Origin of the sequence: Halarcobacter sp. (assembly GCF_963675975.1) — a bacterium.
Lineage (GTDB): Bacteria > Campylobacterota > Campylobacteria > Campylobacterales > Arcobacteraceae > Halarcobacter.
The window spans coordinates 1,038,085-1,960,830 of the sequence record NZ_OY780939.1 but is presented as its reverse complement, the minus strand read 5'-3'; the positions used below and the strand labels follow the sequence as shown (position 1 = coordinate 1,960,830).

At 27.7% G+C, this 922,746-nt stretch carries 889 protein-coding genes, 9 tRNA genes and 4 pseudogenes (2 of these 902 cut by a window edge); 377 read left to right on the top strand and 525 right to left on the bottom strand.

The annotated features are described in order from the left end of the window. The 6 genes in view from rplQ to rpmJ are tightly spaced (at most 15 nt apart) and all read right to left on the bottom strand, a layout consistent with a single transcriptional unit that may run on beyond the window. On the bottom strand, positions 1–19 hold the start of the coding sequence (gene rplQ, locus ACKU3H_RS09680) for a 50S ribosomal protein L17 (RefSeq protein ID WP_320033647.1). Its footprint begins 332 nt before the window's first position; the window shows 19 of its 351 coding nt (coding positions 1–19); its start codon is at positions 17–19; the stop codon falls past the left edge of the window. Between the two features lie 14 nt (positions 20–33). Continuing rightward, positions 34–1,032 (bottom strand): DNA-directed RNA polymerase subunit alpha, encoded by a 999-nt coding sequence (locus ACKU3H_RS09675; RefSeq protein WP_320033646.1) that lies wholly within the window; start codon positions 1,030–1,032, stop codon positions 34–36. A 15-nt stretch (positions 1,033–1,047) separates the two neighbouring features. Further along, the gene (gene rpsD, locus ACKU3H_RS09670) at positions 1,048–1,674 is read right to left on the bottom strand and encodes a 30S ribosomal protein S4 (protein WP_320033645.1); all 627 of its coding nucleotides are present in this window, start codon (positions 1,672–1,674) and stop codon (positions 1,048–1,050) included. A 10-nt stretch (positions 1,675–1,684) separates the two neighbouring features. Next, entirely contained in the window at positions 1,685–2,077 is a 393-nt protein-coding gene (rpsK, locus tag ACKU3H_RS09665) for a 30S ribosomal protein S11 (RefSeq protein WP_320033644.1), read from the bottom strand. Positions 2,078–2,087: 10 nt separating this feature from the next. Next, positions 2,088–2,456 carry a 30S ribosomal protein S13 gene (gene rpsM, locus ACKU3H_RS09660; protein WP_320033643.1) on the bottom strand — a complete coding sequence of 123 codons (369 nt, stop codon included), beginning with the start codon at positions 2,454–2,456 and terminating at the stop codon, positions 2,088–2,090. Positions 2,457–2,459: 3 nt separating this feature from the next. Then, the gene (rpmJ, locus tag ACKU3H_RS09655) at positions 2,460–2,573 is read right to left on the bottom strand and encodes a 50S ribosomal protein L36 (RefSeq protein WP_004509205.1); all 114 of its coding nucleotides are present in this window, start codon (positions 2,571–2,573) and stop codon (positions 2,460–2,462) included. A gap of 339 nt (positions 2,574–2,912) precedes the next feature. Here rpmJ and ACKU3H_RS09650 point away from each other — a divergent pair, with 339 nt between their 5' ends. Further along, positions 2,913–3,953, top strand: a complete 1,041-nt coding sequence (locus ACKU3H_RS09650; RefSeq protein WP_320033642.1) for an HD domain-containing phosphohydrolase — start codon at positions 2,913–2,915, stop codon at positions 3,951–3,953. Further along, the gene (locus ACKU3H_RS09645; protein ID WP_320033641.1) at positions 3,934–4,296 is read left to right on the top strand and encodes an HIT family protein; all 363 of its coding nucleotides are present in this window, start codon (positions 3,934–3,936) and stop codon (positions 4,294–4,296) included. The genes ACKU3H_RS09650 and ACKU3H_RS09645 overlap by 20 nt, the downstream gene beginning before the upstream one ends. On the opposite strand, the gene ACKU3H_RS09640 is transcribed toward ACKU3H_RS09645, so the two are convergent. The 3 genes from ACKU3H_RS09640 to ACKU3H_RS09630 all read right to left on the bottom strand — a co-directional run bounded on the left by ACKU3H_RS09640 (position 4,293) and on the right by ACKU3H_RS09630 (position 8,637). Continuing rightward, complete coding sequence (locus ACKU3H_RS09640; protein WP_320033640.1) at positions 4,293–6,935, bottom strand: ATP-binding protein; 2,643 nt, start codon at positions 6,933–6,935, stop codon at positions 4,293–4,295. The two genes, ACKU3H_RS09645 and ACKU3H_RS09640, sit on opposite strands and share 4 nt — an antisense overlap. Positions 6,936–7,063: 128 nt before the next feature. Then, on the bottom strand, positions 7,064–8,134 hold the full coding sequence (gene leuB, locus ACKU3H_RS09635; protein ID WP_320033639.1) for a 3-isopropylmalate dehydrogenase: 1,071 nt from the start codon (positions 8,132–8,134) through the stop codon (positions 7,064–7,066). Further along, a complete protein-coding gene (locus ACKU3H_RS09630; RefSeq protein WP_320033638.1) occupies positions 8,134–8,637 on the bottom strand; it encodes a 3-isopropylmalate dehydratase small subunit in 504 nt (167 codons plus the stop codon). The genes leuB and ACKU3H_RS09630 overlap by 1 nt, the downstream gene beginning before the upstream one ends. A 169-nt stretch (positions 8,638–8,806) precedes the next feature. Here ACKU3H_RS09630 and rpoD point away from each other — a divergent pair, with 169 nt between their 5' ends. Both rpoD and ACKU3H_RS09620 read left to right on the top strand, forming a co-directional pair. Further along, positions 8,807–10,675 (top strand): RNA polymerase sigma factor RpoD, encoded by a 1,869-nt coding sequence (rpoD, locus tag ACKU3H_RS09625; protein WP_320033637.1) that lies wholly within the window; start codon positions 8,807–8,809, stop codon positions 10,673–10,675. A gap of 1 nt (position 10,676) precedes the next feature. After that, positions 10,677–11,363 carry a hypothetical protein gene (locus tag ACKU3H_RS09620; protein WP_320033636.1) on the top strand — a complete coding sequence of 229 codons (687 nt, stop codon included), beginning with the start codon at positions 10,677–10,679 and terminating at the stop codon, positions 11,361–11,363. Here the strand turns inward: ACKU3H_RS09620 and ACKU3H_RS09615 are convergent. From ACKU3H_RS09615 to hemL, 4 genes are read right to left on the bottom strand one after another with little or no spacing between them, the layout of a single operon-like run. Continuing rightward, positions 11,335–11,943: a hypothetical protein gene (locus ACKU3H_RS09615; RefSeq protein ID WP_320033635.1), complete on the bottom strand. Its 609-nt coding sequence runs from the start codon at positions 11,941–11,943 to the stop codon at positions 11,335–11,337. The genes ACKU3H_RS09620 and ACKU3H_RS09615 overlap by 29 nt on opposite strands. Further along, complete coding sequence (locus tag ACKU3H_RS09610; protein WP_320033634.1) at positions 11,879–12,190, bottom strand: AtpZ/AtpI family protein; 312 nt, start codon at positions 12,188–12,190, stop codon at positions 11,879–11,881. The genes ACKU3H_RS09615 and ACKU3H_RS09610 overlap by 65 nt, the downstream gene beginning before the upstream one ends. Before the next feature lie 12 nt (positions 12,191–12,202). Then, on the bottom strand, positions 12,203–12,520 hold the full coding sequence (locus ACKU3H_RS09605) for a pyrimidine/purine nucleoside phosphorylase (RefSeq protein ID WP_320033633.1): 318 nt from the start codon (positions 12,518–12,520) through the stop codon (positions 12,203–12,205). Between the two features lie 9 nt (positions 12,521–12,529). Beyond that, entirely contained in the window at positions 12,530–13,813 is a 1,284-nt protein-coding gene (gene hemL, locus ACKU3H_RS09600; protein WP_320033632.1) for a glutamate-1-semialdehyde 2,1-aminomutase, read from the bottom strand. A gap of 95 nt (positions 13,814–13,908) precedes the next feature. Between hemL and ACKU3H_RS09595 the strand changes: the two genes are divergently transcribed. The 3 genes from ACKU3H_RS09595 (at position 13,909) to ACKU3H_RS09585 (ending at position 17,326) form a co-directional block, all read left to right on the top strand. After that, positions 13,909–14,694, top strand: coding sequence for a TonB family protein (locus tag ACKU3H_RS09595; RefSeq protein WP_320033631.1), 786 nt, complete (start codon positions 13,909–13,911; stop codon positions 14,692–14,694). A gap of 67 nt (positions 14,695–14,761) precedes the next feature. Next, on the top strand, positions 14,762–15,688 hold the full coding sequence (locus ACKU3H_RS09590) for a methylenetetrahydrofolate reductase (protein WP_320033630.1): 927 nt from the start codon (positions 14,762–14,764) through the stop codon (positions 15,686–15,688). A gap of 798 nt (positions 15,689–16,486) precedes the next feature. Further along, on the top strand, positions 16,487–17,326 hold the full coding sequence (locus ACKU3H_RS09585; RefSeq protein WP_320033629.1) for a toll/interleukin-1 receptor domain-containing protein: 840 nt from the start codon (positions 16,487–16,489) through the stop codon (positions 17,324–17,326). A 77-nt stretch (positions 17,327–17,403) separates the two neighbouring features. Here the strand turns inward: ACKU3H_RS09585 and speB are convergent, their stop codons facing one another. Beyond that, complete coding sequence (speB, locus tag ACKU3H_RS09580; protein ID WP_320033628.1) at positions 17,404–18,255, bottom strand: agmatinase; 852 nt, start codon at positions 18,253–18,255, stop codon at positions 17,404–17,406. Then, a complete protein-coding gene (locus tag ACKU3H_RS09575) occupies positions 18,255–19,361 on the bottom strand; it encodes an FtsW/RodA/SpoVE family cell cycle protein (protein WP_320033627.1) in 1,107 nt (368 codons plus the stop codon). The genes speB and ACKU3H_RS09575 overlap by 1 nt, the downstream gene beginning before the upstream one ends. A gap of 18 nt (positions 19,362–19,379) precedes the next feature. On the opposite strand from ACKU3H_RS09575, the gene ACKU3H_RS09570 reads away from it, so the two are divergent. From ACKU3H_RS09570 to ACKU3H_RS09540, 7 genes are all read left to right on the top strand, one after another. Further along, positions 19,380–20,366, top strand: coding sequence for an RluA family pseudouridine synthase (locus ACKU3H_RS09570; protein WP_320033626.1), 987 nt, complete (start codon positions 19,380–19,382; stop codon positions 20,364–20,366). Next, complete coding sequence (locus tag ACKU3H_RS09565) at positions 20,314–21,594, top strand: hypothetical protein (RefSeq protein WP_320033625.1); 1,281 nt, start codon at positions 20,314–20,316, stop codon at positions 21,592–21,594. The genes ACKU3H_RS09570 and ACKU3H_RS09565 overlap by 53 nt, the downstream gene beginning before the upstream one ends. A gap of 3 nt (positions 21,595–21,597) precedes the next feature. After that, the gene (gene trmB / locus ACKU3H_RS09560) at positions 21,598–22,797 is read left to right on the top strand and encodes a tRNA (guanosine(46)-N7)-methyltransferase TrmB (protein WP_320033624.1); all 1,200 of its coding nucleotides are present in this window, start codon (positions 21,598–21,600) and stop codon (positions 22,795–22,797) included. Next, positions 22,790–23,452, top strand: a complete 663-nt coding sequence (locus tag ACKU3H_RS09555; protein ID WP_320033623.1) for an ABC transporter ATP-binding protein — start codon at positions 22,790–22,792, stop codon at positions 23,450–23,452. Before trmB ends, ACKU3H_RS09555 begins: the two co-directional genes overlap by 8 nt. Continuing rightward, on the top strand, positions 23,439–24,257 hold the full coding sequence (locus ACKU3H_RS09550) for a cell division protein FtsX (RefSeq protein ID WP_320033622.1): 819 nt from the start codon (positions 23,439–23,441) through the stop codon (positions 24,255–24,257). The genes ACKU3H_RS09555 and ACKU3H_RS09550 overlap by 14 nt, the downstream gene beginning before the upstream one ends. Continuing rightward, entirely contained in the window at positions 24,250–25,548 is a 1,299-nt protein-coding gene (locus ACKU3H_RS09545) for a peptidoglycan DD-metalloendopeptidase family protein (RefSeq protein ID WP_320033621.1), read from the top strand. Before ACKU3H_RS09550 ends, ACKU3H_RS09545 begins: the two co-directional genes overlap by 8 nt. A 69-nt stretch (positions 25,549–25,617) precedes the next feature. Then, positions 25,618–27,459 (top strand): GGDEF domain-containing protein, encoded by a 1,842-nt coding sequence (locus ACKU3H_RS09540; protein ID WP_320033620.1) that lies wholly within the window; start codon positions 25,618–25,620, stop codon positions 27,457–27,459. A 52-nt stretch (positions 27,460–27,511) separates the two neighbouring features. On the opposite strand, the gene ACKU3H_RS09535 is transcribed toward ACKU3H_RS09540, so the two are convergent. The 18 genes from ACKU3H_RS09535 to hypB form a co-directional block, all read right to left on the bottom strand. Then, positions 27,512–28,699 carry a tetrahydrodipicolinate N-succinyltransferase N-terminal domain-containing protein gene (locus ACKU3H_RS09535; protein WP_320033619.1) on the bottom strand — a complete coding sequence of 396 codons (1,188 nt, stop codon included), beginning with the start codon at positions 28,697–28,699 and terminating at the stop codon, positions 27,512–27,514. A 61-nt stretch (positions 28,700–28,760) separates the two neighbouring features. Beyond that, on the bottom strand, positions 28,761–30,608 hold the full coding sequence (locus ACKU3H_RS09530) for a primosomal protein N' (RefSeq protein ID WP_320033618.1): 1,848 nt from the start codon (positions 30,606–30,608) through the stop codon (positions 28,761–28,763). Further along, positions 30,605–31,036: a type II secretion system protein gene (locus ACKU3H_RS09525; RefSeq protein ID WP_320033617.1), complete on the bottom strand. Its 432-nt coding sequence runs from the start codon at positions 31,034–31,036 to the stop codon at positions 30,605–30,607. The genes ACKU3H_RS09530 and ACKU3H_RS09525 overlap by 4 nt, the downstream gene beginning before the upstream one ends. Positions 31,037–31,038: 2 nt before the next feature. Continuing rightward, positions 31,039–31,236: a hypothetical protein gene (locus ACKU3H_RS09520; RefSeq protein ID WP_320033616.1), complete on the bottom strand. Its 198-nt coding sequence runs from the start codon at positions 31,234–31,236 to the stop codon at positions 31,039–31,041. A gap of 1 nt (position 31,237) precedes the next feature. Then, positions 31,238–31,441, bottom strand: a complete 204-nt coding sequence (gene zapB, locus ACKU3H_RS09515) for a cell division protein ZapB (protein ID WP_320033615.1) — start codon at positions 31,439–31,441, stop codon at positions 31,238–31,240. A gap of 62 nt (positions 31,442–31,503) precedes the next feature. Beyond that, positions 31,504–31,905 carry a TerB family tellurite resistance protein gene (locus tag ACKU3H_RS09510; protein ID WP_320033614.1) on the bottom strand — a complete coding sequence of 134 codons (402 nt, stop codon included), beginning with the start codon at positions 31,903–31,905 and terminating at the stop codon, positions 31,504–31,506. A 108-nt stretch (positions 31,906–32,013) separates the two neighbouring features. Next, entirely contained in the window at positions 32,014–32,709 is a 696-nt protein-coding gene (locus tag ACKU3H_RS09505) for an ABC transporter ATP-binding protein (protein ID WP_320033613.1), read from the bottom strand. Further along, complete coding sequence (locus tag ACKU3H_RS09500; RefSeq protein ID WP_320033612.1) at positions 32,702–33,469, bottom strand: ABC transporter ATP-binding protein; 768 nt, start codon at positions 33,467–33,469, stop codon at positions 32,702–32,704. The genes ACKU3H_RS09505 and ACKU3H_RS09500 overlap by 8 nt, the downstream gene beginning before the upstream one ends. After that, entirely contained in the window at positions 33,466–34,506 is a 1,041-nt protein-coding gene (locus ACKU3H_RS09495) for a branched-chain amino acid ABC transporter permease (RefSeq protein WP_407933672.1), read from the bottom strand. The genes ACKU3H_RS09500 and ACKU3H_RS09495 overlap by 4 nt, the downstream gene beginning before the upstream one ends. A 2-nt stretch (positions 34,507–34,508) precedes the next feature. Further along, positions 34,509–35,405 (bottom strand): branched-chain amino acid ABC transporter permease, encoded by an 897-nt coding sequence (locus ACKU3H_RS09490; RefSeq protein ID WP_320033611.1) that lies wholly within the window; start codon positions 35,403–35,405, stop codon positions 34,509–34,511. A 116-nt stretch (positions 35,406–35,521) separates the two neighbouring features. Next, positions 35,522–36,637, bottom strand: coding sequence for an ABC transporter substrate-binding protein (locus ACKU3H_RS09485; RefSeq protein ID WP_320033610.1), 1,116 nt, complete (start codon positions 36,635–36,637; stop codon positions 35,522–35,524). A 120-nt stretch (positions 36,638–36,757) separates the two neighbouring features. Further along, the gene (locus ACKU3H_RS09480; RefSeq protein ID WP_320033609.1) at positions 36,758–38,668 is read right to left on the bottom strand and encodes a diguanylate cyclase; all 1,911 of its coding nucleotides are present in this window, start codon (positions 38,666–38,668) and stop codon (positions 36,758–36,760) included. Between the two features lie 95 nt (positions 38,669–38,763). Continuing rightward, the gene (gene hypA, locus ACKU3H_RS09475) at positions 38,764–39,105 is read right to left on the bottom strand and encodes a hydrogenase maturation nickel metallochaperone HypA (RefSeq protein ID WP_320033608.1); all 342 of its coding nucleotides are present in this window, start codon (positions 39,103–39,105) and stop codon (positions 38,764–38,766) included. A 1-nt stretch (position 39,106) separates the two neighbouring features. Beyond that, on the bottom strand, positions 39,107–40,102 hold the full coding sequence (gene hypE / locus ACKU3H_RS09470) for a hydrogenase expression/formation protein HypE (RefSeq protein WP_320033607.1): 996 nt from the start codon (positions 40,100–40,102) through the stop codon (positions 39,107–39,109). Then, a complete protein-coding gene (locus tag ACKU3H_RS09465; protein WP_320033606.1) occupies positions 40,095–40,814 on the bottom strand; it encodes a glutamine amidotransferase in 720 nt (239 codons plus the stop codon). The genes hypE and ACKU3H_RS09465 overlap by 8 nt, the downstream gene beginning before the upstream one ends. Continuing rightward, on the bottom strand, positions 40,815–41,939 hold the full coding sequence (gene hypD, locus ACKU3H_RS09460) for a hydrogenase formation protein HypD (protein WP_320033605.1): 1,125 nt from the start codon (positions 41,937–41,939) through the stop codon (positions 40,815–40,817). Between the two features lies 1 nt (position 41,940). After that, the gene (locus ACKU3H_RS09455) at positions 41,941–42,225 is read right to left on the bottom strand and encodes a HypC/HybG/HupF family hydrogenase formation chaperone (RefSeq protein ID WP_320033604.1); all 285 of its coding nucleotides are present in this window, start codon (positions 42,223–42,225) and stop codon (positions 41,941–41,943) included. A gap of 121 nt (positions 42,226–42,346) precedes the next feature. Further along, positions 42,347–43,138, bottom strand: coding sequence for a hydrogenase nickel incorporation protein HypB (hypB, locus tag ACKU3H_RS09450; protein ID WP_320033603.1), 792 nt, complete (start codon positions 43,136–43,138; stop codon positions 42,347–42,349). Between the two features lie 141 nt (positions 43,139–43,279). Between hypB and ACKU3H_RS09445 the strand changes: the two genes are divergently transcribed. The 4 genes from ACKU3H_RS09445 to ACKU3H_RS09430 all read left to right on the top strand — a co-directional run bounded on the left by ACKU3H_RS09445 (position 43,280) and on the right by ACKU3H_RS09430 (position 45,919). After that, positions 43,280–44,386, top strand: a complete 1,107-nt coding sequence (locus ACKU3H_RS09445; protein WP_320033602.1) for a DUF808 family protein — start codon at positions 43,280–43,282, stop codon at positions 44,384–44,386. Between the two features lies 1 nt (position 44,387). Next, positions 44,388–45,032 (top strand): hypothetical protein, encoded by a 645-nt coding sequence (locus ACKU3H_RS09440; RefSeq protein ID WP_320033601.1) that lies wholly within the window; start codon positions 44,388–44,390, stop codon positions 45,030–45,032. A 115-nt stretch (positions 45,033–45,147) separates the two neighbouring features. Next, positions 45,148–45,441, top strand: coding sequence for a DUF3817 domain-containing protein (locus ACKU3H_RS09435; protein WP_320033600.1), 294 nt, complete (start codon positions 45,148–45,150; stop codon positions 45,439–45,441). A gap of 1 nt (position 45,442) precedes the next feature. Continuing rightward, positions 45,443–45,919 carry a DUF420 domain-containing protein gene (locus ACKU3H_RS09430; protein ID WP_320033599.1) on the top strand — a complete coding sequence of 159 codons (477 nt, stop codon included), beginning with the start codon at positions 45,443–45,445 and terminating at the stop codon, positions 45,917–45,919. On the opposite strand, the gene hypF is transcribed toward ACKU3H_RS09430, so the two are convergent. The 14 genes from hypF to ACKU3H_RS09360 form a co-directional block, all read right to left on the bottom strand. Continuing rightward, positions 45,916–48,135 carry a carbamoyltransferase HypF gene (gene hypF, locus ACKU3H_RS09425; protein ID WP_320033598.1) on the bottom strand — a complete coding sequence of 740 codons (2,220 nt, stop codon included), beginning with the start codon at positions 48,133–48,135 and terminating at the stop codon, positions 45,916–45,918. The two genes, ACKU3H_RS09430 and hypF, sit on opposite strands and share 4 nt — an antisense overlap. A gap of 18 nt (positions 48,136–48,153) precedes the next feature. Then, positions 48,154–49,779: a hypothetical protein gene (locus ACKU3H_RS09420; RefSeq protein ID WP_320033597.1), complete on the bottom strand. Its 1,626-nt coding sequence runs from the start codon at positions 49,777–49,779 to the stop codon at positions 48,154–48,156. Further along, positions 49,763–50,326 carry a HyaD/HybD family hydrogenase maturation endopeptidase gene (locus ACKU3H_RS09415; protein ID WP_320033596.1) on the bottom strand — a complete coding sequence of 188 codons (564 nt, stop codon included), beginning with the start codon at positions 50,324–50,326 and terminating at the stop codon, positions 49,763–49,765. Before ACKU3H_RS09415 ends, ACKU3H_RS09420 begins: the two co-directional genes overlap by 17 nt. Further along, complete coding sequence (gene cybH, locus ACKU3H_RS09410) at positions 50,326–50,994, bottom strand: Ni/Fe-hydrogenase, b-type cytochrome subunit (RefSeq protein ID WP_320033595.1); 669 nt, start codon at positions 50,992–50,994, stop codon at positions 50,326–50,328. Before cybH ends, ACKU3H_RS09415 begins: the two co-directional genes overlap by 1 nt. 9 nt (positions 50,995–51,003) lie before the next feature. Next, on the bottom strand, positions 51,004–52,734 hold the full coding sequence (locus ACKU3H_RS09405; RefSeq protein WP_320033594.1) for a nickel-dependent hydrogenase large subunit: 1,731 nt from the start codon (positions 52,732–52,734) through the stop codon (positions 51,004–51,006). A gap of 3 nt (positions 52,735–52,737) precedes the next feature. Next, positions 52,738–53,925 (bottom strand): hydrogenase small subunit, encoded by a 1,188-nt coding sequence (locus ACKU3H_RS09400; protein WP_407933671.1) that lies wholly within the window; start codon positions 53,923–53,925, stop codon positions 52,738–52,740. Positions 53,926–54,260: 335 nt separating this feature from the next. Continuing rightward, positions 54,261–55,796, bottom strand: coding sequence for a hypothetical protein (locus tag ACKU3H_RS09395; protein ID WP_320033592.1), 1,536 nt, complete (start codon positions 55,794–55,796; stop codon positions 54,261–54,263). Beyond that, positions 55,787–56,362: a HyaD/HybD family hydrogenase maturation endopeptidase gene (locus ACKU3H_RS09390; RefSeq protein ID WP_320033591.1), complete on the bottom strand. Its 576-nt coding sequence runs from the start codon at positions 56,360–56,362 to the stop codon at positions 55,787–55,789. The genes ACKU3H_RS09395 and ACKU3H_RS09390 overlap by 10 nt, the downstream gene beginning before the upstream one ends. Positions 56,363–56,490: 128 nt before the next feature. Further along, entirely contained in the window at positions 56,491–57,216 is a 726-nt protein-coding gene (locus ACKU3H_RS09385; RefSeq protein WP_320033590.1) for a cytochrome b/b6 domain-containing protein, read from the bottom strand. A 1-nt stretch (position 57,217) separates the two neighbouring features. After that, positions 57,218–58,954 carry a nickel-dependent hydrogenase large subunit gene (locus tag ACKU3H_RS09380; protein ID WP_320033589.1) on the bottom strand — a complete coding sequence of 579 codons (1,737 nt, stop codon included), beginning with the start codon at positions 58,952–58,954 and terminating at the stop codon, positions 57,218–57,220. Then, positions 58,954–60,195, bottom strand: coding sequence for a hydrogenase small subunit (locus tag ACKU3H_RS09375; RefSeq protein WP_320033588.1), 1,242 nt, complete (start codon positions 60,193–60,195; stop codon positions 58,954–58,956). The genes ACKU3H_RS09380 and ACKU3H_RS09375 overlap by 1 nt, the downstream gene beginning before the upstream one ends. Before the next feature lie 266 nt (positions 60,196–60,461). Next, positions 60,462–61,817 carry a nickel-dependent hydrogenase large subunit gene (locus ACKU3H_RS09370; RefSeq protein ID WP_320033587.1) on the bottom strand — a complete coding sequence of 452 codons (1,356 nt, stop codon included), beginning with the start codon at positions 61,815–61,817 and terminating at the stop codon, positions 60,462–60,464. An 18-nt stretch (positions 61,818–61,835) separates the two neighbouring features. Beyond that, entirely contained in the window at positions 61,836–62,723 is an 888-nt protein-coding gene (locus ACKU3H_RS09365) for a Ni/Fe hydrogenase (protein ID WP_320033586.1), read from the bottom strand. Further along, positions 62,713–63,303 carry a TetR/AcrR family transcriptional regulator gene (locus ACKU3H_RS09360; protein ID WP_320033585.1) on the bottom strand — a complete coding sequence of 197 codons (591 nt, stop codon included), beginning with the start codon at positions 63,301–63,303 and terminating at the stop codon, positions 62,713–62,715. Before ACKU3H_RS09360 ends, ACKU3H_RS09365 begins: the two co-directional genes overlap by 11 nt. Before the next feature lie 189 nt (positions 63,304–63,492). Here ACKU3H_RS09360 and ACKU3H_RS09355 point away from each other — a divergent pair, with 189 nt between their 5' ends. The 6 genes from ACKU3H_RS09355 to ACKU3H_RS09330 are packed head-to-tail and all read left to right on the top strand — an operon-like array spanning position 63,493 to position 69,101. Further along, entirely contained in the window at positions 63,493–64,269 is a 777-nt protein-coding gene (locus tag ACKU3H_RS09355) for a DeoR/GlpR family DNA-binding transcription regulator (RefSeq protein WP_320033584.1), read from the top strand. Beyond that, the gene (locus tag ACKU3H_RS09350; protein ID WP_320033583.1) at positions 64,269–65,342 is read left to right on the top strand and encodes an ABC transporter ATP-binding protein; all 1,074 of its coding nucleotides are present in this window, start codon (positions 64,269–64,271) and stop codon (positions 65,340–65,342) included. The genes ACKU3H_RS09355 and ACKU3H_RS09350 overlap by 1 nt, the downstream gene beginning before the upstream one ends. Before the next feature lie 27 nt (positions 65,343–65,369). Next, positions 65,370–66,638: an ABC transporter substrate-binding protein gene (locus tag ACKU3H_RS09345; protein ID WP_320033582.1), complete on the top strand. Its 1,269-nt coding sequence runs from the start codon at positions 65,370–65,372 to the stop codon at positions 66,636–66,638. Positions 66,639–66,647: 9 nt separating this feature from the next. After that, entirely contained in the window at positions 66,648–67,511 is an 864-nt protein-coding gene (locus tag ACKU3H_RS09340; RefSeq protein WP_320033581.1) for a sugar ABC transporter permease, read from the top strand. 7 nt (positions 67,512–67,518) lie between these two features. Then, the gene (locus ACKU3H_RS09335; RefSeq protein ID WP_320033580.1) at positions 67,519–68,316 is read left to right on the top strand and encodes a carbohydrate ABC transporter permease; all 798 of its coding nucleotides are present in this window, start codon (positions 67,519–67,521) and stop codon (positions 68,314–68,316) included. Further along, on the top strand, positions 68,316–69,101 hold the full coding sequence (locus tag ACKU3H_RS09330) for an HAD-IIA family hydrolase (RefSeq protein ID WP_320033579.1): 786 nt from the start codon (positions 68,316–68,318) through the stop codon (positions 69,099–69,101). Before ACKU3H_RS09335 ends, ACKU3H_RS09330 begins: the two co-directional genes overlap by 1 nt. 19 nt (positions 69,102–69,120) lie before the next feature. On the opposite strand, the gene ACKU3H_RS09325 is transcribed toward ACKU3H_RS09330, so the two are convergent. Beyond that, a complete protein-coding gene (locus tag ACKU3H_RS09325) occupies positions 69,121–71,694 on the bottom strand; it encodes a bifunctional aconitate hydratase 2/2-methylisocitrate dehydratase (RefSeq protein WP_320033578.1) in 2,574 nt (857 codons plus the stop codon). Positions 71,695–72,024: 330 nt separating this feature from the next. Here ACKU3H_RS09325 and ACKU3H_RS09320 point away from each other — a divergent pair, with 330 nt between their 5' ends. Further along, complete coding sequence (locus ACKU3H_RS09320) at positions 72,025–72,465, top strand: YiiD C-terminal domain-containing protein (RefSeq protein WP_320033577.1); 441 nt, start codon at positions 72,025–72,027, stop codon at positions 72,463–72,465. Here the strand turns inward: ACKU3H_RS09320 and ACKU3H_RS09315 are convergent. Further along, positions 72,455–73,351 (bottom strand): DMT family transporter, encoded by an 897-nt coding sequence (locus ACKU3H_RS09315; RefSeq protein ID WP_320033576.1) that lies wholly within the window; start codon positions 73,349–73,351, stop codon positions 72,455–72,457. The genes ACKU3H_RS09320 and ACKU3H_RS09315 overlap by 11 nt on opposite strands. 210 nt (positions 73,352–73,561) lie before the next feature. On the opposite strand from ACKU3H_RS09315, the gene ACKU3H_RS09310 reads away from it, so the two are divergent. Then, positions 73,562–74,620: a CsgG/HfaB family protein gene (locus ACKU3H_RS09310; RefSeq protein ID WP_320033575.1), complete on the top strand. Its 1,059-nt coding sequence runs from the start codon at positions 73,562–73,564 to the stop codon at positions 74,618–74,620. A gap of 12 nt (positions 74,621–74,632) precedes the next feature. Here ACKU3H_RS09310 and ACKU3H_RS09305 read toward each other — a convergent pair whose 3' ends face one another. Continuing rightward, positions 74,633–75,343 (bottom strand): YebC/PmpR family DNA-binding transcriptional regulator, encoded by a 711-nt coding sequence (locus ACKU3H_RS09305; RefSeq protein WP_320033574.1) that lies wholly within the window; start codon positions 75,341–75,343, stop codon positions 74,633–74,635. Between the two features lie 93 nt (positions 75,344–75,436). Between ACKU3H_RS09305 and ACKU3H_RS09300 the strand changes: the two genes are divergently transcribed. The 6 genes from ACKU3H_RS09300 (at position 75,437) to ACKU3H_RS09275 (ending at position 81,034) form a co-directional block, all read left to right on the top strand. Beyond that, on the top strand, positions 75,437–76,288 hold the full coding sequence (locus ACKU3H_RS09300) for a M23 family metallopeptidase (protein WP_320033573.1): 852 nt from the start codon (positions 75,437–75,439) through the stop codon (positions 76,286–76,288). Positions 76,289–76,354: 66 nt separating this feature from the next. Next, positions 76,355–77,209, top strand: coding sequence for a VacJ family lipoprotein (locus ACKU3H_RS09295; protein WP_320033572.1), 855 nt, complete (start codon positions 76,355–76,357; stop codon positions 77,207–77,209). Positions 77,210–77,212: 3 nt separating this feature from the next. Next, positions 77,213–77,797: an ABC transporter substrate-binding protein gene (locus tag ACKU3H_RS09290; protein WP_320033571.1), complete on the top strand. Its 585-nt coding sequence runs from the start codon at positions 77,213–77,215 to the stop codon at positions 77,795–77,797. Next, entirely contained in the window at positions 77,794–80,265 is a 2,472-nt protein-coding gene (locus tag ACKU3H_RS09285; protein ID WP_320033570.1) for an MMPL family transporter, read from the top strand. The genes ACKU3H_RS09290 and ACKU3H_RS09285 overlap by 4 nt, the downstream gene beginning before the upstream one ends. Before the next feature lie 2 nt (positions 80,266–80,267). Beyond that, positions 80,268–80,462 (top strand): CPXCG motif-containing cysteine-rich protein, encoded by a 195-nt coding sequence (locus ACKU3H_RS09280; RefSeq protein WP_320033569.1) that lies wholly within the window; start codon positions 80,268–80,270, stop codon positions 80,460–80,462. Next, positions 80,462–81,034, top strand: coding sequence for a TIGR00730 family Rossman fold protein (locus tag ACKU3H_RS09275; protein WP_320033568.1), 573 nt, complete (start codon positions 80,462–80,464; stop codon positions 81,032–81,034). The genes ACKU3H_RS09280 and ACKU3H_RS09275 overlap by 1 nt, the downstream gene beginning before the upstream one ends. 8 nt (positions 81,035–81,042) lie before the next feature. Here ACKU3H_RS09275 and ACKU3H_RS09270 read toward each other — a convergent pair whose 3' ends face one another. After that, positions 81,043–83,265, bottom strand: coding sequence for a methyl-accepting chemotaxis protein (locus ACKU3H_RS09270; RefSeq protein WP_320033567.1), 2,223 nt, complete (start codon positions 83,263–83,265; stop codon positions 81,043–81,045). Between the two features lie 8 nt (positions 83,266–83,273). Then, positions 83,274–83,660: a PAS domain-containing protein gene (locus tag ACKU3H_RS09265; RefSeq protein WP_320033566.1), complete on the bottom strand. Its 387-nt coding sequence runs from the start codon at positions 83,658–83,660 to the stop codon at positions 83,274–83,276. A gap of 360 nt (positions 83,661–84,020) precedes the next feature. Between ACKU3H_RS09265 and ACKU3H_RS09260 the strand changes: the two genes are divergently transcribed. Together ACKU3H_RS09260 and ACKU3H_RS09255 are read left to right on the top strand one after the other, a co-directional pair. After that, positions 84,021–84,428: a ModE family transcriptional regulator gene (locus ACKU3H_RS09260; RefSeq protein WP_320033565.1), complete on the top strand. Its 408-nt coding sequence runs from the start codon at positions 84,021–84,023 to the stop codon at positions 84,426–84,428. A gap of 62 nt (positions 84,429–84,490) precedes the next feature. Beyond that, positions 84,491–85,126, top strand: a complete 636-nt coding sequence (locus ACKU3H_RS09255; RefSeq protein WP_320033564.1) for an HAD-IA family hydrolase — start codon at positions 84,491–84,493, stop codon at positions 85,124–85,126. Here ACKU3H_RS09255 and ACKU3H_RS09250 read toward each other — a convergent pair. Continuing rightward, entirely contained in the window at positions 85,112–86,227 is a 1,116-nt protein-coding gene (locus tag ACKU3H_RS09250; RefSeq protein ID WP_320033563.1) for an aminotransferase class I/II-fold pyridoxal phosphate-dependent enzyme, read from the bottom strand. The two genes, ACKU3H_RS09255 and ACKU3H_RS09250, sit on opposite strands and share 15 nt — an antisense overlap. Before the next feature lie 326 nt (positions 86,228–86,553). Here ACKU3H_RS09250 and ACKU3H_RS09245 point away from each other — a divergent pair, with 326 nt between their 5' ends. Next, on the top strand, positions 86,554–87,303 hold the full coding sequence (locus tag ACKU3H_RS09245; RefSeq protein ID WP_320033562.1) for a hypothetical protein: 750 nt from the start codon (positions 86,554–86,556) through the stop codon (positions 87,301–87,303). 72 nt (positions 87,304–87,375) lie between these two features. Beyond that, positions 87,376–87,843 carry a ferritin family protein gene (locus tag ACKU3H_RS09240; RefSeq protein ID WP_320033561.1) on the top strand — a complete coding sequence of 156 codons (468 nt, stop codon included), beginning with the start codon at positions 87,376–87,378 and terminating at the stop codon, positions 87,841–87,843. A gap of 16 nt (positions 87,844–87,859) precedes the next feature. Here ACKU3H_RS09240 and ACKU3H_RS09235 read toward each other — a convergent pair whose 3' ends face one another. The 6 genes from ACKU3H_RS09235 to ACKU3H_RS09210 all read right to left on the bottom strand — a co-directional run bounded on the left by ACKU3H_RS09235 (position 87,860) and on the right by ACKU3H_RS09210 (position 92,491). Then, on the bottom strand, positions 87,860–88,156 hold the full coding sequence (locus tag ACKU3H_RS09235) for a hypothetical protein (RefSeq protein ID WP_320033560.1): 297 nt from the start codon (positions 88,154–88,156) through the stop codon (positions 87,860–87,862). A 15-nt stretch (positions 88,157–88,171) separates the two neighbouring features. Continuing rightward, on the bottom strand, positions 88,172–89,374 hold the full coding sequence (locus ACKU3H_RS09230; RefSeq protein ID WP_320033559.1) for a hypothetical protein: 1,203 nt from the start codon (positions 89,372–89,374) through the stop codon (positions 88,172–88,174). A gap of 91 nt (positions 89,375–89,465) precedes the next feature. Further along, on the bottom strand, positions 89,466–90,023 hold the full coding sequence (locus ACKU3H_RS09225) for a TlpA disulfide reductase family protein (protein ID WP_320033558.1): 558 nt from the start codon (positions 90,021–90,023) through the stop codon (positions 89,466–89,468). Between the two features lie 8 nt (positions 90,024–90,031). Next, a complete protein-coding gene (locus tag ACKU3H_RS09220; protein ID WP_320033557.1) occupies positions 90,032–90,460 on the bottom strand; it encodes a disulfide oxidoreductase in 429 nt (142 codons plus the stop codon). Between the two features lie 58 nt (positions 90,461–90,518). Next, positions 90,519–91,541 (bottom strand): lytic murein transglycosylase B, encoded by a 1,023-nt coding sequence (gene mltB / locus ACKU3H_RS09215; protein WP_320033556.1) that lies wholly within the window; start codon positions 91,539–91,541, stop codon positions 90,519–90,521. Positions 91,542–91,564: 23 nt separating this feature from the next. Beyond that, positions 91,565–92,491: a methyltransferase domain-containing protein gene (locus ACKU3H_RS09210; RefSeq protein ID WP_320033555.1), complete on the bottom strand. Its 927-nt coding sequence runs from the start codon at positions 92,489–92,491 to the stop codon at positions 91,565–91,567. Between the two features lie 130 nt (positions 92,492–92,621). On the opposite strand from ACKU3H_RS09210, the gene ACKU3H_RS09205 reads away from it, so the two are divergent. Together ACKU3H_RS09205 and ACKU3H_RS09200 are read left to right on the top strand one after the other, a co-directional pair. Beyond that, positions 92,622–93,998: a PhoH family protein gene (locus ACKU3H_RS09205; RefSeq protein WP_320033554.1), complete on the top strand. Its 1,377-nt coding sequence runs from the start codon at positions 92,622–92,624 to the stop codon at positions 93,996–93,998. Between the two features lie 74 nt (positions 93,999–94,072). Continuing rightward, positions 94,073–94,435: a hypothetical protein gene (locus ACKU3H_RS09200; protein ID WP_320033553.1), complete on the top strand. Its 363-nt coding sequence runs from the start codon at positions 94,073–94,075 to the stop codon at positions 94,433–94,435. A 13-nt stretch (positions 94,436–94,448) separates the two neighbouring features. Here ACKU3H_RS09200 and ACKU3H_RS09195 read toward each other — a convergent pair whose 3' ends face one another. The 4 genes from ACKU3H_RS09195 to ACKU3H_RS09180 are packed head-to-tail and all read right to left on the bottom strand — an operon-like array spanning position 94,449 to position 99,006. Next, a complete protein-coding gene (locus ACKU3H_RS09195) occupies positions 94,449–94,730 on the bottom strand; it encodes a peptidylprolyl isomerase (RefSeq protein ID WP_320033552.1) in 282 nt (93 codons plus the stop codon). A gap of 43 nt (positions 94,731–94,773) precedes the next feature. Beyond that, the gene (gene dbpA, locus ACKU3H_RS09190) at positions 94,774–96,105 is read right to left on the bottom strand and encodes an ATP-dependent RNA helicase DbpA (protein WP_320036474.1); all 1,332 of its coding nucleotides are present in this window, start codon (positions 96,103–96,105) and stop codon (positions 94,774–94,776) included. Between the two features lie 49 nt (positions 96,106–96,154). Then, on the bottom strand, positions 96,155–98,473 hold the full coding sequence (locus ACKU3H_RS09185; RefSeq protein ID WP_320033551.1) for a PAS domain-containing protein: 2,319 nt from the start codon (positions 98,471–98,473) through the stop codon (positions 96,155–96,157). A 2-nt stretch (positions 98,474–98,475) separates the two neighbouring features. Next, positions 98,476–99,006 carry a DedA family protein gene (locus tag ACKU3H_RS09180; RefSeq protein WP_320033550.1) on the bottom strand — a complete coding sequence of 177 codons (531 nt, stop codon included), beginning with the start codon at positions 99,004–99,006 and terminating at the stop codon, positions 98,476–98,478. 490 nt (positions 99,007–99,496) lie between these two features. Between ACKU3H_RS09180 and ACKU3H_RS09175 the strand changes: the two genes are divergently transcribed. Both ACKU3H_RS09175 and ACKU3H_RS09170 read left to right on the top strand, forming a co-directional pair. Then, on the top strand, positions 99,497–100,726 hold the full coding sequence (locus tag ACKU3H_RS09175; RefSeq protein ID WP_320033549.1) for an EAL domain-containing protein: 1,230 nt from the start codon (positions 99,497–99,499) through the stop codon (positions 100,724–100,726). Beyond that, on the top strand, positions 100,716–101,519 hold the full coding sequence (locus ACKU3H_RS09170) for a diguanylate cyclase domain-containing protein (protein WP_320033548.1): 804 nt from the start codon (positions 100,716–100,718) through the stop codon (positions 101,517–101,519). The genes ACKU3H_RS09175 and ACKU3H_RS09170 overlap by 11 nt, the downstream gene beginning before the upstream one ends. On the opposite strand, the gene ACKU3H_RS09165 is transcribed toward ACKU3H_RS09170, so the two are convergent. The 9 genes from ACKU3H_RS09165 to ACKU3H_RS09125 all read right to left on the bottom strand — a co-directional run bounded on the left by ACKU3H_RS09165 (position 101,506) and on the right by ACKU3H_RS09125 (position 109,445). Continuing rightward, positions 101,506–102,420 carry a biotin-dependent carboxyltransferase family protein gene (locus ACKU3H_RS09165; RefSeq protein ID WP_320033547.1) on the bottom strand — a complete coding sequence of 305 codons (915 nt, stop codon included), beginning with the start codon at positions 102,418–102,420 and terminating at the stop codon, positions 101,506–101,508. The two genes, ACKU3H_RS09170 and ACKU3H_RS09165, sit on opposite strands and share 14 nt — an antisense overlap. Continuing rightward, positions 102,417–103,094 (bottom strand): 5-oxoprolinase subunit PxpB, encoded by a 678-nt coding sequence (pxpB, locus tag ACKU3H_RS09160; protein ID WP_320033546.1) that lies wholly within the window; start codon positions 103,092–103,094, stop codon positions 102,417–102,419. Before pxpB ends, ACKU3H_RS09165 begins: the two co-directional genes overlap by 4 nt. Beyond that, positions 103,094–103,840: a 5-oxoprolinase subunit PxpA gene (locus ACKU3H_RS09155; protein ID WP_320033545.1), complete on the bottom strand. Its 747-nt coding sequence runs from the start codon at positions 103,838–103,840 to the stop codon at positions 103,094–103,096. Before ACKU3H_RS09155 ends, pxpB begins: the two co-directional genes overlap by 1 nt. A gap of 31 nt (positions 103,841–103,871) precedes the next feature. Then, positions 103,872–105,206 (bottom strand): TRAP transporter large permease subunit, encoded by a 1,335-nt coding sequence (locus ACKU3H_RS09150; protein WP_320033544.1) that lies wholly within the window; start codon positions 105,204–105,206, stop codon positions 103,872–103,874. After that, complete coding sequence (locus ACKU3H_RS09145) at positions 105,199–105,681, bottom strand: TRAP transporter small permease (protein ID WP_320033543.1); 483 nt, start codon at positions 105,679–105,681, stop codon at positions 105,199–105,201. The genes ACKU3H_RS09150 and ACKU3H_RS09145 overlap by 8 nt, the downstream gene beginning before the upstream one ends. Before the next feature lie 5 nt (positions 105,682–105,686). Further along, positions 105,687–106,643, bottom strand: a complete 957-nt coding sequence (locus ACKU3H_RS09140) for a TRAP transporter substrate-binding protein (protein ID WP_320033542.1) — start codon at positions 106,641–106,643, stop codon at positions 105,687–105,689. Positions 106,644–106,706: 63 nt separating this feature from the next. Further along, positions 106,707–107,387: a response regulator gene (locus tag ACKU3H_RS09135; protein WP_320033541.1), complete on the bottom strand. Its 681-nt coding sequence runs from the start codon at positions 107,385–107,387 to the stop codon at positions 106,707–106,709. Between the two features lie 9 nt (positions 107,388–107,396). Beyond that, positions 107,397–108,920, bottom strand: coding sequence for a cache domain-containing protein (locus tag ACKU3H_RS09130; protein ID WP_320033540.1), 1,524 nt, complete (start codon positions 108,918–108,920; stop codon positions 107,397–107,399). 90 nt (positions 108,921–109,010) lie between these two features. After that, positions 109,011–109,445 carry a hypothetical protein gene (locus ACKU3H_RS09125; protein WP_320033539.1) on the bottom strand — a complete coding sequence of 145 codons (435 nt, stop codon included), beginning with the start codon at positions 109,443–109,445 and terminating at the stop codon, positions 109,011–109,013. An 81-nt stretch (positions 109,446–109,526) separates the two neighbouring features. On the opposite strand from ACKU3H_RS09125, the gene ACKU3H_RS09120 reads away from it, so the two are divergent. Next, positions 109,527–110,336, top strand: a complete 810-nt coding sequence (locus ACKU3H_RS09120; RefSeq protein ID WP_320033538.1) for a DUF4197 domain-containing protein — start codon at positions 109,527–109,529, stop codon at positions 110,334–110,336. Between the two features lie 12 nt (positions 110,337–110,348). On the opposite strand, the gene ACKU3H_RS09115 is transcribed toward ACKU3H_RS09120, so the two are convergent. Together ACKU3H_RS09115 and ACKU3H_RS09110 are read right to left on the bottom strand one after the other, a co-directional pair. Beyond that, positions 110,349–110,969, bottom strand: a complete 621-nt coding sequence (locus ACKU3H_RS09115; protein ID WP_320033537.1) for a hypothetical protein — start codon at positions 110,967–110,969, stop codon at positions 110,349–110,351. Next, positions 110,959–111,516: a hypothetical protein gene (locus ACKU3H_RS09110; RefSeq protein ID WP_320033536.1), complete on the bottom strand. Its 558-nt coding sequence runs from the start codon at positions 111,514–111,516 to the stop codon at positions 110,959–110,961. Before ACKU3H_RS09110 ends, ACKU3H_RS09115 begins: the two co-directional genes overlap by 11 nt. A gap of 142 nt (positions 111,517–111,658) precedes the next feature. Here ACKU3H_RS09110 and ACKU3H_RS09105 point away from each other — a divergent pair, with 142 nt between their 5' ends. Beyond that, complete coding sequence (locus ACKU3H_RS09105) at positions 111,659–112,051, top strand: hypothetical protein (protein WP_320033535.1); 393 nt, start codon at positions 111,659–111,661, stop codon at positions 112,049–112,051. A gap of 23 nt (positions 112,052–112,074) precedes the next feature. Here the strand turns inward: ACKU3H_RS09105 and ACKU3H_RS09100 are convergent, their stop codons facing one another. Together ACKU3H_RS09100 and ACKU3H_RS09095 are read right to left on the bottom strand one after the other, a co-directional pair. After that, complete coding sequence (locus tag ACKU3H_RS09100) at positions 112,075–113,658, bottom strand: inorganic phosphate transporter (protein ID WP_320033534.1); 1,584 nt, start codon at positions 113,656–113,658, stop codon at positions 112,075–112,077. A gap of 80 nt (positions 113,659–113,738) precedes the next feature. Next, positions 113,739–114,689, bottom strand: a complete 951-nt coding sequence (locus ACKU3H_RS09095; protein WP_320033533.1) for a tetratricopeptide repeat protein — start codon at positions 114,687–114,689, stop codon at positions 113,739–113,741. 202 nt (positions 114,690–114,891) lie between these two features. Here ACKU3H_RS09095 and ACKU3H_RS09090 point away from each other — a divergent pair, with 202 nt between their 5' ends. Then, positions 114,892–115,737: a YitT family protein gene (locus ACKU3H_RS09090; protein WP_320033532.1), complete on the top strand. Its 846-nt coding sequence runs from the start codon at positions 114,892–114,894 to the stop codon at positions 115,735–115,737. 7 nt (positions 115,738–115,744) lie between these two features. Here the strand turns inward: ACKU3H_RS09090 and ACKU3H_RS09085 are convergent, their stop codons facing one another. Beyond that, positions 115,745–116,224, bottom strand: coding sequence for a GNAT family N-acetyltransferase (locus ACKU3H_RS09085; RefSeq protein WP_320033531.1), 480 nt, complete (start codon positions 116,222–116,224; stop codon positions 115,745–115,747). 186 nt (positions 116,225–116,410) lie between these two features. Between ACKU3H_RS09085 and ACKU3H_RS09080 the strand changes: the two genes are divergently transcribed. The 5 genes from ACKU3H_RS09080 to ACKU3H_RS09060 are packed head-to-tail and all read left to right on the top strand — an operon-like array spanning position 116,411 to position 121,448. Then, a complete protein-coding gene (locus ACKU3H_RS09080; RefSeq protein WP_320033530.1) occupies positions 116,411–116,836 on the top strand; it encodes a MarR family transcriptional regulator in 426 nt (141 codons plus the stop codon). 2 nt (positions 116,837–116,838) lie between these two features. Then, entirely contained in the window at positions 116,839–118,269 is a 1,431-nt protein-coding gene (locus ACKU3H_RS09075) for a TolC family protein (RefSeq protein WP_320033529.1), read from the top strand. Then, complete coding sequence (locus ACKU3H_RS09070) at positions 118,256–120,361, top strand: FUSC family protein (protein ID WP_320033528.1); 2,106 nt, start codon at positions 118,256–118,258, stop codon at positions 120,359–120,361. The genes ACKU3H_RS09075 and ACKU3H_RS09070 overlap by 14 nt, the downstream gene beginning before the upstream one ends. Then, entirely contained in the window at positions 120,361–120,561 is a 201-nt protein-coding gene (locus ACKU3H_RS09065; RefSeq protein WP_320033527.1) for a DUF1656 domain-containing protein, read from the top strand. The genes ACKU3H_RS09070 and ACKU3H_RS09065 overlap by 1 nt, the downstream gene beginning before the upstream one ends. An 8-nt stretch (positions 120,562–120,569) precedes the next feature. Beyond that, complete coding sequence (locus tag ACKU3H_RS09060) at positions 120,570–121,448, top strand: efflux RND transporter periplasmic adaptor subunit (protein WP_320033526.1); 879 nt, start codon at positions 120,570–120,572, stop codon at positions 121,446–121,448. Here ACKU3H_RS09060 and ACKU3H_RS09055 read toward each other — a convergent pair. After that, on the bottom strand, positions 121,445–122,263 hold the full coding sequence (locus tag ACKU3H_RS09055; RefSeq protein ID WP_320033525.1) for a LysR family transcriptional regulator: 819 nt from the start codon (positions 122,261–122,263) through the stop codon (positions 121,445–121,447). The two genes, ACKU3H_RS09060 and ACKU3H_RS09055, sit on opposite strands and share 4 nt — an antisense overlap. A gap of 9 nt (positions 122,264–122,272) precedes the next feature. Continuing rightward, positions 122,273–123,016: a sulfite exporter TauE/SafE family protein gene (locus ACKU3H_RS09050; RefSeq protein WP_320033524.1), complete on the bottom strand. Its 744-nt coding sequence runs from the start codon at positions 123,014–123,016 to the stop codon at positions 122,273–122,275. A 157-nt stretch (positions 123,017–123,173) separates the two neighbouring features. Here ACKU3H_RS09050 and ACKU3H_RS09045 point away from each other — a divergent pair, with 157 nt between their 5' ends. After that, positions 123,174–123,518 carry a DUF6172 family protein gene (locus ACKU3H_RS09045; RefSeq protein WP_320033523.1) on the top strand — a complete coding sequence of 115 codons (345 nt, stop codon included), beginning with the start codon at positions 123,174–123,176 and terminating at the stop codon, positions 123,516–123,518. A 17-nt stretch (positions 123,519–123,535) separates the two neighbouring features. On the opposite strand, the gene ACKU3H_RS09040 is transcribed toward ACKU3H_RS09045, so the two are convergent. The 3 genes from ACKU3H_RS09040 to htpG form a co-directional block, all read right to left on the bottom strand. Then, a complete protein-coding gene (locus ACKU3H_RS09040) occupies positions 123,536–123,868 on the bottom strand; it encodes a HepT-like ribonuclease domain-containing protein (protein ID WP_320033522.1) in 333 nt (110 codons plus the stop codon). Next, the gene (locus ACKU3H_RS09035; protein ID WP_320033521.1) at positions 123,861–124,157 is read right to left on the bottom strand and encodes a nucleotidyltransferase domain-containing protein; all 297 of its coding nucleotides are present in this window, start codon (positions 124,155–124,157) and stop codon (positions 123,861–123,863) included. The genes ACKU3H_RS09040 and ACKU3H_RS09035 overlap by 8 nt, the downstream gene beginning before the upstream one ends. A gap of 216 nt (positions 124,158–124,373) precedes the next feature. Continuing rightward, positions 124,374–126,287: a molecular chaperone HtpG gene (gene htpG, locus ACKU3H_RS09030; RefSeq protein ID WP_320033520.1), complete on the bottom strand. Its 1,914-nt coding sequence runs from the start codon at positions 126,285–126,287 to the stop codon at positions 124,374–124,376. A 165-nt stretch (positions 126,288–126,452) separates the two neighbouring features. Here htpG and ciaB point away from each other — a divergent pair, with 165 nt between their 5' ends. The 4 genes from ciaB to ACKU3H_RS09010 all read left to right on the top strand — a co-directional run bounded on the left by ciaB (position 126,453) and on the right by ACKU3H_RS09010 (position 134,561). After that, positions 126,453–128,333, top strand: a complete 1,881-nt coding sequence (gene ciaB / locus ACKU3H_RS09025; RefSeq protein WP_320033519.1) for an invasion protein CiaB — start codon at positions 126,453–126,455, stop codon at positions 128,331–128,333. Between the two features lie 136 nt (positions 128,334–128,469). Beyond that, on the top strand, positions 128,470–129,519 hold the full coding sequence (locus ACKU3H_RS09020) for a TIGR03032 family protein (protein WP_320033518.1): 1,050 nt from the start codon (positions 128,470–128,472) through the stop codon (positions 129,517–129,519). Positions 129,520–129,547: 28 nt separating this feature from the next. After that, on the top strand, positions 129,548–134,269 hold the full coding sequence (locus ACKU3H_RS09015; protein WP_320033517.1) for an Ig-like domain-containing protein: 4,722 nt from the start codon (positions 129,548–129,550) through the stop codon (positions 134,267–134,269). Between the two features lie 4 nt (positions 134,270–134,273). Continuing rightward, a complete protein-coding gene (locus tag ACKU3H_RS09010) occupies positions 134,274–134,561 on the top strand; it encodes a hypothetical protein (protein WP_320033516.1) in 288 nt (95 codons plus the stop codon). A gap of 16 nt (positions 134,562–134,577) precedes the next feature. On the opposite strand, the gene ACKU3H_RS09005 is transcribed toward ACKU3H_RS09010, so the two are convergent. From ACKU3H_RS09005 to ACKU3H_RS08880, 26 genes are all read right to left on the bottom strand, one after another. After that, positions 134,578–135,186: a hypothetical protein gene (locus tag ACKU3H_RS09005; RefSeq protein ID WP_320033515.1), complete on the bottom strand. Its 609-nt coding sequence runs from the start codon at positions 135,184–135,186 to the stop codon at positions 134,578–134,580. 3 nt (positions 135,187–135,189) lie between these two features. After that, positions 135,190–135,696, bottom strand: coding sequence for a prepilin-type N-terminal cleavage/methylation domain-containing protein (locus tag ACKU3H_RS09000; protein WP_320033514.1), 507 nt, complete (start codon positions 135,694–135,696; stop codon positions 135,190–135,192). Further along, positions 135,693–136,088, bottom strand: coding sequence for a prepilin-type N-terminal cleavage/methylation domain-containing protein (locus ACKU3H_RS08995; protein WP_320033513.1), 396 nt, complete (start codon positions 136,086–136,088; stop codon positions 135,693–135,695). Before ACKU3H_RS08995 ends, ACKU3H_RS09000 begins: the two co-directional genes overlap by 4 nt. Further along, positions 136,089–137,594 (bottom strand): GspE/PulE family protein, encoded by a 1,506-nt coding sequence (locus tag ACKU3H_RS08990; protein ID WP_320033512.1) that lies wholly within the window; start codon positions 137,592–137,594, stop codon positions 136,089–136,091. A 3-nt stretch (positions 137,595–137,597) separates the two neighbouring features. Next, positions 137,598–139,526, bottom strand: a complete 1,929-nt coding sequence (locus tag ACKU3H_RS08985; RefSeq protein WP_320033511.1) for a secretin N-terminal domain-containing protein — start codon at positions 139,524–139,526, stop codon at positions 137,598–137,600. Then, the gene (locus ACKU3H_RS08980; protein ID WP_320033510.1) at positions 139,513–140,328 is read right to left on the bottom strand and encodes a site-2 protease family protein; all 816 of its coding nucleotides are present in this window, start codon (positions 140,326–140,328) and stop codon (positions 139,513–139,515) included. Before ACKU3H_RS08980 ends, ACKU3H_RS08985 begins: the two co-directional genes overlap by 14 nt. Next, complete coding sequence (locus tag ACKU3H_RS08975) at positions 140,312–140,839, bottom strand: hypothetical protein (RefSeq protein ID WP_320033509.1); 528 nt, start codon at positions 140,837–140,839, stop codon at positions 140,312–140,314. The genes ACKU3H_RS08980 and ACKU3H_RS08975 overlap by 17 nt, the downstream gene beginning before the upstream one ends. Continuing rightward, entirely contained in the window at positions 140,839–141,234 is a 396-nt protein-coding gene (locus ACKU3H_RS08970; protein ID WP_320033508.1) for a hypothetical protein, read from the bottom strand. Before ACKU3H_RS08970 ends, ACKU3H_RS08975 begins: the two co-directional genes overlap by 1 nt. Next, the gene (locus tag ACKU3H_RS08965) at positions 141,231–142,151 is read right to left on the bottom strand and encodes a hypothetical protein (RefSeq protein WP_320033507.1); all 921 of its coding nucleotides are present in this window, start codon (positions 142,149–142,151) and stop codon (positions 141,231–141,233) included. Before ACKU3H_RS08965 ends, ACKU3H_RS08970 begins: the two co-directional genes overlap by 4 nt. After that, complete coding sequence (locus ACKU3H_RS08960) at positions 142,132–142,776, bottom strand: hypothetical protein (protein ID WP_320033506.1); 645 nt, start codon at positions 142,774–142,776, stop codon at positions 142,132–142,134. The genes ACKU3H_RS08965 and ACKU3H_RS08960 overlap by 20 nt, the downstream gene beginning before the upstream one ends. 3 nt (positions 142,777–142,779) lie before the next feature. Then, complete coding sequence (locus ACKU3H_RS08955) at positions 142,780–143,997, bottom strand: type II secretion system F family protein (RefSeq protein ID WP_320033505.1); 1,218 nt, start codon at positions 143,995–143,997, stop codon at positions 142,780–142,782. Further along, positions 143,987–144,532: a prepilin-type N-terminal cleavage/methylation domain-containing protein gene (locus ACKU3H_RS08950; protein WP_320033504.1), complete on the bottom strand. Its 546-nt coding sequence runs from the start codon at positions 144,530–144,532 to the stop codon at positions 143,987–143,989. The genes ACKU3H_RS08955 and ACKU3H_RS08950 overlap by 11 nt, the downstream gene beginning before the upstream one ends. A gap of 3 nt (positions 144,533–144,535) precedes the next feature. Continuing rightward, positions 144,536–144,910 carry a type II secretion system major pseudopilin GspG gene (gene gspG / locus ACKU3H_RS08945; RefSeq protein ID WP_320033503.1) on the bottom strand — a complete coding sequence of 125 codons (375 nt, stop codon included), beginning with the start codon at positions 144,908–144,910 and terminating at the stop codon, positions 144,536–144,538. A gap of 85 nt (positions 144,911–144,995) precedes the next feature. Further along, positions 144,996–145,763, bottom strand: a complete 768-nt coding sequence (locus tag ACKU3H_RS08940) for a GGDEF domain-containing protein (RefSeq protein WP_320033502.1) — start codon at positions 145,761–145,763, stop codon at positions 144,996–144,998. A gap of 44 nt (positions 145,764–145,807) precedes the next feature. After that, positions 145,808–147,094 (bottom strand): nitroreductase family protein, encoded by a 1,287-nt coding sequence (locus ACKU3H_RS08935; protein WP_320033501.1) that lies wholly within the window; start codon positions 147,092–147,094, stop codon positions 145,808–145,810. 80 nt (positions 147,095–147,174) lie between these two features. Then, entirely contained in the window at positions 147,175–148,122 is a 948-nt protein-coding gene (locus ACKU3H_RS08930; RefSeq protein WP_320033500.1) for an alpha-L-glutamate ligase-like protein, read from the bottom strand. A 2-nt stretch (positions 148,123–148,124) separates the two neighbouring features. Further along, positions 148,125–149,564, bottom strand: a complete 1,440-nt coding sequence (locus ACKU3H_RS08925; RefSeq protein ID WP_320033499.1) for a UUP1 family membrane protein — start codon at positions 149,562–149,564, stop codon at positions 148,125–148,127. Positions 149,565–149,662: 98 nt separating this feature from the next. Further along, a complete protein-coding gene (locus ACKU3H_RS08920) occupies positions 149,663–150,331 on the bottom strand; it encodes a RimK/LysX family protein (protein ID WP_320033498.1) in 669 nt (222 codons plus the stop codon). Positions 150,332–150,483: 152 nt separating this feature from the next. After that, the gene (locus ACKU3H_RS08915) at positions 150,484–150,693 is read right to left on the bottom strand and encodes a hypothetical protein (protein ID WP_320033497.1); all 210 of its coding nucleotides are present in this window, start codon (positions 150,691–150,693) and stop codon (positions 150,484–150,486) included. 120 nt (positions 150,694–150,813) lie between these two features. Beyond that, entirely contained in the window at positions 150,814–154,011 is a 3,198-nt protein-coding gene (locus tag ACKU3H_RS08910; RefSeq protein ID WP_320033496.1) for an NAD-glutamate dehydrogenase domain-containing protein, read from the bottom strand. An 89-nt stretch (positions 154,012–154,100) separates the two neighbouring features. Beyond that, a complete protein-coding gene (gene ybaK, locus ACKU3H_RS08905) occupies positions 154,101–154,568 on the bottom strand; it encodes a Cys-tRNA(Pro) deacylase (protein ID WP_320033495.1) in 468 nt (155 codons plus the stop codon). After that, the gene (locus tag ACKU3H_RS08900) at positions 154,565–155,638 is read right to left on the bottom strand and encodes a DNA alkylation repair protein (protein ID WP_320033494.1); all 1,074 of its coding nucleotides are present in this window, start codon (positions 155,636–155,638) and stop codon (positions 154,565–154,567) included. The genes ybaK and ACKU3H_RS08900 overlap by 4 nt, the downstream gene beginning before the upstream one ends. An 85-nt stretch (positions 155,639–155,723) precedes the next feature. After that, positions 155,724–157,025 (bottom strand): 2-isopropylmalate synthase, encoded by a 1,302-nt coding sequence (locus tag ACKU3H_RS08895; RefSeq protein WP_320033493.1) that lies wholly within the window; start codon positions 157,023–157,025, stop codon positions 155,724–155,726. Between the two features lie 174 nt (positions 157,026–157,199). Next, a complete protein-coding gene (locus ACKU3H_RS08890; RefSeq protein ID WP_320033492.1) occupies positions 157,200–157,985 on the bottom strand; it encodes an AraC family transcriptional regulator in 786 nt (261 codons plus the stop codon). Positions 157,986–157,987: 2 nt separating this feature from the next. Further along, a complete protein-coding gene (locus tag ACKU3H_RS08885) occupies positions 157,988–160,534 on the bottom strand; it encodes a bifunctional diguanylate cyclase/phosphodiesterase (RefSeq protein WP_320033491.1) in 2,547 nt (848 codons plus the stop codon). A 272-nt stretch (positions 160,535–160,806) separates the two neighbouring features. Next, entirely contained in the window at positions 160,807–161,727 is a 921-nt protein-coding gene (locus tag ACKU3H_RS08880) for a manganese-dependent inorganic pyrophosphatase (protein ID WP_320033490.1), read from the bottom strand. Between the two features lie 152 nt (positions 161,728–161,879). Between ACKU3H_RS08880 and ACKU3H_RS08875 the strand changes: the two genes are divergently transcribed. From ACKU3H_RS08875 to ACKU3H_RS08855, 5 genes are all read left to right on the top strand, one after another. Continuing rightward, positions 161,880–162,389, top strand: coding sequence for a ferritin (locus tag ACKU3H_RS08875; RefSeq protein ID WP_320033489.1), 510 nt, complete (start codon positions 161,880–161,882; stop codon positions 162,387–162,389). Between the two features lie 108 nt (positions 162,390–162,497). Beyond that, complete coding sequence (locus ACKU3H_RS08870; RefSeq protein WP_320033488.1) at positions 162,498–163,466, top strand: efflux RND transporter periplasmic adaptor subunit; 969 nt, start codon at positions 162,498–162,500, stop codon at positions 163,464–163,466. Between the two features lie 8 nt (positions 163,467–163,474). Beyond that, positions 163,475–165,175: an ATP-binding cassette domain-containing protein gene (locus ACKU3H_RS08865; RefSeq protein WP_320033487.1), complete on the top strand. Its 1,701-nt coding sequence runs from the start codon at positions 163,475–163,477 to the stop codon at positions 165,173–165,175. Continuing rightward, positions 165,168–166,271 (top strand): ABC transporter permease, encoded by a 1,104-nt coding sequence (locus ACKU3H_RS08860; RefSeq protein ID WP_320033486.1) that lies wholly within the window; start codon positions 165,168–165,170, stop codon positions 166,269–166,271. The genes ACKU3H_RS08865 and ACKU3H_RS08860 overlap by 8 nt, the downstream gene beginning before the upstream one ends. Beyond that, positions 166,271–167,353, top strand: coding sequence for an ABC transporter permease (locus ACKU3H_RS08855; protein WP_320033485.1), 1,083 nt, complete (start codon positions 166,271–166,273; stop codon positions 167,351–167,353). Before ACKU3H_RS08860 ends, ACKU3H_RS08855 begins: the two co-directional genes overlap by 1 nt. On the opposite strand, the gene ACKU3H_RS08850 is transcribed toward ACKU3H_RS08855, so the two are convergent. Then, positions 167,354–167,848, bottom strand: coding sequence for an asparaginase domain-containing protein (locus ACKU3H_RS08850; RefSeq protein ID WP_320033484.1), 495 nt, complete (start codon positions 167,846–167,848; stop codon positions 167,354–167,356). Between the two features lie 142 nt (positions 167,849–167,990). After that, positions 167,991–169,394 carry an aspartate ammonia-lyase gene (aspA, locus tag ACKU3H_RS08845; protein WP_320033483.1) on the bottom strand — a complete coding sequence of 468 codons (1,404 nt, stop codon included), beginning with the start codon at positions 169,392–169,394 and terminating at the stop codon, positions 167,991–167,993. A 581-nt stretch (positions 169,395–169,975) separates the two neighbouring features. Here aspA and ACKU3H_RS08840 point away from each other — a divergent pair. The 11 genes from ACKU3H_RS08840 to ACKU3H_RS08790 all read left to right on the top strand — a co-directional run bounded on the left by ACKU3H_RS08840 (position 169,976) and on the right by ACKU3H_RS08790 (position 181,924). Next, positions 169,976–171,220: a diaminobutyrate--2-oxoglutarate transaminase gene (locus ACKU3H_RS08840; protein ID WP_320033482.1), complete on the top strand. Its 1,245-nt coding sequence runs from the start codon at positions 169,976–169,978 to the stop codon at positions 171,218–171,220. A 9-nt stretch (positions 171,221–171,229) separates the two neighbouring features. Further along, positions 171,230–172,624 carry an NAD-dependent succinate-semialdehyde dehydrogenase gene (locus ACKU3H_RS08835; protein WP_320033481.1) on the top strand — a complete coding sequence of 465 codons (1,395 nt, stop codon included), beginning with the start codon at positions 171,230–171,232 and terminating at the stop codon, positions 172,622–172,624. Between the two features lie 28 nt (positions 172,625–172,652). Next, the gene (locus tag ACKU3H_RS08830) at positions 172,653–173,837 is read left to right on the top strand and encodes a M24 family metallopeptidase (protein ID WP_320033480.1); all 1,185 of its coding nucleotides are present in this window, start codon (positions 172,653–172,655) and stop codon (positions 173,835–173,837) included. A 93-nt stretch (positions 173,838–173,930) separates the two neighbouring features. After that, positions 173,931–174,938 (top strand): TRAP transporter substrate-binding protein DctP, encoded by a 1,008-nt coding sequence (gene dctP / locus ACKU3H_RS08825; protein WP_320033479.1) that lies wholly within the window; start codon positions 173,931–173,933, stop codon positions 174,936–174,938. A 90-nt stretch (positions 174,939–175,028) separates the two neighbouring features. Then, positions 175,029–175,601 (top strand): TRAP transporter small permease, encoded by a 573-nt coding sequence (locus ACKU3H_RS08820; RefSeq protein ID WP_320033478.1) that lies wholly within the window; start codon positions 175,029–175,031, stop codon positions 175,599–175,601. Positions 175,602–175,610: 9 nt separating this feature from the next. Beyond that, positions 175,611–177,374 (top strand): TRAP transporter large permease, encoded by a 1,764-nt coding sequence (locus ACKU3H_RS08815; protein ID WP_320033477.1) that lies wholly within the window; start codon positions 175,611–175,613, stop codon positions 177,372–177,374. 11 nt (positions 177,375–177,385) lie between these two features. Further along, on the top strand, positions 177,386–177,838 hold the full coding sequence (locus ACKU3H_RS08810; RefSeq protein ID WP_320033476.1) for a universal stress protein: 453 nt from the start codon (positions 177,386–177,388) through the stop codon (positions 177,836–177,838). Between the two features lie 174 nt (positions 177,839–178,012). Beyond that, the gene (locus ACKU3H_RS08805; RefSeq protein WP_320033475.1) at positions 178,013–179,167 is read left to right on the top strand and encodes a zinc-binding dehydrogenase; all 1,155 of its coding nucleotides are present in this window, start codon (positions 178,013–178,015) and stop codon (positions 179,165–179,167) included. Further along, positions 179,164–180,198: a proline racemase family protein gene (locus ACKU3H_RS08800; protein WP_320033474.1), complete on the top strand. Its 1,035-nt coding sequence runs from the start codon at positions 179,164–179,166 to the stop codon at positions 180,196–180,198. The genes ACKU3H_RS08805 and ACKU3H_RS08800 overlap by 4 nt, the downstream gene beginning before the upstream one ends. An 11-nt stretch (positions 180,199–180,209) precedes the next feature. Continuing rightward, on the top strand, positions 180,210–181,364 hold the full coding sequence (doeB2, locus tag ACKU3H_RS08795) for a N(2)-acetyl-L-2,4-diaminobutanoate deacetylase DoeB2 (protein ID WP_320033473.1): 1,155 nt from the start codon (positions 180,210–180,212) through the stop codon (positions 181,362–181,364). A gap of 17 nt (positions 181,365–181,381) precedes the next feature. Beyond that, positions 181,382–181,924, top strand: a complete 543-nt coding sequence (locus ACKU3H_RS08790; protein WP_320033472.1) for a YgjV family protein — start codon at positions 181,382–181,384, stop codon at positions 181,922–181,924. A 1-nt stretch (position 181,925) separates the two neighbouring features. Here the strand turns inward: ACKU3H_RS08790 and ACKU3H_RS08785 are convergent, their stop codons facing one another. The 5 genes from ACKU3H_RS08785 to ACKU3H_RS08765 all read right to left on the bottom strand — a co-directional run bounded on the left by ACKU3H_RS08785 (position 181,926) and on the right by ACKU3H_RS08765 (position 186,718). Then, complete coding sequence (locus ACKU3H_RS08785) at positions 181,926–182,600, bottom strand: response regulator (protein ID WP_320033471.1); 675 nt, start codon at positions 182,598–182,600, stop codon at positions 181,926–181,928. Between the two features lie 3 nt (positions 182,601–182,603). Then, positions 182,604–183,725: a HAMP domain-containing sensor histidine kinase gene (locus tag ACKU3H_RS08780; RefSeq protein WP_320033470.1), complete on the bottom strand. Its 1,122-nt coding sequence runs from the start codon at positions 183,723–183,725 to the stop codon at positions 182,604–182,606. 67 nt (positions 183,726–183,792) lie between these two features. Further along, on the bottom strand, positions 183,793–185,235 hold the full coding sequence (locus ACKU3H_RS08775; protein ID WP_320033469.1) for an alanine/glycine:cation symporter family protein: 1,443 nt from the start codon (positions 185,233–185,235) through the stop codon (positions 183,793–183,795). Positions 185,236–185,313: 78 nt separating this feature from the next. Beyond that, complete coding sequence (locus ACKU3H_RS08770) at positions 185,314–185,520, bottom strand: 4-oxalocrotonate tautomerase family protein (protein ID WP_320033468.1); 207 nt, start codon at positions 185,518–185,520, stop codon at positions 185,314–185,316. Positions 185,521–185,530: 10 nt separating this feature from the next. Then, positions 185,531–186,718, bottom strand: coding sequence for a YbfB/YjiJ family MFS transporter (locus ACKU3H_RS08765; RefSeq protein WP_407933689.1), 1,188 nt, complete (start codon positions 186,716–186,718; stop codon positions 185,531–185,533). A gap of 94 nt (positions 186,719–186,812) precedes the next feature. Between ACKU3H_RS08765 and ACKU3H_RS08760 the strand changes: the two genes are divergently transcribed. Beyond that, on the top strand, positions 186,813–187,637 hold the full coding sequence (locus ACKU3H_RS08760) for a LysR family transcriptional regulator (RefSeq protein ID WP_320033466.1): 825 nt from the start codon (positions 186,813–186,815) through the stop codon (positions 187,635–187,637). A gap of 94 nt (positions 187,638–187,731) precedes the next feature. Then, positions 187,732–189,618 carry a HAMP domain-containing sensor histidine kinase gene (locus tag ACKU3H_RS08755; RefSeq protein WP_320033465.1) on the top strand — a complete coding sequence of 629 codons (1,887 nt, stop codon included), beginning with the start codon at positions 187,732–187,734 and terminating at the stop codon, positions 189,616–189,618. Here the strand turns inward: ACKU3H_RS08755 and ACKU3H_RS08750 are convergent. Together ACKU3H_RS08750 and ACKU3H_RS08745 are read right to left on the bottom strand one after the other, a co-directional pair. Next, positions 189,615–190,781: an MFS transporter gene (locus ACKU3H_RS08750; RefSeq protein WP_320033464.1), complete on the bottom strand. Its 1,167-nt coding sequence runs from the start codon at positions 190,779–190,781 to the stop codon at positions 189,615–189,617. The genes ACKU3H_RS08755 and ACKU3H_RS08750 overlap by 4 nt on opposite strands. Before the next feature lie 21 nt (positions 190,782–190,802). Then, a complete protein-coding gene (locus tag ACKU3H_RS08745) occupies positions 190,803–191,519 on the bottom strand; it encodes a sulfite exporter TauE/SafE family protein (RefSeq protein ID WP_320033463.1) in 717 nt (238 codons plus the stop codon). Between the two features lie 63 nt (positions 191,520–191,582). On the opposite strand from ACKU3H_RS08745, the gene ACKU3H_RS08740 reads away from it, so the two are divergent. The 6 genes from ACKU3H_RS08740 to ACKU3H_RS08715 all read left to right on the top strand — a co-directional run bounded on the left by ACKU3H_RS08740 (position 191,583) and on the right by ACKU3H_RS08715 (position 196,346). Then, the gene (locus ACKU3H_RS08740; RefSeq protein WP_320033462.1) at positions 191,583–191,828 is read left to right on the top strand and encodes a CBU_0592 family membrane protein; all 246 of its coding nucleotides are present in this window, start codon (positions 191,583–191,585) and stop codon (positions 191,826–191,828) included. Then, on the top strand, positions 191,825–192,076 hold the full coding sequence (locus tag ACKU3H_RS08735) for a hypothetical protein (RefSeq protein WP_320033461.1): 252 nt from the start codon (positions 191,825–191,827) through the stop codon (positions 192,074–192,076). Before ACKU3H_RS08740 ends, ACKU3H_RS08735 begins: the two co-directional genes overlap by 4 nt. Beyond that, positions 192,069–192,854 (top strand): exodeoxyribonuclease III, encoded by a 786-nt coding sequence (locus tag ACKU3H_RS08730; protein WP_320033460.1) that lies wholly within the window; start codon positions 192,069–192,071, stop codon positions 192,852–192,854. The genes ACKU3H_RS08735 and ACKU3H_RS08730 overlap by 8 nt, the downstream gene beginning before the upstream one ends. A 67-nt stretch (positions 192,855–192,921) precedes the next feature. Next, the gene (locus ACKU3H_RS08725) at positions 192,922–194,052 is read left to right on the top strand and encodes an FIST N-terminal domain-containing protein (RefSeq protein WP_320033459.1); all 1,131 of its coding nucleotides are present in this window, start codon (positions 192,922–192,924) and stop codon (positions 194,050–194,052) included. Then, positions 194,053–195,039 carry an ATP-binding protein gene (locus ACKU3H_RS08720; protein ID WP_320033458.1) on the top strand — a complete coding sequence of 329 codons (987 nt, stop codon included), beginning with the start codon at positions 194,053–194,055 and terminating at the stop codon, positions 195,037–195,039. It begins immediately after the preceding gene. A gap of 278 nt (positions 195,040–195,317) precedes the next feature. Further along, entirely contained in the window at positions 195,318–196,346 is a 1,029-nt protein-coding gene (locus tag ACKU3H_RS08715) for a cytochrome-c peroxidase (RefSeq protein WP_320033457.1), read from the top strand. Between the two features lie 19 nt (positions 196,347–196,365). On the opposite strand, the gene ACKU3H_RS08710 is transcribed toward ACKU3H_RS08715, so the two are convergent. Genes ACKU3H_RS08710 through ACKU3H_RS08695 form a run of 4 tightly spaced genes read right to left on the bottom strand, consistent with a single transcriptional unit; the run spans position 196,366 to position 199,385 of the window. Next, complete coding sequence (locus ACKU3H_RS08710; RefSeq protein WP_320033456.1) at positions 196,366–196,794, bottom strand: phosphate-starvation-inducible PsiE family protein; 429 nt, start codon at positions 196,792–196,794, stop codon at positions 196,366–196,368. An 8-nt stretch (positions 196,795–196,802) separates the two neighbouring features. Then, entirely contained in the window at positions 196,803–197,669 is an 867-nt protein-coding gene (locus ACKU3H_RS08705; protein WP_320033455.1) for an ADP-ribosylglycohydrolase family protein, read from the bottom strand. A gap of 11 nt (positions 197,670–197,680) precedes the next feature. Next, positions 197,681–199,120 carry a DUF4139 domain-containing protein gene (locus tag ACKU3H_RS08700; protein ID WP_320033454.1) on the bottom strand — a complete coding sequence of 480 codons (1,440 nt, stop codon included), beginning with the start codon at positions 199,118–199,120 and terminating at the stop codon, positions 197,681–197,683. Position 199,121: 1 nt separating this feature from the next. Continuing rightward, on the bottom strand, positions 199,122–199,385 hold the full coding sequence (locus ACKU3H_RS08695; protein WP_320033453.1) for a DnaJ domain-containing protein: 264 nt from the start codon (positions 199,383–199,385) through the stop codon (positions 199,122–199,124). A gap of 175 nt (positions 199,386–199,560) precedes the next feature. Here ACKU3H_RS08695 and ACKU3H_RS08690 point away from each other — a divergent pair, with 175 nt between their 5' ends. From ACKU3H_RS08690 to ACKU3H_RS08680, 3 genes are read left to right on the top strand one after another with little or no spacing between them, the layout of a single operon-like run. Then, positions 199,561–201,372, top strand: coding sequence for an ATP-binding protein (locus tag ACKU3H_RS08690; RefSeq protein WP_320033452.1), 1,812 nt, complete (start codon positions 199,561–199,563; stop codon positions 201,370–201,372). Beyond that, a complete protein-coding gene (locus ACKU3H_RS08685; RefSeq protein WP_320033451.1) occupies positions 201,359–202,717 on the top strand; it encodes a dihydrolipoyl dehydrogenase in 1,359 nt (452 codons plus the stop codon). Before ACKU3H_RS08690 ends, ACKU3H_RS08685 begins: the two co-directional genes overlap by 14 nt. A gap of 3 nt (positions 202,718–202,720) precedes the next feature. After that, positions 202,721–204,997, top strand: a complete 2,277-nt coding sequence (locus tag ACKU3H_RS08680) for a fatty acid cis/trans isomerase (protein ID WP_320033450.1) — start codon at positions 202,721–202,723, stop codon at positions 204,995–204,997. On the opposite strand, the gene ACKU3H_RS08675 is transcribed toward ACKU3H_RS08680, so the two are convergent. From ACKU3H_RS08675 to ACKU3H_RS08665, 3 genes are all read right to left on the bottom strand, one after another. Beyond that, positions 204,952–205,626: a gamma-glutamyl-gamma-aminobutyrate hydrolase family protein gene (locus ACKU3H_RS08675; protein WP_320033449.1), complete on the bottom strand. Its 675-nt coding sequence runs from the start codon at positions 205,624–205,626 to the stop codon at positions 204,952–204,954. The genes ACKU3H_RS08680 and ACKU3H_RS08675 overlap by 46 nt on opposite strands. Further along, positions 205,593–206,612 carry an amidoligase family protein gene (locus tag ACKU3H_RS08670; protein ID WP_320033448.1) on the bottom strand — a complete coding sequence of 340 codons (1,020 nt, stop codon included), beginning with the start codon at positions 206,610–206,612 and terminating at the stop codon, positions 205,593–205,595. The genes ACKU3H_RS08675 and ACKU3H_RS08670 overlap by 34 nt, the downstream gene beginning before the upstream one ends. Positions 206,613–206,732: 120 nt before the next feature. Then, positions 206,733–208,424 carry an L-lactate permease gene (locus ACKU3H_RS08665; RefSeq protein ID WP_320033447.1) on the bottom strand — a complete coding sequence of 564 codons (1,692 nt, stop codon included), beginning with the start codon at positions 208,422–208,424 and terminating at the stop codon, positions 206,733–206,735. Positions 208,425–208,627: 203 nt separating this feature from the next. On the opposite strand from ACKU3H_RS08665, the gene ACKU3H_RS08660 reads away from it, so the two are divergent. The 21 genes and pseudogenes from ACKU3H_RS08660 to ACKU3H_RS08560 all read left to right on the top strand — a co-directional run bounded on the left by ACKU3H_RS08660 (position 208,628) and on the right by ACKU3H_RS08560 (position 225,556). After that, positions 208,628–209,116, top strand: coding sequence for a DnaJ domain-containing protein (locus ACKU3H_RS08660; protein ID WP_320033446.1), 489 nt, complete (start codon positions 208,628–208,630; stop codon positions 209,114–209,116). Between the two features lie 19 nt (positions 209,117–209,135). Further along, positions 209,136–210,047: a hypothetical protein gene (locus ACKU3H_RS08655; RefSeq protein WP_320033445.1), complete on the top strand. Its 912-nt coding sequence runs from the start codon at positions 209,136–209,138 to the stop codon at positions 210,045–210,047. Between the two features lie 423 nt (positions 210,048–210,470). Then, on the top strand, positions 210,471–212,711 hold the full coding sequence (locus ACKU3H_RS08650; protein ID WP_320033444.1) for a methyl-accepting chemotaxis protein: 2,241 nt from the start codon (positions 210,471–210,473) through the stop codon (positions 212,709–212,711). Between the two features lie 103 nt (positions 212,712–212,814). Further along, positions 212,815–213,066: a hypothetical protein gene (locus ACKU3H_RS08645; RefSeq protein WP_320033443.1), complete on the top strand. Its 252-nt coding sequence runs from the start codon at positions 212,815–212,817 to the stop codon at positions 213,064–213,066. A gap of 3 nt (positions 213,067–213,069) precedes the next feature. Further along, complete coding sequence (locus tag ACKU3H_RS08640; RefSeq protein ID WP_320033442.1) at positions 213,070–213,654, top strand: hypothetical protein; 585 nt, start codon at positions 213,070–213,072, stop codon at positions 213,652–213,654. Positions 213,655–213,945: 291 nt separating this feature from the next. Further along, positions 213,946–214,089 (top strand): annotated as a pseudogene (locus tag ACKU3H_RS08635) (RHS repeat-associated core domain-containing protein); the annotation flags it as partial. Positions 214,090–214,134: 45 nt separating this feature from the next. Next, complete coding sequence (locus ACKU3H_RS08630; protein ID WP_320033441.1) at positions 214,135–214,815, top strand: HNH/ENDO VII family nuclease; 681 nt, start codon at positions 214,135–214,137, stop codon at positions 214,813–214,815. A gap of 13 nt (positions 214,816–214,828) precedes the next feature. Then, a complete protein-coding gene (locus ACKU3H_RS08625; protein ID WP_320033440.1) occupies positions 214,829–215,350 on the top strand; it encodes an ankyrin repeat domain-containing protein in 522 nt (173 codons plus the stop codon). 2 nt (positions 215,351–215,352) lie between these two features. Then, entirely contained in the window at positions 215,353–216,555 is a 1,203-nt protein-coding gene (locus tag ACKU3H_RS08620; protein ID WP_320033439.1) for an ankyrin repeat domain-containing protein, read from the top strand. A gap of 261 nt (positions 216,556–216,816) precedes the next feature. Next, positions 216,817–217,107 (top strand): nucleotidyltransferase domain-containing protein, encoded by a 291-nt coding sequence (locus ACKU3H_RS08615; RefSeq protein WP_320033438.1) that lies wholly within the window; start codon positions 216,817–216,819, stop codon positions 217,105–217,107. After that, complete coding sequence (locus ACKU3H_RS08610) at positions 217,100–217,468, top strand: HepT-like ribonuclease domain-containing protein (protein ID WP_320033437.1); 369 nt, start codon at positions 217,100–217,102, stop codon at positions 217,466–217,468. The genes ACKU3H_RS08615 and ACKU3H_RS08610 overlap by 8 nt, the downstream gene beginning before the upstream one ends. Before the next feature lie 558 nt (positions 217,469–218,026). Next, the gene (locus ACKU3H_RS08605) at positions 218,027–218,743 is read left to right on the top strand and encodes a HEAT repeat domain-containing protein (RefSeq protein WP_320033436.1); all 717 of its coding nucleotides are present in this window, start codon (positions 218,027–218,029) and stop codon (positions 218,741–218,743) included. After that, entirely contained in the window at positions 218,740–219,513 is a 774-nt protein-coding gene (locus ACKU3H_RS08600; protein ID WP_320033435.1) for a hypothetical protein, read from the top strand. Before ACKU3H_RS08605 ends, ACKU3H_RS08600 begins: the two co-directional genes overlap by 4 nt. 241 nt (positions 219,514–219,754) lie before the next feature. Next, positions 219,755–220,342, top strand: a complete 588-nt coding sequence (locus ACKU3H_RS08595; protein ID WP_320033434.1) for a hypothetical protein — start codon at positions 219,755–219,757, stop codon at positions 220,340–220,342. A 365-nt stretch (positions 220,343–220,707) separates the two neighbouring features. Next, a pseudogene (locus ACKU3H_RS08590) lies at positions 220,708–220,806 on the top strand (hypothetical protein); the annotation flags it as partial. Between the two features lie 165 nt (positions 220,807–220,971). After that, entirely contained in the window at positions 220,972–221,472 is a 501-nt protein-coding gene (locus ACKU3H_RS08585) for a hypothetical protein (RefSeq protein WP_320033433.1), read from the top strand. Then, positions 221,465–222,418: a hypothetical protein gene (locus ACKU3H_RS08580; protein ID WP_320033432.1), complete on the top strand. Its 954-nt coding sequence runs from the start codon at positions 221,465–221,467 to the stop codon at positions 222,416–222,418. Before ACKU3H_RS08585 ends, ACKU3H_RS08580 begins: the two co-directional genes overlap by 8 nt. 302 nt (positions 222,419–222,720) lie before the next feature. Continuing rightward, on the top strand, positions 222,721–223,305 hold the full coding sequence (locus ACKU3H_RS08575) for a hypothetical protein (RefSeq protein WP_320033431.1): 585 nt from the start codon (positions 222,721–222,723) through the stop codon (positions 223,303–223,305). A 417-nt stretch (positions 223,306–223,722) separates the two neighbouring features. Beyond that, positions 223,723–224,205: a glutathione peroxidase gene (locus tag ACKU3H_RS08570; protein WP_320036473.1), complete on the top strand. Its 483-nt coding sequence runs from the start codon at positions 223,723–223,725 to the stop codon at positions 224,203–224,205. A 51-nt stretch (positions 224,206–224,256) separates the two neighbouring features. After that, a complete protein-coding gene (gene pnuC / locus ACKU3H_RS08565) occupies positions 224,257–224,826 on the top strand; it encodes a nicotinamide riboside transporter PnuC (protein ID WP_320033430.1) in 570 nt (189 codons plus the stop codon). Further along, on the top strand, positions 224,807–225,556 hold the full coding sequence (locus ACKU3H_RS08560) for a phosphotransferase (RefSeq protein WP_320033429.1): 750 nt from the start codon (positions 224,807–224,809) through the stop codon (positions 225,554–225,556). Before pnuC ends, ACKU3H_RS08560 begins: the two co-directional genes overlap by 20 nt. Before the next feature lies 1 nt (position 225,557). Here the strand turns inward: ACKU3H_RS08560 and ACKU3H_RS08555 are convergent. The 4 genes and pseudogenes from ACKU3H_RS08555 to ACKU3H_RS08540 all read right to left on the bottom strand — a co-directional run. Continuing rightward, positions 225,558–226,178: pseudogene (locus ACKU3H_RS08555) on the bottom strand (HD-GYP domain-containing protein); the annotation flags it as partial. Between the two features lie 195 nt (positions 226,179–226,373). Beyond that, on the bottom strand, positions 226,374–226,754 hold the full coding sequence (locus ACKU3H_RS08550; RefSeq protein WP_320033428.1) for a DUF1987 domain-containing protein: 381 nt from the start codon (positions 226,752–226,754) through the stop codon (positions 226,374–226,376). Positions 226,755–226,757: 3 nt separating this feature from the next. Then, positions 226,758–227,312 carry a SiaB family protein kinase gene (locus tag ACKU3H_RS08545; RefSeq protein ID WP_320033427.1) on the bottom strand — a complete coding sequence of 185 codons (555 nt, stop codon included), beginning with the start codon at positions 227,310–227,312 and terminating at the stop codon, positions 226,758–226,760. A 3-nt stretch (positions 227,313–227,315) separates the two neighbouring features. Next, positions 227,316–227,672, bottom strand: a complete 357-nt coding sequence (locus tag ACKU3H_RS08540; protein WP_320033426.1) for a response regulator — start codon at positions 227,670–227,672, stop codon at positions 227,316–227,318. A 133-nt stretch (positions 227,673–227,805) separates the two neighbouring features. On the opposite strand from ACKU3H_RS08540, the gene ACKU3H_RS08535 reads away from it, so the two are divergent. From ACKU3H_RS08535 to ACKU3H_RS08525, 3 genes are read left to right on the top strand one after another with little or no spacing between them, the layout of a single operon-like run. Next, a complete protein-coding gene (locus ACKU3H_RS08535) occupies positions 227,806–228,519 on the top strand; it encodes a transporter substrate-binding domain-containing protein (protein WP_320033425.1) in 714 nt (237 codons plus the stop codon). Beyond that, a complete protein-coding gene (locus ACKU3H_RS08530) occupies positions 228,516–231,680 on the top strand; it encodes a transporter substrate-binding domain-containing protein (protein ID WP_320033424.1) in 3,165 nt (1,054 codons plus the stop codon). The genes ACKU3H_RS08535 and ACKU3H_RS08530 overlap by 4 nt, the downstream gene beginning before the upstream one ends. Continuing rightward, a complete protein-coding gene (locus ACKU3H_RS08525) occupies positions 231,677–232,621 on the top strand; it encodes a HAMP domain-containing sensor histidine kinase (RefSeq protein WP_320033423.1) in 945 nt (314 codons plus the stop codon). Before ACKU3H_RS08530 ends, ACKU3H_RS08525 begins: the two co-directional genes overlap by 4 nt. A gap of 2 nt (positions 232,622–232,623) precedes the next feature. Here the strand turns inward: ACKU3H_RS08525 and ACKU3H_RS08520 are convergent, their stop codons facing one another. After that, entirely contained in the window at positions 232,624–234,345 is a 1,722-nt protein-coding gene (locus ACKU3H_RS08520; protein WP_320033422.1) for an ATP-binding protein, read from the bottom strand. A gap of 285 nt (positions 234,346–234,630) precedes the next feature. Here ACKU3H_RS08520 and uvrC point away from each other — a divergent pair, with 285 nt between their 5' ends. The 6 genes from uvrC (at position 234,631) to ACKU3H_RS08490 (ending at position 240,681) form a co-directional block, all read left to right on the top strand. Beyond that, positions 234,631–236,463 (top strand): excinuclease ABC subunit UvrC, encoded by a 1,833-nt coding sequence (uvrC, locus tag ACKU3H_RS08515; RefSeq protein ID WP_320033421.1) that lies wholly within the window; start codon positions 234,631–234,633, stop codon positions 236,461–236,463. A gap of 4 nt (positions 236,464–236,467) precedes the next feature. Then, the gene (locus ACKU3H_RS08510) at positions 236,468–237,490 is read left to right on the top strand and encodes an alanine racemase (protein ID WP_320033420.1); all 1,023 of its coding nucleotides are present in this window, start codon (positions 236,468–236,470) and stop codon (positions 237,488–237,490) included. After that, positions 237,490–238,155 (top strand): tetratricopeptide repeat protein, encoded by a 666-nt coding sequence (locus tag ACKU3H_RS08505; protein ID WP_320033419.1) that lies wholly within the window; start codon positions 237,490–237,492, stop codon positions 238,153–238,155. Before ACKU3H_RS08510 ends, ACKU3H_RS08505 begins: the two co-directional genes overlap by 1 nt. 102 nt (positions 238,156–238,257) lie before the next feature. After that, on the top strand, positions 238,258–238,686 hold the full coding sequence (locus ACKU3H_RS08500; RefSeq protein WP_320033418.1) for a RimK/LysX family protein: 429 nt from the start codon (positions 238,258–238,260) through the stop codon (positions 238,684–238,686). Beyond that, the gene (gene rimK / locus ACKU3H_RS08495; RefSeq protein WP_320033417.1) at positions 238,687–239,625 is read left to right on the top strand and encodes a 30S ribosomal protein S6--L-glutamate ligase; all 939 of its coding nucleotides are present in this window, start codon (positions 238,687–238,689) and stop codon (positions 239,623–239,625) included. Between the two features lie 3 nt (positions 239,626–239,628). Continuing rightward, positions 239,629–240,681 (top strand): succinylglutamate desuccinylase/aspartoacylase family protein, encoded by a 1,053-nt coding sequence (locus tag ACKU3H_RS08490; RefSeq protein ID WP_320033416.1) that lies wholly within the window; start codon positions 239,629–239,631, stop codon positions 240,679–240,681. Between the two features lie 10 nt (positions 240,682–240,691). Here ACKU3H_RS08490 and mgtE read toward each other — a convergent pair whose 3' ends face one another. From mgtE to ACKU3H_RS08420, 14 genes are all read right to left on the bottom strand, one after another. Then, complete coding sequence (gene mgtE, locus ACKU3H_RS08485; protein WP_320033415.1) at positions 240,692–242,053, bottom strand: magnesium transporter; 1,362 nt, start codon at positions 242,051–242,053, stop codon at positions 240,692–240,694. A 1-nt stretch (position 242,054) separates the two neighbouring features. Next, positions 242,055–243,026 (bottom strand): zinc transporter ZntB, encoded by a 972-nt coding sequence (locus ACKU3H_RS08480; RefSeq protein WP_320033414.1) that lies wholly within the window; start codon positions 243,024–243,026, stop codon positions 242,055–242,057. Between the two features lie 9 nt (positions 243,027–243,035). Continuing rightward, a complete protein-coding gene (locus ACKU3H_RS08475) occupies positions 243,036–244,643 on the bottom strand; it encodes a diguanylate cyclase (protein ID WP_320033413.1) in 1,608 nt (535 codons plus the stop codon). A gap of 60 nt (positions 244,644–244,703) precedes the next feature. Next, positions 244,704–245,423, bottom strand: a complete 720-nt coding sequence (locus ACKU3H_RS08470; RefSeq protein WP_320033412.1) for a 2OG-Fe(II) oxygenase — start codon at positions 245,421–245,423, stop codon at positions 244,704–244,706. 125 nt (positions 245,424–245,548) lie between these two features. Continuing rightward, the gene (locus ACKU3H_RS08465) at positions 245,549–246,313 is read right to left on the bottom strand and encodes a molybdopterin-binding protein (RefSeq protein WP_320036472.1); all 765 of its coding nucleotides are present in this window, start codon (positions 246,311–246,313) and stop codon (positions 245,549–245,551) included. Then, a complete protein-coding gene (locus tag ACKU3H_RS08460) occupies positions 246,310–246,879 on the bottom strand; it encodes an adenylate kinase (RefSeq protein ID WP_320033411.1) in 570 nt (189 codons plus the stop codon). The genes ACKU3H_RS08465 and ACKU3H_RS08460 overlap by 4 nt, the downstream gene beginning before the upstream one ends. An 88-nt stretch (positions 246,880–246,967) precedes the next feature. After that, positions 246,968–247,405 (bottom strand): hypothetical protein, encoded by a 438-nt coding sequence (locus ACKU3H_RS08455; RefSeq protein WP_320033410.1) that lies wholly within the window; start codon positions 247,403–247,405, stop codon positions 246,968–246,970. Further along, positions 247,402–247,800 carry a thioredoxin family protein gene (locus ACKU3H_RS08450; RefSeq protein WP_320033409.1) on the bottom strand — a complete coding sequence of 133 codons (399 nt, stop codon included), beginning with the start codon at positions 247,798–247,800 and terminating at the stop codon, positions 247,402–247,404. Before ACKU3H_RS08450 ends, ACKU3H_RS08455 begins: the two co-directional genes overlap by 4 nt. Before the next feature lie 8 nt (positions 247,801–247,808). Beyond that, positions 247,809–249,539, bottom strand: coding sequence for a YgiQ family radical SAM protein (locus ACKU3H_RS08445; RefSeq protein ID WP_320033408.1), 1,731 nt, complete (start codon positions 249,537–249,539; stop codon positions 247,809–247,811). A 62-nt stretch (positions 249,540–249,601) separates the two neighbouring features. Beyond that, entirely contained in the window at positions 249,602–252,190 is a 2,589-nt protein-coding gene (locus ACKU3H_RS08440; protein WP_320033407.1) for a chemotaxis protein CheW, read from the bottom strand. A 281-nt stretch (positions 252,191–252,471) separates the two neighbouring features. Continuing rightward, on the bottom strand, positions 252,472–253,269 hold the full coding sequence (locus tag ACKU3H_RS08435) for a metal ABC transporter solute-binding protein, Zn/Mn family (protein ID WP_320033406.1): 798 nt from the start codon (positions 253,267–253,269) through the stop codon (positions 252,472–252,474). A gap of 16 nt (positions 253,270–253,285) precedes the next feature. Next, complete coding sequence (gene aspS / locus ACKU3H_RS08430; protein WP_320033405.1) at positions 253,286–255,049, bottom strand: aspartate--tRNA ligase; 1,764 nt, start codon at positions 255,047–255,049, stop codon at positions 253,286–253,288. A 65-nt stretch (positions 255,050–255,114) separates the two neighbouring features. Continuing rightward, positions 255,115–256,224: a hypothetical protein gene (locus ACKU3H_RS08425; protein ID WP_320033404.1), complete on the bottom strand. Its 1,110-nt coding sequence runs from the start codon at positions 256,222–256,224 to the stop codon at positions 255,115–255,117. Beyond that, positions 256,221–256,886 carry a uracil-DNA glycosylase gene (locus tag ACKU3H_RS08420; protein WP_320033403.1) on the bottom strand — a complete coding sequence of 222 codons (666 nt, stop codon included), beginning with the start codon at positions 256,884–256,886 and terminating at the stop codon, positions 256,221–256,223. The genes ACKU3H_RS08425 and ACKU3H_RS08420 overlap by 4 nt, the downstream gene beginning before the upstream one ends. Positions 256,887–257,006: 120 nt before the next feature. On the opposite strand from ACKU3H_RS08420, the gene ACKU3H_RS08415 reads away from it, so the two are divergent. Next, positions 257,007–257,219: a hypothetical protein gene (locus ACKU3H_RS08415; protein ID WP_320033402.1), complete on the top strand. Its 213-nt coding sequence runs from the start codon at positions 257,007–257,009 to the stop codon at positions 257,217–257,219. Between the two features lie 77 nt (positions 257,220–257,296). On the opposite strand, the gene ACKU3H_RS08410 is transcribed toward ACKU3H_RS08415, so the two are convergent. The 24 genes from ACKU3H_RS08410 to rpsJ form a co-directional block, all read right to left on the bottom strand. Beyond that, a complete protein-coding gene (locus tag ACKU3H_RS08410; protein ID WP_320033401.1) occupies positions 257,297–258,547 on the bottom strand; it encodes a GGDEF domain-containing protein in 1,251 nt (416 codons plus the stop codon). A 74-nt stretch (positions 258,548–258,621) separates the two neighbouring features. Then, positions 258,622–258,840, bottom strand: coding sequence for a translation initiation factor IF-1 (gene infA / locus ACKU3H_RS08405; RefSeq protein WP_072682044.1), 219 nt, complete (start codon positions 258,838–258,840; stop codon positions 258,622–258,624). 17 nt (positions 258,841–258,857) lie between these two features. Further along, positions 258,858–259,622 carry a type I methionyl aminopeptidase gene (gene map, locus ACKU3H_RS08400; RefSeq protein WP_320033400.1) on the bottom strand — a complete coding sequence of 255 codons (765 nt, stop codon included), beginning with the start codon at positions 259,620–259,622 and terminating at the stop codon, positions 258,858–258,860. Between the two features lie 5 nt (positions 259,623–259,627). Further along, positions 259,628–260,890: a preprotein translocase subunit SecY gene (secY, locus tag ACKU3H_RS08395; protein WP_320033399.1), complete on the bottom strand. Its 1,263-nt coding sequence runs from the start codon at positions 260,888–260,890 to the stop codon at positions 259,628–259,630. Between the two features lie 2 nt (positions 260,891–260,892). Continuing rightward, the gene (gene rplO, locus ACKU3H_RS08390; protein ID WP_320033398.1) at positions 260,893–261,291 is read right to left on the bottom strand and encodes a 50S ribosomal protein L15; all 399 of its coding nucleotides are present in this window, start codon (positions 261,289–261,291) and stop codon (positions 260,893–260,895) included. A 3-nt stretch (positions 261,292–261,294) separates the two neighbouring features. Beyond that, complete coding sequence (gene rpsE, locus ACKU3H_RS08385) at positions 261,295–261,738, bottom strand: 30S ribosomal protein S5 (protein WP_128981879.1); 444 nt, start codon at positions 261,736–261,738, stop codon at positions 261,295–261,297. 9 nt (positions 261,739–261,747) lie between these two features. Next, positions 261,748–262,110 (bottom strand): 50S ribosomal protein L18, encoded by a 363-nt coding sequence (gene rplR / locus ACKU3H_RS08380; RefSeq protein WP_320033397.1) that lies wholly within the window; start codon positions 262,108–262,110, stop codon positions 261,748–261,750. Positions 262,111–262,120: 10 nt separating this feature from the next. Continuing rightward, positions 262,121–262,657, bottom strand: coding sequence for a 50S ribosomal protein L6 (gene rplF / locus ACKU3H_RS08375; protein ID WP_320033396.1), 537 nt, complete (start codon positions 262,655–262,657; stop codon positions 262,121–262,123). Between the two features lie 9 nt (positions 262,658–262,666). Further along, positions 262,667–263,065, bottom strand: a complete 399-nt coding sequence (gene rpsH / locus ACKU3H_RS08370) for a 30S ribosomal protein S8 (RefSeq protein ID WP_320033395.1) — start codon at positions 263,063–263,065, stop codon at positions 262,667–262,669. Between the two features lie 13 nt (positions 263,066–263,078). Further along, complete coding sequence (locus ACKU3H_RS08365; protein WP_114838563.1) at positions 263,079–263,264, bottom strand: type Z 30S ribosomal protein S14; 186 nt, start codon at positions 263,262–263,264, stop codon at positions 263,079–263,081. Then, positions 263,264–263,812, bottom strand: coding sequence for a 50S ribosomal protein L5 (gene rplE, locus ACKU3H_RS08360; RefSeq protein WP_320033394.1), 549 nt, complete (start codon positions 263,810–263,812; stop codon positions 263,264–263,266). The genes ACKU3H_RS08365 and rplE overlap by 1 nt, the downstream gene beginning before the upstream one ends. A gap of 1 nt (position 263,813) precedes the next feature. Further along, positions 263,814–264,053, bottom strand: a complete 240-nt coding sequence (gene rplX / locus ACKU3H_RS08355; RefSeq protein WP_320033393.1) for a 50S ribosomal protein L24 — start codon at positions 264,051–264,053, stop codon at positions 263,814–263,816. Beyond that, complete coding sequence (rplN, locus tag ACKU3H_RS08350; RefSeq protein ID WP_320033392.1) at positions 264,053–264,421, bottom strand: 50S ribosomal protein L14; 369 nt, start codon at positions 264,419–264,421, stop codon at positions 264,053–264,055. Before rplN ends, rplX begins: the two co-directional genes overlap by 1 nt. Then, positions 264,421–264,672, bottom strand: coding sequence for a 30S ribosomal protein S17 (gene rpsQ, locus ACKU3H_RS08345; RefSeq protein ID WP_320033391.1), 252 nt, complete (start codon positions 264,670–264,672; stop codon positions 264,421–264,423). Before rpsQ ends, rplN begins: the two co-directional genes overlap by 1 nt. A gap of 11 nt (positions 264,673–264,683) precedes the next feature. Continuing rightward, the gene (gene rpmC / locus ACKU3H_RS08340; RefSeq protein ID WP_320033390.1) at positions 264,684–264,875 is read right to left on the bottom strand and encodes a 50S ribosomal protein L29; all 192 of its coding nucleotides are present in this window, start codon (positions 264,873–264,875) and stop codon (positions 264,684–264,686) included. Continuing rightward, positions 264,862–265,287, bottom strand: a complete 426-nt coding sequence (gene rplP / locus ACKU3H_RS08335; RefSeq protein ID WP_320033389.1) for a 50S ribosomal protein L16 — start codon at positions 265,285–265,287, stop codon at positions 264,862–264,864. Before rplP ends, rpmC begins: the two co-directional genes overlap by 14 nt. Positions 265,288–265,289: 2 nt before the next feature. Further along, positions 265,290–265,991, bottom strand: a complete 702-nt coding sequence (gene rpsC, locus ACKU3H_RS08330; RefSeq protein WP_320033388.1) for a 30S ribosomal protein S3 — start codon at positions 265,989–265,991, stop codon at positions 265,290–265,292. Further along, positions 265,991–266,323, bottom strand: coding sequence for a 50S ribosomal protein L22 (rplV, locus tag ACKU3H_RS08325; RefSeq protein WP_320033387.1), 333 nt, complete (start codon positions 266,321–266,323; stop codon positions 265,991–265,993). Before rplV ends, rpsC begins: the two co-directional genes overlap by 1 nt. A gap of 2 nt (positions 266,324–266,325) precedes the next feature. Beyond that, entirely contained in the window at positions 266,326–266,601 is a 276-nt protein-coding gene (rpsS, locus tag ACKU3H_RS08320; protein WP_320033386.1) for a 30S ribosomal protein S19, read from the bottom strand. A 9-nt stretch (positions 266,602–266,610) separates the two neighbouring features. Continuing rightward, positions 266,611–267,438, bottom strand: coding sequence for a 50S ribosomal protein L2 (gene rplB, locus ACKU3H_RS08315; RefSeq protein ID WP_320033385.1), 828 nt, complete (start codon positions 267,436–267,438; stop codon positions 266,611–266,613). A gap of 12 nt (positions 267,439–267,450) precedes the next feature. After that, positions 267,451–267,732 carry a 50S ribosomal protein L23 gene (locus ACKU3H_RS08310; protein WP_044415633.1) on the bottom strand — a complete coding sequence of 94 codons (282 nt, stop codon included), beginning with the start codon at positions 267,730–267,732 and terminating at the stop codon, positions 267,451–267,453. A gap of 1 nt (position 267,733) precedes the next feature. Continuing rightward, entirely contained in the window at positions 267,734–268,324 is a 591-nt protein-coding gene (rplD, locus tag ACKU3H_RS08305) for a 50S ribosomal protein L4 (RefSeq protein WP_320033384.1), read from the bottom strand. Further along, complete coding sequence (gene rplC / locus ACKU3H_RS08300; RefSeq protein WP_320033383.1) at positions 268,321–268,896, bottom strand: 50S ribosomal protein L3; 576 nt, start codon at positions 268,894–268,896, stop codon at positions 268,321–268,323. The genes rplD and rplC overlap by 4 nt, the downstream gene beginning before the upstream one ends. Before the next feature lie 17 nt (positions 268,897–268,913). Further along, a complete protein-coding gene (rpsJ, locus tag ACKU3H_RS08295) occupies positions 268,914–269,228 on the bottom strand; it encodes a 30S ribosomal protein S10 (RefSeq protein ID WP_044415638.1) in 315 nt (104 codons plus the stop codon). Between the two features lie 251 nt (positions 269,229–269,479). Here rpsJ and ACKU3H_RS08290 point away from each other — a divergent pair, with 251 nt between their 5' ends. Continuing rightward, a complete protein-coding gene (locus ACKU3H_RS08290; protein WP_320033382.1) occupies positions 269,480–269,893 on the top strand; it encodes a hypothetical protein in 414 nt (137 codons plus the stop codon). On the opposite strand, the gene ACKU3H_RS08285 is transcribed toward ACKU3H_RS08290, so the two are convergent. Beyond that, positions 269,890–270,516: a type II CAAX prenyl endopeptidase Rce1 family protein gene (locus tag ACKU3H_RS08285; RefSeq protein ID WP_320033381.1), complete on the bottom strand. Its 627-nt coding sequence runs from the start codon at positions 270,514–270,516 to the stop codon at positions 269,890–269,892. The two genes, ACKU3H_RS08290 and ACKU3H_RS08285, sit on opposite strands and share 4 nt — an antisense overlap. Before the next feature lie 123 nt (positions 270,517–270,639). Between ACKU3H_RS08285 and ACKU3H_RS08280 the strand changes: the two genes are divergently transcribed. Further along, on the top strand, positions 270,640–271,932 hold the full coding sequence (locus ACKU3H_RS08280) for an FAD-dependent protein (protein ID WP_320033380.1): 1,293 nt from the start codon (positions 270,640–270,642) through the stop codon (positions 271,930–271,932). Positions 271,933–272,033: 101 nt separating this feature from the next. Beyond that, positions 272,034–272,357, top strand: coding sequence for a ribonuclease E inhibitor RraB (locus ACKU3H_RS08275; protein ID WP_320033379.1), 324 nt, complete (start codon positions 272,034–272,036; stop codon positions 272,355–272,357). Between the two features lie 12 nt (positions 272,358–272,369). Here ACKU3H_RS08275 and ACKU3H_RS08270 read toward each other — a convergent pair whose 3' ends face one another. From ACKU3H_RS08270 to def, 3 genes are all read right to left on the bottom strand, one after another. Then, positions 272,370–273,617, bottom strand: a complete 1,248-nt coding sequence (locus tag ACKU3H_RS08270; RefSeq protein ID WP_320033378.1) for an FAD-dependent oxidoreductase — start codon at positions 273,615–273,617, stop codon at positions 272,370–272,372. A 105-nt stretch (positions 273,618–273,722) separates the two neighbouring features. Then, complete coding sequence (locus ACKU3H_RS08265) at positions 273,723–274,073, bottom strand: RidA family protein (protein WP_320033377.1); 351 nt, start codon at positions 274,071–274,073, stop codon at positions 273,723–273,725. A 20-nt stretch (positions 274,074–274,093) separates the two neighbouring features. Continuing rightward, positions 274,094–274,618, bottom strand: a complete 525-nt coding sequence (gene def / locus ACKU3H_RS08260) for a peptide deformylase (protein WP_320033376.1) — start codon at positions 274,616–274,618, stop codon at positions 274,094–274,096. Between the two features lie 150 nt (positions 274,619–274,768). Between def and ACKU3H_RS08255 the strand changes: the two genes are divergently transcribed. Next, positions 274,769–275,038 (top strand): hypothetical protein, encoded by a 270-nt coding sequence (locus tag ACKU3H_RS08255; protein WP_320033375.1) that lies wholly within the window; start codon positions 274,769–274,771, stop codon positions 275,036–275,038. A 425-nt stretch (positions 275,039–275,463) separates the two neighbouring features. Continuing rightward, on the top strand, positions 275,464–276,435 hold the full coding sequence (locus tag ACKU3H_RS08250; protein WP_320033374.1) for an IS110 family transposase: 972 nt from the start codon (positions 275,464–275,466) through the stop codon (positions 276,433–276,435). Positions 276,436–276,896: 461 nt separating this feature from the next. On the opposite strand, the gene ACKU3H_RS08245 is transcribed toward ACKU3H_RS08250, so the two are convergent. From ACKU3H_RS08245 to ruvA, 6 genes are read right to left on the bottom strand one after another with little or no spacing between them, the layout of a single operon-like run. Then, positions 276,897–277,661 carry a hypothetical protein gene (locus ACKU3H_RS08245; RefSeq protein ID WP_320033373.1) on the bottom strand — a complete coding sequence of 255 codons (765 nt, stop codon included), beginning with the start codon at positions 277,659–277,661 and terminating at the stop codon, positions 276,897–276,899. A gap of 34 nt (positions 277,662–277,695) precedes the next feature. Beyond that, the gene (locus ACKU3H_RS08240) at positions 277,696–278,184 is read right to left on the bottom strand and encodes an HIT domain-containing protein (protein WP_320033372.1); all 489 of its coding nucleotides are present in this window, start codon (positions 278,182–278,184) and stop codon (positions 277,696–277,698) included. A 19-nt stretch (positions 278,185–278,203) separates the two neighbouring features. Continuing rightward, entirely contained in the window at positions 278,204–279,643 is a 1,440-nt protein-coding gene (locus ACKU3H_RS08235) for a UDP-N-acetylmuramoyl-tripeptide--D-alanyl-D-alanine ligase (protein ID WP_320033371.1), read from the bottom strand. Next, positions 279,643–280,362, bottom strand: coding sequence for an alpha/beta hydrolase (locus ACKU3H_RS08230; protein ID WP_320033370.1), 720 nt, complete (start codon positions 280,360–280,362; stop codon positions 279,643–279,645). Before ACKU3H_RS08230 ends, ACKU3H_RS08235 begins: the two co-directional genes overlap by 1 nt. Beyond that, entirely contained in the window at positions 280,363–281,397 is a 1,035-nt protein-coding gene (locus tag ACKU3H_RS08225) for a D-alanine--D-alanine ligase (protein ID WP_320033369.1), read from the bottom strand. A gap of 10 nt (positions 281,398–281,407) precedes the next feature. Then, entirely contained in the window at positions 281,408–281,968 is a 561-nt protein-coding gene (gene ruvA, locus ACKU3H_RS08220) for a Holliday junction branch migration protein RuvA (protein ID WP_320033368.1), read from the bottom strand. Between the two features lie 95 nt (positions 281,969–282,063). Here ruvA and ACKU3H_RS08215 point away from each other — a divergent pair, with 95 nt between their 5' ends. Beyond that, positions 282,064–284,253, top strand: a complete 2,190-nt coding sequence (locus ACKU3H_RS08215) for a HAMP domain-containing methyl-accepting chemotaxis protein (protein ID WP_320033367.1) — start codon at positions 282,064–282,066, stop codon at positions 284,251–284,253. 20 nt (positions 284,254–284,273) lie between these two features. On the opposite strand, the gene ACKU3H_RS08210 is transcribed toward ACKU3H_RS08215, so the two are convergent. The 3 genes from ACKU3H_RS08210 to ACKU3H_RS08200 form a co-directional block, all read right to left on the bottom strand. Continuing rightward, a complete protein-coding gene (locus ACKU3H_RS08210) occupies positions 284,274–284,633 on the bottom strand; it encodes a hypothetical protein (protein ID WP_320033366.1) in 360 nt (119 codons plus the stop codon). Between the two features lie 87 nt (positions 284,634–284,720). Further along, positions 284,721–285,785: a tRNA pseudouridine(13) synthase TruD gene (truD, locus tag ACKU3H_RS08205; protein WP_320033365.1), complete on the bottom strand. Its 1,065-nt coding sequence runs from the start codon at positions 285,783–285,785 to the stop codon at positions 284,721–284,723. 9 nt (positions 285,786–285,794) lie between these two features. Further along, positions 285,795–286,622, bottom strand: a complete 828-nt coding sequence (locus tag ACKU3H_RS08200; protein WP_320033364.1) for a thiamine-phosphate kinase — start codon at positions 286,620–286,622, stop codon at positions 285,795–285,797. A gap of 127 nt (positions 286,623–286,749) precedes the next feature. On the opposite strand from ACKU3H_RS08200, the gene ACKU3H_RS08195 reads away from it, so the two are divergent. Beyond that, positions 286,750–287,136 (top strand): class II SORL domain-containing protein, encoded by a 387-nt coding sequence (locus ACKU3H_RS08195; RefSeq protein ID WP_320033363.1) that lies wholly within the window; start codon positions 286,750–286,752, stop codon positions 287,134–287,136. 54 nt (positions 287,137–287,190) lie between these two features. On the opposite strand, the gene ACKU3H_RS08190 is transcribed toward ACKU3H_RS08195, so the two are convergent. Then, complete coding sequence (locus ACKU3H_RS08190; RefSeq protein WP_320033362.1) at positions 287,191–287,514, bottom strand: pyrimidine/purine nucleoside phosphorylase; 324 nt, start codon at positions 287,512–287,514, stop codon at positions 287,191–287,193. Positions 287,515–287,628: 114 nt separating this feature from the next. Between ACKU3H_RS08190 and recO the strand changes: the two genes are divergently transcribed. Continuing rightward, positions 287,629–288,246 carry a recombination protein RecO gene (gene recO / locus ACKU3H_RS08185; RefSeq protein WP_320033361.1) on the top strand — a complete coding sequence of 206 codons (618 nt, stop codon included), beginning with the start codon at positions 287,629–287,631 and terminating at the stop codon, positions 288,244–288,246. Between the two features lie 49 nt (positions 288,247–288,295). Continuing rightward, positions 288,296–290,701 (top strand): hypothetical protein, encoded by a 2,406-nt coding sequence (locus ACKU3H_RS08180; RefSeq protein WP_320033360.1) that lies wholly within the window; start codon positions 288,296–288,298, stop codon positions 290,699–290,701. A 19-nt stretch (positions 290,702–290,720) separates the two neighbouring features. Here the strand turns inward: ACKU3H_RS08180 and ACKU3H_RS08175 are convergent, their stop codons facing one another. The 11 genes from ACKU3H_RS08175 to ispG form a co-directional block, all read right to left on the bottom strand. After that, positions 290,721–291,539 carry an HDOD domain-containing protein gene (locus ACKU3H_RS08175; protein ID WP_320033359.1) on the bottom strand — a complete coding sequence of 273 codons (819 nt, stop codon included), beginning with the start codon at positions 291,537–291,539 and terminating at the stop codon, positions 290,721–290,723. Between the two features lie 48 nt (positions 291,540–291,587). After that, positions 291,588–292,691 carry a redox-regulated ATPase YchF gene (gene ychF, locus ACKU3H_RS08170; RefSeq protein ID WP_320033358.1) on the bottom strand — a complete coding sequence of 368 codons (1,104 nt, stop codon included), beginning with the start codon at positions 292,689–292,691 and terminating at the stop codon, positions 291,588–291,590. Positions 292,692–292,701: 10 nt separating this feature from the next. After that, on the bottom strand, positions 292,702–293,694 hold the full coding sequence (gene rfaE1 / locus ACKU3H_RS08165; RefSeq protein WP_320033357.1) for a D-glycero-beta-D-manno-heptose-7-phosphate kinase: 993 nt from the start codon (positions 293,692–293,694) through the stop codon (positions 292,702–292,704). Positions 293,695–293,710: 16 nt separating this feature from the next. Then, the gene (locus tag ACKU3H_RS08160; protein WP_320033356.1) at positions 293,711–295,117 is read right to left on the bottom strand and encodes a leucyl aminopeptidase; all 1,407 of its coding nucleotides are present in this window, start codon (positions 295,115–295,117) and stop codon (positions 293,711–293,713) included. Beyond that, the gene (locus tag ACKU3H_RS08155) at positions 295,107–295,793 is read right to left on the bottom strand and encodes a DedA family protein (RefSeq protein WP_320033355.1); all 687 of its coding nucleotides are present in this window, start codon (positions 295,791–295,793) and stop codon (positions 295,107–295,109) included. The genes ACKU3H_RS08160 and ACKU3H_RS08155 overlap by 11 nt, the downstream gene beginning before the upstream one ends. 8 nt (positions 295,794–295,801) lie before the next feature. Then, positions 295,802–297,016, bottom strand: a complete 1,215-nt coding sequence (gene trpB, locus ACKU3H_RS08150) for a tryptophan synthase subunit beta (protein ID WP_320033354.1) — start codon at positions 297,014–297,016, stop codon at positions 295,802–295,804. An 11-nt stretch (positions 297,017–297,027) separates the two neighbouring features. Next, a complete protein-coding gene (locus ACKU3H_RS08145) occupies positions 297,028–297,570 on the bottom strand; it encodes an adenine phosphoribosyltransferase (protein ID WP_320033353.1) in 543 nt (180 codons plus the stop codon). 79 nt (positions 297,571–297,649) lie between these two features. Beyond that, positions 297,650–298,174: a D-glycero-beta-D-manno-heptose 1,7-bisphosphate 7-phosphatase gene (gene gmhB, locus ACKU3H_RS08140; RefSeq protein ID WP_320033352.1), complete on the bottom strand. Its 525-nt coding sequence runs from the start codon at positions 298,172–298,174 to the stop codon at positions 297,650–297,652. Positions 298,175–298,213: 39 nt separating this feature from the next. Continuing rightward, positions 298,214–298,603: a prepilin-type N-terminal cleavage/methylation domain-containing protein gene (locus ACKU3H_RS08135; RefSeq protein ID WP_320033351.1), complete on the bottom strand. Its 390-nt coding sequence runs from the start codon at positions 298,601–298,603 to the stop codon at positions 298,214–298,216. Between the two features lie 75 nt (positions 298,604–298,678). Continuing rightward, positions 298,679–300,118 (bottom strand): replicative DNA helicase, encoded by a 1,440-nt coding sequence (locus ACKU3H_RS08130; protein ID WP_320033350.1) that lies wholly within the window; start codon positions 300,116–300,118, stop codon positions 298,679–298,681. Between the two features lie 80 nt (positions 300,119–300,198). Beyond that, complete coding sequence (gene ispG / locus ACKU3H_RS08125) at positions 300,199–301,266, bottom strand: flavodoxin-dependent (E)-4-hydroxy-3-methylbut-2-enyl-diphosphate synthase (RefSeq protein WP_320033349.1); 1,068 nt, start codon at positions 301,264–301,266, stop codon at positions 300,199–300,201. Between the two features lie 140 nt (positions 301,267–301,406). On the opposite strand from ispG, the gene ACKU3H_RS08120 reads away from it, so the two are divergent. From ACKU3H_RS08120 to ACKU3H_RS08050, 15 genes are all read left to right on the top strand, one after another. Beyond that, positions 301,407–303,629, top strand: coding sequence for an ATP-binding protein (locus ACKU3H_RS08120; protein WP_320033348.1), 2,223 nt, complete (start codon positions 301,407–301,409; stop codon positions 303,627–303,629). Positions 303,630–303,717: 88 nt separating this feature from the next. Then, a complete protein-coding gene (locus tag ACKU3H_RS08115) occupies positions 303,718–304,482 on the top strand; it encodes a CvpA family protein (RefSeq protein ID WP_320033347.1) in 765 nt (254 codons plus the stop codon). A 22-nt stretch (positions 304,483–304,504) separates the two neighbouring features. Beyond that, on the top strand, positions 304,505–306,022 hold the full coding sequence (lysS, locus tag ACKU3H_RS08110) for a lysine--tRNA ligase (RefSeq protein WP_320033346.1): 1,518 nt from the start codon (positions 304,505–304,507) through the stop codon (positions 306,020–306,022). Positions 306,023–306,042: 20 nt separating this feature from the next. Then, on the top strand, positions 306,043–307,305 hold the full coding sequence (locus ACKU3H_RS08105; RefSeq protein ID WP_320033345.1) for a serine hydroxymethyltransferase: 1,263 nt from the start codon (positions 306,043–306,045) through the stop codon (positions 307,303–307,305). Between the two features lie 29 nt (positions 307,306–307,334). Next, positions 307,335–308,261: an SPOR domain-containing protein gene (locus ACKU3H_RS08100; protein WP_320033344.1), complete on the top strand. Its 927-nt coding sequence runs from the start codon at positions 307,335–307,337 to the stop codon at positions 308,259–308,261. A gap of 15 nt (positions 308,262–308,276) precedes the next feature. After that, the gene (locus ACKU3H_RS08095) at positions 308,277–309,686 is read left to right on the top strand and encodes an anthranilate synthase component I family protein (RefSeq protein ID WP_320033343.1); all 1,410 of its coding nucleotides are present in this window, start codon (positions 308,277–308,279) and stop codon (positions 309,684–309,686) included. A gap of 10 nt (positions 309,687–309,696) precedes the next feature. Then, complete coding sequence (locus ACKU3H_RS08090) at positions 309,697–310,473, top strand: pyridoxine 5'-phosphate synthase (RefSeq protein ID WP_320033342.1); 777 nt, start codon at positions 309,697–309,699, stop codon at positions 310,471–310,473. After that, positions 310,473–311,408, top strand: coding sequence for a 4-hydroxythreonine-4-phosphate dehydrogenase (gene pdxA / locus ACKU3H_RS08085; RefSeq protein WP_320033341.1), 936 nt, complete (start codon positions 310,473–310,475; stop codon positions 311,406–311,408). The genes ACKU3H_RS08090 and pdxA overlap by 1 nt, the downstream gene beginning before the upstream one ends. Then, positions 311,408–312,475 (top strand): AAA family ATPase, encoded by a 1,068-nt coding sequence (locus ACKU3H_RS08080; protein ID WP_320033340.1) that lies wholly within the window; start codon positions 311,408–311,410, stop codon positions 312,473–312,475. Before pdxA ends, ACKU3H_RS08080 begins: the two co-directional genes overlap by 1 nt. A gap of 60 nt (positions 312,476–312,535) precedes the next feature. Further along, positions 312,536–313,243 carry a UMP kinase gene (gene pyrH, locus ACKU3H_RS08075; protein ID WP_320033339.1) on the top strand — a complete coding sequence of 236 codons (708 nt, stop codon included), beginning with the start codon at positions 312,536–312,538 and terminating at the stop codon, positions 313,241–313,243. 17 nt (positions 313,244–313,260) lie between these two features. Beyond that, positions 313,261–313,479: a DNA-directed RNA polymerase subunit omega gene (locus tag ACKU3H_RS08070; protein WP_320033338.1), complete on the top strand. Its 219-nt coding sequence runs from the start codon at positions 313,261–313,263 to the stop codon at positions 313,477–313,479. Between the two features lie 39 nt (positions 313,480–313,518). Further along, positions 313,519–315,657 carry a RelA/SpoT family protein gene (locus ACKU3H_RS08065; RefSeq protein WP_320033337.1) on the top strand — a complete coding sequence of 713 codons (2,139 nt, stop codon included), beginning with the start codon at positions 313,519–313,521 and terminating at the stop codon, positions 315,655–315,657. A gap of 12 nt (positions 315,658–315,669) precedes the next feature. Continuing rightward, positions 315,670–316,878, top strand: coding sequence for a tyrosine--tRNA ligase (tyrS, locus tag ACKU3H_RS08060; protein WP_320033336.1), 1,209 nt, complete (start codon positions 315,670–315,672; stop codon positions 316,876–316,878). 10 nt (positions 316,879–316,888) lie between these two features. Then, positions 316,889–317,962: a nitronate monooxygenase gene (locus ACKU3H_RS08055; protein WP_320033335.1), complete on the top strand. Its 1,074-nt coding sequence runs from the start codon at positions 316,889–316,891 to the stop codon at positions 317,960–317,962. Positions 317,963–318,320: 358 nt separating this feature from the next. Further along, the gene (locus tag ACKU3H_RS08050; protein ID WP_320033334.1) at positions 318,321–319,337 is read left to right on the top strand and encodes an N-acetylmuramoyl-L-alanine amidase; all 1,017 of its coding nucleotides are present in this window, start codon (positions 318,321–318,323) and stop codon (positions 319,335–319,337) included. Here ACKU3H_RS08050 and ACKU3H_RS08045 read toward each other — a convergent pair. The 5 genes from ACKU3H_RS08045 to ACKU3H_RS08025 all read right to left on the bottom strand — a co-directional run bounded on the left by ACKU3H_RS08045 (position 319,300) and on the right by ACKU3H_RS08025 (position 322,353). Next, positions 319,300–319,743: an NUDIX domain-containing protein gene (locus ACKU3H_RS08045; protein WP_320033333.1), complete on the bottom strand. Its 444-nt coding sequence runs from the start codon at positions 319,741–319,743 to the stop codon at positions 319,300–319,302. The two genes, ACKU3H_RS08050 and ACKU3H_RS08045, sit on opposite strands and share 38 nt — an antisense overlap. Further along, positions 319,743–320,813, bottom strand: coding sequence for an LptF/LptG family permease (locus tag ACKU3H_RS08040; protein WP_320033332.1), 1,071 nt, complete (start codon positions 320,811–320,813; stop codon positions 319,743–319,745). The genes ACKU3H_RS08045 and ACKU3H_RS08040 overlap by 1 nt, the downstream gene beginning before the upstream one ends. A gap of 2 nt (positions 320,814–320,815) precedes the next feature. Then, the gene (gene pth / locus ACKU3H_RS08035) at positions 320,816–321,370 is read right to left on the bottom strand and encodes an aminoacyl-tRNA hydrolase (protein ID WP_320033331.1); all 555 of its coding nucleotides are present in this window, start codon (positions 321,368–321,370) and stop codon (positions 320,816–320,818) included. A 10-nt stretch (positions 321,371–321,380) separates the two neighbouring features. Beyond that, entirely contained in the window at positions 321,381–321,917 is a 537-nt protein-coding gene (locus ACKU3H_RS08030) for a 50S ribosomal protein L25/general stress protein Ctc (protein ID WP_320033330.1), read from the bottom strand. Positions 321,918–321,981: 64 nt separating this feature from the next. Further along, the gene (locus ACKU3H_RS08025; RefSeq protein ID WP_320033329.1) at positions 321,982–322,353 is read right to left on the bottom strand and encodes a c-type cytochrome; all 372 of its coding nucleotides are present in this window, start codon (positions 322,351–322,353) and stop codon (positions 321,982–321,984) included. Between the two features lie 110 nt (positions 322,354–322,463). Here ACKU3H_RS08025 and folD point away from each other — a divergent pair, with 110 nt between their 5' ends. From folD to rpiB, 3 genes are read left to right on the top strand one after another with little or no spacing between them, the layout of a single operon-like run. Next, on the top strand, positions 322,464–323,318 hold the full coding sequence (gene folD, locus ACKU3H_RS08020) for a bifunctional methylenetetrahydrofolate dehydrogenase/methenyltetrahydrofolate cyclohydrolase FolD (protein ID WP_320033328.1): 855 nt from the start codon (positions 322,464–322,466) through the stop codon (positions 323,316–323,318). A gap of 4 nt (positions 323,319–323,322) precedes the next feature. Continuing rightward, positions 323,323–324,108, top strand: a complete 786-nt coding sequence (gene lepB / locus ACKU3H_RS08015; RefSeq protein ID WP_320033327.1) for a signal peptidase I — start codon at positions 323,323–323,325, stop codon at positions 324,106–324,108. Next, positions 324,108–324,557, top strand: a complete 450-nt coding sequence (gene rpiB / locus ACKU3H_RS08010; protein ID WP_320033326.1) for a ribose 5-phosphate isomerase B — start codon at positions 324,108–324,110, stop codon at positions 324,555–324,557. Before lepB ends, rpiB begins: the two co-directional genes overlap by 1 nt. A 13-nt stretch (positions 324,558–324,570) precedes the next feature. Here rpiB and ACKU3H_RS08005 read toward each other — a convergent pair whose 3' ends face one another. Both ACKU3H_RS08005 and ACKU3H_RS08000 read right to left on the bottom strand, forming a co-directional pair. Then, positions 324,571–324,993 carry an N-acetyltransferase gene (locus tag ACKU3H_RS08005; RefSeq protein ID WP_320033325.1) on the bottom strand — a complete coding sequence of 141 codons (423 nt, stop codon included), beginning with the start codon at positions 324,991–324,993 and terminating at the stop codon, positions 324,571–324,573. Next, entirely contained in the window at positions 324,990–325,970 is a 981-nt protein-coding gene (locus tag ACKU3H_RS08000; protein WP_320033324.1) for a phosphatidylglycerol lysyltransferase domain-containing protein, read from the bottom strand. The genes ACKU3H_RS08005 and ACKU3H_RS08000 overlap by 4 nt, the downstream gene beginning before the upstream one ends. Before the next feature lie 138 nt (positions 325,971–326,108). Here ACKU3H_RS08000 and ACKU3H_RS07995 point away from each other — a divergent pair, with 138 nt between their 5' ends. Together ACKU3H_RS07995 and ACKU3H_RS07990 are read left to right on the top strand one after the other, a co-directional pair. Then, positions 326,109–326,237, top strand: a complete 129-nt coding sequence (locus ACKU3H_RS07995) for a hypothetical protein (protein WP_320036450.1) — start codon at positions 326,109–326,111, stop codon at positions 326,235–326,237. After that, positions 326,224–327,453: an HD domain-containing protein gene (locus ACKU3H_RS07990; protein ID WP_320036449.1), complete on the top strand. Its 1,230-nt coding sequence runs from the start codon at positions 326,224–326,226 to the stop codon at positions 327,451–327,453. Before ACKU3H_RS07995 ends, ACKU3H_RS07990 begins: the two co-directional genes overlap by 14 nt. Positions 327,454–327,481: 28 nt before the next feature. Here the strand turns inward: ACKU3H_RS07990 and ACKU3H_RS07985 are convergent, their stop codons facing one another. After that, a complete protein-coding gene (locus ACKU3H_RS07985; RefSeq protein ID WP_320036448.1) occupies positions 327,482–329,440 on the bottom strand; it encodes a TonB-dependent receptor in 1,959 nt (652 codons plus the stop codon). A gap of 133 nt (positions 329,441–329,573) precedes the next feature. Between ACKU3H_RS07985 and ACKU3H_RS07980 the strand changes: the two genes are divergently transcribed. The 3 genes from ACKU3H_RS07980 to ACKU3H_RS07970 are packed head-to-tail and all read left to right on the top strand — an operon-like array spanning position 329,574 to position 331,226. Next, positions 329,574–329,831, top strand: coding sequence for a hypothetical protein (locus ACKU3H_RS07980; protein ID WP_320036447.1), 258 nt, complete (start codon positions 329,574–329,576; stop codon positions 329,829–329,831). Beyond that, entirely contained in the window at positions 329,831–330,241 is a 411-nt protein-coding gene (locus tag ACKU3H_RS07975; protein ID WP_320036446.1) for a hypothetical protein, read from the top strand. Before ACKU3H_RS07980 ends, ACKU3H_RS07975 begins: the two co-directional genes overlap by 1 nt. A 1-nt stretch (position 330,242) precedes the next feature. Then, a complete protein-coding gene (locus ACKU3H_RS07970) occupies positions 330,243–331,226 on the top strand; it encodes a hypothetical protein (RefSeq protein WP_320036445.1) in 984 nt (327 codons plus the stop codon). 30 nt (positions 331,227–331,256) lie between these two features. On the opposite strand, the gene ACKU3H_RS07965 is transcribed toward ACKU3H_RS07970, so the two are convergent. The 10 genes from ACKU3H_RS07965 to greA all read right to left on the bottom strand — a co-directional run bounded on the left by ACKU3H_RS07965 (position 331,257) and on the right by greA (position 342,061). Then, the gene (locus tag ACKU3H_RS07965) at positions 331,257–331,538 is read right to left on the bottom strand and encodes a hypothetical protein (protein ID WP_320036444.1); all 282 of its coding nucleotides are present in this window, start codon (positions 331,536–331,538) and stop codon (positions 331,257–331,259) included. Positions 331,539–331,614: 76 nt separating this feature from the next. Then, positions 331,615–332,268, bottom strand: a complete 654-nt coding sequence (nth, locus tag ACKU3H_RS07960) for an endonuclease III (protein ID WP_320036443.1) — start codon at positions 332,266–332,268, stop codon at positions 331,615–331,617. Between the two features lie 12 nt (positions 332,269–332,280). Then, the gene (locus tag ACKU3H_RS07955) at positions 332,281–332,865 is read right to left on the bottom strand and encodes a DJ-1/PfpI family protein (protein ID WP_320036442.1); all 585 of its coding nucleotides are present in this window, start codon (positions 332,863–332,865) and stop codon (positions 332,281–332,283) included. 10 nt (positions 332,866–332,875) lie between these two features. Continuing rightward, the gene (gene uvrB, locus ACKU3H_RS07950) at positions 332,876–334,849 is read right to left on the bottom strand and encodes an excinuclease ABC subunit UvrB (protein WP_320036441.1); all 1,974 of its coding nucleotides are present in this window, start codon (positions 334,847–334,849) and stop codon (positions 332,876–332,878) included. 66 nt (positions 334,850–334,915) lie between these two features. Next, entirely contained in the window at positions 334,916–338,308 is a 3,393-nt protein-coding gene (locus ACKU3H_RS07945; protein WP_320036440.1) for a transporter substrate-binding domain-containing protein, read from the bottom strand. Positions 338,309–338,376: 68 nt separating this feature from the next. Continuing rightward, positions 338,377–339,273, bottom strand: coding sequence for a polyphosphate kinase 2 (gene ppk2 / locus ACKU3H_RS07940; protein WP_320036439.1), 897 nt, complete (start codon positions 339,271–339,273; stop codon positions 338,377–338,379). A gap of 59 nt (positions 339,274–339,332) precedes the next feature. Further along, complete coding sequence (locus tag ACKU3H_RS07935; RefSeq protein WP_320036438.1) at positions 339,333–339,893, bottom strand: hypothetical protein; 561 nt, start codon at positions 339,891–339,893, stop codon at positions 339,333–339,335. Beyond that, the gene (locus ACKU3H_RS07930; protein WP_320036437.1) at positions 339,890–340,582 is read right to left on the bottom strand and encodes a UDP-2,3-diacylglucosamine diphosphatase; all 693 of its coding nucleotides are present in this window, start codon (positions 340,580–340,582) and stop codon (positions 339,890–339,892) included. Before ACKU3H_RS07930 ends, ACKU3H_RS07935 begins: the two co-directional genes overlap by 4 nt. After that, the gene (gene argC, locus ACKU3H_RS07925) at positions 340,572–341,576 is read right to left on the bottom strand and encodes an N-acetyl-gamma-glutamyl-phosphate reductase (protein ID WP_320036436.1); all 1,005 of its coding nucleotides are present in this window, start codon (positions 341,574–341,576) and stop codon (positions 340,572–340,574) included. Before argC ends, ACKU3H_RS07930 begins: the two co-directional genes overlap by 11 nt. Continuing rightward, the gene (gene greA / locus ACKU3H_RS07920) at positions 341,576–342,061 is read right to left on the bottom strand and encodes a transcription elongation factor GreA (RefSeq protein WP_320036435.1); all 486 of its coding nucleotides are present in this window, start codon (positions 342,059–342,061) and stop codon (positions 341,576–341,578) included. Before greA ends, argC begins: the two co-directional genes overlap by 1 nt. A 73-nt stretch (positions 342,062–342,134) precedes the next feature. Here greA and ACKU3H_RS07915 point away from each other — a divergent pair, with 73 nt between their 5' ends. Both ACKU3H_RS07915 and ACKU3H_RS07910 read left to right on the top strand, forming a co-directional pair. Next, positions 342,135–342,785 carry a tRNA threonylcarbamoyladenosine dehydratase gene (locus tag ACKU3H_RS07915; RefSeq protein WP_320036434.1) on the top strand — a complete coding sequence of 217 codons (651 nt, stop codon included), beginning with the start codon at positions 342,135–342,137 and terminating at the stop codon, positions 342,783–342,785. Positions 342,786–342,856: 71 nt separating this feature from the next. Then, positions 342,857–343,762 (top strand): response regulator, encoded by a 906-nt coding sequence (locus tag ACKU3H_RS07910; protein WP_320036433.1) that lies wholly within the window; start codon positions 342,857–342,859, stop codon positions 343,760–343,762. A 27-nt stretch (positions 343,763–343,789) separates the two neighbouring features. Here the strand turns inward: ACKU3H_RS07910 and argH are convergent, their stop codons facing one another. From argH to ACKU3H_RS07885, 5 genes are all read right to left on the bottom strand, one after another. Beyond that, entirely contained in the window at positions 343,790–345,181 is a 1,392-nt protein-coding gene (argH, locus tag ACKU3H_RS07905) for an argininosuccinate lyase (protein WP_320036432.1), read from the bottom strand. 78 nt (positions 345,182–345,259) lie between these two features. Further along, positions 345,260–345,442, bottom strand: coding sequence for a hypothetical protein (locus tag ACKU3H_RS07900; RefSeq protein ID WP_320036431.1), 183 nt, complete (start codon positions 345,440–345,442; stop codon positions 345,260–345,262). 94 nt (positions 345,443–345,536) lie between these two features. Next, on the bottom strand, positions 345,537–347,108 hold the full coding sequence (locus ACKU3H_RS07895) for a methyl-accepting chemotaxis protein (protein WP_407933684.1): 1,572 nt from the start codon (positions 347,106–347,108) through the stop codon (positions 345,537–345,539). A 147-nt stretch (positions 347,109–347,255) separates the two neighbouring features. Next, complete coding sequence (locus tag ACKU3H_RS07890) at positions 347,256–348,236, bottom strand: iron-sulfur cluster assembly scaffold protein (RefSeq protein ID WP_320036430.1); 981 nt, start codon at positions 348,234–348,236, stop codon at positions 347,256–347,258. A 21-nt stretch (positions 348,237–348,257) separates the two neighbouring features. After that, positions 348,258–349,454, bottom strand: coding sequence for a NifS family cysteine desulfurase (locus ACKU3H_RS07885; RefSeq protein ID WP_320036429.1), 1,197 nt, complete (start codon positions 349,452–349,454; stop codon positions 348,258–348,260). A 206-nt stretch (positions 349,455–349,660) separates the two neighbouring features. Between ACKU3H_RS07885 and ACKU3H_RS07880 the strand changes: the two genes are divergently transcribed. The 9 genes from ACKU3H_RS07880 (at position 349,661) to ACKU3H_RS07840 (ending at position 357,669) form a co-directional block, all read left to right on the top strand. Next, on the top strand, positions 349,661–350,479 hold the full coding sequence (locus ACKU3H_RS07880) for a transporter substrate-binding domain-containing protein (RefSeq protein ID WP_320036428.1): 819 nt from the start codon (positions 349,661–349,663) through the stop codon (positions 350,477–350,479). A gap of 13 nt (positions 350,480–350,492) precedes the next feature. Further along, the gene (locus ACKU3H_RS07875) at positions 350,493–351,281 is read left to right on the top strand and encodes an amino acid ABC transporter permease (protein WP_320036427.1); all 789 of its coding nucleotides are present in this window, start codon (positions 350,493–350,495) and stop codon (positions 351,279–351,281) included. 129 nt (positions 351,282–351,410) lie between these two features. Beyond that, positions 351,411–352,847, top strand: a complete 1,437-nt coding sequence (gene sufB, locus ACKU3H_RS07870) for a Fe-S cluster assembly protein SufB (protein ID WP_320036426.1) — start codon at positions 351,411–351,413, stop codon at positions 352,845–352,847. 158 nt (positions 352,848–353,005) lie between these two features. Next, entirely contained in the window at positions 353,006–353,767 is a 762-nt protein-coding gene (sufC, locus tag ACKU3H_RS07865) for a Fe-S cluster assembly ATPase SufC (RefSeq protein ID WP_320036425.1), read from the top strand. Then, positions 353,748–354,584, top strand: a complete 837-nt coding sequence (locus ACKU3H_RS07860) for a SufD family Fe-S cluster assembly protein (RefSeq protein ID WP_320036424.1) — start codon at positions 353,748–353,750, stop codon at positions 354,582–354,584. Before sufC ends, ACKU3H_RS07860 begins: the two co-directional genes overlap by 20 nt. After that, a complete protein-coding gene (locus ACKU3H_RS07855) occupies positions 354,577–355,758 on the top strand; it encodes a cysteine desulfurase (RefSeq protein ID WP_320036423.1) in 1,182 nt (393 codons plus the stop codon). The genes ACKU3H_RS07860 and ACKU3H_RS07855 overlap by 8 nt, the downstream gene beginning before the upstream one ends. Positions 355,759–355,768: 10 nt before the next feature. Then, positions 355,769–356,176, top strand: coding sequence for a SufE family protein (locus ACKU3H_RS07850; RefSeq protein ID WP_320036422.1), 408 nt, complete (start codon positions 355,769–355,771; stop codon positions 356,174–356,176). A gap of 3 nt (positions 356,177–356,179) precedes the next feature. Further along, positions 356,180–356,524 (top strand): iron-sulfur cluster assembly protein, encoded by a 345-nt coding sequence (locus tag ACKU3H_RS07845; RefSeq protein WP_320036421.1) that lies wholly within the window; start codon positions 356,180–356,182, stop codon positions 356,522–356,524. Next, on the top strand, positions 356,521–357,669 hold the full coding sequence (locus ACKU3H_RS07840) for an MFS transporter (RefSeq protein WP_320036420.1): 1,149 nt from the start codon (positions 356,521–356,523) through the stop codon (positions 357,667–357,669). The genes ACKU3H_RS07845 and ACKU3H_RS07840 overlap by 4 nt, the downstream gene beginning before the upstream one ends. On the opposite strand, the gene ACKU3H_RS07835 is transcribed toward ACKU3H_RS07840, so the two are convergent. From ACKU3H_RS07835 to nhaA (ACKU3H_RS07805), 7 genes are all read right to left on the bottom strand, one after another. Then, a complete protein-coding gene (locus ACKU3H_RS07835) occupies positions 357,666–358,241 on the bottom strand; it encodes a nucleotidyltransferase family protein (RefSeq protein WP_320036419.1) in 576 nt (191 codons plus the stop codon). The genes ACKU3H_RS07840 and ACKU3H_RS07835 overlap by 4 nt on opposite strands. Then, positions 358,242–359,024, bottom strand: a complete 783-nt coding sequence (locus tag ACKU3H_RS07830; RefSeq protein ID WP_320036418.1) for an XdhC family protein — start codon at positions 359,022–359,024, stop codon at positions 358,242–358,244. A gap of 3 nt (positions 359,025–359,027) precedes the next feature. Continuing rightward, on the bottom strand, positions 359,028–361,169 hold the full coding sequence (locus ACKU3H_RS07825) for a molybdopterin cofactor-binding domain-containing protein (RefSeq protein WP_320036417.1): 2,142 nt from the start codon (positions 361,167–361,169) through the stop codon (positions 359,028–359,030). A 3-nt stretch (positions 361,170–361,172) separates the two neighbouring features. Continuing rightward, positions 361,173–361,625 (bottom strand): (2Fe-2S)-binding protein, encoded by a 453-nt coding sequence (locus ACKU3H_RS07820; RefSeq protein ID WP_320036416.1) that lies wholly within the window; start codon positions 361,623–361,625, stop codon positions 361,173–361,175. 490 nt (positions 361,626–362,115) lie between these two features. After that, positions 362,116–363,492 carry an ATP-binding protein gene (locus ACKU3H_RS07815; protein WP_320036415.1) on the bottom strand — a complete coding sequence of 459 codons (1,377 nt, stop codon included), beginning with the start codon at positions 363,490–363,492 and terminating at the stop codon, positions 362,116–362,118. Further along, positions 363,482–364,162 (bottom strand): response regulator transcription factor, encoded by a 681-nt coding sequence (locus tag ACKU3H_RS07810; protein ID WP_320036414.1) that lies wholly within the window; start codon positions 364,160–364,162, stop codon positions 363,482–363,484. The genes ACKU3H_RS07815 and ACKU3H_RS07810 overlap by 11 nt, the downstream gene beginning before the upstream one ends. Positions 364,163–364,164: 2 nt before the next feature. Then, the gene (gene nhaA / locus ACKU3H_RS07805; protein WP_320036413.1) at positions 364,165–365,514 is read right to left on the bottom strand and encodes a Na+/H+ antiporter NhaA; all 1,350 of its coding nucleotides are present in this window, start codon (positions 365,512–365,514) and stop codon (positions 364,165–364,167) included. A gap of 195 nt (positions 365,515–365,709) precedes the next feature. On the opposite strand from nhaA (ACKU3H_RS07805), the gene ygiD reads away from it, so the two are divergent. Further along, complete coding sequence (gene ygiD / locus ACKU3H_RS07800; RefSeq protein ID WP_320036412.1) at positions 365,710–366,549, top strand: 4,5-DOPA dioxygenase extradiol; 840 nt, start codon at positions 365,710–365,712, stop codon at positions 366,547–366,549. 58 nt (positions 366,550–366,607) lie between these two features. On the opposite strand, the gene ACKU3H_RS07795 is transcribed toward ygiD, so the two are convergent. Genes ACKU3H_RS07795 through ACKU3H_RS07785 form a run of 3 tightly spaced genes read right to left on the bottom strand, consistent with a single transcriptional unit; the run spans position 366,608 to position 368,127 of the window. Further along, entirely contained in the window at positions 366,608–367,180 is a 573-nt protein-coding gene (locus ACKU3H_RS07795) for an SCO family protein (RefSeq protein ID WP_320036411.1), read from the bottom strand. Next, entirely contained in the window at positions 367,180–367,665 is a 486-nt protein-coding gene (locus tag ACKU3H_RS07790) for a hypothetical protein (RefSeq protein ID WP_320036410.1), read from the bottom strand. The genes ACKU3H_RS07795 and ACKU3H_RS07790 overlap by 1 nt, the downstream gene beginning before the upstream one ends. Before the next feature lie 9 nt (positions 367,666–367,674). After that, complete coding sequence (locus ACKU3H_RS07785) at positions 367,675–368,127, bottom strand: copper chaperone PCu(A)C (RefSeq protein WP_320036409.1); 453 nt, start codon at positions 368,125–368,127, stop codon at positions 367,675–367,677. A gap of 187 nt (positions 368,128–368,314) precedes the next feature. Here ACKU3H_RS07785 and ACKU3H_RS07780 point away from each other — a divergent pair, with 187 nt between their 5' ends. From ACKU3H_RS07780 to ribA, 4 genes and pseudogenes are all read left to right on the top strand, one after another. Continuing rightward, on the top strand, positions 368,315–369,064 hold the full coding sequence (locus ACKU3H_RS07780) for an ABC transporter ATP-binding protein (RefSeq protein WP_320036408.1): 750 nt from the start codon (positions 368,315–368,317) through the stop codon (positions 369,062–369,064). Beyond that, a complete protein-coding gene (locus ACKU3H_RS07775) occupies positions 369,058–369,861 on the top strand; it encodes an iron chelate uptake ABC transporter family permease subunit (RefSeq protein WP_320036407.1) in 804 nt (267 codons plus the stop codon). Before ACKU3H_RS07780 ends, ACKU3H_RS07775 begins: the two co-directional genes overlap by 7 nt. Further along, positions 369,858–370,160, top strand: a pseudogene (hisI, locus tag ACKU3H_RS07770) (phosphoribosyl-AMP cyclohydrolase); the annotation flags it as partial. The gene ACKU3H_RS07775 and the pseudogene hisI, both read left to right, overlap by 4 nt. A 51-nt stretch (positions 370,161–370,211) precedes the next feature. Continuing rightward, positions 370,212–370,781 (top strand): GTP cyclohydrolase II, encoded by a 570-nt coding sequence (gene ribA, locus ACKU3H_RS07765; RefSeq protein ID WP_320036470.1) that lies wholly within the window; start codon positions 370,212–370,214, stop codon positions 370,779–370,781. 32 nt (positions 370,782–370,813) lie between these two features. On the opposite strand, the gene ACKU3H_RS07760 is transcribed toward ribA, so the two are convergent. Next, the gene (locus tag ACKU3H_RS07760) at positions 370,814–371,233 is read right to left on the bottom strand and encodes a secondary thiamine-phosphate synthase enzyme YjbQ (RefSeq protein WP_320036406.1); all 420 of its coding nucleotides are present in this window, start codon (positions 371,231–371,233) and stop codon (positions 370,814–370,816) included. A gap of 46 nt (positions 371,234–371,279) precedes the next feature. On the opposite strand from ACKU3H_RS07760, the gene ACKU3H_RS07755 reads away from it, so the two are divergent. Both ACKU3H_RS07755 and ACKU3H_RS07750 read left to right on the top strand, forming a co-directional pair. Then, positions 371,280–371,591, top strand: a complete 312-nt coding sequence (locus ACKU3H_RS07755) for a hypothetical protein (protein WP_320036405.1) — start codon at positions 371,280–371,282, stop codon at positions 371,589–371,591. A 5-nt stretch (positions 371,592–371,596) separates the two neighbouring features. Then, the gene (locus tag ACKU3H_RS07750; RefSeq protein ID WP_320036404.1) at positions 371,597–371,749 is read left to right on the top strand and encodes a hypothetical protein; all 153 of its coding nucleotides are present in this window, start codon (positions 371,597–371,599) and stop codon (positions 371,747–371,749) included. On the opposite strand, the gene ACKU3H_RS07745 is transcribed toward ACKU3H_RS07750, so the two are convergent. Together ACKU3H_RS07745 and ACKU3H_RS07740 are read right to left on the bottom strand one after the other, a co-directional pair. Continuing rightward, positions 371,746–371,976 (bottom strand): DUF2798 domain-containing protein, encoded by a 231-nt coding sequence (locus ACKU3H_RS07745; protein ID WP_320036403.1) that lies wholly within the window; start codon positions 371,974–371,976, stop codon positions 371,746–371,748. The genes ACKU3H_RS07750 and ACKU3H_RS07745 overlap by 4 nt on opposite strands. Before the next feature lie 73 nt (positions 371,977–372,049). After that, positions 372,050–373,507, bottom strand: coding sequence for a protein adenylyltransferase SelO family protein (locus ACKU3H_RS07740; RefSeq protein ID WP_320036402.1), 1,458 nt, complete (start codon positions 373,505–373,507; stop codon positions 372,050–372,052). Positions 373,508–373,649: 142 nt separating this feature from the next. Here ACKU3H_RS07740 and ACKU3H_RS07735 point away from each other — a divergent pair, with 142 nt between their 5' ends. The 4 genes from ACKU3H_RS07735 to ACKU3H_RS07720 all read left to right on the top strand — a co-directional run bounded on the left by ACKU3H_RS07735 (position 373,650) and on the right by ACKU3H_RS07720 (position 380,614). Further along, entirely contained in the window at positions 373,650–374,804 is a 1,155-nt protein-coding gene (locus ACKU3H_RS07735; protein ID WP_320036401.1) for an aminotransferase class V-fold PLP-dependent enzyme, read from the top strand. Continuing rightward, entirely contained in the window at positions 374,805–376,310 is a 1,506-nt protein-coding gene (locus tag ACKU3H_RS07730; RefSeq protein WP_320036400.1) for a PLP-dependent transferase, read from the top strand. It abuts the gene before it with no gap. 52 nt (positions 376,311–376,362) lie between these two features. Next, entirely contained in the window at positions 376,363–378,348 is a 1,986-nt protein-coding gene (locus ACKU3H_RS07725; protein WP_320036399.1) for a HAMP domain-containing methyl-accepting chemotaxis protein, read from the top strand. Between the two features lie 241 nt (positions 378,349–378,589). Beyond that, positions 378,590–380,614 carry a methyl-accepting chemotaxis protein gene (locus ACKU3H_RS07720; protein WP_320036398.1) on the top strand — a complete coding sequence of 675 codons (2,025 nt, stop codon included), beginning with the start codon at positions 378,590–378,592 and terminating at the stop codon, positions 380,612–380,614. A 10-nt stretch (positions 380,615–380,624) separates the two neighbouring features. On the opposite strand, the gene ACKU3H_RS07715 is transcribed toward ACKU3H_RS07720, so the two are convergent. Continuing rightward, positions 380,625–382,046 (bottom strand): hypothetical protein, encoded by a 1,422-nt coding sequence (locus ACKU3H_RS07715; protein ID WP_320036397.1) that lies wholly within the window; start codon positions 382,044–382,046, stop codon positions 380,625–380,627. Then, a complete protein-coding gene (locus ACKU3H_RS07710; protein ID WP_320036396.1) occupies positions 382,027–382,971 on the bottom strand; it encodes a metal ABC transporter solute-binding protein, Zn/Mn family in 945 nt (314 codons plus the stop codon). The genes ACKU3H_RS07715 and ACKU3H_RS07710 overlap by 20 nt, the downstream gene beginning before the upstream one ends. A gap of 129 nt (positions 382,972–383,100) precedes the next feature. Between ACKU3H_RS07710 and ACKU3H_RS07705 the strand changes: the two genes are divergently transcribed. From ACKU3H_RS07705 to ACKU3H_RS07685, 5 genes are all read left to right on the top strand, one after another. Next, on the top strand, positions 383,101–383,472 hold the full coding sequence (locus tag ACKU3H_RS07705; RefSeq protein ID WP_320036395.1) for a transcriptional repressor: 372 nt from the start codon (positions 383,101–383,103) through the stop codon (positions 383,470–383,472). Next, the gene (gene nhaA, locus ACKU3H_RS07700) at positions 383,448–384,755 is read left to right on the top strand and encodes a Na+/H+ antiporter NhaA (RefSeq protein WP_407933682.1); all 1,308 of its coding nucleotides are present in this window, start codon (positions 383,448–383,450) and stop codon (positions 384,753–384,755) included. Before ACKU3H_RS07705 ends, nhaA (ACKU3H_RS07700) begins: the two co-directional genes overlap by 25 nt. Before the next feature lie 53 nt (positions 384,756–384,808). Further along, complete coding sequence (locus ACKU3H_RS07695; protein WP_320036394.1) at positions 384,809–385,609, top strand: AraC family transcriptional regulator; 801 nt, start codon at positions 384,809–384,811, stop codon at positions 385,607–385,609. Between the two features lie 60 nt (positions 385,610–385,669). After that, entirely contained in the window at positions 385,670–386,566 is an 897-nt protein-coding gene (locus ACKU3H_RS07690) for a DMT family transporter (protein WP_320036393.1), read from the top strand. 68 nt (positions 386,567–386,634) lie between these two features. Further along, positions 386,635–387,339, top strand: a complete 705-nt coding sequence (locus ACKU3H_RS07685) for a hypothetical protein (protein WP_320036392.1) — start codon at positions 386,635–386,637, stop codon at positions 387,337–387,339. A gap of 18 nt (positions 387,340–387,357) precedes the next feature. Here ACKU3H_RS07685 and ACKU3H_RS07680 read toward each other — a convergent pair whose 3' ends face one another. The 4 genes from ACKU3H_RS07680 to ACKU3H_RS07665 form a co-directional block, all read right to left on the bottom strand. Beyond that, positions 387,358–390,429 carry an efflux RND transporter permease subunit gene (locus ACKU3H_RS07680; protein WP_320036391.1) on the bottom strand — a complete coding sequence of 1,024 codons (3,072 nt, stop codon included), beginning with the start codon at positions 390,427–390,429 and terminating at the stop codon, positions 387,358–387,360. After that, positions 390,410–391,483 (bottom strand): efflux RND transporter periplasmic adaptor subunit, encoded by a 1,074-nt coding sequence (locus ACKU3H_RS07675; protein WP_320036390.1) that lies wholly within the window; start codon positions 391,481–391,483, stop codon positions 390,410–390,412. The genes ACKU3H_RS07680 and ACKU3H_RS07675 overlap by 20 nt, the downstream gene beginning before the upstream one ends. 9 nt (positions 391,484–391,492) lie before the next feature. Continuing rightward, the gene (locus tag ACKU3H_RS07670) at positions 391,493–392,095 is read right to left on the bottom strand and encodes a TetR/AcrR family transcriptional regulator (RefSeq protein WP_320036389.1); all 603 of its coding nucleotides are present in this window, start codon (positions 392,093–392,095) and stop codon (positions 391,493–391,495) included. Positions 392,096–392,224: 129 nt separating this feature from the next. Beyond that, complete coding sequence (locus ACKU3H_RS07665) at positions 392,225–392,929, bottom strand: SDR family oxidoreductase (protein ID WP_320036388.1); 705 nt, start codon at positions 392,927–392,929, stop codon at positions 392,225–392,227. A 97-nt stretch (positions 392,930–393,026) separates the two neighbouring features. Between ACKU3H_RS07665 and ACKU3H_RS07660 the strand changes: the two genes are divergently transcribed. Then, positions 393,027–393,728, top strand: a complete 702-nt coding sequence (locus ACKU3H_RS07660; protein ID WP_320036387.1) for a rhodanese-like domain-containing protein — start codon at positions 393,027–393,029, stop codon at positions 393,726–393,728. Positions 393,729–393,732: 4 nt separating this feature from the next. Here ACKU3H_RS07660 and ACKU3H_RS07655 read toward each other — a convergent pair whose 3' ends face one another. After that, positions 393,733–395,898 (bottom strand): hypothetical protein, encoded by a 2,166-nt coding sequence (locus ACKU3H_RS07655; RefSeq protein ID WP_320036386.1) that lies wholly within the window; start codon positions 395,896–395,898, stop codon positions 393,733–393,735. A 337-nt stretch (positions 395,899–396,235) separates the two neighbouring features. On the opposite strand from ACKU3H_RS07655, the gene ACKU3H_RS07650 reads away from it, so the two are divergent. From ACKU3H_RS07650 to ACKU3H_RS07640, 3 genes are all read left to right on the top strand, one after another. Further along, positions 396,236–396,544 (top strand): F0F1 ATP synthase subunit C, encoded by a 309-nt coding sequence (locus ACKU3H_RS07650; RefSeq protein ID WP_320036385.1) that lies wholly within the window; start codon positions 396,236–396,238, stop codon positions 396,542–396,544. A 132-nt stretch (positions 396,545–396,676) separates the two neighbouring features. Then, positions 396,677–396,761, top strand: a tRNA-Leu gene (locus tag ACKU3H_RS07645). Positions 396,762–396,872: 111 nt separating this feature from the next. After that, a complete protein-coding gene (locus tag ACKU3H_RS07640; protein WP_320036384.1) occupies positions 396,873–397,736 on the top strand; it encodes an SDR family oxidoreductase in 864 nt (287 codons plus the stop codon). A gap of 325 nt (positions 397,737–398,061) precedes the next feature. Here ACKU3H_RS07640 and ACKU3H_RS07635 read toward each other — a convergent pair whose 3' ends face one another. Together ACKU3H_RS07635 and ACKU3H_RS07630 are read right to left on the bottom strand one after the other, a co-directional pair. Beyond that, complete coding sequence (locus ACKU3H_RS07635; RefSeq protein WP_320036383.1) at positions 398,062–399,615, bottom strand: BCCT family transporter; 1,554 nt, start codon at positions 399,613–399,615, stop codon at positions 398,062–398,064. 183 nt (positions 399,616–399,798) lie between these two features. Further along, entirely contained in the window at positions 399,799–402,267 is a 2,469-nt protein-coding gene (locus ACKU3H_RS07630) for a sensor histidine kinase (protein WP_320036382.1), read from the bottom strand. Between the two features lie 166 nt (positions 402,268–402,433). Between ACKU3H_RS07630 and hcp the strand changes: the two genes are divergently transcribed. Continuing rightward, positions 402,434–403,759 (top strand): hydroxylamine reductase, encoded by a 1,326-nt coding sequence (gene hcp / locus ACKU3H_RS07625; RefSeq protein ID WP_320036381.1) that lies wholly within the window; start codon positions 402,434–402,436, stop codon positions 403,757–403,759. 15 nt (positions 403,760–403,774) lie between these two features. On the opposite strand, the gene ACKU3H_RS07620 is transcribed toward hcp, so the two are convergent. The 10 genes from ACKU3H_RS07620 to ACKU3H_RS07575 form a co-directional block, all read right to left on the bottom strand. After that, complete coding sequence (locus tag ACKU3H_RS07620) at positions 403,775–403,984, bottom strand: cation transporter (protein WP_320036380.1); 210 nt, start codon at positions 403,982–403,984, stop codon at positions 403,775–403,777. A 13-nt stretch (positions 403,985–403,997) separates the two neighbouring features. Continuing rightward, a complete protein-coding gene (locus ACKU3H_RS07615; RefSeq protein WP_320036379.1) occupies positions 403,998–406,325 on the bottom strand; it encodes a heavy metal translocating P-type ATPase in 2,328 nt (775 codons plus the stop codon). A 129-nt stretch (positions 406,326–406,454) separates the two neighbouring features. Beyond that, positions 406,455–406,751 (bottom strand): hypothetical protein, encoded by a 297-nt coding sequence (locus ACKU3H_RS07610; RefSeq protein WP_320036378.1) that lies wholly within the window; start codon positions 406,749–406,751, stop codon positions 406,455–406,457. A gap of 18 nt (positions 406,752–406,769) precedes the next feature. After that, positions 406,770–408,881: a heavy metal translocating P-type ATPase gene (locus tag ACKU3H_RS07605; RefSeq protein ID WP_320036377.1), complete on the bottom strand. Its 2,112-nt coding sequence runs from the start codon at positions 408,879–408,881 to the stop codon at positions 406,770–406,772. Positions 408,882–408,889: 8 nt separating this feature from the next. After that, positions 408,890–409,228 (bottom strand): YtxH domain-containing protein, encoded by a 339-nt coding sequence (locus tag ACKU3H_RS07600; RefSeq protein ID WP_320036376.1) that lies wholly within the window; start codon positions 409,226–409,228, stop codon positions 408,890–408,892. Further along, positions 409,228–409,584 (bottom strand): hypothetical protein, encoded by a 357-nt coding sequence (locus tag ACKU3H_RS07595; protein WP_320036375.1) that lies wholly within the window; start codon positions 409,582–409,584, stop codon positions 409,228–409,230. The genes ACKU3H_RS07600 and ACKU3H_RS07595 overlap by 1 nt, the downstream gene beginning before the upstream one ends. Next, complete coding sequence (locus ACKU3H_RS07590; RefSeq protein ID WP_320036374.1) at positions 409,574–409,825, bottom strand: hypothetical protein; 252 nt, start codon at positions 409,823–409,825, stop codon at positions 409,574–409,576. The genes ACKU3H_RS07595 and ACKU3H_RS07590 overlap by 11 nt, the downstream gene beginning before the upstream one ends. 93 nt (positions 409,826–409,918) lie before the next feature. Then, positions 409,919–410,695 (bottom strand): DUF2202 domain-containing protein, encoded by a 777-nt coding sequence (locus ACKU3H_RS07585; RefSeq protein ID WP_320036373.1) that lies wholly within the window; start codon positions 410,693–410,695, stop codon positions 409,919–409,921. Continuing rightward, positions 410,696–411,010, bottom strand: coding sequence for an HMA2 domain-containing protein (locus ACKU3H_RS07580; RefSeq protein WP_320036372.1), 315 nt, complete (start codon positions 411,008–411,010; stop codon positions 410,696–410,698). A 61-nt stretch (positions 411,011–411,071) separates the two neighbouring features. Further along, positions 411,072–413,225, bottom strand: coding sequence for a cation-translocating P-type ATPase (locus ACKU3H_RS07575; RefSeq protein ID WP_320036371.1), 2,154 nt, complete (start codon positions 413,223–413,225; stop codon positions 411,072–411,074). Between the two features lie 267 nt (positions 413,226–413,492). Here ACKU3H_RS07575 and ACKU3H_RS07570 point away from each other — a divergent pair, with 267 nt between their 5' ends. The 8 genes from ACKU3H_RS07570 (at position 413,493) to ACKU3H_RS07535 (ending at position 423,649) form a co-directional block, all read left to right on the top strand. Further along, positions 413,493–414,836, top strand: coding sequence for an imelysin family protein (locus ACKU3H_RS07570; protein WP_320036370.1), 1,344 nt, complete (start codon positions 413,493–413,495; stop codon positions 414,834–414,836). Continuing rightward, positions 414,805–416,199 carry a di-heme oxidoredictase family protein gene (locus ACKU3H_RS07565; protein ID WP_320036369.1) on the top strand — a complete coding sequence of 465 codons (1,395 nt, stop codon included), beginning with the start codon at positions 414,805–414,807 and terminating at the stop codon, positions 416,197–416,199. Before ACKU3H_RS07570 ends, ACKU3H_RS07565 begins: the two co-directional genes overlap by 32 nt. Position 416,200: 1 nt before the next feature. Then, positions 416,201–417,187, top strand: a complete 987-nt coding sequence (locus ACKU3H_RS07560) for an imelysin family protein (protein ID WP_320036368.1) — start codon at positions 416,201–416,203, stop codon at positions 417,185–417,187. Between the two features lie 10 nt (positions 417,188–417,197). Then, positions 417,198–418,100: a sterol desaturase family protein gene (locus ACKU3H_RS07555; protein WP_320036367.1), complete on the top strand. Its 903-nt coding sequence runs from the start codon at positions 417,198–417,200 to the stop codon at positions 418,098–418,100. After that, positions 418,100–419,254, top strand: a complete 1,155-nt coding sequence (locus ACKU3H_RS07550) for a cytochrome c peroxidase (protein ID WP_320036366.1) — start codon at positions 418,100–418,102, stop codon at positions 419,252–419,254. The genes ACKU3H_RS07555 and ACKU3H_RS07550 overlap by 1 nt, the downstream gene beginning before the upstream one ends. A 132-nt stretch (positions 419,255–419,386) precedes the next feature. Next, complete coding sequence (locus tag ACKU3H_RS07545) at positions 419,387–421,294, top strand: TonB-dependent receptor plug domain-containing protein (RefSeq protein ID WP_320036365.1); 1,908 nt, start codon at positions 419,387–419,389, stop codon at positions 421,292–421,294. Next, positions 421,294–421,761: a hypothetical protein gene (locus ACKU3H_RS07540; protein WP_320036364.1), complete on the top strand. Its 468-nt coding sequence runs from the start codon at positions 421,294–421,296 to the stop codon at positions 421,759–421,761. The genes ACKU3H_RS07545 and ACKU3H_RS07540 overlap by 1 nt, the downstream gene beginning before the upstream one ends. Further along, a complete protein-coding gene (locus ACKU3H_RS07535) occupies positions 421,751–423,649 on the top strand; it encodes an EAL domain-containing protein (protein ID WP_320036363.1) in 1,899 nt (632 codons plus the stop codon). The genes ACKU3H_RS07540 and ACKU3H_RS07535 overlap by 11 nt, the downstream gene beginning before the upstream one ends. A gap of 67 nt (positions 423,650–423,716) precedes the next feature. On the opposite strand, the gene ACKU3H_RS07530 is transcribed toward ACKU3H_RS07535, so the two are convergent. Genes ACKU3H_RS07530 through ACKU3H_RS07510 form a run of 5 tightly spaced genes read right to left on the bottom strand, consistent with a single transcriptional unit; the run spans position 423,717 to position 426,631 of the window. Further along, a complete protein-coding gene (locus tag ACKU3H_RS07530; protein WP_320036362.1) occupies positions 423,717–424,823 on the bottom strand; it encodes an Opr family porin in 1,107 nt (368 codons plus the stop codon). A gap of 44 nt (positions 424,824–424,867) precedes the next feature. Then, the gene (locus ACKU3H_RS07525; protein ID WP_320036361.1) at positions 424,868–425,359 is read right to left on the bottom strand and encodes a flavodoxin; all 492 of its coding nucleotides are present in this window, start codon (positions 425,357–425,359) and stop codon (positions 424,868–424,870) included. A 9-nt stretch (positions 425,360–425,368) separates the two neighbouring features. After that, positions 425,369–426,124, bottom strand: a complete 756-nt coding sequence (locus ACKU3H_RS07520; RefSeq protein WP_320036360.1) for a hypothetical protein — start codon at positions 426,122–426,124, stop codon at positions 425,369–425,371. Then, positions 426,124–426,324, bottom strand: coding sequence for a hypothetical protein (locus ACKU3H_RS07515; RefSeq protein ID WP_320036359.1), 201 nt, complete (start codon positions 426,322–426,324; stop codon positions 426,124–426,126). Before ACKU3H_RS07515 ends, ACKU3H_RS07520 begins: the two co-directional genes overlap by 1 nt. A 1-nt stretch (position 426,325) precedes the next feature. Then, complete coding sequence (locus tag ACKU3H_RS07510) at positions 426,326–426,631, bottom strand: DUF2325 domain-containing protein (RefSeq protein WP_320036358.1); 306 nt, start codon at positions 426,629–426,631, stop codon at positions 426,326–426,328. A gap of 154 nt (positions 426,632–426,785) precedes the next feature. Between ACKU3H_RS07510 and ACKU3H_RS07505 the strand changes: the two genes are divergently transcribed. Then, positions 426,786–428,645: a mechanosensitive ion channel domain-containing protein gene (locus ACKU3H_RS07505; RefSeq protein ID WP_320036357.1), complete on the top strand. Its 1,860-nt coding sequence runs from the start codon at positions 426,786–426,788 to the stop codon at positions 428,643–428,645. A gap of 4 nt (positions 428,646–428,649) precedes the next feature. On the opposite strand, the gene ACKU3H_RS07500 is transcribed toward ACKU3H_RS07505, so the two are convergent. The 10 genes from ACKU3H_RS07500 to ACKU3H_RS07455 all read right to left on the bottom strand — a co-directional run bounded on the left by ACKU3H_RS07500 (position 428,650) and on the right by ACKU3H_RS07455 (position 443,522). Beyond that, a complete protein-coding gene (locus ACKU3H_RS07500; RefSeq protein ID WP_320036356.1) occupies positions 428,650–430,185 on the bottom strand; it encodes a PAS domain S-box protein in 1,536 nt (511 codons plus the stop codon). Next, positions 430,175–430,567, bottom strand: coding sequence for a hypothetical protein (locus tag ACKU3H_RS07495; RefSeq protein ID WP_320036355.1), 393 nt, complete (start codon positions 430,565–430,567; stop codon positions 430,175–430,177). The genes ACKU3H_RS07500 and ACKU3H_RS07495 overlap by 11 nt, the downstream gene beginning before the upstream one ends. A 7-nt stretch (positions 430,568–430,574) precedes the next feature. Beyond that, positions 430,575–430,889: a hypothetical protein gene (locus ACKU3H_RS07490; RefSeq protein ID WP_320036354.1), complete on the bottom strand. Its 315-nt coding sequence runs from the start codon at positions 430,887–430,889 to the stop codon at positions 430,575–430,577. Between the two features lie 13 nt (positions 430,890–430,902). Then, positions 430,903–432,210, bottom strand: coding sequence for a DNA polymerase IV (locus ACKU3H_RS07485; protein WP_320036353.1), 1,308 nt, complete (start codon positions 432,208–432,210; stop codon positions 430,903–430,905). A 55-nt stretch (positions 432,211–432,265) separates the two neighbouring features. Further along, on the bottom strand, positions 432,266–436,021 hold the full coding sequence (locus ACKU3H_RS07480) for an ATP-binding protein (protein WP_320036352.1): 3,756 nt from the start codon (positions 436,019–436,021) through the stop codon (positions 432,266–432,268). Between the two features lies 1 nt (position 436,022). Then, positions 436,023–438,989, bottom strand: a complete 2,967-nt coding sequence (locus tag ACKU3H_RS07475; protein WP_320036351.1) for an ATP-binding protein — start codon at positions 438,987–438,989, stop codon at positions 436,023–436,025. Positions 438,990–439,307: 318 nt separating this feature from the next. Next, the gene (locus ACKU3H_RS07470) at positions 439,308–439,847 is read right to left on the bottom strand and encodes a rhomboid family intramembrane serine protease (RefSeq protein ID WP_320036350.1); all 540 of its coding nucleotides are present in this window, start codon (positions 439,845–439,847) and stop codon (positions 439,308–439,310) included. Next, a complete protein-coding gene (locus tag ACKU3H_RS07465; RefSeq protein ID WP_320036349.1) occupies positions 439,834–440,400 on the bottom strand; it encodes a hypothetical protein in 567 nt (188 codons plus the stop codon). The genes ACKU3H_RS07470 and ACKU3H_RS07465 overlap by 14 nt, the downstream gene beginning before the upstream one ends. Before the next feature lie 4 nt (positions 440,401–440,404). Beyond that, positions 440,405–442,822 carry an endopeptidase La gene (lon, locus tag ACKU3H_RS07460; RefSeq protein WP_320036348.1) on the bottom strand — a complete coding sequence of 806 codons (2,418 nt, stop codon included), beginning with the start codon at positions 442,820–442,822 and terminating at the stop codon, positions 440,405–440,407. Positions 442,823–442,847: 25 nt separating this feature from the next. Next, a complete protein-coding gene (locus ACKU3H_RS07455; protein WP_320036347.1) occupies positions 442,848–443,522 on the bottom strand; it encodes an outer membrane protein assembly factor BamD in 675 nt (224 codons plus the stop codon). A gap of 127 nt (positions 443,523–443,649) precedes the next feature. Between ACKU3H_RS07455 and ACKU3H_RS07450 the strand changes: the two genes are divergently transcribed. Genes ACKU3H_RS07450 through ACKU3H_RS07435 form a run of 4 tightly spaced genes read left to right on the top strand, consistent with a single transcriptional unit; the run spans position 443,650 to position 445,360 of the window. Then, positions 443,650–444,414 (top strand): pyrroline-5-carboxylate reductase, encoded by a 765-nt coding sequence (locus ACKU3H_RS07450; RefSeq protein ID WP_320036346.1) that lies wholly within the window; start codon positions 443,650–443,652, stop codon positions 444,412–444,414. Beyond that, the gene (locus ACKU3H_RS07445) at positions 444,401–444,691 is read left to right on the top strand and encodes a hypothetical protein (protein WP_320036345.1); all 291 of its coding nucleotides are present in this window, start codon (positions 444,401–444,403) and stop codon (positions 444,689–444,691) included. The genes ACKU3H_RS07450 and ACKU3H_RS07445 overlap by 14 nt, the downstream gene beginning before the upstream one ends. After that, positions 444,678–445,028 (top strand): prepilin-type N-terminal cleavage/methylation domain-containing protein, encoded by a 351-nt coding sequence (locus tag ACKU3H_RS07440; RefSeq protein ID WP_320036344.1) that lies wholly within the window; start codon positions 444,678–444,680, stop codon positions 445,026–445,028. The genes ACKU3H_RS07445 and ACKU3H_RS07440 overlap by 14 nt, the downstream gene beginning before the upstream one ends. Continuing rightward, the gene (locus ACKU3H_RS07435; RefSeq protein WP_320036343.1) at positions 445,025–445,360 is read left to right on the top strand and encodes a hypothetical protein; all 336 of its coding nucleotides are present in this window, start codon (positions 445,025–445,027) and stop codon (positions 445,358–445,360) included. The genes ACKU3H_RS07440 and ACKU3H_RS07435 overlap by 4 nt, the downstream gene beginning before the upstream one ends. Positions 445,361–445,365: 5 nt before the next feature. Here the strand turns inward: ACKU3H_RS07435 and rdgB are convergent, their stop codons facing one another. Then, positions 445,366–445,956, bottom strand: coding sequence for an RdgB/HAM1 family non-canonical purine NTP pyrophosphatase (gene rdgB, locus ACKU3H_RS07430; RefSeq protein WP_320036342.1), 591 nt, complete (start codon positions 445,954–445,956; stop codon positions 445,366–445,368). Positions 445,957–446,030: 74 nt separating this feature from the next. Here rdgB and ACKU3H_RS07425 point away from each other — a divergent pair, with 74 nt between their 5' ends. From ACKU3H_RS07425 to ACKU3H_RS07410, 4 genes are read left to right on the top strand one after another with little or no spacing between them, the layout of a single operon-like run. Continuing rightward, positions 446,031–447,347, top strand: a complete 1,317-nt coding sequence (locus ACKU3H_RS07425) for an MFS transporter (RefSeq protein WP_320036341.1) — start codon at positions 446,031–446,033, stop codon at positions 447,345–447,347. After that, complete coding sequence (locus tag ACKU3H_RS07420) at positions 447,347–448,015, top strand: transglutaminase-like cysteine peptidase (RefSeq protein ID WP_320036340.1); 669 nt, start codon at positions 447,347–447,349, stop codon at positions 448,013–448,015. The genes ACKU3H_RS07425 and ACKU3H_RS07420 overlap by 1 nt, the downstream gene beginning before the upstream one ends. 35 nt (positions 448,016–448,050) lie before the next feature. Further along, positions 448,051–448,698 (top strand): transglutaminase-like cysteine peptidase, encoded by a 648-nt coding sequence (locus ACKU3H_RS07415; RefSeq protein ID WP_320036339.1) that lies wholly within the window; start codon positions 448,051–448,053, stop codon positions 448,696–448,698. A gap of 15 nt (positions 448,699–448,713) precedes the next feature. Further along, on the top strand, positions 448,714–450,918 hold the full coding sequence (locus ACKU3H_RS07410) for an EAL domain-containing protein (protein WP_320036338.1): 2,205 nt from the start codon (positions 448,714–448,716) through the stop codon (positions 450,916–450,918). Positions 450,919–450,935: 17 nt separating this feature from the next. On the opposite strand, the gene ACKU3H_RS07405 is transcribed toward ACKU3H_RS07410, so the two are convergent. From ACKU3H_RS07405 to ACKU3H_RS07390, 4 genes are all read right to left on the bottom strand, one after another. Then, positions 450,936–451,436, bottom strand: coding sequence for a hypothetical protein (locus ACKU3H_RS07405; protein ID WP_320036337.1), 501 nt, complete (start codon positions 451,434–451,436; stop codon positions 450,936–450,938). Positions 451,437–451,653: 217 nt separating this feature from the next. Continuing rightward, positions 451,654–453,333, bottom strand: a complete 1,680-nt coding sequence (locus ACKU3H_RS07400; RefSeq protein WP_320036336.1) for a hypothetical protein — start codon at positions 453,331–453,333, stop codon at positions 451,654–451,656. Beyond that, the gene (locus ACKU3H_RS07395) at positions 453,330–455,057 is read right to left on the bottom strand and encodes a hypothetical protein (protein WP_320036335.1); all 1,728 of its coding nucleotides are present in this window, start codon (positions 455,055–455,057) and stop codon (positions 453,330–453,332) included. The genes ACKU3H_RS07400 and ACKU3H_RS07395 overlap by 4 nt, the downstream gene beginning before the upstream one ends. 116 nt (positions 455,058–455,173) lie before the next feature. Further along, entirely contained in the window at positions 455,174–455,932 is a 759-nt protein-coding gene (locus ACKU3H_RS07390; RefSeq protein WP_320036334.1) for a hypothetical protein, read from the bottom strand. Positions 455,933–456,199: 267 nt separating this feature from the next. Here ACKU3H_RS07390 and ACKU3H_RS07385 point away from each other — a divergent pair, with 267 nt between their 5' ends. Further along, entirely contained in the window at positions 456,200–459,289 is a 3,090-nt protein-coding gene (locus ACKU3H_RS07385; protein ID WP_320036333.1) for an efflux RND transporter permease subunit, read from the top strand. Here ACKU3H_RS07385 and ACKU3H_RS07380 read toward each other — a convergent pair. The 3 genes from ACKU3H_RS07380 to ACKU3H_RS07370 form a co-directional block, all read right to left on the bottom strand. Beyond that, entirely contained in the window at positions 459,286–460,128 is an 843-nt protein-coding gene (locus tag ACKU3H_RS07380; protein WP_320036332.1) for a methylated-DNA--[protein]-cysteine S-methyltransferase, read from the bottom strand. The genes ACKU3H_RS07385 and ACKU3H_RS07380 overlap by 4 nt on opposite strands. 68 nt (positions 460,129–460,196) lie before the next feature. Further along, positions 460,197–461,459 carry a serine hydroxymethyltransferase gene (locus ACKU3H_RS07375; RefSeq protein ID WP_320033345.1) on the bottom strand — a complete coding sequence of 421 codons (1,263 nt, stop codon included), beginning with the start codon at positions 461,457–461,459 and terminating at the stop codon, positions 460,197–460,199. Positions 461,460–461,535: 76 nt separating this feature from the next. Further along, positions 461,536–462,300, bottom strand: a complete 765-nt coding sequence (locus tag ACKU3H_RS07370) for a hypothetical protein (protein ID WP_320036331.1) — start codon at positions 462,298–462,300, stop codon at positions 461,536–461,538. 133 nt (positions 462,301–462,433) lie between these two features. On the opposite strand from ACKU3H_RS07370, the gene metA reads away from it, so the two are divergent. Continuing rightward, complete coding sequence (gene metA / locus ACKU3H_RS07365; protein ID WP_320036330.1) at positions 462,434–463,342, top strand: homoserine O-succinyltransferase; 909 nt, start codon at positions 462,434–462,436, stop codon at positions 463,340–463,342. Positions 463,343–463,380: 38 nt separating this feature from the next. On the opposite strand, the gene ACKU3H_RS07360 is transcribed toward metA, so the two are convergent. The 7 genes from ACKU3H_RS07360 to ACKU3H_RS07330 form a co-directional block, all read right to left on the bottom strand. Further along, entirely contained in the window at positions 463,381–465,996 is a 2,616-nt protein-coding gene (locus tag ACKU3H_RS07360) for a valine--tRNA ligase (RefSeq protein ID WP_320036329.1), read from the bottom strand. A 179-nt stretch (positions 465,997–466,175) separates the two neighbouring features. Continuing rightward, the gene (locus tag ACKU3H_RS07355) at positions 466,176–467,876 is read right to left on the bottom strand and encodes a flotillin domain-containing protein (RefSeq protein WP_320036328.1); all 1,701 of its coding nucleotides are present in this window, start codon (positions 467,874–467,876) and stop codon (positions 466,176–466,178) included. A 9-nt stretch (positions 467,877–467,885) separates the two neighbouring features. Beyond that, positions 467,886–468,545 (bottom strand): YqiJ family protein, encoded by a 660-nt coding sequence (locus ACKU3H_RS07350; RefSeq protein ID WP_320036327.1) that lies wholly within the window; start codon positions 468,543–468,545, stop codon positions 467,886–467,888. Beyond that, the gene (locus ACKU3H_RS07345) at positions 468,542–469,177 is read right to left on the bottom strand and encodes a PspA/IM30 family protein (RefSeq protein ID WP_320036326.1); all 636 of its coding nucleotides are present in this window, start codon (positions 469,175–469,177) and stop codon (positions 468,542–468,544) included. Before ACKU3H_RS07345 ends, ACKU3H_RS07350 begins: the two co-directional genes overlap by 4 nt. Positions 469,178–469,316: 139 nt before the next feature. Continuing rightward, complete coding sequence (locus ACKU3H_RS07340; protein ID WP_320036325.1) at positions 469,317–471,362, bottom strand: ATP-dependent helicase; 2,046 nt, start codon at positions 471,360–471,362, stop codon at positions 469,317–469,319. 444 nt (positions 471,363–471,806) lie between these two features. Next, positions 471,807–472,859, bottom strand: coding sequence for a hypothetical protein (locus ACKU3H_RS07335; RefSeq protein WP_320036324.1), 1,053 nt, complete (start codon positions 472,857–472,859; stop codon positions 471,807–471,809). Further along, positions 472,852–475,326 (bottom strand): hypothetical protein, encoded by a 2,475-nt coding sequence (locus ACKU3H_RS07330; RefSeq protein WP_320036323.1) that lies wholly within the window; start codon positions 475,324–475,326, stop codon positions 472,852–472,854. The genes ACKU3H_RS07335 and ACKU3H_RS07330 overlap by 8 nt, the downstream gene beginning before the upstream one ends. A gap of 123 nt (positions 475,327–475,449) precedes the next feature. On the opposite strand from ACKU3H_RS07330, the gene ACKU3H_RS07325 reads away from it, so the two are divergent. The 5 genes from ACKU3H_RS07325 (at position 475,450) to ACKU3H_RS07305 (ending at position 479,706) form a co-directional block, all read left to right on the top strand. Next, positions 475,450–476,532, top strand: a complete 1,083-nt coding sequence (locus ACKU3H_RS07325) for a hypothetical protein (protein ID WP_320036322.1) — start codon at positions 475,450–475,452, stop codon at positions 476,530–476,532. Between the two features lie 109 nt (positions 476,533–476,641). Then, positions 476,642–476,899: a hypothetical protein gene (locus tag ACKU3H_RS07320; RefSeq protein WP_320036321.1), complete on the top strand. Its 258-nt coding sequence runs from the start codon at positions 476,642–476,644 to the stop codon at positions 476,897–476,899. Between the two features lie 143 nt (positions 476,900–477,042). Next, positions 477,043–478,395, top strand: coding sequence for a hypothetical protein (locus tag ACKU3H_RS07315; protein ID WP_320036320.1), 1,353 nt, complete (start codon positions 477,043–477,045; stop codon positions 478,393–478,395). After that, positions 478,373–478,666: a hypothetical protein gene (locus ACKU3H_RS07310; protein WP_320036319.1), complete on the top strand. Its 294-nt coding sequence runs from the start codon at positions 478,373–478,375 to the stop codon at positions 478,664–478,666. Before ACKU3H_RS07315 ends, ACKU3H_RS07310 begins: the two co-directional genes overlap by 23 nt. Continuing rightward, positions 478,663–479,706 (top strand): site-specific integrase, encoded by a 1,044-nt coding sequence (locus ACKU3H_RS07305; protein ID WP_320036318.1) that lies wholly within the window; start codon positions 478,663–478,665, stop codon positions 479,704–479,706. The genes ACKU3H_RS07310 and ACKU3H_RS07305 overlap by 4 nt, the downstream gene beginning before the upstream one ends. 61 nt (positions 479,707–479,767) lie before the next feature. Here ACKU3H_RS07305 and ACKU3H_RS07300 read toward each other — a convergent pair whose 3' ends face one another. The 13 genes from ACKU3H_RS07300 to ACKU3H_RS07240 form a co-directional block, all read right to left on the bottom strand. Next, positions 479,768–482,461 carry a methyl-accepting chemotaxis protein gene (locus ACKU3H_RS07300; RefSeq protein WP_320036317.1) on the bottom strand — a complete coding sequence of 898 codons (2,694 nt, stop codon included), beginning with the start codon at positions 482,459–482,461 and terminating at the stop codon, positions 479,768–479,770. A 99-nt stretch (positions 482,462–482,560) separates the two neighbouring features. After that, entirely contained in the window at positions 482,561–483,115 is a 555-nt protein-coding gene (locus tag ACKU3H_RS07295) for a ferric reductase-like transmembrane domain-containing protein (RefSeq protein WP_320036316.1), read from the bottom strand. Between the two features lie 9 nt (positions 483,116–483,124). Beyond that, a complete protein-coding gene (gene msrP / locus ACKU3H_RS07290; RefSeq protein WP_320036315.1) occupies positions 483,125–484,084 on the bottom strand; it encodes a protein-methionine-sulfoxide reductase catalytic subunit MsrP in 960 nt (319 codons plus the stop codon). A gap of 118 nt (positions 484,085–484,202) precedes the next feature. After that, on the bottom strand, positions 484,203–484,691 hold the full coding sequence (tpx, locus tag ACKU3H_RS07285; RefSeq protein WP_320036314.1) for a thiol peroxidase: 489 nt from the start codon (positions 484,689–484,691) through the stop codon (positions 484,203–484,205). 145 nt (positions 484,692–484,836) lie between these two features. Continuing rightward, positions 484,837–485,670 carry a S1-like domain-containing RNA-binding protein gene (locus ACKU3H_RS07280; RefSeq protein WP_320036313.1) on the bottom strand — a complete coding sequence of 278 codons (834 nt, stop codon included), beginning with the start codon at positions 485,668–485,670 and terminating at the stop codon, positions 484,837–484,839. Beyond that, complete coding sequence (locus tag ACKU3H_RS07275; RefSeq protein ID WP_320036312.1) at positions 485,667–486,464, bottom strand: metal ABC transporter permease; 798 nt, start codon at positions 486,462–486,464, stop codon at positions 485,667–485,669. The genes ACKU3H_RS07280 and ACKU3H_RS07275 overlap by 4 nt, the downstream gene beginning before the upstream one ends. Positions 486,465–486,471: 7 nt before the next feature. Beyond that, a complete protein-coding gene (locus ACKU3H_RS07270) occupies positions 486,472–487,221 on the bottom strand; it encodes an ABC transporter ATP-binding protein (RefSeq protein WP_320036311.1) in 750 nt (249 codons plus the stop codon). A 47-nt stretch (positions 487,222–487,268) separates the two neighbouring features. Beyond that, positions 487,269–488,036, bottom strand: a complete 768-nt coding sequence (gene elyC, locus ACKU3H_RS07265; protein ID WP_320036310.1) for an envelope biogenesis factor ElyC — start codon at positions 488,034–488,036, stop codon at positions 487,269–487,271. Position 488,037: 1 nt separating this feature from the next. Beyond that, positions 488,038–488,841 carry an AmmeMemoRadiSam system protein B gene (gene amrB, locus ACKU3H_RS07260; protein WP_320036309.1) on the bottom strand — a complete coding sequence of 268 codons (804 nt, stop codon included), beginning with the start codon at positions 488,839–488,841 and terminating at the stop codon, positions 488,038–488,040. Beyond that, positions 488,842–489,843, bottom strand: coding sequence for an AmmeMemoRadiSam system radical SAM enzyme (gene amrS / locus ACKU3H_RS07255; RefSeq protein WP_320036308.1), 1,002 nt, complete (start codon positions 489,841–489,843; stop codon positions 488,842–488,844). It lies immediately after the preceding gene. Between the two features lies 1 nt (position 489,844). Beyond that, the gene (gene amrA / locus ACKU3H_RS07250; RefSeq protein ID WP_320036307.1) at positions 489,845–490,402 is read right to left on the bottom strand and encodes an AmmeMemoRadiSam system protein A; all 558 of its coding nucleotides are present in this window, start codon (positions 490,400–490,402) and stop codon (positions 489,845–489,847) included. Between the two features lie 8 nt (positions 490,403–490,410). Then, a complete protein-coding gene (gene hemH, locus ACKU3H_RS07245) occupies positions 490,411–491,346 on the bottom strand; it encodes a ferrochelatase (RefSeq protein WP_320036468.1) in 936 nt (311 codons plus the stop codon). Between the two features lie 3 nt (positions 491,347–491,349). Beyond that, a complete protein-coding gene (locus tag ACKU3H_RS07240; protein ID WP_320036306.1) occupies positions 491,350–491,964 on the bottom strand; it encodes an ATP-binding cassette domain-containing protein in 615 nt (204 codons plus the stop codon). A gap of 169 nt (positions 491,965–492,133) precedes the next feature. On the opposite strand from ACKU3H_RS07240, the gene ACKU3H_RS07235 reads away from it, so the two are divergent. Continuing rightward, positions 492,134–492,415, top strand: a complete 282-nt coding sequence (locus ACKU3H_RS07235; RefSeq protein ID WP_320036305.1) for a c-type cytochrome — start codon at positions 492,134–492,136, stop codon at positions 492,413–492,415. A 28-nt stretch (positions 492,416–492,443) separates the two neighbouring features. On the opposite strand, the gene ccoS is transcribed toward ACKU3H_RS07235, so the two are convergent. Next, positions 492,444–492,671 carry a cbb3-type cytochrome oxidase assembly protein CcoS gene (gene ccoS, locus ACKU3H_RS07230; protein WP_320036304.1) on the bottom strand — a complete coding sequence of 76 codons (228 nt, stop codon included), beginning with the start codon at positions 492,669–492,671 and terminating at the stop codon, positions 492,444–492,446. 8 nt (positions 492,672–492,679) lie between these two features. Continuing rightward, positions 492,680–495,121 carry a heavy metal translocating P-type ATPase gene (locus ACKU3H_RS07225; protein WP_320036303.1) on the bottom strand — a complete coding sequence of 814 codons (2,442 nt, stop codon included), beginning with the start codon at positions 495,119–495,121 and terminating at the stop codon, positions 492,680–492,682. Between the two features lie 116 nt (positions 495,122–495,237). Between ACKU3H_RS07225 and ACKU3H_RS07220 the strand changes: the two genes are divergently transcribed. Then, the gene (locus ACKU3H_RS07220) at positions 495,238–496,860 is read left to right on the top strand and encodes an EAL domain-containing protein (protein WP_320036302.1); all 1,623 of its coding nucleotides are present in this window, start codon (positions 495,238–495,240) and stop codon (positions 496,858–496,860) included. Here ACKU3H_RS07220 and gmk read toward each other — a convergent pair. The 5 genes from gmk to rpsB are packed head-to-tail and all read right to left on the bottom strand — an operon-like array spanning position 496,853 to position 500,834. After that, complete coding sequence (gene gmk, locus ACKU3H_RS07215; protein ID WP_320036301.1) at positions 496,853–497,470, bottom strand: guanylate kinase; 618 nt, start codon at positions 497,468–497,470, stop codon at positions 496,853–496,855. The two genes, ACKU3H_RS07220 and gmk, sit on opposite strands and share 8 nt — an antisense overlap. Next, the gene (locus ACKU3H_RS07210) at positions 497,470–498,273 is read right to left on the bottom strand and encodes a hypothetical protein (protein ID WP_320036300.1); all 804 of its coding nucleotides are present in this window, start codon (positions 498,271–498,273) and stop codon (positions 497,470–497,472) included. Before ACKU3H_RS07210 ends, gmk begins: the two co-directional genes overlap by 1 nt. Then, a complete protein-coding gene (locus tag ACKU3H_RS07205) occupies positions 498,273–498,962 on the bottom strand; it encodes an ABC transporter ATP-binding protein (RefSeq protein ID WP_320036299.1) in 690 nt (229 codons plus the stop codon). Before ACKU3H_RS07205 ends, ACKU3H_RS07210 begins: the two co-directional genes overlap by 1 nt. Before the next feature lie 25 nt (positions 498,963–498,987). Then, positions 498,988–500,031, bottom strand: a complete 1,044-nt coding sequence (gene tsf / locus ACKU3H_RS07200) for a translation elongation factor Ts (protein WP_320036298.1) — start codon at positions 500,029–500,031, stop codon at positions 498,988–498,990. Between the two features lie 2 nt (positions 500,032–500,033). Further along, a complete protein-coding gene (gene rpsB / locus ACKU3H_RS07195) occupies positions 500,034–500,834 on the bottom strand; it encodes a 30S ribosomal protein S2 (protein ID WP_320036297.1) in 801 nt (266 codons plus the stop codon). 231 nt (positions 500,835–501,065) lie between these two features. Here rpsB and ACKU3H_RS07190 point away from each other — a divergent pair, with 231 nt between their 5' ends. Continuing rightward, positions 501,066–501,956, top strand: a complete 891-nt coding sequence (locus ACKU3H_RS07190) for an alpha/beta hydrolase (protein ID WP_320036296.1) — start codon at positions 501,066–501,068, stop codon at positions 501,954–501,956. 24 nt (positions 501,957–501,980) lie between these two features. Here ACKU3H_RS07190 and ACKU3H_RS07185 read toward each other — a convergent pair whose 3' ends face one another. Continuing rightward, on the bottom strand, positions 501,981–502,955 hold the full coding sequence (locus ACKU3H_RS07185; protein ID WP_320036295.1) for an NAD(P)-binding domain-containing protein: 975 nt from the start codon (positions 502,953–502,955) through the stop codon (positions 501,981–501,983). A gap of 226 nt (positions 502,956–503,181) precedes the next feature. Between ACKU3H_RS07185 and ACKU3H_RS07180 the strand changes: the two genes are divergently transcribed. The 5 genes from ACKU3H_RS07180 to ACKU3H_RS07160 are packed head-to-tail and all read left to right on the top strand — an operon-like array spanning position 503,182 to position 506,990. Continuing rightward, positions 503,182–504,132: an AAA family ATPase gene (locus ACKU3H_RS07180; protein WP_320036294.1), complete on the top strand. Its 951-nt coding sequence runs from the start codon at positions 503,182–503,184 to the stop codon at positions 504,130–504,132. 3 nt (positions 504,133–504,135) lie between these two features. Next, positions 504,136–504,969, top strand: coding sequence for a DUF58 domain-containing protein (locus ACKU3H_RS07175; protein WP_320036293.1), 834 nt, complete (start codon positions 504,136–504,138; stop codon positions 504,967–504,969). Next, a complete protein-coding gene (locus tag ACKU3H_RS07170) occupies positions 504,969–505,355 on the top strand; it encodes a hypothetical protein (RefSeq protein WP_320036292.1) in 387 nt (128 codons plus the stop codon). The genes ACKU3H_RS07175 and ACKU3H_RS07170 overlap by 1 nt, the downstream gene beginning before the upstream one ends. Then, positions 505,348–506,262, top strand: a complete 915-nt coding sequence (locus tag ACKU3H_RS07165; RefSeq protein WP_320036291.1) for a VWA domain-containing protein — start codon at positions 505,348–505,350, stop codon at positions 506,260–506,262. The genes ACKU3H_RS07170 and ACKU3H_RS07165 overlap by 8 nt, the downstream gene beginning before the upstream one ends. 11 nt (positions 506,263–506,273) lie before the next feature. Beyond that, on the top strand, positions 506,274–506,990 hold the full coding sequence (locus ACKU3H_RS07160) for a hypothetical protein (protein ID WP_320036290.1): 717 nt from the start codon (positions 506,274–506,276) through the stop codon (positions 506,988–506,990). Here ACKU3H_RS07160 and ACKU3H_RS07155 read toward each other — a convergent pair. From ACKU3H_RS07155 to ileS, 5 genes are read right to left on the bottom strand one after another with little or no spacing between them, the layout of a single operon-like run. After that, positions 506,987–508,270, bottom strand: coding sequence for a UDP-N-acetylmuramoyl-L-alanyl-D-glutamate--2,6-diaminopimelate ligase (locus ACKU3H_RS07155; RefSeq protein ID WP_320036289.1), 1,284 nt, complete (start codon positions 508,268–508,270; stop codon positions 506,987–506,989). The two genes, ACKU3H_RS07160 and ACKU3H_RS07155, sit on opposite strands and share 4 nt — an antisense overlap. Continuing rightward, complete coding sequence (locus ACKU3H_RS07150; protein ID WP_320036288.1) at positions 508,251–508,844, bottom strand: hypothetical protein; 594 nt, start codon at positions 508,842–508,844, stop codon at positions 508,251–508,253. The genes ACKU3H_RS07155 and ACKU3H_RS07150 overlap by 20 nt, the downstream gene beginning before the upstream one ends. Further along, positions 508,844–509,122: a NifU family protein gene (locus ACKU3H_RS07145; protein ID WP_320036287.1), complete on the bottom strand. Its 279-nt coding sequence runs from the start codon at positions 509,120–509,122 to the stop codon at positions 508,844–508,846. The genes ACKU3H_RS07150 and ACKU3H_RS07145 overlap by 1 nt, the downstream gene beginning before the upstream one ends. After that, a complete protein-coding gene (locus ACKU3H_RS07140; protein WP_320036286.1) occupies positions 509,119–509,241 on the bottom strand; it encodes a hypothetical protein in 123 nt (40 codons plus the stop codon). Before ACKU3H_RS07140 ends, ACKU3H_RS07145 begins: the two co-directional genes overlap by 4 nt. A gap of 1 nt (position 509,242) precedes the next feature. Further along, complete coding sequence (gene ileS, locus ACKU3H_RS07135; protein ID WP_320036285.1) at positions 509,243–511,969, bottom strand: isoleucine--tRNA ligase; 2,727 nt, start codon at positions 511,967–511,969, stop codon at positions 509,243–509,245. Between the two features lie 368 nt (positions 511,970–512,337). Here ileS and ACKU3H_RS07130 point away from each other — a divergent pair, with 368 nt between their 5' ends. From ACKU3H_RS07130 to ACKU3H_RS07020, 23 genes are all read left to right on the top strand, one after another. Further along, complete coding sequence (locus ACKU3H_RS07130; RefSeq protein WP_320036284.1) at positions 512,338–513,690, top strand: FAD-dependent oxidoreductase; 1,353 nt, start codon at positions 512,338–512,340, stop codon at positions 513,688–513,690. A gap of 42 nt (positions 513,691–513,732) precedes the next feature. After that, positions 513,733–514,242: a CinA family protein gene (locus tag ACKU3H_RS07125; RefSeq protein ID WP_320036283.1), complete on the top strand. Its 510-nt coding sequence runs from the start codon at positions 513,733–513,735 to the stop codon at positions 514,240–514,242. A 58-nt stretch (positions 514,243–514,300) separates the two neighbouring features. Further along, positions 514,301–514,376 (top strand) — tRNA-Lys (locus ACKU3H_RS07120). A gap of 49 nt (positions 514,377–514,425) precedes the next feature. Next, positions 514,426–514,500: transfer RNA gene (locus ACKU3H_RS07115), tRNA-Glu, on the top strand. A 10-nt stretch (positions 514,501–514,510) separates the two neighbouring features. Further along, positions 514,511–514,586: transfer RNA gene (locus ACKU3H_RS07110), tRNA-Val, on the top strand. Between the two features lie 9 nt (positions 514,587–514,595). Further along, positions 514,596–514,670, top strand: a tRNA-Glu gene (locus ACKU3H_RS07105). A gap of 17 nt (positions 514,671–514,687) precedes the next feature. Beyond that, positions 514,688–514,764: transfer RNA gene (locus ACKU3H_RS07100), tRNA-Asp, on the top strand. A 22-nt stretch (positions 514,765–514,786) separates the two neighbouring features. Next, a tRNA-Lys gene (locus ACKU3H_RS07095) sits at positions 514,787–514,862 on the top strand. Between the two features lie 2 nt (positions 514,863–514,864). Then, positions 514,865–514,940: transfer RNA gene (locus tag ACKU3H_RS07090), tRNA-Val, on the top strand. A gap of 17 nt (positions 514,941–514,957) precedes the next feature. Continuing rightward, a tRNA-Asp gene (locus tag ACKU3H_RS07085) sits at positions 514,958–515,034 on the top strand. 85 nt (positions 515,035–515,119) lie between these two features. Further along, on the top strand, positions 515,120–516,703 hold the full coding sequence (locus ACKU3H_RS07080) for a cache domain-containing protein (RefSeq protein ID WP_320036282.1): 1,584 nt from the start codon (positions 515,120–515,122) through the stop codon (positions 516,701–516,703). Next, the gene (locus tag ACKU3H_RS07075; RefSeq protein ID WP_320036281.1) at positions 516,684–517,346 is read left to right on the top strand and encodes a response regulator transcription factor; all 663 of its coding nucleotides are present in this window, start codon (positions 516,684–516,686) and stop codon (positions 517,344–517,346) included. Before ACKU3H_RS07080 ends, ACKU3H_RS07075 begins: the two co-directional genes overlap by 20 nt. Before the next feature lie 163 nt (positions 517,347–517,509). Beyond that, positions 517,510–517,764, top strand: coding sequence for a DUF4212 domain-containing protein (locus ACKU3H_RS07070; RefSeq protein ID WP_320036280.1), 255 nt, complete (start codon positions 517,510–517,512; stop codon positions 517,762–517,764). A gap of 11 nt (positions 517,765–517,775) precedes the next feature. Next, positions 517,776–519,653: a sodium:solute symporter family protein gene (locus ACKU3H_RS07065; RefSeq protein WP_320036279.1), complete on the top strand. Its 1,878-nt coding sequence runs from the start codon at positions 517,776–517,778 to the stop codon at positions 519,651–519,653. An 89-nt stretch (positions 519,654–519,742) separates the two neighbouring features. After that, positions 519,743–521,557, top strand: a complete 1,815-nt coding sequence (locus ACKU3H_RS07060; protein ID WP_320036278.1) for a DUF294 nucleotidyltransferase-like domain-containing protein — start codon at positions 519,743–519,745, stop codon at positions 521,555–521,557. Beyond that, positions 521,557–522,189, top strand: coding sequence for a 3'-5' exonuclease (locus tag ACKU3H_RS07055; protein WP_320036277.1), 633 nt, complete (start codon positions 521,557–521,559; stop codon positions 522,187–522,189). Before ACKU3H_RS07060 ends, ACKU3H_RS07055 begins: the two co-directional genes overlap by 1 nt. A 218-nt stretch (positions 522,190–522,407) precedes the next feature. After that, on the top strand, positions 522,408–522,722 hold the full coding sequence (locus ACKU3H_RS07050; protein WP_320036276.1) for a DUF485 domain-containing protein: 315 nt from the start codon (positions 522,408–522,410) through the stop codon (positions 522,720–522,722). Next, the gene (locus ACKU3H_RS07045; protein WP_320036275.1) at positions 522,722–524,371 is read left to right on the top strand and encodes a cation acetate symporter; all 1,650 of its coding nucleotides are present in this window, start codon (positions 522,722–522,724) and stop codon (positions 524,369–524,371) included. Before ACKU3H_RS07050 ends, ACKU3H_RS07045 begins: the two co-directional genes overlap by 1 nt. Positions 524,372–524,664: 293 nt before the next feature. Further along, positions 524,665–524,979 (top strand): DUF485 domain-containing protein, encoded by a 315-nt coding sequence (locus ACKU3H_RS07040; protein ID WP_320036274.1) that lies wholly within the window; start codon positions 524,665–524,667, stop codon positions 524,977–524,979. Further along, a complete protein-coding gene (locus ACKU3H_RS07035; protein ID WP_320036273.1) occupies positions 524,979–526,628 on the top strand; it encodes a cation acetate symporter in 1,650 nt (549 codons plus the stop codon). Before ACKU3H_RS07040 ends, ACKU3H_RS07035 begins: the two co-directional genes overlap by 1 nt. Before the next feature lie 91 nt (positions 526,629–526,719). Beyond that, a complete protein-coding gene (locus ACKU3H_RS07030) occupies positions 526,720–528,561 on the top strand; it encodes a putative nucleotidyltransferase substrate binding domain-containing protein (RefSeq protein ID WP_320036272.1) in 1,842 nt (613 codons plus the stop codon). After that, positions 528,554–529,174 (top strand): 3'-5' exonuclease, encoded by a 621-nt coding sequence (locus tag ACKU3H_RS07025; RefSeq protein WP_320036271.1) that lies wholly within the window; start codon positions 528,554–528,556, stop codon positions 529,172–529,174. Before ACKU3H_RS07030 ends, ACKU3H_RS07025 begins: the two co-directional genes overlap by 8 nt. 74 nt (positions 529,175–529,248) lie before the next feature. Further along, positions 529,249–530,439 (top strand): acetate kinase, encoded by a 1,191-nt coding sequence (locus ACKU3H_RS07020; RefSeq protein WP_320036270.1) that lies wholly within the window; start codon positions 529,249–529,251, stop codon positions 530,437–530,439. Positions 530,440–530,447: 8 nt separating this feature from the next. Here the strand turns inward: ACKU3H_RS07020 and ACKU3H_RS07015 are convergent, their stop codons facing one another. After that, complete coding sequence (locus ACKU3H_RS07015) at positions 530,448–531,440, bottom strand: AraC family transcriptional regulator ligand-binding domain-containing protein (protein ID WP_320036269.1); 993 nt, start codon at positions 531,438–531,440, stop codon at positions 530,448–530,450. Between the two features lie 118 nt (positions 531,441–531,558). Between ACKU3H_RS07015 and cowN the strand changes: the two genes are divergently transcribed. The 5 genes from cowN (at position 531,559) to ACKU3H_RS06990 (ending at position 536,661) form a co-directional block, all read left to right on the top strand. Next, positions 531,559–531,873, top strand: a complete 315-nt coding sequence (gene cowN, locus ACKU3H_RS07010; protein ID WP_320036268.1) for a N(2)-fixation sustaining protein CowN — start codon at positions 531,559–531,561, stop codon at positions 531,871–531,873. A 161-nt stretch (positions 531,874–532,034) separates the two neighbouring features. Further along, a complete protein-coding gene (pta, locus tag ACKU3H_RS07005; RefSeq protein WP_320036266.1) occupies positions 532,035–533,027 on the top strand; it encodes a phosphate acetyltransferase in 993 nt (330 codons plus the stop codon). A gap of 32 nt (positions 533,028–533,059) precedes the next feature. After that, on the top strand, positions 533,060–534,253 hold the full coding sequence (locus ACKU3H_RS07000) for an acetate kinase (protein ID WP_320036267.1): 1,194 nt from the start codon (positions 533,060–533,062) through the stop codon (positions 534,251–534,253). A gap of 180 nt (positions 534,254–534,433) precedes the next feature. Then, entirely contained in the window at positions 534,434–535,426 is a 993-nt protein-coding gene (gene pta, locus ACKU3H_RS06995; RefSeq protein ID WP_320036266.1) for a phosphate acetyltransferase, read from the top strand. 32 nt (positions 535,427–535,458) lie between these two features. Next, positions 535,459–536,661 carry an acetate kinase gene (locus tag ACKU3H_RS06990; RefSeq protein ID WP_320036265.1) on the top strand — a complete coding sequence of 401 codons (1,203 nt, stop codon included), beginning with the start codon at positions 535,459–535,461 and terminating at the stop codon, positions 536,659–536,661. 36 nt (positions 536,662–536,697) lie between these two features. Here ACKU3H_RS06990 and sppA read toward each other — a convergent pair whose 3' ends face one another. The 3 genes from sppA to aroQ are packed head-to-tail and all read right to left on the bottom strand — an operon-like array spanning position 536,698 to position 539,298. After that, entirely contained in the window at positions 536,698–537,588 is an 891-nt protein-coding gene (sppA, locus tag ACKU3H_RS06985) for a signal peptide peptidase SppA (protein ID WP_320036264.1), read from the bottom strand. After that, complete coding sequence (locus ACKU3H_RS06980; protein WP_320036263.1) at positions 537,581–538,810, bottom strand: metal-dependent hydrolase; 1,230 nt, start codon at positions 538,808–538,810, stop codon at positions 537,581–537,583. Before ACKU3H_RS06980 ends, sppA begins: the two co-directional genes overlap by 8 nt. Before the next feature lie 2 nt (positions 538,811–538,812). Further along, on the bottom strand, positions 538,813–539,298 hold the full coding sequence (gene aroQ, locus ACKU3H_RS06975; RefSeq protein ID WP_320036262.1) for a type II 3-dehydroquinate dehydratase: 486 nt from the start codon (positions 539,296–539,298) through the stop codon (positions 538,813–538,815). Between the two features lie 67 nt (positions 539,299–539,365). Between aroQ and ACKU3H_RS06970 the strand changes: the two genes are divergently transcribed. The 9 genes from ACKU3H_RS06970 to ACKU3H_RS06930 all read left to right on the top strand — a co-directional run bounded on the left by ACKU3H_RS06970 (position 539,366) and on the right by ACKU3H_RS06930 (position 548,554). Then, complete coding sequence (locus ACKU3H_RS06970; RefSeq protein WP_320036261.1) at positions 539,366–540,391, top strand: M24 family metallopeptidase; 1,026 nt, start codon at positions 539,366–539,368, stop codon at positions 540,389–540,391. Between the two features lie 63 nt (positions 540,392–540,454). Next, positions 540,455–540,931, top strand: a complete 477-nt coding sequence (gene folK, locus ACKU3H_RS06965; protein WP_320036260.1) for a 2-amino-4-hydroxy-6-hydroxymethyldihydropteridine diphosphokinase — start codon at positions 540,455–540,457, stop codon at positions 540,929–540,931. 63 nt (positions 540,932–540,994) lie between these two features. Next, positions 540,995–542,092, top strand: a complete 1,098-nt coding sequence (gene mnmA, locus ACKU3H_RS06960; protein WP_320036259.1) for a tRNA 2-thiouridine(34) synthase MnmA — start codon at positions 540,995–540,997, stop codon at positions 542,090–542,092. A 264-nt stretch (positions 542,093–542,356) separates the two neighbouring features. Further along, a complete protein-coding gene (gene mnmA / locus ACKU3H_RS06955; RefSeq protein WP_320036258.1) occupies positions 542,357–543,391 on the top strand; it encodes a tRNA 2-thiouridine(34) synthase MnmA in 1,035 nt (344 codons plus the stop codon). Between the two features lie 84 nt (positions 543,392–543,475). Then, a complete protein-coding gene (locus tag ACKU3H_RS06950; RefSeq protein ID WP_320036257.1) occupies positions 543,476–544,408 on the top strand; it encodes a ribose-phosphate pyrophosphokinase in 933 nt (310 codons plus the stop codon). Between the two features lie 72 nt (positions 544,409–544,480). Next, positions 544,481–545,575 carry an OmpA family protein gene (locus ACKU3H_RS06945; protein WP_320036256.1) on the top strand — a complete coding sequence of 365 codons (1,095 nt, stop codon included), beginning with the start codon at positions 544,481–544,483 and terminating at the stop codon, positions 545,573–545,575. Positions 545,576–545,706: 131 nt separating this feature from the next. Further along, positions 545,707–547,494 carry a translation elongation factor 4 gene (lepA, locus tag ACKU3H_RS06940; RefSeq protein WP_320036255.1) on the top strand — a complete coding sequence of 596 codons (1,788 nt, stop codon included), beginning with the start codon at positions 545,707–545,709 and terminating at the stop codon, positions 547,492–547,494. A gap of 181 nt (positions 547,495–547,675) precedes the next feature. Further along, the gene (locus tag ACKU3H_RS06935; protein WP_320036254.1) at positions 547,676–548,245 is read left to right on the top strand and encodes a phosphoribosyltransferase family protein; all 570 of its coding nucleotides are present in this window, start codon (positions 547,676–547,678) and stop codon (positions 548,243–548,245) included. A gap of 63 nt (positions 548,246–548,308) precedes the next feature. Further along, positions 548,309–548,554 carry a hypothetical protein gene (locus ACKU3H_RS06930; RefSeq protein ID WP_320036253.1) on the top strand — a complete coding sequence of 82 codons (246 nt, stop codon included), beginning with the start codon at positions 548,309–548,311 and terminating at the stop codon, positions 548,552–548,554. A 42-nt stretch (positions 548,555–548,596) separates the two neighbouring features. Here the strand turns inward: ACKU3H_RS06930 and ACKU3H_RS06925 are convergent, their stop codons facing one another. The 4 genes from ACKU3H_RS06925 to ACKU3H_RS06910 are packed head-to-tail and all read right to left on the bottom strand — an operon-like array spanning position 548,597 to position 550,939. Continuing rightward, positions 548,597–549,628, bottom strand: a complete 1,032-nt coding sequence (locus ACKU3H_RS06925; RefSeq protein WP_320036252.1) for a HAMP domain-containing sensor histidine kinase — start codon at positions 549,626–549,628, stop codon at positions 548,597–548,599. Further along, a complete protein-coding gene (locus ACKU3H_RS06920) occupies positions 549,615–550,259 on the bottom strand; it encodes a response regulator transcription factor (RefSeq protein ID WP_320036251.1) in 645 nt (214 codons plus the stop codon). Before ACKU3H_RS06920 ends, ACKU3H_RS06925 begins: the two co-directional genes overlap by 14 nt. 10 nt (positions 550,260–550,269) lie before the next feature. Then, entirely contained in the window at positions 550,270–550,521 is a 252-nt protein-coding gene (locus ACKU3H_RS06915; RefSeq protein ID WP_320036250.1) for a hypothetical protein, read from the bottom strand. Between the two features lies 1 nt (position 550,522). Beyond that, a complete protein-coding gene (locus tag ACKU3H_RS06910) occupies positions 550,523–550,939 on the bottom strand; it encodes a hypothetical protein (RefSeq protein WP_320036249.1) in 417 nt (138 codons plus the stop codon). 201 nt (positions 550,940–551,140) lie between these two features. On the opposite strand from ACKU3H_RS06910, the gene hisH reads away from it, so the two are divergent. Further along, positions 551,141–551,752 carry an imidazole glycerol phosphate synthase subunit HisH gene (hisH, locus tag ACKU3H_RS06905; RefSeq protein ID WP_320036248.1) on the top strand — a complete coding sequence of 204 codons (612 nt, stop codon included), beginning with the start codon at positions 551,141–551,143 and terminating at the stop codon, positions 551,750–551,752. 1 nt (position 551,753) lies between these two features. Here hisH and ACKU3H_RS06900 read toward each other — a convergent pair whose 3' ends face one another. The 4 genes from ACKU3H_RS06900 to ACKU3H_RS06885 are packed head-to-tail and all read right to left on the bottom strand — an operon-like array spanning position 551,754 to position 557,331. Continuing rightward, positions 551,754–553,034: a diguanylate cyclase gene (locus tag ACKU3H_RS06900; RefSeq protein ID WP_320036247.1), complete on the bottom strand. Its 1,281-nt coding sequence runs from the start codon at positions 553,032–553,034 to the stop codon at positions 551,754–551,756. A 55-nt stretch (positions 553,035–553,089) separates the two neighbouring features. Then, on the bottom strand, positions 553,090–554,916 hold the full coding sequence (locus tag ACKU3H_RS06895) for a PAS domain S-box protein (RefSeq protein WP_320036246.1): 1,827 nt from the start codon (positions 554,914–554,916) through the stop codon (positions 553,090–553,092). Position 554,917: 1 nt separating this feature from the next. Beyond that, a complete protein-coding gene (locus ACKU3H_RS06890) occupies positions 554,918–556,456 on the bottom strand; it encodes a HAMP domain-containing sensor histidine kinase (RefSeq protein WP_320036245.1) in 1,539 nt (512 codons plus the stop codon). Continuing rightward, a complete protein-coding gene (locus ACKU3H_RS06885) occupies positions 556,453–557,331 on the bottom strand; it encodes a PhnD/SsuA/transferrin family substrate-binding protein (protein ID WP_320036244.1) in 879 nt (292 codons plus the stop codon). Before ACKU3H_RS06885 ends, ACKU3H_RS06890 begins: the two co-directional genes overlap by 4 nt. Positions 557,332–557,501: 170 nt before the next feature. Here ACKU3H_RS06885 and hisA point away from each other — a divergent pair, with 170 nt between their 5' ends. Together hisA and ACKU3H_RS06875 are read left to right on the top strand one after the other, a co-directional pair. After that, positions 557,502–558,209, top strand: coding sequence for a 1-(5-phosphoribosyl)-5-[(5-phosphoribosylamino)methylideneamino]imidazole-4-carboxamide isomerase (gene hisA, locus ACKU3H_RS06880; protein ID WP_320036243.1), 708 nt, complete (start codon positions 557,502–557,504; stop codon positions 558,207–558,209). A gap of 41 nt (positions 558,210–558,250) precedes the next feature. Beyond that, the gene (locus ACKU3H_RS06875; RefSeq protein WP_320036242.1) at positions 558,251–560,107 is read left to right on the top strand and encodes a GGDEF domain-containing protein; all 1,857 of its coding nucleotides are present in this window, start codon (positions 558,251–558,253) and stop codon (positions 560,105–560,107) included. Positions 560,108–560,206: 99 nt separating this feature from the next. Here ACKU3H_RS06875 and ACKU3H_RS06870 read toward each other — a convergent pair whose 3' ends face one another. From ACKU3H_RS06870 to ACKU3H_RS06830, 9 genes are all read right to left on the bottom strand, one after another. Further along, the gene (locus ACKU3H_RS06870) at positions 560,207–561,433 is read right to left on the bottom strand and encodes an ABC transporter permease (protein ID WP_320036241.1); all 1,227 of its coding nucleotides are present in this window, start codon (positions 561,431–561,433) and stop codon (positions 560,207–560,209) included. Further along, positions 561,433–562,137 (bottom strand): ABC transporter ATP-binding protein, encoded by a 705-nt coding sequence (locus tag ACKU3H_RS06865; protein ID WP_320036240.1) that lies wholly within the window; start codon positions 562,135–562,137, stop codon positions 561,433–561,435. The genes ACKU3H_RS06870 and ACKU3H_RS06865 overlap by 1 nt, the downstream gene beginning before the upstream one ends. Then, on the bottom strand, positions 562,130–563,407 hold the full coding sequence (locus ACKU3H_RS06860; RefSeq protein WP_320036239.1) for an efflux RND transporter periplasmic adaptor subunit: 1,278 nt from the start codon (positions 563,405–563,407) through the stop codon (positions 562,130–562,132). Before ACKU3H_RS06860 ends, ACKU3H_RS06865 begins: the two co-directional genes overlap by 8 nt. Continuing rightward, positions 563,407–564,600: a TolC family protein gene (locus ACKU3H_RS06855; RefSeq protein ID WP_320036238.1), complete on the bottom strand. Its 1,194-nt coding sequence runs from the start codon at positions 564,598–564,600 to the stop codon at positions 563,407–563,409. The genes ACKU3H_RS06860 and ACKU3H_RS06855 overlap by 1 nt, the downstream gene beginning before the upstream one ends. A gap of 215 nt (positions 564,601–564,815) precedes the next feature. Continuing rightward, positions 564,816–565,628: a DUF4198 domain-containing protein gene (locus ACKU3H_RS06850; RefSeq protein WP_320036237.1), complete on the bottom strand. Its 813-nt coding sequence runs from the start codon at positions 565,626–565,628 to the stop codon at positions 564,816–564,818. Positions 565,629–565,638: 10 nt separating this feature from the next. Continuing rightward, complete coding sequence (locus ACKU3H_RS06845) at positions 565,639–565,962, bottom strand: DUF3325 family protein (RefSeq protein ID WP_320036236.1); 324 nt, start codon at positions 565,960–565,962, stop codon at positions 565,639–565,641. Then, entirely contained in the window at positions 565,962–567,914 is a 1,953-nt protein-coding gene (locus tag ACKU3H_RS06840; RefSeq protein WP_320036235.1) for a PepSY-associated TM helix domain-containing protein, read from the bottom strand. The genes ACKU3H_RS06845 and ACKU3H_RS06840 overlap by 1 nt, the downstream gene beginning before the upstream one ends. Further along, positions 567,914–568,180 carry a hypothetical protein gene (locus tag ACKU3H_RS06835; RefSeq protein WP_320036234.1) on the bottom strand — a complete coding sequence of 89 codons (267 nt, stop codon included), beginning with the start codon at positions 568,178–568,180 and terminating at the stop codon, positions 567,914–567,916. Before ACKU3H_RS06835 ends, ACKU3H_RS06840 begins: the two co-directional genes overlap by 1 nt. A 94-nt stretch (positions 568,181–568,274) precedes the next feature. Then, entirely contained in the window at positions 568,275–570,293 is a 2,019-nt protein-coding gene (locus ACKU3H_RS06830) for a TonB-dependent receptor domain-containing protein (protein ID WP_320036233.1), read from the bottom strand. 131 nt (positions 570,294–570,424) lie between these two features. Here ACKU3H_RS06830 and ACKU3H_RS06825 point away from each other — a divergent pair, with 131 nt between their 5' ends. After that, positions 570,425–571,168: a response regulator gene (locus ACKU3H_RS06825; RefSeq protein ID WP_320036232.1), complete on the top strand. Its 744-nt coding sequence runs from the start codon at positions 570,425–570,427 to the stop codon at positions 571,166–571,168. Then, positions 571,161–572,966, top strand: coding sequence for a histidine kinase dimerization/phosphoacceptor domain -containing protein (locus ACKU3H_RS06820; protein WP_320036231.1), 1,806 nt, complete (start codon positions 571,161–571,163; stop codon positions 572,964–572,966). Before ACKU3H_RS06825 ends, ACKU3H_RS06820 begins: the two co-directional genes overlap by 8 nt. 13 nt (positions 572,967–572,979) lie before the next feature. Here ACKU3H_RS06820 and ACKU3H_RS06815 read toward each other — a convergent pair whose 3' ends face one another. From ACKU3H_RS06815 to ACKU3H_RS06730, 18 genes are all read right to left on the bottom strand, one after another. Beyond that, on the bottom strand, positions 572,980–575,940 hold the full coding sequence (locus ACKU3H_RS06815) for a MutS-related protein (RefSeq protein WP_320036230.1): 2,961 nt from the start codon (positions 575,938–575,940) through the stop codon (positions 572,980–572,982). 2 nt (positions 575,941–575,942) lie between these two features. Next, entirely contained in the window at positions 575,943–576,362 is a 420-nt protein-coding gene (locus ACKU3H_RS06810) for a heme-binding domain-containing protein (protein ID WP_320036229.1), read from the bottom strand. Between the two features lie 7 nt (positions 576,363–576,369). Then, the gene (locus ACKU3H_RS06805; protein WP_320036228.1) at positions 576,370–576,699 is read right to left on the bottom strand and encodes a thioredoxin family protein; all 330 of its coding nucleotides are present in this window, start codon (positions 576,697–576,699) and stop codon (positions 576,370–576,372) included. Further along, positions 576,680–578,710, bottom strand: coding sequence for a DUF1538 family protein (locus ACKU3H_RS06800; RefSeq protein ID WP_320036227.1), 2,031 nt, complete (start codon positions 578,708–578,710; stop codon positions 576,680–576,682). Before ACKU3H_RS06800 ends, ACKU3H_RS06805 begins: the two co-directional genes overlap by 20 nt. After that, entirely contained in the window at positions 578,707–579,408 is a 702-nt protein-coding gene (locus ACKU3H_RS06795) for an NAD-binding protein (RefSeq protein ID WP_320036226.1), read from the bottom strand. The genes ACKU3H_RS06800 and ACKU3H_RS06795 overlap by 4 nt, the downstream gene beginning before the upstream one ends. A 9-nt stretch (positions 579,409–579,417) precedes the next feature. Next, positions 579,418–580,974 (bottom strand): NAD-binding protein, encoded by a 1,557-nt coding sequence (locus tag ACKU3H_RS06790; RefSeq protein WP_320036225.1) that lies wholly within the window; start codon positions 580,972–580,974, stop codon positions 579,418–579,420. 32 nt (positions 580,975–581,006) lie between these two features. Further along, the gene (locus ACKU3H_RS06785; RefSeq protein WP_320036224.1) at positions 581,007–582,560 is read right to left on the bottom strand and encodes a 2-isopropylmalate synthase; all 1,554 of its coding nucleotides are present in this window, start codon (positions 582,558–582,560) and stop codon (positions 581,007–581,009) included. Positions 582,561–582,791: 231 nt separating this feature from the next. Continuing rightward, positions 582,792–583,394: a phosphatidylserine decarboxylase gene (locus ACKU3H_RS06780; RefSeq protein ID WP_320036223.1), complete on the bottom strand. Its 603-nt coding sequence runs from the start codon at positions 583,392–583,394 to the stop codon at positions 582,792–582,794. Between the two features lie 2 nt (positions 583,395–583,396). After that, positions 583,397–585,490, bottom strand: coding sequence for an ATP-dependent zinc metalloprotease FtsH (gene ftsH, locus ACKU3H_RS06775; protein ID WP_320036222.1), 2,094 nt, complete (start codon positions 585,488–585,490; stop codon positions 583,397–583,399). Positions 585,491–585,506: 16 nt separating this feature from the next. Next, positions 585,507–586,313, bottom strand: coding sequence for a 50S ribosomal protein L11 methyltransferase (locus ACKU3H_RS06770; protein WP_320036221.1), 807 nt, complete (start codon positions 586,311–586,313; stop codon positions 585,507–585,509). Between the two features lie 44 nt (positions 586,314–586,357). Next, positions 586,358–587,290 carry a tRNA-dihydrouridine synthase gene (locus ACKU3H_RS06765; protein WP_320036220.1) on the bottom strand — a complete coding sequence of 311 codons (933 nt, stop codon included), beginning with the start codon at positions 587,288–587,290 and terminating at the stop codon, positions 586,358–586,360. After that, entirely contained in the window at positions 587,290–588,306 is a 1,017-nt protein-coding gene (locus ACKU3H_RS06760) for a hypothetical protein (protein ID WP_320036219.1), read from the bottom strand. Before ACKU3H_RS06760 ends, ACKU3H_RS06765 begins: the two co-directional genes overlap by 1 nt. Positions 588,307–588,325: 19 nt before the next feature. Continuing rightward, complete coding sequence (gene dksA / locus ACKU3H_RS06755) at positions 588,326–588,679, bottom strand: RNA polymerase-binding protein DksA (RefSeq protein WP_320036218.1); 354 nt, start codon at positions 588,677–588,679, stop codon at positions 588,326–588,328. Between the two features lie 49 nt (positions 588,680–588,728). Then, entirely contained in the window at positions 588,729–589,187 is a 459-nt protein-coding gene (locus ACKU3H_RS06750) for a 23S rRNA (pseudouridine(1915)-N(3))-methyltransferase RlmH (protein ID WP_320036217.1), read from the bottom strand. Positions 589,188–589,222: 35 nt separating this feature from the next. After that, the gene (gene accD / locus ACKU3H_RS06745; RefSeq protein ID WP_320036216.1) at positions 589,223–590,092 is read right to left on the bottom strand and encodes an acetyl-CoA carboxylase, carboxyltransferase subunit beta; all 870 of its coding nucleotides are present in this window, start codon (positions 590,090–590,092) and stop codon (positions 589,223–589,225) included. Positions 590,093–590,103: 11 nt separating this feature from the next. Continuing rightward, the gene (metK, locus tag ACKU3H_RS06740; protein WP_320036215.1) at positions 590,104–591,315 is read right to left on the bottom strand and encodes a methionine adenosyltransferase; all 1,212 of its coding nucleotides are present in this window, start codon (positions 591,313–591,315) and stop codon (positions 590,104–590,106) included. Positions 591,316–591,406: 91 nt separating this feature from the next. Next, positions 591,407–593,209 (bottom strand): glutamine--fructose-6-phosphate transaminase (isomerizing), encoded by a 1,803-nt coding sequence (gene glmS / locus ACKU3H_RS06735; protein WP_320036214.1) that lies wholly within the window; start codon positions 593,207–593,209, stop codon positions 591,407–591,409. Between the two features lie 57 nt (positions 593,210–593,266). Beyond that, positions 593,267–594,043 (bottom strand): inositol monophosphatase family protein, encoded by a 777-nt coding sequence (locus tag ACKU3H_RS06730; protein ID WP_320036213.1) that lies wholly within the window; start codon positions 594,041–594,043, stop codon positions 593,267–593,269. 66 nt (positions 594,044–594,109) lie between these two features. On the opposite strand from ACKU3H_RS06730, the gene ACKU3H_RS06725 reads away from it, so the two are divergent. Further along, positions 594,110–594,697 carry a hypothetical protein gene (locus ACKU3H_RS06725; RefSeq protein WP_320036212.1) on the top strand — a complete coding sequence of 196 codons (588 nt, stop codon included), beginning with the start codon at positions 594,110–594,112 and terminating at the stop codon, positions 594,695–594,697. Between the two features lie 215 nt (positions 594,698–594,912). Here ACKU3H_RS06725 and ACKU3H_RS06720 read toward each other — a convergent pair whose 3' ends face one another. The 8 genes from ACKU3H_RS06720 to ACKU3H_RS06685 form a co-directional block, all read right to left on the bottom strand. Further along, positions 594,913–596,754, bottom strand: coding sequence for a diguanylate cyclase (locus ACKU3H_RS06720; protein WP_320036211.1), 1,842 nt, complete (start codon positions 596,752–596,754; stop codon positions 594,913–594,915). Positions 596,755–597,305: 551 nt separating this feature from the next. Further along, positions 597,306–598,058, bottom strand: coding sequence for a class D beta-lactamase (gene blaOXA, locus ACKU3H_RS06715; RefSeq protein ID WP_320036210.1), 753 nt, complete (start codon positions 598,056–598,058; stop codon positions 597,306–597,308). Positions 598,059–598,266: 208 nt separating this feature from the next. After that, the gene (gene groL, locus ACKU3H_RS06710; RefSeq protein ID WP_320036209.1) at positions 598,267–599,904 is read right to left on the bottom strand and encodes a chaperonin GroEL; all 1,638 of its coding nucleotides are present in this window, start codon (positions 599,902–599,904) and stop codon (positions 598,267–598,269) included. A 2-nt stretch (positions 599,905–599,906) separates the two neighbouring features. After that, on the bottom strand, positions 599,907–600,164 hold the full coding sequence (gene groES / locus ACKU3H_RS06705) for a co-chaperone GroES (RefSeq protein ID WP_320036208.1): 258 nt from the start codon (positions 600,162–600,164) through the stop codon (positions 599,907–599,909). Positions 600,165–600,300: 136 nt separating this feature from the next. Then, a complete protein-coding gene (locus tag ACKU3H_RS06700) occupies positions 600,301–601,164 on the bottom strand; it encodes a polyprenyl synthetase family protein (RefSeq protein ID WP_320036207.1) in 864 nt (287 codons plus the stop codon). 2 nt (positions 601,165–601,166) lie between these two features. Continuing rightward, positions 601,167–601,487 (bottom strand): YbaB/EbfC family nucleoid-associated protein, encoded by a 321-nt coding sequence (locus ACKU3H_RS06695; protein ID WP_320036206.1) that lies wholly within the window; start codon positions 601,485–601,487, stop codon positions 601,167–601,169. Continuing rightward, on the bottom strand, positions 601,480–601,863 hold the full coding sequence (gene panD / locus ACKU3H_RS06690; protein ID WP_320036205.1) for an aspartate 1-decarboxylase: 384 nt from the start codon (positions 601,861–601,863) through the stop codon (positions 601,480–601,482). The genes ACKU3H_RS06695 and panD overlap by 8 nt, the downstream gene beginning before the upstream one ends. Positions 601,864–601,878: 15 nt before the next feature. Beyond that, complete coding sequence (locus ACKU3H_RS06685; RefSeq protein WP_320036204.1) at positions 601,879–602,238, bottom strand: (2Fe-2S) ferredoxin domain-containing protein; 360 nt, start codon at positions 602,236–602,238, stop codon at positions 601,879–601,881. A gap of 142 nt (positions 602,239–602,380) precedes the next feature. Between ACKU3H_RS06685 and ACKU3H_RS06680 the strand changes: the two genes are divergently transcribed. Next, positions 602,381–602,911 (top strand): peptidylprolyl isomerase, encoded by a 531-nt coding sequence (locus ACKU3H_RS06680; protein WP_320036203.1) that lies wholly within the window; start codon positions 602,381–602,383, stop codon positions 602,909–602,911. Between the two features lie 10 nt (positions 602,912–602,921). On the opposite strand, the gene ACKU3H_RS06675 is transcribed toward ACKU3H_RS06680, so the two are convergent. The 15 genes from ACKU3H_RS06675 to ACKU3H_RS06605 all read right to left on the bottom strand — a co-directional run bounded on the left by ACKU3H_RS06675 (position 602,922) and on the right by ACKU3H_RS06605 (position 618,787). Then, the gene (locus tag ACKU3H_RS06675) at positions 602,922–604,301 is read right to left on the bottom strand and encodes a response regulator (RefSeq protein WP_320036202.1); all 1,380 of its coding nucleotides are present in this window, start codon (positions 604,299–604,301) and stop codon (positions 602,922–602,924) included. A 5-nt stretch (positions 604,302–604,306) separates the two neighbouring features. Beyond that, entirely contained in the window at positions 604,307–604,696 is a 390-nt protein-coding gene (locus ACKU3H_RS06670; RefSeq protein WP_320036201.1) for a response regulator, read from the bottom strand. A 17-nt stretch (positions 604,697–604,713) separates the two neighbouring features. Next, the gene (locus ACKU3H_RS06665) at positions 604,714–605,202 is read right to left on the bottom strand and encodes a chemotaxis protein CheW (RefSeq protein WP_320036200.1); all 489 of its coding nucleotides are present in this window, start codon (positions 605,200–605,202) and stop codon (positions 604,714–604,716) included. Beyond that, complete coding sequence (locus ACKU3H_RS06660) at positions 605,203–605,607, bottom strand: PAS domain-containing protein (RefSeq protein ID WP_320036199.1); 405 nt, start codon at positions 605,605–605,607, stop codon at positions 605,203–605,205. Positions 605,608–605,616: 9 nt separating this feature from the next. Next, entirely contained in the window at positions 605,617–607,794 is a 2,178-nt protein-coding gene (locus ACKU3H_RS06655; RefSeq protein WP_320036198.1) for a methyl-accepting chemotaxis protein, read from the bottom strand. A 56-nt stretch (positions 607,795–607,850) separates the two neighbouring features. Then, positions 607,851–609,038, bottom strand: a complete 1,188-nt coding sequence (xseA, locus tag ACKU3H_RS06650; protein WP_320036197.1) for an exodeoxyribonuclease VII large subunit — start codon at positions 609,036–609,038, stop codon at positions 607,851–607,853. Positions 609,039–609,063: 25 nt separating this feature from the next. Next, positions 609,064–609,774, bottom strand: a complete 711-nt coding sequence (gene ubiE / locus ACKU3H_RS06645) for a bifunctional demethylmenaquinone methyltransferase/2-methoxy-6-polyprenyl-1,4-benzoquinol methylase UbiE (protein ID WP_320036196.1) — start codon at positions 609,772–609,774, stop codon at positions 609,064–609,066. Positions 609,775–609,789: 15 nt separating this feature from the next. Beyond that, on the bottom strand, positions 609,790–610,029 hold the full coding sequence (locus ACKU3H_RS06640) for a hypothetical protein (RefSeq protein WP_320036195.1): 240 nt from the start codon (positions 610,027–610,029) through the stop codon (positions 609,790–609,792). A gap of 5 nt (positions 610,030–610,034) precedes the next feature. Continuing rightward, the gene (locus ACKU3H_RS06635; protein WP_320036194.1) at positions 610,035–610,826 is read right to left on the bottom strand and encodes a division plane positioning ATPase MipZ; all 792 of its coding nucleotides are present in this window, start codon (positions 610,824–610,826) and stop codon (positions 610,035–610,037) included. Beyond that, on the bottom strand, positions 610,823–611,485 hold the full coding sequence (locus tag ACKU3H_RS06630; protein ID WP_320036193.1) for a 3-methyladenine DNA glycosylase: 663 nt from the start codon (positions 611,483–611,485) through the stop codon (positions 610,823–610,825). Before ACKU3H_RS06630 ends, ACKU3H_RS06635 begins: the two co-directional genes overlap by 4 nt. Next, the gene (locus ACKU3H_RS06625; RefSeq protein ID WP_320036192.1) at positions 611,469–612,281 is read right to left on the bottom strand and encodes a TIGR00282 family metallophosphoesterase; all 813 of its coding nucleotides are present in this window, start codon (positions 612,279–612,281) and stop codon (positions 611,469–611,471) included. The genes ACKU3H_RS06630 and ACKU3H_RS06625 overlap by 17 nt, the downstream gene beginning before the upstream one ends. Before the next feature lie 62 nt (positions 612,282–612,343). Beyond that, a complete protein-coding gene (locus tag ACKU3H_RS06620; RefSeq protein ID WP_320036191.1) occupies positions 612,344–614,842 on the bottom strand; it encodes a PAS domain S-box protein in 2,499 nt (832 codons plus the stop codon). Continuing rightward, positions 614,839–616,989, bottom strand: coding sequence for a PAS domain-containing sensor histidine kinase (locus ACKU3H_RS06615; protein WP_320036190.1), 2,151 nt, complete (start codon positions 616,987–616,989; stop codon positions 614,839–614,841). Before ACKU3H_RS06615 ends, ACKU3H_RS06620 begins: the two co-directional genes overlap by 4 nt. 4 nt (positions 616,990–616,993) lie before the next feature. Continuing rightward, entirely contained in the window at positions 616,994–617,371 is a 378-nt protein-coding gene (locus ACKU3H_RS06610; RefSeq protein ID WP_320036189.1) for a response regulator, read from the bottom strand. A 12-nt stretch (positions 617,372–617,383) separates the two neighbouring features. Beyond that, entirely contained in the window at positions 617,384–618,787 is a 1,404-nt protein-coding gene (locus tag ACKU3H_RS06605; protein WP_320036188.1) for a methyl-accepting chemotaxis protein, read from the bottom strand. Positions 618,788–619,080: 293 nt separating this feature from the next. Between ACKU3H_RS06605 and ACKU3H_RS06600 the strand changes: the two genes are divergently transcribed. Continuing rightward, complete coding sequence (locus ACKU3H_RS06600; RefSeq protein ID WP_320036187.1) at positions 619,081–621,054, top strand: choline BCCT transporter BetT; 1,974 nt, start codon at positions 619,081–619,083, stop codon at positions 621,052–621,054. A gap of 22 nt (positions 621,055–621,076) precedes the next feature. On the opposite strand, the gene ACKU3H_RS06595 is transcribed toward ACKU3H_RS06600, so the two are convergent. The 7 genes from ACKU3H_RS06595 to ACKU3H_RS06565 all read right to left on the bottom strand — a co-directional run bounded on the left by ACKU3H_RS06595 (position 621,077) and on the right by ACKU3H_RS06565 (position 629,091). Next, entirely contained in the window at positions 621,077–622,165 is a 1,089-nt protein-coding gene (locus ACKU3H_RS06595; RefSeq protein WP_320036186.1) for an aminoacetone oxidase family FAD-binding enzyme, read from the bottom strand. A gap of 41 nt (positions 622,166–622,206) precedes the next feature. Beyond that, a complete protein-coding gene (locus ACKU3H_RS06590; RefSeq protein WP_320036185.1) occupies positions 622,207–623,448 on the bottom strand; it encodes an ArsS family sensor histidine kinase in 1,242 nt (413 codons plus the stop codon). Then, positions 623,441–624,124 (bottom strand): response regulator transcription factor, encoded by a 684-nt coding sequence (locus tag ACKU3H_RS06585; protein WP_320036184.1) that lies wholly within the window; start codon positions 624,122–624,124, stop codon positions 623,441–623,443. The genes ACKU3H_RS06590 and ACKU3H_RS06585 overlap by 8 nt, the downstream gene beginning before the upstream one ends. Then, positions 624,121–624,588 carry a Spy/CpxP family protein refolding chaperone gene (locus ACKU3H_RS06580; protein WP_320036183.1) on the bottom strand — a complete coding sequence of 156 codons (468 nt, stop codon included), beginning with the start codon at positions 624,586–624,588 and terminating at the stop codon, positions 624,121–624,123. Before ACKU3H_RS06580 ends, ACKU3H_RS06585 begins: the two co-directional genes overlap by 4 nt. A 274-nt stretch (positions 624,589–624,862) precedes the next feature. After that, entirely contained in the window at positions 624,863–627,850 is a 2,988-nt protein-coding gene (gene mfd / locus ACKU3H_RS06575; RefSeq protein WP_320036182.1) for a transcription-repair coupling factor, read from the bottom strand. Then, the gene (locus ACKU3H_RS06570; RefSeq protein ID WP_320036181.1) at positions 627,850–628,179 is read right to left on the bottom strand and encodes a hypothetical protein; all 330 of its coding nucleotides are present in this window, start codon (positions 628,177–628,179) and stop codon (positions 627,850–627,852) included. Before ACKU3H_RS06570 ends, mfd begins: the two co-directional genes overlap by 1 nt. A gap of 276 nt (positions 628,180–628,455) precedes the next feature. Then, positions 628,456–629,091 carry a Crp/Fnr family transcriptional regulator gene (locus ACKU3H_RS06565; RefSeq protein ID WP_320036180.1) on the bottom strand — a complete coding sequence of 212 codons (636 nt, stop codon included), beginning with the start codon at positions 629,089–629,091 and terminating at the stop codon, positions 628,456–628,458. Positions 629,092–629,197: 106 nt separating this feature from the next. Between ACKU3H_RS06565 and ACKU3H_RS06560 the strand changes: the two genes are divergently transcribed. The 6 genes from ACKU3H_RS06560 (at position 629,198) to ACKU3H_RS06535 (ending at position 635,575) form a co-directional block, all read left to right on the top strand. Further along, positions 629,198–629,980: an ABC transporter permease subunit gene (locus tag ACKU3H_RS06560; RefSeq protein ID WP_320036179.1), complete on the top strand. Its 783-nt coding sequence runs from the start codon at positions 629,198–629,200 to the stop codon at positions 629,978–629,980. Next, on the top strand, positions 629,968–630,729 hold the full coding sequence (locus tag ACKU3H_RS06555; RefSeq protein WP_320036178.1) for an ATP-binding cassette domain-containing protein: 762 nt from the start codon (positions 629,968–629,970) through the stop codon (positions 630,727–630,729). The genes ACKU3H_RS06560 and ACKU3H_RS06555 overlap by 13 nt, the downstream gene beginning before the upstream one ends. Then, positions 630,729–631,982 carry an NnrS family protein gene (locus ACKU3H_RS06550; protein ID WP_320036177.1) on the top strand — a complete coding sequence of 418 codons (1,254 nt, stop codon included), beginning with the start codon at positions 630,729–630,731 and terminating at the stop codon, positions 631,980–631,982. The genes ACKU3H_RS06555 and ACKU3H_RS06550 overlap by 1 nt, the downstream gene beginning before the upstream one ends. A 95-nt stretch (positions 631,983–632,077) precedes the next feature. Further along, complete coding sequence (locus ACKU3H_RS06545) at positions 632,078–633,052, top strand: ABC transporter substrate-binding protein (protein ID WP_320036176.1); 975 nt, start codon at positions 632,078–632,080, stop codon at positions 633,050–633,052. A gap of 12 nt (positions 633,053–633,064) precedes the next feature. Continuing rightward, complete coding sequence (locus ACKU3H_RS06540; RefSeq protein WP_320036175.1) at positions 633,065–633,475, top strand: hypothetical protein; 411 nt, start codon at positions 633,065–633,067, stop codon at positions 633,473–633,475. Between the two features lie 30 nt (positions 633,476–633,505). Then, on the top strand, positions 633,506–635,575 hold the full coding sequence (locus ACKU3H_RS06535; protein ID WP_320036174.1) for a TonB-dependent receptor: 2,070 nt from the start codon (positions 633,506–633,508) through the stop codon (positions 635,573–635,575). A 26-nt stretch (positions 635,576–635,601) separates the two neighbouring features. On the opposite strand, the gene ACKU3H_RS06530 is transcribed toward ACKU3H_RS06535, so the two are convergent. The 15 genes from ACKU3H_RS06530 to ACKU3H_RS06460 all read right to left on the bottom strand — a co-directional run bounded on the left by ACKU3H_RS06530 (position 635,602) and on the right by ACKU3H_RS06460 (position 650,174). Further along, entirely contained in the window at positions 635,602–635,877 is a 276-nt protein-coding gene (locus ACKU3H_RS06530) for a c-type cytochrome (protein ID WP_320036173.1), read from the bottom strand. Positions 635,878–636,179: 302 nt separating this feature from the next. Beyond that, entirely contained in the window at positions 636,180–637,589 is a 1,410-nt protein-coding gene (locus ACKU3H_RS06525; protein ID WP_320036172.1) for a methyl-accepting chemotaxis protein, read from the bottom strand. A 12-nt stretch (positions 637,590–637,601) separates the two neighbouring features. Beyond that, a complete protein-coding gene (locus tag ACKU3H_RS06520; RefSeq protein ID WP_320036171.1) occupies positions 637,602–637,946 on the bottom strand; it encodes a nitrous oxide-stimulated promoter family protein in 345 nt (114 codons plus the stop codon). Next, positions 637,943–638,536, bottom strand: coding sequence for an FmdE family protein (locus tag ACKU3H_RS06515; RefSeq protein WP_320036170.1), 594 nt, complete (start codon positions 638,534–638,536; stop codon positions 637,943–637,945). The genes ACKU3H_RS06520 and ACKU3H_RS06515 overlap by 4 nt, the downstream gene beginning before the upstream one ends. A 9-nt stretch (positions 638,537–638,545) precedes the next feature. Then, positions 638,546–638,965 (bottom strand): hypothetical protein, encoded by a 420-nt coding sequence (locus tag ACKU3H_RS06510; RefSeq protein WP_320036169.1) that lies wholly within the window; start codon positions 638,963–638,965, stop codon positions 638,546–638,548. A gap of 70 nt (positions 638,966–639,035) precedes the next feature. Further along, positions 639,036–639,623 carry an HPP family protein gene (locus ACKU3H_RS06505; RefSeq protein ID WP_320036168.1) on the bottom strand — a complete coding sequence of 196 codons (588 nt, stop codon included), beginning with the start codon at positions 639,621–639,623 and terminating at the stop codon, positions 639,036–639,038. Between the two features lies 1 nt (position 639,624). Beyond that, on the bottom strand, positions 639,625–639,927 hold the full coding sequence (locus ACKU3H_RS06500; RefSeq protein WP_320036167.1) for a metal-sulfur cluster assembly factor: 303 nt from the start codon (positions 639,925–639,927) through the stop codon (positions 639,625–639,627). Next, complete coding sequence (locus ACKU3H_RS06495; RefSeq protein WP_320036166.1) at positions 639,920–641,158, bottom strand: hypothetical protein; 1,239 nt, start codon at positions 641,156–641,158, stop codon at positions 639,920–639,922. Before ACKU3H_RS06495 ends, ACKU3H_RS06500 begins: the two co-directional genes overlap by 8 nt. A gap of 9 nt (positions 641,159–641,167) precedes the next feature. Next, positions 641,168–641,491, bottom strand: coding sequence for a hypothetical protein (locus ACKU3H_RS06490; RefSeq protein WP_320036165.1), 324 nt, complete (start codon positions 641,489–641,491; stop codon positions 641,168–641,170). Positions 641,492–641,793: 302 nt separating this feature from the next. Continuing rightward, positions 641,794–642,498: a DUF445 domain-containing protein gene (locus ACKU3H_RS06485; RefSeq protein WP_320036164.1), complete on the bottom strand. Its 705-nt coding sequence runs from the start codon at positions 642,496–642,498 to the stop codon at positions 641,794–641,796. 57 nt (positions 642,499–642,555) lie between these two features. Continuing rightward, positions 642,556–642,981 (bottom strand): hypothetical protein, encoded by a 426-nt coding sequence (locus ACKU3H_RS06480; protein ID WP_320036163.1) that lies wholly within the window; start codon positions 642,979–642,981, stop codon positions 642,556–642,558. Positions 642,982–642,989: 8 nt separating this feature from the next. Next, entirely contained in the window at positions 642,990–644,435 is a 1,446-nt protein-coding gene (locus ACKU3H_RS06475) for a TonB-dependent receptor domain-containing protein (protein ID WP_320036162.1), read from the bottom strand. Positions 644,436–644,479: 44 nt separating this feature from the next. After that, positions 644,480–645,040: a TonB-dependent receptor plug domain-containing protein gene (locus ACKU3H_RS06470; protein ID WP_320036161.1), complete on the bottom strand. Its 561-nt coding sequence runs from the start codon at positions 645,038–645,040 to the stop codon at positions 644,480–644,482. Positions 645,041–645,386: 346 nt separating this feature from the next. Beyond that, positions 645,387–647,195: an NAD nucleotidase gene (gene nadN / locus ACKU3H_RS06465; RefSeq protein WP_320036160.1), complete on the bottom strand. Its 1,809-nt coding sequence runs from the start codon at positions 647,193–647,195 to the stop codon at positions 645,387–645,389. Between the two features lie 141 nt (positions 647,196–647,336). Next, positions 647,337–650,174, bottom strand: coding sequence for a choice-of-anchor I family protein (locus ACKU3H_RS06460; RefSeq protein WP_320036159.1), 2,838 nt, complete (start codon positions 650,172–650,174; stop codon positions 647,337–647,339). A 219-nt stretch (positions 650,175–650,393) separates the two neighbouring features. Here ACKU3H_RS06460 and ACKU3H_RS06455 point away from each other — a divergent pair, with 219 nt between their 5' ends. The 3 genes from ACKU3H_RS06455 to ACKU3H_RS06445 all read left to right on the top strand — a co-directional run bounded on the left by ACKU3H_RS06455 (position 650,394) and on the right by ACKU3H_RS06445 (position 655,961). After that, complete coding sequence (locus tag ACKU3H_RS06455) at positions 650,394–652,337, top strand: alkaline phosphatase PhoX (RefSeq protein WP_320036158.1); 1,944 nt, start codon at positions 650,394–650,396, stop codon at positions 652,335–652,337. Between the two features lie 93 nt (positions 652,338–652,430). Beyond that, positions 652,431–654,176: a hypothetical protein gene (locus tag ACKU3H_RS06450; RefSeq protein ID WP_320036157.1), complete on the top strand. Its 1,746-nt coding sequence runs from the start codon at positions 652,431–652,433 to the stop codon at positions 654,174–654,176. Positions 654,177–654,248: 72 nt separating this feature from the next. Further along, on the top strand, positions 654,249–655,961 hold the full coding sequence (locus ACKU3H_RS06445) for a lysophospholipid acyltransferase family protein (RefSeq protein WP_320036156.1): 1,713 nt from the start codon (positions 654,249–654,251) through the stop codon (positions 655,959–655,961). A gap of 8 nt (positions 655,962–655,969) precedes the next feature. Here ACKU3H_RS06445 and ACKU3H_RS06440 read toward each other — a convergent pair whose 3' ends face one another. The 13 genes from ACKU3H_RS06440 to yajC all read right to left on the bottom strand — a co-directional run bounded on the left by ACKU3H_RS06440 (position 655,970) and on the right by yajC (position 669,709). After that, on the bottom strand, positions 655,970–656,347 hold the full coding sequence (locus ACKU3H_RS06440) for a DUF302 domain-containing protein (RefSeq protein ID WP_320036155.1): 378 nt from the start codon (positions 656,345–656,347) through the stop codon (positions 655,970–655,972). 8 nt (positions 656,348–656,355) lie between these two features. Beyond that, positions 656,356–657,996: a cation:proton antiporter gene (locus ACKU3H_RS06435; RefSeq protein WP_320036154.1), complete on the bottom strand. Its 1,641-nt coding sequence runs from the start codon at positions 657,994–657,996 to the stop codon at positions 656,356–656,358. A gap of 14 nt (positions 657,997–658,010) precedes the next feature. Further along, positions 658,011–660,134: a TOTE conflict system archaeo-eukaryotic primase domain-containing protein gene (locus tag ACKU3H_RS06430; RefSeq protein ID WP_320036153.1), complete on the bottom strand. Its 2,124-nt coding sequence runs from the start codon at positions 660,132–660,134 to the stop codon at positions 658,011–658,013. Next, positions 660,115–660,561 (bottom strand): polymer-forming cytoskeletal protein, encoded by a 447-nt coding sequence (locus tag ACKU3H_RS06425; RefSeq protein WP_320036152.1) that lies wholly within the window; start codon positions 660,559–660,561, stop codon positions 660,115–660,117. Before ACKU3H_RS06425 ends, ACKU3H_RS06430 begins: the two co-directional genes overlap by 20 nt. Continuing rightward, positions 660,507–661,433, bottom strand: coding sequence for a peptidoglycan DD-metalloendopeptidase family protein (locus tag ACKU3H_RS06420; RefSeq protein ID WP_320036151.1), 927 nt, complete (start codon positions 661,431–661,433; stop codon positions 660,507–660,509). The genes ACKU3H_RS06425 and ACKU3H_RS06420 overlap by 55 nt, the downstream gene beginning before the upstream one ends. Beyond that, complete coding sequence (locus tag ACKU3H_RS06415; protein ID WP_320036150.1) at positions 661,423–662,586, bottom strand: Mur ligase family protein; 1,164 nt, start codon at positions 662,584–662,586, stop codon at positions 661,423–661,425. The genes ACKU3H_RS06420 and ACKU3H_RS06415 overlap by 11 nt, the downstream gene beginning before the upstream one ends. A gap of 4 nt (positions 662,587–662,590) precedes the next feature. Further along, positions 662,591–663,100, bottom strand: coding sequence for a hypothetical protein (locus tag ACKU3H_RS06410; RefSeq protein ID WP_320036149.1), 510 nt, complete (start codon positions 663,098–663,100; stop codon positions 662,591–662,593). A 1-nt stretch (position 663,101) separates the two neighbouring features. Further along, positions 663,102–665,567, bottom strand: coding sequence for a leucine--tRNA ligase (gene leuS, locus ACKU3H_RS06405; protein ID WP_320036148.1), 2,466 nt, complete (start codon positions 665,565–665,567; stop codon positions 663,102–663,104). Next, on the bottom strand, positions 665,567–665,911 hold the full coding sequence (locus ACKU3H_RS06400) for a DUF6394 family protein (protein ID WP_320036147.1): 345 nt from the start codon (positions 665,909–665,911) through the stop codon (positions 665,567–665,569). The genes leuS and ACKU3H_RS06400 overlap by 1 nt, the downstream gene beginning before the upstream one ends. Positions 665,912–666,002: 91 nt before the next feature. Beyond that, a complete protein-coding gene (locus tag ACKU3H_RS06395) occupies positions 666,003–666,470 on the bottom strand; it encodes a hypothetical protein (protein ID WP_320036146.1) in 468 nt (155 codons plus the stop codon). Between the two features lie 359 nt (positions 666,471–666,829). Further along, positions 666,830–667,798 carry a protein translocase subunit SecF gene (secF, locus tag ACKU3H_RS06390; protein ID WP_320036145.1) on the bottom strand — a complete coding sequence of 323 codons (969 nt, stop codon included), beginning with the start codon at positions 667,796–667,798 and terminating at the stop codon, positions 666,830–666,832. After that, entirely contained in the window at positions 667,798–669,363 is a 1,566-nt protein-coding gene (secD, locus tag ACKU3H_RS06385; protein ID WP_320036144.1) for a protein translocase subunit SecD, read from the bottom strand. Before secD ends, secF begins: the two co-directional genes overlap by 1 nt. Positions 669,364–669,436: 73 nt before the next feature. Further along, positions 669,437–669,709, bottom strand: a complete 273-nt coding sequence (yajC, locus tag ACKU3H_RS06380; protein WP_320036143.1) for a preprotein translocase subunit YajC — start codon at positions 669,707–669,709, stop codon at positions 669,437–669,439. Positions 669,710–669,737: 28 nt separating this feature from the next. Here yajC and ACKU3H_RS06375 point away from each other — a divergent pair, with 28 nt between their 5' ends. Further along, positions 669,738–670,973 carry an apolipoprotein N-acyltransferase gene (locus tag ACKU3H_RS06375; protein ID WP_320036142.1) on the top strand — a complete coding sequence of 412 codons (1,236 nt, stop codon included), beginning with the start codon at positions 669,738–669,740 and terminating at the stop codon, positions 670,971–670,973. 44 nt (positions 670,974–671,017) lie between these two features. Continuing rightward, a complete protein-coding gene (locus ACKU3H_RS06370) occupies positions 671,018–671,824 on the top strand; it encodes a mechanosensitive ion channel domain-containing protein (protein WP_320036141.1) in 807 nt (268 codons plus the stop codon). A 14-nt stretch (positions 671,825–671,838) separates the two neighbouring features. Here the strand turns inward: ACKU3H_RS06370 and ACKU3H_RS06365 are convergent, their stop codons facing one another. The 10 genes from ACKU3H_RS06365 to ACKU3H_RS06320 all read right to left on the bottom strand — a co-directional run bounded on the left by ACKU3H_RS06365 (position 671,839) and on the right by ACKU3H_RS06320 (position 684,043). After that, entirely contained in the window at positions 671,839–673,152 is a 1,314-nt protein-coding gene (locus ACKU3H_RS06365; protein WP_320036140.1) for a CCA tRNA nucleotidyltransferase, read from the bottom strand. A 52-nt stretch (positions 673,153–673,204) separates the two neighbouring features. Beyond that, on the bottom strand, positions 673,205–674,014 hold the full coding sequence (locus tag ACKU3H_RS06360) for a mechanosensitive ion channel domain-containing protein (protein ID WP_320036139.1): 810 nt from the start codon (positions 674,012–674,014) through the stop codon (positions 673,205–673,207). Positions 674,015–674,073: 59 nt separating this feature from the next. Then, positions 674,074–675,777 carry a proline--tRNA ligase gene (locus ACKU3H_RS06355; RefSeq protein ID WP_320036138.1) on the bottom strand — a complete coding sequence of 568 codons (1,704 nt, stop codon included), beginning with the start codon at positions 675,775–675,777 and terminating at the stop codon, positions 674,074–674,076. A gap of 13 nt (positions 675,778–675,790) precedes the next feature. Further along, positions 675,791–677,086 carry a glutamyl-tRNA reductase gene (gene hemA / locus ACKU3H_RS06350; RefSeq protein ID WP_320036137.1) on the bottom strand — a complete coding sequence of 432 codons (1,296 nt, stop codon included), beginning with the start codon at positions 677,084–677,086 and terminating at the stop codon, positions 675,791–675,793. A gap of 32 nt (positions 677,087–677,118) precedes the next feature. Then, entirely contained in the window at positions 677,119–678,015 is an 897-nt protein-coding gene (locus ACKU3H_RS06345; protein ID WP_320036136.1) for a polyprenyl synthetase family protein, read from the bottom strand. An 8-nt stretch (positions 678,016–678,023) separates the two neighbouring features. Continuing rightward, positions 678,024–678,320, bottom strand: coding sequence for a DUF2018 family protein (locus tag ACKU3H_RS06340; protein WP_320036135.1), 297 nt, complete (start codon positions 678,318–678,320; stop codon positions 678,024–678,026). A gap of 1 nt (position 678,321) precedes the next feature. Beyond that, positions 678,322–679,620, bottom strand: a complete 1,299-nt coding sequence (gene hisD, locus ACKU3H_RS06335) for a histidinol dehydrogenase (protein WP_320036134.1) — start codon at positions 679,618–679,620, stop codon at positions 678,322–678,324. Further along, complete coding sequence (locus ACKU3H_RS06330; RefSeq protein WP_320036467.1) at positions 679,620–680,096, bottom strand: shikimate kinase; 477 nt, start codon at positions 680,094–680,096, stop codon at positions 679,620–679,622. Before ACKU3H_RS06330 ends, hisD begins: the two co-directional genes overlap by 1 nt. Before the next feature lie 115 nt (positions 680,097–680,211). After that, the gene (locus ACKU3H_RS06325) at positions 680,212–683,127 is read right to left on the bottom strand and encodes an ABC transporter substrate-binding protein (RefSeq protein WP_320036133.1); all 2,916 of its coding nucleotides are present in this window, start codon (positions 683,125–683,127) and stop codon (positions 680,212–680,214) included. Positions 683,128–683,173: 46 nt separating this feature from the next. Beyond that, complete coding sequence (locus ACKU3H_RS06320; protein WP_320036132.1) at positions 683,174–684,043, bottom strand: 1-aminocyclopropane-1-carboxylate deaminase/D-cysteine desulfhydrase; 870 nt, start codon at positions 684,041–684,043, stop codon at positions 683,174–683,176. Between the two features lie 53 nt (positions 684,044–684,096). Between ACKU3H_RS06320 and ACKU3H_RS06315 the strand changes: the two genes are divergently transcribed. Together ACKU3H_RS06315 and ACKU3H_RS06310 are read left to right on the top strand one after the other, a co-directional pair. Then, positions 684,097–684,570 carry a MotA/TolQ/ExbB proton channel family protein gene (locus ACKU3H_RS06315; RefSeq protein WP_320036131.1) on the top strand — a complete coding sequence of 158 codons (474 nt, stop codon included), beginning with the start codon at positions 684,097–684,099 and terminating at the stop codon, positions 684,568–684,570. Continuing rightward, entirely contained in the window at positions 684,570–684,962 is a 393-nt protein-coding gene (locus ACKU3H_RS06310; protein ID WP_320036130.1) for a biopolymer transporter ExbD, read from the top strand. The genes ACKU3H_RS06315 and ACKU3H_RS06310 overlap by 1 nt, the downstream gene beginning before the upstream one ends. A gap of 8 nt (positions 684,963–684,970) precedes the next feature. Here the strand turns inward: ACKU3H_RS06310 and fbaA are convergent, their stop codons facing one another. Together fbaA and ACKU3H_RS06300 are read right to left on the bottom strand one after the other, a co-directional pair. Further along, positions 684,971–686,038: a class II fructose-bisphosphate aldolase gene (gene fbaA / locus ACKU3H_RS06305; protein ID WP_320036129.1), complete on the bottom strand. Its 1,068-nt coding sequence runs from the start codon at positions 686,036–686,038 to the stop codon at positions 684,971–684,973. Positions 686,039–686,054: 16 nt separating this feature from the next. Continuing rightward, on the bottom strand, positions 686,055–686,876 hold the full coding sequence (locus ACKU3H_RS06300) for a peptidyl-prolyl cis-trans isomerase (RefSeq protein ID WP_320036128.1): 822 nt from the start codon (positions 686,874–686,876) through the stop codon (positions 686,055–686,057). 330 nt (positions 686,877–687,206) lie between these two features. Between ACKU3H_RS06300 and hsrA the strand changes: the two genes are divergently transcribed. Further along, positions 687,207–687,887: a homeostatic response regulator transcription factor HsrA gene (gene hsrA / locus ACKU3H_RS06295; protein WP_044416226.1), complete on the top strand. Its 681-nt coding sequence runs from the start codon at positions 687,207–687,209 to the stop codon at positions 687,885–687,887. Between the two features lie 13 nt (positions 687,888–687,900). Then, positions 687,901–689,193: a HAMP domain-containing sensor histidine kinase gene (locus ACKU3H_RS06290; protein ID WP_320036127.1), complete on the top strand. Its 1,293-nt coding sequence runs from the start codon at positions 687,901–687,903 to the stop codon at positions 689,191–689,193. On the opposite strand, the gene ACKU3H_RS06285 is transcribed toward ACKU3H_RS06290, so the two are convergent. From ACKU3H_RS06285 to ACKU3H_RS06270, 4 genes are all read right to left on the bottom strand, one after another. Next, entirely contained in the window at positions 689,190–689,621 is a 432-nt protein-coding gene (locus ACKU3H_RS06285) for a CoA-binding protein (protein ID WP_320036126.1), read from the bottom strand. The genes ACKU3H_RS06290 and ACKU3H_RS06285 overlap by 4 nt on opposite strands. A gap of 105 nt (positions 689,622–689,726) precedes the next feature. Then, the gene (locus tag ACKU3H_RS06280; protein WP_320036125.1) at positions 689,727–690,065 is read right to left on the bottom strand and encodes a cytochrome c; all 339 of its coding nucleotides are present in this window, start codon (positions 690,063–690,065) and stop codon (positions 689,727–689,729) included. Next, positions 690,058–691,704, bottom strand: coding sequence for an FAD-binding oxidoreductase (locus tag ACKU3H_RS06275; protein WP_320036124.1), 1,647 nt, complete (start codon positions 691,702–691,704; stop codon positions 690,058–690,060). The genes ACKU3H_RS06280 and ACKU3H_RS06275 overlap by 8 nt, the downstream gene beginning before the upstream one ends. 11 nt (positions 691,705–691,715) lie before the next feature. After that, positions 691,716–692,324: a hypothetical protein gene (locus ACKU3H_RS06270; RefSeq protein WP_320036123.1), complete on the bottom strand. Its 609-nt coding sequence runs from the start codon at positions 692,322–692,324 to the stop codon at positions 691,716–691,718. A gap of 134 nt (positions 692,325–692,458) precedes the next feature. On the opposite strand from ACKU3H_RS06270, the gene ACKU3H_RS06265 reads away from it, so the two are divergent. Beyond that, a complete protein-coding gene (locus tag ACKU3H_RS06265) occupies positions 692,459–693,739 on the top strand; it encodes a histidine kinase dimerization/phosphoacceptor domain -containing protein (RefSeq protein WP_320036122.1) in 1,281 nt (426 codons plus the stop codon). Beyond that, positions 693,739–694,497, top strand: coding sequence for a response regulator (locus ACKU3H_RS06260; protein ID WP_320036121.1), 759 nt, complete (start codon positions 693,739–693,741; stop codon positions 694,495–694,497). Before ACKU3H_RS06265 ends, ACKU3H_RS06260 begins: the two co-directional genes overlap by 1 nt. Before the next feature lie 7 nt (positions 694,498–694,504). On the opposite strand, the gene ACKU3H_RS06255 is transcribed toward ACKU3H_RS06260, so the two are convergent. Continuing rightward, the gene (locus ACKU3H_RS06255; protein WP_320036120.1) at positions 694,505–695,200 is read right to left on the bottom strand and encodes a response regulator; all 696 of its coding nucleotides are present in this window, start codon (positions 695,198–695,200) and stop codon (positions 694,505–694,507) included. A gap of 1 nt (position 695,201) precedes the next feature. Continuing rightward, positions 695,202–697,037, bottom strand: a complete 1,836-nt coding sequence (locus tag ACKU3H_RS06250) for a 7TM diverse intracellular signaling domain-containing protein (protein ID WP_320036119.1) — start codon at positions 697,035–697,037, stop codon at positions 695,202–695,204. Positions 697,038–697,160: 123 nt separating this feature from the next. On the opposite strand from ACKU3H_RS06250, the gene ACKU3H_RS06245 reads away from it, so the two are divergent. Continuing rightward, on the top strand, positions 697,161–697,874 hold the full coding sequence (locus ACKU3H_RS06245; protein WP_320036118.1) for an N-acyl amino acid synthase FeeM domain-containing protein: 714 nt from the start codon (positions 697,161–697,163) through the stop codon (positions 697,872–697,874). Positions 697,875–697,909: 35 nt separating this feature from the next. On the opposite strand, the gene ACKU3H_RS06240 is transcribed toward ACKU3H_RS06245, so the two are convergent. Next, positions 697,910–698,785, bottom strand: coding sequence for an AraC family transcriptional regulator (locus ACKU3H_RS06240; protein ID WP_320036117.1), 876 nt, complete (start codon positions 698,783–698,785; stop codon positions 697,910–697,912). Between the two features lie 142 nt (positions 698,786–698,927). On the opposite strand from ACKU3H_RS06240, the gene ACKU3H_RS06235 reads away from it, so the two are divergent. Next, the gene (locus ACKU3H_RS06235) at positions 698,928–700,379 is read left to right on the top strand and encodes an acetyl-CoA carboxylase biotin carboxylase subunit (RefSeq protein WP_320036116.1); all 1,452 of its coding nucleotides are present in this window, start codon (positions 698,928–698,930) and stop codon (positions 700,377–700,379) included. 1 nt (position 700,380) lies between these two features. After that, positions 700,381–701,016: a carbonic anhydrase gene (locus ACKU3H_RS06230; protein WP_320036115.1), complete on the top strand. Its 636-nt coding sequence runs from the start codon at positions 700,381–700,383 to the stop codon at positions 701,014–701,016. On the opposite strand, the gene ACKU3H_RS06225 is transcribed toward ACKU3H_RS06230, so the two are convergent. From ACKU3H_RS06225 to rpsO, 3 genes are all read right to left on the bottom strand, one after another. Beyond that, positions 701,008–702,057 carry a phosphoesterase gene (locus ACKU3H_RS06225; protein WP_320036114.1) on the bottom strand — a complete coding sequence of 350 codons (1,050 nt, stop codon included), beginning with the start codon at positions 702,055–702,057 and terminating at the stop codon, positions 701,008–701,010. The two genes, ACKU3H_RS06230 and ACKU3H_RS06225, sit on opposite strands and share 9 nt — an antisense overlap. Continuing rightward, positions 702,054–702,455, bottom strand: a complete 402-nt coding sequence (locus ACKU3H_RS06220; protein ID WP_320036113.1) for an Rrf2 family transcriptional regulator — start codon at positions 702,453–702,455, stop codon at positions 702,054–702,056. Before ACKU3H_RS06220 ends, ACKU3H_RS06225 begins: the two co-directional genes overlap by 4 nt. 142 nt (positions 702,456–702,597) lie before the next feature. Then, positions 702,598–702,870 (bottom strand): 30S ribosomal protein S15, encoded by a 273-nt coding sequence (gene rpsO, locus ACKU3H_RS06215; protein WP_320036112.1) that lies wholly within the window; start codon positions 702,868–702,870, stop codon positions 702,598–702,600. A 107-nt stretch (positions 702,871–702,977) separates the two neighbouring features. Between rpsO and ACKU3H_RS06210 the strand changes: the two genes are divergently transcribed. From ACKU3H_RS06210 to ACKU3H_RS06190, 5 genes are all read left to right on the top strand, one after another. Then, the gene (locus ACKU3H_RS06210) at positions 702,978–703,772 is read left to right on the top strand and encodes an ATP-binding cassette domain-containing protein (protein ID WP_320036111.1); all 795 of its coding nucleotides are present in this window, start codon (positions 702,978–702,980) and stop codon (positions 703,770–703,772) included. Positions 703,773–703,842: 70 nt separating this feature from the next. Beyond that, positions 703,843–705,816, top strand: a complete 1,974-nt coding sequence (locus ACKU3H_RS06205) for a GGDEF domain-containing protein (protein WP_320036110.1) — start codon at positions 703,843–703,845, stop codon at positions 705,814–705,816. A 25-nt stretch (positions 705,817–705,841) separates the two neighbouring features. Beyond that, the gene (locus ACKU3H_RS06200) at positions 705,842–707,782 is read left to right on the top strand and encodes an EAL domain-containing protein (RefSeq protein WP_320036109.1); all 1,941 of its coding nucleotides are present in this window, start codon (positions 705,842–705,844) and stop codon (positions 707,780–707,782) included. Positions 707,783–707,873: 91 nt separating this feature from the next. Then, positions 707,874–708,512, top strand: a complete 639-nt coding sequence (locus tag ACKU3H_RS06195; protein WP_320036108.1) for a hypothetical protein — start codon at positions 707,874–707,876, stop codon at positions 708,510–708,512. Positions 708,513–708,525: 13 nt separating this feature from the next. Then, complete coding sequence (locus ACKU3H_RS06190; protein WP_320036107.1) at positions 708,526–709,338, top strand: hypothetical protein; 813 nt, start codon at positions 708,526–708,528, stop codon at positions 709,336–709,338. Between the two features lies 1 nt (position 709,339). Here the strand turns inward: ACKU3H_RS06190 and moaA are convergent, their stop codons facing one another. Further along, positions 709,340–710,302, bottom strand: coding sequence for a GTP 3',8-cyclase MoaA (gene moaA / locus ACKU3H_RS06185; protein ID WP_320036106.1), 963 nt, complete (start codon positions 710,300–710,302; stop codon positions 709,340–709,342). Positions 710,303–710,465: 163 nt separating this feature from the next. On the opposite strand from moaA, the gene cobA reads away from it, so the two are divergent. Beyond that, positions 710,466–711,200 carry a uroporphyrinogen-III C-methyltransferase gene (gene cobA, locus ACKU3H_RS06180; RefSeq protein ID WP_320036105.1) on the top strand — a complete coding sequence of 245 codons (735 nt, stop codon included), beginning with the start codon at positions 710,466–710,468 and terminating at the stop codon, positions 711,198–711,200. On the opposite strand, the gene ACKU3H_RS06175 is transcribed toward cobA, so the two are convergent. Then, positions 711,197–711,766, bottom strand: a complete 570-nt coding sequence (locus tag ACKU3H_RS06175) for a bifunctional precorrin-2 dehydrogenase/sirohydrochlorin ferrochelatase (RefSeq protein WP_320036104.1) — start codon at positions 711,764–711,766, stop codon at positions 711,197–711,199. The genes cobA and ACKU3H_RS06175 overlap by 4 nt on opposite strands. A 194-nt stretch (positions 711,767–711,960) precedes the next feature. On the opposite strand from ACKU3H_RS06175, the gene ACKU3H_RS06170 reads away from it, so the two are divergent. The 4 genes from ACKU3H_RS06170 to ACKU3H_RS06155 all read left to right on the top strand — a co-directional run bounded on the left by ACKU3H_RS06170 (position 711,961) and on the right by ACKU3H_RS06155 (position 716,119). Beyond that, positions 711,961–712,977: an amino acid ABC transporter substrate-binding protein gene (locus ACKU3H_RS06170; protein ID WP_320036103.1), complete on the top strand. Its 1,017-nt coding sequence runs from the start codon at positions 711,961–711,963 to the stop codon at positions 712,975–712,977. A 123-nt stretch (positions 712,978–713,100) separates the two neighbouring features. Beyond that, complete coding sequence (locus tag ACKU3H_RS06165) at positions 713,101–714,285, top strand: amino acid ABC transporter permease (protein WP_320036102.1); 1,185 nt, start codon at positions 713,101–713,103, stop codon at positions 714,283–714,285. After that, complete coding sequence (locus tag ACKU3H_RS06160; protein WP_320036101.1) at positions 714,285–715,361, top strand: amino acid ABC transporter permease; 1,077 nt, start codon at positions 714,285–714,287, stop codon at positions 715,359–715,361. Before ACKU3H_RS06165 ends, ACKU3H_RS06160 begins: the two co-directional genes overlap by 1 nt. Positions 715,362–715,390: 29 nt before the next feature. Beyond that, the gene (locus ACKU3H_RS06155) at positions 715,391–716,119 is read left to right on the top strand and encodes an amino acid ABC transporter ATP-binding protein (protein WP_407933688.1); all 729 of its coding nucleotides are present in this window, start codon (positions 715,391–715,393) and stop codon (positions 716,117–716,119) included. A 28-nt stretch (positions 716,120–716,147) separates the two neighbouring features. On the opposite strand, the gene ACKU3H_RS06150 is transcribed toward ACKU3H_RS06155, so the two are convergent. From ACKU3H_RS06150 to ACKU3H_RS06140, 3 genes are all read right to left on the bottom strand, one after another. Continuing rightward, complete coding sequence (locus tag ACKU3H_RS06150) at positions 716,148–716,777, bottom strand: LysE family translocator (protein ID WP_320036099.1); 630 nt, start codon at positions 716,775–716,777, stop codon at positions 716,148–716,150. Positions 716,778–716,862: 85 nt separating this feature from the next. Next, positions 716,863–717,969, bottom strand: coding sequence for an alanine dehydrogenase (gene ald / locus ACKU3H_RS06145; protein ID WP_320036098.1), 1,107 nt, complete (start codon positions 717,967–717,969; stop codon positions 716,863–716,865). A gap of 142 nt (positions 717,970–718,111) precedes the next feature. Next, entirely contained in the window at positions 718,112–719,080 is a 969-nt protein-coding gene (locus ACKU3H_RS06140) for a glycosyl transferase (protein ID WP_320036097.1), read from the bottom strand. Between the two features lie 68 nt (positions 719,081–719,148). Here ACKU3H_RS06140 and ACKU3H_RS06135 point away from each other — a divergent pair, with 68 nt between their 5' ends. Next, complete coding sequence (locus tag ACKU3H_RS06135) at positions 719,149–719,526, top strand: hypothetical protein (protein ID WP_320036096.1); 378 nt, start codon at positions 719,149–719,151, stop codon at positions 719,524–719,526. A 77-nt stretch (positions 719,527–719,603) separates the two neighbouring features. Further along, a complete protein-coding gene (locus tag ACKU3H_RS06130; protein WP_320036095.1) occupies positions 719,604–721,598 on the top strand; it encodes an EAL domain-containing protein in 1,995 nt (664 codons plus the stop codon). A gap of 20 nt (positions 721,599–721,618) precedes the next feature. Here ACKU3H_RS06130 and ACKU3H_RS06125 read toward each other — a convergent pair whose 3' ends face one another. Continuing rightward, positions 721,619–723,418: an alkaline phosphatase D family protein gene (locus tag ACKU3H_RS06125; RefSeq protein WP_320036094.1), complete on the bottom strand. Its 1,800-nt coding sequence runs from the start codon at positions 723,416–723,418 to the stop codon at positions 721,619–721,621. 68 nt (positions 723,419–723,486) lie between these two features. Then, positions 723,487–724,725, bottom strand: a complete 1,239-nt coding sequence (gene serS, locus ACKU3H_RS06120) for a serine--tRNA ligase (RefSeq protein WP_320036093.1) — start codon at positions 724,723–724,725, stop codon at positions 723,487–723,489. A gap of 159 nt (positions 724,726–724,884) precedes the next feature. Between serS and ACKU3H_RS06115 the strand changes: the two genes are divergently transcribed. Genes ACKU3H_RS06115 through ACKU3H_RS06105 form a run of 3 tightly spaced genes read left to right on the top strand, consistent with a single transcriptional unit; the run spans position 724,885 to position 727,294 of the window. Further along, positions 724,885–725,202, top strand: coding sequence for a hypothetical protein (locus ACKU3H_RS06115; protein ID WP_320036092.1), 318 nt, complete (start codon positions 724,885–724,887; stop codon positions 725,200–725,202). A 3-nt stretch (positions 725,203–725,205) separates the two neighbouring features. Next, positions 725,206–726,783, top strand: coding sequence for a PepSY-associated TM helix domain-containing protein (locus ACKU3H_RS06110; protein WP_320036091.1), 1,578 nt, complete (start codon positions 725,206–725,208; stop codon positions 726,781–726,783). Between the two features lie 10 nt (positions 726,784–726,793). Beyond that, complete coding sequence (locus tag ACKU3H_RS06105; protein WP_320036090.1) at positions 726,794–727,294, top strand: hypothetical protein; 501 nt, start codon at positions 726,794–726,796, stop codon at positions 727,292–727,294. A 1-nt stretch (position 727,295) separates the two neighbouring features. Here the strand turns inward: ACKU3H_RS06105 and ACKU3H_RS06100 are convergent, their stop codons facing one another. Continuing rightward, on the bottom strand, positions 727,296–728,138 hold the full coding sequence (locus ACKU3H_RS06100; RefSeq protein ID WP_320036089.1) for an AraC family transcriptional regulator: 843 nt from the start codon (positions 728,136–728,138) through the stop codon (positions 727,296–727,298). Positions 728,139–728,255: 117 nt separating this feature from the next. Here ACKU3H_RS06100 and ACKU3H_RS06095 point away from each other — a divergent pair, with 117 nt between their 5' ends. Beyond that, positions 728,256–729,089: a YitT family protein gene (locus ACKU3H_RS06095; protein WP_320036088.1), complete on the top strand. Its 834-nt coding sequence runs from the start codon at positions 728,256–728,258 to the stop codon at positions 729,087–729,089. Here ACKU3H_RS06095 and ACKU3H_RS06090 read toward each other — a convergent pair. From ACKU3H_RS06090 to ACKU3H_RS06080, 3 genes are all read right to left on the bottom strand, one after another. Continuing rightward, positions 729,086–730,804: a sensor histidine kinase gene (locus tag ACKU3H_RS06090; protein ID WP_320036087.1), complete on the bottom strand. Its 1,719-nt coding sequence runs from the start codon at positions 730,802–730,804 to the stop codon at positions 729,086–729,088. The two genes, ACKU3H_RS06095 and ACKU3H_RS06090, sit on opposite strands and share 4 nt — an antisense overlap. A gap of 3 nt (positions 730,805–730,807) precedes the next feature. Continuing rightward, positions 730,808–731,485 (bottom strand): response regulator, encoded by a 678-nt coding sequence (locus ACKU3H_RS06085; RefSeq protein ID WP_320036086.1) that lies wholly within the window; start codon positions 731,483–731,485, stop codon positions 730,808–730,810. Positions 731,486–731,564: 79 nt separating this feature from the next. Beyond that, positions 731,565–733,679 carry a TonB-dependent siderophore receptor gene (locus ACKU3H_RS06080; RefSeq protein WP_320036085.1) on the bottom strand — a complete coding sequence of 705 codons (2,115 nt, stop codon included), beginning with the start codon at positions 733,677–733,679 and terminating at the stop codon, positions 731,565–731,567. A gap of 167 nt (positions 733,680–733,846) precedes the next feature. Here ACKU3H_RS06080 and ACKU3H_RS06075 point away from each other — a divergent pair, with 167 nt between their 5' ends. The 15 genes from ACKU3H_RS06075 to ACKU3H_RS06005 all read left to right on the top strand — a co-directional run bounded on the left by ACKU3H_RS06075 (position 733,847) and on the right by ACKU3H_RS06005 (position 748,638). Continuing rightward, positions 733,847–734,464, top strand: coding sequence for a hypothetical protein (locus ACKU3H_RS06075; RefSeq protein WP_320036084.1), 618 nt, complete (start codon positions 733,847–733,849; stop codon positions 734,462–734,464). Between the two features lie 50 nt (positions 734,465–734,514). After that, positions 734,515–735,489, top strand: coding sequence for an AraC family transcriptional regulator (locus tag ACKU3H_RS06070; protein WP_320036083.1), 975 nt, complete (start codon positions 734,515–734,517; stop codon positions 735,487–735,489). A 106-nt stretch (positions 735,490–735,595) separates the two neighbouring features. Further along, complete coding sequence (locus tag ACKU3H_RS06065; protein WP_320036082.1) at positions 735,596–737,689, top strand: TonB-dependent receptor; 2,094 nt, start codon at positions 735,596–735,598, stop codon at positions 737,687–737,689. A 13-nt stretch (positions 737,690–737,702) separates the two neighbouring features. Continuing rightward, positions 737,703–738,002, top strand: coding sequence for a hypothetical protein (locus tag ACKU3H_RS06060; protein ID WP_320036081.1), 300 nt, complete (start codon positions 737,703–737,705; stop codon positions 738,000–738,002). 10 nt (positions 738,003–738,012) lie between these two features. Continuing rightward, a complete protein-coding gene (locus ACKU3H_RS06055) occupies positions 738,013–739,581 on the top strand; it encodes a PepSY-associated TM helix domain-containing protein (protein ID WP_320036080.1) in 1,569 nt (522 codons plus the stop codon). A gap of 3 nt (positions 739,582–739,584) precedes the next feature. After that, complete coding sequence (locus ACKU3H_RS06050) at positions 739,585–740,076, top strand: hypothetical protein (RefSeq protein ID WP_320036079.1); 492 nt, start codon at positions 739,585–739,587, stop codon at positions 740,074–740,076. A gap of 142 nt (positions 740,077–740,218) precedes the next feature. Further along, positions 740,219–740,962 carry a DUF3450 domain-containing protein gene (locus tag ACKU3H_RS06045; protein ID WP_320036078.1) on the top strand — a complete coding sequence of 248 codons (744 nt, stop codon included), beginning with the start codon at positions 740,219–740,221 and terminating at the stop codon, positions 740,960–740,962. Continuing rightward, complete coding sequence (locus ACKU3H_RS06040; protein ID WP_320036077.1) at positions 740,963–742,258, top strand: MotA/TolQ/ExbB proton channel family protein; 1,296 nt, start codon at positions 740,963–740,965, stop codon at positions 742,256–742,258. It abuts the gene before it with no gap. Continuing rightward, positions 742,259–742,777 carry a MotA/TolQ/ExbB proton channel family protein gene (locus ACKU3H_RS06035; RefSeq protein ID WP_320036076.1) on the top strand — a complete coding sequence of 173 codons (519 nt, stop codon included), beginning with the start codon at positions 742,259–742,261 and terminating at the stop codon, positions 742,775–742,777. After that, positions 742,777–743,181 carry a biopolymer transporter ExbD gene (locus ACKU3H_RS06030; protein WP_320036075.1) on the top strand — a complete coding sequence of 135 codons (405 nt, stop codon included), beginning with the start codon at positions 742,777–742,779 and terminating at the stop codon, positions 743,179–743,181. The genes ACKU3H_RS06035 and ACKU3H_RS06030 overlap by 1 nt, the downstream gene beginning before the upstream one ends. A 1-nt stretch (position 743,182) precedes the next feature. Further along, positions 743,183–743,794 carry a TonB family protein gene (locus tag ACKU3H_RS06025; protein WP_320036074.1) on the top strand — a complete coding sequence of 204 codons (612 nt, stop codon included), beginning with the start codon at positions 743,183–743,185 and terminating at the stop codon, positions 743,792–743,794. Further along, positions 743,791–744,957 (top strand): hypothetical protein, encoded by a 1,167-nt coding sequence (locus ACKU3H_RS06020; protein ID WP_320036073.1) that lies wholly within the window; start codon positions 743,791–743,793, stop codon positions 744,955–744,957. Before ACKU3H_RS06025 ends, ACKU3H_RS06020 begins: the two co-directional genes overlap by 4 nt. A 53-nt stretch (positions 744,958–745,010) precedes the next feature. Further along, the gene (locus ACKU3H_RS06015; protein ID WP_320036072.1) at positions 745,011–746,288 is read left to right on the top strand and encodes a TAXI family TRAP transporter solute-binding subunit; all 1,278 of its coding nucleotides are present in this window, start codon (positions 745,011–745,013) and stop codon (positions 746,286–746,288) included. Between the two features lie 53 nt (positions 746,289–746,341). After that, a complete protein-coding gene (gene trpS, locus ACKU3H_RS06010) occupies positions 746,342–747,301 on the top strand; it encodes a tryptophan--tRNA ligase (RefSeq protein ID WP_320036071.1) in 960 nt (319 codons plus the stop codon). Next, positions 747,301–748,638: a diguanylate cyclase gene (locus tag ACKU3H_RS06005; RefSeq protein WP_320036070.1), complete on the top strand. Its 1,338-nt coding sequence runs from the start codon at positions 747,301–747,303 to the stop codon at positions 748,636–748,638. The genes trpS and ACKU3H_RS06005 overlap by 1 nt, the downstream gene beginning before the upstream one ends. Here the strand turns inward: ACKU3H_RS06005 and ACKU3H_RS06000 are convergent. Genes ACKU3H_RS06000 through ACKU3H_RS05980 form a run of 5 tightly spaced genes read right to left on the bottom strand, consistent with a single transcriptional unit; the run spans position 748,633 to position 751,807 of the window. Then, on the bottom strand, positions 748,633–749,517 hold the full coding sequence (locus ACKU3H_RS06000; protein ID WP_320036069.1) for an SdiA-regulated domain-containing protein: 885 nt from the start codon (positions 749,515–749,517) through the stop codon (positions 748,633–748,635). The genes ACKU3H_RS06005 and ACKU3H_RS06000 overlap by 6 nt on opposite strands. A gap of 60 nt (positions 749,518–749,577) precedes the next feature. Then, positions 749,578–750,276, bottom strand: coding sequence for a class I SAM-dependent methyltransferase (locus ACKU3H_RS05995; protein WP_320036068.1), 699 nt, complete (start codon positions 750,274–750,276; stop codon positions 749,578–749,580). Next, on the bottom strand, positions 750,276–750,884 hold the full coding sequence (gene hisG, locus ACKU3H_RS05990; RefSeq protein ID WP_320036067.1) for an ATP phosphoribosyltransferase: 609 nt from the start codon (positions 750,882–750,884) through the stop codon (positions 750,276–750,278). Before hisG ends, ACKU3H_RS05995 begins: the two co-directional genes overlap by 1 nt. Continuing rightward, complete coding sequence (locus ACKU3H_RS05985; protein WP_320036066.1) at positions 750,862–751,488, bottom strand: type III pantothenate kinase; 627 nt, start codon at positions 751,486–751,488, stop codon at positions 750,862–750,864. The genes hisG and ACKU3H_RS05985 overlap by 23 nt, the downstream gene beginning before the upstream one ends. After that, the gene (locus ACKU3H_RS05980; RefSeq protein WP_320036065.1) at positions 751,475–751,807 is read right to left on the bottom strand and encodes a hypothetical protein; all 333 of its coding nucleotides are present in this window, start codon (positions 751,805–751,807) and stop codon (positions 751,475–751,477) included. Before ACKU3H_RS05980 ends, ACKU3H_RS05985 begins: the two co-directional genes overlap by 14 nt. A 158-nt stretch (positions 751,808–751,965) precedes the next feature. Here ACKU3H_RS05980 and ACKU3H_RS05975 point away from each other — a divergent pair, with 158 nt between their 5' ends. From ACKU3H_RS05975 to ACKU3H_RS05955, 5 genes are all read left to right on the top strand, one after another. Further along, positions 751,966–753,957, top strand: a complete 1,992-nt coding sequence (locus ACKU3H_RS05975) for an EAL domain-containing protein (RefSeq protein ID WP_320036064.1) — start codon at positions 751,966–751,968, stop codon at positions 753,955–753,957. A 67-nt stretch (positions 753,958–754,024) separates the two neighbouring features. Then, a complete protein-coding gene (locus ACKU3H_RS05970; RefSeq protein WP_320036063.1) occupies positions 754,025–756,799 on the top strand; it encodes a transporter substrate-binding domain-containing protein in 2,775 nt (924 codons plus the stop codon). Beyond that, complete coding sequence (locus ACKU3H_RS05965; RefSeq protein ID WP_320036062.1) at positions 756,796–757,548, top strand: SdiA-regulated domain-containing protein; 753 nt, start codon at positions 756,796–756,798, stop codon at positions 757,546–757,548. Before ACKU3H_RS05970 ends, ACKU3H_RS05965 begins: the two co-directional genes overlap by 4 nt. Further along, on the top strand, positions 757,549–758,328 hold the full coding sequence (locus tag ACKU3H_RS05960; RefSeq protein WP_320036061.1) for a threonine/serine exporter family protein: 780 nt from the start codon (positions 757,549–757,551) through the stop codon (positions 758,326–758,328). It begins immediately after the preceding gene. Between the two features lie 3 nt (positions 758,329–758,331). Then, positions 758,332–758,799 (top strand): threonine/serine exporter family protein, encoded by a 468-nt coding sequence (locus tag ACKU3H_RS05955; RefSeq protein ID WP_320036060.1) that lies wholly within the window; start codon positions 758,332–758,334, stop codon positions 758,797–758,799. On the opposite strand, the gene ACKU3H_RS05950 is transcribed toward ACKU3H_RS05955, so the two are convergent. The 14 genes from ACKU3H_RS05950 to ACKU3H_RS05885 all read right to left on the bottom strand — a co-directional run bounded on the left by ACKU3H_RS05950 (position 758,796) and on the right by ACKU3H_RS05885 (position 775,755). Next, positions 758,796–759,626, bottom strand: coding sequence for a hypothetical protein (locus tag ACKU3H_RS05950; protein ID WP_320036059.1), 831 nt, complete (start codon positions 759,624–759,626; stop codon positions 758,796–758,798). The two genes, ACKU3H_RS05955 and ACKU3H_RS05950, sit on opposite strands and share 4 nt — an antisense overlap. A 3-nt stretch (positions 759,627–759,629) precedes the next feature. Next, on the bottom strand, positions 759,630–760,565 hold the full coding sequence (locus ACKU3H_RS05945) for a GGDEF domain-containing protein (protein WP_320036058.1): 936 nt from the start codon (positions 760,563–760,565) through the stop codon (positions 759,630–759,632). An 8-nt stretch (positions 760,566–760,573) separates the two neighbouring features. Continuing rightward, complete coding sequence (locus tag ACKU3H_RS05940; protein WP_320036057.1) at positions 760,574–760,990, bottom strand: response regulator; 417 nt, start codon at positions 760,988–760,990, stop codon at positions 760,574–760,576. Between the two features lie 9 nt (positions 760,991–760,999). Continuing rightward, positions 761,000–761,476, bottom strand: a complete 477-nt coding sequence (locus ACKU3H_RS05935; protein WP_320036056.1) for a chemotaxis protein CheX — start codon at positions 761,474–761,476, stop codon at positions 761,000–761,002. Between the two features lie 11 nt (positions 761,477–761,487). Next, positions 761,488–763,788 (bottom strand): ATP-binding protein, encoded by a 2,301-nt coding sequence (locus ACKU3H_RS05930; protein ID WP_320036055.1) that lies wholly within the window; start codon positions 763,786–763,788, stop codon positions 761,488–761,490. Between the two features lies 1 nt (position 763,789). Next, positions 763,790–764,530, bottom strand: a complete 741-nt coding sequence (locus ACKU3H_RS05925) for an ABC transporter substrate-binding protein (RefSeq protein WP_320036054.1) — start codon at positions 764,528–764,530, stop codon at positions 763,790–763,792. Positions 764,531–764,643: 113 nt separating this feature from the next. Then, the gene (locus ACKU3H_RS05920; RefSeq protein ID WP_320036053.1) at positions 764,644–765,282 is read right to left on the bottom strand and encodes an SDR family NAD(P)-dependent oxidoreductase; all 639 of its coding nucleotides are present in this window, start codon (positions 765,280–765,282) and stop codon (positions 764,644–764,646) included. 3 nt (positions 765,283–765,285) lie between these two features. Then, positions 765,286–765,903 (bottom strand): DedA family protein, encoded by a 618-nt coding sequence (locus ACKU3H_RS05915; protein ID WP_320036052.1) that lies wholly within the window; start codon positions 765,901–765,903, stop codon positions 765,286–765,288. Between the two features lie 54 nt (positions 765,904–765,957). After that, positions 765,958–768,714 carry a PAS domain S-box protein gene (locus tag ACKU3H_RS05910; RefSeq protein WP_320036051.1) on the bottom strand — a complete coding sequence of 919 codons (2,757 nt, stop codon included), beginning with the start codon at positions 768,712–768,714 and terminating at the stop codon, positions 765,958–765,960. A 120-nt stretch (positions 768,715–768,834) separates the two neighbouring features. Continuing rightward, positions 768,835–771,360 carry a methyl-accepting chemotaxis protein gene (locus ACKU3H_RS05905; RefSeq protein ID WP_320036050.1) on the bottom strand — a complete coding sequence of 842 codons (2,526 nt, stop codon included), beginning with the start codon at positions 771,358–771,360 and terminating at the stop codon, positions 768,835–768,837. Positions 771,361–771,448: 88 nt separating this feature from the next. Then, a complete protein-coding gene (locus ACKU3H_RS05900) occupies positions 771,449–771,898 on the bottom strand; it encodes a hypothetical protein (RefSeq protein WP_320036049.1) in 450 nt (149 codons plus the stop codon). Next, complete coding sequence (locus ACKU3H_RS05895; protein ID WP_320036048.1) at positions 771,888–773,429, bottom strand: PepSY-associated TM helix domain-containing protein; 1,542 nt, start codon at positions 773,427–773,429, stop codon at positions 771,888–771,890. The genes ACKU3H_RS05900 and ACKU3H_RS05895 overlap by 11 nt, the downstream gene beginning before the upstream one ends. Beyond that, positions 773,430–773,729, bottom strand: a complete 300-nt coding sequence (locus ACKU3H_RS05890; RefSeq protein WP_320036047.1) for a hypothetical protein — start codon at positions 773,727–773,729, stop codon at positions 773,430–773,432. A 10-nt stretch (positions 773,730–773,739) separates the two neighbouring features. Further along, entirely contained in the window at positions 773,740–775,755 is a 2,016-nt protein-coding gene (locus tag ACKU3H_RS05885; protein ID WP_320036046.1) for a TonB-dependent receptor domain-containing protein, read from the bottom strand. Between the two features lie 133 nt (positions 775,756–775,888). On the opposite strand from ACKU3H_RS05885, the gene ACKU3H_RS05880 reads away from it, so the two are divergent. The 7 genes from ACKU3H_RS05880 (at position 775,889) to ACKU3H_RS05850 (ending at position 783,971) form a co-directional block, all read left to right on the top strand. Beyond that, on the top strand, positions 775,889–776,620 hold the full coding sequence (locus ACKU3H_RS05880) for a response regulator (protein WP_320036045.1): 732 nt from the start codon (positions 775,889–775,891) through the stop codon (positions 776,618–776,620). Positions 776,621–776,725: 105 nt separating this feature from the next. Next, on the top strand, positions 776,726–778,432 hold the full coding sequence (locus tag ACKU3H_RS05875; RefSeq protein ID WP_320036044.1) for a histidine kinase dimerization/phosphoacceptor domain -containing protein: 1,707 nt from the start codon (positions 776,726–776,728) through the stop codon (positions 778,430–778,432). A gap of 35 nt (positions 778,433–778,467) precedes the next feature. Further along, on the top strand, positions 778,468–779,184 hold the full coding sequence (locus ACKU3H_RS05870; protein WP_320036043.1) for an energy transducer TonB: 717 nt from the start codon (positions 778,468–778,470) through the stop codon (positions 779,182–779,184). 8 nt (positions 779,185–779,192) lie between these two features. Beyond that, a complete protein-coding gene (locus tag ACKU3H_RS05865) occupies positions 779,193–779,723 on the top strand; it encodes a MotA/TolQ/ExbB proton channel family protein (protein ID WP_320036042.1) in 531 nt (176 codons plus the stop codon). Next, positions 779,720–780,109, top strand: a complete 390-nt coding sequence (locus tag ACKU3H_RS05860) for a biopolymer transporter ExbD (protein WP_320036041.1) — start codon at positions 779,720–779,722, stop codon at positions 780,107–780,109. The genes ACKU3H_RS05865 and ACKU3H_RS05860 overlap by 4 nt, the downstream gene beginning before the upstream one ends. A gap of 115 nt (positions 780,110–780,224) precedes the next feature. Further along, positions 780,225–782,279, top strand: a complete 2,055-nt coding sequence (locus tag ACKU3H_RS05855; protein ID WP_320036040.1) for an EAL domain-containing protein — start codon at positions 780,225–780,227, stop codon at positions 782,277–782,279. Between the two features lie 9 nt (positions 782,280–782,288). After that, positions 782,289–783,971 (top strand): HAMP domain-containing sensor histidine kinase, encoded by a 1,683-nt coding sequence (locus tag ACKU3H_RS05850; protein ID WP_320036039.1) that lies wholly within the window; start codon positions 782,289–782,291, stop codon positions 783,969–783,971. 21 nt (positions 783,972–783,992) lie between these two features. Here ACKU3H_RS05850 and ACKU3H_RS05845 read toward each other — a convergent pair whose 3' ends face one another. The 8 genes from ACKU3H_RS05845 to trmD form a co-directional block, all read right to left on the bottom strand. After that, positions 783,993–785,093 carry a methyltransferase domain-containing protein gene (locus ACKU3H_RS05845; RefSeq protein WP_320036038.1) on the bottom strand — a complete coding sequence of 367 codons (1,101 nt, stop codon included), beginning with the start codon at positions 785,091–785,093 and terminating at the stop codon, positions 783,993–783,995. Between the two features lie 535 nt (positions 785,094–785,628). Then, positions 785,629–786,783 carry a PD-(D/E)XK nuclease family protein gene (locus ACKU3H_RS05840; RefSeq protein ID WP_320036037.1) on the bottom strand — a complete coding sequence of 385 codons (1,155 nt, stop codon included), beginning with the start codon at positions 786,781–786,783 and terminating at the stop codon, positions 785,629–785,631. Positions 786,784–787,004: 221 nt separating this feature from the next. Next, positions 787,005–787,601: a metallophosphoesterase family protein gene (locus ACKU3H_RS05835; RefSeq protein WP_320036036.1), complete on the bottom strand. Its 597-nt coding sequence runs from the start codon at positions 787,599–787,601 to the stop codon at positions 787,005–787,007. 86 nt (positions 787,602–787,687) lie between these two features. Then, positions 787,688–787,810, bottom strand: coding sequence for a hypothetical protein (locus ACKU3H_RS05830; RefSeq protein ID WP_320036035.1), 123 nt, complete (start codon positions 787,808–787,810; stop codon positions 787,688–787,690). Positions 787,811–787,925: 115 nt separating this feature from the next. Next, positions 787,926–789,179 (bottom strand): spore photoproduct lyase family protein, encoded by a 1,254-nt coding sequence (locus ACKU3H_RS05825; RefSeq protein WP_320036034.1) that lies wholly within the window; start codon positions 789,177–789,179, stop codon positions 787,926–787,928. Continuing rightward, positions 789,176–789,712 (bottom strand): nucleoside phosphorylase, encoded by a 537-nt coding sequence (locus ACKU3H_RS05820; RefSeq protein ID WP_320036033.1) that lies wholly within the window; start codon positions 789,710–789,712, stop codon positions 789,176–789,178. The genes ACKU3H_RS05825 and ACKU3H_RS05820 overlap by 4 nt, the downstream gene beginning before the upstream one ends. A gap of 42 nt (positions 789,713–789,754) precedes the next feature. Continuing rightward, entirely contained in the window at positions 789,755–790,111 is a 357-nt protein-coding gene (rplS, locus tag ACKU3H_RS05815) for a 50S ribosomal protein L19 (RefSeq protein WP_320036032.1), read from the bottom strand. Positions 790,112–790,166: 55 nt separating this feature from the next. Further along, positions 790,167–790,856: a tRNA (guanosine(37)-N1)-methyltransferase TrmD gene (gene trmD, locus ACKU3H_RS05810; protein WP_320036031.1), complete on the bottom strand. Its 690-nt coding sequence runs from the start codon at positions 790,854–790,856 to the stop codon at positions 790,167–790,169. A gap of 157 nt (positions 790,857–791,013) precedes the next feature. On the opposite strand from trmD, the gene ilvA reads away from it, so the two are divergent. The 3 genes from ilvA (at position 791,014) to ACKU3H_RS05795 (ending at position 793,678) form a co-directional block, all read left to right on the top strand. Next, a complete protein-coding gene (gene ilvA, locus ACKU3H_RS05805; RefSeq protein ID WP_320036030.1) occupies positions 791,014–792,219 on the top strand; it encodes a threonine ammonia-lyase in 1,206 nt (401 codons plus the stop codon). Between the two features lie 91 nt (positions 792,220–792,310). Further along, positions 792,311–792,997: a F0F1 ATP synthase subunit A gene (locus ACKU3H_RS05800; protein WP_320036029.1), complete on the top strand. Its 687-nt coding sequence runs from the start codon at positions 792,311–792,313 to the stop codon at positions 792,995–792,997. A gap of 114 nt (positions 792,998–793,111) precedes the next feature. Continuing rightward, positions 793,112–793,678 (top strand): thiamine phosphate synthase, encoded by a 567-nt coding sequence (locus ACKU3H_RS05795; RefSeq protein ID WP_320036028.1) that lies wholly within the window; start codon positions 793,112–793,114, stop codon positions 793,676–793,678. On the opposite strand, the gene ACKU3H_RS05790 is transcribed toward ACKU3H_RS05795, so the two are convergent. Then, the gene (locus tag ACKU3H_RS05790; RefSeq protein WP_320036027.1) at positions 793,671–796,445 is read right to left on the bottom strand and encodes a RecB-like helicase; all 2,775 of its coding nucleotides are present in this window, start codon (positions 796,443–796,445) and stop codon (positions 793,671–793,673) included. The genes ACKU3H_RS05795 and ACKU3H_RS05790 overlap by 8 nt on opposite strands. 78 nt (positions 796,446–796,523) lie before the next feature. Between ACKU3H_RS05790 and ACKU3H_RS05785 the strand changes: the two genes are divergently transcribed. The 7 genes from ACKU3H_RS05785 (at position 796,524) to ACKU3H_RS05755 (ending at position 804,023) form a co-directional block, all read left to right on the top strand. Next, positions 796,524–798,368, top strand: coding sequence for a GGDEF domain-containing protein (locus tag ACKU3H_RS05785; protein WP_320036026.1), 1,845 nt, complete (start codon positions 796,524–796,526; stop codon positions 798,366–798,368). A 45-nt stretch (positions 798,369–798,413) separates the two neighbouring features. After that, the gene (gene argB, locus ACKU3H_RS05780) at positions 798,414–799,313 is read left to right on the top strand and encodes an acetylglutamate kinase (RefSeq protein ID WP_320036025.1); all 900 of its coding nucleotides are present in this window, start codon (positions 798,414–798,416) and stop codon (positions 799,311–799,313) included. 8 nt (positions 799,314–799,321) lie between these two features. Then, entirely contained in the window at positions 799,322–800,800 is a 1,479-nt protein-coding gene (gene thrC, locus ACKU3H_RS05775) for a threonine synthase (RefSeq protein ID WP_320036024.1), read from the top strand. A gap of 148 nt (positions 800,801–800,948) precedes the next feature. Then, positions 800,949–801,449: a ubiquinol-cytochrome c reductase iron-sulfur subunit N-terminal domain-containing protein gene (locus tag ACKU3H_RS05770; RefSeq protein ID WP_320036023.1), complete on the top strand. Its 501-nt coding sequence runs from the start codon at positions 800,949–800,951 to the stop codon at positions 801,447–801,449. Positions 801,450–801,459: 10 nt separating this feature from the next. After that, the gene (locus tag ACKU3H_RS05765; protein WP_320036022.1) at positions 801,460–802,707 is read left to right on the top strand and encodes a cytochrome bc complex cytochrome b subunit; all 1,248 of its coding nucleotides are present in this window, start codon (positions 801,460–801,462) and stop codon (positions 802,705–802,707) included. Then, a complete protein-coding gene (locus ACKU3H_RS05760) occupies positions 802,707–803,591 on the top strand; it encodes a c-type cytochrome (RefSeq protein WP_320036021.1) in 885 nt (294 codons plus the stop codon). Before ACKU3H_RS05765 ends, ACKU3H_RS05760 begins: the two co-directional genes overlap by 1 nt. 36 nt (positions 803,592–803,627) lie before the next feature. After that, the gene (locus ACKU3H_RS05755) at positions 803,628–804,023 is read left to right on the top strand and encodes a hypothetical protein (protein ID WP_320036020.1); all 396 of its coding nucleotides are present in this window, start codon (positions 803,628–803,630) and stop codon (positions 804,021–804,023) included. A gap of 30 nt (positions 804,024–804,053) precedes the next feature. Here the strand turns inward: ACKU3H_RS05755 and ACKU3H_RS05750 are convergent, their stop codons facing one another. Together ACKU3H_RS05750 and ACKU3H_RS05745 are read right to left on the bottom strand one after the other, a co-directional pair. Continuing rightward, entirely contained in the window at positions 804,054–804,725 is a 672-nt protein-coding gene (locus ACKU3H_RS05750; RefSeq protein WP_320036019.1) for a 16S rRNA (uracil(1498)-N(3))-methyltransferase, read from the bottom strand. Then, a complete protein-coding gene (locus tag ACKU3H_RS05745; protein WP_320036018.1) occupies positions 804,725–805,129 on the bottom strand; it encodes a hypothetical protein in 405 nt (134 codons plus the stop codon). The genes ACKU3H_RS05750 and ACKU3H_RS05745 overlap by 1 nt, the downstream gene beginning before the upstream one ends. A 70-nt stretch (positions 805,130–805,199) precedes the next feature. Between ACKU3H_RS05745 and ACKU3H_RS05740 the strand changes: the two genes are divergently transcribed. The 8 genes from ACKU3H_RS05740 (at position 805,200) to accA (ending at position 811,814) form a co-directional block, all read left to right on the top strand. Then, positions 805,200–806,426: a molybdopterin molybdotransferase MoeA gene (locus ACKU3H_RS05740; RefSeq protein ID WP_320036017.1), complete on the top strand. Its 1,227-nt coding sequence runs from the start codon at positions 805,200–805,202 to the stop codon at positions 806,424–806,426. Continuing rightward, positions 806,416–807,087, top strand: coding sequence for a 7-cyano-7-deazaguanine synthase QueC (gene queC, locus ACKU3H_RS05735; RefSeq protein WP_320036016.1), 672 nt, complete (start codon positions 806,416–806,418; stop codon positions 807,085–807,087). Before ACKU3H_RS05740 ends, queC begins: the two co-directional genes overlap by 11 nt. A gap of 2 nt (positions 807,088–807,089) precedes the next feature. Further along, positions 807,090–807,623 (top strand): 6-carboxytetrahydropterin synthase, encoded by a 534-nt coding sequence (locus ACKU3H_RS05730; RefSeq protein WP_320036015.1) that lies wholly within the window; start codon positions 807,090–807,092, stop codon positions 807,621–807,623. Beyond that, positions 807,616–808,365, top strand: a complete 750-nt coding sequence (locus ACKU3H_RS05725; protein ID WP_320036014.1) for a 7-carboxy-7-deazaguanine synthase QueE — start codon at positions 807,616–807,618, stop codon at positions 808,363–808,365. The genes ACKU3H_RS05730 and ACKU3H_RS05725 overlap by 8 nt, the downstream gene beginning before the upstream one ends. A gap of 54 nt (positions 808,366–808,419) precedes the next feature. Then, positions 808,420–809,163 (top strand): 3-oxoacyl-ACP reductase FabG, encoded by a 744-nt coding sequence (fabG, locus tag ACKU3H_RS05720; RefSeq protein WP_320036013.1) that lies wholly within the window; start codon positions 808,420–808,422, stop codon positions 809,161–809,163. Positions 809,164–809,225: 62 nt separating this feature from the next. After that, the gene (gene acpP / locus ACKU3H_RS05715; RefSeq protein WP_129061150.1) at positions 809,226–809,456 is read left to right on the top strand and encodes an acyl carrier protein; all 231 of its coding nucleotides are present in this window, start codon (positions 809,226–809,228) and stop codon (positions 809,454–809,456) included. Between the two features lie 130 nt (positions 809,457–809,586). Continuing rightward, a complete protein-coding gene (locus tag ACKU3H_RS05710; RefSeq protein ID WP_320036012.1) occupies positions 809,587–810,846 on the top strand; it encodes a beta-ketoacyl-ACP synthase II in 1,260 nt (419 codons plus the stop codon). A gap of 23 nt (positions 810,847–810,869) precedes the next feature. Further along, positions 810,870–811,814: an acetyl-CoA carboxylase carboxyl transferase subunit alpha gene (gene accA, locus ACKU3H_RS05705; RefSeq protein ID WP_320036011.1), complete on the top strand. Its 945-nt coding sequence runs from the start codon at positions 810,870–810,872 to the stop codon at positions 811,812–811,814. Between the two features lie 23 nt (positions 811,815–811,837). Here accA and ACKU3H_RS05700 read toward each other — a convergent pair whose 3' ends face one another. Next, positions 811,838–812,167: a histidine triad nucleotide-binding protein gene (locus ACKU3H_RS05700; protein WP_320036010.1), complete on the bottom strand. Its 330-nt coding sequence runs from the start codon at positions 812,165–812,167 to the stop codon at positions 811,838–811,840. Positions 812,168–812,282: 115 nt separating this feature from the next. On the opposite strand from ACKU3H_RS05700, the gene pheS reads away from it, so the two are divergent. From pheS to efp, 7 genes are all read left to right on the top strand, one after another. Next, complete coding sequence (pheS, locus tag ACKU3H_RS05695) at positions 812,283–813,275, top strand: phenylalanine--tRNA ligase subunit alpha (protein ID WP_320036009.1); 993 nt, start codon at positions 812,283–812,285, stop codon at positions 813,273–813,275. Beyond that, positions 813,272–815,599 carry a phenylalanine--tRNA ligase subunit beta gene (gene pheT, locus ACKU3H_RS05690; protein WP_320036008.1) on the top strand — a complete coding sequence of 776 codons (2,328 nt, stop codon included), beginning with the start codon at positions 813,272–813,274 and terminating at the stop codon, positions 815,597–815,599. Before pheS ends, pheT begins: the two co-directional genes overlap by 4 nt. Positions 815,600–815,712: 113 nt before the next feature. Beyond that, entirely contained in the window at positions 815,713–816,993 is a 1,281-nt protein-coding gene (aroA, locus tag ACKU3H_RS05685; protein ID WP_320036007.1) for a 3-phosphoshikimate 1-carboxyvinyltransferase, read from the top strand. A 109-nt stretch (positions 816,994–817,102) separates the two neighbouring features. Continuing rightward, on the top strand, positions 817,103–817,936 hold the full coding sequence (locus ACKU3H_RS05680; RefSeq protein ID WP_320036006.1) for a 4-hydroxy-3-methylbut-2-enyl diphosphate reductase: 834 nt from the start codon (positions 817,103–817,105) through the stop codon (positions 817,934–817,936). A 74-nt stretch (positions 817,937–818,010) separates the two neighbouring features. Beyond that, positions 818,011–819,663: a 30S ribosomal protein S1 gene (locus ACKU3H_RS05675; protein ID WP_320036005.1), complete on the top strand. Its 1,653-nt coding sequence runs from the start codon at positions 818,011–818,013 to the stop codon at positions 819,661–819,663. Positions 819,664–819,682: 19 nt separating this feature from the next. Next, positions 819,683–821,269, top strand: a complete 1,587-nt coding sequence (gene serA, locus ACKU3H_RS05670) for a phosphoglycerate dehydrogenase (protein WP_320036004.1) — start codon at positions 819,683–819,685, stop codon at positions 821,267–821,269. 12 nt (positions 821,270–821,281) lie between these two features. Beyond that, complete coding sequence (gene efp / locus ACKU3H_RS05665; protein ID WP_320036003.1) at positions 821,282–821,845, top strand: elongation factor P; 564 nt, start codon at positions 821,282–821,284, stop codon at positions 821,843–821,845. Positions 821,846–821,979: 134 nt separating this feature from the next. Here the strand turns inward: efp and ribD are convergent, their stop codons facing one another. From ribD to nadA, 13 genes are read right to left on the bottom strand one after another with little or no spacing between them, the layout of a single operon-like run. Then, positions 821,980–822,993: a bifunctional diaminohydroxyphosphoribosylaminopyrimidine deaminase/5-amino-6-(5-phosphoribosylamino)uracil reductase RibD gene (gene ribD / locus ACKU3H_RS05660; RefSeq protein ID WP_320036002.1), complete on the bottom strand. Its 1,014-nt coding sequence runs from the start codon at positions 822,991–822,993 to the stop codon at positions 821,980–821,982. Continuing rightward, positions 822,993–823,619, bottom strand: coding sequence for a LysE family translocator (locus ACKU3H_RS05655; RefSeq protein ID WP_320036001.1), 627 nt, complete (start codon positions 823,617–823,619; stop codon positions 822,993–822,995). Before ACKU3H_RS05655 ends, ribD begins: the two co-directional genes overlap by 1 nt. Before the next feature lie 13 nt (positions 823,620–823,632). After that, positions 823,633–824,061: a ribosome maturation factor RimP gene (gene rimP / locus ACKU3H_RS05650; protein WP_320036000.1), complete on the bottom strand. Its 429-nt coding sequence runs from the start codon at positions 824,059–824,061 to the stop codon at positions 823,633–823,635. Then, complete coding sequence (rbfA, locus tag ACKU3H_RS05645) at positions 824,058–824,372, bottom strand: 30S ribosome-binding factor RbfA (RefSeq protein ID WP_320035999.1); 315 nt, start codon at positions 824,370–824,372, stop codon at positions 824,058–824,060. Before rbfA ends, rimP begins: the two co-directional genes overlap by 4 nt. 50 nt (positions 824,373–824,422) lie before the next feature. Beyond that, positions 824,423–827,098 (bottom strand): translation initiation factor IF-2, encoded by a 2,676-nt coding sequence (gene infB, locus ACKU3H_RS05640; protein ID WP_320035998.1) that lies wholly within the window; start codon positions 827,096–827,098, stop codon positions 824,423–824,425. Then, complete coding sequence (locus ACKU3H_RS05635) at positions 827,088–827,366, bottom strand: DUF448 domain-containing protein (RefSeq protein WP_407933679.1); 279 nt, start codon at positions 827,364–827,366, stop codon at positions 827,088–827,090. The genes infB and ACKU3H_RS05635 overlap by 11 nt, the downstream gene beginning before the upstream one ends. A gap of 34 nt (positions 827,367–827,400) precedes the next feature. Beyond that, entirely contained in the window at positions 827,401–828,282 is an 882-nt protein-coding gene (thrB, locus tag ACKU3H_RS05630) for a homoserine kinase (protein ID WP_320035997.1), read from the bottom strand. A 10-nt stretch (positions 828,283–828,292) separates the two neighbouring features. Further along, entirely contained in the window at positions 828,293–828,745 is a 453-nt protein-coding gene (locus ACKU3H_RS05625; protein WP_320035996.1) for a hypothetical protein, read from the bottom strand. Positions 828,746–828,748: 3 nt separating this feature from the next. Beyond that, on the bottom strand, positions 828,749–829,654 hold the full coding sequence (gene lpxC, locus ACKU3H_RS05620; protein WP_320035995.1) for a UDP-3-O-acyl-N-acetylglucosamine deacetylase: 906 nt from the start codon (positions 829,652–829,654) through the stop codon (positions 828,749–828,751). Then, positions 829,651–831,027, bottom strand: coding sequence for a M23 family metallopeptidase (locus ACKU3H_RS05615; RefSeq protein ID WP_320035994.1), 1,377 nt, complete (start codon positions 831,025–831,027; stop codon positions 829,651–829,653). The genes lpxC and ACKU3H_RS05615 overlap by 4 nt, the downstream gene beginning before the upstream one ends. After that, positions 831,008–831,997: a bifunctional oligoribonuclease/PAP phosphatase NrnA gene (locus ACKU3H_RS05610; RefSeq protein ID WP_320035993.1), complete on the bottom strand. Its 990-nt coding sequence runs from the start codon at positions 831,995–831,997 to the stop codon at positions 831,008–831,010. Before ACKU3H_RS05610 ends, ACKU3H_RS05615 begins: the two co-directional genes overlap by 20 nt. 38 nt (positions 831,998–832,035) lie before the next feature. Continuing rightward, positions 832,036–832,857, bottom strand: a complete 822-nt coding sequence (nadC, locus tag ACKU3H_RS05605; protein ID WP_320035992.1) for a carboxylating nicotinate-nucleotide diphosphorylase — start codon at positions 832,855–832,857, stop codon at positions 832,036–832,038. Next, positions 832,854–833,843, bottom strand: a complete 990-nt coding sequence (nadA, locus tag ACKU3H_RS05600) for a quinolinate synthase NadA (RefSeq protein WP_320035991.1) — start codon at positions 833,841–833,843, stop codon at positions 832,854–832,856. Before nadA ends, nadC begins: the two co-directional genes overlap by 4 nt. Before the next feature lie 120 nt (positions 833,844–833,963). Here nadA and plsY point away from each other — a divergent pair, with 120 nt between their 5' ends. The 6 genes from plsY to ACKU3H_RS05570 all read left to right on the top strand — a co-directional run bounded on the left by plsY (position 833,964) and on the right by ACKU3H_RS05570 (position 839,388). Next, a complete protein-coding gene (gene plsY, locus ACKU3H_RS05595; RefSeq protein WP_320035990.1) occupies positions 833,964–834,587 on the top strand; it encodes a glycerol-3-phosphate 1-O-acyltransferase PlsY in 624 nt (207 codons plus the stop codon). Beyond that, entirely contained in the window at positions 834,588–834,902 is a 315-nt protein-coding gene (locus tag ACKU3H_RS05590) for a dihydroneopterin aldolase (protein ID WP_320035989.1), read from the top strand. 196 nt (positions 834,903–835,098) lie between these two features. Beyond that, positions 835,099–836,289: a major outer membrane protein gene (locus ACKU3H_RS05585; RefSeq protein ID WP_320035988.1), complete on the top strand. Its 1,191-nt coding sequence runs from the start codon at positions 835,099–835,101 to the stop codon at positions 836,287–836,289. A 119-nt stretch (positions 836,290–836,408) separates the two neighbouring features. Continuing rightward, complete coding sequence (locus ACKU3H_RS05580; RefSeq protein ID WP_320035987.1) at positions 836,409–837,056, top strand: cytochrome c; 648 nt, start codon at positions 836,409–836,411, stop codon at positions 837,054–837,056. Between the two features lie 3 nt (positions 837,057–837,059). Beyond that, a complete protein-coding gene (gene prfB, locus ACKU3H_RS05575; protein WP_320035986.1) occupies positions 837,060–838,154 on the top strand; it encodes a peptide chain release factor 2 in 1,095 nt (364 codons plus the stop codon). Positions 838,155–838,245: 91 nt separating this feature from the next. Further along, complete coding sequence (locus ACKU3H_RS05570) at positions 838,246–839,388, top strand: porin (RefSeq protein WP_320035985.1); 1,143 nt, start codon at positions 838,246–838,248, stop codon at positions 839,386–839,388. 259 nt (positions 839,389–839,647) lie between these two features. Here ACKU3H_RS05570 and ACKU3H_RS05565 read toward each other — a convergent pair whose 3' ends face one another. From ACKU3H_RS05565 to ACKU3H_RS05510, 12 genes are all read right to left on the bottom strand, one after another. Next, positions 839,648–841,996, bottom strand: coding sequence for a PD-(D/E)XK nuclease family protein (locus tag ACKU3H_RS05565; protein ID WP_320035984.1), 2,349 nt, complete (start codon positions 841,994–841,996; stop codon positions 839,648–839,650). Continuing rightward, a complete protein-coding gene (locus ACKU3H_RS05560; protein WP_320035983.1) occupies positions 841,986–842,549 on the bottom strand; it encodes a hypothetical protein in 564 nt (187 codons plus the stop codon). Before ACKU3H_RS05560 ends, ACKU3H_RS05565 begins: the two co-directional genes overlap by 11 nt. Positions 842,550–842,560: 11 nt before the next feature. Next, complete coding sequence (locus tag ACKU3H_RS05555) at positions 842,561–843,187, bottom strand: hypothetical protein (protein WP_320035982.1); 627 nt, start codon at positions 843,185–843,187, stop codon at positions 842,561–842,563. Positions 843,188–843,289: 102 nt separating this feature from the next. Beyond that, positions 843,290–843,529: a DUF4006 family protein gene (locus ACKU3H_RS05550; RefSeq protein ID WP_320035981.1), complete on the bottom strand. Its 240-nt coding sequence runs from the start codon at positions 843,527–843,529 to the stop codon at positions 843,290–843,292. A gap of 2 nt (positions 843,530–843,531) precedes the next feature. Further along, positions 843,532–844,422: a c-type cytochrome gene (locus tag ACKU3H_RS05545; protein WP_320035980.1), complete on the bottom strand. Its 891-nt coding sequence runs from the start codon at positions 844,420–844,422 to the stop codon at positions 843,532–843,534. A gap of 1 nt (position 844,423) precedes the next feature. After that, positions 844,424–844,648 (bottom strand): CcoQ/FixQ family Cbb3-type cytochrome c oxidase assembly chaperone, encoded by a 225-nt coding sequence (locus ACKU3H_RS05540; RefSeq protein WP_320035979.1) that lies wholly within the window; start codon positions 844,646–844,648, stop codon positions 844,424–844,426. A 9-nt stretch (positions 844,649–844,657) separates the two neighbouring features. Continuing rightward, positions 844,658–845,341, bottom strand: coding sequence for a cytochrome-c oxidase, cbb3-type subunit II (gene ccoO, locus ACKU3H_RS05535; RefSeq protein ID WP_320035978.1), 684 nt, complete (start codon positions 845,339–845,341; stop codon positions 844,658–844,660). A 14-nt stretch (positions 845,342–845,355) separates the two neighbouring features. Further along, positions 845,356–846,822: a cytochrome-c oxidase, cbb3-type subunit I gene (gene ccoN / locus ACKU3H_RS05530; protein ID WP_320035977.1), complete on the bottom strand. Its 1,467-nt coding sequence runs from the start codon at positions 846,820–846,822 to the stop codon at positions 845,356–845,358. A gap of 144 nt (positions 846,823–846,966) precedes the next feature. Next, the gene (smpB, locus tag ACKU3H_RS05525) at positions 846,967–847,440 is read right to left on the bottom strand and encodes an SsrA-binding protein SmpB (RefSeq protein ID WP_320035976.1); all 474 of its coding nucleotides are present in this window, start codon (positions 847,438–847,440) and stop codon (positions 846,967–846,969) included. Then, the gene (locus ACKU3H_RS05520) at positions 847,433–848,197 is read right to left on the bottom strand and encodes a 4-(cytidine 5'-diphospho)-2-C-methyl-D-erythritol kinase (RefSeq protein ID WP_320035975.1); all 765 of its coding nucleotides are present in this window, start codon (positions 848,195–848,197) and stop codon (positions 847,433–847,435) included. The genes smpB and ACKU3H_RS05520 overlap by 8 nt, the downstream gene beginning before the upstream one ends. After that, positions 848,190–849,044, bottom strand: coding sequence for a tRNA pseudouridine(55) synthase TruB (gene truB / locus ACKU3H_RS05515; protein WP_320035974.1), 855 nt, complete (start codon positions 849,042–849,044; stop codon positions 848,190–848,192). Before truB ends, ACKU3H_RS05520 begins: the two co-directional genes overlap by 8 nt. Before the next feature lie 7 nt (positions 849,045–849,051). Next, the gene (locus tag ACKU3H_RS05510; RefSeq protein WP_320035973.1) at positions 849,052–851,106 is read right to left on the bottom strand and encodes a UvrD-helicase domain-containing protein; all 2,055 of its coding nucleotides are present in this window, start codon (positions 851,104–851,106) and stop codon (positions 849,052–849,054) included. 117 nt (positions 851,107–851,223) lie between these two features. Between ACKU3H_RS05510 and ACKU3H_RS05505 the strand changes: the two genes are divergently transcribed. Beyond that, positions 851,224–852,120: a LysR family transcriptional regulator gene (locus tag ACKU3H_RS05505; RefSeq protein ID WP_320035972.1), complete on the top strand. Its 897-nt coding sequence runs from the start codon at positions 851,224–851,226 to the stop codon at positions 852,118–852,120. A 19-nt stretch (positions 852,121–852,139) separates the two neighbouring features. On the opposite strand, the gene ACKU3H_RS05500 is transcribed toward ACKU3H_RS05505, so the two are convergent. Genes ACKU3H_RS05500 through trxB form a run of 4 tightly spaced genes read right to left on the bottom strand, consistent with a single transcriptional unit; the run spans position 852,140 to position 856,205 of the window. Beyond that, positions 852,140–853,132, bottom strand: a complete 993-nt coding sequence (locus ACKU3H_RS05500) for a TIGR01212 family radical SAM protein (protein ID WP_320035971.1) — start codon at positions 853,130–853,132, stop codon at positions 852,140–852,142. After that, on the bottom strand, positions 853,107–854,453 hold the full coding sequence (gene purF, locus ACKU3H_RS05495) for an amidophosphoribosyltransferase (protein ID WP_320035970.1): 1,347 nt from the start codon (positions 854,451–854,453) through the stop codon (positions 853,107–853,109). The genes ACKU3H_RS05500 and purF overlap by 26 nt, the downstream gene beginning before the upstream one ends. 11 nt (positions 854,454–854,464) lie before the next feature. Further along, positions 854,465–855,235 carry a 4-hydroxy-tetrahydrodipicolinate reductase gene (gene dapB / locus ACKU3H_RS05490; RefSeq protein WP_320035969.1) on the bottom strand — a complete coding sequence of 257 codons (771 nt, stop codon included), beginning with the start codon at positions 855,233–855,235 and terminating at the stop codon, positions 854,465–854,467. A gap of 40 nt (positions 855,236–855,275) precedes the next feature. Beyond that, positions 855,276–856,205: a thioredoxin-disulfide reductase gene (gene trxB / locus ACKU3H_RS05485; RefSeq protein ID WP_320035968.1), complete on the bottom strand. Its 930-nt coding sequence runs from the start codon at positions 856,203–856,205 to the stop codon at positions 855,276–855,278. 257 nt (positions 856,206–856,462) lie between these two features. Here trxB and ACKU3H_RS05480 point away from each other — a divergent pair, with 257 nt between their 5' ends. The 5 genes from ACKU3H_RS05480 (at position 856,463) to ACKU3H_RS05460 (ending at position 862,901) form a co-directional block, all read left to right on the top strand. Further along, entirely contained in the window at positions 856,463–857,785 is a 1,323-nt protein-coding gene (locus ACKU3H_RS05480; protein ID WP_320035967.1) for a sodium:alanine symporter family protein, read from the top strand. A 126-nt stretch (positions 857,786–857,911) separates the two neighbouring features. After that, positions 857,912–858,679, top strand: coding sequence for a fumarate reductase cytochrome b subunit (locus ACKU3H_RS05475; protein WP_320035966.1), 768 nt, complete (start codon positions 857,912–857,914; stop codon positions 858,677–858,679). A gap of 10 nt (positions 858,680–858,689) precedes the next feature. Continuing rightward, positions 858,690–860,672 carry a fumarate reductase flavoprotein subunit gene (locus ACKU3H_RS05470; protein WP_320035965.1) on the top strand — a complete coding sequence of 661 codons (1,983 nt, stop codon included), beginning with the start codon at positions 858,690–858,692 and terminating at the stop codon, positions 860,670–860,672. Further along, entirely contained in the window at positions 860,672–861,400 is a 729-nt protein-coding gene (locus ACKU3H_RS05465) for a fumarate reductase iron-sulfur subunit (RefSeq protein WP_320035964.1), read from the top strand. The genes ACKU3H_RS05470 and ACKU3H_RS05465 overlap by 1 nt, the downstream gene beginning before the upstream one ends. A gap of 10 nt (positions 861,401–861,410) precedes the next feature. After that, positions 861,411–862,901, top strand: coding sequence for a fumarate hydratase (locus ACKU3H_RS05460; protein ID WP_320035963.1), 1,491 nt, complete (start codon positions 861,411–861,413; stop codon positions 862,899–862,901). Between the two features lie 112 nt (positions 862,902–863,013). On the opposite strand, the gene ACKU3H_RS05455 is transcribed toward ACKU3H_RS05460, so the two are convergent. The 4 genes from ACKU3H_RS05455 to trxA all read right to left on the bottom strand — a co-directional run bounded on the left by ACKU3H_RS05455 (position 863,014) and on the right by trxA (position 867,784). After that, on the bottom strand, positions 863,014–863,670 hold the full coding sequence (locus tag ACKU3H_RS05455; RefSeq protein WP_320035962.1) for a response regulator transcription factor: 657 nt from the start codon (positions 863,668–863,670) through the stop codon (positions 863,014–863,016). Then, positions 863,667–865,835 carry an ABC transporter substrate binding protein gene (locus tag ACKU3H_RS05450; RefSeq protein ID WP_320035961.1) on the bottom strand — a complete coding sequence of 723 codons (2,169 nt, stop codon included), beginning with the start codon at positions 865,833–865,835 and terminating at the stop codon, positions 863,667–863,669. The genes ACKU3H_RS05455 and ACKU3H_RS05450 overlap by 4 nt, the downstream gene beginning before the upstream one ends. Positions 865,836–865,911: 76 nt before the next feature. Continuing rightward, a complete protein-coding gene (locus tag ACKU3H_RS05445) occupies positions 865,912–867,318 on the bottom strand; it encodes a DASS family sodium-coupled anion symporter (RefSeq protein ID WP_320035960.1) in 1,407 nt (468 codons plus the stop codon). A 148-nt stretch (positions 867,319–867,466) separates the two neighbouring features. Beyond that, positions 867,467–867,784, bottom strand: coding sequence for a thioredoxin (gene trxA, locus ACKU3H_RS05440; RefSeq protein WP_320035959.1), 318 nt, complete (start codon positions 867,782–867,784; stop codon positions 867,467–867,469). Positions 867,785–867,923: 139 nt separating this feature from the next. Here trxA and alaS point away from each other — a divergent pair, with 139 nt between their 5' ends. Together alaS and ACKU3H_RS05430 are read left to right on the top strand one after the other, a co-directional pair. Continuing rightward, entirely contained in the window at positions 867,924–870,479 is a 2,556-nt protein-coding gene (alaS, locus tag ACKU3H_RS05435; RefSeq protein WP_320035958.1) for an alanine--tRNA ligase, read from the top strand. A 3-nt stretch (positions 870,480–870,482) separates the two neighbouring features. Next, the gene (locus tag ACKU3H_RS05430) at positions 870,483–870,962 is read left to right on the top strand and encodes a hypothetical protein (protein WP_320035957.1); all 480 of its coding nucleotides are present in this window, start codon (positions 870,483–870,485) and stop codon (positions 870,960–870,962) included. A gap of 30 nt (positions 870,963–870,992) precedes the next feature. Here the strand turns inward: ACKU3H_RS05430 and ACKU3H_RS05425 are convergent, their stop codons facing one another. Continuing rightward, a complete protein-coding gene (locus tag ACKU3H_RS05425; RefSeq protein ID WP_320035956.1) occupies positions 870,993–871,709 on the bottom strand; it encodes an SIMPL domain-containing protein in 717 nt (238 codons plus the stop codon). Positions 871,710–871,797: 88 nt separating this feature from the next. Between ACKU3H_RS05425 and ACKU3H_RS05420 the strand changes: the two genes are divergently transcribed. Together ACKU3H_RS05420 and ACKU3H_RS05415 are read left to right on the top strand one after the other, a co-directional pair. Next, entirely contained in the window at positions 871,798–872,295 is a 498-nt protein-coding gene (locus tag ACKU3H_RS05420; RefSeq protein WP_320035955.1) for an NlpC/P60 family protein, read from the top strand. A gap of 16 nt (positions 872,296–872,311) precedes the next feature. After that, positions 872,312–872,914, top strand: coding sequence for an NlpC/P60 family protein (locus ACKU3H_RS05415; RefSeq protein WP_320035954.1), 603 nt, complete (start codon positions 872,312–872,314; stop codon positions 872,912–872,914). Here the strand turns inward: ACKU3H_RS05415 and ACKU3H_RS05410 are convergent. After that, positions 872,911–873,837 (bottom strand): transporter, encoded by a 927-nt coding sequence (locus ACKU3H_RS05410; RefSeq protein ID WP_320035953.1) that lies wholly within the window; start codon positions 873,835–873,837, stop codon positions 872,911–872,913. The two genes, ACKU3H_RS05415 and ACKU3H_RS05410, sit on opposite strands and share 4 nt — an antisense overlap. A 1-nt stretch (position 873,838) precedes the next feature. Beyond that, positions 873,839–875,119 (bottom strand): tellurium resistance protein TerC, encoded by a 1,281-nt coding sequence (locus ACKU3H_RS05405; RefSeq protein WP_320036466.1) that lies wholly within the window; start codon positions 875,117–875,119, stop codon positions 873,839–873,841. Between the two features lie 76 nt (positions 875,120–875,195). Here ACKU3H_RS05405 and maf point away from each other — a divergent pair, with 76 nt between their 5' ends. The 3 genes from maf to ACKU3H_RS05390 all read left to right on the top strand — a co-directional run bounded on the left by maf (position 875,196) and on the right by ACKU3H_RS05390 (position 879,359). Beyond that, the gene (gene maf, locus ACKU3H_RS05400; RefSeq protein WP_320035952.1) at positions 875,196–875,744 is read left to right on the top strand and encodes a septum formation inhibitor Maf; all 549 of its coding nucleotides are present in this window, start codon (positions 875,196–875,198) and stop codon (positions 875,742–875,744) included. Positions 875,745–875,833: 89 nt separating this feature from the next. Further along, the gene (locus ACKU3H_RS05395; RefSeq protein WP_320035951.1) at positions 875,834–877,615 is read left to right on the top strand and encodes an LTA synthase family protein; all 1,782 of its coding nucleotides are present in this window, start codon (positions 875,834–875,836) and stop codon (positions 877,613–877,615) included. 379 nt (positions 877,616–877,994) lie between these two features. Continuing rightward, positions 877,995–879,359, top strand: coding sequence for an LTA synthase family protein (locus ACKU3H_RS05390; RefSeq protein ID WP_320035950.1), 1,365 nt, complete (start codon positions 877,995–877,997; stop codon positions 879,357–879,359). Here the strand turns inward: ACKU3H_RS05390 and ACKU3H_RS05385 are convergent. From ACKU3H_RS05385 to ACKU3H_RS05375, 3 genes are read right to left on the bottom strand one after another with little or no spacing between them, the layout of a single operon-like run. Next, complete coding sequence (locus ACKU3H_RS05385) at positions 879,352–879,729, bottom strand: GtrA family protein (protein ID WP_320035949.1); 378 nt, start codon at positions 879,727–879,729, stop codon at positions 879,352–879,354. The genes ACKU3H_RS05390 and ACKU3H_RS05385 overlap by 8 nt on opposite strands. Then, positions 879,726–880,661 carry a glycosyltransferase gene (locus tag ACKU3H_RS05380; RefSeq protein ID WP_320035948.1) on the bottom strand — a complete coding sequence of 312 codons (936 nt, stop codon included), beginning with the start codon at positions 880,659–880,661 and terminating at the stop codon, positions 879,726–879,728. Before ACKU3H_RS05380 ends, ACKU3H_RS05385 begins: the two co-directional genes overlap by 4 nt. Further along, complete coding sequence (locus ACKU3H_RS05375; protein WP_320035947.1) at positions 880,654–881,979, bottom strand: hypothetical protein; 1,326 nt, start codon at positions 881,977–881,979, stop codon at positions 880,654–880,656. The genes ACKU3H_RS05380 and ACKU3H_RS05375 overlap by 8 nt, the downstream gene beginning before the upstream one ends. A 279-nt stretch (positions 881,980–882,258) precedes the next feature. Here ACKU3H_RS05375 and ACKU3H_RS05370 point away from each other — a divergent pair, with 279 nt between their 5' ends. From ACKU3H_RS05370 to ACKU3H_RS05325, 10 genes are read left to right on the top strand one after another with little or no spacing between them, the layout of a single operon-like run. Next, positions 882,259–882,468, top strand: coding sequence for a hypothetical protein (locus ACKU3H_RS05370; protein WP_320035946.1), 210 nt, complete (start codon positions 882,259–882,261; stop codon positions 882,466–882,468). 55 nt (positions 882,469–882,523) lie between these two features. Then, complete coding sequence (locus ACKU3H_RS05365) at positions 882,524–882,964, top strand: prepilin peptidase (protein WP_320035945.1); 441 nt, start codon at positions 882,524–882,526, stop codon at positions 882,962–882,964. 12 nt (positions 882,965–882,976) lie between these two features. Continuing rightward, positions 882,977–885,397 carry an Ig-like domain-containing protein gene (locus ACKU3H_RS05360; protein ID WP_320035944.1) on the top strand — a complete coding sequence of 807 codons (2,421 nt, stop codon included), beginning with the start codon at positions 882,977–882,979 and terminating at the stop codon, positions 885,395–885,397. A 19-nt stretch (positions 885,398–885,416) separates the two neighbouring features. After that, positions 885,417–887,003 carry an AAA family ATPase gene (locus ACKU3H_RS05355; RefSeq protein WP_320035943.1) on the top strand — a complete coding sequence of 529 codons (1,587 nt, stop codon included), beginning with the start codon at positions 885,417–885,419 and terminating at the stop codon, positions 887,001–887,003. A gap of 2 nt (positions 887,004–887,005) precedes the next feature. Then, entirely contained in the window at positions 887,006–888,622 is a 1,617-nt protein-coding gene (locus tag ACKU3H_RS05350) for an ATPase, T2SS/T4P/T4SS family (protein WP_320035942.1), read from the top strand. A 3-nt stretch (positions 888,623–888,625) separates the two neighbouring features. Next, the gene (locus ACKU3H_RS05345; RefSeq protein ID WP_320035941.1) at positions 888,626–889,555 is read left to right on the top strand and encodes a type II secretion system F family protein; all 930 of its coding nucleotides are present in this window, start codon (positions 888,626–888,628) and stop codon (positions 889,553–889,555) included. Next, on the top strand, positions 889,555–890,412 hold the full coding sequence (locus ACKU3H_RS05340) for a type II secretion system F family protein (protein ID WP_320035940.1): 858 nt from the start codon (positions 889,555–889,557) through the stop codon (positions 890,410–890,412). Before ACKU3H_RS05345 ends, ACKU3H_RS05340 begins: the two co-directional genes overlap by 1 nt. 9 nt (positions 890,413–890,421) lie before the next feature. Further along, the gene (locus tag ACKU3H_RS05335; protein ID WP_320035939.1) at positions 890,422–891,576 is read left to right on the top strand and encodes a hypothetical protein; all 1,155 of its coding nucleotides are present in this window, start codon (positions 890,422–890,424) and stop codon (positions 891,574–891,576) included. Then, a complete protein-coding gene (locus tag ACKU3H_RS05330) occupies positions 891,573–892,010 on the top strand; it encodes a hypothetical protein (RefSeq protein ID WP_320035938.1) in 438 nt (145 codons plus the stop codon). The genes ACKU3H_RS05335 and ACKU3H_RS05330 overlap by 4 nt, the downstream gene beginning before the upstream one ends. Positions 892,011–892,020: 10 nt before the next feature. After that, positions 892,021–893,595 (top strand): type II and III secretion system protein, encoded by a 1,575-nt coding sequence (locus ACKU3H_RS05325; RefSeq protein ID WP_320035937.1) that lies wholly within the window; start codon positions 892,021–892,023, stop codon positions 893,593–893,595. A gap of 13 nt (positions 893,596–893,608) precedes the next feature. On the opposite strand, the gene dxs is transcribed toward ACKU3H_RS05325, so the two are convergent. The 9 genes from dxs to gap all read right to left on the bottom strand — a co-directional run bounded on the left by dxs (position 893,609) and on the right by gap (position 903,563). Then, positions 893,609–895,411 carry a 1-deoxy-D-xylulose-5-phosphate synthase gene (gene dxs, locus ACKU3H_RS05320; protein ID WP_320035936.1) on the bottom strand — a complete coding sequence of 601 codons (1,803 nt, stop codon included), beginning with the start codon at positions 895,409–895,411 and terminating at the stop codon, positions 893,609–893,611. A gap of 6 nt (positions 895,412–895,417) precedes the next feature. Next, the gene (hisC, locus tag ACKU3H_RS05315) at positions 895,418–896,539 is read right to left on the bottom strand and encodes a histidinol-phosphate transaminase (protein ID WP_320035935.1); all 1,122 of its coding nucleotides are present in this window, start codon (positions 896,537–896,539) and stop codon (positions 895,418–895,420) included. An 11-nt stretch (positions 896,540–896,550) separates the two neighbouring features. After that, complete coding sequence (gene pheA, locus ACKU3H_RS05310; RefSeq protein ID WP_320035934.1) at positions 896,551–897,618, bottom strand: chorismate mutase; 1,068 nt, start codon at positions 897,616–897,618, stop codon at positions 896,551–896,553. Continuing rightward, entirely contained in the window at positions 897,615–898,394 is a 780-nt protein-coding gene (locus tag ACKU3H_RS05305; protein WP_320035933.1) for an HAD-IIA family hydrolase, read from the bottom strand. The genes pheA and ACKU3H_RS05305 overlap by 4 nt, the downstream gene beginning before the upstream one ends. A 4-nt stretch (positions 898,395–898,398) precedes the next feature. Then, positions 898,399–899,607 carry a diaminopimelate decarboxylase gene (lysA, locus tag ACKU3H_RS05300; protein WP_320035932.1) on the bottom strand — a complete coding sequence of 403 codons (1,209 nt, stop codon included), beginning with the start codon at positions 899,605–899,607 and terminating at the stop codon, positions 898,399–898,401. Between the two features lie 210 nt (positions 899,608–899,817). Continuing rightward, positions 899,818–900,642: an enoyl-ACP reductase FabI gene (gene fabI / locus ACKU3H_RS05295; protein ID WP_320035931.1), complete on the bottom strand. Its 825-nt coding sequence runs from the start codon at positions 900,640–900,642 to the stop codon at positions 899,818–899,820. 1 nt (position 900,643) lies between these two features. After that, positions 900,644–901,354 (bottom strand): triose-phosphate isomerase, encoded by a 711-nt coding sequence (locus tag ACKU3H_RS05290; RefSeq protein ID WP_320035930.1) that lies wholly within the window; start codon positions 901,352–901,354, stop codon positions 900,644–900,646. 2 nt (positions 901,355–901,356) lie between these two features. Continuing rightward, the gene (locus ACKU3H_RS05285) at positions 901,357–902,553 is read right to left on the bottom strand and encodes a phosphoglycerate kinase (protein WP_320035929.1); all 1,197 of its coding nucleotides are present in this window, start codon (positions 902,551–902,553) and stop codon (positions 901,357–901,359) included. Between the two features lie 11 nt (positions 902,554–902,564). Further along, positions 902,565–903,563 (bottom strand): type I glyceraldehyde-3-phosphate dehydrogenase, encoded by a 999-nt coding sequence (gene gap, locus ACKU3H_RS05280; protein WP_320035928.1) that lies wholly within the window; start codon positions 903,561–903,563, stop codon positions 902,565–902,567. Positions 903,564–903,652: 89 nt separating this feature from the next. On the opposite strand from gap, the gene nadD reads away from it, so the two are divergent. Together nadD and rsfS are read left to right on the top strand one after the other, a co-directional pair. Next, positions 903,653–904,204, top strand: coding sequence for a nicotinate (nicotinamide) nucleotide adenylyltransferase (nadD, locus tag ACKU3H_RS05275; protein ID WP_320035927.1), 552 nt, complete (start codon positions 903,653–903,655; stop codon positions 904,202–904,204). Then, positions 904,201–904,527 carry a ribosome silencing factor gene (rsfS, locus tag ACKU3H_RS05270; protein WP_320035926.1) on the top strand — a complete coding sequence of 109 codons (327 nt, stop codon included), beginning with the start codon at positions 904,201–904,203 and terminating at the stop codon, positions 904,525–904,527. Before nadD ends, rsfS begins: the two co-directional genes overlap by 4 nt. Before the next feature lie 21 nt (positions 904,528–904,548). Here the strand turns inward: rsfS and ACKU3H_RS05265 are convergent, their stop codons facing one another. From ACKU3H_RS05265 to ACKU3H_RS05220, 10 genes are all read right to left on the bottom strand, one after another. Next, positions 904,549–904,677 carry a hypothetical protein gene (locus ACKU3H_RS05265; RefSeq protein ID WP_320035925.1) on the bottom strand — a complete coding sequence of 43 codons (129 nt, stop codon included), beginning with the start codon at positions 904,675–904,677 and terminating at the stop codon, positions 904,549–904,551. Further along, complete coding sequence (gene argS, locus ACKU3H_RS05260) at positions 904,677–906,266, bottom strand: arginine--tRNA ligase (RefSeq protein WP_320035924.1); 1,590 nt, start codon at positions 906,264–906,266, stop codon at positions 904,677–904,679. The genes ACKU3H_RS05265 and argS overlap by 1 nt, the downstream gene beginning before the upstream one ends. A gap of 12 nt (positions 906,267–906,278) precedes the next feature. Beyond that, positions 906,279–906,506: a twin-arginine translocase TatA/TatE family subunit gene (locus ACKU3H_RS05255; RefSeq protein ID WP_320035923.1), complete on the bottom strand. Its 228-nt coding sequence runs from the start codon at positions 906,504–906,506 to the stop codon at positions 906,279–906,281. A 93-nt stretch (positions 906,507–906,599) separates the two neighbouring features. Continuing rightward, entirely contained in the window at positions 906,600–906,986 is a 387-nt protein-coding gene (gene crcB / locus ACKU3H_RS05250; protein ID WP_320035922.1) for a fluoride efflux transporter CrcB, read from the bottom strand. Beyond that, a complete protein-coding gene (locus ACKU3H_RS05245) occupies positions 906,986–907,666 on the bottom strand; it encodes a lysophospholipid acyltransferase family protein (protein WP_320035921.1) in 681 nt (226 codons plus the stop codon). The genes crcB and ACKU3H_RS05245 overlap by 1 nt, the downstream gene beginning before the upstream one ends. Then, the gene (locus ACKU3H_RS05240) at positions 907,650–908,807 is read right to left on the bottom strand and encodes a hypothetical protein (protein WP_320035920.1); all 1,158 of its coding nucleotides are present in this window, start codon (positions 908,805–908,807) and stop codon (positions 907,650–907,652) included. Before ACKU3H_RS05240 ends, ACKU3H_RS05245 begins: the two co-directional genes overlap by 17 nt. After that, positions 908,807–909,478, bottom strand: a complete 672-nt coding sequence (purQ, locus tag ACKU3H_RS05235) for a phosphoribosylformylglycinamidine synthase I (protein ID WP_320035919.1) — start codon at positions 909,476–909,478, stop codon at positions 908,807–908,809. Before purQ ends, ACKU3H_RS05240 begins: the two co-directional genes overlap by 1 nt. Positions 909,479–909,482: 4 nt before the next feature. Beyond that, entirely contained in the window at positions 909,483–909,728 is a 246-nt protein-coding gene (gene purS, locus ACKU3H_RS05230) for a phosphoribosylformylglycinamidine synthase subunit PurS (protein WP_320035918.1), read from the bottom strand. A 90-nt stretch (positions 909,729–909,818) separates the two neighbouring features. Then, positions 909,819–910,772: a phosphoribosylaminoimidazolesuccinocarboxamide synthase gene (locus ACKU3H_RS05225; RefSeq protein ID WP_320035917.1), complete on the bottom strand. Its 954-nt coding sequence runs from the start codon at positions 910,770–910,772 to the stop codon at positions 909,819–909,821. Between the two features lie 28 nt (positions 910,773–910,800). Beyond that, complete coding sequence (locus ACKU3H_RS05220; RefSeq protein ID WP_320035916.1) at positions 910,801–912,099, bottom strand: S41 family peptidase; 1,299 nt, start codon at positions 912,097–912,099, stop codon at positions 910,801–910,803. Between the two features lie 111 nt (positions 912,100–912,210). On the opposite strand from ACKU3H_RS05220, the gene ACKU3H_RS05215 reads away from it, so the two are divergent. The 3 genes from ACKU3H_RS05215 (at position 912,211) to ACKU3H_RS05205 (ending at position 916,017) form a co-directional block, all read left to right on the top strand. Continuing rightward, on the top strand, positions 912,211–912,792 hold the full coding sequence (locus ACKU3H_RS05215; RefSeq protein ID WP_320035915.1) for a tetratricopeptide repeat protein: 582 nt from the start codon (positions 912,211–912,213) through the stop codon (positions 912,790–912,792). A gap of 9 nt (positions 912,793–912,801) precedes the next feature. Continuing rightward, on the top strand, positions 912,802–913,776 hold the full coding sequence (locus tag ACKU3H_RS05210; RefSeq protein ID WP_320035914.1) for a hypothetical protein: 975 nt from the start codon (positions 912,802–912,804) through the stop codon (positions 913,774–913,776). Between the two features lie 144 nt (positions 913,777–913,920). Beyond that, complete coding sequence (locus tag ACKU3H_RS05205; RefSeq protein ID WP_320035913.1) at positions 913,921–916,017, top strand: ATP-binding protein; 2,097 nt, start codon at positions 913,921–913,923, stop codon at positions 916,015–916,017. Here the strand turns inward: ACKU3H_RS05205 and ACKU3H_RS05200 are convergent. Both ACKU3H_RS05200 and ACKU3H_RS05195 read right to left on the bottom strand, forming a co-directional pair. Further along, positions 916,014–917,486 (bottom strand): diguanylate cyclase, encoded by a 1,473-nt coding sequence (locus ACKU3H_RS05200; protein ID WP_320035912.1) that lies wholly within the window; start codon positions 917,484–917,486, stop codon positions 916,014–916,016. The two genes, ACKU3H_RS05205 and ACKU3H_RS05200, sit on opposite strands and share 4 nt — an antisense overlap. An 85-nt stretch (positions 917,487–917,571) precedes the next feature. Then, entirely contained in the window at positions 917,572–918,573 is a 1,002-nt protein-coding gene (locus ACKU3H_RS05195) for a tRNA pseudouridine(13) synthase TruD (RefSeq protein WP_320035911.1), read from the bottom strand. Positions 918,574–918,632: 59 nt separating this feature from the next. Here ACKU3H_RS05195 and ACKU3H_RS05190 point away from each other — a divergent pair, with 59 nt between their 5' ends. The 3 genes from ACKU3H_RS05190 to ACKU3H_RS05180 all read left to right on the top strand — a co-directional run bounded on the left by ACKU3H_RS05190 (position 918,633) and on the right by ACKU3H_RS05180 (position 921,284). Further along, on the top strand, positions 918,633–918,980 hold the full coding sequence (locus tag ACKU3H_RS05190) for a nucleotide pyrophosphohydrolase (protein ID WP_320035910.1): 348 nt from the start codon (positions 918,633–918,635) through the stop codon (positions 918,978–918,980). Then, positions 918,977–919,468 (top strand): nucleoside 2-deoxyribosyltransferase, encoded by a 492-nt coding sequence (locus ACKU3H_RS05185; protein WP_320035909.1) that lies wholly within the window; start codon positions 918,977–918,979, stop codon positions 919,466–919,468. Before ACKU3H_RS05190 ends, ACKU3H_RS05185 begins: the two co-directional genes overlap by 4 nt. Before the next feature lie 112 nt (positions 919,469–919,580). Continuing rightward, a complete protein-coding gene (locus ACKU3H_RS05180; protein WP_320035908.1) occupies positions 919,581–921,284 on the top strand; it encodes a HAMP domain-containing sensor histidine kinase in 1,704 nt (567 codons plus the stop codon). Here the strand turns inward: ACKU3H_RS05180 and ACKU3H_RS05175 are convergent. Next, positions 921,281–922,746, bottom strand: the 3' portion of a protein-coding gene (locus tag ACKU3H_RS05175; protein WP_320035907.1) for a DEAD/DEAH box helicase. It continues 1,300 nt past the right edge of the window; the window shows 1,466 of its 2,766 coding nt (coding positions 1,301–2,766); its start codon lies beyond the right edge, outside the window; it ends in the stop codon at positions 921,281–921,283. The two genes, ACKU3H_RS05180 and ACKU3H_RS05175, sit on opposite strands and share 4 nt — an antisense overlap.

Genomic DNA, 922,746 nt, shown 5'->3' with positions numbered 1-922,746 from the left:
ATCCGTGCTTATGTCTCATGTCAAACCCTTAAATTATGCTTTAAGTTGCTCAAGCTTTCTTCTTAAAGCTGATGCAACATTTTCAGGAAGTGTATTCTCAATTGGGAAACCTAAATAATCTAATTTCTCAGCGATTTCATCAAATGATTTTTTTCCTAAATTCTTAATATTTTTAACTTCTACTTCACTCATAAGTACTAATTCACCTAGGAATTTAAGTCCAGCTCTATCTAAAGAGTTGAAACTTCTAGCACTTAAATTTAAATCATCAATTTTTACAATTAAATCTTTTAATTCAACTGGTTCTTCACCAGCATCATTAACTGTAACTTCAGATAAATCAAATACTTTGTTAAATACTGACATTTGAGAGTACATAACTGATACTGCTTCTTTAAAAGCAGCAACTGGAGTAATTTGTCCATTTGTTTGTACTGTAAATACAGCTTTTTCAAAGTTAGGATTATCTTCAACTAACATTTTTTCAATATCATATACTACTTTTTTTACTGGTGTAAAGAAAGCATCTAATGGAATATAATCAGAACTTACCATATCTCTGATATCCTCAGAAGGCATATAACCAATACCTCTTTGGATAATTACAGAGAATGTTAAGTTACAGTCAGAGTTAATTGTTGCTAAATGTACATCTGGAGAAACTACTTCAACATCAGAGTTTACTAAGTCTTCACCTTTTATCTCTTTTGGACCATCAAAAGAGTATTCAACAACAACTTGCTCTTCATCACCATTAATTTTAAACTTTATATTCTTAAGATTAATTATAAAAATAGCTATATCTTCAAGCATTCCTCTTAATGAGTCAAACTCATGAGAAGCACCTTCAATTTTTACAGCAATTGGAGCGTATCCAACTGACGAACTTAATAAAAGTCTTCTAAGAGGGTGTGCTAAAGTTATTGCAAAACCACTTTCAAATGGATATGCTGATATTTTAGCTTCATTATCACTGATAGCCTCTATCTCAACCTCTGTTGGTAAAAACGGTGTGTCTGCAAATTTTTTCATAGCCTACCTTGCTTATTATTTAGAATATAACTCTACGATTAATCTTTCTTCAACAGGAATAACAACTTCTTCTCTAGTTGGGATTCTTGTAAAAATTCCGAATACTTTATCTTTATCTACGTCAACCCAATCAACAAGACCAGTTTGGTTTGTAAGTTCTAATGATCTTACAACTTGTGGGTTAGTTTTAGATTTTTCTTTAATTTCAATTTTTTGTCCAGGTTTTACAACGAAAGATGGAATATCCACTTTTTTACCGTCTACTAAAACGTGTCCGTGAGTTGTAAATTGTCTAGCGTTTGCTCTAGTTGTAGCAAATCCCATTCTATATACAACGTTATCTAATCTTTGCTCGATTAATGTAATAAGGTTTGCCCCTGTATTACCATCTCTTCTTGCTGCTTCTTTGAAGTATTTTCTGAATTGTTTTTCAGAAACACCATACATGAATTTAGCTTTTTGTTTTTCTCTTAATTGTAAACCATACTCAGAGATTTTACCTCTTCTTTGTCCGTGTTGTCCTGGAGCAAATGGTCTTTTTTCTAATGCAGATTTTCCGTTAAGTCTTCTCTCACCTTTTAATCCAAGGTCTGCATCCAATCTTCTTTCAATCTTTTCTCTTGGTCCTCTATATCTAGCCATTAACTACTCCTTACACTCTTCTTCTTTTAGGAGGTCTACAACCATTGTGTGGTAATGGTGTAACATCTTTAAACCATTTTACTGTAATACCTTCCATTGCTCCAACAGATTTAACTGCTGTATCTCTACCTGAACCTGGTCCTTGGATTTTGATACCAACATTTTTAATACCATGTTCCATTGCTTTAGTCATTGCATCTTCAACTGCTTGTTGAGCTGCAAAAGGAGTAGATTTTTTAGAACCTTTGAATCCTAAGTTTCCTGCACTTGACCATGCGATAGCGTTACCCGCTGCATCAGTTACAGTTACCATTGTGTTGTTGAATGTTGCTGCAATATGAACGATACCGTCAGCAATGTTCTTTTTTACTATTTTTTTTCTAGTTACTTTTCTTTTTGCCATTCGTTATCCCTTACTTAGCTGCTGCACCAACAGTTTTCTTTTTACCTTTTCTTGTTCTAGCATTAGTTTTAGTCTTTTGCCCTCTACAAGGTAAACCTTTTCTGTGTCTTAAACCTCTGTATGAACCTAAGTCCATTAAAGATTTGATGTCCATAGCAACTTTTTTTCTAAGATCACCCTCAACCATATAGTTTTTTTGGATCTCTTGTCTAATTGCTGCTGCTTCATCTTCTGTTAGTTCGTGTGCTCTTTTGTTGTAATCAATTCCAACAGCATCTAAGATTAATCTTGAATTATGTAAACCAATTCCATAGATGTATGTTAAAGCATACTCCATTCTTTTTTTGTTTGGTAAATCAACACCTGCAATTCTTGCCATCGATTATCCTTGTCTCTGTTTATGTTTTTTGTTTTCGCAGATTACTCTTACGATACCTCTTCTTTTGATAACTTTACATTTATCACACATTTTCTTTACTGAAGCTCTAACTTTCATCAGTCTGTCCTTTTTGTGTATATTACCACTTCCAACAGGGAAAAACTGCTCAATGAAAAACAAAAGTCTTTGTTTATAAATCAACAGAGCAAACAAAGACAACTAGACATCTGCATGGTCATTTTTGTTTTTCTGGTTCTTCCCAACCCTTTATAAAACACAAAAAGATTTTATAAAAAATTCTCTTATGGTTGGAAAAATGGAAACGGATTATAATTAATTTTAGCTTAAATGTTGTTTAATTCTAATTGTATACTTTATAAAATTACATTATATATTTATTTATTATTTTGTAATATCAAATTTGGTACTATACACTTTTAATATAAGGTCATTATAATGAATTTAGAAAATATAAAAGCTGTATATATAGATGATGAACCTGTAAATTTAATGTTAGTACAAGCTTATGCAGCTGATTTTAATCTTTCAATAACTACTTTTGAAAACTCTTTAGAGGGATTGGAATACGCATTAAAAAACGATATTGATATATTGTATACTGATTATATGATGCCAGAAATTGATGGTATAGAACTGATTAAAAGATTTAGAAAAGAGCACAAAGAGATCCCAATAGTTGTAATTACAGCAGTTGGAGATGTACAAGAGGTAAAATTAAATGCCCTTGAAGCAGGAGCAACTGATTTTTTATCTAAACCTATAGACATAGCAGAATTTAAAGCACGAAGTCTTAACCTTATAAGTTTAAGAGAAGCCCAGCTAAAACTAAAAGATAAAGCATTACATTTAGAAAGTGAAGTTGAGTATGCTACAAAAGAGATTTTAAATAGAGAACATGAAACTTTAATGGTATTAGGAAGAGCTGCTGAATACAAAGATGAGGAAACTTCTAATCATACAACAAGAGTTGCCCATTATTCAAAAGTTCTTGCAAATGAGTATGGATTAGATGAAAAGATGCAAGAGATTATATTTTACTCTTCCCCTTTCCATGATATTGGAAAAATTGGAATTCCAGATAGTATATTATTAAAAGAATCATTTCTAGATGAAGAAGAAACAAAAATAATGCGTTCTCATGCTTTTATTGGTAAAGAGATATTAAAAGATACACAAAGTCCATATTTAATAGAGGGTGAGAAAATAGCTTATAATCATCATGAAAAATTTGATGGGACAGGCTATCCAAATGGAAAAAAGGGTGATGAGATACCTATTAGTGCTAGAATTGTTTCTATTACAGATGTATTTGATGCTTTAACTTCAGTAAGACCCTACAAAAAATCGTGGAGTTTTGAAGAGGCATCAGATTTTTTAATCTCACAAAAAGGTAAACACTTTGACCCTATTTTGGTTGATTTGTTTTTAAATTCAATTGATAAAATAAGGAAAATATATGACGATCTTCACGAATGAATATATTAATGTACAAATTGAAGAGAGTGAAATACCTTGGCTTAAAATATTTACAAATGACAATTATAAAGAGTTATCACAATGTCCTACAAATATAAAACAAGAGATTTTTAATATTTTAGATGTTATTGAAAAAAAGATGCTAGCTTATTATAATCCAGAAAAAATAAATATTGCTTCTTTTGGAAACTATGTACCTCATGTACATTTTCATATAATGGCTAGGTTCAAAGAGGATTCATATTTTCCCGAACCTATGTGGGGGAAAAAACAAAGAGAGAGTGATTTAAACTTACCCTCTTTTGATATATTTTGCGAAGAGTTAGTTAATCTTTTAGATTAACTTTTCTCATAAACTTCTTTTATTTTATCAATTAATAAAACTAGTTGTTCATACTTCTGTTTATAATCAATGTCAGTTTTATCTTTAGCAAGATATTCAATATCTTTTGTTAGCTTAAATATTGTATCCATTTTAAGATTTCCCGAAGCACCTTTTATTTTATGAGCAATAGATTGAATCTCTTTATAATCATTTTTTTCAATTGCTTCATCTAATTTTTCTAAATCTAAATTTATTGAAGTTATAAACGTTTTTAGAATAGTTTTAAAAATAGGAAGTTTTAGTTTTAAATTATTTGCACTCTCTTCAATTGAATATTCAAAATTCTCAATATCTATATCAAACTCATCAACATCTACTTCAATAATTTTATTTGAATCTTTACTCTCTTCTTTCTTTTTTAAATTTAAGAAGTTATTTAGTACATCATCTAACATATACTCTTCAAAAGGTTTAGGTATATATCCATCCATCCCCTCTTTTAAAAACTTCTCTTTATCTCCAGATAAAGCATTTGCAGTTAATGCAATTATTGGTGTATGTTCAAGATTGTTTTCCTGCTCAAATTTTAATATCTCATGGGTAGCATCAATTCCATTCATAACAGGCATATTAATATCCATAAAAATAATGTCAAAAACCAAACCAGATTTAATTTTATCAACTGCAATTTGTCCATTATCAGCAGATTTTGATTTTATTTTTTTCTGTGAAAGCATAGCTTCCATTAGATGTTGATTTACTGGATTATCTTCTACAACAAGAGCTAAAATATTTGAATTTTCTATTAGTTGGGTATCTATTTGAACATCTTCTTTAAGATCTGGATTTAAAATATCTACAATAGCATCATATAGTTTAGACTGATTTATTGGTGACTTTATTATTCTATGTTCATTTGATATTTCTAAATTTTTATCTTTATAATCACTAATAAAAATCAATGGAATATCTATTTTATCTAAATTTAAAGAGGTTAGTTCTTCATACCAACCAATTATTAGACTATAATCATTTAAACCTTTAACCGTGTTTGTAACTTCAGGATTACTATAATTTGCTAAATATTTTTTTGCTATTCCTAATTGAGATGTACAATCATACTCTTCACAATAGATTGCAATTTTAGAACTTGTATCTATTTGAGGATATAGATTTTTACTTTTTTCATAATCTAATTCAAGCTCAAAATAAAACTCACTTCCTTTATCTTCTTGACTATCCAAATGGATTTCTGAACCCATTAGTGAAATAATATTTGAACTAATACTAAGCCCAAGACCTGTACCTCCAAATTTTCTAGTAACACTACTATCTGCTTGTGAAAATGGGTCAAATATTAGTTTTTGGTTCTCTTTTGCTATACCTATACCACTATCTTTTATACTAAAAAGTATTTTTACTTTTTTATCAGTTTTTTCTGTTTCTTCTATACGTATAGTAATATCACCATGTTCTGGTGTAAATTTTATTGCATTTCCAATTAGATTAGAAAGTACTTGTTTAACTTTTAAGGAGTCCCCTATTATAGAACTTGGTAAACTAGGATCGATATAAAATAGTATATCTATACTTTTTTCATTTGCTTTTGCAACAAAAAGTTCAATAGCTGGTTCAAACTCTTTAAAAGGATTAAATCTTCTTTTTTCTAATTCAATTTTTCCACTTTCAATTTTTGAAATATCTAAGATATCATTGATAATTCCAAGTAAAGATTTAGCACTACTATTTATAATATTGATATAACCTTTTTCTTTTTTAGGTAGTTGTGAGCTTTCAAGAAGCTTTGCAAATCCTAAAATACCATTTAATGGTGTCCTAATCTCATGGGACATATTTGCTAAGAATATTGATTTTGAAGCCTCTGCCTCTTTTGCTTTTTTTAGTGATTCTATTTGTTTTGTAATATCTATTGAAAAAGAAAGATACTCAATAATCTCTTCATTTGAATCAAGGATAGGAACAATTATAGTTGAAGTATAAAAAATATTATTGTTTTTATCAATGTTTTTAACTTCACCATTCCAGATATTTTTTTGTTTAATTGTATCCCAAAGACTTATAAAAAATTGCTCATCCATATCTTTATGTTTAAGAATATTATAGTTTTTATTGACTAATTCATCTTTTTTATATGAGGTGTTTTTCAGGAGTTTATCATTTGCATATGTGATTTTACCATCCACATCAAACTTTAATATCATTGCAGAAGCATCAACAGCCTTTTGATACTCTTCTAATGATTTATTTGAATCTTTTAAGTTTTCAATCAAATTATTTGTTTTTTTATCTTTGTTATCTAAATATTTGATTAATTTATTAACTTGAACAACAAAGTTATCAATATCTGTATTATCAAAGTTTTTTTTGAAAGATTCATATTGATCATTTTCAATTTTATCTAGAAAGTCAGTTAACTCAATCATTGGTTTTTTTACAAATCTATTTGTTACAAATATAGCTATAATTACAAGTGTAATTAGTAATAAAGTCATATAAAAAGCAAAAAACATTTTTGTTTGATCATCAATATATGAACCTACAATCATATTTATACCAATATATAAACTAACAATAAATAAAAAACCTGTTATTATTACGGGGATTAAAATTTTTTCTAAAGTATCTTGTTTTTTCATAGAATTCCAAATTTTGGGATATCTTAATAGATAAGAATAATTAAATATTTTATCATAAAATTTATAAAAAATATAATTTGAAAATTTTAAAAGTGAGGGAAGTTTAGGACAAAAGTCCTAAACTATAATTATACAAGTGTAATATTGTTTGCGATTATATCACCCATTTCTGCTGTTGATACAACCTCTTTAGCATCATATGCTGCTAAATCTTTTGTTCTATATCCATCTTTTAGTGCTTTTTTAATAGCTGCATCAATTTTATCTGCTGCTTCTGATTCACCTAAAGAGTATCTTAACATCATTCCAGCACTTTCAATTGTTGCAATTGGATTTGCGATTCCTTGTCCTGCAATATCAGGAGCAGAACCATGAATTGGCTCATAAATTGCTGTTTTCTCACCAGTTGAAGCTGATGGTAATAATCCAATAGAACCAACAACCATTGAAGCTGTATCAGAAAGAATATCTCCAAAAATATTTCCAGTTACAATAACATCAAATTGTTTTGGATTTCTAACTAGTTGCATAGCTGCATTGTCAACATACATATGAGATAATTCAACTTCAGGATAATCACGTGCTACCTCTTCCATAGTATCTCTCCATAATTGAGAAACCTCTAGAACATTTGCTTTATCAACTGAACAAACTTTTTTATCTCTTTTCATAGCTAATTCAAATGCTTGTTTACCTATTCTTTCAATTTCAGGTTTAGTATATACCATAGTATTGAAAGCTTTGAAACCATCATTTTCTCTTGGCTTACCAAAATAGATTCCACCAATAAGTTCTCTTACAACCATAATATCAACACCCTCGATAACTTCTGGTTTAAGAGTTGATGCATTTACTAACTCATCATAAATAATTGCTGGTCTTAAGTTTGCAAATACACCCATTTTTTCTCTAAAATTTAAAAGTCCAGTTTCTGGTCTTAAATCTCTTGGAAGAGTATCCCATTTTTCTCCACCAATTGCACCAAAAAGACAAGCATCTGAATCTAATACACCTTTTACAGTCTCATCTGGTAATGGAGTTCCAGTAACATCAATAGCGATACCACCCATTAAATATTCTTTATATTCTAAAGTAAATCCACAAGAATATGAAACCGCATCTAAAACTTTTATAGCTTCATCAACAATTTCTGGACCAATACCATCACCTTTGATTACTGAGATATCATATTTTTTCATTATTTACTTTCCTTTTTCATTTCAGCTTTTGCATAATTGATTAATCCACCAGTTTGAATTAGTTCTTGCATAAATTCAGGAATTGGAATAAATTTATATGTTTTATTTTTAGTATTATTTGTAATAATTCCTTCAGCTAAATCAATTGAAATCTCTTCACCCTCTTTAATCTCTAATGATTCAGGTAATTCAAAAATTGGAAGCCCCATATTAAATGCATTTCTATAAAAAATTCTTGCAAATGATGGAGCAACTACAGCAGCAACACCTGCTGCTTTTAGTGCGATTGGTGCATGCTCTCTACTTGAACCACAACCAAAGTTTTCACCTGCAACAATAATATCACCTTTTTGTAATTTCTTTGGGAAATCAGGATCTACATCCTCCATTACATATTTTGCTAAATGTTCTGGATCTGAACTATTTAAATATCTTGCAGCAATGATAACATCAGTATCAATATTTGCTCCAAAATTCCAAACTTTTCCAGTAATCTTACTCATATTATATTTCCTTAAGTTTAGTACTTTTTTTTTAATTTCATTTTCTAAAACTCTGCATTTTACCTAAAATTTTAAAAATTATAGATTAAAGAGAATCTCTTAAAGTGATTTTTAAAAAATTTCGGTATAATATCTGACTTATCTTTCAACATATGAGGAACACCCATTTATGAGTACAAAAGATTTAAATAAAGATATTGAAACTATTGTAAAAGAATACAAAGATTCGATTCTTACTTATGAAAAACTTATCAAAATCTTTCCAAAAGCTCCTTCATCAGCAAATATAAAAAAACTTATAGCTCTTGTTCAATTATATAATGTAACTTTAATTAGCTCGCAAGAACAAGCAAAAAGAATGAATGCTGAAGAGGCGAAGAAAAAAGAAGATTTAAGAAACAAATTAAAAGAAAACGACGAAGATGTTTTTGACTTATTAAAAAGTAAAGAGCTTCTTGAATGGTCTAGATCGGACTCTCCTGTTAGAATGTATCTAAGAGAGATGGGACAAATCCCACTTCTAACAAAAGAGGAAGAGATTGAAATCTCTAAAAAAATAGAAATGGGAGAGGACGTAATTTTAGATGCTATCTGTTATGTTCCATATCTTATTGATTTTATTTTAGAATACAAAGAACCTTTAGTAAACAGAGAAAGAAAAGTTAAAGAGCTTTTCAGAAACTTTGATGATGAAGATTCAGATGATGATAATGACAATGATGATGACGATTCAGATGAAAATGATGACGTTGAATCAGAAGATGATGATTCTTCAAAAAAAGCTACAAAAAAACTAGACAAAAGAGCAGAAACAATTATTGCTGCTTTTAAAATCTTGGAAAAAGCAAAAAAAGATTGGTTAAAATTTCAAGCGAAAGAGGAACCAAAATCTGATAGTGATGTTGATCAAATGCAATTTAACCTTGCAGTAGCTTTCAAAAAAAGAGTATTAAAAGAGGCTTTATTAGATTTAGGTCCAACTTCTAAACTTATTAGTGAAATAGTAAGAGCTATGGAAACTGCACTTAAATCTGAATCAGGTTTCGAAACTGAACTTAAAAAGTTAGAATATAAACTTCCACTTTTTAATGATATTCTTCTTAAAAACCACCAAAAGATTTTAGATAATATTGTAAATCTTTCTAAAGCACAAATTACTGCTATGGTTCCAGAAGCAACTATGGTTTCAACTTATATGGAGATTAAAAAACTTTTCCAAACAGCTGAAGCATCTAAAGGTGGCTTTGACTTAGAACCTGAAGAACTAATGGATGTTCTTGAGCAAATCAAACGTGGTAAAAGAATTACAGATAAAGCTAAAACTAGAATGGCTAAATCAAACCTTAGACTTGTTGTATCTATTGCAAAAAGATATACAAATAGAGGTTTACCATTCTTAGACCTTATCCAAGAGGGTAATATTGGTCTTATGAAAGCTGTTGACAAGTTTGAGTATAAAAAAGGTTATAAATTCTCTACTTATGCAACATGGTGGATTAGACAAGCAATATCAAGAGCGATTGCTGACCAAGCAAGAACTATTAGAATTCCAATTCATATGATTGAAACTATTAATAGAATTAATAAAATCATTAGAAAAGGTATTCAAGAAAACGGTAAAGAGCCAGATGTAGAAGAGATTGCAAAAGAGGTTGCATTACCTGTTGATAAAGTAAAACAGGTAATTAAAATCACTAAAGAACCTGTATCTCTTGAGGCACCTATTGGTTCAGATGATGATGGTAAATTTGGAGACTTTGTACCTGATGAAAAGGCACCAACTCCAGTTGATAATATCATGAAAGAGGATTTACAAGGTCAAATAGATCAAATCTTAGCTCAGTTAAATGAGAGAGAACAAGCAGTTGTTAGAATGAGATTTGGTCTTATGGATGATGCATCTGATAGAACACTAGAAGAGATTGGTAAAGAGCTTTCTGTAACAAGAGAAAGAGTTAGACAAATCGAATCAAGTGCAATTAAAAAATTAAAACATCCAAAAGTTGGTAAAAACCTTAAAAATTACGTAGAGAGCTAATATGAACTTTTACGAAGAATGGGTTGAGTTAGATCTCAACCCTATAATATCTTTTTCCTCAGCAGGGAAATTAACTTACTCAAATCATGAAGCTCAATTTTTGCTTAGTAGAATTAAGCAAAAAGAGCTTTTTGATTTAGCGCTAAAGTATGCACCTAAAACTTATGGTGTAGAAAGTACTTACATTGATTTATCTATAAAAAACTATTCTTTTTATGCTATTACTGTTAAATATAATGATGAAGATGAAATCCATATGAAACTTTATAAAAGTGCAATGGTTAAAAAAGATTCTCAATTAAGTACAAAAAATACAAATATTACAAATATATTTACGCTAGTTGATTTAGCAATATCTAGTAAAAAGATTAAATCTCAGGCAAGGTTTATAAAAAACTATGACCCTTCAATTCCAGAATTTAAAATAAATGCTAGTGAGTTTATCAAAGCACTTAATCTTATTTATGATGCATTTGATAGTTCAGAAATGCTTACAACATCAGTTATATTGAAAATTGGTGAATATATTAGAATAGAGGGAGAAAAACACTCTATTATTAGTGTAGAAGTTTTATCTAGCACTAAATGTAATATCTCAAAATTTGACTATAAAGATGAAAATGCTTCTTTTATAGTAACAAAAGATGAAGATAAAATAACTATTGATCTTCCTCTGATTTTAAAGTAAGTTTAGATACTAAAACTGAAATCGGTACTATTGCCAGTCCTATTAAAAATGGGATTGGTAAAAGTAACTTATTGTTATTTAACGCAAAAAATCCAAATACTAAAGCCCCATATCCCAAGATTCTATAAATAGATACAAAACCACCAGCTGAAAAAACAGTATTTTTTAGAGAATTCTTTTTTACTTTTGTTTTTTCCTCTTTGATTATCTCTTTGATTTTTTCAGGAGTCAATTCCTCTTCGGGAATCTCTTCATATTCACTATATAAATCAAAAGGATCATCTATCTCATCAACTTTATCTCTATCTTCACCTTTTATCTCTTTTGAATAATCAAAGTTTGATAATCTGTTACTTACATTTCTTTTATATGAAAGAAAAGAAGCCAGTGTAACAAAAAGTGAACCTAAAAAGGCTATTTGTGTATTTAGAAGCCATAAGGAATTTTGGAAAACAAGACAATATACTATAAAGCAAAGGTCAACAAGTATAAAGACCTTTGCAAATCTAAAAATATTATTCATCTTCGTCGTCGAAAGATTTGTCACCATGTTTTGCTCTGTAAGAGTATCTTGGGTCATTTTCTAAACCTTCATACTCTTTCATAGCTCTTTTATATGCTTTATATATATTTAGTACAGCAGCAGCTATACCCCAAAATATACCAAGCCATAAAGTCCACTCATAACCAGTTAGTTCTTTTAAACCATAACCTATACCAAAACCAATTGCTACAGCCGCAACAAGAGATATACCTAAAGATAAATTATCTAATGCTTGTAATTTACCTCTATGCTTAGGAACTTGTTTCTCTTCTTTATTTTCCATATTTTTCCTATATTATAAATATGTACAACAATAATCAGTTATATCATCAACTTTTATTTCAAAACTTGAATTAGCTGGAACTTCAAATAGATCTCCGCCCTCATAAGTTTCCCAGTTACTCTCCATACCTGCTAATAAAACTTCAACTTTACCAGAAAGAATTTCCATCTTTTCAGGAGCTTTTGTATTAAAAGTGTATTCACCTGGTAACATAATACCAAGTGATTTAATCACACCATCACTATCTGTATAGTTTCTACTTGTAACTCTACCATCAAAATAGATATTTGCTTTTTTTAATAAATCAACATTTTTTTCAATAAAACTCATAATTTCTCCTTAGAAATTTTTCATAATTTCATCTGCTGCATTTATGCAAGCATCAATCTCTTCATCTGTAATAACTGTAGACATAAACCCTACTTCATATTGAGAACAAGCAAAATAGAAACCTTTTTTAATCATCTCACTGTGAAATTTTCCAAATCTATCAAAGTTACAAAAGTTACTTACTTCACTAAAGTTAGTTGGCATCTTATCAGCAAAGAAGAAACCAAACATACTTCCTCTAGTATCAACTTGAAGAGCAACACCATTTTTAGTAGCAACCTCTTTTAATCCATTTACTAATTTTTTAGATTTTCTTTCTAACTCCACGTAAATTTCTGGATTTGCTTTTAGTTTTCTAAGACTTGTTAGACCTGCTGCCATTGCAACTGGATTTCCACTTAATGTTCCTGCTTGATAAATAGCACCATTTGGTGAAAGTTGTTCCATAATATCACTTGTAGAAGCAAAAGCACCAACAGGCATACCTGCACCAATAACTTTACCAAAAGTGATAATGTCAGCTTTTACATTGATTACTCCATGAGCTCCAGTTAAAGATGCTCTAAATCCTGACATAACTTCATCAAGGATTAATAAAGTTCCATTTTCATCACAAAGTCTTCTACACTCGGCTAAAAACTCTTCACTTGCTGGAACTAATCCCATATTTCCTGCAATTGGCTCAATTATGATACAAGCAATGTCATCTGAATCTTCAAAACATTTTTTTAGATTTTCAATATTGTTAAACTCACAAACAAGTGTATATTTTGTAAAGTCTGCAGGAACTCCAGGAGAGCTTGGTGTTCCAAGTGTAGCAAGACCAGAACCAGCTTGCACTAATAATGAATCAGAGTGCCCATGATAACACCCTTCAAATTTTAATATATTGTTTTTACCAGTTACACCACGAGCTAATCTAATAGCTGACATAGTTGCTTCCGTACCAGAATTTACGAATCTAACTTTTTCAATGTTATCATACATATCAACAATCTCAGCAGCAAGTTCAGTTTCTAAAACACTTGGTGCACCAAATGATAAACCTTTTTTAACTGTCTGCAATACTGCATTTTCAATATCACTATCACAATGACCAAAAATAAGTGGTCCCCAACTTTGAACAAAGTCTAAATATCTATTTCCATCAACATCAACTAAATAAGCACCCTCACCTTTATCAATAAATGGTGGTGTTCCGCCAACTGATTTAAATGCTCTAACAGGAGAATCTACTCCACCAGGGATAACTTTTTTTGCATCTTCATAAGCTTTGATTGAGTTTTCAAACATTATTACGTCCTATATATTAAACTGCCATATATAAATATGGATAATAAAAAATTTCTCTTTATTTTTTAAAAGCAATATTCTACTATAATTCCGTTATGAAACCAATTATATATGCTTTTATTTTATCAATAATTTTACACTTACTTATTTTTCTTCCAATTGATTTAAAAAAAGAGGAACCTAAAAAGAAAAAAGAGGAAAAAGTAGAAAAGGTATCTTCTGTAAGATATGTAAAACTAATGCCTAAAAAAATAGCTACTCCAAAGCCTGAACCAAAACAAGAGATAAAACCTATACCTAAACCTAAAAACTATAAGGTTGTAGAAAGAAATAAAATAGTTCCACAAAAGAAAAAAGAGGTTGTAAAAAAAGCAAAAAAAATCCCCTCTTCTACTCCTAAAAAGATTGTAAAAAAATTTAAAGCAGAAAAAAAAGTTGCCATAAAACCACAAGAAAAAAGAAAAACTATTCCAAATAAAAATCTTGAAAACTTTTTACTAAAAGATCCTGTTCCTGTTGATGTGGATATGCTTGATGCTATGACAAAAAGTTATATCAAAACATATGGAAAAGAGTATGAAAAACTAACAAATGTGCAAAAAGTTTTTATACAAAACAATCTAAATGATATTGTATCAATCACTAGAAAATATTATAGGTTTCCCTCTATTGCACTAAAGTTGAAAAAAAATGATTATAATATAGTGGAGTTTTCATTGCATCCAAATGGTGATATTAGCGGATTAAAAATAATTAAACCGGGGGAATACTCTTTTTATGATAAATCTATTTTAGAAACTATTGAGTTTGCCTATAAAGATTATCCAAGACCTAAAGAAACAACTAAAATAAGGTTTTTTATCACTTACAAAACATACTGATTTTACATAATTTTAACTATAAAATAAGTAAAATAACAAAATTTTATAAATACTATTAGGATATTGAATGTTAACAGACAAAATTAGAAATAAAGAAAAAGGTATAGTTTTATACGGTATTACACCACCAAAAGTTAACCATACAGAAGATGAGATTAAAGAGATTGCAAAAAAACATATTGATAGAATCTCAAAACTAGATGTGGATGGTTTAGTACTTTATGATATCCAAGATGAATCAGATAGAACAGATGAAGAGAGACCTTTTCCTTTTATTAAAACATTAGATCCTTGCGAGTATTCACATAAATATTTACAAGAATTAAAAACACCAAGAATTGTATATAGAGCTGTAGGTAACTATAATACTGAAACATTTACAAATTGGCTTGATTTTACAAAACAAGATGGACAAGTACATTCAGTATTTGTTGGAGCTGCTTCACACGAACAAAAAAATCCTTTAACTTTAAAAGAAGCATATAGATTAAAAAGAGAAGTAAACAACAACTTATGTTTAGGTGGAATTGCTATTCCTGAAAGACACAAGAAAAAAGAGGATGAACACTTAAGAGTTGCATCAAAAATAGAAAACTCTTGTGAGTTTTTTATTACTCAATGTGTATATGATGTAGAAGCATCAAAAGTATTTTTAACTGATTATGTTAAATATGTAAAAGAAAACAACCTTCCAATGGTACCAATAATCTTTACACTAACTCCTTGTGGAAGTAAAAAAACTCTAGATTTCATGAAATGGTTAGGGATTAGTATTCCAAACTATTTAGAAGAGGATTTAAAAGAATCAGGGGATATTTTACATGATTCTATTTTAATCTCTAAAAAGATTTTTGAGGAGTTATATACTTTTGGATTAAAAAGAGGTATTCCTGTTGGGTGTAATATTGAGAGTGTTGCTATTAGAAAAGCTGAGATAGAGGCTTCGGTTGAGCTTTTAGAAGAAGTAAAGGCTATAATAGAAAAACATTCTTAGGATATAAAAGATAGATTATATATTGTTAATGAGGAGTTGGACACTCCTCTTGGTCTCTTGTACTCACGTGGTGAGTACGCTTTCATACTTTTTTGTTGAAAAAAGTATGGCAAAAAGCAACCAGACGTGTTGTTGAAGCTAAAGTTCCCTACAGGTTTGTAATTATTTTCTGCCTTGCGAAACTCGATAAAAACGTGACATTTAGTCACCTTTTTCTCTCAGACATTCTCAGGCTTTTCCGAAAATAATTAAAAACCTTCCGGCTTCAACAAAGTCTGGACTGGAAAGAGCCGCAAACTTTTTACGTAGATTTAATGCCACACCAATTTAAATTAAATGGTACTAAACAAATCAAATGTCCTTATCCAATCTCCCTGCATTTTTGAAGCCGAGCGTTTATTTATCTCTTTTGAAAACACGTGAGTAAACTGTTTGAAGCGTAAAGAAACGTGATTAGATGTCACGTTTTAGCAAGTTTTTACTCACTCAAAAGTGATAAATAAAAAGCGAGGGAAGCTTCGCCTTCAAAACTTTGTAGGGTGATTTCTTTGCTACTTTCTTTTTCATAAAAGAAAGTTGTTAAAAGTTTAATTAAGCTCAAATATTTTGAAAATAGTTTTTAAAATAATATATTTTTTATTATTACTAATTATTTTATAATTAATAGTATTTAAGCTATTTAATACCTCAATTAGTTTATTATTTTTACATTAAAAATGTTATGATAATAAATATTTTATATATTATTTATATATATAGTACTAATAAATAGTTATAAGTTAGGAGTAATTATCAAAAATGCTGTCATCTAGTGAAAAAATAAGACTATTAAATAAATTACTTGAGAGATCATCAAATGTAACTGTTGAAAATTGCGATGATACAAATTTTAAAACATGGAGAAATTTAGTTGAGAGAACTTTTATTAAAGTTTTTGGAAAAGAATCAGCAGAATTTAGACATTTTAATGACTTAAACTTCTTTTATCCTGCAATGGTACATTTCGTAGATTCTGACTACACTTTAGAGCATCTTCGTTGTTTTCGTGAAGATTTTAGTATATTGAAATCATCAATTGAACAGTATATTGAAGAAATTGAAGAACAGGAGACAGAAGCATTGGAGTTAGTTGAAGAAAGTATTGAAAAACCAATAACGAAAGTCTTTATTAGCCATGCTTCTAAAGATTCCGATATTGTTGAAGAGATGATTGAAATATTAGAATCTATTGGACTTGACTCTCATCAAATATTTTGTACATCATTTGAAGGCTATGGAATTGAACTAGGTGAGAATTTCCTTGACTCTATAAAAGATGAGTTGTCATCTGACTCTCTTGTAATTTTTATTTTGTCTAAAAGTTTCTACGAAAGCCCTGTATGCCTTTGTGAAATGGGTGCTACTTGGGTATTAGCAAAAGAGCACATACCTGTTTTAGTTCCTCCACTAGATTATGCAGATGTTAAAGGTGTAATACCTCTATCTCAAGGCTTTAAAATCAATGAACCTCTTAAACTAAATCTTTTTAAAGAAAAAATAGAAAAGGTATTTTCGCTAAAAAGTACTGTAAGCATGTCAACTTGGGAAAGAAAAAGAGATAGAATATTAAGTAGAATAGAAAAAAGCATTGGACAATAATTCTTATAACAAGTCAGTAGAGCCAATAAATTACCCTACAGGCAATTTATTGGGTCATTTTAAATGTTACCCCACCACTATTTAACAGTAGCTAAAACAAGTTCCCTTAAAGTCTTACAAGCAACAGCTGTAGAAACCCCACTTGCATCATATTTGGGACTTAGCTCAACTACATCCATCCCTACTACATTTTCAAGTCTACTTAGTATAGAGATTATCTCCATCATATGGTGAAAGTTTATTCCACCTGGTTCTGGTGTTCCTGTTCCTGGGAATACTGCTGGGTCGAATACATCTAAATCTATTGTGATATATACTGGTTTGTCTTTTATTCTTCTAACACATGATTCTAAAGTGTTGTATGTAAACTTTTCTAAGTGAGTATGCTTTTTTGCCCATTCAAACTCCTCTTTTAATCCACTTCTTATACAAAACTGATTTACATTTCCATCGCCCACTTGGTCGTAGATTCTTCTGATTACTGTAGCATGGCTTAGTGCTTCACCTAAATAATCTTCTCTTAAATCTGTATGTGCATCAAAGTGAATGATATTTAAATCTTTATACTTTTTACTTAGTGCTTTTACAGGAGCTAATGAAACTAAATGTTCTCCACCTATCATAATTGGGATTTTTCCTGCATCAATTATCTCTTGAGTTTTTTCTTGAATCATTCTAAGGGCATTTTTCTTATCTCCAAAAGGAAGTTCTAAATTACCATAATCAAACAGTTTTATATCTTCTAAATCCTTATCAAGATATGGGCTATAACTTTCTAATCCCCAAGAATCTTCTCTCATAGCACTTGGTGCAAATCTAGCTCCTGGCTTAAATGATGTTGTTCCATCAAAAGGTGCTCCAAAAAGAACAGCTTTTGACTCTTCAAAACTATCCTCAAAACCAATAAAACAAGCTAATTGAGCTTCCATTATAATCTCCTCTCAAAACTATACATATCCATAAACCTAAAGGCTAATAGATTTTCTAAAATAGCGAATAGTACAATAAAATTTATAAAAGAACTTCCACCATAAGAAAACATCGGTAAAGGCAAGCCTACAACAGGTGCATAACCAATCACCATTAAAATATTTACACTCATATTTAGAAAAATCAAAAGACCTAATCCGGAGGCAAAGCTACGTATTACAAAATCATCTTGAAAATAATAATTCAAGGATAATAAGTGCAAAATAAGTAAAGCATATATTACAATTAAACCAAAGGCTCCTAAAAACCCATATCTTTCTACAAAATAAGCAAATATAAAATCACTTGTAGCAATAGGTAAAAACTTTAACTGAGATTGTGTAGCATCTTCTGCTTCTTTACCTAACAATCCCCCATTTCCTATTGCTATAATTGATTGTTGTACTTGATAACTTGGTTTCTCTGATAAAAAGTCTTTAATCCTTTTTTTCTGATAATCTTTTATCATATAGGTATAAATCAAAGGTGAAGCAAGACCTATAACTAAAAATATCCCTGCCCAAATTTTCCAATTTACGCCAATAATAAACAAAATTCCATAACCAACTAATAGTAGTACTAATGCTGTACCTAAATCTGGCTCTTTAGCTATAAGAAAAAATGGCAAAAGAATGAAAAAAGAAAAATATACAAAATCTTTGAAGTTGTATCCACCTTTTTCAGGTTGTCTATTTTGGATTAAGTGTCCTAACATAAGTATAAATACAGGTTTAAATAATTCACTTGGTTGGATTGTCATCCCCATTAAAGGAAGACTTAGCCATCTTTTTGCCCCAAGTTTGGTTACTCCCCAAAACTCAACAGCTAAAAGTAAAAAAATACCAATCCAATACAAAAGAGGTATTATTCTTATATTTCTTCTAATAGGTAAAATAAAAACAACAATAAATGCTATAAGTGATATTGAGAAATATATTAATTGTTTATTTGCAAGGGTAGTATTTGTTTCACTAATTAAATTATATGAAAGTAATACCAAAGGTAGTATAAATATAATAAGTAAATAATCAAAATGAGATATAATTCTTTTATCAAATAAACGCATATGAAAGAGTACCCAAAAATGTATAAAAATTTTATTGTTTTAGAAGCAAATAGATTAGATAAATTTTTAACTTTACATATTGATGCTTCAAGAAACCAAATTGAACAACTTATAAAAAAAGATTTTGTTAAAGTTGATGGCAAAATTATAGCAAAACCAGGTATAAAATTGAAACCAAATCAAGAAGTTGAAGTAAATTTTCCAGAAGCAGTTTTTGAAGATGTAAAAGATGAAGAGTTTATAAAAGAATCATTAAAAGATAAAAATATTGAAATTATTTATGAAGATGACTATATATTAGTTGTAAACAAACCATATAATTTGACAGTTCATGATGCACCAAGTGTAAAAGATGCAACCTTAGTTGATTGGCTTAAACTTAAAAATATCTCTTTATCAACAATTAGTGGAGAAGAGAGACATGGAATTGTTCATAGATTAGATAAGGGAACTAGTGGAGTGATGGTTGTTGCAAAAACAAATGAAGCCCATGTAAATCTTTCTAAACAACTTGAAGATAAAAGTATGGGAAGATATTATCTTGCGATACTTGATTTACCCCTTAAAGATAATATAATAATAGAAAAACCAATTGCAAGAAATCCAAATAATAGATTAAAAATGGCAATAGTTGAAAATGGGAAAAATGCAAAATCAGCCTTTGCCAAAATTGAAACCTCAAATAATCAAAAAAGTGAGTTAATTGCCTGCAAACTTTTTACAGGAAGAACTCATCAAATCAGAGTTCATCTAAGTTCGATAAATAGGCATATATTAGGGGATAATTTATATGGTTTTAAGGGCGAATTAAATAAAATAAATAGATTTTATTTGCATGCATATATTTTATACTTAATTCACCCAATTACAAATGAAAAAATGAGCTTCAAAGCTAAGCTTAGTGATGATATGCATCAATACCTAATAAATAATTTTGATATGGAGAAGATTAATGACAAAATTGATGAAACTAACATCATTAGCAACTTTGATTTTATTAGTTAGTGGTTGTAGTTATAAAGATAAATTAAATGAACCTCAAAAACCAAAGATTGATGAAACTTTAGAAGTTGTAGATTCAAGTTCAGTAAGATCAATTGCAGATATAAACTCTATTGCTTTTGAGTGGAGAAAAGTTGATGATCCTAGAGTTGTAGGTTATCATTTCTACAGAGCAAATATGCAAGAAGATGGAACAAAATTAAAACACATTGATACAATTGAAAATAGATATACTACACACTATGTTGATGAAGATTTACAACCAAACACAAAATATGTTTACAAAATTTCAGCAGCGACAGATGGTGAAGTTGAATCTAAAACAACAAATGATTATGTAGTTTCTACACTACCTTTAATGGAAGGTGTATCTTTTGTCCAAGCAATTTCAAATCTTCCAAGACAAATAAAAATAATATGGAGACCACACTCAAACGAAAGAGTAAATGGATATAAAATAGAAAGAAGTTCTCCTGAAACTAGTGAATGGGAAGTACTTACCACTATTGATGGAAGATTACAAGCTGAGTATATTGATATGGATTTAGATGATAATATAATCTATCAATACAAAATCACAGCTTTAACTTATGATAAATTAGAAGCAATGCCTAGCCAAATTGTTCAAGCTCAAACAAAACCTCTACCTGAAAGTGTATTAAAAGTATCAGCAACTAGAGATTTACCAAGAAAAATTTCTATTTCGTGGGAAGCTTCAAAATCTTCTGATGTGGTTAAATACAATGTATATAGAAGTACAAGTGCTACAAGTGGTTTTGATAAAATACAAGTATTAAATGCAAGTACTTTTAATTATGATGATTTTATAAATGAAGATGGAAAAGTTTATTTTTACAAAATTAGAGCAGTTGATAAAGATGGTTTAGAAAGTAGCGAACATGTAAATGCTGTGATGGGTTCAACATTAGTAAAATTAAAAAAACCAATTATGACTCTAGCACAAATCCAAGGTCAAAAAGCTATTTTAAACTGGCAACCAGGGGATAATAGAGCAGTATCATATACAGTATACAAAACAGTTAAAGAGACTTTTTTCAAACAAAAAACTACTAAAATAGAAAATATAAAAGCTCTAAGATTTGAAGATGCTGATATAGCAAGAGGTGTGGAGTATAGTTATGCAGTTCAAGCTGTTGATGAAAATGGAATTGTTTCAGAAATAACAAGTAACACAGAATTAGTATTACCAAAATTACAAGAGAAAAATTAATATATGCCGCACATAGTTTTTGATAAATACAATAAAGAATTAGTAACGCCTACAAAATTCAAAGATATTTCTTTTGATTTTGTTGCAAAGTCTTATAACTTTACACAAAAGACAAGAAAGCCAGAATACAAAATAGCTGTTACAAACAACAATAAAGAGTTTTTTTTAACTCTTAAATCAAAAGATGAAAATCTACTTTTAAAAGCAGACAAAGTCACAAGAGTTACCCCTGTACAAATTGTTAAAGATGCTATAAATTCTTATGTTGAAGCAATTGATGCAAACATACTTTTTAGTAATACTCAAAACTTTAATCAAAAAGTTAAGCCTGATCAAGAGAATTTAAAAGATATAGATTTTTTTGTAAATGATTTTCAAACAGAAAAAGAGATTCAAATAGAGATTGGGTTTGGTAGTGGAAGACATCTTCTACATCAAGCAAAAGAGAATCCACATATTCAATTTATTGGTTTAGAGATTCATACACCATCTATTGAACAATTATTAAAACAATTAACTATACAAAATATAGAAAATGTTTTAGTTGTAAACTATGATGCAAGACTTTTTATGGAGTTTATAAATTCAAATAAAGTTGGAAGAATTTTTGTACATTTCCCTGTACCATGGGACAAAAAACCACATAGAAGAATATACTCAAATGCTTTTATAAATGAAGCTTTAAGAGTATTAAAAGTTGGTGGAACTTTAGAGTTAAGAACAGATAGTAGAAAATATTTTGATTATTGTACTGAGCTTTTAACTAACCTTCCTAAAGGTAAAATAGAGATTGATATAAACAAAGATTTACAAGTTTCAAGTAAATATGAAGATAGATGGAAAAAACAAGGAAAACATATCTATGATGTAACACTTTATTGTGCCCAAGAAGATGAAGATATAAACCTTGAATACGATTTTAGTTTTGATAAAGAGATTGAGTTTTCAAAGATTATAAAGAATATTTGTACTAAAGCTATAGTTGAAGAGGATTATTTTATCCATATTGAAGATATTTTTGTAATAGAAGATAAAGATGATTCTGGACTTATTCAAGTTACTTATGGAAGTTTTGACAGACCTTTAAACAAATATATTTTAATAGATGAGAAAAAAGCTAAATATTTTCAAGATACACCACTTCCTACAAGTGCAAATATAAAAGCTCATAATAAACTAAAAGAGATATTACAAGATGATTGAAGCTAAAAATATATACCTCTCTTATGATGAGAATAAATACATTATAAAAAAAGGTAATTTTTCAGTAAAAGAAAGAGAGTTTATATTTATTGGCGGAACAAGTGGTAGTGGAAAATCTACACTTTTAAAATCATTTTATGGAGAGATTCCTTTAAAACACGGTAGTTTAAATATTGCAGGACAAGAGGTTTTTGGAATAAAAGGAAAACCCCTTAGACGACTAAGAAAAGATATTGGAATTATTTTCCAAGATTATAAACTTATAAAAGAGTGGACTATTGAAGAAAATATTATGATTCCACTTAAAATCAATGGTTATTCAAGTGATGTATCAAAAGAGCAAGCAATAAAACTTTTAACTCACGTAAAATTAGCCCATAGACAAGGTTATTATCCAAATGAACTAAGTGGTGGGGAGCAACAAAGAGTTGCCGTTGCACGTGCTCTTGCACACAATCCAAAAATCATAATTGCAGATGAACCAACTGGTAACCTTGATGATTATTCTGCTGAAGTTGTATGGAATCTTTTAAAAGGTGCAAATGAACAATTAGGTATCACTGTTGTTGTTGTAACCCACAGAGTTCCTAAAAACTTTGGTATTAGATTTAGACAACTCTCTATAGAAGATGGTATTATTTATGAAGTTTCTTAAAAACACTTTTGCTTTTATCATACCATTAACAGCAATGTTAATCTCTTTTATTATTTATATTTTTGCAACAAATATTCTTAATAACTATAAAAAAACTATTGCTGATGATTATTCAATTGTAATTATTACAAATACACCTTTGATAAAAGAAAATATTAGTGAATTAGCTAATATAAAAGTTGATAAGATTATTACACTTCAAAACGATAAAATCATAAAAAATATTAGTTCAAGTTTATCTAGTACTTCAGTTGATCTATTAAAAAGAAAACTTCCACACTTTTACAAAATAAAACTTGAAGTTTTTCCAACAACCAGTGAATTAGATAGTATTAAAAATGAACTTTATGAAAATAAAAATATTAGAAAAGTAGAAATATTTTCTAAAAACCACAACAGTATCTATCTACTACTACTTTTACTTAGCCAAATAAGTATGATACTTTTTTCTATCATTACTATATTTGCAATTATTATGATTTCAAAACAAATAAGGATTTGGTTTTATGAACATCATGAAAAAATCACAATTCTAAAGTTACATGGTGCCTCTATTTTATATAGTTCTGCAACTATACTGAAATATGCTATATTTAGTTCACTAATATCATTTTTTACTGTTTCAGCTATATTTATATATTTAGTTGGGAATATTGGGATTATATTACCTGATGATTTAGAAAATATTGTATTAGTTACACTTACAATAGAAGATTCATTATTAAAAATTTTCGTTCTATCGTTTGGTATTTCTATATTAACTATAATTGGTGTACTTTTAAAATATAAAATTAAACATGACTAGATTTTTACTTATTTTTATTTTTATTATCTCTTTTCTAGATGCTTCTACTAAAACTATTGATAAAAAAATTCAGAAAAACAAGCAAATCCTAGAAAAAAATAAAAGTGAACAGCAAAAAGCAGATATTCAAGTTAAAATCTTAGCAAAACAAATCTCTAATCAAAACCAAGAATTAAGTAAATTAGAAAAAGTTATTGATGTTGTAAATGATGATATTAAAAAACATCAATCACAACTTGAAGAGGCAAAAAAATCTTTAGATAATCTACAAGAAGATTCAAAATCTTTAGTGAAAAAAAGAGAAGATAATGAAAAACAGATTATAAAAGTTATTATAGATGATTTTTCCTCTTCTATTGCACTTAAACTTGCAGGTGAAAGTGATCTTAAAGAGTTAGTTGATTCTGAAATATATTCAATACTTTCACAAAATTCAAAAGATGAGATATTAAAACTAAATAACAGTTATGAACTTATTACACAAAATAAAAAAGAGAATCAAAAGCGTATTGAAAAGATCTCATCTTATATAAAAGATAGAAAAAAGAAAAAAGATGAACTAAACATATTAAAAAAGAAATATTCAAAATCTCTTGTAAGTTTAGAAAGAAAACATAAAGAATACCAATCTGAATTAAAAAAGACTATACAAAAACAAGAATCACTAAAAGATCTTTTAGGAAAACTTAATATTTTGAAAAAAGAAGAGTTGGAAAAAGAGAGAAAAGCTAGAATTGCAAAAGCAAGAAGACTTGCTAAACAAAAAAAGAAAGCAAGTAAAAAATCTTCGAAAAAAGATTATACTTTAGATGAAGAAGCTAGAAATAGCAAATATGCAAATGATATTGATATTGATGTTAGAATGATTGGTTCTTCAACTGCTGGTATAAAAATGACAAAATATAGAGGAAGAAAAACAATTGCACCTTTAGACTCTTTTGAAGTTGTTAAAAAGTTTGGGACATATTTTGATCCAGTATATAAAATTGAACTTTTTAATGAATCAATTGTATTAAAAACAAAAAAACCTCAAGCAAAAGTAAAATCAATCTTCAATGGTAAAATTGTATATGCAAAAAAAGATGCAGGAATGTTAGAAAATGTAGTTATTATTCAACATAAAGATGGACTACATACAATCTACTCTCATTTAGATCAAATATCACCTTCTTTAAAAGTTGGTCGTTGGATAAAAAAAGGTTATGTTGTTGGTAGAGTAAATGATACCCTTACTTTTCAAGCTACAAAAAATGAAAAACATGTAAACCCAAAAGACTTGTTTAGAATATAAAAATAACTTAAAAATAAGCTATTAAGAAAAATTATTATAAAATATCTACCTTAAAGGGTATGCAAAAATATGAGTCGAAATATAATCTTAAATTCTGTTTTAATGGTAATTGCATTATCTATCTCAATTACCGCATTAAGTTTATATAACTTAAGAAGTGCAGGTATTAAATCAGCAATTCATAATGCCGTTTCTATTTCAGAAGCTGTAAAAAGTGGATTAACTTCACATATGGTTAATGGTAATATGAATCAAGTTGGAACTTTCATCCAATCAATTTCAAACATGAAAAATGTTAACAAACTTTGGATATCAAGAAGTGATCATGTAAATGAACAATTTGGTCATATAAGAGATTTACCTAAAGATGATATTGATAAAAAAGTTTTAAATAGTGGTGTAATGTATTATGAACTTGATGAATCTGTTACTCATACAAGTGTTAGGGTTACTATACCATATAACGCAATAGCAGAAAAAGGTATCGACTGTTTACAATGCCATAATGTAAAACAAGGAACAACTTTAGGTGCTGTATCCTTAGTTTTGGATATAAGTACAATAAAAGAGATAGGAATTGAATCTATTTATATAGTTTCAGTATTTATTCTACTTACAATTATATTCTTTTTAATTTATAATAAAAAATATATTATGCCTTATTTTAGACTGTATGAGTTATTTAAAATAAATATATCAAATGCAACTCAAGGTATTTTTGATAAAATTGATGCCCCAAAAGAGTTATCAAATGATATTATACATATTACAAATGATTATAATAATTTATTAGAAGTTTTTAAAGATACTACAAGTGATATTGATAAAAAACTACAAGTTTATACTGGATTTAAAACTTCAAACTTACAAAGAAATCCTTTAACAGAATCTAAAGAGATAATAGATAACTTATCAAATCTTTTTGAATACAAAAAACAAATTGAATTTGACAGCACTTTAGATGAGATTTACTGTAGACTAAAGCAAGTTATGATAAATAGATTTGACTTAGAAAACTTTACTTTTGTAGAAATAGATGTAGCCAAACATAAAATGAGAAAAGTTATTGAATATGGTGATTCATTTTATTGTGAAAAAACTATGACTAGTTCCCCTGAATTATGTAGATGTGCTAGAACAAAACATGATGTAGTTTCTATTGATTTTCACAATAGTTGTCAATATTATACCAATACTGAAAAATTTTATTATTGTATAAATATTGATATTTCAAAAAGTCACTACCTAATTATTCATATTACTTGTGACACTAAAGAAAAATTAGAGAAGCTAAAAGAAAAAGTTACATTTATAAAAAGTTATTTAACAGAAACTGCCCCTGTAATTGAAGTTAAACTTCTTATGGCAGCATTAAAAGAATCAGCATTTAAAGATGGATTAACTGGTCTTTATAATAGAAAATTCCTAGAAGAGCACTCTAAAAAACTATTACCACAAATAAAAAGAGAAAATGGAAATATTGGTATTCTCATGCTTGATATGGACCACTTTAAAGCTGTAAATGATGAGTATGGTCATGATATAGGAGATACTGTATTAAAAGAGTTAGCACATATATTAGAAGATACTGTTAGAGAATCTGATATTGTTGTAAGATATGGGGGAGAAGAGTTTATTGTTCTACTTGTAAATATCAAATCTGAAGAAGATGCTTTAAATGTTGCTCAAAAAATAGCTCAAAGAGTTAGAGAAAATGAGATTGATGTTTATGCAGGTAATAAACTTAAAAAGACTGTTAGTATTGGTTTATCTATGTATCCTCAAGATTCTACAAAACTTGACACAGTAATTAAAAATGCTGATATTGCACTTTATGAAGCTAAAAATAGTGGAAGAGATAAAGTAATTAGATTTAAAGAGGAACAAGTATCTAGTGTAGATTTATTTTAATCTATACAAATTAAAAAAAATATAAAAGGCAAAAGCCTTTTATATTTATATATTAGTGAAGGTCAGCGTTAAGTTTAACTTCTCTAGTACTTCTCATAGCAATAGTTTGACCTGTTACAGAGTTAACTCTAAAATGTACTCCATTTACACCTAAGAAATCCATACCTCTCATAAGTGTTTTAATCTCTTTATCTGGATTAATCTCTTGGATTGCAGCAACAGCTTTTTCAGATAATGTAATTTTAGTTCCTGGTAAGATTGTTACACCTGCATCTAAGATACATCCATCACCAATAGCAGTACCAGTACAAGAGTTAGCACCAAGTAATGTGTTTTCACCAATTGAAACAGGTACACCATCAGTTCCAGAAAGTACTCCAAGAATTGAAGCTCCACCACCAACATCAGAACCAGCTCCAACTACAGCAGAAGAAGAAATTCTTCCCTCAACCATAACAGAACCTTCAGTACCAGCATTAAAGTTAATATATGCAGCACCAGGCATAACAGTTGTTCCAGCTGCTAATTGAGCACCAAATCTAACTTTACTAGTTTCTAAGATTCTTGTATTATCTGCTGGAATTACATGAGATAAGAATCTTGGGAATTTATCTACCATTGTAACTTCTGGATATTTACCAGTTAGTTTTAATGTGATTTCATTTTCTCTTAACCAGTCTAATTCAATTGGTTCATTACCAACCCATGCACAATTGTGAAGTGTTCCAAAGATACCATTTAAGTTTAATGATCTAAGAGCTGCTTTTCCAGTTGAAAGTGCATATAGTTTTAAATATGCAGTTTCTACAGACTCAACTGCTTCATCAGCAAAAATAAATACAACTTTATAATCATCAGCAGAAAAACCAGAATCAAGTGGTAAAGAAGCTAATTTTGAAATAACTTGAACATTTTTATGTTCTTGACCTTTTGCTTCGGGGATATATGGTCTGAAAACTTCTATACAAGAAGTTAAAAAAGCGTCACTAACACTACATACAAATTCTGATTTTGAAGTATCAACTTCAACTCCAGATTCTTTTAATGCATTTAAGAAAACAGCAGCAGAACCATAGTTTTCTTTCCAGTTTACTACAGGATAAGTAGCTTGTAGAATTTTATCTTTATTTAATTGTCCTCTATCAACTCTTGCGATACCAAAACCAATTGGCTCTTTGTACCAAGGTTGAGATTGAATCTCTTCAATTTTATTTTTAAAATCATCTTTCGTAAATGCCATAACTTTTCCTTATAAAATTTTGAGGGTGATTATACTCAAATTTGTCATAAAAGCTTCTAAACTAAAAGTTAGTATCCATATCAATAGTTGCCATAGGAGAATCAATACTATGTAAAGCAGTTAACAATGCTTTTATATTTGAAGAGCGTAATATAATCTCATATCTGTATTTATTTGCTAATTTAAATATTGCACTTTGTCCTGATCCCACAACTTCAATATTTTCGATTTTTTTCAAGATTCTTATATATCTATCCATCTCATCTTTAACTTTTAAACCATTTGAGTGGGCAAATAATACTTTTGCCATTTTAAAAAATGGAGGGTATAAATCTTCTCTAAACTCCAATTCACCACTTAGAAACTCTTCATAATCACACTCATTCATATAAAACTCAAAAAAATCTTGATTTTGTGTTTGAACAATAACTTCACCCTCACCTTTTCTTCCACTTCTTCCTGCAATTTGAATAAGTAATGATAAAGCTCTTTCCCTTGATTTATAGGAATTCATATTTAATACTGAATCAATTCCTAAAACTACAGCTAGTTTTACATTATGATAATCATGCCCTTTTGAAAGCATTTGTGTTCCAACTAAAATATCAATTTTATTGTTGTTAAAATCATTTAACACTGCTTTTAATTTTGTATCTGTTTTAATCTCATCCCTGTCAAATCTTTTTATGGATTTTTCGGGGAACAATTCTTTTAATCTTTCTTCAATTTCAGCAGTTCCAACTCTTAGATTGTGTATTGTTCCTGTATTACATGAAGGGCAAGATTCAGGTATTTTTTGAGTATATCCACAATAGTGACATTTTAAAGCCAAATCATTTTTATGTAAACTCATTGAAACTGAACAAAAAGGACACTCAACTGATTTTCCACAATCTGTACAAATTTGATATTTGAAATTTGCCCTTGTTGGCAAAAATACAATTACTTGATTTTGATTGTTTAAAGTAGAAGCAATTTTATTTATAATTTTAGGAGACAATTCTAAAGAGGAATCATCAAATAAAATTCTTTTCCTTGTTTCATAAAATGTTTGTTTTAATCTATAATATGGAATTTTATGAAAAGAAGAGATAGAAGCAGTTGCACTTCCTAAAATAAGTCTAATATCGTATTTTTTAGCAATATACAAAGATAAATCTTTTGCATTGTATCTTGGTTTACTATCACTTTTATATGATTCATCATGCTCTTCATCAACAACAATCAATTTCAAATCTTTAAAGGGTAAAAAAAGAGCCGACCTTGCTCCAGCTATTAGTTTTATTTTGTTTGTATATACACCTTCTAATATCTCTGTTTTTCTTTTTTTAGATACTTTTGAGTGCCATATTGCAACACTTTGTCCAAAAACTTTTTCTAATCTGTTTTGCATTTGTGGTGTTAATGAAATCTCAGGCATAAGAAGTACAGCATTTGAACCGGAGTTTAAAATTTTTTCCATGGTTTTTATATATATTTCTGTTTTTCCACTACCTGTGTTTGCAAAAAGTAAAGCTTGTTTTTTCTCTTCACAAAAACTAAAAGCTTTTTGTTGTTCTTCAGATAGTTGTATATTTGAATCATATTTTACTTCGTCATTTATATATTCTAGCTCTTTGTTATAAGGAGTAAATATACTTAATGCTTCACCCAAAGAGCATACATAATATTGTGAAATAAAACTTGAAATTTCTATCATCTTATCATTATAAAAATATGTAGAAATTTCATCAATATCATTGCATTTAAATGAGGGTTTATCAACACTTTTAATAACAACTGCTTCACATAAGTTTTTTCTATTTCTAATTGAAACTAAAACTTTAGAACCAATTTCTAAGTTTTCTTCACTTTGGTAAGTTAGTGCTGATTGGGGAGATTTTAATATAACAACTTCATAATAATTCATTCATAACTCACACATAACTCTTTATCACTTTTACATACAAAACTATTATTTTCTAAAACAAATTCTAAATATTCATCATTTGAGATATAAATAACATATCTATTTGAGGAGGTCTTTATCCATTTTCCTAACTCTTTTTTATCTTTACTAGTAGATAGCAAAGGAGAGTCTATGATATTTTTAAAAAGTAAACTTCCTTCTTGATTAATACTTTCTTCATCTAAATATATATTTTCATCTTTATTTAACAAAGTATTAGAACTAATAAGTTTTGATATCCCATTTCTTATAAGTGCAATTTCTGATTTGATTTTAGTTTTATTGGCAAACTTAGAAGAATCATCAAATTTTGATAGAACAAATACAGATAATATGGAGATAACTACTAATACTAATATCAGTTCAATCAGTGAAAAAGCTTTCCTCATCGCTAAAGTTTAGGGATTTTTTCAGAAATTTTTTCTAAATCAGTTTTAAAATTACTAAACTCTTGTGAGATTCTAATATAAGCAGCTAATAATTCCCTTGTATCTAAATTTTTATCCAAATCTAAATAGCGTGTAATCTCATTTGCTATTTTTTCATCTACAACAATAGTATAAGCCATATTATTTATATGAAATGTCAATTTATTTTCCAATATTTTTTGCCTCTACAAAGGTTAGAGTACTATCAATTCTTAGAAGCATATCTTGGTTATTTCTCTCCAACTCATCGTTTTTATTCTTTAAATCATCTAAATCTTGACGTAAGTTTTCATTCTCTTTTTTCAAGAGTTCATATTGATATAATAGTTTGTCAATTTTCATATTTAATTTTTCAATGATTTCCATACATATTATTTTATCTAATTTATCCTAGAAAAACTGTTTAAACAAAAAAAATTATTTTTTAATTAATTGTTAATAAAAAGTTTTCCCTGAGAATATAGCGCTGCAACACCTTTTCCCCACTGTGAACAAAACTCTAAATTTTGTGGAGACAATTTAAAAGTATCATTTATTTTTGATATTAATGTTCTTTCTTTTAAATCAAATTTATCATCAGCATGTATTAAAATCATCAATTCTAATACAACAATTTTTTTACTTTTTTCCGTTCTAAAATCTTTTAGTATCTCTTCTAAAGAAAACTCATTCATATCAAAATTATCGTCATTTTCAATACCCATCTCTGCACAATATTCTAAAATAATCTCTTGTTCTTTTTCACCGTAGTCATTATCAATTCTCGCTAAATAGTGTGCAAGTTGCAAAAAAGAGAACTTCTCTCTTGCTTCAAGTTTCATTAAAAGCATATCTATCCTAATTTAAATTTATCAATGTAATTATAGTGATAAAAAGTTAATAGTTTATAAATAGTTTTACTATAAAGTAAATAAATATAAGCAGTTAAACAATTATGTTTAACCACCTAAATATTTTTTTCTAATCTCATCAGAATTGATAAGCTCTTTTGCATCAGATTCAAGAGCTACAACGCCATTTTCTAATACATAAGCATAATTTGATATATCTAAAGCTGCAAAAGCATTTTGTTCAACTAAAAGAATAGTAATACCCTCTTCTTTTAACTTAACAATTGTTTCAAAAAGTTCACCAACAATTTTAGGAGCTAACCCTAAAGAAGGTTCATCTAACATAAGTAGTTTTGGAGAAGACATTAAAGCTCTTGCAATTGCAAGCATTTGCTGTTCACCTCCACTCATAGTTCCACCTAATTGTCCTTTTTTATCAATCAATCTTGGAAAGATTTTAAACATTCTTTCTTGATACTCTTCATATAAGTCATCATTGTTAAATGAACCCATTCTTAGGTTTTCTTCAATTGTTAAGTTTTGAAATACTCTTCTTCCTTCTGGAACTAAAGAGATACCCTCTTTTATAATTTTATGGGTTTTATGATTTGAAATATCTATATCATTAAAGATAATTTCGCCTTTTTTCTTTACATCATTTACAATAGATTGTAAAGTTGAAGTTTTACCTGCACCATTACTTCCAATTAAAGAAACAATTTGTCCAGCGTTAACTTCAAAATTTACTCCCTTTACTGCTTTGATTAAACCATAATATACTTCTAAATTTTTTACACTAAGCATGTTTAAAATCTCCAAGGTAAGCTTTTATAACTTCTTCATCTTTAATAGCATCTTTAATATCACCCTCAAAGATAGTTTTCCCATAATCAAGAACCATTACTCTGTCACAAAGTTTATTTACAAATTTCATATCATGCTCAATCAATAAAATTGTAATATCAAACTCATCTCTAATCTTAAAAAACAGTTCTGCTAATTCATGTGTTTCTTGAGGATTCATTCCTGCTGCTGGTTCATCTAATAAAAGCAATTGTGGAGAAGCAGCTAAAGCTCTTGCTATCTCAACTTTTCGCTGACTACCATACGAAAGTGAAGTTGCCATCTCATCAGCATATTCTGAAATCCCTAGAATATCCATAATTTCATAAGCTCTTTTTTTAACTCTTTTTTCCTCTTTAAAAAATCTTGGAAATCTTAAAATAGCTTCTAAATAAGTATATTCAGCTTGATAATCAAATCCTATTAAAATATTTTCTAAAACTGTCATAGATGTGAATAGTCTAATATTTTGGAAAGTTCTAGCTATTCCTCTATGAACTATTTTATGAGGTTTAATTCCATCAATTCTTTGACCATGAAATTTTATTTGTCCCTCACTTGGTTCATAGTTTCCTGTAATAATATTAAACATAGTTGTTTTACCAGCACCATTTGGACCAATTAAACCATAAATCTCTTTTGCTTTTACATGAAAAGAGGTATCTTTAATAGCAGTTACACCACCAAAATTTTTAGTAATATTGCAAACCTCTAAAATCATTTATCAGCCTTTTTCTTTTTAAATAAATCTTTTAGCTCTTTTTTACCCATTAATCCTTCTCTTGCAAATAACATAACAATAATTAAAATTAATGAGAATACAACCATTCTCATTCCAGGTAAACCTTCTGTTTCATATCCAAATAGATTCATTGGTTCATCTAAGAATCTCATCCATTCTAATCCTGCCATTACAAAAACGGTACCTAATATAGCTCCTGTCGTACTTCCAAGTCCACCAAGAACTATTATAATTAATAATTGGAATGTTAAGAAGAATGTAAATAAGTCTGGTGAAATAGATGTTAATAATGCAGCTAATAAACCACCACCTATACCTTCAAAAAATGCTGAAGTACAAAATGCCAATGTTTTTATTTTAAATGTATTTACACCCATAGCAATTGCAGCATCTTCATCATCTCTTACAGCTTTCATAGCTCTACCATATTTTGAATATATAATATTTAAAATAGCCAATACAGCAAAGATTGCAAAACCACCCGTCCAGTATAGATTTGAATATTCTGGAATATCATTTATTCCCAGTGAACCATTTGTAATCTCAGGAGAATTAATAGCTGAGATTCTAATAATAAAACCAAAACCTAATGTAACAATTGCAAGATAATCTCCTCTAACTCTAAATACAGGAAAAGATAAAGATAAAGCTAATAAAGCAGAAAGGATACCAGAAAGTAATAAAGCCCAAAAGAAATCTGCTTGTAAAGCTAATATCCATTGTGCAGGATCTTCAATATCATACTGATAAAGCATACCTTCTGCATCAACAGTTAATATTGCTGTTACATAAGCACCAATGGCAACAAACCCATTTGGTTCAAGTGAAAACTGCCCTGTTACACCATTTATTAAGTTATATGAAACTGCTAGTATTATAAATATCGCAACATTATTTATAACTCTTACTGTATACTCATCAAAAAAGTTTTGAGCAAACCAAGTAAACCAAATTGCAAGTATTATAATTGCAAGATTTATTAATCTGTGTTTTGTAAATATCTGATTTTCTACCATAATTAAAACCTACTCTTTTCTAGATCTTCACCCATAATACCTGTTGGTTTAAATAAAAGAACTAAGATTAAAAATACAAAAGCAAATGCATCTTTATAACCACCAAGTTCTGGGAAAAATGCGATTACAACAACTTCTGTAAATCCAATAATAAAACCACCAATAACAGCACCAGTAACTGAACCAATACCTCCTACAACTGCTGCTGCGAAGGCTTTAAGTCCAACTAACACACCCATCATTGGTTCAACTGAAGGATAATTAATAGCCCAAAATATACCTCCAACTGCTGCAAGAGCTGAACCTAATGCAAATACAATAGAGATAATAAGGTTTGCATCTATTCCCATAAGGTTTACAGTTTTAATATCAAAAGATAAGGCTCTAATTGCCATACCATATTTTGTTTTGTATAAAACATATAAAATACAAAGTAATAATACAAGTGTTACGATTGGAACAATTATTGAAGATACAGAGAATGTAACCTCTGCTATATTTATTATATTTTCCATATAAGAAGGTACAGGGAATGCTCTTGGAACTCCACCTACAAAAACAGTAAAGGCATTTTCTAAGAAAAATGAGATACCAATTGCAGTAATTAAAAGAGAAATTTTTGGAGCTTCTCTTAAAGGTTTATATGCAACTTTATCCATTAACATTCCAAGTGCAGCAGAAAGTGTAACTGCTAATAATATACTTAGAGTGAAAGGTAATCCTAAAACATCAATAAAAGCGTAACCTAAAAAGGCTCCGACCATCATTATATCACCATGGGCGAAGTTTATAAGTCTTAAAACCCCATAAACCATAGTGTATCCAATAGCAATCAAAGCATACATAGATCCTAAAGAAAATCCATTTACCATTTGTTGCATAAAAGTTAATATATCCATTAAATCTCCCCAGAAGAATTACTTTTGTTATAATAAAAATAAACTCTTTTACTTTTATTATGACAAAAAAAAAGTCTAGCAATAATAATTGCTAGACTTCAATATTAAAATAAAAATTAAGGATTTACAGTCGCTTTATAAACCATTTTCCCATCTTTAATCTCTTTGATAACAGCAGATCTTGTAGAGTTACCCTCTTTATCAATAGAAATTTTTCCTGAAACACCATCAAATCCAGTTGTTTTTTTAATCTCTTTGTTAACACAAACAGAATCTGTAGGATCTTCACATCTATTCATTGCATCAATTAAAACATTATAAGTATCAGCACCTAATGCAGTAAATGAATTCATCTCTTTGTTTCCAGTCTCTTTTTCATGGAAAGCTACGAAATCAGCAGATGTTTTTGAAGGAGGATTTGTATAATCAAAGAAGTCAGTAAACATATAACCTTCAATTGAATCTCCACCTAAATCAATAAATGTTTGGTTAGCAACACCATCTCCACTAAACATAGGTTTATTAACACCTAATTGTTTAGATTGTCTAGCAATCATAGAAGCTTCTGGGTGATATAAAGGTAAGAACATAAAATCAGGATTTAATTTTTTGATTTGTGAAACAACAGCTTTAAAATCTTTATCCCCTGAAGTTACTTTGATTTTCTCTAAGATTTTTCCACCTTTACTTTTAAACGCTTTTTGGAATGCTTTTGCAAGACCTAAAGAATAAACTTGAGCTTGGTCCACAATTACAACAGCAGATTTATAACCTTGAGACAATGCATAATTTGCAACAACTTCACCTTGAAAAGAGTCAGTAAAACAAACTCTATTTGCATAATCTCTTTTTGCTGTAAGTTTATCATTTGTAGCAACAGATGCAATTACTGGAACTTTTTTCTTATCAGCAATAGCAATTGTTTGAGCTGTATTTGTAGATGTAAGTGCACCTAAAATTGCAACTACATTTTCAGAAGAGATAAGTCTTGTTGTAGCTGTAGCAGTTTCAACTTTATCACCTTTATTATCAGCTAATACTATCTTAATTGTATCCCCATTTTTAAGTGTAGGCTGTAATTTATTGGCTAATTCTAAACCTAAATAACAAACTTGACCATATTGTGCAAGAGGTCCAGACATAGGCATAACAGCACCAACTTTAATCTCTTTTGCAGATGCAATACCACAAGTTAATGCAGAAGCAAGCGCTAAACTCATTAATTTTTTCATATATACTCCTTGTTAATCTATGCAAGGATAATACCATAAAAATTTAAAAACTTTTTATAAAAAACGTATAAATTATGTACAAATTATATAAAAGTTGTTTTTATTTTGTCAGTTAGTCATTTATGTAATACAATTTTTTCCTTGAGATTTTGCCTTGTATAGTTGCTTATCTGCTCTTTTAATTGTATCCTCTATACCTACATCATCTTTTTCATAATTTGCTGTTCCTATACTAATAGTAAAACTTATTTCAAAGGGTTCTAAAATTTCATTTCGTTCATTAATGCTTTCTATAAGTTTAGTTGCAACTTTTTTACAGTTTTTAAGATTACTACTAGGTAGAAGTATTAAAAACTCATCTCCACCTAATCTTACTATGAAATCATTTTTTCTGATTACAGTTTTTATAATAGAAACTAAAGTTGTAATAACTTCATCTCCCCTATCATGTCCGTAAGTATCATTTATATTTTTAAAATTATCAATATCTACAACAAATAGTGCTAGTCCCTCTTTACTTAATGAAATTTCACTTGAATATTTATTTGAAAACTCATCTAAAAATCTTCTATTATAAACTTTTGTCAAAGAATCAGTTAAAGCAAGTTTCTCATTAAAAGCAACTTTATATTCTGACTGTATTAATTCTTTATTTTTTTCTTCTAACTTATCTACCATCTTATTAAAATTGTCACTCAATAAATCAATTTCATATACACCACACTCTTGGAGTTTCTCAGCTGATTTTTTATCACCAATATTTTTTGTCATCTCAATAATTTTTAATAATGGAAAGTTTATTTTTCTAACAAATTTTTTTGCCCTAAAATGTAAAAACACAAAAAAAGCTAAATAAAATATTATTATTGTTGCAATTATTGTATAACCAAGTTTTTTATAATAACTTTCTAAACTTCTAACTTCTGAGGTAATATTATCTTCATCTATTAAAGAGATTACAAACCAAGATGTTTTTTTAATTTTTTCACTAAAAAGAAGATATTTCTTTCCATTTAAATAAACCTCTTTTGAATAATTATCTTCATTGATAACTTTGTTAAATAGCTCTTTTATTTTTTCATCTTGATGATTTAAAATATTAAAACTATCTCTTTTATATATGGTCTTACCAATTTTTTCATCTTTTATATACTTATAGTCACTACTATCTTTTAAATTTAAAATATCTTCACTATTTTTTGTAATACCTATTATATTTCCATGTTTATCTAAAAGTATTGATGAAGCATTATAAGGAATCTCTGATTCAAGAATATTTTTTATGATACTTTTTACGGTAATATCTATTCCTGATACCCCTTCTAGAAAATCATTTTTATAAATTGGTACAACTACACTTAACATCCAACCTTGACCTGCTGGGTCTAGATATACATCTGTCCAAACAGCTTTCTTTTCAGGGTTATTCTTTTTATTGGCTTCATAATAAAAGTTATAGTTTGAAACTTTTAAATCAGCAGGAAAAACTTTATATATATCTTTCAAAAAAGGGTAGTATCTTGTGTAGTTTCTGTGTGAATTGTAATACGCTGCAACTATTAAATTATTTCTATTAACTAATGTTTTTAATGTTGTATCAAATACTTCTGTTCTTGCTATTTCATCTTTTAAATTTTTATTTACATTTTCCTTATTTGATACAAAAAGTGAAGCTCCACCAGTATCTTTGTATTTATAGAAAACTCCATTATTTGCGTATCTAAAATATCTATTATCAAAATCATCTAACTTCATACTATATTTAAAATAATTTTGATGTTCATTTTGTAAAATATATGATAAATCTTCGACATGATTAAATTTTTGTTCAGTGTCTTTTATTGAATTTTTAATTGTAGAATAAACACTTTTTTCAATATCACTTAATAAACTTTGGATACTAATATCTACAATTTTATTATTAACTGTAAAATATATGATTAAAAGTGCTAATTCAATAAAAAGTATAGAGAATACAGATGTTTTTAAATAATTTTTATATATAAGTTTTTCAAGTCTAATCTTATTCATCACTCATCTCTATATAAAGTTTTAGTTATTATATAACCAAAAGATAATTTTTGTAAATAAATATATTAACTAAAATAAATTTTTAAGTTAGAATATTATTCCATTTCAAGGGACATTAAAAACATATCTTCCCCATCAATAACCTTTACTTGATTTGATTCACATTTTGGACATAAAAATTCATTTTTTTCTAAAGTTGATTGTTCTTGACAGGATAGGCATTCTATTACTACTTTTTGATGGTTTATTAAAAATTCTGCACCATCACATACTGTTTTTTCTTTGAAAGTATCAAAAGCAGTTTGAAGTAAATCTGGTTCAACTCCACTTAATACCCCAATTTTAACAACAACTTTTGTAACTTTAGTAGAATCATTTTGTCTTGCGTGCTCTTCACAACTATCTAAAAGTGATTGAACTATACTATATTCATGCATCTTAACAAATCCTTGGCAATAATTCACCAGTTGGTAAATCAATAAATCTTTGAGTTCCCCAAGCTGTATTTAAAACAACTTTTCCTTTGTGTTTAGATGTCACTTTTCCAATGATACTTGCTTCTTGTGAAGTCTCAATTGACTTTAAAACATCTAAAGCTTTTAAAGCTTGATCTTTTGAAATAGCCATAACAAATGTTCCTTCATTTGCTAGACTTAAAGCTTCAAAACCTAAAAGTTCACAAACTCCATTTACCTCATCACATACTGGAATTTTTTCCTCTTCAATCTCAACACAAATATCTGATTGTTTTGACCATTCATTTAAAACAGCACTAACTCCACCTCTAGTTGCATCCCTTAAAGCTCTAATTTCAATACCTGATTCTATTAGTTTCTCAACAACTGGCCATAAAGAAGCACAATCTGATTTTAAATCTGTAGAGAAATCTATTCCTTCTCTTGCTGCAAAAATAGTTGCTCCATGTTTACCAACAGAGTTTGAAACTATAATTACATCATCTTCTTTGATTAGATTTGATGAGATACCTTTTTGTTTTATTTCACCAATTCCAGTTGTATTTATAAATATTTTATCAACACTTCCTCTTGGAACCACTTTTGTGTCACCACTTACAACAATAGCACCATTTAACTCTAACTCTTTTTCCATACTAGATACTATTCTTTTTAAAGTATCTACTTCAAAACCCTCTTCGATAATCACAGAACAAGTAAGATATTTTGGTTTTGCTCCCATCATAGCTAAGTCATTACAAGTACCACATACAGCTAGTTTTCCAATATCTGCTCCTGGAAACTCTATTGGACTTACGGTAAAAGAATCAGTTGAAAAAGCTAAAGTACCATCTTGAATAACAGCTGCATCTTCACTTTTTGCCAAAATATCATTTTTAAAAGCTTTATAAAAAATCTTTGTAATTAATTCGTTGTTCTCTTGTCCACCATTTCCGTGAGCCAAAGTTATATTAGCCATCTCTAAGCCTTTTTTCTACAATCTCTCCAAATCTTTTTAATACAAGATTTGCATCTGGAGTCTTTTCTACTTTTTTAAGTAAATCATTTATAGGTATATCTTTAAGCTCTCCAACCTCTTTGATATATGATTTCATAATCTCTTCATTGTATTCAGGATGAAACTGTACACCCCAAGCATTTTTTCCTATTCTAAAAGCATGGTTTCTATCATGATTATTAAATGCAAGATTCACACTATTTTTAGGAAGTTCTAATACAGACTGTGAATGAATTGTATGAGCTAAAAATGAATTAGGAATATCACAAAACAATTCATCATCTTTTACATCTTTAGATAGCTTTACTTCTACTGTGCCTATTTCAATTCCATCTTTATGATAACCGCTAATTCCATTCATACTCTTACCTAAAAGTTGATGACCATAACAAATTCCTAATAGGGGAATTTCATTTTCAATTAACTTTGGAATCCATTTTTCAATTGCTACACTCCAAGGCTCTTCATCTGTAACCATTGAGTGTGAACCAGTTATAATAACCCCTGCACACTCATCAAGCTCAGGTAAAAAAATCATCTCTTGAATATGTATAGTTTGAATATCCAAATTAGGATTATCCAATCTATCAGTTACCCACTTATCAAAATCACCATTCTCTTTTTTTGTATTATCAAATGTAATACCAGCTTTTATAATAAAAAGTTTTTTCATCTATAACAAATTTCCATATTTATAATAAGCACTACATGCACCCTCGCTACTAACCATACAAGATCCTAAAGGGGAACTTGGTTTACAGGCAGTTCCAAACACTTTACAGTCGTTTGGTTTAGCTACACCTTTCATAATATCTCCACAAATACAAAGTTTATGATCATCAATCTTTTCATTTGGCAAGATATCTTTATATATAATCTCAGCATCTAAACTTTGATATTCATCTTTTAATCTAAGAGCAGAATGAGGGATATCACCTAAACCTCTCCATCTAAAATGCCCTGCTCTAGTAAAATACTTATCATTTAGTTTTTGTGCTGCAAGATTTCCATCATAAGAAACTGCCCTTGAGTATTCAATCTCTAATTCACATCTGTTTTCATTAAATTGTCTTACAATTGCAAGTATAGACTGCATCACATCAACAGGCTCAAAACCTGCGACTACAACAGGCTTTTTGTATATAGATACAAACTCTTCATAAATCTTAGAACCTGTAATTACACTAACATGTGAAGGACCTATAAAAGCATCAATTTTACAATCTTCACTATCAAGTAAAACTCTCATTGGTTCTGGCACAGTAATATGGTTTATATGAAAAAATACATTTTCCAATTTATTTTTTGTTACATGCTCTAAAAGTGCAGCTGTCATAGGTGTTGTAGTTTCAAAACCTATTGCAAAAAAGATAATCTTTTTATTTGGATTTTCTTGTGCTATTTTAATAGTATCAAGTGGAGAATAAACAAACCTTACATCTGCACCCTTACTTCTTGCATCTTGTAAACTTCCACGACTTCCTGGAACTTTAATCATATCCCCTAAAGTTACTAAGATAACATCTTCTTGTAAGCTTAAGATATATGCATGGTCGATTCTCTCTTTTGGCATAACACAAACTGGACATCCTGGACCATGAATAAATTCAATATTTTCTGGCATAAGTTGGTTAAGTCCATATTTCATAATAGTATGTGTATGTCCTCCACAAACCTCCATTACATTTATTTTTCTTGGAAGTTTTGAAGCCTCTTCATCTATTAACTTTTTTAAGGCTTTTATAGCTTTTGGATCTCTAAAACCATCATAAAGATCTTTTAGTTTTAATTCGCTCATCTTAACCTCTATTGGCACAGGCATCATCTTCAAGTATTGCCTGACGCCTATCATCCTCTTCCATCTTTTCTATTATTTCTCGATAAACTTCCAAAGAGGCTAAGGCATCCTCTTCATCTATTTTATTCATTGCAAATCCAATATGGATAAGTACATAATCTCCAACTACAACAGGCTGGTCTATTAAATCTAAACTAGCTTGTCTTTCAACTCCCATAGTATCTACAGTTGCTATGTTGTTTTCTTCATCTATTTTTGTAACTTTTGATGGTATTGATAAACACATATAATTTTCCTAAAAAATGTCCCATTTCCAGGGGACCTATATCATATTAATTACTTTTAGAGAAACTTGTAAAAAGTTTCTAAAGTAACAAACCCTAAAGGGTGTAACGAGTTACACCTAACTATCTAAATTTTCTTTTAAAATTAATCCAATCAACGACTGCTTTTAAAGAGTCTTTATCTTTAGTAGAAACTTCTAAAATATCCACATTGGGTTTTAGTTTTCTAGCTACTTCTTTCTCTTTTTCTAAATCATATTCAAAATATGGAAGAAGGTCAGTTTTTGTAAATAAAATTAAATCTGCTGCTCTGAACATAACTGGATATTTTGCAATTTTATCTTCACCTTCAGGAACTGAAACTAATACAATATTTAAGTGTGTTCCCACATCATATGAAGCAGGACATACTAGATTTCCTACATTTTCTACAAAACATACATCTAAATCATCTAAAGGCATATCGTGTAAACCTTTGTGAACCATAAATGCATCCAAATGACAGGCACTACCTGTTTGTATTTGTACTGCTTTTATATCTTTTGCTTTTAATCTATCAGCATCTTTATTTGTTTCTAAATCACCTTCAACAACACCATATTTAAAATCAGCAATATCTGCTAAATGTTCTAAAAGTGTAGTTTTTCCACTTCCTGGACTACTCATTAGGTTTATACCTAAAACCTTATGATTATTAAAGTGGACTCTATTATGAGCTGCTTCATGATCATTTTTATCTAAAATCTTTTTTATTACAGAAACTGTTTTACTATCATTTAATTGTGGGTTATGATGTAAAGTTTCATGTGCAGCTTGATGAGAAGCTGAATCTCCATGTTGATGTTCATGAGAGTGTCCATGACTATGGTCATGGTGATGGTGATCTGTTATACTACATCCGCAATCTTGACACATTTTTTATCCTTTTAATATGAATATTGGTTCATTTTAGACAGTCTAGTAAATCTAAACTAAAATTAAACTAATATTATGGTACACTTATGTACTATTTGAACTAGTAAATTTTTTATGTTACATTTTATTTTAGGAGATGTTATGGCAGGTATATTAGGATATTTATCAGTTTTATCAGATGATATAAGTACCCTTGCAGGAAAAACTATATATAGTGCAACAAAATCATTGGCAACAACCTTTGATGATATTGGAGTACTTTTTGATGATATAGTAACTTATACTAAAATGGCAAGTAGTAAATCTTCTGCTATATTAGTTGATGACTTAGCCGCTATCTCAAGCTTTACAAACGAAACAACTTCTGATTTATTAAAAAAAGAGTTAGAAAAAGCAAAAAATATTAATGAACTAAAAACAAATATAGATAAACTTGATAAAAACTCAAAAGAGAATATACAAAAAGAATTATTAGATATAAGAAACAAAGCTATAAAACAAGCACAAAAAAATGCAGCAAAAAGGGAATTACCTATTGTTTATAAAATTGCAAAAGGGAGTTTGAAAAACAAGTTTATCATTATTCCTATAGTATTGCTTTTTAGTTTTTTTGCCCCATGGTTAATTTCACCGGCTTTAGTATTAGGTGGGATATATTTAGCTTTTGAGGGAGTTGAAGCAATATTAGAAAAATTCTTTCATCATGATAAAAAAGAAGAAAACAAAGAAAATCTTGAAATAAGTAGTGAAGAGTTAGAAAATATAAAAGTTAAAAGTGCTATAAAAACAGACTTTATTCTCTCTTTTGAGATTATTGTTATTGCTTTAAGTTTATTGGAAGAATCAGAATTTATTGTTAAACTAAGTGTTCTTTTTTTAGTTGGACTAATCGCAACCATTGCTGTATATGGAATTGTTGCTTTAATCATAAAACTTGATGATGTGGGGTTTTATTTTCAAGAGAAGAAAAGTAGTTTAATAAAAAAAGTAGGAGACTTACTTGTTTCTTCAATGCCTATTATTATAAAAATTATCTCAATAATTGGAACTATTGCAATGCTTGCAGTTGGTGGTGGAATTGTTGCACATCAAACCCATCTACTTCATTTTATGGAGCCAATAATAAATAGTTTTAAAGATTTTTCAGGAATTATAAACTTTTTTGTAGAGATTGTTTTTGGACTTATTATTGGTTTTATAGCAGTTAAAATTGTAGAAATTACAAAAGTTTTAAAAAAGCAAAACTAACATGAACTGCCCTTTTTGTAATAGTAAAAGAATTTACCATCTAAAAGATGATTTTAAAAAATGTAGTGTTTGTAAAAAAAAGTTTTCTCCTAGAAAAATTGAAACAGATTTAAGAACTATTGAACTATTTTGCAACAATATAAATGCAAATAAATGTGCAAAACTTTTAGATGTAAATTACAGAACTATACAAAATAGATATACACTTTTTAGAAAACTGATCGCATATTTCCTTGAAGAGCAACATTATAGTACCATACAAGATAATAGCTCCTATGAAGAGTATTATTATTTTACAAATAGACAAAAAAAAGATAAAAGCCGTTCTTTATATGAAGCAATAAACATAATAGGTTTCTACTCAAATAAAAAAGTCTTTACACTTCTTATGCCAAAGCTTAGTCGATATGATAGAGGGGAAGATAACAAAAACTTTGAAAACTATTTAAAATGGCACAAAATCTACTCCCAATATGCTTATACTACCCCTTTACATATTTTTTGGAAGTATTTAGAAGAAAACCTAAAAAAATACAAAGGAGTAGAAGAAGAAAACTTTTTTTACTATTTAAAAGAGTGTGAATTTAAATTTAATTATCTACAAAACAAGCAAATTGAGATATTAAAAGAGTTATATTATAACTAAAATTAATAATCTACTTTTAATTGTATAAATTCTTTATAAAAAGAAAAAATTTATCATTTAACTAAAGATATTATAATATTAAGTCAATATAATATCAGAAAATTTAAGGACGTTTATGTTTAGTAATGCTTTAAGTAGATTTAGACTTATATCTGCAATTGAGGGTTTATCTTATTTAATTTTAGTTTTTGTTGCAATGCCTATTAAATACATAGGTGAAAATCCTTATCCTGTAAAAGTTTTTGGAATGATTCACGGTGTTTTATTTATAATTTTTATGATTTCATTATTTGAAGCAAAAATAAAAGAAAAATGGAACACAGGTTTAATGTTTCAACTTTTTGTATTATCTTTAATACCATTTGGAGCATTTCTTATTGAAAAAAGAGTAAAACCTAAAGCAATATAATATGTTTTTACTAGATCAAGGCTTTTTAAATACAAAAGCCCCTTTTTTCTTAGATTTAATCACAATCTATTTTGCTTTTTTACCTGTATTATTAGCTATAAGTATTAGATATGCTGTAAAAAAAGAGTATCAAAAACATCTAACTTCACAATCAATCATACTGTTTTTTACTCTTTTTATGATAGTTATTTTTGAAACAGGAGTTAGAATTACTGGTGGGTTTATAGAGTTTTCAAAAGATTCAACTTTAGTGCCCTATTCTTTCTTACTAAGTTTTCTAATAATACATATAATAATCGCTATATTTTCAGTTGCTGGTTGGCTTTATTTGTATATATATTCTTATAAACTATATAAAAACAAAGAGCTTGAAAAACTTAAAAGTAGCAAACATAAAAAAATTGGAAAATATATTTTTCTATGTTTAACTCTAACTTCTTATATGGGTGTGGGTATTTATATTCTTCTATTTTTCTAGATTTGAGAATAGACCTGACCCATAGCTATACCACCATCATTTAAAGGGATATTCTTAGAATAGTAATATCTCTTTTTATTCTCTTCTAACTTTTTGCAAACTGCCTCAAGAAGTGTTTTATTTTGAAATACTCCACCTGTTAGGATTATAGGAAGTTCATATTGCTTTGATATTTCTAGAATTAAATTAATAAGCATATTTATAAACTTAGTACAAATAAGCTTTTTATTGTTATCTTTTATAATCTCTTTTATAGCTATAGATAAATCTATATTTTCATTTTCAATCTTATATGTATAGGCTTCTTTGATATTTTTATCATATGCCATCTCTATTTGAAGTCCTGTTTCACCCTCATAACTTTGCACTTGTAAAATGCCACTAAATGAAGCGATAGCATCAAATAATCTTCCAACAGAGCTTGTAAGTGGTGCATTTAAACCCTTTTGCCAAATTGTATGCATTAGTTTAATCTCATTTGGCAAAAATGCTTTTACAGTAGGTATATCTAAAAGTAATATTTCATCTAAAGTAAAACTATCAAAAAGTAAAGAAAGAGCAACTCTTTTAGGCTCTTTTACTGATTTTTCTCCACCAAGGAGTTTAAAATATTTGAAATAATTAACTCTTTTATACTCTTTTTTATTTGTAATAAAAACCTCTCCACCCCAAATATTTTTATCATCGCCATATCCAGTACCATCAAAAGAGAAAGCTAAAACCTCTTCATTTAACTTATACTCTGCCATAGCGGATAAAACATGGGCATAATGGTGTTGTATTTGAACTATTTCAATATCTTGAGTTTTTGCCCATTTTACACTTTCATAATTTGGATGTTTATCACAAACTATAATATCTGGTTTAAAATCATAGAAACTTTTAAAAGTATTTATTGTTCTTTCAAAATATTCCATTGAAGTTATAGAGTTTAAATCTCCAATATGGGGAGATAATATCAGGTTATTTTCAAAAGCTAAAGCGATAGTTGCTTTTTGGTTTGCCCCTAAAGCTAATATCTTTTTATCTGTTTTTTTATCAAGTCTTAATGCAGTTGGAGCATAACCTCTGGCATTTCTTAAAATAGAGATGTCTTCATTTACAACTTGTACCACAGAATCATCACAGGCATTTATAATCTCTCTATTAAAATCTAAAACATAATCAATAACATCTCCAAGTTTTTGAAAAAGTTCCTCTTTATCTCTAATTATTGGTTCATCAGAAAGATTGGCACTTGTTGCAATAATTGGATTATTTAGATATTTAAAAAGTATTATATGTAAAGGGGTATAAGCTATAAAACACCCTAATCTGTCAATACTTGGTGCAACTTGAGAACTTAATTTTGAGCTAATAGTTTTAACTAAAGTAATTGGCTTCTCTTTTGAGTTAAGTATCTCTTCCTCTTTTTTTGTTACTTTTGCAAATTCTTTTATTTGAGCTAAATCTTTAAACATAACAGCAAAAGGTTTTGAAGGTCTGTTTTTTCTTTCTCTTAGTTTTTTTATTACATTATCATTTGTAGCATCACAAATTAAGTGAAAACCACCCATCCCTTTTATTGCTACAATTTTCCCTTCATTTATTTTTGAAGCAATTTTTTTAATAGCATTTTCATTAGATTCTATCTCTTGATTTTGTGAATCATATAAAGCTATTTTAGGCCCACACTTTTGACAAGCAACTGGTTGGGCATGATATCTTCTATTTGTAGGATTTATATACTCTTTTTTACAATCTTCACACATCTCAAAATATGCCATAGAAGTATTACATCTATCATAAGGCACAGTTTTGATAATAGAGTATCTAGGTCCACAGTTTGTGCAGTTTGTAAGTGCATAGTTATATCTAAAATTGTTTTTATCATTTATGTCATTTATACAATCATCACATATTGCCATATCAGGTGAGATAATTGTTGTTTTATTTGAGGTATTTTCACTTTTTACTATTTCAAAACTTTTATAGTTTTTTTCTTTAGTCTTAGTTTTTAGTATAGAATCTATTTTTGATAAAGGTGGTGCTGAGTTTTCAAGTGTGTTTAAAAAGCTATTTATAGAAGCTGTATTACCCTCAAGATGTATATTTACACCTTGGTCATCATTGTTTACCCATCCATTAAGATTGTTTGAAATAGCTAAGTTATAAACAAAGGGTCTAAAACCTACCCCTTGAACAATCCCTTTTACTTCAATAAATACTGCACTCATCTATTTTCCATTTATTTTTTATAATTGTATTGGAAAATCCTTATTATAATATAATTTTGAAGTTTTATTAAAAGCTTTAGTTATCAATTTATTTATATTTTCAAAACCTATATAATCTCCACAAAATGAGATTCCATCAACTTCAAACTGTTCATTAACCTCATCATAAAGATCACTTATAAAATATATAAAACTCTCCACATATCCCAATGATAAAGTTTTTTCTTCAACACCTGCAAGTTTAAAGCTAATACCACTTTTAATAAAACTTACAATATCAAACTCTTTATTAAATAGTTTATCGCTTTTTTTTAGTTTATAATCTATTCTAGGACCCTTTTGTAAAAGACAAGATTTTGCAGTATTAAAAATATCATCCAAATCTAAAATAATAGAAGCTATTTTCCATAAGTTTGTAATCGATTTTAGCTTATTATCTATATTTGATTCTATTGCATTTTTATAAATTTCTGGAAATTTTTCTTTATAACTATTTAGTAATTTATCACCATTTTCAGTTTTTTCAATATTTTCAAAAAGTTCACTTATACTATTTGGAATATTATATTTTACAATATCAACAAGGCCATCTATTTTTGATGAATATAGATTTATACCATCATCATATTTTGAAGATATAAAAAAGTTTAAAATTGTTTTCTCATAAAGTTTATTTTCATCCAAAAGTACCATAAATTGAGATTTAGATTTTTCATCAAAACTATTATAAACCTTATCTAATCTTTTATCATAACAGCTATTTTCTAATATATATGTATTATTTTCTGTAAGAGATATTTTTAATAGATTTAATTCTCTTTCATAAGCCAGTGTTAGATTTGTTTCTTGATTTGTTTCTTCAACACTCAAAAAATCTATACCTAACTTTTGCAACTCTTTTGAAAGTAAATATATAACTAAATCCCAAGAAGCAATCACATTTATTTTATCAAACTCTATTTGCATATTTTTTTTATAAATAGCATTTAGATTAAATTCTATAATTGGTTTTTCAAGACTTAAAAGCATTATATTTTTTTGTTTTGAACCAACTGTAATTTTTGATAGATTATTAATATCTGTACATAATATAGTTTGATTTTCATATTCAATCTTTTCTAGTTTTTTTAAATATATACTTTTATTTGTATTTTTTATCTCTATTGTTTTGCCTTGGGCAATATTAGAAGCTAAAAACTCAAAACTGTTTTTAAAACTAGTAAACTCAACTTTTTCTTTATTTTCAAAGATATCAAGAGATTTAACATTGGAAGTTGTACCACAAAGTTGACAATTTATGAAGGGATTATAATAATTTGTCGTTTCTTTATTTTCGATTTCTGCTAAACAATTTGAACAATAAGACTTTTGGCAACTATCTAGGGTATGTTGATAGTTTATAAGAGGTATTTGTGATACAACTTCCAATGCAAAATCTTTTAAAAATATTGATATTGGAAGCTCATTTGACAACTCATCTGAAATTTTTATTAATCTTTCTTCTTCATCTTCTACATATAAAAATATATTTTCTTCATCTCTATTTATATAATATTTTGTCTCCTTTTGTTTTAATATGTTATCAATATAATCAACAAAGTAGTTGTTATTTGATTGATAAACAAATTTATATTCTAGAATCATTTATAATCTCTCTTTTAAAAGATATTTTTGAAATATCTTCAATAGTTACATCTTTATCTCTTACAGATACTTCTACACCCATCTCTTCTAAAGATTTAATAAGTGTATGCTCCATAGTAGCAGTTGCTTTTACAATCTCATCACTTAAATCAAAAGTTGTATCATCAGCAACTCTTTTTGGAATCACTCCAATAACGTGAGTTTCAGGTAAGTCTCCATTCATTTTTATCATATTTAAAGTTTGTAACATCTCAACTTCATGGGCACTACCTTGCCAATCAATCTCAGAAGGTGCTTTTAAATAATCAAAAAAATAAACATCCCCAGCTTTTGAATCTAGTGCATCAATACAATCAACAACATATACTTTATCAAACTTGATGATTAGAGGAATTAGCCTTTGAGCTAATGTTCCTCCATCAACTATATTTACACTATGTTTGTCAGTTGAAAATTCATATTTCTCATCAATATAATGTATAAAATGAGCGCCTATCCCCTCATCTTGAAACAATATATTCCCAATTCCTAGTATTAATATATTCATTATTTTTTACTTTTTATCCATCTGTAACCACTGATAATTGAATCCATAGCTCCACTTTTACCATATACAGAGTTAAATACCGCTAGATAAACATGTATTGGTAAGAAGATTATAAATACCCACATAAATATATGGTGTAGTTCTCTAACCCATGCTAATCCACCTAAAAGTACTTCAAAGCTTCTCATAACATCAAAAAGCACTCCACCCATTCCTTCATGATAAACATGAACATATAAAATAAGTCCTGTTAAAGATATCATCACAATTGATAGATATATACCTACATATGCCAAGAATTGTAAGGGATTATAAACACCTTTCCCATGAGGGTGTTTAGTTATCAATAGATAATAACCTATTTGTTGTAACCAAACTTTTGGATTAATAAAATCCCAGAATGAATCCCTTTCTAATCTACTTTGTTTATCAAATATAAATAGATAAAATTTTCCTATTGTAACTGCAATTAAAAGAAAACCAAAAATAATATGCCATGATCTAAACAAAGCATTTAAAAAATTTGTTGGTTCCCCTCCATTTGTTGCAGGAGCAATAAATGGGTATGCAATATAAAAACCTGATGCAGTTAATATTATAATTGCAATTGCCCTAACCCAGTGAGTTATTCTAAGCCAAAATGAAAATTCATAATGTTTTTTTATCATAATTTGCTCCTAACAGCTAGTTCCATAAACTGGGTCAACTTTATATACACCCAAGTTATTACCTTTTTTATCCATAACATGAACAGCACACGCGATACATGGGTCAAAACTATGAATAACTCTAATAATCTCTAGTGGTTTAGATATATCTTGTACTTTTAAACCAATAAGATTTGTTTCATAAGGACCTTTTTGCCCTTTAGAGTCTTCAGGTCCTGCATTCCAAGTTGAAGGAACAACAGCTTGATAGTTTTCTACAACACCATTTTTTATTCTAATCCAGTGTGATAACATACCTCTTGGTACATCACCAATAAATCTTCCTTTATACTCTTTATCTTTGTCTATATGATAAGAAGCACAAGTATCTTGGTCAACTTTTAAGTTTTCAATTAAAGTACTAAATGTTTCACCACCATTTTTAATAATAGCCATTGCTTGTAAACATCTAGCAGCAGTTCTACCTAATGTAGTAAATAGTGCTTCTGTTGGTAATCCAGTTTCAGCTAAAAATTCATCAACAACTTTTTTGATTCTTTTATTTCCACTTGCATAAGATACTAATAATCCTGATAATGGTCCAACTTCCATTGGTTTTCCATCATATCTTGGTGATTTAATCCAAGAATATTTTCCACTTCCATCAACAGCTTTAGAATGAATATCTTCCCCATCTGGTCCCACAGTCATTCTTTCATTTAATCCTGTATATTTAGGATTTGTTTTTCCATTATATGGATGTAAAGGTTCATCATCTGCATACCAAGCGTGAGTTGCTTCTTCAGTAATTAAATCTTCATTGATTGGATAAACCTTTGAAAGGTCACCATTCATAATAATACCTGTATCAAATAAAAATTCTGTTCTATTTAATTGCATCTCTTGATGAGACATAAAATTCATAGTTCCAGCTTTTTGAACAACACTCTCTTCACTTGCATAAACACTTGATGCCATTTTAATATCTGCATAATATGCATGTTCAATAAACTCAGCAACCTCTTTGTATTTAACCATATATTCACCAAGTCTAGATGGATCTAATAGATCCATTACACAAGTTACTCCACCAACAGTTAAACTTTGTGGATGTGGTTGTTTACCACCAAACATTGCCATTAATTGTGCAGCAGTTCTTTGTACCTCTAAAGCTTTTAAATAGTGAGATAAAGCAATAAGGTTTTGTTCAGGAGAGAATTTAAATGTACTATGTCCCCAATATGCATTTGCAAATGGTCCTAGTTCACCTTTTTCAACAAAAGCTTTAACTCTATCTTTTACTTTTACTAAATCATTTTCCCCAGTTGCAATTGGGTATTTAGTATATTTAAATGCTTCTTTTGCTGCTTTTGCAGGATCTGCATCAAGAGCTGATACAACATCAACCCAATCTAATCCATGTAAGTGATAGAAATGTACAACATGATCATGCATAAATAAAGCTTGATTCATCAAACTTCTAGTTAGTTTTGCATTTAATGGTGGAACAATTCCTAAAGCATTTTCAACTGCTTCAATCCCTGCTCTATAGTGAGAGAATGTACATACACCACAAATTCTTTGCATAAGAAAACCTGCATCTCTCGGGTCTCTATTTTTAACAATAGTTTCTAAACCTCTCCATAAAGTAGCCGATGAGAAAGCATCTTGAATTACATTATTTTCATCAACCTCTACTTCAATTCTTAAGTGTCCTTCAATTCTTGTTATAGGGTCGACAATAACTCTTTTATTTGCCATTTTCTACTCCTCATCTTTTGGGTTTTTAAATTTTGAAATTGCAGCGTGTGCAGCTATACCAATACCTGTAACTGCTAATAATCCAACACCAATTTTATCTGCTGTTGCATCTGCACCTAAGCCACCAAATACAGTATCATATAGTCTATCTGCAACAGGCTCTTCAAATGGTCCCATAGTATCCCAGAAATCTGGTTCTGAACAACCTATACAACCATGACCTGCTTGAATTGGCCAAGATGTATGTTGGTTAAATTTATTTTTAGAACAGTTATTAAAGGTATAAGGACCTTTACAACCAACTTTATATAAACAATAACCTTTTTTTGCACCCTCATCACCAAACTCTTCAACAAACTCACCAGCATCAAAGTGACCTCTTCTTTCACATAAATCGTGAATTCTTTGTCCATAAGCCCATTTTGGTCTATTATAGGCATCAAGTGCTGGTAATGTACCATATAAAATAAAGTGTAATAAAGTTCCAACAATATTTTTCTCACTTGGAGGACATCCTGGAACATTAATAACTGGTTTATTCGTGATTTTACTTAAAGCAACTGCGCCAGTTGGATTAGGAATTGCAGCTTGAACCCCACCAAATGATGAACATGTACCAATAGCAAAAATTGCTTTTGCGCTTTCACATGCAACTTTTGCACTGTGTTCCCCAGTATTTCCATGACCACCAATAGTTAAATAAAAGTTTGTATCACCACTTGGAATACCACCTTCAACCATAAGGATATAGTTTCCTTTATGTTTCTCTATTGCATGTTCTAGATTATGTTCCGCTTGCCAACCTGCACTTGCCATTAATGTTTCATGATATTCTAAAGAGATATAGTCAAAAATCAATGAATCAATAGTAGGTGCATCAGTTCTTAATAAAGATTCAGAACATCCTGTACACTCTGCCATATGAAGCCAAATAATTGGCAGTCTATCACTTATTTCAGCAGCTTTTGCAACTAATGGAGTAAAATTAGCTGGTAATGCTAACATTGCTGTAACTGCTGTAGCCCATTTCATAAAGTCTCTTCTTGAGATACCTTTCTCTTCTAAAACTTGTGGAATAGATTTTTTTTCATCTAATTTTGGAAGTTTTTCAAGAGTCTCTAACCTTTTAGAAAGTCTGTTAAATAAACTATTCTCTTTCACAATTTTTCCTTTTATTGAACAATTATTCATTCATATTGACATTATAAAAAAACACAAGGCAAATTAATTTGACTTAAATCAATATTTGAATGAATATTCATTATTTATAAAGTATATTACATGACTTAAACTTAACTTTAACTAAAATACTAATTAATTTTCAAAATTTTTATATTATAAATAATTATAATCTTTCTAAAGTGACTCAAGTGTGACAGATAACCGATTCTTTAAAGTTTAAGACATATTTTTTACATTTGTAATTGGATAGAAAAAATCAAAAAGAAGATATTAGATAAACTAATATCTTATAATTGATTTATAAAGTTTTTTTAATTGAAAGTTAAATTGTAAATTTTTTTTTACTAAAAATCCAAAGGGTACTCTTTTGGTACATGAATATTAATATTTTTAAGATTTTTACTTATTTTAGAAAGTAGTATAGAGTTCGCAAAAACATTACCACAAATAATTAAGTCATTTGCTTTTATCTCTTTGTTAATTGTGTTTACATTATCTGTAATAAAATCAGATAAACTTTCAAAGAAAGAGTATGCAATCATAGTATCTTCAACACCTGCCATTTTATAACTCATTGAACTTTGAATTATTCTTCTATAATCTAAATAATTTTTGCCATCTATTTTGATTACATTCATATCTATTTGAATTCCACTTTTTGCATTGTATAATAAGGCACAATCCTCAAACTCTTTATAATCCCTCATACCTAAAACATAAGCAAGAATATTCATAATTGAGGCAAAACTATCACTATCTTTATCTATAAACTCTTTTTCAAAATATTTTGAATATTTATTTCTATAGTTTTCAACTAATCTTTCACAGTTTTCATCAATTGATTTTATATCTTCTAGACAATTATCTACACTATTTAATACATTTGGAACATAAATCACATCTTTTGTTCCAACTTCAGGAAGATTTATTTTTATTGCAGACTCATCACTATCATATGAAAAATAAACTCCTACAGAGGGAACATCTTTTAGATTAAACTGATCTATTTTTGCTTTAAACACTGAACCATATTCATCAAAATAATCTTTACAAGAGTTAACTTGTCTATTTAGATTGTAATCATATTTAGGGAAAAGTGTTTTCTCTCCATGGATTACAATATTTTGTTTGTCATTATATGTAACTTTTAAACCATCTTGATAAATCTCATCATTTACATATAATAGATAATCAATCCCCTCTTCTTTTAAAGCATTTGCAAATAATACAGTCTCTCTATCATCAGGAATTTTTGCATAAATAAATCTAGTATTTGAATACTCTTTTTTTGAGTTTTGTAAAAGTTTAAATCTAAGTTTAACTAAAGGTCTTTCTATTGAACATAATAGTTGTAAATCTTTTTGTGACACTTCTAATAGATTTGATATTGCATTGATATTAGTAATCAAAAGTTTAACCTCATAACCTTTTGCTTCAAAATCTTCTCTTAATTCATATGAAGGTAAAAATAGATCTTTTAACCCATTATGTGTTTCATATCTAGATACACCACCATCTTTTATTTTATTTACATCATTTGAAAAATCAATATGATTTTCATCTAATATTTTTTTGATTTGATTATTTGTAAGTAACGAAATATTTAGCTTTATTCCCTTATCTTCTAATTCTTCATATTTATCAAAATCAAAACTTTCTAAAACTTCTGCACTTGATAAATATATAGATAAAGGTAATTGTTGCTCTAGATTTTTAAAAAAATTCTCTATTTTTTCTTGTGTATCATCACAAATTAATAGAATAAACCCTTTATACATCTTTGTAGTAACATTAACATCAGATTGTTTAGCAATATCATCTATAATATTTTTAAAATAAAAATTTGTACTTGAAAAATTGATTTTATATATTAATTCCATGTGGTGTCTTCCTCATTTGGAATTCTATTTAGGTGTTCACCATTATAGCTTCCGATTAACTCTTGTGCAATTTGCTTGATTGATTTGTTATCTTTTCTTTTCATCTTAATACCAACTGATTCTAACTCTTTTAATGCTTGTGCAATATACTCATCAAATCTATCTTCAATTGTTTTAGTAAGTCCAATATCAACACTTTCGATATCTTCTGGTATTATTCCTAAAATAGTTACTTCTGCATGTTTATCTAAAACTGAGCAAATCTCTAGCATCTCTACTATTTCAACTTCATGGGCAGTTTTTCTATATTGTCCAAGTCCTAATAATACATCAGAAGGCAATCTAAAAATCTCCCCTGCTTTATCTTCAATTGAAACAGTATCTAAAATAATTACATTATCATACTCTTGAAAAAATGTCATTAATTTAAACCCTAATGTACCACCCTCAATAATCTCTAAACTATCATCAAATTCAAAATTCTCTTCTAAATATTTTGAGGCATAAATACCTACACCCTCATCTTTAAATAGTACATTACCTACACCAATAACAATATTTTTCATTAAAATCCCTGTGTATAAAGTTTTATTAAAATTAAAATTTATAATCTAATATTTTAACTTAAATAAACTTTTATAAAAAAATAGGCTGCGATAAAAAATCGCAGCCTATTACAAATAGAAACACTTAACTATTTTCCTTGTGATTCTACTTCCCCTTTTGAGTTAACAATATTTTTGTTAACAAATTTAGTTCCACCAAATACAATATTAATGTCCCCTTCTCTCCAGAAAACAGTTCTCCAGATTTGATAATAAATATGTGACATAACCCACATAATTAAAATATACATAGCAGTATGATGAGCAATTCTAACTCCCATATTTCCACCAAATACCCAAAGTGTCCAATCTGTTGATAAATGTAAAATCCAAGGCCACCATGCTCCAATAGAACTAGTTCCAGATGCTAAACCATGAACATACATTTGAAGACCTGTTAATAACATAAATACTAATAAAATATGAAATAGTGTAAAGAACATAATATTATAACTATCACTATGTTCTGAATCAAATTTCTTTCTTCTATTAAAAGTAATTAAGTTAAAAAATACTTCACAAAACTCAATAAAATTCTTTTTAGTTGGTAATATCTTCTTATAAGGTTTTTCAAATCTTGAAAAAAGATATAAGTAACCAATTAAAATTGCTGTTACATCAAATATAATGGCAACAATAAAATGTCCCCATCTATTCCATGCCATCACATATTTATCAACTGCAGGATCTGCAATAAAAGATTGATAATATGGATGACCTATATATAGCCCGGTTATGACTGCAACAACCATACAAATTGCATTCATCCAGTGAATGGTTCGCATGATTGGAGTCATTCTCTCAACCCGCTTCATTTTAGGCACGGCATCCTCCTACTGGATCTACTTTGTATACTGCCAATTCTTTACCTTTTGTATCTACAATGTGAACTGCACAAGCGATACAAGGGTCAAAACTGTGCACTGTTCTAATAATCTCTAGTGGTTGATCAGGGTCTACAACTTTTGTACCAACTAAAGAAGCTTCATAAGCTCCCATTCTACCTTTATAATCTTTTGGTGCTGCATTCCAAGTTGAAGGAACAACTGCTTGATAGTTTGCAACTTTTCCATCTTTGATTTTAACCCAGTGACCTAAACCACCTCTTGGAGCTTCTGCCATACCATAACCTTGTGCATCTTTTGAAACTTTATCAAAATCAAATTCAGTCCAAGTTGATAAATCACCTGATGCAGCATTTGCAGCTAATTCATCACACCATTCAATAATAACATCAGCCATTAATTCAGTTTCAATAGCACGACCAGCTGTTCTTCCTACAGTTGAGAATAATACTTTTGTTGGTAAGTTTCCATTTTTTAAGAATGTAGTTACATATTTAGTAATTCTTTCATCACCACTTGCAACTCCAATAATCATCCTTGCTAATGGACCCACTTCCATTCTTTGATCATCATATAATGGTGATTTAATCCAAGAATATTTGTTATCAGTATCTAAATAAGCAATACCATCTTTTTTCTCTTTAAATCCAGTATAGTTAGGATTTGTTTTACCACTAAATGGGTGAAGATTATCATTACCTTCATACCATGAGTGAGTTACATCTTCTGTAATTTTAGATTGGTCTAACTCAAATACTTTTGATAAATCTTTATTTAAAACAACACCACTTGGGAATAGTTTTTTAGCTTCATAAAATGGAGTATCATCAAGATTAAAATCTCCATAAGACATAAAGTTACCTAAACCACCACCAACACCAGCTAGTGCTTCATCAGCATACATAGTACCAGCCATATAAACATCTGGAAGATATGCTTGTTTAGTAAATTTTTGAGCTAATTGGATAATATCTTTAAACTCAGCAATTCTTGCAGGATTTTTAATATCTTGAACACAAGTTACCCCACCAACAACAATTGATTGTGGATGTGGGTTTTTACCACCAAATATAGCTTGTGCTTTTGCAATTTTTCTTTGTAATTCCAATGCATCTAAATAGTGAGAAAGACCAATAAGGTTTTGCTCAGGAGTTAATTTATATGCTTTACTTCCCCAGTAAGCGTTTCCAAATACTCCAAGTCTTCCTTGTTTTACATATTTAGTAACTCTTTCTTGAACTTCAGCAAATACATCTTCACTTGCATTCCATGGTCTAGTTCCAGCAACTTTTGCCCACTTTTGAGCTTCTGCTACAGCTGCTTTTGGATCTGCTTTTAAAGCTTCAGTAATATCTACCCAGTCTAAAGCGTGTAGATGATAGAAGTGTACAATATGGTCATGTAGATATAATGCACCTTGCATTAAATTTCTAACAAGTCTTGCATTTTTTGGAATTGTTACACCAAATGCATGCTCAACTGCTTCAATTGATCTTTGATAATGAGTACCTGTACAAACTCCACAGATTCTCATAGCTAAAAGACCACAGTCTCTTGGATCTCTACCTTTTAAAATCTCTTCAATTCCTCTAAACATTGTAGATGAACTGAACGCATCAGTAATCACATTATTATCATCAATTACTGCTTCTATTCTTAAGTGTCCTTCAATCCTTGTTATTGGATCTATTACTACGTGTTTACCCATTACTCTTCTCCATCTTCACTATGAACTGTTCTTTTTCCAATAGCAGCACTTGCTACTGCATGTACACCTATACCAATTGTTGTTGCTGTTAATAATCCAAGACCAAACTCATCAACTGTTTTTTCAACCCCACCAGTTGGTGCTTTGATATTTGCATCTGCCATTGGTCTTTCATAAGCATATTTATCCCAGAAATCAGGCTCAGAACAACCAATACATCCACGACCAACACCAACAGGCCAGTTTGCACCCTCGTTATATCTAATAATTGAACAGTTATTAAATGTCATTGGACCTTTACATCCAACTTTATATAAACAGAAATTGTTTTTAGCACCTTCATCTCCCCATTCTTCAACAAATTCACCAGCATCAAAGTGAGCTCTTCTCTCACAGTTGTCGTGAATTCTATAACCAAATGCAAACTTAGGTCTTAATAAAGAATCTAATTCAGGAACTTGTCCAGTTAATACATAATGTAAAACAACACCAACCATATTTGCAGGATTCGCAGGACAGGCAGGAATATTAATAACTGGCTTACCTTTAACTAAATCCATTACACCAACAGCACCAGTTGGATTTGGAGCAGCAGCAGGGATACCACCAAATGTAGCACATGTACCAACAGCTACAACAGCAGCAGCATCTTTAGATAATCTTTCTAAGTGTTCTTGGAAAGTTTCACCACTTGCACCAATTGTCCCATATTGACCATTCATAGCTGTAGGAATTGCTCCTTCTACAAATAATAAATATTTACCTTTGAAATGGTGAATAGCATCCTCTAATTGAGCATCAGCTTGATGACCAGAAGCAGCCATAATTGTTTCATGGAACTCTAAACTTAAAACATCAAATAATAAATCATCTACTGTTGGAGCAGAAGATCTTAATAAAGCTTCTGAGTTACCTGCACAATCTTGTAACTCAATCCAAATTACTGGAACTCTATTCATAAGTTCAGTAGCCTCAGCAACTAATGGTGTAAACATAGGAGGTAACATTAAAGTTGCAGTTGTTGCACTTGCCCACTTCATGAAATCTCTTCTATTTACACCTTCACTCTCAACGATATCCATCATATCTATATCTTTAAGTGCTGGTTGCTTTTTTAATGCCTCTAATCTAGTTTTTGCTTTTTCAAAAAGCTTACTATAATATGCATCACCTTTATTTGTATCGACTCTAGCAGAATTCTGGGTAAAAACTTTTTTTACCATGTCATGAGAATCAACCATTAACCTCTCCTTTGTCTTATTTAAATGAATGTTCATTTAGCATCATTGTAAAATTATCCTTTAGATACTTAAGCTAAACTTATTATTTTTAACTAATATTTTGCATAAAAAATAAAAAAATATTTTTTATTTTTATAAAAATATAACTAAATACTATGTTTTCGTTGATTATTTAAATATGAGTGTTTTTATCTTGTATAAATATAATTTTTAAATATTATTTTTTAAGCTTAAATTTATTTTTCTATTGTTACTAAAAGATACAGTTAATGAGTAGTACAAACAGAACAAACATCAAAACTTCTTAAAATAATTTGAGCTTTTTTTATAGAATTATTTCCAATCATTGCCTTTTGAGCTATAGAAGGTTCAGTTAAACTCCCAGGTCCTAAGTTCCAAACAGTTGGGGTAATTACGTTATATTTATTGATTTTTCCATCTTTTATATCTATTTCATGTAAGAGTGAACCTCTACTTGCCTCAACAGTTGCGATACCTTTCCCTTGGGCTATATCATTTAAAGATAGATTTGGTTTTATAAATGAGTTTTCATTAACATCAATTTTTTTTATCATCATTCTAGTTTCATAAAGCAAATAAGCTAATTCATCCATTCTTCCTAATACTCTTGTTAAAACAGAATCAGCATATTTTTCATGAACTTTTGAGATAAATTTTCTTTTTGAGATTATTGCTCTTGATAAAGGTCCTGTTTCATAATAGTTCTCACCATATTTAACACTTTTTGACCATCCATAAGCTTGAGAAGATTGCTTTGTTTTATCCAGATTAAATGTGTAATCGTTATTCTCTTTAATTCTTTCAAAATCTATTTTATTTATTAAACGTTTATTACTTTTTCCAGCTTTAAACAATTGACTATTTGTTAAAACAATATGTCTATTATGGCTTTTCCCTTCATTTTCTAGATTGTTTTCAAAGCATAAAGTGATAAAATCTTTTAAATCACAAGTAATTTTGTCTAAATCTGTTACTTTTGAAAAACTTAAATAGTTTTCTAAATCTACACCTGCAAAATCTTTTTCAAAAAATCTAATTGCATTATCTAAATAATTACCCATTGTTGATAAATCTAAAAGTGTGGGGTCACTTACAACTCCACCTGGAATCATATATGAAGTGTGGGGCCATTGACCTCCTATAATAGCTAAAGCCTTTATTGTTTCACTAGCAATAGATGAAGCCTTTAACCATTTTTCACCTTTTAAAGGTTCATATGAAGAAAAATCTTTATTTGATAGTTTAATCATATCAGGCATAATGAACATATAAAACCATTTTATATGTGAATCTATTATTTCTATATTTAAACCAATCTCTCTTAGAATTTCTGCTTTTTTTGTAAGTTCCACTTTATAATCAACTGCCTCGTAAATAGATTCTAAGGCTTCAACAGTGGCTTTAAGATGAGCTTGTCCACAAATTCCACAGATTCTTGGGGTATAAACTAAAGCATCAAGTGGAGCTTTGTTTTCAAGTATATATTCAAATCCTCTAAAGTTTAAAAACTCAATTCTTGCATCTTCTATTAGATTATCTTTCCAAGAGCAAACTAACTTTGCTTCACCTTCAATTCTTTCAATAATATCAACTGTTTTCATATATGCCTCTTGAATAATCTATATAAGTTTTTTGTGAAGTCTATCTATTTTAAATGTTTTAGCAACACCAGCTGCTGAAAGATATGCTCTTTTAGTAACACCTAAAGGCACTTCATCTGGAATACCTATGTTCTTTTTAGTTTCAAGCATATTTTCTCTTGGAAAATCAAATTCTGTACATCCAATACATGGCATACCAGCCCTAGTTTTACTGTTCACATCATTCCATAATATTTTATTACAGTTTGAATGAGTCATAGGACCACGGCAGCCTTGGTCATAAAAAAGACAACCCTCTTTTTGACCAAAATGTCCCTCTATTTTCCATTCAAAATATTCATTTCTAGTACATCCATGGTGGGCTAAGCTATAATATAACTCTTTTGGACGACCCTCATCATCAAGCATGATTTTTCCAAAATCTTTTAGTGAAAAAAGAGTTTGGAAAATCCATTCTGGATTTACAGGACAACCTGTTAAATTTACAATTGGATGATTTAATATATACATATTTTCAGAATCTAAAGAATCTTTAATCCCTCTAATATCACTATTTTGTTCAAACTTAGCATGTATTCCACCATATGAAGCACAAGAACCAACTGCAACTAAATATTTTGTTTGTTTTACTAACTTGTTAAATAAATCGTGTGATGAGAATCCAGATGTTGAAAAAAAGTGTGTATCAGATGTGATAGCTCCTTCAACTAATAAAAAATCTATCTCAATACTTTTTTTTACAATATCAGTAATTGTTAAATCTGTAGTTAATGAAGGATGATAAATCAAATCAAAACTATCTAAAAATAGTTTCATTCTATTATCATTGGCACTCAAAAAAGAGTGAGTATTACCATTACAAGTTATGGCTTGAAGCCATAAAACTTTTGGCTTTTTAGTCTTCATATTTAAGTGCTCTGTAGATGTTTTCTGCTACCTCATCAGAGTACGTTAAAATATCCTTGTCTAAAACTTTTTCTCCTGAAAGAAATGCAAATCCTCCTAAAGCTCCCATAATCATGGCAAAAGCTGGAAAAAATTCTTGTTGTCTAAACTCTTTTTTGGCTGCACCTTCATCTAGTAATATCATAACTTCAGTTACAAATTCACTTACGCATAAAAACCCTTCACAACCTTCAGCAAATACTTCTCTGTTTGAAAGGTATACCCTTAAAAAATATTCTATCACTTCAGGTGACTTTTTTACACTTTGTAAATATTTTTTAGTAAAAATAAATATCTTCTCTTTTGAAGTTATATCCATTTGGTTAATTGCTTTTAGTTCTTTAGCCAATACATTTGTAGAGTATTTTATAGCATATTTTGCCAACTCCTCTTTAGATTTGAAGTAGTTGTACATATTACCAACACTCATCTTCATTGACTTAGCAATATCAGGGATTGTTGTATTATAAAAACCATTTTTAGAAAATAGTTTCAAAGAGTTTTCAATAATAGTATTCTTTTTCTCTTCTTTAGATGGCAAAATCTATCCTTATCTTGATTTTATTTTTAATTATAATATTAAAATAATTAATTGTGAATGAAAATTCATAATTAATGCTAATAATTCCTCTTTTTGTAACATGTAACTAATATGTAACATTCAACATTTATAATTCCTTAGTTTTTTTTCGAACGAAAGATTTTTTACAATTAACAACGAAAGGCAAAAATGAAACCAAAAGAGAGACAAGCATATATCTTAGAAAAAGTTAGACAAGAAAAATTTGCATCAGTTGAAGACTTAAGTAATATTTTTGAAGTAACAGTTCAATCAATAAGAAAAGATATTAATGATTTATGTAAAAAAGGTTTACTTAGAAGAATCTATGGTGGGGTTGAGATACCTGCAAAAACTGATAATATCTCATATACAAGCAGAAAAATAATCCACTATGATGAAAAAAGAATAATTGCAAACATGATTGCAAAACAAATACCTAATAATAGTTCACTTTTTTTCTCTATAGGTACAACGCCAGAAATAATTGCAAAAGAGTTAATAAATCATAAAAATCTAAAAATATTTACAAATAATATAAATGTTGCTCTTGTATGTTGTGAAAATCCAAGTTTCGAAATAGTATTGCATGGTGGTTTGATTAGAAATAAACATAGAGATATTGTTGGAAATGATGTAGAGAATTTTTTTAGTTCATATAGTGTTGATTTTGGAATATTTGGAGTTGGAGCTATAGAAGATGATGGTTCTTTACTTGATTTTACCCATGAAGAGATAAAAGCTAGAGAAACAATATATAAGTTTAGTAAGAAAGTATTTTTAGCAGCTGATTCTTCAAAATTTGAAAGAAAAGCATATATAAGAGGTGGAAATATATCTATGGTAGATAACTTCTTTTGTGATAAAAAGCCTTCAGAAAATATTTGCAAAATACTTGAAAGTAATGGAGTCAAACTAACTTATCCAGACACAAAAGGAGTTAGATAATGCCATATATAGAACTAAAAAATATATGTAAGAGATACGGCAATAAAACTGTAATTGAAAATCTAAATTTTAAAATAAAAAAAGGAAGTTTTACTGTTTTATTAGGACCTTCTGGTTGTGGTAAATCAACAACTTTAAGAATGATTGCTGGATTAGAAAAGATAAGCTCTGGTCAAATTTTAATAAATAAAAAAGATGTATCAAAGTTAAATCCTTCAAAAAGAGGAATATCAATGGTGTTTCAATCTTATGCCCTATTTCCCCATTTAAGTGTTGAGGAGAATATATTATTTGGACTAAAGGTGAGAAAAGTTGAAAAAAAAGAAAGGGAAAAAAGACTTAAAAAAGTTGTAAAACTTGTAGGACTTGAAGGCTTACTTGAAAATAAACCCTCACAACTCTCTGGTGGTCAAAAACAAAGGGTTGCTTTAGCAAGGGCTTTTGTGGCCAAAAACAAAATCTGCCTTATGGATGAACCCTTATCAAATCTTGATGCGAAACTTAGACATGAGATGAGAATTGAGATAAAAAAACTACAACAACAATTGGAAATGACAGTTTTATATGTAACCCATGACCAAACTGAAGCTATGAGTATGGCTGACCATATTATATTATTAAATAAAGGAGAGATTGAACAAGAGGGAAAACCAGAAGAGTTATATGAAAATGTCGCTAGTACTTTTGTAGGTAGATTTATTGGAACACCTCCAATGAACATAATAAATATAAAAAAGGAAAAAGAAAAAGTATTAATAGAGAATCAAGAGTTAAAATCAACTTATTCAAGCCGTATTACTGAAGATATAGATTTTCTTGGAGTTCGTCCTGAAGATATATATTTTGAAGAAAATAATATTGGTTTTTGTGGTCAGATAGTTTATAAAGACTATCATGGTTCAGATACTATTTTAGGTATTCAAACTTTAAATGACAACTTAACAAATCCAATATTAATGAGAATACAAAAAGCTGATAACTATAAAAATGGTGATAGGGTTTGGATAAATTGGAGTGAAGCTAAAGTTAATTTCTTTAATTCACATGGTGAGAGAAGAGATATCTTATCTTAAATTACATATTAGTAGGAGTAAATAAGTATGTTAAATTTTGTTAAAAAAGCAGCATTAGTAAGTGTTTTAGCTGCGAGTTTTTTATCAAGTGCAAATGCACAAAAAACTGAACTTACAATGTATTATCCAGTTTCAGTTGGTGGTCCACTTACAAAAATAGTAGATTCAATGGTTGAAGAGTTTGAGAAAAAAAATCCAGATATTGATGTAAATGCAATCTATGCAGGTAATTATAATGATGCTAGAATTAAATCACTTGCAGCTTTAAAAGCTGGAAAACCTGCACAATTAGCTGTAATGTTTTCAATTGATACTTATGATTTAATAGAACAAAATGCAATAGTGCCTTTTTCTGATATTTTAAAATCTGAAGAAGATAAAAAATGGTTAAACTCTTTTTATCCAGCATTAATGGAAAATGGAACAACATTAGGTAAGGTTTGGGCTGTACCATTTCAAAGATCAACTATTGTGATGTATTATAATAAAGATGCTTTCAAAAAAGCTGGTCTTGATCCAGAACAACCACCAAAAAATTGGGATGAATTAGCATCTATGGGTAAAAAACTTACAAATGATGATCAATGGGGAGTTATGATTCCATCAACTGGTTATCCTTACTGGATGTTTGGTGCACTAGCAAAACAAAATGGTGAAGTTCTTATGAATGGAGATGGTACAAAAACATATTTTGACAATCCAAAAGTTGTAGATGCTTTACAATACTGGAAAGATTTATCACATAAATATAATGTAATGCCTCAAGGAACAATTGAGTGGGGAACACTTAGAAAAAATTTCTTAAGTGGGAAAACTGCTATGATGTGGCACTCAACAGGAAACTTAACTGCTGTTAAAAAGAATGCTACTTTTGATTTTGGTGTAGCTATGCTTCCAGCTAATGAGATGAGAGGAACACCAACAGGTGGAGGAAACTTTTATATCTTCAAAAAAACAACTCCTGAGCAAAGAGCTGCTTCAATAAAATTAATTAAATTTATGACAAGCCCTGAAAACTCAGCAAAATGGTCAAAAGGTACAGGATATATTGGTATTTCACAAGCTTCATACGATACACCTACACTTAAAAAATATGTTGAAGAGTTCCCACCAGCAAAAGTTGCAAGGGATCAGTTAAAATATGCAACAGCTGAATTATCAACTTATCAAACAGGAAGAATTAGAAAAATTCTTGATGATACAATTCAAGCAGTATTAACAGATAAAAAAGATGCGAAAGAAGCTTTAAATGAAGCTCAAAATCAAGCAACTAGATTATTAAGAAATTACCAATAAAGGGTTTATATGAGACATGTTTACGGTTGGTTATTGTTACTTCCTGGATTTATACTTATAGTTGCGTTTACACATTATCCAACTGTAACTACTTTTATTAACTCATTTTTTTCTAATCAAACTGTTATCAAGCCCAAAAAATTTATCGGGCTTGATAATTATGAATATATGTTAAACGATCCAGTATTTTTACAAACATTTAAAAATACTTTGATTTTTGCCCTTACAACTGTTCCTTTATCAATTGCTATATCACTATCTATGGCTGTTTTTGTACAAAATAAAATAAGAGGACGCTCAATTGTTAGATTAGCATATTTTACACCAACAATTTTACCTATGGTTGCCGTTGCTAATATTTGGCTATTTTTTTATGCACCTGAGATTGGATTAATAAATCAGATATTTCAATACTTTGATATTGAGCAGCAAAACTTTCTTGGAGATACTGATTTAGTATTAGGAGCAACTATAGTTATGACTGTATGGAAAGAAGCAGGATTCTTTATGATTTTTTACCTTGCAGCTCTTCAATCAATTCCAAAAGAGTTACTTGAAGCAGCTAAAATTGAAGGAGCAACTTCATGGACTGCATTCTGGAAAATCACTTTTCCTTTACTGATGCCAACAACTTTTTTTGTGATGATAAATGCACTTATAAATTCATTTAAAATGGTTGACCATCTTTTTATACTTACAAAAGGTGGACCTGATAATGCATCAAACCTTTTATTATATTATATTTATGATGTTGCATTTTCATTTTTTGATTATGCTTATGCTGCAACATTAACGATTGTATTATTATCACTTTTAATTATTGTTTCACTAATTCAATTTGGCTTAGTTGAAAGAAAAATACACTATAAATAGGAATATTATGAAGCTTTTACAAAAAATAGCAACCTATACCCTTGCAATAATTTGGATATTGCCTTTAATATATACTTTTTGGGCTGCGTTTCATGAAGAGAAATACTCATCAAATTTTACACTTCTTGCACCTTTAAGTACACAGGCATTTTTTGATGCATGGATTCAAGCTCCATTTTTACAATATCTTACAAATACTTTTTTATTGGTTACAGTAATATTAATAGGTCAGATGATACTTTGTACACTTGCAGCTTATGCTTTTGCTAAGTTTGATTTTTATGGTAAAAATATTGCCTTTTTTTTAGTATTAATGCAATTAATGATAATGCCTGAAAACTTAATCATAGAAAACTATAAAACAGTTGCAGACTTTAATTTAGTTGATACAACATGGGGTATGGCAATACCTTATATTGCTTCAGCCTTTGGTATATTTTTATTAAGACAAACATTTAAAACAATCCCAAACGAACTAGATGAAGCAGCTAAAGTTGAAGGGTGTTCACCCCTTGGTGTTTTATTTAAGGTTTATATTCCTTTGGCAAAACCAACATATTTAGCCTATGCTTTAGTTTCTGTTTCATATCACTGGAATAATTTTTTATGGCCTTTGGTTATTGCTAATTCAAATGAGGTTAAACCACTAACAGTTGGACTTGCAATCTTTGCAGCTCCTGAATCAGGAGTGCAATGGTCCACTATCTCTGCTGCTACGTTAATCTCTGTTGCACCTTTATTATTGGCATTTTTAATTTTTCAAAAAGAGTTTGTTAACTCATTTATGCATACAGGGATTAAATAATGTATAAAATACTTAAAGATATTGATTTTATAATTTTTGATTTAGATGGGGTATTTTATAGGGAAGATGAAAATATATTAGGTACAAAAGAGATTATAGATTATCTAAATTCAAATGGTATTGAATACTGCTTTTTTACAAATAATTCAAACTATAAAACAAAAAGATACAAAGAGAAACTTTTAAAAGGTGCTGTAGATGTTAATGAAAATAAAATCTATACTACAACAAAACTAATTGAGCATTATCTATTTGAAAATTGTGCAAATGATATATATGTATTAGGTAGTACTCAACTTCAAGAGAGTTTATATACTAAATATCAAAAAAACACAACTTCACCAGAATTTATTATAATTGGTATGGATAATAATATTACATTAAAAGCTATATCAAATACAATAAATCTAATAGGAGAAAATACACAAATAATTGCTGCAAATCCAGATAAGTTGATACCACTAAAAGATAGATTTGAATTAGAATGTGGGGTTATAAATAGTATTATTTCTGAATTTACAAACAAAGAGATAAAAATTATAGGAAAACCAAACTCTTATGGGTATGAAACTATTTTAAATAAGTTTAATAAAAAGAAAGAAAAAACTATGATGATTGGTGATACTTATGATACAGATATTTTAGGAGCAAAAAATTCTAAAATAAATCCTGCTTGGATAAAAACAGGTAATGATTTACCAAAATATGTTGTAAAAAAAGATTTTATGATTTTTGATTCGTTAATAGATTTAAAAGAAAAGTTAGAAAAAGCAAAGAGGAATTAACCTCTTTGTTTTCTTATTATTAGTGAACTAAATTAGTTAGTTGCTCTGGAGAAACTTGGTGGAAGTTTAAGTATTTATAAACACCATCTTTGTTTTTCTCTGTAATTTTCTGAGGTACAATTTTCATATACTCTTCTTTAGTTGGAAGTCTTCCAAGAAGTGCAGATACTGCTGCCATTTCTGCTGAACCTAAGTAAACTTTTGAGTTTTTACCAAGTCTATTATCGAAGTTTCTTGTAGATGTTGAGAATACAACTGAACCTTCAGAAACTTGTGCTTGGTTACCCATACATAATGAACAACCTGGAATCTCTATTCTAGCACCTGCTGCTGCAAATGTAGCATAGTATCCCTCTTCAGTTAATTGAGCTTCATCCATTTTTGTTGGTGGTGCAACCCATAATTTAGAAGGAACTTCACCCTCACCTTTAAGAACTTCACCAAGTGCTCTAAATAATCCAATATTTGTCATACAAGAACCAACGAATACTTCGTCAATTTTCTCAGTTGGTCTGTTTGGATCAGCTAAGATGTTAGAAAGTGTATCAACATCATCTGGATCGTTAGGACAAGCTAAGATTGGCTCAGTAATTGTATTTAAGTCGATTTCGATTACTGCTTTATATTCAGCATCTGCATCTGGAGTAATTAATTCTGGATTTGCTAACCACTCTTTCATTTTATCAGCTCTTCTTTGAAGAGTTCTAGCATCTTCGTAACCCTCTTCAATCATTTTTTCAATTAAAGCGATATTTGAAGATAAGTATTCAATAATTGGTTCTTTATCTAATTGAACAGAACAAGCTGCTGCTGATCTTTCTGCTGCTGCATCTGATAATTCGAATGCTTGCTCAACTTTAAGATCTGGTAAACCAGCGATTTCAATAATTGTACCAGCGAAAACATTCTTTTTGTTTTTCTTAGGAACAGTTAATAAACCATCTTGAATTGCTTGGTATGGAATAGCATTTACTAAATCTCTTAGTGTAATACCTGGTTGCATTTCACCTTTAAATTTAACTAATACTGATTCTGGCATAGTTAAAGGCATCATACCTGTAACACCTGCGAATGCAATAAGACCTGAACCTGCTGGGAATGAGATACCAATTGGGAATCTTGTGTGTGAATCTCCACCCGTACCAACTGTATCTGGTAAACATAATCTGTTTAACCATGAGTGGATAACACCATCACCTGGCTTAAGTGTAACACCACCTCTTGAGTTGATGAAATCTGGTAAAGTGTGTCTTAATTTGATATCTGCTGGTTTTGGATAAGCAGCAGTGTGACAGAATGATTGCATAACCATATCAGCACCAAAAGATAATGCTGCAAGCTCTTTAATCTCATCTCTAGTCATTGGTCCAGTTGTATCTTGTGATCCAACAGTAGTTGCGATTGGCTCAACATACATACCAGGTTTAACACCTTCAACACCACAAGCTCTACCAACCATTTTTTGTGCTTGAGTATAACCTTTACCATTATCAGCTGGTTGCTCAGGAGCAATAAACATATCAGAAGCTTCTAATCCTAAAACTTCTCTTGCTTTTGCAGTAAGACCTTTACCAATAATTAAAGGAATTCTTCCCCCTGCTCTCATCTCATCAGTCATTGTATTTGGAGCTAATTTAAACTCAGATACAACTTTTCCATCTTTTTCAATAACACCAGCGTATGGTTTTACAACAATTTCATCACCAGTTTCTAATTCATCAACTGGAGCTTCAATTGGTAAACATCCTGAATCTTCAGCAGTATTGAAGAAAATTGGAGCAATAATAGAACCAATTACAACACCACCAGTTCTTTTATTTGGAACACCTGGAATATCTCTACCCATGTGCCATTGAACAGAGTTGATACCTGACTTTCTTGAAGAACCAGTACCAACAACATCACCAACGTATGCTAATGGGTTACCTTTTTCTTTTAATGAAGCCATAGTTTCAAGAGGTTTTTCCATTCTTGATTGTAACATTGCAGTTGCATGTAATGGAATATCTGGTCTAGTAAATGCTACTGTTGCAGGAGATAAATCATCTGTATTTGTTTCACCAGGGATTTTGTAAACAGTTAATTTGATTTCTTCTTCTAATGCTGGCTTATTAGTAAACCACTCTGCAGCTGCCCAAGATTCAATAATCTCTTTAGCTTTTGCATTTCCAGCATCCATTAAATCTTTAACATCATTAAATGCATCATATACTAAAATAGTATTTTTTAATTGTGTAGCAGCTAAATCAGCAACTTCATCAACTTTTAATGCTTCAATAAGTGGAGTAACATTGAATCCACCCATCATTGTTCCTAAAATTTCTACAGCATCCGCTTTTGAAATTACAGAACATGTTACATTTCCTTGAACAATATCATTTAAAAATGCAGCTTTAACATAAGCAGCATCATCAACACCTGGATTAATTCTATTTTTAAATAATTCTAAACAGTATTCAGCTTCTTGAACTGGATTTGCTTTTAATAACTCAACTAACTCAGCAGTTTGCTCAGCTGTTAAAGCTAATGGAGGTAATCCACCTTCATTTAATCTTTCTTCTGTATGTGCTTTATAAGTAGCTAATAAACTCATATACATCTCCTATAAAATTTGTACCCCAAGTATAACATAATGTTTGTCTCATGCTATGTACAATTTTTGTTTTAGTGTTACAATTTTTTATAATTAATATAAAAGTTACTAAAAGTAATAAAAAAAATAGTATGTGTGAACTGCCAAATTATAATGTAGTTCTATAATTTAAGCAGAATGAAATATATTAGGTTTTTTTTTGATTAGTTAATCAATCAATGTACAATAATTGTACATCAATGTTTAAAATGTACATAGTTTGATTTTATTATTTTGTTTTTATATATATTATGTAAAACTAACATATATCAATATATAGAAAGTTGTTTAATGTTAGAAGATTTAGAAAAAAAATTATATTCTGAAATACCCTTAACTAAATACATGCAATTAAAATTTACATCAGTAGATGAAAAAAAATTAATTTCAACTGCACCTTTAACACCAAATATAAATGACAAAGGTACAGCATTTGCTGGAAGTTTAAGTACTTTAGTTACTATTTCAGCATGGAGTGCATGTTATTTAACAGTAAAAGAATTGGCTTATGAAAATGCCATGATTGCGGTAATTAAAAGTGACACTGCATATAGAGCGCCTGTTACAAATACACTTTATTGTGAAACTACTCTACCTACAGAAGATGAGATAAATATATTAAAAAACAAATTAATAAATAAAAAAAGTGCCTCAATAAAAATAAATTCTAAAATATTTCAAGATGACACTTTATGTGTTGAGTTTAAAGGTGTGTATGTAATCAAGGTTTAATAAAAAGTTTTTTTATAACCTTCATATACTCTTTTGAACTAATTATTGAACCTAGAATAATAAGTACACAAGCAATAACAATAGAAGATGTTAAATCTGAAATCCCTACAAATACTAAAATTAATGTAGATAAAAGTGGTGCTAAATAAGCTAAAGAACCTAATATTTTTATATCTCCATTTTTAACTGCAAAATCCCAAAGATAAAATGCTCCACCAACTGGACCTAAACCAAGCATAATAGCTGCAAATAATTGTGTGAAAGTTGGCATTACTGTAACTTCTAAAAATAGATGCGCAATTAATGATAATATTGCTGTTAGAAAACAAAATCCTGTGACTGCAAAAGTTGGTATATGTTTTAATGTTTTTGAAATTACAGAATAAGATGACCATAATAAAGCAGCAACTAAAGCAGAAAGATACCCTTTTGAATACTCCTCTTTAAAATCTAATTCACCACCTTTTAAAACAAGTAAAAAAGCTCCAAGTAAAGCTAATAAAGTTCCAACAATGTGATACCATTTTAGTTTTTCATTTGGAAGAAAAGCTGAAAAAACTACAATAAGTAAAGGCCACAAATAGTTTAGCAAATTTGCCTCAACTGCAGGAGCATTTTTTACTGCAACAAAATAGAAAAAGTGATAACCAAATAAACCATATATACCTATTAAATAAACTTTAAATGGAATATTTAATAAATCTTTTAATGATTTATTTTGCTTTTTTAACATAATAAAACCAATAAATGATGCTATAAAAAATGAGATACTTAATAATTGAAATGGTGGTATATTTCCTGATAAAACTGTAAATAAAGCTAAAGATGACCATAAAAGTACCGTTAATAAGCCTAATAAATTACCTTTTGTATTTGCATTTTCCAAATTAATCCTTAAAAAAAAATCGATTTTACAGCGATTTTTCTTAAAAACTAATCTTTATTTTACTTGTTAAATATAAGAAAAATATAATACTTAAAGTTACTAATTAATAAATTTTCTTAAAAAAATACCAATTTTTAAGAGAACTAAAAATAATTTGTAGTAATATATATACACTTTTTGAATTTAAATCAACACAAGGAAGCGAAGGGTATGAAAAGACTTAGTAATTTAACTGCAAGTTTGTCACTTGCAATTTTAACTACAGGTGCATTTACTGGTTGTTTATCAGGTATGACACAATCAGGTGCTGCAGATGCAAAAACTGCTGGTACGGGATCAGCTGGAGGAGCTAATTCACAAGGGGCAAATAGTGGTCTTGAAAGATGTACAGCACCTATAGGGACTGTATCATTTCATGAAGATAGAAATGACACTTGGTACCAGTATTTAACTAGAGATTTAAGACTGCCATCAACTATTCCAGTTCTTAGACTTTTAACACAACAATCTAATTGTTTTGTTATTGTTGAAAGAGGAAAAGGGATGAATGACTTAATGAGAGAAAGACAACTTATGCAAAGTGGTGAATTAAGAGGAAACTCTAAATTTCACAAAGGACAAATGGTTGCAGCTGATTATACAATTATTCCATCAATCACATTCAGTGAGCAAGGAACAAGTGGTTTAGGAGCTATTGCTGGAGGTTTATTTGGTAGTGTTGCTGGTGCTGTTGCTGGAGGTTTTAAAACTTCTGATGCAAGTACAATGTTAACTCTTATAGATAATAGATCTTCTGTTCAATTAGCAGCAGCAGAAGGAAGTGCAAGAACTACAGACTGGAATATCATGGGTGGTTTACTTGGTGGTAGTGCTGGGGGAGGACTTGGTGCCTACACAAAAACACCTGAAGGTAAAACGATAGTATCTGCATTTATGGACAGTATGAATGGATTAATTAAATCTGTTAAAGCTTATAAAGCTCAAGAAGTTTCTGGAGGTTTAGGTGCAGGTGGACATCTTGGAGTACAAGGTGGAAATACACAATATGGACTTGAAGGTGTTCTTACAAAAAGAGTTTATAATTCAGCTAAAAAAGAATATGATTATGAAATTATCAATAAAGAAAGAACTCAAAAATGGAATTTCAGTTCAAGAAAAAAGATTTTTTATAAAGATGACTTAATTAGATTTAATCTTGTAAATGGTGTACCTGAAGTTAATTCTTTTATTAAACTTGAAACTAGATATAAACAAAAATATTGGAATTAAGACCTAAAGGTCTTATCCAATATTTGTATAAACCGCTTGAACATCATCATCATCTTCAAGCTTTTCTAAAAGTTTACCAATCTCTTCTTGTTGCTCTTCTGTAAACTCTTGAGGATTGTTTGGAATTCTTTTTAATTCTGCTTTTGTTAACTCAATTCCCATATCTTCAAATGCTTTATTTAAAGTACCAAAATCTGTATATTCAGCTGTAACTAAAACTACACCATCTTCTTCTTCAATCTCTTCTAATCCAGCATCAATCAATTCTAATTCTAATTCTTCTAAATCCATATCTTCAGTTTTATTAAATTCGAAAATTGCTTTTCTATCAAAGAAAAACTCTAAAGAACCAGTTGGTACAACTTGTCCACCATTTTTATTGAAATGCATTTTAACATTTGCAACTGTTCTTGTATTATTATCTGTTGCAGTTTCAACAAATATTAATACACCATGTGGACCTTTTCCTTCAAAGTTTACATCTGAATAATTTGCTGCATCTTTTCCTGTAGCTCTTTTAATAGCTGCATCGATATTTGATTTAGGCATATTTTCAGCTTTTGCATTTAATATTGCAGTTCTTAATGCTGAATTCATTTCAGGATCACCACCACCAGATTTTGCTGCTATTTCAATCGCTTTAGCTAGTTTTGGGAAAACTCTTGACATATTTCCCCATCTTTTCATTTTTGCTGCTTTTCTATATTCAAAGGCTCTACCCATATATATTACTCCAGTTAATTTCTCATTATTTGTCGGGATTATACCAAGATTGTAATTAAGATACAAAAAGAGTTTTTTTGTTAATATACAAATATGAAAAAAATACTAATAATACTGATAAATTTTTTTATTGTTTTAAATGCACTTGAAATAAAACCTAAAAATGTTGAAAATGCAAATACTGCAATATTAATTTTAGAAGAAAAAAACATAAAAAACCCAAAACTTACTTTTGATAAACAAAATATAGACTTTTTTTCTTTTCCAAATAAGAAAAATAAATATTATGCTCTTGTGCCTGTATCATACTACAAAGATAAAAAAGATTATAGAATCATTATCTCTTACTTAAGAGATAAAAAAAAGATTTTTAAGGGTGTAACTTTAAGTGTAATTGATGGAAATTATAAAAGTGAAATTATAAATGTATCTAAAGGAAAAGTAACTTTATCAAAAAAAAATAAAGCAAGAGTTGATAAAGAGTATAAAGAAGCTATGAATATTTATAACTCAGTAAGTCCAAACCTATACTTAAATGGCAAATTTATATATCCTATTGATAGTAAAATTACAAGTAATTTTGGTACAAAAAGAGTATATAATGGAAGCTTAAAATCGTACCATTCAGGAACAGATTTTAAAGCAAAAATAGGTACTAAAATAAAAGCTGTAAATGATGGAATAGTTGTATTATCTAAACATAGATTTTATGCAGGAAATTCTATAGTTATAGATCATGGTCAAGGTATATATTCTTGTTATTATCACTTAAGCAAATTAAAATTTAAAAAGGGTCAAAAGGTAAAAAAAGGTGATATTATTGGGCTTAGTGGAGATACAGGGAGAGTTACAGGTCCACACTTACATTTTGCATTTAGAATACATGGAATACAAGTAGATCCTCTACAGTTAATCACTTTAGTAAATAAAAATAATATTTATTAAGTAATTTTTATAAAAAATTAGATATTATATTTGTTCGCACACACAAAACACACAAGGTAATATTTTATGAAAAGTTTAATTGTATTTACTTTTATGCTTTCATTTGTTATTGGGTTTAATGGTTGTACTGTTACAAACCATTATAAATTGAATTCAAATTTAGAATTTGAATATGTACCTAAGAACGAAAGAAAGACATATGAACTTTTTGCAAAAGATCAATTTGCAAAAGAGATAAAAGAAGAGTCTTCTGTCGGTTCCTTTGATGATGAATTTGAAATAAAAAATGAAGAAATTGATCCTTTAGAAGGTTATAATAGAGTTATGACGTCATTTAATGACTTTTTATATATTAATGTACTTAATCCTGTTGCAAGTGGATATAAAAAAATAGTTCCACAAGAAGGAAGAGTAGCAATTTCTAATTTCTTTCAAAATTTAACTTATCCAGTTAGACTTGTAAATAATCTTTTACAATTTAAATTCACTAATGCAGGTGAAGAAAGTGGTAGATTTTTAATTAATTCAACAGTTGGTATATTAGGTTTTATGGATCCTGCATCAAAAGAATATAATCTTAATGAACATGATGAAGATTTTGGTCAAACTTTAGGCTATTATGGATTTGATGGCGGTTTTCACATTGTTTTACCAGTTTATGGACCATCAAATGTAAGAGATGTTGTAGGTTTAAGTGTTGATTCATATATCTCACCACTTAGTGATGCTGGATATGATGAACTTGAATATAAAATTCCAGATAGATTTGAAAAAACTCTTGGTTTAAAATCAATCGAAGTTATAAATAGCACTTCATTAAATCTAGGAAAATATGAAAATCTAAAAAAAGATGCAATAGATTTATACCCTTTCCTTAAAGATATATATACACAAAATAGAAATAAAATGATTAAGGAATAAAAGATGTTTATAAGAATAATACTATCATGCTTTTTAATTATAAACTTATCTTTTGCTATGTCAAAAGATGAAATAAAATCAGAAATGAGCAATAAAATAGATAAAGTATTAATCATCTTAAAAGATTCTAAACTTAGTAATGATAAAAAAACAGAAGAGATTGTTGACATAATGGATTCTCTTTTTGATTATAAACTAATGTCAAGATTATCTTTAGGTAGAACTTGGAGTGAAATAAATGACAAACAAAAAAATGATTTTGTTAAACTTTTCACAAAAAAACTAAAAGATTCTTATGTTGATAAACTTAATTTATATACAGATGAACTTGTAGAGATATTAGGTACAGAACAACCAAAATCAAATAGAATTATTCTAAAAACTCAATTAATTGGGAAAGAGGATAAATATAATATTGATTATAAATTTTATGAAAAAGAGACTAATAACTGGTTGATTTATGATGTAAATCTATTAGGAGTTAGTATTATTCAAACATTTAGACAACAATTTGCAGGATTTTTAAAAGACAAAACTTTTAAAGATTTAATGGCAAACTTAGCTACACTTCCAAATAACACTAAATGATAAAATCACTTTTTGATAAATCAATTATCAAACACCCAGTTAAAATTCTTTTTATACTTTTACTGGGTGTATCTTTTTTAGGCTATTATGCCACAAAACTTGAAATAGATGCTTCTTCTGAAACTCTGCTTTTAGATGATGATAAAGATTTAAAATTTTATAGAGAAGTAAATGAAAGATATCATTCTCCTGATTTTTTACTTGTAACCTTTAAACCTAAAAAAGATTTGCTATCTGAAGAGAGTTTAGAAACAATTAAACAATTAAGTGAAGAGTTTATAAAACTTGAAAAAGTTGTATCAATAACATCGATTTTAAATGTTCCTTTACTACAATCACCCGTACAAGAATTAACAAAACTATTGGATGGTGTTCGAACATTAGAGAATAGTGAAGTTGACAAAAAACTTGTAAAAAAAGAGTTTTTGGAATCTGAACTATATAATAAAAGTTTAGTAAGTGAAGACTTTAGAACTACCTCAATATTGATTAATTTAAAAGAGGATAAAAAATATTTTGAAATCTTGAACAAACGAAATGAATTATTAAAAAAGAAGAGGGAAAATTCTGCTTCAGAAGAAGAACTTACAAAACTAAAAGAGATTGAAAAAGAGTTTAAAGATTATAGAGAAAATATTAGAGAAAGTGACCATAAGAATATTGTAGCAGTTAGAAATATTATAGAAAAATACCAAGATAGTGGTGAGCTTTTCCTTGGTGGTGTTTCAATGATTGCTGATGATATAATCAGCTTTGTTAAAAGTGACTTGGTAATATATGGTTCAACACTGATATTTCTATTAATTTTCATCTTATGGGTTATTTTCAGACAAATGATTTGGATTTTACTTCCTATAATAATATGTGTTTTATCAGTTATATCTACATCTGGAATGTTAGGATTATTTGGCTGGGAAGTAACTGTTATCTCATCTAATTTTATCTCTTTGCAATTAATTATTACAATTTCAATAGTTTTACACTTGATTGTAAGATATAGAGAATTAACACAAACATATAAAAATGCTAGTCAATATAAACTTATAATAAATACTTTATTATCAAAGCTAAATCCCTCATTTTTTGCAATTATTACAACTATTGCTGGCTTTGGTTCTTTGGTTTTATCTGGAATTGAGCCAGTTAAAAACTTAGGCTGGATGATGAGTACAGGTATTGCTATTTCACTTATTATCTCTTTTATAGTTTTTCCTTCTATCTTAATAACTATGAAGCGAATTGATATAACAAAAAGTTCTAATTTTAAATTAAAACTTATAGAAAAAAGTGCAAAACTTGTAGAAACAAAAGGTTTATTTATTATATTAATATCTATTTTTATTGTAATAATATCACTTATTGGTGCTTCAAAAATTATTGTAGAAAATAGCTTTATTAACTACTTTAAAAAGTCAACTGAAATTTATAAAGGTATGGAAGTGATTGATAACCAATTAGGAGGAACAACTCCTTTAGATGTTATTTTAACTTTTAATATAAAAAAAGAAGAAGAAAAAACAACAGCTAAAAATGATGAATTTTCTGATTTTGAAGATGAGTTTGCACAAACAGAGAATGATGAAAAATATTGGTTTACTGTTGATAAAATGAAAACAATTACAAGAGTTCATGATTATTTAGATTCTCTAGGTGAAGTTGGAAAAGTTTCATCTTTAGCTACACTTTTAAAAACAGGAAAAACTTTAAACGAGGGAAAAGACTTAGATGGTTTTACCTTGGCTTTACTTTATGAAAAACTTCCTAAAGAGTATAAAGATTTAATCCTTTCTCCATATATTAGTATTGAAGATAATCAGGCTAGAATTAATACAAGAATTATAGATTCAAATCCTGAATTAAGAAGAAATGAATTAATTGAGAAATTAAATAGAGAACTACCAACTATTATAAATGATTCTACTGTAGAGTTTAGATTATCAAATTTAATGATTCTTTATAACAATATGCTACAGTCTCTTTTTGATTCACAAATAAAAACTTTAGGTTTTGTAGTTGGGATTTTATTTATTATGTTTTTAATCCTATTTAGATCAGCTCTAATTGCACTAATAGCAATATTAGCAAATCTTGTACCTATCTCTATTGTATTTGGGATAATGGGATGGTTAAATATTCCACTTGATATTATGACTATTACAATTGCTGCTATATCAATTGGTATTGGGGTTGATGATACAATTCACTATATCCATAGATTTCATGAAGAGTTTAAAAAAGATCACAACTATATAAACTCTATGAAAAGATCCCATGAAAGTATTGGTTATGCTATGACTTATACTTCTCTTGTAGTAATTGTTGGATTTTCAATATTAGTGTTATCAAATCTAATTCCAACAATATATTTTGGTTTATTAACTGTTATTGTTATGGCTACAATGTTAGCTTCAGCGCTATTATTACTTCCAAAGCTAATTATTCTTTTAAAACCTTATTCTAAGAGATAATAATGTTTGAAAAAGAGCTTACTTGTCCATATTGTTTAGAATCTATTACAGTATTACTTGATATGGGCTCAAATTATGACTCAGAGATAATTGATGATTGTGAAGTTTGTTGTAGACCTATTGAAATAAAATATAGTTTTGATGAAGAGGAACTAATATATTTTAATTATAAAAAAATAGAAGGAAATGAATTTTAATGAATGTTGCAATATATTGTGGTACAGCCTTTGGAGAATCTCCAATTTATAAAGAAAAAACTATTGAATTAATTAACTATTTAAATGAAAAAGATTCTAAAATTGTTTATGGTGGTAGTAAAGTTGGACTTATGGGTGTAGTTTCAAACCATGCCATGTCTTTAGGTATGGATGTATATGGAGTAATAACTCATGGATTAGCTAATAAAGAGTTAGAAAATGAAAATATTACAAAACTATATAAAGTTGAAACTATTAGAGAAAGAAAAGCTATGATGGAAGATTTAGCAGATAGTTTTATAGCTATGCCTGGAGGTTTTGGAACCCTAGAAGAGATTACAGAAATATTTACTACGATTCAAATTGGTAATTCAAAAAAACCTTGTGCACTTTATAATGTAAATGGATATTATGATAAATTTATTGAGTATTTAAATTTTTGTGAGAATGAGGGATTTTTATTAAAAGAGCACCTTGATTCAATTATTGTTAGTGATGATATTGAATATATTTATAAATGTTTTGAAAACTATACCCCACCTAAAAATAAATGGGATATATTAAAAGTTTAAATAGTTTCCTATTTAAACTTTTTACCATCAGTTACACTAACAACATTGTTAGCTAACTCAATTGTATTTGATGCTATTTCATTTGTTTGTGAAGCAATATTTGCATTAATTTGAGTTTGTTTATCTAAACTATTTATTGCATCACTTATTTGTTTAATACCATCTCTTTGCTCTTTTGAAGAGTGGTCAACCTCTTTAATCAAACTAATAGTTGTATTTACATTCTCATTTAATTGATTATAACCTTGAATCATTTTATCAGCTATACTTTTACCCTGACTAGATTTAACTGTAGCATTTTCTACTAATGTTTTAATCTCATTTGCAGCTTCAGCAGATCTACTTGCAAGATTTCTAACCTCTTGAGCAACTACTGAAAAACCTTTTCCTGCTTCACCTGCTGTTGCTGCTTCAACAGCTGCATTTAGTGAAAGAATATTTGTTTGAAATGCAATTTGATCAATTACTGTAATAGCTTCATTTATTGCTGATACTTGGCTATTTATATCATCCATTGAAGAGACTGTTTCTTTTGCTAGGTTTTGCCCATCATGAGCTGCTTTATTTAATTGCTCAGTATTTAATGCCATCTGAGCTACATTTTCTGTACTAGATGAAATATTTGCTGTAATCTCTTCAATTGCAGCAGCAGTTTCTTCAAGTCTTGCAGCTGCATCATTTGATGCACTATTTAATTTATCAACATTGTCAAGTAAACTTTTTGCCCCTACAAGTAAAGTCTCACCATTGTTTTTATTTTCCCTTAACATAGTTGTTATAGCATCACCTAAAGAATTAATACCATCAATCATCTCTTTTGATTCACCACTAATACCTTCAAGATTTATACTATTTAAATAGTTATAATCTGTATATTCCCCTAAAGTTTTTAAAATACTGTCAATTACTAATTGTTGGTTATCTAACATTTTATTGATTGTTTTAGCTAAAGTACTAACTTGAGGATTTGCTGCATTTGATTTAACTCTACAAGAGTAAATACCCTGTTCAACTTTATCTAAAGTAATAATTGCTTCACCAACACATAAAAGGTCTTTTTCTAAGTCTCCATTGATTCTATCAATATTTTTATTAACCATTCTAGCCAACTCACCAAGCTCGCCTTTTTCTTTTAAATCAATATAGTTTAATTCATTGATTTCTCTATTAAGATAAGACATGAATTGTCTAATACCATTATGAATTTTATTTGTAGAATCAATAATACCTTTATTAAAAATATAGGCTAAAAGTACTGCTAAAAATATTAGAATAGTTAATAAAGTTGAAGAGATATATACAAGATCACGATAATATTCAATTAAAACGTTTGCTTCCTCTTCAATATTTGAAATCAAATAATCATCTATCTCTTTTAGCAAATTGATTTTTTTAGTAATTGTAGCGAACCAGTGTGTAGAGTCGACATTAAATTCTATATTTGGATTTTTACCAAAGCCTAAAAGAATATCTCTCATTTTTTGAACTTCACCAACAATTGGATCATCTAATTTTTTCATCACATAAGATTTATACTGCTCTCCAAAAATATAAAAAGAGTTTAAATATGTTTTTTGTTGGTCTACAAGTGTAACAAACTTAATAAACATACCATCTGCAAAAGTTTTAAGTGCAAAAGTATTTGAGCCAACTGCCCTTTCAATACCAGCTCTCTCTTTTGACATCAAAAAGTTATAATAAGCATTGATATCAGCAATAATATGTTCATCAACTCCAATTGTAGATAAACTAGCAATAAAATTTAATAACTTAGCATTTATATTTGTATAATACCCTATTGCTTTTGGTGCAGGGATAGATAAAGAATCTACAGAACTTCTTATTGAATCAAGTTTTAAAAACTCTTTTAATATAAAATCAATATTTTCTTTTCCAGAAGGAGGAAAATCATCTATATTCATACTTAAAGAAAACTCTTTAAAATCTTTTAACTTTGCATTTGTTAATTCTCTTTGTTTAGCTAAAATATCTTTAAATTTTTTACCTGAACTTCCAAGATATCCTGCACTGGCACCTCTTTCTTTTTGAGTTTCATGAACAAGTAAAGAGATTTTTTGACTATATTCTAATAGATATTCAACTTTTTCCAAATCATTTTTTTTAGCGTTTGTAAAGTAAATAATTATACATGCTAATACAACAATGCAAAAAAGTGGAACAAAACTTAGAATTCTAATTTTATTTTTTACTGATACATTATTTAGATACATGATAAATCCTAATTCATTGTTTTATAAAGTTTTTCATATTTTTCAATCTCTTCTTGAGATGCCATTCTTCTACATGAAATATAACCTTTACTACCATCGCAGGATGAAAAAGGAAAAACTGTAGCAAAAACCCAATAATATTTACCAGTTTTTGAACGATTTTTAACAAAACCTTTCCAAGGTTTTCCACTTTGTACGGTCTTCCACAAATCTTCAAATGCAGCTTTAGGCATATCTGGATGTCTAACTACATTATGTGGCTTACCAACCAACTCCTCTAATGTAAACTCTGAGTATCTGCAAAACTCATCATTTGCATATCTAATTAATCCTTTTTCATCTGTTTCAGATAGTAAAAAAGAACTTAAGTCAAGTTTTAATTCTTCAGAACTCATAATAATTTCCCCCTTATTTATTAAAAAATAATAAATATTTAATATATTGTAACAGATTATTGAAATTTTTGAAATTTTTTTTGATAAAAATATAAAAGTTAACTTTTCATTAACTATTCATTACTTTAGTATTAATTGAAAACTATTATAATTTTCTTATGAAATAAGTAAAGCGAACTACTTATTAATTTTTGCGAACAATTCTCCTTAGAAAAAGACAAAATGTTTTCATTTTGTCTTTTTTTTTTACATTTTTTTATTTTGTTTATAAAATATTCTTAATTGTCACACAAATTTAACTTTAAAATCGTATAATTAATACTATTAGGTAAAAAATATTTAAAAAGGTTATAATTTCTTATGAAAAAGCTTGATAACACTCAATTAGATTTATTAATGACAAATTTAGATGAGGATGGAAAGCTTTCATGTCTTAAAGCATTTAAGGTTGCAAGGTTAATTGGGGTTAAACCCAAAGAGATGGATGCTATTACAAAATCATTAAATATTAAAATTACAAACTGTGAACTTGGAGTATTTGGAAAATTAAAATTTGTAGATATGGATGACAATATATATAATAAATTATCAGAAAACTTTAATCAAGGCTCAAAAGTTGAATGTCAAGTAGCTTGGTATACTGCAAGAGATAAAGGCGCTAGCTTAAAAAAAGTAGGTTCTACCATAAACAATTCAGATATAAAAGTAACACACTGCCAATTAGGCTGCTTTTATGATGAAGAGTTTGAAAAATATGATGACGCATAATTTTTAAAACTTCTTTTAGTTAACTTTAGTATACTTCCCAAAAAAACTAAAGGAATTCTTCTTTGAAAAAATATATTTTATTTGACAATGATGGGGTTTTGGTTGAAACTGAACCACTTTACTATGAAGCAAGTAAAAGGGCTTTAAAAGAGTTTTTTAATGTAAATCTTCAATTTGATGACTATATGAAAATAATGACAGATGGTAATGGAGTTTGGGTAGCTGCACCAAATGCTAGTCAAGAAGAGATAAGAATTGCAAGAGAACAAAGAGATGTTTATTATCAAGAATATTTAAAAAAAGAAGATATTGCTATTAAAGATGTTCATGAAGTTTTAAATGAACTTAGTAAAAACTATAAAATGGGAATAGTTACAACTTCAAGAAGAGTTGATTTTGAATTGATCCACAACAATAGAGGTATTAGTGATTTTATGGATTTTGTATTATGTGTAGAAGATTATCCAAGAGCTAAACCCTACCCTGATCCTTATTTAAAAGGTTTAGAACTTTTTAATGCAAAAAAAGAAGAAACAATTGTAGTAGAAGACTCACAAAGAGGTTTAATCTCTGCAAATAAGGCAGATATAGATTGTGTTATAGTTCATAATCAATTTACCCAAACACAAGATTTTTCAACAGCTAAACGTAAAATAAAAGATTTAAAAGAGTTATTAGAAGTTTTACCTTCTTTTTAAATACTCTTTTAATCTTTTTATTCCCTCTTTCATATGCTCAATATCTCTTGTATAGGCAAATCTTAGATATTTGTTTGTATTATTTGAACCAAAATCAACTCCAGGAGTTGTAGCTATATGAATATTTTCAAGTAACTCTTTAGCAAAAGAGAAACTATCGTTTGTATATTTTGATACATCAGCCCAAAGATAAAATGCTCCATCAGGTTTGGCATCAACTGTAAATATCTCATTTAATTCATTAAATAAGAAATCTCTTCTTTCTTTAAATATCTCTTTGATTGAATCTAAATATTCATAATCAAAAGCTTCTAATGCACCATATTGAGATAAAGTTGGTGCTGATATAAAAATATTTTGAGCAATAATCTCAGCTTCTCTACTTAAATATTTTGGAACAATCATCCATCCTAAACGAAGTCCCGGCATACAATAATATTTTGAAAAGCCATTAATAACTATTACATCATCACTAAAATTAAGTGCAGTACTTGCATCTTTTTCATAAACCAACCCATGATAAAGTTCATCTGAAATAAAAGCAATATCATTTGTATTACAATACTCTATTAACTCTTTTAAGTTTTTGTCACTGTATATATTTCCTGTGGGATTAGAAGGTGAAGATATTTGTAAAGCATCTATTTTATTTCTTTTTAGATGTTCAACATTTAATTGATAACCACAAGTTTTATCAATATTCATAAAAACTGGATCTATATCAAGCATATGTGCAAAATTTTTGTAACATGGATAAGAAGGATCACTTAATCCCAATTTCCCTTTATGTTTTAAAGTTAAAGTGTATGCAACTAAAAAAGCCCCTGAAGTTCCAGGAGTAAGTAATACTTGTGAGGGTTCTATATCTACATTATAAACTTTTTTATAATGACTTACAATTTTTTCTCTAAGTTCTAATAATCCTAAACTTTCAGTGTAAGAGAACTTATCATTTTCTAAGGCTTTTTTTAAACTCTCTTTTACTTTTGGTGTAGGATTTAAGTCAGGTTGCCCTATTTCAAAATGTATAGAGTCTTCATATTTTTGTGCATCTCTTACAATATCCATAACTATAAAAGAGCTCATCTTTTCATATCTCATATAATATTCCTAAATTAAAAGAAAAGATTATATCTAAAATTTATAAGTGGGATTTAAAAATATGCAATGAAATTAACAAAAGCGAAGGAGAAGAATAAATACTTTGCTAATTTTCATTGCGTTTTGGCTGTGTTATTTTTACATCAAATTTTTTAATGTATTGAAATCTTAACAGAATAGACTTAAACGTTTTCATATAAAAAAAACAAATAGGATAATTTTAGTCTTATTTAAGTTTAAATGATAATTTTTATCGTTAAATATATTTTTACGTAATAATTTGTTCTTTTTAGCTATTATTATAAAAAAGAATTTTAAGGACAAATATGCAATATTTTGGTGTTATTGAAACTAAATATGAAGAGATTTTTCTAACTTCAAGTTTTTTATACTTTAATAAAGAAGATGAAGAGATAAGTGCTAAAGAGTTAAAACAATTAATAAAAACAAACAAAGATAAAAAAAAGAATATTGCAGGAACAATATTTTTATATAATCCTGTAGTAACACCTGTAGGTTATGATTCTAACTCTTTCCTTTTAGAACAAGGCTTTGATAATTTTGGTGAATATATTGAATTAAAGCAAGAAAACTACATCACAGCCTTTAAACAAGCTTTATCATCAAATTATGAAGGAAAGCTTGTAGAGATTAAAAATCTTTTTAATCTAAATGAAGAAAATATTGATGCATCACAACTTCTAATGAAATTTAATTCTGATTTAGAAACATATAACTCTACACAGAATACAGAGTTTGATAGAGATATTATGTATTTTGATGCACAAACATTTATTCCTAGTGGTAAATTTGTATTTTTTGCTTGGGGTGAAAAAATCAATTCTAAAGAGTTTCCTTATATAGATAGTTATGCAAGAACAATTTATGACAGAGTAAAACAAATGGGTAAAAAGATAGCTTTTGTTTATAAAAAAGAGAAAACTCAACCTTGGTGTGAAGAGCATCTTCAATTTGCAGCATTAACAAAAAATAATAACAAATATAAGCATGCTATCACTCATTCGATAAAAAAATCATTTGAGCAAATTCCACCTGAAACAGTTGCATATGAATAAATTAATTATTTCATTGACTTAATTTATATTGTGTGATATTATATTATATAAACTTATTTTAAAGGGACTAGTATGAACGTTTATGAATACGCAATGAAAGTTGAAAAAGAGGGTGAAGCTTACTATAGAGAGATGGCATCAAGAGCACAAAATTCTGGCTTAAAAAGAATTTTTACTATGCTTGCTGATGAAGAAGTGAAACATTACAATATCTTTAAAAGTATGATGAAAAAAGAGAATATGGATTTAGATAAATTAGATCTTATTACAGATACAAAAACTATATTTCAAACATTAACTGAAGAAAAAGATAATGTTAGTTTAGATGCTGAACATATTCAATACTATAAAGATGCAATTGCAAGAGAAGATAACTCTCACGATTTTTATGCTACTAAAGCCCAAGAATTAGAAGATGAAAAAGAGAAAAAAGTTTTCTTACAAATTGCAGATGAAGAGATAAAACATAAAAGAGTACTAGAAGAGATTGTAATTTATTTACAAGAACCAGCTGACTGGGTAGCTAGTGCAGAATTTTAAAGGTGAATAATCACCTTTAAAATGAAGCAAGCTTAGAGATTAAAGCTTTAACTTCTGCATCATCAAAAAAGATATTATTATGCAATTCTTTACTTGCTTGTTTTAAAAACTCTATCTTTTTTTGAGATAAAACATCTTTATCTTTTTCATATTTTGAAATCAATTTCATCATCTCATATTCATATTGTTTTGTAATCTCTTCTTTTTTTAAATGTGATGGTTTTGCATTTATAGTTGAACGTCTAAAAAGTAGTACAACTAAACCTACAAGAAGAATAATCATAACCAAATAAACAAAAGTATTATCACCCACAGTTTTTCTCCAAAATTAATTATTTACACTATTTTGTATATTAGTTGAAATTGGTCTTTTATTTAAAGACTTAGCTTCTAAAGCTATAGACTCAGCTCTCTTTGCAATACTTAGAGCTTCTTCAATTTTTTTAGTATTCTCTTCATTTAAAGCTATATTATCAACTCTTTCAATTAGAGTTCTAAACTCCATATGACCCAATACTTCAATCACACCTTTTGATTTTGAAACAAACTCTATATGCTCTTTGTCTCTCCAGTTATTTGTTAAGGATTCATCAATATATTTTTTATACTCATTTTCAATAGAAAGAGGATTTGCGATAAAGGCTAAATCTAAGTGAATATCATCTTTTTTATCAAAAAATAGATTATATAATTGTTGTAAATAGTTTGACAATTTTAAAGCAGAAATATAATTATAAACTTTTTCATTTTGTTTTGATTCAATTAAATAATCTAATATATTAATTGAAAGTTCACAATCTGCATTTTCAAATATTGAATCTATTTTATCTTGACAATATTTATAGATCTGTTTAGTTTTTTCTTCACTCATAGATTCAACTAATTTATAAATGTCACTGTTATAACCAAAACTAAATCTATTTAATTCTTTTTTCATAATATCTAAGATTAAATTAGGATTTGAAAGAGTATTAGCATAAGATACAATTGCATTTATATTTTCAAGTTCAGCTGTATTGTAATTTATATTTTCACAATAATATTTTATATCTAAAAATAGATTATCTTCTAAAACTTCTTTTGATTTTGTCTCAAAAAAATTTGTAAGTTCAGTATTATTATATTTTTTAGAACCAATTGCCAAATTTTCAAAGCTTTTACTTAAACTTATGTAACTATCAATCTTTTTATCAATATCTAAATTAGCAATTAATTTTGCACCTCTAAATAAAATATGTTCTTTTAAAGAGTTTAAGCTTGTAGCTACTTCTTCTCCCCTTTTAGGAAGTTCTTCAGCAAGTTCTTTTATTTTTTTATCAAACTCATCAAAAGTTTTTGAATCTTGAAGTGTTTCAACTAATTTTAATGCATTTTTTCTTTTTATTGAACGATCAATAAAGAAATATCCTATAAAAATTAAAACAACTATAGTACCCAATGCAATCAAAGTTTCATTAGGTGCTTTTTGGTAAATTTCAGAGATGTTAAAAGAAGAGTCTTTTACAATAGTTATAAAATCAGATAGTGACATTTTGCTCCCTCTATATTTTTGTAATTAGAGTATACAAAAATATAGCTGATATTTGTAGTTAGGAGCAAAACAATTATAGTTTTAAAATAGTTTAGTTACTTTTTATATAGTTTTCTAAATGTTCTTTATCCACTTCCCCAATATAATCTTTTGCAAAATTACCCTCTTTTGAATAAAGATATGATTCTGGAACTTTTTTTACATCATTAAAGGCTTTTGCCATTCTAAAGTTTTCATCTCCAACAGTAATTGGAAATTTGATATTATATTTTTTTATAAACTCTTCAAGCTCTTTTGGGTCTTTATCTTTTTCATATAAAACACCAACTATTTCAAACTTATCAGAATATTTTTCATATAACTCATTAAATACAGGAATCTCCTTAATACATGGTGGACACCAAGTAGCCCAGAAGTTTACTAAAACAATCTTATCTTTTATTGTTTTTGATTTTAATGTATTGTTTTCAACAGTTAAAGAGATAGTTTTACCCTCTGTTGTTTTTAAAGTATAAGTCTTATTACTCATTGCTTTTAACTCTTCAAAGCTTCCACTGTTGTCAACTACTGGTTTTGCTTCCTCTTCTTTGTTACATCCTGTAAAAAAAACTACTGCTAAAATTGAAAATAAATATAAAAATTTTTTCATCTGTATCCTTAATATTTTTTTGCTTTATTTTGTCCAATTAGTAATAAAATTAGAATTAAACTAAAGGCAGTTAATGAAAGAAAAGGTATATTAACAAAACCAAAATACTGAAAATATTCCGTTGAACAAGGAACTCCATGTTTACAAGGAACTACATCCTCACTAATTATTCCCCACATTAAAAGGTTATGATAAAAAGAGAAACAAAAACCAATAAATGTCAAAGGTATTGCATATTTAAAAATATTAGAATCACTCTCTAAAAGATTAATTAAAAATAAAAAAACTAAAGGGTACATAAAAATTCTTTGGTACCAACACATTGTACATGGAATAAAATCCATAAATTCACTAAAAAACAAAGAGCCCAGTGAAGCAACACTAGCGATTAAAAAACAATAAAAAATTGTTGTTGATATAACTTTCTTATTATGCATAACTATCCTATAAATAAAATATATTTTATCTTTTATATGTGTAGTGAGTGTGGATTCACTATATTTTTTGATACAAAGATTCAATCTCTTTTGCTAGTTTGTAAACTGCCATAGCGTAGTAAGAACTTCTATTATACCTAGTGATAACATAAAAGTTTTCAGTACCATACCATAATTCATCATACTTTTTTCTATCAAGTTTTATTAAATGTACTTTTTTAGGATAATAAAATCTATTTGATCTTGGTTTTATTCCTGTAAGTTTTGAACGTTTGTATTTATATTTATAACCTGTTTTAAATCTATTAAATCTTTTTCCTTGATAACTAACCCTTGTTGCAACTGGTACTGTTTTATTCCAACCAGCTTTACTAAGATAGTTTGCAACACTTCCTATTGCATCTATTTCATTGTTTAAATCTACTATTCCGTCATTATTAAAATCTACTGCAAGTTTTTCAAAATTGCTAGGCATAAATTGGGCTAAACCAATAGCTCCTGCGTAAGAGCCATAAATAGTTTTGGGATTCTTTTTATTTTTTTTAGACAAAATAAGAAATTGTTTTAACTCACTTTTAAAAAACTTATTTCTTCTATTTTTTTCAAAACTTAATGTTGCCAAAGTATCAAAAACAGGATAGTTTCCAGTTTGTTTACCATAAAAACTCTCTACACCTAAAATTGCCGTTATATACTCAGGCTGAACTCCAAAAGTTTTATAGGCTCTTCTTAACTCTTTTTTATATTTTTTCATAAAAGAGGCACCTAAAGAAACCCTTTTTTCTGTTATAAACATTTTTTCATATTTATCCCAAGTACCTTTTATTTTTTTACTTTTAGCTATTTTTTTCTTTTTTGGTTTTTTAGATATTTTTGGTTTTTTGTAAAAATTTAAAGCTGTTTTTTGAATCTTAACTTCTGAAAAAAGTTTTTCTAACTCTTTTTTATCATACTTATAGTTTTTTGACAAATCATTTATGAAAGCTTTAACTTCTTCATTTTTACTATAATTTTCTATTTTTGCAAATAGACTATAAGGGAGAATAAAAAGTATTAATATTTTAAAAAATATATTATTCATAAAATTTCCTTATTAATCAACTTCTACCTTATAGATGTAGCAGTTAAAAATATATAATACTGTCCGGTTAAAGTAACTCTAAATTTTTTCTGTTGTAAATACTTTTTACAAAAATTTGCATCTTTAAAAAGTACTGACAGCTCTGGGAAAGAATAATTAGCAGCCTTTGCTCCGTATATAATCTCACCATCTATCCATCTAGAATTTGGAAAACCCAAAATCATACTTCCATCTTTTTTCAAATAGTTTTGAACAATATTCATAAATGTTTTATTAAATTCTAAATTTGAACTTTGAAAAGTTCCAATTGATATTATCAAATCAAACTTACCCAAATGTAATTTATCAATCTCTTTAATATCAAAATTAATTAATTCAACATTCTTATCATCTTTAAAAATATTTTTTCCTTCTTCAATGGCAGAGGAACAATAATCAAGACCTACAAATTCTGTATCTTTAAAAGAATCAAAATACTGTTTTATCAACATAAACTCATCACCATTGTTTATTCCAAGGTTAAGTACTCTTTTTTTCTCTTCTATTTTTACATTTTTTAAACAATTCAAATATGTTAATAAAATCTCTGGTTGTTCATTTTTATTTATTGAATAGAATTTTGAATCAACTCCATATTTCTCTTTATCATTTACTTTTGAATTATGAAATGAATCTTGTGTATCAAGTTTTTTAAATATTAATTCAATTGTATTTAAAGATTTGATTTTAGGTGTTAGCATTTTACAAAACAGCTTTTGAGCTAAGTCTGTCCAGTCTTTATATCCTCTATATTTATATATTGTATCTTCTAGTTCAATTAATTGCCCACAATAAGAATCAAGAGAACAATCAGGGTTTAAAACCTCTATAGACACCTTCTCTTCTAACTTTAAAGATGATGTTAAATAATCAATAATCTCATATAAATTTTCATTTGTAAATTTTTTCATATTCTTCTTTTTATTTTTATTATAACTAAATTATTCAAACTATTTTTATAAAAAGTTCTAACATAATTTGATTACAAAATATATACATATCAATAACAATAATATAAATTTTAAATGATATAATTGTTTTATGAAAGAAAAAGTTTACGTAATAGATACAAACATCATCTTACAAAACATACAAAACTTAAGTAGAATATCTGACAATAAAACAAATACTATTGTAATTCCTGAAACAGTTTTAATTGAATTAGAGGACAAAAAGAAACTGGCAAATGAGTTAGGTTACTATTCAAGAGAGTTTGCAAGACTTTTGGCAAAGATGAAGATAAAAGAGGTTGATTATAAAATAGGCTTTAAAGTTGTAAAACTTTTTAATGATGAATTAAATCTTCATATTATTTCAAAAGAGAAATATGAATCAGAGATTGAACAAGTTCACTTAAGTGAAAGCAATGACAAAAGGATAATTGAAGTTGCTGCTATTGCTCAAGATTATTATAAAGGTGCACAAACACACTTCTTATCTTTAGATGTATATGCAAGAACATTTGCTTTATTTAAAGGGATTAAAACTGAGACTCTGCATGATGATAAATCAACAGTTCCAAATTTTGAATTTGTAAAAAATATTAAACTTGATTCATCAATTTTCAACTCACTTGATGGAGCAGATATTAGAAAGTATGATGAGGAATATACTTTTGAAAACTTTGGATATATTTTTGAAAGTGAAGATGGAAATACAGCTTATGCAATAGTTGTAAATGAAAGAATTAGTGTTTTAGATGATTCTGATTTTAAAGCTTTACAAGTAAGACCTGTAAACTTAAAACAAAAACTTTTTATGAAAGCTATTTTAACTGATATGTTTGATCTGCTTGTAATTGATGCTAAGGCTGGTTCAGGTAAAACCCTAATGTCAATTGTAAGTGCTATGAGACTTATTGATTTAGGGCATTATGATAAGATTGTATATGTTAGAAACTCCATAGAATCTCTTGATAAAGGTGCAGATATTGGATATCTTGCAGGAAATGATGAAAAATTTAGAATCTATAATATGGCTTTACAAGATACTTTAGAATTTATAGCAAAAAAACATCTTAAAAAAAGTGAAAATAGAGAAAACAAAGAATCTATTGAATCAAAAATTTCCGAACTAACTTCTAGGTATTGTGTTGAAACACTTTGGCCAGGTGAAGCTAGAGGAAGAACCTTATCAGAAGCAATAGTTATAATGGATGAGTGGCAAAACTCAAGTGAAAAAACCACTCAACTTATTTTAAGTAGACTTGATGAATCGTGTATGGCAATAGTTATAGGTTCAAATAGACAAATAGATAACTTGTACCTAAACAAGTATAATAATGGTCTTACTACACTTCTAAAACAAACAAGGGAAAAACATCCTGAGATAAATATGTTTGCAATTGAGTTAGAAAAAGCTGTAAGAGGTAAATTTGCTGAATTTACAGAAAGAATTTTTGAAAAGAAAAAACAATAATTATTGCAAATTGAAATATTTTAAACACTAAATAAAAAAACAGGGTAAAATTCCAATAAAAAAGGAGTTTTACCATGTCTATTCTAGGCCAATGCCCATACTGCAAAGGCAATGTTATCTCAAAAAAATTTACTACAAATGGAAAACAAATCAAACTATATACTTGTGAAAATGCAAAAAAAGAGTATGATGAGAGTGAACAATATGTATTTACAGCCGATTCAACTTGTAAATTTAGAGTTTATTCAAATGCCTTTTTAAGATGGAATAAAAAAAGTTTTTCAGAAAATGAGATGAAAAAACTTTTAAGAGAAGGACAAACAATAGTAAGACTTCATGGAAGAAAAGGTACCGGAGAATATTTTAAATATGTTATTCCACATGAAGAGTATGGGATTAGCGTTCTTTGGGATGAAGAGGTTGAGCAAACTGCTTAACCTCTAAATATAATTAATCTTCTCTTGAAGTTGTTTCTAAAAGATGAAATCCAAATTGTGTTTGCACAGGACCATGTACTACATTTACAGCTTCATTGAAAACTACTTTATCAAATTCTGGAACCATATCACCTTGATTAAAAGTTCCTAAGTCTCCACCTCTTGCACCTGATGGGCATTGAGAATATTCTTTTGCTAAATCTTCAAATTTTTCACCATTATCAATTCTTGTTTTTAATTCATTACAAAGCTCTTCACTCTCAACTAAAAGATGTCTTGCACTAGCTCTTGCCATATTATTTCCTTTTGTATTTTTTAGAAGAAAAATTCTATCATAACTATTTTTCAATAAGTTTAAATAGTTTTTTCTTTATTTTAATCTTTCCTAATTTTAATAATCTATCATCTAGTACTTCATTTTTAACTGCAACAAATGAAACAAAATCTAAAATTGTAATATTTCCAATTAAATCTTTATCTAAGCCTTCACCAGCTGTAAGAGCACCTAAAATATCACCCTTTCTTAGTTTATGTTTTTTACCACCAGTTATCAATAAAGTTTTATATTCAGCTTGTGGTTTATAGTTTGAATCTTCATATTCTAAAACATCACAAAACTCAATATCTGGAAATTTTTCATTTATTGGTTTAACTTTATAAAACTCATCATTATCATATAAAGTTATAGCTATACCTTTTTTTTCACCTCTGGCTGTTCTTCCTATTCTATGGGTATGAATTGTTTCATCTCTTGCAATATTAAAGTTTATTACAAAATCAATATTATCAATATCAATCCCTCTTGAAACAATATCTGTAGCAATTAAAATAGGTAAAGAACCATTTGAAAAAAGTATTACAGTTTCATCTCTGTCTCTTTGATCTAAATCAGAATGTAAAGTTAGAGATTCAACATCTTTATTCCATAATTGATTAGATAAATCCTCGCACATTGCTTTAGTGTTACAAAAGATAAGAATAGTTTTCATCTTATAGTGAGAGATAATTCTTAATAAATCATCAATTTTTCTATCTTCTGTAGTTTCATAAAATTTTTGTGTTATTGATTCTTTTTTATGGGTTTCAACATTTTCTATAAAAAGAGGTTTATCTAAAAGTTTCGAAGACAACTCCTCAATCTCTTTTTCATATGTTGCAGAAAACAATAAAGTTTGTCTTTTTTTAGGAATATAGTCTGCTATTTTTAATATATCTTCATAAAATCCCATATCTAACATCTTATCTGCTTCATCTAAAACAAAACTATTTACATTTGAAAAATCTATTTTTGTTTCATGGATATGTTGTAAAACTCTTCCAACAGTACCAACAACTATATGAGCGCCTACTTCTAAAGATGCAACTTGTGGTTTAAAAGGTGTTCCACCACATAAACTCAAAACTTTTATATTTGGTATAAACCTTAATACTTTTTTTATCTCAAGATTAATTTGATTTGCCAACTCTCTTGTTGGAGCTAAGATTAGACTTTGAATATGCATTGGTTTACTTTTAACTTCATTTGCCAAAGGTAAAGCAAAACAAAGTGTTTTTCCTGAACCTGTTTTAGATTTTACAATTACATCTTTTTTTTCTAAAATATCTTTTAAACACAAAGATTGTATTGTAGTCATCTCTTTAAACTTTTCAAACTCTAAAGCCTGTAAAATCTCATTTTTTATTTTTAATTCATTAAATTTTTTTATTTTTTATTCCTATTTATTCTTTTGTAAGGGGCAAAGTGATTGTAAACTTTGCCCCAAAATATTTCTTATTATTATATGTAAAAGTTGTATTTTCTGCACTTATTTGTCCATTCATATGTTTTACAACAATCTCCTCACACATATATAAACCGATACCTGTACCTTCACTATTATATTTAGTTGTAAAATATGGTTCAAAAACCTTAGCAATAATCTTTTCTTCTATTCCTTTACCATTATCTTTTATCTCTAAAATGTACTTATCAGCTTTTTTATATGAAGAGATTAAGATTAATTTCTCATTTTCTATTTTCATTAATTGATCTCTTGAATTATTTAAGATATTAATAATAACTTGTAAAAATTCATTTTCTAAACCATATAACTTATAATCTTCAATATTTTTTATAATATCAATATTTCTATTTTTAAATTGAGGTTTTACTAAAGATATAGCTTTATACATTACATCAGAAATATTAAAATAGTTTTTTTCTGAATTTGGCTTAAAAAAATTTCTAAAATCATCAATTGTTTTTGACAAATACTGGGTAGTATTATTTATAGTTGTGAAGGTTTCATCAAGTTTTTCATCAGTTAAAGAACCAATTTCTCTTTGAATTTTAGCTCCAGTTGCAGCTGTACTTATTAAACTTAAAGGTTGTCTCCACTGATGGGCAATATTAGATAACATCTCTCCCATTGCTGCCATTTTAGATTGCTGTAATAACATTAAATCTTTTTGTTTTAATTCTTTTTCTGCTTCAATTCTTTCTGTAATATCATTTATTGTTCCAAGGGATTTAATCAAATTATTTTTTTCATCATAAACATATTCACCTTTTACTTCTACATAAACAATTTTACCATCTTCTCTAAGAATTCTATATTCAAAGTTAAATTGACTATCTTTATTTAAAGCTAAATTTTTATTCTCTTTTAATTTAACTCTATCATCTTCATGTATAATTTTACTAAACTCACTAAAATCTACTTCTTCTATATTTTCATCATAGCCAATTATTCTTTTTGCTTCTTGGGAAAATGATATTTTATCTGAAATATAGTTGTGTTCCCAATTTCCAATATGTGCTATTCTTTGAGCTTCATTCAATATTTTTTGTGATTTTAATAACTCTTTATTTTGTTTTTTTAGTATTAATTTTAATTCCTCTTCCTTTGTTATATCAATTCGATAAGAAACAAATTCAACAATTTCATCATTTTTATCTAGAATAGGTGTTGCAATAACAATGAAAGATAATATTTTGCCCTCTTTTGATCTATTTTTAATAATACGCTTAATACTTTTTTTATTTTCTAAAAGTTCTATAAATTTTTCTTTTACACTTTCACTCTCATCTATTTCATCAATATATTTTATAGTGTTATAAGGCTTTCCTAGTAGTTCATTTTTTTGATACCCTAAAGTTTCACAAAAACCTTCACTTACATAGATAAACTCTTCATTTTTATTATATTTAGATACTATTGTACAATTTTCAAGGATAGTTGTATATTGTTTCAAATACTCTTTTGATTCGATTAGTTTAAGTTTTTCTTTTTCAACTTGTTCTTTAAATTTATTAACTGTTTTAGTTGTGAATTTATTCATTTTTAGAATAAAAAATATTAAAAAAATTAAAAAGAAAATAGTTATTTCAATATAACCTTTTAATTCTATATATATATTTTCTTTTATTTTTTCATCAATAAGACTTAATTCATCTTCTACATCTGAAATAAAAAAGCCACTTCCAACTATCCAATTCCATTTGTTTAAGATGGCAAAACCTTTTTTTAACATCTCTTTTTTTTCTTCAGGATGTATAAATGAATAATCAAAAAACACATATCCATTTTTGATAGCTAATTCTTGATAATTTTTAACAAACTTATTTCCATGTAAATCTATTCTATCTGAATCTAAAATCTTACCTTTGGGAACATTAGGATGAACTATTACTTTTTCTAAATAATTATTATCTTCTTGCTTAACTAATTCAAAAACAAAAAAATACTCTTTTGGATTTTTTTTATTAAGTTGTTCATAATATTTAATAACATATTTTTGTTTTTCTTCTTTTGTTAAATTAATCCCTTCAATTTTAGACATAAGAAGTTCATTTACTATCTGAACATGTACTCTTATATCTTTTATTTTATTATCTATATACTTTTCTTGAAGTTCAGTTTTTAATCTACTGTAACTTTCTTTTTTAAAATAGATAGCTGAATAAATTATTGCCATAACAAATAGTAGTACAAGCAGTAAACTAACTATTAAATTAATTTTACCTATATTGTTTTCATTTATAGGTATAGTTTTCAAGGTCAGATCTTTTTAAAATAATAAGAAACTGTAAAAACTATAAGTAATATAATCCCTACACCATAATATTTATATTCATCTGCATATGTCAAAATCACTTCTCCCATAATATAACTTGCATATCCTACAACTATAGCCCAAACAGCAGCCGCAACTGCATTATATATTGTGAACTTTTTAAAAGAGTATTTTGTTAATCCCATTGCTAAAGGGATTAAAGTTTTAATTCCATAAATATATTTTTGTATAAAAACAACTGGTGAGCCATATCGTCTCATCCACAAATGAGCAAGGGCAACTTTTCTACCATATTTACTCATAGTCTCTCTTGCATATTTTTTATTTGTTCTTGCCATATAAAACAAAAATTGGTCCCCAATAAAATTTGATATACCTGCAACCAACATAGCTATATACAAGTTTAAATCTCCTGTAAAAGATAAAACACCAGCTACAACTAAACCAACAAAACCACCACCAAATGAGTATAAAAACAGAGCAATATAACCCCAATCTCTAATAATATCTTCCAAACCTAACCTTAATTGTATTAATAAATTTCAAAAAATTATTTTCTATAACAAAATATCTAAATAAAATATATACTTTTATATACAAATATTAAAAAACATAACTATTATTATAATTAATTATAATGATAATATCTAAGCTTATAAAATATCTATTTTAACACTTTATCATATTTTAAAATAATAAAATTCCATTTTAGCATCTTTTATCAATATTTATTTATAAAAAAATTAAAATATTAAATATTTAAGAAACAAATAGTATTATCAAAATATTTTATTTGTATGATACTATTTTATTAAAATTTAACAAAATTATTTTACGAAATTTTATCAAAATATTTTTAAATTTTGTTTTTTTATACAATCTGTATACCCTATAATATTTTTTATACAATTTTTTTAAAAATTTAAATCTTCCTTTCATTAATATATACATTTCTTAAGATTAAATTACTTATACTGAGTTTATTGAATATAAAGAAGGTATAAAATGTCCTTATTTCAGAGGTTTTGCAAACATTTTTACAAGAACAACACTAAAACTATATTTATAGTTGATGTACTTTATATGAAAGATTTAAATGCATTTTATGGATTTAAAAATGGTGACTTTATCTTATCTCAATTGTATAAATTGCTTAAAAATAAAGTAAAAAAAGAGATATCTTTTTTTCTAAAAAAAAATATCTGTATTGAGATAAAAAATGAACATGTTGATGTCTTTACTATTACCATTTATGATGAGTTAGTTGAGATGGATATTATGGAAGTTAAAAATATTATTTTTAACAATATCATGAGTTCACAATTTTTTCTTATAAATACAAAAAACGCTATTGATATTGATGTTACAATTGGTTGTGCTAAAGGTAAAGATAAAGATTTATTAATTTATGCAGAAAGAGCTTTACAAAATGCAAAAATGAATTACATACACTTTATGTATTATGATTCAAAACTGTATAAAAACCATTTTATAAACGAAGAGCTATTAACAACTTTACATAGAAATATAAAGAATAAAACTGTTGAACCTTATTTTCAAGCAATACAAGATAATAAAACATCTAAAATAGTTAAATATGAAGCTTTAATGAGAATATATGATAAAGAGGGAAATATCATCATGCCTCAAGCTTTTATTGAAAAAGCAAGAAAATATCGACTCTTTAATAAAATGATGGAAATTCTTATATTAAAAGTAATTAAATATATTAAAAAATATGAGATTGAAGTTAGTATAAATCTTGATTATAGTGATATTTTAAATCCAACTATGAAAAATATCATTATAGACAATATAAAAAGCAGTAATGTAGGCAAATACTTAACAATTGAGATATTAGAGAGTAAAAAAATCAGTAATTACTATTTGGTTAATGATTTTATTAACGATTTAAAAGCATTTGATGTAAAGATTGCCATAGATGATTTTGGAAGTGGTTTTTCAAATTATGAGCATATTTTAAATATCAATACAGACTATATCAAACTTGATGGAAGTTTAATAAAAAAGATTGATGTTGACGTATATTATAACCTAGTAAAAAGTATTGTTCAATTTTGTAAAGAACAAAATATTAAAGTTGTTGCTGAGTTTGTGAGTGATTTAAAAATTTATAGATATGTTAAATCTTTAGATATAGATTATTCACAAGGTTATTATATTGGTAAACCAGAAAAAATTGATATATTAATGAAAGGTATTAATGAAAGCTAAATTAAAAGAGATAACAGATTCTACGATAAATGAACTTTTATCTAATGAAATAATTTTACCATCTTGTTATTTTCAATGCTTTGATAAAAATGCTAAAAATATAGATTTAGATATTGGAAGTGAAAACTTTGAAAAAGAATTAAATAAATTAATATTTAAAGAATATAATGAAATTAACTCTTATATAAATGATGCAGTAAAAACTATTGATAGTGCTGCAAGTATCACAAAAGAAGCTGAAAAAGCTATAGAATCTAATGACTCTTCCCTATTAAAATCTCTTTATAATCAAATATTAAACTTAAAAAAAGAACTAGAGTCTATTACAGATAATGTTTATAAAGATTATTTAACAAAAACATATAATAAAAAATGGTTATATCAAAACTATTTAAATGAAAAACTAGGCTTTAAAGAGGATGCTATTGTAACTCTTATAGATGTTAGAGATTATGAATATATTTCAAAAACATATAATAAATTAATAGCAGACAATCTTCTAATGTATATCTCTAGCTTTATTAGCACTAGATTAGAAGAAGAAGATTTAAAATTTAAATTTGTTAGATATTTAACTAATAAATTTATTATAGTATTCGAAGAAAATGATATTAATCAGATAAATACAATGTTAAATCTAGTTTTCAATATGTTATTTGAAACAATTTTAAAAAGTAACTCTGGAATAATGATAAAGCCAACTTTTGAATATGCAATAAAAGAGGTAAAAAAAGAACAAACTTTTCATAATGTTTTAGAAAAACTAATGAAAGAGACAACTAGTGAAAACTAGAATAAAACTTTTTTAGTTTTTCTTGTGCTTCTTTTATACCTATTTGTTCAAAGTTTATTTTTTGCCCTGCTTTCATTTGTGCTAATTTAAAACAATCAATACTAAAAACTGAACCAATTTTTGGATAACCACCTATTGTTTGTCTCTCTTTTAATAAAATAATTGGTTGCCCATCTTTTGGGATTTGAATTGCTCCAAAGGCTATCCCTTCTGAGATTATTCCATCTAAAGAGGATTCTATTTTTTCACCACTCAATTTACAAGCCATTCTGTTAAAATCAGGGGTAATAGTATATGTAGAATTAAAAAATTTATCTTTTTGCACTTTTGAAAAAGAGTTCTCTTGATATGATAAGATTACCCTTAGCGTTAATGTTGTTTCATAACTTGGAATATACTCTTTTTTTAATCTTTTAGGAATATATCTTTTATACTCTTTAAAGGGCAAAAAATCATTATTTTTAAGTTGAGTTCCATTTAAACCACCAAGATTCTCTTTTATTGTAACAGAACTGCTACCCAAATGTTTTTTAATATCAAAGCCACCTTTTACAGCCAAATAAATCCTTTGACCACTAAGTAACTTCCCTACTTCTAATAGATCACCTTTTTTGATATAGTGTGTTTGCCAAATAGCTTTCTCAAAACCATTTATTTTAAACTCACATCTAGCTCCAGTTATACTTATCATTGTATCTGCTGTAGCTTTTAATTTTACTCCAGCAAAGGCAATTTCTAATAAGTTTGAATTTATATTATTATCTAATAGTTTATGAGCTTTTAAAGCGGCAAATTCATCAAGAAAACCTGAACTTGCAACTCCTAAATGCATATATGATATTCGGCCAATATCTTCAATTAAGCTAAAAACTCCAGCTTTTATAACTTCAAAACCTATCATATGTTACCACCTTGAGAAAGAAACTCTTCTTTTGAAATTGGATTAAATTTTATTTTTGATTCTATTGAGATAGGAGATAACTCTTTTAAATTTTTATCAAAAAGTTCAAAAGCAGTTCTACCTAAAATATTCCATCCTCCAGGACTATCTTTTGGATAAATAGCTGTTTGTGTATCTGCAATAGCTACACTTCCTTTTGGTATTTTTTTTCTAGGAGTTTCTAATCTTGAAGTTTTTATTCTCTCATCAAGAGAAGCTAAATATGCAAACCCTGGTAAAAAGCCTATTGCATAAACATCATAAATTTTTGAACTATGAAGTTCAATAACCTCATCAATACTTAAATTTGATTTTTGGGCAACTCTTTGTAAATCAAAGCCAACCTCTTCATCATAATATACATCAATTGTTATGATATTTGTTTCATCCTCTTTATAATCTTCTAAAGAGCTTAATTTGCTATTTAAAAAACTTTTTATTGATTCAAAATCATAATAAAATATATCATAAGTGACTAATAAAGAGGTATAAGAGGGAATAAGTTCTATTAAACCTTTTCCTTTAAACTCTTTTAAAACTTTGTAGGCTGCTTTTACTTCTAAAGAACTTTGTTTTGAGATAGTATTACTAAAATAAATAATTACAGAATCTACAGATGCTATTTCTACAGTCATTAATTTAATACTTTATAAAGTGCTTGAATAAAAGATAAAGCATTTTCACCATCACCGTGAACACAAATTGTGTCAGCTTTTATATATAGTCTTTTTCCATTTACACTTTCAATATAACCATACTCTTTTAAAGTTTTAACTCTTTGCATCACTTCTAATTCATCTGTTATTACAGCATTAGGAAGCATCCTTGAAACTAAACTTCCATCATCATTGTAATTTCTATCAGCAAACACTTCATAAATCAAAGCTATATTATACATCTTAGCTGTATATTCAAAAGCTTCATTATCTGGGTTTGATAAAATCATCAATTTAATATTTTTATCAAATGAAGAGATTGCACTAAGAACAGCTTTGAAAATATTTTGATCTCTCATCATATCATTATATAAAGCCCCATGAGGCTTTACATAAGATACAGTTGTTCCATGAGCTTTACAAAAAGAGTATAAAGCTCCTATTTGATAAAGAACTTTTGATTTTATCTCTTCTAAAGAGCAACTCATACTTCTTCTACCAAAACCAACTAAATCTTGATATGAGGGATGAGCTCCAATTGTAACATTGTATTTTTTTGCTAGTTCAACTGATCTATTCATTGTAACAGCATCAGAAGCATGAAAACCACAAGCTAAATTTGCTAGTGAAATATAAGGCATAATATGTTCATCAGCACCCATTTTCCAGATACCAAAACTTTCACCCATATCACAATTTAATCTAATCATTTCATTACCTTGCATCAATAATATCCTTTATTTTACCATATTACTACTATTTAATCATCTGATTTGGTAAATAGTGTACGATTTCAGGAAAGAAAGTAATCAATGCAACTGTTACAATCATCATAACAAAAAATGGAAAAGTAGCTTTAAGAATTACTTCTATTTTTTCCTTTGAAATACTTTGAATCACAAAGAGAGAAAAACCTACAGGAGGTGTTATTTGTGCCATCTCTACCATAAATACTAAAAATACACCAAACCAAAGTGGGTCAAATCCAGCTAAAACAACAATTGGTAATACAATTGGAAGAGTCATTACAACAATAGAAACACCTTCTAAAATCATCCCTAATACAATATACATAAGACCTATTAATAAAATCAATACTAAAGGGCTTAGTCCAAGTCCTGTAATAAACTCACTCATAGCTCTTGCTATTCCTAAGAAGCCAATAACTTGAGATAAAAAAACTGCTCCAGCAATTATAAAACTAATCATTGATGAAGTTTTTATTGTATTTAATATTGCATTTTTAAATACCTCAAAATTAAAGCTTTTAAAATAAATTGCCAAAATAATAGAACCTAAAACACCTAAAGCAGCAGCTTCAGTTGGAGTTGCAATACCGCCATAAATAGAACCTAAAATAACAGTAATCAAAGATAATATAGGTGCTAAATCTTTTATTGAATCTATTTTTTGTTTTAAGGTAAAATTTTCTTTTATCTCTGGTTCTACACTCTTATCTATTTTTGATATAACCATAATATAAATAGAATAAAAAGTTGCAAGCATCAGTCCTGGTAAAATCCCAGCAATAAACAGTTTACCAATAGATGTATCGGCTAATACACCATAAATAATCATTATAAGAGATGGTGGAATTAAAAAACCTAAAGTACCAGCCCCAGCTAAAGAACCCATTGCTATTGATTTTGAATAACCTCTTTTTTTAAGTTCATCAAGGGTTATTTTTCCAACTGTCGCGGTTGTAGCTGCACTTGAACCTGATACTGCTGCAAAAAGAGAACATGCTGCAACATTTACATGAAGTAATCCACCTGGAATATAACTAAGCCAAGGTTTTAAACCATTTAATAATCTTGTTGAGATTGAAGACTTGTATAAAATTTCACCCATTAGAATAAACATTGGTAAAGCGGCTAATGACCATGAATTTAAAGCATCATACAAAGATGCAGCTAATAAATCTCCTATTTTATCATATATGCTAATTACAGGTGGAAGATTATGTTCAAATAAAAGCATCCCAATTATACCTGTAAGAATTAAAGATATTCCAATCCAAATAGAAGACAATAGTAATGAAAACATCACTACTAAAATAATAACTGATAATACCAATGGATCACTAATCATTTCTAAATCCTTTAAAAATAAATGCAATAGTTGCAAAAATAAAAAGTGTAATCCCTATTGGCATTACTATTTGAGTTAAATATAATGGCGTTTCAGAAACAGCTTCAGATAACATCTCTAAATCGTATGAATCGTAAGTAAAAAGTATTGTTCTATATAAGATAAAAAATAGTACAGCTAAAGTTATTATTCCTGCAATTTTATCAATAACACTATTTGTTTTATCACCTAATCTTGAAGTTATAATATTTATTCTAATATGCCCATCTTTTAAAAAAGTATATGCCAAACCTAAAAAGATTGAAGCTAAATACAAATATCCACTATATTCATCTGCAATCATTGTAGATGTATCAAAGAAGTATCTTAAAAATATCTCGATTAAGATTAGTACTACTAATCCAACTAAAAGTAATCCAGAAAGATAGGCTCCACCTTTGCAAAGCCTATCTGTAATGTTTAAAAAAAGTTTCATAAAGATTACTTTCTATATTCTTCAAAAATCTTTTTAATTTGAGAGTTAGCATCTTCTAAATACTTAGATAACATCTCATCTGCAATTTTGTCAAGCTCTTTTTTAAGCTCTGGTGATGCTTCGTTTACATTCATACCATTTTTAACTAATGTTTCTAAAGCAACTCTATCTTCTTCTTTAGAAGCTTCCCATTGAGCTTTTTCAATCTCTGATGCTGCTTTTAACATAGCTTTTTGTTGTGTTTTATCTAAACTATTCCAATAATCAAGATTTATAGTAACTGCTTGCAATGGATATGCATAACTTATTTTTGTAAAATCAGATAATACTTCCCAAAATTTACCATCTTTTCCCGAAGCAGATGATGTAATAACAGAATCAACCATTCCTGTTCTAAGTGATGAATAAACCTCTCCCCAAGGTAAAGCAACTGCATTTCCCCCTGCACTATTTACAAATTCTGCTGAGTTTTTATCATAAGTTCTTGTCTTACTTCCTTTAAAATCTTCAATTGAAGTCATAGCCTTTTTTGAATAAAATCCAGATGGTGGCCAAGATACACTATAAAGTAGTTTTTGATTCCATTTTTTAGCTGTTTTTTCATATGCTGGTTTTGAAATTTGATACAATTTATATGCATCATCATAAGAATTAGCAATAAATGGTAAGGCAGAAATACCAAATACTTTTCCTCCACCTGAAGTAAAAGGTATAAACATATCAGTCATTGCCACAGTTCCATCTTTTACTGCTTTAAGAGGGTTACCTTTTATTAAAGATGAACCAGCATGAACAGTAATCTCTACACTACCATCAGTATATTTTCTTACTAAATTGGCAAACTTTTCTGCTCCAATTGTATGGAAGTTATTTGCACCATATTTTGCATTTAAATCCATTTTTACATTAGATGCCATTAGCGATGCTGCTAATCCAACTACAAGTAAACTTTTTCTTAACATTATTTCTCCTTTAAATTAATAAAAGAAGATTATCTATACAAAGTGAGAAAAGGGTGAGTTTTTTTAGATATTCAGTTTATATCCCATTTGAGGTACATTTTTAATTAAATCTATTGGTAGTTTTTGTCTTAACTCTTTAATAAAGGTTTTTAAAGCACTCATACTCATAGTTTTATCTTTCCAGATATATTCATCTATTAAATCATAAGTTAATATTTGGTTTTTATTTTTATAAAGTAAAAGTAGAAACTCTTTATCTCTTTTTCGTAAACCTATAATTTCATTATTAAAAATAAGTTCATATTTTTGAATATCAAAATAACATTCATCAGAAAAGTTCAAGTTTGTAGTTAATCTTTCCCCTAAAGCTTTAATAATACCATTAAAAAGGTTTTCAGAATTTATAGGTTTTAATATATAGTGATTAATATTTAAATTAATTAAATCTAAAAGGTATTCTTCATTTGAATAGGCTGTTACCATAATCAAAATAGTATCAATATCTTCATTTCTAATTTTTTTAACCATCTCAACACCATTTTTGCCAGGCATCTCAATATCACTTAAAATGATATCTGGTTTATATTCTAAGTATAAATCATATCCATCATTTCCATTACTTGCTTCTAATACATCATCAAAGTAATATTTTAGAGTATTTACTAATCTTTTTCTAATTCCATCTTCATCTTCAACACATAAAATAGAATAATTGTTTAACTGTGATAATTGCTCTTTGTTCATATTAAAACCTTATTTTAAAGGTAAACTAACCGTGAAAACTGCACCTTTCTTACTGTTCTCAACATTTAATTCACCAGCCATATTTTTTTCTACAATCATTTTTGCCATATATAAGCCTAAGCCTGTTCCTTTTGAACTCTCTTTAGTAGTAAAGTATGGTTCAAATATAAGTTCTAAGTGCTTTTCTTCTACTCCACCACCATTATCTTCAACAATAATAATAGCATGGGAATCTTTGTAATCTATAGTTATATTAATCTCTGGATTTTTAACAACTCTTTGGTTTAATATATCTTTTGCATTTGATATTAAGTTTAGTAAAACTTGAGCAAACTCCCTTTCATAACCTACAACCATACTATTGCATTTTACTTTTTTATTTAATTTAATATGGGAACTTTTTATTGATGCACCTGCTAAAGAGATTGCTTCATTACAAGCATCATCAATATAAAACTCTATTTTTTTCTTATCTGGTTTAAAAAAGTTTCTAAAATCATCAATAGTGTGAGACATAAATTGTATCAATCTATTTGATTCTTTTACACTATCATCTAAAAGTTTATCATCTAATTTTCCAAATCTATTTGCTGTTTCCAACTCCATAAAAATTGCAGATATTTCACTAAGTGGTTGTCTCCATTGATGAGCAATCATACTAAGCATTGCTCCCATTCTTGCAAGCCTAGACTGATGTAACATTGCTCTATCTTTTTTCTTAGCTTCACTTAATGCTTTTTCAATTTTTTTCTCAAGATTTTTATTTACATCTTGTAGTTCTAGCTCTTTTCTTTTTACATTATCTTTATAGTTTGCAAATACTCTATTTATTTTATTTGAGATAATAAAAGATAAAATACCAATAAGCAAAATTACACCTATAGAGATTTTTACAACTGTTTGAATATATCTATTTATTCTTTCTTCTAAAAGTTTTTTATTATCTGCTATTGATTTTTCAATATCATCTATATATAAGCCAGCTCCAATTACCCAATTAAAAGGTTTATAGATTTTAAGAAAGCCTAACTTTTTAGAAAATTTAGTTTCATTTGGTTTTTGCCAATAATATTCCATAAAAACACCAGCAGGATTAGCTAAGGTCTCTTCTACAAACCTTTTTGTAATAAAGCCACCCTTTGCATCTTTTAAATCAATATCATAAGTTCCTATACTGTTTTTTCTAAATGGATGTCCAACTAAATAATAATTTGTATCGTGTATCCAAATATATCCATGCTTCTCATATCTTATTGTTTCAATATATCCAATAAGCTCTTTTTTTAACTCATCAGAAGTTAGTTTTTTATTTCTTTTTACATGATAATCTATGTAATTAATTACATTTTTAATCTCTTTTTCTAAAATATTTTTTTGTTTTTTTATATACTCTTTTTCAACTCTAATACTCTCTTCATTGAAATAATCATTTTGGTTTTTAATAAAAAAATAAATTGTAAAAAAAGCACTTAAAAGTACAGTTATCACAGGGGTTAGAATAATAAGTTTTGAGATATATTTTTCACTAAACAATGTTAGGCTCCAGTTTATTTTATAAATAATATTTAATTTAAGTGTGAAAGAAGTGAGTTTTTACTCATATCACAATCTAATATAATTATCTTAATATTGATAGATATGATATTTCTGGTTCTCTTTTGATTTTCTCTCTTCCATTTGCCTATAAATGTCTAAAGCTTTAGAATATAATTCTTTATCTATCTCTAATCCTTTAAATTCATTAATTAAAGTATTTAAAACCAAAATATATACTATTGAGTTTAATTTCATAGAATCTTCATTTTTCATCAATTTATCTAAATCAATTGCATAAACTGCTTCTTGAAAAGTGAAAAAAATTCTTTGTTTTATATCTTCAAGTCTTAAACTATATCCTAAAATAGTTAGATAGTTTTCCTCATACTCTTTATCAAGTTGTTTATTTATAATCATATTTGCATATTTTTTTATTTGCTCACCATATTCTAAAACTAAAATATCACTCTCAATAGTTTTATTTTTAAAACTATAGAAAAAATCTACTATCTCTTTAATCAAACTTCACCTACTTTTTAATTTATAATTTAATGCATAATTTTATCTACTTTTATCTATAATAGAAGAAAATTAGGAAAAATTATGAAAAAAAATATTATATGTGCATCTATTATTCTATCTTCAACTTTAGCATTTGGTTTTGATTTTGGAAGCATAGCAAAAGAAGTTATAGGTAATGTAACAAAAGATTCAACAACTAATTCTAGTTCAAAAAATACAACAAACCTTAGTAATTCAACAGTATCAAGTGGACTAAAAGAAGCATTAAAAGTTGGAGTTGATTATGCTGTTAAAAATCTTAGTGAAACAAATGGTTATTTAGATAATTCACTTGTGAAGATTCCTCTTCCTGAAAATCTTCAAAAAGTTGAAACACTTATCAGAAAAGCTGGGGGAGATGAGATTGCAAATGATTTAATAAAATCAATGAACAGTGCTGCAACAAATGCAGCTCCAAAAACAGCAGAAGTTTTTGTTAGTGCTATTGAAAAAATGAGTTTAGAAGATGCAACAAAAATATTAAATGGTGATAAAAATGCAGCAACTGATTATTTTAAAACAAATACAAATAGCTCATTAAAAGAGGTAATCAAACCTATAATTCAAAAAACGATGGAAGAAAACAGTGTTGCAAAATATTATAATGCTTTTAATTCTTATTATAAACAATATGGAAAAGAGTATGTAAATAACAGTGAAGTTATGAATTTAGCAAAAAACTTTGGAGTTGATTCATATCTTCCAAGTAGTAGTGATGAAAATCTTGATGATTATGTTACACAAAAAGCAATTGATGGTTTGTTTAAAATGATTGCCGAAAAAGAAGCTGCTATTCGTTCAAATCCAATTGAACAAACAAGCTCAATTCTTAAACAAGTTTTTGGAAACTAAAGAGATTTCTCTTTAGTCTCTTGAATTAAATCTTTCTAGTGTGAAATAGTGGTTTAGAATATTTTTTCTAACTAAACTATCATCATAAAATTTATAAAATCTTTTTTTATTGATATATTTATTTACATAGTTTTTATCAAAACTTTTTAAAAGTTTATTATAAAGTTTCCCTTCATAATCTACTATAAATCTATCTTTTCTTCCTATATATGTATAAATTATACTGTAATACTGTTCATTAACTTTATAAGTTTTAAAACTATATCTATCAATATCTATATGTTCAACTGTTTCAACATCATTTAATTTCAGATTTGATCTAAAATTATCTTCAAAAAAACCACTTGGAAGTCCATTCCAAGTACAATTAAATCCTAGTTCTATCTCTTCAACAAACAATTTTCCATACTCTTTACTATCTTGAGTAAGAGTATAAGAATAATCACTACAACCATATAAATATGTTTTATAATTGACATTTTCCAATTTTACAATTATAGGGTTATCTTTTTTTCCTAAAACTAATCTATCTTTTTTCTTACTATAAAATGGTGAATTTTTTACTACACATCCAGCAAACAAAAATAAGATTATAAAAAAACAAAAAGTTTTATTTAAATATTTATAATGCAAAATAACTCCTCATACTATTCTCTTTTACAAGAGACAAATTAAAGTTAACCTCACCTTTTTCTTCATTATCAAAACTATATTGATAACTAGAATCTAATTTTATTAATAATTCTTTATACAATTTCCCTTTTGTATCTATAACAATTAGGTTTGATAAAGAGGTATAAACATATATAATATGAAAAATAAAAGAATTATCAGCTTTATATGTTTTAAAACAGTATGTTTCAATATCTCTTTCTTCTAAAACTTCTAATCTTTTTATTTTTAATTTTTCTTTTATTAAATCTTCATAAATAGATAAACAGTCTGTATTCCAATGAACATCACTATCTACTTTCATAAACTCCAAATGTATATCTTTTGTAGTTAGAGTATATGCACTTATAACATAAGGATCATGTCTTGTTTTTATATCATAATCATCTAATTCATATGAGTAAAGATTGTCACTTCCTACTTTAAAAACAAGCCTATTATTTTCAAATCTATACACTGGGATTGAAGCTTTTGCTATAAACTGCATTACACTTTTAAAAAATCCCATAATATCCCCTTAAAAAAAATAAATTTTTTGCTTATTGTATCATATTCTTATTAAGTATTTAAATTTTTAAACTTATGGATTAGTTATTGCATAGTTTAAAGTTCCAAAGGTAATATAAAGAAAAATTTATAAAAGGAAAATGATGAAAATAGCTATACCAGTAAAAGATGAAAATCTTAGATTTTTCCCAAATGCAGGGCATACTCCAAAGTTTGCTGTATTTTCTATGAGTGGCTCAAGTATGTTTAAATCATTTACATTAGAAGAGATTAAAATCAATCCAAGAACAGATATAGATCACGACCATCCAGAAGAGGATCATGCTTGTGATCATGACCATGATGATCAAGAACATATTGAACAACATAACAAAATGGGAAGAGCTTTAAAAGAGTGTAATTATATTGTTGTAAAAACAGCTTGTAAAAATACTGCAAAATCTTTCACAAGTGAAGGGATAAAAGTAGTCAAATATAATGGAGAATCATTTTTAGCAGATGATATATTAAAAGAAGTATCATCAAAATTTCTTTAAAATCAAGAGGTTTCCCTCTTGATTTAAAATATATTATTAAGTACCATAAAAGTAATTGCTGATAGAATTCCTGCTGCAGGAAGTGTGATAACCCAAGCTAAAGCAATAGGTTTCATTAAATCCCAGTTTGTATTATGGTTTACTAAACCTACTCCAAGTACTGCACCAATTAAGATATGTGTACTAGATACAGGTAATCCCATTACAGAAGCCAACATTACTACTCCCGCAGCTGCTAGCTCTGCTGAAAAACCTGAAGCTGGATGCATTTTAGTTAAGTTATGTCCAACAGTTTGAATAACCTCTTTACCTATAAACCATAACCCAACAATTAAAGCTATACCAAATGTAATCATAGCCACAGTTGGCACTGCTGCACTAGAACCTATTTCACCAGTTCTAAGAACATCTAAAATTGCAGCAAATGGTCCAATAGCATTTGCAATATCATTTGAACCATGACTAAAAGCAAATCCTGAAGCTGTAAAAACTTGCATCCAACTAAACATTAAAAAAGTAGATTTATCCAAATCTTTTCCCTTTAATGTCTTTGCGAAAATAGTAGTTGCAAGCCAAATCAATGCTCCAAACATACCAATTATTAGATAATTATCAATAGTAGACAATCCTAAGTGCATATGTTTTAAACCTTTAAATAAAAGCATACCTGTTATAAGCATACCACCAATTGCAGCAAATAAAGGAACGTAGGTTTCTAAAGCTTTTGTTGCATTCACACTATCTTGTTTTTGTTCTATTTCATAAACTTTTTTATAATAATCTGATTCCAATTCTTCAGGATCAAAATCTTTATCAGAGATAGTATGAGCATCTCTTGCCATTGAACTAGTATAAGATAACTTTTGTAATTCTGATAATCTTTCAAAAGATTTTTTATGCTCTTCTCTTAATTCTTTTTTTTCTTTTTTAATAGATACAAGTTTATCTACAGTCTCATCATTATAAACCAAAACATGTTTTTTTATTTGATAATATAAAACATAAGACACTAAACCTCCAAGTACAGGGGAAAGAACCCAAGAGAATGCAATTGTTCCTATCTTATCCCATTTTACTAAAGAAAATCCTGTATCTGAGCCACCTATTAAGAAACCTAATGTAATTGAAGCACCAACTATTCCACCAATTATTGAGTGGGTAGTTGACACAGGCCAACCTTTTCTTGTTGCAATTAATAACCAAATAGCCGCTGATAATAAAGCAGCCATCATAATATAAACAAATTGCATAGGTTCAACTGTTATTTGTGATAAATCAACAATCCCTTTTCTAATAGTTTTTGTAACTTCACCACCTGCAATAACAGCACCACTTACTTCAAAGATTGCTGCAACAATTAGTGCTTGTTTAATAGTAAGAGTACCAGCACCAACACTTGTTCCAAATGAATTTGCAACATCATTACCACCAATATTAAATGCCATAAACACCCCAAAAAGTGTTGCTAAGATAAAAAGTATTGCATGATTTCCATTTGTGTAAGACGAACCCCAATATATGAAGTATAAAACAACTGCTGTAAAACCAATAAAGAAAAATAAATTTAGTTTTACATCAGATTGACTACTGTTAGTATAAGTAGACATTAATTCTCCTTTAAAAAAATTAGGAGAATTCTAATCTTTATTTGTTACCAAATAATTACAGAATATATAATTATTAATTATCAAAAACTATTGTTACTAAAACGTTCTTTATCCTTTACAACCTCCGCTGAAGCAACAATATTCATAATCATTTCATTTTTACTTTGTGAAAATTTTTCTATAATAGTATCACAAACTTTCAATAGTTCATCTTCATTATTTAGTTCACTTAAAAGTATAGATTTATTATGTAAAGCAAGGGCAACTTGATTTTTAAATTCACCTTGATAATCTTCAAATTTTTCAATAACTTCATTGTATAAATCCAATGCTTGTGTATAGTTATTTAAATTTCTAGCTTTTGAAGCTTTATTAACAAGTGATTTAGCCACTAACTCTAAAATATTTTCATCACTACTATTTTCAAACTTTGAAATAACATAATCGTATGCTTTTACAGCTTCTTCATCTTCATCTTTTTGTCCATATATCAAAGCAATATTATATGAAGCTTGAGCTATTTGTAAAACAACATCACTTTGATTTGAGTCTTCAAAATTTCTAACTAACTCTTTATATACAGTTAAAGAGTTTTCAAAACCTTCTAATTCTGTTACACAGATTGCTTTATTCATATACGATTTTACTAATACTATTTCAGTATCAGAAGAGATATCTCCAATATATTTTTCAAGTAATCTATTGTAAGTTTTTAGCTCTAATTCAAAACTCTCATCTTTTGCATAAGCTAAAGCTTTATTATAATAAGCATAAATCAAAAATTTTGAAACAGTATCATCTTTAGACTCTTTAAAATTTTTAATAATCTCTTTATATGTTTCAATAACTTCATCATTTCTTTCTAAATTTGTAAGTACAGCTGCTTTTCCCATAAGTGTATAAAATTTATCAACTTCATTTTCAGCATAATCAAGTAATACATCTACTAAATACAGTGCCTCATCAAAGTTTTGTTCATTAATTCTTTGGTTAAATTCATTATAAACTTTTTCAAAATTTTCTAAACTCAAAGATTACTCCTTTAATGATATTTATTTTAGATTATGATATTATACAAAAACAGACTTAAGGAGTAAAAAAGATGAAAAATACACTTTCAAAAAATGTTTTAAATCATCTATATCAACTTCAAAACCAAGAAACTATCCAACAAGAAAGCTAAACCTACTAATTTTAACCACTTTATTACAATTTTAATCTTTAGGAAAATTTATGTTAAAAATAAAAAATGAAGAGATAAAGAGTGCATTTTATATTCTTATTGGAAGTTTATTGATTGCTCTTTCAGTAGTACTATTTTTTGTACCTCACAACTTTACAACTGGTGGAACTCCTGGTATGGCAATACTTTTGTATCATATGACAAATCTTTCAATTGGAAGTTTAATAGTTTTAATAAATATTCCACTTCTTATTTTTGGGATAAAATATTTAGGAAAAATGTTTGCAATAAAAACAGTAATAACTATTATTCTAATCTCATCTTTTACTGATTTTTTTACCAAATTTTTAGATATTGACTTATTGATATCAAATATATTAGTCGCAGCTGTTTTTGGTGGCTTAGTTATTGGTTTTGGTGTAGGGTTTATTATAAAAGGAAATTCAAGTGCTGGAGGATCAAGTGTAATTGCAAAAATTGTTTGTGCAAACTCCCACCTAAAAGCTTCGCAAATTATATTTGCAATTGATGCTTTAATAGTAATATCATCAATCTACATCTTTAAAGATTTTGAAAAAGCAGTTTTATCTGTAATAAGTATATATGTCACAGCAAAAGCTATGGATGTAGTTTTAACAGGAGCTTTAAGTACAAAGGTTATTCATATTACAACAAATGAACCTGAACTTCTTTCACAAAAAATCACTGAAAACTTTGGAATATATGGAACTATATTAAATGGCTCTGGGATATTCAAACATGAAAATAAAACTTTAATTTTTCTTGTTTTGGATGTAAAAAAATTAAGATTTCTAAAACAAATAATTCAGGAGTGTGATAAAGATGCTTTTATGATAGTTATGGAAGCATCAGAGATGTTAGGAAGAGGACATTAATCCTTTCCTAACTATTTGCAAAGTTAGTTAAAGAATCACCCTCTAATCTATACCCTATCCACTCTTCTTGTGAAACAGCACCAATACTTTCATAAAAATCTCTTGATGGTGTATTCCAATCTAAACAAGACCATTCAAATCTACCACAATCTTCTACAAGTGCTTTTTTTGCTAAGTGTTTTAGCATCAATTTACCAGCACCTATTCCTCTTTTTGATTCACTTACATATAAATCTTCTAAATAAATCCCATTTTTACCAAGCCAAGTTGAATAGTTATAAAAATATACTGCCATACCAATCGCAACTCCATCTTCTTCACAAATAAGGGCTTTTACAGTTGAATTTTCACCAAATATTTTTTCTCTTGTTTCTTCAACTGTAGTTTTTACTGCATCTGGTTCTTTTTCATAAACTGCTAACTCAATAATAAAATTATAAATTGTTTGTGCGTCATCAGCAATACCATCTCTAATAGTAATAGCCATAAAGTCTCCTTGTAAAATAATTAAGGATTGTACCATAATTTATTATTTTAAATTTAAAAGTAATATTTTTAAGTTAATTAATTTATTACAATTAATTTTAAGCTTAAATGTATTATTATTCTTCATCTATTAATTATTCATATATTAACTATTTACACATTAATCATTTAAAACTTAAGGATACACATGTCATTTGAATCAGACAATATATTTGGCATATTAGTTGCTAATATAAGAAATAGCATTAAAAACAATTTAGAAAAGTTACTTTTAGAGCACGATATATCTGCTGCACAAAGTGTTTTGATAAGAAGACTTTGTGAAAAAGATTGTTTAACTCAACAAGAGTTAGCAAGAGATACATATCTAAAACCTTCAAGTCTAACACTTATGGTAGACAAACTTGAGAAAAAAGGCTTTGTTGAAAGAAAAGCCAAAAAAGATGATAGAAGAGCATTCCTTGTTTGTCTAACAACAAAAGGCAAAGAGCTTGAAAAAGTAATAAACACTGCAAGCTTAAAAGTTGAAGAGGAAGCTTTCAAAGGAGTTACAATGGAAGAAAAAAAGATTTTATTAAACACACTTAAAACTGTGTATTTAAATGTGAAGTAACAATGAGAAATTTAGTACTTATATTTATATCACTTTATATTTTAACAGGTTGTGTTCCTAAAGTTGAAAAAATTAAAAAATTTGATAACAGTAAAATTAACAAAGAATTAAAAACAGACCTAAATAAGTTCAATAGTTCAGAACTTTCTTTAAATACACAATGGTGGAAAAAGTTTAAAGATGAACAACTAAACTCTTTGATAAATGAAGCCCTAAATAATGCCCCAACTTTAAAAATATTAAAAACAAGATATAAAAGTGCACAATCTATTGTTGAGATAAACAAAGCTTTAAAAAAGCCAACAGTTGGAATAGATGGTAATGTTTCAAGACAAAGATATAGTGAGAACTATATCTTCCCTGATCCACTAGGTGGGGGTTATTATAATCTTTATGACCAAGGTTTAGGGTTAAACTATGATTTTGATTTTTGGGATAAAAACTCTTCTTTAATAAGAGCATCAATAAATAAATCTTTAGCTCAAAAGTTGTATATACAAGTAAAAAAAATAGCAATGACAACTTCTATTGTAAAACTGTATGCCACACTAAATTATAAAAAAGAGCAATTAGAAAAAATAAAAGTTTTAGAAAAAAACATTGAAGAGAAACATCATATTTTAAACACTTTACATGAATTAGGGTTGGCAAACCAAATAGAGATAAATAGAAGTAGTACTTCTCTTGAAAAAGTAAAGCAAAACTCTTTAGATCTAAAAATTGAGATTGAAGACTTGAAAAAATCTCTTTCTATAGTTTCAGGGCTTATGCCTTCAAAGATTGATAAACTAAAAAGAGTATCAAGTTTTGATAAATATAAAGTTTTTGTTCCTAAAGATATCCATTTGGATGTGTTATCACATAGACCAGATATTGCCATTCAAAAATATCTACTTCTAAGTAAAAATGAGTATATCACAAATGCAAAAGCACAGTTTTATCCAAACATTAGTCTTAGTGGTTTGTTAGGTTTTACATCTTTTTCTTGGGCTAGTTTATTTGATAAAAGCTCTTATGCACCATATATTGGCTCAGCTATCTCACTTCCTTTATTTGATGGGAATAGAAGAGAAAACAATTTAAATATAAAAACTGATGAATACAATATTCAAGTACAAGAATATAACCAAAGTGTAATAAAAGCTATAAATGAAGTTGTAGCTTCATTAAAAAAGTTTGAACTAAACAAATCTAAAATCAAAGTTCAAAACAATATTTTAAAAAGCAAAGAAAAAAACCTAGATATTGAGAGAAAAATATTCAAGTTAGGTCTTAAAAATAAAATATCTTATATTGACTCAAAACTAAGCTTAATTGATGAAGAGATTACTAAACTATCTTTGAAAAACAATGAGTTAAATGCTCAAATTGATTTAATCAAAGCTTTAGGTGGTGGTTATAAAGAGAAAGGAACTTCTCTTGACAATAACTAAACAATACATCAAAACTGCTTCACAAGAGTGGCTAAGTAAAGACTTACCAAATTTTACTTATGTTTTCAAATCTGTTGCTGCATGTTTGATGGCACTATCTTTATGTATTGTATTTAATTTATCTATGCCACAAACATCAGTTTTCACAGTGTTTATTGTGATGCAACCATTTAGTGGACCAGTATTTTCAAAAAGTTTTTATAGACTTATTGGAACTGTTTTAGGTACAACTATGGCTATTACTTTTATAGCTTTATTTGCACAAGATAGAGTTTCATTTACTATATTTTTTGCATTGTGGGCAGGAGTTTGTGCAGCTATTGGGTTTATGGCAAGAAACTTTATGTCTTATGGATTTGTTATGTCTGGATATACAATTGCTGTTGTAACTATGCCTATTATTCAAACTCCAGCTGAGATATTCACTTTTGGTATTGATAGATTTTTTGAAGTTATGATTGGCTTGATTTCTGCAAGTTTTATTAGTGAAGTTTTATTTCCTCAAAGTTTAAGTAAAACACTAATAAAAAGTGAAAAGAGTAAATTCAATCTTCTTATTAATACCTTTTCAAATGTAAAAAATATATTTTCTTTTGATAGTTCGGCAGTTAATTATAATAGAGATATTTTAGGAACGGATAGTTTAAGAGTAAATAGTAACTTTGAAACTAGTATTTCAAAAAGAGATAGTGTTTATTACAAAAGATTAAACTATGAATTTATGCATATCAGTACAACTTTTTTATCACTAAGAAATATCATCAATAATAGTAAAGATAATACTGTATTTATAGATAGTTTGAAAAATATTTATGAAAATATAGAAACAACGCTAAAAGAGTTTCATGAAAAACAGCTAGAAGAAAAAAATATAAATACACTTTTATTTGAATTGAAAAAAACAAAAGCTCTTACTCAAAAAGTTGTAGAAGAGGAAAAAGTAAAACTAAACCTAGAAGATGATTTTGAACTAAAAAATGATTTTAAAGCTATCTGTTTTTTACTAGAGAGACTACAAAATGAATTATATGAATATGCAAATACTTATCTTTCTTTTATCAAAAAAGATACAAAAATAAAAGATGAAAAAAACTTTGTTCAAAACTTGAAGTTCTCAACTTATAGTGACAATCTTTTGATTTTGTTGATGGTTGTAAGAGCAACATCTGCACTTATTGCGATGATGGTACTTTGGATGATATCAGGTTGGGAATATGCAGCTTTTGGAGTTATTCCTGCTATTGCAAATACTTTACTTCTAAGTACAGCACCAAACCCAAAAGGGATAATAAATAGTACAATTATTGGTACAATCATAGGTTTGATAATCACACCAATTTATAACTTTTATATTATTCCATCTTTTGTGATTGATTTACCAACTATGTGTCTTGCTTTGACTCCTATGTTTGCACTACTTTCATTGATGATGGTTTTACCAGGAAAAAGTTTTATAGGCTTTGGTATTCTTTTAGTATTTATTACAACAATTGCGGTAAACACATCTTATCATTCTGATTTTGCTTTCTTCTTTGGAACAGCAATGGCTACAATAGTTGGATTAATAATATCAACACTAAGTTATATGCTTTTTGATTTTACATCTAATTCTTGGATTGAATCAAGAGTTAAAAAAGTTCTAAGTAAACAAATAAACATCCTAATAAAAGATGACTTATCACTTCAAAGAGCAAAACTTGAGATGCTAAACTTTGATTTGATGCAAAGATATTCTGTAGTTGGAAGACTAGATACAAATACAAACTCAAAAATCTTTACTTGGATTTTATCAACTGTTGAGATTGGTAAAGCAATCATCACTATTAGAAAAAGAGCAAGCCTATTTGAGGGAAGAAAACCTATACAAATTAGACTGATTTTAAACAATATTGAAAAATACTTTGACCTAAAAGACAAAACAGATAAAACTGTTTATAGAAGAAAAATAGAGAAACTAATGCATGACTTAGAAAACAAGAAATTGACCTCTGCAAATGAACAAAAACTGCTAAATGTGATTACAACTGAGGTTAGTATTATCTATTCGATTATAAAAAATACAGAGTTTTTACCTATTCAAGGAGATAAATAATGGATCCAATAATATCACTAATGGGAGTTCAAATCCCTGCACTAATTCTATTATTTGTAGTTGCAGGTGTTATACAACTTGCTTTAAACAGAGTTTTACTTGATTTAAGAGTTTATGAGTTTGTCTGGCATCCCGGACTTTTTAGAGCTGCACTTTTTATGTGCGTATTTTCAACAATTTCACTACTAATTTATAAATAAGGATATTAATGAACAAAACAATTATAAAACTAATAAGATATCTAATCACATTTGCAATCGTTGCAGTTGCTATTGTGTTGACTGTAAACCTATGGAATAACTATATTGATTCTCCTTGGACAAGAGATGGAAGAATCAGAGCAGATATAACACTTGTGGCACCAGATGTTGAAGGACTTGTTTCTAAACTATATGTTAAAGATAATCAATATGTTAAAAAAGGGGACAAACTTTTTGAAATCGATAAAAAAAGATTTGAAGCAGAGGTTTTTACACTTGAATCTATAGTAAAAGCTAAAAAAGCAAACTACAATATGAAAAAAGCTAAATATGAAAAAAGAATCAAAGCTAGTGATTCTATTGTGCCAAAAGATGTAAAAGATGATGCAAAATATAGTTTAATAATGGCAAAAGAGGATTTAAATGAATCAAAAGCAAGATTAGATTTGGCAAAACTTGATTTACAAAGAGCAACAATCTATGCTCCAACAAATGGTTGGGTAAATAACCTACTTGTAAAAGAAGGTGACTTTGTAAAAGTTGGACAAAGCCATCTGTCAATCCTAAACGAAAACAGTTTTTGGGTTTATGGGTATTTTGAAGAACATAAAATACCAAAAATAAAAGTTGGAGATAAAGCTGTTATGAAGCCTCTTGGAACTGATTATGTTTTAAAAGGGCATATTGAAAGTATCGCAAGTGGTATAACGGATAGAGATAATGACAGAGGAAGTGGACTTTTAGCAAATGTAAACCCATCTTTTACTTGGGTTAAATTAGCTCAAAGAATCCCTGTAAGAATCGCTATAGATGAAGTTCCAGAAGATTATATTTTAAGAGCTGGTGTTACTTGTATGATTGAAGTAAACAACAAACATAAAAACTAAAGAGTGATTTGTCTTAAATATCCTTCTATCATAGGAAGGTAATCCTTCCTACAGATTAGATATGTATCCAACCTAAAATCCATACTTGTGATTTTTAGTTTGTTTTCATATCCAAACTTTTCAATAATCTCTCTTGAAAAAAGTGCAACTCCATATCCAGTTTTTACGCAAGATAAAATCAACTCATAGTTTTCTATGTTCACTTTTTTGTATTGAACTTTTTTCTCTTCTGTTAGATACTCTTCTAGAAATATTCTATTTAAACATCCATTTTTATATGAATAGATTATGTTTTCTGGTTCTTTGTCTTTTGGCTCAACCAATACAATATCCTCTTTAAAAACATTTAAAACCTCTAAATCTTTTTGTTTTGGTTTTCCATTTACAAAAGCTATATCAAGTTTATAATCTAACAATTGCTCAATAAGATTTAAACTACTATCAACTACAAACTCCAACTTCATATCTTTGAAGTCTTTATCAAGTTTATCTATAAACTTTGAAAGTCTTATTGTAGTATTTGATTGGGTTGAGCCAATTCTAAGCAACTCTTGGTGGTTTATATTTCGTATTTTTAAAGTTGCTTCTTCAACTTTTTTTACAATATCAACCGCATAAGGGAAAAACTTCTCACCCTCTTGAGTTAAAACTACACCTTTGTTTGTTCGGTGAAACAACTCTTGCCCTAAAATCTTTTCAAGCTGTTTTATACGAAGAGTCATATTTGACTGAGTGAAGCCTAACTCTTTTGCACCATTTGAGATACTTTTTGTGTTTGCAACTGCTATAAAAACTTTTAGAAGATTTGAATCCATATTTGTATCCTAAAAACTTATTGTTTGAACAACTAACATTGAAGCTATTATAAAAAGAAGAACTTTTAAAATCTTCACATATAGTTTTGCGTCGATTAGTTTTTTAACCTTTATTCCTAAAAACATACCTATAAATGTAGCAGCAAGCCCTATCATAGAGATATTAAAATCCTCAACAGTAAAACTTCCATGAAGTAAGAAAACCGTGATTTGCCCAATCTTTGTAAACAAAAAACAAAGATTTGATAACTGTACTGTATCTTTTCTAGAATATTTTAACTCTAATGTATACATAATCATAAGAGGTGCAACTATATTTGTAAGTCCCGATAACATACCACCAAAAATACCCAAACCATAAGTTGAACTTCGTGGATATTTTGATACAAAAGTCGCTTCTATTTTAACAACTGATTGAAGAAGATACAAAAATATAATACCAGCAAGTAGAAGTTTAAACAAATCAGAGTTTGTATAAAGAAGTAAAACAGTACCTAAAGCACTTCCTATTACCATCAAAGTTATGATAAACCAAAACTTTTTTAAAGCCTCTAAAAACTTGCCTTCACTTAAAATACTTAAAATATTTGCACCCATAGTTGGAATAAGCATATATAAAATAGTAGTTTGCATATCAGTAAAAAGTGCGATGATAGGAGTAGAAATCATCCCAAAACCAAAACCAATAGCCCCATGAACAGTTGAAGCAAAAAACAGTGTCAAGCATAGAGCTAAAATAAAAGTGTATTCCATATGAGAATCCTTAATATTACATATAATCATTTGTAATACCAAAAGCTATTACTAATCATTATATCAGAATTGACTAAATTGTTTATAAATCCATAATAAAAATACAAAACAGTCTAAAAGTTGAGAAAAATGGATACAATTGCAAAAAAGGAAATTTTTGAAAAAAACTTTTAAACTACAAGTTGAAAATAAAAACCCTGATAGAGTTTTAGAATCTATCAAACATGAAATAAGAAAATATATAAAAAGAGAACAAAGAAAACCTCTACCAAAAGAGAAAGACTTTTGGTTTTTTGATTGTAAATTTGCAAAAGATGAAGAAACACCAGTAGAGATTCAGTTTTCTGATATTATGAGATTTGTTAACGAGGCAGCTCAAGAAAACTGTAAAACTTTTTATTTAGAGATTCTTTCAAGAGCAGAAGAAAAAAAGAAAACACTTGATGATGAAGATATTGAAGAAATACCTGAATTATCAGAAGATGATATGAAAGAGGATTAATCCTCTTTTATAATTTTCTAATCTAAAATATCTTCAATATCCTTTTTTAATGGTTTTATTTTTAGAGTAATTATTTCCCAAATTTCATCTGCATCTATACCAAAATAATTATGTGCAACTATATTTCTAAAACCTTTAATCTTATGCCATGGAATATTAGAATGTTGTGTTTTAAATGTTTCATCAATTTTCGAAATCATCTCACCTATAATTACAAACTGCATCATTGTTGCATCAAAGTCTCTCTCTGCATGATAGAAGTCGTCTGCATTTGAATATTCTTTTGTATATTTTTCAATCTTCTCTATTGCTTCAATAATAGATAGCAAAGAAAGTTTAGTTTTAGACATAAACTACTTCTTTAAGGATTTCTTCTTTTGCCATAGGTTTTAAATATTTTTCTCTTGCAATATCAACATTTAAATTAAAATGGCTTTCTAAAATATTTTTAAATTTAGACTTTTTTTCATATATATCGGAAAGATTATTTTCAAGTTCAATAAGAATATCAATATCACTATTTTCACTCGCTTCATCTTTTACATATGAACCAAAAAGACCAAGTTTAGTAATACCAAACTTTTGTGAAAATTCATTTTTGTGCTCTTTTAAATAGTTAATAATATATTCTTTTGTCACATTTAATCCTTATTTGTGAAATATTATAACATAAATCCATATTCTATGTTATAACGAATAAAAAAGAAATTGAAAATATTTTTACTAACTAAAAGAACTAGTTGTATGTAGATTCAAGGCGCGAATAGTTTTTATTGAAAGAGATTAAAAGAGGTAAGTGACTGAGAGAAAAACTATTTGCAACGCTGAAGATGCGTGCAAATAGTTCTTTTATTTTTAAAGTGCTTTTGCTGTGATTCTACTTAGTCTTTGTGCAAATGCAACTGTATCAGTGATTTCCATACCTTCACTCAATTTAGCTTGATCTAGCAGTACCCAAGATACATCAGATACAAGACTGTCATCACTTAAACCATTTAGTTTAGTAACGATTTCATGGTCTGGGTTAATCTCTAAGATTGGAGCAGTTTCTGGCATCTCTTGTCCCATTGCTCTCATCATTTGAGCCATTTGTTGCATTTGTGCATCACCTGCATCTTTTACAACACAAGATGGAGATTCTGAAAGTCTGTTAGTTACTTTTACTTCTTTAACAGCTTCACCTAAAACCTCTTTGATTTTTTCTGTGATATCTTTGAATTTTTCTTCAACTTCTTTTTTCTCTTCTTCTGTTTGCTCTACTTTTGGAGCTTCACAAGCAGTGATATCTTTAAATTCCCACTCTTTATATGCACCATACATTGGAGTGATGATTTCATCAATCTCTTTATCATCTAAGATAAGAACTTCAATATCATTTTTCTTATATGCTTCTAAAAGTGGAGAATTTCTTAGAACATTTTCATTGTCACCAACGATATAGTAGATTGCTTTTTGTTCACTATCTGCTCTATCTTTATAGCTTTCTAAAGATGTCATTTCACCTTTTTCTACTTTTGATGATTTAAATCTAATTAGTTCAAGAAGTAAATCTTTATTTGTAAAGTCTTGGTAAGCACCCTCTTTTAAAGGTCTGTTATATTGCTCAATAAACTCTTTGTATTTTTCTTCATCTTTAGCTAGTTTTTTAATTTCACCAAGGATTTTTTTAACTGAACCTTGTTTGATATTTGCTAAGATTCTGTTTTCTTGTAAGATTTCTCTAGATACATTTAGTGGTAAATCTTCAGAATCAATAATACCTCTAACAAATCTTAAATATGTTGGTAAAAGTTCTTTTTCATCATCCGTGATAAATACTCTTTTAACATATAGTTTAACACCTGGTTGATAATCAGCTCTATACATATCCATTGGAGCAGTTTTTGGAATATAAAATAGTGTTGTATATTCGTTTACACCTTCAGCTTTTGTGTGAACTGTAAGCATTGGATCTTGAGAATCATGAGAGATAGATTTATAAAAATCGTTATACTCTTCTTCTTTTAATTTTGATTTTGGTTGCATCCAAAGTGCAGTTGCTTCGTTTGCTTTTTCTCTTTTATTTTCAATTGTTTTTTTAGGTTCTTTACCTGCTTTTTTATCCTCTTCACTTAACTCTTCAGTTACTTCTTCACTAAAGTTTAAGAAGATTGGATATGCAATATGGTTAGAGTATTTTTTAACAATAGTTTCTACTCTATATTTAGAAGTATAATCTTCAACTTCTTCATCTTTTAGTTTGATATAAATAACAGTTCCATTTGAATCTTTAACACAAGGTGCTAAATCAAACTCACCAGTACCAGTACTTGACCATTTGTAAGCTGTTTCTTCCCCTGCTTTTTTAGAGATAACATCTACTTTGTCTGCTACCATAAATACAGAATAAAAACCAACACCAAATTGTCCAATTAGATTTGAATCTTTTTTTGCATCACCAGTTAAAGCTTCAACAAAAGATTTTGTTCCTGATTTTGCTATTGTACCAATTGAAGCGATTAAATCCTCTTCATTCATACCAATACCATTATCAGCAATAGTGATTGATTTGTCTTCAACATCTAGTTTGATATTAATAGTTCCAGCCCAATCTTCAGGAAGAGCTGCTTTCATTTTTTCGTCAGTTAATTTTAAATAGTTTAGTTTATCAATTGCATCACTTGCATTTGATACAAGCTCTCTTATAAAAATCTCTTTATTTGAATATAAAGAGTGTGTCATTAAATGTAGTAATTGTCCTACTTCTGTCTGAAATTGATGTTTTGCCATGAATTTCTCCTGTAAATTAAATTTTTAATATATGAATTTTATCAAAACTTTATAAAAGGAAGCTAAAGTTTTTACTCTTTTTAGCACTTTTTATATTTAAGTGCTAAGTTAAGTTAATTTAATGTTTCAATAAGATAAAATAACTCCTATATAAAAGGATATATTATGGAAAATAAAAAATTTATCAATGACCTGACAGAAGTTTATGAATTTTTAGATGCACAAAAAAATAGTGTAAATAAACTAATATCATATTTAGAAAACAACGAATTTGAAAAACTAACTATTATAGATGATTTTGCAAAAGCTTTAGACTTAGAGATGAAAGATGATTTAAGAGTTGCTCTTATTACAAGATTAGTAAACCTAAGAGATGATTCATTAGTTCAAGTTCTTAAAAAACTTGGAAAAAATGAAAAAGAAGTGATAGCTTTACAAGAAAAAGCTTATATCTTTGTAAGAGATTTTTGGCACGAAAAACATAAAAATACAATCAATTATATGAAAACAAACGATCTTTTAACACCTTTTTATCAAGCAATTTTTGAAGGTGTTTACGAGGTGGGGCTTAAAATGTCATCATGGCAAAGTGCTTGGACCTCTCATATTATAAATGGAGTAAATAAAGAGCTTCTAGCTATGTTTGATGGAGATGATAAAAAAGTATATGAATACTTGGAAGAAAACTCACTATTTGACTTAGGACACAATGGTATAGTTGCAGACAGATCATATTCTGCTTTAGTATTAGAAGATGGAAAATATTCATCAAAAGCATATATCAAAGCTTTTAAAGAGCAAACTACTGCTGTAGTTGATGCTTTAGAAAAGTTTGAAGAGAGTTTAATTGAACTTGAAGATGAGATTTATGAAGAGAAATGGAATTACATCTTATATATTCAAAGTCTAATCAAAGCTTTTAGTGAAGATAAAAACCATATGTTAGTTGAAAGATGGGCAGATGTAGATAGAGCTTGGATGAAAATAAAATCACCAGTTCAAATAGGACATCCACTTGAATACTACGAAGATCACTTTAGAAAAGCAGTTGCTTTAGAATGGGATATAAGACTTACAAACCCAAAATTTACTCAAAATGACCACAGAGTAAATAAAATAAAATCAGCTTTTGAAAAGATTTACAATAATACAGACAAAACAAAAGCTTATGAAGATATTTATAACTTCTCTTTAAAATCACTTGATAAAGTGCAATTGTATATAGGAAGACCTGCTTTATTTTTTGGAGCTGAGTTTAATGGACTATTTTCTGCACAAGTTGTACCAAATGATGAGATTGTATCAAAAGAGGAAGGTAAAAAAATCTTTGCCTTTGCTGATGAGATTTTACAAACAAGCAGAGCAAAACCATTTTTAAAACTATCACAAGAGATATTTGGGCAAAAGTTCCTTTCAGAAGATAGAACTTTCCTTTTCAACGAAGCTGAAGCTTGGCACCAAGTTTATGATATCACAACAATTGGGCATGAATATGGACATATTTTATGGTGTGATGAAGATACAGAATCAGTGATGAACAAAACAGGAAACTTTAAAAACATAGAAGAGTTCAAAGCTACAACAGGTGGTTTAATCTCTTTTTTCCTTGATGAATCAAATGATGAAAAAGATTTAGAAAAACAAGTATTAATAGATACTCTAAAAAGAGCTGTAGGTCTTATAGGTTGGATGGAAGTTGATGAAGTACAACCATACTATTGTGAAGGCTTAATCCACTTAAATGCTTTATTTGATACTAAAATCTTAGATTGGGCAGAAGAGGAACTAACAATTGATATCTCAGCTGTAAAATATGAAAAACTAAAAGAGTGGTATATCAACACATATACAGATTTAGCAAAACACTATTTAGATAAAAAAGATGCAACAGAATTTTTAAATAGATTTGCAAAAAGAGATGGAAAATACTTTATGCCAAACAACCCTAAAATAAACTCATTTGTAAAATACTACTTCAAAAGATATCAAGAGATAGGACAAGAGCTTGATACTCAAGATTCAAAAGAAAATTATATATTAAGATAAAAGAAGATTAAACCTTTCTTTTGTCAATTTTTAATCTTAAATTAAGTTTTCTAGTCTATTATTTAACTTACAATATAATATTTATTTAATTTATATATAAATAATTTTCTTATTTATATAAAAGAGGAAATAATTTTTGCTAATAGAAAAAACTAAAAAGCCGTTTAACTTATCTTTTTCATATAGTTTTTCAAGAATCTTACATGAATTAAATTCAACATTAGTAATATCCACGTATCAAGCAGAAAAGGTAATATTTCTTAGTGCTCAATCTTCCAATCAATTAATTCAATTACCAAGAACATTTACCTCTCCAATGGGACTTGCTTATGATAGAAATAAATTAGCAATAGCAACAAAAACAAATATTATTACACTAAGTTCAATTGAAAAGCAGGTTTTATTAAAAAAACAGAATAAATATGATGCATATTTTATACCTACTGCTTCTTTTTATACAGGATATTCACATTTACATGATATTGCTTTTGGAAAAGATAAGCTTTTTGCTGTAAATACAAACTTTTCTATAGTGGGAACTGTTAATATTGACTTTAACTTTACTCCTTACTGGAAACCTAATTTTATAAAAAATATAAACGGCGGTGATCAATGTCACTTAAATGGTTTGGCTATGGAAAATGGAGAACCAGGATATGTAACTGCTTTTTCAACCACAGATGAACCAAAAGGTTGGAAAAATACAGACTTTAAACAAGGAGTTTTAATTAATGTTAAAACAAATAAGATTGTTCAAAAAAATCTAAATATTCCCCATTCACCCAGATTTTATAAAAATAAAATCTATTTTTTGGAAAGTGCTAAAAGTAAATTAAATGAATATAACCCTATGACAGGAGAAACTACTACTGTTATTGAACTTAATGGCTTTGCTAGAGGGATGGATATTATTGAAGATATTGCATTTATAGGAATTTCTAAAATACGACCTTCCTCATCTATTTTTAATAATCTAAAGTATGAGAATAATGATTATTATGCAGGTGTTGTTGCTGTTAATTTACAAACAAAAAAAATCGTAGGTAAAATTGAATATTTAAATGATGTAAATGAAATTTATGATATTAAAATTTTACCTAATATAAAAAAAGCAAATATTATAGGCTTAAACGATGAACAATTCGATGCTATTTCTATGCCAAATAGTGGATTTTGGATTGATTAAATTTTTACAAGATAACAAAGGAAAATAAATGTTTTTAAAAAAAATAAATATTAGTACTGCAGTTGCGTTACTATTATGTTCATATAATATGCAAGCAGGTACACTTGGTACTGAATCAGGAGATTTTTCAGCAGATAAAACAACTCCTTTATATACAGTTTCAAGTGCCGGGACATGGACTGTAACAGGACAATTAGAACCAACTCCAAATTCTAGTGATGGTTTTTCTGTAAAAGTTCCAACAGGACAATTGCTTAAACAAGTATCTTTTTCACCTCCAGCAGAAGATCAAGCTAATGCTCATGTTTATTCTTTATCTGGATGTGGAATAAGTAATAGCTCGACATTAAACAAAACTTTTTCATCTCCTTCAACTTCTCAAAGTAATTGTACACTTCAATATTCTATACAATCTAATTTTAATACTTCAAATAAATCGTATACAGTTACTATTACAACAATAGATCTTAATAATAGTGCTCCAACAGATATATCACTGTCGTCAACAACAGGTTCTCTGACAGAAGGTGATTATTGGGGAACTGCATACTACAAAACAGGAATTATTGCAAGTGGTACCGATCCAAATGGAGATTCTCTAACTTTTTCTCTTGTGGCAAATGGAGCATCAGATAGTGGCACTTGTGGTACTGCAGGGGATGATGACAATGGTGATTTTACAATGGGGAAAAGTTGGTATGATGACCCAGGAGAATTAACAGATTTAGATAGTACATCAGGTTCTAAAACATTATCTAATGGTACATATAATGTTTGCATTGAAGCAGAAGATAACTGGGGAGCAACTTATCAAGAACCTTTTACTATAACAATTGGTAACTCAAACGATTCCGATAGCACCCTAAGCACAGGAGATGGAGTAGATGAAAGCACTACAATAAACGTCCCAACAACAGCTACTACGAGTGCAAATGCAGTAGAAGTATTTGACTTTGCAATAAATGATTTAGGAACAAGTGATGGCTTAGATACAACAATCACCTCTTTAGATATAAATGTAAGTGGAACAAATAACTCAAAACTAACCTACCTTCTAACAAACGCCACAAGTGGAGCAAACCAAGGAAGTGATTTAAGTAGTGCAATAACAGGAACATATAATACAGGAAAAGTAACTTTTGACTTAAGCTCAAATAATATAGTTGTAACTGATGGTTCAAGTGAAACTTATGTAGTAAAAGCATACTATAATGATAATACCTCTATTACAGATAATGCAGCTATAACTATAAGTATAGATGGTGATACAGATTTAACTGTAAGTAGTAGTGGCTCAACTATGGGAACTACAAGCCCAATTACAAATAGTGCTAATACAGCTTTAAGTGTAACAGTAACTGCGTTGAATTTCACAACCCAACCAGCAGGAAGTACAAGTGGTAGTGCACTAACAACCCAACCAGTAGTAAGTGCAGTAGATTCAGCAGGAAATGTAGATACAGACTTTACTGAAATTATATCATTAACAGAAGCAAGTGCGGGTACTTTAACAAATAATACAAAAGCAGCTGTAAGTGGTGTAGCTACCTTTAGTAATTTAACTTATACTGCAACAGCAGATCAACAAAGCTTCACCCTTACAGCAAATGATGTAGATGGAACAGGAAGTGATTTATCAACTGTAGATGCAAATGCAGTTACTTCTGATGTAGTAGCAACAAAACTAATCTTCACAACTCAACCTGCACCAACAACTATTTCAAGTGGAATATCAACAAATTTTTCAACTGTTCCAGTAGTAAAAGCAGTTGATGCAAATGATACTGTAGATACAGGTTACTCTACAAATATCGTTTTATCTGTCACTGATCCAAATGATGGAACAATTGATGGAACAGTAAACTCTTTAAGTGGTACAGGAGATTCAGATGGTTCAGGAACTACAGTTACTCTTGCTCCGTCAAGTGGAGTGACAACTTATACAGGATTAGCCCTGCAATACACAGATAGTGGTATTTCTAATACTATTGCATTAAGAGCAACATCAGGTGGTTTATCTGCAGTTAATAGTACAAGTATAACAACTTCAGATACAACAGCACCAAATGCACCATCTACACCAGACTTAACTGCTGCTTCTGATACAGGGAGTTCAAGTAGTGATAATATAACTTCAGATACAACACCAACATTTACTGGAACAGCAGAGGCAAATAGTACAGTAACTATTATTAGTTCTATAGATGGAACTATAGGAACAACTACAACTGATGGAAGTGGAAACTGGAGTTATACTTCTTCTGCATTAACTGCTGGTTCTCATAGTATTACAGCAACTGCTACAGATAGTGCAAATAATACTTCCTCTGCCTCTTCGGCTTTAAGTATTACAATTGACAACTCTGCACCAATTACTCCTTCTACACCAGATTTAGATGCCTCTTCAGATACAGGGAGTTCAAGCAGTGATAATATTACATCAGATACAACACTAACATTTAGTGGAACAGCAGAGGCAAATAGTACAGTAACTATTATTAGTTCTATAGATGGAACTATAGGAACAACTACAGCTGATGGAAGTGGAAACTGGAGCATTACTTCTTCTGCATTAACTTCTGGTTCTCATACTATTACAGCAACTGTAACGGATAGCGCAGGAAACACTTCAAATTCTTCTAGTGCATTAGCTATTACTATTGACACAACAGCCCCAACAATAAGTTCTTTATCACCTTCAGATAACTCAACAGATATAGGAACAACAGCTAATTTAGTAGTAACCTTTAATGAAAATATCATAAAAGGAACAGGAAATATAGTTATTAAAAATGCTTCAGATAATACTGCATTTGAAACTATTGCTGTAACAGATTCAAAAGTAAGTATTAGTGGTTCAACATTAACCATAAACCCAGCTGGAACATTTGATTTAAATGCTGGATATTATGTTCAAATTGCTTCTAATTCAATTGTTGATAGTGCAGGTAATTATTTTGCAGGTATTTCAAATACAACATCTTGGAACTTCACAACTGTTAATAACTCAACCCCAACAATAAGTGGAACAAATGGAGGACAAACAGTAAATGATACAAGTGGAGCAATAACACCATTTAATGCAGTAACATTAGCTGATAGTGATGGAGATAATATTTCTGTAACAATAAGCTTAGATGATAATGCTAAAGGTACCCTTTCAAGTACTTCTATTCCTAGCGGTTCAATAGCTTCTGTTCAAGCTGCTTTAAGAGCTATTACTTTTACTCCAGCTAGAAATAGAGTTGTTCCAGGTAGTAGTGAAGCAACAACTATTTCTATAAGAGTTGATGATGGTACTGTATTTACTACTGATTCTAATACAAGTATTATATCAACTTCTATAAATGATATTCCTAGAGATATTACTCTTAGTTCATCTTCTATAGATTATGATGCAGGAACTAATGCTACTGTTGGAACTTTAAATACTTCTGATGCTGACGTTTATACAGGCTTTACTTATACTTTAGTTGATAAAGACTCTTCAGCTAATGGTAGTTGTAGTTTAGATTCTAATAATAGTTTATTCTCTATTTCTGCTTCTGATCTATTAGTTTTAGATCCTTCTTCTATGGAGGGTGCATATAGTATTTGTGTTCAAACCAATGATGGTTTTACTACTTTCCAAAAAACTCTTTCTGTAAATGTTGGAGGAAAGAATGAACCTGTTATTGATAGTTTAACTGTTTCAAATCTAAATGATACTGCTGTTGATACTAATAACAATATTATTGTTTATAAAAACTATGGTACTAGAACAATTACTATTAATGCTAGTGATGCTGATTTAGATCCTTTAACTTATGATGTTTCTTTCTCTGATGATTCAATCTTTACTACTAAATCTTTAGCTGGTAATATTTTAACTTTAGCTTCTGATCCTGATACTAGTGGGAATAGTGATATTACTATTACTGTTAATGATGGAACTGATACTATATCAAAAACTTTTAATTTTAGAATCTTAACATTTAATGATGGGGATAATGTAAATGAAAGTGGTAGTGTTAGTATTGTTACTGATGAAAATGGTGATGAAGTTACTACTGTTGATGTTCCTAATGATAATTTAGTTGTTAAGAAAACTGTTAAAAGTGATGGTTCTACTGAGCAATCTATTATTATAGATGGTATTGAAAGTAAAGTTATCTCAGGTTCTCCTTCTTCTCAAATTGAAATTACAAATGAGGGTGTAACAACTTCTTTTTCTAGTAATGGTATAAATGCTAATGCTGATACTACTGTTTTAGGTAAAACTACTCATAGATTAATTTTAAATGGTCAGACTACTCAGGCTATTTCTAATGTTCTTGGTTCTACTACTACTATTTCTGAAGATGGTTCTGGTAATCCTCAGATTGTTACATCTGTAGGTAATTTTGAAGTTGATGCTAAGCCTGATGGTTCTGCTGTTCATATTGTTACTAATGGTTCTACTTCTTCTACTACTACTTCTTCTATTCTTGGTGCTAATACTGTTATTAATAGTGAAGAGGTTGAAACTTCTGCTGGTATTATCCCTTCAGGTTCTAGAATCATTAAAGCTAAATCTATTACTAAAAGTGATGGTACAACTATAACTAGATTTGTAGCTGTTGATGATGATAATAATGAAACTGTTTTAGGTACTACTTTAAGAGATGGTTCTGTATTTAATAATGGTAATACAGTTGAAATTTATGAGGATAATGGTGCTATATTTATGAAAGTTACTGCTCCTTTATCTACTGATTTAGTTGTGGAGTAATTTTATGAAATTTATTTATACTTTGTTTATTGCACTTTTTAGTTCAATTTTATTTTCTGCTTGCGGTGGTGGTGATGGGGGATTTGCTTTTATCCCTTCATCTGATGATGATGAACAGGAAACTATTGTAGTTTGTAGTTCTTCTAATGATATAAATACTTATAATACTTTAAATAGTGGGGACACTATTGTTAAGTCTTCTGAGAATACTGTTATCTCTGTTTTTCATGATAACAATAACAACAAAAATGTTTGTGTTGTCTCTGGAAACGCTTACATTATATCTAACTAGAAAGTTCTCTTACTTTCTAGTTTGTTTTAGCTTCCTTTATAAGAAACTCTTTTACATACTCTTTTTTATTTGCTAATTTACACCATCCAAAATTATCACAATATTCTATTTCTATAATTGCATCTTTTTTTAGGGATGAAAGAATTTTTGAATTAGGATAGGCTCTGTTATATATACTTATAATCTTTCCTGAGACTATCATTGTTTTATATTTTTTATCACTTGTCTTAGTATCTAAAGTTTTTGCCTCATCAATTTTTTCTTTTTTAACTTCTTTTAGTTTTTCTATCTCTTTTTTCAGTAAAAGAACTTGTTGTTTTAAATCTTCAACTTCACTATTGTCTTTTGAGTTTTCAACTTTTGCAACTTCCATATCATCACTAGTTAAAACTCTTTTTTCTTTGTATAATTCGGCCAAAATCAATTCAACTTTTTCGTTTAATGATTTAATATCATTTTCATTTAATTTGCTTTTTTCACTATTAATACTTACATCTTTTAAAAGTGATTCAAAGCCAACTTTAAATAAAAAAAGTTCTAACTCAGAAGGTTTAGTTGTTTCTTCACTTTCTTGAGCAAAAACTGAACTTAAACCCAAAAAAGCTATAAATAAATATTTAAACATAAATTATCCTCTCATTTTAAAAGTAGGAAACATAATCTTTTTTCCATCACTTAATTCAATTATAAAAACAAACTTTTTCTCTTTTTTTATAATATTAAAATTTTTCACATCATCTAATAACACATCAATATAAGCATTATCATAAAACGTTAAATCGCTCTCTTGTTTTTTAAATTTATCTTTGCTTTCAATTCTTACAAGTTTATTATTTGAGGCTAACATATAAGTTATATTTTCATAATAAACATCATTAAAACTATTTGTACTTTTAAATAACATAATACTATTCTTATTTTTATCTTCTGTTAAATCAACATCAGCATACATTTCAGCTACATCTTCAGCTATAATTTTATAAATATCAATAGTATTTTCACTTTTTGTAATATAACGTTCAAACTTTTCATTCTCTAATTTAGTATCATCTAATGCTTTATATATAAAAGTGATTATTATCATAAAAATAGTAATAGATATAACTACTTCTAAAAGTGTAAATGATTTTTTCAAAGCTCAATCTCAAATTTATATATGGTTTTTTTTATCCCTTTTTCAAAACTATAAAATGTTTTATAATAATTTCTTCTTATTGTGATATTCTCAAAGCGATTTTCATCATGTCCTATGATTTCATCTTCAATTTTAATTTTTATCCCTTTAAACTCTTTTCTAATATCATCATTTTGTATATTAAAATATTTGTCTAAAAATATGTTTTTATTTCTTTTTGAATAAATTTTTGCATCCATAGCTAATGATAAAAAATCAATTGATTTTCTACTTTCATTTGATTTCTCCAATAAAAAAATGCTATTACCTTGTACTTTATATAAAGACACCATAACAACTGCTAGTAATGCAGTAGCTATAATAACTTCCATCAAAGAAAAAGATTTTTTCATCTACTTTATACCAATTCTAACTGCTTCATCAACAGATGTTTCTCCATCTACTAACATCAATTTTAATTGTTCATTTAAAGGAAGCATCCCATTTTCAATTGCCAGCTTCATAAGAGTATTATCATCTACGTCACCTTTTAAATACTCTTTTATATCCTCGTTTATTACAAACAATTCTCCAATGGCAACTCTTCCACTATATCCTGTAAAATTACAAGATTTACAACCTACACTTTTATAGATTTTATCACTTTTTTTAAGTCCAAAAAGTTTATGTGAGGCATTTGATTCATCTTCAACTTTACAATCATCACAAAGTTTTCTAACAAGTCTTTGGGCAAGTACTGCTAATAAAGAAGATGAGATTAAAAACTTCTCAACACCCATATCAATAAGTCTAGTAATAGCAGCTGGTGCTCTATTTGTATGCAAAGTTGAAAAAAGTAAGTGCCCGGTTAAGGCTGCTTGAATAGAGATTGAAGCTGTTTCACTATCTCTAATCTCCCCTAACATAATAATATCTGGATCTTGTCTTAAAATTGATCTTAATCCAGAAGCAAAAGTAAGCCCTACTTTATTGTTTACTTGAATTTGTGAAAAGTCGTTTGATTTATACTCAACTGGGTCTTCTACAGTTATAATGTTTTTTTCTTCACTTACTACTTGATGTAATAATGAGTGTAAAGTAGTTGATTTACCACTTCCTGTTGGTCCTGTAACTAAAACCATACCATAAGAGTTTTTTACTGTTTTAGCTAACTCTTTTGTAATATGTGAAGGGAATCCTAACTCTTTTAGATTTAAAAGTTCATCACTTTGCATAAGAATTCTCATTACAACTCTTTCCCCATAAAAAGTTGGTAAAACAGAAACCCTGATATCTAAAGTTTTCCCTGCAATCTTAATTTGTGTTCGTCCATCTTGAGGAATTCTTTTTTCACTAATATCAAGATTTGATATTACTTTTATTCTTGAGATTACAAGAGACATTATATTTTTATCTAGTTCAATATGTTTATTTAAAACACCATCTATTCTATATCTAACTTCAGATTTTTGTTCATGCATTTCAATATGTATATCTGATGCTTTTTTCTTTATGGCTTGATAAAAAAGAGAGTTAACAAATTTAATAATTGGTGCAGATTCTTCAGAAGTTAAAATATCACTTCCAACTTTTAGAAATTCACTTACTGAAAAATCTTCATCATCTAAAGTTGCATCTTCCTGCTCTTGTTGAATTGCACTCATCTCTTTGTCTGTTTTAACTTCTAAAAACTTATTATAAAGTTTTTCAAAAGAGATTTCATCTAAGAATATAATCTCATATTTATATTCAACTTTAGATAAATAATCAAAAGAAATACTCACATATTCATTAGATAAAGCAATTACTATTTCATTGTCAATTGTAGTAAATAATACATAGTTTTTTAATGCAATATCGTAATTTTCAATATCCTCAAAAGGTTGTAGTGTTATATCATGTATCTCTTTAATATTCATATCTTAATTACCCAAATATTCTTTCATAAACTCTTGATTATTGTTACTTGATGAAGAAGTACCTTTTTGATGTTCTGCTAACTCTTCATCTAATTCTTTCATTTGCTCTTGGTAATCTTTATCTTCTTTAATTTTTTCTAACTTTTTCTTTTTTAAATTAAGTAAAGAGTTTTTTAAATATCTATCTTCTAAAGCTTTTAGGGCTGCTAACTGATTTCTTACATAAGATAAATCTTTTGATTTAGGAACAATATATGGAGTAACTACAATTACTAAATTCTTTTTTGCATTATTAGTAGAGTCTTGTGTAAAAAGACTTCCTAAAACTGGTATATCTCCTAATAATGGAACTTTATTTTCTGTTGATTCTTCTTTATCTTGAATAAGTCCCCCAATAATTACACTTTCACCATTATTTACTATGGCAGTTGTAGTAACTTCTTTTTTTGTAGTATCTGCATTTCCACTTGTTGTATCGGTCGTTTTTACATCTTCTAAGATTGTATTTATCTCAAGCATTACTTTATTATCATTTGAAACTCTTGGTTTAACTTTTAAAGTAAGACCTACATCTTCCCTCTGATAATTTTCATTTGTATTTCCACCATCAGTTGTAGTTTGTGAAGTTTTTATAGAGATTGTTTCCCCTACATAAATAGAACTCTCTTTATTGTTTATTGCCAAGATTGAAGGCTCTGATACAATATCCAAAGCTCCATCTCTATTTAATAAAGAAATTGAAGCACCTAAAGCTAATCCTTCACTAATATCAGGAATTGTTAAACCTATTGACTCAGGATTAATTGCAATAGCTTGACCACCATTTAAAGATGAAGCAAAAGTTGCTAAACCATCACTTCCTGAACTACCACCTAAAATACCATATTGAATACCAACTTCATTTAATAAGTTATCATTTAATTCTATAATTCTTGCTTCAACATATACCTGAGGTTTCTCTTTATCAAGTTGCTCCAATATTGCTTTTATATAATCAACCTCATCACTAGGTCCCATTAAAACAATTGAATTTGTTTCCTCATCAACAGAAGATAAAGGTTTATCATTTGGATCAAGATATTTCTTTTTTCCTATGATATCTTCAATAATTTTAGTAACATTTTTAGCTTCTACATTTTTTAAAGGATAAACTTCTACTACTCTTTTTATCAAAGATTCTTTAGAATCCATTTTAATAATATATTTTTTCAGATATTTAACATTTTCTTTTTTACCAATTATTACTAAAGAGTTATTCTCTTTATTTGCTACAACTTCAACTTTTTCTATCTCAACAGTTTGATTAAAAATTGCTTTTGATATAGAATCCAAGTTTTTCTTTGCATCTATTGCTTGAATATTTTTCAATTCAATAATTTCCATACCCTTTTTTGAACCATACGTCATAGCTTGAACAACTTTTTTTACGGTAATTATATTATCCATAAAATCAGTTAAAACAATTGTGTTGGCTTCTTTATTTGATACAAGTTTTGCATCTTTTGAGATTAGGTGTCTTATTTTTGAAGCTATATAATCAACATTTGCTCTACTTACACTAAAGATTTCTGTAACTACTTGATTGTAATTGTTTTTGTTTTTTGAAGATACAATAGGTACATTACTTTTGACACTTTCATTTAACTTTACTATTCTTAAGATATTGTCATTTGTTACAAGAGTGAAGCCTTTTTCTTCCAACACATATATTAATATCTTGATTAACTCATCTTTTGTAACTGGCTTATTTGATATAAAATCAACGTTACCTTTTATATCCTGCGTTACCAAAATATTTTTATCTATAATTTTAGAAGTGATTTTCACCAAGTCCATAATTTTTAAATCTTTAAAATTAATGTTTATTTTCTCACTTGCAAAAGAAAAAACAGACAACAATAATACAAAAATACTTACTCTAATTAATCTCATAATTTAACTCCACGACCTCATTATTCCTCAAAACTTCCAATCTAAGATAATTCAATTTATTTATTCCATTATAGATTTTAAATGCATCAGCATATGATTTTAAAACATTTCCATTAACTGATTTTATAATATCATTCTTTTTTAATCCAAGTTTTTGAAAAACTGAATTTTTATTAACACCATTAATTTTAAAACCTTCAATTTTCCCATTTTGTCTAATCTCTTGTATTGCAATATCTTTCCAAACTTTTCCTAAATCATTTACATATGTATTTAAATAATCTCTTTGAACAGCAACACTTCCATCTTTTACAACAATATTTTCTTTTATTGAATCATTGTTTTCAATCCCATATGTAAGATTCTCTTCTTTTGGTAGTTCTAGTTTATACTCTTTTGCATTTTTCTCAAAAATTACATATTTTTTATATAGTTTTGTCAAGGTGTATCCATTAAATTCATCTAACTGTTGTAAGATAGTTGTATCTTTTGATGATTTACTCTCTATTATTATCCATCCAGAATTTGTTGTAGTAGAATAAATAGCTTTTAAAACATATTTAGAAAGGGAATCTAAACTTATATTAGTTCTATTATCAACTCTATTATTAACTACTGTAGCAGTTGATGAATAAAAACCACTATAATTTTTGTATTCAATTTGATTTAAAGAGATATCTTCAAACTCTACACTACTTTTTGGTAAAAAAAGAAAAATTATAGTAGATATTATATAAGCTGCTAAAGCTATATAAATATAAGGAAATAGTGTTTTTAAAATTTTATTAAAATTTAAGTTCATAAATATACTTCCCATCTACTTTTTTAAATCTATTTAAAAGATTTCTATATTTTGTCATCATAATATTTGAAGGTTTTAATTCACCTACAATTTTCCCATCAAATATTAAAACTTCACCCTCAAACTCACCAAAATCACCCTTACTTAATATTGATATTTTGTTTAAATTTATAAGGGAATAATTAAGATTCAAAGAGTCTATTTTTGATGGTAAAAACTTATTAAAAGATTTAGCTACTCTTATGTTTTTTACATCTATATTGTTATAAACAAGCAATGTAGTAATATCAATATTATCAACAAGTGAAAAGTTTATTCCATCATAATATAAGTTTGCATCTTTTATATTTAGTCCAAAAAGTTTTTCATCGATTATTTCATCTGAAACTATCACATTCATTTTTGAAATTTTATTTTCGAGAAGATAATAAAACTGCTCTTTTGGCAAAAATATTATTAGTGTAAAGATAAAAAACAAAATATAAACTATAGATTTTAATATAAACTTCACTACACTAATCCTATCTCAAGATATATACTTGTTTTTTCTATATCAATCTTTTTTAATAAAAACTTCTCATTTAATACTCTATTTAAAAAACTATTCAAAAGCTTAGTATTGTTTGATTCAAATTTGATTCTAACTACATTTTTTGTTTGTGTTTTTAAAATCTTTTCATTTTTATAAGCTGCATTTTTAACAATTTTATCTATTTTGTTTATTACAGTATTTTTATTAAACCAGTTATTTTTATACTCAGAAAATATTTTTCCTTTTGTATCTAAATCTGTAATATCTTTTTTTAAATTTTTAAATTCATTTTCTTTGTTATTTAATGTAGAAATAGATATAAAAAATACAACTACTACAAAGGCTAATATATATATTGGATTTATTTTATTCATAAAGTTATACTCACCTTCAATAAAAATTGATTCTCTTTTATACTTACTGCTTTAAATTTTTTCTTTAAAAAAGAATCAACTACTGTTTTTTTAGTAGAGATATACTCTAACTCAATTGAATTATTTTCAACAATTAAAGATTTTAAATTTAATTTGTTATTTGAAAGAATATAACTAATAGCATCTCTTTTTTCTTTTTCCAAAGATATTGATTTATTGTATTTACCTAATATATTTTTAACTTGTAATGAACTAGAAGGTAAATTGTACTTTTTTCTAATCTCTTCAGCTTGATTGTTTAAAGTTGATACTTCACTTGAGTAATTAATATATTTAATTAAATTCATTAAAATCAATACAGATAATACAGCAAAAATAGAATAATAAAATTTTATATTAAAAAAATTGTTATAAAGTTTTATATGTAATTTATAAGAAGATAGTTTTATCTCATTTATAACTTTTTTCAAAACTATACTATCTTGTACCATTGAATTAGGAACTTTGACTAATATTCCATCTCTTGTATAAACATAGTTTTGCCCATCTACTTCAAAACTTTCAAACTTTTTACACTCATTTTGTGCAAAATATACTGAACTTATATTAGATACAGGTATATTTGCCTTTTTTACTGCTTCATAAATTTTTTTATCACTATAAGCAAAACATAGAAATAGATTTTCTTCTAATTTAATTGCTTGGTATGTTAAAGAATCGTTTTCTTTTATTATATCTTCAAATAAAGTTGGAAGTAGATGTCTTGCTTGAGTTTCAGTTTTTACTGGTATATCAAATTTTCTTACCCAATAAAATTCTGGTGATATGATTAAACTAACTTTATCCGTAATATTATTAACTTTTGTATTTGTTGTTAAAAATATTTTTTTTATAGTTTTATTTGAAACTAATGTCAAAATATTCTACCTCTCCACTCTTATTTAAAATATAATATGCTTTTGCTTTTGCATTTAAATATTCGGCATTGACATTAAGTTCATACAAATCTTCTCCATCAATAAAGCCTAAATCATTAATGATTTTTTCTATCTCACTATTTTCATCTCTCATAGTAAAAGTATTTATTATATCATACAATTGATTTCTATTTGTGATATTTTTGTCACTACTTTGTAATATTTCTGTGTAAGTATCTAAAAACAAATAAAAATTATAAATATTATTATCTGAAAAAAGTTCATTTATTTTACTTTTGTCATCTTTTGATAAAATATTTATATCAACTTTTTCATATTTATTAAAATTGAAATCAATTTTTAAATCTTCAATATTGATTTTTAAAGGGATTGAACTATCAACTAAAGTATCTTCTAAAAACTTATCTACAGTATTTTTATTATTAACTAATATTTTTGAAACTTGTTCTTGGGTGTTTTGAATAGAGATTAGAAGTTGTGTATTTGAAGCAATAAAATTTTGATTTTCTAAATATTTGTCTGTATTATCTAAATTTTTCAAAATAAATATTGAGATAATAGTAACAAATGCTATAGTGATAAAAAGAACAACTCCTTTTTTCATAAATTAACCTAAATTCATAGAAAAGATTGGAAGTAACATTGCAATAACAATAAATCCAATAGTTGTACCTACAAATAACATAAATATTGGTTCTAATAAAGATAAAAATATATCAGTTTTATCTTTATTTGATTCATTATATAAAGAAGCTAAACTATTTAATATTTCACTTAACCTACTTGTATCTTCCCCTATTGCAACAGAATGTATAAAAGATTCATCTATTTTATAACCACTACTTTGCGCAAGTAAAGTTGAAAGTCTTTTCCCTTCAACAACACTTTTTGATGCATCAAGAAAAATCTTTTTTATTACAGTGTTTTTTAAAATATTTGCACTTAAATTAATTGCTTGAACAATAGGAACACCAGATTTAATCAATATTGAATTCATATAAGAAAATCTTGCTAATTCACTATATTCTATAAGTTTTGAGAAAAAAGGAAGTTTTAATAAAAATTTATCAAAAGCATATTTAAATTTACTACTCTTTTTTAATAAAAAAACAAAAGTAAAAATAACTACTAAAAAAGTAGCTATTACATATTGATAATTATTGGAAAAGAAATCTCCCAAGGCTATAACTATTTTAGTACTTTGTGGTAATTCTTGGTCAAATTGAGTAAATATTGATGTGATTTTAGGAACAATGAAACTTAACATAAATCCAACCATTAAAAATGATACAAAAAGAATAAAAAGAGGATAAGCTAAAGCTGAACTTACTTGTTTTCTGATTTTATCTTGCTCTTTTAAGAAAACAGATAATTCTAAAAGTACAGATTCTAATAATCCTCCACTTTCACTAACTTTAATTGATTGTTTATAAAAATCGGGCAGCTTAATTAGATTTTGAGAATCTAAAGCATCATAAAAAGTTTTACCCTCATCAAGATAATTTTTGATTGTATCAAAAAAAGAGAAAAGAGTTTTATTATCTTTATATCGTTGTTTTAAAAGATTAATTGAGCCAATTAGCGTTACACCTGATTGAAGATAAATACTTAAATCTCTACTTAAATAAGATAATGTAGATAAATCTAATTTTTTTCTACGTTTAAAAGATATTTTACCAAAGTCTAAACTGTCTTCTTTTAAAGATGTGTATAAAATACCCTTGGCTTTTAACTTGATTTTCGCTTTATCTAAAGAGTCTGCTTCAATCTTTGATTTAACTTTTTTACTACTGTTTGTATCTATTCCTATATATTTAAAAAGCATCTCTAACCTCTATTGAACTATCATACATCATATCTAAAACTTCATTTGTATTTTTAAATATTTTTGCCTTTTTTGAAATAGCTGAAAACAAATAAACTTTATCTTCATAAGTATCTAAAACAATATTCTTATGTTTGTTATCACTATTTATTTTTAATTCAAAAAAAGGTTCATACTCATGATTGTCAAATTTTATTTTTCTAAATCTGTAATCACTCAATTCTCTATCAAAATTATAAACTTTAGGCACTTGATTAAATAAATTTTTTATAATAATATCTTCTTGCATAACCCCATCAACAAATATATAACAATCTAATTCATCTTTTTCAATACACTCTAACGCAAGTTTATTTTCAAACTCAAAATTATTAAGCATAAATTCTTTTATATTTTTAATTTCTAATTTATATTTCTTTTCTTGATTAAAATTAAAATTTGGAATAAGAATTAAAGAAACAATAGAGATTAATAGTATTACTATAATTAACTCTATTAGAGTAAACCCTTTTTTTACTCTAATATTTTTATGCATATATTATTCGCTACATTTAGAATAATATATATCGTCTGCAGTATCTTCTTTTTTATCTGCACCTTTTGAGATTAAATCAAAACTATTCTCTTCTGCAATATAAATAAACTCATTACCCCAAGAATCTTTCGGAGTTTTTCCATCATCAAAATAATTTTTCTCAATTAAAGCTTTTAATCCCTCTTCTGTGTTAGGGAAAGTTGAGTTATCTAACTTATACATTTTTAATGATTTTGCTACACTTTGCATCTGTATACATACAATCTTTTCTTTTGCTTCTTCACTTTTACCTGTTAGGTTTGGTAAAACAAAAGCTGCTAATAAACCTAATATAATAATAACAACCATTAATTCCATTAATGAAAATGCTTTTTTCAATGTAATTCCTTTTTATAAATAACCGTGATTATAATAAAAACTACGTTAGAAGTAATTAAATTAACACTAAAGTTACAAAACAGTATCACTGAACCCTATTTCTACCACCAATTTTTGCAACTTTTAAAGAGCTTTTAGCATTAGCAATTAAATCATTAATTTGATCAGGATGAACTGGTAAAATATATGAAGTTCCAATACTTATTGTAAGAACATTTGATGCTATAGAATTATCATGGGGAATATTTAATGACTTTACAGAATTTACACAATTGTTTGATACAGGTTTTGAATCCTTTGTATTTGGTAATAATACATAAAACTCATCACCTGTAAATCTTGATACCAAATCGGTTGGTCTATTACAATGATTAACTAAAATATTTGCAATAAGTTTTAAACACTCATTTCCTTCATCTCTTCCATAAATATCATTAAAGGCTTTAAACTCATCAATATTTACTATAAACAAAGAGATATATTGTTTTTCCCTAATTGCTCTTTTAAACTCTTCTTTAAATCTTTCCATAAAAAACTTTTCATTTAGACACTGAGTTAGTGGGTCTATATGGGAATATATTTTTAAGGTTTCATTTTCATTTAAAATATTTTCAGTACGTTGCTTTAACTCTTTTTCAATATAATTTTTTTTGTAAACTTTAAACAGAACAAAAATAGAAGCAATGATAGCAAACAATACTCCTAAAACTATAATTTTTATAAGAAAAGAACTTTCACTATATTTTTCTTGATTAAAATTTGTATAATCAATATAAAAAGAGATAAGAACATAAAACATTAAAATTATCGAAGAAAGAACTGCAAAACTGCATAGTGAAAAGTTTTTTTTCATCAGGTGCCTTAAAAAGTATATAAATAATTTTACACTTTTTTTCTTTATTTTCCTATTGCTAAAGCGTATAAAACTTGAGTATACTCCCCTATAAATTCACAAACCTCATCATCATAATATGCTCCAATTCCACTACAGCCTATACCAAGATAGTTTGAAGCTAGATATAGTCGATGTCCTAATATTCCAGCTTTTTGGTACATTGCTTGATAATTTTTAGAATTTGAAGTTAAAAAAAATGTAACGGCTGAGGATTTTCCTAAATCTTGTTCTAAACAAAGATATCCAGCTTTGTTCATAAAATCACCCTCTTTTATATATTCTGTATTTTTTAAAATACCTAATTTCATATCTTTTACTCTATTTATAACACAGTAAATATCAATTTTCTCATCACAATTACTTGATATTGGTTGATTTAAGATATTAAGGATTGATTCAAACTCCACTTTACTTATACTTTGTTTTGCAAACTCTCTAATTGATCTTCTATTTAAAATTACCTCTTTAAAATAGCTTTTGTTAAAACTAAAACTAGGTAGAGATATCTCTTTTTTGCAATCTTTTGCTTTTATAGAATCTTCATAAGCTTTTTCTATTAAGTCATTTTTTTCAAAATAATTACTTCCATCTACTGTTGGTAAATCTAAAGTATCTATTTTATTTATCTTTTTTGAAGTGTTGTATGTAAGTAAAACGGCACTTGTAAAAAACTCTTTATTATCAAAATTAAATAGTTTATTTAGTGAAGATTTATCAAAATCATAGACTATATCGTAGTTCTTATTGTGTAAATAAGAAGATGCTTCAATTGATCCTAAAATATGTCCTGCATCAAGTAAACAATATCTAAAAGCTCTATTTTTATATTTCCAAGAGCTTCTATAATAAACTGAAGATATTAAAAAGATAAAGCCATTTTCTCTATTTTCTAATCCAAAATAAGGTTCAAAACCAGAATCTTCAATATTTTTAAGTAATGTTATACTTGTACTTGAAATGTCAAAATGGTAAATACCATCTTCAACTCCAATATTACCCCTACTTTGAAAATATATTTCGTTGGGGTAAAGAGCTCCAGCACTAGGATTTATCCTTAAGTAGTATTCAACACCAGGATAAGTCTTTTTTGCAGTAATTCCAGCTATATAAAATATCAAACTATGATTTTCATTTTCTAAATCTAATTTAATCTTTTTGTATTCATTAGGATAAGTTTTAAAAGCTTTTGGTTGATTATCCCAATCTAATCTATTTGGAAAGCTTCTTACTGAGAAGTAAGAGTGTTTTGTTTGCATATGATAGTTAAAAAAGTTTTCAAAACTGGACAAAATTTACCTTTTAATTTTTGTAAATTTTACAATTTGTAATTTAATTGATAATTAATAAAAAAGATTAAAGATATTTTATATTAATCCTCTAAAAAACTTGTTTTTGAAAACTCTATTTTCTCATCTATAGTATTGTGTTTTCCATATATTTTATCAATTTGTTTAAATCTTTTTAAGGCTCCAAAATCATTTGCTATTTGTATAGCAAGTCCTGGTCTTGCATTTAATTCTAAAACTAAAGGGCCTCTTTGCTTATCTATTACAATATCAGCACCTAAATATCCCATATCTGTCATCTCATAACATCTAGCACATAGATGTAATATCTCATTCCAATATGGAACAACTAATGTTTTTAATTCTTTATTTGTATCAGGATGATTTGTAACTGGACGATTAAACTGAACTGCACTTAAAGCTTTTCCTGTTTTTATATCTATTCCTACACCAACTGCACCTTGGTGAAGATTGGCTTTTCCATCACTTTGAGAAGTAGAAAGTCTCATCATAGCAAGTGCTGGATAGCCTCTATATACAATAACTCTTACATCAGGAACACCTTCGTAACTAAAACCATCAAAATTATCATCAAAATCTACAAGTTTCTCAAATACAGCAGTATCATTTTTTCCACCCAAAGAGTATAAACCACTTAATATATTTGAGATATGTCTTTTTATATCTTGGTCATTTAACTCTTCACCACTTGGCTTTATATATTTGCCATTTTCATGCTCCAGAATTACTAGGATTCCTTTTCCTCCACTACCTTGTGCTGGTTTGATTACAAAACCATTTTCACCATGGATATAATCTAAAAAAGAGTTTACTTCAACTTGATATTTTATAAAACCTAAAAGCTCAGGTACAGCTATATTGTGAAGTTCTGCAATTTTTTTTGTTTCAAGTTTATTATCAACTAAAGGATAATTTTTTCTATCATTTAGTCTTCCAATATAGTTTATGTTTCTATTGTTCATTCCCATTATACCAAGTTTTTTTAGTTTAAAAGGGTTTGCAAACAACATTACTATTTTACCATTGATTTAAATCTATGTAGTTCACTTAATCTATATCCACTGTATCTTCCAAATAGAATAGTTAATCCTAAAACAGCCAATAAAACTTCTGGAAAATTGAAAGTTATAAAGCTAAGTGTACTGTTTGTCATAGCAAAAAATGCGATTATTGATACTATTAAAGAGCCTCCACCTTGTTGGAAAACCTCTTTTGCACCCTCTTCTTCCCAAATAATTGACATTCTTTCAATTGTCCAAGAAAGAATAATAATAGGAAAGAAAGTAATACTTGTAGCATATTCTAAATTTAGTTTTTCAGACATAATTGCAACAAATGCCATAATAGCCAATACCACAATCAATACGGATGATATCCTAGCAACTAAAAGAAGATTAAAATAAGACATATATGATCTAACTATAAGTCCCATTGTAACAACTACAATAAACATAATGATACCAGGCACTAATTGAGTTTCAATAAAAGCCATTGATAATAAAATAGGCATAAAAGTTCCAGAGGTTTTTAGACCAACAAATACTCTCATAAAAACAACAACTAACGCACCTAAAGGAACTAAAAGTAAAAATTTAAAAGTATTTTGTGTTTCATTTGGCAAAATAAACAATGAAAAGTCTAAAAGAGCACTTTGATTTTTTACATCTTTTACCAATGCAGCGTTTCTAGCAGGTACAATATTTTTTGTTATTGAGAATTTAACATTTGAGTTTTTAACACCTTCAGCTTCTAATAAAAATTGTGAACCCCTTTGCCAAATAAAAATATCTTGATTATTTTCTATCATCCCTTTGTTTATATCAAAAAGTTGCCATTTATCTTTATAAAAAACCTCTAACATAGGGACCAAATCTATATTTTTCATCTTATCTTCTAAATACAATGCTCCAACAGTTCTTACTTTATATCCCTTATAATCAATCATTTTAAGTAAAGTGTCTCTTTTTTCTTTATCACTTTTCATAAAATTTGATTTAATAAGTTTTGTAGCCTGCGAGGGGTTAGTATGATTGAATTCATCAATTAATATTGATGTAAAAGTTAAAGAGTTTGCACTTTTTTCATAAACATTTTCAATTATAGATTTTGCAGCAAGAATAACAGGATTTGATACATCTACTTTATATATTATTTGTTCAAAATCTTTTTTTACTGGAACTTTAGTATATTTGTTTTTTATAACATCAATAGAATAATATAAAACTTGAGAGCCCTGTTCTATCTCTCTTTTTGACCAAATCCCTTTTTTTATATCATTTATTTTTTGTACCGTATAACCAAAATTTGATGAGCTTGATTCTTCATTTATGATTAAAAATCCATTTTGTTTTGAAGGTAAAATAAGTGAAACAACTCCACTTTGTCTATATTTATTGGAAAATGAGATTTTAGCTTCTATATTCCAAATATTTTCTGTTTTTTCTTCGGTCAAAGGAAAACCTAAAAAAAACACCTTATATGACATAAGAAATGCAGATATTAAAATTAGAAAAAAAGAAAAAAGAAAAATTTTATATGAAGGTTTCATTTTTACTTCTTAATAGGTTTTGTTACATATTTTTTTGAGACATCTACTACAGCATATCCATTTAAAAAATTTCTACCTATTAATGCAGAATAAGAAAACTTTTCTCTATTTGTTAATGATACATCAACTAGTTGACTAATTTTTCCTAAATTAATTCTTATTTTCACTACATATCTTTGTTGGTTTTTCATACCATGACGTTTAATACTAACAATTCTTTCAACAGGTAAAGACCAATCAGTTAATTTTCCTTTTGAATTCTCAAATTTAAATTTAACCCATTTTTCTCCATCTCTTTCAAACTCTTTTATATCAAGAGCATGTAAAGATGTAGTTGTTGCACCAGTATCAACTCTAGCTTTCAAAGTTAAATCTAATAAAGGAATATAAACATATTCAGCAGCACCAACAACAATTTTTGAATCATTTGTAACTGATTTTTCAACCACAACAATTTTTGTTTTTTCTTTGATTATAACTTTAGGTTCAGTTTGTTGTTCTACTTTTTCATCATTTTCTTTTTTTAGTTTTTTTATCTCTTTGTCTAGTAGTTTATTTTGTTTTTCTAATTCTTTTTCTTTATTTGTTTTTTTGATTTCTAAAGCTTGATTATTTGAAGCGCATCCAGATAAAAGAATAATTATATTTAATATTATAAATATATGTTTCATTAAGTTTAACCTTTTTAATGATTAGTTGTATATACAATACAGGTATATTATAAGATTATGATTATAGTAGATTAAACTAAAATTTAAGTTGAAAATGAAAGAAAAAAGGTATATTGGATTAGTAATATACCTTTTAATTATTATATAAAAAATTATTTTTTTACTGCTGTTATACCTGGTGCTTCTTTTGTACCAACATAATCATCTACAGTACTTGTTGATTTAATTACTGCAAAAATTGCACCAACTACTAAGCAGAAAATAACTACAAGTTTAACTGTATTTCTTTTCTCTTTTGACTCTTTTCCATTATAGTCTTCTATTTTATCTAAAGTTAATTCATCATTTGTATTACTAGTCATTATAACTCCTTTATTTTGGACTTTATCATATCAGAACTTAAAATAATAGTCATAAGTTAAAGTTATCTATTTTTTTAATTTTTAATTAACTTTTCCTTATGCTATTATTATAACTTTTTGTTATAGTAAAGAAACCATCATTTGATTAACTGTAACTGCTATTTCTTTAATATCTTTATTGTCTTTTGTCATAAATGTATCAAGAGTATCTCGAACTTTATAAAATGTATCTTTTTCATTATTAATAAAATTTGAAAAAGCAACATCTGCCTCTTCATTTATTCTTTGAAAGTTTAATATTTTTTTAGTGTAATGAACAACAATAAACTCAATAAACTGTAATACTTGATTTCTAAGTACTAAATCGTTCTTATTTGCAATTTTGATTTTATTTAATGCCACAATTATATCCAAGATATTAAACTCATGGATTAATGAATAAAATACAATAACTACATCTTTAAATTGATGATTCGTACTACTTCTAATAACTATTGCTGGAATAGCAAATCTTAAATAATCAATTACAGAGAAGAATAAATTAAATGTTTCATCATCTTCAATCAAGACTTCAATTTTCTGATTATGTACTTGTTCTAGTAAAGAGAATAACTCTTTTTTGTGATCTAAAATATGAGCTGAGTCTAATTGGTTTTTCTTTAAATATTTAACCATCCATCTAGTACTTGCTGATAAGATATATTCTAGTTTATTGATTAAGTCATATTGTTTTTCAACATCCATAATATAATCTTGAGAATAGATTTTATCTCTAATCTCTTTACCACCAAATAATCTTTTTGCAACTAAGTATGATTGGATTTTTAATAAAAACCTTTCATTTCCTAACTTTTCATAATCACTAATAAAAGTACACCCTTGAGAGTTTACAATTGCATCAGCTATTTTTGTTGCAATAATCTCTCTTTTTAGTGGATGATTTAAAATATCATGTTCATAAGCACTTATAAATGATTTTGGGAAATATCTATAAAGATATGGTAAAGCAAATTGCTCATCAATAAGGCTTGAATCTAATAATATTTTTTTAATAAAGATTTTTGAATAAGATAATAATGAACATAAAACAGGTCTTACTATAGAATCATTAATATCAATAACCTCATGAATATTTTCATTTTTAGGAATAAAAAAAGATGCTCTATTAAAAGCATCAACATGATTTTCCAATACTTCTATAGCACTTAAGAAATTGTTTAGATGTTTTCTTGAAAACCTTTCATCTAAAGATATTGCTAAAGATTGATTATAATTACTATCCAATACTAATTTCACAACTTGGTCTGTCATAGATTTTAAAGTATTTTGTCTCTCTTCTGAACATAAATCTTCGTGTGTACTAACTGTATTTAGTAAGATTTTTAAGTTTACTTCATGGTCTGAAGTATCAACTCCACCTGCATTGTCAATACCATCTATATTGATTCTACCACCATTTAAAGCATATTCTATTCTAGCTCTTTGAGTAAAACCTAAGTTTCCACCTTCGCAAACTATTTTTGCTCTTAAATCAGTAGCATCTATTCTAACAGCTTCATTTTGTTTATCACCAATATCAATAGAGTTTTCATCACTTGCTTTAACATATGTACCAACTCCACCATTAAAGAATAAATCAACATCCATTTTCAATAAAAGTACACAAAGCTCTTCACCACTTACAACTTTTTTCTTTGTATTAAATAGTTTTTTCATCTCAGCAGTTAATTCAATCTCTTTGTCACTTCTTAAAAAGATTCCACCACCTTTTGAGATTTTTGATTTATCATAATGAGCCCAACCACCAGATTTAGATTCAAATAGTCTTTTTCTCTCTTTAAAACTCTCTTCTAAATCTGGATTTGGGTCAATAAATATCTCTTTGTGTCCAATAGCACCATAAAGTTTAAACTTATCAGACTCAATCATTCCATTACCAAAAACATCTCCACTCATAGAACCAATACCAACTACAGAGATGCTATCTTTATACATATCCATTCCCATTTCAACAAGGAATCTCTTCGTTGACATTAAAGCCCCTCTGGCTGTAATACCTAAATCTTTATGACCATAACCATTACTTCCACCACTTGCAAAAGCATCACCTAGCCAGTAGTTTCTACTAATTGCAATCTCATTAGCTACATCACTCATAGCTGCTGTTCCTTTATCAGCAGCAACTACAAAATATGGATCTTCCCCATCATAAGCTACAATCTTTTCATCTTGTACAACTTTTCCATCAATCATATTGTCAACTAAATCTAAGTTAGCATTAATATACATTGAATAAATTTTTGTAAAATACTCTTTTGTAACTTCTGAGGTATCTTTGTTTATTACAAATCCACCTTTTGAACCATCAGGAATAATAATAGAGTTTTTACCCTCTTGAGTTATCATTAAAGATTTAACCTCTTGACGATAATCATCATGTCTATCACTCCATCTTAATCCACCTCTACTAATATTACTCATTCTTAAATGTACACCATAAAAATCTGGATGGAAAATAAAGTTTTCAAGATTTGGTTGAAGCCCTTTTAGGTTTTCTCCAAAGCATTTTGTATCAATTTTTAAAGAGATTGTTTCTTTCTCTAAGAAATAGTTTGTTCTTAATAAAGATTGTAAAAATGAAAATGTAAGTTTTAAAATTCTATCATCCATAATTTGAGGAATTTGTTTAATTTTTTCTTCAATTTTTTCCTCAATAACTTTTATCTTTTCATCTCTTTTTTTAATCTTTGGATCAAACCTATTAATAAAATACTCAACAAATAGATCAGTAATAATATGATGATTTGTTAAGGTATTTAAAATAGTTGCACTATTAATTGTAAGAACAGCTTGGTCTAAATACTCTATAAATGCTCGAATAAGCATAAGTTTTCTAAAATCAAAATTTTGATTATATACTAATGAAAAAACCTTTGAATGTTTAACTGAATGGTCTTTTAAACACTTAGTAATTGTTTGTTCTAAATTATTTTTAGAAGCTTCTATTCTTTTTAACTCACTATCCTCAAAAATTCTTAAATTGAATCTTGAAACAAAAATAAGCTTTGAACCATTTCTAATATTATAAGTTACTTCATCTACAATCATAAACCCTATATCATGTAAAATTGGAGTTATAGAAGATAAAAAAAGTTGATAAGTTGAATATATTTTTATACTTTTTGAATCTTGACTATCAGTGATGTGAGTAACTATATTGTTCTGAATAACTTCATTAAATAACTCATTGGAAATATTTAAATCTTCTGGAGTAAGAAGTTGCGAACAAATCGCATTCATATCAGATGTAGTACCCATTGTAAATCCTTTTTTTAATATATTTACAATAATACTACTCTTAAAAGATTAAAGATTTGTTAAAATAATATACAAGTATATAATTTATATCAAGTGCTTATTTTTTCTTCTTTGGCATTTAATAACTTTTTTAAATCATTTGGATTAACTTCAATATCCAAACCTCTTTTTCCACCACTAATATAGATAGTATCGAACTCAAATGCACTTTTATCAATAGCTGTTTTAAGCCTCTTCTTTTGACCTAAAGGTGAAATTCCACCAAGTAAATAACCTGTTACTTTTTGAGCTTCATCTTTATTTGCCATTTGTGCTTTTTTTACACCAAAAGTTGATGCAACATCTTTTAAGCTTAACATTTTTGATACAGGTATAACACAAACTACTAACTCTTTTGGAGTTAATTCTGTAAGAAGTGTTTTGAAAACTCTATTAGCATCCAAATTTAGCTTTTCAACAGCCTCTTTTCCAAAATCTGTATTGTCTGGGTCATGGTCATATTTGTGTATTTCAAATTTTATTTTATTTTTTTTAAGTAGATTTACTGCTGGTGTCATAGTAAATTAAATTCCTTTTTTATCTTTTCTTCCCCATTTACAACAATTGAGATAAAGTGTAACCCTTTGTAATGTTTTCTTGTGGTCATATCTTTAAAACTTTGTTTTTTTGTAAATAATTTCTCTTTTGTTTTTATTTCATTTTGACTAATCATAAAAACTTTTTTATTATGTGTGTTGTTTGATTTTTTATAATAAATCATATATTCAACTCTAACATTACCAAGAGTTTCAAAACTACTTAGTTTAAAAGAGAAATTCAAATCTTCTGAGAGTTTTACATCTTTATCTAATACAAAATCTATAATTTTTATATGTGAAGATTTTACATATCCAAACAACTCTAATACTTTTTTATTTCCATTTTTTAGAAGTGTTCTTGCTGCATGTTTACAAATCCAATCAAGGCTTTTGTTTTTTCCTAAATTTTTACTCAAAAACTCAATAACTAATTTTGGGTTATCTTTTGAGATATCATTTAGATTGTTTGCAACACTTTTTTGAAAATATTTACTTGTATCATTTTTAAGTATTTCGATGATTTCTAAAACTTTAGTAGGATTTTCTTTAAAAGTTGGTAAAGCAATAGCCCAAGGAAGCCTAGGTCTACACCCTTCACAAGCCAATCTTCTTAAATGTTCATTTGAAGATTTTGCCCAAATTTTCATTTGATTCATTGTTTGATTTTCATATTTAATAATAAACTGTCTTATAGCAAATTCACTACTTGAATCTTGAGTAAAAACCTCTAATGCTTTCATAGAGTTTTCAAAATCATCTAATCCATAAACTTCTACAAAATCTTGAAAAAACATAGCCTCAAAGCCAGTAAAATCTTTTGATACTGGCTTTAAAACTTCAAGTTGTTTTGCATAGGAAAAAGGAAGATATTTGTTTAAAACAAAAACAATATGTCTCATCCTTTGTTTTAGTTCTAAACCTTCCCAAGTGTTATCAAATATATCATTGATAAAATTTATTGTATCAAAGCTATTACAATTTTCTTTTATTTTATTAGCTAAATTTTCAATATATTTTAAAGTATAAACATTTTTTAACTGCTCTGCCATTTTATTCCAACTTTTTTATTATCTTATAATAAAAATATATAAAAAGTTTAAAATATATCAATTTGTAATAATATAAAAATACTTTTTATTTCATCTCACTTTTATATGCAGAGATTATCTCATCTTTTGTTAATTCTCTTTGTAATTTATCACTTAACAACTTAATAATTTGTCCAAATTTAATTGATTCTTCATTTGATAATTTTGTTGAAAAAAACTCTTCAATTATAAATTTCACTCCACCTTTTCCAGATTGTGAATTAACTCTAATAACATCTTCATAACCTCTGTTTATATCCTTTGGATCAATTAACAAATATGGAACATTCCACTCTTTACAGTTTTCTTTTCTATAAAAATCAATTCCTTTTTTTATTGCATCTTGATGTCCACCACTAAATGCTGTAAATATCATATCTCCAACAAAAGGGTGTCTTGAATGAATATTTAAATTTGTTCTTTTTTCATACATTTTTTTTACTTCATCAATAAATGATAAATCAAGATTAGGATTAATCCCTTGGGAATAAATATTAAAAGCGAAATTAACCAAATCCAAATTCCCTGCCCTTTCACCATTTCCAAACAAAGTACCTTCTACTTTTTGTGCTCCTGCTAATATGGCTAACTCTGCTGAAGCTACTGATGTGCCTCTATCATTATGTGGATGAACACTTAAGATTATTGAATCTCTATAATTTAAATTACTACTCATCCATTCAATTCTATCTGCATATATATTAGCAGTACAAGACTCTAAAGTGTTTGGAAGATTTATTATCATTTTTTGATTAGGTGTAGGTTCAACAACTTTAATTACACTGTTGCATATCTCTAAAGCAAAACCTAAATCTGTTTGAGAAAAACTCTCAGGAGAATACTGATAAATGACATTTCCTTCAAAATCTTTTGTTAATTGTTTTAAATATACCATTGCCTCAACAGCCATTGAAATAATCTCTTCATCTGATTTTTTAAAGACTACTTTTTTTTGAAACTCATTTGTTGGATTATATAAATGAAATATTCCATTTTTTACCCCTTTCATAGCTTCAACACTTTTTTTTATCCACTCTTTTTTGGCAGGTATTAGGATTTGTATAAAAACATCATCGGGAATTAGATTCTCTTCAATCAGTTTTCTAGTAAAATCAAAATCAGTTTGTGAAGCACTTGGATAACTTACTTCAATTTGTTTAAAACCCATTTTTATTAAAGTATTAAAATACTCTAACTTTTCAGTTATTCCCATAGGATTTACTAATGCTTGATTGCCATCTCTTAAATCAACACTGCAATATATTGGTGCATTTTCTATTTGATTATCTGGCCAAGTTCTATTAAAATTTTGGACAATAGGATATTGTCTATATTTTTTAAATTTCATTTTATTCTCCAAATTGTAAAATTATTGTTGATTGTATTTGTTAAGTTAAGTAAGAATTAGAGGAAGAGATGGTTTTTGTAGATTATTGTATTAAAAAAGTTATTTATCATATATTCTCTCCTTTTAAAATTTATAAAAGTATAGAGAAATAATAAAATTAAATCTTGTACAAAATTAACATTTATCTAAAATATTTTTTTGAAACTGCTTTGGAGTTATTTGAAAAACCCTTTTAAAACATCTATTCAAATGGCTTTGGTCAAAAAAACCACTTTTTAATGCAACTTCGACAATAGGTGCTTTTGAAAGTAACAACTCTTTTGCCAAATGAACTTTTTTGTTAAGTATATAAGAATGAATAGGTAAACCAAAACTTTTTTTAAAAACTCGTATAAGATGAACTTCTGTAATCCCAAACCTTCTTGATAAATCGTCTAAAGAGATTTCTTCCAAAAAATTTTCATCTAGATACTCTTTAATTTGTGATGATAGATTTTGATTTTCTTCATCTTTTTTATCATTTGATTTTGATGTAAAAATATCCAAACAAAAAAGATATAGTAACTCTTTTTTTTCTATTAAAGATATATTTTTATCCAATAAAGAATCACAAAAGAAAATAAATCTTTCATATAAATCTTTTTGTTTTAGATGTTCATATCTTTTTGGAAAAGAAAAACTATTTTCAATCAAAAACTCTTCATCTAAATATAATACATATCCATCTTTAGAACTTCTGTTCAAAGTAGCACAATGAACAATATCTTTATTGATTAATACTATTTCACCAACATCTAGTAAAAAATTGTTTTCATTAAATTCTATATTTAATTGACCTTTTTTTATTGCAGTAAAAGTAAGCTCTTTATGCAGATGTTTTTTTGAGCAAGCAGGTATCTCTTTTACATATCTAAGCTCTACAAAAGGTAGAGCTTTATTTTTAAAAACAATAGTTTCCACTATTATAGTTTAGTTGATAATTCAGGAGCAGGTTTACCTATATAGAAGCCTTGCGCATAATCAACCTCAATCTCTTTTAGAAACTCTAATATTTTTTCATCTTCAACAAACTCTGCAATTGTAAATACTTTTAACTCCTTAGCTAATGCCACAATTGATTTTACAAAAGCTAAATCTTTTTCATCTTTATATATATTAATAATAAAGTCACCATCAATTTTAATATAATCAATTGGGAATTTTTTTACATAATGGAAAGTTGAGAATCCTGAACCAAAATCATCAATTGCAAAACTAAAACCTTCCATTTTAAGATTTTGAACAAATTTTTCAAGTAATGAAAAACTTTTTACAGTTTCACGCTCAGTTATTTCAAATACAATATTCTTTTTATCAATATTATAAACATGAGTAAGATTTACAATTTTTTCAATAAATTCCCCTATTATAAGTGCTTTTGGAGAAAGATTAACAAATAATAATCCTTTATAATTTGTTTCATTAATTTTCTTAAATGCCTTTTCTATTACTAAATAATCCATTTTATGAACAATACCTAAAGATTCAGCTGTCTCAATAAATTTACCAGCAGTTAATACTTCATCTTCAACCTCAATTCTCATAAGTAATTCATTTATCTCAATTGTATTAGTAGAGGTATTCATAATTGGTTGGAAGTGAGGAATTATTTTTTCATTTTTAATTGCATCAAGAACTATCATAGATTTATCTTCTATATCTTGATGGATTTTTTCTATATCGTATTCACTTGGGAATCTAATAGAGTTTTTACCTTGATTTTTTGCTTCATACATCATCCCATCTGCTATATTAAATAACTCTTTTGGTTCTGTAGAATGGTCTGGATAAATAGCCATTCCAATAGATACAGTCACTCCAACTTTTGTACCATCAGGAGCATCAATTTCTAACTTCTCTACTTTTTCAAGTATTCTTAATGCAACAGTATATACTTCTTTTTCTGTACTTTCGGGTAAGATTAAAGTAAACTCATCACCACCATATCTAGAAAGTATATCTTCATCTCTTTTTGAAGCCTCTAAAAGATTAGCAAACTCTACTAAAAAGTCATCACCAAAACTATGGCCATAAGTATCATTTATAGGTTTAAAATTATCACAATCTATAACTAAAACACCAAATTTATATTCATGTCTTGCTGCTCTTTTTATCTCATAATGAAGTAGATCTCTAAATACCCTTTGAGAAAAAAGTCCAGTTAAAGGATCTCTTGTTGCATAAAATTCAAGATTTTCTGTATACTTGTTGATTGCTTTAATTGATCCAACTAAATTTAAAAGAGTAGTTAAAATAGAATCAATAACGATAGAATGAATCGAGTCTTTTTCAGTATTTGATTGAATACCAAGTCCTACTATTCCACCAATTCTTGGAGCATCTAAAAGTATAGATTTCGCTTCATGTTCAATATCATCAATTGTTAATACTAAATCATGTTCTTCAGTTGAAATATTATGTTTTAAAGAATAATCAATAACTGTCATATTGTGGTACTGAGTAATCATATTAATTGCTGTTTCTTCAAGATGTTTTTTTATATTTTCATCAGGTTTACCAAGCCAAAATATCTCTATCTCATAGTTTTCTTCATCTGTTTTAAATATAGTAATTAAACAATAAACAGGTAAAACATTGTGGATTTCATGTAATAAATCCTTAATATACTCTTTCCAATCTTTGATAATATCAGACGTAATAACCATCTTATCTAAAAGTTTAACTTCAAACTCTAATATACTTTTATCAACTGCAATATTTTTTAATTTGCCACTTAAAGTGTCTAATCCTGCCATAATTTGTTCAAACTCTTTGAAACTATCTTTTGCGTGAGTTGTATCAATATTTTTAAAATCTTTTACAGAGTTTACATTTTCTATTTTGTCTTTAAAATTTTCTATAGCAAAATTGATTCTTTTTAGTATTTTTAAAGAGATATAATAAGCTATTAAAAACATAATTGGAAGTATAATCAAAGAAAAAAGTAAATATTTACTTTGTGTTGAATCAACTATCTCTTCAAAATTATAATCAACTTTAACTGCTCCTAAAACATCACCCTCTTTTGAATTTGTATGACACTGTAAACACTCATTTTTGGCAATTATAGGTAATACGCTTTGCATTGATTTTTCATCAGATTCAAAAAGTTTCTCTTTTGTTTCAAATACTTTTTTTATATCTTCAGTAATTTTTCCTTGTTCAATTTTCCCAAATAAACCTTCAACTTTTTGACCTCTGTAAATATCTACAGAGTATGAACTTCCCTCAAAAGAATTTTTTGTAACATTTATAAAATCTTGTAATTGCTCCCTACTCCATCCTTGTCTCATAACTTGATACATAGAATTAAAAACTTGTTTTGATAAGGCTTCTGATATTTTCTGATTCTCTTGAATTGCTAAATTTGTATGAATATAAGATGAAAAAAGATAAAAAACTAAAAATAATGAAAATGTAATACTTACCATTGCGACACGAAAATAGTTTTTGAGTGTTTTAATTTGCATAAAAGTTCCTAAAAATGATTAATTCATATATTTTACTAAATTTAAACTTTTAATAAAGTTTTAAACTCTAAGGTTATTTTTACTATTTATAATATTATTTATTAAATAACCTTTAGTAACATTATATAGATAATAGTCCAAAAAAAGTTATTTCATATCAAATTAGTATAATTTAAATATAAAAATTAAAAAGATTATTAAAACAGATAAAAATATTTTTTTAGATTATAAGTAGTTTTTTATTTAAAAGAAGACAGAAAACTGTCTTCTTTTTATGCAAATGCAGGTTCTAAGAAAGGGATAATTTGTTTTTTTCTTGATAAACAACCATCTAACCAAACTTTGTTGTTATCAAGTTTACAATCAAAAGCTTTTTCAAAAACTGAAGAATCAGTACTTGACACTAAAATTTCACTTCCCTCTTTCATAATATCTGTTAAAAGTAAACAAGCTGTATGAAGACCTTCCTCTTCTCTTAGTTTTTCTAAATCAGCTTGTAGTTCATCTTTTACTGAATCAAAAATAGCTAAATCAATAACTTCTAATTGACCAATTCCAACTTTTCTACCATGCATATCAAATGGTTTATAATCTCTTAATATTAAATCTCTAACAGGTACACCTTCAACAGCTGATTTAACTTTAAACATCTCCATTCCAAGTGCTCCAAAATCTTCAACACCAGCAATTGCAGCTAACTCTCTAACAGCTTTAATATCAATTTCTGTACATGTAGGAGATTTGAAAATAACTGTATCAGAAAGAATCGCACACAGCATAACCCCAGCAATATTTGCAGGAATTTCAACACCATGATAATCATACATCTCTTTTACAATTGTATTTGTACACCCAACTGGTCTAATCCAACACTCTAAAGGAGTAGAAGTTGTAATATCTCCTAATTTATGGTGATCAACAATACCAACAACTGTAGCTTCATCTAAATCTTTAGGAGCTTGTCCTCTATCTGAATAATCTGTTATAAATAGTTCACAACCAGCAAATTCAGTTTTTAGTTCTGGTGCTTCAAAACCAAATCTGTCTAAAATAAACTGAGTCTCAGGAGATACTGCTCCTTGTCTAGCTGGAATAGCTTCTCTTCCAATCTTGTTTAAAAGATAAGCTAAAGATATTGCTGAACAGATAGAATCTGAATCAGGTGTAGTATGCCCACATGTATAAATTGCCATATTTGTCCTTTTAAATTACTCTTAAAATATTTTTGGGATTTTATCTAAAAAATAGTTATGTTACTTTTAAAAAGCTATCTAAGTTATAAATGTAACCGTATCATTAGCTTTTATCTGTTATAACTAATTATACAAACAAAAAAGGAGCAAATATGATTAGTAAAGAATTACAAAAAGCATTAATAGAGCAATTAAACAAAGAGTATCACTCTGCATATCTATATCTTGGAATGAGTGCATACTGTTCAAAAGAGGGTTTTAATGGCTCTTCAAGTTGGTTTTTAATTCAATACCAAGAAGAGATTGCCCACGGAATGAAACTTTTTAAATATTTAGAAGACCAAGATGTAGAATTAAAACTACCTTCAATTGAGGGAGTAAAAGTTGAATACAATTCTTTATTAGATGTATTCAAAAAAGCTTTAGCCCACGAACAAAAAATGTCAAAAAATTTAAATATCTTAAGTGATATTGCTATGAGAGAAAAAGACCATGCAACATATAATTTACTTCAGTGGTATGTAACAGAACAAGTAGAAGAGGAAGCTACTTTAAAAGAGATTATAGACCATATTAAATTAGTTGGGGACAATGGATATGGACTTTATACAATAGACAAAGAGTTATCAACTAGAGTTTTTTCTGACCCAACAACTAAATAGATATGAGATTTTTATCTCATATCATATAACTTTCATTAATAATCACTTTTTACATTTATAAACTCATTTTAGATATAATTATACACTTACGCAAAACAGGATTTTTTTATGAAAAAAATAACTATTTATACCCTATCATTTATTATTTTTATACTTTTTACAGGATGCTTTAAAAAAGAGGAAACAACTAAATTTTTCGGAAATGTAGATTTAAGAACAGTAACACTAGGATTTAGAGTATCAGGGAAAATTGATAAACTAGCATTAGATGAAGGACAAACTGTAAAAAAAGGTCAAACTTTAGCAAGTTTAAAAGATGATTTATACCAACAAAACTATAAAGCAATTCAAGCTCAAATAAAAATGCAAAAAGCGCAAATAGACAAGCTTGAAAATGGCTACAGACAAGAAGAGATTTCAAAAGCAAAAGCTTCATATGATAGAAGTGTTGTTTCTCTAAATAAAGCTAAAAAAGATTATGAAAGAAATAAAAAACTAAAAGAAACAAATTCTATTTCTAATCAACTTTTTGATGATTATACTTTTGCCTATGAAGAAGCAAAAGCACAAGTTGATTTGGCAAAAAGTAGTTATGAACAGATGAAAAATGGATACTTAAAACAAGATATCCAAATGGCTTATGCTCAACTTGAAACACTACAAGCAAACCTTGAAAAAGCAGCAATTCGTATTGAAGATACAAAACTTATTTCACCAAATGATGGAACTATTTTAACAAGAGCACATGAAGTTGGAGCAATTGTTGATGTGGGAACACCTATTTTTGAAATAGCTCTTACTGATGAGTTTTGGATTAGAAGCTATATTGATGAAAAATATCTAGGTTTGATTCAAGCTAATATGAAAGCAAAAGTTTATACAGATAGCAAACCTGATAAACCTTATGATGCAAGGGTTAGTTTTATCTCTGCTCAAGCAGAATTTACCCCTAAAAATGTCCAAACTCAAGAGTTAAGAACACAACTTGTTTATAGGGTAAGATTGATTATTGAAAACCCTGATAAGTTTATTAGACAAGGGATGCCTGTAACTATTGAATATGAAGATTTAGATTAAGATTAATTATGTCGCTGGTTAAGATTCTTAATATTTCAAAAAGTTTTGGTACTACTAAAGCTATTTCAAATATTAGCCTAAATATAAAAGAAAAAAAAATCACTGGACTAGTGGGACCTGATGGAGCAGGGAAAACAACCTTAATAAGACTAATGACAGGTCTTTTGGATATTGATGAAGGGGAATTAAATGTTTTAAACTTTTCCCTTCCAAAAGAAGCAAAAAATGTCCAAGAACAAATTGGATATATGCCACAAAAATTTGGTTTATATGAAGATTTAACTGTCTTTGAAAATCTACAACTATATGCAGATTTACAATCAATAGAAAAATCAAAACAAAAAGATAGAATAACTGAACTTTTAGAATTTATAAACCTAAAAAACTTTAAATCTTTTTTAGCAAAGGATTTATCAGGGGGAATGAAACAAAAATTAGGTTTAGCTTGTGCTTTAATAAAAAAACCAAAACTTTTACTTCTTGATGAGCCAGGAGTTGGAGTTGATCCAATTTCAAGAAAAGAGTTATGGGCAATAGTAAACCAACTAATTGAAGAAAATGTTACAGTTATTTGGAGTACAGCCTACCTTGATGAAGCAGCTTTATGTGATGAAGTAATACTTCTAAATGAAGGAAAAATACTTTTTAATGGAATCCCTTCAGATTTAAGTAATACTATGAAAGGTAAAGTGTTTAAAATCCAAGGTGAAATTAAAGATAGAAGAAAAACACTAAGATTAGCACTCAAAAATGAAGATATCAAAGATGGAGTTATTTTAGGAAACAGTGTAAAACTTGTTTGTGAAAATAAAGAAAAACTGCCAAATCTTGATAGTATTGAAGCTTCTAATTGCAAATATGAAGAGATTGAACCAAACTTTGAAGATGGATTTATGAATATTTTAAAGGGTGAATTCAATGGAGAATCACTTCTAGCAAAACAAATGAAACAACTAGACGATAACAATTATACCCACCTGATTCAAGCAAAAAACCTAACTAAAAAATTTGGAAGTTTTACAGCAACTGATAATGTAAATTTTAAAATTAAAAAAGGGGAAATTTTTGGTTTTTTAGGACCAAATGGTGCAGGAAAATCTACAACATTTAAAATGTTATGTGGACTTATGAAACCAACATCTGGTAGTGCTGAAGTTTTAGGTATGAGTTTACAAGAATCATCATATAAAGCAAGAAAAGAGATTGGATATATGTCTCAAAAGTTTTCTTTGTATGGAGATATCTCTGTATATGAAAACCTAAAATTCTTTGCTGGTGTTTATGGTTTAAAGGGTAAAAATAAAAACAAAAAAATTCAAGATATGATAAAAATATTTGAACTTGAAAAATATAAAAAAACTGCTTCAAAAAACTTGCCTTTAGGATATAAACAGAGACTCTCACTTGCATGTGCAGTGATGCATGATCCAGTTGTATTGTTTTTAGATGAACCAACCTCAGGAATAGACCCGCAAACAAGACGGGAGTTTTGGAATCATATTTATGCAATGGTACAAAAAGGTATGACTATAATGGTTACAACCCACTTTATGGATGAAGCTGAATATTGTGACAGAATTGCACTTATATACAAAGGAAAAGCCATAGCTTTAGATACTCCCCATAATCTAATAAGTCAAATCTCATCTGAGGCAACTATGGAAGAGGCTTTTATTGAGCTAATCAAAAGGGAAGATAATAATGCCTAGTTTTCAAAGATTAAAAGCGATATTTATCAAAGAGAGTTTACAAATCATAAGAGACCCTAGTGCTTTAATAATAGCATTGATTCTACCTTTGATGTTACTTTTTTTGATGGGTTATGCAATCTCACTTGATTCTAAAAATATACCTCTTGGAATAGTTGTTGAAAAAACTTCAAAACACACTACAAGTTTAGTAAAAGCTTTTGAAAGTAGTGAAAGTTTTAAAGTTACTATTTCAAAAGATAGAAGATATTTTGAAAAAAATCTTCAAGAGGGAAATCTAAGAGCCATGGTAATAATACCTGCAAGTTTTGATAAAGATATTTTAAATCATAATCCTAAAATTCAAATTATCACAGATGGAAGTGAGCCAAATATTGCAGGATATGTAAATAAATATGCCCAAGAGTTATGGCAAAATTGGTTATCTTATGAAAATCTAAAAACTAACTCTTTGATAGATATAAAAACAAGATATTGGTTTAATGCCCCTTTGCTTAGTAGCTACTTTTTACTTCCTGGTTCAATTGCAGTAATCTTAACTCTTATTGGTACACTTTTAACAGCCTTAGTTGTTGCAAGGGAGTGGGAAAGAGGTACAATGGAAGCTATTATGTCAACTCCAACAACAATTTTAGAGTTACTCTTAGGTAAACTTCTACCCTATTTTGTACTTGGGATATTATCTCTTATTATTTGTATTTTAATCACTCTATTATGGTTTGATATTCCTTATAGAGGCTCATATTTTATGTTATTTCTCACATCAGCTGTTTATTTAATACCTTCATTGAGTTTAGGTTTATTGATTTCAACCTTAGCAAAAAATCAGTTTGTTGCTTCACAAATGGCATTGATAATTGGATTTTTACCGGCCATGATACTTTCAGGTTTTATATTTCAAATAAGTAGTATGCCCTATTGGCTTCAAGTTATAACAAACTTTATACCTGCTACTTATTTTACAACTATTTTACAAACTTTGTTTCTAACAGGAGATGTATACGAAATCATCATTCCAAATACTTTATGGATGTTATTAATAGGTTTTGTACTTTTTACAATAATTTTTATAATCACAAAAAAGAAGTTAAGTTAATGTTTTATCAATTATTAGCCCTAATAAGAAAAGAGTTTTTAGCAATTTGGAGTGACAAGCGTTCACGAATAGTGATTATTGTACCTCCAATAATCCAATTAGTTCTTTTTGCTTTTGCTGTTACTTTAGAAGTAAAAGATGTTTCCATTGGGGTACTAGATAGGGATAATTCAAATGAAAGTAAAGAGTTAATTAGAGCATTAAAATATAGTGATAGATTTTCAGATGTATTATTTTTAAAAAGTAATAAAGATTTAAAAGAGAAACTAGACTCCCAAAAAATCATGGTAGCTATAGATATTTCCCAAGAGTTTTCAAATAGATTAAAAAAGAATCAACAAGCAGAAATTGGAATTATTGGAGATGGAAGAAAGTCTAATAGTTCCCAAATTACTATAGGTTATATTCAAATGATTATTAACAACACTTTTTCTAAAAACTCACAAAGTGTTTATGTTAGAAACTGGTATAACCCAAATCTTGATAACTTTTGGTGGATACTTCCAAATCTAATTGGAAGTTTGACTATGATTATTGCTTTGATTTTAACCTCATTATCAGTAGCTAGAGAAAGAGAACTCGGAACTTTTGAGCAAATATCAGTAGCACCTTTAAGTCCTATGGTTTTAATTATTGGGAAAACTATTCCACCTATGGTAATTAGTATTATTGAAGCCGCAGTGATTTTTCTTTCAGCTATTATCTTTTTTAAAGTTCCATTTCTTGGTTCTTTTTGGATTTTAGCCCTTGCAATTTTTGCTTTTGTATTTTCTATTGTAGGTTTTGGTCTTTTTATTTCATCTATATCTTCAACCCAACAACAAGGTATATTAGGTGCTTTTGTATTATTGGTACCTTCAATTTTGATGTCTGGATTTGCAACTCCCGTAGAAAATATGCCTGACTGGCTTATCCCTTTTACAGATTTTGTAGCTTTAAAATATTTTTTAATAGTTTTAAAAGGGGTATTTCTAAAAGATATATCTTGGGATATAGCAATCTGGGAAATTATTCCCATGATTGCTTTGGGTATTGTAACCTTAGCTGTTGCAACTTGGTTCTTTAAGAAAAAAGTTACATGATTAGTTTTGGATAAGAAATTGTCCTAATTCTCTATTTTTAACAAGTTTAGAAGAGTCTACTACAACTCCATGCATAGAGATAAAGGTGCCATTATCTATGTTTGCATTTAAAAACCCTAAAGCTTGAGAGAAATTCATAGTTGCTTCAACAGTATCAATACTCATAGGAACCATAGCTCCTGTGAATACAATTTTCTTTTCTATTTTTTCCTCTTTAATTAAAGCAGATGTTAAATGAACTGTATCAGTTCCATGAATAATTATAATTTTGTCATTTTTAGTAGCTTTTATAGCATCACAAATGATTTGTCTGTCGTTATCATCCATATCTAAACTATCTTTTGAAACCACATTTTTAATCTCAAAATTTACATTATGGCAAGATTCAACAATCTTATCCAATGCAATATTATCTGTAGGTACTTCAAGTTGCCCTTTTATTGGATTATATCTTTTATTAAAAGTTCCACCTGTATTTATAATAGTTACATTCATTTTATTCCTTAAAAATGTCCCATTTTTTAGGGACCTTTATTTTATATTTTCTTTTTAAAAAGTGGAAATAAATTCCACTTAAAAGAAACTTGTCTTTAGACTCTCTTTGAGAAAACCTAAAGAGAACAACGAGTTGTTCTTATTATACATTATAGTTATTTACCATATTTTTAGGGTGAAGAAGTTCATCTAACTCCTCTTTAGTAAATAGTTCTTGCTCTAAAATTATATCATATACTCTTTTGTTTGTTGCAAGGGCTTCTTTAGCGATTGCTGAACTTTTTTCATAACCTAAAATTGGGTTTAGGCAAGTAACCAATGTAACTGAATTTAAAATATTATTCATACAAACATCTTCATTTGCAGTGATACCTTTAACACATTTTTTAGCTAAAGTGTAAAATGATCTTCTCATCATATTAATTGATGTAAATAGTTTATATGCTACTAAAGGTTCAAATACATTAAGTTGAAGCTGTCCACCTTCACAAGCAATAGAGATTGTAGCATCTGCTCCAATTACTTCAAAGGCAACTTGATTTACCACTTCAGGAATAACTGGATTAACCTTTCCTGGCATAATTGAACTTCCTGGTTGCATTTTTGGAAGATTTATCTCATTTAATCCAGCTCTTGGTCCAGAACTTAAAAGTCTTAAGTCATTACAAATTTTAGAGATTTTAATAGCAACTCTTTTTAAGATTCCAGAGATATGAACAAAAGCACCAGTATCTTGCGTAGCTTCAATTAAATCCCCTGCACTTTCGTAATCAACCCCTGTTACATCTCTTAGATTATTGATAACTTTTCTTCTATATTCAGGTTTAGTATTTATTCCTGTACCAATTGCAGTTGCTCCAAGATTTACCTCTTTTAATAAAGCTTGTGCTTCTCTTAATCTAAATATATCCTCATCAATCATTACTGAATATGTTTTAAACTCTTGCCCTAAAGTCATAGGAACTGCATCTTGAAGTTGTGTTCTTCCCATTTTAAGAACATCTTTAAACTCAACAGCTTTTTCATCAAAACTGTCTCTTAGATATCTAAGTGAATCTTTTAGTTTATAAATTAAATCATATAAAGTTAATTTTATTGCTGTTGGATAAACATCATTTGTAGACTGACTCATATTGATATGATTATTTGGATGTATAATATCGTATGAACTTCTTGGTTTTGCTAATATCTCTAAAGCTCTATTTGCTATAACTTCATTTGCATTCATATTAGTTGAAGTTCCTGCTCCACCTTGAATTGGGTCAACTATAAATTGATCATGAAACTTACCATCAATAATCTCATTACAAGCTTGAATTATTGCATCTCTTTGCATATCATTTAAATCACCTAACTCAAAGTTAGTTAAAGCACAAGCCTTTTTCACTTTTGCTAAAGATTTTATAAAAGTAGGAAACAGAGATAAACTTGTATGAGTAATATCAAAATTCTCCCTTGCTCTTAATGTTTGAATACCATAGTAGGCATCTTTTTCTATCTTTTTTTCACCTAAAAAATCGTGTTCAATTCTATATTGTTCTTCCATGATTTCGCCTCGAAATTAAATTTTTCAAAATAATATAAAACAAAAGTATGTAAAAAGTGTGCTTTTTGTTTTAAGGCAAAAGTATATCAGTTTAAAAAAAAATTCCAAGGGTAAAAGTAACATATTTCAAATATTATTAAAAAGTTATATATAAAATGTATTCAAATATTTCAAAAAGTCACAATTAAATTGTACACATTCTATACAAAAAAAATTTGACTAAAAAAAATTTTTTCGTTACCATTTTCGTATAATTAAAAATAAGGGAGATAAGATGTTTTTTTTCTGTTACCAATCATCAAAATTAAAACACATAATTAGTACTCTTCTTATTAACTTATATAAACAGGTAGAGATACTTACAAGACCTGTAAAACAAATACAAAACTTACTTATTCAAGACAAAAATTTCATTATGGCTGCCATTTAGACCCCCGCAATCGATCCTGTACAATGTTGATTGCGATTTTGGGCTAATTCTATTTAATATGCTTATATATTAAATAATGTTATTAATTAGTCTAACTTAGAGGGTCATTCCATATTTTAAAACAACTAATATATTATTAAAAGGAAAAAAAATGGCAAATGAAACAAATATTTTCGAACAACACGAATCTGAGATAAGAGCATATTGTAGAGCCGTACCTACAGTATTTAAATCTGCAAAAAATGCAGTAATGATAGATGAAAACAACGATGATTATATAGATTTTTTTGCTGGAGCTGGAGTTTTAAACTTTGGTCACAACAATCAAGAGATGCAAGATGCAATTATAGAGTTTATAAAAAATGATGGTGTAATCCAGTCTTTAGATATGTTTACTGATGTAAAAAGAGACTTTATTCAAACTTTCGTAAAAACAATTTTAGTGCCACGTGGAATGGGTGATTACAAACTTCAATTTACAGGTCCTACAGGAACAAATGCAGTTGAAGCTGCCTTAAAATTAGCTAGAAAAGTAACAGGAAGAACTGAAGTAGTAGCTTTTCACAGAGGTTTCCATGGTATGACTTTAGGTGCATTAGCTTGTACAGCTAATAATGCTTTTAGAAGCTCTTCAGGAGTTCCTCTAAACAATGTCATAAGAGGTACATTCAATGATATGCATGCATTAGAACTTATGAGACAACAAATAGAACATACAGGTTCAGGTCTTGTTCCACCAGCTGCATTTTTAATTGAACCTTTACAAGCAGAAGGTGGAGTTCATGAAGCTTCAAAAGAGTGGATTCAAGCAGTTCAAAAGTTAGCTAAAGATACTGGTGCACTTTTAATTCTTGATGATATTCAAGGTGCAAGTGGTAGAACAGGAAGCTATTTTAGTTTTGATGATATGGATTTAGACCCAGATATTATTGTTTTAGCAAAAGGTCTTGGTGGTATAGGAACTCCAATTGGTATGTGCATCAACAAACCAGAGCACGATAAAGCTTGGGGTCCAGGTCAACATACAGGAACATTTAGAGGTCAAGGATTATCTTATGTAGCTGGTAAAGTTGGTATTGAATTCTTTAAAGATGAGACTTTTAACAATGAAACAAAAAGAAAAGGTGAAATTGTAAGAAAAGTTCTTGATGAACTAGATAGTAAATATTCTCAAGTAGTTGATGTAAGACAAAAAGGTATGATGTTAGCAATTCAGTTTGATTCTCCTGCAACAGCAAAAGCTATTACAACAAAATGTTTCGAAAATAAACTTGTTATTGGAGCTTGCTCTACAGGTGAAATTATTAAGTTTATTCCTCCTTTAACTATTGAAGATGATATTTTAGAAGAGGGATTAAAAAGATTTACAGCTTCAGTAGAAGCAGCTTTAGGTTAAGGAGAAATTATGGGATACAGTTCAACACACTTTAAATCAATCAATCCTTATACTGAAGAGACAGTATGTGAAGTTCCTATGCATACAAAAGAAGAAGCTAGGGATATGATAGAAAAGGCTCAAGAGGCTTATGTAAATGAATGGATAAATACTACTTATGAACAAAGAGCAGAATTACTAAAAGCCGTTGCAAAAGAGATGAAAGAAAATCTTGATCACTATGCTTTACCAATGACAGAAGAGATGGGTAAACCTATAAATGAGGCTAGAGGTGAAGTAAATAAAGCAGCTTGGGCAGCAGAACATTATGCAGATTTTGGAGAAGATTATTTAAAACCTGAGTATTTAGAATCTGATGCAACAGAGAGTTATGTTCAATATATCTCTTTGGGTGTAACAGTTGGTGTTTTACCTTGGAATGCTCCATTTTGGTTAGCATTTAGATACTTAGCACCTGCTCTTATGTCTGGGAATACTTGTATTATGAAACATGATTCGCATACTCCTTTATGTGCAATTAGAATTGTTGAAGCCTTTGAAAAAGCAGGTTTTCCTACAAATGTAGTTCAAAATCTAATGGTAGGTCATAAAATCTTAGAAGATGTTATTAGACATCCACACGTAATGGGTATCTCTTTAACAGGTTCTTCAAAAGCTGGTGCAGCAGTTGGAGCAATTGCTGGAAGTGAAATTAAACCAGTTGTCTTAGAATTAGGTGGAAGTGACCCAGCTATTATTTTAGCAGACACAAAAGATTTAGAACATGCAGCTGATGTAGTTGTACTTTCAAGATATATTAATGCAGGTCAATCTTGCATTGCTGCAAAAAGAATTATTGTAGAAGAGCCTATTTATGAAAAATTTATTGCTCTTTTAAAAGAAAGATTTGAAAAATTAAAACTTGGTGACCCAAAAGATGAGTCAACAACTATTGGTCCAATAGCTAGACGTGAATTGGTTGAAGAGATGCATGAGCAGGTTGATAAATCAGTTGCTGCTGGAGCAAGACTAGTTTTAGGTGGTCAAAGAATTGAAGGTAAAGGTTTCTTTTTCCCTGTTACAGTATTAGCTGATGTAGAACCTGGAATGGTTGTTTCTTGTCAAGAAACATTTGGACCAATTGCTTCTATTATAAAAGTAAAAGATGTTGAAGAAGCAATAAAAATTGCAAATGCAACAGAGTATGGTTTAGGTGGGTCTATTTGGACAGCTGATGTTGAAAAAGCTAAAAAACTAGCTGGAAGAATTGTTACAGGTCAAGTATCAATTAATGGAATCGTAAAATCAGACCCTAGACTTCCAAGTGGTGGAGCTAAAAAATCAGGATTAGGTAAAGAGTTAGGACCACAAGGTATTAGAATGTTCGTAAATACTCAACAAGTTTGGGTAGGACCTGTTAAGTAGTAGTTGGGGAAATATTTAAGGAAAAGATATGAAAGCTAAGTTGCCTTTTACAAAAAAAGAATATATCCAAAGGGTAAGAAAAGTTAAATCAATGATGCAACAAAGAAGAATTGATGTATTAATTGCAACAGACCCAGGAAATATGAACTGGTTAACAGGATATGATGGTTGGTCTTTCTACGTTCATCAAGGGGTTATTATCTCCCTTGATGAAGAGGAACCTATTTGGTTCGGAAGACTTATGGATAGAAATGCTGCATTAATTAAATGTTTTATGAAAGAGGAAAACCTATATGGTTATCCTGAAAAATATGTGCAAAATTTAGATGAACACCCTATGACTTGGATTGGAGAAAATATCTTCAATAAAAAAGGGTGGACAAAATGTATTATTGCAACAGAAAGAGACACATACTATTATACAGCAGAAGCTCATTTTAGACTTATGTCAACTCTTCCAAATGCAAACTTTATAAATGCAAATAACCTAGTGAATTGGGCTAGAGGTGTCAAGTCTAAAAAAGAGATTGAGTATATGAAAATTGCTGGAAAAATCACCCAAAAAATACATCAAAGAGTATTAGATGTGGTTAGAGTTGGTATTCCAAAAAGTCATGTGGTGTCACAAATATATGAAACAGCAATTGAAGGAGTTGATGGTTATGGTGGAGATTATCCATCAATTGTACCATTACTTCCATCTGGAGCTGATGCTTCTGCTTCACATATTACTTGGGATGAAAGACCTTTTAAAAGAAAAGAAGCGACATACTTTGAAATTTCAGGGTGTTATAAAAGATATCATGCACCTATGTCTAGAACAATTTTTATGGGAAGACCTGAACAAAAATTTTTAGATGCGGAAAAAGCTTTAGTAGAAGCTATTGCAGCAGGACTTGAAATGGCAAAACCTGGAAATAGAACTTGCGATATTGCAAATGCAGCAGAGTCTGTAATGAAAAAATTTGGTATAGATAGAAACAATGCCAGATATGGTTACCCAATAGGAGTTAGTTACCCACCTGATTGGGGTGAAAGAACGTGTAGTTTAAGAAGTACAGATTTAACTGTTTTAGAACCAGGAATGACTTTTCACTTTATGCCGGGAATTTGGCAAGATGATTGGGGAATGGAGATAACAGAAAGTATCTATATAACAGATACAGGGGTTGAAACATTTTGTGATTTTCCTAGAGAGTTATTTATAAAATAGATTAAATCCAATAAGGAGGTATGATAATTAAAAAAATCACACTGAGAAATAAGTACTAAATTAAAACTAAAACAATATAGAAAGGAATTTAAGATGAAATTATTAAAAGGTTTAGTAGTAGCAGGGCTTATCACTGTTACAAGTTTAAGTGCAGATACATGGAAATATGCATTTGGAGAGGGAACAAGTGATCCACAAGGTATTTATGCAACAGCATTCAAAAGTTTTATTGAAGATAATTCTAGAAACAAAATTGAACTATATAAAGTAGGAAGCCTAGGTGAAGAAACAGACTTAATGGAGCAAACAAGAGCTGGATTAATTCAATTTTTAGGTCAATCAACAGGATATATGGGTGGAACAATCCCAGAAATGGATATTTTTACATTACCTTATGTAATGCCTACTGATACTAAACAATTAGACTATTTTTTCAAAAATTCTAAAGTAATTAATGAGATGTTACCATCAATATTTAATAAACATGGTTTACAACTTCTATCTGTATTTCCTGAAGGTGAGATGGCAGTTACAACTTTTGAAGAGTTTCATTCACCAGCAGATTTAAAAGGTAAAAAGATGAGAGTTATGCCAGGTTCTCCAATTTTAGTTGAAACATATGAAGCATTTGGTGCATCACCACAACCTATGTCTTGGGGTGATTTAGTAGGTGCTCTTAAAACTGGTATGGTAGATGGTCAAGAAAACCCAACAGTTTGGATTGAAGCTTATGGATTAGATGATTTAACTAAAGTATTAACATACACAGGACATGGACACTTTAATGCATCAGTAAGTGCAAATAAAAAATTCTATGATGGTTTATCTAATAGAGATAAAAAGCTTGTTCAAAAAGCAGCAGAGTTTGCACATAAAACTATTTTAAGTGAAGCTCAAAAATTAGATGCTTATGGATTAGGAAGAATTATTAGAACAAATCCAACATATAAAATTGTTACATTAACAGAAGATGAAAGAAAAGTATTCAAAGAAAAAGCTAAAGCTGTTCAAGAATCTTTTGCATCAAAAAGTGCATCAAATAAAAAAGTAATGGAACAAATGATGAAAGATTTAGCAGCTGCTGAAGCAAATGCAAAATAATCTTATATAAATTATAGTAATCCACATTTCGTGGATTTACTATAGTAGATTTCAAATATTTGTAATCTGCTATGGTAAAAAGGAACTAATATGAATGATAATACAAAAAAAAATCCTTTTATAAAAGCCTTAGATATATTTGATAATATTTTAGGTAAATTTGAAGGGCTAATGTTAGCTGCAGGTGTTATTGCAATGGCAGTAACCACAATAGCAGCTGTTATTTCAAGATTTATTTTTAATGATGCTTTAACTGTTACTGATGAACTTAATATGATTTTTATAGTTATTGTAACTTTTGCAGGACTAAGTTACGCTGCAAGAAATGGAAGACACATTAGAATGTCTGCAATATATGATGCAATGCCAACAAAACAAAGAAAAATTGCTATGATTTTTATCTCTCTTATCACTTCAATATTTATGTTTATATTAGCTAAATACTCATACGGATATATCATAGAAGTTTATGAAAGTGGAAGAATTCTTCCAGCATTGGGTATTCCTGTTTTTTATGTTTATTTATGGGTTCCAATTGGGTTTACAGTTACTGGACTACAATACTTTTTTACAGTAATTAAAAATTTTAGTGAATCAGATGTATATCTATCAACTTGTACAAAAGATGGATATAGCGATGCAAAAAATGATATAGAAGTTTAAGGAAGAAGTATGCAAAATAATTTTAAACAAATATTTATCACTTTATTTTTATTGCTAGCTATATCTATTCCAAGCTTTGCAAAAGATGAAATTACTTTATATTTAGATGATGTGATTTTAGACACAAAGACACTAAAACTATCAATTTATGGATCAGCAGAGTCTGAAGATTTTCAATCTCACAAATGGAAAAATGTTGATATTGTTGTTACAGATTCAAAATCAAATACAATGAAACTTGAAGAGGAATCAGATAAAAAAGGTTTTTGGGAAGTGGAAGATATAGATATTACTAATCTAAGTGATGGTAAATTATCTATCGATGTAAAGATGTTTGATAATGAAGACAAAGTAATTGGACATCTTTTAAGTGAAGATACAATCAAAGATACAAGTTTTAAATTAAGTGAATTTTTAAAAGAACATCTTGCCGTTTCAATTTTTGTGCTAATGGTTATTCTTCTTCTATCTGGATTTCCTATGATGATACCACTTATTGCAGGTACAACACTTGGAATTTATCTTCTTTTTGATGCAGACTTTTCAAAAATGGAGTTTCTAATTCAACAAATGATGGGTGGGATTAGACCAGCAGCGCTCATTGCAGTACCTATGTTTATACTTTCAGCTGACATTATGACAAGAGGAAAATCTGCTGAAAAACTTATTGATTTAGTTATGGCTTTTGTTAGACATATCAAAGGTGGTTTAGCTGTTAGTACAGCTGGAGCATGTGCTATGTTTGGTGCAGTTTCTGGTTCAACACAAGCAACTGTTGTTGCAATTGGTTCACCACTTAGACCAAGACTAAAAAAAGGTGGATATAAAGATTCGTTTATATTAGCTTTAATTGTAAATTCAAGTGATATTGCCTTTTTAATTCCACCTAGTATTGGAATGATTATTTACGGAATTGTTGCAAAAACTTCTATTCCTGAACTTTTCATTGCAGGAATTGGTCCAGGGCTTCTTATCTTATTTCTATTTTCTATTTATAGTATTATCTATGCATATAGACATAATATTCCAACAGAACCAAAAGCAACTTGGAAAGAAAGAGGTGTTGCAGTTTACAAGGCATTATGGCCATTAGGTTTTCCAGCAATTATTGTAGGTGGAATATTTGGTGGTATATTTAGTCCAACTGAAGCTGCTGCTGTTAGTGTTGCTTATGCTATATTTTTAGAAGGTATTGTTTTTAAAACAATGACATTAAAAGATCTTTATGCGACTGCAAAATCAACTGGACTTGTGACAGGTGTTGTATTTATCCTAGTTGGAGCAGGTGCTGGTTTTGCTTGGGTCTTATCTTTTGCACAAGTACCTCAAGAGATTTTAAATGCCATTGGTATAACTTCAATGAGTGCATATGAAGTTTTATTTGTAATCTCAATTGCATTTTTTGTTGGATGTATGTTTGTTGACCCTATAGTTGTAATATTAGTTCTTGTACCAATTTTTGCACCTGTAGTTAATTCAGTTGGTTTAGACCCAGTATTAGTAGGTACTATTATTACTTTACAAGTAGCTATTGGTTCAGCTACACCACCTTTTGGTTGTGATATCTTCACTGCAATTGCTGTATTTAAAAGACCATATTTAGAAGTTATAAAAGGAACACCACCATTTATTTTAATACTTTTAAGTGTTTCAGTTGCATTAATATTTATCCCAGAGATTGCCCTATTTTTAAGAGATGTTGCATTTAGAGATGTTAGTGTATTTGATAGTATTCAAAGTATGCTTGGTTTAGCACCAAAAGTTGTAGAGTAAAAGGAGATAAGATGTTTAAAAAAATTTTAGTACCAACAGATGGTTCAGATCAAGCAAACAAGGCTTTAGAACTAGCTTGCCAAATTGCATTAAAAAATGATTCCCAAATAAATATCTTATCTGTATTTAGACACCATAGTTTTATTGAAGGTTCTTTATCAATGTTACCAAGACAGATTAATGATAAAGCTTATAACCTTGAAGATGCTTTAGGGGAATATTCAAAAGAGATTGTAGGTGAAGCAAAAGAGATTGCCTATAAACAAGGCCTTGAAAAAGAAAATGTTAAAGGTTTTGTTCGTATAGGACAAATTGCTAAAGAGATATTAGAGTTTATTGAAGATAAAGATATAGATATTATCATTATTGGTAAACAAGGTAAAGGCGATTTAAGTGGATACTTATTAGGAGGAGTTTCACATAAAGTTGCTGGATTAGCAGATATACCAGTCCTTGTAGTATGATGAAAAAAATAATTGAATTAAAAAAGATTTTGAGTATATATGGATTTAACCGTGTATACTCAAAAGTAGCTTATTCGTCCAGTTAAAGAAGGAGTAATTCTTTAGGTCTTACTCCTGTAAAAAGTATGCTTTTTACAAATAGATTGATATTAATAAATTTTTACTGGAGAGATTATGGAAAACAGTACAATGAAAGCTATGGTTTTAATGGGCCATGGAGGAATAGAGAATTTAGTTTATAAAGATGTAGATATACCAAAACTAAAAAATGGTGAAGTCCTTATAAAAGTTACAGCTACAGCAAAAAATAATACAGATAGAAAAGCTAGAGAGGGCTTATACCCTGTTGATGACAATAATAAAAATGAAATCACCTCTTTTAATATGACAGGAGATGATACTTTTCAATTTCCAAGAATACAAGGTGCAGATATAGTTGGAACTGTTGTAGATACAGCAATAGATGTAGATAAAAACTTAATTGGGAAAAGAGGCTTAGTTGATTTTAATATCTACTTATCAGAAAACTTAGATTTAAATCTGACACCAGATTATTACGGACATGGAGCAAATGGTGGTTATGCTGAATATGTTGCAATACCTGCAAAAAACTTTTATACAATAGAAAATAAAGATTTAGACGATGCACAACTAGCCTCTTTAGGTATGTGCTCATATCAAACAGGTTTTAGAATGTTAAATGCCTCAAGAGTAAAAGCTGGAGATAAAGTTTTAATAAGTGGTGCTAGTGGAGGAGTTGGTACTGCTTTAATACAAATGTGTAGAGTATTAGGAGCAATTCCTTATGCAATAAGTTCAAAAGATAAAGAGAAAGAACTACTAGAACTTGGAGCACAAAAAGTTATAGATAGAGCAGATCCATCTAGTTTATATGAAAAAATACTTGAAGCAACAAATGGTGAAAATATTGATGCTGTTATGGATTTAGTTGGTGGAGAGTATACAAATATTTTTATTGATACTATGATTGTTGATATGAAAAAAAGAGATGATTATCCAAGACTTAGTATTGCAGGAGCTAGTTCATATAATATTACAGAAATATTATGGTCAAAAATATATCTTTACCAAGTTGAGATTCATGGAGTATCACATGGTACTAGAAATGAAGCAAAACAATTGATGCAATGGATAAAAGAGGGAAAATTAAAGCCAATTTTGCACGCAACTTTTAAATTATCACAACTTCATGAAGCAGAAAAATATTTTGTATCTAGAGGAAAAGGCTACTTAGGGAAAATAGTAATAGTTCCTGATTCAAAATGGGAAGAGCATGGTAAAAAGTACTCTTTAAAGGCTAAATCATGACAAAAGCTCATGAAATAGGACTAATAGATACCCATGCAGGTGGTGATGTAAGTAGAATAGTCTTTACAGGAATAAGTGAATTACCAGGAAATAGTGTTAGAGAACAAATGTTATATCTACAAAAAGAAGCTGATGACTTAAGAAAAACCCTTCTTTTTGAACCATATGGAATCCCTGAGATGTCTATAGATTTAGTTGTACCTGCAAAAAATAAAGAAGCAGTTGCAGGATATATTATTATGGAAGTGATGGGATATCCTATATATTCTGGTTCAAATACAATGTGTACGGCAACAGCTATTATAGAAAATGGTCTTGTAGAGAAAAAAGATGGAATCTTAAATTTTAAATTAGAAGCTCCAGCTGGACTTGTAGATATTGAAGCAAAAGTAGAAAATGGAGTAGTTGAATCAATAACTTGCGAAGGCTTACCAAGTTATATACATAAATATAAAGAAAAAATTCTTATCAAAGAGTTAGGAGAAATCACTTATTCAATAGCTTACAGCGGTGGTTTTTATATTTTAGTAGAAGCAAAAGAGTTAGGGTTTAATCTAAGTATTGATGAAGAAAAAAAATTAAGTGATACTGCTTATTTGATAATTGAAGCAGTAAGAAAAAAAGAATCACTAAAACATTATGCTTTAGGTGATGTTGGACCTGTTCCTTTTTTACACTATATGGGTGAAGTTGAAAAAAAAGAGGAAAACTTTTATACCTCACGTTCGGCAACATATGTACACCCAGGAGTTATTTGTAGAAGTACCACAGGAACGGGTACTTCTGCTAGACTGGCATATTTAGAATATGAAAATAAAATTAAGCCAGGTGATAGTTTAGAAACTGTAAGTTTAAGAGAAACAAAATTTATTGGAACCTTTGATAGTGTTGAGAAATGTGAAGGTTATAAGGTGATAAAAAATAGAACAACTGGTAAAAGTTATATAATCGCAAAATCACAAATTATAGTAAATTATGATGATTGTCTCACACAATATAAGGGTTTAACAAAAATAATTAAAAATTTATAAAAGGAATTAATATGTATAAAAATTTTGATGAAGTAGTAGAGTTTGCAACGAATTTTAGACATAAATTACATGAAAATCCTGAATTAACATGGCAAGAAAACGATACAGCAAAAGCAATAAGAGAAATTTTAGATATGCATAATATTGAATATAAAACTTATGCAGGTACTGGAACAGTGGGAGTTTTAGCACAAGATAAAGAAGGACCTCATATAGCATTAAGAGGAGATATTGATGCACTTCCATTAGAAGAAAAAACTGATGTGGCATATAAATCAACAAAACCTCAATGTATGCATGCTTGTGGTCATGATGGTCATACTGCAACACTTATTGCTGCAGCTATTTGGTTAAAACAAAATGAAGATAAGCTACCAAATCCAATATCACTAGTTTTCCAACCAGCAGAAGAAGGTGGACATGGAGCTAAAAAAATGATTGAAGAGGGCTGTTTAGAAGGTGTTGATATGATATTTGGTTGGCATAACTGGCCAGCAATTAAATTTGGTCAAGCTGTATGTCCTGATGGGACAGTAATGGCAGGGAATGGAACTTTTCATATCACATTAAAAGGACAAGGTGGACACTCTTCTCAACCTGAAATTTGTCGTGATCCAGTTTTAGCAGCATCTGCTGTAACAATGGCTTTACAACAAATAGTTGCAAGACAAGTTGCCCCTCAAGATACAGCTGTAGTTTCAGTTACATCAATTGATGCAAAAAGTGAAGTAACTGTTATTCCAGATATTGCAAAAGTTGAAGGTAGTATTAGAGTTCCAAATAAAGAGATTAAAGAGAAAGTATTTAAACAAATAAAACAGATTACTGAAAGTGTAGCTATAGGATACAATGTTGATGTAGATGTTGAATTAAGAGACAGATATAACGCAACAATAAATCATGAAAATGAAGCTTCTAAAGTAAGAGATGTTTTAAGTCAAACTCTAGGAGAAAATTGGAAAAGTGATATTGCTACTCCTATTATGGCAAGTGAAGATTTTAGTTATTACCTAAATACTATCCCTGGAGCTTTTGCTTTAATTGGAAGTGATGATGGGGAAGAGAAACACCAAAAAGCTTGTCATAATGTTTATTATGATTTTAATGACAAATTAATTAAACCAGTAAGTATTTCATTAATGAAACTTGCTAATTTTGATTTCTGATTAAAGAAAAAGATATGATGTCGGCAGCTATTGCTTTTTTAGGTATTCTAGCAATTATTCTCAATGCTATTGGAATGGCTATAAAAGATTTAATTAAAACAAAAATATTATTAGGAACTTCAGTTCTTTTAATAATTCCTGATTTGTATAGTAGTGGAGGAATGCATGGGGTTTTCCAATCTGCTATTATTGCAATAATGTATTATATTGGAGCATTAGAATATAAGAAATTAGAAAAAACGATACTTTATTCAATACCATTTTTTTCTATTTTTCTTTTACTAGGACTAAAAGAGTATGAAGGATTGTTGTTAGTAATTGCATCAATTACTACCCCACTAGCTACAATCTCAAAAGACTCTTTAAAAATGAAACTGTTACTTTTAGCTTCTACACTATCTTGGGGAACTTATGCTTTACTTGTAGAAGCTTGGTTTGCATTTCTTTTTGATGCCTTAGGTATGGTAGCTTTAATCTACTTTTTTGGACAATACAAAAGGGAGAAAAAAGCAAAAGAGATGTTAGAAAAAACTAAAGACTTTTTTCAAAGTGATAATTAGTTTAAACTAAAGTGTATCCCTCTTGGGGTACATTTTTTATGATATTTTCTGGCAACTTTGCTCTTAACTCTTTTATAAAAGATTTTAGAGCATGACTTGTCATCTCTTTATCAATCCAAAGCTCACTTTCTATCTCATAATAAGAAAGGATAGCTCCTTTTTTTTCATATAAAAGATGTAAAAACTCTTTTTCTCTTTTTCTTAGTGTAATAATCTCTTTATCTTTAAAAATCAATTCTCTTTTTTTCAAATCTAAGCTTAAGTGCTCAGATAGTTTTATTAAGCTATTTTTACTAAAAAGTTTAATAAGTGCATCATTTAATTTTTTTGCATTTAATGGTTTTAAAATATAATGGCTTATATTTAAATTTATCAACTCCATTAGATACTCTTCATTTGAATAAGCTGTAAGCATTATTATAATTGTATTTAAATCATCTTCTCTTATCTTTTTTACAAGTTCAACTCCATCACAATTTTTCATTTGAATATCTGATAATATAATTTTTGGTTTATAGTCTTGGTATATTTCATAGGCTTCATTGCCATCTTTTGCTTCATATACCTCATCAAAGTAATATTTTAAAGTCTCAACTATGACTTTCCTAATCCCCTCTTCATCTTCAACACATAAAATTGATAACTGTTTTAATTCTTCTAATAACTCTTTTTCCATTCCCTACCCTACTAATACTATTCTAAAAACTGCACCATCATTATTGTTATAAACACTAAGTTCACCACCCATATTTTTTTCTATAATAAGCTTAGAGATATAAAGTCCTAAGCCAGTACCTTTTGATGAGGATTTAGTACTAAAATATGGGTCAAATATCTCTTCAAAATTTTCCTCTTTTATTCCACCTGCATTATCTTTTACTTCAATAATACTATTAAGACCTTTTTTATCAATCAAAAGCTTTATTTTTGGGTTTTTTACATGCTTTTCAATTAATACATCTTTTGCATTTGTTAAAAGATTTAATATAACTTGAGAAAATTCTGTTGGATATCCAAAAATCTCTCTATCCTCTTTTACATCAATTTCGTATTTTATACCATTTTCTTCCAAGGTTGCATCTATAAGATTTATTGCCCTTTTACAAGAATCAAGTAAAAAGAAGTTCTCTTTCTTTTTATCTGGTTTATAAAAATTTCTAAAATCATCAATTGTTTTAGACATAAACTCAATCATATTATCACTTCTTTCAATTGAGTTTAAAATATGTTCTTCATTTACTTTTTTAAATCTAGTTGCTGTTTCTAACTCCATTAAAATACCTGAAAGCTCTGTTAAAGGCTGTCTCCATTGGTGGGCAATCATACTAATCATTGAACCCATTCTAGCAAGTTTTGATTGCTGCAATATAGCTTTATCTTTTTGTTTTGCTTCTTCAATACCTTGTTTAACTTTTAAAGCCAGATTTTTATTTAGATTTTGTAGTTTTTTCTCTTTTGTTTCAACTTGTTTTTTATATTTTTTTATTGTTTCATTAATAATCGAGTTCATTAAAAGTGTAAATAAAGCCATAAAAACAAGTATTGTTACCGTTAAGACCTCAACAAACTCTATAAACTTTTCTTTCTCTTCTTCAAACTCTTTTATTTTTTTATTTTTTTCAATATGAAAAGCTTCAATAGAGTTATTTTTTAAATATAAAACCTTATACTCTTTTAACTCTTTTTCAAAGCGTTCATCACTTATTTTCATATAAAAAGAGATACTAAAAAAGGCTATAAATATAATACTTAAAAAAGGTATCATAATAACAAAAAAAGGAATTCCCTCTTTATTAAACATTTTAAGCCTTTTTTTATTTATAATATCAAATTTTTATATATAAAAAGTGTAAGCTTTTACTTACACTTTATTTATTTGACCTAATATCATTAATATTATCAACAATCTCTTTCCAAATATCTTTATCGATTTTAAACTCATTATAATCGTTATATCTAAGAACTGGGTTTTTACCCTCTTTTAATTGTCTATCATATCCTCTAATTAGTCTTAATACTGGTTTATATAAAAGAGCAATTGCAATCATATTTATAACTGCTAATAATCCCATAGAAAGATCAGCAAATGAGAAAATTGAACCTAAATCTTGCATTGACCCCCAAATAATTAAACCTACAACAAAAAGTCTAAATATAGTAAATAAGATTTTATTTCCTTTACTAAAAAAGTTAAGACTGTTTTCTGCTAAATAGTAGTTGTATAAAATAGATGAAAATCCAAAAAGTAATAATGCAATTGTTACAAAATATCCACCTAAAGGTCCAAGATGTTCAATCAATGCATTTTGTGTTAATAAAACACCATCTACTCCACTTTGTCCAGGAGTATAAACACCAGATAAAAGAATAATAAATGCCGTACAAGAACAAAGTATAATTGTGTCAATAAATACTGAAAAAGATTGCACAATACCTTGTTGAACTGGATGAGCAACATAAGCAACTGCTGCAACATTTGGAGCAGAACCTAGTCCAGCTTCATTTGAAAACATTCCTCTTTTTGCACCTTGTAAAATAACTGCACCTAATCCACCACCAATTGCTGAGCTTGGATTAAAAGCTTCTTGTACAATCATAGAGATTAAAGCTGGTATTTCTGCTACATTTAAAGCAATAACAACTATAGCAATAAGTAAATATCCAACAGCCATAATAGGAACAATAACTTCAGAAATTTTAGTGATTCTTTTAATTCCTCCAAATACTGCGAAAGCAAATAATAATGTTAAAGCAATACCTGTAATCCATGTAGGAATATTAAATGAAGATTCAAATGAAGTTGTGATAATAAATGATTGAGTTGCATTAAATGCAAAACCAAATGTGATCATTAGAAGAACTGAGATGATAATTCCAAGCCATCTTTGGCCTAAAGCCTTTGTAACATAATAAGCTGGTCCACCTCTGTATACACAAGAATCTTCACCATCTTTTTCTTTATACAGTTGAGCCAATGAACACTCAAAGAAACTTGTACTCATACCAATAAGTCCAATTACCCACATCCAGAAAACTGCTCCAGGACCACCAAGTGTAATTGCAACAGCTACACCTGCAATATTTCCACCACCAACACGTCCTGCAACACTAAGCATTAAAGCTTGAAAAGAACTAATGTGCCCTTGTTTATCATGTACAGTATCTCTTAAAATATTAAACATCTTAAAGAAATATCTAAATTGTACAAACCTAGAACTAATGGTAAAAAATATACCAAGAGCTGGCAATAAATAGATTAGAATATTACCCCAAATAAGGTTATTCAAAAAATCGTTAATCTCTGCTAACATAATTTCTCCTTTTAATTCAAAAGAAGTTTAACATCCAAAAGAGGGTTAAAAGTGTCAAATCTATATATTTTATTACCTTTATTCTTTATTTCTGATTTGAGTAATTGTTTTTCCACCAATTGCATAATTATCCATTGATACCTCATCTATAGTAACTACACAAGTTTTTTCTCCCCTATTAAATATCTTTACAAAAACTTGTGTTAATTCTTTTGCTAAAAGCTCTTTTTGCTCTTTTGTAGCTCCACCATCTTCATGGGTCATTTTTACATTTATAATTGGCATTTTATCTTCCTTATATAGTTTTTTGATTATCTGTAGCTATATTTTTTGCTATAAAAAGTAATATAACTCCTAAAAATACGATTGTTGCAGTTACATATAAAGATTGGCTGTAACTACTATAAATCTCTACTAGTTTTACACTATATAAAGGAGCAACAACTTGCCCTATTCCATACGCTGTAGTTAAAGCTCCCATTAATATAACAGGATTATTACCTGCAAGTTTTCCACCTAAATTCATAAATAAAGCAACTAAGCCTACAAATGTTCCCCCATATAAAACTCCACTAAATAGATTTAAATAAACATTTGTAGTAAGTGCAGAGATTAAAATACCTACTATTTGTACAAGCATTGCTATTATAATTATATTTACACTACCAAATTTATGAGCTAAGGTCATCCAGATTATACAAGATGGTATTCCAGCAAGCCCAACTAAAGTCCAAGTAAAACTTCCATACCCTTCTAAGCCTTCTAAGGAGTTAATAATATCAGGTAAAAATGTTGCCTGAACTACAAACCCTACCCCTTCTGTAAAATATGCAATAATAAGAAGAACAACAAAAGGTGAAAACAGTGAAAAATCAAATTTATGTTTTACAACGTTTTGTTTTACTTCTTTGTCAAAAGATAAAATATATATAGAATATATAGCTGCAAAAAGACCAAAAATTGATAAAACAACCCAAGCACCTCTCCAATCATCTTGAAAACTAAAAAAAGCCCTTGTGATTAAATCCGTAACAAAAATAGAAAAACCTATTCCACTAAAATGTATCCCCATTGCTTTTGTTTTATTATCCATTTTTAGTTTTGTCATAACAATTGCAGAACCAACTACTAAAGCCATAGCTGAACCAAAACCTGCAACTACTCTTGAGATAGCCCAAATGAAATCATTATTACTAATACCTAATACTAAAGTTGAAACAATACATAAAACCATACCAATTCTAAAATACTTTACTTTTGTATTAATGTCTTTTATCAAAGTAGCAAAAATCGAACCACTTAAATAACCTACATAGTTTATTGAAGCTAAAACTCCTGCAAAGGTAATTGTCAGATAATTTTCCAACATAGGTGGAAGTAATGAAGTAAATACAAATCTTGCCACACCAATACCAACGATAATGGATATAATCCCTGCAAGTATAATTGCACTATTACTATTTCTATCAAGCAAGTTCATAATCTCTTTCCCTTTTTTTAACTTTTGTGTATAATATCACTTAAGATGATGGAAAGTCAAATATAAAATCATGATATATGATATAAGGAAAAGTGATATGGATTCTAATTTATTAAAAATATTTGTTGTAGTTGCAGATAAAAAGAGTATCTCCCTAGCAGCTCAAGATTTAGGTTTTGCACAATCTAATGTAACTTCTAGAATAAAACAGCTGGAAAAAAATATTGGGCATATGCTTTTTCATAGAATCCCAAAAGGTGTAAAACTAACAGTTGAAGGTGAAAAACTTTATCCCCATGCAAAAGAGATAATAAAAAAAATAGAAAATACTATTTTAGAGATGAAATCTCTTGACGAACAACCCCTACTTAGAATTGGCTCAACAGAATCAAACGCAGCAACAAGAATCTCCCCTTTTTTAGTTAAAATCCATAAAGACTTTCCAAATATGGAATTAGAGCTTATAACTGGTACAACAAATACTATCACCGAAAAATTGTTAAATTTTGAATTAGATATTGCATTTATTAGTGATACTCCAAAAAATAGTGAACTTCATATATTAAACATATTTAAAGAAAAGATTGTATTACTCGAACCTAAAACAGGAAAAGTTCCTGATGTAATATTAACTTTTAAAAAAGGGTGTGCATATAATGAATACCTTCATAAACACTATTCTAAAAACGGTATATGTTCACATAGAAACTTTGAGTTTGGAAGTTTAGAAACTATACTAAGTTGTGTAGAAGCCGGAATGGGTAGAACCTTATTACCCCTGACAGTTATAGAGAAGCTTGGTTTTAAAAATAGAGTTAAAATAATTGAAATAAAAGAGTTAAGTGATATTCCAACTACACTAGTTTGTAGGAAAGACTGTATACCTAAAATAGCATCATATTTAGAAAATTTCAAGATCTAAAATATATCTAAAAAATACTATAAATAAATTAGAAATAATACTATTATAATACATTTTAAAGTTATAATATACAAATATATTTTAGAGGTTCGTTATGAAAAAATTATTTAATAACTTCAATAGCATATTTAATAACTTTAATGAAACCATAGGTTATTTAGTCTTCAAAAAAATATTTTTGGGTTATTTAACAATAGTTATAATTATATCTGTATATCAAGGGACAGTTGAAATCAAAGAATCTCATAAGATACTTCAAAAAAGTCTTAAATCTATAGAAACTTTATTTTCAGATCAAATTAGAAGTGCAGTTATGCAAAAAGATGAGATACAAATATATAAAACTTTAAATATAATATCAAAAGAAGAGATTATTAGTGGTATCTTACTTGTAACAAAAGATAAAAAAATATATTTTCCTGTTGATAGAAGAGATTATAGTCAAGAAAAATATCAAACTTATAAATTTAGAATTTATGACAGTCCTTATTTCAAAACAAACTTTGTTGTAGATGTTGAGTTTTATATAGAAAAGTCTATTCATCAAGATAGAGTAATTACTCAGTTAAGTAGAATTGGTACTTATTTTGTAATATTTACTTTTTTATTTTGGATTTTAATTGTATTTTACACCAATAAATATTTAACAATCCCTTTAAAAAAGTTAATTGATGGGATTAGAGAGTTTGAGGAACATGATGAAGAGAAAAGTCATATCAAACTTCAATTAAACAACCTAAGAGAATTAACAATTCTTGCAGATGCTTTTAATAAAATGTCTGGTAAAATCAGTGAAGATATTATCAACTTAAAACAGTTAACAATGATACAAAATTTGCAGAAAAAAGCACTTGAAGATGCAAATAGAGCAAAAGATGATTTTTTGGCTAATATGAGTCATGAATTAAAAACACCTCTAAATTCTATTAATCTTATCAGTTCAATTATGATGAAAAACAAAAACAATAAGTTTGATGAAAAAGATGTTAAAAACTTTGAAATAATTAATAATTGTGGAAACGACTTACTATTTTTAATCAATGATGTTTTAGATATTTCAAAACTAGAAGCAGGAAAACTTGAACTTTATTATGAAACTCTAAATGCAAAAAGATTAATGTATGAAATCAAAGATATGTTTGAACCTCAAGTTTTAGAAAAAGATTTAGAGTTTGTTTTTAATTTTGATAATAACATCGAATTTATTTATAGTGATAAACAAAGAATTAAACAAATAGTAAAAAATCTACTAAGCAATTCTTTAAAATTTGTTCATGAGGGTACAATTAAACTTATAATAGAAGATGAATCTGATTTTATGAAAATAACAGTCAGTGATGATGGAATTGGAATTGAAAAAGAAAAATTAGGCACAATTTTTGATAGATTCAAACAAGTTGATGGAAGTACTACAAGGAAATATGGTGGTACAGGACTAGGACTTGCCATATGTAAAGATTTGGTTCAACTGTTTAATGGTGATATAAAAATAGAAAGTGAAATTGACGTTGGAACTACAATTACAGTATTAATTCCTAAAAATCTTGATAAAGTAAATAAAGAAGCTGAGTGTATTGAAGAAGAGAAAAAAGTAGTTGAAAAAAAGAAAAACAATGAAGTAAAAAACTTTTTATTTGATGAAGAGGAAGAAAAAACAAAACAAGAAGAGAAAAAGAATATCTTGATATTAAATAAAGACCCGATCAATTATATGCAGTTGATAATTGAATTAAACAAAAAATATAAAGTAAAACAAGATTCAAATATAAAAGATTTTATCTCTAAAGTTGACAAAGAATTATGTGATTTATTAATTATTGATATGGATTGCTTAACAAAAGAACAATTAAATTCTTATATTTTACCAAAAGAGAAAAAACTTATTTTAGTTAGCAATGATGAGATGGAAGGTTTTGAAACTATAAAAAAACCATTTGATAAAACTCAAATGGTTAGTTTAGTAGAGAAAAATATATCTTAGTTTTTTAATGTTGTTTCAAAACCTTGTTTTGGATCTCTTGGAATTAAAAAAGATAAAATAAAAGATATTACAGCAATAGCAGCACCAATTATAAAAACTAAAGAGTTTGAATATAACCATAATAAACCTAAAGCAAAAGGTAAAAACACAGCTGCTATATGATTTATTGTAAAAGATACTGCACTAGCACTTGCAATATCTTTTGGATCTGCAATTTTTTGGAAATATGTTTTAAGTGCAATTGCCATTGAAAAAAGTAAATGGTCTATAATATACAATGCAAATGCTATATATTCATTATTTACAAAGGCATATGATATAAAAACTATTATAAGACCTAAATACTCAAAATTTAAAGTTGTTCTTTCTCCAAATTTAGAAATAAATCTTCCAATAGCAGGGGCAAAATACATATTTAAGATTGCATTTACAAACATAAGTGCTACCATATTATGAATATCAACTCCAAATTTTTCAACAAGTAAAAAAGCAGCAAATACAATAAAAATCTGTCTTCTAGCTCCGGCTAAAAGTGTTAAAACATAAAATAACCAATACTCTTTTTTAAGTACAATTTTTTTCTCTTGAACTACATCATCTTCAAAATGTTCAAAAAAAATCCAAATTAAAATACCTATTATAAAAGTTATACCACCAAAAAACAAATAAACATATTTATACTCTACAGAATAATATTTCATCATAATATAGATTAATACAAAAACTATCAAAGAAGTAAAAGATTTAGCAGCTGTAATTTTTCCTAGTATTATTGGAGCTTTTGCTTTACTTAGCCATTGCAAAGATAAAGACTGATTTAGTGTTTCTAAATAATGAAACCCTACAGACATAATAACAGTTGTAATATAAAGTCCCAAAGCATTTGGGAAAAATCCTGTTAATAAAACCCCTAATCCCAATAACATCATAGAAAGATAGGCTAACCTTTGTTGAGCAATAAACATAATAGCTATTACAACTGTAAAAGCTAAAAAACCTGGAATCTCCCTTAAACTTTGTAATATTCCAATTTGGCTTCCATCAAAAGAAGCTGCTTCAATTACAAAATTATTTAGTAAACTCATCCAAGAAGCGAAAGAAAAGACCATGGCTATTGCCATAATATATAATAAAGCTTCTCTTGATTTAAATATTTTATTCATATATTTTATTTCCAATATTTTTTAAATAAAAACAGATAAGATTGCTTTTATAGCCAAGATAGATAAAAATATTTTTAAAAATATTAAAAACTTTTTCCCATCAATTTTATCTCTTATTTTTGTTCCCATATAACTTCCTGAAATTGCTCCAATTATCATGGCAATTAAAATCCCAAGATAATCAAAAAAAACAAATCCAAAAAACATAAAAGCAAAAACTTTTAATAAATGTGTGATTGACATCAATGCAGCTGCTGTTGCAACAACTGTGTCTTTATCATTATAATCTTTAATTAAAAGTGCGGTAGCCATAGGGCCAGTTGCTCCTACTACAATAGATAAACCTGTTTGAAAAAAACCTATTAATACATAACTTTCATATTTTTTGATTTTTTCATTAAATTTATTACTCCACAATGAAAGTAGAATATAAAGACCTATAAACAAAGGAACATATTCTAAAGATATAAAATACAAAATAGTAGCAAAAATAGAAATCCCTATAAGTGAGCCCAATAAAAATTTTGGAATAACCTCTATTTTTATATCTTTATATCCAAAATATGCTCTACTTAGATTACTAGATAATTGAGTTAGTCCATGAACTGGAACTAAAGCATTTAGAGGCAAAAAAGAGGGAAGAACTGCAATTAAAATCATTCCCCCACCAAGCCCAATTACACCAGCAACAGTTGAAGTAAAAAAAGTTATTAAGCCTAATAAAATTTCATCTGTCATTTAATATCTTTATAATAAATTTACCGTAAAATAGCAAATTTAGACTTAATAATGAGGAAAGATATGGATATATTCCAACTAATAGGCTTTATAGGTATGGTTTTTGTTGTTGTAGCTTACTTTTTGTTACAAACTGAGAAGAAAAAAATAACTTCATGGACTTATCAGGTATTAAACCTAATTGGTGCAATATTACTTCTAATTTCACTTTTTGTACATTTCAATTTAGGTTCATTTGTAATAGAAATTTTTTGGATAATAATAACTATTTTAGGAATGTATAAAAATTTAAAAGGAGATAGAAAATGAAAATATATGTTTTAACTTTATCATTTTTTATATTTTCTTCATCTTTATTTGCCTATGAAAATGGAAAAATAGAAACTCACGGTGGCAAAGGTGATCCCTTAGTTAAATCTGGCAGTTTTTTAGGTAAAATTGGTCTTTTAAATAAAAGTTCAAAAGATGATGAAAAAATTAAAAAAAATGATAAAAAATTTATTGAAATTGAAAAAATAGAAAAAATAAAAAAAGAGGATAATAAGGATAATGACTAAATATAAATTTGTTTCATGGAATGTAAATGGAATTCGTGCAGTTGATAAAAAAGAAGCTTTAAAATGGGTTGATGAAGCTAACATCGATCTTTTAGGAGTACAAGAAACAAAATCAACAAAAGAGCAAATACCTAATTCAATCTTTGAAAAAAACTATGATACTGTATTTGCTTCACAATCAGCAATAAAAGGTAGAAGTGGAACAGCGGTATTTACTGATATAAATCCTAGTTTTCAATCAACTTGCCCTAGTGTAGATATACTAGATGAGGGAAGAATAAACGAACTACACTTTACTTTAGGAGATAAAGAGATAGCTTTTTTTAATGTTTATTTCCCAAATGGTCAATCAAAAGAGGAAAGATTAGTTTATAAAATGGAGTTTTATGACAGATTTTTAGAACATTGTGAAAACCTAAAAAAAGAGGGAAAATCAATTATAGTTTGTGGAGATGTAAATACTGCTCATGCTGAAATAGATTTAGCTAGACCAAAAGCAAATGAAAACACTTCTGGCTTTTTACCTATGGAAAGAGACTGGATTACTAAATTTTTATCTCATGGATATATTGATACCTTTAGACATATAAATGGTGATTTAACAGACAGTTATAGCTGGTGGAGCTATAGAGCAAATGCAAGAGCAAATAATGTTGGCTGGAGAATTGATTATTTCTATGTAAGTGAAGATTTAAAAAATAATATTTCAAATGCATATATCATGTCAGAAATAATGGGAAGTGACCACTGCCCAATAGCACTTGAAATAGAATTTTAATAAAACAATAATTTATTTATATAATGATATAATGTTTATTTAAAAATAAATTATAAAAAAGATTAATATGCAAACTCAAAGCTACTTTTATGAAGAGAATAATTGGAACAAACCTTTTGATGAATCGTTAGATAGTGAGAATACTTTAATTATATGTTTTGGTTCAACCCAATTTGAACATGTAAAAGATGGCTTTGAAAAACTTATATCCACTTTTAAAAAATCGCAAATTATAGGTTGTTCAACTGCTGGTGAAATATATGATGATTTAGTATATGAATCAAGTCTAAGTGTAGTTGTAATGAAGTTTGAAAAATCTTTTATAAAAATTAGTTCAGTAAAATGCGATAAAGCTGAAAACTCATTTGAAGTTGGAGAGAAAATCTGTAATAATCTTTTTGATAAAAATCTTAAATCTATTTTTGTCTTATCAGATGGATTAAATATAAATGGTTCTCAACTAACAAAAGGTTTTAATAAAATTTCAAAAGATCTAATCATAACTGGTGGCTTAGCTGGAGATGGAGCGGATTTTAAAGAAACTTGGATTTTAGTAGATAATAAACCTGTTTCAAATTACATAACTGCAGTTGGACTGTATGGAGAAAATATACACACAGCATATGCTAGTGGTGGTGGTTGGAAAAAATTTGGTATAGATAGAATGGTTACTGAAGCCAAAAATAATATCTTATATAAATTAGACCATGAACCTGCACTTGAAGTTTATAAAAAATATCTTGGAGATAAATCAGAAGAACTTCCAGCATCTGGACTTTTATATCCACTTATGATAAAAGAAGAAGGATACAAAGAATCAAAAGTTAGAACAATTTTAGGTATAAATAAAAAAGAACAATCAATAACTTTTGCTGGAGATATACCAAATGGAAGTGAAGTAATGTTTATGAAAGCAACTTTTGATGAGCTTGTTCAAGGTGCAAAAGATGCAGGAGAAAAACTTCATAAGTTTGATTACAAAAGTGAAAATGCTGCTTGTATAGCAGTAAGTTGTATTGGTAGAAAATTGATTATGGGACAAAAAATAGAAGAGGAATTAGAAGTAATAAAAGATATTCTAGATGATAAAGTTACTCTAATAGGATACTATTCATATGGTGAGATCTCTCCATTAAATGATGGGACTTGTGATCTTCATAATCAAACAATGACTTTAACCCTATTTTGGGAATCTTAAATGAATATTGAAAATAAAGTACTAGCAAGACAATTAAAAAAATTACGAATTGATAGTTATGAAAATCTTGATGAGAAAAAATTTGAAAAACTTTTAAATTTAATATCAAAAGAATATGAAAATACAGATTCTAATATTTATAGATTAGAGCGTGCACTTGAAATTTCAACTAGTGAATTAAGAAAATTTAATGACTCTTTAGAAGAAAGAATAGAAACAGAAGTTCAAAAAAATAGAGAAAAAGATAAACAACTTTTTATACAGTCAAGATATGCAGGAATGGGTGAGATGATAGGTAATATTGCTCATCAGTGGAGACAACCTCTTAGTGCAATTAGCACTATATCTAGTGGAATGTTACTTGAATTAGAACTAGACATGTGTGAAAGAAAAGATATAGAAAATTCATATGAGAAAATACTTGAATTTACTAAATTTCTTACACAAACTATCGAAGATTTTAGAGGTTATTTAAAAAAAGACAAAGAAAAAGTTGAATTTGATATTTTAGATATATTTATGAAGAGTTTTAATATTGTTGAAAGTACTTACAAAAACAATAACATTTATATAAATATTAAAAAAGATGCTCACTTTTCAGAAAAAAGTTTTGGTTTTGCAAATGAATTAATTCAAGTTTTCCTTAATATACTAAACAATGCAAAAGATGCATTATTAGAAAGTGAAGTTGAAGAAAAAATAGTTTTTATTGATATACTTGAAGGGAATGAATTTAATACAATCTCCATAATTGACAATGCAGGGGGAATAAATGAAAATATTATAGAAAAAATATTTGATCCATATTTCACTACTAAACATAAAAGTCAAGGCACAGGTATTGGTCTTTATATGAGTAAAGATATTGTTGAAAAAAATATGCATGGTAAACTTAGTGTAACAAATATAAATAAAAACCTTGATGGAACTACATATAAAGGTGCATGTTTTAATATATCTATTCCAAAATCCAATACTTCAAATTAACATTTTTAATTAAAATATTAAATTACTATTTAAAGTTTTTATTTAATATATAAGATAAAATCTTAATAAAAATATTGAAATATTAATTTTTATATTTAAGGAAAGTTTATATTTTCCTTGATTTACCACTCAATAATAGCAAAAAAATACCCATAAATTGCATTTTCTTAAATAAAATTGAACTTTTATATTTAGAAAATTTTTTTCATTTAATTTAATTTTTATTTAATAAAAATTATCCTATGATTTTAATTATCTAATTTACAAAAGGAGAAGATATGAAAAAAATTAGTTTAGCATTAGCTACAATTATGTTTACAGGGGTAAGTGCATTTGCAATGTCTGATGCAGCATTAATCAAAAAAGCAAAAGATGCAGGATTAAAATCAATTCCACAATCTCAACTTGAGATTTTAAAACTTGTTGATAATCCAAAAAACCCAATTACTGACGCAAAAGTAGAACTTGGTAAAAAATTATATTTCGATCCAAGATTATCTAAATCAGGTATTATTTCATGTAATACATGTCACAACTTGGCAATGGGTGGTGTTGATGGTGTTGGTGCAGCTGTTGGTCATAAATGGACTCCAAATCCAGCTCACTTAAATTCACCAACTGTTTACAACTCAGTATTAAATAAAGCTCAATTCTGGGATGGTAGAGATCCACACTTAGAAGCTCAAGCTCAAGGTCCAGTTCAAGCAGGTCCAGAAATGGCAGCTCCTAAAAGCTTAGTTGTGCAAAGAGTTACTTCTATGCCAGGATATGTTTCAGAATTCAAAAAAACTTATGGTGATGATGTAAAAATTACATTTGAACTAATCACAGATACTATTGCAGTATTTGAAAGAACTTTAATTACACCATCAAGATATGATGCATTTTTAGATGGAGAATTAAAAGCATTAAATGATGCAGAAAAAGAAGGGTTAAAAGTATTTATCGATAAAGGTTGTGTTAGCTGTCACAACGATATTGGTTTAGGTGGTACAATGATGCCATTTGATGCTTCTAAATATGACTTAAATGTTGGTGGATTTACTGGAACTAAAGATGGAATGGTTAAAACTCCAACTCTTAGAAATATTGAAGAGACTGCTCCATATTTCCATAATGGTAATGTTTGGTCTTTAAATCATGCAGTAAAATTAATGGGAGATATCCAATTAGGTACAAAAATTTCAGATGCTGATGCAACTAAAATTTCTACTTTCTTAAAATCATTAACTGGTGAGAAACCTGAGATTAAATATCCTCAGTTACCTGTAATTACAGAAAAAACTCCAAAACCAGATATGAACTAAAAAACTTTAGGGATTTCCCCTAAAGTTCAATTTCCTCTTTTTTTGTTTTTTTATTCTCAATTAAATATGTATATGAAGTTTTAACTGCCAAATATCTAACTAAAAGTAAAAACAAAATCACTCCTGCTATAACTAAAAGATTATGATTTAAGCTACTTGCAAATAAATCATCAAATGATTTTATTGTTTCATTATTGATTTTTACTAGATTTACTATTAGTTCTCTTAAAGCTAAAATGATAAAAGCATCTACTAAAGATGAGATTATAACTCTTTGTTCTCTGACATAATTTACTACAGTTCTAACTATTTCTAGAAATATGATAAAATACAACATATAAATAATTGCTTCCATCAATTTATTCATCGATAAAGCAACTAAAAATAAAACTGTAGTTACAGTGAATTCTATATAAAATCTATCTTTAAAAAACTTTAATGGTTTCATTCTTTACCTTATATTATTGTTGCTTTAATATTTAACCAAGAAGAAGGGATAGATGCAAGTGTTTTATCTTTTTGTGCCATAAAAATCACTGATGCAATCATAGCTCTTGCACTACTATCTCCTCCAGCTTTTGCATTAGTTATTAACATCTCTTTTAAATTTGTATATTTACATAAAAGATGAATAACTCCTTGAAAACCACCTTCTATATCACAAGCTGGTCCAAAACCTCTAATCGCATTAAATGTATCATCAGTTTTGGAAGCAACACCACTATAAATATATGATTGAATTTTTGTATCAAATTGTTCTTTTAAAAATAAGATTGACTCTTCAATCTCTTTTCCATCTAAAACCTCAAGTAATAGTTTTGCAAAATATTTTGATGTAGTTATAGCTTCCAAAGAGTTATGAGTTACTTTCACAAAATCTTCAACATTTTTTAAAAACTCTTCTTTTGTCTTAGAAACTAATAATAAAGGAGTTATTCTTCCAACAATAGATAAATCAGTTGAATCAGAACCTGTAGGGACAATATTTTTTTCAATATTTTCTACAGTTTTTCTAGTAGCTGAATCAATATATCCATTGTATATATCTACTTTTGTTTTCCAATATTTAACATATTCATCTATATCAAAACTATCTTTGTCTTGTACAAATTGATATAACCACAATAATTGATCTCCATAGTGGGTAAATTCACCAGCAGTTTTTCCTTTATGCCAAAGAGACTTAGCATTGTTTAACTCTTCCCAGTTAATATCCAACTCTTCTAATTGCTTTTCATCATAAACCCAATGTGCTCCTAAACAATAAGCATCTGCTACAAGTGAAACTAGAACTAATTCTTTTACTTTTTTCTTATCAAACATTATTTATATCCTCACTTTTTGTTAGGTTTTTCAATCTCATACCCAAAATTAATCTCTTTTGTTTCTTTTGGTTCTAAATTAAATTCAAAATAAATTTTACCATTTTTTTCTAATTTAGTCTCTTTTGATTTTCCTATTAGTTTTACTTTTATATCTTCATGTTTAGAAACAGGAACTCTTTCTAGTAAAACAATCTTTTGAGCTACATTACTATTATTTGTAATCTTATATTCCCATATTTTTTCTGTTTTAATTTTATTAACTGAGAAAAATGGTTCCTCTTTTAAATCTTTTAAAAGTTTTTTCTCAATATCAATAAACCTATTTGTTGAAAAATATATAGATGAATCTTTATCTTTTTTTATTTCATCTAAATTACTTTTTCCTACGTATGTTCCATCTAAATAAAGATTTGCATTACTGATCCCATAAAGCTTTTTACTTTTGAAATTAACTTTAAAAAATGCTTGTGATTGAGAATATCCATCTATTTCTAAAATATCATCTGCTTTATAAATATCATTTGCAAATAAGACCTTATTTTCTTTTCCACTTATTAAATCAATATGTGAAGCTTTGAAAAATGATTTTGTATTATCTTCTAGATATTCAAATGTAGGTTTTTTTAGAACTCTGGCACTTTTCATCATTACAGGTTGCATATCATTCATAGCTTTGGCATATGCTATTTCTTGTTTTGGTTCAAGGTCTAAATACTCAGGAACAAAATTATATGGTTTAATCTGATTTATATAATTATATGTATAAAGATTTATATCTATATCTTTTAAATCCATTCCACTAGACTGTGTTATATATAATTGATTTTTCAATTCTAAATTTTTTTTGTCAGTATCATAATTTATATCATACAAAGCTTGTTTTTTTAAAGTATAAATAGGATAATTTACTATAACTTTATCTTTACAAGCAATATCGTAATTCAACTTTGTATATTTACTATTTATTCTTTTTTTGTTTAACTCTTGTAACTCTTCTTTATCTTTTTTTATTTGATTTTCTAAGCTATAAATTTTATTATAGTCTTTTAAAATCTGCTCTGTTATATATGAAGATGTTTTTTCTAAAACTTTTAAATCTTTTAAACTAGACAAATTACTTTTTTCTAAAAAAGAGATATTACTATTTAGTGCTTTGATCTCATTTTCTTTTTTATTTATTTTTTCTTCTAGATTATTTATATCAGTACTTAGTTTATCATTTTCATAATCTTCTATTTCTATATCAAAACTGTTTACTTTACATGAAGAATCCATTAAAAATCTAATATTTTCAAGACTAACAACTCCTAATAGATTCAAACTATTTTTATTAGAATCTAAAGACTGATTTACAAAGCTTTTATTTTTAAAAATATCCAAGCTTTTAATACTATTATTTGCAAAAACCAAACTTGTTGTAGCAAGAAGTAAGGGTAATATAATTTTCATTTTATCTCCAATTTTTGTAATTTGTAAATGATGGAAATTGAGTTTTAAACTCTTCCTCATCAAAAGAGTAAGCGAATGAATCCATGTATCTATTCAATAACTCATAATAATCCTGAAGCTCTTTAAACTTTTCTTCACTGCCTTCTGGCATATCAGGATGGTATTTTTTTGACAACTTTAAATACTTATTTTTCAAATCTTTTTTTGAAGTATTAGTAAGTATCCCAAAAAAATCAACTGCTCTTTCAAACTCTTCATATTCCATTTCATTTCCCTAAAATTATTAAAAAATATTGTATATTAACTGTGAAACAATCATACTTTATAATAATTAATATCTAATTAAAATAAAATAATAATAAAAATATAATAAAAAATATAACATTTACTTTTGCCATGGTTTATGCTAATATATCTTCTTCTATAAAAAAGGATAGATATTGAAAAAGAACCTTATAATAAAATTTTCAATTTTATATTTTCTTCTTACCACTTTTTTAATTACCTTATATATTTTACAATACGAAAAAAATATTATAAATTATCTTGATAAAAAAACAAATCAGCATCTATTACAGTTTAAAGCAATATATGATGAATATAAAGTATTATCAAACTTAATATTTGATACAGATATAAATACAGACAAAACTATAAATATCTTCAAAGAAGCATATAAATCAAATGAATTAGAAAAAAATAAAATAAGAGAAGAGTTATTAAACCATTTAGCTTTAAAATATGAAAAATTAAAAAGATATAACCTAAAACAACTTCATTTTCATCTTCCTGATAATGAAAGTTTTTTAAGAATGCACAGACCTAAAAAATATGGTGATGATTTAACAAAAATAAGATCAACAGTAAAATATGTAAATGAATATAAAGAATATATAGATGGTTTTGAAGAGGGTAGAATTTTTAATGGCTTTAGATTTGTATACCCCTTATTTACAAAAGATAATGAGCATATTGGAAGTGTAGAGATCTCTTTTAGTGTTTTGGCAATGGTTGAAACTATGTATAAAACCTATAATTTAAATCTAAGTTTTTTAATAAAAAAAGATATTGTTGATAAAAAACTTTTTAAAGATGAACTTTATAACTATATTGAAAGTCCAAATAAAAATTTCTATTATGAAAAATCAATTTATAATAAGTATCCACCTATTAGTACCTCAACAAATTCAAAAAGTTATACAGAGATACTAACAAAAGGGGAACCTCTATCAGTTCTTGAAAATGATTTAAATATTGTAAAAACAATGATACCTATAAAAAACCCTATTTCAAAAGAGGTTGTGGCTGTTTTATGTATCTGTGAGCCTGATAAATTTATGCTAAATGATAGAAATGAACTAGTAACAAAAATAATAGTTACATACTTACTTTTAGCCCTTGTATTTTTCTTATTTTATAAACAAGCATTAGGTAAAGACAAATTAATAAGATTAAATAAAGAGCTTGATAAAAAAGTTGCTTTAGAAGTAAAAAGGGGACGAAAACAAGATGTACATATTTTTAACCAATCTAAAATGGCTTCGATTGGTAAAATGATTACAAATATTTCTCACCAATGGAGACAACCATTAAGTGTGATTACAACTTGTGCAAGTGGTTTAAAAGTTGAAAAAGAGATGAATATGTTAGATAATAAACACTTTGAAAACTTCACTAACTCCATATTAGAACAAGCTGAATATTTATCTAAAACCCTTGATAGTTTTAGAGAATACATTGAAGTTGATGATAAGAAAAAAGAACCTCTTGAAGTTAAAAATAACATGGATAAAATTTTAGAATTTTTAAATCCAACATTTCAAGACAATCATATAAAAGTATTAAAAAGATATGATGAAGATGATATTTATATTTTAGCTGTAAGAAGTGAATTAATAGAGATTTTCAATGCTGTATTAACTAATGCAAAAGATGCTTTTATTAAAAGTAAAAATATAGATTCAAAAACAATTGATATTACCATAAGAAAAAAGAATAAAGATCATGTTTTAATAACTATAAAAGATAATGCTGGTGGAATAGATGAAGATATTATTGACAAAATCTTCGATCCATATTTTACAACAAAACATGAATCTATAGGTACAGGTATTAGCTTATATTTAACCTATAAACTTATAACAGAGAGTTTAGATGGAAATATATATGTAAAAAATAGAGATAAAGGGGCTAAGTTTTATTTAGAATTTCCTTTATTTCAAACAAAAAGTGATGAAAATGAACAAATTTGATTTAATAATTATAGGAGGAGGTAGAGCCTCTTCATTAGCTTCAAAAGTTGCTAAACTTGGTAAAAAAGTTGCACTAATAGAAAAATCAGCTTTAGGTGGAACATGTGCAAATAGAGGTTGTGTTCCCTCTAAACTACTAATAGGTTATGCTGAAGTTATAAGAACAATTCAAGAATCAAAAAGACACTATATTGATTCTAAAATAGATAAAATAGATATTAAAAAAATCTTTAAAGACAATAATGAATTTATAGAAAAAGTAGATGAAAACTATCTATCAAGACTTCATGAAGATGTAACACTTTTTAGAGGGGAAGCAAGTTTTAAATCAAATAAAATAATCTTAATAAATGAAGAAGAGATTACAGCTGATAAAATTGTAATTGCTACAGGTACTAGACCTAAAAAACCACCCTTTGAAAAAGCTTGGAGTAGTGATGATATTTTTCCACTAGATGAAATTCCTAAATCTATTAGTGTTGTTGGTTCTGGCTTTATTGCTTGTGAATTGGTTAATGTATTTGATGCTTTAGGAATAAAAACAAAACTAATTGTAAGAGGAGATACTCTTTTATCTAATGAAGATGAAGAGATTTCAAAAACTTTTGTTGAAGAGTTTTCTAAAAATATTGATATAGAATTCAATACCACAGTTAAAGATGCAAAATATGAAAATAATCAATTTGATATAAAACTAGAAAATAAAGATGGAAAAACAAAAAAATACAAAAGTGAAGCTTTACTTTATGCCATAGGTAGACAATCAAATGCAGACTTATTAAAACTAGAAAATACAAATATCAAATTAGATGAAAAAGATTATATCAAAAGAGATAAATATTTTGAAACAGATGAAAAAGATATTTATGTTGTAGGTGATGCAGCAGGTAAATATATGCTTCAGCATGCAGCAGCTTATGAAATAAATTACTTATATAAATATTTATACGAAGATGAAAAAAAACCTTTAGAGTTTAAATATATGCCCCACGCAGTTTTTACTCACCCAGAAATTGCCAGCGTAGGAATAACTGAAAAACAAGCAAAAGAGGAAAATCTTGATTGTGTAGTTTCAAAAACCCCATGGCTAGCCAGTGCAAAAGCACAATCAAAGAAAATTAAATATCCATTTACTAAATTTATTGTTGATAAAAAAACCTATAAAATACTTGGATGTCATATGATAGGACCTGAAAGTGCCACTATGATACATCAGGTTTTAACTGTTATGCATATAAACAATGACATAAGACATCTAAAAGAGATGTTATACATCCACCCTGCTCTAAGTGAAGCTTTATTGCCAGCCGCTATAAATACAATAAAATTAATTGAAAGCAAATAATATATGAACAAATTCCTACTTTTCTTACTAATGTCGATTTCTGTCTTTGCAAATGAAAACTTATCTTTTCAAAAAGATATCAAACCAATACTTGATAAACGATGTGTAGTGTGTCACTCTTGTTATAATTCCCCTTGTCAATTAAAACTTAGTTCCTTTGAAGGGCTTACAAGAGGAGCTACAAAAGAGGAGATTTATCAAAATAGAATTAAACCAGCAAACCCTTCAAGGCTTTTTATAGATGCTAAAAATGAAAAAGAATGGGAAGAGTTAGGTTTTTATTCAGTTTTAAAAAACTATAAAAATACAAATATTATGAAAGAACTTTTAGTTCAAAAACAAAAAAAACCTGAAAATATAGGAAGCTATTCCCCTGAAAAAGATGATTTAACTTGTAGTAAAGATTTAAAAGAACTTGATAAATATTTAAGTGATAATCCATATCATGGGATGCCTTATGGGTTTCCAGCATTAAATAAAAAAGAGCATAAACTTTTAATATCTTGGCTTGAATCTGATATTAAAAATGATATTAAAGAGGATAAAAATATATCTAAAACATTAAAAAAATTTGAAAACTTTTTAAATAAAACTGATATTAAACATAAAGTTACAGCAAGATATATTTATGAACACCTATACTTAGCCCATATAAAATTTGATGATAGTGATAGTTTCTATAAACTTATTAGAACTTATGACAAAAAAGGAAATATTCCTGTAAAAACAAGAGTTCCTTATAATGACCCAAAACAAAAATTTTATTATAAATTTCAAAAAATCACTTCAACAATAGTTCATAAAACACATATGGTTTATCATTTAAATGATAAAAAACTAGAAAGATATAATAAATTATTTATAAAAGAAAAATGGAAAGAAAAGCCTTATTTTCCAAGTTTCGATCCAAAAATTGCTGCGAATCCTTTAGAAGCTTTCAAACAAATACCAGCTGTTTCAAGATACAAATTTATGCTAGATGATGTTCATTATTTTATAATGACATTTATTAGAGGGCCAGTGTGTAAAGGGCAAGTTGCACTAAATGTAATAAATGATCAATTTTGGGTGGCATTTAAAAATCCAGACTTAGATTATACAATACAAGATAAAAACTTTTTAGAACAAAACTTCAATAACCTTGCCCTACCAAATGAATATGGTGGAGATAGTAAAATCTCAAATATTATTGATATTTATAAATACAATGAAGATACTATTAATTATTATAAAAACAAAAACTCTTTATATAAAAAATATAACAATAATGTGAGTTTAGATTCCTTATGGAAAGGGAACAAGTATGGCGAAAAAGACAATGATGCTATTTTAACTATTTACAGACATTTTGATTCAGCTTCTGTTCATAAAGGTGCTTTGGGAAATCTTCCTAGAACAATGTGGGTTATAGATTATCCTTTACTTGAAAGATTGTATTACTCTTTAGTAGCAGGATTTGATGTTTATGGAAACACTCAGCATAAACTATTAGTTAGAAAATATATGGATAGACTAAGAATTGAAGGGGAAAGCAATTTTCTAGAATATTTACCTAAAGATAAAAGACAAAATATGTTTAATAGTTGGTATAAAGGAACTTTAACAAAATATTTAGTTACATATACTCCTTCAGATAATGAAGCTAAAATAAATTTAGATTATAAACAATTAGTAGAAAATATTTTAGAGTTTACAAAAACACCAAAAGATAAAATAAACTATATTGAAAACCCAAATTTAAAAAGAACAAATAGTTATAAAACAAAAGAGGATGTAGAAAATGCCCTAAGAAGTGTAGCCTTTAATAATAAAATGAATAGATTTAAAAAGTTTTCTAGTAGTAACTACAATCTTATTTATATGAAATTTAAACTAAATGATGAGGATTTAGTTTATACAATGGTTATAAATAGATGGCATGATAGTGTTGCATTTATGTTTAATGAAGAGGAAAGATTAGATGTAACAAAAGATAGAGTAAACTTTATTGAAGGTTTTATTGGCTCTTATCCAAACTATTTTATAGTAGTTGAAGAAAAAGATATAAAAGAGTTTTTTGATTTGCTAGAAAAAGCAGTAGATGAAAAAGAGTTTTCTAAATTTTTTGTAAATAGAAACAATAAAAACTTTTGGGAAGTATATGACTGGTTTCAAAATAGATTTAAGGAATCAAATCCTATTGAAAGCGGTTTGTTTGACCTAAATAGATATTATCAAAAAGGTTTAGAAGAGGATCACTCTTTTATATTTGCTACTAACATCTTAAAAAGTTTTAAATGATTTTTCATAAAAAAAAGATATTCCGGGTGCCATTGCACCCCAAAAATTAGATTATCTTTGGTTTTATAAGAGATTGACTGAATAATGTCATCTTTATCAATTGCTTCAACTTTAAAGTTTTTAGGAACAGTTTTAACTGCTTGATGATGAAGGGTATTTATTCTTATCTCTTTTTGTTTTGTTAAAAGATTTAAAAGTCTGCCTTTTTTTAAAAAAATATCTTTCCAAGCAAAAGGGGTATGTCTATATTTATATCCATCTTTTCTTATATCTTTATATAAATCTCCACCAAAAAAAACATTAATAAGCTGATAACCTCTACATATTCCAAATACAGGTTTCTTTTCCTCTATTGCCCTATGAAGTAAACGATACTCTAAAACGTCTCTTTCGTAATTTATAATATCATCTAACTCACAAGTTTCATTTTCAATAAAAGCATTATATAAATCATCTCCACCACTTATTAATAAAGCATCCATTTGTATATCATAATCAGGATTGTTTGGAGTTATGATTTTACTTCTTGCTCCACTTAAAAAAAGTGCAAACTTTATAAAAAATCTAGATATAAAACCTTTTTTAGGCCCTGTTATTACAACAAGTGGTTTATTATGCATTGATGACATTTTTCTATCCATTCATTTTTATTAAAAATAGCACTGTCAAGTTGCTTTAAAAAAGATTTGCTCATTTGATTAAATACCTCATCATTTGAAACTAATAATTCAACTATAACCCATAATTGTAACTCTTGAGAGATAAACCATCTAAACTGGTCAACTTTACTATTTGGCAATCTATAGTGAAAAGTTGGCCTTTTGTTTATTTTCTCTTTTGGCAAATATTTGTTTATTATATCTTCATCCCAAAAAGCAATAATAGGTAACATATCAAGCACCCTATTTCTTGTTGGATTATAATCTATATAGTCTTTTATAAATTGCTCTTTTGTTGGCCAATATTCAGTATCAATAACTAAAGCAATATACTCTTTTGGAAAATTGTTTATAAAAGGTGAGATTTTTCTAGCAATATCAACTTCACTTTGAACTTCAATCCATTTTTGAAGGATTAAAAAAGATTTAAAAAGTTTTAATACATCATCTATATCTTGACTTGGTGGCTCAATATTTAAATGAACACCAAAAGCATATTGAAAAGAATATGTTGTACCCAAAGCTCCATTTAATCTAAGTTTTTGAACTAATTCATCAACTTTTCCAAATTCACAAATAGGAATTGGTGGCATAGCAATCTCAAAAGGGACAAAGTTTTTTGAAGTTTTATCTACAAAATTATCTAAATCACTTGAGATTTTTCCAATAATATTTCCAAGTTTTTCAAAAAGATTATCATCTTGCATCTTTTGAAGCAATTGTGCATCGAGTTCAAATGTAAAGTCACCATAATCTGAATCCTTTAAAGATAATTCATATTTAGTTTTTTCAACAATATCACCTTTAAAAATCTCTTTGGCTAATTGTGCACTCTTTTTCAAATCAAGATTTGAATATTCTATCTCCACACCTACATGACGATTTTTATTATCTTTAGTATAAAAAAGTTCTGATAAGTATTTTTCTTCAATTATATTTTTTTGTTCATAATTCATTGTTAAGCCTTTTTTGAAGGTATATACAATTTAACAAATCAAATTGAAAATAAGCTTAATTATTGTTTTAAAATTATTTTATGAGTTATAAATTTTAAAAAGGAGCAAGTGCTCCTTTTTTTATCCAACTAGTGGATCAGTTATTCCTAAAACATACATTCCTATAAGTCCTAAGATACCAGCTATTAAACAATAGTAAAGTGTAGGTATAATAGTTCTTCTTAATGTTTCACCCTCTTGGTCAAGTAAACCAACTGTAGCACTTGCTGCAACAACATTATGAATAGCAATCATATTTCCTGCTGCTGCTCCAACTGCTTGAAGTGCAATCATTAATGCAGTTGAAACTGAAAGTGCATCTGCAACACCAAATTGAAATTGTGACAACATCATATTTGAAACAGTGTTACTTCCTGCAATAAATGCACCTAATGCACCAATCATTGGAGCAAATAATGGATAAATATCACCAACTGCACTTGCTACAAAATTAGCCATTGCAACTGGCATAGAATCAAAACCAGATTCATTTACACCTGAGTTAATTAAAACTCTAACTAATGGAATAGTAAATACAAGAACAAATCCAGCACCTAACATAACTTTTGATGATTCACTTAAAGCCTCTTTCATCTCTTTGAATTCCATTTTATGTAAGAAATAAGTAATTAAAACTACAAATACTAAAATTCCACCTGGTAAATATAAAGGAGTAATTGAGTAACCTAAACCTTCACCTAATAAATCTTTAAAAGGTATAACCCAAGCTTTTACAAATGCTTTTGCTTCATCAGAAACTCTTGTTAATACTAAAATTGCAGCAACTAATACATAAGGAGCCCATGCTCTAGTTAAAGACATATCTGTTTTAACAGTTAAAGAGTCTAATTTTATTTCTAATTTAGAAACCCAGTGAACTGGCCACTCTTCTTTTGGAGCAAAATCCCAAGTATCTTTTGGAATTAAGAAACCTTTTTTTGCAGCTAGAGTAACTATTGGTAAACCAACTAATGCACCAATAAGAGATGGGAACTCTGCACCTAAGAATATACCTGTAAGAGCATAAGGAATAGTAAAACACAAACCACCAAAAATTGCAAATGGTAATATTGATAACCCCTCAGTCCAAGATTTGTTTTTACCAAAAAATCTTGTCATCATAATAGTCATAAATAAAGGTATTAAAGTACCTGTTATAGCATGAACTATTGCGACTTCACTTGTAATTATTTGTAAATATGTATCCCAGTTAGAACCAACACTTTCTAAAGTTTTAGCTATACCTTCAGAATCCAATCCTTTATTAACCCCAATTAATATTGGTGTTCCTACTGCACCAAATGATACAGGTGTTGATTGAATCATCATACCAACCATAACAGCAGCCATAGCAGGGAAACCAATAGCAACCATAAGTGGAGCTGCAATTGCTGCAGGTGTTCCAAATCCTGATGCACCTTCAATAAATGAACCAAATAACCATGCAATAATAATAACCTGAACTCTTCTATCTGGACTAATATTATTAAAACCCTCTCTAATAACTTTTATAGCTCCTGAATGTTTAAGTGTATTCAATAATAATATTGCACCAAAAATAATCCATAAAACTGCAACAGTGATAAGTAACCCTTGAAGTGTAGATGCTAAAACTCTGTTAAAAGTTACATCCCATACATAGATTGCTACAACAGTTGTAACAATATAAACAATTGGCATTGCTTTTTTAGCAGGTAGCCTAAAACCCACTAGAAGTACAGCTGCTACAAGTATTGGTAGAGCAGCAAAAAAAGCTTGCGTACTTAATTCCATATTATCTCCTTCGTTTAATCAAAGAAAATGATAGAACAAGAAAATGATAAACATATGATAAAGTAGCATACAAGTAGCAATTATTTAAAAAAAATTAAAATTTTCAATTAAAGTAACACTTAATAATTTGTTTTTATATGAAAGCTAATAATTAAGATAAAATACTATAATGTCACTTTTAAAATATATAGGATTTTTATATTATGGGAAGAGAATTATCGTACTTTATTTCAAGTTTAATTAAATGGGCAATATTTTTTGGAATATTATATTTAATATTTACAAATTTTGGTACATTTTTAATTATTCTTTTTGTATTAGTATCAATAGCTTATTATTTGATTTATCAATTTAAAAAGAAACTTAGACAAAATAGTAGTGGATTTAGGTTTACTTTTAATGGACAAGATTTTTCAAGAGCAAATACTGGGTTTAATTCAAATGATTTTGATTTTGAACAGTTTCAAGAACAATTTAGAAGAGGAAACTTCAATGCTCCACCACAATTTGGTGAAGTTGAAAAAGCAAAAGAGTTTTTTGGTTTTACGTCAACACCAACAAAAGAAGAGATAAAGAAAAAATATAAAGAACTAGCAAGAAAGTATCATCCAGATATAAATGACCAAGATGATACTATGATGCAACAGTTAAATCATTATAAAGATGTTTTACTCAAAGCATATGGAAACTAAAAAAAAGGAATAATAAAAAGTGACAAAAAAGATTAAGTTTTTACTGGTATTTTTATTCATTACACAAAATCTGTTTGCAAATATTCAAGACAAGCCAACTGAAGTAAAAAATAAAAATGAAGAGACAATAAAAAAAGAGACTTTACTAATAGGGTATTATGGTAGACCAAATACAAAATCTCTTGGAATTTTAGGTCAGAGTAATATTGATGAATTAGTAAAAAAGATGAAAGAAAAAGAAAAATACTTTGAAGAAGAGTTAGAAAATAAAGTTGATGTAAAAATGGCATTTCATATTATATATGGCTTAGCAACTTCAGAACCAGGTAGAAGAGATACATATATGTTAGGACTTTCTGAAAAAAGTTTGATGCCTTATATATTAAGAGCCAAAGAAGAAAACTTTGAAGTATTTATTGATTTACAAATGGGAACAAACACTCCTGTTGAAGCACTAAAACCTGTGTTAAAATACTTAAAATATCCCCATGTTCATTTAGCTTTAGATCCTGAGTTTAAAATACCAAAACATAAAAAGTATCCTCCTGGTAAATATATAGGACATATTTTTGCAGAAGATTTAAATGCAGCTCAAGAGTTAATAAACAACTATATTATAGATAATAATTTAGGGAAAAAACAATTAATTGTACATATGTTTCATAGTAGAATGTTAAGAAAAAAAGAAGAAGTTAAAAAATATGACAATATAGATTTAATTTACAACATAGATGGACATGGAAATCCAGCAGTGAAAATAAAAATCTATAATAGTCTATACAATAAAGAACAAGAAAAAATAGCAGAAAGTGGTTTTAAAATATTTTATCATGCAGATACTAGAATTATGACACCTAAAGAGATATTGGGTTGGGAACCTGCAAATGGTAGACAAATACAAATACAACCAACATATATAAACTACCAATAAAAAGAAAAAGCTTATTTGCTTTTTCTTCTTCTAATACATAAAAATCCAATATCATAATGTTGATAGCTTGGATTATTATAAAATGTCATTTTACTATTTGAAATTGTAAAATATGATGGATCACTGAAACTCCAAGATCCCCCTCTAATATAATTTTATATACATACTCATCATCTATGTCAAGATAGATTTGTTTTTATACTTCAAAATGATATGGGAAGCAGAAAATGTGTAATTAATAAAAATGACATATAAAATTTATATATTTATTTTTTTTAGATTTATTATTAATTTTAATATAAATTTTTAAATAAATATTAAGTTATCTTATCTATATATAAAATAAACTTCAATATAATAATGAATTGAAATATTTGTTATTCATCTATTCTTCAAATCCTACAATATATAAAAGGAAAAATTGTGCTTAAAAACATGACAATAAAAATGAAATTAATAATTTCATTTTCAATAATATCAATATTGGTAGCTTTTTTATCATCTTATAGTATCAGCGGTCTTAATAAATCTTCTACTGGTTTTAATGATTATAGAGAAATGGCAAAAAATAGTATTTTAGCTAGTAGAGTACAAGCTAATATGTTACTTATTAGAATGAATGTAAAAGATTATTTGAATACTTCTTCAAAGACAAATGTAGAAGAGTTTAACAAATATTATAATATAACTGAAAATCTTATATCACAAGCACAAAAAAATGTACAAGACCCCAAAAGAACTCTCCTTGTAAAAAAAATGCAAGAGGGACTATCAAAATATAAAATTAAATTTGATGAACTAATTAAATTAACTAATACACAAAATGAATTAATAAATAATACTTTAACTAGTAGTGGAAAAAAAATTGAAGCACTACTTAATTCTATAATGGTAACAGCAGATATCAGTGGAAAATCAGAAGTAGCAGTAGAGACAGCTTATGCATTACGTGCAATACTTGCAAGTAAGTTTTATGCAATCAAATATTTAAGTTCCAAAAAAGAGGATGATGAAAAACAAGCAAATAAAGAGATTAATGATTTTATAGAACAGTTAGATGAAGTAGCTGATATTATAGAAGATGAATCACGAATGGATAAATTAAAAAAAGTAATAAAATGGGGTAACATATATAAAACAACTTTAACAAAATTAGAAAGTATAATAAAATTAAAAAGAGCAAAAGTTAAAGAATGCTCAATATTGGGTAATGAAGTAGCTAAATTATCTGAAGATATAAAATCATACATTAAAAAAGACCAAGATATAACAGGGTCAATGGTTTTTGAATTAAATGGAAATCTAATCAATACCTTATTAACAGTATCTATACTTATTATTATCTGTGTAGTGGTTTTTGCAATAGCAATACCAATGGATATTTCATCATCAATAAAAAGATTAAATGAAGGAATATTGCACCTTCTAAATAGTAATGATGTAAGTTCTAGGGTAGAAGTAAAATCAAAAGATGAGTTAGGTGTTGTATCTATTAATTTCAATAAATATCTTCAAAGTATTGAAGATGGTTTAAAACAAGATGCCCTATTAATTGAAGATGTAAAAAGAGTAGTAAATAAAGTTAAAGATGGAATTTTATCTGAAAAAATAGAACTTGACACAAGCAATGAATCATTAGCTGAATTAAAAGATATATTTAATCAAATGCTAGAACTTTTAAATAATAGAATCGCTTCAAATATTAATGATATCCAAAAAGGATTAAAAAAATTCCAAGAGCTTGACTTTACACATAGGCTACCTAATACAGGTGGAGATACATTAAATGGTTTAAATTCACTTGCTGAAATTATTAATGACATGCTTATAGAAAATAGAACTACGGGCTTAACACTACAAGATAGTGCAAATATTTTATTAGAAAATGTTGAAGTATTAACAAACTCATCAAATGATACTGCAACTTCATTAGAAGAAACTGCGGCGGCATTAGAACAAATTACAAGTAATATTACACATAATACTCAAAATGTAGATAAAATGACTAAATATGCAAATGAGTTAAATAATTCGGCAAATGATGGAGAAAAATTAGCACAAGAAACTACATCTTCTATGGATGATATTGATCAACAAGTAAATGCAATCAATGACGCAATTACAATTATTGATCAAATTGCTTTCCAAACAAATATTTTAAGTTTAAATGCAGCAGTTGAAGCTGCAACTGCCGGAGAAGCAGGTAAAGGCTTTTCAGTAGTCGCACAAGAAGTTAGAAACTTGGCAAGCAGAAGCGCAGAAGCAGCAAATGAAATAAAAAATTTAGTCGAACATGCGACAATAAAAGCGAACGATGGGAAAAAGATTGCTGATAGAATGATAGATGGATATTCTAATCTAAATGAAAATATATCTAAAACCATTGATATTATAAAAGATATAGAAATGTCTTCAAAAGAGCAGCAAACAGGAATAGAACAAATTAATGATGCAATAACACAATTAGATGGACAAACCCAAGAAAATGCAAATGTGGCTGCACATACAAGAGAAGTTGCCATTCAAACGCAACATATTGCTTTAGCAGTTGTTAAAAATACCGATGAAAAAAAATTCATAGGAAAAGAAAAGGTAAAATCTAAAAAAATTGATAATGTAAATTCTGAAGAAGAAGTTGAAAAAACTAATATTGAAGAGGAGTAAAATAAAAAATTTTTTTATTTTTTAATAATTTATATAGTTATAATTTATAATATTTTAAAATCTTTTAAGCTAGTATTACAACCTGATTAAAAAAGGATTATTAGTGGAAAAGAATTCAGAAAAAATTATTGCACGTTTATTTCTCCTTGGAAATACTATATCAAATACTACAGAAGGTGTATATGATGGCTCTTACAATATTAGTCAAATTGTTGGGAGTTCTGGTGTAAATCAAGCTTATTCATATGATATAGACTTTGTAAGTGATGAAAAAATAGATATCTCAGATATACTCGATATAGATGTTAAAATCAAATTAAGAGATGAAAACTCTACTAGTAAAAGGGAAATTTAATAAATGAAAATAATTTTTATAGCATCAATATTCTATCTATCTTGTATAATACCTTCTTATGCATCAGGTTTTGGTTGGTACGTTTCTTCTTTTGATTGGAATGATTTTACAAAACAGATAAAAATTCTCAATAATAAAAAGACAGAAGAACAAAAAAATATATTGGCTGATCAAATAATAGATGCAATGATTCCAAGAAGTGAAGACCAAACACAAAAAGTACCTTTTAGCTTTCTATCTATAGAAGAATCACCTATGAATAGTTTAGAGTTTTATTGGGAAGAATCACTTTTATATGCAAATAAAGAACTAACAAAAAAAGGAATTATAAATAATTATTTTACTCGGTTTAATACGAGTAAATCATCTATTATTCTTCCAAAAGAGATTATAAATCATTCTTTTAGTCCATATTTTTTTGTTCTTTCTCCTAAAGATATCCAGAAATTTTATAATCAATTAAAAATGTTATCTTCTAATACTACTTATCCTAAAGACTATAAACCAGATTTATTGCATATGGAAGGTGTATTATTAAAAAATTCAGTTAATGGTGAACGTGGGTTAGTATTCTTTGGTCATGACTAAATTTTTGAATGGTTCAAATAGTTTCTTAACAATCAAGATGCAAACTATATGTGAATTGAATCTCCACTTTTAATAAACTAAAAACTGTAACTACAGTTATAACAAAGTTGGAGACCTCACTAAAGTTAAAGTTTATTACAACTATATCAAAGATTAGAACTCAACTTTAAGTACCTCTCATATATCTTATAAATAGTGTAAGAAATTTATATTTTATAGTACTTTTAAATTGATATTTTCAAATAATATAATAAATTATTTATAATAAATATTATGTTAATATGCTAGTGCATAAAAACTGTAGAAACATACAATCCATATTGTTATACAGGAAGAGAGTTTGACTCTCATGATCTTTACTATTACAGAGCTAGATACTATGACCCAAAAAGTCAAAGGTTTTTAAGCCAAGACCCAATAGAGTTTTTATCAGGGGATTATAACTTTTATCGGTATGTTGGGAATGAGCCTACTAATTATGTGGATGCTTTGGGGTTTGCTAAAAAAGATTGTTCTAAATTTCTTAAAAAAAAGAAAGTTACTTCTAAAATTAAGATTAAACCTAAGAATTTACTTAAGAAAAAGCCTAATATCCCAAGTTTTTTATTTGAAGGTGTTAAATTATATGCTGAATCAGTAATTACTGATGTGTTTTTAGGAGAAATCGAAAAAAGAGGTGGTATAGTTCTTGAGCCAGAATACATTGGTCCGGGTTCTCCTTATGATAATTGTAAAAAAGCTCAATCTAAGAAAAAAACTAAGTCAGCAAAAGATAATGAACAAGTAAAAGTTAAAGACGATAAAAAGAATGATAAGAAAAAATGTAATAAAAAGAAAAGAGCTAAAGAATATACAAAAAATAGACCATCTTATAGAAAAGGAGTTGTAGAAACTGTTTGGAATAATGCGAAAAGTACATCATTAGATGGAAAAGTTCGTGATCCACACACACAAGAAGTGTTAACATGGGATAAAACCAAAAGTAGATTTGATCAGTGGCATATGGGTCATAAACCTGGAAAATCTTATAAAAGTTTATTACAGAAATATAGAAATTGTACAATTACTAAACAAAAGTTTTTAGATGAGTATAGTAATACTAAAAATTATTATCCAGAAAGTCCATCAGAAAACATGTCAAAAAAACATGATATAAATTAATAAGGAGAAAAATATGGAAGATACAATATATGATATAGTTGAGTTTGGTACTTTAGAAGAGTTAAAAGAGTTATTAGAACAAGGTACAGATATTAACGAAAAAGATGACGATCTTAATTATACAGCGTTACATTGTGCCATAGCCAATGAAAAAGATAGAATGGCATTATTTCTGATAGAGCAAGGTATAGATACTACGTTACAAGACGAAAATGGTTTTACTCCTTTGCACTATGCAGCAGAGTATAATAAACTAGATATTGCAAAAGCAATATTAGAAAAAAATAGTAGATCCCTTTTTATTGAAGATAAATATGGGAATCAACCTCTTTGGACAGTGGTAGTTCAAACAACATTAAAAACTTATACAGATAAAGAGAATAAACTTATTCAATTGTTTTTGAAATTTCATGCTGATGTTAATCATAAAAATAATGTAGGGAAAACGCCATTCGATATTGTTTCTGAAGAAAGTTTGTTACAATTTGAGCAAGTTAAAAATGTATATGATATTCTAATTAAATATAAAAAATAAATATGAATTCTTTAGAACAAGCAATAAAAACATCAAATGTTGAATTAGTAAAAACCTTGTTAGAAGATGGTGCCAATCCAGATGGTTCATCCGAAAACCCCTATTTAAAATTGGCTATTTTAAATAAAAGTACTATTGAAGTATTATATCTTTTATTAACATATGGTGCTTCGCCTAAATTTGGTTTTATTGAAGAGGTTAATGATGATATTTTATCTATAGCCATATGCTCATCGTATGATATTAAAGGGATAAAGTTACTTCTTGAATATGGTGCAAATTTAAATTTTAAAGATACAAATGCAAGATATCCTATTCAAAATGCAATATTGATGAACAGAGTAGATATTCTTGAATTACTTTTAGAATATGGCGAATATAATACATTGAGTGAATACCATAGTTTTACATTATTTAGTATACTTGATGAAGCAGTTATTTATGGTTCATTAGAGATGATTGAAGTATTATTTAATAACGGTATTGATAATGTTACTCAAAGTGATATGGAACAAATATTAGAAGAGATGGAAGATTTTGAAGAATATATTGATCAATCTAAAAAACAAAACCATACAAAAGAAGAATATGACATTATAGAGCAAATGATTTTACAAGAACATTCTCCCTATTTAAAATTATCAAATAATGAAAAATATATTATTTATGATAACGATGATGATTTAGAGATTCACACATTTGTAGATAGAAACTCCAATAAAAAATATCTCTACGCAGATAATAAAATAGATGCTTTTATATATTGGTGCTATACACATAATCTTTTGTATGAAAATTTTATGAGTGTTGTAGAAACTTACTTAAAAGGACAAATAGAGTTTAACTACAAACATTTAGAAAACCTTTTAAATGATACATTAGGAAAAAGTGCATTGACAACAGATTATTTTAGTGAACAAGGTAAACAGTTTGCAATTCATTATCTTACAGTAACCCACTGGTGGTATAATTACCATACAGATTTTAATAAACTCTACCAAGAAGAAAATATAAAATTACCAAGAAAAATAAAAGAAGAAAATGAGTTTAAAACAGTACTGAAACTACTAGATAAAAGATATGAACAATATTTAAGTAAAAAAAATTTTAACGCTAACCAAAACAAAGAGGAACTTAAAGCATTGCTAGAGGAACAAGAAATAAGACCTAGATATATACAACTAAGAATCACACCCACACAGTGAATAAATCTCCACTTTTTGTAAACTGAAAACTATAACTACAGTTATAACAAAGTTGGAGACCTCACTAGAGTTGCCTTATGTAAATGAACTTTTAGAAAAACTAAAGCAAAAATATCTTGAAACCAAAGAAGATAAATAGAACGAGTATTTGTAAATTATAAAAAAGTTGATATAATAAGGTAACACAAAAATATCAAGCCTCTTTTTTTAGAGATAATACATAGAGATTTGATTTATGCTTAGTTATATATGGAGCTTGTAATGACTAAAGATGAAATATTAAATGAATTATCTAAAAATAAAAGTTATATAGAACAAAACTTTGAAGTTGATAAGATAGGCTTATTTGGTAGCTATGCAAAAGGTAAGCAAACTGAAGATAGTGATATAGATATTTATGTAGAGTTTAAACATAAAACATTTGACAATCTTGCAGGGCTTTGGAATTACCTAGAAGAGCTTTATCATAAAAAAATAGACTTATTCCATAAGCATAAAAACAATAATAAGGTCATCATCTCAAATATACAAAAAGATGTAATTTATGGATAAGACAAACAACCAAGAACTATTAAAATTTATCCTAGATAGTATAGAGATGATAAAAGATAGATTTGAGGGTATTACCAGTAGTGATGATTTCATGCATAGTAAAGATGGTATGATTAAATTGGACTCTATTTCTATGAGATTACAATCGATTGGTGAAGCATTAAAAAATATAGATAAAAGAGATAGAGAGTTCTTGTTAGAAGTTGCTGATAAAAGATATTGGAGCAATATCATAAAAACAAGAGAGATAATAACTCATCACTATATAGATATAGACTCTGAAACTATTTTTATGATTTGTGATGAGAAGATAGATGATTTAGAAAGTAAAATATCAATCTTGATGAATAAGTTAAAATAGGTCATTGGTAAAAATTATTTACCTTAACGAAAAACAAAGAAAATATAAATATAGTTGTAGTTATAACTGACTCCTTTATCTTTATCTAAGTGAAAAACGTAATAATAATTCAACTACCTATGTATACGAACAGTTTGTATTTACACCTGTTGTACAAATAGAGACAGTAGTAACAACATACACTACTACCAGAATGACACGAATCACACCCCTGTAAATGAATCTCCACTTTTAATAAACTGAAAACTGTAACTACAGTTATAACAAAGTTGGAGACCTCACTAAAGTTAAAGTTTATGACAACTATATCAAAGATTAGAACTCAACTTTAAATACTTCTCATACATATTATAAATAATGTAAGAAATTTATATTTTACAGAACTTTTAAATTGATACTTACAAATAATATAATAAATTATTTATAATAAATATTATGTTAATATGCTAGAGCATAAAAAACTCTATAAGCTAAAAGGACATTAGATGTAGCAGACAATATGAAAACTCAAATTGTGGAGATCAATATCATAGGTACTAAAAAATAAAGGTAAATAAAATGAATTTAAAAGATTTAAAAAAAGAATATAATGAACTCTTAGTAAACTACGAGCCAGATAGAGAAATTAAATTTGTTAATAATATGTCTAAAAATAACGATCCTGATGTAATAGCTTTTCATTATAAGATATTATCAAATAAAGATAATTTAGAAGTATTTAAAGCTATTAGAGCATCATTTAATGATCATGATGAAAGAGCAAAGTACTTTTTATTAGATAAATTAAAAACTGAAACAAATCAAGAACTAAAAGCGGAAACACTATTTATTTTAGGTGCTTGGAAACCTTTAGATGAATGTGATAAGGAAAAAATCAGAAAGGTTGCTATTGAGTTTATTGATAAAAAAGAAAGCTATACAAATGAATATTATGGAATAATTGTCTTAGGTTGGATTGGAGGAAAGAAAGAGATTTCAATACTAGAAAAGGAACTTCTATCTAATGAGAATGATCAGTTACGTTTATATTCTGCTACAGCACTTAGGCAAATTTTTTATAAACAAGCTGATTTAAAAAACGATATTTTAAAATTATATTACACCTCTTTAAAAATAGAAACTGAAGAAAAGATAGTTCAAGCTTTAATTGCATGCATACAAGACTTGGTCGAAAAGAAATTTGGAATAAAAGAATCAATGAGAGGTGTAAAGTCTGGTAATATAGAAAAAGCAAAACCAAAAACATTAAAATTTTTAGAAAAGGAGCTATTATGAAAATATCACTATATGATGAAGAGTTTGATTATAGTTTAGAGGATGAAACTTTATCTTTAGAAAAAGTAATAAAAGAATTTTATGATTTATCTTCTGAAAAAGCTTCATTTTTTCAAATGAAAACAGAAAAAAGTAATACAGTTCAGATTGCATGGGAATATGATGATATATGGTTGATTGATATTCCAATTAAACTAGCAAATGAAGATTTGTTTTCTTTACAAAAGTATGCAAATTATGAAGAATGTATTGATATTATAAGTAGTGTTGATAAAAATAAAAAAATAAAAAATTTATTTAAAGTTTATATTTTAGAATCAACACTTGAAGAAACTATTCATAGTATAAAACCTATTTCAAAGTATAGTTTTGATTTAGAAAACAATGACAATATTGCAATAGAATTTACTTATGATGGATGGGAAAGAGGACTGTTTCTTTACTGGTCATATAAAAATAATCTTTTAATTGAAAAAGTCAACAATATAATATCACTACAAGATTTAGGATTAGAAAATATGAATCAAAGTTCTTTTTATAATATATTAACTAATATTTTCAATATAGAGTTTAATATAGATATTTATAAAAAAGATATTGATTTTATAAATGAATACTTTTTAGTTCCTTTTGAAGACATAAATTATTTTAACGATATTGAAATGTTATTTTCTGATATAAATAATACTTTGAGTATACATCAAGATAAAAATTCATATGAAAAGCTACTAAATATGCTAGATAATCGTTATGGTAGTAAAAAATCTTAATTCTGTATCTTTTATAAATGATTTAGAATCACATCCCTGTGAAAGAATCTCCACTTTTAATAAACTAAAACTGTAACTACAGTTATAACAAAGTTGGAGACCTCACTAAAGTTAAAGTTTATTACAAACTACATTGGAGATTGAAACTACACTTTATAAAAATCTCTCCTAAATCTTATGAATAGTGTAAGAAATTCATATAGGAAAGAGTGAGTGATATATTTATATAAAAGGAAAAAAGATGAGTTTTAGATATACACAAGAATGGGCAAATGAGTTATTACATTTATATAACAAACAATATGACAATACCAGAGAAGAGTTTTACAGAATTAATGAATTGCTTAAAATAGCTGAAGGTACTAATGATGTACGTGTGGTTCGAACATTAATTGAGTGCTTATCCATAGAAATAGAAGGAGTAGATGAAACTGTTAAAAATATTTTAAATACAATAAGCTTCCAAGTATATTATGAAGGATTGTTTTCAAGTTTAAGACTATATATTAAGGCTTGGGGAGAAGAGTTCGGTTTATACTTTTCTTCATGGCTAGATGAATGGTATGCAAGAGAATTAACTCAAGAAGAGTTAGAGACAGTTGTTTTTCCATTGGCTAAAAAATATTTAACTAAAGAAGATATGCAAAATGCCATTAATAATATTGAAGAATCAGATATGTTAGGAGATAGCCCGATAGATGAATTCTACGCATTTTTTAATAAAGAGCTAGATGCAAAATGGACTCCACCACTACAACAAGAGGAAGTTGAACCAATGAGTGAAGAAGAGATGCAACAAAATCATAAAGAAGTACAAAAAAATGCTTGATAAAATGGGCATAAACGTGAAGATTTAAAGAATACTAATGTCAGATAAATTAAAACAATTTTTAGAAAACTTCTCAAAAAAAGGAAATTAAGAATCACACCCCCCAGAATCACACCCACACAGTGAATGAATCTCCACTTTTAATAAACTGAAAACCATAACTACAGTTATAACAAAGTTGGAGACCTCACTAAAGTTAAAGTTTATTACAAACTACATTGGAGATTGAAACTACACTTTATAAAAATCTCTCCTAAATCTTATTAATAGTGTAAGAAATTTATATTTTATAGTACTTTTAAATTGATATTTTCAAATAATATAACAAATTATTTATAATAAATATTATGTTAATATGCTAGTGCATAAAAACTGTAGAAACATACAATCCATATTGTTATACAGGAAGAGAGTTTGACTCTCATGATCTTTACTATTACAGAGCTAGATACTATGACCCTACTTCACATAGGTTTCTTTCAAAAGACCCAATAGAGTTTATGTCTGGGGGTTATAACTTTTGTAAAGAAAAGATTAAAAAAGGGCTTGAAGAGATGGGAAAAGAAGATTATGATAAGTTTCTAAAAAATAAAATAAATGAAAATCAAAATTGTAAATAAAGGAAAAGAATGAAACTAGATGGAAATAATATGATAGAACTTTTAAGTCTACCTGAGTGGGATGAGAAAATAATAGATATGTTAGAAGAGTTTGGAGAAGAAAGACCTGTGTATAACCCTGAACAGTCTTATGTATTTGTTACTTTAAAAGATTATGGCTTGGAAATGATGTTTGAAACTGATTGTCTAACACCAAAACAAAAAGAACATGCAGGAGAAGGGAATCTTTGGCTTAATCAAATTGTATTCAATGATGAAACAACTATTAAGTTACCTTTTAACTTAGAAATAGGTGATAATTATGAAACTATAAGTAAAAAAATAGGTAAAAAAGCTGATTATACAAATAAATATGATGATACAAGATTGACTTGGCTATTGGATGATGGAGAAAAAAAATATTTTTTAGGTTGTAATTTTGATGATCAAAGCTTTAATACATTAAAAAGAATATCATTAACTTTATATGATAAAGAAATCAATTACCGAGGCTTGGTTCCAAATGAATAATAATCCTAAAATAACCCAATACAAAAATAAATTAGAACAACAATACATAGAAGAAAAAGATTGGCTTTATGCTTCTAATTTCTTAGAAAGTGGCTTTATTCAAAGAGGTGCTATATCTGACTTTTTATATGCATATAAAGATGATTTTTCTGAAAATGCTTTTATGTTAGGATTTGATTCACTTGCAGTATATTCATTTGATAGAGCTACATACTTTTTAACTACACAAAATAATAAAGAAAAATTCTTTGAATATTTTTCTTTATATGCATACTATAGTTATCTAACTATTCATGAAACTTCTAAAGGTTGTCAATGTTTACAAGGTATTCCTTATCTTGAAATGCAACGTTCAGCTAACTTCTTTGCTAGTAATATTATAGCTTCGCAATGGGATAAGGTTGAACTGATGGGAAAAGATTTAATTGATTCTTTAAATGCTAAAGCTTGTATTATTAGAAGAGGAAATGCTAGGGCATTACAAGCATGGTTTCTAATTGAACTTTATAGTAAAATATCAGCTTATGAAATAAACAAACGAAGAGCTTTTTATCCAAAAGAGTTTTATCCCTATGATATAGTACTAAAAAACTGGGATACTACAAATTTAAATGAAGTAGATAAATATATCTATATTTTATGTGATGCACATTTAGAAACTACTGGAAGAAATAGTGAAGAAAAGGCGTTATATCTTGAAATACCTATTCTTTTACTTTTCCCTTTTGAAGTTTTAGCATGGCTTAAATTTAGAGAAAAACAAGGCTTAGATAATCCAAAAGAGTTCTCTCATCCACTTATGAATGAACCGACAGTAACAACTGTTTTTGAAAATAAAACTCTAATACAAGAACCAGATAAAGTTCCATTACTTTATGAATTTTTAGAACCTATTTATAAACACTGTCCTGATATAGAAAAAGATTCTAAATTTTTAACTAAGTAAATGAATACTTTTATATAACAATCTTTATATAATATAGTCTTAATAGTATATAGGTCAAAACTTTTTAGTAACAATCCTTGTATGACATGGGCTTGACAAAATAAAATTAGAGTTAATACAATATTTATAAATGTTACTAAAATACTAAAAAATCAAACTTTTTCATATTAATAATAAAATACATTATAAATAAGTATTTATTTAGATAATAATTAGTATTATAATGACTATTATTATTTAACTATCGTTTTGATTAAAATTAATTCTTTAGGATTTAATAAATATGAAAATTAAGGATAAAAATGAAAAAAATATTAGTCTTATTAAGTTTACTACTAAGTATAAGTAGTTTTGCAAATAATGCACAAGTTAGTGAAGTTAAACAAGCTTTAAATACATATATTAATGCAATGAAAGATAAAGATGTTTCTAAAATGATTAATTCTCTTTATGAACCAGTATTTAAACTAATTTCAAAAGAACAATTAACAACATCTTTTGAGCAAATGTATCAAAGTAATAAAACACCTGAAATGAAAAATATAATTGTTAAAAAAATAGAAGATATACAACAATATAAAAATGGTTATTTTACACAAATTGATTACATCGCAGAACTTGAATTAGTTCCTCCTAGTGAGGATAAAGAAAAAATAGAATTGTTTTTAGAAATATTTAAGGCAACTTTACCTAAAAACTCTACTGCAATTTATAATGAAAAAACTTCTAAAATAGAAATTAACCAAAATTCAAAAATATTAGCTATAGATGAAAATAATAAAGGATGGTCATTTGTAGCTGAAAGTTTTATTGAAGATATGAAACAATCAAATCTTATTCCAACAAAAATGATAAACACAATATATCAAACTGATAAAGAACAATAGAACTATCTATATAAATAGAATATTAAGGATTAAATAACATTTTAATCCTTATTTATGTTAGATAAAGATGCACTCCGATTGAATGAATCTCTACTATTGGTAAAAAGAAAAATAGTAGCTACAGTTTAACAAAATATAGACGTTTGAATATACTAGTGACAATTTGATATGCTAAATGCATGAAATTTATATAGAAAAATTAAATAATATATTTATGTAGAAGTTCTTAAAAAGACTGTTAAAATAGACTAAATACAATGAATTATAAAACCCTTAAACTTTATCAATCGATTTTAAATATATACAAACCTATCCTTTTTTATAATAAACTATAAAAAAGGATTTAAAATGACACTTAAAAAAATATTTTTTATGTTTTTGATTTTTTCTACATCTATTTTTGCAAAGGAGAGTTCTATGAGTATATATGATTTTACAGTTAAGGATATTGATGGGAAAGAGGTATCAATGTCTAAATATAAAGACAAAGTTTTATTGATAGTAAATGTAGCTAGTAAGTGTGGGTTTACAGGTCAATATGAAGGTTTGGAAAATCTTTTTGAAAAGTATAAAAATGAAGATTTTATGATTTTAGGTTTCCCTTCAAATCAGTTTGCAAATCAAGAGCCAGGTACTAATGAAGAGATTAAAGAGTTTTGTAGTCTTACATTTGGAGTGAACTTTGATATGTTTTCAAAAGTTGATGTAAATGGTGATGACGCGACACCATTATACAAATATCTAAAAAGCAATTCTCCTGGAGTTTTAGGAACAGAAGCTATTAAATGGAATTTTACAAAGTTCTTAATAGATAAAAATGGTAAAATTATTCAAAGATATGGTTCAGTAACAGAACCAAAAGATATAGAACCAAAAATTGTTGAACTTTTAGGTAAATAAGGACAAATAATAGAAAACTTTTTAAGCACTATTTTGGAGTCATTTAAGTTAATGACAACATGGGAAGCTATAGCTATGATTTTAGCTATAGCTTATTTACTTTTAGCCATTAAACAAAGTTTATGGTGTTGGGTTGCTGCATTTTTCTCTACATTGATTTATTCGATAATATTTTTTGATGTTTCATTACTAATGGATAGTGCTTTAAATATCTATTACTTAGTAATGGCTGTATATGGTTGGTATGTATGGAAGTATGGAAATAATATCAAAACAAAAGAGCTAGAAATCTCTTCTTATGGATTATCTAAAAATATAAAAATCATAACAGTTTTAGCTGGTATCTCTACTATTTTAGGCTTTTTTATGGATAACTATACAAATGCTGATTTTGCATATATTGATTCTTTTACAACTGTATTTGCAATATTTTCAACTTATATGCTAGCCCAAAAGATTATAGAAAACTGGATTTATTGGATTGTTATTGATAGTGTTTCAATTTATATTTATATTCAAAAAGGATTAAATCTAACAGCTATTTTGTTTTTAATATATACTATTTTAGCAATTGTTGCTTATAAAAAATGGAAAAGTGACTATGAACATCAAAGAGCTTGAAAAACTTTCATTATTCACAAATGAAAACCTTGAAAGTATTGAAAAACTTCCTATTCAAGGCTTTTGCAATATAAATTATAAACTTACAACAAATAAAGCTAACTATTTAATAAGAGTATTTAAAGATAATAGTAGTGTAAATATTAGTAGAGACTTTGAGTTTTTTATTCAAAAAAAAGCTTCTCAAATAAATATTGCTTCAAAACCTTTATATATGAATAAAAGTTTTATGATTACTGAGTTTTTAAAAGGAGAGCATAAAGAAACTCTAAAAAAAACTGAACTAAAAAACCTTTTAAAAACTATAAAAAAGCTACATAAAATAAAAGTAAATCAAAGACCATATAAGATTGAAAAAGATTTATCTAACTATAAAAAAATATTAAAAGACAAAGAATCAAAAACTACTATTTTAGAAACTAAAAAAATATTAAAAAAAATAAAAAGATACGATAACTATCTTGTTACAACACACCATGATTTAAATCCCAAAAACATCATATTTTTTAACTCAAAAATCAGATTTATAGATTGGGAATATGCTGGAGTAAATAGTGTATTTTTTGATTTGGCAACTGTTTGTGTAGAGTTTGGTGTTGAGAAAAAGCTACTAAAATATGTATTAAAAAGCTATTTTAAAAAAGTGAAAAAAGAGTATAAATTTTTATTAACTAATTATATAAAAATCTATACAAACATTTGTAAACTTTGGTTTAAAAGTTTACAATAAGTTAACCCTCATATTCATCTTTTAAACTCTCTCTTATCTCTAAAAAATCATCTAAATGTTCAAAAAATATATCTACAAGTTTTGGGTCAAAATGTTTTCCTTTTTCCTCTTTAAAAAGATTAAAAATTCTCTCATCATCCCAAGCTTTTTTATAACATCTATCACTACCTAAAGCATCAAAAACATCAGCCATTGCTGTTATTCTTCCATAGATGTGAATATCTTCACCTTTTAACTTGTTTGGATATCCTGTTCCATCCCACTTTTCATGATGTTCATAAGCTACTGTTGCTGCACATTTTAACAAAGATCTATTTGAGTGTTTTAACATATCATAACCCAATTGAGCATGGGTATCCATGATTTTTCTTTCCTCTTCGTTAAATCTTCCTGGTTTATTTAATACTGAATCAGGAATAGCAACTTTTCCTATATCGTGCATAGGACTTGCTTGTTTTAACATCTCTGCTTCTTTTTTGGGCAATCCATAATATAAAGCAAATACTTTCGAATATTCAGCCACTCTTTTTACATGGTTTCCAGTTTCTTTACTTCTACTTTCTCCAATAGCACCCATAGTAAATACAACTTCTCTTTGAGTCTCTTCTATCTCTTTACTTAAAGCCTCAACCTCTTTAAGTCTTATTTGAAGTTCATCATACTCTTTTTGTTGTCTTTTATCACTTTGAGCCATGATTTTATCATGTCTATTAATATCTTTTATTAACTTATCAGTTGTTTTTTTAAAGCTATCTTGTAATTCGTGAAGTTCTGAAACTAGTTTATTTTCATTTCTAAACATATGATTTCCAATAAATTATTTTTCAATTAAATTAAAATTTAAACCTACGAAATCCTCTTTAAAATCTTCACCAGCTTCTAAAGCACTTTCATTTTCTTCATCATAAATCCAATTTATTTCAATAGACTTGTCATTATTATGTGCTTCTTCTAAAAGGTCAAAAAAATCAAAAAATAGTTTAGAACTACTTGAATTAAAGTAAATTATCTCCATATTTACTATAGTTTTTTTATCCCCATTATTTTCAAAATATTCTTCAACCCACTCTAACATTGGTTTATAAAACTCAAATGTATTTTCAGGATAAGACTTCCCAATAAGTTCAATCAAGCCTTTTTCAACATCAAGTTTTATAGAAGGAGTATATTTTGTTTCCTTGATTATTAAATTTTCCATTAATTACTTCTCCTTATTTGTAACAATTTTTGCTATAAAATGAAAATAAAATTTATCTTTGTTTATTTCCCTAAAACTAAATTTTATTTCATCACTTCTTTTTGCAATTTCATAAAAGCCAATTCCCCCACCTTTGCCATGGGTATCTTTACCACTTCTTCTTAATTCTCTATATCTTTTTTTTACCCCTTCTCTATCTAAATCAATCAACTCTTCTAATTTTGGTTGAATTTTATCTTTATCTTTTTGTGTAATAATATTTTGACTGTGTATAAAATAGTTTTCTTCTAAATCTTTTGTAACAACAATCAATCCTTGTGGATTCAATTTATCACAATCAGCATTTTTTGTTTTTGAATAATTCATCATATTTTGTGTCAATTCAATAAAAATAGTAAAAATATTACTTGCTACACCTAAATTTAAATCACTCTCTTTTGCTTCTTTTTCTAAAGCCTCCATCATTGATGAGATTAATGATTGAGAAAGAAAACCACCATAAGTTAAAAATATAATTCCATCTTCTTCTACAATATCTTGAATCATCTTTATATTCATATCTTAACCTTTTATCTCTTCAATAGATTCTTTTAATTTTTCCATTGAAAAGGGTTTTGTAATAACTTTTTTTATCCCTATTCTATATGCATTAATAATCTCTTTTTTATCTATAATAGAAGTTATTAACATAATTTTTACATTAGGGTTTATTTCAAGTAATCTCTTTGCAGTATCTATTCCATTTAAATTTGGCATTTCTGAATCTAGTGTGACAATAGAAGGCTTTAATAAAATAAATTTATCTATAGCATCTAATCCATCAATTGCTTCTCCTAAAACTATATAATTTAATTCATTTAGGTATGAATTTAATCTTTTCCTTGCAATATTAGAATCATCAACAACTAAAAATTTCATAAGATGCCTTAATTATTTGTTTAAATAATAATTACAAAAATATACTTTAATACAACTTTTGTATAATAAATAATATAACTTTGCAATTACTTTTTATCTACATTATAATATAATTATATACTAAAGGATGAAAATGTTTAGAATAATTCTGTTTTTAACAACTTTTTTTATAATATTACTCAAAGCAGAAGATTCTCTAATCATTGTATATGAAGAGCGTATACCTTATGTAAAAAAAGATTCAAACTCAATAAAAGGCTTAGTTGCTACACCTACAATAGAAGCTTTAAAATACTCCGGAATAAAATATCAATTAAAAGAAAAACCATCCAAAAGACACCTTTATGAAATAAAAGCAAATATAAATAAAATGTGTGCAATTGGCTGGTTTAGAAATATGCAAAGAGAAAAATTTGCAAAGTTCTCTTATCCTTTGTATCAAGATAAACCCTTGGGAATCATCTCAAGAACTGAAAATGAAAATATACTAAAAAATATTTCTATTGATAATTTATTAAAAAACAAAAACTTAAGCTTACTTACCAAAGCTTCTTACTCCTATGGTACATTTTTAGATGAAAAAATAGAAAAGTTCAAGACAAAAAATAAAATAGTTTATACAGATAATAAAAAAATGATTTCAATGATTGCAGCAAAAAGAGCTGATTATATTTTTATTTCAGAAGAGGAAGCAAAAGTTTTATTAGATGATTCACTAAATAAAAGTCTTAAATTTTTTAGGATAAAAAATATCCCAAAAGGAAATAAACGATATCTAATCTGTTCAAAAAATGTTAAAGATAATACTTTAAAACGTATCAATAAATATATAAAGCCTCTTAAATGATATTCAAAATATTTCTTACAATATTTCTATTTGTTACTAGCTCCTTTGCTGTAATTACAAATAAAGATATAGCTAATCAAATTGCCAATCCCTTTTATGTTTTAGATGAAAATGAAGTAATTAATATTTTAAAAAATCATATGGACAAAAATGAACAAATCAACTATATCACTTTATATGATTCTTTGACAAACAAAAGATTCTTGTTTTTATATAAAAATAGAGAACATGAAATAATACAAGAAAATTTTGATGAAGTGTATCTTCAAATAGAGTGTAAAAAAGAGAAATATGAAATCACCTATAAAGATGAGCTTATTGGTAGAATGGAAGTTTGTTCAAAAAAACAAAAGGTTAGTATAGAGTTAACAAAAGAGGAAAAAGAATGGCTAAATAAACATCCTACTGTTAAAGTTCACAATGAATATGATTGGGCACCTTTTAACTTCAATAAAAATGGTTTTCCACTTGGCTATTCTATAGACTATATAAATTTATTATCAAAAATTGCTGGATTTAAAATAGAGTTTGTTACTGGAACTTGGGATGAATCATTAAATAGAGCCTATAATAAAGAAATTGATATTATGATGAATATTGCAAGAACAAAAGATAGGGAAGAAAAGCTCTCTTACGTAAATGTTTATGCAAGAAATGTAAGTTCAATATTAACAAAAGATAATAGAAAAGATATTATAGACATAGAGTCTCTTTTTGGAAAAAAAGTATCTGTTATAAAAGGCTTTGTATATGAAAAATATTTAAAAAACAAATATCCAAAAATAGAAATTATAACCTATGATGACACACTTAGTACTATAAAAGCTGTAGTATATGGAGAAGTTGATGCAACTTTAGGTAAAACGGCAATTCTAAATAATATTATGCATGAAAATGTGATTAAAGGTTTAAAATATACAGCTGATGTAAAAGCTGATGATCCAGAGATGGAAAACTTATATATTGCAGTAAGAAATGATGCACCACAATTACATTCAATAATAACAAAAGCCATGAGAAAAGTCTCTATCCAAGATATAGATAAGCTCAAACTAAAATGGTTTGATGAAAAAAGAAAAATTAATTTTAGTAAAAAAGAATACAATTGGTTAGATAAAAAAACTGTAATAAAATATAGTGAAGTAAACTGGAAACCTTTATCAATTATTGAAAATGGTTCTATGTCAGGAATTATGGGAGATTATTTAAATATAGTATCAGAAGTGTCAGGTATTGAATTTAAATTTGTTCCATCTAGCTCTTGGCCTGATGTACTTGATAAATTTAAAAAAGGGGAAATTGATTTAGTACCTGGAATTGGAGATTCAAAAGAAGAAATACTTTTAGGTTTAGTTTCAAATCGATATGCTTCATATCCTATGGTTATCGTTACAAATGAAAATATTGATTATGTTGAATCTCTGGATAAGATCAAAGATAAAGTGTTTGCTATACCAAAATATTTTACAAGTTATAATTACATAAAAGCTCTATACCCGGATATTAAAATTATAGAAACAAGAAGTATTTTTGAAGCTTTATTAAAAGTATCTAACCATGAAGCTGATGTTTTTATAGGTCATATTGCCCCTGCACTATATAATATCTCAAAAATAGGAAAAGATAATCTTAAACTTGCTGGTCAAACGGGAAAAGACTTTAACCACCACTACCTAATAAATCCTAAAATGCCAGAGTTGCTGTCAATAGTAAATAAAGTTTTTAAAACAATATCAGAAAAAGATAGAGAAAAAATATATAATGGTTGGGTTAAGGTAAAAGTTGAAGAGAATAAAGGTTTTTCCCTTAAAAAAGTTTTATCATATGTTTTACCTATAATTATCATCATTCTAATTATTATAGCTATCATAGTATACTGGAATAAAAAATTAAGACAGCTTGTTGATAAGAAAACAGCAGATATCAAAAATCAAAAAGAACAACTTGAAAATACTTTAACATCTTTAGATAAAAATGTAATCTTTTCAAATACAGATAAAAAAGGAAATATTACAAAAGTAAGTACTGCATTTTGCAATACCTCTGGATATACAATTGAAGAATTAATAGGTCAATCACATAATATAATACGACATCCAGATATGTCACAAAAAATATTTAAACATCTTTGGAAAAATCTAAAAAATGAAAAAATATGGGAAGGTGAAATAAAAAATAAAAGAAAAGATGGCTCAGTATATTGGCTTTTTTCAAAAATAGAACCAGATTATGATAAAAATTCAAAACTTATAGGATATAAGGCTATAAGTCAAGATATTACAAATAAAAAAATCGTAGAAGATTTAAGTAAAAATCTTGAGCTTAAAGTGGAAGAAAGAACTATAGATTTAGAAAATGCGAAAAAAGAGATTGAACTTATTCACCAACAAACTCAAGATAGTATTGAATATGCTTCTTTAATCCAACATGCATTAATCCCAGAAAACTCATCTTTTAAAAAATTTTTTATTGACTATTTTGCAATTTGGAAGCCTAAAGATATTGTTGGTGGAGATATATATTTATTTGAAGAACTAAGAGATGAAGATGAATGTATATTAATGGTTATTGATTGTACAGGGCATGGAGTTCCTGGTGCATTTGTAACTATGTTGGTAAAAGCAATAGAGAGACAAATTATATCAAATATAAAAAATACAGATGAGATTGTTAACCCTGCAAAAATATTATCAATTTTTAATAAAAGTATGAAACATTTATTAAAACAAGAAGATGAAACTTCTATTTCAAATGCTGGCTTTGATGGTGGAATTCTTTATTATAATAAAAAAAATAATATAATGAAATTTGCAGGAGCAGAGACTTCTCTTTTCTATGAAGAGGATGGAGTTTTCACTGTATTAAAAGGGGATAGACAATCTATTGGATATAAAAAATCTGATAAGAATTATCAGTTTACAGAGCATACTATAGAGTTAAACAAAGGTATGCAATTTTATATTTCAACTGATGGATATATAGACCAAAATGGAGGTAAAAAAGGATTTCCATTTGGTAAAAGAAGATTTAAAAAACTTCTTGAAGAAAATTACAAATTACCATTTGCTGACCAACAAGAGATTCTTCTTTATGAAATGATGGAGTATCAAGGTGATTTTGAAAGAAATGATGATATGGCTCTAATAGGATTTAAAATATGAGAAAAGACAATTTAAATAAACAATATGTTGGTAAATTTTTAAAAAAAGATTATGACCATTTTAAAGATGGATTATTTGACCTATTAGAAGACTACAAAAGAAAAAGTGAAAGGCTTGACAAGATTATCAAACAAAGCGATAAGATGCAACTAAGATTATTAGAAGCAAATGAAGAATTAGATGAATATAAAAATAATCTTGAAAAAAAAGTTACTGAAGAGATTGAAAAAAGAGAAAAAAATGAAAAAATTCTACTTGAGCAATCAAAATTTGCAGCTATGGGTGAAATGATTGATGCCATAGCACATCAATGGGCTCAACCTTTAGGAATATTAAATTTGAAATTAAGTATGTTAGATTTAGATTATAAAAGTGGACAAATAGATGATAAATATATTGATGATTTTCAAAAGAAAATGGCTGATGTTATAGAACATATGAATACAACATTAAATGAGTTTAGAACATTTTTTAGACCAAATAAAGAACAATCATATTTTAACACAAGAGAAATGATTGATAAAGTTCTTATGTTTATAAAAGATGAATTTATTAAATATAAAATAGATATTGAAATTCAAGAGATAAATAATTTTGAAATCATGGGGATTGAAAACGAATTTAAACATATTTTATTAAATATCTTAAACAATTCAAAAGATGCCTTTGTTTTAAAAGATATTAAAAATAGAAAAATTATTATAAAAATATATCAAGAAGACAATCTTAACATTTTGGAAATAAGCGATAATGCAGGTGGAATAAAAGAAGATATTATTGATGAAATATTTAAATCTAACTTTACCACAAAAAAAGAGAAAGGTACTGGTATTGGTTTATATATGAGTTGCCAAATTGCAAAGAAAAACAATACTCGTTTAAGTGCTAAAAATATAAAAGATGGAGCAATGTTTACTCTAAAACAAGCCTTGCCAAAATAGTTTTAGTTATTTAAAGGCAATGATACTGTAAACATTGCCCCAGTATATTTGTTTCCATAAAAATCGTATTCAACATTTTCAACTTTTATTTCACCTTTCATACTTTCAGTTACAATTCTATATGACATATAAAGTCCCAAACCTGTTCCATTTGATTCATTTTTTGTTGTAAAATAAGGATCAAAAACTTTATTTATCACATTTTTAGGAATTCCTTTTGCATTGTCTTTTATAATTATTTCTATATTTTTATCGGTTTTATTTGTTTCAATAAATATATATTTTTCTTTTATATTATTCTCTTTTAGGGCATCTTTTGCATTATGAACAATATTTATAAAGACTTGAGTTAATTCATTAGGGAAACCTTTAATAAACTCACTTTGACACTTTAATACTAAATTTATTTGATGAATTTTTAGACTACCTTTTAATATTTCAATATTTTTTTCAATATTTTCTTTTACATCAAAATCTATGGCACTTTTATCACTTTTTACAAAATCCATAAAATCATCAATTGTTTGTGAAAGATATTTTGTACTATTTACTATTCCATCAATTGAATTATGTAGAGTTTCATCGGTTAAAACGCCCAATTCATTTTGAACCCTAATCCCACTAGCACTAGTAGATATTACACTTAAGGGTTGTCTCCATTGATGAGCTATATTTCCAATCATTTCACCCATTGATGCAAGTTTAGATTGATGTAACATCATCTTATCTTTCTTTAAAATATTCAAATATAAACTATCAATCTTTTTTAAAAAATGATTTAACCCCATATTTAACACTATAAAAAGTATTATGATTACTAAAAAAGTAATCATCAAATTCTTTTCAAGCATTTCATCAAACTCTTTTTTAAAAGTTGTTAAATCATAAGATATTAACATTTTTGCAGCAACATTATTTTTATGATCTAAAAGTTTAATAGTATCTATATAATAATCTTTTCCTCTAAACTCTATTTTTGATATTTTTTCATCAAAATTTATTTTTTGCAAGTTATCTCTTATTAATTCACTTCCTCGAACAAAAATAAAATCATTAATTTTATATTTATAATTACTTTCAACTTTTTGCAAAGACAATTCTAATTGTTCATTTTTAACAAAAAGTGATGATTTTATATTAAAAATATTATTCATCTTTTCAATAATATATTCAGGTTCAATTCCAACTTCAACAACACCAATTAATTTATCCTCATAAAATATAGGAGTTACAATTCTATGTGTCATTTTTAATTTGCCAATTTCAAAACCAAATTGTCGTTTTTCAGTAAGTATTGTATCTAGTATGATTTTTCTTTTTTTATTTAGCTTATCTCCAAACATTTCAGGCTTGTGAACTCTTAAAAATGCACTTCCATCAGTCAATCTAAAAGTCATTATCTTAAGATATTTATTGTTTTCACTCATTCTTTTGAAATGTTTTTTTGTATATTTGTATAATAGTTTTCTATCTTTATTTTTTAATGCTAATCTACTCTCTTTATTAAGCATAAAATTTGTTCTTTCTGCAATATTTTTGTCTAATTCATCTATAAAAAGATTAAAAGTATTATTAATATTTTCATTTTGAGTAGTGATGTCATGTTCAATGTGATTTTTTATTAAATGATTTTCATATGAAATAATTACGATACCTGTACTAATTAGAATCATTAAAATTAAAATTAATATTCTATTTTTTATCTTTTTTTCAATACTTAGCATACTTAACTTTTCCTTTAAAAAAATTATTATATATAAAATTTACTTTTATTATCTTTTAAAATTATAAAAAGATAAAAAAATAACTTATTTTAGTTATTTTATATATAAAAAATATTTTTTATTGTAATTTAAAAGCTTATTATATAGGACTCTAAAGCTATTTATAGATTTCATATAATATAAATCTTAATTATTTTTAATAAAAAATATTTTTATATTATAATAAAAAAATAAAATATTTTTTAAAGAAATGGTTTTAAAAGATTTTTTAGATAAAATTCCAAAATGAATTTAGAAGAGAAATTAAAGCAACTACCAAATGAAGCCGGAGTTTATCAATATTTTGATGAAAAAGGTAAGCTTTTATATATAGGAAAAGCAAAAGTATTAAAAAACAGAGTAAAGTCTTATTTTAAATTTACTCCAAAGCTATTGCCTGCTGATAAATTAAGTCCACGTATATATAAAATGATTACAGAAGTAAAATCTTTAGAATGGATAGTTGTACCAAACGAACACGATGCACTTATTCTAGAAAATTCTCTTATTAAGCAATTAAAACCAAAATATAATATATTACTTCGTGATGATAAAACCTATCCATATATTTATATAAACTTAAATGAAGACTTTCCACGACTTGAAATTACAAGAAGAGTATTAAAAGAAAAAAATATTAAATATTTTGGTCCCTACTCTACTGGAGCTAGAGATATGTTAGATTCTATTTATGAAATTGTTCCTTTAGTTCAAAAAAAATCTTGTATAAAAGGGAAAGAAGCCTGTCTTTTTTATCAAATAAAAAAATGTTTTGCTCCTTGTGAAGGAAAAATTTCAAAAGAGGATTATTCAAAACTAGTTGATGATGCTTTAAATTATATTTATAATAAGAATAAACTTATCTCAAAACTAACTAAAAAAATGGAAGAATATAGTAGTGAATTTAGATTTGAAGAAGCTATGAAATTAAGAGATAGAATAAAAACTATTGAAAAATCTCAGATACAAACAGGTATGGATTTAGCTACAAATGAAAACATTGATCTATTTGCAATAAAAATTATTGGTACTAAAGCGGTACTTGTAAGAATGTTCTTTAGGGATGGAAAATTAGCTTCTAGTAATCATAACTATATTAAACCAAACAAAGAAGATATTACAATTGATATTCAAGAAGCTTATGAAAGAGCCATTGTTAATTACTATGATAATGAGATTCCAGTATTACCTGATGAGATTATAATAACTACGCAATTAGAAGAAAAAGATGAAATAGAAAATTTTATAAAAGAGAAATTTTCTAAAAAAATACCAATAATTACACCACAAAGAGGTAAGAAAAAAGAGATTTTAAATGTTGCTTTAAATAATTGTGATGAGCTACTTAGACTATCTTCAGTAAAAGATACTACCTCAGTTTATGCACAACTAAAACAACTATTTAATTTAGAAAAAGTCCCTAATAGATTTGAGTGTTTTGATAACTCACATATGATGGGACAAGCAACTGTAGGAGCGATGGTAACTTGGGAAGAAAAGTTTGAAAAAGGTGATTTTAGACACTATAATCTAGAAGCAAAAGATGAATATGCCCAAATGAGAGAAACACTAATAAGAAGAGTAGATAGTTTTGAAAAAAATCCAGCTCCTGATATGTGGGTAATAGATGGAGGAGAAACTTTACTTAAACTTGCAATTGATATAAGAAATTCATGTGGTGTAAACCTTGATATTGTAGCTATAGCAAAAGAGAAACTTGACTTTAAAGCCCACAGAGCAAAAGGTAGTGCAAAAGATATAATCTTTTTTGAAAATAATGGAGTTATTGAAAAATTAGATTTACTTCCTAGTGATAAAAGATTACAATTTATACAAAGATTAAGAGATGAAGCACATAGATTTGCTATATCATTTCATAAGAAACAAAAAAGAAAAGAAGACACACAAATCTCTTTATTACAGATAAAAGGTATAGGTGAGGCAAAGATGAAAAAACTTCTTTTATATTTTGGAACATTTGAAAATATAAAAAATTCTTCTATTGAAGAATTAAAAGATGTTCTAAACGAAAAAGATGCTATGCTTATAACAAATTATTTTAAAACTCTTGAAGGTTAAAACCTTGGCAAAAATCATTTTAAATAAATCAAACTACTTTCATAATCTAAAGGTTGCTGAAGAAAAATTAGGTTCAAAAGATAAAATTGCAGTTGTATTAAAAGATAATGCATATGGTCATGGACTAATAGAAATTTCTACAATGGCAAAAGAATATGGTATAACAAAAGCTGTAGTAAGAACTATCGAAGAAGCAGAAAAGATTGAGACATTTTTTGAGCAAATCTTAATCTTAGCTGACACTGCTATTCACACTTATTCACATACTTTTCACATAGCTGTAAATAGTCTTGAAGATATAGAAAGGTTACCCAAAAACACGAATGTTCACATAAAAGTGGATACAGGAATGCATAGAAATGGAATTTCACTTGAAAACCTAGAAGAGGCTATTCATGGGATTTTGAGAAAAAAACTTAATTTAACTGGAGTTTTCACACACTTTAGAAGTGCAGATGAATTATCATGTGAATTCTTTTGGCAGAGGTCAGTTTTTATACAGGCAAAAAAACTTGTAAAGAGCTTATGTGAAAAACTTTTTTTAACTATTCCTAAGTTTCATTGTGCTAACTCGTCAGCTTTATTTAGGTTTAAGAATTATGAGGAAGATTTTGCTAGATTAGGAATAGCACAATATGGTTATTTAGAATCAAATCCCATCTTTGAAAATCCAAAATTAAAACCAGTAATGTCACTTTGGGGAGAAAAAATTGTAACAAGAGAATTAAAGAAAAATCAAAAAGTTGGATATGGTGGAAAATATTTGGCAAAAGAAGATATGAAAGTTTCAACATATAAAGTTGGATATGGGGATGGGTTTTTAAGACTGAATGGAGAAGATACATATTTTACACCCAAAGGTTATCAAATTTTAGGAAAAGTTTCTATGGATAATTTATCTATCAATTGTGAAGATGAAGAAGTATGTATTTTTGATGATGTTACAGCTTTAGCTAAAATCCACGATACAATAACTTATGAAATTACTACAACTTTAAATCCAAATATCCCAAAAGAGATTCGATAATGAAGATTATATTTTCTTTTCTTTTTTTACTTAGCTATGTCTATTCATATACATTTGAGCAAGCAAAAGAGTTTGAAGAAAATAATGGCACTCTAAAATCAATCTCTTTATATAAGAAACTAATAGAAGAAAACAATACTAATGCAATGCTTCATTTGGCAAAAATATATATACAAGGTAAAGAGATTCAAAAAAATATTAATGAAGCAAAAAATCTTTTAGAAAAAGCAAGTGAATTAAATCACAATGAATCCTCTTATCTTTTAGGAAAACTATATTTATCTAAAAAAACACATTTTTATAATCTAGCAAAAGCTTATAATAGTTTTGTAAAAGCTGCTAATAATGGATATGCTCCTGCTCAAAATATGGTTGGACAATTTTTAGTAAATGGAATTGCTGTTGACAAAGACTATAAATTGGCTGTAAAACTATTTGAAAAAGCTTCAAAGCAAGACTTTATTGATGCACAATGTAACCTTGCTTTTATGTATGCCAGTGGAAAAGGTGTATTTCCAAACTTTGGTCGAGCTCATCAATTTGCTAAAAAAGGTAAAATACAAGGCAATAAAAGATGTATAAAAGTTTGGAATGATTTTAACCTTGAAAAATATCCAGAAGACAAAGGTTGGAAGTTTAAATTTTATACTAAGCCTGAAAACTAAAAATATTTAAAAAAAACTACATTTTCTTTATATTAATTCTTATATTTTTTACTATAATATACTTTACAATTATTATATAATTGAAATCTTTTGGGAATAAAAATGAAAGAAAAAAAAATTGTTGGAAGAAGAGAAATAATCTCTATTTTAGATTTAAATCTAATTGATTTAGATGCAAAAGTTGACACTGGGGCAGATTCTAATGCTTTACATTGTGATGATATTGTTATAAATGAAGATACTGTAGAGTTTACTCTTTTAGATGAAGTTCATCCCTCTTATCATGGGAAAAGGATGAAGTTACCAATATATAAAATAAAAAAAGTTAAAAGCTCAAACGGGCAAGTACAATTAAGACCTTCTATAAAAGTTAGTGTTGAATTTATGGGTAAACATTATAAAAGTGTAATTTCACTAACAAATAGAGCTGATATGAAATTTCCAATGCTTATAGGAAGGCGTTTTTTAAAAGATAGATTTTTAGTTGATGTTGCACAAGAATATATAAGTAAAAATAAAAAGGAACTGTAAATGAGAGTATATATTTTATCGAGAAATTCATCGTTATATTCAACAAGAAGACTTGTTGAAGCAGCAGAGCAAAGAGGTTGGGAAGTAAGAGTAATAGATTATTTAAAATGTAGTATTGAGATAATGAAAGGTGAATTAAAGATAAATTATTTGGGTAAGGAATTACCAAAACCTGATGCAATTATTCCTAGAATTGGTGCGAGTAGAACATTTTATGGTACTGCTATGGTTAGACACTTTGAGATGATGGATGTATTTTCTGTAACAGGAAGTTTAGCTATAAAAAGAAGTAGAGATAAACTAAGAAGTTTACAAATATTATCAAAAAATGGTGTAGATATGCCAAAAACTGTATTTGCTTCAAACAAATCTAGTGCAAAAGATGTTATCGCTTTAAGTGGAGGAACACCATTAGTTTTAAAAATACTTGAAGGTACTCAAGGGGTAGGAGTTGTACTTGTTGAAACACTAAAAGCAGCAAAATCAGTACTTGATGCTTTTTATGGAATGGATGTAAACTTATTAGTTCAAGAATTTATTGAAGAAGCAGGTGGTGCAGATATTAGAGCTTTTATAGTTGATGGCGAAGTAGTTGGAGCTATGAAAAGACAAGGTGCAGAGGGAGACTTTAGATCAAACCTACATCAAGGTGGAAGTGCAACTGCACACAAATTAACTAGAAAAGAAAAAAGTACAGCTCTTGCTGCTGCAAAAGCAATGGGACTTGGTGTTTGTGGAGTTGATATGATACCATCAAAAAGGGGACCACTTGTTATGGAAGTAAACTCATCTCCTGGATTAGAAGGTATTGAAAAATCAACAAATATTGATATTGCTGGTAAAATCATGGATTTTATTGAAAAAAATGCTTCACATATTGGTGGAGATGAAGAAAAACCAAAAAGAAGAAGAATAAAAAAAGATAATATTGGAGCTTAAAACTTGGATAAAAGTAACGATAAATTTATATTATCAGGGAAAGAGATAGAAAAAGGGACTATAACTACCTTAAATATTGAACTTCCTAAACTATATCAAACTCCAGCGACTCTTCCTATAAAAATTATTAGAGGAAAGAGAAATGGACCTACTGTATTTATAAGTGCAGCCATACATGGTGATGAATTAAATGGTGTAGAGATTATTAGAAGATTTAAAAAATTAAATATTCTAAAAAGAGTAAAAGGTACAATTATTCTTATCCCCATTGTTAATATATATGGAGTGATGACATTATCAAGATATATGCCAGATAGAAGAGACTTAAATAGATCTTTTCCTGGTACAAAAAAAGGTTCTCTTGCAAGTCGTGTTGCAAAAACTTTTTTTGATGAAATTGTTACAAAGTGCGATTTGGGAATAGATTTACATACAGCTTCAATTCATAAATCCAACCTTCCTCAAATAAGAGCCAATATAAATGATGAATTTACTTTTAAACTGGCAAAAGCCTTTGAAGCACCAGTGATTTTACATTCTGAATTAAGAGATGGTTCTTTAAGGGAAGCAGCACAAGAAAACAATATACCTGTTCTTCTTTATGAAGCAGGAGAAGCACTAAGATTTGATGAAACTTCTATTAGAATTGGAGTAAAAGGTATTGTAAATGTTTTAAGAGAGTTAGAAATGATTCCTAAAACACCAATAAAAAGGAAAAGACTTCCTATAATTACAAAAAGTAGTCAATGGATTAGAGCAACAGAGAGTGGAATTTTAAGAACTATTAAAAGACTTGGTGAAACAGTACACGAAGATGAGATAATTGCCTATATTGATGATACATTAGATGATGAAAGTTTTGAAATAAAAGCTCAATTTGATGGAGTTATAATAGGAAAATCTGAAATTCCTCTTGTACAAGAAGGTGATGCAATTTTTCATATTGCAAAATTTAAAAATCTTGAAACAGCTGAAAATAAAATTGAATATTTTAATGAAAATGCTATTGAAAATAGTGAGTTTATAGAATTAAATAAAGAAGAGATTATCGAATAATCTCCTCTTTTTATAATAAAACTATTGTAGCTAAACCTAAGAAACTAAAAAATCCAACTACATCTGTTACCGTTGTTAATATTACTGTTGAACCAATTGCTGGGTCAATATCAAATTTTTCTAAAAGTATAGGTATTACTGCACCAAAAAAACCTGCACTCAAAAGATTTATTACCATAGATAAAGCAATTACAAATCCTAAAAGAGGTATTTTAAACCAAAAGAATGCGATAAAACCTATAATAAAAGCAAAAATAAACCCATTTGCCAAAGATATTAAAACCTCTTTACTTATAGTTTTTTTAGCATCTTCATAACTAATCTCACCTAATGCCATTTGTCTTACTGTTACTGTTAATGTTTGTGTCCCTGCATTTCCACCCATAGAAGCAACAATTGGCATCAACACAGCAAGTGCAACCAAAGATTGAATAGTTGCATCAAATAAACCTATTACTACAGAAGCCAAAATAGCAGTAATTAAATTTATTCCTAACCATATTGCTCTTTTTCTACCAATTAAATATATACTCTCTTCATGTTCGGCATCATCATTAACTCCGGCCAAAGAGTACAATTGTTTAGTATCTTGCTCTTGAATAATATCATGAATATCATCATGAGTAATTCTTCCTAATAATTTTCCATTATCATCTACAATTGCCAATGCACTTAAGTTATAATGTGTAAACATCTCAACAACTTCACTTATATCACTTTTATGACTTGAAGAATAGTTTGTAATTTTATCTTCTGATATTTCACTAAACTTTTGTTCTTTTTCATAAAGAATTAATTCTTCTAAACCTATTCCGCCTATTAGCTTTCCATTTCTATCAACTAAAAATACATGAAATATATTATCTAATAAATCATCCTCTTTTAATTTTTTTAATCTTTTTACAGCTGTTCCAATATCTTCATCTAAAGTCGCACTAAATAACTCACTTTGCATGTAAGATCCAGCCTCATGATCTTCATATGAATTTAATCTCTCAATTATCTCTTTATCTTCATTATCAAGTTTTGATAGAATTGTTTGTGCTAACTCTTCATCTTTTTGTGAAATATTATAAATAAGCTCAGAAGCATCATCACTATCCATTTTAGATGTAATATTTGCAATTTTTTTATCACTTATTACCTCAGTTATCTCCTCTTGAATATAACTAGGCATTTCACAAAGCATCTCTGCAAAAAGTTCACTAGGGATTTTTTTACAAATAAACTCATACTCTTTTTCATCTAAATCCCTTAATTTTTCTAGCTCTTTTGCTAAATCATAAGGGTGTACTTCAGAATTACCTGCTTTATAATCTTCAATAGCAGCTAACAATAAATCTTTTGTTTCTATAACCTTTAAGTCATCCATATTAAATCCATTTAAATTTTTTCAATAAATAATACTGTACTATACCAATTACTAATAAAAACAATGTAAAAATCATAAAAGAATCTTTATTTTCTGCTCCAGGGACTCCACCTACATTTATACCTAAAAGCCCAGTTAAGAATCCAAGTGGTAAAAATATTGCAGAAAGAATAGATAAAAGATACATTCTTTGATTCATCTGTTCAGTAACTTTGTTTGTTAGTTCATCTTGAACTAAAGCAACTTTGTCATTAATAGAATCTAACTCTTCTACATATCTAATTAATTGGTCATTTATCTCTCTTAGTTGAATTTTATCATAATCACTTATCCATGAAATTTTACTATGATATAAAGTATATATAGCTTCTCTTTGAGGTGACAAATATCTTCTTAAAGCTATAGCTTCTCTTCTAATAGTTGAGATTTTTGTTCTTAGTTCTAAACTATTTGACTCAATAACTAATTCTTCAATCTCTGATGCACTATCTTGAATATTATCAATTGTTCCTTCCATTCTACATGTTAACCTATCTGCAATAGCTACTAAAAATTCTGAACTATTTATAGGTCCTTTATTATGATTTAAACTAGTAATAATATCTTTTACAGATAATAAATCTCTTTTTTTTGTACTTATAATTACATTTTCACTTATAAATAATCTAATAGAAATCATATCTTCAGGATCAGAATTAGGATTTAAATTTACTCCCCTTAATGCGATTAAAATATTATCATCTAAGATTGTTGTTCTAGGTCTTGTTTCATCTGTTAATAATGCTTCAACAGCAATAGGATCAATTCCGCTATATTCTCCTATCCACTCTATTGCTTCAGAACTTGAATAATCAAAATGTACCCACAATAAGCCATCTTTATTATCATAGCTTTTTAATTGTTCATATGAAATCTCTTTTGCTGAACCATTTTTATCAAGCACCAAGGCATGAGATAAACCATTTTGACTCATTTTTTTTCCTTATAAAAATTCAACTCTATTCTTTCCAAGTTGTTTTGCTTTGTACAAGGCAGCATCTGCTCTTTCTATCAAAGTATCGATTGTATCTTTTTCATTTACTGTAGATACTCCAAAACTTGCTGTTTTTTGTCCAATCTCTATAAATCTATAGTTTTCCAATGCAACTCTTGCTTTTTGGGCTAAAACTTGAGCACCTTTTTCATCTGTATAAGGACAAATAATAATAAACTCTTCTCCACCCCATCTACAAAAACTATCCACATCTCTTATTGTTTTATTTATAACATTAGTAAACTCAATTAGTACTCTATCTCCTTGACTATGACCATAAAAATCATTTACAGATTTAAAATCATCTAAATCCGCAAAAATTATACTAAATGGTTCTCTAAATCTTCTCCATACAGTAAACTGATAATCAATTATCCCATTAAATTTACGTCTGTTATGAATACCTAATAAAGAATCAGTTAAAGATAACTCTTCTACAAGTTTTTTATCTGTAATATCAAATCTGACTGATTGATATCCCATAACTTCTCCAAAAGCGTCATAAATTGGTTCAATTTTTACATTTACCCAATAAAAATCTCCATTTTTTTTCCTATTTTTAATCTCCCCAGACCAAACTTCACCTCTTTTTATGGTTTTCCATAAATCTTCATATATAGATGATGGCATTTCTGAATGTCTTACAATATTATGAGATTTTCCTATTAACTCTTTTTTACTGTATCCGCTAATTTTACAAAAAGCATCACTGGCATAAACAATTATCCCTTTTAAGTTTGTTATTGAGATTAAAACATATTTATCTACTGTTTCAACATAAGTATCTAATCTATTTTTTTGTTTTATAATTTTCATCATACTAAGAATATTTGTATTGAACTCTTCTTTATCAATAGGAATAGAAATAAAATCTTTTACACCACTTTTATAAAATTTACCTCTTATCTCTTTTAGCTCCAATAAATCATTTTTATTTTGTGCACCTGAAAATATAATACTGTCTTTGAAATTTATATCTTGCTTTATCTCTCTACAAAGCTCTATTCCACTTCCACCTTTTATACTCTCATCTATATATATGATTTTTAGATTACTCTCTCTACTTATTATACTTTTCGCTTCTTTTATTGAAGTTGCAAGTAAAGGTTCAAATAATAAAGAGTTGAAAATTTGTACAAGTGATTCTAATTTATCAGCTTTTTTATTGTCATAACAAATAAGCACTTTTCTACCATTAAAATACTCTAAGCCTTGTAATAAATCAGCAAGATAATATTTACCGGCATAGTTATTATTTATCACATAATCAATAATTGGGTATTTTAATAATTCTTCATATTTAGTAGAAGTAAGTTCTTCAACAGTGGCTATAGTTGGAATTTTCTTTTCTAAAATATATTCAACAATTTTTTTACCATTGTCATCAATTTTTTCAAAATCTACAATTGCTGCAAAAAAAGTTTCACTTTCTAATTGCTCTAATACTTGCTCCAAAGATAAAGCCAAAATAAATTGAAATCTTCTATCTTTTATTATCTCTTGGAGAAAAGCTACTAATTTTATGTCATTGTCTGATACTAGGATTTTATGTGTCAACACTGCGCCTTTAAGAGGGATATAATATTTATCTATTATATCCAAAAAAAAGATAAAGAATTAAACAACTAAAGCATCATGCCATTGAACAATTGATAGTCTATACCCTTCTTTTACTTTTAAAACTTCATGGGTAAAATATGGATTACTTAGGAAAAGTACCATATCTCCAGCTTCAGGCTTAAATTTAATTTGATTGCCATTTTTGTCATATAAATAATTAAATACTAATTCTCCCCCACTAAAAGTATTAAAAGAGGAAGATTCATCATAAGAAGTTGAAAAAAGAACACTTGTTAGTTTTCTATTTGGCACAACACATTTAAATCCAATAAGTTTATCATTATCCATAATCATATTGGAATCATCACTATGTGCAACATAAAAAGAATCTTTTTTATACTCTAAAACTTGTATTTTTGTACTTGTTGTAAGTGCAATATTAAAATACTGCTCTATTTTCGATTGATGAAGCTTAAACATTTTATCATAAAGAGTTCTATACTTTTTATCTAATTTATAAATCTTTGTTTTTCTAATTTTTTTATCAATATGATTTTCATAATTTTCAGATTTAACTTTTGCATCAATTGCATCATTATCTTTTATTTTTGAATTAACAATCTCATCACAAATTTCTTTTGAAAAAAAATCTTTAATCACCAAAAATGGGTAATCATGATAAGGGTTAGGAAGTAGTTTTGTTTCTATTTCGAGTGAGTTTAAAAAACTATCACAATAAACGTAATTGCTTATTTGTTCAAGCTGTTTTGGGTTCATAGGTACCTTCTAAAAAAATTTAAGAAGGAAATTATAAACCAAAATCAAAGAAATAATCTAAAAAAAATCTTAAATTTCTTTTAGATTAGAGAAAGTACTATATTATAGGGGAGTATAAAAAGATTTTATTTTTTACTTATATCTTTTAAAAGATATTTTATAGATGTCTTTTCTAAAAAATCCACAAATTTTGAAAAATATTCATTAACAAGATTCTCATCCACCCCATTTAATGAAATCACTACCATTCTTTTTTCATCTAACATTTTAGGTAAAGAAGATAATTCAACTTCACTTGGAACAGTTTTCATAATATCTATTAAATCGTTTTCTCCACAATAAGCTGTTAGAGATTTTCTGTATTTTTGTAAACTGTTTTTTTCATAATGCTTATCTAAAGCTTCAACAACCATAGCTTGACTCATTGAAGGAAATCCAGGAGTAAAAAAGAATCTATCTTCTAAGTAGAATCCTGGAACATTATTTACTACATTTTTTAAAAGTTTTGCATTTATTGGAAGATATGCCATATTTACTCTGTGAGGATAAGCTTCTTCACCAAATTGATTTATTATAAGTTTTTTAGATTCTTCGTGAAATTCCATTTTACCAGCAGTAAAAACTTTTGCTGCAACTTCTCTTGTATAATCATCAGGAGTTGCACCAATACCACCATAAGAAAACATCACAGAGTTTTCATCTTCTTTAATAAGTTTATAGATATTTTCCATCAATCTAGTATCATCTTCAATTACAAAAGAAGCTTTATGGACCCAACCTCTTTTTAATAACTGTTCATTTAAAAATGCAAAATGTGCATCTTTTCTTCGTCCATTTAATAGTTCAGTTCCTATAATTACAGAGTAAAAATTAACTTCTTTATTCATTATATTTTCGATTGTATAAATTGATCCATTTCAGAAACAATTTGGGCAATTGTTCTCTCACCATCTACTTTTTTCAAAATACCTTTACTTGAATAAAAATCTTGAATATCTTTTAAAGGTTCAGTGTAAACATTCATTCTATTATTAAACACCTCAACATTATCATCAGCTCCTCTAGCACGTCCTAAAACTCTATTTCTTGCTACATCCTCTGATACTACAACTTCAATAGTATTTATTAATTCAACTTCTGATTCTGTTTCTAAATATTTGTTTAGTTCTGTCATTTGCTCTACACTTCTTGGATATCCATCAATTATAACAATATCAGTTGGAGCATTTTTAATAGCACTTAAAATAGTTTCAATTGCAATATCAATGGGAACTAAATTTCCTTTTGATACACAAGATTCAATTACTGCACCTCTTTGTGAACCGCTAGCAATTTCAGCTCTGAACATATCACCTGTAGAATAATGTGTTATTTTTTGATGTTTTTCTGCGATTAGTTCTGCATCTGTGGTTTTACCAGAACCAGGGGCTCCAATAATTAAAAAAAGTTTCTTCATTTGTTGTGTCCTTATAAATGTACCTTTAGTGTGTCTTAAAAAAAGAATGTAATCTTATCCAAAAAAATCTATGACTTATATAAGGTAATTAATTTTCAGCTTTATACTGATCAATAAAATCTTCAAGTAGATAATCAACAATAGATTCATAAATATCATTTTCTAAATCTTCAGCTTCAAAACTATCATCTTTTTTATATGTTATGGCAAGAATTTCAAGTGATTTATCCCTTAAACTCAAAACATCTTCTGATATCATAATAGAGGTTTGTACAAAATTTATATCTTTTATTTTATCTATTTTTATTTTTACAAGAAAATTTATATATTTATCAGTATTAGTTTTTATTCCTAAATTTTCTAGTTTTGTTTTTATATTATTTTCAAGTTTTTCTTCAAGTTTTTTGGAAATATTTTCTTTTTTATTCAAAATTTTTATATTTAACTCTTTTAAATTCTCTAAACTATATGGTGTAATAGCAAAAGAATAAACTGCAAAAATAAAAAATAAAATTAGTTTACTCATTTCCCATTTGCCTCTTTTAAAATATAATAAAACTCTTTTTTGTTTTTATATCCTAGAACCTTTGAGATAATTTCTTCTTTATCCTTACTAATAAAATATGTTGTAGGAAACAAGTTTGCTTTAAATTTACTAGGATAATTATTTGAAGCTTCATCAACAATCAAAGGGACAAAATCTCTTTTTACAAGGGAATCTATATTTTGTTTTTTTAAAGTTTGTTTCTCCATTTTTCTACACCAAGGGCAAGATTTTTGAACAACAAACATCATAATATTTTTATTTTCTTTTTTTGCTTTTATTAAGGCTTTTGAATATGAAGTTTCATATCCCAAATCTGTTGAGACAGCATATAAACTAGAAAATAAAACTAATATAACTAATAAAAACTTTTTCATATCATTCCTTAACTTTGCATACCTGCACTTGATTTACTTCGTCTTTGATAATACTTTTTATCGATTACTATATTTTTTTGTTTCTCTTTTCTTGCTCTATCTTTTTCAACATATATTTTCTTTCTAGTTACTGGATCTAACTCGGTATAATACATAACAGAAGAGTATGTTCCAGGTGTTGGAGTAAATACTTGAGCTTGTTCTGGATTCATTTTTAATTCATGGGTTGTAAAATGTTTTAACTCATGCATATCTTTCTCTTCACATCCAGGATGAGCTGCAATTAAATAATATGTTAGAAACTGTTTTTTTCCAGCTTCTTTGTTTAATCTATCATACATCTTTTTAAACTCAATTAAAGGCTGTTTTCCTGGTTTCCCCATAAGTTGTAAAACTCTATCAGAAGTGTGTTCAGGTGCTACTTTCATTTGTCCAGAGATATGATGTTCAACTAACTCTTTAAGATATGTATATCCATGTTTTTTATCTGCTGGAATAAAATCATATCTTAATCCTGAAGCAACAAAAGCTTTTTTCACCCCGGGAACTTTTCTAATATCTCTTAAAAGATTTATACTTCTACTATGGTCAACCTTCATAACTTTACATAGTCTGTCATAATCAACACATCTTATATCGTCGCAAGTTCCTTTTTTAAGTTTTTTACCACACTCATACCCATACATATTAGCAGTTGGTCCACCAACATCAGAGATAATACCTTTGAAGCTTTTATCTTTTGTAAACTCTTTTGCTTCCCAAAGAATATTTTTTTCACTTCTTGTTCTTATTGTTCTTCCTTGATGAACTCCAATTGCACAGAAGTTACACTCTCCCCAACATCCATGGTGAGTTTGTATAGAAAACTTAACTGTTTCTAAACATTTTACTTTTCCTTGGGGTTTATGATATGGGTGTAAATCCCTTTCATACTTATATGAAGCAACCTCATCCATTTCACCTTCATCTAAATAATCACATGGAGGATTTTGAATAGCATATCTTGTATCAACTTTTTGACAAAGTCCTTTTGCGTTTATAGGGTCATTGTTTTTATAAAAATCATCAAAAAGGTCTATATATTTCTCTTTATCTTTTAAACACTCATCATGGCTTGGAAGTTGAATATAATCCTCAACTGGTTCTTTAGAGATATAACAAACTCCCCTAACCTCTCTTGGGTCTAAACCTTTGTCTAAAGCACTTGTAAACTCTCTAATTGCCATCTCACCCATTCCATAGATAAGATAATCAGCTTTTGCATCAAATAAAACTGGTTTTCTTAATTTGTTTGACCAAAAATCATAATGGGTAACTCTTCTTAAACTAGCTTCAATCCCACCTAAAACAATAGGAACTGTATCTTTATAATGTCTTCTAATAAGATTTGTGTAAACTAAAGTTGCCCTATCAGGTCTTTTATCATTTGTTCCACCAGGAGTATAATCATCTACATTTCTAAATTTTTTTGTAGCAGTGTAGTTTGATACCATTGAATCAATACTTCCACCGCTAACTCCCCAGTAAAGTCTAGGTTCACCCAATCTTTTTATATCATCATTTTTTATATCTGGCTGCCCAATAATCCCAACTTTGAAACCTTGTGCTTCTAGGATTCGTCCAACAACAGCAACTCCAATAAAAGGAGAATCTATATATGCATCTCCTGATACTAAAATCACATCACATTGGCTCCAGCCTCTTTTATTCATCTCTTCTTTTGTTGTAGGTAAAAACATTCTTTATCTTTAAAATTTTTTTACAATTTTATCCAAAATGTTTTAACCTATTATATAAATTTCTAATTAGTTGAATCTCTTTGTGTTAAATTGTCATCTATTTTTTTAATATCTAAAATCATAGCTACTTCAGGTTCATCTAAATCATCAATCTCAACAATACTTTCAATTAAAGCCCCTGCTCCTAAAAAATGACTTTGTATTTGTTGAATTGATTTTGATTCAACTAAAGAGATACTCTCTAAAGATGATACAAGTATTCCTATACAATGCTCTTTATTGTCTTTATCATATTCTAAAAGTATAATTGTTTTTAACTCTTCATCTTGAATCTCTTCATTAATAAAACTTCTAATATCTAATACAGAAATAAGCCTATCTTTATGTAAAACCATCCCTTTAAAAGGATTCTTCTTATCCATATCAATAGATTTTTCTAACTTATCTATACCAATTGATTCAATAACATTTTTTGCATGAACTGCTAAAAACTTTTTACCTAACCTAAAAGTTGCCAACTCTACACTATTTGAATCTAATGATTTTTTTAAGATATTGCTATTTATAAATTTTTTTCTTTTTATTTGAGACAATCCATTTAGACATTTTTTTCCTATATAAATAAATACTAAACAAAAAACATCATTTTTATAGTCATCTTCGCTACTTTTATATTCCCTATAACCTTTTGAACATCTGACACCTAAAGCATAGTATTTATTGTCTATTTCAATTATTTCACTAAGTTTCTCATTGTTTTTTAGTTTGAAAAACTTATCATCAATATTTATCTTTGAATCTACACTAAGTTCTTTGTTTGTTGAAGATATTACATTTTTATCCCTATCGGCAAATATTGCAAAAACAGATGAGTTATCACTTGGTAAAGTTTCTTCTAGCATAGCTTGAAATTGTGGAGTAGAATCAAAAACTATAGCTATTCCACCATTTATTTTTGAATCATTTTCAAAAGATCTGATAGCACTACAATATACATATGTTGATTCGTTATTATAAAGATTTGTTTTTTCAAAATCTGATACACAATATTTTTGTGTATTTTCTAAATTTAAAGTTCTTTCAACCCAAGAATCAGAAAGAACTTTACCTATTAAATGTTTCTCTTTTTCATTTGAAACAGCTATAATTTTTCCATTTTTATCAAAAACAAGTAGATTTGTATAAACTGTATAAAGGTCATTTATATATTTTAATATAGATGATATTTGCTCCTCTTTTTGCTCTAAGGTATCTTTATCATCTAATGCTTTTCTAAAATATGTAGTTAAAGCCCACCATCTACAATCATTTGCTCTTTCATAAAGATTTCTATCCATAATATCAATAGCTAATGATGATAAAAACTCACTATCTTTTAAAATAGAATTTATAATAGTTCTATTCAAATTATTTAAAGATGAATTTGCTTTTAGTCCAGTTACACCAATTTCAGATAATAACGACTTTGAAAACTCCCTATTTGATGACTTTACTTTACTTTGTGCAACATTACCATTCCATATTACACGGCTTAGATTATCTTGGATATTTTTACTTTTATTAAATACCTCTTTTAAATCTTTTGAGAAATGTTGTTCATTATCCATCATTGCTTCAATTATATCATCATCAACTTCTTTTGTAGTATTAGATTCTTCACTTAAAAAAGCATACTCTAAAGGTATCATAATATGTCCGTGCCATTTTAAACCCTTAAAGCCTTGATACCCATTTGTTAAACAAGATTTTGAGATAAAATCTCTTCCTGCAAAAGATACAATTTTATATCTAGAATCCACAACAATCTCTTGTTTTGAATTTAAAGGTATACAATCCTCATCACTTGAAGCTATCACATACCCTTCTTCATCTAATATTGTTATTGTTTCTTTATTTTTTTTATCAATAAGATTATTGAAAATTCCTTTCATCTCATCAGTAAATTTAAAACAAAGACATAATACACCAAGTGATTCAGAATTAAAATTGTTAGTTCTTGTAACTTTATATGAATAAACTAAAGATTTTTTATATTGTGGTAAAAAATTATGTGAATCATATGTTTCAACATACTCTTCACTTGAATTTAAAACCTTATTAACAAAATTTAAATCGACATTTTCTATATTTATACTTTCATCTAATCTTGCAACAACTTTCCCCTTAGTATCAGCAAGAACAATATCATAATACACAGAATATTTTTTCACATATTCTAAAAATCTTTTTTGTATCCCCTCTTTTAAAAGATTACTTTCTTTATTGTATTTTGAAACATAATGCAATAAAAAGTCTCTAATATCATCATCTGTAGATAAAAATCCAATATCTGCAGTACGCTCAAATAGATTTCTAATTACAATATCAATTGCAACTTGTGCTTTAAATTCCATCTCTGCAGTTACTTTTTTAACAGTTTCGTCACTTAAGTGATTTAATAATGTAGTAGTAAGATTTAAAAAATTTTCTTTTGTTTTACCTATATCAATATTGATATCACCTAATTGACCTAATAATGCAAATATATCCCAAGATGAGCTAAGTCTTCCCAATTCTTCCCGATACTTGTCTACATCTTCTATATGTTTAATTATTGGATAAAGCTCTTTTTTTACCTTTATCCCTTTATAATCTATTAAATTTTTTGACATATAATACTCCCTTTATACTATTTGAATATTACTACAAAATCAAAAAATAATTTTAATTAACCTGCATATTAAATATACAACTATATATTTTTGTATACTTTTCTTATTTTTATAAAATAAATTTTTTGGGATTTAATTTTCTATAAAAAGTCTATAAATAGGAGTTTTCTAATTTTAGTCTTATACTTCATATAAAACTTTTGTGCAATAAATAAATCATTTTGTTAGTAATATTTTTTTATTAATAAAATATGTTTATTAAAAATAATTTTAAGAAAATATTAAAAGTTTTCAATACCTCTTAATATAGTATAAAGATTAACTTTCCAATTTCTAGTATAAATATTATATTCAACAATCTTACCATCAATATGCCCCTTAAAAGATTGAGCAACTCTAAAATCTGCTTCATTTGAGATTAAAATATGTTTGATGTTCTCTTTTCTGACAAATTTTAATAAAGAGGAAACATCATCGATGTGTAACATCTTATATTTACGATGATAATTGTTTATTCTAAATCTATTTGTAAAATAGTCTAATTCATTATTAAAAGAAAAAATACCGTAAAGATCACTTTCTACTAATCTTTTTTTGATATCAAGATATGTTTCATCTAATTCATCTAAAAATCTTTCATAATTTATTTTATATATCTCTTTATCATTTGGATTTATTTTACTAACAGCCATATATATATTTTTTGCAATATCTCTTGCCAATATTGGGTCTAGCCAAATAAAAGGATTAATCTTGCCATCTTTTAGTTTTAAAAAAGGAAGAGATTCACCCATGTTAAAAACTTTTAAATTTGGATTTCTTTTCTTAAAATAGTCTTCTATGATTTTTTCTTCATCTAAAGCAAAATTAATATAATAATGACTTGTTGCAAATTTTTTTATTTTTGATAAATCATCTAAATTAAATTTTGTTTCACTTTCTTCAATAACCCTAATATAAAAAGTTTTATCTGCAATTTTTTTTAAAAAGAAAGCTTCTACAGGATAAGTAACAGTTACAGCAATCATTGAGAAAGCTGATGAATAAAAAAGCAATAATATGAAAAAAATTTTAAACATATTATTGCCTATAGTCTTATGCCTCGATTTTTCTTATTCTAAGGCTTAATTCTTTTAATTGGTCAGCATCAACAGCAGATGGAGCATCTGTAAGAAGACATTGAGCTCTTTGTGTTTTAGGGAAGGCAATAACATCTCTAATAGAATCAGTTCCAGCTAAAAGCATAATTAATCTATCAAATCCCATTGCAAATCCACCATGGCTTGGAGCACCATATTTAAGTGCATCTAATAAGAATCCAAATTTTTCTTGAGCTTCTTCATCAGAGATTCCCATAAGTTTAAATACTTTTGATTGAATCTCTTCTTTATGAATTCTGATTGAACCACCACCTAGTTCTGTACCATTTAATACAATATCATAAGCAATAGATTCAATCTCTTCTAAATCATCAACATTATCTAAATCACATTTTTCTAAGTTTGGCATTGTAAATGGGTGGTGTAAAGCTTTTGTTCTACCATCTTCAACTTCAAACATTGGGAAATCAACAACCCATAAAAATTCAAAAGCATCTTTTGGAATAATATCCATTTGCTCAGCTAAGAATAATCTAAATCTTCCCATATAATCACATACAGTTTTTTTATCCCCTGCTCCAAAGAATACTACATCACCAACTTCTAGTTCAGTAACTTTTACAATCTCTTCTAAATCAGCTTCAGAGAAGAATTTTGTAAGTGGTCCTTTAAGTCCATCTTCTTTCATTTGGAAGTAACCAAGACCTTTAGCTCCAAATTTTCTTACATAGTCTTCAAAACCTTTCATTTGTCTTTTTGAGAATAGATTATCACCATTTGGACATCTTAAAGCTTTGATTCTATTGTTTTTAGTATCTTTTGCAATTGAAGCAAAGATTTCATTTGTAGAGTTAGCAAAAATATCAATAACATCAACCATTGCCATATCAAATCTCATATCAGGTTTGTCAGAACCATATTTTTCCATAGCTTCTTTATAAGTCATTCTAGGAAAAGTTGTAGGAACATCTTTACCACAAGCTTTGAAAGTATCATGGATTAATTTTTCAGCTACTTTGATTACATCTTCTTGATTACAAAAAGACATCTCAACATCTATTTGAGTAAATTCTGGTTGTCTATCTGCTCTTAAATCTTCATCTCTGAAACATTTAGCTATTTGGAAATATTTATCAAAACCAGATACCATTAAAAGTTGTTTAAATAATTGTGGAGATTGTGGTAATGCATAAAATTCACCTGGGTGAACTCTACTTGGAACAAGATAATCTCTAGCACCTTCAGGAGTAGATTTAGTTAAAATTGGAGTTTCAACATCTAAAAATCCTAATTCATTTAAACAGTTTCTAACTGCAATATTTGCAGTACTTCTTAATTTAAAAATATCATATGATCTTTTTGTTCTAAGCTCTAAGAATCTATTTTTTAATCTAATTTCTTCATTTACTTTCTCATCACCTAATTCAAAAGGCATTGGCTTTGATCTATTTTCTATAGTTAAAGATTCAACTACAATTTCAATCTTTCCAGTGATAAGATTTGGATTTTCTAAACCTTCACCTCTTTCTCTTACTTTACCTTTTGCAATAAGAACAAATTCATCTCTTACACTATCAGCTACTTCCCAAGCTTCTTTATTATCAGTAGGGTCACAAACTAATTGAACTAGTCCACCTCTGTCTCTTAAATCAATAAAAATAATTCCACCATGGTCTCTTCTACTATTTACCCATCCAGCAACAGTAACAATTTCACCAATATTTTTCTCAGTTACTTCAGTACAATAATGCGTTCTCAATTCCTACTCCATCTTTTATTTTTTACTTTTTTACTTAAAATTTCGCGATTATACCTAAATATGACTTAATTTGCTAGTATATTTTCAAAGCCATAAATAGTGCTTTTATATAAAGTTTGCTCATAATCAGCTTGATTTTCAATAACTTTTGTTTTAATTAATTCTGATTCATTTTCATTTATAAAATAGTTTGCACCTACAAGTGCTGAGTAATCAACCCACTCATAGGCTACATCAGAACCTAAAAGCTTAGTATAATCTTCTATAAAACTGTCTATTTTACTAATTGAACTTACAACATAAAAATTCTCTCTATCTTTTGGCTGAGTTAGTTTTATTAATAAAGGATTATAATTTAATTGTGTAGATAAAACTTTTTCTGGTTCAACCTCAAATGCTGTTAATTGAGACAAAATAATTGATGATTTTACAATTGGAGTATTTAATATTATTGTACTTTCCTTAATTCTTTCATCATTCATTATATACTTATATCTATTATTTGTTCTTTCTATCTCTTTTACTATACCCGTTTCAAAAAATGTTTTTTCATAAATATTCTTTAATTTACTTCCTAAATAAGACTTTACATAAAACATAGTATTTTTACCACTTGATAAACTTCTTAAAAGATTTAATTGTTCTTCATAAGATATACCACCAAAAATAAAATTTTGATTGTATGTTATAACTTCTGCTTTATTAATTAATGGAAAATAAAATTTAATATCTTCAATATCTGTTAATTTATTTAATTCATCAAATCCATCTTTTGTAAACATTGTAATAACTTTTGTAAACTCTTTTTGTTTAATAAGTTCTAATTGAGCAGAGATATTCATTGGGTTTTCATTATATGTATCAAAGGCTTCTAATTTAAATTTTTCATTATTGTATATTAAAAATGCACTAATTGTATTAATTGTCGAATTTGCATATCTTCCAACCTTACTTGAAGGGTAAAGGATTGCAATTTTCCTAACATCAGATTCTAAAATTTCATTTTCTTCTACAATAGGTTCAACTATCTCTTCTACTACTTGTTCTCTGTCTTCTAGAACTGGTTTAACTACTTTTTCTTTATTCAGTTTAATTATTGGAAATTTAAATTCATTTTTACCTGAACAACCAATAAGTAATAGTGATATAAAAATAATTGCTAATAAATTTTTCAATTTGACTCCAAAGTTGATTTTATTTTTAGCATATCATAATATGCTTCTTTCTTCGAAGATGGGTTTCTTAGAAGATAACTAACACTAAATGTTGGCAAAACACTATAAGTTTTGTAATTAATGAATTGCCCTCTAATTTGATTAAAAGGAACTACATCTGAACATAAAAAGTTATATGCTTTTTCACCAAGTGTAACTATTAACTTGGGATTTACCAATTCTATTTCTTTAAATAAATATGCATTACAACTGCTAAAATGTGATGCATTCATTCCATTTAAACTTTTGCACTTTACTAAACTAGTAATATAAATATCTTCTTTTTTTAAAGGTAAAACATTCTCAATCATTTTAGTTAATTGTTCACCATTTTTACCAGCATAATGACTTTTTAATTCATCTTCTGTTGCAGTAGGTTCATCTGTAATTAACATCAAAGATGCATTTTGATTTCCTTCACCAAAAAGTGCATGTTTTCTACTCTTTGACAATTCACATAAATAACAATTTTCAACCAAAGATTTTAATTCATTGAAATTATTAGGTAATGAATCAGAACTTAATTCTTTATTATTAATTTCAATAATTTCATGATAATTATAACCAATTGATTTTAGAAAATTCAGATTATATAAAACTCTTTTTTTTACCGATTTTGTCATATGAAATTGTACAAAAAAACATCTTTTGTAACAATTTGTTCCAATAATATGAATAAATTTTAATTAATTATTGACTTTTGTACAAATAATATGTACAATATATTTTATAAAAGGAGTATAATGAGTATACCAAGTTTTAGAAAATTAGAAAAAGATCTAGAAGTAAATAAAACTACTTTACATAATTGGAAAAAAAATAGGCCAAAACTTTATGAGTTTATTATAGAGTCTTATAGAGATAAAGAGTTATTAAAAAATCATCTGAAATTTATGATAGAACAGAAAGAATATTATGAAAATGAAATAGATTTAACAAAAAATAGGGTAATATAGTTAAATACACTTATGAGGCTTATGACTTAGTTACTTTTTAAAGGCGCGACACTAATAATTAGGCTTCATAAATGTATTTATTGTATTACTTCATCGTTATCTAAAATTATTTTATTACGTCCTAATTCTTTAGCATTATAAAGTAAAATATCTGCTGATTTTAATGTTTCTTCATAAGATTCATAATTTTCTCTTAATGCTGCCCCAGCTGAGAACTTTATAGACAATTTTATATCTTTATATAAAAACTTATTATTTTCAATAATATTTTTCATACGAATTAAATAGTTTTTAATATCTGACAGATTTTTATAATGTATTAAACAAATAAACTCTTCACCACCGAATCTTGCAATAATATCTTCATCTCTAGTTATTTTCTTTAATATTGAACCAAATGTAGCAAGTACACTATCTCCACAATCATGCCCATAAGTATCATTAATCTTTTTAAAATGATCTATATCAATAAAAACTAATGCATAAGTAGAATCAAAAGCTTTATATTCTTTCTCAATTTTTTCTACAACATCATTATATGCTCTTCTTGTAAGAGTTTTTGTTAAAAAATCAATTGATTTTTCCTCTTGAGCCATAGATAAACTATGTTTTAATTTTTCAATTTGAGAATATAATCTATCACTCTCCTTTTTAGATTTAATAATTTCTTCATTATTTTTATTAACTACGTCTGAAAACTCTTCTACTACTAATGAAAATTTTTCATATAGTTTTCTTAAGTCCTCATCTGAAGATGTAACAAGTTTTAAAGAGTTGATTTCATGTTTTATATTATCTACTTCATCTAGTGTTATTATATTCTTCTCTATTCTATTTTTTAAAAAAGTTGATAAAAATGACATTAATTTTTTTAAATCACTATTTTTTTCATTAAATATTTTTTTATCTTCATTAATTCTCATATTTGTGATTTTTCTGAGCTTTCTGATTATGTTAACATTAATGAGATTTTCAGGACTATTTGATAATTCTGTACATATTATATTAATTTCATCTTTGATTTGTGAAGATAATGATGGTAACATAAAATATGAAAGATGTTTTAAAAAATATTTTAAATCTTCATTTTTAACTCTTGAAGATAATAATTTAGAAATCTCTCGATAAGAGACTGAATTTAATGATTTTTTATCATTATATGATAGATTATTAATTAATTTGTGAAACTCATCAATTTCTTTAAAATGTATATTATTTTTTTCAACAATTGAAAAAAACTCTTTTTCATAATTTTCTGGGGTTGCTTCAATATTATGGTGGGAAAGGTTTGTTAAAGTTAGTTTTACAACCTCACTAATTTCTTTCATATAGTTATACTCTCTAATTTAGATTGTATAACTATACAATAGAAAAAAAGATAATATGCTTAATATTATCTTTTTTATTTATATCTATGTGTGATTCTACCCTTATCAAGTGAATATGGTGTAATCTCCACTTTCACTTTATCACCTGGTAAAATTTTAATATAGTGCATTCTCATTTTACCAGAGATATGACATAAAACCACGTGTCCATTATCCAATTCAACTCTAAACATAGCATTTGGTAAAGCTTCTATAACTTTTCCATCAATTACTATTACATCATCTTTTGCCACTTTATCTCCTAAGTTTACTACTCTTCTATTTGACTTAAAATAACTGCTTTTCCATCGACTACAGCAACAGTATGCTCATAATGACTTCCTCTTAATCCATCAGCAGAAACAACATCCCAATCATTTTCTAAAATAACTGGTTCTCTCTCCTTTTGACAAATCATAGGTTCAATACAAAAAACCATACCATTCTTAATCTTAGGTCCTGACTTTGCATTTCCTGATTCTAAATAATTTGGAATTTCTGGTTCACCATGAGGTTTTTTTCCTATACCATGACCACAAAATTTAACTAAAGGTTCATAACCTCTGTCTACAATAAATTTTTCAATCTCTAAAGATAGTTCTTTAAATCTCATACCCTCTTTTATAATGCTAATAGCATGATATAAAGAGTCTTTTGCACAAGCAATTAATTCTTCATCTTCTTTTGATATCTTTCCTATAGGCATAGTAATTGCTGCATCACCATACCAGCCATCGATTTCACTTCCAATATCTAGACCTAAAATATCGCCCTCTTTTAATACAGTATCATTTGGTATACCATGAATGATAACTTCATTTAAAGAAGTACAAACTCCAGCAGGGAATCCATATAAACCTTTAAAAGATGGTCTAACACCAAGGTTTGCCATAAAGTCTTCACCCATTTGGTTAACTTCTTTTAAAGTCATTCCAGCTTTAACATTTTGTTCTAGATGATTTAAAGTCTTCGCAACTGCTTGAGAAGCAGCGCGAAGTTTTTCGATTTCATTTGGTTTTCTTAAAGGAATTGCCATAATTCTTATAGTCCAACCGCACTAAGTGTTTGATACTTATTCATATATTGTTGTGCTTCAATTTTTCTCATTGTATCAATTGCAACTTGAACAACGATAAGAACTGCTACACCACCAAAATAGAATGGTACTCCCATAGCTTTTACTAAAAGCCAAGGCACAGTTGAAATAAGTCCTAAATAAACAGCTCCCCAAAGTGTAAGTTTACTTGCTACATCATTTAAGAAATTTGCAGTTGATTCACCAGGTCTAACTCCTGGAATAAATCCACCTTGTTTCTTTAAGTTTTCTGAAATATCTTTTGCATTAAAAGTAATTGATGCATAGAAGAATGCAAAGAAAACTACAAAAAGGAACATTAAAAAGTTAAATGTGTATGAAGTTGGACTTAAAAAGTCTGCAACTGCAAGTAAAATTTTGTTTTGACTACCTTGTAAAACAGTAGCTGGGAACATTAAAATAGCTGATGCAAAAATTGCAGGGATTACACCTGACAAGTTTACTTTGATTGGAATATAATTCATAACTCTTTTGTTTTGATTTTGCATCATAACTTTTCTTGAGTATGAAACTGGAACTCTTCTTTCACCTAACTCAACATAAATAATTGCACCAACAGTAGCTAATACAATTACTAAAATTGCTATTACAGTTAAGAAGTTCATTTGTCCATTATTAACTAAATCTACAGTACCACCAATTGCTCCAGGAATAGCCGAAACGATACCTGCGAAGATAATTAATGAAATACCATTACCAATACCTTTTTGTGTGATTTGTTCACCAATCCACATAAGAAGCATAGTACCAGTTAACATAGAAATTGAAGAAACAGCTACAAATGTGTTCATATCAATTGATATTGCACTTTCTCCACTTTGACCTGTTAATGAATTTAGACCCATAGATACACCTACAGATTGAATTAATGTAATTACAATAGTTGCATATCTGATGATTTGCATATATTTTTGCATACCATCTCTTTCTTTTTTCATTTTACCAAGTGCTGGGAATGTTGCTGCTAGAAGCTCCATAATAATTGAAGCTGTAATGTAAGGCATAATACCTAGTGAGATAATAGACAGTCTTTCCACTGCATTACCACTAAACATATTCACAAGACCTAATGCATTGTTTGCATTTGAATCGAAGAATTCTTTAACTACATCAATATTTACTCCAGGTACTGGCACATAAGCCAGTAACCTGTAAAGAAGAATAAAGCCTAATGTAATAAGAATCTTATTTATTAGATCTTTACTCATAATTATTTTCCAGTAGTTGTTACGTTTTCGTCTTTAATTTTAGATGCTAAATCTTTAGCAGCTGAACCAACTAATTTCACTTTTGTAACTCTTTTTGAAAGTTTATATACAGATTTAATTGTTTCAACTGTAATTTCTTCAAGTGCTGCCACTTGCTTTACTTTATCTACATTGATAGAGTAAGGTTTAGATACTCTAGAAAAGAATCCAATTTTTGGAAGTCTTTTTTGTAATGGTTGTTGACCACCCTCAAAACCTCTTTTAATTTTGTATCCAGATCTAGATTTTTGACCTTTTTGACCTCTTGTAGAAGTCTTACCCATACCTGAACCTTGACCTCTACCTACTCTTTTAACATTTTTTGTACTACCAGTTGCTGGTTGTAAGTTATCTAATGCCATCAATTATCCTTTAATTCTTGCTAATGCTTCAACTGTAGCTTGTACAAGGTTGTTTGGATTATTTGAACCTAAAGATTTTGCAATAATATCTTTAACTCCAGAAAGTTCTAGAACTGGTCTTGCCGCACCACCTGCGATAAGCCCTGTACCTTCTGATGCTGGTTTTAATAAAATTTTACTTGAATTATATTTATGTTCAATATCATGAGCAATTGTTGTCCCATGAATGTTAACTTTTACTAAAGATTTAAATGCATCATCTAATGCTTTTTTAATTGCATCAGGAACCTCTTTTGCTTTTCCTGTACCAAACCCAACTGTACCGTTTTTATCTCCAACAACAACTAAAGCTGTAAATCTAAATCTTCTACCACCTTTTACAACTTTTGTTACTCTTCCGATTTTAACGATTGCTTCTTGAAAATCTTCTCTATTTACTGCTGCCATCATTAACCCTTATAATTTAATACCATTATCTCTAAGTGCGTCAGCGAATGCTGCAACTACACCATGATAAAGGTATCCATTTCTATCAAATATTACTGCTTCAATACCAGCAGCTTTTAAGCTCTCAGCAAACTGTGCTGCAACTTTAACTGCGTTATCTTTACTAACACTTAGTCCTAATGTTTTAGAATTAACTGCTGCTAATGTAACACCTGCAACGTCATCAATTGCTTGTGCACTTAAATATTTATTTGATTTAAATACAGTTACTCTAGGTGTTTGTGCAGTACCTTTAGCTATATTTCCTCTAACTCTTTTTTTTCTGATTGCTCTTAAAGAGTTCTTTTTTGCTATATCTTTTGCTCTACTCATATTTCACACCTTATTTCTTAGCAGTTTTACCAGCTTTTCTAACGATATGCTCGTCAGTATATTTAACACCTTTACCTTTATATGGTTCAGGTTTTCTAAAGCCTCTAATAATTGCAGCAGCTTGACCAACTTGTTGTTTGTCAGCACCTTTTACGTGAATAATGTTTTTCTCAACAGAAATTTCTAATCCATCTTGAATATCATAGTTAATAGGGTGTGAATAACCTAATTGTAACTCTAATACTTTCCCTTTAACAGCTGCTCTATAACCAACACCGTTAATTTCTAAAGATTTAGTAAATCCTTCTGATAAACCAGTTACAGCATTATTGATTAAAGCTCTGTATGTTCCCCAGAAAGCTGAAGATTCTTTATCTTCACCAATTCTATCTAAAACAACATTATTGTCTTCAATTTTAACACCAACTCTTCCGTGAGTTTCTACTGGAATAGCTTTATTCCCTTTTTTAACTGTTACTACTGTACCATCAACTGTAACTTCTACACCTGATGGAATTGCGATAGGTTTTTTTCCAATTCTAGACATTACACTCTCCTACCATACTGTACATAGTACTTCACCACCAACGTTTGCAGCATATGCTTCATCGTTAGCAATTACACCCTTGTTTGTAGAAACAATGATTGTACCATATCCATTTTTGAAACTTTTGATTTCAGAAGCGTTTTTATAAACTCTTCTTCCTGGAGTTGAAACTCTTGTTAACTCGTTGATTACAGATTTTTCGTTATCATCATATTTTAATGTAACTTGTACTGTTTTTTTATTGTTTTCACCATCAACTACTTTGAATCCTTCAATGTACTCTTTCTTTTCAAGTACTGTCAAGATTCCAACTACTGTATTAGAATGTAATAATGTTGCAACTTCTAATTTTCTAAGTGCAGCATTTCTAATTCTAGTTAAAGCATCTGCGATTAAATCATTCATCATAGCTTTTATTCTCCTACCAACTAGATTTTTTAACGCCAGGAAGTAATCCCTCGTTAGCCATTTTTCTTAAACAAACTCTACAAAGACCAAAATCTCTGTATACTGAATGTGGTCTACCACATACTGAACATCTTGTATATGCTCTTGAAGAGAACTTAGGAGTTCTCTTTTGTTTAGCAATCATAGATTTCTTTGCCATTACGCTCTTCCTTTAGTAAATGGAACTCCAACAAGCTCTAATAATCTGTAAGCTTCTTGATCGTTATCAGCAGATGTTGAAATTGAAATATTCATACCATGTGTTTTGATAATGTTATCATACACAACTTCTGGGAACATTAATTGCTCATCTAAACCAAAGTTGAAGTTACCTCTACCATCAAAACCGTTTCTATTTAAACCTCTAAAGTCTTTTACTCTTGGTAATGCGATTGAACATAATTTATCTAAAAATTCATACATTCTTTCACCTCTAAGAGTTACTTTAACACCAACAGGAGAACCTTCTCTTACTTTAAAACCAGCAACTGATTTCTTAGCAATAACTTGAACTGCTCTTTGACCAGAGATTAAAGAGATAGTATCTTGAATGTTTTGCATTAATTTACTATCTTTCATAGCTTCACCAGCACCAACAGAGATAACTACTTTTTCTAACTTAGCAGTTAACATTTTGTTTTTAGGAAACTCTGATTCTAAAGTTGGTTTGATTTCTGCATTATATCTTTCTAATAATCTTGCTGCCATCTTACTCACCTTCTACTTTTGCTACATTTGAGATATCAATAGGCATCTCTTTGTTTACAAAACCACCTTCTGGGTTTTTCTCTTGATCAGGTTTAACTGTTTTTTTAGCTACTTTACAATCTTTAACAATTACTTGTCTTGTTGAAGGGATAACAGCTAAAACTTCTCCAGTTTTACCTTTATCATCACCAGCGATAATTTTTACAGTATCACCTTTTTTGATTTTTAACTTAACAGCCATTATAGTACCTCCGGAGCAAGTGAAACAATTTTCATGAAACCTGCGTATCTAACTTCTCTTGCAACTGGTCCAAAAATTCTTGTTCCAATTGGATCTTTTTTAGCATCAAGGATAACTGCAGCATTGTCGTCAAATCTAATTAAAGACCCGTTTTCTCTTTGAACTTCTTTGTGAGTTCTTACAACAACAGCTTTAACAACAGCACCTTTTTTAACTTTACCAGTTGGTAAAGCTTTTTTAACAGAAGCAACAATAACGTCACCTACAGATGCATATCTTCTTTTAGACCCACCTAAAACTTTAATACACATGATCTCTTTAGCACCAGTGTTATCAGCTACATTTAATCTAGTAAAACTTTGAATCATTATTTAACTCCTGTAGCTACAATTTTCTTTAATCTGAAAGATTTTGTTTTTGATAAAGGTCTACACTCAACAGCGATTACAGTATCACCTTCATTTAATTCGTTTCTTTCATCATGAACTAAGTATTTTTTAAATCTCTTTACAGTCTTGTGGTATTTTGGGTGTAAAACGTATCTTGTAACTAATACAGATGCTGTTTTATCTCCAGCTTTTTTTACCACTACACCTTGAATCTCTCTTTTATGTGTCATACGTTAGATCCTTAGTTAGCTTTTGCAGCAGTTATAGCTGTTTGAATTTTAGCGATATCTTTTTTGCACGCTCTTAATTCAGAAGTATTAGTTAACTGCATAGTTTTTAGCTTAGCTTTTAATTCAAAAAGAAGCACCTTTTTCTCTTTTAATAACTCATTTAGCTCTTGTAAGCTTTTCTCATTTAAATCAGAATAATTCATTTTCACTTTCTCTACTTACAATTTTAGTTTTGAATGGTAACTTATGTTGTGCTAAAGCTAAAGCGTCTTTTGCTAATCCTTCAGCAACACCTGCCATCTCGAAGCATACTCTACCTGGCTTAATATTCATAACCCATTTATCGATAGCACCTTTACCTTTACCCATTCTTGTTTCAAGTGGTTTAGCAGTAAGTGGTTTATCTGGGAATACCATAATCCAAACTTTACCTTGTCTTTTAATTGCTCTTGTCATTGCAATTCTGGCAGCTTCGATTTGTCTTGAATCAATTCTTCCGTGCTCTAAAGCTTTAATACCAAATTCACCGTAAGCTAAAGAGTTACCTCTATGAGCCTTACCTCTGTTTCTACCTTTTTGGTATTTTCTGTATTTCATTCTTTTAGGCATTAACATGATTACTTACCTCTTCTTTTAGCTGGTCTTCTTTTTTGTGGTTTAGAAGCAGTATCTTTTTCAGCAGGAATACCTTTAGCAAGTACCTCACCTTTGAAGATCCAAACTTTAATACCAATACAACCATAAGTTGTATGAGCTTCTGCAAAACCATAATCAATTCTAGCTCTTAAAGTATGTAAAGGAACTCTACCCTCTAAGTACCACTCAGTTCTAGCCATTTCAGCTCCACCAAGTCTACCAGAAACAGAAACTTTAATACCTTTAGCACCAGATTTAAGAGCATTTTGCATAACTCTTTTCATAGCTCTTCTAAATGCAACTCTTCTTTCTAATTGTTGCGCAACGTTTTCAGCAGAAAGTTGACCAGAAAGTTGTGGTTTTCTCTCTTCTTTAATATTAACAGCAATCTCTTTACCAACTAAAGCAGAAAGATTGTTTTTTAATTTTTCAACGTCAGCACCTTTTTTACCAATGATGATACCAGGTCTAGCTGCAACGATAGTAACTCTAACTTTTTTTGCAGTTCTTTCAACGATTGTTTGAGCAACACCAGCATAGTATAACTCTTTTTTAACGTATTTTCTGATTTTATCATCTTCAGCAACGTTAGCAGGCATATTTGAAAATTTAGGAAACCATCTAGATTCCCAGTTTCTATTGATACCTAATCTTAAACCTATTGGATTAACTTTTTGACCCATTACTTGTCTCCTTTTTCAGCAGCCGCTACTTCAATCATAATGTGTGCAGTTGGTCTATGTTTTGGTGATGCACTACCTCTTGCTCTAGGTGTATATCTTTTAAGTACAGGACCTTTATCAACTCTTGCACTTGTAATAACTGCGTCTTCTGGTTCTAAACCAGCATTTGCTACAGCCGAAGCAATAACTTTTGAAATAACACCAGCCGCTTTGTTAGGAGTAAACTCTAAAGATGCAATTGCATACTCAGCATTCATCCCTTGTACTTCTCTAGCAATAAGTCTAGCTTTAGTTGGAGAAAGTCTAATAAATTTTAATACTGCTTTTCCCATCATTACACCTTTCTTTGCACAGAACCTTTGTGCCCTTTAAATGTTCTAGTTGGAGCAAATTCACCTAATTTGTAACCAACATGGTTTTCTGTAATTAAAACTGGTACAAAGTTTCTACCATTATGCACATTAAATGTTAAACCAATCATATCAGGTAAAACCATTGATCTTCTTGACCATGTTTTAATTGGTTTTTTATCATTAGCTTCAGTAGCTTTGATAACTTTTTTCATTAAGTGTGCGTCTACAAATGGACCTTTTTTTATTGATCTTGCCATCTTAAACCCTTACTTCTTTCTTTTTGAAATGATTAATTTGTCACTAGCTTTTTTCTTTCTAGTTTTATAACCTTTAGTTGGCATACCCCAAGGAGTAACTGGATGTCTTCCTGAGTTAGTTTTACCTTCACCACCACCATGAGGGTGATCAATTGGGTTCATTGCAGAACCTCTAGTTTGTGGTCTAATACCAAGGTGTCTAGTTCTACCAGCTTTACCTACTACCATGTTTGAAAAATCTTCATTTCCAACAACACCAATTGTTGCCATACAAACACCTAAAATTTTTCTCATTTCACCAGAAGGCATTCTTAAGATAATATATTTACCTTCTCTACCCATGATTTGAGCATAAGCACCAGCAGATCTTGCAAATTGTGCACCTTTTCCAGGTTTAAGTTCAACATTATGAACCATAGTACCTACAGGAATAGATTGAAGTCTCATTGCATTACCTGGGATAATATCAAGTCCTGACTCAGCAGCTTGTACTTTATCTCCAACTTTTAATCCAGATGGTTGAATAATATATCTTTTATCTCCATCTAAATAAGTAACTAAACAAATTCTACAGTTTCTGTATGGATCGTACTCAATAGTTGATACAGTTCCTTCTACACCAAATTTGTTTCTTTTGAAATCAATAATTCTATATAATTTTTTAGCACCTGCTTCTTTGTGTCTTGAAGTAATTCTACCGTTATTATTTCTACCAGCATTAGCTTTAACTTTTACAAGTAAAGATCTTACTGTTGGTTTAGAAGTAATATCAGAAGTGTCCATAACAGACATAAATCTTCTAGCAGGAGTTATTGGTCTAAATTTTTTAATTGCCATCTTCTATACTCCTTAAGCTGATAGGTTCGCTATTTCAGCGCCTTCAGGTAATGTAACATAGAATTTTTTGAAGTCAGGTCTTCTACCAGGTCTTCCTCTAAATCTTTTCACTTTACCACTTTGTCTTAAAGAATTGATTTTTGAAGGTGTTACTCCAAAATACTCTTTAAATACTTCTTTTAAACCGTTTTTAGTCATTCTTGGACTAGTTTGAACAACGATTACACCATTTTCTTGAAGCTCGATTGTCTTTTCTGTATATAATATTGCTTTAATATCTGTAATATCTGCCATCTTACGCCTCTTTTGTTAATGATTCAAGTACTGATTTTTCAACTAGTACTGAGTGATATGCTGCAACAATGTAAGCATTTACTTCTTGTTTCTCAATCATATAACAATTTTTAATGTTTCTAAACGCTAAGTATGTTTTCTCTTCAATTGAATCAACAATTACAAGAGTATCTCTTTTGTTTAGTCCATTAATAATTGAAACCGCATCTTTAGTTTTACCAGACTCAACTTTGATTGAATCAGCTACAAATAAAGAACCATTTTCAGCTTGAGCGTTAATAGCATAACTTAATGCTAAAGCTTTTTGCTTTTTATTGATTTTTTGATTGTAGTTTCTTTTTGTAGGTCCAAATACTTGACCCCCACCAACGAATAGTGGTGATCTTTTAGAACCCCATCTAGCTCCACCAGAACCTTTTTGAGCTTTAGGTTTTTTACCACCACCGCTTACTTCAGATCTGTTTTTTACTCTAGCAGTGTTTGCTCTTTGAGCTGCTAAGTAAGATTTAACATAAAGATATAAATTGTGTGAGTTAATCTCTTTGAAAGATTCTGGTAACTCATTTGCTTTTACTTCTACAGCGTTACTCATTTAGCAATCCTTACTCTTCCTAATCTACCATTTGATCCAGAAACTGAACCTTTTACAACTAATATACCTGTTTCTGCGTCAAAAGAAACTACTTCATTTTTAACAGTAACATTTGTATTTCCGTATTGTCCTGGCATTTTTTTACCTGGCATAACTCTACCTGGCCACTCACAGTTACCGATAGAACCTGTTCTTCTACCCATTCTGTGTCCGTGTGATGCTCTACCACCAGCGAAGTTCCATCTTTTAACTCCACCTTGAAATCCTCTACCTTTTGTTTTAAAAGTTGTTTTTAAAACTTTAGCTTCAGATAATCCAGATACATCTAAATCACCAGCTTCAGCATTTGCTACATTCATTGTTGCAAATCTGTTAAACTCTTTGCTTAAACCATATTTTTTTTGTTGACCTTCGATTGCTTTATTGAATTTCTTCCCTGAAGCATACGAAACAAGTGCTACACCCTCAGCTACATCACATACTTTTGTATCAAGAACTTTTAAAAGTGTAACTGGCGTTGCAGGAACTGTAATAGTTCTACTCATACCGATTTTTTCTACGATAAATTCCATTTATTACCCTTTCTTTATTATTCTTGACCCATTGATCTAACTTCAACATCAACTTCAGGAGCTAAGTCAAGTTTCATTAATGAATCAACAGTATCAGGAGTTGCAGCAATGATATCAATCATTCTTGTGTGCACTCTGATTTCAAATTGCTCTCTAGCGTCTTTGTTTACGTGTGGACCTTTAAGAACTGTATATTTTCTGATCTTTGTTGGTAAAGGTATTGGACCTCTCAACTCAGCACCAGTTCTTTTAACAGCTTCAACAATTGAAGCAACACTTCTGTCTAAAACTCTATGATCGTAAGCTTTAAGCTTTAATCTAATTTTTTCCATGTTTTTCCTTTAAAGAACTCGTTAGATGTGCCATAAAATGCACTCTAACCACTTTTAGTGGGCGCGTATTATAATAAAAATTTTATTAAATGTCAATAGTTATGGTACTTCTATGTATAAATTCTCTTTTTTCTTTCCTTTTAATAAGGACAAGTATATATAATTAGGGAACTATTTAAGCTAAACAAAAGAATACTGCTTTTATATATATTAAAGTGAAAATTATATAAAGTAAATTTTTAGGAGAAACAATGATTAGAAAACAACATTTAATAGAAGATAATCAAAACTATAAAAAATACAACTATTTTGAAATAAGTGAAAACTTAGAAGAACTACTTACAGAAGATTACTATTTATATGATAGCAAAGATTACAATTCTGATATTCCTACACAATTATATAAGAAAAACTTTTTAGATAAATATGATAGAGAAAAAGATAAACAGATCTATGCTTTATATATTGATGATGATAAATTTGAAAAGAAGGTAAAATTTATATATTCAGTAATTGATTACAAAAAGTATATTAATTTTGTAGCTCAAAATATGGAAATCGAAGATCCATCAGCTTATTCTATCAAATATTCAATTTTAGATTCTGATGGGGTCAAGGTTGAAGTATATAATATAAATATAACTGAGATAGCTTTTGTATTTTAAGTTATATTTCCATGATAAAAGAACTCCCCTAAACCAACTGCAAAAATAAAATTTCCATATAAACTGTGTTCAATACATACGAGAGTAAATGATTTACTTTCTATGTATGTTTTCATAAATAAATAGCCACCAACTAAACTAAACAATACTGCAATATAATTTTGAAAGATAATATGTATAAATGCAAAAACCAATGCATTTAATACAATTAAAGCCTCTTTTCTAAAAATTAACTCATATCTGAAAAGAAAAAATCTTCTGAAAATTAACTCTTGAGGTATTACTGATAATATAGGATACAAAAACAAAACAAATATAAATACTTTTGGTTTTTCTAAAATAAAATTAAATAATCTATCTTCATAAAATAAGTATGTAAAAATCAATAAGAAACATGCAAAATAAAAAAATCTTTTTAATACATAATGCAAATCTGATTTTTTTATTTTGTCAAATATAACTTTGCTATTACCAATACTTGTAATATATAGTATATAAAATGTTAAAATCCACAGTGTTGGTATTATAAAAAATGGTGATAATATTTTATAAACAAATAATAGTGGTAAACAAATAAATATTAATAAAAATTCAAAAAATTTAAAATATGGGATAGTAATCATTTTAATCCAATTGTATATATTGTAAATAATCTTTTTAATTATATGCTGTTTTGATTACATCTTGGTGATATAGTTTGAAATATTTTTCTGTATTTAATTTTTTAGTTCTGATATAATTAATTTATGGAAAATATTAAACTAAACTCATACTACGATGTAATTATTGTAGGCTCAGGTCCGTCAGCTCTAGGTGCAGCTTTTAAACTTGCAGAAAATTCTAATAAAAGTATTTTACTTATAGAAAAGAAAAAGATTAGTTCTGGTGGTTTAAGAAATGATTGTAAACAAAACTATACCTATCCAGTGGGATTTCCTTTAGAACATTGGGAAAAAGATGAAGCTCAAAAACTATTAATAGAAGTTGCAAACCATTTAAAACCAAAAATGGAAACAAGACTAAACATTGAGAAATATATTCAAAGAGCACAAAAACTAGATGTAAATATATTAGCAATTGATCAGGCACATGTTGGTACCGACAAATCATCAGCATTAATAAATGGTTTAATTGAGCAATTAAGAGATTTAAATGTAACAGTAGCACTTGAAACAGAAGTAAAAGAGTTAGTTTCAGATAAAAAAGAATTAATACTAAGTGACAATTTTAAAATAGAATTTAAAGATATAATTCTAGGTCCTGGGCGTGCAGATTATGACTGGATGCAAGAACAAATGGATAAGTTAGGTGTAACTTATAATGATAATATTGTAGATATAGGGATAAGAGTTGAAACAAGAGAAGAAAACTATCCTATTGTAAAAGAGTATTATGACCCTAAAATTCTTTTTCCAAATAAAGTAAGAACCTTTTGTACAAACTCAGGTTGTGCTCATATAGTAAGAGAAAAGTATAAGGGGTATTATTCAGTAAATGGACACTCAATGTCTAGGGATAAAAAACCTAATAATCTTGTAAATTTTGCTATGTTAAAAACTATTAGATTAACAGAACCTGTTGTAAGTGGTCAACAGTTTGGAAAAATCTTAGGTGAAATGGTTATGCAATTAAGTGGTGGTTCTGTTATTATGCAAAGGGTTGGTGACTTTAGATTAGGACAAAGAAGTAAAAAAGAAACCTTCAATGATGATTTATATGATTTTAAACCAACCTTATCCAATGCAGTTGCAGGTGATTTAAGTTTAAGCATGCCAGCAAAAATTTTAAGAGATATTTGGAGTGCATTAAAAAAACTTGATTCTATTGTTCCTGGTGTTTTACACCCATCAACAATACTTTATTATCCAGAAATTAAAACATATTCCAATAAACCAAATTTTCTAAATAAAAATTTTATGGTTAAAGATGGTTATTATATTATTGGAGATGGAGCTGGAACAAGTAGAGGGATAACTGCTGCTTGGGCATCTGGTATAAAAGCAGCGAATGGAGTCTTAAATAAAACTTATTTATACTAATGTCACAATTGCTGTCACAGTTTTGGCTAAAAAATGTGTAAATTATTAAATTTTCTTATACTCTTTACCTGAAATTTAATTTTTAGATATACAATTTTAATATGAAAAGAAATATAGAAGAATTTTTTAATAATACAGCAAGAGAATGTAGTATAAATCTAAATACTAGACTTAGTTGGGGATTTTACTTTAGTAATAAAGATAGTAAAGTTTTACGAAAAGCAAAAGAGCTTTTGGATTCAGAAGGGTATTCAACTCTTGAGATATGTTACGAAAATAAAACATACTATTTATGTGTTGAAGAGATAAATATTCACACTAAAGATACCTTGTATAACAGATGTAAAGAGTTTGAAAATATTGCTCAAACTCTACACATCAGTAGCTTTGAAGGTTTTGATGTAGAAGAGATGGGATTAAAGTAATCTGGTTTTATCTTATTGATAAAAACCAGAGAACATTAAGATATCATCACTTTGAGCATTTTTCTTATCATTTACTACTAAATCATTAATAATAGTTCCAATTGCTGGTCCAAAAGTCATACCAAGCCAACCTAATCCCATACCATAAGTAAGATTGTTTATATCTTCATCTCTTCCTATTAATGGAATATCATTTGGAGTTAGAGGTCTAAAACCAGTCCAATACTTTTCATTTCGCATTTCAAACTTTTTATTATATTCAAAAAAATTCTTTTTTATACTATCTATTTGTTTTTGAACCACATTTGTATCATCACTGCCAATCTCCAACTTTGAAGTAAATCTAACATCGTTTCTTCTTGGTGTCATAACTACAAATAAATCATTGAAGATTGTAGATACTTTAGGAGTAAACTCTTTATCCATTTCAAATGTTATACTATAACCTTTTGCAGGTGTCATCATTAAATCTTTATTACATTTGCTAGCTAATATTGTTTGATAACCTGTAGACATAATATAATGTTCTGCTTCATAAAAATTGTTTTTAGAAGAAACTAGGTGTTTAACCTCTTTTGCTTCTACTCTAATACTTTCTATTTTTTCATTTAATATAAACTCAACTCCAGCTTCCATAAGATGTCTTTTTAACTCTAACATAGTTAAACCTGGGTCAAATCTAGCATTCTTTTTAAATAGTATTGCACCTTTTATTTTATCTATATTTGCACTTGGAAGGTACTCTTTTAATTCATTTTTATCTAAGATTTTAAACCTATCTTCATCAACATAATCATATTTTTTCAATCTTTCATTATAACTTTTCTCTTCAGTAAAAACAGATAACATTCCATCCCTATGAAAATCAAAATCTAGCTTATCTTCATTTACCATTTTTTCATATAGGTTTAAAGATATCTCTCCATATTTTTCAAAAAGCATCATAGTTTTTTTAGTACGCTTTTCATTTGCATTTAGCATAAAATTAATTAGCCATTTATATACTTTAGGATCTAAAGATGGATGAATTACTGCTGGAGATTGTCCTCTTAACATTAGTTTTAAAGTATTTGAAACTACCCCTGGATAACTTAATGGAGATTTATCAAATGCTGATAAAAGACCTGCATTTCCAAATGAGGTTGAATCTGTAATATCATTTTCATCTATAATAGTTACTTTACGTCCACTTTTTTGTAAAAAATAAGCACTACATAAACCAACAATTCCACCACCTATTATGATTATATCTCTTTTCATAAGGTATCCTTTTTTTCTCTAATATTTTAATGATACTAAAATATTATCGTATTTTTTAAAATTTTTTGTATATATTTTAACTAGATTAACATATAAATCAAATAATTATTCTTTTGCTGCTGTTATAACTAGCTCAATTAAAGTATTATGACTAGCCATATTTGCTTGAACACATGAACGTGCTGGTTTATCATTTTCAGGAATCCATTCTTTCCAAACTTTATTAAAATCTTCAAAATCCCTATAAATATCTTTTAAAAATATTTCTGTTCTTAAGATAGTGTGTTTACTAACTCCTGCTTCTTTAAACCTTTCTTCTGCTATCTCTAAAGCTCTTTTTGCTTGTACTTTTATATCTAATTCTTTATCATCTGATACAATTCCTGCAAAATATACTACTCCGTTGTGTTCAACTATTCTACTCATTTTTTCGTTTACTTGTTTTCTTATTATCATACATTCTCCAATTTTTATAGTTATGAAATCAATTTAAAATATTGTTCTTGGGAAACAATATCAATATTATCTTTAACCCTATCTAAATAAACTTTTCCTATCAAATGGTCATATTCATGCTGAAAAATCCTTGCAATAAAATCTTCAAAAATAACATTTTTTGTTTTACCCTCCATAGTAGTATATTTTACTTCTATTTTAGTATGTCTTGGAACTTTAGCTCTAATTCCTGGAATACTTAAACACCCTTCCCAATCTTTTACTTTCTTTTTTGATTTTTTTATAATCTCTGGATTGATTAATACTTCATCTTTCATAAGTGGAGCATTTGGGTATCTTTCATTTGGATGAGAAGAGATGACTAATATTTGATATGATTCAAATATTTGAGGAGCAGCTAAACCAACACCTTTATTTTCTTTTACACAAGTTATCATTTTCTTTATAAGATTTTGTATTTTTTTAGAATTAATATTTTTAACTTTTTTAGCTTTTTTTCTAAGAATAGCTTCACCTAATTTTGCTATAGAACATTCATCTTTCATATATACTCTTTTTTCTTTTTTGCAATTATATTTGAATAATATTTTACTTGGATTAAAAAATTATATTTTTACATATTAAAGTCTACAAAAGAAATATAAATTAGGGCTTTGATAAGATATAATATAAAAAATAAAAGGATATATCAAAATATGACACAAATTAAAAAAGATTTATTAGAAGTTGTTGAAAATACAATGATACCAGAGGTAGAAGCATATTTAGAAGATTTACATAAGATTATTGAAAAAAAAGAACAAACAGATGAAACTATGGATGAAATAAGAGATATGGAGTCATTTCTTGTGGAGTTACAAAATATTGTTTATGCGGTAAATGAAGATAAGATTGATGATGAGCAGGCTACTGAAGTTTATGGGAAAATTCAGGAGTTAATTGCTGAGAGTCATTCACACGAATAAGTTTTGAGGAGTTGGACACTCCTCTTATCTCTCTTGTACTCACGAAGTGAGTACGCTTTCATACTTTTTTATTGAAAAAAGTATGGCAAAAAGCAACCAGACGGTTGTTGAAGGCGGAGCTTCCCTACAGTTTGCTAATGATTTCCTGACCTGCGAAACTTATATAATACATTTAAGGGAATATAGTTAATATATTTCCAAAGAGTTTGAAAGATAATATATCGTTGCGGAACTAAAGCAATTATAAAAAATAATTTATAATTAGCTTGATGGCGAGTTTGATAGTTATACTTTAAATTTGAGTGGCAACAAGAACAGTTTTATAACTAGTTCGTATTTTATAAGTCTAAAGTTTGTATAACAATTATCAGGTAGGAGAAATCCTACCCTAACGAACTCTTTATACTAAAATAAAGGTTCAAGAAATGTATTCTATCGGATTAGACGTAAGTAAGTCAACAATTAATGTTTATATTCCAATAAATGATTTAGATTTAATTATTGAAAATAGTTTAAATGGAATAAAAAGTTTATACTCTAAACTAAAAAAACTTTATAAAAATGAGATTGATAAATTAGTATTTATTTATGAACCTACAGCTAATTATTCATTTCTTTTAAAACAGTTTTGTGCAAACAAAAATATAAAAAGTTTTATAGTAAATCCTAAAAAAAGTGCTAGCTTTGCAAAAGTAATGGGATATAGAAATAAAAATGATATAAAAGATGCACAGCTTTTATCTAAAATGATTGTTACAGCTAAAGATAAAGATATTAAAATACCTATTGTAGATACTCTAGAAGAAGAATTAAAAGAACTTATCTCTGGATATAAATTAATTATTAAACAACAAGTTATAACTAAAAACCATATAGCTGCTTTAAAAGCAAAAAAAGATAAAAGCTATTTGATAAAAGAGTTTGAATTACAATATCAATTTTTAAAAAAACAAGAACAAAAAATTATCAAAAAAATAAAATCAATCATAAAAAAAAATGAGAGACTTCAACAATCATTTAATAATTCACAAACAATTGATGGTATAGGAGAAATATCTTCAATTGTATTACTTATACATTTTATTCAATATAAAAATGCTAATCAAAAACAAATTGTATCTTTAGCAGGATTAGATCCAATAGAAAAAAGTTCAGGTATATCAGTTAATGGAAAAACAAAAATATCAAAAGCAGGTTCAAAAATATGTAGAGGTACTTTGTTTATGCCAGCAATGACATCAATAAGAAATAACGAAAAATTAAAAAAGTTTTATGATAGACTAAAAGAAAATGGAAAACATACTACAGTTATACAAGTAGCAATTATGAGAAAACTATTAGTTATTGCTCATGCCGTATATAAAAATAATGTACCATATGATTCAGAAAGAATTTAATTTTATTATAAACTTCATTCGGGATTTTTATATTTTTTTAAGGTGGCAACTCGATAAAAACGTGACATCTAGTCACCTTTTTCTCTCAGACAGTCCTCGGTCTTTTTCGGAAATAATTAGAAAACTTCCGGCTTCAACAAAGTCTGGACTAGATTACTCTAGCCACAAACTTTCTTAGTTAGATTTAACACGACACCAATTTAAATAGAATGGTACTAAACAAATCAAATGTCCTTATCCAATCTCCCTGCATTTTTGAAGCTGAGCGTTTATTTATCTCTTTTCGAAACCCGTGACTAAACTGTTTGAGCGTTAAGAAGAGTGCTTTGACGCACTCTTTAGCGAGTTTTTAGGCACAGAAAAGAGATAAATAATAAGCTCGGGAAGCTTCAGCCTTCAAAACTTCGTAGGGTGATTTCTTTGCTACTTTCTTTTTCACAAAAGAAAGTCGATAAGCTATATTATCCATCTGGAAATTTTTCATTAAATAAGTTTAAGAACTTATATTTTTCTAGACTATGATCATTAGCAATAGAACAAAGTAAACTTATATGAAAATTTGTATTAATATTAATTTCAAATTCTTTTAAAAGTGTTATATATGAAGTATCAAATTTTTTACATAAATTAATTTCTTCATAAATAAGTTCTAATACTTCAAATACTTTATAAGAAAGTATCTGTAATGATTCAATTCTATATTTTTCATCTTGTGAAATATCAGTTCCTTTTTTTATGTTACGTATTATTTTTGCATTTTCAGAAAGAATATTATCATGCATAATATATTTCATATTTTGATTAAGTATTTTATAATACCTATCAAGCTTTAAATTAAAATTATTAATAAAAAATTCTTCCGTTTGCTTCTCGCTTTCTTTCCTTGATTCTTGAAGTTCTTTAATTTGTGCTTCTAAACTATTTGATTGAATTTTTAATGCTTCACTTTGTTGAATTAAAGATTCCTCTTGCTTATGAATACTCTTTTTCATATGTTTGTTTGATTCATTTTGTAGAATAATACTAAATGCAACTGCAAAAAAAGCAAGCGCAGCAAAGTGTCCTGATAGTATATCTCCTATTTGACCCCTAATTTCCCAAAGGTTTTCTATATTTTTTATATTATCTCCACTTAAAATAATTATAGGTGAATTATTAATATTTAAAATAGTTAAAATTAAATTACCTAAAACTATTATCACAAATAAAATTATTATATATTTCATACTATCTCTTTAAGAATAAATTTTATTATTAAAACTAAACAAAATATTTAGAAGCCTGCCCTTTTAGCTTCAAAAAAATCTCATCAAAATCAGCAGGATAAACTCTAACCCCACCAATACTAGATATAAAATTTGTATCCCCTATCCATCTAGGTAATGCGTGATAGTGTACGTGTTGAGCTATTCCTGCTCCGGCTGCTTTTCCTAGGTTCATACCTATATTTACACCTTCACAATTCATTGTCTCTTTTAGTAAGCTAACTGCTTGCCTTATTCTTATACTCATTCTTGCCCAAACATTATCTTCTAGCTCTTTTATTTTATCTGTATGAAAATGTGGGATCACCATAAGGTGTCCTGGGGAATATGGAAATTTATTCATTACTACATAGCAATATTCATCATGAAAAAGGACTTGATACTTTTCCTCATCTACATGCTTAGAGATATGACAAAAAATACATCCTTCTACTTTTTCGTCAGTAACATAATCGTATCTCCAAGGTGCATATAAATGTTCCATTTAAAACTATCCTATTTTTTTATATAAAGTTTGGTGCATCATTTGCAAAAAGGATTAAATCCCCTGCTCTAGTTTTTTCTGCTAATACTTTTTCCATATCTGCTTTTTCTTTTAAGATAAATAGTTTATCTTCATCTATGTTTGAACTTAGAAGATGCGCATTTAATGTCCCAGTTATTATTGCAAAATCAAATTTTTCATTTATCTCATTTGCTAAAAGAATGTTTGCTTCAGAAGTTGATTCAACTAAACCTGGAGTTATAATCACTTTTCTTCCCTCATGGTGAGAACAAATATTTATAGCTTCTAGCATACCTTCTAGGTTTCCATTGAAACTATCATCTATAATAACTTTACCACCTGCTTCTATTTTTTGAAGTCTATGTTCAACTTGTGGTAAATCTTTTAAAGATAATTTGATTTCATCAATACTCATTCCTAACTCATGTGCAACTAATATAACTGCTGTTAGATTTATAGCATTGAAGCTTCCTAGTATTGGAGCTGAGAAATGTTCTTGTTTTCCATTTATAACAATATCAAACCAGATACCATCAAGGTTTGACATAGTAACATGAAGATTATCTGGAAACTTGACTATTGTTTCATAATCTTTAATTGGAACAGATTCGTGTACAAAACCTTTTTTCATTCTAGGTGAAGTTAAGATTTCCATTTTAGTTTGAATAATATTATCTAAGGTTTTAAAATACTCAATATGTTGTTCTCCAACACTTCCTAAGACACAATATTGTGGCTCTAAAAATGTTGTAATCTCTTCAATATCACCTTTTTCTCTAGCTCCTGCTTCTGCAATATAGATTTGAGAATCAAGGGGTAAATCTCTATTTACATCTAATACAATTCCACCCATAGTATTTACAGATCTTGGTGTTTTATATACTTTATATTTTCTTTTTAGTACATGATATAAATAGTTTTTTATAGAAGTTTTACCATATGATGCTGTAATAGCAACAATTTTTAAAGCTGGTATTGCTTCAAGTCTCTCTTTTGCTTTATTTTTAAATGAGATAAAAAACATTTTTTCTAAAAGATATGAAACTATATAAGCTAAAAATATTGGTACAAACAATACAGCGGAAGAGTTACAATCTTCATTTGTTAGGCAAAGTGCAATTATTGCAAATGTTATAAAAAGTAATAGTGCTAAAAATCTTTTTACTCTACCTGTTAAGACTAAAGGCCTATCAAGTTTTTTATTCCAAAGGACAAAACTTGTCATAAAAAGTAAATAAAAGTAGATAGTAAAATACAACTCAGGCAATATATAAAAAAATACTATTGGCGAAGCAAAATAAGTGATGTGCCATTGCCACTTGTGATGTTTAAGTATTACTCTTTCTAGTTTATAGTTATACCATTGAAGGTTAGTTATTAAATACCAGCCCAAAGACATTATAAGTAATATATGTGTAAAAATATATAAATATTCCATTAACGAATCCCATTTTCAATTTTTTGACAAATATTAGATGCAAACTTTAAGAAAAAGTAGTGATCAGACTTATATGAATCAAAACTACTATTTTTAATCAAAGAATGAATTTTTTTACCTGATTCAAGAGAAGTTGCTTGATCATCTTCTCCCCAAAAAATCATACCATTTTTTTCATAAGAATTAAAATTATTAGTAAAATCTTCATTTACAACATTTTTAAAGGTTTGATACATGTTTTCACTCATTTTATCAACATCTTTACTTCTAAATGCTTTTGTGATTTTTCCAAGACCTAAGCTATTAAATATTTTTGAAGCTTTTATTTTAAGTTTTACATCTAAAGGTTTTTCTTCTAAAATACCAGCTGTACTTAAAAGAATCAGATTATCAGGATTTAAAAGTGTAGCAACTTTTCCTCCAAAAGAGTGACCTGCTATTGCTACAATATTTAAATTTAAATTTTTAAGAAAAGTATCTATTATATTTGCATAATCTTTTGTAGTCAAACTATAAGATGTAACGCTTTTACCAAAACCTGGCATATCTATATAAATATGCTTATACTCTTTTAGGTAAGAAGAGAATGCTTGTTTCATAATCTCTTTATTTGAACCCCAACCATGAAGAAATACAATTGTTTTATCCTTGTTTACATTAACAATATCATAAACAATATCAAACTCTTTATTATCTACAATGATACTCTTTAGAGCCAATTATTTTCCCTTTGCACTTTGAATTTTATTTACATAATCATAAGTGATCTTAATCGATTTTTGTTTTGGTAATGATGAAGATAAAGATACTAATGTTTTATTAAAATCTTCAAATAGATAATTAGCCATTGACCCTGGTACTGGATTTATTTCATTTAAATATACTTCATCATCTATAACAAAAAAGTCACATCTAATCAATGCACCTTCAAAAGTAGTATTATATATTTTTTTAAATGATTCTTTTATTTTTGAAGCTAATTCTTCACTAATATCAGCTTTTAAAGCAGTAGATGTTCTAGCAAAATCTAAATACTTTTTATCAAAATCCAAGAATTCAGCTTTTTGAGGTTCTTCTATAATAGAAAAATTATATTCACCAGCTATTTTACAACCTGCAAGATTGTATTCTTTGATACCTGATATGAATGGCTCTACAATTACTGCATCATCAAATTCAAAGGCTACATCTAAAGCATATTCTAATTCTTCATTAGATTTTACAATAGATACTCCAATTGAGCTACCTAAAGTAACAGGCTTAATAATTACTGGAAATTTTTCTACTTCAACTTTTTGTTCCCTTGTGTAGTATTTATAATCAATTGTTTTGATACCACAACTATGAGCATAACCTTTTGTTAAAAACTTATTAAAACTTACGCTACAAGCACCTTTTCTAGGACCTATATAAGGAAGATTATATAACTCAAAAATAGAAGAGTATAAACCATCTTCACCATCACCACCATGGGAAAGATTTAAATAAACATCAACATCTAGATTTTTTTCAGAGAATAAACCCTTTTTAACAAATGAACCTTTTTTTAGATTTAACAAATCGCATTTTTTATATTCACCACTACTAAAAAGTTTTGATTTTATTGTATTTGTCGGGATATGATAAAAATCTCTATTTTCATCACAAAAGATATAAACTAATTCTTCTTTTAATACATCTTTCATAGCTATTGCAGATACAATTGATATCTCATGCTCATAAGATATCCCGCCAAAAACTATTCCTATTTTCACTATAATTCTCCTATTTTTGTAACTGTTTTAATGCTTGCTTTACTAAATCACCAGTATTTGTGCCTGTACAATTTTTCAATACTTTTGATACTACATCTTTTTTAAATCCTAAAGATTCAAGTGCTAATGAAGCCTCTAAATGAAGTGAAGCATCAGAGTTTTCATCCTCATCTCCATCAATAATAAATCCAGATAATTCTACTAAAATTCTACTTGCACCTTTAGGTCCAATACCTGGAACTCTTTTTAACATCGAGATATCATTTGAACTAACAATTTGAGAAAAAGAAGTTGGAGTAAAAGTAGAACATATTGCTAATGCAACTTTAGGTCCTACACCATTAATTTTAATTACTGTATCAAAAAGTTTTTTTTCATTTGGGTCTAAAAAACCATATAAAGTTTGAGAATCTTCTCTTATAATATGTGTTATATTTAATTTGACCTTATTATCAATAATTTTTGAACTACAATTCACTGATACGAATATTTCGTATATAATACCGTTCACATTTAGATTTAATAATGTCGGTTCTTTTCTTTCAATTATACCTTCAATGCCTACAATCATTATTTTCCAAGTTTATTTGATTTAATTTTATATTTTATATATAATAAATGTTATACATTATATAATAAAGCAGCTTAATTATTAGGAAGTCTTGAATGTTTGATTTAATAACAAAAAAAATAAGTAATAAAATTATATTTGCTCTTTTCATACTTATGTCTTTATCAAGTTTAGCAGTAACATATTTTACCACTTCAAAAGTAAAAGAAGATGCAATTATAACTACTAAAGAGAATTTAGACATGCTTAATACAGCAATGTTTCAGAGTTTAAGAAATGCTATGAACACAGGAGATCCTGCACAAATAAAAAAAGCTGAAGATGAAGCTAGAACTATAAAAGGTGTAAAAAAACTAACAATAGCAAAAAGTAAACCTCTAATTGAGATGTATTCTCCAGGTACAAAATTTACTGAAGATAAAGATATCATCAAATCGTTCGATACAAAACAAAATCAAATTTTAGAAGTTGAAAATGCTGAAGGCCATAATTTAAGAATGATTAAACCTATGGTTGCGACAAATGAGTGTTTACTTTGTCACGTTAATCAAAAAGAAGGTGATGTTATAGGGGTAATGGACTTAACATTCTCTTTAGATGAATCAGACAGTAGAATTGGTGATTTAGTTATAGATATTCTATTATCATCTACAATCTTGGGATGGATTACAATTGGGCTAATATTGTTAATTGTTAAAAGAGCTACAAAACCAATTGAAGGATTAAAAAGAGGTTTCCAAGACCTATTAAAAACAAATGATCCAAATATTAAACTTGAAATTACTTCAAAAGATGAAATTGGTGAAGTTGCTGGATTATTCAACTCATATATGGATAAAGTAAACGAAGGTCTAAAACAAGATGAGAAAGTTATTGAAGAAGCAAATGATATTTTAGAAAAAACTGGAAATGGTTTCTTTGTATATCAAGTTAATGAAATAGCTGCTAATCCATATGTTGAAGATTTAAAAAATAAATTAAACACTATGATTTTACATACTAAAGAGACATTAGATAAAATAAATACAACATTAAGATACTATTCTGAGTCTAATTTTGATTATAAAATAGATGACAAAGGGATTTATGGAGACCTTGGTTCATTAACTGCTGGGATAAAACTAGTAGGTAATAATACTTCAGAAATCTTAGCAATGATTATGAATACAGGTGATTCATTAAATAAAAATACACACACTTTATCAACTGCATCAAATAGTTTATCAGAATCATCAAATCAACAAGCTGCTTCATTAGAAGAAACAGCAGCAGCTCTTGAAGAGATTACAGCAAATATTCAAGGAAATACACAAACAACTATTGAGATGTCTAATCTTGCATCTGATGTAACTAAAGCAGCACAAAATGGTCAAGTTTTAGCAAATAGAACAGCTACAGCAATGGATGAAATTAATAATCAAATTAGCTCTATTAATGAAGCCATTGAAGTTATTGATCAAATTGCTTTCCAAACAAATATTCTTTCACTTAATGCAGCCGTTGAAGCTGCTACTGCTGGGGAAGCTGGTAAAGGTTTTGCTGTTGTTGCTCAAGAGGTTAGAAATCTAGCTTCTAGATCTGCAGAAGCTGCTAAAGAGATTAAAGATTTAGTTGAAAATGCTACAAGTAAAGCTGATGAAGGTAAAAAGATTTCTGATGATATGATTGGTGGATATGATGTTCTTAATAAAAATATTAGCTATACAATCGAAAAAATTGAATTTGTTGCAACTGCTTCAAAAGAGCAAGAAAGAGGTATTACACAAATCAATGATGCTGTAAATACCTTAGATCAAGCAACTCAACAAAATGCTCAAGTTGCTGAACAAATCTCTAAAATGTCAGGTGAAATTGCTGATATGTCAAACTCTTTAGTTACAGCAGCTTCAAGAGCAAGCTTTTTACAAGAAGCTAGAGAAGAAGTTTGTAATGTAGATTTAGTTTATGATACTGCAAAACTAAAAGTTAATGTATTAAATGTAAAAGATAGTGTGTATACAAAACTAGGTAGTTATGAAAACTGGATTGCAAAAGGTTCTGAAGAACTTAATAATTGGATAGAAAATTATATTAAAATCAATCCAAATGCACAACACTCAGCACTTGAAGACTTAAAAGTACTAAACAACAATTTAACAGTAAAACTTCAAGATTTAATTAATGCAAACTCAAATAAAGAGTCAAATGAGGTGTTAAATGAAAAAGCAAAAGCGATCGAAATTGAATCACTTAGAATATTTGGAACTCTAAACCACCTAAAAAAAGAAGCGTGTAAAAATCAATAAAGAGTCTAACTCTTTATTGATTAATTCTGCATACTTTTAATTAAAGCCTCTAACTCATCATCATCTAAAACTTCATTGTTCTCATCACCTGCAATATGTTTTGCAGAACTGGCTATATTATATTCACTAGAATCAATATTTTTATTTTCACAAACAAAATTAACTACTCTTTCAATTTTTTGTCTATGCATATCTTGATGTTGTAGTAAACCAAAAGAGTTAGAAATTGAATCATTTATTTTTGATAGCTTATGAACAGGAAGTTTTGAATCATTTAGCATATCACCAATTGATTCTAAGTTTTCATATATAGCAACAGAGTTTTTTTCAGACTCTTTAATTACGTCGCACAACTCTTTAATTAGTTCTTCATAAGTCATAGGTAACCTTTTTATATTAATATATAAGTTTAGCTTACTTTGACTTAAAAAAATAATATAATGAAGTATGAGATTATAGCTTCTTTATTAATGAATAATTTCTGCTATAAACTCTGTTGCATAAGAACCTTTAGGAAGTTCAAATTGTATTTCCATCCAGTTTTTATCTTCTTTGTAGTTTGATTCTATATCTTTTGGAAATACCCAAGCAAATCTTCTAGCTCCATCCTCAGAAATTTTTTTATCAAAATCTTTTTCTAATTCATAAGCTAAACTTTCAGATTTTTTAACTCTTTTCCCACTTAATAAGCCAGTTGGTACTCTATCTCTTTCAAAAAACTTTTGAGATTCACTTTCTAAATCTTCCACATGAAAAATCTTACCATATGGATAATGACTCATTAAGTCTCCAGTGATTACTTTAAAAGGATGCTCTTGTTTTTTCATACTTGATACTTCATCTAAAGGTAAGGACAATTTTTCATAAATCTCTTTTGGTTCAAAAGCATTAACTAATTTTGAAAGCTCTATTCTTTTTGAAAGCCAGTTATTAAAAAGGTAACTTTGATAAGCATTAACATACATCTGTTTTAGTTTTCTATTTTTTTCTCTAAGTTCACCATTTATGATAGCTTCACCCTTTTTATAGTTATCACCTTCTATTCCAAATCTTTGAAAACCAAAATAGTTTGGCATTCCAAATTGTGAAATATTTGAAATAGCTTCTTCAATCTTTTTTGCATCTAATGGGGTAACTCTTTTTAATCTGATAAAAAACTTATTTCCTTTTAAGTGCCCTACTCTAATCTTATTGTTATGTTTCATAACTTCTAAGATTTTGATATTTTCATGATTAAACTTATCTATATTTTCTTCACAACTTTTTGGAACAGAGATATGTTGAATTGTCATTGCATTTTTATCTTTTAATCCAGCATAACCTATATCTCTTGATTTGCATCCTAATTGCTCTGAGAATATCTGTACAGCAGTCCAAGTTGTTAACTCTTTTTTTCTAAATTTAATTATGATGTGTTCACCCTCTCCACTAAACTCATAAAGAGGAACTTCTGTCACTACAAAATCATCTTTTGTTTGTTTAAACAATACATCTATTTTAGAGTGAGTTAAATATCTTTGTAAATTTTCCAACTATTTTCCTTATTCAAAATGGTGATTTTTACAATCGCTTTTAAATTTACCTTTTACAGCTCTTGCAAAAATATTTAATTTTATATTGTGTTTTTTAGCTATTTTTTCTATTTTAATTCTATTTTTAGGTGAAAAAGAAAAAAGTAATTCATACTCTTCCCCTGAACAACCTACACTTTTAGAGATATGATAAAAAAACTTAAACCCTTTTTTACTTTGTTTCGACATTCTTTCCAATTCAAAAAACAAACCATCTGAAATATCCATTGAGGCATTAACATATTTTGATATTTCATAGAAAAAATCTGCATTTAGTTTTGGCTCAATAAATTTAGAAGAGTTTGATATCTTTCCACCACATAATAATGTATTCAAATCTTTTTTACAAGTTCCCAATTCACCTGTATAACAAAGATAATCATTTTGTTTTATGCCACTTCTTAATATTGGTTTTTTTGTTTTTGAAATTATTGTAACACTTATATCAAGTTTAGTGTTTGATATAGTATCTCCACCTATTATCTCTATATTATATCTCTTTGCAACTTCTAAAAAACCAGAAGCTAAACTCTTCATATCTTTTTTTGAATAACTTTTAGGTATTGCAACAGTCAATAAAGCATATTTTGGTTTTGCATTCATAGCAATAGCATCAGAGATATTTACAAGCATCGCTTTTTTTGCTATTTGTTTTAAAGTAAACCAATCCCTTTTGAAATGTACATCTTCAAAAAAAGCATCATTGCTATATACCAAGTCACCAACTACAGCGCCATCATCGCCAATTATTTTTGAGTTTTTATTAAATTGTTTTATAAAAAAATCTTCTTTATTCATGGGGAATATTACCATATTGAAGCTTGCTTTCTGATATTTTTCTTAAATTTTTTTAGGATAAAAATTATCCTAAATACTTTAAAAAAATAATGGTATAATATTTTACCACATTATTAGGAGAAAAAATATGCCAAAGATTAACAAATATGTTGATATCGATACTGTAGAAAGAGAAGCAAAAAAAGATTTAATTGATAGACACTCACCATTTATTCACTGTGCTGAGACTGCAAAAGCAGGAGAGCCATTTGAAGTAACTGTAAAAATGGGTAACGAATATACTCACCCAGATGATTTTGATCATTATATTGAGTCTGTTTCATTATTTAATGGAGAAACATTATTAGCAAAAGCTTCATATGTTCCAGGAACATTAGGAAATGTAAAAGCTCATAATACTACAACATTTACAATTATTCCAACTGGTAAAAAACTTAACTTAGTTGCACATGGTTACTGTACTAAGCATGGTATTTGGGAAGGTACGCCTGTAACTGTTTCAGTTGCTGAGTAGTCACTAAATATTCATGCAAAAAAAAGGTAAGAGTTTTAATACTCTTACCTTTTTTTATTTACAATATTTAACTTTTTCAAAAGAACAACAATAATCAACTAATGATGTTACTTTTAATTTATATTTTGAATTTTGTGCAATTTGAATACTTGCAGGTGCAACATACTCAACCCAATCTTCTGCTGGTAGCATAACTTCAAGTGAACCTGAGTTTATATCAATTGTTGCTTTATTAACTGTGTTTAATTCATACTCTCCTGGTAACATAATTCCAAGTGTTTTTTTACTACCATTTTCAAAAGTAATACTTCTACTTGTGATATTACCATCATATAAAATATTTGCCTCTTTTGCTATAGAAACATTTGTAAAATCCATCCAATTTCCCTTTAGTAAAAATTAATTATAGAATAGTACCATAATATTTATTTGAAGCAAATTTCTATTTATTATTCGCTATAATTTTTTTCAATTTTATAAATAGAAAGTTATATGCAAGGTTACATTATAGATATTAAAGCTGTTAAAGATGATGATTTAATAGTATCAATTTTAACAGAATCACACATTTATACAACATACAGATTTTATGGGGCTAGACACTCAAATATAAATGTAGGCTATAAAATAGACTTTGAATTAGAAACAAATATAAAAAGCTCTATTCCTAGGCTAAAAGATGTAATTCAATTAGGATTTCAATGGATATTTGACAATGATAAACTATATTGTTGGCAAAGATTTATTAAACTATTTTATCCCCACTTAAAAGATGTAGAAACTATAGATGATTTCTACTTTAAACTTTTGGATAAATTATCCCACAAAATGATCAAACAAAACCCTAAAAGAGCTATTTGTAAATCATATATAAAATTGCTTGATTATGAAGGTAGACTTCATACGGATTACCATTGCTTATTATGTGAGCAAGAGATAAAAAAAGACATCTCACTAGTAAGAAGTTTTATGCCAGTTCATGCTTCTTGTACATACAGTAAAAGCTTTAAATTAAAAAAAATAAAAGAACTTTATGAAGAAAAAAGAATTATATCTTTTGAAGATGAAGAGGTTGACTATTTATGGAAAATAATACTTCAAGGACTATAAGTTTAAAAAGTATATAATTAATAATAATGTTATTGATTAGGATATTATCATGGATATTCAAGAAGAAAACGAATTTTTAGGATTACTAGATACAAGTAGTGAAGATTTAAATATTATTAATTTAATTGAAAATTATAAAATAAAAACTGATGATTCTTTTTTATATAGTGCTACAGATGACTATAAAGCTTTAATTGCTTATATTAGTGATTTGTATTTTGAACAAAAAAGTATCCCCTTTGATATTATAGAAGAGATAATCAATAACAAAAATTTAAAATCAGTTATAATTTTAGTTATCGAAGAAAAGATGAATAATATTCTTTTTGATAGTACTACTATAGTTTTTAAAGAGATTGTTACTATTATAGATCTATTATCAATGGGAAACAATTTTAATATTTTTGAAAACTATAATACTTACAATTTAGATAATTTATCATCACTCTTTAGGACATATGAAGATAGGTTAAAAGAGTTAGAAGAAAAAGGTGACGAATTAGATTTTGATATCACTTTTAAACAATATTCAATGTTAATAGAAACTATAAATCAAGTTTGTTCTATAAATTCTATGGATGTTATTAGAAAAAAAACTATAAAGCCACTAATAGAAGTAATTAGTGAAACAATAAATTTAATTAAATTTAATATAAAACTTTCAGAAGAAAAGATTAATATTTTAAATAATATTTTAGGTAAATTACTTTTTTACTATTCACATATACCTTTTATTAATGCTTCAAATAAAGATACAAAATATCTTATTGATGAGTTTCATTTTAATTTTGCAAAAACTTGTGATGGATATGAATTATCTAAAAATGCAAACTTTGCAAATGAAGGAACAAAAAATGAGCATTATAAAATATTTTTAAACTCAAGTACAACATTAATTTGTAACCTTTTATATAAACTTGAAAGAAACTATCCTAAAGAGTTATATAATGACTTATCTTATTTTGAAGACATTATTACCTTATATAAAGAAGAGATAAATCATACACCATTTATTGATTTTAAAACATTAGATGAATTTAATTCTATATTATTGAGTAATTATATGTTTATTTATGATGAACATAGAAAAGATTTAAGCTATAAAACTGTAATTGAAGATTTTTTAGAAGATAAAATTGAAGATTATTCAAATACATTTATTCTTCATGCTATAGTACTTTTTTCAAATGATATTGATGATGAGATGCTAATAAAACTTCTAAAAAAACTAATCTCTACAGAAAAATATAGAAATGATTATCATGAGTTTTTAAAACTAACTATATGTGATGTCATTATAAAAAAATTTGTTGATTCTAATAAACTAATATTAGATGATATTTTAATTAATCAAATAATTGATTATGTAAAAAAGAATAAGATTGCATCTCATCTTATGTCTATTTATTCTAAAATATACTTAACACTTTCTGCATATTATTCTTTATGTAATGATTTTATATCTATTGAAAAGTCAAAACTTTTTTATTTTTATTATGTAAAAATTAATGGCTATGATCTATTAGAAAATGAATTTGAAAAGTTAAATAGAAATATCTTATTAAATCATGGGAATAGATATTTTGAGGATTTAAAATTTGACAATATCTCAATAAATAAAGAAAAGGCTTTAGATATTGGTAAAAAAACACTTGAAAAATTTATTATACAAGAAGAGATAACTCTAAAATATAATATAAATCAAAAACTTTCAAATATAATTACACAAATTTTTACAGATGACGGTTTAAATGATGATTTATTAAATTCTCATATAGAAAACTTTATCTCAAATGATATTTTTCATGGACTAACTTTTGTGGCAGTTGAAGGTTTATGTCAAAAAAAATGTAAACTAATTGATTTGGGTTATGAGAGAATTGATATACCACTTTTTGATAAGTTTACTCTAAAAATTGCTTATTCTAAAGTATATAAACATATTTTTGAAAAAATATTTGAAGATAATATTTCATATATAAAACAAAATATTATCAATCTTATTGTTTGTTATTTAAAAAGTATCCCTATCTATAATGATGTTATAACAACCCTGTACAACATAGAAAAATTAAAAATTGATTTATTAAAAAGAGATGATAAAGAGTTTATTTTTATAGAGATTCATATTAATGATTTAATAAATTTAAATAAGAAATATGGATATGAAAAAACAAATATATATTTTAAAGAGTATGCACTTAAACTAAATGATATTCATCAAATATATAGATTAAATGGACCTAGTCTAGCTTTAGTTCTTGAACAAAATGATGACTATAAGTCTATTATAGAAAAAATAAGAAATATTGATTTTTTAACAAAAGATGAAACTATAAAGCCAAAATTGACAATAGGAGTTTCATGGGGAGATAGAACAAATATTGTAGAAAAATCTACTTTATCAATGAATCTTGCACAAGAGAATCATAATAAATATTATGAGTTTAAATAATTAAGAGTTAAACTCTTAATTATTCATCTAGAAGTCTCTCTTCTAGTTTATCAATAGCATCTTGTAAAGACTTTGTATCCAAACCAAATGCTTTTGCTTTTTCTAAACCTAATGCTATATTTTCTTCACTAAATGCATTTGTTACATTACAAATTGTTTTTATTACATTTAATATTTTAGATCTTTCTAAATATAAAGGCTCACATTTATCAAGTTCATCAACATATTCAATTACATTGATTAAATTATCACTTAATTTCCAGTGTTTGAAAATTTTAGCTGTGATTTCAGAGCTTGTCATTCCAACAATCTCTTTTTCAGCTTGAGCTAATGTTTTACCAGCAGCTATTAATTCTTTGAACTCTTCAGTTTTTTCACTTGTTTCAATAATATCTGCCAATACAAACTTTCCAGCTTCTTGCAATAATGCAGGTAAAACTAATTCTTCTTTTAGTTCAAAAGAGATCTTATTTAACCATAATGAAGCAAGTGTAGTAGCTAAATTTGAGGCTCGCATAAAATCATCACTGTTTATTCCATAAGCAGTAAGGTTAGTTTTAAGTAAATTTTGTATTGTACCACCAATTGCAATTGATATAGTAAAATTAATACCTAAAAGATTAATAGCTTTACTCGCAGTTTCAACCTTACTTCTAAAGCCAAACATTGCAGAGTTTGAAACTTTTAATAGTGTTGAAACAATTAAAGCATCTTTTTCAATAATCTTTAATAATTCAAATGCCTCTTTTTCTGGCTGTTGTCTAAACTCTTCAATCTCAATTATTGTTTTTGGTAAAGGAGGTAAAGACTCAATTTTTTCTATAATATTTTCATTCACATAAAACTCCTACAGCTAATTATTTAATTATACCAATTTATTATTGTATCAAGTATTAAATCTAAAGTGCATTACATCTCCATCTTGAACAATGTAATCTTTTCCTTCTAATCTTAACTTACCAACCTCTTTACACTTTGATTCACCACCAAACTCCACAAAATCACCATAAGAGATAACCTCAGCTTTAATAAAACCTTTTTCAAAGTCATTGTGGATTACTGCAGCTGCTTGAGGAGCTTTAGTACCTTTTTTAATAGTCCATGCTCTTACTTCAACTTTTCCAGCTGTAAAATAAGATTGAAGTCCTAATTTATCAAATGCTTTTTGAATAATTTGTTCTAAACCTGATTCTTCCACACCTAAATCTGTTAAAAACTCTTTTGCTTCATCCTCTTCAAGACCTACTAATTCTTCTTCAATTTTAGCACAAAGAACAATAACATCTGCACCAACTTCAGTAGCATGAGCTTTTAATGTATCAACATATTGGTTTCCACCTTCAGCTAAAGAATCTTCATCAACATTTGCACCATAAATCACATCTTTATTTGATAAAAATCTTAACTCTTTATCAAGTTGAATAAATAGATCACTCTCTTTATCTTCAAAAGTTTTTACAGGTTGTAACTCATCAATATGCTTATAAACTTGTTCTGCTACAACTAACATAGCTGCTGCTTCTTTTGAACCTTTTGATTGTTTTTTTAATTTTTCAATCTTTTTTTCTAATTGTGAAATATCAGAATAAATCAATTCAGTTTCAATAATCTCAATATCTCTAATAGGATTAACATCTCCTTCTACGTGAGTAATATTTCCATCATCAAAACATCTAACCATATGCAAAATAACTTCAACTTCTCTGATATTTGAAAGAAATTGATTTCCCAGACCTTCACCTTTTGAAGCTCCTCTTACAAGTCCAGCAATATCTACAAAATCAATTGTAGAGTGTTGAATTTTATCTGGTATAACTATTTTTGCTAACTCATCTAATCTTTTATCCGGTACTGGCACAACAGCTTTATTTGGTTCTATTGTACAAAACGGATAGTTTTGAGCCTCTGCATTTTGAGCTTTTGTTAACGCATTAAACGTTGTTGATTTACCTACATTTGGAAGACCTACGATTCCTACACCTAATCCCATTAATTTCCTTTTATTTAACTTGACAACTTAAGTTTGTCTCTATAATTTTTCTATCTAAATACACTTGATCTGATTGAATTTCATCTATTGATACCGTTGCAGTTCCTGCTTTTCTTAATACAACACCTGTTGCAAGGTTTGCAAATTCTAATGATGTTACTAAATCATTATCTAAAGCTAAAGCAAATCCAATTGAAGCTAAAAGAGTATCTCCTGAACCTGTTACATCAAATACTTCCAATGGTACAGTTGGTAATACTGATAACTTATTATCTTTTAATAAAGCAACACCCTCTTCTGATAATGTAACAATCGCTTCTTGTGTTTCAAATTTATTTTTTATCTCTTTTAATGCATCTAAAAGTCTGTCATTATTTTCAATCTCAATATCTGTTGCTGCAGATGCTTCACTTTTATTCGGAATAATTAAATATGCACCTTGATACTTACTATAATCTATTCCAAATGGGTCTACAATAGTTTTTACATTGTTTTTATTTGCATAAGAGATGATTTTTTGAGTAAAGTCCTTAGTTAAAACCCCTTTACCATAATCAGCCAATAGAATTACATCATAAGCTTTAATCTTCTCCTGTAGTTTCTCATAAAGTTTTTTAACACTGTCAAATGAGATATTATTTCTACTCTCATGATCAAATCTAAAAATTTGTTGATTTGCTGACATAATTCTAGTTTTTTTAGAAGTTTTTCTTCCATTTTGCTCTAAAAGGAATGATTTTGTTTCAATTTCATCTAGCATATGTTTTAAAAGTCTTGCATTGTCATCATTTCCAACAACAGACATTACACTAACTTTTGCACCAAGAGAAGCTAAATTTCTAATAACATTTCCAGCTCCACCTAATACATCTTTTTCTTCTTTAATATCAACAATTGGAACAGGAGCATCTAAAGCTATTCTATCACAAGCACCAATTAAATAAGAATCAATCATTAAATCACCAATTACTAAAACTTTTGGTTTTCTTTCTACTTTAATCATTTTTTATCCTATACTTTTAATTAAGATTTTTTAAAAATTGTAGAGTTGCTCTAACACCAGCTCCACTTGCACCATAAGGATTATAACCCCAATCTTTTTCAACAAATGCTGGACCAGCAATATCTAAATGTGCCCATTTATCTTTATTTTCTTCATTTATAAAATTATCCAAAAATAGACCCGCTGTTATTGCTCCACCATATCTAGTATTTGCAATATTACAAATATCAGCTATTTCAGATTTGATTGTTTTTCTTAAAAATCTATTGAATGGTAAAGTTGTTGCATATTCTCCTGCTTGTAAAGTATTTGCTACAACATCTCTTTTTAATACTGTATCATTACCCATTACACCAATTGTATATTCACCAACACCAACAACACAAGCCCCTGTTAAAGTTGCATAATCAAAGATATAATCAATATTTTCAATCTCATCTTGTGCATAACATAAACAATCAGCAAGAACTAATCTTCCTTCGGCATCAGTGTTTCTAATCTCTATTGTTTTACCATTTTTAGCTTTTAATACATCATCAGGTTTATATGCATCTCCACCAATCATATTTTCAACAGCACCAATGATACCATGAATTTCAATTGGAAGATTAAGTTTTGCAACAGCACTCATAATACCCAATACAGCACTACCACCACTTTTATCACTTTTCATAGTTACCATATAATCAGCTGGTTTTAAAGATAAACCACCAGAATCATAAGTTAAACCTTTCCCTACTAAAACAACTTTTTTCTTAGCATTTTCAGGTTTATAAGCTAAGTGAATAAGTTTTGATTCATGAACTGAAGCTCTACCAACACTTAACATTGCATTCATACCATTTTTCTCTAAATATTTTTCACCATGAACTGTACACTCTAAGTTTGAATCTTTTGCAATTTTTTTAGCAATATCAGCCATAACTTTTGGATAACAGTCAGCTGGTGGAGTGTTTACAATATCTCTAGTTTTATTTACTGCTTTTGAAATAACTTTTGATTGTTCAAAAACCTCTTTAATCTCTTCAGTAATTTTTGGAACACAAATATTTAATTCTTGTTTTTTTGATTTCTTTTTCTTAGATTTATATTCATTAAATTCATAAGCTCCAAGTAATGTTCCTTCTACTAAAGCTTTTAAATCTAAATCTTTTAATTCAATTTTTGCACTTTTAAATTTTGTTGTTTTGAATTTTTTTATTGCAATTGAGATTGCAATAGCAATACTTTCATAATCATGCTCTTCAAAACCAACATAGATTCTTCCTATTTCAGGGAGAAATGCTATAGATTCATCTTTTTCTTCAAAACCAATATTTTCTAATATTTCTTTATCATCACAGTTTTCTAAATCATCTACAATAAAAATTTCTAATTCTGATTCTACACTTATAAAATCATTTTCTAATAAATTAACTTTCAAAATTTTTCTCCTTTTTTTGGGTTACTTTATGGAAATAATACACAATGCTACCACTAATTATTATAGCAAATGGAGCAGCGAAATACCAATGATCTTTTACCCAACCTAATACAATTAGAATCTCTTCTCCAAAATACCAAGCTGGAACTATCGTTATTGCGGCCCAGCACCATGCTGATATTAAGTTGATAAAAGCAAACATTTTTGCACTATATCTTGTAAGACCAATTGATATTGGTATTATTGTTCTCATACCATACATATATCTTTGAATAAAAATAATAGGCCATCCATATTTTATAAGTAAAAGATGTGCCAAGGCAAACTTTCTTCTTTGACCTTTAAAGTTTTTATGTACATATGCTTTATTAAATCTTCCTATATAAAAATATATTTGATCACCTGCAAAACCTCCAAGTCCTGCTACAAATATTGCAAGATAAAGATTCATATGCCCAGAGTGAGAAAGTAAACCAGCCATAATTAAACCAACTTCTCCCTCTAAAATACTCCATGCAAAAAGGATTATATACCCATATGTTTTGAGAAGATAAATAAATTTATTTTCTAAACCTTGAACTGGAGCTTCATATAAATTATAACCCAAAAATGAAATAAATATCAAAACTACTACAAAAAGTATTTTTCCTGAATTATCTTGCAATTTTTCTAACATAACAAAACCTATTTAAAATCTAATAAGTTTTTTGCTTGAACCATATCTTTGTCACCACGACCTGAAAGTGTTACGATTACAAGTTTATCTTTAAATTTATCTTTTGCTTTTCTAAGATAAGCAATTGCATGTGAACTTTCAAAAGCAGGAATAATTCCCTCTTTTTGACTCAACCAAACAAAAGCATCAATCGCTTCTTTGTCTGTAATAGAATCATAAGTTACAACTTTCTCATCTTTTAAAAATGAGTGCTCAGGTCCAATTCCTGGATAATCTAATCCAGCAGAAATTGAATGAGCTTCTAATATTTGACCATTTTCATCTTGTAAAAGATATGAACATTGTCCATGTAAAACTCCTGGAGTTCCTTTTGCTAGTGAGCATCCATGTTTATTTGTATCTATACCTAATCCACCAGCTTCAATCCCAATACAAGTTGTTTCCTCATCTTCTAAAAAGTGAGAGAATGTACCAATTGCATTTGAACCTCCACCAATACAAGCAACTACAAAATCTGGAAGTTTTCCCTCTTTTTCTTGTATTTGTTTTCTAGCTTCCCATCCTATAATACTTTGAAAATCTCTTACCATCATTGGATATGGATGTGGACCTGCTACAGTTCCTATTATATAAAAAGTATCCCTTGCATTTGTAACCCAATATCTAATTGCATCATTCATTGCATCTTTTAATGTTTTACTTCCACTCTCAACTGCAATTACTTTTGCACCTAAAAGTTTCATTCTAAAGACATTAAGCTCTTGTCTTTCAACATCTTTTGCACCCATAAAAACTGTACATTCAAGTCCAAGTAGTGCAGCAATAGTAGCAGTTGCTACTCCATGTTGTCCAGCTCCTGTTTCAGCTATAACTTTTGTTTTACCTAATTTTTTAGCTAAAAGCCCTTGAGCAATTACATTATTAACTTTATGAGCTCCTGTGTGGTTTAAATCTTCTCTTTTTAGATAAACTTTTGAACCTAACTCTTCACTAATATTTTTAGCAAAATATAAAGGTGTTTCTCTTCCCACATAATCTTTTAGTAAGAAGTCAACCTCTTTCCAAAACTCTTCATCATGTCTAAACTTTTTATAGTTTTCTTCCAATTCTTCTAAAATTGGCATTAATGTTTCTGGAACATATCTTCCACCAAATTGTCCAAAATGTCCATTCTCATCTGGGTCAAACTTTGAAATTTTTGGGATATAATAGTTTTCTTTCATTTTCTCTTCTTTTAAATATCTAATACTGAATAAACTTTTGTATGTTCTTCAACTTTTTTTACACCATCTAAAAATTTAAGATTTAGAATAAAACAAGCCTCAATTAAATTAGCATCGATTTTTTTTATAAGCTTAGCTGCAGCAGTTGCTGTTCCACCTGTTGCTATTAAATCATCAATTAACAAAACATTAGAATTTTTTTTAGGGAAAGCATCTAGATGAATCTCAACCTCATCATAACCGTATTCTAACTCATACTTTTCACAAACAGTTGTACTTGGAAGTTTTCCTTTTTTTCTTACTGGAACAAAACCAATATTTAATCTATCAGCCAATGCAGCACCAAAAATAAACCCTCTAGAATCAATACCTGCAACATAATCCAAATTATATGATTTGTATCTCTCTTCTAAATGATTCATTAAAGTATGATATGCTTCTTTATTGTTTAACAGTGTAGTTATATCTTTAAATACAATTCCCTCTTTTGGGAAATCTTTAATATCTCTTATTGAATTAAATATTAAATCTTTATCTTCTTCACTTAATCTCATTAAAACTCTTTCTTTACAATTAAATCTTCTTCAAAAGGAGAAATATTTTACCTAAAATTTTATTATGTTTGTCTAATAGCTACGACTTAATAATATTTTTTACATCTTTGATACTATTACAAACAAAATCTGCTAAAGAATCTTTTTCATCAAAGTGATGTCCAGATTTAACTTGTATTGTGTATTTAATATTTGCATTTTTTGCACATAAAATATCTGATTTTTTATCTCCAATAAGCCAAGAATGAGATAAATCTATTTCATGTTTTTTTAAAATCTTATCAATCATTCCTGTTTTAGGTTTTCTACAAGTACAATTATCTTCAGGACCATGGGGACATGATTCAACTTGACTGATATGGATATCTTTTTGTTCTAATTGATCAAGCATCCAATTAGTTAATTTATTATAATCATTGATAGTATAAAAACCTCTTGCGATTCCCGATTGATTAGTAATAATAAAAAGTTTATAACCAAGATTTTGCAAATATTTTAAGGAATCAAACAAAGAATCAACAAATTCAAACTCTTCTATTTGATAAGTATAATCTTTTTCAACATTAACAACACCATCTCTATCTAAAAAAATTGCTTTTTGCATATTTGACCTTTTTTATTTGGTATATGCATTTTATCCAATTTAAATTAAATCAATCTCTTGTGTTACTATTCCCCTATTTATTAGCTCAGAACAAACTGCACCTGCATCTTCTACAACTGTAAGTGAAATCTTTTTATCAATTATTGAAAGTTCTAAACACTTATTTTCATCTTCTATAAAAGTCATTTTTGTATTTTCTATATTCCAATTTTTTGAATTTAATGTTATTACATCACTTAAGTTGTCAATTTTTCTATTTATTAAATAATAACTCTGTATTGAGTTTATTGTTGAGATTACATCTCGTTGAATTGTTGAAGCTAAAGCTTGATTACGAGTATTAAGATATTTAGGAATTGCAAAAGTTGAAATTATACCTATAATTACAATTGCAAAAATCAATTCCAATAAGGAAAAAGCAGATTTCATTTTCTTTCCTTTAGTTAAATAATTAATAAGATTATATTATTAAAAAACTTAACTAAAGATAATCTAATAAATTATTTAAAGAATATTTGGCATATCAATATTTGTTTCTTTGTTTGTATCTACGACTGACTCGAAAACTACTTCAATAGGAGCATCATTTGCATTTTCTTTATCAACAAATCTTGTATATTGCTTTTGAAAGTCTAATTTAACTGTTCCAATAGGTCCATTTCTTTGTTTACCAATGATTATTTCTGCTTCTTCTACAGGTTTATTAACAAATTTAGATTTATACTCCTCACCTTTGTCTGCTGCTTCTTTCTCTTTTCTTGCTTCTTCTCTCTCTTTATATACATCATCTCTATATACAAACATAATAATATCGGCATCTTGCTCGATAGCTCCAGATTCCCTAAGGTCTGAAAGCATTGGTCTCTTATCTGGTCTGTTTTCAAGTCCCCTATTTAACTGAGAAAGGGCTAGAATTGGGATTTTCATCTCCCTAGCAAGCATTTTAAGTCCCCTTGAGATATCTGAAACCTCTTGGTGTCTATCTTTATTTCCAGTTCCTTGCATAAGTTGAAGGTAGTCAATAATTACCATAGAGATATTATTATCTTCATTCTGAGCTAATTTTCTAACCCTTGCTCTTAATTGGTTAATATTAACACTTCCCCCATCATCAACAAAAAGTTTCTTTTTATTTAAATCTTCAAAAGCTCCATTAAGATTTGACCACTGGTTATCATCCATATCACCTTTTCTAAGATTCTGTAATGGAATTGAAGTTTTAGCTGCAAGCATCCTTAACATAAGTTGTTCTGCTGGCATCTCAAGAGAGAAGAAAATCACACCTTTACCTGCTTCAACATTTTTAAGACACATATTAAGAACTAGAGCTGTTTTACCCATTGCAGGTCTTGCTGCAATAATTACTAAATCCCCTTCATTAAAACCTGTTGTTCTTTTATCAAGGTCATAAAACCCTGTTGTTTCACCAATAAGGTGTTTATTTCCTAACTCTTTCATCTTTTTAATATATGAAAGGGTATCTCCAGTAATTAGATTCATATCTTTTAATTCAGAAGTTGCACTATCTGTTGAGATTTTATAAAGTTCCCCTTGAACTGTATCTAAAGCTTCATTTGCTGTAACTTCATCTTCTATTGCAACTTTTTTAATTGTTGTTGCTAGTGTTGCTAGTTCTCTTTTTACAGAACCATCTTTTATCTCTCTTACATATGCAAGTGTATTTGTAATTGGATTAGCTGATAGTATTTCTAATAGTATTGAATCATCTACATCTTTAGAGTCAACTCTTTTTCTAATAAACTCTTCATCAATAGGCATATCTGAGTTATGTAATTGAACCATTACATCAAATATTTTTTGGTGTGCTGGAAGATAAAAATCTTTAGGTTTTAATACACCTAAAACATCTTCTAACTCTTCTGGGTTAAAAAGTATTGAACTTAAAACGGCTCTTTCGATATTTACACTATATATACTATCCATCTATTCTCCATAACAATTAAGGATAAAATTGTAACTAAATTTATTTACAAGTAAGTTTATAAGAAAAAGAAGTGTAGAGATTAGCTATTTTTTTTAGCTTCAATCTCTACTTCTTCTAAAAATCTATTAAGTAGTTTATCTGTAGGAAGTTTTGCTATAGTCTCACCTTTTTTAATAATAAGACCAACACCTTTTCCATATGCTATTGCAACATCTGCTGCTTTTGCTTCACCTAAGGCATTTACAACACACCCCATAACTGAAACATTAAGTGGGGTTTTTATATGTTTTGTTTTCTTTTCAACTTCAGCAACGGCACTAACTAAGTCTGCTTCTATTCTTCCGCAAGTTGGACAAGAGATAATATTTAAGCCCTCTTTAGTAACTCCAGCATCTTTCAAAATTGCTCGTCCTACTTCAATCTCTTTTTCAAGTTCTCCTGTAATAGAGACCCTTAAGGTGTCTCCAATACCATCAAGAAGTAAACTTCCCAATGCAATAGAAGATTTTATAGTTGAGTGAAATAAAGTTCCAGCTTCTGTTACACCTAAATGAAACGGATAATTATTCATAGGTCTTAACATTCTATAAGCTTCAACAGTTCTTTGTACATCACTAGCTTTCAAAGATACTTTAATATCTTCAAAACCTAAATCTTCAAGATATTTTATATTATAATCAGCACTTTCTACCATCCCTTTAGGAGTCTGACCATATTTATCTTCAAATTGAGACTCTAAAGAACCACAGTTAACACCTATTCTAATAGGTAAATTTCTTTGTTGACAAGCTTTTACAACCTCTGCAACCCTTTTTTTGTTTCCTATATTTCCAGGATTTATTCTAATACAATCAACAACTTCTGCAGCTATTAGTGCAAACTTGTAATTGAAATGAATATCAGCAACAATAGGTAAAGAGCTTCTTTGCTTTATCTCTTTAAGTGCATTTGCTGCTTCAATATCAGGAACAGCAACTCTTACGATATCTGCTCCAGCAAAGTGTAATGCTTTTATTTGCTCCACTGTTGTTTCAACATCTGAAGTCTTACTATATGTCATAGATTGTACTGATATAGGGGCATCTCCACCTACAGCTACATCACCTACATATATCTTTTTTGTTGGGTATCTTTTAATGTTATTCATAGTGCGGGAATTTTATCAAAAAAAGTTTAATTATTAGTAAATATTTTATAGCTAATTTGTAATTTTAATATTAAAGTTCATTTTATTAGAAAATAAATAATTTTTTATTATAATTAAATTATTAGACATGTAGGATATTTATGCTAAAAAATAAGTTCATTTTAAATTTTTTATTTTTTACACTTATTTCTCTTATTATATATTCAATATCAACTATTTATATTAATAAAGAAGAGAGAAAACAATTAAGTGAAAAATATCAAAATATCTCTAACAATCTAAAAACTACTGTTTCAACCCTAATCACAGATAAAAAAAATGCAACTTTAGCAATGGCTATGTCTATAGCAAAAGATAAAAAGATTGCTGAAGCACTTTTAAGTAAAAGCAATATTCATGTTGATTACAAAAACTTCTCTTTGGAATTAAGAGAAACCACTAGATTTAAAAATGTTTGGTTTCAAATTATTGACAAAGATGGAAATAGTTTTTATAGAAGTTGGACAGATAAAAGTGCAGATTCCTTAAGATTTAGAAAAGATGTACAAGAGGTAATAAAAAATAAAAAAATCTTAGCTTCTATTAGTGTTGGAAGATTTGATATGACTTTTAAATCAATGGTTCCAATTTTTCATAATAATGAGTTTTTAGGTATTTTTGAAGTAATAACACACTTTAATTCAATTTCAAAAGTATTAGAAAACAACAAAATTGATTCTTTAGTTTTAGCCAACAAACGATTTAAAGATAAAATAACTTATCCTTTTTCAAACAAATTTTTAGATGATTATTATATCGCAAATTTAGGGGCTAAAAAATCCTTTATAGACCTAGTAGAAAAAGAGGGAATAGAAAATATTTTAAGTTTAAAAAACTATAAAATAGTTGATAATAACATACTAACTCATTTTGAAATTGTTGAATTTGGTAAAAACTTAATTGGACATGTTATTTTATCTATAAATCTTAATAATGTAAACATACATGACATAAAAAAATTTAAGAGAAATTCACAAGCTTATGTATTTTTATTTATCTTTTTATTTGCTCTATTATACACAATTGTCTCATACTATATTTATTCAAAAAGTATAAAAAAGCTAAATAATGAACTTGAAAATAATTTAGAAAAAATTAAAACTCAAGAAAAAAAGAATCAAATAATTCTAGATTCACAAAAAAATATAATAGTTATTACAGATGGATATTATATAAAAAATTCAAATAAACAACTACTTAATTTTTTCAATTTTAAATCTCTAGAAAAGTTTAAAGAAAAATATGAATGTATATGCCAAACTTTTGTAGATATGAATGACAAATATTATTTAATAGATAAAGATTATAATGGTAAAAATTGGGCTGAACATATTTTAGCAAATCCAGATAAAAAATTTAAAGCTGCAATAAAAAAAGATGGTATCTTAAGACATTTTACATTAAATGTAAATTCAACAATTTTTGATGAAGAAGAGATACCTTATATAATTGTAACTCTTACAGATATCACCCAAGAGATTGAGCAACAAAAAAAATTAAAAAATCTTAATGGAAATCTTGAACTTTTAGTAGAGAATAAAACAAAAGAGTTAAAAGAGTTAAATGAATCTTTAGAAAAAAGAGTTATAGAAGAGAGTGAAAAAAATAAAGAAAAAGACAGAATGCTCTTTCAACAAAATAAAATGGCAGCCATGGGTGAAATGTTAAGTAATATCGCTCATCAATGGAGACAACCCTTAGCTTCTATTTCTGCAGCTATTAGTTCTTTAAAACTGCAAAAAGAGTTAGGAATAGTTGATAATAATAATTTTAATACCACTTGTGACTTAATTTTAAAAAATTCAAGCTATTTATCACAAACAATAGAAGATTTTAAAAACTTCTTTAAAAAAGATAGAGAGAAATGTAACTTTTTACTAAAAAAATCTATTGCTGAAAATATAACTTTATTGAAAGAAAAATTAAAACATGACCAAATACAAGTGCTTGTAGATATTGATGATACTATAGAGCTTTTTGGCTATAAAAATGAATTTCAACAAGCAATACTTAATATTATAAATAATTCAATAGATGCATTAAACTCAAAAGATGATATAAAAATTAAAATTATAAAAATAGATTACGCAAATAAAATACTTTCTATAACTGATAGTGCAAGAGGTATAAAAAAAGAGATATTGACTAGAATTTTTGAACCTTATTTTACAACAAAACACCAAAGCCAAGGTACAGGTATTGGTTTATATATGACAAGAGAGATACTGACAAAACATATGGGATTTAATATTGATGTAGAAAATATTGATTTTGAATATAATAATGAAATATTGCATGGTGCATCATTTAAAATTCATCTATAAAAAGTGACAATTCTCACAAGAAAATCTATTAAACTTTAATTTTGAAAAACTAAGATATAATTGCGCCATACTATACAGAAGGAACCAAATGCAAAGTTTTACTGTTTTTGATATAGTAATAGTAAGTATAACTTTATTACTAGGATTGAAAGGTCTTTTAAGAGGTTTTATAAAAGAGATTTTTGGATTAATTGGAATAATTGGTGGTATTTTTGTAGCATCAAGAATGGCTGCTGAGATTGGAAATGCTATTGCACCAGTTTTAGCTCTTGAAAATAATGCTACAATAAAATTAATTGGATTTATTCTTGGACTTATATTATTTTGGGCAATTATTTATGTTCTTGGAATAATATTAAGTAAAATATTTTCTGCAAGTGGCTTAGGATTTTTTGATAGAATTTTAGGATTTCTATTTGGAAGTGCAAAAATATTTTTTATCTTTTCAATTATTGCATATGCATTATTTCAAGTTCAATCTTTCAAAGATTTGATGAACAACAAAATTTCTGACTCAATAACATTTCCACTTCTTGTGCAAACAGGTAGTTTTATAGTTAAATTAGATGCTTCTGATTTTGTAAAAAAAGTTGAAGATTCTGTTACTAAAGACGAAGATATTGTAGAAGATCCAGATTTAATAGAAAAAAAATCAATTACTCAAGAGTTAACTGATACAGTAAAAGAGATTAAAGAAAAAACTGTAGAATCAGGTTCAGCAGTTGTAGATAGTGTTAAAAAAAGTGTTGATAAAAAAGTTGATGAGATAGCTGACTCTGTTAAAAATGATGTTAAAAAAGAGATTACAGAAAATACAACTGAAGAAAATACTACAACAGAAGAAAATAAATAAAAAGTTTTAAAGGAATTAAAGATTGTTTGAAAATAAATATATACAACAAAGAATAGACAAAGCAAATTTTTTAAGAGAAAAAGGTGTTAATCCTTACTCAAATGAGTCTTCAAGGAATACAACTATTTCAAAATATTTAAATGTAAATAGTGATCTTTTTCAAACAGAAGAGAAAAGAGACGAAAATAGAGAATATACAGTTGCAGGAAGAATTAAATTTTTTAGACTTATGGGTAAAGCCTCATTTCTTAAAATAGAAGATGAGAGTGGAATATTACAAATCTATGTTGCAAGGGATAATCTACCAGAAGGTTTTTATAACGAAATTTTCAAAAAAAGTGTTGAAGTTGGAGATATCCTTGAAGTAAGTGGTTATCCATTTATTACAAATAAAGGTGAGCTGTCTTTACATGTACATGATTTAAAAATTTTAACAAAATCAATCTCTCCATTACCAGAAAAATACCACGGTATTCAAGATAAAGAGTTAAGATATAGACAAAGATACTTAGATTTAATCATGAACTCAGAAGTTAGAAAAACTTTCCATGTAAGATCAAAAGTTATCTCACTTACTAGAAGATTTTTTGAATCAAAAGGTTTCTTAGAAGTTGAAACTCCAATGATGCACCCAATTGCAGGTGGAGCAAATGCAAAACCATTTGTTACTCACCATAACGCTTTAGGTGTAGATAGATTTTTAAGAATTGCACCAGAATTATATTTAAAAAGACTTATTGTTGGTGGATTTGAAGCAGTATTTGAAATCAATAGAAATTTTAGAAATGAAGGTATGGATGCAACACACAATCCTGAGTTTACTTCTATTGAATTTTACTGGGCATATAAAACATATAAAGATTTAATTGAACTAACAAAAGAGTATTTTGAATACTTATTTGATAATTTAGATTTACCAACAGTACTTCCTTATGGTGATTTAAAAATTGATTTCTCTAAATTTAGTGAAGTTCCATTAATCGAATCTTTAACATCAATTGGTGGAGTTCCTGCTGATATTACAGAAGATAAAGAAAAAATCATAGCTTTCTTAAAAGAGAAAAATTTAGAAGTAAATGAAAATATGAATTTAGGACAACTTCAAGGGGAACTTTTTGATGAGTTTGTTGAAGCTAAATTAATCAACCCAACATTTATTACAGAATATCCAGTTGAGATTTCTCCATTAGCTAGAAGAAGCGATGAGAAACCACACTTAACTGACAGATTTGAACTATTTATTGCAGGGAAAGAGATTGCAAATGCCTTTAGTGAGTTAAATGACCCTCTTGATCAACTTGAGAGATTTGAAGGGCAAATGGCTGCAAAAGATAGTGGTGATGATGAAGCACATGAGATGGATAAAGATTTTGTAAATGCTTTATCTTACGGTATGGCTCCAACTGCTGGACAAGGGATTGGAATAGATAGATTAGTTATGATGCTTACTAATGAACACTCTATTAGAGATGTACTATTATTCCCAGCAATGAAACCATTAAAAGAAGAAAACTTCGATATTAACGAAGATGAAGAATAAAAGAATACAGGAGTTTACAAATGAGCTTTATAAATGAGAGAAGATTAGAAGAAGCAGATAAAGAGATATTTGATATAGTAGAAGCAGAACTACAAAGACAAACAGACCACCTAGAGATGATAGCAAGTGAGAACTTCACGTCTCCTGCTGTAATGGAAACAATGGGTTCAGTATTTACAAATAAATACGCAGAAGGATACCCATATAAAAGATACTACGGTGGATGTGAATTTGCAGATAAAGCAGAACAACTAGCAATAGATAGAGCATGCGAAATCTTTGGATGTAATTACGCAAATGTACAACCACACTCAGGATCACAAGCAAATGGTGCAGTATACGCAGCATTAATTAAAGCAGGTGATAAAATCCTTGGTATGGATCTTTCTCATGGTGGACATTTAACTCATGGTTCTAAACCATCATTTTCTGGTAAAAACTACCAAGCATTCTACTATGGTGTAGAATTAGATGGAAGAATAAACTATGATAAAGTTATGGAAATAGCTCAAATAGTACAACCAAAAATAATCGTTTGCGGAGCATCTGCTTATGCAAGAGAGATTGACTTTGCTAAATTTAGAGAAATAGCAGATGCAGTTGGTGCTTACCTTTTTGCAGATATCGCTCATATTGCTGGTCTAGTAGCTGCTGGTGAACACCCAAGCCCATTTCCTTACGCAGATGTAGTAACAACTACAACTCATAAGACTCTAAGAGGTCCAAGAGGTGGTATGATAATGTGTAATGATGAAGAGATATCTAAAAAAATAAACTCTGCAATTTTCCCAGGAACACAAGGTGGACCACTTGTACATGTAATGGCAGCAAAAGCAGTAGCATTTAAAGAGATATTAGATCCAGCTTGGAAAGATTACGCAAAACAAGTAAAAGCAAACGCAAAAGTACTTGGTGAAGTGATGATGTCAAGAGGATATGATATAGTATCAGATGGAACAGATAATCACTTAGTATTAGTATCATTTTTAAATAAAGAGTTTTCAGGTAAAGATGCAGATGCAGCATTAGGAAATGCAGGTATTACTGTAAATAAAAATACAGTACCAGGTGAAACAAGAAGCCCATTTGTAACTTCAGGGATTAGAATTGGTTCACCAGCTCTAACTGCAAGAGGTATGAAAGAGGAAGAGTTTACGTTTATAGCAAATAAAATTTGTGATGTATTAGATGATATCAACAACACAGACTTACAAGCTAAGATTAAACAAGAACTTAAAGAGTTAGCTAGGGATTTTGTAATTTACAGCAAATCAACTTACTAAATAAGACCAAAAAGTATTAAGGATATTTTATGGAAATTAGAGGCGAAGATTTTATAAAGAAAGTTCAATTAAAACAAGAAAAAAGTGAGATTGAAGAGAGACTTAATGAGATAAAAAACAATGAGTCTAGCTTTGAACAACAAGAGGTACCACAACCACAACAACCCTCTCCTTCTCAAAGTCAACTTGATAGAGAGATTGAGATTCAAGAGGAAAGGGAATATAGTGATATAATGCTAGGTAAAAATACTTCTAATGAACAAAGTAAAAAGAAATATCTTGTTTTAGGATTAATACTTGTAATTCTTTTTTTATTGACTATAATAATTATTCGCCTTTTAACTAATGATTCTACATCAAATGATTCATTTACAAAAGATAGTTCAAGTAATACTGAAAATAGTATTGGTAATGAAAATATAGAAGAACAGTATCAAAAAATCATCAATGAGAAATTAAAAAACATTAAAGAAGAAAAAGAGAAAGAAGCTCAAGCTGAAGAAAAAGTGGATGAAAATTTAAGTCTTGAAAAAATTGAACAAAAAGAGTTAGTTGAAGAGGCTAAAGTTGAAGAATCTAAACCTGATGTTTTTAATGTAAAAGAAGAGATAAAACCAACACCACCTAAAAAAGTAGTTGAGAAAAAACCAGCAGTTAAAAAAACTCAACCAAAAGTTATACAAAATGCCATCTCATCATCTACTAGTGCTATTACTACAAAACCAAAAGGAACTTTTGTTCAAATTGGTGCTTTTTCTAAGATGCCTAGTGCTGAATATTTAAATACTATTAAATCTAAAGGTTTTTCATATAAAGTATATAAAGTTTCAATAAATGGAAAAGTTTTCCATAAAGTTTTAATAGGACCATACTCTTCAAGAGGACAAGCAAAAAATGCAACAGATAACATTAAAAGAGATTTAAATGTGACTGGTGCATTCATATTAACATATTAATAAGGTATCTAATAAATGCAATTTTTTTCTAAAGAACTTTTTCTAGATCAATTCACTCCTGTTTCGATCTACGAAAAAGTTAAAAATATATATAAAAACGAAATAACATTTTTATTTGAAAGTACAATCAATTCAGCAGATGGAAACTACTCATATATTGTAATAGGTGATAGGGAACGAGTTTGGTATGAAGATGGTATTTGTTATTATAAAAATGAAAAAAAAGAGATTAGCCAAGTAGAATCTAATCCTTTAAAGTTTTTACAAAAATATTATAAATCAATAGATAAAGAGTTTTTCAAACAAAAATCTGAAGAGTTAGGAATTGGACTAATTGATGGTTTTATTGGGAATGTTGGTTATGATATAGGTAAAGAGTTTGAACCTGTATTAAAAAAATATATGAATGATTTAGAAGACCAACTTCATATTCCAGATTTAGACCTAATCAGACCAAATATAATCCTTGGATTCTCACATAAAACTTCAAAACTTGTAATGGTTACTTCTTTAGAAGAAAAAGCAGAAGATTTAGAAAAAATTGAACTTGAACTTTTAACTCCATATAGTTTCACTCCACTAAAAAAAGCTGAACTTTTTGATGAGGGTAAATTTAACTATACAAAAAAAGAGTTTTTTGATATGGTTGAAAAATCTAAAGAAATGATTAGATCAGGAGATGTTTTTCAAATACTTATGTCAAACAGATTCGTACAACAAGCAAGAGTTGATCACTTAAGTTTTTATAGAGCCCTTAGAAGTAAAAATCCTAGCCCTTATCTTTTCTTTTTAGAGTTTGAAGACTTCTCTATTGCAGGAAGTTCACCGGAAGTTATGGTAAGACTAGTAGATGGTCATATACTTTTAAGACCCATTGCAGGAACAAGAAAAAGAGGAAAAAATCTTGACAGAGATTTAGAACTAGAACAAGAGATGATAGGTGATGATAAAGAAAGAGCAGAACATATTATGCTTGTTGATCTTGGAAGAAATGATGTGGGTAGAGTTGCAAAACCAGGAACTGTTAAAGCAACTGAACTTATGAGAGTTGAAAGATATTCTCATGTTATGCATATGGTTTCAGATGTGGAAGCAAAAATTGATGACAAATACGATATGTTTGACCTATTTGCAGCAACATTTACAGCAGGAACTATGACAGGAGCACCTAAGATTAGAGCGATGGAACTTATTGCTCAATTTGAAGGGATAAAAAGAAATTTTTATTCAGGAAGTATTGCCTATTTTGGATTTGATGGAAATATGGATAGTGCAATTACTATTAGAACAACTATGCTTACAAAAGATAAAGTTATTTTCCAAGCAGGTGCAGGAGTTGTTGCAGATAGCCAACCAGAACTTGAATTTTTAGAAGTGCAAAATAAACTTGCAGCTAATATTTCAACATTAAAAGATTTATCATAAAGGAATAGTTTTGTTACTTGGAGTAAATATTGATCATATTGCAGTTTTAAGGGAAGCAAGAAAAATAAATGACCCTAATCCACTAGATGCAATCTCTATTTGTAAAATAGCAGATGCAGATCAGATTACAATACATTTAAGAGAAGATAGAAGACATATACATGATAAAGATGCTGAGATTATTTGTAAACTTTCACCTCTTCCAGTAAATTTAGAATGTGCAATAGATGAAGAGATCATTGATATAGTTTGTAATTTAAAACCAATGAGAGCAACACTAGTTCCAGAAAAAAGAGAAGAAGTAACAACTGAAGGTGGATTAGATTTAATCAAATACTTTGATAAAATTGAAAAAGCAGTTAAAAAACTTCATAAAAATGGTATTGAGGTTTCGTTATTCATTGACCCAAATAAACAAATGATTGAAGCCTCTTCAAAACTAAATGTAGAATGGGTTGAACTACATACCGGATCATTTGCAAATATCTATGCAATGCTTTATAGTAATCTAGCAAATACACACCATACAATCAAAGAATTAGAACTTCCAAGAGATGAATTAAAAAAACTATTAGAAAAAAGCAGAAAAGAGATTAAAAAAGCAGCTTTAAAAGCTCAAGATTTAAATCTAAAAGTTGCAGCAGGACATGGACTTAACTATCAAAATGTTACTCAAATAACTTCTATAAAAGCAATAGAAGAATTAAATATAGGACAAAGTATTATTGCAAGATCGGTATTTACAGGTTTAGAAAAAGCAATTATTGATATGAAAGATTTACTGTAATGGAACACATTAAACCAACTATTGCAATCTCAATAGGTGATTTAAATGGTATAGGTGTAGAGATTGCACTAATTTCCCACGAAAAGATTTCTAAATATTGTACTCCCCTTTACTGCATAAATAAAACTATGTTAAACCAAGCAGCTAAAATACTTGGAATTAAGATTCCAAAAGATTTTAAAACTTATGACGTAAAAGGTGACTTTGAAATAAAGCCAGGAAAAGTTTCAAGAAAAAGTGGGAAATATTCTTATGATTCTTTTAATGAAGCAATAAACTTAGCAAATAAAAATAAAGTTGATGCAATTGCAACCTTACCAATAAACAAAGAAGCTTGGAATAAAGCCAAAATAAAATACAAAGGCCATACTGAAGTATTAAGAGACTTTTTTGGCAAAAATGCAATTATGATGTTAGGTTGTAAAAAGCTTTTTGTTTCTTTATATACAGAACATATACCTTTAAAAAAAGTTGCAAAATCTATTGAAGAAGAAACACTAACTCAATTTTTACTTGACTTTTATAAAAGTGTAAATAGTGAAAGGATTGGTGTTTTAGCTCTAAATCCCCATGCGAGTGATAACGGCGTTTTAGGGAATGAAGAGGTTGAAATATTTAAAGCCATAAAAAATGCTAATAAGAAACTTGAAAAAGATATTTTTAAAGGTCCACTAGTACCTGATACAGCCTTTTCAAAAGCTTCAAGAAAAAACTTTAAGTATTTTGTTGCAATGTATCATGACCAAGGCTTAGCACCTTTAAAAGCACTATATTTTGATGAAAGTATTAATGTAAGTTTAAATCTACCAATCGTAAGAACCTCTGTTGACCATGGAACTGCATTTGATATAGCTTATGAAAAGAATAGAAAACTAAATTGTAAAAGTTATATAAATGCAATCAAAGAGGCCATTGAGTTACAAGATAGAAAATAATGACATCTTTAGAATTTTGTCATGAGCTTGAATTTACAAAAATAAATTTTATAGAAAGAAAATCAAAAATAACTCATCCTAAAACCATACTTTTAGGAGCACCTAAAGTTGGAAAAAGTTTTCTCATTTATGATTATTTATCAAATTTTAAATCAAAAGAATACCTTTATATAGATTTTGATGATTATAGAAATGAGAAAGAAGAGATTGCCCAAAACCTAGAAGAGTATGTTTTTAGAAATAATATAAAAGTTATAGTATTAGAAAATTTTTTATTCGATATTAAAATACCTTTTTGTGATAGTGTAATAATAACTTCAAAAATACAAAAAAACATGAAAGGTTATAAGACTATAAAAGTTAATCCTTTAGATTTTGAAGAGTACCTATTACATGATAAAAGAAATCAAAATATTACTCATAACTTTAATAGTTTTTTGAAATATGGAAATCTTCCACAAACACCTCAAACTCCTGACTTCAGGATATTTAAAGAGTTACAAAATATAATCAAACTTATTTTTGAAGATAAAACTTCAGAAGAGATTCTTAAAATATTAATTTTTAATATAGATGAAAAAAAATCTTTAAATCAATTATATCTTTCCCTTAAATCCAAAATGAAAATATCAAAAGATAAATTTTATGAACAGTGTAAATTATTAGAAGAAAATTTTATTATTTATTTTATATCTAAATATAATCAAGAAAAAGCCGTAAAAAAAATCTATTTATATAATAGTGCTTTTTTTAGTGCAACAAGCCATAAAAAGAAATTTAAAAATGAATTTACTAATATTATTTTTCAAGAATTGTTAAATAAACAAGAAGAGATATTTTATCTAGATTATATCGATTTTTATATCCCTAAAAAAGATATAGGAATAGTATCTATACCATTTTTTAATTCAATACTTATGCAAGCTCAACTTAAAAAAATAAAAAAAACAGCTTTAGAATACCATATAAAAGAGATTAATATTATTACTGTATCAAACAATGAAGTTATAAACTCGAAAGAGTTAAAAATAAATGTTTTACCTTTCTATGAATGGGCATTAGGTTAAACTATTAACTTTTTTTTTAGAATATTTTAGATAAAATCGCACAACTACAAAAGGACATAAATGAGAAAGAGAGTACTTGTAAAATTTTCTGGTGAAGCACTAGCTGGTACAGATGGATATGGTATTGACACTCAGATTTTAGACTACATTGGTAATGAGATCAAAGAGTTAGTTGATAATAATATTGAAGTTGGAATTGTTATAGGTGGTGGAAATATCATTAGAGGCGTTACTGCAGCAGCTGATGGTGTTATTAAAAGAACAAGTGCAGATTATATGGGTATGTTAGCAACAGTTATCAATGGTGTTGCTATGCAAGAAGCTTTAGAACATAAAGGACTTTCTGCAAGACTACAAACTGCAATTAAAATGGAACAAATAGCTGAACCTTACATTGTAAGAAGAGCTACAAGACATTTACAAAAAGGAAGAGTTGTAATATTTAGTGCTGGTACAGGAAACCCTTACTTTACTACAGATACAGCAGCAACACTTAGAGCAACTGAAATTGACGCATGTATGTTAATTAAAGCAACTAAAGTTGATGGTGTTTATAATAAAGATCCTATGAAATATAGCGATGCTGTTAAATTAGATCAAATAAGTTACGATCAAGCATTGGAAGACCATATCAAAGTTATGGATGATACAGCAATTGCATTAGCAAAAGATAATAAACTTCCTATAGTTGTAGCAAATATGAATGAAAAAGGAAACCTACTAAAGATTATCAATGGTGATCATAGTAAGTGTTCAATTGTAAAATAAAAAAATAAGGAATTTTAATGATGAGATTAGAAGAAAGAATGTCACAAGCTTTAAAAAAAGTAAACAATGACAGATATATTTTAGCTATTGCTGTGGGACAAAGAGCAGATGAATTAAGTAAAGGAGCTAAACCATTACTTGATAAAAATACGCAAAATATGAAATATACTGATATTGCAATTGACGAGATTGCAACTGGTGTTTTAAAAATCGAAGGTTTAGTTCATAAAGATTAGTAGTAAAGCTTTTGCTTTATTACTAATTTAGGTACTTATATGGATCCGTTTATTTTAAAAGTTCAAAGTATTAATACTTTGGATGATGCTATTGCACTACTACATAAAGAAACAAAAGTAAGCCAAAAACTTGAGAGTATAATTGATTTTGCAATTAAAGCTCACGAGGGTCAATTTAGAAAAAGTGGCGAACCTTATGTAATACACCCTATTCTTGTTGCGACTGTTGTATCTCACTTTTCTAAAGATGAAGATATTATTGCTACTGCATTACTTCATGATGTTGTGGAAGACACTGAATATACTTTAGACTTTGTTAGGGAAAACTGGGGTGACAATGTTGCCCATATGGTTGATGGATTAACTAAAATTGATGCTATTAGAGAGCATGAATTACCACCATCAGATTCAAACAAAAAACTAATATCTTCAGCTATGACATTTAGAAAAATGTTAATTGCTTCAATTGATGATGTAAGAGTTTTAATTGTCAAACTTTGTGATAGACTTCACAACATGTTAACACTTTCAGCACTTCCAGAAAATAAACAAAAAAGAATAGCAGAAGAAACACTTGTTGTTTATGTTCCAATTGCACATAGACTTGGTATCTCTACAGTTAAAAATACCCTTGAAGATTTAGCATTTTATTACATCTATCCAGAAGAGTATAAAAAAATTGACGACTTTATGATTGAGCATCAACATGCTATTCAATTAACTTTTAATAAATTTATATCTTCAACAAAACAAGTTTTAGAAAAAAATGGTTTTGATTTAAATACTGTGCAAATTAACAGTAGAATAAAACACTACTATTCTATATATCTAAAGATGCAAAGAAAAGGTGTAACAATTGATGAGATTCTTGACCTTCTTGCAATTAGAATTTTAGTTCCTGAAGATATTGATTGTTATAAAGTCTTAGGATTTTTACACTTAGCTTATAAACCTTTAATATCTAGGTTTAAAGATTATGTTTCAACTCCAAAAGAGAATGGTTATCAAACTATACATACAACAGTATTTTACAATTCAAAGATTTATGAAGTACAAATTAGAACTTTTGAGATGAATAAAGTTGCTGAATATGGTATTGCCGCACACTGGAAATATAAAAGTGGTTTAAAACATCAACCAAATCTAAATTGGCTAAAATCTTTAGAATACTCAAATGACAATGTGGAAGAGTTTTATCAAGATACAAAAGATAATCTATACTCAGAAGAGATTGTAGTATACTCACCACATGGAGACACTTTTAATTTACCAAGAGGTTCAACAGCTTATGATTTTGCCTATGCTGTTCACACAGATGTTGGGAAAAATGCAGTAGAGTGTTATATAAATAAAATCAAAAAACCATTATTAACTGAACTTCATAGTTCAGACATTGTTTCAATCAAAACAGTTGATTATGCAATTCCTAGATGTTCTTGGATTGACATGGTAAAAACAAATAGAGCAAAAAAACAGATTAGATTTTTATGTTCACAAAGATTAAAAGAGATTGATGAATTAACAGGTAGAAATATAATTAATACTGTTTTTTCAAAATATATGGATAAAGTTACAGCTGTTTACAAGTTTGATTCACTATATAAAGTGCCCCAAATTATTGACTACTTTAAGCATGTTAAACATGAAATTGAGAAAAAAATCATTCAAGATAGAGGATTTGTAGCTAGATTTAAAATATATACTAGTAAAATCAAAAAATTTAAATTTGATAATATGATTTTATATTCAAATTTTAGTATTAATTCTGTATCATTTGACCACTGTTGTCATCCCAAATTTGCTGATGAAATTGTAGCTTTTAAAGATGGGAATAAAGCTGTAATTCATCATAAAATGTGTGACAAGGCTTATAAACAAATTATGAGTAATGAACCTATGTTATTTTGTAAGTGGACCGTAGATACACTTTATCAATACAAAATGGTTGTTAGTTTACCAAATACTAAAGGTGAATTATCTAGATTACTATCTTATATGAGCCAATATGAAGGATATATCTTATCTGTGGATTATGGTAGAGAAAAACACTCCTACAGACAATATTGTGATATAGAGTTTGAAATAAATATCTCAAATGTAGAAGAGGTAAGAAAAATCATAGAGAAAAAAGCAAAAGTTATTGAATTTTTCTCAAAAAAAGATGCATATAATAAATAAAAAAGAGGATAAATGGAAGAGAAAGTAAAAGAAGCCCTTGCAGAAATACAAAGAGGAACTGCAGAAATAATTGATATTGAAGGAATTGAAAAATTAATTAGAAACTATTATGAAAAGGGTGAAAATTTTTATGTAAAAGCTGGATTTGATCCAACTGCTCCAGATTTACACTTAGGACACACTGTATTAATTCAAAAAATGGCAACATTTCAAAAATTTGGTGGAATTGTTCAATTTTTAATTGGAGATTTTACAGCAACAATTGGAGATCCAACTGGAAAAAGTGAAACAAGAAAAGTTTTAAGTGAAGATCAGGTTTTAGAAAATGCTCAAAGCTATAAAGACCAAGTATTTAAAATCTTAGATCCTGAAAAAACAGAAGTTAAGTTCAATTCAAAATGGTTAAAAGAGTTAGGTACAGGTGGACTTATCTCTCTTGCTTCAAATTTAACAGTTGCTAGAATGTTAGAAAGAGATGATTTTTCAAAAAGATATGCCACAAATACTCCAATAGCAGTTAGTGAATTTACTTATCCTCTACTTCAAGGTTATGATTCTGTTGCTATGGGAACTGATATTGAACTTGGTGGAACAGACCAAAAATTTAATCTTCTTATGGGAAGAACTTTACAAAAAGCATATAATACAGGAAAACAACAAGCTGTATTAATGATGCCTATATTAGAAGGTTTAGATGGGGTTCAAAAAATGTCTAAATCTTTAGGTAACTATATTGGAGTTACAGATGCACCAAATGATATGTTTGGTAAAACACTTTCAATTTCAGATGAGTTGATGTGGAGATATTATGAACTTCTTTCAACAAAATCATTAAAAGAGATTGAAGAGCTTCAAACTGGTGTTGAAGATGGAAGCTTACATCCTAAAAAAGTTAAAGAAGAGTTAGCAATGGAGATTGTTGACAGATTTCATGGGCAAGGACAAGGGCAAATTGCAAAAGTAGAATTTGAAAAAGTATTTGCAAAAAAAGATATCCCAACTGATATGCCAGAATATGAAATGGAAGCTGGTATTTGGCTATGTCAAGCTTTAGTTGATTCTAAACTTGTTAATTCAACTTCGCAAGCTAGACGTGATGTAAAGGCAAATGCTGTTAGTATTAATCAAGAAAAAGTAAATGATGAGAAACTAAATTTAGATGCGGGTGAATATATTTTACAAAAAGGTAAAAAAAGTTTCGCTAAGATAATAATAAAATAAAAGGGCAATTTTGAAAATAGGAAAATATGAAATAAAACACCCAATTATCCAAGGTGGAATGGGTGTTGGAATAAGCTGGGACAAATTAGCAGGAACTGTTAGTCTTGAAGGAGGATTAGGAGTAATTTCTGGAGTTGGAACTGGTTATTATAAAAGTGATGAATATGAAATTAAAACTAAAAAAGATAAGCCAGTAGATGTTCTAAACTTTTATTCAAAAGATGCCTTAACTACAATAATTAAAAATGCAAGAAAAATTTGTGGGGATTCTCCTTTAGCTTGTAATATACTTTATGCATGTAATGATTATGGAAGAATTGTAAAAGATGCTTGTGAAGCAGGTATTAATATTATTATAACAGGTGCTGGACTTCCTACAAACATGCCTGAATTTACAAAAGATTTTCCAGATGTAGCTTTAATTCCTATTGTTTCAAGTGCAAGAGCTTTAAAACTTATTTGTAAAAAATGGAAAAGATATAACAAACTTCCTGATGCAGTAATTGTTGAAGGTCCAAAATCTGGTGGACACCAAGGTTTTACTTATGAACAATGTTTTCAAGAAGAATACCAATTAGAAAATATTGTACCAGAAGTTATTGAAGAAGCAAAAAATTGGAACAATCCTCCTATAATTGCTGCTGGTGGTATTTGGGACAAAACCGATATTGATAAATATATGGATATGGGATGTTCTGGAGTACAAATGGCAACAAGATTTATTGGTACATTTGAGTGTGATGCAGATGCTGAATTCAAAAAAATATTACTAGATGCAAAAGAAGATGATATTAAACTAATGAAATCTCCTGTTGGATTACCAGCAAGAGGTGTTAGAACAAACTTACAAAAATCAATTGAAGATGGAACTGCACCAAAAGTTGTTTGTATCTCTAACTGTGTTGCTCCATGTAATAGAGGAGTAGAAGCTAAACTAGTTGGATATTGTATTGCAGATAGACTAGGAGCAGCTTATCAAGGAGATAGAGACACAGGACTTTTCTTTACTGGTTCAAATGGATATAAAATAGATAAAGTGATCTCAGTTCATGAGTTAATGGAAAAACTTACAAAAGGAGAATAAAATTTTTAAAAATTTTTTTCTTCTAATAATTTTAATTTTTTCAATCTCTACAACTGCTTTTGCTAGTCTTAGTGAAGATTTTTCCCAAGCAAGAATAGGCTATCTAAAAGCAGTTTTAAATAATAATCGCGATAGTGAAATCAAAAATCTTAAAACTTTAATTTATACAGGGAAAAAGTTAAATAAAGATGTATCAAAATATGAAAAAGAATTAAAAAAATATAATGGTTCAGTAGCTAAAGTAAGAAAAATTGAACCTATTAAAATAGCTCAAACTAAAAAAATTACTAAACCAGTAATTAGAACAATATCAGATAACTCTAAATATACTATAAAATCTGTTGAAGATAGAAATAATATGATTATTATTGATTTTAAAACAAAAGTTAATAAAGACTTTGTAAGATTTCAAGAAAAAAAAGTTAAAAATGGCTATCAAGATATTTATGATATAAAAGGAAGTTTCAAAGATGCTTATCCAACAAAACTATCTATAAATGGTGTTAATCAAATTGTAATTAAACAAGAAGACCCAAATACACTTAGAATACTTTTTGAAGATAATAAAAATTTAAAAACTATCTATTTTACAAACAATAATAGAGTTGTATTAAAAGTATTAGATGTAAAAGAAAATAATATAAAAAACAGTGTAAAAGTTTCAAAATCTCCAAAAGTATACAAACCAGGATTAAATAAAGTAGTTGTTTTAGATGCTGGTCATGGTGGAAAAGATTCTGGTGCAATTGGACGTGGAAAAAAGATGTATGAAAAATATGCTGTATTTGATGTAATGAAATACTTAGAAGATGCCTTAAAAAGAAGAGGATATAAAGTTTATATTACAAGAAACAGTGATAGATTTATCAAAGTTAGAAACAGAACAGTACTAGCAAATAAGAAGAAAGCTGATATATTTATCTCTATTCATGCAAATGCAGCACATAAATCAAAAGTTGATAAACTTCAAGGTATTGAAACTTTTTTCTTAAGTCCAGCAAGAAGTGCAAGAGCTAAAAGAGTTGCTGCACTTGAAAATAAATCAGATATAAGAAAAATGAGTGGATCTTCTAAAAAAGCTTTTTTAGAATCATTAAACAGACCAAGAATAACTGCTTCACATAAACTTTCAATTGATATACAAAAAAATATGCTTTATAGTGCAAGAAAGATACATAAAGATGTTGTAGATAGTGGTGTTAGAGAAGGACCATTTTGGGTACTTGTTGGAGCACAAATGCCATCAGTACTAATTGAGATAGGTTATATCACACATAAAAAAGAGGGGAAAAGACTTTTTAATAAAAGATATCAAGAAGCATTAGCAGTTGGTATTGCTAATGGTGTTGATTCTTATTTTGCAAAAAATCCTTAATTTGTTTTAATAGATGTTTTTGTTTTTTCTTTATAGAGGGAAGATCTTTTAAATCAAAAAATTTAACTTTTGAATTTTCCCAAGAAAGATAATTATCTAAAAGTTTATCTTCAAAAAAATAGTTTCTAAGGTTTGGTATTTTTACAGTATTTACTAACCAAACTCCTACATTTTTTTCATCATTCTTTTGTTCAAAATATTCTTCAAAAAGATAAGTTTCTACTTTAATTGATGATTCCTCATAGAACTCTCTTTTAGCACACTCTTTAGGAGTTTCATTTGAAACTTGCATACCTTTTAAACAGCCCCATTTATCTCTACTCTTAACAGATTTACATAATAATATTTTTATGGAATCTTTTTCTATTTTATATAATACAATACCATAAGCATTTATTTTAGTCATTATAACACTCTACTTTTTTTTCTATAAATTATATATGAAACAATAAACCAAATTACCATAGGTAAAAGCAATGAGAGTTCTGGTTTCATAACACCACTATTTGAAAACTTATGAAGCATAAAAAACACACCCCAGATAACAAGTGTAGCAAATATTGACATAGAAGTAAATGTACCCATGTTAAAAAATCTTCTATTATATGAGACAAAAACAAAAATCACAAACATTAAAGGTAAAATAAAAAATGGTACTAAAGTATCATAATAAATAGCGGCTCTAATTCTATCTGTATTAATCTCTTGCTTAGACAATAAATCAAGTGCAGAAATAGCATCAAGAATTGAAAAATTTGCTTTTTCTTCATAAACATTATCAAGAATTTTTGGTTTAAATCCATCTAAGGTATTTAAAAATTTTTCATATCTAACTTCAAGTTTTGAGCTTTCAAAGTTCATATATTTAGGCTTTTTAACAATTTTTGCATCAACTACATACCATTTATCATTTTGAAAGTATGCTTTTTTTGCAATAATTGTTTCTACTATATCATCATTTTGAACCTTATAAATATGTATTCCTTCAGCTCTTTTTTCTAAAGGTAAAAGCTTTTTGAAAAATACAAAATTATCATTATATTTTAGAAATATATCTGATTTTGTATTAGTAAAATAATTACCATCTAAAATCTTTTTCTTTTGTTCATAAGAGTATGCCAAAGGGGTCATTTGTATAAAAAGTTGTAATACCAATAAAAACAAAGAGATATAAATAACAGGAGAGAAAATTTGATTCTTTTTTGCACCCAATGAAGTAAATGCAACCAATTCATTATTTCTAATGAAAATAACAAGTGTTAATATCCAACCAAAAACTAATGATAGTGGAAGTGTTAAAGTTAATGTGAAAAAACTATTATAAATTAAATATAAAAACTGTAAATTTGCAGAACTAGGTAGTTTTTTTATATTTTGTAAAAAATCCATTCCTACGAAAAATAGTTCAAGTGATATTAAAACAATTATAAAATAAAGTAAATATTTTCTTAATATATATTTTGTAAGTATACTCATTCTTATTTCAATGTAAATTTAGATTTTACTTCATTAATTGATTCACCACTTTTAAGTGCATCAATTGCTGAAATAGTATGAGAGATTATACCTTCTAATTTATTTAATTCTTCTTTTGAAAAGTTTGATAAGACATAGTTTGCCACATCTTCTTTATTAAGTGGTTTTCCAATACCAATTCTAACTCTAATATAATCTTTTCCAATATGTGAATCTATTGATTTTAAACCATTATGACCACCATGACCACCACCTATTTTAAACTTTACAGTTCCAAAAGGTAAATCTAAATCATCATGAATAACAATTATATCTTCAATATCGATTTTATAATACTCTTTTATAGCTACAACTGCATCACCTGAAAGATTCATATAAGTTTTTGGTTTAACGAAAAGATTGTATCCTGATTTAAAAACATCAGCTTTGAAGTTTGATTTGTTTATATTTGAAGTATTTAAGCTTTTAGTCATCTCATCGATGACTAAAAAACCTATATTGTGTCTTGTTAATTCGTATTTTTCACCGATATTACCAAGACCAACAATTAAATGCATTTTAAGTTAATTACTTAGCTTTAATTACACCCACAACTGGAACTCTTGGGTCTAAGAAACATTTAACACCTTCTGGCATTTCCATATCTCTAATTAAGATTGAATCACCTGTGTCAAGGTCAGCAATTTGTAAGTTGAAAGACTCTGGTAAGTTTTCAATTGTACATTTTACTGGAACTCTTTTCTTATGGAAAATGAAAAGACCTTTGTTTTTTAAACCTTTTGGAGTACCTTCAACAGTTACTGGAACTTTATATGAAGTTTCAACACCTGGTTGTGCTACCATTAAATCAACATGTAATAAATCAGAAGTGATAGGATCTTTTTGATACTCTTGAACTACAACTTTAAGTGTGTTATCACCAACTTTTACATCAAATGCGATTGTTGTTTTGTTTCTTAAAAATTTAATGAATTCATTCGTTTTGAATGCAGCATTAATATTTTCTAAACCTTTTCCGTAGATGTTTGCAATTAAGTAACCATCTCTTCTTAAAGATTTAGTTCCTTGTTTTGTCATACTATCTCTTACGATACCCTCTAACATAACTTTCCTTTGTTTTAAAATAAGAGCGTGATTATATTTAAATTTATATTAATTTTTGTTTAAGTTACTTCTTATTTATATTTTTTATGTAGTAATATAAAGATTTTAACTCTTCATCTGTTAAAAAATATGTTGGCATAATTTTTGATTCTGTTTTATCGGCTGTCATTTTATCAATAAAAACTTCAAAACTTACATTGTTTATGGCTGGGGCTATAATAGATTTTTCTATTAATTTTTTTCCTTTTTTATCTTTTTCTTTATATTTTGCAATGATTACGGGTTTGTCACCTTTTGCATGACATTTTACACACCCTATTCCCCTTGGATTATCATATAACATTGCACCATATTCAAATTTTGTAATAAAAGAATTATCTATCTCTTGAGAGAACAAAGAAGTCACAAAAAAAAGTGAAAAAATGAGAAATCTCAATTCCAACCTTTATACTATACCACCAAATTAGATTTTCATTTTAATGTGGTATAAAAATTTTTTAGATATTATATCAACCTAAAATTAAAAATATATGAGGCTATAAAGCAATGACACTACTAGATGGTAAATCTTTATCTAATAAAATAAAAGAAGAAGTAAGAGTTGAAGTAGAAGAACTTAAACAAGAAAAAAACATAACTCCAGGTTTAGCAGTTGTTCTTGTTGGGGATGACGCTGCAAGTGCAACTTATGTAAATAGTAAACATAAAGCTTGTGAAACAGCTGGAATCTATTCTGAAGTTCACAAAAGAGATTCCTCTACTACTCAAGAAGAGCTATTAGAATTAATTGAGCAAATGAACAACGACCCAAAACTTGATGGTATTTTAGTTCAACTTCCAGTTCCAAAACATATTGATACAACTACAGTTTTAGAAGCAATTAATCCTTTAAAAGATGTTGATGGTTTCCACCCATACAATGTAGGAAGAATGGTTTCAAATCTTGATGCATTTTTACCTGCAACTCCTTTTGGTGTGATGAGAATGTTTGAAGAATACAACATAGATTTAGTTGGTAAAAATGTATGTGTAATTGGTTCTTCTGATATTGTTGGAAAACCTATGGCATCATTACTTATAAATGCAAAAGCTACAGTAGAAGTTTGCAACTCAAAAACAAAAGACTTAAAAGCTCATACTTTAAGAGCAGATATAGTTATCGTTGCAGCTGGACGGGTAAATCTTGTAACAGAAGATATGATAAATGATGGTGTAATTATTATTGATGTAGGAATTAATAGACTTGATACAGGGAAACTTGTTGGAGATGTTGATTTTGAAGCTTGTAAAGATAAATGTTCATTTATAACACCAGTTCCAGGAGGAGTTGGACCAATGACTATTGGAATGCTACTTAAAAATACAGTAAAAGCGGCAAAACTTAGAGATAAAAGAAAGTAGTGATATGCTAGGAAAAATTTATAGATGGTCTAGTTCTTGGACTGGAACCGTTGTAATTGTACTTACAATTATATTTTTTATTGCACAAGCATTTGTTATTCCTAGTGGAAGTATGAAAAACTCACTTCTAATTGGAGATATGCTTTTTGTAAAAAAATTCTCTTATGGGATACCTGTTCCTAGAATTCCTTGGCTTGAAGTAAAAGTACTACCTGATTTTAATGATAATGGGCACCTAATAGAGGGAGATAAACCTCAAAGAGGTGACATCGTAGTATTTAGATATCCAGGTAATGATTCAATCCATTATGTAAAAAGATGTGTTGCAACAGGTGGAGATATAATCGCTTTAAAAGATAAACATCTTTTACTTCACCCAAGTGAAGGTAATGAATATGTAAAAGAGAATTATAAAGATTATCAAATTGTAGAATTAAATGACAAACTGTTTGTTGTAGATCCATATAGAAAAGACCATCCAGGAATTCATAACGACCCAGCAGTTACAAGAGATGGTTTACAACCTTATCAATTATTTGATATGTTACCAATACAAATCCCTGAAGGTGAATTCTTTATGATGGGTGATAATAGAGACCATTCAAATGATTCAAGATTTTGGGGAACAGTTAAATATAAATATATAGTAGGAAAGCCTTGGTTTATATATTTCTCTTGGGATGAAAATAAAGAGATTAGATGGGACAGAGTTTTTAGAACACCATCTTCAATAGAGAAAGATATGGAAGGTAAACAATTAGAAATAAATCATAAAGAGGGAATATATTAATGAAATATTTTATAGGTGCAGACCATGCAGGTATTGATATTAAAGCATATGTAAAAGAACTATTTGAAGCAAGAGGACATGAAGTTATAGATATGGGTCCTTTTACAAAAGATAGAGTTGATTATCCAGATTTCGCTGCAAAAGTATGTCAAGAAGTACTTGCAAATGAAGGAAGCAAAGGGATATTAATTTGTGGTTCAGGTATAGGTATGTCTATGGCTGCAAATAAATTTGATGGAATCAGAGCAGCACTTTGCCATAACGAATATTCAGCAAAAATGGCAAGAGAGCACAATGATGCAAATGTACTATGTATGGGAGAAAGAGTTTCTGGATATGGTATGGTTGAAGCTATTGTTGACGCATGGAATAATGCTTCTTTTGAAGGTGGAAGACACGAAGGTAGAGTTGATAAAATCAATAACCTTTTTGGAAGCTGCAGAGTTTAAGAGAAAGGAAAGTTTATCTTTCCATTCTCATTAAAACCCCATCCTCATTTTCATAATACTTCTCTAAAATCTTTACTTTTTTAAATCCATATTTTTCATAAAGTTTTATAGCTTTTTCATTTGAAACTCTAACTTCAAGTTGCAAATCTTTTTTCTTTAGTTTTTCTAAACTAAAATCTAACAGTTTTGTTGCCAGACCCAATTTTCTAAATTCTTCTAAAACTGCAAGAGAATAAAGTCTAAAAAATCTTTTTCTTTTTAACCACAATATATATCCCACAATTTGTTTATCAACTTCAACTTTATATAAAAAGTTTTTTTCCACATGATAATAAAAACTACTTAGTTTCATCATCATAATATCACCTTTAAAAACTTTATTTTCTAGCTCAAAAAGTTTTTTTATATCTTTTTTAGAAGCTTTTGATATTTTCATTTTTGGTATATTGTATATTTTGGTACTAATTTATTTGGTCTATATGACATCTTAACTTTTTTAAGGTTTTCAAATCCCATATCATCACCAACATTTATATATTCAACACTATATTTATCTTTTAAAATTTTACTAAACTCTCTAAAAATAAATTGAGCACACCCTAAAACTTCAAAATCTGTTTTTTCTATAATAACACTTGCTGTATTAGCATTAATTTTTTCACCAACAGTAAAACCTTTTACCTCACCATCAATATAGATAACAAGACCTATTATGTCAAGATTTTTATAATCATTTACAAGTCTTTTTATAGCAAATCTTTCAAAATAGATACCATCTAGGAAAACTTCAACTTCCTCTTTTGGCATATATGTTGTTCTATCTTTTACCCACTTGTTAAATAAATCTAAAACAGCTTTTCCATGTTTATCTATATCTAAAACTTCAATTTTATGTTCTGGGTATATTTTTTTAAATTTATTAATCTCATTTCTCTTTGATTTATAAGAATCACCTTTTAAATCAATTAAATCATCAACTTTGTAAATATAATCAACTAACTTCTTCTCTATAATAAAATCTTTTAACATCTCATATATTAAAGTACCCTCTTCCAAGTAATCCACAAAACCTTCTAATATATCTTCATGCACATACTCAATTTTTGAGTAATTTCTATTGCTGTTATGAGTATTCATTATCTCAAAACATTGTAAAATTGCATCATATGTTTTTTCTTTCTTACCTATTGGAGGTAAAAGCATAGTTAATTCACCTGAGTTTAAAATAAATAAACAAAATGTATCATTTACAATCGCATAAAATCCTGTAGCAGTTGAAAGCCAAATATAATTTCCTGCAAATGTATAATCACTAACATCTACATTTATTAGTTCTAAATATTTGTCCATAACCTCTTTTGCTTTTAAATCAAAGTGTTTTAACGTGTAGTTGCTTATTGTCAAAGTTGACATTTAATTCTTTTTCCTTAAATTAATATTTTTCGGAATTATACACCTAATTTTTCATTTTGCATCAAAAATTTAAAAAAAATTTTATAAGGGCCTATTTATCAATGTTATGGAATAATCAAAACAAAAAAAAGAGTCGTCATGCATGAACCTTGGGTAGCTTATGTAGTAGTTGGAACAGTAACTGCTTTTATGATGTTAGGTAAAAAAATGATATTTTTTGATGATTCAAATAAAGAAGATAAAGAAGACAAAAATGATAAATCCTAAAATTATAGATTATATTTTCTCCTCAGCTTCAATTCAAAGATGGAATGACTATCCACGAATGGTTGAGTTGGTTGAACTTGATAAACAAGCACACAAATTTATAATAGCTTATTTTATAGCAAAATTTGAGCCAGATGTAAATTATAACCATCTAATAGAAGCTGGAATATTTGAGTTTTTAAGACGAGTAGTTGTAACAGATATAAGACCTGATGTATTTAGAAATGCCCTTCAAAAAAGGGCTAAAGAGATTAACTCTTGGGTTATTGCAAATCTTGAAAAATCTATTTCATCAATTGATAATGGACTGTTTTTACAAAAGTTTGAAGAATACCTAAACAATCCAAATATCTATAAAAAAGAGAGATTTATACTAAAAGCTGCCTCATATCTCTCAACTAGATGGGAGTTTTCTATTGTTTATCAAACTTCTACTTTTCTTTCTGATATTGAAAGTGTAAAAAAAAGTGTTGAAGATGAGCTAGAAGATTATTATGAATTAATAGGTGTTAGAAAAATTGCTTTAAAGAAAAAACTTGCAAAAATAGTTGATTTAAGTGGAAGACTTAGATTTCAAAAAAGATGGGCACAAACACCAAGAATACCTGAAACTTCAGTTTTAGGGCATATGTTAACTGTAGCTATTTTTTCTTACTTTTACTCTTTAGAGGTAAATGCTTGTGAAAAAAGAATAGAAAACAACTTTTTTGTTTCGCTATTTCATGATTTACCAGAAGCTTTAACAAGAGATATAATAACTCCTGTAAAATACTCTGTTGATGATTTATCAGATATCATAGCTGAATATGAAAATAAAAAGATAAATGAAGAGATACTGCCAAACCTACCAGATTTTATCCACGAAGAGTTTTGTTATATTTTAGGTATGTTTGATAATTTTAAAGATGAATTTGCAAATAGAATTTATAAAGATGGTAAAGTTGAATTTGTAGATGATATTTCAAAATATAATATGGATAGATATAATCCAGTTGATGGAAAAGCATTAAAACAATGTGACAAACTTTCAGCCTTTGTTGAAGCTAGTTTATCTATTTCACATGGAATAAAATCAAAAGAATTAGTAAATGGTAAAAAACAAATAATGAAATCTTTAAAAGAGATTGAGGGTGTAGATTTTAGTGCTTTAGCTAAAAATATAGATGAAGAGTTTTGTACAACTGGACAAACTCAGGTTAGGATGGATTTTGATTAAAAGAGAAAATCTCTTTTAATCTAAGTTTTTAAAAACTAAATTTTAAATTTACATAGGCATATCTTCCTGGGTCATTTAATAACTCAGTATTGCCAGCTCCTATATATCTAATATCATTATATGTATTTGTTGAAGCATATGTTTTATCAAATATATTATCAACACCTAATGTAATATCAAAATTCTTACTAATTTTATGATTATACTTTGCATTAAATACTGTATAAGCTCCTAAATCTTGTTCTCCATTATCTATATCATAATTACTCCAACCTTTTGAGGCAATCATTTGAGTAGTTAACTGGCTTACTCCAAAATCATAAGTTAATGATAAAGTTCCTTTTAGAGGTGGTATTTCAGCTAAATCTCTATCAGTTTGACCTAAAATAGCTTCATCTTTTTTACCTCTTAAATATGATACTCCATAATCAAAGATTAGATTTTCTGAAAATAGATAATATCCTGAAACTTCCATACCATATATTTTTGCATCAATATTTTGAAATGTTGTTCCATTTATATTATAAATATAATCATCCAAATTAGAATAAAAAACTTTTGTTTTAATATTAAAATCACCAATAGTTTTTTCAAAACCTAAATCTATTTCTCTGTTTTTTACAGATTCTAAGTTATCATTACCTTGAACCATTCCTGTTGAACTTACTATATACAATTCTCTTGCATCAGGTACCCTTTCAGATTTCCCAACTCCAGCAAAAAGTTTTGTATCTTCATCTAAATTATATACTGCAAAGATATGCCCATTTAAAGCATTATAATCTTTATCTTGCATTGTTGTATTTTCAGTATCTATAGATGTTCTATCATATCTTGTACCTATATCTATATCTAATTTTCCAAATGATTTTTCATACTTTAAAAAAGCTGCTTTGTTTTTTGTATCTGTACTAGAAATAGAATCTCTAATATAAGAGTTCATTTTATTATAGTATTTACCCTTCCAGTTTCTTTCACTCATATCTAAACCAGTTAATAAAGTTCCATCAAATAAATCAAAACTATTTTTTAGTTTAGTTCCCCAAATTGAAGATTTCATATGATTTGTCATCATCATAGCACCATTATTTCTAAGTGTAGTACTCATAGGATGGTCAACATCAGAATAGTAATATTCAAGATTCAACTCTTTAGAAAACTCTCCTAAATCTCTTTTTGTATATTCAACTGTATAAATATTTGAATCATCATAATCAGCATCCATTGGTGTATTTGGGTATAAAATATTATCACTTCTATTTGCTGTATATGACAAAGTTAATTCTGAACTGTCATCAAGATTTATAATTGTTTTAGCAAGAAGAGTTTTCTTATCATAAGCTTCTAAATCTGAACTAGAATATCTATTTGCAGTTGGTATACCATGATACACTTGTTGTTCATAAAAGTTATTACCATCTCCATCTTCATAAGAATCAGATTTCTCTTTTGAAGCTGATAATAAAAATTTTATATATTCATTTCCACCACTTACATTAAATGAAGTTTTTCTATAACCAAAACTTCCAATATTTAAATTTATATCTCCACTTAGTTTTTCAGTTGGCTCTTTAGTTTTAACTTTTACAAGTCCACTTAAAGTACCAAAGTTTTCCACATCAAAAGGACCCTCTATAATCTCTATACTATCAATATTATTTGTTAAGATATGAGAGGTAGTTGGATCCATTCTATTAGGACAAGCTCCGTAAATCTTACTATCATCTATTAAAACATTAATATTATCTTTTTTTGCTCCCCTTAAGATAATATCATTTGCAATACCACTTCTTCTAACTAAACTTACAGATGGTACATTTTTACTCAAGGCTTCAGCTAAATCTGCTGATTTTATTTGCTCTGAACTAACATTTTTAACAATTTTTGTATTAACTTTTTCTTCTACTGATATAGTTCCAATATCTACACTATCTTGTGCAATAAGTACTGAAGCACAGATAAACGACAAACCTATAACTTTCTTCATCTTCATCCTTATAAATAATTTTTTATATTTTATTTATAACAAGTTAATTAAGTGTTAATTTTTAGCTAAGCTTAAGAAAAAGCTTGTAAAAATACTTTTTGCTTTTTATGATATACTACAAAAAAGGAATTTAATGGCAAAAATAAATATAGATGTTGATGACAAAAATCTTACAACAGTAATGACTATTTTAAAAAATCTAAAATCAGGACTAATAAAAAATATAAATGTTGAAAGTAAAAATAATGAAAAAGATAGATACTTATCAAAAGAGAAATATAAACAAAAAGTTCAAAAAAAAGTTTTAGAAGATGAATTTTTACCAAAATCTACATCAACAAGTAAATATTTATCACCAAACGAATTCAAAAAAAGATTAAAAGGTTCATAATGCAAGTAATAGTTTTAATAATAGTACTTCTAGCAGTTTTAGCTTTTGCTATTTATAAAATAAATAATAAATTTGGTACGAAAGAGATCATGATACTTGTTGCAGTAATTGTAGTATCAAGTTTAGTTTTTGTACTTATATCAAGAAACCAACAAGAAAAAGTGCCATTATTATTTAAACAAAAATATGAAAATGAAAAAAATATTAAAATTTCAAAATTCACATATGAAAGAGTTAATAATAAAACAGTAACATCAAAAACAAATTTTGTTTATAACTTTGATTATATTATTTACAAAGATAAAGAAGAATATTTTTGTAAAATGGATAATGTAAAAGTTAAAAAGATTCAAGATGAATATATATTTGAAAATTTCAATGATATAAAAGAGGAGTGTCAAAAAAATTAAAATGCCTGATACTTATAAAAAATATATAAAAAATTTAAATTTAGTTTCTAAAGAGTTACAAAATCAACCTTTAGAAAAAGTTGATGAAAGTGTAAAAAACTTAAAAAAATGTTTTGACATAGCTTATAATAACAACTGTTTTAAACTTTATAATTATGATAAAGAACTACAAGATAAACTAAAACTAAAACTGTTTAGTAAACTTACTAAACATTCAGCTTCATTAACTTTTTTAGCAATACAAATCTTAGCTGCAAATGCAATTATGTCTAAAAATAATTTCCCTAAAAGAGAGTATTATTTCGATAAAAAATGTGGAATTGCAATAAACCATTTAAGGATGAAAGGAAGTTTTGTTACAGCTAAAAAATGCAAAGGTGGCTATAAATTAAATGGTGTACTAACTTGGGCAAGTGGCTATAAAATTTTTGATCATCTTTTAATAGGCTTTCATCATAAAGATTCTGAGATGGAAGTTCTAACTGAATTTAAAGAAATCAAAGGTTTTACTATAGTTGACACCCCAGAAACTTTTGTTGGTCAAGCTTTAAATACAGTAAATATAAGACTTGAAAACTTTTTTGTAAAAGATGAAGATATAGTTTCTACTAATCCAATTGGAAATTATACTAAAAATAAATCTTTATCTAAAACTGTTCATTATGCTTTATATGGTTTGGGCTTAGGGGCATTAGACTATATAAATGATGAGAAATTTAAAAATATTTCAAAAAAGAAACTAAAAAAAATCAAAAAAGATCTTTTAAACTCTAATGATGGAGAAGAGTTAGATAAGATAAGAATAAAACTCTTTAATCTTCTTCAAAACATCATTACTCTTTCTATGATTATTGATGGGGGAAAATCAATTTTAAAAGAGAAAACTTTACAAAGATATTACAGAGAACTAATAATGTTCAATGCAAATGGTCTTAATCAAAAAATAAAAAAACTATTTGTTGAAGAATATTTATTAAATAACTAACTTATAGATAGATGCCTTAAAGACATCTATCTAAGCTCCACCACCCACATTAGATTTTAATTCACCATGAACATCATTATGAGGTATTGAATCACACATATCTTCTGCTTTATGTAATGCTTCAATAACTTCTTCAAGATTTTCATAAGGGATTTCAACTAAGCCTGTAGTTTTACCATTTTCAAATCTATCGATTCTTACAACCGGGTCACTAAACTCACCATATGGTTTCTCAATATGAGAAATGTTTATTTTATCTTCCCTAAAATATTGAGCTAAAGTGATAGTTTTTACTTTGATTCTTTCTCTCATAACACCCTCCTTTTAAATCTATTATTTACATAATAACATAAAAAAAGGATATTTCATAATTTTTTTTATTTTTTATTTATTGAGGTTTAAATGATTTTTTTGTTTTACAAACATGGGGGAAAAGACAATTATCACAATCAGGACTTACTGCTTTACAGGTATATCTTCCAAATAATACCATCGCTTGATGAAAAATATGTAAATCATCTTTTAATTTTTTTACTAAATCAGCTTCAGTTTTTTCAACTGTTTTTTCATAAGATAAACCAAGTCTATGAGAAACTCTAAAAACATGTGTATCAACTGCCATTAGGTTTGCACCCTCAAACTCTATCATAAACACATTTGCAGTTTTATTTCCAACTCCAGCTAATTTGATTAACTCTTTTTGATTATGTGGAATATCTCCACCATAATTTGCAATTACACTTTGTGCCATTTTTATAATATTTTTAGATTTATTATTAAAAAAAGAACAGCTTTTTAGTAAATCTTTTACCTCTTCTAAATTAGCTTCCGCTAAATCAAATACACTTGGATATTTTTCAAAAAGTGCTGGTGTGATTATATTTACTCTTTTATCTGTACATTGAGCAGAAAGGATAATAGCAATTAATAACTCATAATCATTTTTATAATTTAACTCTGTTACTGCATCCGAAAACTTCTCTTGAAATGCTTCTTTTATGATTTGTATATCTTCTTTTGTAGCTTTTTTTAACCTTGGCAACCTATTTTCCTTTTAATCGTTTTTAGTCCAGTCAAACTGCATTTGCTTAGCTACTTTGAAAGCTAATTCTTCATTGTAAATTTTAGATATAAGATATAAACTCATATCAATACCTGCTGAGATTCCAGCTGAAGTTATAATATCTCCCTCATCCACCCATCTAACATCATTAACTACATTTAAAAGTGGAAAATCTTTTTGTAAGTCAGGAATATCTTCCCAGTGAGTTGTTACTGTATGCTCTTTTATCACACCTGCTTTTGCCAGTAAAAAAGCCCCTGTACAAACTGAAGCAGTGATTTGCGCTTTTTTAGAAACCTCTTTTATCCACTTTATTACATTTTCTTTTTCTAATTGAGCTGTATGTATTCCACCAACTACAATTAAAACATCAATATTTGGACTGTTTGAAATTGTATAATCACTTAAGACCTTAAAACTACCTCTTGCTGTTATAGTTTTTCCCTCTTCATTTATAAAAAATAGCTTATGCTTTTTCTCTTCATCTAAAAATCTATTTGCTACAGAAAAAACTTCATATGGCCCAGAAAAGTCTAAAACTTCTGCGTCATCATATATATAAATTCCTATATTCATTAAATACCTTCTATGATTTTTTTATTTTTTCTATTTGATCTCTTAATCTAATTGCTTCTTCAAAATTTAAATCTTTTGCAGCTTTTGTCATCTGTTTATTTAATTCAACTAAAATTTTCTTTCTTTCTGCTGCTGGAATTTTATTCATCTTTTCTCTTTTCCAAGCAGTATCATCATACTCTTCCATTTTTAGATTTTCATCTAAAGCTCTTTTTGTAGTTTTTGGAGTTATTCCATGCTCTTTATTATATGCTTCTTGAATCTCTCTTCTTTTTTTAGTTAAATCAATCGCATATTGCATAGAATCGGTAATTCTTTTAGCAAATAAGATTACTCTACCATTTTCATTTCTTGCTGCTCTTCCCATTGTTTGAACTAGTGAAGTTCTACTTCTTAAGAAACCTTCTTTATCTGCATCTAAAATAGCTACAAGGGAAGTTTCAGGGATATCCAACCCTTCTCTTAAAAGGTTAATTCCAACCAATACATCAAACTCACCAAGTCTAAGCTCTCTAATGATTTGGTTTCTCTCAATAGCATCAATATCACTATGCATATATTTTACTTTTATTCCTAAATCAGAATAATAAGAAGTTAACTCTTCTGCCATCTTTTTTGTTAAAACTGTTACTAAAACTCTTTCATTTTTTTCAATAACTTTTTTAATCTCATCATGAAGTTTTTCAACTTGATATTCACTATCTATAATATCAATCAATGGATCAAGAAGTCCTGTTGGTCTAATAATCTGTTTAGCTACAACATCACTTTTTTCTAACTCTAAATCAGCAGGAGTTGCACTCACAAAAAGATATCTTGGTGCTTTTTTTATAAATTCATCAAACTTTAAAGGTCTATTGTCAAGTGCACTTGGAAGTCTAAATCCATAATCAACCAAAACCTCTTTTCTACTTCTATCGGCTGCATACATCCCTCTAAATTGTGGTAAAGAAACATGTGATTCATCTACTATTAGAAGAAAATCTTTTCCTATTTGGTCAAAATAGTTTATAAGAGAATAAGGAGTTTGTCCAGGTTTTAAACCAGTTAAGTGTCTAGCATAATTTTCAATACCCTTACACATACCAGTTCCCTCAATCATCTCTAAATCAAACTCAACTCTTTGTTTTAGTCTTTGATACTCAACCAACTTGTCTTCTTGTTGGAAGTATTCTAGTCTATCATCAAGCTCTTCTTCTATCTCTTTAACTGCTCGTCCTAAGTTTTCACTTGTAACAACAAAAGGATTAACAGAATAGATTATTGCTTCATCTAACTCTTTAGTTTTTTCATTTGTTAAGTATTCATGTTTAGTAATAGATTCAACCTCATCACCAAAAAACTCAACACGGATATATTCATCTTCATAATAAGCAGGAAAAATATCTATAACATCCCCATTTACTCTAAAGTCTGCTCTATCAAAAAAGCTATCGTTTCTTTTGTAACCCATCTCTACAAGTTTTAATAGAAACTGTTTTTGAGAATACTCAAAACCAACTTCTATTCTTTGAACCATTGCTTTGTATTCTTCTGGATTCCCTAAACCATAGTTTGCAGAAACAGAAGCAATTACAATTACATCATCAAAACTAAGTAATGAAGCAGTTGCACTAAGTCTTAATCTTTCAAGTTCTGCATTAATAGAAGAATCTTTTTCTATAAAAAGATCTGTTCTAGGTATATATGCTTCAGGTTGATAGTAATCATAGTATGAAATAAAATACTCAACATGATTGTTTGGAAAAAATTGCTTGAATTCACTATAAAGTTGAGCTGCAAGGGTTTTATTATGTGTCATAATAAGAGTTGGCATTTGTGTTTTTTCTATCACTTTTGCCATTGTGTAGGTTTTACCTGAACCAGTAACCCCCTCTAGTGTTGTATATTGATTCCCTTTTATAATAGAATCACTAATCTGCTTTATTGCATTTGGCTGATCACCTGATGGTTGATATTCACTGTTTACTTTAAATTTACTCATTTTGGGATTATATCCAAGATTTTATTATGTGTTGTTTTATATTACAAATTGAAATATTTTATAAAGCTAAATAACATCTGACTTAAATATAATACTAAAACAGGCACCTTTATAAGATTTTCCTTCATATTTAAACTCTTCGTTATATACAGTAATCATCTGTTTATGTCTTTCTCTAATAATTTTATCAACTATTGATAAACCTAAACCAGTACCAATTGATTTATGTTTTGTAGTGAAATATGGTTCAAATATTCTATCTAGATTTTTTTCTAAGATTCCACCACCATTATCATAAACTTTTAGTTCTAGTGTTTTATTATTTATTTTCTTTGTTTCAATAAAAATATATCTTTCTGTATCTTTTACATTTTCAACCAGCGCGTCTTTTGAATTATTTATTATATTAATTAATACTTGTTCTAGTTCATTTCTATTACCATCTATTTTTATTGATTCATCAGTTTTCTTAATAACTTTAATATAGTTATCATTTGTTGCAGCAAAAGTTAGGCTTAATGAAGATTGAATTATATCTTTAATATCTATTATTCTAAACTCGGTAGTACCTTTAATAAAATTTTTAAAATCATCTATTGTTTCTGATAAATATCTTGCTTGTTCAATAATTTTTTCTGAAAACTCTTGAATCTCTTCATCTTTTATATTTTCCCCATATTCACTCTTAAGTCTTAAACCACTTGCACTTGTTGTAATAACACTTAAAGGTTGTCTCCATTGATGAGCAATATTGCCAATCATTTCTCCCATTGAAGCAAGTTTTAAATTATTTTCAAAAAGCTTAAGAGAAGTAACATCTTTTGTAATAAATAATAATCTTTTTTTATCAGGTAAAACAGATATTGTAATATTTACCCTTACTCTTCTTCCATTTTTGCCTATAGTTACTTTTTCAAAGTTTTTAATATATCCCTCTTTTATAGCTATATCTAAAGCATTTTCAGTTTTTTCTATATATTCAGGTGCTGTTAAACTGATAGATGATTTATTTATTAGCTCGTTTTTTGTGTATCCCAACATTTTTAGATAAGCTTCATTACACTCTAAAAAATTTGTTTTTAAATCGGTAATTGCTATCCCATCTTTTGATATTTTAAAAATAGTTTCAAACTCTTTTTTCTGTTTTTTAAGTTTATTTAAAAAATATAAAATTATCCCTAGGACAATTAAAAAAGCAATTAATAATTTATAAATAAGTGAATAATCTACTGTTTCTTTTACAACTAAAGGTTGAATCCATTTTGAGTGAATCTCTTTTTTTTCAATCTCTGTAATCGAATCTAAAACTTTGTTGATAATAGAGATTAAAACAGGAGAATCTTTTTGTATTAAATATTTATGTTGAAAAGTAAAATTTGTAATACCACTGATTTTTAAATTTCTTAAATGTAGTTCACTCATATTGTACAAAGATGTGGCAATATGACCTATAAAAGCATCTGCTTCACCACTTTCTACCATAATTAATGCTTCTTTTATATCAGATGTAGTTCGAATATTTAATTTAGGATAATTTTCTATTAAAAAGTTATAACTAGTATACCCTTTTGGAACAGCAACTGTTTTACCAGATAATTCATTTAGATTTTGAATATAATTAAATTTTTCTGTAGTTACAACTACCATAGGATAACTGCTATATGTATGACTTGTAAATCCTAATTTTGTTTCTTGTGGACTACTCCCAATACCTGGTACAATATCAATCTTTTTTTCTTTGAATTTATCTAAAACTTCTAACCAATTATTAGAAGGGATATATTTAAACTTTATTCCAGTTCTTTGTGAAATAATATTTAAATACTCTCCCATAATCCCATTCATAGTATTATTTTCAATTATAGATAAAGGTTTCCAATTTATTTCACTATAAGTTAATTCAGGATTATTTTTAATAAATTCTTTTTCTTTTTCATTAAAAACAATTTTTTTGTCATCATCTAAATTATCATGATAATTGTCCAAAATCCATTTTTGTTTTAATTGAGTTATTGTAGAAAAAGGTATTGAATCTAAAGTTTTTCTCATAATAGAGGCTAAAATAGGTTTTTCTTTTCTTATACCAAATCTTAAATCTTCATTTTTTGCTTCATCATGTACAAAAAGGCCTATTGGTTTTATACCTTTTATAAGTAATCTTTCTAATCTATGAATACTAATAGCACCACTAATTACTGCATCAACTTTTTTATCTCTTAAGGCATAAAACTTATCATTATTTGTATCGAATTCTACTATTTTTATATCTTTATCTTGATTTAAAACATCAATTAAATAAGAGTTTTTTACTATACCAACTTTTTTATTTTCAAGGGATTTTAATCCAGTATAAGAACCAAAATCACTATTTGCAAAAACACTAATTGGTATTTCATAATAGGGCTTTGTATATAAAGTATAAGATACTCTTTCTTTTCTATAAGACAATTCACTTATTACATCTATTTGGTTATTTTTGAATTTTCCAAAAACTTCAGGCCAAGTCCCTCCAACTTTTTCAAAAGTTAAACCTGATTTTTTTGAAATAATATCTAGCAATTCTTGAGTAAAGCCAACTTTTTTTTCATTATAAACAAAACTAAAAGGTATATAAGTATCAATTGAACCAATTTTTATCTTAGGATGTTTATTTATGAAATCTAATTCTTCTTGTGTAAAATTTATTTGATTATAAGCATTTTCTTCTATTTTTGCTACCCAAGTATTTGCAAGAGTAAATAAAAAATTTGATTCTAAAGAATTTAAAGATTTTTGTAATATAGATTTTAAAAAAAGTTTATCTTTACTTACACCAAATCTTAAATCCTCTTTTTTTATACTTTTAAACTCATCAATAGCTTTAAGAGTGATTAATGACTGAGAATTAATTGCTTTTATTCCCGAAGTATAAGATGCTAAGAAATAATCGATTTTTCCTGTTACTATTGCTTTTGCTTTTTCATTACTTGAATCAAATTCAATTACATCTAAACCCATATTTATTAAATCATTTTTATAAAATATACTTCTTGATACACCTACTTTTTTACCTATTAATGACTTATTGTTTTTATAAGTACTATCATTTTTTAAACCAAAAACAAAAGTGGGTATTTCATAATAAGGTTCAGTAAAAAGCGCATACTCTGAACGCTCATCTGTATATGATATATCTGAAATAATATCAGTTTTTCCATTCTTAAAATCATCTAATGCTTTAGACCATGAAGATGTTTTTATTTCAAATTTCAAACCACTAACTTTTGAGATTTGATTTATTAAATCTACACTAAAACCTTTATGTTGATTATTTGAGATATATGAAAAGGGTTGAAAATTATTTAACATAGAGATTTTAACTGATGGATTACTTTTAATCCAATCATTTTCTTCTTTTGTAAATATATTATTTGCCCATACTAAAGTAGATAAAATAAAGATTAATAAAAGTTTATGCATAACTATTTCCTAAAAATAATTATGCATTATAGTATAAAAAAATTTATTTTATACTGTTTAGGTATGTACTAGTTACTTCCTTCTCTAGTTTTTGCAGTTTGAGCCATAATTTCTAATTCTTTTTCAGCAGAAATAACAATTTTAGGATCAACTTTAAAATCAATTCTAGAATCCCTTCCTTCATAATCAACTTTATTTAAAATTGTTTTAATAGCATTTACTCTTGCAATAAACTTATCATCACTTCTAATAATAGTCCATGGAGATTTTTTAGTGTTTGTTTCTTTTAACATTCTATATTTTTTACGAGTAAATTCATCCCATCTTTCTTGCATTTGTAAATCAATTTCACTTAACTTCCAATGCTTTAGAGGATTTTCTTCTCTCTCTTCAAATCTTTTTGATTGTTCCTCTTTTGATACAGAAAAGTATATCTTTAAAAAATGAATTCCATGATCTATTAAATCTTCTTCAAATCTTGGAACAGTTTTCATAAAAGTTTCATATTGATCTTCTGTACAAAAACCAAAAACAGGTTCAACCATTGATCTATTGTACCAAGACCTATCAAAAAGTACTATCTCTCCACCTTTTGGAAAGTGTTGAATATATCTTTGAAAATACCATTGATTTTTTTCCACATCAGATGGTCTACCTAAAGCAACTACTCTATAGTGTTTTTCATTCATATATCTTGTTATTCTTCTTATTGCTCCACCTTTTCCTGAAGCATCTCTACCCTCAATCAAGATTATCATTTTTTCATTGTATTTTTCTAAATGGTCTTGAAGTTTTATAAGTTCTACCTGAAGTGTTCTTAAAGCCTCTTCTTGCGAACGATATTCATATTTTGCATGTAAATCCTTTAAAAACTCTTCACTAGGATTAGTTTTTAAGATATCTAAAAAATCTTTATAATTTAAAATATCTTCAATCTCTTTATCATATAGTTTTTCTATTTTCATTATTACTCCAAATTAAAATCGTAGGATAACTAAAATAAGTTACAAAACAATAATATTGTCTATTTTGAATAGTTTTTATAATTTGCTAAAAAATAAAATATAACAGATACATCTCTATTTGACCAAATATAGTCTTTACATAAAGCATCTTTAGATTGGTTAAAATCTACATATTGTTCATATTTTCTTATTATATCTCTCATAAGACTTTTTATATCATTTTCACTTGAATTTATAATAATATCAGGAAAAATATCTTCTTGGTTATAAATAACCAATTCTTCTAATCTTTTAAAAGTCATTAATAGTATTGAAACTTGCCATGAATGCCACTCTTTTTCTGATAACCTAGAACTTGCTTGATTTTTATAATCAAAAGATTTATATGATTCAAATATTTTTTTAGAGATATCTCTTAATTGGTTTTTTGACATACCTTCTATTATTTTAGGCAAATCTAAAGTATAAGTAGTTGGCATAGATACATGATAGTTTCTAGTTGTTTTGTTACTACTAGTTTTTTGATTTTTCCCTGTAAATACTATAAGTAAAACAATCAATAAAACAATAAATATTACTAAAAAAATAATTCCCAAATAAATTAAATTTATATTTATCATAAATTTTCCCTTGTAAAAACTTTATTTAGTCTAAAATAACTATCTTCACAACATAACGATGGAACATTTACATATAATTGCTTATCCTCAAAGGTTTTCCCTTGATGAAAATGTCCTTCAATTACAATATCACTTTTATAATTTAATAATCTTCTTTTTGCAAACTCATCAAAATTTTTCATTTTAAAACAAATCTCTTTCTTAATAAGTGTGTAATATATTTTTTTTGAAATAAAATAGTTAAAATCAAGCATATTTAAAAAAACCAATAAAGAATGATTTCTTATAATTTTACAATACAAATTATAATGCCATGGGGTAAAAATATCTCCATGTGCTATCTCAACAGTTTTTTCTTTATATTCGGCAACTATTGGTTGATTTTCTCGTTTTATTACTAATACTTGAGGAAAAAGCATATTCATATTATAATCATGATTTCCCTCTAAGTAAACTATTTCAATTATTTTTGAAAGTTTGTTTATTAATTCAATTAAATCATTATTTCTATTTACAAAATACTCACTTTCACCTGAAATAAAATCAAACATATCACCCATTAAAAAAAGTTGAGATGTGCGGATCTCTCCGGAATCTAACTTTTTTAAAAAAGTTAATAATTGTGTCTTTTTTTCATTATAATGAGCATCTGCTACAAAAATAGCATCATCTTTTATATTAAGGTACATAGGCTATTTTAGGAATCCCTTCATCTTCTTCAAATCCACACATTAAATTTGCATTTACAACTGCTTGAGAAGAAGCACCTCTTAATAAATTGTCAATTGAAGAATTAACAAACAATGCTTTACCATTTTTTGCTACAAAAATATCACAAAAATTTGTTCCTGCAGTTGATTTTAAATCTACTACTTCTTTTCTAACTCTTACAAATTTTGAATTTTTATAACTATCTTCTAATATTTTTTCAACATCAACATCATCTTTAAGAGTAGCAAATACAGAAACTAACATACCTCTTGTAATTGGTAAAAGATGAGGAACAAAATTGATTTGACAATCTACATTTTTAAGAAGTTTTACCTTCTCTTCAATCTCTGGCATATGTCTGTGTTTAAAAGGATTATAAGCATGACAGTTTTCATTTAAATGTCCAAAATGAGTAACCTCTTTTAAACCTTTACCTGCTCCACTCATACCTGTTTTTGCATCAATAAAAATTTGTGCATTTGTATCAATATAATCTATAAAAGGTAAAAGTGCTAATAGTGCTGCTGTTGGAAAACATCCAGGATTTGCTACTAAACTTGCACCTTTTAACTCATCTTTATAATATTCAGGTAATCCATATACTGAATCTTTTATATGCTCTTTATCTTCATGTGGACAATAATGTTTTTCATAAGTTTCAAGTTCAAGTCTATAATCTGCACTTAAATCAACAACTTTTACACCTAACTCTAAAAGCTCTTTAGCAAAAGACATTGAAGTTTTGTGAGGTAGTGCTAAAAATGCTAAATCGGCAACTTTGCTAACCTCTTTTGCATCTGCTTTTTGAACCTCTGCATTTACTACATCTTTTAAACAAGGATGAAGTTCTTGAACATTTTGTTCACCTGTAGAGTTTGCTATATAAGTAATATCAAATTTTGGATGATTAATTAATATTTTTATTAACTCTAAACCTGTATAACCACTTGCTCCAATTATTGCTACATTCATTATAATTTTAACTCCTGATAAGATACACTTAACACTTCAAAAGTTTTTTGACCACCAGGTAATGTTGCAGTTACTTCATCACCCTCCTCTTTACCTAATAATTGTTTTGCTAAAGGGGAATTAAAAGATATCATTCCATTATCTGCATTTGACTCAACTCCACCAACAATTGCATAGGTAAACTCTTCTTCTGTATCTACATCAACTAATTCAACTGTTGATCCAAAACTTACTTTATCATGAGGTAAACTTTCAGGATCTATAATCACAGCTTTTGAAATAATTGAACCTAATTCTCTAATCTGAGAATCAATTAAAGCTAACTTATCTTTTGCAGCATGATATTCTGCATTCTCTTTTAAGTCACCAAGTTGTCTTGCTTCATCAAGTGCAATTACAGTTTCAGGTCTTTCTTTACTTTTCAAAAAATCTAATTCATTTGTAATTTTTTCATATCCTACTCGTGTCATTGGCTCTTTATCCATGAAGCCTCCTATTTATAAATTTATGTTTTGATTTAATTTGATATAATACCGAAATTTTTATAAAAGAGTAGATATGCAAAGATATGACCGTACCTTAAAACTTTTTGGAGAAGAAAACTTCAAAAAATTTCAAAATACAAAACTTATTCTTCTAGGAGTTGGAGGAGTTGGAAGTTTTGCTTTAGATTCCTTATATAATACAGGAATTACAAATATTACAATTGTTGATTTTGATACCTATGAAGAATCAAATATGAATAGACAACTAGGAAGCCATGGAAATATTGGAAAAGTAAAAGTTGATTCTTTAAAAGAAAAATATCCAGAGGTTACAGCTATAAATGAAAAAATCACTCCTGAATGGATTGATAATTTTGATTTTTCACAATACGATTTAATTTTAGATGCTATAGATGACATTAAACCTAAAGTTCACCTTATACAAAAATATTACACTAAAGTGATTACAACAAGTGGTAGTGCAAAAAGACTAGACCCTAGTAAAATAGAGTATAAATCAATTTGGGAAACTTATAATGATCCATTTATTAGGAAAATAAGATATGAATTAAAACAAAGAGGTTTTAAGAAAAAATTTAAAGTTGTTTTCTCAAGTGAGAATCCAAACTGTCTAGAAAAGGGAAGTTTTGAAGCAGTTACAGGTTCATTTGGATTTATGATGGCTTCACTTGCAGTAAAAAAGATATTAAACAGTAAAAAGTAAAATAATTTTTTAAAGTTAAGTATAAGAAAAAAAGCAATATAATTTAGCAATAAAGCATATAAAGGGTTTTCATGAGTGGTATCAATAGTGTTGAACAAATGACTCAAGGTCATTTAAGAAACGTTCAGCAATTAGCTGTATTTTACACTGGTCACAATAATATTTATGCAATTAATATTGCAAAAGTAAAAGCATTTATAATTACAGAAGAAGTAACTATCAATGATACTCCAACTAATACAGATGTTATTGCTGGAATAGCGACGATTAGAGGTGAACCTGTTACACTAGTTAACCTAGATGCATGGTTAGGGCATAAAAAACTTGATGTAAAAGATTACAAGCTAATTATATACTGTGAGTTTAATCATAAAAAAGTTGGTTTTTTAATTAAAGACATGCTTGATATTGTAGAAAAAACTACAGATGAATTAAGACATTCAGAAGAAACTAATTCAAAAATCACATATACAACATATGTTAAGGTTCATAATAAAGATGAACTTTGTACAGTATTTAATGCTGAGCAAATGTTAAAAGATTTAGGTTGGGTTGATGATGGAGAAGATGTATTAAATAAATATGTTGAGTCTGCATTTAACACTTCAAAAGTAATTTTAGCAGCTGAAGATTCAAATGTTGCAAGGGAAGTTTTAACTAAATTTTTCAAAAAAGCAAAAGCTCACTATGAAATCTATATTAATGGTGCACAACTACTTAACAGAGTTCAAGAATTAGATCCACAAGATATTGGACTAATTATAACAGATATTGAGATGCCAGAAGCAGATGGATTCCAAGTTGCAACATTTATTAAAACAAATGATGAATATAGTCATATTCCAATTGTTGTTAACTCTTCTATGACAACTGATGCAGTAAAAAATAAAATGATATCAATTGGAGTTGAAGACTTTATTGGTAAAACTGATATCCAAGCTCTTTATCAAGCTGTAAAACAACACCTACTTCAATAATATTAGATGAGTTAACTCATCTAATATTTACACTTTTTTTAACCATTCCTCAAATACTTTTATTTGTTCTACTGTTTGAATAGTTGATGTACCACCAAATGATATTCTTGCATTCATTGAGTTTCTTAAATCAAGATACATAAGTATCTCTTCATCAATATTTTTCAACTCTTCATTTGCACTTCTAATTTCATCTAAAGTTAATTCACTTATATCTTTATTTAAAGAGTTTGCAGTTGCAACTACATCTTTTGTAATATAATAAGCTGTTCTAAATGGCATATTTTGTTTTTGAACTAAAAAATCTGCTAAATCTGTTGCACTTAAATGTCCAATTTTACAAGCAGCTTCCATTTTATCAACATTTACAATCATTGTTCTAATAACTTCTGTTAAAATTTTTATAGATATTTCTACAGTTTTAACTGAATCAAAAACACCCTCTTTATCTTCTTGTGTATCTTTATTATAAGCTAGTGGTAAACCTTTCATAACTGTAAGAAGAGAGATTAAATTTCCATAAACTCTACCTGTTTTACCTCTTAATAGTTCTGGTACATCAGGATTCTTTTTTTGTGGCATAATTGAACTTGTTGTTGCATATTCATCACTCATTCTTACAAATTGGAACTCATAAGAAGACCAAGTAACTAACTCCTCAGATATTCTACTAACATGCATCATACAAGTTGAAATATTAAATAAAATCTCTAAAGCAAAATCTCTATCACTAACAGTATCCATTGCATGTGGTGTTGGAGCATCAAAGCCAAGTATTTCACTACTTAAGAATCTGTCAATATTGTGAGGTGTTCCAGCTAAGGCAGCACTTCCTAATGGTGAAAAATTGTTTCTTTTATAAGAGCTTTCAAATCTTTCAAAATCTCTTTTAAACATATTTGCATATGCTAATAGATGATATCCAAAATTTAAAGGTTGAGCATGTTGTAAGTGTGTCATACCAGGGATTAAAGTTGTTGTATGTTTATTTGCAACTTCAACAAAAACTTCAATAAGTTCTTTTAGTTGAGCTTTTATACTTTCAGTTTTATCTTGTACATATAGTCTAAAATCAGTAGCCACTTGGTCATTTCTACTTCTTGCCGTATGAAGTCTTTTTCCAGGTTCTCCAATAATTTCAGTTAATCTACTCTCAACTGCCATATGAATATCTTCTGTTTCTAAAGAAAACTTAAATTGACCCGATTCAATCTCATCTTTAACTTGTAAAAGTCCTTTTTCTATTGCTTCTTGTTCATCTTTTGTTAATATCCCTTGATTACAAAGCATTTTGGAATGGGCAATTGAACCTGTAATATCCTGTGCATATAACTCTTTGTCAAACATTATTGAAGCGTTAAATTCATCTAAAATTTGAGCATTAGTATTTTTAAGTATTTGATTATTTTGATTTGACATAAATTATCCTATTTTGATAGTTGTGAAATTATAACATAAGTGTATTTAGTTTAATGTAGTTTAGTAGTGCACAAAGCACTACTCTTTTTCTATTTTTTCAATTGTATCTTTTATAATAGCTAAAATCTTTTTTTTAGCTTCATCTTCATCATTTTCTGGTACATCCCAACCTACAATTGTCATATATTTATCTAATAAATCTTTTACATCATCAACTATTGTATCATGAAGTTGTTCTAACTCTTTATCTTGTGCTGTCATAACTTCCTCCTATTAATAAATTTAAATAATTATAACATAAATAAAAAAAGGCCTAGTAAAAACTAGACCTTTTAAAATTAACGATTAAATGATTTTAGAAACTTTCCCATTCATCATCATTTGAGATTTTAGATTCAATTTTTCTATTTTCACTTTTTGGCATTGGTTTTGATTGAGTTTTAGTTTGAGCTGGAGAATTAACTGTTTTGTTTTTACTACCTAAGTTTTTTGCTTTAACTTGATCTTTACCTATAAATTGTTTTTCATTTGCATTTGTTACTACTAATTTTGCTATTTCATCAGTTTGAACAGCAATATCATGAGTTTGATTTGCAATTGATGCATTTTGTTGTGTTTGTTGATCAAGGCTGTTAATAGCATCATTTATTTGTTCAATTCCTGCTAATTGTTCTTTTGAAGCTGTTTCAATATCAGAAATCAATTCTATAGTTTTAGTAATATTTTCACTAAGACCATTATATCCTTGAATCATTTTATCAGATATTGCTTTTCCACTATTTGCTTTACTTGTTGCATTTTCAACTAAATCTTTAATCTCTTTAGCTGCCTCAGCAGATCTTGCTGCTAGATTTCTAACCTCTTGTGCAACTACTGCAAATCCTTTTCCTGCTTCTCCTGCTGTTGCTGCTTCAACAGCTGCATTTAGTGAAAGAATATTTGTTTGGAATGCTATTTGATCAATTACTGTAATAGCATCATTTATTGCATTAACTTCATCATCTATTTCATTCATAGCAGTTGTAGTTTGTTGAGCTAGATTTTTACCTTCATTTGCTGAATTTGTAACTTCATTTGCAAAATTTGACATTTTTACAACATTTTCAGTGTTATGAGAAATATTTGAAGTTATCTCTTCTAATGCTGCTGCTGTTTCTTCTAAAGATGCTGCTGCTTCATTTGAATTTACATTTAAAATATCAACATTTTTAAGTAAAACATTTGAACTTTCATCTAAAGTTAAACCATTCTCTTTATTTTCAACTAACATTTGATTTATTACATCTGCAAGACTGTTTAAACCACTTGCTGTATCACCTAAATCATTTCCATCTATTCTATATGTAAAGTCTAATTTTTGATAAGAGTTTAATGCTTTTGTTATATTATTTAAGTCACCGTCAACTTTAGATGAAACTACTTTAAATAAATCATTAACACCATTTTTCAATGATTCAATAGCTGTATTTTGAGTTGTTTCTTTTATAGTATTTTTCATTATTCCATTTTGTGCCAACTCTATAGCTTTATTTACACTATCAATTACAATTTTAGCAGAAGTGATATCTTGAGCAAATTTAACTACTCTAGTTACTTTTCCACTTTTGTCTTTTACAGGAGTATATGAAGCTTGAATCCAAACTGAAGTTCCATTTTTATGAAATCTTTCAAACTCATCTATTTGTGATATACCACTTGCCAAATCTTTCCAAAAATTAGTGTATGCTGTAGTATTTATGTAATTTTTGTCACAAAAAATTCTATGATGTTTTCCTACTACTTCATTTAATGTATAACCTAAGGCATTTAAAAAATTATCATTTGCATGAATTATTGTTCCATCTGGCTTAAATGATATAATCGCATAATTTTCTTCCATTGCAGCTAATCTTGCTGATTCTTCCTCAGTTTTGCCAAAACCAAACATACACTTCTCCCAAAATAATTTTATAAATTTTATCCATTTTTTCTTTTATTCTAATTTAATTTTGAACGAAGATTCACATAAGCATAAAAAAACCTAAGTTGACTAAACAACTTAGGTTTTGGGGAGTTTTGATTAATTTAAAATTAATTAGATTGGTAAAACTCTAATATTTTCATCAACTTTTTGTTTAAGTACAGATTCAATAGCATAAAGTGTACCAGTATCACCCGATGCACAACCATTACAAGCACCTAAGTATCTAATATAGATATCATAATGTGGAATATTTTCTTTTATATCAATAATCTCCATATTACCACCATCCATCATTAGCATTGGTCTAATATCAGTATCTAAAACTTCATCTACTAATTTGATTCTTTGTACAATTGTCATTTTATCAAATGAAGATTGTCCAGACTCACTAGCATCAGCAGCAGTTTTCATTCTTTCATGATCCATTTCAGCTCTTGTATTTTCTAGTACATCAACTAAATACATCTCTTTTTCTTCATGACCACCTGGTTTAATACATGACTTACAAAATGCACCAGCTTTTGTATAATCAGTAATCTCTTCAACAGTCTTAAGATCATTTAATTTAATAACTTCTTGAATAGTTGCTAAAGAAACCCTTGCACACTCACAGATAATGAACTCTTCTTCAAAAGATTCCATATCTACACCCTTGTAAGTTCCAGCTGCTTTTTTGATAACATCATAAGCCATAACTGAACAGTGCATTTTTTGAGGAGGAACAGCAGGAACATCTGGATGGTCTCTTAAAGCTTTTTCAACATCAATATTAGTAATTCTAACTGCTTCATCAACAGTTTTACCAATACAAAGCTCTGCCATAGCATCAGATGAAGCAATAGCTGTACCACAACCAAAAGATTTAAATTTTGAATCTAAAATCTTATCAGTACTTTCTTCAACACACCAGTAAAGTCTTACTGCATCACCACATGATTCTGCTCCAAAGTCAGCAACAATTAGTTTTCCACCTAATTCTTTTGCTCTTTCTTCAGTAATTTCACCTTGGTGAGTTGGATCATCCATTCTTCTGATTACTTGATTTGAGTATTCATCCCAAATTGAACCAGTAATTAAATCATTCTTTGCCATTATTAATTCCTTCTTCTTTTTTTACAATTGAGACACATGGTCTTTTGGTGTATATGCATATGAACTTGAAATAGATCTAAGTCTGTTAATCGCACCTTTAATCACTTCAATTGCATAATCAATCTCTTCTTCAGTATTAAATCTACTTAAAGAAAATCTAACTCCTGTATGAGCTAATTCACTATCACTTCCAAATGCATTCATAACTGGGTTTGCTTCTAAATCTTCTGATGCACAGGCACTTCCTGTTGATGCACCAATAGTTTTTTGATTTAAATCCCAAAGCATAGATTCACCCTCAACACCTCTAATTGAGATAAGTGTTGTATTTGGAGTTCTATTTTCTTTTCCACCAATAACGATTGTTTCTGGTATTTCAAGAATTGCATTTTCAAGTTTATCTCTTAACTTTCTTACATGGTTATTTTCATAAGCTAATGCCATTTCAGAAGTTGCTAATTTCATTGCAACTCCCATTCCAACCATAGAAGCAACATCAACTGTTCCTGCTCTATGTCCACCCATTTGCTCACCACCATGCATTAAAGGAGTTAATTCATACCCTTTTTCTACATATAAGGCACCAACACCTTTTGGTCCATGGAATTTATGAGCTGAAAGTGATAAATAGTTTACATTGCACTCTTGAACATCAACTGGAACTTTTCCAATTGCTTGAGTTGCATCTGTATGGAAAGGTATACCTGCTTCTTTACATATTTGACCAATCTCTTTTATAGGAAAAAGTTTTCCTGTTTCATTATTTGCCCACATAATAGATACTAAAGCTGTATCTTCTCTAATATAATCTTTTACAGCAGACGCTTCTAAAACACCCTCTTCATTTACAGGTAGATAAGTTACACTTACACCTTGAGTTTCTAAAAATCTACATGTTGCAGTAATTGCTGGGTGCTCTACTTCTGAAGTGATAATATGATTTTTATTACCATTTAAGATTTTATCAATCCAAATACCTTTTATAACTGTATTGTTACTCTCTGTAGCATTTGCAGTAATAATAATGTCATCTTCATCAGCTGCATTTATTCCATCATATAAATAATTTAAAGCCTCAACCATTTTTGGATGAGTTCCTGCCCCAAACTTATGAAGTGAATTTGGGTTACCATATATATGACAAAAAAATGGCTCCATTGCTTTAAAAACTTCTGGATCTACTTTCGTTGTTGCGTTGTTATCTAAATATACTTCCATACATATTCCTATACTATTCTTTGGTAAGTTTCATGCAATAAGTGTTCCATAAAAAATACCCTCTTGAATTTTAATTTTGAAATTATAATTAAAATAGGATAAAAATAGTCTTAATTAATTTAATTATACTTTTACACTATTCCTTTTCTAATTTTAACATAAGTTTACTTCTGAGATAATATATCAAATTTTATAAAGGTTATAATATGAAAAAATTATTTTTTGGTTTTTTATTTTTATTTATAAGTGTCCTATTTATTGGATGTGGTGAGCAAAAAGTTGCTTCTGATACAAAAGATATTGAGAAAAAAGATGTTTTAACTGTTGGTATGGAATTAGCATATCCACCATTTGAAATGAGTGATAAAGACGGAACACCATCAGGAGTATCTGTTGATTTTGCCAAAGCATTAGGTAAATATTTAGATAGAGAAGTTGTAATTGAAAATATAGCTTGGGATGGTCTTATTCCCTCACTAAAAACTGGAAAGATTGATTTAATCATCTCTTCTATGACTATTACAGAAGAAAGAAAAAAGTCTATAGATTTTTCTATCCCTTACGCACAAACATCTTTAGCTATATTAGCAAACAAAGATTCAGAAGTTAATTCAATAGAAGATTTAAATGTAGTAGGTAAAAAAGTTGCAGTTAAAAAAGGTTCAACTGGACATTTATATGCAAAAGACAATTTACCAAATGCAGATATTTTAGTATTTGATAAAGAAGCTGCTTGTGTACTTGAGGTTGTTCAAGGTAAAGCTGATGGGTTTTTATATGATCAATTAACAATTTATAAAAATTATGCAAAACATATGGATACAACAAAACCTCTTCTTACTCCATTTCAAAAAGATTTTGAATATTGGGGTGTTGCTTTAAGACAAAATGATCCAATAAAAGAAAAAGTTAATGAGTTTATAAAAAAAGCAAAAGAGGATGGAACTTTTGATAGCTTTGCTAAAAAATATTTAACAGATGCTAAAAAAACATTTGATGAACTTGGTATTCCATTTTTCTTTTAGGAAATTGTAAAAATTGAATATAAAAAAACTTTTTATCCATGAAAAAGGTTTAAAAGGTGATAAAAAGGTAGATAAGCCTATCTTCCTTTTTAACCTTTTACTTCTCGCAATTTTAGTTTTTATTACATTTTATTTAATGTTTAAAAATGTCTCATATAGTTTTAATTGGGACAGTGTTTATGAATACAGACAAAAATTCATAGATGGCTTTTTAATGACTATAGTTATCTCTTTTTTTGCTTTAATATTAAGTTTTATAATTGGATTATTTTTTGCCTACGCACAAAATTCAAAACTTTTAATACTTAGATATTTTTCAAAATTTTATATAGAGATTATAAGAGGTACTCCCCTTTTAGTACAAATTTTGATATTTTTTTACGTTTTTGCAAATAATTTGGGTTTGGATAATAGATATGTTGTAGGTGTTGTTATATTAGCTTTATTTGCAGGAGCTTATGTCTGTGAAATCATAAGAGGAGCAATTGAGTCAGTTGATTTTGAACAATATGAAACAGCACTAAGTCTTGGAATGACAAATTATCAAATGTATAGATATGTGGTTTTTCCACAAGCCTTTAGAAGAATGTTACCTGCTTTAACAGGACAATTTGCAAGTATTATAAAAGATTCATCTTTATTATCAATTATATCTATTAGCGAATTTACTATGAATGCCCAAGAGGTAAACGCTTACACCTACTCTACACTTGAAAGTTATATCCCCTTGGCAATTGGATATTTACTTTTAACCTACCCTATCTCTTATTATACAAATAAACTAGAGTCTAATATTAAGTAAGAACTTTAAAGATTAAAAAAAATTTAATCTTTAAAGTTATAATATCATATAAATATTTTTTTAATGAACATATGTTACATTAAATTTTAGAAATAGGATAAAAATAGTCCTATTTAAAAAGGGTTAAAAATGAGTGATAATAAACAAATAAAAAATATTTTAAACAGAGACTATAAACTAGGCTTTGAAACACTTATTGAGAGTGATACATTCCCAAAAGGTTTAAACGAAGATGTCATAAAAGCCATATCTAAAAAGAAAGATGAACCAGAATGGTTATTGGAATTTAGATTAAGTGCATATAAAAAATGGCTAAAAATGGAAGAGCCTTCATGGGCAAATTTAAAATATCCAAAAATAGACTATCAAGATATTTCATATTTTTCTGCGCCAAAAAAGAATTTAGATTCTTTAGATGAAGTTGACCCTGAAATATTAAAAACATATGAAAAACTTGGTATTCCTTTAGAAGAGCAAAAGATGTTGGCAGGAGTTGCAGTTGATGCTGTATTTGATTCAGTTTCAGTTAAAACAACTTTCCAAGATGAACTAGAGAAATTAGGAATCATATTTTGTTCAATCTCAGAAGCAGCACATAAACATGAAGATATATTAAAAAAATATTTAGCTTCTGTTGTAGGAAAAGGTGATAACTATTTTGCAGCATTAAACAGTGCAGTATTTACAGATGGAAGTTTTGTCTATATTCCACCAAATACTAGATGTCCAATGGAACTATCTACATATTTTAGAATAAATGCCTTAAATACAGGACAATTTGAAAGAACCCTAATAATATGTGATGAAGGCTCTTATGTATCTTATAATGAAGGGTGTTCAGCCCCAAGTAGAGATGATAGACAACTTCATGCCGCAGTTGTAGAATTAGTTGCATTAGATAATGCACAAATAAAATATTCAACAATTCAAAACTGGTTTCCAGGTGATGATGAGGGGAAAGGTGGTATTTTAAACTTTGTTACAAAAAGAGGTTTATGTAAAGGTGAAAACTCAAAAATCTCATGGACACAAGTTGAAACAGGTTCTTCAATTACATGGAAATATCCATCATGTATCTTAAAAGGTAAAAATTCAGTTGGAGAGTTTTATTCAGTTGCAATTTCAAGCCACGCTCAACAAGCAGATACAGGTACTAAAATGATTCACTTAGGTGAAAATACAAAATCAACAATTATCTCAAAAGGTATCTCAGCTATGAAAGGTGTAAATGCCTACAGAGGATTGGTTAGAATTGGAAAAAATGCCAAAAATGCAAGAAATGTTTCAGAGTGTGATTCTTTACTAATTGGAAATAGATGTAAAGCACATACTTTTCCATACCATGAGATAAAAAATTCATCTGCACAAATTGAACATGAAGCAACAACTTCTAAGATTTCAGATGAACAACTGTTTTATTTAAACCAAAGAGGAATCGATGAAGAGGATGCAATTGCAATGATTGTAAATGGTTTTTGTAAAGAGGTATTAAAAGAACTTCCAATGGAGTTTGCAGCAGAAGCAAAAGAGCTTCTTAGCATCTCACTAGAAGGAAGCGTAGGATAAAAAAGAAAAAGACTTAATATAAGTCGAGAAATAAACATAGAGACAAACGTTGTCTCCTTCAGAGTTTGTTTCTTTAGGTGTGGCTTTGCCATACCGTTAAAAGAAATTAAAAATGAAAAGGTTCCCTTAAAATTGGGGACCAATTTTAAGGATATAAGATGCTTAATATAAAAAATTTAAAAGTAAATATTGATAACAAAGAGATTTTAAAAGGTTTAGACCTAGATATTAAAAAAGGTGAAGTTCATGTACTTATGGGACAAAATGGTGCAGGAAAATCAACTTTAGTAAAAACACTAAGTGCTCACTATGATTGTGAAGTAACAGAGGGTGAACTTAAGTATAAAGAAAAAAACCTATTAGATTTAAGTGTAAGTGACAGAGCAAATGAAGGTATCTTTATGAGTTTTCAAAATCCTGTAGAGATTCCAGGGGTAAATAACAGCTACTTTTTAAGAACAGCTGTAAATGAAAAAAGAAAATATAATAAAGAAGAAGAGTTAGATGCAATAAGTTTTCTAAAATTGACAAAAGAGGAGTTAGGAAAATTTGATATTGATAAAAAACTTCTTCAAAGAGATTTAAATGATGGTTTTAGTGGTGGGGAAAAGAAAAGAAATGAATTAATCCAACTGTTATTATTAAAACCTGATTTAATTTTACTTGATGAGATTGATTCAGGATTAGATGTTGATGCAATTAAAACTGTTGCTAAGGTAATAAATGATTTATTAGATGGTAATCGATCAGTGCTTATGATTACTCACTATGACAAACTATTATCACAAATAAAACCGGACTATGTTCATATTATGCAAGATGGTAAAATAGTTAAAACTGGTGATTACAATTTAGCTTTAGAACTTGATAGCAAAGGTTATGAAGGAATAGGAATTAAAAATGAGACTTATGAATCTTAAAAACGAAGAACTTTTAATTGATGAAAGTACAAATGAACCTATTAAATTGATATATTATCCAAAAGAGGAAAAAACTAATTCTTTGAAAATAAGAGTAAAAGAAGGGATTAAAGCCTCAATTATAGAAGTGTTTGCAGGAAATGATTTAAATGAAACCTTTACAAGAGAACTAATTGTTGAAGATAATGCAAATTTAGAATATATGAAATATCAAAATATTGGCGAAAATTCAAATATCCAATTGCAATACAATATTGATTTAAAAGATAATGCAAATATAAAAATGACTAATTTTGAATTTGGTAAGGGTAAAAATACAAACCAATTTAATACTGAGTTTAACAATATAGATTCTAATCTAAATATTTATGGTTTGGTAAAAATTGATGAAAATACTAATTCAAAATCTGTATTTAAAACCTCACATAACAATCAAAATTGTTTTAGTGATATTAAATATAAACATATTTTAGATGATTCTTCAAAAGCAACATTTGAAGCTTTAAGTGTGGTAAATGAAAAAGCATTAAACTCAAAAGTATTACAAAACTCTAATACAATATTGTTAAGTGATGATGCAGTAATTTTTGCACAACCTCATCTTGAGATAAATATTGATGAACTAGAAGCAGCCCACGGTGCAACAACAGGAAGTTTAAATAAAGAGCAACTTTTATATTTAGAATCAAGAGGTATAGAGAGTAAAAAAGCTAAACAGATGCTTTTAAAAGCTTTTGAGAATGAAATATACGATAATATAGAAGATATTAAAATAAAAGAATTTCTTCAAGAATTAGAAGGGGAAGAAAATGTTTAAAAAAGATTTTCCATATTTCAAACACTCAAATACAGTATATTTAGATAATGCAGCAACAACACAAAAACCAAAAAGTGTTATTGATTCTCAAGTGGAATATTATGAGAAATATTGCGCAAATACCCATAGAAGTAGTTTTTCTGATGCAAATACTGCCACACAAAAATATGAAGAGACTAGAAAAATATTAAAAGAGTTTATAAACGCCCAAGTAAAAGAAGAGATAATTTTTACTAAGGGAGTGAGTGAGTCAATCAATTTTATTGCTAATTCTTTTACAAGGGATTACAAAACTGTTATTATCTCTTCTTTAGAGCATCATTCAAATATCGTTCCGTGGCATATGCAAGGAAGAAGTTTAAACAATGGTCTTGAAGTTGTAAAGTGTGACAGCAACCTAAATTTCGACTTTGAAGACTATGAAGAAATTTTAAAAAATAATCCAAAATCTTTTGTAAGTATCACACATATCTCAAATGCTTTTGGAAAAGTTCACGATATAAGAAAAATAATCCATCTTGCGCACAAATATGAGAGTGTAGTTTTAATAGATGCAGCACAAAGTTTAGCACATACAAAAATAGATGTTAAAGAGTTAGATGTAGACTTTATGGCTATATCTTCCCATAAAACATTTGGACCAACAGGAGTTGGTGCAATTTATGTAAAAGAGAAATATCTAAAAGAGTTAAAACCTTACCAAACAGGTGGAGCAACTATCCATGAGGTTGATTATAATGGTTCAATTCTACTTGATGCACCTTTTAAATTTGAAGCAGGAACACAAAATATTGCAGGTGTAATTGGTTTTGGTGAAGCTTTAAAATATGTTAAACATGTAGGATATGAAAATATAGAGATAATTGAAAAAGATCTTTACAACTATTTAGAACTTGAACTTGAAAAACTTCCTGGAATAATTTTTTACAATGACAGTGAAAATTGTGTAGGAAGTAAAAGTTTCAATTTTGAAAATATTTCCCATGATGATATTGGAATTTTGCTAGATAAAATGGGAGTTGCTATAAGAGTTGGACACCATTGTGCCCAACCAATTATGAAACAACTTAACATAAGAGGTACTATTAGAGTTTCACTGGCTTTTTACAATGATTATGAAGATATAAACAGATTAATTGAAGCTTTAAAAAAAGCCTTAGAGATGTTAAAGTAAAGGAAGATTGATGTCAATAAAAACAAAAGTTGAAAATATAAAAGATGATTTAGATTTTTTTGAAGATGAATTACAAAAATATGAATATATTATAGATTTAGGCAAAAAATTAGACTCTTTAGATGATAAATATAAAACTCCTGAAAATATTGTACATGGATGTACTTCACAAGTTTGGCTAATAAGTGAAGAAAAAGATGGAAAACTATATTTTAAAGGTACTTCTGATGCAATAATTGTAAAAGGACTTATATATATAATCCTTGAGATATTTTCAGGTGAAGAGAAAGAGACTCTTAAAACTGTAGATATGGATATTATCTATGAATTAGGATTATCAGAAGTTATTACACCAAACAGACAAAGTGGTGTAATAGGAATGATAAAAAAAATAAAAGAGATTGCACAAAAAGGATAAAAGATGGAATCACTAAATAAAGATCTTATAAAAGAAAAAATTATTGATAGTTTAAAAAATGTATATGATCCAGAAATTCCAGTAAATATTTATGACTTAGGATTAATTTATTCTATTGAACTTGAAGTAAAAAACAATTATACTTATTGCACTATTGAAATGACTTTAACCTCACCATCGTGTCCAGTAAGTGATAGCTTAGTAGAACAAGTAAGTTATTATACAAAACAAGTTCCAGAAGTTGATGAAGCAAATGTACATTTGGTTTTTGAACCAATGTGGGAACCTTCTAAGATGAGTGACGAAGCAAGAGAGATTTTATCAGCATCAGGAGCGGCATTTAATTGACTAGAAAATCTAAACTTATAATAATTGTATATACAATCACAATTTTACTTTCTGTGATGTATGCGACTCAACCTTTACAGCCACTATTAGCAAAAGAGTTTGATGTATCTATGACAAAAGCATCCTCTTTTACGGCTGTAATTATGTTGTTTTTAGCAATATCTCCTATTATATACGGTTATATTTTAGAATCAGTCAAGACAAAAACTGTTTTAAAAATTGCACTTATTACTTTACTTATAACAAACTTTGCATTATCCCTAGCAAACACTTATGAGATGTTTTTAACAATTAGAACAATTGAAGCTATAGTAATCCCTGCAATTTTAACAGGAGCCATGACAATTTTGGCAAAAGATAAAGAGAATACTAAACTAAATATGTCAATATATGTTGCAGCAACAGTATTTGGAGGAATGGTTGGTAGAGTATTTTCTGGATTTATAGCAGAAGAGTTTGGATGGAGAATAGTATTTATCTCCTTATCTTTTGCCCTACTTTTAGCCTATTTTTTAATAAATAAAATAGAGTTTAGAGGTGATGCTGAACTTGTAAAACCTAAAATGATTGATATAATCCATATTCTAAAAGATAAAAAATATCTAGTAATTTATACCCTTATGTTTATTGTATTTTTTGTATTTGCAGGACTTTTAAATATCTTGCCATTTAGAATTAAAGAGCTTATTCCCCAAACTAGTGAGACTCAAATTGGATTATTGTATTTAGGTTATGGGATGGGAATTATAATTTCACTTACAATACATAAAATCATAAATTTTTTCAAAAAAGAGATAAGAACTATTGTAGCTGGACTTGGTATATTTTTAATCTCAACACTTATGTTTTTAAGTACAAATGCCCTTATACTTTTTTCTGTTGTGTTTATATTTTGTGTGGGAATGTTTACTATTCATACTGTTTCAACAAGACTTGCAAATTCACTTAAAGCCTCACAAAGAGGTTTAACATCTGGAATGTATCTAAGCTTTTATTATATAGGTGGAGCAGTGGGTTCAATTATTCCTGCAATTGTATATGACAAGTTTGGTTGGGATATGACTATTTTATTATTTGCATCTTTACTTGTATTTATTATGGTTTTTATTCTTTTAAGTAGAAAACTTTTTAAAGCATATAATTAATTTAAATAAGAATCCATATCTTCTTTTGTGTCTATATCAATTGAGTTCTCTTTTGATAATTCAAGTTTTAGACACTCTTCATTTTTTAATATAGACTTTGCACCTTTATCTTCTTTTAACTGTTTTAATTTAGGATAATAAGTAAAAGGAAATATTGCAGGGACTGTTAAAAATCTATTATCTTCATATTGTGTTGCAATAATATTTTTGTTATTGATTAGATTTTTTAATTTGTTTAAATGAGAATAAGGAATAAAAGGCTGATCACACAATAAAATCATAGTATTTTCATATTGTTCCAAATGGCTTATGCCAAAAGATATTGAAGTTCCCATACCTTTTTTATAAAACTCATTATTTAAAACTTTTATATCCAAATCTTTTATCTCAGCTAAACACTCATCATATTTATGTCCTAACACTACAAAAACATCATCTGATACCTCTAATGCTTTTTTTACAGTTAATCTAAGTAAGGATTGATTTTTATATTTTATTAATTGTTTTGTATGCTCTCCTAATCTAGAAGAGCTTCCTGCAGCTAATATTAATATTGCTAATTGTTTAGACACTTAAATTTTTCCATTTCTTTTTGCTTCAATTTGTGCACAAATTGACAATGCAATTGATGAAGATGAATAACTTCCAATATCAAAACCAACAGGAGCAAAAAATCTATCATCACTTTCTAAATTAAACTGCTCTTTTTTTCTTTGCATATTTTTTTTATTTCCCATTAAACCAATATACTGCATATTTGTATTTAATAAAGCCTCTAAATACTTATCATCTGTTTTAGGATTATGACTTAAGATTACAGAAGCATCATAAGAGGATAAATCCAAAGTATAAATATCTTCTAAATTTTCTAATTCAATTAAATAATCTGCTTCATATACAAACTTTTTATCTATTTTAATATCTATAACAGTTGTATTCCAACCCATAAGATTTGCCATTGAGATTAAAGGTGTCACATGGGCTGCACAACCAAAGATTAAAAGAGAATATGGTTTTTTTATATAAGAAGATAAGCCTTCATAATCTTTATCATAGAAAAAAGGTTTTATTTCCATATTTAAAACTCCATGACCAGAGTTTTTATCTTTTGGAATATTTTCAAAGGTTTTTATCTCTTTATTTTCAAAACACTCTTTAGAAAAAGATATCACCTTTTCATGTAGATATTTACTTCCTAACACTCCAATTGTTTCATAAGAGGAGTTTACAAGCATCATATTTCCAGCTTTTGTATAAGTTGAGCCTTGTGTTTTAGTCACAAGACCCATTGAGATATCTAAATTATTTTTCTTACAATGTTCAATAAATTTTGAATACTCTTTATTTTCAAACATCTTTTATCCAAGTTTGATAGGAAAGTTTGTATATCTTTTACCTGTAGCGTCATAAAGTGCATTCATAGTTGCAGCAAACATTGGAGGAACACCAATCTCACCAACACCACCAATTTTCTCACCAGAGTTTATAATCTCAACAGAGATACTATCAGGGGCATCTGTTATTCTATTTACTTCATAATCATAGAAGTTGTTTTGTACAGCAGCTCCATTTTCTAAAGTGATTTGTGCATACTTAATATACCCAATAGTAAAGTTAACAGCACTTTCTATTTGGTTTTCAATTCCATGGGGATTAATTGCCATACCACAATCTACACAAGACCAAACTTTTTCAACTCTGTAATCATTGTTTTCAACTTTTACTTTCACAACATAAGCAACAATACTTCCAAATGATTCAGCAATTGCTACACCATAACCACTATTTTTTTCTCTATTTTTCCAATCTGATTGTTTAGCTACATTTTCTAATAGTTTAACAAATCTAGGGCTTTCTAAATTTTTAATTCTAAAATCTAAAGGATCCATATTTGCTGCTTTTGCTGCTTGGTCGATTAAGTTTTCAACTATTGGAGCTGAAACAGTATGTCCAACTGATCTTAACCATAACACTGGAACTGGTGAATCAGGACAAAAAGCTTTTAAATCATGGCTTTCTATTTTATAAGGGTGAGATTCTAAACCTTCTCTTTGAGTTGAATCAATACCATCTTTATATCCACCACCAAAGAATGTTCCTTTTAATAAAGATTGATTTATAATATCTGCTTTAAAGGCTGTAATATTACCCTCTTCATCAATAGCCATTTTACCTTTACTAATTGTCATAGGTCTATAATAACCCATCTTAATATCATCTTCTCTTGTCCATAAAGTCATAACTGGCCAAGGTTCGTTATGAGCTGTATAAGCAGCATCTTCGACAAAATCACTCTTTGGATTTGCCCGTCTTCCAAAACTACTTCCTAAATAGTTATTATAATATTCTACATTTTCTTCATCTACACCTAAAATCTTTGCACAAGCTGCTCTATATGCAGTTTGGAATTGTCCTCCAACAGACATATATGCTTTTTTACCTTGGTGATGAACTGTACAGTTTAAAGGTTCCATCGCTGCATGGGCTAAAAATGGAAATGAATATTCAGCCTCTACAACACTTTTTGCATCTTTAAAAGCTTTTTGAGTATCTCCATCTTTTTTCATTTGTGGTAAATCATTTTTATCTAAATAAGATTTATACTCTTTTTCTAAAGTACTTGTACTTGTATTTCCAAACTCACCTTTGTCCCATTTAACATCAATTTTACTAATGGCTTCTTTTGCTTGATACCAGTGTTCTGCAATAATTGCTATTTTTTCATTTGGTAATTTTTTGATTTTGATAATTCCTGGCATCTTTTTTGCTTTGCTGTCATCAAAACTTACTATTTTTGCTCCAAAAGATACAGGTTGAACAAGTGCAGCATATTTCATATTTGGAAGTCTTACATCAATACCAAATTTTGCTTGACCTGTAATTTTTTCTTCAACTTCAATTGGATGTCTTTTTACTCTTTTTCCAATTAAATTATGGTCTTTAGAATCTTTTAGTTTAACATCAGCAGGCAACTTCATATCTTTTATATCTTCAATTAAAGAACCATAAGATAGTTTTTCTTTTGTTCTATTGTTAATAACATATGAATCTTTTGTTGATACATCATACATTCTTACTTGCCATTTTTTTGCAGCTGCTTGTTTTAGCATATATCTTAATGTAGCACCAACTTGTCTAACTCTTTGTTGTTGAGTTTTTATACTCATTGAACCACCAGTTAACATCATAGGCATTCCAGGGATATTATATACATCATTTACAGGTGCAGGTTCAAAAATAATCTCTTCCCATTTTGCATCTAATTCATCAGCAATACATTGTGCTATACCTGTATATGCTCCTTGTCCCATCTCAACTTGACCTAAGATAAATGTAACTGTATTATCTTTATCAATTTTGATAAAAGCATTTGGTGCTAAAGTTTCACTTTTCTTTTCAATTTTTGCTGCCATACCTTTAATTGGTAAATTAAATCCAATGATAAAAGCTGAACTAACTAGCGTAGTATTTTTAATAAATCCTCTTCTGTTTAAACTCATTATTTATCCTTTCGCCACAGCAGACACTGCTTTTAAAATTTTATTATATGTTCCACATCTACAAATATTTCCTCTCATAGCAGTTTTAATCTCTTCTTCTGATGGGTTTTTATTTGATTTTAAAAGTCCTGCAGCATTAACTAATTGTCCAGATTGACAATATCCACATTGCGCAACATCATGCTCTTTCCATACTATTCTTAGAGCATTTAATTCTTTATCTTCTTTGTTTTCAATAGTAGTGATGTTTTTTCCGTAAGCCTCTTTAAGTTTTGTTTGACAGCCTCTTACAGCTTTTCCATCAAGCATCACTGTACAGGCTCCACACATACCAACACCACAGCCAAACTTCGTTCCAGTCAAATCTAAATAATCTCTTAATACCCAAAGAACTGGAGTATCTTCTGAGACATTTTTTAAGTCATATTTTTTATTATCTACAAATATATGAGTCATATTAGCTCCTATAGTTTTTTACTAATTATATTGTAAAGAATTTTTCTAAATTTCAATAGCACATTTTGCCACACAACTTGCCTAATACTACAAATTTTAAAATTATAATATTTATATTTACTTTTAATAAAATTGTAAAATTTAAATTTTAGTTTAGATTAATAATATATAGAACTTTTAGAATCAAATTAAAAGGGATGCTAAAAGTTTAGTCTAAAACAAATTTTTATATATGATGAGAGATTTAGTGGGTTTTGATTAGTAAGAAAAGCTAGATGGTTGAGTTCTAACTTTTCAATATGGAATTTTTTCTTTTATAGTCTTAAAAGCTTGAGCTGATTAAACCTATAGTAAGAAATGATACAACAACGAATACAACATATTTAACTACAAACTTCATAACACATCCTTTTAATTTTAATTCTTATAAAATTTTACATTATTTATGTCAATAATAAAAGGTGATTATTCTTGACAATTTCTTGACAAATTAAAAAGTTATATAAAAAATATTATGTGAGTTTTTGTAATTGTATCCTAATTTAAACTTATGCATTTGTACAATTTTATTTACAATATTTAAACCTAAGCCATGTCCCATTTGTTGGTTAGGTTCTCTAGTAAAGGGTTTAATATAATATATCAAATCATTTGATAATTCATCAGCAATATTTTCAACATACAAGGTTTTATTTTCTGCTTTTATTTTAATTGGGAATTCTAAAGCATATTTCATTGCATTATCAATCAAATTTTTTAAAGCCAAAGTCATATAATATTTATCTGCTTCTATTTCAAAATCATCTTCAATATCCAATATAATTTTTGATTCATCATCAATAGATAATTTAGACAAGGCCTCAAGTATTAGACTGCTTACTTTAAATTTATATATTTTTAATGTTGCAAAATTTAACTTTTCCCTTTGAAGTAGTTTATTAGTTAGTTCTTCTATATCTATAAAAACATTGTTAATATGTTCAACTTCTACTTTATATTTACTATTTTTTAAATCTTCAAGTAAAAATTTACCTTTTGTAATAGGAGTTTTTAACTCATGGCTTATATTTCGTAAAAGCTCTTCCCTTGAGTGTATTATGTCGCTTTGTTTTTCTAAATAGGAATTTAAATTATTAGTTATTTCACTTAATTCATTGTTTTTACCAATATCTACTTTTATACTATTTTCATCATCATTAAATAATTGCAAAACACCTTTATTTAATTTATCAAGCATACTTTTTATCTCTTTTATAATTTTAGATGAGATAACAAATGCTAAGGTAAATGCAATTAGAAGTAATAAAACAACTTCTATTTTTATGGTCTCTATAAATTGATTTTTATTTTTTTCTGTTTTGTTAAGTTCATTTTGAAGATAATCAACCTCTTGGTCAAGGAGATTTTTAGTCTCATTACTTAACTTTTCAAAATCAATATTAAATTTATCAAAACTATTTTGTTTCTCTTCTACAATCTTAAACAATCTATTTTTTATCAAAAAATCAATCTCTTTAAAATGTAAGAAAATTAACTCTAGATTCTTTTTTTCATTATTAGATTCTGAGTTTTCTATTGTTTTATTTTTTAAAAAAAGTACATTTTTATAAATATATTCTGCTTTATTTAGTCTCTCTTTTACAATATTCAATTTATCATAGTCGGTTATAATATCTAATACAATCCAAGAAAAAGAGTTATTATGTTCTTTTAGTTTTTCCACTCTTCTTATCTGGTCATAACGATGTATTTGTGCATTGTGTATTTCATTAAAATTGTATATTGAATAAAAAAACACCCCTATTATAAATACAGTAATAAAAAGTATTAAAGAAAAAGAGATAAAGAGTCGTTGTCTAATTGTCATTTATAAATTTATACCCTATTCCCCATACAGATTTAATATATTTTGATTCTTTTGAATCATCATTGATTTTAAATCTTATATTACTAACATGCATATCAATTGTTCTATTTTTTGTATCTTTTTTCAAAGATGTTTGATTTACAATATCTTCTCTTGAAACAACTTTATTAATATTTTTCATAAACATAAAAAATATTTCTGCTTCAATTTTTGTAAATTCTATCTCTTGATCTTCTAAAAATACACTTTTTTTATCTAAATCAATATTTAATTCGTTGATTCGTATCTCATTATCATTTATATTTCTTTTTAATATTGCATCTATTCTTAAAACCAATTCTCTTGGTTCATAAGGTTTTGATAGATAATCATCTGCTCCTAACTCAAAACCATGTATTTTATTTCCAATATCATCCCTTGCAGTTGAGATGATAATTGGAATATTTTTTATCTCTTTTAATTTTTTAAAAAGATCAAAACCATCCATTCCAGGAAGCCCCAAATCCAATATAACTATTGAATATATTGAATGATTTAATTCAAACTCTTTTAAAGCTTCTAAAGGTTGTGAATAAACATGACAATCATAATTGTAAGCTTTTAAAAAATTACTTATCAAATTTTGTAATTCAATATTATCTTCAATTAAAAGTACATTTTTATTTTTCACTATTAGCCTTTGTTAATCTCTTTATTTTTTGAAGATACTGATTTTAACCAAAAGTATCCAAATAAACCTGAGAATAAAGAAGCACTAAGGATTCCAATTTTAGCTTGGAATATAAGCTCAGGGTTTCCAATAAAAGCCAAGTCTGCAACGAAAATTGACATAGTAAAACCAATACCACCTAAAAAAGCTACACCAAATATTTGGTTCATTGAACTTCCTTTTGGAAGCTCTGCAAATTTTAATTTTATTGCAAGCCAAGATACTCCAAAGATTCCTATAACTTTCCCTAAAATTAAACCTGCAATAATACCTAAAGAAACTGGCTCTAGAATAGTTGACCCAATAGAAGAAAAATCAATTTTAATTCCAGCATTAGCAAGGGCAAAAATAGGAATAACAATAAGCGCCACTGGTAAATGAAGTCCATGCTCCAATCTTGCAGCAGGAGTTCCTACCTCATCAATTTTATCTTTAATATTAGTAAGTATCTTTTTTTGTTTTTCATGTAATTCAAAGTTTTCTTGCTCAGGATACTTTTCATACTCATCTAATAAAACTCTAGTATCTTTTGTAAGACTTGATGGTACTCTTTTAGGAGTTGATGGTATTGCCAAAGCTGCTAATACACCAGCTATAGTTGCGTGAACACCTGATTCAAGCATAAAGAACCACATAAACAAACCAACTATAAAGTATGGCAATATCATATGAATTCCAAATCTATTAAATGCAATCATAATTAAAAGCATAAGTCCTGCTAAACCTAAAGGTAACATATTTATTGTTTCAGTATAAAATAGTGCAATAACAATTACAGCACCTAAATCATCAACAATAGCTAAGGCAACTAAAAATGTAACAAGTGTAGTTGGTATTCTTTTTCCTAATAACACTAAAGCACTAATCGCAAATGCAATATCTGTAGCCATAGGAATTCCCCAACCATTTGAACCAAGTGTTCCATAATTTAAACTTGTATAAATTAGTGCAGGGAAAACCATCCCACCAATTGCAGCTAATATTGGAAGAATTGCAACTTTAATATTTGAAAGTTCCCCTGCAGTTATTTCTCTTTTTATCTCAAGTCCAATAAGAAAAAAGAAAATAGCCATAAGCCCATCATTTATCCAATGGTGTAACGAGTGAGAAAAAGCCCATGAACCAACATTTAGGTCAATATTCATATGAAAAAAGTGAGAATATGTTTCATATAAAGATGTATTAGCAAGTATTAAAGCTAATACTGTTGTTACCATTAAAATCAACCCTGTCGTAGTTTGCGCATGTAAAAATTCTTCGAAGGGAGTTGACACTTTTTTAAAAGCTTTCTCCCAAGGTGCATATAGTTTCATTTTTTTTCCTATAAATGTAAGTTTTAGATTTAAATTGTAAGATTATATCTTATAAATGTAAATAGGTTTATACATTTTTTCTTGACATTTTCTTGACATTTTAAAAATTTTTAAAAAAATTTACTTGACATTACTACTAATTAGTAATATAATTACATAAATATATTACTAATTAGTAATAGTTTAAGGTAGAAAATGACAAGAAAAGAATTTTTAAAACTATGCGCTTTATTAAGTGTATCACCGTTGTTAGCAAAAAATGAAACTAGATATAAAATGCCAGCACTATTTGTTAGTCATGGAAGTCCAATGAATATTATTCAAGGGCATATGTATGCCCATGCATTAAAAAAAGTGGTAAAAACATTTAAAAGACCTAAAGCTATACTTGTAATCTCTGCACATTGGTATGATAGTGAAACATTTATATCAGCATCAAAAGAGCAAGAAACTATTTATGATTTTTATGGATTTCCTGAAGAGTTATATAAAATTAAATATAATCCTAAAGGTTCTCCCGAATATGCAGCTACAGTCGAAAGTATTTTAGCAGAAGAAGGTTTTTTAGTTGATAGAGGTTTAGACCATGGAGCTTGGAGTGTGTTATATCATATGTATCCAAAACAAGATATTCCATCATTTCAGATTTCAATAAATAAAAATTTATCATATCAAGATTATTATGATATTGGAAAACAGCTCTCAATTTTAAGAGAACAAGGTATTTTGATTATTGGTAGTGGTGGGGCTACTCATAATCTAAGAGAGGTAAAATATCCACCTAATAATTTACAATTTGATGAATGGGCAGTGGAATTTGATAATTTTGTAGCAGAAAGTTTTTCAAATAAAAATTTTGAAAACCTAATAAATGCAAAAGAGCATAAATACTTCAAAATATCACACCCCTTTGATGATCATTTTATCCCTTTATTATATACAGCAGGTGTAGTTTCCAATGATGATAAAATCGAACATTTCCATGAAGATATTGCTTTAGGGAACATGAGTATGAGATGCATTAAAATTGGATAAATAAGTATAAAGAAAATAATGAAAAGATTAGATAAGTTCTTAATCTTTTCATCATGTTTTAATTTAATATTTTCTTTAAACTATCTTCAATCTTATTAGGGTCTGAAAAATGATCAACTTTTGCAACAAATTTTCCATTTTTATCAAATAAATAGATAAATGAAGTATGAGAAACAGAATATCCCATAGCAGAGTTTTCTAAAGTTATTTTCTTATAATATGTCTCATATCTACTAGTAATATCATCAATATTTTCTTTTGTTGATGTGGCACCTATAAAATTTTTATGAAAATATTGTGCATACTCTTTTAGGTTTTTTAAAGTATCTCTGTCTGGGTCTACACTTATAAATAAACCTACAAAATCATCTGTTTTCTCTTTATCAAATTTTTTCAATGCACTTGATAAGCTACCTAAAGAAGTTGGACATACATCTGGACAATATGTATAACCAAAATAAACAGCTAAAGCTTTCCCTTTTAAACTATCTTTAGTTACTTCTCCATCTAAAGTATTTACTTTAAAGTCATACTTTTTTACCTCTTTGTATTCGTCAACATAAGGTTTTAATAATACTATTAAAATAACTGCAACAACAACTACAATACTTAATTTTGAAAACATTCTCATTATTTATCCGTTTTAAATTGGAACCTTGCTCCAATTGTTTCATTTAATTTTTCAATTCTTATTTCTGCATTCCAATTCATATCCCCAACAGGACAAGTAGGTAGTGTACCTGTAGCCTCATAATTACCATTTGATAAGTTTTTTATTGGTAAATTAAATTCTCCCATAAACATATTTGTAGCATATATATTTAAATACAAATTTTCCAAGTTGGGATTATTACTTTTTATAGTAAAAGTTAATGGTTTCATTAAAGGGATATCTTTAGGTGTTATACTTAATTCAAAACTTGTTCCATCTTGAAGTGTAATAGTACAACTTTTTTCATGCAAATTACAATCTTCTTTTTGAGTAACAAACTCTACTTCACCTTTAAAAGATTGATATAAAGCATTAAAATCAATTAAAAAATATCCAAGAACTATTGCAATAATACCTATAGAAGATAGAATCAAACTCTTTAAATCATTTTTATTTTTAGTCATTTATATAACTTAATTGTGCATATTATGACCATGGTGTTTCATACCACCCATTACAGTTTTAACAGGTAAAGTAAGTGTTTTGCTCTCACCGTTTGAAAACTCTAGAGTTAAAGTTATATTTTCACCCTCTTTTAGTGCTTGATTTAAACCAATTAACATAATATGAAAACCTCCTGGTTGAAGTGAAACTTCTGTATTTGCTGGTATTTCAATACTTGGAACTTGAATCATCTTCATAACACCATCTTTCATTAGATGAGTGTGTAGTTCAACTACTTTAGATGCATCAGACGATGCTTTAACTATTGAAATAGTTTCATTAGAACTATTTTTAACTTTCATGAAAGCTGCTGAGTTAGGTAAGTTTGGAGGAGTAGCTCTAACATATCCATCTTCAATCTTTAATTCAGAAGCTAAAAGTATAGATATACTAAATGCCAAGAGAGTAATTATTTTTTTCATACATATCCTTTTTATTATCTATTATATATTAGTATTTTTTTGTTAATTATCTGTTAAAAATATTTTACCATTTTAAAATACTTTATCTTTATGACTCCATATAAAAGCTAAGTTCTACTTAATTTTCCTATGATAAAATTCAAAAATGCGACTTAGTTGCATAAATTTAAAAAAGGACAAATTATTAATGCAATTAAGTAATAGCATAATAGAAGTTTCCAATCTTAACTTTTCATATGAAAATCAAAAAGTGTTAGAAAATATAAATTTTAAAATTGATAAAAATGATTTTTTAACTATTATAGGGCCAAATGGTGGAGGTAAGTCCACTTTGTTAAAACTGATTTTAGGTATAAACAAACTTCAAGATGGCTCAATAAAAATATTTGGGAAAAATCATCTTGAAGAGATTATAAATGTAGGTTATGTACCACAAAATACAAATGTAAATCTGAATTTCCCTATTACAGTACTAGAAATAGTTATGATGGGACAAAACTCACTTTTAAAAAGAATATTTGGTTATAAAAAAGATGAGAAAGAAAAAGCAATAAAAGTTTTAAAAAAAGTAGGAATGGAAAACTTTTATAAAAACAAAATATCAAATTTATCTGGAGGTCAAAGACAAAGAGTACTTATAGCTAGAGCATTATTTTCCAATCCTAAAATTCTACTCTTAGATGAACCAACCTCAAATATAGATATAAGTGGCTGTGAACAAATATATGAAACACTTAAAGATTTAAATAAACAAATTCCAGTAATTGTTGTAAGCCATGATATCTCAGTAATTTTAAAGTATGCATCAAAGGCTTTTTACATAAATAAAAAGATGACAAATCATGATCTTAGCATGATGAAAGATGAATTTAAATCTATTGATTCTCATGTATGTGAGATTGAACTTTTAGAGATGTTAGGAAAATGCAGATGCTAGATATATTTTCATATGAATTTATTCAAAATGCCTTATTAGCTGGAATAATTGTGAGTGTAATAACAGCAATTATTGGAACACTTGTGGTAGTAAATAAAATGGTATTCTTATCAGGAGGTATAGCCCATAGCGCTTATGGAGGGATTGGACTTGCTATGTTTTTTTCTCTGCCTATGCTTTTAACAACCTCGCTATTTTGTATATTTGTAACAATTATAATTGCACTTGCCAGTTACAAAAATAGAGAAAACTTAGATATTATGATTGGACTAATATGGGCAGTAGGAATGTCTTTTGGTATTTTACTTGTTGATTTAACACCAGGATACCAAACAGATTTGATGAGTTATTTATTTGGCTCTCTACTTGCTGTAACAAATGAAGATATTTACTATATGTCTACACTTTTACTTTGTATATTTATTATAGTTACAGTTTTTTATAGAGATATATTAGCTGTATCATATGATAGTGAATATGCGAATCTAAGAGGTGTAAAAACAAGATTTTTTTATACTCTTATCCTAATATTATCAAGTTTAACTATAGTAATTTCAATAAAAGTAGTAGGATTGATTTTAGTTATTGCCCTACTTACAATTCCAATTTACATATCAAGCTTTTTTTGTAAAAGTTTAATTTCTATGATGATTACTTCTGCTTTACTTTCTATTTTATTTACAATTATAGGACTTAGTCTCTCTTATCAATTTGATTTAAGTTCAGGCCCATCTATTATTATGGCTAGTTCAATTTGTGCATTAATAGTTTTTATTTTTAAAAGTATAAAAAAATGAATATGAAAAGAGAAAAAATGGAAATAGATTTTAAAAAATCAAATGGTTTAGTTCCTGTAATAACACAAGAATATGGAACAAATGAGGTTCTAATGCTAGGATATATGAATAAAGAAGCATTAGATTTAACTGTAGAAACTAAAATTGTTCACTATTTTTCAAGAAGCAAAAATAGAATTTGGAAAAAAGGTGAAAGTAGTGGACATATTCAAAAATTGATTGATTTAAGAGTTGATTGTGATGAAGATACAGTTTTAGTAATAATAGAACAAGTGGGTAAATCAGCTTGTCATACAGGTGCTAAATCTTGTTTTTTTAGATCTTATATAAAAGAAAAAGATGAAAAAACAATTGTTGAATCAAAAATAGCAAATCTTCCTTCAAGATTTGGAAAGTTTGATATAAAAGCTTATAAAGATGGTTGCCAAGAACATCTTGCAATTATGAGTAAAAATTTTTCTTCCATAGAAGCACCACTTGTAAGAATTCATAGTGAATGTCTAACAGGGGATAGTATTGGTAGTTTAAAATGTGATTGTAACAACCAACTAAATTTAGCCTTAGAACTTATTTCAAAAGAAGGTGGATTGGTTATTTATCATAGACAAGAGGGAAGAAATATAGGTTTAGTAAATAAAGTAAATGCCTACAATTTGCAAGACCAAGGTTTCAATACAGTAGAAGCAAATTTGAAATTAGGTTTTAAAGAAGATGAAAGAGATTATAGGGCTATAGATTATATACTAAAAAATTTAGGAGTAAAAAAGATGAGGCTTATCACAAACAATCCTAGAAAAATCGATTTTATAGAAAGTACAGATATTGAGATTGTTGAAAGAATCCCAGCAATAACTAAAACAAACAAATTTAATGAAAACTATTTAAAAACAAAAAAAGATGAATTGGGTCACTTTTTGTAAAATACAGTCAAGTTTTACTTGATTGTATTTTTCTAAATACCCATAATAGTAGCAACTATTTTTCTACTTCCACCAAAATCTCTATGTTCACCCAGATATATCCCTTGCCAAGTTCCAAGATTAAGTTTTCCATTTGTTATAGCGATAGTTACTGAAACTCCAAAAATTGATGACTTTATATGAGCTGGCATATCATCTTCCCCCTCATAAGTATGTCTAAAATAATTTTTATTTGATACCACATCATTTATAAAATTTTCCATATCACTTCTTACACTACTATCACAATTTTCATTAATTGTTAGGCTTGCACTTGTGTGTTTTAGGAATAAATTTAATGTTCCTACTTCAATCATTTTTATCTCATTCAAACTATTTATAACTTCATCAGTTATTAAATGAAATCCTCTAGGATAATTTTTTAAATTAAGTTCTTTCTGAAATATTTTCATAAAACAATAATACCTAAAAATTAATGATTTTTGTGTATAATGATATATGGCAAAAAATTATAAAACACAAAAAAAGAAAACTACAACTCATTTTGTATTAGAAACTCTAATTAAAATTCTTTCTGTAGTTGTAATAATTATACTATCATTCATTGCTTACCATAAAATAAGTATATCAGATGGATTTGACTTTAGCTCTGCTTCTAAAAGTAGAGATAACGCAAGAATGCCTTCAGAACTAAAATGGTTTGATGATTTTAAAGGTGTTGAAAATGTACCTGATAAAAATGCGAAAAAAGGTGGAAGTTCAGGGGGATCTCAAAACTTCTTGCAATATGAAAGTGACAAAAACAAATAAATAAAATGGAAACGCTATATATAATAGGTTTTATTTTACTTCTTATTATCTCTATACTTATAAGCATCTCTTCAATCAAATATTTCTTAACTATGTGGAAATTTAAAAATAGAAAAAAAGATAAGAGTGAAGATGATGACTTTAAGTATTTTGATTAATGATGCTCTCTAACTAATCTATTTGTTAATTTATTTACAGCTGGTGCAACAAAAAATACAATAGGGAAAGCACATATAAATGCTTTTATAAAAGCTTCCATCCATTTTAGTACAAAACTATCAACAATTCCTAAATTAATAAATGTAATAACCATACTCATAATAAAACTCATAAACATTGACATAAAAAATGCAAAAACCAATCTTCTATATTTTGGTGAAATCATATAACTCCTTATTAAACGTCCAATTTTTAAAAATGTATTTTATCAAAATAATTTTCATTTTATATTAGAAAACTCAAGAAGAGCAACTAAGTTGAATATTAGCATGTTCCATTGGTGTAGGATTTGAATATCTTTCATATTCTTTATGTTCCAAATATGGGTTTTGTGCAATAAATAACAAATCATTTGTTAATTTAAAATCTCCATTTTTAGCTTTTTCAATCGCTTCTTGTAACATATAGTTTTTTATAATAAATTTTGGGTTAACTGTTTTCATCAAATCTTTCATTTTTTTAAAATCTTGATTTTGATTTTTTATTACTTTTTTATATTCTTTAAACCACTCAAAAATAGATTCTCTAAAAATTGAAATATCAGTAATACTGCTAATATCATTAAGGTTTTCTAATTTTGATAAACGATAAAAAAAACAGTTATAATCAATTTTTGCTTTTTCTAAAGATTCTAATAAAGAGATTACTAAATCAATATTGTTATCACTACTTAAATTTATATCTAAACCTAATCTTTTATTCATAAGTTTTAAATACTCTTTTTGATGTATAGAAATAAAACTTTTTAAATACCCTACTAGCTTTTTAAAACTACAAATTTTTCCAAGAATAAAAGCAAATACTTCAAGATTCCATCTAGCAATCTCTGGTTGATTACTAAAGGAATATCTTCCTTCCATATCTGTATGATTACAAATACAATCCATCTCAAAATTATCCATAAAAGCAAAAGGACCATAATCAATTGTAAGTCCTGCAACACTCATATTGTCTGTATTCATAACTCCATGCATAAACCCATAAGCTTGCCATTTGGCCAATAACTTAGCAGTTTTTTCAACTAATTCACAATAAAACTTTTCATATTTATTCTCTTCATTTTCAAGATGAGGATAACTTTGTTTTATCACATAGTCTGCTAATTTTCGCAGATTCTCTTCTGCATTTTTTCCTCTGGCAAAATATTCAAATGTTCCTATTCTTATCCAAGAAGGAGACATTCTCATAACTACAGCTCCTGTTTCAATATCATCATAAGCTCTATATATGGGATGTGTTGAACCTATTATTGCCAAAGCTCTTGTTGTAGGTATTCCTAAAGCATGCATATGTTCACTCATAATATATTCTCTGATAGATGAACGTAAAACTGCCCTACCATCCCCTTGTCTTGAAAATCTTGTTAAACCTGAACCTTTTGTTTGAAGATGCCAAGTGTTTATGCTTCCAAGATTTACAGCTCTTCCATCTCCTAATTGGGGTACAAAATATCCAAATTGATGCCCTGCGTATGCCATTGCATATGGAACTGAACCTTTTAAAACATTTTCACCATTTACAAATGCTACAAAAGATTCACTTTCACAACTACTATAATCTAAACCTATTAAATCACAAGCACTTTTACTATAAGAGATTAGATGGGGATTGTTTAAAGGAGTAGATTCTAACTTTTGATAAAATTTTTCATCAAATTGAAAATAATCGACACTTAGCTCTAATTCATTTAATTTCATTTTGTACTTCTATACTTTATTTCATAGTAGATTAGCTAAATAAGATAAAATTAGTCTTATATTAGAAAAATTAATAACTAAAATTAAGGTGATTTAACTCTTATAAAAAATAGGTTATAATTCCCAAAAAAATAGGATTTGCATGAATAATATTAAAATAGAGACAGCACTTAGCCATTTAACAAAATTTGCACCTTTTGAAGACAAAGCAGGAGCATCACACTTCCCAATATACAACACTGGAACTTTTGATTTAAAGAAACAAGATGGTGAAAAAATTTATGATTATACAAGAAGTGATAACCCTACAAGAGAGACTTTAGAAAATCTTTTTACTGAAGTTGAAGGTGGAGCTGGTTGTGTTTGTACACATACAGGTATTGCATCGGTTGCTCTACTATTTGAAACAGTATTAAAAGCAAATTCTCATATTTTAGTTGAAGCAGATTGTTATGGTGGAACATTTAGATTATTAAAAGTATTTAAAGAAAAATACAATATAACTGTTCACTTTGCAAACTTCTTAGAGTTTGATAATGTTGAAAAGATACTAAAAGAAAATCCTATTGAATTAGTACTTTGCGAATCTCCTACAAATCCTGGATTAAAAATAATTGATTTAGAAAAAATAGCTACTTTAAGCCATAAATACAATTCACTATTTGCAGTTGATAACTCATTAGCTACCTTTATTAGTCAACTACCACTTGAATTAGGTGCTGATTTCTCTTTATTTTCAACTACAAAATATATTTCAGGTCATGGAGCAGTTGTAGCTGGAGCAATTGTTGCAAAAACTAAAGAGTTGGCACAACAAATACATTATTATGCAAATGCTCATGGAAGAAGTCAAAATCCAATGGATGTGTACCTAATCTCATTAGGGATACCTACACTTAAAGTTAGAATGAAAGAGCATCAAGAAAACTCTATAAAAATTGCAAACTTTTTAGAAGAGCAAAATTATATTACAAAAGTAACCCACCCTGCTTTAAAATCTCACCCACAATATGACTTAGCAAAAAAGCAGATGAAATATATTCCGGGTGTATTTTGTGCTGACTTTACTTCACTTGAATTGGCTGAAAAGTTTATTGAAAATACAAAAATATTTGGTGAAAAATGTTCTTTTGGGAGTCCTGATTCAAGGATTGAAATACCTGCAAAAATCTCCCATGCTTCTTTTTCAAAAGAGGAGCTTGAAGCTATTGGTATAGCTGAAGGTACAGTTAGATTTTCTATTGGTTTAGAAAATATTGATGATTTAATTGAAGATATCAAGCAGGCTGTAAAATAGATGGAAAAAGCTTTTTTTAACCCTATTGCAGTAGGTGAAACATTACCATCTAAAAATATCCATGCAGTATCTGTATCTATGCCAAAAATATCTGATGTAATCGGATATGAAGAGTTTGATGAAGATACACTAAAGGTTATAAAAAGCGGTTACCCAAGATTTATATTACATCCATACTTAAAAAAACTTAGCTCTTTTATACAAAAAAAATATCAAGTATCAGATGCTTATGAAGTGGTACTTTTAAGTTCAAAAAAAGCAGTTGATTTAGTAAGTGACAAATACTATATTTATAATAAAATTGACATAGATGAACCTTTTGGGGTTATTCTTGTACAAAATGGAACTACTCAACTTCAAAAAGTATTAAGCTATATTCAACATGTAGGTTGTAACCTTTCTTCAAGATTAGCAGAAGAGTATCTTTTCAAAGAGGGTTTGATAGATACTTTACATAAAGAGGAATTAGAAGAAAAAGATGTGTCTGAAAAGATAGTAAAAACAACTTTAGCAAAAGCATATAAACAACCTATAGAAAATGTAGAATTAACCCCATCAGGTATGAATGCAATCTATTCAGTTGTAAGAGGACTTCACTCGATACAAGCTCATAATGGAAGAGATATTCTAATACAATTTGGTTGGCTTTATTTAGATACAATGAATATAGTAAACCATCACTTCCAAAGACAAAAAGTGTTTCCAGATATCTCAAACCTAGATTTATTAGAAAAGTATTTAAAAGATTATGGGCTTAGAATTACAGCTATAATAACAGAAGTTCCAACAAACCCATTATTAAAATGTGTTGATATAAAAAGATTAAGAACACTTTGTGATAAATATAATATTCCTTTAGTAATAGACTCAACATTTGCTACACCATTTAATTTAGATTTGACTAATTATGCAGATATATTTGTAGAATCTCTTACAAAATTTGCTTCAGGAAATGCAGATGTATTAATGGGTGCAATTATCTTAAATAAAAAACATAGACTCTCACATATGAATAAAGAGTTTTTTAAACACTGTGAAAATGTATTTATAAAAGATATACAAAGAATGGCCTTTGAGATTAAAAATTATGAAAATAGAGTTAAAAAAATATCTTCAAATACAAAAAAATTAGTAAAATACTTAGAAACTTGCCCTTATGTTGATAAAGTATATTATTGTTTAGATGAGGACAATAAAAATAATTACTCTCAAACAATGATTGATGACAACTCTTATGTGGGTATAGTATCTGTAACTTTTAATAAACCTTTAGAAGAAACATATGATAAACTAAATTTTGCAAAAGGGCCTAGTTTAGGTACAGAATTTACACTTCTTATGCTTTATACATATTTGGCTCATTATGATTTAATTAAAACTAAAAAAGGTAAAGAATTTTTAGAAAAGATTGAACTTCCAATTGATTTAATAAGAATTTCAGTAGGAACAGAACCTATTGAAAAAATCATAAAAGAATTTGAAAGAATAAGAATAAATAATATTTAAATATTAAGAAATAACATTATATAATATTTTAAAACTTTTTTAAAGGAATAAAATGTTAAATAATTTATCAATTAATTTGAAGCTAAAAATCAATAGTTTATTAATTGTTATTGGTCTTTTAATTTCAGGATTAGTAATATACAATGCACTAAACTCTTTATCAAAAGAATATAAATACTCTATAGATATTGCTAAACAAAACGATACAATCAATGCAATTTTTATAAATGGACTTCTATACAACTCTTCATCAGGGGTAGTTTTCCAAAACCCAAACTCTGAAAAAGCAAAAAAAACTATGACAACTGCAATATCAAAAGTTGAACAAGCTGCAAATAGCTTCGAAAAATTAAATACTAATCTATATAAAAAATTTGACAAAAAAGTTACTAACTTTCTTAATACTGCTAAACCTCTTTATAAAAAGGTTAGTGAAGGAAAAGTATTAGAAAAAGAGGATATGAAAATCTCTTTAAAAGCATGGAGAGATTTAAAATTCACAATTACTGATATTATCAAAATACTAAAAGATGACTCTAAGAAAGCACAAGAAAGTTACAATAAATTAATAAATGAATACCTTACAACTATAGTAATTTTGTTGATAGTAATTTTATTAATCATTTTTATTTTTAATATTTTATTATCTAGAAGTATAATTATACCATTAGAGACCCTTGAAAATGCAATGGAAAACTTGTCAAAAGAGGGTTCTACACAAATTAAAATTGATATAAAATCAAATGATGAAACGGCACAAATAGCAAAAAGTTTCAATAAATATATAGATAAAATAGAAAAAGATAAAAAAGAAGATGCTCTTGTTATCAAAGATGTACAAAATGTTGTTAGTGAGATAAAAAAAGGTAATCTTAACCATAGAGTTACAACATCTACAGCAAATAATACAATTATGAAACTAGTAGATACTTTAAATGATATGTTAAATACTCTTCATAATATAATTGAACATACACTAGATACCTTAATAAAATATCAAAATGATGATTTTAAAGCTAAAACCTCTATGTCTTTAGAAGGTGACATTGATAAACTTTTAAAAGGTATAAATAGTCTTGGAAAAAGTATCTCTTATATGTTAGTTGAAAATAAAACTAGAGGATTAACCCTAAATAAAAGTTCAAACGAATTACTAATAAATGTTGATCAATTAAGCAGTGCTTCAAATGAAGCAGCAGCAAGTTTAGAAGAAACAGCCGCAGCATTAGAAGAGATAACCTCAAATATCTCACATAATACAGAGAATGTAGTAAAAATGGCTCAAAATGCAAATGAACTTAAAAAATCATCTTCTGAGGGTGAAAAACTTGCAACTCAAACAACTACTGCAATGGATAGTATAAACGAACAAGTAACTGCTATCAATGATGCTATTTCAGTTATTGACCAAATTGCTTTCCAAACTAATATTCTATCTTTAAATGCAGCTGTTGAAGCTGCTACTGCTGGTGAAGCTGGTAAAGGTTTTGCTGTTGTTGCACAAGAGGTTAGAAACCTAGCTGCTAGATCTGCAGAAGCTGCTAAAGAGATTAAGGATTTAGTTGAAAGTGCTACAGTTAAAGCTAATGATGGTAAAAATATTGCTGATATTATGATTAAAGGTTATGTAGGACTTAACAAAAATATCAACACTACTTTAGAGCTTATCTCTGATGTTGAAGTTGCTAGTAAAGAGCAACAATCTGGTATTGTTCAAATTAATGATGCTATTAATTTATTAGATAGACAAACTCAACAAAATGCTGCTGTTGCAAATGAAACTAAAGATATTGCTGAACAAACTCAGGATATTGCAAATGAGATTGTTAAAGAAGCTGATGAAAAAGAGTTTATTGGTAAAGATAATATCTCTGCTTCTTCTCATAAAAACAATACATCATCTAAGCCTGTTGTTTCTCAAACTAAAATTTCTAAACCTATTAAAAATGAACCTAAAAAGGTATCTGAATCTAAACCTTCTACAAGTAATACTATTACACCTAATAATAATGACGATAACGAGTGGGAAAGCTTCTAGGCTTTCCTAAAGTACAAAAATTTATAAATATTTATAAATTTTACTTATCAAAAAAAATAATAATAATAAATTATAATCATAAAAAAATAACATTTAAAAGCAATAATATAATAATTTAACAAGCATCAAAAAATAATAAATATACCTTTAAATATGCTATTTAATTATCAGTTGGAATTAAAACTAATTTAAGTTTATTAAAACTAGAATATATACATATGGTTTATAAAAGGGGTATATCATGGGTATAAAACAAAAAATAATAGTTTCATTTTTAGTACTAATTGGAATATCAATTATTTCAAATATTTATATTTCGTACAATATACATAATGTAAAATCAAATTTCAATGAAGTAACAGAAAAAGATTTTGCAGGTATAACAGTATTATTAGAAGCAGATAGAGACTCTTATCAATCAAATATTGCGATGTCTCAGATATTCAATGTAGAAGATAAGAAAAAAATAGAGAAATTAACAGAAAGTGTTAATAGCAATTTACAACAAGTTGCTGACAGATTTAAAAAATTTGAAAAACTTTTGAATAAAGAGATGCCAGAACACAAATCAAAATTCAATGATTTTGATGACTCTTACTCAAAAGTACAAACACATACTAAAAAGCTACTTTCTTTAGTAAATGAAAATAATATTGAAGATGCAAAAAAATACTACTTCAATGTTTATATAAATGATTATGAAACAATGAGAGATTTAATTGATTTTTTTACACAAGAAACATATCATGTGGTTGAAGCAAATAAAAACAATACCTTATCACTTATTAGTAATTCTTTTACTACTTTTGTTGTAATTGCACTTATAATCATTGTTATTGGTATTGTATTCACAGTTTTACTAGGTAGAAATATTAATAATTCAATTGAAAAATTTAGAGATGGATTATTAGGATTTTTCTCATATTTAAATAAAGAAAAGTCAACTGTAGAACTACTTGATGATAGTTCAAATGACGAAATAGCTAAAATTGCTACTGTTGTAAATAAAAATATTGAAAATACAAAACAACTACTAGAACAAGATTTTGCATTAATTGAAGATGTGAAAAGAGTAGTTGCATTGGTAAAAGATGGTAATATAAAAGAGAAAATTGAAAAATCAACACATAATCAATCCCTAGAAGAGTTAAAAACAATTTTTAATGATATGTTATTTGCTATTTCAAAAACAGTTGCAGATGATTTAAATGCTATAAAAAAAGCATTAAATGAGTACCAAAAACTAAACTTCACATTTAGAATTGAAAACACAAAAGGTGAAACTGCTGAAGGATTAAATACATTAGCAAATATCATCAATGAGATGTTGGTTGATAATAAAACAAATGGTTTAACTCTTCAAAATAGTGCTTATACTCTTTTAGCAAATGTAGATAAGCTAAGCAGTGCTTCAAATGAAGCAGCAGCAAGTTTAGAAGAAACAGCCGCAGCATTAGAAGAGATAACCTCAAATATCTCACATAATACAGAGAATGTAGTAAAAATGGCTCAAAATGCAAATGAACTTAAAAAATCATCTTCTGAGGGTGAAAAACTTGCAACTCAAACAACTACTGCAATGGATAGTATAAACGAACAAGTAACTGCTATCAATGATGCTATTTCAGTTATTGACCAAATTGCTTTCCAAACTAATATTCTATCTTTAAATGCAGCTGTTGAAGCTGCTACTGCTGGTGAAGCTGGTAAAGGTTTTGCTGTTGTTGCACAAGAGGTTAGAAACCTTGCAAGTAGATCTGCAGAAGCTGCTAAAGAGATTAAGGATTTAGTTGAAAGTGCTACAGTTAAAGCTAATGATGGTAAAAATATTGCTGATATTATGATTAAAGGTTATGTAGGACTTAACAAAAATATCAACACTACTTTAGAGCTTATCTCTGATGTTGAAGTTGCTAGTAAAGAGCAACAATCTGGTATTGTTCAAATTAATGATGCTATTAATTTATTAGATAGACAAACTCAACAAAATGCTGCTGTTGCAAATGAAACTAAAGATATTGCTGAACAAACTCAGGATATTGCAAATGAGATTGTTAAAGAAGCTGATGAAAAAGAGTTTATTGGTAAAGATAATATCTCTGCTTCTTCTCATAAAAACAATACATCATCTAAGCCTGTTGTTTCTCAAACTAAAATTTCTAAACCTATTAAAAATGAACCTAAAAAGGTATCTGAATCTAAACCTTCTACAGGTAATACTATTACACCTAATAATAATGACGATGACGAGTGGGAAAGCTTCTAGGCTTTTCCACTTAAACCATAGAAGCATTTAAAAATAATAATATCCCTAAAACAAACATAACAACAGGTGATGCAATCTCTAAAAAGTTAGTTATTCCATGAGATTTAGATGACACCTTTTGTAAGCTAACTCCTAAAAATGATGAAATAAATATCACAAGCCCCATTCCAAGACTTATAAAAATAGAAGCTAAAAGTACAGCAAAATATGTTTTTAATATAAAGGCATAGATGAATAATATTACTGTACCGGGACAAGGAATCAACCCTGCTGTTAATACAAAATATAAATCTTTTTTCATAAAGTTTGGTTTTAAACTTGTTTTACTTTTTGGTGCTTGTGTACTCCATGAAGACTGAGTACTCGAGCAAGAACTACAAGAACAAGACTTATGATTAAATTTGTTATATAGGATATAAACAGCTAATATCATAATAAGAACTGCAGATACTTTAGTTAAAATTTCAACAGAATCATTTACAAAATTGTTTAATATAGACTCTAAAATAAACACAGAAACTACTACTAATATTAATGCACCGATAATATGAATAAATGCACTTGCTTGTGATATAAAAAATGCTTTTGTATATGAACTTTTGTTTGATATAAAATATGAAAAGGCAAGAGACTTTCCATGTCCAGGCCCTAAAGCATGAATTATTCCATACAAAAATGAGATTAAAAGTAAAGTAAATAAGGCAAAATCATCACCATTTTCTATTTTTATTAAATACTCTTTTAACTTTTTTGTATACTTAGAAAGTAAAGTTTCTTCAACATTCTCTTTTTTTAATAATTTCTCTTTATCTTCTATATTTTGGGTGTTAGCTTCTTTCTTTTCATCTATAACTTTTTTAGAAGCAGAAGAAGAGATATAAAATGCAACACTTTGCCTATTTACTTCTTTATCAATTTTAAGGGGAGAATTAATTTTTAAACTATTTTCTGCCATTAATAAAATAAAATAGTTTTCATCATCATTTACATTTATAAATAAAATATTATCTTTTACTATGTCATAATTTAACTCAATTGTATATTCAAAGTGTAAAAGTGAATTTTTAATAAATGTTTTATACTCTTTTATTTTAAAAGGTTTAGATTCTTCTTCATTTATAACTTTGTCATAAGAGATATGAGTTAGATAATTTTTAGGAACAATATAATCTAACAGGGATTGTTCAACAGGTATTAACTCATCTTTATCTAAATAATTATTTTGATTAACATCATAAACAGTTTCTAACTGTTGGGTAAACTCTTTAGTCAAAACCCAAAGTAGTTTAGCTTCTTTTATTTTTGTTTGTGTTGTATTTAAAGTTACACCAACTCTTGTTTCAGGGGAATATATGGTACAAAGTGCACACCCATAAAGAGTGTGCGTAAATATTAGAATAAGTAATAAATATTTATTTATACGATTTTGCAATTTCTTCAGCTACTTTTATTAAATTTTCGTCCCACTTTTCAGCTAAGGGATTGATTGTAGCAACATTACCATTTATACTCTTAGATATTGTTTTAGCACCTTTTTGAGAAAATTGAGGAGCTACAAAAACTATTTTTATATCATGTTTTTTTGCTTCTTGAACTAACTCTACAAGTTGTGCAGGTTTTGGCTCTTTACCTTCAATTTCAATTGAAATTTGTTCTAATTCATATCTTTTTGAAAAATATCCCCAAGATGGGTGAAATACCATAAATGCTTTATGCTCATAATTTTCTAATATTGATTCAATTTTTTTATCTAAGGTATCTAACTCAGCTAAAAATTTATCTAAATTATTTTTATAGAACTCTTTATTTTCTGAATCTACTTTTACTAAAGCGTTATAAATATTTTTTGCCTGAATTTTTACTAAAGTTGGTTCTAGCCACACATGTGGGTCTAAGCCAGAATCCTCATGTGCATGCTCTTTATGTTCGTCATGATGTTCATCTGCATGCTCTTCATGTTCATGATGCTCATCTACATGCTCTTCATGTTCATGGTGTTCATCTGCATGTTCTTCATCTTCATAATGGTGATGTGCCGCCATTGGAAGCTTTTTTATACCTTCAGAAGTATCAACCATAAGCATATTTTTATTTGCACTTTCAAATTTTTCTAACCACACTTTTTCAAATGGAACTCCAATTGAAAAATATGCAATAGATTTAGATAAAAGTTTCATTTGTGATGTTTTAGGTTCGTAAGTTGCAGGACTAGCTCCTGGTTTAACCATTACATTTACATCAACTTTACCCTTTGCTATTTTATCTACAAAATATTTTTGAGGAAGTATAGATACTGTAACTTCTTTTGCAAGAACTATACTACTTAAACTTAACAACATAAATAATATTAATTTCATTTTTATCCTTTTTTGCAATCAAGTTGCATTTTTGGAATTCTAATCTATAAAAACTTTAATGCAACTGAATTGCAATTATAGAAAAAATGGATAAAACTATTTTTTAAAAATATAAAGATATAATATTTTATGAACTTAGAAAATATATCAAAAACAATAAAACTTACCTCAGCAAGAAAAGCTATACTTGAAATACTAATCTCTTCAAACAAACCTTTATGTTATGAAGATATTAAAGACAATATTAGCATGGATAAAGCTACTTTTTATAGAAATATAATTAAGTTTGAAGAGGAATCAATAATTAGTTCTTTTGAATCAAATGACAAAAAAAGATATTATGAAATAGCTAAAACTAAACATTCCCATTTTATTTGTAATGAGTGTTCTAAAATAGAGTGTATACATGAAAAAATTGATGTAGATTTAAAAGGATATGAGATCGATAATATTATTATAAAAGGAATTTGCCCTAAATGTTTAAACAAACAGGAGAAATAAAAGTGATTCAAAAGTTAATTACTTTAGAAAAATTTATTAATAAAGAAGCATTAAGTGGTATTATACTTTTTATTGCAACTGTTGCTGCTGTAATTGTTGCAAACTCATCTTGGGGACAAGATTATTATGATCTTTGGCACCTTCCACTTGGCATAAACCTTGGTGGTCATGAAATCTCAATGAGTTTAACTTATTGGATTGATGATGGATTAATGGCTCTATTTTTCTTAATGGTAGGGCTTGAAATAAAAAGAGAAATGCTAATAGGTGAACTCTCAACTGTTTCAAAAGCAGCATTTCCAATAGTTGCAGCAATAGGAGGTATGTTAGTCCCTGCTTTAATTTATGTAGGTTTTAATACAGACAATCCTTATGGATTTGGTATCCCAATGGCAACAGATATTGCTTTTGCTTTAGGTATATTGATGCTTATGGGTACTAGAGTTAACCCTGCACTAAAACTATTTTTAGTTGCCCTTGCAGTTGTAGATGATTTAGGAGCTGTACTTGTAGTTGCAACTGTATATACAAATGAGATTCATGCAGGATATTTTTTACATGCAGGAATCATATATGCTTTAATTTGGGCAATGAATATCAAAGGTGTAAAAAAATTAACTCCATATTTAATATTAGGTATTGGATTATGGATATATATCCATGCAATTGGTATCCACGCAACTATTGCAGGTGTATTATTAGCTTTTGCTATTCCTATTAATTCGAAAATTGATGAAAAAAAATTTATATCAGATACAAGAAAAGATTTGGATGATTTTGAATCACATATTGATGATATTCCAGTTATCAATCACCATCAAATTGATTCCTTGGAAAATATTGGATACAACTATGATAAAGTGCAAAATCCTTTAATAAGATTAGAGCACAATTTACATGGCTTGTCTGCATTTTTTATTATGCCACTATTTGCTTTTTCAAATGCAGGTGTACTTATAGATTTTTCAGGAGTAAGTCAAAACCTAATGATCGTTTTAGGTGTAGTTTTGGGTCTAGTTATAGGAAAACCTATTGGTATTTTAGGTCTAACTTATCTTGCTACTAAACTAAAAATTGTAGAAAAACCAGAGGAACTTTCATGGAGTGAGATTTTAGCTGTAGGTTTTATTGCCGGTATTGGTTTTACAATGTCGATTTTTATTACACACTTAGCTTTTGTAGATGAAACTATTATTGCAGCAGTTAAACTAGCAGTATTTGCAGCCTCTTTCATAGCGGCTGTAATTGGAGTAATATTATTACTTAGCATAAAAAAAGTATAGAAATAGAGCAATTTTGTTCTATTTTTATATTTACCTTTTAGATATAATATCTTATGAATAAACTACAAACTTTTGATAAAACAATCTTTGAACATGTAAAAAAAACAAATGACCAATTTACAAAGCACTTCCACGATACTTACACTATTGGTATAACCCATGATGGAGAGTTTAAGTCTTTACATGAGAAAAAAACTTTTTATTTATATAAAAACTCAACAAAAGTGATTAACCCAGGAGAGGTTCATGGTGGAGACTCAAACTCTTGGAAATATACAAATTTTTATCCAAGTATAGAATTAGTAAGCCAAATATATGAACAAGTTTTTTTTGAGAAAAAGAGCCCTATTTTTACTGAGCATACAATAGATGATATTGTTTTGTGTAATCTATTAAGACAATTTTTTATCAATACATATTCAAATAGTGATAAGATGGAAACAGAAACAAGTCTTATAACAGCACTTTCATATTTGATAAAAAACTATACCCATAAAACAAAAACTTATGAGCCAATATTTAATAATAAACCTATTATAAAAAACTCAATCGAATTTATACAAGATTCTTTAGAAACAAATATTTCACTTGATGACTTAGCATTAGTTACAAATCTAAGTAAATACCATTTTTTAAGAACATTTAAAAATACTACTGGCCTAACACCCCATCAATATATTCTAATAAAAAGAGTAGAAAAAGGTAAAGAGCTTATCTCAAAGGGAATAAATCTAAATGAGATAGCATACCATACTGGGTTTAGCGATCAATCTCACTTTAATAGAAGTTTCAAAAGAGTTTATGGATATTCACCTAAAACTTTAAATAATAATATTTTTAATACCAAACTGTAGCAATTTTATTCTATACAAAAAACTAATTCTTTGTTATATTTCCAATAAAAAAGAGTTATTATGACTGAATCAAATAAAAATATATTCTATTTCTTATTATTCCTTGCAATGGTTGGATGGGGAGCATCTTGGGTAAATGTTAAAGTTTTAAGTTCATATATAAATGAGTTTGAAACTATGTTTTTAAGATTTTTTATAACTGCTATTACGATGATACCAATTATTTTAGTACTAAAAAAATCTTTTAAAATTGATTTAAAAAGTTTATTACTGGTAATTATTACAGCAATTGTTTTTATATCATATATGAAATACTTTTTTCTTGGAACTAAATATGGAACTGCTAGTTTAGGTGGTGCTTTTGTAACAACTTTAATACCTATAAATACTTTTTTAATATTAGCATTATTTGGAAATAGAAAAATAGAAAAAAAAGATGCAATAGCATTGTTTATTGGTGCAATTGGGGTAATGACTATGTTAAATGTATGGAGTTTTAATCTAGAAGAGATATTTACTGTTCATAATATGTATTTTATACTTGCTTCTATTTTTTGGCCTATAGTTACAATTTTAAGTTCTAAATCAACTAAAATATCTCCAATAGTATTTACTTTTTATTTGTATGTTGTAACTTCTGTTTTAAATATAATATTTTTTGTTGATATAAGTGAGATTGATTACTCTAAATTTGATAAGATTTTTTATATAAATATATTTGTATTAAGTATAATCGCTTCAACTTTTGCCAATACAATTTATTTTTTAGGTATTGAAAAGCTAGGTGCAAGAGAGGTTAGTAGTTTTATCTTCTTTGTTCCTTTTGCAGCAATAATTTTAAGTGCAGTATTTTTAAAAGAAGAGATTAGTATCTCAATTATAATTGGTACAGCATTGACAATTTTTGCAGTTAAAATTCTAAACAATATAAAAATATTTAAAAAAAGAAAAACTTAACCTAGGTCAATTTTATCCTTTCATAAAAATGATATTATTATGAATAAATATTCATAGAAAGGTTAAATATGATTGGAAAATTAACAATTTATTGTTTAGGTGTCTTATTTTTTACAAGTTCATTATTTGCATTAAATGAACCACATACTGTAAAAATATTGGAAACAAAAAATGCTGGAGCTTACACTTATATAAAAGTAGAAGAGAACAATGATACTTATTGGGCAGCAATTAGTAAATCAAATGTAAAGGTTGGTCAAACAATAACTATTCATGAACAAGTTTGGATGAAAGAGTTTAAAAGTAAAGCATTAGATAAAACATTTGATAAAATTTTATTTGCACAAATACCTAAAAAAGGTGTATCAGGTAGTGATAATATCCATAATATACATGGTAATATGATAAAGAAAAAACAATCAAATGAATTAAAACCAAATCCAAAATTTAATGAAGGTATTATAGTATCAAATAGTGAAGCTATTAAAACTAATATTTCTGATCTATTTACAAACAAAGAGAAATATAAAAATAAAAATGTTGAGATTGAAGGTGATGTACTTCAAGTTTCAAATAAAGTTATGGGAAATACTTGGGTAAAAATATATAATGGAAAAGATGCTGTAATATTTAGATCTACTAATGAAGATGAAAAAGTTTCTATTGGAGATAAAGTAAAAGTTATAGGAACAATAAATACTGATGTGGATTATGGATATGGATTTAAGTATGAAGTAATAGGAGTAAATGGTAAATTTACTATTCTAAACTAAAGAAAGAGTTATCTTTCCTTAGTTTAATTTTTCTGCTTTATAAAAAATTGCATAAAATACTGGAACTAAAATCATTGTAAGCATTGTAGCTACAACCAATCCAAAAATAATAACAACTGCCATAGATGCAAAAAATGGATCACTAACAAGAGGTATCATCCCAAGAGCTGTTGTCAGTGCAGCCATAGATACAGCTCTTAATCTATTTATCCCTGAATGATATATTGCTTCATTTAAAGGTAATTTATTTATCTCATTTTCTAAAGTTATTTCATCAATTAAAACAATTGCATTTTTTATTAACATACCAGAAAGGGACAAAAATCCAAGTAAAGACATAAATCCAAAAGGTAAATCCATAATTAAAAGTCCCAAAACAACCCCTATTAAAGCAAAAGGTACAGCTAACCAAATAATAAGTGTTTTTTTAAGGGAATTAAATAAAGCAACCATAATTAGAACCATCAAAATAAAAAATAAAGGAAGTGATTGAATAATTGGTTTTTTAGCATCATTTGAACTTTTATATTGTCCATGCCATTGCACATAATATCCATCTTCAAAATCAATATTATCAACTTTATCTTTTATATCAAAAAGTAAATCATTTGGAAGTTTTCCTTCAATAGGATCAGCATGAATAGTTAATGCTCTTTTTCTATTGTATTTATAGATAATATCATCTTCAAAAACTGTTTTATATGATGTAATTAGTTGTTTTAAAGGTATCATTTTATTTGCTACAGGGGAGAAAATTTGTATATTTTCTAAATTTTTAACATCTTCTCTTTCCGTTTTTGGTGCTCTTAAAATTATTGGTAAAAGCTCTGTACCATCTCTATAGACACCTATTCTTCTTCCTTGAAAGGTATCTAAAATTGCTTGAGCTATATTATCTTTTGTTATTCCATTTAAATTTGCTTTTTCGTAAGAGATTACAGGTTTTAAAACTTTAACTCTATTTCTCCAATCACCTCTTACACCTTTTGAATAAGGTGATTCCTCAAATATTTTATAAACTTTTTGCTCATAAAATCTTATCTTATCTAAATCTTTTCCAAATATTTTTGCTTGGACTTTTCCCCCATCACCTGGTCCTAAAATAAATTTTTTTCCATATACATTTAAATCTGGATATCTATTTTTTGCTATGTTTTCAATCTCTTTGATTATCTGTTCAGATTTTGTGTAATCTTTTACATCAATCAACATCTGTGCAAATGCAGGATTTGGCTTTTCTGGATCATAAGTTAAGATAAATCTTAAACTACCACTTCCTATAAAAGTTGAGATATGTTCAACTCCTTTTACATTTAAGATATCTTCATTTAGATTATCAAGATATTTTGTTGTAGTTTCTATTGATGAGCCTTGAGGAAGAAAGTAATCAACAATAATTTGAGGTCTTGAAGAATCAGGGAAAAAACTTTGTTTAACATATTTGAAATTCATTAAAGATAATACAAATATTATTAAAGCAACTAAAACAATCAAAAATCTATGGTTTAATGCAAACTTTAAAGTACTACCATATAATCTATAGATTATAGATTTATATTCATCTTCAGATGATTGTTGATTATCTCTTTTTTTTCTATGTGGTTTTAAAAACTGCACTGCTAAAATAGGAGTTAAAGTCATTGCAGTAACCCATGATAAACCTAAAGATATCATCACTACAAAAAATAAAGACCTAGTAAACTCCCCTGTTGAATCTTCTGATAATCCAATTGCACCAAAAGCTAAAATCGCAATAATAGTTGCACCAAGTAAAGGCCAAGCTGTTTGTTTTACAACTTTAGAAGCTGCTTCTTTTGGATTCATTCCCCTATTTATACGAACTAAAATTCCATCTACAACAACTATTGCATTATCAACTAACATCCCAAGAGCTATTATTAAAGCTCCTAAAGATACCCTTTCAAGTAAAATACCAAGCATAGGCATAAAAATAAAACTTACAATAATAGTTACTAATAAAACAGTTCCTATTATCAAACCTGAACGTAAACCCATAAAAAGTAGTAACACTATAATTACAATACCTACTGCTTGGATTAAATTTATTATAAAAGAATTAATTGATTTTTTTACATCTTTACCTTGATGGGAAATTACACCAATTTTGATACCCAAAGGTTTATCTTTTTCCAGTTCTTTTAACTTTTGGTCAATTAATTCTCCCATTTTTACAACATTTCCACCCTTTGCAGTAGATATCCCTATTGCAATTGAATTATGACCATCATATTTTAAAAGTTCACTACTAGGTTCTTCATATGAATCTTTGATTTTAGCAATATCTTTTAAAAATATTTGAGAAGTACTAGCCTCACCTTTGATAATAATATTCTCTAACTCTTTTACACTTGAAAAACCATCTGCATTTACTCTTATAAACTCTGTTCCAACATTTATCCTACCAAAATTTGGTATTAAATTTTTTATATACAATTCATTTATTATTTGCGTCTTAGAAATTCCAAGTTGAGCCAATTTTTCTTTATTTATTTCTATTATTAAAGCTCTTTGTTGTTCCCCAAATGTATCAATTTTTCCAACACCCTCAACCAATATTAACTCTTTTTTCAAAAAGTCTACATAATCTTTTAATTCTTCATAAGAGTATTCATCCCCATAAATTGATAACATAATTCCATAAACATCCCCAAAATCGTCATTTATATAAGGTCTATCTACTCTTGGAGGTAAATAGGTTTCTCCTATTTTTTTCCTAAGTTCATCCCAGATTTGTTGAAGATCCTTTGATTTATATTTATCTTTCATCCGTACAATTATTAAAGATTGTCCTGCACTATTTTTTGTAATTATTCTTTTTACATAAGGTAAGGTTTGAATAGTCTCTTCAATTCTATTTGAAACCTCTTTTTCTACCTCTACAGCTGTTGCTCCTGGATAATTTGTAATAATCAAGGCATCTTTAATTGTAAATTCAGGGTCTTGAAGCTTTCCTATTTTTTCATAAACAAACAATCCATAGGCTACACCTAAAATTGTGAGCATATAGATTAGTAATTTATTTTTTATACTAAATTTTGCAAAATCCATTTTATTTATCCAATTTTTCATACTCTTTTACTTCATCATTAGATTCTAAAAATCTAACTCCTGAAATAACTATTCTTGAAACATCATCTAAACTACTTAAAACCTCCACAGAATCTCCTGAAACTTCCCCTACAATTATTTTTTGTTTTTGAACTCTGTTGTTTTTATTTACTTGCCAAATAAAACTATTTTTTGATTCATCTGTAAAAACTGACTTATAAGGTATAAATATTCTGTTTTGTTTTGATTTTTTAATTAAAGCTTCTACTTGTGCAGTCATCCCTGGAAGTATTGTTGCATTTTTTTGGTGTGGCATTTGTAATGTTGCTTCAAAAGTTCTTGTAACCTCTTCAGCTGTTGTAGAAATATCTATTAGTTTTGCTTCATATCTTTTTTCTGCTAGAGTTACATAAAAAGTGATTAGAGATGAAATATAATCAGGTGATAAATTTCCTTTAAACTTTAAAATATCACTTTCAGGAACAAAAAATTTAATTTTATATGAAGAGTTATCTTGCAAACGAACAATAGCTTGTTTTACTTTTACTCTAGCAAAATCATCTACTAGTTTTTTTGCCATAACTCCATCAAATTCTGCTATTAACTTAGTCTCATCTAAATTTTTTTTAGCAACTTGTAATGCAGCCTTAGTTACATCAAGATTTTGTTTTTGCTTCTCAAAATCTACTTTTGCTATAAAGTTTTGTTCATAAAGTTTTTTATATCTATTATAATCAATTTCAGCCTGAGTATAATTTGCTTTTGCAGAGTTGTAGTTTGCTTTATATATCTCATCATCAAGTTTAGCAATAACAGAGCCCTTTTCTACTCTTTCTCCCTCTTTATAATAAAACTTTACAATCTTACCTGCAACTTCAAAAGCCATATTTGTATCTTGAAAAGCTTCAATTTGAGCTGGATATTCAAAAGACTTTACAATATTTTTACTATCTTTTAAGTCTAAAATTTTTACAACTTTTATTTTCTCTTTTTCAATTTTTTCTTCTTTTTTATCGCTACATCCTATAAAAAATGCTGCTGATATTAAAAAAACAATTAATATATTTTTATTCATTTAGTTCCCCTATTTTTCAACTATTGCATCTAATAGTATATTTGACAAAAGTTCAGCTATATAATTTAATGTTTTTTCACTATTTAGTTTTAATTCATTGTCATTTGCCAAAGGTAAATTACTCATTTTTATAGTATAAAAAGTTTCTATTGTTCCGTAAATAAAACTATGAACAGCATAACTATCCATACTTTTATATTTTTCTTTTAGGTTCAATTTTTTGATTATATCTTCTAAATATCTAGTTTCCTCATCAAGATGGGGAATAAAACTTTCATCTACATTTACTCCAAAATTTGCTTTTTCTCTCAATGCCAGTGAAACTATATACGGATTTTGTTTTATACTAAAAACTATTGCCTCAATATAATCTTTAAAAAGTTCTTTAGGATCCTTGTTTTGGTCAAAAATTGCTTTGATATTATTATTTCCTCTAGTCATTTCGCTTTTTATAACTTCGTTATATAAACTTCTTTTATCTTTAAAGTGATAATAAATAGTTGCTTTGTTTATATCAAGTTTTTTTACCAAATTATTCATACTTAAAGCATCAAATCCAACTTTTGCAAACTCTTTTGCTGCTACATCTAATATTAAATCTTTTGTTTTCATTTTATTCTTTTTTAACTAACCGTTCGGTTAGTTTTTATTAAAATAATATATTAAAAAAAATTTATTGTCAAGTAAAAAAGAATAAATAGGGGTTTGAGCAAAGTAAAAACTTTGCTCTAAAGTGGAGGATTATCTTACGTATGAAGCGTTGTTAAAATCTACAGTAGTTCCATTTACATATTCAGGACAATCTGTAGCTAACCAAAAAATCACTTCTGCTGCTTCCTCAGGTTCAGCGAACCTACCACAAGGTACTGCTTTTTTAAATTCAGCTTTTCTCTCTTCTGAATTATCTTTTTGCATATCAGTTTCAACAGGACTTGGAGCAATACAATTTACAACAATTCCATGACTACCTAATAGTTTTGCAAATATTTTAGTAGCATTTATAAGTCCAGCTTTTGCAATCCCATACCAAATATCAGGATGTCCAATTTGCCCTGCAATTGATGCTGTATTTACAATCTTTCCATAACCTCTTTTTTTCATCCCTTCACTAAATAGTGTCATAAGTTCAACGGGTGCATAAAGATCCACATTCATAATATGTTCTTTTGCTTCTAAAGGATAATTGTCATATGTATATTTTGGTTGCATATAACCTGCGTTGTTAACTAAAACATCAATCTCTCCAACCTCTTTTACTAAATCTTTAAGACCATCCATATTTGATAAATCATACTCTATTGTTTTTACTTTTGGATTATCTTTTAATGGGAAATTTGAAAAATCTCTTGCAACAGCTATAACTTCAAAATCTACTTCTAAAAACTTTTTAACTACTTCTAAACCTATACCTTTATTTCCACCTGTTACTAATACTCTATTTAACATTATATTTCCTTTTCTTATTTTTTATGTTATAGATAATAATGAAATTATATAAAAATTTTATTATTTTTCAAATATACTCTAAATAAAAAGGATAAAAATGAAAACAATTCTTCTTATTTTAACTTTTATAGTCTATTCTTATGCAGTTGATCCTATTATGTTGCCCCTAAAAGGAGTGAAAGTAACACACCAATTTACTAATGGAGTAAAAAAAGATTATGTAATTCAAAGGGAAGTTGATTCTAAATGTATGGATATTGCAATCAATGTAGAAAACTTTCAATCGGGGAATCTAGCTTCAAAAAATATTGATAATATATGTAAAAAAACATTTATTGTAACAAAAGGTATAATCCAGCCTCTTATTTTAACTGATGGTGTAAAAACAGTAGCAGAAATAGAAGTGTTGGATTTTATTGAAAACAGATCTTCAAAAGATAAAAACAAATACGTTTTAGTAGATAGCAGAACAAATGATTGGTTTCAAGCAGGAACTATTCCAAGTGCAGTTAATATCCCTTATGATGAATTAACATATGATGAAGATTTTGAACTTGAATATGAAAGAGCTTATGAATTATTGGGTGTAAAAATTTTAGAAAAAAACAAATATGATTTTTCAGATGCTAAAACTGCAATTTTCTTTTGTAACGGAGCTTGGTGTGCGCAATCTCCAAGAGCAATTAAACAATTGGTTAAAATAGGTTATCCAAAAGAAAAAATTTTGTGGTACAGGGGAGGAATCGCTTCATGGGCAGGACTATCTTTAACACTTACAAAAAAACCAGAGGCTAAATAGCCTCTTAGTTTTGACCAAACATCTCTTTAAATGCTTTTGCTATCTCTTGGTCTGTAGCAACTCTTTGTACTTTTGCTGTTTTTACAGTTTTTTGTATCTTTGGTTTTGTTTCATTTTTATTAAATAGTTTATCAAGATTGATTTTATCTCCAAGTTTCTCTTGAATCTTCTTCTCTAATTTTTCTTTGTATTTCTCTTTTATTTTTTGACCTGCTGCTGATTTTAAAAATGCTTTAGTATCAACTGATATTTTTGGATTAGATAAGTTTCCTTTTACAGTAGTATCAAAACTATAATCTTTTATTTTAGATTGAATTAAGGCAACAACTGTATTGTTTTGCGTATTAATTGTACTACTTGGAACTACAATTGAAGTATTTTTACTTTTCATATCAACTACTGAATTTATGATATTATCATTTATATCACTTTTTAATTCTACTTTTTCATAAATCTCTTTTGTAATATCAAATTTTGCAAATGTATTAATAATATTTGAAAACTCATTTTCTATAAATTGACCATTTAATAAATCACCATATACTTTTCCAACTTTTGAAGCCAAATTATAATCTAGATCGATATTTGATTTTGATTGAAAAATCTCTGGATAATATAACATGTGAGTTAACTGTTTTACTTCAACATCTTTGATATTTGCTTTGAAATCATCATTTAATAAATTAAATTTTATATCTCCACCAAACAATGAAGTGATACCATCTACACTAAGATTTTCTTTTTCTTGTTTGATATTACCATCAACTTTTAATGAACCTCTCATTTTTTGTTGAGTTACATCAAAAAGTTTTGATAAATCACTAGCAAGTAAACTATAATCACTTATAAAACTTGTATCTTTTACATTAAATACAGCTTTTTTCATATCCAAATTAGCCATACTAGTATCAACATTTACAAGAGAGATAGCTCTAGTATCTTCTAAATTTGTTGTAATATCAGCTGTGAAATTAAGATTTTCTTTTAATTTTTGATTGAATTGTTTATTTACAATTGGATTATTTACTAATCCATTAGAGATTTTAGTAGTAATAGTTCCAGCTAAATCTTCAATATTTGCATTATCCACTTTTGCAACAATATCAAGTATACCAGTTGCATATTTTGGTTGATTTACTAAATTAAGTATTGATTCAATTTTCGCATTACTAATAAGAATATTAGCTGATTTTGGTTTTGAATCTTCAACTTTAAGATCATAAATAGTTTCACTACTAAAAATATCACTACTACCTTTTAAAGTGATATTTTTATCTTCAATTAAAACATCTCCTTTTGTAGAAAATGAACCATTTAATTTTTGATTGATTAAAGCTTCTAATTTTGATAAATTTTTAACAAATAAAGAATAATCACTGTTGATTACCATAGTATTTAGATTAATATTTGCATCTTTTATATTTAACTTAGCTATCGAACTATCAAAATCAACTTTTGTATTTGCATTATTTGGAATCAGATTTGTAGTAGTTTTTGCTTCAAAGATAATTGGAAGTTTATCCTCTTTTAGCTCTTTATTAATAGCTTTAGCATTTAAAACACCATTTGTGATTGAAGTATGAATAACTCCGTCTAAAGTTGGTATTTCAGCATTGTTAACATTTACATTTACATCAAGTAAACCTTTTGCGTAAATTGGTTGATTTACCATATATAAAAGCTCTTGAAGTTTTGCTTGCTTCATATTGAAAAAGATATTTATAGGTTTAAAGTTCACAAGTTGAACTTTATATGCTGTTTTACTAGAAGCTACTAAACTATCTCCACTAATTGAAGCTTTCTCTTGATCACCTACAATTGAACCTTTTGTAGAAAAAGAGCCATTTAGTTTTTGTTTAGTTATATTTTGAAGTTTTGATAAGTCTTTTACATTTATATCATATTTTAAATCTACACTTTTAGCAAAAATATTTAATTTTCCCTCTATATTTATCACTGAATTTTCATCAAGTGTTGCTTTAAATAAAATATCACTCATAGTTAATTTAAAATCATTAACTTTCATGTTTACATCTTTTTGTCCTTCATTTACTTTAGTTTCTATTATAGAAGCTACGTAAGAGTTTCCAGGACTTGTAAATAGTACACCATAAATTGCACCAATAATTATAATTATAAATAATGTAAGACCGAAGAATAGTTTTTTCATTAGTTACCTTTTGTGTTTACTTTTGTATTTGAAGATTTAAGGATTATACAGCAATAAAATTGAAGTCCTTATTATGTTTTTTATTTAAGTAAACAATCTGTAACTTAAAAATAAATGATAAGCACTGCAAATACCTAGCTGTAGAGTTTAATAAAAAATATTAATATATTTACATAAAGTAACACTATGCAAAATTTATAACAGTTTTAGAAAAAAGTCTCATTCTTTATAAAAGTTTAATTAAAAAATTTATAAAATACCACCTATGCAAAGTGATAAGTAGGGATACGCAAGCCGAACGGACTTTGTTAAAAAAATAAATTTTAAGGAATATAGAATGAAAAAAATCGTTCTTTTAATGCTAGCTTTAGCTGGTTTTGCTTTTGCTGCTGAAGCAGAAGCTGGTGAATTATTAAAAGCTTACTCTGTAGTTGCTGCAGGTGTTGGTCTTGGTCTTGCTGCACTTGGTGGTGCTATTGGTATGGGTAATACTGCTGCTGCAACTATTGCTGGTACTGCTAGAAACCCAGGTTTAGGTGGAAAATTAATGACTACTATGTTCATTGCATTAGCGATGATCGAAGCACAAGTTATTTATGCATTAGTTATTGCGATGATCGCATTATATGCTAATCCATTTATGTAAGATCTGATTTAACTACAGATATTATAAAAAACCTAAAAGGTCAAGAGTTCTCCTCTTGGCCTTTTTTTATTTCTAAATTTTAGAATTTAAACATTTTTTTAAAGCTAAAAAGATATAATCTCAATCTTCAAAGCGACCGTGGTGAAATTGGTAGACACGCTATCTTGAGGGGGTAGTGCTTTCGGGTGTACGAGTTCAAATCTCGTCGGTCGCACCATTTAATTTATAAAAATTAATTTTAATATACTACAAGTAACCATACGATAATAATTATTTAAATAACAATAAAGATACAATTATAATATGAATATTAATACTAGGAAATATTATGAATATATGTTTAGTAGGTGCAACAGGATATTTAGGTCAACATTTAGCAAAAGAGATGAATAGTAGAAAAATCAATCCCATAATTCTAACAAGAAGGTGGAATGAAGGATTTGATTCTATTATAAAAACTAAATATGTTTATCAAGTTGATTTCACAAATCCTGCTTCATTAAGTCAAAAGTTACATGGTGTTGATATTGTTATTTCAACACTTGGAATAACCCGACAAAAAGATAATCTGACTTATATGGATGTAGATTATCAAGCAAATCTAAATATTTTAAATGAAGCTATAAACTGTGGTGTGAAAAAATTTATTTATATCTCTGCATTAAATGGAGATAAATTAAAAAATATAAAAATATTTGAAGCAAAAGAAAAGTTTGTAGAACAATTAAAAAAATCAAATCTAGAGTATTTAATAATTAGACCAAATGGTTTTTATTCGGATATGAAAGATTTTTTACAAATGGCAGATAGCGGTAGAGTTTATCTTTTTGGAAAAGGAGATAAAAAATTAAATCCAATCGATGGTACAGATTTAGCTAAATTTTGTTTAGATTCTATAGATTTAAAAAATCAAGAATTAGAAGTTGGTGGACCAATAATATATTCCCATAAAGAAGTTGCAAACCTTGCTTTTAAAATCTTAAATAAAAAACCTGAAATCACCTATTTACCAGATTTTCTAAGAAAATTTATTTTAAAAATATTACCTATATTTTTATCTTCAAAAACCTATGGGCCAATTGAGTTTTTTCTAAGTGTTATGGGAATAGATATGATTGCTCCAAAAGAGGGAAAATATACTTTGGAATCTTTTTACAAAAATGAAATTAAAAAAAGTCCTAATAATATTTAAATTCTTTTTTGAAACATGAGTTAAATGATAATTACTATTAAAAACAATAAAATCATTAAGGCATTTATTAGTATAAACAACCATGAGCTTTACTGCTCCAACAGGTAGAAGTTTACATCAGGTCAAGCTACTATAAATCAAACTGTAACTATGGGAGTAACTAATATAGAAGATTACTCTAAAACAATTAATTCTCATGTAAAAAAAGATATAGGTTTATACAAAGCAAAAGAGACTGGTAGAAATAAAGTTTGTATTTCATAAAATAAAACAGTAAAGTAAAATAAGAAAAGTGATTTTATTAGATTAGGAAAAGCTTCCTAATCTATATTTTTTCAGTTTTTAAACCTTTATATAATGATACACACATAACCAATAATACAATTGTAAAAGGTAAACCGGTAGTTACAGCACCTGCTTGTAATGCCTTTAATGCTTCTTTTCCTCCAACAAAAAGTAAAGACCCAGCAATAAGACCTTCAACTACTGCCCAAAATATTCTTTGAGGTACCGGCGCATCAACTTTACCACCTGCTGTGATACTATCAATTACCAATGAACCAGAATCTGACGAAGTGATAAAAAATACAAGTACTAATACAATAGCTAAAAAAGAAGTAATTGATGCAAAAGGTAAATGTTCTAACATTTGAAACATAGACAGAGATACATCAGAAATACCATTTGCTAATTCTCCTATTCCAGAAATTGATTGTTTTAGAGCTGAACCACCAAATGCACTCATCCATAAAATAGTAATTACTGTTGGTATTAATAATACTGCAGAGATAAACTCTCTTACTGTTCTACCTTTTGAAATTCTTGCAATAAACATACCTACAAATGGCGACCATGATATCCACCAAGCCCAATAAAATACAGTCCAACCATGGAACCAATCAGTATCATCTCTTCCAACCCAATTACTAAGAGGGATAATATTTACAATATAATCCTTTGCTGTAGAAAAAAATGTTGAAAATATACCAAATGATGAACCAGCTAAAATTACAAAGAATAGTAAAAATACAGCAATTAACATATTTATATTACTTAAAAGTTTAACACCACCATCAACTCCTCTAATAACTGAAAAAGTTGCTATTGCTGTAACAAAAATAATAATTGCAACTTGGGTTGAAATACTAGCATCTACTCCAAATAAAAAGTGTAATCCACTACTTGCTTGCTGTGCACCTAGACCTAAAGAAGTTGCTAAACCAAATATGGTTGCTAAAACAGCTAATAAATCTATAATATGACCTGGCCATCCCCAAATCTTATCACCAAAGATTGGATAAAATGCAGATCTAACTGTTAATGGCAACTTTTTGTTATATGTAAAAAATGCCAAAGATAAAGCAACAACACAATATATAGCCCAAGGGTGTAATCCCCAGTGATACATTGTCGCACCCATTGCCATACTTGCTGCTTCAGGAGTATTTGCTGCTACACCTAATGGAGTTTTATACCATGCAGTATAATAAGCAACTGGTTCAGCAACACTCCAAAACATAAGTCCAATACCCATACCTGCTGCAAAAAGCATTGCAAACCAAGAGATTCTAGAAAATTCAGGTTTTGCATCTTTTCCACCAAGTCTTATTTTTCCAACTGGTAAAAAAATAAGAACAAAACAAAAAAGAACAAATATATTTCCCGCTAGCATAAATAACCAATCAAAATTATTTATAGACCACCATTTTGCACTTTCTAAAGCCTCTTTAGCTCCTGCTGGGAACAATAGAGTTAATATTACAAACAATAAAATTAACACTGCACTCATAAAAAATACTGGGTTATGTAAATCCATTCCCATTATTTCAACATTATCTTGACCGACTTCATAGTCAGTATCATATACTCTTGCTGACATTAAATTTTCCTTTTTGATTTATGTGAGAATATTACAATATTTTATTAAAAATATTACAATATTGATGATAGATTTGACATACTTTATGTCATTTTTTATCATAGCATATGTTATTGTTTTAACATATACTATATTAAATACAAATAAATTTAGATTTTTTGATAGATATTATGGAGAAAAGTTTTAATATAATTCTTCTATATTAAAACTCTTTTTTATTACTTTGTTTGCAAAGTTTTTAAATTTAGATTTTTCTTTATCTTCTGAAATAACAATTAAATCTTCTTTTTTTATATTGTTAATAATTTTATCTATATCATTTTGAGTTAGATTTTTTTCCTCTATTAAAACTTTTGAAGTTTCTTTTTTATATTTTTGTATAACCTCATCCAATATTGTTGTAAAAGATGTATCAAAATGTTTTTTTATCTCCATAATATGATGCATAAAACTTATTGGGTCATTATTATAAACTAATATCATATCTTTCAAAACTTTGCTTTTAGATAATTTTTTTAGTTCAAAATTCTTTTTAAATAGCTCATCTATTTTATCTTCATTTTTAGGTATAAATACTTCAAACCTACTACCTTTTCCAATTTCACTTGAAACTTTTATATCTCCATCTAAAAGCTTTAACAGATCTTTACATATTGCAAGTCCAAGACCAGTACCACCATATTGTCTGGTAGTACTTGCATCAACTTGTTTAAATCTATCAAAAATATGTTCCAATTTATCTTCAGGTATACCTATACCTTCATCTTCAACTGATATTTTAATAAATTTACCTTCATCTTCTACTTTAAAAAATATGTTCTTATCTTTTGGCGTAAATTTTAAAGAATTAGATAATAGATTTTTTACAATTTGTTTAATTCTAGCTTCATCACTATGAATAAAATTCAAACTTTTATCCATCTCTAAATTGAGTTTTATCCCTTTTTCTTCAGCTTGAGAACTAAACATATCATTTATATTTTCCATTAACTCTTTTATATCTAAAGTTGTATAATCAAGTTGGATATGTCCAGCTTCAAGTTTAGATATATCAAGTACATCATTTATAAGATATAACAAGTCTTTCCCACACTTATTGATTATCCCTAAACTTTTTATTTGTTTTTCATCTAGATTGCCAGTATTATTGTTTTTCATCAATTCACTAATAACATTAATTGAGTTTAATGGTGTTTTTAGTTCATGACTCATATTTGCCAAGAAGTCATCTTTTGCTCTAGATAACTCTTCTGCTAACTCTTTGGCTTCAAAAAGTTTTCTAGTACTATCATTTAATTCATTCATCATACTTGAAAAGTTTTGGTTTAGTTGTTCTATTTCTCTAATATCAGTTTTTATAAGTTCAACTTTTGAATCAGTTGATTTTATCTCGGAAGTTTGATCTGATAACTTTATGATTGGTTCAGTTATAACTTGAGAAAATTTATTTATTCTTTTTAAAAGCATATAAAAGAATATAATATAAAATAAAAATAAAAATCCTATTGCTAAGTATCCTATCTGATTAGATAACTCTTTTAAACTTTCAATTGAACTAAAAATCTCTTTTTTATCTATTAAAACCATAAGTTTCCAATCTGTTGCACTTACTGTTTGTTGCAAAGTTAAATAGTCATTCTCTTTGATTTTTAATGAATCTGATTCTAAATTATTTTCAATAAGGTTTTTAAAATGTGATGCAAATGGGGATTTATTTTTTAATATATTAAACTCTTCAGGTTTTTCTATAGTTTTTAAAATATTATCAGTATATAAATGTTTTTTTAACTCTTTTAGTCCCAAAAGGTCTTCAATTTTTTCAGGCATAGCAATTATCATACCATCTTTATTAATCATAAAAAGTTTTGCATTATATGCTAGTTTTGTATTTAAAATATTTTTTACAAAACTATCAATAGTTATATCTAAACCTGTTACTCCCTCTAAAAAATCACCATTGTAGATAGGAACAATGCAAGAAAGCATCCAACCATTTCCTGCTGGGTCCAGATAAGCCCCTGTCCATACAGGTTCTTTTTTAGGATTATGTTCTAAATCAGCCAAATAGTAAAAATTGTAATCTTCCATTTGAATATGAGGACCATATTGTTCATATACTTTGTCAATAAAAGGATAAAGTCTATTCATATTGTCCCAGCTATTAAAATATGTTGCAACAATAATAGGATTTATCTCTGTTATACTTTTAAAACTAGTATCCATTGCTTCAGTAAAAGTAGCTTTTGCTCTTGCTTTTTCATCTATTTTTGTTTGGGCAGAGTAATAAACACTTGAACCAACTTTATTAGTTTTATAAAAAACACCATTTTCTGCAACATCAAAACTAGGTTCACCATTTGGTAAAGCAGTGTATTTAGGATTATTGAATATTACTTGATGTTCATTTTGCAAAAGCTTTGCCATCATCGAAACTTCATTTAATTTATCTTCTATAAGTTTAACTTCATTTGATAAGATATCTTTTGCATGAGATTGAGCTTCTCTTAATAGTAAATTTGTGTTTTTTGATGAAATATATGCATTTATTGAAAAGTAAAGTACTAATAATGCAACCTCAACTACTAAAATGGGAATTAGTGAAAACTTAACAAAATGAGAAGCTAAAACTTGTTGAAGAAATTTTTTTGCCATCTTTTTCCTATATTAATTAATTATTGATTATTAAATATCTTAACTTAAATAACCATTACAATTATACACTAAGATGGTACTATAATAGTATTATTGATTCCAATCAATGAAACTCATCTTTATTTCATATAGTATTGCAACTCAAGAAAAAAATAAAGGAATTTTTATGAGTATGTTTTGTTATCAATGTGAAATGAGTGCCCCAAATGGCTGTGGTTCAACAGGAGCTTCAATGGGTACATGTGGAAAAGATGAAAACCTTGCAAGACTTCAAGATATTATGATTTTTGGATTAAAAGGATTAAGTGCATATAGAGAACACTTAAATGAACTAAAACCAAATGAAACAAAAAATGTAGACGATGTTATAAGTGAAACTTTATATTTCACACTTACAAATGTGAACTTTAATTTTAATGACCATATAAACCAACTAATGAAAGTTGGAAGTGCAGGAGTTGAAGTTATGGATAAACTATCAAATGCACACACAAACAAATTTGGTATTCCAACACCTGTAAAAGTTAGCCAAAATGTGGTAGAGGGAAAAGCTATATTAGTTACTGGACATAATTTAGATATGTTAGAAAAACTTTTAATAGCAACAGAAAATAAAGGGATAAATATCTATACTCACTCTGAGATGCTTCCAGCTCACGCTTACCCTGAGTTAAAAAAATACTCTCACCTAAAAGGAAATGTTGGAAAAGCTTGGTTTGACCAAGCAAAACTAATGGAAAAATTTAAAGGAACATTTGTAGTAAGCACAAACTGTATTGTTCCACCAAAGAAAAATGCATCTTATGTAGATAGAGTTTTCACATATAAAATTGTAGGAATAGAAGGTGGAACAGCTATAGTTGATGATAACTTTGATGAATTGATAGAAAAAACTTTAGAGTGTGAAGATACAAATATGCAAGAGAATCTTACTTTAACAACTGGTCATCACTATAAAACTATTTTAACTTTGGCACCACAAATACTAAAAGCAGTTGAAGAGGGAAAAATTAGACAATTCTTTGTAGTAGCAGGTTGTGATGCACCTGGAAGTGCAGGAAATTATTATAGAGAGCTAGTTGAAAACTTACCAGAAGATTGTGTGATTATAACTTCAAGTTGTGGGAAATTTAGATTCAATGATATCGATTTTGGAGAGATTGAAGGTACTGGAATTCCTAGATATTTAGATTTAGGTCAATGTAATGATTCAAATGGTGCAGTTGAGATTGCAAAAGCTGTAAGTTCAGCTTTAAATACTCCAATAAACGATTTACCAATCTCTATTGTTCTTTCTTGGATGGAGCAAAAAGCAGTTATTATTCTTTTAGCCCTATTCTCATTAGGTGTAAAAGATATCTATCTTGGACCAAAACCACCACAATTTGTAAACGAAGATATATTTAACTTCTTAGTTGAAAACTTCAACCTTCACTTAACAGGTGATGCAAAAGAGGACTTAAAAAAACTTCTTATAGAAAAAGCAGCATAAAAGCTGCTTTTGAAACTATTTTACAGGTTCAAACCCTGCTTCTTCAATAGCCTCATAAAGTTTATCTACAGATAAAGACTCATCTTCTAAACTAACAGTAACTTTTTTCTCTTCTAAACTAACTTCAGCGTTATTTACACCAGCTACATCTTTTAATTCATTTTCAACAGCCATTTTACAATGTCCACAATTCATACCATTTACACCAATTTCTAATTCTTTCATATTTTCTCCTATTTTATAATTTTGTTTGTTTTAATCTTAAAGCATTTGTTACAACAGATACTGAACTAAATGCCATAGCAGTACCTGCAACAATTGGGTTTAATAGACCTGCTGCTGCAATTGGAATACCAATTATATTATAAATCAATGCCCAAAAAAGATTTTGTTTTATATTTGCCATAGTTTTTCTACTTAGATTTATAGCTTTGCTAACACCTGTTATATCACCTTGCAGTAAAGTTACATCTGAAGCTTCTATGGCAATATCAGTTCCACTTCCAATAGCAATACCAATATTTGCAACAGCAAGTGCTGGTGCATCATTTATTCCATCACCAACCATTGCTACAAAGGCTCCTTTTTCTTGAAGCTCTTTTACTTTTTCACTTTTTTGTGTTGGTAAAACCTCAGCAAATACATTATCAATACCAACTTGTTTTGCAATATTTAAGGCTGTTTTTTCATTATCACCTGTTAACATATACACATTGATATTTAGTTTTTTCAACTCTTCTATTGCTTGTTTTGTAGTTGCTTTAATCTCATCCGCAACTACTATTACACCCTCATAGGTGTTATCATAAGCCACATAAATAAGTGAACCAACCTCATCTTTTATATCATCATTTTCTATTTTAATATTTTGTTCTATAAACTTTTTTGAACCAACTAAAATCTGCTTTGAATCAATCTCACCTTTTATACCAAGTCCAGTTACAGCTTCCACATTTTTAACTTCTAAAAGCTCACCTTTAAAAAAGTCTGTAATAGCTTTTCCAACTGGGTGTTCTGAGTGTTTTTCTATAGATGCAGCTAGTTGTAAAACTTTTGTTTCATCTTTTGCCAAAACCTTTGTGACACTTGGTTTTCCAACTGTTATTGTTCCTGTTTTATCAAAAACAACTGTATCAACTTTTTGCATATTTTCTAAGTATTCTCCACCTTTAAAAAGAATCCCATTTTGTGCACCTTTTCCACTTCCAACCATAATAGATGTTGGAGTTGCCAAACCTAAAGCACAAGGGCAAGCTATAACTAAAACTGCCACCATATTTATTAAAGCAGTTTCAAGAGTTGTATCTTTTGCTAAAAAATTCCAATAAGCAAATACTAAAAAGGCTAAGACAATAACAGTGGGTACAAAATATCCAGAAATAACATCAGCAAATCTTTGAATAGATGCTTTACTTCCTTGAGCTTCTTCTACAACTTTTACTATTTGTGAAAGGAAACTCTCATCACCTAGTTTTGTTGCTTTGTATTTAAAAGTAAAGTTTCCATTTATTGTGCCACCAATTACTTCACTCTCTAAAGATTTTTTAACAGGCTTACTCTCTCCTGTTACCATTGATTCATCAATATAACTCTCACCCTCAATTATAACTCCATCAACAGGAATCTTTTCACCAGGTTTTACTAAAATAACATCATCTTTTAAAACTTCACTTGTAGTTAAAGTAAGTTCTTTTCCATCTCTTAAAACATTTGCTTTTTTAGGGGTTAGATTTAGAAGTTTTGAGATTGCTTCGCTTGTTTTACTTTTTGCTCTATGTTCTAAATATTTTCCCAATAATATTAAAGTAATTAATACAGCAGAAGTTTCAAAATATAAGTGTCCACCAGTTGTAATATTATAAATTGAGAATAAATATGCAGCAGTTGTCCCCATGGCTACTAGTACATCCATATTTGCACTAAAGTGACTTAGGTTAGAGTAAGCTCCTTTATAAAACTGTGCTCCACAATAAAACTGAACAACAGTTGCAAGAACTAACTGAAAATAACCATTTGAAAAAATATCTGGTATGAAAGTTAAGTTAAACATCATATCAAACATCCCTAAAAGCATAGGAATACTAAATAGTGCTGAGATTATTAGTTTAATTTTTTTTGCTTTTAGTTCATCATCATGATTATTAAGCTCAACACCTTTTGCCTCTTTAGCACTAAAGCCTAGTTTTTCTATTCTTTTTATTATTGAATCACTTGTTTGTAAACCTTTTAAAATAGTAAAGGTTCCTTTATTTGTAGTAAGATTTACATTTGATTCAACAACACCATCCATTTTTCCTACTTGTTTTTCTATTCTACTAGAACAAGCCGAACAACTCATACCTGTAATATCAAACTCTATTTTCTCTTTTTCAACTTCAAATCCATATTTTTCTATTTTTTCAATAATTGGGTCTAAATCAAGTTTATCTTCTGAAGTAAAAAAAGCTTTATTTGTAGTAAGATTTACTGTTGCATCTTCAATATTTTCGTTTTTGTTTAAAAGTTTTTCCACTCTACTTGAACAAGCAGCGCAGGTCATACCTTTGATTGATAAATTATAATCCATTTTAAAACCTTTTTGGTTTTTATTTATTAAAAAAGTGATTATACACTTTTTAAAGTTATAACTATTAAAAAATAGTTTAGTTATAAGGGAGTTTTACAAAAGAAAAAGAGAGTAGTATTTTACTACTTATTATTCTTTATCTTCTGTCTGTTTTTCATTTGAAGGAGTAGGAAGTTCTTTATTCTCTTTTTTCTTAGCTGGCTGATATAAAGTATGATGCCAATAAGAAAAACCCACTAAAGCAACTCCAGCAACAACATGAAGTCTTTTCATAAACTTATTTTTCATATACATTGATGTTGCAACTGTTATACCCATTGAGGCAGTCATACCTATTTTTGCAATCTCTTTTTTTGTATCTAAATCAATATCAATTCTTGGTAAAAGAGGTTTTTTTTCTTCTATTTTTATCTCTTGTTTTTCCATATTATTTTAAATGTAAAACTATTTTTTTACATTTACTCCTTTCATTGAATTAAGTAATAAACCTATTGTTGTTCCATTATGTAAAAAAGCAGTAGTAACTGGTGAAAATAACCCTACAGTTGCACCTGTTAAAATCAAACTATTAATTCCTACTGTTGCAGCAAAATTATAATTAATAAGTTTCATTGTTTTATTTGCCAACTCTTTTACTTCCCAAATAGCTGCTAAATCATCTTTTAATAGACCAATATCAGCTGTAGCTTTTGCGATATCTGCACCCTTACTCATACTTATACCAACATGTGCACTCATAAGAGCAGGAGCATCATTTATCCCATCTCCAACAAAAGCAACATTAGAACCCTCATCTTTAAGCTTTTTAACTATATCTGCTTTATCTGTAGGTCTCATATTGGCAAATACTACATCTATACCTAAATCATTTGCTAAAGCATCAGCTTTTTCTTGAATATCACCTGTAAGCATAACTAATTTTTTAGCCCCAAGAGATCTAAGTTTTGCAAGAGTTTCTTTTGCATTTTCTCTAACTTTATCTCTCATCTCAATAGTACCAAGAAGTTTTTTGTCATACCCCACATAAAGTAGAGTTTTTCCATCAAGTAAACTCTCTTCAATTTTTTCTTCATATTTAGAAAAATCAATTTTTTCATCATCTTCTAAAAAGTGTCTGCTTCCAATAACAACCTCTTTGTCATTAACTATAGTTTTTACACCATGGGCTACTATAAACTCTACTTCTTCATGGTGCATATGAATAAAACCTTTTTCCTTAGCAGCTTTTACAACTGCTTCAGCTACAGGATGAAAATAGTGTTCTTCAGCACTTGCAGTAAGATTTAATATATCATCCTCTTTCCATTCTTTGTCAAAAGAGTTTATTGATTCAACTTCAAGTTCCCCATAAGTTAGAGTTCCTGTTTTATCAAAAACAAAAGTGTCTGCATTATTTAGGGCTTCAATTGACTTAGCACCTTTTATCATAATCCCATCTTTTCCTGCTTTAGAAATAGATGATTTAAAAGCAACTGGAGTTGCTAATTTAAGTGCGCAAGAGTAATCTGCTTGAAGTACAGCAGCTACACTTTCAAAATCTTTATTTATAAAATAAGACACACCAGCTAAACCTAAAGTTACAGGTACTAGTTTATCAGCAAGTTTTGTAGCTTTTAAACCAACTGCTGATTTTTCATTTAAAGATGAAGCAATATAATTTTTAATCCTAGCAGTTGCAGTATCTTCCCCTACATATTCTGCCCAAATTTTAAGTCTTCCTTCTTCAACTACTGTTCCAGAGATAACTCTATTTCCTCTTTGTTTAGTAACAGGTTCACTCTCACCTGTCATTGAAACCTGATTAACTGAAGCAGTACCTGAAATAATATGTCCATCAATAGCTATTGTATCCCCTGCACCAACAATAACTATATCACCAATTTTAATCCGAGCTGTATCAACTAGCTTTTGTACAACATTTCCATCTTCTTCAACTTCAATCCAAGCTTTTTTTACATTTGGTTTTGCTAACTCTTTTATTAAATCATCACTTTTATGAACAGTAGTTTCTTCTATATATTCACCTAGTTCTAGCATTGCATTGGTACTGTTTGCAGCAAAATAATCTTTTCTTGCAATACTAACACCAACAGCTGTAGCTTCTAAAACCTTAGAAGTAAGTCCCTCAGTAAAAAGCTCTTTTGTTCCTTCTATAAGTAAAGGTTTCGATGCATATGAGGTAATTGCAAATTTTGCAATATCATTATCAATAAATCTTTCTGCACCTAAAGCAGCACTTGCTCTTAAAACTCCATTTAAACTTGGTTTTTCTTCACCTACACAATCAATGCAATCACTTAAAAAAGTATCACAAACTTTATATCTAGCTAAATCAAGTTTTTTTAATAAATCCTCTATAGTATCAAAAGCTTTTCCATCATGTTCAAAAACAATAGAACCAATTTTTTTATTAACTCTTACGCTATTTATTCCATTAATAGATTGTAAATACTGAACTAAAGATGAAATATTAAAATCCTCTTTTTTTAAGTCTTCTAAATAAAATCTAACTCTTTTTTGAGTTTTGTGTAAAAGTTTTATATTATTTTGAGCCATTTTATCTCTTATTCTTGTGCTTCCATTTCAGCTTTTGCATCTTCAAATCTTTCTTTCATCTCTTCAATACCAGCACTAAATAAAGTACTCCCTTTTGCAATTGTTTTAAAAATCGCTTTTTGTGCATTTTCATTTGTTAAGATATATGCCCCAACAGCTCCAACAACAGCACCCATTAAAAATTTATTTGTATCAAAAGAACCTAATAAACTACTATTTGCAGTATTATCAATATATGGATTTTGATTAACTAAATTAACATCTTGTGCTTGTTGAGTATTTGCTGTTTGAGCTGTTTGATTTATATAAGGATTTGCATTTATTGTATTATTTGTATTATCAACCATTATTTTTCTTCCTCTTCTTCAATAATCTCTTCTGGCATGTGTTTAGGTGTAAACTTTTCATTGATTTTCTCTACAGCATAAACTCCTGCCATACCAAGAGATAGAGCAGTTAACATTTTCATATAACTTCCTTCCCCAACATAATTAGCAGCTGCAATAGAACTTCCTGTAACAATTCCACCTTGAATTGAAAGTTTTAATGAGTCTTGGATAGCCTCATTTTTTCCAATTTGACCCTTTTTATATTTATTATAATTTATTCCTGCTGCTAAAGCTCCAGCTGCAAGTGAACCACTTACTACATGTCCTGTAACATTTCTTGGTGCACCTGTGTCAATTGCTAAATTAGTTGCCATTAACTACTTCTCCTTTTTCTTCTGTTATCTCTTCTTTTTTCTTTGATTTTAGAGTTTCTACTTTTTCACTTACAGTTGCTTTTACATCTTTAGTAAGTTCTTTAGTTTTTTCAAATCCCTCTTCTGCAAATTGTTTTGCTTTTTTTGCTCCAGTTTTAACACCATCTCTTATCTCTTTGTTATTGTTATAAGCAACAACGGCAACAGCACCCGCTGCAACTCCTGCAATGAAAGGTAACATTATTTCTCCTTTTTAGTTTTTTTATTTTTTGAAAACAACACAACTACTGACCCACCAATAAGTGCACCAAGTGCAAAAGGTATAAATGGCATATTAAACCTCCTCTTCTTCTTTAGTATCTTCTTTTTTATCTTTTGTTACTTGTGAAAAAACTCCTGCTCCAACAGCACCTAATAAAGCTCCACCTAAAAATGAAACATTTGAACTACTTAATAGTTTTAAAATATCTTCTTGACTTACATTTCCTGAAGCAAACTTAGATGCCATAGCACTAATCTCATCCATTTTATTTATAGCTTCATCTATATTATGGATACTATTTTCTTGATGTACTGCATTTATATCTACTTCATTTACATTCAGATTGGAATGTTTTGCAACAGCTTGTCTTAAAGCAGGAAGATGATTGTTATAAGAAGCTGCTTGTAGTCTATATAATAAATCTAATACATCTGGATACTCTTTTGCATATGTAATTAAATTATCATACATTTTAATATTATCAATCTCTTCAGCTACACCTATTTCAGCTGCTTCTAAAATTGAGTTAGGTGTTTCAACTTTAATAACCCAATCATTTAATGGAGCTGGTACTTGATATTTATTTAATAATACAGTTAGCTCTTCATAATGATTTATTTCAGCTTGTAAAATATTTATAAAAGGAGTTTCACTTCCAAATTTTTCAACTATAACTCTATAGTTTTCATAAGCATGATACTCATCATAAACTGCTATTCTTAGTATTTGATGTAAGATTGGCTCATTATAATTTGGATTTACCCTTAATCCATCTAATAAATCTTGGTCAAAATTTGAAGTAGGTAGATTTTCTTCTACAACTGTTTGTGCATCTTGGTTTTCTTCCATTTATACTACCTCTTTTGTTAGTTTATTTAAAATTTCAGCTATCTCTTCAAGGTTTTCTTGATTTATCATATCTTTCCATAATTTATCTGGAAAAATTGAATTATCATATTCAATAGTAATAGAACCTATTACTTTATTTATTTTAATTTTTTTTATACCATTTATTTTATTAGGAATATCCTCAATATCTTCTAAAGAGATATTTCCACTTTGTTCTTTTATTTTTGGACTTACTCTAACTCTTATTCTTCCTTTTATATGATGAATTAAAGTTAAATATGAACCAATTTCTATTAATTTATCAACTGTTATCAAACATGTATCCTTTTAGTAACCTAATTATTGTATAATTATTTTAATTTTAGCTTAATATAAATCAAGAATTATTATCAATAGCTAGTCTAGATGAATTAGCCATTATTCCTACTGTATGACCAATATGAATTAGTCCTGCGCCAACAGGAGTCAATCTACCAACTGCAGATAAAGCTACTCCCATAAGGTTTGTTCCAGTACCAATATAATAGTTTTGATTTACAACATTTAAACTTTTTTTACTTAAATCATATAAATTTATAACATCTTCAGGATGAGAGTGGGTAATAGCAATATCAGAAACTGCTATTGCAGCTTCACTTCCACCTGCTGCAAAAGATATAGCAACATCAGCTTTACTCATAGCAAATGTGTCATTTACACCATCTCCAACCATAACTACTTTATCATATTTTCTTTTTAACTCTTCAATTGCATCAGCTTTTCCTTGAGGTGTTTGATTTGCAAAAACAGAGTCAAATCCAAAATCAAGTGCAAAACTATTTGCAACCTTTACCTCATCTCCTGTTAATAAAGCAATATGTTTTACACCTCTATGCCTTAAACTCTCAACCATCTCTTTAGTACCAGGTCTAACTTCATGTGTAAAAGCTAAAAGACCTAAAACTTCATCTTCCAATGCAACTAAAACTACAGTTTTACCATTATTTAGATGTGTAGATATTTCATGTTTATACTCTTTTGTTGATACTTTATATTTAGATAATAAAGCTTTATTTCCTATAAGTAATCTTTTATCATCAATTTTAGACTTTACTCCAAATCCTGGAATTATTTCACTTAATATCTCTTGATTTATATCTATTCCTCTATCTTTTGCACTTTTGACAATAGATGTTGCAATTGGATGTGAGTTTCTGTATTCTGCCATTGCAGCATATGAGATTAATTCATTTTCACTAATATCACTAAAAAGTAAAACATCACTTATTACAGGTTTTCCTGTAGTTAAAGTCCCTGTTTTATCAAAACAGAACACTTCACTTTTCCCTACATTTTCTAAAGCTTCTCCACCTTTTATTAGAATACCTTGTTTTGCTCCATTTGAAATACCACCACTAATTGCAGTTGAAGCTGCTAAAACAGTTGCACATGGACAAGACATAACAATCATAGTTGAAAATGCAGCTGTAAAAGAACCTGTTAAAAAGAAAGTTCCAGCAGTTAGTAAAGTTCCTAATTTAAGTAACTTATTTGCTAATCTATCTGCTTCAACTTCACTTGGTGATTTTTGAAGTAATGAAAACTCAACTTCTCTCATAGTTCTTGAGATATAAGTATCATTTCCAAGTGCAGTAACTTTTATGTAGATTCTTCCTCTTTCACAAACAGTTCCAGCAAATACTTCATTTCCAACAACCTTAAAGTCTGGTTCACTTCTTCCATTTATTAAAGCTTCATTTATCTCTGCACTACCCTCTTCTATTACGCCATCTACTGGAATCTTTTCACCACTTCTACTAACAACGATATCGCCATCTTTTATATCTTCAATATTAGTTTCTATCTCAACACCATCAACTAAAACATATACTTTTTTAATATCAAGTTCAACTAAACTTTGAATCTCTTCCCTTGATTTATTTGCAATATATTCCTCAAGTAGCATACCACCTCTTAATATATATATTATTTCAAAAGCAGCAGTAGCTTCTCCAAATAAGATCGCTAATATAAGGGTACTACTCATAAAAGTGTGTAGAGTAAATTTTTTCTGTTTTATATCTTCATAGGATTCTTTTAATAAAGGAATTGCAGCAACTATAGAAACAAGCCCAACTAGACTAAATGGTGTTGCAGCAATAGTAAGACCTAGAATATTTTCACTTATAAAAATATATGCCGCATATCCACTTAATAAAACAAATTCAAATACTTTTCTTCTCCAAGATTTTTCATCATGTTTTTTTATATTACAACTGTTACAACTTTTGTTTTCACAAAGTGCATTACTTGCAGGGACAGATAAAGATATATTGAATATATTATTCATCTTATCAATTATCTCATCAAGCGTAACATTTAATGAGTAAGTAAAAACAATAGATTTACATGAAATATTTTTTCTAAAAGAAGTAAATATTGATTCAAACTCTTTTTCTATTTTTTCTAGATTTGAATTTAAAGCAAATATATCTGATTTTAGTCTAACTCTATTGTTTGCAATACTTTTAATTACTATTTCATTTTTCATTTTATTACCCTAGGTCTTTTATTTAATATATTATTTGCAATTTCTATTCTTTTAAAGACCATCCTTTAATTTTAATAATTATTATCATATAGTATACCTAAATTACTTAATCTTTCATAAATATAATATTATTTTATTTATTGATAACCATTATTAATATTAAGTATTTGTTAAGTTAATTGATATTACAATTCATTACATTAATGATATTAATTATTAAAATAACTATAATATCATTTTCCCACGAAATTAATAAAGGATACATATATGAAGAAAACAAGATTAATTGCAGCATCAGTAAGTGTAGCAGCAGCTCTAGTATTTGCTGGTTGTACAGCAAGTTCAGAAAACACTACTGTTAACACAGTTAAAGTAGATAAAAAAGCTGAGAAGATACTTGCAGCGTATGCAAAAATTGCTCAAACAAACTATAATGATGCACTAAAAGATGCAAAATCTTTAGAAGTTGCAATTGAAAAATTTGTTAAAAATCCAACTGAAGCTACATTAGAAGAAGCTAAAAAAGCTTGGTTAAACTCAAGAGAGTCATATGGGCAAACTGAAATTTTCAGACTTTCTAATGGACCAATTGATGCAGAAGAAGGTTGGGTAGCTGATACTTATGGTGCACTTGAAGGGCAAATTAATGCTTGGCCATTAGATGAAAATATGATTGACTATACAATTGATGCTGATGGTAAAAAAACATCAGGAAATATTATTGATACAGCAGGAGAGTTTAACCCAGGTGGAGAAGAATCAAGTAGTGTAGATGTTTCTACAATTACAGTTGATGCTATTACTGCTTTAAATGAAAATGGTGGTGAAGCAAATGTTTCTACAGGTTATCATGCAGTTGAATTTTTATTATGGGGACAAGATCAAGACTACTCTAACTTTGTAAAAGATTCAATTACAAGTGGACCACTTACAGCTGGACAAAGACCTTTATCAGATTTTACAACAGATAAAAATGCACAAAGAAGACTTGCTTATTTAAAAGCTTCAGCTAAAAAAATTGTTTCTGATTTAGAAGTAGTTGCAAATGCTTGGGCTGATGATGGACTTTATAAAAATGCATTCTTAGGAAAATTAACAGGTGCTGATGCATCTAAAAATATCACTTCAAATACAGCATTAAAACAAGTAATTGCTGGAATGGGTGTATTTATTAAATCTGAACTTGCAAATGAAAGAATTGCTGTTGCAGTATTAACTCCATCAGAAGAAGATGAACACTCTTGCTTTTCTGATAATACACACAGAGATATCGTAACTAACTACTTAGGGTTTAGAAATGCTTTAACTTCAACTTATAATGGAAAATCATTTGGACCATCTTTATTAGATGCTGTTTCAAAAGAAGACAAAGCTAATATTGTTGCACTTATGAAATCAATTGAAGAAAAAATTGCTAGTATAAATGAAGTTGCTAATACAAAAGAGCACTTTGATTACCAAATTCAACCAGATAACCCTCAAGCAAAAGTTATTGTAAAACTTAAAAATGAGATGAGAAAATTAGGTGATGCAATGGTAACTGTTGCAACTGCAAATGGAATTTCATTAAGTACTGATGATGTTACAGATCCAGAAGAGACAAAACTATAATTTAAAACTCTTCAAAACAATATTAACAAAAAGCCTTGTAGTAATTTTTACTACAGGGCTTTTTGCCGTTAATGGTTTGGGCAAAGATTTATCAAGTGAAAAAAATAAGTCTTTACTTCTAAAACCTGTAAATGGCTTAAGTGATGAAGAGTATGATAAATTTATTTTAGGAAAGAGTTTTTTTAGAATTCCATGGGTTGAAGCGCCAAGTGCTACAACTGCTAGGGATGGTCTTGGACCTTTATTTAATGCTAATACCTGTGCTAGTTGTCATCCATCAAATGGTAGAGGAACTTTATATAATAGTAATGGTGATTTTTCGAGAAGTTTAATTCCTAAAGTATCTTTAGAAAATAAGAAAAAAGATAAAACTATCTTAGAAACAAAAGGTTTAATTCCTGAACCAATATATGGTGCACAAATTGCTCTAAATGCTAACCATGGAGTTAAATTTGAAGCTAAAACTGATATAACTTATAAAGAAAAGAAAATCACTTTCCCAGATGGAGAGATTGATATAATACTTGAACCTAACTATGCTTTAAAAGAGTTACAATATGGTCCTTTACATAAAGATTCTGTTCTAACTTTTAGAATTGCTCCAACCCTAAATGGATTAGGATTATTAAGCGATATTTCAAATGAAGATATTTTAAAAAATGAAGATGAATTTGATAGAGATAATGATGGAATATCAGGACGTGCTAATTATGTATATTCACCAATAACAAAAAAAATTGAACTTGGAAAATATAGTTGGAAAGCAACAACAACTTCTATAATACATCAAACAGCTGATGCAGCAAACAATGATATGGGTTTAACTACAACTTATTATCCAAATGAAAACTGTACAAAACAACAAGAGGCATGTAATAATGCCCCAAAAGCAAGAGATGCTCTTGATATTACTGATATGAGATTGGAAGCTATGGCTTTTTATCTTAAAAAAAGAAAAACCTATACAGCAAATAAAAATACTCAGACATATAAAGAGGGTATTGAAATATTTAAACAAATAGGTTGTAATAAATGTCATATTGAATCTTTTGTAACTAAGTCAGGTATAAAAATTGCACCCTTTACAAATATGCTACTTCATGATATGGGAGAGGGTCTAGCTGATGGAAGAAGTGAATTCAAAGCAACAGGAAGAGAATGGAGAACTCCACCATTATGGGGATTAGCATTACATAAGAGAATAAATGGTAAAAATCCAAGGCTACTCCATGATGGAAGAGCAAGAGATTTCCAAGAAGCTATTCTTTGGCATGGTGGTGAAGCTCAAAATGTAAAAGAAACATTTATGAGTCTTGAAAAAGAAAAAAGAGAAAAACTACTTAAGTTTTTAGAAGAGGTATAAAATGAAACTATTAAAATATTTTTTAGTTGTATCACTTTTAACACTGCTATCTTATGCAGATGATACAAGTGATAATAAAGAGACTTTAAAAAATCTGTATGAAAAGGTTATTCTAAAAAATACGAATAAAGCCTTAGATGATATTGATGCTTTAAAAAAATCTGTATTAGAAAAAAATGCTAAAAAAAGTAAAGAGGATTTTACAAATCTTGTAAGGTCATGGAAAAGTGTTCAGGCATTTTATTTGTTGGGCGATATAAATGAAGATTTTATTGATACTCCAAGATATCTTGATGTTTTTCATAATATAAATGAGGATATTACAGCACAATTAGATAGAGCAATAAAAAGTGAAGATGAAGTTAGAATTGCACTTTTTAAAAACTCTTTAAAATCTATTAATGCACTTGAATATGTAATATCTAAAAAAGATATTAAAGATGATAGAGTAAATAAATTTGCAATAGCGATTATTACAAAAATTGAAAGTTTATTATCTGAAATAGATGAAGAGTACAAAGCACAAGAAAAGAATTTTTTATCTGATATAAAAAAGGCTAATTCAATCACTATTAATACTTTAATTCAAAGTACTTATAAACTAAAAGAGTGGCGTATTGGGGATATTATTGGGGAAACTAAAAAATATGAAGGTAAACCTGATAATAATAGAGCTGAATATGTGATAAGTAAAAATAGTTCAAATGCAATTGAAGCAATACTTTTAACATATAAAAATATTTTTAATAATAAAGATTATAAAGATTATGGAGATTACTTATTAGAAATAACTGATGGTTCATTGGTTGAGGATTTAAGAGAATCTATTGACAAATCATTAGAACTTGCAAAAGAGATTGAAGATGACAATCTATTAAAGACACAAGATTTGTATGAAGAGGTTAGTAATATTCACGTAATTTTATTTTTAGAGATTATTGAAGAGTTATCAATAAATGCAAAAATTATTGAGGCAGATGGAGACTAGAAGGTATTAGATGGATAATTTTTTAGTATTAGAGTATTTGATAGATCCAGGAAGACGTACATACTGGATATATCTTGCATCTTCAATTGCAATTGGGATAATATTTATTTATTTTAATAAAAGATATAGAAAAATAGCTTTTAGTTCTAAACTTTGGTTACATCCAAGTTCAAAACTTGATTATTACTATTTTATTTTGTCGTATTTTATAAAAATGTTATTGATTATTCCAATAGTAATTAGTGCAAAAACTGTAGCTTTGTGGGTAAATAAACATCTGTATTACAATTTTGGCTTTAACCAAATACAAGATGTTTCTTATGAGACTACAATCGCTTTATATACTATTACTTTATTTGTTGTAAGTGATTTTACTAGATACTGGATACATAGGTTCTTGCATACTATTCCAATTTTATGGGAATTTCACAAAGTTCACCATAGTGCAAAAGTATTAAACCCTTTAACTTTTTATAGGGTACACCCTGTAGAAAATATTCTTTTTGGATTTAGATATTCATTAAGTATTGGATTAGTTACTGGTGTATTTATATATTTCTTTGGTTCAAAGGTTGGATTATATGAAGTTTTAGGTGCAAATATATTTATCTTTGTATTTTCACTTTTTGGTTCAAACCTAAGACATTCTCATATACCTTTTGCTTATTTTGAATGGATTGAAAAATGGTTTATTTCACCAAAACAGCACCAAATACACCATAGCAAAAAATATTTTGATAAAAACTATGGAAGTTACTTAGCTGTTTGGGACAGACTATTTGGATCTTTAACTCTTTCAAAAGAGGTAAAGGTTTTAAAATTTGGATTAAGAAAAGAACAAATGAATAATTATAAATCTATTACAAATATAATAGTTTATCCATTTATTAATTTATTAAGAAGGAGAAGTTAATGAAAAATTTAAAATTTTATAGTGTTATTATTGCAATTATATTTTTTAGTGGATGTACAAATACAGCACCTACAAAAGAAAATATAGCAAAAAAAATTAAAGATAAAGAACAATTAGGTCAGGTGCTATTTTTTGATAAGAATCTATCTAAAAATAGAACTCAATCATGCTCAACTTGTCATAATCCTGAACATGGTTTTACAGATGATAGGGATAATACAGTTAATAAAATGGCATCAATGGGTGATGATGGAAAATCTTTAGGTGATAGACAAGCACCAAGTGCAGCATATGCTATGTTTAGTCCAAAGTTTCATTATGATGAAAAAAATAAAAAATATATTGGTGGACAATTTTGGGATGGTAGAGAAGCAACCCTAGCAGGACAAGCAGGTGGACCGCCACTTAATCCTATTGAAATGGGAATGCCTGATAAAAAAAGTGTTGTTGAAAGACTAAAAGAAAACCCATATTATGTGAAAACTTTAAAAGCTATTTATGGAGATGATATATTTAAATCTGATGAAAAAGCTTATTTTGCCATGACAGATTCAATAGAAAAATTTGAGATGACAAAAGAGTTTGCACCTTTTGATTCTAAATATGACAGATATTTAGAAGGAAAATATGATTTAACACCTTTAGAAGATTTAGGAAGATCACTATTTTTCTCTAATAACAATAACTCTTGTGCAACTTGTCATGTTTTAAAAGGTGAAGATAAAAAAGGTGAAACATTTACAAATTATGAATATCATAATATTGGAGTACCTGCAAATCCAGATTTAAGAGCGAAAAATGGTGTAAAAGCTACTGATAATGGCTTATTAGCAAATCCAAATGTTACAGATGAGAATCAAAAAGGAAAATATAAAGTTCCAACACTTAGGAATGTTGCTGTAACTGCACCATATATGCATAATGGGGTTTTCAAAGATTTAAGAACAGTTGTAGAGTTTTATGATAAATATAATAATCAAGATAGAAAAATTAATCCAGAAACTGGAAAACCATGGGCAAAGCCTGAAGTTAAGGAAACAATATCTTTAGATGAATTAAAAGCTAATAAACAAAATGATAGAAAAGTAGATGCACTAGTTGCATTTATGAAGCTTTTAACTGATAAAAGATATGAACATCTCTTAGAAAAATAATCCTAGTACCTTCGGGTACTAGGAGATATTTAGAAATTATCATTCCATTTTATATATTTTACTTATTCTTTTTACTAATTATTCAAAATTAATTATGTATAATTATAACTAAACATAATATGTGGAAAAAATGTGTTAAGATTTATATTAATTTTTATTTTACTATTTAAAATACTTTTTGCATCTTCAAATATTGATTCCTTACTACAGGAGTATGAAGAGACTTCAAAAAATTCATTACAAACTCTTAATGAAAAAATGGGTCATGCAAGAATATATTCTCAAAATGACTTAAAAGCTATGCAATACGATAGATTGAGCGAAATATTAAAAGAGTTACCTATAACTAGTTTAAATAAAAGTTCATTTGGAGCAAATACCTTATCTTTAGTTGGAACAAAATCTGAAACAAGTGGATATTTTAGACTTTTTATAAATGATCATGAAGTAAGTTCAGCATATACCCAATCTCCTTTTTTAAGTTGGTATGAACTTCCTGTTAGCCTTATAGATTACATAGAGATTTATATGGGAGAGGGTTCATTTACTTTAGGAAGTGAAACAGGTGTTGAGTTTATTAGAGTTTATACCAAAAAACCTTCAAAAGAGAATGGTGGAAACATTAAAACTACTATCTCAAATAATAGTGATAATTCCCAAGAGTTTTCTTACTCAAGTATGCTTGAAAATGGTTGGTCTTATTTATTATATTTTGCAAACCAAAACAGTTTTTTTGATAGATTTAATAAAAATGATTTACTTGACAATGATACATCTCAAAAATATCTATTTTTAGATATAGGAAATGATAAAAATAAAATAAACCTAGGATATACTAAATTAGAAAAAGAGAATTATCAAGGTATGTCTTATGATGCAAACGCTGATGATGGAAAAATTAAATCTACTAATTTTTTTATAAATTATAATAGATATTTTTTAGATGATGATTCTTTAAAACTTAATCTTTCAGCAGATGTAGAAAATAGAATATTTGAAGAACAAAATAAAGAAGCAATAGGCGTAGTTGGAATACCTGGTTATTTAGGAAGATTTATTACAAAATTTGATGATGATTCCAAGTTTACAAAACTAAATGCAACTCTTTCAAAAAATTTTAAAACGAAGAAAAACAATTTATTTACTTCTCTGAGTTTTTCAAGTAAAGATTATGATGTTAACAGTAGAGCTGTAAATAATATGCCACTATATAACTATGGAAATCAATTTAATAAAGAGAGATCATACTCTTTAGCTATTCAAGATGATTATAAACTTTTAGACAATTTAATAATAATTGGTAATTTTAAAGTGAACAATTATCAAAGAAATGGCTTTATGGTTGATAAAACAGAAAACCTTTATAGAATTGGTGCAATCTATTTACCAACAACAAATCTTGGTTTCAAAACTTTTTATACTATGAGTCATATTCCCCCATCATTTTATAATATTGATTCTGCTTTTATGCAAAGACCAACTTTAGATTCTCAAAAATATGATTATTTTACATTTGAAGGTGCATACACTTTTGAAAAATCTAGATTAAGTGTAGAGTATTTTAATGTACATATCACCGATTATATCTATTTTGCACACCCAATAGGCTTTATAAATGTAGACCACAAAATAAAAACAAATGGATTTATATTTGATTATACTTATAATTTTGATAAAAAAAGTAAATTGGATTTCAACTATTTTTACAGTCAATTAACAGAAGAACAAAGTAATTACACTGATGGTGGTTATCTAAAATATACTAAATCTTTTGATAAAACTAGTTATTTTGCTTCACTTATATTTAGAAAAGGTTTTAGTTATTTAGGATTAGATATTAAAAACTCTTACAATTTAAATATTGGGGCCACACATAGTTTTACAAAAAATTTTAGTGTAAGTGTAAAAGGAACTAACCTTTTAAATAAACCTACACAATCTATTTTAAGTGATTATACAGCAGGTTATGGTAACCCTAATTTATCACTTATTGATGATTATGATAGAGCTATATCTTTTAGCTTGAATTGGAGATTTTGATGAAAATATTATTATCATTATTTCTATTTATTCTTAGTTTATATGGACAAAATTACACATATTTAATTGATGAATATGATAAAGTAATAGACTTAGAAGCAAAAATCATTACAAAAATAGCAAAAGATATTACACACCATAAAAAAATCAATCTTTATATACCTGATATAAAACAAATAGACAAAAAAGTTTATTCAACAAAATTAAATATTGTAAATAGTTGTCAGAAAGCTGATTTTATTTTTGTAAAATATGATGACAAAAATTTAAAATGTCCCAATATAGATAATAAATTCTTTTTTACAAACAACTATAAAAAACTATTAAATAGTGATAAATACTTAGGTGCATTTTTTTGGAGTAAAAGTAGACCTAATATTGTACTAATAAAAAATAGATTAGCAAGAAAACAAATAAATTTGAAAAAAGAGTATAATAAGTTTATAGAAGATTATAATGAGTACTAAATTCATAATAAAAAAACCTTTTTATCTTATTGTTTTTTCATTATTAATTTCTATTTCTTTGGGTATTTTACTTTACGGAACTATCCAACTTGAAAAAAAATTTGAACAAAAAATGTTAGATATATCCACTTCAGATGTTATCTCAATCTCTAAAAACAGTTCTAATGTTATAACTTCACTTTTAAAAGATAGTAAAGATTATGTTACAGATATAAAAACAAACCCTCAATTATATAATATAATAGAAGGAAATCTAAGTATTCTTCTAACAAAAAACATAAAATATGCCTACTTACTTTATAGGGATAAAAGAGGTGTTTTTAGATTTTTAATTGATGGAGCGCCAGAACAAGACAAGGCGTTTATAAATCAAAAATTTGATATTGATAGTCCAAAATGGTTAGATGTTTTTACAGAAAAAAAACCTATGTTAATCAAACAACCATTACTACATCAATTATCAATCACTTATTTAGTTCCAATTTTGTATAAAGATAATGTTGAACTAATCTTAGCTATAGATTTTTCCGTAGAAAAAGTTGAAGATATAAATCAAATTATATCTGTAATAAAATATGTGATTATCTCTATAATTTTTGTAATCTTATTATTTATAGTAGCTTTTGTTATACAAACAATAAAATATATAAGTGCTAAAAAAAATGCTTTTATTGATAAATTAACAAATGTATACAACAGAAACTATTTACAAGAATCAAAGGATTTTATTAATTTAACTGATTATATTTTAATAGCTTTAGATATCGATCACTTTAAAAAGATAAATGATACCTATGGACATGATGTTGGAGATAAGATATTAAAACAGATTGCAAGTACAATCCTATTTTGTGTAAGACAAAATGAAGATATAATTGTAAGATATGGAGGAGAAGAGTTTTTAGTTTTAATAAGAACAAAAAGAAAAAATCACCTTCAAGCCCTTAATGTTTTAGAAAGAATATTTACAACAATACAAGATAAAAAATTTAAAATATCTGCTGAAGAGTTTATAAATGTTACTGTATCTATTGGAGTTAATCTTTCTCCAGGAAAATCAAGAACCTTTCAAGATGCATTTAAATTAGCTGATATAGCTTTATATAATGCAAAAAACAAAGGTCGTAATAAAATAGAAATACATTCAAACGAACAAGATAATAATAGTCTTTTTATGACAATAAATGACGTAAAAGATGCAATTGAAGAGAATAGAGTTACTTGCTTTTATCAAAAAATCATTGATAATAAAAACAATCAAGAATCTCACTATGAAGCTTTACTTAGAATAATTGCACGAAATGGAGAGATTATAACTCCTGATAAAATTTTCCCAGTGATTAAAGGAACATTTATCTCAAGAAATATCACTAAAAAAGTTTTAGAGATATGTTATGAAAAATTAAATAAGAATCCAGATATTTATTTAAATGTAAATTTAAATCCACAAGATATTATAAATGATTCAATTTTAACTATCTTAAAAAACTATGCAAATGAAAAAAATATTGCAAATAGATTAGGGTTAGAGATAGTTGAGAGCGAAGATATTATCAATTATGAGAGTTCAAAAAGAAATCTTCTAATGTTGAAAAATCTAGGATATAAACTCTATATTGATGATTTTGGAAGTGGCTATTCTAACTTTATATATCTAACAGAGATAAATACAGACTACATAAAAATTGATGGAAGTATTATAAAGAAAATTTTAGAAGATAAAGTATCTTATTTAGTTGTAAAAAACATTGTAAACTTTGCAAAAGAAGCAAACATAAAAGTTATTGCAGAATATGTAAAAAATGAAGAGATTTATAATAAAGTAAAAGAATTGGATATCGAATATTCACAAGGGTATTATTTCCATAAACCAGAAAAATTAGATTAAAAAAAAGGGAAAGATAAAATCTTTCCCTTTTGGAACACAAAACTTACAAAAATTTTAAATAAACTTACTAGAATGAATACTGTAAAGTTAAACTTACTTTATCATAATCATCAATAGATGAATCTGCATCAACATTAATATATGTTGCAGCTATAGCCAATTCTTCAGTAATTGCATATTCAGCAGAGAAATCAAACTCATTCTCTTTTTTATCATCAAATTCGTATTTAGTTTGACCATACACAGCAGTTAAGTCAATATCTGCAATAGTATACGTTGCACCTAAATATGCAGTTCTTGCATCTTGTGAATAAACTTGATTTCCATCTCCACCTGCAATAGCATCAAAAGGATTGATGTTATCCCCTGCTGCATCCATAGAACCAATTCCATCATCACCAGTTTTAACATATCCAGCCATTAAACCAAATCCTGCTAAACTTGTTCTTCCTTCAATATGATAAATCTTACCATCTTCAACGTCAATTGCATCTTCAGATGATTTTGCTCCATGCAAAGTAATTCCAAAAACATCAGTATCATAATTAACTTTTAAACCATACCAAGAAGCATCTCCTGTATCTATATCCACATTATAAAAATATGGATTTAAAACAAGATTCTCAATACCCTCATATTTAGCATCAATAACAAAAGCACCATTTGCTAAATCAGCAAAATCTTCTAATACTGCATCTTCATCTGCAACTGCAATTCTTTGAGAATATCCAAAAACTAATGTTGTATCAGGAATTGCACTTACAGCTAAAACTGCTGCTTCATGAAAATCTCCCATCCACTCTAAATCAATCTCTTGTCTACCTAAAGTTAATCCAAAATACTTATTTGTATAAGATGCATTTGCAGTATGCATGATTGCTTTTGATTCAGAACCATCTGAGTAATCCCCATCTTCTACTTCTGAGAAATCATGATTTCCTCTAAAACCAACAGCAGCTTTAAACCCATTATATTCTGCTGTTTCATATGAAAGTTGAATAGAACCCATTGTAAAGCCAGAATCAGCATTTACCCCACTATTATTTTGTCTTTCTCCATAAAGTGTAACATCACCACTTACTGTTCCACCTTTTATTGCATCACTTAAACTATTATCAGCAAACAAACTTGAAGTTAGTAATAATGATGATACAGCTAAACTTATTTTTTTCATTAATTATTTCCTTTTTTATTAATTTATTTATTATGAATTATTATCTATAAAGTGTTTTTTATCTCTTGACACCAAGTATCAACTCTACTTTTGGTTAAAGATGATTGATTATCTTCATCAATTACAAGCCCAACAAACTCACCATTTCTAACCGCTGTAGATTCTTCAAAATCATAATCATCAGTTGATGTAAATCCTACAACTTCATTTCCATCTTTTGATACAACATCATAAATCGTTCCCATTGCATTTACAAACTCATCACCATAACTCTCTTGGTCACCTAAACCAAATAAAGCAATTTTTTTATTTGAAAAATCCATCTCTTGCAATTCATCATAACAATCTTCCCAATCATCTTGCAAATCGCCCTCACCCCAAGTTGAGACACCAATTATAAGAGAACTACAGTCATTCATTTTTGATATTCCATCTGAAGCAATATCAATTAACTCAAAATCTTCTAATCTTTTTTTTATCATTTTTGATACAAATTCAGTATTACCTGTACTACTTGCATAAAAAATAGCTTTCATTTTTTTCCTTTATCTTAATGTTGAACGCATAGAATATGGTATTAGTTTAATCATATAATCGCTTTTTATTAAATCATCACACTTAATTTGAATATGTCTATCAAAGTTTTCATTTTTTGGATAAACTAAATATACTTGATTAAACTCAGATGTTTTTATACAATTTACAGCTTTTTGGATATGTTTATCTACATCAAGATCATTACTGTTTATAAACTCCCAAAATGTAAATATTTTTGTTTTAAATAGATACTCTTGACTTTTTATATCTATTGAATCTAAATTTACATTTACTTCTCTATTTTCACTAGATCTTAATATTTTATTTAAAACAAAATTTTTAAATATTTTTTCTCCATCCAAATAAAATGAGTAATTGCAATCTTCTAAAATATTTATAAGTTTCACTGCACTTGAAATATTTGTTTCCTCTAATGAATTCTTTAAAGAACATTTATAAAAATTAAAATTTGCACTAACTTTTTTTAAAAATGAGTTAACTTTATTTGTTGTTTCAACATCTATTCTTGTGATAAAAGACTGTGTATAAACAGGGAATTGCAAGTTTTTTAATATTTTGTTCGAAAAAATATCAAACAATGATTCAGTTTTTGCTTTTTTTAGTTCATCTTTTGAAAACTTCATATCACAAGATACTTCTTGATTAAAAAGCTTAAGAAACATCAATCTTTTATTTCCAATAGTTTGAAACTTATCAAAAGATGGTAAAAACTCATTTTGTACATCAAAACCTATTTTACTCATTATCTCTTTCCTATTATTCTAATATCTATATTTGTTGAAAATTTATATTTTATAAAGTTTGAATCTAAAATGTGTGCTATAGCTAAAAACTCATCCATATCAGCATTTGTCACACTTTTTAAGTTAACTATTCTTCTCGTTAGTGGCTCATATTTATAATGTTTGAAATTGTTCAATTCATTAACTATAGCTTCACTCATTTTAATCCTCCTTACAATTGTTCACTTTTAAAAATTTGCAAACTTCACAATAAACTGAACTTGCACTTCTTTTTGTACAGATTAAAGGTATATTTTTCTTTTTTGCTTCTTTCCTATATTTATACATTGCATTATGGTTAATAAAATCAGTAAGCATAAGTACATAGTCTGTATTTTTTGGAATCTCTTTTCTACAAGCACTTGATTTTTTTCTAGTATCCCAATGTGTAATTGAGAATTTTCCTAATTCATCTAAAATACTTTTAATAGTATCTATCTTGTCTCCACCTATTATTAATACTGACATCTTATACTCCTTTTTATGATAATCAATATCAAAATAATACAATTCTAAACCTTAATATTTCCTGATATTGATAACTGTTATCATATATTATTTAATAACTCTTAATAAGTCTATTTTTTATATAATACGAATTATGCAAATTAATGGAGTTTATATGCACAAATTTTTAAAAATTTTTATTTTATATTTCTTTATTCCTTGTTATCTATTTTCAGCTCAAACACTTTTTACTGGGAATTTAGAAAAAGCAAAAGAAGAGATTCAATCTACACAAGAAAATCTTGATGAACAATCAATTGATCAAAAAGTAAATGAGCAAATAAAAATTGCACAAAATGTTATTAAAAATATTAATGAAGAGGTTTATTTATTAAAAGAGTTTCAAAATAAAGATTACAGTACAAGAATAAATTATCTTGAAAATAGAATCAGCTTAAATCAAAAAGAGGATAATAATTTAGCCATAAAAAGAGATCAGATTGAACTGCAACTTTTAAGACAAGAGGCATTTTATGAATCAACACTTAAGGATTTAGTTGAATCAAGAAGATCTTTTAAAGATATTGAATATTTTGAAGAAGTGTTAAATACTAACATCCAATATCTTTTAAAAAACAATTTTGATAAATTTCGAGCTATTTATGAAAATGAAAAAAATAATGAAAACAAAATCTCAAAAGAACTAACAGATAACTATCTAAAACTAGCAAATCAATATATTCAACAACTATTTACATTGAGATATTTGAAAGAGAATATAGATCAATATAGAACAACAAACTTTTTTATAGATAACTTTAATCTACAATATGTAATATCTATTATTGATTCAAACAAATTTATCTCCTCTATATCAAAATTTACTTCATATCATTTTAAAATGACAATCGGAGAGATTGTAATTGTTTTATTGGTTTTACTATTTTTTAAACTTTTTGTTACAAAAGTCATTACTATATTTATCTCTTTGTTAAATAGAATATTTATTCAAAATTATAACAGAGATGAAGATGAGGAAGAAGAAAATAAAGAGATTTTAGAATATATAGAAAACTCTATTCGAAAGCCACTTGTAATTGCACTTTATACTTTATCTATTCATATATCATTATACATATTAGTAAAAGACACCCTATTATTAAATAAAGTAGTGCCTTGGATAAATACTTTATATATAGGTCTTCTTACTTGGGCAATATATGCACTTCTATCAAATAGTATTACAAGTTTTGCTCAACATTTAGTTGAAAAATATCCTAATGTAAGAAGAGAGATGATTGTATTTATTCTTAGGATACTAAAAGTTATATTTATACTTTTAGTTATTCTTTTTCTTTTTACCCAATTAGGAATTGATATAAAAGCAATTGCTGCTTCACTTGGGGTTGGGGGTATCGCCATAGCCTTAGCATCTAAAGATACTTTAGCAAACTTTTTTGGTTCTTTAAATATTATGAGTGATAACTCTTTTTCACAAGGTGATTGGATACTTGCCAATGATGTTGAAGGTACTGTTGTAGATATTAGAATGAGAACAACAAGAATAAGAACATTTGATAATGCAATGATCACTATTCCAAACTCTGAACTTGCAAATACCCATATAAAAAATTATTCAAAAAGAAGAATTGGTAGAAGAATCAAAATGACTCTTAATATAACTTATGAAAGTTCTATTGATGATATATATAATCTTAAAAAAGATATCCATGAGATGCTTATCAATCATTCTGGTATTGCCAGTGAAAGAACAATCAAAGAGAGAAGAACAAGAAGATTTGAAGCAATAAAAAGAGAAGATTTAAATGGAGTAAAAAGAAACCTTATGGTTTATATAGATGAATATGGCTCAAGTTCTATAAATATTTTTATCTATTGCTTTTCGAGAAGTCCAGATTGGGAAGATTGGTTAGAAGTAAAAGAGGATGTAATTATGAGAATCAATAAATTAGTTAAAGAAAACAATTGTGATTTTGCATACCCTACGCAAACACTTTTTATGAAAAAGGATTAACCCTTTATATACTAATTTTAGGAATACTTATTTTAAAAACAGCACCTTTTCTAAGGTCTGTTTTATAAGTAATCTCTTCGTTAAAAACTTCTAGTTTTCCTTGAAATCTATTTTCTATCACATCTTTAGCCATAAAAAGCCCAATACCAGTCCCTAAGCTTTGATGTTTAGTGGTAAAATATGGTTCAAAAATTCTATCTATATTATTTTCATCTACCCCACCAGCATTGTCTTTAATATATATAGTATAAAACTTCTCTTCAATATGACTCTCTAAAAAAACAATTTTATTATCTATATTTTTATTAGAAAATGCATCTTTCGCATTATTTAACATTGTGATAATAACTTTAATCAATTCGTGAAAAGGTCCTTTAATATTAAACTCCATATCACTTTTAATTTTTAAATCAATATTTGAAGATTTAAAACTATTTAATATAAAATTCTCAACTTTGAAAAAAAGTTCTTTATTTGAAAATTTGGTATTTATATCATCTGTTTTAAAAAAGCTTTGAAACTCATTTATTATTTGAGATAAATATTGAGTCATATTTACAATTGCAGACAAACTTAAATCAAAATCTTCATCTTTTAAGATTCCCATCTCTTTTTGTACTTTTATCCCTGATGCTGCAGTTGAAATAGTACTTAAAGGTTGTCTCCATTGGTGAGCTATATTTCTTAACATCTCTCCCATTGATGCAAGCTTTGCTTGATGGAAAAGAAGTTTTTCATTTCTTTTTTTATCATCTTCAAGTTTTAATAATTCTGTAATATCTTCACCCGAAGATATCATCCCTGAGATTGTTTTTTTATCATCATAAATATATCTTCTTCTCCAAAGAATTGTTCGTTCTTTATCATCTGAACAAATCACGTTATATTGAATTTTTTCAGATATATCTACTTTATTGTTAATTGCATTTACAAAATCAAATATCTCTTTTTGTCTATCTTTTTTTCCAACAAAATTATTAAACCAATTTTTTCCTAAAATAGAATGCTCTTCATGGTCTAAAATCTCACAAGTTTTTCTATTAACTAAAGTGATATTGCCTTGTTTATTTACAACTACAATAGCAACATCAACAATATCAAGATATAGTTGCATAGTTTTTGTTTGTTCTAAAATAGTATCTTGAATACTTTTTCTTTTTGAGATATCAGTGATAAACCCTAATGTATATAAAAATTTACCGTTATCATCAGAAATATGATTTATAAAAATCTCTACCCAAATAATTTTTTGATCTTTTCTTATATATCTTTTTTCTAAAGTATAACTATTATCTTCTTTTTGTTGAGTTTCATTATATAAAATCAAACTTTTATCTATATCATCTTTATAAGTAATATCTGAAAAATTTGATTTAAGTAGTTCCTCTTTTGAATATCCCACTATCTCACAAAACTTATTATTAACTTTAGTAAAGTCCCCTACTTTATCTAAATAAATAATACCCACACGTGAGTGTTCAAAAAGAGATTTATAATCTTTTTCTAAGTTATCAAATTCTATATTCATTTTATCTTTCAACTAACATATCTGCTTTAGTTTTTAGTTTCCTATGTAAAAACTCTTCTTCTCTTTTTGTGAATTTTTTCTCTTTTTTCTCTTGAGTTTCTGCTTTTTTTGTTTTTATTACTGTCTCTTTTTTCTCTTCTTTATTCTCTTTTTTAAATAAAGTCAAAATTAAATATATTGAAAAAAGTATATTAAATATTATAATAAACCATTTAATTAGTATGGCTAATTCTAAATACTCTAATTTCTCTTTTAATGTTAGATATTGAACAATATCAGAATAAATAGCATTAGCAAAAACTACTACTATAAGTAAAAAACTAATTAAAAGCACTTTTCTTCTAAACTTATAAAGATAATACCAAAAAACTGCTGATTTTACTTGTTTAAACATATTAAACCTACACTAAAAAGTCTAGACCTAAAATAGCTAAAGCACCAACTAAAGATTTTGTTTTTAAATCATCTTTAATTTTATTTTCCTCATCTGTAATAATTATTTCTAACTCTTCATCTGTATAATCATCAAATGTTTTATGGTGTTCTGCAAGTCTAGCTTTTGTACTTAAGATTGCTTTTTCTCTGATTTTATTTTTTATAGATTGTTTTAACTCTTTACCCTTTATTGAAGGGTAATCAAAAGCTTTAGTAAAATTTTCAGAAGCTAGGTTTAATAGTTTAGTTGATCTTTCTTTTACTCGATTTTTTATACTCATTTATAAAATCCACCTACCTTTTTTTTATTATATCATCTTTATTTGTTATTTTTTCTTTTAATTCTGATGCAGTTTTAATTATATCAACTCCATACTTATCCCTTAAAGATTGTAATTTATTTGTAAGTTCCCTTTTTTTTATATCCTCTTCATACTCAAATATATTATAAGTAAACTCTTTTGGTTTTGAAAAGTTTGATACAGTTAGGTTTAACTGTACTACACTATGACTTGGATGAATATCATTTTCAAGAAAAAGTGTTTTCATTTTTGCCTTAAAATCACTCTCATTGAAAATTCTATTAACATTTACATAGTTTTTAGATTTTGTATTTGATTCATATTTTATTTTTATAGCATAGGTTAAAGGATTTACATCACTTTTTTTAACTATAAAACACAAATATCTTGATAAAATTATTACTCTTCTGATTAGCTCTTGTCTATCATAAATAGGATCAAAAGTTCTTCCTATACCTATTGATTTTTTATCTCTGTGTTGAGTTAGTTGGGTATCATTTATTCCACAAACTCTATTATATAAATCTATCCCTGGCTTTTTCCAAGAATAAAACAGATTTTTTTTATTTTTTATATCTCCTAGAGTTTTTATTCCATAACCTTGAAGTTTTTGCTGATACCCTTTTCCTATACCTGGAAACTCTTTTATAGGAATATCTTTTATGAAATCATCCATATCCTCTTTTTTTACATATTTTACACCATCAGGTTTGGCATATTCTGTTATTAGTTTTGCTAAATATTTGGAATGGGCAATCCCGATTGAAATTGGAAGTTTTAGCTCTTTTTGAATTTTATCTTTTAAATAATATGCAAAATCAACAATCTCTTCTTCACTTATATATCCTCTTAAATCACCAAAAAACTCATCTATTGAGAATTGTTCTACTAAAGGAATTTCATATGATAATAGTTTATATAGTTTTTGAGAAAGCTCATGATATAAAGGATAATTTGGTGGTATCATTTTAAGTTTGGGACAAAGCTTTAAGGCTTCGTTAACACTCATCGCTGTTTTAACCCCAAATTCTCTTGCTTCATAAGATGAAGTTGTTATTATTCCTCTTATTTTTCCATTTTCATCTACAAAATAATCATTAAAAGTTTTTTCACCCTCATTTGTTAATATGGTACTTACAAAAGCACCATTATTTTCACTAATTTTACGAACCTCTTTTTTAGTTGAGAAAATATTTAAATTACTTCTACCTCCAACAGCAGCTGGAATATTTCTTAAACTATAATCTAAAGTTCTGTGAGCAGATACAAAAAAACAATCTAAATCTAAGTGTATGAACATGGAGTAATTATAGCGACTTTTATTTCATATTGCAATAAAATTGCAATATGAAATTTTATAAATAACTATCTACTTTTGTTTTCAATAGTTTAAATAATTTAGAAACCTCTTCTTTATTAGATTTTTCAAGTTCTAATTTTTCTAAAATTTCACAAACCTCATCTAAACATACATTTAAAGCAGAGTTTTTAATATAATGGGCTTTTTGAGATATTTCTTGAAAATTAGATTCCTTTACAAAAACTTCTAATTCACTCATATCTTTTTTTATATCTTTTTTAAACTTCTCAATAATCATATTAGTAATAGACTCACTAATTCCCAATTGAGCCATAATCTTATTTGTATCAAATTCTAATTTTTCTTCTGAAGGTATAATTTCTAAGTCTACTTTTTCTAACTTTTTTTCTTTTATGCTATTTTTTAAAAACTTATTGAATAATTCAATTAATTGTTCTGTATTAACAGGTTTACTTAAATATCCATTCATACCCAAACTTAAGAATTTTTCTTTATCACCTTTAATTGCATTAGCTGTAAGGGCAATAACTGGAGTTTCAACTAAATTATTCTCTTCTTCATATTTTCTTATAGCTTTAAAAGAATCTATACCATCCATTACTGGCATATTTATATCCATTAATATTAAATCATATCTATTGTTTTTAAAAGCTTCATAAGTTTTTTGTCCGTTTTCTTGAAGTTCAAAATCAATATTTAAACTATTTAATATATAAGAGATCAATTCTTGATTTGCACTATTATCTTCTGCAACAAGAATTTTCCCTTGTAGTTTTACATCATTTATTTTATCTTCTTTGATATTTGTATTATTTTTCAATAATAACTCTTGTAAGCTATCATTAACTTTTGATGCATAAAAAGGCAAAGATACAAATTGTTCATCAGTTTTAGCAACTATATTTAAAGCATCATCCTCATATTCCAATAATATCAGTTTTGGAATATTTTTGTAGTTTTCTCTTATTTTTTCTAATTCTAAATTATTTTCATAAGGACAAACTAAAATATAATCCTCTTCTTGCATATTTATTGTTCCAAAAATATTTAAATACCTTTTTATATAATGGTAAGTATCATTTTTAATATCTAATACTTTAAAATTTAATTTATCTAAATAGTCTTTACTTTCAAAAATTGTAGCTTCACAAGTATTAAAAGATAAATCAAAATAAAACTTAGTTCCTTCATCAAGTGTACTATCAACAAATATAGCAGAATCTAATGACTCAACAATATGTTTACAAATACTAAGTCCTAATCCTGTACCTTCGTATATTCTATTTGATTTATGGTCTATTTGAATAAAAGGTTCAAAAACTGTTTGTAGTTTTTCTTTTGGGATACCTATACCTGTATCAATAACTTCAAATCTAATTTTTACATCATTTCCGCTATCTTCTAAAACAAAAATATTTAAAGTAACTAATCCTTTTTCAGGAGTAAATTTTATAGCATTACTTAATAGATTTGATAAAACTTGTCTTACTCTAACACCATCTGTTCTTACACATAAAGGGATTTTATAATCTAAATTAAATATCAATTTAATATGTTTTTCTAAAGCTCTTTTTGAAAATAATTCAACCACATGTTCACTAATAAAATATATATCTGTTTCTTCAATACTTATTTCAAAATTTCCACTTTCTATTTTAGAGATATCAAGAATATCATTTATAATCGTAAGTAAAGTATTTGCACTTGAATGTATTATTTTTAACTGTTTAACAATAGTCAAATCTAAGTTTTTGTTTTGTGTTAATACATCTGAAAATCCAATAATTGCATTTAAAGGAGTTCTTATTTCATGGGACATATTAGCTAAGAATACTGATTTTGCTTCATCAGCTTTCTTTGCTCTGTGTAAAGTCTCTTTTAAATAAGCTGTTCTTTGCTCTATTTGTTCTTCTAAAGTATGATTAATCTCTTGTAACTCTTTAGTTTTTTCATCAACTTTTTCTTCTAAATGAGAATTTAAAGCTTTTTGATCTTCAACTAAAGCTTTTATTTGAAAGGCCATGTCATTAAATGATTGTTCAAGTTTTCCAATCTCATCATTTGAAGATATTTCTATTTGATAATCTAACTCTTTATTTGAGAATTTTTTTGTTGCTATTAATAAATTTGATATTTTTTTACTTATATAATTTGACATCCAAATTGCAACTGCAATTATGATAATAATCATTAGAAAAGTGACAACTGTCAACTCATTTATTAGATTTTTTATATACTCTTTTACTTGTATAGTATTTTCATTAACAATATCTTTCATAGCATTTGTTTGACTATTTAATATATTTTTAACATTCTCTTTTGTTTCATTAGCAGCAGCATGAAACTCATCAACATTTGCTCCTAAAGTAATAAAACCAAATCCTCTTTTAGTATCACCATATTTACCAGTATAATATGGAATTGTAGCAGCTGTAGTTAGCTTCCATACTTTACTCCAATAGATAATAAAAGAACCAAAACCACCATTTTCAGTAACTTGCATCCAACCTTGACACTGAGGTGCAAAGTTTAAGTATCTACAATCTAAGCCAACATTTCCATCACTTGCTAGTTGTTTTATATTTGGTTTTTTCTTTAAACTTTGCTCTTCAAAAGTTGGATATGTTTTTAAAAACTCATTTATCTCTTTTCCTGAAGCTTGGTATTTTTCTGCAATATCTGCACTAAGCCAAGGCATCTCTCTTTTTCCAGTTTCTTTATTAAACCCTGTAATAAAATAATCTCTTGCATGGGAAATATTTCTACCTTTATAATCCCACATAAAAGTATAATTACCCTCACTTGCATCTGCAATATCTTGTTTAACACTAATTTTTGTAGGGTTTGAAGTATCCGTAAATTGCATAATATGTTCATGATCTAAAGCTAAAGATACATATCCTTGTTTTTTCCCATCTTTATATACAAGTGTTACAAATCTAATAATACCTTCAAATTTTTTTCCAATAGGATTTTCTTTTCCTGCATAGGCATATTTTTCTGGTTCAAATTCTATATTTGCTTTTTTTGCTTTCTCTTTGGTAAAAGTTCCTATAACTTTTGTTTTTACATACTCTCCAATTACATCTGATACATAAATCTCATCTTTTTTTAGGTTCTGAATCTCTTTGAAATAATCTTCAGAATTGATATAGGTATTTTTTTTATTTGCGATATTATGAAGCTTTTTATCAATTTGTGATACTTTATATATCTCATTTCCAGCTAAATCAAAATATGTAATCTCTTTATAAATAGGAATATTTTTTGTTTTATATTCTATTGGATCTATATAACTAAATTCTTTTTCATTGTCTTTTAAATCGGCTGTTGTTTTATCTCTTTTAATCTCTTCATGTTTTATTGGATTTATCCAAGTATTTGTAGCATCATCATATACATATTTGTTATGAACAATGATATCTTTGTTTTTACTCTCATAAAACTCTTTAAGTACCTTTTGATTAATATCTAATTTTGATAAAAGTTTAATATCACTATCTCTTTCATATAAAAATTGCGCAACATTATTTGCTATCTCGTAAGATAATCTTTCTAGTGCCAGCTGTGATTTTTTGTCTAAATTTTTTATACTATCTTCAATAGATTTGTTTGCAGTATTTATCACTATTTCTTTGTTTTGATTAAAAAGATATCTTGTACTATTTTGAATATAGTCATCAAGTTTTAAGGCACCTTCATAGGCTATATAAGCAATCAAAAGAAGTGGTATAACTTTTATAACTATAAAAAGAAGAATTAGTTTTGCTTTTATTGATAGATTTTTCATTTTATAGCCTTTTAATTATTGCTTTATTTATCTCTTTACTAATTATAGTAAAAATCTCTATTTTTTCATCTTTATTTAACTTTTGTGTTTCAAGTTTAGTTAAATATCCAGAAACCTCATCTAATGCTACATTTAAAGATGAATTTTTAATATAATGAGCCTTTTGTATTATATTTTCTTCATCTTCATCTAAAATATATTTTTCCAGTTCATCTAAATCTTTTTGAATCTCATTTTTAAATTTATTAAAAATTAAATCTGCAATATTTTCACTCACACCTAATTTTTGTGCAATTTTTGAAATATCTGTAGTTTTTTCTTTTTCTTCTTGTTTTATTTTTGTATTTACATTTAGATACTTTCTAAATACATCTTTTAGTTCAAAAGTATTAATTGGCTTACTTAAATAACCGCTCATTCCTAGTTTTAAAAATCTTTCTTTATCCCCTTTTATTGCATTAGCTGTAAGGGCAATAATAGGAGTTGAATTTATAGCTTCAAGTTTTTCATATTCTCTGATTTTTATAAAGGCTTCAATACCATCCATAATTGGCATATTTATATCCATAAGTACTAAATCATAACTGCTATTTTTAAAAGCTTCATAAGCTTTTTTACCATTCTCTTTTATATCAAACTCTATTTCCATATCATTTAAAATATATGTTATTAACTCTTGATTTGCCAAATTATCTTCTGCTACTAATATTTTACCACTAAAAGTATCATCTGAATCTACTTTTATTTGTTGTCTACTATTATTTGATTTTCTTAATAAATCTTGTAAAGAATCGTTTACTTTGGAAGCATAAAAAGGTAAAGATAAGCCATTTTCATTATCATTAAATTCAAATTCTAACATATCTTTTTCATATTCAAAAAGTATTAACTTAGGAATTTGTTTATGCTCTTGTCTAATCTCATCAAGATTATTTCTTTTATAATCACAAACTAAAATATCAGCATCGTCTTTTTTATCTATTTGACCAAAAATATTTAAATATCTTTTTATATAATGGAAAGAATCTTCCTCTTTATTTAATACTAAAAATTTTAATCCATTGGGATAAGAATCTTTTTCATTAAACTCTTTTTCACATATATTACTTTCTAAAATAAAAGAAAATTTTGTACCCTTGCCTACTTCACTTTCTATTTCAATTTTAGAACCTAAAGCTTCAATAATATATTTAGAAATACTTAAACCTAAACCTGTCCCTTCAAACTCTCTATTTGATTTATGATCAACTTGGATAAAAGGATCAAAAATTCTTTGAAGTTTTTCTTTTGGAATACCAATACCTGTGTCTTCTATAGCAAAGCTGATTTTCATTGTATTTTCATTTGTAGATTCTATATTTACATTAAAATTAACTATCCCTTGTTTTGGAGTAAATTTAATAGCATTACTTAAAAAGTTTGATAATACCTGTCTTATTCTAACACCATCTGTAATTAAACAAAGTGGTATTTTTTGATCTATATTAAAAATCAATTTTATATCTTTTTCATTTGCTTTTTTTGAAAACAACTCAACAACATGTTCACAAATATAAAAAATATCTGTTTCCTCTTTTGATATTTCAAAATTTCCACTTTCAATTTTTGAAATATCTAAAATGTCATTTATAATTGCCAATAAAGAATTTGCACTACTATGGATAATATTAGATTGTTTTTTACTCTGAACATCTATCTTACTTGAGTTTCTTAATACCTCAGAAAAACCTATAATTGCATTTAGTGGTGTTCTTATTTCATGGGACATATTAGCTAAGAATATTGATTTTGCTGCATCTGCTTTTTGGGCTTTTTGTTTTGATTCTACTATATCTGTGATATTTAATCTTATAGCTAAAAACTCCTCTATATTATTGTTATAATCAAGTATTGGTACAATAGTTGTGTTAACATAATATGGGGTTCCATCTTTTGCTTTATTTTTAACTTCACCTTTCCAGATTTTTTTTGCTTTTATTGTTTTCCATAAATTTTTAAAAATATCTTTTGGCATATCTTCATGCCTAATAATATTATGACTTTTACCTAAAAGTTCCTCTTTTTTAAACTTGGAAATTTTTATAAATTCATCATTTACATATGTGATAATTCCATTTTTATCAGTTTTTGAAACAATAGCACTAGTATCAACAGCTTTTTTGTATTGATTTAATAATTTAATTGTATTATTTAGAGTTGCTGTTCTTTGATTTACTTCATTTTCTAATTCAACTTTTACTCTTTTATGTTCTTTAGTTCTTTTTATTGAAATTATTGTGTAATGTATTCCTAAAAGTAATATTACAATTGAAAAAATAGACATTAAGATATTAAGCTCTTTAGGGGTTAAAAGAACTCCACTTTCAAAAGGTATACTTATTTCAACTACACCTCTTACATCTCCTATTTTCCAATCTTTTTTTGGACTATCAGCTCTGTTGTTGTGACACTCTACGCAAGTATTATCTAAAAATACATCAGCAACTGCTAATCTAAATGTCCTTTTATTATCTATTACAACATCTTTTTTATATACATCCTCTGGATTATTTACTAAATAAACTAAGGAATCTTTTTCAAATTTGTCTAGTTTTCTATCTTTTCTATTTGGATAAGGATAATCACTATAAATTTTTATCTCCATGCCATCTTCTGGAAGTATTAAACTCAAATCATGCATCATAGTAGCAGCTAAAGGTATCGTTAAATATGATTCTTTGTGATCATAATCAATATCTATAGTGGTGTTATATCTTATTTTATCTACAACATTACTGGTATAATATATTCTAGTTTTTTTCAAATAATTTAATGTTTTTACAGCATCATTTGTCATATCTTCAATTTTATTTTCATATGAATGTTTTGGAATAACAACAAAAACTATAAATGACAGAACAATTGAAATAACAAATACAGGTCCCACATAAGGGTCAAATATAGGAGAAAAAATCTTTTTTAATTTCATAAAATACCTTAAATTACTTCTTAAGTGTAACTTATAATATTTTATTATTTATATACTTAAAGTACCTCTTTTAGAAACTATTAAAGCTATAGAGTTAAGATTTTTAGTTATAATTTGCGTTGAAAATTATCAAAAGGATTAATCATCAAATTAGAACCATGTAGAAACTGCAAAAGTGAGATTAAACCAAAGCTTAGAAGATGCCCATATTGTGGAATATTAAATCCCACAGTAAAATTAAAAGAGATTTTTATTGGAATAGCAATAGTGTTAGTAGTTATGTCTATAATAACTTATTTTATGCCTCAACAATAATAACTAAAAAGTTATTTTTCTAAAAACACCAAATAAAAAACCTAAAGCCAAACCAATAAAGTGTGAATACCAAGCAATAGGAAGTCCTATTAAGATTGGTGCAACTGAGATTATTAGAATCCAAGTGATTATCCCTTTTCTTTGATATTTATCAAAATAAGCAATATATCCCATAAGTACACAAATTGCCCCTGAAGCTCCTACTAGATTTACTTGATTATCAAGGTAATAGATATAAAGATAACTTAAAAGCGAAGTTAAAACTCCCCCTACTAGATATATAAGTAAAAACTCTTTTTTACCTCTGTACTTTTCTATTAAATTACCAAATTGATATAAAACAAACATATTCATAGCAATATGCCCAAACCCTCCATGGGAAAACATAGAAGTTAAAGGTTGCCAATAAAAACCACCTTGTGTGAAATATAAATTTAATCCTAAATATAAACTTCCATATTGAATATTTGTTTGAATTAGAAACATTATAATAGTTATAACAATAATAATATTTGTAATTGTAAAATCTTTAGTAGTTAACATAATTTTTATAAACCTTTATTGAACATTCTATTCTGTCTTTTATTGCATTTTCATACAAAAATTTAAAATCACTTTCAAATCTTAATAACTCTTTTGAATTTATTCTAAAAGAGCTAATCAAGGTACCTGCACCTAGTCTATCAATATTTTGATTTTTTTTATCTTTTTCTATCAATTCATATCTTATTTTTAAGTATTTTTCAATATTTTCTTTAGGTTTTACACCAATTAAACTTTCATAAAAACTATCTAATAAAGGTAATTTAACTACATCTTCTATAGTTGAATTATTTTCTAGTTTTAAATATGAACCTTCAACTTTATAATACCCCTTGTCTAAAGCTTTTTGTGACTTTTTTAAAAGATTTAAATCTAAAAGACTTACTTTTGTAAAAGTATCAAGTTCACAAGGAATTTTTTCAATTTTTATAATATCTTCATCTTGGGAAAAATAGTTACTATATAGTGTGATAGTAATAGATATAAGTACAATAGAGGCAAATGTAAAAAAGTTATTTACAACTTGGCTATCACTTGCCCCTGATCTTCTCATTAAATTATATCAATGCTTCTTTTAAGACATCATCAATAGTGTCAACTGCTTTGATTTCCATAGCTTCTTTTACTTCTGTAGGGATTTCATCTAAATCTCTTAAAAAGTTTTTTCTAGGAATTAAAGCTAATTTCATTTTAGCTTTATATGCTGCAATTAATTTCTCTTTTAATCCACCAATAGGAAGAACTTTTCCAGTAAGTGTAAGCTCACCTGTCATACAAATATCTGATCTAACTTCTCTTTGGCTTAAAATAGAAGCAATAGTTGTAGCCATAGTTATACCTGCACTTGGTCCATCTTTTGGAGTTGCACCTTCTGGAATATGTAAGTGAATATCAAATCTTTTATAAACCTCACTTGGCTCAAGATTTGTTTTTTCCTCTTCCTCTTTTAAAGTTTTAGGGATAATATTCTTATCTATTTTTAATTTTTTATTATCAATAAGAAGTTTTACAACTGAATATGAAATTCTTGATGATTCTTTCATCACGTCACCCATATTTCCAGTTACATTTAAAATCCCTTTTCCTCTAAGTTTAATAGCTTCTGTTTTTAATACATCTCCACCAACTGAAGTCCAAGCTAAACCATTTGTAACACCTATAGTATTTTTCTTATCTGCTGGGTCAATTTCAAAAATTGGATTATCTAAAAACTCTTTTATATTTTTAGTATTAATTGATACTTGTTTTAATTCTCTATCTTTTAATAACTTCTTAACAGCTTTTCTAAATAATTTAGCAAATACTCTTCTTAGGTTTCTAACCCCTGCTTCTCTTGTATATTTAGAAATAATTGTTTCAATAGTAGTTTTTGATAAAGATATCTCACTTCTTTTTAAACCATGTTTTTCCAACTCTTGAGGGATTAGATAATCTTTAGAGATATGATACTTTTCATTTGGAGTATAAGATGACATCTCAATAAACTCCATTCTATCTCTTAAAGGTGCAGGAATACTTCTAACATCATTTGCTGTTGCTACAAATATAACTTGTGATAAATCAATTGCAAAATTTAAATAAAGGTCTCTAAACTCATGGTTTTGTTCAGGGTCTAAAACTTCAAGCATAACTGCTGTTGGATCACCTCTATGATTTGCTCCAAGTTTGTCAATCTCATCTAATACCACAACTGGATTCATAGATTTTGCATCAACTAAACCTTTTACAATTCGTCCTGGCATAGCTCCAACATATGTTCTTCTATGTCCCCTTAACTCATTTACATCTTCCATACCACCTAAAGCAACTCTTACTAGTGGTCTTTTTAAAGCTTTTGAAATAGAGTTTGCCAATGATGTTTTACCAACACCTGGAGGTCCCACAAAACATAACACTGTACCTTTTGATTTAAGGCTTTCAATTTTTCTCTCTTCAAGCATCTCTTTTACAGCAAAATACTCAGCAATTCTCTCTTTTGGTTTATCTAAAGAATAGTGATCTTTATCTAATTGTTCTTCAACATTTTTAACAGATATCTTTTCATCTGCATATTCTCCAAAAGGTATATCTAAAACATTTTCTATATAAGTTTGAAGTAATGAACTATCAGGAGAATCCTGATGCATTCTACTTAATTTTTCTATTTGTTTTTTTGTTTCTTTATAACCATCTTTTGGCATAAAAGGTTTTAGTTTTTTTAACTTCTTTTTATAAGCTTTTATCTCTACATCTTTTTGATTATCAGACCCAAGCTCTTTTTGTATAGCTTTAATTTGCTCCTTTAAGAAGTAATCTTTATGTGTTTTTTCAATTTTTGAGTTTACTTTTTGAGTAATCTCTTTTTGAATTTTAAAACTTTCTATCTCTTTTTTAATAGTTTCTATTATCTCTAATAATCTTTTTTCTATATTTGTTTCAGAAAAAAGTTTATAAGCTTCCTCTTTTTTTACTCTTAAAACAGAAGAGATTAAGTCAGCTATTCTTGAAGCTTCATCATTTTCTTCTATTGTTTTGATTAAATCAGATGGGAACTTTGAATTGATTCTTGATAATTTTTTTACTTGCTCAATTAATACATCAACAATAGAATCAACACTCTCTTTTGAATACTCTTCATCTACAAGTTTATCAACATAAGCTTGTGTTGGATTTTGTTCATCAAAACTTTTTATATGACCTTTTGTAAGTCCTTGAAAAAGTACTTTAATCTTCCCATCAGGAAGACTTACTTTTCTCATAATATTTCCAACAACCCCTACATCATAGAAGCCATCTTTTTCTCTTTTTCCCTCAAACCCTGGTTTACTTACAGTAACAATAACTAATTTATTCTCTTCAATTGCATTTTCCACTGCTTTAATATTGTCTTCATTATTTAGAAATAGCGGTGCAATCATAAAAGGGTATAAAAATACATCATCTTCAATAATTAATGGTATACTTTGAGGAAAAGAATCGTAATTTTCTAACTCCATAAAAACTCCTAAAATTTATAGTTTCTTAAAATAATATATCTCTTTCAAATGGGTATCTATAAAAAGGAACATCTACTGGTTCAATTTCTTCTGGATTAACCCAAGATTTTTTTACTTTTTCATTATACAGTTTTGCTGCCTTTGGCTTATCAAGTCTTTCATATAAATCAGCTATCTCTTTATCCAATGTAGCTTTTGCCATATATAACCTTGAATTCATTGTACTTACTAAAGGTGTATATGGTGATCTTGGAAAGTTTTTAATAAAATCTTCAATTTGAGAAATAGTATCCTCAATCAATTGTTGATCTCTTAAATCGTATGCAAAACCTTTGAAGTTGGCTTTAATCTTTAAGTATCTTACATAATCAATATTTTTGCTAAGTGCAAATCTTTTTATATACTCATCTAAATAGAAATTTGCTAACTCATACTCTTCTTCATCAATATGTGCATTTGCAAGTATCAATAATGCTGTTGAAAGAAGTGGAGAATTTCTATGCTCACTTTCTAAAGAGATATATGTATCATCTGCATCTTCTAAAAATCCAGTACTTATCTCATCTGCCATTTTATTAAACCAATATAGTGCTGGTTTATCAAATTCTTGAATTTTCTCAGATTTTTGAGAACAAGCTGAAAATACAAAAATTAAGCTTGCTGCTAAAAACAGATTAGTAAACTTTAAATAATTACCCATTAAATAGTCCTTTTTTATCTTAAAAGAGATATTCTATCTAATAAAACCTTGCTATTTTCTTACTTTTTTTGACCTAAATTCTCATATTGGTTATAATATAAAAATTAATTAAATTAAGAGGATTTATATGAAACTTACATTAATTGGAAATGGCTTTATGGCCCAAGCCTTAGCTAAAGGATTAGTTAAAAATTTTGAAGTTGAAATTATTGGAAGAGATATTAATAAACTAAAAAAAGTTAAAGAGGCTATTCCAGATGTTGAAATAAAACAGTTAGATGATACAGAAGATATCACTGATAAAAATATAGTATTTTGTGTAAAACCTTATGCCCTACAAAGTGTAGCAGCAAGATTGGAGGGTCAGGCAAATATACTATTTTCAATCCTTGCAGGTACTACTTTAGAGAGTCTAAGAAAACAAATCAAATCAAAATATTATGTTAGAACTATGCCAAATGTAGCTGCATCTGTTAGTAAATCTGCTACAACTATAACAGGTGATAAAGAGGCTAAAAAAATCGCTTTAGAACTATTTACATATATTGGAAAAGCTGTATGGGTTGATACAGAAAAAGAGTTAGATGTAGCAACAGCAATAGCAGGAAGCGGTCCAGCATTTTTATGTTTAGTAGCTGAAGCTTTAAGTGATGGTGGAGTAAAAGCAGGTCTAAATAGAAGTGTAAGTAATGAATTAGTTCAAGGACTTTTTGAAGGTTATGCAAAACTATTAGAAAACAACCATCCAGCTATTATTAAAGATTCTGTAATGAGTCCAGGTGGAACAACTGCAGCAGGTGTAGCAAAGCTTGAAGAGGGATCAGTAAGAAGTAGCATGATAAAAGCTATTGAAGCTGCTCACGAAAAAGCAGTTGAAATTGGAAAAAAATAGTTTTTCACTTATTGAAACTTTATTTAGTATAGTTTTATTAAGTATTGTCATAGTAGGGTTTAGTAAATACTCTTACTATGATAATTTTGATAAAGAATTTAATACTTTAAACAATATAGAAAACTCTTTTAACACTAAAAATTATAACTCAAATTTTCAAACAAATTCTAAAACAATCCAAATACTTATAAACGATATAGAAGAAAAAAATATAAATGTTAAACAAATTAGCTATAAAGATGAAAGAATCGAGCTTGTAAAATATGAAATCAAATAAAGCATTTTCACTATTAGAACTAATTTTAGTTATATTTATCTCCTCATTTGTACTTATTTTTGTATTTAAATTTTCAAAAGACTTATATCTTGTAGAAAGTGAAACTAGAGAGATTTCAATACTAAAAATCGATTTAAACTCTACAAAAATAATTATTGAAAAAAATCTTCCAAACATAATCAATAAACTTAAATATAAAGACACTACTTTATATATTGATGATAAAATTTTATTAAAAAATGTAAGTAATTTTTCTCTTATAAAGGGATCAAAAAAAGTTATTATAGATATTACATTAGATGATAAAATATCTCAAAAATGGGAATTTGAACTATGAAAAAAGATAAAAAAGCTTTTTTACTTTTTTCTACACTAATCTTAATCTTTATATTTTCTATATTAAGCATAAAAATATTTGAAAATAAAAGTATAAGCTCAGAAAATATATTAAATCAATACAATTATATACAAGCTAAAAACCATCTAAAATTTCTAGAAGAGTATGTTTTAAGTATAAAATCTTTGGATTTAATTGACAAAATACAAATCAAAAATAGTAAATTTGACATTATTGCTTTAATTGAAAAAAAGGATGGAGATTTTGAAGTTGAGCTAATAGTAAAAGCTAAAAATGAAAATATTAGAGTTTATAAAAGAGTTATAGTTTAACTCTTTTATAATATTACATCTAAAACTTTTTTTGCTAAAGATAAAGCCCTACTTCTATGTGAAAACTCTTTTTTTATTTCATGGGGCAGTTCACCTAATGTTTTATCAAAACCATTAGGAATAAACATTGGGTCATAACCAAATCCATTATCACCAATCTCTTTTGCTACTACTTCACCATGCATCCAACCATGTACTGTATAAACTTCATTTTTAAAAACTATTGCTATACAAGCAGTATAAAAAGCTTTTGTTTTTTCAATATTTTTCTCTTTTAATTTTGAGATTAATTTCGCATTATTTTTTTTATCATCTGCATTTTCACCTGCATATCTTGCAGAATATATTCCTGGCTCGTTATTTAGTATAGGAACTGAAATTCCACTATCGTCTGATATAACTATAATGTTCTCATCAGCGATCCTTTCATATATCTCTTTTGCTTTTTTTACAGCATTTGCTTTAAAAGTATCTCCATCCTCAATAACTTCATACTCACCTATTAAATTTTTGAAAGGAATTATTTCTTCATTTGGAAGAAGTTTTTTAAACTCTTCAATTTTTCCTTTATTACCTGTAGCTAAAACTATTTTCATAATTTTCCTTTTAACACTATTATCAAGTTTATTGCTATATAATTTTTTCTTTATTTTAACTTATGGGATTATATATGATTAAATCTATTTTACCACTTAGTTCTATTATAGCACTAAGATTTTTCGGACTTTTTATAGTTCTTCCTGTTTTATCAGTATATGCAATTAATCTATATGGAGCAACAACTACTCTTGTTGGTGTTGTTGTTGGAGGATATGCTTTAACGCAAATGATATTTCAAGTTCCTTTTGGAATTATGAGTGATAAACTAGGGAGAAAAGGTACAATTATTACAGGACTTATTCTTTTTGGTATTGGTTCAATATTCTGTGCAATTGCTGATGATATCTTACTTCTGATGTTAGGAAGATTTTTACAAGGTGCAGGGGCAATAGGTGCAGTAGTAACTGCAACAATTAGTGACTTAGTTAAAGAGGAACAAAGACCAAAAGCAATGGCAACTATGGGGATGGCTATTGGTATGAGTTTTGCTGCTTCAATGATTTTAGGGCCAACAATTAGTTCTTTTGCTGGTGTTGAATCATTATTTTATCTAACGGCTGTTATAGCTTTTGGTTCAATTTTTATTTTAATTAAATTTGTTCCAAATCCACCACAAATAACCCATTCAAATCCAACTGACAAACAATTAATACAAGTTTTAACAAACAAAAACTTAATCAAGATGAACATAACAAACTTTTTACAAAAAGGTTTAATGACTTTTGCATTTATGATTATTCCAATGGTATTAATAAACAACTTCCAATGGGAGATGTCAGATTTATGGAAAGTTTACCTTCCTGCGATGATTTTTGGGGTATTAGCAATGGCACCAGCTGCAATTATTGCTGAGAAAAAAGGTAAATTCAAAGAGATATTAGCAATAGGTATTGTATTTTTTGCAGTATCTTATTTACTAATTGGTTTAAGTTCAACTTCTTTAATCTTTGTAATTGGGGTAGTTATATTTTTTATTGGTTTTAATATGCATGAACCAATTATGCAATCACTTGCTTCAAAATTTGCAAAAGTTCATCAAAGAGGATTAGTATTAGGTATCTTTAATGCCCATGGTTATTTAGGTACTTTTATTGGGGGTGTTTTAGGTGGTATTTTCTTTGAAAAAGTATCTTTATCTTCTTTAGTTATGGTTATAGCTGTAGTTTGTCTTATTTGGATTATTTTGATTTTAACTATGCCTAATCCATCTAAGAAAAAAACTCTTTATGTACCTTTAACTAGTCAAGCTCAAAACAATAGTAAAAACCTTGATAAAATTTCAGAGATTGATGAATGGTATATAAATGATACTGAACAAACTATTGTAATAAAATATGATAGTGACCTAATCGAAGAAAGTATGATTCTTAATACTTTAAGACCTTGATGAATTCAATCTATTTTAATATAAATGGAACTAAAAAAAGATTTATTTTAATAAGTCTAATTTTAGTTTCATTCTCTTTTTCACTATTTGCAGATAATAATTTCAATATTTCAAATACCACAATTGAAAAAATTGGTTTAAAATATGGTAAAAAAGCAAAAAAAAGAGTTCAAATGTGGAATGATACAATGAAAAATGTTAGCTCAAAAAATATTTTTCATAAACTAAAAGATATAAACGATTTTTGGAATAAAATTCAATATCGTCAAGATTCAAAAGTGTGGCAAAGAAAAGATTATTGGGCATCACCTTTTGAGTTTCTAGCGGTTGGAGCTGGAGATTCAGAAGATTATGCAATTGCAAAGTATATTACTCTTTTAAACTTAGGTGTTTCAAATAAAAAATTAAAAATACTTTATATGAAAAACTTATCAGAAGAAACTCATGCTGTATTAACATATTTTCATAAAAGTGATTCAAAACTTGTTGTCTTAGATAATATAAATAAAAATCTAACATTAAAAACTAAAGAAGAGATTCAAAAAACTAACAAAAATTTTTTAAAAATAAGCACTTCATATATTAATGATATAAATCAAAGTGTAAAAATAAAATATAACAAGCAAAAAGTTGACAAAGAGATTATTTTAAATACACTTAAACTTTAATAGACTATAATTTATACTAAAAAAGGGGAAAAGTAATGAAAAAAATATTTGTTATATCTTTTTTCATTGTTTCATTAACCCTTACAATAACAATTGCAAATAAATCCTTTAATATTACAGAGCAAAAACTTCAGCAAATTGAAAGTAAATATGGTAAAAAAGCCAGAAAAAGAGTTGAGCTTTGGGATAAAACAATGCAAACTTCTAAAAATCAAGATATTTTACATAAACTAAAACAAATAAATGACTTCTGGAATAGAGTTACATATAAAAGAGATTCTGTTGTTTGGAAACAAAATGACTATTGGGCTGCACCATTTGAATTTTTAAGTGTTGGAGCAGGAGATTGTGAAGATTATGCAATTGCAAAATATTTTAGTTTAAGAGAACTGGGAGTTCCTGATGATAAGCTTAGAATAACATATGTAAAACTTATGAGAAGAGGTACTAAATTTGAGGAAGCTCATATGGTATTAACTTATTATCATAAACCAGGTGCAACACCTATTGTATTAGATAATGTAAATAAGAGATTAAAACTAGCAAGTAAAAGAACAGATTTAAGACCAGTTTATAGTTTTAATGCAAGTGGCTTATGGCAAGCAAAAAATAAAGGAAAAACTTCAGTTAGAGTTGGTTCAAACAACTTAAAAAACTGGAAATCTATGATGAATAGAATTTAAAAGGGGATTAAAAATATGTCTTTATCAAAACAACTGTATATGATTATTGCTTTTATATTTTTTATAATATTTAGTGGTAATTTTTTTATTAGCGTAAACAATATGAAAGACTATCTAGAAATAGAAGCTTCAACGAAAGCACAAGATACTGCCACTTCAATAGGAATGAGTCTAAGACCTTTAATAAATGATAAAGAAGACCCAGAAATCCAATCTATAATTAGAGCCATATCAAATAGTGGCTTTTATAAAGAGGTTAGACTAGAAGATGCAGATTTTATTATTACAGATAAAAAACTTATTGAAGCTTCAACTGATTTAAGTGATTCAAATTGGAAAATAAATAAAGTCTCTGTAGATTCGAAATTTGGATATATAGAAAAAATTGAATCTGACCAATCAATAAGTGAACAGCTATTAAAACTTGAAAATGAGCAAGATGAGATTGATTTAAGTGGTATGTCAGATAGTGTTAAATATAGATATGTACCTAGTGAGATTTATAAAAAAGGTGGAAATATCACATTTAATTTTACAGCTTCAAAAGATGGGCAAAGAATTGATACATTTGCAAATATTACACTAAATAAAGTTTTATTTAAAGAGAGTAGAGATATTAAATTTGACTATGTTCCCCAATGGTTTATAAAACTTATCCCTATCAATCTTGAAGAAAAATATAGTGAGATCTCAAATGGTTGGAACACAGCAGCTGTTATTTATGTAAGCCCTAATCCGGGAGAAGCCTATGCTAAACTTTTTGAGCAAGCAAGAAATTCAATTATTTACGCATTTATAGCATTTATAATCTCTATGCTTCTTTTATTAGTTTTTGTACAATTTATTTTAAGACCTCTTAAAAAAATCGAAAAACTTGCAAAAAATATTGCAAAAGGGAATTTTGATGTAATTGAGCCTTTACCTTGGACAATAGAGATTAAAAATGTATCAATAGCAATGAATGATATGTCAAGAAAAATAGAAGCAATGATAAATAAACTTACAAATAATCTTAGCAATCTATCAAAAAAATTATCAGAAGATGAACTAACAGGATTAAATTCAAAACAACCTTTAGAAACAGATATAAAACAGATGTTTATAAAAAAAGAAACTGGATATATCTTTGATATAAAAATTGATAACCTTTCAAAATATGTAAAAACACATACAAATGAAGAGGTTGACAATTATATTATCAAATTTGCAAATGTCTTAAAAGATTTGTCTGAAAATTCAAAAGCCTATAGAATATTTGGTTCAGAGTTTTTATTAGTTATAAAAGATTGTGATTATGATGGTACAAAAGAGATTGCAAATAAATTGAAAAAAAGATTTAATGATTTATCAATAGAATTGAATATTGATGAAATTGCACATGTTGGTGGAACTCCATTTAATGAATTAGGAACTTTAGCTGAAATGAGACAAGCTGCCAATGAAGCCTATGAAAAAGCAAAACTAATTGGTCCAAATGAGATATTTATTAGAGATACTAATGACCTTTCAAGGGATATGAATGCTTGGAGAGAATTGATTACAGAAATAATTGATAATAGCCACTTTGAAGTTGATTTTATCAATGATACATATACTTTAGATAATCTTGATGAAAATATTATTATGCAAGAAGCCTTTACAAATGCAAAAGATAAAGAGAATAATCCTATCCCTATTGGTTCATTTGTTTCGATAGCTGAAAAATATGAAAAAATCGTCGATTTTGATAAAGCTGTAATCTCAAAAATTATCAGTTTTATACAAATAAACAATATTAAACATGATATTTGTATTAATCTATCTTTAGATTCTATTTCTAATAACAACTTTATTATGTGGCTTGAAAAAGAGATTTTCAAAAATAGAGATATCGCTTCTCAATTAGTCTTCTCATTATCTGCTTATGGGGTTGCAAAAGATATGACTCTATTTAAAGATTTTTGTGAGTTTATTCATAACTGTGGTTCAAAAGTTATTATCAAAAGATTTGAAAGTAAATTTGTACCAACTGAAAACTTAAAAGAGTTTAATCTTGATTATATAAGACTTGCTAGAGACTATACAACTAATATGCATAAAGATCGATCTAAAAAAGAGTTTGTTGAATCTATAAATGAGTTAGGAAACCTATTAAATATAAAAGTTTGTGCAGAATCTGTAAAAGAGGAAAAAGATTTAGAAACTGTTAAAAGTATTAATCTTTTCGCTATAAGTAAATAAAGAGATTTTAAATCTCTTTATTCATAAACTACTAACTTGTCATCCTCATCACTCTCTTCATCAAAAGTGTTTGAGAATAGATTTATGTAATCATATATATTGTCATTTACAAAACTATTTGCTTCATCCATAATTGTATTAAATAAAATATCTTTACAATCAGTAAAATCGTAGGGAATCAAATCTAAAGTTATACTTTTATTTTTGTTTTCATATAACCACAATGTTCCATTTTCACTTTTTATCCAAAATGCTATTTTTTCATATAATAATAAAGATTCAAAACTTTTTTCTAAAAATTCAGATAAAGAAGATTTTATTTTCTCTCTTAAATCTTTATCTACAGTTTTATCTTGAATAGATATACATACCTCTTCCCAAAAATTAGCAATACACTCATTTTTTTTATCAGAAAAAAACATTACTTCACGTTTTTGTAAATCTTCTATTATATCTTTAGTCAATCTCTTCTGTAAGGAATAAACTAATTCAGAGATTATTAATTCTTCAGTTTTCATAATATCTCCTTTTATTGATTATTTTAACACCAAAAATCAAAGCAAGTATTAAAAATTTAAAACTAATTAATTGTTTAATGTTAAACTGTTATTAATAGGATTTAATCTATTTTTTATATCTTTTTTATAAAGATATAAAGTTCAAGTTTATTTTATTATCAGAGAGTATATGAATAATTTTATTTTCAATATTTATCAAATAAATTTCTATAATTATTTATATGTTAAATTTAATATTCCAAAACTGAGGAAACATAGGCATCCTAAAATGTCTACATGAAATTAAAATTAAAGGAGTCATACTATGTTTTACACATAGTAAGTCTTGAATATTTATGTAACTTTCACTATCTTTCACTTGTTCCATTAAATTAGAGTATTCTTTTATTTTTTCTGGAATTTTTATAGGTGCTTCAGCATAGCCACATTCAAAACCAGCATTTTGGGAAAACATAAATTTTTCAACATTTTCATCTGGATACCAGATTTGTAATGTAGCTTCTTTAAACATATTTTCTGAAATATGTTTAATACTTTTATAATTTTCTATTAAACCTAATTTTACACACCATTGAGCTAAAATAGGAATAAGTGTTGATGTTTTTATATAATCATTTTTATCAAACCCACCTCTTAAGTTAATATCTACTAAATCATCAAAGTTGTCAGTATCAATTGGAAAGTATTTTCCATTGATATTAAATGCAAAATCTATATGTGTAATTAGTTCATCAATCCACTTGTCTACAAATTCTATCTCATTCCATTCATGTAATAGAAATAATGCCATTGATATATCAATTATATGTTCATCATATACAGGATTTAACAGTCCTTTATGATTTTCAATAAACTCCTTTAATAATAGGGCTATAAAAGCAGAATACTTTGTATATTCTCCATTGTTATTTATTATAGCTGTAAATTGAAATAGATTTCCTAATAGGGCTAGTATTCCAAGTTGTTCAAATAAGATTAAACTCTCTTGTATGAAATTATTACCATAAAAAGACATTCCATTTTTCACTTTGATTAAAGGTTGTAGTTTCTCACAATATTTTGAAATAATTTCAAGATTTTTGTAATAAATTTTACCAATAATTTCAGTTAATTTTTTGTTTTCTGTAAGTCCATTTTTTGAAAGAAATTCCCATACATTTAATATAGTTCTTTCAGATGCAAGTAATGCATGTTTTAAATTATCTTCTGACTCAGACCATCTATAAATAATATTTAGTGACAAATATATTAATCTAAGAGTTTTTAGTTGATTTTTTTCTGATTGTTTTTCAAGTTCAGTATTGTTAATAATTTCATTAAGATATAAATAGTAATCTCTTAAATCGTAATCTGTATCATTTAGCAAAGCAAGAGTTTTCCTAAATTTATTTCTTAGTTCTTTAGGTATTAAATGTTCATTAAATAAATTTTCTTCAATAAGTATTGAAAGTTCATCTCCACCCCAAAAAGTAAATTCAATCTCATTTTCTTTACTATTCCTTTTAGTATATCCACTCCAGTTTTGTTGAACATTTTGATTTAAGTCCCCTCCTGTTGCCACAACAATTTTTTTCGGTAAAGATATGTATTTTTTTTCTAGATGTGTTGGAATATATACATCTAATATTTCATCTAAAGAAGGTCTAACTGCTTGATTTGAACCTCCATCCCATCCATTCCTAGATAAGTTTCCCTCTTTTATAGTAAAAAGGAATACTTTTTCTATTCCATCAGTATCTTTTCCAATTGATGCTACATCAACACCGTATTGTCTTGTACCTATTTGAGCTTTGCTTATTGTTTTATGATTCATAGATAATAAAAGTTCTGGTATTAGTTCATCAAGTTCTTTAGACTCTTTTAATAATGATAAATATTCTTTTATGATTAACTTCATTTAGATTCCTTTTTAGCTATTCTGAAATGGTATTTTTCTATAGATTTATGTATTGGATGGGCTCTTTCCGATGTTGGAATAGACATTGATGTTGATATCCTATGCATTTGTGTGGGTTTAGTATAGTTATTATCATGATTAGAAAAGCTTCCTTTCCCATATTTAATTAATATTTTTGTTGCTAATTGAGAGAATATACTTTTTTCTTGAGCTTTTTCCATCGCTTTTTTCATTGAATCATTGTTGGCTTTATGAATCTCTCTTGACTCTATTGTTGAAGGTTGTAATTCTTTTAACTTTTTAAGTTTCTTTCTTGAATCATTTATTGCTTCTAAATGTTTAATAACTGTACTAGTAATACTTCTCATATTTTTATCAAGTTTAGTACTTGTTATACTTTTAAAATATTTTAAAGTTTCATAAGGATAATCATCTCCTATATAATTAATAAAAACTTCATTAATTAGATTAATTGTATCTTTATTTGTATCTTCCTTATTTAAAATTGATAAAACTAATGATTTCTGTTCTTCAAATTGATATAGGTATCCTAATATTTTTCTACAAATGAATAATAAGTCTTCATGTAAAAGTGTATCTAATATATCTTTATCTAACTCAACTTGAGAAGAAATAAAGTGATGTAAAATTAAATGCTGGTTTATATTTTCACTATTTAATATATTAGTAACAAACTTATTTAAAAGAGTAGGATATTTTTGAGTTATTTCATTAATAAAGAAATCTAATTTTTCATCTGGAAAATTTGATGAAATATCACTATTATCTAACCATAAAATGAAGAATTGTTGAATTAATTCAATTGAGTTAGTTTCCTCTAAAATATGATTCAACGTAAATGCTATATTTTGAATTGTTCCTAATTCTTTTGAATTTGTACTTTTTAATGAATATAGACATTCTTTATACCAGTCTTCGTTAATATATTCATTTTTATTAAACATTAGTATTTGTGAAATATGATATCTTGTATTGTCATTTTTAAATTTACTGCTTCTTACTAATATATTTTTAAAAGTTGAATAACTGTTTTTTAAATTGTTACTTGCATATATTATAAGGTAATTAAAATCAAGACTTTTTATTTTTAGTATATTTTCAAATAATAGATATACTTCTTCTGATTCTTGTTCATTTATATTTATTTTATCAATAGCATCAATTGCACTTTTTGTCTTTATTGTATTCTCTGTATTAGTTAAGAAATTTTTTACATTATTATATTGATTTATATTATGAGTATTATGTAATGAAATTATTGTAGTAGAGATATGAAAAGTAATATATTCTTTATCAATTAAATAAAGTAAGTCTAAAAAGCTTTTTGTAAAATCTTTATTATTATCGCAAATTATTTTTGTTATATTATATTGACTTCCTCCAGCTAAATCACCTTGCATTTGATTATATAATAGTTCATACAAGGATAATATACTAGATGTATTTAATATAGATAAATGAGCAATTTTTTCTAATATATGAGTTAATAAGAAGATGTCCTGTCCCTCATTTATTGCAGATACCGCTATTTCAAAATAGTCAATATCAAGTTTTTCTTTAAGTTGGTTACAAAGAGTTATCAATTCATTATCATTTCTTATTTCTATAAGTGAACTATAGAATTCTTTGGGATATTGAAGTTTATTTATTAACAAATTTAGTTTTTTAGTCATTTTTTTATTTTTAGAAAAGGATTCATTCATATTTTCCCTTGATTATAATTTATAGAAATTTTTAATAATATTCAAAACTACATAATCTTATATAACTTTTTAAATACATCAATATAGATTCTTATATAAAAATCATTTTATGTAACCTAATATTTCTGAACAATTAAGTCCCTTAAAACTTCAGAATAATCTAATATATTTTTCTTAGTTTTATTTTGAGCTTTACTATTTATTGTCTTTTGAGAACCATTATATTCTTTTGGCATTAGAGTTTTTATAGTGAAATTAAAAGCTATTTTTCCCATTCTATTTTTACCTATTTCCATTACTATAGGAAAAAATAAATCATCAATAATAATATAATCTTCTAGACTAGAAAATACTTTTTCTTCTGTTTTATTATGAGATAAAATTTTTATTTTTTCTTCTAACATATTAAAACATCTCAATACAAATTGTTTTATCATTGAAGATAGATACCATTTAATTTTTTCTGCAGAATTTAATTGTGTCATATCACATCTTTCAAGTAATCTAAACAAAGAATGATATGAAAACTGTATAAATATTGATTTAAAAACAACTCCCTGTATTAAATCTACATATATATCAAAGCCTATATACTTGTATTCATTTTCATTAAATAAATTATCATTTTTAGTATTGTTTTTACTAAGAACAGTTACATCTGCAGCCACAAATTCCCAACTTTGTGATTCTATTTTTTTTTGTTCAAGAATAATAAAACTTTTCAAACTCTTTATACTATTTAATAGTCTTCTTACTTTAATTTTTCGTTTTGAATTAGAACCAACTTTAAAATAATTGTATTTTTCTTTTCCTTTAAAATTTTCAATGATTTTATCTATTTTCTCTTTCTTATTTAAATTTTCAAACAATTCCAAAAAACACCCTTTTCAATAAATAAGTGTCTATATTATCAATATTAGACTTAATACTATTTATAATACAAACTATAAAACTGTGTCATTTTTGTGCTAAAATTTAATATAATAATTGAAATATTTTTACAATTAGATTTTTTAATGATTATAGAAAGTGCGATTTTAAGGTATGTTAAAGATATAATTAATATATTAAAAAATATCTCGGCATTAAACTACTATTAATAATCCTTGATTATAATTTTGTTCTAAATATAAAGGAATTTGATGTTTGAAAGATTTTTAAGATTCTTTGTTGAAAACTCAAGGATGAATTACACTCTTTTTGTTTTAGTTTTTGCTGTTGGAATTTGGTCTTATAATAATACTCCAAAAGAGATTTTCCCAAGTTTTGAACTTGATATGATTTCAATAAGAGGTTCATATAGTGGAGCTTCTGTTGATATTTTAGATAGAATGGCTGTATCAGAAATAGAAGATAACATAAAAAATATTGAAAGTATTGATATAATCACTACAGTTATAAGCCCAGGAAGTTTTTCAATTATTTTAGAATTAAAAAAAGGGTTTAACAAATATAACGAAGCAGATAAAATAAAAGATGCTGTAACTTTAGTAAAAACAAACCTTCCCTCCGACATGGATGAACCTACAGTAAACGTAATAGAACGTTCAAGGTCTCTTATAGATATTACCCTTACTTCTGATAAATATTCAACAGATGAATTAAAACCTTTTGCTGATAGATTGGAAAGCCAATTATTAGGTGTAGAAGGTGTTAAAAAGATTACTATTTATGGGGATTCAGATAAATTTTATGAAATTCTTTTAGATGATAAAAAAATCAAAGCAATGAATCTAAATAAGAGCACTGTTTTTGATGCTATTTCAACTTTATCATATATTTTTCCAATTGGTAAAATAGAAGGTGAAAAGCACTATTATATCTCAACCTTCAACGGTGCAAAAACAGCAGAATCATTTTCAAATATTTTATTAAAAATAGGAGATAGTAATATTTATTTAAAGGATATAGCTTATATCTCTAAAAAATATGAAGACTCTTCTACACTTTATTCATTTAATGGTAAAAATGCAATCTCTTTAGCTTTAGAGCAAAGTGAAACAGCAGATGCAATAAAAATAGTACAAGATATCAAAAAACTTTTACCCCAAATAAATAAATCTAACCCCGATGTAAAAATAAGTATAGCAGATGACAATAGTGAAAAAATTTTAGATAGATTAAACATAGTTGTATCAAATATTATTCTTGGAGTTATACTAATCACAATACTTGTAATGCTTCTAATAAATTTTAGAATGTCATTTATTATTGCAATAGGAATCCCTACTTCTTTTGTAATAGCTGCACTTTATATGTATCTTTCAGGATATACAATAAATATGATCTCACTTGTGGGTGTTTTAATAGCAATTGGTATTGTTGTTGATGATGCAATTGTTGTTAGTGAAAATATACAACAACATATTGAAGAGGGGTATGAACCCAAAGAGGCTGCAATTATGGGTGCAAAAGAGATGGTTAAACCTGTAACTGTTGCATCTATTACTACTCTTTTCTCTTTTTTACCTATTTTAATGATCAGTGGGACTATGGGTGAAGTTATGAAGCTTATTCCTATTGCAGTTTCTGCATTAGTTATTGCGTCACTAATTGAATCTTTTGTTTTTTTACCTATACATGCAGCCCATACTCTTAAAAGTGGAGCTAAGGTAACTTCATGGGATAAAGCAAATAATGTATATAATTCAATTATCCATTTTTTTATGAATTGGAAAAAAACTTTTCTATTAATATTTGTTATAGTTGTCCCAATAAGTACAGTTTTAGCCATAAAATCTTCAAAATTTCAGATGTTTCCAAAATTTGATGCATCAGATGTAAAAATCTCAATAAAAGCAGATGAAAATACTAAACTAGAAGATGCCTTTAAAATTGTTCAAGCAATAGAAAATGATATTATGAAAAATAAAGACAAATTCTTTGTTAGAAGTATAGACTCAGTGGCTGGTTTTAGAAGAGATACAGGAAATAATACTGAAAACTATCCTTATGTTATGTATATGACAGTTGAACTACAAAAAACAAAAGATGTTAACTTTTTAGATAAATATGTTACTCCTTATCTTAGTTTGTATTATGATGATGAGGGAAGAGTAAGAACCAAAAAATCAACACAAATATCTAGTGAACTTAGTCAATTTTTAAAAGATAATGACTACAAAACTAAATACAACCTAAATGAAATAGTTGTTTTAGAAAGGAAAGTTGGACCTATTAAAGCAGATATAAAAATTGGTCTTGTGTCAAATGATAATGAAAAAATCATTAACTCAATCAATACTTTACAAAATGAACTTAAGGGAATGAAAGGTATAAAATCTTTATCAAATTCACTTAAATTTGGTGTGGATGAAGTAAAATTAAAAGTAAATGCTTATGGGGAACAATTAGGTTTAGATGAGGCTACTATTGGTTCATTTTTATCAAATATGTATTTATCAAAGAAAAAAGCTGTATCTTTTGATGATACAGATATGCTTGATATAAAAATAGAAAGTATAAATAAAGATGATTATGAAAACTTTAAAAATATGGAAATACCACTTAGTGATGGAACTTTTGTAGCTTTAAATCAAGTAGTGGATTTCAATATTATAAAAGGGTTTGAACAACTTATAAAAGATGATGCCGAAAGAAACTTCTATATCTTTGCAAATGTAAATCCAGAAATAATAACAGCAAATGAAGTGATTGAAAAGATACAACCAACTCTAGATAAAATAAAAGAAAATGGTGTAAAACTAATCTTTAAAGGGGAAGCTGAAAAACAAAAAAGTCTTAGAAATGATATGCTACTAGCTTCAGGACTTACTATTATATTAATTATGCTTTCTATGTTATATTTATTTAACTCGTTTAGGGAAACTTTTATTTTGATGAGTGTTATTCCATTTTCACTTCTAGGTGTTTTATTAGGGCATAAGCTTATGGGACTAAATCTATCTATGCCATCAATTATTGGAGCATTGGGACTTGCCGGAGTTGTTATTAATGATGGAATTATTATGATGACATATTTGAAAAAAGCAAAAACTTTACATGATGTATTTTATAGGGCAACAAAAAGATTTAGACCAATTATTCTTACAACAGTTACAACTTTGATTGGTATGAGTTCACTAATTTTCTTCCCAACAGGTCAAGCTGTTATTTTCCAACCTATTGCTATTGGTCTAGGATTTGGTCTTTTGTGGGGAACTATTTTAAATCTTATCTATCTGCCAGTAATATATTCTATTTCGCACAGACTCAAAGGGGATAAACCTTAAGAGTCTTTGCTCTTCATTGCTTCATAGGCAACTAAGATTTTCTTTCTTTCTATTCCCCATCTATAACCACTCATAGCACCAGATTTTGCCAACACTCTATGACAAGGAATTAAAAATCCTATGTGATTTGAGCCAATTGCACTTGCAACTGCTCTGGCTGCTTTAGGTTTGTTTATACTATTTGCAATATCTTGGTAACTAGCTATTGTTCCACTTGGGATATTTAGTAAAGCTTTCCAAATATTTATTTGAAAATTCGTCCCTTTTACATAAAGATCAAACTTCTCTTTTTTTACAAAAATTTTATCAAGATACTCTTTTGCTTTTTCATCATCATTTATTAGATTTGCTTTTGCCCAAATCTCTTTAAATCTTTTAAATATTGTTTCTTTATTGTCATCTATAAAGCCTAAATAACTTACACCTCTTTTTGTAAAACCAATTAAAGCTTCCCCAAAAGGTGTAGAACCATATCCATAGGTGATATCTACATTTTTTCCTAGTTCTTTATACTCTTTTGGTGTTACTCCAATAATATTTACAAATAAATCATGAAGTCTGCTTGTACTTGATAATCCAATATCTAATGAGCTGTCTAATATTGATTTTGATTCTTTTAAATGTTCTTTTGCGTAGTTTAGTGTAACTGATTGTAGAAATTGTATTGGAGTTACTCCCACATACTCTTTGAATACTCTTATAAGATGATATTTACTCATTCCAATATATTCTGAGATTTCATCTATTGTAGGTTGCTCTTTAAAGTTTTCGTCGATATATCTTATTACTTTTTCAATTTTTTTATAGTTTTCATTTTCTAAAGATAAGCTATCTTTCATATACCTTCCAAATTATAAGCTAAAGTTAGTATATATTATACCACTTTAGCTTACATATTTGCTAGTAATTAGTAAGTAGATTTGCTGTAAATTACAAAATCCCTAGCTAACTCTTTAAGTTCTTGTTTAATCTTAGCTTGTAAGTCTGTGTTGTTGATATCATCTAATACATCACAAATTTTATTTGCTATAAACGTAAACTCTTCCTCTTTCATTCCTCTTGCAGTTAATGCTGGTGAACCAATTCTAATCCCTGAAGTAACAAATGGGCTTCTTGTTTCACCTGGTACTGTATTTTTATTTACAGTAATACCTGCATTTCCTAAAGCTGCATCTGCATCTTTTCCTGAGAATTCTTTATTTAAAAAAGATACTAACACTAAGTGATTATCTGTTCCATCAGATACTATATCATATCCTCTTGACATCATAACTTCACCAAGTACTTTTGCGTTTGCTTTTACTTGTTTTGCGTAATCTTTCCAAGCTGGATCTAATATCTCTTTAAATGCTACTGCTTTTGCTGCCATTACATGTACAAGTGGTCCACCTTGTGTTCCTGGGAAAATTGCAGAGTTTATTTTTTTAGATATCTCTTCATCATTACACATTATCATACCACCTCTTGGACCTCTTAGAGTCTTATGAGTTGTAGTTGTTACTACATCTGCGTAAGGAAATGGGCTTGGGTGTTCACCAGCAGCTACTAGACCAGCAATATGAGCGATATCTGCAAAAAGGTAAGCACCAACTGCATCTGCTATTTCTCTAAATTTAGCAAAGTCAATCTCTCTTGCATAAGCAGATGCTCCGCAAACGATTATTTTTGGTTGTACTATTTGAGCTATTTCCATAACTTTATCATAGTTTATTCTTCCATCTAATTCTACACCATAGTAGAATGCTTGGTAGTTTTTACCAGAAAATGATGGTTTAGAACCATGAGTTAAATGTCCACCATGAGAAAGATCCATACCAAGGATTTTATCACCTGCTTTAATTAATGCTGCGTATACTGCACCATTTGCTTGTGATCCTGAGTGTGGTTGTACATTTGCGTAATTACATCCAAAGATTTCGCATGCTCTATCTATTGCTAGTTGTTCTGCTTTATCTGCAAATTCACATCCACCGTAGTATCTTTTATATGGGTAACCTTCTGCGTATTTATTTGTAAATACTGATCCCATTGTTTCCATTACAGCTGGTGATGTGAAGTTCTCACTTGCTATCATCTCTAGGTGATCTGTTTGTCTTTGTAGTTCTGCTTCTACTATATCAAATATCTCTTTATCTGCCTCTTCTAGTCTTCTTTCGTTTATAAAGCTCATTTTGTAAACTCCCAAAAATTAAATTTTTGAAAGTATAACCAAAGAAAAAAAATCAGACAATCCAGATATTGCGAAATTATAAAAATATGAAAAATTTAACTGCTGAAACACCTAAATCAATTGGTTCTTCACCTAGTGCAATAAGTGAATTTTCTACTGCATCAATCATTTGAGTTAAAATAACTTCAAAAGAAAAATTAGAGTGTGAATATAATGATTCTTTATTTGATTTTATTGAATCAAGATTTTGTATATCTTCATAAGTAATATCTTTATTTAGATTTAATCTAGTTTCTAATTCAATTTGCCAATTATTCTGCCAAGTTAAAAATAGATATTTATTATTTTCATCCATATCTACTTTTATCTTCCATCTTAATATCTGTAAATTTTTATGTAGTTTTGATAGCTTTTCTTTATCATATTGTAGAGCTGTTACATTATGAATATCTTCAGTATCATAAGCATATGAAACCATATATCTTAAACCTAAAATAAGATAGTCATTTCTATTTAATAAAGGTGTTTTTGAAAAAGCTAACTCTAAATACTCTTTATAATCTTTTATAATTTTTCCTTGATATTTCAAAAGTAGTTTTTTATTAAAGTCATTTAATACTGAATATATTTTTTTCTCATTTTTTGTATTAAAGTTTTTTGGATTTCTTTTATCAAGTTTAGTTTTAAATTTTACAAGTAATTTTTGTATTCTTTCTTGGTCTTTTGTTATTAAGGAAGCGGCATTAGTTTGAAAAACACTTTTTACTTCACTTTGATTTGTAGCACAACCAGTAAAAAAGATACTTAGAATCAAACTAAAAATATATATCCAACTTCTCATCACTTACCTTTTACTAATCTATAGTTTATATTCCATTTTATCATATTGATACATAAATTTTATTTTTAAATCTGCTTCCCACAATTTTTTAATAGATACATGATATAATTCAAAAAATTTAAAAGAGAACAAAATGCCAATTGTTATACCCAAAAAATTACCTGCTGTTAAAATATTACAAAATGAAAATATTTTTGTTATGAATGACAAAAAAGCTATGAAGCAGGATATTAGACCACTTAAAATACTTATATTAAATTTGATGCCCAACAAAGTTGAAACAGAAACTCAACTACTAAGACTTTTAGGAAATACTCCTTTACAAACAGAAGTTACACTAATAAAAACTGCAACATATCAGTCAAAGAATACTTCAGAAGACCATCTTGAAAGTTTTTATAAAACCTTTGATGAAGTAAAAAACCATAATTTTGATGGACTTATTATCACAGGTGCCCCAATTGAAACTATGCCATTTGAAGAGGTTTCATATTGGGAAGAGTTAAAAGAGATTATGGAGTACTCAAAATCAAATATCACCTCAACTTTATATATTTGTTGGGGTTCACAAGCTGGATTATATCATCATTATGGAATACAAAAATATGAAAAAGATAAAAAGATATTTGGTGTATTTGAACACGATTTATTTAATAAAACAAACCCTCTTTTAAGAGGTTTTGATGATGAAGCATATATTCCCCACTCAAGATATACTACTGTTTTAAAAGAGGATATTGATAAGATTTCTGATTTAGAACTTTTATTATATTCTGAAGACTCAGGAGTTTGTTTAGTTGCATCAAAGGATAGAAGACATGTATTTATGAGTGGGCATGTTGAATATGACTTTAACTCTTTACAAAAGGAGTATTTTAGAGATGTTGAAAAAGGTATGGATATAGAGATTCCAAAAAACTATTTCAAAAACAATGACCCAAAACTAGAGCCAAAAGTTAAGTGGCGTTCAACTGCACATTTACTATTTGCAAACTGGTTAAACTATTTTGTTTATCAAGAAACACCATTTGAACTAAAATAAGAATTCAAATAAAAAGCCCCAAAAGATAGGGGCTTTTTTTAACTTAATGTTTTAAGTTCTGCTTCTACTTTCGCAAGTTTTTCTTCTGCTGAAGCTAATCCAGCTTTGTTTTCTTCAATAACATTTGCAGGTGCATTTGCTACAAATCTTTCATTTGATAACATTCCAGAAAGTTTTGAAATCTCTTTTTCTAATTTCTCTTTTTGTTTAGTAAGTTTATTAATAATTGGTGTCATATCAATTTCACCAGTTGGGATATAAACCTCTAAGTTATCACTTACATCTGTAATAGAGTTTTCTTGTTTAGTATCTACAAACTCAATATTTTCTACTTTTGCAAGTTTTTCAATAAATGGTTTTGCAACTTCAGTATCAATAGAAGAATCAAGTTTTACATAAGCTTTTGCAATTTTGCTATTACCCATATCAATAACAACTTTTGCTCTTCTAATAGCTGTAATTGCCTCTTCAATAATAGCAAACATATTTTCAATATTTTCATCTTTTTTGATATCTTTAGGGAAGTTCATAATCATAACTGAATCACCCTCTTCTAAAGATGTACCACTTAATTTGTGATATAAGAAATCAGAAATAAATGGCATAAATGGAGATATCATTTTTAATGTTTCTTTAAATACAGCCCCAAGTTCAGTAATAGAATCTTTTGAAGCTTTTGAATATTCAATACCCCAATCACAAAATTCAGTCCAAACAAATCTGTAAAGAATAGATGCAGCTTCATTGAATTTATATGTTTCTAAAGTCTCTCTAACTTCATTTACAGCAGTTGAAAGTCTACTTTGCATATAAAGACCAAGTGGAGTTTTAACCTCAATATCTTTTAAATCAGGGAAAACTTCAACATTCATACTTAAGAAGTTTGATGCATTGTAAAGTTTGTTTGTAAAGTTTCTAAATTGCTCTAAATTTTTAGCCCCAAGTTTGATATCTCTACCTTGAACTGCTAAGAATGCAAGCGTAAATCTAATAATATCAGCACTATGCTCATTTACCATATCAAGAGGGTCAATTACATTACCTTTTGATTTAGACATCTTTGCACCGTGTTCATCTCTTACTAATGCATGCATATAGATATCTTTAAATGGTAATTCACCCATGAAGTGTTCACCCAACATCATCATTCTAGCTACCCAGAAGAACATAATGTCAAATCCAGTGATAAGTAATGAGTTTGGATAAAATTGTTTTAAATCCTCTTCATTGAATGTATCTTCCATATTTCCATTATTTCCCCAACCAAGTGGTGAAAATGCCCAAAGACCTGAAGAGAACCAAGTATCTAAAACATCTGGGTCTTGAGTATATTTTTTAGAAGCACATTTTGGACAAGCTTCTGGTTCATCAGCTTTATCTGCCCACTGATGACCACAATCATCACAAGTAAATACAGGAATTCTATGTCCCCACCAAAGTTGTCTAGAGATACACCAATCTCTTAATTCATCCATCCATGCTCTATAAGAGTTTATCCAATGTGGTGGATGAAATTTAGATTCTCCTGCATAAGTTTTTTCAATAGAGTTTTTAGCAACTTCGCTTCTTACAAACCATTGTTTAGAGATATAAGGTTCAACAACATTTTTACATCTATAACAATGTCCAACTTGATGAATATGGTCTTCAATTTTTACAATGAATCCCTCTTCTCTTAGTTTATCAACAATTGGTTTTCTAGCTTCAAGTCTTTCAAGTCCTGCAAACTCTCCACAATAGTCGTTTAAAATACCTTGTTCATCAAAACATGTAATAAACTCTAAATCGTGTCTTTTTCCAACTTCGTAGTCATTTTGGTCATGAGCAGGAGTTACTTTTACAACACCTGTTCCAAAGTCCATATCAACATGTTCATCTGTAATGATTTTGATTTTTCTATCAGTAAGCGGTAAAACAACCTCTTTACCTACAATTGTAGTATATCTTTCATCATCAGGGTGAACCATAATAGCTGTATCCCCAAAATATGTTTCAGGTCTTGTTGTTGCAACTGTTACAAATCCAGAACCATCTGCAAAATGGTAATTCATGTGGTAAAATTTACCATTTACCTCTTCATGCTCAACTTCAATATCTGAAAGTGCACCATCATGTGTACACCAGTTAACCATATAATTATTTTGAACAATCATACCTTCATTGTAAAGATGAACAAAAGCCTCTTTTACAGCTTCTTTTAGTCCATCATCCATAGTAAATCTTTCCCTTGACCACGCAGGAGTAACACCTAATTTTCTCATTTGGTGAACAATATTTCCACCAGATTGCTCTTTTTGTTGCCATGCTCTTTCAAGGAATTTTTCTCTACCTAATTCCTCTTTTGTTGTACCTTCTGCTAATAATTGTTTTTCAACAATATTTTGTGTAGCAATACCTGCATGGTCAGTTCCTGGTTGCCATAAAGTTTTATACCCATCCATTCTTTTAAATCTAGTGATTATATCTTGAAGAGTAAATGTTAAAGCGTGCCCAATATGCAGACTTCCTGTAACATTTGGAGGAGGCATCATAATAGCAAAATTTTTATCTTGCTCTTGGATAGCTTTATTTCCATCTATCTCAAAATAACCTCTATCTTCCCAAATCTTATAATATTTATCTTCCACTTGTGATGGTTCATACTTATTACTCATTTATATTCCTATTAATTTTCTTAGTTTTAAAATATCCGCGATTATAGCGTAAAGTTAATTTATTTAACTTGACATATTTTATTTTATATTCAATAGCACGTTAAAACAATATAATAGGGAAAAAGAATGATACTAATTTAAATACACGTATAGAGTTTCTCTATACATGTATAATTGATTTATTTATTTAAATCTTTTGTAAAACTATTTAAATCTGCTCCATCTAAATTTAATTCTTTTAATAAAGAATCAACAATCGGAGATTGAGCTCTATATTTTAAAGCACTGTTTACAAGTTGATCAGGTAAAGAATCTGTCGAGGAATCAGAAACTTTTTGACCATCAGAATTCTGTGCTTGAGTTAAACCATCTACTTGAAGAATTTTAATACTATCAATTTGTTCCATTGGCTTAACACTTTGTGCAATTATCTCAGGTAACTGCTCTATAAGTTTAAGTTTTATTTGCATAGCTATTTGTTCTGCAGATAAAATATTTGAGGCATTATTTATTGATTCTTTTCCTTCTGCTTCAACTTTATACTCAACTGCTTGAGCTTCTGCTCTTAATTTTTGTGCTTCATTATCACTTTTTGCTGTAATTATAGCTTTATCTGCTAAACCACTTGCTAATATTCTTTGTGCTTCTGCTTGATCTTCTGCAGCTTGTTTCTCAGCTTGTGCACCAACTTTAATTGTAATAGCTTCTCTTTCTGCTTCTTGTGCAGCTTCAACCAATTCAATAGATTTTTTTCTTTCTGCTATTTCTGTTTCTCTTACTGTTTTTACTTTCTCTTCTGCTTTTACTGCTTCGGCTCTTGCTTCATCTGCCTGTGCTTTAGCAATTGATTGTGTTTTTGACTTCTCTGCAATTGCTATTTCTCTATCTTGATTTGATAACTCAATTGATTTACTCTTTTCAATATTTTTTTCTTCTATCAATTGTTCTTTTTGGATTTTTGCTTGTTCTACCTCTTTTTCAGAAGCTATTCTTTTTTGTTCAATCTCTTGATCTGCAAAGATTTTCGAGTTTTCTGCAACTTTTCTTTGTTCAGCTTCTTCTTTTGCAATCTCTGCAACTTGAGATGCTTTTCTTATTGCAACTTCCCTTTGTTGTTCTAAAATAGCATATTCCTCTTCTCTTTTAATATCAAGTGAAAGTTTTTTAGTATCCAAATCTTTCTTTTCTATCTCTACAGAAGTATCTCTTTCTATATCATTTCTAATTTTTCTTCTTGCCTCGATTTCTTGTGTTAATCTTGTAAGACCTTCAGCATCAAATGCATTATCTGGATTAAAATATTTTTTACTAGTTTGATCTAATCCTGTTAAAGATACTGATTCTAATTCTAATCCATTCTTAAGTAAATCTTCAGATACTACTTGTTGCACTTTTTGTACGAAATCTACTCTTTGTTCATGAAGTTCAACCATATGCATCTCTGCTGCTACAGCTCTTAAAGCATCAACAAATTTCCCTTCAATTAGCTCTTTTAATGAGGTGGGTTGAGTGGTTCTTAAACCTAATGTTTGAGCTGCAAAAGCAATAGATTCATTTATTGGTTTAACTCGTACATAAAATTCAGCTAATACATCTACTCTCATTCTATCTTTTGTAATCAAAGCTTGTTCGTTTGCTCTTTCTACAGCTAATCTTAATGTATTCATATTAACTGGTATTACTTCATGTAATACAGGTAAAACTATCGCTCCACCATTCATGATAACTTTTTCACCACCAAGACCAGTTCGTACAAAAGATATCTCTTTTGTTGCTCTTTTATATAATCTTGTAAAAATCAAACCTAATGTTATTAATGCAACTATAATTATAATTGGTATTAAAACTGCCATTGACGATAAATTTATTCCTATATCCATTTTATGCCTTTATTTTAATTTTTCTGGAATATCTTTTATTGCTAAAAAATTTTTATTATTTTGAGCGGAGATTAATACTTTATCTCCTTGTTCAAAAACTTCATTTTCATTTTCAGGTTCAATCATAAAATAATGTACTTGACCATATATATCTTTAACTTTTGCTTCTGCTGGTGATCCTTTTTTTGCTTTACCTAAAGTGATTATTGCAATATGACCTATTAAATCATTTCTAGATATGGAAGAGGTTTCATCTTTAGGTAGTAGTTTTGCAATAATTCCACCAAATACTCTAAGAGAGAAAATTGATAAAATAAAAGTAGGTATAAGCACTAAATACTGTAACCATAAAATACCAATTATGTTGTAAACTAGTAATTGTATAAATAAACCTATCAATCCAAAAGAAGTTAAAAATATTACTAATAGCATCAGAACTGGGACTTTTTTTAATCTTATCCAACCAAAAAACTTTGTTAAATTAAAATTAGTATCAGTTTCTAAATTAATATCTGTATCAAAATCAGGGATAAAAGAGTCAAGTATATCTGATAAGCCTGCTCCAATTATCACTAATATACCTTCAAATATTGCAATTAATAACATCAAAAAAATTGCACTTGAGAATATTACATTATCATGATTAAAGATAAACTCTGAAAAACTCATTTTTGTTCAGCTTTTAAACTTTGTAATCTTTCTTCAATTCTATTATCTCTAACAAGTTTGTCTAATTGGGCTAACTCTATATCATCTTTATCTAAATATTTAGATTCTACTTCAATATTATTAACTCTATCAAATGCTTCTTGTGCTTTTTGCATATTGTTACTAATACTTGAACTTTCTTGTTGTTCTTTATTTATTTTAATAAATTCTGCTAATTCATTTTGCATCTCTCTTTTTTTAGCATTTAATGCATCAATAAAGTCTTCATATTTTTTAATATTTAACTCTATTTGAGAAACAGTTTCTTCAAGAATTGGTATTTGAGTTTCTATATCCATTTGTCTAGATATTGCAGATTTTGCTAAATCATCCCTATTTTCTTTTATTGCAACTTTAATCTGCTCTTTCAAGTTATCATATTTATTCTTTTCATTATCAAGTTGAGATTTTGATTTTTTTAAATCAATTGTTTCTTTTCCCAAAGATACTTTTACCTCATCTATAGTTGAATCTATTTCTCTGATTGTTTCTTTCATAACAATTTCAGGAGAAATAGATTCAGCTTTATCAACCAAAGCATTAACGCTTCCCGAGATTAATCTACTTACTCTTGATACAATTCCTTCATTCATATTTAGCCTTTTTATAATTTTAAAACAATAAATATGCTTATTTATTATTTTGGTAGATAAAAGTATACTAGATTTAAAATAAATCTTTAATATTTAAAATTTATGAAATTGTTATTTTTCTAAAAAAATTAAAGAGGATTTAGTTTTCCTCTTCATTTCTGATTAGTCCTGCTTCTTTTAGAAAGGGAGAGTGAATAAAGTCTATTTTTTTAATCTTATCAAACTTTGCATAGCTTAGGTATAAAATATCTTTTGCTCTTGTAACAGCAACATAAAAAAGTCTTCTTTCCTCTTCAAGACTTCCACCTTTGCTCATTAGTTTTCTATTTGGAAACCTTCCATCCATAAGGTCTATTACAAAAACTTCTTTAAACTCCAAACCTTTACTGGCGTGAACTGAAAGTAAGTTAACGCCCTCACCTTCACTCATCTCTCCACCACCTAAAATCATAGAGTTAACAAACTTTGATAGGTCTTGGAAGTTTCTAGATAAATTTCTAAGAAGCATCCCTTTTCTATTTATTTTTGCTAATCCTTTTGCTTTTTGAGTTGGATTAATTTGTCCATCTTTTTGTGTTGCTCTTTTTGTGGCTAGAAAATCTTTTATTTTTGAATACATCATTGAACCAACAATATTAGAAACCATTGTTTCAGGATTTTTTACCCTTCTTAACTGTTTTACTAAAAGATAAAAATCGTAAATATATTTTGCACCATCAACGGATAATTTAGGATGCTTTAGTAAAGGATTACCTAAAAAACTATCTTCAAAACCACAATCTTTAAATTTAGATACTGAACCTAACTCTAAAAAATCATCAAATAGTCCAAGTTGAATATTCTTTACTTTATTTGTCTCAAAAGGATTATGTATATCTTCTCTTGGATGAAACAATCCTTTAAATAAATCTCCATCACCAAGTTTAATTAAAGCATCAAAAATATCTTTTGCAATTGCTTTTCCTATCCCTTTTCCATGTTCTAATACGTGAATAAAAGCCATCATGTCATTGTGAGATAATTGCATTACAAGCATATCAATTACAAATTTAACCTCAACAGAATCAAAAAAAGACATTCCACCTTTTCTTTTTGCTGGTATTCCATACTCTCTTAAATTTGCTTCAATACCATCTGCACTTGAGTTATTTCTAAAAATAATTGCTATATCACTGTGAGGAGTTCCACTCTTAGAGATTAAATCTGAGATATGATGATATTGTTGAAAAAGTTCAGTAAAGGCTAAAAGTTTAGGTGCAATATTTACATCATTACGCATTACTTGAAGCTGTTTTTCATATATTCTTTCATTGTGTTCTATAACTTTTGTTGCTAAATCAAGAATAGGTTTACTAGACCTATAGTTTTTTCTAAGTGTAAAAACCTCTGCATCTTTATATCTTTGTGAAAATGTTGAGATAATACCTATATCTGAGCCATTAAAAGCATAAATACTTTGGTCATAATCTCCTACACAAAAAAGTGACTTAGGCTTAAATCCATCTAGCAATCTTCCTTGTAAAGGATTTGTATCTTGATATTCATCAACAAGTATCTCTTTAAAAGCAAATTCATTTTCTTTTAAAGTCTTAAGCATAATTGTCAACAAGTCATCAAAATTTGCATATCCATATTTTATTTTTAATTCATTAAACTCTAAAACAACATCTTCATATATTGCTGTATAAAGTTCGTGGTCTGGGTTTTTATTTAATATCCATTTTTCAAAACTCTCACCATCATTTGAGTTTAGATATAAAGAGTACATATCATACAAATATCCACCATCATATGGGTTTGCATCATCACTTCTATCATAAAAAACTCTTTTTTCATATAATGATTTAAAAAGAGTTTTTAATTCATTTGGTTGTTTTAGTGTAATATTTATATTTAATTGTTTTAATAGTTTATAAGAAACAGAATGAAAAGTTCCAGCCATAATTTTTTGAGCTATCTCTTTCCCAAAGAATTTTGCAACCCTTTGAACCATCTCTGCTGCTGCTTTATTTGTAAAAGTTAATAATAATATCTCTTCAGGTTTAACACCATTATTAATAAGATTTGCAATACGTCCTACAATTGTAGAGGTTTTTCCAGTTCCAGCACTGGCAATAATAAGATTATATCCCGTAGGACAGGTAGCAGCACTTAGCTGGTCTTCATTTAGATTTGATAATGGCATTAGTGAATTATTCTCTTTGAAAGTTTTTCTGTTGGCGAATAGTAGCAATAAAGTACTTTAATTTGGGTAAAAAAAAAGGGCTCCTTTTTCAAGGAGTCCTTTTACACACAAGGAAACAAATTGGAAAATTTAAAAAATTCGCAGTTTTTTAAATTTCTGAAGGATTCGCATACCTTCTTAATCCATGTAAAAATTATAATGGATGAGAATTAATACTAAAGTAACAAAAAGTTAATCAATAGATAACAATGAGGTGTTTTTTAATATATTAATAAAAAGACAAATCCCTTAAAATCGTACTTTCTATAAACTTAATAAAAATTAACATATGAAAAATTCTATTTAATATTTTAAAAATTAGCACAAAATTAACACAGTTTTTTAATATTATATTTCATATAATTATAACACCCTAACATTTTATTGTTGATAAAACTAAATCTTTTAAATAAGTCCGTTTATTTGATTATATAAATCTTTAGTCATCTTAGATAAAGGATGTTTATTAAAATCTCTTTCATCGTAATAATTTCTAAATATTTTCTTATAATCACTCTCAGTTAATTTAAATTTTCCAAGAGACCTTTTATAGCTTTTTGGATATTTTAAAATATCATCAAATATTTCATTTATTTGTTTATTATGAACTTCATTATATAAAGATTCAAGATTTAAAATCTCTGAATTTTTACAACGAGGCTCTTTTGACATAAGCTTTACTTCTTTTACTTGATTAGACTTAAATTTAAAATCAAATCTAAAATCATTTTTCTTTATTTCATATGGACTAAGACAATTATATTTATAAGTATCAACATCACTTTTTATTTTATTGCAAAAGCTACAAGATGGTAAAAGATTTGAGATACTTAAAGATAAAAATGGATAAATTGATTTTGGATAAAAATGTTCTATATCAGGTGATTGATTTTTATTATCTCCACTTAAACTATGCTCTTTATAAATTGGATTTATAAAATTTCTATTGCAATATGGACAAACATTTATATCTTCAAATAAATCAAAAAAAGGTCTTTTAAAAGATGATTTAATATTACTCAAATTTTCACTATACAGTGTTTCGAACTTTTTTTGATATTTTTTAAAATCACTTGATTTTAACTTTTTATCCCCTTGATGTATCAATAACGAGTTTAAAGCAATTTTAGTTTTTAAATAGTTTTTTATAGTATTAATATCTGCAACTAAGATAAAATACAAGTCATTCTTCAAAGTTCGAAGTTCCTCTTTAAAATCATCTGATAGTTTACTTCTTAATAAATTAGTAATTTGCTTATCAATCAACTTTTTAAATTTAAATACTGAGATAGTATCAATATAAAGTTCTCTCTCAAAAACTGTTAACTCATTGTAGTTTTTAGTCGTTTTTTCTATCTCTTCTATTTTTTCTATTACTTTTTGTTTTAAGTCCAAAACTTCTTTTTTATCAGAATTACAAAAAACTCTTTTTTTAGCACTATTATCAACTTTAATCATTTTGATTTCCAAATAGTTTTGCTAATATCTTTTCTTGTTTATCTTGAGTATATTTATCTAATTCTTTTTTTATCTCTTCAAACCTCTCACTTTTCAAACTCTCAACAATCTCATCAATATCATCTTTAATCTCAAATAAAGACTTTATCTCATCTTCTAATTTATTTCTTAAAAGTGGCTCACCTATATTTTTTACAACTTTTAAAAGATTTTTGGATTCTTCTTCTGTAATTGTTTGCTTATCAATTCCATGAGACTCTATCCGTTCTATTATATAAGTTATTTTATCTTGTGCAAATTTACCCATAAAATCATCTACAAAAAAGCTATCTGCATAAATATCATAAATATTTGCACCAAAGGTACTTTTAGTAAAATCTTGTTTATCTTCTGAAAATTTTGCATTTTCTTCTTTTTTTAAAAACACAACCCTATCATTTGTAATATCAGATAATATCATTGGTGAATGTGTAGAATAAAGTATATAAAATTTATTTTCACTATATGTCTTTAAGAACTCTATTAAATCATATAAAAATTGTCTTTGCCACTCAAGATGAAGTTTTAAATCTGCTTCATCTAAAAGTATTAAAATATTTTCATCTTTATTTTCTTTAATTATTTGTTGAATTGCATCATTTATTCTTGCATTTATTACCTCTTTTGCTTTTTGTCCTGAGGAAATAGGAGGTTCAAAAGAAAAACTAAAAGGCTGAATTCCATCTTTTACAAATTTTTTATATTTTTGAAAGTTTAGTTCTGAGTTTGAGTCAATAGGAGAATTATCTTTATATTTTTGATTATATATAACCAGTAAATTATACTCTATAAACTTTTCTTTCTCATTCAAAATATTTAATAAATATTTTTTTTCTTCATCTTCAATAAAAGCACTTTTTAAAAGACTAACCAAACATACATATGAAGCTCTATTATAATCTGTTTTATCATAATTAGCCTTCTCAGTATTTTTTTCTTTTTCAACCTTTTTTATTATCAATAATTTTAATATATTATCATCAACATCTTCTAATTTATCTATAAGTATATTATAAAATGAAGAGTAATTATCTTCAACAATTTTTTTTATCTCATTTAGGGTTTTTTCTTTATTATCTTCTATCACTTTATTATCTTTTGAGAGTTGAATAGATTTATTTTTTTTGTCTAATAATAAGATATCTTCAAATTTTCCTTTTTTAAATAAATCAATTAAAATAAAACTATTATATCCCATCTCTTGTCTTAAATAATACAACTTATATATTTCAAATACATTTTTTATGTCATCTATTTTTTTATCTCGAGATTTAAGTCGTTCCAAACACATTTCAAATGCTTTTTCTATACCAAAATACATTAACATTCTCTTTGAATTATCTTCAAAATCCTTAGTTCGATATCGTCTATATTTAATCTTAAAAAGTTTTCTTACACTTTCTAATATAACTTTTATATTTTCTCTCTTTAAATCAAAATTTATTTTAGATAATTCATTAAAAAAATCATCATTAAATAATCTGTTCTCATTTTCAACAGCTCTTTTATTTATTTTTAAAAGTTCTTCATCTACATCAATTTTTCCAATTCTCAAATAGTTATAAATATTTTTTTTATAAACTTCTAAATACTCTTTAACAATTTTTTGGTTCTCTTTTATTTCCTCAATAAATATTTCTTTTTCTTCTAAATAATACTCAACAATATCATCCATAATAAACTTAGGTAACTTATCAAAAATCTTTTCTATTTTTTCATACTCTTTATTTTTATTTAAAAGTTCCATCACTTTTTGAAAAAGTAAAATATATGAATCTTTAATAAACTCTTTTGCATCTTTGAAAAATGTTTTTGATGGATTTATTGCATAATTATAATTAAATTTATACATTTTATGTAAATCACTTATTTCAAGTAATTCAATTTTTTTATCTAAAGAGTCTCCATCGATTTTAGAAAGTATTTCAACATCTGAAATATTAGAGTCATCTTTTAGATTTTTATTTATTTTTTCTACTATAGAACTATAATATATCGATTTGAATTTTCTTTCAGTCTCTATCTTTTTATTATCTATTCTTACAAAAAAGTCAGATTCCTCTTCATAAGGAATGTTAAACTCACCATATAATTTATGTCTTCTCAATTTTGTTAAATTATTATCTAAAATATAAAACTTATCTCTTTCTTCATATATACAAATTGAATAATCATTCTTTTCATCTCTTATAGAATTTAATAGTACACTTTTACCTGTGCCATTTTCACCAAGAAGTAAACCTATATCTATATTTTCTGAATAAAAATCATTTATAAAATCAATATTTTCTTTTTTTTTAAAATAAAATTGATTTTCAGAGGATTTTTCATTATCTAAAGTAAATTTATATTTTTTAGATAGATGTACAATGCTGTCTTTTTCAAAAGTTGCGAACTCTTTGTAAAAGTAAATAAAAAGTAATCTCATAATAGTTCTTTATACAAAATATTTTAAATTAATTATACATATATATAATTAATTTGATAATAAAATTAACTTTGAATATAAAAATATTTTATTGTTTCAATAAAGTTAATATATAATAATTTTATGAATTATAAGAACTCAATAACTTACATCATAAATTCTATAAAAAGTATGAATAAATTAAATACTTCATACAAAAAACTTGAAAAGCTAATTGATACACATAGATTAAAAATCTTTGCAAATAGAAATTGGGAAAATCAACATAATACAAAAGTTGACTTCTCAGAACTATTCGATAGTTTATTAAAAATAGTAGCCCCAAAACTTGAAAAGACTAATGAAAAAGAAATAGAAAATATCATTGATAATACATTTAATAAATTTCATTATTCCCTTAATGAAAATTGTTCTTATGATTTTGAAGACAATTTAAAAAAATTAGTATTAAATGATGAAGTAAAGATAATCGATAATGTCAAATATTCAAAATCATTATTTGATATGTTTTTTATAATAAACTATCAAAAAAATCTCATGAATGAATTTTTAAAAATAAAAGATGATGATACTATTCCACTTAAAGAAAAAGGAGTTGCTTTTTCTTCAAATAGAGATATATCAGAGGTACTTCAGTCTATAAAAAATGATGTTGAAGATATTCTAAAATTAGTAAATGAAAATGAAGAATTAGAAAGAATACTTAAGGGTATAAAAAACTTTGAAAAAAAACCTTATGAAGCAATAATTATTCTTAGCACTATTAATGAGAATACATTTAAATATTTAAAAAATGAAAATGATATAGAGATTCTAAAAATTATACTAAAAATGAAAAAAAGACTAAATGCTTCACAAGGTTTAAAAGAAACTGATTTTATTCATAGTATGAGATTTTGGACTATTTCACTTTTTCCATTTAGTGAAATTAATAGGTATGGCTTTGGTAATCAAACTGATTTTATAGATTTTTTAAATGACCTTCTAGAAAATATTGTAGATATTGATTATTTTAAATATAATGCTAGAGATTTAAACAAAGAAATTCAATTAAAAGATTTATTTTTTGATAAACCAATTATGGAGAAAATTACTCAAAAGAATAAAAAGAAACATCCTATTTACGATAACCCTAGGTTTTTAAAACTTTTTAGAGACTTACTACAATTATCTTTGAAAAAAAGTCAATACAAAATCAAAAGATAAAAACTTTCATATTTGCATTGAGCAAATATAAAAAATCTGTCAAACTTCCAATCAGATATCTAATTAATACATAGCGCGCTTTGTAAATAAAAATTACAAAGGAAAAACAATGTTAAAACTTGTAGGACAACTTATCAATATAGTTGATAAAAGTAAATACAAAAAAGAGGATGGATTAGAAGTTGATGTAAAAGCAAAACTTCAAATCTTAGTAGAAACAATCAGAGCTAATGGAACAAAGATAAAAGAGCTTCATACAATCTCTATACCTGATACTAGAATTATGCTCTATAGAGACAAAATAAACAAAGAAGTTAGCGTAGATGTTGGAATCATTTCTAAACAATATAGCTTCTATGGCGTTTAGCCAAAGAAAGATGAGACAAAAGTGTGGGGAGACACACTTTTTCTCAGCTCTTCTTTGAGAGACGAAAAGGGGTATATTTATTAATAGTAATACCCCTTCCTAGAACACTTAATTAAAACAACAAATATAACAAAGAGGAAACCATGAAAAAAATATATGGCATAGACTCTTTATACTTCTTCTTTGAATCTAATGAGGAATATGACAATTTATACTTAGACATATTAGACCAAATGGAAGATATAAAAGGAGTCTTTAGAAAAAAAGAAATACAGTTTGAAAAGAAAGATATCCATATAAAAATAAATGATATCACTTTACAATACTTAGGAAGAAGAGAAGGTTTTTACTTTTTTAAAGAGTCTCAACATGAGCTTTTTAGAATTGGATTTAAAGATATAAAAGATAATAGAGGATTAAATGATATTAGAGTACAGCTTCAAGGAAATGGTATTTATACTATTGGTATTAATTCTATTATTGAATTACTCAAAAAAATGTTAGATGGATATATAACTAATTTTATACCTATTACAAGAGTAGATATAAACTGCTTTATTCAACATGACTTTTCTTTTGTAAAAAAAGATATGTTTGTAACTAGAAAAAGAAAATATTCAACTATTAATGAAATTGGAGATGCAAATTCAACTCAAACTATTTATATAGGGAAAGACCCTTTTAAATTAAGACTTTACAATAAAAGTCTAGAACTAAAGAAATCTAAAAAGTTTGAGATTATGAATGAGTACTTTTTAAGTAATGACTTTGACATGGAACAACCAATATTTAATATAGAGTTTCAATTACATAGAAGACATTTAAGACAATATGAGATTCAAACAGTAGAAGAGGTATTATCTAATACAAAGAATCTATTTCAAAACGCTATGGATGAAATTAGACTAATAGATACAAGTTCTATTTCAGAAGCTAATTTACAAAACAATAAATATCAAGCTAAAACACATCCAATTTGGGAAGAGATTAAAAATGATTTTAACATTGAATCTTTTTTACAATCTACAATATCTTTAGAAAGAGTAAAAAGAAAGTTATCAATATATGATGAAAACAAGTTTGAGTTTGAATACTTAGGACTTATTAGAAAAGCATATATAAATAATCTTACATTAGATATAGAGTATTTAAAAGAGCTATATTTAAAAGCAAAAGATTCTATATTAAATCCAAAGCCTAAAAAAGAACAAATCAAACAAAGATATGTTGATATAGATATTATTGATAAAGAAGGAAATATCAAAAGATTAAGACAATTAGAAGATGGCTCAATAATAACTCCAACTAGAACTGTATCAGTTGTAGAGCTTAATGATTATGAACTATTTAGATATGCAGATAAGATTCAAAATGTTCAACATGAATCACAATGGTTTAGTGATATGTATAATGTTGCATTAAGAGAATTGAAGTTTAGAGGTTTAATGCCAGAAGTTATTAAAGTGGAGGTGGATGATGAATCTCCAAGCATTTGAGAACTTAGAAGATATTCCTAAACTTCTAAATTATTTAGAACAGATACATACTAGATTAGAAAAGCTAGAAAACGATTTAGTTCCTAAACTTGATTTATCTAAAAGAGCAGGAGTAAAGAAGTATCTAAATGTTAGTGATAGTACTCTTCATTTGATGATGAAAGATGGAAGATTAAAACAAGGTATTCATTACACTAAAAATCTTAATGGTAATCGTGTTAAAATCAAATTTATAGAAAGTGCGATTGTAAATTTCAAGGAGAAAAAATGAAATTTTACTCTCGTAATGACATACTATATGTCAGAATAAATGGTCAAAGAGTATCTACCAAATTAAAAGATACAAAAGAAAATAGAAAACTAGTTACATCATATTATAAAAATGATGAGTTCTTTAAAAAGTTTGATGTTAATAAAAATGTTCCAACTATTGTTGAGCTTTGTGAAGAGGTTTTAGATGAAAAAGAAGAAACTCTAAAACAAACAACTTATAGAGCATATGAAAGTATTTTTAGAAATAGAATAAAAAACTATTTTAATGATACGCTTATCAATGAGATAAAACCTATTGATATAGAAAAATGGTATAAAACATTTAGTGATAGAAGTACTTTAATAAATGCTCTATCAGTTTTTAAGCCAGCTATTGAGAAAGCAATACTAAGGGAGTACATAAAAACTACTCCTTTAGTTATTTCAAAACCAAGATTTACAAAAAGTTATTCATTAAATCCTTTTACATTTGATGAAATTATGTACTTGTTAGATACTTGTAAAATTAATTGGTTTAAAAACCTTATAGGAATTAACTTTTTTACAGGTCTTAGAACTGGTGAAGTTTTAGGTTTAAAATGGAGTGAAATAGATTTTACTAATTATACAATAGAAGTAAATAGAACTATAACAAAAGGGTTTATTCAATCTCCAAAAACAAAAAGTTCTCAAAGAGTAATTGATATGCTTCCTCAATGTGAAAAATTTTTAAAATCTCAACAAAGATTAACTGGACTTGGTGAGTATGTTTTTATTTCTCCTTGTACAGATAAACATTTTCTTGATTCTAATTCTTTAGCCAGTAATTGGAAAAAACTCTTAAAAAAATGTAATCTAAAAACAAGAGGAATATATCAACTAAGACATTCTTTTGCAAGTAACATGTTATCAAATGGAGAAGATTTACTTTGGGTATCTTCTATGTTAGGTCATAAATCTGCAAATATCACATTAGAGAAATATACTAAATACCTTAGAAGAAGAACAGTAAGAAAAGTTTCTGTACTAGATACTATGAACACAAAAGTAGCACAGTAACTCTTCTAAATACCATCACTAAGGTATTGAGTATTAATCAATAGTTAATGTTACAAATTGACTAAAAACTTTCCCATTCATCGTCCTTACTATTGTCTTTTATAACACCTTTTCTATCGTGCAAAGACTCCTCTTTTTTGTACTCATTAATTTTTTTATGGTATTTTTTTGGGTCTTTTTCCTCTTTAAATGTATCACGCCCTCTTTCTAATCTCATTTCATCGCATTTATGTTCTTTTATTTTATCTATATAATTAAATACAGCTGTTGTATTCTCTTCAATATTTTTTGCGATGCCAATTAATTGACTATCTTTTTTATCTTTTGAATCTACATCTATATATTTTTGTACGCAACTGTGAACATTTTCATGGGCTTTTAATAAATCTTCCCAATCTTTATTTTTTGTAAATCCTTCATTTGAATGAGCTTCTATCCACTTACCTAAATCACATTCATGGTGATTTTTTACTTTCCATGATTCACCTTGCCCAACTTTGCTAAAGTTGTTTTCTTTAAATGAGATATGATCAAGTTTTAATTTTGTTGTATCAAATACAAGATTTACATTACACACCGATTTTTCTTTTGATTTATCAAAGCTTGTTCTTTGAATAATAGAAACTAATTGTGAAGATAACTCACTTAAAGCCATCGCTTTTTGAGATACTGCTTCTGAAGCATTTGCATTTTCTTGGGTTGACTTATCTAATTGGTTTATTGCATCATTGATTTGGTTCATACCTTGTCTTTGTTCATTTGAAGCAGCTGAAACTTCCCCTACTAAAGAAGCTACTTCTGATACTTTTGAACTTAAAAAGTTAAAACTCTCTACCATCTTGTCAGCTGTACCTTTACCATTTTTTGTTTTTTCTTGGGCATAAATAACTAAATCTTTAATCTCTTTAGCAGCTTCAGCAGATCTACTTGCTAGATTTCTAACCTCTTGAGCTACTACTGCAAAACCTTTTCCTGCTTCTCCAGCTGTAGCTGCTTCAACAGCTGCATTAAGTGAAAGAATATTTGTTTGAAATGCAATTTGATCAATTATTGTAATTGCATCTACAATATCATCTGTAGCTTTATTAATATCTTCCATTGATTTTCCAGTTTCATGGGCTAATCTATCATCTTCTTGACTTGTTGCTTCCATCTCTTTTGAGATTATTAACATCTTTTTAGTTTTCTCATCATTTTGAGTAATAGTTGAAGTTATCTCTTCAATAGCTGCTGCTGTTTCTTCTAAAGAAGCTGCTTGTTGTAAAGACGATGCTGATAATTGCTCAGAAGTTGAGGCTAACGCTTCAGCATTTGTAGATAATCTTTTACTAGAATTATCTACCATATTTAAAAGCTCTGATACAGAAGTTCCTAAAGCGTTTGTTCCTTTAATTAATGATCCAACATTACCTGAACTTTTTGCATCAATTGAATAATCATAGTGGGCATTACCATATTGAATTAGGGCATTTGTAATAATTGATAAGTTATCTTTTGTAACTTTTAACATCTCATTTACTTTTTGTTTTAACTCTTCAACTTGAGGAGAGCTTGCAATTTCTTTTATATCATATGTATAGAATCCCTCTTTAGCTTTATGAACAATATCAATTGCTTCTTCTATAACTTTAGCATCTTGTTTTATTCCATTTTCTATTTTATCTAAGTAGTTATTGAAATTTTGTGCAACTTTTCCTATTTCATCTTCTCTTTCTACATCCACCCTATTTGAAGTGTCTGAATTTTTATTTATTGAAGTAATTGCATTATCTAACTCTTTTAGTGGTTTTATGATAATTTTTCTTGAGAAAATAGCAATTATAACACTTATTAGAAGTAAAATAACCACTATTAGTGCTAAAGCCATGTATATAATTGATTGGGAATGAGCTACTAACTCTTCAATATGTTTAATCTCTTCACCAACTACATAATAACCAATTTTATCCCCCGAATAATCTACAATTGGATTTAATGTAATAAAGTACTCATCTCCTACATAATAAGTGTTTTTTTCAATATCTGAAAGATTTAAAGAAGAAACATAATTTGCAAACTGTTCATCATATGTTTTTTGATTTAAAGCATATTTTCCTACTTTTTTAAGTTTTTCAAGAATAGACTTATTAGAAATTTTTTCTTTATCTAATAACATTAATACATTAGAGTGATAATATTTTTTCACATCTTTTATAATTGAATTATATCCAGCTTTAAACTCTACACTTCCAATAAATTCACCATTGCTAGTTATGGGTGCAACACCTACTAGATTTACATTTGAAACACCAACCTCTGTTCCTACTACTGCTTTTTTATTTGCGTGAACACTTGAAATAGCTTCTCTTATATCTAAAAGTTTATCACCATATTTTTCAGGTTTCCATGATCTTAAAAAAGAGTTTCCTTCATTGTCATGAAGATGTATTTTTATGTTTTTAAAGTTTGTATTATCTTTAAAATCTTTTGAAAGTTTTTGCATAATAGAAACAAGTTCATCTCTATCTTTATTTTTTAAAGCTTCAACTATTTTTCCATCATTTGCAATTGATACTGCATTTGATATACATATCTCCTCTTTAGCTAAAACCTTTTGTTTAACAATTGAGTTTAAATTTTTTGTTGCTTCTTTATAAACTCCCAATTTAACGTTTCCTAAATAAAAAGAAAACATACTAAAGGCAATAACCAAACCAACTATAGAACTTACTAAAATAAGTAAATTCAATTTACTTCCTATACTCCAACTTTTCATGATAACTCCATTTGCATAATAATTAAATTATAACAAAAAAATACATTACTTACCATTTAATTATAAAATTTTATAATCAACTCTTATCTTATGTCGAAATTAAAAATTATTTTTTTTAATAATATATTGTAGAAGTTTAAAGTATCCAATAATCAATATTATTATTATAAATAGTAAGTCAATTAATACAAAAGATTTTTGTGCCATTGTAAAATGTATTGTAATAAGAATAAGTGATATATAAACTAGCTTATGGTACCTAACATAATTTTTAAATAATCTTTTAGTAGAGGTAATAGCCATAAAAAGTAGTATAAAAAAAGCTATAACTCCAAGATAAATAAATGGTTTATCAAAACTTTCATTTATTATAAATGAAAAATCCCCTTGTGCATCAAAAATAATAAAATTTAGAAAATGTAATAAAGCATAAAAAAATCCCATCAAACCTACTATTTTTCTATATTTAATAAGATTTATCCATTTTTTTATTAAAGATAAACTTACTGTAACAAAAAGTAATACTGTCGCACTTATTCCTGTATATGTATATATATATTTTATAGGATCAATTACATTTTTTATAATAAAAACTTCATATACAATAAAAAAAAATGGTAAAAACAATAAAAAAGTTAGGATTCCTTTCTTCATATGCATTCTTTAAAAATATTTCTTCAAATCCATATTTGCATATAATGATGCAACTTCTTTTTCATAACCATTAAACATCAAAGTATTTTGTTTAAAAAATTTACCTAAAACCCTCTCTTTCTTTTGACTCCATCTTGGATGATCTACATTTGGATTTACATTTGCGTAAAATCCATACTCTTTTGGATTTTCTTTTTGCCAAGAGTTTAAAGGTTCTTCCTCTACAAAACTTATTCTTGCAATTGATTTGATAGATTTAAATCCATATTTCCAAGGAACAATTAATCTAATTGGTGCTCCATTTTGTTTGGGCATAGATGAACCATAAAGTCCAACTGCTAATATGGTTAAATCATTCATTGCTTCATCTAGACGTAAGCCCTCTACATATGGATAAGATATAGTTGAGAAAAAACCTCTAGCTTGGTCAGGGAACATCTCATCATCAAATAAAGTTTCAAATCTAATATATTTTGCTTTTGAAAGAGGTTTTACATATTTTATAAAATCTGATAATTTAAAGCCAATCCAAGGTACAACCATAGACCAACCCTCAACACATCTAAATCTATATATTCTCTCTTCTAATTGAAAATTCTTTAATAAATCCTCAAATCTGATTATCATCTCTTTTTCAACTAAACCATCTACAATAATATCCCAGCTATTAGTGTTTAAAGTTTTAGATAAAGGTTTTACACCCTCTTTACTTGTAGTAAACTCATAAAAATTGTTATAAGAAGTTATTTGCTCATAACTGTTTAGTTCCAATTTATTTGGATTATTATCTTCTATATAATTTAAATTTTTTAAAGGTAAAGACTCTTTTGCAAAAAGTTCAATAACTGAAGATGTTGCAACTAAAGATGCAGCACCTAGTTTTAAAAAATCTCTTCTTTTATCAAAAAGTTCTTTGGGAGTAACTTCATTTTCACTTATTTGCCAAGAAGGCTTTTTTAATATATTCATATTAACTCCTATTGTGATAATGAAATTTTAAAATAATAGCGTTTAGTAAATGTGTAGCCATAAAAAAAGGGAAAGAGGTTAAATACCTTCTTTCCCTTTTTTAAAGATAAAATATGATCTATTTAATAGCAGCTAAAGCAGCCTCATAATTTGGCTCTTCAGTAATTTCTGGACAAATCTCTTTATATGTTACAACACCTTGAGCGTCAGTAACAAAAATTGCTCTACAAGCAACACCTGCAAGTGGTCCATCAGCAATTAATACACCATATGCATTTGCGAAATCTTTATTTCTAAAATCACTTCCAACTTTTAAGTTTTCAATTCCTTCAGTTGTACAAAATCTTCCCATTGCAAATGGTAAATCCATAGATACAACTACTACCTCAGCATCAGTTCTTGCTGCTTCTTCATTGAATTTTCTTGTTTCTGCTGCACAAACAGCAGTATCTAATGACGGAACTACAACTATAACTTGTGCTTTCCCACCAATTTTAATATCAGATAAGTCTTGTCCTACAACATTTATTTCAGGAGCTTTATCTCCTACATTTACTTCTGTACCAGCTAAGTTTACTAGGTTACCCTTTAGTTTAGTTGTTGCCATATCTTCCCTTTTTATAAAATTTGGCGAAATTATAATTTAAGATTATAAATAAATTCTTAATTATAAATTCTAATATAAGTTTATCAATATTTATATATTTTTGACTTTAAGTCAATAAAAATAAACTTATTTATTTTTATATTGTTTACTTTAATCGTATAGATGTTTCTAAAAGTTCTATTTTATTCTCTTCTAAAAGTTTTGTAAGTGAAGCTTTAAATGCTTTTTTACTCATTTCAAAAGTCTCTTTAATATCTTCGGCATCACTTTTATATGTAAAGTTTAGTTCTCCACTATTTTCTTTTAGTTTTTCTAATACTTTATTTTGATTGTCATCACTTTGTTTTGCACCAATTTTTTGTAATGAGATATCAAGTTTACCATCATCTCTAATATATTTAACAAAAGCTTTTTTTCTATCACCAACATTTACATTTTCAAAAATTTCATTATGATAGATTAAACCTTCATATTTATTATCTACTACAACTTTAAATCCAAGAGGAGTTTTAATATAAACTAAAATCTCTACTTCATCATTCTTTGTTAAATTTTTAGGACTTTTTTCTAATAAAAATTTTTCTGTTCCTATAAGTCTATGTGTATTTTCATCTTCAACGATTTGGATTACTTTTCTATTACCCACTTGAAATGTAGACTTTTGTCTATTTTTTGGTACTAATAAATCTTTTGGCAAGCCCATATCTAAAAATGCACCAAATTTTGCCATATCAACAACTTCCAAACAAGTAAAGTCATTTTTCATAGCATATGGTTTTAAAGTAGTTGCAACTAATCTATCTTCACTATCTGTGTAAATAAAAACTTCTATTTCACTACCTATTTGCATCTCTTTTGTAACATAACAGTTTGGAAGCAGTACTTCCTCTTCATCTAAAGATATTAGATAAAGACCAGGTTCTGATACTCTATTTACTTTTAGGATATTTAAAATTCCTAATTCTATTTTTTTATTCATTTTCTTCCTAAAAGTTTTGAAATTAATAAACTTATTACACCAACAACAATAATACTTGCTCCTGAACTTATATCAAAATAATAAGAAATTGCAAGACCAATTAAAGTAAAACAAGTGGCTAATATTGCACTTAAAATCATCATTGAAGATAATTTTTTTACAAAAATCTCTGCCATATATGTTGGTATTGTTAATAAGGCTATAACTAAAATAAGTCCTACAACTTTTATAGCCCCAACTACACTTAAACCTGATAAGATTAAAATTAAAGTATAAAAAAACTTTACATTTATTCCCCTTAACAAAGCAAATTCACTATCATAAGACACCGCTAAAATCTGCTTATAAAAAAGGATCACCAAGCCAATTATAAAAAAATCTAATATTGTTAGATATATTATATCATCATTTGAAACAGCTATTATTGAACCAAAGAGATAACTCATCAAATCAACATTGTATCCAGGTGTTAAATCTACAAATATTATCCCTATAGCCATTCCAAAAGCCCACATTATACCAATGATAGCGTCTATTCTATTTCTATTTTTCAAAGTAAGTGCAGAGATTATAATAGCTGTAGCAACAGCAAAAACTGTAGCACCAAAAAGTATTGGAATACCTAAAAATATAGCTAAACCTATTCCACCATAAGAACTATGGGCAATACCTCCTGCTAAAAAAGTAATCTTATTTGCAACAACTAAAGAACCAATTATTCCTGCTGCAATAGATACTAATATTCCTGCAATTAGTGCATTTTGTATAAAATCATATTGTAAAGCTTCAAGCATATTTTTCCTAATTATGTGTATGGTTACAACATATTTCTGTTTTACCAAGAGCAGATAGAAGTTCAACTTCACATAGGTGTTCTTTATCTATATCCACAATGTTGTTATTGTTGTTTTTTAAATGATGATAAACTAAGCTTTTATTGATGTGAGCTACATTTTTTGCATAATTCAATAAAATAGAGATATCATGACTAACTACAACTATTGCCATTGCCTTATTTAACTCTTTAAGAAGTTCGTATATCTCTTTTTGCCCTTTTACATCAATACTTGCAGTTGGCTCATCTAAAAGCATTATCTTAGGATTTGTACAAAGTGCTCTGGCTATAAAAACTCTTTGTCTTTGTCCACCACTTAAATCTCCTATTTTACTATTTGCAAAATTCTCCATATCTACTTTTTTCAAAGAGTTCATTGCACAAGAGATATCTTCTTTACTATAACCAAATAATTTTTTCTTTGTAATTTTATGTCCCATTAAAACTACTTCTAAAGCAGTTATAGGAAAATCAGTATTTAAATTTGTATTTTGAGGAACATAACCTACTAGATCATTTTTTAAACTTTTAGTAATGCTTCCATTTTTTATTTTTAATAATCCCAAAATAAGTTTCAATAGTGTTGATTTACCCCCACCATTTGGACCAATAATAGCTAAAAAATCATTTTCTAAAATATCTAAATTTATATTCTCTAATACTCTTGAGGTATCATAACTATACGAGATATTTTTAACTTCAATTAATTTATTCATTTAAACCCATATCCTCTTTTCATTCGCGATTATACTATAATCCCTTATCAATTTAGATAAAGTCTATATAATCTAACAATTTCAAACCAAAATGTACCTATATATTCATGAAAAGCTAATGTTGTTTTTCCTATATTACTAACACTTGGAAAAGTTAAATAATTTATATTTTTCTTGAAAGAAAATTCAGTTGGCGCAGCAATTGGATTTAATCCTTTGGATTTAAATATCTTCATAGCTCTTGGCATATGAGATGCACTTGTTACTAAAATAAATTTTTCTTTGCCAACTGTTTGTTTTACATAATTTGCTTCTTCAATTGTATCTTTTGCTTTTTCTTGTGTTAATATATTTTTTGCTTCTACTCCTAAAGATATTGCTGCATTTTTTGATATTACTGCATGTGCAGTTAACTTATCATTTCCTGCATATCCTGATACAATTAATTTTGCATTATCTAATTGTCTATAAACCCTAATCCCCTCAGATAAGCGTTTTAAAGCAGTATTTGAAAGTTGTGATACTAATGAAACATTTGGATTTGTAGTGTGAGCATTTCCTAAAACAAGTACATATTTTATATTTGAGTCTATACCTGTATATGATTTGTATTTAGTTTCCAAAGGTTTTATTAAACTATTTGCAAAGGGTTCATAAGAGATTAAAAATAAAAAAATAAAACCAAAAGATAAAAAAGTTTTTGCCTTTTTATATTTATTAATAAAAAGAAAAAATAAGCCTATAAAAAGTAATATTAAAACAAGAGACAAAGGCATAAGAAATATAGATATAGTTTTTTTAATAAAAAACAACATTCTAAATTTTTTCTCCAATCAAAGCTGAAGTATAACCAACAACACTTTTATCATCTTTTGTTCTATCATAACTTGTACAATAATATAAAAGTTGTGTATCAAGATTGTACTTAATAGCAGATTTTATCATCGCTTTTACTCCAACTTTCCCGCAAGCTTCACAACCTTTATCAAACATATGCAAATCTTTGTTTACTATTGCGTTAAGACATATATTATCTAGTTTTTTAGCTTCTTCTAATGTATAAAAATGACTTAAATCTGTACTTATAACTATAAAATTATCTTTATCAAAAAGTAATTCATCAATTAATAAAGACAATTGATTAAAATCTAATTTACCATAAACTATCTCTATAATTTTTGCTTGCTCAAAATAGTTTTTTACAAAAGGAGCTTGGGTTTCTGTTGAGTGTTCCTTATGTGCCTCTTTATTAAAATCTAAAAAATTAAATTTATTTTTTAAGATATTTGAATATTCTAAATCAATCTTTATATCCCCTAAAGGTGTATTGTAAGTGTCATATAAAGCTATAGATGCCCCTTCTAAATAAACTTTATGTGAGGGTCCAATTATTATTACTCTTTTAATGTTGTTGTTTGAAGAGAGATTATAAGCTAAGTTTGCAGTAAATCCACTATAAATATATCCTGCATGGGGAGAGATTATAGCTTTAGGATTTATTTTTAACTTATCCTCATCTTTGATAGTAAAACTTTTATTAAAATGTTCAATAAATTTATTAATTTCATTATTACTATCTGGATAAAAAGTTCCTGCTACTGCCATTTGTCTACTAGTCATCTATTCTCCTTCAAATATTCCATCTATTTTTGTATTACAGTTTGGACAAAAATTTGATGTTAATCTATTATCAAGTACATTAAAATACTCTCTACTAATTAGTTTTTCATTACATTTTGGACAATATGTATTATTTGGAAATCCAATATTGCCTATGTACACATATAATAAACCTTCACTTTTTGCAATATCATATGCCATTTTAAGTTTTTCAAAAGAGGTTCTTGAAAGATTTAATTCTTTGTAATCTGGATGAAAAGCTGAAATATGCCAAGGGGTATTAACTCCTAGATTCTCTTTTATAAATCTTACAATCTTTCTAATCTCTTCTTCTGAATCATTTTTTGTTGGAACTAAAAGTGTGGTAATCTCAAGCCAAATCTTATTTTTTTTAAATCTAATAAGATTTGATAAAACTTGCTCTAAGTTTCCACCTAACTTTGTTTTATAATAATTATGGTTAAAAGATTTTAAATCAACATTTATAGCATCTATAACTGCAGTCATATCATCAATAACTTCTTCACTTTCAAAACCATTGCTAACAAATACTGATTTAATACCAAAATTTTTTCCTTCTAAAGCTATATCTTTTGCAAAGGGATAAAAAATAGTTGGTTCATTATAGGTATAAGAGATAGATTTACACCCTCTTTGTTTTGCTATTTGTGCAACATCTTTTGCAGATATATAATTTAATTTATCAATCTTTTTTTCTTGGGAAATACCATGGTTTTGACAAAAATTACAATGAAAATTACACCCTACTGTCCCAAGAGAAAGGGATTTTGAATTGGGTAAAAAATGATAAAGTGGCTTTTTTTCTATTGGGTCTATATTAAATGCACTAATATGACCATAAACCAAACATTCAATCTTTTCACCAATATTTTTATTAACTCCACAAACACCAATTTGCCCCTCTTTTAAATCACAATAATATGAACATAAAAGACAAGTTTTTTTATCTAAATTAGTATTTGAAGTTTTAAAATATTGCATACTAACTCTCTTTTATTTTTATAGCCTCATAGATAAAAATTTTTGGTAAGGCTGATAAAGAAGAAGGGTTTAATCCAGCTTTCCTACACAAATGAACCATAAAGTCATTAAAAGTTGGTAACTGTTCCCAAACTTGGGGTAAAAATGTTGCCCTTTTCCCATCAAGTTCAAGTATAACTCCATGTTTGTTTGGAACTAGTTTTTCTTCTAAATCTTTAAAATCATTATATTCCAATGGTTCAGGCTTTGTTAAAAGGGAAATTTCTACTTTTATTTGTTTGTATTCACTTTTTTCTAAAGGGGCAAACCTTGGATCATTAAATGCAGCTGCTTTAGAATTATGAACTATATCATCAAATAAAGTTCTGTGGGCAACTAAAGAACCTATACATCCTCTTAATTGTCCTTGTTTAGTTATAGTAACAAAGCTTGCTTGAACCTCTTTTAGAAAAGCAAATTTATTTAATAAAGTATCTTTATCTATCTCTATACTCTTATCGAAAACAGATTCAATTGATTTTCTAGAAAGTTCTAATAATACTTTATTTTTTTCATCCATTACTTATCCTATTTATCTTTTATAAGATCTTTTATAGCTTTGATAAATTTTTCATCACTATTTAAACATTTACAAACTTTATAATCTACTATCCCTATTTTTTCAGCTTCCTCTTTATATTCAATACTTAGTTCAAAATCTGTTTCTGAATTATCAATTAAAAAAGCGATTGGATATATTAAAACTTTTTCATCTTTGTATTTTTCTAACTCTTTATCTAAAGCTGGCTCTAACCATTTCATTGGTCCCACTTTTGATTGATAAGCCAAAGAGATAGATTTAAAGTCAATATTTTGTTCTTCTAAAATTTTTGATAAAATCTCTACATGCTCATTGATTTGTTTTTCATAAGGATCTCCCTTATCTACAATCTTTTGAGGTAAGCCGTGTGCAGAAAAGATTAAATTATACTCTTTATAGTTTTCTACACTATTTTTAATTGTATCAATAATAGCTTCATTAAAAATACTATTTTTATAAAAAGGTTCTATAACCTCAATATGAAATTTTCTTTTTGAATGCTCGATAAAATCTTCTACAGAAGATTTTGTTGTTGTAGTTGAGTATTGAGGATACATAGGAAAAAGTATCACCTCTTTTACCTTTTTTTTCTCAAGCTCTTTTACAACTTCACTGGCGAAAGGTGGAGTATATCTCATAGCCTGAACTACACATATATCTTCAAGTTCATCATTTAATTTTGATACTAATTTTTCGGTAAGGGGATTAATAGGTGACCTATTTCCTATCTCTTCATAATTTTTCCAAGCAGAATCTTTTCTACTACTTACAATAAATTTTGCAATTAAAGATCTAAAAAAGTCACTTTTTATAGTTAAAATATTTTTATCATTAAACATATTTGTTAAAAACATCTCCAGCTCATCTTTATTTCGTGCTCCACCCATATTTAATAAAACTAAAGCTTTTTTACACTCTTTAATCATCTATTTCTCCGTAATTTTATTTAAATCAATAAGCTCATCACTACACCATTTAGCTAAACTCATATCGTGAGTAATAAGTAAAATTCCACAGTTATTTAGTTGTTCTACAATTAGTTTCATAACATCAACTGCAACTATGTTATCTAATGCTGAAGTTGCTTCATCTACAAGCAATAAATCTGGTTTCATCAAAAGTGCTCTAAGTATAGAACATCTTTGTAATTGTCCTCCACTTAATTCATGTGGTCTCTTATATAAAAATTTCTTATGTAAATTTAAAAGTTTAATATTTTTTTCAATCTCTTTTTCCAAAATTTTTTTATCAAAATTTATTACATCATCTATTTGTTCAATTATTGAAAATGATGGATGAAAAGAACTATATGGATCTTGATAAATAGAACTTATTTTTTTTACATTAATAGTTCCATTAAGTGGCTTCAAATTTTCACTTACTAATTCAAATAGTGTACTCTTTCCACTTCCACTACTACCAACAATAGATATAAGTTTTCCTCTTTTTAATTCTAAATTAAAATTCTCATAAATTAATCTATTTTTGTCATATCCAAAACTTAAATTTTCTATTTTTAATACTGTATCATTTGTATCCATTTATTATCCTGCATTAGAGTAGTAACTATATAAAAACTTTTATTAAAAGCTGAATAAATCAAAGATAAAATAATTATAATTTATTTTTATCAATATTATATCCTCTACATAAGCTTAATAAAAGATTAAACTGATAAAATTTAACTTTTCAATTTAAGGAGAGAATGTAATGAAAAAAATTGTTTTAGGAACAATAATTGCTGCTGCATCTTTAATGGCTGCAAACTTCGCAACATGTGCTACATGTCATGGTGCAACTGCTGAAAAACCAGCACTAGGAAAATCTAAAGTAATTAAAGGTTGGCCAGTTGAAAAAACTGTTGCTGCTCTTAAAGGTTACAAAGATGGTTCTTATGGTGGAGCTATGAAAGGTGTTATGAAAGGTCAAGTTGCAAGACTTTCAGACGCAGATATTGAAGATTTAGCTAAACAAATTGCTGCATTTAAATAATTAAAAATTTAAATCTTTAAAAAGTGAACTACTTTTGTGGTTCACTTTTTTTTATTTCTTTTTTTGCTTCTTTTTTCTTATCCTCTTTTTTAACAGCATCATTTAAATCATCTTCGCTATCAAAAAGAAGTCCACCCATCATTTTTTCACTGTCATCAAATTGACCACCTTTTGCACCCCAAATAAACATACCTAGAACTGCAAAAGATAGTATTACCCCTACAACTAACATCATAAAAAGAGTATCATTTATCATCATTTTTCCTAATTTTTTAGTTTAATTCTCATTGAATTAGCAACAACAAGAAGAGAACTTAAACTCATTGAAAGTGCTGCAACTAATGGTATAACATATCCAGCCATAGCTAAAGGGATTGTAATAGAATTATAAACTAGTGATAATAGCAGGTTTTGTTTTATAAACTTATATGTTCTTTTAGAAATTATAAATGCATATTTTAAACTATCTAATGAACTGTTTAATAAAACTATGTCTGAAACAGATATTGTAATATCAGCAGAATTACCCATGGCAATTGATAAATCAGAGCTTGCAAGTGCAACAGAATCATTTATCCCATCACCTGCCATAACAACAGTTTTACCTTCACTTTTTAGTTTTTTAATATAGTTTGCTTTACCTATTGGGTCTATTCCAGAAACTACACTCTCAATTCCAACTTTTGCTGCAACTTTTTTTGCTACACTTTCATTATCACCTGTTAACATAACTATATTAAGACCATTTTGTTTTATACTATCAACTAAATTTTTAGCATCTTCTCTAATCTCATCTTCTAACTCAAAAGTTGCAATAACTCTTCTATTTATAGCAAAAATATAAACTGAGTTTGAACTATCAAAATTATAGTTAATTCTATTCTCTTTCAGTAATTCTATATTTCCACCTAAAAGATGGAAAGTTTTATCTTCAATATTTTTATATTTCCCAACTACACCTTTTGCTTGAACGCTTTTTACATCATAGATATTTTTTACTTGTAAATCTGGATATTTATTTGTTAAATATTTTTTTACTGACTTTGAAATTGGGTGTGTTGAAGAATCCAATAATGAATACATAAGATTTAATTTATGGATATTATCATCCATAATTCTTGCTTTTTTAACTTTTAATTCACCTTTTGTGATTGTTCCTGTTTTATCCATAACTAAAGTATCTGCTTTTGCCATTGTTTCTATAAACTTAGCTTCTTTAAAGAGTAAACCTTTTTTTGCAAGTTCAGAGATACCAATTAAACTTGCTATAGGAGTAGCAAGAGCTAGTGCACAAGGACAAGCAATAACTATAACAGAAATAGCAACAATAAAAGATTTTTCAAAATGATTAGTATTGTCGTAGTCAAAACCTAAATCAATACCAAAGAAATACCACACAATAAAAGTTAAAATTGATAAAGAGATTATTGTTAAAGTGAACCCTTTTGATATCTCATTGGCTTTGTATTCAATCTCTGGTTTTGAACTTAATGAGTCTTCTAATAGAGTAACAATAGAGTTTAAAGTTGAATCTTTATAAGTTTTCGTAACCTCATATCTAATCAAAGTATCATTGTTTATTGTACCACTGTATAAAACATCCCCTTGTTTTTTAAATATTGGTAAAGATTCTCCTGTAAGACTTGATTCATCAAAAGTTCCCTCACCACTTATAATTTTACCATCTATGCAAACTTTTTCACCACTTCTAATCTCAACAACATCACCAACTTTGATATTATCCAAAGCAACTGCTTTTTTTACACCATCTTCAACAACAGTTGCCTCTAAAGGTATTGAGCTTTTTATCTTATCTAGTGTATCGACTGCACTTTTTTTACCAATGACCTCTAAATATTTTCCAACTAATACAAAAGTAATAATCATTGTTACAGAATCAAAATAACTCTCCCCTTTTCCACCAAAAAGAATAAATAAAGAGTATATATAAGTAAATGTTGCCCCTGAACTTACTAAAAAGTCCATATTTAGAATACGGTTTTTTAATCCAAAGTAAGCCCCACGGAAAAATATCCAACCAGAATAAAATAAAACAGGAGTAGAAAATATAAATTCAGCTAGATGGATATATTCTCTAATCTCTTCATCAATTCCTGTAAAAAAGCCAGTATATTTTGCAACTCCGAGCATCATGATATTAACACTTGCAAAAACAGCAACCATCATACGGATAAAATAATCCCTTTTAGCTTTTACAGCTTGTTCATCTGCTACTGTTGCATCATAAGCATATGCGTTATATCCAATACTTCTAATTTTTAAAATAATTTCAGATAATTTAATTTTTTCTTCATCCCAAATAATTTTTGCTTTATTATTTGTAAAATTTATATCTGCACTTACAATTCCATTGGTTTCGAAAAGTACTTTTTCATTTAGCCATACACATGCAGCACAATGAATCCCTTCAATAATTAAATCAATTTGTCTGTATCCGTCATTAGTAGTTTTTATAAAAGTATCTTCAAAGCTTTTTGTATCAAACCTTTCGATATCATCGTTAGTTTCAATAGGAGGAGCAATTGTTTTATTTCCTAACTTATCATAAAAAGAATCAAGTCCATCATCTTTTAAAATATGGTATACCCCTTGACAACCTTTACAACAAAAGTTTAAATCTCCTTCTTTAATCATCACCTTTTCATCAAATTCTAAATGACAGTGATTGCACTTAACATTAGCCACAAAATTTCCTATAAATTATGAATTAATAACAAAAAATCAAATGCGAACAAAAATAGTTAACATTTATATAATAGATATTATAATATTATATCGTAATAAGTTTGGAGTAAGTCTTAATGATATCAAATGTATCTATTTTAAAAAACATAACAATACTATACGCAGAAGATGAAGAAGCTTTAAGAGAAATAACTCTTAATATACTAAAAGGCTTTACAAAAAAGCAACTTGTTGCACAAAATGGAGCTGAGGGATTAGAGCTTTTTAAGCAAAATGAATCTGAAATCGACTTAATCATTACAGATGTAAATATGCCTATTATGAATGGTTTAGAGATGATTAGAGAGATTAAAAAAATCAACCCTAATATTCCTATAATCGTTGCAACTGCTTTTTCAAATACTGAGTATCTACTTGAAGCAATTGATATTGGCGTTGATAAATATGTGTTAAAGCCAATTGATATGAAAAAATTATTACAACTAATGAGTCAATCACTTTTATACCACGAATTAAAAGATTTATATATTGACAACTTAACCCATTTACCAAATAGAAATAGACTTAAAAAAGATTTAGAAGACTCAAATGAAGATATAATTGCAATGATTAATATTGATAAGTTCTCAACTATCAATGACCTTTTTGGTGAACATAATGGGGATAGAGTCTTATTAAAATTTTCAGACACACTTCAAAAATATTTTAGTAAAGAAAAGTTTCTAATATATAGAGTTGAAGCTGATAAATTTCTAGTAATCGCCAGAAGTTATGACTTTGATGTTCAAGAGTTTTATGATCTTTGTAAAAAATTTGAGGATTATATTGAAGAGGACCCTGTTTCAATTGATGAACATGAAATTGATTTAAATATAACTATAGGTATTGCAAAAAGTAGTGATGGAAATGCCTATAAATATGCCCAAAGAGTTATTGCTTATGCAAGAAAGAAATTTGAACCTATTTTAATATATAACGATTCCTTTAATATTCAAGAATCATTTGAAGAAAACATCAAATGGATCAAAAAAATAAAAAATGGTGTAAAAAATGGAAACTTTAAAGCATATTTCCAACCTATTGTAGATACACAAACTAAAGAGATTTATAAATATGAAGCACTTGTAAGATATATAGATGATGATGGAACTGTTGTTTCTCCATTTACCTTCTTAGATATTGCAAAAAAAGCAAAACTATATCCAAATATAATCAAAATCATGATTAATGAAGCCTTTAACCTAATTAAAACAAAAGGTAAAAGAGTAGCTGTAAACATCTCTTTTGAAGATATTGCCAGTGCAAGTACAATGGACTATGTTTATGGGGTTATTGAAGAGAATAGAGAATATGCAAATAAACTAGAGTTTGAGATTTTAGAATCAGAAGAGATTTCAGACTTCTCTGAAGTATTTAAATTTATTAACAATATGAATAAATATGAGTGTAATATTGGAGTTGATGACTTTGGTGCTGGGTATTCAAACTTTAATATGCTTGTGAACCTTGATATTAATTATGTAAAAATTGACGGTTCATTAATTAGAGGTATTAATGAATCTAAAAACCAACAAATTATTGTAAAAACAATTGATGAATTTGCTAAAAAATTTGGTTTTAGAACAGTTGCTGAGTTTGTTTCAGCAGAAGAGATTTATACAGTTATAAAAGAGATAGGAATTGACTACTGTCAAGGTTACTATTTCGATGCACCTCTAAGTTATGATGAGATTAATTAGCTAACCACTTAGCTATAATCTCTTCATCATTAAATAATTTAGCTTTTATTCTTGCTATATTTGCAATAGCAACTAAACTTTTTGAAGCTTCTTCTAAATCATCATTTATTATAAAATAATCATATTTTTTAAAATACTTAATTTCTGTTTTTGCATTTGTAAGTCTTTTTTCAATAACTTCATCTGCATCTGTATTTCTATTTTTTAATCTATTTTCTAGGTCCATTAAAGATGGAGTTGTAATAAACACAGAAGTAACTATATTATCAAGTTTTTTTCTAACTATAGTATGCCCTTGAACATCTATATCAAAAATTACAAGTTTACCTTCATTTACAGCTGAGATTATTGGTTTTAGTGAAGTTCCATAATAATTTCCATGAACTTCAGCCCACTCTAAAAAATGACCTTTTTTTATATCTTCTTCAAAATCTTCTCTTGATACAAAATAGTAATCAACACCATCTTGTTCCCCAACTCTTGGCTCTCTTGTAGTTGTAGAGATAGAAAAATGATAATCCCCTATTTGTTCATATACATTTTTTAATAAAGTTGATTTACCACAACCACTAGGTCCTGATAAAATTAGAATTGCACCTTTTTTTTCCATTATTTACTAACCTTTAAAGATAATGTTACATCTACATCTTCGCCACTTGATAATTTATCTATAACACTTTGATCAAATTTTTGTAAAAATGGTTTTAGTTCATTGATACTGTAATTATTTAAGATAAGTTTTCTTGGTTTGTTTTCATCTTGTGAATCTAAATCAAATTCATAATCTCTTACTTCACTAAGAGCATCATCAATTATTGCGTTGATATCTTTCCAATCATTTTCATCAACTGTGTGTGAAACCTTATCATGAATCTCATCATCATGTAAAATATCACTAATTTTTGTTAATTCATTATTATCTAAAACTCCACCATTGTTTAATGAAGCAATAGTAACTATACTTTCATCATTTTCATCTTCAATATCCATTGCAACATCTTCTGCAAGAGACTCAACATAATTTGAGATAATCTCTTCTTCACTAAATTCTGAACTATAATCTTCTACTGGTTGTTGATATTGTTTTTTATTAAACTCTATTTCATCATTTATAAATTCTATTTGTTCTTTTAAAAGTACTTCTAATTCAGTTGGTAAGAAAGGTCTATTAATTATAAAATCTCTTGATTTATCAAAAGGTAATTCTTCACTAACAATAGCTGCAAGTTTTTTTGTAAAAGTTTTTAAACTATTAAATTCTTCTGTCACGAACTCTTCGTCAACAATTATAATATCAACGCTTTCACTAAAACCTAAATCTTCTTGAACACTTAATTTTAAACCTATCTTTGCACAAACAAGTGTGAATATTTTTTCAATAATTGGTGTTTTTGTTACTAAAATCAAATCCATTACTTCAACTCTTCCAATTGTAAGTTTTCTAGTTTATAGACTTTATCACACTGCATTGCTAAATCATCTTCATGAGTTACAAGTATCATACCTGCATCATTATCTTTAATATATTTATGAAGCACTTGCATTACAACTTGTGCGGTCTGTTTGTCTAAATTACCTGTAGGTTCATCTGCAAATATAATTTGAGGTTTTTTTGTAAGTACTCTAGCTATAGACAATCTTTGTTGTTGTCCACCACTTAATTCCCCAACATTTTGATTTATTACAAAATCGATATTCAACATTTTTAATAAATCTTTATCTATGCTATTTCCACTTAAAAGTGTAGCAATCTCTAAATTATCATTTGCAGAAAAACCTCTAAAAAGGTAATGTGCTTGAAATATTATACCAAAATCTTCTCTTCTTATATTTAAAAGCTTTTTCTTTTTAAGTTTATAAATATCCTCATTTTTAAAAACTATTTCACCAATTTTAGGTTTTAATAAAGATGAAAGTATATTTAAAAGTGTAGATTTACCACTTCCACTAACACCAATAATTGCAATAGATTGTTTCTTTTGTAGAGATAAATTTATATTTTCAAAAAGCTTATAATCAAATTCGTGAGTTAAATTTTTTGCTTCAAGCAGTATTTTAGAGTCGTCAGAAATGGGTGTGTTATTTTTATTTGTTTCACCCATTATTCTGACTTCATATGTTAAATTATTATTTACCCATTTGAGCTGCAACTTCAGCTGCGAAATCTTCTTCTTTTTTCTCGATTCCTTCACCAAGTTCAAATCTAACATACTCAACAATTTCAATTGATGCATCACAAGCTTTGATAGCTTCTTCAACAGTCATTGAATCATCCATAACGTATGTTTGAGATAATAAAGCGTGAGTTTTATCTAATTGAGTATTATCTTCAATCCATCTAGCAATTTTACCTTTTACGATGTTTCCAATAATTTTTTCTGGTTTACCTTCAGCTAATAACTCTTCTTTCATTCTAGCTTCAGCAGCAGCAATAGCTTCTTCAGTTAATTGTTGCTTAGAAACAAATTCAGGAATATTTTTAAGAGGCTTACCAAGTCTAACTAACTCTTCATTCTCTTTTTCAATATCAGCAATAATTGCTTTGTTTTCAGAATCAATAAAATCAGCACCTAAATCTTTATAAGAAATAACTGTTGGTTTCATTGAAGCTGCGTGCATTGCAACTTTTTTTAATAATTCAGTTGTTTTTTCTTTTGCTGCATCATCACATTTAGCAGCTAAAATAACACCTACTTTTCCTAAGTGAACATAACCATTAACTACTGGTCCTTCAACATTAACAACTTTTCTTGCAACAAGGTTTTCACCAATTACTGCAATTTTTTCATTTAAAAAAGTTGTAAACTCTTGCCCTTCAATTGATGAAGAAGCTAATGCTTCTGCATCATTTAAGCTATTAACTTGAGCGTGAGTTGTAATTTGCTTTGTTAACTCTAAGAATTGTGCATTTTTAGCAACAAAGTCAGTTTGTGAGTTGATTTCTGTCATAGTAGCTTTAGTATTGTCATCATTAACTAAAATAGTAACAATACCTTCAGCAGCAACATTACCTGATTTTTTAGCAGCTTTTGCAAGACCTTGCTCTCTTAACCAAGTTTGTGCTTCTTCTATATTTCCATCACACTCATTAAGTGCTTTTTTACAATCAAGCATTCCTGCACCAGATTTTTCTCTTAACTCTTTAATTAGTTTTGGAGTTGCTCCTGCCATAATTATGCTTCCTCTGTTTTTTCTTCAGTTTCTACTGCTTCAGCTTCACCTTCAGATACTGCTTCAGCAACTACTTCTTGTGCTTCTTCTTCAGAAACTGGAATCTCTTCACCAGCTTCATCAGCTAATGCAGCTTTACCTTCGTTCATTGCTTCAGCCATTTCGTTACAAAATAATTGAATAGATCTGATTGCATCGTCGTTTCCTGGGATTGGATAGTCAACAACGTCTGGGTCACAGTTAGTATCTAATGGTGCAACTACTTTGATTCCTAATCTTCTAGCTTCTTGAATAGCAATTTTTTCTTTTACTGCATCTAAAACAAACATCATATCTGGAAGTTTGTTCATCTCTTTAATACCACCAAGATAAAGTTCTAATTTTTCTTCTTTTCTTGTAAGCATTAAAGCTTCTTTTTTAGTTAAAAGATCTAATTGACCTTCTTCTCTCATTTTCTTAATTACTTCTAATTTTCTGATTGATTTTTTAATTGTTCCGTAGTTAGTTAACATTCCACCTAACCATCTGTGGTTTACATAAGGCATTCCACATTTGATAGCTGCATCTTTAACAGCTTGGCTAGCTTGTTTCTTTGTACCAACGAAAATCATTGTTTGACCTTCTGCTGCTGCATCTCTAACTACATTATATGTATATCTGAAATATCTTAACGTTTTTTGTAAGTCAATAATATAAATATTTTTTCTTACACCGAAAATGAATTTTTTCATTTTTGGATTCCATCTTCTTGTTTGGTGTCCGAAGTGTACACCACATTCTAATAGGTCTTTCATTGTAACCATAGTTTTTCCTTGTTTTATATTTTTTAGGGTTTAGCCTCTGTGCCCCTTAATGGCAAGTACAATTAACTTGTCACAACCCATACCAGGATTGACACATGTGAGGTTTTCTATTTAAAATAGAGTCGTGATTTTATCTAAGTTAACTTTAATCTTTCTTGAAGTGATTTATTTTCATTAATATTTTATAAATATTCTTAAATATTTTGCTAAACTATTTAAAAAAGGAGTTTTATGCTTTTTTCAAATATTTTTAAAGAAGATAAACTACACCTAGATGATGTAACAATTAATTATAAACATGCAGGTGTAGGAAAAGCTCTTTTATTAATCCATGGATATCCTCAAACACATACTATGTGGCACAAAGTTGCAGATGAACTAGCAAACTCTTTTTATATAGTATGTCCTGATTTAAGAGGTTATGGAGATAGTTCAAAACCAAAGGGTTTAGAAAACCATGAAAACTATTCAAAAAAAACTATGGCAAAAGATATGATTGAACTTATGCAACATTTAGGATATGATGAGTTTTTTGTTGCAGGTCATGACAGAGGAGCTAGAGTAACCCACAGACTTTGTTTAGATTATCCTAAAAATATTTTAAAAGCTTGTGTTATGGATATCGCTCCTACATATCATATGTTTAAAAATACAGACCAAGATTTTGCTACAGGGTATTATCATTGGTTTTTTCTAATACAACCAGATAATCTTCCTGAAACTATGATTGGGTCTAATCCTGCTTTTTATTTAGAAGAGAAACTAAAAAGATGGAGTGATAAAGAAGTTACATATGATAAAAAGTTTAATAAAGAAGCTATAAAAGAATATATCAGATGTTTTGACAAAGACTCCATTCATGCAACTTGTGAAGATTATAGAGCAGCAGCCTCTATTGATATGAGTGATGATAAAAAAGATAGAAAGAGAAAAATTGATACTCCTTTATTAGTATTATGGGGTAAAAAAGGTTTTGTAAATAAAACCTATGATGTTTTAAAAGTCTGGAAAGATTATGCAACAGATATACAAGGGAAAACTTTGGAGTGCGGGCATTTTTTACCTGAAGAGAAGCCAAAAGAAGTGATTGAAGAATTAAAAAACTTTTTTTGTAAATATTAGATAAAAGGATTACCCTTTTATCTTTTATGCACTTATCTCTTCTACTTCTTCATGAACTACACAATCAGTAACTACATTATAACCATGATTTAAAGCAAGGGCTATTGAGCCACCAATTGAACCACAAATATCTCCTGCTAAATATATTCCATCACAGTTTAAATTTTTTTCATCAATAAATGGTTTCTCTTTTTCATCTAACTGCACACAACAACTTTTTAAGAACTCTTTTGGTGTTACACCACCTAAAGCATAAATAATTCTGTCGTATTTTTCAATTGTACCATCATTATAAAATACTTTAAATTTACCCTCTTCATCTTCAAGCTTTTCTATATCAATTCCAAGTTTTGCTTTTATCTCACCATCTTCAACACAGTTCATTAGGTTTTTTATGTTTTTAGGATTTGCTTTTGTTATCTCTTCTCTTCTATAGTTAAAAGTCACATTATTATCTTGATGGATAAAATATGCATATTCACATGCACTATCTCCACCACCTACTACTAAGACATCTTCATTTCCTTTACAATCTGAGATTGTATGGTTTGCACGGGATTTTAAAGAAGCTGGTATTTTATAACTTGGTTTATTTGGTTTCCCCATTTTTCCTATTGCTACAACAATTTTTTTGGCAAAATAAGATTCTCCTGTTGTAGTTATAATTTTAAATCTGTTTTTTAATCTACTTATTTTTGAAATCTCTGTGTTGAATTTTGCATCAATAAGTTTTTTTTCTAAAGATTCCTCAAAAAGATCTAATGTACTCTCTTTTGTACCATCTTCAAAATCTATATGACCTTTTAAATCAACCTTTATGCCTTTCCAATCTTTATCCACTGGTTTGTTATCGTTAAAATATTTTCTAATTGTTTGTGAATGATTATCCCCCTTTTCAAACATCAAAATATTTTTAACACCGAAGATGACTGCCTCACATGATGTTGCAATGCCTGCTGGTCCGGCACCAATAATTGCTATATCATATACATTTTTCATATCAATCTCCTTTTAGATTTTGTTATATTTTCATTATAATCCATAAAATAATATATTCAAGAATTTGTTGTCTAATTTTTATTCAAATTTTTTTGAGTCTGAACTCAGATTTAACTACTTTTTATAAAGTGTATTTTAAGTTATTTTTAAGAATCTATTTTAAGCTGTTAAAACCTTACTTTTGATAGAATAACGCAAATTTATACTTACGTTGAAGAAGAGCTAAATGTTATATACAAAAATCACAGAAATAAAAAATGAAATATCTAAAGTTGTAATTGGTCAAGAAGATATGGTTAATTCTATTTTAATAGGGTTATTAACAAATGGACATATACTTTTAGAAGGTGTGCCTGGACTTGCTAAAACTACAACTGTAAAAACAGTAGCAGATGTAATTGATTTAAAATTTAAAAGGGTTCAATTTACACCCGATTTATTACCAAGTGATATTATTGGTGCTCAAATTTATGATATGAAAAGTGGTGACTTCAAAATAAAAAGAGGTCCTATTTTTACAAACCTTTTATTAGCAGATGAGATAAACAGAGCTCCTGCAAAAGTTCAATCAGCTTTACTTGAAGTTATGCAAGAAAGACAAGTTACTATTGCAGACGATACTTTTACAGTGGATTCACCATTTTTAGTTTTAGCAACACAAAATCCAATTGAACAAGAGGGAGCTTATTCTTTACCAGAAGCTCAACTTGACAGATTTATGTTTAAGATTGTTGTTGGATATAACACAAAAGAAGAAGAATACGAAATAGCAAAAAAAGTAACTTCAAATGAGATTTTAGAACTAAACAAAATTATAAATAAAGATGTATTATTAACCCTTAAACATGAGGTACAAAATGTACATATTGATAGTGAATTGGAAAAATATATTGTAGATATTATATGTGCAACAAGAGAACCAGAAAACTATAATCTTGATGAGATAAAAGATTATATCCAATTTGGTGCAAGTCCAAGGGCGACTATTGATATGTTTAAAGCTGTAAAAGCTATGGCATTTATTAGAGGGAATAATTATGTTAGTCCTATTGATATAGCTTTAGTTGCAAAAAATGTATTAAGACATAGAATTATCCTAACATATGAAGCAGAAGCTATGGATATAAAAGTTGATGATTTAATCCAAAAAGTATTAGAAAAAATTGATATTCCATAATCTATGAATAAAACTTTAAAAAAAATCATAATCAAAACCAGAAGAAATATATTTTCTGAAATCATAGGAAACAATTCATCTTTATTAAAAGGTGAAGGGTATGATTTTTTAGAGCTAAAAGAGTATGAATATGGTGAAGATGTTAAAAAAATAGATTGGCTAATCTCTGCAAAGTTTAAAAAACCTTTTGTAAAAGTGTTCCATGCCCAAAAAGAGTTAAATATAAATATTGTTCCTATTTTAAATGGTTCAATATATTTTGGTTCAAAAAGATTTAAACAAGAATTAGTAACTGAGATTTGTTCTATACTTGGATACTCTTGTGTAAAACAAGGGGACCCTTTTTCTTCATTTATTGCAAATGAATCTTTAGAACTTTGTACAAAAAAATCTAAAAGAAATTTTGCTGTTACAATGATGAGTGAAAAAATTTTTAATTATGATTGTATAGGTAAAAGTGTTGATTTAAAAAATTTAAGTGATGAACTTTTTAAAAAGATTAGAAAAAAATCTATTATTTTTCTTGTTGGTGATTTTTTTGATATAGAGAATCTTGATTTTAAACTTCTTAGTAGAAAACATGAGATTATAGCTATTATGGTAAGGGATAAATTTGAAGAGCAACCCTTTGAATTAGGAAATGTAAATCTAGTAGACCCAGCCACTAATCAAACTTTTGATGGGAATATTGATAAAGCTATGATAAAAGAGTATCAAAAAAGAGTAAAAGCAAACGACCACAAACTTTATGAGCATTTTCAAAAGTGTGGTATTAAGTTTACAAAAATATATACAAACGAAGAGCCTTTACCAAAACTGTTAAGGTTGATGAAATAATGAATGAAATAAAAATCAATGATATTAAAGAGTTAGTTGATATACCTGATTACTCTTTATATATTTATATGTTTTTATGGATAATAGGTTCCCTTGTAGTTTTTATTCTTCTTTTTATACTTATTAGATATTTTCTAACTAGAAAAAAGAATAAGAAAAAAGAGTATTACACTATATTAAAAAACCTTGATTTAAGTGATTCTAAAACAGCTGCTTATACTATTACTAAATATGCAAGACTTATTAGTCAAAGTGATAGGGAAAAGAAACTTTCAAATGAGTTAATAGAAGAGTTAGAATCATACAAATATAAAAAAGATGTGGAACCTTTAAATGATAATTTTAAAATCCTTTTTGGAAGATTTATGGATAATGTAGATGTTTGATTATTTATTAAGTATAAAATTTGAATACCCTTATTTACTTTTATTGATATTACTTTTTGTTTTTTGTTCAATATTTTGTAAAGCTAAAATTCCAACATATATTATTCCCCATTTAAATATATTTTCACAAAGTAAACGTAAATCAGTTATTTTAACCTCAATCTTGAAATATCTAGTAATAATAGGTTCAATTATTGCTTTAGCATCTCCATATAAACAATTAAATACTCAACTTATAAAAAATGATGGAATAGATATTGTTCTTAGTTTGGATACTAGTGGTTCTATGAAAGAAAGAGGTCTAAATAGAGCAAATGAAAATGAACAAAGATTTGATGTTGTAAAAGAGATTGTAAAAGATTTTATTCCAAAAAGAGTAAATGACAATATTGCTATTGTAGTTTTTGGAACATCAGTTATGATGGCAACTCCACTTAGCTTTGATAAAGAAGCACAAAAAGAGATTGTGGATTATTTAGAAGTTGGAATAGTTGGAGATAAAACTGCAATGTTAGACTCTTTAGCTTCATCTGTAAATATTTTAAAAGAATCAAAAGCAAAATCTAAAATAGTAATTTTACTTAGTGATGGTGAAGACAATGCTAGTAATATTCCCCTTGAGATCATAATAAAACTTCTAAAAAAGTATTCTATAAAAGTATACACTGTTGGAATTGGAAACTCAAATAAAATCATGTTAAATAAAATCTCAAATGAAACAAATGGAAAATCTTATATTGCCTACTCAAAAGATGATTTAAGTGAGATTTATAAAAGAATAGACTTATTAGAAAAAAGTAAAATAGAAAACAATAAAATCACCCTAAAAGAGTATTTATTTTTCTATCCACTCTTTTTAGCTATCATTGCATTAATAATCTATATTTATTTAAAAAATAAAGAATAATAAGGTAAGTTTTGGAAGATAAAAGAAAAGAAGAACTAAAAGGTGTTATGGATAAAACCTTTAGTCAAGAAGAGATTGAAAACAGATTAAAAGAGCAAATACAAGCTGCTTCAAATAATAGGGATAAAATGAGTAAAAAAAAGCCTACTCAAAATAAATCACCTATTAATAAAAAAAATAATTTCTCTTTTAATAACTTAAATTTTAATGCTCTTCTTTTAATATTAGGTTCAGTTATGGCAATATTAATCTTTGTAACAATATATCTTTTTAATAAAGATACAAAAGATTTTGTTAAGCCAAATAAAACAGATGAAGAAAAAAACTATTTCAACAAATTATATAATTCAAAAAACTATGATACTTTTAAATGCTACTCTTTTAAAAATGGAAAAATTTCTCTTCCAATAAAAGAGTGTAAAGAGAGTCTTGATGAGTTTTTAATCAAAAATAAAACAGCCAATAGATTTGAAATAGTACCTTTAATCTCTGAAAATGATTCAATTATTTATAAAGATATTGAAAAAAATCTAAGTGATAAAACACAAGAGCAAAAAGATAAAATCAAAGAGTATTTAAATATTGGTTTATCTAGTGAAAGAATACTTGAAAGTGTTTGGTATATAAAGAAAACATTAGGAGAAGCTACAATAGTAACTTCATCTCAATATTATGTAAAGTCAGACAATAACAATGAAAAAGGTGTAATTATTAGAGCATATCATTAGATATGCTTTAATACCTCATCTTTATCCACTAAAGGCATTTTTTTATCATAAATAATTTGATAAGGCTCATCACCTTTTCCTAAAATAAGAACTACACTGCTTGGATTTTTTTTACCCATTTCAATTGCAATTTTTATAGCCTCTTTTCTATTTACTTCAACAAAAAGATTTTCTTTGTTTTTAATACCTACGCAGATATCTTCAATAATAGCATCAGGATCTTCAAATCTAGGATTATCTGAAGTTACTATTATAGTTTTTGCATAATCAGAAGCTATTTTTCCCATAAGTGGTCTTTTATCTTTATCCCTATCACCACCTGCACCAAATACAGTTATGATGTCATAGTGATTAAAGCTTTCATAAACCTCTTTCATCCCATCAGGAGTATGGGCAAAATCAACAATTACTAATGGATCACTAGAGATTATCTCCATTCTTCCACTAACTCCAGCAAAGTTTTCTGTAACTTCACAAATCTCTTCTAAAGAGTTATCAGTAATCATATCAACACTTGCAACAGCTGCCATTATGTTATAAATATTAAATATTCCCATTAAGCTAGAAGTATATGAATATACTTTGTCAATTTTAGTGAACATTACATTTGTACCATTTTTAAATGAATAAGCTGATACATTATATGTAGATGGATTTTCTAAACCATAAGTTAAAGCATTAGTTGTATTAAATTTTGCATTTTTATCATCTTTATTGATAAGTTTTTTACTCTCATCATCAAAAAATGAGTTTTTAACTCTGATATACTCTTCTATAGTTTTATGATAATCTAAATGATCTCTTGTAATATTTGTAAGAACTTTTAGTTCAAAATCTAAACCTTCAATTCTTTTTTGCTCGATTGCATGGGAACTAACTTCCATAATAAAATATTGACACCCATTTTCAAGTGCTTTTTGAATATGTGCAAAATTTCCAAGTTGTACAGGAGTTGTTAAAGTATACTCTTCAACTTTTTCATCATTTATAAAAAACCCTCTTGTACCTTGTAAAGCAACTTTATATCCCAAATCTAAAAGCATTGAATAAATAGCTGCTGCTGTTGTAGTTTTACCGTTAGTTCCAGTTATACCTACAACTTTTATTTTTGACATATCAAGATGATTTTTTAAATCTTTTGCTTCAACAAACTCTTTACATCCATTTTTTTTTGCATCTTCAACAAATTTTTCATTTTGTTTAGAGATTACAAAATATGAATTTTCATCAGCCTCTTTTGAATTATCAGTATATACTTTATTATTTATGATCAGTTGCAATTTTTTTATCTTCCAATTTTTTATATAGCTCTTCTATTTTTGAATCATAAGAAAAATAGTCGTTAAAACCATCTAAATATGAATAAGCTGTATTATTAAAATCGTTTTCTATAAGCTTATCAACAAAATCAAAAAAATCCTCTTTTGTTTCAATAGCTACTTTTGTAGAAAACATTATATCTTCAAATGCAATTCTAAATGAACCCCTTGAGATTATTAATCTTTTAAAATCTTCATATCTAATTGCATCTAAAGAATCAACTGTAGATGATGTTAATTCTTCTAGAATCTCCATCATTTTATCTACATCCCCATCATATGCATTTACTACATCTTCTACATAAGCAATTGCATCATCAATATTTTCATTTTTTGCAACTGCAAAATAGTCAAATAAAGATTGAGCTTTCTCTTCATCTTCACTTGCTATATCACAAAACAGTGCATATATAGGGTATTCTTTATTTTCAGGGAAAGTTGATGATAGTTGTGAATAAATAAATAAAGCTTTATCATATTGTTTATCCATAAAATATTTATTTGCTTCATTTAAAAGTCTATTCTCATTTACCATTAAAGCTCCTGTAAATTATTTTCCATACCTTGTGGTACGTTTACTATTTCTAATTCTGGATGTATTGCTGCTTTTAATTCTTTTTCAACAATAAATTTAAGTGTACTTCCACTTGCACTACATCCAACGCAAGCACCTTGTAATTGAACATATACTTTTCCATCTTTAATATCTAATAGTTCAATAGCTCCACCATCTTTTGCCAACATAGGTGCAATTTTATTTTTTATAATAGATTCAACCGGCGGTCTTAAATCTTCATCAGTAAAGGGCATCATTGTTCTTCTTTTACCTTCTTACTTTTTTTATTTACATAAAGTATTCCCATAGCTATTAATACAAGAATAACAGCTATTGTTGAGAATATAAATGTTAATGTAACTTCAGATTCAAACATCTTAGTTTAAAACACTTTCACATCTACTACATAGATGTTCTTCACTATCTGAAGTAAATTTCCAACATCTTGGACACTTCGCTTTTTTTGCTTTAGCAACTGTAAATTTAACATCATCAATTTCAAATGTTGCTAAAACATCAGATTGCTCTTCAGTTGTAATTGAACTAACTAAGAACCAATCTTCCATTTCAACTCTTTCTAAAGCTAAAATCTCTTCACAAGATGTAGAGATTTCTAACTCTAAAGTTGATTTAATAATTTTTTCTTTTTTAAGTGTATCGATAGCTTCACTAAATTTATCTTTAGCAGATAATAAAATCTCTTCATTAAGATTACTTTCAACTTCTGGTAAAATAACTTTTTCAAAATCAAAAATATCTTTAGCTTCACCTTTGATAAATGTAGGTGCAAACTCAAGTAATTCATCCATTGTATAAGTTAAGATACAAGCTAATGTTGAGATAAGTTTTCTTAAGATAATAGCCATTGCACTTTGAGATGCAATTCTATGGATATCTTTTTTATCATCACAATATAATCTATCTTTACATACATCTAAATAGATACCTGAAAGGTCAACTACTAGGAAGTTGTTTAATTTATTTAAACCTTTTGAGTATTCGTAAATAGAAAATGCTGCTTCAATCTCATCAAATGTTTTTTTAGCTCTGCTTAAAACCCATTTATCTAAGATTCCCATTTTATCAACAGATACAATGTCTTCTAAATCATCAACATTTGCAAGTAAGAATCTTGCAGTATTTCTGATTTTTCTATAAAGTTCTGCATTTTGTTTTAAGATATTATCAGAGATTTTTAAATCTGATTGATAATCACTCATAGCAACCCAAAGTCTTAAAATCTCAGAACCATATTGCTTCATAACTTTATCAGGAGCAATTACATTTCCTTTTGATTTAGACATCTTCTCACCTTTTTCATCAACAGTGAATCCGTGAGTTAAGATCGATTTATAAGGTGCAATCTCTTGTGATGCTAAAGTAGTTAAAAGTGAAGATTGGAACCAACCTCTGTGTTGGTCACTTCCTTCTAAATACATATCAGCAGGGAATGTTCCAGCATCATAATTTCTACTTCTTAATACTGCATGTTGAGTTGAACCTGAATCAAACCATACATCTAAGATATCCATAGTTTTTTCTAAATCTTCAGGATTAAGCCCACTTCCTGGATATAATAACTCTTCAATAGATAAATCATACCAAGCATCACAACCTTTTTGTTCAAAAATCATAGCTGTATAATTTAAAACTTTTTCATCAAAAATGATTTCATCAGTTTTTTTGTTTCTAAAGAATGCAATTGGAACACCCCAATCTCTTTGTCTAGAGATACACCAATCTGGTCTTCCATCTAACATAGCTTTTAATCTGTTTCTTCCCCACTCTGGGTAGAATTTGATTTCATTTACAACTTTAAGTGCATTTTCTCTTAATGTTTTATTCTCTTTACCATACTCATCATCAATTGCTATAAACCATTGTTTAGTTGCTCTAAAGATAATTGGTTTATGAGTTCTCCAACAGTGTGGATAAGAGTGTCTGATATCAACATGTTTTAATAATGCATCACCTAACTCTTCTAAAATCATACCGTTTGCTTTAAATACATGCATACCAAGATATTTATCTGTGTCATGGAATAGTTTTTCTCTAACTATTGTTTCATCATATTTACCCTCAGCATCAACTGGCATAATAACATCAAGACCATATTGAAGACCAACTTTGTAGTCATCTTCACCATGACCTGGAGCTGTATGAACTGCACCTGTACCTGATTCCATCTCAACATGGTCACCAAGAACAATTTTCGATGTTCTTCCATTTAATGGGTTGATTGCATTTGTATTCTCTAAAGATTTAGGATCAACTGAATCTACAACCTCACCTTTAATAACTTCTTGTTCTATTAAAGAGTTATATAATTTTTTAGCAACAATAAATTTATCACTAGTTAAAACATATTCCTCTTCAGCATTTAAAGCAATACCAGTATTAGCTGGTAATGTCCAAGGAGTTGTTGTCCAGATAATAACACTTGCATCTATAGTTTCATGTTTAAATGCAACAAAAATAGATGGTGAAGTTTTATCTTCATATTCAACTTCTGCTTCAGCTAGTGCAGTTTGTGCTGCCCATGACCAATATACAGGTTTGCTTCTTTGAACTAATAAACCTTGGTTAGCAATTGCACATAACTCTCTATAGATATTTGCTTCAAATTTGAAATCCATAGTTAAATATGGTTTATCCCAATCACCTAAAACTCCAAGTTTTTTAAACTCGTCTCTTTGAATATCAATAAATCTAGAAGCATGTTCTCTACATAACTCTCTAATTTTTGACTTAGGAAGCTCTTTTTTCTTTGTTGTTCCTATCTTCTCTTCAACTTTTTGTTCAATTGGTAGACCATGACAATCCCAACCTGGAACATATCTTACAGATTTCCCATCAAAATAGTGATATTTAACAATAATATCTTTCAAAATTTTATTTAGGGCATGTCCTATATGAATATGTCCATTTGCATACGGTGGTCCATCATGAAGAGTGAATGATTCTCTATCTTTTCTATTAGCTTTCATTCTTTCATAAACTTTTGTTTCATCCCAAAGTTTATATCTTTTTGGCTCATTTTGAGGAAGATTCCCTCTCATTGGAAACTTTGTGTTTGGTAGTAGTAAACTCTCTTTGTAATCCATCTTAAGTACCTTAATTATCAATTATTACGTTATATTCTATAAATCGCAGATTATATCTAATAAAAAGTTAATATTTCATAACATAAATTTTGACTTATGCTTAGTGCAAAATTTTATTTAATGTACAATTGTATATATACAAGTACAAAAAATATACATAAAATTTAAATTTGAACTATTTATTAGTAGTTAGTTACATATGTACACATATTGGACACTGCTTTAATTGAGCTAAAATCAATAAAATGTTACTATTAAACATAATTTTAGCAATCTTACTATTTTCAGTATAACTTTCATCAAGGAAGTATTTGTTAATATGCTAAAATCTTTTTTAAAATCAAAGAACAACAATAGGACGAAACTAAATGAATACAAAACATTATGATGTAGTAATTGTAGGTGGGGGTATTTCTGGTGCTGCACTTTTCTATGAGATAGCAAGATATACTGATGCAAAAAGCGTATGTATGTTAGAAAAATATGAAGACTTAGCTACTTTAAACTCTAAAGGAACTAGTAACTCTCAAACTATCCATGTTGGAGATATTGAAACTAACTATACATTAGAAAAAGCAAAAATCACAAAAAGAACTGCAAAAATGATTGAAAAGTTCAATCTTATGAGAGGTTTACAAGATAAAATTATGTTTGCTCACCAAAAAATGGCTTTAGGTGTAGGTGAAAAAGAAGTAGATTTTATCAAAAACAGATATGAAGAGTTTAAAGAACTTTTCCCTTATTTAGAATTATGGGACAAAGAAAAACTTAGAGAACTTGAACCAAAATTAGTTTATGCTGATAAAGAACAAACTCAAGATAGACCTGAACCAATTCTAGCAATGGGTACACAAAGTGAATATACAACTGTAGATTTTGGAGCTATGACTAAAGAGCTTGCAAAAGCTGCACAAGAAGAGGAAAAAACAACTGATATTTTCTTTAATGCAGAAGTAGATGAGATTGAAAAAGTTGGAGACAAATATAAACTTACAACAACTAGTGGTTCAGTATTTACAGCAAACTTTGTAGTAGTTAATGCTGGTGCTCATTCACTTTATTTAGCTCATAAAATGGGTCATGGTAAACATATGGGTTCTTTATCTATGGCTGGATCATTTTATATTACAAATGGTGAATATTTAAATGGTAAAGTATATATGGTACAAAATCCAAAACTTCCATTTGCTGCACTACATGGAGATCCTGATATTTTATGTGATGGAAAAACAAGATTTGGACCAACAGCTTTAGCATTGTTAGTTCTTGAAAGATATAAAGGTGGGAAATCATTCTTCCAATGTCTTAAAACTATGAATTTTGATGGAAATATCTTAAAAATATTCTGGGACTTATTAAAAGACTCTGATATTAGAAACTATGTATTTAAAAACTTCTTATTTGAGGTTCCAGGTATCAACAAAGGTCTTTTTGTAAAAGATGCTAGAAAAATTGTTCCTTCATTAAGTACAGAAGATATTGAGTATGCAAAAGGGTTTGGTGGAGTAAGACCACAAGTTCTAAATAAAGAGCAACAAAAACTAATGCTTGGAGAAGCTTCAATTAATCCAGGTGATGGAATTATCTTTAATATGACTCCTAGTCCAGGAGCTACATCATGTTTAGGAAATGCAGAAAGAGATATTAAAACTGTTTGTGAATATCTAAACTTATCTTTTGATGAAGAAAGATTTAAAGCAGAATTAACAGAGGACGAATAAAAAGAGAGTTTTACACTCTCTTTTAAGCAATAAAGCCTCAAAATGGAAAAATCAAATTATATTACAACAGAAGAACTAATACAGTTCCAAAACCTTCTTAGGGAATCAAAAAACACTATTACAACAGCAGAAAGTTGTACAGGTGGATTAATAGCTTCTTTGATAACTCAATTATCAGGTTCATCAGATATTTTTAATGGTGCAGTAGTAAGCTACTCTAATGAGATAAAAACACAAGAATTAAATGTAAAAGAATCAACTTTAGAAAAATTTGGTGCAGTAAGTATTGAGGTTGTGGAAGAGATGCTTGAGGGTGTGATTAAAAAATTTGATGCAGATTTTGCAATTGCAGTAAGTGGAATAGCAGGACCAACAGGTGGAACAAAAACTAAACCTGTAGGTACAGTTGTAATAGGAATATCAAATAAAAATAACGAGAAAATCGTAGAAGTTTGTCACTTTGAAGGAAGTAGAATTGAAGTTCAAAATCAAGCTGCAAAATACTCTTTGAAAAAACTTTTTAAATTTTTTCAAAAAACCCTTGACAAATAAAAAAAAATTGACTATAATTCCACTCCATTTTAAGAAGATGTACTTCTAAAATGTGTTTGACCCGTTAGCTCAGCCGGTAGAGCATCTCCCTTTTAAGGAGGTGGCCGAAGGTTCGAATCCTTCACGGGTCACCATTTTAAACATATTTATGTTTATAAATGTTCTTTAAATTTTTATATTGTTGGCCCCTTCATCTAGCGGTTAGGATTCATGGTTTTCATCCATGCCACAGGAGTTCGAGTCTCCTAGGGGTCACCAAGTTTTATTTGGTCGATTAGCTCAGTTGGTAGAGCGCTACCCTTACAAGGTAGATGTCATAAGTTCGAGTCTTATATCGACCACCATATGTAAATGGCCCCTTCATCTAGCGGTTAGGATTCATGGTTTTCATCCATGCCACAGGAGTTCGAGTCTCCTAGGGGTCACCATTTATTTATAATTTAGTGCGGTTGTAGTTTAGTTGGTTAGAATGCCTGCCTGTCACGCAGGAGGTCGCGAGTTCGAGTCTCGTCAACCGCGCCACTTTATAATAAATATACCATATGACCCGTTAGCTCAGCCGGTAGAGCATCTCCCTTTTAAGGAGGTGGCCGAAGGTTCGAATCCTTCACGGGTCACCACTGGTCGATTAGCTCAGTTGGTAGAGCGCTACCCTTACAAGGTAGATGTCATAAGTTCGAGTCTTATATCGACCACCATTTTTTTGCATTGTTGTGCGGTTGTAGTTTAGTTGGTTAGAATGCCTGCCTGTCACGCAGGAGGTCGCGAGTTCGAGTCTCGTCAACCGCGCCATGTGCTTAGATACTTTTCCAGATTATTTTATCTACATTTCAAGATTTTTCAGTTATTCTAATTTACTTAATACTTAGGATACTTAATGGTTAAAGCAAAATCTCTATATCACTTAATTTTATATAGTATATTTTTTATTGTTTTACTTACCTCCTCTTTTACTTTTATAATTATTGATAATGCTTTTGATGAGTTCCAAGAAAAGATTGAGATAATAAAAACTGACTATACAAATAAACAAAAAGATTTAATACAAGCAGATATTAAAAAAACTTTAAATTATATTAAATATTATCATGATAAATTCAAAAATAAAAAATCAGAAGAACTCATAAAGAAAGATATTCTAGAATCCTTAGAGATTATGAGAAAACATGGAAATCTAAACAATTATATATTTATATATGATTTTAATGGTACCTCACTTTATTATCCTGTATCAAAAGATTATATAGGGAAAAATCTATATGAATTTAAAGATCCCTCAGGTAAAAAAGTAATTCAAGAGTTAATAGATATATCAAAAAATAAAAATGGTGGATTTATACAATATATTTGGTATAAACCTGAGATTAGAAAAGATGCACTTAAAATATCTTATGCTTTATCTTATGAACCTTGGAATTGGACTATAGGTCGAGGTATTTATCTTGATGAGATTGATAAGATAGTAAAAGTAAAAAAAGAGGAATATGATGAGAAAATCTCTAATTATGTTCTTCAAATTATGTCTTTAACTATTATGCTTGTACTTTATTCAATTTTCATTTACAAAAATGCTACTATATTAATTGTTAATGATGTAAAAGAGATAGGAAAATATCTTAAAGAATCTCAAAAAGATGATAATAGAATTAAACAAGATAGATTAATCTTTGGAGAATTTAAAGTTATTGCAAATTTTGCATATGATGCTATGCATAATATAAAAGATAAAAATATTATGTTGCAAGAACTAAATAAACATCTAGAAGAAACGGTAAATCATCAAACAAAAGAACTACAAAACCTAATTGATTCACAAAAGAAGTTTTTGAAAAACTCTGTACATGAGATAAATACACCTTTATCTATTATTCGTACAAACATCGATTTACTTAAAATGCATTCAGAAGATAACAAATATGTATCAAATATAGAAAGTGGAGCAAAAATCATCCAATACATTTATGATGACCTTTCATATCTAATAAAAAAAGATAGAGTTGATTATCCTAAAGAGTACATAGATTTTTCAGAATTTTTAAAAGAGAGACTTAATTTCTTTGATGGTATTGCAACAGCAAATGATTTAATGTTTACAACAAATATAGATGAAGATATTTATATTAAATTTAATCGATTAGAATTACAAAGAATTGTTGATAACAATATCTCAAATGCAATCAAGTATTCCTTTGCAAAATCTAGTATTTATGTAAGACTTACATATTTTAATGATGAATATGTGGAATTTAGTGTAAAAACAAATTCTGATAAAATTGAAGATATAAATAAAATTTTTAATGATTTTTATAGGGAAAATAATTCACGTGGAGGCTTTGGTTTGGGGCTTCGAATAGTAAAAGAAATATGTGATAAAAATTTAGTTATAATCAAACTTGAATCAACTGACAATGAAACAAAATTTACTTATAGGTTTAAAATAAATGAAAATACTGCTTCTTGAAGATGAATTAATGCTAAACAATGCAATCTCTGAGTATTTAAAAGGGATTGGGCACATGGTTGAGAGTTTCACTGATGGTGAAGAGGTTGTTAACAGTGTTGACGGATCATTTGATTTATTAATCTTAGATATTAATGTACCTAAAAAAGATGGTTTTGAAATCTTACAAGATTTAAATGCCAGAAGAGTATATATTCCAACAATATATATTACTGCTTTAAATGACATAGAAGATATTACTAGAGCATATGATTTAGGCTGTAGAGAATATATTAAAAAACCTTTTCATTTAGAAGAGTTAGGTATAAAAATAAATCAAATATTAAAAAAAGACCAAAAAAGTACTTCCCATGTAAGATTTTCAGAAAACTATTCTTACTCAAAAGAGAAGAAAACTTTATATTTCAATGGAGAACCCCAAGCTCTTACAAAAAAACAGCTAGATATTATCCATATTTTAGCTCTTAATATTAACATGATTGTTGACTTTGAAAGATTTAGAGTTGACATCTGGGGTGGAGAAAATATTGACAATCCAACTATAAGAGCAGAGATTTCTAGACTAAAAAAAGGTTTAAAAGAAGACTTTATCAAAAATATTAGAGGTCTTGGCTATAAAATTGACAGATTTTATTCTGTTTAAACTCCTTCGATAAATAGGCTTCTTCGAAGCTTATTTGCTACACTAATCCTACACTTAAAAAAAACTTTTTTATATTGCTACCCTTTTGCTATATTAAACTCTTATACTTTCAATGTTGGATTACTAAAAATAATTTTAGTAAAAATAAAAAAAGGAGTATGACATGAGTCCAGAGAAAGCAGAAGCTTATTGGAAAGAGAATATCTCAACTATTCTTAAATTATTAGTTGTTTGGTTTGTAGTCTCTTTTGGATGTGGTATTTTATTTATTAATGAGTTAAATACAATTGAAATCAGTGGTGTTAAACTAGGATTTTGGTTTGCACAACAAGGTGCAATTTATGTATTCGTTGTTCTAATTTTTGTTTATGTAGCAAAAATGAGTGCTATTGACGAAAAATATGGCGTACATGAATAAGGAGTATTAGTATGGAATTACAATCATTAATTTATTTATTCGTTGGTGTATCTTTCGCTATATATATCGGAATTGCACTTTGGGCTAAAGCTGGTTCTACAAAAGATTTCTATGTAGCTGGAGGGGGAGTTCACCCAGTAGCAAATGGTATGGCTACTGCTGCGGACTGGATGTCAGCTGCTTCATTTATCTCAATGGCAGGTATTATTGCATTTAAAGGTTCAGATGCAAGTGCTTACCTAATGGGTTGGACAGGTGGATATGTTCTACTTGCAATGTTATTAGCACCATACTTAAGAAAGTTTGGTAAATTTACAGTTCCTGATTTCGTAGGTGATAGATACTACTCAAATGTAGCAAGAACAGTTGCTGTTATTTGTGTTATCTTTATTTCATTTACATATGTTGCAGGACAAATGAGAGGTGTTGGGATTGTATTCTCAAGATTCTTACAAGTTGATGTAAATACTGGTGTACTTATCGGTATGGCAATAGTTTTCTTCTACTCAGTATTAGGTGGGATGAAAGGTATTACTTATACTCAAGTTGCTCAATATTGTGTAATGATTATGGCTTATTTAATTCCAGCTATTTTCTTATCTTTACAAGTAACTGATACGTTCTTACCACAATTATCATTATTTGGTCAAACGACATTTGCATTCCACGATGGGGTTAAGGTTATTCCTGAAGGAACTTATCTGTTGCATGCCTTGGATACAGCCATTACTGACTTAGGATTTAAAGCATATACTGAGCCAGGAAGTTTATGGAATATGTTCATGTTAACAACAGCTTTAATGCTAGGTACAGCTGGGCTTCCACACGTTATTGTTAGATTCTTTACGGTTCCAACTGTAAAAGATGCTAGAATCTCTGCTGGATATGCGCTAGTATTTATTGCTATTATGTATACAACTGCATCATCAGTTGCTGCATTCTCAAGATTGAACTTAATTAAAAATGTTCAAAATGTTGAGTATAAAGCATTTGTTGCAGGTGAGTTAACACATGCTGACGGTTCTCCAAATGATGGTGGATGGTTCAAAACTTGGGAACAAGGTGGATTATTAGCTTGGACAGATAGAAATGGTGATGGTAAAATTCAATATGGTCCAGATGCAGCATTTGAAGGACCTAAAGGTAAACCACAATTTGATGGTACTAATGTTGGGCCAAATGGTGAAAGAGCTACAACAAATGGTAAACCAGCTGCAAATAGTGGAAAAATTGAAAATGAATTATATGTTGATAGAGATATTATGGTTCTTGCAAATCCAGAGATTGCAAACTTACCTAACTGGGTAATTGCATTCATCGCAGCTGGGGGTCTTGCAGCAGCATTATCTACAGCAGCAGGTTTATTACTTGTAATTGCATCAGCAATTTCACATGACCTTATGGGGCAAGTAATATTTAGAGATCCAGAAACTGGAAAATCTAAATTAAATGAGAAAACAGAGTTAATGTGGGCAAGAGTTTCAGCAGTAGTTGCTATTTGTGTTGCTGGTTACTTAGGAATTAACCCTCCAGGTTTCGTTGCACAAGTTGTTGCGTTTGCATTTGGTTTAGCAGCAGCAGCATTCTTCCCAACAATTATCCTTGGGGTATTTGACAAAAGAATGAACAAAGAAGGTGCAATCGCTGGTATCTTAACTGGTTTAATCTTTACATTTGGATACATTATTTACTTTGTATTCTTAGGTGGATCAAAAGAGGATTATTTCTTAGGAATTGCTCCTACAGGAATTGGTACAGTTGGTACAATACTTCACTTAATCGTGGCATTCGTTGTATCAAGAATGACTCCAGAACCTCCACAAGAGATTCAAGAGCTTGTTGAGTCTATCAGACTTCCAAACAATGCTGGTGAGGCACACGATCACTAAAACATAAGTCAACCTTCGGGTTGGCTTTTTGTTATTTTTTTATACTATAATATGGGTAGTATAAAAAAATATCAAAAAGGCAGCTACAAATGAGTCTTCGAGATCAAAAATCTTTTCTTTCAAATATTCATCCTTTTGAATTGTTAACAGAAGAACAAATGGATATCTGTATCAGACATATGGATATTGCTTATTATGCAAAAGACGAAATCTTAATAACCCCAGAAAAAATACCAAATCATTTTTTTGTAGTAATAAAAGGTATTGTACACGAATATAAAGAGGATGAAGTATTGATGGATTACCATCATCAAGACTCTTTTGATGGGAACTCACTAATTTATGGAAAATCAAAAAATAGTTTTAAAGTTTATGAAGATTTAATCTGTTATGAGATTGAAAAAAAGATTTTTTTACAATTAGTAGAGGAAAATGAAGGTTTTAAAAACTTTTTTTTAACAAACTTAGTTAATAAATTTCAAACTCTGAAACAAAAAGAATACAAATCTGAACTATCATCATTTATGATAGCAAAAGTGAGTGATACAATTTTGCACCCTCCTTGTATTGTTGATGTTGGAACTAAATTAATTGATGCCATTGATAAATCGATGCAATTTAATACCTCAACAATAATTGTAAAAAAAGATAATGAATATGGAATAATTACTGACTCTATTCTAAAAGTAAAAGTATTATTAGAGGGTAGAGATTTAAATATCCCTGTTGAATCAATTGCAATTTTCCCTATTTTATCAATAAATAAGGATGACTATTTATTTGATGCTTTAACACTTTTAATAAAAAGAAATATAAAAAGAGTTGCAGTTACAGATTCAAAAGGTGATTTAGTAGGAATGTTAGAACAAATTGATGTTTTATCACACTTTGCCAACCACACTTTTGTTGTTGATAGTAAAATTAAAAATGCTCAAAATTTAGAACAACTAAAAGATGCAAGTATTGAGTTAATTAGCACAATCAAAACTTTACATGCAAAAGGGGTAAAAGTAAATCATATCTCTAGTTTAATTGGTCAATTAAATACAAAAGTTTATAAAAAAATTTATAAACTAATTTTACCTAAAGAGTTACAAAATGATGCTTGTTTTATTGTAATGGGAAGTGAAGGTCGTAATGAACAAATAATGAAAACAGACCAAGATAATGCTTTAGTTGTAAAAGATGGAATTGATGTTGAACAATACAGACCATATATGCAAACAATGACTGAAACACTAATTGATTTTGGATATCCTCCATGTGAAGGTAATATTATGGTTAGCAACCCATTTTGGTGTAAAACAGTTCAACAATATAAAAATGAAACAAAAAGGTGGATTGAAGCACCAGCTATGCAAAACTATATGGACTTGGCAATATTTTTTGATTCATTTGCTGTTGCGGGAGATAAAGATTTATTAATTAATCTAAAAGATGATTTATTTCAAAAGCTACATGACAAAGATGTTTTTATGGCTTATTTTGCAAAAGCTACTTTAACCTTTGATACACCAAGTACAGTTGCTAACCTTATGACAAAAACCTATAATGTAGATATTAAAAAAGCCGGTGTTTTCCCAATTGTTCAAGGGATAAGAAGCTTAGCATTAAGGGAAAAGATTAGAGAAACCACAACAGTAAGAAGAATAAAGATTTTAGAACAAAAAAAAGTTTTAGAAAAACAAATGGCAAATGAACTATTAGAAGCATTTGAAGTTTTAAATACTCTAAGACTAAAAGCTCATCTACATAAATTACAAGATGGTAAAAAAATGAATAATGAGATTGACACTCATACCTTAGGAAAGATAGAAAGAGATTTACTAAAAGATAGTTTTAAAATAGTAATTCACTTTAAAAAATTTATTACTTATATTTTTAGAATAGAAAAGATTCTATAATGTTTAAAAAACTAATGAATAAATTTAGATTACATAATCTAAAAGATAAAAATTATGAATATCTATTTAATGAACCGCCAAAAGATGAATATGTTTGTTTAGACTGTGAAACAACAGGTCTAAATCCAAAGAAAGATGAGATTTTGTCTATTGGTGCAGTGATTATTAAAAAAAATAAAATTCTTATGAGAGATACATTTAATATATTTGTTAAACCCTCAAAAGATATAAATAGTGAATCTATTAAAATTCATCAAATAAGACCTGTAGATTTAAAAAATGCGAAAGATCCAAAAGAGGCAATACTTCAGCTTTTAGATTTTATTGGTAACAGACCTATTATTGGCTATTACATAAAATTTGATATTGCTATTATTTCTAAATATACAAAAGAGTATATAGGAATCTCCCTTCCAAATCATCAAATTGAAGTTTCATCAATGTATTTTAAAACTAAAAAAAGACACAGTGAATATGAATTTGTAGATTTAAAATTTGACACAATTATGAAAGAATTAGATATACCTGAACTTGGAAAACATGATGCACTAAATGATGCTATTATGACCTCAATGATTTTTTTGAAACTTAAAGATAAAGCAGCTGCAAATACAACTTTCTATACTGGCTAAAACATTGATTTTATGGGTTTCGTAGCATTAAAATAGCATTTTTTTTTGATATTGTAACTTATAGTTACTAAGAGTTTTTCAAGGCTTAACCTTCACTTAATATAACTAAATTATCTGTTTTAAAATTATAAATAAATGTATAATTCTTTTTGTTTAAATCCATTGTTTTTATTGTCTAAAACAAAGGATAAATTTATTATGAAGGAAAGGATAATTCTATGAATGAACAATTAGTAGAAAAGATCAAAGCAAATCCTAACTATCAACAATTAGTTAAGAAAAGAACAAGTTTTGCAATAAAACTTGGGATATTTGTTTTAGCAATGTTTTATGCTTATATATTAACAATTGCTTTTAACCCATCGCTTTTGGGAACAAAAACAGGAGATGGTGTTATGACAATTGGGTACCCTATTGGTATTGCAATTATTGTTATAAGTTTCCTTACAACATTAATCTATGTTAGAAGAGCTAATGGTGAGTATGAAGAACTAATTGAAAAAGTAAGAGAAGATGTAAAGGATGAATTATAATGTTTAAGATATTTGCTATTTTATCAGTTTTTGCAGTTGCTCTATTTGCAGCAGGTGATGCTTCATTTGAAGCTACTAAAAGAGAATTAAACATTCCTGCAATTATTATGTTTTTTATATTTATTGGTGGTACTTTAGGTATTACATATTGGGCAGCTAGAAGAACAAAATCTGCAAGCGACTTCTATACAGCGGGTGGTGGAATTTCTGGTTTCCAAAATGGTATGGCTATTGCTGGGGATTATATGTCAGCAGCTTCATTTTTAGGTATTTCTGGACTTGTATACTTAAAAGGTTATGATGGTCTTGTATATGCAGTTGGATTCCTAGTTGGTTGGCCTGTTATTCTATTTTTAATGGCTGAAAAATTAAGAAACCTTGGTAAATTTACTTTTGCAGATATTGCAGCATATAGACTAGGTCAAAAAGAGATTAGAACACTTGCAGCATTTGGTTCATTGGCTGTTGTTACTTTATATCTTATTGCACAAATGGTTGGTTCAGGTAAACTTATCCAAGTATTATTTGGATTAGAGTATGAATATGCTGTAATTTTAGTTGGTATTATGATGATTATTTATGTAACTTTTGGTGGTATGCTTGCAACTACTTGGGTTCAAATTATTAAAGCAATTCTATTATTATCTGGAGTTTCATTTATGGGATTCATGGTAATGAGTCATTTTGGATTCTCGTTTGAAGCCTTAGCTACAAAAGCAGTTGAGACACATAAAGATGGACAAGCAATTATGGAGCCAGGGGGACTTGTATCTGACCCTGTATCTGCAATCTCTTTAGGTCTTGCACTTATGCTTGGTACTGCTGGTTTACCTCACGTACTTATGAGATTCTTTACTGTTGGAAATGCTAAAGAAGCTAGAAAATCTGTTGTTTATGCTACAGGTTTTATTGGTTACTTCTATTTAGTTATTGCAATTATTGGACTTGGTGCAATTGTATTCTTAAACTCACCAGAAGGTTCACAATATTTTGTAGATGGTCAACTATTTGGTGGAAATAATATGGCTGCAATTCACTTATCACATATTGTTGGTGGAAATGTATTCTTAGGATTTATTTCAGCTGTTGCATTTGCTACTATTTTAGCAGTTGTTTCTGGTCTTACACTTGCTGGAGCAAGTGCTATTTCTCATGATATCTATGCATCTGTTATAAATACAAATGCTTCTGAAGAGCAAGAGATCAAAATCTCTAAAATTTCAGTAATCGTTATTGGTATTATTGGTGTATTATTAGGTATTGCATTTGAGCAACAAAATATTGCATTTATGGTTGGTCTTGCATTTGCTATTGCTGCATCTGCTAACTTCCCAATTTTATTCTTATCAATTTACTGGTCAAGACTTACAACAAGAGGTGCAGTAATTGGTGGATTTATTGGTTTATTAACAGCTGTTGTTCTTGTAATTTTAGGACCAACTGTTTGGGTTAGTATTTTACATAATGAAGAGGCTATTTTCCCATATAAATACCCTGCTTTATTCTCAGTTACTACGGCATTTGTTGCTATTTGGTTTTTCTCTATTACAGATAATTCTCAAAGAGCAAAAGATGAAAGAAAAGCTTTTGAAGCACAAAGTGTTAGAGCTGAAACTGGTTTTGGTGCAGACGGAGCAGTTGACCACTAACAGTACAAAATGTACAATTATTGTACACTAAAGAGAGTAGCTTTACTCTCTTTAGAAAACAAGACAAAAAAACTCCTACATAGCCCCTAAATTAGCATATGTCAACAACTTTACATTTTTGTTACCTTTTTACCTAAATAATAAATATTTATGACTTTTTGTACATAACTTGTACACAAGTTCATCTCCTCTATGTATAATTAAATTGCTATACACTTAGTTACTGTCAAACTAACTAAATGTTGATAATAGCAAGAGTGAAAACTATTATTAGTTCTTATAAAGGGGAAAAGATGAAGGACGAACTAGTTGACAGGATTGAAAACAATCCTAAATATCAGGAGTTAATTGCAAAAAAATCTAGCTTTAGTATAAAGTTAGGAATTTTTGTATTAGTAATGTTTTATGCATATATTTTAACTATAGCATTTAACAAAGAAGTATTAGCAACTAAAATAGGTGATGGCTTAACAACTATAGCATTTCCAATTGCACTTGCAATATTAGTAATTAGTTTTATTACTACAGTTATTTATGTTAAAAGAGCAAATGGAGAGTTTGATGACTTAACAAATGAAATAAAAGAAGATGTAAAGGAAATGTTATAATGTTTAGAATTTTAGCACTAATTTCACTAATATCTCTAAGTCTTTTTGCAGCTGGAGATGCAACATTTGAAGCGACAAAAAGAGAATTAAATATTCCAGCAATTATTATGTTCTTTATTTTTATTGTTGGAACATTAGGTATTACTTATTGGGCAGCAAAAAGAACAAAATCAGCAAGTGATTTTTATACAGCTGGTGGAGGAATTACAGGTTTTCAAAATGGTTTAGCAATTGCTGGTGATTATATGTCTGCAGCTGCATTCTTAGGAGTATCAGGACTTATTTATTTAAAAGGTTATGATGGGGTTATTTATGCGGTTTCATTTTTAGTTGGATGGCCAATTATTTTATTCTTTATGGCTGAAAAATTAAGAAACCTTGGTAAATTTACATTTGCAGATATTGCAGCGTATAGATTAGGTCAAAAAGAGATTAGAACACTTGCAGCATTTGGTTCTTTATCAGTTGTAATCTTATATCTTATTGCACAAATGGTTGGGGCTGGAAAGCTTATTCAAGTATTATTTGGTATGGAATATGAGTTTGCAGTTATTCTAGTAGGTGTTATGATGATTATTTATGTAACATTTGGTGGAATGTTAGCAACTACTTGGGTTCAAATTATCAAAGCTTGTTTACTTTTATCTGGTGTTTCTTTTATGGCTATTATGGTTATGTATCATTTTGGATTTAATTTTGAAGCATTAGCTGTTAAAGCAACTGAGAACCATACATCAGGGGAATCAATTTTAAGTCCAGGTGGATTTATCTCAGATCCAATTTCTGCAATATCTTTAGGTATGGCTTTAATGTTAGGAACTGCAGGTTTACCACACGTACTAATGAGATTCTTTACTGTTGGAAATGCTAAAGAAGCTAGAAAATCTGTTGTTTATGCTACTGGTTTTGTTGGTTACTTCTGGGTTATTATCACAATTGTTGGTTTTGGTGCAATTGCATTTTTAAATTCTGCTGATGGTGCACAATATTTTGTTGATGGAAAACTATTCGGTGGAAATAATATGGCATCTATTCACCTTTCACACATGCTTGGAGGTAATGCATTCTTAGGATTTATTTCAGCTGTTGCATTTGCTACTATTTTAGCTGTTGTATCTGGTCTTACACTTGCTGGGGCATCTGCTATTTCACATGATATTTATGCAAATGTAATCAATCCAAATGCAAGTGATGAAAAAGTTGTAAAAATTTCAAAAATAACTGTTATTATAGTAGGTATAGTTGGGGTTATTTTAGGAATCGCATTTGAACAACAAAATATTGCTTATATGGTTGGATTAGCATTTGGTATTGCAGCATCTGCAAACTTCCCGATATTATTCTTATCAATTTATTGGAGAGGTTTAACAACTAGAGGTGCATTTATTGGTGGATTTATTGGTTTAATCACAGCTGTAACATTAGTTGTAGTAGGACCAATTGTTTGGGTTCAAATTTTAGGAAATGCAGAAGCATTATTCCCATATAAACACCCTGCTTTATTCTCTGTAACAGTTGCATTTGTTGCAATTTGGTTCTTCTCAAAAACTGATTCATCTGAAAGAGGTAAATCTGAAAAAGAGTTATTTAGAGCACAGAATGTTAGAGCAAACACAGGAATTGGAGCAGCAGGAGCTGTTGACCACTAAAAAAAGTCAAAGGATAAACTCCTTTGACAATAATCTTTTTTTTAAGAAATAAGGGTATTATTTCTCAAATCTATTTTTTAAAAGAGAGAATATGAGTATACACGAACAATTAGCTTTTATAAAAGAGATTCATCCTTTCGAGAATCTTACTAAATCCCAACTTGATAATTTTGTTGATAATCTAGATATTTTATATTTAAAAAAAGATGTAATTATCCAAGAAGAAGCTAAAGAACCTGAATATCTCTATTTTATAATAAAAGGAATAGTTCAAGAAAAACAAGCCGGTGAAGTTGTTTCAATATATTCAAATTACGAAATTTTTGAACCTATGTCGCTTATAGAAAACCGTTCTAAAAACTCTTTTGTTACTGCACAAGAAACTATTTGTTATATTTTGCCAAAAGATATTTTTATAAAAACTATTCATGAGAATGAAACAATAGAAAGTTTCTTTTTTCAATCTATATCTCAAAAACTAAATATGAATATGGATAATGAAAAAAATAAAGAATTAGCAAATCTAATGGTTGCAAAAGTAAAAGATGCAAATGTTCATAGAGCTGTAATTGTTCCATTTGAAACTTCCATATTTGAAGCTGTAAAAACTATAAAAAAAGAGAAAGTTCCCACCCTACTTTTAAGGGATGAAAAAGATGAAATTCATATAGTTACCGATTCAGACTTTAGAGAAAAAGTTATATTAAACAGAATGGATTTTGACGAACAAGTTGGGAAAATCTCAAATTCAGGTTTAAAATATGTAAATGAAAATGACTTTTTATTTAATGCCCAATTACTTATGACAAAACATGGTTTAAAAAGATTAATTGTAAAAAACAATACAAATGAGATTGTAGGGATTATTGACCAAATATCTTTATCTTCATTTTTTGCTACTCACACTTTTTCAGTATCAAATGAGATAGACAAAGCAGAAAATTTAGAAGAGTTAAAAAAAGCAACTCAATCTTTTTCTAAAATTATAAAATCTCTTCATGCAAAAGGTGTGAAAGTTGATTTTATCTCAAAATTAATCAATCAATTAAATAGAAAAGTTATGAACAAACTTTTCAATATGTTAGCCCCTCAAGGGCTTATTGGTAAGTCTGCACTTCTTGTTATGGGAAGTGAAGGTAGAGGTGAACAAATATTAAAGACAGACCAAGATAATGCACTTGTAATTGCAGATGATTGTGAAGTTTCTAAAGAAGAGATTTCTAACTTTGTACATAACTACACCGAAACCTTGGTTGATTTTGGTTTTCCTAGATGTGAAGGTAATATAATGGTTTCAAACCCTTATTGGTGTAGAACATTTAGTGATTTTAAATCTTTAATTTATGAATGGATCACTCAACCAAGTGGTGATAATTTTATGAATCTTGCAATTTTCTATGATGCAATGGTAGCATCAGGAGATAGGGAACTTTTAACTCAACTAAAAGAATATATATTTAAAATTGGCTCAACATCAAAAACATTTTATATGCATTTTGCAAAAATAATAATGGATTTTAATGTACCATTAGGTTTCTTTGATGGTTTTGTTTTTGATTCAAAAGATAAAGACCATAAAAATGAAATAGATATTAAAAAAGGTGGAATATTTATCATAGTTCAAAGTATAAGAACCCTATCTTTAGAGCATAAACTAATGCGTGCAAATACCTTAAAAAGAATACAAGAACTACAAAAAGTTGGAGAATTAGATTCAGAATTTGCTCAAGAGATAACTGAGGCATTTAATTTTTTACTTACAATGAAATTAAAATCTAATCTTGAGAAATTAGATAAAAAAGAAAATGTAGATAACTATATCAATCCTGAAGATTTAAATACAATGGAAAAAGATCTATTAAAAGATAGTTTTAAAATTGTAAATAAACTAAAGAAAAAACTAGAACATCATTATAAGTTGAATTATGTTTAATAAAATAAAAAACCATTTCAATAAAAAAAATCTAAAAGATGAAAAATATCTCTATTTGTTTGATAAACCAATTGAAGATGAATATGTATGTTTTGATTGTGAAACCACAGGTTTAAATGTTCAAAAAGATGATATTATCTCAATTGGTGCAGTAATTATAAAAGATAGCACTATTATCTCAAGTAAAAAATTTGTTAAATTTGTTAAACCAAAAACAAAACTACAAGAAGAAGCTATAAAAGTTCATCATATAAGAGAGTGTGATTTAGAAGAAGCCGAAGAGATTGATACAGTTATAGAAGAATTCCTAGAATTTATAGGAAATAGAAAACTTGTTGGTTATTTTTTAGAGTTTGATATTGCTATGGTAAATAAATATTTAAAACCTAAAATTGGCATAAAACTACCAAATAAAGCCTATGAAGTCTCTGCTATTTATCATGATTGGAAGATAGAAAAAATTCCTCAAAGTAATATTGACCTAAGATTTGATACAATTATGAAAGAATTACAAATTCCTAAGATGGGAAAACATGATGCATATAATGATGCAATCATGACTGCTATGATGTTTATAAAACTGAAAAATCAACCTAAAGTTACTATTAAGTAGTCTAACTTTTAACTGACACACTATATATATTCATCTTAGTTATAATTCAATTTAATTAAAATAAGGGAGAAAAAATGTTAATTCTTGTTTTAAACGCAGGTAGTTCATCTTTAAAATATCAACTTATAAATGTACAAACGGCAGAAGTAAAAGCTTCAGGTCTTTGTGAAAGAATCGGAATAGATGGAGTAATGAAGCACGAGATTGCTGAACACAGAAAATTACAAATAGACCATCCAATGCCAACACATAAAGAGGCTATCGAGTTTATGTTAGACATCTTAACACATGATGATACACAAGTTATTGCAAATATTGATGAGATTGCAGCAGTAGGTCATAGGGTTGTTCATGGTGGAGAATATTTTAATAAATCAATTTTAATAAATGCAAATGTAGTAAAAAAAATTGAAGAATTAGTACCTTTAGCGCCACTTCATAACCCAGCACATATTTTAGGTATTAAAATTTGCCAAGAGTTATTACCTGGAAAACCAAATGTTGCCGTATTTGATACTGCTTTTCATCAAACTATGCCTGAAGAAAACTATTTATATGCAGTACCTCACGAAGATTATACGGAACACCATTTAAGAAAATATGGTTTTCATGGTACATCTCACTATTATGTATCTGATCAAGCAATACAAATGTTAGATAAAAAAGAATCAAAAGTTATAGTTTGCCACTTAGGTAATGGTTCATCAATTTGTGCAGTTAAAGATGGTAAATCTATTGATACAACTATGGGATTAACTCCACTTGAAGGTCTTGTAATGGGAACAAGAAGTGGAGATATTGATGCTGGTGTGATTCCTTATTTAATGGATAAAAAGGGAATGGATTCTAATCAAATGATTAATTACTTAAATAAAAAATCAGGAATATTAGGAGTATCTGGAATATCATCAGATTTAAGAGAAGTAATTAAAGCAGCAAAAGATGGAGACCACAGATCAAAAATATGTATTGAGATGATGTGTAACAGAATTAAAAAATATATTTGTTCATATATTGGTATTTTAGGTGGTGTTGATGCTATTTGCTTTACTGCTGGTATTGGTGAAAATGCCGATTTAATTAGAGAAAAATCTTGTGCAAATTTAGAATTCCTTGGAATAGAACTTGATAAAAAGAAAAATAAAAAAAGAGAAAGTGGAAATAGAGAGATTAATAAAGATAATTCTCCTGTTAAAATTTATGTAATTCCTACAAATGAAGAGTATGTAATTGCTCAAGATACATACAACTTAGTAAAAGGGTAATCTCCCTTTTACTTACTTTGAGCTGGAGTTTTATTAAAATATTTTTTATAAGCTCTAAAAAAAGAACTAGGCTCACTATAACCTAAATAAAAAGCAATACTATTAAAATCCATTTTTGTATTTGTAATATAATGTCTTGCTAAATTCATTCTAACTGATAATAAAGCATCTCTAAACTTTTTATTCTCTTCTTTTAAATTATATTGCAATGTTCTAACACTAATATTTAATTTTTTTGCCACAAACTCTATTGTTATATCATTTTCTCCAATACTTTTTAAAATCTCTTTTTTAACTTTACTATAAAAAGAGCTTTCTTTCATATCATCTAATATTTTATTTGCTTGCATTTCAAAATAACCCAACATAGCTGGATTAGAATTGTTTACTTTTGTTTTTAATGTTTGATAATTAAAAAATATTGAATTCTCATCTGTTTCAAAAAATATTCTCTCACCAAATAGCTTTTTATATTCATCAAGGTGAGAAACTCTTTGTCCAGAAAAACATGTTTTATCTGGGATTATTTTTTTATCTACAATTTGTGAAAGTATTGAAAGTATTGCACTTAAGTGAACTTCTGCGTGAAAACTAGGAACTGGAATAGATGGATTTTCATTTATATAGATAGATAATTTATAATACTCTTTTGTTTTTTCTAAATGAAACTTTATAAATCCACTAATTAATTTTTGATAATAATTAAATTTTTCTATCATCTCTTTTAGTGAATTGGTATTTAACATCAAATAACCTAATATTCCTAAAGAATGGTAAGTTATTGATTTTCCAATTTTTAAAGATAAAGAAAAGTCACCTGTTTTTTCCATACAATATTTGAAGGCATTTGATAACTTAATACTGTCAATTTGGGAATCAGTACTTGTTAATGTATCTTTATCTAAATCTATCACCTTTAACATTTCATCAATAGCTACACCACTATTTATTTGCAGTGCTTTTAACACATATTGGAATGTGACAGATGATACTTTGGTCATTAAATCTCCTATTTTCGTAAAATGTCAATAGATTTTTCATATTATAACATATACTAACAGTAGTGCTTGTGTATAATATCTACAATTAAATGTATATTTAATATTCGAAGGAGAAAATATGTCGAAATTAGAGATAAAAGTTGACGAAAGTTATGAAAGTTTCAAAAACATTGATTGTTTTGAAAATGCTTGTGTTGTTATAGATAATATGTTAAGGGTTTTAGAAAATCCAAAAAATATGAATATTTATTGGAAAAAAATTGTTCCAATGATTCCTCAAGCATATTATGATAGAGATCCAAAATCAGATACAAAAGAGGAACTGTTATATTTAGTTTGTTCAAATAGTTTTTATCTTGATGAACTTTTTGAAAAAGCAGAAGATGAACAGGCAATTGACGCTCTAAATAAATGTGAACAAGAGTGTTGTTAAGCCTGTGAAAAATAGTAACACTATTTTAATTATGTCAAAATAGTGTACTAATTTTATACACTTATATAAATTTTTTACTATATCCAACCCTAAAACTTCTTAAAATGCTACTTTTATGCTACGATTCATTTATAATTAATTATTATATGAAGGACAATTAAATGGGTTTAATAGAGAGTATTAAAGAGAATGCAAAAAAAGAACTAAGAACAATAGTTCTTCCAGAATCAGAAGATGAAAGAGTGTTAAAAGCAACACAAATGGTTCTGGAAGAAAAAACTGCTAATGTAGTTTTAATTGGAAACGAAGAAACAATTAAAGCTGATGCTACTGCTTGTGGTGCTAACATTGAAGGTGCTACAATTATTGATCCAAAATCTTATGATGGTATTGAAAAGTATGTTGATGAGTTAGTTGAACTTAGAAAGTCTAAAGGTCTTTCTAAAGAGGAAGCTACTGAGATTATGACTACTGAACCTAGATTCTTTGGTTGTATGATGGTTAGAATGGGTGACGCTCACGGGCTTGTTGCAGGTTCAAATTCACCTACTGCTGACGTATTAAGAGCTGCTATTCAAGTTATCAAAACTGCTCCTGGTATAAATACTGTTTCTTCAGCATTTATTATGGAAACTGCTGATGGAAAATTTGGAGATAATGGTCTTATTTTATTCGCTGACTGTGCGGTAATTCCTGAGCCAAATGCTGAACAACTAGCTGACATTGCTTGTGCTACTGCAGCTACTGCTAAATCTGTTGTTGGAATTGATCCTAAAGTTGCTATGTTATCTTTCTCTACAAAAGGAAGTGCTAATCATCCACTTGTTGACAAAGTTCAATATGCTGTTGATATTTTAAATGAAAGAAATGTTGATTTCGCATTTGATGGTGAAATGCAAGCTGATGCTGCTATTGTTGAAGCTATTGGAGCTAAAAAAGCACCTGATTCAAAAGTAGCTGGTAAAGCAAACGTACTTGTATTTCCTGATTTACAATCTGGAAACATTGGGTATAAACTTGTTCAAAGATTTGCTGGTGCTAATGCACACGGTCCTGTTGTTCAAGGTCTTGCTAAACCTGTTAATGACCTTTCAAGAGGTTGTTCAGTTGAAGACATCGCAAACTTAGTAGCTATTACAGCAACACAAATTTAATTTACAATATAGACTATAAAAAGGGAAAAGACATGTTAGTATTTATTTTAAACGCGGGAAGTTCATCATTAAAGTATCAATTAATGAATCCAATTATCAAGAAAGTTTTTGCTTCTGGTATTTGTGAAAGAATTGGTATTGACGGTGTTTTAAAGCACGAATTTGGTGATGACAAAAAATTAAAACTTGAAATTGATATGCCAACTCATAAAGAGGCTATTGAGGCTGTATTATCTACGCTTACAACTGGTGAGGGTAAAGTTATCGATTCAGTTAATGATATAGAAGCTATTGGTCACAGAGTCGCTCATGGTGGAGAATCATTTACTAGTTCAGCTTTAGTTACAGATGAAGTTTTACTTGAAATTGAAAGATTAATTCCACTTGCACCTTTACATAACCCTGCAAATATTCTTGGTATTAAAATCTGTCAAGAGTTAATGCCTGGAAAACCAAATGTTACAGTATTTGATACTGTATTTCACCAAACTATGCCAGATTATGCATATATGTATGCACTTCCATATGACCAATATACTAAACATGGTATTAGAAAATATGGTTTTCATGGTACAAGCCACTATTATGTTTCAAATGAAGCAAGAGGAATGCTTGATAAAAAAAGAAATACAAGAATTGTAGTTTGTCACCTTGGTAATGGTTCTTCAGTAACTGCTGTATTAAATGGTAAATCTATTGATACATCTATGGGTCTTACTCCTGTTCAAGGTCTTATGATGGGTACTAGATCTGGAGATGTTGGTGCTGGAGCTATTAGTTATATGATGAAACAAGAGGGTTTAGATATTGACCAAATAACTGAACTAATGAATAAAAAATCTGGTATTTTAGGTATTTCTGGGAAATCTTCTGACTTAAGAGAAGTATTAGCACATATGGATACAGATGAAAGATGTAGATTGGCTGTTGATATGGTTGCATATAACATCAAAAAATATGTTGGTTCTTATGTTGCTGCACTTGATGGTATTGACGCTTTATGTTTCACTGGTGGTATTGGTGAAAACTCTGCACTTATTAGAGAGATTGTATGTACAGGACTTGACGGAATGGGATTAGTTCTTGACCCAATCAAAAATAATAAAAAGAGAAATGATTCAAGAGATATTGCTACAAACAGTTCTAGTGCAAGAATTTTTGTTATTCCTACAAATGAGGAATATGTTATTGCAAATGATACTTATAAGGTTGTATCTCAATCATAAATATAATAAAAAATATTTCGTATAAAAGTAAGAAAATTATACTTATGTATGATTGATGTACTACTTTTATACACAAAGTTTGTTTTTGTATTATTATTAAACCTAATTTTTTTTAAAATGCTATTTCAATGCTACTCTTCAATATTATAATTTATTGAATTTACAAGAAAGGACGCATGAATGGGTTTAATAGAGAGTATTAAAGAGAATGCAAAAAAAGAACTAAGAACAATAGTTCTTCCAGAATCAGAAGATGAAAGAGTGTTAAAAGCAACACAAATGGTTCTGGAAGAAAAAACTGCTAATGTAGTTTTAATTGGAAACGAAGAAACAATTAAAGCTGATGCTACTGCTTGTGGTGCTAACATTGAAGGTGCTACAATTATTGATCCAAAATCTTATGATGGTATTGAAAAGTATGTTGATGAGTTAGTTGAACTTAGAAAGTCTAAAGGTCTTTCTAAAGAGGAAGCTACTGAGATTATGACTACTGAACCTAGATTCTTTGGTTGTATGATGGTTAGAATGGGTGACGCTCACGGGCTTGTTGCAGGTTCAAATTCACCTACTGCTGACGTATTAAGAGCTGCTATTCAAGTTATCAAAACTGCTCCTGGTATAAATACTGTTTCTTCAGCATTTATTATGGAAACTGCTGATGGAAAATTTGGAGATAATGGTCTTATTTTATTCGCTGACTGTGCGGTAATTCCTGAGCCAAATGCTGAACAACTAGCTGACATTGCTTGTGCTACTGCAGCTACTGCTAAATCTGTTGTTGGAATTGATCCTAAAGTTGCTATGTTATCTTTCTCTACAAAAGGAAGTGCTAATCATCCACTTGTTGACAAAGTTCAATATGCTGTTGATATTTTAAATGAAAGAAATGTTGATTTCGCATTTGATGGTGAAATGCAAGCTGATGCTGCTATTGTTGAAGCTATTGGAGCTAAAAAAGCACCTGATTCAAAAGTAGCTGGTAAAGCAAACGTACTTGTATTTCCTGATTTACAATCTGGAAACATTGGGTATAAACTTGTTCAAAGATTTGCTGGTGCTAATGCACACGGTCCTGTTGTTCAAGGTCTTGCTAAACCTGTTAATGACCTTTCTAGAGGTTGTTCAGTTGAAGACATCGCAAACTTAGTAGCTATTACAGCAACACAAATTTAATTTACAATATAGACTATAAAAAGGGAAAAGACATGTTAGTATTTATTTTAAACGCGGGAAGTTCATCATTAAAGTATCAATTAATGAATCCAATTATCAAGAAAGTTTTTGCTTCTGGTATTTGTGAAAGAATTGGTATTGACGGTGTTTTAAAGCACGAATTTGGTGATGACAAAAAATTAAAACTTGAAATTGATATGCCAACTCATAAAGAGGCTATTGAGGCTGTATTATCTACTCTTACTGCTGGTGAAGGTAAAGTTATTGATTCTATCAATGATATTGAAGCTATTGGACACAGAGCAGTTCATGGTGGAGAAGAGTTTTCTGGTTCTGTAATGGTTACAGATAAAGTAATTGAAACTATGAAAAGATTAATTCCACTTGCACCTTTACATAACCCTGCAAATATTCTTGGTATGGAGATCTGTCAAGAATTAATGCCAGGTAAACCAAATGTAGCAGTATTTGATACTGCATTCCACCAAACTATGCCAGATTATGCATATATGTATGCACTTCCATATGACCAATATACTAAACATGGTATTAGAAAATATGGTTTCCATGGTACATCACACTACTTCGTTTCAAATGAAGCTAGACAAATGTTAGATAAAAAACATAATACTAGAATTATTGTATGTCACTTAGGAAATGGTTCTTCTGTTTCAGCTGTACAAGATGGAAAATGTATTGATACATCTATGGGATTAACTCCTATTCAAGGTCTTATGATGGGAACTAGATCTGGTGATGTTGGTGCTGGTGCATTACAATATATGATGAGTCAAGAGGGTATGACTATTGATGAAGCATTAAATATTATGAATAAAAAATCTGGTATTTTAGGTATTTCTGGGAAATCTTCTGACTTAAGAGAAGTATTAGATGGTATGACTAATGGTGAAGAAAGATGTAGATTAGCTGTAGATATGGTTGCATATAACATCAAAAAATATGTTGGTTCTTATGTTGCTGCTCTTGATGGTGTTGATGCATTATGTTTCACTGGTGGTATTGGTGAAAATGCTGCACTTATTAGAGAAAAAGTTTGTGCTGGTCTAGATGCTATGGGATTAGTTCTTGATCCAGTTAAAAACAACAAAAGATCAAGTAGCGCTAGAGATATTGCTACAAATGGTTCTGCATCAAGAATCTTTGTTATTCCTACAAATGAAGAGTATGTTATTGCTAATGACACTTATAAAGTTGTTATGGGTGGTAAATGCTAATAAAAAAAGATAAGAGTTAAACTCTTATCTTTCTTTTTAATAAGCTTTTAAATTAGAATTAAAAACTACAGAGAAATTTGTAACTGCTTCACTAATAACTCTATCAAGAAATTTATCAAATTTATCCTCTTTTTTCCAAACAGGATCTTTTACTTTTGATAATTTAATAATCTCATTTTTCGCATAAGAAAAAGTAGCAACATTATCAACTAATCCTACTTCTTTAGCTTGAGAAGAGGTAAATATATGTGCATCTGCAAATTTTGTATGCTCTTCAGGTTTTAATTTTCTAGCTTTTGCAACATCATTTACAAACATAGAATAAGTATCTTCAATAACCTTTTCAAGTTCTTCTTTTTCATAACTTGTCCACTCTCTTGTTGGAGTACCAGACTCTTTATATCTTCCTGCTTTAATTGTTTGTGTTTTTACACCAATTTTTTCCATTAATTCTTCTAGATTTGTTCCTTGAAAAATAACCCCAATAGAACCAACCATACTTCCTGGATTTGCAACAATTTTATCTGCCCAAATTGAAGCATAATAACTTCCACTTGCCATTACTCCACTTGCGTATGCAACAACTGGTTTTACAGCTCGTAACTCTTTTATAGCATAAGAGATTTCTACAGAAGGTGCAACTGCTCCACCAGGAGAATTAACATCTAATAAAACACCTTTGATATTTGGATTCTCTTTTGCTTGTTCTATTTGAGCTAAAACTTTTTCTGCTGTCATAATTGGACCATAAAGCTCAATCTTTTGCAAGTTTGCCATCTCAAAATTTTCACCACTTATAGCAGAATCTTCTGAACTTGCAACAAAAAAATAAATTATTGTTAAAAAAACTATAGTTTTAAAATATTTAGTAATAAAATCAAGTATTGCAATTATTGGATAAAATATCTTTTTTAAAACATTAAACATCTCTTCCCCCTATTATTGTATTTTTTACATTTTTTGTATGTAAAATAATATTCATACATAAATCATTTTCATCTTCAACTTCATCTGGCAAAGTTAAAGTTATAATGTCCGCATCTTTATCTTTTAAAAGTATCCCTTTATTTAAACCTAAAGCTTGGGCTCCTCTTTTTGTAGCTGCTTCTATTAAAGTTTTTGAAAATGTTATTACATTTTCTTCTGTATGTGTCATTAAAGCATTTCTTAACTCATCAAACATAGATAAAGAGTTATTTGAACTTAAACCATCAGTACCTATAGAAAATGGTATATTTAAATCAAACAATTTTTTAATATTCAGTTTTGTATTGTTTAAAACTCTATTTGAAGTAACACAATGATTAATCACAGCATCTAAATCTTTAATCTTTTCTAAGTCTTCACTACTAGCTTCCACACAATGAGTAAAAGATAATTTATCAATATTTTCAAACTGATTTAAAAATTCAATTGGTTTTGTAACAGCTTTTTCTTGTCCTAAAAAGTTTTTAAAGAAATCTAAAAAACCACCTTCATCTTTATGAAGCCATTGGAACTCTTCAGGTGATTCTAAAAAGTGTGCACTAACAGATAGGTCATCAGCTTTTGCTATATTTAATGCTTCTCTAATTAAAAATGGATGAACTGAATATGGAGAGTGTATAGCAACAGCAGGATAAAAACCTTCCCTTTTATTTTTTTTAGAAAGTTCAAGTCTAGATTTAAAATCAGCCAATAATGTATCAATCATATCAGGTTTACTTCCAATCACCTCATTAAAAAATACTATATTTAAATCTGATTCAAAACAGCTTTCTAAATCAAAAGCATATGATGATATAGCACCTATAGTTGTTGTACCACTATTTTTAATCTCTTCTAATTTTTCTTTTAATAAATCTTTTGTTGCATTTTGTATTAGTTTTTCTCTTGAAGTTATAACTGAGTTTAACCATGACATAAAATTGCCATATTTTAAAGTTGTGGAATTTGATGAGAATTCTAAATGAATATGTGAATTGATAAGTCCAGGCATTAAAACTGAATTATTACCTAAATCTTCTATTTCAATATTTGGATATTTTTCTTTTATAAAATCTATTGTTGCAACATCAATAATTTTCTTATCAAAAACAACAGCACCATCTTTTATGATAGTGCTATTTTCATCACAAGTTATAACCCACGATGCTTTTAAGATTTTCATTATTAACTATTTTGAGCTTCTGCTTCAGCTTTTTGTTTTGCTTGAACTGCTTTCACTTCAGAAACAATTTGAGTTAGTGAGATTAAACCTAAATGATAACCAAAAGGTCCAAATCCAGTGATTACACCTGTAGAGGCACCAGCTGTAACTGATTTTTGTCTATATTCTTCTCTTTTATAGATATTTGAAATATGTACTTCAACAGTTGGTAAGCTAACTGCATTTAAAGCATCTTTGATTGCAATTGAAGTATGAGAATATGCTGCTGGATTAATTAAAATACCATCAACTGTACCTAAACACTCTTGAATTCTATCTACAATTTCACCCTCTAAATTAGATTGGAAAAATTCTAGTTCAACTCCATTTTGTTCAGCACTTGCTTTCATTTGATCGTGGATTTGTTCTAAACTCATTGGACCATAAATATGTTGTTCTCTAATACCTAACATATTTAAATTTGGACCTTGAATTACCGCTATTTTCATATTATATTTCCTTTTATAAATTTTAGGTAAAATTATATTCAAATTTTGATTAATTAAAAGGAAAAACATGAAAAACTATATACTACTTAACGAAAATGCTGTATATTATGAGTGTGGATTCTCATGCGATAATGTAGTTTTTCTAAAACTAGGATCAATAAAATATTTTATTACAGATGCAAGATATACAGTTGAAGCTAAAGAATATGCTAAAGATTGTATAGTTATTGAAAGTTCTGATTTTATAAAAGATGTTCAGAAAATATTAAAAAAATCAAAAATCAAAAAAATTGTTTTTGATCCAAATGATTTTAAACTTAGCTTTTACCAAAAACTAACTAATGACATAAAAATAAAATTTGAAGCGAAAGAAAACTTTTCAAAATTAAAAAGAATAATAAAAAGTGATGAAGAGATAGAGTTATTAAAAAAAGCTGCACAGATTGGAAGAGATGGATTTAAGGATTTAGCTAAATTTATAAGAAAAAATGGTTTTAGAGAAAGTGAAAACTTTTTACACTTTAAAGCAATTGAAAAAATGAGTCATATAGGAAAATATGATTTAAGTTTTGACCCAATTGTTGCTATAAATAAAAACGCAGCAAAACCCCACGCACTACCTACAAATACAAAACTGAAACTTCATGATTTATTATTAGTTGATGCTGGAGTTAAATATAAAAGATATTGTTCAGATAGAACATGTACTTCACATGTTGATTTTGAAAATTTTTCTTTTAAAAGAGAACAAAACTTCAAAAGTAAAAAACATCAAAAAATTTATGATTTAGTATATAAAGCACAACTAAATGCTATTGAAAAAGCTAGAGTAGGAATGAAAGCTTCACAAATTGATAAATTAACTAGAGATGTAATTGAAAAAGCTGGATTTGGTAAATACTTTGTACACAGTACAGGTCATGGAGTGGGACTTGATATCCATGAGTTTCCAAATATTAATTCACGTTCAGATGTTATAATTGAAGATAATATGGTATTTACAATAGAACCTGGAATTTATTTACCTGAAGAGTTTGGGGTAAGAATTGAAGATACTGTTGTTATGAAAAATGGCAAAGCACAAATTCTTTAAAGAAAAAAATATTCAAAAATAAATCTTGATTTTTTAAGTCAAGATTTATTTTCAGGACAAATTATGAAAAAAAATTTAAATAAAAATCTAACACTTTTTTATACACCTAATTTCCCAAAAAAAATCTCCTCTAGTTCTAATAAAAGATATTATGTAACTATTGGTATTGGGGGAAATATTGGAAATACAAAAAATATTTTTGATAAACTTTTCTTATATTTAAAAGGTGATACTAGATTTGATGTGCTTATGACATCTGCTCTACTTCGTAATCCCCCTTTTGGATATTTAGAACAAAATCACTTTTTAAATGGTATAATAATACTTAAAACTAACCTTGCACCAAACGATTTTTTAAAAAATATGCTTAGGTTAGAAAAAAGATTAGGAAGAAAGCGATCCTTTCAAGATGCGCCTAGAACCTTGGATATTGATATCATATTTTTTAATAATAAAAAAATATGTACTGAAAAACTTATTATCCCTCACAAAGACTGGGCAAACAGAGAGTCTGTGATTATTCCGTTAAGACATCTATAAATTTAAAAGATAAAAAATCTATAAATATCATTTTATTATTAATTATTTGAAAAAAGGTAAATTATGAAAAAAAAAGTAGTTGTTGGGATGTCAGGTGGAGTTGATTCTTCAGTTACTGCACTACTGTTAAAACAACAAGGATATGATGTTGTTGGCTTATTTATGCGTAACTGGGAATATGGCATAAAAGGTAGCCAATGCCCAAACAGAATAGAGTTTGAAGATGCTAAAAAAGTTGGTGAACTAATAGGGATTGAAGTAAAAGGTAAAGATTTTGTTGAAGAATACAGAACAAAAGTTTTTGATGTATTTTTAGAAGGTCTTAAAAAAGGTCTTACTCCAAATCCAGATATTTTATGTAATAGAGAGATTAAATTCCACGTATTTTTAAATGAAGCAAAAAAAATGGGTGCAGATTTTATAGCAACTGGACATTATGCAAAGATTGCCCAATACAAAAATCATTTTGTATTAGATACTCCAAAAGATGATAGTAAAAACCAAACTTATTTTTTACATGCATTATCTAGTGAACAACTTTCACATGCTATGTTTCCACTTGGTGATTTAACAAAAAAAGAGGTAAGAGAGATAGCAAAAGAGCATAACTTACCAGTTAGTGACAAAAAAGACAGCACAGGAATATGTTTTATAGGTAATCAAAAATTTGATGAATTTATTACTCAACATCTAAAAGCTATTCCAGGAGATATTATAGATGAAAATGGAAAAGTTCTAGGAAAACACAAAGGTCTTATTTGCTATACATTAGGTCAAAGAAAAGGTATAGGTCTTGGTGGAATCAAAGGTCTTGAAGGTGAAAATAACACTCATAAATCATGGTATGCTGCTAAAAAAAATATTGAAGATAATACTTTAACAGTTGTACAAGATACAAACCATCCTTTACTTATGAGCAAAAATGTACAAGCTAGTCATATGCACTGGGTATTAGAAGAGCCAGCAAAAGTTGGAGACAAACTAATGGCACAAATTCGGTATAGACAACAAAAGCAAGCTTGTACAGTAGTTGAAGTAAATGAAGATAAAGTAATAGTAGAATTTGATAAACCTCAAAGAGCTGTAACTTTAGGACAAAGTCTTGTTTTATATTCTGGCAACTACTGCTTAGGTGGTGGTTTTATTAGTGATTACAATTAATTTGATATAATCCCACTTTTATTAATCTTTACAAAGTTTTTGTAAAGATTAAATATGGAAGAAAGCTATCCTTTCAAGATAGGCCTAAACCAAAACTAATATAAAATTGGCAAATAGAGAGACAGTGATTATTCCTTTAAACTAAATCTAGAACAACTCGTTGTTCTCTTTAGAGTTTTGCTACTTTTAATTGGATTTACTCCAATGATAAAAAGTAGTTATTGATTTTTGGTTCCCTTTAAAAGGAACTTTTAAAGGATAAAAATGAAAAAAAAAGTAATGGTAGGTATGAGTGGAGGAATTGATTCTTCAGTTACTGCTTATATGTTACAAAAAGATGGATATGAAGTTGAAGGTGTTTATTTAAAACTTCATAACAGAACTGATGGTTATCACGAAAAAAACTTAGATTATATTGAAGAGGTTGCAAAATTTCTTAATATAAAATACCACGTATTAGACTTAGCTGACAAATTTACACAAGAAGTATATGATTATTTTGTTGATTCCTATTTAGAAGGTACTACACCAAATCCATGTGTAAAATGCAATAGACAAATTAAATTTGGTGCTATGCTTGATTTTGCCAAAGCGCACAAAGCTTCATACTTAGCAACAGGACATTATGCAAAAACAGATGGTGAGTTTTTCTATGAAGCAGATGATAAAACAAAAGATCAAAGCTATTTCTTATCTCAAGTTGATAAAGAAGCCTTGCCTTATATGATGTTTCCATTAAGCACTTATAAAAAAGAAGATATTATCAAATTTGGTGCAAAACTTAATTCAGCCTACAAAAGAATAACAGAAAAAAATGAATCACAAGAGATATGTTTTGTTGAAACAGTATACACTGATGTTGTGAAAAGACACGCAAATATTGATATGCCAGGTGATGTTCTTGATGAAAATGGAAATGTTATAGGAAAACACAAAGGTTATATGCACTACACAATTGGAAAAAGAAGAGGATTTACAGTTGATGGAGCACACGAGCCACATTTTGTAACAAAACTTAATCCTAAAAACAATACTATTGTTGTAGGGAAAAAAGAAGCTTTAGAGATAAATGAAGTAGAAATTGAAAATCTAAATATGTATATTGAAGATTTAGAATTTGAGTGTACAGTAAAATTAAGATATAGATCTAAATCTATTAGATGTAGTGTAAAAATCATTGATAATAAAGCTGTTATTTCATTAAATGAACCTGCATTTGGAGTTGCAGCAGGACAACTTGCAGTATTTTATAAAAATGAAAAAGTTATAGGTAGTGGATGGATAAAATCAAGTAAATAAATTTATCTAAATTGTGTATAAGTAATAAGAGGGTATAATCCCAAAAATATCTATCTCACATGGAAAATCAAAAAAGGAAAATTTATGGCAAAATTTAAGCTTTTTAGTGGTACTGCAAACCCTGAATTTGCTAAAAAAGTTAGTCAGTATTTAAATATGAATGTTGGTGGAGCAAGTATCCAAAAATTTAGTGACGGTGAAATATCTGTTCAAATTCACGAAAGTGTTAGGGGACAAGATGTATTTATTGTGCAACCAACATGTGCTCCAACAAATGATCACCTAATGGAACTTCTTATTATGGTTGATGCTCTTAAAAGATCAAGTGCAAAATCTATCTCTGCTGTTATGCCATATTTTGGATATGCAAGACAAGATAGAAAAGCAGCTCCAAGAGTTCCAATTTCAGCAAAATTAGTTGCTGATATGTTAGAAACAGCTGGAATTGACAGGGTAATTACTATAGATTTACACGCTGCTCAAATTCAAGGTTTCTTTAATATTCCTGTTGATAACCTTTATGGTTCAGTTCTTTTTGTAGACTACTTAAGAGCTAAAAATCTTCCAAATCCAATCATTGCAAGTCCAGATATTGGTGGGGTAGCAAGAGCAAGATCATATGCAAATAAATTAGGATATGACTTAGTAATTGTTGATAAAAGAAGAGAAAAAGCAAATGTTGCTGAAGTTATGAATATCATCGGTGAAGTTGAAGGTAAAGATGTAATTTTAGTTGATGATATGGTTGATACTGCTGGAACTTTAGTTAAAGCTGCAGAAGTATTAAAACAAAGAGGTGCTACTTCAGTTATGGCTTGTTGTACACATGGTGTATTATCTGGACCTGCATTTGATAGAATCAATAGTGGAACATTAGATGAACTTGTTATTACAGATACTATTCCAGCAAAAGAAAAAAGTGATAAAATCACTATACTAAGTGGAACTAGAATTATAGGTGAAACAATTAGAAGAATAACTAATAATGAATCAGTAAATTCTATATTTATAGACTAATATAAAGATTAAATAAAGATTTAATTTATTTTTGGTTAATATCAAAAAACACGCAAGAAACAAGGAAACACAATGAAAAAGATTATATTATCAACTGCACTATGTGCATCGATGATGTTTGCAGCAAATAGTGAATATAAATATGAAATCACTCCAATGTTAGGAGGAACTTTCACTGAAGGTAATTTAAATTTAGAAAGAAACTATGCAAATGGTGGTTTAAGTTTTGGTTTTAATCTTGATGATTCAATGTTTGACCAAGTTGAACTTGGTTTTTTAAGATCACTTGAAGATGTTGATTATAAACAAAAAGCTTTTAACTTAGGTACAAATACATCTGTGACAAGAGTATTTGGTAACCTTGTTAAAGAATACGGACTAAACGACTCAACTTCATTATATGCTTTAGTTGGTTTAGGTATTGAACACTTTAATAATGAAGCTTATGGTAATGAAACTGGATTATTTGGTAATTATGGTTTTGGTATTAAATATAAAATTTCAGAAGACATTGCTTTAAAAGCAGATTTAAGACATCTTATTGAAACTGACCATGGAGATAATAATCTACTTTATACTGTAGGTATTGCTATTCCATTTGGTAAAAAAGCTGCTCCAGAAGCTCCAAAAGTTGATGAAACTCCTGCACCTAAAGATTCTGATAATGATGGTGTATTTGATATGAATGATCAATGTCCTAATTCAGCTGTTGGTGCACTTGTAGATAAAGTAGGATGTGAAGTAGATACTGACCAAGATGGTGTTGTTGATTCAAAAGACAAATGTCCAGATACTCCAAAAGGTGATATAGTTGATGAAAATGGTTGTTCATTAAAAGTAAACCTTAACATCTTATTTGATTTTGATAGTTCAAGAATTAATAACTCTTACGATTCAAGAATCAAAAAATTTGCTGACTTTATGAAAGCTTTCCCATCAGTAAGTGGTAAAATTGAAGCTCATACAGATGCAAAAGGTAGTGATGAATATAATCAAAAACTATCAGAAAGAAGAGCTGCATCAGTTGTTAAAGCTTTAGAAGCTTATGGTGTTGATGCATCTAGATTAAAATCGATTGGTTATGGTGAAACTAGACCAGTAGCTACAAACGAAACTGAAGAAGGTAGAGCATTAAACAGAAGAGTTGAAGGTTCAATTCAAAGATAATCTCTCCTATAAAGAGTGGTTTTAGGTTAATCCTAAAACTACTTTTTTAAATAACTTATTCAATTAAATCACACATAACTTAATTTTGGATATAATCGCCCAATTTAAATAACTCTATTTTAGGATTAAACTTGCAAAAAAATATTAGAAACTTTAGTATTATTGCTCATATTGACCATGGGAAATCTACACTAGCTGATAGAATAATACAAGAGTGTGGAGCTGTTACAGATAGAGAGATGTCATCTCAAGTAATGGATACAATGGATATCGAACAAGAGCGTGGTATTACTATTAAAGCTCAAAGTGTTAGATTAAAATATATAAAAGATGGACAAGAGTATGTATTAAACTTAATTGACACTCCAGGGCATGTTGACTTCTCTTATGAAGTTAGTAGAAGTTTAGCTTCATCAGAGGGTGCACTTTTAATTGTTGATTCAACACAAGGTGTAGAAGCACAAACTATTGCAAATGTATATATTGCTTTAGACAATGATTTAGAACTTTTACCAGTTGTAAATAAAATCGATTTGCCAAGTGCTGATCCGATGAGAGTTTTAGAAGAAACTGAGGAAGCTATAGGATTAGATTGTACAGAGCATAATCTAATTTCTGCAAAAACTGGTTTAGGTGTAAAAGATTTAATCGATTCTATTGTTGATAGAGTTCCAGCTCCTACAGGAGATGAAAATGCTCCAACAAAAGCTTTAATATATGATTCATGGTTTGATAACTATTTAGGTGCTTTAGCACTTGTTAGAGTTTATGATGGAAGTATTAAAAAAGGTCAAGTACTTAAGATGATGAATACAAAAGTACAACATCCAGTGCTTAGTTTAATGTATCCTCACCCTATAAAAAGAGAAGATACTTCTGAAATAAAAACAGGTGAGATTGGTATTGTTGTACTTGGTTTAAAAACATTAGATGGTATTGCAGTTGGTGATACAATGACTGATGCAAAAAACCCTACAGAAAAACCTATTTCAGGATTTGAACCAGCTAAGCCATTTGTATTTGCAGGTATTTACCCAATAGAAACAGATAAATTTGAAGATTTAAGAGAAGCTTTAACAAAACTTCAATTAAATGATTCATCAATCTCATTTGAACCTGAAAGTTCAGCAGCTTTAGGAAGTGGATTTAGAACTGGTTTCTTAGGTATGCTTCATATGGAAGTTATTAAAGAAAGACTTGAAAGAGAGTTTGACTTAGACTTAATTGCAACTGCACCTACAGTTGTATATGAAGTGGAAAAGACTGATGGAGAAAGAATTAGTATTCAAAACCCAAGTGAACTTCCAGAGCCAAATTATATTGAAACAATATATGAACCATATGTTAAAGCAACAATATTAGTTCCTGATGAATTTTTAGGGAATGTAATAAAACTTCTAAATGAAAAAAGAGGAATCCAAATTAAAATGGATTACTTAGGTAAAAGAGTACTTTTAGAATATGATATTCCAATGAATGAAATTGTAATGGACTTTTATGATAAATTAAAATCTACTACAAAAGGTTATGCATCTTTTGATTATGAACCAATTGGGTTTAGACCAGGTATTCTTAAAAAACTTGATATAAGAGTTGCAGGTGAAGTTGTGGATGCACTATCTATTATTGTACCTGAAGACAAAGCTTTATATAGAGGAAGAGAGTTTATTAAAGCACTTAAAGAGCTTATTCCTAGACAACTATTTGAAGTTGCAGTTCAAGCAAGTATTGGAAATACAGTTATTGCTAGAGAAACTGTAAAATCAATGGGGAAAAATGTTACTGCTAAATGTTATGGTGGTGATATTACAAGAAAAAGAAAACTTTTAGAGAAACAAAAAGCTGGTAAAAAAAGAATGAAAGCAATAGGTAAGGTAAATGTACCTCAAGAAGCTTTCATGGCAGTTTTAAAGATATAGTAGCCATATTTTGGCGAATTTCTGCGTCCAATCCAGAATTTAAATGCTCACGTATTTCTTATACGCTGCGCTTTAAATTCTGCCTTGTCCTTGAACTACACTCAAAATCTAACTACTCTATCTTTAAAAAATAAATTTAATTCAATAACTACATAAATTATATTTTAGATACAATAATTTCATGAAATGTTTATCTTGTGAAAACTACTCTTTTTCTATTATTTGTAAAGATTGTCAAAAAAATCTTCTAACACCCTCTTTTCATAAAAGAGAAATATCTAAAAACTTTTTTAACTATTCATTTTATTCCTTTTCAGAGATAGAAGATTTACTTACTTCAAAATACTATTTTCATGGGGACAGGGTTTATAATATCTTAGCCAAACTCTCATTTGCCAAATTTGCATCTAGTTTTACTTTTGACAAAATTGTTTACTCTATTGGTATTGATGAACATACGAGACATGAGTTTTCCCAAACTGCTATTTTATCACGTCATTTAAAATCAAAATATATAAAACCTTTATATGGAAAATGCAAAGCAACAAAACAAATAAAGTATGCGGGGAAAGATTTAGAATTTAGGAAAAAAAATAAAAGAAGATTTCAAACAAATCTAGAAAATAAAAATATTATCCTTGTTGATGATTTGATTACTACGGGGACTACTATACTTGAAGCAAAAAATACTTTAGAAAAAAAAGGGAATAATATTCTTTTTTCTTTAACTCTTGCCGATGCAAAAATTTGAACTTACACATAACTAACACTCATAATATATAATTCTGTCACAAAATGAAAAGGAGGTATAACCATGGAATTACTTGGAAAAGGGATTTTGATCTTAATACTTTTTTTTGTTACTGGACTTTTTGCAGCAGACCTTAACAGTATTGATAAGCTTGTTGACAAAATCAATAACACAAAAGATGTAAAAGTAAAAACTCAACTTCTAAATGAGTTAGATGATGAGATTGCTACTTTAGATAGAGATGCTGTGAGAAGAGCACAAGATCTTATTGACAAGAAATTAAAAAAACCTATATTCTCAGAAAATTAAATAGTTCTCTTAAATGTGAACATAACAACCCACAATCCATATTTAAAGGACAAGTTCTACGCTTGTCCCCTCTTCTATTTTACTTTTTATACTGATTTTTATATCTAAAGCATCACATAGTTTTTTAACTATACTTAAACCAATACCCAAGCCTCTATCGGTTTCTTTATAGTATCTATCAAATACTTTTCCAACATTTTTAATCCCAATACCTGTATCTTTTATAATAATCTTATTATTTGAAGCATAAATATGAACAATTCCATTTTTTTTATTATATTTACAAGCATTTGTAAGTAAATTGTCAAGAATTCTTTCAAAAGCATTTTCATTTGTTTTTACATAAAAATCTTCTATGTCTTTTTTAAAAACAATTGTTGGATATAGTTTTTGTAAAACTTCAATTTTGCTATTTATCACTTCCTCAATAGAGATATTTTCATTTTTTTCAATCCCCTTTTGTGAAATAAACTCTAAATTTTTATATAAAGAACTGATTGTTTTTGCACTAAGTTCAATTCTTTCTATCTCCTCAAAATCTCCCCTTTTTCGTAAGAGTTTTGAATTTAATAAAATAGAAGTTGAAGGTGTATTTAAATCATGAATAATATCTTTTAAAAAATTTTCCAAAAGATATAAAGCTTCTCTCATAGGTCTTAAAGAATAAAAAGCAAATCCAAAAGATAAAATTAAAAGAATAAACATAACAATAATTGAAAACTTAAATATTTTAATAATAAACTCTTCATAGATTTTTTCATATTTTTCTTGAGGAAAAATCACTTTTAACAGATACAATCCTGAATTAGCAGCCTTAAAATAAGAACAAAAACCCTCTTTACATCTATATAATTTAAATAACTCTTTTTTATTATCAAACTCAACTACATCTAATATAAATTTATCATTTTTGAAATCAAAGGTATAATCTCTCATTTGATAAAGTATATTTTGTTGTATATCTTTTATTTTGTCTTGATGATACATATATAATACAATACTTGCAAATATTGCTAAGGGGATAAAAAATAAAAATACAGAAGTTAAAAAAGATTTTTTTTCATATTTTTTCAAGTTTGTATCCTACACCTTTAGTGTTAGAGATATCAATATTTAAAACTTTTTTTAATTTACTAATTAATACTCTAAGGGCTGCATCACTAGGTTTATTCATATAATCAAAAAATATAGATTTATCAATTGTTTTACCTATATTTTTTATAAGAAGTGCAAACACATCTTTTTCAACACTTCCTAATGATACCTCTTCTTCATCCAATAATAATCTATTGTCAAATAAATCAAAAGTTATATTTTTATATTTTATTACTGGATTATTTCTTTTCATCACTGCTTTTATTCTAGCTAATAATTCATCAGAATCAAAAGGCTTTTTTATATAATCATCACAACCACAATCAAAACCATTTAAAATAGATGCCGTATCTCTAAGGGCTGTAATAAAAAAAGTTGGAGTTGTGTCTTGAGCTTCTCTTAGAAGTTTTAGAGTATTGGTACCATTTAATAAAGGAACATTTATATCAAAAAGATAAAGATCATATTTATTGTCATAGGTTTTATCTAAAACCTCTTCACCATCTTCTACTAATGTGACATCATAATTTTCTTGCTCTAACAAAGATACCATTGTTTGAGCTAAAATTGTATCATCTTCTAAAAGTAAAATCTTTTTTTTATTATCCATAAGAATCCAACTATTTATTTAAAAAAGTGTCATCATAAACTTTTGAAGGCAACTTTTGTTTTGCTTTTATAATAGCATTTGCTTCTTGCATCTCTTTTTCATTTTTATTTGCAAGTGTTTCTTTTAATTTTTTAAGCAATTTTTGTTTTTCTTCTTTGTTTTTTGTTATATTTATTTTCTCAAGTAATTTATCAACTACTATTTCTTGAGCATTTAAACTAGAAAAAAAAGTTAGTACTAATATGAAAATCAATTTTTTCATTTTATTTTTTCTCTTCAATTAATTGAATTTTTTCTTTAATTTTATCAAGTGGAAAAGTTTTGAAATCTTCAATATTACAGTTGTTTTCTTTTGCTAATTCAAATTGAGTTTTATAAGATTTTCTTGCTGCATTTATATTTTTTGCAAAAACAGTTTGGGTATTATTTTCTATTAAATATATTTGTGCCTTTGCACCAACTGTATCTTTTTCTTTTAAATATGCTTTTTCAAACTCTTCATCTATATATTTAGTGGCAAATTCCATTATTGATTGGTGTTTTTTACAATAAGGATATTGTTTTATCTCTTTTTCTTGCTTGGGTTTTGAAATACTTACATTTTTTTCTAAATTTTTTTGGCTACATCCAGTAAATAACAAAAAACTTATAAAAAAACATACTCTCCAAATCTTATACATTATTGGTTTTCCTTTATTTTATAACATAAAAAGTTTCCTTTTTATTATTAGTTTCATCTGTCTAAAGTTAGGAATTATATTGAAAACAATATTAAATATCAACAACTACATTTTATTAAATTAGCTAGCTATTTAAACTCTTTAACCCTAGCTGATGTAAACTTTTTGTATAATACTTTCTTTTAAAATAAAGGATAGTATGTGGTTGGAATTATCGATTACAATATGGGAAATCTAGCAAGTGTTTATAATGCTTGTCATCTATTAGATGCAAAAGCCTCTTTTGTAAAAGATCCTGATGAATTAAAAAAGTTTGATAAGATTATATTACCGGGAGTTGGTGCTTTTGGGGATGCAATGGAAAACTTAAATTCAACAGGTATGAAAGAAGCGATTTGGGAATACTCAAAAAGTGGTAAAAATATGATTGGTATTTGTTTAGGAATGCAACTTTTATTTGAAAGCTCAGAAGAGTTTGGAGCACATGAAGGTTTAGGACTTATAGATGGAAAAGTTGTTAAATTTGATAAGTCAAAAATGCATGAAGATACTAAGATTCCTCACATGGGATGGAATACAATAAAAACAAAAGATGACCATACTTTATTTGAAGGATTAGAAAATCCTTACCTTTATTTCGTACACTCATATCACGCAGTAACTGCTGATAAAAATGTAATTGGTACAACAGAATATGGATATGAATTTGTAAGTGCTGTACACAAAGAAAATATTTACGGATTTCAACCTCATCCTGAGAAATCTCACGATAATGGTTTAAAAATCCTAAAAAATTTTATGAATCTAAAATAAATTATTGGGATTTATCAGAAAGTACAACCTGATTTTTCCCATTCTCTTTTGCTTTATATAAAGCTTCATCTGAAAGTTTATACATCTCTTTAAAAGAATCTAAATTTGCAGCTGATTGTACAATTAATCCTGCTGAAATAGTAATATAATTTCCAGTTTCATTACTTATGTGTTCAATTTTCAAATCTTCTACTGCTTTTACAATATCTTTTACAAAATCTAGTGATTTTTCTATTGATAAATCACTAAAAATTATTCCAAACTCTTCTCCACCCATTCTAAATATATAATCAGTTGCTCTTTGAGCATGTTCTTTTAGAATTTTTGCTACTTCTGTTAATACTTTATCCCCTTCTGGATGCCCATAAGTATCATTATATTTTTTAAAATAATCCACATCAATAGTAACTAAACTTAAAATAGATTCTTCTCTTTTTATTCTTCTAATCTCTTTTTCAATCACTTCATTTAGATACCGTCTATTATAAAGACCTGTCATATCATCATGAATTGCAATATCTTCAAGTTTCTTTTTATTTGTTGTATCTTGTCTTATTGCAATATAGTTTACAATCTCTCCATCTTGAAACAAAGGAGTAATTGTTAAATTTGCCCAGCAAATCTCTTTTGATTTTTTTCTATTTCTTATTTCTGCTTGGAAAACTTCACCTTTTCTGATTGTTTCCCACATATTCTTATAAAAATCACTTGAATTATCTTCATGTCTTAATATTTTATGTGTATTTCCTAGTAATTCCTCTTTTGTATATCCTACAAATTCACAAAAAGAACTACTAACATCAATAATAATTCCATCTTTATCTGTAATTGATATTAATACATTTTCATCTATAATCTCTAAAAGTCTGTCGTTTTCAGATAATTTTTTCTTTAATCTTGAAGCACCAACTAAGTCTTGAATACTAGTAATAATTTCAGATAAATCAATTGGTTTTATAATAAACTTATCAATTTTTAATTCAATTGCATCAAGAAAAAAGTCAATATCAGAATATGCAGTGGTTATAATTACAGGAATATTTTTATTATTAATCTCTTTTAACATCTCAATACCATTCATTACTGGCATTTGTATATCTGTAATAATAATATCAGGATTTATTTCATGGAAAAGTTTTAAACCCTCTTCTCCATTTTTGGCTACATAAAGTTTTTTTACATATCTATTAAGAAAATAATACATCTCTTCACGAATTAGATCTTCATCTTCTACATAAAGAACAGTTGCACTCTCTAATATATTTTTATTTAATTTTTTCATAGTATTTCTTAATTATTTAATTATAAATTGTACTATAAAATCGATTAATAATATTTTAGTAATTATCCTTATACCTATCTCTAATACTTAAAAATTCATCTAAATTTTCCATAAATAAATCTATTAAATAAGGATCAAAATGTTTTCCTCTTTGATCTTCTAATAATTTTAAAATTTTATCTAGTTCCCAAGCACTTTTGTAACATCTGTCACTACCTAAGGCATCAAAAACATCTGCAATGGCTGTTATTCTTCCAAAGATATGTATCTCTTCACCTTTTAAACCCCTTGGATAACCTTTTCCATTCCATTTTTCATGATGAGTATATGAAATAATTGCGGCTGCTTTTAAAATTGGTCTAGTTGATGATTTTAATATGTTATAACCTATTTCTGAGTGAGTTTGCATAAAATCCCACTCATCAGGTGTAAGTTTTCCTGGCTTATTTAGTATTGAATCAGGAATACCTACTTTTCCAATATCATGCATTGGTGAAGAGGCAAATAAAATATTAATTTCATCTTGAGATAAACCAACTTTTGTAGCTAATACTTTAGAATACTCTGCTACCCTTTTTACATGATTTCCTGTTTCTTTACTTCTTGTTTCACCTATTTCGCCTAGTTTATATATAACTTCCCTTTGAGTTTCTTCCAACTCATTATGTAAAGTTATGATTTGTGTAATATCGTGGCGAATACTCATATATTCAACTATATTATCATCTTTATCTTTTATGGGAAATACGGTATATTTACAGTGATAAGTTGAACCATCTTTTGCAGTATTTGAGATATTACCATTATATATTTTACCCTCATCTAAATGGTTTTTTAACTTTTTAATACTCTCTTCATACTCTTGTATATCAATATTCTTATCTCTTATCATAGAATAAGGTTGCCCTATTAGTTCATTTTTTGAGTAACCACTAATTTTACAAAAAGCATCATTTACAAATATGATTTTTTTATCTATAGATACTCTTAATATAATATTACACTTATCAACTGCTTCTTCATATATCTTTGCAACTCTAATACTCTCTTTTAAATCTAGGTTTGTTTTTTCACTTTGATTTTTAAAAAACTCTTTTGATTCTTCTAAATCTGTTATATCATTTCGTAAAGCGATAAACTCTTCAATTTCACCATTAATATTTAATATAGGTTTAATTATTGTATCAACTATATAGTAACTACCATTTTTCTTTTTATTTTTTATGGTTCCATACCATGTTTTTTTATTACATATTGTTTTCCATAAATCCTCAAAAACATATTTTGGAGTTTCTTTATGTCTTATTATACTATGAGGTCGTCCTATTAATTCCTCTTTTTTATATCCTGAAATATCTTCAAAGGGCTTATTTACATAAGTTATTATTCCATTTATATCAGTTTTCGAAACAATTGAACGTTCATCAACAATATCTTTATATTGTTCTAATGTATTATGAATAGCTTTATTTGTTTTTTCTAAATTAATTATTTTAGATATTTCCAAAACTGATTCTAGTAATAAATTGTAATCAACTGGTTTCATAATATAATTATCAACATGAAGTTGTATGGCTTTATATAAATAATCTGAATCATTAAAAGCTGTAATTAATATAATTTTAGAATCTTTATCAAAATCTTTTATTAGCTTTGTCATCTCTATACCATCTATCTCTGGCATTCTAATATCACTTAATACTAAATCAGGATTATACTCTTTATACAGTTCATAGGCTTCTTGTCCAGTAGAAGCCAAATATAGTTTATTTACTTTATTTTTAAAAAAAATTTCTAATTCATCTCTTGCATCTATACTATCATCAACTAATAAAATATTAATATTTTTTAAATTTTCTAATAGCTCTTTTTTATGACCCATCTCAATCCTTATAAAGAGGTAAACTTATAATAAATTTTGTTCCATCTTCAATTGGTTCATTTATTAGTTTTCCATCCATATTCTGTTCTATAATAATTTTTGACATATATAACCCAATACCGGTACCTTTTCCCTCTTCTTTAGTGGTAAAATAAGGGTCAAAAATTTTATCTCTAATTTGTACTGGTATTCCACCAGCATTATCACAAATAGTTATATATGCAAAATCTGTACTTTTGTTAACTTTTAAATATAACTTTCCATTTGTTATATTATTTTCAATATAAGCATCTTTTGCATTATTGATTATATTTAACATTGTTTGTAAAAATTCATTTGGAAACCCAAACACTTTGATATCTTTATCAATCTCTTTTTCTATACCAATATTGTGATTTTTAAATGTAGACTCCACTAATTCCAGTGTTTCATTAATTATTTCATCAAGACTAAAGGAAATCTTTTCTTTATTTGGTTTAAAAAAATTTCTAAAATCATCAATTGTTTTTGACATATTTTTAGTTAGTTTATTTACTTTTTCAATTGAAGTATTCATAAATTCATCATTTAACTCATCAAAATCATAGGCAAATTTTATATTTTGAACTACTAATCCTAAAGCATTTAAAGGTTGTCTCCATTGGTGGGCAATATTTCCTATCATTTCGCCCATTGAAGCTAGTTTTGATTGTTGTATTAAAAGTTGTTCTTGCTCTTGTCTTTTTCTTATCTCAGAGTTTACTCTTATTTCCAAGGTATCATTTAACTCTTTTAACTCTTTTGTTCGTGCAGTAACCTCTTTTTCCAAATCAAGTTGATAGTTTTTTAATTTGTTTTGTGAATTTTCTAAATTATCAACCATAATATTAAAAGTGTTTGCTAAAGTTCCTATTTCATCATTTCTTTTTATATCTGATCTTTGGGTCAGATCACCTTTTGAAATTAAATTTGAAATATTATTAAGTTTAATAATAGGCTTAGAAATGATTCTCGCCAAAATATAAGATATAAAAAAACTACTAATTAACATAAAAAAAACAAGAATATAAAACTGTTTGTTCAATTGTTCTAATTGTGCATTATACTCATCAATAGATAACTCAAAATATAAAAAGCCCCATTCTATTCCTGAGAAAACTATAGGATATAAATATTTATAAACTTTTTTATCTGTAAATATAGACTTAGCTATTTTATTTTTAAATTGATTTTTTTTCAATTTTTTTTCAAGTTGTTTCCAACTATTATGTTTAACTAAAAGCTGATAATTTCCCCTTTTAGATAAAACTAAAGAATCTATATCTTTATTTAATGTTACATAATTTAATAAAGATTCTAATATCTTAACTTCATCATCTATAATCATATTATCACTGTTTATAAAAGTAATTGTATCACCTAGACTGTTTGCTTTTATTTCAATATTTTTAATTAATGAGTTTTTTTGAGACTCTCTTAATTCATACATATATATTGATAGAACACTTAAAAAAATTACAAAAGTAATAATAAAAATTTTACTAAAAAGATTAAGTTTCAATTATACTTTTCCTCTAGTTTAAAATAATCATCATAGTATTTAATTAAATTATCTAAATCATGTTCTTCTAGTTTATACATTGTAGTTTTATATAAGATATCAATTACATTATTGTAACCTTCATCTTTATCCATTTCAAGACCAATTTTAAATACTGAATCAATAATTATCTGTTTTGTATTTTTTGAATACATCCCTATAGAATTTAACTGTCCTATATCTGTTTTTTCAATAATTTTTACTTTTTTTACTATTGCAGGATTTAAAGCTAACATATCATCCCAAACTCTTTTATTAATAATTGCATAATCACTTTTGCCAAAGTAGACATTCAATACAACACTACTGTCTTTTTCTTCGTATCTAATTGTTTTTAAAATTTTTTCAGCTTTTTCTTTATTAAGCTCATAAGTATTTTTATTCAGCCAAACTTTTCCTATACTATCATTTTTTTGTATACTTAAAGTCTTGTTTTTTAAAGTTTTGAAACTACCATTATTTATATCATTTTTTCCAATTAGATAATAATAAATATATTTTCCACTTCCAAAGTCTAAACTCCAAAAATCTTTTGCATGTTTATATATATCTTCTTTATTTCTGAAGAAATATGGTGCTGTAAGAACTATCATATCAAGTTTATTGTCTCTTAAATCTCTATAAAGCTTTTCTTCATTCTTATAAAAATTAACATAAGCCTTGCCACCATCTTTTTTTATCAACTCTTCTATCCAACTTCTTAAAGCTACTCTTGCCTCTTTAAATTTTGTTAAAATAGTTCCTTGATATAAAAAACCACAAGTTGCTTCATATTTATAATTTTCTGCTTGTAATAAAGTAATTATTAAAAGAATTATTAATATAATCTTTTTCATTAGTTTCCATAAATTTAGTTTAATTATTTATTTTAACAAATAAATTTTATAATTTGGATAAATAATTGTTCATTTTTTTAAAATTATTTATTAGAAAAGCTTAAATTTTAGGGAAAATACTAAAAAGAATTACTATAATTTTAACTTAAAATAATTATAAAGAGAGAATAATGGATATATTACCAGCTATAGATTTAAAAGATGGAAAAGCTGTTAGACTTAGTAAAGGTTTAATGGATAGTGCAAAAATCTATTCAGATGAACCATGGATGGTAGCAAAAAGGTTTGAAGAATTAGGAAGTAAATGGGTACATATTGTTGATTTAAATGGTGCCTTTGCTGGTAAACCTGCAAACTTAGAACAAATAAAAAAAATTAGAGAAAATTGTAACTTAAAAGTTGAACTTGGTGGTGGGATAAGAGATGAAGAGACTATTAAAATGTATCTTGAACTTGGAGTTGATAGATTAATTCTTGGTTCAATTGCAGTAAAAGACCCACAATTTGTAAAAGATATGGCAGCAAAATATCCTATTGCAGTTGGTATTGATGCTATGGATGGAATGGTTGCAGTTGAAGGTTGGGCAGAAGTTAGCTCAATGAAAGCAACAGATTTAGCTCGAGAATTTGCAAATGCAGGTGTAGAAGCTATTATATGTACAGATATATCAAAAGATGGAATGCTTTGTGGTGTAAATGTAGAATTTACTCAATCTATTGCTGATTCAAGTGGCATTGATACAATCGCAAGTGGTGGAGTAAAAGATATAGAAGATATTAAAAATTGTAAAAATAATGGAAAAATCTCTGGAGTTATAGTTGGTAAAGCCTTTTATGAAGGCACTATTAATTTAGAAGAGGCTTTTAAAGTCTTATAGCTTTATTAAAATTCAAACTATAATTTCACAAAAGGTAAAATATGAATTCTAACAAGAAAATTACTCTTATTATATTTTCAATGGTTACATTGTTAACCTTGATTATTGTTGCATTAGTTGCTATTGGTTCAAGAGAAAGTGGTTATAACAGTGCTAAGAAAAGAGCTTACTTAACTGCTGATATAGTAAAAAATGCTTTAACTTCCCATATGGTTAATGGAAATATGCATCAAAGAGATACTTTTTTGAATAGTTTGGAAAGATTAAGAGAGTTAAATGAACTTTGGGTTGTTAGATCTCCAAAAGTTAGTAAACAGTTTGGAAGCCATAGTGCGAATGAAGTTCCAAGAGATGATGTAGATGAAGAGGTATTAAAAACTGGAAAAGAAAAAGTAGTAATTAATGAAACAGTTGAAAGAGCAAATCTTAGAATCACTATTCCTTATACAGCCTCATCACTTGATAAGCCAAATTGTTTAGCCTGTCATGATGCTAAAGAAGGTGAAGTATTAGGTGCTATTTCAATAACTTTTGATATACAAGAGGATAGATTATCAAGTATAGCTATTCTTTTAAATATTATTGCAATAGTTATTGTTTTCTTAATTTTCTTCTTAATTTTTATTAGCAGAAAAATTAAACCTTATACAAGCTCATTTGATTCAATCACTAATATTTTAAAACAAGTACATGAGGGTAATTATGCAATAAGAGCTCAAGAAGGTATATTAAAAGAGGATAAAGAAGCCTTTATGTGGCTAAATGAAATTATTGAAAAACTTGAAACAGTATTAACTGGTATTGAAAGAAATCTTACTTCATTTGTTCATAATAGAGCCTCAAATGTAAATAATGATAAATTACTTACAGCAAAAGAGATTATAGAAGATATCTCTGAAATTTATAATTACAAAAAGACAATAGAAACTGATTTGACAAAAGATGATATATATTATAGACTTATTCAAGTTTTTAAAGATAAATTAAAAATACAAACATTCTATATTTTTGAAGATGATTTACAAAAAGATGAGAGAAAAATAATATATGCTCCAAAAAATAAAAAAGCTTGTTGTGATGTAAAAAGAGATATTAAAGAGCTATGCCGTGCAGAAAGAACTAATAATGTAATAACTTCTGAAACATTCCCTGAAGTTTGTAGATTAGCAAACTGTGAATCGTGTAAAGCTGAATATACTTGTATCCCATTTAATATAAATGAGCAAAAATCTGTAACTATACACATTCTTTGTGAAAGTAAAGATTGCATCAAACATAATAAATATCAAATTGGTATTATTAAAAAATATCTTGAAGAGACTAAACCTATTTTAGAAAGTAGAATCTTAATGGATGTATTAAGAGAAAGAAACTTAATTGATGGATTAACAGGTTTATATAATAGAAAATATCTTGATGAGTTTGTAGAAAGAACTATGCCAAACGAACTTGCACAAGATACTACATATGCTGTAATGTTCTTAGATATTGACTACTTCAAAATGGTAAATGATACATATGGACACGATGCAGGTGATGCAATTTTACAAAGACTTGCAAAAACTATGAAAGAGTTTGTAACAAATAGTGAATTTATTGTTAGATTTGGTGGGGAAGAGTTCTTAATTATTATGAAAAACCCAACAGAAGAGAGTGCAAAAGAATTAGCTGAAAAGATAAATCAAGAGTTTGCAAAAATTATCTTTAATTTTAACAATGAATCATTTAGCAAAACTGTAAGTATTGGTTACTCGTTCTACCCATCTGATACTGACCAATTCTGGAAATGTATCAAATATGCAGACCTTTGTTTATATGAAGCAAAAGAAACAGGAAGAAACAAAGTGATTAAATTTAGAAAAGAGATTCTAAAAAATGGAGATAAAGAGAAATACTAAAAATCTCTATATTTTCTAACTACCTTGCATTTTATTTTCAAATAATTAAAATGCAAGGGAAATTAATTTAGCTCTTTTCAAGCCTTCAAATAAACTGTATTATTCATATCTTAAAGCATCAATTGGATTTAATCTTGCTGCTTTTCTTGCAGGGAAATATCCAAATATCACACCAATTAATGTTGAGAAAATAAATGCTACTAAAATGATTTCATGATTTATAATAAATGGTAACTGAATCATAGTTACTGCTGTAAATCCTAAACCTAAGCCTAATGCAATTCCAATAATACCACCTAAAGTTGATAACACTACAGCTTCAACTAAAAATTGTAATAACACCTCACCTTCCATTGCACCTATTGCTAATCTAGTCCCAATCTCTCTTGTTCTTTCTGTTACTGAAACCAGCATAATATTCATAATACCAATTCCACCAACTAAAAGAGAAATTGCAGCAATTGAACCTAAAAGATAAGTTAAAGTTTCAGTAGTAGATGTCATAGTTGAAAGTAAATCTTGCATATCTCTAATATGAAAATTGTCATCTTCATTAATACCAATATTTCTTCTTTCTCTCATAAGTATAGTTATATCATCTTTTGCTTTTTCAATATTTTTACTATCATTTATTGAGGTAATTATAGTTGTAATATTTTTATTTCCTTTTACTTTTCTTTGATACATTCCAAGGGGTGCAACTATAATATCATCTTGGTCCCTACCAAATGCAGCTGCACCCTTTGATTTTAATGTTCCAATAACTGTACAAGAAAAGCTTTTTAGTCTAATCTTCTCACCAACAGGATTAATACTAACACCCTCTTCTACATCAAATAGTTGTTTTATTACAGTTGTACCTATAATACAAACTGCTTTACCAGCAGATAATTCTGAAACTTCAAATAATCTACCCTTTTCTAATTCCCAATTTTTAATTTCAAAAAAATCATTATTTGTTCCAACAATTTTACTTGAATAACTTTTGTTTCCATAAATAACATTTATGCTAGAGTCATCTTCAGGTGCAACACCTACAACATTTTGAATCTCATATTTTAAAGAATCTATATCTGCTTCATCAAAAGATCTAGCACTGTTATCAGTTCTAGGTGGTCCTCTTCTTTCTTGACCAACCCTTAGAGTTAACATATTGGTTCCCAGTTTTTTTATACCCTCAGTTACATTTGCTGTTGTACCATCTCCAATCATAACCATACCTATAACAGAGGCAACGCCAATTACAATTCCAAGAATAGTTAAGATTGATCGTAGAATATTTCTTCTAATCTCTTTTACAGCTATTAAAAAAGCATTTATTAACATTATTTATATCCTTTTTTAAGAGCTTTATCTATATGTCCATCTCTAAAATATATTGTTCTACTTGCATATGTAGCCATATCTTCTTCATGTGTTACCATAATAACAGTAATACCTGATTGCTCATTTAGCTTTTTTAATAAATTCATAATCTCAACACTTTTTATGCTATCAAGATTTCCAGTAGGTTCATCTGCCAATAAAATCAAAGGATTTGTAACAATAGCTCTTGCGATTGCTACACGTTGTTGCTGACCCCCAGAAAGTTGTGATGGAGCATGATGAATAACACTTTCTAAACCAACCTTTTTTAAAGCTTCAAAAGCTAATAATTTTCTTTGTTTTGCAGGTATTTTTCTATAAATTAATGGCAATTCTACATTTTCTAGTGCAGAAGTTCTACCAAGAAGATTAAAATTTTGAAATACAAAACCTATATAATTTCTTCTAATTAATGCCATCTGATTTCTATTTAGTTTTTCTACATGAATATTGTTAAATAAATATTCTCCTGAGCTTGGTTTATCTAAACAACCTATCATATTCATTGAAGTTGATTTTCCACTACCACTTGCTCCCATAATAGCTACAAATTCCCCCTCTTTTATAGAAAAATCTACTCCATTTAAAGCATAAGTTTTAGCTTCACCTTTACCATAGGTTTTAACAATATTCTTAAACTCTATTATTGTTTTTTTATTACCCATTAGTGCTACTTTGTGAAATAATAACTTCATCTCCAACACTTAAGTTTCTTGATTCAATTGCAGTAAACTTCCCATCTGTGTCGATTGTTTTCACTTTTACACTTTTTGCTTCTCCATCTTGTAAAACATATACAATTTTCATATTTGTTGGTTTTTTTATATCTTTTGAACTTTTATTAGGTCTAGAACTTTTGGGTCTTCTTCCTGAACCTGACATAATATCTTTCATACTTTTATTACTTCTTATCTCTTTATTACTAGGTTTAAATCTAAATGCAGCATTGGGAACTATAATTTGATCTCTTAATTGTTTTGTAAAAATTTGTGCAGTAGCTGTCATACCAGGTCTTAAAAGCAATTTATCATTATTTAGTAAAACAACTGTTTCATAAGTAATTACTCCACTAGATTCAATTGGGTTGTATCTTACTTGTCTAATTTTTCCTTTAAATTTTTCATCTGGATATGCATCAACAGTAAATTCAACATCAAGATTTTCTTTAATATTAGCTACATCAGCTTCATCAATATTTACTATAAGTTCCATTTTTCTTAAATCTTTTGCAACTGTAAAAAGAGTAGGAGTTGTATTTGTAGCAGCAACAGTTTGACCAACTTCAACTACTCTATCTAAAACAATACCATTTATAGATGATTTAACTACTGCCTTTTCAAGATTTTCTTCATCAGTTTTTAAATCATATTGAGCTTGTAATACTTTTGCTTTCATTGCATCTAAACTAGCTTTAGCACTTTCATAAGAGAACATTGCATCATCAACATCATTTTGAGAAGGGTACTTTCCTGCTGATTTTCTATGCATTTTTAGTATTCTGTCATAATTTACTTTTTTGTTTTTTAAACTAACTTCGCTCTCAATAAGATTTGCTTTTGCTATTGTTAAAGAAGCTTTTGAACTATCAACTTTAGCCTGAAGTTTTGCAGTATCAATTTTTGCTAAAACTTGTCCAACTTCTACCCTGTCATTAAAATCAACATAAATCTCTTTTAAAGTTCCTGAAACTTCGATACCAATATCTACACTATTTGTAGGTTCCAAATTACCCGTTGCTGTTACACTAACTACAACATCACCTTTTTCTACTTTTTTTGTGTTATATTCAACCTGATCAGACTCTATATTCTTATCTATTAGATAATAATAAATACCTGAACCTGCAATTAATAAAATTAAAACTATCCAAATATATTTCTTGTTTCCACTCTTATTTGAATAAGAGTTAAGTTCATCTTCTAAACTATTTTTCATTAGCTATCAACCTTTGTCATAAAATATAATTTTGAGTATTGTAATTGCATGTCTATATCATTTATCTCCAAATCATATTCATTTATTTTTTTTGTATTTTTAAGTATTTCTAAATCATAATCAGAACTCATTCCAGCCGAATTTGAGACGCTATTAATTAAAATCAAATCTTCATATAATTCTAAATTTTCATTTATTGTTATAAAGTATTTTTCATATGTATCGATTTGTGTTAAGATTTGATCATATTCATTTAGCAACTCTTTTTTTATATCAGATAGATTAACTTTTTGTTTTAATATTTCTAATCTAGATTTTTCTAACTCATATTTTTTTGTAGCATCAAAAAGTGGTAATGAAAAGTTCAAACCTAATGAACCTGATTTATTTCTACTATTTGTGTCTTCATTTAGTTCATCAGATTCAGAATAAGATAAAGAGCTTGAAAAATTAACTTGAAGTCCATATGAACTTTTTAACTCTTTATAACTTGAATCTAATGTATTAATTTTTGCATTTTCATATTTTAAATCTATGCTGTTATTTATAAAATCTTCTTTATTAATTGGCTTAAAATCAAGTATCTCTATCTCTTCATATTTTAAATCTGTATATTTAGACAATTCATATAATGCATCTTTTAATGAATTTTTTAAAGCAATATTATTTTTAAATTGTGTATTTTTTGCCATGATTGCATCGTTTAGTTCAGTAATATCCACATCTCCAGCTTCATATTGAATTTTTTTGAGTGCTAATTCAATCTCTTTATTTTTATATGTAAATTCATTTTGTTCTATTTGTAGTTTTAATTTTTTTATTGAGAGTAATGTTTCATAAATTGTTTTTAATATAACTAGATTTTCATTTTCCCATGCAATCAACTGTTCATTTAAAGTATCTTTTGCATTTTTTATTGAAAATTCAATTCCACCTGATTCATACAAACTTTGTGAAAATCCAATAGAAACACTTTTTGTAAACTTATCACTTTCAGTTGAAAAAGAGTGACTTCTATTTAAACTTGAACTTAAATCAACTCCACCAATCCAAGAATTATTTGATGATTTATATTGTTCTTGAATTATTCTTTTTTCAACCTCCCTTAACTCTTTTTTATCTTTATTCAATATTTGTAAATCATTTGAATAAACAATTGAATACAATAAAAGAAAAAACAAAACCTTATACAATTAATACTCCTTTTTTTATATATAAAATTTTACTAAAGCACTTTAAACCTCAACTAAACATAAGTTTAACCCAATATTAATGATACCAATTATTATTACTGCTTTAAGTATTAATCATCTGAGTTTGCAATTAAAAAAGTAAGTGATTAGTTTGTTTAGTTTTTATAGAATTTTATTTACATATTTAACAGAAGCCATTAAAGACTTCTATTAAATTATTTAATATTTAAAGTTGCACTTGCAGTATCAGAAACTACTAAATCACCCTCTTCTGATTTATTATTAATTTCAAATTTCCATTGACCAAAATTAGTTAAGACAAATGAGGCTTCACCTTTTCTAATATTTGAGAATAGTGCATTATCACCTTTACTTAAACTATTTGTTGCCGTAACAAATCCACTATCTAAAGGTTTTCCTTTAAATAATACTTTGAATTTTATTTTATCTCCAACATACAACTTTGAGATATCTGTTATAGGGATAAGCTCCAATTTGTGACCAACAGGCTTAGGTTCACTCCATTTTTTATTTACAAAATATGTTTTAGCATAAATTGTATTTTTCAATGAAGATATAATCTTTTTTGGATTTTTTACTTTATCTGCACTACCTCTAAAAAATCTGTTTTTCCCATTTTTATCTATATATTTAGTAAAAATATTTGTTTTTGTAGACATCTCTACACTATAAGTACCCGCTTTCGATTTTTTATTTAAACTGATTTTTTGCATTGCTAAATTACTGTCAACAATATTTATTGTATCGCTATCATAAATATCATCTAAACCTTTTAGAGGTTTTTTTAGTTGAATTTTTTCTCCATCGGGAGTTAACAGATTAAATGATTCTAAACTTAATCTATCAGAAACAGAATCCTCAATAGTTAAATTATGTCCAGTTCCGAAACCAACTGTAACTAAACTACTTCCATGGGATTCTGCCTCAAAAGAGTTTAACCAAAATCCATGTGCCAATAAACTTCCTGCTGTAGCAATAGATACTAAAGCTATTTTTGAAATATTCATTTTTTTCCTTTTATATTAATGTAAAAAATAAAGTTATTATCAAAAGCAGTGCTGATAACTTTATAATAAATTTTGGATAATAGGTATAAATCATTGCAATAAAAACAATGATTATCCCTACTAAACCAAGCCAATATGTAATACCTAAAGATAAACCAAAAATCTGTATTATTGCATATAAAGAGATTGCTAAAATTAGATAACCTAGCCAAATACATACAAGTTTTATAATTTTATTTGCATCTTTGCCTAATACTTCTTTATAGTGTTTATTTAAAACTAAAGAGAGTAAAAATAATCCTAAATAAGTTAAATACAAACTCATCGAAACCATTATTTAACTCCTTTTCTAGATTTTCTTATTAAAATAAATGCAATTAAAGCAAATACAAGTGCCGTAAAAATAAAGAAAACATCAAAATATATTAAGATATTATCTCTTGAGTAGATTTGTGAAAAACTATCAAATGTTGTAATTGCATTTATAATAGGAAGCATTGCATAAAGAACAATAGCTATAATTGTTTGTTCCAACCAAGCTTTTTTTGTATCTCTAACAAAAGCATAAATATAAGATAATCCCCAAGCAATAAAAAATCCACCTATTTCAAGTTCTTCTTTGTTAGATGTTGTAGTAACTCTATTTACTATAAAATAAACTGCTATAGCTATAAATATACCAATAATTGTTCCAACATTTAATTTATCTACTAATTTAAATCCAAAACTATTTCTAGTTAGTTCTTTTTTCTTTCTTTTTTGAACCCATAAAATAAGTCCTGTACCACTTAAGACAACCCCTATTAATCCACTTATAAAGAAAATGAATCTAAGAAAAGGATCTGCAAATAAAGCCTGATGCAAAGAGAATAAAGCAATATTTGTATTTGCAGTAATACTATCACCATTAGGAGGGGTTGATGTTTCTAATAACTCTCCACTAAGACCGTTGTAAACTGCCATTTCTCTACTACCTTTAAAACTAAATAAAGTTGTAGGATTCTTTGGACTAACTTCAACTACTATTGTATTTTTGTTAGTATCTTTTTTTATAGAAAATCTTCCTACATTATTTGGCCAAATTTTTTGTGCATCATCTAATATATTTATTAGTTTACTTTTTGATAACTCTTTTATCTCTTTTGATTCAAATGCTTTATTATGAACATTAATGCTCTTGTTCATACTTGCATTTAAAATTCTATAAGCATTTTTATTGTTATATTTTTTAATATATTTTTGAGTATTAGCATTTAAAATTCTATTAGTATTGCTGTTTTCATTTATATATTCTTGATTTTTTTGATTAGAATTCTTACTTAAGACATCAGATTTAATAGATTTTTTTACTTCTTCTAATTTTTGAGAAGACTTACCTATTTGACCTCTATCATTTCTATAAGCTAAGAAATCATCCCCATAATACATTTTCATACCCCAAGGCATTAATGTATTTCCTAGAAGTAAAAGACCAGAGTAAGTAATCATTATAAGAAAAGGAATAGAAGCAACTGCAGGTAAAATATGGGCATCCATCCACCCTCTTGTAGTATGTTTATTTCTAAATGTAAATATATCTTTGAATATTCTTTTATGTATAATTATTCCCGTAAAAATTGCAACTAACATTGCAATAGAAGCAATACCAACAATCCATCGTCCAATTTCTCTTGGAATAGAATATAACTCAAAATGAAATCTATATAAAAAATTGCCACCAGCTGTATTGGTAGTCTCTTTTATAAGTTCACCAGTTGTTGCATCGTAATATTTAGGTGGGACTCTTCTTTTCTTACCTTTTCTTTGTTGAGCAGCTTTTGCTGAACCACTATTTTTCTGTTCTATACCACCTTGACTAGCTTCCCCTTTATTTCTTTTTTGTGAAGCTTTATCTACATTTTGTGTATTTTTACCAAATTGTCTTTGCCCTCTAGTATTGTTATCTGCTCTATTATCTTTTGAGGCATTTACATTTTTTTGTTCATTTGTATTCTTTTTTAATATAGCACCATCTTCTCTAATACTTATTAGATTTGTACGACTACTTGGTAAAGAAACATTTACATTTGTAAATTTTTTTGAACTTTCCAATGCTTTATCAATAGCCACTTCAAAAGTTTTTTCAGAAACTTGTGATTTATGTAATTCAGGTTTCATCCATAGAGTTATCTCTCCTCTATAATAAGCACTTGTACCTGTAACAAATATTGCAAAAAGTAGCCATCCAAGAATTAATCCACTCCAAGTATGAAGCCAAGTCATTTTTGATCTAAATCCAGTTGCCATCATACACCCTTAATTGCCATAAAACATGCATTAAATAAATACAAATTAATACATATAAAAGTAAATTGTAAAAATAGATTTTTAACCGAAACACTACTAAATGAATAAATAATTGCAAGAGTCCAAATAATAAAAGAAAGCATTGTCGCAAGTAAAATTGCTTCTGCTTTATTGTCAAAAGGCAAGGCAAATGTTAAGGTAACAGAGGCTAAAGAAGCAAAAAGATAGCTTCCAAATACAGCTATTAATATTCTAATAACATTCATATTATTCCCATTATATATTTTATTTTTCTAAATTTTATTTGAAACAATGCCCAAGTCAAAATTCGCAAAAGACTTGAGCATTGATTTAAAATAATTAAAACTTGATATCTATGGCAAAACTATATCTTCTACCATCAAGAACATAAGAGTACCCCTCATCTGAAGTAACTTCTTTATTAGTGATATTATAAACACCTGCTTTTAGAGTTACATCTGACTTTATTCTGTAAACTAAACCAACATCAGCAAATGTATAAGATGGTGTCTCTTCACTCATTGTTTTACTTCTATAATTAACTTGTGCCCAAGATAATAGTTTTGGAGTAATATCCCAATCAAGTCCAGCATTGAACATATGTTTTGAAATATCATTTAAAGGTTCACCCGCACTTGAACCTGTTTTCTGTTCAGAATCTGTATAAGTATATGAATGTCTATATTTCAAATCTTGAGTAATTTGGTAATCTGTAGTTAACTCAATACCTTTAATCTCTGCTTCATCAATATTTATCATCTCTTTAAAACCATAACTATTTGATACAGTATAAGTTTCACCATTGTAATTACAAGTATTTGTTCCACTTGGACAAACATAATAATCTGATCTTGTAATCATATCTTCAAAATCAGTTTTATAAACTGTTAAACTAGCACTTATGTCATCTGCATTGTCATAAGATATACTTGCTTCATAAGATACACTTGTTTCAGGTTCTAAATCTGGGTTACCAAAATAGTTTCCACCCCTTGAAACACCTAAGAAATCTTGGCTTGATTGTTTTAAATTTGGAGCTTTATATCCAGTTGTAACTCCACCTTTTAAAGTGATTTCGTCTGTTAAATGATAAACAGTATATAATTTAGGACTAATATTTGAACCGAAATCTTCATTATCATCATATCTAGCACTCAAAAATAATGATAAATCATCTGTTAAAATCCACTCATCTTCAGCAAATAAAGAATACTGGTATCTATCTACTGTAGTATAACCTGAAGTATTAATTGAGTTTGTAGCACCATCTTTATAGGTTTCATCTTTATATGTAGCCCCTAAAGATAAGATATGATTGTCAAAAAATATTGTTCCTTGTGTATTTGCAACAAGGGTATCAGACATTATGTAATTACCTGTTGTAGTATTCCTTCTTGAAGGATTTTTTGCATCATCATATGTTATATATGACTTTATCAAAAAATCATCGTTTTTATATTCATGACTTATAGAATAAGTATCTTTATAAGAAACAATTTCACTTAACTCTGTAGCTGAAGTTACTCCTCTAATTGTTCGTGTCAGAGGTAAACTTTTCCCTGGTGTATGTGTTCGTTCTTGCTTATTATACATATATTCTAAATCAATAGTATTATTATCGTTTGGTGTGATAATAAATCTTGTAGCTAATTTTTTGTTTTTATATTCAGGATCACTACCTGTACTTTCTGTACCACCACCTGCATAATCACTTTCATCGTTATAATTAAAACTACCACTTAGATTTGCATATAAAAAATCATCAATTATGGGACTTCTTAAAGTAAAACTTGTGTTTAAACCATCATTATTTACTTTATTGTTTGAATCTGCCATTAAATATTCAAAAGATACACTTCCAGATACTTCTTTTGATTTTTTCTTTGTAATAATATTTACTACACCTCCCATTGCATCTGAACCATAAAGTGACGAGGCAGGTCCTCTAATAATTTCTATACTTTCGATATTATCAACTGAAGGCAAGAAATTCATTTGAACACCAGCTTGTCCACCATTTTGTGTAAAAGCTTGATCGTTTTGCATTGGTTTACCATCAATTAAAAATAAAGTATAATCATCCCCCATACCTCTCATCATAATACTTTGGTTTGAACCCCCATTTGTTATAAATAATCCAGGGACATTTTTTAACACATCACTAATATCTGAATAAGATTTATTTTTAATCTCCTCTGCTGATATCACTGATATAGTAGCTGGTGCATCTTTTATATTTTGCTCAAACCCTGATGCACTCACAACAGTTACTTCACTTAATTTTGCAGATTCATCATTTGCAAATAAAGTAGTACTTAGTATTACAGCTAAAGATAAACTAATCTTTTTTATTTCCATAAACTCTCCTTTTTTTGATAAATTAATTATATCGATGAAAAATGACGGAAAAATAATTCTAATAACTATTATCAAAATTAATGTTGTATTAAAAATATTTTTGTTAGAATCATTTTTTAAATGGAAAATAAATGTCAAATAATTTAGTAATAAAAAAAGATTTAAGTATTTTAATTGTTGAAGATGAGCCAATTATTGCCCTTGCAGTAGAAGCAAATCTAAAAAAAATTGGTTATGGACTTTGTAGTATAGCTACAACCCCAGATAACGCTATACTTTGTGCTCAAAATAATTATCCAGATATTGTTCTGATGGATATAAATTTAAATAATGCAAATAAAAATGGGATTGATGTTGCAAAAATCATCTGGAGAAATCTTAATATTCCTATAATTTTTTTAACTTCTTATAGCAGTAATAAAATATTAGACGAAGCATTAGAAGCAGAACCCTATGCTTTTCTAGTTAAGCCTTGTAAAGAGATAGATTTAAAAGCTGCAATTAATACAGCTATACATAAACATAAATATTTTTTTAATAATAAAAAAAATATCAATAAACAATTAAAAGAGGATAACTTTATATATATAGATAAAAATATGAAATTTAATAAACTTTCATCAGAGTTTTATATTAATGATAAATTATTCCCTTTAACTAAAATAGAAACAAAACTTTTTGAGATACTTACAATTAATCCAGGTAGAATTGTTAGTTTCGAAACTATCTTTACATATATTTGGAGAGAAGATATTTGTGAATTATCCAAATTGCGATCATTAATTTATAGATTAAAATCAAGATTAGGTGAAAACCCTTTTGAGAATATTTATGAGATAGGTTATCGAATAAAATTAATAGAAGCAGATGATTAATTATTTAAACTTTAAATACTATTCCTTTACTACAAAAATATTAATCTCTTTTTTTATTTTTGTTATTGTATTTATAATTAGTAAAAACTACCTTACCTTACCAAAAATTGAACAAAAAAATTATAATGAAGAGCTTGATTTTATTACAAAAACTTTATTAAATACGAAAAAACAACTTATTGTAATCTCTGATTATATAAAAATTCAGTCAAATCTCAGAAGGGAACTAAGTAAAATAGAGATACAAGAGCAGTTAAAGCAATTTGATTTATCCATAAAAAATATTAAAAAACCTCAAAAAATTGTTGATTTATTCAAAAAAAATTATATATCAAATTATTGTTCTTATAATTTTACGGGCAATAACTTTAAATATGAGAAAATAATAAAAATCAATCCTTTTGAAAAGAATATTAATAAAAAGTTTGAAAAATGGCAAGAATATAAAACTAATGGAAAAGTTATATATCTATTTTATAATCACAAATTCCAAAATAAAGATTTAATTTTATCGATTGGATGTTATTTTAAAGAATTAAATAAAGAACGTAAAAATTTAAAATTAAATCTAAAAGAACAAATAAATACCTTAACAAATATGAATTTGAAAACTGCCAAAAAAGCTATATTTAAAATAAAACCCAACATGAATAATGAGGAAATAACTCTTAAAAAAGAGTCCTATTATATAAGTAGAATTTCTGAACAAAAAGATATATCTATTGGTGATTTATCAATAAAACAAATACTAAAGGCAAAAGATAAAGGACCAATTGAACATCAAATAGGAGGTAAAAGTTATCTAACTTGGATTATTGATTTAAATAATACATGGGTAGGTAAAGGATCTTTTTTACTTGAATATACTGTTGAAAAAGATGAAATACTTAATAATTCAAAAGCTAATTTATCTTTTCTAAATGAAACATTAATAGCAATCTTTTTAAGTTTTCTAATTTTTATTGTATCTTTTGGAAAGATATTAAAAGATATTAATAAACTTACAAAAACAGCAACCTTAGTAACAAAAGGCAATAGAAATATAAGATCAAATGTAAAAGGTGATAATGATATTGGAATTTTAGGAGAGTCTTTTGATAATATGTTAGATTTTTTCGAAAATAATATTAAAATACTTGACAAAAGAGTAGAAGATAAAACTAATGTAATTTCAAAATCTTTAGAAGAAAAAGAAGTATTATTAAGAGAAATTCATCATAGAGTAAAAAATAACCTTACATTAACAATAAGCTTGATTCAACTTCAAGAATTAAATATGAAAGATGAAGAAACTAAAAAAGCCTTAAAAGATATTCAAGAAAGAATTTTTACTATGGTATTAATTCATCAAAAAATATATGAATCAAAAGACTTAAATAGAATAAATCTAAAAAATTATGTAACTGATTTAATAAATGCAATAATTAACTCTTATTCAATAAATAAAAATTTAGATTTGACTATTAATGTTGATGAGTTAGAACTTGATATACAATCAGTTATGCCACTTGGTATTATTTTAAATGAATTAATTACAAATGCCTTTAAATATGCCTTTAACAATCAAAAAGAAAATAAATTAGAACTTATAATCTCAAATCCAAGAAATAAAAAAATTATTATAATAGTTAAAGATAATGGGAAAAAAGAGATAAAAGATTTTCTTGAACTGTCTAATAAAACTTTAGGTTTAAAATTAGTTAATACAATTGTTAAGTATCAGTTATTTGGTGAATTTACATATAAATATAATAATGGTTCAATTTTTGAGATAAAGGGAGAAATAAATAACTATTAAGAGATTTAACTATCTATTTTTCCTCATTTACCATTGTATAATGTAATTCCAAACCTTTTGAAGTTGAAACAAAACCATTTACATTTATAGTTCCATCGTGTACCATCTTATGGTGTTCTTTACATAAAGGGATTAGATTATACTTATGGTTTGCATTTACATGACCTATAAAGCCATCTTTATTTGCTCTTGCTTGCTCTTTAATATGATGTACATCATCACAAGCTCTACCACAAATAATACAAGAACTAACAAATACATCTTTATTGTATTTAGATGATTTCTTTTGAGTAAGTCTTTCAACAGGAGAGTAATCATCTGTTAGTTTTTTTCTAATATCATTTGCAACTGCTAAAAACTCCCTATCCATATGAAGTGATTTGGCATATTCTAAACCATACATAGAAGAACCACTTCCATGTTTTAGTTTTCTATCAAATATAAGTTTATCCTCTTCATCTTTATACATCACAGATAGATGTAAAGAGATGATATTTTTTAGTTTTGATATCTCATCTATTTCAGGAAGTTGATGAAGGTGGGTTGCAAATACAAAAAGAGATTCTAATTTTGCTAATTTTAAAATAGCACTGGCAACAATACTTAATCCACTCATTGTTTCTGTACTATGTGATATTTCATCCCCTAAAACTAAAGATTGTTTAGTTGCTCTATTAAAGATATTTTTTAATTCAAGCATCTCAACAGCAAAAGATGAAAGCCCTTTTGCTATATTATCAGCACCACTAATTCTAGTAAATACTGAATCAAAAATAGAAAATCTCATAGATTTACAAGGTACATAAAATCCTGCTTGGGCTAAAATAACTGCGATTCCAATTGATTTCATAAGTGAAGATTTTCCTGAAGAGTTGATACCGTAAAGTAAAATACCATGCATCTTATTATCAAACATATTTATAGGGTTTGAGTTTTTTATTATTACATTATTTTTATGTTCCTCTTTTGATAAAGAAAGTTCTCCTAAAATAATATCATTTGGTACATAAATCCCCTGCTCTTCATTTGCTTCAATAATTGGGTGTCTTAAATCTATTATCTCTAAAAAGTTTTCGTCATCTTTTGTTTTAACTATCTTAGGAGCTACATAGTTGTATTTTTTTGCTGTTTTAATATTTGAAACTGTTAAATCAACCTCAGCAATAAACTGTACTAAATCCTCTAAAAGTGTTGCAAACTTTTTTTCAAACTCTAATAGCTTTTCTTTAAATACCAATTTATTTAATTCTATGATTTTTCTTAGATTATGTACATATTTATCAGAGATTGTATCACTTAAACTACAAGAGATTTTTACACTTGTTGTTTGAACTTTTATATTAAAATCTTTAAACAATAGCAACTCATCATCTACTATTAAATGGGAATTTAAAAGTTCATCTTTTATTGAATTATATCTATTTTTTGTAAGACTTAAGAAAAAGCCTTCTTTATCTAATCTTTGAATAGAAACATAGTTTCCATCAGTGTTTCCTAAAAATGTTAAAATATGATTTTTTAGAAATTCAAGTTTTGTATAAAGTTCTTCATTCTCTTTGTTTAATTCATCTATTTGATGATTTATTCCATCACAAACCATATTACACTCAACATCTTTTAGCATAAATTTACCAGATATACTTAAATCAAAAGTAGACTCAATAGAGTCAATAAACATTTGAAGTTGGGCAAGGGAGCAAGGGGGAGTTATAAATTTGTAGTTTTCCATAAATGTAACTACTTCTTTAATACTCAATAAAGAATCATATAAATAGTTTAACTCAAAAGGATGAAGTCTATTTAGTTTTATTCTTCTTGTAAGTCTTTCTATATCATAAATATTTGCCAACTCATTTTCAATTGGTGCGTGATAATCAAACAACTCTTTTGATAAAGCAAATCTTCTTAATAACTCTTTACTCTCTTTTATAGGATGGGTAAGTCTTTCTTTTAAAAGTCTTTTTCCCATAGCTGTTGAAGTATTATTTATAAGTTTAATCAAACTTGGATTGTGTGTTGTTTCTATTATATTTAATTGCTCTAAGGCATTATTTCCCAAATAGATATATTTACTAACATCAAGTTTAACAGGAAAAGATAGTTTTTGAACAATATTTGAATCATGTCCTATTACAAAATCGATTAATATAGCCAAAGACTCAGAGCTTAAAGGTACTCTTTCCATATCAAGATGCTCAATTGCTGTAAGTAGTGATTCTATATTAAATACATTTTTAAATAATTCATTTTGATAAGTGATTTTTGGAATAAAATTACCTATATGAAACGTTTTTAATTTTAGTTCAAGATAATCCACTACCTCTTTTTGATTTATATTCTTATCTTTAAAAGTTACCACTATCTCATTTGTTTTGTGCATATTCATATAATTAAACACTTCATCTAAAGCAAAAAATTTATCTTCACTTGTTCCATGTATTTCATTATAAAAACATTTTCCTGTAGTAACATCAATAGCAGAATAACCAACTAAATAGATACCTTTTATCTCATCAATTACTAATGAAGTGATATTGTTTTCATCTTGGTCAATTACAAAATCAAAGTTTGTTCCTGGACTTACAACAGTATCTAAGTATCTAGTAACCTTTGGAGGTAAACCCTTTTGTCTTATTATTACTACTGTATATTTTTGTTCAGATATTATTCTTGCTAAATGTTTTTCTAAAGAGATTGCAGGTACACCTGCCATAATTGGATTTTCTTTTGAGTTTTCTAAAATAGATTTGTTTTTTCTAGTTAGTTGAATATTTAATAGTTCAGCAATCTCTTTTGCTTTTCCTATTTGTTCATCATCATTATTTACTTCATAAACTTCAAAAAAAGTACCAATTTCCATCAGAACTACAGTATTTTTTCCATACTTCTCTTCGAACATTTTTTGAAGTTTAAAATAAGTAACAGTAAGTAGTGTTTTTTTATCGTCTAATAATTCCTGAACTTCTTCTCTCAAAACTATCTTCTAACTCCTGTCCAATCTCTTATCATTTTTCTTTGTTCCATAGTTAAATCTGCTTCATTATGTACCCAAAGATAACTTCTTAGGGGCATTGCTGCATATGCAGTTCTAAATATCTCTTTTATTTTTTTCTCTTTTTCTTCTTTTGTATAGTTTTCCCATTCAGAGAAGTTTAAAGCTTTTCTTCCATCTTTTACATGGGTATTTATAACCCAAGAAAATGGTGCAATATTAGAATACCAAGGCCATTTTACTTCATTTGAATGGCAATCATAACATGCTGTTTTAACTAAAGTTGAGATATTCTCTGGCATTTTCATCTCTAACTCTTTAGGTGTAGTTTCATTTGTTTTATCTATTGTAAAAAATTGCATTGCTATAAAAATAATAGCTAATATAATAATATTTGCTTTCATAATCTTCCTAATCTACAAAAAGTGAATATGGTCTTTTTAGTTCTTCAATAAAAGCTTGTATAGAGATATTTCTACTCTTCCTAAAAAACTCTTTTGAATCAAAAAAAACTAATATAGTAGGAATAGAAAATACCGAAAAATTGCTTGCTATCTCTTTATAAACATCAGCTTTTACTTCATAATTTTCCATTTGTGAAAAATTTTCTACAATTGCACTTTCAACTTTTGGTTTCAAAGCTTTGCAAACAGAACAATTTTCCCCAGAAAAATATATTAATACAGGATTACCTGTATTAATAATATTTTCTATCTCCTCTTTACTCTTTATCTGAATCATTTAAAACTGGTTCCACAATTTTTGAAGTTAATTTTTCCTCTTCCTCTTTTATTAACTTCTCTGTGTTGTTTTCAGGATTTTTATGATCTTTTCTATTTACAAAAATATCATGTCTACTTAAACTAATCCCTTTCATGTGTGATAATGGGAAAGCAAAAGCTATACCTTTTCCTGTAGTTGTTAAGTGAAGTGTATGAATAATAGATTTTATAACTGGATTAACTAAACTTTGAGGTAATAGGAATAATAATACAACCTGATTTGCTTCAAAAGATGGTCTATAGTAGTTATCCATTTGACCAAGTCCAATTCCATCTGCTCTAAGAACAGTAACCCCAGGAGCTCCTGCTTTATTAGCTGCTTGTATTGCATCAACTTTTTTATCATTTGGTACAATTATAACCACAGCTGAAAAGTCCATAGGTAAAGAGTGTCTTCTATCACTTCCATCTATATTCACAGTAGCTAAATCCATATTTTCTGCATCAATTAATGCATCTCTTAAAATATTTGCAGCTTCAATTTCAGTATCTGATTTAACACCAAGTTTTTCAATAATAATACCATAAAGCATAACTGTAATCATTGGAAATAATGAAGCAAAAGCAATAAGTCCAAATCCGTCAATTAAAGGGCTTCTTCCTTCAATATTTGTTGCTAGTCCAATACCAAGAGCTGCTACTAAAGGAACTGTTACAGTTGAAGTTGTAACCCCACCACTATCATAGGCTATTGGAATAATATATTTTGGAGCAACCCAAGTTAAGGTAATAACTAATATATATCCAAATATAATATAGTAATGAATATGTCCACCATCTACAATCCTAAATGCTCCAAGGGCAATACCAATTGCAACACCAAAGGCAACAAAGATTCTTAAGGCAAAATCATTGATTTTACCATCACTTATCTCTTTTGCTTTTTTTGCAATTGCCATAAGAGCTGGCTCTGCCATAGTTGTAGAAAAACCAATAGCAAACGCAAAAGCATAAATTACAAAAACTGAATCCCTTTTAGTAAGTTGATATGCCATAGTTTCACCAAGAGTAAATAACCCCATTTCTAAACCAAGAATAAAAGCATATAAACCAACAACTACTAATACAAATCCAAAAATTACTGTTTTTAGATTGTCAATTCTTTTTTTAATCACTCCATATTGGAAAAATAGAATAATTAATAAAATAGGCGCAACATCTTTAACAACTGAACCTAAACCATGAAGAACAGATTCAATAGTGATAGTTGTAGATACAGATACATTAGCTTCAACAACTACTTGTGCTACCTCTTTTGCTTCAACTAGATTATAAACAGCAATTCCATAGATTTGTACAAAAATCATTGGTGTTAATGAAGCAAAAGCAATAAGACCAAATCCATCAATTACAGGATTTCTCCCTTTAATTGAAGATGCTAAACCAATTCCTAATGCAGCAACTAAAGGTACAGTTACAGTTGAAGTAGTTACTCCACCTAAATCATATGCTAATCCAATAATCTCTTGAGGAGCAAAAAAAGTTACACCAACAACTAGAATATATCCTGCCATAATATAGTAGTGTATACCATGACCTTTATAGATTCTAAATACCCCAAGAAGTATTGCAAAACCAACAGAACCTGCAACAACCAACCTTAATATTGTTGCATCAATTCTACCACTAGAGATAGATGCTGCTTTATCAGCAATTACAGCTAGGGCTGGTTCAGCTATTGTTGTACCAAATCCAATTAAAAAACCAAAAAATAATACCCAAGCCATAGAACCATTTTTTGCAAAATCTCTAGCTAAACCTTCTCCAACAGGGAATATTCCTATTTCCAGACCTTGTAAAAAAATAGCAAGCCCAACTCCTACTATACCTAAACCAATAGTAGTAGATACCCATCCATCTGGTACTGCTTGAATAATAGCTAATTGAAAAAATAAAATTACTATTATAATTGGTAATAAATCCCTAAACGACTCTCTTAGTAACTTCAAAAAAAAGTTAAATTGCATCATGCGCCAACTCCTCCTATATACTCTCTAAACTCAACTAACTCGGCATTTTGCCCAACCACAACCAATATATCTCCTTCGTCAATTTTATGATTTATCCCTTTTGTATTAAAGATAAATTGTTCTCCCAACTCTTTATCCATAATCCCAATAAGTAAAATATTGTATTTTTTATGAATAGTTATATCTTTTAAAAATTTTCCATTTAACATAGATTCTTTATTTATATAAATTTCTGAAATATTTAAATCTGATTTACTAAATAATATCTCATCTAAAACTTTTAACATAAGAGGCTTAGTCATATATCTATATATTCTTTGTGCAGTAAGTTCATTTGGATTTAAAACTTTTGTTGCTCCTGCTATAAGTAATTTTTTTGCTTCTGCTTTTGTTTTTGAAGTTGAAATAATTTTTAAATTTTTATCTAAATTTCTAGCGGACAAGGTAACAAATAGATTATTTTTATTACTGTTACTTACACAAAATAAAGAATCAACATCTTTTCCTATTCCTATTTCTAATAGTTCATCATCATTTAGAAGTGTTGAATTTATAACTTCATATCCATCTTTTTTTGCTTTTATAACTTGTTCATCTACAAAACTTATTACAATGACTTTATAACCCTTTTCATCTAGCACTTTTGCTATTTTAGAGCCTAATATGGAATATCCGTAGATTACAACACTTTTTTTCATTTTTCTCTTTTAAAAATCTTTTGTTAATAAATCACTTCTTAACTCTTTTAGTGATTCTTTAAAGCCAATTACAATTAATATATCTTTTTGTTTTAATGTGTAGTTTATATTTACAGGATTAAATATAAATTCATATTTATTTGAATTATTTATTATACCAATTAGAGTTAAATTATAGTTTTCAAAGTTTATCAAATTTATATCTTTGTTTAAAATATTCATCTCTTCTACAATTTCTATCTCATCAACTTCTGCAGAGATTTCATCATTTAATAAAATACCATCTACTGCTTCAAAAGCAACAGGCTGTCCTATATATTCCCCCGCAACATAAGCACTTATCTCATTTGAATTTATTGTAAAATCTGCTCCTGCAAGTTTTAATTTATTTTCTACTTCGGGGTCATTTACTAGGGTTATAATTTTTATATTGCTATCTAATGCTCTAGCTCCTAAAACTATTGAAAGATTGGTAGCATCATCTTCACTTAAAGTAATAATAGTAGAAGCACCCTCACCTACACCCACTTTTTTTAGAAAATCCATATTTGTAGGATCATCTAAGATTGCTAATAGATTGTCATTTTGAGCTAAATTTATACTATTTTCATCATCATCTATTATTAAAACTTTTTTCTTATGTTTTGTAAGTTCCCTTACTAGATTTTTTGCCATAATATCGTAACCACAAATAATTACAAACTCTTCTAACTTGTTAACTTCATTTTTAACTCTATTCTTTTTTATAGTTTCCATTCTTTGGGCTAAAGCAGTTGTAACAATTGAGGTACTAAAAGCAATAACTAAAAAACCATTTATAACAAGTATTAAAGTTACAAATTTTCCTTCAGGAGTAATAGGAACAATATCTCCATAACCAACCGTTGAGATTGTAATTAGTGACCAATAAACTGCATCAAAAAAATGATTTACTTTGTCATTTACACCTTCTGGTCCCTCATATACAAACATAATTGTTGAACCAAAAAATATAACAATACCACTTAGGATTGCTAAAGTATATAATTCAAATTTTCTTTCAACAAAAATATTTAAAAACTCTTTTAAAGAACTTGTGTATCTGATAATTTTAAATAATCTAAATAGTAAAAATATTCTTAAAACTCTAAGAGGTCTATATGCTGGCAGGATTGCCAATAAATCTATAATTGACATAGGTGAAAAGATAAATTCAAGTTTCTCTTTAAAAGCCTTTTTTAAAGATTTCGACAACTTATAATCTTTTGCTAAAAAAAGTGATTCTTCATAATCTAAAATTACTCTTTTTCTTACATCACTATAAACCCAGAGTCTTCCTATCCATTCAAAAAGAAATATAACTATTGCAAAATATTCATAAGTATTTAACACTTCAACTTTTGTATGATTTACTTCATAGATTAAAATTCCAATGGTACTTAAAACCAAAAAAATCATACAGAAATCGAAATATTTTTTATATTTGTAGTGATTGTTTTCAAGTATATTTCTTGTAAATTCTTTAAAAGAAGTATACTTAAGTGAAGAGTCTAATTTATAAAAGCCATTTACTATAATATTTTTCATATATTTATGCCAAGGGAAGAATCCCTTGTACTTTATACTTGATGCTCAGTCTTTTTTGCTAATCTCTCTTTTTGAGAAAGATAAGAATTAACTGCACCAACATAAGCTCTTGCTGTTGCTAACATAGTATCAATACTTAAACCATGACCAACAAACTCTGGTGATTTATCATCAAAAGAAACTCTTGTTGTAACTTTTGCTAAGGCATCTTTACCTTCTGTTACTGATAAAACTTTATAATCTTTTAATTGACCATCATAACCTGTTAATCTATCTATTGTTTTAAAGATTGCATCCATTGTACCATCACCAATATTTGCATCTTGCATAATTTGATCTTTGTACTTAATAGTTACAGCTGCCATTGGCATACCATTTGAACAATCTGAGATTTGTAATCCAACTAACTCATAAGTTTTGTCAGAGTTTAATGCTTCATCTGTGATTAACATTCTTACATCATCATCTGTAACATCTTTTTTCTTATCTGCTAAAACTTTAAATTTTTCAAATACTGCGTTTAATTCTTCTTCTGAAACTTTATCAAAACCTAATTGGTTAATTTTATCTCTAAATGCAGCTCTACCACTGTGTTTTCCTAAAATTAATGTAGAATCTTTAAATACACCTACATCTTCAGGTTTCATAATCTCATATGTTTCTTGATGTTTTAAAACACCATCTTGGTGAATTCCACTTTCGTGAGCAAAAGCATTTTTACCAACAATTGCTTTGTTTTGTTGTGGTTCAACACCTGTAATAGTTGCAACTAATCTTGAAGTGGGGTAGATCTCAGGTGTATTAATATCTGTGTATAATCCACCAAATGCATCTTTTCTTGTTTTTATAGCCATAACTGCTTCTTCTAAAGCTGAGTTTCCTGCTCTTTCACCTAAACCATTTATTGTAACCTCAATTTGTCTTGCACCATTCATAACTGCTGCTAAAGTATTAGCTGTTGCTAATCCTAAGTCATTGTGATTGTGTACAGAGATTCTAGCTCTATCTCCTGCAAATTCAGATAACTCTTTAACCATTGCACCTAATTCTGTTGGTAATCTGTAACCAACTGTATCTGGTAAGTTAATTGTTGATGCACCTGCACCAATTACAGCATCCATAACCTCTTTCATAAATGAGATTTCAGATCTTCCTGCATCTTCTAAAGAAAACTCAACATCATCAACAAATGTTTTTGCATATTCTACAGCATGAATTGCTCTTTTGATAACTTCATCTTCACTCATTTTTAATTTATATTTCATATGAATTGGTGAAGTAGCAATAAAGGTATGAATTCTATGTAAAGGAGCATTTTGTACCGCTAAACCAGCTTGTTTAATATCATTTTCAACTGCTCTACTCAAAGAACAGATACTTGATTTTTTAACAACTTCTGCAATTCTGCTAACTGCATCAAAGTCTCCTGGACTTGCAGCCGCAAAACCTGCTTCTATGACATCTACACCCAATTTTTCTAATTGTAAAGCAACTTTAATCTTCTCTTCTGTGTTCATTGAACAGCCAGGAGATTGTTCTCCATCTCTTAATGTTGTATCAAATACGTATATTTTATTATTATCCATTTTATTACCCTTGTAAAGTGACATATTATACCTTTTTTTTATTGTAAAAAAAGTAAACCTATATTCTTAAGTTGTGATTTTTGTTATTTATTGTTTAAATATTAGAGTGATTTTGTAAGAAGCAGAAGAGTGTTAACACTTTTTATGAAATGGTTGTTGAAAAAATCAAATATTTTCATTAGACTCTCCTATTAAATTAGTGGTGTATTATATATATTTAAATATTGTTTGTCAAGAGTTTTTTAATTTTTTAGCAATAACAGTTTTCCCAGATATTACTTTATCATGTACTGAAACATTAATTTCAAGGTTTGATTCAAAATCAATAATTATTTGCCCATGGATAAATATAGTTATTTTTTCACCTTTTTTATAAGTTTCTTTTTTGTGAAAATCTAAAGTGGGATTAAATAAAGACGAGATTAATTTCATCTTCATATTTTCATATTTGATTTCAAGAGTTTCATTAAGTTTTTTTGCTTTGTATGAACCTAAAGGTAGATTTGTTCCTTTTTTAGAAATAAATTGTACTTTTGATGTATCTAAGCTTCTTAAAATATGAGTATCTAAAATAGAAACATCAATAGTTATACTTTTTTTGAACCCATTAGTATCAATAGATACGATTTCACCATCTATAGGAGAATATATCTCATCAATTTTCAAAGTAGTTATATCTACAAACTTAAACCTGTAGATATATATTGTAAATAGTAGTGCTACAAAAGATATAAATGATAAAAATTCACAATCTATTATATAGAAAAATACTAATAATAAAAATAGTATTTGAATCTTTCCTTTACCCTCTTTTGCAACAAAACTATCATACATGATTAGTCTTTTTTGTCTTCTTTTATCTCATCTTCATTTGATGAAATCTCTTCATCTTTTGTTGAGTTTTCTTCATTAACTTCAGTTGAAGACTCTTCAGTTGTTTCAGTTTCAGATTCTTCAGTTACATCTTCAGAGTTTTCCTCTTCATTTAATGCTTCTGTATGTAAATCCTCTTCTTCAAATACTTCTCCACCATGATCTTTAATGATATCTCTTACTCTTTGACCTGTAATAACTTCAACATCAAGAAGCTCTTTTGTCATCTCTTCTATTGCATCTTTGTTATCTTCTAATGCTTTTAATACAGCTTCATATCTTTCATTTAAAACATTTTTAACATATTCATCAAGATTTTTTGCCATCTCATCAGAGAAGTCTTTTTGAGTTTGTCCACCTAAGAATTGGTTTTGTCTTTTTTCTAAAACCATTAGACCTGCAATATCACTCATACCATATATAGTTGCCATAGATTTTATAATATCAGTTGCTCTTTCAAGGTCATTTCCAGCACCTGTTGAAATTTCGCCAATAAATACTTGCTCAGCAGCACGTCCACCTAATAAAACATCAACTTCAGCTATAAGCTCATGTTTTTGCATTAAGTATTTGTTTTCTTCTGGTGTATTTAAAGTATAACCAAGTGCTGCAAGTCCTCTTGGTACAATAGATACTTTATTTACTTTTTTAGCACCTTTTGTAATCTCCGCAATTACTGCATGTCCAGATTCATGGTAAGCAACAATTTTTCTCTCTTTTGGAGAGATTCTTCTTGATTTCTTTTCAAGTCCTGCAATTTGTCTCTCAACAGCTTCTTTGAAATCTTCATAATTTACTTCTTCTTTTGAAGCCCTACCTGCTAATAATGCAGCTTCATTTACAATATTCGCTAAATCTGCACCTGCAAGTCCAGCTGTCATTCTAGCAACCTCTTCTAAATCTACATCTTTTCCTAATTTAACATTTTTAATATGTACATTTAAAATCTCTTTTCTACCTTCAAAATCAGGTTTATCAACAAGAACTTGTCTATCAAATCTTCCTGGTCTTAATAGCGCTGGGTCTAAAACTTCTGGTCTATTTGTAGCAGCAAGTACAATAACAGGTGCTGATTCAGTTGAGAACCCATCCATTTCAGCTAAAAGTTGGTTTAGAGTTTGTTCTCTTTCATCATTTCCACCCATTGGACCACCTGAAGCTCTACTTTTACCAATAGCATCAATCTCATCAATAAAGATAATTGCAGGTGCTACTTTTTTTGCTTGTTCAAAAAGGTCTCTAACTCTACTAGCCCCAACCCCAACAAACATCTCAATAAAAGCTGAACCTGAAACTGATAAGAACTGTACGTCAGCCTCTCCTGCAACTGCTTTTGCAAGTAAAGTTTTACCTGTACCCGGAGGTCCTACTAATAATACACCTTTTGGAATTTGTGCACCAAGTTTAATATATCTTTCTGGAGCTGAAAGGAAATCAACAACTTCTTGAACTTCCTCTTTTGCTTCATGATTTCCTGCCATATCATCAAAAGTAACATTTGGTTTTTCAGAATTAATCATTTTTTTAGAGCTTCCGATTCCAAGAATTCCTCCTGAACCTCCACCCATAGATTTTGACATTCTTCTAGCTAGGAACATCCAAATTGCAAAGAAAATAAAAATTGGTAAAACCCAACCAAAAAGAATATCTGCAATTAGATTCTCTTCATTGATTCCACCATATGCAATACCCTTTTCTTCTAAGCTTGGAATTAAAGTATCATCTGGTACTACTCTTCTAGCTGTATAGGTAGTAACTTGTCCACCTGAAGGCTTACCTACTGCTTTTATTTGAGTATTACCTATACCAACATACTCTATTCCACCATTATTAATTAATTTTTTCAAATCAGAATATGGTACTGTTTTGTTTTTTGTTTGACCAAAACTAGACATACTTGAATTTTGTCCCATTATTGATTGGCCGTTTCCTTCTGGAAATACAGCCTTAAAAACAAAAATTGTAACTATTGAAAAAATTACAAAAACTAAAAGTGGATTGTTGTTAAAAAAGTTGTTGTTATTATCTCCACCATTTTTATTGTTTTTATCACTCATATAAATCTTACTCCCTTTATTTTTTAAATACTACAGTTACCCATTCATTTTTATGAATTACTTTTAACTGTTTCACATCTTGAAATTTTCTTAAAACCTTATCAATATGTTTATCCAATATCCCTGATATTATTAAAATACCATCTTCTTTTAAGCATTTCTTTAAATCTGACGCAATAAATACCAAAACGTCAGCTACAATATTTGCTATCACTAAATCATATTTTTTTTCAGCTTTATTTACACTTCCTATCCAAGAGTTGTTAAATATAGCATTATTTAAATTATAATTTGTTTTTGTATCTTTTATACAAACTTCATCTGTATCACAAATATCAACAACTGCACCAAGTTTTGATGCACCAATAGCTAAGATACCACTTCCAGTACCAACATCTAGCACTTCATCATCTTTTTCAACAAACTCGCTTATAGCTTCTAAACAACTTGAAGTAGTTTCGTGATGACCTGAACCAAACGATAAGGCAGGATCAATAATGATATTTATTTTATCCTCTTTTACTGATTCCCAAGAGGGTCTAACATAAAATTTTCCAACTTCTACAGCTTTTACTGAATCTTGATATTGTTTTATCCAATCAATATTTTTCTTTTTCGATAATATTGTTTCACACTCAATACCAACAGCTTTGGAAAATTCGTTTATTCCATATTCGATATCACTTAAGTCTTCTTCACTTCTAGCGATGATTGAATCATCACTCTCCTCAATAGCATCATTAACTAATGAGTTTAAAAGATCAAGAAAGACTTCGTAATTTCCTGAAGGTTTAATTATTAATTCGTAATAGTAGTCCGACAAATATTATCCTTTGCAAAAAGTTTAATATTTTATCTAAAAAGTTTTTAAAAAAAGTTTTCTATCATATCTCGCATAACATCTGCTTCTGATACACGATTTATAATATCTCTAAATTCAGCTGCACCTTTGTAGCCTTTAGAGTAAGAATGTAAAAGTTTTCTAAACATAATTGCACCATGTTGTCCATGAAATTTTAACACTGCATCAAAATGTTCTAAGATAATCTCTCTTTTTTTCTCTTCACTGATATTTTCAATTCCATGTTTAAGCTGATAAAAAATCCATGGTTTCCCAATTGCTGCACGACCTATCATTACGCCATCAGCATTTGTATAATTTAATACCTCTTTAGCTTTGTCATAATCTTTAATATCTCCATTAGCAATAACAGGGATAGATACAGCTTCTTTCATCATTTTAATTGCATCATAATCAACAGGAGCTTTATATTTTCCAGCTCTTGTTCTTCCATGAACTGCAATATAATCAACACCACAAGCTTCAACAACTTTTGCTATTTCAACAGGAATTTTTTCATTTACACCAATTCTAACTTTTGCAGTTGTATATTGTTTTTTATTGTATTTTTTTACTGTTGATAAAATCTCTTCAAGTTTTTTTAAATCCCCTAAAAGATTTGAACCAGAACCATGATTAAATACTTTTGGAGCAGGACACCCACAATTTAAATCTATTCCATCAATTCCGTCAATATCATTTAAAATTTCAACAGCATCTCTAACTAGTTCAGTTTTATTTCCTGCTATTTGCACAATATATGGATCTTCACTTGGTGCTTTTTCAATCATTTTTCTAGTTTTTTCTGATTTATAAACTAAAGCATTAGAAGATATCATCTCAGAGATTGTAATATCTGCACCAAATTTTTTAACAACAGAACGGAATGGTAAGTCTGTATATCCTGCAAGTGGAGCCAGCACCATAAGTGGCTGGCTAAAATCTATTTTATTTTTCATTAATTATTATATGAGATTTCGTCTAGAGAGTATTGCTTTCCAGCTTCTTTTAAATCTATTAAAGCTCTAAAAGCAACTAATTCATTGTTATCATAACCACTTAATATTTCTCTTACTTTGTCAATCATTTCTAATTCACATAGAACATATAAGTTTGCATCAACAGCTTCTTCAACTTCATTTGAAATCAATTCAAATAATTCTATTAATTTATCTGGACTTAATACAGCTTTGTAAAGTTTAGCTAAATTTATATACTCATTTTTTGAATAGTTTAAAGATTTTGTAATTTTAAGAATCTCTTCTTTTGATAATCCAAATTCAATATTATCAACATCTTTTAAAAAAAGTTTGTATGCCATCTCTCTATCAAGATTTACATTTGTATAAACTTTTTTGATTGTTGTCATTGCTTTATTTTCTAAAACATTAAAAAATGCTATTTTAATCACATCTTCTGAATATCCATCAACTTTTTTTAAAAGATCCAATGAAAAATCAACTTGGTCATTTATCTTGTTAATAAGATTTATTTTTGCAAGCTCAGAATTATTATCTAATTTAAGATTCTTTTCACTTACATATTTTCCAGCTTTTATATCTTTAATATAAGAAACTGTTTGATTTAATTCTTCATTAGTTGAAGTAAAAGTATTGTCTTTTACATCAAGTTTTAATTGATTTAATATTTTAAAAATATTTTTATACCCAGATGTTTTTAATTTACATTTTTCATCTTTTTGTAATAAAAAATTTTTTACAGATGTAACAATAGTTGATTCATCTTTTAGAAAAGCTTTTTGTTTACAGTAATTTACAGTACTGTAAAAAAGTAGATGTAGAAGGCTTAATACAAAAAGTACAACAACAGGTAATAAGAACCATATTACAATTGGCAAGTTTAATGAAAAATCAAAAACTTTTAATTCATAATCCCCTGCTTCCATACTAAAAATAGCTAATCCTAATATTAATATAAATAATAAAGAAAAGCCAATATATGATTTAAGTCCCACATCTAATCCTTTTAATTTTTTATTGTTCTACTTCGTAAATCTCTCTACAAGGTGTACAAAATTTTGCAAATGGTTTTGCTCTTAATCTTCCAATAGCGATTGATTCATCACACATTTCACAAATACCATATGTACCTTTTTCTATTCTTTTAAGAGCGTCTTCAATCTCTTTAAGTTCTGTAATTTGTTGATTAGCAATTATTCCCTCTTTGAATGAATCACTAGAAACTTCTGCATAATCATACTCATCTTTGCACTCAGAATCTTTTAAAGAATCTATACTATCTCTACTCCCCTGAATATTTTTAGTAATTTTATCTTTTCTCTCAAGCAAGATATTTTTTAATTCTTCTATCTGTTTAGTGTTAGCCATATTATACCCTATTAAAAAAATTTTGCAATTATACACAAAAATTTATAAATTATTTATGATACGGATGGTTATTTTTTATTGCTAAACCTCTAAATATTTGTTCAAGTAATACAAGTGTCACTACTTTATGAGCCATAGTTAGTGCACTAAGGCTTATTGAAATGTCGCATTTATCTAAAAAACTTCTTTCAAAACCATAAGCTCCACCTATAAAAAAATTTATTTCACTATGGGTTGTAATTATTTCTGAAAATTTAAAACTATCAATTTTTTTACCTAATACGTCTAAAGCTATACAAAAACCTTTCATATGTGGTTCAAATGCCTCTGTATAAGACTTTTGTGCTTCTTTTTCACCTATTGTTTGAGCTTTTGCTATATTTTTATTAAATACACTATGAACTTCAACTTTTGCAAATTTTGAGCACATTTTTATAAAATCATTTGAAAGTTTATCAAACTCATCTTTCGATGGTTTTACAATTGCATAAATATTAATTTTTGCCATAAATTTAAGTGATGGAGTAAAAACTCCACCTTTAATTAACTAACGTTAGTATCTTTTTGAAACATTGTTAATAAATCAGAAAGAGTCTTTTTCATCTCACTTCTATTAACAACCATATCAATTGAACCTTTTTCAAGTAAAAATTCTGCTCTTTGGAAACCTTCAGGTAAATCTGCCCCAATAGTTTGCTTAATAACTCTTTGTCCTGCAAATCCTACTAATGCACCTGGTTCTGCCATGATAATATCACCTAAAAATGCAAATGATGCAGAAACTCCACCCATAGTTGGGTCTGTTAATACAGAGATGAAAGGAAGTTTAAGTTTATCCATTCTTTTAAGTGCTGCAGAAGTTTTAGCCATTTGCATTAAAGAGAAAGTTGATTCTTGCATTCTTGCTCCTCCTGAAGCAGAAACAATAATTAGACCCTGATGATTTTGAATAGCTCTATCAACAGCTCTAACAATTTTTTCACCCTCAACAGAACCTAAACTTCCACCCATAAAAGCGAAATCAAATACAACAATTTGAACAGGAACTTCATTTATTGTACACTCACCACTAACAACTGCTGAGTTTCTTCCTGTTTTTTTGTAAGCTTCATCAACTCTTTTTTTATAAGATTTTTTATCTACAAACTTTAATGGATCTATAGGTTTTAAATCAGAATCATATTCAACAAAAGAATCACTGTCTGCTAAAATTTCAATTCTTCTTTTTGCACCAATTCTCATATGAAAATTACACTTAGGACAAATATTGTTTTGGTTTTCAACCTCTTTAAAGAACATCAATGCAGAACACTCTGGACACTTAATCCAGTGTGTTGGTGCATCACCTTTTGTAGGTTGTTCTTTATTCCCACTATCAAATGTAATCTTACTAAATAAGTTTTTTAAATCCATTATATATACCTCTAAACTAAGCTTTTAAATTTTTCTACTTGATCAAGTTTTTCCCAAGGATAATCACTTTGTCCAACTTGTCCTCTTGCAGCAACATCCGCATAAAGGAATGTTTCTTCAGAAGGGTTATCAAGGTTGAACTGCTCAGTAATCCATCTTGGAGTTAATGGATATTCATCCATTACAAATTGTGATAACTTGTCATCATCAATTTTTGTATATGTACCCATAGTATCAACTGCAACAGAAGTTGGTCTAGCAACACCAATTGCATAAGATATTTGTACAACTGCTTTTGAAGCAAGTCCTGCTGCAACAATATTTTTTGCAATCCATCTTGCAGCATAAAGTCCAGATCTATCAACTTTTGTATAATCTTTTGAAGATTGAGCTCCACCACCAATTGGTGAATATCCTCCAAATGAATCAACAATAAGTTTTCTTCCCGTTAATCCACTATCGTGTAAAGAAGAATGGTTTACATATCTTCCTGTTGGATTAATATGAATAATTGTTTTATCTTTGTCATACATATCAGTTGGTAATCCAGTATCATCAATAAGACCTTGGATTAACTCTCTAACTTCTTCTATTGGCATACCTTCAACTGAAGGTGCACTAACAACGATTGTATGAATCTTTTGAGGTTTACAATTCTCAAAATTCTCTTTTGTACCATAATCAATAGTAACTTGAGTTTTAATATCAACTCCAAGTTTATGTTTATGATTTAAAGCATAATTATAAACTTTATCTGCCAACATTCTTGCATAAGTGATAGCAGCTGGCATTAAGTCAGCTGTTTCACTTGATGCGAAACCAAACATAATACCTTGATCACCTGCCCCAATATCTCCAGTAGTTTGGTCAACTCCTTGAGAGATATCTGGGCTTTGTTGGTTTAAAAGCACCTGTACTTTTACATCATCAGGATGTAAACATTGTTCTTTTGTAAAACTAGATTTACCGTCGTAACCAATTTTTGCAAGAGCATCTTTTACAATCTCTTCATACTCTTCTTGTGATAATTGGCATTTAGATTTAACTTCTCCACCAATTACAACATGCTTTCCAGCAACAAAAACTTCCGAAGCTACTCTACTTTGCTTATCTTCAATTATCAATCTATCAACGATTGAATCAGCAATAATATCTGCACACTTATCTGGGTGCCCCGGACTTACAACTTCACTTGTAAATAAGTATTGATTTTTGTTTTCCATTTTTGTTTTCCTCGTAGGTTTTCCATTTTTGTTTTCCATTAAATACACACTTACTTTTTATTTTAAAATTAAAAAAATAAAAAATTAATATTTATTCAACAGTAACAGACTTAGCCAAGTTTCTTGGCATGTCAACATCATTCCCTAATCGTATTGAAATCTCCATTGATAAAACTTGCAATACAACTAACATCTCAAAGAACTCTAGCATATAATGCTCTGTTTCTTGAGTTTTGATAAAATCATCACTAAGTTCAAAATCAAGTGGTGATATGGCACAAATTGTACTATCTCTTGCACTTAACTCTTCAACATTTGATTTTATTTTATCATATAATAAATTTTGTGGCATCAAAGCTATAGTAAATAACTCTGGATCAGCCAACGCAATTGGACCATGTTTCATTTCACCTGCTGGATAACCTTCAGCATGTAAATATGATATTTCTTTTAATTTTAAAGCACCTTCTAGGGCTAATGGGAAAAAGACATCTCGTCCTATAAAGAAAAAACCATGACCGTGAAGATATCTTTTTGATAATCTTCTACATTTTTCGTGAATTTTATCCTCAACAATTAATGTTTTAGGAACCTCTCTTAAAGCTTTTAATTCACTTTGTAATTTCTCAGATGAAATTGAACCTTTTATTTTAGCAAAATAAAGAGATAACATCCATAAAACTACAGTTTGTGTCGAAAATGCCTTTGTTGAAGCAACACCTTTTTCTATTCCGGCTCTTGTTAAAATTGTATAATCAGCAAGTCTTGTCATAGATGAGTTATCAACATTACAAATAACCAAAGACTTAAGTCCAGCATTCTTTGCCATCTTTAAAGCCTCTAATGTATCAGCTGTCTCACCACTTTGAGAAATAACGATAAATAAAGTATCCTTTGTAAGAAGTGGCTCTTTATATCTAAACTCACTTGCTACTTCTACATTACATTTTATTTTAGAAAGTCTCTCAAAAAGGTATGAAGATGTTAGACCTGCATGGTACGATGTACCACATGCACATAATTTTATCTCTTTAATTCCTTCAATTAAGCTTGGATTAATTTCATCAAAATATATTCCTTCATCTTGAATTCTTCCAAGCATACAATCACTTACTACATTACTTTGCTCATAAATTTCTTTTTCCATAAAGAATCTAAAACCATCTTTTTGTGCAAACTGTTTTGAAGTAGGAAGAGTACTCCAAGTATAATTATCACTTAAAAATTCTATGTTTGAAGCAGAAGCTATTCCACCTACTCCATCTTCTAAATAAACTACATCTTGTGCAAGTCCAATTAGTGGTGCATCAGATGATGCAAACATAACTTCACCTTCATCATTACCTTTTGCAATAATTAATGGACTTCCATTTTTAAAGAAAAATATTTTTTCTGGATCTGCTTTTGAAATCAAAAGAATTGAAAAAGCACCTTTTAATTTTTCAATTGTATTTTCAAAAGCTTTTTTTGAATCGTTTAATTTGTTATAGAAACTTTCAAAAAGATGAACAATAACTTCAGTATCAGTTTGTGAAAGAAATTTCACACCCTCACTTTGTAATTGCTCTTTTATCTCTTTATAGTTTTCAATTATTCCATTGTGAACTACATAAGAGTATTCACCTAAATGTGGGTGGGCATTTAATTCTGTAGGTTTTCCATGGGTTGCCCATCTTGTATGACCAATTCCTATTGGGTATTGATCCAATGTGGCATTACTAATTTTATTTACTAGATTAGTTAATTTACCTAATGCTTTAAATACATCAATTTTATCATTGTTTAATAAAGCCAATCCTGTTGAATCATAACCTCTATATTCTAATTCTTTTAAACCATCTAATAAAAATTTAGTTGTATCTTTTTTACCTATGTACCCTACAATACCGCACATATTTACCCTTTTGTATATTTTTAAAAGTATTTATATTATCTAAAAATTGCTAAAAAACTACTTCATAACAAGATTTGATATTAAATGGGAATGTATTAGCCCATTTGAAGCAATAATATATTTATCTTCAAATAATTTATAATCTTGCAAATATAAATTTGATACTTGTCCACCAGCTTCTAATAAAATAATTATTCCAGCACTTACATCCCAAGCTTTTAGATTCATCTCATAATACCCTTCATAAGTTCCCTTTGCAACATAACATAAGTCTAAAGCTGCTGAACCTAATCTTCTAATATCTTGACATTTTGGAAGTACATTTTTTATCTTTTCTATAACATCTAATAAATCTTCATTGTTTGTTCCACTACTATATGGAAATCCTGTTGATATTAGTGCTTTTTGAAAAACTTTCTCTTTTGAAACTTCAATCTTTTCTCCATTTAAAAAAGCTCCGCAGCCAACTTCTGATTCATATAATTCATCTAAAATTGGATTATAAACTATTCCAATAAAAGGTTTTTTATCTTTATAAACTCCCACTGAAATTGCTGTATGAGGTACTTGATTTACAAAGTTTGTAGTTCCATCAATTGGATCAATAATTATTGAGTTTCCAAATTCAATATTGTTGTTATCTGATTCTTCTGCTATTAGATTAAAATCTTTAAATTCTTGGGAGAACTTTTCTTTTAGAAAATTCTCTACTGCTACATCATATTTTGTTACTAAATCTTTTTTTGCTTTAAAATTAACATCTTTTTTAGAAAAATATCCATCTCTTAATATTTCCCCTGCTTCTTTGATAATTTTTATTAATTTTTCTTTCATTTTATTCCATTTTGTTTTTAGAGATTTTAACTAAAATTAGTTACACTTCCATTAAAAAAGAGTGTTGTGTTTAAATTATTAGATGAAGAAGAGTTATATTTTGGTGATTGTAAAGATTGTCATGCAAAATGTTGCGATGGAAGAGAAGGGATAGTATTTTCTCAAATTTTATTAGATGAATTTGAATATATTTATAAAAATTTTCCTATTGTTTTTATTTTTGGTGGACTAAACTACATAAAACCAGTAGTTTTACTAACAAATGGAAAAAGCTTATGTCCTTATAATATAGACTTTAAGTGTACTATTTATGAGAAAAGACCTAGTGTTTGTAGAATTTATCCTCTTAGTACAAATTTAGATAATCAAATTTATATAGACAAAGATTGCCCACAAGTTACACTACAAAAAGAGAACAAAACACCACTTTCAAAAAATAAGAAACTTTCACCTTATTTTCAAAATGATATTTTTTATACTTATCAAGAAAAATATATTGAAACACATTATGAGTTTGATATTTTAGATAAAAATGATTTTAAAGAGATAATTAATATTAAGTCTATGCCTTTTTATGGATACTTTGGTTCACATAATTCTAAATATATAGATTTCCATAAATATTCATTAGTAAACTTAAATAAATATATTTAAATACTTTAGACTAATTACTTTAATTAACTTTTAATGTTAAAAAGTGCTATAATTTCATTATATAAACAATATGGAGGTGCTAATGACAAAGGATTTTCATTTTTAGTATTGTTAAAAAATAATTAAACATAGTTTGTTACAGAACAAATTTATAAATATGTGTATTATTTAAATCAAAAAGGGAAATGATTATTTAACATTTCCCTTTTTTTATATCAATAAATATCTGTTACAGTTTGATTTCTACCACTTTCTTTAGCTTGATAAAGATTATTGTCAACTCTTTTTATCAAACTTTCAATGGTGTCGTTTAAATTTACTTGAGAAACACCTAAACTAATAGTTTTATGTTTTACAATTTCAAATTCATACTTTGCAATTTTTTTTCTTAACTTTTCTGCAAGATGTTGAGCCCCTAAAATTTCAGTATTTACACAAATTATTAAAAACTCTTCTCCTCCCCATCTTCCCAATATATCTATTTTTCTGCAATTTTCTTTTAATATATTTGAAACTTCTATTAATACTTTATCCCCAACTTGATGACCAAAAGTATCATTAACTAATTTAAAAAAATCTATATCTATTAAAATAAGAGAAAAAATCGCTCTATTTCTTTTAAATCTATTAAACTCATATTCTAAACTTCTATCTAATTTGATCCTATTGTATAATTGAGTTAATTTGTCTGTTTCTGAAATCTTTTCTATAATTTTTTTATCAGTAATATCTTCGCTAATTGAACTAAAACTTAATATTTTACTATTTTCTATATTTGGCAAAGCAGTAGTTTTTATCCAATATAATTTACCATTCTTTTTTTTATTTTCAATTTCTCCAGTCCAAACTTTACCTTCATGAATATTATTCCATAAATCTTTACATACTAAATTATTTGTTTTAGTATTTCGTATTATGGATACATCATTTCCAATAAGTTCATCTTTAGCAAATCCACTAATATTGCATAAAGCTTTGCTTACTTCCACAATTTTTTTATTTAAATCAACAGTCATACTTATTACGTATTTATCAACCAAATCTACATATTTTAAATTATCTTTATAAATTTTTTCAAACTTTATATAAAGTTTAGATATAGGTACTGAAATAATTAAACTTATTGGAATAGAGATAAGTAGCGTTAGAATACCTATAGTATAAGCTAAATTACGATTACTATCAATAATTTTATCTAAATAGTGATTTTTGACTTTTAATACTAATTGAATACCTTCATTGTTATTAAAATACTTATTTAGTGGGAATAAATAAGTATTTGTAAAATTTCTTTCCTTTTTATTATTTTCAAAATCAATTTTATAATTAGTACCTAAATATCTTGACCAATTTTTTTTAGAATCTGGATTTAAAATAAAATACCCATCTTTATCAATCAAATAGATATTAAATTGTTTATTATCTTTAATATTATCTAGCAGGGGTTTTAGTTCAATATTTACAATTAATATCCCAACAAACTGATTATTATGAAATACTTTTGTTGATACTCTAAATGTTGGTCTTATAGGATATTCTAATTTCTTATTTTCAATATTCAAATCAACATTTGAATACCAATATTCACCTCTTTTAGTATTAACTGCACCTTTAAAATAGTATCTATTTGATTTATCTTGAAGCTTAGAATCTTCTACTATGAAAACTTTATCATCTTTTCTATCAATTCTTATCTTTTCTATACCATTTATATCTAGAAATCTTAACTGAAAATAACTCTTATTATTTTCCATTGTATTAATAAATAATTGTTCTATAATATTTTTATTATAATTAGTTGTATTGTTTATATAATCTAAAAATAACTTATTATCATAAATAGAGTTTATACTTACTTCTATTTTATTTATATAATTTTTAATCTGTGTTTTAATTCTATTTGATACAAAAAATGATTCATCTTTTAATTTTTCTTTTACTTCGTCGTATTTGACAGAATACTGAATATAACTTGTAATAGTAGCAATTACAAAACCAAAAAAAAGAAATAGCATAATATTTTTTAAATATATCAACCTGATATTTTGAAATTTCAACAATTCACCTTATTTTAAAAAATAATATTGTATCTATTTTATTATTTTATAAAGGTTAAATATTATAAAAATCTTAAAATTAAATTATAATAGTATTTTTTAAATTGTATTTATATATAAGTAATTGATTAAATTTTTGAAAGAAATAAAAAAGGGGAACAAGGAAATAATTGCCTTGTTCCCCCTCAATGGCTAACTTTGTTAGACCATTTCGTCTGCAAACTCTAAAAATGACAAGCAGTTGTCATTTTTAACGAGTTTTTACATCATCTAATTTAGTAAAATAGACTCAACTTCCCTCACCTAAACTATCTTAGTCAAAGATAGACTACATAAGACACATTCAAAAAACCCAACTTAGACATTTTGAGACACTTTTAAAACCATAAAATACACCTTAAAAACCACCTACTCATAGGAGATACAGAGGATAAAATCTGATTTCAAAATGGGTTAGACAACTGTGGTTAGGAAATTGGTTAAGAAAAATATTTTGAGTGTTTTTGGATAGACATAGTTAGACTATCTTAGACAATTTGAGACACCTTATTTTATAAAATATTTTTGGATTTTAATGCTTTATAAACTATCTCTTTTCTAAGGTTTAATTCTTCTCTTTTTATATCAGCATTTAAAGAAAAGAAATATACCTTATTATTTGTTTTTACATAACCTACATACCAACCGACAGCTCCATCCCATCCACTTTTTGCTTTTAATTCATATTTATCATTTTTATCTACTGTTATAATATCTTTAACTATACTAATGTTGTTTTTAGAAATTGGGAGATTTTCATTATAAAGTTTTTTTAAAAATTCTATCTGCTCATATGCAGATATTTTCAAATCACCATTTAACCAAAAAGATGATTTATCTTCTCCTAATGTTTTATTTCCATAGTTAAATTTTAAAAGATAATCAATATATTTTTCTTTTGATATTTTTTGTGCAAATTGTTTATAACACCAAACACAACTCACTGAAATCGCTGATTGTAATGTTTGATTTTTATTCCAAAGTTCATATCCTCTTTTTACTCCATCCCATTCTATAATATCATCTTTTGTTGTAATCAGATTTTCATTTAATGCAATTAAAGTATGAGGTATTTTAAAAGTTGAAGCTGAACAAAATCTCTTATCAGCTCTTTTTGAGTTATACACATACAACTCATTACTTTTTAGTGTTGTCAATACTAAAGTTCCATTAATATTAAACTCTTTAAATATCTTTTCAAATGATTTATCATCACCATTCAATAAAGTAAAACATAAAAACAGTAAACTAAAAAATTTTATCATCACTTCATCCGTTTATTTTTTTTCATTTTATCAAAAAGAAACTATTAGGTGGTTGAGAGGTAATTTACATTCCTACAACTAATTTAGACAAAAGTAGACAAATTTAGTCATAGTTGGACAACTGTGGTTAGGAAATAGTTAGGAAAAGTAGACATAGTACCCCAAAAGGGTACTATAAATAGACATAATTAGACAAATTTGGACATCTTTACATCATACCAGGCATTCCGCCCATTCCACCCATATCTGGCATAGATGGACCTGCTGGTTTATCTTCTTTGATGTCTGTTACTGTTGCTTCAGTTGTTAAAAGTAAAGATGCAACTGATACAGCATTTTGCATAGCTACTCTTTCAACTTTTGCAGGGTCTACAATACCAGCTTCGAACATATCTACATATTCACCAGTTGCAGCATTGAATCCAAAATTATCATTATCAGATTTTTCTACTTCGTTTACAACTACACCTGCATCAAAACCTGCATTAATTGCAATTTGTTTCATTGGTGCTTTAATAGCTCTTAGTACAATATCTGCACCAATTGATTCATCACCATCTAAGTCTAAAGATACTTTAGCAGCAGCTCTGATTAATGCAGCTCCACCACCAATAACAATACCCTCTTCAACAGCAGCTCTAGTTGCACTTAAAGCATCATCAACTCTGTCTTTTTTCTCTTTCATTTCAGTTTCAGTTGCAGCACCAACTTTAATAACTGCTACACCACCACTTAATTTTGCAAGTCTTTCTTGTAATTTTTCTTTATCATAATCAGAAGTTGTATTTTCAATTTCTGCTTTGATTTGGTTTACTCTTGCAGTAACTGCTTCATTTGAACCTGTACCATCTACGATAGTTGTATTATCTTTATCAATTACGATTTTAGAAGCTGTTCCTAAAACATCAATACCACAAGTATCTAGTTTCATTCCCATCTCTTCAGATACAACAGTTCCACCAGTTAATACTGCAATATCTTCTAACATAGCTTTTCTTCTATCTCCAAAACCTGGGGCTTTTACAGCTGCAATATTTAAAGAACCTCTTAATCTATTTACAACTAATGTTGCTAATGCTTCACCATCAACATCTTCTGCAATGATTAATAAAGGTCTTCCAGATTGATTTACTGATTCTAAGATTGGTAACATCTCTTTTAAGTTAGAGATTTTTTTGTCATATAATAATACATATGGGTTTTCTAATTCAGCAATCATTTTTTCAGAATTTGTTACGAAATATGGAGATAGGTAACCTCTATCAAACTGCATCCCCTCAACAACTTCTAATTCATCAGAAATACCTTTAGCTTCTTCAACAGTAATTACACCATCTTTTCCAACTTTATCCATAGCTTCAGCAATCATTGAACCAATTGCTTTATCAGAGTTTGCTGAGATAGTTGCTACTTGCTCAATTTCAGTTTTATTTGCAACAACTTTTGAAGACTCTTTTAGATTTGCTAAAATAGCTTCACAAGCTTTATCCATACCTCTTTTTAATGAAATAGGATTAGCACCAGCTGTTACGTTTCTTAGACCCTCTTTATAAATAGAGTGAGCTAATACAGTTGCAGTAGTAGTACCATCACCTGCTTCATCAGCAGTTTTTGAAGCAACCTCTTTTACAAGTTGAGCTCCCATATTTTCTAAAGTATCATCAAGTTCAATCTCTCTTGCAACAGATACACCATCTTTTGTAATTGTTGGAGCACCAAAAGATTTTTGTAAAAGAACATTTCTTCCTCTAGGTCCCATTGTAACTTTTACTGCATCAGCTAATTTTTCTACACCAGTATATAATTGATTTCTTGCACTATCACTAAATCTAATCTCTTTTGCCATAATTACATTACTCCTATAATATTTTCAATATCTAATATTAAATAGTCTTCACCATTTAAAGTGAACTCCGTACCTCTATATTGTTCGAATACAATTGTATCTCCCTCTTTTAGTTCTGTTACTTCAGAACCAACAGCTTTTACAACCGCAGTGTTAGGCTTTTCTTTTGCTGAATCTACAAGTATAATTCCACTTGCTGTTTTTTCTTCTACTTCTGTTCTTTGAACAAGAACTCTTTTACCTAATGGTTTAAAACTCATAATATTTCTCCTGTAAAATCTGTATTTTTAAATTTTTATTATATTAGCACTCAAAAAAATAGAGTGCCAAATTATAAAAAATTTTTTATTAATTGTCAAGTAGTTTGAGTAGATTTGACTAAAGTTTTTTAAAAAATTAATTTTTGTGTCTATTAATATATTTTAGTAGTAATTCATTTAATGAATTTTTTAAATTCTCATCAAGACTATTTAACTCACCAATACACTTATCTGCTAAATCATCTGCACTTTTAATTGCCCCTTCAAGACCTAAAAGATTTACAAATGAATTTTTAGCACTATCATTTTGTGTAGTTTTTCCTGCTTCCTCTTCACTTTGTGTTTCATCTATAATATCATCTTGAATTTGGAATAATAAACCTAAGTCAATACCAAAGTTGTATAGCTTTTCTTGTATTTCTAAATCATATTCAGATATTATTGCACCCATTTTTAAACTAGCAGCAATCAATTTTGCAGTTTTATGTATATGTAAAAACTCTAACTGATTTAGTTCTAATTTTTGATTTTCAAAAAAACAGTCTATTGCTTGACCTATAATCATTCCATCAATTCCACCATCAGTACTTAATGTTTTAATTAAATCAATTTTAATATCATTATGTAAGGGTGCATTTACTATTTGCTTAAAGCTTTCAGTATTTAGTGCATCACCTACTAATATAGCTGTAACTTCATCATACTTTTTATGAATAGTTTCAAAACCTCTTCTTAAATCTGCATTATCCATAGCTGGTAAATCATCATGCACTAAAGAGTATGTATGTAACATCTCTAATCCAAGTGCCACAGGTAATGAATTGTTTAATAATAATGGTTTTTTAGACTCTACCACACAAAGCAACAGCATAGGTCTAAATCTTTTTCCACCTGCTTTTAACATCTGCCCTAAAGCTTCTTCAAAATAAGGATGAAAAGTATTTGAAAGAGGAAGATTATCAAGAAGATAATCTTCAAATGTTTTTAAAAGTTTTTGCATCTTTAATTTTGACCAAATGAACCAAATCCACCCATCATATTCATGGCCATAGATTTTTTATTTTCATCAGATTGTTTTATTACATCATTCATTGCTGAAATCAATAATATTTGAAGGGAATCTTTATCATCCATTAAAGAGTCATCAATTTGAAGGTCTATAACTTCAGAGTTTCCATTAATTGAAAGCTCTACCATACCTCCGCCTGCTTTTGAAGTAAAAATTTTAGAGGCATTTTCTTCTTTGGCTTTATCAGCCATCTCTTGAACCTGCCCCATCACTTCATTTAAATTTATTTTACTTAAATCAATACCATCAAACATGATCACTTCCTACAAGTTCGTTAGTAATTGAATCAATATTGTTTTCATCATCAACGATTACAACTGTTGGTTTATAAGTTTCTAATTCCTCTTCAGAATATGAAGCATATGAAATTACAATAATCTTATCACCTATCTCTACTTTTCTTGCAGCTGCGCCGTTTAAACACATGTCTTTGCTGCCCGCTTTCCCTTTTATTACGTAAGTTGCAAATCTTTCTCCATTGTTAATATTAACAATTTCAACTTTTTGTCCAACTCTCAATTTTGAAGCTTTCATCAAATCTTCATCAATTGTGATTGAACCAACATAGTTCAAGTTTGCATCTGTTACAGTTGCTCTATGAATCTTACTATAAAGCATATCAAATGTCATTAATAATATCCTCTTTTAAGATAAACTTACAGGTTCTCCCCAGAATTGTTCAGGTATTAAATACTCTTGAACAGGAGCTCCACCTATAATGTGTTCTTCAACTATTTTATCTATTTTTTCCTTAGATAATTGGCAATACATATGATGACCTGGTTCTACTAACATAACAGGCCCCATTTGACAGCGACCTAAACATGATGTTCTAATTGCTTGAACTGGTCCCATTAATCCTTTTTGCATCATTGATTGCGCTAAGTGGTTAAATAAATCTCTACTTTGTTCTGTTACACATGAAGGTTTTGGCATACCTGGAGGTGCACTTTGTTCACATTTGAAGATATAAAATGTTGGTTGAGGAATTGCTGGCATTTCCATATTTTGAGTCCTTTAAAATTAAGATAAAAATTATCTTAATTTTAACAGATAATTTTTAAACCCATATAAAAAAGTTATTTTAATAAGTTTTTAAAATCTTAAGTAATATACTTGCTCAAAAATTTAGAAATAAAGGTAAAAAATGAAAAAAATATTTTTTCTACTTTTTGGTTTCATGTTACTATTAGAAGCAGCGAATCCTATTGCAGTTATAAAAACAAATCAAGGTGAAATGCAAATTGAATTGAGACCTGATTTAGCTCCAAAAGCAGTTGAAAATTTTATTACACATGCAAAAAATGGTTATTATAATGGTACAGTTTTTCATAGAGTAATAAAAAACTTTATGATACAAGGTGGAGATCCTACTGCATCAGGTAGAGGTGGTGAATCAATTTGGGGTAAACCTTTTCAAGATGAATTTGCTCCAAATATTACTTTTAACAAACCTGGAATTTTAGCCATGGCTAATGCGGGACCAAATACAAATGGAAGTCAATTTTTTATTACTACTGTTCCTACACCTTGGTTAAATGGAAGACATACTATTTTTGGATACTTAAAAGATGGAATGAAAACTTTAAAAACTATTGAAAATGTACCAACACTTGGACAAAGTAATGGAAGTAAACCTTTAATGGAACAAAAGATTTTAAATATTGAAATCAAATAATTTTTGGAGGTTATTTCCCTCCAAAAAGTTTAGCCATTAGTTTTTTATCCCCATAACTTATGATCTCTTTTTCAATTTTTTCATTTTTCTTTGCTTCACTTTTTGCTTTTTCTTGCCAATAAGCTAATTTTTGAGAAACTGCTTCAACATTTTCAACTGCATCTAACTTTTCTTTTGCACTAGTTAAAAGTTTGTCCATATCATCTAATTTTACTTCATAATAAACTTTTTGCTGTTTCAAATCTTTTTGATGTTCATCTTCAATCATCTCTAGTTTTGTTTCTAGTCTTTTTATTTCAACTTTTAAGTCTGCACTCTCTTTTGACATTTTAATTAGTTTTCTAGTTGCATCATGTGAAGTTTCACTAACTTTTCTATATGTATTTATTTCGTTTAAAAGTTTTTTATTTTCGGAACTATATCTTTCAAGTGTATTTATATAAGAATTTTTCTCTTGTTTCTCTTTTTGTAAGCCCTCTTTTAATGACTCTAATTCATCATTCAAATTATTTATTACTTGATAAAGCTCTACTGAACTTTTTTTACTTTTTTGAAAAATTTCACTTTTGTCTTTTATTAAAGAGGTTTGGATTTCTCGCCTTTTAATAGCTTTTGAGGTTTCATCTTTTTGTATTATTAAACATCCAGTAATATCTCCTGAATCATCTAAAGTAGAGATAACTGATGTATCAGCATAATAAAAACTTCCATCTTTTGTTAGATTTTTTAATTCACCATTCCATTGTCTGTTATCTAAAACACAATTATAAATTTTTTTATAAATTTCAGAATCCACATCTTTATGTTTTAAAACAGTTAATTCTTCACCTAATAACTCTTTTTTGTCAAATCCAGTAATTTTACAAAAAAGGTCATTTACAAAAGATATTTTCATATGTTTATTAGTTCTTATAACAATATTGTTGTTATAAATAATATCTTTATATTTTTTTAATTCTTTATTTTGTTGGTTTATAAGAAAATCATGGTAAGTATTTTTTGCAATCTCATTTAATGAAGTCATTAAATTTCTTATATCAATTGGTTTTATAATATATTCTGAAACTTTTAATTTTATTGCATCAACTAAAAATTCATTATCAGAATATGCTGTTGCAAATATTGTTGGAACATCTTTATCAAACTCTCTTATTTTTGCTAACATTTGTATTCCAGTTAATCCTGGCATATTTATATCAGCAACAATTACATCAATTTCATTTTGTTTTTGTTTATATAAAGATAAACCTTCTTGACCATCTTTTGCCGTATATACAGTGTCGAAAAAGTTTGAAAGCAAAGATGACAAATCTGCTCTAACAGTATCATCATCTTCAACATAAAGTAGTTTAAGTCTTTTTAATAATTTTTTATCAATTGTCCCAGACATTTATATTATTTTATTTCCATCTCAGTTATCAAATCAATAAATTTAATAAAATCAAAAGGCTTTAGTAAATAGTTATCTACACCTAACTCTTTTGCTTTATTAATATAGTCTGTTTCAGTATGTGCAGACATAATAATAATAGGGATAGAGTTCCCTCTATCTCGTAATTCTTTAATCATAACTAGACCATTCATAACAGGCATATTTATATCTGTTACAATAATATCTATGTCATCATTGGCTTCAATAATATCAAGTGCTTCTTGACCATTTTTTGCTGATAAAAAGTTTGCATTCAACTTTTGTAATGTATCAGTAATAATTTCGACAAGATCCGTCTCATCTTCTACAAATAGTAGTTTTAGCCGCTTTAATTTTTCTATTTTTTCTTGCATAAAATTATTTTATTCTTTTAATTCTTTAATTCATCTTTACTAACAACAGATTCAATATCCATTATTACAAGCATTTGATTATTTGCTAATCTTACAAAACCTTTTAAATATTTAGAAGGAATTGCTGACCCCATATCAGAAACAGGTGCTAATGTTGAAGTATCAATTCTTTGAACATCATCAACTTTATCAACCACAATACCAATCATTCTTTTATCATCAGTTATCACTGCAATTACAGCTGTGCTTTCATTATAAACAACTTCACCAGTTTTAAACTTTATTCTAATATCAAGAATTGGAACAACCTCACCTCTTAGGTTAATTAACCCTTTTACCCATTTTGTTGTGTTGGGTAATATTGTTATATTCTTAGGATATGTAAGAATTTCTCTAATTTTAGGTAACTCGATTGCATATTTCATTTTACCAAGTTCAAATGTCATAAACTCGCTTGAGTTTGCATAATTTATCATCTCTTCATGAGTATCGTTAATCGTTTCCATCTATTTCCCCTCTTCTAAATTCCATTGTTTGTAAACTTCTTTAATAGTGTCAATTTCTTCTCTAGAAGGTTTTCTTCTACAAGATAGATAACCTTTAGAACCATCACAACTTTCGAATGGATATACTGTAGCATATACCCAATAATATCCTCCTGATTTGGTAGCATTTTTTACATAGCCTGTCCAGATTTTACCTTTTTGTACTGTATCCCACAATGACTTAAAAGCTTTTTTAGGCATTTCAGGATCTCTTACTTTACTATGTGGCTCACCTATTAACTCTTCTAGGCTATATTCTGCTATTTTACAAAAATCATCATTGGCAAATCTTATTATACCCTTTTCATCTGTTTCACTAACTAAGAATGCATATTCATCTAAAACTGTCTCTTGTCCTGCTGCCATGTTCTCTCCTTAGTTAAACTTTTTACTTTTGGCATCTTGTACTAATTCATTTGCCATTGCTGATACTTCTTTTGCTATCTCTTTTACTTGATTAGCTTCACTCGCATTCTCTTGTGTTACTCTATCTAACATTGTTATTGTATCATTTATTTGTTCTATACCTGTCATCTGTTCTCTTGATGCTACACTTACATCTTCTATGATATGGATTGTTTCACTTATATGTGTATTTAACTCTTTATATCCTTCTATCATACTATCTGAAATTACTTTACCTTCATTTGCTTTTAGGTTTGCATCTTCTACTAATTCTTTTATCTCTTTTGCTGCTTGGGCAGATCTTGATGCTAGGTTTCTTACTTCTTGTGCTACTACTGCAAACCCTTTTCCTGCTTCTCCTGCTGTTGCTGCTTCTACTGCTGCATTTAACGAAAGAATATTTGTTTGGAATGCTATTTGATCAATTACATTTATTGCTTCATTTATTGCTGTTACTTTTTCATTTATCTCATCCATTGAAGATGCTGTTTTAGATGCCAAATCTTCACCTGTTGTTACTGAATCTCTTACTGTTTTCCCTAATGTTGCCATTTTTGTTGCATTTTGTGTGTTCCCTCTTGTTATAGAGGTAATCTCTTCTACTGCTGCTGCTGTCTCTTCTAAGCTTGCTGCTTGTTCATTTGCTTTTAATGCTAGGTTTTCCATTGAGCTTGTCATTGTTGTTGAGTTATCTTCTAATGTCTCTCCGTTATGCAGGTTGCTTTTCGCGTTTTCACTTAAAGCATCTCCTAACTTATTAATTGAGTTCATAACTTCTAGCATATCAGCTTTTAAATTTTCAGCTATATAAGCTTTTTCTCTAAAATCACCCTCAGAATAATGACCTAAAGTTTTCATAAGCTCTTTCATATTTAAATCCATAGCATCAAGCATTTTATTAATTGTAGTTTTTAAAGTCATAATCATAGGATTATCAGAATTAGAATTAATTCTACATTTATAGATACCTTGTTCAACTTTATCAGTTGTTAAAACGATTTCACCAATAACCCTCATATCATTTTTTAATTTTTTATCAAAAGTTTCAGCTGCCTCATTTAACATTGTTAACATTTGGCCTATTTCATCATTTGTATAAACAGCTGGTTTATGAAATGTATTGATTTTGAAAGAAACAAATTCTAAAAAGTATGCGAAATTTGATTTAAATTTATTTAAACCACCGGTAACAATCTTTTTAAATAAATACATTGTTATAAATACAAAAACTAAAATTAGAACTACCATTAAAGCAAGCATTACAAAAACTATTTGTGAAGAATTACTAATTACTGTTTCTAGTTTTTTTATATCTTCACCTAAAACATAGATACCAATTTGCTCCCCTTTTAAATCTTTAATAGGAAAAGCTGTATAAAAATAATTACTACCTTTTAATATCCCGTTTTGTTTTAAACTATTCATATCAATTTTTGAAAAACTATTTACAAAATTTTTATCAACATCTTTTTGTGAGATATAATATTTTCCAACTTTACTTTGATCAGATAAAGCATTACCTCTTTTATATTTTTCATCCATTAAAACTAAAAGATATTCACCATCTTTTTTAAAATCATTTACAATAGAGTTAAAACCTTGTATATATTCAATTGAACCTAAATATTTATCTTCAATATCAAAAATAGGAGCTAGTCCTCTTAAAACTAAACCTGCTCTTCCTACTTCAATTGCATTTAATGGTTTTTGTGTTTTTTTAACCTCTAAAATTGTTTCCCTAAAAGAGCTTAAATCATCCCCATACTTATCTGGTTTCCAAGCTCTAAAAAAAGATTTAACATCTTTATCATGAATATGAATTTTTACATTCTTTAAACTTGTTCCTGATTTCATAGCCTTTGAAATACCTTCTAATGAAAGCTTAGCTGTATCTCTATCTTTATATTCGAGTGCTGCCATAATATCTGTATTTTTTGAAAGTGTAATTGCATTTGTTAAACCAATATTCATCTTTGATTTAATTCTTTCATTTATTAAAAGTTCGAAATGTGCTTTAGTACTTAATTGTATCTCTTTTTCCATATTAGAAATCATGTAATATGAAACGGCAATGGCAAAAGCTATAATAAATATACCTGCTATTATTAGTTTAGTTCGAATTTTATTTGCAATAGATTCTGAATTCATTTCAAACCTTTTTTTAATATATAGGGCCTTATTTTATCTATTATAAACTTAATATATTATTGATTTTTTATATTTAATACCTTACATGAAACTATTGTTTGTGGGGATTGTAAAGCAATAATATCATCCTCTTTTAATTCTTCCAGTTTTATTATTTTATTTTTTAAAGTTATTTGAGCATAACCATTTAATTCTTTTTTATTTGGATGATTTGATTCAATTGCATTTTTTAATAAATTAATATTATTTTGTTTATTATTTATTACAGTATTTAAATAACTATCATAATTTTTCTTCAATAATTTTATTTGCTCTTCAATAAAATTGAACTTTGATTTTAAAGAGTTTTGTTCAAATAGGGATTTAATATTTTCTAAACTATTTTGTTTTTGAGAGATTAGATTTTTAAATCTAATACTTAAATCACTTTCTAAATTGTCTAAATAAATTCTATGTTCATTTATATCAGGAAGTGCAATCTCCATGGCATTTGATGGAGTTGCCGCTCTAAGGTCAGCTACAAAATCAGAAATTAAAAAATCAATCTCATGTCCAACTGCAGAAATAATCGGTTTTGAAGATTCATAAATAGCTGTTGCTACAATCTCTTCATTGAAAGCCCACAGATCTTCTAAACTTCCCCCACCTCTTCCAACAACTAATAGGTCTACATCTAAAGTTTGTGCATATTTTATTGATTTTACAATATCATGTTTTGCCTCTTCACCTTGAACTAAAGTAGGTATTAATACAAGTTCAACTAAAGGCCATCTATGTGTTGCAACTTTTTTCATATCTGCAATTGCTGCACCTGTTGGAGAGGTTATAAGTGCGATTTTTTTTGGATACTTTGGTAATTGTTTTTTAATCTCAGGATTAAAATAACCCTTTGCTTGAAGTTTTGCTTTTAACTGTTCATAGGCTAAAGCCAAAGCTCCTTGTCCTGAGGGTTCAATTTTATTACATAAAAGTTGATAACTACCCCTTGGAGTATAAACTGTAATAGTTCCAGTAATAGTGATTTTTTGCCCTACTTCTAATTGAAATTTCAAATATTTTGCATTTCCTTTAAACATTACACATGAAATAGTAGAGTTTTCATCTTTTATAGAAAAATATATATGTCCTGAATTGTGATATGTTAAATTAGATATTTCACCTTCAACATAAACATTTATAAATGTTGTTTCTAATAAAGATTTTATTTGAGTATTTAAAGTTGAAACAGATATTGCAGAATTCAAAGTTTACCTTTATTATCGTAAGAAATTAGATTTTTCTTGCGATAATTAAAGTTGAAATTTTCATTGAAAAATCTTTTGTATAAATAGGTTCAAGTCCAGCTTGTTTTAACTCTTTACAAAGATTTTCTGTTGTTAAAAACTCATCAATTGAGTTTGGAAGATAAGTATAAGCTGCTTTATTTTTAGAGATAAGTCCACCTAAAGTTGGTAATACTTTATTCATATAAAAATCAGTTAAATGATCTAAGATTGAAGTTTTCTCTTTTTTTGTAAACTCAGAGATAACAACTAAACCACCTTTTTTTAGAACCCTCGAAAATTCATCAAAAGCTTCTTGTCTTTGAACCACATTTCTAATACCATATGAAATAGAAATAATATCAGCACAATCATTTTCTAAAGGCATTTGTGCGGCACCTGCTTCTATAAATTTAACTTCTGGAAGCTTCTTTTTAGCTACATCCATCATACCAACACTTGGATCAACACCAACAATATTATTTAATAAAATACCATTGTCTTTTGCTATTTTTTGCCAAAACTCTATCATATCACCTGTACCACAAGCAACATCAACAATTCTTTCTAATTCATTTTTATCATAAAGCTCAAAAGCTTTATTACAAGCTTTGTTTCTCCAAGATTTATCAATCCCAAGACTTAATACTCTATTTGCTATATCGTATGTTCCTGCAATCTCATTAAACATAGTTACAATTTTTTCTTGTTTACCCATTCATATTCCTAAATTTTATAATAAATATTTACCCACAAAAAGACCAGCTATAAAGCCAACATTTAACATGATAATAATATACAATATTGATATTTTTTTATCTTTTTGTGGTATTTGTTTTAATACTTTTTTTTGTTCTATAATAGAATCATCTAATGATCTTCTAGCATAGTCAATATTATCAAAAGAGTTTCGTAAACTAAGCTCAGCTAGTTCAAGTCTTTCAACTATCTCCTTAGCCTGTTTAAATGTCATATCACTCATTTTTTAATATTCAACCAAGTATCTAAATCATAAAAAATTTTATTAAGTGTTCCTAACACATAATCTTTTGCTTCAGTTTGTATTCTTCTAAAGAAAAGATATTTTCTAGCACTTTCAATATCCCCTAACTCTTTAGCTTTCATAGCTTTAGCTGCAAAATCAGTATTATTGTATGCCATTTCCCAAACTGTACTTCCTAAATATCTACTCATTGTAATAACTTTATCGTTTTTTACAGGGAAGTATTTAGGGTCTTTTATAAAATCACAAATAACTGAATTGCTATCTAAATATTTGTGACCAAAAAAGTTTATAAATTGTTCTTCAACATAATCTGCATCCATAGAGATTGCTCTATTTAAGGCAAAAAGGATGTTGTTATCTAAATCTTGTTCTATTTTTTTTATTTTTTTTAAAGTTGCAATGGCATTTTTACCATCTAATTCTCCGTCACCTAAAGGGATAATCCATTTGATATTTCCAAAAGAACCAACTTTTTTAATCTCTTCTAAAACCAAAGAAGAGGTTTTATTTCCACCTACATCAACAATAATCTCATGATTATCATCCATTAAGATAAGCTCATCTAATTCTGTAAGTTTGTTAGTCCCTAACATTCTTTTATTAACTATTTCAGTTCTTGTAAAAGATTTACTGTCATTATTCTCATCATCAATTTCTATGTAAGTAACTTTTTTACCATGTTTTTTATAAAGATACGGTGCAATTACTTGCATTGCAACTGTAGATTTACCAACACCACCTTTTGTTTGTGGAATAATAATCATTCTTCACCCTTACTTAATTTATTAGTTTTCATAAATTCAACAATTTTTCCATGGAATCTGCAATATATTTTATTTAGAGGTATATCATAACCATAAAGTTTGACAATTTTATCCAAATTTTCATTAATTCCATATTCACACCAGCCTTGTAAATCCTCATAATTATCAAATTCAAAACCAAAATATGAAACTAATCTCTGAGTATATTTATCTACAACCATAAACTCTCTATTACAAGCATAACAAAGTATAGCATCGGCTGTTTCTGAACCTATTCCTTTTTGTTTTAACAACCATTGCTTATCTACTTTTTTTAAAAATATTTCAAAATTGACAAACTCATTAATAATATTTTTTGCTAAAAGTTTTAATCTTTGAGACTTTTGATTTTTAAATCCACTTGGAGTTATTGCTTCAATGAGTAGATTTAAATCAACATCAATTAAAGCTTCTAAAGAAAGAAGATTTAAATTTTTTAAATTAAAAAGGGATTTTTCTACATTTGTCCATTTTGTATTTTGAGTTAAAATTGCACCAAGTAAAATCTCAAAAGAGTTCTCACTTGGCCACCAATATTCACTATGATTTTCTAAAAGATTTTTATTTTTTAAAAAAACTAATAATTCAAAACTATTAGAAATCTTAGTTGATAATTGCATCTGTTTTAATTATTTCATCTCTATTACAATATTTTTTAAGTTTAAAACTATTTACAGCTTTACCCTCTTCTATATCTATTACCATCATTTGCAAAATAGATTTACAAGCATTTGGAACTTCAAAATGCCCACCCAATCCAGTTGTAGCTTTTTGAATAGGAATATTTTCATTCATACCAATTACATTGTCTCTGCAACCAGTTAATCCTATATCTGTAAGATATGCTGTGTTATCAGTAACTTCTAAATCATCAGTTCCAATATGTGTATGTGTTCCACATATTGCACTAACTTGTCCCTTTAACATCATAAAAATAATTCTTTTTTCACTTGTAGCTTCTGCATGGAAATCTATAAAAATATTTTTTATATTTTGTTGTTTTAAATCTTCCATAATCTTTTTTACCCAATTAAATGGATTTTCTACCATGGGCATACCAAATTGTCCCATTAGATTAATTACAGCTAATTTTTCATTATTTACTTCTACAACTTTAAAACCACTACCAGGTACACCTTCTGGATAATTATCAGGTCTTAAAACTTGTCCTGTTTCAAGAAGAGCAAACATCTCCTGCTTTTTATCAAAAGAGTGATTTCCACCTGTGATAATATCTATTCCAGTTTTTAATAATTCATTACAATTTTTTACAGTAAGTCCAAAACCATGACTTGCATTTTCTCCATTTGCTATTACAAAATCAATATTATATTCATCTCTTATTTTAGAAAGATTCTCTTTAATAATTTTTCTGCCTGGACGTCCAACGATATCACCAATAAATGCTATTCTCAAAATCAACCCTATATTATAAATTGTGAAATTGTATCGAGACTAGTATTAGTATTTACTTTCTTTTATGATTTAGCTTTTTGAAGTTTGATTTCAAATACTGCCCCAGCATCTTGATTATATGCTTCCATAATACCTTCTTGTTCATCAACAATTTTTTTGGCAATATTAAGTCCAATCCCCATACCGCTATGTTCTTTTGAACTTATAAAAGGTTCAAATATTTTTGCTAATATCTCTTTTTTTATTCCACCAGCATTATCTATAAATTTTATTACAATAAAATCCTCTTCTTCATAGATTTTTATATCTAATCTTCTATCTTCATAGGATTCTATTTTCTTTAACTCATCTAAAGCATTATTTACAATAATAACCCAAACCTGTTCAAGTCTTTGTTTTTGAATTTTTGCAAAAAACTCCATCTCATCTTTTTTTATATTTGTAAGTTTAAACTCTTTATCATTTAAAAATATTTTTGAGATCTGTTTTGAGACATTATAAGCCATAGTTAAAGAGGTGATCAAAGATGAGAATACATTTGTTTTTTCTTTTACTTCTGAAGAGGTTTGAGACATCTCTCTCATAGATTCAACAATTACAGAGATTCTTGTTATTGCATCTGAAATTTTTGTACAACTTTCTACCATCTCATTTTTCAAATTTTCATCAGACACATCATCAATATCCATTTGTAACATCTCAAAATTACCTTTTAGATAAGTTAATGGAGTATTTATTTCATGGGTAATACCTGCTGCTAATGTTCCAATTGAAGTAAGTTTTACATTTTTTAATCTTTCTTCTTGATGGGCTTTATCTTTTTGAATATTTTTTGTAACTTCCTCTTTTACTCTTTGTTCTAAATTTTGATTTAACTCTTGTAGTTTTCTTTTATCTTCCAAAGAGTTAACTACGACTACAACATTAGCTTTATCGGGAAGTATTTTTAATGAAAGATTTAAATATATTTCAGTTTCATTTTTTGTAATAAATATAAATTCCATATCAGAAATAGAGCCAAACTCATTTAAATCTTTTAATATTTTTTCTAATAAATTTTTATTCCTAATACTAATTAAATCAAAAATATTTATTGAAGTAATTTCATCATTTGTATAACCTAGGATATTACAAAAGAACAGGTTTGATTTTTTAATATTTCCTTTTATATCTATTAAACTAATTCCACTATATACATTTTGAAAAATTACATTTAATTGTTCAATTTGATAATATAAATCCTCATAAAGTTTTTCAACTTTTTTATTATCACTTATATCTTTTCTAATGATTGTATAAGATTTTAGGTTTGGCCCTTCAAAATCTGCTTTTATATAAGATTCTACCCAATACTCTTCTCCATCTTTTTTCTTAGCTAAGATTTCACCTTTCCATTCATTTATCTCAGCTAATCTGTCAAAAACCTCTTTTTTAATTTGTTTATATCTATCTTTTGAATAAAGTATAGAATAATGTTGTCCTAGAAGTTCCTCTTTTTGATAGCCATAAACTTCACAAAAATAAGAACTCACATCCTCAATCACATAGTTTTTTGACATCTTTAAAAACATAACATGCTGATCAATAATCTCTAAACTTTCATCTAATTCTAAACTTTTCTTTTTTATTGAATTATATAAAGAATCTTTTTCTGTTAATAGTTTTTTATTTATTTTTGAAATAGGTACAGTCAATAGCAAAGATAATATTAAAGATATTATCAATGTCAATATAGCTATAGTCAATATCTCATAAAGATATAAATTTATAAATTCATTTAAGTCTAATTTTTCAAAACTATTTAGAATAATAAGATAATTATCTTTATCTATTTTAAGAAATTTGTATATATATTCACTGTGAAGAAGCATTTCTTTTTTATGAATAATTTTATTTAAAAAGGGAAGTTCATTTTCCAAATTTATATTTGGATAATAATATTTAGACCAAGTGTATTTGTTTGTTTTATCAAAAATAATATTATTTTTCTTATCAAGAACATAAGAGAAAGATTTAAAAGAATCTATTAAGTTATTGATATTTATATCTAAAACTATAATATAATTATCTACTTTTTTTGCAATTTTTAATATATTTACTAAAGGGTATACTATATCTTTATTTATACTTTTTAAATCAATCTCACTAATATATAGTTCATTTTTATTTAAAGAAGATAGATATTTATAAAAATCTTCATTTTCAAAACTTTTATTGTTTGATGTATTTATTAAAACATTATAACTCTTATCTAAAATTGATATTTCCAATATATTCATATGTGAATCTATTATGGCTTTTAGATAATTTAAAAGTTTAATATTATCCATACTTTCTATTGAATTCAAATTTTTTATTGAATCTATAATTTTTTTATTCTCTATTTTTATTTTTTTAATTTTTGAATCTATATCGTCAATATTAGAATAAAAAGTTTTTATACTATTCTCTTCAACTTTTTCTTTAATCATTTTGTATTCAAAATACCCCAAAGAAAATATAATTGTTGTTCCAAATAATAAAAAAGTAAAAAATAATTTTGTAGAAAATTTTAAATTCATATTAATTCTCTTCTTTCACTTCTTCTATCTTTTATTTTTAATTCAATAAAAAAACAACACCCATTCTCTATATTTTCAACCCACATCTTTCCATCAGATTTTTCTATAATTAACTTTGCAAGATATAAAGGTAACCCATCAACTTTGGTATGATATTTTGTAGAAAAGTTATAATCAAATATTTTAGGAAGAAACTCTTTTGAAATTCCTCCTGCATTATCTGATATTTTTAAAGTTGCTATATCTTGTTCTGCAATCAATTCTATACTAATTTTTTTCTCTTCAATTTTTTTACTTTTAAATGCATCAATTGAGTTTATTATGATTCCTGATATAACCTTTTTTAAATCATAAAAAACACCATAATTTTCTAGTGTTTTATCCCCTTTGAATTCAAATACTATATTTTCATTACTAAAAGAGTCTATTGCCGAATGAACAACTTCAGAGATATTATATTTATCATTTTTATCACTATCTATAAATAGTTTTCTAAATTCATTTAGATTTATTGATAAATATTTAATCTCTTCTTTTTGATTTAAAACAAACTCTTTTAAATCTTTTTTTGTATATCTTGCAGTATCTACTCTATTTTCAAAATCTAGTAAATTTGAACTTATATTAGAAATAGGCTTTTTCCATTCACTTGAAAAGGTATCAAGAATTTGACTCATTAATTTAATTTTTGACTCATCAACTTTTAATTGATCACTTGTCTTAATCTCATTTAATTTAAAAAACAACTCTTTTTTTAATAGGCTATTTACCTTTTGTAATTGTTTTTCATCTGTAATATTTACTTTTATTGCTCTATAACCTACAATTCTTTTATTAATGGAATATATTGGAGAAATCACCCCTTTTTCCCAATAAGAATTACCATTTTTATCTAAATTCTTTATCTCCCCTTCCCAAGTTTTACCCTGAGATATTTTATCCCACATACTTTCGAAAAACTTTTTTGATATATCTGGATTTCTAACAATACTTATTGGTCTACCAATTATTTCACTTTTTTTATACCCACTAATATCACAAAAAGCTTGTGAGCAATAAGTTATTATCCCTTCTAAATCTGTTTCAACAAGGATTACATATTTATCAATACTTTTTGTAATACTATTTAATTTCAATTGTAAATTATAAAAAAGTTTTTTTCTTCTTTTATATTGATCAAATACAATGAAAACAAATAATAATAGAAAAATTGTAAACAGGGTCAATAGATTATAGTTATGTGAAATTTCAGAATATCTAGAAAAGTTCATATCAAATATAATATATCCTATTTTATCATCTGAAAAATATTTTGATATGGGAACAAAACTAGTTAAATAAGTTTGATTATTTTTCATTGAAATTAGTTCAAACCTAGATTCTTTGTTTAGTTTATACTCAACTTCATGTTTATCTAATTCATTACTATTTCTACTAGTGAAAAATGATTTTTTATAAAGATAATTTGTATCATAAACATAGGGCAAGTAGTTTTCTAAAAATTTACTATCTAAAGATTTTTCCAAAATAGATTTTTTAAAAATATATTTTATATCAATATTTTCATTTATTGATATTTTATGAGAAAATTTAGGTAAATCAATTGAAGTTTCAAAAATAGCTTGTACAAAATGATTTTTATCTAAAATGGGTTTAAAAATTTTTAATGAGGCATTTGTATTTGAAACTACAATAGAAGATAGTTCATTTTTATTTTTTGTTAAATCTTCTAAAATTTTTTTGTGAGTATTATTTAGATGATTTTTTTCAATTTCATAACGGCTATTGTAAATAGTTTTAAAATCATTAGAATAAATAGTTAATTCATCAATATTATAGGTTTTAAAAAAACTTGATAAATTATCTAAATTTTTTTTTATATAAGATTCTTCTTCTAAAGATTTATCTTTTTTTATAATTAAAGCATTTAATTTTTCATTACTAGCAATATGATTAAAAAAGAGTATTTCATTGTACTCTTTTATATTTTGTAAATATTTTTGGTAAACTTTATCTAGCTTTACAATCGTATTTTTTAAAACTAAGTCTTTCTCTTTCTTTTCAAAAGTTTTAAAAAATACTACAATAAATACAACTAAAACAATAGATAAGAGAATATACCAATTTAATAATCTCTTAAAATACATATGTCTATGAATCTAATATATTTTTAATCTTCGTTTCTAAAGCTTGTAGAGAAGAAAAAGGTTTCATTACATAATTAGTAGCACCCTCTTTATGTGATTTTAAAACTTTATCCAATGTAGAATAAGCTGTCATCATACAAACTTTTTGTGAAGGATTTTTTTCAATAATTTTTTCTAAAGCTTCTAATCCACTCATTTGAGGCATCATAATATCTAAAAGAATCAGATCAAATTTATCTTTTTCTATAGAATTAACTGCAACAACTGGGTTTGAAAATGTTGTTACTTTATATTTACCAATTTTTCCTAAGAATTTTTGTATCATACTTAAGATTTCAGTTTCATCATCCACAACTGCTATTTCATAAATTTTATCGCTCATTTTTTCTCCAAATTATTCATTAAAAAGCCTAGAAGCAGCCTCTTTCATAATCAAATTATTTTTTTCTTCTAAAATTCTATCTAAATAAACAAACACTTGTTCACTTGCATCTTCAACAAATTCTATTTTTGTTTCAATTAATTGTTTAGAACATGAAACAGAGTGACCTGAACACTCTTTTGCCAATGAATTTGCTTCATCATGTACAATCGAATGGTGTTTTTCAAGATTTTTATATGAAGGAACCATACTAAACTCTTCTTTTCCTAATCCTGAATCATACCATTTTCCAAGTCTACAGTTATGATGATCAACAGGGTTAAAGTTGTGTTCTCCACCAAATATTAACTGATAAAGATTGTTTTTATAAATAACATGGTCTAGTTTAGCTAAGTTTATAAAGATTTTATTTGAAATACTTTCCACCTCATAAACAGCTCTGTTTGAGTTTCTTTGGAAAGTATTCATTAAATCACTTAAAACTAAAACTCTGTCTTTTGTTTGGTTTACTACAACAGCAACACTTTCTGAGCTTTTTTTGATTCTTCCTGTTTCTAATTGAATAGAATCTACAACATTTTTTATCTGTGTTGCTGCCTCAGCTGACCTATTTGCAAGATTTCTTACTTCTTGTGCAACTACTGCAAAACCTTTCCCTGCTTCACCTGCAGTTGCTGCTTCAACTGCTGCATTAAGTGAAAGAATATTTGTTTGAAAGGCAATCTCTTGAATTATATTAATAACATCTGAAATATCTTTGCTTTTTGAAACCAATGAATTAACAACTTCATGTTCAATCTCAATTTCACTATGCAGTTTTTCTGTATCTTGAACAATATCATTTGTAAGGTTTAATCCCTTTGTTGAACCCTCTGCAGTTTCTTTTGATTCTTTCATCATAGATTTTAATTCTTCTAATAAACTCAAATATGCATTTTGTGTTGTTGATAAAGAATTAGTCATATTCTTATTATGTCTTTCAAGTAAGCCACCATCTTTTTTATCATGTATTGAAGTTTGCTTTAATGATACTATAGTGTAATCATTAAACTCTTTTATTGCAACAGAAGCTTCACAGTCATTTAGAATCACTCTATCTGAAGAGTTTTTAACTGCATTTAATACAACATGTTCATCAACCCCATGTTCAATGGTATTTTTATTTCTAAAAAATACTTTATCATCTTTTCCAAATACCATTAGCCCTTCACTTTGTGAAAACCCTGCCATTTGAATATAAATATCTAATTCTTTTTTTACATTTTCTAATTCTATGCTTGATATAGAATCTTCAACTTTTTTTTGTAAAGATTCAACTTTTTGATTTTTTTGCTCTAACTGTTCTTTTAAACCTTCTATCTCTTTTTTTAGTTGAAGAATCTCTTCATCTTTATGCTTGGAACCTGAAAAAAACATTAAACTTTGCCTTTAGTTTATTTTATAATATTTTATTATAACTTGTTTATACAGTTTTTTCAAGATTATTTTAATAATTTTATATACATTTTTTACATTATTATCTACTTTTATTAAGCTTTTTTAAGTCAAAATAATATTTTATTAAAAAATTATCTAATTTTAAATATAAAAAAATAATTTTATATGCACTTTTTTTATATAATAATTTATTAAATTCAATGGATTAAGAAAAAAATAATAAAATAGATATTGTGTACAATTTGTATAATAAAACTATTAAAAGGATTTTAATGAAATCAAAACTTAACAAACATGTTTTTTTCACTTCTTCTGGACTAATCATTTTGCTAGCATTGTTTGCATCTATATTTCCAAAAGTAGCTGATAATTTTTTTAAAAACTTACAAAATGTTATTGTACAAAATGGTAGTTGGTTTTATGTACTATCAGTTGCAATAATATTAATCACTGTATTTTATTTAGCACTTTCGAAATATGGAGATATTAAACTAGGTCCTGATCACTCTACGGCAGATTACTCATATCTTTCGTGGTTTGCCATGCTATTTTCAGCTGGGATGGGAATTGGTTTAATGTTTTTTGGTGTTGCTGAACCTGTAATGCACTTTTTAAACCCACCTGTAGGAGAAGGAAGTACAATTGAAGCAGCCAAAGAAGCTTTAAAAATCACTTTTTTTCACTGGGGTTTACACGCTTGGGCAATTTATGCAATCGTTGCAATTATTTTGGCATTTTTTAGTTATAGACATAATCTTCCTTTAACTTTAAGATCTGCACTTTATCCTCTAATTGGGGATAAAATATATGGACCAATTGGTCACGCAGTTGATATTTTTGCAGTAATCGGTACTTTATTTGGGGTTGCAACCTCTTTAGGTTATGGAGTATTACAAGTAAATACAGGGTTAAACTATTTATGGGATGTACCAGTTAATACAACTTCACAAGTAATTTTAATCATTGCTGTAACTGGTCTTGCAACAATTTCAGTTACAACTGGACTTGATAAAGGTATCAAAATACTTTCAGAAATAAATCTAGTGTTAGCTGTATTACTTCTACTTTTTGTATTGGTTGCAGGAAATACTATTTTCTTACTTCAAGCTTACGTACAAAATGTTGGTGATTATGCATCAAACTTATTAAAAAGTACCTTTAATCTCTTTGCCTATCAAAAAACTGATTGGATAGGTGGTTGGACCATTCTTTATTGGGCTTGGTGGATATCTTGGTCACCATTTGTTGGACTTTTTATTGCAAGGATTTCAAGAGGTAGAACAATTAGAGAGTTTACTTTAGGTGTTCTTTTAGTACCAACTGGATTTACTTTAATGTGGATGACATTTTTTGGTAATTCAGCTATTAGTTTAATCTTAGATGATGGTTTAATCCAATTTGGACAAGTTGTTAAAGACAATGTACCTGTAGCAATTTTTGCCTTTTTAGAACATTTTAGTTTTAGTGGACTTACATCTATAGTTGCTACAGTTATGGTTATAGTATTTTTTGTTACATCTTCGGATTCTGGTTCTATGGTTATTGATATGCTTTGTTCAAATGGTAATGACAATACTCCAATTTGGCAAAGAGTTTATTGGGCCGTTGGAGAAGGTGTTGTTGCTTCAGTCTTAATTTTAGTTGGAGGTTTAAGTGCTTTACAAACAATGACCATTGCCAGTGCTTTACCTTTTGCTATTGTTTTACTCATAGCCTGCTATGGACTAATAAAAGCTTTAAGAGTAGATATAGCTAAAAAAGAGAGTTTACAATATAACCCTACTCAAATAACAACCACAAATAATACTGCTGATTGGGATACAAGATTAAGTAATATAATTGACTACCCTTCTAAAACAAATGTAAAAAAATTTATTAAAAAGGTTACCTCTCCTGCTGTAAATGATGTGGCTGAAGAATTAAAAAAACATGAATTGGATGTTTTAGTAAAAGAGTCAGATGATGGTATATCTTTAACTGTTGTTTTAGGTGAAGAGGGTAATTTTGGTGAAAATAAAAACTTTATATATAAAGTAAAAGTTGAGCCAAGAGTTAAACCTAGTTTTGCTGTTGATGAAAAAGATGACAATGAAAGAACAGAAGAGGAATTATATTATTGTGCAGTTGTTCACCTAATTGAAGGGGGACAAGATTATGATATTATGGGATGGTCAAAAGATGGTATCAGAAATGATATTGTTGACCACTATCAAAAACATATGCACTTTATTCACTTATTAAGTTAGTAACATTTTGTTACTAGCTTAATCAAATTCTATTTGCACAAGATACAGCACTAGAAAAAGCAAATTGAAAGTTATAACCTCCAAGTTCCCCTGTTATATCCAAACATTCTCCTAAAAAATATAAATCTTTTTGTTTTAAACTCTCCATAGATTGAATATCTATTTCATCTGTACAAATTCCACCTTTTGTAACTTCAGCTTTTGTATATCCAAAATTACCAGCAGGTGAAAACTCATAATCATGAATTGTTTCTAATCTTTTTATCTCTTCTTCATTTAATTTATTACAAGGTTTATCTTTTAATTCAATTGATTCTAAAAACTCTTGCATAAATCTTTTTGGAAGTGGAATCTTTGAACTAATAAAAGCATTTCCAACTAGTAATTTTCTAACTTTTTTATTTGGTAAAAAATCAAAACTCATTTTCCCTTTTTTCCAATATAAAGAGCTATTTAAAATAACAGGCCCTGAGCAGCCTTTGTGGGCAAAAAGTAAAGAACCATAAAAAGATTTATTTTCAACTTTTGCTTTTACCATAAGAGATAAACCACTTAACTTTTTAAACCAAAATTGCTCTTTTTGAACAGTAAAACCAACAAGAGCTGGATTTAGTTTAGCTACTGTGTGCCCAAATTTTTTTGCTATATCAAAAGCAATACTTGAAGCCCCCAATCCCTCATATGATAAACCTCCACTTGCAACTACAAGTTTTCTTGCTTTTATGTTTTGATTATCTGTTTTTATAATAAAGTTTTCATCATAGTTTACATCAGTAACTTTTGTATTTAAAAACTTTTTTACATGACTTGTGGTTTTTGAAAACATATCAATAACATCTTGAGAAGAATTACAAAAATATGTTCCTTTTACTATTTTGGGATTTACTTTTGGATATACACCATTTTCATTTAAAAAATTTAATAAATCTTTATTTGAAAACTCTTTTAAAACAAAAGAAGTAAGTTTCTTCTCACCTAAATAATTATCACAACTTACTTTTTCATTTGTAATATTACATTTAGCTCCACCACTTACTTTTATTTTTTGACCTATTTTTGAATTACTTTCTATTAAACAGATATTTTTATTTTTTATTTTAGATGCAAACATCAAACCACTTGCACCTGCTCCTATAATAGCTATATCGTATACTATTTCTCTTCCTTTTTACATATAAAAATATTTTTATCATCTTTATATTCATATTCTAAAACATAATTATTTGCTTTTAAAATATTGCTAATAATATATAAACCTAATCCAAATGAATTTTTTCTTTTTTCCTCATTGGCAAAAAATGGTTCATAATATTTTTCTAAATCAAACTCTAACTCTTTTCCACTATTTTCAAAAATTATATTTTCACCATCATTTTTTATCGTAACTTTTTTATCATCAGAATATTTAATAGCATTATCAATTAGATTTTTAATTGCTATTGAAAAAAGTTTAAAATTAATATCAAGTTTTATATTCTCATATTTTTCAATAACTAATTCATCATCTAACATTAAAATATCTTTTGCATTATCAATAATATCATCTAAAAAGTAATATCTTTTTTCAATATTTTTTGAAGAAGATATTAACTCTTCAATTGAAGCAAACTCATTTATTAAAGATTCTAAACGATTGAAAACCTCTTTTAGTTTTTCGTAGTTTTCTTCATTTCTTTCTAACTCAGTTAGAAATTTCCCTTTTGTTATAGGTGTTTTTAGTTCATGCATTATGTTTCTAATAAAAACATTTCTAGCTTCTTTAAGTTTTTTTAATTTTTTGGCACTTATTTTAAATTCATTTGCTAATAAAGAAACTTCATCTTTTCTATTGGTATTACAACATTCAAAATCAAAGTTTTCATCACCTAAAGTACTAACTTTATCTTTTAATATTTTTAATGGCATTAGTTTTCTAAGAGTTACAAGAAAAGATAAAATCAAAGTGATTAATATAATTGCAAAACCTAAAATAATATATATTTTAGAATCTACTGTAAAATCATTTTTATCTTCTATTAAAAAGGTATTTTGTTTCTTTTTTAAATATAGATATTGTTTATTATTTAATTGTAGAACTCTAAAAAGTATATCTTTATATCTTCTTTGGGCTAAAACTTTTGTTTTTGGATTGTAAGTTACACTATTTATTTGTGGCTTTTCAGCTATCATGTTAAAATTTAAAGATGTTAAATTTTCATAAAATCTTTCATCAAAACCACCTTTTCTAAAATGTCGTTTAAATATCATTTGAGAAACTGGTCTATATTTTTCAAATAAGTAGTGTTCTACTCTTTTTTGATTACCAATCATTAAAATACCAAAACTAACTATTACTAAAATAATAGAAATAAAAAAACTTATTGTGATTGTAAAAAATATTGATTCTCTATTCATTTGTAAATTTATACCCCATTCCTCTAATTGTATGTAAATATTTTGGTTCTTTTGGATTATCTTCTATTTTATGCCTTATTCTATTAATAATTACAGCTAAAGAGCCTGAACTTTCATAATCAGAATTCATCAAATCTGAGTTATCAAATATATCTTCTCTACTGATTACAAAACCTTCTCTTCGTATCATTAAAGATAAAACCTCATATTCGGCAGCTGTCAACTTTATATATTTTCCTTCTTTTGTAATCTCTTTTTTATCCAAATCAAGATTAAAAAGTTTAACTTTTTCCTCTTTTACATCATCATTATTATGATTAAATCTTCTTAAAATTGTCTTTATTCTAACTTCAAGTTCCCTTGGATCATATGGCTTTGGTAGATAATCATCAGCACCCAATTGTAAAGCAGTTACCTTATCGGTTATGTCACTTCTCGCACTTGATATAATTATAGGTGTATCAAAATTTTTAACAATCTCTTTACACACATCTAAACCATCCATTCCAGGAAGAGTTAAATCTAATATTATTAAATCAAATTTATTTAACTTTAAACTACTTAGAGCCAAATACGGCTCCTCATAGTTAATTACTTCAATATTATACTGCTTTAAGTATTGAGTTAGAACTTCAGCTAATTCTAAATCATCTTCCACCATAGCAATTTTTATCAAAATCTCATCCTTTTTTTCATCATTGAAGCCATTTTTTCTTCTCTTAAATCCATAAGCACTTTTAATTGCTCTTTTTGTTCAGAAGTTAAAACTTTATATACTCTATCAATCATTTCAGCTTTTGATTCTAGCATATTATCTCTTTTTTGTTTCATGATTTCAATATATTTCTCTTTGTCAAAACCATCTTTTGAAAAAGCAACTGTAGATTTTACTTTATTTTTCATCATATCTTGTTTGATTTCTTGAATATCTTTCATTTGTTCAGAAGATAAATTTAAATCTCTTATTAAACCCATAACACCAAAATCTTTCATTTTTTTGTGTTTTTTCATCATAGAACTTTTCATACCACTAGGGCAACTCATACCTTTATCCATACCTTGCATATTTCCACCATATGCATAAAGACCAGTTCCTAATAATCCAGTAAGTGCTACTGTCATTAATAATTTTCTTTTCATCTCAAATCCTTTTGTCAATTTAAGTAACTTTTCATTTGCTACATTGAAATTATGACATTAGGTTTTTAACTCATTTTTAATTATATATTAACGGTAACTTAACAAAAATTTTTCAATTTTTTTTGATTTCTTTGAAATGCACACTTTTTCACTACTTTTTTCCATTATAATTTCATCAGTAAGTGAATCTATAAACTTTTAGTTTGTAGACATTTAGTACTTTATACTCCTTGTAAAAGGAAAGAATTTATTCCCTCCCCCCTATTCTTTCCTTTTATTTTCTTAAGTATTTCAATGTTGTATCAATAATATCATCATCATCTTTACTAGGACTTTTTATTGTCTCTTTTGTATCATCACCTTTTGTAAAAGTAACATTCATCTCATATGAGCTAATTGTTTTAATAGATTTTGACAGAGCAAGAATTTTTATCATGATTAATTCTAAGAATTGTTTTGTTGGAGTATCTGGTTTTCCAAATCTATCCTCCATCTCCTCTTCTATTACGTATACTTCCTCTTTATTTTGACATTTTGACAATCTTCTATATAGTTCAAGTCTTACTCTATCTTCAACTATATAATCACTACTAATATAAGCAGAAATAGCTAGTTTGATATCAACAGTTTTAGCTTCCTCTTTAGTATCTCCACTAAGAGTTGCTAATGCATCTTCTAGCATTTTTAAATATAAACCATAACCTATTTGTTTTATATGACCACTTTGAGCTTCACCAATAATATTTCCACCACCTCTGATTTCTAAATCTTGATGGGCTAAAGCTGTACCACTTCCTAAGTATGAGTTTGATTCTAAAGCAACCAATCTTTTTATTGCATCATTTGTAATTTTCTTTTTATCTTCAACTACGTAATAACAGAATCCCTCTTTGTCACTTCTTCCAACTCTTCCTCTTAACTGATGTAAATCAGCAATACCAAATCTATCTGCTCCATCAATGATAATTGAGTTTGCATTTGGAAGATGAAGTCCAGATTCCACAATAGAGGTTGCAAGTAAAATATCAAACTCTTTGTTTTCAAATTTTTCTATTATCTTTTCTGCTTCGGCTGGTTTTATTTGTGAATGGATTATCTCAACTTTGATATTTGGAACAACCTCTTCTATGTCTGCTTTTTTAGCTTCTATTGAAGCGATGTTATTATGAACATAAAAAAGTTGTCCACCTCTTCTTTTTTCCCTTAAGATAATCTCTTTTATAAGTTTGTCACTATACTCTTTAACATAGGTTCTAACTCCTAATCTTTCTTGTGGAGGAGTTAGAAGGGAACTCATACCTTTTAGTTTACTAAGAGCAAGATTTAATGTTCTTGGAATTGGAGTTGCACTCATAGAGAAGATATGAACATCATCCCTTAAAGCTTTTAATTTCTCTTTTTGTTTTACTCCAAATTTATGTTCTTCATCTATTACTACAAGCGCTAAGTTATTTGTTTTTACACTAAGAAGTGAGTGAGTTCCAATTACAAGTTGTAGCTCACCACTTTCTAAATCTTTTTTGATTTGAGATTTCTCTTTTGTAGAACTTTTTCCATCAAGTTTTGCCATCTTGATTCCATAGTCTGCAAATCTTTTTTTAATTCCATGAAAGTGCTGTGAAGCTAAAAGTGTAGTTGGACATACAAAGATTGCTTGGTATCCATCTAAAACTGTTGCAAGTAAAGCATTCATAGCAACTTCTGTTTTACCAAAACCAACATCTCCACTAAGAAGCCTATCCATAACTCTTCCTGAACTTAAATCCTCAAAGATTTCCCTAACACTTCTTGCTTGGTCTTTTGTATATTCAAACCCCGCACTGTTTGCAAAATCAGAAAGTAATTTTTTGTCTGTATTAATTTTTATACCATTTACAAGTTCCCTTGCAGCTGCTATTTTAATAATATCATTTGCAATTGCAAAAAGTTTATCTTTTACTTTCTCTTTAAGTTTTGCAAAACTTCCTTTTCCAAGCTTATCAACTACAGCATAAGAACTACCATCAGTAACATATCTATCAATAGTATCAATATTTTCAACTGGAAGTAAAAGTTTATCATCACCTGCGTAAGTTACAACAACAAAATCCCTTTTTGCTCCCATAACAACTACTGGTTCTATCCCTTGATATTGACCAATACCATGTTTTTCATGAACAACAAAATCTCCATTTTGTAACTCATCAAGAACAAGTTTGATTTTCTTTTTTCTTCTTTTTTTAATCTCTTTATTAAGTGAGATAATAACCTCATCATCACTTACAAGATTTATTATATAAGAATCAAATACATAATTGATATCTTTGTTTGAAAGCTCTAAATCAAAAGATTTTACTTTTGCTTCAGTTGAAGAGATAATAGTTACTTTTTTGTTTTCATGAAAAGTTAAAAACTCTTTTACATTTGCTGGTGCAATCTCTTGATAGTTTTTTGCTCTAAAGATTTGAGGAAGAGTTAAAAACTTGTCTTTGTTTATTCTTTTATCTTCAAAAACATAAACCTCTTCAAGTTCATCTAAAGCCTCTTTTGTAATAAATGAGTTTAATTTTTGAGGTAAATACTCACCTAACTCATCTAAATACCAAAACCCTAAAGAGTGAATATCTTTAATAAAAGCATCAGACTCAACCTTTTCAATCTGTTCATTTATCTCTTCAAGTTTTTGTTCATCTAAGGCTAGAAATGCTGGAGTTATTTTAAAAGACTCAATCTCCTCTTTAAAAGACTTTTGGTCTTCAATATCAAACTTTCTGATACTCTCAACTTCATCATCAAATAAAGAAACCCTATATCCAATTTCACTTCCTAAAGGACAAATATCTATAATATCTCCACGTACAGAAACTTCTGCTTCTGAAGTAACTATATCAACAAAATAATATCCCCAATTAAAAAGTTTAGATTTAAACTCTTCAAGATTTAAAGTATCGGCAAATGAGATTTCAAAAGAATCAAAACAGTTCTCTTTTGGCATAGGAAAAGAGATAGTTCTAACAGGAGAGATTAAAATTTTATTCTCTTTTTTATATGAGTAGTATTCATTTAAAACTTTTGTAATATCTTGAAGTTCAGTTGAAAAAGATAATAAATCATCCCCAAAGTTTGCTCTAAAATCAGCTAATGCAAAAGGTTTAAAACCCAAAAAAGATATAATATCTGAAGCCATTTGAGCTTGAATATCATCATTTACAACAAGAAGTTGACAATCTTTTAATTTTTTTTCATCTTTTAAATTTTTTAAAAATTCGTATATACTGTTCACTATTTAGTTTCTTCCTTTATCTCTGCCTCTTCAAACTCTTTTGTATTTAAATCATAATAATATGGAGGATATGGAAGTTCATTTAAAAGAAATACTAAATTTGCTTTTCCTTTAAATTCTTGTTTTTGTAAAGCAACTTTAAAAACTTCCAAGATAAACGCTTTTGTTGCAAAAAGGGATGTTGTTGATTTTCCTGTGTATACAAATTCTTCATCCTCTACAACTACAAAACCCTCTTTTTTTACATGTTTTTCAAATCTTTGTTTATCTTCTAAACCCTCTACTTCTAATAATACTAATAATTCAATACCATCTTGTTCATCGCTCATTTTTAATCTCCTAATAATTTAGAATTTTTATTTAATATAATCGTATTGTATTTAAATAAGGTTTAATATGGGGTTTAGAAGGCTTATAACAAAATCTACTATCAACTTAAGAATATATTTTTATAACAACTCAAAATAAAAATATATTTATTTTAATTTTTGTACATATTCAAGGAAGATTAAAACAAATTATTGGTTTTAATCAGTTGAACTAGATACTTTAATATGTCTTTATTATTTAAGAAAAAATAACTACATTACTCTTAAATATGTTAATTATTTTAAAATTTCAAAAAAAGAGTAATCTTTTATCATATTATTTTCATCTAAAATATCATCATCTTTTAATTTTTTAATTGTTCTTGATAATGTAGCTGGAGCCATATTTAAATTATTTGCTATTGTAGAATGTTTTTTCTCAATTAAAATATTAGGAGATTCTTTTAATAAAAAGCAAACTCTTTGAGTTGTATCATAAACTAAGTTTCGGTGAATTGTTTGTTCTAGTGTTTTCATCTTTTTTATCAATGCTCCTATAATATGAAATGACAAATTAGAATTTTTTTTTAAAAGAGATATAAAAATATCTTTTTTTAAAATTGCTACTTTACTGTGACTACTCACACTAACAGCAGTAGCAGGAAAAGTTGATTCTTGAAATGTAGCCATTTCTGCAAAAATTGTAGGTTTTGTAAAATTGTGAATAACTATTTCATTTCCCATTGTACCTGTTTTGTATAATTTCAAATTTCCTTGAAGTAAAATATAAAATGCTTTGGCATCTTCTCCTTCATAAAATAATATATTGTTTTTACTAAGAGTTATTATTTTACAAGCATCATTAATTAATTTTATTTCATCTTCATTAAGTAATTTAAAAAAATCTATTTTTTTCAATATATCTATATACATAAAAATATTTTAACTTAAATGAACTTAAGAATTATTGATTTAAGTCAATGATAATTATTATCATTTTTATTAAAATTACAAAATTAATATTCTAAAAGGTTTAAAATTGAAATTTATATTTAAAATTATAAAAGATTTTCCAGCTTATTTATGGAGTGGTTGGGCTTCTATTGCTTCTATATTTATATTTATTGCTTTTTGGGATTTTGGAAATCAATTATATGGTGATTTAATACTGCCTAGTCCAAAAGAAACCTTTTTAACTTTATTTTCTATGCTAGGAGATAAAGATGTTTGGGAAAATATTGTAATAACTGTAAAAAGAGCAATGATTGGTTTTGTTATATCATCTTTGCTTGGTTCATTTTTAGGACTTTTAGCTGGATTATTTGTTACTGCTTCAATGATGAGTAGACCAATTGTAACTATTTTAGTGGGGATGCCTCCAATTGCTTGGATTGTTTTGGCGATGATTTGGTTTGGGATGAGTGATACAACTGTAATATTTACTGTTATTGTTGCCTCTTTCCCTATTGTTTTTATAGGAGCTTTGCAAGGAACTAGAACTTTAGAGGGAAATTTAAATGAGATGGCAGAAAGTTTTAAAGCTCCTTTTCTTATGAAACTTACTGACTTATATTTTCCACATATTTTTTCATATATATTTCCTGCTTGGATTAGTGCTTTAGGTATGGCTTGGAAAATTGTAGTTATGGCTGAACTATTATCTGCAAATGATGGTATTGGAGCATCTCTTGCAATTGCTAGAAGCCATTTAGATACTCCTACAGCTTTAGCTTTGGTTGTAATAATGATTGGCTCACTTTTATTAATCGAATATCTAATTTTAGAGCCAATTAAAAGGGAGGTTGAATTATGGAGAGAATAAAAAATCAAAAAGAAGAATTAATTGTTCAAAATGTTGACCACTCATTTGGTTTTGAAGATATTTTAAAAGATATTAACTTTACTTTGGAAAAAGGTAAAGTTTTATCAATAGTAGGACCTAGTGGTGGTGGGAAAACAACTTTACTTCATCTTTGTGCCCACTTACTTGATTTAGAAGAGGGAAAAATAAAAAACTCTTTCGATAGCTCATCTTACGCTTTTCAAGAGCCAAGACTGCTTCCATGGAAAAATGTTATAGATAATATTGCCTTTGGTTTAAAAGCAAAAGGGATAAAAAAAGAAGAGAGAATAAAACGTTCAAAAAAGATAGCTTTACAATTTGGTTTAGAAGAGGAAGATTTTGAAAAGTTCCCAAAAGATTTAAGTGGAGGTATGAAACAAAGGGTTTCCTTCGCTAGAGCAATGGTTACAAACCCCTCTTTACTTTTTTTAGATGAACCTTTTTCTGCCCTTGATATTGGATTAAAAAAAGAGTTGCAAACACTTTTAATAAAAGTAATCGAAGAAAAAAATCTAAGTGTTTTATTTATAACACACGATTTAATGGAAGCAATTAAATTGAGCGATGAGATTTTAGTTTTAAAAGCAGAACCTGTAGGACATATTGTTGAAACCTTTAAATATGATTTACAAAAATCTTTAAGGGATGATGAATTTGTTTACCAAGAAACTGCCAAGTTATTATCTAATAAAACTATTATAAATACCTTTGAACTGGAGTTAAAATAATGGAAAACTTTGATAAACAAAAATTAGAAAATCTAAATGCCACTAAACATTATTCTTCATATCCAAAAGGAGAATTTCCACCATTTTTGGCATATGGTTTTAGACCTATATTTTTACTTTTGGCACCGTATATCATAATCTCAATTATTTTATGGTCTTTTACTTTTGCTGGTTATATTAACTTGTCATTTATACAAGATCCATTAACTTGGCATATGTATGAGATGCTTTTTGGTGTTGGAATTGCTGGATTTATAGCCTTCTTCCTAACGGGTGCTCCAGAGCTTTTCCCAGGAACCATTCCTGTTGTTGGAAAACATTTAGCAGCCCTTGTTATTTGTTGGGCTTTAGGAAGAATTGGTTTTTGGTTTATGGATTTTGTTGGTATTTATACAGTTGCCATTTTAAACATAGCTTCAATTATTTGGATAGTAGCAATTATTTTTAAACCTGTTGTTTTAGATCCAAGAAAAAGACATTTATCTTTAGCTATAAATGTCTTGGTAATCCTAGCCTTACAAATTTGGTTTTTTGCTTCACTTTTAGGTTTTAGTGAAAGCTCTTCAAATGCTATTATAATAGCAAGCCTTGGGGCATTTATAGTTTTAATTATTTTGGCTTTGCGAAGAATAAATATGGAGGCAATAAATGAATTGTTAGAAGATGAGGGGATTGATGAAACTTTTTTCTCAAGGGCTCCAAGATATAATCTTGCTGTATTTTGTATCTCTTTATATACCTTTGTGGAGTTTTTTTATCCAGCTAATTCTGTTTTAGCTTATTTAGCAATTGCAAGTGCTGCTTCTGTTTTAGCTATTATCAATGATTTTATTTTAAAAGACCATAATATTTTACTAAAACCATTTGTAATGTATATGATTTCTGTTTTAATTTTAACTAGTATTGCCTATGCAGCTTTGGGATATGATTATTTAAATGAGGAACTTTATGCACTAAATCATTTTAGACACTTTTTAACTACTGGTGTTTATGGCTTAGTTTTTTATCTAGTTATGATGATAATCTCAACCATTCACACAGGAAGACATCTATTTACAAATATTTATACTAGCATTGGGGTAATACTAATTATTGTAGCAACTTTTACAAGGGCTTTAATTCCATTTTATGAAGAATTTTTGATGCAAGCATATATTATCTCTTCAATCCTTTGGGCAATACCTTTTATAATTTACATAAAAATATGTTTTCCATATCTTTTAAATAAAAGAGCAGATGGAATACCAGGTTAATTAGGAGTTCGTTCTCCTAAAAGGTTTTAAATAGAGGATTATTTTTCTCTATTTATTTAATGAGAATAATTATAATATCAATATAAGGGAAATACATGAAAAATATATTCGCAATTTTTTGTCTGTTTTTAGCAGTTTTTTTAAATGCAAATGAGACAAAAGAAAAACTAGTTGTTGCAGGGCCTTTTGCTTCTGTATCACATCCAATTATGCATATGATAAAAGAAGATGCACTTAAAGACATTGGGGTTCAAATAGAGTTTAAACTTTGGAAAAATCCAGATGAATTAAGAGCTTTAGTTTTAAATAGTGATGTTAAATTTATAGCAACACCTACAAATGTAGCAGCAAATTTATTCAACAAAGGTGTTGATATAAAGATCCTAAATGTTTCTATTTGGGGAATATTAGGAATGGTATCAAGAAATCCAAACCTAAAAACCCTTGCAGATTTTAAAGGAAAAGAAATAGCAGTTCCTTTTAGAGAAGACATGCCTGATATTGTATTTAAAGAGCTTATCAAAAAAAGTGGTCTTGATCCTAAAAAAGATTTTAAACTAATCTATTCAAGCAATCCAATTGATACTATGCAATCACTTATTTTAAGACAGGTTGACCATGCACTTTTAGCAGAACCTGCTATTTCAATGGCATTAAGAAAAACAGGTTCTTTTCCTTTGAAACTAATTGCACCTGATTTATATAGAAGTGTTGATTTACAAAAAGAGTGGGGAAGATTATTTAAAACAGAAGCAAAAATTCCACAAGCGGGGATGTCTTTTTTAGGTGAGACTAAAGGTAAAGAAGAGTTAATCAAAAGATTTATGGAAGAGTATGACAAGTCTTTACTTTGGTATAAAAACAACCCCAAAGAAGCTGCAAAACTTGTTGTCAAAACACTACCAATGTTAAAAGAGGATGGTTTAGCTGATTCAATTGCTCACGTGAATTTACAATCAATTAGTGCAAAAGATTCACAAAAAGATTTGGAGTTTTTCTTTGAAATCTTAAAACAAAGCAATTCAAAACTAATAGGGGGAAAATTACCAGAAACAAGTATCTATTTCTAAAAAGGTTAAAAAATGAGTTTATTTATAGTTTCAAAAATAATACATATTTTAAGTGCAATATTTTTTATGAGTGTTGTAAGTTTTAGAACATTTATAATGCCCGCAATAAAAAAGATGTATGGAAATGAGATTTATTTAAAATCTGAAAAAGCAGTAGGCTTTAGAGCTAGAAAAATTATCATTATAAACAATCTATTTTTAATAGGAAGTGGGTTGTATTTGTTTAGTTTTCATATTCAAAGTATGACTTTACTTTTTCATTTTAAAATAGCAGTAGGTCTATTATTGGCATTATCTTTTTATATTGTTCCTTTGATAATGAAGAGGTTTAACCATATATCTTGGTTTTCAACTTTTTTTCATCATCTTTATTTCATATTGATGATTACAACAGTGATTTTATCACAAATTATGTTCACATAAAAATTTAATTTAAACAAAAGGAAACACAAAATGAACAAAAAAATTTTAATCTCACTTGCAACAAGTGCAGTATTAATAAGTAGTATTTATGCAGATACAACTTCTTTAGGAGAAATAACTGTAACAACAGCTACAAAGACTGAAAAAAGTATTGATGGTGTTACAGCTTCAGTAGTAGTTGTAACACAAGAAGAGATAGAAAAAACTGGTGCTTCAACACTAGATAAAATATTAGAAAAAATTCCATCTATAAATGCACAATATGCAAGATTTCCCCACCCAAGTTCTAAATCAAAAGCATCAATCTCACTAAGAGGTGTTGGTGCAAATGGTACATTAATCTTAATTGATGGGAAAAGATTAAGTGGAGAAACTGAAAGTCCCTATGAGATGACTAGAATCACAGCTTCAATGATAGAAAGAATTGAGATAGTTAAAGGTTCTATGTCAACACTTTATGGTTCTGATGCCATTGGCGGAGTTATAAATATAATCACTAAAAAAATAGATAAGAATGAAACCACTATTGATATAAAATATGGATCAAACGGTGATGGAGAAGCAAAAAATAAGAATGTAAACTTTATAACAAGGGCAAAAGTTGGGACTTTTAAATATAAAATCTATGGAAATATTAATGATACAACACCTTATAGTATTTCTAAATCATATTCCCAAGTTGCTACAAATCCTAGTACAGGTTCAGCTATTACAACAGATGCTCAACATGGAGTTACTGGAGTTTCAAATGTTACATATAGAGATGAAAGTACTACAAAGACTATAGGAACAAGATTTGAAAATGATTTTTCTGATAATTTAAAAGTAGGAATTGATGTAAATTATTTTAAAGAAAATAGAGAAGGTGAATATATTGGTACTGCTAAATATATAAATTCAGGAACACCTATTTTAGTAAAGAATACTCCTGTAAGCTCAGAAGATAAAAACTCAAGATTAGATGTATCTTTAGACTTAGAATATTTTATTACTGAGAAATTATCACTTGACACTAATATTTATAGATCTTATTATAAAAAAAGAAACTATACAAACCCTATAAATTTTACAGGCCCAACAAATACAAAATTTAGTGCAAATGTAACAATTGACGGTATTGAATCAAATTTAAAATATGAATTAAATGATTTAAACTTTATTACAAGTGGAATAGAGTATAGAAAAGAAAAAAGAGAATCTAGTGCTATTAATCCTGATCCATCTTCAAGTGAATTCATTACAAAAGTTGTAAAATATAAAGCTTTATTTATCCAAGATGAAATAGTATTAAATGATACTTTAAATGCAACGATTGGTGCTAGATATGATAATATATCAAATGCAGATAATAAAACTACATTCCAAGCAGGACTTGTACAAAAACTTGGAGAGAATACCAGTTTAAGAGCAAACTATGCACAAGGGTATAGAGCACCAGATATTGCTGAGCTTTATGTTGTTTCCCCCTCTTATAAAGATGGAAAAAGATTTGGTGCAGAAGTTATTTACGGTCCAAAAACAACTGCATATGATTTAAAACCAGAAGAATCTCAAACTTTTGAATTATCATTATCAAATAAATATAATGATTTATCATCTCAATTAACACTATTTAATACTACAGTTAAAGATAAAATTGAATTAGTATCTTATAATGATGGTACAGCAGCTAAATATTATACTTCTGAAAACCTAGATGAAGTAGTTATAAAAGGTATTGAAGCTTCATTTAGTTATATATTTAATGATAGTTTTGACCTTTCTTTAGATGCAACATATTTAAAAACAAAAGATAAATCAACTGGAAATGAATTAATGTATACACCTAATATTTCTGCTAGTATAGGAGCAAACTATCAGATTACTAAAGAATTTTCATCAAATCTAAATTTTAGATATATTGGTAAACAATTTACAAACTCAACTAATACAACAAAAGCAAATAATTATAATTTAGTCGATTTAGGTGCTAGATATAACATAAATAAGCATCTCCAATTTTATGCAGGAATAGATAATATTTTTGATAAAAAGATTGAAGAAGAACTAGGAACTAATGTAGGTAGATACTTTTATACTGGAATTAGAGTTAGCTTCTAATAAAATCCCTTCGAAAAGAAGGGATTTTATTTACCGATTTGATTTGCAATTGCTTCAATATCAGTATCAGATAAAGATGCAACTTGACCTTTCATAAGACCTTTCATTGCTCCACCATAAGAACCATCTTTATAACCATTTAATGCAGATACAATCTCTGCTTTCGTCATATCTTTAATGATTTTTGATTTACCTAAAGCAACTTTCTCACCATTTGCACCATGACATGCAACACATTTTGCGTATGGATTAGCAAATGCAGCACACGCGACTATTGAAGTAAAAAGTAATATTTTCTTCATTCTCTTCTCCTTATATTTTGTCTAATGACATTATAAAAGAATACTAAATAAGTAAACTTTTGTGCTTGATTAAAATCAATTATTGAATTAAAATATATTAATAGTAACTTAATTTAATTAATTATATTTTAATCTTAAAATGAATTATAATATAGGTGCAGTCTCTTTTGAGTCGCTATGTATTTTTTTTAATTTATATAAATTCTTTGACTATATTTTAGTATCTCCATCATCAAACATAGTGATATAATAATCTCTTAAAATTATTCACTTCTTTTTCATAAAAATTTATAACCATCTTTTTATTTACACTTTTCACACTTAATAGAATCTTTACCTTCAAATTCCTTTTCATTTGCCTTTTCAACAATAGTATCAGCAATATCAAATGTCTTGACAGCTATATTATTTGCTTCTATTGAGACTTCATTATTAGATTTGATTTGCTGCTCTAAGATAGATACAGCTTCATTAATTTTCACAACCCCTATTCTCTGTTCTTCTGAAATATTTGCTACATTTTCTATAATTTCAATTGTTTTATTAATATCAGTATTCAAATTAGAATATCCTTCTATCATATTGTTTGCAATTATTTTTCCTTCATTAGCCTTTTGATTAGCTAACTCCACTAAATCTTTTATTTTTTTTGCTGCTTCGGTAGATTTATTTGCTAAATTTCTTACCTCTTGTGCAACAACAGCAAACCCTTTTCCAGCTTCTCCTGCAGTTGCTGCCTCAACAGCAGCATTAAGTGATAGTATATTAGTTTGAAATGCAATTTGATCAATGATAGAAATTGATTCATTTATTGCTTTTACTTGAGTATTAATTTCATCCATTGCAATATTTGTTTTATTTGCTAGTTTTTCTCCATCATTTGATGATTTAACAACTGTGTTAGCTAATTTTGACATAGAAATTGTTTGTTCTGATATCTCAGATACATTTATTGTAACTTTTTCTAAAACAGATGTAGTATTTGTTAAACTGTTAACAGATTCAATTGATGATAAATTTAATTTATCTACATTAGTCAATAAAGCTTTTGATGAAGATTGCAAGCTTACACCAGTAGATTTATTCTCTAATAACATCTGAGTTATTGCTTCTTTTAACTTATTTACAGCACTTACTAAAATATTTAATTCACTGTCAGGATTTATCTCGTTTAGTGCTAAATTATTTCTATAGTCATAATTAGTATATTCTTCTAATACCGTGTTCATTATAGAATAATTTCTTTTTGTATCTTCAATCATATCATTAACTGTTTTCTTAAATTCTTCAATTGCAATATTTGAAGTCTTTGAAACAATTGTATTTGAATAAGTTCCTTTTTTTACTTTTTGCATTACTTCTTTAGCCTCTTCTATTAAGGCATGTTCTTCTTTTTCTTTTTCTATCAATATTTTTTCACGTTCTTCTATAATATTTTTTATTTCAGAATATTCACTAGACATTGAAGTATTTATCTTAAAAGCTACATCTTTTTTATCCATATTTTTTAAAAATTTTATTAGTTCTTTTGATAAGTTATTACCATTTTTTCTTTCATCTAATTCATGAAATATAAGTGCTATAGCAATTACAATTTGAACCATTTGAGCAAAATATTCTTCTGTGAAAAATATTGCATTTATTGGTAAAAGTATTATTCCTGTTAGATGAATAAGCGTCATTCTTAAATATAATGACTTATAATTAATCATTTAATTTCCTTTCTAAAATTTAATTTTTAATTTTTTCTTAATATTTATTAATCCTAATCTCAATCCACTGTATCTCATAATTTTTGCTAAACTTTTCCATTTAGTTTTTTCATAACAAGGATTAGGACACTGCCTGCATTTAGGCTTTATTTCATGAGGACACCCTTTAAGTCTATCAAACGAATAAGATATAGTGTTGTGACAATCTTCACAAAGAATAATTTTCTTTTCTATTGAAAATTCTTTATACTCTAGATTATAAATTTTTGCATATCTATTTTCATGTTTATCTTCACAAAATTTTACAAAGAATTTTTCTAATGTTAAAATCTCTTTTTGAAATTTTTCTTCAGTCATAATATTTTTATCACTTTATCTATGTTTCCAAATATATTTTGTACCCTTTCTTGCCATAATTTTCCAAACTCTATTTTTTCCTCTTCAGAAGCTTGGTTTTGCATCATTTTTTGCATCAAAATATTTATTTTAGGATTAACTGAAATAACATTTGGATTATATACCACTTCAACAGATTCTTTTGTATCAACTCTTTGAAATTTTGCATTTGTTGTTATACTATCATTGAATTTCATCAAGTCAAATCTTTTAAACTTTCCATTTAAACCTTTAAATCCAAAACTTTCTGTTGCACCTGTAATTTGAGTGATTACATTTGCTATAACCCCTGCTGTTCCTTCACTTGAGTTCTCTTTAAAGCTTACAAAAATCTCTCCCCTTTTAGGAATTTCATTTTTATATAACTCTTTTAATGCAGAAAGAGTCATAATATAAGCTCCTGCAACAGTTGGGCATGAGTGACCGGCAGCTTTTACTATATCTAAGTAACTAAACTCGACTAAGCCATCCTCAATAGAACCTAAAAAAGATGATAAATCATCTTGTAGTTTTATTGTTTCAATTGTGTTAAAAAATTCTGGGTATTTCATTATAATTCCTTAAAAATGATACATAGCTTGTGATAAAAAAACTATACAAACAACTAATAAAAAAGGTAGCCTATGACTTTTAAATACAAGAGGTTGAATTCCAAAAAATACTTGAAGAATTCCTCTTAAACCTAACCAAATCCCTAATACTGCCTTTATTGATAATAGAATTTGGAAATTTGAGAATCCATTTTCTCCAACAATTCCAAAGCTATTATGAAATAAAAACAAGCCACTTACTACGGCTACAACTAAAGCTTTAGGAACCAATACTCTTGTAAAATCTTTAAAGTATGCTCTAACCTCTGCATATTTCTCTTTTGATAATGTTTTTTGCATTCTCATTAGAATAAGATTGTCTGTGAATAAAAAACCACCGTAGATTAATACAGAAAATATATGCAAAAGTTTTATAATTAAATATGTCAAATGTATTCCTTTTTTTATTTGGAAGTATAATTATTTTGATATCAATTATCATTGATTTAAATCAATAACTTTAAAACATATCATCATCTTTTGATTCTTTTTTAGGATTAATTATAAATTTATTAAATTTTATACCATCAGGATAATGTCTATGTTTTGGGATATTATTAACTAATAACGCAATAAAAAATAAAATGAAAGCTCCAGTTGAGACAGGGTATAAAACATAAATAAATCCAAGACTATGAATATGTTCACTACCTAGAACTGCAATTAAGGCAGTAGCTCCTCCAGGAGGATGAAGAGTAAGAGTTAGTTGCATAACTAAAATAGATGTTGCAACAGCAAAAGCTGAACAAAAAAGAATATTTCCTGAAAAAAGTTTATAAGAAACAACTCCAACTAATGCAGATAATATATGCCCACCTATAAGGTTTCGTGGCTGTGCTAAAGGGGAATGAATAGCCCCATAAACTAACACAGCACTAGCACCAAAAGAGCCTATAACCAACCCTAAATCTTCATCACCTAATACACCCCTATGAAATAAAGTGATACACATAATGCCAAGGAAAGAACCTATCCAAGACCAAATTATATGTGAACGTTCAAGGGGTTCTGTATTTACTTTTTTAAATTGTTTAAAAAACTTCTTCAAACTAACCTGCCAATTTTGCTTTCACTTCATCTGTTGCCATAGTAATATTCCATACAGGCTCCCAAACTAAATCAACTTTTGCCAACTCAACTTTTGCTAACTCTCTTAATACGGCTTCTTCAACCCATTGAACAATCATTTGGTGCAAAGGGCACGATTTTGTACTTAGAGTCATAGTAACTGTAACTGCCATATTTTCATCACAAATGGCATCATAAATTAATCCCATTTCTACAAGATTAAAACCAACTTCAGGGTCATTTACAGTTGATACTGCTTTAAAAATTTCTTCTTTACTATACATCTTCTTTAAACCTTATCATATATAAAATATCGTTTAACAAAAAAATTGCACCTACACTTAAAAAACTAACTCCACTTTTATAAATACTCTCATCTATAGTCAAAATTCCTATTGCAACTGTTACAACCCCTAGTGAAGAAAACATAAACTGCATATTTGCACTTCTTATAGGAAGCATATCTGCTAACATTGGAACTTTTCTTTTACCTACATAGGGTGAAAACCTCTCATACCACACTAAAAAAGGGATGATTTTATAGAGATGTCCTGTTATAATAAATGTTATAAAACCAAAAATTCCAAGCCAAGAAAGGCTTAATAATAGGTTATCATTTGGGTAAAACATATAAACAATCCCCATTATAATTGAGAAGAACAAACAAATATAAGAAAACATCATGCTTTTAAAATATATATCTTTTTCTAATCGTACTCTTGTTTTATAGATTATAAATATTTGTAAAAAATATAAAACAAAAGCTAGAAAAGTAAGTAGATATCCAGAATACTCAAAAAAAACGATATTTGTAAAACTTGATAAAACTACCAATAAAATCCCAACAGTTAATATAAGCAATGCGGTTTTTACATATATCCAAGAAAAACTATGGCTAAGCCAAAACATTGGTAATAAAACTAAAGACATACCCATAATAGTAATACAAACAAAACCTATTAAAACCAAATATACATGTGCTTTTAATATTTGATATACTTGAATATCAACAGCACCACTGTAACCCAAAGCAAGAACAATTCCTACAATTAGACCAAAAAACAAAAATATATTTGCTACTAAAACACTTGTTATTACAAAATTAAATTTTTTAACCTTTTTTATTGTTAAAAACGTTTCTAATAAAAATACAAAAAATGCTATAAAAGCAATCACTCCACCATAGGGTAATACTGTAGGATAATAAAACCCAAAAGCCATCAATAAAGTTCCTACAAATAAGAGTGGATATATTATGTAATACAAATCAACTGCAAAATGCCCAACTTCTAGTACTACAGGAACCAACTGAGCCATTGCACCAAAAATAATCATCATCACAAAGCCCAATAAAAACAGATGTACCCAAGACAAAGTAATATTATTTAAACTATGAGCACTTGATATATCTATATCAAATAATAAAAATGTGCTAATAGTTAATATTAATACTCCAATTATAAAATATGGAGCAATCAACTTAAAAGGTGGTGCAAACTGTTGTGAAATATTCATGATTTTTATCTACCCTTGACAACAATTTTGTGAAAAATCAGTTGCACCTGAAGCTTCACTCTTTTTAGAAAAGATAACTTTTACTTTTCCATCCTCTGTTTGTTCCTCTTTAAAATCAAAATCTTGTTCAATTTTAGGAAACAAACCAGCAGGAGACTTATGGTTTATCATAACAAGCTGTGAATTTTCATCTATTAATTGTAATCCAGCCATTACATTTATCATAGGATCTGGTGGAGCACACATACTTGTATCAAACTGATATACAGTTAAACCATTTTGAATCTCTTTATAAAAATCTACCGTAGAGCCTAAAACTTCAATTTTTTCCATAGGAAAACTCCTTTTATTTTTTGTAAATATATCAATATTGAGAATTTATATCATTGATTTGAGTCAATAAAGCAATAGTAAATTTACTATAAAACAAAAGAAAAGCTTTTAGGAAAACATATTGTTTAATTTATTTAAAAAAAAGAATGGAAAAAAGAAAAAAATTAATTTATGTGTGTAAGCATTGTAAACTCACTTGCAAAACATGTGATACTATATATTGCTTCGCATGTTATACAAATGATAAAAATCCATGTCCAAGATATGGAAAAAGAAATTGTGATAAGTAAGACTAATTAAGTTTAAACCAATGTTGAAACAAATCCAATAAGTCCACCAAAAACTGCGCCCCAAATAACTAACCAACCTAAATACTCTTTGATAATATTTTGAACCATCTCTTTTACCATTTTTGGTGTTAGTTCATTTAATCTATTATTTACTACTAATGAAATTTTTTCGTGTATATCTTCATTTAAATCTTCTGATTTTAAAGTCTCATTTAAAATTTTTTGAAAAGAATCACTGTTTGAAATATCAATAATAGATTTTTTAAGTTTTTCTACAAAGGGTTCTTTTAAAGGTTCAAGAGCAGCTTCTCCACCAAACATCCCTAACATTCCACCAAAACTTGATTGCATCACTGCTTCTTTTAAAGAATCATATGCAGGAGTAAAATCTGTTTTATTTAAAACCTTTTCAAAATCAATAGTTTTTTTAACACTACTAAACTCAACTTCATAAAATTTTTTTAGATTTTCTTTTGAAAAAAATTGGTTCATTATAAGATTGTGTATTGAATCTTTAAAAGCTTCAAACTTTTTTTCAATAATTCCAGAACCATAAAGAAAAGGAACTTTTTCAAAAAGCATATGGATAGCTAAAGTATTTGTAATAGCACCACTAAATGCAAATAATCCAATAGCATAAACCAAATCATTATCATTTGCATAACCAAAAGCTAAAATTAATATTGTAATAATATTTGTAATATCAGACTTATTCATGGTGATAAAACCCCTTTTTAAATAAAAAAGGATTTTATCATAAGTTAAGTAATTAATCTATTTAGAAAGTTGAATAATTTTTTTCCACTGTTCAACTGTAAGTATTTTTTTAAAAGCATTTAAAGCTTCAATTTTTATATCTATTGCTTCTCTTTTTAATTTTGCAATCTCATCTAAATCTTTTTTTAACTCTAAAGGTGTTGCACCTTTTAAAACCTTTCTTTGCACTTTTTTTTCTATTGGAAAAGCTTTTCTAATCAGATTTTGAAACTTTGGAGGATAAACTTGTTTTACCTCTTTTGAAAATCGTTGCATTTGTTCAGCACTTATATTTAATTCTTTGCTATTGTTTTTAATCACTTTTCCTATATGTGGAAGAAGTATCAACTCATTTATTTTAAACTTATTAGACTTATTTACTTCCTTTGCATTTAAACTAAGTGCAAAAAACACTAAACTAATTATTACTAAAATTCTTTTCATTTTTTCTCCTAAAATTTATATTTAATACCAGCATAAATACTTGATTGAGGTATATATCCTAGGTATTCATTCATTTGTTTACTAAAAACGTTATCAACTCCTACAAAAAAATCTGTATTTTCGACTATATCTGTTATATTTGCTTTTAAATTTGTTATTGTATATCCACCTAATTTTTCGTACTCATCACTGTATTGTGAACCTGTATATTTAGTTATTGATTTTAACTCTACATTATCAGTTGGATAATAACTTAATGCAAAACCTGCAGTTTTTTCTGGAATTTCAATAAGACTTATATTTTCTGTTTTATTTTTTCCATCAGTATAATTGAAATTTAGTTTTATAAAAAACTTTTCAATCAATGAAAAAGAGACTGATGATTCTAAACCTTTTATTTCACTATCACTAATATTCTCAAATGTACTATAGTCACCATAAGAAACCTCAGATATCCTATCATCTACATCTGTTTTATAAGCAGTAAGTTCAAAATCAAAAATATTATAATTTCCAATAAGTCCTAACTCAAAGGTTTTACTTTTTTCAGATTTTAATTCATTTGAAACTTTGCCATAAGTTGTATCAACAACTGATGCACCTAGTTTTCTTTTCCCAGTAGGAGTTGTTTGGTCAACATATAATTCTCTATCATCAGGACTTCTAAATCCTTCTGAATAATTCCCACGAATAGATAAATTATCATTTATTTTATATATTGTTCCAAAACTTAAAGATATTTCATTTTCATCTATTGATGTTTTATCATATCTTGCCCCATAAATAAACTTTAAATCTTCTAAAAAACTATACTCATGCTGTGCAAAATATGAAGTGTATGTTCTATTATTTACAGTGAACGCAGTTGAATCTGTATCATTGATTCTATGTTCTGCTCCAAGTATATATCTATTATTTTTATTTAAAGTATGGGTAAACAATATATCATTGTTTAAATATTTTAAAACAGATTGATTTACACTAAAAGCAGAATTTGCTATTGAGGTGTAACCTAATTGATTATACAAAGGGGTATATGTTTTTCTATCTTTTTCATATTTTGAATAAGATATATTGTATTTTAGATTCATTTCATTTGAAATATTATAATCTAAAGATGCAGCTAAATTTAACCTTTCATTATCATTATATTGTTTAGCTGGAACATTTTTAGCCATTATATTTGTATTCTTAGGAGTTAAGTAAGCTGTTGGATAACTATCACTAACATAACTATTTTCTTTTGATTCATCTAAATGAGAAAATTCAAATGATAATTCTAATTCATCATTTATATCATAAGATACACTACCTCCTATATTTTTAAGCTCTAAATCAGATGTATAATCATTGTCAATAATATAATTGTCGTTTAAACTGTTAGACATTGCATTATATGCACCTCTTCCAGGTAGAGTATTATCTGATGGTGATTTTGCAATACCTGAATGCATCAATTTTATATTTGCTAATTTATTCTGAGAATACCCCTTTTTATTTAAATAATTTGAATAAAAATAAAAGATGTATTTCCTATTTTATTTGACACAAAAAAATCTGTAGCCTTTTTTTGTTCAGAACCTAATACTTGAATACTACCAGATAAATTATCAGAAGATTTTTTTGTTATAATATTAACTACTCCACCCATAGCATCACTACCATACAGTAAACTTGAAGTACCTTTTAATATCTCTATTCGTTTAACCATATCTACAGATATTCTTTCAAGTTCAAAGATTTTAGAAAACTCTCCATTTACTCGTTTTCCATTGACAAGAATAAGTGTATCTGAATGATTCATTCCTCTTATACTAAAACTATTTCCAGAAGGAGACAAATATATTCCAGCAACGGAGGATAAAACCTCTGATATATTTGACGCACCACTATTTTCTATATCTATATCTTCAATTACTTGTACCGTTGAAGTTAAACTTTTTATACTATTTTCAGTCTTTGTAGCTGTTATTACTAATTCTTCCAATCGCTCTACATTCTGAGCATGCAACAAAACACAACCACTTAGACCTAAAAAAACAATTTTTTTTAAAACCATCATTTCTCCTATTATGATTATTATTATCATTATAATAATACATGATAGTTAAATTTATACTTAATATAACTAATATTTATAATATTTTCATAATCTTGGATTATATATATGAGAATAATGATTAAATTTTCAGTTGTCTTAAATAAGAGAAATAGCTTTATATTTTATTTTTTTGAGTTAAATATCAATCAATTTATATATCTACACCATTGTTAATTGTATAACCAAAGCTAAAATCTATATGTAATAATATTTGTAATATCAGACTTATTCATGGTGATAAAACCCCTTTTTAAATTAAAAAGGATTTTATCATAAGTAAAGAAATCAATCTATTTAAAGACTATTATTCAAGCCCAACAAAACTTTTTATTGGATGATCTTCTGAAGGTAATTTTGTTAAGGTTTGATTATTTGCAGTTAAAGTTTCCATATACTTAACAAAACTCATTGCATAATCTAAATATGTATCAACTCCCAATCCTCTTTCATCTTGAACAGTTTTAAAAGTTAGATATCCATCTTTTCCACCTGCTGTATATGAGTTTGTAACAATTGTATACATAGTAGTGTTGCTAATTTCTGACCAAACTCCTGTTTGTCTATTTTTAATCTCTAAATTTGAAATTCTATTATTTGCACTTGCAGTTAAATCAACATCATATCTTAAACCATAAGAATATGGGAATGAACCAGTTGAACCTTCTGGATCAATCGTATTTGTTATTGCATCTTCTAATACTTGTTTTATTTCATCACCATACATTTGTAATTCAAATAATGTATTTGAAAAAGGTAATAAAGTATATGCGTCTCCCATAGTAATTTCACCTGCTTCTATCGCAACTCTAACACCACCTGCATTTTGAATACAAGCATCAGCTAAATTACTTAAATCATAAAATGATTTAGCAACAATAGGTGCAATATCACTTCCTAAAGGTAAGGCAGCAACACCGTCTCTAGCATCTCCAGGTATTCTATTGTGTCCTAACCTTTCACTAGCAGTTCCTATTACAACTGCTTTTTTAGCATCTACTTTATCTGAATATGTTTTTACTACACTTAACGTGTAATCATCTTCTGTCGTAATTTCTATATTCTTATTTGAAGCAATTGTATCTAAAATTGATGCTCTTACACTATCATTTACAACTTGATCATCACCATTTGCATCCTCTTGTGTAAACTCATTTCCTACTAAAAGTAAAGGGTTTCCTCCACAAGATATTACATCTCCTGATTTATTAAATCGAACATCTACGTTTCCAAGAATGTGTCCATATTCCCAAGCATGTGCTATACAAACTTTTTTACCATCTTTTGATTGTTCAACAGTTGGATAAGTACTTACACTACTTTCTAAGCCTAAAGATGAGAAATCACCTTGTAATGTATGTGAGTCACCACCAATTATTACATCAACTCCATTTAAAGCTTTTGCCATTGTTAAATCACTTGAGTATCCTTGATGGGTTAATAGTACTATTTTATTAACCCCTAAATCAGTTAACTCATTTATATAATTTTGTGCAGTTTCTAATTCATCTAAGAAGATTATCTCATCACTAGGATTTGATGAATTTTTAGTTTTCCCAACAATATCTATACCTATAATTCCTACTTTTTCACCTGCAATCTCTTTAATTACATAAGGAGTCCAATAACCTTCTAAAATATTACCTGATTGAGGTACAACATTTGCAGATATTACAGGGATTGTATCATTTAACATATCTAAAAATGATTTTAATCCTTCATCACCATCATCAAACTCATGATTCCCTAAAGAATATGCATCCCAAGAGATTAAATTCATCATAGCTGCATCAGCTTCACCTTTAAATAATGAATAAAAAAGTGTACCTTGAAAAACATCTCCAGCATTTAGTGTTAAAGAGTTAGGTTTTGTTTTTTTAAGCTCATTTAGTTTTGTTACATATCTTGCATATCCACCAACAGGTACATTTGTTTCAACACCATCAAACTCTAATGTCATTGATTCACTTTCAATGTGTGAATGGGTATCATCTACATGAAAAATTGATAGATTAAAACTATCCTCAGTAGTATTAAAAGAACTACTATCTCCACAACCTACAAATATGCTTCCTACTAAAAATAGTGAAGCTATACTCAAATAAAACTTTTTCATAAATATCACTCCTAATAAAAATAAGGCAAAGTATATATGTTAAAAGTTACATAATAATAACAAGTTAGTATATTGATTATTGTAGGCTAGTAGTAATTTTTATTTTCACTTAATAAAGGGAAGAGTTTCCCTTTATTAGATTTATTTAATTTCATAAATTGCAGTAGATCCACTCATTTCATAAGAAACTAATAATAGATTTTTTCCATTTGGAGAGTCACTTGCAGAAATAAATTTCATACCTTCAGGAGAGATATCACCTTTTGAACCAGTTTCAATATAATCTACAAAGATTCCATTTGATGGATTTGTAATATTATAAACTAAAATAGCATTTTGTCTTTCTAAACCAATAAAGGCATATGTTACACCATTAACTGTTCCTACAGCTAATGCTTCAGGTTCACCACCTTTATTTCCACTTCTTCCATCCATTTCACCTTCATCTTGATTAAATAATGCTGGTTGAAGTTCTGCAATTTTTTTAGAAATCTCATCACCACTATCCCATACTAAATCACCATTTGCATCCCAAATAGAGAAACTTCTTGCACCATAAGTATATAATTTATCATAATCACCATCATTGTCAGTATCACCTAAATCAACCATAACTTTTAAGTCATTTTCATTTTCATATGCAGCTTCGATAGAAGAATCAAGTGTAAGTTTTGAGATTTTGCTTTCGTCTGTTAAAGCATCTCCTTTTTCTAAACTATCATTTACATCATCAACAGGATATTCTCTTCCATCACCTTCATTTGCAGTTACTAAGTATATTTGACCATTATAAGTATATGAAGCTATTGAATCTGGCTGATATAAACCAAAAAGTTCTGGATAATTTTTCATTTCAATAATACCATTTTCTTCAATATCAATAGTATTTTGGCTTGAATAGTCTTTTGCACCAAATGATTTGATATAAGATAAAGTGTTTGTAGTTAAATCCACTTTTGCTAAAGCATTATTTTCTTGTAATGTAATATATGCATAGTTTCCTGAAACTGTAACATATTCAGGCTCTAAATCTTTTATTTGAGAATTACTTGGAGTTCCACCAAGTCTAACAACTGTACCATCATTTGCAGCAGTTGTAGCAATATTTAAAGCAATATCAGTATATGAATAATCAGATGTATTAATAACTCCAACTGTTCCTTCAGGGTCTACACTATAATCACCATTTGGCTCACCTTCATTTGCTACAATTACTCTTGAACCATCTTCATTAAATGTAACCATATCTGGTAGATATCCAACTTGAACAGTATGTAAGTGGTTTCCATCAATATCAAAAAATACTACATTCCCTTTACTATTTGTTCTTAATCCATCTGTTGATTTAGTTTCAACTGCAACTGCAATTTTACCATTATGGGCAGAAACAGAATTTACACCTGTGCCATAAGAGTTTAAATCAATACTTGAAACTAAAGTAGCAGATGTCACATCTGAAATATTAATAATATCAATCTTATTATCTGCACCATTAGTTATAAACATTCTTTTTGAACCTTTATCATATGCAACAATTTCACTTCCTGCTTCTTTATTCGTATTATATGAACCAACTTTTTCAAGTTTTGAAGATAAGTTAGGATTTTTTACAACATATAAAGTATTCCCATCTACAATCTTCATATCAGAATCTAAATACTTTTGTTCTAATACACCTGAGCTTGACCATGTAGCAAAATCATCATCATTTACAATACCTAAATCACCATTTTTAAATACAATTAAACCTTCCATTTTATCATGAGGATAATCTACTTCTTGTACCATATCTACTACTAGTTGTTTTGATACTGGATAAATACCATATGAAGCTAAAGCTTCCCATCCGCCATTTAATGTAACTTGCTCTAATGTTAATCCATCAATTGTTAATCCAATTGACTCATCTTGTATCATATTATCTTCTAAAGATAAACCTTCTAATTCAGTACCAGAAGATAAACTAATTTTATATACATGTTTTTGTAAGTCAGTAGTATCTTTTAAGAAGCTACCATCCCTTTCAATAATTAAAAATTCATCATTACTTAATGCAACAATTTCTGAATTAGAATTTGCATTTTTTTCTTGTTTATAAAGATATTGTTTTGTTGCTCCTGTTTCAACATCTACTGTAACAATCCTAGTAATAGTTTGAGATCTTACATCAGAAGATGATAAATCCATTGTTGACTGCATAATCCCTACAAGAGTTTTTTGATCAGGAGTTATAGTTAAACCTTCCATACCTCTATTTGCTCTTCTGTAAGCAAATTCTGCTGGCAGAGTAAAAGTATTTCTATCATCTTGTACAAAAGGGTTAATTCTTTCTATCTCTTTTCCATTTGCATCAAAATGAACCATATGAGGACCATATTCATCACTTATCCAAAATGTTCCATCATTTAATACAGCTAAACCTTCCCCATCTAAACCATAATCATCTAGTTTAATATTTCCATTTTCATCTTTTATTGTATTTCCGTCAGCATCATATGGAGTTTCACCAGTTCCTCCTAAAGCAGAAGTATTTGGTAATCCTGAAATTTCAGTTCCATCAGGTCTTTTTAGAAGTATATCTTTTATTTTTTTAACTGAATTGTTTGCTTGAATTTCAAAAAGTCCAATTCTTGGTACATAATCTGGTACAGGAAACATTTTCCCTTTTCCATCATCCCCTGTATATGTTGCATTTGGACCTCTATCTGTTAATGCATAAAATTGTTTTTCATTTGTAGGATGAGCTGCTGCTGCTGAGCCATATCCACCATTTCTTACAAAAAACTTTTCACCATCTTTGGCACCATTATCTAACTCTTCACCAATCTCTTCATATGGTAATATTGCTCCACCATTAAAAAATTTTTTTACTACAGTACCTACACTATAGTTATCATTAGATGAACTACCACATCCTACTAAAGAGACAGATAAAACTGCACTTGCAACCGTTAAACTCAACCAAGCTTTTTTATTCATTTATATTCCTTACTTTTTACTAAAATCAGGAATCTTAACTAGTAAAAGTTACAAATTAATAACATTATTTCATATAGCTATCAAAGTGTTTGTATTATTAAAGTGTACTTAAATTAATAAATCTAATATGTAACTTAATTGTAATTTAAAAGTTTTATATTTACGTCTACTCAATAGCATTGTAGAGTAAAAATTAAACTAAAAATAAGGAATAAAAGTATGAGAAAATCATATATAAGTATAGCTGTAGCTTCAATGGTTGCTTCATTAGCACTTGTTGGTTGTGGAGGTAGTGATGATAATGGTATTTTTAATACAATTATTGATACTCCTTCTTCAAACTCTCTTGTTAGAGAATCTGGGATTGCAAAAAAAGTTGTTTTATCACAGATTCCTGCTCCTTTAACAGATGAAGAAAAATCATCAATTATTGCAACAAATAGTGTTACATATGATAATGGTCAAGGTAGTACAAGTGCAATTGGATTTACAAAATTAATTAGCGCTAAAACTACTAATAATGGTCAAACATTTGGAGCTGTAAAAGATTATAATGATGCAACAGTTACAGATAATGATGGAAATCTTATCATTTGTGATGGAGCAAATGGAAATATTGGTGGTTCAGGTTTAGACCACACATCAATTTTAACAAACAATGGAAGAATCTTTGCAGTTTCTCAATTTGAATGTGCAAATGGAGCGATGTATGGGTACGAGTTATCTCAAGATCCATCAACAGGGGCATTATCTGTTGTTGATAACTCTATGCAATATATTAGTCAAAAATCTGGTTTTGGTGGATGGGTACACTGTGCTGGTATGGTTACACCTTGGGGTACACACTTAGGTTCTGAAGAATATGAGCCTAATGCAAGAGCATTTACTGCTGCTTCTTATGATGCAAATTTAGGTTATTTTGATGCTGGTAATGGTGAGGGTGATTACTTTAATCAAAACTTAAAATATTACTGGAATGGGGATTATACTAAAACTAGTCCTTATTATTATGGATTTATTCCTGAAGTATCTGTAAATGCTTCATCTTCAACTCCTACTTATACATATACAAAACACTTTTCTATGGGTAGAGCTGCATGGGAGCTTGCATATGTAATGCCTGATGAAAAAACTGCATATCTTTCGGATGATGGGACAAATGTTGGTTTTTATATGTATATAGCTAATACAGCTGGTGATTTAAGTGCTGGTTCTTTATATGCAGCAAAATGGAATCAAACTTCTGATGAAGAAGCGGGTTCTGCTGACTTGACATGGATTAAAATGGGAAGTGCCACAGATGCTGAAATTAAGTCAATTTTAGATGCAGGTATAGAGTTTAGTGATATTTTTGATGCTGTTGATCCTGCTGATGATAATACCTGTGCACAAGGTTATACAAGAATCAATACTTCATGGGGATTAGAATGTTTAGCTGTAAAAGCTGGACAAGAAAAAGCAGCGGCATTTTTAGAAACTAGAAGATACTCTGCAATGTTGGGTGCAACTACTGAGTTTAGAAAAGAGGAAGGTATTACTTATAATCCTGACCACAATAAACTTTATGTAGCTATGAGTGAGATTAGAAAAGGTATGTTAGATGGAAGTTCTAATGATACTGGTGGAAATAATGATATTAGATTAACTGAAAATAAATGTGGTGCAGTTTATGGTCTTGATATTTATGATGCAAGTGAAACTGCCGTTGATAGTACAAATGATGCTATTAATAGTGAATATGTTGTAAAAAATATGTATGGAGTATTAAGAGGTGAAGCATCTTCTTATGATGCTGGTTCAGATTATGAAGCTTATGAATGTTCTCCTGACTCAATTGCACATCCTGATAATATCACTTATTTAAAAGGTGAAAACTTACTTGTAATTGGTGAGGATACAGATAGACATCCAAATGACTTTATTTGGGCATATGATGTTGTAAATGGGAAAATGACAAGAATTTTATCAACTCCATATGGTTCTGAAACTACATCTCCATATTGGTATAAAGATATTAATGGATTTGGTTACTTAACTGCTGTTACTCAACACCCATTTGGTGAAACAAGTAGTAGTGATCCTGATTATTCATTAGTTGAATCTGCAACTAATAAAGAATCATCATTTGGTGTTGTTGGACCATTCAACTTCACAGCTAGATAATATTAAATATTTATAAAAGGGTTTATTCCCTTTTATAAATAGATTGTGAACTAAAAAATAGATTAGAATCTATTTATAAAAATAAGGTTAATTATGGAAAAAAAAGTTTTTTATGGAATGTCGGTTTTAGGAATAGTATCAATATTTGCACTAATTGGTTGTGGAGGAGGTAGTTCTTCATCAGGGATATCTTATAACAAACAAGTTTTAGATATAGATTTTAAAGCAACAGATTCAATAAACAATAGAGCAGCTTATGTAACAAGTCAGTGTTATACCAAAACTACGGATGATAACAATAATATTCATAATCCATGTTTTACATGTCATATCAATTCGGAAACACCAAATTATATTAACGACTTTGAATTACAAGAAGTCCTTGATTTTGGAGACTATACAAAAGTTAATAGATTTACAAATCTATTTAAAGATAGAACTCAAGCTGTAAATAATATAAGTGATGAAAAGATTTTAAATTATATTAGAGAAAATAACTATAAAGATTCTAACAATAATTTGATTTTGGCAAATAAATTAAATAATATACCTTCAAATTGGGATGTAAATGAAAATGGTAAATGGGATGGATACACTCCTGATTGTTATTTCAATTTTGATAATGAAGGATTTGATAAAAAACCAAATGGAGAGTATACAGGGTGGAGAGCATTTGCTTATTACCCATTTTTAGGAACATTTTGGCCAACAAATGGTAGTACAGATGATGTTCTAATAAGATTGGCAAAAGAGTTTCAACAAGACTCAAATGGAGTATTTAACAAAGAGATATATAAAATAAATCTTGCAATTGTTGAATCATTAATAAAAAGAAAAGATATAGATTTAGAAAATAGTGTTGATGAAAATTTATATCAAGTTGATTTAGATAACAATGGAACCTTAAGCACAGCCTCAAAAATTGTTTATAATTGGAATAAATATTCTTATAATGAAACTACAGGTAAATATTATAATTTTTCTATGAGTTATGTAGGTTTGGCAAAAACACTTTTAGAATCAAATACTTATTTAATAGGACCTGGAAGATATCCTAAAGATACAGAGTTTTTGCATACAGTGAGATATATTGATATTGATAAAACAAATGATACTATAAAAATGGCTTCTAGAATGAAAGAGCTTAGATATGGTAAAAAATATACTTGGCTTGGAGATTGGGAAATGGAAAATGCCACTTCTGCAGAAGTAAAAGATAAAAACGATTTTCCTGATAGAATTAGAACAATCCAAGGTAATACAGAAGAGGGACTTCTTACAGGACTTGGATGGGTATATCAAGGCTTTATTGAAGATGAGAATGGAGAATTAAGACCACAAAACTATGAAGAAACACAATATTGTATTGGTTGCCACTCAGGTATTGGAGCAACAACAGATAGTACTTTTGTTTTTCAAAGAAAATTTGATAATGCACATTTTCAAAAAGGATGGTACCATTGGTCACAAGATACGAATGGCTTAAAAGGTATATTAGAACCTAAAACACCAGATGATAGATATGAATATACACTTTATCTAGAACAAAATCAAGCTGGAGATGAATTTAGAAACAATAGTGAGATTATGGAAAAATTCTTTGATAATGAAGGGAATCTACTTAATGACCAAGTTCAGATTATGAGAGAAAATATAGCATATTTATTATATCCAAGTACAAAAAGAGCTTTAGAACTAAATAAAGCTTATAAAGTGATTGTTGATGAACAAAGTTTTATTTATGGGAGAGATGCTCATGTTAAACCAGTACAGAATGTAGAAAAAGAAATAAAAGACATAGGTTCTAGTACAGGAATAATAGCAGTAAAATATGAATAGCATTTATATTATAAATAACTGTAACTTTTTTGTAATTCATTTTTCTTAAAATTTCAAGTTTAAGGAGAAAATATGATAGATGTGCAAAAAGAGATTGAAAAAAAGTTTCCGAAGGTTGCAAAAAAACCTAACTTTTTAAGCAAATCCTTAATAAAGATTGCAAAAAAAGTAATTCATGAAAACTCAATAAACGAATTTTTAGAAAAAAATTCACATTTAAAAGGGTTTGAGTTTGTAGATGCAGTATTAGACTATTTTGAGTTTGATTATACAGTTTCAAGTAATGATATTCAAAATATACCAGCTTCAGGGAAAGTTGTAATTATTGCTAACCATCCTTTAGGTGCATTAGATGCACTTTCCCTTTTAAAACTTATTAGTACAGTAAGAACTGATGTAAAAATTGTTGCTAATGATTTTCTTGTAGGGATAGATGCCTTAAAACCTTTATTTATCCCTATTGATAATTATAAAATGAGACAATCTAAAAAAGATATTCAAAAGGTTTATGAAGCGCTGAATGATGAAAGTGCTATTATAATTTTCCCAGCAGGAGAAGTTAGTCGTGCAAGTGCAAATGGTGTTAAAGATCCATCTTGGAATAAAGGTTTTATAAACTTTGCAATGAATTCAAATGCTCCAATACTACCTATATTTATTGGAGGAAAAAACTCAAAAGCATTTTATACAATGTCTTTAATAAATAAAACATTTTCTACACTTTTATTATCAAATGAGATGTTTAGAAAAAAATCAACAAATATCAATATAAAAATTGGAGAAATAATTCCAAATGAAAATATCAAACCACGAGGTTTAGATAAAAAGGTTATTGTAAGCCTTTACAAAAAACATGTATATGCTTTGAAAAAAGGTAAAAAGTCTTATTTTGTAACCCAAAAAGCAATTGCTCATCCACAAAAGAAAAATGATATTTTAAAAGAATTAAAAAAATCTAAACTTTTAGGGGAAACTGCAGATGGTAAAAAAATATATCTTTATGATTATGAAGATGATTCTGTGGTATTAAAAGAGTTAGGAAGGCTAAGAGAATTAAGTTTTAGGAAAGTTGGTGAAGGTATAAATCAAAAAAGAGATACTGATAAATATGATATTTACTACCAACATATTGTACTTTGGGATGAGAATGATTTAGAGATAGTAGGCTCATATAGAATTGGAAATGGAAACTTTATAAATGGTAATATTGGGAAAAAAGGGTTTTATTCAAATACTCTATTTAAATACAATCAAAACTTTAATCCATATTTAGAAGATTCTATAGAATTAGGTCGAAGTTTTGTTCAACCAAAATATTGGGGGACTAGAGCCTTAGATTATTTATGGTATGGAATTGGTGCATATTTAAAAACCCATCCTCATATCAAATATATGTTTGGTCCTGTTTCTATATCTGGAACATTTCCTTCACTTGCTAAGGATATGATGATATTTCATTATAGTCACTATTTTTCAAGTAAAGAAATACTTATTGAGGCAAAATTACCATATCAATACTCTTGTCATATTCAAGATTTAAAAGATGTGTTTACACTTGATGATAAAAAGAAAGATTTTAAAACTTTAAAATCTACTCTAAATAGTATGGGAGTTACTGTACCAACTCTATTTAAACAATACTCGGATATTTGCGAAGATGGTGGAGTTAAGTTTCTAGCTTTTAATGTTGACCCAGATTTTTCAAATTGTGTTGATGGATTTATTTTAGTCGAAGTTGAAAAAATAAAAAATAGTGCTAGAAAAAGATATATAGATAAAGATTAACTCTTTATCTATTTAACATCACTTATTAATTTTAGTAAAATATCTTGAATCTCTTGAGCTGTTTCAATCATATCTGGATTAACATCATCTATTAATTGAACAATTGAATTCATACCAATAATTGTATCCCCATCTTGTGAATAAACAGCAATTTTACAAGGTAGAATTACTGAAAAACTCATATCCTCATCCAAAAGTTTTTTAGCAAAGCCAGGGTTGCAAACATCTAAAACTTTACACTCTTTAGTAAACTCTAAACCCTTTGATTTTAAAGTGTTATCAATCTCATGAACATGTAAAACTCCAAATTTATAACTTGGGGCTTTCTCTTTAATAGCATTTACAACCTCATCTACACTTTTATTTGATTGCTCAATATAATGCATACATTCTCCTATCTTTTAATTATTTGTTCTTCAATCAGATCTAATTTACACTCTTTTGTTTCTTCAACAAGAGCTCTTGCTACAATATCATCTTCAACAATTATATGTTCTAAATGTAAGTTCTCAAGCTCTTTTTTCTCACTAAATCTTGTAACTTTTACAATTGTTTTTGTACTTTGAGTTAAATCATTTATTACTTCACAAACTAAATGTACTTTTTCAGGATTGTCAATTGCTACAATTACAGCACAAGCTTGTTTTATATTTACAGACTCTAAGATATGTTTATGTGCAGCATTCCCAAATATAATTGGTTCATCATCTAAATATCCCATCTCAAAATATTTAAGATTGTGTTCTACAATTACATATTCATGACCATCTAGTCTTAAATTACTTGCTATCTCTTGTCCTAAATGTCCATAACCAATAACAACAATATGCCCTTTTGTATCTTTATCTATATTGTATGTATTTGTAATAGTTAGAGTATCATCTGGCACCAATTTTGATGCTAAACCTGACATATTTTTTAAAACTATTGGAGTTAATATCATAGAGATTACTATAGTTACTATTAGTATTTGTGAATATGTAGGGTCTAGTAAACTTGAACTTCTTGCTAATTCTAAAATTGCTAAAGAGAATTCTCCAATTTGAACTAAAGATAAAGCAGTTTTAAAAGCTACCCTTTTAGTATCATCAATTCTAACTATAAGATAAATAATTGCATATTTTAACAACAATAAAACAGGAAGCAATATTAATATAATTAAGATATTGTCTGCAATAACTGAAAAATTAATCTGCATCCCAACTGTTATAAAGAAAACCCCTAAAAGAAGATTTCTAAAAGGTGTGAGGTCAGCTTCAACTTGATGTTTAAATTTTGTTTCACTAATCATCATACCTGCAACAAAAGCTCCCAATGAATAGGTAAATCCAAAATGGTGAGCCAAATATGAAGCTCCTATGGCAATAAGTAATACAGATGCTACAAAAAGCTCATCAGATTCAGCTTTTGTAACATGCTCGAAAAATGGTTCAAGAAGATATTTCCCAACCACATATAATAGTGCTATTAATATAAATGCAGCAACAGTAGTATTAAAAATAAGTCTTACTACATCTTGGTCATCTCCAGATGTAAAAAATGACATCATAAGTAAAATAGGAATCACTGCAATATCTTGCATAATTAAAATACCTAAAACCCTTTGTCCATGTCTTTTTTTAATCTCATTTGTTTCATTATATGTTTTTAATACAATTGCTGTAGAAGATAAAGATAAAGCGGCACCTATTACAAGTGATGTTTTAAAATCAAAACCTAAAACAACCATACATAAAAATACAACAAAAGAGGTTGTTACAAGTATTTGTAAACTTCCTGTGAAAAACACCTCTTTTTTCATCTTTTTTAAATGTTCAATTGAAAACTCTAAACCAATGGTAAACATTAGAAATACAACACCAAACTCTGCAATCTCTTTCAAATCATGATTGTTAACAGCATTATGTAAATCAAATACATAAGCGATAATTGTACCTGTAACAATATATCCAATGATTGTTGGCAAATGAACTTTTTTTAATATTATATTTACAATTATTGCAATAAATAGTGTCCAAACTATAATCCCTAACATCTTTTTCCTCTAATCTAAATATAGTGCATTTGCTTATATCCAGGGATACGTTTTTTATATGCTGAATTAAGCATTGCATTTTTATAATCTAATAAATCAATAGCTAAACACTCTTGATTGCCTCTTCCAATTCTACCTAAATATTGAACCAATCTTCCAAAATATGAGATTGGGGTTGCAAAAATAATTGTATTTAAATGGGGAAAATCTATCCCCTCTCCAAAATATGAAGTAGTAGCTAATATAAGATTTTTCTCTTCTACTAACTGCATCTTTTCTTCTTGTTCTTTTTTACTAAGACTTCCATGGATTGAAACAAAATCAAAATCCATATTAAGAAGTTTCTCTTCTAAAATATTTATATGCTCTATTCTATCAGTTAAAAGTAAAATTTTTCTTTCTTTATTTGAAACAATTTGTTCTATAATAAGATTGTTTCTATTTTCATCCCTTGATATTTCATTTATCAATTCTGCATAAGTATCACAAGTACTTGTAAACTCTGTTTTTATAACCTTTAAATGATTTTTAACAGTTTTTTTATTTTTATATTCATAGGCTAAGTTTCCTAATTGTTGGAAAAGTATTGGCTCTAAACCATCTTTTCTATTTGGAGTTGCACTAAGGCCTAAAATATATCTTCCAAAAAAGTTTTTAACGATTTGTTCAAAAGTAACTGCTGGGATATGGTGACACTCGTCAACTATAACAAAAGAATAGTTGTTGATTACATCTGGTGTATTTTTTAAACTTTGCATAGTTGCTACATCAATTTGTCCATTTAGTTTATTTTTACTTTTCCCTAAATATCCAATATCTTTTTTTTCATATCCAAAATACTCTACAAACCTATCTATCCATTGAGATAAAAGCATATTTTTATTTACAATTATCAATGTAGTACAAGCTCTTTGCTCAAACATTTTTGCACCAATTAATGTTTTTCCAAACCCTGGAGGAGCTACACATATTGAAAAATCTTTTTTTAGTATAGAGTCAATTGCTTCTTGCTGTTCTTCTCTTAGATTAAACTTCACTTGTTTGGTTTCTATTTTCTCTAAATAGGTTTTATTGTCTATTTTATAATCTACATTGTAATCTTTAAAAAACTCTTCAATTTTATATATCAATCCCCTAGGAAGTTTTAAATAAACTTCATCCTCTTCAAAGTTTTTTATCACTTTTGGAGTATTAAATAAAGGTTTTCTTAGTTTTAATAATACTTTTATTTGAGGGTTATCAAAAGTAGCAAAACTTTTTAATTTGTTAATAAAAGTTTGTGACAAATCTTTTGTTGGAATATAAACAAAATCATATAGCTTTAATTCTAATCTAAAAGGTGGAATTTGGATATCTTCTAAGATAAAAGAACTATTGCTTACTGTATCAAAACCTATATATTTTTCTATAGTTGACGAAGATATTTTTTTAATATTTTGTAATATTGTCCATTGATTTTTAAAAATACTATTATCAAAAGGATTAAAAAATACTGTAGTATTATTTTCTCTAAATTTTAAATGTAAAGGTAACTCTAAAGGCTCTTCCAAAGAAGCTAATGTTGAGAAATCTTTATTTGGATATATTTTGGCATTTATATTTGCTTTTCTAAGTATATATTGAGCAAATTTTCTTGAATCTTTTGCACTTATTTTTGTTTCAAAAAACAACCAAACAAAAACCGAATTATAAGAACTGTACTCAAATAAAAAATTACTTTGTAAAAGTGAGAAACTATTTACAAGTTTTGAAATATCAGAAGGAAGTATCTCCAATACTACAAATTTAACTTTATTTTCTTTATCGATTATATAAGAGGCTATTTGAATCTGTCCTCTTAAATGTGCTTCTAAATCTTTATTAGTTAAGGGTAGAAAATCTTTTCCCTTAAAAGTTTGAGTTACTGGATAAAAGCTTTGTTTTAAGCCATCTTTACTTATCCATTTTTTTGCATAAATATCATTTCTGTTTACAAATAAACTTTCAAAAAGATTGATTTTATCATATTTTGAAAGTTTTATATTGTGATTTGTTTTTGAACTATTTTTTAACTCATTCTCAAGTTTTGCAATCTCTTTTTCAATATATTGCTTTTGAGAATAAAGCTCTTCTAGACGTTCATGAATTTTTTGGGCCATGTTCTATTTGTTGTGCTGGACTAAGTATAATGTTATTGATTTTATTTTCAACTTCATCATATTTACTTGTTAGATTAGAACCTTTTCTAATCCCTTGCCCTTCAAATTTTCCATCCTCTTCAATAACTAGTTCATTGTATTTCATATTACCTATTACTTTACCTTCAGATAATATTTGTACTTGGTTGCAATCTATTTTGCCATCAAGAAGACCACTTACTATTAAGTTATTTGCTTTTATATCACCAATCACTTCTCCAGTCTTACCAATAGAAATCATGTCAGCTTCTAATATAACACCTTCAAATTTACCATCTATATGAACACTTCCCTCTGTAGTTATTCCACCAATAATACAAGTTCCGTGTGCAATTACGGTTGCACCATTTTGGACTGTTCGTTTATTAGCCTTACCAAAGATTCCCATTGAACTCTCCTCTCCTTCTTAAAAATACCATAATAGTTCCCAAGTTGCCATTTTATAAACTCCCTAGGGTTTAGAATTTTTTCACCATATTTCAATTCATAATGTAAATGCGGTGCTGTACTTCTTCCACTATTTCCACTTAAACCTATAACTTGGTTTTTTCTTATAATATCACCTGTTTTTACAAGTGTTTTATTTAAATGTGCATACACTGTTTCAAAACCAAAATTATGACGAATCTTAATTACTCTACCAAAATCTCCATAATCTGACGACCTTGCAAAACTAACAACCCCATCAGCAGTTGCAAAAACTTCTGTTTTTCTTTTTGCTCTTAAATCAATTCCTCTATGAAATTTTTTCTTTTTAGTTACAGGGTGTATTCTATAACCAAACCTAGAAGTAACTGTTGTTTCTTTAAGAGGAGAACCACTTGGTATAGTGGTTAACATAAACATTTTAATTTTATCATTAATTGATTTTAATGTTTCTTGTGTAATTTGTTCTTTTTTCTCATTATCGTTTCTTAAACCAATCATCTCTTCTATATGGTCTAGCTTTGAACTTAGAGCTTCTATATCTCTTACTTTACCTTTTATTTGTAAAGAATAAAATTGATTTTGAGCTTGAAGTTTTTTTTCTTTTTCAACAAGTACTGTTATCTCTTTTTCTTTTAAATCTATCTCTTTTTCTTTTTGTTCTTTTAAAGTATCCATTCTATGGTTAAGTTCAGAGATAAACCAAAATGCACCACCCATGATAAGAAGTACGATTAAAGCAATTACCAAAATCACTTGTTTTATTATTTGATGAACATTAAACGCTTTCGTACTATGAACATCTGATATGGTTATTATCAATCTATCTTTCATCAATTTCCAAACTTTTTAAAAAATTTTCTACTACTAAAAAAGAACCAAATACCAAATAGTTTTCATCTTTTCTTATTTTTGAATTAGTATTAATTATTATATTCAATTTTTTACAAATATCTAATAAATTATTTTTATTTACTATTCTTTTATCATCAATTTCTAAAATTATCATCTCTTTTATGACTGGTTTTAGAATATTTAATACTTTTTCATAATCCTTATCTTTATATGAATTATAAATCAATACAATCTTATCATTTTTAAATTCTTCACGTAAAGATTCAGCAGCCAAAGGATTATGCCCTACATCAACTGTAATATTATCTGAAATTTTTTGACATCTACCAAATAGTTTAACATCATCAAATAGTTTAATATCTATCTCTATTTTTAATTCTTCCAATGCTTTTAAAACTAAACAAAGATTTCTTTGAAGAAATAATGGATATTTTTTTAAAGCTAATAAATCAAAGTTTTCAACTTTTTTAACTTCAATAACTCTTCCAAACTCTTCTTTTAATTCTTTTTTAACCTCAAATGCTATTTTGTAAACTTCTTTATGAATTTGATATCCAATTATCATCTTACTATCGGCAGATCGCATTTTAGTTTTGGCTATATCTTCTATTGTATTACCTAAAAAACTTTGATGGTCTAAATCTATTGTAGTAACCAATGATAAATTACTAGGTACTACATTTGTAGCATCAAATTCACCACCTAAGCCTGCTTCAAATACTAAGTAATCAAAACCATCACTTAATATCAAAGATAATAGAGTTGTATATTCAAAATATGTAAGTTTTTCCAACAAATTTAAAGGTAAATATTCTTGTAATTTTTTATTAGCAAAATTTAAATCAAAATCATTACAATCTTTACCATTAATCCATATTCTTTCATTAAATTTTTGAATGTGAGGTGAACTATAATGCAATACTTTATAAGATTTTTTTTGTAAATAATGTGCAAGAAATCTTCCAGTAGAGCCCTTACCATTTGTTCCTATAATATGAATTATATATGGAAGTTTTAAATATTTTGACAAAATATACCATGATTTACTTACAATAGAATAATCTATTTTTTCATAATACATAGTCTTATGACTTAAAACCTCTTTTAAAGAGGCTGATTTAAAATTAATCATAATTTTAATTATTAAAAGAATTAATGGCTAATTTAGAAACCACTTCTTCCAATGCCTTATTAGCAGCTGATTTAACACCTTGAAATCTATTAGTATCAGTAATTGTAGCTCCTGACTCAATATTTATATCATCACTACCACTTACAGTAAATTTTTTCATAACTCCGTCTTTTTCGTAAATAACACTAATCTTGACAGTAGCTTTATAAACATTACTGTATCCATCAGCATCAGTTTGAACAAGAGACATTGATACCGAATCTAGATTTAAAGTTAAAATTGTATCAGCAATACTTGGATTATCAACAATTTTTACATCAAGTCTATGTACTAAAATTTCATTCATTGAATCTTTTATTATAACTACATTTCTAGGATCTTCTAAATTAATAATAAGATTAACAAAAACCTTACCATCTAACTCTTTTTTTGTATAATAAGTAGCTGGTTTGTATCCACACCCTGTAATTATAAAAATAAATAAACAAAATATTAGTATTCGACTTGATTTCATTTTATCCCTTTACAACCAAGTTAACTAACTTGTTTGGAACTACAATCTCTTTGATTAACTCTTTACCTTCAATCCATTTAGTTGAAGTCTCTTTAGCTATTGCTAAAATTTCTTCTTTTGATGCACTTGGACTTACTTCTATTTCACATCTTTTTTTACCATTAATTGTAACAGCTAAAGTTACTGAATCTAAAGCAAAAACTTCATCTTTTACTTCAATTTTATCATTAAAGTTTTCTCTTTTAAATAGCTTTTCTGCTAATTCCCAAGATAAGTGAGGAATAATTGGCTCTAAAATATTCGTAAGTATATAATACCCTTCGGCCCATACAAGTTCATTGTCTTGTACTTGTAAAGCATTCATAGCTTCCATTGATGCAGCAATTAAAGTATTAAATGCATAAGTTTTGTTAAATACATCATTAGATTTTTCTAAAGCTTCATAAACTTTTCTTCTAGCTTCTTTTTCCTCTTTATTTAAAGATGAATGATCTATATTTTTAAAGTTTTCTATACCATTTTGAGTAATATGCTCACTTCTTTGTGCAAACTTTTTAATAAATCTAAATGCACCATCAACAGCACTATCATTCCACTCTAACTCTTTTGTTGGTGGTGCAGCAAAAAGGATAAATAATCTAGCTGTATCAGCTCCATATTTTTCTACAATTAAATCTGGGTCTACTACATTACCTTTTGATTTTGACATTTTTGCACCATCTTTTAAAACCATACCTTGAGTAAGAAGTTTTTTAAATGGCTCTCTTGAGTTTGTATAACCTAAGTCATTTAATACTTTTGTAAAAAATCTTGCATATAAAAGGTGTAAAATAGCATGTTCAATACCACCAATATATTGGTCAACATCCATCCAGTAATCACTATCAGATTTAGAAACACCCTCTTTTGTCCATTTTTGAGGATTAGTTGCATATCTTAAAAAGTACCAAGATGACTGAACAAATGTATCTAATGTATCAGTTTCTCTTGTAGCTTCTTTTCCACATTTTGGACATTTACATTTTTTCCAAGTAGGATGTGTATCTAGTGGATTTCCTTCACCTGTAATCTCCACATCTTCTGGAAGTGCAATTGGTAAATTTTCAGTTTTTTCAGGAACTAAACCACAATCATCACAATGTACAAAAGGGATTGGTGCACCCCAATATCTTTGTCTTGATACACCCCAATCTCTTAATTTGTAATTGATTTGTTTTGTACCAAATGAGTTTTGTTCAAAATGGTAAATTATAGATTTTTTAGCTTTAGTATTACTAAGTCCACTAAAACCTTCTGAATTTACTAATTTACCTTCACCAGTATAAGCTTCTGTTAGCTTATCAAATAAACCATCTGGACCTTCAATAACTTGTTTTATTGGTAAGTTATATTCTTTTGCAAACTCAAAGTCTCTTATATCATGTGCAGGTACAGCCATAACTGCTCCTCCACCATATGAACTTAAAACAAAGTTTGCAACCCATACAGGAACTCTTTCTCCTGTTAATGGATGGATTACATCAATCTCTAAAGAAACACCCTCTTTAGGCATTGTTGCTCTATCTCTTTCACTTACTTTTTGCATAGCTTTAATAGCATCTAATTTATCATCATCTAATAATTTATTATCTACTAGATATTTAACAATTGGATGTTCTGGAGCTAAAGCAGAATAAGAAATTCCATAAATTGTATCTGGTCTTGTTGTAAATACTTTATAAGAAGAGAATTGTTTATCTAACTTATATCTTGATTCTTTTGATAATTCAAAAGTAAACTCTAAACCTTCACTTCTTCCTATCCAGTTTTCTTGCATAGTTAAAACTTGTGATGGCCACTCACCCTCTAAGGTTTTTAAATCATCTAAAAGTTCTTGAGCATATTTTGTAATAGCTACATAATATCCTGGCATCTCTTTTTGTTCTACTGGAGTATCACATCTCCAACAACACCCTTCTTCTACTTGCTCGTTTGCAAGAACTGTATGACAAGGTTCACACCAATTTACTGTTGTAGATTTTCTATATAAAAGACCCTCTTCATACATCTTAATGATAAATTCTTGTTCCCATCTTGTATATAGTTCATCAGAAGTTGCGAACTCTCTTTTTGCAGAAAAAGATAAACCTAAAGCTTTTAGTTCATCTCTCATATAATCAATATTTTCATAAGTCCATTTTTTTGGATGAAGTTTATGTTTAATAGCTGCATTCTCAGCTGGCATACCAAAACTGTCCCATCCTATAGGATGAAGTACATTAAAATCTGCTTTTCTAAAATATCTTGCAAAAGCATCACCTAAACAATAGTTCCTAACGTGTCCCATGTGTATTCTACCACTTGGGTATGGGAACATACTTAAAATATATTTTTTATCTTTTTTATAATCATTTTGTGGCTCAAAACTTCCATTTTCATTCCAATAATTTTGCCACTTTGCCTCAATTTCCTGTGGATTATACTCCATTAATACTCTTCCTTATCTTGACTTTTTGCGCTCTCAATTAAAGCTAAAGCTATTGAGAATATATTTGCTACAACCGCACCAATTGCAAGAGATGTAGACATAGGTTCATCTCCAATAAATGTTAATACCATAAATGCAGGAATAAGATGTAAGTCTGCAACTAATGAACTAGCTAATAATTCTGCTGCGAGGAGGTTCTTAACACCAATTTTTAATATTGTTGATATAACATTAACACCTGCTGCTAAAAACAGAGCAACTGCATTTGGTTCATATAAAAAACCTGCTGTAGTAGTTAAAGACATAAGCGAAAAGAATATATAAGTTACCTTACCCCAATCCATGATAATCCTTTATCAGTTTTCTTAAAGACAATATTTTATCTAAAATATGATAAAAGAAGACTTTCTGGACTGTTTCAATTACTTTTATAACTTATTTTTTCTTTCTAGAAACGATAAGTTGATATATCAAATAAAGTATGATAAGTTTAAGTAAAAGTTCTAAAATAAGTACTCCCCCAAAATCTAATTCAAGAAAGTGCATTGGATTTAGATTATTTAATAAAAACTGTAATGAAAAGTCATTTGTAACAATAAAATACAGACCAACCAGAGTTAAAATAAGAAGTCTAAATTTACTTTTAGCATCATCAAATATTATATTATAAATACAATACCATACAAAAGCAGTTACTATTAGTCCAACTATTATCTCTGTTGTAAGAGTATGGGGAATAGAAACAGAATATTCTACATATTTATCCACAAATATAAATTCAAAGATTGCAGCAATAACTTCAAAGAAGAATATCCAAAATAATACTAACTTCCAATTTGTAGAGTTTTGAGATGTTATTTTATCAAAACCTAATTTTACTTTTTTTAATTTATCTCTATTCATTTGGTATACTCACCTTAAAATACAGTAATATTTTTTTATTATTTTTACAATTATATCATTAAAGTATGTTGAAGATATGTTAAAAAGTGTTATTTTTTTATCTAATTTATTATTTTCTTTTTATTTTAGGAGTTTAACACTCCTCTTATCTTTCTTTTACGCATATGCTATAGACAGTAAGATTGCCTTTTCTTTATTTTTATAAAAACAATTGAAGATAAGACTGTTATTGTATTAGATTTTGAAAAAGTTCAAGGCAAAAAATTAAATTTATGAAGGAGCTTACTGCAGTAAGTGACTGAGTAAATTTTGTTTTTTAACGCAAAAATATTTTAAAAGATGATGCAAGAACAGTCTTATTAGACTGTTCCTTTCTCATACATCGCTCTAATCTTCTCTTTCTCTTTTTGTCTTTTTACTTTCTCTGCTTCTTTTTCTCTAAAATTAGCAATTGAGAATTTTAATTGAACTAAGAATGATGCTGCAATGAAAATAGATGAATATGTTCCAACTATAATACCTACAAGCATTGTAAATGCAAATCCGTGGATAATCTCTCCACCAAATGCAAATAGTGTTGCAACAACGAAAAATGTTGTTAATGATGTAAGTGTTGTTCTTGATAAGGTTCTACTTACTGATTCATTTACAACTGAATTTAATAAGTTTTCTTTAGATGTTGAAATCCCTTCTCTAATTCTGTCAAATACAATAATTGTATCGTTTAGAGAGTATCCTAAGATTGTTAAAATCGCAGCTAGGATATCTAAATTTACTTCTATATTAAATAAAGATATTGCACCTAAAGCAATAGTGATATCGTGTGCTAATGCTAAGATTGAAGCAACGGCAAATCTCCATTCAAATCTAAATGAAACATAAATTAAGATTACAATTAAAGACAATCCTAAAGCCATTAAACCTTTTTCTCTAAGTTCACCACCAACTTTTGGCCCAACCATATCAACTCTTCTTACTTCAAAGTTACCTGTTGAATCAAGAATTCTATGCATCTCATCACCAATATCATTTGCAAGATTTGAAGATGAACCTGTGATTCTAATAACAACCTCTTCAGGTGAACCAAATTCAGTAATTGATGAACCTTTATAGTCTGTATTATTTAATACATCTCTAATTTTGTCAATTGGAGCTGGTTTTTCATATTTAACTTGAACAATAGTTCCACCGGCAAAATCAATTCCAAAATTTACGCCTTTTGTAAGTAATAATACAATAGAAGCAATAATTAATAAACTTGATAAGCCAAGAAATGGGATTCTTTTACCCATAAAATCATAAATTTTTCCACTTTTAAAAATTTCCATTATTTAATCCCAAACCATTTTTTTAAGTTTTTGTCTTTTGTCATTTTAGGCAATAAAGCTTCATAAATTCCATGTGTACCTAAAATTGCTGTTAACATAGATGCTAAAATACCAATTGAAATTGTTACAGCAAAACCTTTAATTGGTCCTGTACCATAAGCATAAAGAATTACAGCAACTAAAAGTGTAGTAATATTTGCATCAAGAATTGCACTCATTGCATTTGAATATCCATCTTCAATAGCCTTTGGTATAGACATACCTGCTCTTAATAATTCTCTAATTCTTTCTCCAATAATTACATTGGCATCAACTGCCATACCAACAGTTAAAACGATACCCGCCATACCTGGTAGTGTTAAAGTAGCTCCAAACATTGCCATTACTGAGATAATAATAAATATATTTGAGATAAGAGCAACATTTGCAATAATTCCAGCATTTCTATAATAAACAATCATAAATACAAATACAATTACAAATCCTGAGATAAGAGCTATCATAGATGCTTGAATAGAATCAGCACCAAGACTTGGACCAACACTTCTTTTTTCTAATAATTCAACTGAAGCAGGTAAAGCACCTGATCTTAAAGCAATAGCAACATTTCCAGCCTCAACTGTTGAAAATCCTCCTGAGATTTGACCAGAACCACCACCAATTCTTTCTCTGATATTTGGTGCTGAGTAAACTTTTCCATCTAATACAACTGCAAGTCTTTTCCCAACATTTTTACCAGTAAAATCTCCAAAAATTCTTGATCCACTACTATTTAGTGTAAAATTAATAATTGGTTGGTTTCCTTGATCAAAAGCAACCTTAGCATCAATAACTTGACTACCATTTAAAATTGGAATCTCTTTTACTAAATATTTGATTTGAGGATTATTTGTATCTTCTAAGATAATATCCCCATATTGTGCTGCTTGATATTTTGTTAAAGAATAAACTTGATCTGCTCTTTCTTCATCTACTGCCATAAGTTCAAGATTTGCTGGTTTAGATATAAGCTCTCTAGCAGCTTTTTCATCTTCAGCTGTTTTTATACCTGGTAATTCAACAACTATATCAGTTTCACCTTGTCTAACAACATTTGGTTCAGCCAAACCAAATTGGTCAAGTCTGTTTCTAATAGTTTCAACAGCTTGTGCTACTGCTAAATCTTTTGTAATAAGTTGTTCTTCATTTGTAAGAGCAATTTTATAGTTGATATCCTCTTTAGTAACATCTAAGCCTTTAATAGAGTTTAACATCTCATCAACTTTTGGAAGTTCATCTTTGTCAAGCACTGTAAAATGTACAGTATTATCTTTTATAGATAAATCTTCTATTAGCACCTCTTCATCATCTGCAAAATATTTAATAGATGTTGCAATTGATTTAATTTTAGAAGTTACTGCTTCTTCTGTCTTAACTCCAAGAAGCATATGTAAACCACCTTGTAAATCAAGCCCCAAAGAGATTTTTTTGCCGCTGTCAGTTTGTAAAAAAGAGGGAACAGAGAATACAACTCCAAAAATTATACTTAAAATAAAAATAATTAGTCTGTAATTAAAGATTTTCAATCTTAGTCCTTAAGTGTGTAAGTGTAAAACATAGAAAATTAAAACATGTAAAATTACATGTTTTAAAATTTCGTTAGTCTAAAAGTTTTGCAACAAACTCTTTTGCAAGTTTCATTTCAGTGTTATCATGGTTTTTAACTACAAAAAAATCTTCTTCTGCTTTAGTAATTTCTACCATTAAGCCACCATTTGTTACAATTTTATCACCTTTTTTAAGACCAGCAATCATTTCTTTATGCTGCTTAGCCTGTTTTTGTTGCGGTCTGATAATTAAAAAATAAAAAATAGCAAACAATGCAACAAGAGGTAATAATGAGCTTAATAAATCTGCACTTTGACCTTCCATACAATTTCCTTTTAAAAAAGTTTTTTCTATGTTTTTAGTAAAACGCGACAATTTTAACAAAACTTATATAATAAAAGGCTTGATAGTTGCCTTATTTTTTAGTGCTTTTATTTACCTTGCATATTTTAATATTGAATATAAAATTTTAAACACCATATTAGGTTTAGTTTCTCTATATTTAATTCTTAAAATTAATAGAAAAACTCTTTTTACAAGTGGTTTTTTTATTGGTATATTTTGGTTTTATTGGATAGGAAACTCTTTTGAATATTATGGTTTAAAAGAGATATCTTTTTTAGCTCCATTAGGTTTTGGTATAGGATATGCATTTCTTTTTTTACTTATTGGTATTTTTGAATTTACAATTTACAGGGTATTTATACTATTTATTTTATCTTTTATCCATCCTTTAGGATTTAATTGGTTCATCCCTGAATTAATATTTATAGACAGCTATTTAGAAACATCAAAAATATCTTTTGCCCTTATACTTTTAGCTTTGGTTATATTTATTGAGATGCCTAAGAAAATAAAACTTTTAGCCTTCATACCATTATTTTTTACTTATCATAATGTTGGAGAATATATAGATAATCCTTCTAATATAAAAATATCCATGCCACAATTAAATATTGCTCAAGATCAAAAATGGATTAAAGATAATGTTCCTACACTTATAGAACAAAATTTAGCTCTTATTGATAAAGCAATTGAAGAAAAAAATGATTTGATTATTCTTCCAGAAACTGTATTTCCTATAGTTCTTAATAATGAAGAGTTTTTACTTGCTGAATTGATTGATAAATCTTTTGATATAAATATTATTGCTGGGGCTTTATATAAAGAGGAAAATAGTTATTATAATGCAACATACCATATAGCAAAAGGAAAAGTTGAAATTGCAAAAAAAGTTGTACTTGTACCTTTTGGAGAAGAGATACCCTTTCCTAAATTTATCGCAGACTTAATTAATAACATATTTTATGATGGTGCAGAAGATTATAAAAAAGCAGATCGACCAACAAATTTTGTAATTAACGGCACAAAATTTAGAAATGCAATTTGTTATGAAGCAACAAGTGATAAAATATTTCAAAATCTAGATGATGTTAAATATATGATTGCAATATCAAATAATGCTTGGTTTACTCCATCTACAGAACCTGTTTTGCAAAATTTATTGTTGAAATATTATGCAAAAAAATACGACATAACAATATTTCACTCTGTAAATGGTAGTGAAAACAATATCATTAGACCTTAAATTATTTTTTGTTATTATAATTTATTATACAAAAAAGGCTTAATATGGAAGTTTATCTTTCTAAATTATTAGATTTAACTATTGAGTATGCTCCTAAACTTGCTTTAGCAATTATTACACTTATATTTGGACTTTGGATTATTGCAATAATAATTAATCTATTTGAAAAAACATTAATTGCTTCAAAAGTTGACAAAACACTTATCCCTTTTCTAAAAAGTTTAACCTCATGGGGTCTTAAAATTTTATTATTTATCTCAGTTGCTTCAATGATAGGTATTGCAACAACATCTTTTGTGGCAGTACTTGGTGCTGCAGGTTTAGCAATCGGTTTAGCCTTACAAGGTTCACTTTCTAATTTTGCAGGTGGTGTTTTATTACTTGTATTTAAACCATATAAAGTTGGAGATGTTATTGAATCACAAGGATTTAGAGGTAAAGTTGAAGAGATACAAATCTTTAATACTATTTTAGTCACTTTCCAAAATAGAACAATTATAATCCCAAACTCAGTTGTATCTTCTAATTCTATTGTAAATATAAGTGGTAGAGGTACTATTCGTGCTGATATTGAAATAGGTATCTCTTACAGTAGTAATATTGACAAAGCTAAAGAGGTGATTTTAAGTACTGTAGCTAAAAATGAAAAAGTTTTAAAAAATCCTGCTTGTGAAGTAGGAGTTAAAGCTTTAGCTGATAGCTCAGTTAATTTATTGGTTATGCCGTGGTGTAAACCAGAAGATTATTGGGAAGTGTTTTTTGGACTAACAGAGGATATAAAAAAAGCTCTTGATGCAAATGAAATTACTATTCCTTTCCCACAAAGAGATGTTCATATTATCAATTCATAAAATAGAGTTTTACTCTATTTTATATACTTCTCTTTTATCTTTTCTAAGATAATTTCTTTATCAAAGTTTTCATCTATTTGAAGATTTAATGCAAAATCTAAAATGTCTTTAAACTCTTTAGAGGGTTTCATACCTAAATTTATCAAATCTCTTCCTTGAATATAAGGTTTTAATCCCTCTTGTGAGATATTCATCTCTCTGGCTCTTTCTAAAACCCAAGATATTGCATCATCACATTTTTTCTTATCTGGGATTGTTCTTCCTTTACAATCAGCCAAACATACTATGCATAAATCTTCAATATTACATTTTAAAGACAATCTTTTAACTGCTTTAATAGATGAGTCTGCTTTGTATAATTGAAATGGTGCTAAATGGTTTTTAACTAATGGAATCACTTTTTCTATAAATTTTTTTTCATTTGTTATTCTATTTAAAAAAGTTTCAGTAGGTTTGACCCCTAAAGCTTCATGCTTATGAGAGGTTATTCTGCCATCAATCTCTTTTGTACAATAAGGTTTTCCTAAATCATGACAAAGTAAAGCATAAAACAGATATAAATCTCTATATTCATCACCGGTTTTAAGTTTAACCATCTCATCAAGAGTCATTAAGGTATGAACCCAAACATCACCCTCAGGATGATACTCTTCATCTTGAATACACCCTACTAAAGCCTCTAATTCTGGAAAATATTTAAGTATGCCAAACTCTTTTAAAATCTCCATTCCTATAGAAGGTTTTGGAGATTTTAAAAAAAGTTTTTTTAACTCTTCAAAAACTCTCTCTTTTGGTAATGTTTTAAATTCAACAGTATCTACCATATTTTTACAAAGTTTTTTTGTATTGGAATCAATCTTAAAATCAAATCTAGAAGAAAATTGTGTAGCTCTATAAACTCTTAAGGCATCTTCAATAAAAGTTTCATCTTTTATATGTTTTATAGTCTTATTTTTTAAATCTTCTATGCCATTAAATGGGTCCAAAAAATTTTTTTCAAAAAAATCATAACCAATAGAATTAATTGTAAAATCTCTTCTTAGGCTAGCTTCCTTGTAAGTTAATGAAGATGAAGTAATTACTTCAAAACCTTTATGCCCATCTTCTATTTTTTTCTCTTGTCTTGCTAATGCAAAATCAAAACTAAATTCAGGAGTTGATAGAAGTAAAACTCCAAAAGATTTTCCTACCTCTTTAACATTTCCATATTTTTTAAGGCAGTTCTCTACACTAGTTAAAGAAGTGGTATTATAAAGCTCAATATCAAAATCTTTTGATGGAATATTTAATAAGTGGTCTCTTACACAGCCACCTACAAGTATTGGCAAAACACCAATACTTTTTAGGTCAGTTAGAATATCCTCTAATATTTTAGGGATATTAATCGTTGTTGTAGTGATGAACATCCTGTTGTGGATAAGGAATAGTAATTCCCTCTTTGTCAAAAGTTGTTTTTACATTTTCTGTTAAGTCAAATTTTACACCCCAATAATCTGGAGTTTTAACCCAAGCTCTAACAACAAAATTTACAGATGAATCTGCTAATTCAGAAACTGCAACAGTAATTCCCTTATCTTGAAGTACTCTTTCATCAGCTTCAACTATACCTTTTAATAAATCTTTAGCTTTTTTAATATCATCATCATATGAGATACCAACAACTAAATCAACTCTTCTTTCTGGTTTTGCATTTACATTTGTAATTGAACCACCTGTTATAGCTCCATTTGGCACAATAATTTTTTGATTATCTGGTGTGATAATAATAGTATTAAAAATAGATACCTCTTCAACTGTACCTGATACACCACCAGCATTTACAAAATCTCCAACTTTAAAAGGTCTAAACATAATAATCATTACACCTGATGCAAAGTTTCCTAAAGAATCTTTTAGAGCTAAACCAATAGCTAAACCAGCTGCACCTAAAATTGCAAAAAATGAAGTAGTATCTACACCTAATTGTTTTAAAGCTGTTAAGATTACAATAACCATTAAAACATAATAAATAATATCATCTAAAAAATTAGCTAATGTTTTATCTACTTTTTCATTTCTTAACATCATTTTTTTAGCAAAGTCAGCAACTTTTTTTGCTACCCACTTACCTATAATAAATATAACAATAGCAATTGCAATATTTAATGCATAAAGACCAATCATATCAGAAACTGTTTGTACACTGTTCATCTTTTCTCCTAAAAATTTTCCAAATTATATCATATTTAGATTACAAATAAGCCATTGAATTATTTAGTTTCATTTATTAAATATTCAACAACCTCTTCAACTTTTACTTCAGTTTTTTCTAAAGTTTTTCTATCAACTACTTCAACTAAACCATCTTGTAATTTTTTACCAACAACAACTGCATAAGGGAAACCAATAAGCTCAAAGTCTCCCATTTTAAAACCAAATCTTTGTTGTTTTCTATCATCAATTATAGTTTCAATTCCAGCTTGTTTTAATGAATTGTATATATTCATACCAGCTTCTAATTCATCCTCTTTTTTTCCATTTGACACAATAACATCAACCATAAAAGGAGCTGTTGGCTTTGTCCAGATACACCCCTTTTCATCATGGTGTTGTTCTATAACTGCTGCAACTAATCTACTTACACCAATCCCATAACATCCCATAACAAAAGGTTGTGCTTTTCCATTTGCATCTAAAAACTTAGCATCCATAGCTTCTGAGTATTTAGTTCCCAGTTGGAAAATATGTCCAGCTTCAATCCCTTTTGTATATGATAATTTTCCATCACAACAAGGACATAAGTCACCCTCTTGAACTGCAATTAAATCTGCATATTCAAGTTCCATAGATGTTAAATCTACACCTGTGAAGTGATAGTTTTCTTCATTTGCACCACAAACTAAGTTATTATCTTCTTTTAATTCATTATCAACAAATACTTTTATATCTTTTGGTAAATCTACAATTCCACAAAAACCTGGAACTAATCCAGCAGCTATTACCTCTTCTTCATTTGCATCTTCTAAATCAAGTGCATTTGCTGCATTACAAGCTTTTGTTTCTTCTAATTCATCTGTTCCTCTTACAAAAAATAAAACAACTTCAGATGATTCTTCATAAACAGCTTTTTTCATAACTGCTTTCATAGAATAGTAAGAGTCTGCATTTAAAAATTCACTAACCTCAGCTATTGTTTTACAATTTGGAGTTTCAACTTTTTCTAATGCTTTAGTTTCTAATTTTTCTTTTTTGGCTGGTTTTCTTTTTGCTGCTTCAATATTTGCACCATAATCACAAGAATCACATACAACTATTGTATCTTCCCCTGAGTTTGCAAGTATCATAAACTCTTTAGAACCACTTCCACCAATAGCTCCACTATCAGCTTCAACAACTCTAAACTCTAATCCTAGTCTTTCATATACTTTTTTATATGCATCTTCCATCACATTAAATTCTCTAACTAAATCTTCATGAGAATCGTGGAAAGAGTATGCATCTTTCATTAAAAACTCTCTACCTCTCATAAGTCCAAATCTAGGTCTAGCTTCATCTCTAAATTTTGTATTTATATGGTATAAATTAATTGGTAAATCTTTATATGATGTTATTCTATTTTTAACAATATCAACAACTGTTTCTTCATTTGTAGGAGATAAAACAAAACCTGCATTTTTTCTATCTTTAAATTTTAGTAACTCAGGTCCCATTGCTATAGCACGCCCAGATTGTTCCCAAAGTTCTAAAGGTGTAACAAAACTCATTAATACTTCATTTGCACCTGCATTATCCATCTCTTCTTTTACAACAGCTCTGATTTTGTCTAAAACTATTTTTCCTAAAGGCATGAAATTATAGATTCCTGCACCAGTTTGGTTTATAAATCCACCTCTTACTAAAAACTGATGAGATGGCAGTGTTGCATCATTTGGAGTCTCTTTAGTTGTTGGTATAAACATTTGAGAAAATTTCATTTATTATATCCTATTAATTTATTTTAAATTTATCGCAATTATGTGCGTTTAGCATATTTGCATCAGAACTTAGTCCAAAAATTGATTGAACTGTTCCTACAACAATATCACATTGATTATCTTTTGAAAGAGTTTTAATCTGTTTTTGAGGAAGATGTAAATATTCATTTATAACTGTTTGACAAAGCTTTCTAATATTTTCTTCATCATCTCTATTTATAAAACCTTTTTTCATTGCGTTTTGAAGTTTCTTTTCTATAATTTCATCTGCTTTTGTATACATATGTTTTACTACTGGTTCTATCTCTAAAGATTTTAACCATTCAAAAAACTCCAATGACATTTTATTTACAATTGAATAAGCTGTTTTAGCTTGTTCCGCTCTTAAACTCATATTGCTATTTACAATATCTTGTAAATCATCAACTGAATATATCATTAGATTAGAAGATTCAATATCATCAATATCTCTTGGAACTGCAATATCAAACCAGTATCTTTCAAAACTACACTCTTTGGTCATCTCTTGAGTAATTATTGGATAAGGAGCTGATGTTGCAGTAATCATAACTGGTGTTTCATTTAAAAGCTCTTCTAGCTTTGAATACTCTTCAACTTTTACATACTCTTCAAAGGTATCTGCTAGAATTTGTGCTTTTTTGATATCTCTACTTGTTAAAATTACATCAAATCCTGCACTTAAAAGGTGTTTAATGGTAAGTTCACTCATCTCACCTGCACCTATAACTAGAGCTTTTACTCCACTTGTATCTTTTATAATCTCTTTTGCTTTTGCTACTGCTGTACTTGCAACAGAAACAGAACCTGTTCCTAAACTTGTTGCATTTCTAACTGCTGCTGCACATTTAAAAGAGTAGTGTAAGGCTCTTGGTAGTTTTTGATCACAGTAGTTTTTTGCTAAAGAAAATCTAAAAGCATCTTTTAGCTGTCCTACAATTTGTGTTTCACCTATAACCAAAGAATCAAGTGCCGATGCTACAGAAAAAAGGTGGTGTATAGCTCCATCATTATCATAAATATCTGCTCTATCATATAGATTTTCAAAATCTATTTTTGAATAATTACTTAATTTTTTGATTATTGATTTTGAAGCTTTACTTGTATTATTAACTGCTGTTATAATCTCAACCCTATTACAGGTTGACAAAAGTATAGCTTCTCTTATATTTTCATCTTCTATTAATTGTTTTAAAAATCTATCTTTATTTTCTTCATTTGGAAATGCAAGTTTCTCTCTTGTTTGAATATCTGTATTTTTGTGAGAAAAACTAATACTTAAATAACTCATAATCTCAACTCTCTTTACGTATCTTAAATAATTTAAAATTCTCTATTTATCATTGCACTCATAATTTGTACTAAAGATTCATTATCTTCATCTTTAACAGCCGCAATAGCTTCTAAACCTAATTTTTTAGCTTCATTAATTGAATCTTCAAGTGCTTTTGTTTCTGTCATTTGTTGTTTAATCCATAAAGTATCTTCTTGGCTTAAACTCTTTTTATAAAGACTCTCTAATCTAGCTTTATCTTCAACTCTTTCATGTAAAAGAAGGTATGGAATAGTAACTTTTCCTTCAACAAAATCCAACATTGCAGGTTTTCCCAGAGTTTGGCTATCTTGCGTAATATCTAAGATATCATCTATCATTTGGAAAGCTAAACCAAGGTTTTTACCATAAAGTGCAAATTTATCTTTATCTTTATTTGCTAATATTGCAGCAGATTTTGCAGATGCTTCAATTAATGAAGCTGTTTTTTTGTAAATCATATCTAGATATTTATCATATGAAGTATTGAATTCATTTGTCAAATCCACATCTAACATCTCACCAATACTTAATAGTGTAACTGCATTTGAAACAGTATATGCAACTTCTCTATTCATCTGACTAAGTTCAGTAAAGGCTTTTGAATATAAAATATCTCCAAACATAATAGAGGTTTTATTATCAAAAAGTGCGTTTATAGAAGGTTTTCCCCTTCTTGTATCTGCTTCATCAATAACATCATCATGTAATAAAGATGCCGCGTGAATCATCTCTACAATTGCACAAAGTTTTATTGATTCTTCATTAATACCTGCAATTTTAAGTATTAATTTACTTCTTAACATCTTTCCTGTAGCTAATAAATCTAGTAATTCTAAACTTTTTTTATCATTACACTCTTTAACAAAATCTTTTATTTGATCTTTTACTTTTTGTAACTCTTCCACTTTTTACCTTATGAATCTAATCTACAAACTATATCGCCTGCAAGTTCAACATATAAACCTTTTTTCATCTGTTCAACTTCATCTAAATTTTGAATAACATATTGTTTTATAACTTCATTTATATCAAACTCTTCACTTTTATCTTTTGATAAAAGTATCTCCATAACTGCAAGCTTTTCTAATAATTTGTCAAACTCATCTTCAACAATCTCTTTATTAGCTTGATTTGCAATATCAAAATATTTTGACTTGGCAGAACCTACAAATAAATCATCTTCATCTTCGATTAACCAATTATTTGCCATCTTATTTATCCTCTTCTAGTCTAACTCTCACTGATTTTGCGTGAGCTGTTAAACCTTCAGTATCAGCCAAAAGTGCACAAGCTTCCCCTAATTCATCAATTGCATTTTTAGAAAAGTTAATAATTGAACTTTTCTTTAAGAAATTTTCTACATTTAAAGGGCTATAAAATTTAGCTGTACTTCCTGTTGGTAAAGTATGATTTGGTCCAGCTATATAATCACCAATTGGTTCAGGAGTATTTTCACCTAAGAAAATTGCACCTGCATGTTTTATTTTAGGTAATAATTCAAATGGATTTACAGTCATCACCTCTAAGTGTTCAGGAGCAATTTCATTCATAAGTTCTAATGCTTCATCCATATCTTTTGCAATAATAATTGCGCCCCTATCTTCTATAGATTTTCTAGCAATAGCTTCTCTACTTAGAGTTTTTAAGTAGTTTTCAACCTCATCTGAAGTTTGTATAGCTATATTTTCATCAATTGTAATCATAATTGAACTTGCCATCTCATCATGTTCAGCTTGTGATAAAAGGTCAATTGCCAAATATTTTGGTTTTGCACTACTATCACTTAAAATACCTATCTCTGAAGGTCCTGCAATCATATCAATATTTACTTCACCAAATACTAATTTTTTTGCAGTTGCTACAAAGATATTTCCTGGACCTGTTATTACATCCACTTTAGGAATTGTTTGTGTTCCATAAGCCATTGCTGCAATAGCACTAGCTCCTCCAACTTTATAAGCTTTACTTACATTACAAATGTGACATGCTGCAAGCAATAATTCATTTACTTCGTTATTTGGTGTTGGAGTACAAACAACAATCTCTTCAACACCTGCAACTATTGCTGGTATAGCATTCATTAAAAGTGAGCTTGGATATGCAGCTTTTCCACCAGGGATATAAAGCCCTGCTTTATCCACAGGAGTTACTTTTTGTCCTAAAATTGTTCCATTTTTTTCAAAATCAACCCAAGATTTTGGAAGTTGTTTTTCGTGGTAAGTTTTTATTCTATCATAGGCTGTATGTAAAGCTTTTTTTAAATTTTCATCAATATTATCATAAGCTTTTTTCATATCATCTTGAGAAATCATAAGCTCTTCATCACTTTTAACTTCCCATTTATCAAACTTTTCTATGTGAGCTTTTAAAGCTTCATTACCATCTTGAACAATCTCATCAATTATTCCTGTAACTATTGCTGAAACACCTTTAATATCAGTTTTAGCTCTAGCTAAAATATTTTCAAACTCTTTACTAAAATTTGCATCTTTTGTATTAATTATCTTCATTATATATTTCCTAATATATCTTTTATGATATCGTCTATATCTCTATTTTCTACATTTACTGTAACATCAGCTACTTTTTTATAATCTTCAATTCTTTGTTTATATATTGTTTTTGCTTCTTCTAAATTTGATAAAAGAGGTCTTTTCTTTAATTTTACTTTTGCATTTGGAGCAGAGTGTATTCTATTTAATATACCTTCAAAACTTGATTCTAGATATATAACTTTCCCTATATTGTGAATATTTTCTTGTCTAAAAAATCCTCCACCAGTAGAGATAATAGTATTATCTACATTTTTTTCAAGCCATAAAGCACACTTCTTTTCTAAACTTCTAAAATAAGGTTCACCCTCTTCTTTAAAAATTTTTTTTATTTTTTTATTCTCTACACTTTCTATTAAATCGTCTGTATCAATTGAAAAATAATCTGTTGCTTTTACTAAAGCTCTGGCTATTGTACCTTTTCCAACACCCATAAAACCTATTAAAATTATATTATTCTTTTTATCCAATTAGAATTTCCTAGTTTATAAAATCGTAAGATTATATCTAAATTTAAGTAAAAGATAAATGACGAGTGTCAAATTTGTTTTAAACAGGGATTTTAAAAGTAAATTGTGCCCCAGAGTATTTTTTATTTCTATAAGTATAATTTACATTCTCTACTTCAATTTTTCCTCTCATATGTTTTTCAACAATCATTTGAGTCATATAAAGGCCAATTCCTGTACCTTGAGCTTGATGTTTAGTTGTAAAATATGGTTCAAAAATATTTTTAATAATTGATTCATCTATCCCTTTTGCATTATCTTTAATTTTCAAAATAAATAAATCATTTTCTTTTTTTAAATTTATAAAGATATATTTTTCATTTTCTAGTTTTTCAAAAGCATCTTTAGCATTGTAAAATATATTTATTAGTGCTTGCATAAACTCATTTTCATAACTTTTTATTACTGTATCATCAACATCTTCAAATATCACAGTAATTGAATTATTTTTAAGTACACCTTCTACTAGTTCTATTGATCTATCTATTGTCTTTAGAATAGAGAACTCAACTTTCTTTTTGTCTGATTTAAAAAAGTTTCTAAAATCTTCAATTGTTTCTGACAAATGTTGTGCTGTAGAATTGATTTTTTTAAGCTCTTTTTTCTCATCTTCTGCAGTTGAAATATCTAAATCTTTTTTTAACTCAATTGCTGTTGATATTGAACTTATCAAACTTAATGGTTGTCTCCATTGATGAGCGATATTCTCCAACATCTGCCCCATTGAAGCCATTTTTGATTGTTGGAATAGTAATTGTTCTTTTTGTTTAGTTTCACTTATATCTACAACTGCTGATATTCTTACTTTTTTTGAGTTTATTATTGCATTTGTACCTTTTGATAATACATCGATTATTGTTCCATCTTTTTTAATACCCTTTGATTCAAAAATAGTTGAGTCATTATTGGTTTTTCTTTTTTTAATCTCTTTATATGTTTCTTTAGGTACAAAAACTTTTATGTTTTTTCCTATAATCTCATCTTTTGAATCATAACCATACATTTTATGTGCAACATCATTTGCATCAATACAAATATTATCTTCAAAAATAAATATTGCTTCAGTAACAGAGTTTATCAATATTTCAAAATCTTTAATTGAAGCTTCCAATCTTTTTTTTGTTTTTATTAACTCTTCATTTGATTTGTTTAATTGATTTTGTTGTTTTTTTAGTACCCTATTATGTCTTGTTAGTTGAAAATGTCTATAAAAAAGAAATAAACTTACAATAAGAAGTACAATTCCTATTTGATAAAAAAGTGTATAGTCAAAACCAGATTCGACATTAACAGAGATATAACTATTGGTAATTCTTTGTTTATCTTTTTCATCTATAGCTTGAACTGCTTTTTGAAATAATTCAAATAAGATAATATCATCGTTTCTTACCCCAATACCTAATTCAAAATAATAATTGAACTTACCACTTATTTTAAGTTCCCAAATATAATTGTGTTGAAGAGTATAAGCGATAGTTGGCAAGGCATCTACAAAACCAAAAAGCTCCCCTTTTGCAACTTTTTGCATACCTTCTGTAACATTTACAACATCAACTATTTTATTATCAGGATGTAATCTTTTTAATATCTCTCCTGTGGCATAACCTTTTACAACTCCTAGTTTTTTTTCTGAAACTAAACTGTCTGGATCTGAAATAAATAATTCATCATTTCTAGTTGCAATCACTAAAGGGAAAGAAACATAAGGGCTTGTAAAATTCATATAAGTCAATCTTGAAGGAGTTGCCGAAGCCAAAGAAAAAATATCACATTCTCTTGATTTTGCAAATTCTACTGATTCACTCCAAGTTTTAGTGGGAACTAACTCTATTGGAATACCAATTTTTTTTGATAGAATAGGTATATATTCTGAAGTCATTCCTACATGTTTACCATCAATAAGTTTTTCATAAGGCATCCAATCAGGATCAATACACATTGTAATTTTATCTTTTTTAGATATATATTCTTGTTGTTCTTTTGTAAAATTTAATTCTGTAACATTTTTAGCAGATGTATCATAAATTATATCATCAACATCAAATTTTTTTTGAATTAGTCCATCATTTACAAATTCATTTATATTTTTTTGAAACAATTGTTTATCAATTTTACCAACCTCATATATTTTTGGCATAATCAGTTTTTCTATTTGATTAGCTTCAAATAAAAGAGCATCTTTTGTTTTTACTTTTGAATATTTATCATAAATAATATCAACTATCTCTTTTTTGTGTTCTAAAGAATAAAGCCATCCTTTATTTGTTGCTTCTAAAAATTTTTTTATAAGTTCAGGGTCATTTTGTGTTAATTTTTTTGTAGTAAATAGATTTACTCCAGAACCATATATTCCATAAGACTGTGGGTCAATGATATTAAAAGGGACATTTGATTTTTTAATTTCATAAATTTCATTTGATAAATATGCACTCATAACATCAACTTTACCACTTATAAAATCATCAGGATTAAAAGAATGCTGTCTAAATTTAAAATCATTTTCTGAAATGCTGAATTTTCTAAAAAGTGCATTTAGTGTTGATAAATTTAATTGTTCATGTTCAATCATAATTGTTTTATCTTTTAAATCAAAAGGTGTAACAATATCTTGTTTAGTTACAAAAACTAAAGCTGAACGTTTAAAATAATTTGCTATGAGTTTTAAAGAATCTTTTAACTCTTCAAAATTTAACACAGAAAAGTCATAAATTGAAAAAGTAGACTTACCACTTTTTAAATCTTCTACAATATTAATACCATGATTAAACTCTTTTATTTCTACAGATAATCCTGCATCTTCATAAAAGCCTTTCTCTTTTGCGGCAATAAACCCTGCAAATTCAAATTGGTATTTCCAATTTAATTGAATAGATACCTCTTTTAGCTCCTCTGTTTGAGAGGCATAAGAAAAAATAGTAAAACTAATAATTAATAAAAAGTATCTAAATATATTCAAAAAAAAATCCTATCATTTATCTTATATTATCTAAAAGATTATTAAACTAATCATACTTTCTTTTATAACGTTTTAGCATTGTTTCATTTCCTAAAAGTCCACCTTGATGTATATATAAATATGTAAAATCTTCATTATAAACTTTTTCTAAAGACAGAAAACCTAAAGGATCATATAATAAATCAAACTCCATTTTAGAATCATTTTTAACTTTTTCCCATGTTTCATAAAACTCTTTATAAAGTTTTCCAAAATGATATTTCTTGCCCATATCAATAATTGTAGGATGGTATTTTTCATCTTTTTCTAGATGTAAAAATTGTTTTTTTAAATAATCATTTCCACCAACACATGCTACAGTTAATACTTCAAACTTAAGATTTTTTTGTAAAAAAAGTGCTGTCGTTCCAGTACCACTTGGAAGAACTATTTTTAAGTTTTTTATACTATTTTCTATAGCCCAATCATTTATCTCTTTTGCTAATATTTTTATACCATATTCTGCTTCTTTTACTCTTCCACCCTCTTCTATAAATAGTGTTTTTTCATCTAATATACTTTCAATATATTTATGTATATCTTCACAATCTTTTTCTATGATGTTTGCACCATTTTCAAGGGCATATTTATAATTACCTTCTTGATTCTCTTTTAAATATGAACTTATATGATTTACATAAAAGTCTAACTTTAGCTTTTTTATTTTTGCTAATACAGATAAGGAGTATAAAGAGTTTGCTTGAGCAGAACCGTAACTAACTATTTTTTCAATATTTTCAATATGATTTTCTAAAAAGTAATAAAACTTTCTGGCTTTATTACCAGAAAACTCTTTATCTAGCAAGTCATCTCTTTTTACAAAAATCTCTTTTTTATTAAATATAATTTTTTCTATTGGTGAGTTTATATAATTCATTAAGATTATTATACTAAAATTACACGAAACATAAAGAATAAAGAGAGTTATATATGGATTTATTAGATTATATTGAAAAAGGTGGAGTGATTGTTTATATCTTGATTTTTTTAAATTTTATTGGATTTACAATTATTCTTTGGAAATTTTTTACAATTCCTAGAAAAAATTCTATGTTAAAAAAAATAAAAAGTAAGATTGATTTAACACACTTAAAAACCTTAGAGATTCAAATAGAATATGAAGTAAAAAAATTGGAATCTGGACTTACTTATATAAAAAATATTGCTTCTGTTGCACCGTTACTTGGACTTCTAGGAACAGTTTATGGAGTATATAAAGCTTTTGAAGAGATTACTCAAAAAGGTTTAGGAGACCCTACAATATTTTCAGGGGGAATTTCTATTGCACTTATTACTACAATTGCAGGGCTTATTGTTGCAATTCCACATTTAATTGCATACAACTATTTTATTTCAGTAATTGACTCAATTGAACTAAAAGCAAAAAAAGAGTTCTTAAACTAATGAAACGAAGAGAATATATAGGATTAGATTTAACTCCTGTAATTGATGTGGTATTTATATTACTAATATTTTTTATAGTAACGTCTGTATTTAAAAAAGATGAATTAGCTTTAATGCTAAATTTACCTGAAGCAGATGCAAAAGCCATAGAGATAAAAGATGAACAAGTTTTTATTGAATTAAATGAAAATAAAATTGCAATAAAAGGTTTAGAAGTAAACTTCATCTCTTTAGAAGAAAACTTAAAACTTATAAAAGATAAAAAAAGTGCAATAATAGTAAAAATAGATAAAGATACTAAATATGAGAGGATAACAAAAGTTTTAGATTTACTTCAAAAATATAATTTAAATAATCTAGCTTTAGTAACTAGTGAAAAAAATAAAAACTAAGCAAAAGCCTAGTTTTTATTTAAAGAACAAAGATCAGAATAAGCTGTTTCAAGTCTTGCTATCATAGATTCTTGTCCAGCTCTTAACCATTTTCTTGGATCATAATAAGATTTATTAGGTTTATCTTCACCCTCTGGGTTTCCAATTTGACCTTGTAAATAATCATGGTTTTTAGATACAAAACCTCTAACACCATCCCAGAATGCCCATTGTGTATCAGTATCAATATTCATTTTAACTACACCATAAGTTAAAGCTTCTCTTATCTCTTCTAAAGCAGAACCTGAACCACCATGGAATACAAAACTAACAGGTTTATCTACAGTTTTATGTTTCTCTTCAATATACTTTTGAGAGTTGTTTAAAATAACTGGACTTAATACAACATTACCTGGTTTATATACTCCGTGTACATTTCCAAAAGAAGCTGCAATAGTAAAATTTGGACCAACTTCACTTAGTTTTTCAAAAGCATAACAAACCTCTTCTGGTTGTGTATACAATAAAGAGTTATCTACATCTGTATTATCAACTCCATCTTCTTCACCACCAGTGATACCAAGTTCAATCTCAATTAACATATCGATTTCACTCATTGTTTTAAAATAATCAACACAAGTTGAAACATTTTCTTCTAAAGATTCTTCAGATAAATCTAACATATGAGAAGTAAATAAAGGTTTACCAGTTTGTTCAAAGTGTTTTTTACCAGCATCTAATAAACCATCAATCCATGGAAGCAATTTTCTTGCTGCATGGTCAGTATGTAAAATAACTGGAATACCATAAGCTTCTGCCATAGTGTGTACATGTTGAGCACCACTAATTCCACCTAAGATTGCTGCATCATCAGTTTTTAACCCTTTTCCTGCAAAAAACTGTGCTCCACCATTTGAAAACTGAATTATAATTGGTGATTTAACTTTTGCCGCAACTTCTAAAACAGCATTTACTGAATCAGAACCTACAACATTAACTGCTGGTATTGCAAAATTGTTCTCTTTTGCATAATCAAAAACTTTTTTTGCTTCACTACCACTTAAAACACCTGGTTTTACTATATCTAATATAGACATATAAATACTCCTAATATTATTTAATTACGATTTTTGCTTTGCTTTTTAACTCATCAACTTGAGCTTTTATTATGTTTTGAAATTTTTCTTGAAATACCATTTGTTTGATTTTTGCTTTTACATCATCAAAACTTAAAGTTTTAGGTGCTTCTTTACCTTCAAGATAAATTACATGATACCCATATTGAGTTTTAACTGGTGCTTTTGTATATGTATTTGCTTTTAAAGCTTTTGCAGCTTTTGAAAACTCTGGTACCATTTGATTCTCAGGGAATTTACCAAGATAACCACCTTTTGGACCACTAGGACCAACTGATTTTTCTTTTGCAAGTTTAACAAATTCATCTTTTTTATTTGATGCTTTGTCTAAAGTTTTAATAATATCTTTTGCTTCTTTTTCAGTTTTAGTTAAAATGTGTCTTGCTTCTAAAGTAGCAGGAACTTTAAACTTGTCTTTGTTTTTATTATAAAAATCTTTAGCATCATTATCAGTGATTTTTATTTTTTTTGATTCATTTTGCATCCAAACTTCTAATGCTAACTCTTTTTCAACTTTTGCTAAAGCTTCTTTATATTTAGCATCAGATTTAACACCACTTTTTAAAGCTTTATCTGTTAAAAGTTTTTTCTCAACAATTTGTTCTAAAACTTTGTTTTTCGTCTTTTTTGGTAATTTATCAAAATCAACTTTTGCGTTTCTAATAACTGAGTTAATATCATCACTTGTGATTTTTTCACCATTTACAGAACCATAATCAGCAGCATTCAAAGATAGAGTTGAAAGTGCTAATGTTGCTATTAAACTTGTAACAATTTTTTTACTTTTAATCATAATCATTATATTCCTTAAATTTTTAGTAATTTTTATTCTATCTTTTTTTTACTAATAGAAAGTTAACTAGTAATTATTTTTTATTTTTTTATTGTTCATATTAAGATTTCTTTAACATAGTTAAAATAAAGATTTAATTTTAAAATTAATTTTATTCTGAAACTTAGCTAAAATTTCATAATTTTAAAAATTTTCTTTTACTAAATTGTACAAAAAATTAATAAATTTTAAAATTTAGCTTAAAAGACCTTTAAATTTTACTATATTTATGATATAATTCCGTCAAAAATTAAACTTAACTTAAAATTAAGCTAACGTAAAATAAGGGAAATCTATATGAGAATATTAATTATTGAAGATGAAATTACACTAAATAGAACTTTACAAGAAGGTCTTACAGATTTTGGTTATCAAGTTGATGCAGCTGAAAACTATAAAGATGCAGAATATTTCATCGATATTAGAAATTATGATTTAGTATTAACAGATTGGATGTTACCAGATGGTGATGGGATTGAACTTTGTAAAATAGTAAAAAATAGAAGTTCAAGAACTGCTGTAGTTATTCTATCAGCTAGAGATGATAAAGATTCTGAAATCGAAGCTTTAAAAGCTGGTGCAGATGATTATATTAAAAAACCATTTGATTTTGACATTCTATTAGCTAGAATTGAAGCAAGATTAAGATTCGGTGGAACAAATGTAATTGAGATTGAACAATTATCAATTAACCCTGATGAAGAAAAAATTGAATTCAATGGTGAAGAGATTGAATTAAAAGGTAAACCTTTTGAAGTATTAACTCACCTTGCTAGACACAGAGATCAAATTGTTTCAAAAGAACAATTATTAGATGCTATCTGGGAAGAACCAGAATTAGTAACTCCAAACGTAATTGAAGTTGCAATAAATCAAATTAGACAAAAAATGGATAAACCATTAAATATCTCAACTATTGAGACTATTAGAAGAAGAGGATACAGATTCTGCTATCCTGATTCAAACGAAGAAGCATAATTAAAGATTAATAATGCGTGTGAAGAGCATATACAAACAGTTTCATCAAAAGCTTGTACTTGCTACTTCACTTCTGATCCTAATACTTTCAGCTATATTTTATGGCTACACAAAATCAACTATTTTTGACGAAATTCAAGACTCTTTATACAAAGATGCACAATTAATTTATAAAATCAGTAAATCAACAAATGTAGATACAAAAAATTTTAATATTATTACTCACAGTGGAATCAATGTTGATATTGTAAAACTTGAACATGTACCACAAACTGCATATACAACATTTAAAGTAAACGATAATCACTATATGCAAATTTTATATCTATTTGACCCTAAAAAAGGGGAATATATTAAGATTATAAAAAATATAAATTCATCACTTGATATGTTGAATAAAATATTTAATAATCTACTTTTAATATCTTTAGGTGGATTATTGATGGTTGTATTTTATGCTTTTACTGTATCAAAAACTTTACTGAAACCAATTATTCAAATAACAAATAAATTATCAAATATGGATGAAAATTATCTAACACAAATAAAAAAAGATAATCTTCCAATTGAGTTTCATCCTTTAGCAAATTCTATTAATTCACTTACTTCTAGAATTGAATCAAATATTAGATTCAAAAAAGAGCTTTTTATAGGTGTTGCCCATGAGCTAAAAACTCCTCTCGCTGTTATGAAGTTAAAAAATGAAGTAACTCTGATGAAGCCAAGAGAAGCAGAAAAATATCAAGAAACTATGAAACTTACAGTTGAACAAATAAATGATATGAATAAAATGATTAGTTCAATACTTGATATAGGTAGAGCTGAAGGTGCACAATTTGAAAAACCTGAAGAGATTGATTTAGTTCAATACCTTCAAAGAAAAACAAATGATTATAGAATGTTAAGTGCAAAAAAACAAATAATTTTGACATTCTTTTCAAATGTAAATCACCATGAAGTTTATTTACAACCAACACTTATAAATCAAATAATTCAAAACTTTGTTCAAAATGCTATAAAATTCACGCCAGATGACAAATCTATTGCTATTAGATTAAATAAAACAAAAAAAGAAACAACTATTAGCATAACAGATGATGGGGAAGGTATTGATGAATCAATTGACCTTTTTGCTCCATTTAAAAGAATGGGGAAAGAAAGTGGTGCAGGATTAGGATTATTTTTAGCTAAAAATGCCGCTGATGCTTTAGGTGCTACAATCTCACTAAAAAATAGAACTGATGGGAAAACAGGTTGTGTGGCAACAATAGTATTGCCAAACAAACCTCATACTAAAAAAGACTAAGAATAAATCTCTCTGTGTTCAATCTTTGTACATTTGTTTTGTACAACTTTCATACCAGCCTCTTTTGCTTTTTTTGCTGCTTCATTGTTTACTAAACCTAATTGTGTCCAAACTGTATCAACATCACCTCTTTCAATAGCAGCATCAACAACTAAACCAATAACATCAGGTTTTCTAAAAATATCAACCATATCAACTTTAAAAGGAATCTCTTTTAAACTTCTATAAACTTTTTCACCTAAAATCTCATCCTCTTTAGGATAAACAGGAACTATTTTAAACCCAGCATTTTTAAGATACTTTCCAACCATATTGCTAGCTTTACTCTCATTTGGAGAAAGTCCAATAATAGCTATAGTTTTTGTGTTATCAAATATCTCTTTTAATTCATCTTTATTACTGTTTATAGATGGAAATTCACACTCCATTTATTTCTCCTTAGTAGTTTTAACAATGATTATAACAAAATAGGATAAAAAGTTTGTCAAAGGAAGAGAGGTAACTTCTAAATATCTTTTGAGAAGTTACTATTATTATTTATTTTTAGTAGAAAGGTAAAAAGATAAGCTTTCTAATTGTTTGTCATTGATTTCTGTTTTTCTAAAAAAGGGCATACTAAATCTTCCATTTCTAACCACATAATCAACAAATCCAGCATCCAAATCTTTTCTTTGTTCAAGAACAGGAGAGATACCTGTATCTTTATATACAATCCCTAATGCATCAGTTGCAGGCATTCCTATACCATGACAATGCACGCACCATTTATCAAATACTTGTTTTCCTTCTTTAAATTTTGAAGAATCATTTGCATATAGTGAACTAGCTAAGATGGTTGCTAGTATTAATAAAATTTTCATATTTTTAAGCATTTTTATCTCCTCTTAATCTTTTAGGCCAAATTCCCCCTCTACCTGGAGCTAGTATTCCATTTGGATCAATAGTATCTTTTAACTCTTCTGCAAATCTTTTTAATATATGATTATTAAAACTATACACATTAGATACTGCATCTTGGAAAGGTGGTGCAGCTCTATAATCACCCCAACCATGTTTTGCTGCAACTTTAACCATAGTATTATATACTTTTCTCATTTGTGCATTTTTCTCTTTATCATCCCTTGAATTTGCAAATCCAATCATAAAACAAAAGGCTCTATACATCCAAGTTCTTGGGTGAGAAAATGGTGTAATCATAGATTCCATTCCTAATTCATGGAAAGTATCAATATATATTTCTTGACATTTTAATAACTCAGCTCCATCCCTTGGAATAATAGGAGAGAACCATACATGTCCATCTTTTGGTCCAAAGTTTTCACCTCTAGTACTTAACCAAAAAATTTCAAGATTTGGGATACCTAGTGTAACTTTATGTTTAACTGCTTTTTTCTGCTCATCAGATAAAGGTAAAGCATAATCCTCTTCAACTTCTACTTTTGCACCCTCTATTGCACTTGAAAATCTATCTCTTATGTATCTAATATTTGCTTCAACTGCTTCTTTATTTCCATATAAAGGAATATCTATTTTCCAATATGGAATTTTGTTTCTAAGTGCATAATCTTGAATTTTATCAATATCTGGTTTCCCATTTTTAGATGTTAAATATAATTTTAATTCAGGATTCATTGGTTTTCCATATTCAGGATTTAATGGACTTCTATATAAAGGCCAACCAATAATTGATGAATCTTCTAAATAATTCATAATCTCAACAAGAGGAATTAAATCATCTCTTTTAGGTACTGTTAATACAGCTAAAGAGTAATGCTCAGGTTTTGGCATCATCCAAAATCCCATTTTTGTTACAATCCCAAAATTTGATTGAGAGAAAAGTCCATCAACATATGGTCCATAACCATATTTATTCTCTGCAAAAGTTTTTGCTCCAGGAAGTGCTCCCATACCAGTTCTCATTAGTTCACCATTTGCTAAAACAACTTCCATACCACAGTGTGCCCCAAAGTGATCTCTATATTGTCCATGCATATATCCCCATCCATGATCAAGTGAGTTCCCAACAGGACTTCCCCAACCTGGATCTGGCATATCCATCATCACATTTAGATTGTTTTTTTCACAATATTCATAAAGATCAAAATATGATACACCTGGTTCTAAAATACAGTAGTTTCTTTTATCATTTACTTCAATAATTTTATTCATTCTTTTTAAATCAACTACCACATCACCTCTGTTGTTTGGTGCAGAAGATCCATAACCTAAATTTTTACCTGTAGAAATTGGGAAAAGTGGTAATCCATATTTGTTTGCAATTTTTACAATCTCTTGTACCTCATCTACTTCTTTAGGTGCAATAGCTAAAGATGGGATTGGTTCTTCTGGTTCATCCCAATATGGAGAATATGCATCTCTATATAAGTGTAAATCATCTTTAGTTTTAAAAACCCATTGTTTACCTGTAACTTTTTCAAGCTCTTTTACTGCTTGTAAAAAATCTCCTTGGCTAACGCCATTTGGTAATATTATCTCTTCATTTTTAGACATATAAATCTCCTTTAGCTAACTTTTCTTGGTGCAATTATCCAAGAATATAATATTTGATTTTTTTCATTTTTATTGTTATTTGTAGATATTTTAGTTTTAGAATCAATTCTTTCATACTCATAATTATTGATTTTTAAAGCTAATGCATCTGTCCAATCATATTTATCTAGATTTTTTTTAATCTTGTCGATTTCAACTTTTGAAGCTTGTAATTCATGATTGATATTGTTATTGGCTATATTATGTTCGGCATTGAAATACATAAGCATACCTTTGTCAAAGGCAAGTCTTTCTAATACAAACATTGTTTCATAAGTTGTTAATCCCGCTATAGCTGTATTTTTATTTTTACCCCATGTTGGACTGATTACTTCACTCCACATTTGAGATATATCTTTATTTATTTCATAAGTTTTAGTTCCCAAAGCTTTCATTTTTTGTGCGAACTCTTCACTTTTTTCTATTCCTTTATCAAAAATTACATAGTCTAAGTCAATATTTTTTTGTTTTTTATCTGACAAAATTAGACTAGATAAAGGATTACTATAGGCACTTGATGCCAAAATAGTTGCTCCTAAACTTGTACTTTTTAAAAAAGAGCGTCTAGAAAGTCTATCCATTTTATCTCCTTTCATACTTATCTTGAAAAGAATTGTAAATAAAAAAAATCTCAAAAAAATCTCATTTGTTTTTTTTAGTATCTAATTGAAAAAAGAATATAATAATTTTCTGGAATAACAATATTGAGGAAACAATGTTTAATGACATTTTAAAAGTAATTGCTAAAATACCTAACGAAAAGAAAGCAAAACTATACTCTTTTTCATTTTTAATTATTGGAATCTTTGGAATTGTTCTTGTAAATAAAGTTTCAATGTTTATTATTCAACAAACAGATAATAATCAAGATACAAAATTACCTTTATTTATAGGAATAACATTTTTTATAGTTACAAGTGTTTTTTTATATTTCTTTTTAAGAAGTATTGCAAAAATAGAAAAAGAGGCAAAAGAGAAACTAATACTCTTTCAAAAAAAAGAGAGTGAAAATCTTAAACTTATTAATTTTGTACTTGATAATACAGCTGATGCAATATATTGGTTTAAATTTGATGGGAAAATTGTATACGTAAATAATAGATTATGTAAAGTTTTGGGATATACAAAAGAAGAGTTGCTAAATGAACATATTATAAAAATTGATAAAAAGTTCCATGAAGTTGAAAAAATCATTATACAGAAGAAAAAGCAATTTAACTATTTTGAATCAGAACTAACTACAAAAGATGGGAAATCTTTTCCTTGTCTAATAGCTGCAAACTATTTTTCTGCAAATGGAAAAGAAGAGTTTATTTGTGCTTTTGCAAGGGATATTACTGAACAAAAAAGAAAAGAACAAATAATCAAAAGCTCATTGGAAGAAAAAGAGATTTTAATTAAAGAGATTCATCATAGAGTTAAAAACAATCTGCAAGTTTTATCCTCTTTGCTTTCTATGCAAAAACGAAGAGAAAAAAATGATGTAATTAATACTCAACTTGATAAAACAAGAAGTAGAATTTATGCAATTGCACTAGTTCATGAGATAATCTATCAAGGGGATGATTTAAGATTTATAAATATGGAACAATATTTGCAAAAATTAACTCTTGCTATGAAAGATATTTATAATCTCGAAGATAGCTTTGAGATTAATATAGATGTACAAGAGAATATTAATTTATGTCTAAATAACTCGGTTCTTACAGCATTGGTAATCCATGAACTACTTTTAAACAGCATTAAACATGCTTTTAAAGATAAAAATGATGGCAAAATTGATATTTTTATTTTTCAAAATGACAAACAAATAACATTTGGTGTAAAAGATAATGGCGTTGGTTGTGATGTAGAGAAACTAAAAAATAATAATTCTTTGGGTTGGCAACTAATAGAATCAATAGTTGAGTTTCAACTTGAGGGTGAGTTAGAGATTAAAAATGAAAATGGACTTTCATGTAGTATCACTTATGAAATATCAGAAGAAGAGGATTAATGAAGAAAAACATATTAGTTGTTGAAGATGAGATTGTAACGGCAATGGATATAAAAGAAGCCCTTTTAGAGTTTGGTTTCAATGTAATTGGTGTTGCTACAAATATAAAAAAAGCTTTAAAACTATTAGAAGAAAACAGTTGTGATTTAGCACTTTTGGATATCACTTTAAAAAATGGTGATGATGGAATTACATTAAGTGAAACAATAACAAAAAACTATGATATACCTTTTGTTTTTTTAACTGCAAATGATAAATATACAACAATTGAACGTGCAATTAAAAATGAACCTTATGGATATATAATAAAACCCTTTAAAGATGCCGAACTAAAAGCAACTGTTGAGTTGGCTTTGAAAAAATTTTCAGATAAAAAAGAGTTAACTACAAAACTAGAAGATAGTCAAAAACATTATGTGGCACTTGAAAAAAATATAAAAGAGAATAGTGAAAGCTCACAAAAAAGATTTAAAACACTAAAATTTGGTTATGTTTTTGATAAAGAGAATAGAAAACTATTTTTAGAAGATGCAGAGATAAATCTAAATCAAAAAGAGATAAAACTTTTTGAAATACTTATAAAAAATGAAAATTGTGTTGTTGCAAATGATGCAATAGAAGATTACTTGTATGATGGAGAATTAGTTGGAGAAGGTGCACTAAGAGGGGTTTTATTTAGATTAAGACAAAAAATCAATAAAAACTTAATAAGCAATCACTCTAAAATGGGATATAAAATAGAAACAAAAACAGTTTGAAATATAATTACTTATTTATATTTATAAGCAATCTAATCCCTTCATAAGGAATGGTTTCAATAATTTTATATTCGAATTTAGTTCTTAATCTCCAAATAAGTGTTCTTACTGAACTATCTGAGATAACATTGCCTTCCCATATTTCATTCTCTATTTGCTTATATGAAACAATTTGCTCTTTTGCTTTAATAAGCATAAACAAAAGTTCTGTTTCTTGGTATCCTAATTTTATAAAAGTGTTATTGAAGTATAATTTTTTTGTGTCTTGATTAAAGGAATAGTTATAGCCTAAATCTACATTTAAAATAGGCTTTTCTACAATATCTTTATTTAGTTTACTCATTACTATTTTTATAGTTGATTGTAAACTAGCTTTATTAAAGGGTTTTATTTCATAAGCCAAAGGGTATGTTTCAATAGCCCTATCAATTGTAGCATCATCATTAAAGGCTGTAAGATAAATTACACTAGTTTCACCTATTTTATACATATCTTTTACAGTAGTGATTCCATCTCTATCACCTTGTATTTTTATATCCATAATTACGATTTCAGGTAAGTATTCTTCAAACTTTTTAACAGCTTCTTCATTTGATTTAGCAATTCCTACTACATCTAAGCCCAGTGCTAAAACAATTTGTTTTATCTCCATTGCAGTTATTGCTTGATCTTCTACAATTAGTATTTTGTATTTTGTATTCATTTTAATACCAGGTTATTGTTATATGAGTACCATTATTGTTTATTATTTCAATATTTCCTTTTAAATAAAGTTCCACTAAAGAACGCATTAAATCCATTCCAAAAGACTCTTTTGCATTTTTGGGAAATCCAATTCCATTATCTATTACCTCTAATATCTTTTTATCTTTTTCTTCATGAAATTTTATAAAAATTTCACCTTCATCTAGAGTAAATGCATGTTTAATACAATTTGTTACTAACTCATTTATTATAAGTCCACAATAAAGAACCTCTTCAGTTTTTAAATAAGATTTAATATCATAATTAACAATAATATCTTCACTGTATGTAGTTTCTTTTATCCCATTCACAATAGAAATAAAATATTCAGTAGGACTTATAAAAGATAAATCTTCATGACTACTATACAACAATTGATGAACTTCACTCATTGCATTTAGTCTATTTTGTATACTAATAAGCATTTCTGACATCTTAGGATCTTTTATACTGTCTTTTTGTAATCGTATAAGAGAAATAATTGTTTGCATATTATTTTTAACCCTATGATTAAGCTCTTTTAATAAAAACTCTTTATCTTGAAGAGCAGATTGTAGCTTTTCTGTTTTTTCATCTACCATAGATTTTAATCTTATGGTTTCATTTTCTTGATATTTGATTAGTGAAAGTTGAACTTTATTTTTTTCAAGCTCTAATATTTTAATTCTATCAGCCAAGGCAATTGAGAAAATCAATCCTTCTAAGACTAAAAATAATTCTACCATATAAGGAATATCATTATAGATATTATATACACCTGCACTTGCTAGATACATACTTATCATTGAGCAAAAGAAGATAATCCAACCCAATAGTAAAAAGTAACTTTGTCTGTTTCTTTTTAATACACTATATAAAGTTAGCAACAATACTAACAAAAGTAAAAGAGCAGAAAAAATATTTCTAATCCAACCTTGCTCTTGTAGATACACAATTAAAAATATGATTAAAGGGTATAGATAAAGATAAACTCTTAAATATTTGTATAGAGTAGGATGATTCTCTTTTGTATTTGTAAAAGAAATAGTAAATAAAGAAAAGAAAAAAATTGGTATTGCAACAATTAATGAGGCACCTTTTATAATAGATTCAACTAATACCGGGTCTTGAATAAAAAGTGTAGAATACCCTGTATAAAAAAATTGATGTAAAGATATACCCAATATATAAAATACATAAAATAGATAACTAGATGACTTAACAATAAAATAAATAACCAGATTATATGCAGCTAATATAAACATCGCCGTAAAGAAAAAAACTAAGATATTTTGTCTATAAACCTCTTTTTCAAAAAAACTTTTTAAATCATACAATTTATAGTTAACAATCAATGTAGTTATCTTAGATGATAACTGTAAATAGTATGTTTTATATTCTTTTTCTTTTAGATTTATAATAAATACTGGTTCTAAGGTATTTCTATCAGGACTAATTTGAAATAAACCTTCATGTAAGACCTTACCATCATAATAAAAATTTATATGCGTTGTAAGGGAACTTTCATATTCTAATATTCTTTTTTGAATTTCATCAGATGTGTTTATAAGTGTAAGTTTTATCCAAACTGTAAAATTTGGCGAATATCCAAAAGATTTAGGTTTTGAGTTATCGATTCTTTTAAACTCTTTGTTTTTTATAGTTTCAATCGTCTCACTATTTGTGTTATCTATATAAATATAACTAGATGACATCAAGTCATCACTTGTTTTATTTATATCAATTAATTTATTTGCAAATATGGAGGAAGAAAGAGTTAGTATAAAGATAAGAATATATTTTATTTTTTTATGCAAAATCATAATCACTTTCTAAGAATTGTAATTATTTTATTATATCCCTGCTTAAATTAAAAGATTTGACTCTATTTTTGACACCTATTTTTGATAATTGGAAACATTTTAAAAAAAGGAAAGAAAATGGTATATATTAACAAAAACATAACTGTACAAAAGCTAGAGGAATTGTATAAACAACAAAACGATTTTAAAAATTTTGATAAAACTTTTTTATTTGAAAAGTTTATTGATATTGTTTTATCTTTTAATAAAAAGATAAATTTTGAATCAAACTATACTAACTTGAAAAAAGTTAATAGTGCTGAGGAGTTAGTTAAAATCTTTCAATTAAGAAGTGAAATATATGGAAACTTAGGTTATCAAAATGAGTTTCCAAATTATCTTCCAAATATGAATTTTGACTTTTATGATGAAACAGCTGCAATCATATATACAGAAGATAATAATGAAATCACATCAACTTGTAGATTAATATTTGATTCAGACAAGCATTTACCAATTGAAGAAAAATTGGATCTATCTGATATTAGAATCAAGTTTCCAAAACTAAGTGAAATTTCACGACTAATGGTAAAAAAAGAAAACAAAGGTTTAAGTTTAGATTTTAAATACTTGATGGCAGGAATGTATTATCTAAAAACCCAAAATGGTTTAGATGCATCTGCCTCTGTATTTTTAAAAGAACATTTCAAACTTTATGAAAAACTTGGTGGGTTTAATATAGAAAGAAGTTTAGAATCCTATGGCCATCTTGATAAACCTTTTGTAATTTCATCCTGGAATCCAGCAAATGTTTCAAGATTTTTCAAAAAAGCTTTTTTGAAAATTAGTTAAATTAAATCTAAGAGCATAATAAATATGCTCTTAGACTAATAGTTTATTGATACATAAAAACTCATATTAAACTCATTATCATCACTTAAAAAATTGTTTTTATGATAGATTATATATGAGGGTTTAGTTGTTGTTTCATATTCGCTATTAATAAGCCATTCATGATAAACCCAATTCATAAACTTTAAAATATCCCCTTGATGTCCTTGAACATCAAACTTAGCATATACTCCACTTGATATTTTAAACTTAGGCACTCTTTGAGATAAGGTCTCTTCTTTTTCATCTGTTTGTATACAAGCTATATATTGACACTCATTAAGTGGTGTAATTACAGGATTGTCGTGTAACAAAGCAATTTGTTTATACTCTTTTATATCATTGTTTAAAATAAGGGTTTGAAGTTTTTGCCAAGTCTCTCTAATATTTATGTTATAACCTTTATTTCTAATATAATAACTTTTTATCTCTGGCATCTTTACAATTGTAGGAACAAGTCTTGAAAAATCTGCTTTTGAGTTCATAGCTTTTTTTGACTGTTTCATAATCTCATTAGAGTAACTTTTATATCCACCTTTTCTCCACTGCTTTGGTGACATATCAAATCTTTTTGTAAAAGCTTTGATAAAAGAGGAATGGGAACTATATCCACAAAGATTTGCAATATTTGAAATAGTTGAATATCTATTTGTTAGAAGTAAATTTGCAGCTTTTTGCAATCTAATTGATTTTATACTCTCATAAATATTTTTTCCAAAAGCTTCTTTAAAAACCCTATGCATATGAAACTTACTTATATCTAAATCATAACTTAACTCTTCAAGGTCGATATGAGTGTCGATATGGGTGTACACATAATACATTATTGCATTTGCAATTTTATCTCTTTTTTCTAGTGTTTCTTTTTTCATTTTACTAGTTTATCAAAAACAGAATAAATTTTAAGCACAAATAGACAATTATTTAAACATAAAACAACAATAAATTTAGCAAAAAAGATAAAGAATTTTTCTTTTTTAAATTCTACAATAGAGAAAACAAAAAAGGTTTATTATGAATAAGATATCAAAAGTATTAATAGCAAATAGAGGTGAGATTGCTCTTAGAATAATAAGAGCCTGTAAAGAATTAGATATAACAAGTGTAGCTATCTTCTCTGAGATAGATGTAGAGGGTTTATGGGTTAGAAAAGCTGATGAATGTTATCCAATTATGGGGGATGTTATACAAGCATATTTAAATTTTGAAACCATAATTAATATTGCAAAAAAAGCAAACTGTGATGCAATTCATCCAGGATATGGTTTTTTAAGTGAAAATGCTGACTTTGCAAAAGCTTGTGAAGAAGCAGGAATAATTTTTATAGGTCCAAAACCAGAACATATTGCTCTATTTGGAGATAAGATGGCTTCAAAAGTAGCTATGAAAAAAGTTGGTGTTCCTATATTAGAAGGTACAAATGAACCAGTTGAGGATAAAAAAGAAGCTAAAAATATAGCTGCTAAGATTGGATTTCCTATTATTATCAAAGCTGCCTTTGGTGGTGGAGGTAGAGGTATGAGAATAGTAAGAAAGGAAAAAGAGTTTGATGCTATGTTTGACAGTGCCACAAATGAAGCTTTAAAATTCTTTGGAAATGGTCAAGTATTTATTGAAAAATATGTGGAAAACCCAAGACATATTGAGGTTCAGATTATTGCAGATAAATATGGAAATGTAGTTCACCTAGGTGAGAGGGATTGTTCAATCCAAAGAAGACACCAAAAAGTTATAGAGATATCTCCATCTCCAAGATTAAATCAAGAGGTTAGAAAAGAGTTATATAGAATCTCAACAAAAGCAATGTTCAAATTAGGTTATGAAAGTGTAGGTACAGTTGAGTTTTTAGTTGATGAAGAGGATAATATCTATTTTATTGAGATGAATACTAGAGTTCAAGTAGAACACCCTGTTACAGAGATTACAAGTGGAATTGATATTATTCAAAGAATGATAGAGATTGCAGATGGTGACAAGATGAAATATATGCAAGAGGAGATAAATTTTAGAGGTTACGCAATTGAGTTTAGAATCAACGCAGAAAACCCACAAAAAAATTTTATGCCATCATCTGGAACAATTGAAAAATACCTAACTCCAAATGGACCTGGAGTAAGACTTGATTCTGCTGCTTATACAGGATATAAGGTTCCTGCAAATTATGATTCTATGATAGGGAAACTTATTGTATGGGCTTTAGATTGGGATGGAACTGTAAAAAAAGCAAGACGGGCTTTAGATGAGTTTGTATTAGAAGGATTTCCTACAAATATTGAACTTCACAGAGAAATAGTAAGAGACGAAGACTTTATAGAAGGAAAACTAAACACAAGTTATTTAGATAAAAAAATGGATAAATTTACCCTAAGTGCAAAAGACCACTTACAAGATGAAGAGAAAAAAATCTCTAAAATAATGCAATTTATAAACACAATAAAAAATAAAAAAGTAAATGTGAGAAATTAATATGACAATTGAAGATTTAAAAATAGGAAATAAACTATTTAGAGATACAAAATTTAAAGAATATAAAAATGACTTTGAGACATTAGTTGAAAAGGGTCAAACTCCAGAGATTCTTTTTATTGGTTGTAGTGATAGTAGAGTTGTACCTGATTTAATAATCTCATCAAAACCAGGAGATATGTTCATCATAAGAAATGCAGGTAACTTTGTACCTCCCTATAAAGATGACAACGATTACCATGGTACAACTGCAACCATAGAGTTTGCAGTTTCTGTTTTAAATGTAAAACATATTATTATATGTGGACACTCAAATTGTGGTGCTTGTAGATCTTTATATATGGATTTAGAAAATAATAACTCTTTAGTTCACATGAAAAAATGGTTACAATTAGGTATGAAAGCCAAAGAAGAGGTATTAAGAAAGTTTGACTTCTTTGAAGATGAAGAAAGAATCTACAGAGCAACTGAAAAAATCTCTGTTATTCATCAACTTGAAAACCTTTTAACTTTTCCAGAAATCAAAAAAAGAATAAAAGAGGGAAAATTAAATATTCATGGATGGCACTACAAAATAGAAGATGGAACCATTGAATATTATGACAATAAGAAAAAAAGATTTGAGAATTTATGCTAAGGAATCAAGTTTTCTTTGCATAAATGATTTTACAACATCATAATCGATTGTTTCTTTAAAATCATCAAATCTACAACCAGAAGCATTTGGGTGACCTCCCCCATCTGCTAACTCTTGAGCAATTAAAGAAACATTTACTTTCCCATCTGCTCTAAAAGAGGTATTTCCTTTTCTACTAATATCAATAAAGAAATCATAATCTTCATTTGCTACTAAAAAAGCATTTGCAGGAATAGAAATAGACCCCAAAGTATAAGTTAAAAGACCTTTGTGCCCTTTGTAAGTTACTGTTAGTTTCTCTTTTAAATCTTCTAAAGATTTTACAAGATATTTAGCACTTAGATTATCTATTGTATCATCGTGTTCATCTTGCTTTAAAAACTCTTTTTTCATAAAATGAATTTCATTGTCAAGCTTTATATGCGCATTTTCTTCATTTAAAAATTTTGCTGACTCTTTTAATAGATATAATCTAAAGTCTCTATTTAAATCAGGGAATAGAATATTATTTATCTCTCTTACTCTACTAACCATCGATAATAATACTTTTCCAAATTCAAAACCATCAGTTTCTATATCAACCCAAATATCAATAGCATTTATACAAAAAACTAAAGGTTCAAGCCATTTTTTTGTTTCTTCATCAAAGCCATTTAGTGTTTCATTTACATAAGCATATGTGATTTTTGCAGCACATCTTGATGTATCTAAATAATACCATTCATAATCATCAGCACTTTTTTGCCCTGTTGCATGGTGGTCAAGAAGTTGTAGTTTTATATTAAATCCATCTTCGTTTAGTTTATTTATAGATTTATTTAAATCTTTTGATTCTTGTATAGTTAGATTTAAATCAGTAATTAAAAAAAGAATCTCTTCATCTTTATAAGCTTCAATATCTTGAAGCATTTTTTTTATATTTAATTTAACTTCAATACCATAATTGGCATTGTAATAAAATCCCTTTTTAAAATACTCTTTTGTTATAAGTTGACAACTATATCCATCTAAGTCTGTATGAGATAAATGAAAAAGAATCATAAAGCAATATCCTTTAGAGTCAGTTCCTCTAAAAAGACATTTATTCTACTTTGAAGATTGTTTAATACTGGCCATAAACTACATGCATTTGCCAAATCTGATGGACAAGAAGAAACTGATGGTGAACATTCAAATACTGAAGGTATTTTTTCTTCTGCTACTGTAGTTATTTCTAAAATTGTAATCTCATCATAAGGTTTTTTAAGGACAAATCCACCATTAACTCCCCTATGAGACAATACAATATCATTTTTAGCTAGATTTTGCATGATTTTTGCAAGAAAAGATTTAGGAATATTTAGTTCACGCGATAATACATCAACATTTTTAGGTGCATCACTTTTTGCAATTGATATTAATGATAATAAAGCATATTCACTTTTTTTTGTAAGTAACATAAATTTCCTAACTTTTGTTTTTTTCTATTTTACACGAACAATTATTAAATTTGATTATTTTTGTAAACTAATTTGATTCTTTATTAAAAAAAAAGGTTGCAAGACTACTTGCAACCTTTTTTCAAGTAACTAAATAAAATAATTATTTAGCTCTAATTCCTAAATCTGCAACTAATGTAGTAAATCTAGCGTAATCAGTTTTTCTTAAGTATGCTAAAAGTCTTTTTCTTTTACCAACCATTTTTAAAAGACCTAATCTTGACGAGTGATCTTTTTTATTAGTTTTTAAATGCTCTGTTAAAACTCTAATTTGCTCTGTTAATACTGCAATTTGAACTTCTGCAGAACCTGTGTCTTTTTCATCTCTTCTGTATTTTGCAATAATACTTGCTTTTACTTCCTGATCTAAAGCCATCATTGACCTCCTAATAGGTATAATTAATCTCACTAAAATTAAGTGGACGCGAATTTTATACTAATTTATATTAATTTTAGTTTAAGGAATATTATTAAGGATATATGATGGATGAAAAAATTATTGATTTTGAAAATATTTATGTAAGTTATAATGTTAAACCAGTATTAGAAAATATCAATTTACAAATAAAATTAGGTGAGCATTGGGCTATTCTAGGTCAAAATGGAAGTGGTAAATCTACACTTATTAAACTTATCTCAAATGACTTATACCCAAATACTAAATATAAATTCAAAAAAGAACTTTTTGGACAAAAAATATGGAGTATTTTTGAATTAAAGAAAAACTTAGGAATTATCACAAATGATTTACACAACTACTTTAGTGAACATGGCAATTACCTAAGTGCATATGAGGTTGTATTAAGTGGATATTACAGTTCAATTGGTATTTTTAAACACCAAGATTTTACAGAAGAACAATACAAAAGAGCTTTAGAGGTTTTAGAATTTTTAGAGATTTCAGATATTAAAGATAAAAAAGTTCAACATATGAGTACAGGACAGTTAAGAAGATGTGTAATAGGACGAGCTCTTGTTCATAAACCAAAAGCTTTTATATTAGATGAACCAACTGTTGGACTAGATATAAAAGCACAAGACAGTTTTTTAAAAATCATTAGAAAACTTTCAAAATATTCTTCTATAATACTAGTTACTCATCATTTTGAAGAGGTATTTCCTGAAATAGACAATATTGCACTGGTTTATAATAAAACAATATATAAACAAGGTAAGAAAGATGAGATTTTAAACTCAGAAAATATATCAACAATATTTGATTCTAAAATTGAGCTTGCTTGTGAGAATGATAGGTATTATGTTAAAAATATAAATTAATTATAAGTGAAAAATCATTCATAATAAAAAAATTAATTTTATTTAGAGTTTTATATAGATAAAATATTATATGAAATTAACTACCAAACTATTAGCTTTGCCTATTTTTATTTCAATTATAGTGCCAATGGTATCTTTATTTTTTTTAAAAGATTTACGACAAAACTATGAAGAGTTAGACAAAAATCATAAAATAAAGGTACATAGTGCTTATGAAGTTGAGATAAATATATTAGAAGTTGAAAAATATATTCTTGATATAATCAACAATAATAGTTTAAAAAAACAAATAGATTTTACAAACTTAGAACCATACCAAACTTACAAATTTTATTTAAATCAAATTAAAAACTCATCAAAAGATGAACAAAGTAAAAATAATTTAAAACTCCTCGAATCTTTAACTAATAAATTTATGAATGTAAGTATAGAACTTATAAATCTTACAAATAGACAAAATATTCTTGTTGAGAAGGTAAATGATATTGTAAATCAAACAATTGATTATGAGCTTGATACAAACTTAGAACCAAATGCAAAAAATAAAGATTTATTATCTTTATATGATGAATTAGAAATCAATACTTTTGAATTAATTGCTGCAAAAAGGGGTTATTATGAAAGCAATAATGACTTTTTTAAAGGAAGAATAAAAAGTAGTATTGAGGATTATTATGAAATAAAAAAACAATTAAAGAATATGAAACTATCTGAAAATGAAATAAGCAGTTTAAATATTATTGATACTGCTTTTATAAAACTTGAAAAATATATCTTTGAATTTATTACTCTTACAGATAGAAAAGAGATTTTAATAAAACAAATGTCAACTTTAATAAATAATGATATAGATTCGGTATTAGATAATCACATACAAGCAAGTTTAGCAAAAGAGAATGAAGAATCTTCTAACTATTTCAAAGAGAAAATTAATTTTTTTATATCTTTATCAGTAGTCATTTGGATAGTTTTAATATTAGTATCACTATTTTTATTGAATCCTGTTATTAAATATATTAAGAACTTAACAAAAACACTAAAATCTGGGGATTATAAAGATTTAAACAATATAAAAAAACCAAATGATGAATTAGGTTTCTTAACAAATGTAATACAAGAACAATATAACGCCCTAATTGAAAGTAAAAATGAACTATTTTTTAAAAAAGAGCAAATTGAAAAAACAAATAAAAATTTAAAAAAATTTATAAATACTCAAAACAATATAGTATTTTTATCAACAGCTGAAAAAATCACTTATGCAAATAAAAAGTTTTTTGACTTCTTTGGATATAAAAATCTAAAAGAATTTTATAGTATAAACTCTTCAATATGTGAACTATTTATAAATCATGACAAATTCTTTTTCAATAAAGAAAAAAAAGACTATTGGATAGAATCTATAAAAAAAATAGATACGTCTAAAAGAGTAGTTTCTATTATAGGTATAGATTTAAAACCATATATTTTTTCTGTTTCAATAAACAATTTTGATGAAGAGAGTTATATAGTAAGTTTTACAGATATTTCAGAAACAATATTAGAAAATATAAAATTAGAAAACAAAACTTTAATCGATAAACTAACTAAAGCCTACAATAGAGAATATTTTGAACAAAAAATAAATTATTTTATAAATAAATACCAAACAAACGATTCTTATTTAGCAATAGCTATGATAGATATTGATTACTTTAAGAAAGTTAATGATGAATTTGGACATGATATTGGAGATGAAGTTCTAATCCAATTTGTAGAAATAATAAAATCTAACTCTAGAAAAGAGGATATTTTAGTTAGATGGGGTGGAGAAGAGTTTATTTTAATTATAAAAGTTCCCTCTAATGATGCTTTGAAAAAAATATTAGAAAAAATGAGAGTAGCAATAAAAGAAAACTATTTTAAAAAAGTTGGTCAAAAAACTTGTTCAATAGGAGCAACACTTTACAAAGAAAATGAAGATATTTATGATACTGTAAAAAGAGCTGATATAGCAGTGTATGAGGCAAAAAATAAAGGTAGGGATTGTATCATAATACAATAATATTAAATAGGTATAAAAGAAAAAGATGGATTTAGATATAAAAAGAGAAGAGATTAAAAACAGAGCATTTAATGAAAGTTTTGCAATTATTTCATTTAAACTTGATGGAACAATAAAAAATGCCAATGAAAAATTTCTATCCTTATTTGGGTATAAATTAGAAGAGATAAAAAATAAACACCATAAAATACTATGTGATGAAGATTTTACAAACTCTGTAGAGTATAGAAAATTCTGGTATGAATTATCTACAGGAAAATTAAATAGTGGTGAATTTAAAAGAGTAAAAAAAGATGGAACTTCAATATATCTGCAAGCAACATATAAACCTCTAATCAATGACAATGGACAAGTATTTGAAATATTAAAATTTGCCCAAGATATTACTAAAAACAGATTAGAAACTCAAAAATATGAAATACAATTAAAAGCGATAAATAAAGCTCATGCAGTTATTGAATTTGATATGGATGGCAATATATTAAAAGCAAACAAAAATTTTCTAAATGCAATGGGTTACAAATTAGATGAGATAAAAGGTAAGCATCATAAAATTTTTTGTGATAAAGAGTATTCTCAATCAAAAGAATATAAAAACTTTTGGGAAAAGTTAAACAAAGGAAAATTTGATACGGGTAAATATCTAAGAGAGGGTAAAAATGGAAAAAAAGTTTGGATACAAGCAACCTATACACCAATTTTAGATTTAGATAAAAATCCAGTAAAAATAATAAAATTTGCCCAAGATATTACTCAATTTGAAATTGTCAAAAAAGACACCTTAACAGGTCTTTATAACAGAGAAAAGCTTTTGATGGATATAGAACAAAATAAAAAGAACAATTTAGCTGTTATTGATATAAATAGTTTTTTTTATATTAATGATTTTTTCGGAAATGATTTAGCCAATAATTTAATAAAAAAAGCATCAGAAGAGCTTTTAACTTATCTAGTAAAAGATTGTGAACTTTATAAAATAAATATAAATAGATTTGCTCTACTAAATTGCACTTTTTCAAAAGATAAATTTTTAGTATTAGTAAAAGAGATAAATGAGCAACTAAAAAATACTTTAATAGATTTAGGTATAAAAAAAGTTCGTTTAAATAATACTATTGGAATCTCTTTTGAACATAAATCAAAACTTCTTAGTACTGCTGAAATTATAAATAAATATGCAAAAGATAAAAATAAAAGTTTATTAATCTACTCAGAATCTTTTAATATAGAAAAAGAGTTTGAAGATAATCTTTGGTGGACGGAAAAAATAAGAACTGCCTTAGAGGAAGATAGAGTAATAGTTTATTATCAACCAATATTTAATAACTTTTCTAAAAAAATAGAAAAATATGAAGCTTTAGTAAGAATAATAGATACAGATCAAACTATTATTTCACCTTTTCAGTTTTTAGATATTGCAAAAAAATCTAGACAATATATAGAGATTACAAAAAGAGTTATTCAAAAATCATTTGAAAACTTTAAAGAAAAAGAGTTTCAATTTTCTATTAATCTAACTATGGAAGATATTTTAGATGATGAACTACAAGACTATTTATTTTTTAAAATAGAAGAATATAATATTGCAAAAAAACTTGTTGTAGAACTAGTTGAATCTGAAAAAATAACCACTTATGAACCAGTATTTCAATTTATTGATAGATTAAAAGCTCTTGGCTGTGAAATTGCGATTGATGATTTTGGTAGTGGTTATAGCAATTTTGAATATTTAGTAAAGATTGACGCTGATTATGTAAAAATAGATGGTTCAATTATAAAAAGAATTTTGGAAAATACAAACTCCCTTGAAGTTGTAAAATCAATTGTTAGTTTTACTAAAAAAATGGGGATAAAAACAATAGCTGAATTTATTTCAAATAAAGAACTTCTTGAAAAGGTAAATGAGTTAGGAATCGATTACTCACAAGGTTTTTATATAGGAAAACCCCAACAAGACTTACAATAAAAATTTTTAAATTAAAACTTTTCTTGCAAAAAATATAAAAATCTGTTACAATTTTATAAAGTTTAAACTAATCTAAAGAAAAGGAGAGATTATGAGCCAAGTTCCAGAATTAATGAATAACCCTAATAATCCCTCTTTTTATCTTGAAGAATTAGAAATATATAATATAAAAGAAGCAAAAGAGTTGATAGATATTGAAAAACTTTCATTTTCGCTTTTTGCTATTTGGAATTGTGTAACTACAAATCTACAAAGAAGAATTGAATTTTTTGGAATAGAAAACTTTTTAAATCTTTTAAAAAATAAATCCTCATATAATAAAAATGCAAGTACATTAAAACAAAGATGGCTTAATATCGATGAACTAGACTTAATAGAGTATTCAAAAGATTTAAACCTTATAAACAATATTTCATATGAATTAATAAAAGTTTTATTTTGGCTAAAAACAGACGTAAATCAAGATCAAAAAACATCTAAAGAAGAGATATACTCTTTAATCTTTCTTCTTGAAAAAAATCTATTTTGTAATAAATTTAAAAAAGATAAAAGAGAAATCAATAACAATAATAAAACTGCTTTTAATAGAAGAAAAGAGGATAATAAAGAAGAGATAATTTCAACTTCAACTACACATCAAGAATTAGTTTTAAAAAATAGTGTTGAACACTTTAAGAATAATTTAGAGACTAATAATAAAAATGATAAACTTCTAACTGCTTATATATAAAGGTAGTTAATTTATGCAAATTTATGTTTTAGAAAAAGGGTTTACTTATAAACTCTTTATGTTGACAGCGTTTTCTCTTTTTGCTTTGGTTATGTACCAAGGTCATTTAACAGGAGAAACCATATACACAATTTTATTTATCGCTTCAGTTGCTTTATGTTCATTTCAAATAGCCTCATTTATTTATGTTCTTATTGTAAAAAGAACAATACATTTTAATATAAGCCCAAAAGAGGTTTGTTGGGAAATATTTGATAATAAAAAACTTCAGAAAAAAATCTGTATACATAGAAAAGAGATAGAAGAAGTTAAAACTGAAGTTAATTATTTAACAGGAAATATCTATTCAAAATTTACTTTAACATTTGTATTAAAGGATAGTTCAGAAATAGAATTAACAGATGGGATGATTTATGATTTAGGATTAAAAAAAGCTGAACATATGTGTCGGTATTTATTAAACAATAACCTTGGACATGAACAAGATATAAAGTTTACAAAACTTTTAAATGAAGAAAATATTGACACTTTTAAAGAACAAAAGTTTTCTAAAAGTGATGGAGAATTTTATTACATAGGAATTATCTCTAAAAATAAAAAAGAGTTTTTATCCCTTAGATTACAATTAGAATCTTTATATAAAGAGTATAAAATAGTAGAAAAAAATGCAAATAATGAGTATCTTATTAGAAGTGAAAACAACAAACACTCTTATATCTATTTACGTTCAAATGCATTTGGGTATTTTATAGAATTTTATAAAGTAAAAAGAAAAGAAGATTTAAAGATGCTAAAAGAGATGGGAAGGCAAAAGATAGGGTTTTAAATCACCCTCCTGTCTCATAAAAAGCTCTAGCTGAAACTTCTGAATCTTCTGTCCACTTATTTTTTTCTGGTTTATTTGCTAAAACATCTTTTAAAATTGCAACAGCTTTTGGAATATCTTTATTTTTTATTGCTTCTTTGATACTTTGTGCATCCTCATAATATAAACATGGAATTAAAACACCACTTGCAGTTAATCTAATTCTATTACATGTGGCACAAAAATCATCTTTGTGAGGTTCTATAATACCAAATACATATCCATCCTCTAATTTGTATTCTTGAGATGGAGAAGAACCTTCTCTTTCTAGTTTTTCAAAGTTGTAGCTTTTTTTAATAAGCTCTTGTATCTCTTCTGAGTTAAGCCCTTTGGCATATTTACTTGCATGGTCATTTTCCATATATTCGATAAATCTAACTTGATACCCTTTTTCTTTACAGAAATCGATTATATCAACAAGTTCATTATCGTTTATACCTTTCATAGGTACGCAGTTTATTTTTATTTTAAGTCCTGCATCATCTGCTGCTTGGATACCTTTTAATACAGTTTTTAAAACATCTTTTTGTGCAACTTTTGCAGCAACATCAGGCTTTAATGAATCTAAAGATACATTTATTCTTTTTAGTCCAGCATCTGCAAGTTTTTGAGCACTTTTTGGTAAAAGAAATCCATTTGTTGTTAATGCTAAATCAATATCATCTTTATATGTAGAAATCATTTTTATAAAACTATCAAGCCCCTCTCTTAATAAGGGTTCTCCACCAGTTATTCTAACTTTTTTTACACCCTCATCAATTGATACTTTAATAAATTCAAATAACTCTTCATAAGATAATAACTCTTCTCTTGGAACCCAAGAAAATGGTTTTTCTGGCATACAATATTGACATCTAAAATTACATCTTTCAGTAACAGATACTCTTAGATAATCTACTTTTCTGCCATGCCCATCAATCAACATATACTCAACCTTTAAAAAATTTTGTTAGCTTAATATAAAAAAGCTTAAATCACATAAAATTTAACATAATAAATTAAAAGTTAAATTTTGTAAACAAATTAACCCGAAAATTAAAAGTTTTGAAAAATTGTTTAGATATACTTCCAATAAAAAAAGAGAATGCATGGAATCTAAAGTTTATTTGACAGGAGCGGGGCCTGGAGATATAGAACTTCTAACAGTAAAAGCTTTAAAAGTTATACAAACAGCTGATGTAATTATATATGATAAATTAGCCAATCCAGAAATATTAAAAGAAGCAAAAAAAGATGTAGAAACAATTTTTGTAGGAAAAGAGAAAGGTTTTCATAGAGTCCCACAAGATGAAATAAATGAAATAATCTATCAATGTGCACTAAAATATAAAAATGTAGTAAGGCTTAAAGGTGGAGATCCATTTGTTTTTGGAAGAGGTGGAGAGGAAGCTTTATACCTAAAAGAAAGAGGTATTAAATTTGAGATCATTCCAGGTGTAACATCTGCTATTTCAGTGCCTGCTTATGCAGGGATCCCTGTTACAAATAGAGGAATCACACCTTCATTTAGAGTTGTGACGGGACATAGAAAAAGTAGTGAAAATATTGCTGATATAAATTGGAAATCATTTATAGAAGATGAAACTATAGTTTTTCTAATGGGGTTACATAATATTAGTTTAATAGTAACAAAACTATTAGAGGTTGGAAAATCTAAAGATTATCCCTGTGCAATAATCTCAAATGGTACAACAAAAAAACAAAAAGTGATTACAGGAACTCTTAGTGATATTGTGGATAAATCAAAAGATGCTGTTTCACCTTCAATTATTATAATTGGTGAAGTTGTAAACTTGCGAGAGCAATTAAGATGGTTTGATTAGAGTTTAAAACTCTTTTCAAAATACTCAGAAACTTTACCTTTTAGTTCAGACATTCTTTTTTCACCTTTTGGAAGAGTTTTTCTTAACTCTTTCATTCTAGATAAAAATTTATCTATATCATTTGGTAATATTTTTTTCAAATACACTTTTAAATTTTTTGAAAAAGCAGGAGATACACCATTCGTGGATATGGCAAGAGTTAAATCCCCCTCTTTTAAAAAAGTTGGAAAATAAAAATCACAATATTTTTGGAAATCTACACAATTATATAATATATGTGTGCTTCTTGATTCAAAATAGATATTTTCTTGTAATTCAAGATTATTCACTGCACAAATCACCATATCAAAATCTAAAATATCTTTTTTTTCATATTTTCTATTAATTTTTGTCAAATTGTATTTTTTTATTAAAAGATCTATATCTTGTGAAAAATCTTCTGATAATATAGTTATATTTTTAGTAAATTCTAATAAATTATTAATTCTTCTTAAAGCAATATTTCCAGCACCAATAACTAATATTTTTTTATTTTCTAAAGATAAAAATATTGGAAAGTTTGACATTTGTTACCTTTTTGTAAAATACTCAATAATTATAGTTAAATAATTTGTATTTAGGATAAATATTATAAATTGCATATAAATTATACAAATTATTACAAAAAAGTTTCATTTTTTTCCTTTATAATAGTAATTGCTATTCAGTTGCTATATTCAATTTATATAATAGTAGCTCAAACCCAATAAAAGGAAAAAATATGAAATTACTAAAAACTGCCTCTTTAAGTCTTGCAGCTATTGCAATGGCTGCTACGGTATCAATGGCTGATACTTTAGAAACTACAAAGAAAAATGGTGTTCTAAGTTGTGGGCTTAATACTGGTCTACCAGGATTTGCTTCTCCAGATTCAAAAGGTGTTTGGAAAGGTTTAGATGTTGATATGTGTAGAGCTGTTGCTGCTGCTGTATTAGGTGATGCTTCAAAAGTTAAATATGCTCACTTAAATGCAAAAGAGAGATTTACTGCTTTATCAAGTGGTGAAGTTGATGTTTTAGCTAGAAACACTACTTGGACTGCTACAAGAGACACATCTTTAGGTTTAAACTTTACTGGTGTTAACTATTATGATGGTCAAGGTTTTTTAGTAAAAAAAGATTTAGGTGTTAAATCAGCAAAAGAGTTAGATGGTGCAACATTTTGTATCCAAGCTGGTACTACTACTGAGCTTAACTTAACTGACTACTTTAAAGCTAACAAAATGGAATATAAACCTATTACTTATGATACATCAGCACAAACTATTGAAGGTTTCGAAGCTGGTAGATGTGATGCTTTAACTTCTGATGCATCTCAATTATATGGTTTAAGAACTACTTTAAAAGATCCAAATTCTGCAATCGTATTACCTGAAATTATTTCAAAAGAGCCTTTAGGTCCAGTTGTTAGACAAGGTGACGACGTATGGTTTAATATTGTTAAATGGACTCACATTGCAATGTTAAATGCTGAAGAGTTAGGTGTAACTTCTGCAAATGTTGATGAAATGCTAAAATCTCCAAACCCATCAATCAAAAGACTTTTAGGTGAGTCTGGTGATATTGGTAAAAACTTAGGTTTAGATCCTAAATGGGCATATAATATTATCAAACAAGTTGGTAACTATGGTGAAGCATTCGAAAGAAATGTTGGAAAAGAGTCTCCACTTGGTATTGCAAGAGGTTTAAACGCACTATGGAAAGATGGTGGTTTACAATATGGAGCACCAATTAGATAATCTAAATTTATTTAGATTTGATTCAAAAGGGGAAGATTCACTTCCCCTTTTTTTTGTGGGAAGAGTATCTTCCAAACAATTAAAAAACATGATCCTTGTTAAGGATTGTTTTAAGGTTGAAAAATGACAAAGCATAAAAAAAAGCCACAAGCTAATGTAGCTTTTTATAATAACCCTGAAAACAGGGCAATTATTTATCAAATACTAGCCTTAGCTGGTATATTTTTATTTACATATTTTGTTTTAAACAATATGTTTATAAACATTGAAAAACGTGGGATTAATACAGGATTTGACTTTTTAGGTAGTGAGGCAGGATTTGGGATTATTCAATCACTAGTCCATTATGATGAATCAGACTCACATGGAAAAGTTTTTATAGTTGGACTTCTAAATACAATATTAGTATCTGTTATTAGTATCTTTTTTGCTACAATAATCGGTCTTTTAGTTGGAATTGGGAGACTTTCAAAAAACTGGATGATTTCAAAATTATCTATGGTTTATGTAGAAACTTTCAGAAATATTCCTATATTACTACAAATACTTTTTTGGTACAATGTTGTATTGGCCTCACTTCCAAGCCCAAGGCAATCTTTTTCATATTTAGATACAATTTTCTTCAATAATAGAGGACTTTATATTCCAAGTCCAGTTTTAGAAAGTGGATTTATTGCAGTATTTATTGCATTTATCTTAGCTATAGTAGCAGTTGTATTTTTAGCTAAGTGGTCGAAAAAGAGACATGATGAAACAGGTGAAGAGTTTCCTATTGTAACTACTTCTCTTGCTATTTTAATTTTGGCTCCAACGCTTGTATTTTTTGTAAGTGGTATGCCTGCAAGTTTAGATTATCCAGCACTAAAAGGTTTTAACTTTAAAGGTGGTTGGTCACTTATTCCAGAACTACTTGCATTATCTTTTGCACTTAGTATTTATACAGCTACATATATAGCCGAAGCTGTAAGAGCTGGTATTGAATCTGTGCCAAAAGGGCAAAAAGAAGCAGCTCACTCTTTAGGATTAAAAGATCACGTAATCTTAAAAAAAGTTGTTTTACCTCAAGCTCTTAGAGTTATTATTCCTCCTGTGATTAATCAATACTTAAACCTAACAAAGAACTCATCTCTTGCAACTGCAATTGGATATCCAGAACTTGTAACTCTTTTTGCTGGTACTTCTTTAAATGTTGTTGGACAAGCAATTGAGATTATATTGATGACAATGGCTGTATATTTAACATTAAGTATTATTATCTCTATTCTTATGAACTATATTAATTCTAAAATGCAAATAAAGGAGAGATAATGGCAATTTATGAGAAAAAACAAGCTAGACCTGCTCCTTCTGGAACAAAAGGTTTTGGACATTGGTTAAGGGAAAATCTATTTTCTGATGTTACAAGTACAATTCTTACTTTAGTATCATTATATATACTTTATCTTATCTTACCGCCATTATTAAACTGGTTAATCTTTGATGCTACATGGAGTGGAACAAAAGAAGAGATCACAGGTGATGGAGCTAGATGGATATTTATTTATGAAAAGTTTAATCAATTTATATATGGTTTTTATCCACACGCTGAACAATGGAGACCAAATTTAATTCTTATTTTGTTTATTATAAGTATTGTAATATTTAAAAAAGTTCCTACAAAAGTAAAATTTGCAATTATTGCACTATTTCCAATAGTATCATTTTTCCTTCTTTATGGAGGGTTTGGTTTAGATATAGTTCCTACAACAAAATGGGGTGGTTTATTACTTACTATTGTTGTAGCATCTGTTGGTATTGTTGCATCTTTTCCAATAGGGGTTTTATTTGCTTTAGGTAGACAATCTAGAATGCCTATTATTAGAACAATTTCAATAATGTATATTGAGTTTATTAGAGGGGTACCATTAATTACACTTTTATTTATGTCATCAGTAATTTTACCTTTATTTTTCCCAGAAGGGATGGATTTTGATAAACTACTAAGAGCATTAATTGGTATTACTCTTTTCCAAGCTGCATATATTGCAGAAGTAGTAAGAGGTGGATTACAAGCGATTCCTAAAGGTCAGTATGAAGCAGCTGATTCAATGGCTTTAACATATTGGCAATCAATGGGATTAATTATTTTACCACAAGCACTTAAAATATCAATTCCAAACATAGTTGGTGCTTTTATTTCATTATTTAAAGATACTACACTAGTATTGATTATTGGATTATTTGACCTTCTTGCAATGGTTACATTAACAACAACTGATGCAAACTGGTTAGGATTTGAAACTGAGGGTTATGTATTTATAACCTTTATATACTGGGTAATTTGTTTTAGCATGTCAAAATATGCAAAATCAATTGAAGATAAATTTAATACAAACCATAGATAATAGGAAAAAGAATGAGTAATATAGATTATATGATTGAGATGAATCAACTTAACAAATGGTACGGGGATTTCCACGTACTAAAAGACGTAAATTTAAAAGTAAAAAAAGGTGAAAGAGTTGTAATTTGTGGTCCTTCAGGTTCAGGTAAATCTACAACAATTAGATGTATTAACAGACTTGAACCTTTTCAAGAGGGTGAGATTTATGTAAAAGGTTTACAACTAACTGAAGATGTAAAAAGGATTAGAGAGGTTAGAAAACATGTTGGTATGGTTTTCCAACACTTCAATCTTTTTCCACACCTTTCAATCTTAGAAAACTTAGTACTTGCTCCAACTTGGGTTTCTAAAAAACCTAGAAAAGAAGCAGTTGAAACAGCAATGCACTATTTAGAAAGAGTTAAAATTGCTGAGCAAGCTCATAAATATCCAAATCAATTATCTGGTGGACAACAACAAAGGGTTGCTATTGCTAGATGTCTATGTAGTAATCCAGATATTATGCTATTTGATGAACCAACAGCAGCACTAGACCCAGAAATGATTGGTGAAGTTCTAGATGTTATGACAGAACTAGCTGAAGATGGTATTACAATGGTTTGTGTAACACATGAGATGGGATTTGCAAAAAAAGTTGCAGATAGAGTTATCTTTATGGATGCAGGTCAAATTGTTGAAGAGAATACTCCTGTTGAATTCTTTGAAAATCCACAATCAGACAGATTAAAAACTTTCTTAGAACAAATCTTAGATCACTAAAAGAGAATTTTCTCTTTTAGTTTCTTTATTAACTAGAAGCTAACCAAACTCCAATACCTATCATAAGTGTTCCGGCAATTTTATTTATTAATCTAACATTTGAACTATCTTGTAAAATTTTTCTAAGTGTACTTCCACCTGAGGCATAAATTATTAAACACAAAAACTCTAAAGATAAAATCATCAATATCAAAATTGGTAATTGAGAAATCATAGGTAAAGAATCATCTATAAAAGGTGGCAAAAGTGCTATAAAAAATGCCCATCCTTTTGGATTAGCAATTGCAGTTACAAAACCTTGCATAGCAAGTGATTTTTTTGAGATATTAAACTCACAACTTTTATCAAGTTTTAAAGCCATCTTACCCTTTGACATCCACATTTGAATACCAAGATAAGCTAAATATGCTCCACCACCATATTTTAAAAAAAGAAATATTGTAGGGTATTTAAGCATAATTGTTGCTACACCAATTACAGAAGAAGTTGCTACTAGCCCTACTCCTATAAGTTCACCATACATCATATAAAATGTTTTTTTTAATCCTATACTCATTCCCATACTAAGAGCAAGAGTCATACACATTCCAGGGGTAATTGATACAAAAAAGAAAGTGGGAATAAAAACTAAAAGTAATGTTATATTTACTAAATCCAAATTCAATCCTTTAAAATTGGATTATATACTAAAAGAGTTAAAAAGGGAAAGAAATTTTTCCCTTTTTATAAAAAATTTAATTTTATTAAAATGTTACTGCTTCAAAAGCTATATCTAAACTTTTTGCAACAGCTTCGTTTGTTAATTTACCATCATAAGTATTAAGACCATTTAATAAGTGTTTATCATCTGCTAATGCTTTTTCTAAACCTTTATTAGCAATATTTAATCCATGTCTTAATGTTGTTGCTGTTAAAGCTAATGTTGAAGTTAAAGAAACAGCTCCTGGCATATTTGCAACACAATAGTGAACCACATCATTTACAACATAAGTTGGATTATCATGATAAGTAGCTTTTGAAGTTTCAAAACATCCACCTTGGTCGATTGCAACATCTACAATTACAGAGTTTTTCTTCATAGTTTTTAAATCTTCTTCTTTTATAAGTTTTGGTGCAGCTGCTCCTGGAATTAAAACTGCTCCAATAACTAAATCAGCCTCTTGAATAGATTTTAGAATATTTGCTCTATTTGAAAATAGTGTATTAACTTGAGAACCAAAAAGATCATCATAAAAAGCAAGTCTTGATGCAGAAATATCAAGTACAGTTACATTTGCTCCTAGTCCAACAGCCATTTTACAAGCATTTAGACCAACAATTCCACCACCAATTATAACTACATTTCCTCTTTGAACTCCTGGAACTCCACCTAAAAGAACCCCTCTTCCACCAAATGGTTTTTCAAGATATTTTGCACCCTCTTGAGCAGCTAGTCTTCCTGCAATTTCACTCATAGGAGTAAGACAAGGTAGTCCTCCTTCAGCACTTGTAATTGTTTCATATGCTACAGCTTTTACTTTTTTTTCTAATAACATTTGCGCTTGTGGTTTATCTGCTGCAATATGTAAATATGTATAAAGGATTTGTCCCTCATGGAAATATTCATACTCTTCTGGCAATGGCTCTTTAACTTTTACAATCATTTCACTCTCATCAAAGATTTTCTTTTTATCTTCTTCAATGATTGCTCCCACAGCTTTATATTCTGCATCTTCAAACCCTGCACCAACACCAGCATCTTTTTCTACATAAACTGTATGTCCGTTTTGTACATAAGCTTCTACGCAACTTGGAGTTAAACCAACTCTATATTCGTGAACTTTAATCTCTTTTATTAAACCTATTTTCATTTAATTTCCTTAAATATTTTAATTTAATTAAATTATATCAGAAGATTTAATTAAAATATGAATATTTTTTAAACAAATTTAAATTTTTTTTGATTTTATTATATTTTTGAGAAAATTGAAGTGAAATTAAATTTCACTTCAATTATTTTATAAAGAATAGTTTTTTAAAGAAGTTAGTTATACAACAAGCTTTGTTATTTAACATCTCATAAGCTTTTTCAATAGATTCAACTCTATTTGCACTAAAAAGTAAAACTGCCACATTTAATTTAACAATTTTCATCAACTCAGCACTTGGATTATTTATAATAGATAAGTTCTCTTCTAAGGTAATATTTTCATAAGTATTTGTATAGTTTATCCCTAAATCTTTTAGTTTTATACTTTTTTCAACAATCTCTCCATCAACATTTACCCAGTATTTAAAATCATTAAACACTTCACAAGCCCCTTCACTACCTTTTATAATAAGTAAATTTTCATAATTGCTTGAAAAAAGTTTTTTATACTTTTCAACATATGGTCTATGAAATGCTGATGTAATAGCATATTTAGAACTTGCAGGATTTAATAGTTTTTCTACTGTATTAAAAATTGTTCTCATATAAAGTTTTTTTCTTAAATATGTTAATTCTGATAACTCTTTAAAATAGTTAGCTCTATCAAAAAAATGTATTTTTTCATCTAGTTCAACGGCATTTGCAACATCTTTTACAGTTAATCCAGCTTTTGCTGGTTGAAGCTTATCACCGCTTATAACTATTTCAAAAGGTTCAATCTCTTTATTTCTATTAAAAAAGTCTTTTAATACACTTGCATATAAAGGGAAAAGATATGGTTGATTTGTTTTCCCATCATAAGAGTATCCAAGCTCTACAGACTCAGGAATAGATTCTCTTTTTATATATTTATCAAAAGTTTCTAAACACCCTTTTAGTTCATCATCAGATTCAAGCTTAACCCTTAAAAGCATTAAAAAAGCTGCTGATTGCTCACTTTCACACTTCTTTTCTAAAATTGCTTCAATAGCTTCTTTTATCTCTTCTTTTGTTAAGTCTCTATTTGATTTAGGTCCAGTTCCAACTGCTTTTATATATTTAAAAAAATTCATTACGTATCCCATTAAAAAGTTTTTTTATATTATCACAAAATATACACAAAAATATAGTAAAATGAAGTATGAAAAATATAATTTTACTAATTTTACTATCTTCAATCCAACTATTTGCTTTTAAAAGTGATGTAAAACAAATTTTTGCATTTACTATTTATGATGAAAAAGGTCATGGAGAAAATATTCAAAATATAAGAAAAACTGTAAATGACTATAATGGAATCTGCTTTACAAAAATATTTTTAAGGGGAAGTAATTTAAATATTAAACCAAAAGTAATGATAGGAAATTCAAAGGGTAAATATGTTGATTCAGAACCTGTTTACAAAAATAAAATAATGATTGGCAAAATTATGACTTATAGACATTTAGGTGTAGAAGAGGGACTACTTAAAATTATTTTTAGAAAAAAACTATATGATGCAAGAGTATATGTTAAATAATTTATAGTTAAATTTTATCAGATTTTATTTATTTTCATTATGTTAAAATTGCATTCATTTTAAATAAAAGTTACTATATGCATAATAATCAAAATATTTCTGAAACTTTTCTAAAAAATGCAAGTGAATTATCTGCTTTATATGTAGAAGATAATCTTGATGTTGCTAAAGTTGTTCAGAAACTCCTAAAACTATTTTTATCTAAAATTGATCATGTATCAAATGGAGAAGAAGCCCTATCTAAATTTAAATCAAAAAGTTATGATTTAATATTAACTGATATAAGTATGCCAAAAATGAATGGTATTGAGTTAATTGAAAAAGTTAGAGAATTTGATCCCCATATTCCCATTATTGTTGTATCAGCTCATGGGGAACAAGAATATATGTTTAAAGCAATTCAAGCTGGAATTGATGGATTTATATTAAAACCCTTAGAACCTGAACAGTTCAAAAAAGTTCTTTTTAAAGCAGTTGAAAAAACTCTTATTTATAAAGAACATAATAAAAATTTATCAATATTAAAACAATATCAAGATATTACCAATAAAAGTTCGATTATTTCTAAAACAGATCCTAGTGGTATTATAACTTTTGTAAATGAAAACTTTTTAAAAGTATCTGAATACGCTGAAGAAGAGCTAATAGGAAGATCCCATGCTTTAATAAGACATCCAGATAACTCAAAAGAGTTTTTTAAAGATTTATGGTACACAATTAGTAGAAAAAAAGAGTCTTGGGAAGGGGTTATTAAAAACCTATCAAAAACTGGAAAACCCTATTATGTAAAAACGGTAATAAAACCACTTCTAGATGAAAAAGGAAATGTATTAGAGTATATTGCACTAAGAAACGATATTAGTGAAATTATGAGTGAAAAGAAACAACTTATAAGTTCGCTTGAATCAAATAACAACTCAATATTGATTATGATTCAAATAGAAAACTTTGATATTTTAGATAAGTTTTATGATACAAAAACTGTAGAAAAAATCGAACATATATATGGAACTACTCTTTTAAATCATATGCCCCATAACCAAACATTTAAAAAAATATATACATTAGGTGATGGTTGTTTTGCTATTTCTGAAGATTATGACAAAATAATTGCTGAATACCCTGAACTTGATGTGGAAAAACAATTACATAAATTTATAAAAAACACTAGAAATAGTACTATAAAACTTGAAAATATAGATTATGATATCTCTGTAGTAGTAAGTTATAGTATTGGAACAAAAAACTTATATGAAAATGTAAAATATGGGATAGAAAAAGCTATAGATGAGAATAAAAATTTAATTTTTGCAAACAATTTGATGAAAGAAGCTCAAATAACTGCAAAAAACAATATTGAAACAATTCAAATGGTAAAAAAAGCGTTAGATGACTCTAAAATAATATCTTTTTTCCAGCCTATAATTGATAATAGTACAAAAAAAGTTATCAAATATGAATCTCTAGTTAGGCTTATAAATGAAAATGATGAAGTTATTTCACCTTACTTTTTCCTTGATGTTTCAAAAAAAGGAAGTTATTACACAAAGATTACAAATCGTGTAATTGAAAACTCTTTTTTAATCCTAGATCATATAAAAGACAATGTTAGTATAAATATTTCGGTACTAGATATTGAAAATGATGCGATTAGAGAAAAACTTATAACTTTAGTAACTAAACCTCAATATAAAGGTAGAGTTACTTTTGAACTATTAGAAGATGAACATATTAAAGATTATCAAAAAGTAAGAGAATTTATTAGATTAGTTAAAGATGTGGGTAATGCAAAAATTGCAATTGATGACTTTGGTAGTGGATATTCAAACTTTGAAAGACTTTTAGTATACTCACCAGATATTTTAAAAATAGATGGAAGTCTTATAAAAAATATTGAAAATGATGAATTTAGTAGAAATCTAGTTGAAACAATTGTTGTGTTTGCCAAAAAACAAGGTATTAAAACTATTGCTGAATTTGTTGAAAATGAGAATATCTATAATATTTTAACTGCCCTTGGAGTTGATTACTCACAAGGTTACTATTTTGGTAAACCTGAGAAATTAATATAAGAGAGATTCTCTTATATTAATTATGAAATTGTATTAGTATTAACTTTTGTTTTTAAATTATTCTCTCTAGTTTGATCTAAACTATATGTTGTTGAATCATAATTATCAACATAATACCATGTTGTATTAACCTCTTCTTTTGTAAAAGATACAACCATAAAACCTCTTTGATTTAAATTAGCATATTTTAAATCGTCAACCAAAAATGTTAACGCAGCTTCAAAACTTTGTGCAGCAGCTAAAGAAGATAAGCCTGCATAATCTTCCATCCCTGGTGATGTTACTGATGTTACGGCATACTCAACTCCAACTAAATCACCAGATTGATCTTTGATTTCATTTGCCCAAGAGTTATGTGTATCACCTGCTAATACTACAAGATTTTTACCTAAAGCTTTTGATGTACCAAGTATCACTTCCCTTTCATAAAAATACCCATCCCAAGCATCTAAGTTATATGGTATAGTTGTCTCGATTCTCGCTATTTCTTCTACTGTTAAGCTTGGATCACTCTGTAATATTCTTGTTTTAATAGCAATCAATTCAGTTATTGTTGTATTCAAATTGTTTAATATTACAAGTTTTTCAGCATCAGAAATATCTGAATCTAACTGTGCAATCATAGTTAATAATTCAGCCGGTAGAAACATTTTTCCCATTAATACTTGTTGCCCTAATACCTGCCATGTTGCTGTAGAATTTGATAAACTATTTTGTAGCCAAGCTAACTGTTCACTTCCCAACATTGTTCTTGAAGAATCTATTAAATCTTGTGTAAATGTTGTAGAATCAAAGTTTGCAAGATTGTCAAAATAATCTGAATAGCTTAATTGTTTATCTCTTCCTAAAACTCTTGTATCTAACATATAAAGATTTACAAGATTACCAAATTCAAAATTTCTATATATAATTTCATTATTATTATCTTCAAAAGGTCTTATAGGTAACCATTCAAAATATGCTTGTAGTGCATGCTCTTTTCTTAAATCAAATTCCCCTTCACTTGAATCATGATTTTCAGCACCATCTTTATAAGTATCATTCGCAATCTCATGATCATCCCAAACAGTAATAACTGGCAAGTTTTGATGTAAAGCTAATGACCCAATATCTGTTCTATATAAAGCATATCTTTTTCTATAATCTTCTAATGTTAAAAGTTCAGTATTGTTGTCACTTGGAAGTTCTCTTCCAATTGCAATTGCATTTTTTGTTGCATAAGCTGGTGTAACACCATCATCATTTTCATACATACCATATTCATAAATATAGTCACCTAAATGTAAAGCTACATCTAACTGCATTTTAGAAGCTTCCATATATGCATTAAAATATCCATTTGGATAATTAGAGCATGAGAAAACTGCCATTTTTACTTCACTAGGATTACTTGAAATTGTTTTTGTTTTTCCTATAATAGATGTTTTTTCATTCGATTTAAATCTATAGTAATAAATTTTATTCTCTTCTAAATCTTGTAAATCAATCTTTACTGTATAATCTCTTTCTTTTTTAGTTGTAATATTTCCTGATCTTACTATTGTCGTAAAATCTTCATCTTCTGAAACTTGATAAAATAAATTCACAGTATCTATATCACTTAAAGGAGTAATTCTAGTCCATAGAATAACACTGTTTGTTGTAGGATCACCACTTGCTACACCATGATTAAATTCTACATCAATTGTATTCCAAAAGTCTAAAGAGAAAGCTGTATCATCTCCTCCCCCTGAGCAACCTGTTATTGCTGTAGAAACTATGAGTGTACTTGCAGTTAATGCAGAAATTCTTAAAAAGTCTCTTCTTGTAATCTTCGCCATCTATCCACCTTTTTAAATTTGAGGTAGTTTAATAGTATTTGATTACAAAAAGATAACAATTTTATGAATTACATATATTTTTCTAAAACCTCTGGAATTTTAACACTTCCGTCTGCTTGTTGATAGTTTTCCATAATAGCTAATAAAGTTCTTCCAACTGCTAATGATGAACCATTTAAAGTATGAGCTAAGATGTTTTTCTTACCATCTTTATATCTAATTTTTGCTCTTCTTGCTTGAAAATCTCTTGTATTTGAAATAGATGAGATTTCTCTAAATTTTCCTTGTCCAGGAAGCCAAACTTCAAGGTCAATAGTTTTAGTAGCACTAAATCCTAAATCTCCAGTACAAAGCATAACTTTTTGATGAGCTAAACCTAAAGAAGTTAATAAATCACTTGCACAAGATACCATTTTTTCAAATACCTCATCAGATTCTTCTTGTTTAGTAATAGCTACCATCTCAACTTTATCAAATTGGTGTTGTCTAATAAGTCCTCTTGTATCTCTTCCCGCACTTCCTGCTTCTTTTCTAAAACAAGGAGTATAAGATGTTAACATTAAAGGTAATTCATCAACTGCTATGATTTCATCATTATATAGATTTGTTAATTGAACCTCAGCTGTTGGTATAAGATATAAATCTTCACCCTCTATTTTAAATAAATCCTCTTCAAATTTTGGAAGTTGTCCAGTTCCTTGAAGTGTATTAGTATTTGCCATAAATGGAACATACCACTCTTCAAAACCTCTGCTTCTATTAAAATCCAGCATATAGTTTATAAGTGCTCGCTCAAGTCTTGCACCTTGACCTCTAATAGCGGAAAATCTTGATTTGGCTAATTTAACACCTCTTTCAAAATCTAACCAACCATTGTCTAAATCCCAATGCTCTTTTGGTTCAAAATCAAAAGATGGTTTTTCACCAATTGTTTCTAATACAACATTTTCATCTTCATCTTTTCCAACAGGAACAATCTCATCAGGAATATTTGGAACACCTAAAACTATTGAAGATAGATTCTCTTCTAAAACTCTAACCTCTTCTTCTAAAGCCTGTTTTTTTGATTTTAATTCATTAATTTCAGCTTGTAAAGGTGCAATATCTAACTTCTCTTTTTTATATCTTCCAAACTCTTTTGAAAGCTTATTTTGTGAAGCAGTTACATCTTCCATCTCTTGTCTTTTAATTTTTGTTTCTTCTGACAAGCTTTTTAAATTGTCTAAAACTTCACTATCAACACCCTTTTTTACCAATGAAGCAGCTACATTTTCAAAATCTCTTTGTAGTAGTTTTATATCAATCATATTACTCTTTCTTAAATTTTTTTGCCATTATATCTAATTTTTTACATAATAAGTTAAATCAACTCTCAATCATTTTGCTTCTTGTCATGAACTATGTTAAATTAAGAACTCTTTTACAGACAAATGATTACAATTATCAAAATTAAATTAGGTAGTATTTTGATTAAAAAAATAAATAATATATATAATGAATTATCCAAACCACAACTAAACAGTAAAAAAATTGGTTTATTTATAACACTCTGTTCTATTTTTGGAGGTCTACTAGTTGCATATTTAGCTATGTCTCTACTCACATTTATAATTCCAGGGACAATAGGTGAAGCAATATTAATTCCTCTTTTATTAAATACTTTAGCTTGGGCAATCAGTGCACTTTGGATCGCATTGTCACCATCTAAAATTATTGCTTTAAAAAGAACTTTTTTCCCTATATTATTATTTTCAATTGCTATTATAATACTTTATACAAGGTAGATGATGAACAATAACTTAACAAAAAGAGAACATAATAAATTATTAAAACAAAAGCTACAAAGAGTACATGCTACAACAGGAATTAGTTTTTCTTTAATCATGTATATCGCACTATTTTTTGGAATATTTGCAATTTTATTACCATTTATTCAAATCTGGGAAAAACCATCTAGACATTTCAAAACTCCTGATATTACAGCTATAAATTATTCTTCTATGATTGATCCTGTTATATCAAATCCAGATTTTCCTAAAAACAATATAATTATTACTCTGCCTGGTTTCCAACATGATCCTGCACTTAAAATTTCACATCAATTTGTTGAACCAATTATCTTTAACCCAAATACTTTACAAAAAGTTGAAAATGAAGGAGATAAATCTAAGCTAGCAGAATTTTTAAACAAAATGCACTATGGAGGACCTTTAAAACAATTTGGTTATATGATATTTGGTTTTATGGCTGTAGCTGTAATGTTTTTGGTTATAGGTGGATTAATACAAGTTATATTAATAAAATATAAAGACAATGGGAAAAACAATCAAAGCAAATTTTCAAAATGGCATAGAAAAATTTTTACTTGGTTATTTGCGCCTTTTATTATTATTACATTAACTGGTGCACTTATGAATATTGGTTATTCAGGCTCTATACCAATGACATATTTAAAATCAAAAGGGGAATCTTTTGAAACTTGGAAATATGTAGGTCCCATACTATACCCACCAATAAAACATATAGAAAAGACAAATAATCAAGTGCAAATGTTGCCTATTAATGAATTAATAAAAAAAGCACAAAAAATCAATCCACAAATAGATTTTGAAAAACTTACATTAATCAATTGGAAAGATGAAACTGCAATTGTAAAACTTGAAGGCTATAATCCATATATGCCTTTTTTAAATGGAATTACAAACAAACCAAGTGTAACTCTTAGTGGAAAAGATGGTACTTTAATTGAGGATAGAAGAGTATTAGATAAACACTGGTCTGGATTAGTATACGACACAATGTTTTTCCTACACTTATTATTTGGTGTTGATACAGTAACAAGACTTTTGATTGCTTTACTTATGATAGCAGCAACTTTTGCATTAGGTTTTGGTGTATTATTATACTTAGAAAAAAAGGCTAGAAAATTTCCTAAAAAAATTCCTGTATATAATTGGATGGGGAAATTATCCTTAGCAGTTATGATTGGTGTAATTCCTGCAACTGGTCTTATATTCCTTCTTCAATGGCTATTACCATATAATATAGAGGATAGATTCCTCTTACAAAAAGGAATATTCTTTGTATTCTGGATTGCTACATTGATGTGGTCATTTTATAGAATAGAATCATACAAAGCTGCAAAAGAGTTTCTAGCTATAGCTTCAGTATTTTTTATTATGGCACCACTTATTCATTTTTATAATAGTGGATTTTCACCAATTAAATTGTTTAAAGAGGATATGACTGAAATACTTAGTGTAGATATTGGATTATTTACTTTTGGCATAATTTTATTTTATATCTGTAAAAAACTTCCAGCAAATAGAAACCAAGCTCAAAGATTTTGGAAAAATAAACTTTAAAGGAATACTTATGAAAAAAATCACATATCTATTTTCAATCTTTATTTTAAGTACTATTCTCAATGCACATACACTATTGATGAATATAATGGATAATGAAGATAATACAATACTTGTTACAGGTGAATTTAGCACCGGAGAGTTTGCAGTTGGTGCAATGGTAAGATTAGAATCATTACTTTCAGGAGAGGTTTTATATAAAAAAAGACTTCCTGATTCAAGTGAATTAATAATTGAAATACCTAAAGAACCTTATCAAATAGTTTTAGATGGTGGCCCTAATCATCAAATTGTTAAAGAGGGTATTGCTCCTATTGAAGGCTTTTCAAAAGAGATTTTAAAAAAAGATAAAAAAACAAACGCCCTTTCTCAACCAAGAGAGCTAACTAAACAATGGAATACCATAACTATAATTCTATTTTTGCTCGCATTTGTACTTTTTTTACTTACAATATATTTTAGTATTAGTAATACAAATAAGATTTTAAGATCAATAAAAGAGTCACACTAAGCTATATCTCGATAGAGATATAATACTCCACTTCAAACTCCTGTTTATCATCTAAAAAATTGCAATTTTTATAAAGAGCAAAAGATGGTTCAGGAGTTGTTTCATATCCACTATTTAATAACCAATTAAAATGTACCCAATTGATAAAATCAAAAAAGTGTTCATATGAACCTTTAAATACAAATTTTGCATAAACTACTTCAGGCATAATAAAATTTGAAAAAGGGAAATCTATACTATCATCTTCAACAATTATTCCTGCTGTATACCTACACTCTTGAAGATTTAAAGTTAAAGGTATATCATGATAATACCCTATTGCTTTATACTCTTTTATATTGTTTTTTAATACACAAAAATTCAACTTTTCCCATATAAATTTTATATCTTCACCATACCCTTTATGTCTAATATAATATACTTTTTCAAACCCTTTTTTTACAATTTTTGGTTCTATATTAAATCTATTTATTACAAGGTTTTCATCTAATATTTTTTTGTAGCCATTATTTCTCCACTCTTTTGGAGACATATTAAATCTTTTTTTAAATACTCTGTTAAATGCCCCATGGGAACTATATCCACACATTTGGGCGATTGAAGTTATTGTTGAGTTTTTATTTGTTAAAAGTAAAATAGATGCTTTTTGTATTCTAATAGTTTTAATTATCTCATATATATTTTGTCCAAACTCTTTTTTAAATACTCTAAGCATATGAAACTTACTAATATCAAAAACTATGCTTAACTCATCTAAATCTAAATTTGTATCAATATGTTTGTATATATAATGCATAATATCATTTGCAATTTGTCTATGTCTATTTTGTGTATCTTTTTTCATATTTATATTATATCTTTTAAAAAATTATTTTAAGCAATAATTACTAACTTATAAAACAATTTTAGGGAAGAATTAAAACTATTAATTTCCTATAATTCCCAAAAAAAAAGGTTATTAATGAATCAATTTAAAAATCTACTTTTTATTACTTTTGGTTCTTTTTGTTTATCATTTTCGGCAGTTTCATTTTTGAATCCAAACTCAATTATCACTGGTGGTGGAGTTGGTATAGCCCAACTTCTTTATGCTATTTTTCCTTCTATTACATTAGGTATTTGGATTGCAATAGTTAGTGTTCCTTTAATATTAATTGGAATGAAATTTTTTGGAAAAGGGTTTGTTATAAAAACCCTTGTTAGTATTGCTTTAATCTCTATTTTTACAGATTTATTAAAAGAGGTATATGTAATACCTGCATCTACCCATGAAACTATTCTAGCTTCTGTATTTGGTGGACTATTAGTTGGTCTTGGGGTTGGTTTTGTTATGTTAGGAAAAGCTTCAACAGGTGGGACTACAATTTTAGCTGAAGTTATAGCAGCAAAAACAAGATTTAAAACTTCAGAGATTTTATTAGTGATTGATGGTTTAATTATGTTTAGTTCAATTTTTGTTTATGGTGATGTTGAAAAAGCTTTATTTAGTATTATTGGTGTATATATCACTTCTAGAATAATTGATATTTTATTATCTGGTAAACCTGCTCAAAAAGCTGTAACTATAGTATCAAATAATATAAATGCGTTATCTTCAAAAATACATAAAAATTTAGGTAAACATGGAACTATTGTAAAAGGTATGAGTTTAAATCAACAAGCAAGTAAAACTCTTATTTTAGTTGTTGTGGATATTTCAAAACTTCAACTTTTAAAAGAGATTATTAATGAACATGATGAAAATGCATTTTTAGTTGTACAAGAAGCATCGGAATTATATGGAAGAGATTACTAAACTTTCACACTAAAACAAGCTCCCATTTTTTTATTTTGAGCCACAAGTTCACCTTTAAAATGGGAGTTTATTATCGTTTTTGACATATATAGCCCTATTCCACTACCGCTATCTTTTGTACTAAAATATGGTTCAAATATTTTATTGATATTTTCCTCTTTTATCCCTCCTGCATTATCACAAACAGTGGTTAAACTCTTGTTATCAATACTATCCACTTTTATGACAATTGTTGGGTTTTTTACTTTATTTAAAACTAATTCATCTTTTGCATTTGTTATTAGATTTAAAATAACTTGAGAGTATTCATTTTTATAAGATTTTATTTTAATATCATTTATAACTAAAAAATCTAATTTTATATCATAAATACCCAATAAAGGTTTCATAATATCTATTGAGTTTTTTACGGCTTGGGAGATATAAAAAAACTCTTTATCTTTTTGTGGTTTATAAAAATCCCTAAAACTATTTATTGTATCAGACATAAAATCAATTTGAGAATTTGATTCCTCAATTTTCTCTTTTAAATACTCCTTATCTATACTTTTATCTTCTAATGAAAGTTGAATATTCATATTTATAAAACCTAAGTGAGTTAAAGGTTGCCTCCACTGATGGGCAATATTGTTTAACATCTCTCCCATTGAGATAAGTTTACTTTTGTGAATTAGTAATTTTTCTTTTTCATTTTGTTCTTCCACTAAATCTTTTAACATAATACCTAAAGCAAAACTAAATATCATAGATTCCAGAGGAGCTGCTATATGTATTGCATAAATACCACTTAAAGGGAACATAAAGTTTTCTATGAAAAATAGAAAACATACCATCATAAACCAGCCAATTGTATATATTATTGCATATCTATTTTTATTGTAAATTGCAATAATACCAGCAACAAAAGGTATAAGAAAGCCTATATAAAAAGAACAATATTTATAAAGAATTGAGTATTTAAAAATAGTAATAGCAAATAAATCTACTAAATTTAAAACTATAAAAATATTTATCAAAAGATTAAATCTTGGCATAATTTTTTTTGTATTTAAAACCTCTTTTGAAAAAAGAAGAGTAAAAAGAAAAGCAGTAGTTTCAAAAAAATCTACAAAAGCTTGTTCAAAATTTGAAATATATGGTTTAAAACTAAAATATGTAAAGCAGATTAAAGATATTAAAACGCATAACTGCATTAAAGAATAATACAAGAAATATTTTCTTCTACTTGAAAAAGATATGATTAGATAATAAAGAAATGCACAAAAAATTATTCCATATGCAATTCCATAAAGTATCCCTTCATTGTAATATATATATTTATATTCAAACTCACTCATAGGTGAGTATCTAAATTCTCCTCTTTTAGGTACTTTATACTTATATTGAAAATATAAAATATTAGGTGTATTTTTATCTAATTTTATAGTTATAGTATTGTTGATTCTGGTATATTTTGTATTTGTATAAACTAAAGAATCCATATCTGAAATCACATTCACATAATAAACACTATTTTCTAAAACCTCTTTTTTTAACACTATTTTTACTGAAAATTGTTTTAGTTTTATATTATTGTATTGTTTATAGTTTGTTTTTGTTAATTGTTTATAGCTTTGCAGATCTTCTGATATGTAAAACTTATCAACAAGTTTGTCGTATAAATTTGAACTATATAAATTTGATAAAAAAATAAAAAAAATAAAAAATATTCGCATCAACTAATCTATCTTGTATCCAATTTTTGAGATGTTTTTTATAATATTTTGAGGCAATTTTTTTCTTAAATCACGAACTAAAAGTCTAATTGCATTTTCTGACATATACTCATCTTTCCATATATAGTTTTGTAATTGATCATAAGATACTGCAGCAGGTGATTTTTCACACAAAAGTTTCAAAAAAAGTTGCTCGTTTCTTGTTAATTTTACAAACTTCTCATCAACTTTTAAGAGTTCTAACTCTTTATCAAAAGTACAATTCTCACATAATATTTTTATATTGCAAGGATTTGTGAAGATTGATTTTGCACAATTCAATAGTAAAGGAAAAATTGTTTCATGTCTTATTGGTTTTGTCAGATATTTTATTAAACCCAAATCAATTGCATCTAAAAGAAATTTAGTATCTGTATATGCAGACAAAACTATAAATTGAGTTTTTTTATCATTTTCTCTAATTTTTCTAACCATATCAAGACCATTTAATTTAGGCATTTTTATATCAGTTATTACAACATGAGGCTTTTCATTATCAATTATTTGCATAGCTTCAAAAGCATTACTAGCTTCTAATACATTATCAAATAATCTATTTAAATAGGAAACGGCATTTTTCCTAATAAACTCTTCATCTTCTACATATAATATTTTTAAATTTTTGTATTCATTTCTTGACATACGAAATTATACAAAACTTTTCTTTAATTTTAATAGTGATTATCATATTTATTAAAGAAAAGAGAAATCTCTTTTCTTTTTAAAATGAATATTTAAGTGTTAACATAGCACTTCTAGGAGTACCATATACCATAGAATTGTTTCCAATCCCTTCATAATATTCTTTGTCAAATAAGTTATCTATATTTAACTGTAGATTTGTATTTTTATTTATTTTGTATGCAAGCATCATATTAGCAATAGTATATGCATCTTGAGTGATTTTTGTTAAACCACTTCCTGTATAATATTTACTTTTGTAGTTTGCCCCAGCACCTATAGTAAAGTTGTTTATTACATATTTTGCAAAAATATTTGCTGTAGTTCTAGATGCTTTAGTATCATATTTGTCCCCATTTGCATCTTTTGCTTCAAAGTTTGAAATCCCAAAATCAATTGTAAAATTATCAGTAACCTGACCTGTAATATCAAGTTCTACACCTTTACTTGTAACACCCTCAGCTTCAATACTTGCAATTGTAGTTGTACCTGGTACAAAAACTCCACTTGGATCATCTTGTGCTACATTATCTTGTTCAATTCTAAAAATTGATAATGATGTATTTATTTTTCCACCTAAGAATTCACTTTTTAAACCAGCTTCATAACTTTTCCCCTCAATTGGATTTAAGTAAGACCCACTACTATCTTTATCATCTTGTGGTTGGAAAATACTTGTATAACTAGTATAAATCGAATGATTTTCATTTAAGTCATAAACTAAACCTACATATGGTGTAATTTCATTTGTAAATTTTCTTGTTTCATTAGCTGGATTATCACTAGTATATTCCCAATAAGAAACTCTAGCACCAGTAATAAGTTTTAAATCTTCAAGTAAAGAAAATTTTCCAGTTAAATATATACCTTTTTGTTCTATCTCTTCAGGTTCTACAATATATGGAATATCAGAAGCAGAAGCTAAAGGAAGTATTGTTTTATATGCATAAAAATTTGGTAATACCGAATAATAGCCATTTGGATAAATTCCATCATATTTTGTAGTTTTATCTAAGTTATATGAAGCCCCAACAATAATTTGTTGTGATAAACCACCAATTTCGAAAGGGATATCAACATTTACATCTAAATTATGAACTTCATTTTGTTGATCAGCTTTCCAATCCATGTAGTTTATACCGCTACCATCAAATCTATTTACAGCTCCTGCAAAATACAATAATGCAGTATCTGAATCTATTTTGTCATAAGAATAAGCAACATTTAAATCAATATCTTTATATAAAGTTTGCTCTAGATTTGCAAAAATAGATTTTGTTTTAACATTCCAATGAGTCCAATCATCTGAAACTGTTTTTGCTCTATCAAAGTTTGCTCTAGTTCCATCACTATAAAAAGCAGGTAATCCACCCCATCTAACTCCATCTCTATCAAGTTTTTGGTAAGCTGCTCCCAATGATAAATATGTTGAATCAGTTAAATCAGCATCTATTACCCCATAAAAAATATCATTTGTTCTTTTATAATTATCCATATAAGAGTCAGCATCTTCATGTTTTACTACAACTCTTCCTCTTACACTACCACTCTCATTTAATTTTGAGCTTACATCAGCACTTACACTATAAGAGTTCCATGATCCAGCTTTAAGTGAAACATCCCCTTTTAACTCTTTACTATCTGCTCTTTTTCTAACAAGATTAATACTCATAGAAGGGTTTCCAGCACCTGTAGTTAAACCATTTGCTCCCCTTACAACTTCAACTCTTTCATACATAGAAAGATCAATATCTCTTGCATTGTAGCTTGAATAACTTGGCATCCCATCAATTTTGAAATAATCAATTACAAAACCTCTGGCACTTGAATTTAATCTCTCATCCCATCTATTTAATGTAACTCCTGTCACTCTTTTTAACATCTCATCATAAGATGTAATACCTAAGTCATCAAGTTTTTGTTTAGTAAAAACACTTACAGATTGAGGTGTATCTCTTAAAGATAAGTCAAGTTTTGTTGATGTATTCATTGAAGCAACAGTATACGATTCCTCTTGTGATTCAGTTGCAAGTACTTCTACACTTCCTAATGAATTTTTCTCAGATTTTTCTTTTGTTTCATCTGCATAAGCATTAGCATACAATGCCAATGCAGTAAAAACTGATATTGCGAACATTTTTTTAGATTTAGTCATAATTCTCCTTTATTGATACTAGTTATCAAAATCTATTAATGCAATTATTTCCGAACTTATCTTACAAAATCTTTATTACTACTTCTATCAAGACAAGTAAAAAATAATATCTGTATGAACTATATTTATGCACATTTTTTTCACATTTTTTTTTAATATACTAATTTATGTCAAAATTAGAATTTATAAATAATCATATGAAAAATACTAAGCTTAAAAAAGAAAAACTACTTATGATTTGTAATTGTTTTGCTGAAGATTTAACTGCAATAGAAACTGCTAAAAAAGTTGGTTTAAGTAGACAAACAATAAATAGCTACTATAAAATTATAAGAACATATCTAATCGACCAGCAAAATATGAGTGATAGCTTATATCTATCTTCTTGCTTAAATGAAGATTCTTTAACAATTAAATATTTTATCTACAATTCTAATCCAATTTTTTATATTCAAGATGGTTCAAGAATCTATTTTATAAATGAAGAAAATAAAATTTTGAATAAACTTAACCAATTTATTAATAATACTTTAAAAGATTTGTTAATAAATCATAAAAGAGCAAATTGTGCAAGAGTACTTTTAAATGCTAACAATAATGAATATTATGTTTCAAGTTTTTTAAAATCTTCAAATGAAGTAGAAACCTTTATTATAAATCGATTAAAAAAATTTAGAGGTATTAATAAAACAAATTATACAACCCATATTAAAGAATCTTTCATAAGACACAACTACACACAAGAATCATTTGTAAATCAACTATCAAACTTCTTTAAGCTCTAAAATATTTATTATTTTTTGTTTTTTTATATTAATGATTGTAAAATCTTTCGATGAATGAAGATTTAAATATAAGCTCTTATGACTTAACTAACTTAGTTGAAAAAAGAATAAGTCCATTTTCTAGAGAAACTATAACCGAAGAGATAAAACCAAAATATGGTGAAGGTTTTTTAGTTTGGCATAACTTAGGTAATGGAATAGCTACTTCAGCAAATAACTATACACTTAATAACAATTATATAATTTCATTAGAATCAAATGTAGCGGGTGCAGTAATTATTTTCAATCTAGGAGAAGATATTACATACAGATTTAAAGATGAAAAAGAATATATACTAAGAAGAAATAGATTTTTTATAGGTTTTTCTTCTAATGAGTTTATTGTTCATATGTTGCTAAATAAAAATCTCAACTATAATACTCTCACAATAGGGATAAAAGAGGAACTATTTTTAAAATTAACAAATAACTTTGAATTACTAAAAAAGAAGATGAATGAAGCAAAGGAAAAGAACTATTCTCTTTTAGAAGGAACAAAAATAGACCCGGAACAACTTGAAATGCTTAGTTCATTCAAAGAAAAAATACTTGATGAAAATTTGTTAAATCAATTATATTTTGAATCTAAAACTACAAATTTAATTCACTATACAATTAATAAACTTCAAAATATAGTCGATACAGGAGATAAATTAGATACAAAAAAAATTGACTACTTAGAAAGAGCAAAACAAATAATATTAACTGAATATAACAAACCTATATCCATAAAAGATATTTCATATAAATCAGCTGTAAATGAATGTTATTTAAAAAAAGATTTTAAATACTATTATGGGATGACTATACACGAAATGTTGCAGAAACATAGACTAGAAATGTCAAAAAAGTTTTTAAAAGATAATTACAGTGTAAAAGAGGTTGCACAAAAAGTTGGATATAAACACATTGGTAACTTTAGCAAATTATTTTTCAAATTTTATGGAATAACTCCAACAAACTACAAAAAAAAGTTTAATAAATAATTTCCTTTTCTTAGATAAAAATTTCCCATTTTTGATATTTTAATATTGATAACAACTATCAATATATGTTAATATTCTTCCCAATAAATTTTGAGGAGAGAAATTAATGAAAGTATCTAAATTTGGAAAAACAATTTCAATTACACTTTCTGCACTACTTACAACTTCACTTTTAGCTGATGAAGTAGAGAGTTCAAATGCAAAAAAACTTAACGATATTACAATTGTAGAAAAAATAGTTGGCAACTATAAAACCGAAGGAAAAGTTGAAATAAACAGAACGAATATTGATTTAGAAGATTCTGCAAAATCTATTCAAGTTTTTAATGAAGATTTTTTATTTGACTACCAACCACAAAACTTAACAAGTATTGTTACTATGTCTTCAAATACTTCATTTAGTGGGGATAATAATGGAAGAAACAATATATATATCATTAGAGGATTTTCTGGGGTTCCTATTTTAAGAGATGGTTTTAATCTAGATAATGCAATCACAAATACTGAAATATTTAATTTTGAAAAAGTAGAAGTTTTAAAAGGTCCTGATTCTTTACAATTTGGAGAATCGCAGCCAGGTGGTTTAATTAATTTAGTAAAAAAGAAACCTATAAAAGAAGATCATGGTGAAATACTGCTTGAAGTTAAATCAAACCCATCATTTAGTCCAAAGATTGATATAGGTGGTTCTATCAATGATAATGGTTCATTAAGATATAGATTAATCTCTTCATATTTACATGAAGAAGATACAAAAGATTTTAATACCGATACAAAAAGAGTTTTTATTGCTCCATCACTTGCTTATGATATAAATGATAATCACACAATTACAATGATGGCAGAATATCTTGATGAGACAACACCTTCTGATTATGGTACTTTTGTAAATAGCCATGGGGATATAGTAGGAGATAAAAATTTAGTTACTTCCAATCCAGATGCAGAATTTGATAAGACTCAAAAAATTATCGGTTTTGATTTAGAAAGTACATTTGATACTTGGAATTCAAACTTTAGATATAGATATATTGATTTAGGAAGAGACAATGATTCAATATATAATGTAAGTAGCTATAATGAAGCAACAAATGAGATATTAAGATATTATGCTACCCAGCATTTTGATTCAGAAGAACATGATGCACAATTTACAATCAATAAAGAGTTTTATTTAGTTGGATTAAGAAATAGAATAAGCTTAGGATTAGATGCAAAAAAATCTGAAACTAAAACAACTGGTGATTTTGATGTTTCAATCCCTTATTATCTAAATGCAAATTATCCAAACTATCTTCCTTTAACTTCATCGTTACAACATCCAAACGCCTTTGAATATGTAAACTCAGATGTTACAACAAAAACATTTGGTGGATTTATTCAAGACCATTTAAATATTACTGATAGTTTAATTTTTAGTGCGGGTTTAAGATATGACAAAGTTAAATCAGAAAATAAAAATAATGTAAGAAACACATATAATGAATATGATACTTCAGCATATACTCCTCAATTTGGTTTAGTATATAAGATTACTCCTCAAACAACTGTATACGCAAACTATTCAAAATCATTTAATCTGCAGCCTGCTTCGTATATAAATGTTGAGGGAGAACTTTTAGATCCAGAAGAGGGAAAAGGGTTTGAGTTAGGACTTAAACAAAAACTTTTTAATGACAATTTTACACTTACAACTGCTTTATTTCAAATTGAAAAAGAAAATGTCGCACAAGCTGATCCTATAAATACTTTATACTATATCTCAAGTGGAAAACAAAAAAGTAAAGGTTTTGAGATGGATTTAAGTGGTGAAATATTACCAGGATGGTCAATTATAGGTTCATACGGATATACAAAAACAAAAGATTTAGACAATGATAATAATCAAATGACAGGTGTTCCAAAACATAGTGCAAATATCTTTACAACATATGATTTAGGAGAGATAGGATTGAAAAATATCTATGTAGGTGCAGGAGCAAGATATATTGGAACAAGATTTGCTGATACAAATAATAATATAAAATTAGATTCATCTATTATTTATAATGCAATGATTGGATATAAAAAAGGTAACTGGAAAGTTAATCTTAACTTTAAAAATATAACTGATGAATTATATGCAGAAACTGCTTCAACAAGTAGAGTTCAAATAGGTGAACCTAGAAGTGCAACCCTTGCGGTTAGTTACTCATTCTAATGGAAGAACTTAAATGAATTCACTTTATAAATATTTATCTACACCTGAATCAAATGGGTCAAAAATAGGATTATTTAGAATTATAACTTCAATATTTGGAGGCTTAATAGTGGCATATCTTGGTATGACACTATTAGCTTTTTTAATCCCAACAGAGATTCAAAAAAGTGCGATTATTTCTATTATGTTTAATACTCTTGCTTGGGCTGGTGTTACTATTTGGATTAGTTTGTCTTTTACAAAATTAGAGGCTCTTTTAAGATTTTTAATCCCCTCTATAATCTTTTCAATATTTTTATATTTTTTATACTAAGGGAAAATAAATGAAAAAATCTCAAGTTTTCAAACAACGACTTTTTAGAATCCATGTAGCTGCTGGTATAACTTTTTCTTTAATAATGTACATATCAATTTTTTTTGGTATTTTCGCTATTACACTTCCTTATATCAAAACTTGGGAAAAACCTTCAAGACATGTTCAAAAAGTTGATATCACAAAAATAGACTATAATTCAATTATAAATGAAACATTTAAAGACCCTACTTTCCCCCAAAATAATGCTTTAATAAATCTACCAGGAAGGATGGGTGACCCACTTGTAAGTGTTTCCCATAGGTTTGTAAAACCTGTAGTATTTGATCCTTCAAGTGGCAAAAAAATTGAAGAAGAGAGTAAAGAAAAATCAGATTTAGCAAACTTTTTAAATGAACTACACTATGGAGCACCACTTAACTTCATTGGTAGACTCTCTTTTGGTTTTGTTGCTGTTGGTACCCTTGTTCTTATAATTACAGGATTGATTCTAATTTATCTATTTAATTTTAATAATAAAGGTAGAAATCAACAGGCTATGTTTTCTAAAATCCATGTAAAAGTTTTTACTTGGCTATTTTTACCTTTTATTCTTATTGTGTTAAGTGGAGCTGTTATGAATGTGGGATTAGTAAGTGCCCAACCAATGTCAATGATGCTTACAAAAGGTGAGGCTAAAGCTATTGATGCAGTAGTTGGGAAAATACTATTTTCCCAAAAAGAGCCCATAAAAAAAGATGGTGAAAAAGCTATTATGCAACCTGTTTCCCAACTACTAATAAAAGCAAAAAGTATTAATCCAGATTTAGAATTCAAACAAATTAAACTAATAAATTGGAATGACAAAACAGCAAGGGTGGAATTAATTGCTTATAATCCATATAAACCTTTTTTAAATGGTGGAATATTTAATCAACCCTCTATAACACTTAGTGCTGTTACATCAAAATTGATAGAAGAAAAAAAAGTTTTAGATAACTCTTGGCCAGTCTTTATAGCTGAATCAATATTCTTTTTACATTTTTTATTTGGTATTGATATTTTTTCTAGATTACTAGTTGCTTTTTCTATGCTTTTATGTTGTGTAGCAATAGGTTTTGGAACAATGCTTTGGCTTGAAAAAAAAGCTAAAAAATTTGATTCTAAAATTAGCTTTTACCATTGGCTTGGTAAATTCTCTTTAGCATCTATGATTGGGGTTATACCAGCAACAGCAATGCTTTTTTTCCTTCAGTGGACTTTACCTTTTAATTTAGAAGAAAGGGTTCTTTGGCAAAAAGGTATTTTTTATAATACTTGGTTATTTACCCTATTTTGGTCTTTTTATAGAATCAACTCTTACCAAGCTGCAAAAGAGTTTTTCCTTATAGGAGGAATAATCTTTATATTATCAGTGATATTCCATAATATTTATTTAGAAATCACACCTTTTACACTTATAAATACTGGATTAACTAATATATTTGGAGTTGATTTTGCACTAGTTTTATTAGGAATTATTCTAATACTTATATCAATACTACTTCCAAAAAATAGAGAAAATGCCAAAACTTTTTGGCCAAATAAAAATCAAGGTTAAATGATGAAAAAACTAAAAAAAATTATCTTAATTTTAATATTGCCTATATATTTATTTTCCCATTCTATAGTTCTTAATTTAATAGATAATGAAGATGGAACAATAACAATAGTAGGTATGTTCAATACAGGAGAAAGTGCCGCAGGAGCTATGGTAAAACTTATTGCAGTTAACTCAAATGAAATTTTATTTCAAAAAAGACTTGACGATAATTCTGAATTAACTGTAAATATTCCAAAAATTCCCTACAAAGTTGTTTTAGATGGGGGAGCAGGACATACTGTATTCAAAGATGGAATTCCACCAAAAGATGGCTTTAAAAAAGTAGAACAAAAAAAAGAAGCTAAACAACCAAGTAGAACCAATATGGAAATTTCCACAAGTAAAGCTACAACTTACTCAATAATCTTGGCATTTGTTCTACTAATAGCAACAATTATAATAAGTATTTTAAATACAAATAGATTGATGAAAGAACTTAAACAAAACAGATAAAGTATCCATATTAAGAGTCATGAACTGTATAAAAAATATATAATCTTTTCATGATTCTTGTCATGTTTTACTTAAAAATAAGTTTTCTTTTATTTAATATTGATTATAATTCTCAAAATATAAACTTGAAGGATTGTTTTAAATGAATTTAAAAAAACTCAGTTTTCTTTTAATTTTCATTAATAGTATTGTTTTTTCAAATGAAATTGAAAAATCTATTAATGTAATTGAAAATACAAATAACAAATTAATCAAATATCAAAATCAAATTGATAAACATGATGAAAAACAGAATAGACTAATTGAAGAGTATCGTTACACTAATGAGCAGATAAAAAGTACTAATAAATACAATAAGCAATTAAGCAATATCATCAGCTCACAAGAAAAAGAACTTAATGACATTGAACAACAAATCAAAGATATAGAAGAAACACAAAAAAATATATATCCTCTAATGAGTGATATGATTAAAAGTCTTAAAAAACTAGTTTCACTTGACACTCCTTTTTTACTTGATGAAAGAAATCAAAGAATTGAAAATCTTGAAAAAACTTTAGATAGAGCAGATATAAAAACAGCTGAAAAGTTTAGAATTATTTTAGAAGCTTTTAAAATAGAATATGACTACGCAAAAAATATTGAGACTTACCAAGAGACTACAGATAATACAACTTTTAACTTTTTAAGAATAGGAAGAGTCGCTTTATATAAACAATCACTAAATGCAAAAGATTATTATACTTGGAACAAAAACTCTAAAACATGGCAAGAGATTGATAATTCAACTGTAAAATCAAATATTAGAAAAGGTATTAAAATAGCAAAAAAACATGAAAATGTTGCCTTTTTACAATTACCATTTAAAACAAAAGAGGAGTTCTAGATGTTAAAAGTATTTATACTATTTTCACTTCTTTTTAGTTCACTTTGTGCAATTAATTTAGATAACTTATTAAATGATATAAAAAAAGATGCCGCAGTTGAGATAAAAGAGGAACAGCAAAGACTTCAAGAGTTTATAAAAAATGAAAAACAGCAACAAGCAGTTTTAAAAGCAGCAAAAGCTGAACTTGCAAAAGAATCAAAAAAAAGTATTCAACTAAAAAATACCTTAGATAAGAATGAAGAGATTCTAAGTCAAAAAGAGGCTCTTCTTTCAGAAAAAACCGGTGATTTAGGGGAGATGTTTGGTAGTGTAAGACAAACCTCAGCAGACTTTTTAACAAACTTTCAAAACTCACTAACAGCATCTCAAAAACCTGAAACAGAAGCTGTTTTTGATAAATTCTCAAACTCAAAAAGACTTCCAAATATTGAAGAGTTAAAATCTCTTTGGCATGGTATGTTAGATGAGATAATTAAAAGTGGAAATGTAGAAAAATATGAAGCTCCTGTTATTTTAAACAATGGAGAAAAACTTACTAAAGAGGTTACAAGAGTTGGATTATTTGCAGCTGTTGCAGATGGTGAGTATTTAAAATATTCAAATGATATGAAATCTTTAGTTGAACTTTCTACTCAACCAGATCTAGATGGTTCTTTATTTGGTAGTGACAATAATATGTTTGTTATTGACCCTACAAGGGGAACTTTATTTGAACTTTTAAATAACCAACCAACCCTAATGCAAAGGATAAAACAAGGTGGAGCAGTAGGATATATTATCATTGCTCTTGGTTTAATAGGTCTTATTTTTGCTTTATATAAAAGTGTATTGTTAAATATCTACTTTAAAAAGATAAAAAAACAGATGAAAGATTTAGCTAATCCTAAAGAGAGTAATCCTTTAGGAAAAGTAATAGGAGTATTTAAAAAATATAAAAACTATGATATCGATGATTTAGAACTAAAACTTGCTGAATCAATACTTCAAGAAACTAATAAAGTAAAAAAAGGTCAAGGGTTTGTAAAGCTTTTATCTGCCGTAACTCCTCTACTTGGATTATTAGGAACAGTAACAGGGATGATTGCAACATTCCAAGCAATCACTCTATTTGGAACAGGTGATCCAAAACTTATGGCAGGAGGTATTTCAACTGCATTGATTACAACTGTTTTAGGTCTAGTTACTGCTATTCCTTTACTTTTTACATATACATATATCTCTTCAAAATCAGAAGCTATTGTTTCTATTTTAGAAGAGCAAAGTATGGGAATGATGGCAGAAAGAATTAAATAGATGTTTGATTTATTTTTTGATGATTTCAACTCTTTCTTTGAAAAAGGTGGAGTTGTACTTTATGTGGTATTTATTATTGCTATTTTTCTTTGGACCTTGATTTTAGATAGATATATCTATTTATATCATGGTTATAAAAAACACAAAGAGTTAATGCTCCTTGAAGTTAAAGAAAAAACTTATGAAGATAAATTTAAAACAGCAATAAAAAATTTCATTGTAGAGGAATCAAAACAAAAACTAAATTTTGGGCTTAGTTTTATAAAAACACTTATTATAGTTTGCCCTTTGGTTGGTTTATTAGGAACTGTTACAGGGATGATTGAGGTTTTTGATGTGATGGCGATACAAGGTACTAGTGATGTAAAATCTATGGCAAATGGAGTTTCCATGGCAACTATTCCAACAATGGCTGGAATGGTAATAGCTCTTAGTGGAATTTTATTTGAAAAAAGACTTGAGCTGTCTATTAAATACCAAATAGAGAAACTAAATATTGATATATCAAAGGTTATATAATGAGACGATTCTCACAAAAAGTAAATAATGAAGATTCTGAAATAAATCTAACTCCAATGTTGGATGTTGTTTTTATTATGCTTATATTTTTTATTGTTACTACATCTTTTGTCAAAGAAGCTGGTATTGAAGTAAATAGACCAAGTGCCGCAACAAGTCAACAAAAAACTGAAGCAAATATATTAATAGCAATAAGAAATAGTAATGAGATTTGGATTGATAAAAGAATGGTTGATGTAAGAGCAGTTAGAGCTAATATAGAGAGACTAAAAGCAACTAACTCACAAAATAGTATTGTAATTCAAGCAGACAAAGAGGCAAAAACAGGAACCTTAGTAAAAGTTATGGATCAAGTTAGACTTGCTGGAATTACAAATATCTCAGTATCTACTTTAAAGAATTAACATGAGACTTCTTTACTCTTTTGGGTTTGCAATATGTATAAGTGTTGGAATCTTTTTTGGAATGCAACAAATGATTGCTGCTGATAATACAGTTCTAGAAAAAAAAGAAAAGCCAATTGTTCTTAATTATTTAAGGGAACAAAAAGACATAAAAGTTCAAAAAGAGAAAAGAATAAAACCAAAAGAGCCAGTAAAAAAAATTGAGCCCAAAAGACTTGATATTGTAAAAACAAAAATGACAAAAATAAATAAAAATATAAAAATCAAACCTTTAAGTGTTGCAAAAAATATTGATATCTCTGCAATATCTTCATTAAATGGAGCTCAAATCTCTGTAGATAGTGGACTGTTTGATGCAAATAATTTACAAACTATCACAAGAGTGAATCCTTTATATCCAAGAAGAGCAAAGGTTAGAAGTAAAGAGGGATATGTCCAATTACAATTTCACATCTCAAAAAATGGTAATGTTTCTGATGTAAAAATTTTAGATTCTAACCCTCAAGGTTTTTTTGAAGACAGTGCAATTACTGCAATCAAAAAATGGAGATTTAAACCCTCTAAAGATGAAAAAGATGCATCTATAAAATTTAATTTTAGGTTGGCAAAATGATAAAAATGATAATCGCTTTATTACTGTGTTTCTCTTTTTTATATACAAAAGAGTCAAAAAGTATGTCTAAAAAAAGTTATAAGATATTAATTGAATCACAAAAATTAATTGAACAAAATAAAAATAAAGAAGCAAAAAGTAAGCTTCAGAATCTTTTAAAAAACACTTTAAATGGATATGAGAAATCTTTTGTATTACAAACTTTAGCAAATATTGCAATCAATTCAAATAATTATACAAATGCAATAAAATACTATAAAGAGATTATCCAACTAAATGCATTGGAACCTAAAACTCTTGATAGTATGAAACTATCTTTGGGAAAAATCTATTTATCAAAAAGTAACTACAAATTATCAATTCAAACCTTAAAACCTTTATTAAAAAGTAGCTTTGTAAACCAAACAGAAGTTAATGAAAGTCTAGCATACGCAAGTTTTTACAATAAAGATTATATAAATAGTATCTCTTATATAAAAAAATCTATTAAAAATGAGAAAAAAGAAAGTTACTATCAAATATTATATTCTTCATATATTGAACTAAAAAACTATAAAGAGTCTATTAATACCCTAAAACAGATGGTTACTATTTGGCATAAAAATGAAAACTATTGGCTTCAATTAGTAGCTCTTTATCAAGAAACTAAAAACCCTAAAAAAGCTTTATCAACTTTCGAATTAGCATATAAAAGGGGTGGAGTTAATATAGAAAAAAATAGTTTATATTTTGTAAATGTATTAATTCAAAACCAATTATATTTAAAAGCTGCCCAAACTCTTGAAAAAGCAATAAATAAAGGATATTTAGTAAACAACAAAAAGAACTTTGAAATTTTAGTCTCTTGCTACAATTATGCAAAACAAAAAAATAAAGTTAAGCAATTACTTACAAATTCAGATTTTGGTAAAGATGCTAAATATCAACTACTTTTAGCAAATATACATTTTAATGAGCAAGAATATAATAAAAGTATAAGAACACTAAAAAAACTTAATACAAAGAGAGCTTCAAAAGAAGAGGGTCAAAAATTCACCTTATTGGCTTTAAGTTTTAATGAATTAGAAGATAAAAAAGAAACAAAAAAATATCTTCAAAAAGCTATAAATAACCCCTATGAGAAGAATAGAGCTCTAAATATCAAAAAAAGTTTGCAAATATAGAAATAAAAACTTTTTTGATATAATCTAACATCTTATAAATTTGAGAGATTCTAATGAAAAAGTTTATTACTCTATTTTTGCCCATTATTGCCACAATATTTTTTGCATTTTATTTTACCGCTCAATTTATACAACCAAGTCCTAAAAAAGAGATTACAATTGCAACAGGTTCTAAAGATGGAAATTATTATAAAACTGCTTTAGAATATAAAAAACTTCTTGAAAAAGATAAAGTAAAAGTAAATATCATAACAAGTGCTGGTTCAATAGAAAATATTGAGCTTCTTAAAGAGAAAAAAGCAGATATAGCTTTTATACAAAATGGTACAACCTTTGATTCAAATATTAAAGATATTAAGTCCCTTGCATCTATATATTATGAGCCACTTTGGGTGTTTTATAAAAATGAGGGTTTTACAATTGATTATATTATTCAATTAATTTCAAAAAAGATCTCAATAGGTAATATGGGCAGTGGCACGAGAGATTTAGCTAACAAAATATTAAACGACAATGGAATTAACAATAACAATGCAGAAATCTTAAATTTAAATAATAAAGAAGCTAGCCTGGCACTAAAAAAAGGTGAAATTGATGCTCTTTTTATAGTTTCATCACATAACTCACCTATAATAAATGACTTATTAGCAGACCCTAAAATAAATCTTTTTAGTTTTAAAAGAGCCAGAGCTTATAGTAGAAAATATACTTTTCTTGAAGCTTTGACTTTATATGAAGGAACTTTAGATTTATATAAAAACCTTCCAGATGATAATGTTAATATCCTTTCTACTACTGCAAATTTAATAGTAAGGGAAGATTTCTCAGAGGAATTAAAAAGATTGGTTCTAAAAAAAGTTGTAGAAGTACATAGTAAAAAAGACCTATTTGCAAAAGCAAATCAATTTCCAAGTTCACATAATATGAAAATAGAACTTGATGAAGAAGCAGATAAATATTTTAAATATGGAGATACTTGGTTAGAAAAAATATTTCCTTATTGGATAGCTTCAAATATAGATAGATTAAAAATACTCTTAATTCCTCTTTTAACACTATTATTTCCTTTATTTAAAGGTGTTTTCCCTTTATATAATTGGACAATGAGATCAAAAATATATAGATGGTATGAAAAGATTAGAGAGATTGATAATGAGATAGATAAAGCAGAGAAACAGACTTTAAACAATTATTTGAAAGATATAGAAAAACTAAGAGAAGAGATAAGTAAAGAAACAAAGGTTCCTTTATCATTTATGGGTGAATATTATAATTTACAATTACATTTAGACCATATAGATTCAAAAATACATAAACAGCTACTTAACTAGCTCTTATTGATAATTTAGATATAATTCCAAAAAATTAATTAAGGGATTTTATTTTGAGAATATTATCAGGAATTCAACCAAGTGGAACAATCCACATTGGTAACTATTTTGGAATGATTAAAAAAATGGTTGAATCGCAAAATGATGGTGATCTTTTTGCATTTATTGCTTCTTATCATGCGTTAACATCTGTAAAAGACAAAGAGATTTTAGAAAAAAATATTTTTGAAGCAGTTGTAAACTTTTTAGCTTTAGGTATGGACCCAGAGAAATCTACATTTTGGGTACAAAGTGATGTTAAAGAGGTTCTTGAATTATACTGGATATTATCAAATCACACTTCAATGGGATTATTAGAAAGAGCCCATTCATATAAAGATAAAACTGCAAAAGGTATCCAAGCAAACCATGGATTGTTTTCATACCCAGTTTTAATGGCTGCAGATATCTTACTATATGATTCAAATATTGTTCCAGTTGGAAAAGATCAAATCCAACATGTGGAGATGACAAGAGATATAGCAACTAGTTTTAACAATGTTTATGGAGATATTCTTGTTATGCCAGAAGCAAAAGTTGATGAAGTGGTTGCAACAGTTCCAGGAACTGATGGAGCTAAAATGTCAAAATCTTATGGAAATACAATTGATATGTTTGGAACAAAAAAAGGTGTTAAAAAACAAGTTATGTCTATTGTAACTGATTCTAAAGAGTTAGATGAAGCTAAAGATTATACTACTTGTAATGTATATAAACTTTGTGAACTATTTATGAGTGAAGATGAACTAAAACAGTTACAACAAAGATATGCAACTCCAGGAGAAGGTTATGGACACTTTAAACTATCTCTTCTTGAGAAAATAAATGAACATTTTGAGCCATTTACTGAAAAAAGAGATTATCTTTTAAATCATCCAGCGGAAGTAAAAGAGATTTTAGATTTTGGTGCTAAAAAAGCTAGAAAAGTGGCTTCTGCTAAAATGGAAGTTATAAGAGCTGCAATAGGACTATAATGATCCCTACAGTATATGATATATCTATTACAAATGTGGTTTCTATTGGGATAGAAAAAACATTAGATGAAGCAGTTGATAAGTTATCAAAAGCTAATTTAAGAACAATAGTTGTAGAAAACAAAAAACAAAACTGCTTTCATATACTAACAACAAGGGAACTACTTCAATTTAAAATTGAAAATATCAATAAAGATACTGCCTTATATAAACTAAATATTCCTAAAGCAAAAGCTTTAGATAAGAATATGAACCTATTAACTGTTTTAAATTATATTGATTTTAGTGATGAATATATGGTAATAACACACAAAGATGAGTTATTAGGTATAGTTTCATATACAGATATTGTAAATAATATTGACCCTCAATTAATTATGGAAAAACAAACTATTTCATCATTAATTCACCAATATAAAGCTATAACTACAAATGAAAACTCTTCAACTTTTGAGGCAATCTCTTTATTAAAAGATAATAGTGCTACAGATGCTATACTTGTTTTAAATAAAGAGTATAAACCAAAAGGTATCTTCACTACTAAAGACTTTATTGATGTTATCCGTTATGATTATGACTTATCAAAACCAATAAAAGATTATATGACAAGTCCCGTTGATACTTTATATGATGACACCACTATTTCAAATGCAATTAACTTTATAAAAAAGAAACACTATAAAAGAATAGTTGTAGTAAATAAAGATGGAAAAATATCTGGAGTTATAACACAAAAAGAGCTTTTAAGAACTTTCTATAATAAGTGGATTGAACTTATAAAAGAGGAAGGTAGTAAAATATCCAAAACAAATGAACACCTTATGCAAATAACCTCTGAGTTGGAAACAAAAGTTGCATTAGACCACTTAACAAAACTATACAATAGAAAAAAATTTGATGAACTATTAGACAGCCATATTGAAGAGTTTTCTAATCTAAAAGATGAAACTTTCTGTATGTTGATACTTGATATAGATGATTTTAAATTATTAAACGATAATCATGGACATCTTTTTGGAGATGAAGTACTTAAAGATATATCAAAAATCTTAACAACAAAATCTAGAGGAAGTGATATAGTTGCTAGATGGGGTGGTGAAGAGTTTGTGGTAATTTTACCAAAAACAAATCTTGAACACGCCACATTTTTTGCAGAAAAAATACGGCAAACAATAGAAAACTTTGATTTTGAAAAGATAAACAAAGTTACCTGCTCTTTAGGACTTGCACAATTCCACAACTCTGATAATAAGATTGAGCTTTTTAAAAGAGCTGATGATGCATTATACAGAGCTAAATCATTAGGTAAAAATAGAGTTGAATTAGAGCACCTATAGTTTCTCTTTTTTAAATGAATAAAAAAGATTTGGTTCACTAACAATATAAAGAGTATCATCTTTATCCATAGTTATCCCCTCAGCTTGAGGTATATTTTTTTTTAGACCTAAAAAACCCTTTTCAAGTTGAATAAAACTTAATTGTGTTCCATTTTGGTCAATCTGTGCAATCATTTTTGACTCATCACTTAAAAACAATAAATCTTCACTTTTTGAATCAAAATATATTCCAGAAAAATCCCCCATAAAATTGTTAAATACAGTTTTTCCATCTCCAAAAGAGATATTCATATTTTTTTTGCTGATAAGATTTTTTATTTTTATTAACTCTGAAGGAAATTTTTCATTTACAATAAATATTACATCATCTTTTTTATTGTATGAAACACCTTCATATCCAAAATTTTCATAGGTATTTATCTTAAGAGTAAATACATCTCTTAGATGAAATATATCTATTTTTTTTGTATCTTTATTTATAGGAAAAGTATAAACTTGTTGATTTTTTTCATCTACAATGGCAAATAGATTATCATACAAATAGCTAATCCCTTCAGTATCACTAAAACCAATTAACTCTATTTTTCTAAGTATTTCACCATCCAGTGTTAACTCATAAATATCTCTTGGACTATTTGTAATTGCAAAAAGAGTATTTGTTTCATTACAATATGTTATTCCAGATAAGTTGTCTTTTATAGATTTAATCTCTTTTGCTTCAATTGAAACTTTGTAATTTGATAACTCTAAAGAAGAGTTTACATTTTTAATATCATTTTTAACACTATTTACTTTAGCATAGACAATATCATTTAAATCTGTAAAAATTATAAGAACATAAATACTTATAGAGATAAGCATTAGTTTACGTAAGTTCATATCAACTACCTAAATATTTTTTATATATTAGTAGAAGATAGTGATATTTTGATTACAAAATTAGATTTTTTTACAAATAAATATTAGTTTGTCTGCTTCTTCATAACCATGAAGATTAAACTCTTTTATCTGCTCAACTTTAAAACCACAAGTTGTCAAAAGGTTTTTAAGATAAGTTATTTCATGAAAATACTGAGTAATACTGTCAGCTTCTTTTTTATATAAGTTATCATCCCTATTAGAGAATAGTACTAAATCAGTTATAAGTTTTTCATCTTCAAATATTGCATCTATTGCAATAAATTTATCTTCTAAATTTATAGTGATACAACCTTGTGCAACTTCACTAAAACCAAAATATGAGTTTACATCAAAAATAAAATATCCATCTTTGTTTAATACTTTATTTGTATCTTGAAAAAAACTTTTTAAAATATCTTTTGGAATATAATTTATCACATCAAAAATAGCTGTAGCACAATCATATTTTTGTGTAACATCTTCTAAAGCAATAGAATCCACATTTGTTAAACCTTTTGCTTTACAAAACTCAATTTGTTGTTTACTTAAATCTATACCAAAACAGTTTTTTTTATTTATTAAAAGATTCTCTAAAAAGTATCCTTGACCACAACCAATATCTAAAATGTTGTCTAAGTTTTTATCCATTACAAAAGATAAAAACTCTTTATGCAGTTCATATACCTCTTCTTGAAAATCTAAAAAAGGCTCTATTTTAGAGTATAAATCTAATCCCATTAAAGTACAGCTTCTAACTTATCTTTTAGATTAAATATTAAATCTTTTTTTGCATAATATGAGTTTTTATTAGCAATTAAATGTGCTGAACTTTCCATAATAGTTGGTCCAACTTCTAGTCCATTTTGTTTCATAGTTGTACCTGTTTCAACAATATCAACAATACAATCAGCAAGATTAACTAAAGGTGCCAATTCAATAGAACCATATAGCTTGATAATCTTTACAGCCATAGCTTTCTCTTCAAAATATCTTTTTGCAATTTTTTCATGTTTAGTTGCAACTGTAATTTGGCTTTTTGTAAAATCTAACTCTTCACCCTTTACAAGACCAAAAGCAACTTTACACTTTCCAAGTTGTAAATCAAGAAGTTTTATAAGGTCATACTCTTTTTCTTCTAAAACATCCAATCCAACTACACCTAAGTCTGCTGCACCATGCATTACATATGTAGGAACATCTTGATTTCTTACATTTAAAAATCTAAATCCACTCTTTTCTAAAATTAGTTTTCTATCTTCAAAAACAAACTTTTCATCAAATGCCTTTTCAAACTTTTCCAAAGTATCTTCTGCAATTCTTCCTTTAGGCAATGCAATTGTTAGCATCAATTATCCCTTTCATATTTTTAAATATTAAATCATCTTTATAGATACAATTATCAAAATATTTACTCAAAGATTCTCCATCTCCGCCTGTAAATATTATCTTTTTCTCTTTAGCTATCTCTTTTATTGGTAAAATTATAGATTGTAAAATAGAATAAGACATTGCATCTTGTGTACAAAGGGGTATTGTATCTAAGTTTACCTTTGTATTAATTTCATAGTCTAGCTTTGAAGATATCTCTTTATATGCTTTTTTTAAACTTGACATTCCAGGTAAAATAAATCCACCTTTATGTTCTGCATTTTCCATTATATCAACTGTAATAGCGCTTCCTGCATCTACTATAACAGCATTTTCTACACCTAAGCATACAACTTTTCTATCTATACCCATTCCTTTATATTCTGTATCAAAATCAAGATATTCTTCAAGATTTATACAATCATTGTGGGTGTTTTCTAACACTTTTGCTGCATTATCATTTACTGAAATATAATAAATTCTTTCTTTAAATTCAGGTAATTTCTCATTTAAATAGTATCTTTTATGAATTCCATCAATCAAAAAATGATAAGTTGTATTACCTATATCACATAAAATCAACTCTTACTCTCCATTTATCATTTTCTAGTAACTTTTTTGCTTTTGAACAAATAGGACTTGAAATTAATAATTCCTTTTTCTTAAAATTGTGTTCTTGATATGAAACTAAATTTTCCAATAACAACATCAAGTCTTCAGCATTTTTCCTAATAAATCTACTTTTACTATCTATTATAAAAATTGCATAATACTCTTTTTGTATTGAAGTTGCGACATATATTTTAATTTTTTTTCTGGATTTCAAATCTTTTGGAGCAATCTCTTCTATCTCTTTAAACAAAATATCTTTCTTATTATAGTAATGAGTTAACTCTTTCAAATATAACCTTTTTAATTAGTTGGTGTATTATATTACAAAATCACTTTAGTTAGATAGATATTTTATCTTAGAAAAAAATAAAATTATTTTTATTAATTCATTATTTAATATTAAGATAATTTATTCTATCATTCTAACACTAAATGTTAAGGTAATTTGTGTCTAAATCTAGATTTAATAAAAAAGAACCCATCTCAAATAAAAAGCTTATATTCCGAATTATATTCATCCTTTTAATAACAAGTATAATATCAATATTTATTTCAAGTATATACATAAAAAGAATTGCATTAAATAATTTAGGTGAAGATGATGCAAAAAAAACAAGTGAGCTTGTGTTTGAAATAATGAATACAAAAATGCAAGAGGGTTGGGGGAAAGAGGATTTAGTACAAATATTAAAAAGGCTTGAACATATTAGAGAAGGTTTAAAAGTACACTCATATAGAAGTAAAAAAGTTGAAGAAATCATGGGTATTCATGAGGAAGATAAACTTACAATAGCAAATGATCCATATATTCAAAAAGCTTTAAAAGGTGATAAACAATTTCTAATTTTAGAAGATGGAAGTATAAGATACCTCTATCCAATGAAAGTTAGACAAGAGTGTATCACTTGCCATTACAATACTAAAGTTGGTGATGTAAATGGGGTATTAGATATTACTTATCCACCAAGTGAAATAAAAATTTCACTTGATATGTTAATCTCATATTTTTTAATATTTTTTGTTTTATTTATACTTGTTTGTTTTATTATTCTCTATTTTGTTATTAATAAAAAAATTATCACACCTGTAAATAGATTTACAAGGGCTATTCATAAAATATCTTTAAATACTGACCTTTCTAAAAGATCAAATGTAAACCCAGGAATAAAAGAGTTACATATTTTAGAAAAACATTTTAATGAACTCTTGGGAAAAATAAAATATTACTATGACATTTTGATTGATAATTTATATACTGATTCTCTTACTAGATTACCAAATTTAGTCAAACTAGAAGAGGATATAAAAAAGAATGAATACAACACCTTAATAATCATTAATATCGATTCTTTTAAAGAGATAAATAATTTTTATGGGGTAAAAGTTGGGGATACAATCTTAAAACAAATTGCTATGTATCTTTATGAAAAAACAAAAAAAGTTCATCAGGTATATAGACTTTATAGTGATGAGTTTGCCATATTAACCCAAGAAAGAATATCAAAAACATATTGTATAAATTTGATAAATTCACTAAATAGTGAGTTTTGTAGATATCAAGATACAGATATTCAAATACAGTCATCTATAGGTGTTGTTTACAATGCAAAAAGTAGAGCCATTGAAAAGGCTACGATAGCACTTAGAACAGCAAAAAAGAACAGAACTTTATATGAAGAGTTTGACAATGCTTTAGAGCTTCAAGAAGAGTATTCTAAACATATTACTTGGAGTTTAAATATAAAAGATTCTTTAGAGAAAGACAATATTGTACCTTATTTCCAACCTATTAAAGATTTAAAAACTGGTGAAATAAAAAAATATGAATGTTTGGCAAGAATGATATTTAAAGATGAAGTTTATGCACCCATTTTATTTTTAAATATTTCAAAAAAAGCAAAATTTTATCCTCAAATAACACAAAGAATGATAAAAAAAGCTTTTGAATATTTTGAAGATAAACCTGATATTACATTTTCTATTAATTACTCTATTGATGATATATTAAATAATGAAACAACAAACTACTTATTTGATATGTTGGATAGATATAATATTGGTTCACAATTAATTATTGAACTTTTAGAGAGTGAAGAGATTCAAGACTTTGAACATGTTAAAATGTTCTCAAAAAAACTAAAAGAGTATGGAGTAGCTTTGGCTATTGATGATTTTGGTTCAGGGTATTCAAATTTTTCTTATATATTAAATTTAAAAGTAGATTTTCTTAAGATTGATAGCTCACTAATAGAAAGTATTGATAGAAGTGAAAATTCTAAAATTATTGTTAAATCAATTGTTGAGTTTGCAAAAAATGTAAAACTAAAAACAATTGCAGAGATGGTTCATAAAAAAGAGATAGAAGATATTTTAAAAGAACTTGGAATCGATTATGTACAAGGTTATTATATTGGCAAACCTAAAAACACTATTTTTTAACCTTTTATACAATTTATTTTATATTTATCTTCGATATAATAAATAAATTATTCAATACAGGATTTTAATGAAATCTTTTTTTAAAGTTGCTTTTCTTCTTTTAATACTTACACATATTTTAAATGCATCTTCAAATAAATATTTTACAGTTTCATATGATCCAGAATATGCACCTTTCTCATATTTAGAAAATGGACACCCAGAAGGTTTATTAATTGATTATTGGAATCTATGGGCAGAAAAAAACAATTATAAAATTAAATTTGTAAATGGAAAACTTTGGGACAATGCAATAGATCTTGCAAAAACAGGAAAAGTTGATTTTTTTCTAGGAACAAACCCTTATGATTCATGGATGCAATCATCATACTCTATTTATAAAACAAGAACTTCACTTTTTATACATAAAGATTTTAGTAAAGATTTCAGTAAGCAAGCTTCTTATCTTATAGGGATTGTAGGGAAAGATCACAAAAGACATATTGACGCTAATTTTCCCTTTTCTCAAACTTTAGTTTATAAAGATTATGATACTTTATTCAATGATTTTTTATCAAAAAAACTTGATTTAATTTTTGATGATAAATTTGCAATTGAATTTTATTCATTAAGAAACAATTTTTTTCATAAACTTAAACCTATAGATTTATTGCAAGAGTATGTTCCTATAAAAGCAATCTCAAAAAATAAAGATTTAATTGATATATTTAATAAAGGTTTTAGAAAATTAACAAATGAAGAATTATATGAAGTTGAGAGTAAATGGGTTCTTAATACAGAACAACAAATTTACAAAAAGAGTTTTTCATTATCTCAAAGAGAAAAAGATTTTCTTAAAAATCATCTTTTTAAAGTTTCAGTTTCAGAGGATTGGAAACCTTTCACTTTTAAAAATAAAAAAGGTGAGCCATCGGGTATGGCTTCTGAAATTTGGGAGATGCTTTCAAGAAGTTTAAATCTTAACTCTGAGTATCTTTTTTCTAATAAATTTACAGAACAATTAGATTTAATTAAAAATAAAAAAGCTGATGTTATTTTTAGTGTAGGAGAAACAAAAGATAGATTGAAATATTCTATTTTTTCTAAACCTTACATTGAATTTCCTTTATCTATTGTTACATTAAAAGATGAAAATTTTATAGAAAGCATAAATTACTTATATGATAAAAAAGTTGCTGTAGGTAAGAATTTTACTGCACATAAACTACTTGAAGAGTATTATCCTGACTTAAAACTAATTACTGTTAAAAATATTGAAGAGGGGCTTGAAAAAGTATCAAACTCTGAAGTTTATGCTTTTGTGGGTATAAAACCAAATCTAATTTACAATATAAACAAATTAAATCTTAATGATTTAAAAATAAGTGGAAATACTGGTCTAACTTATAAAGTTGCTATTATGATAAGGGATGATTATCCATTATTGCAAGAGATATTAAATAAAGCAATCTCTTCTCTTGATCCAAGTGAAGTTTCTCAAATAGCAGGTAAATGGAATAATATTCAATATAAAGAAAATATTGATTACACAGTTTTTTGGATAATACTTTCAGTAGGTTTTGTAGTATTTATTGTACTTATTTACATTAATCAACAAAATATGAATAGAAACAAAACTCTGAAACTACTTGTAAATGAAAGAACAAAAGAGTTAAAAAATCTAAATCAAGAACTTGAAAAAAGAGTTGAACTAAAAACAAAAGAACTAAGTAGAACAAACTATTTATTAGATGAAGCGCAAAAAATAGCAAGATTAGGAAGTTTTAGTTATAACACAAAAACTAAACATCTAGAATGGAGTAATGAACATTTTAAAATTTTTGGACTATATCCAAATGAGATAAAACCCTCAATTACAAAGTTTTTATCTTTTGTACATGAAGAGGAAAAAAGAAAAGTAAAACATCATCTTTATAAAGCAATTAAAAGTGATAAAAGAAAAATCATTGAATTTAGGATATTGTTAAGAGACAATACTTTAAAACATATTCAGCTTACTACAAAGGTTACAAGGTTTGATGCAAATAATAAACCTATTTTTATAGTAGGAACAATATTTGATTTAACAAAAATAAAAGATTTAGAGTTTCAAAAAAGAGAAAAAGATTCAATGTTAGCTCAACAATCAAAAATGGCTGCCTTAGGGGAGATGTTAGAAAATATCGCACACCAATGGAGACAACCTTTATCAGTTATTTCAACTGCTTCAACTGGTTTACAAATACAATTAGAAATGGGAAATGAAATCTCTGAAGAGATGCTTTATAGTAATGTAAAATCTATAAATGAGCACTCTCAATACCTTTCAAAAACAATTGATGATTTTAGAAACTTTTTTAACTCTAAAAAAGAAAAAGAGATTTTCTCTATTAATTCAACTATTGAAAAATCCTTATCTCTTGTTAGTTCAAGAATTAAGAAATGGAATATTGAAGTAGTTAAAGAGCTTAAAACAATAGAGATAGAAACAATTGAGAGTGAACTTATACAAATACTTTTAAATATTTTTAATAATGCAGTTGATGCATTAAATTCAAAGCAATTAGAGAAAAAATTCATATTTATATCAACAATAAAAAGAGATAACTATTTACATATAAAAGTAAAAGATAATGCAGGTGGAATTCCTGAAAAAATACTTGATAAAATTTTTGAACCATATTTTACAACAAAACACAAATCCCAAGGTACAGGTATAGGTTTATATATGTCAAATGAGATTGTAACTAAACACCTAAATGGTTCATTACAAGTAGTAAATAGTTCATATATTTTTAAAGATATTAAGTGTACTGGTGCATTATTTACTATATCAATACCTTTAAAAAAAGAGATAACATGATAAAAAGTATAATCGCCCTTTTTCTACCACTACTATTTATGCAAAATCTGTTTGCAAAAGAAAAAGTAATTGCTAATATTCCAGAAGCTTCTGGGATTTGCTATAGTAATATTTCCGATTCTCTTTTTGTAGTAAATGATGAAGGAACTCTTTATGAACTTACAACAAAAGGAAAGATTTTAAGAGAAAAAAAGCTTGGAAAATATGATTTAGAAGCTGTTGAAGTTGATGAAGAAAATGCCCTACTTCTTTTAATAAATGAAAAAAAAGATTCCATAATAGTTGTAGACAAAAAAAGTTTTGATATTGTAAAAAAAATAAAAATCGATAGAGAATATAAAAAAATAAAGCTCCTAAAAAAAGGTGGAGATGGGATAGAGGGTTTAGCTCTTTATAAAAACAAACTTTATGCTTCAAATCAATCTAAAAAAATGTTTCCAAAAGAAGATTCTTCAGTTATTGTAATCCTTGATTATAAACTAGAAGAAAAAAAATTAAAAATAATAGATATTATAAATCCAGAAATCAAAGATATCTCTGGTCTAACATTTTATAAAGATACTCTTTATATGATAAGTGATAAAAACTCTAAAATTATTAGTTATGATATTAAAAAATCAAAAATAATAGATACAAAAAAATTATCTAAAAAATATGCTCAAGAGGGGATTGCTTTTGATACAAAAGGAAATCTCTACATAGCAGATGATAATGGAAAAATATTAAAAATAAAGAATTTTATAAAATAGATGAATAGATTAACCTACGAACAACAAACAAAAGTAACAAGAACAATCATAAAAGCTGCTGTATTAATGCTTGAATTTGGCGCAGAAAGTAGACTTATAGAAACTATTGCACAAAGATTAGGAAATGCCTTAGGCGTTGATTCTGTTGAAGTTTCATTAATCCCTTCAGCAATTGTTTTAACTACTTTAAGCAATAAACAAACCCAATCAGTTACTACAACTAGAAGAGCCCACCATAAACCAATCAATATGTCTATTGTTTGTGATGTGCAAAAGATGTGTTATAAAGTTGAAAAAGAGAAACTTGATGTTGATTATGTAATAAAAACTATGAAAGAGATAAAACCAAACTATTATAACAGATGGCTAATTGTATTTATGGTTGGTCTTTCTTGTGCTTGTTTTTCATACTTAAATGGTGCAGACTGGCAAGGTTTTGCAACCACTTTTCTAGCTTCTGCTGTAGCAATGTTTGTTAGACAAGAATTAGCAAGAAAAAAATTTGTTTTAATTATAACCTTTGGTATTACTGCTTTTGTTGCCACATTAATTGCTGCACTTGCTCAAATTTTTAATTTAACAAATACCCCTGATATTGTACTATCATCAAGTGTATTACTACTAGCTCCTGGTTTCCCTTTTGTAAACTCTGTATTAGATGCTGTAAAAGGTTACCTTGCTATGGGATGGGGGCGTTGGATGCAAGCTGTTATGCTAACTGCTGCAACATCTGTTGGTATAGTTTTTGCCTTTACAGTTTTAAATCTACAAGGTTGGTAAGATATGGAAATCCTAATTAGCTATTTAATAAGTGCTATTTTTGCTGCCATTCCAGCAGTTGGTTTTGGGATGGTTTTTAATGTTCCCAAAGATACTTTACTAAAATGTGCTTATGGTGGAGCTATAGCTTATTGTTCTAGAAAATTTTTTATTGATTTAAATTTTTCTTTAGAATTATCAACTTTTTTTGCATCAACTTTAGTTGGAATGATTGCTCTTTATTGGTCTAGAAAATATATAGTTCCAAGACCTGTTTATACTATTGCTTCAATTATCCCTTTATTGCCAGGGAAACAAGCCTTTGCAGCAATAATAAATCTAATAACTATGAATGCCCATGGAGTTACACCCGATTTAATAGCCTTATTTATTGATAACTCTTTAAAAACAATTATTGTTCTTGGGGGTATTGGATTTGGACTTGCGTTACCTTCACTTTATTATATAAGATACAATAGACCTATAATCTAGGTTCTTCTTATATTAAAAATAGATTTTATAAAAAAGTACAATATAAAAAGAAAAACTATTGGTACAACTATTGTTTGAAAAATAAAAACAATAATTAAGTCTATAATATACTCACTTGAGTTATCAACAGCATTTGTATACGCATCAATCTTTTTTTCATAATAATTGCTATCAAATTTTTCTATAACTTTTTCTAAAAATGAGTTATTCTCTTTTTGCTTGATTGTATTTTTTGTTACTTCACTTACATTATTTTTTACTTTTACTATATTTTCATTTAACTTTTCAATATTATATTCAGGCTTTACAAAGTAGTTATAAGAGATATCATTTACATAACTTATCATAGGAATTGCAAATCTTAAAAAGAGTAATACAAAAGTTATTTTAAAAAAAAGAGTTCTTAATCCTTCATCTTTTTTAAAGCGTTTAAATAACCAAATATTAAAAGTAAGAACAAAAATAAAAAGAGTTACATTATAAATCTCATTGGTAACAAAACCCAATAATATTTTTTGAATACCAAGAGAGGTTAAACTAGCTAACATAACAAGAGCAAACTGCTCAACTAAATCATTTATGGGATCTAAAACTTCGCCAATTGCTACAACTACAAAAGGTAAATTTAGTTCAGTGCCTTGAGCCAAGGAGATTACAGCGTTTAAAGCTTTTGCACTACCAAAAACAACTACTGCTTGCTTGAAAGACTCATCAACCATTGTTTTTGCAGTTTCATCAATAGTAAAACTTAGTGCAATAAAAAGTGCGATAAAAGAAAAAAATACTAATAATATTTTATTCCAATTATTTAATAAATACTCTCTCATAATCTACACTCTAAACTTAAGTTTATCTCTTCCTTCATTTTTTGCTTCATATAAATACTTATCTGCTCTTTCTAATAAAATATCTAAAGATTTATCTGTAGCTATTTTTTTATCAAAACCTATACTAACACTTACATTAACAGATTTATCATCTACTTTTAAATCTATAGCTTTTATTTTATTTTTTATTGTTTCTAGTTTTGCAATAACATCATCTTGATTATCGCTAACTAAAATTATACTAAACTCTTCTCCACCTAATCTACCAAAAATATCATTTTCATCTAATAAAAGTTCAATAGTTTGTGTAAACTCTTTTAAAACCTCATCACCAATATTGTGTCCATATGTATCATTTATACTTTTGAATCTATCTAAATCTAACATAGCAACATATAAATCATAAGGTTCATCAAGGGAAGCTTCAAATAATTCTATACCTTTTTTAAAATAGCTTCGTCTATTGTCTATCCCTGTTAAATAGTCTTTTTCTGATAGATATTTTAATTTTTTATTTGCTTGTTGTAGTTTTTTTGATTGAATAGCTAGTTTTGCATGGGTTTTAATCATCGAAGCTTGTATCTCTTTTTGTTCAGAAATATCTACTAAAATAGTATATTTTACTGTTCTTCCATCTGGCCAACTAATAAGCTCATCAAAAGCCTGAAACCATTTATCTGTAGCTTCATCAAAAAAACTACTTATTAATTTCTCATTTTTATATTGTCTACTTCTTTGTTTTAAATCAGGAACTTTGCACCAAGAACAAATCTCTTCTTGCCCAAATACTTTTTTCCAACAAAACTCCTCTCTTGGAGCAAATAGACTTTCACTCATCATTTTATTTGCATATACAACTTCATAAGTTTCTACATCAACTGCATATGCAGCAAAGGGAATTACATCTAATAGAGCTTCAAATAATCTATTCTCTTGCATAAGAACTCCTAAAATTCATCATCATCTAACAAATATAAATCTTCTGTTTCATCATCTTTTGAATATTCAGGAAACACTTCTGCAATACTTTGAGATAATTTATCTTCAGTAATTGGTTTTAACATATATCCAACAGCCCCTGCTTGAATAGATTTAATTACCATATCTTCTTGTCCGTGAGATGTAACCATTATAATTTTTGCATCTGGATTATCTTTTATGATATGTTTTACAGCAGTAATCCCATCCATATCTGGCATTGTGATATCCATAGTTACTAAATCTGGTTTCTTTGCACTATATGCTTCTATAGCTTCTTTTCCATTTTGTGCTGCAAAAACAACTTCATGACCTAATTTTTCAATACTTTTTGTAATTTTTTTTCTAATAATTAATGAATCATCTACAATTAAAACTTTTAACATCTTTTCACCTTATTTAATTTCATCTTTTGAGCCAACAGCACTAAATACAAGCTCTCCAAACTCTGTTTTAACTATTGCACTTATAATTTTTGAATCTTTATGTTTATATATACTACTTGCATCATTTACTGAGATTGGTGGAGTTATAGTTATACCTTTTCCTCTATTTGGAAATGTTGGTAAAGCTAAGCCTAAAATTGTATTTAAAACCTCTCCAGCCACACTATCTTCAACCTCTTCTTTCTCTTCCTCATCAACCTCTTCACCTTCCATAAAAAGTTCAACAAGTTTAGATAAGATTTGATTATCAAAACTAATCACAATCATAGTGTTTAGTTTTCCACCAGTACCAATCATTGAGGTTTTATTTTTTAAAATCAATTTCTCAGGACTTGTTATCTCAATATCATTACTATTTAAGATAGAAATTTCCATATCCTCTTCAAAAAACAACTTAGCCTGTAAAATTAATGAATCCAAAATCATTGATGCTCCTTTTATCTTGGAATAATAAACTCAAATGTAGTTCCAACCTCTTTTTGTGTAGTAATATTTATTGTTCCATTAAGTTTTAATAACTCATCTTTTACAACAGACATACCAACACCACGACCTGAAACTGTACTTATTTTTTCAGCAGTAGAAAACTTATCTTCAAAAATCAATTCTAAAATTTCATCTTTAGACATATTTGATATGTCAATTCCAAGAGTTTCAGCTTTAGATTTTACTTTATCTATATCAATCCCTTTACCATCATCAGCTATGATTATGTGTAAAGAGTTTTCATCTTCAGAAATAGTACAACTTATAGTACCTATCTCATCTTTATCTTTTTCAAATCTTTCTTCCATAGTTTCTATTCCATGGTCAACACAATTTCTAAATACATGCACTAAAGATTTTATAAAAGGTTTAACTTCATCTTTAACCAATAACTCTTTATTTACAATAATATCTAAAGGATAGATATGTTTTTTTAACTGTAAACTTAATTGGTCAACTAACTTTGTGTATGAATTAAACATTGTATATATAGGTCTATCTCTTAAACTTTTAATATCATCAATTACATGTTCATACTCTTTAAATAAACCACTTTTTTGAGAAATTTCACAAATCTCTTCTTCTATTTTACTAAGAGTTTCCTCTTTTACAACTATTTTTCCACGCTTATTAAATAGTTCATCACCTAAAATAGATTTTATAGTGTCAATCTCTTTATTTAAATATTCATCAAAATCAATCTGCTTTAATAACTCTATTAAATTTTCATTTGTTGTATTTTGTTCTTTTAAAAGTTTAGATAATACTGTTTCAAATTCATGCAGTTTTTTTACTAAAAACTTCATCTCTTTTTGAGAGAACAAACCTTTGAAGGTATGAATTGTACGATATAATACAGTTGTATTATGCAATGAAGTTTTAGTTTTGTCCACTGTTGAAAGTTTACTTGAACTAAAAGTTCTAAACTCATCTATTAGTTCAAAGAACTCATCACTGTCAGTTATAACTGATACAATCATTTTAAGAGTGTCTCTCTCTTTTTTTATCTTTTTCTCTAAAAGTTTTTTAGCAGTAATATCAGTAAATATCAACATAAATCTTTGTTTTTCAATAAGTTTATATTTTACATGTATTGCTTTTCTATTTATTCTAAACTCTTCTTGAAGTAAAGAGATAATATTTTTTATTTTAAGCTCATTTGTTTCACCAAATAGGGAACTTAATGTTTCTTCAAAAAACTCTTTTTTATCTTTATTATCTTCATATAACAATTCCCCAATAGAGATTCCTGCTATCTCTTTTTTAAATATTTTTCTACACTCATTTGAGTATTCAGAATCTATTATTAAATCATTTGAAAATGAAAGGAAACCTTGGTCAGCATTATCAAGTAAAGAAGATATTTTTTGTGTTCTTTCATTTATTCTTTCTTCTAAATTTGTATTTAATTCATATATCTCTTCATGTAATTTGGCACTCACACTTATATTTTCATTTAAACTTTTTGCCATTGTTCCAAATTCATCATTGGTATTTATTTCAATTTTATTTGCATGGTCATTTTTATTTTGTAAAAATAAAAAGAAATCATTTAGCCCTGTATTAAGTGTTTTTAGTGGATTTAGAACCCTTTTATAAGTAAGATATAAAATCATCATAAACAAAATAAGTGCTATAACAACTAAAATAAATACTTGATTATATATAGCTTTGTTTGTATCATCTTCTTGTTTTTTATTACTCTCTTCAAGTTTTTCAAAAAGATTTTCTTTAGATTTTTTAAACTTATTAATAATTACACTATCATCATAATAAACCTCAACAAAACCCAAATCAAGATTATCTGCTTCCCAAAATATCTTTTGTTTTATAGTTTTAAAATCGCTTTTATTGAAATTTGCTTTTTTAATATCTGTTTCTAAATCTTTTCCATTTTTATATAAAGCATAAAAAACACTATTTGAATCTTTTTCAAATATTTCAATAGCTTTTATATTTGAAACCTCTAAAAAGTTTTTAAGAGTTTGTCCTATTGATTCAATATCATAATCATATACATATTTAGAACTAACCCTTGAGATAGTTTTAGCTATAAAATTTAAATTGTTTTTTTCCTCTTCAAGTCTATTCTCTTTATCATTTTCAAACTGCTCAATAATTTTTTGTGAGTTTCTTACTTGAGCTTCTTTCATAATAGTTTTTTCACTGCTAATGAAAAAATATAAAAGTGCAGTAAATAGTATTGTAACTATAAGAACTAATGGGATAATTATTCTATAAGCTAATTTCATATTAGTATTTTTTTACTATTTTTTCTAATGTTCCATCTTTATGCATCTCATTTAATGCATTTTGAAACGCAGCAACTACTTCATCAGATGTATCTTTATGAAAAGTGAAATAGTGTCCCAATTTTTGTAATACATATACAACTTCATAATCATAAAATGATATATTATTTGCTTTCATAGCCCATTTTGCTACATCAATAGAATAAGAAAACATATCAATTCTTTTTGCATCTAGTTTTCTAATTGATTTTAAAATTGCATTTTTTCCAGAAACTGATTGAAGATTTTCTTTTGAAATTCCTTTGTTTAGAAGCATAAGCTCCCCAACATCGTTTAGTACAGTTCCTATTTGATATTTTTCTAAATCTTTTAGTGAATTAATTTTTATATTAGAATCTTTTCGTGCAATAAGTCCATTGATATTATATCCAAAAGGTCCAACCCATTTAAAAAGTGGTTCCCTCTCTTTTGTTCTTGAAGTACTGAAAAGTACGCTGTTTTTCTTTTTTTGAACTATGTTATATGCTCTTGACCAAGGCATTAATTCAAAATCTTGTTTAGTTTGAGAGGAACCAACTCTTTTAAGTAATTCATCAAAAACCTCTACCCCTATTCCAGCAAGATTCCCATCTTTATCTTCCATATTTAAAGGAGGATAGTTTTCTGTCATAATTTTGAATTTAGGAATTTCAACAGCTTGTACGTAAACAATCATAAGTATTACTAATATAATTTTTTTCATAAGTTCACTTTTTTACTCTAGAATATAATTATATTGTACTTAAAATATGTTATTTTTTGATTACAAAAAACAATATATTTTATACAAAAAAATAAATTTTTTCTTTTTGTAACTTATTTCTTTTTTATTTCAAATCTTTGAGGTCTTACAGTTAGTTCTGTAATAACTCCATCAAAGTTAATAACCTCTAATACTGTTTTTGCAATTTGAGAAGGTAGAAGATGAGAGTTTTTATTATCAGATGGTTCAAAATTAAACTCATCAAAAAAGTTTGTTTTAGTCAGATCTGGATTAATATTTGTAACTTTTACATCACTTTTTCTAAGCTCTTCAAATAAGCTTAATGAAAAGTTTCTAAGTCCTGCTTTTGTAGCTGTATATAAAGCCGAAAATTTAGAGTGCCTAACTGCTTCTATTGAAGAGATATTTATAATATGCCCTTTAGTTTTTTTAAGACTTCTTAGACATAAATTAGACAATATTATTGGTGCAGTTAGATTTACATCAATCAACTCTTTTATTTTATTAACTGATATCTCTTCATGGGGTTTAAAAATGCCAAGTCCTGCACAATTTATAAGAAGATTTATATCTTTATTTTTAAGAAGACTTTTTATCTCTTTTTCTAAACTTTTTGAATCTTCTAATCTACTTTTTAATCTAATTATTTCGTAATTATTCTCTTCTAAAGTTTTACAAATCTCTTTTCCAATTCCAGAAGAATAACCAGTAACTATTGCTAATTTTTTCATTATTTATTCTGCTTTGCTTATTATGTCTTTTTTCATTTTAATTCGTATGTAAAATAAAATAAAAACTGCTAATAATATTAAAATTGAAACTATAATTATCTTTAGATACTCATCAATTAATTCTTGATTTGAACCAATAAAATAACCTAATAAAGCTAAAATAAGTACCCAAATCCCAGCACCTAAACTTGTATATAAAGAAAACTTCCATATATTCATTTTAGCTAAACCTGCAGGTAAAGAGATATATTGTCTAACAGCAGGTATTAATCTTCCACTAAAAGTAGATATATGTCCATGTTTTGCAAAAAAATCTTCCATTTTTTCTAAAGTTTCCTCTTTAACTAAAACATATTTGCCATATTTACTTAAAAATTTTCTTCCAAATTTTACAGCTAAAAAATAGTTAAATACTGCTCCTGCTAAGCTTCCTGCAATACCAGCGAAAACTGCAAGAGCTAAGTTCATTTCACCTTTGTATGCCAAGTATCCAGCTGGAACCATTACAATTTCTGATGGAAAAGGGAAAAAAGAACTCTCTAAAAACATCATTATAAAAATTCCCATATAACCTAAACTGCCAACAGTTTCTACTACAAAATCTACTATTTCATGAAGCATTAAGTGCCTTATTTTTAATTTTAAAATTGAAGTTTAACAAAAAAGCTATTAATTCTAATTTGTTTTAGTAACAGGAATCCCTATTATAAATTCTGCACCTTTATAGATTTTTCCTTCATATTCATAAGTTACATTATGAACTTCAATAGTTCCTTTTAACTGTTTTGTTACAATTTGATAAGTCATATATAAACCTAATCCTGTGCCAATAGATTCATGTTTTGTAGTAAAATATGGATCAAAAATCTGATTCATAATATTTGTACTAATACCTCCGGCATTATCTTTAAAATGAAGATATAAAGTATTTCCTGTTTCTTCTAGTGAGATAAAAAAGTATCTTTTGTCTTTGTGTTTTACATATTCTGCTAAAGCATCTTTTGCATTATTATAAATATTTATCAATGCTTGGGTTAAAATATTTTCATTGTTTTCAATAAATATATCTTTAGCTTGGGAATCATCTACTAATTCAATAAAATTATGCATAAATGAATCTTTAGTAAGATTTGTAATTTTTTCAAGAGTTTCTCTTATATTAAATCTTTTTATTTTTGTCATATCCCCTTTAAAGAAACTTCTAAAATCTTCAATGGTATTAGATAAATATTGTGCATAATTATTTACATCATCTAAAACAGTTAATACTTTTTCTTTAGGAATTTTATCTTCTTTATCCATCTCTAATAAAAACTTTAGACCTGTTGCAGAAGTAGAAATTATAGATAAAGGTTGTCTCCATTGGTGAGCTATATTTTCTAACATCTCTCCAATTGCAGCTGTTCTTGATTGTTGAAGAATCAATTTATCTTGTTTTTTCTGTTTTGTTATATCACTAAAAAGCCCAATATAATTGCAAATATGTCCACTCTCATCATATATTGCATTAACAGTTAATAACTCTTGATAAATATTACCGCTTTTGGTTTTGTTATGAATCTCTCCACTCCAATAACCATTTGTTCGAACTTCTCTCCATAAATCTTTATAAAAATCGTCATCATGAACTCCCGATTTTAATACAGATGGATCAAGCCCAATAACCTCTTCAAGTTTATATCCAGTAATCGTTTCAAAAGATTTATTTACATTTAATATTTTCCCTTCATCATCTGTAACTAAAATCCCATCATGGGTATTTTCAAATACATTATGGGCTTGTAAAAGATCACTTTCTAACTCTTTTCTACTTGTAATATCTTGTATTGTTCCAAAAAATGAAATCACATTTCCTTCTCTATCAAAAGAGAGTTCACCTAACATATGAACCCATCTAATAGAGTTAGTTTTTTTATTTATAATTCTATATTCAGTATCAAATTTTTTGTTCTCTTTATAGATGCCATCAAAATATTTTTTTACTCTTTCTTTATCATCTTTATGGATTAAATTTGACCAGACTCTAAAATGTTTTATTATTTTTTCATCAAAACCAAATATCTCATCAATAATATATGAATTTGTAAATATATCATCCTTGATATTATAGTTATAATGCCCTATTTTTGCAATTTTTTGAGCTTCTTCTAACTCTTCTTCCACTTTTTTTAATTCGGTAATATCTTGTAAAATTCCGGTAAATCTAACAACTTTTCTATTTTCAATTATTGGATTTCCTATAACCCAAACTTTTCTTATCTCGAAACCTCTATAGATTCTATATTCAAAAGAGAAAGAGCTTTTCTTTTTTAAAGCTTTATTTATTATTCGTTTGTATCTTTTTTTATCATCTTTGACAACAAAGTTTTTAAAACTTTCAAAATCAATTAAAATGCCCTCTTCTAAACCAAATATCTCATATGATATTTTTGAAAACTTCATAATATCATGTGTTAAATTCCACTCCCAAGTACCAAGTTTAGCTATTTTTACAGCATTGTCCAAAGTTTCTTTGATAGTTTTTAGTTCTAAATTGTTTTGTTTAACTATATTTTTATCGGTAATATCAACATTTAAAGTTGAATAACCAATTACATTTTCAGTATCATCAATAATAGGTGTGATTGTAGATTTTAACCAATATGTTGTTCCATCTTTTCTTAAATTTTTTCTTTCACCCTCCCAAGTGTCAGACTCTTTTGTAAGTTTTTGCAACTCTTCTATTTTTGGAGTTTCAGAATTTGGAAAAACATTTTTTATATAAGATTCACCTATTAGTTCATCTTTTGTATATCCTGATATTTTACAATAAGCATCAGATACATTTACAATATTCCCTTTTAAATCTATTGTTGAAGATATTATAAATTTATCTATTAGATTTATATATCTTTCAATATCTTTATTAACTTTTTCTATCTCTAATCTTTGTTGGTGTTCTTCATTGTATTTCTGAGTTAGATTCTCGTTTAATCTACTAAGACCATTGTATTTTTCTAGTTTTTTTAAACCATCCATAACAATAGTCATATCGTTATGTGCTCCAACCATTCTATATGGTTTGCCATTTTTATCTCTAATAGCCATACCTCGACATCTAATCCAAGCAGTAGAACCATTTGCATGTTTATATCTTAAAATTTGGTCATAGGGGTGATTTGGGTTTTCTAAGTGTTTGTTAAAATTGTCAATTGCTAGTTTTAAATCCTCTTCATTTACTAGCTCTTGCCATTCTGAAGAGAGATTTTTCTTTTTATTTGGGTCATATCCTAAAACTTTCCAAAACTTATCACTCATCCATTGGTTTTTAGGATTTTCCAAATCCCAATACCAAATACCATCAAGTGAAGCAGATTGAATGAAGTCAAAAATTGATACATCATTTTTTATATATTCATCAAGTTCAGCTTTTAAATAATGTTTATCCCCCATACTTTAATCCAACTTTCAAATTTAAACACTGAATAATTATTTTTTTTTAGCATTAATTATTTTTGGTATATTTTAGTATTATTACCTTAAAAGCTACATAATTAGAATATATTAATATTTTTAATCTATTTTTATATCATTTTTCCCTTTAAACTCTTTTTCATTTGCACTTGAAACCACTTGTTTTGAAATAGTATCAGTTTGTTGAGCAATATTATCAGTTTGTTGAGCTATATTTGCATTTTCTTGTGTTTGCTTATCTAAGCTAGCTACACTTTCATTTATTTGAGAGATACCAATTTGTTGCTCTTTTGAAGAATCTGAAACAGCTTTTATTAACTCCATAGTATTGTTTATATTTTTACTAAGACTAATATACCCCTCAATCATTGAATCAGATATCTGTTTCCCTTCATTTGCTTTTAGATTTGCATTTTCAACTAAATCTTTAATCTCTTTTGCTGCTTCTGCTGATCTTGCTGCAAGATTTCTAACCTCTTGTGCAACTACTGCAAAACCCTTTCCAGCTTCACCTGCAGTTGCTGCTTCAACTGCTGCATTTAGTGATAAAATATTTGTTTGAAATGCAATTTGATCGATAACTGTAATAGCTTCATTAATAGCGCTTACTTGATTGTTTATCTCATCCATAGCTAAAGTTGTTTTTTGTGCTAACTCTTCTCCACTCTTAACAGAAGAGTTTACCTCTTGTGAATATGAAGCCATTTTTTGTACATTTTGATTATTTGAAATTATATTACTGTTTATCTGCTCTAAGGCTGCAGATGTTTCTTCAATAGATGCAGCTGCAAGATTTGTATTACTAGCTAGAATTTTTACACTATCTATTAATCTATCTGAACTATCATCAAGTTTAAGACCATTTGTTTTATTTTCAATAAGCATTTCAGTTATAGAATCCCCTAAATGGTTAACTCCATTTGCTAACTTTAATAAGTGTTCTTTTAATCCCTTTGAATCAACTTTTTGTAAATAGTTATATTTAGTATAAGTTTCTAATACTTCTAATATATTTTCAATATTTGCTTCTAAATTATTACCCATATCATTAATTACATTTTTTAATTCATTTAATGCTGGATTATCAGATGTTGTACTAATTCTTTGTGATAGATCTCCTTGTTCAAACTCAGATAAAACTTTTACTGTTTCATTTATTAAATTTCTATCTTTTTCTATTCCAACTTTTGTTTTATTAATATTTTTATTTACTACTTTTGACATCAAACCTATCTCGTCATTTTTTGATTCATCTAAATAAACAACATCTTTTGTTTCATTATTTAAATATTTAAAAAATGACATAAGTCCATTTTCAAACTCTTTTATAGGTTTTATAATTGAGCTTCTTAAAAGATAAACTGAAATAAATATGATTAGAATTAAAACTGCAAAAGAGATTGAAGCTAACATAATATTTAATCTTATACTTCCTGCCAAAGCTTCTGCATCGGCAATTTCTGAAATGATTGCCCATTGTTTATCAAACACTTTAAGTCCAGAATAAGCACTTAAATATTTTTTTCCATCATCTTTAACAATAATTTTTGCACCTGTTTTATTTTTTAAGGCTTCAATTGTTGCTTCATTTTTTATCTCATGTAAAGCGATACTTGTTTTTGATTTTTTAACATGCTCATTTTCAATTTGATTTAAATATCTGTGATTGTTTCTCATCTTATAATCACTACCAATTAAAAAAGAGTTTCCACTTTTTCCCAAGCCTGCATTTTCATAGTTTCCATTAAAATTCATAATTGAATCAATTTTATCTGTAGGAAATTGAATTATTAAATTTCCAACTCTTCTATTTTGATTATTAAATACAGGTGTTGCTAAAAAAGAAGCAGGAGTATTATAACTTGGCGCATAAGGTTCAAAATCAGAAAAAGAAACTTCACCTTTTTTAAGTTTATAGGCTATTTTATTAGCTTTTGCAATTGCGCTGTTTGAATATGGACCTGTAAGTAAATTTGTAGCATAATCTTTCTCTTTAAAAGTACTATAAATAACTGTTCCTTTTAAATCCACAAGAAAAATATCATATAAAGAAAACTTCTCTAAAATTGTATTAAAAGTTTGATGGAATCTTGTATGGGCAAAGGCATAATTGTTGAAAAAAGTATTTGATTGGTTTAATTTATTTTTTTCTCCAATTTTTTCTTCATTTTTTATAATATACATATATTGGGCTAAAATTCCATTATCATCTTGAGGCAAATATTTTTCAGTCTCTTTTTTTGCTGGAATATCTGGTAGATTAAAATTTATTTTGCTTAAATAAAACTCTTCATAATGTTTTTTAATCTCTTCTTTTACTTTTGGCATATCTACTTCAGAGCTAGATTGTGCTGAAATAGTATAAAAACCTCTAATAAACTCATTAAAAGCATCTTGTGTTGATGCAGAGTTTGCAGTAGAAATAATTAAACCTTCAATAGTTTTAAAATATTCAGAAATATGTTGTTTTTTTGCTTCAGTTATAGATTTTAACTGGGTTAGTTTTTCCTCTTCTGAATGTTTTATACTTTCACTTACACTAATTGATAAGATTACAACTGATAAGAACAATAAACTACCAATAATTAGTAGCATTAACTTCATATTTATACTAAGATTTTTCACAAGTTTCCCTATAATAATTTAAATTTTTCATATCTTACTAAAAGATAGTAGTGAAAAGGTGTTATGAAAAACTTAGTACAAATAATTTTTAAATTTTTTGAATCTCTTTGAATTTTTTACTCTTTTTATATGCTATAAATAAAGAAATAATCAAAAAGAATAAACTAGCTAAAACTGTATATAAAAATGCGATTTTTTTTAATTCTACTGTTTTTTTAAATCCCCCACTTGGAGCAAGACCATCTTTTACAATATCATTGTCTCTTACTAAAACATAAACCCAATATGACTCAGAAGGTATATTTAAAACTAATCCATCTAATGTTAGTTTTCCTTTAGCTAAAACTCTATTGTCAAACATAGATATAAGTCTTACTTCGTTTCCACCTAAAGCTTTTTTAGATTTACTAAAAAATGCTTTTACTAATATTTTATCACCTTCAAGTTTTTCCAAACTCATGTCAACACCTGCAACCCTATGAGCAAAAACTAAACTTGAACAAAATATCAATAAAATAAATACTCTTTTAAGAAGCATAACTTATCCTTGAATAATTTGATAAAAATTTTATTTTATACATATATTTATATAATAGAAAAAACATCACACTTAAAACTAGTATTGTTAAATCCACATATAAAACTGGGTGCATTTTTCCTGATTGAGTCAAGATAACTAAATACTCACTGGCTTTCATAATATGGGCAATAACTGTTGCAAATAAAAATGCCGAAGTTTGAAAACATAAAGATTTCAATAAATCAATAAGATCCTCAAAATAAGTACTTAAAAATAAAGTAAAAGCCCAATAGGCATAAAAACAACCTTTTATCCAAATTACTCGTTCAAAAAGCTCTTTAGGTATTGCCCAATATAGAAACAAGCATAAAGCAGTAGCAGGTATTATTCCAAACATAATAGAGATTGAAAATCTATTTAAAAAACTATAATAGTGCAAATTATCCTTATATTTTTGGGCTTTTTTACTACTATAAATTAAAAAACCAAAGGCTAAAGAGATTAAAAAAACAATCCCTAAAAAAGCATAAATAATCCTTACCATAGTGGTTTCATCAGGTAAAAAATGGAAAAAATAAAATCCTGATAAAAAGTTTTTTATTCCATGGGAATTATCTAAGGTTCTTTTCTCTAATACTGAACCATCAACACCACTTAACACTATATATTGTCTATTTATTCGACCTGTTAAAATCCTGTTATCATTTAAAAATCCTGAAAATTTGATTTTTGCATTTTTATCATTCCATTGTAAAAGTGTTATTTTCTTAATCTCTAAATTTTTATATGAGTTTTGTGCTTTTTGCATCAAAAAATCGATATTTAACATCTTTGCTTTTTGTGAAACTTTAGGTATTTTGTCTCTTGGAAATAGAGTTGGTGAAACTAGTGCTCGCATATTTGAAACTTCACCTTTAGATGCACTATAAGCAAATCCTGATGAAGTACTTAACATAAATCCTAACATTGCTCCTGTAATTGAAAATACAATTATATAAGGTAATAAAAATAAAGATAAATCCCTATGCCATTTAAAATTTATAGTTTTTTTAGCTTTATGTTTATTTATAAACAACATAACTCCACTAAGAATTAGAAATATCATTAAAATTGAAGCTATCCCCATCAAAAGTTGACCTATTTTTGGAATATTTCTTCCCACATGCAAGTCATTGAAAAAATTATGTAAAAAAGAACTATCTGAGGTTGTATCTAGCATCTTTAAATTATATGGATTTATATATTTTGTTCTTGATGCGGGATCATTTATTGCTATTACATCATCTTTATAATTTGGTAAAATAACCTCAACTTTATTGGTAGAAAACCCCTCCTCTTGAATAGTTCTATTTACTAACTCATCTAAAGTAAAATTGTAACTATCCTCTTTTACAAAATATCTAGATGGATTTTCCCACATATGTATTTGGGGTTTAAAAAGTGTAATTGTTCCAAAAAATGCAGATATATAAAAAAAGAATAAAGCAAACAAACCTAAATTTGTATGTGCTTTTATCAAAAATTTTAAATTTAAGTTTTTTAATTTCATCTAAAATCCTATATAAACTATTAAAAATGTTATAGTTAAAACTAAAACAGAAAAAATAGCTTTTTTAAAAAAAGAGTTTAAAGTTTCACTAAATAAAAAATATAAACCATAAATAGATACTAAAACAGGAGTTAAAACTATAGAGGGAATAATTCTATGTGCATAATCCCCATAAGCAATTAGAGTAAAAATCATCATAGTTAGATAAGCACAAATAAAAGAGATAATACAGGCTAATAAGCCATGAACCAAGCCAATTTTTGACTTAGGTTCATTTAGATATTTTTTGATATCTTTCATACTTTAACTTTTAGAATCTATAAGATAAAGTTACTTTAAAATTTCTTCCAGGATCATAATCGTTTGCATCTCCTGAACCAAATCTTGGATGGTTGAAATATTGATTTACAGAAGCATGAGAAGTATATGTTTTATCAAAAATATTGTCTACACCTGCAATAATTTTTAGACCTTTAACACTTTTTGGCTCATATTTAACAGCGATATCATGGACAGCATATCCCTCTTTTCTATCAACATTTAAATTACTACTTGGATCATCTTCATCAAGTACAACTATTGATTTCCAAGATAATTCAAGCTCTTTATTTACTTTATATTTTAGATTTAAACTAAATTTATCCCCAGCTTCTTCTGTTAAAGAATCTCCTGTATCTTCAAAATCAGATCTTGTATGTGTATAAGTCAATAAAGAACTAAAGTTATTTAGATTATAAGCAAAACTTGATTCAATACCATAAATATTTAGTTTACCACCATTATAAGCTTCATCAAATGTATCTCCATCAATATCATCATAATCAAGATAATCTTTAATTGTAGTCTTGAAATATTTTGTTGAGAACCCAATATTATCTGCACCTAAAATATTGTTATCAATATATTTAAATCCAATCTCACTATTTAAACCAGTTTCTGATTTGATATTTGGGTTATTGTCATAACTTGTTCTAGCAGTTGATAATACCTCAACCATCTCTACACCTTTAAACAAAGAAGTAGAACTTGCAAATACACTAAAATTGTCATTAAAAGAATAATCAGCGGCTAATGAGTAAGTGAATTTATTGTCATTTACATCACCATTTAAACCATCTAATTTATAGTTATTAAATCTAATTCCAGGTGTTAAGATTAATCCATTATCAAAATCAATTGCATTTTGAACATATAAGCCTAATGATTTTGCTTTTTCATCATCTCCATATTGAAGACCATCATTAGTTACTGCACTTGATTGAATATCATATTCAGCACCATAAGTAAATGTATGTAAAATATTTCCTGTTTCTATATTTGATTGAGCTTTTGTATTAATCCCATAGTTTTTAACTTTTCCATGAATATTTGCACTTGTAGCTCCACCTGGTCTTACACCTGTTACTCCATCAATATACTCAAATCTATCAATAGTGTGTAAACCATAATATAAAGAGGTATCTAAAATTAGATTTTCACCAAGATTTAATTCATGATTTAAAGTATATGTATCTCTTGTAAATTTTGTTGGATAAGTTGCATCACCAGAAATAATTCTATTTGCTGCTGCACCAAAGTTTGGTCTAGGAACATAATCCCCTTTATCTTGCAATCTATCATATGAAAAAGTGATAGATTGAGAATCACTAATATCATAATTATATTTTCCTAAGAAATTATAAATCTCTCCATCTACACCAAAAGTTTTGTTACCTTCACCATCTTTCCAGTTTCCATTGTCTAGATATTTATAATAAAGTAAAAAATCTGATTTATCAGAAACTTTTCCAAATCCAGTTAATGAACCACCTTTACTTTTATTACTATTATAGTTAGCTTCAACTATACCTCCAAAAGATTCACCTTTTTGAAGCATATCTTTACCATCTTTTGTTTCAAACTCAACAGCCCCACCTAAATCTCCATGGATAACTGAGTTATTTCCAACTTGTATTTTTGCTTTTTTTAATATAGCTGGATTAATTCTAAGATTACTCATATGATGGAAAATATCAACATTTGGCATTTTTGCACCATCAATTGTAATATCAATATTTTCGTCTCTTATTCCTCTAATAGTAAGCTTATTGTTAATTGAGTGACTTCCCCCAACATCAACACCTGGAATATCTCTTAATAAATCACTTAAGTGATCAGCTTGTCTTGTTTCAATAGAAGTTTGGTTTAGATTGATAGAAGAACTTACAACTTCTACATCTGTAGATGTTACTTCAACTTCATTTAATGTTGTAGTCTCAGCAAGGGAATGAGTACTTAATATTGCGAATGAAGTAATTGCGCTAAGTAAAATATTACTTTTTTTCATTTTTTTCCTTTGTGTGTATTAGTAATTAAAAAAAATTTTTGGAGTTTAGCCATATTTTATTTAATTAAACTTTAAAATGATAATGAGTATCATAACTAATCCAAATCACAATAAAATCACAAAAAGGCAATTTATGACAAAATTTCCAAATTTACTTACTAAAGAGATTAGTGTACTAATAGTTGAAGATGAAACACTTTTAGCTCTTGGGATGGAATACTCTTTAGAAGAGTTTGGTTATGAAGTTTCAGGAATCGAGACTACCGCTGATGGAGCAATTAAACATGTATATGAAAATCTACCTGATATCATATTAATGGATATAAACCTTAAAGGTATAAAAACTGGAATTGAAGCAGCCAAACAAATCTGGAATACCCATAAAATACCAGTGATTTTTTTAACCTCTTATTGTGATGATAAAACTATAAAAGAAGCAATGCTTAGTGAACCATATGGATATTTGATAAAACCTTGTAGAGATGAAGAGTTAAAAGTAGCAATACAAACTGCCCTTCATAAACATAACTATTTTTATAAAAATAAAAATACGCTAGAGAATAAAAAAAATATAAATCTAAGAATAAATTGTGAAAATGGTTTTTCATATGATAAAGCTAAAAATCTCTTATTTAAAGATGAAGAGATAGTAAAATTAACTGGAAATGAGATAAAACTTTTTGATATCCTAACTGATTATCCAAATGAACCTGTGAGTTTTGAAAGAATATACAGCTATATTTGGAGAGATGAAATTAGTGATATGGGAAGGTTAAGAACTCTTATATATAGAGTTAAAAATAAACTTGGAGTAAACCTTATAGAGAATATTTTTGAGATGGGTTATAAATTAAAACTTAAATAGATGCCAATAAATAAATCATACTCTTTAAATACAAAAATTACCTTTTCTTTTATCATCTTAGGTTTTTTTCTATTAACAATTTTATTTATTCAAATAATCCCAAATATGAAGAAAAAACAAAAAATTGAGAAAAAAAATCAAATAGAAAATATGATTACTCTTACTAATGAACAACTAAAACTTGCAACAAAACTTATAATACACTCAAGACAAGCAAAAATAAAAGAAGTGGAATCCAAATTAAACTCCTTATTAGAAAAAAACATATTAAAATTTAAATCTAAAGAACAATTACTTACAAATCTTAATAAAAAAGAGGGGTGTGATTTTTTCTTTCTTGAGGATAAAAAAGAGAATCTTTTAGAAGAGCAAAAACAGCTTCTTAAAATAGATAAATTAACTTTATATTCTGGCAATAAAACACATATGTGCCCAAAAATGACTCAAGATTTTTTTTATACAAAAATTGTAAATAACAATACTTTAGTTACAAGATGTGCTGCAAATATATTTGTAGATAAGCACAATGATTTAGAGATACAAATAAAAGATGATTTGCAAAAAAGCTTTAATCTAACACATGGTGAACATAAAGGAAAAATAAACCTAATTTGGATTAATACGAAACATAAAAATTATGATTCAAAACCTTTATATGATATAAATGATGAAACTTATAATATGAAATATTGTTTAAGTAGAATGTCTAGTGTTAGAATACCTCAAACAGGTAAACTAACAGGCAAACAGATAGTTGAAGCCTCAAACAAAGAACCAATTTATCATCTATTAAACACAAAAGAAAACCCTAATACCTATGATAAAGCAGCTTTTACTTGGGTAAAAGATTTAGATACAAAAGGGGATGTAAAACTTTATTTTCTAACAACAATGTATGAAGAGGATTTTAATAGAAATTTCATCTCTCCTTTATTAAATATTGTGCCTGCTGCAATATTTTCTTTAGTTATTGCAATTATATTAGGTTTTTTTCTTTTTAAAAGATTATTCAAAAGCATAAATATTTTAACAACAACAGCAAAAGAGGTAAATAAAGGAAATATAAATATAAGAAACAATCTTCAAGGAAATGATGATATTGCACTACTTGGAAAAGCATTTGATAATATGCTTGATTCAATAAAAGAAAATATTGAAAACTTAGATAGAAATGTAGAAGAGAAAACAAAACAGCTAAGTGATTCCCTTGAAGAAAAAGAGACTTTGTTAAAAGAGATTCACCATAGAGTAAAAAACAATTTGGCAATGACTATAAATCTAATAAAACTGCAAAGTAGAAAAATTGAAGATAAAAAAACGAAACAAATACTTATTGATATAGAAGAAAGAATTTATACTATGGAGCTTTTACATAGGAAACTTTATGAGTCAAAAGATTTAAACTCAATAAATTTTAGAAAATATATAAAAGAGCTTTGTAATGATTTAGAGAAAACCTATTCAAATTCAAAACAAATATCTATTGAATACGATTTTGATGAGATAAATATGAACATAGAGTATGCTTTACCTTGTGGAATTATTATAACCGAGTGTGTAACAAACATATATAAATATGCTTTTTTGAGTAATCAAGGCAATATAAAAATAGGTTTTAAAAAAGAAAGAAATAGCTGTTTTCTAACAATTGAAGATAATGGTATAGGTTTACCAAATAGTGTTGATTTTAATAAGCCTAAAACTTTAGGATTGAAATTAATAACTTCCATTGTAAAAGGTCAATTGCTTGGAAATATCAATTATAAATATGAAGATGGAGCAAAGTTTTCTATAGATTTTAGTATCAATTAAGATAATTGTTATCAATATTGATATATACTTCTAAAATGATTAGTAAATTTATCTTAATAGTTTCAATAAGCTTTGTACTGTTTATACATTTTACTATTTTAAACAATCAAAAGCCCATAAAAAAAGAAGTTGTAGTATCTAAACCTACAACAATCTCTAAAATATCTTTTCAAAAAGTGGTAATAAAAAAACAAAAACCAAAAAAAATTGAGAAGAAAAAAGAGCTTAAAAAAGTTGTTAAAAAACCAATAAAAAAAGATTTTAAAAAAATTGTTGAAAATAGTAAAAATAAAGTTCTAAAAAAAGTACCAGAAAAAAAATTGGTAAAAAAAGAGGAAGTTAAAAAAGAAAAGAAACTTGTAAAAAAACAAGAGCCTAAAACTGCACCAAGTGTTATGAAAAAAGTGGCAATTGTTAAGCCTCAAAAACAACTAATCTCAAATGAGAAAAAAGATTTTATTGAAAATGAATATTTATCAAAACTAAGAGACCTAATAGAAAAAAATAAAACCTATCCTAAAAGAGCAAAAAGGCTTAAACAAGAAGGAAAAGTATTAATTAGTTTTGAGATATTAAAAGATGGAACAATCAAAAAAATTAATCTAAAAGACCCAAGTAGATTTAAAAGACTCAATAATGCAGCTCTTGATTTACTTAAAAAAATAAATAGATTCCAACCTATACCAAAAGAGTTAGAAAAGAGTAGCTGGATTATCGATATTCCAATTAGTTACAGCATATACAATAGTTAGGAGAAAAAATGTTTTTAGTTGATTTAGTAAGTGAATTAAATCTTATGGAATATATAAATAGAGGTGGAATTATAGTTTATATTCTAATTGCACTAAATATATTAGGATTTTCAATAATGTTATGGAAATTTATTGAACTTTTTATTGCAAAATTTCAAAAAGATTCAACTGCAAATAAGATAACAAATCTAATAAAAGAAAATGATGATAAATATGAAGAAAAAGTTTTAAGAAATGCTTTAGATAAATACTTAAATAAACTAGAATCTGGATTAAATACTATAAAAATCATAGCTTCAATCTCACCACTTTTAGGACTACTTGGAACTGTAATTGGAGTATTAAACTCTTTTGATTCTATTTCTAAATCAGGTTTAGGAGATCCAGCTATATTTTCTACTGGTATCTCAATTGCACTGGTAACTACAGTTGCAGGACTTATTGTTGCTATTCCTCACTATATAGGATACAACTATTTAATAGGTTTTATTGATAATTTAGAACATAAAATTGAAGAAAGAGTTATAGTAAAACTATGAGAAAAAAAAGAGAAACTATAGCTCCTGATTTAACACCAATGATTGATGTGGTGTTTATATTATTGATATTTTTTATTGTTTCTTCGGTATTCAAAAAAGAGGAACTTGCACTTATTTTAGACCTTCCCTCTTCAGAGGCTCAAGAAGTAGAAATAGAACCTAAACATATCTCACTGGAAATAAGTAAAGATGAGTTTGCTATTTATGGAAAAGTTGTAAGCTTAGAAGAATTAGATAAACATCTATCAAAAGTTACAGATAAAAATAAAAATATCATTGTAAGAATTGACAAAAATGTTGTTTATGAAAAGGTAGTAAAAGTGCTTGATAGCTTACAAAAATATAGTCTAAATAATTTATCTCTAGTTACAAATAAGGAAAAATAAAAAGATAACATAAAAAACTAATTTTTATATTTATAAAAACTTTTATCTAATTACTAATAGAATACATAATACAAATATATGTAAAAATATTATTATTGATTTAAAAAGGTTTTTTATGCCAAATATAAAACACACAAAAATAAAAATACTTTATATTGAAGATGATTTAGTTGTTCAAAAATCAATTAGTAATATTTTGAAAATGATAGTTTCTACTGTCCATTGTGCTAGTAATGGAGAAGAAGCAATCAGTATTTTAGAAAAAGAGAATTATCAACTTGATATTATCATAACAGATATTAGAATGCCAAAACTAAACGGTTTAAAGCTTGTAGAACATTTAAGAGAAAAAAATCTAGAAATACCTGTTATCATCACAACTGCTTTTAATGACATAGAATACTTAAAAAAAGCCATTGAGTTAAAGATTGATAAATTTATAGAAAAACCTATAGATTTAAATAGTCTTTTAAAAGAAGTGGAAAAAATCATAAATATCGTTACAACAAAAAAAGAGCTTGAAAGAAAAAAAATACAGCTTGAAAACTACAAAAAAGTTATAAATTTAACAAATTATGTTGTTGAGCTTACACCAGATGGACAAATAACTTCAGTATCAGATAATCTAAAAGCTTTTTTCAAAGAAAATTTAGGTTTTGAGATAGAGTTTAATAACCTGTTTCAGGTTGGACAACATTACGATTATGAAAATGAAGAGATTGGTTCTAAAGATAAAATAAGAGAAGTGATGTTTTCAAAGATTATGAATTTTGAGATTTTTTCAAAAGATATTGTTCTTAATATAAATAAAAATTTTTTTACTTTAAATATGACAGGATTTGCTTCTTATATAGAAGAGGATGAGATAAAAACCATAAGTATTATTTTGAAAAATTTAACTGATACACTAAGAAAAAAAAATGAAAAGATTGAAGAGTTATATAAAGATTTAGTAACAGAATTACCAAATAGACACTCTCTTATAAACTATCTAAATAAAGAAGAAAAAAAAGCATCTTTAGTTTTAGTTAGCTTAGATAATTTTAAAAAATACAAACAAACTTATGGCTTTGTATTTGCAGATAATATTTTAAAAAATTTAGCTAATGAGATAAAAAACTACTCTTTAAAAATTGATTCAAATAAAAAAACTTTTTATAAACTTGAAAGCTCTATTTTTGCAATAGTTGTAGAGATTAATGAAGATTCAACTACAAATCAGATAAAAGAATTTGCACAAAAACTAATAGATTATTTTGATAAGTATATTGTTAAAATTGATAAACTAACTATAGATATCTCAGTAACCATAGGTTCAAGTACTTTAGGAACTACAGATTTATTACTTGAATCATTTATTGCGTTAGATGCAGCATATACAAGTAAAAGCCCCTATAAATGTTATAAAGAATTAAAAAATCCTAAAGATATTTATATAAAAAATATCACAATGCAACAAAAAGTTAAAAAAGCTTTAGCAAAAGATTTAGTGGTTCCCTACTTTCAACCAATTGTTGATAAAAATATGAATCTAATAAAATATGAATCTCTAGCAAGAGTTATAGACCCAGATGATAATAAAAATATCATCTCACCATATTTCTTCCTAGATGTTGTTCAAGACTCAAAAGTATATGAGATATTTACCATGACCATGATTAAAAAATCAATTGAAGCTTCACTGCTTTTTAAACAATCAATAAGTATAAATCTATCATATGAAGATATTACAAACCCAGTAATAATAAACTATTTGGAAAAAGTACTTAAAAATCATCCTTATCCTATTACTTTAGAATTTTTGGAATCTGAAGGTTTACAAGATATTGAAAAAACAAACAATTTTTGTAGCATTATGAAAAGTTATGGTGCAAAAATAGCTATTGATGATTTTGGTTCTGGATATTCAAACTATGATTACTTTTTTGATGTTCCACTTGATGTAATTAAACTTGACGGTTCAATAGTAAAAAGAATTACAGATTATAAAGGTTATATTCTTATAGAATCTATAGTCTCTTTTGCCAAAAAATTAGATATAAAAGTTATAGCAGAGTTTGTAGAAGATGAAATAATTTTTGAAAAACTAAAATCTTTGGATGTTGATTATTATCAAGGATACTATTTTGATAAACCAAAACCTTTAGAAGAGATTTTAAAGAAAACATAAGTATAAATTATGGATTTTATAAAAAGAATAAATTATACAAAAAACTTTACTCTTTTATTTATTTTGACAGGTACAAGTTTTGCAATACTTATAGTATTTGTAATTTTTTCTGAACTTAAAACCTATCAATATAAAAGCGATAAAGATAAAGCTCAATATGAAATAAATCTAAAAAAAGAAAAAACTTTAGAGTTTTATGAGCATTTTGAAAAATTTCTTTTTACAATTACAACAAATAGATTTTTTACAAGCTATATAAATAATCCTACAAATGAACATAAAAAAGATTTAATAACCCTATTTGAAACCTTATCAAAACATGAAAAATATATTACCCAACTAAGATATATAAATAACCAAGGGCAAGAGATTGTAAGAATAGATAAAGTTAAAATAAATACACCAATAAAACTTATAGAAAAAAATAATTTACAAAATAAAAAACATAGAGACTATTTTATTGAAACTATGAAAAAAAATAAAAATGAAATCTTTGTTTCCAAATTAGATTTAAATATAGAAAATAAAAAAATAGAAATTCCATATAAACCTGTATTAAGATTTGCTACACCAGTTTTCTTGGATTTTAATAAACAAGGGATTATTGTAGTAAATATTTTTGCACAAAGTTTACTAAATGAAATATCAGATTCAAAATCTTTTGATGTTGACATTTATGACCAAGATAAACATATTTTAGTATCAAGCAATAAAAAAAATTGGACTAGATATTTAGATAATATCTCAAATATAAAAGAAAAAAAGTATATCTATAAAGATATACTAATTGATACTAAAAATGGTGAAATATTATATATAGGTTTAACACCAAAAGACTCATTAAATCACTTCTTAGAGCTAATAAACAAAGAGATATTCTTTCTCATACTGATTGTAATTTTTATATCATTTGTTTTAGGTAAACTTTTAGCAATAATTCCAAAAAAACTCTTTGATGAATTAGATAAACAACAAAAGATACTAATACAACAATCAAAAATAGCAGCAATGGGAGAAATGACCTCAATGCTTGCCCACCAATGGAGACAACCTTTAAACGCAATATCTGTTCTAATGCAAGAGATGCAAATAAAATTTGAAAGAGATATTTTAACTAAAGAGGAACAAAAAAGTATCACTGAAAATATAAAACACAAACTAATGTATATGTCAAAAACAATTGATAATTTTAGAGATTTTTTAAAACCGCAAAAAGAAAGAAAAGAGTTAAATATCATAGACCTAATTGATAAATCTTTTAGTATAGTTGATATCAAACTAAAAAATGCAAATATAAAATACAAAATCTTATACAACAAAGATAACTATAAAAATTTTATAATAAAAACTTTCCAAGATGAACTAGAACAAGTATTTATAAACCTACTAAATAACTCAATTGACGCTATACAAGAGAATACAAAAGAAGATGAAAAAAAATATATTCATGTATCAATAAAACTTGATAAAAATCAAATCATAATCAAATTTGAAGACAGTGGGAAAGGGATAAAAAATGAGGTTTTAGAAAATCTATTTGAACCATACAGCTCAACAAAACTTGAAAAAAATGGTTCAGGACTAGGGCTTTACATGAGTAAAATAATTATAGAAAAAAATATGAACGGACAAATAGAAGTTTCAAACACAAAAGAAGGAGCTTGTTTTAAACTCATTCTTAACAAAGAATAAATAGCAATTTACTTTTTTCTCTTAAATATCACAAGTTTTTAAGATAAAAATAGCACCCTTCTGCCCTATTTTATTCTCTTCTCTTAAGATAATCTCTTCTTTATCTATAAGCTCAAAACCAAAATCTTTGCACAATGATTCTATATATTTTATAGTATGAGAAAACCTTCCACTTTTTCCCAATTGGAAACTTTCCTTTTCAAGTTCATCTAAAAGCTCTATTGTGAAGATAAAATGGCTATCACTATTTATAGTTTTTTTAATGCTCGAGAAAATAGTTTTTAAAGCCCCAATATATATAAATACATCAGCAGCTATGATTAAATCGTATTCTTTAACACTTTCTAAAAGAAATTTATGAATATCATTTGTATGAAGTTCAGAATATATATCTTTTTTTCTTGTTTCATCTATCATATTTGAAGATATATCAACACCAACTAAGTTTGGAAAAGATTCAACAATAGTTTTACCTAATAACCCCGTACCACAACCTAAATCTAATATTTTAGAATCTTTTGAAGAGTTTAATGAGAATAATTTTTCTTTTATGATAAAAGGAACTTGATACTTTAGAGAACTAACAAGATGTTCCTCAAAATGTCCAGCATATCTATCAAAAAGGTCTCTTGCATACAAAGATGAGTATTCACTGCTAGTCTCTTCATTTAAAGATGCTAAAAGATGGTTTGCTCCTGGATGTTCTGGTAGTTTTGCAAGAGTTCTTTTTAGATACTCATACATTTTTCCTTCATTTTTCATTTTTCTATAACATTGAGCTATAGAAAAAAGAGCTTCATAAAACTCAGGACAAACTTTCATAACCTTTTCCAAATGAAAAAGTGAAAACTCATATTTACAAAGTTTATCATAGATTTGTGCCATATTAAAATGGCAAGTATAACACTCAGTATTAGCCTTACTAGCTTCTTTTAAATAAAAAAGCGCCTTATTGTAGTTTTTATTAGTTTTATGACAATTACCAATTTCAAAATTTGCTTCAAAATTAGTTTTATCCTCAAACAAAATATCTTCATAAATTGTTATTGCTTGTGTAGTTGATCCAGATTTTTGAAGTTGCATAGCTTTTTCAAAAGCTTCTTTAACAGCATGTGAATTCATAATTAGCTCCTTTAAACTGAGCTACAGAAAATATTAGTCAAGGTATTAAGTCAAAAAAGATAAAAATAAGCTCTAATCAAGTATAACATTTAAATATCTTTTCTAGCGGTAATTATGTATAGTTTTTATGCATAGTAAAGTTTAATAATAAATTAGAATCTATTAGTTATTTATTAAGAAGTATTTTATCCATATAGCTCATCTTCATAAACTCTTCCATTTGATTATTGCTTGAATATTCTAACTGACTCTCTATAGCCTATGTAATAAGGGATAGATTAAATAATCTACAAAACTATACCTCTTTTTATACACTTTTAATCACTACGAAGTGGTTTAAAATGGTACAAAATTTTTTTAATTAAGTCTATTTACACTCCAAGGAGCTGATGAACTACCACAGTTATTCTCTTTTTTGTATTAATTTATCTGCTCAAATTGTTCATCACTTAATGACTGAGATAATAAACTGTAAGTTTTTCCTTGAAAATCTATTGTTCCAAATATTGTTTCTTGATTTGGGATACTCATGATATTAATTTAGCTTATTTAACATAGATAATAATGTTGTATCAATTCTATTAATAGTTTCTTTCATGTCATCAATGACAAATTTTTCCCCTTTATTAACAAAATCATCAATTGTGTACCTTTTTATTTCTTCATATTTTTTAGATTTCTTATTTTTGATTTTATTACAAATATTTTGTATATCTTCATTCATATCTTCATTATATAATGCACGATGTGAAAAATATAAAACTATATCTTCATTTTCATATTCACAAGAAATATCAAATATTGTTTCTTCTATGTCATCCCAATTTAAGTCTAATATTTCATATATTTTATCTGTACTTTCTAATTTTATAAAAACCGAATCATCCTTAAAATCAAATTCATCATCAAGTTTATCTTCATAAAATTTTTTTGTGATAGTTGTTTTATGTTGAATTAAAATATTTAAAGCTTCAGCATAATCTTTATTCAACCAAATTTTTTCACATAATTCTTCTAGTTTTTTATCTTCCACAATACCTCTCCTTTTCATTAAATCTATATAGCTTTCTAACAATATTTTAGTTTTTACAGAAATATCTTTTGATTTTAAAATGTTTTCAATTGTATTTGCAACCATCGTATGACTTGCTTTTAACCAGTTGTTTCTAGTAGGTTCTTCAAGATTAATAGTTAAGAAAATGAAATACTTAGTGTATTCATCTGAATATTTTTCATTTATTATTCTTTCATAGTCATTAAGCTGCCCACCACCGCCATCTTCAACTCTTTCACTTGCATATAATTTATTTTCTATCGTTATAACAAATTTATTTGCTTCATCGACAATAAGTAAATCAATATAATCTTTTTCTCTAAAAACTGTAATATCTCTATTTTTATTTTTTGGTAGATACAAATAATGTTTTAGTGACTCAATTTTTTTATTATTATTTTCATCGACTACTTTTTTCAAAAAATCTTCTAAAATTAGATATTCTAAATTATGTTCACTATCATCAAATAACCAACCTAAAATATTAGAATGTTTAACTTCTTGTGTACCCATACCTGTAATTTCAAGTATATTAAAATCCATTACATTATCACTTATTTCAGATAATGTATTTTGTACTTCATCGTTAAAAATAAATTCTTCTAACTGTTCATATTCATTTTTATCATTACTCATTATTTGCTCCCTAGATTATTCTCTCAAAATAGTTGCTTCCAATAGTTCTTTCACACTCAGCAACATTTATTTTATATGTAGCACCGTTAAAGTATGTAGATTGATAGATTTTCCCATTTTTACACTTACATACTATTTTTAACCTATACAGATTCAACAAATTTTTATAAACAAAATTAGATAAATTTTTCAATAATTCAATTAATTCATTTCATTTTGTATCAAATTTCAATACAAAAATGGTTTGGAATATCTTTTTTCTTGTCAACACCTGTATTATAAATCATAGTATTATTTATTTTATCAATAATATCTATTGGATGATGCATATGACCACAAAGTATAACTTTTGGTGATAGTACACCATTTTTTATATTTCTATAAAACTCATTATCTCCCCAATCTTCATTCGTTTTATTGTGTATTGCTGTTTTTGTATAAGAGGGTGGTAAATGGTATAAAATCACGTCACATTCATCATATTCATAAAATTCTGGTGCTATATAAGGAATACATCCAAATTTTATGCCATCAATTATTTTTATTGTATTATCGCTATACACATTTGAAATTTTACTAAACCAATCTTCATTTTCCAACTCTTCTATATCATGATTACCACTGCAAATAAACAAAGGTTTCTTAAATTTTTTCATCCAATTTGTTATCCACTCTATCTGTTCTAAGAGTGTTTCATTTTTTGAATCTTCCAAAAAATCACCAGTGATACAAAATACATCATAATTGTTTTGTTGTTTAATTAACCATTCAAACCAATTTTTATTAAAGTGTAAATCTGTTGTATGTAGTATTTTCATGTGTTATTATCCATAAATTTTAATTTATTCTCATTTACGACTTTCTTGACATATTAAAGCTTCCACTTAAATCCCTTTGAATAGTACTATATAGATACATTAAATTTTTCCGCCAAATTTTCAACAGATAATTTTCCACCATCATTTAATTTTTTTAAAATTATTATAAGTCTGTATAGAGTTTTATCATAATCGTATTTATATGTCATAAGATTATTTTATCTTAATATAATTAGAATTTTTGTTAATTATAGTTAATTTATTAAACACTTTATTTTAATATTCTTTTATACTAAAGACTTTTCAATAAAATATAAAGAATATCTACAAAGTATTATTTTTGTATATCTTCCCCATATAACTCATCTTCATAAACTCTTCCATTTGATTATTGCTTGAGTATTCATAACCAAATACATCTTTCCATAAAGATTCATCTTCCATACACATATAAAAATATACATCTTGATGCCAAGGTTTGAAAGTGTCATATGCATGTTTGAACATCTCTCTTTTTATTTCTAATGGATAAGACTGTTTTCCATTTGCATCTGTTAGTGGCATTTGTAGGATTTTTGATTTAAACTTTCTACTTCTTATTTTGTTTATAACTGGTTTTATAAAGGTTAAAGTTCCAAGTGAAACCAAGGCTACTTTTTTTGAATCAAAAGTATCAATAAGAGTTTTATAAACCTCTTCATACTCTTCTAAATAGTTTTCATAGTGAACTATTGGGTGAAAGTGAAAACCTACTAAAACACCTTTATCGCTTACTTTTTTTGCTGCTTCGATTCTTTGGTTTAAACTTGCTGCTAGATGTTCTTCATTGTCAATTATAGTTTGTGTATTTAAAGACCAAGTACAAATTATGTTTTTAGGAACTTCATTTTCTAAAAAGTATTTTATGTTGTTTGATTTTGTTTTAAATTCAAGTATTACATTTGGATTTTTTCTTGCAAACTCAAATAAGGCATCTAAAATCCCCTCTTTATTTCCCCACATAAGTGAATCTGAACTTTGCCCTGTTCCTATATGATAAGTTTGATTTGGGTCTAATTTTAGATTTTCAAGATTCTTTTTAAAGTTTACATCAAAACCTATTTTATCTTGATTGTAAAAAGATTGAATAGAACAATATGAACAATCAAAACCACAAGATTGAACTGCATCTAATGTAAGTAAATTACAACATCTAGTGTTAGCACTTGCAACAGGGCAAGAACCTAAAGCAGTTTTTTCACCTTCAAATTTAGTAAATGAAAACTTTCTTACATCATCTTTATACAAATCTTTTGAAAAGTTTTTATATGAGTTTGGTTTTGACCTAAAATTTTCCCACTTTTTTCTTATATCGTTAAAAGCATTTTTTCTATTTGCATACTCTTCGTTAAAAAGCTTAGAGATATCAGGTTCATGCCACATATTAAAATCAATTGCGAAGTCTATTATCTGTTTTAATTCTTGGAAAGAAAACTCATAAAGAAATGCAATTTTTGTAATAAACTCTTGATTTTCAAAACTAAGGTTTTTGAAGTTTGTTTTAGGAAGAGATTCCTCAAACTTTTCTTTATAAGTCATAAATACTTTTTCCAGCTTTGTTTTGTTTTTTCAATAAGCTCAATCACAAAGGATTTTTTAGGGATTTCTATCTCCAGATAATCAGAAACAACTTTAAAACAAAAAAGATTATCACAATACTTTTTTGAAGTTTCCAAAAAATATTTTGCTTCCATATCCACTAAAAGTGTTTCTAGATTTTCATCATCTTCCAAAGGTTCATCTACTGTTGTAATTGGAGCAAAATTTATATTTGGAAGCAGTCTATTTGTACAAAATAGTGTTCCAATTTTGACTGATGAATCGCTACACCCAGCAATTCCAATATTAATAGCTTTTGATATTTTGTAGTTTTCATAAACATATTCTAAAGAGTTTATGCAATTCTCTTTCCCCATACCAGATACTATTAATAAATATTTTTCATCTTCATCTTTAAATAGTTTACTGTTTTTAGGTAGATTTTGGACAGAATTATCCTGTTTTAGTTTTAAAGAGTTAATTAATGCTTGTGCTTCTGATAGTAAGGCTGTGTGGATAAATGTCTTAGACATGAAAGTAAAACTAAGACCGAAGTCTTAGTTTTTAAAGCTTTATTATTTTCTAAGTTCTTTAATCTTAGCTTTTTTACCAGTAAGACCTCTTAGGTAGTGTAATTTAGCTCTTCTTACTTTACCTCTTCTGATTACCTCAAAAGTTTTGATAGATTCAGAATATAGAGGGAAAATTCTCTCTACACCAACAGAGTTAGCTCCGATTTTTCTTACTGTAAATGTAGCATCTACACCGTTTCCGCTTCTAGCAATAACTACACCTTCGTAAGTTTGAACTCTCTTCTTCTCACCTTCTTTAATCTCAACACCAAGTCTAACAGTATCACCTGCTCTAAACTGTGGAATCTCTTTTTCTGCAAGTTGCGCTGCTTCAAAGCTCGCAATATATCTATTTTTCATTGTATTTCCCTTTGGTGAAAGTGCCCGCATTTGCAAGTTGCGGGATATCACGCTTCTATTTTGTTTTTTTTCTTGTAATCAATCCTGGTCTAAAATATTTTGTTTTGCAAATAGCCAGATTGTTTTTTAGGTCGGCAATTTTACTATGATTTCCCTTTAAGAATTCTTTAATTACACTTAAATTTTCAAAATTTTCAGGTTTTGAAAAAGATGGGGCTTCTAAAAGATTGTTTTCATAGCTTTCCATAGTTAAAGAATCAGCATTTCCAAGAACACCATCAACATTCCTAGCAATGGCATCAGCCATAACTAAAGATGGCAATTCTCCACCTGTAAGTATAAATTCTCCTATAGAAAATACTTCATTAGCATATTTTTCTATAACTCTCTCATCAATTCCCTCATATCTTCCACTTACAAAAACTAAATTTTTTTTCTTTGCTAATCTTTTAGCATCATTTTGTCTAAAAGGTTTTGCTGCTGCTAAGGGAAAGATAATATAAGCATCTTCATTTTTACTTTTTATCTCATCTAAACAATCAAAAAGTGGTTGACAATTCATAAGCATCCCTGCCCCGCCACCAACCATTGGTGAATCTACTTTTAAGTGTTTGTTTTTTGTGTAATCTCTTGGATTATAAAACTCATAACTTAAAAATTCTGAATCAATCGCTCTTTTTAATATAGAATCATAAAAATATGGCTCTATCAAGTTTGGAAATAATGTCACAAATGTAAATTTCATATATAAATTGAAGTATCCTTATATTTTTGAAAGTTTATCATAATTAATTTAAACAAACAAAAGAATTAAAATTATTCATATATATTCTATCTCTATTTATAAGTGTAAAAACTTATTTTTGATAATATTCCACATACAATATAAAGAAGAAGATAAAATGATTACATTAAGTGATATAAAAGAAGCAAAAAGTAACTTAGAAAATGTTGCAGAAAATACTCCATTAACAAGAGCACCAATATTAAGTAAAACTTTTAATAGTGAAATCTATTTAAAAAAAGAAAACTTACAATTAACTGGTAGTTTTAAATTAAGAGGTGCATTTAACAGAATTGCAAAACTAAGTGAAGAAAAAAGAAAGAAAGGTGTTGTTGCAGCAAGTGCAGGAAATCATGCTCAAGGTGTGGCTTTTTCAGCTCAATATTTTGGTTGTGAAGCAACTATTTTTATGCCAGAAGCAACTCCTCTTACAAAAGTTAGTGGTGTAAAATCTTATGGTGCCAATGTTGTTTTAACAGGTGAAAACTTTGATGAAGCATACGAAGCTTCAATGAAATTTTGCCAAGAAAACAATAGTGAATTTATTCACCCTTTTGCAGATGATGAAGTAATAGCGGGTCAAGGAACAATCTCCTTGGAGATTTTAGAACAAATTCCAGATTTAAAACAACTAATTGTACCAATTGGTGGTGGAGGTCTAATCTCAGGAATTGCAATAGCAGCAAAAGCAATAAACCCAGATATTAAGATTATTGGAGTTGTAGCAGCTGGTGCTCCAGGGATGAAAGAATCATACAAATCACAAATGCCAATTGATTCTGTTTCAGTTAGAACAATTGCAGATGGTATTGCAGTTAGAGATGTAAATCCAAAACTTTTAGAGATCATTATAGATTATGTTGACCATATTGTTGAAGTAACAGATAATGAAATAGCAAATGCTATTTTATTTTTACTAGAAAAACATAAACTTGTAGTTGAAGGAGCAGGTGCAGTTTCAACAGCAGCAATCTTACACGAAAAAGTTGAAATAGAAGATTCAAAAGTTTGTGCAGTTATTAGTGGAGGAAATATTGATGTTACTATGCTTTCACAAATTATTGAAAAAGGTTTAGTTAAATCTTATAGAAAAATGAATCTAATTGTTACTTTAAGAGACAAACCAGGTTCACTTACAGAATTATCTGAAATATTTAAAGATTGTGCAGCTAACATAGTTCAAATAGATTACGATAGAGATTCGGTAAAACTGGACTTTGGAGAGGCTCACATAACTATTTCTTTAGAAACAAAAGGTGAAGAGCACCAAAAAGAGATAAGGGAAAAATTGAAACAAAATGGTTACAGATATAAACAAATATAAATTTTATAGTACACATTTATAAAATATTTAGAAAATAAAATATATAATATCTGATATTTTAGTCAAAGAAAGAAATCATAAAAGGAAGACAATGGAAGGAAGACTGTTTACATTCTTAGGTGCAATTGGTGGGCACGGTCAAGAATGGCTTATCTTATCACATTTTGCAATAGTAATTGGAGTTATCTTTTTACTTTCAAGAGCTGCTACTAAAAAAATGCAACTAGTACCAACTGGTTCACAAAATCTTTTAGAAGCATTTATTGGTGGAATTATCAGCATGGGTGCTGATACAATGGGAGAACAAAACGCAAGAAGATATTTACCATTAATTGGTTCATTAGCGTTAGTTATTTTCTTTAGTAATATGTTAGGTATTATCCCAGGATTTGAATCTCCAACTGCTAATATCAACTTTACACTTAGTTTAGCTCTAATTGTATTTGTTTACTATAACTACTTAGGTATTAAAAAGAATGGTTTTGTAAACTATTTCAAACACTTTATGGGTCCAATGCCTGTACTTGCTCCATTAATGTTCCCAATTGAAATAATTTCTCACTTATCAAGAATTATTTCATTATCATTCAGACTTTTTGGTTCGATAAAAGGTGATGATATGTTTACTATGGTACTTTTAATGTTAGTTCCATGGTTATTACCAATGGCAGGTTTCTTTATGTTAACTGCATTTGGATTCTTACAAGCATTTATTTTCAGTATCCTAACATATGTATATATTGCAGGATCTATTATGATGGAAGAAGAAGGTCACTAGAAACTAGTTTGACTAACAAAAAAGGGGAAAGATTTTCTTTCCCCTTTTTTTATGCCCTCTTTTTAATAAAAACTATAATAAAATCTTTAAAATATTTAATATAGAGGTTTACAAATGGATGAAGATTTTATTAGTTATTTGATAACTGATCCAAAATATTATTCAAACAATCCAACACTTTTCAAAAAAAATTTAGAAAAAGCACTAAAATCTAAAGATGTTAATATAGCTTGCTTTAGAGATAAAGAATCAGAAAATATAGAAGAGTTAGCTTCTATATTTGTAGATGTTTGCAAACAGAACAATATAGAAAAAATCTTAATCAATAGTAATATTGAATTAGCATATAACTTAGGTGCAAATGGAGTTCATCTAAACTCAACACAGTTTGATAAAATCAAAGAGGCTAAGAGTTTAGATCTATATACAATTATCTCTTGTCACAACTATAAAGAGCTTGACTTGGCATTAAAATTTCATGTAAATGCAGTAACTTATTCACCTATTTATAACACACCAAACAAAGGTGAGCCAAAAGGTATAAGTAACTTAAAAGAAGCAGTTAAAATATATGAAGATTTAAATATTATTGCTTTGGGTGGAATTATTACAGACACTCAAATAGAAGAGATAAAAAAAGCAAAAGCTTTTGGTTTCGCTTCTATTAGGTATTTTATATAAGTTTTTTTAAAATAGCTTCATTCTCTTTTAAATAGATAATAAAAGTAAAAACTCTTTTGCCACCTGAAATCTCTTCTATGGCTTTCTTATAAGTTTTTACTTGTATTTCATGCTCTGGCAATTCATTTTGGGTAGTCTTATAATCAAAGATATAATAGGTATCATCTTTTATAGCCAATAAATCGATTATCTTCAACTCTTTGTTATAAAGTAAAGATTGCTCTTTATTAAAATTGGCACCCTCAACTATTTGTTTAAACTCTTTGTGTTGAATTAGATAATTTATTCTTTGTTCAATACTAACAAAATCTTTATCAACTAAATAGCTTGAATATCTGTTTTTTGTAAGATTTAATGCATATTTTAATGAAACCTCATCAAACTTATTCATCATCTCAAGACAATAGTGTGTAGCTATCCCATAATATCTTGAATACAAAGAATACTCTTTGTCATCATCATCTTTTTTTACTGGTTTATCTTGTAAACCTAAATTTAAAGGTTTATATATAACCTTTTCACTTTTTTCATAGTTTTTTGTTTTATTGTCACTAATTTGAATTTGTCCAATTTCACTTTTTACCAAATCTATAAGATTAAAAACTGAACTTTTATGATTTTTCTTATGCACTATAAGATTCTTTTTTGCCCTTGTTAAAGCAACATATAAAATATTTAATTCATCTTCAAAATTTAGAGCTTTTTCTTTTTCTAACGCTTTTTTATAATCCTCATTATAGTTTTCTAAACCAGATATTTTATAATAGATATTTTTTAGATTTACCTCATCATATTCAAAAAGTAATGAGCTTTTGTCAGCATTTTTTTGTTTAATTCTATCAAGTAATATAACAGTATGAAACTCTAAACCTTTTGATTTAAATATGGTAAGTATTTGTAAACCTATTTGTTCTGAGTTTTCTATTGAAGCATCCAACTTATCTATCTCATAAATAAAATCAATAATATTTTTATATTGATTACTCAATTCTATAAGTTTTATAACATTATCATCAACTATATTTAATAGATTTGAAATACTGTAAAGAACCTCTTGCAAGCTATATCTTTTTATGTCAACTTTTATTTCAAGTTTTGATGCAGGTGCTTTTCCCAATATTGCATTTACATTCTCTTTATAAATCTCTTCTTGAAAATAAAGATACTTAACCATATTTATCAAAGCTTTTACATTTTCTTGATTTATAAGTTTTGAAGTCATCTCTGTAGATATTTTCAAACTTGGAAACATCTTTTTTAAATATGAATAGATATTTAATACATCATCATTTGTATAAGTTAATATTGCGATATCATTACTATTTACACCACTTTGCATTAAGGATGAAATCTTTTTTGCTATATTTTCATATTTGTCCTCTTCTAATAAAGCTTCATCTTCTAAAACCTCAACATATCCATCTTTATGCAATGACATTTGGTCATGGTACTCATAAGATGGAAGTTTTGAAAAACTTGTATTTACAAAATTTACTATGTTTTCACAAGAACGATAATTTGTATTTAAAATCTCAACTTCAACTTGTTTATTTGATTTAAGTACATAATCAAAAAGTTCCCTTTTCCCACCTCTAAATCTATAAATAGATTGTTTTGTATCTCCAACATAGAAAAATGTTTTAAATTCACTTGAAGATAATATCTCTTCAATTAAAGGTTGTAAAATTTTATATTGAAGTAAAGAGGTATCTTGAAACTCATCAATTAATATATGTGAAAATTTTGAATCTAATCTAAAATATAAAAAGTCTTTATCAATTTTTTTTGAAAGTAATTCATAGGTTAAATTTGAAATATCACTAAAGTGTAAATAGTTTTTTGATTTGTTATATTTAAATTTATACTCTTTAAATAATCTATACAATTCAAACAGCTTGCTGATACTATAACCAGCTCTAATCTTATAATATACAGCCATCTCTTTTTTTACATTTAAAAAGAAGGTTTCAAGTAAATCATTTGCACATTTTTTAAAATATGAAAACTCAAACACACTATCTTTACTAAGCCATGTTTTCCCTTTAGACATCAACTCTTCAAAAGTTTCAAAATCAACTGCATTTTTTGCACTATTTGATGCTTGAGGACAGTTTAGTATAAACTCTTTTATTTTTAATGCTTCATCAACTACACTCTTCTTTTGTACGCCCAAAAGACTTGCATCAATATTTACTGTTACTATCTCTTCATTTTTTTCTAAAAGATTTTGGAATATCTCAAAAAGTGAATTATATTTTTTCTTCTCATAGATTTGAAAATCAACCAATTTATCAAAATCTTCTAAAGATAAAGATTCCAAAAACTTAATACTTAAGCTTTCAATATCATCCTCTTTTATCTCAAAATCATCACTAATCCCAATATATCCGCAAAACTCTCTTAATATCATATTTATAAATTTATCAATTGTAAAAATAGATAAAGTTGCATTTGTATAATTGTTTATCAATCTATCTTTTTTTTCTAAGATTCTCTCTTTTGATAAACCTGATTCTTTAGATATTTCATTTAAATAAGCTTCATCATTACCTAAGTTAAGTAAGGTATTATAGATTCTCTCACTCATCTCATTTGCCGCTTTATTAGTAAAAGTAAGTGTTAATATCTCTTTAGGTTTTGCGTTTAATAATAGTAGGGAAATATATCGTACTGTCAAGGCAAAAGTTTTTCCACTTCCTGCACTTGCTTTTAATGCTAAAAACTGTTTCATATTGAAATAATACATTATTAAAATTAATTTTTCCACTAATTTAACTTAAGATTAACTTTAATTAATTTTTTTATTGATATAATAAATCTATTTTTAAATTATGAGTAATATTCTATGAAAACAAAAAACAAAATTATTTTATTAGTTATCTCAATTATAAGTTTTATGTTTATCCTTATAACTGCAGATATGGTATACAACTTTAGAGAGTATGGTATTAAATCTATTGACGATAAAGCTCATGCTATTGCAAAGACTGTTGAGCATGCTTTAACTTCTCAAATGGTATCTGGCGTTATTGATGATAGGGAGTTATTTTTAAGTCAATTAAAAAACATCCCAAACATTGATAAGATCTGGTTAAGTAGAGGTCAAAAAGTTATAGAACTTTATGGTGTTGGCTTACTTAATGAGCATGTAAAAGATAGTGTAGATGAAGAAGTATTACGTACAGGGAAAACAAAAAGAGTCATAGATGAAAATATTTTTTCTGAAAGTAATTATAGAATTACTATTCCATATAATGCAACAAGTGCAGGTAAAATAAACTGTATCTCATGTCATAGTAATGCCGATGAGGGTGATACATTGGGTGCAATTACTATTCAAATGTCAATTGATGAGTCTAAACAAGTTGGTATAAAAACTATGACAAACACTATTACCATCGCTTTAATACTAATGGTAGTAATTATCTTCATCTTAAATATAATAATATCTCCATTTTTAAGCCTTTTTGATTCTATTAGAAAAGTTATGAATAAAGCTCAAAAAGGTGATTATTCATATCGTATTATTGGAGTTAAAGGTAAAGAATCAGAAGATGTATCAACATGGATTAATGGATTTTTGGAAAAATTAGAGATTACTTTAGATTCTATAGATGCAAAAATATCAATTTTCCTTTCAGAAAATCAAAGAAAAATGGATAAAGACCACCTAATAAATGTAAAAAATACTGTTGAAAGACTTTCAGATGTTTATAAATTTAGAAAAACAATAGAATATGATGAAACTATAGAGCAAGTATATGATAGATTAGCTCAAATTATCAAAGATAAAACAGGCATAGAAAATTTTAACTTTTTTGAAGCAAATACAGTTAGTGGCGAAATCACGGTAGTACATAAAGAAAAAAATATCTTTTGTAATATATTTGAAGAGGGTTGTAGAGCTGATAGAACTAATACAATGATTGATTCTACACACTTTAAAGATATGTGCCCAGCCTGTCATACATGTGATAAATACAATTATTTCTGTATTCCATACTCAATTTCAAATGAGCTAGATCTTATTATCTCTATATTTACAGAAAGTGAAAAAGAGATTGAAAGAGTTCAGAACCTAACACCATATATTCAAGATTATGTTGATGTGGCAAAAACAGTAATTGTAAGTAAAAAACTGATGCATATACTTGAAAAAAATGCACAAACAGATGCCTTAACTGGACTATTCAACAGAAAATATTTAGAAGATATAGTTCCAAAAATTACAGCTCAAACAAATAGATTAGAGATTGAATACGGTATTTTAATGTTAGATATTGATTTCTTCAAAATTATAAATGATACTTATGGACATGAGATTGGAGATAATGCAATTAAAATTGTAGCTGAGATTTTAAATGACAATATTAGAGAATCTGATATTGCAATTAGATATGGTGGAGAAGAGTTTATGATTCTTCTTTATAATTGTGATGAAGAATCAATTATCGAAGTAGCACAAAAAATTAGAATGAATTTTTCTAAAGCAGAAATCCCTACAGGTGGAATGGCAACAGTTAGAAAAACTTTAAGTATAGGTGTTTCTATGTATCCAAAAGATACAGATGATATTAAAGAAGCAATTAGATTTGCCGATTTAGCACTTTATAAAGCAAAAAATAATGGGAGAAATACAGTAGTTAGATTTACAAAATCTATATTTGAACTTCAAAATAAATCTAAGTAAATTTTAGATATAATCGCCCTTTCTAAAATAGTACTAGGATTTTCTATGCAAAAAAAACAACATAAAGTACAAACACTACTAGATGCTATTCCACATATAAAAAAGTTTTATGGAAAAACTATTGTGATTAAATATGGTGGATCAGCACAAACAAGCCCAGAATTAAAAGAAAAATTTGCTGAAGATATTGTTCTTCTTTCACTTGTAGGTATTAAACCTATTATTGTTCATGGTGGAGGAGCAAGAATTTCAGAACTTTTAGATAAATTAGAGATTCATTCAGAGTTTGTTGATGGACACAGAGTTACCTCTGAAGAAACAATGAGAGTTGTAGAGATGGTTCTTTCTGGTGAAATAAATAAAAATATCACTTCACTTTTAAATTATCATGGTGCAAAAGCTATTGGTATATCAGGAAAAGATTCTGCAATTATAAAAGCTAAACCAAAAGATGATGGCAAGTTTGGTTATACAGGTGTTATTACAGAAGTTAATGGCACAATGATTAATAACCTAGTAAAAGAGGGATTTATTCCTGTAATTGCTCCAATTGCAGATAGTGCAGAACCAAATCACCCTGGATACAATATCAATGCAGATGTAGCTGCTTCAAAAATTGCACAAGCTGTTAATGCACAGAAGGTTCTATTTTTAACAGATACTGTTGGAGTATTAGATAAAGAGGGAAATCTTCTTAACTCTTTAGATAAAGAAGATGTACAAGGCTATAAAGATAATGGAACAATTGCAGGTGGTATGATTCCAAAAGTTGACTCATGTATAGATGCAATTTATAACGGTGTAAATAAAGCTCATATTATAGATGGAAGAGTTGAACACTCAATTTTATTAGAACTATTTACAAGTGATGGTGTAGGAACACAATTTTTAAGAAAAGACAATCCAAACAATGGCATTGATATGGAAAAACTTTTAAACGACTAAGGACAAAAATGAATTTTATTGAAACTAGAGGAAATGATAATAATAGAGCTAAAGAGGTTACATTTAGTGAAGCGATTTTAAATCCAAGTGCTTCTTTTGGAGGTCTTTATGTACCAAAAGAGTTACCAAAACTAGAAGACAATTTCATTTTAAATCATCTTAACTCTTCATATAAAGAGTTAGCATATGATATTTTAAAAGCATTTGAGATTGATATTGAAGAAGATGAGATAAACAAAGCCTTAGCTTTATATGATAATTTTGATGATCCATCAAATCCTTGTCCAGTAGTAAAAGTTAAAGATGATCTTTTTGTACATGAACAATACCATGGACCAACTAGAGCTTTCAAAGACATGGCACTACAACCATTTGGTTCTATTTTAAGTTCAATTGCAAAAAAGAAAGATGAGAAATATTTAATTCTTGCTGCAACATCTGGTGATACTGGACCTGCTGCACTAAATACTTTTAAAAACAAAGAGAATATCCAAGTTGTATGTTTATATCCTGATGGTGGAACTTCTGATGTGCAAAGACTACAAATGGTTTGTGAAGATGGAGAAAATCTAAAAGTTATTGGTATTAAAGGAAATTTTGATGATGCACAAACTGCACTAAAAAATCTACTTGCATCTGAAAGCTTTAAAAAAGAGTTAGAAAATGATGGAATAAAACTAAGTGCTGCAAACTCTGTTAACTTTGGAAGAATTATCTTTCAAATCATTTATCATTTTTGGTCATATATCCAGCTTCTAAAACAAGAAGAGATTAAAAATGGTGAAAAAATCTATTTAGTAGTTCCAAGCGGTAACTTTGGAAATGTTTTAGGTGGTTTTTATGCTCAACAAATGGGTGTACCAGTTGAAAAACTTCTTGTTGCTTCAAATGAAAATGATATTCTAACTCAATGGATAAATACTGGTATTTATGACATAAGAGACAAAGAATTAAAACTTACAAAATCTCCAGCTATGGATATTTTAAAATCATCAAATATAGAAAGGGTAATATTTTCTATTTGTGGAGCACAAAGAACAAAAGAGTTAATGGAAGATTTAAATAACAATAAAATCTTTAAAATGAATGAAGAAGAGACTAAAAAACTTCAAAAATATTTTTCTGCAATAAACTCAGATGATAAATATGGTGCAAAAATTATAAAAGAATTTTTAAATTTAAAATATTTAATGGATCCACATACAGCAACTTGTATAAAAGCATACCAAAATTTAAAAGAAAAAGACTTAAAAGTGGTTATTTATTCTACAGCAGAGTGGACAAAATTTTCACCAACAGTACTTCAAGCGTTGCATGAAAATAGCATTTCACACCCAGATAAAGAGGCTTTAGATATAATTTCAAAAGAATATAATGCAAAACTTCCTGAATCAATCAAAGGATTATTTTCAGCTGAAATAAGACATAAAATTATTGTTGAAAAAGAAAATATAGAAGACGAAATTGTGAAATTTATTAGAGATTAATAAATCTCTAATAAGTTCAGCTTATAATTACTATGTGTAGATAATCTACATTTACTCTCATAAATTGGCACTTTTTGACCAATATCATTATCTTTTAAGAAAATTATCAATATAATTAACAGATTTAAATTTAAAATAAGGAAGCTAAATGTCTAACGAAACTAATAGACGAGATTTTCTAGGTTATACATTTGCAGCTGTTGCAGCTGTCGGTGGTGCAGCTTCGCTTGTAGGTATGAAACAAGCATGGGATCCACTTCCAAGTGTATTAGCTGGAGGTTTTACGACTGTTGAACTTAGTGGAATAAAAGCTGGTGAGCCGATTATTGTTACATGGAGAGGTAAGCCAATATTTATTCTTAAAAAAACTCCTGAGATGGAAGATAACAAAAGAGACCTAGTTGTTAATGGTGAAAGATTTACTGTTGCAATTGGATTATGTACTCACTTAGGTTGTATTCCTGCATGGAAAAAAACAAAATGGAAATGTGCATGTCACGGTGGGGAATTTAACCCAAGTGCAGAGCAAGTATTTGGTCCACCTCCTAGACCACTTGATTTACCACCTTTTAGTCTAAAAGGTACAGAGATTGTTCTTGGTGAAGAGGGTCCTGAGTACAAAAAAATCGCTACTGCGATGATGGCATAAGGAGTAGAGTATGGCAAAAATTACTAAAGCTAACTCTGTTGGGGAGTGGTTAGACCAAAGATTAAACACTACTACGTTTAACAAAGTAATGATGACTGAATACTGGATTCCAAAAGATATCAACTTCTTATGGGCTATGGGTGTTCTTTTAGCAACTACTTTTGGTATCCTTGTTATTTCTGGTATCTTCTTAATGATGTATTACAAACCAGATGTAAATTTAGCATTTGATTCAGTTAACTATACAATTATGCAAGAAGTTGCATTTGGTTGGTTATTTAGACATATGCACGGTGTAGCAGCTTCTGTTGTATTCTTAATTATCTATATTCACATGTTTACAGGTATCTATTATGGTTCTTATAAACAAGGTAGAGAGATGATTTGGATCTCTGGTATGTTATTATTTATGACATTCTCAGCTGCTGGATTCTCTGGATATATGTTACCATGGGGACAAATGTCTTACTGGGCTGCTATGGTTATTACTAACCTATTTGGTGGTGTTCCAGTTATTGGTGACGCTCTTGTTGTATGGATTAGAGGTGACTTTAACGTTGCAGATGCTACATTAACAAGATTCTTTATGTTACACGTATTCTTATTACCAATCGTAATTATGGCTCTTATTGCATTCCACTTTTACACACTAAGAATTCCACACGTAAACAACCAAACTTCTGAAGATTTAGATTTTGATGCTGAAGCTGAAAAATATCTAAGTGGAAATAAAAAAGAGTCAAAAGTTATCCCTTTCTGGCCAATTTTTATCTCTAAAGATTTAGCTGTATTAGGTATTTTCTTAATTTTCTATTTCTATTTAGTATTCTTCCATTATAACTTTGCAATGGACCCAGTTAACTTCGATCCTGCTGATAACATGGTTACTCCTGCACACATTTATCCAGAATGGTATTTCTTATGGTCATATGAAGTGTTAAGAGGATTCTTCTTTGATGTTGGTCCTGTTAAAGCATTTGATATTGGTTTAGCTGCATTTGGTTTTGCAAATGCTATTTTCCTTGTATTACCTTGGTTAGATAGAGATACAAAAATTTTACCAGCTCATAAAAGACCAGCTTTCTTTGTATGGTTCTGGATTTTAATGGTTGACTTAATCGTATTAACAATTTGGGGTAAATTACCTCCAACAGGTACAAACGCATGGATTGGATTCTTTGCAGCAACAGCATTTATCCTATTATTTGTAATACTTCCAATTGTTACAAAAATTGATGCTAAAAAGAGAGGTGAGTAATGAGAGAATTAAAAATATTAGCTGTAGTAGTTGTATTAACACTTGTTACTTACTGGGGTGTTGAGCCATTCGCACACTCACAAATGCACCCACATGTTGAACCTGCTGATTATTCATTTGAAGATGTACAAGCAGATGTTGCTGATATAAAAGCATTAACAGGTAATGCAGAAAATGGTGCAGTATTAGTGCAAGCTAATTGTACTGCTTGTCACTCAATTGAAGCTCAAGGTTTTCCACAACTTATGGATGATGCTAGCTCAGCTGCAGCTTATGGTGTAGTTCCTCCAGATTTAGGAACAGCAGGAAAACTTTATAATCCTGACTTCTTAGCTGCATTTATTAAAGACCCAGCAAAAGCTACTAAAACTTCACACAAATTTGTTGATGGAAAAGTTCACCCAATGCCTGGTTATGGATGGATGCAACCTCAAGAGATTGCTGATATGGTAGCTTATTTACAAGCAATTGCTCCAAAAGAGATGACAGATAAAGAAGTATTCCAAAATGCTTGTCAAAGATGTCATGGTATTAAATATGGAGATATGATGAATGGTACAATGGGTGCTAAAACACCAGTTGAAAATATCAAAGCATATATGGGGAAAATTCCACCTGATTTATCACAATATATTAGATCAAGAGGTGCTCAATATATTCACGAATTTGTTAATGATCCACAAAAACATTTAGAGGGTACAGCTATGCCTAGAGTTGGTTTAACTCATGATGCAGAGAAACAAGTTGTATCTTATATGGAAAAAGTTGGGGATTCTAAAAAACAAGAAAGAGAAGAATTAGGACCAAAATTCTTAATTTACTTAGTAATTTTTGCAATCTTTGCATGGTTATGGAAAGCAAGTAAATGGAGAGAAGTTCATTAAGAACTTCTTCTCTTATAAAAATATCTAGGGGAAAAAATGAAATTTATTAATATTTTAACTGCTGCAGCTTTAACGATTTCAGTTGCATCTGCTCAAGATGTTATGCAAAAATCTATGTCAATTATGGAAGAGGGAATGACTCAAATCCAAAAAGGTTTTTTAAATAACAACGTACAATTAATTGAAAGTGGTGCAAAGTTAGTAAAAGAAGGGAATAAACTATTTTCTAACAAAAACATCATCACAGTATATTTACCAGATAATAAAAAACATATGGTTAATGTTGCTGAAAATGCTGCAAAAAGAATTGAACTTGATGTAAGTGTTTTAGAACTTAACTTAGAAGAAAAAGCATATATTAATGCTGCTAATGCATATTCTGATGTATTAAACGCATGTGCTAGATGCCACTCTATTGTTAGAAGCTGGTAATTAAATTAAAAGTAGAGACCTACTCTACTTTTAAATCAATATTTTTGAAACTGCTGAAACTGCAGCTGTTTCACTCTTTAAAATCAAATTAGATTTAAATCCAATTATTTTTTCACTATCAAATTTATCTCTTTCAAGTTTTGAAAAACCACCTTCACAACCTAAAATAATTGTATCTATGTTTTCACTAACTTCATCAATTGATTTTTTTGAAAAATCTAAAATATAAGATTGAGGATTCTGTTTTAAAAATTCATCCAATGAAGATTTTTCTTCTAGTTTAATAATTGAACTTCTTCCACATTGAGAAGATGAATTAATCAATATCTTGTTTAATTTTTCAAAATTCATTTTAAAATTCTTTTGAGAATACTCACAATAAATAAAAGTAATTTTATCAAGTCCTAATTCGTTTAAAGAAGCTATAGATTTTTCAACAGTTTTAGGATCAACAACACACCAAGCAAGGTGGAGTTTATTTGTATTTTCAACAATTTTTTCTTCACTTGATTCTAAATTTAAAAAAGCTTTTTTTCTATCTATAGAAGTGATTTTATAAAAATAGATAATATTATCTAAGAGATTTCTAAAAGGGATAATCTCATCAACTTTATGTCTTCTAGCTTTTATTAAATATTTATATAAATCATCTAAAATTTCAATATTTGATTCACCTGCTTTTTCGTGAAAAGAGAACTGCATTAAAACACCTTACTGATAACATATACTAAAATTAAAACTGCAATCTCAATTGTATAAATCTTTTTTGCATAAGCTCTAAACTCTTCTTGAAGTTTTGTATCAGCAGATTTAATCACTCTCATTTTTTTATATCTTTTTATCTCAATAACCATTAAAAATATAGAAGTTGGTATCATAAGAGCTATTGTTATTGAAAAGGTATTCGCATAAGCAGCAACAATTGCTCCTGTATACATAACAATTGCATTTGAAAGATGATAAATTGGAGTCATAAATTTTAATCTTTTTGCTAATTTTATGTGTTCATTTACACTTAAAACAGAATATAAATTAAAAAACATTATTAATAAAAAAACATATATAGCATATACGTGTGTTGTAACAGCACTGCCCATCAATTCCATGTTAATCTCACTTTTAAAAAATTTTGGTATTATACCTCAAATGTCATAAGGTGTTAGTAAAAGGATTATTATGGCCATAAATATGGACGAAGTAATAAATATTATAAATGATTTAGAAATTAAAACAAATTTTGAAATACTACCTATTGAAAACTCTATTGGAAGAATATTAGCCCAAACTATTAAAGCTAAAGTTTGTTTACCAAAATTTAATAACTCTGCCATGGATGGTTATGCTGTATTACATGAAGATGCAGGGAAAATATTAAATATAAAAGATACAATTTTTGCAGGAGATGAGAATAATCTACTTTTAGAAAAAGGTTCAACAGTTAAAATAATGACAGGAGCCCCAATACCTGAAAATTGTACAGCTGTTATTCCTAAAGAAGATTGTGAAATCATTAATGATACTCAAGTTAAAATCCCAGATAATATTAAAAAAAATTTGCATATTAGATTTATTGGTGAAGATATAAATAAAGAAGATATACTTATAAATAAACATGATGAAATAGACTTTTCGAAAATAACACTTTTATCTAGCCAAGGTATAAGTCATATAAAAGTATTTAAAAAACCTAAAATTATAGTTTTTGCTAGTGGTGAAGAGTTAAAACTTCATTATGAAAAAGCTGAAGATTATCAAATTTTTAACTCAAATACCCCTACTTTCATAAGTAGATGTTTAGAATTAGGATGCCAAGTTGATTTTATAGGTCAAGCTCACGATTCAATCGATTCAATAAAAGAGTTAATACAAAACTCAACTGATGCAGATTTAATTATCACTTCAGGGGGAGTATCTGTTGGTGATGCAGATTTTACAAAAGATGCTTTTAAAGAATTAGATTGTAAAAATATTTTTGAAGGTATAAAAATCAAACCAGGAAAACCAACAGTTTTTGGGAAAATCAAAGATACTTATATTTTAAACCTACCAGGTAATCCCCTTGCAGGTGCACTTATCTTTGAACTTTTTGGTAAATTGATTATTCAAAAACTTTTAGGTTCAAATAGAACTTATCATAATTTTATTTTTGCAAAGATAGGTGAAGAGTTAAGAAATAAAAAAGGAAGAATCACTATAATTCCAGGCTTTTTTGATGGTGAATATTTTATAAGTGAACAAAAAAGAAGTCCAGGTATGGTTTCAACCCTTTCAAAATGTAATTCAATTATTGTATTAGATGAAAATGTTTCTTTATTAAAAAAAGATTCACCAGTAAAAGTTCTTCCTATATCTTGGAAGTTTTTTGAAAAATATAATAAGGATTTTTTAACAAATGAACAATAAAAAAGCAGTTTGTATATTAAGTGGAGGAATGGACTCAACTTTAGCATCATACATAGCAAAAAATGAGGGCTATGATATTATTGCAGTTCATTTCAACTACGGACAAAGAACAGAAAGAAGAGAGCTTCAAGCGTTTAGAAATATCTGTGAAGATTTAGAGATAAAAGAAAAATATGAAATTGATATTCCATTTTTTTCTCAAATTGGAGCTAGTGCCTTAACTGATAAAAATATTGATGTTCCAACAGAAGGTGTAAAACCTGGTGTTCCTATAACATATGTACCTTTTAGAAATGGTATTTTCTTATCAATTGCCAGCGCAATTGCAGAAAAAGAGGAAGCCCAAGCTCTTTTTATAGGTGTTGTTGAAGAGGATAGTTCTGGGTATCCAGATTGTACTGACTCATTTATATCAAAAATGACTGGGGCCATAAATGAAGGAACAAAAGAATCAACAAAACTAGAGATAAAAACCCCACTAGTTAAACTTATGAAAAGTGATATTGTAAAAGAAGCTATTAAATTAAATGTTCCTTTAGAACACACTTGGTCATGTTATAAAGAGGAAGAAGAAGCTTGTGGAGTTTGTGATTCTTGTAGACTAAGACTTAATGGTTTTAAAGAAGCAAATGCAACTGACCCAATACCATATAAGGCATAATTTTGACTTGGAAAATATCTAAATCATTTGACTTTTGTTATGGTCATAGAGTTTGGTCTCAGGAGTTAAATCCAGATTACTCTCTTGATCCTTGTTTAAAGTGTAGACATCTACATGGACATCAAGGTAAAATAAAAATATTTCTTGAAGCTAGTGAGTTAAAAAATGGAATGGTGACAGATTTTAAACACCTAAATTGGTTTAAACAATTTTTAGATGATGTTTTAGACCATAAGTTTATTATAGATATAAATGATCCACTTTTTGAAACTCTACTTCCACACTATGAGAAAAATGAATTACTAGAATTTGAAGAGGGTTATAAATTAGTTGACTTAACAAAAATCAAAAATGAACCAGCTCATATAAAAGAGATGTATGAGGGTTATGTTTTAGTTGATTTTGTACCAACTAGTGAAAACCTTTCAGCATGGTTTTTACAAATAGCTTCAAAAAAGATGAAAAAGATTGGTATAAAAGTTGCCAGTGTAGAGTTTGCAGAAACACCAAAAAGTAAAAGCCACGTGTATGCTTGAGATAAATGAGATTTTTGGCCCTACTATTCAAGGTGAAGGAAAACTAGTAGGGACACCTTCAATATTTATACGTTTTGGTAAATGTAATATGAAATGTGTTGGTTTCAATGTTGAATATGAAACTCCTAGTGGTATAAAAAAATGTTCTTGTGATTCATATTATGCAGTTGATACAGCTTTTAAAGATCAATGGCATAAAATGTCTACAGAAGATATTATAAAAAAAGTAGAAGAGTTAAAACCTAACTACAACGTTGATATTGTTATTACAGGTGGTGAGCCACTTCTATATTGGAACAATGAAGAGTTTCAGTCACTTTTAAAATACTATATAGAAAATAATTATAAAATCACAATTGAAACCAATGCATCTTTGGATATTGAGTTTACAAAAGAATACCAAAAAGAGATTCTTTTTTCTATGAGTGTTAAACTATCTAACTCTTTAGAACCTATAAAAAAGAGAATAAATAACAATACTTTAACAAAAATATTAGAGAATACAAAAGATTCTTATCTAAAATTTGTTATTGATAAAAAATTTATAAAAGAAGCTACAAAAGAGATTGATAATATTGTAAATGAAATTCCTAAAGCAGAAGTTTATCTTATGCCTATGGGAGATACAGCTGCACAAATAAATGAAAATAGTGAAGCTGTGATAGATATGGCTATAGAAAAAGGTTACAAATATTGTGATAGGCTTCATATAAGGGTTTGGGACAATAAAAGAGGTGTTTAGCTAATTGTAGCTATAATGTATATTTTAAAGATTATAATTTTCAAAAGGATTTAAATGAAATTTACTGGATCTAATGTATTAGTAACAGGTGCAAGTAGAGGAATTGGTGCAGAGATTGCAAAAACTCTTGCTGATTTTGGACTAAAAGTTTGGATTAATTATAGAAGTGGCGCAGAGGCTGCTGAAGCTATTAAAGCTGAAATTGAAGCTAAAGGTGGAAAAGCTGCGATTGTTAAAGCCGATGTAACAAAAGAAGATGAATTTAACAATGCTATTAAAACAATTATAGATGCAGATGGTGAAATTTCATATCTAGTTAATAATGCAGGAATTACAAGGGATAAATTAGCTTTAAGAATGTCTGTAGAGGATTTTAATGATGTTATTTCTGCAAACTTAACATCAGCATTTATAGGTTGTAAAGCAGCTCTAAAAAATATGGGTAAAAAAAGATTTGGTTCAATTGTAAATATCTCTTCAATTGTTGGTGAAATGGGAAATCCTGGTCAAACAAATTATTCTGCTTCTAAGGGTGGATTAAATGCAATGACTAAATCTTTTGCTAAAGAAGCAGCTGCAAGAGGTATAAGATACAATGCGGTTACACCAGGTTTTATTCAAACAGATATGACTGATGAATTAAAAGATGAAGTTAAAGCAGAATATGAGAAAAATATTCCATTAAGTAGATTTGGTCAACCTAAAGAAATAGCCGATGCTGTAGCGTTTTTACTGAGTGATCATTCATCATATATAACTGGTGAAATATTAAAAGTAAATGGTGGATTATATGTTTAAAAAAGATTAATTAAATCTTTTTGTGATATAATTTGGCGATAATTTTATTAAAGGAAAAAAATATGGCATTATTAGATGATGTAAAAGAAGTAGTAGTTGAGCAACTTGATTGTGATCCAGCTGAAGTTAAAGAGGAATCAAAATTCATCGAGGACTTAGGTGCTGACTCTTTAGACGTTGTTGAATTAGTTATGGCTTTAGAAGAAAAGTTCGATATTGAGATCCCTGATGAAGATGCAGAAGGTATTTTAACTGTAGCTGATGCTATTAAATACATCGAAGATAACGCGTAATTTAACGCTTTATTAAAAAACTATAAGCCAGTATTTTGTACTGGCTTTTTTTCTATCTTTTTTTTATTTGTATTGTTGAATTTTTTTTTAAAAATTGAATTATATAAATATTTATTTTGGAGCATATGTGATGAAAAGAGTTGTAATAACTGGTCTTGGTACGATTAATTCTGTAGGACATTGTGTAGAAGATTCTTTTAAAGCTGTAGTTGCAGGGGAATGTGGTGTTGATAAAATTTCACTTTTTGATGCAAGCAATTATTCTGTACAAATAGCAGCTGAAGTTAAAGATTTCGATCCTACTACAGTTATGGATAAAAAAGAGGTAAAAAAAGCTGATAGATTTATTCAATTAGGAATTAAAGCAGCATTAGAAGCAATGATTGACTCTGGATATGTTACAGGTGAAAATAAAAAAGTTGAAGACTCTATTGCGGATAGATTTGGTATTATTTCAGCTTCAGGTATTGGTGGATTATCAACTATTGAAAAAAACTCTGTAGTTTGTGAAAATAGAGGACCAAAAAGAATTTCACCATTCTTTATTCCATCTTCATTAGTAAATATGCTTGGTGGATTTATTTCAATTGAACATGGTTTAAAAGGTCCATCATTATCCCATGTAACTGCATGTGCAGCATCAACTCATGCTTTAGCTGACGCTGTAAAAACTATTATGACTAATGGTGCAGATAGAATTTTAGTAGTTGGGGCAGAAAGTGCTATTTGTGGTGCTGGAGTTGGTGGTTTTGCAGCAATGAAAGCCTTATCAACAAGAAATGATGATCCTAAAACTGCATCTAGACCATTTGACAAAGATAGAGATGGATTTGTTATGGGTGAAGGTGCTGGAGCATTAGTGGTTGAAGACTTAGACTCAGCATTAGCAAGAGGTGCAAAAATCTATTGTGAGATTATTGGTATTGGTGAAAGTGCAGATGCAAACCATATTACAGCACCAGTTATGGATGGACCATTAAGAGCAATGAAAGCTGCTTTAAACATGGCTAAAAGTGTAATTGGTGAAGATATTAAAGTTGATTATGTAAATACACATGGAACATCTACACCAGTTGGTGATGTTAATGAATCAAAAGCAATAGTGGAACTATTTAACGGAATTGAAAATTGTCCTCCAGTTACTTCAACAAAAGGACAAATTGGACACTGCTTAGGTGCAGCTGGTGCAATTGAAGCAATTTTTGCTATAAAAGCATTAACTGAAGGAATAATTCCTCCAACAATAAACATTCAAAACCAAGATGAAGAGTGTACTTTAGACTATGTACCTGATACAGCAAGAGAAGCTACATTAGACATTGTTATGAGTAATAACTTTGGTTTTGGTGGAACAAATGGCTCAATAATTTTTAAAAAATATAATAAGTAGTAGAGCCTAAAAGGGATATTAATTTGGCAACATATTTAGACTTTGAAGATAAAATCAAAAAACTAGAAGAAGATATTACAATTGCAAGGACAAAATCAGATGACCATGCAGCTGAAATATTAGAAAAAAAACTGGAAAAAGAAGTTGAAAAAACATTTAAAAATTTAAACGATTATCAAAAGCTTCAACTTGCGCGTCATCCAGATAGACCTTATGCCTTAGACTATGTTAGAGGTTTAATGACAAACTATTATGAGATTCATGGGGATAGACACTTCAATGATGATAATGCAATAGTTTGTTACTTAGGTTATATTGGTAAAGAAAAAGTAATGGTTATTGGAGAACAAAAAGGTAGAGGTACTAAAAATAAACTAAAAAGAAATTTTGGTATGCCTAATCCTGAAGGTTATAGAAAAGCTTTAAGAGCTGCAAAAATGGCTGAAAAGTTTAATATTCCAATCTTAATGTTAGTTGACACTCCGGGTGCATATCCAGGACTTGGAGCAGAAGAGAGAAATCAATCTGAAGCTATTGCAAAAAACCTTTATGAGTTTTCTGATTTAACTACTCCAACTATCTCTGTTGTAATTGGAGAAGGTGGTTCAGGTGGAGCTCTTGCTATTTCTGTAGCGGATAAATTAGCAATGATGAGATACTCTGTTTATGCAGTTATTTCTCCAGAAGGTTGTAGTGCAATTTTATGGAATGATCCAGCAAAAGTTGAAACTGCTGCTAATGCTTTAAAAATTACAGCTGAAGCTTTAAAAGATTTAGAACTAATTGACGATGTAATAAATGAGCCACTAATTGGTGGACATAGAAAAAAAGAGGAAGCTATTAAAGCTTTAGGTGATTATTTCTTGACTACTCTAGAAGAATTAAAACAATTAACACCTGCTCAAAGACTTCAAATGAAATATGAAAAACTAATGAATTTAGGAAAATTTCAAGAAGATACAAAATAAGAATTGTAGTTTAACTACAACTCTTATCTAACTAGTTTGCCAACTGGCTCTCCACCTAATATATGAAAATGTAAATGGGGTACTTCTTGCCCTCCATCACTACCAATATTTGTAATCATTCTATATCCAGACTCTTTTATTCCAAGTTTTGAAACAACTTTATGAATAAACTCTGTCATATTACTCATCACTTTTGGAGGAATTACATCAAAAGAATCATAATGCTCTTTTGGAATAACTAATACGTGAACTTTTCTAGCTGGATTAATATCATTAAATGCTAAAAAATTTTCATCTTCAAGTACAGTTTGATTAGGGATCTCACCTTTTACGATTTTACAAAAAATACACATCTATTTTCCTTTACCTAGTTTAAAAAAAATTATAACCAAACTCTAATAAATTTTTAAGTATAATCCCAAAAATTAACAACAAATAAACATATAAAAATCAGGGGAGAAACTAGTAGTGACTGAATGGCTAGAAAAAATAGATAACGCTGATTCACTCCAAGTTTTAGAGAACTTAAGAGTGGAAACATTAGGAAAAAAAGGTGTAATTACTGCACAATTTGCAAAAATGAAGGATATACCAGGTCCTGAGAAAAAAGATTTTGCAGCAAATTTAAATAAACAAAAAGCACAAATAACAGAAGCTTTAGAAAATAAAAAAATTGTTTTAGAAAAAGAAGCATTAGAAGCAAAATTAAAAGATGATAAAATAGATGTAACAAGATTTAATAATGAAATCACATCAGGTGCGGTGCATCCTGTAATTGATACAATGGATAGAATAGTAACATATTTTCAAAATCTAAACTTCTCTGTTGAAGAGGGACCATTAGTAGAAGATGATTTCCATAACTTTGAAGCATTAAATCTTCCAAAGTACCATCCGGCAAGGGATATGCAGGATACTTTTTATAATAAAGATTTTTCACTTTTAAGAACACATACATCACCTGTTCAAATTAGAACTATGTTATCTCAGCCAACTCCAATTAGAATGATTGCTCCAGGTACAGTTTTTAGAAGAGATTATGATATTACACACACTCCAATGTTTCACCAAATTGAAGCATTAGTAGTTGATGATGCAGATAAAATCTCATTTGCCAACTTAAAACATGTATTAGTTGAATTTTTACATCATATGTTTGGAGAAGTTGATGTTAGATTTAGACCATCATTTTTCCCTTTTACAGAACCTTCAGCAGAAGTTGATATCTCATGTGTATTTTGTGGTGGAGACGGATGTAGAGTTTGTTCACATACAGGATGGCTAGAAATACTTGGTTGTGGAGTTGTAGATCAAAATGTATTTGATGCAGTTGGATACGAAAATAAATCAGGATATGCATTTGGTTTAGGAATAGAAAGAGTTGCAATGTTAACGCACAATATTGGAGACTTAAGATCTTTATTTGAAAGTGATTTAAGATTATTAGGACAGTTTAAATGATTATTACAAGAAATTGGTTACAAGAATACGTTGATATTTCCAAAATATCTACAGATGATATCTGTAAAACATTAAACTCTATAGGATTAGAGGTTGATAGTTTAGAACTTCAAAGAGTACCTTCTAAAGTTGTAGTTGGAAAAGTTTTAGAAAAAGAGAAACACCCTGATGCAGATAAATTAAATATTTGTCAAGTTGATATTGGTGGAGAAACTGTTCAAATTGTTTGTGGTGCTAAAAATGTTGATGCTGGGCAATTTGTACCTGTTGCAGTTGTTGGGTGTAAATTAGGTGATGATTTTAAAATAAAAAAAGCAAAACTAAGAGGTGTAGAATCAAATGGTATGATTTGTTCATCTACAGAGATTGGTTTAGCTAAACTAAATGATGGAATTTTAGAATTAGACTCTTCAGTTGGAGAGCTTGTAATTGGTAGAGAATTAAAAGATTATCCACTTTTTAATGATGATGTTATAGAAATAGAATTAACTGCAAACAGAGGTGACTGTTTAAGTATCCATGGCGTTGCAAGAGAGTTATCTGCATACTATAATATTCCATTAACTGAGCAAGAATACAGCTTAGAATTAAACAATTTAGGAATTGGACAAACACTTGAAGTTGAAAGTACAAATGAGATTGATAGCAAATATATCTATAAAGTTGCAGCATTAGAAGATTTCAAACTACCTTTAGTATATAAATTAAGAGTTGGAATAATAGATAAATTTGAAGAGTGTGATTTAAGAGATACTGTAAACTATGTTACTCATGCTACAGGTGTTATTTTAAATGCTTATGCAAAATCTGACTTAAAAGCTAAAGATGACAATATCTCGGTATTAAGTATTAAGAAAGATTCTCAAGGGTTTGATATCGTTGAGGGTGAAAAACAATTAAGTACAATTTCTATAAATCAAGAAAAAACTAGTGATGACAAAAATAGTGAATATATTATTGAAGCAACATATATAGACCCTGAATTTTTATCAAAAAAAGTTTTTGAAACTAAAAAGAAAACTGGAGATATATATTACAGATCTTCAAGGGGAAGTGAGCCATGTTTAGAGTTTGGTATTGATATTTTCTGTTCACTTATCTCAAAAGCCGGTGGAAAACTTTATAATGGTACAGAAGCTTATAATGATTATAATGAAAAACACACTTTAGATGTAAATGTAAATAAAATCAATTCTATTATTGGTCAAGATATAGAAAAAGCAACAATTGAAAAGATTTTAAGTTCATTAGGATTTATTGTTAAAGATGTAGCAAATGGTGTATTATCATTACAAATTCCTGCATTTAGACATGATATTAAAAATATTGCAGATGTTACAGAAGAGATTGTAAGAATCATTGGTATTGATAATATCAAAGCAAAACCTTTAGCTATAGATGAAGCAAGTAGAACAAATGCAACATCAGTAAATCTAATCAAAAGAAACAAACTAAGATTTAAAGCAATTGAGAATGGTTTTTATGAAACTGTAACTTATGTATTTGCAGATAAAGAAAAACTTCAAAAATACTCAATTGATACAGTAAAAGAATCATTAGATATTTTAAATCCTATCGTAAAAGAGTTAGATACATTTAGAACTACTATAAGTTTAAATCTTATAGAAGCTTGTTCAAATAATATGAAACTTGGATTTAAATCAGCTGCATTTTTTGAAATTGGAAAAGTTTTTGATATAAACAGAGTTGAAAAAAGTGTAATATCATTTGTATTTAGTGGACAAAAAGAGCTTGAATCTTTCTTTAATGCAGGTAAACCTCAAAATATAGAATTTTTTGAATTTGCAAAAAAAGTTTTAAATACAGTTGGAAAATTTGATTTAGAACCAATGAAGAAACTACCTAATGATTTAGTTCATCCATACCAAAATGGTTCAATTATAATTGATGGTCAAGAAGTAGGATTTATTTCAAAACTACATCCAAGTGTTGCAGATGATTATGATTTAAGTGATACTTTTATAGCAGAGATTGAATTTGATAAAATTTGTAACGATTTAACAAAAGTTGAAACATATTCAAAATTCCAAGCTTCAAAAAAAGATTTAAGTATTATTGTTCCAAAAACTATGGAATATAGTGAAATCAAAAAAACTATAAATTCAATTGGAGATAAAAACATAAAACAATTTAATCTAATTGATATATACAGTGATGAAAAACTTGAAGATAAAGAGAGTTTAACAATTAGATTTGTTTTACAAAATGATGATAAAACATTAGAAGAGGAAGATATCACTTCATCTATGAATAATATTTTAGAAGCATTAAATGAAAAACTTGGAATTGGATTAAGAGACTAAGAGTAACTCGTTACTCCTTTAGGATTTGATTCTTTAACTGGGACTTTTGTTCCAGTGTTAAAAGAATTCATTAAATTAAGGTCCCATAAAAATGGACATTTTTAAGGATAAAAATGGAAAATTTCAACATAGAAAAATTAACTAAGCCCTTTGATATAGAAATAGATTCTATAGCTAGTGATAAATCTATCTCACATAGATGTGCAATGTTTTCAATATTTTCAGATGAAACATCGCATATAAACAACTTCTTAACAGCTGAAGATACATTAAACTCTTTAAGTATCGTTGAACAACTTGGAGCAAAAGTTGTTAGAGATGGAAAATATGTTGAAATTACTCCAACAAAAGAATTAAAAGAGCCAAAAGATGTTTTAGACTGTGGGAATGCAGGAACTGGAATGAGACTATTTTGTGGTCTTTTAGCTTCTATTGATGGAGCATTTACTCTAACAGGTGATAAATACTTAAGAGAAAGACCTATGAAAAGAGTTGCTGACCCTTTAAGAAGTATTGGTGCAAATATCGATGGGCGAGATAATGGAAATAAAGCTCCACTTTTTATAAGAGGTGTTAAAGAGCTTAAACCTTTTGTATACACTTCTCCTGTAGATTCTGCACAAGTTAAATCAGCTATGATTTTAGCAGCACTTAGAGCAACTGGAGTATCAAAATATAAAGAAAATGAACTTACACGTGACCATACGGAGCGAATGTTAAAAGGTATGGGTGCAAAAATAGAAACTGATGATGAAGGGTTTATAAATATTCATCCTCTAGAAGGTCATTTAAAACCTCTAAATATAACAATACCGACTGATCCTAGTTCTGCCTTTTTCTTTGCAGTTGCAGCTGCAATTACACCTAATAGTAGAGTTTTACTAAAAAATGTAAGTTTAAATCCTACAAGAATTGGAGCATATAAAATCTTAGAAAAAATGGGTGTAGAGATTAACTTTATTGAAAAAGAGAATATTTATGAACCTATTGGAGATATTGAAGTTAAACATAAAGAATTAAATGGTGTTGTTGTTGAAGAGCATATCTCTTGGCTAATTGATGAATTACCAGCTTTATCTATTGCAATGAGTTTAGCTAAGGGAAAATCATTAGTTAAAAATGCAGCTGAATTAAGAGTAAAAGAATCAGATAGAATTAAGTCTGTTGTATCTAACTTAGAAAAATGTGGTGTAGAATATACAGAATTTGAAGATGGTTATGAGATAACAGGTGGAAGTTTAAATAAAGCAAGTATAAATTCACATGGAGATCATAGAATCGCAATGAGTTTTTCTATTGCTGGATTAATTTGTGGAATGGATATTGAAGATGTAGATTGTATTCTAACTTCATTTCCAAATTTCAAAGAGATTCTAGACTCACTTAGAAATTAAAAGTAATCTATATTATTTATTTTTAAATTTACTTCTTTAAATAAAATCAGATTTTTAAAAAAGTAAAAATATATATACCCAATAAATTGGGACTACTTAAGGATAAAGAATGAAAGTAAAATTAGCTTCTAGCTATGGCTTTTGCTTTGGAGTAAAAAGAGCAATTAAAATTGCAGAAGGTTATGAAAACTCTGCAACTATGGGACCATTAATTCATAATCAAAATGAAATAGATAGATTAAAAAATGACTATAATGTAGGTTTATATGAAAATCTTTCTGATGTAAAACCTAATGATACAGTTATTATTAGAACCCATGGTATTCCAAAAAATGACTTAAAAGAATTGAAAAAAAGAAGTGAAAAAGTTATAAATGCAACTTGTCCTTTTGTTACAACTCCTCAACAAAATGTTAAAAAAATGTCTGAAGAAAACTACTCAATTCTTATCTTTGGAGATGAAAATCACCCTGAAGTAAAAGGTGTAAAATCTTATGGAAAAGATGAAGGTGATGTTCATGTGGTTTTAACAAAAGAGGAACTAAAAGATATAAAATTTAAATATGACAAAATTGCTACAGTTGCTCAAACAACAAGAAAAAAAGAGATTTACTTAGAGATTGTAAATGAACTTATTTTAAAAAATAAAGAAGTAAGAGTATTTAATACAATTTGTGATGCCACATTTGAGAATCAAGATGCCGCTAGAGAACTATCAAAAGAGGTTGATGTTATGGTTGTAATTGGTGGAAAAAACTCTTCAAATACAAAACAACTTCATTCAATTTGTCTTGAAAATTGTGAAAATTCTTATTTAATTGAAAATGTTAAAGAGATAGAATCTAAATGGTTTGAAAACAAGAAACTATGCGGTATAACAGCCGGTGCATCAACTCCTGATTGGATTATTCAACAAGTAGTAGAAAGTATAGAAGAATTATAAACTTTCTACTTTAAGTAAACTTTCGATATAATCATCACCATTTAATAAAAAAACGGTTAATACGAAGGAATAAAATGGGTATCGATGATATAGAACTAGGTGAAGACTTTGATTTTGCTCAAATGCTAGAAGAGTCTTTTGAGAATGCTGAAAATAACTCTGTAGTTGATGGTGTAATTGTAGAAATTACTGGTGATAGTGTACTTGTTGACGTTGGTCAAAAGATTGAAGGAAAACTTAACATCTCTGAAATAACAATCGGTGGTGAAGTTCAATTCAAAGCAGGAGATACAATCCCTGTTATGCTAATGGGTAACAAAGGTGAAAGACCTTCTATCTCTTACAAAAAAGTACTTCAAAAAGAAAAATTTGATGCATTTGTAAAAGAGCACGGTGAGAATGTTGAAGACATTACAATTGAAGGTAAAATTATTTCTGTAAAAAACAGAGGTGGTTTTATTATTGAAGATGATAGTGGATTAGAATATTTTATGCCTATGGCTCAATCTTACTTAAAATCTCATGGCGCTGTTGGTAAAAAAGTAAAAGCAAAAGTTTTAAAAGTAAACTCTGCACAAAACTCAATCATAGTTTCAAGAAAAAAACTTATTGAAGAATCTAAATTACAAAAAGATTCAAAAGTAAATGAAATCTTAGAAAAAAATGAGCCAGTAAATGGTATCGTTAAAAAAATCACATCTTATGGTATGTTTATTGATTTAGGTGGAATTGATGGTTTAGTAAACTACAATGAAATCTCTTACAAAGGGCCAGTTAACCCTGCGAACTACTATAATGAAGGTGATGAAGTTTCTGTTGTAGTATTATCTTACGACAAAACTAAACAACACTTATCTTTATCAATTAAAGCTGCTCTTGCTAATCCATGGGAAGAGATTAAAGATGAATTAGAAGTTGGAGATACAATCACTGTAACTGTTTCTAACTTTGAATCTTATGGTGCATTTGTTGATTTAGGAAATGATATTGAAGGTTTATTACATATCTCTGAAATTTCATGGAATAAAAATCTTAAAAATCCAAAAGATTTATTAACATTAGGTGAAGAGATTAATGTTGAAGTTATTGAATTAGATATAAACAAAAAAAGATTAAGAGTATCTCTTAAAAACTTACAAGAAAAGCCATTTGCTAAATTTATGAAAGAAAACAAAGTTGGTGATGTTGTTAAAGGAAAAGTTGCAACACTTACAGATTTTGGTGCATTCGTAACAATTGGTGATGTTGATGGTTTATTACACAATGAAGAAGCTTCATGGGAATCAAATGCAAAATGTAAATCACTTTATAAAAAAGGTGATGAAGTTGAAGTTAAAATTATTAAAATTGATAGAGAAAAAGAAAATATCTCTTTATCAGTTAAAGAGATTTCTGACTCTCCAGCAAAAAGTTTCCAAAATGAACACAAAATGGGTGACATTGTAAAAGGACCTGTTAAAGATAAAAAAGATTTCGGAATCTTCATCAAATTAGATGACAATTTAGATGGTTTAATTAGAAATGAAGACTTTGGTCCATTAAATGCTGAAGAGGTAAATATTGGAGATGAGCTTGAAGCTGTAGTTATCAATATTGATACTAAAAAGAATAGAGTTAGATTATCAGTAAAAAGATTAGAGCAACAACAAGAAAGAGAAGTTTTAAAAGCTGTTAATGATGACACTTCAATGACTTTAGGTGATCTTTTAAAAGACCAAATGAAATAATTTTAAGGATTAAGAAAAAATGAGTAAACATACAATTGTTGTTTGTGACCACATTCATGAAGATGGATTAAATATTTTACAAAATACTGAAGATGTAAACTATGTATATGCAGCTGACATCGATAAAGTAGCTTTATTAGATGTTATTAAAGATGCTGATGTTGCTATTACTAGATCTTCAACAGATGTAGATGAGAAGTTTTTAACTGCTGCAACAAATCTAAAAGCAATTATCAGAGCTGGTGTTGGTTATGATAATGTTGATATGGAAGGTTGTAGTAAAAGAGGTATAATTGCTATGAATGTTCCAACTGCAAATACTATTGCAGCTGTTGAATTAACTATGGCTCACATGCTCTCTTGTATGAGAAAATTTCCTTATGCTCATAACCAACTTAAAAATGATAGAATCTGGAAAAGAGAAGACTGGTATGGTAATGAACTATATGGTAAAAAACTAGGTATTATTGGATTTGGTAATATTGGTCATAGAGTTGGATTAAGAGCAAAAAGTTTTGAGATGGATGTAGTGGCATATGACCCATATATTCCATCTACTAAAGCTACAGATTTAGGAATTTCTTATACAACTAATTTTGATGATATTTTATCTTGTGATATAATTACTATTCATACACCAAAAAATAAAGAGACTATCGATATGATTGGTGAAGAAGAGATTGCAAAGATGAAAGATGGTGTGATTTTAATAAACTGCGCAAGAGGTGGTTTATACAATGAAGATGCACTATATAACAATCTAAAATCTGGAAAAATTGCAATGGCTGGTATTGATGTTTTCAAAAAAGAGCCTGCAACTGATAATAAACTATTAGATTTACCAAACATAACTGTAACAGCTCACTTAGGAGCAAATACAAAAGAATCTCAGAAAAAAATCGCTGTTCAAGCTGCAGAAAATGCAATTGAATCAGCAAGAGGTATCTCTTATCCAAATGCATTAAATCTACCTATTGATGAAACAAAAATTCCTTCTTTTGTAAAACCATATATAGAATTAACGCAAAAAATTGCATTCCTTTCTGCACAATTAGATAAATCTCCTATTAGATCTATCTCTGTATGTGCTCAAGGTGATATAACTGAATATTTAGACTCATTAACTACTTTTGCCACTGTTGGAGCATTAAGTGTAGCAGCTGGTGATGAAGTTAACTACGTAAATGCAAAATTCTTAGCAGAAGAAAAAGGTATAACTTTTGATACTTCTGAAATCAAACACACAGTTGGTTATAGCAATAAAGTTACTATTAAGATCACTACAGAAAAAAGAGTTAATGTAATCTCTGGTACTGTATTTGATGATAATGTACAAAGAATTGTTGACTTAGATGGTTTTGATTTTGACATTGAGCCAAAAGGTAAAATGATTATGATGAGAAACAACGATGTTCCAGGTGTAATTGGTACAGTTGGTAAACTTCTAGGTGACAGAGGAATAAACATCTCTGACTTTAGACTTGCTCGTGGAAAAAACAATGATGCTTTAGCGATTATCTTAGTTGATGATACAATTAAAAGTGATACATTAAAAGAAATTAGCGATATTGAAGCTGCAATTGCAGTTTCTTACGCAGAGATTTAAGGAGAATTTGAAATGGCTAATATTTCAATGAATGAATTAAAAAAAGGTCTAAAGATAGAGATTGATGGTATTCCATATAAAATCACTGAATACCAACATGTTAAACCTGGTAAAGGTGCTGCATTTGTTAGATGTAAAATCAAATCATTCCTAAATGGAAAAGTTATTGAGAAAACTTTCCATGCGGGTGACAAATGTTCTACTCCAGATTTACAACAAAAAACTATGCAATATCTATATGATGATGGTGAAATGTTACAATTCATGGATAATGTATCTTATGAACAAATTGGTTTAACATATGATCAAGTTGGTGATGCTGAAAAATGGATTATTGATGGAATGAATGTTGATATGATGTTCTTCAATGGTAATGCAATTACAGTTGAGCCACCAGCAGTAGTTGAACTTAAAATTGTTGAAACTCCACCAAACTTTAAAGGTGATTCTCAAGGTGGTAAAAAACCAGCTACTTTAGAATCTGGAGCTGTTGTTCAAATTCCATTTCACTTAGTTGAAGACGATGTTATTAAAGTTGATACTAAAACTGGTGAATACCTAGAAAAAGTAAAATAAAAAGGATAAGCTTTATCGTGGAAATACTGCGATATAGCTTTCTTTTCCTCAGTCACTGACTACAGTCAGTTCCTTTGTCAAAAAAACCTCTATCTTGATTTCCCCAATAAATCTTAACCTTTTAAAATAGTAATTTAATTAACTTTTTTTCTTTTTAAATAAACTATTTTTTCTTTACCTAATTTATTTTCATGTATAATTTCGAAGTCTTGGTCTATTTCATTTAAAGCATTAAGTCCTTTTCTAATTTTAGGACTTATTAGTAATATAATATAATCAATTCTCTCTTTTAATGTTTCCATTAAAGTATAAGTACCTTCTACCATAATAAACTTATAATCTAATAGTTTGAATAAATCATCACTTATTATTACCTCTCTATTAGGTACTTTAAATAATGGTATATTATTATCAAATACTTTGTTTTTTGAGTATATAAATATATTTGGTGCGCGTCCAACTATATATCTAGCATCTAATGTTGGTTTGTCTACTCTTACAGTATTTCCACCTATTAACATTAAATCGATTTTATCTCTTAATGTATGAGTAAAGGCAAGTGTTTGATTTGATGAAATTTTGCCATCTATACAGCCATTTAGAGTCATAGCCATTTTAAAAAATATAAAAGAACCACTATTCCATTTTATAAATGGATATAAAAGCTCATAAGCCTCTTTTTCCATACAACCAAGGGTAACATCTATATTTTCTTCTTTTAGGGTGTCTATACCCCCACTTGCCTCTTTATTAATATCTTTATGAGCTATAATAACTCTTTTAGGTTTCAATTCTTTTAACAAAATTGCACAAGCAGGTGTTTTTCCAATATGATTACATGGTTCTAATGTAACATAAACTTCACAATCCACAAAAAATCCATTATGATTTTTAATCAAATATTCATGAATATCATGACTTGTTTTTTTCATTTTAATTAAGTCATTAGGATATTTTTTCAAATAAGCAGCTTTTAAAGCATTTACTTCAGCATGGGCATGTCCTGCCTCTTTATGTGCTTCAATTGATAGTATTTCACCATTTTTTACAACTACACAACCAACAGCAGGATTAGGATATGTTAATAATTGATACTTCCAAGCTTCATCTATAGCTAGCTTCATATAAAAGCTATCATCAATTTTCATTATGACTGCTTATTAAATAAAAGAAAACTACCTGCTGCTATCATAATAGATCCAGCTGAATAATTTAATCTTTTTAGTGATTTTTTTGATTTTAATAGTTGTTTAGCTTTATTTGCCAAGATTGAAACAAACATTAATCCTATCATTAAAGCAACAATTGTTAAAAAAGATACCCAAATAATATCATTTGCACTCAATGATTTTATATCTAAAAATGTTGGTAGAAAAGCTATATAAAAAAGTATAACTTTTGGATTTGAAGCAGAAATAAGGAATCCCTGTACAAAAGCTAAAATAAAATCTTTTTTTAGCTTCTCTTTTTTTTGAGGTTCTTCAATCTCTATTGGTGCTGTAAACATTTTATACCCAAGATAAAATAGATAAACTGCACCAAAAATTCTAATTGCTTCAAATAAAAAAGCATAATTATGTGCAATAGTAGCTAATCCTAAGCATGCAAAAATTAAATAAATTACATCACTTATTGTCATACCTAAAGCTAAAGGGATACATTGTTTAGCACCAAGTGTCATACCTCTTGCAAGAAGAGCAAATACACCAGGCCCAGGAGTTATTCCAAATATTAATATTGCTAGAAAAAATGTTAAAGAGCTTTCTAAACTCATTTTTTAGCCTATATTACCATTCAAAATATGTTGAAGCACTTGATATTTCATCATATGTTATAATCTCTTCACCATGTTCAGTTTTAATTTTTACTTCATTATCATCAGCAGCAATAATCTCACCTTTGATAATATTTTTTTCAAAATCTTTTAATTTTATTTTTTCACCAACAGATGATTTATAATGTTGTGGTTTTTTTAGTTTTCTTTCAATACCCGGTGAACTTACTTCAAGATTATATTTACCTTGCATAGGTTCTTCAATATCTAAAATTGGAGAAATCATTCTAGAGATTTCAGCACACTTGTCTAAAGATATTCCACCTTGTTGTGTTACATATATTCTAAAGATATTACTATCATTTTCTTTTAAAGAAACTATATCATAAAGTTCTGCACCACATCCCTTTACAGCTATCTCAATTGATTCTTCTAAATTCATGATTTCTTCTCTTTTTCAATTTGTCTAAATAGATCTTCTATACTTTTTGATGATTCTAATGATTTATCGTTTACAAACTTAAATGTTGGACATTTATACCAACCTGTAGAGCTTAATACATATGATTTAATTCTACCGTTTGCTTTTGTTAATGCAGATATTATCCCTGGTATCTCTTTATCACTAAAATCACTACCGTCAAAATATACTGTTGCATCATATTTACCATTTTTACAATTAACACCTGTAATAGGTAATGAACGAATTCTTTCGTCACTAAGTGTTGATAATGCTTCTGGAACCAACTCCATTAGGAGTGATTCCGTTCTTTGTAGATTAATACTTTTCAAGATAAACTCTTTTAGCCGTCAATATGAACTTTCTCTTCAATTTGAATAAATGTTTCAATGAAATCACCAACTTTAATATCATTGAATTTTTCAAACATAATACCACACTCATAACCGTTAGCAACTTCTTTAACGTCATCTTTGAATCTTTTTAGAGATGAAATTTTACCAGTATATGTTACAACACCATCTCTAATAATTCTAGCATGTCCACCTCTTACAACTTTACCATCACTTACGATACATCCAGCAACTGTTCCCACTTTAGGAACAACAAATGTATCTCTTACTTCTGCTTGTCCAGTATTTTCTTCTCTAATTACTGCACTCATCATACCAGATAATGCATCTTTAACATCATCAATTAAGTCATAAATGATTGAATATGTATTAATAGTAATACCATCAGCTTTTGCTTTATTTTTAACAGAACCAGTAGGTCTTACATTAAATCCTAGGATAATACAACCCTCACTTGCACTTGCAAGTACTAAGTCAGATTCAGTAATACCACCAACTGCTGCATGTACAACTTTTACTTTTACTTCTTCATTTTGAATTTTTTCTAATGAACCTTTAATAGCTTCAAGAGAACCAGCAACATCAGTTTTAATAATTACTGGTAATTGTTTGATTTTTCCTTCAGCGATTAATCCACTCATCTCTTCTAAAGATACTTTTGTAGATTTAGAAAGCTCTTTTGCTCTTGCATGTTCAGCTCTAGTTGTAGCAATCTCTCTTGCTTCTTTATCTGAATCTTGTGCAACCATAATAGCTCCAGCTGCTGGAACATCATTTAATCCTAAGATTGTACCAGTTTCAGATAAACCTAATTCTTTTACAGGTTTACCTAAATCATTAGTAATTGCTTTAACTCTACCATAAGTAGTATCACAAACAATATTATCTCCAACTCTTAATGTACCATTTTGTACAATAACAGTTGCAACTGGTCCTCTACCTTTTTCAAGTGATGATTCAACTACAGATGCTTTTGCTTTTGCTTTAGGATCAGCTTCAAGTTCTAAAATCTCTGCTTGAAGTAAGATATTTTCTAATAAATCATCAATTCCCATTCCAGTATGTGCTGATACACCAATGAATTCAATATCTCCACCCCAATCTACAGGAGTCATTTCTCTTTCAGCCATTTGTGCTTTAACCATATCCATGTTTGCAGTTTCTTTATCCATTTTGTTTACTGCAACAATAATAGGACAACCTGAAGCTTTTGCATGTGATATAACCTCTTCAGTTTGAGGCATTACACCATCATCAGCTGCTACAACAATAATTACAATATCAGTTACATCTGCACCTCTAGCTCTCATAGCAGAGAACGCGGCGTGACCTGGAGTATCAACAAAAGTAATTTTTTGATTATTTTGTTTTATAGTATAAGCTGAAATGTGTTGAGTAATTCCACCAGCTTCTGCTGATGCAATTTTTGAACTTCTAATTTTATCTAATAATGAAGTTTTACCATGGTCAACATGTCCCATTATAGTAACCACTGGAGGTCTAGTTACAAAGTTTGATTTATCAATCTCTTCATCTTGATAATCTTCTACATAGTTAACATCTTCAAGGGCATCTTTTACTGTTACTTCAATACCAAATTCTTCACCAAGAATCTCTAACTCATCTTGTTTCAAGAAGTCATTTTTAGTAACCATCATACCTAAACCAAATAGTACAGTAATAACTTCTGCTGGTGACTTACCACAAGCTTCTGCGAATTCATATACTCTGATGTCCTCAGGTATAGTTACTTCTGTAATAGTAACCTCTTCTCTAACTTGCTTAATTCTTTTCTTTCTTTTACCTCTTTTTAAACCTTGTGGTCTATTTCCAAAGGCAGCAGGTTTTGAAGCTCTTGATTGATTTTTATTTTTATCATTATTCTTATTATTTGAGTCTTCAAAAAGTTTTGAAGTATCACTTAAACCCATATCTAATAATACAACTTCTTCACCAAGTAAAGATTCATCACTAGAAGATTTAAACTCTTCTGTTGAGTTCCCAGCTTCAAACTCAATCACTTTACCATGGTCATGAGATTTTGCAGGTTGTCTTTTTTTCTCTTTTTTCTTAACTTGTGTTTTTGCTTGTGTTGAAGCTGCTGCAGGTTGTGCAACTTTTTTATCTTCTGATTCATTTCCACCTAAAATCTCACTCAATGATTTCATAGCTTTTTTAGGTTGTGAGTCACCAGTAGTAATTTCATTATTTATAGGTTTAGAAATATCCTCTTTAGGTTTTTTCTTCTTAACAATTTTTAAACCTCTTCTTTTTGGAACAATCTTATTTGGAGTTACGCTTTTAACTGGTTTATCTTTTTTTACTTCAGTCTCTTTTTCAGAAACTTCTTCAGTTTTTGTATCTTCATCTACTGTTTTTTTAATAGATGGTTCTTCAGAAGGTTTTTCTTCTTTAACTTCTGTTTTAGCAGGCTCTTCATTGCTCTGTTTTTTTACTACTACTTTTTTTGGTTTTACTGGTTTCTTTTTTAACTTACTACTTTTACCAGTCATTATATAGTTTGCTATCTCTTCAGCATCTTCAAATGAAACTGCACTTTGAGGTGATTTAAGTTCAATCCCTAAATCTTTGGCTTTGGTAATTACTTCATTACTACTAGCTCCTGCCTCTTCAGCTATCTCATAAACTCTTACATTATCTGACATGCGTTAATATCTCCTTAAGTTGTCCTATATAGTCATCTTTGTTTTTACACACTCTGCATAGTGTTTTTTCAAATCTTTTCAATTCTTTTTGATTGTTTTGTGAATTTTCAAAAATAGAAAGACAATCACTACAGATATAAAAACTTCTGCCATTATTATCAAATGGTACAAGTTTCTTATCTTCACATTTTAAACGAAACAGTTCATTTTGAGGAGATTTTCCTCTACAAATGACACAAGTTCGTATGGGTCTTTTTAAAATAGTCAATATTATACCTAATTTATACTTAATTTAATAGTTTTTAATAATCCACGGTCACACCAGCATTATCAAAGTCTCTTGATAAAACTTTAAAGTGTGGAAATCTCTTCTTTAATTCTTTTTCAATTCTATGTGCATCATCATTAAATGCAATAGAAAATAATGTTGAACCAGAACCAGATAAAGTACTCATTAATGCACCATTTTTTAATGCTGTTTTTTGAACATCAAAAAGTTCAGGCATCTGTTTCATTCTATATTTTTGATGAACTTTATCTTGAGATGCAATCTTCAACATTTTCCAATCTTCACTTATAAATGCTGCTGCTAATAAAGATGAATGTGATATATTAAACACTGTATCATCTTTTGAATATTTATAAGGTAATGCTTTTCTAGCTAATTGAGTTGATATAGGTCTATTTGGTATAACAACTATTGCTTTTAAAGATTTAGGCATATTTTTATTTATAAATTTTACTTCATTATCTTGAACAGTAGCTACATTAAAACCACCCATTACAGCAGGTGTAATATTATCAGGGTGACTCTCATAAGCTAATGCCAAATTTAATAATTTTTCTTTTTCAATCTCTATACCCTCAATCGCATATGCACTTGCAATTGCTGAAACTATAACAGCTGACGAACTACCTAAACCTCTTGATAAGGGAATTTCATTTGTAAATTCAAATCTAAAATGTCTTTTTCTATTTGATAAATTATGATAAAAATCATTAAAAATTGCTATAAACATATTGTTGTCTTTAAGCACTGGGTTATTTGACCCCTCACCTTTTAATGATACACTATGAAATTTCGATGGTTTTATACTAACTTGATTATGCAATGATATTGCTAATCCTAAAGTATCAAAACCAGGTCCTAAATTGGCACTAGTAGCAGGCACAGATATTTTCAAACTTCTTCCTTTAAACAGCAGGTAAATTATATATTGGCAAAGTTTCAGTTGAAATATTAATATTTTCTAAAACGTCTGGCAATTCAAAGGGTGACATTTTACAGTTATTTTCTAAAAAGTCAACTTTAACACCATCACTTGTATTAATAAAGTATTTTTTACCTAAAGCTTTAATTGGAGTATTATTATTAAACTCAAAGCCACTGCAGGCTTTTAAGTCTATATTATGGGAGATAGAAACCGTTTTCAAAAATACATATGCAACTTTTATAGCCATATATGAACCAGGTGTATTTACATAAATTAATCTATCAATAGTATATTCATCTAAAACTTTTTTAAAAAGAACAGGTAACAAATCAGAAGTCATCCCCTCTTCTTCATACATTTTTATTAGTTTTTTATTTTCATAAATTCCAACTAATAGGGGTCTTGCAATACTTATAACTAAAACTTCAATCATATATTATGCTTCAACCTTTGAATAAGCTAGCTCAAATACTTGTGCTTCATCTTGTGCTTCTTCTAAATCAATTATTTCGTAATTTGCTTCATCTTCATAAAGTTTTTTTGTAAGTAAATGATTTAAATGATGGCTTCCCGCATGGGCATCATATTCACCAACTAAAGTGTATCCCAAAAGTGCCATATCACCAATTGCATCTAAAATTTTATGTCTAACAAATTCATCTTCATATCTTAATCCATCAGGATTTAACACTTTACTATGGTCTAAAACTATTGCATTTTCCATGCTTCCACCCTGAGCTAAACCAATACTTCTTAAATATTGAACCTCATGTAAAAATCCAAATGTTCTAGCACGACTTATATTCTCTTTGTATTCAGCAATAGAATAATCAAAATGAAATTGTTGTTCCCCTATAACTGGATGTTCAAAATCAATAGAAAAATCATATATGATATGGTTTGAAGGTTTTAAAGCAACTTTTTTTCCATCTTCTGTAGTTACTTGAACATCTTTTTTAATCTTAATTGCTTTTTTTGATTTGTCTAATTCTTTTATACCAGCTTCATCAATTAACATACAATAACCTGATGAACTTCCATCAAGAACAGGTACCTCATCATTATCAATTACTACTCTTAAGTTATCAATTCCATAGGCATATACAGCTGAAAGAAGATGTTCTATTGTTGAAACAACAACACCATCTTTACCAATTACAGTAGCCATTTTAGTATCTACAACATTTTCAATTTTTAATGGAATTGTAACACCTGCATCTACTCTGTAAAATATTATTCCCATATCAGAATCAAGTGGTTCAAGTCTCATTTTAACAGGTACGCCTTTATGAAGCCCTATTCCAATAATTTCTACACTTTTTTCTATAGTTCTTTGTCTCATTTACTACTTCTTATTTCTTGTTTTGCTTCAGCTAAAATATTTGAGATTCTTGTTTTAATCCAATTTCTATCCATCCACTCTATTGGATTTACTTCTATTCCTTGAACTAAAACTCCAAAGTGTAGGTGATCTCCGAAAACTGCTCCAGTACTTCCTGTATTTGCTATTATTTGACCTGCTCTTACATCATCACCTTTAGTAACTTGAAATTGACTAGTATGGGCATATAAAGTTTGAAGCCCAAAGCCATGGTCTACAATAAGTGTATTCCCATATATTCCTAAATAATTATTAAATATAACTTTTCCATTATTTGATATCTTAACATCAGCATGTTTTATACTTGCCCAATCCATTCCTAAATGCCAAGCTTGGTCAATTTTTTGTCCATCATAAGAGTATTCTCTTCTTTCTGCAAACCCTGCAAATGTTTTTGAACCACTTAATCTTCTAAATGGTTTAATATTAAAACTTGTTATCATCTCTTTTGACATATTACTAATAGATTCTTCTTTTATAGTATTTACATTATTAGCTCTTAGTTCTCTATTTTGTTTTATAAATATCTCTTCATTTGTATTTGGTATTTCATAATCACTTTTTTGTAATACTGGAATTGACACTTTATTAATAAAGTTATCACTAATTGTTAATTTATCATTTTTAATTTTTAAATCTTTTATATAAAAAGGTACTTTTGTTGTAGTCTCATTGTTTGCTTGATCAATTGCAACTAGATTTACTCTAGAAAACTCATCAAATTTTATATCAATAGGCCAAGCTATAATAGCAGCATAAAATCCCTCTTTTAAGTATGGGATTAATTCAAATCTATATTCATTATTAAAAGTGATATATTTATCTTTTAAGTTTTCATCCCTAACTTCAACAACTAAAGCAGCACTTCCACCCCTTTTTATATTGTATGAATTAGAAATAACTCTAGCTATTGGTCTTTTTTTATCTATATTTAGTTTATACTCTTTATAAGATTTATTTCCTTGAAAAAAATTCCAAAAAGAATTATCATAAACCTCGATAGCAATAATTACCTCTTTTATATTTGGTCTTAAAGGTAAAGGTTTGATATTTAATACAACTTTTTCTTGTTTTGCAGAAATTGTATTCTCAGAAAGTTTTTCTATATTATTTCCAGACTTATAATAGATTTTATAAGATTTGATTCCACTTTCATCAAATAGATCAACAGATAAAGAATCTTTTAGATTCCAAAAACCTGAACTGTTCAGAACTATCTTTGCTGGTTGTTTTTCAAATAATGGAGAGAAATAAACAAATCCTCCTCCAGCTATTATTAAAATAAAAACAAATCCAAAAACTATATTTAATAAACTATTCTTTTGTCGTCTCAAGTATTTCCTTTAAAACTCTTTTTCTTACACTTTCTATATCCGTTGAATCAATTGAAAACCCTGCTGCGTTTGTATGGCCACCGCCACCAAATATTGAAGCTACTTTTGTCACATCAATCTTATCTTTTGATCTAAGACTTATTCTACTTACTCCATTTACCACTCTGACAAATAAAGCAACTTTTACAATTTGGATCCTCATAATCATATTTAATGCTTCTTCGCAATCTCTATTATGAGCTCCTGTTTGTTTAAACCATTCATCTTTTGCGTAAATAGTTGCAACTTTCCCTTCATCATAAAGTTCTAAACTCTCTAAAACTTTTGGGATAATTCTATATTTTGCTAAAGAATCTCTTCTTTTTATTTTATTAGCGATATCTGAAGGACTTGCTCCAAACTCTACTAAATGATTTACTTTCTCAAAAGTTAATTCATCACATCTATTTAAAGAAAAAGCCAATGAATCATCATATATACCTACATATAAAGCTGTTGCACTATTTTTAGTAATATAAAGACCATTAAATCTAAAAAAATCATATACAATTTCAGCCGTTGAACTCTTCATAGGGTCAACTAAATTTATAGTTCCAAAATTATCATTTGAAGCATGGTGATCAAAATTAATTAAAGGTATTGATTCATCTACTTCAAACCCAAATCTTTTTTTAGATGCACAATCGCAAGATATAACTAAATCATAAAATTTAGGCAGTTGGTCTGTCATTTTGTCAAACCTACTAATAAAATCTAAATTTCTAGGTAAATCTGAACTTACATTAAAAACTTTATGTTTAATCTTATTTTCATGGAGTAAATTTGATAATGCTAAAGCTGAAGAGATAGAGTCTGCATCAGGATTAACATGTGTTATTATCAAAATATATCTACTACTTTCAATTAGTTGTAAAGCTTTTGAAAAATTTGTCATATTTATCTTGTTATTTAGAATAAAATCTTTTTTCATTTTTTTAGTATGCCTAACTTTTATTAACCAATTGTAAATTAGTCAAATTTCATTGAAAAATCTAACCAAGTTGCTTGGTGGATTATACTTCCACTACTAATAGCATCAACTCCTGTCAAAGCAAAATCTCTAACAGTATTTAAAGAGATATTTCCAGATGCTTCTAATAATACATGTGGATGAACATCATCTCTAAATTTAACTACCTCTTTAATCTCTATTGGAGTCATATTATCACACATAATAATATCAGCACCAGCTTCCATAGCCTCTTTAACTTGCTCAAAAGTTTCACACTCAATCTCTATTTTAGTTACCCAAGAGATTCTTTTTCTTGCATCTCTTATAAATGATTTTAAATCAGTAATTGTTCTTAAGTGTGTATCTTTTAACATTAAACAATCATCAAGTCCAAGTCTATGGTTTATAGCTCCACCTACTCTACTTGCGTATTTTTCAAAATCTCTTAATTGGGGTCTTGTTTTTCTAGTGTCAAGTAAAGCAACATCTAAATCTTCAATTTTAGATGCAAATTTATTTGCCATAGTAGCAATTCCACTTGCATGTTGTAACATATTTAAAAATGTTCTTTCACTAGATAAAAGGATTGAAGCTTTACCTTCTAAAACTGCTATAACATCACCCTTTTTTAATATTTGACCGTCATGTTTTAAAAACTTACAATCAAATTTTTCAGTTTTTGCTAAAGCTTTAGCATAAAGTTCACCAGCTAAGATACCATCATCTTTCGCAATTGCTTTTGCTTTAAATCTACCTTTTGGAGCCACATCATAAAAAAGGTCTCCTCTACCATTATCTTCAATAATAGCATTTTTAACAAATTTCTTAATATTTATCATATCTCTAGCATCCTCTCTAGTGCAACTCTTGCCCATTTTATTACATCATCATTTACTTTAATTAATGTTTCTTCACTAATATTATTATCTTCAATGGATTTTAAAGTTCTATATACATCTTCTAGTGTTGTTTCATTCATAGTTGGACATTCTGGTTTTGTAGAACTTAATATATATGTGTTTTTATCTCTTAATCTGTTTACCATATTAAATTCAGTTCCAACTACAACTTTTTGTTCAAGAGGTAACTCTTTTATATATTTTATAAGTTGTGAAGTTGAACCCACAAAATCAGCTGCATCACAAACAGCAGGATCGCACTCTGGATGAACTGCTACTAATATATCTGGATATTTTTCTCTATAAAATTCTACATCTTCTACTGTAAAAAGTTGATGAACAGAACAAAAACCATTATAACATATAATATCAGCTTCATTTAAATCACTTCCATCTCCAACCACAGCAGATTTTAGATTTAATGATTTAGCAAAATTTTGACCTAAACATCTATCTGGAACAAAAAATATTTTTTTACCAGACTCTAAACCTTTTTCAATAATTTTATAAGCATTTGAAGAGGTACAAACCATACCGCCCATTTGACCAACTTTTGCTTTTACTGCAGCACTTGAGTTAATATATGTTATTGGAAGTATGTTTTCGTTTGCTATTCCTGCATCATTTATCATCTTAAGGTTTTGTTCATAATAACCTTCATCAATCATTCTTGCCATTGCACAACAGGCAATTTTTGGCATTAAAACTGTTTTTTCTGGGCTTAAAACTTTTACACTTTCACCCATAAAACCGACTCCACAAAATACAATATATTTAGAACTTGTTTCTTTTGCTTTTTTGGCTAATTCAAGTGAGTCACCAGTTATATCTGCTAACTCAAAAACTTCGTCTCTTTGGTAGAAGTGTGCTACAAGTGTAACATCTAATTCTTCTTTTAATCTATAAATCTCTTCTTTTAAGTTCAATTTTTATACCTTGAGTTAAAAATTTATCAAATCATATCATTTAAATTAAATGGGAATATAACAAAATTTTAGTTATAATCCACTTACTAAATTTAAATACAAAAAAATACAAGGTTTTATATGGATTTTCTTTTCAATTTTAATATTTTATTCTATCTTTTTGCATATCTTGCTGGTTCAATCCCTTTTGGTCTTCTTTTAGCAAATATTTTTGCAGGTGTAAATATAAAAGAGAGTGGAAGTAGATCTATTGGAGCTACAAATGTTTTAAGAGTTGTAAAAGAAACAAATCCATCTTTAGCAAAAAAATTAAGTATTGCTACAGTAATCCTTGATGCTTTTAAAGGTGCAATTGTTTTACTTATAGCTATGGCTATGGATGCAAGTGCTTCAACACTATGGGCAATTGCTGTATTATCTGTATTAGGACACTGCTATTCTGTTTTCTTAAGTCTAGAAGGTGGAAAAGGTGTAGCAACTGGTCTTGGTGTTTTCCTAGTTTTAATTCCAATTCCCACTTTAATTGGAGCAATACTTTGGTTTGTATTTGGAAAAATATTAAAAATCTCATCTCTTTCTTCTTTATTAGGATTAACAGGTGTAGTTATAGCAGCAATTATTTTAAATAATGGATTAGATGTGGGTAGTAATGCACCTATGTATATTATTGCTTTTATCATATATTATAAACATCTTCCAAATATTATAAGACTAATAAAAGGTGAAGAAAAAAGAGTTATATAAATGAAAGTAAAAATAACTGATTTAACTTTTTATTGTATCATTGGTATTTTAGACTTTGAAAGAAAAAAAGAACAAAAAGTTTGTATAAATCTTAGTTTCAAATACAATTATATTAATAATAACTCTTTTATTGATTATGCTGAAGTTTCAAAAGATGTTGAAACTATTATGAAAGAGAAAAAATTTGAATTAATTGAAGATGCAATAATCTATTTAAAAAAATTTATAAAAAAGAAATATCAGCTTAAAAAGCTCAAAATATCTATATCTAAACCAAATATTTTAACAAACTGTATAGTTTCTATAAAAAAATAACTATTTTATAAATTTAAATCCTAACTTAAAAGTTGACAAGTTGGTTACATTTAAAATCTTTTTAAGAAAACTTTAAAATTTACTTATGTAAAATTATGCAGCGGTCATCCGGAAAAGTATCGTAATTACCTTATAACTACGATAGTTCGCGCGTCCGGTTAACTGACTTACAAATTTGTAAAATTTAGGAGAACAAATGAAAAAATTCGCAAAAATGAGTTTAGTAGCTGCATTAGCTGTTGCTGGAACTACTGCTTCTGCACAACCTTTAACTGAAGCTATTAAAAACGTAGACGTATCTGGGTCTGTTGTATATAGATATAACGATTACAATGATGATTATTCATCAACAAACAGTAACTTCTCTCAGTCAACTAATAACTATAAAATTGGTTTAACTGCAAAAGCAAAAGTTAATGATGATGTTACTGCAGTAACTAGATTTCTTGTAACTGCTGATGCAGACAATGGTCTTACTTCACTTGATACTCAAAATGGTGGAGATGGTCAAGTTAGCGTTGTATTATCAAACGTTTACTTCTCATACACTGGATTAGCTAACACTACAATCAATGTAGGTAAACAAGGTTTAGGTACTCCATGGACTGTAGCTATTGATGCTGACTCTGAAGAGCAAACTGGTACTGGTATCTTAGCTTTAACTAACGTTGGACCTGTTACTTTAGCTGGTGGATACTTCAACCAAACTAACTTAGCAGCTTCTTCAAAAGCAAAAATCAATGGTGCTGTTAGTGTAGGTGGATTATTAGATTCTTCTGATGATATCTATACTTTAGCTGCTATAGCAAATATTGGACCTGTTGCAATTGATGCATGGTATTTAGATATGGATAATACTTTTGACACTTTCACAATTGGTGCAAAAGCTAAATTTGATTTAGATGCAGTTAACTTAGGAATTGAAGGTAGATATACTTCTTTAGATCTTGATGATTTATTAGATCCAGCTGATACTGATAATGCATTATACAAATTAGTTCTTACTGCAAAAGCAGGAATTTTTAATGCTAAATTAGCTTACATCGCAACTGATGAAGAAGGTGGTTTAGTAGCATTAGATAATGATGCGAAAACTGCATACCAAACATGGAACATGAATGCAAACGGTTATGCTGATGCTGATATGTATAACGTTGTATTTGGTGTACAAGCTTTACCTTCATTACATATCTCTGCTAACTATTCTAACATGGAATATGGTGCAGGTGACGCAGAACAAGAAGAATTATATGCACAATTTGTATATAAAATGTCTAAAAACTTCTCTACATACGTAAGATATGGTAAATATACTGCTGATAATGCAGCTGGTATAGAAACTACTGACGATATGAGAGGAAGACTTCAAGTTCAATACTCTTTCTAATATAAAATTAGAATCGTACTAAACTCATAAAGGTTAGGGACTTAGTCTCTAGCCTTTTTTTATTTAAAAAAAGAATTTATATGATATAATATTTTTTTTAATTTAAAAGGATATTATATATGAAAATACTGACTTCTTTGTTAACTTTAGGATTAATTACTGCTTCATCATTAAGTGCTCAAACAACAATGTGTTTTAAAGAAAACCATACGTCAATGTCAACTATAGAATCAATAGCTTTAGATGGTGGAGAATGTTCTTCTAACAAAAGTGTTCAAGATATGAAAAACGATGGCTGGAGTGTAGAAGATATTAAAATAGAAAAAACTACTAATGGCTCAAATTATATATACATATTTAAAAAAGATGAAAATAATAGTAGCTCTTTAGACCAAGATGCTTTAGAACAAAGAATATTAAAAAAACTTGAAGAAAGAAAAAAAGCTGAAATACAAATAAAAAAACAAGAAACACTTCAAAGAATGTCAAAAAGTGGTAAAAAATTATATATAGAAAAATGTCAAAGCTGTCATGGGGAAAAAGCTGATGAGATATATGGTACATCTAGAGCTTTAGACACTCTTGACTTAAGTGAGTTCCAATTAACTATGAGAGATTATATATTAGGTGAGTATGATAGAGGTCAAGCTATGATTATGAGACCATATGCAACAGCAATCGATTCAAGAGATATAAAAAATATCTATTCTTATATCCAATCACTAAAAAAACCTGAAGTAGAAAAAAATGAAGAGGAATCTAAGTAATTTATGGATGCTTATGAATACTCAGAACTTTTAAAACTTTTAAATAAAAAATTAGAAAATATAGAAAATATATTAAAACCTAAAGAGCTTTCTTCAAGACTTAAAGAGATTGAAGAGCTTGAAGCTGACCAAAACTTCTGGAATGATGTGTATACTGCAACAAAAATAGGTATTGAAAAAAATAGATTATTATCTAAATTTACAAAATTTAACAAAGCAAATGATGCATTAAGTGGTACTAATGAACTTTATGAAATGGCTATTGAAGAGAATGATGAAGAAACAATTGAGATGTTATACGAAGAATCATCAGATTTAGAAGAGTTAATTAGAAGTACTGAAATCTCAGTAATGCTGAGTAATCCTGATGATGCATCAAATGCAATTGTTTCAATACACCCAGGTGCAGGTGGTACTGAATCACAAGATTGGGCTTCTATTCTTTACAGAATGTATTTAAGATGGGCTGAAAGACAAAATTTTAAAGTTGAATTATTAGATTACCAAGATGGGGAAGAAGCAGGTATAAAAGATGTTTCTTTTATAATCAAAGGTGAAAATGCATATGGATACTTAAAAGCTGAAAATGGTATCCATCGATTAGTACGTATCTCACCATTTGACTCAAATGCAAAAAGACATACTTCCTTTGCATCTGTAATGGTAAGTCCAGAGATAGATGATAATATTGATATAGAAATAGAAGATAAAGATATTAGAATTGATACTTATAGAGCAAGTGGAGCTGGTGGTCAACATGTTAATAAAACAGAATCAGCTATTAGAATCACTCATATTGAAAGTGGGATAGTAGTTCAATGTCAAAATGACAGATCTCAACATAAAAATAAAGCAAGTGCTATGAAAATGTTAAAGTCTAGACTTTACGAACTAGAATTAGAAAAACAAAAAGCTTTAACTGATGGAATAGAAAAGAGTGAAATCGGTTGGGGACACCAAATTAGATCTTACGTTTTACAACCTTATCAACAAGTAAAAGACACAAGAAGTAATATCGGCTATTCTAATGTAGATGCTATATTAGATGGAGATATCACCAAAATCATAGAAGATGTTTTAATTTCTCAATCAAAATAAAAAAAATGTATATTTTTTTTACAATAGATTTAATAATTTTTTAATAATTTTAATGTATAATTGTGGTTACTTTAACACAAAAAGGAACAAAATGACTAAATTTACAAAAATGAGTTTAATCGCAGCGTTAGCGTTAGCGGGTACAACTGCATCTGCGCAACCATTAACTGAGGCAATTAAAAATGTTGATGTATCTGGTACAGTTGCATACAGATATAATGATTATGAAGATCAAGCAAAAGGAAGTAAAGCTGCTTCACCTGCAAGTGATAGTGCTACTAACAACTATAAAATAGCTGTAAATCTTAAATCTAAAGTAAATGATGATATCACTGCTAACACTAGATTTATTATTGGATCTGGATTTGGTAATGATGCAATCGGATTAGGAACATCAAATGATGGTGATGGACAAGTTAACGTTACTCTTTCTGAAGTAAACTTTACTTATACAGGTGTACAAGGTTTATCAGTAACTGTTGGTAAACAAGGAATTGCTACTCCATGGACTGTAGCTAGAGATGCTATGGGTGATGAGCAAACTGGTACTGGTATCGTTGCTGCTTACACATTTGGACCTGCTACTTTAGTTGGTGCATACTTTAACCAAACTAACTTTGATCAATCTGAGTTAGGTGCTTATAGTGAAAATGACATTTATGTAATTGGTGCAATGGCTTCATTTGCAGGTGTTAGTGCAGACGCATTCTATGCTGACTTAGATGATGTATTTGATGCATATACTGTTGGTTTAAGTGGATCATTTGACTTAGGTGCTGTTAAATTATCTCCATTCGCTAGATACTCTTCTTTAGATTTAGAAGGTACAACTCTTGATAATGCTTTATGGCAATTAGGATTAAGTGCTGATATCGGAATGTTCTCTGGTTTTGTTGCTTATGGTGAATCTGATGATGAAGGTGGTTTAGTATATATTGATTCTGGTGCTACTACAAATATGGATTACCACTGGAGAGTAACAGCTGATGGTTCTGCTGATACTGAATACTTATATGTTCATGCAACTGCTGACGTAACAGACAAATTAAGCTTAGGTGTTTACTATTCTGAAGCTGATTATAAAACTGCATCTGATGTTGATGAAGTTTATGCTCAAATTGGATACAAAATGTCTAAAAACTTCTCTACTTACGTAAGATTCGGTGAATTAAATGTTGACAACTCTGAAGAAGATGGAAACATGGGAAGAGTTCACGTACAATACTCTTTCTAATATAAACTTATTTAGTTTAGTTCAAAAAGGTTAGAGTTTTACTCTAGCCTTTTTTTATGCCTAAAAAATATAAAACGATTAACTTAGAATTTAAAATGAAAATGAAAACGAATTTTTGATTTATTTTTGTATATAAATCTAAGAAAGAACTTTAGAAGTTTTTCTTAAATTTATAAAATTTAGTAGAACAATAAAATATTAACATATTTTTTTATGATGTAAATATCTTTTTTGTTTACAAAATATCCAATAGCAAAATTTATCTATTGCACGTTGTTTTGTAGATGCAATACTGACATGTTTGAAGATTTTCACACTTATCGAAATTTACATTTTCTGTTTTAAAATTTGAAAAAACATTAGTCAATAGTTCTAATTTTTCATCTAATACAATCTCATCTTTTAACTGCATCTCATACAAATCATAATAAAATGTTTTTATTTTATCTGTTTTATAAAGCTTGTTTACAGCAATATAATAAAACTCCAACTGAAAGTCTGTAGCCTTCTCATATCCCCTTTTAGAATCAACTTTTAAATTACTACTTGTTTTATAATCTATAACAAGATATGTATCGTTGTATTTATCTATTCTATCAATAGTTCCCCTAAGCTTAATCCCATTATATTCTAATAAAAAACTTTCTTCCAATGAAACAATATTTATACCAGTATCAAGTCTTTTTTTCTCTTTTTCTACAAAATCTATTAATCTCTTTTTCCATATCTCAAGATCAAGATTTAAAAAACTATTATCACTTCTGTTTTTATTGAATATGTCAATCAATACATCATAGGTATGATTATTTTGCTTATAATACTCCTCTAATGTGTTATGAACTATATTACCCAACTCATACCCTTTAGGTTTTAAAGAGATATCATGCTCTTTAATTTTAAGAATATGATTTAAATAAAATTTTCTTTTACACTCTAAAAACTCCTTTAAAGAACTTGCACTCCAAGTTAATGAAGATAGATCTATATCAACTTCAATATTTTCATTAAAATGCTCTATTTTCATATTATTGTATAATATGTGTTTATAGTTATTATCATATAAAATATCTTCTATTTTTTCAGGAAATATTAAATTGGCAAATCTTGAAATTTGGTCATTATCATTTTTTAAATAAGAGATATAAACATTATTTGTATTTGATATTAATTTTTGGTAATAGTATTTTTGTAAATTTTCTCTATCTGTAGCGGTGGGCAAATTTGCTTTTCTTTTTAAATTTGTTGATAAGAATTTATCCTTCAAACTTCTTTTAGGAATTAAACTCTCATTAAAATCACATATTATAATAGCATCAAAACTAATCATACGGCTTTCTAATAGCCCCATAACGGTTATTTTTCCTGAATTAATATCATCTAGGCTTATTTTACATAAACGTTGATATATAAGCTTATATGCTTCTTTTAAAGTGATTTTATCTCCATATGAGAATATTATTTTATATAACTTATATACTAACTCATTAAACTTTTCTATTAATTCTTTATTACTCTCTTTTGATAATAAAAATTCAATAATATCTTCAAAAATTTTTACAGTAATATTGTTATTCCAATTAGATTTAAAAAGCTTATCTATAAAAAGTTTATCACACTCTAAAAACTCTAGATTTTTTATATTTTTTAACTCATCTTCATTTAAATAATTATATATAGCATCTGCAATCCTATACATATTAGTAGTGTAAATATTTAACCCCATAGCGTAATTAAAATATTTTTCACTATCAAAAAGAGATATTGAACTGGTAAAAGATTCATCTGGCAATATCAATGCTATTTTTGATGAATCAATACCATTATTTACTAAATCAACTATAGATTTTTTTATAAAAGCTATTTGATTAATTCTAGAACTAAATCCTTTAAGTACTAAATTATCAGTTTTTGATTCAATTATGTTTTTATACAGTATATTTTTATTAGAAAAATCTATTTTATACTTATTATTAATCTCTAGATCAAAGCCTATTTCAATAAATTTTTCAATTGACTTTTGGTTATATTCATTATATATAAATTCGATAATTAAATTAGTATTTTTAGATATGTCTTTTACTATCTCAAATTCAAATTTAGTAAAATATCCTTCGAAATATAATTCAATTTCGTCATATCTATTTATAAATTCACTATTTATTTTGTAATATTTATGAAAATTTATTCTATCAACAAAGTTTTCCCTATCTAAGATATTTAAAAAATTTATTTGGATCTGTTTTAATATCTCTAAATGTTCACTGTAAAATCCGTATGTATCAATACTATTTAAAGTATTTATATCAACACTTTCACTTGCCAATTCTAGGAAAAATCTATATATATAGTCACTTTGTTTTATAAAATAAGAAAAACTGGATGATATGCCTAAAGCTTCAAGATTTACATCTTTTACAGCTTCTTTTAAATATAAAAATCTTTCATCTTCATCTAAATATTTTTTATTTTCAAAAAGTAAAGATTTTTTAAAAAGTTCATCAATTGTAATTATTGAAGGTAAGAGAATATTTTCCTCTTTTTGAGAGTTTACATATTCTCTTATGGCCCTAGAAGTAGGGAAAACTAATAGTTTAGTTCTAGATTGCATTTGATTTTATATAAAAATATCCTGAATCTTGGTTAATTTCTACACTACCTGTAATGTTCCAATTACCTTTATATGGTAATTCAAACGTAGCTTCATAGCCATCTTGTGTAAAATTAAAATCTTGAGAATTTAAGTTTATAGTATGACTATCATTAGTTGGTACAGTAACCATAAGTTTTATATTTAAATTTTTTAAAACTTTTTCACTATTTTTATCTGATATAGTAATTTTTATACTGTTTTTACCAAATATAAATAGATCCTTATGTTTAGATTTCAACTCAATTGCTCTTTGAGCTAAAAACATATCAGCATAAGTTAAAGGGAAAACTTTTCCATTAATTGTAAGAGTAAAATCATATTTTTTTTCAAAATTAATATTTGATGTTGCAATTTTATTATAATCTCTATCAATATCATGATAAGAACTTAAAAAACTTTTATCATCGTGTACTGGAACTTTACTTGCAGATTTAATTGTCCAAATAATCATTGAAAATGCAAATGAAAATATTGCAATAAAAAAAAGTGGCCAATAATTTCTCTTCTTCATATTTTAACGTCCTATTTTTTTCTTTTTAGTACAGCAAAAGTATAAAGCAAAATCCCAACTACCACAAGTGTATACATAAATACTTTCCAAATAGTTCCAGCAACTTTACCTGAGTTACCTATACTACTTTCAAGTTTTACATTTTTAGATTCTGCAAGATTATCTGCAATTGCAGCATAACCATTTAGTATAGCGGCACTAGCTTTTGCAAATAAAGAATTTTTATCTTTTGAAGCAAGTAATGGTACTACATAGTCGTTTAAAATATCATTTTTATCTATAACATCTTTTAGTTCTGAAGATACAATTAAATTTACATGAGTATCATCTAATGCAATTGTAAAAAGAACATAAGGTTTAACTAAATCTTTAGTGATTTTAGTTTCATACTCTTTTATATATTTAATTTTATCTTGTGTTGAAATATCTTCATTTAAATTTAGAGATTTATTAGCATAAACATAAATATTTACACCAAGTTTTGTTTGAGATTCATTACCAATTTGTTCAATTTTTTCAATTGCTCTTTGGTCAATTATTCCACCATCATTTAAGATGAATTTGCTTGCGTATATATTTGTAGATAAAAAAAGTAGCAACGAAACCGCTGCTACTTTTAAAAAGTTATAATTTCTCATTAACCAACAAACACTCTTGTAGAATCAAAGAAACCTAAGTATACAGATACTACTGCCATAACACCCATTAAAACCCAAATAATTTTATCCATAATCTACTCCTTATTTTCCAATTAACTCATATTGTTTATGGTTATCAGGACTATTAGCTTCTAAACCGTTTAGGTCTTGATTAATTTTATAAAAATTTTGAGCTTCATTTTGTTGTACAATTACAGCATTGTATCCTAATACGACTAAAATAGTTAGAAGTAAAACTACTGCAATTAACATACCTGTAATACCATGTACTAGAGAAAATAATCCTCTTTCATTGTCGTTCATTTCTGTATTTCCAGCCATAATTACTCTCCTATACTTCTAATGTAAGCAGCAAGTGCTTTCTCTTGTGTTGGATTAAGTCTACCTTTGAAGCTTGGCATTTCACCAATATGACCTTTTTTACCATTAGTTAATACTGATAATACTAACGCATCATCATATTCTCTAATATTTGGACCAACATAAGCCATACCTTTACCATCTACACCGTGACATCCAGCACAAACTGCAAAAGCAGCTGGTTGTTCACCTTGGAATCCACCAGCAACATATGAAGAAACTGCATCAATATCAGCTTGCTCAGTTAACATCATAGGTGGCATACCAGCAGGATATGCATCTTTTAAGTTATTTGAACCATTTTTAATAACATACTCAACAGATTCTTTAGAGATTCTTTGTGTTAAGTTTTGTGCTTTTCCATTGATACCTTCAGCATCAACTCCATGACAAGGTGCACATTGTACTAAAAATACTGATTGACCCATTGCAGTAAGTGTTTCTTCAGATGGATTTTCCCATTTTGAAACAAATTTTGCATTGTAATCATTTACTTCTTCATTGTACTGACCAATTTGAGAGAAACCATTTGTTGGATAACCAACAGTCCAGTACCATAGTAACCAAACCATTGTTCCAATAAATGCAAGTCCCCATCCAGTAGGAATTGGGTTTTTATACTCACCAATACCATCCCATTTTTCTTCAGCTAATTCACCACTAGCTGTATCATTTTTAATTTGATTTACATATTTAAGCGCAACAAAAACAGTAATAGTGATAATTGCAATAGCACCTAAAAATGTTAAACTATTAATATAATCACCGCTGTCAAAAGCATCACCTGCAACAATGTAAGTTCCTGCTATTAAAGCGATGATAAGAATAATTCCACCTATAACCATAGATTTCATCTTATTTCTCCTTCTCTTTATTCTCTTTTTCTTCTTTTCTTTTTTCGAGAGGATCAGAAGAAGCTGTATCATCATGTACTATATTTGAATATTTTTCAAAATCCCTTTCACCTTTTCTCTGCCTTTTATAGATAGAATAAGCGTAAGAATAAAATATAATAAATACTGCCAAGATTAGGAAAAACTTCGCATAACCTTGGAACGTAAGTAAAGCTTCTTGATCCATTTTAACCTCTTATTTTAAAGAATTTAAATATGCAATTAATGCAACAATTTGAGGAACTTGACCGTTTGCTACGGCATCTTTTACAGCTTGATTTTTCATATCAGCAGCAATAGCTTTAGCTTCTTCTTTAGCTTTAGCGATAGCTGACTCATAATCACCTAACTCAACATCAACTTTTCCATCACCATCTAAATCTACATCATATGGTGTATTAAATACAGTTTTAACTGTATAAGCTTCAGCATATGCAGTATCTAAGTCTGCCATGTTAGAGAACATGTGCGGATATGCTGGCATAATTGATCCAGGAACAACTGACGCTGGTTCCATCATGTGATTTTCATGCCAATCTGTAGTTCTATAATTACCAACTCTCATTAAGTCTGGACCAGTTCTTTTTGATCCCCATAAGAATGGTCTATCATATGCGTATTCACCAGATAATGAATACATACCATATCTGTCAGTTTCTGACTTGAATGGTCTAATTAATTGTGAGTGACAAGCATTACAAGAATCTTTAATATAAACATGTCTACCCGCTAACTCTAATAAACTGTATGGTTTTGTACCAACAGTAGGTCTTGATTGTTTTGCAAAATCAGGAATTACTTCAACAATACCTGCAAATGCAACGAATATAAATAACAGTACCGAAAAGAAAAACGGTCTTTGTTCAAACCAATGAAACATAATAAACCTCCTTCTTATGCTGCTACTGGCGAAGCATTTACTGGTTCTTTATCAAGCACTCTACCTGCAGTTGCAGTTTTGTACATGTTGTATGCGAACATAAAGAATCCAATTAGGTATAATAACCCACCAACAGCTCTAATTGTATAGTATGGATGTAAAACAGTTACTGTATCAATAAAAGAGTAAACTAATGAACCATATTCGTCATAAGCTCTCCACATCATACCTTGTGTAATACCTGCAATCCACATAGACGTAAAGTATAAAACAATACCAGTTGTTTGTAACCAGAATTGTGTATCTAATAATGATTTAGAATAAATCTCTCTTCCATACATTCTTGGTGCCATATGGAATAGTGCTGACATAATCATAAATACAACCCATCCTAAAACACCATCGTGAACGTGACCTGGAATCCAATCAGTAAAGTGAGCAATTGCGTTAACTGATTTAATTGATTGAATAGGACCTTCAATTGTTGATAACATATAGAATGTTGAAGCTAATACCATAAATTTAATTAGTGTATTAGTTTGTAATTGTTGCCACTCACCTTTCATAGTTAAAAGCATATTAATAGCAGATCCCCATGATGGTAAAATTAAAACAACTGACATTACAGAACCCATAGTTTGCATCCAGTCTGGAACTGTTGAATAAATCAAGTGGTGTCCACCAGCCCATAAATATACAAACATTAATCCCCAGAATGCTAAGATAGATAACTTATAAGAGTAAACATTTTGTCCAGACTCTTTTGGTAAGAAATAATAAATCATAGCAATAATTGGTGTAGTAAATACGAATGCAACCGCATTGTGTCCATACCACCATTGAACTAAGGCATCATTTGTTCCTGCATACATAGATACAGAGTGAATCCATGAACCATAACCAGATACTAACATAGTTGGAACTTCTAAGTTATTAAATAAGTGTAACATTGCAACAGCTATGAAACATGCAATGTAATACCATAAAGAGATATATAATGTTCTCTCTCTTCTAATACCAATTAGTCCAAATATTCCAATACCCCATAATACCCAGAAAACAACAACAAGAATATCTAAAGGCCATTCAATTTCAGCATACTCTTTTGATGTAGTAATACCTGCAAATAGTGTAACTACAGCTAAAAGAATAGTAATAAAATAAACTAAAAAGTGTAGTTTACCTACTGCTAATAAAAATGGTGACTCTTTTAGAGATACTTTTAATACTCTTTGACCTACATAATACCATGTAGCAAAGATACCACTCATAGTAAAACCAAATGCAACACCATTAGTGTGTAAAGGTCTTAATCTACTGAAAGTACCATACTCCCCAGCTAAATTATTTAACTCAGGAAATGCTAGTTGAAACGCAAGTACAACACCTAACGTTAAACCAATGATACCAAACAGAATTGTTGCAAATGTAAACGCTTTTGCAATTGAGTAATCATACTCGATTCGTGCACCGTTTTGCATCAATCTCCTCCTACTAATTTTTTTACAAGTCACTTTTCTGTCACTTATCAAACTAATCATATCGAAGAGAAACTTAAATTTAACAAAAAATTAACACAATTTTTTAACTAATATAACAAATATTTTTTTTTAAGCTTAGGTTAATTATTTGTAGTTTTTTAAGGCTTGTTGCACGTCTCTTTGGAGAGTCTTCTGCTTTAAGTCTTCTCTCTTATCGTGAAGTTTTTTCCCTCTTGCAGTTGCAATTTGCATTTTTATCATGTTTTTTGAATTAAAATAAAGTTTAAGAGGAACTAAAGTTATTCCATCTTTTGTTACTTTAGAATATAACTTTTCAATCTCTTTTTTATGTAATAAAAGTTTTCTATCTCTTCTCTCATTTGGTCTAAAAGTTGTATGTGCTGTACTTAAATGAGTGATATGCATATTTAATACAAAAACTTCATTTTTAATTATTCTTACAAATGAATCTTTTAAGTTAACTCTTCCATCTCTAGCAGCCTTAACTTCACTACCTTCAAGTACTATTCCAACTTCCATTGTATCTAATATTTCATAATCATGAAAAGCTTTTTTATTTTTAAATACTAAATTTTTTTTTACTTCTTTTTTACTCATATTTTACCTTGAAAAATGAACTACCACTTCCACTAAAAAAATATCCATTTTTGTCATATTTTTTTAAATTTTCATATACATCTGAAGCAGCTTCATATAAATCATTTGCCTCTTCTATATTATATAATGATAAAATCTCTTTTGATTTAAGATTTAATAATTTATCTTTTAATTGATTATCTATCTCTTTATAAAACTTATCTCTAAATCTCATAAAAATTTTACCTGTATTACACTCTATTTTTGGAGTAATTATTTCAAAATCTAAAACTTCTTCATCAAATTTTTCTACAATCTCACCAATTCCCGTAACATTTGCACTATTATATTCATATATAAAAAAAGGAACATCTGCACCTATTTGTACACCGATAGTAGCTAACTGATCTTTTGATAAATTTAAAGTACAAGCCTCATTTACCATAAGCATAAAAGTTGCAGCATTTGAACTGCCACCACCAAGTCCAGCAAACTCTGGAATACTTTTATTTACTATTACGCAATATTTTTTAAAATACTCTTCAACTTTTGGTGATATATCTTTTAACTTTTCATAGGCTTTATATATTGTATTCTTTTTTGTTTCACAACCAAAATTACCAACTAAGGTAAAATCTTCAAATCTACCCTCATCAAAACTTATTACATCGTATAAAGAAGGCACTCTTACAAATCTAGATACTATTTCATGATAATTATCTCTTTTTCCAGAGATTTTTAAAAATACATTAACTTTTGCAAAAGACTGCTTAATCATCCAGTAATACCTTATTTAATAAATATTTGATTTCATCATTTTCTATTTGGATTATACTAAAAAATGTATCAAATCTAATTAGATATTTTCCATCTTCTTGATATTTAAAATATTTTTTTTGAATCTTCTTCCCATTTTCAAAATAACTTTTATCTCCAAAATAGATGTTTTCTTTTAAATCTAAGTAGTCAATTGGATTTAAATCTTTTTCATTTTCAAATTTAAATTCACCCTCATTTAATCTATCTAAAAAAGAGAGTGTACCTACCCTATTTAGTCTTTGAAGTAAAATTTGAGCTAAACTTCTAATGTATGAGCCTTCACTTACACTTGCTTCAAATGTTATAAAAGGGTGTCTATAAGAGATAAATTTAGTGTCATATATATTCATAGTTGACTTTTTCATTTCAACATCTTTTCCCTCTCTAGCTAAATCGTAAGCTCTTTTCCCATCAATCTTTTTTGCTGAGAATTTAGGAGGATAATATTCATGGGTACCAACTAGTTTTTCAATCTCATTTTTTACTAGTTTTTCATTAAGTTTTTTTTCATCTTTTATATCTATGATATTTTCAATATCAAGTGATTCTGAACTTGCCCCTAACCAAACAACAGTTCTATAGGTTTTAGGTGTTTTTTTTAAAAACTGAAACAGTTTAGAATATTGCCCAAATGCAACAATTAAACATCCACAAGCAAAGGGATCAAGTGTACCAGAAAATCCTGCTTTTTTATTTCGATATTTTCTTTTTATTTGATTTAGATATGAGTTTGAACTTCTAAATATTGGTTTTTTTACAACAATTAATTTATTTAATTGCTTATTATCATAAAGTTTTTTTTGCATCGATATCTTATATTTTCTCTACAAATGATGAAAGAATATCTCTTATTTGTCCACCAAAATTAATTGTTAATTTATGGTCTTTTCCAGCTTTTGAGGCTTTTTGTACTCTTCCCATACCAAATATTTTATGTTGAACTAAATCACCTTTTTTATAAGCAGAGTTCTTCTCAATAGTAAGACTACCTTTTATAAGCCCAGATTCACTTAAAAATCTACTTTTAAGAAGGTTCGCTCTTTTTCCTTTGTAAAATCTAGAATGAACAAAAGATAAAGTAAGTGTATCCATAGCTCTAGTTAAGGCTACATAACCTAATCTTCTTTCCTCTTCTATATCACTTCCATCACCAATAATCGGGAAAAAACCTTCTTCTAAACCTATAATAAATACATGTTTATACTCTAAACCTTTTGATGAGTGGATACTCATCATAGATACAGCTTGTTCTGTTAATTCACTTTGTTCAGATTCTAAAGCTATTTCATTTAAAAAATCTTCTAAATTTAAGTGGGGATTTTGTATAAAAAAGTCTCTGATATATCCGTAAAACTCATCAATATTTGCTTGTCTATCAAATCCATCTGGTACATTATCAAATGAAGCTCTATAATCAAAGGTATCTTCAAAGGTATCTAGAAATCTCATTTTTGATTCATCCAAAATATCTCTTAAATCCATAATTGAAGCAATAAATACTTTTAATGTTCTTGAGTTTTTCTTCCCTACAATTGTTGCTAACTCATCAGGAGAGCTTTCTTCAATAATAGTAAAAATTGGTTTTTTAGTTTCTATTGATTTAGCTTCAAGTTTATCAATAGTTGTTTTTCCAATTCCCCTTTTTGGTTTATTTACAATTCTTTTAAAAGAGAAGTTATCAGTTGAATTAGTAAGAATTCTAAAATAAGCAATTAAATCTTTTATTTCTGCTCTTTCATAGAATTTCATACCACCTATAAGTCTATAATTGATTCCTGCTTTATTAAAGCCCTCTTCTAAAGATCTTGATAAGGCATTTACTCTAAATAATATTGCAATATCTTTAGCAGATTCACCCCTTGAAACTAATCTGGTAATATCATCAATAAGTTTTCTTGTTTCCTCATTTTCATCATGAGATTCATAAACTTTTACACTTTCACCCTTGTCTCTAGTACCTTTTAGTTTCTTTCCTAATCTATCTCTATTGTGTTCTATAAGCTGATTTGCATGTTCTAAAATTGTATCTGTAGATCTGTAGTTTTCTTCTAGTTTAACTACCTTAGTATCTTTAAAATTATCTGCAAAATTTAATATATTTTTGATAGTTGCACCACGCCAACCATAAATAGATTGGTCATCATCACCAACAACACAAAGATTATCATGGGTATGACAAAGTTTTCTTAATAGTTTATATTGTAATTCATTTGTATCTTGATACTCATCAACCATTACATATTGATACTTTTGACTAACCTCTTTTGCTAAATTTTCATTTTTTTCTAATATAAGATAAGGCAATAATAATAGGTCATCAAAATCAACTAAATTATTTTTTAAAAGATATGCTTCATACTTCTCATATATATCTGCTATTTGCTGATAAATTTTTAATTGAGCTGCAGCTTTTGCTTCACTTGGAGTTAATAATGTATTTTTGTATTTTGATATTTCTGAAACTAAAAGTGAAGTTGTAATCTCTTTATCTATTGATTTTAATATTCTTTTTTTGTCATCATTATCAATAATTATAAATGAATTTTTTCTTCCTAATTCACTCATATGAAATTTTAGAAAAAGTAGTCCAAATTTGTGAAAAGTACATAATAAAGGCGGAGTATTCACTGTAGTTGAATCTATCATAGAATAAGCTCTTTCTCTCATCTCTGTTGCAGCTTTATTTGTAAATGTTAAAGTTAATATTGAACTTGGATCAATCCCTATTGAGATAAGATATGCAAGTCTAGTTGTAATAGTTTTTGTTTTACCTGAACCAGCACCTGCTAAAATTAGAAGTGCACCATCAATATGTTTTGCTGCTGATTGCTGAGATTCATTAAGTGAGTTTAAAAAATTTTCCGACATTTTCTCTCCATTAAATATAAATTATATCATAAATTCAATAAATTAACTCTTCTTTAATATTTTTATTTATAAACAAATGTTATTATTATCATTACAAATTATAAAAGGTAACCAAAGATGTTAACAGATTTTGCAAAATTAGAGACTTTTTTAACAGTAGTAAGAGAGAAATCTTTTTCTAAAGCATCTGCTAAACTAGGTATTTCTCAGCCTGCAGTAACACAACAAATGAAATTTATTGAAGACTATCTTGATGTACAAGTAGTTGATAGAAAGAAAAATGGTATTAGACTTACTAAAGAGGGTCAAATGCTATATTCAATCGCCCAAAAAATCGAAAGATGTGTTAATAATGGTGAAAAAGAATTACTTAAAATTATGAATAAAGATGTTACTTTTGTATTTGGTGCTTCATTTATTATCGGAAATTATATTTTACCTAGATTTTTAAACAATCTAAAAGAGAATATCAACAACGATGTATCGATAAATGTATCTGTATCTCATAAAGCAATTGAAGACTTATTAGACAAAAAAATTGATATGGCTTTAGTTGAGAACTATATTCCTGATGAGGATATCATTTATAGAGAATGGATGGATGATGAGATTGTAATTTTCTCAAACCAAGAGCTACCAGCAAAAGCAAAAGCAGATGATTTATTATCATATAAGTGGGTGTGTAGAAACCCTGATTCTCATACTAGACTGATTTTCAAAGAATCTTTAGATAAAGCTAATTATCCTGATTGTGATACTTTTGATGTTACAAGTGAAGTAACAAGTGCTACAACTATTGTTCAAACAGTTTTACATTCAGACAAAAGTGAAAGACCAACAGTTTCTATTGTATCAAGAAATGCAATTGAATCATTACTTAAAGCGGGAGCTTTATTTGAGTCAAGAATTGGTAATCACAAAATGTCAAGAAAACTATATATTGCATATAGAAAAGATAGAAAGCATGATGCATTTATTGAAAATGTAGTAGACTATCTATTAAAAATTAAATAGTATTAAGAGAGTTTTTCTCTTAATATTTTAATCCCTCTTTTAATAAACCTTCTCTTATTTTTTTTATTTGTTTATGTTTATTTTTGCACCATAAAGGTGAAAGTAGCGTACTGTCATCAATACCAGCTGTTACCCTTTGAACAGATACATTATCAGGTAAATTTTTAATTGATTTAACAACAGTATCAACATATAATTCTTCACTAATAGGTGTGAAATTTCCTTTTTTATACTCTTTTGTAAGAAGTGTATTTTTAACTACATATAAAGGATGAAATTTAATAGAATCAACTTTCAAATCAAGGGTTTTATAAAAAGAGTTTAACATCATCTCTTGGGTTTCATCAGGCAGTCCATAGATTAAATGACCACAAACATTTAATCCTCTTTGTTTAGTCTTTTTAATCCATTCAATCATATTAGCTGAATCATCGCCTCTATTGATTTTATCTAAGGTTTTATCATAAAATGACTGGATCCCATACTCTACCCAAATCTCTTTATCTTTTGCTAAATCTTCTAAATAGTCTAATATCTCATCAGTCATACAATCGGTTCTAGTACCAATAGAAAGCCCTATTACATTGTCAAAACTAAGTGCTTTAGAGTATAAAGCTTTTAAGGTTTCAAATGGGGCATAAGTGTTTGTAAATGATTGAAAATAAACAATAAATTTTTTAGCTCCAAACTTATTTTCAAGTCTTTGTTTTGTTGCATTAAATTGCATCTCTAATTGCATTAATTGCTTATCTAAAAAAGGATTTTCATTTACCCTTGGATTTAATTTAAAACTAGGTTTTTTTTCTTGAAGGTTTGGAGAGAAAGAATCATTTTCACAAAAAGTACAACCACCTTTAGCAACACTTCCATCTATATTTGGGCATGTAAAACCTGAGATTGATATGGGGGTTTTATAAACTTTTTCTTTAAACTTTTTTTTGAAGTACCTACCTATAGTAAGTACTTCTTTTGTTTGTTTTTTAGTTTTATTTTGTAACGAAATAGTCACCATCAAAACTTTCTAATGCGTAGTTTCTACCATTTCCAATTGAGCTAACTAAATCATCAATTGATAAATATTCTAATGAATCTGCTTCAATATATTCACAAATTTCCTCTTTTGTCATTCTATGTGAAATTAACTCCTCTTTTGAAGGGGTATCAATTCCATAAAAATTTGGGAATTTTATCTCTGGACTTGCAACTCTAAAGTGAACCTCTTTAGCTCCAGCTTCTTTAAGCATTCTAACTATTCTTTTTGAAGTAGTTCCTCTAACAATAGAATCATCAATTACAAGTAAAGACTTACCTTTTATTAAAGATCTCATTGGTGAAAGTTTCATTTTAACTTTCATATTTCTCATCTCTTGAGTTGGTTCAATAAAAGTTCTTCCCACATAGTGGTTTCTGATAATTCCATATTTAAAAGATATTCCACTCTCTTGGGCATATCCTAATGCTGCTGGAACTCCTGAATCTGGAACTGGTATTACCATATCTGCTTTTATGTTTTTTGCTTTATCATTTTGAGCAAGGGCTTTACCCATATTTTCTCTTGTATTGTAAACATTTTTACCATCAATTTCAGAATCTGGTCTAGCAAAATATACATATTCAAAGGCACAAGGTCTAAATTCTGGTTCAAATAATTGAATAGATTCTGGTTCAGCTTTTTTAGAGAATATTAACATTTCACCTGGATTAATATCTCTTACAAACTCAGCATCAACAAGTTCAAATGCACAAGTTTCACTAGCAACAATATATCCACCAGATTTTAATTTTCCTAAAGATAAAGGTCTAATACCATATCTATCTCTAATAACAAATTGTTTATTTCTAGATTGAATAATAAAACAATAAGCACCAATAGTCTTTTCTAAAGCAGAAGTTATTCTATCTCTTAATCTACCTTTATTACTTTTTGCAATAAGATGAATAAGATTTTCTGTATCCATTCCAGTTTGAAAGATAGCACCATTATCAATAAGTTCTTGTCTAACTTCTTCTTTATTTATAAGATTTCCATTGTGTACAATAGAGATTTCACCTAGGCTATATTTAGCAAATACAGGCTGTGCATCTAAGATTGAATCGCTTCCTGCAGTTGAATATCTATTATGACCAATTGCCATATCACCTTTTAAATATTTTAAAGCTTCATCAGTAAAAACTTCTGAAACTAATCCACTATTTTTTTTAGTATAAATTTTCCCTTCACAAGAGGAAGAGATACCAGTTGCTTCCTGACCTCTATGTTGCATTGAAAATAGAGCTAAAGAAGCCAACCTTGCAGCGTTATCATTACCATAAATACCAACTATTGCACACATACTAAACCTTCTTATAGACCTAAACAGTCATTAATTGAATATAAACCAGCTTCCTGATTAACTAGCCACTTTGCAGCTTTAATTGCACCTCTTGAAAAAGTGTTTCTTGAAGTTGCTGTGTGATGAAGCTCAATAAACTCACCATCATTGTATAGACCAACTGTGTGTCTTCCAACAATATCTCCACCTCTTAAACTCATAACACCGATTTCATCTTTTGTTCTTGCACCAATTACACCATCTCTTCCAGAAACTCTTACAGCATCAAGATCTAAGTCCCTAGCTTTTGCTGCATGCTCTGCAAGTGTTAAAGCTGTTCCTGATGGAGAATCAACTTTATATCTGTGATGTTGCTCAACTATTTCACAATCAAAATCTCTTAGTGCTTTACTTGCCAATGAAACTAATTTATTTAGTACTGCAACACCTAAACTCATGTTTGTTGCATATAATACTGGAACTTTTTTAGAAGCTTCAATAAGTAAATTTTGTTGATGTTTATTAAATCCAGTTGTAGCAATAACTAATGGTTTTCCACCATTTTCTACAACCTCTTCAAGTAAGCTTTGTGTAGCTGCAGGAGCTGAAAAATCAATTATAACATCACAAGAATCTAATAAAACTCTCATATCATTAGTCACAACTGTCCCTTCTGGAACACTCTTCTTTAATTCATCAAAAACATGACAAGCTTTTAAATTTGCATTTTCATCTAATGCTAAATCATCAATTAAAAGTGAACCTACTCTACCTGTACTACCTACAATACCTACATTAACCATCTAATTTATCCTTATTTTATAGACTTTGAAGTCTAAATTATTACCCTAAATATTCTATAATATCTACTGCTGCTGTTGCACCATCACCTGCCGCACAAACAACTTGTTTCGCTGCATCAATTCTAACATCACCTGCTGCATATAAACCTGGAACTGAAGTTTTCATTTTTAAATCTACTATAATTTCACCTTGTTCATTTACATCACAAAGGAAAGAACCATCATCTTGTTTTAAAGGCTCATTTAAAACATCTCTTCCAACAAAAACAAATACACCAGGAACTGGTAAATCTCTGATTTCTCCAGACTCTTTGCTTTTTACTTTAAGACCAGTAACTCCTGACATATCACCATAAACTTCTTCAACAGTTACATTAGAAACCTCTTCAATATTTTCACAAGCTTTCATATGTTCAATTGTACTTGGCGCTGCTCTATATGTATCTCTTCTATGTACTAAATATACTTTTGAACAAATTTTTGAAAGGTAAACAGCTTCTTCTAAAGCAGAATCACCACCACCAATTAAAGCTACCTCTTTACCTTTGTAGAAGAAACCATCACAAGTTGCACAAGTAGAGATTCCTCTACCAAAGAATTTATCTTCACCCTCAAATCCAGCACGTCTAGGAACAGAACCTGTTGCCAATAATACAGATTTTGCTTCTTGTGTTTTACCATCTGCAGTTGTAACAGTAAAAACATCACCCTCTTTTGTAACTTTAGAAACTTGATTCATCTCATGTTTTAAACCAAATTTTTGACATTGCTCTGGCCAGTTTTGCATTAAATCCATACCAGACATGATACTACCTTGACCTGGATAGTTTTCGATTTCAGAACTTCCAGTAATTTGTCCACCAGGCATACCCATTTCAAACATCGTTACATTTTTTAAACCACCTCTAGTTGCGTATAAACCTGCAGTAAGCCCAGCTGGACCACCACCAATAATTGCTAAATCTAACATAAATTCATCCTTTTGTTTATTATACTAAAATAAAAAATGTAATCCACATATGCACTTTTTTATAAGGGCATAATGATACTAAATTTTAATTAAGTAATAGATTAATTAAAACTATTATTGAGGATAATTATTTTCCTTTAGTAAATTTTATCGTATTTAACAACATTTCTTCTGAAAAAATACTTTGATTATTATTTATTGATATTTTTTTAACTTACTTTAAGGTATTATACAGACTTCTAAATAAAGGTATTATAATGGAATTACTAGACAAATTTATATCTTCAGCTTCCGGTTTTGTATGGGGTGTTCCCATGCTTGTACTATTAGTTGGAACAGGTTTATATTTAACTATAAGATTAAAAGGTATGCAGTTTTGGGCCTTAGGTCATGCAGTAAAACTTATATTTGAAAAAGAAAAAAGTGCCAAAGGTGATATATCACATTTTCAAGCTCTTATGACGGCACTTGCGGCAACAGTTGGAATAGGAAATATTGTTGGTGTAGCTACAGCTATCACATTTGGAGGTCCTGGTGCAGTATTCTGGATGTGGGTTACTGGCTTAGTTGGTATGGCCACAAAATATTCAGAAGCAATTTTAGCTGTTAAATATAGAGAGAAAGGTAAACATGGGTATAAAGGTGGACCTATGTATTATTTAGCAAATGGTTTAAAAATGCACAAATTAGCTTTTGCCTTTGCATTATTTACTGTTATCGCTTCATTTGGTATAGGAAATATGACCCAATCAAATGCAGTTGCAAATGCTATATATTCACAATTTGACATACCAACTTGGATTACAGGTGTAGTTCTACTTACTATTACATCTTTTGTAGTTATTGGTGGTATTAAATCAATAGGAAAAACAACTTCTTTTTTAATACCATTCATGATTATAGTATACCTTATTACTTCATTGAGTATTATTGTTACTAACTTTGACAAAGTTGGTGATGCATTTTATTTAATTTTTTATCATGCATTTAACCCAATAGCAGCTGGTGGTGGTTTTGCTGGTGCAGCTGTTGCAGCAGCTATTAGATACGGTATTGCTAGGGGTGTATTTTCAAATGAATCAGGTCTTGGTTCTGCTCCTATTGCAGCAGCTGCAGCTAAAACTGATGATCCAGTTAAACAAGCTTTAGTTTCCATGACACAAACTTTTATTGATACCTTACTTGTATGTACAATGACTGCTGTTATTATTCTTATGGCTCCGATATGGACAACTGGTGGAAGTGCAGGAGACTTAACTTTAAAAAGTTTTAATTTCTTTTTGGGTGATTTTGGTTCAATTGTTATTGTAATTGCTACAGTATTATTTGGGTACTCAACAATACTTGGTTGGTCTTATTATGGAGAAAGAGCTTTTGAATATATATTTGGTTCAAAATCAATAAAACTTTATAGAATCGTTTTTGTTAGTTTTATTGTAGTTGGAGCAATGACAGAATTAAAACTTGTATGGAATTTTTCAGACCTTGCAAATGGTCTTATGGCAATTCCTAACTTAATAGCACTACTTCTTCTTTCTAAAGTTATAACTGAAGAAACTAACAGATACTTCAAAAAATAGTACAAGCTTTTGCTTGTACTAAAAATAAAATAAAAATTAAAAATTTATATTAAATACCACTTTAAAGTCATTTTACATTTGTAAACTTCTCCCTATGAAATAAGAAAAACTCTTAAAGGAGAAGAAATGGACAAAGTTATAGAGGCCTTTACAGGCATCAATGAAGAAGGTAAGAAAAGTAGAATTCCTGCAAAACTTGATAAAGCTTTAACAGCTTCAGGTGTGTTACTTGCTATTTTTATGATGGCACATATGTTTTTTGTTTCTACTATTCTTTTTGGTGAGAAAACAATGTATACAGTAACAAAGATGTTTGAATTAGATTTCATCTTTGATGGAGGTCTTCCTATCATTGTTAGTGTATTTGTTGGTGTAATTACAGCAATTTTTATTGTACATGCAATTTTAGGTGTAAGAAAATTTCCAACATCGTATAGAGCATATCTTAGAATAAGAGAACACTCTAAAATGATGAAACACACAGATACTTCTATGTGGATGTTTCAATGGATTAGTGGATTTATTATGATGTTTGCAGCAATGATTCACTTATATATAATGTTTACACAACCTGAAAATATCGGACCATATGCTAGTGCACACAGAGTTGTAAGTGAAAATATGTGGCTTTTATATATGGTTTTATTAATCTGTGTTGAACTTCATGGTTCAATTGGACTTTATAGAGCTGCTATGAAATGGGGTTGGTTTGATGGAGAAAATCCAAAAGAAACTAGAGCAAAAATGCTTAAAGCAAAAAAATATGTAAGTATCTTTTTCTTAACTTTAGGTGCAGTTACACTTTTAGCTTATATCAAAATAGGTATTGAAAGAGCAGATCATCTTCCAATGAAATATAATCCAACAGATACTATAGAAATAATTAAAAAGTAAGGGTGATATTATGAAAATAAAATATTGTGATGCATTAGTAATCGGTGGTGGATTAGCAGGCCTAAGAGCCGGTGTTGCCGCTGCGCAAAAAGGTTTAAGTACAACAGTTTTAAGTTTAGTTCCAGTTAAAAGATCTCACAGTGCAGCTGCACAAGGTGGTATGCAAGCATCTTTAGGTAATGCAAAAATGTCTGAAGGTGATAATGAAGATGTTCACTTTGCTGATACAGTAAAAGGTTCAGACTGGGGATGTGATCAAGATGTAGCAAGAATGTTTGTAACAACAGCTCCAAAAGCAATAAGAGAATTAGCAGCTTGGGGTGTGCCTTGGACAAGAATTAAAAAAGGTAATCATGAAGCAGTTATCAATACAAAAAGAACAACAATTTTTGAAGATGATAATAAACATGGTTTAATCAACTCAAGAGATTTTGGTGGTACAAAAAAATGGAGAACATGTTATACATCTGATGCAACAGGCCATACTATGTTATTTGCAGTTGCAAATGAATCATTAAAATTAGATGTAAATATTGAAGATAGAAAAGAAGCTATTGCTTTAATCCACCACAATAATAGATGTTATGGAGCAGTTGTTAGAGATTTAATTACAGGTGAAATTGCTGCATATGTTGCAAAAGGTACTCTAATAGCAACTGGTGGATATGGAAGAATATATGAAATTACTACAAATGCAGTAATCTGTGAAGGTATTGGTACTGCTATTGCTTTAGAAACAGGTGTTGCAAAACTTGGAAATATGGAAGCTGTACAATTTCACCCTACTCCACTTTTCCCATCAGGTATTTTATTAACTGAAGGTTGTAGAGGTGATGGTGGTGTTCTAAGAGATGTAGATGGACACAGATTTATGCCAGATTACGAACCTGAGAAAAAAGACCTAGCTTCAAGAGATGTTGTATCAAGAAGAATGATGGAACATATGAGAAAAGGTAAAGGTGTAGAATCACCATACGGTACACACCTTTGGTTAGATATCTCTATTTTAGGTAGAGAACATATTGAAAAAAATCTAAGAGATGTTCAAGAGATTTGTGAATATTTTGCAGGGATTGACCCAGCAGATGAAGGTAAAAAAGGATGGGCACCAGTTCACCCAATGCAACACTATTCTATGGGTGGTATTAGAACTAAACCAACTGGTGAGTCACAAACTTTAGCTGGACTGTTTAGTGCTGGTGAAGCTGCTTGTTGGGATATGCATGGATTTAATAGACTTGGTGGTAACTCAGTATCTGAAACTGTTGTTGCAGGTATGATTGTAGGTAACTATTTTGCTGATTATTGTATAGAAAATCAAATCGATATTAAAACAGAAATTATCGAAAAATTTGTTTTCGAAAAAGAAAGTTATATGAAAGAGTTAGTTTCTAAAAATATTGGTGAAGATGTTTTCAAAATTAAAAATAGAATGAAAAAAATCATGCAAGAGTATGTAGGTATTTTTAGAGATGGTGAAGGTCTTGCAAAAGCAGTTAAAGAGTTAGAAGAGTTATATATAAAATCTAAAAATGTAGCTGTAAAAAATAAACAATTAAGTGCAAACCCAGAACTAGAAGAAGCATATAGAGTTCCAATGATGTTAAAAGTTGCACTTTGTGTGGCAAAAGGTGCACTTGACAGAACAGAATCAAGGGGAGCTCATACAAGAGAAGATTATCCAAAAAGAGATGATGAAAACTGGTTAAAAAGAACTATTACATCATGGGTAGAGGGTGATACTATGCCTACAGTTGAATATGAGCCATTAGATATTATGAAAATGGAAATTCCTCCTGGATTTAGAGGTTATGGAGCAAAAGGTAATCTAATAGAAAACCCTTTAAGTGCAGTTAGACAACAAGAGGTTGATGATATTAAAGAGAAAATGGAAGCTGAAGGTAAAGACAGATATCAAATCCAAGAAGCTTTAATGCCATTTGAATTACAAAGTGAATACAAAAGAAAAAATGTAAGATTAGGAGATGAGTAATGTCTAGAGAGTTAACAATCAAGGTTCTTAGATACGATCCACAAAATAAAGATGAAAAACTAAGAGGGTATTTCCAAGAGTATAAAATTCAAGAAGCAGATAGTATGACAATCTATCTTGCTCTTACACAAATCAGAGAAACGATGGATGCAGGTCTTAGCTTTGACTTTGTATGTCGTGCAGGTATTTGTGGAAGTTGTGCAATGATGATTAATGGTAGACCAAAGTTAGCTTGTAGAACATTAACAAAAGATTTACCAAATGAGATTATTCTTTTACCTCTTCCTACATTTAAACTAATCAAAGACCTTTCAGTTAATACTGGGGTTTGGATGGATGAGATGAGTAAAAGAGTTGAATCTTGGATTCACACTTCTAAAGAGACTGATATTGCAGCAATTGAAGAGCCAATTGAACCAGAAGTTGCAGATGCAGTATTTGAACTTGACAGATGTATTGAGTGTGGATGTTGTGTTGCAGGTTGTGGTACAAAACTTATTAAAGAAGACTTTGTAGGTGCGGTTGGATTAAATAGGGTTGCAAGATTTGAGTGTGACCCACATGATGAGAGAACAGCTGATGATTATTATGAATTAGTTGGTGATGATAATGGTATTTTTGGATGTATGACACTATTAGGTTGTGAAGATACTTGCCCTAAACACTTACCATTACAAAATAAAATCGCCTATATGAGAAGAAAACTTGCAACAGTGCAAGGTTCATAAGGAGAATATTATGGCTAAAATTACACAAGAAGATATAAAACAAAGTATAGCAGATGCAGTACAATATATTTCGTACTACCATCCAGAAGATTTCGTAAAAGGGATGGTTGAAGCATATGAAAAAGAGAAAAGTGAATCAGCAAAAAATGCAATCGGACAAATATTAATAAACTCAAAAATGTGTGCAATGGGTCATAGACCCTTGTGCCAAGATACAGGAAGTGTAAATGTATTTATAAAAATAGGTACAAAAGCCGAGCTTGATATCACAAATGAATTAGAAGATATTATCAACGCAGGTGTAGCTCAAGGTTATACTCATCCAGATAATACTCTAAGATACTCAATTGTAAGTGATCCTGCAGGTGAAAGAAAAAATACAAAAAATAATACTCCAGCAGTAATCCACTATAGTGTAGATAACTCAGATAAAATAGAGATCACAGTTGCAGCAAAAGGTGGAGGAAGTGAAAATAAATCTAAATTCACTGTTTTAAATCCATCTGATGATATCTATACTTGGGTTATGGATAATGTAGCACAAATGGGAGCTGGATGGTGTCCTCCAGGAATCTTAGGTATTGGTATTGGTGGAAATCCAGAAAAAGCAATGCTTATGGCTAAAGAAGCTTTAATGGGTCATGTTGATATTCATGAACTTAAAGAAAGAGGACCTCAAAATGCAGTTGAAGAGTTAAGACTAAGACTATATGAAGATATCAATAAAATTGGTATTGGTGCACAAGGACTTGGTGGTATCACAACTGTATTAGATGTAAAAATCTTAGATTACCCATGTCACGCCGCTTCATTACCAGTAGCTATGATTCCAAACTGTGCAGCTACTAGACATATTCATTTTGAATTAGATGGTAATGGAGCAGCTAAATTTGAGAAACCAGATTTAGACCTTTGGCCAGATATTGAATTACCAATGGATACTATTAAGAAAGTAAATATTGAAGATTTAACAAAAGAGAAACTACAAGAGTTTAAATCAGGTGATACATTACTATTATCTGGAAAAATCTTAACTGCAAGAGATGCAGCTCATAAAAAAATAGTTGAATATAAAAATGCAAATAAACCACTTCCAAATGGAGTAGATTTAAAAGACAGATTTATTTATTATGTTGGACCAGTTGATCCAGTAAGAGATGAGAAAGTTGGACCTGCTGGACCTACTACATCTACAAGAATGGATAAATTTACAAAAGACATGATGGAAATTGGAATCATGGGAATGATTGGTAAAGCTGAAAGAAAGCAACCAACAATTGATTTAATCAAAGAGTATAAATCTATGTATTTAATTGCAACAGGTGGAGCAGCTTATTTAATTTCACAATCAATTAAAGATGCAAAAGTATTAGCATTTGAAGAGATGGGAATGGAAGCTATTTATGAGTTTGAGGTAAAAGACATGCCTGTTACTGTTGCTGTTGACACAGAAGGTAACTCTATTCATACTACTGGGCCTGCTAAATGGAGAGCTATTTAGTATGTGTTTTAATCTAATTCAGGAGGTGACACAAGAAAAAATTATACAAGCTTCTTAACAAAATGAATTTAATCGTCCTACTAAAAGCCTTAGATTTTTCTAAGGCTTTTTACTAACACAATGTCACATTTTTATTTAGAGAGTATCCCATACCTTTTACTATAACAATACGATCCCCAGGAAGTTTTTTTCTTAATCTTTTTATCATTGACCTTATATTTACAAGTGTAGTTTCTTCACCTTCCCATACATATTCTTCCAACTCATCGTATGTTGCTACATGGTGTAAGTTTGATGAAAAAAGTTCTAAAAATAAAATCTCTTTTTTAGTAAGTTCAATCTCTAAATCATTTTTAAAAAGTTTATGATTTATAAAATCATACTTATACTCTTCATCAAAATTTAAATATTGTTTTTTTACAACACAAAGTTTTTTAACCTTTTGGACAAGTTCTAAAATATAAAAAGGTTTTTTTAGATAATCATCGCACCCTTTTTCATAAGACTTTTGTATTTTTTCTAAATCATGATTTGAACTAATGATAATAACAGGTATTGTACTATGGTTATATCTTATATACTCTAAAATAGATATTCCATCAAGATTAGGAACATTTATATCTAAAATAAAACATGAATAACCGTTTCCTAAAGCTTCTGAAGCATCATCTCCATCAAAAAAACAATCAACAGTATATCCTTCTGCAACTAATGCTTGTTTTATAACATTTGACAATCTTTCATTATCTTCTAAAACTAAAATTTTCATACTTTTTGTCCTAATCTTATAGTAAACATTGCTCCATCCTCTACATTTTTAACAAAAATTTGTCCATCCATTTTATCTTCAATAATAACTTTAGTCATATAAAGACCAATACCATGACCATCCTCTTTAGTTGTAAAATATGGTTCAAAAATTTTATATGGATTTTCATCTTTAATCCCACCTGCATTATCTTTTATAGTTATTATTAGATGGTCACCATGATTTAACAAATTAATATCAATTTTTCTATCTTTATAATCTTTATTTAAAAGTGCATCTTTTGCATTGTTTATTATATTTAAAAAAGATTGCATAAACTCATTTTTATACCCATATACATTAAGATTTGTATTCTTTTCTATATTTAGACTTATTTTTATATTATTATACTTCATATTATGATGGACAATTTGAAGCATAGATTTTATTGCTTCTTCAATATTAAAATTAATTTTTTTATTTGAAGGCATTATAAATTTTTGGAAATCATTAATTGTATCAGTCATATAGGTTACTTGATGCATAATATCTTTTACAAAACTATCATCTTCTTTTATATCTTTACAGTTTTTTGTATAAAATAGTTCTTGAGCAATTGCGGTTATTTCCACAAGGGGTGATTTCCATTGATGTGCAATAGAAGAAAATATTTCACCAATCTCTGCTAATTTACTTTGTTGAATTACAAACTGTCTATTTTTTTGTTGTTCTAAAGCTATCTCTTTCTCTTTTGTAATATCTGTAAAAATAGTTACATAACCCTCTGCACTACTTTTTTTATCTTTAAACTGCTCTTGTTTAAGAAGATAAATTCTATTTTTACCAAAAGTATCTTCATAATGAAACTCATAATTTTCATCTTCATTTTGTCTATATTTTTCTAATACTTCTATTACTTTTGAAACTTTTATATTATCTTTAAAATCCTCAAGTCTTTTTCCATATAAATCTTTGCACTCAACCTCAACCAATCTACAAAAAGTATTATTTGAATCAACAATTATCCCTTTTGAATCTTGCCAAAAAATTGGACTTTCAATTGCATTTAAAAGGGTTTCGTCAAATTCAATTCTACTTCTTAAATCTTTTTCAACCTGCTTTCTCATATATATGTTATGAATCAAACCTAAAATAAGAAAAACTAAAAAAGGTGAAATAGTAAAGACAAAATTAATAAATCCTCTATGTTTATCATAATAAGTCAATCTTTTATTTACCAACTCATATGGAACTTTAAGAGCTTCCACTGGAAGAGTAAATTCTCCCAATTTAGTTGAATCAAAAATATAATATAAATCATCAGATATTACAACTTTATGAGGCTTTCCAGCTAATATGTCTAAAGCCATTTCTCCTGAAGTAATTCCAAATCTATATAAATCAACAACTTTTCCACCAGTTGCTCCTTTTTTTATAAATAAAGAATCTGTAACAAAAATTGGAATCTTTGCATCTTTTATAAAATCTGCTATCTCTTGGTTTTTATTTAATTCACCATTTGTATTTTTATAAAACCTTATAAAAAGTGCCGCACTAGATTCCTCTTTTTTAGAAAATCTTTTTCTCAAATCTTCTAAGCTATCCTCTTTTATATATTTTAAATCAAAACTTCCATTAAAATTATCAATTAATTCATTTATAAGTGGTTCAGTATGTAGAGCATTTAGACTTTTATCATTTATAATATAAAGTTTATTCATACTTGGAAAAATTGTACGAATAATGTCTACATTTCCTTGGAGATCTCTTCTTTCAAGTAAGGCAGAAACTTTATCTTCCACCCCATAGTTTTTAGCTTTTTCTTGGGAGAAATTTTCAATTCCAACTGCAAGTATGGGCTCATCATCAAAAAAGTCATTGTATATATCCAAAACAAAATCGTATGCAAACCTATCAACAGCAATTATTAAATCATATTTTCTGTTTTTTAACTGTACTTTATATAACTTCTCCAAACTATTTAAATACTCTTCTGAAGTAACTCTTTTAGAATCCATATATAAAATATTTAAATCAATATCTGTATGACTATATAATGTTTTTTCTATACCATTAATAATGTTGTCACTAAACTCATATCCCTTATGATATGAATTAATAATCAAAATAGAATTATTAGCAAAAAGAAAAATTGGAAAGATTAAAAATAAAAGTAGCTTCTTCATAGTAGATATTATAGTGAAGTTTAAATAAAAAAAGAGGTCAAAAAAGCTTGACCTCTTTTAAATCTATTCTCAAGATTTATAGAATAATAAATCCAAGTAAAACTAAGGCAGCTAAGAATAAAGCTCCGAAGATTCCACCTAACATCCACCATTTTGCTTGAGATATATATCCAGCTCCATACCAAATTGGTGAAGGACCTGTAGCATATGGAGTTATAATACCCATAAGACCTAAAGAACCAACAAGTAACATTGCAGTTGGTTGAAGCATCTCAACTGGTAATAGATTTGCTGCAATTCCTAAGAATAAAGGAAGTAAAGCAACAACATGCGCAGTTACACTTGCAAATAAATAGTGGAATAAGAAGAATAATATTACCAATATAATTCCTATCATCACAGGATCAAGACCAACTAGCCAGCTTGAAATAAGACCTGATGCCCATTTTAAATATCCAACTTTTTTTAACCCTGCTGCCATTGCAACTAAAGTAGCAAACCAAATGAATACATTGATTGCACCTTTATTTGTAATTACATCTTCCCAAGATATTACGTTAAATAACACAAGTAAACAAAGTACTGCAATAGCTGCAACTGTACCATTTACTCCAAATTGTTTTCCAAATATCCATAAAACTAAAGCTAAGATACCAAAGCATAACATTAATATCTCTTTTTTAGAGATTGAACCCATTTTTTCTAATTCAGCTGCTGCCCATGCTGGAGCTTCAGGAGAATATTTTTGTTCTGGCGGATAAATAATATATGCTAAATATGGTACTGCTAAAAATAAAGGCACCATAATCATCGCTAAAGTAGTAAACCAAGTTCCCCACTCAATAGCAACACCAATATTTTTTTCAACTAATGAAACTGCTAGCAAGTTTGGTGCTAGTGCAGTTAAAAACATTGAACTAGTTACACAAGTAGCTGCAATTGCAACCCATGAAATATAAGAACCTATTTTTCTTGGTTCATTATCTGGTAATGAATTAAACATTTGTGGAATGTTAATAGCAATAGGGAAAATAGTCCCCGCACTTCTTGCTGTATTAGAAGGCATAAATGGTGATAAAATACCATCAGCAAACGCTACAGCATACCCTAAACCAAGAGTTGTTTTACCAAGTTTTTTAACCAATATCAATGATATACGTTTTCCTAAACCTGATTTTTTGTAACCTAATGCAAACATAAATGCTGCAAAAATCAACCAGATTACACCGTTTGAGAAACCACTTAAGGCCCAATCTCTTGCTTCTTTCGCACTTTCTCCAACTAATCCAAAAGTAGCAGAAAATGCAACACCAACTAAACCAATTAATGCTGGTGGGATAGGCTCCAAAATAAGCCCAACAATTACTCCTAGAAACACTGCGAAGAAATAGTGTGCATTTACAGCTAAACCTTCAGGTGTAGGAAGAAGTGCTACAACAACCGCAATTACTATTGGAATTGCCATTTTTACATTATTGCTCATAACATATCCTTTTTATAAATTCTTTTTATAATGAAATGATAAATCAACTAAGTGGCTTTAGTGTGACATTTTTATTAATTTCAAAATTTAAGTAAAAAAAAAGGGATGAGATAAAAATCTCATCCCTTTAATAAACTTCCGATAATTCTTATAATAAAGAGTTAATTTTGTCTACGAAAGCTTGTTTTGATGCTGCACCAACCATTTGATCTACAATTTCACCATCTTTCATGAAAATAATAGTTGGAATAGATCTAATTCCATACTTAACCGCTAAGTCTTGTTGCTCATCTGTATTTACCTTACAAATATTAGCTTTACCTTCAAATTCTTCAGCTAATTCTTCAATAACTGGAGCAATCATTCTACAAGGTCCGCACCATGGAGCCCAAAAATCGACTAATGATACACCAGAACTAGTAACTTGCTCGAAGTTATCAGGAGTTAAATCTACATATTTACCCATGTTTTTTCCTTTTTTTTAAATGTACATAGTCAAAATTATACTTATTAAACCTTAAATATAGTTGTATCTTTACTTATCCTAATCTATCATAAATCAATTTTTTGTTAGAATAGGCAGAAATTTAATATGGATAGTTTACATGGATATTAGAAAAGAGTATTTAGAGTTTTTTAAAAGTAAGGGGCATGAGGTTATTTCATCTATGCCACTTGTACCAGATGACCCTACATTAATGTTTACAAATGCAGGAATGGTTCAATTTAAAGATATATTTACAGGTGCAGTTCCTAAACCTGAAAACCCAAGAGCTACATCTTGCCAACTTTGTGTTAGAGCGGGTGGAAAACATAATGACTTAGAAAATGTTGGTTACACGGCGCGTCACCATACTTTATTTGAGATGTTAGGTAATTTCTCTTTTGGGGATTATTTCAAAGAGGATGCAATTGCTTATGCGTGGGAATTTGTAACAGTTAATCTTGAATTACCAATTGACAAATTATGGGTAACAGTTCATGATAGTGATGATGAAGCTTTTGAAATCTGGTCAAAATATGTAGATACTTCAAGAATTATGAGATTTGGAGATAAAGATAATTTCTGGTCAATGGGAGATACAGGTGCATGTGGTCCTTGTTCAGAAATTTTTTATGACCAAGGTGAAGAGCACTTTAACGGACCTGAAGATAAAATGGGTGGAGAAGGTGATAGATTTTTAGAGATTTGGAACTTAGTTTTTATGCAATATGAAAGAAGTGCAGATGGTACACTAAATCCACTTCCTAAACCTTCAATTGATACAGGTATGGGTCTTGAGAGAGTTATGGCAATAAAAGAGGGTGTATTTAATAACTTTGATTCATCAAACTTCCAACCTATTATTAAAAAACTTGAAGAGCTAGCAGGTAAAAAAGCAGATTCTGAAACTATTGGTTCATTTAGAGTTATAGCAGACCACCTAAGAGCAAACTCATTTATGCTTTCTCAAGGTATCCTTTTTGGAAATGAAGGAAGACCTTATGTAAATAGAAGAATCATGAGAAGAGCTGTAAGACATGGTTATCTTTTAGGTTTTAGAAAACCATTTATGGCTGAGCTTTATGATACACTTTGCGATATTATGGGTTCACACTATACAGAACTTGTAGAACAAAAAAAATATGTAAAAGAGCAAATGACTTTAGAAGAAGAAAGATTCTTCAAAACTATTGAATCTGGTATGGCTTTATTTAATGAAGAGCTTAAAAATACTAAAGATTTATTTTCTGGTGAGATTGCATTTAAACTTTATGATGAAAAAGGTTTTCCACTGGACTTAACAGAAGATATGTTAAGAGACAAAAATATTAAGGTAGATGTTGAAAAATTTGATTCACTTATGGATGAACAAAAAGCAAAAGCAAAAGCTGCATGGAAAGGTAGTGGTGACAGTGCAACAGAAGGAGACTTTAAAGCACTTATTGAAAAATATGGAATAAATGAATTTGTAGGTTATGAAAATACAACTTATAAAAGTAGCATTATTGCTGTACTAGATGAAAGTTTTAATGAAGTTGAAAAACTAGAAAAGGGTACAACTGGTTGGATAATGCTTGATAAAACTCCATTTTATGCTACAAGTGGTGGTCAAGAGGGAGATGTTGGAGCATTAGAAGACAATGAACATATTGCAATTGTTAAAGAAACTCAAAAATTTCATGGTTTAAATCTATCAAAAGTTGAAGTAGAAAATTCAGATATTTCAAAAGGTGAAAAAATCACAGCAGTTGTTGTGAATAGATGGGAAGTTGCAAAACATCATAGTGCTACTCACTTACTTCAAAGTGCACTTAAAATGGTTCTTGGAGATACAGTATCTCAAGCTGGTTCATTAAATGATTCTTCAAGATTAAGATTTGACTTTACATATCCTAAAGCTATGACAAAAGAAGAGATTGAAGAGGTTGAAGATTTAGTTAATTCAATGATTGTAAGGGGAATCTCTGGAAATATAGAAGAGTTACCTATTGAAGAAGCCAAAGAAAAAGGTGCTATTGCAATGTTCGGTGAAAAATACGGAGATGTTGTAAGAGTAGTTAGTTTTGAAGATGTATCTGTAGAGTTCTGTGGTGGTACTCACGTTAGAAATACTCATGACATTGGTTCTTTTTATATAACTAAAGAATCAGGTGTTAGTGCAGGAGTTAGAAGAATTGAAGCAGTATGTGGACTTTCTGCAATTAGATATACAAAAGATATTATCTCTAAAATGGACGAAGTTCAAGCAGAAGTTAAAAATAGTGATGCAATTTTAGGAATTAAAAAACTAAAAGATCAAATTAAAGAACTTAAAAAAGAGTTAGAAGAGGCTCAAAACTCTATTTCTACACCTATAAATGAAGAGATGATAGGTGATATAAAAGTTGTAGTTGATATAGTTCAAAATGGTGATATTAAAAAACTAGTTGATGATTATAAAAATGGAAATGAAAAAGTTGCTATCTTACTTATTCAACCAAAAGGTGATAAAGTTATGTTAGTAGCTGGGTCTAAAAACACTTCTGTAAAAGCTGGAGACTGGATTAAAAATATTGCACCAATTGTTGGTGGTGGAGGTGGTGGAAGACCAGACTTCGCCCAAGCAGGTGGAAAAGATGTTACAAAGATTGAAGAAGCTAAAGAAGCAGCTTTAAAATTTGTAAAGGAAAATATATAAAAAATGGAAACTTTATTTAATAATTTTTCTTCTATTATAGTTTTTCTACATGTTCTTAGTGCAGTTATTTGGGTAGGAGGAATGATAGCAATTAGACTTGCTGTTCATTACTCTATGCAAGAGATTGATGATCCTAAAATTAAACTTGGTAGAACATTGGAAAATCTAAGAAGATTTTTTAATATGGTTATCCCTTCAATTATACTTTTACTTTTAACAGCTATTATTATGATAATAGCGTTAGGTTTTAAAGGTACACCACTTTATAATTTTGTAATTGCTAAAGAGGTTATTTGGACTATTATGACTGTTGTTTTTATTATAATTTTTATAAAAAGAAAACAAGCACAAAAAGCTTTTGATGAGGGTCAGTTTCCTGTAGCAAAAGCTAAATTAACACCTATAGCAAATTATTTAATTCCTATAAATATTGTTTTAGGTCTTATTGCTATTTATTTAGGAATTACACTAAGAGGTTTCTAAAAGATATATCCTTTTTTGGATATATCTATTTTAATCACTCAAATAATATTCAATAGTTGATACAACTCTAACTTTTTTTATATATGGAGTGTTTTTATCCCTATTTGAAATTGAAAATTGTCCCTGTCTTGCTCTTTTGATTTTTCCTAATTTACTATTTGAATCTTTTGCAAATTTTATAGCCACTTCTCTTGCTTTTTTTGTAGATTCTTCAATCATTCCTGGTTTTACTTCATTTAATTTTGTAAAAATATACTCCACTCTTGTATCATAATCATCAAATTTAAATACTATTCCTTTATCTATCAAAGAGGTTAATTTTGATATATTTTCTCTGATTTTATCCACATCCTTTGAGTATATATTAATAACTCTATTAGCTACATATCTATATTGAAAATTTTTATTTGAATAATCATTTGCAAGTTTATCAGTAATAGAAGGGGCTTGAATAGTGATTTCATTTTTGTTAATCCCATTTTTTTCAAGAAAACTTAATATTAAGTTTGTGTATTCATCAACTTTTCTATTTAATTTTACTAAATCAGAATCTAAAGTAACAAATTTTATTGGCCATAAAACTACATCTGCTTTAAACTCTTTTTGAGATAAACCTTTAACTATAACACTTCTATCATACTGCTTATATAAAGATACACTTTTTGTTAAAAAATACCCTAATGCAACCATACCAAATAAAAAAGATATTCCTAAAAAATATATAGACTTTGTACTAAGTTTTGACATTTTTATATCCTTTAATTTTATCCAATTCAAGAACTTAAGAAAATATAAGTTAAAATAAAGGTTTTAAACTCCATATCTTAGGTATCTTGTGAAATTTTTTATTTTAAAGTTTATTATTTTTACACTAATTTTAATCTTACAAGGGTGTAGTACAAAAACTATATCAGATATTGATTACAGTAAGAACAACAAGCTTTCAAATAATTTAGATTATAACGAAATTTATAATAATTTACTAACACAATACAAAGACTGGAAAGGTGTTAAATATAGATATGGTGGCTACTCAAAAAATGGTATAGATTGTTCTGCTTTTGTTCAAAAAACATATAAAGACAAACTTTTTGTTAATATTCCAAGAACAACTATTCTTCAAAAAGAGTTAGGTAAAGAGGTTGATATTGATAACCTTGCAACTGGAGATTTAATATTTTTTAAAACAGGATTTAAAACAAATCATGTAGGAATATATTTAAAAAATGGCAAGTTTATGCACGTATCCACTAAAAAAGGGGTTATTATCTCAAGATTAGATAATCCATATTATTCAAAACATTTATGGAAAATAAAAAGAGTACTACATTAAAAGGGCTAAATAATTTATGATAAAAAACTTATTGTTAATAATACTAATATCTATAACTATTACAGGTTGCGTATTTAATAATCAAAAATTCGTATTAAGTGACAAAAACGATTATACAATACATGAAGAGAATCCAAACTTAGATAAAAATTTAATTACAAATCTTGAATACAAAGCAATAGTTTCCAATAATGAATATAAAAAGATTCTTCAAAAACCTAAGAGAAATCTTGAGAAAGAGGAACAATTAGCTTATATTGAAAAAGCTCTAATGGAGTTTTACAGTGAGTGGAAAGGTGTTAAATATAAATTTGGAGGAGATACTAAAAAAGGTATTGACTGCTCCGCTTTTACCCAAAAGATTTTTAAAGAAAAATTTCAACTTGATATTCCAAGAACAACTAGAACACAAGTAAAAGTGGGGACAACTGTTAAAAAAAGTGAATTAAAACTTGGGGATTTAGTCTTTTTTAAAACAGGAAGAATTGATAGACATGTTGGAGTATATATTGGCAATGGTGAATTTATGCATGCTTCAATAAAAGGGGTAAAAGTTACAAAACTAAATAAACCCTTTTATAAAAAAGCATATTGGACTTCTAAAAGAGTGATTAACTAAAAGCCACCATATAAAGCTAAAACAACAGGTATATAAACTACAGATATCAAAGTTGACATAAGTACAGTAAAAGAAGCTTTTTCAGGTTTTGCTTTTAGTAAAACTGCTAAAGTTACTGTATTTCCAGCTAAAGGTACAATTGAGAATAAAAACATAACCTTATATATCTCTTCATTTAAAAAGTTTATAAATGTTTTATCCACAAAAATAATTGCTAAAACCACTGCAGGCCAAAATATAAATTTAAAGAAATAAGAGATTTTTATATACTTTTTATCAAAATCCTCATGGATATTAAAACCTTTCATCCCCATTCCTAACATCATCATCCCAAGTAATCCATATGCCCACTTAAAATTTTCAAAATATGGAACAATAAATTCGGGTGTTCTAAATCCAAGTATATTAAATGTAACTCCTGCAATAAAAGCATAAAGTAAAGGCAACTTTAAAATTTTCATTATAGATTCTCTTGCTGTAAAGCTTCCTTTTGCAGTTACAAAAAAACCTGTAGTATTTTCATATAATAAAGAAGCTAAAGTTCCAAAGATAAAAATATTTGCTGCATTTGGTTCTAATAAAATCATAGCTAAAGGGATACCAAAATATCCTGTGTTTCCTGTTCCACAAGTAAAAGCCAAAGTATTTACACTAGCATCTTTCCATTCATTTTTATATTTTGCTAATATATAAAAAGCAATGGTTGTACCAAATAAAAATATAAAAACTGGTAAAAATATCAATTGAAAATTTATCTCAATAGATAAAACAGCAAAAAATATAACTACAGGACCTAAAATATAAACCAATAAGAAAGCAATTTGCTCCCTTTTTATTTTAAAAAATCTTGTTAAAAGATATCCTGCAAGTATAGTTATGTATAAAGGAAAGATTTTTCCTAAAATTATTAATAATATTTTCAAATTAAATTCCTAAGTAATTGGCTAAAAGAAAAAGGATTATAACACAAATGATATACATCTTTAAAGCATAAAGAAAATTTGTTTTAAAGATTTCAAAAGTATTAAGTCCATATCTTGCTTGCATTGTTAAATTTACTCCACTAAAAGGAGAGGTACAAACTGAAGTTGACCAAGCCATTAAAAATGTCATCGCTAATAAAGTATGATTTATATCCCCAGTCCAGTTTCCTATTATTGCAATTGTTATAATTGGATGTATTCCAACAAAAGATAATAATATTTGAACTAAAAGAATAATAGAAGCACTAAAACCATCAAACTTTTCAAAAGGGAATTCAATATGAAAACCAACAAGTAAAGTACTAATACTCACTCCAAACATCCCAGCTATTAGAAAAAGTCCTATCTCATTTTTCATTTTTGGTAACTCATTTGTTACATGAAAATTTAAACTTTTAATAGCTTTTTTAATACCTAATTTAAAAGGTAATATCAAACTTGTTAAAACTATTGAAAATAAAGATATAAGTAATATCACTTTTATTTCTGGATAATAATGATTTGTTACAAGTACAAGTAAAGCTAATATTACAGGTAAAGTTAATGTATCAAATTGTAAAGGATAACCACGAAATTCACTCAAATCATGTGATTTTTTTAATTCAAAATATGTAACAAAAAAAGCCAGGACTGCTAATACAACTCCTGTAAAAACAACTTCAACAGCTTTAAAACCTGAAGAATATGTAGATACAGCTGCAAAAGCCACAAAAAATGGTGACCAATATGCATCTGTGGCAAAAGCTCTTGTTAATACAATTGCTTGAAGTTTAGTTAATTTTGATTTTTTATAAAGCTTATCTGCTACCAAAATCAATGAAGACATATTTATTACTGAACCAAAAAGATGCACTCCTAAATATGTTTTTATAAAAGATAGTTCACCTTTTGGTAACTCTTTTAATGTTTCATTTTTAGGAGTTGCTATCAATCTTAAAAATCCCACTCCTATTAGAAGTGTTAACATATATTGATTTACTAATATAGCTTTTTTATAATCAATAACAAAATTGCTATAAGAACTAAAAATAAAAATTATGATTGATAAAAATATCAAAGATAAAAGTAGTTTTAAATTTCCAATTTTTCTAAATAATAAAATTAAAGCTAACCAAGCAAATAGTCCTGCAAAAATAAAAATATCATATTTAAAAAAATAACTTATAAGTGTAATTAAAAATGAGGCAAAGATAGCTATGCCAGATAGATTCAAAATATTCATTTCGCAATTATACATAAATTTATTCTATTTTACCTCATCCTTTGGTAAAATAAATAAACACTATAAAAGGGACAACTTGATTAGATTAGGTTCAAATTCACAAACAAGAGCATTGATTCTTAGAAATAATAATATTGATTTTATTCAAAATGGTGGAGATTTTGATGAGGATTCAATAAAAACTAAAGATCCAAAATCTTTCGTATACCAAGCAACTTTAGGAAAATATAATGAATTGCTAAAAAAATATGGTGTTGAAGATATGCCATTATTAGTTGCTGATTCTGTAGTTACAGCAAATAACCAACTTCTTAGAAAAGCAAAAGATGAAGAGGATGCAAGAAGGATGTTAAAACTTCAAAGTGGAAATAAAACCTCTGTAATAACGTGTATGATATATAAAAGTAAAGAAAAAGAAGTTATAGACATCTCTATCACAACATATAGGTTTGCAAAATTTGATGAAGAAGATATTGAAAAATATATTAAGTCAAAAGAGTGTTTTGGAAAAGCCGGAGCAATTATGGTTGAAGGTTTTTGTAAACCATATATTTTAGATGTAAAAGGTTTTGAAAGCACAGCAATGGGACTTTGTGTAGAGAAATTAATTCATCATTTAATATAAATTATTTAACTTTAAATAAAGTATATTTATTAATTATTAAATAAATTAATACTATAATAAAAAAATTTATTTTATAAAGACTTTAATTTATGCATATATTACTTTTAGTTGTTGTAGCACTTATTCCACTAATAATAAAATTATTTGTAATTGTAAATCTCTTCCAAAATATAAAAACATTTATAATAATACAATCTATATTACATGACTCTTTAATTTATTTATTTTTAGTACTATTAACATATTTATCATATATATCAAAAAATATTATCATAAAAATATTTTTAAGATTTTTAAGCATAACTATATTTATAATTTATTTAATTGATTCATTAATTTGGGTTAGATTTGCTACACATTTAACAGTAGAAGATTTATTTAAATTTATTAACTATCTTCCAAATTATATTTCACAATATTATAATTTAAATATTTACTTGATAATTTTTATTATAGCTTTTATTATAACAATTTTTTACTATTTATTTAAAGATATTTCTATAAAAAAACATTATCATATCTCAACAATAATAATAATTTGTTTATTTTTTACTTCTTATCTTTCTGCTAATAATAACAATTATATTCACTCTTGGTTATATAAAAATGTTTTTGAATATAATTATGAGCTATTATCAAGAGAAAAAAAATATACTGATAATTTTATAAATAACCTTCATTATGAGAAAAAAGAACTTATACATAATTCAGATTCAAAAAAACATAATATTGTAGTTTTAATGGTTGAATCTCTATCTTCATATCAAAGTAATTTATTTTCAGGAATCAATAATTGGACTACAGAAATAGATAAAATTGCAAAAGAGAATATTTACTTTAAAAATTTTTATGCAAATGGATACATAACTGAACATGCGGAAATATCAATATTAACAGGAGAACTTCCAATAGTTCCTCCCCAACTTTTTTCAAAAGATGATAATATCTCTTTTAATGGTTTTTATAATGTCAAAACATCTATTCCAAATATATTAAAGAATTCGAATTATGATACTGAATTTATAACATCATCTGATTTAAGTTTTTCAAATACAGGAACGTGGGCAAAAAGTATAGGATTTAATTATATTGAAGGAAGTGATCATCCTTTCTATAACAACCTTCCAAGATTTCATTTCTTTGCAGCTTCCGATAAATATTTATTTGAAAGAGTTATTAAAAGAATGAATAAAAAAAGAGATAATCCTTATTTTATATTTGTAAAAACTGTTTCTTCTCATGTCCCATTTATAAATCCAGAAAACAAAAAACATTCAGAAGAGGAAACTTTTAAGTATATTGATAGACAAATTTCATTTTTTTATAATAAATTAAAGCAAGATAATTTTTTTAAAAATAATGGAATGTTAATCATAGTAGGAGATCATTATCCATCAATACCTTTAAAAGAAAAAGTTGAAGAAACACTAGGAGAATATAGAGCTACAGCATCTGTGCCAATGATACTATGTTTAGATAAAAAAAATGCAAAAATAGATTCACAATTTCAACAAATTGACATCTACAATATGATTTTAAACTATAGTGGTAATAATTTTTTTACTTCAAAATGGAAAGGTGCTTTTACGAATAACTCTATAATTTCTCCTGAGTATATTCTTCATAAAAGAGTTGATAATAGATCTATTTATTCAGTATTTAATAAAAATATAACTTACAATATCTCATTAAACGGAGATAAAACATCTATTATAGATGAAAAAGCACTGGATAAAGATATGAAAAAAGAAATTTTAACAAAAGTTAATTTTGAAAGAACAAGAAATAGAGATAATAATATAATAAATAGTGATTTAATTACAAGAAAAGGTTTTCCTCTTTCATTATTACGAAAGGGTGATATTGACTAATTTTAAGATAAAAACTATTCTATTTTCAATTTATATAGAAATTTTTATACTTATAATACTTATAAAGTCTTATTATATAAACACAATACTAATTCAACAAGATAGTACTTTTTATTATAGATTTTTTCAATCTATATTTCATGACTCATTTATATATTTTTTGATTTTATTACTAATTTTTATCTCATTTTTAGAAATTGTCCCTAAATTTTTTTCAATACTATTACGATTTATTGCTTTAAATATTACTTTTTTATATTTAATTGACATTTATATTTTACTTGGTTTTTATAACCATCTAACAATTAATGATATTTTAAAATATTACAACTATGCAATAAATTTTTTATTACAAATATATACAATTAATTTTTATACTATGATTTTGATTTTTTTTATTGTTTTATTTAGTAGTATTTTTATATTTAATAGCTATAAAATAAAAAGTAAAAAAACATACTTAAAGTTTATTATTCCTATTTTACTATTTCTTTTTTTATACTCTTTTGCAAAAGATGGCAAATATATCCATTCATGGTTAAATAAAAACTTTATTGAATATAATATAGAGATTAATGATCAAACAAAAGAATACACAAAAGAATTTATTAAAAATATACAAGATCCAGAAAATTTAATATATAAAAATTCAAACCCTTCATATCCAAATATAATTGTACTTATGGTTGAATCTTTAGCATCATATCAAAGTCAATATTTCTCTGAAATCAAAAACTGGACTCCTAATCTGGATAAAATAGCAAAAGACAATATAAGCTTTTTAAATTTTTTTGCAAATGGATTTGTAACTGAAGATGCTGAAGTTTCAATCAATACTGGAGAATTTCCACTTTATGCACCTAAAGCATATACAAATGGGGGAGGAGTATCTTTTACTGGTTTTTATAATATGGAAAAATCTTTACCTAACATATTAAAAAGATTTAATTACCATACTGAATTTATAACCTCATCAGATTTACATTTTTCAAATACTGGAAAATGGGCAAAATCTAATGGATTTGAATATATTGAAGGAAGTGAAAATAGCTATTATACTAATAAACAAAGATTTCATTTCAATGCAGCAGCAGATGAATTTCTTTATGACAGGGTAATAGACCGTGTAAAAAAGCAAAATAAACAATACTATTTATTTATAAAAACTGTTTCTTCACATGCTCCATTTAGAAATCCAGAAAATAATTCATCTTCAGAAGAAGAAACAATAAAATATATAGACAAACAAATAGGTATATTTTATAAAAAATTAAAACAAAATAGTTTTTTTGATGATGGCTTATTAATTATTGTAGGTGATCATCATCCAGTTATACCAATAAGAAATGAAGAATTAAATAGATTTGGGGAACTAAAATCTTCAAGTGTAGTGCCAATGGTTGTAGCTTATAAAAATAAAAATTTTTCTGTAAAAGAAAACTTTCAACAAGTAGATATATATAATTCAATTAAAAATTTAGTTTCAAAAATTAGTTCGACATCAAAATGGAAAGGTGATTTTTTATCAGAAAAAATAGTTACACCCAAATATATAGTTCATAGAAGAGGTGATAAAAGAGGAATTGTATCAATTTTTACTGAAAAGGATGAGTTTAATATTAAGTTTTATGGTGATGAAACTCATATCTTGAATAATTCTAAGTATCCTGAAGTTATTGAAAAAGTAAATTTTACTAGAATAAAAAGACTAAATCCAAAATATCAATTTATTGACTCTAAATAAAAACTTTTTTTTGAAGAAGAATAAAATTAAAAAACATTGCAATAAAAGATGCCACTGCTAATGCAAAAACTAAATATTGTTCAAAAAATATATTATTTTTTACCAACATAATAAAAATTATATAATTTAAAATTGCTCCTATTGATTGAATAGTAAAATAATAAAAATATTCTCTTTTTTTTCCATATTTACTTTTTTGGAATGTAAATACTCTATTTAAAAGCCAAGTTGTGAATACTGCTAATGAAAAAGATAATACTCTAGCAATATATACTTCTATTTCAAATATATTAACACATAATAATAATATAATGGCATCAATACAAAATCCTATACTTCCAACTATCCCAAATTTTATAAATTGTTTCATTCTTTTAATATTCTTTGTTCAAATTCTCTTCTATTTTGATCAGATATTGCATCGAGTATTAAAGCTACCGCAAAAAGTATCATACTAATAAGCCCTAATCCAGTCGACAATATTGCCAAAGGAACATGAAAAATATATTTATATCTAAACCAGTCATCAAAAACTGGAATAGAACTAATAATAGAAAAAAACACAAATATAGAAGATAATAGGCTAAAAAAAGCAAAAGGCTTAAAATATCTAAAAATTTTAAAAATAGTAAATAATACTTTAAAACCATCATTAAAAGTATTTAATTTAGAAAAACTACCTTCTGGCCTATCTTTATAAGTTATTGGTACTTCTTTTATATTAAATCTTTTATCTAGTGCATGTAAAGTCATATCTGTTTCAAGTTCAAATCCCTCTACTAATATCGGATAATGTTTAACAAATTTTTTACTAAAAGCTCTATATCCACTCATTATGTCATTAATATCTGATTTAAAAAGCTTATTTACTAAATTTTTTACAAGTTTATTTCCAAAGTTATGTAAGAATCTTTTATTTTCTTTTTCGTAATCACCTTTACTTATTCTATCTCCTACACACATATCTATATTTTCAAATAATATGGGATCAATAATTTTATTAATTTCATTTGCAGGATAAGTTAAATCTGCATCACTCATTACATAAATATCAGCATCAATTTCTTTAAAAGCCTTTCTTATTGCATTACCTTTACCTTGTCTTTTTTCTAAAAGTAAAATGCCATCTATTTGATTTTTTTCAAAAGTTTCTTTTGCAATTTCATAGGTTTTGTCACTTGAATTGTTATCAACTACTACAATCTTACTATTAGGAGAATATTTATTAAAACTTAATATAGTTTTCTCAATAGTAAGCTCTTCATTATATGCTGGCAAAATTATTGCTATTTTATTATTCATTTATTTTTCTCTTTATATTAAATATTATTCTATTTTTATATATATTTATAGGTGTTATTCCCAAATTTTCAAGTTTCTTAAAATTTAGTATTTGCTTATCATTTCTTAGTCTATGTATATATATATCAGCTCCTACAAAATCAATAAGTTTTTTTAATTCTTTTTCTGATACACCATCATCTTTTTGCATTCTTATGTAAATATCTTTCATCTCTTTATTATCCTCAAACCAGCCAATACTACAACTAGGTATAGTTTTTATTGTTGGATTAAAATATAAAGCTTTATATATATCTATGTTCAGACTATTAAATAGTATAGTTTTATTACTATATTCTTCATTTTTAAAAAATTTTGCACTATCTAATTCTTTATCTCTTGAATCTAAACTAAATGCATAAGAAAAAATAAATATACTATAAGGTATTGCTATTACATAAAAAATAAAAGCCTTTTTTGAATAAGCAATATATTTTTTTACTAGATATAGTATTTTTCTTACCCTATAAAAAAATATTTTTTTATTTAAGTTTAAAAAAAATGTTACTACAAAAACTAAAATTAATGGTAAAAATAAAACATAATATCTAACTTGATTAGTCCATAATAATGATGATATTAAAAGAAATGTTGCAACTTTATTTTTAGAAAAATAGTCATATTTTAAGTATATAATTATTGTACATGAAAATAAGAAAATAGGCAAAAGAATATAATAGTTTATATTTTTAAATATGTTAAATAAAGGGGCACCTTCTGAAACTTCTAAACCCATTCTTAATGATTGATCATTTAAAATATTTAATATTGTATTTAAATACTCTACTTTATCTATATATAGATATATAAAAAGTACAATAGAAGAACCTAAAAATGTTCCTAAAAAAGATTTCCAATCTTTTTGTATTATATAGGTTAAACCTATAATTCCTGTATAAACAAAGAATAAATAATAGAAAGGACCATATATTATTGTAACAAACAATGTTAAATAGAATTTATTTTTTAAAGTTAGCATATAAAGAATATACAAACCTGACAATAAATCAGGTCTAACTAATACATACCTAAAATAGCTCAAATACAAAATAGAAAAAACTATAATATATGTAACTGACGCATAATCGTATTTTGATTCATTTTCAAAATGTTTGTGTATTAGTACTAAAAGAAAAAATAAAGATAAAGTATTAACTACAATATGTACATTAGAATATGTAAAAATATCTATTAAGATACTTAATAAATTATGCCACATAAACCAAGGATCATAAGATGTAAATAAAGAATGAGGAAAAATATCTCCCCAACTTTTCATTAATTCTCTATTATAAGCAAAAGATATATGTCTCAACCCATCATCAAGCATACTCACATTAATACTATACGCAAATACAAAAGCTGAAAATAAATAAATTATATATTTAGTTTTTATTTGATTAGTCACTTTATTATTTTTCTCCTATAAATAATTTTTATTATACATAAATAACATTAAAATAATAATTTTATCTAAATAATTTCATTTTTTAAGTGAAAAATAAGAAATATTTAATAAATCTATGATAAAATTATAAAAATAAATAAGGAGATTATAATGTTAGAATTCTTAAAAAGAAGATTAAAATCAGAAAAAGGTGCTATGGATAAAATTCTTGTAACACTTCTTTTAGTTATTGTTGGTGTTGGTGCTGTTGTAGGACTTAATTCTTGGGTTCAAAAACAAACTAATTCAGTACAAAAAAGTGCAAATAGTGCTATTGATAATGCAATTAAAGATGCAAGTAAAAAAACTAATAGCAACTAAATTTTAATTAAACTTTAAGTAGTATGAGTAATATTTACTCATACTACATGCTATTATGATATTTCATATTTCTTTTTTTATTTTTTCATTATTTATATCTTATATAGATTGTACTAGATATAAAATTCCCAATCTAATGATTTTTGCACTCTCAATTTTTCTAATAATTTTTGGTTTTTTTGAAAATAAACAAATAATTTATTCTTTTATTATTTTAATAATATTTTTAGTTTTTTTTGTTATACTTATTCTTTTGTTTCCTAAAATGATTTTAGGCGGTGGTGATATTAAATATATGTTAGTAATAACTTTGTATTTACAACCAATCTCTATACCTATATTTTTAATAGTTACAGGTATAGTTCAAGGATTATTTTTAATCTATTATCAGAAGGTAAAAAAAAGAAGAGTAGCACCAATGGCTCCAGCTATTTTTTTATCTGTAATATTAGTTAAAATAAACGAATCTATAGATATTTATACTATAATTAAATAAAAAGGGTTCAGGATGAAAAAAGCTTTTATTGATCAAATGTTTTTTGCCTTTCTTTTGTTCATGGGAATTGTATTTTTCGTTGCAACTATTAGTGATGAAACTCTAATAAGAAATGAAATGGAAGATTTACAATCTCTAGCTAGAACATCATCTCACTCAATTGCAGAACATTATGCTCTACAAATGGATATGTGTACAGCACAAAATGTGAATAATAATATTTTAAGACAAACAAAATTAGGTAATTATCTACTTAATAATGGTTTAGTAAATTATACTTGGTTAGATACAACCGGAGACTCACAACCAGATACTATCCGAACTACATTTGGAGCATATAATTATAATACATTTTGGTATAGATTTATGGATAAAGACTCATTTACTATTGGCCCCTTCTCTGCTAATGAACAATTGACAACTCCGCTAAATGTAAACTTGTCTTTTGGAGGCGAAGATGCAAGTTATAGAAATATGGTTGGAACTTATACTTTAGATAATAACGGTTGCGTACAAAATGCCCAACTTATTTTAGAAGATTCTAAAAGGCCTAATGCGGGCGATCCAATAGGTACTCAATTTACAACTCCTCCTACATTTACTTTTATTATATCAGATGGGTATAATACCTTTAAAAATGGATATAATGATTATCCATCTATTTCGGATCAAATTACATTAAATCAAAGTCACTGCATGGGAGCAACAAGTAATCCAAGTGTAACACTAAATAACAAAACTGTAGATAATACCCACATATATTTTGAACATGAAAATTTAAATGGCGATGGGAATTATGCCCACTTTCAAATTATTCCAAAAAGTATTTGGAATCAATATAATGATTTTATAAGTAACTTATCTGGTGATGCAAAAGACAAATATCAACAATTTATAGAATATGCAGATAATTTAAACAATGATGAAGATTCTACTAATGATATAGACTATACAAATGATCCAAATAATGAGTATAGATACTCAATGGAGGATTTAGATGGAGGAGGAGACCAAGACTTCAATGATTTGGTATTAGACAGTACAAGACTTGCAGTACCTAATCGATTAAATAATTTTAGTATTGGTCAAGGTGGAGTAGTTTTATTAAATTGTGGAAATAATCAAAATCCTGTGGTAACAATTACAGGTTGTCCAATAAATATAAATGAAGATAATCAAACTTCTGCCATAGGATGGAATGCAATTGACACTGATGGTTCTATTTTTAGTACTTCTGCATCTTCTCAAAATGGTACAGTTGTGGTAAATAGTGATGGTACATTAACTTATACTCCAATATTAAACTTTTTTGGTACAGATAGAATAACATTCACTGCAACTGATAATAGTGGAGCTATTGGCTTTGGTTATTGTGATATAACTATCACTGAAGTAAATGATGCACCTACTATTTATGGAGCACCTACTCCTACAATCAATATAGATAAAAATTATAGTTTTATTCCTAATGCTTCAGATCCAGATAATGATATTTTAACATTCAGTATTTCAAACAAACCATCTTGGCTTAATTTTAATCAAAATACAGGAGAACTTGTAGGAATACCTAGAAGTTCTGATTTAGGATTATACGAGAATATAGTTATTTCAGTTAGTGATGGTCAATTATCAGCTTCTTTACCGGCGTTTAGTATTGAAGTTACAGATACTAATTCAAAACCAACATCAAGTAAAATTCCTGATGGTACAGTAAAAGAAGATACATATTATAGTTTTGATGTAAGTCCTTACTTTAGTGATGCAGACGGAGATAATTTAAATTATTCAATTACTGTTTATCTAAATGGAACAACTAATGTTAGTTCATATTTTAATATAAATCAGTATGGACTTATAACTTCAAATATAAAAATTCCTAATGGTTATGTTGGTAATAACTTAAAAATAAATGTAACTGTAAGTGATGGGAAAGAGAGTATTACAAGCAGCTATAATGTAAAAATCATAAATGAAGTTGATTTACGAATTTTTAATTTAACTTTTGATAGAGATGAAGAACAATTTGATACAAGATTTGGTTCATGGATAAAAGATTCGTATGATTCAAACGAAGGTAAACTAAAAATACAAGCTGCAAAAACAAAAGATTGGCAAACAACAGGAAGATTTTTTAATTTTGGCCCAAGTTTTGCAAATAAAAGAGTAACTGTTAAATTTGACTTAAACTATGTAGGTGGCTGGGAAAATTGGGGTAGTAGTAGAGATTATTTTACAGTTTACTTAAACCATGACCTTGTTATTGATAGGCAATCATTTGGTAATTATAGTGGTTCTATTAATTATGGTTCTAAATCATATACATTAGAAGGAAGTACTGATAGTGATGGTATTATTGGTGTATCATTATCAATCTATGTTTCAAGTACAAATGAGGTATTATATATAGATAACTTTATAGTTGAATTGCAATAGTAATATTAAAAGGGATTAGATGGATTATAAAACATATCAAGAATATTCAAATATTCAAGGTGCTTTAGATATTAGAAAAGAGAATGTAATTGAGATATTACAATTATTTGTATTAATTTCAAATATTCAAAAACTTACATTTTTAAAATATGATTTTAAATACAATAATTTTATTTATGGTTTTACTGTAAATGGATATGAAGTGATAGAAGATGATATTAATTTTATAAATAATAAATACTCTATAGTATTAAAAGATGGTGATATTATCTTTGGTAAAATTACATTTAATAGAAAAATTTGGTATAGACAAGTATTAAAAGAGTTACTAAAAAAATCTAGAATTGCATTAAGAAAAATATTTGAGATTGAAAAAGATTTATTATCACAAAACACCCCTTTAAATATTTTTATTGTTACAGATAAGAATACTACAAAATTTGCAAATAAATTACAAACAAATTTGGATATTTTATTAAATGCAGAGATAAATGTCATTTATGATATTACTAAAATTTCTGATGTTTTACATATGAAAAACTCTAAAAATATTATAATTTATACCATACAAAATGGAGAATTAATAAATGACGATAGTGAGCTTTTAAGAAAATTCAATGAATTTATCATCGTAATTGGTCCAAATAATCATAATCTTTCATTAAGCTGTGGAAAGTTAAACATAGAAAACTATGTGTCGATTGATGAGTTTTCTCCTGAAAATATAAAAAATATAATACTAGATACAAAATATAAATTATTAAATAAAAATAAATATGATAATAAAATTATTGCAGTAAGTGGAGTTTCTGGTGGGATTGGAGCAACAACAATATCAATGAATACTGCTGATATTATAGCAAGAAACAACCCATCAAAAAACGTATTATATATAGATCTTTCAACAACTAAAGCAATTAGTAATCTATTTTTATCACAAAATCCTATACCAAATCATTCTATAATAGACTTAGTAAATATGAATGATTTTAACATTAAAAAGAATTTAGAACTAGGATTAGTAAAAATTAGAGAAAATTTTTACAGTATAAATGGAATACAAAAACATATTGATAGGGATATACTTGAAAAAGAAATATTTATAGAAAAAATGCTAGATTATATTTTAAAAGCTAGTGAACATTTCAATTATATTATTATAGATACAGGTATTTCAGATGCCTCATCACTTAAGAGTAGTATTTATGATTTAGTAAATGAAATTTGGATATTAACAGAGATGACTCTTCCACATGTATCGAAACTTAAAACTTTTTATTCACTTATGAAAAGAGCTGGCTTAAAAGATAAAGTTAACTTCATAGTAAATAGAGTTAACTCATTAAATGAGATTTCATCTTCAGACTTTGATTCCATTATGAACACTAGTAGTAAAGAAGAAAAATTAAGTTATATAAAAATTCCAAACGACTATCAAACATTAGGTAAATGTTGGAATTATTGTGAACTAGCTTCACAAATATCTCAAGAATCACCATTTGTTAAAACTTTGGAAGATATTCTTAAAACAAAAGAATTTATAAGTAAAACCTCTTCTAAAACAAAAGATAAAAAAAATATCTTTTCTTTTTTAAATAAGGAATAAAATTGAGAAATTTAAGAAATCTTATTACAGAAGAAGAACAAAAAAAAGAGATTAAAAAACAATCTTTTGCATATGATGAAGTTGAAAAAAATGAAGATGAAATTACTTTTGAAGATGACTTTGAAGAAAAAATTGAAAAAGTTAAAAGAAAAAAAGCTGAAAATCATGAACTTGATTTTCCAAAAATTTATCATAATGAAAAATTATTAGAAATTGCATATGAGATAAATGATACATTTATGATAAATTTAAAATCTGATAAAAAGATAGTTAGGGATTCTTTAGAAGAGGTTTTACCTGAATTTATTTTATCTTTTAAACAAGCGAGTAAATTACCAAAAGATATTCTAGAAGAGATTAAAGAATTTATTATAAACAATATAGTGGGCTATGGACCAATAACAAGTATTTTTGAGATTGCAAAAGATGGTTTAAATGACGTTATAGTTAATACAAAAGATTATATTGATATTATCTATAAAGGTAAAACAGTTAGAACACCTTTCACCTTTAGAAGTGAAGAAGAATTAAGAAAAGTAATAGATAAAATGCTTGCAGAAAATAATAGAAAAATTGACGAAGCACACCCTATTATGTCAAGTAAACTTAAGGATGGTTCAAGGGTAGAAGTACAAATACCTCCTATTGCAGCAAATGATGGAAGTTGTGTAACAATAAGAAAATTTAATTACTTACCATTATTACTAGAATCTCTCATTGATTCTGGGCAAATGGATTATAAAATGGCTTATTTTTTACTAAAAATTGCAAAAGGTAAGTGTAATATGATTGTATCAGGTGGTACATCAAGTGGTAAAACAACATTTTTAAATGCTATGACAAGATTTATTGATCCTAATGAGCAATTAATGGTAATTGAAGATACTAAAGAGATGCAACCTCAAATGCCATGTAATACAATTAGACAATATGAAGCAAGAATGGCAAATGAAGAAGGCAAAGGTGCTATTACTCTTGACTTTTTATTAAGATCAGCTCTAAGATCATCGCCAAGAAGGATTATAGTTGGTGAGTGTAGAGGTGGGGAAATTGTTGTAATGTTAAATGCTATGAATACAGGACATCCTGGTTCTATGACTACTGTTCACGCCGATAATACAAAAGAAGCATTAGTAAGAATTGAGAATATGTATCTAGAAGCCAGACCTAGTGCAAATATCAATTTTATTAGAGCACAAATTGTTTCTGCAATAGATATTATTATTCAACTAGTTAGATTTCCCGATGGTACCAGAAAAGTTATTACTGTTTCAGAAGTAGAAAAAAGAATTGAAGACGGTGCAGTAGTATCTTTGAATAATATATTTGAATTCAAAAGAGATACTAGTGATATGACTAAAACTAGAGGAACTTTTGAAGTTGTATCAACACCTAGTAGAACAGTTTCTCAAATGAATATGTTTGGTGTAGATATTGATTTATCTATTTTTGACAAAGAGTTTGAGATGCCAAAATCAATGTTAATTGAAGAATTAGAAAAAGATTTACCAAATAAAATGTGTGGATGGAAAAATGAATTTTTAGATATATTCTTAAGAAATGATCCAAAATTATTCCATAAATGGCCACATTTTCAAAAAATAGATAAGGATTATTAGTATATGGACATTCAATTTCTTATTTTATCAGTAATTATACCTATCTTAACAATTACTAGTATTATTTTAATATATAACTATTCAATAAATTTTAATAAACAAAATAGAATTATTAAAAAATTATCAAATGATCAAAATGAGATATTAGCAGAAGCAAAAAAAAGAAGTCGGTTTTTTAATAAAGATAGAAATTGGTTAGGTAAAAAACTTTCATATGCAGGCTTTTTATCACCTTTAGCTGAACCTATTTTTATATTAATTTCTGTAGGATTTGGATTCCTTGCTGCTGCATTTGTAAATTTTGCTATTACAAACCCAGTAGTATTTGCAATAAGCTGGGTTGTTTTCTCTTTTTTCCCACTTTTAGTTTTGAAAAAAATAATTTCAAATAGAGAAGAAGAGTTTAATTATGGACTAAAAGTAATTATAGATAAAGTTACTAGTATGATGAAAAGTGGAGTTGGATTTGAACAGTCCTTGACAAAAGCTGTTATGACTTCAAAATCAAAATTTACAAAAGATACTTTTAATATATATCTTATGGAAAAAGATATTATTGGTGAGAACAAAGCTTTTGAAAAAATGTTTAAGTTAGTTGAGTCAAAAGAATTAAGAATTTTCTACTTAACAATCTCGATTGGTAGGCAATCTGGGGGTAAATTTTCAAATACCTTAGAAAAACTAAGAAAAACACTCCATGATCAAGGGGAAATAAAGCAAGAAATCACATCTTCAACTAAAGAGATAAAGATTGGAAGTTACATGATAATTGGCCTTGTAGTATTTACTTATCAAATGATGGACAGTTCTTTAAATGGTGTTTTAGATAGACACTTTTTTGGAAGCAGTGAGGGTCAAATTCAAATGTTTTTTATAATTGTTTGGGTTGCCTTTGGTTTATTTGTAAATAATTTATTAACAAAGGTTAAATAATGAATTTAATATTTTTCCTACCTGTAATTGTAATAGTAATATTTATTGTTGTTTGGTATATTTATGATTCACAAGGACAAAAAAAACAGATTGTCCAATTATCAAAACTTGATGCATTAGCTATTATTGATCAACAAAAAGATGTAAAAAATAAAAGTGCCGATGAGAAAGATGATAAAGAATTTTATTTTAAATTAATCCAAGCTGGTTTAACTAAAAAAGAATACAATGAAGGAAAATTTGTAATTGCACTTATTGGAATAATTTTAGGTATAGCAATACCTGTAATAATGAAAGCTACACTTCTTAGTGTTATAATAGGTGTTTTAATAGCTATAATAGCTATATTTTTTGGTGGTAAAATATATATTTACATATCTAAAAATGAAAGAGCAGAGAAAATAAACAATGATTTGGGTGTATTTTTAGATTTAATTAATGTAATATTAGAAGCAGGAGGAGGTTTAAAAAATGCCTTTTTTACAGTATCCACTAGAGCTCATGGGATATTAGATGAAGAATTACTAAAAGAGATTGCCATATTAGAGTATGAAATGACTAATTATACAACAAAAAAAGCTTATGAAAATTTGAAAAAAAGAGTTGATTCTGATGATTTAGGAAAAATTGTAGATTTCTTAATTCTTAGTGAAGAGGCAGGAATTGGAGTTAAAAATATATTTTCAACTCAGTCAGATGAGATGAGGCAAGAAAAATTTTATAAAATTAAAGGTAAAGTTAATACTCTTAATATGTATCTTATTTTGGTTTTATTTGTTTTTGTTTTGCCTGCATTAGGAGCCTTTATTGTTTTTCCAATGATGGCAGGTCAATTAGAATTAGGTTTAGGAATGTAAAGGAAAAGTATGAAGTTTGACAAACAGTTAGCAGTTATTATAGTTTTAGTATCTTTATTACTAACAGCAATAGCAATATCTTTTTATTTTTATAAAGAGAAAGAAAAAGTTGCACAAGATAACAATAGATTAGTAAATGTATATGTTGCAAAAAACACAATTAGTAAAGATACTCTTATAAATGAGAGCCATCTTAAAAAAACTGTTATTGCAAGACAATTCGTTTTAACAAAACCCTTATTAAAACAGGAAATACTTGGTAAATATGCAAAAGAAACAATTTATCAAAATGAAGCCTTTTTAAAAGAAAAGCTATCAAATAAAATCGAAATTGTGGAAGAAAAATCTTTAGATTTTAAATATAACAGTTATAATATGTCAATGAAACTTTTTGAGAACCCAAACTTTTCATTAGAACCTAATGATATTATAAAAATAATATCCGTTTATCAAAAAGGAAAAGATGTTAATAATTATGCCGTTCAATATGTGGCAAAAAATATTAAAATATTAGGTTTCTTAAGTGAAGGTGTAGAATCTGAAAAAGCGTTATACAAGAAAAAAATTAAAAAACTTGTAAAAAAACAACAAGTTGAAGAGATAATTAATGTAAAAGCAGATGAAATAATTCTTGACATAAAAGAAAAAGTATTGTTGAAATTAATAGATGACTACAATAAAGGTAAACAACTTTGGATGGTTAAATCGAAAATTGAAGAAGATGATGAAGAGAAAAAAGAAGAGAAACCTAAAAAAATAGTACAAAAGAAAAAACTTGTTAAACCAGTTTCATATAGAAAACCTACTTATCCAATAAAATGGTATACGCCTAAAGATAAAACTTTAACAAAAACTGCCACTATATCTTATGCAAATAATAACGATAAAAAAACAGTTAAAAAAGCAAAAATTACAGAAGGTTATAAAGATGAATGTTCAAAAACTGACAAATTATTAATTGGATTGTCACATAATATTTATCTAAGAACTAAGCCATCATTTAGAGCAAAAATTAATAACAAAATACATAAAAACTATATTATGTCATATGTTAGTAAATCTAAGATACAACCTGATTGGTATATCTTATGTGATGGAACTTATGTAAACAAAAAAGATGTAAGAGATATATCTTTTTCAGAATATAAAAAGTTAGAAAAGTGAAAATAAATGATATGAAAAAAGCTTATATTGAAAATATTTTACTTTGGATAGTAATGTTTATAGGCTTTGTTACTTTATTCTTTTTTGTTCTTAATTATGCAAAAATTGCAAGAGTAAAAGATAATATGGATGCAATCAGCGATTATGGAGCCAGATTAATATCAACAAATGGCATTGGAGCAATTACAATAAATACTTTTGTTACAAGAGCAAATAATATAGCTGTAAATGGTATTGCACAAATTAGTTCAGGGAATGTAGTTTGTAATATAGACAATACAATTGTTCCACCTAATTATCAAGTTATCTTCACTACGCAATTAGACAGTGGTGTATCATTTTACAATAAACAAATAGTTAGTAGAAGGGCTGTCTTCAATGAAAGTGGTCCTGGTACTGTAACATGTACTCTAACAATAACATATTCAGAATAGGAGTTTTATAATGAAGTATTTTTTTAAGGTTTTATTTTTATTTTTATTTACAGCTAATTTTAGTTTTGCCTATGATATTAATGATAAAGTTATATATCAAAAAGACTTTCATGATAGTACAATATATTTGCCACTTAATAATTATAGAACTTTAGTATTTGATTCTAGAATTAAAAATATTCAATTGACAAATAGTGAAAATATAAGTGCTGATTTTATAGATAGTCTTGAGTCGCCTCTAACAAAACTAAAAATTTTAGGTAAAAATATTGGAAATGAAGGTGCAATAGTTACTTTAGAAAATGGTGAATCAATCCATATAAATTTTAGTATTATGCAAAATCTAGATACAATTATCTCTATTGTAAAAGCAACTTATCCAGATCTAATTATTGAACAAGCAAATGATACAATCATACTAAAAGGTTTTGTAAAAAATTATAGAGAAAAAGATTTAGTTATTGATACATTTAAAAAAGCTGGTATTAAAACTGATGAAAAATTAGTTGATATGATTGAGACTTCTACTCCATCTAAAATGATTCGTGTAAAATTATTCGCAGTTGAAATAGATAATGATAAAGGTTTGAATTTAAAGAATAACTGGGCTATTTCTAGAAAAAACAGTCAAGAATATACTTTTTATGAAGTAATTAATAATGAAGTTAAAGAAATTGATAAAATATCCTCTTTAGGTCGAGTAAGTGACTCAGATGTAAGAGATCAATACATAGAAGGAGTTGATACTGCTATTGATAATATTATGCAAAATGCTGTATCTTTAACTGGAGGATTAAGTGGTGCAGCTAACTACTTAGGTAAATTTTTCAACACATCACTTGTACTTCAATATTTAGCACAAGAGGGGATAGCTAATATTTTAGATGAAACTACGTTAATTACATTAGAAAACAAAGATGCATCTTTTCATGCAGGGGGAACAATAAGAATTAAAACTCAAACTACCACTGCAGAAGGTATACCATCAACTGATGTAGAAAAGATCAAATATGGGCTTCAATTAAATATAAAAGCAAAAAACGTAATGAATGATAACTATGTTGACTTAGAAATCACTACAAGTAATACAAAAATTGATTGGACACAAACTGTAGATGATATACCAAGTTTCCTAGAAAATGAAGTTACAACTAATGTACTTGCAAAAAATAACTCTACGATAGTTTTAGGGGGACTTATTAATACTCAAAATTCATATGACTTAGATAAAATACCTGCACTTGGAGATGTTCCAGTATTAGGATTTTTATTTAGAAGTAAAGTATTTAAAGAAGGAAAAAGTGAATTAGTTTTTTTCTTAACTCCTGAAATAATTGACCCAGAAACGAATAATCAAGCTAATGGATATAAAAATACTAAAAAAAGAATGTTAGATACATCTAAATATCTAGATGAAGATAATATTTTCGACCGGTCTTTTAAAAGACTTAAAGAAGATAAAAAAGGCTCAATAGAAACAGAAAAAAATAAAGTTGATACAATAAAAAAATCTACAAAAATAAAAGAACCAACTCCAGAAGAGTTACACCAAAAAAAGGTTAATCAAATTCTAGGATATGAATAGTAGTTTTAAACTACTATTTTATCCTTTCAACTAATTGACTAGGATTTAATCCTAAATACTCTTCAACTTTTTTTGTATCTCCATGCTCTATAAATTCATCTTCATATTCAAAAGATGTTACATTTACACAGATTTTTTCTTTATTTATAAACTCTAAGATAGCACTTGCTACACCACCTTGTTTTTGAGAGTCACTAAAAATATACCAATCGTTGTACTTTTTAGCTAAATCTTTTAATGTATCTTCATCTAAAGGTTTTACAAATCTTAAGTCTAATATAGCAATATCATCATTATGAAGTTTTTCTGTTTCATAGGCTCTATTTACACCTGCTCCATATCCAATAAATAGTTTATTTGAGTCACCCTCTTTTAGAAGTTCTGCCTTACCTAACTCAAATTTACTAGCTTCAAATGGTAGATTGGCAAAAGCTCCTCTTGGATATCTTATTGCACAGGGTTTGTCTAATGTATATACAAACTCTAAAGAGTATTCTAATGTTTTGTCATCTCTTGGAGCGCAAAGTATCATATTTGGTAAAAATCTTAAATATGAGATATCGAAGGCACCTTGATGAGTTTCTCCATCATTTCCTACAATTCCTGCTCTATCAATAGCAAAAACTACAGGTAATCCTAAAATACAAACATCATGAACTATTTGATCAAATCCTCTTTGTAAAAATGTAGAATAGATAGTGATAAATGGTTTAAAACCCTCTTTTGCCATAGCTGCCATGGATGTTACTGCATGTTGTTCTGCAATTGCCACATCCCAAAATCTTGTTGGAAACTCTTTCATAAGTTTATCAATACCTGTTCCACTTGGCATAGCTGCTGTTACACCAACTACATTTTCATGTTTTTTTGCTAAATCTAATAGGGCATCTGCATATACTGCTGTAGCTGATTTAGCAGATGATTTTTTAGCAAAAGTTCCATCTTCTACATTAAAAGGCCCTACTCCATGCCAAAGTTCTTGTTGACCTTCGGCATGTTTATAACCTTTACCTTTTACAGTTCTTGCGTGGACAATTACAGGTTTATTCATACCTTTTGCTATCTCTAAAGTTTCAATAATCTCTTCTAAATCATGTCCATCTATAGGTCCAATATAATCTACACCCATCTCTTCAAAAATTATTCCAGGAGTAATTAATTTCATACTCTCTTCAATTTTTTTAGCTATATATGTAGCTCCACTTGGAAGTTTTTGTACTATATTTCTATCAACTCTATCTCTAAAACCTTGATAGAATTTTCCTGCTAATATTTTTGATAAGTATTTAGATATAGAACCTATTGGCTTAGCTATTGACATCTCATTGTCATTCAAGATTATTACAACAGGGTATTTTCTATCTCCCAACTCATTTAGAGCTTCATAAACCATACCTGCTGTCATAGAGCCATCTCCAATCATTACAACTGGGATTCTGTCTTCACCTTTAAGTTTTATAGCTTTAGCTGCACCTACAGCTAAAGAGATAGAGGTTGAACTATGTCCTGCTACAAAATAATCAGCATCAGACTCTTTAGGTTTTGTAAAACCACTAAGACCGCCAAACTGTCTAATAGTTTCAAACTCATCCCATCTTCCATTTATCAGTTTATGTGGGTAACATTGATGTGATACATCATATATAAATGGATCTTTCTTTACATCAAACACTTTATGCATGGCAACTGTTAATTCCACTGCTCCAAGTGTTGAAGAAAAGTGCCCACCTTTTCTTGATACAACATCGATGATTCTACCTCTAATATCAGAACAAATTGATTCTAATTCTTCTAAATTCTTATCTTTTATTTCCATAATAAATTATAAATTCTCTTGTTTATCTAATGAATCTAAAACTTCATCTAAAGTATTAAATACTCTTGTATTTTGTTTTTGTGTTCCAATAGTTATTCTTATTGCATTTACTCCATAACCTGTTAAATCTCTAACAATAACACCTCTTTCTAGAAGTTTTTGAGCAACATCTGAAGAGATATATTTATTGTCAAATTTGATTGTAATAAAGTTTGTATAACTTTCTATATAAGAAAAGCCTTTTCTTTTTGCATACTCTTCATATCTTTTCATCTCATCAAAATTTAATTTAATACACTCATTTACAAACTCTTCATCTTTTAAAGCTTCAATTGCAGCTGCTAATGATAAAGTTGTAATATTAAATGGTGGTCTGATTTTATATAAAGTTTTAATTAAATTAACTTGACCAATACCATATCCTGTTCTCATCCCACCTAAAGCATATGCTTTAGAGAATGTTCCAAGATACACTGCATTTGGGAATTTTTCTATAAGTTCAGCTGGTTTAATAGCTTTTTTCTCATCTTTATAAGAAGCATATTCCATATAAGCACAATCAACTACAACTAATGTTTCTTTGTCTACTTTTGATAAGAAATTATATACATCTTCTCTATCTAAACACTCACCTAAAGGATTATTTGGTAAACACAAGAAAATCATATCTGGCTTATGTTCATTATACATTTGTTCAAATTGCTCTAAGTTATGCATACCATCTTCAGTTTTTAAAATAGTACAGCCAGTTTGTCTACCATAGATTTCATACATTGCAAATGTAGTTTTTGCCATAAGTACTTTAGAACTTTCATCACATTTAGCTTTTACTAAAAAGTCTATAATTTGGTCACTACCTGCACCTACAATCACATTTTGACTCTCTACACTGTATTTATTTGCCAATGCTTCTTTTAATTCATACATAGAATCATCTGGATACATAAACATATTTTTTGACAAATCTTGTATCTTTTTTATAACTTTTGGACTTGTTCCATATGGGTTTTCATTTGAAGCAAGTTTAATTATATCTTTTGTATCAACCCCATACTCTCTAACAACTAATTCTATAGGCTTTCCAGCCTCATATATTTTACAATTATCTAATACTTTATTAAATTTCATTTTATCCTCTTTTATATATCATCAATTTCTTTTACGTAAGAACCTAAGAATTTGATACTATCTTTATGTTTATTAAAAATTCTTTTTATATTTTCATCATCTTTATGACCATTAAAATCAATAAAGAAAATAGAAACACCCTCAACAATATGAGATTTAATTTTTGTTAAATCTATACCTTCTTTTTTAAAATCTAATAGAAAGTCAACTAAGGCACCAGGTGTATTAGGAAATTTAACTAAAATTGATGTTTTATCATTCCCTGATTGTGCATTTTCAAAATCACTTACTATAAAAAATCTAGTTTTATTATTATCTTTATCTTCAATATTTTCAAACAAAATTGGAAGATTATAAAGTTTTGCTCCAACATGTGAACATATTGCAGCACTATTTGGTTCATTTAATGCTAACTTTGCAGCTTTTGTAGTAGATTCAACTGGAATATGTTCAACCTCATCTAAACCAAAATTTTCTAAAAAATTATGACATTGATCAAAAGCTATATCTTTTGAATAAATTCTTTTTATATCTGTAACTTTGTCACAAGTAGTTGCAAAAGTATGATGAATATCTAAAATCACCTCTGCAATAATTTTTAGATTATATGTGCTTAGACAATTTAAGGTATCACTTACTATCCCATTTGAAGAATTTTCGATAGGAATAACCCCAAATCTAGCTTTTTTTGTACTTACTTCTCTAAAAACACCTTTAATAGAACCAATTGAAATATAAGAGCTCATTGCTCCAAATCTAGTTTCTGCAGCTTGATGAGTAAAGCTTCCTTCAGGTCCAAGATAAGCAATATTTTCAGGTAATTCAATATTTCTAGAGATTGCAAATATTTCTAGAAATAAAGCCTCAATAGCTTTTCTATTTAGTTTTCCTTCATTTAAAGAATCAAGTCTATCTATAATAGCTTTTTCTCTCTCTGGCCTATAAATAGCTCCACCACTGTGTGCTTTTACAACACCAACTTGATGAACTATTTCCATTCTCTCATTTATAAGTTTTAAAAGTTCATTATCTATAGAATCTAACTTATCTCTTAACTCTTTTAAGCCCTTTTCACTCATACTACACCTTCTTTTAAACTATCTAAAATCTCACTCATATCATTATATATTTCATTTGGCAATTTATCTTTTTCTAGAGTACTTACAATCTCTTCTTTAGTTCTAGTTTTTCCACTTAATACTAAGTTTGTTTTCATTCCTAACTCTTGAGCCCCAAGTAAATCACCAATCATATCATCACTTATAACAGTAATATCTTTAAAATCCAAATTAATCAATTTTCTAGCTTTCTCATAGAAATTTAAACTAGGTTTACCAACAATCTCATAATCTTTATTTACTGCAAATTTAACCATACTCATAATAGCTCCAACACCTGGATATCTTTTACCATTTTTACTATAAATAGATGTTCCATGCATAGCTATTAGATTATCAGTTTTTAAAGCACATTCAATCATTTTTGCATAATCTTCATTTGTGTAATCTTCTTTTATTGATACAATTAAAGATTCAAAATTTTCAAAATCGATTTCATATCCCATTGTTTGTAAAACTTTTAAAAACTTATCTGTACCAAATGCAGCAATTTTTTTATTAGTTAAAACCTCTTTTAAAATATAAAAAGGATCAATATAATTTTTTATGTCAAAACCTTTTTGTTTTAACTCTTCAATAAAATCTTCACTTTTATTTTTACTATTATTAGTAATTACCACATAAGGTATGTTTTTATTATTTAAATACTCAATAAATTCACAGGCACCTTTAATTGGACTCTTATCAATATCATCAATTAAAGTTCCCTGTACATCTATAAAAAAACCTTTATTCATTGATTTATTTTATAAACTCCTCTTCTAAAGCTATAATATCTTCAAAAGTTTCTCTTTTTCTAATAAGTCTATCTTGCCCATTTTCAATTGCAATCTCAGCAACTCTTCCTCTTGTATTATAGTTACTTGCCATTGTAAAACAATATGCTCCTGCACTATAAATTGCTACTAAATCATTGTGTTGAGTTTTTGGAAGTTCAACATTTTTTGCAAAGAAGTCACCACTTTCACAAACAGGTCCAACTAAATTACAATCACTAAACTCTTTATTATCATTTAAAACTTCAATCTTATGGTAAGCATTATATAAAGATGGTCTAATTAAATCATTCATAGCTCCATCTACAATAACAAATCTTTTTTCACCATTTACTTTTTCATATAAAACTTTAGTTACAAATGTACCTGCATTTCCAACCATAAATCTTCCTGGCTCACAAACAACAGTGATATCAAGACCAAACATTGTTTCTAAAACAGATTGTGCATACTCATTTGTATCAATCAGTTTTTCATCATCATAAATGATTCCAAGACCACCACCAATATCCATAAAAGAAAGTTCTATTTTAATAGCTTTTAAATTTCTTACTAAATCAGCAATAATTTTTACAGATTCTTTTATAGGTGATAATTGTGTTAATTGCGAACCAATATGACAATGAATCCCAACAGGGTCAAGATTTTCAGAGTTGTTACATTGGATATACATTCTTTTTGCTGTATCAATATCAACACCAAATTTATTTTCATGTAATCCAGTTGAGATATATGGATGTGTTTGTGGGTCAATATTTGGATTAACTCTAATAGAGATTCTTGCACATTTACCTAATTCTTTGGCAATAAGCTCAACCCTATCAAGCTCTGCTGCACTTTCTACATTTATCATCAAAATATCTAATTCAAGTGCTTGTCTAATCTCATCATCGATTTTCCCAACACCGGAAAATATAATCTTATATGGAGCAATACCAACTTTTAATGCTCTTTTTACTTCACCAATAGAAACACAATCAGCTCCAGCTCCAAGCTTTGCAAGATGTTTAATAACAGATAAATTTGAATTTGCTTTTACTGCATACGCAATAAGTGATTTTCTAGCTTTAAAAGCCCCTTTTAATTCATTGTATTGATTTGAAATATAATCAAAATCATACACATAATAAGGTGTTTGATATTTGTTTGCTAATTCTTTGAAATTTATACTCATAATTTTCCTATACTTTTTTAAAATTTTAAATCTAAATTCCTAAGAATTTAAATTTAAAACTTCATTTTCAAAGATAAGTAGGTTAGAAGTGTTAGATTTTATTCTAGACCAAGGCGGAGAGTAAATTTTAAGGAGGAGCTTACTTGCGTAAGTGAGTCTTTAAAATTTACTTGACAACGCAGGTATTGAGTAAAAGCTGACGCTTATAACCTACTTATCAGTTCCGTTCCATGCAATTCTTGGCTTCCCATCTTCAAACTCAACTGCAGGCATACCCATAATGTTATAACCACAATCAACATAATGAATCTCACCAGTTACAGCGGAACTTAAATCACTTAATAGATACATTCCAGAGTTTCCAACTTCATCAGTTGAAACATTCTTTTTAAGTGGCGCATGAGCTTCATTCCATTTAAGCATAAATCTAAAATCACCAATACCAGCAGCAGCTAAAGTTTTGATAGGTCCTGCACTAATAGCATTTACTCTAATCCCATCTTTACCTAAATCTTCTGCAAGATATTTAGTAGTCATCTCTAATGCAGCTTTTGCAACACCCATTAAGTTATAGTTAGGGATATATTTTGCTCCACCATAGTATGTTAATGTAAGAATAGATGAGTTATCTGATAATAAAGGTTTTAACTCTCTTGTTACTTCAATAAGTGAGTAAACTGAGATATCCATAGCAATATCAAATGCATTTTTAGAGATATCATAAAATCTTCCAGATAATCCCTCTTTTGGTGCAAATGCAATTGAATGAACGATAAAATCAATTTGCCCTAAATCTTTCTCTATAGACTCTTTTAAAGCTTTAATCTCATCTGGATTACTAACATCACATGGATAAACTAAATCTTCACTTCCAAACTCAGCAGCGATTGGTTCAACTCTTTTTTTAAGAGAATCATTTAAATAAGTAAATGCAATTTTTGCACCTTGTGCTGCACATTGTTTAGCTATTCCATAAGCGATAGATTTATTATTTGCTACTCCTAGAATAACACCTTTTTTACCTTCCATCAACATTCTATAAATCCTTTGTATTTTCTATAATTTGTTTAAAATCATCTGCAATCCAAGATGCAGTACCAATCAATGCTCCATCAACACCCTCAATTGAGCAAATCTCTTGAACATTTCCAACTTTTACGCTTCCACCATAAAGTAAAGGTTTATTGATTTTTTCTTTAATTGCACTATGTACATTTTTTATATCATCATTTGTAGCTGTAACACCTGTTCCTATTGCCCAAACTGGTTCATAAGCTAAAATAAGATTTTCATAATTTGTATCAATACCTTCAAATTGCTCATAAATATACTCTAAAGTTTTTTCTAATCCACTTTGTTTTACTTCTAAAGGTTCCCCAATACAATAAACAATTGTATATCCTAACTCTTTATAAAAACTATATTTTTTTGCAATTTCACTTTGTGATTCATTTAAGATATGTCTTCTTTCACTATGACCTATTAAAATTGTTTTAATGCCAAATTCATCTAGCTGAGAAGTTCCAATTTCACCTGTAAAAGAACCTTTCTCAACTGAATAAGCATTTTGGGCACCAATCTTAATATTTGAAGATATGTCAAATGAATCTAATGCTGTTGAAGGAGGGAATACTAATATTTCATTATTAATACTATTCTCTTTTACGAAAGTATCAACCTCATTTATAAATGAAGCTGTTGACTTTCTTGTGTGGTTTGTTTTAAAGTTTGAAGCAATAATTGCCATTCTTAATCCTCTAAAACTAAAGCTTTAACACCTGGTAAAACTTTTCCTTCGATTAATTCAAGTGAAGCACCACCACCTGTTGAGATAAATGTCATATCCTCTTCATCTCCTGTTACTCTAACTAAGTCAGCAGTATCACCACCACCAACAACAGTTGTTGCATATGATTGAGCTACAGTATTAGAGATTCTAGTACTTCCTTTTGCAAATTTTTCCATTTCATAAACACCCATTGGTCCATTCCAAAGTATTGTATTTGCATCTCCTAAAGCTAATCTAAATAATTGAGCAGTTGCAGGTCCAATATCTAGTCCCATCCAGCTTTCAGGAATCTCTTGAACTGTTACAAGTTTTGCAATTGCTTCTGCATCAAAAGCTTCAGCTGCAACAACATCTACAGGAAGATATAGTTTAACTCCAAGCTCTTTTGCTTCTTCAATAATTTTTAAAGCTTCAGGAATTAAATCATCTTCAACTAAAGATTTACCAACTTCATAACCTTGAGCTTTTAAGAAAGTAAATGCCATACCTCCACCAATCAAGATTTTATCAACTTTAGTGATTAGGTTATGTAAAACTTCAAGTTTTCCAGATACTTTTGAACCCCCAACAATTGAAACAAAAGGTCTTTTTGGGTTTTCAACAATATTATGGAAAAATTTAATCTCTTTTGCCAATAAAAATCCAGCTGCTTTATTTTTAATATCAAAAAATTCTGTAATAGCTTCAACAGAAGCATGAGCTCTATGAGAAACTCCAAAAGCATCGTTTATATAAATTTCAGACATAGATGCCAGTTTTTGAGCAAAATCTTTATCATTTGCTTTTTCACCAGAGTTGTATCTTAAATTTTCAAGAAGCATTATTTCACCTGGCTTTAAATTTTTAGCCATTTCAATAGTGTCATCTTCTACAACATTTTTTGCCATTTTAATATCTTGTTTTAAAAGAGTATGTAATCTTTTAGCAACAGGTTTAAGTGAATATTTTTCTTCTCCAGGTTCTGTTGGTCTTCCAAAGTGAGAAGCTAAGATTATAGAACAATCTCTATCAATACAATATCTAATAGTATTTAATGCACTTCTTATTCTTCTATCATCTGTGATATTATTGTATTCATCCATTGGAACATTAAAATCACATCTAATAAATACTCTTTTCCCATCTATATCAATATTTTTAATCTCTTGAAGCTTCATAAATTTCCCCCTTATTTATCTGATACGTAAATAGCCATATCAACTAATCTACTCGAATATCCCCATTCATTATCATACCAAGTCATGATTTTAATCATATCTCCACCAATAACTTGTGTTAAATCAGATGCTACAATTGATGAATTTGTATTTCCAACTAAATCTGAAGATACCATCATATCATTGTCAATAGCTACAATCCCTTCTAATTGTTTTGCTTTCATCTCTAGTAAAGCGTTAAGATCCTCTTTTGTAACTTGCTTTTTAACAACAAAGTTAACATCTACCATAGATACATTTGGAGTTGGAACTCTCACACTTTGACCATGTAATTTACCATCTAATTGTGGCATAATTAATTTCATAGCTTTAGCTGCACCTGTTGTTGTAGGAATCATATTTTGAGCACCTGCTCTTGCTCTTCTTTTATCTTTTTGATGTTTTACATCTAAAATATTTTGATCATTTGTGTATGAGTGAATTGTAGTCATTAAACCTTTTTCAATACCTAATTCATCATCAATAATTTTTGCTATTGGTCCTAAACAGTTTGTTGTACAAGAAGCATTAGAGATAATTGCTTGACCTTCATACTCTTCATTATTTACTCCCATTACAAAAGTTGGTGTATCATCTTTAGCTGGTGCACTCATTACAACTTTTTTTGCACCATTATCTAAGTGAACTTGACATTTTTCTTGAGTTAAATAAGCTCCTGTACATTCTAAAATAATTTCTGCCCCGCAATCTTTTGTAAAAGTTAATTCTTTCGCATCCCTTGTTGAATAAAGTTTTGCTTTTACTTTACCCATAATTAAATAACCATCTTCAACTTTTACTTCACCATCGAATGTACCATGTACTGTATCATATTTTGTAATATATTCTAACATTTCAGTAGTAGCAGTATCATTTATAGCAACAAGTTCAACATCATCTCTTTTTTCAATTATTCTTGCTACACATCTACCTATTCTACCAAATCCATTAATTGCAACTTTAACAGCCATTTCTTCCCTTTTGTATTTATAAAATCGGTAGATATTTTATCAAAATGTTGCTATAATATTATTTAATCATATTTCAAAGGCAAAATTAAGTGCATATTGCAATTTTTGGTGGTAGTTTTGACCCACCTCACATAGGTCATCAAACTATTGTAAAAAAGATATTAAAAAAAGTTGATATTGATCTTTTAATTGTAGTACCTGCATATTTAAATCCCTTGAAAGTAAGATCTTTTTTAGATGCAAAAGTTAGATATAAACTTTTGAAAAAGCTTTTTTCAAAAAAAGAAAAAGTGTTGGTTTCACCTTATGAAATAAACAAAGAAAGACCTGTTTATTCCATAGAAACAATTAGACACATTATTGAAAAATACAATCCAGAAAAGTTATATCTAGTAATTGGTGCAGACAATTATAGTAGTTTCCATTTATGGGATAGCTATAAAGAGATAAAAAAACTTGTTACACTTATTGTTGTTACAAGAGATGGGATTGAATATTCTAAAAAAGATAAAGTTAAGAAACTAAAAGTAAATATTAAGATTAGTTCTACTCAGCTTAGAAATACTTTTAATTTAGAGTATATACCAAAGAGGATTAGAAAAGATATTAAAAAAATTTGGAATAAAGAAGGTAAGATTTGAACAAAAGATTAGAAAATATAAAATCAATTTTAACTAGTAAAAAAGCAAAAAATGTTGAAATTATTGATTTAACTTCAAAAGAGTATATTGTTGATTATGTTGTTATTGCAACAACATTAAATCCTAAACATGCATTTGCATTATTAAACTATTTAAGAACTGATTTAAAACCTCAAGGTGAAGAGTTTTTAAGAGTTGATGATGACGAAAATTGGACTGTTATAGATTTAGGTGATATATTTATTCATTTATTAAGTGAAAAATATAGAGAAAAATATACTATAGAAGAGTTTCTAAAAGAACTAGACAATAAAAATCAATAATAAAAGAGTTAAACTCTTTTATTATTGTGCTGCTGGTCTTCCTGACAATAATTTATTATAATTACTTGCTGCATCTTTAGCGCCGCCTGTATTGCCAGTCCACAACGCATAGCCGATAATCAAAGCTAAAATAATAATTGCCCATTTCATTACATAACCTCTTTTTCTTTTATTCCTAAAATATTTAAAGCCACTTTAATACTTAAAGCACATAGACTTAAAACTTTTAAATACTTTTCTTCTTCATCACTTCCTACAATCTTATATTGATTGTAAAATCTATGAATAGAAGATGCCAAAGAGTAAAGATAATCAGTTATCTTTTGCATATCTCTTTTAAGGAAAGCTTCTTCTAAAACTGTCGGTAAAAGTAAAGATTCGTAAACTAAGTTTAATGAATCATCATTTAAACCTTCATAAGAGATATCTAAAACATCAGAAAACTCTTTTTCAGCTTTTTTGAAAACTTGATTAATTCTAGCATATGCATAATTAATATAAAAGATAGGATTTGAACTATCTTGATTTTTTAACATATCAAGATCAAATTCTAAATGAGTATCACTTTTTTTTGTTAAGAATACAAATCTTAAGGCATCTGGTCCTATCTCCTCAACAATATCACTCATTAAGATTACATTACCTGCTCTTTTACTCATTTTGTATGGCTCACCACCTTTAAGTAATTGAACCATTTGTGAAAGTAAAATCTCAAGTTTTTTTGAATCTTCACCTAAAAATTCTATTGCAGCATGAACTCTTTTAATATATCCATGGTGATCTGCACCCCAAATATTTATATAATGATCATAACCTCTATCAAATTTATCTTTGTGATAAATAATATCACCAGCTAAATATGTTGGTATTCCATTTTCTCTTACTACAACTCTATCTGAATCATCTCCATGAAGTGTTGATTTTAAAAATAGTTTTTCCTCTTTTTCATACAAAGAACCATTTTCAAGTAATACCTCTTTTGTTTTTAGCCATGAATCATATAGTGATGCTTCTGATACAAAATTGTCAAATTCAATACCTGTATCTTTTAAATCTTTAACGATAATTTTTAAAACATCATTTTTAGCAATCTCAGCCATCTCTCTAAATCTTGATTCGTCATGGAAAATCTCTTCTCCATACTCTTCAAAAATCTTTTGAGCAATATCTACTAAATAATCACCTCTATAATATGTTTCTGGATAATCAACATTTTCTTTTAAGATAAAATCTCGTCCTGCTAGTGAAACTGATAATCCAAGCATATCCATTTGGGCACCGGCATCATTTACATAATATTCTGTTGTAATATCATATCCAAGATGTCTTCCAACTCTGGCTAATGCATCACCTAAAACTGCACCTCTAGCATGGCCAATATGTAAAGGTCCTGTAGGATTTGCACTTACATATTCAAGTAAGATTGATTCTTTCTTTTCATCGCTTTTAGCATAGTTTTCTTTTTTTAACAATGCTTCTTTTGAAAGTTTTTCCAAAAATATGTTAGATAACTTAAAGTTTAAGAACCCTTTTACAGCTTCAACTTTTTCAAACATCTCATCATCTACAAATTTTGCCGCTAATTCATCAGCAATTATCATAGGAGACTTTCTAAGCTCTTTAGCTAATGAAAATGCTGCAGGAGTTGCAAAATGACCTAAAGAGATATCTTTTGGTTTTTCTAAAACAATCTCTTTTTCTAAAACTGATTCAATATAATTTTTTACTATTTTTTGCAATTATCTTCTCTTTTATACAGTTTTGTTTTCTTTTGGCTCTTCTTCTTTTACTTCAGCTTTTTTTTCAATCTCTTCAGATTTATCTGTTGAAACTACTTCTTCATCTTCTTTTACAGCTTTTTTGAAGTTTTTAATACCACTTCCTAAACCTTTTGCAAGTTCTGGAATCTTTTTACCACCAAATAATAGTAATACTACTAAGGCAATAATTACCCATTCAATACCACCTGGCATACCCATATTAAATCCTTAATTTCTAATTTTTAACAATTATTATATCTTTTTGAAGCTTAAAAAAAATGACTTGTGTCAAATTTGATGATTTTTAAATTTTTACTTAAGAAAAATGTAGATTAATTTATATCCACTAGCTGCAGCTAGTACTGTTCCAAATAGATTTAATGCCATATTTGTTATACCCAAAAGTAATGAAGTTTGTAGAAGAAAAAAGCTCTCTATAGCAAATGTTGAATAAGTAGTTAGTGCACCTAAAAAACCTGTTGTTAAAAATGCTTTTGTTGAATCATTAAATGTGTAGTGTGCGAATATTGCGAAAAGAATTCCTATTATAAAACTTCCTAAAATATTTACTATTAAAATTCCTACTGGGAACTCTAAAGGTACATGTTTATTTACAAAATGAACGCTATATGCTCTAGCAATTGCTCCTAGGAAACCTCCTGTACCGATTGCTAGAAGAGTTTGCCAAGAGATAGCCATTAACTATCTTTCTCTTCGTTAAAAACTCTATTCATATCCTCTTCTAGTTTTTCAAACCAATCTGTTTTTTTATCGGCTTGTACTGGATCCAAATAGATTACTTTTACTTTTCCTGGTTTTTGTTTTAAACTTTTAGAATCTAGTATCTCTCTAGTATTTATAATAATTGCTGGTTGAACTTTTAAGTTGAATTTATTTGCAATCATTTTAGCACCTGGTTTAAATGACAACATTCTTTTACCTGTACTTCTAGTACCTTCTGGAAAAACTGCTATTGGTCTTCCTTGAGATAATCTATCTTTACAATCTTTTAAAAGTTTAATAACACCTGCTTTATCTTCTCTATCTACAGATATCATTCTTGGTGCTTTAATAATATGTCCAAAAAAGACTAAATCTGTAATCTCTTTTTTTGCAATCCAAGCTAAATTTCTTGGATGAATATATTCCATAACTATAATATCTAACAAACTTTGATGGTTTAAAACTACCATATCACAAGATTCATCTAGTTTTCCAACTTGCTCTAACTTTATTCCTAAAAGATACATTTGGATTTTCATCCAACCTTTTATAACTTTATGAGTATGATTTCTAAATGTATACATTAAAACAATTACTATACCTACAGTAATTGAAAATTGTATTAATACTATAAAACCTCTAATTCTTGATAACATCTTCTTCTTTCACCCATCCAATATAGTTTTCATTTCCACTTTTAAACATAACTTTTATAAAACCATTTCTTTTTTTCATATTTTCAACTATCATTTCAGAAGAGACTTTTCTAAATATTGTTGAGTTTTTTGTTGGTAAAATATAAATAACACTATTTGCTTTAAGTCTTACAGTTTTATTTGGCATTGCAAAAACTATGAAAACTATTGTTGTGATTAAAAACAGTACTAATATATAATATTTTCTTTTCCAAATAAAAAGAATTAAAAACAATAATGCTAATACACCTACAAACACTTTTTTATAAAATTCAAAGCTTGAGTTATTTGGATTTAAATCTGTTTGTGTACTTACTAACTCTTCTGTAAATACAACTGGAACTTTTACTGTTTGTAGTTTATTGATTGTTGTATTATAGTATGTAAAGGTAATATCTTTTTTGTGAATAGGGATAACTACATAATATATAATATGTTGTTTGGGATATTCATCTTCAATTAATGTAAAACCTTGATCATCTATATCTTGGATATTAAAATCTTCAAGGTTAGATTCAAAAGCTTCAATATCTAATATAGTTAAAGCTTCTTTGTTTGTATACTGTTTTGATTTTGATGCAACTAACTTAAAATCTTTTGCAATTACATTTGTAAATTTTTCATCACCTTTAGCAATTTGGGAAAAACTTATCTCCATAGAAGGTAAGACTCTTGTCTCAACTAATTGTTCTCCATCATATAAAGATACAGCAATATCTGGTAACTTGAAATTTTCTTCATAAGCTTTAAAATAAAATGTATTTATAAAAGTGTTAGGATTTTCAGGGTCTTGTTCCCATTGTTTACCTTCATTTAAAGGTGTCATACTAATATCATTTACAAAATTTGTTTTTATAGTATCAAAATTATTTCTTGTAATCAATGCTTTTACTTTTATTTCAAAACGTTGATTTTTATAAATATGTGTAGGATGATTTATATAAGACAAATATAAATTTTTTGGAACAAAAGAGTTTTGAGGCTCTTCCATTAAGACCTCTTCTTGTGTATTATCTCCAAATGCAGAATTTTCTACACTCGTAAATTCATTTGCAAATAGATATATTGAGAATAACAGAAGAGATATTAATATTTTTTTCACTATTTCAAGAATCCTCTTAGCATATCTTCACCATCAGCACAACCTAATAGTTCTTCCATTGCTCTTTCTGGATGAGGCATAAGACCAAATACATTTTTATCTTTGTTACAGATCCCTGCAATATGAGAAACTGAACCATTAAGAGATTCTATATTTCCAGCCTCATCACAATATCTTAAAAGGATTTGATTATTCTCTTCTAACTCTTTTAATCCTGCTTCATCAATAAAGTAGTTACCATCATGGTGAGCTACAGGAATATTTACAACTTGATCTTTTTTTAATTTAGATAAAAAGATATTGTCATTGTTTATAACTTTTAAGTTTTTAAATTTTGAGATAAAATGTAAAGTGTTGTTTCTTTTCATAGCTCCAGGTAATAAACCTGCTTCTAAAAGAATTTGAAATCCATTACAAATACCTAAAACTTTTCCACCTTTTGCAGCATAAGCTTGAACAGAATCCATAATATTTGCAAATCTAGCAATAGCACCACTTCTTAAATAATCCCCATAAGAAAATCCACCAGGAATAACTAGTAATTCAGTATTTTCAGGTATTTGTTTATCTTTATGCCAAACAATTGTTACATCACATCCTAATCTTTCGAAAGCATATTTTGTATCATACTCACAATTAGTACCAGGAAATTGTAATACAGTTACATTCATGATATTAACCTATTATTTCTATTTCGTAATCTTCAATTACAGTGTTTGCAAGAAGTTTCTCACACATATTTGTAACTTCTTCTTTAGCTTCAGCTTCACTTGAAGAGTTTAACTCCATAATAATTTGTTTACCAATTCTAACATCTTTCACAACTTCTTTAAAACCTAATGTGTCTAATGCATGATGAGTTGCTTTACCTTGATCATCTAAAACACCTTGTTTTAATGCTACATTTACAATTGCTTTCATTTATCACCTTCAATTTATATTTTTGCGATTATATCTAATTTTCTCTTATTATCAATTTTTATAAACAAAGCAAAGCTGCTTTGTTTAAAACTATTTACTTAAACTATCTTGGATAGTACTATAACCTTTTAAGATTTCAGATTTAATTGAATCTGGAACTTCAACATCAAGTTTTTCTCCAGGTTTTAAGTCTTTTGCTTTTTCTTTCCAGTTATTCTCTTTTGCAAAGTTTCTAAGAATTTGTTTATCCATAGAGATATAATTTGCTTTATCAAAGTTTTCTTTTGTAATAAATCTTGAACTTTCAGGAGTTAAAATCTCATCACCTAAAATCCATTCACCTTTTGCATTAACAAAAACTTCAAGTTTTGTATCAACAATTACAATTCCATTATCTTCGGCAAATTTTGTAAACTCTTTAAATAGATTTTCTAAACTAGAGATAATCTCAGGAAATACATCTCTTACTTTTTTAGAGTTTAAAGGAATATCTTTTACACCCTTTGTAGTTGGAGTAAAAAGTGGTGTTTCAAATTTATGCCACTCTTTTAAATCAGATGATAACTCTAAACCATATGGATCATTTCCTTTTTGTGTTGCTTCATATAAAGAACCAGTTAAATAGTTTCTAAAGATAAATTCAAACTGTACAACTTCTCCATCAATTTCTGCTTCTAAAGCTTTACATAATTCCATAAACTGACATCTTGGAGCTACACTTAAACTTTCATCTAAAGTTTCAGATAAAATTGCTGTTTTAATCCCTTGTTCTTGAGCAAATTTTGCTCCATTGTTAGAAATTGCTGTTTGATATACACCCTTTCCTTCAATCTCAAGGTTTAAAGGTATATCAAAAACAGAACATCTATCACTTCTAACTAAAAGTATTTTTGGATCATCACCTGGACAAGTATAAAGGTCTGCATTTTTACCAATATAATATAAGTTATAACCCAATTCTTCTAACTCTTGAATACCTTTTTGTGTTGTAGTTTTCTTTGACTCTGGCCAAAGACCAAGTGCTACAATATCACTTATTTTCATCTATTTCCTCCGTTTATGCTTTCATATATTATTTATTTACTATTATTAACGATTTTAAAATACCTAGTCCAACTGTAAGTTGATTATCTTTTGAGATATCTTCTTGTGTTAGTACTTTTGTATTTTTAACTTCTTTTTTCTCTATTTTTATACCATCTTCTTTTTCTAATTCAACTTCTAAATGTTTTTTTAAGTCCGCCTCTTTGATTTTAAATTCTGCATTTTTTTCTTTTACTGCTTCACCAGCATAAGCCATTACATCAGGTGTAATTCCTGTTGCTTGAATAGTTCTACCACTTGGTAAATAATATTTTGCAACTGTTAATTTAATATTTTCTGATCTATCTTGTGTGATTGGTAAAATTGCTTGAACAGAACCCTTACCAAATGTTTTTTCACCAACTACAATTGCTCTTTTGTGATCTTGTAAAGCACCACTAACAATTTCAGATGCAGATGCAGAACCACCATTTACAAGTACAACTACAGGAACATTAGTTACTGTATTTGTTGGGTTTGCATTAAATTTTTCTTCATCTTCGATATTTCTTCCCTTTTGTGAAACAATTACACCACTGTTTACAAATAGATCAACAACACCAATTGCTTGAGTTAAAAGTCCACCTGGGTTATTTCTTAAATCTAAAATAATACCTTTAATATTTGGTCTATTTTTAATCTCATTTCTCATAACTCTTGTAACATTTTTATCAAAACTTGAAACTCTAATATAAAGAAAATCTTCATTTTCAATTGTTTTTGAGAATACTGATTTAATTTTGATTATATCTCTAATAATATCAATTTTAACGGGTTTATTTTCACCTTCTCTAACAACTGTTAAAACAATTTTAGTTTTAGGTTTACCTCTCATTAAAGAAACTGCTTCATCAAGAGTCATATTTAAAGTTGATTTATCATCAATTTTTAAAATTATATCACCTGCTTCTATACCTGCTTTATATGCTGGAGTATCATCAATTGGAGATATTACTGTTAAAGCACCATTTCTCATACCAACTGTAATTCCTAAACCACCAAATTCTCCTGTTGTTTGAATACTCATCTCTTTTGAAGACTTTTTATCAAGATAAGTTGAATGGGCATCTAACTCTTGCATTAGACCCTTTAAAGCTTTATCAACAATCTCTTCAAGCTTTACATCATCAACATAATATTTTTCAACAGTACCAATTACCTGAGTAAGTTTTGACAAAGATTCAAATCTACTTTGACTAGTTTCTGAAGCCTCTTCATTTGCCATTAAACCTTGTGATAAAAGAAGCAGAAACGACGTTATTAAAAAAAACTTATTAATTCTTTTCATTTTATACCTTTTGCTTATTGTAAGAGCTAGTATTATATAAAAGTTTATATAAAAGTAAGGTTTTATAATTTTTTTAGTATCATATTGTCTAATTTTCTAAGAAGGTTTTGAATGAGTTTAAAAGATAATGTAAACTACGTTAAAGATGAAATAAGTAGTGAAGAAAAATTTCTTGAAAGCTTTGTAAAAGTTGAAAGATTTTATAAAAAAAATAAAATTGTTATTATTTCTGTAGTTGTTATTATAATAGCACTTGTAATTGGTTTTTTTGTAACAAAAAGTATTCAAGAATCAAATAAGCTTGAAGCTAATATAGCTTTAAATAAAGTTTTAGACAATCCAAAAGATAGTGAAGCTTTAAATATTTTAAAAGAAAAAAATAAAAATTTATATGAAATTGCACAATATTTAAACTCTAAAAAAGAGGGAAAAGTTGTTGATGTAGATGTTAAATTTTTAAAAGATTTAACAGCATATCAAAAAGCATTAGAAGAAAAAAGTGTTGAAAAATTAAATTCAGTATCAATGCAAAATGACTTTTTATTAAAAGAGTTTGCTATTTTTAATAGAGCATTAATGTTAGCAGAAAATGGTAAATATCAAGAAGCTAGAAATACTTTAAAAATGATACAAAGTGATTCAAAAGTTAACGATTTAGTTAATATTTTAAAACACTATTTAGCAACAAAATAAAGGTAAACAATGAAATACTTAATCTTTACAATAACTTTACTATTTGTTTTTACAGGTTGTTCTCAAAAAGAGTTTTTTGACCCAGAATATACTGTTGGGGATTATGAAAATACAAAAGCTAGTTTAAATGGTGATATAATTTCTATGAATAAAGATGGAGCTACTTTAGATAGTGGAGAGATTATTACAAAAAGAGGTGTTTCTAAATTTACAATTGAAGAGGGTTATAACTTTTTAAATATAAGTGAAGATATAGTAATTACATCAAACTTTAAAGATAGCATTATGCTTGATAAAAAAGTTATTAAAACTGGTGGAGTTGTTGTAGCAGCTACATTAAAAGGTAATAAACTTGCAATGATTTTCTCTGATAATTCAATTCAGTTATATGATATTGATAAAGAACAAATCTTATTAAAAGAGTATTTCACTCACTCATTTGTAAATGATACAAGAATTGCAAACCCATATTTTATGAGTAATATTATTTTATTCCCTACTTTAGACGGAAAGATCATTGTAGTTGCTGAAGGTAATAATCAAGTTATTAAAAGTATTGTTGTTGATGCAGATGGACAATTTAACAATATTATATTTTTAGATGTAATTGAAGATACCCTAGTTGCAGCTACAGTTAATAAAGTAATTTCAGTTGGTGATGGTGTTTTAAATTTAAAAGATTATAGTATTAGAGATATTATTACACATGATAATAATATTTATATTGCAACTATTGATGGACAAATTATTAAAACAGATATTTCTTTAAATATTATAAATAGAAAAAAATATAAATTTGCAAAAATTTATGCTTTAGCATATGGAAGTTCATTATACGCATTAGAATCTCAAGGATATTTAATCAATATTTCTGATGATTTTAAAGAAGATAATATTTATGAATTAAGCTTTAACAATGAAAAATCAGTTATAGCTTTAGGTGATACTATATATTATGATGATGAGTATATTATTTTAAAATAATATACCCTCATCAAATCAATAAAAAATACTATTATATATACTAATATTTTAAAAAAGTTATAAATAGTAACTTTTTTCTAAACAAAAACCACTTAAATAATCAAAAAGAAAGCTTATTAAATATCTTTTAGATAGAATGATTTTATGAAAAATAATTTTAAATATCTATTACTTATTCTTATCATTATAATACCAATATTTTTTACTATAAATTATCTTTTGAAACAAAAATTTAACTCTATTATGAATAATAAGTATGAGATATTAGTACAAAATACCAATTCACTTATTGCACAATCTATTGAAGACAAAGCCAAATCAACACTAAACTTAGCACTTACTATTTCTGAATTTGCATCAAAAAATAAACTTTTTACACAATTGGATTATAAAAAATTTGAAGTATTAAAAGATATCTCAATAAAAATAAAACAAAATAGCAATTTTAAAAACCTTTGGATCCATATTGTAGATAAAAAAGGTTTTAGTAGATATAGAACTTGGACTAATAAAAGAGATGATAATGTCTTATCAAAAAGGAAAGAATTAATAGAGTTAATTAAAAAACCTAAAATCACAAGTGTTATTAGTGTTGGTATTTTTGATATAACTTTTAAAAGTATAATCCCTGTTTATGAAAATGGAGAGTTTGAAGGTTTTATAGAAACAATTACAAAATTTAATTCAATTGCAGAAAAATTTCAAAATGAAACTATGGATTTTCTACTGCTGGTTGATAAAAAGTATAAAAACCAAATAAAAAAACCTTTTACAAAAAAATTTATTCAAGATTATTATGTTGCAAATATAAATGCCAAAGATCAACTACTAGATTTTGTTCAAAAAAACTTAGATGATATTCTTAATATAAAAAGATACCAAATAAGAGATAATAAATTTATTACTATTTACAAACTTGATGATTATAAAAATGAAGATATGGCTTATATATTAACTTTCCAAGATTATGAAAAAGTGTTTTCAAAAGAGATAAACAATTTACAGAATTTTATTGAAATTATTGCCTACTTAACATTTTCAATTATTATTGGTATTTTTATAACATATTACTATTTTAATAAATCTAGATATGCAAACCAATTAGAAAAAGAAGTAAATCTAAGAACAAAAGAGATAGAAGATTTAAGTAGAAGATACAAACAAGTTTTTGAAGGATCAAATTCTATGAAATTTTTAATTGATCCAGATAGCAAACAAATTTTTGATGTGAATAATGCCACAATCAATTTTTATGGTTACACAAAAGAACAACTAACATCTTTTAAAACATCTGATATACAAGCAGAAAATCTAGATGAAGACTTTATCATAGAAAAAATACTAAAAAACAGCGAACATAAATTTATTGTAAAACATAAAATTGCATCTGGGGAAATAAAAGATATGGAAGTTTATGCTTCGCAAATAGATATTGGTGAGAAAAAGTATATCTATACAATTGTTAGAGATGTAACAAAAGAATTAAAATTAAAAAAAGAATATGAAGAAAAGCAAAAACTATTTTATCAACAAGCTAAAATGGCATCTTTGGGTGAGATGTTAGAAAATATTGCCCATCAATGGAGACAACCTTTATCAACTATTACAACTGCTGCTTCAGGTATGAAAGTAAAAAAAGATTTTGATACTCTTGATGATGAATTCTTTGATGATTCTGTGGATATAATAATAAAATCATCAAACTATCTATCACATACAATTGATGATTTTAGAAACTTCTTTAAACATAGTAATAACTTTGAAGACTTTAAAATAGTTGATGCTATTAAAGATTGTATGACTATATTAAAATTAAAACTTCATATAAATGAAATAACAATCAGTTTTGAAGGAGATGTAGAAACTACAATTAATGGTTACAAAAATGAGTTTATTCAAGTATTTTTAAATCTAATAAACAATAGTATTGATGTTTTTAAAGCAAAAGATTTTAAGAAAGGTGAAATCTTAATAGAGATTCACAAATTAAAAAATAATACTGAAATATTATATCATGACAATGCAGAAGGGATTGATGAGTCGATTATTGATAAAATTTTTGAACCATACTTTACCACAAAACATAAGTCTCAAGGGACAGGTATTGGACTTTATATGAGTGAAGAGATTATAAATAGACATTTTAAAGGTAAATTTTCTGTAAAAAACTCTTCATTTAAAGTAAATGAAAAAGAGTATTTTGGTGCAGAATTTAAAATAGTAATTCCAAATAAAAATTAAACTGCTCTAACTACTCTATTTCTTCCTGATTCTTTAGCTGTATATAAAAGTTCATCAGCTTTATGTAGTATTTCATCTATAGATTCTTTTTTATCCTCTTTAAATACAACACCCATTGAGATTGTAAATTTAATATCTGTATCTTTTACTTTTATTAATGTTGTGGCACATTTGTCTCTAATTTTCTCAGAAAGTTCATATACATTACTCTCTTGTTGGTTAAAAATTGTTATGGCAAATTCTTCACCACCTAAACGTCCAAAAATCATATCTTTTTGAATAATCTCATTAACAATATTACAAAACTCTATTAGTACTTTATCTCCAGTATCATGCCCATAGGTATCATTTATTTTTTTAAAATAATCTATATCAATCATAAGTACAGCAAATTTTTTATTTTCATTATTAGATTTCTTTAGAAGTCTAATACTATTTTCAAAGAAGTTAGCCCTATTTCTAATACTTGTTAAGAAATCTGTGTGGGCAAGTTTATAAAGTTCTTTATTTTTAACTTTTAAACTTCTATAAGCTCTTGTTAGTTGTTTTGTTCTTTTTGTTACTTTTTCATTTAATAATTCATTTTGCTCAATAATTAATTTTTGTTTTTGGAAAATTACAATAAATACTATAAGTAAAATTATTGCACCTATAAAATTAAATACTTTTATAGTTCTTTTACCTTGTAAAATTATTGCATTTCTATTTGAGGTAATAAAAGTTGTTAAATATTGGTTTTTATAATCAAATAGTTCAATTTTATTAGCAATATTTGTATCATCAATATTTACATAAGCTTTTACTTTTTTTAGATGCTTAAGTGCAAGGCTTATATCAGGAGCAGTCTTTATCATCTCAATATTTTCTAAAATAATATTATCAAAAATTGAACTTGTGATTTGTTTTAAGTAATCTAAATCAACATGCTTTATAGATAAAATATACCCCCTATATTTACCTAAAAAATCACTTCTTAATATTTTGGATTTATTTACATAAAATAGTTTATTATTAAACATATATAAAGTTGAGACTTCAGCTATTTTTTTTAGATTAGATAATAAATCTTTTTCTAAATTTTTTTTATTAATATGAAAAAGATTGATTCTTTTATTATAAGTTGAAAAAACTATATTATCATTTTTATCAACAAATAAAAATGCATCAATCCCTAAGTCTTCAAGTGTTTGAGCATCATCTCTAAAATTATCATAGATAAATATATCATTTCTATTTTCTATAAAACTATATGTTTCATCCCACTTTGAATAATCATTTGTAATTTTTTCTAAATCTATTAAGTCTTCATTTAAGATATTAGCAAAAGAGGTTATATTATCTTTATTTTGTCCCTCTTCTAAAGAGATAAAATCATCAATAAAAAATTTATAACTTAAAGAGCCTAAAAAAAGCCCTAAAAATAAGTATATTGCTATTAAAGAAAAAAGTGTTTTTGAAGTTTTTCCCATAATTGTTATTTTCCCTATAAAAAATTATTTTATTTAAACAGCCAACAACTTTTTATTTTATTATAACATTAAAGGAAAAAAAATACTAATTTTTAAAATTTTTATTTGCTATATTTTCAATAAAAACAGTTGCATAAGAACTTTTTGGAAGTGTAAAACTTATAATAAATTGTTTATCTTCTTTTAAATATTTTGTTTCAATATTTGAAGGATAAACTAATGCATCTCTTCTATACCCTTTTTCTTGTATATATAAGTCATCATATTTTTCTTCTAATTCTCTTGCTTTTGCTTGTGCTCTAAAAACTTTTCTTCCAGGTAATAATCCAGTAGGTACAATATCTTTTTTTAAAAAACTTTCATTAATATTTTTAGTAATTGATTTAGGTGTAAAAAGCCTATGGTTTTTATTGTCTTTAAAAACATCTCCATCCATTAAAATAAACTCTTCTTTACTTAATTGAACTCTTTTTGAAAGCCAAGAATTAAAAAAATAACTTTGATATTGGGAGATTAACATTTTAGAAATCTTATTATCTCTTATAACTAAATCACCATATATTAACTGTTTTGCTTTTTCCAAATTCTCTTTTGTATCATTTCCAAAACGTTGATATCCAAAATAGTTTGGCAAGCCAAATTTTGATATCTCTTTTATTACTTTTTCTATTTGATATAAACTTGATTCTTCAACCTCATGAAGTCTAATTTTAAAATGGTTACCTACCAAGTCTCCAATATTTAATTTTGAATTATGTAATCTTGTATCTAAGATTTCAATATTTTTTGATTTAAATTTTTGTAACTCTTTTCCGTATTTTTTAGGAATAGAAATATATTGAGTTGTAGTTGCATTTTTATCTTTTAAACCTGCATATCCAATCTCATTTTCATAAATATTTAATTGTTTTGATAATTTTGAGATTAAATCCCAAGTTCCTAAATCAGTTTTTTTTATTTTTGCAACTATAAAATTTCCCTTTGAGCTAAATTTTATTCCTTGTTCTTCAACAATAAAATCATCTCTATTTTGAAAAAATTTAAACTCCAATGTTTTATGGTTTTGTGCAAATACTCTTTCTATCATCTCTATTCTTTATTTTAAATTTCGGTATTATACTCTCAAACTACTAACAAGGGTTTAAAATGGATATGAAAAATATTGAAACTATAATTAATAAGTTTTCACAAGATAGAGATTGGGATAAGTTTCACAACCCAAAAAATTTAGCTATGGCTATGAGTGTTGAAGCTTCAGAATTACTTGAGATATTTCAATGGTTAGACTTTGAACAAGCCAAAAACTTACCAGAAGAGAAAAAAGAACATGTAAAACAAGAGATTGCTGATATTGTAATTTACCTTACTAGAATATGTATGGCTTATAATATAGATTTAGAAGAAGCAATTTTAGAAAAAATGAAAATGAATGAAAAAAAATATCCTTTGTTTGATGAAAATGGCAAAAAAATTGAGTATGGAAAAAAGAAATGAAAAAAATATATATAGCTGGTCCTGATGTATTTGAAAAAGATTCAATACAAATTGGTAAAAAGTATGTTGAACTTTGCAAAAAATATGGTTTTATTGGTTTATATCCTTTAGATAATCAAATAGATTTTAATCAAGAAAAACAAAAAATTGCACAAGAGATTTTTTATGCAAATAAAAAATTAATTGAAGAGTGTGATATAGTTATTGCAAACTTAAACTCTTTTAGGGGAAAAGAATCTGATAGTGGAACAGTGTGGGAGTGTGGTTATGCTTATGGATTACAAAAAGAAGTTTATGGTTATTTAAACACTAAAGATTCATATCTTCAACAATTTAAATCTAATGAAATCAAATATGAAAATGGAATATATTATGATTTACAAGATAGGGTAATTGAAGATTTTGACTACCCTTTAAATCTTATGTTATCTTGTTCAATAAACAAAATTGTAGAAGGAGACTTTGAAAAAGTATTAGCTCAATTGTGATATAATGGGACAAACGTAATTTTAAGGATTTAGTATAAATACTAAAACAGTAATTAGAAATTTAAAAATTAAATATATTTTTCTATTTGTTATTATTTCAATTTTAACTTATTTGATTTTAAATTTTTTTGCAGTTGATAATAAAAATAAATATTTACAACAAACTACGCATATCCAAACTAAAGCTTATAACAGTGTTTTATTTCAATATAAAGATTTATCTGAGGTTATATACACAGGACTTTTAAGATTTACAAAAGTAGATGAAAAGCTTTTTAACATAAGTAATAAAAGTAAAAAAGAACAAGCACAAATAAGACAAAAACTATATTTACAAACAATAAATAGATTTAATACTCTAAAAAAAAGAAATATTATCAGTATTAATTATATTTTACCAGATAACACAATTTTTCTAAAAATGGTTAACCCTCTGGATTATGGTAATAAAGTTAGTGAAAAAAGGGAAACACTAAAATATGTTCAAGAGCATAAAGTTCCTATCTCAAGTTATGAAATAGGAAAATTTGGTTCAGGTTATAGATTTGTTTATCCAATAATTAAAAACAATATTTATCTAGGTCTAATCTCTCTAACTTTTAGTGAAGAAGCTATTACAGAATCTCTTATGAAACAATATGATGTATTAAGTAATTTTATTATAAAAAAAGAAAATTTTGATGAAGACTATTTAAAAAACTCCAATATTTATAAAGATGCTCATTTTAGTGGGTTTGTTGATAATAAAAATATATTAGAGGATTTAAAGAATGAATCAAAAAAGAAAATAGTTGATATGAAGCCCTCTTATGAAATCTCTAAAAAACTATATGAACTTGGTCAACAAACAAAATCTTCATCTATTTTTGTTAATGAAAAAGATTCTATTGTAACTATAATACCTATTTACCATACTATCTCAAAAAAGTATGAGGGTTTTATCTCAATTATTAGTAAAGGTGAGACAATTAATCTTTTAAATAATAACTACTATACAATATTATTTTTATTTATATTTTTATATTTAAGTGTAATGCTACTCTTCTTACAACAGAAAATCAAAACTATTTTAGACAAAGAATTAACCCAAGAGATAATAAAAAAAGACCAACAACTTTTAGAACAAGCAAAAATGGCTCAAATGGGTGAAATGATTGGAAATATTGCCCACCAATGGAGACAACCTTTAAGTGCTATAAGTACCATAGCTAGTGGATTAAAACTAAATCATGAATTTGGAATGTTACAAGAAGACGATATTCCTAAAAATATGGATTTAATAGTTGATAATACAAAGTATCTTTCGAAAACTATAGATACATTTAGAGATTTTATAAAAGAAAAAAGAGTAGAAAAAGAGGTAATTATTCAAGATAGAATTGAAGAAAGTCTAAAAATTATTCAAGCCTCTTTAGAAAACAACCATATAAAACTAATCAAAAGTATAGATTATCAAACTCCAATAAAATATAGGATGATTCCTGAAGAGCTAGCACAAGTTATAATTAATATTTTAAATAATGCAAAAGATGCAATTATCCATAAAAGGATAAAAGATGGTTGGATTAAAATCTCTTTAATAATAAAAGAAAATAAAATATTAATTACTATTGAGGATAATGCAAAAGGTATAGAAGAAGAAAATCTTATAAAAATTTTTGATCCATACTTTACAACAAAGCATCAATCCCAAGGTACTGGGCTTGGATTATATATGAGTAAAACAATTATAGAAAAACATTTAGGTGGAAAATTGATTGTAGAAAATAGTGAAAATGGAGCTATGTTTACTATTGAGTTACATAAACAAGATTAAACTATTTTAGTAAACTCATAATACAACTTATCACTTAATGGTTTTTGTAATACAAGTTGTGTATTTATTGGTTTATTTCCACTATACGAAACACAATCAGCTAAACCTAAATAAATAAATTTTTGAACTTTTTTATCCACATGGGAAAATTTTCTAACAAATATATGTAAGTTTACTTTCTCTTTTTTATTATTTATCAATCTATATCCATCCCCTTTTTCTTGGGACATAGAAGGTTTACTAATAAAATTAAAAGTATCATTTGATTTAAAATTATTTACATATTTTGAAGCTTTTGAATATTTATCTTTTTCTAAGGTAATAAATAAAAAGAAATCATCATTAAACTTTAAAAATCCACTACCCCTAAAAGAACTATGTATTTTATTGAAGTTTGCCAATAAGGCAATCTCCAACATATTATACTTTTCATATAATTTAAAAAATGGCAAGCCATAATCTATATTTGAAAAACTCTCTTCATAAGTTATAATTCCATAATTTATAGAACTTTCAATAAAGGCTTTTTTATATGGGTCTTTTAGAATATTTTCAAACTCTTTTGTTAAATAGATTTCAGAATCTTTTTTCTCAATAAGTTTTAAAAATCTTTTTTCTTGAGAAGAATCAAAATACTCATGGTTTAGATAAGAAAAACTATGTTTTATAGTATTTTCATTTACACTTAATAAATACTTCTTTAAAAGCTCTTTTGCTTTTTTTAAATCGATTTTTTTATTTTTTAGTAAATATTTTAATATGGCAAATTCATAAACTCTTCTTAGAGGTAAATGATAATCAATAAAAGCAACAGCTTTTAAAAATTTTTCATCTAAACAAATTGTTTGGATAACTTTATCTTTTTCTACTCTATTTAAAAAAGATATATAAGATTTAGATTCACCAATAAAAGGTATGGGAGTTATAAAATCATCATTATTGATAAAATCTTCCATATTTGGAATTTTATTCCCAAGTATTGCTTTAAACTCTAAGTAGTTATCTTTTAAATATTTAAAACTGTTTAAATTCTCTTTGTTTATTTGTTCTAATATTCTATTTTTTGAAATTTCATCTAACACTATATGAGCATTTTTTAAATTTGCAAAATTGTTTAATAAAGAGAATTTTATACTCTCTTTATCTATAAATTTCTTACCACTTAAAGCTAAAGCAATTAAAAAACTTTTTTTATGGTTACCTATAAAATCTATTAAGGTTAAAAACTCTTTATCTTTAGATTTTCTAACTCCTCTTCCTAATTGTTGGACAAAAACAATAGGTGAATTTGTAGGTCTTAACATCAAAACAGTATTTATTGAAGGTATATCAATCCCTTCATTAAAAATATCCACACTAAATATAACTTCAAGTTTTTGATTTTCATCTTCCAAAGAATCAATAAGCTCATCTCTTTTTTGGGTACTATCATCACTTGTTAAAGCAATAGAAGATATCCCTT

Excerpts from the sequence above, each read along its gene's own strand:
- ACKU3H_RS09675 (WP_320033646.1), bottom strand. The coding sequence starts at position 1,032 with ATGAAAAAATTTGCAGACACACCGTTTTTACCAACAGAGGTTGAGATA.
- rpsD (WP_320033645.1), bottom strand. The coding sequence starts at position 1,674 with ATGGCTAGATATAGAGGACCAAGAGAAAAGATTGAAAGAAGATTGGAT.
- rpsK (WP_320033644.1), bottom strand. The coding sequence starts at position 2,077 with ATGGCAAAAAGAAAAGTAACTAGAAAAAAAATAGTAAAAAAGAACATT.
- rpsM (WP_320033643.1), bottom strand. The coding sequence starts at position 2,456 with ATGGCAAGAATTGCAGGTGTTGATTTACCAAACAAAAAAAGAATGGAG.
- rpmJ (WP_004509205.1), bottom strand. The coding sequence starts at position 2,573 with ATGAAAGTTAGAGCTTCAGTAAAGAAAATGTGTGATAAATGTAAAGTT.
- ACKU3H_RS09650 (WP_320033642.1), top strand. The coding sequence starts at position 2,913 with ATGAATTTAGAAAATATAAAAGCTGTATATATAGATGATGAACCTGTA.
- ACKU3H_RS09645 (WP_320033641.1), top strand. The coding sequence starts at position 3,934 with ATGACGATCTTCACGAATGAATATATTAATGTACAAATTGAAGAGAGT.
- ACKU3H_RS09640 (WP_320033640.1), bottom strand. The coding sequence starts at position 6,935 with ATGAAAAAACAAGATACTTTAGAAAAAATTTTAATCCCCGTAATAATA.
- leuB (WP_320033639.1), bottom strand. The coding sequence starts at position 8,134 with ATGAAAAAATATGATATCTCAGTAATCAAAGGTGATGGTATTGGTCCA.
- ACKU3H_RS09630 (WP_320033638.1), bottom strand. The coding sequence starts at position 8,637 with ATGAGTAAGATTACTGGAAAAGTTTGGAATTTTGGAGCAAATATTGAT.
- rpoD (WP_320033637.1), top strand. The coding sequence starts at position 8,807 with ATGAGTACAAAAGATTTAAATAAAGATATTGAAACTATTGTAAAAGAA.
- ACKU3H_RS09620 (WP_320033636.1), top strand. The coding sequence starts at position 10,677 with ATGAACTTTTACGAAGAATGGGTTGAGTTAGATCTCAACCCTATAATA.
- ACKU3H_RS09615 (WP_320033635.1), bottom strand. The coding sequence starts at position 11,943 with ATGACCCAAGATACTCTTACAGAGCAAAACATGGTGACAAATCTTTCG.
- ACKU3H_RS09610 (WP_320033634.1), bottom strand. The coding sequence starts at position 12,190 with ATGGAAAATAAAGAAGAGAAACAAGTTCCTAAGCATAGAGGTAAATTA.
- ACKU3H_RS09605 (WP_320033633.1), bottom strand. The coding sequence starts at position 12,520 with ATGAGTTTTATTGAAAAAAATGTTGATTTATTAAAAAAAGCAAATATC.
- hemL (WP_320033632.1), bottom strand. The coding sequence starts at position 13,813 with ATGTTTGAAAACTCAATCAAAGCTTATGAAGATGCAAAAAAAGTTATC.
- ACKU3H_RS09595 (WP_320033631.1), top strand. The coding sequence starts at position 13,909 with ATGAAACCAATTATATATGCTTTTATTTTATCAATAATTTTACACTTA.
- ACKU3H_RS09590 (WP_320033630.1), top strand. The coding sequence starts at position 14,762 with ATGTTAACAGACAAAATTAGAAATAAAGAAAAAGGTATAGTTTTATAC.
- ACKU3H_RS09585 (WP_320033629.1), top strand. The coding sequence starts at position 16,487 with ATGCTGTCATCTAGTGAAAAAATAAGACTATTAAATAAATTACTTGAG.
- speB (WP_320033628.1), bottom strand. The coding sequence starts at position 18,255 with ATGGAAGCTCAATTAGCTTGTTTTATTGGTTTTGAGGATAGTTTTGAA.
- ACKU3H_RS09575 (WP_320033627.1), bottom strand. The coding sequence starts at position 19,361 with ATGCGTTTATTTGATAAAAGAATTATATCTCATTTTGATTATTTACTT.
- ACKU3H_RS09570 (WP_320033626.1), top strand. The coding sequence starts at position 19,380 with ATGTATAAAAATTTTATTGTTTTAGAAGCAAATAGATTAGATAAATTT.
- ACKU3H_RS09565 (WP_320033625.1), top strand. The coding sequence starts at position 20,314 with ATGACAAAATTGATGAAACTAACATCATTAGCAACTTTGATTTTATTA.
- trmB (WP_320033624.1), top strand. The coding sequence starts at position 21,598 with ATGCCGCACATAGTTTTTGATAAATACAATAAAGAATTAGTAACGCCT.
- ACKU3H_RS09555 (WP_320033623.1), top strand. The coding sequence starts at position 22,790 with ATGATTGAAGCTAAAAATATATACCTCTCTTATGATGAGAATAAATAC.
- ACKU3H_RS09550 (WP_320033622.1), top strand. The coding sequence starts at position 23,439 with ATGAAGTTTCTTAAAAACACTTTTGCTTTTATCATACCATTAACAGCA.
- ACKU3H_RS09545 (WP_320033621.1), top strand. The coding sequence starts at position 24,250 with ATGACTAGATTTTTACTTATTTTTATTTTTATTATCTCTTTTCTAGAT.
- ACKU3H_RS09540 (WP_320033620.1), top strand. The coding sequence starts at position 25,618 with ATGAGTCGAAATATAATCTTAAATTCTGTTTTAATGGTAATTGCATTA.
- ACKU3H_RS09535 (WP_320033619.1), bottom strand. The coding sequence starts at position 28,699 with ATGGCATTTACGAAAGATGATTTTAAAAATAAAATTGAAGAGATTCAA.
- ACKU3H_RS09530 (WP_320033618.1), bottom strand. The coding sequence starts at position 30,608 with ATGAATTATTATGAAGTTGTTATATTAAAATCTCCCCAATCAGCACTA.
- ACKU3H_RS09525 (WP_320033617.1), bottom strand. The coding sequence starts at position 31,036 with ATGAGGAAAGCTTTTTCACTGATTGAACTGATATTAGTATTAGTAGTT.
- zapB (WP_320033615.1), bottom strand. The coding sequence starts at position 31,441 with ATGGAAATCATTGAAAAATTAAATATGAAAATTGACAAACTATTATAT.
- ACKU3H_RS09510 (WP_320033614.1), bottom strand. The coding sequence starts at position 31,905 with ATGCTTTTAATGAAACTTGAAGCAAGAGAGAAGTTCTCTTTTTTGCAA.
- ACKU3H_RS09505 (WP_320033613.1), bottom strand. The coding sequence starts at position 32,709 with ATGCTTAGTGTAAAAAATTTAGAAGTATATTATGGTTTAATCAAAGCA.
- ACKU3H_RS09500 (WP_320033612.1), bottom strand. The coding sequence starts at position 33,469 with ATGATTTTAGAGGTTTGCAATATTACTAAAAATTTTGGTGGTGTAACT.
- ACKU3H_RS09495 (WP_407933672.1), bottom strand. The coding sequence starts at position 34,506 with ATGGTAGAAAATCAGATATTTACAAAACACAGATTAATAAATCTTGCA.
- ACKU3H_RS09490 (WP_320033611.1), bottom strand. The coding sequence starts at position 35,405 with ATGGATATATTAACTTTTATGCAACAAATGGTAAATGGATTTTCTTTA.
- ACKU3H_RS09485 (WP_320033610.1), bottom strand. The coding sequence starts at position 36,637 with ATGAAAAAATTAATGAGTTTAGCGCTTGCTTCTGCATTAACTTGTGGT.
- ACKU3H_RS09480 (WP_320033609.1), bottom strand. The coding sequence starts at position 38,668 with ATGAATAAGATTAGACTTGAAAAACTTATATATAAAAATTATTTAAAA.
- hypA (WP_320033608.1), bottom strand. The coding sequence starts at position 39,105 with ATGCATGAATATAGTATAGTTCAATCACTTTTAGATAGTTGTGAAGAG.
- hypE (WP_320033607.1), bottom strand. The coding sequence starts at position 40,102 with ATGGCTAATATAACTTTGGCTCACGGAAATGGTGGACAAGAGAACAAC.
- ACKU3H_RS09465 (WP_320033606.1), bottom strand. The coding sequence starts at position 40,814 with ATGAAAAAACTTTTTATTATAAAAGCTGGTATTACATTTGATAATACA.
- hypD (WP_320033605.1), bottom strand. The coding sequence starts at position 41,939 with ATGAGCGAATTAAAACTAAAAGATCTTTATGATGGTTTTAGAGATCCA.
- ACKU3H_RS09455 (WP_320033604.1), bottom strand. The coding sequence starts at position 42,225 with ATGTGTTTATCAATACCATCAAAAGTTACAAAAATAGATGAAGAAAAC.
- hypB (WP_320033603.1), bottom strand. The coding sequence starts at position 43,138 with ATGTGTCAAGATTGCGGATGTAGTATAACAGATCACCATCACCATGAC.
- ACKU3H_RS09445 (WP_320033602.1), top strand. The coding sequence starts at position 43,280 with ATGGCAGGTATATTAGGATATTTATCAGTTTTATCAGATGATATAAGT.
- ACKU3H_RS09440 (WP_320033601.1), top strand. The coding sequence starts at position 44,388 with ATGAACTGCCCTTTTTGTAATAGTAAAAGAATTTACCATCTAAAAGAT.
- ACKU3H_RS09435 (WP_320033600.1), top strand. The coding sequence starts at position 45,148 with ATGTTTAGTAATGCTTTAAGTAGATTTAGACTTATATCTGCAATTGAG.
- ACKU3H_RS09430 (WP_320033599.1), top strand. The coding sequence starts at position 45,443 with ATGTTTTTACTAGATCAAGGCTTTTTAAATACAAAAGCCCCTTTTTTC.
- hypF (WP_320033598.1), bottom strand. The coding sequence starts at position 48,135 with ATGAGTGCAGTATTTATTGAAGTAAAAGGGATTGTTCAAGGGGTAGGT.
- ACKU3H_RS09420 (WP_320033597.1), bottom strand. The coding sequence starts at position 49,779 with ATGATTCTAGAATATAAATTTGTTTATCAATCAAATAACAACTACTTT.
- ACKU3H_RS09415 (WP_320033596.1), bottom strand. The coding sequence starts at position 50,326 with ATGAATATATTAATACTAGGAATTGGGAATATATTGTTTCAAGATGAG.
- cybH (WP_320033595.1), bottom strand. The coding sequence starts at position 50,994 with ATGATAAAAAAACATTATGAATTTTCATTTTGGCTTAGAATAACTCAC.
- ACKU3H_RS09405 (WP_320033594.1), bottom strand. The coding sequence starts at position 52,734 with ATGGCAAATAAAAGAGTTATTGTCGACCCTATAACAAGAATTGAAGGA.
- ACKU3H_RS09400 (WP_407933671.1), bottom strand. The coding sequence starts at position 53,925 with ATGAATAATTGTTCAATAAAAGGAAAAATTGTGAAAGAGAATAGTTTA.
- ACKU3H_RS09395 (WP_320033592.1), bottom strand. The coding sequence starts at position 55,796 with ATGGAATTAATATATAAAATCAATTTTTCAAGTACAAATTTTTATTTT.
- ACKU3H_RS09390 (WP_320033591.1), bottom strand. The coding sequence starts at position 56,362 with ATGAAAAATATTGTTATTGGTGTAGGTAATGTACTATTTAAAGATGAG.
- ACKU3H_RS09385 (WP_320033590.1), bottom strand. The coding sequence starts at position 57,216 with ATGAAGCGGGTTGAGAGAATGACTCCAATCATGCGAACCATTCACTGG.
- ACKU3H_RS09380 (WP_320033589.1), bottom strand. The coding sequence starts at position 58,954 with ATGGGTAAACACGTAGTAATAGATCCAATAACAAGGATTGAAGGACAC.
- ACKU3H_RS09375 (WP_320033588.1), bottom strand. The coding sequence starts at position 60,195 with ATGGTTGATTCTCATGACATGGTAAAAAAAGTTTTTACCCAGAATTCT.
- ACKU3H_RS09370 (WP_320033587.1), bottom strand. The coding sequence starts at position 61,817 with ATGAAAACAGTTGATATTATTGAAAGAATTGAAGGTGAAGCAAAGTTA.
- ACKU3H_RS09365 (WP_320033586.1), bottom strand. The coding sequence starts at position 62,723 with ATGAAGACTAAAAAGCCAAAAGTTTTATGGCTTCAAGCCATAACTTGT.
- ACKU3H_RS09355 (WP_320033584.1), top strand. The coding sequence starts at position 63,493 with ATGAAACCAAAAGAGAGACAAGCATATATCTTAGAAAAAGTTAGACAA.
- ACKU3H_RS09350 (WP_320033583.1), top strand. The coding sequence starts at position 64,269 with ATGCCATATATAGAACTAAAAAATATATGTAAGAGATACGGCAATAAA.
- ACKU3H_RS09345 (WP_320033582.1), top strand. The coding sequence starts at position 65,370 with ATGTTAAATTTTGTTAAAAAAGCAGCATTAGTAAGTGTTTTAGCTGCG.
- ACKU3H_RS09340 (WP_320033581.1), top strand. The coding sequence starts at position 66,648 with ATGAGACATGTTTACGGTTGGTTATTGTTACTTCCTGGATTTATACTT.
- ACKU3H_RS09335 (WP_320033580.1), top strand. The coding sequence starts at position 67,519 with ATGAAGCTTTTACAAAAAATAGCAACCTATACCCTTGCAATAATTTGG.
- ACKU3H_RS09330 (WP_320033579.1), top strand. The coding sequence starts at position 68,316 with ATGTATAAAATACTTAAAGATATTGATTTTATAATTTTTGATTTAGAT.
- ACKU3H_RS09325 (WP_320033578.1), bottom strand. The coding sequence starts at position 71,694 with ATGAGTTTATTAGCTACTTATAAAGCACATACAGAAGAAAGATTAAAT.
- ACKU3H_RS09320 (WP_320033577.1), top strand. The coding sequence starts at position 72,025 with ATGTTAGAAGATTTAGAAAAAAAATTATATTCTGAAATACCCTTAACT.
- ACKU3H_RS09310 (WP_320033575.1), top strand. The coding sequence starts at position 73,562 with ATGAAAAGACTTAGTAATTTAACTGCAAGTTTGTCACTTGCAATTTTA.
- ACKU3H_RS09305 (WP_320033574.1), bottom strand. The coding sequence starts at position 75,343 with ATGGGTAGAGCCTTTGAATATAGAAAAGCAGCAAAAATGAAAAGATGG.
- ACKU3H_RS09300 (WP_320033573.1), top strand. The coding sequence starts at position 75,437 with ATGAAAAAAATACTAATAATACTGATAAATTTTTTTATTGTTTTAAAT.
- ACKU3H_RS09295 (WP_320033572.1), top strand. The coding sequence starts at position 76,355 with ATGAAAAGTTTAATTGTATTTACTTTTATGCTTTCATTTGTTATTGGG.
- ACKU3H_RS09290 (WP_320033571.1), top strand. The coding sequence starts at position 77,213 with ATGTTTATAAGAATAATACTATCATGCTTTTTAATTATAAACTTATCT.
- ACKU3H_RS09285 (WP_320033570.1), top strand. The coding sequence starts at position 77,794 with ATGATAAAATCACTTTTTGATAAATCAATTATCAAACACCCAGTTAAA.
- ACKU3H_RS09280 (WP_320033569.1), top strand. The coding sequence starts at position 80,268 with ATGTTTGAAAAAGAGCTTACTTGTCCATATTGTTTAGAATCTATTACA.
- ACKU3H_RS09275 (WP_320033568.1), top strand. The coding sequence starts at position 80,462 with ATGAATGTTGCAATATATTGTGGTACAGCCTTTGGAGAATCTCCAATT.
- ACKU3H_RS09270 (WP_320033567.1), bottom strand. The coding sequence starts at position 83,265 with ATGTATCTAAATAATGTATCAGTAAAAAATAAAATTAGAATTCTAAGT.
- ACKU3H_RS09265 (WP_320033566.1), bottom strand. The coding sequence starts at position 83,660 with ATGAGTTCTGAAGAATTAAAACTTGACTTAAGTTCTTTTTTACTATCT.
- ACKU3H_RS09260 (WP_320033565.1), top strand. The coding sequence starts at position 84,021 with ATGAAAAAGCTTGATAACACTCAATTAGATTTATTAATGACAAATTTA.
- ACKU3H_RS09250 (WP_320033563.1), bottom strand. The coding sequence starts at position 86,227 with ATGAGATATGAAAAGATGAGCTCTTTTATAGTTATGGATATTGTAAGA.
- ACKU3H_RS09245 (WP_320033562.1), top strand. The coding sequence starts at position 86,554 with ATGCAATATTTTGGTGTTATTGAAACTAAATATGAAGAGATTTTTCTA.
- ACKU3H_RS09240 (WP_320033561.1), top strand. The coding sequence starts at position 87,376 with ATGAACGTTTATGAATACGCAATGAAAGTTGAAAAAGAGGGTGAAGCT.
- ACKU3H_RS09230 (WP_320033559.1), bottom strand. The coding sequence starts at position 89,374 with ATGTCACTATCTGATTTTATAACTATTGTAAAAGACTCTTCTTTTAAC.
- ACKU3H_RS09225 (WP_320033558.1), bottom strand. The coding sequence starts at position 90,023 with ATGAAAAAATTTTTATATTTATTTTCAATTTTAGCAGTAGTTTTTTTT.
- ACKU3H_RS09220 (WP_320033557.1), bottom strand. The coding sequence starts at position 90,460 with ATGCATAATAAGAAAGTTATATCAACAACAATTTTTTATTGTTTTTTA.
- mltB (WP_320033556.1), bottom strand. The coding sequence starts at position 91,541 with ATGAATAATATATTTTTTAAAATATTAATACTTTTTATTCTCCCTTAT.
- ACKU3H_RS09210 (WP_320033555.1), bottom strand. The coding sequence starts at position 92,491 with ATGAAAAAATTTACAAATGAAAATTTATATGAGATTATTGATTATTTA.
- ACKU3H_RS09205 (WP_320033554.1), top strand. The coding sequence starts at position 92,622 with ATGAAAGAAAAAGTTTACGTAATAGATACAAACATCATCTTACAAAAC.
- ACKU3H_RS09200 (WP_320033553.1), top strand. The coding sequence starts at position 94,073 with ATGTCTATTCTAGGCCAATGCCCATACTGCAAAGGCAATGTTATCTCA.
- ACKU3H_RS09195 (WP_320033552.1), bottom strand. The coding sequence starts at position 94,730 with ATGGCAAGAGCTAGTGCAAGACATCTTTTAGTTGAGAGTGAAGAGCTT.
- ACKU3H_RS09175 (WP_320033549.1), top strand. The coding sequence starts at position 99,497 with ATGTCCTTATTTCAGAGGTTTTGCAAACATTTTTACAAGAACAACACT.
- ACKU3H_RS09170 (WP_320033548.1), top strand. The coding sequence starts at position 100,716 with ATGAAAGCTAAATTAAAAGAGATAACAGATTCTACGATAAATGAACTT.
- ACKU3H_RS09165 (WP_320033547.1), bottom strand. The coding sequence starts at position 102,420 with ATGATAGGTTTTGAAGTTATAAAAGCTGGAGTTTTTAGCTTAATTGAA.
- pxpB (WP_320033546.1), bottom strand. The coding sequence starts at position 103,094 with ATGACTGTAGAAATAGCATCTGTAGATTCTGTAATTATTTATTTTAGT.
- ACKU3H_RS09155 (WP_320033545.1), bottom strand. The coding sequence starts at position 103,840 with ATGCAAGGTAATGAAATGATTAGATTAAATTGTGATATGGGTGAAAGT.
- ACKU3H_RS09150 (WP_320033544.1), bottom strand. The coding sequence starts at position 105,206 with ATGATTAGTGATCCATTGGTATTATCAGTTATTATTTTAGTAGTGATG.
- ACKU3H_RS09145 (WP_320033543.1), bottom strand. The coding sequence starts at position 105,681 with ATGAAACTTTTTTTAAACATTACAGATAGGCTTTGCAAAGGTGGAGCC.
- ACKU3H_RS09140 (WP_320033542.1), bottom strand. The coding sequence starts at position 106,643 with ATGTTAAGAAAAAGTTTACTTGTAGTTGGATTAGCAGCATCGCTAATG.
- ACKU3H_RS09135 (WP_320033541.1), bottom strand. The coding sequence starts at position 107,387 with ATGAACAAAGAGCAATTATCACAGTTAAACAATTATTCTATTTTATGT.
- ACKU3H_RS09120 (WP_320033538.1), top strand. The coding sequence starts at position 109,527 with ATGAAAAAAAATATTATATGTGCATCTATTATTCTATCTTCAACTTTA.
- ACKU3H_RS09110 (WP_320033536.1), bottom strand. The coding sequence starts at position 111,516 with ATGGGATTTTTTAAAAGTGTAATGCAGTTTATAGCAAAAGCTTCAATC.
- ACKU3H_RS09105 (WP_320033535.1), top strand. The coding sequence starts at position 111,659 with ATGAAAATAGCTATACCAGTAAAAGATGAAAATCTTAGATTTTTCCCA.
- ACKU3H_RS09100 (WP_320033534.1), bottom strand. The coding sequence starts at position 113,658 with ATGTCTACTTATACTAACAGTAGTCAATCTGATGTAAAACTAAATTTA.
- ACKU3H_RS09090 (WP_320033532.1), top strand. The coding sequence starts at position 114,892 with ATGTTAAAAATAAAAAATGAAGAGATAAAGAGTGCATTTTATATTCTT.
- ACKU3H_RS09085 (WP_320033531.1), bottom strand. The coding sequence starts at position 116,224 with ATGGCTATTACTATTAGAGATGGTATTGCTGATGACGCACAAACAATT.
- ACKU3H_RS09080 (WP_320033530.1), top strand. The coding sequence starts at position 116,411 with ATGTCATTTGAATCAGACAATATATTTGGCATATTAGTTGCTAATATA.
- ACKU3H_RS09075 (WP_320033529.1), top strand. The coding sequence starts at position 116,839 with ATGAGAAATTTAGTACTTATATTTATATCACTTTATATTTTAACAGGT.
- ACKU3H_RS09065 (WP_320033527.1), top strand. The coding sequence starts at position 120,361 with ATGGATCCAATAATATCACTAATGGGAGTTCAAATCCCTGCACTAATT.
- ACKU3H_RS09060 (WP_320033526.1), top strand. The coding sequence starts at position 120,570 with ATGAACAAAACAATTATAAAACTAATAAGATATCTAATCACATTTGCA.
- ACKU3H_RS09055 (WP_320033525.1), bottom strand. The coding sequence starts at position 122,263 with ATGGATTCAAATCTTCTAAAAGTTTTTATAGCAGTTGCAAACACAAAA.
- ACKU3H_RS09050 (WP_320033524.1), bottom strand. The coding sequence starts at position 123,016 with ATGGAATACACTTTTATTTTAGCTCTATGCTTGACACTGTTTTTTGCT.
- ACKU3H_RS09040 (WP_320033522.1), bottom strand. The coding sequence starts at position 123,868 with ATGTCTAAAACTAAACTTTCTTTGCTATCTATTATTGAAGCAATAGAG.
- htpG (WP_320033520.1), bottom strand. The coding sequence starts at position 126,287 with ATGGCAAAACATCAATTTCAGACAGAAGTAGGACAATTACTACATTTA.
- ciaB (WP_320033519.1), top strand. The coding sequence starts at position 126,453 with ATGGAAAATAAAAAATTTATCAATGACCTGACAGAAGTTTATGAATTT.
- ACKU3H_RS09015 (WP_320033517.1), top strand. The coding sequence starts at position 129,548 with ATGTTTTTAAAAAAAATAAATATTAGTACTGCAGTTGCGTTACTATTA.
- ACKU3H_RS09010 (WP_320033516.1), top strand. The coding sequence starts at position 134,274 with ATGAAATTTATTTATACTTTGTTTATTGCACTTTTTAGTTCAATTTTA.
- ACKU3H_RS09005 (WP_320033515.1), bottom strand. The coding sequence starts at position 135,186 with ATGTTTAAATATTTATTTATAGCTTTTTTGGGTTTAAGTTCAGTTTTT.
- ACKU3H_RS08995 (WP_320033513.1), bottom strand. The coding sequence starts at position 136,088 with ATGAAAAAATCTTTTTCTTTGATGGAAGTTATTATAGCTACTGCATTA.
- ACKU3H_RS08990 (WP_320033512.1), bottom strand. The coding sequence starts at position 137,594 with ATGAATATTAAAGAGATACATGATATAACACTACAACCTTTTGAGGAT.
- ACKU3H_RS08985 (WP_320033511.1), bottom strand. The coding sequence starts at position 139,526 with ATGAGATTAATTAGAGTAAGTATTTTTGTATTATTGTTGTCTGTTTTT.
- ACKU3H_RS08980 (WP_320033510.1), bottom strand. The coding sequence starts at position 140,328 with ATGAACTTAAATTTTAATAAAATTTTAAAAACACTATTTCCTTATATT.
- ACKU3H_RS08970 (WP_320033508.1), bottom strand. The coding sequence starts at position 141,234 with ATGAATAAAATAAATCCAATATATATATTAGCCTTTGTAGTAGTTGTA.
- ACKU3H_RS08960 (WP_320033506.1), bottom strand. The coding sequence starts at position 142,776 with ATGAAAAAAGGAGTTGTTCTTTTTATCACTATAGCATTTGTTACTATT.
- ACKU3H_RS08955 (WP_320033505.1), bottom strand. The coding sequence starts at position 143,997 with ATGCTTTTTAAATATATAGGAATAGATACAAACAGTAGTAAAAAAGTT.
- ACKU3H_RS08950 (WP_320033504.1), bottom strand. The coding sequence starts at position 144,532 with ATGCATAAAAATATTAGAGTAAAAAAAGGGTTTACTCTAATAGAGTTA.
- ACKU3H_RS08940 (WP_320033502.1), bottom strand. The coding sequence starts at position 145,763 with ATGAAAAAAAACTTTTCACTATGCAGTTTTGCAGTTCTTTCTTCGATA.
- ACKU3H_RS08930 (WP_320033500.1), bottom strand. The coding sequence starts at position 148,122 with ATGTTGTTTGCAAACCCTTTTAAACTAAAAAAACTTGGTATAATGGGA.
- ACKU3H_RS08920 (WP_320033498.1), bottom strand. The coding sequence starts at position 150,331 with ATGAAACATATATTTATAATATTAAATATAATTATTCTTTTATCTGGA.
- ACKU3H_RS08915 (WP_320033497.1), bottom strand. The coding sequence starts at position 150,693 with ATGACTAGTAATACAAATGATGAATTAACTTTAGATAAAATAGAAGAC.
- ACKU3H_RS08910 (WP_320033496.1), bottom strand. The coding sequence starts at position 154,011 with ATGGGTACTACATCTGATATGAATGCGATTTGTTCGCAACTTCTTACT.
- ybaK (WP_320033495.1), bottom strand. The coding sequence starts at position 154,568 with ATGACACCAGCAGTAAATCTACTTAAAAAAAATAAAATAAAATTTGAA.
- ACKU3H_RS08900 (WP_320033494.1), bottom strand. The coding sequence starts at position 155,638 with ATGGCAGAGCAGTTAAAAAATGTTTATACTTTAAAATATATTGAAAAT.
- ACKU3H_RS08895 (WP_320033493.1), bottom strand. The coding sequence starts at position 157,025 with ATGAAATTTAAAAAATATAGACAATATCCTATTGTCCAAAATTTTAAT.
- ACKU3H_RS08885 (WP_320033491.1), bottom strand. The coding sequence starts at position 160,534 with ATGCAAATTAAAACACTCAAAAACTATTTTCGTGTCGCAATGGTAAGT.
- ACKU3H_RS08880 (WP_320033490.1), bottom strand. The coding sequence starts at position 161,727 with ATGGCAATTTATACATGTGGGCATACTACACCTGATTCAGATTCTATC.
- ACKU3H_RS08875 (WP_320033489.1), top strand. The coding sequence starts at position 161,880 with ATGATTAGTAAAGAATTACAAAAAGCATTAATAGAGCAATTAAACAAA.
- ACKU3H_RS08870 (WP_320033488.1), top strand. The coding sequence starts at position 162,498 with ATGAAAAAAATAACTATTTATACCCTATCATTTATTATTTTTATACTT.
- ACKU3H_RS08865 (WP_320033487.1), top strand. The coding sequence starts at position 163,475 with ATGTCGCTGGTTAAGATTCTTAATATTTCAAAAAGTTTTGGTACTACT.
- ACKU3H_RS08860 (WP_320033486.1), top strand. The coding sequence starts at position 165,168 with ATGCCTAGTTTTCAAAGATTAAAAGCGATATTTATCAAAGAGAGTTTA.
- ACKU3H_RS08855 (WP_320033485.1), top strand. The coding sequence starts at position 166,271 with ATGTTTTATCAATTATTAGCCCTAATAAGAAAAGAGTTTTTAGCAATT.
- ACKU3H_RS08850 (WP_320033484.1), bottom strand. The coding sequence starts at position 167,848 with ATGAATGTAACTATTATAAATACAGGTGGAACTTTTAATAAAAGATAT.
- aspA (WP_320033483.1), bottom strand. The coding sequence starts at position 169,394 with ATGGAAGAACAATATAGAATTGAACACGATTTTTTAGGTGAAAAAAAG.
- ACKU3H_RS08840 (WP_320033482.1), top strand. The coding sequence starts at position 169,976 with ATGGCAAATGAAACAAATATTTTCGAACAACACGAATCTGAGATAAGA.
- ACKU3H_RS08835 (WP_320033481.1), top strand. The coding sequence starts at position 171,230 with ATGGGATACAGTTCAACACACTTTAAATCAATCAATCCTTATACTGAA.
- ACKU3H_RS08830 (WP_320033480.1), top strand. The coding sequence starts at position 172,653 with ATGAAAGCTAAGTTGCCTTTTACAAAAAAAGAATATATCCAAAGGGTA.
- dctP (WP_320033479.1), top strand. The coding sequence starts at position 173,931 with ATGAAATTATTAAAAGGTTTAGTAGTAGCAGGGCTTATCACTGTTACA.
- ACKU3H_RS08820 (WP_320033478.1), top strand. The coding sequence starts at position 175,029 with ATGAATGATAATACAAAAAAAAATCCTTTTATAAAAGCCTTAGATATA.
- ACKU3H_RS08815 (WP_320033477.1), top strand. The coding sequence starts at position 175,611 with ATGCAAAATAATTTTAAACAAATATTTATCACTTTATTTTTATTGCTA.
- ACKU3H_RS08810 (WP_320033476.1), top strand. The coding sequence starts at position 177,386 with ATGTTTAAAAAAATTTTAGTACCAACAGATGGTTCAGATCAAGCAAAC.
- ACKU3H_RS08805 (WP_320033475.1), top strand. The coding sequence starts at position 178,013 with ATGGAAAACAGTACAATGAAAGCTATGGTTTTAATGGGCCATGGAGGA.
- ACKU3H_RS08800 (WP_320033474.1), top strand. The coding sequence starts at position 179,164 with ATGACAAAAGCTCATGAAATAGGACTAATAGATACCCATGCAGGTGGT.
- doeB2 (WP_320033473.1), top strand. The coding sequence starts at position 180,210 with ATGTATAAAAATTTTGATGAAGTAGTAGAGTTTGCAACGAATTTTAGA.
- ACKU3H_RS08790 (WP_320033472.1), top strand. The coding sequence starts at position 181,382 with ATGTCGGCAGCTATTGCTTTTTTAGGTATTCTAGCAATTATTCTCAAT.
- ACKU3H_RS08785 (WP_320033471.1), bottom strand. The coding sequence starts at position 182,600 with ATGGAAAAAGAGTTATTAGAAGAATTAAAACAGTTATCAATTTTATGT.
- ACKU3H_RS08780 (WP_320033470.1), bottom strand. The coding sequence starts at position 183,725 with ATGTTTAATAAAGAGGGAATTCCTTTTTTTGTTATTATGATACCTTTT.
- ACKU3H_RS08775 (WP_320033469.1), bottom strand. The coding sequence starts at position 185,235 with ATGTTAGCAGAGATTAACGATTTTTTGAATAACCTTATTTGGGGTAAT.
- ACKU3H_RS08770 (WP_320033468.1), bottom strand. The coding sequence starts at position 185,520 with ATGCCAATTATAAATGTAAAAATGACCCATGAAGATGGTGGAGCTACA.
- ACKU3H_RS08760 (WP_320033466.1), top strand. The coding sequence starts at position 186,813 with ATGGATTCTAATTTATTAAAAATATTTGTTGTAGTTGCAGATAAAAAG.
- ACKU3H_RS08755 (WP_320033465.1), top strand. The coding sequence starts at position 187,732 with ATGAAAAAATTATTTAATAACTTCAATAGCATATTTAATAACTTTAAT.
- ACKU3H_RS08750 (WP_320033464.1), bottom strand. The coding sequence starts at position 190,781 with ATGAATAAAATATTTAAATCAAGAGAAGCTTTATTATATATTATGGCA.
- ACKU3H_RS08745 (WP_320033463.1), bottom strand. The coding sequence starts at position 191,519 with ATGACAGATGAAATTTTATTAGGCTTAATAACTTTTTTTACTTCAACT.
- ACKU3H_RS08740 (WP_320033462.1), top strand. The coding sequence starts at position 191,583 with ATGGATATATTCCAACTAATAGGCTTTATAGGTATGGTTTTTGTTGTT.
- ACKU3H_RS08735 (WP_320033461.1), top strand. The coding sequence starts at position 191,825 with ATGAAAATATATGTTTTAACTTTATCATTTTTTATATTTTCTTCATCT.
- ACKU3H_RS08730 (WP_320033460.1), top strand. The coding sequence starts at position 192,069 with ATGACTAAATATAAATTTGTTTCATGGAATGTAAATGGAATTCGTGCA.
- ACKU3H_RS08725 (WP_320033459.1), top strand. The coding sequence starts at position 192,922 with ATGCAAACTCAAAGCTACTTTTATGAAGAGAATAATTGGAACAAACCT.
- ACKU3H_RS08720 (WP_320033458.1), top strand. The coding sequence starts at position 194,053 with ATGAATATTGAAAATAAAGTACTAGCAAGACAATTAAAAAAATTACGA.
- ACKU3H_RS08715 (WP_320033457.1), top strand. The coding sequence starts at position 195,318 with ATGAAAAAAATTAGTTTAGCATTAGCTACAATTATGTTTACAGGGGTA.
- ACKU3H_RS08710 (WP_320033456.1), bottom strand. The coding sequence starts at position 196,794 with ATGAAACCATTAAAGTTTTTTAAAGATAGATTTTATATAGAATTCACT.
- ACKU3H_RS08705 (WP_320033455.1), bottom strand. The coding sequence starts at position 197,669 with ATGTTTGATAAGAAAAAAGTAAAAGAATTAGTTCTAGTTTCACTTGTA.
- ACKU3H_RS08700 (WP_320033454.1), bottom strand. The coding sequence starts at position 199,120 with ATGAAAATTATATTACCCTTACTTCTTGCTACAACAAGTTTGGTTTTT.
- ACKU3H_RS08695 (WP_320033453.1), bottom strand. The coding sequence starts at position 199,385 with ATGGAATATGAAGAGTTTGAAAGAGCAGTTGATTTTTTTGGGATACTT.
- ACKU3H_RS08685 (WP_320033451.1), top strand. The coding sequence starts at position 201,359 with ATGAACAAATTTGATTTAATAATTATAGGAGGAGGTAGAGCCTCTTCA.
- ACKU3H_RS08680 (WP_320033450.1), top strand. The coding sequence starts at position 202,721 with ATGAACAAATTCCTACTTTTCTTACTAATGTCGATTTCTGTCTTTGCA.
- ACKU3H_RS08675 (WP_320033449.1), bottom strand. The coding sequence starts at position 205,626 with ATGTCATCAATGCATAATAAACCACTTGTTGTAATAACAGGGCCTAAA.
- ACKU3H_RS08670 (WP_320033448.1), bottom strand. The coding sequence starts at position 206,612 with ATGAATTATGAACAAAAAAATATAATTGAAGAAAAATACTTATCAGAA.
- ACKU3H_RS08665 (WP_320033447.1), bottom strand. The coding sequence starts at position 208,424 with ATGGAATTAAGTACGCAAGCTTTTTTTGCTGCTCTACCAATACTTGTA.
- ACKU3H_RS08660 (WP_320033446.1), top strand. The coding sequence starts at position 208,628 with ATGGGAAGAGAATTATCGTACTTTATTTCAAGTTTAATTAAATGGGCA.
- ACKU3H_RS08640 (WP_320033442.1), top strand. The coding sequence starts at position 213,070 with ATGAAAATAATTTTTATAGCATCAATATTCTATCTATCTTGTATAATA.
- ACKU3H_RS08625 (WP_320033440.1), top strand. The coding sequence starts at position 214,829 with ATGGAAGATACAATATATGATATAGTTGAGTTTGGTACTTTAGAAGAG.
- ACKU3H_RS08620 (WP_320033439.1), top strand. The coding sequence starts at position 215,353 with ATGAATTCTTTAGAACAAGCAATAAAAACATCAAATGTTGAATTAGTA.
- ACKU3H_RS08615 (WP_320033438.1), top strand. The coding sequence starts at position 216,817 with ATGACTAAAGATGAAATATTAAATGAATTATCTAAAAATAAAAGTTAT.
- ACKU3H_RS08610 (WP_320033437.1), top strand. The coding sequence starts at position 217,100 with ATGGATAAGACAAACAACCAAGAACTATTAAAATTTATCCTAGATAGT.
- ACKU3H_RS08605 (WP_320033436.1), top strand. The coding sequence starts at position 218,027 with ATGAATTTAAAAGATTTAAAAAAAGAATATAATGAACTCTTAGTAAAC.
- ACKU3H_RS08600 (WP_320033435.1), top strand. The coding sequence starts at position 218,740 with ATGAAAATATCACTATATGATGAAGAGTTTGATTATAGTTTAGAGGAT.
- ACKU3H_RS08595 (WP_320033434.1), top strand. The coding sequence starts at position 219,755 with ATGAGTTTTAGATATACACAAGAATGGGCAAATGAGTTATTACATTTA.
- ACKU3H_RS08585 (WP_320033433.1), top strand. The coding sequence starts at position 220,972 with ATGAAACTAGATGGAAATAATATGATAGAACTTTTAAGTCTACCTGAG.
- ACKU3H_RS08580 (WP_320033432.1), top strand. The coding sequence starts at position 221,465 with ATGAATAATAATCCTAAAATAACCCAATACAAAAATAAATTAGAACAA.
- ACKU3H_RS08575 (WP_320033431.1), top strand. The coding sequence starts at position 222,721 with ATGAAAAAAATATTAGTCTTATTAAGTTTACTACTAAGTATAAGTAGT.
- ACKU3H_RS08570 (WP_320036473.1), top strand. The coding sequence starts at position 223,723 with ATGAGTATATATGATTTTACAGTTAAGGATATTGATGGGAAAGAGGTA.
- pnuC (WP_320033430.1), top strand. The coding sequence starts at position 224,257 with ATGACAACATGGGAAGCTATAGCTATGATTTTAGCTATAGCTTATTTA.
- ACKU3H_RS08560 (WP_320033429.1), top strand. The coding sequence starts at position 224,807 with ATGAACATCAAAGAGCTTGAAAAACTTTCATTATTCACAAATGAAAAC.
- ACKU3H_RS08550 (WP_320033428.1), bottom strand. The coding sequence starts at position 226,754 with ATGGAAAATTTAATAATCAAGGAAACAAAATATACTCCTTCTATAAAA.
- ACKU3H_RS08545 (WP_320033427.1), bottom strand. The coding sequence starts at position 227,312 with ATGAATATAAAGATGATTCAAGATATTGTAGAAGAAGATGGAATTATA.
- ACKU3H_RS08540 (WP_320033426.1), bottom strand. The coding sequence starts at position 227,672 with ATGAAATTTTTAGTTGTTGATGATTCTAATATTGCAAGGAAAAGATTA.
- ACKU3H_RS08535 (WP_320033425.1), top strand. The coding sequence starts at position 227,806 with ATGTTTAGAATAATTCTGTTTTTAACAACTTTTTTTATAATATTACTC.
- ACKU3H_RS08530 (WP_320033424.1), top strand. The coding sequence starts at position 228,516 with ATGATATTCAAAATATTTCTTACAATATTTCTATTTGTTACTAGCTCC.
- ACKU3H_RS08525 (WP_320033423.1), top strand. The coding sequence starts at position 231,677 with ATGAGAAAAGACAATTTAAATAAACAATATGTTGGTAAATTTTTAAAA.
- ACKU3H_RS08520 (WP_320033422.1), bottom strand. The coding sequence starts at position 234,345 with ATGCTAAGTATTGAAAAAAAGATAAAAAATAGAATATTAATTTTAATT.
- uvrC (WP_320033421.1), top strand. The coding sequence starts at position 234,631 with ATGAATTTAGAAGAGAAATTAAAGCAACTACCAAATGAAGCCGGAGTT.
- ACKU3H_RS08505 (WP_320033419.1), top strand. The coding sequence starts at position 237,490 with ATGAAGATTATATTTTCTTTTCTTTTTTTACTTAGCTATGTCTATTCA.
- ACKU3H_RS08500 (WP_320033418.1), top strand. The coding sequence starts at position 238,258 with ATGAAAGAAAAAAAAATTGTTGGAAGAAGAGAAATAATCTCTATTTTA.
- rimK (WP_320033417.1), top strand. The coding sequence starts at position 238,687 with ATGAGAGTATATATTTTATCGAGAAATTCATCGTTATATTCAACAAGA.
- mgtE (WP_320033415.1), bottom strand. The coding sequence starts at position 242,053 with ATGGATGACTTAAAGGTTATAGAAACAAAAGATTTATTGTTAGCTGCT.
- ACKU3H_RS08480 (WP_320033414.1), bottom strand. The coding sequence starts at position 243,026 with ATGAGTCAAAATGGTTTATCTCATGCCTTGGTGCTTGATAAAAATGGT.
- ACKU3H_RS08470 (WP_320033412.1), bottom strand. The coding sequence starts at position 245,423 with ATGAACCCAAAACAGCTTGAACAAATAAGCAATTACGTTTATTGTGAT.
- ACKU3H_RS08460 (WP_320033411.1), bottom strand. The coding sequence starts at position 246,879 with ATGAAGAAACTTTTTTTAATTATTGGAGCCCCTGGTTCTGGTAAAACC.
- ACKU3H_RS08455 (WP_320033410.1), bottom strand. The coding sequence starts at position 247,405 with ATGAGTAAACTAATTTTATTTTTTATTTTTGCAGTTTATTCTTTTGCT.
- ACKU3H_RS08450 (WP_320033409.1), bottom strand. The coding sequence starts at position 247,800 with ATGAAAAAGTTTTTATTAGTTATATTAGTTTTATTTTCTAGTTTATAT.
- ACKU3H_RS08445 (WP_320033408.1), bottom strand. The coding sequence starts at position 249,539 with ATGTTTTTACCTACAACAAAAGAAGAGATGAATAAAAGAGGCTGGAGC.
- ACKU3H_RS08440 (WP_320033407.1), bottom strand. The coding sequence starts at position 252,190 with ATGTCAAAAAATTTAATAGATTATAAAGGGATAAAGGTAAAAAAAGAG.
- ACKU3H_RS08435 (WP_320033406.1), bottom strand. The coding sequence starts at position 253,269 with ATGTTTAAAATTTTTTTCATATTATTGCTTTTTTATTCATCAGCTTTC.
- ACKU3H_RS08420 (WP_320033403.1), bottom strand. The coding sequence starts at position 256,886 with ATGACAAAATCGGTAAAAAAAAGAGTTTTATATAATCTGAATTTTCTA.
- ACKU3H_RS08415 (WP_320033402.1), top strand. The coding sequence starts at position 257,007 with ATGAGTATACCAAGTTTTAGAAAATTAGAAAAAGATCTAGAAGTAAAT.
- ACKU3H_RS08410 (WP_320033401.1), bottom strand. The coding sequence starts at position 258,547 with ATGAAAGAAATTAGTGAGGTTGTAAAACTAACTTTAACAAACCTTTCC.
- map (WP_320033400.1), bottom strand. The coding sequence starts at position 259,622 with ATGGCAATTCCTTTAAGAAAACCAAATGAAATCGAAAAACTTCGCGCT.
- secY (WP_320033399.1), bottom strand. The coding sequence starts at position 260,890 with ATGAGTAAAGATCTAATAAATAAGATTCTTATTACATTAGGCTTTATT.
- rplO (WP_320033398.1), bottom strand. The coding sequence starts at position 261,291 with ATGGCATTAGATAACTTACAACCAGCAACTGGTAGTACAAAAAATGTT.
- rpsE (WP_128981879.1), bottom strand. The coding sequence starts at position 261,738 with ATGGCAGCAGTAAATAGAGAAGATTTTCAAGAAGCAATCGTTAAAATC.
- rplR (WP_320033397.1), bottom strand. The coding sequence starts at position 262,110 with ATGAGTAGAGCAAAAGATATAGCAAAAAAGAACTCTTTAAGAGCAATC.
- rplF (WP_320033396.1), bottom strand. The coding sequence starts at position 262,657 with ATGTCTAGAATTGGAAAAAAACCTATCGCAATTCCATCAGGTGTAGAA.
- rpsH (WP_320033395.1), bottom strand. The coding sequence starts at position 263,065 with ATGATGAATGATTTAATCGCAGATGCTTTAACTAGAATTAGAAATGCT.
- ACKU3H_RS08365 (WP_114838563.1), bottom strand. The coding sequence starts at position 263,264 with ATGGCAAAGAAATCTATGATTGCTAAACAAAAGAGAACTCCTAAGTTC.
- rplE (WP_320033394.1), bottom strand. The coding sequence starts at position 263,812 with ATGGCAGCAAGATTATTAGAAAGATATAATGCAGAAATCAAACCAACT.
- rplX (WP_320033393.1), bottom strand. The coding sequence starts at position 264,053 with ATGGCTGTTAAGTTAAAAATCAAAAAAGGTGATACTGTAAAAATTATC.
- rplN (WP_320033392.1), bottom strand. The coding sequence starts at position 264,421 with ATGATTCAAAGTTTTACTAGATTAAATGTAGCTGATAACACTGGTGCT.
- rpsQ (WP_320033391.1), bottom strand. The coding sequence starts at position 264,672 with ATGACACATAAAAGAGAGATTCAAGGTGTAGTGGTAAAAAAAGCTGGA.
- rpmC (WP_320033390.1), bottom strand. The coding sequence starts at position 264,875 with ATGAATTATTCTGATTTAAATGAGAAAAGCTTACAAGAGCTAAATGAG.
- rplP (WP_320033389.1), bottom strand. The coding sequence starts at position 265,287 with ATGTTAATGCCTAAAAGAATGAAATACAGAAAATACCAAAAAGGTAGA.
- rpsC (WP_320033388.1), bottom strand. The coding sequence starts at position 265,991 with ATGGGTCAAAAAGTTAATCCAATAGGTTTAAGATTAGGTATCAATAGA.
- rplV (WP_320033387.1), bottom strand. The coding sequence starts at position 266,323 with ATGGGAAAAGCAGTATTAAAATTTATTAGACTTTCTCCAACTAAAGCT.
- rpsS (WP_320033386.1), bottom strand. The coding sequence starts at position 266,601 with ATGGCAAGATCAATAAAAAAAGGTCCATTTGTAGACGCACACTTAATG.
- rplB (WP_320033385.1), bottom strand. The coding sequence starts at position 267,438 with ATGGCAATTAAAAAATTTAGACCAATAACTCCTGCTAGAAGATTTATG.
- ACKU3H_RS08310 (WP_044415633.1), bottom strand. The coding sequence starts at position 267,732 with ATGGCAGATATTACAGATATTAAAGCAATATTATATACAGAAAAGACA.
- rplD (WP_320033384.1), bottom strand. The coding sequence starts at position 268,324 with ATGAGTAACGCTGTAGAAGTAAAAGCAAATGAGTTACCAGAATCTTTC.
- rplC (WP_320033383.1), bottom strand. The coding sequence starts at position 268,896 with ATGGAATTTATCGTAGAAAAAATCGGTATGAGTAGAACTATTACAGTT.
- rpsJ (WP_044415638.1), bottom strand. The coding sequence starts at position 269,228 with ATGGAAAAAATTAGATTAAAGCTTAAAGCTTACGATCATAGAGTTTTA.
- ACKU3H_RS08290 (WP_320033382.1), top strand. The coding sequence starts at position 269,480 with ATGATTAGAAAACAACATTTAATAGAAGATAATCAAAACTATAAAAAA.
- ACKU3H_RS08285 (WP_320033381.1), bottom strand. The coding sequence starts at position 270,516 with ATGATTACTATCCCATATTTTAAATTTTTTGAATTTTTATTAATATTT.
- ACKU3H_RS08280 (WP_320033380.1), top strand. The coding sequence starts at position 270,640 with ATGGAAAATATTAAACTAAACTCATACTACGATGTAATTATTGTAGGC.
- ACKU3H_RS08275 (WP_320033379.1), top strand. The coding sequence starts at position 272,034 with ATGAAAAGAAATATAGAAGAATTTTTTAATAATACAGCAAGAGAATGT.
- ACKU3H_RS08270 (WP_320033378.1), bottom strand. The coding sequence starts at position 273,617 with ATGAAAAGAGATATAATCATAATAGGTGGTGGAATTGTTGGTTTATGT.
- ACKU3H_RS08265 (WP_320033377.1), bottom strand. The coding sequence starts at position 274,073 with ATGATAATAAGAAAACAAGTAAACGAAAAAATGAGTAGAATAGTTGAA.
- def (WP_320033376.1), bottom strand. The coding sequence starts at position 274,618 with ATGAAAGATGAATGTTCTATAGCAAAATTAGGTGAAGCTATTCTTAGA.
- ACKU3H_RS08255 (WP_320033375.1), top strand. The coding sequence starts at position 274,769 with ATGACACAAATTAAAAAAGATTTATTAGAAGTTGTTGAAAATACAATG.
- ACKU3H_RS08250 (WP_320033374.1), top strand. The coding sequence starts at position 275,464 with ATGTATTCTATCGGATTAGACGTAAGTAAGTCAACAATTAATGTTTAT.
- ACKU3H_RS08245 (WP_320033373.1), bottom strand. The coding sequence starts at position 277,661 with ATGAAATATATAATAATTTTATTTGTGATAATAGTTTTAGGTAATTTA.
- ACKU3H_RS08240 (WP_320033372.1), bottom strand. The coding sequence starts at position 278,184 with ATGGAACATTTATATGCACCTTGGAGATACGATTATGTTACTGACGAA.
- ACKU3H_RS08235 (WP_320033371.1), bottom strand. The coding sequence starts at position 279,643 with ATGGAATATTTATATATTTTTACACATATATTACTTATAATGTCTTTG.
- ruvA (WP_320033368.1), bottom strand. The coding sequence starts at position 281,968 with ATGATTGTAGGCATTGAAGGTATAATTGAAAGAAAAGAACCGACATTA.
- ACKU3H_RS08215 (WP_320033367.1), top strand. The coding sequence starts at position 282,064 with ATGTTTGATTTAATAACAAAAAAAATAAGTAATAAAATTATATTTGCT.
- ACKU3H_RS08210 (WP_320033366.1), bottom strand. The coding sequence starts at position 284,633 with ATGACTTATGAAGAACTAATTAAAGAGTTGTGCGACGTAATTAAAGAG.
- ACKU3H_RS08200 (WP_320033364.1), bottom strand. The coding sequence starts at position 286,622 with ATGAATAAAGAAGATTTTTTTATAAAACAATTTAATAAAAACTCAAAA.
- ACKU3H_RS08195 (WP_320033363.1), top strand. The coding sequence starts at position 286,750 with ATGCCAAAGATTAACAAATATGTTGATATCGATACTGTAGAAAGAGAA.
- ACKU3H_RS08190 (WP_320033362.1), bottom strand. The coding sequence starts at position 287,514 with ATGGATTTTACAAATGTTTCTATAGCAAAAGAGGCAAATATTTTATAT.
- recO (WP_320033361.1), top strand. The coding sequence starts at position 287,629 with ATGCAAGGTTACATTATAGATATTAAAGCTGTTAAAGATGATGATTTA.
- ACKU3H_RS08180 (WP_320033360.1), top strand. The coding sequence starts at position 288,296 with ATGGATATTCAAGAAGAAAACGAATTTTTAGGATTACTAGATACAAGT.
- ychF (WP_320033358.1), bottom strand. The coding sequence starts at position 292,691 with ATGGGATTAGGTGTAGGAATCGTAGGTCTTCCAAATGTAGGTAAATCA.
- rfaE1 (WP_320033357.1), bottom strand. The coding sequence starts at position 293,694 with ATGATTAAAGTAGAAAGAAAACCAAAAGTTTTAGTAATTGGTGATTTA.
- ACKU3H_RS08155 (WP_320033355.1), bottom strand. The coding sequence starts at position 295,793 with ATGTTAGAAAAATTGCAAGATAATTCAGGAAAAATACTTTTTGTAGTA.
- trpB (WP_320033354.1), bottom strand. The coding sequence starts at position 297,016 with ATGAAAGAAAACTATTATATCCCAAAAATTTCAAAGTTTGACCCAGAT.
- ACKU3H_RS08145 (WP_320033353.1), bottom strand. The coding sequence starts at position 297,570 with ATGAGATTAAGTGAAGAAGATAAAGATTTAATATTTAATTCAATAAGA.
- gmhB (WP_320033352.1), bottom strand. The coding sequence starts at position 298,174 with ATGCAAAAAGCAATTTTTTTAGATAGAGATGGTGTTGTTAATGTTGAA.
- ACKU3H_RS08135 (WP_320033351.1), bottom strand. The coding sequence starts at position 298,603 with ATGAAATCTGCTTTTTCCTTATTGGAATTGATTTTTGCAATTGTAATT.
- ACKU3H_RS08130 (WP_320033350.1), bottom strand. The coding sequence starts at position 300,118 with ATGGATAGTATATATAGTGTAAATATCGAAAGAGCCGTTTTAAGTTCA.
- ispG (WP_320033349.1), bottom strand. The coding sequence starts at position 301,266 with ATGAATAACATTAAAAGATACCCAACAAAAAAGATATATGTAGGTGAT.
- ACKU3H_RS08120 (WP_320033348.1), top strand. The coding sequence starts at position 301,407 with ATGCTAAAAAATAAGTTCATTTTAAATTTTTTATTTTTTACACTTATT.
- ACKU3H_RS08115 (WP_320033347.1), top strand. The coding sequence starts at position 303,718 with ATGCAAAGTTTTACTGTTTTTGATATAGTAATAGTAAGTATAACTTTA.
- ACKU3H_RS08105 (WP_320033345.1), top strand. The coding sequence starts at position 306,043 with ATGAGCTTTATAAATGAGAGAAGATTAGAAGAAGCAGATAAAGAGATA.
- ACKU3H_RS08100 (WP_320033344.1), top strand. The coding sequence starts at position 307,335 with ATGGAAATTAGAGGCGAAGATTTTATAAAGAAAGTTCAATTAAAACAA.
- ACKU3H_RS08095 (WP_320033343.1), top strand. The coding sequence starts at position 308,277 with ATGCAATTTTTTTCTAAAGAACTTTTTCTAGATCAATTCACTCCTGTT.
- pdxA (WP_320033341.1), top strand. The coding sequence starts at position 310,473 with ATGGAACACATTAAACCAACTATTGCAATCTCAATAGGTGATTTAAAT.
- ACKU3H_RS08080 (WP_320033340.1), top strand. The coding sequence starts at position 311,408 with ATGACATCTTTAGAATTTTGTCATGAGCTTGAATTTACAAAAATAAAT.
- pyrH (WP_320033339.1), top strand. The coding sequence starts at position 312,536 with ATGAGAAAGAGAGTACTTGTAAAATTTTCTGGTGAAGCACTAGCTGGT.
- ACKU3H_RS08070 (WP_320033338.1), top strand. The coding sequence starts at position 313,261 with ATGATGAGATTAGAAGAAAGAATGTCACAAGCTTTAAAAAAAGTAAAC.
- ACKU3H_RS08065 (WP_320033337.1), top strand. The coding sequence starts at position 313,519 with ATGGATCCGTTTATTTTAAAAGTTCAAAGTATTAATACTTTGGATGAT.
- tyrS (WP_320033336.1), top strand. The coding sequence starts at position 315,670 with ATGGAAGAGAAAGTAAAAGAAGCCCTTGCAGAAATACAAAGAGGAACT.
- ACKU3H_RS08050 (WP_320033334.1), top strand. The coding sequence starts at position 318,321 with ATGATTATTATTGATTTTAAAACAAAAGTTAATAAAGACTTTGTAAGA.
- ACKU3H_RS08045 (WP_320033333.1), bottom strand. The coding sequence starts at position 319,743 with ATGACTAAAATAAATGCTTATGGTATTGTATTATATAAAATAGAAAAA.
- ACKU3H_RS08040 (WP_320033332.1), bottom strand. The coding sequence starts at position 320,813 with ATGAGTATACTTACAAAATATATATTAAGAAAATATTTACTTTATTTT.
- pth (WP_320033331.1), bottom strand. The coding sequence starts at position 321,370 with ATGCATTTAATTGTTGGTCTTGGTAATATCGGTGAAAAATACGAATTA.
- ACKU3H_RS08030 (WP_320033330.1), bottom strand. The coding sequence starts at position 321,917 with ATGTTAGAGGGTATCGTAAGAGATAGTATGACAAAACAAGGAACTAAA.
- folD (WP_320033328.1), top strand. The coding sequence starts at position 322,464 with ATGACACTACTAGATGGTAAATCTTTATCTAATAAAATAAAAGAAGAA.
- lepB (WP_320033327.1), top strand. The coding sequence starts at position 323,323 with ATGCTAGGAAAAATTTATAGATGGTCTAGTTCTTGGACTGGAACCGTT.
- rpiB (WP_320033326.1), top strand. The coding sequence starts at position 324,108 with ATGAAATATTTTATAGGTGCAGACCATGCAGGTATTGATATTAAAGCA.
- ACKU3H_RS08005 (WP_320033325.1), bottom strand. The coding sequence starts at position 324,993 with ATGAAAATATCAAAAGCTTCTAAAAAAGATATAAAAAAACTTTTTGAG.
- ACKU3H_RS08000 (WP_320033324.1), bottom strand. The coding sequence starts at position 325,970 with ATGTCAACTTTGACAATAAGCAACTACACGTTAAAACACTTTGATTTA.
- ACKU3H_RS07995 (WP_320036450.1), top strand. The coding sequence starts at position 326,109 with ATGCATGAACCTTGGGTAGCTTATGTAGTAGTTGGAACAGTAACTGCT.
- ACKU3H_RS07990 (WP_320036449.1), top strand. The coding sequence starts at position 326,224 with ATGATAAATCCTAAAATTATAGATTATATTTTCTCCTCAGCTTCAATT.
- ACKU3H_RS07985 (WP_320036448.1), bottom strand. The coding sequence starts at position 329,440 with ATGAAGAAAGTTATAGGTTTGTCGTTTATCTGTGCTTCAGTACTTATT.
- ACKU3H_RS07980 (WP_320036447.1), top strand. The coding sequence starts at position 329,574 with ATGGCAAAAATAAATATAGATGTTGATGACAAAAATCTTACAACAGTA.
- ACKU3H_RS07975 (WP_320036446.1), top strand. The coding sequence starts at position 329,831 with ATGCAAGTAATAGTTTTAATAATAGTACTTCTAGCAGTTTTAGCTTTT.
- ACKU3H_RS07970 (WP_320036445.1), top strand. The coding sequence starts at position 330,243 with ATGCCTGATACTTATAAAAAATATATAAAAAATTTAAATTTAGTTTCT.
- ACKU3H_RS07965 (WP_320036444.1), bottom strand. The coding sequence starts at position 331,538 with ATGAGAGAAAGAATCAAAGTAAAAACTATCACTTTAGCTCAATATTTT.
- ACKU3H_RS07955 (WP_320036442.1), bottom strand. The coding sequence starts at position 332,865 with ATGAATATAGGAATTTATATATATGATGACGCAGAAGTTTTAGACTTT.
- uvrB (WP_320036441.1), bottom strand. The coding sequence starts at position 334,849 with ATGAGTAAATTTAAAGTAAACAGTGAATATCAACCATCAGGTGATCAG.
- ACKU3H_RS07945 (WP_320036440.1), bottom strand. The coding sequence starts at position 338,308 with ATGCATAAACTTTTATTAATCTTTATTTTATCTACTTTAGTATGGGCA.
- ppk2 (WP_320036439.1), bottom strand. The coding sequence starts at position 339,273 with ATGAAAATAGAAAAACTATATGATAAAGAGATTGAAGATATTTTAAAT.
- ACKU3H_RS07935 (WP_320036438.1), bottom strand. The coding sequence starts at position 339,893 with ATGATAAATATAAATTTAATTTATTTGGGAATTATTTTTTTAGTAATA.
- ACKU3H_RS07930 (WP_320036437.1), bottom strand. The coding sequence starts at position 340,582 with ATGTACCTTAATATAAAAGATGATGCTATTTTTGTAGCAGATGCTCAT.
- argC (WP_320036436.1), bottom strand. The coding sequence starts at position 341,576 with ATGAATGTAGCAATAATTGGAGCAAGTGGTTATACAGGTTTAGAGTTA.
- greA (WP_320036435.1), bottom strand. The coding sequence starts at position 342,061 with ATGGATAAAGAGCCAATGACACGAGTAGGATATGAAAAAATTACAAAT.
- ACKU3H_RS07915 (WP_320036434.1), top strand. The coding sequence starts at position 342,135 with ATGCAAAGATATGACCGTACCTTAAAACTTTTTGGAGAAGAAAACTTC.
- ACKU3H_RS07910 (WP_320036433.1), top strand. The coding sequence starts at position 342,857 with ATGAGTGGTATCAATAGTGTTGAACAAATGACTCAAGGTCATTTAAGA.
- argH (WP_320036432.1), bottom strand. The coding sequence starts at position 345,181 with ATGTCAAATCAAAATAATCAAATACTTAAAAATACTAATGCTCAAATT.
- ACKU3H_RS07900 (WP_320036431.1), bottom strand. The coding sequence starts at position 345,442 with ATGACAGCACAAGATAAAGAGTTAGAACAACTTCATGATACAATAGTT.
- ACKU3H_RS07895 (WP_407933684.1), bottom strand. The coding sequence starts at position 347,108 with ATGTTTGGTTTTGGCAAAACTGAGGAAGAATCAGCAAGATTAGCTGCA.
- ACKU3H_RS07890 (WP_320036430.1), bottom strand. The coding sequence starts at position 348,236 with ATGGCAAAGAATGATTTAATTACTGGTTCAATTTGGGATGAATACTCA.
- ACKU3H_RS07885 (WP_320036429.1), bottom strand. The coding sequence starts at position 349,454 with ATGGAAGTATATTTAGATAACAACGCAACAACGAAAGTAGATCCAGAA.
- ACKU3H_RS07880 (WP_320036428.1), top strand. The coding sequence starts at position 349,661 with ATGAAAAAATTATTTTTTGGTTTTTTATTTTTATTTATAAGTGTCCTA.
- sufB (WP_320036426.1), top strand. The coding sequence starts at position 351,411 with ATGAGTGATAATAAACAAATAAAAAATATTTTAAACAGAGACTATAAA.
- sufC (WP_320036425.1), top strand. The coding sequence starts at position 353,006 with ATGCTTAATATAAAAAATTTAAAAGTAAATATTGATAACAAAGAGATT.
- ACKU3H_RS07860 (WP_320036424.1), top strand. The coding sequence starts at position 353,748 with ATGAGACTTATGAATCTTAAAAACGAAGAACTTTTAATTGATGAAAGT.
- ACKU3H_RS07855 (WP_320036423.1), top strand. The coding sequence starts at position 354,577 with ATGTTTAAAAAAGATTTTCCATATTTCAAACACTCAAATACAGTATAT.
- ACKU3H_RS07850 (WP_320036422.1), top strand. The coding sequence starts at position 355,769 with ATGTCAATAAAAACAAAAGTTGAAAATATAAAAGATGATTTAGATTTT.
- ACKU3H_RS07845 (WP_320036421.1), top strand. The coding sequence starts at position 356,180 with ATGGAATCACTAAATAAAGATCTTATAAAAGAAAAAATTATTGATAGT.
- ACKU3H_RS07830 (WP_320036418.1), bottom strand. The coding sequence starts at position 359,024 with ATGTTTGAAAATAAAGAGTATTCAAAATTTATTGAACATTGTAAGAAA.
- ACKU3H_RS07825 (WP_320036417.1), bottom strand. The coding sequence starts at position 361,169 with ATGAGTTTAAACAGAAGAGGATTTATTAAAAATACTACGCTAGTTAGT.
- ACKU3H_RS07820 (WP_320036416.1), bottom strand. The coding sequence starts at position 361,625 with ATGACTCATATATTTGTAGATAATAAAAAATATGACTTAAAAAATGTC.
- ACKU3H_RS07815 (WP_320036415.1), bottom strand. The coding sequence starts at position 363,492 with ATGACAATTAGACAACGACTCTTTATCTCTTTTTCTTTAATACTTTTT.
- nhaA (WP_320036413.1), bottom strand. The coding sequence starts at position 365,514 with ATGAAACTATATGCACCTTGGGAGAAAGCTTTTAAAAAAGTGTCAACT.
- ygiD (WP_320036412.1), top strand. The coding sequence starts at position 365,710 with ATGACAAGAAAAGAATTTTTAAAACTATGCGCTTTATTAAGTGTATCA.
- ACKU3H_RS07795 (WP_320036411.1), bottom strand. The coding sequence starts at position 367,180 with ATGAGAATGTTTTCAAAATTAAGTATTGTAGTTGTTGTTGCAGTTATT.
- ACKU3H_RS07790 (WP_320036410.1), bottom strand. The coding sequence starts at position 367,665 with ATGACTAAAAATAAAAATGATTTAAAGAGTTTGATTCTATCTTCTATA.
- ACKU3H_RS07785 (WP_320036409.1), bottom strand. The coding sequence starts at position 368,127 with ATGAAAAAAATAATTACTCTCTTGGCATTTAGTATATCTATACTTTTA.
- ACKU3H_RS07780 (WP_320036408.1), top strand. The coding sequence starts at position 368,315 with ATGCAATTAAGTAATAGCATAATAGAAGTTTCCAATCTTAACTTTTCA.
- ACKU3H_RS07775 (WP_320036407.1), top strand. The coding sequence starts at position 369,058 with ATGCTAGATATATTTTCATATGAATTTATTCAAAATGCCTTATTAGCT.
- ACKU3H_RS07760 (WP_320036406.1), bottom strand. The coding sequence starts at position 371,233 with ATGAAAATATTTCAGAAAGAACTTAATTTAAAAAATTATCCTAGAGGA.
- ACKU3H_RS07755 (WP_320036405.1), top strand. The coding sequence starts at position 371,280 with ATGGCAAAAAATTATAAAACACAAAAAAAGAAAACTACAACTCATTTT.
- ACKU3H_RS07750 (WP_320036404.1), top strand. The coding sequence starts at position 371,597 with ATGGAAACGCTATATATAATAGGTTTTATTTTACTTCTTATTATCTCT.
- ACKU3H_RS07745 (WP_320036403.1), bottom strand. The coding sequence starts at position 371,976 with ATGATTTCACCAAAATATAGAAGATTGGTTTTTGCATTTTTTATGTCA.
- ACKU3H_RS07740 (WP_320036402.1), bottom strand. The coding sequence starts at position 373,507 with ATGAAATTAAATGAATTAGAGCTAAGTGTCGATTATTTTCAATTTGAT.
- ACKU3H_RS07735 (WP_320036401.1), top strand. The coding sequence starts at position 373,650 with ATGAATAATATTAAAATAGAGACAGCACTTAGCCATTTAACAAAATTT.
- ACKU3H_RS07730 (WP_320036400.1), top strand. The coding sequence starts at position 374,805 with ATGGAAAAAGCTTTTTTTAACCCTATTGCAGTAGGTGAAACATTACCA.
- ACKU3H_RS07725 (WP_320036399.1), top strand. The coding sequence starts at position 376,363 with ATGTTAAATAATTTATCAATTAATTTGAAGCTAAAAATCAATAGTTTA.
- ACKU3H_RS07720 (WP_320036398.1), top strand. The coding sequence starts at position 378,590 with ATGGGTATAAAACAAAAAATAATAGTTTCATTTTTAGTACTAATTGGA.
- ACKU3H_RS07710 (WP_320036396.1), bottom strand. The coding sequence starts at position 382,971 with ATGAAATTAATATTATTTATGTTGTTAAGTTTAAGTAGTATAGTTCTT.
- ACKU3H_RS07705 (WP_320036395.1), top strand. The coding sequence starts at position 383,101 with ATGAACTTAGAAAATATATCAAAAACAATAAAACTTACCTCAGCAAGA.
- nhaA (WP_407933682.1), top strand. The coding sequence starts at position 383,448 with ATGTTTAAACAAACAGGAGAAATAAAAGTGATTCAAAAGTTAATTACT.
- ACKU3H_RS07695 (WP_320036394.1), top strand. The coding sequence starts at position 384,809 with ATGAATAAACTACAAACTTTTGATAAAACAATCTTTGAACATGTAAAA.
- ACKU3H_RS07690 (WP_320036393.1), top strand. The coding sequence starts at position 385,670 with ATGACTGAATCAAATAAAAATATATTCTATTTCTTATTATTCCTTGCA.
- ACKU3H_RS07685 (WP_320036392.1), top strand. The coding sequence starts at position 386,635 with ATGATTGGAAAATTAACAATTTATTGTTTAGGTGTCTTATTTTTTACA.
- ACKU3H_RS07680 (WP_320036391.1), bottom strand. The coding sequence starts at position 390,429 with ATGAAAAATTGGATAAATAAAATGGATTTTGCAAAATTTAGTATAAAA.
- ACKU3H_RS07675 (WP_320036390.1), bottom strand. The coding sequence starts at position 391,483 with ATGAATAAAAATATATTAATTGTTTTTTTAATATCAGCAGCATTTTTT.
- ACKU3H_RS07670 (WP_320036389.1), bottom strand. The coding sequence starts at position 392,095 with ATGAAAACAAAAGATTTAATATTAGATGTAGCAGCAAAAGAGTTTGCA.
- ACKU3H_RS07665 (WP_320036388.1), bottom strand. The coding sequence starts at position 392,929 with ATGTTAAATAGAGTATTAGTAACAGGTGGAAATAAAGGTATAGGTTTA.
- ACKU3H_RS07660 (WP_320036387.1), top strand. The coding sequence starts at position 393,027 with ATGAAAACAATTCTTCTTATTTTAACTTTTATAGTCTATTCTTATGCA.
- ACKU3H_RS07655 (WP_320036386.1), bottom strand. The coding sequence starts at position 395,898 with ATGAAAAAACTATTCTTCGGTCTTACATTATTTATAATTATAATTATT.
- ACKU3H_RS07650 (WP_320036385.1), top strand. The coding sequence starts at position 396,236 with ATGAAAAAAATCGTTCTTTTAATGCTAGCTTTAGCTGGTTTTGCTTTT.
- ACKU3H_RS07640 (WP_320036384.1), top strand. The coding sequence starts at position 396,873 with ATGAATATATGTTTAGTAGGTGCAACAGGATATTTAGGTCAACATTTA.
- ACKU3H_RS07635 (WP_320036383.1), bottom strand. The coding sequence starts at position 399,615 with ATGTCAGCAAGAGTATATGATACTGACTATGAAGTCGGTCAAGATAAT.
- ACKU3H_RS07630 (WP_320036382.1), bottom strand. The coding sequence starts at position 402,267 with ATGGCAAAAAAATTTCTTCAACAAGTTTTAGCTTCTCATTTTGTTAAG.
- hcp (WP_320036381.1), top strand. The coding sequence starts at position 402,434 with ATGAGTATGTTTTGTTATCAATGTGAAATGAGTGCCCCAAATGGCTGT.
- ACKU3H_RS07620 (WP_320036380.1), bottom strand. The coding sequence starts at position 403,984 with ATGAAAGAATTAGAAATTGGTGTAAATGGTATGAATTGTGGACATTGT.
- ACKU3H_RS07615 (WP_320036379.1), bottom strand. The coding sequence starts at position 406,325 with ATGGATTATAATTTATCAATCAAAGGTATGACCTGCGCTGCTTGTTCA.
- ACKU3H_RS07610 (WP_320036378.1), bottom strand. The coding sequence starts at position 406,751 with ATGGAAAAACAAGAGATAAAAATAGAAGAAAAAAAACCTCTTTTACCA.
- ACKU3H_RS07605 (WP_320036377.1), bottom strand. The coding sequence starts at position 408,881 with ATGGCTCAAAATAATATAAAACTTTTACACAAAACTCAAAAAAGAGTT.
- ACKU3H_RS07600 (WP_320036376.1), bottom strand. The coding sequence starts at position 409,228 with ATGGTTGATAATACAAATAATACAATAAATGCAAATCCTTATATAAAT.
- ACKU3H_RS07595 (WP_320036375.1), bottom strand. The coding sequence starts at position 409,584 with ATGGCAACTAATTTAGCAATTGACACAGGTGCACCAAGAAATGTTACA.
- ACKU3H_RS07590 (WP_320036374.1), bottom strand. The coding sequence starts at position 409,825 with ATGTTACCTTTCATTGCAGGAGTTGCAGCGGGTGCTGTTGCCGTTGTT.
- ACKU3H_RS07585 (WP_320036373.1), bottom strand. The coding sequence starts at position 410,695 with ATGGAAGAAAACCAAGATGCACAAACAGTTGTAGAAGAAAATCTACCT.
- ACKU3H_RS07575 (WP_320036371.1), bottom strand. The coding sequence starts at position 413,225 with ATGAAAAATGAAATAGTAATTAAAAGTATTGCAAACAATAGAGTTAGA.
- ACKU3H_RS07570 (WP_320036370.1), top strand. The coding sequence starts at position 413,493 with ATGAAGAAAACAAGATTAATTGCAGCATCAGTAAGTGTAGCAGCAGCT.
- ACKU3H_RS07565 (WP_320036369.1), top strand. The coding sequence starts at position 414,805 with ATGTTACAGATCCAGAAGAGACAAAACTATAATTTAAAACTCTTCAAA.
- ACKU3H_RS07560 (WP_320036368.1), top strand. The coding sequence starts at position 416,201 with ATGAAACTATTAAAATATTTTTTAGTTGTATCACTTTTAACACTGCTA.
- ACKU3H_RS07555 (WP_320036367.1), top strand. The coding sequence starts at position 417,198 with ATGGATAATTTTTTAGTATTAGAGTATTTGATAGATCCAGGAAGACGT.
- ACKU3H_RS07550 (WP_320036366.1), top strand. The coding sequence starts at position 418,100 with ATGAAAAATTTAAAATTTTATAGTGTTATTATTGCAATTATATTTTTT.
- ACKU3H_RS07540 (WP_320036364.1), top strand. The coding sequence starts at position 421,294 with ATGAAAATATTATTATCATTATTTCTATTTATTCTTAGTTTATATGGA.
- ACKU3H_RS07535 (WP_320036363.1), top strand. The coding sequence starts at position 421,751 with ATGAGTACTAAATTCATAATAAAAAAACCTTTTTATCTTATTGTTTTT.
- ACKU3H_RS07530 (WP_320036362.1), bottom strand. The coding sequence starts at position 424,823 with ATGAAAAAAATAAGTTTAGCTGTATCATCATTATTACTAACTTCAAGT.
- ACKU3H_RS07525 (WP_320036361.1), bottom strand. The coding sequence starts at position 425,359 with ATGAAAGCTATTTTTTATGCAAGTAGTACAGGTAATACTGAATTTGTA.
- ACKU3H_RS07520 (WP_320036360.1), bottom strand. The coding sequence starts at position 426,124 with ATGAGTAAAATAGGTTTTGATGTACAAAATGAGTTTTTACCATCTTTT.
- ACKU3H_RS07515 (WP_320036359.1), bottom strand. The coding sequence starts at position 426,324 with ATGAGTGAAGCTATAGTTAATGAATTGAACAATTTCAAACATTATAAA.
- ACKU3H_RS07510 (WP_320036358.1), bottom strand. The coding sequence starts at position 426,631 with ATGTCAGTATTAATAATAGGTGGAGACAAGATAGATACTATTAAAAGT.
- ACKU3H_RS07505 (WP_320036357.1), top strand. The coding sequence starts at position 426,786 with ATGCACAAATTTTTAAAAATTTTTATTTTATATTTCTTTATTCCTTGT.
- ACKU3H_RS07495 (WP_320036355.1), bottom strand. The coding sequence starts at position 430,567 with ATGTTTAAACAAGTAAAATCAGCAGTTTTTTGGTATTATCTTTATAAG.
- ACKU3H_RS07490 (WP_320036354.1), bottom strand. The coding sequence starts at position 430,889 with ATGAGTATAAAAAATCGAGTAAAAGAAAGATCAACTAAACTATTAAAC.
- ACKU3H_RS07485 (WP_320036353.1), bottom strand. The coding sequence starts at position 432,210 with ATGTTCATACACTTAGATTTAGATTGTTTTTTTGTATCTGCTCACAGA.
- ACKU3H_RS07480 (WP_320036352.1), bottom strand. The coding sequence starts at position 436,021 with ATGAAAAATCTATCAATAAAAGCAAAACTAATTCTTCTTTTTATAGTT.
- ACKU3H_RS07475 (WP_320036351.1), bottom strand. The coding sequence starts at position 438,989 with ATGAAATTAAAAAAGATTTTTTCTCCTATATTTGACCCTTATGTGGGA.
- ACKU3H_RS07470 (WP_320036350.1), bottom strand. The coding sequence starts at position 439,847 with ATGTTAACTACTAAAGATTTTACAATTACAAATATTATTATTGTTATA.
- ACKU3H_RS07465 (WP_320036349.1), bottom strand. The coding sequence starts at position 440,400 with ATGAGAAGATCAGGGGCAAGTGATAGCCAAGTTGTAAATAACTTTTTT.
- lon (WP_320036348.1), bottom strand. The coding sequence starts at position 442,822 with ATGGAGTTAGAAAATTACGATTCTTTTCCTCAAAGTATACCATTAATT.
- ACKU3H_RS07455 (WP_320036347.1), bottom strand. The coding sequence starts at position 443,522 with ATGGGTAATTATTTAAAGTTTACTAATCTGTTTTTAGCAGCAAGCTTA.
- ACKU3H_RS07450 (WP_320036346.1), top strand. The coding sequence starts at position 443,650 with ATGAAACTTACATTAATTGGAAATGGCTTTATGGCCCAAGCCTTAGCT.
- ACKU3H_RS07440 (WP_320036344.1), top strand. The coding sequence starts at position 444,678 with ATGAAATCAAATAAAGCATTTTCACTATTAGAACTAATTTTAGTTATA.
- ACKU3H_RS07435 (WP_320036343.1), top strand. The coding sequence starts at position 445,025 with ATGAAAAAAGATAAAAAAGCTTTTTTACTTTTTTCTACACTAATCTTA.
- rdgB (WP_320036342.1), bottom strand. The coding sequence starts at position 445,956 with ATGAAAATAGTTTTAGCTACAGGTAATAAAGGAAAAATTGAAGAGTTT.
- ACKU3H_RS07425 (WP_320036341.1), top strand. The coding sequence starts at position 446,031 with ATGATTAAATCTATTTTACCACTTAGTTCTATTATAGCACTAAGATTT.
- ACKU3H_RS07420 (WP_320036340.1), top strand. The coding sequence starts at position 447,347 with ATGAATTCAATCTATTTTAATATAAATGGAACTAAAAAAAGATTTATT.
- ACKU3H_RS07415 (WP_320036339.1), top strand. The coding sequence starts at position 448,051 with ATGAAAAAAATATTTGTTATATCTTTTTTCATTGTTTCATTAACCCTT.
- ACKU3H_RS07410 (WP_320036338.1), top strand. The coding sequence starts at position 448,714 with ATGTCTTTATCAAAACAACTGTATATGATTATTGCTTTTATATTTTTT.
- ACKU3H_RS07405 (WP_320036337.1), bottom strand. The coding sequence starts at position 451,436 with ATGAAAACTGAAGAATTAATAATCTCTGAATTAGTTTATTCCTTACAG.
- ACKU3H_RS07400 (WP_320036336.1), bottom strand. The coding sequence starts at position 453,333 with ATGAAGTTAATCATAAAAGAATATTTATCATTATTAAAAGAGTCTAAA.
- ACKU3H_RS07395 (WP_320036335.1), bottom strand. The coding sequence starts at position 455,057 with ATGAATGAATCCTTTTCTAAAAATAAAAAAATGACTAAAAAACTAAAT.
- ACKU3H_RS07385 (WP_320036333.1), top strand. The coding sequence starts at position 456,200 with ATGTTTGAAAGATTTTTAAGATTCTTTGTTGAAAACTCAAGGATGAAT.
- ACKU3H_RS07380 (WP_320036332.1), bottom strand. The coding sequence starts at position 460,128 with ATGAAAGATAGCTTATCTTTAGAAAATGAAAACTATAAAAAAATTGAA.
- ACKU3H_RS07375 (WP_320033345.1), bottom strand. The coding sequence starts at position 461,459 with ATGAGCTTTATAAACGAAAGAAGACTAGAAGAGGCAGATAAAGAGATA.
- ACKU3H_RS07370 (WP_320036331.1), bottom strand. The coding sequence starts at position 462,300 with ATGAGAAGTTGGATATATATTTTTAGTTTGATTCTAAGTATCTTTTTT.
- metA (WP_320036330.1), top strand. The coding sequence starts at position 462,434 with ATGCCAATTGTTATACCCAAAAAATTACCTGCTGTTAAAATATTACAA.
- ACKU3H_RS07360 (WP_320036329.1), bottom strand. The coding sequence starts at position 465,996 with ATGAGTAATAAGTATGAACCATCACAAGTGGAAGATAAATATTATAAG.
- ACKU3H_RS07355 (WP_320036328.1), bottom strand. The coding sequence starts at position 467,876 with ATGGATATAGGAATAAATTTATCGTCAATGGCAGTTTTAATACCAATT.
- ACKU3H_RS07350 (WP_320036327.1), bottom strand. The coding sequence starts at position 468,545 with ATGAGTTTTTCAGAGTTTATCTTTAATCATGATAATGTAATATTCTCA.
- ACKU3H_RS07345 (WP_320036326.1), bottom strand. The coding sequence starts at position 469,177 with ATGAATGAAGGAATTGTATCAAGAGTAAGTAGATTAATCTCGGGAAGC.
- ACKU3H_RS07340 (WP_320036325.1), bottom strand. The coding sequence starts at position 471,362 with ATGCCATTATCAAATCTAAATGAAGACCAGCTAAGTGCTGCTACCTGT.
- ACKU3H_RS07335 (WP_320036324.1), bottom strand. The coding sequence starts at position 472,859 with ATGATTAAAGTTGATAATAGTGCTAAAAAAAGAGTTTTTTGTAATTCT.
- ACKU3H_RS07330 (WP_320036323.1), bottom strand. The coding sequence starts at position 475,326 with ATGAGATTACTTTTTATTTACTTTTACAAAGAGTTCGCAACTTTTGAA.
- ACKU3H_RS07325 (WP_320036322.1), top strand. The coding sequence starts at position 475,450 with ATGAATTATAAGAACTCAATAACTTACATCATAAATTCTATAAAAAGT.
- ACKU3H_RS07320 (WP_320036321.1), top strand. The coding sequence starts at position 476,642 with ATGTTAAAACTTGTAGGACAACTTATCAATATAGTTGATAAAAGTAAA.
- ACKU3H_RS07315 (WP_320036320.1), top strand. The coding sequence starts at position 477,043 with ATGAAAAAAATATATGGCATAGACTCTTTATACTTCTTCTTTGAATCT.
- ACKU3H_RS07310 (WP_320036319.1), top strand. The coding sequence starts at position 478,373 with ATGATGAATCTCCAAGCATTTGAGAACTTAGAAGATATTCCTAAACTT.
- ACKU3H_RS07305 (WP_320036318.1), top strand. The coding sequence starts at position 478,663 with ATGAAATTTTACTCTCGTAATGACATACTATATGTCAGAATAAATGGT.
- ACKU3H_RS07300 (WP_320036317.1), bottom strand. The coding sequence starts at position 482,461 with ATGAAAAGTTGGAGTATAGGAAGTAAATTGAATTTACTTATTTTAGTA.
- ACKU3H_RS07295 (WP_320036316.1), bottom strand. The coding sequence starts at position 483,115 with ATGAAGAAAGGAATCCTAACTTTTTTATTGTTTTTACCATTTTTTTTT.
- msrP (WP_320036315.1), bottom strand. The coding sequence starts at position 484,084 with ATGAATATATTAAAAAAGCCTTCTTGGCAAATAAGTGAAAATGAAGTT.
- tpx (WP_320036314.1), bottom strand. The coding sequence starts at position 484,691 with ATGGCAACAACTAAACTAAAGGGTAACCTAGTAAACTTAGCTGGTACA.
- ACKU3H_RS07280 (WP_320036313.1), bottom strand. The coding sequence starts at position 485,670 with ATGAATAAAAAAATAGAATTAGGAATTTTAAATATCCTAAAAGTAAAT.
- ACKU3H_RS07275 (WP_320036312.1), bottom strand. The coding sequence starts at position 486,464 with ATGCTTGAAGCTTTACAATATGATTTTATACAAAATGCACTAATTGCA.
- ACKU3H_RS07270 (WP_320036311.1), bottom strand. The coding sequence starts at position 487,221 with ATGAATAAATTAATTGAAGTTAAAAATATCTCGTATAGTTATGATACC.
- elyC (WP_320036310.1), bottom strand. The coding sequence starts at position 488,036 with ATGTTGTTTTTTATTAAAAAAACTATATCTATATTTCTTATGCCTTTG.
- amrB (WP_320036309.1), bottom strand. The coding sequence starts at position 488,841 with ATGACTAGTAGACAAATGGCAGTAGCAGGAACTTTTTATCCAGATAGT.
- amrS (WP_320036308.1), bottom strand. The coding sequence starts at position 489,843 with ATGCAATATTTTAAAACTTCAAATACTAATTTAGATAAAAAAACTTGT.
- amrA (WP_320036307.1), bottom strand. The coding sequence starts at position 490,402 with ATGGATGAAAAAAATAAAGTATTATTAGAACTTTCTAGAAAATCAATT.
- ACKU3H_RS07240 (WP_320036306.1), bottom strand. The coding sequence starts at position 491,964 with ATGGATACAAATGATACAGTATTAAAAATAGAAAATTTAAGTTTTGGA.
- ACKU3H_RS07235 (WP_320036305.1), top strand. The coding sequence starts at position 492,134 with ATGAAAAAAATTGTTTTAGGAACAATAATTGCTGCTGCATCTTTAATG.
- ccoS (WP_320036304.1), bottom strand. The coding sequence starts at position 492,671 with ATGATAAATGATACTCTTTTTATGATGTTAGTTGTAGGGGTAATACTA.
- ACKU3H_RS07220 (WP_320036302.1), top strand. The coding sequence starts at position 495,238 with ATGATATCAAATGTATCTATTTTAAAAAACATAACAATACTATACGCA.
- gmk (WP_320036301.1), bottom strand. The coding sequence starts at position 497,470 with ATGGAAAAAAAAGGTGCAATTCTAATTTTATCAGGACCTAGTGGTTGT.
- ACKU3H_RS07210 (WP_320036300.1), bottom strand. The coding sequence starts at position 498,273 with ATGGATTTGATTTTAGTAACAAAAACACCAATTATTGAAAAAATATTC.
- ACKU3H_RS07205 (WP_320036299.1), bottom strand. The coding sequence starts at position 498,962 with ATGGGTGAAACAAATAAAAATAACACACCCATTTCTGACGACTCTAAA.
- tsf (WP_320036298.1), bottom strand. The coding sequence starts at position 500,031 with ATGGCAGGAGCAACTCCAAAACTAATTAAAGAGTTAAGAGAAAAATCT.
- rpsB (WP_320036297.1), bottom strand. The coding sequence starts at position 500,834 with ATGGTTACAATGAAAGACCTATTAGAATGTGGTGTACACTTCGGACAC.
- ACKU3H_RS07190 (WP_320036296.1), top strand. The coding sequence starts at position 501,066 with ATGCTTTTTTCAAATATTTTTAAAGAAGATAAACTACACCTAGATGAT.
- ACKU3H_RS07185 (WP_320036295.1), bottom strand. The coding sequence starts at position 502,955 with ATGAAAAATGTATATGATATAGCAATTATTGGTGCCGGACCAGCAGGC.
- ACKU3H_RS07180 (WP_320036294.1), top strand. The coding sequence starts at position 503,182 with ATGTTATATACAAAAATCACAGAAATAAAAAATGAAATATCTAAAGTT.
- ACKU3H_RS07175 (WP_320036293.1), top strand. The coding sequence starts at position 504,136 with ATGAATAAAACTTTAAAAAAAATCATAATCAAAACCAGAAGAAATATA.
- ACKU3H_RS07170 (WP_320036292.1), top strand. The coding sequence starts at position 504,969 with ATGAATGAAATAAAAATCAATGATATTAAAGAGTTAGTTGATATACCT.
- ACKU3H_RS07165 (WP_320036291.1), top strand. The coding sequence starts at position 505,348 with ATGTTTGATTATTTATTAAGTATAAAATTTGAATACCCTTATTTACTT.
- ACKU3H_RS07150 (WP_320036288.1), bottom strand. The coding sequence starts at position 508,844 with ATGGTAAATGAGAATAGACTTTTAAATGAAGCAAATAAATATTTTATG.
- ACKU3H_RS07145 (WP_320036287.1), bottom strand. The coding sequence starts at position 509,122 with ATGATGCCCTTTACTGATGAAGATTTAAGACCGCCGGTTGAATCTATT.
- ACKU3H_RS07140 (WP_320036286.1), bottom strand. The coding sequence starts at position 509,241 with ATGTTTGAATCTGAAGTTACATTAACATTTATATTCTCAACAATAGCT.
- ileS (WP_320036285.1), bottom strand. The coding sequence starts at position 511,969 with ATGGATTACAAAGAGAGTTTACTACTACCAAACACAAAGTTTCCAATG.
- ACKU3H_RS07130 (WP_320036284.1), top strand. The coding sequence starts at position 512,338 with ATGAATACAAAACATTATGATGTAGTAATTGTAGGTGGGGGTATTTCT.
- ACKU3H_RS07125 (WP_320036283.1), top strand. The coding sequence starts at position 513,733 with ATGGAAAAATCAAATTATATTACAACAGAAGAACTAATACAGTTCCAA.
- ACKU3H_RS07080 (WP_320036282.1), top strand. The coding sequence starts at position 515,120 with ATGGTTAAAGCAAAATCTCTATATCACTTAATTTTATATAGTATATTT.
- ACKU3H_RS07075 (WP_320036281.1), top strand. The coding sequence starts at position 516,684 with ATGAAAATACTGCTTCTTGAAGATGAATTAATGCTAAACAATGCAATC.
- ACKU3H_RS07070 (WP_320036280.1), top strand. The coding sequence starts at position 517,510 with ATGAGTCCAGAGAAAGCAGAAGCTTATTGGAAAGAGAATATCTCAACT.
- ACKU3H_RS07065 (WP_320036279.1), top strand. The coding sequence starts at position 517,776 with ATGGAATTACAATCATTAATTTATTTATTCGTTGGTGTATCTTTCGCT.
- ACKU3H_RS07060 (WP_320036278.1), top strand. The coding sequence starts at position 519,743 with ATGAGTCTTCGAGATCAAAAATCTTTTCTTTCAAATATTCATCCTTTT.
- ACKU3H_RS07055 (WP_320036277.1), top strand. The coding sequence starts at position 521,557 with ATGTTTAAAAAACTAATGAATAAATTTAGATTACATAATCTAAAAGAT.
- ACKU3H_RS07050 (WP_320036276.1), top strand. The coding sequence starts at position 522,408 with ATGAATGAACAATTAGTAGAAAAGATCAAAGCAAATCCTAACTATCAA.
- ACKU3H_RS07045 (WP_320036275.1), top strand. The coding sequence starts at position 522,722 with ATGTTTAAGATATTTGCTATTTTATCAGTTTTTGCAGTTGCTCTATTT.
- ACKU3H_RS07040 (WP_320036274.1), top strand. The coding sequence starts at position 524,665 with ATGAAGGACGAACTAGTTGACAGGATTGAAAACAATCCTAAATATCAG.
- ACKU3H_RS07035 (WP_320036273.1), top strand. The coding sequence starts at position 524,979 with ATGTTTAGAATTTTAGCACTAATTTCACTAATATCTCTAAGTCTTTTT.
- ACKU3H_RS07030 (WP_320036272.1), top strand. The coding sequence starts at position 526,720 with ATGAGTATACACGAACAATTAGCTTTTATAAAAGAGATTCATCCTTTC.
- ACKU3H_RS07025 (WP_320036271.1), top strand. The coding sequence starts at position 528,554 with ATGTTTAATAAAATAAAAAACCATTTCAATAAAAAAAATCTAAAAGAT.
- ACKU3H_RS07020 (WP_320036270.1), top strand. The coding sequence starts at position 529,249 with ATGTTAATTCTTGTTTTAAACGCAGGTAGTTCATCTTTAAAATATCAA.
- ACKU3H_RS07015 (WP_320036269.1), bottom strand. The coding sequence starts at position 531,440 with ATGACCAAAGTATCATCTGTCACATTCCAATATGTGTTAAAAGCACTG.
- cowN (WP_320036268.1), top strand. The coding sequence starts at position 531,559 with ATGTCGAAATTAGAGATAAAAGTTGACGAAAGTTATGAAAGTTTCAAA.
- pta (WP_320036266.1), top strand. The coding sequence starts at position 532,035 with ATGGGTTTAATAGAGAGTATTAAAGAGAATGCAAAAAAAGAACTAAGA.
- ACKU3H_RS07000 (WP_320036267.1), top strand. The coding sequence starts at position 533,060 with ATGTTAGTATTTATTTTAAACGCGGGAAGTTCATCATTAAAGTATCAA.
- pta (WP_320036266.1), top strand. The coding sequence starts at position 534,434 with ATGGGTTTAATAGAGAGTATTAAAGAGAATGCAAAAAAAGAACTAAGA.
- ACKU3H_RS06990 (WP_320036265.1), top strand. The coding sequence starts at position 535,459 with ATGTTAGTATTTATTTTAAACGCGGGAAGTTCATCATTAAAGTATCAA.
- sppA (WP_320036264.1), bottom strand. The coding sequence starts at position 537,588 with ATGTTTAATGTTTTAAAAAAGATATTTTATCCAATAATTGCAATACTT.
- ACKU3H_RS06980 (WP_320036263.1), bottom strand. The coding sequence starts at position 538,810 with ATGAAAATCTTAAAAGCATCGTGGGTTATAACTTGTGATGAAAATAGC.
- aroQ (WP_320036262.1), bottom strand. The coding sequence starts at position 539,298 with ATGAAAATAGCGGTAATTCAAGGTCCAAATTTAAATATGTTAGGTATT.
- ACKU3H_RS06970 (WP_320036261.1), top strand. The coding sequence starts at position 539,366 with ATGAAAAACTATATACTACTTAACGAAAATGCTGTATATTATGAGTGT.
- folK (WP_320036260.1), top strand. The coding sequence starts at position 540,455 with ATGAAAAAAAATTTAAATAAAAATCTAACACTTTTTTATACACCTAAT.
- mnmA (WP_320036259.1), top strand. The coding sequence starts at position 540,995 with ATGAAAAAAAAAGTAGTTGTTGGGATGTCAGGTGGAGTTGATTCTTCA.
- mnmA (WP_320036258.1), top strand. The coding sequence starts at position 542,357 with ATGAAAAAAAAAGTAATGGTAGGTATGAGTGGAGGAATTGATTCTTCA.
- ACKU3H_RS06950 (WP_320036257.1), top strand. The coding sequence starts at position 543,476 with ATGGCAAAATTTAAGCTTTTTAGTGGTACTGCAAACCCTGAATTTGCT.
- ACKU3H_RS06945 (WP_320036256.1), top strand. The coding sequence starts at position 544,481 with ATGAAAAAGATTATATTATCAACTGCACTATGTGCATCGATGATGTTT.
- ACKU3H_RS06935 (WP_320036254.1), top strand. The coding sequence starts at position 547,676 with ATGAAATGTTTATCTTGTGAAAACTACTCTTTTTCTATTATTTGTAAA.
- ACKU3H_RS06930 (WP_320036253.1), top strand. The coding sequence starts at position 548,309 with ATGGAATTACTTGGAAAAGGGATTTTGATCTTAATACTTTTTTTTGTT.
- ACKU3H_RS06920 (WP_320036251.1), bottom strand. The coding sequence starts at position 550,259 with ATGGATAATAAAAAAAAGATTTTACTTTTAGAAGATGATACAATTTTA.
- ACKU3H_RS06915 (WP_320036250.1), bottom strand. The coding sequence starts at position 550,521 with ATGAAAAAATTGATTTTCATATTAGTACTAACTTTTTTTTCTAGTTTA.
- ACKU3H_RS06910 (WP_320036249.1), bottom strand. The coding sequence starts at position 550,939 with ATGTATAAGATTTGGAGAGTATGTTTTTTTATAAGTTTTTTGTTATTT.
- ACKU3H_RS06900 (WP_320036247.1), bottom strand. The coding sequence starts at position 553,034 with ATGAAAAAATTAAATAAAAATATATTAGAGAGTGCAACTGTTCTTTAT.
- ACKU3H_RS06895 (WP_320036246.1), bottom strand. The coding sequence starts at position 554,916 with ATGGGTCATAAAAAAGAGCTATTAGAAAATTTAAAAAATATTAATATT.
- ACKU3H_RS06885 (WP_320036244.1), bottom strand. The coding sequence starts at position 557,331 with ATGAAAAAGATTATATTAATAATTCTTTTAATAATTACTTTATTACAA.
- hisA (WP_320036243.1), top strand. The coding sequence starts at position 557,502 with ATGGATATATTACCAGCTATAGATTTAAAAGATGGAAAAGCTGTTAGA.
- ACKU3H_RS06875 (WP_320036242.1), top strand. The coding sequence starts at position 558,251 with ATGAATTCTAACAAGAAAATTACTCTTATTATATTTTCAATGGTTACA.
- ACKU3H_RS06870 (WP_320036241.1), bottom strand. The coding sequence starts at position 561,433 with ATGTTAATAAATGCTTTTTTAATAGCTGTAAAAGAGATTAGAAGAAAT.
- ACKU3H_RS06865 (WP_320036240.1), bottom strand. The coding sequence starts at position 562,137 with ATGGGTAATAAAAAAACAATAATAGAGTTTAAGAATATTGTTAAAACC.
- ACKU3H_RS06860 (WP_320036239.1), bottom strand. The coding sequence starts at position 563,407 with ATGAAAAATAGTTTAGAAGATGAACTTAACTCTTATTCAAATAAGAGT.
- ACKU3H_RS06850 (WP_320036237.1), bottom strand. The coding sequence starts at position 565,628 with ATGAATATTTCAAAAATAGCTTTAGTATCTATTGCTACAGCAGGAAGT.
- ACKU3H_RS06845 (WP_320036236.1), bottom strand. The coding sequence starts at position 565,962 with ATGGTTTCGATGAGTTTGTATTTAACTTATTTAGGATTATTTTTACTC.
- ACKU3H_RS06840 (WP_320036235.1), bottom strand. The coding sequence starts at position 567,914 with ATGGCAACTGGATTTAGATCAAAAATGACTTGGCTTCATACTTGGAGT.
- ACKU3H_RS06835 (WP_320036234.1), bottom strand. The coding sequence starts at position 568,180 with ATGAATGTTATTAGAATATTAATAGCTGTATTTGGAAGCTATCTTTTT.
- ACKU3H_RS06830 (WP_320036233.1), bottom strand. The coding sequence starts at position 570,293 with ATGGAAATAAAAAAGATTAGTTTATCTTTAGCTGTAATACTAAGTACT.
- ACKU3H_RS06825 (WP_320036232.1), top strand. The coding sequence starts at position 570,425 with ATGTCAAATAATTTAGTAATAAAAAAAGATTTAAGTATTTTAATTGTT.
- ACKU3H_RS06820 (WP_320036231.1), top strand. The coding sequence starts at position 571,161 with ATGATTAATTATTTAAACTTTAAATACTATTCCTTTACTACAAAAATA.
- ACKU3H_RS06810 (WP_320036229.1), bottom strand. The coding sequence starts at position 576,362 with ATGAAAGCAAATATTATTATATTAGCTATTATTTTTATAGCAATGCAA.
- ACKU3H_RS06805 (WP_320036228.1), bottom strand. The coding sequence starts at position 576,699 with ATGATTCAGATAAAGAGTAAAGAGGAGATAGAAAATATTATTAATACA.
- ACKU3H_RS06800 (WP_320036227.1), bottom strand. The coding sequence starts at position 578,710 with ATGATGCAATTTAACTTTTTTTTGAAGTTACTAAGAGAGTCGTTTAGG.
- ACKU3H_RS06795 (WP_320036226.1), bottom strand. The coding sequence starts at position 579,408 with ATGAAAAAAAGTGTTGTAATCTACGGATATTCCATATTAGGCTCTAAA.
- ACKU3H_RS06790 (WP_320036225.1), bottom strand. The coding sequence starts at position 580,974 with ATGAAAAATATTATAGTAAATGGCTTTTATAAATTAGACTCTTCACTT.
- ACKU3H_RS06785 (WP_320036224.1), bottom strand. The coding sequence starts at position 582,560 with ATGGATAATAATAAAATATACGTATTTGATACAACATTAAGAGATGGA.
- ACKU3H_RS06780 (WP_320036223.1), bottom strand. The coding sequence starts at position 583,394 with ATGTATGATAGTTTTGTTGCAAAAGAGGGTAAAGGAAAGATTCAAATA.
- ftsH (WP_320036222.1), bottom strand. The coding sequence starts at position 585,490 with ATGAGTGATAAAAACAATAAAAATGGTGGAGATAATAACAACAACTTT.
- ACKU3H_RS06765 (WP_320036220.1), bottom strand. The coding sequence starts at position 587,290 with ATGAAAAATAAAATAGATTTTAGCCAGCCACTTATGGTGCTGGCTCCA.
- dksA (WP_320036218.1), bottom strand. The coding sequence starts at position 588,679 with ATGGCTAACACTAAACAGATAGAAGAATTAAAAAATATCTTGCTTGAG.
- ACKU3H_RS06750 (WP_320036217.1), bottom strand. The coding sequence starts at position 589,187 with ATGGCAAAAATTAATATTTATGCAATTGTAAAACCATCGAAAGATGAG.
- accD (WP_320036216.1), bottom strand. The coding sequence starts at position 590,092 with ATGGATTTAAAAAACTTATTTAGTAAGATTACATTTGATAGTGGGAAT.
- metK (WP_320036215.1), bottom strand. The coding sequence starts at position 591,315 with ATGGAAAACAAAAATCAATACTTATTTACAAGTGAAGTTGTAAGTCCG.
- glmS (WP_320036214.1), bottom strand. The coding sequence starts at position 593,209 with ATGTGCGGTATTGTAGGGTACATAGGTAAAAAAGATACAACTAAATTT.
- ACKU3H_RS06730 (WP_320036213.1), bottom strand. The coding sequence starts at position 594,043 with ATGAAAGAAAAATTAATAAAAATTATCAAAGAAGCAGGGGAAATATTA.
- blaOXA (WP_320036210.1), bottom strand. The coding sequence starts at position 598,058 with ATGATAAAATTTTTTAGTTTACTGTTTTTATGTTTTACTTTATTGAAT.
- groL (WP_320036209.1), bottom strand. The coding sequence starts at position 599,904 with ATGGCAAAAGAGATTAGATTTAGTGATAGTGCAAGAAATCAATTATAT.
- groES (WP_320036208.1), bottom strand. The coding sequence starts at position 600,164 with ATGAGTTTTAAACCATTAGGTAAAAGAGTTCTTGTTCAAAGAACAGAA.
- ACKU3H_RS06700 (WP_320036207.1), bottom strand. The coding sequence starts at position 601,164 with ATGCAAAAACTTTTAAAAACATTTGAAGATTATCTTCTTGATAATCTT.
- ACKU3H_RS06695 (WP_320036206.1), bottom strand. The coding sequence starts at position 601,487 with ATGTTTGATGGTATTGATTTAAGTAAAATAAATTTAAATGAAGTGATG.
- panD (WP_320036205.1), bottom strand. The coding sequence starts at position 601,863 with ATGACATTTGATATGCTTTATAGTAAGATTCATAGAGCAACTGTAACA.
- ACKU3H_RS06685 (WP_320036204.1), bottom strand. The coding sequence starts at position 602,238 with ATGGAAATGCCAGCAATTCCTCAACCAACATTTTATATCTTCAAATGT.
- ACKU3H_RS06680 (WP_320036203.1), top strand. The coding sequence starts at position 602,381 with ATGAAAAAAATATTTTTTCTACTTTTTGGTTTCATGTTACTATTAGAA.
- ACKU3H_RS06675 (WP_320036202.1), bottom strand. The coding sequence starts at position 604,301 with ATGTCTGGGACAATTGATAAAAAATTATTAAAAAGACTTAAACTACTT.
- ACKU3H_RS06670 (WP_320036201.1), bottom strand. The coding sequence starts at position 604,696 with ATGCAAGAAAAAATAGAAAAATTAAAGCGGCTAAAACTACTATTTGTA.
- ACKU3H_RS06665 (WP_320036200.1), bottom strand. The coding sequence starts at position 605,202 with ATGGAAACGATTAACGATACTCATGAAGAGATGATAAATTATGCAAAC.
- ACKU3H_RS06660 (WP_320036199.1), bottom strand. The coding sequence starts at position 605,607 with ATGGCAGCAGGACAAGAGACAGTTTTAGATGAATATGCATTCTTAGTT.
- ACKU3H_RS06655 (WP_320036198.1), bottom strand. The coding sequence starts at position 607,794 with ATGAATTCAGAATCTATTGCAAATAAAATTCGAACTAAACTAATAATA.
- ubiE (WP_320036196.1), bottom strand. The coding sequence starts at position 609,774 with ATGGGTAAACAAGAAAAAATTGTAACTATGTTTAATGAGATTGCAGGA.
- ACKU3H_RS06640 (WP_320036195.1), bottom strand. The coding sequence starts at position 610,029 with ATGACATTTAAACAGGCTAAGGAGATAGTTGAAAGACTTGAACTAGCT.
- ACKU3H_RS06635 (WP_320036194.1), bottom strand. The coding sequence starts at position 610,826 with ATGATTATTATTCCACAAACAAAAGGTGGTGTTGGTAAATCTACAGTT.
- ACKU3H_RS06630 (WP_320036193.1), bottom strand. The coding sequence starts at position 611,485 with ATGCAATTATCAACTAAGATTTCTAATAGTTTTGAATTATTAGTTTTT.
- ACKU3H_RS06620 (WP_320036191.1), bottom strand. The coding sequence starts at position 614,842 with ATGAATTTAAAATTTTCTACAAAATTATTTTTTACTTTTTTATTATTT.
- ACKU3H_RS06615 (WP_320036190.1), bottom strand. The coding sequence starts at position 616,989 with ATGTATTTTAAGAGATTATTAAATTGGTATATTCTCTTATCTATTGTT.
- ACKU3H_RS06610 (WP_320036189.1), bottom strand. The coding sequence starts at position 617,371 with ATGAGCGATAAAATTTATGAAATAGCAGTTGTGGATGATGAAACTGAA.
- ACKU3H_RS06605 (WP_320036188.1), bottom strand. The coding sequence starts at position 618,787 with ATGTTTTTTTCAGGTTCCAAGCATAAAGATGAAGAGATTCTTCAACTA.
- ACKU3H_RS06600 (WP_320036187.1), top strand. The coding sequence starts at position 619,081 with ATGAAATCAAAACTTAACAAACATGTTTTTTTCACTTCTTCTGGACTA.
- ACKU3H_RS06595 (WP_320036186.1), bottom strand. The coding sequence starts at position 622,165 with ATGTTTGCATCTAAAATAAAAAATAAAAATATCTGTTTAATAGAAAGT.
- ACKU3H_RS06590 (WP_320036185.1), bottom strand. The coding sequence starts at position 623,448 with ATGAATAGAGAATCAATATTTTTTACAATCACAATAAGTTTTTTTATT.
- ACKU3H_RS06580 (WP_320036183.1), bottom strand. The coding sequence starts at position 624,588 with ATGAAAAGAAAATTATTAATGACAGTAGCACTTACTGGATTATTAGGA.
- ACKU3H_RS06570 (WP_320036181.1), bottom strand. The coding sequence starts at position 628,179 with ATGAGCGATGAACAAGATGGTATTGAATTATTAGTATTATTAGAAGTA.
- ACKU3H_RS06565 (WP_320036180.1), bottom strand. The coding sequence starts at position 629,091 with ATGTATATAGATATATTGAAAAAAATAGATTTTTTTAAATTACTTAAT.
- ACKU3H_RS06555 (WP_320036178.1), top strand. The coding sequence starts at position 629,968 with ATGGAGAGAATAAAAAATCAAAAAGAAGAATTAATTGTTCAAAATGTT.
- ACKU3H_RS06550 (WP_320036177.1), top strand. The coding sequence starts at position 630,729 with ATGGAAAACTTTGATAAACAAAAATTAGAAAATCTAAATGCCACTAAA.
- ACKU3H_RS06545 (WP_320036176.1), top strand. The coding sequence starts at position 632,078 with ATGAAAAATATATTCGCAATTTTTTGTCTGTTTTTAGCAGTTTTTTTA.
- ACKU3H_RS06540 (WP_320036175.1), top strand. The coding sequence starts at position 633,065 with ATGAGTTTATTTATAGTTTCAAAAATAATACATATTTTAAGTGCAATA.
- ACKU3H_RS06535 (WP_320036174.1), top strand. The coding sequence starts at position 633,506 with ATGAACAAAAAAATTTTAATCTCACTTGCAACAAGTGCAGTATTAATA.
- ACKU3H_RS06530 (WP_320036173.1), bottom strand. The coding sequence starts at position 635,877 with ATGAAGAAAATATTACTTTTTACTTCAATAGTCGCGTGTGCTGCATTT.
- ACKU3H_RS06525 (WP_320036172.1), bottom strand. The coding sequence starts at position 637,589 with ATGATTAATTATAAGTCATTATATTTAAGAATGACGCTTATTCATCTA.
- ACKU3H_RS06520 (WP_320036171.1), bottom strand. The coding sequence starts at position 637,946 with ATGACTGAAGAAAAATTTCAAAAAGAGATTTTAACATTAGAAAAATTC.
- ACKU3H_RS06515 (WP_320036170.1), bottom strand. The coding sequence starts at position 638,536 with ATGAAATACCCAGAATTTTTTAACACAATTGAAACAATAAAACTACAA.
- ACKU3H_RS06500 (WP_320036167.1), bottom strand. The coding sequence starts at position 639,927 with ATGTATAGTAAAGAAGAAATTTTTAAAGCAGTATCAACTGTAAATGAC.
- ACKU3H_RS06495 (WP_320036166.1), bottom strand. The coding sequence starts at position 641,158 with ATGAATATTTCACAACAGTTTGCACCACCTTTTAAGTTGATTGCTCCA.
- ACKU3H_RS06490 (WP_320036165.1), bottom strand. The coding sequence starts at position 641,491 with ATGGAAAAAATTGAAGTTTTAGGCTCTACGGTAGATTTTTATAAAGAG.
- ACKU3H_RS06485 (WP_320036164.1), bottom strand. The coding sequence starts at position 642,498 with ATGAATAAGTCTGATATTACAAATATTATTACAATATTAATTTTAGCT.
- ACKU3H_RS06480 (WP_320036163.1), bottom strand. The coding sequence starts at position 642,981 with ATGAAAAGAATTTTAGTAATAATTAGTTTAGTGTTTTTTGCACTTAGT.
- ACKU3H_RS06475 (WP_320036162.1), bottom strand. The coding sequence starts at position 644,435 with ATGCATTCAGGTATTGCAAAATCACCATCAGATAATACTCTACCTGGA.
- ACKU3H_RS06470 (WP_320036161.1), bottom strand. The coding sequence starts at position 645,040 with ATGGTTTTAAAAAAAATTGTTTTTTTAGGTCTAAGTGGTTGTGTTTTG.
- nadN (WP_320036160.1), bottom strand. The coding sequence starts at position 647,195 with ATGAAAAAGTTTTATTTGAGTATAGCTTCACTATTTTTAGTAGGAAGC.
- ACKU3H_RS06460 (WP_320036159.1), bottom strand. The coding sequence starts at position 650,174 with ATGAATAAAAAAGCTTGGTTGAGTTTAACGGTTGCAAGTGCAGTTTTA.
- ACKU3H_RS06455 (WP_320036158.1), top strand. The coding sequence starts at position 650,394 with ATGAGAAAATCATATATAAGTATAGCTGTAGCTTCAATGGTTGCTTCA.
- ACKU3H_RS06450 (WP_320036157.1), top strand. The coding sequence starts at position 652,431 with ATGGAAAAAAAAGTTTTTTATGGAATGTCGGTTTTAGGAATAGTATCA.
- ACKU3H_RS06445 (WP_320036156.1), top strand. The coding sequence starts at position 654,249 with ATGATAGATGTGCAAAAAGAGATTGAAAAAAAGTTTCCGAAGGTTGCA.
- ACKU3H_RS06440 (WP_320036155.1), bottom strand. The coding sequence starts at position 656,347 with ATGCATTATATTGAGCAATCAAATAAAAGTGTAGATGAGGTTGTAAAT.
- ACKU3H_RS06435 (WP_320036154.1), bottom strand. The coding sequence starts at position 657,996 with ATGTTAGGGATTATAGTTTGGACACTATTTATTGCAATAATTGTAAAT.
- ACKU3H_RS06430 (WP_320036153.1), bottom strand. The coding sequence starts at position 660,134 with ATGGCCCAAAAAATTCATGAACGTCTAGAAGAGCTTTATTCTCAAAAG.
- ACKU3H_RS06425 (WP_320036152.1), bottom strand. The coding sequence starts at position 660,561 with ATGGGAATCTTTGGTAAGGCTAATAAACGAACAGTCCAAAATGGTGCA.
- ACKU3H_RS06420 (WP_320036151.1), bottom strand. The coding sequence starts at position 661,433 with ATGAAAGATAGATTGATAATAACCATATCAGATGTTCATAGTACGAAA.
- ACKU3H_RS06415 (WP_320036150.1), bottom strand. The coding sequence starts at position 662,586 with ATGATTAATTTTAAATCAGCCTCTTTAAAAGAGGTTTTAAGTCATAAG.
- ACKU3H_RS06410 (WP_320036149.1), bottom strand. The coding sequence starts at position 663,100 with ATGAAATCAAGTCGAATACTAATATTTTGTTTATTTATTTTTATAATT.
- leuS (WP_320036148.1), bottom strand. The coding sequence starts at position 665,567 with ATGGAGTATAATCCACAGGAAATTGAGGCAAAGTGGCAAAATTATTGG.
- ACKU3H_RS06400 (WP_320036147.1), bottom strand. The coding sequence starts at position 665,911 with ATGGATTGGGGTAAGGTAACTTATATATTCTTTTCGCTTATGTCTTTA.
- ACKU3H_RS06395 (WP_320036146.1), bottom strand. The coding sequence starts at position 666,470 with ATGAATAGAGATAAATTAAAAAAAGTAAAATTAGGTTTTGATAAAATA.
- secF (WP_320036145.1), bottom strand. The coding sequence starts at position 667,798 with ATGGAAATTTTTAAAAGTGGAAAAATTTATGATTTTATGGGTAAAAGA.
- yajC (WP_320036143.1), bottom strand. The coding sequence starts at position 669,709 with ATGGAAGGTCAAAGTGCAGATTTATTAAGCTCATTATTACCTCTTGTT.
- ACKU3H_RS06375 (WP_320036142.1), top strand. The coding sequence starts at position 669,738 with ATGTTTTTAGTAAAACGCGACAATTTTAACAAAACTTATATAATAAAA.
- ACKU3H_RS06370 (WP_320036141.1), top strand. The coding sequence starts at position 671,018 with ATGGAAGTTTATCTTTCTAAATTATTAGATTTAACTATTGAGTATGCT.
- ACKU3H_RS06360 (WP_320036139.1), bottom strand. The coding sequence starts at position 674,014 with ATGAACAGTGTACAAACAGTTTCTGATATGATTGGTCTTTATGCATTA.
- ACKU3H_RS06355 (WP_320036138.1), bottom strand. The coding sequence starts at position 675,777 with ATGAAATTTTCTCAAATGTTTATACCAACAACTAAAGAGACTCCAAAT.
- hemA (WP_320036137.1), bottom strand. The coding sequence starts at position 677,086 with ATGAGTTATTTAAGTATTAGTTTTTCTCACAAAAATACAGATATTCAA.
- ACKU3H_RS06340 (WP_320036135.1), bottom strand. The coding sequence starts at position 678,320 with ATGGCAAATAATTGGTTAATCGAAGATGAAGATGATTTATTTGTAGGT.
- hisD (WP_320036134.1), bottom strand. The coding sequence starts at position 679,620 with ATGAAGATAATTAATACAAAAGATGCAAATTTTAGTAAAGAGTTTGAA.
- ACKU3H_RS06330 (WP_320036467.1), bottom strand. The coding sequence starts at position 680,096 with ATGGGTGTTGGAAAAGGTACAATAGCCAGAGCTTTAGTAAAAGCAACA.
- ACKU3H_RS06320 (WP_320036132.1), bottom strand. The coding sequence starts at position 684,043 with ATGAATTATATAAACTCACCAATAGAAAAAATTATATTTAATAAAAAA.
- ACKU3H_RS06315 (WP_320036131.1), top strand. The coding sequence starts at position 684,097 with ATGGATTTATTAGATTATATTGAAAAAGGTGGAGTGATTGTTTATATC.
- ACKU3H_RS06310 (WP_320036130.1), top strand. The coding sequence starts at position 684,570 with ATGAAACGAAGAGAATATATAGGATTAGATTTAACTCCTGTAATTGAT.
- fbaA (WP_320036129.1), bottom strand. The coding sequence starts at position 686,038 with ATGTCTATATTAGATATAGTAAAACCAGGTGTTTTAAGTGGTAGTGAA.
- ACKU3H_RS06300 (WP_320036128.1), bottom strand. The coding sequence starts at position 686,876 with ATGATTATGATTAAAAGTAAAAAAATTGTTACAAGTTTAATAGCAACA.
- hsrA (WP_044416226.1), top strand. The coding sequence starts at position 687,207 with ATGAGAATATTAATTATTGAAGATGAAATTACACTAAATAGAACTTTA.
- ACKU3H_RS06290 (WP_320036127.1), top strand. The coding sequence starts at position 687,901 with ATGCGTGTGAAGAGCATATACAAACAGTTTCATCAAAAGCTTGTACTT.
- ACKU3H_RS06285 (WP_320036126.1), bottom strand. The coding sequence starts at position 689,621 with ATGGAGTGTGAATTTCCATCTATAAACAGTAATAAAGATGAATTAAAA.
- ACKU3H_RS06280 (WP_320036125.1), bottom strand. The coding sequence starts at position 690,065 with ATGCTTAAAAATATGAAAATTTTATTAATACTAGCAACCATCTTAGCT.
- ACKU3H_RS06275 (WP_320036124.1), bottom strand. The coding sequence starts at position 691,704 with ATGTCTAAAAATGAAGAGATAATATTACCAAATGGCGTTAGCCAAGGA.
- ACKU3H_RS06270 (WP_320036123.1), bottom strand. The coding sequence starts at position 692,324 with ATGGATAGACTTTCTAGACGCTCTTTTTTAAAAAGTACAAGTTTAGGA.
- ACKU3H_RS06265 (WP_320036122.1), top strand. The coding sequence starts at position 692,459 with ATGTTTAATGACATTTTAAAAGTAATTGCTAAAATACCTAACGAAAAG.
- ACKU3H_RS06260 (WP_320036121.1), top strand. The coding sequence starts at position 693,739 with ATGAAGAAAAACATATTAGTTGTTGAAGATGAGATTGTAACGGCAATG.
- ACKU3H_RS06255 (WP_320036120.1), bottom strand. The coding sequence starts at position 695,200 with ATGAATACAAAATACAAAATACTAATTGTAGAAGATCAAGCAATAACT.
- ACKU3H_RS06245 (WP_320036118.1), top strand. The coding sequence starts at position 697,161 with ATGGTATATATTAACAAAAACATAACTGTACAAAAGCTAGAGGAATTG.
- ACKU3H_RS06240 (WP_320036117.1), bottom strand. The coding sequence starts at position 698,785 with ATGAAAAAAGAAACACTAGAAAAAAGAGATAAAATTGCAAATGCAATA.
- ACKU3H_RS06235 (WP_320036116.1), top strand. The coding sequence starts at position 698,928 with ATGAATAAGATATCAAAAGTATTAATAGCAAATAGAGGTGAGATTGCT.
- ACKU3H_RS06230 (WP_320036115.1), top strand. The coding sequence starts at position 700,381 with ATGACAATTGAAGATTTAAAAATAGGAAATAAACTATTTAGAGATACA.
- ACKU3H_RS06225 (WP_320036114.1), bottom strand. The coding sequence starts at position 702,057 with ATGATTCTTTTTCATTTATCTCATACAGACTTAGATGGATATAGTTGT.
- ACKU3H_RS06220 (WP_320036113.1), bottom strand. The coding sequence starts at position 702,455 with ATGTTACTTACAAAAAAAAGTGAATATGCTTTATTATCATTAATATCA.
- rpsO (WP_320036112.1), bottom strand. The coding sequence starts at position 702,870 with ATGGCTTTAGATCAGGAAGTAAAAGCAAGTATTATTGCAAAATACAGA.
- ACKU3H_RS06210 (WP_320036111.1), top strand. The coding sequence starts at position 702,978 with ATGGATGAAAAAATTATTGATTTTGAAAATATTTATGTAAGTTATAAT.
- ACKU3H_RS06205 (WP_320036110.1), top strand. The coding sequence starts at position 703,843 with ATGAAATTAACTACCAAACTATTAGCTTTGCCTATTTTTATTTCAATT.
- ACKU3H_RS06200 (WP_320036109.1), top strand. The coding sequence starts at position 705,842 with ATGGATTTAGATATAAAAAGAGAAGAGATTAAAAACAGAGCATTTAAT.
- ACKU3H_RS06195 (WP_320036108.1), top strand. The coding sequence starts at position 707,874 with ATGAGCCAAGTTCCAGAATTAATGAATAACCCTAATAATCCCTCTTTT.
- ACKU3H_RS06190 (WP_320036107.1), top strand. The coding sequence starts at position 708,526 with ATGCAAATTTATGTTTTAGAAAAAGGGTTTACTTATAAACTCTTTATG.
- moaA (WP_320036106.1), bottom strand. The coding sequence starts at position 710,302 with ATGTTGATTGATGGGCATGGCAGAAAAGTAGATTATCTAAGAGTATCT.
- cobA (WP_320036105.1), top strand. The coding sequence starts at position 710,466 with ATGGAATCTAAAGTTTATTTGACAGGAGCGGGGCCTGGAGATATAGAA.
- ACKU3H_RS06175 (WP_320036104.1), bottom strand. The coding sequence starts at position 711,766 with ATGTCAAACTTTCCAATATTTTTATCTTTAGAAAATAAAAAAATATTA.
- ACKU3H_RS06170 (WP_320036103.1), top strand. The coding sequence starts at position 711,961 with ATGAAATTACTAAAAACTGCCTCTTTAAGTCTTGCAGCTATTGCAATG.
- ACKU3H_RS06165 (WP_320036102.1), top strand. The coding sequence starts at position 713,101 with ATGACAAAGCATAAAAAAAAGCCACAAGCTAATGTAGCTTTTTATAAT.
- ACKU3H_RS06160 (WP_320036101.1), top strand. The coding sequence starts at position 714,285 with ATGGCAATTTATGAGAAAAAACAAGCTAGACCTGCTCCTTCTGGAACA.
- ACKU3H_RS06155 (WP_407933688.1), top strand. The coding sequence starts at position 715,391 with ATGATTGAGATGAATCAACTTAACAAATGGTACGGGGATTTCCACGTA.
- ald (WP_320036098.1), bottom strand. The coding sequence starts at position 717,969 with ATGAAAATAGGTTTAATAAAAGAGATTAAAGTTCACGAATATAGAGTT.
- ACKU3H_RS06140 (WP_320036097.1), bottom strand. The coding sequence starts at position 719,080 with ATGAATTTTTTTAAATATATAAAAGCAGTTGGAACTGGACCTAAATCA.
- ACKU3H_RS06135 (WP_320036096.1), top strand. The coding sequence starts at position 719,149 with ATGAAAAATATAATTTTACTAATTTTACTATCTTCAATCCAACTATTT.
- ACKU3H_RS06130 (WP_320036095.1), top strand. The coding sequence starts at position 719,604 with ATGCATAATAATCAAAATATTTCTGAAACTTTTCTAAAAAATGCAAGT.
- ACKU3H_RS06125 (WP_320036094.1), bottom strand. The coding sequence starts at position 723,418 with ATGGCGAAGATTACAAGAAGAGACTTTTTAAGAATTTCTGCATTAACT.
- serS (WP_320036093.1), bottom strand. The coding sequence starts at position 724,725 with ATGATTGATATAAAACTACTACAAAGAGATTTTGAAAATGTAGCTGCT.
- ACKU3H_RS06110 (WP_320036091.1), top strand. The coding sequence starts at position 725,206 with ATGAACAATAACTTAACAAAAAGAGAACATAATAAATTATTAAAACAA.
- ACKU3H_RS06105 (WP_320036090.1), top strand. The coding sequence starts at position 726,794 with ATGAAAAAAATCACATATCTATTTTCAATCTTTATTTTAAGTACTATT.
- ACKU3H_RS06100 (WP_320036089.1), bottom strand. The coding sequence starts at position 728,138 with ATGAAAAAAGATACACAAAATAGACATAGACAAATTGCAAATGATATT.
- ACKU3H_RS06095 (WP_320036088.1), top strand. The coding sequence starts at position 728,256 with ATGAATCAATTTAAAAATCTACTTTTTATTACTTTTGGTTCTTTTTGT.
- ACKU3H_RS06090 (WP_320036087.1), bottom strand. The coding sequence starts at position 730,804 with ATGCGAATATTTTTTATTTTTTTTATTTTTTTATCAAATTTATATAGT.
- ACKU3H_RS06085 (WP_320036086.1), bottom strand. The coding sequence starts at position 731,485 with ATGTCAAGAAATGAATACAAAAATTTAAAAATATTATATGTAGAAGAT.
- ACKU3H_RS06080 (WP_320036085.1), bottom strand. The coding sequence starts at position 733,679 with ATGACTAAATCTAAAAAAATGTTCGCAATATCAGTTTTTACTGCATTG.
- ACKU3H_RS06075 (WP_320036084.1), top strand. The coding sequence starts at position 733,847 with ATGTCAAAATTAGAATTTATAAATAATCATATGAAAAATACTAAGCTT.
- ACKU3H_RS06070 (WP_320036083.1), top strand. The coding sequence starts at position 734,515 with ATGAATGAAGATTTAAATATAAGCTCTTATGACTTAACTAACTTAGTT.
- ACKU3H_RS06065 (WP_320036082.1), top strand. The coding sequence starts at position 735,596 with ATGAAAGTATCTAAATTTGGAAAAACAATTTCAATTACACTTTCTGCA.
- ACKU3H_RS06060 (WP_320036081.1), top strand. The coding sequence starts at position 737,703 with ATGAATTCACTTTATAAATATTTATCTACACCTGAATCAAATGGGTCA.
- ACKU3H_RS06055 (WP_320036080.1), top strand. The coding sequence starts at position 738,013 with ATGAAAAAATCTCAAGTTTTCAAACAACGACTTTTTAGAATCCATGTA.
- ACKU3H_RS06050 (WP_320036079.1), top strand. The coding sequence starts at position 739,585 with ATGAAAAAACTAAAAAAAATTATCTTAATTTTAATATTGCCTATATAT.
- ACKU3H_RS06045 (WP_320036078.1), top strand. The coding sequence starts at position 740,219 with ATGAATTTAAAAAAACTCAGTTTTCTTTTAATTTTCATTAATAGTATT.
- ACKU3H_RS06040 (WP_320036077.1), top strand. The coding sequence starts at position 740,963 with ATGTTAAAAGTATTTATACTATTTTCACTTCTTTTTAGTTCACTTTGT.
- ACKU3H_RS06035 (WP_320036076.1), top strand. The coding sequence starts at position 742,259 with ATGTTTGATTTATTTTTTGATGATTTCAACTCTTTCTTTGAAAAAGGT.
- ACKU3H_RS06030 (WP_320036075.1), top strand. The coding sequence starts at position 742,777 with ATGAGACGATTCTCACAAAAAGTAAATAATGAAGATTCTGAAATAAAT.
- ACKU3H_RS06025 (WP_320036074.1), top strand. The coding sequence starts at position 743,183 with ATGAGACTTCTTTACTCTTTTGGGTTTGCAATATGTATAAGTGTTGGA.
- ACKU3H_RS06020 (WP_320036073.1), top strand. The coding sequence starts at position 743,791 with ATGATAAAAATGATAATCGCTTTATTACTGTGTTTCTCTTTTTTATAT.
- ACKU3H_RS06015 (WP_320036072.1), top strand. The coding sequence starts at position 745,011 with ATGAAAAAGTTTATTACTCTATTTTTGCCCATTATTGCCACAATATTT.
- ACKU3H_RS06005 (WP_320036070.1), top strand. The coding sequence starts at position 747,301 with ATGATCCCTACAGTATATGATATATCTATTACAAATGTGGTTTCTATT.
- ACKU3H_RS06000 (WP_320036069.1), bottom strand. The coding sequence starts at position 749,517 with ATGAACTTACGTAAACTAATGCTTATCTCTATAAGTATTTATGTTCTT.
- ACKU3H_RS05995 (WP_320036068.1), bottom strand. The coding sequence starts at position 750,276 with ATGGGATTAGATTTATACTCTAAAATAGAGCCTTTTTTAGATTTTCAA.
- hisG (WP_320036067.1), bottom strand. The coding sequence starts at position 750,884 with ATGCTAACAATTGCATTGCCTAAAGGAAGAATTGCAGAAGATACTTTG.
- ACKU3H_RS05970 (WP_320036063.1), top strand. The coding sequence starts at position 754,025 with ATGAAATCTTTTTTTAAAGTTGCTTTTCTTCTTTTAATACTTACACAT.
- ACKU3H_RS05965 (WP_320036062.1), top strand. The coding sequence starts at position 756,796 with ATGATAAAAAGTATAATCGCCCTTTTTCTACCACTACTATTTATGCAA.
- ACKU3H_RS05960 (WP_320036061.1), top strand. The coding sequence starts at position 757,549 with ATGAATAGATTAACCTACGAACAACAAACAAAAGTAACAAGAACAATC.
- ACKU3H_RS05955 (WP_320036060.1), top strand. The coding sequence starts at position 758,332 with ATGGAAATCCTAATTAGCTATTTAATAAGTGCTATTTTTGCTGCCATT.
- ACKU3H_RS05950 (WP_320036059.1), bottom strand. The coding sequence starts at position 759,626 with ATGAGAGAGTATTTATTAAATAATTGGAATAAAATATTATTAGTATTT.
- ACKU3H_RS05945 (WP_320036058.1), bottom strand. The coding sequence starts at position 760,565 with ATGCAAGAGAATAGATTATTTGAAGCTCTATTAGATGTAATTCCCTTT.
- ACKU3H_RS05940 (WP_320036057.1), bottom strand. The coding sequence starts at position 760,990 with ATGTTAAAAGTTTTAATTGTAGATGATTCATTAATTATTAGAAAAAAA.
- ACKU3H_RS05935 (WP_320036056.1), bottom strand. The coding sequence starts at position 761,476 with ATGATTTTGGATTCATTAATTTTACAGGCTAAGTTGTTTTTTGAAGAG.
- ACKU3H_RS05930 (WP_320036055.1), bottom strand. The coding sequence starts at position 763,788 with ATGAAATTAGCTTATAGAATAATTATCCCATTAGTTCTTATAGTTACA.
- ACKU3H_RS05925 (WP_320036054.1), bottom strand. The coding sequence starts at position 764,530 with ATGAAAAAAATTATATTAGTAATACTTATGATTGTTTACGTACAAGCT.
- ACKU3H_RS05920 (WP_320036053.1), bottom strand. The coding sequence starts at position 765,282 with ATGAAAAAATTAGCAATAGTTACTGGTTATTCTTCTGGAATTGGAAAA.
- ACKU3H_RS05915 (WP_320036052.1), bottom strand. The coding sequence starts at position 765,903 with ATGCTTCATGAAATAGTAGATTTTGTAGTAGAAACTGTTGGCAGTTTA.
- ACKU3H_RS05910 (WP_320036051.1), bottom strand. The coding sequence starts at position 768,714 with ATGGGGGATAAACATTATTTAAAAGCTGAACTTGATGAATATATAAAA.
- ACKU3H_RS05900 (WP_320036049.1), bottom strand. The coding sequence starts at position 771,898 with ATGCTTCTTAAAAGAGTATTTATTTTATTGATATTTTGTTCAAGTTTA.
- ACKU3H_RS05895 (WP_320036048.1), bottom strand. The coding sequence starts at position 773,429 with ATGAAATTAAAAAACTTAAATTTAAAATTTTTGATAAAAGCACATACA.
- ACKU3H_RS05890 (WP_320036047.1), bottom strand. The coding sequence starts at position 773,729 with ATGAAAGATATCAAAAAATATCTAAATGAACCTAAGTCAAAAATTGGC.
- ACKU3H_RS05885 (WP_320036046.1), bottom strand. The coding sequence starts at position 775,755 with ATGAAAAAAAGTAATATTTTACTTAGCGCAATTACTTCATTCGCAATA.
- ACKU3H_RS05880 (WP_320036045.1), top strand. The coding sequence starts at position 775,889 with ATGACAAAATTTCCAAATTTACTTACTAAAGAGATTAGTGTACTAATA.
- ACKU3H_RS05875 (WP_320036044.1), top strand. The coding sequence starts at position 776,726 with ATGAAGAAAAAACAAAAAATTGAGAAAAAAAATCAAATAGAAAATATG.
- ACKU3H_RS05870 (WP_320036043.1), top strand. The coding sequence starts at position 778,468 with ATGATTAGTAAATTTATCTTAATAGTTTCAATAAGCTTTGTACTGTTT.
- ACKU3H_RS05865 (WP_320036042.1), top strand. The coding sequence starts at position 779,193 with ATGTTTTTAGTTGATTTAGTAAGTGAATTAAATCTTATGGAATATATA.
- ACKU3H_RS05860 (WP_320036041.1), top strand. The coding sequence starts at position 779,720 with ATGAGAAAAAAAAGAGAAACTATAGCTCCTGATTTAACACCAATGATT.
- ACKU3H_RS05855 (WP_320036040.1), top strand. The coding sequence starts at position 780,225 with ATGCCAAATATAAAACACACAAAAATAAAAATACTTTATATTGAAGAT.
- ACKU3H_RS05850 (WP_320036039.1), top strand. The coding sequence starts at position 782,289 with ATGGATTTTATAAAAAGAATAAATTATACAAAAAACTTTACTCTTTTA.
- ACKU3H_RS05845 (WP_320036038.1), bottom strand. The coding sequence starts at position 785,093 with ATGAATTCACATGCTGTTAAAGAAGCTTTTGAAAAAGCTATGCAACTT.
- ACKU3H_RS05840 (WP_320036037.1), bottom strand. The coding sequence starts at position 786,783 with ATGAGTAATGATAAAAATGAATATGAACAGTTAGAAGAATTTATTTTT.
- ACKU3H_RS05835 (WP_320036036.1), bottom strand. The coding sequence starts at position 787,601 with ATGAAAATACTACATACAACAGATTTACACTTTAATAAAAATTGGTTT.
- ACKU3H_RS05830 (WP_320036035.1), bottom strand. The coding sequence starts at position 787,810 with ATGACATATAAATACGATTATGATAAAACTCTATACAGACTTATAATA.
- ACKU3H_RS05825 (WP_320036034.1), bottom strand. The coding sequence starts at position 789,179 with ATGACTTATAAAGAAAAGTTTGAGGAATCTCTTCCTAAAACAAACTTC.
- ACKU3H_RS05820 (WP_320036033.1), bottom strand. The coding sequence starts at position 789,712 with ATGTCTAAGACATTTATCCACACAGCCTTACTATCAGAAGCACAAGCA.
- rplS (WP_320036032.1), bottom strand. The coding sequence starts at position 790,111 with ATGAAAAATAGATATATTGCGAGCTTTGAAGCAGCGCAACTTGCAGAA.
- trmD (WP_320036031.1), bottom strand. The coding sequence starts at position 790,856 with ATGAAATTTACATTTGTGACATTATTTCCAAACTTGATAGAGCCATAT.
- ilvA (WP_320036030.1), top strand. The coding sequence starts at position 791,014 with ATGATTACATTAAGTGATATAAAAGAAGCAAAAAGTAACTTAGAAAAT.
- ACKU3H_RS05800 (WP_320036029.1), top strand. The coding sequence starts at position 792,311 with ATGGAAGGAAGACTGTTTACATTCTTAGGTGCAATTGGTGGGCACGGT.
- ACKU3H_RS05795 (WP_320036028.1), top strand. The coding sequence starts at position 793,112 with ATGGATGAAGATTTTATTAGTTATTTGATAACTGATCCAAAATATTAT.
- ACKU3H_RS05785 (WP_320036026.1), top strand. The coding sequence starts at position 796,524 with ATGAAAACAAAAAACAAAATTATTTTATTAGTTATCTCAATTATAAGT.
- argB (WP_320036025.1), top strand. The coding sequence starts at position 798,414 with ATGCAAAAAAAACAACATAAAGTACAAACACTACTAGATGCTATTCCA.
- thrC (WP_320036024.1), top strand. The coding sequence starts at position 799,322 with ATGAATTTTATTGAAACTAGAGGAAATGATAATAATAGAGCTAAAGAG.
- ACKU3H_RS05770 (WP_320036023.1), top strand. The coding sequence starts at position 800,949 with ATGTCTAACGAAACTAATAGACGAGATTTTCTAGGTTATACATTTGCA.
- ACKU3H_RS05765 (WP_320036022.1), top strand. The coding sequence starts at position 801,460 with ATGGCAAAAATTACTAAAGCTAACTCTGTTGGGGAGTGGTTAGACCAA.
- ACKU3H_RS05760 (WP_320036021.1), top strand. The coding sequence starts at position 802,707 with ATGAGAGAATTAAAAATATTAGCTGTAGTAGTTGTATTAACACTTGTT.
- ACKU3H_RS05755 (WP_320036020.1), top strand. The coding sequence starts at position 803,628 with ATGAAATTTATTAATATTTTAACTGCTGCAGCTTTAACGATTTCAGTT.
- ACKU3H_RS05750 (WP_320036019.1), bottom strand. The coding sequence starts at position 804,725 with ATGCAGTTCTCTTTTCACGAAAAAGCAGGTGAATCAAATATTGAAATT.
- ACKU3H_RS05745 (WP_320036018.1), bottom strand. The coding sequence starts at position 805,129 with ATGGAATTGATGGGCAGTGCTGTTACAACACACGTATATGCTATATAT.
- ACKU3H_RS05740 (WP_320036017.1), top strand. The coding sequence starts at position 805,200 with ATGGCCATAAATATGGACGAAGTAATAAATATTATAAATGATTTAGAA.
- queC (WP_320036016.1), top strand. The coding sequence starts at position 806,416 with ATGAACAATAAAAAAGCAGTTTGTATATTAAGTGGAGGAATGGACTCA.
- ACKU3H_RS05725 (WP_320036014.1), top strand. The coding sequence starts at position 807,616 with ATGCTTGAGATAAATGAGATTTTTGGCCCTACTATTCAAGGTGAAGGA.
- fabG (WP_320036013.1), top strand. The coding sequence starts at position 808,420 with ATGAAATTTACTGGATCTAATGTATTAGTAACAGGTGCAAGTAGAGGA.
- acpP (WP_129061150.1), top strand. The coding sequence starts at position 809,226 with ATGGCATTATTAGATGATGTAAAAGAAGTAGTAGTTGAGCAACTTGAT.
- ACKU3H_RS05710 (WP_320036012.1), top strand. The coding sequence starts at position 809,587 with ATGAAAAGAGTTGTAATAACTGGTCTTGGTACGATTAATTCTGTAGGA.
- ACKU3H_RS05700 (WP_320036010.1), bottom strand. The coding sequence starts at position 812,167 with ATGTGTATTTTTTGTAAAATCGTAAAAGGTGAGATCCCTAATCAAACT.
- pheT (WP_320036008.1), top strand. The coding sequence starts at position 813,272 with ATGATTATTACAAGAAATTGGTTACAAGAATACGTTGATATTTCCAAA.
- aroA (WP_320036007.1), top strand. The coding sequence starts at position 815,713 with ATGGAAAATTTCAACATAGAAAAATTAACTAAGCCCTTTGATATAGAA.
- ACKU3H_RS05680 (WP_320036006.1), top strand. The coding sequence starts at position 817,103 with ATGAAAGTAAAATTAGCTTCTAGCTATGGCTTTTGCTTTGGAGTAAAA.
- ACKU3H_RS05675 (WP_320036005.1), top strand. The coding sequence starts at position 818,011 with ATGGGTATCGATGATATAGAACTAGGTGAAGACTTTGATTTTGCTCAA.
- serA (WP_320036004.1), top strand. The coding sequence starts at position 819,683 with ATGAGTAAACATACAATTGTTGTTTGTGACCACATTCATGAAGATGGA.
- efp (WP_320036003.1), top strand. The coding sequence starts at position 821,282 with ATGGCTAATATTTCAATGAATGAATTAAAAAAAGGTCTAAAGATAGAG.
- ribD (WP_320036002.1), bottom strand. The coding sequence starts at position 822,993 with ATGAAAATTGATGATAGCTTTTATATGAAGCTAGCTATAGATGAAGCT.
- ACKU3H_RS05655 (WP_320036001.1), bottom strand. The coding sequence starts at position 823,619 with ATGAGTTTAGAAAGCTCTTTAACATTTTTTCTAGCAATATTAATATTT.
- rimP (WP_320036000.1), bottom strand. The coding sequence starts at position 824,061 with ATGAATTTAGAAGAATCAATTGAGATAGCTGTAAAGGGATGTGGTGCA.
- rbfA (WP_320035999.1), bottom strand. The coding sequence starts at position 824,372 with ATGGAGTTGGTTCCAGAAGCATTATCAACACTTAGTGACGAAAGAATT.
- infB (WP_320035998.1), bottom strand. The coding sequence starts at position 827,098 with ATGTCAGATAATGTAAGAGTTTATGAGATAGCTGAAGAGGCAGGAGCT.
- ACKU3H_RS05625 (WP_320035996.1), bottom strand. The coding sequence starts at position 828,745 with ATGATTGAAGTTTTAGTTATAAGTATTGCAAGACCCCTATTAGTTGGA.
- lpxC (WP_320035995.1), bottom strand. The coding sequence starts at position 829,654 with ATGAGACAAAGAACTATAGAAAAAAGTGTAGAAATTATTGGAATAGGG.
- ACKU3H_RS05610 (WP_320035993.1), bottom strand. The coding sequence starts at position 831,997 with ATGAAAAAAGATTTTATTCTAAATAACAAGATAAATATGACAAATTTT.
- nadC (WP_320035992.1), bottom strand. The coding sequence starts at position 832,857 with ATGATAAATATTAAGAAATTTGTTAAAAATGCTATTATTGAAGATAAT.
- plsY (WP_320035990.1), top strand. The coding sequence starts at position 833,964 with ATGGATTTTCTTTTCAATTTTAATATTTTATTCTATCTTTTTGCATAT.
- ACKU3H_RS05590 (WP_320035989.1), top strand. The coding sequence starts at position 834,588 with ATGAAAGTAAAAATAACTGATTTAACTTTTTATTGTATCATTGGTATT.
- ACKU3H_RS05585 (WP_320035988.1), top strand. The coding sequence starts at position 835,099 with ATGAAAAAATTCGCAAAAATGAGTTTAGTAGCTGCATTAGCTGTTGCT.
- ACKU3H_RS05580 (WP_320035987.1), top strand. The coding sequence starts at position 836,409 with ATGAAAATACTGACTTCTTTGTTAACTTTAGGATTAATTACTGCTTCA.
- prfB (WP_320035986.1), top strand. The coding sequence starts at position 837,060 with ATGGATGCTTATGAATACTCAGAACTTTTAAAACTTTTAAATAAAAAA.
- ACKU3H_RS05570 (WP_320035985.1), top strand. The coding sequence starts at position 838,246 with ATGACTAAATTTACAAAAATGAGTTTAATCGCAGCGTTAGCGTTAGCG.
- ACKU3H_RS05565 (WP_320035984.1), bottom strand. The coding sequence starts at position 841,996 with ATGCAATCTAGAACTAAACTATTAGTTTTCCCTACTTCTAGGGCCATA.
- ACKU3H_RS05560 (WP_320035983.1), bottom strand. The coding sequence starts at position 842,549 with ATGAAGAAGAGAAATTATTGGCCACTTTTTTTTATTGCAATATTTTCA.
- ACKU3H_RS05555 (WP_320035982.1), bottom strand. The coding sequence starts at position 843,187 with ATGAGAAATTATAACTTTTTAAAAGTAGCAGCGGTTTCGTTGCTACTT.
- ACKU3H_RS05550 (WP_320035981.1), bottom strand. The coding sequence starts at position 843,529 with ATGGCTGGAAATACAGAAATGAACGACAATGAAAGAGGATTATTTTCT.
- ACKU3H_RS05545 (WP_320035980.1), bottom strand. The coding sequence starts at position 844,422 with ATGAAATCTATGGTTATAGGTGGAATTATTCTTATCATCGCTTTAATA.
- ACKU3H_RS05540 (WP_320035979.1), bottom strand. The coding sequence starts at position 844,648 with ATGGATCAAGAAGCTTTACTTACGTTCCAAGGTTATGCGAAGTTTTTC.
- ccoO (WP_320035978.1), bottom strand. The coding sequence starts at position 845,341 with ATGTTTCATTGGTTTGAACAAAGACCGTTTTTCTTTTCGGTACTGTTA.
- ccoN (WP_320035977.1), bottom strand. The coding sequence starts at position 846,822 with ATGCAAAACGGTGCACGAATCGAGTATGATTACTCAATTGCAAAAGCG.
- smpB (WP_320035976.1), bottom strand. The coding sequence starts at position 847,440 with ATGAGTAAAAAAGAAGTAAAAAAAAATTTAGTATTTAAAAATAAAAAA.
- ACKU3H_RS05520 (WP_320035975.1), bottom strand. The coding sequence starts at position 848,197 with ATGATTAAGCAGTCTTTTGCAAAAGTTAATGTATTTTTAAAAATCTCT.
- truB (WP_320035974.1), bottom strand. The coding sequence starts at position 849,044 with ATGCAAAAAAAACTTTATGATAATAAGCAATTAAATAAATTAATTGTT.
- ACKU3H_RS05510 (WP_320035973.1), bottom strand. The coding sequence starts at position 851,106 with ATGTCGGAAAATTTTTTAAACTCACTTAATGAATCTCAGCAATCAGCA.
- ACKU3H_RS05505 (WP_320035972.1), top strand. The coding sequence starts at position 851,224 with ATGTTAACAGATTTTGCAAAATTAGAGACTTTTTTAACAGTAGTAAGA.
- ACKU3H_RS05500 (WP_320035971.1), bottom strand. The coding sequence starts at position 853,132 with ATGGTGACTATTTCGTTACAAAATAAAACTAAAAAACAAACAAAAGAA.
- purF (WP_320035970.1), bottom strand. The coding sequence starts at position 854,453 with ATGTGTGCAATAGTTGGTATTTATGGTAATGATAACGCTGCAAGGTTG.
- dapB (WP_320035969.1), bottom strand. The coding sequence starts at position 855,235 with ATGGTTAATGTAGGTATTGTAGGTAGTACAGGTAGAGTAGGTTCACTT.
- trxB (WP_320035968.1), bottom strand. The coding sequence starts at position 856,205 with ATGTTAGATTTAGCAATTATTGGTGGTGGTCCAGCTGGGCTTACTGCA.
- ACKU3H_RS05480 (WP_320035967.1), top strand. The coding sequence starts at position 856,463 with ATGGAATTACTAGACAAATTTATATCTTCAGCTTCCGGTTTTGTATGG.
- ACKU3H_RS05475 (WP_320035966.1), top strand. The coding sequence starts at position 857,912 with ATGGACAAAGTTATAGAGGCCTTTACAGGCATCAATGAAGAAGGTAAG.
- ACKU3H_RS05470 (WP_320035965.1), top strand. The coding sequence starts at position 858,690 with ATGAAAATAAAATATTGTGATGCATTAGTAATCGGTGGTGGATTAGCA.
- ACKU3H_RS05465 (WP_320035964.1), top strand. The coding sequence starts at position 860,672 with ATGTCTAGAGAGTTAACAATCAAGGTTCTTAGATACGATCCACAAAAT.
- ACKU3H_RS05460 (WP_320035963.1), top strand. The coding sequence starts at position 861,411 with ATGGCTAAAATTACACAAGAAGATATAAAACAAAGTATAGCAGATGCA.
- ACKU3H_RS05455 (WP_320035962.1), bottom strand. The coding sequence starts at position 863,670 with ATGAAAATTTTAGTTTTAGAAGATAATGAAAGATTGTCAAATGTTATA.
- ACKU3H_RS05450 (WP_320035961.1), bottom strand. The coding sequence starts at position 865,835 with ATGAAGAAGCTACTTTTATTTTTAATCTTTCCAATTTTTCTTTTTGCT.
- ACKU3H_RS05445 (WP_320035960.1), bottom strand. The coding sequence starts at position 867,318 with ATGAGCAATAATGTAAAAATGGCAATTCCAATAGTAATTGCGGTTGTT.
- trxA (WP_320035959.1), bottom strand. The coding sequence starts at position 867,784 with ATGGGTAAATATGTAGATTTAACTCCTGATAACTTCGAGCAAGTTACT.
- alaS (WP_320035958.1), top strand. The coding sequence starts at position 867,924 with ATGGATATTAGAAAAGAGTATTTAGAGTTTTTTAAAAGTAAGGGGCAT.
- ACKU3H_RS05430 (WP_320035957.1), top strand. The coding sequence starts at position 870,483 with ATGGAAACTTTATTTAATAATTTTTCTTCTATTATAGTTTTTCTACAT.
- ACKU3H_RS05425 (WP_320035956.1), bottom strand. The coding sequence starts at position 871,709 with ATGTCAAAACTTAGTACAAAGTCTATATATTTTTTAGGAATATCTTTT.
- ACKU3H_RS05415 (WP_320035954.1), top strand. The coding sequence starts at position 872,312 with ATGATAAAAAACTTATTGTTAATAATACTAATATCTATAACTATTACA.
- ACKU3H_RS05405 (WP_320036466.1), bottom strand. The coding sequence starts at position 875,119 with ATGAATATTTTGAATCTATCTGGCATAGCTATCTTTGCCTCATTTTTA.
- ACKU3H_RS05395 (WP_320035951.1), top strand. The coding sequence starts at position 875,834 with ATGCATATATTACTTTTAGTTGTTGTAGCACTTATTCCACTAATAATA.
- ACKU3H_RS05390 (WP_320035950.1), top strand. The coding sequence starts at position 877,995 with ATGATTTTGATTTTTTTTATTGTTTTATTTAGTAGTATTTTTATATTT.
- ACKU3H_RS05385 (WP_320035949.1), bottom strand. The coding sequence starts at position 879,729 with ATGAAACAATTTATAAAATTTGGGATAGTTGGAAGTATAGGATTTTGT.
- ACKU3H_RS05380 (WP_320035948.1), bottom strand. The coding sequence starts at position 880,661 with ATGAATAATAAAATAGCAATAATTTTGCCAGCATATAATGAAGAGCTT.
- ACKU3H_RS05375 (WP_320035947.1), bottom strand. The coding sequence starts at position 881,979 with ATGAAAAGTTGGGGAGATATTTTTCCTCATTCTTTATTTACATCTTAT.
- ACKU3H_RS05370 (WP_320035946.1), top strand. The coding sequence starts at position 882,259 with ATGTTAGAATTCTTAAAAAGAAGATTAAAATCAGAAAAAGGTGCTATG.
- ACKU3H_RS05365 (WP_320035945.1), top strand. The coding sequence starts at position 882,524 with ATGATATTTCATATTTCTTTTTTTATTTTTTCATTATTTATATCTTAT.
- ACKU3H_RS05360 (WP_320035944.1), top strand. The coding sequence starts at position 882,977 with ATGAAAAAAGCTTTTATTGATCAAATGTTTTTTGCCTTTCTTTTGTTC.
- ACKU3H_RS05355 (WP_320035943.1), top strand. The coding sequence starts at position 885,417 with ATGGATTATAAAACATATCAAGAATATTCAAATATTCAAGGTGCTTTA.
- ACKU3H_RS05345 (WP_320035941.1), top strand. The coding sequence starts at position 888,626 with ATGGACATTCAATTTCTTATTTTATCAGTAATTATACCTATCTTAACA.
- ACKU3H_RS05340 (WP_320035940.1), top strand. The coding sequence starts at position 889,555 with ATGAATTTAATATTTTTCCTACCTGTAATTGTAATAGTAATATTTATT.
- ACKU3H_RS05335 (WP_320035939.1), top strand. The coding sequence starts at position 890,422 with ATGAAGTTTGACAAACAGTTAGCAGTTATTATAGTTTTAGTATCTTTA.
- ACKU3H_RS05325 (WP_320035937.1), top strand. The coding sequence starts at position 892,021 with ATGAAGTATTTTTTTAAGGTTTTATTTTTATTTTTATTTACAGCTAAT.
- dxs (WP_320035936.1), bottom strand. The coding sequence starts at position 895,411 with ATGGAAATAAAAGATAAGAATTTAGAAGAATTAGAATCAATTTGTTCT.
- hisC (WP_320035935.1), bottom strand. The coding sequence starts at position 896,539 with ATGAAATTTAATAAAGTATTAGATAATTGTAAAATATATGAGGCTGGA.
- pheA (WP_320035934.1), bottom strand. The coding sequence starts at position 897,618 with ATGAGTGAAAAGGGCTTAAAAGAGTTAAGAGATAAGTTAGATTCTATA.
- ACKU3H_RS05305 (WP_320035933.1), bottom strand. The coding sequence starts at position 898,394 with ATGAATAAAGGTTTTTTTATAGATGTACAGGGAACTTTAATTGATGAT.
- lysA (WP_320035932.1), bottom strand. The coding sequence starts at position 899,607 with ATGAGTATAAATTTCAAAGAATTAGCAAACAAATATCAAACACCTTAT.
- fabI (WP_320035931.1), bottom strand. The coding sequence starts at position 900,642 with ATGTTGATGGAAGGTAAAAAAGGTGTTATTCTAGGAGTAGCAAATAAT.
- ACKU3H_RS05290 (WP_320035930.1), bottom strand. The coding sequence starts at position 901,354 with ATGGCAATTATTGCTTCAAACTTTAAAACAAACCACACAAGAAAGTCA.
- ACKU3H_RS05285 (WP_320035929.1), bottom strand. The coding sequence starts at position 902,553 with ATGAAGCTTCAAGAGATTAAAAATATTGATATAGATGGGAAAAGAGTA.
- gap (WP_320035928.1), bottom strand. The coding sequence starts at position 903,563 with ATGGCTGTTAAAGTTGCAATTAATGGATTTGGTAGAATAGGTAGATGT.
- ACKU3H_RS05265 (WP_320035925.1), bottom strand. The coding sequence starts at position 904,677 with ATGAAATGGGCAATTATTATTTTAGCTTTGATTATCGGCTATGCGTTG.
- ACKU3H_RS05255 (WP_320035923.1), bottom strand. The coding sequence starts at position 906,506 with ATGGGTATGCCAGGTGGTATTGAATGGGTAATTATTGCCTTAGTAGTA.
- crcB (WP_320035922.1), bottom strand. The coding sequence starts at position 906,986 with ATGGCTATCTCTTGGCAAACTCTTCTAGCAATCGGTACAGGAGGTTTC.
- ACKU3H_RS05245 (WP_320035921.1), bottom strand. The coding sequence starts at position 907,666 with ATGTTATCAAGAATTAGAGGTTTTATAGTATTAATACAATTTTCAATT.
- purQ (WP_320035919.1), bottom strand. The coding sequence starts at position 909,478 with ATGAATGTAACTGTATTACAATTTCCTGGTACTAATTGTGAGTATGAT.
- purS (WP_320035918.1), bottom strand. The coding sequence starts at position 909,728 with ATGAAAGCAATTGTAAATGTAGCATTAAAACAAGGTGTTTTAGATGAT.
- ACKU3H_RS05225 (WP_320035917.1), bottom strand. The coding sequence starts at position 910,772 with ATGAAAATAAGTGATATTGTAGCACTTGGTCTTTGGCCAGAGTCAAAG.
- ACKU3H_RS05220 (WP_320035916.1), bottom strand. The coding sequence starts at position 912,099 with ATGAAAAGAATTAATAAGTTTTTTTTAATAACGTCGTTTCTGCTTCTT.
- ACKU3H_RS05215 (WP_320035915.1), top strand. The coding sequence starts at position 912,211 with ATGAGTTTAAAAGATAATGTAAACTACGTTAAAGATGAAATAAGTAGT.
- ACKU3H_RS05210 (WP_320035914.1), top strand. The coding sequence starts at position 912,802 with ATGAAATACTTAATCTTTACAATAACTTTACTATTTGTTTTTACAGGT.
- ACKU3H_RS05205 (WP_320035913.1), top strand. The coding sequence starts at position 913,921 with ATGAAAAATAATTTTAAATATCTATTACTTATTCTTATCATTATAATA.
- ACKU3H_RS05200 (WP_320035912.1), bottom strand. The coding sequence starts at position 917,486 with ATGGGAAAAACTTCAAAAACACTTTTTTCTTTAATAGCAATATACTTA.
- ACKU3H_RS05195 (WP_320035911.1), bottom strand. The coding sequence starts at position 918,573 with ATGATAGAAAGAGTATTTGCACAAAACCATAAAACATTGGAGTTTAAA.
- ACKU3H_RS05190 (WP_320035910.1), top strand. The coding sequence starts at position 918,633 with ATGGATATGAAAAATATTGAAACTATAATTAATAAGTTTTCACAAGAT.
- ACKU3H_RS05185 (WP_320035909.1), top strand. The coding sequence starts at position 918,977 with ATGAAAAAAATATATATAGCTGGTCCTGATGTATTTGAAAAAGATTCA.